At 68.9% G+C, this 922,746-nt stretch carries 779 protein-coding genes, 13 tRNA genes, 2 other RNA genes, 16 pseudogenes and 1 riboswitch (2 of these 811 only partly in view); of the genes and pseudogenes, 512 read left to right on the top strand and 298 right to left on the bottom strand.

Going from position 1 to position 922,746, the window contains the following annotated elements:
* Positions 1 to 1,473, top strand: partial view of a carboxylesterase/lipase family protein gene (locus C6V83_RS17150; RefSeq protein WP_105943430.1) — the 3' portion only. The gene continues 81 nt to the left of window position 1, outside the view; 1,473 of the gene's 1,554 nt are visible here — the last part of the coding sequence; the start codon falls outside the window, past its left edge; it ends in the stop codon at positions 1,471 to 1,473.
* A gap of 21 nt (positions 1,474 to 1,494) precedes the next feature.
* On the top strand, positions 1,495 to 2,001 hold the full coding sequence (locus C6V83_RS17145) for a DUF2599 domain-containing protein (RefSeq protein WP_234353784.1): 507 nt from the start codon (positions 1,495 to 1,497) through the stop codon (positions 1,999 to 2,001).
* 171 nt (positions 2,002 to 2,172) lie between these two features.
* Here C6V83_RS17145 and C6V83_RS17140 read toward each other — a convergent pair whose 3' ends face one another.
* Genes C6V83_RS17140 through C6V83_RS17130 form a run of 3 tightly spaced genes read right to left on the bottom strand, consistent with a single transcriptional unit; the run spans position 2,173 to position 4,822 of the window.
* Positions 2,173 to 3,027 carry a metal ABC transporter permease gene (locus tag C6V83_RS17140; protein ID WP_105943429.1) on the bottom strand — a complete coding sequence of 285 codons (855 nt, stop codon included), beginning with the start codon at positions 3,025 to 3,027 and terminating at the stop codon, positions 2,173 to 2,175.
* Positions 3,024 to 3,839 (bottom strand): metal ABC transporter ATP-binding protein, encoded by an 816-nt coding sequence (locus tag C6V83_RS17135; protein WP_105944041.1) that lies wholly within the window; start codon positions 3,837 to 3,839, stop codon positions 3,024 to 3,026. Before C6V83_RS17135 ends, C6V83_RS17140 begins: the two co-directional genes overlap by 4 nt.
* A 14-nt stretch (positions 3,840 to 3,853) precedes the next feature.
* Entirely contained in the window at positions 3,854 to 4,822 is a 969-nt protein-coding gene (locus C6V83_RS17130) for a metal ABC transporter solute-binding protein, Zn/Mn family (RefSeq protein ID WP_234353783.1), read from the bottom strand.
* 179 nt (positions 4,823 to 5,001) lie between these two features.
* Between C6V83_RS17130 and mshA the strand changes: the two genes are divergently transcribed.
* The 8 genes from mshA (at position 5,002) to C6V83_RS17090 (ending at position 12,514) form a co-directional block, all read left to right on the top strand.
* Complete coding sequence (gene mshA / locus C6V83_RS17125) at positions 5,002 to 6,378, top strand: D-inositol-3-phosphate glycosyltransferase (protein ID WP_105943427.1); 1,377 nt, start codon at positions 5,002 to 5,004, stop codon at positions 6,376 to 6,378.
* Positions 6,375 to 6,968: a type III secretion system chaperone family protein gene (locus C6V83_RS17120; RefSeq protein ID WP_105943426.1), complete on the top strand. Its 594-nt coding sequence runs from the start codon at positions 6,375 to 6,377 to the stop codon at positions 6,966 to 6,968. The genes mshA and C6V83_RS17120 overlap by 4 nt, the downstream gene beginning before the upstream one ends.
* A 125-nt stretch (positions 6,969 to 7,093) precedes the next feature.
* A complete protein-coding gene (locus C6V83_RS17115; RefSeq protein ID WP_105943425.1) occupies positions 7,094 to 8,698 on the top strand; it encodes a 4-coumarate--CoA ligase family protein in 1,605 nt (534 codons plus the stop codon).
* 137 nt (positions 8,699 to 8,835) lie between these two features.
* Entirely contained in the window at positions 8,836 to 9,294 is a 459-nt protein-coding gene (locus C6V83_RS17110; protein WP_105943424.1) for a hypothetical protein, read from the top strand.
* A 2-nt stretch (positions 9,295 to 9,296) separates the two neighbouring features.
* Positions 9,297 to 10,061, top strand: a complete 765-nt coding sequence (locus tag C6V83_RS17105; RefSeq protein WP_105943423.1) for a phosphoglyceromutase — start codon at positions 9,297 to 9,299, stop codon at positions 10,059 to 10,061.
* Positions 10,062 to 10,123: 62 nt separating this feature from the next.
* Entirely contained in the window at positions 10,124 to 10,447 is a 324-nt protein-coding gene (locus C6V83_RS17100) for a GNAT family N-acetyltransferase (protein ID WP_105943422.1), read from the top strand.
* A gap of 142 nt (positions 10,448 to 10,589) precedes the next feature.
* A complete protein-coding gene (locus C6V83_RS17095; protein ID WP_407646211.1) occupies positions 10,590 to 11,828 on the top strand; it encodes a sensor histidine kinase in 1,239 nt (412 codons plus the stop codon).
* Complete coding sequence (locus C6V83_RS17090; RefSeq protein WP_105943420.1) at positions 11,825 to 12,514, top strand: response regulator transcription factor; 690 nt, start codon at positions 11,825 to 11,827, stop codon at positions 12,512 to 12,514. Before C6V83_RS17095 ends, C6V83_RS17090 begins: the two co-directional genes overlap by 4 nt.
* 242 nt (positions 12,515 to 12,756) lie before the next feature.
* On the opposite strand, the gene C6V83_RS17085 is transcribed toward C6V83_RS17090, so the two are convergent.
* Positions 12,757 to 13,599 (bottom strand): hypothetical protein, encoded by an 843-nt coding sequence (locus C6V83_RS17085; RefSeq protein WP_199832545.1) that lies wholly within the window; start codon positions 13,597 to 13,599, stop codon positions 12,757 to 12,759.
* Positions 13,600 to 13,693: 94 nt separating this feature from the next.
* On the opposite strand from C6V83_RS17085, the gene C6V83_RS17080 reads away from it, so the two are divergent.
* The 9 genes from C6V83_RS17080 (at position 13,694) to C6V83_RS17040 (ending at position 21,325) form a co-directional block, all read left to right on the top strand.
* The gene (locus C6V83_RS17080; protein WP_105943419.1) at positions 13,694 to 14,647 is read left to right on the top strand and encodes a Ppx/GppA phosphatase family protein; all 954 of its coding nucleotides are present in this window, start codon (positions 13,694 to 13,696) and stop codon (positions 14,645 to 14,647) included.
* An 81-nt stretch (positions 14,648 to 14,728) separates the two neighbouring features.
* Positions 14,729 to 15,565, top strand: a complete 837-nt coding sequence (locus C6V83_RS17075) for a hypothetical protein (protein ID WP_105944039.1) — start codon at positions 14,729 to 14,731, stop codon at positions 15,563 to 15,565.
* Positions 15,566 to 15,582: 17 nt separating this feature from the next.
* Positions 15,583 to 16,464 (top strand): sugar phosphate isomerase/epimerase family protein, encoded by an 882-nt coding sequence (locus C6V83_RS17070; RefSeq protein WP_105943418.1) that lies wholly within the window; start codon positions 15,583 to 15,585, stop codon positions 16,462 to 16,464.
* Positions 16,445 to 17,314 carry a thioesterase family protein gene (locus tag C6V83_RS17065; RefSeq protein WP_105943417.1) on the top strand — a complete coding sequence of 290 codons (870 nt, stop codon included), beginning with the start codon at positions 16,445 to 16,447 and terminating at the stop codon, positions 17,312 to 17,314. The genes C6V83_RS17070 and C6V83_RS17065 overlap by 20 nt, the downstream gene beginning before the upstream one ends.
* 44 nt (positions 17,315 to 17,358) lie before the next feature.
* Positions 17,359 to 18,237, top strand: coding sequence for a pyrroline-5-carboxylate reductase (gene proC, locus C6V83_RS17060; protein ID WP_105943416.1), 879 nt, complete (start codon positions 17,359 to 17,361; stop codon positions 18,235 to 18,237).
* 183 nt (positions 18,238 to 18,420) lie between these two features.
* Positions 18,421 to 18,666, top strand: coding sequence for a helix-turn-helix domain-containing protein (locus C6V83_RS17055; RefSeq protein WP_105943415.1), 246 nt, complete (start codon positions 18,421 to 18,423; stop codon positions 18,664 to 18,666).
* Between the two features lie 158 nt (positions 18,667 to 18,824).
* A complete protein-coding gene (locus C6V83_RS17050) occupies positions 18,825 to 18,926 on the top strand; it encodes a 30S ribosomal protein bS22 (RefSeq protein WP_003402602.1) in 102 nt (33 codons plus the stop codon).
* A gap of 150 nt (positions 18,927 to 19,076) precedes the next feature.
* Entirely contained in the window at positions 19,077 to 20,129 is a 1,053-nt protein-coding gene (locus C6V83_RS17045) for an NAD-dependent epimerase/dehydratase family protein (protein ID WP_105943414.1), read from the top strand.
* 98 nt (positions 20,130 to 20,227) lie between these two features.
* The gene (locus C6V83_RS17040; RefSeq protein WP_105943413.1) at positions 20,228 to 21,325 is read left to right on the top strand and encodes a lysophospholipid acyltransferase family protein; all 1,098 of its coding nucleotides are present in this window, start codon (positions 20,228 to 20,230) and stop codon (positions 21,323 to 21,325) included.
* Between the two features lie 161 nt (positions 21,326 to 21,486).
* Here C6V83_RS17040 and C6V83_RS17035 read toward each other — a convergent pair whose 3' ends face one another.
* Positions 21,487 to 22,689 carry an HAD family hydrolase gene (locus tag C6V83_RS17035; RefSeq protein WP_407646192.1) on the bottom strand — a complete coding sequence of 401 codons (1,203 nt, stop codon included), beginning with the start codon at positions 22,687 to 22,689 and terminating at the stop codon, positions 21,487 to 21,489.
* Between the two features lie 149 nt (positions 22,690 to 22,838).
* Here C6V83_RS17035 and C6V83_RS17030 point away from each other — a divergent pair, with 149 nt between their 5' ends.
* The 17 genes from C6V83_RS17030 (at position 22,839) to C6V83_RS16945 (ending at position 40,938) form a co-directional block, all read left to right on the top strand.
* Positions 22,839 to 23,135, top strand: a complete 297-nt coding sequence (locus tag C6V83_RS17030; protein ID WP_105943412.1) for a glutaredoxin family protein — start codon at positions 22,839 to 22,841, stop codon at positions 23,133 to 23,135.
* A gap of 87 nt (positions 23,136 to 23,222) precedes the next feature.
* Positions 23,223 to 24,560 (top strand): glutamyl-tRNA reductase, encoded by a 1,338-nt coding sequence (locus C6V83_RS17025; protein ID WP_105943411.1) that lies wholly within the window; start codon positions 23,223 to 23,225, stop codon positions 24,558 to 24,560.
* Positions 24,561 to 24,847: 287 nt separating this feature from the next.
* Entirely contained in the window at positions 24,848 to 25,807 is a 960-nt protein-coding gene (gene hemC / locus C6V83_RS17020) for a hydroxymethylbilane synthase (RefSeq protein ID WP_105943410.1), read from the top strand.
* A gap of 75 nt (positions 25,808 to 25,882) precedes the next feature.
* Positions 25,883 to 27,505 carry a bifunctional uroporphyrinogen-III C-methyltransferase/uroporphyrinogen-III synthase gene (locus tag C6V83_RS17015; protein WP_105943409.1) on the top strand — a complete coding sequence of 541 codons (1,623 nt, stop codon included), beginning with the start codon at positions 25,883 to 25,885 and terminating at the stop codon, positions 27,503 to 27,505.
* Positions 27,506 to 27,515: 10 nt separating this feature from the next.
* On the top strand, positions 27,516 to 28,508 hold the full coding sequence (gene hemB, locus C6V83_RS17010) for a porphobilinogen synthase (RefSeq protein WP_105944037.1): 993 nt from the start codon (positions 27,516 to 27,518) through the stop codon (positions 28,506 to 28,508).
* 2 nt (positions 28,509 to 28,510) lie between these two features.
* On the top strand, positions 28,511 to 29,101 hold the full coding sequence (locus C6V83_RS17005; protein WP_159067556.1) for a hypothetical protein: 591 nt from the start codon (positions 28,511 to 28,513) through the stop codon (positions 29,099 to 29,101).
* Positions 29,098 to 29,589, top strand: a complete 492-nt coding sequence (locus tag C6V83_RS17000; RefSeq protein ID WP_105943407.1) for a hypothetical protein — start codon at positions 29,098 to 29,100, stop codon at positions 29,587 to 29,589. Before C6V83_RS17005 ends, C6V83_RS17000 begins: the two co-directional genes overlap by 4 nt.
* A complete protein-coding gene (locus tag C6V83_RS16995) occupies positions 29,586 to 30,305 on the top strand; it encodes a DUF3093 domain-containing protein (RefSeq protein ID WP_105943406.1) in 720 nt (239 codons plus the stop codon). Before C6V83_RS17000 ends, C6V83_RS16995 begins: the two co-directional genes overlap by 4 nt.
* A gap of 7 nt (positions 30,306 to 30,312) precedes the next feature.
* On the top strand, positions 30,313 to 31,284 hold the full coding sequence (locus tag C6V83_RS16990) for an SGNH/GDSL hydrolase family protein (RefSeq protein ID WP_159067555.1): 972 nt from the start codon (positions 30,313 to 30,315) through the stop codon (positions 31,282 to 31,284).
* Positions 31,285 to 31,514: 230 nt separating this feature from the next.
* Complete coding sequence (locus C6V83_RS16985) at positions 31,515 to 33,173, top strand: DUF222 domain-containing protein (RefSeq protein WP_159067554.1); 1,659 nt, start codon at positions 31,515 to 31,517, stop codon at positions 33,171 to 33,173.
* Between the two features lie 244 nt (positions 33,174 to 33,417).
* Positions 33,418 to 34,773, top strand: a complete 1,356-nt coding sequence (gene hemL / locus C6V83_RS16980; protein WP_105943403.1) for a glutamate-1-semialdehyde 2,1-aminomutase — start codon at positions 33,418 to 33,420, stop codon at positions 34,771 to 34,773.
* Between the two features lie 234 nt (positions 34,774 to 35,007).
* Positions 35,008 to 35,634 carry a histidine phosphatase family protein gene (locus C6V83_RS16970; protein ID WP_105943401.1) on the top strand — a complete coding sequence of 209 codons (627 nt, stop codon included), beginning with the start codon at positions 35,008 to 35,010 and terminating at the stop codon, positions 35,632 to 35,634.
* 6 nt (positions 35,635 to 35,640) lie between these two features.
* The gene (locus C6V83_RS16965) at positions 35,641 to 36,246 is read left to right on the top strand and encodes a TlpA family protein disulfide reductase (protein WP_234353782.1); all 606 of its coding nucleotides are present in this window, start codon (positions 35,641 to 35,643) and stop codon (positions 36,244 to 36,246) included.
* Entirely contained in the window at positions 36,243 to 37,049 is an 807-nt protein-coding gene (locus C6V83_RS16960; RefSeq protein ID WP_105943400.1) for a cytochrome c biogenesis CcdA family protein, read from the top strand. Before C6V83_RS16965 ends, C6V83_RS16960 begins: the two co-directional genes overlap by 4 nt.
* On the top strand, positions 37,046 to 38,848 hold the full coding sequence (resB, locus tag C6V83_RS16955) for a cytochrome c biogenesis protein ResB (RefSeq protein ID WP_105943399.1): 1,803 nt from the start codon (positions 37,046 to 37,048) through the stop codon (positions 38,846 to 38,848). The genes C6V83_RS16960 and resB overlap by 4 nt, the downstream gene beginning before the upstream one ends.
* 21 nt (positions 38,849 to 38,869) lie before the next feature.
* Positions 38,870 to 39,865: a c-type cytochrome biogenesis protein CcsB gene (gene ccsB / locus C6V83_RS16950; protein ID WP_105943398.1), complete on the top strand. Its 996-nt coding sequence runs from the start codon at positions 38,870 to 38,872 to the stop codon at positions 39,863 to 39,865.
* Positions 39,866 to 40,089: 224 nt separating this feature from the next.
* On the top strand, positions 40,090 to 40,938 hold the full coding sequence (locus C6V83_RS16945) for a 3-hydroxybutyryl-CoA dehydrogenase (protein ID WP_105943397.1): 849 nt from the start codon (positions 40,090 to 40,092) through the stop codon (positions 40,936 to 40,938).
* 78 nt (positions 40,939 to 41,016) lie between these two features.
* On the opposite strand, the gene C6V83_RS18575 is transcribed toward C6V83_RS16945, so the two are convergent.
* Positions 41,017 to 41,172 carry a hypothetical protein gene (locus tag C6V83_RS18575; RefSeq protein ID WP_199832544.1) on the bottom strand — a complete coding sequence of 52 codons (156 nt, stop codon included), beginning with the start codon at positions 41,170 to 41,172 and terminating at the stop codon, positions 41,017 to 41,019.
* A 53-nt stretch (positions 41,173 to 41,225) separates the two neighbouring features.
* Positions 41,226 to 41,429: a BldC family transcriptional regulator gene (locus tag C6V83_RS16940; RefSeq protein ID WP_105943396.1), complete on the bottom strand. Its 204-nt coding sequence runs from the start codon at positions 41,427 to 41,429 to the stop codon at positions 41,226 to 41,228.
* Positions 41,430 to 41,586: 157 nt separating this feature from the next.
* Between C6V83_RS16940 and C6V83_RS16935 the strand changes: the two genes are divergently transcribed.
* The 5 genes and pseudogenes from C6V83_RS16935 to C6V83_RS16915 all read left to right on the top strand — a co-directional run bounded on the left by C6V83_RS16935 (position 41,587) and on the right by C6V83_RS16915 (position 46,638).
* The gene (locus tag C6V83_RS16935) at positions 41,587 to 41,907 is read left to right on the top strand and encodes a DUF4229 domain-containing protein (protein WP_105943395.1); all 321 of its coding nucleotides are present in this window, start codon (positions 41,587 to 41,589) and stop codon (positions 41,905 to 41,907) included.
* Between the two features lie 49 nt (positions 41,908 to 41,956).
* Positions 41,957 to 42,586: pseudogene (locus C6V83_RS16930) on the top strand (ABC transporter ATP-binding protein); the annotation flags it as partial.
* A gap of 227 nt (positions 42,587 to 42,813) precedes the next feature.
* On the top strand, positions 42,814 to 45,339 hold the full coding sequence (locus C6V83_RS16925) for an FtsX-like permease family protein (protein ID WP_105943393.1): 2,526 nt from the start codon (positions 42,814 to 42,816) through the stop codon (positions 45,337 to 45,339).
* A gap of 188 nt (positions 45,340 to 45,527) precedes the next feature.
* Positions 45,528 to 45,839, top strand: coding sequence for a helix-turn-helix domain-containing protein (locus C6V83_RS16920; protein ID WP_234353781.1), 312 nt, complete (start codon positions 45,528 to 45,530; stop codon positions 45,837 to 45,839).
* Positions 45,832 to 46,638 (top strand): Clp protease N-terminal domain-containing protein, encoded by an 807-nt coding sequence (locus tag C6V83_RS16915; protein ID WP_105943392.1) that lies wholly within the window; start codon positions 45,832 to 45,834, stop codon positions 46,636 to 46,638. Before C6V83_RS16920 ends, C6V83_RS16915 begins: the two co-directional genes overlap by 8 nt.
* Positions 46,639 to 46,679: 41 nt before the next feature.
* Here C6V83_RS16915 and C6V83_RS16910 read toward each other — a convergent pair whose 3' ends face one another.
* Together C6V83_RS16910 and C6V83_RS16905 are read right to left on the bottom strand one after the other, a co-directional pair.
* Positions 46,680 to 47,429 carry a hypothetical protein gene (locus tag C6V83_RS16910; protein WP_105943391.1) on the bottom strand — a complete coding sequence of 250 codons (750 nt, stop codon included), beginning with the start codon at positions 47,427 to 47,429 and terminating at the stop codon, positions 46,680 to 46,682.
* Positions 47,430 to 47,463: 34 nt separating this feature from the next.
* Positions 47,464 to 48,336: a 1,4-dihydroxy-2-naphthoate polyprenyltransferase gene (locus tag C6V83_RS16905; protein WP_105943390.1), complete on the bottom strand. Its 873-nt coding sequence runs from the start codon at positions 48,334 to 48,336 to the stop codon at positions 47,464 to 47,466.
* 198 nt (positions 48,337 to 48,534) lie between these two features.
* Here C6V83_RS16905 and C6V83_RS16900 point away from each other — a divergent pair, with 198 nt between their 5' ends.
* Positions 48,535 to 50,013 (top strand): alpha/beta hydrolase family protein, encoded by a 1,479-nt coding sequence (locus C6V83_RS16900; protein ID WP_105943389.1) that lies wholly within the window; start codon positions 48,535 to 48,537, stop codon positions 50,011 to 50,013.
* A gap of 136 nt (positions 50,014 to 50,149) precedes the next feature.
* On the top strand, positions 50,150 to 50,500 hold the full coding sequence (locus tag C6V83_RS16895) for a Fe-S protein (protein ID WP_105943388.1): 351 nt from the start codon (positions 50,150 to 50,152) through the stop codon (positions 50,498 to 50,500).
* A 255-nt stretch (positions 50,501 to 50,755) separates the two neighbouring features.
* On the opposite strand, the gene C6V83_RS16890 is transcribed toward C6V83_RS16895, so the two are convergent.
* From C6V83_RS16890 to C6V83_RS16870, 6 genes are all read right to left on the bottom strand, one after another.
* Positions 50,756 to 51,955, bottom strand: a complete 1,200-nt coding sequence (locus tag C6V83_RS16890) for an ATP-grasp domain-containing protein (RefSeq protein WP_105943387.1) — start codon at positions 51,953 to 51,955, stop codon at positions 50,756 to 50,758.
* Between the two features lie 80 nt (positions 51,956 to 52,035).
* A complete protein-coding gene (gene menE / locus C6V83_RS16885; RefSeq protein ID WP_105943386.1) occupies positions 52,036 to 53,151 on the bottom strand; it encodes an o-succinylbenzoate--CoA ligase in 1,116 nt (371 codons plus the stop codon).
* A gap of 41 nt (positions 53,152 to 53,192) precedes the next feature.
* Positions 53,193 to 53,342: a hypothetical protein gene (locus C6V83_RS18425; protein WP_159067553.1), complete on the bottom strand. Its 150-nt coding sequence runs from the start codon at positions 53,340 to 53,342 to the stop codon at positions 53,193 to 53,195.
* A gap of 14 nt (positions 53,343 to 53,356) precedes the next feature.
* The gene (locus C6V83_RS16880) at positions 53,357 to 53,668 is read right to left on the bottom strand and encodes a DUF3349 domain-containing protein (protein ID WP_105943385.1); all 312 of its coding nucleotides are present in this window, start codon (positions 53,666 to 53,668) and stop codon (positions 53,357 to 53,359) included.
* A gap of 33 nt (positions 53,669 to 53,701) precedes the next feature.
* Complete coding sequence (locus C6V83_RS16875) at positions 53,702 to 54,004, bottom strand: hypothetical protein (protein WP_105943384.1); 303 nt, start codon at positions 54,002 to 54,004, stop codon at positions 53,702 to 53,704.
* A gap of 31 nt (positions 54,005 to 54,035) precedes the next feature.
* Entirely contained in the window at positions 54,036 to 55,265 is a 1,230-nt protein-coding gene (locus tag C6V83_RS16870) for an inorganic phosphate transporter (RefSeq protein WP_199832543.1), read from the bottom strand.
* A gap of 255 nt (positions 55,266 to 55,520) precedes the next feature.
* On the opposite strand from C6V83_RS16870, the gene C6V83_RS16865 reads away from it, so the two are divergent.
* The 3 genes from C6V83_RS16865 (at position 55,521) to C6V83_RS18420 (ending at position 57,585) form a co-directional block, all read left to right on the top strand.
* Positions 55,521 to 56,573, top strand: coding sequence for an LLM class F420-dependent oxidoreductase (locus C6V83_RS16865; protein WP_105944035.1), 1,053 nt, complete (start codon positions 55,521 to 55,523; stop codon positions 56,571 to 56,573).
* A 411-nt stretch (positions 56,574 to 56,984) separates the two neighbouring features.
* On the top strand, positions 56,985 to 57,431 hold the full coding sequence (locus tag C6V83_RS16860; protein ID WP_105944034.1) for an Hsp20/alpha crystallin family protein: 447 nt from the start codon (positions 56,985 to 56,987) through the stop codon (positions 57,429 to 57,431).
* Between the two features lie 4 nt (positions 57,432 to 57,435).
* A complete protein-coding gene (locus C6V83_RS18420) occupies positions 57,436 to 57,585 on the top strand; it encodes a hypothetical protein (protein ID WP_159067552.1) in 150 nt (49 codons plus the stop codon).
* Between the two features lie 244 nt (positions 57,586 to 57,829).
* Here the strand turns inward: C6V83_RS18420 and C6V83_RS16855 are convergent, their stop codons facing one another.
* Positions 57,830 to 58,774, bottom strand: a complete 945-nt coding sequence (locus C6V83_RS16855; RefSeq protein WP_105943382.1) for a 1,4-dihydroxy-2-naphthoyl-CoA synthase — start codon at positions 58,772 to 58,774, stop codon at positions 57,830 to 57,832.
* A 223-nt stretch (positions 58,775 to 58,997) separates the two neighbouring features.
* Between C6V83_RS16855 and C6V83_RS16850 the strand changes: the two genes are divergently transcribed.
* A complete protein-coding gene (locus tag C6V83_RS16850; protein ID WP_105943381.1) occupies positions 58,998 to 59,657 on the top strand; it encodes a PaaI family thioesterase in 660 nt (219 codons plus the stop codon).
* A 120-nt stretch (positions 59,658 to 59,777) separates the two neighbouring features.
* Here C6V83_RS16850 and C6V83_RS16845 read toward each other — a convergent pair whose 3' ends face one another.
* From C6V83_RS16845 to C6V83_RS16835, 3 genes are all read right to left on the bottom strand, one after another.
* Positions 59,778 to 60,344: a sugar O-acetyltransferase gene (locus tag C6V83_RS16845; RefSeq protein WP_105943380.1), complete on the bottom strand. Its 567-nt coding sequence runs from the start codon at positions 60,342 to 60,344 to the stop codon at positions 59,778 to 59,780.
* Between the two features lie 9 nt (positions 60,345 to 60,353).
* Positions 60,354 to 61,601 carry a saccharopine dehydrogenase family protein gene (locus C6V83_RS16840; RefSeq protein WP_105943379.1) on the bottom strand — a complete coding sequence of 416 codons (1,248 nt, stop codon included), beginning with the start codon at positions 61,599 to 61,601 and terminating at the stop codon, positions 60,354 to 60,356.
* A gap of 80 nt (positions 61,602 to 61,681) precedes the next feature.
* Positions 61,682 to 62,305, bottom strand: a complete 624-nt coding sequence (locus C6V83_RS16835; RefSeq protein WP_105943378.1) for a class I SAM-dependent methyltransferase — start codon at positions 62,303 to 62,305, stop codon at positions 61,682 to 61,684.
* A 266-nt stretch (positions 62,306 to 62,571) separates the two neighbouring features.
* Here C6V83_RS16835 and menD point away from each other — a divergent pair, with 266 nt between their 5' ends.
* From menD to C6V83_RS16820, 3 genes are all read left to right on the top strand, one after another.
* The gene (menD, locus tag C6V83_RS16830; RefSeq protein ID WP_105943377.1) at positions 62,572 to 64,242 is read left to right on the top strand and encodes a 2-succinyl-5-enolpyruvyl-6-hydroxy-3-cyclohexene-1-carboxylic-acid synthase; all 1,671 of its coding nucleotides are present in this window, start codon (positions 62,572 to 62,574) and stop codon (positions 64,240 to 64,242) included.
* A 69-nt stretch (positions 64,243 to 64,311) separates the two neighbouring features.
* Entirely contained in the window at positions 64,312 to 64,779 is a 468-nt protein-coding gene (locus tag C6V83_RS16825) for a DUF3592 domain-containing protein (RefSeq protein WP_105944033.1), read from the top strand.
* Complete coding sequence (locus tag C6V83_RS16820) at positions 64,776 to 65,483, top strand: demethylmenaquinone methyltransferase (RefSeq protein ID WP_105943376.1); 708 nt, start codon at positions 64,776 to 64,778, stop codon at positions 65,481 to 65,483. Before C6V83_RS16825 ends, C6V83_RS16820 begins: the two co-directional genes overlap by 4 nt.
* Before the next feature lie 318 nt (positions 65,484 to 65,801).
* On the opposite strand, the gene C6V83_RS16815 is transcribed toward C6V83_RS16820, so the two are convergent.
* Positions 65,802 to 67,061 carry a geranylgeranyl reductase family protein gene (locus C6V83_RS16815; protein ID WP_105943375.1) on the bottom strand — a complete coding sequence of 420 codons (1,260 nt, stop codon included), beginning with the start codon at positions 67,059 to 67,061 and terminating at the stop codon, positions 65,802 to 65,804.
* 90 nt (positions 67,062 to 67,151) lie between these two features.
* Here C6V83_RS16815 and C6V83_RS16810 point away from each other — a divergent pair, with 90 nt between their 5' ends.
* From C6V83_RS16810 to C6V83_RS16800, 3 genes are all read left to right on the top strand, one after another.
* Entirely contained in the window at positions 67,152 to 68,168 is a 1,017-nt protein-coding gene (locus C6V83_RS16810; RefSeq protein ID WP_105943374.1) for a polyprenyl synthetase family protein, read from the top strand.
* Between the two features lie 112 nt (positions 68,169 to 68,280).
* Positions 68,281 to 69,153 carry a zinc metalloprotease HtpX gene (gene htpX / locus C6V83_RS16805; protein WP_105943373.1) on the top strand — a complete coding sequence of 291 codons (873 nt, stop codon included), beginning with the start codon at positions 68,281 to 68,283 and terminating at the stop codon, positions 69,151 to 69,153.
* A gap of 176 nt (positions 69,154 to 69,329) precedes the next feature.
* Positions 69,330 to 69,575: a hypothetical protein gene (locus C6V83_RS16800; RefSeq protein WP_105943372.1), complete on the top strand. Its 246-nt coding sequence runs from the start codon at positions 69,330 to 69,332 to the stop codon at positions 69,573 to 69,575.
* A gap of 36 nt (positions 69,576 to 69,611) precedes the next feature.
* Here C6V83_RS16800 and C6V83_RS16795 read toward each other — a convergent pair whose 3' ends face one another.
* Entirely contained in the window at positions 69,612 to 70,103 is a 492-nt protein-coding gene (locus tag C6V83_RS16795; protein WP_105943371.1) for a YajQ family cyclic di-GMP-binding protein, read from the bottom strand.
* Between the two features lie 84 nt (positions 70,104 to 70,187).
* Here C6V83_RS16795 and C6V83_RS16790 point away from each other — a divergent pair.
* The 7 genes from C6V83_RS16790 (at position 70,188) to C6V83_RS16760 (ending at position 73,647) form a co-directional block, all read left to right on the top strand.
* Positions 70,188 to 70,271 (top strand) — tRNA-Tyr (locus C6V83_RS16790).
* Between the two features lie 111 nt (positions 70,272 to 70,382).
* Positions 70,383 to 70,455 (top strand) — tRNA-Thr (locus tag C6V83_RS16785).
* Between the two features lie 44 nt (positions 70,456 to 70,499).
* Positions 70,500 to 70,573, top strand: a tRNA-Met gene (locus C6V83_RS16780).
* A 100-nt stretch (positions 70,574 to 70,673) separates the two neighbouring features.
* Positions 70,674 to 70,841 (top strand): 50S ribosomal protein L33, encoded by a 168-nt coding sequence (rpmG, locus tag C6V83_RS16775; protein WP_005188102.1) that lies wholly within the window; start codon positions 70,674 to 70,676, stop codon positions 70,839 to 70,841.
* A gap of 240 nt (positions 70,842 to 71,081) precedes the next feature.
* The gene (locus C6V83_RS16770; protein WP_105943370.1) at positions 71,082 to 72,197 is read left to right on the top strand and encodes a fused (3R)-hydroxyacyl-ACP dehydratase subunits HadA/HadB; all 1,116 of its coding nucleotides are present in this window, start codon (positions 71,082 to 71,084) and stop codon (positions 72,195 to 72,197) included.
* 344 nt (positions 72,198 to 72,541) lie between these two features.
* Positions 72,542 to 73,357, top strand: coding sequence for a toxin glutamine deamidase domain-containing protein (locus C6V83_RS16765; protein WP_234353780.1), 816 nt, complete (start codon positions 72,542 to 72,544; stop codon positions 73,355 to 73,357).
* A gap of 35 nt (positions 73,358 to 73,392) precedes the next feature.
* Entirely contained in the window at positions 73,393 to 73,647 is a 255-nt protein-coding gene (locus tag C6V83_RS16760; protein WP_105943369.1) for a hypothetical protein, read from the top strand.
* A 21-nt stretch (positions 73,648 to 73,668) separates the two neighbouring features.
* Here C6V83_RS16760 and C6V83_RS16755 read toward each other — a convergent pair whose 3' ends face one another.
* Positions 73,669 to 74,556: a hypothetical protein gene (locus C6V83_RS16755; protein ID WP_105943368.1), complete on the bottom strand. Its 888-nt coding sequence runs from the start codon at positions 74,554 to 74,556 to the stop codon at positions 73,669 to 73,671.
* Between the two features lie 7 nt (positions 74,557 to 74,563).
* Positions 74,564 to 75,133 carry a hypothetical protein gene (locus tag C6V83_RS16750; protein ID WP_105943367.1) on the bottom strand — a complete coding sequence of 190 codons (570 nt, stop codon included), beginning with the start codon at positions 75,131 to 75,133 and terminating at the stop codon, positions 74,564 to 74,566.
* Positions 75,134 to 75,349: 216 nt separating this feature from the next.
* Here C6V83_RS16750 and C6V83_RS16745 point away from each other — a divergent pair, with 216 nt between their 5' ends.
* The 12 genes from C6V83_RS16745 (at position 75,350) to rplA (ending at position 85,342) form a co-directional block, all read left to right on the top strand.
* On the top strand, positions 75,350 to 76,471 hold the full coding sequence (locus tag C6V83_RS16745; protein ID WP_159067551.1) for a J domain-containing protein: 1,122 nt from the start codon (positions 75,350 to 75,352) through the stop codon (positions 76,469 to 76,471).
* A gap of 66 nt (positions 76,472 to 76,537) precedes the next feature.
* Positions 76,538 to 78,055, top strand: a complete 1,518-nt coding sequence (locus C6V83_RS16740; protein ID WP_159067550.1) for an Hsp70 family protein — start codon at positions 76,538 to 76,540, stop codon at positions 78,053 to 78,055.
* On the top strand, positions 78,052 to 78,564 hold the full coding sequence (locus C6V83_RS16735) for a hypothetical protein (protein ID WP_105943364.1): 513 nt from the start codon (positions 78,052 to 78,054) through the stop codon (positions 78,562 to 78,564). The genes C6V83_RS16740 and C6V83_RS16735 overlap by 4 nt, the downstream gene beginning before the upstream one ends.
* A gap of 10 nt (positions 78,565 to 78,574) precedes the next feature.
* On the top strand, positions 78,575 to 81,211 hold the full coding sequence (locus tag C6V83_RS16730; protein WP_105943363.1) for an FtsK/SpoIIIE domain-containing protein: 2,637 nt from the start codon (positions 78,575 to 78,577) through the stop codon (positions 81,209 to 81,211).
* An 8-nt stretch (positions 81,212 to 81,219) separates the two neighbouring features.
* Positions 81,220 to 81,711, top strand: a complete 492-nt coding sequence (locus C6V83_RS16725; RefSeq protein WP_159067549.1) for a hypothetical protein — start codon at positions 81,220 to 81,222, stop codon at positions 81,709 to 81,711.
* A gap of 64 nt (positions 81,712 to 81,775) precedes the next feature.
* On the top strand, positions 81,776 to 82,036 hold the full coding sequence (locus tag C6V83_RS16720; protein ID WP_105943361.1) for a hypothetical protein: 261 nt from the start codon (positions 81,776 to 81,778) through the stop codon (positions 82,034 to 82,036).
* Positions 82,033 to 82,305 (top strand): hypothetical protein, encoded by a 273-nt coding sequence (locus C6V83_RS16715; protein WP_105943360.1) that lies wholly within the window; start codon positions 82,033 to 82,035, stop codon positions 82,303 to 82,305. The genes C6V83_RS16720 and C6V83_RS16715 overlap by 4 nt, the downstream gene beginning before the upstream one ends.
* Before the next feature lie 162 nt (positions 82,306 to 82,467).
* Positions 82,468 to 82,540, top strand: a tRNA-Trp gene (locus C6V83_RS16710).
* 77 nt (positions 82,541 to 82,617) lie between these two features.
* A complete protein-coding gene (secE, locus tag C6V83_RS16705) occupies positions 82,618 to 83,019 on the top strand; it encodes a preprotein translocase subunit SecE (protein WP_105943359.1) in 402 nt (133 codons plus the stop codon).
* Positions 83,020 to 83,089: 70 nt separating this feature from the next.
* Positions 83,090 to 83,902, top strand: coding sequence for a transcription termination/antitermination protein NusG (nusG, locus tag C6V83_RS16700; RefSeq protein ID WP_105943358.1), 813 nt, complete (start codon positions 83,090 to 83,092; stop codon positions 83,900 to 83,902).
* A gap of 105 nt (positions 83,903 to 84,007) precedes the next feature.
* Entirely contained in the window at positions 84,008 to 84,442 is a 435-nt protein-coding gene (rplK, locus tag C6V83_RS16695; protein WP_105943357.1) for a 50S ribosomal protein L11, read from the top strand.
* Positions 84,443 to 84,625: 183 nt separating this feature from the next.
* Positions 84,626 to 85,342, top strand: coding sequence for a 50S ribosomal protein L1 (rplA, locus tag C6V83_RS16690; protein WP_105943356.1), 717 nt, complete (start codon positions 84,626 to 84,628; stop codon positions 85,340 to 85,342).
* Between the two features lie 285 nt (positions 85,343 to 85,627).
* On the opposite strand, the gene C6V83_RS16685 is transcribed toward rplA, so the two are convergent.
* On the bottom strand, positions 85,628 to 86,599 hold the full coding sequence (locus C6V83_RS16685) for a type IV toxin-antitoxin system AbiEi family antitoxin domain-containing protein (protein ID WP_105943355.1): 972 nt from the start codon (positions 86,597 to 86,599) through the stop codon (positions 85,628 to 85,630).
* A 445-nt stretch (positions 86,600 to 87,044) separates the two neighbouring features.
* On the opposite strand from C6V83_RS16685, the gene C6V83_RS16680 reads away from it, so the two are divergent.
* Both C6V83_RS16680 and C6V83_RS16675 read left to right on the top strand, forming a co-directional pair.
* The gene (locus C6V83_RS16680) at positions 87,045 to 87,998 is read left to right on the top strand and encodes an L-lactate dehydrogenase (RefSeq protein ID WP_105943354.1); all 954 of its coding nucleotides are present in this window, start codon (positions 87,045 to 87,047) and stop codon (positions 87,996 to 87,998) included.
* 117 nt (positions 87,999 to 88,115) lie between these two features.
* On the top strand, positions 88,116 to 88,940 hold the full coding sequence (locus C6V83_RS16675; protein ID WP_105943353.1) for a DUF2786 domain-containing protein: 825 nt from the start codon (positions 88,116 to 88,118) through the stop codon (positions 88,938 to 88,940).
* Between the two features lie 50 nt (positions 88,941 to 88,990).
* On the opposite strand, the gene C6V83_RS16670 is transcribed toward C6V83_RS16675, so the two are convergent.
* Positions 88,991 to 89,476 carry a TIGR04338 family metallohydrolase gene (locus C6V83_RS16670; protein WP_105943352.1) on the bottom strand — a complete coding sequence of 162 codons (486 nt, stop codon included), beginning with the start codon at positions 89,474 to 89,476 and terminating at the stop codon, positions 88,991 to 88,993.
* Positions 89,477 to 89,751: 275 nt separating this feature from the next.
* Between C6V83_RS16670 and C6V83_RS16665 the strand changes: the two genes are divergently transcribed.
* Entirely contained in the window at positions 89,752 to 90,750 is a 999-nt protein-coding gene (locus C6V83_RS16665) for an alpha/beta hydrolase (RefSeq protein ID WP_105943351.1), read from the top strand.
* Positions 90,751 to 91,111: 361 nt separating this feature from the next.
* Here the strand turns inward: C6V83_RS16665 and C6V83_RS16660 are convergent, their stop codons facing one another.
* The gene (locus C6V83_RS16660) at positions 91,112 to 93,169 is read right to left on the bottom strand and encodes a CocE/NonD family hydrolase (protein ID WP_234353779.1); all 2,058 of its coding nucleotides are present in this window, start codon (positions 93,167 to 93,169) and stop codon (positions 91,112 to 91,114) included.
* A 115-nt stretch (positions 93,170 to 93,284) separates the two neighbouring features.
* Entirely contained in the window at positions 93,285 to 94,484 is a 1,200-nt protein-coding gene (locus tag C6V83_RS16655; protein WP_105943350.1) for a glycoside hydrolase family 76 protein, read from the bottom strand.
* 295 nt (positions 94,485 to 94,779) lie between these two features.
* On the opposite strand from C6V83_RS16655, the gene rplJ reads away from it, so the two are divergent.
* The 15 genes from rplJ (at position 94,780) to C6V83_RS16580 (ending at position 116,609) form a co-directional block, all read left to right on the top strand.
* A complete protein-coding gene (rplJ, locus tag C6V83_RS16650) occupies positions 94,780 to 95,307 on the top strand; it encodes a 50S ribosomal protein L10 (RefSeq protein ID WP_105943349.1) in 528 nt (175 codons plus the stop codon).
* Positions 95,308 to 95,416: 109 nt separating this feature from the next.
* On the top strand, positions 95,417 to 95,806 hold the full coding sequence (rplL, locus tag C6V83_RS16645) for a 50S ribosomal protein L7/L12 (protein ID WP_105943348.1): 390 nt from the start codon (positions 95,417 to 95,419) through the stop codon (positions 95,804 to 95,806).
* 473 nt (positions 95,807 to 96,279) lie between these two features.
* Entirely contained in the window at positions 96,280 to 97,533 is a 1,254-nt protein-coding gene (locus C6V83_RS16640; protein ID WP_105943347.1) for an ABC transporter ATP-binding protein, read from the top strand.
* Entirely contained in the window at positions 97,530 to 98,336 is an 807-nt protein-coding gene (locus C6V83_RS16635) for an MlaE family ABC transporter permease (protein ID WP_105943346.1), read from the top strand. Before C6V83_RS16640 ends, C6V83_RS16635 begins: the two co-directional genes overlap by 4 nt.
* Positions 98,337 to 98,338: 2 nt before the next feature.
* Positions 98,339 to 99,211: an MlaE family ABC transporter permease gene (locus tag C6V83_RS16630; RefSeq protein WP_105943345.1), complete on the top strand. Its 873-nt coding sequence runs from the start codon at positions 98,339 to 98,341 to the stop codon at positions 99,209 to 99,211.
* Between the two features lie 6 nt (positions 99,212 to 99,217).
* Positions 99,218 to 100,534: an MCE family protein gene (locus C6V83_RS16625; protein ID WP_105943344.1), complete on the top strand. Its 1,317-nt coding sequence runs from the start codon at positions 99,218 to 99,220 to the stop codon at positions 100,532 to 100,534.
* Complete coding sequence (locus tag C6V83_RS16620; RefSeq protein ID WP_105943343.1) at positions 100,531 to 101,640, top strand: MCE family protein; 1,110 nt, start codon at positions 100,531 to 100,533, stop codon at positions 101,638 to 101,640. Before C6V83_RS16625 ends, C6V83_RS16620 begins: the two co-directional genes overlap by 4 nt.
* 2 nt (positions 101,641 to 101,642) lie before the next feature.
* The gene (locus C6V83_RS16615; protein ID WP_105943342.1) at positions 101,643 to 102,719 is read left to right on the top strand and encodes an MlaD family protein; all 1,077 of its coding nucleotides are present in this window, start codon (positions 101,643 to 101,645) and stop codon (positions 102,717 to 102,719) included.
* On the top strand, positions 102,719 to 103,975 hold the full coding sequence (locus tag C6V83_RS16610; RefSeq protein WP_105943341.1) for an MCE family protein: 1,257 nt from the start codon (positions 102,719 to 102,721) through the stop codon (positions 103,973 to 103,975). Before C6V83_RS16615 ends, C6V83_RS16610 begins: the two co-directional genes overlap by 1 nt.
* The gene (locus tag C6V83_RS16605; RefSeq protein ID WP_105943340.1) at positions 103,975 to 105,348 is read left to right on the top strand and encodes an MCE family protein; all 1,374 of its coding nucleotides are present in this window, start codon (positions 103,975 to 103,977) and stop codon (positions 105,346 to 105,348) included. The genes C6V83_RS16610 and C6V83_RS16605 overlap by 1 nt, the downstream gene beginning before the upstream one ends.
* The gene (locus C6V83_RS16600) at positions 105,338 to 106,594 is read left to right on the top strand and encodes an MCE family protein (protein WP_105943339.1); all 1,257 of its coding nucleotides are present in this window, start codon (positions 105,338 to 105,340) and stop codon (positions 106,592 to 106,594) included. Before C6V83_RS16605 ends, C6V83_RS16600 begins: the two co-directional genes overlap by 11 nt.
* Before the next feature lie 137 nt (positions 106,595 to 106,731).
* Complete coding sequence (locus tag C6V83_RS16595) at positions 106,732 to 107,688, top strand: hypothetical protein (protein WP_105943338.1); 957 nt, start codon at positions 106,732 to 106,734, stop codon at positions 107,686 to 107,688.
* Positions 107,688 to 108,623, top strand: coding sequence for a hypothetical protein (locus C6V83_RS16590; RefSeq protein ID WP_105943337.1), 936 nt, complete (start codon positions 107,688 to 107,690; stop codon positions 108,621 to 108,623). The genes C6V83_RS16595 and C6V83_RS16590 overlap by 1 nt, the downstream gene beginning before the upstream one ends.
* A gap of 446 nt (positions 108,624 to 109,069) precedes the next feature.
* Positions 109,070 to 112,579, top strand: a complete 3,510-nt coding sequence (gene rpoB, locus C6V83_RS16585) for a DNA-directed RNA polymerase subunit beta (protein WP_105943336.1) — start codon at positions 109,070 to 109,072, stop codon at positions 112,577 to 112,579.
* 76 nt (positions 112,580 to 112,655) lie between these two features.
* Complete coding sequence (locus tag C6V83_RS16580) at positions 112,656 to 116,609, top strand: DNA-directed RNA polymerase subunit beta' (protein ID WP_105943335.1); 3,954 nt, start codon at positions 112,656 to 112,658, stop codon at positions 116,607 to 116,609.
* Positions 116,610 to 116,836: 227 nt separating this feature from the next.
* On the opposite strand, the gene C6V83_RS16575 is transcribed toward C6V83_RS16580, so the two are convergent.
* From C6V83_RS16575 to C6V83_RS16565, 3 genes are all read right to left on the bottom strand, one after another.
* Positions 116,837 to 117,775: a hypothetical protein gene (locus tag C6V83_RS16575; protein ID WP_105943334.1), complete on the bottom strand. Its 939-nt coding sequence runs from the start codon at positions 117,773 to 117,775 to the stop codon at positions 116,837 to 116,839.
* Between the two features lie 158 nt (positions 117,776 to 117,933).
* Positions 117,934 to 118,308, bottom strand: coding sequence for a DUF2784 domain-containing protein (locus tag C6V83_RS16570; RefSeq protein ID WP_105943333.1), 375 nt, complete (start codon positions 118,306 to 118,308; stop codon positions 117,934 to 117,936).
* A 115-nt stretch (positions 118,309 to 118,423) separates the two neighbouring features.
* Positions 118,424 to 119,398 (bottom strand): alpha/beta hydrolase, encoded by a 975-nt coding sequence (locus C6V83_RS16565; protein ID WP_105943332.1) that lies wholly within the window; start codon positions 119,396 to 119,398, stop codon positions 118,424 to 118,426.
* A 312-nt stretch (positions 119,399 to 119,710) separates the two neighbouring features.
* Between C6V83_RS16565 and C6V83_RS16560 the strand changes: the two genes are divergently transcribed.
* From C6V83_RS16560 to C6V83_RS16525, 8 genes are all read left to right on the top strand, one after another.
* On the top strand, positions 119,711 to 120,736 hold the full coding sequence (locus C6V83_RS16560) for a 3-oxoacyl-ACP synthase III family protein (RefSeq protein ID WP_456071338.1): 1,026 nt from the start codon (positions 119,711 to 119,713) through the stop codon (positions 120,734 to 120,736).
* Between the two features lies 1 nt (position 120,737).
* Positions 120,738 to 121,679: a beta-ketoacyl-[acyl-carrier-protein] synthase family protein gene (locus C6V83_RS16555; protein ID WP_105943330.1), complete on the top strand. Its 942-nt coding sequence runs from the start codon at positions 120,738 to 120,740 to the stop codon at positions 121,677 to 121,679.
* The gene (locus tag C6V83_RS16550; protein ID WP_105943329.1) at positions 121,676 to 123,763 is read left to right on the top strand and encodes a fatty acid CoA ligase family protein; all 2,088 of its coding nucleotides are present in this window, start codon (positions 121,676 to 121,678) and stop codon (positions 123,761 to 123,763) included. The genes C6V83_RS16555 and C6V83_RS16550 overlap by 4 nt, the downstream gene beginning before the upstream one ends.
* Positions 123,760 to 124,794 carry an NAD-dependent epimerase/dehydratase family protein gene (locus C6V83_RS16545; RefSeq protein ID WP_105944030.1) on the top strand — a complete coding sequence of 345 codons (1,035 nt, stop codon included), beginning with the start codon at positions 123,760 to 123,762 and terminating at the stop codon, positions 124,792 to 124,794. The genes C6V83_RS16550 and C6V83_RS16545 overlap by 4 nt, the downstream gene beginning before the upstream one ends.
* An 87-nt stretch (positions 124,795 to 124,881) precedes the next feature.
* Positions 124,882 to 127,947, top strand: coding sequence for a non-ribosomal peptide synthetase (locus C6V83_RS16540; RefSeq protein ID WP_105943328.1), 3,066 nt, complete (start codon positions 124,882 to 124,884; stop codon positions 127,945 to 127,947).
* A gap of 74 nt (positions 127,948 to 128,021) precedes the next feature.
* Positions 128,022 to 128,663, top strand: coding sequence for a formyltransferase family protein (locus C6V83_RS16535; RefSeq protein WP_199832542.1), 642 nt, complete (start codon positions 128,022 to 128,024; stop codon positions 128,661 to 128,663).
* A 99-nt stretch (positions 128,664 to 128,762) separates the two neighbouring features.
* Complete coding sequence (locus C6V83_RS16530; RefSeq protein WP_105943326.1) at positions 128,763 to 130,001, top strand: DNA polymerase IV; 1,239 nt, start codon at positions 128,763 to 128,765, stop codon at positions 129,999 to 130,001.
* 267 nt (positions 130,002 to 130,268) lie between these two features.
* On the top strand, positions 130,269 to 133,373 hold the full coding sequence (locus C6V83_RS16525) for an ICP22 family protein (RefSeq protein ID WP_105943325.1): 3,105 nt from the start codon (positions 130,269 to 130,271) through the stop codon (positions 133,371 to 133,373).
* A gap of 180 nt (positions 133,374 to 133,553) precedes the next feature.
* On the opposite strand, the gene C6V83_RS16520 is transcribed toward C6V83_RS16525, so the two are convergent.
* From C6V83_RS16520 to C6V83_RS16505, 4 genes are all read right to left on the bottom strand, one after another.
* Entirely contained in the window at positions 133,554 to 135,140 is a 1,587-nt protein-coding gene (locus tag C6V83_RS16520) for a GIY-YIG nuclease family protein (RefSeq protein ID WP_105943324.1), read from the bottom strand.
* Positions 135,141 to 135,315: 175 nt separating this feature from the next.
* A complete protein-coding gene (locus tag C6V83_RS16515) occupies positions 135,316 to 135,807 on the bottom strand; it encodes a SixA phosphatase family protein (RefSeq protein WP_234353778.1) in 492 nt (163 codons plus the stop codon).
* Complete coding sequence (locus C6V83_RS16510; RefSeq protein WP_105943323.1) at positions 135,804 to 136,079, bottom strand: hypothetical protein; 276 nt, start codon at positions 136,077 to 136,079, stop codon at positions 135,804 to 135,806. The genes C6V83_RS16515 and C6V83_RS16510 overlap by 4 nt, the downstream gene beginning before the upstream one ends.
* Positions 136,080 to 136,202: 123 nt before the next feature.
* Positions 136,203 to 138,416 carry a hypothetical protein gene (locus C6V83_RS16505; protein ID WP_105943322.1) on the bottom strand — a complete coding sequence of 738 codons (2,214 nt, stop codon included), beginning with the start codon at positions 138,414 to 138,416 and terminating at the stop codon, positions 136,203 to 136,205.
* 272 nt (positions 138,417 to 138,688) lie between these two features.
* Between C6V83_RS16505 and C6V83_RS16500 the strand changes: the two genes are divergently transcribed.
* From C6V83_RS16500 to C6V83_RS18415, 3 genes are all read left to right on the top strand, one after another.
* Complete coding sequence (locus tag C6V83_RS16500; RefSeq protein ID WP_105943321.1) at positions 138,689 to 139,237, top strand: OsmC family protein; 549 nt, start codon at positions 138,689 to 138,691, stop codon at positions 139,235 to 139,237.
* 145 nt (positions 139,238 to 139,382) lie between these two features.
* The gene (locus C6V83_RS16495) at positions 139,383 to 140,753 is read left to right on the top strand and encodes an HNH endonuclease signature motif containing protein (RefSeq protein WP_105943320.1); all 1,371 of its coding nucleotides are present in this window, start codon (positions 139,383 to 139,385) and stop codon (positions 140,751 to 140,753) included.
* Positions 140,754 to 140,866: 113 nt separating this feature from the next.
* Positions 140,867 to 141,031 (top strand): hypothetical protein, encoded by a 165-nt coding sequence (locus C6V83_RS18415; RefSeq protein ID WP_159067548.1) that lies wholly within the window; start codon positions 140,867 to 140,869, stop codon positions 141,029 to 141,031.
* A gap of 124 nt (positions 141,032 to 141,155) precedes the next feature.
* On the opposite strand, the gene C6V83_RS16490 is transcribed toward C6V83_RS18415, so the two are convergent.
* Entirely contained in the window at positions 141,156 to 141,644 is a 489-nt protein-coding gene (locus C6V83_RS16490) for a nucleoside deaminase (RefSeq protein WP_267893960.1), read from the bottom strand.
* A 175-nt stretch (positions 141,645 to 141,819) separates the two neighbouring features.
* Here C6V83_RS16490 and C6V83_RS16485 point away from each other — a divergent pair, with 175 nt between their 5' ends.
* Complete coding sequence (locus C6V83_RS16485; protein ID WP_105943318.1) at positions 141,820 to 142,698, top strand: DMT family transporter; 879 nt, start codon at positions 141,820 to 141,822, stop codon at positions 142,696 to 142,698.
* Here C6V83_RS16485 and C6V83_RS16480 read toward each other — a convergent pair.
* Complete coding sequence (locus tag C6V83_RS16480) at positions 142,695 to 143,147, bottom strand: flavodoxin domain-containing protein (protein WP_105943317.1); 453 nt, start codon at positions 143,145 to 143,147, stop codon at positions 142,695 to 142,697. The genes C6V83_RS16485 and C6V83_RS16480 overlap by 4 nt on opposite strands.
* A 304-nt stretch (positions 143,148 to 143,451) precedes the next feature.
* Between C6V83_RS16480 and C6V83_RS16475 the strand changes: the two genes are divergently transcribed.
* The 5 genes and pseudogenes from C6V83_RS16475 to C6V83_RS19115 all read left to right on the top strand — a co-directional run.
* A complete protein-coding gene (locus C6V83_RS16475; RefSeq protein WP_105943316.1) occupies positions 143,452 to 143,838 on the top strand; it encodes an SHOCT domain-containing protein in 387 nt (128 codons plus the stop codon).
* 270 nt (positions 143,839 to 144,108) lie between these two features.
* The gene (locus C6V83_RS16470) at positions 144,109 to 144,990 is read left to right on the top strand and encodes a DUF3558 family protein (RefSeq protein ID WP_105943315.1); all 882 of its coding nucleotides are present in this window, start codon (positions 144,109 to 144,111) and stop codon (positions 144,988 to 144,990) included.
* On the top strand, positions 144,987 to 145,529 hold the full coding sequence (locus C6V83_RS16465) for a DUF3558 domain-containing protein (RefSeq protein ID WP_105943314.1): 543 nt from the start codon (positions 144,987 to 144,989) through the stop codon (positions 145,527 to 145,529). The genes C6V83_RS16470 and C6V83_RS16465 overlap by 4 nt, the downstream gene beginning before the upstream one ends.
* A 9-nt stretch (positions 145,530 to 145,538) precedes the next feature.
* Positions 145,539 to 145,841 carry a DUF3558 domain-containing protein gene (locus tag C6V83_RS16460; protein ID WP_105943313.1) on the top strand — a complete coding sequence of 101 codons (303 nt, stop codon included), beginning with the start codon at positions 145,539 to 145,541 and terminating at the stop codon, positions 145,839 to 145,841.
* Positions 145,798 to 146,082, top strand: a pseudogene (locus C6V83_RS19115) (DUF3558 family protein); the annotation flags it as partial. The gene C6V83_RS16460 and the pseudogene C6V83_RS19115, both read left to right, overlap by 44 nt.
* A gap of 54 nt (positions 146,083 to 146,136) precedes the next feature.
* On the opposite strand, the gene C6V83_RS16450 reads toward C6V83_RS19115, so the two are convergent.
* Entirely contained in the window at positions 146,137 to 146,976 is an 840-nt protein-coding gene (locus tag C6V83_RS16450) for an acyl-[acyl-carrier-protein] thioesterase (protein ID WP_105943311.1), read from the bottom strand.
* Positions 146,977 to 147,075: 99 nt separating this feature from the next.
* Between C6V83_RS16450 and C6V83_RS16445 the strand changes: the two genes are divergently transcribed.
* The 3 genes from C6V83_RS16445 (at position 147,076) to C6V83_RS16435 (ending at position 150,707) form a co-directional block, all read left to right on the top strand.
* Positions 147,076 to 148,782 carry an FAD-dependent oxidoreductase gene (locus C6V83_RS16445; RefSeq protein ID WP_105943310.1) on the top strand — a complete coding sequence of 569 codons (1,707 nt, stop codon included), beginning with the start codon at positions 147,076 to 147,078 and terminating at the stop codon, positions 148,780 to 148,782.
* A gap of 55 nt (positions 148,783 to 148,837) precedes the next feature.
* A complete protein-coding gene (locus C6V83_RS16440) occupies positions 148,838 to 149,677 on the top strand; it encodes an LLM class F420-dependent oxidoreductase (RefSeq protein WP_105943309.1) in 840 nt (279 codons plus the stop codon).
* Positions 149,678 to 149,738: 61 nt separating this feature from the next.
* Entirely contained in the window at positions 149,739 to 150,707 is a 969-nt protein-coding gene (locus C6V83_RS16435) for an NADPH:quinone oxidoreductase family protein (protein WP_105943308.1), read from the top strand.
* Between the two features lie 9 nt (positions 150,708 to 150,716).
* On the opposite strand, the gene C6V83_RS16430 is transcribed toward C6V83_RS16435, so the two are convergent.
* Both C6V83_RS16430 and C6V83_RS16425 read right to left on the bottom strand, forming a co-directional pair.
* Entirely contained in the window at positions 150,717 to 151,625 is a 909-nt protein-coding gene (locus tag C6V83_RS16430; protein WP_105943307.1) for an amidohydrolase family protein, read from the bottom strand.
* A gap of 4 nt (positions 151,626 to 151,629) precedes the next feature.
* Entirely contained in the window at positions 151,630 to 152,295 is a 666-nt protein-coding gene (locus tag C6V83_RS16425; protein ID WP_105943306.1) for a PaaI family thioesterase, read from the bottom strand.
* A 62-nt stretch (positions 152,296 to 152,357) separates the two neighbouring features.
* Here C6V83_RS16425 and C6V83_RS16420 point away from each other — a divergent pair, with 62 nt between their 5' ends.
* From C6V83_RS16420 to C6V83_RS16380, 10 genes are all read left to right on the top strand, one after another.
* A complete protein-coding gene (locus C6V83_RS16420) occupies positions 152,358 to 153,227 on the top strand; it encodes a PaaI family thioesterase (RefSeq protein ID WP_105943305.1) in 870 nt (289 codons plus the stop codon).
* A 361-nt stretch (positions 153,228 to 153,588) separates the two neighbouring features.
* Positions 153,589 to 154,377 (top strand): TIGR03084 family metal-binding protein, encoded by a 789-nt coding sequence (locus tag C6V83_RS16415; protein WP_105943304.1) that lies wholly within the window; start codon positions 153,589 to 153,591, stop codon positions 154,375 to 154,377.
* Positions 154,378 to 154,415: 38 nt separating this feature from the next.
* Entirely contained in the window at positions 154,416 to 156,113 is a 1,698-nt protein-coding gene (locus C6V83_RS16410) for an acyclic terpene utilization AtuA family protein (RefSeq protein WP_105943303.1), read from the top strand.
* A 217-nt stretch (positions 156,114 to 156,330) separates the two neighbouring features.
* A complete protein-coding gene (locus C6V83_RS16405) occupies positions 156,331 to 157,521 on the top strand; it encodes an acyl-CoA dehydrogenase family protein (RefSeq protein WP_105943302.1) in 1,191 nt (396 codons plus the stop codon).
* Positions 157,518 to 159,116, top strand: a complete 1,599-nt coding sequence (locus C6V83_RS16400) for an acyl-CoA carboxylase subunit beta (RefSeq protein WP_105943301.1) — start codon at positions 157,518 to 157,520, stop codon at positions 159,114 to 159,116. The genes C6V83_RS16405 and C6V83_RS16400 overlap by 4 nt, the downstream gene beginning before the upstream one ends.
* A 7-nt stretch (positions 159,117 to 159,123) precedes the next feature.
* A complete protein-coding gene (locus C6V83_RS18965) occupies positions 159,124 to 159,252 on the top strand; it encodes a hypothetical protein (protein WP_267893959.1) in 129 nt (42 codons plus the stop codon).
* Positions 159,249 to 161,288: an acetyl/propionyl/methylcrotonyl-CoA carboxylase subunit alpha gene (locus C6V83_RS16395; RefSeq protein WP_234353776.1), complete on the top strand. Its 2,040-nt coding sequence runs from the start codon at positions 159,249 to 159,251 to the stop codon at positions 161,286 to 161,288. The genes C6V83_RS18965 and C6V83_RS16395 overlap by 4 nt, the downstream gene beginning before the upstream one ends.
* Before the next feature lie 14 nt (positions 161,289 to 161,302).
* On the top strand, positions 161,303 to 162,460 hold the full coding sequence (locus C6V83_RS16390) for an acyl-CoA dehydrogenase family protein (protein WP_105943300.1): 1,158 nt from the start codon (positions 161,303 to 161,305) through the stop codon (positions 162,458 to 162,460).
* 15 nt (positions 162,461 to 162,475) lie between these two features.
* Positions 162,476 to 163,276 (top strand): enoyl-CoA hydratase family protein, encoded by an 801-nt coding sequence (locus C6V83_RS16385; protein WP_105943299.1) that lies wholly within the window; start codon positions 162,476 to 162,478, stop codon positions 163,274 to 163,276.
* On the top strand, positions 163,273 to 163,875 hold the full coding sequence (locus C6V83_RS16380; RefSeq protein ID WP_105943298.1) for a TetR/AcrR family transcriptional regulator: 603 nt from the start codon (positions 163,273 to 163,275) through the stop codon (positions 163,873 to 163,875). Before C6V83_RS16385 ends, C6V83_RS16380 begins: the two co-directional genes overlap by 4 nt.
* 28 nt (positions 163,876 to 163,903) lie before the next feature.
* On the opposite strand, the gene C6V83_RS16375 is transcribed toward C6V83_RS16380, so the two are convergent.
* The gene (locus C6V83_RS16375; protein WP_105943297.1) at positions 163,904 to 164,698 is read right to left on the bottom strand and encodes a DUF4253 domain-containing protein; all 795 of its coding nucleotides are present in this window, start codon (positions 164,696 to 164,698) and stop codon (positions 163,904 to 163,906) included.
* 143 nt (positions 164,699 to 164,841) lie between these two features.
* Between C6V83_RS16375 and C6V83_RS16370 the strand changes: the two genes are divergently transcribed.
* Both C6V83_RS16370 and C6V83_RS16365 read left to right on the top strand, forming a co-directional pair.
* A complete protein-coding gene (locus C6V83_RS16370) occupies positions 164,842 to 166,377 on the top strand; it encodes an acyl-CoA carboxylase subunit beta (RefSeq protein WP_105943296.1) in 1,536 nt (511 codons plus the stop codon).
* A gap of 25 nt (positions 166,378 to 166,402) precedes the next feature.
* Positions 166,403 to 167,287: an exodeoxyribonuclease III gene (locus C6V83_RS16365; RefSeq protein ID WP_105944027.1), complete on the top strand. Its 885-nt coding sequence runs from the start codon at positions 166,403 to 166,405 to the stop codon at positions 167,285 to 167,287.
* Positions 167,288 to 167,703: 416 nt separating this feature from the next.
* Here C6V83_RS16365 and C6V83_RS16360 read toward each other — a convergent pair whose 3' ends face one another.
* The 4 genes from C6V83_RS16360 to C6V83_RS16340 form a co-directional block, all read right to left on the bottom strand.
* A complete protein-coding gene (locus tag C6V83_RS16360) occupies positions 167,704 to 168,819 on the bottom strand; it encodes an NDMA-dependent alcohol dehydrogenase (RefSeq protein WP_105943295.1) in 1,116 nt (371 codons plus the stop codon).
* A gap of 54 nt (positions 168,820 to 168,873) precedes the next feature.
* Positions 168,874 to 170,370, bottom strand: coding sequence for an aldehyde dehydrogenase family protein (locus C6V83_RS16355; protein ID WP_105943294.1), 1,497 nt, complete (start codon positions 170,368 to 170,370; stop codon positions 168,874 to 168,876).
* Between the two features lie 325 nt (positions 170,371 to 170,695).
* A complete protein-coding gene (locus C6V83_RS16345; protein WP_199832541.1) occupies positions 170,696 to 172,300 on the bottom strand; it encodes a helix-turn-helix domain-containing protein in 1,605 nt (534 codons plus the stop codon).
* 253 nt (positions 172,301 to 172,553) lie between these two features.
* Positions 172,554 to 173,840: an MFS transporter gene (locus C6V83_RS16340; RefSeq protein WP_105943291.1), complete on the bottom strand. Its 1,287-nt coding sequence runs from the start codon at positions 173,838 to 173,840 to the stop codon at positions 172,554 to 172,556.
* Between the two features lie 351 nt (positions 173,841 to 174,191).
* Between C6V83_RS16340 and rpsL the strand changes: the two genes are divergently transcribed.
* From rpsL to C6V83_RS16315, 5 genes are all read left to right on the top strand, one after another.
* Positions 174,192 to 174,563: a 30S ribosomal protein S12 gene (gene rpsL / locus C6V83_RS16335; protein WP_105943290.1), complete on the top strand. Its 372-nt coding sequence runs from the start codon at positions 174,192 to 174,194 to the stop codon at positions 174,561 to 174,563.
* A gap of 6 nt (positions 174,564 to 174,569) precedes the next feature.
* The gene (gene rpsG / locus C6V83_RS16330; RefSeq protein WP_105943289.1) at positions 174,570 to 175,040 is read left to right on the top strand and encodes a 30S ribosomal protein S7; all 471 of its coding nucleotides are present in this window, start codon (positions 174,570 to 174,572) and stop codon (positions 175,038 to 175,040) included.
* 118 nt (positions 175,041 to 175,158) lie between these two features.
* A complete protein-coding gene (gene fusA, locus C6V83_RS16325) occupies positions 175,159 to 177,264 on the top strand; it encodes an elongation factor G (protein WP_105943288.1) in 2,106 nt (701 codons plus the stop codon).
* Between the two features lie 101 nt (positions 177,265 to 177,365).
* Positions 177,366 to 178,556: an elongation factor Tu gene (gene tuf, locus C6V83_RS16320; RefSeq protein ID WP_105943287.1), complete on the top strand. Its 1,191-nt coding sequence runs from the start codon at positions 177,366 to 177,368 to the stop codon at positions 178,554 to 178,556.
* A 423-nt stretch (positions 178,557 to 178,979) separates the two neighbouring features.
* Positions 178,980 to 180,023 (top strand): hypothetical protein, encoded by a 1,044-nt coding sequence (locus C6V83_RS16315; protein ID WP_159067547.1) that lies wholly within the window; start codon positions 178,980 to 178,982, stop codon positions 180,021 to 180,023.
* A 70-nt stretch (positions 180,024 to 180,093) separates the two neighbouring features.
* On the opposite strand, the gene C6V83_RS16310 is transcribed toward C6V83_RS16315, so the two are convergent.
* The gene (locus C6V83_RS16310; protein WP_105943285.1) at positions 180,094 to 181,032 is read right to left on the bottom strand and encodes a hypothetical protein; all 939 of its coding nucleotides are present in this window, start codon (positions 181,030 to 181,032) and stop codon (positions 180,094 to 180,096) included.
* A 268-nt stretch (positions 181,033 to 181,300) separates the two neighbouring features.
* On the opposite strand from C6V83_RS16310, the gene C6V83_RS16305 reads away from it, so the two are divergent.
* Together C6V83_RS16305 and C6V83_RS16300 are read left to right on the top strand one after the other, a co-directional pair.
* Positions 181,301 to 182,056, top strand: a complete 756-nt coding sequence (locus C6V83_RS16305) for an alpha/beta fold hydrolase (RefSeq protein WP_407646190.1) — start codon at positions 181,301 to 181,303, stop codon at positions 182,054 to 182,056.
* 86 nt (positions 182,057 to 182,142) lie between these two features.
* Positions 182,143 to 183,384, top strand: a complete 1,242-nt coding sequence (locus C6V83_RS16300) for an arginine deiminase (protein WP_105943284.1) — start codon at positions 182,143 to 182,145, stop codon at positions 183,382 to 183,384.
* Positions 183,385 to 183,447: 63 nt separating this feature from the next.
* Here C6V83_RS16300 and C6V83_RS16295 read toward each other — a convergent pair whose 3' ends face one another.
* A complete protein-coding gene (locus tag C6V83_RS16295; RefSeq protein ID WP_105943283.1) occupies positions 183,448 to 184,368 on the bottom strand; it encodes an oxygenase MpaB family protein in 921 nt (306 codons plus the stop codon).
* A 191-nt stretch (positions 184,369 to 184,559) separates the two neighbouring features.
* Here C6V83_RS16295 and C6V83_RS16290 point away from each other — a divergent pair, with 191 nt between their 5' ends.
* The 9 genes from C6V83_RS16290 (at position 184,560) to C6V83_RS16250 (ending at position 191,230) form a co-directional block, all read left to right on the top strand.
* Complete coding sequence (locus tag C6V83_RS16290) at positions 184,560 to 185,540, top strand: o-succinylbenzoate synthase (RefSeq protein WP_234354013.1); 981 nt, start codon at positions 184,560 to 184,562, stop codon at positions 185,538 to 185,540.
* 131 nt (positions 185,541 to 185,671) lie between these two features.
* Entirely contained in the window at positions 185,672 to 187,066 is a 1,395-nt protein-coding gene (locus tag C6V83_RS16285) for a cytochrome P450 (RefSeq protein WP_105943281.1), read from the top strand.
* On the top strand, positions 187,066 to 187,656 hold the full coding sequence (locus C6V83_RS16280; protein WP_105943280.1) for a TetR/AcrR family transcriptional regulator: 591 nt from the start codon (positions 187,066 to 187,068) through the stop codon (positions 187,654 to 187,656). The genes C6V83_RS16285 and C6V83_RS16280 overlap by 1 nt, the downstream gene beginning before the upstream one ends.
* Positions 187,657 to 187,707: 51 nt before the next feature.
* Complete coding sequence (locus tag C6V83_RS16275) at positions 187,708 to 188,580, top strand: SDR family oxidoreductase (protein WP_407646189.1); 873 nt, start codon at positions 187,708 to 187,710, stop codon at positions 188,578 to 188,580.
* A gap of 42 nt (positions 188,581 to 188,622) precedes the next feature.
* Positions 188,623 to 189,201, top strand: coding sequence for a hypothetical protein (locus tag C6V83_RS16270; RefSeq protein ID WP_407646188.1), 579 nt, complete (start codon positions 188,623 to 188,625; stop codon positions 189,199 to 189,201).
* On the top strand, positions 189,198 to 189,704 hold the full coding sequence (locus C6V83_RS16265) for a hypothetical protein (RefSeq protein ID WP_105943279.1): 507 nt from the start codon (positions 189,198 to 189,200) through the stop codon (positions 189,702 to 189,704). The genes C6V83_RS16270 and C6V83_RS16265 overlap by 4 nt, the downstream gene beginning before the upstream one ends.
* A complete protein-coding gene (locus C6V83_RS16260) occupies positions 189,701 to 190,300 on the top strand; it encodes a hypothetical protein (protein ID WP_105943278.1) in 600 nt (199 codons plus the stop codon). Before C6V83_RS16265 ends, C6V83_RS16260 begins: the two co-directional genes overlap by 4 nt.
* Positions 190,297 to 190,821 carry a hypothetical protein gene (locus C6V83_RS16255; RefSeq protein WP_159067546.1) on the top strand — a complete coding sequence of 175 codons (525 nt, stop codon included), beginning with the start codon at positions 190,297 to 190,299 and terminating at the stop codon, positions 190,819 to 190,821. Before C6V83_RS16260 ends, C6V83_RS16255 begins: the two co-directional genes overlap by 4 nt.
* A gap of 4 nt (positions 190,822 to 190,825) precedes the next feature.
* Complete coding sequence (locus tag C6V83_RS16250) at positions 190,826 to 191,230, top strand: DoxX family protein (protein WP_105943276.1); 405 nt, start codon at positions 190,826 to 190,828, stop codon at positions 191,228 to 191,230.
* A 5-nt stretch (positions 191,231 to 191,235) separates the two neighbouring features.
* Here C6V83_RS16250 and C6V83_RS16245 read toward each other — a convergent pair whose 3' ends face one another.
* The 5 genes from C6V83_RS16245 to mftR form a co-directional block, all read right to left on the bottom strand.
* Complete coding sequence (locus C6V83_RS16245) at positions 191,236 to 191,553, bottom strand: helix-turn-helix domain-containing protein (protein ID WP_105943275.1); 318 nt, start codon at positions 191,551 to 191,553, stop codon at positions 191,236 to 191,238.
* Between the two features lie 66 nt (positions 191,554 to 191,619).
* A complete protein-coding gene (locus tag C6V83_RS16240) occupies positions 191,620 to 192,360 on the bottom strand; it encodes a DNA alkylation repair protein (protein ID WP_199832672.1) in 741 nt (246 codons plus the stop codon).
* 41 nt (positions 192,361 to 192,401) lie between these two features.
* Positions 192,402 to 193,616: an NAD(P)/FAD-dependent oxidoreductase gene (locus tag C6V83_RS16235; RefSeq protein ID WP_105943273.1), complete on the bottom strand. Its 1,215-nt coding sequence runs from the start codon at positions 193,614 to 193,616 to the stop codon at positions 192,402 to 192,404.
* Positions 193,616 to 194,674: a ferredoxin--NADP reductase gene (locus tag C6V83_RS16230; RefSeq protein ID WP_105943272.1), complete on the bottom strand. Its 1,059-nt coding sequence runs from the start codon at positions 194,672 to 194,674 to the stop codon at positions 193,616 to 193,618. Before C6V83_RS16230 ends, C6V83_RS16235 begins: the two co-directional genes overlap by 1 nt.
* Positions 194,675 to 194,866: 192 nt before the next feature.
* Positions 194,867 to 195,460 (bottom strand): mycofactocin system transcriptional regulator, encoded by a 594-nt coding sequence (gene mftR / locus C6V83_RS16225; RefSeq protein ID WP_234353774.1) that lies wholly within the window; start codon positions 195,458 to 195,460, stop codon positions 194,867 to 194,869.
* A gap of 114 nt (positions 195,461 to 195,574) precedes the next feature.
* Here mftR and mftA point away from each other — a divergent pair, with 114 nt between their 5' ends.
* The 4 genes from mftA to mftD all read left to right on the top strand — a co-directional run bounded on the left by mftA (position 195,575) and on the right by mftD (position 198,627).
* Positions 195,575 to 195,661 carry a mycofactocin precursor MftA gene (gene mftA / locus C6V83_RS16220; RefSeq protein WP_105943270.1) on the top strand — a complete coding sequence of 29 codons (87 nt, stop codon included), beginning with the start codon at positions 195,575 to 195,577 and terminating at the stop codon, positions 195,659 to 195,661.
* Positions 195,661 to 196,029: a mycofactocin biosynthesis chaperone MftB gene (gene mftB / locus C6V83_RS16215; protein ID WP_105943269.1), complete on the top strand. Its 369-nt coding sequence runs from the start codon at positions 195,661 to 195,663 to the stop codon at positions 196,027 to 196,029. Before mftA ends, mftB begins: the two co-directional genes overlap by 1 nt.
* Entirely contained in the window at positions 196,026 to 197,318 is a 1,293-nt protein-coding gene (gene mftC / locus C6V83_RS16210; RefSeq protein WP_105943268.1) for a mycofactocin radical SAM maturase, read from the top strand. Before mftB ends, mftC begins: the two co-directional genes overlap by 4 nt.
* 88 nt (positions 197,319 to 197,406) lie before the next feature.
* Positions 197,407 to 198,627, top strand: a complete 1,221-nt coding sequence (gene mftD / locus C6V83_RS16205; protein WP_105943267.1) for a pre-mycofactocin synthase MftD — start codon at positions 197,407 to 197,409, stop codon at positions 198,625 to 198,627.
* A 102-nt stretch (positions 198,628 to 198,729) separates the two neighbouring features.
* Here mftD and C6V83_RS16200 read toward each other — a convergent pair whose 3' ends face one another.
* From C6V83_RS16200 to C6V83_RS16175, 6 genes are all read right to left on the bottom strand, one after another.
* Positions 198,730 to 200,106, bottom strand: a complete 1,377-nt coding sequence (locus C6V83_RS16200) for an ABC transporter permease (protein ID WP_105943266.1) — start codon at positions 200,104 to 200,106, stop codon at positions 198,730 to 198,732.
* Positions 200,103 to 200,864, bottom strand: a complete 762-nt coding sequence (locus tag C6V83_RS16195; RefSeq protein ID WP_199832540.1) for an ABC transporter ATP-binding protein — start codon at positions 200,862 to 200,864, stop codon at positions 200,103 to 200,105. The genes C6V83_RS16200 and C6V83_RS16195 overlap by 4 nt, the downstream gene beginning before the upstream one ends.
* A gap of 224 nt (positions 200,865 to 201,088) precedes the next feature.
* Positions 201,089 to 201,730 (bottom strand): response regulator transcription factor, encoded by a 642-nt coding sequence (locus C6V83_RS16190; RefSeq protein ID WP_105943265.1) that lies wholly within the window; start codon positions 201,728 to 201,730, stop codon positions 201,089 to 201,091.
* 3 nt (positions 201,731 to 201,733) lie between these two features.
* Positions 201,734 to 202,885 (bottom strand): sensor histidine kinase, encoded by a 1,152-nt coding sequence (locus C6V83_RS16185; RefSeq protein ID WP_105943264.1) that lies wholly within the window; start codon positions 202,883 to 202,885, stop codon positions 201,734 to 201,736.
* Positions 202,886 to 202,915: 30 nt separating this feature from the next.
* Positions 202,916 to 203,716: a mycofactocin-coupled SDR family oxidoreductase gene (locus tag C6V83_RS16180; protein ID WP_105943263.1), complete on the bottom strand. Its 801-nt coding sequence runs from the start codon at positions 203,714 to 203,716 to the stop codon at positions 202,916 to 202,918.
* Between the two features lie 212 nt (positions 203,717 to 203,928).
* On the bottom strand, positions 203,929 to 205,038 hold the full coding sequence (locus tag C6V83_RS16175) for a CaiB/BaiF CoA transferase family protein (protein WP_105943262.1): 1,110 nt from the start codon (positions 205,036 to 205,038) through the stop codon (positions 203,929 to 203,931).
* A 202-nt stretch (positions 205,039 to 205,240) separates the two neighbouring features.
* On the opposite strand from C6V83_RS16175, the gene mftE reads away from it, so the two are divergent.
* From mftE to C6V83_RS16155, 4 genes are all read left to right on the top strand, one after another.
* Positions 205,241 to 205,981 (top strand): mycofactocin biosynthesis peptidyl-dipeptidase MftE, encoded by a 741-nt coding sequence (gene mftE / locus C6V83_RS16170; RefSeq protein WP_105943261.1) that lies wholly within the window; start codon positions 205,241 to 205,243, stop codon positions 205,979 to 205,981.
* Entirely contained in the window at positions 205,978 to 207,381 is a 1,404-nt protein-coding gene (gene mftF / locus C6V83_RS16165; RefSeq protein WP_105943260.1) for a mycofactocin biosynthesis glycosyltransferase MftF, read from the top strand. Before mftE ends, mftF begins: the two co-directional genes overlap by 4 nt.
* Positions 207,381 to 208,712 (top strand): mycofactocin system GMC family oxidoreductase MftG, encoded by a 1,332-nt coding sequence (gene mftG / locus C6V83_RS16160; protein WP_105943259.1) that lies wholly within the window; start codon positions 207,381 to 207,383, stop codon positions 208,710 to 208,712. The genes mftF and mftG overlap by 1 nt, the downstream gene beginning before the upstream one ends.
* A 367-nt stretch (positions 208,713 to 209,079) precedes the next feature.
* A complete protein-coding gene (locus tag C6V83_RS16155) occupies positions 209,080 to 209,400 on the top strand; it encodes a GIY-YIG nuclease family protein (protein WP_105944022.1) in 321 nt (106 codons plus the stop codon).
* A 222-nt stretch (positions 209,401 to 209,622) separates the two neighbouring features.
* Here C6V83_RS16155 and C6V83_RS16150 read toward each other — a convergent pair whose 3' ends face one another.
* The 5 genes from C6V83_RS16150 to C6V83_RS16130 all read right to left on the bottom strand — a co-directional run bounded on the left by C6V83_RS16150 (position 209,623) and on the right by C6V83_RS16130 (position 214,082).
* A complete protein-coding gene (locus tag C6V83_RS16150) occupies positions 209,623 to 210,342 on the bottom strand; it encodes a vitamin K epoxide reductase family protein (RefSeq protein ID WP_105943258.1) in 720 nt (239 codons plus the stop codon).
* Entirely contained in the window at positions 210,339 to 211,079 is a 741-nt protein-coding gene (locus tag C6V83_RS16145) for a DsbA family protein (RefSeq protein ID WP_159067545.1), read from the bottom strand. The genes C6V83_RS16150 and C6V83_RS16145 overlap by 4 nt, the downstream gene beginning before the upstream one ends.
* 111 nt (positions 211,080 to 211,190) lie before the next feature.
* Positions 211,191 to 211,700, bottom strand: coding sequence for a hotdog fold domain-containing protein (locus tag C6V83_RS16140; protein WP_105943256.1), 510 nt, complete (start codon positions 211,698 to 211,700; stop codon positions 211,191 to 211,193).
* A 198-nt stretch (positions 211,701 to 211,898) separates the two neighbouring features.
* The gene (locus tag C6V83_RS16135) at positions 211,899 to 213,536 is read right to left on the bottom strand and encodes an acyl-CoA synthetase (RefSeq protein WP_105943255.1); all 1,638 of its coding nucleotides are present in this window, start codon (positions 213,534 to 213,536) and stop codon (positions 211,899 to 211,901) included.
* Positions 213,537 to 213,761: 225 nt separating this feature from the next.
* On the bottom strand, positions 213,762 to 214,082 hold the full coding sequence (locus C6V83_RS16130; protein WP_159067544.1) for a hypothetical protein: 321 nt from the start codon (positions 214,080 to 214,082) through the stop codon (positions 213,762 to 213,764).
* A gap of 246 nt (positions 214,083 to 214,328) precedes the next feature.
* Between C6V83_RS16130 and C6V83_RS16125 the strand changes: the two genes are divergently transcribed.
* The 30 genes and pseudogenes from C6V83_RS16125 (at position 214,329) to C6V83_RS15985 (ending at position 336,600) form a co-directional block, all read left to right on the top strand.
* On the top strand, positions 214,329 to 215,135 hold the full coding sequence (locus tag C6V83_RS16125) for a glycosyltransferase (RefSeq protein ID WP_159067543.1): 807 nt from the start codon (positions 214,329 to 214,331) through the stop codon (positions 215,133 to 215,135).
* Positions 215,136 to 215,214: 79 nt separating this feature from the next.
* The gene (locus C6V83_RS16120) at positions 215,215 to 216,000 is read left to right on the top strand and encodes an SAM-dependent methyltransferase (protein WP_105943252.1); all 786 of its coding nucleotides are present in this window, start codon (positions 215,215 to 215,217) and stop codon (positions 215,998 to 216,000) included.
* A gap of 405 nt (positions 216,001 to 216,405) precedes the next feature.
* A complete protein-coding gene (rpsJ, locus tag C6V83_RS16115) occupies positions 216,406 to 216,711 on the top strand; it encodes a 30S ribosomal protein S10 (RefSeq protein WP_005936758.1) in 306 nt (101 codons plus the stop codon).
* 14 nt (positions 216,712 to 216,725) lie between these two features.
* Positions 216,726 to 217,382: a 50S ribosomal protein L3 gene (rplC, locus tag C6V83_RS16110; RefSeq protein ID WP_105943251.1), complete on the top strand. Its 657-nt coding sequence runs from the start codon at positions 216,726 to 216,728 to the stop codon at positions 217,380 to 217,382.
* Complete coding sequence (rplD, locus tag C6V83_RS16105; protein ID WP_105943250.1) at positions 217,379 to 218,038, top strand: 50S ribosomal protein L4; 660 nt, start codon at positions 217,379 to 217,381, stop codon at positions 218,036 to 218,038. The genes rplC and rplD overlap by 4 nt, the downstream gene beginning before the upstream one ends.
* Before the next feature lie 2 nt (positions 218,039 to 218,040).
* Positions 218,041 to 218,346, top strand: coding sequence for a 50S ribosomal protein L23 (gene rplW / locus C6V83_RS16100; RefSeq protein WP_105943249.1), 306 nt, complete (start codon positions 218,041 to 218,043; stop codon positions 218,344 to 218,346).
* Between the two features lie 34 nt (positions 218,347 to 218,380).
* Positions 218,381 to 219,217 (top strand): 50S ribosomal protein L2, encoded by an 837-nt coding sequence (rplB, locus tag C6V83_RS16095; protein ID WP_105943248.1) that lies wholly within the window; start codon positions 218,381 to 218,383, stop codon positions 219,215 to 219,217.
* 17 nt (positions 219,218 to 219,234) lie between these two features.
* On the top strand, positions 219,235 to 219,516 hold the full coding sequence (gene rpsS, locus C6V83_RS16090) for a 30S ribosomal protein S19 (protein ID WP_105943247.1): 282 nt from the start codon (positions 219,235 to 219,237) through the stop codon (positions 219,514 to 219,516).
* Positions 219,517 to 219,518: 2 nt separating this feature from the next.
* The gene (gene rplV / locus C6V83_RS16085) at positions 219,519 to 219,929 is read left to right on the top strand and encodes a 50S ribosomal protein L22 (RefSeq protein ID WP_105943246.1); all 411 of its coding nucleotides are present in this window, start codon (positions 219,519 to 219,521) and stop codon (positions 219,927 to 219,929) included.
* Positions 219,930 to 219,931: 2 nt separating this feature from the next.
* Positions 219,932 to 220,741, top strand: a complete 810-nt coding sequence (gene rpsC / locus C6V83_RS16080) for a 30S ribosomal protein S3 (protein WP_105943245.1) — start codon at positions 219,932 to 219,934, stop codon at positions 220,739 to 220,741.
* A 3-nt stretch (positions 220,742 to 220,744) separates the two neighbouring features.
* Positions 220,745 to 221,161 (top strand): 50S ribosomal protein L16, encoded by a 417-nt coding sequence (rplP, locus tag C6V83_RS16075; protein WP_105943244.1) that lies wholly within the window; start codon positions 220,745 to 220,747, stop codon positions 221,159 to 221,161.
* On the top strand, positions 221,161 to 221,394 hold the full coding sequence (gene rpmC / locus C6V83_RS16070; protein WP_005936737.1) for a 50S ribosomal protein L29: 234 nt from the start codon (positions 221,161 to 221,163) through the stop codon (positions 221,392 to 221,394). Before rplP ends, rpmC begins: the two co-directional genes overlap by 1 nt.
* A complete protein-coding gene (gene rpsQ / locus C6V83_RS16065; protein WP_105943243.1) occupies positions 221,391 to 221,672 on the top strand; it encodes a 30S ribosomal protein S17 in 282 nt (93 codons plus the stop codon). Before rpmC ends, rpsQ begins: the two co-directional genes overlap by 4 nt.
* A gap of 206 nt (positions 221,673 to 221,878) precedes the next feature.
* The gene (locus C6V83_RS16060; protein WP_105943242.1) at positions 221,879 to 222,241 is read left to right on the top strand and encodes a hypothetical protein; all 363 of its coding nucleotides are present in this window, start codon (positions 221,879 to 221,881) and stop codon (positions 222,239 to 222,241) included.
* Positions 222,242 to 222,265: 24 nt separating this feature from the next.
* Positions 222,266 to 222,841 (top strand): sulfotransferase family protein, encoded by a 576-nt coding sequence (locus tag C6V83_RS16055; RefSeq protein WP_159067542.1) that lies wholly within the window; start codon positions 222,266 to 222,268, stop codon positions 222,839 to 222,841.
* Positions 222,842 to 223,125: 284 nt separating this feature from the next.
* A complete protein-coding gene (locus C6V83_RS16050) occupies positions 223,126 to 223,758 on the top strand; it encodes a hypothetical protein (protein ID WP_105943240.1) in 633 nt (210 codons plus the stop codon).
* A gap of 238 nt (positions 223,759 to 223,996) precedes the next feature.
* Positions 223,997 to 225,634: an ATP-binding cassette domain-containing protein gene (locus tag C6V83_RS16045; RefSeq protein ID WP_407646187.1), complete on the top strand. Its 1,638-nt coding sequence runs from the start codon at positions 223,997 to 223,999 to the stop codon at positions 225,632 to 225,634.
* Entirely contained in the window at positions 225,631 to 226,467 is an 837-nt protein-coding gene (locus C6V83_RS16040; RefSeq protein WP_105943239.1) for an ABC transporter permease, read from the top strand. Before C6V83_RS16045 ends, C6V83_RS16040 begins: the two co-directional genes overlap by 4 nt.
* 2 nt (positions 226,468 to 226,469) lie before the next feature.
* Entirely contained in the window at positions 226,470 to 227,303 is an 834-nt protein-coding gene (locus tag C6V83_RS16035) for an ABC transporter permease (RefSeq protein WP_105943238.1), read from the top strand.
* A gap of 277 nt (positions 227,304 to 227,580) precedes the next feature.
* Positions 227,581 to 232,476, top strand: coding sequence for a non-ribosomal peptide synthetase (locus tag C6V83_RS16030; RefSeq protein ID WP_234353773.1), 4,896 nt, complete (start codon positions 227,581 to 227,583; stop codon positions 232,474 to 232,476).
* On the top strand, positions 232,473 to 262,958 hold the full coding sequence (locus tag C6V83_RS16025) for a non-ribosomal peptide synthetase (RefSeq protein ID WP_108702778.1): 30,486 nt from the start codon (positions 232,473 to 232,475) through the stop codon (positions 262,956 to 262,958). The genes C6V83_RS16030 and C6V83_RS16025 overlap by 4 nt, the downstream gene beginning before the upstream one ends.
* 28 nt (positions 262,959 to 262,986) lie before the next feature.
* A complete protein-coding gene (locus tag C6V83_RS16020; RefSeq protein WP_159067541.1) occupies positions 262,987 to 283,608 on the top strand; it encodes a non-ribosomal peptide synthetase in 20,622 nt (6,873 codons plus the stop codon).
* A pseudogene (locus C6V83_RS19160) lies at positions 283,605 to 291,374 on the top strand (amino acid adenylation domain-containing protein); the annotation flags it as partial. The gene C6V83_RS16020 and the pseudogene C6V83_RS19160, both read left to right, overlap by 4 nt.
* The gene (locus C6V83_RS19155) at positions 291,348 to 305,399 is read left to right on the top strand and encodes an amino acid adenylation domain-containing protein (protein ID WP_456071340.1); all 14,052 of its coding nucleotides are present in this window, start codon (positions 291,348 to 291,350) and stop codon (positions 305,397 to 305,399) included. The pseudogene C6V83_RS19160 and the gene C6V83_RS19155, both read left to right, overlap by 27 nt.
* Positions 305,400 to 305,549: 150 nt before the next feature.
* Positions 305,550 to 332,129: a non-ribosomal peptide synthase/polyketide synthase gene (locus tag C6V83_RS16010; RefSeq protein ID WP_105943233.1), complete on the top strand. Its 26,580-nt coding sequence runs from the start codon at positions 305,550 to 305,552 to the stop codon at positions 332,127 to 332,129.
* A gap of 180 nt (positions 332,130 to 332,309) precedes the next feature.
* Complete coding sequence (locus tag C6V83_RS16005; protein ID WP_105943232.1) at positions 332,310 to 333,308, top strand: alpha/beta hydrolase; 999 nt, start codon at positions 332,310 to 332,312, stop codon at positions 333,306 to 333,308.
* 102 nt (positions 333,309 to 333,410) lie between these two features.
* Entirely contained in the window at positions 333,411 to 333,647 is a 237-nt protein-coding gene (locus C6V83_RS16000; protein ID WP_105943231.1) for an MbtH family protein, read from the top strand.
* 245 nt (positions 333,648 to 333,892) lie between these two features.
* Positions 333,893 to 334,198, top strand: coding sequence for a hypothetical protein (locus C6V83_RS15995; RefSeq protein ID WP_159067540.1), 306 nt, complete (start codon positions 333,893 to 333,895; stop codon positions 334,196 to 334,198).
* 177 nt (positions 334,199 to 334,375) lie between these two features.
* The gene (locus C6V83_RS15990; protein ID WP_105943229.1) at positions 334,376 to 335,542 is read left to right on the top strand and encodes a sensor histidine kinase; all 1,167 of its coding nucleotides are present in this window, start codon (positions 334,376 to 334,378) and stop codon (positions 335,540 to 335,542) included.
* Entirely contained in the window at positions 335,539 to 336,600 is a 1,062-nt protein-coding gene (locus tag C6V83_RS15985; RefSeq protein WP_159067539.1) for a hypothetical protein, read from the top strand. Before C6V83_RS15990 ends, C6V83_RS15985 begins: the two co-directional genes overlap by 4 nt.
* Positions 336,601 to 336,842: 242 nt before the next feature.
* Here C6V83_RS15985 and C6V83_RS15980 read toward each other — a convergent pair whose 3' ends face one another.
* A complete protein-coding gene (locus C6V83_RS15980; protein ID WP_234353772.1) occupies positions 336,843 to 337,385 on the bottom strand; it encodes a DUF4878 domain-containing protein in 543 nt (180 codons plus the stop codon).
* A gap of 364 nt (positions 337,386 to 337,749) precedes the next feature.
* Between C6V83_RS15980 and C6V83_RS15975 the strand changes: the two genes are divergently transcribed.
* From C6V83_RS15975 to C6V83_RS15940, 8 genes are all read left to right on the top strand, one after another.
* Positions 337,750 to 338,382 carry a response regulator gene (locus C6V83_RS15975; protein WP_105944019.1) on the top strand — a complete coding sequence of 211 codons (633 nt, stop codon included), beginning with the start codon at positions 337,750 to 337,752 and terminating at the stop codon, positions 338,380 to 338,382.
* Between the two features lie 54 nt (positions 338,383 to 338,436).
* A complete protein-coding gene (locus C6V83_RS15970) occupies positions 338,437 to 339,684 on the top strand; it encodes a sensor histidine kinase (protein WP_159067538.1) in 1,248 nt (415 codons plus the stop codon).
* A complete protein-coding gene (locus tag C6V83_RS15965; RefSeq protein WP_105943226.1) occupies positions 339,672 to 340,733 on the top strand; it encodes a hypothetical protein in 1,062 nt (353 codons plus the stop codon). Before C6V83_RS15970 ends, C6V83_RS15965 begins: the two co-directional genes overlap by 13 nt.
* 320 nt (positions 340,734 to 341,053) lie before the next feature.
* Positions 341,054 to 341,425 carry a response regulator transcription factor gene (locus C6V83_RS15960; protein WP_105943225.1) on the top strand — a complete coding sequence of 124 codons (372 nt, stop codon included), beginning with the start codon at positions 341,054 to 341,056 and terminating at the stop codon, positions 341,423 to 341,425.
* Between the two features lie 430 nt (positions 341,426 to 341,855).
* Positions 341,856 to 342,224: a 50S ribosomal protein L14 gene (gene rplN, locus C6V83_RS15955; protein ID WP_105943224.1), complete on the top strand. Its 369-nt coding sequence runs from the start codon at positions 341,856 to 341,858 to the stop codon at positions 342,222 to 342,224.
* Positions 342,225 to 342,227: 3 nt separating this feature from the next.
* Positions 342,228 to 342,545 (top strand): 50S ribosomal protein L24, encoded by a 318-nt coding sequence (rplX, locus tag C6V83_RS15950; protein WP_105943223.1) that lies wholly within the window; start codon positions 342,228 to 342,230, stop codon positions 342,543 to 342,545.
* 2 nt (positions 342,546 to 342,547) lie between these two features.
* Positions 342,548 to 343,126, top strand: a complete 579-nt coding sequence (rplE, locus tag C6V83_RS15945) for a 50S ribosomal protein L5 (protein WP_105943222.1) — start codon at positions 342,548 to 342,550, stop codon at positions 343,124 to 343,126.
* A 1-nt stretch (position 343,127) separates the two neighbouring features.
* On the top strand, positions 343,128 to 343,313 hold the full coding sequence (locus C6V83_RS15940) for a type Z 30S ribosomal protein S14 (RefSeq protein ID WP_105943221.1): 186 nt from the start codon (positions 343,128 to 343,130) through the stop codon (positions 343,311 to 343,313).
* Between the two features lie 875 nt (positions 343,314 to 344,188).
* Here C6V83_RS15940 and C6V83_RS15935 read toward each other — a convergent pair.
* Entirely contained in the window at positions 344,189 to 345,667 is a 1,479-nt protein-coding gene (locus C6V83_RS15935) for a PucR family transcriptional regulator (RefSeq protein WP_105943220.1), read from the bottom strand.
* Positions 345,668 to 345,984: 317 nt separating this feature from the next.
* Complete coding sequence (locus C6V83_RS15930) at positions 345,985 to 346,284, bottom strand: hypothetical protein (protein ID WP_105943219.1); 300 nt, start codon at positions 346,282 to 346,284, stop codon at positions 345,985 to 345,987.
* A gap of 85 nt (positions 346,285 to 346,369) precedes the next feature.
* On the opposite strand from C6V83_RS15930, the gene C6V83_RS15925 reads away from it, so the two are divergent.
* The 7 genes from C6V83_RS15925 to C6V83_RS15895 all read left to right on the top strand — a co-directional run bounded on the left by C6V83_RS15925 (position 346,370) and on the right by C6V83_RS15895 (position 351,437).
* Positions 346,370 to 346,672: an urease subunit gamma gene (locus C6V83_RS15925; RefSeq protein ID WP_105943218.1), complete on the top strand. Its 303-nt coding sequence runs from the start codon at positions 346,370 to 346,372 to the stop codon at positions 346,670 to 346,672.
* A 10-nt stretch (positions 346,673 to 346,682) separates the two neighbouring features.
* Positions 346,683 to 347,027, top strand: a complete 345-nt coding sequence (gene ureB / locus C6V83_RS15920) for an urease subunit beta (protein ID WP_105943217.1) — start codon at positions 346,683 to 346,685, stop codon at positions 347,025 to 347,027.
* Positions 347,027 to 348,730: an urease subunit alpha gene (locus C6V83_RS15915; protein ID WP_105943216.1), complete on the top strand. Its 1,704-nt coding sequence runs from the start codon at positions 347,027 to 347,029 to the stop codon at positions 348,728 to 348,730. Before ureB ends, C6V83_RS15915 begins: the two co-directional genes overlap by 1 nt.
* On the top strand, positions 348,730 to 349,563 hold the full coding sequence (locus tag C6V83_RS15910) for an urease accessory protein UreF (protein WP_234353771.1): 834 nt from the start codon (positions 348,730 to 348,732) through the stop codon (positions 349,561 to 349,563). Before C6V83_RS15915 ends, C6V83_RS15910 begins: the two co-directional genes overlap by 1 nt.
* Positions 349,556 to 350,344 (top strand): urease accessory protein UreG, encoded by a 789-nt coding sequence (gene ureG, locus C6V83_RS15905; protein ID WP_105943215.1) that lies wholly within the window; start codon positions 349,556 to 349,558, stop codon positions 350,342 to 350,344. Before C6V83_RS15910 ends, ureG begins: the two co-directional genes overlap by 8 nt.
* A gap of 14 nt (positions 350,345 to 350,358) precedes the next feature.
* Complete coding sequence (locus C6V83_RS15900; RefSeq protein ID WP_105943214.1) at positions 350,359 to 351,126, top strand: urease accessory protein UreD; 768 nt, start codon at positions 350,359 to 350,361, stop codon at positions 351,124 to 351,126.
* An 83-nt stretch (positions 351,127 to 351,209) separates the two neighbouring features.
* Positions 351,210 to 351,437, top strand: a complete 228-nt coding sequence (locus tag C6V83_RS15895) for a type IV toxin-antitoxin system AbiEi family antitoxin domain-containing protein (protein WP_105943213.1) — start codon at positions 351,210 to 351,212, stop codon at positions 351,435 to 351,437.
* A gap of 10 nt (positions 351,438 to 351,447) precedes the next feature.
* Here the strand turns inward: C6V83_RS15895 and C6V83_RS15890 are convergent, their stop codons facing one another.
* Positions 351,448 to 351,684 (bottom strand): hypothetical protein, encoded by a 237-nt coding sequence (locus C6V83_RS15890; protein WP_105943212.1) that lies wholly within the window; start codon positions 351,682 to 351,684, stop codon positions 351,448 to 351,450.
* Between the two features lie 224 nt (positions 351,685 to 351,908).
* Here C6V83_RS15890 and ppsA point away from each other — a divergent pair, with 224 nt between their 5' ends.
* The gene (ppsA, locus tag C6V83_RS15885) at positions 351,909 to 354,227 is read left to right on the top strand and encodes a phosphoenolpyruvate synthase (protein ID WP_234354011.1); all 2,319 of its coding nucleotides are present in this window, start codon (positions 351,909 to 351,911) and stop codon (positions 354,225 to 354,227) included.
* Positions 354,228 to 354,293: 66 nt separating this feature from the next.
* Here ppsA and C6V83_RS15880 read toward each other — a convergent pair whose 3' ends face one another.
* The 7 genes from C6V83_RS15880 to C6V83_RS15850 all read right to left on the bottom strand — a co-directional run bounded on the left by C6V83_RS15880 (position 354,294) and on the right by C6V83_RS15850 (position 366,185).
* Positions 354,294 to 356,813: a hypothetical protein gene (locus C6V83_RS15880; RefSeq protein WP_105943210.1), complete on the bottom strand. Its 2,520-nt coding sequence runs from the start codon at positions 356,811 to 356,813 to the stop codon at positions 354,294 to 354,296.
* Positions 356,814 to 356,922: 109 nt separating this feature from the next.
* On the bottom strand, positions 356,923 to 357,273 hold the full coding sequence (locus C6V83_RS15875; protein ID WP_105943209.1) for a cupin domain-containing protein: 351 nt from the start codon (positions 357,271 to 357,273) through the stop codon (positions 356,923 to 356,925).
* Entirely contained in the window at positions 357,270 to 358,496 is a 1,227-nt protein-coding gene (locus C6V83_RS15870) for an MFS transporter (RefSeq protein ID WP_105943208.1), read from the bottom strand. The genes C6V83_RS15875 and C6V83_RS15870 overlap by 4 nt, the downstream gene beginning before the upstream one ends.
* Positions 358,493 to 359,251, bottom strand: a complete 759-nt coding sequence (gene narI / locus C6V83_RS15865; RefSeq protein ID WP_105943207.1) for a respiratory nitrate reductase subunit gamma — start codon at positions 359,249 to 359,251, stop codon at positions 358,493 to 358,495. The genes C6V83_RS15870 and narI overlap by 4 nt, the downstream gene beginning before the upstream one ends.
* Positions 359,248 to 359,955, bottom strand: coding sequence for a nitrate reductase molybdenum cofactor assembly chaperone (narJ, locus tag C6V83_RS15860; RefSeq protein WP_105943206.1), 708 nt, complete (start codon positions 359,953 to 359,955; stop codon positions 359,248 to 359,250). The genes narI and narJ overlap by 4 nt, the downstream gene beginning before the upstream one ends.
* Positions 359,956 to 360,753: 798 nt before the next feature.
* The gene (gene narH / locus C6V83_RS15855) at positions 360,754 to 362,424 is read right to left on the bottom strand and encodes a nitrate reductase subunit beta (protein WP_105943205.1); all 1,671 of its coding nucleotides are present in this window, start codon (positions 362,422 to 362,424) and stop codon (positions 360,754 to 360,756) included.
* Positions 362,424 to 366,185, bottom strand: coding sequence for a nitrate reductase subunit alpha (locus C6V83_RS15850; RefSeq protein ID WP_105943204.1), 3,762 nt, complete (start codon positions 366,183 to 366,185; stop codon positions 362,424 to 362,426). The genes narH and C6V83_RS15850 overlap by 1 nt, the downstream gene beginning before the upstream one ends.
* A 76-nt stretch (positions 366,186 to 366,261) precedes the next feature.
* Between C6V83_RS15850 and C6V83_RS15845 the strand changes: the two genes are divergently transcribed.
* Positions 366,262 to 367,323 (top strand): tellurite resistance/C4-dicarboxylate transporter family protein, encoded by a 1,062-nt coding sequence (locus tag C6V83_RS15845; protein WP_159067537.1) that lies wholly within the window; start codon positions 366,262 to 366,264, stop codon positions 367,321 to 367,323.
* 36 nt (positions 367,324 to 367,359) lie between these two features.
* Here C6V83_RS15845 and C6V83_RS15840 read toward each other — a convergent pair whose 3' ends face one another.
* A complete protein-coding gene (locus C6V83_RS15840; RefSeq protein ID WP_234353770.1) occupies positions 367,360 to 368,421 on the bottom strand; it encodes a hypothetical protein in 1,062 nt (353 codons plus the stop codon).
* 528 nt (positions 368,422 to 368,949) lie between these two features.
* Here C6V83_RS15840 and rpsH point away from each other — a divergent pair.
* The 9 genes from rpsH to map all read left to right on the top strand — a co-directional run bounded on the left by rpsH (position 368,950) and on the right by map (position 374,581).
* Entirely contained in the window at positions 368,950 to 369,348 is a 399-nt protein-coding gene (gene rpsH / locus C6V83_RS15835; protein ID WP_105943202.1) for a 30S ribosomal protein S8, read from the top strand.
* A 15-nt stretch (positions 369,349 to 369,363) separates the two neighbouring features.
* Positions 369,364 to 369,900, top strand: coding sequence for a 50S ribosomal protein L6 (gene rplF / locus C6V83_RS15830; protein ID WP_105943201.1), 537 nt, complete (start codon positions 369,364 to 369,366; stop codon positions 369,898 to 369,900).
* Between the two features lie 3 nt (positions 369,901 to 369,903).
* Positions 369,904 to 370,302 (top strand): 50S ribosomal protein L18, encoded by a 399-nt coding sequence (gene rplR, locus C6V83_RS15825; protein ID WP_105943200.1) that lies wholly within the window; start codon positions 369,904 to 369,906, stop codon positions 370,300 to 370,302.
* A gap of 46 nt (positions 370,303 to 370,348) precedes the next feature.
* The gene (gene rpsE / locus C6V83_RS15820; RefSeq protein WP_105943199.1) at positions 370,349 to 371,008 is read left to right on the top strand and encodes a 30S ribosomal protein S5; all 660 of its coding nucleotides are present in this window, start codon (positions 370,349 to 370,351) and stop codon (positions 371,006 to 371,008) included.
* Between the two features lie 2 nt (positions 371,009 to 371,010).
* Positions 371,011 to 371,193 carry a 50S ribosomal protein L30 gene (gene rpmD / locus C6V83_RS15815; protein ID WP_105943198.1) on the top strand — a complete coding sequence of 61 codons (183 nt, stop codon included), beginning with the start codon at positions 371,011 to 371,013 and terminating at the stop codon, positions 371,191 to 371,193.
* Positions 371,193 to 371,636: a 50S ribosomal protein L15 gene (gene rplO, locus C6V83_RS15810; protein ID WP_105943197.1), complete on the top strand. Its 444-nt coding sequence runs from the start codon at positions 371,193 to 371,195 to the stop codon at positions 371,634 to 371,636. The genes rpmD and rplO overlap by 1 nt, the downstream gene beginning before the upstream one ends.
* Before the next feature lie 257 nt (positions 371,637 to 371,893).
* Positions 371,894 to 373,231: a preprotein translocase subunit SecY gene (gene secY, locus C6V83_RS15805; RefSeq protein ID WP_105943196.1), complete on the top strand. Its 1,338-nt coding sequence runs from the start codon at positions 371,894 to 371,896 to the stop codon at positions 373,229 to 373,231.
* Positions 373,228 to 373,776, top strand: coding sequence for an adenylate kinase (locus tag C6V83_RS15800; RefSeq protein WP_105943195.1), 549 nt, complete (start codon positions 373,228 to 373,230; stop codon positions 373,774 to 373,776). The genes secY and C6V83_RS15800 overlap by 4 nt, the downstream gene beginning before the upstream one ends.
* Positions 373,777 to 373,843: 67 nt before the next feature.
* Positions 373,844 to 374,581, top strand: a complete 738-nt coding sequence (gene map / locus C6V83_RS15795) for a type I methionyl aminopeptidase (RefSeq protein WP_234354010.1) — start codon at positions 373,844 to 373,846, stop codon at positions 374,579 to 374,581.
* On the opposite strand, the gene C6V83_RS15790 is transcribed toward map, so the two are convergent.
* The 4 genes from C6V83_RS15790 to C6V83_RS15775 all read right to left on the bottom strand — a co-directional run bounded on the left by C6V83_RS15790 (position 374,565) and on the right by C6V83_RS15775 (position 377,787).
* Positions 374,565 to 375,797, bottom strand: a complete 1,233-nt coding sequence (locus tag C6V83_RS15790; protein WP_234353769.1) for a glycosyltransferase 87 family protein — start codon at positions 375,795 to 375,797, stop codon at positions 374,565 to 374,567. The two genes, map and C6V83_RS15790, sit on opposite strands and share 17 nt — an antisense overlap.
* Before the next feature lie 50 nt (positions 375,798 to 375,847).
* A complete protein-coding gene (dtd, locus tag C6V83_RS15785) occupies positions 375,848 to 376,297 on the bottom strand; it encodes a D-aminoacyl-tRNA deacylase (RefSeq protein WP_105944015.1) in 450 nt (149 codons plus the stop codon).
* A gap of 96 nt (positions 376,298 to 376,393) precedes the next feature.
* Positions 376,394 to 377,296, bottom strand: a complete 903-nt coding sequence (fdhD, locus tag C6V83_RS15780; RefSeq protein ID WP_105943193.1) for a formate dehydrogenase accessory sulfurtransferase FdhD — start codon at positions 377,294 to 377,296, stop codon at positions 376,394 to 376,396.
* A gap of 83 nt (positions 377,297 to 377,379) precedes the next feature.
* Positions 377,380 to 377,787 carry a phage holin family protein gene (locus C6V83_RS15775; protein WP_105943192.1) on the bottom strand — a complete coding sequence of 136 codons (408 nt, stop codon included), beginning with the start codon at positions 377,785 to 377,787 and terminating at the stop codon, positions 377,380 to 377,382.
* Positions 377,788 to 378,024: 237 nt separating this feature from the next.
* Between C6V83_RS15775 and infA the strand changes: the two genes are divergently transcribed.
* The 8 genes from infA (at position 378,025) to truA (ending at position 382,739) form a co-directional block, all read left to right on the top strand.
* Complete coding sequence (gene infA / locus C6V83_RS15770; protein ID WP_003418601.1) at positions 378,025 to 378,246, top strand: translation initiation factor IF-1; 222 nt, start codon at positions 378,025 to 378,027, stop codon at positions 378,244 to 378,246.
* Positions 378,247 to 378,298: 52 nt separating this feature from the next.
* Positions 378,299 to 378,412 (top strand): 50S ribosomal protein L36, encoded by a 114-nt coding sequence (gene rpmJ / locus C6V83_RS15765; RefSeq protein WP_026917227.1) that lies wholly within the window; start codon positions 378,299 to 378,301, stop codon positions 378,410 to 378,412.
* A gap of 172 nt (positions 378,413 to 378,584) precedes the next feature.
* Complete coding sequence (rpsM, locus tag C6V83_RS15760) at positions 378,585 to 378,953, top strand: 30S ribosomal protein S13 (RefSeq protein ID WP_105943191.1); 369 nt, start codon at positions 378,585 to 378,587, stop codon at positions 378,951 to 378,953.
* Positions 378,953 to 379,360 (top strand): 30S ribosomal protein S11, encoded by a 408-nt coding sequence (gene rpsK / locus C6V83_RS15755; protein WP_105943190.1) that lies wholly within the window; start codon positions 378,953 to 378,955, stop codon positions 379,358 to 379,360. Before rpsM ends, rpsK begins: the two co-directional genes overlap by 1 nt.
* 22 nt (positions 379,361 to 379,382) lie before the next feature.
* Positions 379,383 to 379,988 (top strand): 30S ribosomal protein S4, encoded by a 606-nt coding sequence (gene rpsD / locus C6V83_RS15750; protein ID WP_105943189.1) that lies wholly within the window; start codon positions 379,383 to 379,385, stop codon positions 379,986 to 379,988.
* 78 nt (positions 379,989 to 380,066) lie between these two features.
* Positions 380,067 to 381,119, top strand: coding sequence for a DNA-directed RNA polymerase subunit alpha (locus C6V83_RS15745; protein WP_105943188.1), 1,053 nt, complete (start codon positions 380,067 to 380,069; stop codon positions 381,117 to 381,119).
* A gap of 60 nt (positions 381,120 to 381,179) precedes the next feature.
* Positions 381,180 to 381,755, top strand: a complete 576-nt coding sequence (gene rplQ / locus C6V83_RS15740; RefSeq protein WP_105943187.1) for a 50S ribosomal protein L17 — start codon at positions 381,180 to 381,182, stop codon at positions 381,753 to 381,755.
* A 90-nt stretch (positions 381,756 to 381,845) separates the two neighbouring features.
* On the top strand, positions 381,846 to 382,739 hold the full coding sequence (truA, locus tag C6V83_RS15735) for a tRNA pseudouridine(38-40) synthase TruA (RefSeq protein WP_105943186.1): 894 nt from the start codon (positions 381,846 to 381,848) through the stop codon (positions 382,737 to 382,739).
* A gap of 15 nt (positions 382,740 to 382,754) precedes the next feature.
* On the opposite strand, the gene C6V83_RS15730 is transcribed toward truA, so the two are convergent.
* A complete protein-coding gene (locus C6V83_RS15730; protein WP_105944014.1) occupies positions 382,755 to 383,621 on the bottom strand; it encodes a LysR family transcriptional regulator in 867 nt (288 codons plus the stop codon).
* A 125-nt stretch (positions 383,622 to 383,746) separates the two neighbouring features.
* Between C6V83_RS15730 and C6V83_RS15725 the strand changes: the two genes are divergently transcribed.
* Positions 383,747 to 385,045 carry an NAD(P)/FAD-dependent oxidoreductase gene (locus tag C6V83_RS15725; RefSeq protein ID WP_105943185.1) on the top strand — a complete coding sequence of 433 codons (1,299 nt, stop codon included), beginning with the start codon at positions 383,747 to 383,749 and terminating at the stop codon, positions 385,043 to 385,045.
* Positions 385,046 to 385,100: 55 nt separating this feature from the next.
* Here C6V83_RS15725 and C6V83_RS15720 read toward each other — a convergent pair whose 3' ends face one another.
* Positions 385,101 to 386,156: an alpha/beta fold hydrolase gene (locus C6V83_RS15720; RefSeq protein ID WP_105943184.1), complete on the bottom strand. Its 1,056-nt coding sequence runs from the start codon at positions 386,154 to 386,156 to the stop codon at positions 385,101 to 385,103.
* Positions 386,157 to 386,298: 142 nt separating this feature from the next.
* Positions 386,299 to 387,489: a MinD/ParA family ATP-binding protein gene (locus C6V83_RS15715; RefSeq protein ID WP_105943183.1), complete on the bottom strand. Its 1,191-nt coding sequence runs from the start codon at positions 387,487 to 387,489 to the stop codon at positions 386,299 to 386,301.
* A gap of 221 nt (positions 387,490 to 387,710) precedes the next feature.
* Between C6V83_RS15715 and C6V83_RS18405 the strand changes: the two genes are divergently transcribed.
* The 11 genes from C6V83_RS18405 (at position 387,711) to ahcY (ending at position 397,248) form a co-directional block, all read left to right on the top strand.
* Positions 387,711 to 388,058 (top strand): hypothetical protein, encoded by a 348-nt coding sequence (locus tag C6V83_RS18405; protein ID WP_159067536.1) that lies wholly within the window; start codon positions 387,711 to 387,713, stop codon positions 388,056 to 388,058.
* Positions 388,055 to 388,402: a YbaB/EbfC family nucleoid-associated protein gene (locus tag C6V83_RS18400; protein WP_159067535.1), complete on the top strand. Its 348-nt coding sequence runs from the start codon at positions 388,055 to 388,057 to the stop codon at positions 388,400 to 388,402. The genes C6V83_RS18405 and C6V83_RS18400 overlap by 4 nt, the downstream gene beginning before the upstream one ends.
* The gene (locus C6V83_RS15705) at positions 388,395 to 388,700 is read left to right on the top strand and encodes a hypothetical protein (protein ID WP_105943181.1); all 306 of its coding nucleotides are present in this window, start codon (positions 388,395 to 388,397) and stop codon (positions 388,698 to 388,700) included. The genes C6V83_RS18400 and C6V83_RS15705 overlap by 8 nt, the downstream gene beginning before the upstream one ends.
* Positions 388,697 to 390,076 carry a hypothetical protein gene (locus C6V83_RS15700; protein ID WP_105943180.1) on the top strand — a complete coding sequence of 460 codons (1,380 nt, stop codon included), beginning with the start codon at positions 388,697 to 388,699 and terminating at the stop codon, positions 390,074 to 390,076. The genes C6V83_RS15705 and C6V83_RS15700 overlap by 4 nt, the downstream gene beginning before the upstream one ends.
* Positions 390,077 to 390,166: 90 nt before the next feature.
* Positions 390,167 to 390,484, top strand: coding sequence for a WXG100 family type VII secretion target (locus tag C6V83_RS15695; RefSeq protein WP_105943179.1), 318 nt, complete (start codon positions 390,167 to 390,169; stop codon positions 390,482 to 390,484).
* Between the two features lie 108 nt (positions 390,485 to 390,592).
* On the top strand, positions 390,593 to 390,889 hold the full coding sequence (locus C6V83_RS15690; protein ID WP_105943178.1) for a WXG100 family type VII secretion target: 297 nt from the start codon (positions 390,593 to 390,595) through the stop codon (positions 390,887 to 390,889).
* A gap of 171 nt (positions 390,890 to 391,060) precedes the next feature.
* Positions 391,061 to 392,029 carry a DUF808 domain-containing protein gene (locus C6V83_RS15685; protein WP_105943177.1) on the top strand — a complete coding sequence of 323 codons (969 nt, stop codon included), beginning with the start codon at positions 391,061 to 391,063 and terminating at the stop codon, positions 392,027 to 392,029.
* Positions 392,030 to 392,116: 87 nt separating this feature from the next.
* On the top strand, positions 392,117 to 393,658 hold the full coding sequence (locus C6V83_RS15680; RefSeq protein ID WP_105943176.1) for a sodium-dependent transporter: 1,542 nt from the start codon (positions 392,117 to 392,119) through the stop codon (positions 393,656 to 393,658).
* Complete coding sequence (locus tag C6V83_RS15675) at positions 393,655 to 393,831, top strand: methionine/alanine import family NSS transporter small subunit (RefSeq protein WP_105943175.1); 177 nt, start codon at positions 393,655 to 393,657, stop codon at positions 393,829 to 393,831. Before C6V83_RS15680 ends, C6V83_RS15675 begins: the two co-directional genes overlap by 4 nt.
* Before the next feature lie 201 nt (positions 393,832 to 394,032).
* Positions 394,033 to 395,637 carry an amino acid permease gene (locus C6V83_RS15670; RefSeq protein ID WP_105943174.1) on the top strand — a complete coding sequence of 535 codons (1,605 nt, stop codon included), beginning with the start codon at positions 394,033 to 394,035 and terminating at the stop codon, positions 395,635 to 395,637.
* Positions 395,638 to 395,751: 114 nt separating this feature from the next.
* Positions 395,752 to 397,248, top strand: a complete 1,497-nt coding sequence (ahcY, locus tag C6V83_RS15665) for an adenosylhomocysteinase (RefSeq protein WP_105943173.1) — start codon at positions 395,752 to 395,754, stop codon at positions 397,246 to 397,248.
* A gap of 260 nt (positions 397,249 to 397,508) precedes the next feature.
* Here ahcY and C6V83_RS15660 read toward each other — a convergent pair whose 3' ends face one another.
* On the bottom strand, positions 397,509 to 398,159 hold the full coding sequence (locus tag C6V83_RS15660; protein WP_105943172.1) for a dTMP kinase: 651 nt from the start codon (positions 398,157 to 398,159) through the stop codon (positions 397,509 to 397,511).
* Positions 398,160 to 398,376: 217 nt separating this feature from the next.
* Between C6V83_RS15660 and mtrA the strand changes: the two genes are divergently transcribed.
* Genes mtrA through C6V83_RS15640 form a run of 4 tightly spaced genes read left to right on the top strand, consistent with a single transcriptional unit; the run spans position 398,377 to position 403,236 of the window.
* The gene (gene mtrA / locus C6V83_RS15655; protein ID WP_105943171.1) at positions 398,377 to 399,063 is read left to right on the top strand and encodes an MtrAB system response regulator MtrA; all 687 of its coding nucleotides are present in this window, start codon (positions 398,377 to 398,379) and stop codon (positions 399,061 to 399,063) included.
* Between the two features lie 43 nt (positions 399,064 to 399,106).
* On the top strand, positions 399,107 to 400,717 hold the full coding sequence (mtrB, locus tag C6V83_RS15650) for an MtrAB system histidine kinase MtrB (protein WP_105943170.1): 1,611 nt from the start codon (positions 399,107 to 399,109) through the stop codon (positions 400,715 to 400,717).
* Positions 400,714 to 402,495: an LpqB family beta-propeller domain-containing protein gene (locus C6V83_RS15645; RefSeq protein WP_105943169.1), complete on the top strand. Its 1,782-nt coding sequence runs from the start codon at positions 400,714 to 400,716 to the stop codon at positions 402,493 to 402,495. Before mtrB ends, C6V83_RS15645 begins: the two co-directional genes overlap by 4 nt.
* A 48-nt stretch (positions 402,496 to 402,543) precedes the next feature.
* Positions 402,544 to 403,236, top strand: coding sequence for a ComF family protein (locus tag C6V83_RS15640; RefSeq protein WP_105943168.1), 693 nt, complete (start codon positions 402,544 to 402,546; stop codon positions 403,234 to 403,236).
* A gap of 54 nt (positions 403,237 to 403,290) precedes the next feature.
* Here C6V83_RS15640 and C6V83_RS15635 read toward each other — a convergent pair whose 3' ends face one another.
* Entirely contained in the window at positions 403,291 to 403,527 is a 237-nt protein-coding gene (locus C6V83_RS15635; RefSeq protein ID WP_105943167.1) for a hypothetical protein, read from the bottom strand.
* Between C6V83_RS15635 and hpf the strand changes: the two genes are divergently transcribed.
* The 8 genes from hpf to C6V83_RS15595 all read left to right on the top strand — a co-directional run bounded on the left by hpf (position 403,517) and on the right by C6V83_RS15595 (position 413,702).
* Entirely contained in the window at positions 403,517 to 404,254 is a 738-nt protein-coding gene (gene hpf / locus C6V83_RS15630) for a ribosome hibernation-promoting factor, HPF/YfiA family (RefSeq protein ID WP_105943166.1), read from the top strand. The two genes, C6V83_RS15635 and hpf, sit on opposite strands and share 11 nt — an antisense overlap.
* A gap of 97 nt (positions 404,255 to 404,351) precedes the next feature.
* Positions 404,352 to 407,120 (top strand): preprotein translocase subunit SecA, encoded by a 2,769-nt coding sequence (gene secA, locus C6V83_RS15625; protein ID WP_105943165.1) that lies wholly within the window; start codon positions 404,352 to 404,354, stop codon positions 407,118 to 407,120.
* Between the two features lie 118 nt (positions 407,121 to 407,238).
* Complete coding sequence (locus C6V83_RS15620) at positions 407,239 to 407,676, top strand: Rv3235 family protein (RefSeq protein WP_234353767.1); 438 nt, start codon at positions 407,239 to 407,241, stop codon at positions 407,674 to 407,676.
* Positions 407,677 to 407,791: 115 nt separating this feature from the next.
* Positions 407,792 to 409,261, top strand: coding sequence for a wax ester/triacylglycerol synthase domain-containing protein (locus tag C6V83_RS15615; protein WP_105943164.1), 1,470 nt, complete (start codon positions 407,792 to 407,794; stop codon positions 409,259 to 409,261).
* Entirely contained in the window at positions 409,258 to 409,788 is a 531-nt protein-coding gene (locus C6V83_RS15610) for a DUF6912 family protein (protein WP_105943163.1), read from the top strand. Before C6V83_RS15615 ends, C6V83_RS15610 begins: the two co-directional genes overlap by 4 nt.
* Positions 409,789 to 409,898: 110 nt before the next feature.
* On the top strand, positions 409,899 to 411,017 hold the full coding sequence (locus C6V83_RS15605) for a ferredoxin reductase (protein WP_105943162.1): 1,119 nt from the start codon (positions 409,899 to 409,901) through the stop codon (positions 411,015 to 411,017).
* A 101-nt stretch (positions 411,018 to 411,118) separates the two neighbouring features.
* Positions 411,119 to 412,411 carry a fatty acid desaturase family protein gene (locus C6V83_RS15600; RefSeq protein WP_105943161.1) on the top strand — a complete coding sequence of 431 codons (1,293 nt, stop codon included), beginning with the start codon at positions 411,119 to 411,121 and terminating at the stop codon, positions 412,409 to 412,411.
* 70 nt (positions 412,412 to 412,481) lie between these two features.
* A complete protein-coding gene (locus tag C6V83_RS15595; RefSeq protein ID WP_105943160.1) occupies positions 412,482 to 413,702 on the top strand; it encodes a fatty acid desaturase family protein in 1,221 nt (406 codons plus the stop codon).
* Positions 413,703 to 413,803: 101 nt separating this feature from the next.
* Here C6V83_RS15595 and rsgA read toward each other — a convergent pair whose 3' ends face one another.
* Together rsgA and aroA are read right to left on the bottom strand one after the other, a co-directional pair.
* Entirely contained in the window at positions 413,804 to 414,931 is a 1,128-nt protein-coding gene (rsgA, locus tag C6V83_RS15590; protein WP_105943159.1) for a ribosome small subunit-dependent GTPase A, read from the bottom strand.
* A complete protein-coding gene (gene aroA / locus C6V83_RS15585; RefSeq protein ID WP_105943158.1) occupies positions 414,928 to 416,226 on the bottom strand; it encodes a 3-phosphoshikimate 1-carboxyvinyltransferase in 1,299 nt (432 codons plus the stop codon). The genes rsgA and aroA overlap by 4 nt, the downstream gene beginning before the upstream one ends.
* 193 nt (positions 416,227 to 416,419) lie before the next feature.
* On the opposite strand from aroA, the gene C6V83_RS15580 reads away from it, so the two are divergent.
* Positions 416,420 to 416,899 carry an NUDIX domain-containing protein gene (locus C6V83_RS15580; protein WP_105943157.1) on the top strand — a complete coding sequence of 160 codons (480 nt, stop codon included), beginning with the start codon at positions 416,420 to 416,422 and terminating at the stop codon, positions 416,897 to 416,899.
* Positions 416,900 to 416,905: 6 nt separating this feature from the next.
* Here C6V83_RS15580 and C6V83_RS15575 read toward each other — a convergent pair whose 3' ends face one another.
* Both C6V83_RS15575 and C6V83_RS15570 read right to left on the bottom strand, forming a co-directional pair.
* On the bottom strand, positions 416,906 to 418,279 hold the full coding sequence (locus tag C6V83_RS15575) for an aminotransferase class I/II-fold pyridoxal phosphate-dependent enzyme (RefSeq protein ID WP_105943156.1): 1,374 nt from the start codon (positions 418,277 to 418,279) through the stop codon (positions 416,906 to 416,908).
* 56 nt (positions 418,280 to 418,335) lie between these two features.
* Positions 418,336 to 419,169, bottom strand: a complete 834-nt coding sequence (locus C6V83_RS15570; protein WP_105943155.1) for an aldo/keto reductase — start codon at positions 419,167 to 419,169, stop codon at positions 418,336 to 418,338.
* A gap of 133 nt (positions 419,170 to 419,302) precedes the next feature.
* Here C6V83_RS15570 and C6V83_RS15565 point away from each other — a divergent pair, with 133 nt between their 5' ends.
* On the top strand, positions 419,303 to 419,488 hold the full coding sequence (locus C6V83_RS15565) for a hypothetical protein (protein ID WP_105943154.1): 186 nt from the start codon (positions 419,303 to 419,305) through the stop codon (positions 419,486 to 419,488).
* Between the two features lie 62 nt (positions 419,489 to 419,550).
* Here C6V83_RS15565 and C6V83_RS15560 read toward each other — a convergent pair whose 3' ends face one another.
* Genes C6V83_RS15560 through C6V83_RS15545 form a run of 4 tightly spaced genes read right to left on the bottom strand, consistent with a single transcriptional unit; the run spans position 419,551 to position 423,645 of the window.
* Positions 419,551 to 420,474 (bottom strand): quinone oxidoreductase family protein, encoded by a 924-nt coding sequence (locus C6V83_RS15560; protein ID WP_105943153.1) that lies wholly within the window; start codon positions 420,472 to 420,474, stop codon positions 419,551 to 419,553.
* A 25-nt stretch (positions 420,475 to 420,499) separates the two neighbouring features.
* A complete protein-coding gene (locus tag C6V83_RS15555) occupies positions 420,500 to 421,417 on the bottom strand; it encodes a poly(ethylene terephthalate) hydrolase family protein (RefSeq protein ID WP_105943152.1) in 918 nt (305 codons plus the stop codon).
* Positions 421,414 to 422,772: a spinster family MFS transporter gene (locus C6V83_RS15550; protein ID WP_105943151.1), complete on the bottom strand. Its 1,359-nt coding sequence runs from the start codon at positions 422,770 to 422,772 to the stop codon at positions 421,414 to 421,416. The genes C6V83_RS15555 and C6V83_RS15550 overlap by 4 nt, the downstream gene beginning before the upstream one ends.
* A 42-nt stretch (positions 422,773 to 422,814) precedes the next feature.
* A complete protein-coding gene (locus C6V83_RS15545) occupies positions 422,815 to 423,645 on the bottom strand; it encodes an SGNH/GDSL hydrolase family protein (protein WP_105943150.1) in 831 nt (276 codons plus the stop codon).
* Between the two features lie 144 nt (positions 423,646 to 423,789).
* Here C6V83_RS15545 and C6V83_RS15540 point away from each other — a divergent pair, with 144 nt between their 5' ends.
* The 4 genes from C6V83_RS15540 to C6V83_RS15525 all read left to right on the top strand — a co-directional run bounded on the left by C6V83_RS15540 (position 423,790) and on the right by C6V83_RS15525 (position 428,399).
* Complete coding sequence (locus tag C6V83_RS15540; protein ID WP_234353766.1) at positions 423,790 to 425,055, top strand: PucR family transcriptional regulator; 1,266 nt, start codon at positions 423,790 to 423,792, stop codon at positions 425,053 to 425,055.
* Between the two features lie 118 nt (positions 425,056 to 425,173).
* Positions 425,174 to 425,440 carry a GlsB/YeaQ/YmgE family stress response membrane protein gene (locus C6V83_RS15535; RefSeq protein ID WP_105943149.1) on the top strand — a complete coding sequence of 89 codons (267 nt, stop codon included), beginning with the start codon at positions 425,174 to 425,176 and terminating at the stop codon, positions 425,438 to 425,440.
* 51 nt (positions 425,441 to 425,491) lie between these two features.
* Positions 425,492 to 426,856 carry an FAD-binding oxidoreductase gene (locus C6V83_RS15530; protein ID WP_199832539.1) on the top strand — a complete coding sequence of 455 codons (1,365 nt, stop codon included), beginning with the start codon at positions 425,492 to 425,494 and terminating at the stop codon, positions 426,854 to 426,856.
* 52 nt (positions 426,857 to 426,908) lie between these two features.
* Entirely contained in the window at positions 426,909 to 428,399 is a 1,491-nt protein-coding gene (locus tag C6V83_RS15525; protein ID WP_105943148.1) for a flavin-containing monooxygenase, read from the top strand.
* A gap of 26 nt (positions 428,400 to 428,425) precedes the next feature.
* Here the strand turns inward: C6V83_RS15525 and C6V83_RS15520 are convergent, their stop codons facing one another.
* Positions 428,426 to 428,896: a DUF5313 family protein gene (locus C6V83_RS15520; protein WP_159067534.1), complete on the bottom strand. Its 471-nt coding sequence runs from the start codon at positions 428,894 to 428,896 to the stop codon at positions 428,426 to 428,428.
* A complete protein-coding gene (locus C6V83_RS15515) occupies positions 428,893 to 429,693 on the bottom strand; it encodes an SOS response-associated peptidase (protein ID WP_105943147.1) in 801 nt (266 codons plus the stop codon). The genes C6V83_RS15520 and C6V83_RS15515 overlap by 4 nt, the downstream gene beginning before the upstream one ends.
* A 198-nt stretch (positions 429,694 to 429,891) precedes the next feature.
* On the opposite strand from C6V83_RS15515, the gene C6V83_RS15510 reads away from it, so the two are divergent.
* Positions 429,892 to 430,671, top strand: coding sequence for a sigma-70 family RNA polymerase sigma factor (locus C6V83_RS15510; RefSeq protein WP_325027395.1), 780 nt, complete (start codon positions 429,892 to 429,894; stop codon positions 430,669 to 430,671).
* Positions 430,668 to 430,967 carry a mycothiol system anti-sigma-R factor gene (rsrA, locus tag C6V83_RS15505; protein ID WP_105943146.1) on the top strand — a complete coding sequence of 100 codons (300 nt, stop codon included), beginning with the start codon at positions 430,668 to 430,670 and terminating at the stop codon, positions 430,965 to 430,967. The genes C6V83_RS15510 and rsrA overlap by 4 nt, the downstream gene beginning before the upstream one ends.
* An 87-nt stretch (positions 430,968 to 431,054) precedes the next feature.
* Here the strand turns inward: rsrA and C6V83_RS19110 are convergent, their stop codons facing one another.
* Positions 431,055 to 431,129 (bottom strand): 50S ribosomal protein bL37, encoded by a 75-nt coding sequence (locus C6V83_RS19110; protein WP_407646286.1) that lies wholly within the window; start codon positions 431,127 to 431,129, stop codon positions 431,055 to 431,057.
* Positions 431,130 to 431,293: 164 nt separating this feature from the next.
* Here C6V83_RS19110 and C6V83_RS15500 point away from each other — a divergent pair, with 164 nt between their 5' ends.
* The gene (locus C6V83_RS15500) at positions 431,294 to 432,868 is read left to right on the top strand and encodes a sensor histidine kinase (RefSeq protein WP_105944009.1); all 1,575 of its coding nucleotides are present in this window, start codon (positions 431,294 to 431,296) and stop codon (positions 432,866 to 432,868) included.
* A gap of 93 nt (positions 432,869 to 432,961) precedes the next feature.
* On the opposite strand, the gene C6V83_RS15495 is transcribed toward C6V83_RS15500, so the two are convergent.
* Together C6V83_RS15495 and C6V83_RS15490 are read right to left on the bottom strand one after the other, a co-directional pair.
* Positions 432,962 to 433,216, bottom strand: coding sequence for a WhiB family transcriptional regulator (locus C6V83_RS15495; RefSeq protein WP_105943145.1), 255 nt, complete (start codon positions 433,214 to 433,216; stop codon positions 432,962 to 432,964).
* A 275-nt stretch (positions 433,217 to 433,491) separates the two neighbouring features.
* Positions 433,492 to 434,454, bottom strand: coding sequence for a diacylglycerol/lipid kinase family protein (locus tag C6V83_RS15490; protein ID WP_234353765.1), 963 nt, complete (start codon positions 434,452 to 434,454; stop codon positions 433,492 to 433,494).
* Positions 434,455 to 434,520: 66 nt separating this feature from the next.
* On the opposite strand from C6V83_RS15490, the gene C6V83_RS15485 reads away from it, so the two are divergent.
* Positions 434,521 to 434,961 carry a hypothetical protein gene (locus tag C6V83_RS15485; RefSeq protein ID WP_105943144.1) on the top strand — a complete coding sequence of 147 codons (441 nt, stop codon included), beginning with the start codon at positions 434,521 to 434,523 and terminating at the stop codon, positions 434,959 to 434,961.
* A gap of 72 nt (positions 434,962 to 435,033) precedes the next feature.
* Entirely contained in the window at positions 435,034 to 435,828 is a 795-nt protein-coding gene (locus C6V83_RS15480) for a ParA family protein (protein WP_105944007.1), read from the top strand.
* Here the strand turns inward: C6V83_RS15480 and C6V83_RS15475 are convergent.
* Complete coding sequence (locus C6V83_RS15475) at positions 435,821 to 437,083, bottom strand: Rv3212 family protein (RefSeq protein WP_105943143.1); 1,263 nt, start codon at positions 437,081 to 437,083, stop codon at positions 435,821 to 435,823. The genes C6V83_RS15480 and C6V83_RS15475 overlap by 8 nt on opposite strands.
* Before the next feature lie 20 nt (positions 437,084 to 437,103).
* Positions 437,104 to 438,768, bottom strand: coding sequence for a DEAD/DEAH box helicase (locus C6V83_RS15470; RefSeq protein ID WP_105943142.1), 1,665 nt, complete (start codon positions 438,766 to 438,768; stop codon positions 437,104 to 437,106).
* A gap of 199 nt (positions 438,769 to 438,967) precedes the next feature.
* Between C6V83_RS15470 and C6V83_RS15465 the strand changes: the two genes are divergently transcribed.
* Together C6V83_RS15465 and C6V83_RS15460 are read left to right on the top strand one after the other, a co-directional pair.
* On the top strand, positions 438,968 to 439,627 hold the full coding sequence (locus C6V83_RS15465; protein ID WP_105943141.1) for a ferritin-like fold-containing protein: 660 nt from the start codon (positions 438,968 to 438,970) through the stop codon (positions 439,625 to 439,627).
* Between the two features lie 31 nt (positions 439,628 to 439,658).
* A complete protein-coding gene (locus C6V83_RS15460) occupies positions 439,659 to 439,892 on the top strand; it encodes a DUF3107 domain-containing protein (RefSeq protein ID WP_105943140.1) in 234 nt (77 codons plus the stop codon).
* A gap of 89 nt (positions 439,893 to 439,981) precedes the next feature.
* Here C6V83_RS15460 and C6V83_RS15455 read toward each other — a convergent pair whose 3' ends face one another.
* The gene (locus C6V83_RS15455) at positions 439,982 to 440,629 is read right to left on the bottom strand and encodes a TetR/AcrR family transcriptional regulator (RefSeq protein ID WP_105943139.1); all 648 of its coding nucleotides are present in this window, start codon (positions 440,627 to 440,629) and stop codon (positions 439,982 to 439,984) included.
* Between the two features lie 93 nt (positions 440,630 to 440,722).
* Here C6V83_RS15455 and C6V83_RS15450 point away from each other — a divergent pair, with 93 nt between their 5' ends.
* The 3 genes from C6V83_RS15450 (at position 440,723) to C6V83_RS15440 (ending at position 443,814) form a co-directional block, all read left to right on the top strand.
* On the top strand, positions 440,723 to 441,697 hold the full coding sequence (locus C6V83_RS15450; protein WP_105943138.1) for a DUF3152 domain-containing protein: 975 nt from the start codon (positions 440,723 to 440,725) through the stop codon (positions 441,695 to 441,697).
* Positions 441,694 to 442,869 carry an adenylyltransferase/sulfurtransferase MoeZ gene (moeZ, locus tag C6V83_RS15445; protein ID WP_105943137.1) on the top strand — a complete coding sequence of 392 codons (1,176 nt, stop codon included), beginning with the start codon at positions 441,694 to 441,696 and terminating at the stop codon, positions 442,867 to 442,869. Before C6V83_RS15450 ends, moeZ begins: the two co-directional genes overlap by 4 nt.
* Positions 442,870 to 442,956: 87 nt before the next feature.
* The gene (locus tag C6V83_RS15440) at positions 442,957 to 443,814 is read left to right on the top strand and encodes a TIGR02569 family protein (protein ID WP_105943136.1); all 858 of its coding nucleotides are present in this window, start codon (positions 442,957 to 442,959) and stop codon (positions 443,812 to 443,814) included.
* 56 nt (positions 443,815 to 443,870) lie between these two features.
* Here C6V83_RS15440 and C6V83_RS15435 read toward each other — a convergent pair whose 3' ends face one another.
* Together C6V83_RS15435 and C6V83_RS15430 are read right to left on the bottom strand one after the other, a co-directional pair.
* Positions 443,871 to 444,203 (bottom strand): MGMT family protein, encoded by a 333-nt coding sequence (locus tag C6V83_RS15435; protein ID WP_105943135.1) that lies wholly within the window; start codon positions 444,201 to 444,203, stop codon positions 443,871 to 443,873.
* A 35-nt stretch (positions 444,204 to 444,238) separates the two neighbouring features.
* The gene (locus tag C6V83_RS15430) at positions 444,239 to 445,021 is read right to left on the bottom strand and encodes an alpha/beta fold hydrolase (protein WP_105944006.1); all 783 of its coding nucleotides are present in this window, start codon (positions 445,019 to 445,021) and stop codon (positions 444,239 to 444,241) included.
* Positions 445,022 to 445,110: 89 nt separating this feature from the next.
* Between C6V83_RS15430 and C6V83_RS15425 the strand changes: the two genes are divergently transcribed.
* From C6V83_RS15425 to C6V83_RS15395, 7 genes are all read left to right on the top strand, one after another.
* Complete coding sequence (locus C6V83_RS15425; RefSeq protein WP_105943134.1) at positions 445,111 to 448,731, top strand: ATP-dependent helicase; 3,621 nt, start codon at positions 445,111 to 445,113, stop codon at positions 448,729 to 448,731.
* Entirely contained in the window at positions 448,724 to 452,104 is a 3,381-nt protein-coding gene (locus C6V83_RS15420) for an ATP-dependent helicase (protein WP_105943133.1), read from the top strand. Before C6V83_RS15425 ends, C6V83_RS15420 begins: the two co-directional genes overlap by 8 nt.
* Positions 452,105 to 452,173: 69 nt before the next feature.
* Complete coding sequence (locus tag C6V83_RS15415; protein ID WP_105943132.1) at positions 452,174 to 453,235, top strand: potassium channel family protein; 1,062 nt, start codon at positions 452,174 to 452,176, stop codon at positions 453,233 to 453,235.
* A 2-nt stretch (positions 453,236 to 453,237) separates the two neighbouring features.
* Positions 453,238 to 454,179, top strand: a complete 942-nt coding sequence (nudC, locus tag C6V83_RS15410) for an NAD(+) diphosphatase (RefSeq protein WP_105943131.1) — start codon at positions 453,238 to 453,240, stop codon at positions 454,177 to 454,179.
* Positions 454,158 to 454,406: a mycoredoxin gene (locus tag C6V83_RS15405; RefSeq protein ID WP_105943130.1), complete on the top strand. Its 249-nt coding sequence runs from the start codon at positions 454,158 to 454,160 to the stop codon at positions 454,404 to 454,406. Before nudC ends, C6V83_RS15405 begins: the two co-directional genes overlap by 22 nt.
* Before the next feature lie 80 nt (positions 454,407 to 454,486).
* A complete protein-coding gene (locus C6V83_RS15400) occupies positions 454,487 to 456,667 on the top strand; it encodes an ATP-dependent helicase (protein ID WP_105943129.1) in 2,181 nt (726 codons plus the stop codon).
* 335 nt (positions 456,668 to 457,002) lie between these two features.
* The gene (locus tag C6V83_RS15395; RefSeq protein ID WP_105943128.1) at positions 457,003 to 457,323 is read left to right on the top strand and encodes a WhiB family transcriptional regulator; all 321 of its coding nucleotides are present in this window, start codon (positions 457,003 to 457,005) and stop codon (positions 457,321 to 457,323) included.
* Positions 457,324 to 457,640: 317 nt separating this feature from the next.
* Here the strand turns inward: C6V83_RS15395 and C6V83_RS15390 are convergent, their stop codons facing one another.
* Positions 457,641 to 459,113 (bottom strand): carotenoid oxygenase family protein, encoded by a 1,473-nt coding sequence (locus C6V83_RS15390; protein ID WP_105944005.1) that lies wholly within the window; start codon positions 459,111 to 459,113, stop codon positions 457,641 to 457,643.
* A 61-nt stretch (positions 459,114 to 459,174) separates the two neighbouring features.
* On the opposite strand from C6V83_RS15390, the gene C6V83_RS15385 reads away from it, so the two are divergent.
* Positions 459,175 to 459,978 carry a TetR/AcrR family transcriptional regulator gene (locus tag C6V83_RS15385; RefSeq protein ID WP_105943127.1) on the top strand — a complete coding sequence of 268 codons (804 nt, stop codon included), beginning with the start codon at positions 459,175 to 459,177 and terminating at the stop codon, positions 459,976 to 459,978.
* Here the strand turns inward: C6V83_RS15385 and C6V83_RS15380 are convergent.
* The gene (locus C6V83_RS15380; protein ID WP_105943126.1) at positions 459,944 to 461,260 is read right to left on the bottom strand and encodes an ABC1 kinase family protein; all 1,317 of its coding nucleotides are present in this window, start codon (positions 461,258 to 461,260) and stop codon (positions 459,944 to 459,946) included. The two genes, C6V83_RS15385 and C6V83_RS15380, sit on opposite strands and share 35 nt — an antisense overlap.
* Positions 461,151 to 462,164 (bottom strand): hypothetical protein, encoded by a 1,014-nt coding sequence (locus C6V83_RS15375; protein WP_105943125.1) that lies wholly within the window; start codon positions 462,162 to 462,164, stop codon positions 461,151 to 461,153. The genes C6V83_RS15380 and C6V83_RS15375 overlap by 110 nt, the downstream gene beginning before the upstream one ends.
* Before the next feature lie 125 nt (positions 462,165 to 462,289).
* Here C6V83_RS15375 and C6V83_RS19035 point away from each other — a divergent pair, with 125 nt between their 5' ends.
* Positions 462,290 to 462,691, top strand: a complete 402-nt coding sequence (locus C6V83_RS19035; protein WP_199832538.1) for an MFS transporter — start codon at positions 462,290 to 462,292, stop codon at positions 462,689 to 462,691.
* 6 nt (positions 462,692 to 462,697) lie between these two features.
* Here the strand turns inward: C6V83_RS19035 and C6V83_RS15365 are convergent, their stop codons facing one another.
* Positions 462,698 to 464,140 (bottom strand): zinc-dependent metalloprotease, encoded by a 1,443-nt coding sequence (locus tag C6V83_RS15365; RefSeq protein ID WP_105943124.1) that lies wholly within the window; start codon positions 464,138 to 464,140, stop codon positions 462,698 to 462,700.
* A gap of 43 nt (positions 464,141 to 464,183) precedes the next feature.
* Between C6V83_RS15365 and C6V83_RS15360 the strand changes: the two genes are divergently transcribed.
* Positions 464,184 to 465,224 (top strand): YlbL family protein, encoded by a 1,041-nt coding sequence (locus C6V83_RS15360; RefSeq protein WP_105943123.1) that lies wholly within the window; start codon positions 464,184 to 464,186, stop codon positions 465,222 to 465,224.
* Between the two features lie 82 nt (positions 465,225 to 465,306).
* Here C6V83_RS15360 and C6V83_RS15355 read toward each other — a convergent pair whose 3' ends face one another.
* On the bottom strand, positions 465,307 to 465,789 hold the full coding sequence (locus C6V83_RS15355; protein ID WP_105943122.1) for a PPA1309 family protein: 483 nt from the start codon (positions 465,787 to 465,789) through the stop codon (positions 465,307 to 465,309).
* An 88-nt stretch (positions 465,790 to 465,877) separates the two neighbouring features.
* On the opposite strand from C6V83_RS15355, the gene C6V83_RS15350 reads away from it, so the two are divergent.
* The gene (locus tag C6V83_RS15350) at positions 465,878 to 468,862 is read left to right on the top strand and encodes a UPF0182 family protein (RefSeq protein WP_407646178.1); all 2,985 of its coding nucleotides are present in this window, start codon (positions 465,878 to 465,880) and stop codon (positions 468,860 to 468,862) included.
* A gap of 212 nt (positions 468,863 to 469,074) precedes the next feature.
* On the opposite strand, the gene C6V83_RS15345 is transcribed toward C6V83_RS15350, so the two are convergent.
* The gene (locus C6V83_RS15345; RefSeq protein ID WP_105943121.1) at positions 469,075 to 469,362 is read right to left on the bottom strand and encodes a hypothetical protein; all 288 of its coding nucleotides are present in this window, start codon (positions 469,360 to 469,362) and stop codon (positions 469,075 to 469,077) included.
* Positions 469,363 to 469,610: 248 nt separating this feature from the next.
* Between C6V83_RS15345 and C6V83_RS15340 the strand changes: the two genes are divergently transcribed.
* Positions 469,611 to 469,687 (top strand) — tRNA-Met (locus tag C6V83_RS15340).
* 94 nt (positions 469,688 to 469,781) lie between these two features.
* Here the strand turns inward: C6V83_RS15340 and C6V83_RS15335 are convergent.
* On the bottom strand, positions 469,782 to 470,480 hold the full coding sequence (locus C6V83_RS15335; RefSeq protein ID WP_105943120.1) for a MerR family transcriptional regulator: 699 nt from the start codon (positions 470,478 to 470,480) through the stop codon (positions 469,782 to 469,784).
* A 103-nt stretch (positions 470,481 to 470,583) separates the two neighbouring features.
* Here C6V83_RS15335 and C6V83_RS15330 point away from each other — a divergent pair, with 103 nt between their 5' ends.
* The 4 genes from C6V83_RS15330 (at position 470,584) to C6V83_RS15320 (ending at position 472,766) form a co-directional block, all read left to right on the top strand.
* Positions 470,584 to 471,165 (top strand): DUF998 domain-containing protein, encoded by a 582-nt coding sequence (locus tag C6V83_RS15330; protein ID WP_159067533.1) that lies wholly within the window; start codon positions 470,584 to 470,586, stop codon positions 471,163 to 471,165.
* Between the two features lie 316 nt (positions 471,166 to 471,481).
* On the top strand, positions 471,482 to 471,784 hold the full coding sequence (locus C6V83_RS18565; RefSeq protein WP_199832537.1) for a hypothetical protein: 303 nt from the start codon (positions 471,482 to 471,484) through the stop codon (positions 471,782 to 471,784).
* Positions 471,781 to 472,161, top strand: a complete 381-nt coding sequence (locus tag C6V83_RS18560) for a saccharopine dehydrogenase family protein (protein WP_199832536.1) — start codon at positions 471,781 to 471,783, stop codon at positions 472,159 to 472,161. Before C6V83_RS18565 ends, C6V83_RS18560 begins: the two co-directional genes overlap by 4 nt.
* A gap of 74 nt (positions 472,162 to 472,235) precedes the next feature.
* Positions 472,236 to 472,766 (top strand): hypothetical protein, encoded by a 531-nt coding sequence (locus C6V83_RS15320; protein WP_199832535.1) that lies wholly within the window; start codon positions 472,236 to 472,238, stop codon positions 472,764 to 472,766.
* Positions 472,767 to 472,836: 70 nt separating this feature from the next.
* Here C6V83_RS15320 and C6V83_RS15315 read toward each other — a convergent pair whose 3' ends face one another.
* On the bottom strand, positions 472,837 to 473,202 hold the full coding sequence (locus C6V83_RS15315; protein ID WP_105943118.1) for a nuclear transport factor 2 family protein: 366 nt from the start codon (positions 473,200 to 473,202) through the stop codon (positions 472,837 to 472,839).
* 124 nt (positions 473,203 to 473,326) lie between these two features.
* On the opposite strand from C6V83_RS15315, the gene C6V83_RS15310 reads away from it, so the two are divergent.
* Entirely contained in the window at positions 473,327 to 474,454 is a 1,128-nt protein-coding gene (locus tag C6V83_RS15310) for a serine hydrolase domain-containing protein (RefSeq protein WP_105943117.1), read from the top strand.
* A 27-nt stretch (positions 474,455 to 474,481) separates the two neighbouring features.
* Here C6V83_RS15310 and C6V83_RS15305 read toward each other — a convergent pair whose 3' ends face one another.
* The 5 genes from C6V83_RS15305 to C6V83_RS15285 all read right to left on the bottom strand — a co-directional run bounded on the left by C6V83_RS15305 (position 474,482) and on the right by C6V83_RS15285 (position 478,243).
* Positions 474,482 to 474,931 (bottom strand): nitroreductase/quinone reductase family protein, encoded by a 450-nt coding sequence (locus tag C6V83_RS15305; protein WP_105943116.1) that lies wholly within the window; start codon positions 474,929 to 474,931, stop codon positions 474,482 to 474,484.
* Between the two features lie 154 nt (positions 474,932 to 475,085).
* Positions 475,086 to 475,577: a ferritin gene (locus tag C6V83_RS15300; RefSeq protein WP_105944003.1), complete on the bottom strand. Its 492-nt coding sequence runs from the start codon at positions 475,575 to 475,577 to the stop codon at positions 475,086 to 475,088.
* A gap of 186 nt (positions 475,578 to 475,763) precedes the next feature.
* Positions 475,764 to 477,092, bottom strand: coding sequence for a flavin monoamine oxidase family protein (locus C6V83_RS15295; RefSeq protein ID WP_105943115.1), 1,329 nt, complete (start codon positions 477,090 to 477,092; stop codon positions 475,764 to 475,766).
* Positions 477,089 to 477,376 (bottom strand): FAD-dependent oxidoreductase, encoded by a 288-nt coding sequence (locus C6V83_RS18960; protein WP_267893958.1) that lies wholly within the window; start codon positions 477,374 to 477,376, stop codon positions 477,089 to 477,091. The genes C6V83_RS15295 and C6V83_RS18960 overlap by 4 nt, the downstream gene beginning before the upstream one ends.
* Before the next feature lie 252 nt (positions 477,377 to 477,628).
* The gene (locus tag C6V83_RS15285; RefSeq protein WP_105943114.1) at positions 477,629 to 478,243 is read right to left on the bottom strand and encodes a TetR/AcrR family transcriptional regulator; all 615 of its coding nucleotides are present in this window, start codon (positions 478,241 to 478,243) and stop codon (positions 477,629 to 477,631) included.
* 367 nt (positions 478,244 to 478,610) lie between these two features.
* Between C6V83_RS15285 and C6V83_RS15280 the strand changes: the two genes are divergently transcribed.
* Positions 478,611 to 479,045: a hypothetical protein gene (locus tag C6V83_RS15280; protein ID WP_105943113.1), complete on the top strand. Its 435-nt coding sequence runs from the start codon at positions 478,611 to 478,613 to the stop codon at positions 479,043 to 479,045.
* 30 nt (positions 479,046 to 479,075) lie between these two features.
* Here the strand turns inward: C6V83_RS15280 and C6V83_RS15275 are convergent, their stop codons facing one another.
* Together C6V83_RS15275 and C6V83_RS15270 are read right to left on the bottom strand one after the other, a co-directional pair.
* Positions 479,076 to 480,443 carry an MBL fold metallo-hydrolase RNA specificity domain-containing protein gene (locus C6V83_RS15275; protein ID WP_105943112.1) on the bottom strand — a complete coding sequence of 456 codons (1,368 nt, stop codon included), beginning with the start codon at positions 480,441 to 480,443 and terminating at the stop codon, positions 479,076 to 479,078.
* Between the two features lie 192 nt (positions 480,444 to 480,635).
* On the bottom strand, positions 480,636 to 480,965 hold the full coding sequence (locus C6V83_RS15270) for a transglycosylase family protein (protein ID WP_105943111.1): 330 nt from the start codon (positions 480,963 to 480,965) through the stop codon (positions 480,636 to 480,638).
* Positions 480,966 to 481,237: 272 nt separating this feature from the next.
* On the opposite strand from C6V83_RS15270, the gene C6V83_RS15265 reads away from it, so the two are divergent.
* Complete coding sequence (locus C6V83_RS15265; RefSeq protein WP_105943110.1) at positions 481,238 to 483,121, top strand: propionyl-CoA synthetase; 1,884 nt, start codon at positions 481,238 to 481,240, stop codon at positions 483,119 to 483,121.
* 32 nt (positions 483,122 to 483,153) lie between these two features.
* Here C6V83_RS15265 and C6V83_RS15260 read toward each other — a convergent pair whose 3' ends face one another.
* The 4 genes from C6V83_RS15260 to C6V83_RS15245 form a co-directional block, all read right to left on the bottom strand.
* Positions 483,154 to 483,774: a TetR/AcrR family transcriptional regulator gene (locus C6V83_RS15260; RefSeq protein WP_105943109.1), complete on the bottom strand. Its 621-nt coding sequence runs from the start codon at positions 483,772 to 483,774 to the stop codon at positions 483,154 to 483,156.
* Positions 483,775 to 483,806: 32 nt separating this feature from the next.
* On the bottom strand, positions 483,807 to 485,210 hold the full coding sequence (locus tag C6V83_RS15255; protein WP_199832534.1) for a lipase family protein: 1,404 nt from the start codon (positions 485,208 to 485,210) through the stop codon (positions 483,807 to 483,809).
* A 200-nt stretch (positions 485,211 to 485,410) separates the two neighbouring features.
* Positions 485,411 to 486,628 carry an acyl-CoA dehydrogenase family protein gene (locus C6V83_RS15250; RefSeq protein ID WP_105943108.1) on the bottom strand — a complete coding sequence of 406 codons (1,218 nt, stop codon included), beginning with the start codon at positions 486,626 to 486,628 and terminating at the stop codon, positions 485,411 to 485,413.
* Between the two features lie 35 nt (positions 486,629 to 486,663).
* On the bottom strand, positions 486,664 to 488,067 hold the full coding sequence (locus tag C6V83_RS15245) for an acyl-CoA dehydrogenase family protein (protein ID WP_105944001.1): 1,404 nt from the start codon (positions 488,065 to 488,067) through the stop codon (positions 486,664 to 486,666).
* A gap of 116 nt (positions 488,068 to 488,183) precedes the next feature.
* Between C6V83_RS15245 and C6V83_RS15240 the strand changes: the two genes are divergently transcribed.
* Positions 488,184 to 488,843, top strand: a complete 660-nt coding sequence (locus tag C6V83_RS15240) for an MBL fold metallo-hydrolase (RefSeq protein ID WP_105943107.1) — start codon at positions 488,184 to 488,186, stop codon at positions 488,841 to 488,843.
* Between the two features lie 82 nt (positions 488,844 to 488,925).
* Here the strand turns inward: C6V83_RS15240 and hisN are convergent, their stop codons facing one another.
* Entirely contained in the window at positions 488,926 to 489,726 is an 801-nt protein-coding gene (gene hisN, locus C6V83_RS15235; RefSeq protein WP_105943106.1) for a histidinol-phosphatase, read from the bottom strand.
* Positions 489,727 to 489,746: 20 nt separating this feature from the next.
* Here hisN and C6V83_RS15230 point away from each other — a divergent pair, with 20 nt between their 5' ends.
* The 9 genes from C6V83_RS15230 to ssrA all read left to right on the top strand — a co-directional run bounded on the left by C6V83_RS15230 (position 489,747) and on the right by ssrA (position 496,219).
* On the top strand, positions 489,747 to 490,097 hold the full coding sequence (locus C6V83_RS15230; RefSeq protein WP_105943105.1) for a hypothetical protein: 351 nt from the start codon (positions 489,747 to 489,749) through the stop codon (positions 490,095 to 490,097).
* Between the two features lie 30 nt (positions 490,098 to 490,127).
* Positions 490,128 to 491,246 carry a peptide chain release factor 2 gene (prfB, locus tag C6V83_RS15225; RefSeq protein WP_105943104.1) on the top strand — a complete coding sequence of 373 codons (1,119 nt, stop codon included), beginning with the start codon at positions 490,128 to 490,130 and terminating at the stop codon, positions 491,244 to 491,246.
* Positions 491,236 to 492,180: a mechanosensitive ion channel family protein gene (locus C6V83_RS15220; RefSeq protein WP_105943103.1), complete on the top strand. Its 945-nt coding sequence runs from the start codon at positions 491,236 to 491,238 to the stop codon at positions 492,178 to 492,180. The genes prfB and C6V83_RS15220 overlap by 11 nt, the downstream gene beginning before the upstream one ends.
* Positions 492,177 to 492,764, top strand: a complete 588-nt coding sequence (locus C6V83_RS15215; RefSeq protein ID WP_105943102.1) for a hypothetical protein — start codon at positions 492,177 to 492,179, stop codon at positions 492,762 to 492,764. The genes C6V83_RS15220 and C6V83_RS15215 overlap by 4 nt, the downstream gene beginning before the upstream one ends.
* A 52-nt stretch (positions 492,765 to 492,816) precedes the next feature.
* On the top strand, positions 492,817 to 493,497 hold the full coding sequence (gene ftsE / locus C6V83_RS15210) for a cell division ATP-binding protein FtsE (RefSeq protein WP_105943101.1): 681 nt from the start codon (positions 492,817 to 492,819) through the stop codon (positions 493,495 to 493,497).
* Between the two features lie 13 nt (positions 493,498 to 493,510).
* The gene (gene ftsX / locus C6V83_RS15205; RefSeq protein ID WP_105943100.1) at positions 493,511 to 494,416 is read left to right on the top strand and encodes a permease-like cell division protein FtsX; all 906 of its coding nucleotides are present in this window, start codon (positions 493,511 to 493,513) and stop codon (positions 494,414 to 494,416) included.
* 27 nt (positions 494,417 to 494,443) lie between these two features.
* Entirely contained in the window at positions 494,444 to 494,920 is a 477-nt protein-coding gene (smpB, locus tag C6V83_RS15200) for an SsrA-binding protein SmpB (protein WP_105943099.1), read from the top strand.
* A 3-nt stretch (positions 494,921 to 494,923) separates the two neighbouring features.
* Positions 494,924 to 495,706: a hypothetical protein gene (locus tag C6V83_RS15195; protein ID WP_105943098.1), complete on the top strand. Its 783-nt coding sequence runs from the start codon at positions 494,924 to 494,926 to the stop codon at positions 495,704 to 495,706.
* A 139-nt stretch (positions 495,707 to 495,845) separates the two neighbouring features.
* Positions 495,846 to 496,219: a transfer-messenger RNA gene (ssrA, locus tag C6V83_RS15190) on the top strand.
* A gap of 60 nt (positions 496,220 to 496,279) precedes the next feature.
* On the opposite strand, the gene C6V83_RS15185 is transcribed toward ssrA, so the two are convergent.
* Positions 496,280 to 496,837, bottom strand: a complete 558-nt coding sequence (locus C6V83_RS15185; protein ID WP_234353764.1) for an MBL fold metallo-hydrolase — start codon at positions 496,835 to 496,837, stop codon at positions 496,280 to 496,282.
* Positions 496,838 to 496,860: 23 nt separating this feature from the next.
* Between C6V83_RS15185 and C6V83_RS18395 the strand changes: the two genes are divergently transcribed.
* Positions 496,861 to 497,373 (top strand): TetR/AcrR family transcriptional regulator, encoded by a 513-nt coding sequence (locus tag C6V83_RS18395; protein WP_407646285.1) that lies wholly within the window; start codon positions 496,861 to 496,863, stop codon positions 497,371 to 497,373.
* 278 nt (positions 497,374 to 497,651) lie between these two features.
* Here C6V83_RS18395 and C6V83_RS15175 read toward each other — a convergent pair whose 3' ends face one another.
* Positions 497,652 to 498,908, bottom strand: coding sequence for a neocarzinostatin apoprotein domain-containing protein (locus C6V83_RS15175; RefSeq protein WP_105943095.1), 1,257 nt, complete (start codon positions 498,906 to 498,908; stop codon positions 497,652 to 497,654).
* A 531-nt stretch (positions 498,909 to 499,439) separates the two neighbouring features.
* Positions 499,440 to 501,086, bottom strand: a complete 1,647-nt coding sequence (locus C6V83_RS15170; RefSeq protein ID WP_105943094.1) for a long-chain fatty acid--CoA ligase — start codon at positions 501,084 to 501,086, stop codon at positions 499,440 to 499,442.
* 144 nt (positions 501,087 to 501,230) lie between these two features.
* Between C6V83_RS15170 and C6V83_RS15165 the strand changes: the two genes are divergently transcribed.
* A complete protein-coding gene (locus C6V83_RS15165) occupies positions 501,231 to 501,995 on the top strand; it encodes an SDR family NAD(P)-dependent oxidoreductase (protein WP_105943093.1) in 765 nt (254 codons plus the stop codon).
* A gap of 7 nt (positions 501,996 to 502,002) precedes the next feature.
* On the opposite strand, the gene C6V83_RS15160 is transcribed toward C6V83_RS15165, so the two are convergent.
* The 4 genes from C6V83_RS15160 to C6V83_RS15145 form a co-directional block, all read right to left on the bottom strand.
* Entirely contained in the window at positions 502,003 to 502,863 is an 861-nt protein-coding gene (locus C6V83_RS15160) for a 3-hydroxyacyl-CoA dehydrogenase (RefSeq protein ID WP_105943092.1), read from the bottom strand.
* Positions 502,864 to 502,932: 69 nt separating this feature from the next.
* Positions 502,933 to 504,099, bottom strand: a complete 1,167-nt coding sequence (locus tag C6V83_RS15155) for an ABC transporter permease (protein WP_105943091.1) — start codon at positions 504,097 to 504,099, stop codon at positions 502,933 to 502,935.
* 1 nt (position 504,100) lies between these two features.
* A complete protein-coding gene (locus tag C6V83_RS15150; protein WP_105943090.1) occupies positions 504,101 to 504,937 on the bottom strand; it encodes an ABC transporter ATP-binding protein in 837 nt (278 codons plus the stop codon).
* An 81-nt stretch (positions 504,938 to 505,018) separates the two neighbouring features.
* A complete protein-coding gene (locus C6V83_RS15145) occupies positions 505,019 to 505,606 on the bottom strand; it encodes an alpha/beta hydrolase (protein ID WP_105943089.1) in 588 nt (195 codons plus the stop codon).
* A gap of 206 nt (positions 505,607 to 505,812) precedes the next feature.
* Between C6V83_RS15145 and C6V83_RS15140 the strand changes: the two genes are divergently transcribed.
* The 3 genes from C6V83_RS15140 (at position 505,813) to C6V83_RS15130 (ending at position 509,080) form a co-directional block, all read left to right on the top strand.
* Positions 505,813 to 506,466 (top strand): M23 family metallopeptidase, encoded by a 654-nt coding sequence (locus C6V83_RS15140; RefSeq protein WP_105944000.1) that lies wholly within the window; start codon positions 505,813 to 505,815, stop codon positions 506,464 to 506,466.
* 175 nt (positions 506,467 to 506,641) lie between these two features.
* On the top strand, positions 506,642 to 508,291 hold the full coding sequence (gene pgm, locus C6V83_RS15135) for a phosphoglucomutase (alpha-D-glucose-1,6-bisphosphate-dependent) (protein ID WP_105943999.1): 1,650 nt from the start codon (positions 506,642 to 506,644) through the stop codon (positions 508,289 to 508,291).
* A gap of 39 nt (positions 508,292 to 508,330) precedes the next feature.
* Positions 508,331 to 509,080, top strand: a complete 750-nt coding sequence (locus C6V83_RS15130; protein ID WP_105943088.1) for a DsbA family protein — start codon at positions 508,331 to 508,333, stop codon at positions 509,078 to 509,080.
* A gap of 33 nt (positions 509,081 to 509,113) precedes the next feature.
* Here C6V83_RS15130 and C6V83_RS15125 read toward each other — a convergent pair whose 3' ends face one another.
* Positions 509,114 to 510,079 (bottom strand): helix-turn-helix transcriptional regulator, encoded by a 966-nt coding sequence (locus C6V83_RS15125; RefSeq protein ID WP_105943087.1) that lies wholly within the window; start codon positions 510,077 to 510,079, stop codon positions 509,114 to 509,116.
* Positions 510,080 to 510,184: 105 nt separating this feature from the next.
* Here C6V83_RS15125 and C6V83_RS15120 point away from each other — a divergent pair, with 105 nt between their 5' ends.
* Positions 510,185 to 510,715, top strand: a complete 531-nt coding sequence (locus tag C6V83_RS15120; RefSeq protein WP_105943086.1) for a DinB family protein — start codon at positions 510,185 to 510,187, stop codon at positions 510,713 to 510,715.
* A gap of 102 nt (positions 510,716 to 510,817) precedes the next feature.
* Positions 510,818 to 511,612 (top strand): crotonase/enoyl-CoA hydratase family protein, encoded by a 795-nt coding sequence (locus tag C6V83_RS15115; RefSeq protein WP_105943085.1) that lies wholly within the window; start codon positions 510,818 to 510,820, stop codon positions 511,610 to 511,612.
* A 73-nt stretch (positions 511,613 to 511,685) separates the two neighbouring features.
* Here C6V83_RS15115 and C6V83_RS15110 read toward each other — a convergent pair whose 3' ends face one another.
* Positions 511,686 to 513,125, bottom strand: a complete 1,440-nt coding sequence (locus tag C6V83_RS15110; protein ID WP_105943084.1) for an aminotransferase-like domain-containing protein — start codon at positions 513,123 to 513,125, stop codon at positions 511,686 to 511,688.
* 105 nt (positions 513,126 to 513,230) lie between these two features.
* Between C6V83_RS15110 and C6V83_RS15105 the strand changes: the two genes are divergently transcribed.
* Positions 513,231 to 514,460, top strand: coding sequence for a pyridoxal phosphate-dependent aminotransferase (locus tag C6V83_RS15105; RefSeq protein ID WP_105943083.1), 1,230 nt, complete (start codon positions 513,231 to 513,233; stop codon positions 514,458 to 514,460).
* Positions 514,461 to 514,767: 307 nt separating this feature from the next.
* Here C6V83_RS15105 and C6V83_RS15100 read toward each other — a convergent pair.
* Positions 514,768 to 514,840 (bottom strand) — tRNA-Ala (locus C6V83_RS15100).
* A gap of 151 nt (positions 514,841 to 514,991) precedes the next feature.
* On the opposite strand from C6V83_RS15100, the gene C6V83_RS15095 reads away from it, so the two are divergent.
* Positions 514,992 to 516,461, top strand: a complete 1,470-nt coding sequence (locus C6V83_RS15095; RefSeq protein ID WP_105943082.1) for an NAD-dependent succinate-semialdehyde dehydrogenase — start codon at positions 514,992 to 514,994, stop codon at positions 516,459 to 516,461.
* Positions 516,462 to 516,490: 29 nt separating this feature from the next.
* On the opposite strand, the gene C6V83_RS15090 is transcribed toward C6V83_RS15095, so the two are convergent.
* The gene (locus tag C6V83_RS15090) at positions 516,491 to 517,513 is read right to left on the bottom strand and encodes an LLM class flavin-dependent oxidoreductase (protein WP_105943081.1); all 1,023 of its coding nucleotides are present in this window, start codon (positions 517,511 to 517,513) and stop codon (positions 516,491 to 516,493) included.
* Between the two features lie 212 nt (positions 517,514 to 517,725).
* Between C6V83_RS15090 and C6V83_RS15085 the strand changes: the two genes are divergently transcribed.
* The 7 genes and pseudogenes from C6V83_RS15085 to C6V83_RS15065 all read left to right on the top strand — a co-directional run bounded on the left by C6V83_RS15085 (position 517,726) and on the right by C6V83_RS15065 (position 523,417).
* Complete coding sequence (locus tag C6V83_RS15085; protein WP_105943080.1) at positions 517,726 to 519,021, top strand: glutaminase; 1,296 nt, start codon at positions 517,726 to 517,728, stop codon at positions 519,019 to 519,021.
* 90 nt (positions 519,022 to 519,111) lie between these two features.
* A pseudogene (locus tag C6V83_RS19105) lies at positions 519,112 to 519,681 on the top strand (ATP-binding cassette domain-containing protein); the annotation flags it as partial.
* A gap of 555 nt (positions 519,682 to 520,236) precedes the next feature.
* Positions 520,237 to 520,770 (top strand): annotated as a pseudogene (locus C6V83_RS19100) (ATP-binding cassette domain-containing protein); the annotation flags it as partial.
* A 64-nt stretch (positions 520,771 to 520,834) separates the two neighbouring features.
* Positions 520,835 to 521,182 carry a hypothetical protein gene (locus C6V83_RS15075; protein ID WP_105943078.1) on the top strand — a complete coding sequence of 116 codons (348 nt, stop codon included), beginning with the start codon at positions 520,835 to 520,837 and terminating at the stop codon, positions 521,180 to 521,182.
* A 124-nt stretch (positions 521,183 to 521,306) separates the two neighbouring features.
* Positions 521,307 to 522,140 (top strand): Cof-type HAD-IIB family hydrolase, encoded by an 834-nt coding sequence (locus C6V83_RS15070; RefSeq protein ID WP_105943077.1) that lies wholly within the window; start codon positions 521,307 to 521,309, stop codon positions 522,138 to 522,140.
* Between the two features lie 62 nt (positions 522,141 to 522,202).
* Positions 522,203 to 522,346 (top strand): hypothetical protein, encoded by a 144-nt coding sequence (locus tag C6V83_RS18390; RefSeq protein WP_159067530.1) that lies wholly within the window; start codon positions 522,203 to 522,205, stop codon positions 522,344 to 522,346.
* Between the two features lie 504 nt (positions 522,347 to 522,850).
* Positions 522,851 to 523,417, top strand: coding sequence for a hypothetical protein (locus tag C6V83_RS15065; protein WP_105943076.1), 567 nt, complete (start codon positions 522,851 to 522,853; stop codon positions 523,415 to 523,417).
* Here the strand turns inward: C6V83_RS15065 and C6V83_RS15060 are convergent.
* The gene (locus tag C6V83_RS15060) at positions 523,401 to 524,552 is read right to left on the bottom strand and encodes a CapA family protein (protein WP_105943075.1); all 1,152 of its coding nucleotides are present in this window, start codon (positions 524,550 to 524,552) and stop codon (positions 523,401 to 523,403) included. The two genes, C6V83_RS15065 and C6V83_RS15060, sit on opposite strands and share 17 nt — an antisense overlap.
* A gap of 80 nt (positions 524,553 to 524,632) precedes the next feature.
* On the opposite strand from C6V83_RS15060, the gene C6V83_RS15055 reads away from it, so the two are divergent.
* Together C6V83_RS15055 and C6V83_RS15050 are read left to right on the top strand one after the other, a co-directional pair.
* On the top strand, positions 524,633 to 525,376 hold the full coding sequence (locus C6V83_RS15055) for a YoaK family protein (protein WP_105943074.1): 744 nt from the start codon (positions 524,633 to 524,635) through the stop codon (positions 525,374 to 525,376).
* 22 nt (positions 525,377 to 525,398) lie between these two features.
* On the top strand, positions 525,399 to 526,331 hold the full coding sequence (locus C6V83_RS15050) for a hypothetical protein (RefSeq protein WP_105943073.1): 933 nt from the start codon (positions 525,399 to 525,401) through the stop codon (positions 526,329 to 526,331).
* Positions 526,332 to 526,755: 424 nt separating this feature from the next.
* On the opposite strand, the gene C6V83_RS15045 is transcribed toward C6V83_RS15050, so the two are convergent.
* The 4 genes from C6V83_RS15045 to C6V83_RS15030 form a co-directional block, all read right to left on the bottom strand.
* A complete protein-coding gene (locus C6V83_RS15045; RefSeq protein ID WP_105943072.1) occupies positions 526,756 to 527,514 on the bottom strand; it encodes an amino acid ABC transporter ATP-binding protein in 759 nt (252 codons plus the stop codon).
* A gap of 1 nt (position 527,515) precedes the next feature.
* Complete coding sequence (locus C6V83_RS15040) at positions 527,516 to 529,255, bottom strand: ABC transporter substrate-binding protein/permease (RefSeq protein ID WP_105943071.1); 1,740 nt, start codon at positions 529,253 to 529,255, stop codon at positions 527,516 to 527,518.
* Positions 529,256 to 529,397: 142 nt separating this feature from the next.
* On the bottom strand, positions 529,398 to 529,718 hold the full coding sequence (locus C6V83_RS15035; RefSeq protein WP_105943070.1) for a histone-like nucleoid-structuring protein Lsr2: 321 nt from the start codon (positions 529,716 to 529,718) through the stop codon (positions 529,398 to 529,400).
* A gap of 96 nt (positions 529,719 to 529,814) precedes the next feature.
* Entirely contained in the window at positions 529,815 to 530,603 is a 789-nt protein-coding gene (locus C6V83_RS15030; RefSeq protein ID WP_159067529.1) for a hypothetical protein, read from the bottom strand.
* On the opposite strand from C6V83_RS15030, the gene trhO reads away from it, so the two are divergent.
* The 4 genes from trhO to C6V83_RS15010 all read left to right on the top strand — a co-directional run bounded on the left by trhO (position 530,596) and on the right by C6V83_RS15010 (position 534,672).
* The gene (gene trhO / locus C6V83_RS15025) at positions 530,596 to 531,447 is read left to right on the top strand and encodes an oxygen-dependent tRNA uridine(34) hydroxylase TrhO (RefSeq protein ID WP_105943068.1); all 852 of its coding nucleotides are present in this window, start codon (positions 530,596 to 530,598) and stop codon (positions 531,445 to 531,447) included. The two genes, C6V83_RS15030 and trhO, sit on opposite strands and share 8 nt — an antisense overlap.
* Positions 531,448 to 532,479 carry a CobW family GTP-binding protein gene (locus tag C6V83_RS15020; RefSeq protein ID WP_105943067.1) on the top strand — a complete coding sequence of 344 codons (1,032 nt, stop codon included), beginning with the start codon at positions 531,448 to 531,450 and terminating at the stop codon, positions 532,477 to 532,479. It abuts the gene before it with no gap.
* Positions 532,480 to 532,587: 108 nt separating this feature from the next.
* Complete coding sequence (locus C6V83_RS15015; protein ID WP_105943066.1) at positions 532,588 to 533,637, top strand: N-acetylmuramoyl-L-alanine amidase; 1,050 nt, start codon at positions 532,588 to 532,590, stop codon at positions 533,635 to 533,637.
* Positions 533,638 to 533,706: 69 nt separating this feature from the next.
* Positions 533,707 to 534,672 carry an SDR family oxidoreductase gene (locus C6V83_RS15010; protein WP_105943065.1) on the top strand — a complete coding sequence of 322 codons (966 nt, stop codon included), beginning with the start codon at positions 533,707 to 533,709 and terminating at the stop codon, positions 534,670 to 534,672.
* A gap of 333 nt (positions 534,673 to 535,005) precedes the next feature.
* On the opposite strand, the gene C6V83_RS15005 is transcribed toward C6V83_RS15010, so the two are convergent.
* The 7 genes from C6V83_RS15005 to C6V83_RS14980 all read right to left on the bottom strand — a co-directional run bounded on the left by C6V83_RS15005 (position 535,006) and on the right by C6V83_RS14980 (position 541,973).
* Positions 535,006 to 535,566 carry a nucleosidase gene (locus C6V83_RS15005; protein WP_105943064.1) on the bottom strand — a complete coding sequence of 187 codons (561 nt, stop codon included), beginning with the start codon at positions 535,564 to 535,566 and terminating at the stop codon, positions 535,006 to 535,008.
* Between the two features lie 21 nt (positions 535,567 to 535,587).
* Positions 535,588 to 536,871: a DUF6542 domain-containing protein gene (locus C6V83_RS15000; RefSeq protein ID WP_105943063.1), complete on the bottom strand. Its 1,284-nt coding sequence runs from the start codon at positions 536,869 to 536,871 to the stop codon at positions 535,588 to 535,590.
* Between the two features lie 63 nt (positions 536,872 to 536,934).
* Entirely contained in the window at positions 536,935 to 538,050 is a 1,116-nt protein-coding gene (locus C6V83_RS14995; protein WP_105943062.1) for a DNA recombination protein RmuC, read from the bottom strand.
* A gap of 271 nt (positions 538,051 to 538,321) precedes the next feature.
* Positions 538,322 to 539,146 (bottom strand): HNH endonuclease signature motif containing protein, encoded by an 825-nt coding sequence (locus C6V83_RS19030; protein WP_325027362.1) that lies wholly within the window; start codon positions 539,144 to 539,146, stop codon positions 538,322 to 538,324.
* A gap of 5 nt (positions 539,147 to 539,151) precedes the next feature.
* Positions 539,152 to 539,718 carry a hypothetical protein gene (locus tag C6V83_RS19025; protein WP_325027361.1) on the bottom strand — a complete coding sequence of 189 codons (567 nt, stop codon included), beginning with the start codon at positions 539,716 to 539,718 and terminating at the stop codon, positions 539,152 to 539,154.
* Positions 539,719 to 539,889: 171 nt separating this feature from the next.
* Positions 539,890 to 540,441, bottom strand: coding sequence for a methylated-DNA--[protein]-cysteine S-methyltransferase (locus tag C6V83_RS14985; protein WP_105943061.1), 552 nt, complete (start codon positions 540,439 to 540,441; stop codon positions 539,890 to 539,892).
* The gene (locus tag C6V83_RS14980; RefSeq protein WP_105943060.1) at positions 540,438 to 541,973 is read right to left on the bottom strand and encodes an Ada metal-binding domain-containing protein; all 1,536 of its coding nucleotides are present in this window, start codon (positions 541,971 to 541,973) and stop codon (positions 540,438 to 540,440) included. Before C6V83_RS14980 ends, C6V83_RS14985 begins: the two co-directional genes overlap by 4 nt.
* Before the next feature lie 257 nt (positions 541,974 to 542,230).
* On the opposite strand from C6V83_RS14980, the gene C6V83_RS14975 reads away from it, so the two are divergent.
* Complete coding sequence (locus C6V83_RS14975; RefSeq protein ID WP_234354007.1) at positions 542,231 to 543,451, top strand: AI-2E family transporter; 1,221 nt, start codon at positions 542,231 to 542,233, stop codon at positions 543,449 to 543,451.
* A gap of 22 nt (positions 543,452 to 543,473) precedes the next feature.
* A complete protein-coding gene (gene ychF / locus C6V83_RS14970) occupies positions 543,474 to 544,553 on the top strand; it encodes a redox-regulated ATPase YchF (protein ID WP_105943058.1) in 1,080 nt (359 codons plus the stop codon).
* Positions 544,554 to 544,619: 66 nt separating this feature from the next.
* On the opposite strand, the gene C6V83_RS14965 is transcribed toward ychF, so the two are convergent.
* The 3 genes from C6V83_RS14965 to C6V83_RS14955 all read right to left on the bottom strand — a co-directional run bounded on the left by C6V83_RS14965 (position 544,620) and on the right by C6V83_RS14955 (position 549,084).
* Positions 544,620 to 545,804 carry an McrC family protein gene (locus tag C6V83_RS14965; RefSeq protein WP_105943057.1) on the bottom strand — a complete coding sequence of 395 codons (1,185 nt, stop codon included), beginning with the start codon at positions 545,802 to 545,804 and terminating at the stop codon, positions 544,620 to 544,622.
* Between the two features lie 2 nt (positions 545,805 to 545,806).
* A complete protein-coding gene (locus tag C6V83_RS14960) occupies positions 545,807 to 548,554 on the bottom strand; it encodes an AAA family ATPase (protein ID WP_105943056.1) in 2,748 nt (915 codons plus the stop codon).
* 80 nt (positions 548,555 to 548,634) lie between these two features.
* Positions 548,635 to 549,084 carry a DUF6326 family protein gene (locus C6V83_RS14955; protein WP_105943055.1) on the bottom strand — a complete coding sequence of 150 codons (450 nt, stop codon included), beginning with the start codon at positions 549,082 to 549,084 and terminating at the stop codon, positions 548,635 to 548,637.
* Between the two features lie 161 nt (positions 549,085 to 549,245).
* On the opposite strand from C6V83_RS14955, the gene C6V83_RS14950 reads away from it, so the two are divergent.
* Complete coding sequence (locus tag C6V83_RS14950) at positions 549,246 to 550,391, top strand: sensor histidine kinase (RefSeq protein ID WP_105943054.1); 1,146 nt, start codon at positions 549,246 to 549,248, stop codon at positions 550,389 to 550,391.
* On the top strand, positions 550,391 to 551,038 hold the full coding sequence (locus C6V83_RS14945; protein ID WP_105943053.1) for a response regulator: 648 nt from the start codon (positions 550,391 to 550,393) through the stop codon (positions 551,036 to 551,038). The genes C6V83_RS14950 and C6V83_RS14945 overlap by 1 nt, the downstream gene beginning before the upstream one ends.
* 204 nt (positions 551,039 to 551,242) lie before the next feature.
* Here C6V83_RS14945 and C6V83_RS14940 read toward each other — a convergent pair whose 3' ends face one another.
* Entirely contained in the window at positions 551,243 to 551,683 is a 441-nt protein-coding gene (locus tag C6V83_RS14940; RefSeq protein WP_105943998.1) for a VOC family protein, read from the bottom strand.
* A 90-nt stretch (positions 551,684 to 551,773) separates the two neighbouring features.
* On the opposite strand from C6V83_RS14940, the gene C6V83_RS14935 reads away from it, so the two are divergent.
* From C6V83_RS14935 to C6V83_RS14915, 5 genes and pseudogenes are all read left to right on the top strand, one after another.
* On the top strand, positions 551,774 to 552,175 hold the full coding sequence (locus C6V83_RS14935) for a hypothetical protein (protein ID WP_105943052.1): 402 nt from the start codon (positions 551,774 to 551,776) through the stop codon (positions 552,173 to 552,175).
* A 239-nt stretch (positions 552,176 to 552,414) separates the two neighbouring features.
* Complete coding sequence (locus C6V83_RS14930; RefSeq protein WP_407646284.1) at positions 552,415 to 553,386, top strand: glycoside hydrolase family 43 protein; 972 nt, start codon at positions 552,415 to 552,417, stop codon at positions 553,384 to 553,386.
* 35 nt (positions 553,387 to 553,421) lie between these two features.
* Positions 553,422 to 553,982: a dihydrofolate reductase family protein gene (locus C6V83_RS14925; protein WP_105943051.1), complete on the top strand. Its 561-nt coding sequence runs from the start codon at positions 553,422 to 553,424 to the stop codon at positions 553,980 to 553,982.
* 38 nt (positions 553,983 to 554,020) lie between these two features.
* Positions 554,021 to 555,582 (top strand): annotated as a pseudogene (locus tag C6V83_RS18825) (acyl-CoA carboxylase subunit beta).
* 449 nt (positions 555,583 to 556,031) lie between these two features.
* Positions 556,032 to 558,260, top strand: coding sequence for an NADP-dependent isocitrate dehydrogenase (locus C6V83_RS14915; RefSeq protein ID WP_105943050.1), 2,229 nt, complete (start codon positions 556,032 to 556,034; stop codon positions 558,258 to 558,260).
* Between the two features lie 592 nt (positions 558,261 to 558,852).
* Here the strand turns inward: C6V83_RS14915 and C6V83_RS14905 are convergent.
* From C6V83_RS14905 to C6V83_RS14895, 3 genes are read right to left on the bottom strand one after another with little or no spacing between them, the layout of a single operon-like run.
* Positions 558,853 to 559,290: a hypothetical protein gene (locus C6V83_RS14905; RefSeq protein ID WP_105943048.1), complete on the bottom strand. Its 438-nt coding sequence runs from the start codon at positions 559,288 to 559,290 to the stop codon at positions 558,853 to 558,855.
* A gap of 45 nt (positions 559,291 to 559,335) precedes the next feature.
* On the bottom strand, positions 559,336 to 559,620 hold the full coding sequence (locus C6V83_RS14900) for a SelT/SelW/SelH family protein (RefSeq protein WP_105943047.1): 285 nt from the start codon (positions 559,618 to 559,620) through the stop codon (positions 559,336 to 559,338).
* A complete protein-coding gene (locus tag C6V83_RS14895) occupies positions 559,617 to 560,399 on the bottom strand; it encodes an alpha/beta fold hydrolase (protein ID WP_105943046.1) in 783 nt (260 codons plus the stop codon). Before C6V83_RS14895 ends, C6V83_RS14900 begins: the two co-directional genes overlap by 4 nt.
* Before the next feature lie 73 nt (positions 560,400 to 560,472).
* Between C6V83_RS14895 and C6V83_RS14890 the strand changes: the two genes are divergently transcribed.
* A complete protein-coding gene (locus C6V83_RS14890) occupies positions 560,473 to 562,239 on the top strand; it encodes a GNAT family N-acetyltransferase (protein ID WP_105943045.1) in 1,767 nt (588 codons plus the stop codon).
* Positions 562,240 to 562,323: 84 nt separating this feature from the next.
* Here C6V83_RS14890 and C6V83_RS14885 read toward each other — a convergent pair whose 3' ends face one another.
* Positions 562,324 to 562,767 (bottom strand): YbaN family protein, encoded by a 444-nt coding sequence (locus tag C6V83_RS14885; RefSeq protein WP_105943044.1) that lies wholly within the window; start codon positions 562,765 to 562,767, stop codon positions 562,324 to 562,326.
* Positions 562,768 to 562,776: 9 nt separating this feature from the next.
* Entirely contained in the window at positions 562,777 to 563,187 is a 411-nt protein-coding gene (locus C6V83_RS14880) for a DoxX family protein (RefSeq protein ID WP_105943043.1), read from the bottom strand.
* Positions 563,188 to 563,709: 522 nt separating this feature from the next.
* Here C6V83_RS14880 and C6V83_RS14875 point away from each other — a divergent pair.
* Both C6V83_RS14875 and C6V83_RS14870 read left to right on the top strand, forming a co-directional pair.
* Positions 563,710 to 564,495: an enoyl-CoA hydratase gene (locus C6V83_RS14875; RefSeq protein ID WP_105943995.1), complete on the top strand. Its 786-nt coding sequence runs from the start codon at positions 563,710 to 563,712 to the stop codon at positions 564,493 to 564,495.
* Between the two features lie 21 nt (positions 564,496 to 564,516).
* A complete protein-coding gene (locus C6V83_RS14870) occupies positions 564,517 to 564,975 on the top strand; it encodes a peroxiredoxin (protein ID WP_105943042.1) in 459 nt (152 codons plus the stop codon).
* A gap of 215 nt (positions 564,976 to 565,190) precedes the next feature.
* Here C6V83_RS14870 and C6V83_RS14865 read toward each other — a convergent pair whose 3' ends face one another.
* Positions 565,191 to 566,000 (bottom strand): ABC transporter permease, encoded by an 810-nt coding sequence (locus C6V83_RS14865; RefSeq protein ID WP_105943041.1) that lies wholly within the window; start codon positions 565,998 to 566,000, stop codon positions 565,191 to 565,193.
* Entirely contained in the window at positions 565,997 to 566,938 is a 942-nt protein-coding gene (locus C6V83_RS14860) for an ABC transporter ATP-binding protein (protein ID WP_199832533.1), read from the bottom strand. Before C6V83_RS14860 ends, C6V83_RS14865 begins: the two co-directional genes overlap by 4 nt.
* Positions 566,939 to 567,092: 154 nt before the next feature.
* On the opposite strand from C6V83_RS14860, the gene C6V83_RS14855 reads away from it, so the two are divergent.
* The gene (locus C6V83_RS14855) at positions 567,093 to 568,253 is read left to right on the top strand and encodes a histidine kinase (RefSeq protein ID WP_105943039.1); all 1,161 of its coding nucleotides are present in this window, start codon (positions 567,093 to 567,095) and stop codon (positions 568,251 to 568,253) included.
* Entirely contained in the window at positions 568,250 to 568,903 is a 654-nt protein-coding gene (locus C6V83_RS14850; protein ID WP_105943038.1) for a response regulator, read from the top strand. The genes C6V83_RS14855 and C6V83_RS14850 overlap by 4 nt, the downstream gene beginning before the upstream one ends.
* Positions 568,904 to 568,960: 57 nt before the next feature.
* Here C6V83_RS14850 and C6V83_RS14845 read toward each other — a convergent pair whose 3' ends face one another.
* Both C6V83_RS14845 and C6V83_RS14840 read right to left on the bottom strand, forming a co-directional pair.
* Positions 568,961 to 569,350 carry a hypothetical protein gene (locus C6V83_RS14845; protein ID WP_105943037.1) on the bottom strand — a complete coding sequence of 130 codons (390 nt, stop codon included), beginning with the start codon at positions 569,348 to 569,350 and terminating at the stop codon, positions 568,961 to 568,963.
* Between the two features lie 112 nt (positions 569,351 to 569,462).
* A complete protein-coding gene (locus C6V83_RS14840) occupies positions 569,463 to 571,142 on the bottom strand; it encodes an HNH endonuclease signature motif containing protein (RefSeq protein ID WP_105943994.1) in 1,680 nt (559 codons plus the stop codon).
* A 745-nt stretch (positions 571,143 to 571,887) separates the two neighbouring features.
* Positions 571,888 to 571,955: riboswitch (guanidine-III (ykkC-III) riboswitch) on the top strand.
* A gap of 11 nt (positions 571,956 to 571,966) precedes the next feature.
* Here C6V83_RS14840 and C6V83_RS14835 point away from each other — a divergent pair.
* Positions 571,967 to 572,281, top strand: a complete 315-nt coding sequence (locus C6V83_RS14835) for a DMT family transporter (protein WP_105943036.1) — start codon at positions 571,967 to 571,969, stop codon at positions 572,279 to 572,281.
* A gap of 66 nt (positions 572,282 to 572,347) precedes the next feature.
* On the opposite strand, the gene C6V83_RS14830 is transcribed toward C6V83_RS14835, so the two are convergent.
* Entirely contained in the window at positions 572,348 to 572,557 is a 210-nt protein-coding gene (locus C6V83_RS14830) for a CsbD family protein (protein ID WP_105943035.1), read from the bottom strand.
* A gap of 161 nt (positions 572,558 to 572,718) precedes the next feature.
* Entirely contained in the window at positions 572,719 to 575,163 is a 2,445-nt protein-coding gene (locus C6V83_RS14825; RefSeq protein WP_105943034.1) for an acetyl-CoA acetyltransferase, read from the bottom strand.
* Between the two features lie 43 nt (positions 575,164 to 575,206).
* Between C6V83_RS14825 and C6V83_RS14820 the strand changes: the two genes are divergently transcribed.
* Together C6V83_RS14820 and C6V83_RS14815 are read left to right on the top strand one after the other, a co-directional pair.
* Positions 575,207 to 576,664, top strand: a complete 1,458-nt coding sequence (locus tag C6V83_RS14820; RefSeq protein WP_234353761.1) for a WS/DGAT domain-containing protein — start codon at positions 575,207 to 575,209, stop codon at positions 576,662 to 576,664.
* A 10-nt stretch (positions 576,665 to 576,674) separates the two neighbouring features.
* Complete coding sequence (locus C6V83_RS14815; RefSeq protein ID WP_105943033.1) at positions 576,675 to 578,045, top strand: NAD-dependent succinate-semialdehyde dehydrogenase; 1,371 nt, start codon at positions 576,675 to 576,677, stop codon at positions 578,043 to 578,045.
* Positions 578,046 to 578,049: 4 nt separating this feature from the next.
* Here the strand turns inward: C6V83_RS14815 and C6V83_RS14810 are convergent, their stop codons facing one another.
* Together C6V83_RS14810 and C6V83_RS14805 are read right to left on the bottom strand one after the other, a co-directional pair.
* Complete coding sequence (locus tag C6V83_RS14810) at positions 578,050 to 579,084, bottom strand: hypothetical protein (RefSeq protein WP_105943032.1); 1,035 nt, start codon at positions 579,082 to 579,084, stop codon at positions 578,050 to 578,052.
* A 56-nt stretch (positions 579,085 to 579,140) separates the two neighbouring features.
* Positions 579,141 to 579,701, bottom strand: a complete 561-nt coding sequence (locus tag C6V83_RS14805; RefSeq protein ID WP_105943031.1) for an HhH-GPD-type base excision DNA repair protein — start codon at positions 579,699 to 579,701, stop codon at positions 579,141 to 579,143.
* Between the two features lie 55 nt (positions 579,702 to 579,756).
* Here C6V83_RS14805 and C6V83_RS14800 point away from each other — a divergent pair, with 55 nt between their 5' ends.
* Positions 579,757 to 580,281, top strand: coding sequence for a hypothetical protein (locus C6V83_RS14800; protein ID WP_105943030.1), 525 nt, complete (start codon positions 579,757 to 579,759; stop codon positions 580,279 to 580,281).
* A gap of 195 nt (positions 580,282 to 580,476) precedes the next feature.
* Here C6V83_RS14800 and C6V83_RS14795 read toward each other — a convergent pair whose 3' ends face one another.
* The 3 genes from C6V83_RS14795 to C6V83_RS14785 form a co-directional block, all read right to left on the bottom strand.
* On the bottom strand, positions 580,477 to 581,640 hold the full coding sequence (locus C6V83_RS14795; protein ID WP_105943029.1) for an alpha/beta hydrolase: 1,164 nt from the start codon (positions 581,638 to 581,640) through the stop codon (positions 580,477 to 580,479).
* A gap of 112 nt (positions 581,641 to 581,752) precedes the next feature.
* On the bottom strand, positions 581,753 to 582,817 hold the full coding sequence (locus C6V83_RS14790) for a hypothetical protein (RefSeq protein WP_105943028.1): 1,065 nt from the start codon (positions 582,815 to 582,817) through the stop codon (positions 581,753 to 581,755).
* A 247-nt stretch (positions 582,818 to 583,064) separates the two neighbouring features.
* A complete protein-coding gene (locus C6V83_RS14785) occupies positions 583,065 to 583,970 on the bottom strand; it encodes an Rv1157c family protein (RefSeq protein WP_407646177.1) in 906 nt (301 codons plus the stop codon).
* A 256-nt stretch (positions 583,971 to 584,226) separates the two neighbouring features.
* Here C6V83_RS14785 and C6V83_RS14780 point away from each other — a divergent pair, with 256 nt between their 5' ends.
* The 4 genes and pseudogenes from C6V83_RS14780 to C6V83_RS14765 all read left to right on the top strand — a co-directional run bounded on the left by C6V83_RS14780 (position 584,227) and on the right by C6V83_RS14765 (position 588,833).
* The gene (locus C6V83_RS14780) at positions 584,227 to 585,261 is read left to right on the top strand and encodes a thiamine ABC transporter substrate-binding protein (RefSeq protein ID WP_105943027.1); all 1,035 of its coding nucleotides are present in this window, start codon (positions 584,227 to 584,229) and stop codon (positions 585,259 to 585,261) included.
* Positions 585,262 to 585,283: 22 nt separating this feature from the next.
* On the top strand, positions 585,284 to 586,885 hold the full coding sequence (locus tag C6V83_RS14775; protein WP_105943026.1) for an ABC transporter permease: 1,602 nt from the start codon (positions 585,284 to 585,286) through the stop codon (positions 586,883 to 586,885).
* Positions 586,885 to 587,661: pseudogene (locus C6V83_RS18815) on the top strand (ABC transporter ATP-binding protein); the annotation flags it as partial. The gene C6V83_RS14775 and the pseudogene C6V83_RS18815, both read left to right, overlap by 1 nt.
* A 758-nt stretch (positions 587,662 to 588,419) precedes the next feature.
* Positions 588,420 to 588,833, top strand: a complete 414-nt coding sequence (locus C6V83_RS14765; protein ID WP_199832531.1) for an NUDIX domain-containing protein — start codon at positions 588,420 to 588,422, stop codon at positions 588,831 to 588,833.
* Between the two features lie 22 nt (positions 588,834 to 588,855).
* Here the strand turns inward: C6V83_RS14765 and C6V83_RS14760 are convergent, their stop codons facing one another.
* A complete protein-coding gene (locus C6V83_RS14760; protein ID WP_105943025.1) occupies positions 588,856 to 589,056 on the bottom strand; it encodes a hypothetical protein in 201 nt (66 codons plus the stop codon).
* A gap of 150 nt (positions 589,057 to 589,206) precedes the next feature.
* Here C6V83_RS14760 and typA point away from each other — a divergent pair, with 150 nt between their 5' ends.
* The 4 genes from typA (at position 589,207) to C6V83_RS14740 (ending at position 596,597) form a co-directional block, all read left to right on the top strand.
* Positions 589,207 to 591,114 (top strand): translational GTPase TypA, encoded by a 1,908-nt coding sequence (gene typA, locus C6V83_RS14755; RefSeq protein WP_105943024.1) that lies wholly within the window; start codon positions 589,207 to 589,209, stop codon positions 591,112 to 591,114.
* A gap of 8 nt (positions 591,115 to 591,122) precedes the next feature.
* Positions 591,123 to 593,042 carry an ABC transporter family substrate-binding protein gene (locus C6V83_RS14750; protein ID WP_105943023.1) on the top strand — a complete coding sequence of 640 codons (1,920 nt, stop codon included), beginning with the start codon at positions 591,123 to 591,125 and terminating at the stop codon, positions 593,040 to 593,042.
* Positions 593,043 to 593,149: 107 nt separating this feature from the next.
* Positions 593,150 to 593,992: an N-acetyl-1-D-myo-inositol-2-amino-2-deoxy-alpha-D-glucopyranoside deacetylase gene (mshB, locus tag C6V83_RS14745; protein ID WP_105943022.1), complete on the top strand. Its 843-nt coding sequence runs from the start codon at positions 593,150 to 593,152 to the stop codon at positions 593,990 to 593,992.
* Between the two features lie 37 nt (positions 593,993 to 594,029).
* The gene (locus C6V83_RS14740; RefSeq protein WP_105943021.1) at positions 594,030 to 596,597 is read left to right on the top strand and encodes a bifunctional FO biosynthesis protein CofGH; all 2,568 of its coding nucleotides are present in this window, start codon (positions 594,030 to 594,032) and stop codon (positions 596,595 to 596,597) included.
* Positions 596,598 to 597,135: 538 nt separating this feature from the next.
* Here the strand turns inward: C6V83_RS14740 and C6V83_RS18555 are convergent.
* Positions 597,136 to 597,294, bottom strand: a complete 159-nt coding sequence (locus C6V83_RS18555; RefSeq protein ID WP_199832530.1) for a hypothetical protein — start codon at positions 597,292 to 597,294, stop codon at positions 597,136 to 597,138.
* Between the two features lie 323 nt (positions 597,295 to 597,617).
* Entirely contained in the window at positions 597,618 to 599,273 is a 1,656-nt protein-coding gene (locus C6V83_RS14735) for an FAD-dependent oxidoreductase (RefSeq protein WP_105943020.1), read from the bottom strand.
* A gap of 248 nt (positions 599,274 to 599,521) precedes the next feature.
* Here C6V83_RS14735 and fdxA point away from each other — a divergent pair, with 248 nt between their 5' ends.
* Together fdxA and dapC are read left to right on the top strand one after the other, a co-directional pair.
* The gene (gene fdxA, locus C6V83_RS14730) at positions 599,522 to 599,848 is read left to right on the top strand and encodes a ferredoxin (RefSeq protein WP_105943019.1); all 327 of its coding nucleotides are present in this window, start codon (positions 599,522 to 599,524) and stop codon (positions 599,846 to 599,848) included.
* An 8-nt stretch (positions 599,849 to 599,856) separates the two neighbouring features.
* Positions 599,857 to 601,017 carry a succinyldiaminopimelate transaminase gene (gene dapC / locus C6V83_RS14725; protein WP_105943018.1) on the top strand — a complete coding sequence of 387 codons (1,161 nt, stop codon included), beginning with the start codon at positions 599,857 to 599,859 and terminating at the stop codon, positions 601,015 to 601,017.
* A 482-nt stretch (positions 601,018 to 601,499) separates the two neighbouring features.
* On the opposite strand, the gene dapD is transcribed toward dapC, so the two are convergent.
* Positions 601,500 to 602,456 (bottom strand): 2,3,4,5-tetrahydropyridine-2,6-dicarboxylate N-succinyltransferase, encoded by a 957-nt coding sequence (gene dapD, locus C6V83_RS14715; protein ID WP_105943016.1) that lies wholly within the window; start codon positions 602,454 to 602,456, stop codon positions 601,500 to 601,502.
* Positions 602,457 to 602,582: 126 nt separating this feature from the next.
* Between dapD and dapE the strand changes: the two genes are divergently transcribed.
* The 10 genes from dapE (at position 602,583) to glgC (ending at position 611,613) form a co-directional block, all read left to right on the top strand.
* A complete protein-coding gene (gene dapE / locus C6V83_RS14710; RefSeq protein ID WP_105943989.1) occupies positions 602,583 to 603,686 on the top strand; it encodes a succinyl-diaminopimelate desuccinylase in 1,104 nt (367 codons plus the stop codon).
* 16 nt (positions 603,687 to 603,702) lie between these two features.
* Positions 603,703 to 604,491: an LOG family protein gene (locus tag C6V83_RS14705; protein ID WP_105943015.1), complete on the top strand. Its 789-nt coding sequence runs from the start codon at positions 603,703 to 603,705 to the stop codon at positions 604,489 to 604,491.
* Positions 604,488 to 605,030 carry an LOG family protein gene (locus tag C6V83_RS14700; protein WP_105943014.1) on the top strand — a complete coding sequence of 181 codons (543 nt, stop codon included), beginning with the start codon at positions 604,488 to 604,490 and terminating at the stop codon, positions 605,028 to 605,030. Before C6V83_RS14705 ends, C6V83_RS14700 begins: the two co-directional genes overlap by 4 nt.
* Positions 605,031 to 605,070: 40 nt before the next feature.
* Positions 605,071 to 606,864: a long-chain-acyl-CoA synthetase gene (locus C6V83_RS14695; RefSeq protein ID WP_105943013.1), complete on the top strand. Its 1,794-nt coding sequence runs from the start codon at positions 605,071 to 605,073 to the stop codon at positions 606,862 to 606,864.
* 77 nt (positions 606,865 to 606,941) lie between these two features.
* Entirely contained in the window at positions 606,942 to 607,754 is an 813-nt protein-coding gene (gene folP / locus C6V83_RS14690) for a dihydropteroate synthase (RefSeq protein ID WP_105943012.1), read from the top strand.
* 9 nt (positions 607,755 to 607,763) lie between these two features.
* A complete protein-coding gene (locus C6V83_RS14685) occupies positions 607,764 to 608,678 on the top strand; it encodes a glucosyl-3-phosphoglycerate synthase (protein WP_105943011.1) in 915 nt (304 codons plus the stop codon).
* Positions 608,679 to 608,857: 179 nt separating this feature from the next.
* Positions 608,858 to 609,211 (top strand): DivIVA domain-containing protein, encoded by a 354-nt coding sequence (locus C6V83_RS14680; protein WP_105943010.1) that lies wholly within the window; start codon positions 608,858 to 608,860, stop codon positions 609,209 to 609,211.
* A gap of 72 nt (positions 609,212 to 609,283) precedes the next feature.
* Positions 609,284 to 609,451, top strand: coding sequence for a DUF3117 domain-containing protein (locus C6V83_RS14675; RefSeq protein ID WP_005935999.1), 168 nt, complete (start codon positions 609,284 to 609,286; stop codon positions 609,449 to 609,451).
* Between the two features lie 38 nt (positions 609,452 to 609,489).
* Positions 609,490 to 610,308: a putative RNA methyltransferase gene (locus tag C6V83_RS14670; RefSeq protein WP_105943009.1), complete on the top strand. Its 819-nt coding sequence runs from the start codon at positions 609,490 to 609,492 to the stop codon at positions 610,306 to 610,308.
* 90 nt (positions 610,309 to 610,398) lie between these two features.
* A complete protein-coding gene (gene glgC / locus C6V83_RS14665; protein WP_105943008.1) occupies positions 610,399 to 611,613 on the top strand; it encodes a glucose-1-phosphate adenylyltransferase in 1,215 nt (404 codons plus the stop codon).
* Positions 611,614 to 611,837: 224 nt separating this feature from the next.
* On the opposite strand, the gene C6V83_RS14660 is transcribed toward glgC, so the two are convergent.
* The 3 genes from C6V83_RS14660 to cofD are packed head-to-tail and all read right to left on the bottom strand — an operon-like array spanning position 611,838 to position 614,834.
* Positions 611,838 to 612,437, bottom strand: a complete 600-nt coding sequence (locus C6V83_RS14660; protein WP_234353759.1) for an NUDIX hydrolase — start codon at positions 612,435 to 612,437, stop codon at positions 611,838 to 611,840.
* On the bottom strand, positions 612,434 to 613,786 hold the full coding sequence (locus C6V83_RS14655) for a coenzyme F420-0:L-glutamate ligase (RefSeq protein ID WP_105943007.1): 1,353 nt from the start codon (positions 613,784 to 613,786) through the stop codon (positions 612,434 to 612,436). Before C6V83_RS14655 ends, C6V83_RS14660 begins: the two co-directional genes overlap by 4 nt.
* A 40-nt stretch (positions 613,787 to 613,826) precedes the next feature.
* The gene (gene cofD, locus C6V83_RS14650; RefSeq protein WP_105943987.1) at positions 613,827 to 614,834 is read right to left on the bottom strand and encodes a 2-phospho-L-lactate transferase; all 1,008 of its coding nucleotides are present in this window, start codon (positions 614,832 to 614,834) and stop codon (positions 613,827 to 613,829) included.
* Positions 614,835 to 615,138: 304 nt separating this feature from the next.
* On the opposite strand from cofD, the gene C6V83_RS14645 reads away from it, so the two are divergent.
* A complete protein-coding gene (locus tag C6V83_RS14645; protein WP_105943006.1) occupies positions 615,139 to 615,477 on the top strand; it encodes a WhiB family transcriptional regulator in 339 nt (112 codons plus the stop codon).
* Between the two features lie 210 nt (positions 615,478 to 615,687).
* On the opposite strand, the gene C6V83_RS14640 is transcribed toward C6V83_RS14645, so the two are convergent.
* The gene (locus C6V83_RS14640) at positions 615,688 to 616,182 is read right to left on the bottom strand and encodes a metallopeptidase family protein (RefSeq protein WP_105943005.1); all 495 of its coding nucleotides are present in this window, start codon (positions 616,180 to 616,182) and stop codon (positions 615,688 to 615,690) included.
* A 92-nt stretch (positions 616,183 to 616,274) separates the two neighbouring features.
* On the opposite strand from C6V83_RS14640, the gene C6V83_RS14635 reads away from it, so the two are divergent.
* The 3 genes from C6V83_RS14635 to manA are packed head-to-tail and all read left to right on the top strand — an operon-like array spanning position 616,275 to position 619,205.
* Positions 616,275 to 616,724: a DUF3499 domain-containing protein gene (locus C6V83_RS14635; RefSeq protein ID WP_199832529.1), complete on the top strand. Its 450-nt coding sequence runs from the start codon at positions 616,275 to 616,277 to the stop codon at positions 616,722 to 616,724.
* 29 nt (positions 616,725 to 616,753) lie between these two features.
* Positions 616,754 to 617,947, top strand: coding sequence for a hypothetical protein (locus C6V83_RS14630; protein ID WP_105943004.1), 1,194 nt, complete (start codon positions 616,754 to 616,756; stop codon positions 617,945 to 617,947).
* Positions 617,948 to 617,975: 28 nt separating this feature from the next.
* Complete coding sequence (gene manA / locus C6V83_RS14625) at positions 617,976 to 619,205, top strand: mannose-6-phosphate isomerase, class I (RefSeq protein ID WP_105943003.1); 1,230 nt, start codon at positions 617,976 to 617,978, stop codon at positions 619,203 to 619,205.
* A 94-nt stretch (positions 619,206 to 619,299) separates the two neighbouring features.
* Here manA and C6V83_RS14620 read toward each other — a convergent pair whose 3' ends face one another.
* Positions 619,300 to 620,673 (bottom strand): type VII secretion protein EccE, encoded by a 1,374-nt coding sequence (locus tag C6V83_RS14620; RefSeq protein WP_105943002.1) that lies wholly within the window; start codon positions 620,671 to 620,673, stop codon positions 619,300 to 619,302.
* A 136-nt stretch (positions 620,674 to 620,809) separates the two neighbouring features.
* Here C6V83_RS14620 and eccB point away from each other — a divergent pair, with 136 nt between their 5' ends.
* Positions 620,810 to 622,177 carry a type VII secretion protein EccB gene (eccB, locus tag C6V83_RS14615; protein ID WP_105943001.1) on the top strand — a complete coding sequence of 456 codons (1,368 nt, stop codon included), beginning with the start codon at positions 620,810 to 620,812 and terminating at the stop codon, positions 622,175 to 622,177.
* A gap of 167 nt (positions 622,178 to 622,344) precedes the next feature.
* On the opposite strand, the gene C6V83_RS14610 is transcribed toward eccB, so the two are convergent.
* A complete protein-coding gene (locus C6V83_RS14610; RefSeq protein WP_105943000.1) occupies positions 622,345 to 623,004 on the bottom strand; it encodes a TetR/AcrR family transcriptional regulator in 660 nt (219 codons plus the stop codon).
* 188 nt (positions 623,005 to 623,192) lie between these two features.
* On the opposite strand from C6V83_RS14610, the gene C6V83_RS14605 reads away from it, so the two are divergent.
* The 4 genes from C6V83_RS14605 to nrdE all read left to right on the top strand — a co-directional run bounded on the left by C6V83_RS14605 (position 623,193) and on the right by nrdE (position 627,284).
* On the top strand, positions 623,193 to 623,777 hold the full coding sequence (locus C6V83_RS14605; RefSeq protein ID WP_105942999.1) for an NAD(P)H-dependent oxidoreductase: 585 nt from the start codon (positions 623,193 to 623,195) through the stop codon (positions 623,775 to 623,777).
* A 355-nt stretch (positions 623,778 to 624,132) separates the two neighbouring features.
* On the top strand, positions 624,133 to 624,366 hold the full coding sequence (nrdH, locus tag C6V83_RS14600; protein WP_105942998.1) for a glutaredoxin-like protein NrdH: 234 nt from the start codon (positions 624,133 to 624,135) through the stop codon (positions 624,364 to 624,366).
* 115 nt (positions 624,367 to 624,481) lie between these two features.
* Positions 624,482 to 624,979 carry a class Ib ribonucleoside-diphosphate reductase assembly flavoprotein NrdI gene (gene nrdI, locus C6V83_RS14595; protein ID WP_105943985.1) on the top strand — a complete coding sequence of 166 codons (498 nt, stop codon included), beginning with the start codon at positions 624,482 to 624,484 and terminating at the stop codon, positions 624,977 to 624,979.
* Positions 624,980 to 625,040: 61 nt separating this feature from the next.
* Positions 625,041 to 627,284 (top strand): class 1b ribonucleoside-diphosphate reductase subunit alpha, encoded by a 2,244-nt coding sequence (nrdE, locus tag C6V83_RS14590; RefSeq protein WP_234353758.1) that lies wholly within the window; start codon positions 625,041 to 625,043, stop codon positions 627,282 to 627,284.
* Positions 627,285 to 627,360: 76 nt separating this feature from the next.
* On the opposite strand, the gene C6V83_RS14585 is transcribed toward nrdE, so the two are convergent.
* Positions 627,361 to 627,849, bottom strand: coding sequence for a DUF6790 family protein (locus tag C6V83_RS14585; protein ID WP_105942996.1), 489 nt, complete (start codon positions 627,847 to 627,849; stop codon positions 627,361 to 627,363).
* Between the two features lie 258 nt (positions 627,850 to 628,107).
* Between C6V83_RS14585 and C6V83_RS14580 the strand changes: the two genes are divergently transcribed.
* The gene (locus tag C6V83_RS14580) at positions 628,108 to 630,156 is read left to right on the top strand and encodes a PhoX family protein (protein WP_105942995.1); all 2,049 of its coding nucleotides are present in this window, start codon (positions 628,108 to 628,110) and stop codon (positions 630,154 to 630,156) included.
* A 93-nt stretch (positions 630,157 to 630,249) separates the two neighbouring features.
* Here the strand turns inward: C6V83_RS14580 and C6V83_RS14575 are convergent, their stop codons facing one another.
* Entirely contained in the window at positions 630,250 to 630,879 is a 630-nt protein-coding gene (locus C6V83_RS14575) for an LON peptidase substrate-binding domain-containing protein (RefSeq protein ID WP_105942994.1), read from the bottom strand.
* Positions 630,880 to 630,934: 55 nt separating this feature from the next.
* Complete coding sequence (locus C6V83_RS14570) at positions 630,935 to 631,786, bottom strand: CPBP family intramembrane glutamic endopeptidase (RefSeq protein WP_234353757.1); 852 nt, start codon at positions 631,784 to 631,786, stop codon at positions 630,935 to 630,937.
* Positions 631,787 to 632,002: 216 nt separating this feature from the next.
* On the opposite strand from C6V83_RS14570, the gene nrdF reads away from it, so the two are divergent.
* The 3 genes from nrdF to C6V83_RS14555 all read left to right on the top strand — a co-directional run bounded on the left by nrdF (position 632,003) and on the right by C6V83_RS14555 (position 635,188).
* Positions 632,003 to 633,004, top strand: coding sequence for a class 1b ribonucleoside-diphosphate reductase subunit beta (nrdF, locus tag C6V83_RS14565; RefSeq protein WP_105942993.1), 1,002 nt, complete (start codon positions 632,003 to 632,005; stop codon positions 633,002 to 633,004).
* A 154-nt stretch (positions 633,005 to 633,158) separates the two neighbouring features.
* On the top strand, positions 633,159 to 633,656 hold the full coding sequence (locus C6V83_RS14560; RefSeq protein ID WP_105942992.1) for a PH domain-containing protein: 498 nt from the start codon (positions 633,159 to 633,161) through the stop codon (positions 633,654 to 633,656).
* On the top strand, positions 633,653 to 635,188 hold the full coding sequence (locus tag C6V83_RS14555; RefSeq protein ID WP_105942991.1) for a PH domain-containing protein: 1,536 nt from the start codon (positions 633,653 to 633,655) through the stop codon (positions 635,186 to 635,188). The genes C6V83_RS14560 and C6V83_RS14555 overlap by 4 nt, the downstream gene beginning before the upstream one ends.
* A gap of 41 nt (positions 635,189 to 635,229) precedes the next feature.
* On the opposite strand, the gene C6V83_RS14550 is transcribed toward C6V83_RS14555, so the two are convergent.
* The 5 genes from C6V83_RS14550 to C6V83_RS14530 all read right to left on the bottom strand — a co-directional run bounded on the left by C6V83_RS14550 (position 635,230) and on the right by C6V83_RS14530 (position 642,002).
* The gene (locus C6V83_RS14550; RefSeq protein WP_105943983.1) at positions 635,230 to 635,934 is read right to left on the bottom strand and encodes a DUF4873 domain-containing protein; all 705 of its coding nucleotides are present in this window, start codon (positions 635,932 to 635,934) and stop codon (positions 635,230 to 635,232) included.
* Positions 635,931 to 636,875 carry an AurF N-oxygenase family protein gene (locus C6V83_RS14545; RefSeq protein ID WP_105942990.1) on the bottom strand — a complete coding sequence of 315 codons (945 nt, stop codon included), beginning with the start codon at positions 636,873 to 636,875 and terminating at the stop codon, positions 635,931 to 635,933. The genes C6V83_RS14550 and C6V83_RS14545 overlap by 4 nt, the downstream gene beginning before the upstream one ends.
* A gap of 131 nt (positions 636,876 to 637,006) precedes the next feature.
* Positions 637,007 to 637,915: a hypothetical protein gene (locus tag C6V83_RS14540; RefSeq protein WP_325027358.1), complete on the bottom strand. Its 909-nt coding sequence runs from the start codon at positions 637,913 to 637,915 to the stop codon at positions 637,007 to 637,009.
* Positions 637,916 to 637,931: 16 nt separating this feature from the next.
* Positions 637,932 to 640,847 carry a DEAD/DEAH box helicase gene (locus tag C6V83_RS14535; protein WP_105942988.1) on the bottom strand — a complete coding sequence of 972 codons (2,916 nt, stop codon included), beginning with the start codon at positions 640,845 to 640,847 and terminating at the stop codon, positions 637,932 to 637,934.
* A gap of 141 nt (positions 640,848 to 640,988) precedes the next feature.
* On the bottom strand, positions 640,989 to 642,002 hold the full coding sequence (locus C6V83_RS14530; protein ID WP_199832528.1) for an ABC transporter substrate-binding protein: 1,014 nt from the start codon (positions 642,000 to 642,002) through the stop codon (positions 640,989 to 640,991).
* 235 nt (positions 642,003 to 642,237) lie between these two features.
* Between C6V83_RS14530 and ctaD the strand changes: the two genes are divergently transcribed.
* Together ctaD and serB are read left to right on the top strand one after the other, a co-directional pair.
* Positions 642,238 to 644,007, top strand: coding sequence for an aa3-type cytochrome oxidase subunit I (gene ctaD / locus C6V83_RS14525; protein WP_105942987.1), 1,770 nt, complete (start codon positions 642,238 to 642,240; stop codon positions 644,005 to 644,007).
* A gap of 91 nt (positions 644,008 to 644,098) precedes the next feature.
* Positions 644,099 to 645,334 (top strand): phosphoserine phosphatase SerB, encoded by a 1,236-nt coding sequence (gene serB, locus C6V83_RS14520; protein WP_234353756.1) that lies wholly within the window; start codon positions 644,099 to 644,101, stop codon positions 645,332 to 645,334.
* Positions 645,335 to 645,751: 417 nt separating this feature from the next.
* On the opposite strand, the gene C6V83_RS14515 is transcribed toward serB, so the two are convergent.
* Entirely contained in the window at positions 645,752 to 646,924 is a 1,173-nt protein-coding gene (locus tag C6V83_RS14515; RefSeq protein ID WP_105942985.1) for a polysaccharide deacetylase family protein, read from the bottom strand.
* Between the two features lie 209 nt (positions 646,925 to 647,133).
* On the opposite strand from C6V83_RS14515, the gene C6V83_RS14510 reads away from it, so the two are divergent.
* Positions 647,134 to 647,883 carry a peptidyl-tRNA hydrolase gene (locus tag C6V83_RS14510; protein WP_105942984.1) on the top strand — a complete coding sequence of 250 codons (750 nt, stop codon included), beginning with the start codon at positions 647,134 to 647,136 and terminating at the stop codon, positions 647,881 to 647,883.
* 9 nt (positions 647,884 to 647,892) lie between these two features.
* Here the strand turns inward: C6V83_RS14510 and C6V83_RS14505 are convergent, their stop codons facing one another.
* Positions 647,893 to 648,951: an LLM class flavin-dependent oxidoreductase gene (locus C6V83_RS14505; RefSeq protein WP_105943982.1), complete on the bottom strand. Its 1,059-nt coding sequence runs from the start codon at positions 648,949 to 648,951 to the stop codon at positions 647,893 to 647,895.
* An 80-nt stretch (positions 648,952 to 649,031) separates the two neighbouring features.
* Here C6V83_RS14505 and C6V83_RS14500 point away from each other — a divergent pair, with 80 nt between their 5' ends.
* The 3 genes from C6V83_RS14500 (at position 649,032) to C6V83_RS14490 (ending at position 652,022) form a co-directional block, all read left to right on the top strand.
* Positions 649,032 to 649,868 carry an ABC transporter ATP-binding protein gene (locus tag C6V83_RS14500; RefSeq protein WP_105942983.1) on the top strand — a complete coding sequence of 279 codons (837 nt, stop codon included), beginning with the start codon at positions 649,032 to 649,034 and terminating at the stop codon, positions 649,866 to 649,868.
* A gap of 71 nt (positions 649,869 to 649,939) precedes the next feature.
* Positions 649,940 to 650,773, top strand: coding sequence for an NUDIX hydrolase (locus C6V83_RS14495; protein ID WP_105942982.1), 834 nt, complete (start codon positions 649,940 to 649,942; stop codon positions 650,771 to 650,773).
* A gap of 46 nt (positions 650,774 to 650,819) precedes the next feature.
* Positions 650,820 to 652,022, top strand: a complete 1,203-nt coding sequence (locus tag C6V83_RS14490; RefSeq protein ID WP_325027357.1) for an acid phosphatase — start codon at positions 650,820 to 650,822, stop codon at positions 652,020 to 652,022.
* Positions 652,023 to 652,565: 543 nt separating this feature from the next.
* Here the strand turns inward: C6V83_RS14490 and C6V83_RS14485 are convergent.
* Positions 652,566 to 653,600 (bottom strand): DNA polymerase domain-containing protein, encoded by a 1,035-nt coding sequence (locus C6V83_RS14485; protein ID WP_199832527.1) that lies wholly within the window; start codon positions 653,598 to 653,600, stop codon positions 652,566 to 652,568.
* A gap of 78 nt (positions 653,601 to 653,678) precedes the next feature.
* Here C6V83_RS14485 and C6V83_RS14480 point away from each other — a divergent pair, with 78 nt between their 5' ends.
* The 3 genes from C6V83_RS14480 to C6V83_RS14470 are packed head-to-tail and all read left to right on the top strand — an operon-like array spanning position 653,679 to position 656,728.
* Positions 653,679 to 654,467, top strand: a complete 789-nt coding sequence (locus tag C6V83_RS14480; RefSeq protein WP_105942981.1) for an enoyl-CoA hydratase/isomerase family protein — start codon at positions 653,679 to 653,681, stop codon at positions 654,465 to 654,467.
* A 7-nt stretch (positions 654,468 to 654,474) separates the two neighbouring features.
* The gene (locus C6V83_RS14475; protein ID WP_105942980.1) at positions 654,475 to 655,470 is read left to right on the top strand and encodes a class I SAM-dependent methyltransferase; all 996 of its coding nucleotides are present in this window, start codon (positions 654,475 to 654,477) and stop codon (positions 655,468 to 655,470) included.
* A 10-nt stretch (positions 655,471 to 655,480) separates the two neighbouring features.
* The gene (locus tag C6V83_RS14470; protein ID WP_105942979.1) at positions 655,481 to 656,728 is read left to right on the top strand and encodes a class I SAM-dependent methyltransferase; all 1,248 of its coding nucleotides are present in this window, start codon (positions 655,481 to 655,483) and stop codon (positions 656,726 to 656,728) included.
* Positions 656,729 to 656,934: 206 nt separating this feature from the next.
* Here C6V83_RS14470 and C6V83_RS14465 read toward each other — a convergent pair whose 3' ends face one another.
* A complete protein-coding gene (locus C6V83_RS14465; protein ID WP_105943979.1) occupies positions 656,935 to 657,885 on the bottom strand; it encodes a type IV toxin-antitoxin system AbiEi family antitoxin domain-containing protein in 951 nt (316 codons plus the stop codon).
* A 317-nt stretch (positions 657,886 to 658,202) separates the two neighbouring features.
* On the bottom strand, positions 658,203 to 658,970 hold the full coding sequence (locus C6V83_RS14460) for an acyltransferase (protein WP_105942978.1): 768 nt from the start codon (positions 658,968 to 658,970) through the stop codon (positions 658,203 to 658,205).
* A gap of 128 nt (positions 658,971 to 659,098) precedes the next feature.
* Here C6V83_RS14460 and C6V83_RS14455 point away from each other — a divergent pair, with 128 nt between their 5' ends.
* On the top strand, positions 659,099 to 660,415 hold the full coding sequence (locus C6V83_RS14455; RefSeq protein WP_105942977.1) for a PQQ-binding-like beta-propeller repeat protein: 1,317 nt from the start codon (positions 659,099 to 659,101) through the stop codon (positions 660,413 to 660,415).
* A gap of 46 nt (positions 660,416 to 660,461) precedes the next feature.
* On the opposite strand, the gene C6V83_RS14450 is transcribed toward C6V83_RS14455, so the two are convergent.
* The 4 genes from C6V83_RS14450 to C6V83_RS14430 all read right to left on the bottom strand — a co-directional run bounded on the left by C6V83_RS14450 (position 660,462) and on the right by C6V83_RS14430 (position 665,137).
* On the bottom strand, positions 660,462 to 661,133 hold the full coding sequence (locus tag C6V83_RS14450) for an AIM24 family protein (protein WP_105942976.1): 672 nt from the start codon (positions 661,131 to 661,133) through the stop codon (positions 660,462 to 660,464).
* Positions 661,134 to 661,281: 148 nt separating this feature from the next.
* Positions 661,282 to 662,703, bottom strand: coding sequence for a glycosyltransferase family 4 protein (locus C6V83_RS18550; protein WP_199832666.1), 1,422 nt, complete (start codon positions 662,701 to 662,703; stop codon positions 661,282 to 661,284).
* Positions 662,704 to 662,711: 8 nt separating this feature from the next.
* Positions 662,712 to 664,346 (bottom strand): 1,4-alpha-glucan branching protein domain-containing protein, encoded by a 1,635-nt coding sequence (locus C6V83_RS14435; RefSeq protein WP_105942975.1) that lies wholly within the window; start codon positions 664,344 to 664,346, stop codon positions 662,712 to 662,714.
* Positions 664,343 to 665,137 (bottom strand): class I SAM-dependent methyltransferase, encoded by a 795-nt coding sequence (locus C6V83_RS14430; protein WP_105942974.1) that lies wholly within the window; start codon positions 665,135 to 665,137, stop codon positions 664,343 to 664,345. Before C6V83_RS14430 ends, C6V83_RS14435 begins: the two co-directional genes overlap by 4 nt.
* Before the next feature lie 195 nt (positions 665,138 to 665,332).
* Between C6V83_RS14430 and C6V83_RS14425 the strand changes: the two genes are divergently transcribed.
* The 7 genes from C6V83_RS14425 to C6V83_RS14395 all read left to right on the top strand — a co-directional run bounded on the left by C6V83_RS14425 (position 665,333) and on the right by C6V83_RS14395 (position 672,392).
* A complete protein-coding gene (locus C6V83_RS14425; RefSeq protein WP_105942973.1) occupies positions 665,333 to 666,118 on the top strand; it encodes an electron transfer flavoprotein subunit beta/FixA family protein in 786 nt (261 codons plus the stop codon).
* Positions 666,119 to 666,157: 39 nt separating this feature from the next.
* Positions 666,158 to 667,114: an electron transfer flavoprotein subunit alpha/FixB family protein gene (locus tag C6V83_RS14420; protein ID WP_105942972.1), complete on the top strand. Its 957-nt coding sequence runs from the start codon at positions 666,158 to 666,160 to the stop codon at positions 667,112 to 667,114.
* 284 nt (positions 667,115 to 667,398) lie between these two features.
* Positions 667,399 to 668,244, top strand: a complete 846-nt coding sequence (locus C6V83_RS14415) for a GNAT family N-acetyltransferase (protein ID WP_105943978.1) — start codon at positions 667,399 to 667,401, stop codon at positions 668,242 to 668,244.
* A complete protein-coding gene (locus C6V83_RS14410) occupies positions 668,241 to 669,161 on the top strand; it encodes a lysophospholipid acyltransferase family protein (protein ID WP_234353755.1) in 921 nt (306 codons plus the stop codon). The genes C6V83_RS14415 and C6V83_RS14410 overlap by 4 nt, the downstream gene beginning before the upstream one ends.
* The gene (locus C6V83_RS14405; protein ID WP_105942971.1) at positions 669,098 to 670,267 is read left to right on the top strand and encodes a cysteine desulfurase family protein; all 1,170 of its coding nucleotides are present in this window, start codon (positions 669,098 to 669,100) and stop codon (positions 670,265 to 670,267) included. Before C6V83_RS14410 ends, C6V83_RS14405 begins: the two co-directional genes overlap by 64 nt.
* Positions 670,264 to 671,388 carry a tRNA 2-thiouridine(34) synthase MnmA gene (gene mnmA / locus C6V83_RS14400; protein ID WP_105942970.1) on the top strand — a complete coding sequence of 375 codons (1,125 nt, stop codon included), beginning with the start codon at positions 670,264 to 670,266 and terminating at the stop codon, positions 671,386 to 671,388. The genes C6V83_RS14405 and mnmA overlap by 4 nt, the downstream gene beginning before the upstream one ends.
* Entirely contained in the window at positions 671,385 to 672,392 is a 1,008-nt protein-coding gene (locus C6V83_RS14395) for a uroporphyrinogen decarboxylase/cobalamine-independent methonine synthase family protein (protein ID WP_234353754.1), read from the top strand. Before mnmA ends, C6V83_RS14395 begins: the two co-directional genes overlap by 4 nt.
* 22 nt (positions 672,393 to 672,414) lie before the next feature.
* Here the strand turns inward: C6V83_RS14395 and C6V83_RS14390 are convergent, their stop codons facing one another.
* A complete protein-coding gene (locus C6V83_RS14390) occupies positions 672,415 to 673,050 on the bottom strand; it encodes a GntR family transcriptional regulator (RefSeq protein WP_105942969.1) in 636 nt (211 codons plus the stop codon).
* Positions 673,051 to 673,162: 112 nt separating this feature from the next.
* Between C6V83_RS14390 and C6V83_RS14385 the strand changes: the two genes are divergently transcribed.
* From C6V83_RS14385 to C6V83_RS14375, 3 genes are read left to right on the top strand one after another with little or no spacing between them, the layout of a single operon-like run.
* Entirely contained in the window at positions 673,163 to 674,449 is a 1,287-nt protein-coding gene (locus C6V83_RS14385) for an MFS transporter (protein ID WP_105942968.1), read from the top strand.
* A complete protein-coding gene (locus tag C6V83_RS14380; protein ID WP_325027356.1) occupies positions 674,446 to 675,240 on the top strand; it encodes a DsbA family protein in 795 nt (264 codons plus the stop codon). Before C6V83_RS14385 ends, C6V83_RS14380 begins: the two co-directional genes overlap by 4 nt.
* 4 nt (positions 675,241 to 675,244) lie before the next feature.
* Entirely contained in the window at positions 675,245 to 676,141 is an 897-nt protein-coding gene (locus tag C6V83_RS14375; protein WP_105942966.1) for a cytochrome c biogenesis CcdA family protein, read from the top strand.
* A gap of 64 nt (positions 676,142 to 676,205) precedes the next feature.
* Here C6V83_RS14375 and C6V83_RS14370 read toward each other — a convergent pair whose 3' ends face one another.
* Complete coding sequence (locus C6V83_RS14370; protein ID WP_105943975.1) at positions 676,206 to 676,598, bottom strand: MmcQ/YjbR family DNA-binding protein; 393 nt, start codon at positions 676,596 to 676,598, stop codon at positions 676,206 to 676,208.
* A 99-nt stretch (positions 676,599 to 676,697) separates the two neighbouring features.
* On the opposite strand from C6V83_RS14370, the gene ligA reads away from it, so the two are divergent.
* Positions 676,698 to 678,740, top strand: coding sequence for an NAD-dependent DNA ligase LigA (ligA, locus tag C6V83_RS14365; RefSeq protein WP_234353753.1), 2,043 nt, complete (start codon positions 676,698 to 676,700; stop codon positions 678,738 to 678,740).
* Between the two features lie 318 nt (positions 678,741 to 679,058).
* On the opposite strand, the gene C6V83_RS14360 is transcribed toward ligA, so the two are convergent.
* Entirely contained in the window at positions 679,059 to 679,724 is a 666-nt protein-coding gene (locus C6V83_RS14360; protein ID WP_105942965.1) for an ACT domain-containing protein, read from the bottom strand.
* Between the two features lie 144 nt (positions 679,725 to 679,868).
* Between C6V83_RS14360 and gatC the strand changes: the two genes are divergently transcribed.
* Positions 679,869 to 680,180, top strand: a complete 312-nt coding sequence (gene gatC, locus C6V83_RS14355; protein WP_105942964.1) for an Asp-tRNA(Asn)/Glu-tRNA(Gln) amidotransferase subunit GatC — start codon at positions 679,869 to 679,871, stop codon at positions 680,178 to 680,180.
* On the top strand, positions 680,177 to 681,685 hold the full coding sequence (gene gatA, locus C6V83_RS14350) for an Asp-tRNA(Asn)/Glu-tRNA(Gln) amidotransferase subunit GatA (RefSeq protein WP_105942963.1): 1,509 nt from the start codon (positions 680,177 to 680,179) through the stop codon (positions 681,683 to 681,685). Before gatC ends, gatA begins: the two co-directional genes overlap by 4 nt.
* Here gatA and C6V83_RS14345 read toward each other — a convergent pair.
* The gene (locus C6V83_RS14345; protein WP_234353752.1) at positions 681,652 to 682,854 is read right to left on the bottom strand and encodes an alpha/beta-hydrolase family protein; all 1,203 of its coding nucleotides are present in this window, start codon (positions 682,852 to 682,854) and stop codon (positions 681,652 to 681,654) included. The two genes, gatA and C6V83_RS14345, sit on opposite strands and share 34 nt — an antisense overlap.
* Complete coding sequence (locus tag C6V83_RS14340; protein WP_105942962.1) at positions 682,851 to 683,390, bottom strand: hypothetical protein; 540 nt, start codon at positions 683,388 to 683,390, stop codon at positions 682,851 to 682,853. The genes C6V83_RS14345 and C6V83_RS14340 overlap by 4 nt, the downstream gene beginning before the upstream one ends.
* A gap of 166 nt (positions 683,391 to 683,556) precedes the next feature.
* Between C6V83_RS14340 and C6V83_RS14335 the strand changes: the two genes are divergently transcribed.
* The 3 genes from C6V83_RS14335 to C6V83_RS14325 all read left to right on the top strand — a co-directional run bounded on the left by C6V83_RS14335 (position 683,557) and on the right by C6V83_RS14325 (position 686,670).
* A complete protein-coding gene (locus tag C6V83_RS14335; RefSeq protein ID WP_234353751.1) occupies positions 683,557 to 684,834 on the top strand; it encodes a sensor histidine kinase in 1,278 nt (425 codons plus the stop codon).
* 10 nt (positions 684,835 to 684,844) lie between these two features.
* The gene (locus C6V83_RS14330; RefSeq protein WP_105942960.1) at positions 684,845 to 685,486 is read left to right on the top strand and encodes a response regulator; all 642 of its coding nucleotides are present in this window, start codon (positions 684,845 to 684,847) and stop codon (positions 685,484 to 685,486) included.
* A gap of 149 nt (positions 685,487 to 685,635) precedes the next feature.
* Complete coding sequence (locus C6V83_RS14325; RefSeq protein ID WP_105942959.1) at positions 685,636 to 686,670, top strand: ATP-dependent 6-phosphofructokinase; 1,035 nt, start codon at positions 685,636 to 685,638, stop codon at positions 686,668 to 686,670.
* Positions 686,671 to 686,679: 9 nt separating this feature from the next.
* Here C6V83_RS14325 and C6V83_RS14320 read toward each other — a convergent pair whose 3' ends face one another.
* Both C6V83_RS14320 and C6V83_RS18955 read right to left on the bottom strand, forming a co-directional pair.
* On the bottom strand, positions 686,680 to 687,252 hold the full coding sequence (locus C6V83_RS14320) for a DUF1707 SHOCT-like domain-containing protein (protein ID WP_199832525.1): 573 nt from the start codon (positions 687,250 to 687,252) through the stop codon (positions 686,680 to 686,682).
* Between the two features lie 62 nt (positions 687,253 to 687,314).
* Positions 687,315 to 687,572 carry a PspC domain-containing protein gene (locus C6V83_RS18955; RefSeq protein ID WP_105942957.1) on the bottom strand — a complete coding sequence of 86 codons (258 nt, stop codon included), beginning with the start codon at positions 687,570 to 687,572 and terminating at the stop codon, positions 687,315 to 687,317.
* 124 nt (positions 687,573 to 687,696) lie between these two features.
* Between C6V83_RS18955 and gatB the strand changes: the two genes are divergently transcribed.
* The gene (gene gatB / locus C6V83_RS14310) at positions 687,697 to 689,202 is read left to right on the top strand and encodes an Asp-tRNA(Asn)/Glu-tRNA(Gln) amidotransferase subunit GatB (protein WP_105943972.1); all 1,506 of its coding nucleotides are present in this window, start codon (positions 687,697 to 687,699) and stop codon (positions 689,200 to 689,202) included.
* 15 nt (positions 689,203 to 689,217) lie between these two features.
* On the opposite strand, the gene C6V83_RS14305 is transcribed toward gatB, so the two are convergent.
* On the bottom strand, positions 689,218 to 690,360 hold the full coding sequence (locus tag C6V83_RS14305; protein ID WP_105942956.1) for a PQQ-dependent sugar dehydrogenase: 1,143 nt from the start codon (positions 690,358 to 690,360) through the stop codon (positions 689,218 to 689,220).
* 81 nt (positions 690,361 to 690,441) lie between these two features.
* Here C6V83_RS14305 and C6V83_RS14300 point away from each other — a divergent pair, with 81 nt between their 5' ends.
* Entirely contained in the window at positions 690,442 to 691,560 is a 1,119-nt protein-coding gene (locus C6V83_RS14300) for a DoxX family protein (RefSeq protein WP_105942955.1), read from the top strand.
* Positions 691,561 to 691,885: 325 nt separating this feature from the next.
* Here the strand turns inward: C6V83_RS14300 and ilvD are convergent, their stop codons facing one another.
* The 3 genes from ilvD to C6V83_RS14285 form a co-directional block, all read right to left on the bottom strand.
* Positions 691,886 to 693,730, bottom strand: a complete 1,845-nt coding sequence (ilvD, locus tag C6V83_RS14295) for a dihydroxy-acid dehydratase (protein ID WP_105942954.1) — start codon at positions 693,728 to 693,730, stop codon at positions 691,886 to 691,888.
* A gap of 122 nt (positions 693,731 to 693,852) precedes the next feature.
* Positions 693,853 to 695,193 (bottom strand): magnesium transporter, encoded by a 1,341-nt coding sequence (gene mgtE / locus C6V83_RS14290; RefSeq protein ID WP_105942953.1) that lies wholly within the window; start codon positions 695,191 to 695,193, stop codon positions 693,853 to 693,855.
* 75 nt (positions 695,194 to 695,268) lie between these two features.
* Positions 695,269 to 695,709, bottom strand: a complete 441-nt coding sequence (locus C6V83_RS14285) for a PH domain-containing protein (RefSeq protein WP_234353750.1) — start codon at positions 695,707 to 695,709, stop codon at positions 695,269 to 695,271.
* Between the two features lie 219 nt (positions 695,710 to 695,928).
* Between C6V83_RS14285 and C6V83_RS14280 the strand changes: the two genes are divergently transcribed.
* From C6V83_RS14280 to C6V83_RS14220, 13 genes are all read left to right on the top strand, one after another.
* Complete coding sequence (locus C6V83_RS14280; RefSeq protein ID WP_234353749.1) at positions 695,929 to 697,896, top strand: acetolactate synthase large subunit; 1,968 nt, start codon at positions 695,929 to 695,931, stop codon at positions 697,894 to 697,896.
* Positions 697,893 to 698,393, top strand: coding sequence for an acetolactate synthase small subunit (gene ilvN / locus C6V83_RS14275; protein WP_105942952.1), 501 nt, complete (start codon positions 697,893 to 697,895; stop codon positions 698,391 to 698,393). The genes C6V83_RS14280 and ilvN overlap by 4 nt, the downstream gene beginning before the upstream one ends.
* A 79-nt stretch (positions 698,394 to 698,472) precedes the next feature.
* Entirely contained in the window at positions 698,473 to 699,486 is a 1,014-nt protein-coding gene (gene ilvC, locus C6V83_RS14270) for a ketol-acid reductoisomerase (protein WP_105942951.1), read from the top strand.
* Between the two features lie 321 nt (positions 699,487 to 699,807).
* Entirely contained in the window at positions 699,808 to 700,983 is a 1,176-nt protein-coding gene (locus tag C6V83_RS14265; RefSeq protein ID WP_234353748.1) for an N-acetylglucosamine-6-phosphate deacetylase, read from the top strand.
* A 120-nt stretch (positions 700,984 to 701,103) separates the two neighbouring features.
* The gene (locus C6V83_RS14260) at positions 701,104 to 703,134 is read left to right on the top strand and encodes a glucose PTS transporter subunit IIA (protein WP_105942950.1); all 2,031 of its coding nucleotides are present in this window, start codon (positions 701,104 to 701,106) and stop codon (positions 703,132 to 703,134) included.
* Positions 703,135 to 703,250: 116 nt separating this feature from the next.
* Positions 703,251 to 703,691, top strand: a complete 441-nt coding sequence (locus C6V83_RS14255; protein ID WP_105942949.1) for an SRPBCC family protein — start codon at positions 703,251 to 703,253, stop codon at positions 703,689 to 703,691.
* A gap of 53 nt (positions 703,692 to 703,744) precedes the next feature.
* Positions 703,745 to 704,182, top strand: a complete 438-nt coding sequence (locus tag C6V83_RS14250) for an SRPBCC family protein (RefSeq protein ID WP_105942948.1) — start codon at positions 703,745 to 703,747, stop codon at positions 704,180 to 704,182.
* Between the two features lie 142 nt (positions 704,183 to 704,324).
* Complete coding sequence (locus C6V83_RS14245; protein ID WP_105942947.1) at positions 704,325 to 705,440, top strand: S-(hydroxymethyl)mycothiol dehydrogenase; 1,116 nt, start codon at positions 704,325 to 704,327, stop codon at positions 705,438 to 705,440.
* Between the two features lies 1 nt (position 705,441).
* Positions 705,442 to 706,050 carry an MBL fold metallo-hydrolase gene (locus C6V83_RS14240; protein ID WP_105942946.1) on the top strand — a complete coding sequence of 203 codons (609 nt, stop codon included), beginning with the start codon at positions 705,442 to 705,444 and terminating at the stop codon, positions 706,048 to 706,050.
* 96 nt (positions 706,051 to 706,146) lie between these two features.
* A complete protein-coding gene (gene fepB / locus C6V83_RS14235) occupies positions 706,147 to 706,941 on the top strand; it encodes a Fe2+-enterobactin ABC transporter substrate-binding protein (protein ID WP_105942945.1) in 795 nt (264 codons plus the stop codon).
* Complete coding sequence (locus tag C6V83_RS14230; protein WP_199832524.1) at positions 706,938 to 707,948, top strand: FecCD family ABC transporter permease; 1,011 nt, start codon at positions 706,938 to 706,940, stop codon at positions 707,946 to 707,948. The genes fepB and C6V83_RS14230 overlap by 4 nt, the downstream gene beginning before the upstream one ends.
* Before the next feature lie 91 nt (positions 707,949 to 708,039).
* A complete protein-coding gene (locus C6V83_RS14225; RefSeq protein ID WP_234353747.1) occupies positions 708,040 to 708,975 on the top strand; it encodes a FecCD family ABC transporter permease in 936 nt (311 codons plus the stop codon).
* Between the two features lie 18 nt (positions 708,976 to 708,993).
* Entirely contained in the window at positions 708,994 to 709,818 is an 825-nt protein-coding gene (locus C6V83_RS14220; protein ID WP_105942943.1) for an ABC transporter ATP-binding protein, read from the top strand.
* A 43-nt stretch (positions 709,819 to 709,861) separates the two neighbouring features.
* On the opposite strand, the gene C6V83_RS18805 is transcribed toward C6V83_RS14220, so the two are convergent.
* Positions 709,862 to 710,056, bottom strand: coding sequence for a hypothetical protein (locus C6V83_RS18805; protein ID WP_234353746.1), 195 nt, complete (start codon positions 710,054 to 710,056; stop codon positions 709,862 to 709,864).
* Here C6V83_RS18805 and C6V83_RS19095 point away from each other — a divergent pair.
* Positions 709,983 to 710,162 (top strand): annotated as a pseudogene (locus C6V83_RS19095) (siderophore-interacting protein); the annotation flags it as partial. The gene C6V83_RS18805 and the pseudogene C6V83_RS19095 sit on opposite strands and share 74 nt — an antisense overlap.
* A 65-nt stretch (positions 710,163 to 710,227) precedes the next feature.
* On the top strand, positions 710,228 to 710,689 hold the full coding sequence (locus C6V83_RS18540) for a siderophore-interacting protein (protein WP_199832523.1): 462 nt from the start codon (positions 710,228 to 710,230) through the stop codon (positions 710,687 to 710,689).
* 205 nt (positions 710,690 to 710,894) lie between these two features.
* On the opposite strand, the gene C6V83_RS14210 is transcribed toward C6V83_RS18540, so the two are convergent.
* A complete protein-coding gene (locus C6V83_RS14210) occupies positions 710,895 to 711,569 on the bottom strand; it encodes a chymotrypsin family serine protease (protein ID WP_105942942.1) in 675 nt (224 codons plus the stop codon).
* Positions 711,570 to 711,879: 310 nt separating this feature from the next.
* Here C6V83_RS14210 and serA point away from each other — a divergent pair, with 310 nt between their 5' ends.
* Together serA and C6V83_RS14200 are read left to right on the top strand one after the other, a co-directional pair.
* A complete protein-coding gene (gene serA, locus C6V83_RS14205) occupies positions 711,880 to 713,475 on the top strand; it encodes a phosphoglycerate dehydrogenase (RefSeq protein ID WP_105942941.1) in 1,596 nt (531 codons plus the stop codon).
* Complete coding sequence (locus tag C6V83_RS14200) at positions 713,472 to 714,518, top strand: 3-isopropylmalate dehydrogenase (RefSeq protein ID WP_105942940.1); 1,047 nt, start codon at positions 713,472 to 713,474, stop codon at positions 714,516 to 714,518. Before serA ends, C6V83_RS14200 begins: the two co-directional genes overlap by 4 nt.
* 331 nt (positions 714,519 to 714,849) lie before the next feature.
* Here the strand turns inward: C6V83_RS14200 and C6V83_RS14195 are convergent, their stop codons facing one another.
* Complete coding sequence (locus tag C6V83_RS14195) at positions 714,850 to 715,752, bottom strand: LysR substrate-binding domain-containing protein (protein WP_105942939.1); 903 nt, start codon at positions 715,750 to 715,752, stop codon at positions 714,850 to 714,852.
* 164 nt (positions 715,753 to 715,916) lie between these two features.
* On the opposite strand from C6V83_RS14195, the gene C6V83_RS14190 reads away from it, so the two are divergent.
* Positions 715,917 to 719,516, top strand: a complete 3,600-nt coding sequence (locus tag C6V83_RS14190; RefSeq protein WP_234353745.1) for a proline dehydrogenase family protein — start codon at positions 715,917 to 715,919, stop codon at positions 719,514 to 719,516.
* Between the two features lie 40 nt (positions 719,517 to 719,556).
* Positions 719,557 to 722,910 (top strand): NAD-glutamate dehydrogenase domain-containing protein, encoded by a 3,354-nt coding sequence (locus C6V83_RS14185; protein ID WP_105942937.1) that lies wholly within the window; start codon positions 719,557 to 719,559, stop codon positions 722,908 to 722,910.
* A gap of 90 nt (positions 722,911 to 723,000) precedes the next feature.
* Here C6V83_RS14185 and C6V83_RS14180 read toward each other — a convergent pair whose 3' ends face one another.
* Complete coding sequence (locus tag C6V83_RS14180) at positions 723,001 to 724,206, bottom strand: MFS transporter (RefSeq protein WP_234353744.1); 1,206 nt, start codon at positions 724,204 to 724,206, stop codon at positions 723,001 to 723,003.
* Between the two features lie 134 nt (positions 724,207 to 724,340).
* Here C6V83_RS14180 and C6V83_RS14175 point away from each other — a divergent pair, with 134 nt between their 5' ends.
* A complete protein-coding gene (locus C6V83_RS14175) occupies positions 724,341 to 725,111 on the top strand; it encodes a fumarylacetoacetate hydrolase family protein (protein ID WP_105942936.1) in 771 nt (256 codons plus the stop codon).
* Positions 725,108 to 725,962 carry an alpha/beta fold hydrolase gene (locus C6V83_RS14170; protein ID WP_105942935.1) on the top strand — a complete coding sequence of 285 codons (855 nt, stop codon included), beginning with the start codon at positions 725,108 to 725,110 and terminating at the stop codon, positions 725,960 to 725,962. The genes C6V83_RS14175 and C6V83_RS14170 overlap by 4 nt, the downstream gene beginning before the upstream one ends.
* On the opposite strand, the gene C6V83_RS14165 is transcribed toward C6V83_RS14170, so the two are convergent.
* Complete coding sequence (locus C6V83_RS14165) at positions 725,918 to 726,970, bottom strand: DUF1648 domain-containing protein (RefSeq protein WP_105942934.1); 1,053 nt, start codon at positions 726,968 to 726,970, stop codon at positions 725,918 to 725,920. The genes C6V83_RS14170 and C6V83_RS14165 overlap by 45 nt on opposite strands.
* Positions 726,957 to 727,316, bottom strand: coding sequence for a GntR family transcriptional regulator (locus C6V83_RS14160; RefSeq protein ID WP_105942933.1), 360 nt, complete (start codon positions 727,314 to 727,316; stop codon positions 726,957 to 726,959). The genes C6V83_RS14165 and C6V83_RS14160 overlap by 14 nt, the downstream gene beginning before the upstream one ends.
* A gap of 102 nt (positions 727,317 to 727,418) precedes the next feature.
* On the opposite strand from C6V83_RS14160, the gene gltX reads away from it, so the two are divergent.
* The 6 genes from gltX (at position 727,419) to C6V83_RS14135 (ending at position 730,288) form a co-directional block, all read left to right on the top strand.
* Positions 727,419 to 728,891, top strand: a complete 1,473-nt coding sequence (gene gltX / locus C6V83_RS14155; RefSeq protein WP_105942932.1) for a glutamate--tRNA ligase — start codon at positions 727,419 to 727,421, stop codon at positions 728,889 to 728,891.
* A 97-nt stretch (positions 728,892 to 728,988) separates the two neighbouring features.
* Positions 728,989 to 729,060 (top strand) — tRNA-Gln (locus tag C6V83_RS14150).
* A gap of 49 nt (positions 729,061 to 729,109) precedes the next feature.
* Positions 729,110 to 729,185 (top strand) — tRNA-Glu (locus tag C6V83_RS14145).
* Between the two features lie 30 nt (positions 729,186 to 729,215).
* Positions 729,216 to 729,288 (top strand) — tRNA-Glu (locus C6V83_RS14140).
* Positions 729,289 to 729,526: 238 nt separating this feature from the next.
* Positions 729,527 to 729,664, top strand: coding sequence for a hypothetical protein (locus C6V83_RS18385; protein WP_159067528.1), 138 nt, complete (start codon positions 729,527 to 729,529; stop codon positions 729,662 to 729,664).
* 21 nt (positions 729,665 to 729,685) lie between these two features.
* The gene (locus C6V83_RS14135) at positions 729,686 to 730,288 is read left to right on the top strand and encodes a VOC family protein (RefSeq protein WP_159067527.1); all 603 of its coding nucleotides are present in this window, start codon (positions 729,686 to 729,688) and stop codon (positions 730,286 to 730,288) included.
* Between the two features lie 71 nt (positions 730,289 to 730,359).
* Here the strand turns inward: C6V83_RS14135 and C6V83_RS14130 are convergent, their stop codons facing one another.
* The gene (locus C6V83_RS14130) at positions 730,360 to 730,881 is read right to left on the bottom strand and encodes a pyridoxamine 5'-phosphate oxidase family protein (RefSeq protein WP_105942930.1); all 522 of its coding nucleotides are present in this window, start codon (positions 730,879 to 730,881) and stop codon (positions 730,360 to 730,362) included.
* Between the two features lie 81 nt (positions 730,882 to 730,962).
* Positions 730,963 to 731,664 (bottom strand): IclR family transcriptional regulator, encoded by a 702-nt coding sequence (locus tag C6V83_RS14125; RefSeq protein WP_105942929.1) that lies wholly within the window; start codon positions 731,662 to 731,664, stop codon positions 730,963 to 730,965.
* A 98-nt stretch (positions 731,665 to 731,762) separates the two neighbouring features.
* Between C6V83_RS14125 and leuC the strand changes: the two genes are divergently transcribed.
* The 3 genes and pseudogenes from leuC to C6V83_RS14110 all read left to right on the top strand — a co-directional run.
* A complete protein-coding gene (leuC, locus tag C6V83_RS14120; protein ID WP_105942928.1) occupies positions 731,763 to 733,205 on the top strand; it encodes a 3-isopropylmalate dehydratase large subunit in 1,443 nt (480 codons plus the stop codon).
* A gap of 25 nt (positions 733,206 to 733,230) precedes the next feature.
* Positions 733,231 to 733,821, top strand: a complete 591-nt coding sequence (gene leuD / locus C6V83_RS14115) for a 3-isopropylmalate dehydratase small subunit (protein ID WP_105942927.1) — start codon at positions 733,231 to 733,233, stop codon at positions 733,819 to 733,821.
* 197 nt (positions 733,822 to 734,018) lie between these two features.
* Positions 734,019 to 734,690, top strand: a pseudogene (locus C6V83_RS14110) (HU family DNA-binding protein); the annotation flags it as partial.
* A 278-nt stretch (positions 734,691 to 734,968) separates the two neighbouring features.
* On the opposite strand, the gene C6V83_RS14105 reads toward C6V83_RS14110, so the two are convergent.
* The 3 genes from C6V83_RS14105 to cofC are packed head-to-tail and all read right to left on the bottom strand — an operon-like array spanning position 734,969 to position 738,746.
* A complete protein-coding gene (locus C6V83_RS14105; RefSeq protein WP_105942925.1) occupies positions 734,969 to 735,883 on the bottom strand; it encodes an NUDIX hydrolase in 915 nt (304 codons plus the stop codon).
* Positions 735,880 to 738,069 carry an RNA degradosome polyphosphate kinase gene (locus tag C6V83_RS14100; protein WP_105942924.1) on the bottom strand — a complete coding sequence of 730 codons (2,190 nt, stop codon included), beginning with the start codon at positions 738,067 to 738,069 and terminating at the stop codon, positions 735,880 to 735,882. The genes C6V83_RS14105 and C6V83_RS14100 overlap by 4 nt, the downstream gene beginning before the upstream one ends.
* Positions 738,070 to 738,083: 14 nt before the next feature.
* Positions 738,084 to 738,746, bottom strand: a complete 663-nt coding sequence (gene cofC, locus C6V83_RS14095; RefSeq protein ID WP_234353743.1) for a 2-phospho-L-lactate guanylyltransferase — start codon at positions 738,744 to 738,746, stop codon at positions 738,084 to 738,086.
* Positions 738,747 to 738,863: 117 nt separating this feature from the next.
* Here cofC and C6V83_RS14090 point away from each other — a divergent pair, with 117 nt between their 5' ends.
* On the top strand, positions 738,864 to 739,880 hold the full coding sequence (locus C6V83_RS14090) for an NAD(P)H-dependent glycerol-3-phosphate dehydrogenase (RefSeq protein WP_105942922.1): 1,017 nt from the start codon (positions 738,864 to 738,866) through the stop codon (positions 739,878 to 739,880).
* A gap of 104 nt (positions 739,881 to 739,984) precedes the next feature.
* Here C6V83_RS14090 and C6V83_RS14085 read toward each other — a convergent pair whose 3' ends face one another.
* Positions 739,985 to 741,007 (bottom strand): thiamine-phosphate kinase, encoded by a 1,023-nt coding sequence (locus C6V83_RS14085; RefSeq protein WP_234353742.1) that lies wholly within the window; start codon positions 741,005 to 741,007, stop codon positions 739,985 to 739,987.
* Between the two features lie 23 nt (positions 741,008 to 741,030).
* Here C6V83_RS14085 and C6V83_RS14080 point away from each other — a divergent pair, with 23 nt between their 5' ends.
* The 3 genes from C6V83_RS14080 to C6V83_RS14070 are packed head-to-tail and all read left to right on the top strand — an operon-like array spanning position 741,031 to position 742,862.
* Positions 741,031 to 741,633 carry a DUF3515 domain-containing protein gene (locus C6V83_RS14080; protein WP_105942920.1) on the top strand — a complete coding sequence of 201 codons (603 nt, stop codon included), beginning with the start codon at positions 741,031 to 741,033 and terminating at the stop codon, positions 741,631 to 741,633.
* Positions 741,634 to 741,666: 33 nt separating this feature from the next.
* Entirely contained in the window at positions 741,667 to 742,188 is a 522-nt protein-coding gene (locus C6V83_RS14075; protein WP_105942919.1) for a gamma carbonic anhydrase family protein, read from the top strand.
* Positions 742,188 to 742,862 carry a uracil-DNA glycosylase gene (locus tag C6V83_RS14070; RefSeq protein ID WP_199832522.1) on the top strand — a complete coding sequence of 225 codons (675 nt, stop codon included), beginning with the start codon at positions 742,188 to 742,190 and terminating at the stop codon, positions 742,860 to 742,862. Before C6V83_RS14075 ends, C6V83_RS14070 begins: the two co-directional genes overlap by 1 nt.
* A 65-nt stretch (positions 742,863 to 742,927) precedes the next feature.
* On the opposite strand, the gene C6V83_RS14065 is transcribed toward C6V83_RS14070, so the two are convergent.
* Positions 742,928 to 743,719: an enoyl-CoA hydratase/isomerase family protein gene (locus C6V83_RS14065; RefSeq protein ID WP_105942917.1), complete on the bottom strand. Its 792-nt coding sequence runs from the start codon at positions 743,717 to 743,719 to the stop codon at positions 742,928 to 742,930.
* A 125-nt stretch (positions 743,720 to 743,844) separates the two neighbouring features.
* Positions 743,845 to 744,036 carry a 50S ribosomal protein L28 gene (gene rpmB / locus C6V83_RS14060; RefSeq protein WP_006336855.1) on the bottom strand — a complete coding sequence of 64 codons (192 nt, stop codon included), beginning with the start codon at positions 744,034 to 744,036 and terminating at the stop codon, positions 743,845 to 743,847.
* Positions 744,037 to 744,286: 250 nt separating this feature from the next.
* Here rpmB and C6V83_RS14055 point away from each other — a divergent pair, with 250 nt between their 5' ends.
* The 4 genes from C6V83_RS14055 to C6V83_RS14040 all read left to right on the top strand — a co-directional run bounded on the left by C6V83_RS14055 (position 744,287) and on the right by C6V83_RS14040 (position 750,428).
* Positions 744,287 to 745,987: a DAK2 domain-containing protein gene (locus tag C6V83_RS14055; RefSeq protein ID WP_105942916.1), complete on the top strand. Its 1,701-nt coding sequence runs from the start codon at positions 744,287 to 744,289 to the stop codon at positions 745,985 to 745,987.
* 5 nt (positions 745,988 to 745,992) lie between these two features.
* The gene (locus tag C6V83_RS14050) at positions 745,993 to 748,239 is read left to right on the top strand and encodes an ATP-dependent DNA helicase RecG (protein ID WP_105942915.1); all 2,247 of its coding nucleotides are present in this window, start codon (positions 745,993 to 745,995) and stop codon (positions 748,237 to 748,239) included.
* Positions 748,240 to 748,534: 295 nt separating this feature from the next.
* Positions 748,535 to 749,623, top strand: a complete 1,089-nt coding sequence (locus tag C6V83_RS14045) for a heparan-alpha-glucosaminide N-acetyltransferase domain-containing protein (RefSeq protein WP_105943967.1) — start codon at positions 748,535 to 748,537, stop codon at positions 749,621 to 749,623.
* A gap of 46 nt (positions 749,624 to 749,669) precedes the next feature.
* Positions 749,670 to 750,428 carry an HNH endonuclease family protein gene (locus C6V83_RS14040; RefSeq protein ID WP_105942914.1) on the top strand — a complete coding sequence of 253 codons (759 nt, stop codon included), beginning with the start codon at positions 749,670 to 749,672 and terminating at the stop codon, positions 750,426 to 750,428.
* A gap of 142 nt (positions 750,429 to 750,570) precedes the next feature.
* On the opposite strand, the gene C6V83_RS14035 is transcribed toward C6V83_RS14040, so the two are convergent.
* Positions 750,571 to 751,326, bottom strand: coding sequence for a hypothetical protein (locus C6V83_RS14035; protein WP_105942913.1), 756 nt, complete (start codon positions 751,324 to 751,326; stop codon positions 750,571 to 750,573).
* 188 nt (positions 751,327 to 751,514) lie between these two features.
* Here C6V83_RS14035 and C6V83_RS14030 point away from each other — a divergent pair, with 188 nt between their 5' ends.
* The 7 genes from C6V83_RS14030 (at position 751,515) to octT (ending at position 757,824) form a co-directional block, all read left to right on the top strand.
* Positions 751,515 to 752,807: a glutamate-5-semialdehyde dehydrogenase gene (locus C6V83_RS14030; protein ID WP_105942912.1), complete on the top strand. Its 1,293-nt coding sequence runs from the start codon at positions 751,515 to 751,517 to the stop codon at positions 752,805 to 752,807.
* A complete protein-coding gene (locus C6V83_RS14025) occupies positions 752,804 to 753,700 on the top strand; it encodes an AAA family ATPase (RefSeq protein WP_199832521.1) in 897 nt (298 codons plus the stop codon). The genes C6V83_RS14030 and C6V83_RS14025 overlap by 4 nt, the downstream gene beginning before the upstream one ends.
* Positions 753,700 to 755,232, top strand: coding sequence for a vWA domain-containing protein (locus C6V83_RS14020; protein WP_105942910.1), 1,533 nt, complete (start codon positions 753,700 to 753,702; stop codon positions 755,230 to 755,232). The genes C6V83_RS14025 and C6V83_RS14020 overlap by 1 nt, the downstream gene beginning before the upstream one ends.
* A gap of 66 nt (positions 755,233 to 755,298) precedes the next feature.
* A complete protein-coding gene (gene nadD, locus C6V83_RS14015; RefSeq protein ID WP_105943966.1) occupies positions 755,299 to 755,952 on the top strand; it encodes a nicotinate-nucleotide adenylyltransferase in 654 nt (217 codons plus the stop codon).
* Positions 755,949 to 756,338: a ribosome silencing factor gene (gene rsfS, locus C6V83_RS14010; protein ID WP_105942909.1), complete on the top strand. Its 390-nt coding sequence runs from the start codon at positions 755,949 to 755,951 to the stop codon at positions 756,336 to 756,338. The genes nadD and rsfS overlap by 4 nt, the downstream gene beginning before the upstream one ends.
* Positions 756,335 to 757,063: a histidine phosphatase family protein gene (locus C6V83_RS14005; protein ID WP_105942908.1), complete on the top strand. Its 729-nt coding sequence runs from the start codon at positions 756,335 to 756,337 to the stop codon at positions 757,061 to 757,063. The genes rsfS and C6V83_RS14005 overlap by 4 nt, the downstream gene beginning before the upstream one ends.
* Before the next feature lie 2 nt (positions 757,064 to 757,065).
* A complete protein-coding gene (gene octT, locus C6V83_RS14000) occupies positions 757,066 to 757,824 on the top strand; it encodes a diglucosylglycerate octanoyltransferase (protein ID WP_105942907.1) in 759 nt (252 codons plus the stop codon).
* A 79-nt stretch (positions 757,825 to 757,903) separates the two neighbouring features.
* Here octT and C6V83_RS13995 read toward each other — a convergent pair whose 3' ends face one another.
* Entirely contained in the window at positions 757,904 to 758,797 is an 894-nt protein-coding gene (locus C6V83_RS13995) for a DUF559 domain-containing protein (protein ID WP_105942906.1), read from the bottom strand.
* 221 nt (positions 758,798 to 759,018) lie between these two features.
* On the opposite strand from C6V83_RS13995, the gene C6V83_RS13990 reads away from it, so the two are divergent.
* The 3 genes from C6V83_RS13990 (at position 759,019) to C6V83_RS13980 (ending at position 762,732) form a co-directional block, all read left to right on the top strand.
* A complete protein-coding gene (locus C6V83_RS13990) occupies positions 759,019 to 759,867 on the top strand; it encodes a DegV family protein (protein ID WP_105942905.1) in 849 nt (282 codons plus the stop codon).
* Positions 759,868 to 759,950: 83 nt separating this feature from the next.
* Entirely contained in the window at positions 759,951 to 761,192 is a 1,242-nt protein-coding gene (locus C6V83_RS19020) for a helix-hairpin-helix domain-containing protein (RefSeq protein WP_105942904.1), read from the top strand.
* Between the two features lie 64 nt (positions 761,193 to 761,256).
* Complete coding sequence (locus C6V83_RS13980; protein WP_105943965.1) at positions 761,257 to 762,732, top strand: ComEC/Rec2 family competence protein; 1,476 nt, start codon at positions 761,257 to 761,259, stop codon at positions 762,730 to 762,732.
* Positions 762,733 to 762,814: 82 nt separating this feature from the next.
* Here C6V83_RS13980 and C6V83_RS13975 read toward each other — a convergent pair whose 3' ends face one another.
* Positions 762,815 to 763,384 (bottom strand): hypothetical protein, encoded by a 570-nt coding sequence (locus C6V83_RS13975; RefSeq protein ID WP_105942903.1) that lies wholly within the window; start codon positions 763,382 to 763,384, stop codon positions 762,815 to 762,817.
* Positions 763,385 to 763,483: 99 nt separating this feature from the next.
* Here C6V83_RS13975 and holA point away from each other — a divergent pair, with 99 nt between their 5' ends.
* Together holA and C6V83_RS13965 are read left to right on the top strand one after the other, a co-directional pair.
* Positions 763,484 to 764,446, top strand: a complete 963-nt coding sequence (gene holA, locus C6V83_RS13970) for a DNA polymerase III subunit delta (RefSeq protein WP_199832520.1) — start codon at positions 763,484 to 763,486, stop codon at positions 764,444 to 764,446.
* Between the two features lie 171 nt (positions 764,447 to 764,617).
* Positions 764,618 to 765,241 (top strand): hypothetical protein, encoded by a 624-nt coding sequence (locus C6V83_RS13965; RefSeq protein ID WP_105942901.1) that lies wholly within the window; start codon positions 764,618 to 764,620, stop codon positions 765,239 to 765,241.
* Positions 765,242 to 765,626: 385 nt separating this feature from the next.
* Here C6V83_RS13965 and rpsT read toward each other — a convergent pair whose 3' ends face one another.
* On the bottom strand, positions 765,627 to 765,887 hold the full coding sequence (gene rpsT, locus C6V83_RS13960) for a 30S ribosomal protein S20 (protein WP_105942900.1): 261 nt from the start codon (positions 765,885 to 765,887) through the stop codon (positions 765,627 to 765,629).
* Positions 765,888 to 766,107: 220 nt separating this feature from the next.
* On the opposite strand from rpsT, the gene C6V83_RS13955 reads away from it, so the two are divergent.
* Positions 766,108 to 767,247 carry a sulfotransferase family protein gene (locus C6V83_RS13955; protein WP_105942899.1) on the top strand — a complete coding sequence of 380 codons (1,140 nt, stop codon included), beginning with the start codon at positions 766,108 to 766,110 and terminating at the stop codon, positions 767,245 to 767,247.
* 85 nt (positions 767,248 to 767,332) lie between these two features.
* Here the strand turns inward: C6V83_RS13955 and C6V83_RS13950 are convergent, their stop codons facing one another.
* The 3 genes from C6V83_RS13950 to C6V83_RS13940 form a co-directional block, all read right to left on the bottom strand.
* Positions 767,333 to 767,722: a DUF4189 domain-containing protein gene (locus C6V83_RS13950; protein ID WP_105942898.1), complete on the bottom strand. Its 390-nt coding sequence runs from the start codon at positions 767,720 to 767,722 to the stop codon at positions 767,333 to 767,335.
* 133 nt (positions 767,723 to 767,855) lie between these two features.
* A complete protein-coding gene (locus tag C6V83_RS13945; RefSeq protein ID WP_105942897.1) occupies positions 767,856 to 768,278 on the bottom strand; it encodes a type II toxin-antitoxin system PemK/MazF family toxin in 423 nt (140 codons plus the stop codon).
* Entirely contained in the window at positions 768,275 to 768,940 is a 666-nt protein-coding gene (locus C6V83_RS13940; RefSeq protein ID WP_105942896.1) for an alpha/beta hydrolase family protein, read from the bottom strand. The genes C6V83_RS13945 and C6V83_RS13940 overlap by 4 nt, the downstream gene beginning before the upstream one ends.
* Before the next feature lie 118 nt (positions 768,941 to 769,058).
* On the opposite strand from C6V83_RS13940, the gene C6V83_RS13935 reads away from it, so the two are divergent.
* The 10 genes from C6V83_RS13935 to C6V83_RS13890 all read left to right on the top strand — a co-directional run bounded on the left by C6V83_RS13935 (position 769,059) and on the right by C6V83_RS13890 (position 780,117).
* Complete coding sequence (locus C6V83_RS13935) at positions 769,059 to 769,448, top strand: hypothetical protein (RefSeq protein WP_159067526.1); 390 nt, start codon at positions 769,059 to 769,061, stop codon at positions 769,446 to 769,448.
* Positions 769,449 to 769,501: 53 nt separating this feature from the next.
* A complete protein-coding gene (lepA, locus tag C6V83_RS13930; RefSeq protein ID WP_105942894.1) occupies positions 769,502 to 771,376 on the top strand; it encodes a translation elongation factor 4 in 1,875 nt (624 codons plus the stop codon).
* Positions 771,377 to 771,434: 58 nt separating this feature from the next.
* Positions 771,435 to 773,600, top strand: a complete 2,166-nt coding sequence (locus tag C6V83_RS13925; protein ID WP_105942893.1) for a M3 family metallopeptidase — start codon at positions 771,435 to 771,437, stop codon at positions 773,598 to 773,600.
* Between the two features lie 115 nt (positions 773,601 to 773,715).
* On the top strand, positions 773,716 to 773,916 hold the full coding sequence (locus C6V83_RS13920; RefSeq protein WP_105943964.1) for a hypothetical protein: 201 nt from the start codon (positions 773,716 to 773,718) through the stop codon (positions 773,914 to 773,916).
* Between the two features lie 221 nt (positions 773,917 to 774,137).
* Complete coding sequence (locus C6V83_RS13915) at positions 774,138 to 775,136, top strand: sulfate ABC transporter substrate-binding protein (RefSeq protein WP_105943963.1); 999 nt, start codon at positions 774,138 to 774,140, stop codon at positions 775,134 to 775,136.
* A complete protein-coding gene (gene cysT / locus C6V83_RS13910) occupies positions 775,133 to 775,999 on the top strand; it encodes a sulfate ABC transporter permease subunit CysT (RefSeq protein WP_105942892.1) in 867 nt (288 codons plus the stop codon). The genes C6V83_RS13915 and cysT overlap by 4 nt, the downstream gene beginning before the upstream one ends.
* On the top strand, positions 775,996 to 776,961 hold the full coding sequence (cysW, locus tag C6V83_RS13905) for a sulfate ABC transporter permease subunit CysW (RefSeq protein ID WP_105942891.1): 966 nt from the start codon (positions 775,996 to 775,998) through the stop codon (positions 776,959 to 776,961). The genes cysT and cysW overlap by 4 nt, the downstream gene beginning before the upstream one ends.
* Positions 776,962 to 776,963: 2 nt before the next feature.
* The gene (locus C6V83_RS13900; RefSeq protein ID WP_105942890.1) at positions 776,964 to 777,959 is read left to right on the top strand and encodes a sulfate/molybdate ABC transporter ATP-binding protein; all 996 of its coding nucleotides are present in this window, start codon (positions 776,964 to 776,966) and stop codon (positions 777,957 to 777,959) included.
* 194 nt (positions 777,960 to 778,153) lie between these two features.
* Positions 778,154 to 778,360, top strand: a complete 207-nt coding sequence (locus C6V83_RS13895; protein WP_105942889.1) for a hypothetical protein — start codon at positions 778,154 to 778,156, stop codon at positions 778,358 to 778,360.
* Between the two features lie 131 nt (positions 778,361 to 778,491).
* Positions 778,492 to 780,117 carry an AMP-binding protein gene (locus tag C6V83_RS13890; RefSeq protein ID WP_105942888.1) on the top strand — a complete coding sequence of 542 codons (1,626 nt, stop codon included), beginning with the start codon at positions 778,492 to 778,494 and terminating at the stop codon, positions 780,115 to 780,117.
* A 26-nt stretch (positions 780,118 to 780,143) separates the two neighbouring features.
* On the opposite strand, the gene C6V83_RS13885 is transcribed toward C6V83_RS13890, so the two are convergent.
* The 7 genes from C6V83_RS13885 to C6V83_RS13860 form a co-directional block, all read right to left on the bottom strand.
* Positions 780,144 to 781,112, bottom strand: a complete 969-nt coding sequence (locus tag C6V83_RS13885) for an MFS transporter (RefSeq protein WP_105942887.1) — start codon at positions 781,110 to 781,112, stop codon at positions 780,144 to 780,146.
* Positions 781,113 to 781,200: 88 nt separating this feature from the next.
* Positions 781,201 to 781,911 carry a sirohydrochlorin chelatase gene (locus tag C6V83_RS13880; protein WP_234353741.1) on the bottom strand — a complete coding sequence of 237 codons (711 nt, stop codon included), beginning with the start codon at positions 781,909 to 781,911 and terminating at the stop codon, positions 781,201 to 781,203.
* A 50-nt stretch (positions 781,912 to 781,961) separates the two neighbouring features.
* The gene (locus C6V83_RS18795; RefSeq protein WP_234353740.1) at positions 781,962 to 782,204 is read right to left on the bottom strand and encodes a hypothetical protein; all 243 of its coding nucleotides are present in this window, start codon (positions 782,202 to 782,204) and stop codon (positions 781,962 to 781,964) included.
* Positions 782,205 to 782,255: 51 nt separating this feature from the next.
* Complete coding sequence (locus C6V83_RS13875) at positions 782,256 to 783,572, bottom strand: sulfate adenylyltransferase subunit 1 (protein ID WP_407646169.1); 1,317 nt, start codon at positions 783,570 to 783,572, stop codon at positions 782,256 to 782,258.
* Positions 783,572 to 784,519: a sulfate adenylyltransferase subunit CysD gene (cysD, locus tag C6V83_RS13870; RefSeq protein ID WP_105942885.1), complete on the bottom strand. Its 948-nt coding sequence runs from the start codon at positions 784,517 to 784,519 to the stop codon at positions 783,572 to 783,574. Before cysD ends, C6V83_RS13875 begins: the two co-directional genes overlap by 1 nt.
* Positions 784,516 to 785,247: a phosphoadenylyl-sulfate reductase gene (locus C6V83_RS13865; RefSeq protein ID WP_105942884.1), complete on the bottom strand. Its 732-nt coding sequence runs from the start codon at positions 785,245 to 785,247 to the stop codon at positions 784,516 to 784,518. The genes cysD and C6V83_RS13865 overlap by 4 nt, the downstream gene beginning before the upstream one ends.
* The gene (locus tag C6V83_RS13860; RefSeq protein ID WP_105942883.1) at positions 785,244 to 787,007 is read right to left on the bottom strand and encodes a nitrite/sulfite reductase; all 1,764 of its coding nucleotides are present in this window, start codon (positions 787,005 to 787,007) and stop codon (positions 785,244 to 785,246) included. Before C6V83_RS13860 ends, C6V83_RS13865 begins: the two co-directional genes overlap by 4 nt.
* 327 nt (positions 787,008 to 787,334) lie before the next feature.
* Here C6V83_RS13860 and C6V83_RS18790 point away from each other — a divergent pair, with 327 nt between their 5' ends.
* Positions 787,335 to 788,750, top strand: coding sequence for a coproporphyrinogen-III oxidase family protein (locus tag C6V83_RS18790; protein WP_234353739.1), 1,416 nt, complete (start codon positions 787,335 to 787,337; stop codon positions 788,748 to 788,750).
* A gap of 188 nt (positions 788,751 to 788,938) precedes the next feature.
* On the opposite strand, the gene C6V83_RS13845 is transcribed toward C6V83_RS18790, so the two are convergent.
* Positions 788,939 to 789,391 (bottom strand): PaaI family thioesterase, encoded by a 453-nt coding sequence (locus tag C6V83_RS13845; RefSeq protein WP_105943961.1) that lies wholly within the window; start codon positions 789,389 to 789,391, stop codon positions 788,939 to 788,941.
* 83 nt (positions 789,392 to 789,474) lie between these two features.
* Between C6V83_RS13845 and C6V83_RS13840 the strand changes: the two genes are divergently transcribed.
* Both C6V83_RS13840 and C6V83_RS19015 read left to right on the top strand, forming a co-directional pair.
* A complete protein-coding gene (locus tag C6V83_RS13840) occupies positions 789,475 to 790,065 on the top strand; it encodes a TetR/AcrR family transcriptional regulator (protein WP_105942882.1) in 591 nt (196 codons plus the stop codon).
* Positions 789,960 to 790,478 (top strand): annotated as a pseudogene (locus tag C6V83_RS19015) (hypothetical protein); the annotation flags it as partial. The gene C6V83_RS13840 and the pseudogene C6V83_RS19015, both read left to right, overlap by 106 nt.
* Positions 790,479 to 790,818: 340 nt before the next feature.
* Here C6V83_RS19015 and C6V83_RS13830 read toward each other — a convergent pair.
* A complete protein-coding gene (locus tag C6V83_RS13830) occupies positions 790,819 to 791,304 on the bottom strand; it encodes a type II toxin-antitoxin system VapB family antitoxin (protein WP_105942881.1) in 486 nt (161 codons plus the stop codon).
* A gap of 103 nt (positions 791,305 to 791,407) precedes the next feature.
* Between C6V83_RS13830 and hrcA the strand changes: the two genes are divergently transcribed.
* The 13 genes from hrcA (at position 791,408) to C6V83_RS13765 (ending at position 802,941) form a co-directional block, all read left to right on the top strand.
* Positions 791,408 to 792,442 (top strand): heat-inducible transcriptional repressor HrcA, encoded by a 1,035-nt coding sequence (hrcA, locus tag C6V83_RS13825; RefSeq protein ID WP_105942880.1) that lies wholly within the window; start codon positions 791,408 to 791,410, stop codon positions 792,440 to 792,442.
* A 27-nt stretch (positions 792,443 to 792,469) separates the two neighbouring features.
* A complete protein-coding gene (gene dnaJ / locus C6V83_RS13820; protein WP_105942879.1) occupies positions 792,470 to 793,618 on the top strand; it encodes a molecular chaperone DnaJ in 1,149 nt (382 codons plus the stop codon).
* Positions 793,615 to 794,367: a 16S rRNA (uracil(1498)-N(3))-methyltransferase gene (locus tag C6V83_RS13815; RefSeq protein WP_105942878.1), complete on the top strand. Its 753-nt coding sequence runs from the start codon at positions 793,615 to 793,617 to the stop codon at positions 794,365 to 794,367. Before dnaJ ends, C6V83_RS13815 begins: the two co-directional genes overlap by 4 nt.
* A complete protein-coding gene (locus tag C6V83_RS13810; RefSeq protein ID WP_105942877.1) occupies positions 794,364 to 795,122 on the top strand; it encodes an alpha/beta hydrolase family protein in 759 nt (252 codons plus the stop codon). Before C6V83_RS13815 ends, C6V83_RS13810 begins: the two co-directional genes overlap by 4 nt.
* Positions 795,123 to 795,462: 340 nt before the next feature.
* On the top strand, positions 795,463 to 796,458 hold the full coding sequence (locus C6V83_RS13805) for a PhoH family protein (protein ID WP_105942876.1): 996 nt from the start codon (positions 795,463 to 795,465) through the stop codon (positions 796,456 to 796,458).
* Positions 796,455 to 797,000: an rRNA maturation RNase YbeY gene (gene ybeY, locus C6V83_RS13800; RefSeq protein ID WP_105942875.1), complete on the top strand. Its 546-nt coding sequence runs from the start codon at positions 796,455 to 796,457 to the stop codon at positions 796,998 to 797,000. The genes C6V83_RS13805 and ybeY overlap by 4 nt, the downstream gene beginning before the upstream one ends.
* A gap of 6 nt (positions 797,001 to 797,006) precedes the next feature.
* Positions 797,007 to 798,374: a hemolysin family protein gene (locus tag C6V83_RS13795; RefSeq protein ID WP_105942874.1), complete on the top strand. Its 1,368-nt coding sequence runs from the start codon at positions 797,007 to 797,009 to the stop codon at positions 798,372 to 798,374.
* Entirely contained in the window at positions 798,371 to 799,309 is a 939-nt protein-coding gene (era, locus tag C6V83_RS13790) for a GTPase Era (protein ID WP_105942873.1), read from the top strand. Before C6V83_RS13795 ends, era begins: the two co-directional genes overlap by 4 nt.
* Positions 799,310 to 799,511: 202 nt before the next feature.
* On the top strand, positions 799,512 to 799,970 hold the full coding sequence (locus C6V83_RS13785) for a phage holin family protein (RefSeq protein WP_105942872.1): 459 nt from the start codon (positions 799,512 to 799,514) through the stop codon (positions 799,968 to 799,970).
* A gap of 56 nt (positions 799,971 to 800,026) precedes the next feature.
* Positions 800,027 to 800,809 (top strand): DNA repair protein RecO, encoded by a 783-nt coding sequence (recO, locus tag C6V83_RS13780; protein ID WP_105942871.1) that lies wholly within the window; start codon positions 800,027 to 800,029, stop codon positions 800,807 to 800,809.
* 136 nt (positions 800,810 to 800,945) lie between these two features.
* Complete coding sequence (locus tag C6V83_RS13775; RefSeq protein ID WP_105942870.1) at positions 800,946 to 801,749, top strand: isoprenyl transferase; 804 nt, start codon at positions 800,946 to 800,948, stop codon at positions 801,747 to 801,749.
* The gene (locus C6V83_RS13770) at positions 801,742 to 802,281 is read left to right on the top strand and encodes a GNAT family N-acetyltransferase (protein ID WP_234353738.1); all 540 of its coding nucleotides are present in this window, start codon (positions 801,742 to 801,744) and stop codon (positions 802,279 to 802,281) included. Before C6V83_RS13775 ends, C6V83_RS13770 begins: the two co-directional genes overlap by 8 nt.
* A 234-nt stretch (positions 802,282 to 802,515) precedes the next feature.
* Positions 802,516 to 802,941: a hypothetical protein gene (locus C6V83_RS13765; RefSeq protein WP_234353737.1), complete on the top strand. Its 426-nt coding sequence runs from the start codon at positions 802,516 to 802,518 to the stop codon at positions 802,939 to 802,941.
* Here C6V83_RS13765 and C6V83_RS13760 read toward each other — a convergent pair whose 3' ends face one another.
* From C6V83_RS13760 to C6V83_RS13750, 3 genes are read right to left on the bottom strand one after another with little or no spacing between them, the layout of a single operon-like run.
* The gene (locus C6V83_RS13760) at positions 802,942 to 803,679 is read right to left on the bottom strand and encodes a Clp protease N-terminal domain-containing protein (protein WP_105942869.1); all 738 of its coding nucleotides are present in this window, start codon (positions 803,677 to 803,679) and stop codon (positions 802,942 to 802,944) included.
* Between the two features lie 56 nt (positions 803,680 to 803,735).
* On the bottom strand, positions 803,736 to 804,149 hold the full coding sequence (locus tag C6V83_RS13755; RefSeq protein ID WP_105942868.1) for a Fur family transcriptional regulator: 414 nt from the start codon (positions 804,147 to 804,149) through the stop codon (positions 803,736 to 803,738).
* On the bottom strand, positions 804,146 to 804,469 hold the full coding sequence (locus tag C6V83_RS13750; RefSeq protein WP_105942867.1) for an ArsR/SmtB family transcription factor: 324 nt from the start codon (positions 804,467 to 804,469) through the stop codon (positions 804,146 to 804,148). The genes C6V83_RS13755 and C6V83_RS13750 overlap by 4 nt, the downstream gene beginning before the upstream one ends.
* Before the next feature lie 241 nt (positions 804,470 to 804,710).
* Here C6V83_RS13750 and C6V83_RS13745 point away from each other — a divergent pair, with 241 nt between their 5' ends.
* Both C6V83_RS13745 and C6V83_RS18535 read left to right on the top strand, forming a co-directional pair.
* Entirely contained in the window at positions 804,711 to 806,102 is a 1,392-nt protein-coding gene (locus tag C6V83_RS13745; protein WP_105942866.1) for a glycine--tRNA ligase, read from the top strand.
* Positions 806,103 to 806,135: 33 nt separating this feature from the next.
* Complete coding sequence (locus C6V83_RS18535; RefSeq protein ID WP_199832519.1) at positions 806,136 to 806,291, top strand: hypothetical protein; 156 nt, start codon at positions 806,136 to 806,138, stop codon at positions 806,289 to 806,291.
* Between the two features lie 120 nt (positions 806,292 to 806,411).
* Here the strand turns inward: C6V83_RS18535 and C6V83_RS13740 are convergent, their stop codons facing one another.
* A complete protein-coding gene (locus C6V83_RS13740; RefSeq protein ID WP_159067524.1) occupies positions 806,412 to 807,587 on the bottom strand; it encodes a M20 metallopeptidase family protein in 1,176 nt (391 codons plus the stop codon).
* Positions 807,584 to 808,174, bottom strand: a complete 591-nt coding sequence (locus tag C6V83_RS13735; protein WP_105942864.1) for a VOC family protein — start codon at positions 808,172 to 808,174, stop codon at positions 807,584 to 807,586. The genes C6V83_RS13740 and C6V83_RS13735 overlap by 4 nt, the downstream gene beginning before the upstream one ends.
* Positions 808,175 to 808,202: 28 nt before the next feature.
* On the opposite strand from C6V83_RS13735, the gene C6V83_RS13730 reads away from it, so the two are divergent.
* Positions 808,203 to 809,048, top strand: a complete 846-nt coding sequence (locus C6V83_RS13730; protein ID WP_159067523.1) for a MerR family transcriptional regulator — start codon at positions 808,203 to 808,205, stop codon at positions 809,046 to 809,048.
* Between the two features lie 37 nt (positions 809,049 to 809,085).
* Here C6V83_RS13730 and C6V83_RS13725 read toward each other — a convergent pair whose 3' ends face one another.
* Genes C6V83_RS13725 through C6V83_RS13705 form a run of 5 tightly spaced genes read right to left on the bottom strand, consistent with a single transcriptional unit; the run spans position 809,086 to position 813,916 of the window.
* Complete coding sequence (locus C6V83_RS13725; RefSeq protein ID WP_105942862.1) at positions 809,086 to 809,865, bottom strand: cyclase family protein; 780 nt, start codon at positions 809,863 to 809,865, stop codon at positions 809,086 to 809,088.
* Positions 809,862 to 810,410, bottom strand: a complete 549-nt coding sequence (locus C6V83_RS13720) for a flavin reductase family protein (protein ID WP_159067522.1) — start codon at positions 810,408 to 810,410, stop codon at positions 809,862 to 809,864. The genes C6V83_RS13725 and C6V83_RS13720 overlap by 4 nt, the downstream gene beginning before the upstream one ends.
* A 53-nt stretch (positions 810,411 to 810,463) precedes the next feature.
* Positions 810,464 to 811,978, bottom strand: coding sequence for a 4-hydroxyphenylacetate 3-hydroxylase N-terminal domain-containing protein (locus C6V83_RS13715; protein WP_105942860.1), 1,515 nt, complete (start codon positions 811,976 to 811,978; stop codon positions 810,464 to 810,466).
* 60 nt (positions 811,979 to 812,038) lie between these two features.
* Entirely contained in the window at positions 812,039 to 812,488 is a 450-nt protein-coding gene (locus C6V83_RS13710) for a RidA family protein (protein ID WP_105942859.1), read from the bottom strand.
* Between the two features lie 33 nt (positions 812,489 to 812,521).
* A complete protein-coding gene (locus tag C6V83_RS13705) occupies positions 812,522 to 813,916 on the bottom strand; it encodes a purine-cytosine permease family protein (RefSeq protein WP_105942858.1) in 1,395 nt (464 codons plus the stop codon).
* Between the two features lie 159 nt (positions 813,917 to 814,075).
* Here C6V83_RS13705 and C6V83_RS13700 point away from each other — a divergent pair, with 159 nt between their 5' ends.
* A complete protein-coding gene (locus tag C6V83_RS13700) occupies positions 814,076 to 815,461 on the top strand; it encodes an L-serine ammonia-lyase (RefSeq protein ID WP_325027355.1) in 1,386 nt (461 codons plus the stop codon).
* Between the two features lie 23 nt (positions 815,462 to 815,484).
* Here C6V83_RS13700 and C6V83_RS13695 read toward each other — a convergent pair whose 3' ends face one another.
* Positions 815,485 to 816,117 carry a lipocalin family protein gene (locus C6V83_RS13695; protein ID WP_105943957.1) on the bottom strand — a complete coding sequence of 211 codons (633 nt, stop codon included), beginning with the start codon at positions 816,115 to 816,117 and terminating at the stop codon, positions 815,485 to 815,487.
* A 181-nt stretch (positions 816,118 to 816,298) separates the two neighbouring features.
* On the opposite strand from C6V83_RS13695, the gene C6V83_RS13690 reads away from it, so the two are divergent.
* Genes C6V83_RS13690 through C6V83_RS13665 form a run of 6 tightly spaced genes read left to right on the top strand, consistent with a single transcriptional unit; the run spans position 816,299 to position 821,920 of the window.
* Positions 816,299 to 817,624: an NAD(P)/FAD-dependent oxidoreductase gene (locus C6V83_RS13690; RefSeq protein WP_105942857.1), complete on the top strand. Its 1,326-nt coding sequence runs from the start codon at positions 816,299 to 816,301 to the stop codon at positions 817,622 to 817,624.
* Positions 817,621 to 818,430 (top strand): DUF1365 domain-containing protein, encoded by an 810-nt coding sequence (locus tag C6V83_RS13685; RefSeq protein ID WP_105942856.1) that lies wholly within the window; start codon positions 817,621 to 817,623, stop codon positions 818,428 to 818,430. Before C6V83_RS13690 ends, C6V83_RS13685 begins: the two co-directional genes overlap by 4 nt.
* The gene (locus C6V83_RS13680) at positions 818,427 to 819,722 is read left to right on the top strand and encodes a class I SAM-dependent methyltransferase (RefSeq protein ID WP_105942855.1); all 1,296 of its coding nucleotides are present in this window, start codon (positions 818,427 to 818,429) and stop codon (positions 819,720 to 819,722) included. Before C6V83_RS13685 ends, C6V83_RS13680 begins: the two co-directional genes overlap by 4 nt.
* Positions 819,719 to 820,525 (top strand): DUF1295 domain-containing protein, encoded by an 807-nt coding sequence (locus tag C6V83_RS13675; RefSeq protein WP_105942854.1) that lies wholly within the window; start codon positions 819,719 to 819,721, stop codon positions 820,523 to 820,525. The genes C6V83_RS13680 and C6V83_RS13675 overlap by 4 nt, the downstream gene beginning before the upstream one ends.
* 23 nt (positions 820,526 to 820,548) lie before the next feature.
* On the top strand, positions 820,549 to 821,118 hold the full coding sequence (gene sigK / locus C6V83_RS13670) for an ECF RNA polymerase sigma factor SigK (RefSeq protein WP_105942853.1): 570 nt from the start codon (positions 820,549 to 820,551) through the stop codon (positions 821,116 to 821,118).
* Positions 821,111 to 821,920: an anti-sigma factor gene (locus C6V83_RS13665; protein ID WP_105942852.1), complete on the top strand. Its 810-nt coding sequence runs from the start codon at positions 821,111 to 821,113 to the stop codon at positions 821,918 to 821,920. Before sigK ends, C6V83_RS13665 begins: the two co-directional genes overlap by 8 nt.
* A gap of 257 nt (positions 821,921 to 822,177) precedes the next feature.
* Here C6V83_RS13665 and C6V83_RS13660 read toward each other — a convergent pair whose 3' ends face one another.
* Together C6V83_RS13660 and C6V83_RS13655 are read right to left on the bottom strand one after the other, a co-directional pair.
* The gene (locus C6V83_RS13660) at positions 822,178 to 823,884 is read right to left on the bottom strand and encodes an HNH endonuclease signature motif containing protein (RefSeq protein WP_159067521.1); all 1,707 of its coding nucleotides are present in this window, start codon (positions 823,882 to 823,884) and stop codon (positions 822,178 to 822,180) included.
* Between the two features lie 195 nt (positions 823,885 to 824,079).
* Positions 824,080 to 824,598: a TrmH family RNA methyltransferase gene (locus tag C6V83_RS13655; protein ID WP_105942850.1), complete on the bottom strand. Its 519-nt coding sequence runs from the start codon at positions 824,596 to 824,598 to the stop codon at positions 824,080 to 824,082.
* 269 nt (positions 824,599 to 824,867) lie between these two features.
* Here C6V83_RS13655 and C6V83_RS13650 point away from each other — a divergent pair, with 269 nt between their 5' ends.
* The 5 genes from C6V83_RS13650 to C6V83_RS13630 all read left to right on the top strand — a co-directional run bounded on the left by C6V83_RS13650 (position 824,868) and on the right by C6V83_RS13630 (position 831,390).
* Complete coding sequence (locus C6V83_RS13650) at positions 824,868 to 825,413, top strand: cold-shock protein (protein WP_407646167.1); 546 nt, start codon at positions 824,868 to 824,870, stop codon at positions 825,411 to 825,413.
* 331 nt (positions 825,414 to 825,744) lie between these two features.
* A complete protein-coding gene (locus tag C6V83_RS13645) occupies positions 825,745 to 827,034 on the top strand; it encodes a deoxyguanosinetriphosphate triphosphohydrolase (RefSeq protein WP_105942848.1) in 1,290 nt (429 codons plus the stop codon).
* Between the two features lie 649 nt (positions 827,035 to 827,683).
* On the top strand, positions 827,684 to 830,191 hold the full coding sequence (locus C6V83_RS13640; protein ID WP_105942847.1) for an AAA family ATPase: 2,508 nt from the start codon (positions 827,684 to 827,686) through the stop codon (positions 830,189 to 830,191).
* The gene (locus C6V83_RS13635; protein ID WP_105942846.1) at positions 830,184 to 830,567 is read left to right on the top strand and encodes a hypothetical protein; all 384 of its coding nucleotides are present in this window, start codon (positions 830,184 to 830,186) and stop codon (positions 830,565 to 830,567) included. Before C6V83_RS13640 ends, C6V83_RS13635 begins: the two co-directional genes overlap by 8 nt.
* Positions 830,568 to 830,736: 169 nt before the next feature.
* Complete coding sequence (locus C6V83_RS13630) at positions 830,737 to 831,390, top strand: fasciclin domain-containing protein (RefSeq protein ID WP_105942845.1); 654 nt, start codon at positions 830,737 to 830,739, stop codon at positions 831,388 to 831,390.
* A gap of 72 nt (positions 831,391 to 831,462) precedes the next feature.
* On the opposite strand, the gene C6V83_RS13625 is transcribed toward C6V83_RS13630, so the two are convergent.
* On the bottom strand, positions 831,463 to 832,005 hold the full coding sequence (locus C6V83_RS13625) for a CGNR zinc finger domain-containing protein (protein WP_105942844.1): 543 nt from the start codon (positions 832,003 to 832,005) through the stop codon (positions 831,463 to 831,465).
* A 285-nt stretch (positions 832,006 to 832,290) separates the two neighbouring features.
* Here C6V83_RS13625 and C6V83_RS18785 point away from each other — a divergent pair, with 285 nt between their 5' ends.
* Complete coding sequence (locus C6V83_RS18785) at positions 832,291 to 832,863, top strand: metallophosphoesterase family protein (protein WP_105943955.1); 573 nt, start codon at positions 832,291 to 832,293, stop codon at positions 832,861 to 832,863.
* A gap of 380 nt (positions 832,864 to 833,243) precedes the next feature.
* On the opposite strand, the pseudogene C6V83_RS18780 reads toward C6V83_RS18785, so the two are convergent.
* The 12 genes and pseudogenes from C6V83_RS18780 to hpxO all read right to left on the bottom strand — a co-directional run.
* A pseudogene (locus C6V83_RS18780) lies at positions 833,244 to 833,345 on the bottom strand (Sec-independent protein translocase subunit TatA/TatB); the annotation flags it as partial.
* A 285-nt stretch (positions 833,346 to 833,630) separates the two neighbouring features.
* Positions 833,631 to 834,419 carry a twin-arginine translocase subunit TatC gene (tatC, locus tag C6V83_RS13605; protein WP_105942842.1) on the bottom strand — a complete coding sequence of 263 codons (789 nt, stop codon included), beginning with the start codon at positions 834,417 to 834,419 and terminating at the stop codon, positions 833,631 to 833,633.
* Complete coding sequence (locus C6V83_RS13600; RefSeq protein WP_105942841.1) at positions 834,416 to 834,634, bottom strand: twin-arginine translocase TatA/TatE family subunit; 219 nt, start codon at positions 834,632 to 834,634, stop codon at positions 834,416 to 834,418. The genes tatC and C6V83_RS13600 overlap by 4 nt, the downstream gene beginning before the upstream one ends.
* Before the next feature lie 256 nt (positions 834,635 to 834,890).
* Positions 834,891 to 835,838, bottom strand: coding sequence for a dioxygenase family protein (locus tag C6V83_RS13595; RefSeq protein ID WP_105943954.1), 948 nt, complete (start codon positions 835,836 to 835,838; stop codon positions 834,891 to 834,893).
* Between the two features lie 225 nt (positions 835,839 to 836,063).
* The gene (locus tag C6V83_RS13590) at positions 836,064 to 836,576 is read right to left on the bottom strand and encodes a hypothetical protein (protein WP_105942840.1); all 513 of its coding nucleotides are present in this window, start codon (positions 836,574 to 836,576) and stop codon (positions 836,064 to 836,066) included.
* A 112-nt stretch (positions 836,577 to 836,688) separates the two neighbouring features.
* Positions 836,689 to 837,254 (bottom strand): annotated as a pseudogene (locus C6V83_RS13585) (zeta toxin family protein).
* A complete protein-coding gene (locus C6V83_RS13580; RefSeq protein WP_105942839.1) occupies positions 837,251 to 837,631 on the bottom strand; it encodes a TA system antitoxin ParD family protein in 381 nt (126 codons plus the stop codon). The pseudogene C6V83_RS13585 and the gene C6V83_RS13580 overlap by 4 nt, the downstream one beginning before the upstream one ends.
* A gap of 76 nt (positions 837,632 to 837,707) precedes the next feature.
* The gene (locus tag C6V83_RS13575) at positions 837,708 to 838,394 is read right to left on the bottom strand and encodes a hypothetical protein (protein ID WP_105942838.1); all 687 of its coding nucleotides are present in this window, start codon (positions 838,392 to 838,394) and stop codon (positions 837,708 to 837,710) included.
* 101 nt (positions 838,395 to 838,495) lie between these two features.
* Positions 838,496 to 839,338 carry an alpha/beta fold hydrolase gene (locus tag C6V83_RS13570; RefSeq protein WP_105942837.1) on the bottom strand — a complete coding sequence of 281 codons (843 nt, stop codon included), beginning with the start codon at positions 839,336 to 839,338 and terminating at the stop codon, positions 838,496 to 838,498.
* Between the two features lie 35 nt (positions 839,339 to 839,373).
* Positions 839,374 to 840,693: an MFS transporter gene (locus C6V83_RS13565; protein ID WP_105943953.1), complete on the bottom strand. Its 1,320-nt coding sequence runs from the start codon at positions 840,691 to 840,693 to the stop codon at positions 839,374 to 839,376.
* A gap of 151 nt (positions 840,694 to 840,844) precedes the next feature.
* On the bottom strand, positions 840,845 to 841,318 hold the full coding sequence (locus tag C6V83_RS13560) for a DUF4262 domain-containing protein (RefSeq protein WP_105942836.1): 474 nt from the start codon (positions 841,316 to 841,318) through the stop codon (positions 840,845 to 840,847).
* Positions 841,319 to 841,496: 178 nt separating this feature from the next.
* Positions 841,497 to 842,678 carry an FAD-dependent urate hydroxylase HpxO gene (hpxO, locus tag C6V83_RS13555; protein WP_105942835.1) on the bottom strand — a complete coding sequence of 394 codons (1,182 nt, stop codon included), beginning with the start codon at positions 842,676 to 842,678 and terminating at the stop codon, positions 841,497 to 841,499.
* A 223-nt stretch (positions 842,679 to 842,901) separates the two neighbouring features.
* Here hpxO and uraD point away from each other — a divergent pair.
* The 3 genes and pseudogenes from uraD to dnaG form a co-directional block, all read left to right on the top strand.
* A pseudogene (gene uraD / locus C6V83_RS18530) lies at positions 842,902 to 843,387 on the top strand (2-oxo-4-hydroxy-4-carboxy-5-ureidoimidazoline decarboxylase); the annotation flags it as partial.
* Positions 843,388 to 843,420: 33 nt separating this feature from the next.
* Positions 843,421 to 843,720 (top strand): hydroxyisourate hydrolase, encoded by a 300-nt coding sequence (locus tag C6V83_RS18525; RefSeq protein ID WP_199832663.1) that lies wholly within the window; start codon positions 843,421 to 843,423, stop codon positions 843,718 to 843,720.
* A 27-nt stretch (positions 843,721 to 843,747) separates the two neighbouring features.
* A complete protein-coding gene (gene dnaG, locus C6V83_RS13545) occupies positions 843,748 to 845,646 on the top strand; it encodes a DNA primase (protein ID WP_105942833.1) in 1,899 nt (632 codons plus the stop codon).
* Positions 845,647 to 845,667: 21 nt separating this feature from the next.
* Here the strand turns inward: dnaG and C6V83_RS13540 are convergent, their stop codons facing one another.
* A complete protein-coding gene (locus C6V83_RS13540; RefSeq protein ID WP_105942832.1) occupies positions 845,668 to 846,408 on the bottom strand; it encodes an AraC family transcriptional regulator in 741 nt (246 codons plus the stop codon).
* A gap of 112 nt (positions 846,409 to 846,520) precedes the next feature.
* Between C6V83_RS13540 and C6V83_RS13535 the strand changes: the two genes are divergently transcribed.
* The 6 genes from C6V83_RS13535 to C6V83_RS13510 all read left to right on the top strand — a co-directional run bounded on the left by C6V83_RS13535 (position 846,521) and on the right by C6V83_RS13510 (position 852,837).
* Positions 846,521 to 847,504 (top strand): ABC transporter substrate-binding protein, encoded by a 984-nt coding sequence (locus C6V83_RS13535; RefSeq protein WP_234353736.1) that lies wholly within the window; start codon positions 846,521 to 846,523, stop codon positions 847,502 to 847,504.
* Between the two features lie 4 nt (positions 847,505 to 847,508).
* Complete coding sequence (locus C6V83_RS13530) at positions 847,509 to 849,320, top strand: siderophore-interacting protein (RefSeq protein WP_105942831.1); 1,812 nt, start codon at positions 847,509 to 847,511, stop codon at positions 849,318 to 849,320.
* Positions 849,317 to 850,309, top strand: coding sequence for a FecCD family ABC transporter permease (locus C6V83_RS13525; protein WP_234353735.1), 993 nt, complete (start codon positions 849,317 to 849,319; stop codon positions 850,307 to 850,309). Before C6V83_RS13530 ends, C6V83_RS13525 begins: the two co-directional genes overlap by 4 nt.
* Positions 850,306 to 851,355, top strand: a complete 1,050-nt coding sequence (locus tag C6V83_RS13520) for a FecCD family ABC transporter permease (RefSeq protein ID WP_234353734.1) — start codon at positions 850,306 to 850,308, stop codon at positions 851,353 to 851,355. The genes C6V83_RS13525 and C6V83_RS13520 overlap by 4 nt, the downstream gene beginning before the upstream one ends.
* Before the next feature lie 291 nt (positions 851,356 to 851,646).
* Positions 851,647 to 852,228 (top strand): TetR/AcrR family transcriptional regulator, encoded by a 582-nt coding sequence (locus C6V83_RS13515; RefSeq protein ID WP_159067520.1) that lies wholly within the window; start codon positions 851,647 to 851,649, stop codon positions 852,226 to 852,228.
* An 84-nt stretch (positions 852,229 to 852,312) separates the two neighbouring features.
* Entirely contained in the window at positions 852,313 to 852,837 is a 525-nt protein-coding gene (locus tag C6V83_RS13510; protein ID WP_105942829.1) for a DUF1697 domain-containing protein, read from the top strand.
* 58 nt (positions 852,838 to 852,895) lie between these two features.
* On the opposite strand, the gene C6V83_RS13505 is transcribed toward C6V83_RS13510, so the two are convergent.
* The 4 genes from C6V83_RS13505 to C6V83_RS13490 form a co-directional block, all read right to left on the bottom strand.
* Positions 852,896 to 852,969, bottom strand: a tRNA-Ile gene (locus C6V83_RS13505).
* Positions 852,970 to 853,015: 46 nt separating this feature from the next.
* Positions 853,016 to 853,477 carry a TM2 domain-containing protein gene (locus C6V83_RS13500; protein ID WP_234353733.1) on the bottom strand — a complete coding sequence of 154 codons (462 nt, stop codon included), beginning with the start codon at positions 853,475 to 853,477 and terminating at the stop codon, positions 853,016 to 853,018.
* Positions 853,478 to 853,526: 49 nt separating this feature from the next.
* Positions 853,527 to 855,518, bottom strand: coding sequence for an OPT family oligopeptide transporter (locus C6V83_RS13495; protein ID WP_105942827.1), 1,992 nt, complete (start codon positions 855,516 to 855,518; stop codon positions 853,527 to 853,529).
* A gap of 184 nt (positions 855,519 to 855,702) precedes the next feature.
* On the bottom strand, positions 855,703 to 856,431 hold the full coding sequence (locus C6V83_RS13490) for a hypothetical protein (protein WP_199832518.1): 729 nt from the start codon (positions 856,429 to 856,431) through the stop codon (positions 855,703 to 855,705).
* A gap of 104 nt (positions 856,432 to 856,535) precedes the next feature.
* On the opposite strand from C6V83_RS13490, the gene C6V83_RS13485 reads away from it, so the two are divergent.
* On the top strand, positions 856,536 to 857,432 hold the full coding sequence (locus tag C6V83_RS13485) for a VOC family protein (protein WP_105942826.1): 897 nt from the start codon (positions 856,536 to 856,538) through the stop codon (positions 857,430 to 857,432).
* On the opposite strand, the gene C6V83_RS13480 is transcribed toward C6V83_RS13485, so the two are convergent.
* Both C6V83_RS13480 and C6V83_RS13475 read right to left on the bottom strand, forming a co-directional pair.
* Positions 857,410 to 859,059, bottom strand: a complete 1,650-nt coding sequence (locus tag C6V83_RS13480; RefSeq protein WP_234353732.1) for an MDR family MFS transporter — start codon at positions 859,057 to 859,059, stop codon at positions 857,410 to 857,412. The genes C6V83_RS13485 and C6V83_RS13480 overlap by 23 nt on opposite strands.
* A complete protein-coding gene (locus C6V83_RS13475; RefSeq protein WP_234353731.1) occupies positions 859,056 to 859,658 on the bottom strand; it encodes a TetR/AcrR family transcriptional regulator in 603 nt (200 codons plus the stop codon). The genes C6V83_RS13480 and C6V83_RS13475 overlap by 4 nt, the downstream gene beginning before the upstream one ends.
* A gap of 80 nt (positions 859,659 to 859,738) precedes the next feature.
* Between C6V83_RS13475 and C6V83_RS13470 the strand changes: the two genes are divergently transcribed.
* On the top strand, positions 859,739 to 860,293 hold the full coding sequence (locus C6V83_RS13470) for an MOSC domain-containing protein (RefSeq protein WP_105942824.1): 555 nt from the start codon (positions 859,739 to 859,741) through the stop codon (positions 860,291 to 860,293).
* 76 nt (positions 860,294 to 860,369) lie between these two features.
* Here C6V83_RS13470 and C6V83_RS13465 read toward each other — a convergent pair whose 3' ends face one another.
* On the bottom strand, positions 860,370 to 860,573 hold the full coding sequence (locus C6V83_RS13465) for a cold-shock protein (protein WP_105942823.1): 204 nt from the start codon (positions 860,571 to 860,573) through the stop codon (positions 860,370 to 860,372).
* 184 nt (positions 860,574 to 860,757) lie between these two features.
* Positions 860,758 to 861,417 (bottom strand): phosphoribosyltransferase, encoded by a 660-nt coding sequence (locus C6V83_RS13460; protein WP_105942822.1) that lies wholly within the window; start codon positions 861,415 to 861,417, stop codon positions 860,758 to 860,760.
* 268 nt (positions 861,418 to 861,685) lie between these two features.
* Here C6V83_RS13460 and C6V83_RS13455 point away from each other — a divergent pair, with 268 nt between their 5' ends.
* Positions 861,686 to 862,804: a hypothetical protein gene (locus C6V83_RS13455; protein ID WP_159067519.1), complete on the top strand. Its 1,119-nt coding sequence runs from the start codon at positions 861,686 to 861,688 to the stop codon at positions 862,802 to 862,804.
* A 165-nt stretch (positions 862,805 to 862,969) separates the two neighbouring features.
* Here C6V83_RS13455 and C6V83_RS13450 read toward each other — a convergent pair.
* From C6V83_RS13450 to C6V83_RS13440, 3 genes are all read right to left on the bottom strand, one after another.
* Positions 862,970 to 863,042: transfer RNA gene (locus tag C6V83_RS13450), tRNA-Asn, on the bottom strand.
* 70 nt (positions 863,043 to 863,112) lie between these two features.
* The gene (locus C6V83_RS13445) at positions 863,113 to 863,802 is read right to left on the bottom strand and encodes a GntR family transcriptional regulator (protein WP_105942820.1); all 690 of its coding nucleotides are present in this window, start codon (positions 863,800 to 863,802) and stop codon (positions 863,113 to 863,115) included.
* Complete coding sequence (locus C6V83_RS13440) at positions 863,792 to 864,931, bottom strand: acyl-CoA dehydrogenase family protein (protein WP_105942819.1); 1,140 nt, start codon at positions 864,929 to 864,931, stop codon at positions 863,792 to 863,794. The genes C6V83_RS13445 and C6V83_RS13440 overlap by 11 nt, the downstream gene beginning before the upstream one ends.
* 136 nt (positions 864,932 to 865,067) lie before the next feature.
* On the opposite strand from C6V83_RS13440, the gene C6V83_RS13435 reads away from it, so the two are divergent.
* From C6V83_RS13435 to C6V83_RS13405, 7 genes are all read left to right on the top strand, one after another.
* Complete coding sequence (locus C6V83_RS13435; protein WP_105942818.1) at positions 865,068 to 865,835, top strand: hypothetical protein; 768 nt, start codon at positions 865,068 to 865,070, stop codon at positions 865,833 to 865,835.
* Positions 865,836 to 865,961: 126 nt separating this feature from the next.
* The gene (locus C6V83_RS13430; protein WP_105942817.1) at positions 865,962 to 866,759 is read left to right on the top strand and encodes an enoyl-CoA hydratase-related protein; all 798 of its coding nucleotides are present in this window, start codon (positions 865,962 to 865,964) and stop codon (positions 866,757 to 866,759) included.
* Between the two features lie 21 nt (positions 866,760 to 866,780).
* On the top strand, positions 866,781 to 868,376 hold the full coding sequence (gene fadD5, locus C6V83_RS13425) for a fatty-acid--CoA ligase FadD5 (protein WP_105942816.1): 1,596 nt from the start codon (positions 866,781 to 866,783) through the stop codon (positions 868,374 to 868,376).
* 64 nt (positions 868,377 to 868,440) lie between these two features.
* Entirely contained in the window at positions 868,441 to 869,571 is a 1,131-nt protein-coding gene (locus C6V83_RS13420) for an NDMA-dependent alcohol dehydrogenase (protein ID WP_105942815.1), read from the top strand.
* 48 nt (positions 869,572 to 869,619) lie between these two features.
* Positions 869,620 to 870,549, top strand: a complete 930-nt coding sequence (locus C6V83_RS13415) for a hypothetical protein (protein WP_105942814.1) — start codon at positions 869,620 to 869,622, stop codon at positions 870,547 to 870,549.
* 27 nt (positions 870,550 to 870,576) lie between these two features.
* Positions 870,577 to 871,551, top strand: a complete 975-nt coding sequence (locus C6V83_RS13410; protein WP_105942813.1) for a serine hydrolase domain-containing protein — start codon at positions 870,577 to 870,579, stop codon at positions 871,549 to 871,551.
* Positions 871,544 to 871,957 (top strand): hypothetical protein, encoded by a 414-nt coding sequence (locus tag C6V83_RS13405; RefSeq protein ID WP_234353730.1) that lies wholly within the window; start codon positions 871,544 to 871,546, stop codon positions 871,955 to 871,957. The genes C6V83_RS13410 and C6V83_RS13405 overlap by 8 nt, the downstream gene beginning before the upstream one ends.
* A gap of 27 nt (positions 871,958 to 871,984) precedes the next feature.
* Here C6V83_RS13405 and C6V83_RS13400 read toward each other — a convergent pair whose 3' ends face one another.
* From C6V83_RS13400 to aceE, 7 genes are all read right to left on the bottom strand, one after another.
* Positions 871,985 to 872,503 carry a DUF3145 domain-containing protein gene (locus C6V83_RS13400; protein ID WP_105942812.1) on the bottom strand — a complete coding sequence of 173 codons (519 nt, stop codon included), beginning with the start codon at positions 872,501 to 872,503 and terminating at the stop codon, positions 871,985 to 871,987.
* 295 nt (positions 872,504 to 872,798) lie between these two features.
* The gene (locus C6V83_RS13395) at positions 872,799 to 874,067 is read right to left on the bottom strand and encodes a KasA/KasB family beta-ketoacyl-ACP synthase (protein WP_105942811.1); all 1,269 of its coding nucleotides are present in this window, start codon (positions 874,065 to 874,067) and stop codon (positions 872,799 to 872,801) included.
* The gene (gene acpM / locus C6V83_RS13390; RefSeq protein WP_105942810.1) at positions 874,067 to 874,369 is read right to left on the bottom strand and encodes a meromycolate extension acyl carrier protein AcpM; all 303 of its coding nucleotides are present in this window, start codon (positions 874,367 to 874,369) and stop codon (positions 874,067 to 874,069) included. The genes C6V83_RS13395 and acpM overlap by 1 nt, the downstream gene beginning before the upstream one ends.
* Before the next feature lie 113 nt (positions 874,370 to 874,482).
* Entirely contained in the window at positions 874,483 to 875,400 is a 918-nt protein-coding gene (locus C6V83_RS13385; RefSeq protein ID WP_105942809.1) for an ACP S-malonyltransferase, read from the bottom strand.
* Between the two features lie 206 nt (positions 875,401 to 875,606).
* Complete coding sequence (locus C6V83_RS13380; protein WP_105942808.1) at positions 875,607 to 876,869, bottom strand: PucR family transcriptional regulator; 1,263 nt, start codon at positions 876,867 to 876,869, stop codon at positions 875,607 to 875,609.
* Between the two features lie 34 nt (positions 876,870 to 876,903).
* The gene (locus tag C6V83_RS13375; RefSeq protein WP_159067518.1) at positions 876,904 to 877,833 is read right to left on the bottom strand and encodes a DUF4189 domain-containing protein; all 930 of its coding nucleotides are present in this window, start codon (positions 877,831 to 877,833) and stop codon (positions 876,904 to 876,906) included.
* A 328-nt stretch (positions 877,834 to 878,161) separates the two neighbouring features.
* A complete protein-coding gene (aceE, locus tag C6V83_RS13370; RefSeq protein WP_105942806.1) occupies positions 878,162 to 880,936 on the bottom strand; it encodes a pyruvate dehydrogenase (acetyl-transferring), homodimeric type in 2,775 nt (924 codons plus the stop codon).
* 283 nt (positions 880,937 to 881,219) lie between these two features.
* Here aceE and C6V83_RS13365 point away from each other — a divergent pair, with 283 nt between their 5' ends.
* The 4 genes from C6V83_RS13365 to C6V83_RS13350 all read left to right on the top strand — a co-directional run bounded on the left by C6V83_RS13365 (position 881,220) and on the right by C6V83_RS13350 (position 882,913).
* Positions 881,220 to 881,720 carry a hypothetical protein gene (locus tag C6V83_RS13365; RefSeq protein ID WP_105942805.1) on the top strand — a complete coding sequence of 167 codons (501 nt, stop codon included), beginning with the start codon at positions 881,220 to 881,222 and terminating at the stop codon, positions 881,718 to 881,720.
* Between the two features lie 134 nt (positions 881,721 to 881,854).
* On the top strand, positions 881,855 to 882,268 hold the full coding sequence (locus C6V83_RS13360) for a DUF3052 domain-containing protein (protein ID WP_105942804.1): 414 nt from the start codon (positions 881,855 to 881,857) through the stop codon (positions 882,266 to 882,268).
* Positions 882,268 to 882,729 carry a peroxiredoxin gene (locus C6V83_RS13355; protein WP_105942803.1) on the top strand — a complete coding sequence of 154 codons (462 nt, stop codon included), beginning with the start codon at positions 882,268 to 882,270 and terminating at the stop codon, positions 882,727 to 882,729. Before C6V83_RS13360 ends, C6V83_RS13355 begins: the two co-directional genes overlap by 1 nt.
* 112 nt (positions 882,730 to 882,841) lie before the next feature.
* Positions 882,842 to 882,913: transfer RNA gene (locus C6V83_RS13350), tRNA-Cys, on the top strand.
* Positions 882,914 to 882,921: 8 nt separating this feature from the next.
* Here the strand turns inward: C6V83_RS13350 and C6V83_RS13345 are convergent.
* The 4 genes from C6V83_RS13345 to C6V83_RS13330 form a co-directional block, all read right to left on the bottom strand.
* Positions 882,922 to 885,363 (bottom strand): acyltransferase family protein, encoded by a 2,442-nt coding sequence (locus C6V83_RS13345; protein WP_105942802.1) that lies wholly within the window; start codon positions 885,361 to 885,363, stop codon positions 882,922 to 882,924.
* A 189-nt stretch (positions 885,364 to 885,552) separates the two neighbouring features.
* Positions 885,553 to 886,410, bottom strand: coding sequence for a GDSL-type esterase/lipase family protein (locus C6V83_RS13340; RefSeq protein WP_234353729.1), 858 nt, complete (start codon positions 886,408 to 886,410; stop codon positions 885,553 to 885,555).
* 206 nt (positions 886,411 to 886,616) lie between these two features.
* Positions 886,617 to 887,429 carry a maleylpyruvate isomerase family mycothiol-dependent enzyme gene (locus C6V83_RS13335; RefSeq protein ID WP_105942801.1) on the bottom strand — a complete coding sequence of 271 codons (813 nt, stop codon included), beginning with the start codon at positions 887,427 to 887,429 and terminating at the stop codon, positions 886,617 to 886,619.
* A 162-nt stretch (positions 887,430 to 887,591) separates the two neighbouring features.
* Positions 887,592 to 888,218: a TetR/AcrR family transcriptional regulator gene (locus tag C6V83_RS13330; RefSeq protein ID WP_105942800.1), complete on the bottom strand. Its 627-nt coding sequence runs from the start codon at positions 888,216 to 888,218 to the stop codon at positions 887,592 to 887,594.
* 108 nt (positions 888,219 to 888,326) lie between these two features.
* On the opposite strand from C6V83_RS13330, the gene C6V83_RS13325 reads away from it, so the two are divergent.
* Positions 888,327 to 889,880: a DHA2 family efflux MFS transporter permease subunit gene (locus tag C6V83_RS13325; RefSeq protein ID WP_105942799.1), complete on the top strand. Its 1,554-nt coding sequence runs from the start codon at positions 888,327 to 888,329 to the stop codon at positions 889,878 to 889,880.
* 21 nt (positions 889,881 to 889,901) lie between these two features.
* On the opposite strand, the gene C6V83_RS13320 is transcribed toward C6V83_RS13325, so the two are convergent.
* A tRNA-Val gene (locus C6V83_RS13320) sits at positions 889,902 to 889,973 on the bottom strand.
* 42 nt (positions 889,974 to 890,015) lie between these two features.
* The gene (locus C6V83_RS13315; protein ID WP_105942798.1) at positions 890,016 to 890,696 is read right to left on the bottom strand and encodes a hypothetical protein; all 681 of its coding nucleotides are present in this window, start codon (positions 890,694 to 890,696) and stop codon (positions 890,016 to 890,018) included.
* Positions 890,697 to 890,763: 67 nt separating this feature from the next.
* On the opposite strand from C6V83_RS13315, the gene C6V83_RS13310 reads away from it, so the two are divergent.
* From C6V83_RS13310 to C6V83_RS13285, 6 genes and pseudogenes are all read left to right on the top strand, one after another.
* The gene (locus C6V83_RS13310) at positions 890,764 to 891,609 is read left to right on the top strand and encodes an esterase/lipase family protein (RefSeq protein ID WP_234353728.1); all 846 of its coding nucleotides are present in this window, start codon (positions 890,764 to 890,766) and stop codon (positions 891,607 to 891,609) included.
* Between the two features lie 143 nt (positions 891,610 to 891,752).
* Positions 891,753 to 892,649: a TauD/TfdA dioxygenase family protein gene (locus C6V83_RS13305; RefSeq protein WP_105942797.1), complete on the top strand. Its 897-nt coding sequence runs from the start codon at positions 891,753 to 891,755 to the stop codon at positions 892,647 to 892,649.
* Positions 892,650 to 892,681: 32 nt separating this feature from the next.
* A pseudogene (locus C6V83_RS13300) lies at positions 892,682 to 893,291 on the top strand (ABC transporter permease).
* Positions 893,288 to 894,508, top strand: a pseudogene (locus C6V83_RS13295) (ABC transporter ATP-binding protein). The pseudogenes C6V83_RS13300 and C6V83_RS13295 overlap by 4 nt, the downstream one beginning before the upstream one ends.
* Positions 894,509 to 894,558: 50 nt before the next feature.
* Entirely contained in the window at positions 894,559 to 895,326 is a 768-nt protein-coding gene (locus tag C6V83_RS13290; RefSeq protein WP_199832660.1) for an ABC transporter permease, read from the top strand.
* Positions 895,323 to 896,303, top strand: a complete 981-nt coding sequence (locus C6V83_RS13285; RefSeq protein ID WP_105942796.1) for a glycine betaine ABC transporter substrate-binding protein — start codon at positions 895,323 to 895,325, stop codon at positions 896,301 to 896,303. Before C6V83_RS13290 ends, C6V83_RS13285 begins: the two co-directional genes overlap by 4 nt.
* Before the next feature lie 4 nt (positions 896,304 to 896,307).
* Here the strand turns inward: C6V83_RS13285 and betT are convergent, their stop codons facing one another.
* The 4 genes from betT to C6V83_RS13265 all read right to left on the bottom strand — a co-directional run bounded on the left by betT (position 896,308) and on the right by C6V83_RS13265 (position 902,549).
* Complete coding sequence (betT, locus tag C6V83_RS13280) at positions 896,308 to 898,389, bottom strand: choline BCCT transporter BetT (protein ID WP_105942795.1); 2,082 nt, start codon at positions 898,387 to 898,389, stop codon at positions 896,308 to 896,310.
* Complete coding sequence (gene betA, locus C6V83_RS13275; protein WP_105942794.1) at positions 898,386 to 900,107, bottom strand: choline dehydrogenase; 1,722 nt, start codon at positions 900,105 to 900,107, stop codon at positions 898,386 to 898,388. The genes betT and betA overlap by 4 nt, the downstream gene beginning before the upstream one ends.
* Positions 900,108 to 900,117: 10 nt before the next feature.
* Positions 900,118 to 901,596, bottom strand: a complete 1,479-nt coding sequence (locus C6V83_RS13270) for an aldehyde dehydrogenase family protein (protein ID WP_105942793.1) — start codon at positions 901,594 to 901,596, stop codon at positions 900,118 to 900,120.
* Between the two features lie 107 nt (positions 901,597 to 901,703).
* Entirely contained in the window at positions 901,704 to 902,549 is an 846-nt protein-coding gene (locus C6V83_RS13265) for a spermidine synthase (protein WP_105942792.1), read from the bottom strand.
* 36 nt (positions 902,550 to 902,585) lie between these two features.
* On the opposite strand from C6V83_RS13265, the gene C6V83_RS13260 reads away from it, so the two are divergent.
* On the top strand, positions 902,586 to 903,557 hold the full coding sequence (locus tag C6V83_RS13260; RefSeq protein ID WP_199832517.1) for a cobalamin biosynthesis protein: 972 nt from the start codon (positions 902,586 to 902,588) through the stop codon (positions 903,555 to 903,557).
* On the opposite strand, the gene C6V83_RS13255 is transcribed toward C6V83_RS13260, so the two are convergent.
* The 3 genes from C6V83_RS13255 to C6V83_RS13245 are packed head-to-tail and all read right to left on the bottom strand — an operon-like array spanning position 903,484 to position 905,698.
* Positions 903,484 to 904,482, bottom strand: a complete 999-nt coding sequence (locus C6V83_RS13255; RefSeq protein WP_105942791.1) for an SURF1 family cytochrome oxidase biogenesis protein — start codon at positions 904,480 to 904,482, stop codon at positions 903,484 to 903,486. The two genes, C6V83_RS13260 and C6V83_RS13255, sit on opposite strands and share 74 nt — an antisense overlap.
* A gap of 45 nt (positions 904,483 to 904,527) precedes the next feature.
* Positions 904,528 to 905,013: a low molecular weight protein-tyrosine-phosphatase gene (locus C6V83_RS13250; RefSeq protein WP_105942790.1), complete on the bottom strand. Its 486-nt coding sequence runs from the start codon at positions 905,011 to 905,013 to the stop codon at positions 904,528 to 904,530.
* The gene (locus C6V83_RS13245; protein ID WP_105942789.1) at positions 905,006 to 905,698 is read right to left on the bottom strand and encodes an HAD hydrolase-like protein; all 693 of its coding nucleotides are present in this window, start codon (positions 905,696 to 905,698) and stop codon (positions 905,006 to 905,008) included. Before C6V83_RS13245 ends, C6V83_RS13250 begins: the two co-directional genes overlap by 8 nt.
* Positions 905,699 to 905,744: 46 nt before the next feature.
* Here C6V83_RS13245 and cobC point away from each other — a divergent pair, with 46 nt between their 5' ends.
* From cobC to C6V83_RS13215, 6 genes and pseudogenes are all read left to right on the top strand, one after another.
* Positions 905,745 to 906,830, top strand: a complete 1,086-nt coding sequence (gene cobC / locus C6V83_RS13240; RefSeq protein ID WP_199832516.1) for an Rv2231c family pyridoxal phosphate-dependent protein CobC — start codon at positions 905,745 to 905,747, stop codon at positions 906,828 to 906,830.
* Positions 906,827 to 907,969, top strand: coding sequence for a Nif3-like dinuclear metal center hexameric protein (locus C6V83_RS13235; RefSeq protein ID WP_105942787.1), 1,143 nt, complete (start codon positions 906,827 to 906,829; stop codon positions 907,967 to 907,969). The genes cobC and C6V83_RS13235 overlap by 4 nt, the downstream gene beginning before the upstream one ends.
* Positions 907,966 to 908,724 (top strand): zinc ribbon domain-containing protein, encoded by a 759-nt coding sequence (locus C6V83_RS13230; protein WP_105942786.1) that lies wholly within the window; start codon positions 907,966 to 907,968, stop codon positions 908,722 to 908,724. The genes C6V83_RS13235 and C6V83_RS13230 overlap by 4 nt, the downstream gene beginning before the upstream one ends.
* Positions 908,670 to 909,410, top strand: a pseudogene (locus C6V83_RS13225) (histidine phosphatase family protein); the annotation flags it as partial. The gene C6V83_RS13230 and the pseudogene C6V83_RS13225, both read left to right, overlap by 55 nt.
* Positions 909,411 to 909,467: 57 nt before the next feature.
* Positions 909,468 to 909,879, top strand: an RNA gene (rnpB, locus tag C6V83_RS13220) — RNase P RNA component class A.
* A 42-nt stretch (positions 909,880 to 909,921) separates the two neighbouring features.
* Entirely contained in the window at positions 909,922 to 911,373 is a 1,452-nt protein-coding gene (locus C6V83_RS13215) for an RNB domain-containing ribonuclease (protein WP_105942784.1), read from the top strand.
* A gap of 143 nt (positions 911,374 to 911,516) precedes the next feature.
* Here C6V83_RS13215 and C6V83_RS13210 read toward each other — a convergent pair whose 3' ends face one another.
* The 8 genes from C6V83_RS13210 to panB all read right to left on the bottom strand — a co-directional run bounded on the left by C6V83_RS13210 (position 911,517) and on the right by panB (position 920,767).
* A complete protein-coding gene (locus tag C6V83_RS13210; protein WP_159067517.1) occupies positions 911,517 to 913,046 on the bottom strand; it encodes a DUF222 domain-containing protein in 1,530 nt (509 codons plus the stop codon).
* A gap of 384 nt (positions 913,047 to 913,430) precedes the next feature.
* On the bottom strand, positions 913,431 to 914,198 hold the full coding sequence (locus C6V83_RS13205; protein ID WP_105942782.1) for an iron ABC transporter ATP-binding protein: 768 nt from the start codon (positions 914,196 to 914,198) through the stop codon (positions 913,431 to 913,433).
* Complete coding sequence (locus tag C6V83_RS13200; RefSeq protein WP_105942781.1) at positions 914,195 to 915,229, bottom strand: iron chelate uptake ABC transporter family permease subunit; 1,035 nt, start codon at positions 915,227 to 915,229, stop codon at positions 914,195 to 914,197. Before C6V83_RS13200 ends, C6V83_RS13205 begins: the two co-directional genes overlap by 4 nt.
* Positions 915,216 to 916,166, bottom strand: coding sequence for an ABC transporter permease (locus C6V83_RS13195; protein ID WP_105943943.1), 951 nt, complete (start codon positions 916,164 to 916,166; stop codon positions 915,216 to 915,218). Before C6V83_RS13195 ends, C6V83_RS13200 begins: the two co-directional genes overlap by 14 nt.
* A 69-nt stretch (positions 916,167 to 916,235) precedes the next feature.
* Positions 916,236 to 917,213, bottom strand: a complete 978-nt coding sequence (locus tag C6V83_RS13190; RefSeq protein WP_105942780.1) for a siderophore ABC transporter substrate-binding protein — start codon at positions 917,211 to 917,213, stop codon at positions 916,236 to 916,238.
* 124 nt (positions 917,214 to 917,337) lie between these two features.
* Positions 917,338 to 918,822 carry a CYTH and CHAD domain-containing protein gene (locus tag C6V83_RS13185; RefSeq protein ID WP_105942779.1) on the bottom strand — a complete coding sequence of 495 codons (1,485 nt, stop codon included), beginning with the start codon at positions 918,820 to 918,822 and terminating at the stop codon, positions 917,338 to 917,340.
* A complete protein-coding gene (pip, locus tag C6V83_RS13180; RefSeq protein ID WP_105942778.1) occupies positions 918,819 to 919,829 on the bottom strand; it encodes a prolyl aminopeptidase in 1,011 nt (336 codons plus the stop codon). Before pip ends, C6V83_RS13185 begins: the two co-directional genes overlap by 4 nt.
* Positions 919,830 to 919,906: 77 nt before the next feature.
* Positions 919,907 to 920,767, bottom strand: coding sequence for a 3-methyl-2-oxobutanoate hydroxymethyltransferase (panB, locus tag C6V83_RS13175; RefSeq protein WP_105942777.1), 861 nt, complete (start codon positions 920,765 to 920,767; stop codon positions 919,907 to 919,909).
* Between the two features lie 195 nt (positions 920,768 to 920,962).
* Here panB and glnA point away from each other — a divergent pair, with 195 nt between their 5' ends.
* Together glnA and C6V83_RS13165 are read left to right on the top strand one after the other, a co-directional pair.
* Positions 920,963 to 922,300: a type I glutamate--ammonia ligase gene (glnA, locus tag C6V83_RS13170; RefSeq protein WP_105942776.1), complete on the top strand. Its 1,338-nt coding sequence runs from the start codon at positions 920,963 to 920,965 to the stop codon at positions 922,298 to 922,300.
* A gap of 87 nt (positions 922,301 to 922,387) precedes the next feature.
* A protein-coding gene (locus C6V83_RS13165; protein WP_199832659.1) for a bifunctional [glutamine synthetase] adenylyltransferase/[glutamine synthetase]-adenylyl-L-tyrosine phosphorylase crosses the window boundary here: on the top strand, positions 922,388 to 922,746 show its 5' portion. The gene runs 2,635 nt beyond the window's last position; the window shows 359 of its 2,994 coding nt (coding positions 1-359); its start codon is at positions 922,388 to 922,390; the stop codon falls past the right edge of the window.

Below are 922,746 nucleotides of genomic sequence, written 5' to 3'. Positions count from 1 at the left end.
ATCTCCTGGCTGGGCGTTCCGTACGCGGCGCCGCCGGTCGGGCCGCTGCGATTCCGTGCGCCGCAGCCAGTGGAACCGTGGCAGGGCACGCGTGAGTGCGACGAGTACGGCTTCTCGCCGATCCAGGACCGGATGTTCACCGCACGCGCCGACGGCCGCTTCCATCCGCGCAGCGAAGACTGCCTGACGCTCAACGTGTTCGCCCCCGACTCGGCCTCGTCGTCGCCCCGACCGGTGATGGTGTTCAACTACGGCGGCGCGTACATCCTGGGCGGATCGTCGACGCCCATCTACGACGGCGCCTTCCTGGCGCGGGCACGCGACGTGATCGTGGTGACCGTCAACTATCGGTTCGGCGCGTTCGGATTCCTGGACCTGTCCGAATACTCGACGCCGGAGCGGCCGTTCGACAGCAACTGCGGACTGCGCGACATGGTGGCGGCTCTGGAATGGGTGCAGCGCAACATCGCCGCTTTCGGCGGCGATCCCGACCGCGTCACCGTATTCGGGGAGAGTGCGGGCGGCGCCGCGGTGCTCACGCTGCTGTCCACCCCGTCCGCGGAGGGACTCTTCTCGCGCGCCATCGCCCAGAGTCCGGCGGCCGACCTCGTCGTGCACAAGGAGAACGCCGCACTGCTCGCCGACGAGTTCGTGCGGCAGGTGGTGAATCCGGCCCGCCGCGCGGGCCCCGAACGCACCGGTGTGCTCGAGCCGGCGGAGGTCGCCGACATCGTCGACAACGCCGATCCGTTCGAATTGCAGGCGGCAGGCAAGCGGCTGATGGCTTTCAGCAAGCACGCCGAACTGTCCGACCCGATGCCCTTTGCGCCAGTGGTCGACGGAGACTACCTGCCGTATTCGCCGGTGGAGGCCGCCCGGGCCGGTAAGACGCACCGCGTGCCGCTGATCACGGGAAGCAACCTGGACGAGGGCGAACTGTTCGCTCGGTTCTGGAGCATCCTGCCCGACTCGACGCTCTTTCTGGTCGGCGTGCACGACCCCGAGGTCCGCGAAGAGATCCAGCGCATGTACCCGGGTACGCGTGACAAGGTCCGGCTGTCCGCGGATGCCGTCTTCTGGATTCCGACGACGATCTTCGCCGAGTTCCACGCGAAACACTCGCCGACGTACATGTACCGGTACGACTACTCGGCGCTCGCTCTGAAACTCAGCGGGATCGGCGCCACGCACGCGACCGAGCTGCTGGCGGTGTTCGGCATCTACCGGCACCCGATCGGGGTGGGTCTCGCACTGGCGGGCAGTTGGGGCTCCACCAAGCGGATCACCGGCACCATGCAGTCGCTGTGGACCTGGTTCGCGCGCACCGGGGTGCCTTCCGAGAGTTGGCCGCAGTATTCTGCGGACGACCGCAACGTGCTGGTGATCGACGATCCGGTGCGCCTGGAGAACGACCCCGACGGCCCGCGCCGCTCCGCGTGGGAGCGCGTGCACCTGCAGTTGCGCCGGGACTGATCCGCGAGAGCGAGGCGAGACGTGCGAGGAACGACTGCGATCGCGGGTCTGCTGGCCGTCGCGGTGGCGCTCGCCGGATGCGGGGGCGGCCCGTCGGACACCGGCGCGGCGCCCGACAGCGTCGCGGTGAGCGCCCCGTCGAGCCGGTCGAGCGAGTCCGCCCGCCAGTCGAGCGACTCCGCCCGCCAGTCGAGCGGAGTCGAGACCCCGGTCTCGCTGCCGCCGCCGTACATCGAGCGCGCCGAGTGGGCGCAGACGCAAGTGGGGCCGAGTCTCCAGATCTACCCGACGCGTGCGGGCCGCCGGGTCAGCGGACACGGGGCGGCCGAGGCCGCCTGGCGGGAGGTGCTCACGCTGCGCCCGGACGCCGACACCCCCGGCATGCGGGCTCAGTTCGACTGCCACTGGAGGTTCGCCCGGATCGTCGACCCGGAGAAGACCAGCTGGAATCTGGAGCCCGGTCGCCCGGTCGTGAGCGAAGAGGAGATGATCGCCAGCCGCTGCAATCCGGGTTTCGCCGAGGAGTAGGTGCGAACGCTGACTCTACTGTGACGTCAACCGGTACCCGTATCCTCGATCACCCGACGTTTCGCCAGGATCGTGCCCTTCGAGACCGGAACACGAGCACAGCATGGGGGAGTTGACGTCACAGTAGGGACAGACGCCCGGGACGAACGGCGAGAGAGCTGGGTGCCGGGGTTAGTCGCGGGCACGCATGCCGACGCCGCGGCAGATCAGGTAGATCACGAACGAGATCGTGGTGACCAGGACCGAGACCGGCAACTCCGGGGCCAGCGACAAGATGAGCCCGCCGACCGAGGCCACCAGCGCGAAGGTGACCGACAGCAGCACCTGCTTGGCCGGCGAGGCGGTCAGCCGCGCGGCCGCGGCGGCGGGAGTGATCAGCAGGGACATCACCAGCAAGGCGCCGATGATCTGCACGCCCTGCGCAGCGGCAAGGCCGACCAGGATCGCGAAGACCACCGACAGCGTGCGCATCGGCACGCCGGTCGCCGTGGCCACGCGCGGGTCCAGGGACGCGAACAGCAGCGGGCGATAGATCACCGCGAGCACCGCGATCACCACCGCGGCGGTGACCGCCACGGCCACCAGCCCGCCGGTCCGCACACTGACCACCTGACCGGTCAGCAACGCGAAGCCGGTGCCGGCCCGCCCGTACAGGTGCAGGAACAGCACGCCCAGGCCGAGACCGAAGGCCATCACGACACCGATTACCGAATCCCGTTCGCGGGCGCGATTGCCGAGCCAGCCGAACACCGCGGCCGCCACCACCGCACCGATCACGCCGCCGAGGTTCACGCTGAACCCGAGCAACAGCGCCGCGGCCGCGCCGGTGAACGAGAGCTCGGCCGCGCCGTGCACGGCGAAGCTCATCTGCCGCGCCACGATCATCGGGCCGAGCAGGCCCCCGATCAGACCGAGCAGAGCCAATGCGAGCAGCGACTGCTGGACGAAGGTGCGCGAGAGCAAGTCCGCGGTCTGCGAGAAGTTCCAGAAGTCGGCGATCCCCGCGGCGGCGACGGTGGTGGTCACCGGGCGACCACCCGGGTGGACTCGGCGCCGCCGTAGGTGTGTTCTTCGCAGTGATGGTGCTCGCCGTCGCCGCCGATCACCACCAGCCGGCCGCCCACCTCGGCGACGTCGACCCGGCTGCCGTAGAGCTCGCTCAGGGTCGCGGAGTTCATCACCTCGTCCACGGTGCCGATCCGGAAGGCGCCGTCGACCAGGTACAGCACCCGGTCGACGAAGGGCAGCACCGGATTGATCTCGTGCGTGACGAACAGGATCGCGGTGTCGCGGCGGCGACGGCGCGCCTCCAGCAAGTCGACCACGGTGCGCTGGTGCCGCAGGTCCAGGCTGGCGAGGGGTTCGTCGCAGAGCAGGACCGCGGGATCGTTGGTGAGGGCCTGCGCGATCCGCATCCGCTGCTGTTCGCCCCCGGAGAGCAGGCCGAACGGCCGCTTCGCGAACTCCTGCGCGCCGACCTCGGCGACGGCGGCGTCGACGGCCGCGGCACGACGGCGGCGGTTTCGCAGCCCCAGCCCCCACGCCGCGCCGTCGAACCCGAAGCCGACCAGGTCGCGGCCGCGCAGCGCCATCGTGTCGCTGTCGTCGGCGTGCTGCTGCGGGACGTAGCCCAGGGCGCCGCGATGGCGCAGCGAGCCGGTGGTGAGCGGAACCAGGCCCAAGACGGCGCGCAGCAGGGTGGTCTTGCCGGAGCCGTTGGGGCCCAGGACGGCGAGGAATTCGCCCGCCCGGACCTGGAGGTCCAGTCCCTGCCACAGCACGTGTTCACCGATCGCCAGGCCGGCGTCGGCGAACTCGATGACGGGTTCAGCGGTCATGCGGGCTCCGGCGGTCATGCGTTGAGGGCTTGCTCCAGTTGACGGATCTGTTCGGACTGCCAGTCGAGGTAGCCGGTGACTCCCTGCGGCAGGGACTCGGTCAGTTCTACCACCGGGATCCGGTTGTCGCGCGCGATCCGGAGCATCTGGTCGGTCGCCGGGTCGACGGACTGGGGGTTGTAGATCAGCGCGGCCACCTGGCGGTGGGTGAGCAGGTCGGTGAACTTCGCGACGTCGGCGGCCGAGGGAGATTGGCCGTTCTCCACTGCATCGGTGAAGCCGGGCGGCGCCGCATCCACCAGACCGGCCTCGGCCAGCAGGAACTCGCTCAGCGCCTCGGTGGAGGCGACCCTCGCGCCGTCGTGCTGGGCCTTGATCGCGGCCAGCCGTGCCTGCAGCCCCCGGATGCCTTCGTTGAAGGTCGTGGCGTTGTCGCGGTAGTGCTGAGCGTTCATCGGGGACACGGTGGCGAGCGCCTCGGCGGTCTTGTCGGCGACCTGGCCGACCAGCGCGAGATCGTAGAAGACGTGCTCGTTGGGGCCGTCGCCGTGATCGTGGCCTTCGTGACCGTGCTCGTGGTCGTGGCTGTGATCGTGATCGTCGCCGGCCTCGTCCGACCCGGGCAGCAGGGCGGCGGCCTCGACCTTGATCGCCCGCGACCCCTTGGCGGCGGACTCGACGTAGGCGTCGTAGTGCCCGCCGTTGAAGACGAGCACGTCGGCGTCCTCGATCTTGGCGGTGTCGGCCATCGACGGCTCGAACTCGTGGGGGTCGGCGCCGGGATCGTTGAAGAGGGAGGTCACCTCACCGTGCTCGCCGACCACCGCACTCGCCACTGCGCCCCACACGTCGGTGGAGGCGACGACGATAGGGTTGTCGGTCTCGCGGGGGCCCTCGTCGGACGAGCAGGCGACGGCGGCGAAACCGGTTGCGGCTACCAGTGCGACGGCCGCGAGGCGGCGCAGGAGGGGAGCGGTACTCACGACAAGCCTTCCGATAATGACAATCGTTACCGGGTTGATTCTACGGACGGTCCGCCGTCTCACTAATGCTGTCGCGCGCATGAATCCCGTCTGGTCCCGACAGTTCGCGGGCCCAGTCGCGGAACCGCGACGCCACCCGGGGCGCGCCGCGACCGGCGTCGTCGGATTAGGCTGGGCGCATGACTGGTCATCGGCCGCGGCGACTGGCGCTGATCTCGGTGCACACCTCGCCGCTCGCCCAGCCGGGAACCGGTGATGCCGGCGGCCTCAACGTCTACGTCTGGCAGACTGCGAAGCGGCTGGCGCGCCGCGGCATCGAAGTGGAGATCTTCACGCGCGCGACTGCGTCCGCGGACGAGCCGGTGGTGCAGGCGGCGCCCGGCGTCCTGGTCCGGCATGTGGAGGCGGGGCCGTTCGACGGTCTCGACAAGCGTGATCTGCCCGGCCAGTTGTGCGCCTTCTCGGCGAACGTGCTGCGCGCCGAGGCGGCGCAGCCGCGAGGCTATTACGACCTGATCCACTCTCACTACTGGCTCTCCGGCCAGGTCGGCTGGCTGGCCCGTGACCGCTGGCGAGTGCCGCTGGTGCACACTGCGCACACGCTGGCCGCGGTGAAGAACTCCTCCCTCGCCGGCGGCGACACGGCCGAGCCGATGGGGCGGGTGATCGGCGAGCAGCAGGTGGTGGCAGAGGCGGACCGGCTGATCGCCAACACTGGCACCGAGGCGGCCGAACTGGTCGAGTACTACGCTGCCGACCCGGCCAAGATCGACGTCGTGGTCCCCGGGGTGGACCTGGACTGCTACACGCCCGGATCGCGCGAGCGCGCGCGGGCCGCGTTGGGGCTCGACCCCGCCGACGTGCTGGTGACGTTCGTCGGCCGGATTCAGCCGCTGAAGGCTCCGGATGTGCTGCTGGCCGCGATGGCGCCGCTGATCCGTGCCGACTCCACCGGCCGACTGCGGCTGCTGGTGGTGGGCGGACCGTCGGGCACCGGACTGGAGCGGCCGACGGTGCTCGCCGATCTGGCACAGACCCTGGGCGTGGCCGACCGCGTCAGCTTCTTGCCGCCGCAGGCCGCGGACGACCTCGCACAGGTGTACCGGGCGTCGAACCTCGTCGCGGTGCCGAGCTTCTCCGAGAGCTTCGGGCTGGTCGCCGTCGAGGCCCAGGCGTGCGGGGCGCCGGTGATCGCCGCGGATGTGGGCGGTCTGGGCGTGGCGATCGACGACGGGGTCACCGGGCGGCTGGTCGACGGACACCGGGTGGAGACCTGGACGGCGGAGCTGGCGCAGTTGCTCGGTGATCCGGCGCTGCTCGACCGCTATTCCGAGGCCGCACCGCTGCACGCTGAGCGCTTCTCGTGGGAGCACACCGTCGACGCGCTGCTGTCCTCGTACGGTGCGGCGATCGCCGGCTTCCCGGTGGACCTGCGCCGTTCCCCACTGGTCCGCAGGCGCCGTGCCGCCGCCGGGGTGGCGGGGATCGGCATGCCCCCAGGAGGCGGCCTGAGCATGAAGGGCTGGCTCAAACCCCGACCGAGGAGGACCGGATGACCGACCCCGCCCAGCAGAACCTGGCGACTCTCGAGGCGGTGCTCACCGAATCGGGCATCGACTACGTGCGCAAGGACTCCGGCGGCGCCAAGTCCGAGCACGTCGTCGTCGAGCTGCCCGGTGAACGCAAGCTCAAGACCACCGTGCTGCTGACAGCCGGCGTCCACGGGGTGCGTGTGGAGGCGTTCGTCTGCCGGCACGCCGACGAGAACCATCTCGCGTTCTGTCGCTATCTCCTGGTCCGGAACCGCCGACTCTACGGGGTGGCGTACACGCTCGACAACGTCGGGGACGTGTACCTGATCGGCCGGATCTCCCCGGAAGCGCTGACCCGGGAGGAGGTCGACCGCGTCCTCGGACAGGTGCTCGAAGCGGCGGACGGCGACTTCAACAAGCTGCTGGAGATCGGTTTCCTCACGTCGATCCATCGCGAGTGGGCCTGGCGGACGGCGCGCGGCGAGCCGATGGCGAACCTGCAGGCGTTCGCCCACCTGATCGACGAGGCGAAGCTGCCGGAGATCGGCCCGCTGGACACCGGAGATCCGGTGTCGATCGACGAAGCCACGCCCGGCGGCGGCGAGATGGACTGATGTGATCCGCGATTCAGGCATAGGGTGTGATCGGGCACAGCTCCGCCTGACGGGGTGACCTGTCCGACCGTGACAATTGATGTTGTTACGGTTGTTGTGCCGCAACTCACTACTGGAGGATGTCCATGAGCTTCCGCAATCCGTACGACGACGTCGAGATCCCGAATGTCAGCGTCTACGACTACCTGTTCGGCTCGATCGCCGACGAGGACCTCGACCGCACCGCCCTGATCGATGCGCGCAACGGCGCGACCACCACCTACCGCGGGCTGATCGGTTCGATCGACGCGGCCGCCGGCGCTCTGGCCGCCCGCGGCATCGGCGTCGGCGACGTGGTCGCCGTTCTGTCGCCGAACGTTCCGGCCTTCGCGACCGTCTTCCACGGCATCCTCCGGGCAGGCGGCACCGCGACGACGCTCAACGCGCTCTTCACCGCGAAGGACGTCGCCAAGCAGCTCACCGATTCCAAGGCCAAGATGATCGTCACGATCTCGCTGCTCTCGCCGCAGGCGATCGAGGCCGCGCGCGAGGTGGGCCTCAGCGACGAGAACGTCATCATCCTCGACGGTGAGGGCCAGGAGGCCAGCGGTCACCCCAACGCGGTGGACCTGCTCGGCACCGGTCTGCCGGCCCCGGACGTGTCCTTCGATCCGGCCACGCATCTCGCCGTGCTGCCGTACAGCTCGGGCACCACCGGCAACCCCAAGGGCGTCATGCTGACGCACCGGAATCTGGTGGCGAATGTCGCACAGATCGAGCCGCTCAACGGCATGACCCCCGACGACGTGGTGCTCGCGGTGCTTCCGTTCTTCCACATCTACGGCATGACGGTGCTGCTCAACGCCGCGCTCAAGGCGCGCGCAGCGCTGTTCGTGATGCCTCGCTTCGACATGGTCGAGTTCCTGGAGGGCATCCAGAAGCACAAGATCACCTACGCGTTCATCGCGCCGCCGGTGGCCGTCGCCCTGGCCAAGCATCCGATCGTCGACAAGTACGACCTCTCCTCGGTGCACACCATGCTCTCGGGCGCCGCGCCGCTGGACGCCGAACTCGGCCACGCCGTGGCCAAGCGCCTGAACCTGCGCATGCTGCAGGGCTACGGCATGAGCGAGCTCTCGCCGGTCAGCCACATCATCCCGTTCGACGGCGGAGAGCAGACCCGAGGCGTGCTGGCGCCGCTGTCGTCGGTCGGGTGGGCCGTGCCGAACACGGAGAACCGACTGGTCGACCCGGCCACCGGTGAGGACATCGACATCCCGGCCGAGGGCGTGTCCGAGCCCGGCGAGCTCTGGGTCAAGGGTCCCAACGTGATGGCCGGGTACCTGAACAACGACAAGGCGACCGCCGAGACCATCGACGCCGACGGCTTCCTGCACACCGGCGACATGGCGACCGTCGACTCGACCGGCTGCATCACCATCGTCGACCGCCTCAAGGAACTCATCAAGTACAAGGGCTACCAGGTGCCGCCGGCCGAGCTGGAGGCCCTGCTGCTGACCCACCCGCAGGTCGCCGACGTCGCCGTGGTCGGTGCGCTCGACGACGAGGGCGAGGAGGTGCCCAAGGCGTTCGTCGTGGTCCAGGAAGGCCAGGAGCTGACCGCCGAGCAGGTCATGGAGTTCACCGCCGAGCGCGTCGCCCCGTACAAGAAGGTCCGGCAGGTGGAGTTCATCGCCCAGATCCCGAAGTCCGCGTCGGGCAAGATCCTCCGCAAGGATCTCCGTAAGTAGTCCGGCGCGACCGCAGGGCGGTCGGCGATGCCACCGAGGGCGATCACCGGGTCATCCCCGGGGTCGCCCTCGGTGCGATCGCGGACTGCGCGGAAGGGCGGGCTGAGTCCGTCGTCGAAGGGTCGAGGACGCGAGGCGTGGAGGACTGTGTGAGAGGTATCCGGATCGCGTGGCTGGTCACTGCGCTGGTCGCGATGCTCTATGCAGCATGGACTGCGTTCGGCCCGGCCGAGTCGGCGTCGATGGCGTGTGGCAAGTTCGGCGCTCTGGAGATGCCGAATGCGCCGGCGGACGCGACGTGCAACAGCCCCTTGTGCTACGCAGTCGGGGTGTGGCCGCTCGTCGTCATCGGGCTCGCCCTTGGCGGGCCGCCGATGATCGCCGCACCGGCGTTGCGGGCCTGGGTCTCGTGGGCCGTCGTCGTGACGCTGGGGGTGGTCGCCTTGCTCGGTGTCGTCCAGTGGCCGGTGGTGTGGGGGCAACTGATGTTCGCGATCCCGCTGCTGGTCGTGGCGGTGATCGTGGCATCGCTTCAGGTGGTGTTAGCCCAATATGATGCAGGTCGGACCGCCGTGGGAGAGTGTGCGAAACTGTGACCATGAGCAACGGCAAGCTGATCCTGATGCGTCACGGCGAATCCGAGTGGAACGCCTCCAACCAGTTCACCGGCTGGGTGGACGTCGACCTGACTGACAAGGGTCGTGCCGAAGCGGTGCGGGCGGGTGAGCTCCTCACCGAGAAGGGCCTGCTGCCCGACGTGCTGTACACCTCGCTCCTGCGCCGAGCGATCACCACGGCGAACATCGCGCTCGACAACGCCGACCGGCACTGGATCCCGGTGGTCCGGGACTGGCGGCTCAACGAGCGCCATTACGGTGCGCTGCAGGGCCTGAACAAGGCCGAGACCAAGGCCAAGTACGGCGACGAGCAGTTCATGCTGTGGCGTCGCAGCTACGACACCCCGCCCCCGGCTATTGAGCCCGACGCCGAGTACAGCCAGGTGGGCGATCCCCGGTACGACGGGATCCAGGTTCCCCTCACCGAGTGCCTGCTCGACGTCGTCGAGCGCCTGATCCCGTACTTCGACGAGACCATCGGCGCCGAGCTCAGGGCGGGCAAGAACGTTCTCGTTGCGGCGCACGGCAATTCGCTGCGCGCCCTGGTGAAGCACCTCGACCGGATCTCCGACGAGGACATTGCGCAGCTGAACATCCCGACCGGCAACCCGCTGGTGTACGAGGTGACCGACGAACTGCGCTCGGTGTCCCCGAGCGGCGACCCGCTGGCCCCCAGCGGCGCCTACCTGGACCCGGAGGCAGCGGCCGCCGGTGCCGCCGCCGTCGCCGCCCAGGGCAGCAAGTAACGGTTCGCGCCCGGCCCCGTCACGCCCCTGCAGCCGACAGTGAGCTCGGCTACATTGGAAACATGACTGACGGGGAACTCACGGTGACGCATCTGGCTGAGCGCGAACGTTATCGCGCGGAGATCGACGAGGACGGCGCGCCGGTCGAGGTCGGATACATCGACTACACGCGGGACGCCGGGCACGCCGACGGCGATCGTCTCGCCCTCACGCACACCGTCGTCTTCGACCGCTACGGCGGCCGCGGCTACGCGGCGGAACTGGTGCGACAGGTGCTCGACGACGTGCGCGCCGACGGCAACAAAGTGGTGCCCGTCTGCTCGTACGTGGTCCGGTACCTGGAGAAGCATCCGGAGTACTCCGACCTGGTCGCGTCGTCGTCCTAGCGCCGTTCGCCGCCGGTCGCCCCGGTGCCGTCCGGACGCCGCGTTCACCTTCCGGTCATCCGGCCGAACCCTTCGTGAACAGCGCGGTAATCGGGCCCTCCGGACTCGCTCCCGCGTGTTGACTGGCCGTAGACTCCCGGATGTGTCCGAGTCCACCGGCGGTCCCAGCGCGCCCGATGAGCAGACAGGCACCGGCATCTCCGGTCCGGCCTTCGTCGACGACGAGGCGGTCACCTACAACCCGGACGGCTCGGTCTCCCGCGGCGGTCTCCTGAACCTTCTGGTCACCCACTCCGAATCCGGAATGGCCGTGGTGGACGCCGACCACCGGATCGTGCTGTTCAATCAGCGGGCCGTCGAGCTCGGTCTGCTTCGCGATGCCCTCGCCGACCCGGTGGCGGTCGCCGTCACCGAGGCCTTCGTGACCGGCGTCGAGCAGCGGTTCGAGTTCGTGCCGCCGGTGTCGAGCCTCGGCTTCGTGTCGACCGGGCGCACCATGCCCCGCACCATCGAGAACGTCCGTTGCGTGGTGAACATCGCCGAGCACGGCACCTCGCGCTATGCGCTCGTGTACGGGGAAGACGACTCGACCAACCTGCGGGTGGAGGCCACTCGCCGGGACTTCGCCGCCAACGTCTCGCACGAGTTGAAGACCCCGCTCGGCGCGATCAGCCTGATGGCCGAGGCGATGCTGGAGTCCCGCGACGACCCGCTCGCCGTCGAGCACTTCGGTCATCGTGTGCTGCACGAAGCGACCCGCATGAGCACGCTCATCAACGAGCTGATCGGTCTCTCCCGGCTGCAGGAGGGGAAGATCGACGAGTTCACCGAGGTCGACGTCGACACCCTGATCGACGACGCGCTCAGTTCGGCGGCGGTGAGCGCTGAGGTCGGACAGATCGAATTGGTCAGCGACGGCCCGTCGGGATTCACAGTCTCCGGCGACCGCACCATGCTCATCACCGCGCTCAACAATCTCATCGTCAACGCCGTCAACCACTCGCAGCCCACGGACGTGGTCTCGGTCAGCCGCAAGGTGGTCGAGATGGACGGCGAGCAGATGGTGGCGATCGCGGTGACTGATCGGGGCATCGGCATCGCGCCCGCCGACCAGCAGCGCGTGTTCGAGCGATTCTTCCGCGTCGACAAGGCGCGGTCACGGGCGACCGGTGGCACCGGCCTCGGCCTGGCGATCGTCAAGCACGTCGCCGCCAGTCACGGCGGGCACATCGGCCTGTGGAGCAAACCCGGCACCGGATCGACCTTCACCCTGTACATCCCGATCATGAACGGTGTGCGCGACGACGAGCCGCCGGTACCCGGGACGTCATCCGACCCCCAGAACGCAACGCACCACACAACTAAGGAACGCACGCCTTGACGCACGTACTGATCGTCGAAGACGAGGAAGCCCTGGCCGACCCCTTGGCCTTTCTGCTCCGCAAGGAGGGTTTCGAGGCCAGCATCATCAACGACGGCGCGAAGGCCGTCGCGGCGTTCGAGCGCCTCGGGCCGGACATCGTCCTTCTCGACTTGATGCTGCCCGGCATGTCCGGCACCGAGATCTGCAAGGTGATCCGGGCTAAGTCGTCGGTGCCGGTGATCATGGTGACCGCGCGCGACAGCGAGATCGACAAGGTGGTCGGCCTGGAACTCGGTGCCGACGACTACATCACCAAGCCGTACTCGGCCCGCGAGCTGATCGCCAGGATCCGGGCGGTGCTGCGCCGTGGCGGCGCGGTGGCCGAAGAAGAGGATCTCGCCACCGGAGTCCTGGAGGTGGGGCCGGTTCGCATGGACGTCCAGCGGCACACCGTCACCGTCTCCGGGAACGACGTGACCCTGCCGCTCAAGGAGTTCGATCTCCTCGAGTACCTGCTGCGCAACGCCGGCCGGGTGCTCACCCGCAGCCAGCTGATCGACCGGGTGTGGGGTGCGGACTACGTCGGCGACACGAAGACCCTCGACGTCCACGTCAAGCGGTTGCGCTCCAAGATCGAGCCGGACCCCTCCCAGCCCCGGCACCTGATCACCCTCCGCGGGCTGGGCTACAAGTTCGAGCCCTGATCTCGCGGAGAGGCGTTTCGACACGAGCTCGGCTGGCGCCTCGCTCGGCTCAACGAGCGAGGAAGGAGGGGCGTTTCGACACGAGCTCGGCTGGCGCCTCGCTCGGCTCAACGAGCGATGAGGGACGGGGCGTTTCGACACGAGCTCGGCTGGCGCCTCGCTCGGCTCAACGAGCGAGGAGGGAGTCCGCTCGTTGAGCCGCCGAGGAACGAGGCGAGTCGAAACGTGCCGACCGGACTGCGCTACAGCTGCTCGTATTTGAGGTCGACGCTCAAGCGCCGAGTCGCGGCGGCGGTGGCCGGGTGCACGGCCACGATGCCCAGGCCGGACCGCCGGCGGCAGACACGGGCGAGCTCGTCGTACGCCGCCTCGCCCAGCAGCTCGGTGAGCTCGGGTCCGTAGGACTCGAAGACCGGGGTCGCGCCGACGTGGGCGTCCGGTGAACCCGAGCAGTACCACGACAGGTCGTGGCCGCCCTCGCCCCAGCCGCGCCGGTCGTACTCGGTGATCGTCGTCTTGAGGATCTCCGTGCCGTCGGGGCGGGTCACCCATTCCTGTTCGCGCCGCACCGGGAGTTGCCAGCACACGTCCGGCTTGACCGTCAGTGGTTCGAGCCCGCGTTTGAGCGCCACCGCGTGCAACGAACACCCCGTTCCGGCGGCGAATCCCGGCCGGTTCAGAAAGATGCACGCGCCCTGGTGGGTGCGGGTCTTCAGGGCCGGTTCGTCGTCGAGGTCACTCTCTTCCAGGTACCCCTTCGGCCCGAGCGGATCGGCGCCCGATCCCTTCTTGTGGAACTGCCAGTCGTCCGGCGTCAGCAGGGCCACACCGGCGGCCAGCCGATCGCGGTCGTCCTCGTCGGTCAGATACGCGCCGTGCGTGCAACACCCGTCGTCGCCGCGCCCGGCGACGATCCCCCGGCATGCCGGGGTGCCGAACACGCACGACCACCGGGACAGCAGCCAGGTCAGATCGATGCTGATCAGATGGCCGGAATCGGCGGGATCGTAGAACTCGTACCACTCGCGCGGGAAGTCGAGCGGCACCTCGGGCGCGGGCGGCGCGGCGTCGTGATCGGAGGTCACACAGCCGACCCTAGTCCTCGCCGGGGAAACGGGTGCAGCCGTCCGGGCCCGGTGCCCTTTCCTTCTCGGACGCTCGGGCAGTAATTTGTTCCCGGTGAGACTCGGAGTGCTCGATGTGGGCAGCAACACGGTGCACATGCTCGTCGTCGACGCACGCCCCGGCGGGCCGCCGGCGGCGATGAGTTCGACCAAAGCGGTGCTCCGGCTGGCCGAGCAGATCGACGACGACGGCAAGATGACTGCCGAGGGCTCCGCCGCGCTGGTGACCACCATCCGCGACTTCACCACCATCGCCGAATCGTCCGGCTGCGGCGAGATCATGGCGTTCGCCACCTCGGCGGTCCGGGATGCGACGAACTCCGACGAGGTGCTCAAGAAGGTCAAGAAGACCTCTGGCCTGGACGTGTTCGTCCTCAGCGGCGTCGACGAGGCACGGCTGACCTCGCTCGCGGTACGTCGCTGGTACGGGTGGAGCGCCGGACGCATCCTCGCCCTCGACATCGGCGGCGGCTCGCTGGAGATGTCCAACGGACTCGACGAGGAGCCCGAGGTGGCGATCTCGTTGCCGCTGGGAGCGGGCCGGATCACGCGGGAGTGGCTGCGCGAGGACCCGCCCGATCGCCGCCGGATCGGCGTGCTGCGGGACTGGCTCGACGCCGAGCTCAAGACGCCGGCCAAACGGCTGCGCGAGCCGGGCAAGCCGAACCTCGCGGTGGGCTCGTCCAAGACGTTCCGCTCGCTGGCGCGCCTGACCGGCGCGGCGCCGTCCAGCGCCGGTCCCCGGGTGCGTCGCACCGTGACGCAGGACGGCATCCGGCAGCTCATCTCGTTCATCTCACGGATGACCACCGCCGACCGCGCCGAACTGGAAGGCGTCAGTGCCGACCGCGCCCCGCAGATCGTGGCCGGGGCGCTCGTCGCCGAGGCGACCATGCGGGCGCTGGGCGTGGACACCCTGGAGATCTGTCCGTGGGCGCTGCGCGAGGGAGTGATTCTGCGGCGGCTCGACAGCGAGCCCGCCGGACCGATGACCACGGCCACCCCGTAGCCGACAGATGCCTAGACTGTCGGAGGAGAGTTGCGAGGAGAGCGCCTCGCGCGTCTACGAGGCAAGGTGGGGTGGCCGCTGATGACAAAGGATCGCGATCCCGATGCGCGTCCGATCACCGTCGACGAGCTGATCGCGCGCACCGGCGAGTTCCCGAAGGCCGGTTCGCCGGCCGTCAGCCGGGCGGAGGAGACGCCGGCGCCGGACGAGCACCGGACCACGGCGTCGGGGATGCCCGACTACACGCCGCCGGTCAAACCGACCGCCAAGGCGGTGGGGGCCAGCGGCATGCCGGTCTACACGCCGGTCGGCCGGTCCGCGGACGACGACTCGCCGAACGCGGTCACCGGCATCATCCCGGTGGTCGGGGATGCGGACGACGACTTCGGGCCGCTCGACACCGGCGGGCTGCGCGCGGTGGAGCCCGACGATCTGGTGGGCGTCGACCTGCCGACAGGTGAGCAGCCGATCGTGGTCGCAGCGACCGAAGAGACCACTGCGACCGACGTGACCACCGCCGCGGACGTCGCGGCCCCGGTCGCCGGTGAGCGGCCCGCCGAGACCCTTCCCGCCGATGCGACGACCCTCGTCGACGCAGCGGACGTGCCGGAGGTGGCGGCCGCAGACCTCGCCGACGACGATGCCGAGGACGAGGGGGCCGGCCGCGCCGCGGTGTTCGGCTGGCTCGGCCTCATCGGCGAGATCCTGCTCGGGCTGGCCGTCGGCGCCGGCTTGTTCTGGGGGTTCACCGTGCTGTGGAAGCAGTACGTGTACTTCGCCCTGGTGCTCGCCGTGCTGGTGATCTTCGCGATCGTCACCTTCGCCTACGTCCTGCGCAAGCGCGACCTTCCGACCACCTTGCTGGCCTTGGCGGTGGGCTTGATCGTGACGATCGGCCCGCTCGTCCTGCTGGTCTAGGACGGGAGACGGCGAACGTGCGACCGGAGATCCCGATCGGCCTGTCGACGGCATCGGTCTATCCGCAGAACACCGAGGCGGCGTTCGCGTACGCGGCTGAGATCGGCTACGACGGCGTCGAGCTGATGGTGTGGAGCGATCCGGTGAGCCAGGACGTCTCGCACGTCGCGCATCTGTCGCAGAAGTACCAGGTGCCGGTGCTGTCGGTGCATGCGCCGTGCCTGCTGATCAGCCAGCGGGTCTGGGGCCGGGATCCGTCGGCCAAGCTGGTGAGGTCGGTGCAGGCGGCCGAGGACCTCGGGGCCGACACCGTCGTGGTGCACCCGCCGTTCCGCTGGCAGCGCGACTACGTCCGGGGCTTCGATCGGCTGGTCCGGCGGCTGGAGGCGGAGACCGACGTACGGGTCGCCGTGGAGAACATGTTCCCGATGCGCGCCGACCGGCTGTTCGGCGCGGGTGCGCGGTCGGCCCAGCGCATGGCCGAGCGCGGCGGGGCGCCCGGCCTGAGCGCGTCGGCGTTCGGCAAATCGATCGACCCGACCGACCACGGCTACGACAGCTACACCCTGGACCTGTCGCATTCGGCGACCGCGGGGGTGGACGCTCTGGCGATGCTGGAGCGGATGGGAGGCGGGATGCGCCACCTGCACCTGACCGACGGCACCGGTGCGGCCACCGACGAGCACCTGATCCCCGGCGACGGCACGCAGCCGGTGATCGAGGTCTGCCGCCGGCTCGCCGCAGGAGACTTCGCCGGCGCCGTGGTGCTCGAGGTGCACACCGGCTCGGCCAAGAGCAAGGCCGAGCGCACCGCCATGCTGACTCGTTCTCTGGAGTTCGCCCGCCGGCATCTGGTTCGCAACGACAACGAGGAGACCCATGTCGACCGCATTGGCTGACCTGCTCGACTTCACCGTCGTCGACCGGTCGACCGAGGAGGGCATCGTCCGGTATCGCGGCGTGATTCCGGACGTGTTCACGATCGGGCCGAAGGTGCACGGCGGCAGTGTGCAGATGATGGTCTCGCACGTCGCGCGCCGGGCGCTGGGCGAACTCGCCGCCGGCGACGACGTGGTGCGGCTCGGCGACGTCACCGCGCTGGCCGTCGCCAGCGACTACCTCGCGGCCCCCGATCCCGCCGAACTGGACTTCGCGGTCCGGATCGTGAAACGGGGCCGCACCGTCTCGCTGGCTCGGGTGGACGTGACGCAGGGCGGACGGTCGATGGTCACCTCGACGGTCACTCTGGGCCGACTCGACGCCGGGGAGCCGCGCCACCGCGAACCCACGTTGCTCGACGACCTGTCGCCGGTGCCGGACGAGAACGCGCTCGGACTGGAGGGGACACCGCTCGGCGAGGTGATGCATCTGGCACCGGCGGTGGATCTGGCGATCGATCCGGACTGGTTCCCGGCGCTGCGCGGGCAAACCGGGCCGCCCGTCACGCGCGGCTGGATCCGGGTGAAGGACGCCGGCGCGCAGCCGACCGGCCTCGACCGGGAGTTCCCGGTGCTGGTGTGCGACATCTCGCCGCCGGTCGTGATGAATCTCGGGCTGTTCGGGTGGGCCCCGACGGTGCAACTCACCACCTATGTGCGCCGGCGCCCGCAACCGGGCTGGCTGCGCTTCGCGGCGAACAGCACCGAGGTCGGCCGGGGTATGTTCGCCGAGGATCATGTCGTCGTCGACGAAGCCGGTGCCCTGGTCGCGCAGTCTCGTCAACTGGCCCTGATCCCGTCGGGCGCCTGACGGCCGCGGCATCGGACACCCCACTACTCACGGAGGCATTGGACATGAGTGAACGCATCGCGATCATCGGCGGAGGGAAGATCGGCGAAGCGCTGCTCGCCGGCCTGATCAATTCCGGCAAGCCGATCCGCGACCTGGTCGTGGTCGAGCGCAGTCCGGAGCGGCGGTCCGAACTGGCCGACGACTACGGGATCCGGGTGACCGATGACGCCCGCGACGCGGCCGAGGGCGCGCAGGTGGTCGTCATCGCAGTGAAGCCGGACGCCGTGGACGCGGTGCTGCGCGATCTGTCGCGCGCCGACGACCCGGGGGAGACCGAGCGGATCACGGTCACCCTGGTGGCGGGGATCCCGTCGTCGCATTACGAGGCCGCACTGCCGGCCGGCGCGCCGGTGGTCCGGGTGATGCCCAACACCCCGATGTTGGTCAACGAGGCGATGAGTGCGATCAGTCCCGGCCGCTACGCCGACGATGAGCAGGTGGCGGTCACGGCGCGCCTGATGGAGAGCGTGGGCGCCGTGATGGTGGTGCCGGAGAAGCAGATGGACGCGGTGACCGCGATCTCGGGATCCGGCCCGGCGTACTTCTTCCTCCTCGTGGAGGCACTGACCGACGCGGGCGTCGGACTCGGGCTGACCCGTGCTCAGGCTCTCGAGCTCGCCGGACAGACCCTCAAGGGCGCAGGCCAACTACTCGTCGACTCCGGCATGTCGCCGGTGGAACTGCGCGCTGCGGTCACGTCGCCCGGCGGCACCACCGCGGCCGCGTTGCGGGAGTTCGAGCGCTACGGCCTGCGGCATGCCGCAGGCGAAGCAGCGCGGGCGGCCGCCGAACTCAGCAGGCAGTCCGCACGTCGAGTCGAGCTTGAGACTTCCCGGGGAGGTGTCGCGAATTCCGCGGACCGATCCTCCGCCGAGGGTTAGGCTCACTACCAGCGACTTTCCTCGGGAGTGGGGGTGGGGACCCTCCCTGAGGGGAGGCGATTTAGCCACTCACGTCGCATTTTTCACACCCGCCACGTTAAGCTCCTAGCAGCACGTACGTGTCTATGTCCGCCGGAGGGGAAGCCGGTGGCCGCGATGCGTGCACCGGAGGTTTACATATTCATGGCTGCAGCAGACAAGCCTGGGGACAGGACCGACTTCACCGAAGCGCGCGTGTCAAACGCCAATTCGGCTTCGCAGTTCCTGACCGTCGCCGAGGTCGCCGCGCTGATGCGCGTCTCGAAGATGACCGTGTACCGGTTGGTGCACAACGGTGAACTGCCCGCCGTCCGCGTGGGTCGCTCGTTCCGGGTTCACGCCAAGGCGGTTCACGACTACCTGGAGACCTCCTACTTCGACGCCGGATAGGTCCGCGACGCGGATCGGTCGGCCCGATTTCACCTCGGGTCGGTCCAATCGTTAGAATGGATCGTCAGGTCCCGGTCGTGCTGAGCGGGACGACAGTGCCGCCGCCGAACGAGTGCGGTGGCCTACGGACCGTCAGCAAAGACCGTGAGGAGAGCCCCGTGGGTTCAGTGATCAAGAAGCGCCGCAAGCGCATGTCGAAGAAGAAGCACCGCAAGCTGCTTCGCCGGACACGCGTGCAGCGCCGCAAGCTCGGTAAGTGAGTGGCCGCGGGAACGCTCACACAGTGCGTTTCCGCCACAGGTCGTTTCGGTGCCGAGTGCTCGAATCGAGCTTCCAGCAGTGCCCGCCCGGGGTTCCCGGGCGGGCGCTGCCGCATCTCGTGTGCTCCCGACATGCCCTACCCTTGACCCATGGCTGAGCAGTCTGTGAGTCCGCCCCGGTCGGTCCTGGTCACCGGGGCGTCGACCTTTCTCGGCGGCTACGTCGTCTCGCGCCTTGCCGCGAACCCCGACGTCGAACGCATCGTCGCCGTCGACTCCCGGATCCCCAGCAAGAGCCTGATGCGCCGGATGGGCCGGGCCGAATTCCTCCGTCTCGACATCCGGCGGCCGGCGATCGCCAAGGCGCTCGCCAGCTACCAGGTCGACACCGTCGTGCACGCGGCGCCGTCGATCATGGATGCCGCCGCGCATTCCCCGGCCATCAAAGAACTCAACGTCGTCGGTTCCATGCAGGTCTGTGCCGCCTGCCAGCGGACACCGAGCGTGAAACGACTGATCCTGCGCTCCACCGCGATGATCTACGGGGCCAGTGCGGCCGACCCCGCCTACTTCACCGAGAGCACTCCGGCGCGCCGAGAGCCGCGCCGCGGCTACGGGCGCGACATGCTCGACGTCGAGGGCTACGCCCGCGGGCTGGCTCGTCGCCGACAGGACATCGAGGTGACGATCCTGCGCCCGCAGGCGATCCTCGGCCCGCGGATCGCGACGCGGATGAGTTCGTATCTCTCACTGCCGCTGGTTCCGGTGGTGATCGGCCGGCAGGCGCGGCTGCAGTTCCTGCATGAAGAGGACGCGCTCGGCGCTCTGGAACGGGCGACTCTGCGCCCGGTCGCCGGCACCTTCAACCTCGCGGGCGACGGGGTGGTGACCCTGGCTCAGGCTGTTCACCGCGCCGGTCATGTGCCGCTGCCGGTTCCCGCGCCGCTGATCGCTCCGCTGACCGGAGTTCTCCGCGAAGGGCGGGTGCCGACCATCCGCTCCGAGCAGGAGAGCTATCTCGCGTTCGGGCGCGTGCTCGACACCACGCGGATGCGTAACGAACTGAGGTTCGAGCCGCGCTACACGACGCTGGAGACGCTCGACGATTTCATCGAACGGGGCGGCACCGAACCGCTGATCGGCGCGGGCACCTGGCGAGCGCTGGAACGTCGTGCGGTGTCGGCCGCCACTGCGATCCAGTGAGCGTGCACGTACGATGAACATCTGTGCCGCACCCCTGACCCGCGTCCGCGGAGGCCTGGGGATGACGTTCGATTCCGATCACTTCGAGGGGGACTGACTTGGCTCCGGCGGACAAGCCCGCAGACTCGCGTACCGCGAAGGTGATCTCGCTGTACACCGCCGACCCGCGGGCGCACAAGCGCAGCGGTCTGCCGAGTCGCCCTCAGGCGGCCGGCCACCCGAACACCGACGGCTTCGGCACCGACGGGGCGGACATCGTGCCGATCAACAACGAGATTCTGCTGCCCGACGAACCGGTCGCCCCGCGCGACCCGGTGCGGCATTCGCCGCTGTTCAGCCTCGGCGGATTGCGGTCGGCCGTCGCCGATTCGCTGATCGCCACGTCCGGCTTCATCCGGGAACGGATGACCGGTGAGTACTCCGTCGACGACTTCGGGTTCGACCCGCACTTCGCCGAGACGGTCTTCTTCCCCGCGATCCGGCAGGTCTACCAGAAGTGGTTCCGCGTCGAGGTCAGCGGCATCGAGAATCTCCCAGCGGTCGGCGGCGCACTCCTGGTCGGCAACCACGCCGGGTCGCTGCCGGTGGACGGCCTGATCTCGTCGGTGGCGGTCCGGGACAATCACCCGAACCAGCGCTACCTGCGGCTGCTGGCCGCCGACATGGTCTTCGACACGCCTGTCCTGGGTGACCTCGCCCGTCGGACCGGGGCCACCCTGGCGTGCAACGAGGACGCCGAATCCCTCCTGCGGAAGGGCGAACTGGCGGCGGTGTGGCCGGAAGGCTACAAGGGGCTCGGTAAGCCCTACAAAGATCGGTACAAGCTGCAGCGCTTCGGGCGCGGCGGGTTCGTCACCACGGCCATTCGCACGCAGGCGCCGATCATCCCGATGTCGATCGTCGGCTCGGAGGAGATCTACCCGATGATCGCCGACCTCAAGCCGCTGGCGAAGGCGCTCGGACTCCCGTACTTCCCGGTGACCCCGCTGTTCCCGTGGCTCGGTCCGCTGGGTCTGGTCCCGCTCCCGTCCAAGTGGCACATCCACTTCGGGCGCCCGATCGACACGTCGTCGTACGAGGTCTCCTCGGCCGACGACCCGATGGTCGTGTTCGACCTGACCGATCACGTCCGCGAGGAGATCCAGCAGACCCTGTTCCGCATGCTCTCCCGCCGCGGCAGCGTCTACCTCGGCTGACCTGGGCCGGTTCGGTCCACGGTGAGGTCGACTCGTGGTTTCTGAGTTCCGTCGAATGCGCTCGCTCACTCATCGTGGGGGCAGAGCTTTCGCCGGTTGAGCCCGGCGAACGAAGTGAGTCGGTGTCGAAACCACCCACGCGCTGCCGGTCGAATCCGAGGTCAGGAGTCGTCGGCGGCCTTCTTCTCGGCGAGCTCGCGGAGCACGCGGCCGGCCACGAAGGCACCGCCGGTCGCGGCGCCGAGGACCATCGCGGTGCCGACTCCGTACTTGGCGGCCTTGCGCGCGGTGCGGAAGTCGTACGACTCCCAGCCGCGCACTCGAGCGACGTCGCGCAGATCGGAGTCCGGGTTGATCGCCACCGCGGTGCCCACCAGCGAGAGCATCGGCACGTCGTTGTACGAGTCCGAGTAAGCGGTGCACCGCTTGAGGTTCAGGCCCTCGCGGACGGCGAGCGACCGGATCGCGTGCGCCTTGCCGGGGCCGTGCAGGATGTCGCCCACCAGGCGTCCGGTGAAGACCCCGTCCTCGCTCTCGGCGACCGTCCCCAGCGCGCCGGTCAGACCGAGACGCTTGGCGATGGTCTGCGCCAGCTCCACCGGGGTCGCGGTGACCAGCCACACCTGCTGGCCGGCGGCCAGGTGCCGCTGCGCCAGCGCCTCGGTGCCCGGCCAGATCTTGTCGGCGATGTACTCGTCGTAGATCTCCTCGCCGAGTGCGACCAACTCGGCCGTCGAGCGTCCGGCGATGAAGCTGAGCGCCTTGTCGCGTCCTTCGGCGACGTCGTCCATGTCCTCGCGGCCGGTCAGCCGGAACTTCGCCTGCTGCCAGGCGAACTTCATGATGTCGTTGTAAGAGAAGTACTTCCGCGCGGCGAGACCACGGGCGAAGAGCACGATCGAAGCGCCGTGCACCAGCGTGTTGTCGACGTCGAAGAAGGCGGCCGCCGTCAGATCGGTCACCTGGCCGGGTTCGGTGCTCTCGTCGTCGGGGATCCGGGCGCCCAGGGATTCGATCGCCGCGCTCGCCGAGGCCTCGCCGGCCAGCACCTGGCGGAGTTCCGCGGCGGACTGCCGGAATCGGCCCGCCCGGTCGGACAACCACGCCGCCACCCGGCGGCTCTCCTCCGCTTCGCGCAGGGCCGCCTCGGCCTCGGCGCTCAACTCGTCGGCGGCGGCCTCGTCGGCGTCGGCATCCTCGGCGAGGGCCTCCTCGCCGTGCTGTTCGGCGACGAGTTCCTCGCTCTCGTGGACGTGAGCTGCCAGCTCCGCGTCGTTCTCGACGACGACGCCGGGCTCCGGGTCGTGCGGCGTCTCCGTGTCGGCGGCGAACTCCTCGTCGGGTTCGGGAGCGTTGCGGCTCACGAGCCACCTCCTTGGGGGTCGGGTGATCCGTGCTGGTTGTCTCGCCGCCAAGCCTATCGCGGCTCGCAGACACCGAGCCTTCGCCGCGCGAGCAGGGTCGTCGGCGCGCGGCGAGCAGGCGTGCTGCCACGGGGCGATATCCTGGTCTCATGGCGGAGACCGTCACCGAGGTGACTTTGCTGACACGCGCCGGGTGCCATCTCTGCGAGGTGGCGCTGACGCAGTTGCGGACCATTGCGGTCGACTACCGGATCGAGCCCGTCGTCGTCGACGTCGATCAAGCCGCCGAACAGGGTGATCCGGAGCTGCGGGCGGAATACGGGGACCGATTGCCCGTGCTGCTGCTCGACGGCGAGGAGCACGGTTACTGGGAAATCGATGAGGTAAGGCTGCGCTCAGACCTTGACAGACTTCTCCGGGTGGTTGGCGACGGGCCGCAGCGGTGAACTAACCTGTGTAGTACATGTGCTCGCATCGGGGACGTGACCGCGACGTGAACGGGACGCCGCGTTAACTGAGGAAACGGTGACAGCGTGAGTCTTTTGTTGTTCGGGGTCTCCCATCGGAGTGCGCCGGTGCCGGTGCTCGAACGACTCGCCGTTTCCGAGTTCGACCGACCGAAGCTGGTCGAGACGATCATGCAGAGCCAGGCGGTCAGCGAGGCCATGCTGGTCTCCACGTGCAACCGTATCGAGATCTACGCGGTGGTCGAGGCCTTCCACCCCGCGCTCGAAGCGGTAGGCCGGGTCCTCGGCGACCACTCGGGCCTGAACATCAGCGAGATGACCGGGCACGCCTATGTGCACTATTCCGAGGCCGCGGTGGAGCATCTGTTCAACGTCGCCGCCGGACTCGACTCGATGGTGGTCGGCGAACAGCAGATCCTCGGCCAGATCCGGTCCGCCTACACCGTCGCCGACGAGTGCAAGTCGGCCGGCAGCACCCTGCACGAGCTGGCGCAGCAGGCGTTGCGCGTCGGCAAACGCGTGCACACCGAGACCGGCATCGACCGCGCCGGGGCTTCGGTGGTCTCGGTGGCCGTGCACCGGGCCCGGAGCATTCGCGGTGAAGGACAGGCCCCGATGCGCCGGGCGGTGGTGATCGGCGCGGGCGCGATGGGCTCGCTGGCCACCACGCAGCTCGCCCGCGAGGGCATCACCGAGATGATCGTGGTCAACCGCACCGCCGACCGCGCCCAGGAACTGGCGGTCGGGGTCACCGAACGGCACGGGATCGCCGCGCGGGGAGTGAGTCTGGACCAGATCACCGAGGTGATGGCCGACGCCGACATCGTCGTGACCGCCACCGGCTCGGTGTCCCCGGTGTTGCAGGTGGGCGACGTGCACGAGGCGCTGCTGCGGCGAAGGTCGATGGTTCCGCTGATGGTCTGCGATCTCGGGCTGCCCCGCAACGTCGACCCGGCCGCCGCGCGGCTGCCCGGCGTCCACGTGATCGACATCGAGAGTCTCCGCGGCGACAGCGAGACGCGTGCGGCCGCCGCCGACGCCGCGGCGGCCCGCGGCATCGTCGCCTCGGAACTGGCCGGCTACCTGGCCGCGCAGCGGCAGGCGGAGGTGACCCCGACTGTCGCCGCGCTGCGCCAGCGCGCCGCCGACGTCGTCGAAGCCGAGATCCTGCGGCTGCAGAGCCGGCTTCCGGACCTCGACGGCGATCAGCGCGACGAGGTGGCCAAGACCGTCCGCAGGGTCGCAGACAAGTTGCTGCACGCCCCCACGGTGCGGGTGAAGCAGCTCGCGTCGACCGGCGACGGTGATCACTACGCCGCCGCTCTGCGAGAACTCTTCGAACTGAAGCCCGGTACCGCCGAGCAGGTCGCTCGGCCGGATGCGGGCCTGGAAGACATCCGCTAGCTCGGCACTAGTGTCCCGTGTCGGAAGTTTCTCGATGGTTGCCGGGAGTCCGATGGGCGGCCGGCAAGGCGGACGAGGGAGGGATACCGGCAGGTATCCTGACCGAGGACAACGCCGCCAGACGCTCATCGGGCCCCGGCATACCGCGAAAGAACTTTCGACACGGGACACTAGGCTGGAACCACGCCACCGGTCTCGCGACCGGCGCGCGCGGGTCTCGCGTCCCGCCCGGCGGTGCTCACCACGAGCCTCGCCGATCCCCGCTGAAGCGTCCGGAAGGATTGTCCGTGTCAGACAATGCAGGCTCTGCCAGCTCCGCTCCCATCCGCATCGGCACCCGAGGGTCGTTGCTGGCCTCGACGCAGGCGCAGGGCATCGCCGACCGGCTGATCGCGCTGGGCCACCCTGCCGAACTCGTGATCATCAAGACGCCCGGCGACCTCGATCAGCGTTCGCCGGTCGCGCAGATCGGCGTCGGGGTGTTCACCACCGCGATCCGCGTCGCGTTGCGCGACGGCGAATGCGACGTCGCGATCCACTCGTACAAGGATCTGCCGACCGCGCCCGAACCGGATCTGACGATCACCGTTCCCGAGCGCGTCGATCCGCGGGATGCGCTGGTCAGCCGGGACGGACTGGTTCTCGGTGAGCTCCCGGCCGGGTCGCGGGTGGGCACCTCGTCGCCGCGGCGGGCCGCGCAGCTTAGAGCACTGGGTCTCGGTTTGGAAATCCGCCCCCTACGAGGCAACCTTGATTCTCGGTTGGGCAAAGTCGCGAACGGTGAACTGGACGCGGTGGTAGTCGCCCGAGCCGGCTTGGTCCGCATCGGTCGCACCGATGCGGTCACCGAGGCACTGGACCCCGTGGTCATGCTGCCTGCGCCGGCCCAGGGGGCACTGGCCGTCGAGTGCCGTGCCGACGATGCCGAACTGGTGAGAATCCTCGCCGAGTTGGACGATCCGTCCACCCGTGCGGCGGTCGACGCCGAGCGTGCAGTGCTCGCGGCCCTGGAGGCCGGGTGCACCGCACCGGTCGGTGCGATCGCCGAGGTGGTCGAATCGATCGACTCCGGCGGGCGCATCTTCGACGAGCTGTCGCTTCGCGCGGCGGTGGCGGCCGAAGACGGATCCGAGGTGATCCGTGCTTCGGTGGTGGGCCCGGTGGAGCGTGCCGCACAACTCGGCAAGGATCTCGCCGCCGAACTGCTGGAGCTCGGTGCTGCCGCACTCGTCAGCCCGGAGTCGTAGCCGCGACCCCGTACTGACGGCTCCCGCAGAGAACGAACTGCAAGCCCCGCCTGCGGGGCAGGAGAGTGCGAACGCATGAGCCGTACCAAGAATGCTAATCCGGGCCGGATTCTGTTCGTGGGGTCGGGTCCCGGAAACCCGGATCTGCTGACCGTGCGCGCCAAGGAAGTCCTGGTCGACGCGACGGTGGCCTTCGTCGATCCCGACGTCCCGCCGGCGGTCGTGGAGCTGATCGGGTCCGCTCACGTGCCGCCGCAGGCGGAGAAGACGCGCAGCAGCCGCAAGGCCGCCGAGGCCGAGACCGCCGACGAGGAGACGCCCGAGGCGCCCCAGGTGGTGCACCCGGCCCTCGGCGACCCGGCACAGGTCGCCAAGACCATCGTGGCCCAGGCCAAGAACGGCGTCGACGTGGTGCGCGTGGTGACCGGCGATCCGATGACCACCGACGCGGTGCTCGCCGAGATCACCGCTGTGGCTCGTACCTCCGTCGGCTTCGAGATCCTGCCCGGGCTGCCGCACTCGTCCGTGGTGCCCGGCTTCGCCGGTGTGCCGCTGGGGTCGGGTCACACGGTCGCCGACGTGCGCGGCGAGGTGGACTGGGCGGCGCTGGCCGCCGCTCCGGGCCCGCTGGTGCTGCACGCCACCGACGGTCACCTCGGCGAGGTCGCCGGGGCCCTCACCGAACACGGCCTGGCGCCCCAGACGCCGGTCGCCGTGACGGTCAACGGCACCACCTGTCAGCAGCGGACCGTCGAGGCGACGCTGGCGACGCTGACCGAGGCTGCGGCCGGACTCGCGGGCGCGCTGATCCTGACCGTCGGCAAGCTGGTCGAGAAGCGCGCCAAGTTCTCCTGGTGGGAGTCGCGCGCGCTGTACGGCTGGACCGTGCTGGTGCCGCGCACCAAGGATCAAGCCGCCGACATGAGCGAGCGTCTGGTGGGCCACGGCGCCATCCCGCGCGAGGTGCCGACCATCGCCGTCGAACCGCCGCGCAGCCCGGCCCAGATGGAGCGCGCGGTCAAGGGGCTGGTCGACGGCCGCTACCAGTGGATCGTGTTCACCTCCACCAACGCCGTGCGCGCCGTCTGGGAGAAGTTCGCCGAGTTCGGCCTGGACGCACGCGCGTTCTCCGGAGTGAAGATCGCCTGCGTCGGCGAGGCCACCGCGGCCAAGGTCCGGTCGTTCGGCGTGGAGCCGGAGCTGGTGCCGTCGGGCGAGCAGTCGTCCCTCGGCTTGCTCGAGGACTTTCCGCCGTACGACGAGATCTTCGACCCGGTGGATCGCATCCTGCTGCCCCGCGCCGACATCGCCACCGAGACCCTGTCCGAGGGCCTGCGCGAGCGCGGCTGGGAGATCGACGACGTCACCGCCTACCGCACCGTGCGCGCGGCCCCGCCGCCCGCCGAGACCCGCGAGATGATCAAGACCGGCGGCTTCGACGCCGTCTGCTTCACCTCCAGCTCGACGGTCCGGAACCTGGTCGGCATCGCCGGCAAGCCGCATGCGCGCACCATCGTCGCATGCATCGGTCCGAAGACCGCCGAGACCGCGATTGAGTTCGGTCTCCGGGTGGACGTGCGTCCCGAGGTGGCCTCCATTCCGGCGCTGGTCGACGCGCTCGCTGCCCATGCCGCGCAACTGCGGGCCGAGGGGGCCCTGCCCCCGCCGCGCAAGAAGTCCCGGCGGTCGCGCTCGTAGGGTGGTGGGCATGGATCACCCTTCGGACCGGCCGCGCCGGCTGCGGACCACACCTGCCATGCGCAGGCTGGTGGCACAACATCGCGTTCATCCCGCGCAGCTGGTGCTGCCGATGTTCGTCGCCGACGGCATCGACGCGCCGCGGCCGATCTCGTCGATGCCCGGCGTCGTCAACCACACCGTCGACAGCCTGCGTGCCGCCGCCGACGAGGCGGTGGCCGCGGGGGTCGGCGGTCTGATGCTGTTCGGCGTGCCGCGTCCGGAGGATAAGGACGCGACCGGATCGTGCGGGGCGCGCCCCGACGGAATCCTCAATCGCGCGCTCACCGCGCTGCGCGAGGATCTCGGCGATTCGACCGTGCTGATGGCCGACACCTGCCTGGACGAATTCACCGATCACGGGCACTGCGGCGTGCTCGACAGCGCAGGTCGCGTCGACAACGACGCCACCGTCGAGCACTACCGCGCGCTCGCGGTGTCCCAGGCGCGCGCCGGCGCGCACGTCGTGGCTCCCAGCGGGATGATGGACGGCCAGGTCGCCGCGATCCGCGAAGCCCTCGATGCCGAGGGCTTCGCCGAGGTCTCGATCCTGGCCTACACCGCCAAGTACGCGTCCGCGTTCTACGGCCCCTTCCGCGAAGCGGTCGGGTCGTCGCTTCAGGGGGACCGTCGTACTTATCAGCAGGATCCGGCCAACCGCGGAGAGGCCGTGCGCGAGCTGCTCGCCGACCTCGACGAGGGTGCCGACATGGTGATGGTGAAACCGGCCATGAGCTACCTGGACATCGTTCGCGACGTCGCCGAGGTGTCCGACCGCCCGGTGGCCGCGTACCAAATCAGCGGCGAGTATTCGATGATCTGCGCGGCCGCCGAGCGGGGCTGGATCGATCGCGAGGCCGCGCTGGACGAGGCCGTGCTCTCGATCGTCCGGGCGGGCGCCTCGATCGTCTTCACCTACGCCGCCGTCGAAATGGCCGGTCGCCTGCGGGCTACTACGCTGTAACCATGACCGTCCCATCGCTGCCACCCAGGGCGCCCGTGCCGCAGTCGCCCGGGCCCGCGGGCGATGCGCCGGCCCGGCCCGACAGCATTCTGATCCTGATTCAGCTCACCGTGGTCGCGGCGATCTGCCAGGTGATCACTCTCCCGCCCGCGTACTCGATGATGCGCGAGGAGATGGTCACCCGGGCCGAACAGATGAAGGACTCGGCCGGTATCGAGAATGTCGAACAGTACGCGACGGTGATGACCGTCGTCGCCATCGCGGTCGCCTCGATCCTCATCCTCGCGCTGGCCGCCGCTGCGGTGCTGCTGGTGGTGCGCGGATTCTGGTGGGCGCGTTTCCTGCTCGGCTGGCTCGCCGCCGTCGTCACGATCAACATGATCTTCGCGTTCTTCGGGCACGTGTTCGGCGAGGCCGCCGCCACCGATCCGCTGCCGGTCTGGACCATGATTCCGCGGGTCCTCGGCGGGGTGGCGGCCGTCGGAGTGCTGCTCGCCGTCATGCACCCGGACACCAAGAAGTACGTCGACGCGATGGCCGCTCGCCGCAAGCGCCGTCGCGACCGGAGCGGACAGGGGAACCCACGACGATGATCGAGCACTCTCCCGGCTACGTGCCCGACCCGGCGACCCGCCCCACCCAAGTACGCTGGGCGTTCGGGCTGTGGCTGCTCTCCGGACTGCTGCTGGTGGTCCTCGGGGTGATCAGCCTGGTCGCCGAGGCGTTCCAGTCGCGCTGGAACCTCGGCGTGCTGGCCGTGGAGGTGCTGATCGGGGCCGTCGGCCTGGTGTACATTCTGCTGGCCCGCAAGGCGACCTGCGTTCCGCAGTGGCGGGGTTCGCTGGCTGCGCTCACCTTCGTCGTGGTCGTGATGGTGCTGGTGCTGACCATCGGCTTCCAGTCGCCGGGGCTCGCGGTGGTCCTGGCCGTCACGACGATCGGCTTCGCCGGCACGGTGCTCGCGTACCGCCCCAAGGCCGATGCGTGGTTCAACGGATCCGAGGCCGGCGAGCAGGAGTCCGACGCGCGCGAGGACGGGCGGCGCGATCCCCGCGACGACGATCCGGCAGATCCGCGATGAGTGCTGCCGAGCCGACGGACCGCGGCCCGGACGAGTCCGGAGCGGGCACCGAGGAGGGCGCTTCGCACGAGCGCCTCGGGGAGTCGTCCGACGACGCCGGCATCGTCGAAGCCGAGGCCGAGGAAGCGGCGGCGCGGGACGACGACGCGGTGACCACCGAACTCGCAGAGGACGGTGAGGACGGTTCGGCAGGGGACAGCACCACCGAGGATGATCCGGGGGAGACTCTCTTCTACGAGCCGGGGGGCAGCTGGGCGCTGGTCGTGATCGGCGGCGGCCTGATCGCCGCCGTGGCGATCATGGAGATCCTCGGCCCGGGACGCGTGCACTGGCCGGTGCTGAGCATCTTCTTCGTGATCTTCGTCGGATTCGGCTGGCTTCAGAAGGCCGCGGCGCAGCGGCACGTGTCCGTGCACCTGACCGAGACGACGCTCCGCCAGGGCGCACAGACGGTGAAGCTCGCCGACATCGCCGAGGTGTACCCGGAGAACCGCGGCCGCGAACACGCCAAGTGGGAGAGCGCGCTGGCCCTCGGCGAACTGCCTGCGGTGCCTCGTCGCCGCAAGGGCGTCGGTGTGCGCATGAAGGACGGCAAGCTGGCCCAGGCCTGGGCGCGCGACGTCGACCGATTCCGGTCCGAACTCACCGAGGCGCATCTCGCGGTGAAGATGGGCCTGACGCCCCGGAAGCACTCCGGCGACGGCGCGGACTCGTAGGGCGATCGTGGCTCGCCGCCCGGGTGGATCGTCGGCCGTCTTCGTGCTGATGGCGGTAGTCGCCGTCGTCATGGCGTCGATCGCCGTGGTCGTGGCGCTGGGGGCGTCGCCGGGGGAACGGTCGTCGCCGGGGGAGGGGGCTTCGTCGGGGGAGCGGTCGTCGCCGGGGGAGGGGGCTTCGTCGGGGGAGCGGTCGTCGCCGGTTGAGCACCGTCGAAACCCCCACGTCCACCTCGGCGACAGCTATGCCTCCGGCACCGGGGTGACGCCGCTGATCGCCGATTCGCCGTTCTTCTGCCAGCGCTCGCAGCAGAACTTCGGGCAGCTGGTCGCGGCTCGGAAGGGCTGGGCGCTCACGGACGTGTCCTGCTCCGGCGCGACCACCGGAGACCTGCATTCTTCCCAGTACGACGGCGTCGGACCGCAGCTGGACGCGTTGGGACCCGGGACCGAGGTCGTGACGCTGAGCCTCGGCGGCAACGATTCGGACCTCTATACGACGCTGATCGGGACCTGCGCGAGCATGGGTCGTGACCGGCCGGACACGCCGTCGCCCTGCCGCGCCGAGATGGGGCACCGGGTCGCCGAGATCCTCGCCGGGACGCAGACTGACCTGACCGAGGGGTTGCGCGCGATCGCTGAGCGCGCGCCGGAAGCTCGGGTCTTCGTCGTCGGCTATCCGTGGATCCTCCCTGCTCAGCAAGGCTGTTACGACGAGATTCCGATCGCCGCGGGCGACGTTCCGTTTGTGCATGGGACCCAGGCCCGCCTCAACGACGTGCTGCGGCGGTCGGCGGAAGCTGCTGGTGCGCACTACGTGGACGTGTCGGCGGAGTCCCGGGGTCACGACGCCTGCGCGGGCCCGGCGCAGCGGTGGGTGGAGCCGATGACGGTGTCGGGTCCGGCGTCCCTGCACCCGAACCTCGCGGGCCAACGCGCGCTCGCCGACGCCGTCCTTGCCGCCCTACGGAGTCGTTGACGGTCCAGATACCGCGGAACCGATTCGGGTGACCGCGCGGAGTGTCGAGCGCCGCGGTGGACAGGTCAGGACTGTCGGCTGGCGCGGAGGCAGTCATAGCCGGGGCCACCACGGAACTACTGATCATCATCGATGTCAGACCCCCGTCGTAGAGTGATGTCAGACACACAAGGAGAGTCGAAACGCCCGGTTCTACCAGCGGGAACAGCACTTCGAGGGAGGTGAACATCGTGACCGTCAACGGCATCTCCTACAACGACGACACCGCTGGTTTCGACCCCGACACGCTGATCGCCGGCCTGTCGCCCGCAGAACTGCTGGCGGTGCAGACCGCCGCAGAGAAGCGGTTGAGCGCCGAGGCGACCGCACTGTTGGCCGCCGAGTCCGACGACGGTCTGTTGGGTCTGCTCGACGCCCGTGAACAGGCCCACCGCCGGGCGGAGGTGTTCGACGCTGCGCTGTATGTCGAAATCTCGACAAGCTCGATCCACCGAATCTCCGACCGTGGCGTGTACCGGCGTGCCGGGCACATCTCGGCCCACCAGCTCTACGCCCACGGTGCTCGTCTCGGTGTGGGTGAGGCCCGCCGCCGCCGGGTCACCGCCGAAGGCATCGGTGCGATGGGCGCGTTGACCGGTGAACGCCTCGAACCTCGCCTGACGGCGACCGCGGCCGCCGTCGCGGACGGGGACGCCGGCGGCGCCCACGTCGCCGCCGTGGCCGAGATCATGGACAAGCTCCCGTCGGCGGTCACTCACGATCAGCGGGTCAAAGCCGAAGGCATGCTCGCTGATGCGGCGCGGCGTCTGGACCCTGCCGCGGTCACCGTGGTCGGTAACCGGATCCTGGCGTGGCTCGACCCCGACGGGACTCTGGCCGACGACCACGACCGGGCCCGGCGGCGCACGTTCAACCTGCAACCGCAGAACCGGCAGTTGATGAGCAAAGTGCGGGCGCTGCTCACCCCGGTGCTGCGCGCGAAGTTGGAGGTGGTCTTGCATCAGTGGGCCACCGCGGGGATGAACAATACCGATGACCCGGATTCCCCGCGTGGGGCGGCCGATCAACCCGGCCTCGACCCGGCGGTCCTGGCGGCCGCCGCCGAGCGGGATACACGGACGCTCGGGCAGCGTCAGCACGACGCCCTCGAAGCGTTGTGCGACTGGGCCCTCGCGCTGGCCGGGCAACCCGCACCCACCCGGATCCCCTCACAAGTCGTGGTCACCGTGACCGATGAGGATCTGGCGCGTCAGGCCGGGATCGGCTGGACCGCCACCGGCACCCGCATCCCGGTGTCTGATCTGGTGCAGTTCGCCGCCGACACCATCCCGTATCTCGCGGTGTTCTCCAAGGCCACCGGCAAGCTCCGCCACGCATGCTCAGGCCCACGCATGCCCGACTGGACCGACGACGGCCAGACCGACCCTTCGACTCCGCTCAGGACAGGTATCGACCGCTTGGGTGGGGCGTGCGGACGGCACAACCGGATGAACGGCAAGACTGCCGGGCATTGGGAGTCGACGGTCCTCACCTTCGGTCCCGACGCCGGACACGTCGGGTGGCGGCCCGTCGGACGCGGCACCCGGTGGCAGAGCAACATCATGTTCCACCCCGAACGCCTGGCACCCGACCCCGGGCACAGCCACCCGACCACGGCAGCCGGACCAGACCACCCCGGACCACCCGACGACACCCGGCCACTCGGCGACCCCGGACCACCCGAGGATCTCGGGCCGCCCGAGGAGAAGGACCTGGACCGGGACGACGATCGATCGACTCCGACGATCATCGTCCGCTACCGGCCGTCCCCGATCCGGGTGATCGCCCCGGTCGACCCGCCCTCGGGAGCCGAACAGATCCTCGCCCGACTCTTCACCCGGGCGGCCTGACCGCACCACCGCGGCCAGGCCGCCCGTGCCCTCGAAGCCGGATTTCCCGGAGAACCAGGGTCCGGAGGGTCAGGCGAGATCGCCCCCAAGGACTCCGCGCGGCCCGTTGACACGCCGCAGGGGTAGGGCGTCGGCCATTCATGGCGGCCGCGCGCCGTGATCTGCATCCCCCGATACCGCCCGGACCGGGGCATCCGAGGCGCGCGATTGGGACCCTGGCCCAAGATTTGGAACACTGGAACCCATGTCCGCACCCACCTCCGTACCCGACCCGGGCACGACCGTCAGTGCTGAACTCTTCGCACGGGCCACGGCATCCATCCCGGGCGGTGTGAACTCGCCGGTGCGGGCCTTCTCTGCGGTGGGCGGGACGCCGCGCTTCATCGCCGAGGCATCCGGCTGCACGCTCGTCGACGTCGACGGCAACCGTTACGTGGACCTGGTCTGTTCGTGGGGCCCGATGATTCTCGGCCACGCACACCCCGCCGTCGTCGAGGCCGTGCGCGAGGCCGCCGTCGGCGGCCTGAGCTTCGGTGCTCCGACCGAGGCGGAGATCGCGCTCGCCGAGGAGATCGTCACGCGTGTCGCGCCCGTCGAGCGGGTTCGCCTGGTCAACTCCGGCACTGAGGCCACGATGTCCGCCGTGCGCCTGGCCCGCGGCTTCACCGGACGCAGCAAGATCGTCAAGTTCGCCGGCTGCTACCACGGCCACGTCGACGCACTTCTCGCCGACGCCGGTTCGGGCGTTGCCACCCTCGGCCTGCCGACCTCGCCGGGTGTCACCGGCGCCGCTGCGCACGACACGCTGGTGCTGCCGTACAACGACCTGAACGCCGTGGCAGCGGCATTCGAACTGCACGGCGACGACATCGCCGCCGTGATCACCGAGGCCGCCCCCGGCAACATGGGCGCCATCACACCGCAGCCCGGCTTCAATGCCGGACTGCGCGAGCTGACAGCCCGGCACGACACGCTGCTGATCATGGACGAGGTGATGACCGGATTCCGGGTCAGCGCCGCCGGCTATTACGGCCTCGACCCGGTCGAGGCGGACCTCTTCACGTTCGGCAAGGTGATGAGCGGTGGACTCCCGGCCGCGGCATTCGGCGGCCGCGCCGACGTGATGGACCACCTCGCCCCCGTCGGCCCCGTCTATCAGGCGGGCACGCTCTCCGGGAACCCGGTCGCGATGGCCGCCGGTCTGGCCACCCTTCGGCACGCGACGGACGACGTCTACGCCGAGCTCGACGCCAACTCGCAGCGTCTGCAGGACCTACTCGGGGATGCGCTGACCGGGGCGGGCGTACGACACCGCGTGCAGTCCGCGGGCAACCTGTTCAGCGTCTTCTTCCTGCCCGACGACGCCGACCCCGGTGTCCCGATCACCGACTACGCAGCCGTCAAGGCCACGCAGACCTGGCGCTTCGCACCGTTCTTCCACGCCCTGCTCGACAGCGGCGTGTATGCGCCGCCGAGCGCGTTCGAGGCCTGGTTCACCTCCACCGCACTCGACGACGACGCGTTCGCGACGATCGCCGACGCCCTGCCCGCCGCTGCGGCGGCCGCTGCGGCCGCGTCCGGTCCCGAGGCGGCGCGATGACCTTTCGACAAGCTCAAGGAGCGAAATGACGAGCTCGGGGAGCGAAATGATGAGCTCGGGGAGCGAAATGATGAGCTCGGGGAGCGAAATGACGAGCTCGGGGAGCGAAATGACGAGCTCGGGGAGCGAAATGACGAGCTCGGGGAGCGAAATGCGGAGCTCGGGGAGCGAAATGCGGAGCTCGGGGAGCGAAATGACCTTTCGACGAGCTCAACGAGTGAGTGGGGGAGTGAAATGAAGACGATCGTCCACCTGCTGCGCCACGGCGAGGTCTACAACCCGGACGGGATCCTGTACGGCCGTCTCCCAGGCTTTCGGCTTTCCGAGACGGGCCGCGCACAGGCGCAGACTGTCGCCGACGCACTCGCCGACCACGACATCGCCGCCGTGTACGCCTCTCCGTTGCAGCGGGCGCAGGAGACGGCCGTGCCCGTCGCAGCGGCGCACGACCTGGACATCCTGACCAACGACGACCTCATCGAGGCCGACAACCAGTTCGAGGGCCTCGTGGTCTCGATGGGCGACGGTGTGCTGTCCAAGCCCCGGCACTGGGCCAAACTCCGGGACCCGTTCACTCCGTCGTGGGGCGAACCGTACATCCAGATCGCGCATCGCATGCTCGGAGCGGCCAACAAGGCCCGCGACACCGCGCCCGGTCACGAGGTGGTGTGTGTCAGCCACCAGCTGCCCGTCTACACGCTGCGCCGCTTCCTGGAGGGCCGTCGTCTCTGGCACGATCCCCGCGTCCGGCAGTGCTCGCTGGCCTCGTTGACCAGTCTGATCTACGACGGCGACGAGCTGGTCGACATCGTGTACTCGGAGCCGGCCGGGGCCACCGACCCAAGGATCACCGGAGCGTGAATTGAGGTGACCTTCTTCGTCGTCCGTCGACTGGCGGCGGTGCTGCTGTGCGCCGTCGTCGGTGCCGTGTTCCTCGCCGGCTGCAGCGGCGGCGACGATGCCGTGGTGCAGGGCCAGGGCAATGAGATCGTCGCGCCCGGCGGCAAGACCGTCATCGAGTATCCGATCGGCGACCGCAAGCCCATCGGAACGGTGTCGGGTGAGTCGTTGTTCGGCGACGGCACCGTCGACCTCGCCGACTACAAGGGCAAGGTCGTGGTGGTGAACGTGTGGGCGTCGTGGTGCCCGCCGTGCCGCCGGGAAGCCACCGAACTGGAGCAGGTGTTCCAGGCCAAGAAGGCCGAGGGTGTGCAGATGGTCGGCATCAACTTCCGCGACAATCGGAGCGCCGCACAGGATTTCGCCCGGGACCGCGGGCTCACCTTCCCGTCGCTCTACGACTACGGCGGCCGCAACCTGAAGGCGCTGGGAGTGCCCGTCGGCGCGGTGCCCACCACGGTGATCCTGGACCGGCAGCTGCGCCCCGCCGTCGTCTATCTGAAGGCGATCACCGAGTCCGAGCTCACCGAGGCCGTCGACCGTGTACTCGCCGAGGGCGACGCCGCGCGATGACCTCCATGCCGTTGGCGAGCAGCGCCGAGTGGTTTCAGGACACCGCCCTGTCCGGACCGCTGTTGCTCGCGTTCGGCGTGTGCATGTTGGTGGGGCTGATCTCGTTCGCCTCGCCGTGCGTGGTGCCCCTGGTGCCCGGGTACCTCTCGTACCTGGCCGGACTGGTCGGTGCGGAGGCCCCCGCCGTCCGGCCGGGCGAGCCGCAGCGCAACGGCCGGATGCGGGTGTTCGGCGCCGCCTTGTTGTTCGTGCTCGGCTTCACCGTCGTCTACACCTTGATGACCGTGGCTTTCTTCGGGCTCACCGGGGCCCTGTACGACGAAGACCGCATGCTGTTGATCCAGCGGATCGGCGGCGTCGTAGTGATCTTGATGGGCCTGATCTTCCTGGGCACCATCCGCACCGGTGAACTGCGTATCCCGCTGCCGCTCAAGCTCTCCAACTGGCTCGGTGCGCCGGTGCTGGGCGCAGTGTTCGCGGTCGGCTGGATCCCGTGCACCAGCGCGACGCTGAGTGTCGTGCTGATCACCGCGAGCGGTACCGAGGGCTCTGATGCCTTCCGCGGGTCCCTGATGGTGATCGCCTACTGCCTCGGCCTCGGTCTGCCCTTCGTGATTCTCGCCGTCGGATCGGCGTGGGCTGTGGGCGGTCTGGCCTTCCTGCGGCGCAACGCGCGCGTGATCCAGGTGATCGGCGGGGTCTTCATGCTCGCCGTCGGCGTCTTGCTGCTGTTCGGCTGGTGGAACGACATCGTCGATTGGATCCGGATGAAGTTCGTGTTCGACATGGAGCTGCCGATATGACCTCGACCGCCACGCCCGCCTCGCCCGCTGCTCCGCGGCCGGCGCCGCCGCAGCGCAGCGCACTGCGCCGCCGGGTGCTCGACCCGATGCGCAAGGCATGGCACGAGCTGACCTCGATGCGAACGGCGCTGGCGCTGCTCTTCCTGCTCGCGCTGGCGGCGATCCCGGGTGCGCTGCTGCCGCAGCGCGAGCTGAACGAGGGCAAGACCGCGCGCTACATCGCCGACCGCGGCACGCTCGGCCAGTGGATGGATCGGTTCCAGCTGTTCGAGGTGTTCTCGTCGACCTGGTTCACCGCGATCTACGTGCTGCTGTTCGTATCGCTGATCGGCTGCATCACGCCGCGCTGCTGGGAGTTCGTCCAGCAGCTGCGCGCCGAGCCGGTCAAGGCGCCGCGCAATCTGAAGCGTCTGCCCAGGCATCTCTGTGTGACGGTCGACGGGACGCCCGAGGAGATCGCCGAGCGGGTCAGGACGAATCTGCGCGGCTGGCGCACCAAGACACGGGTCGTCGAACCTTCCAAGGCGCATCCCGCCCGCGCCGGGAGCGGAGCGAGCGGGCAGAACGCCGACGGCGCGGTGATCGAGATCTCCGCGGAGAAGGGTTATCTCCGCGAGGTCGGAAACCTGGTCTTCCACCTGGCGCTGGTGGCCCTGCTGGTGACTATCGCGATCGGCAAGCTGTTCGGTTACGAGGGCACCCGCACGCTGGTGGCCGGCGACGACCAGGTGCTGTGCAATACCTCCACGGCCGTCTACGACAGCTTCCGCTCGGGCGCGATGGTCGACGGCACCGACCTCTCGCCGTTCTGCATCACCGTCGACGAGTTCACCGCGACCTTCCTGCCCAACGGACAGCCCGAGATGTACACCTCGCAAGTCTCCTACACCACCGACGTGAGCCGGCCCGAGAGTGAGTGGAGCAAGGGCACCATCCGGGTCAACGATCCGCTGCGGATCGCGGGGGACCGGATCTACGTGCTGGGCAATGGGTTCGCGCCGACCTTCACGGTGACCTTCCCGAACGGTGAGAAGCGGACGCAGACCGCGCCGTTCCTGCCCCAGGACACCGCGACCATGCTGTCCGAAGGTGCGCTGCGGTTCGACACCCCGGCCGGGATGTATCCGGACGAGGACGAGCGACGCAAGCATCAGATCGCGATCGACGGCCTTTTCGCGCCGGATCCCACCTACCACGCGACGCTGCTCCTGTCGCAGTCGGCGATCGTCGACGATCCGGCGGTGGCGATCCGCGTGTACGTCGGCGATGCCGGCCTGGACACCGGTCGCGCGCAGAGCGTCTACACCCTCGACCGGTCGCTGATCGAACAGAACCGTCTGGTCCGGAAGGCCTCGGTGAACCTGGACGTCGGACAGAGCACTACGCTCCCGGACGGCACCGTCGTCTCCTTCGACGGGTACAAGCGCTGGGCGTCGGTCCAGGTCAGCCATGATCCAGCGCAGAATTGGGTGCTGGTCTCGGCAATCGTCATGATGGTCGGACTGCTGGTGTCGATGCTGGTGCGACGACGCAGGATCTGGGTGCGCCTGGTCCCGACGACCAGTTCCTCGAGCTCGGTCGAAGGGTCGGACAGTTCGTTGAGCTCCGTCGAAGGGTCGGGCAGCTCCTTGAGCTCGGTCGAAAGGACCGGTCCGGAGCCCGCTCCGGAGCAGCGACGTACTGTAGTAGAAGTTGCCGGCCTGGCTCGCACCGATCAGGCCGGCTGGGGCGAAGGATTCGACGAGCAGGCCCGCGGTCTGCTGGTCGAGGGTGGACGCGCGAAGCCCGGGAAGTTGTAGGAGTCAAGAGTGGAAACGGAAATGGGTACCTACGTCAATGAGACGCTGGGTCGCTACTCCGACTTGCTGTACGTGACCTCGATCGGGGTCTACTCGCTGGCGGCGGTGTTGCTGTTCACCGCGCTTGCGATGGGCGCGAAGGCCAAAGCCTACGTCGGGGACCTCGCCGACAGCGACAAACAGGCTCGCGAACTGGTCGGTGCCACGGCGGCCCCCACGAGGGCGGTGCCGTCGGCCGGGGATCGGACCCCGGGCAAGATCAGCGGCCCGCCGCCAGCCCCGCGCCGGAATCGGGCCGCGGTGCTCAGCGCATCGGCGTACCCGGTGGTGATCCTGGGTCTGGTCGCGCACGTCGCCTCGATCGTTCTGCGCGGGCTGGCGACCGATCGCGCCCCGTGGGGCAACATGTACGAGTTCATCTCGCTGACCTGCGCGGCGGGTGTCGCCGGAGCACTGGTCGCACTGCGTAAGCCGGCGCAGCGGCCCCTGATGAGCTTCGTGCTGTTCGTGGTAATCATCATGATGTTCGCCGGCGGCAAGTGGCTGTACACCCACGCCGCTCCGGTGGTTCCGGCGCTGAAGTCGTACTGGCTGGTGATCCACGTCTCGGTGATCTCGATCGCTTCGGGTGTCATGGTCGTGTCGGGTGTGCTGAGCATGCTCTTCTTGGTGCGTGAGCGCTGGCCGTCGACCGCCGACATGCTGCCGTCCTCGGAGACCCTCGACCGCGTCGCCTACAAGTGCGTCGTCTTCGCCTTCCCGCTCTTCGGTCTCGGCGTGATCTGCGGCGCCATCTGGGCTGAGGAGGCGTGGGGCCGCTTCTGGGGCTGGGACCCGAAGGAGACTGTCAGCTTCATCTCCTGGATCATCTATGCCGCCTACCTGCACGCTCGCGCAACGGCCGGCTGGCGCACCGCGGCCGCCTGGATCAACGTGGCCGGGTTCGTGACGGTGATCTTCAACCTGTTTGTGATCAACCTGGTCATCTCCGGCCTGCACTCCTACGCTGGCGTGTGAGCGGTTGGACGAGCCTCGGGTCTCGATTCGGACCCCTTCCCTTCGACTGCGCGTCGTCACCGGCTCCGCCCCGCGCTCAGGACGAGCGTCGCCCGCTCGACAACCGACTCGAGACAGCAGCTGATCGCCGCCGCGCGGTACACCCCTTTTCGATGGTCGAGTAGGACGAGCCCGCTAGGGCGAGGACGTATCGATACCCCGCACCCCACCATGAAGGAGAACGAATGAAGAACGTCGGAGTGATCGGCGGCGGCACCATGGGTGCCGGCATCGCCGAAGTGGTCGCCAAGGCCGGTTCGACCGTGCGCGTCCTGGAACGCGCCGAGGCCGTCGACGCCGCCCGGGAGCGCATCGCCAAGAGCCTGGCCCGCGGCGTCAAGGCCGGCAAGCTCAGCCAGGAGGATGCGGACGCCGCGCTGGCCCGCGTCACCGTCACCACCGACATCGACAGCTTCGCCGACAGCGACCTGGTGATCGAGGCGATGCCGGAGATCGAGTCCCTCAAGCTCGAGTACTTCCACAAGCTCGACGGGATCATCCGCGAGGATGCGATCTTGGCGACCAACACGTCGTCGATCCCGGTGATCCGACTGGCCAACGCCACCAAGCATCCTGCGCGCGTACTGGGCATGCACTTCTTCAACCCGGTGCCGGTGATGCCGCTGGTCGAGATCGTCACCACTTTGAAGGTCGACCGCGCCGTGGTCGACAAGGTCGCCGCGTACGCCACCGACACCCTGGGCAAGACGACCATCGAGTCGAAGGATCAGGCCGGCTTCATCGTCAACGCACTGCTCATCCCGTATCTGACCAATGCCATCCGCATGTACGAGTCGGGCTTCGCCTCGGCCGAGGACATCGACGCGGGCATGGTCAACGGCTGCGGTCACCCGATGGGCCCGCTGCGCCTGTGCGACACGGTCGGACTGGACATCTGCCTGGCCGTCGCGGAGTCGCTGTTCGCCGAGTTCGGGCAGCCGCACTACGCGCCGCCGGTGCTGCTGCGCCGCATGGTCGACGCCGGCTATCTGGGCCGCAAGACCGGCCGCGGCTTCTACGACTACTCGAAGTAGGCGCTCGGCAGTAGGACAGCACCGAACACCAACGACGAAGGGCGCCCTCCGCGAGGAGGGCGCCCTTGGTCGTAGGCGTCAGAGTTTGCGCAGAAAATCCGGATCGTCGTCGGGGCCGCGTGGAATCTCCCGGCGGGGGCCGGGAGCCGACCCGCCGTTCGACGGTGTCTGCGAGATGCGCCAGACGACGAAGCCGACCGCCAACAGCACGATGGCGACGTAGAAGTACAGCATGCCTTCCACGGTACCCGTCTTGGACGGGCGGCGGCGTCGGCTGCGACGCGGTGTCAGCGGTTGAGCAGTGCGATGACGTCTGCTTCGCGGAACCGGCGGTGACCGCCGGGAGTCCGGATCGAGGGGAGCACCCCGGTGCTGGCCCAGCGGGCCACGGTCTTCGGGTTCACGTTGAACATCTCGGCGACCTGCCCCGGGGTCAGGTTGTGCTGGCGCGCCATGCTGGGCGTGATGGGTGCGTTCTCGGCGACGGTCATCGATCCTCCGGTCGTGGATGTATCGCGGGACTGATTCCATGCATACACCCCGAACCGGCAGGTGCTCGAATGGTCAGTAAACGGTAAAGGGTCGGTAATGTCCGCCTGGTCCGGTTCGGTTTCGGTGTCGACACACCGACGACGTAGGGTGTCAACCATGACGGATGAGCAGGTGGGATCCCCGGCACAGCAGGTCACTCTCGGGTCGTTGATCGGCTGGATCGCGCTGTACACCCTGGTCCGCATGGGCCTGGTCGCCGCATTCGCGGCGGTGATCATCGGCGTCGCCCTGCTGTTCGGCGTCAAGGTGCCGATCCTGGTCGCACTGGCCTTCGGTGTGCTGATCGCGCTGCCGCTGGGGCTGGTGCTGTTCAAGTCGATCCGGCTGAAGGTGAACGAGCAGATCGCCGTCTACGACGCCCAGCGCGCGGCCCGCCGCGACGACCTGCAGGCCCGGCTGCGCGGCGACGGAAAGTAGCCGCGGGGTGGCGATCGTCGAGGCGACCGACCTGGTCCGCGAGTACCAGATGGGCGAAGAACGCGTCCGGGCCCTCGACGGCGCCAGCTTGCACTTGGACGGCGGCCAGTTCGTCTCGGTGATCGGTCCGTCCGGCGCGGGCAAGTCCACGCTGCTGCACATTCTCGGTGCCCTGGACACGCCGACCTCCGGGCGGATCGTGGTGGACGGAGTCGACCTCGGCGCGCTCGACGACGATGCCGCCTCCGAGTTCCGCCGCCACCGGGTCGGCTTCATCTTCCAGTTCTTCAACCTGGTGCCGACGCTCTCGGCATGGGAGAACGTGGCGTTGCCGAAGCTGCTCGACTCGCGGTCGCTGAAGTCGGCCAAACCCCGCGCCGTGGAGTTGATGGAACGCGTCGGCCTGGGCAATCGGATCGACCACCGGCCCGCAGAGCTGTCCGGAGGGCAGATGCAGCGGGTCGCGATCGCGCGGTCGCTGATCATGGATCCCAAGATCCTGCTCGCCGACGAGCCCACCGGCAACCTCGACTCCAAGACCGGCGCCGACGTGCTGGCGCTGCTGGCCGAGGTCGCGCACGACGAGCCCGATCGCCTGGTTCTGATGGTGACCCACGCCGACGACGCCGCAGACTTCAGCGATCGTGTCATCACGGTGCGCGACGGCAAGGTCAGTGACCCCGGCAGCGCCGGCGCCGCCTCGCCGGCGCGGGATCCGCGGGGTCGGGACCGTCGGACGCGTCCTGATCCCGAACGATCCGGTACCGGGCTTCCTGGACTGCCCGGTCTTCCGGAACGACCCGGACGGCCCGCGCAGCCGGTCCCCGGTGCCGCGTGGATGACCGGCCCGATCCCCCGGGTCGACGACGGCGGCAAGCATCGTGCCGAGTGAGATGAGCCGCTGAGATGAGTGCTCTCGGAGCGGGGCTGACCCGCGTCCGGATCCTGAATCTGCGGGAGCTCGCGAGTCATCGTCTGCGGGTGGTCACCTCCCTGATCGTGGTGATCGTCTCGTCCGCGCTGCTGATCGCAGTCCTGGGGGCCTACGGATCGATGACCGAGACGGTGCGCCAGTTCAACGCGGCCATCTCCGGATCGGCCACCGTGGAGGTCGCCGCGATCGCCGACAGCGGGATCGAAGACCAGCTGGTCGGCGAGCTGCGCCGGGAGGTGTCCGACGCCAAGGCGGTGGTGCCGCTGGTGCGCGGGGTGGTGCTGATCGACGACGAGCCGGTCACCCTCCTCGGCTCGGACATGCGGGTCACGTCGCTGTCTCCGCAACTGCGCTCGGCGGTGGAGTCGTCGGACCGCGAGGTGAATCCCGACGATTTCCGCGACGGCGTGATCGTCGGCGCCGCGACCGGACTTCGCGAGGGCCAGACGGTCGAGATCGGCGGCGCCGAGGTCAGGGTGCTCGGCGTCGTCGACAGCCCGGACACACAGGTCCTCAATGGCGGCCGATTCCTGTTCGCCTACCTGGACCTGGCACAGACCCTCGCCGGCCTCGACGGGGCGGTCGACTCGATCATGATCGTGCCGGACGACGGCGTCGAGACCGCGGCGCTGAAGAGCCAGGTGGCGGCCGTCGTCGACGGGCGCGCGGCCGTCGTCGATCCGGACTTCCGGGTGAAGCAGAGTGAGGTCGCCAGTGCAGTGACCCGCGACTCGACGCTGCTGGTGTCGATGGTGTCGCTGATCATCGCGGCGTTCCTGGTGTTCAACACGATGAACATGGCGGTCGCCTCGCGGCGGCAGGCGCTCGCGATGATCCGGGCGATCGGTGCACGACGACGTCATCTGGTCGGCGACCTCTTGGCCGAGGCCGGAGTCTTCGGGCTGGTCGGCGGCCTGATCGGCGTGCCGGTCGGGATCCTGGCGGGCCGCTGGGCGGTCGGAAAGCTGCCCAGCGCTGTCGGCTCGACGGCGTTGCAGGTCGAGTATCACCTTCCGGTGTTCGCGATCCCGATCGCGGTGATCGCCTGTGTGCTCGCCTGTGTCGCGGCGACCGCGCTGGCCGCGCGGTCGGTGTTCGCGGTGGCGCCGGTGGAGGCAATGGTCCCGGGAGAAGCATCGGATGCGAACCCGCCGTCGTCCAGGTTGCTCTGGTCGGTCGGCGTGGGTGGGGTCGCCGTGCTGGCCGGCTCCTTCGCGATGGCCGCGACGGTCGAGGGCCGCGGCGCGTTGCTGGCCGGGGCTGTGTACTCGGTCGGCGCGTTGCTGATCTGCTTCGGCATCACGGTGCCGCTGGTGCGGGCGGTGGTGTGGGCGTCTCGGCGCTTCGGCGGCCCCGGACAGCTCGCGGCGATCAACTCCGATCGCGCTCCGCGCCGCGTCTGGGCGACCGTGATGACCGTGGGGGTGGCGATCGCCGTCGGCATCGGCACGTCCGGCGCCCTGAACAACATGGTCGGATCGATCTCGAACTCACTCGACGGCCTCGCCGATCCGGACGTGTACGTGTCGTCGCGCAGCGCCGAGGACATCCCGGTGGGGCCGATCCTCGATCCGGCGATCGCCGAACAGGCCCAGCGAATTCCGGGCGTGGAGCGGGTGATCGGCGGTCAATGGGCAGCGGTCAACGTCGGCGAGGCGCGCGCCATGCTGCAGGGGCTGGAACCCGGTTCGGCGGCGCCGTTCATCAAGAAGTCGTCGCCGGAGGCGGTGCAGCAGACGCTCGACGGCGACGGCATCCTGGTGTCGCGGGTGCTTGCGCGCACACTCGGCGTGCAAGTCGGCGACACGTTGCGATTCGCGACGCCGACCGGCTATCGCGAACTGGTGGTGCGGGACGCCGTCAATTACGTGACCATCGACTCCGGGACGGGCGCGATCTCGGCGACGTTGATGGCAGAGTGGTTCAACCGTCCCGGCGACACCTACCTGCAGGTGTTCACCGAGCCGGGGGCTGATCGAGCCGAGGTGCAGCGGCAGCTGGCGGCGATCGCCGATCGGTACCCGGGGCCGGGGAACCGGCCGGTGCACGTCTACACCGGGCAGGTGGCGCTGGAGGCGACGCAGAAGACCGTCGAGCAGGCGGGGGCGTTCACCGTCGCGATCCAGTGGATCGTCGCGGCGGCCGCCGCCATCGCGCTGCTGAACACGCTGCTGCTGTCGGTGCTCGAACGCCGCCGAGAACTCGGTGTGCTCCGGGCGATGGGCGCATCCCGGCGCTTCGTGACCCGGATGGTGCTTGCCGAGGCGGGCGGGGTGGCGGCCGTCGGCGCGCTGGTCGGCATCGTGATGGGCTCGGGCCTGCATTACATCGCCGACACGATCCTTGCCGAGACCACCTCGATCGACATCATCTACCAGCCGCTGTGGTCTTCGGTCGGGTACGTCGCCGCCGCGGCCGCACTGTGTCTTCTCGGCGCCGTGGTGCCCGCCTACCGCGCGTCGCGGATGAATATCACCGAGTCGATCCTGTCGGAGTAGGCGGCAGCTCGCCGTCCGCCGTCTCCCGCCGATCCCCGCCTTCTCGCGCCCGTCCCCGGCGGCAACGACGTGGAGTCGACATTCCGGAACCGGCGACTGCCGGATCGGTGTCGAGTTGTCGGGTCTCCAAAAGCGCCGTCCGTCAATAAATCTTGACAAAGATCTGAATGTCAACATAACCTGACACCATGCACGACGACGAGAAGTTGACAAAGTCCGAAGGCGACCGGGTCGCCGGAGCCGCTGCGAGCGGTGACCCCGCGGTCGGATTGGCCGCGGTACGGGCGCTGCGAACCCTCGCCGATCGCCTGGAGGACGTCCAGGTCGCCAACGCCCGCTCGCGCGGGTGGAGCTGGCAGGCCGTCGCGGACGTCTTGCAGGTCAGCCGCCAGGCCGTGCATCAGAAACACTCGTACCGCGAGAGCGCCGCGTCGACCGACGCCCCGCCCAGCGGTACCGACCCGGCCGGCTCGGCCGGAAAGGACGGAAACGATGTTTGAACGTTTCAACGCAGAGGACCGCGTCGTGATGATGTTCGCGACGCAGGAGGCCCGCGACCTCGGGCACCGCGGTCTGGGCAACGACCACCTGATCCTCGGCATGCTCGGCAACGCCCGCAGCCCGCTGTTCGCGCTGCTTCACGCGCAAGGGCTGCGGCTCGAGTTCGCGCGGGAGGTGGTCCGCGACTACCACCAGGAGCACTCCGCCGAACTCGACGACGCGGAGGCCGTTGCGGCGGCCGACCGCTACGAAGAAGATCGCGAGGCGCTCAAGAGCATCGGGATCGATCTGGACAAGGTGCGCGAGGCGGTCAGCGACAGATTCGACGAAGACCTCGCCGACGGTTGGGGTGAGCGGCCCCGCCGCGGTCGTGGACGTGGCCGCGGATGCGGCGAGCCCGGCCGGCGGCGCGGTCACGGACGTGGGCGCGGAGGGTTCGGTCCGGAGGGCTTCGGTCCAGGAGGCTTCGGGCCGGGTGCGTTCGGCCCCGCCGGCTTCGGGGCTGGCTTCGACCCGCGCGACGGCGAGGGCCCCTGGGACGGCGGGCGCGGTCGGCGTGGTCCGCGCGGGCGTCGCGGTCGTGCGCGGGTGGCCTCGTCGACTCGTGAGGCCCTGGCCGCGGCGGTCCGCCTCGCGCGGGACTACGGCGACCGCACGCTCCGGGTCGAGTATCTGCTCCTGGGGATCCTGGAGACCGGTGATCCCGCATCGACCGCGTTGATCGAGTCGGCCACCACCGTCGACGCCCTGCGCGAGGCGGTGCTGGCCACCGTGCCCGAGGTCCCGGCCGACGCCTGACGCCCCGAGCGTGCTGACTGCGCGGTGCGGCGGCGGTGCGCCTACTCGTCGCCGGAGAGCACCGCGTACACCTGGCGCAGGCGCCGGAGCGGCTCGTTCTCCAGGGATGACGTGTTCAGGACGTCGTCGATCTTCGCCAGTTCGGCCTTCGCGCACTGATCCTGTTCTTGACGTGCGGTCGGATTGAGCCGGTGCACGGCGTCGATGTACGCCTGTACGATCTCGGGCGTCGTCGCCAGCGCGATCGACTGGGTCCCGAGCTCGGCGCCGTTCGCGAGCACGACGATCGGCCGCACGACCGTCACCGCCAGTGTTCCGGCCGACTGCGTCACCGGTCCGACGGTGAACGAGATCCGCGCCTCACCCTCGGCGGGCACCTCGCGGTCCAGCGGATACGACGACGTCGACGTACTCGGCAGCCCGGTGGCCTGATCGACCGGAAGTGCGGCGGTGTACGACGCGTCGACCTGCACCTCTGGGAAGAAGACCGGAGCACACGGCTTGATCGCCGTCGAGCGTACGACCTCCACCTTCAGCGTCGTCGTGCGCAGCGGGTCGCCGCTGAAGGTGCTGACCGTCGTCTCGATCGGGTACGCCGTGACACGCCCGCCGGCGGCCTCCACCGGAACCGGTGCGCCGAGCCCGGTGTCGCCGATACGAACCTCTTCGGACGAACCGCGCACCCACAGGACGACGCCGAGGACGATCACTCCGATCATGATCAGGACGCCGATCGCCGTCGCGACGGGATGATTGATCCGGCCGGGTTCCACCCGCTGGTTGTGGGTCATCGTCGTAGGTTCCCTGTCGTCGCCGTGGGCTGCGTCAACTCAAGCCGATCGCCACACCCGTCGCAACGGCCCACACCAGCATGGCAAACCCGGTGGTGGCCAGGGTTGGGATCAGGGCGCGGCCCTGTGCGCCGGACACGACCGGGCGCAGCGCGAGGATGCCGAGGGGGAGTGCGAGCAGGCCGCTCAGCGCCCACCAGTCGGCGAACGCGCCGACCCAGATCGTGATCAGGAACGGGACGAAGATCAAGAGCACGAACAGGGTGCGGGTGCGGCGGTCGCCGAGACGGACGGCCAGGGTGATCTTGCCCGACTCGGTGTCGGTGGGGATGTCACGCAGATTGTTGGCCACCAGGACGGCGCTGGAGAAGCAGCCGACGGCGATCGCGCACATCAGGCCGGTGACGTCGACCCGGCCGGACACCACGAACTGGGTGCCGAGGACGGCGATCAGCCCGAAGAAGAGGAACACCGCCACCTCGCCGTAGCCGGCGTACCCGTACGGCCGGCTGCCGCCGGTGTAGAACCAGGCGCCCAGGATGCAGACGGCCCCGACGGCGAGCAGCCACCACGCCGTGGTCACCGCGACCACGATCCCGGCGGCGGCGGCGATGCCGAGCGAGACGAAGGCCGCGGTCTTGACCGACCGCGGACTCGCTGCGCCGGAACCGACCAGGCGGAGCGGGCCGACCCTGTCGTCGTCCGTGCCGCGGATCCCGTCGGAGTAGTCGTTGGCGTAGTTGACTCCGACGATCAACGCGAGCGAGACCACCAGCGCGAGCGCCGCCTTCCACCACACGATGTCGCCCACGTGTCCGGCCGCACCGGTGCCGACGACGACGGGGGCGATCGCATTCGGCAGGGTGCGCGGCCGCGCGCCCTCGATCCACTGACTCACTGTTGCCACGCGCCCATCTTTCCACCGCGCCTCGACGGCGCTTCCGGAGGCCCAAATTCTGGTGACATACGTTGAGACGATTTCTCGCGAGTAACCCGTTTGGATGCTTACTACCTGGTCAGCGGCATGTTCTGCTGGGGTCATCGCCGGAACGGACAGCATCGCTGGACGGTGCCGGAACCAGCCCCGTGACAGCAAGGACCTCGCGTGACCCCTCGGTCGACCAGCACTCGCACCCGTCTCGCCGCCGCTACTCTGGCGTGCGGCCTCTGCCTCGGCGCCGCCGCGCCCCAGGCCTTCGCTGCGGATCTGCCGCAGAACGAGGCCGTTCAGCAGATCTTCCAGGACCTGATCGACGACGACGTGCTGCGCTCCTGGGCACCCGGCACTACGCCCACCAACGATCTCCTGGCGAAGGTGATCGACGAGGACGCCGGCCCGGCGATCGTCATCGTCACGCCGGGGACGGACGACACCGGGTTGCACCCGAGGATCGACCGGATCGTCGGCACCCGGGACGCGGCCTACATCAAGTACCCGGAATCGTTCGGGCCGATCATCGCCGGCCGGAGCGACGCCGCCCTCGGGCTGCCGTTCCTGGCGCCGGGGTACGTGAAGTCGCGCACCGTAGCCGAGCAGAACAATCTCGCAGTCATGGAGGCGCTGAAGGACTACGGCGGCGTCGTCGTCTACACCGGCTATTCGCAGGGAGCCGAGGCGCTGGGGAACGCGGCCGAACAGGGCAAGGACGAGCTCGGGCCGAACACGCTGATCCTGCTCGTGTCCGATCCGCGCAGCCCGTGGGGCATCAAGGGCTGGGCCAAGGACCTGCCGTTCAGCGACCTGTGGGTCACGCCCGGCCTGGGCCTGTTGGGGGTCGACAACGACGGCGCCCGGGATCCGGGCGACACCGGTGAGGTGAATGTGGTCTCGGTGATCATGCGGGGCGACCCGGTCGCAGACTGGCAGTGGAAGTGGCACCGGCCGGTCTCGTCGCTGCTGGTCAACGGGGCCGGCTTCCTGGCCATCCACTCGCCGGGAGACGGGCCCTACGGTCACCTCGACTGCTCGGAGAACAAGCAGGGCGTCGTGCTCGTGCGCAATGAGGGCTGCGCGCCGAAGATCCTCACCAGCGCGGACGGCAACACCACGTACGCGATCTACGACACGTACCACCCGCTCGCGCTGTTCAACGCTCTGCTGTACGACGCAGTCGGAATCAAGTACGACACGAAGGATCTCGAGCGGTGGAACACGTACGCCGAGGCCTTCTATCCGATGGAGGACGTCACCGAGAAGGGCGCTCGCGACGGCGTGAAGGTCGCGGCTGCGGATAGCCGGGCGGCCGATCTCACTGGCACGGCGGAAACAGGGACGCACACGCAGAGTCTCGACCAGCCGGTCGCGGCGCAGTCTGAACCTACTGCCGAGGTCGCCGGCAAACATCGGCTCATGGGCCAGAGCGGCGACTGGGTGGAGCCGCAGGACCAGAGTTCCGGGTACGTCCCCCGGCACGGGAAGCATGTGGAGACCCACGCGGTCCAGGGCGACGACAGTGGCGTGCTTGAGTCGAACCCGGATCCCGCGCCGAGCCTGGAGAACGGGGCGAACGGGAAGGATAGCGTGGGCGACCCGTCCGGAGCCGGTGAGGTCGCCGCCGTCGGCGGACTGGCCGAGGTCGGCTAGCTTCGTCTCGCGGGGGTGATCGCCGCACTCTGATCGGCTTGACCACCCGGACAGTGTCACCAGGTGGCACCATCCGGGGTGTTTGGCCTGCGAGACCTGTGCGGGGCTCAACAGGCAAGAACCGTATGCTGTAGGCATGGAAGTACTACGCAGCGTAATAGTCGTCGTTCATCTGATCGGGTTCGCGATGATCCTGGGGCCGCTGGCACTGGCAGCGCTGCACAAGCGCTACGAGTTCGATACGACGGCGCAGGTCGGTCTGGTGGTCGCCCTGATCACCGGAGTGTTCCTATCCGGCCCGTGGGGCGACTTCGACCCGAACTACCCGAAGATCGGTACCAAGCTGATCTTGCTGGTGATCTTGGGCGGCTTGCTCGGCATGGGGGCGGCGAAGGCCAAGCGCACCGGTGAACCGGTGCCGGCCGGGCTGTTCTGGGCGGCGGTGGCCGTCGCGGTCGGCGCGTGCGGCGTCGCCGTGATCTGGTGACTCGCGGTCGGTGACGTGATCGAGCCCCGTTCTCGGAGTCGAGAACGGGGCTCGATCGGGCGGCGGTTTCGACACGCTGCCTCGCCTATCGGCTCGGCAGCTGTTCAACCAGCGATCAGGTTCGGCAGCTGCTCAACCAGCGATCAGGTTCGGCAGCTGCTCAACCTGCGATCAGGTTCGGCAGCTTGCTCAACCTGCGATCAGGTTCGGCAGCTGGTCAGCCGCCGAGCCGGGTCGACTAGTGGTCAGGCCCGGTCAGTTCGCCGTGAGGGGTGAGCCGTCGTACAGGATGTCGAAGAACTGCGCGGCGACCAGCTGCTCCTTGCTGCGCTCCTTGCCTGCCGCCTTGCGGTAGGCGAGCACGTGCCGGAGGCTCAGCGCCGAGTAGATCAGCGGCATGTGGTCCTTCTCCTGCGAGTAGACGCCGCCGGCACCCTTGGCCGCGGCCAGGATCTCCCGGGCCCGTTTCGGGTGCTTGAGGGCATCGCGCAGGACGGCCGCCTTGATCATCTTCTTGCGGCCCGGCGGCACGACCACGAGTCCGTCCGGACGGAACAGCGCGGTGTCGAGTTCGTCGGCGGTGGCCACCGAACAGCCGGCGGTCGGGCGCGGGTTGCACTCGACCATGTAGTGGGTGCCGTCCTCGGTGACGAGGTAGTCCATGCTGATCTGGCCCGTCCAGTTCAGCTCCTTGGCGATCTTCTGCACGGCCGCGAGTGACGCATCGGTGTCGACGGACTCGAAGACGATGCCGCCGCGATCGTCGATGGTCAGCGGGTGCTCGTAGCAGCTGTGCAGCACGATCTCGCCTTCGTGCGCGATGCTCCAGCTGCAGCGATCGGTGCCGATCAGGAACTGCTGCACCAGCCACGGATCTTCTTCGGTGGGCTTGATGTCGGAGACCGCGGTCTGTCCGGCGAGCGGGCCGTAGTTGGTGATGATGTCCAGGCCGCCGCGGCCGAACGCGGCGCGGGCGAACCAGTGCTCCCAGCGCTGGGTGGCCTCGACGAACTGCTCGGGCGTGGTGCAGACGAGGGTCTCGGCGACCGGCAGGTCCAGCTTCTTGCACAGATCGGCGAACTTGGTCTTGTCGTTGACCAGCAGCAGCGGCTCGATCTCCGGGAAGAACAGCGTGGTGTGCGGTGCCGCCTCGGCGATCTTCGTGCGGTTGGCGGCGAGGTAGAAGACCTCCTCGAACATCGGCAGCAGCCAGTCGATGCGCTCGGAGTTCAGGATCTTGATGACGTCGTCGACGAACTGCTCCGGTTCCTGGGTGGGCGGAGCGGTGATGATGAGCTTGTCGACGCCCTTGGAGTGACCGCCGGGCGTCTCTTTGAAGGTGTCGGTGGCGACCAGGTAGTGGTCCTTCTCTTCGCCGAGCTTGTGAATCTCGTCGACGGCGAAGGGCATGCGCACACTGGTGGCGAGGATACGGGGGTCATCTTCGAATGCCATGCGGCCAACGTAACAGCAACTACGGCCGCTTCGGCTGGTAGCGGGGGTGTTCGGCCCGATCTCAATCAGTCTGGCACAGGCTAACCCGTGTGCATCTCTCGCAGCCGCCGCCGGTCGACCTTGCCGGGCCCGCGCAGGGGCAGATCGTCGACGACGACCACGCGGCGGGGCGCTGCGTGGCGCCCCAGCCGCGCTGTGACCGCGTCGCGCACCTGCGCGGCAGTCGGCGGGTTCGCATCCGGCACGACGGCCACGGCCACCGCCTCGCCCAGGCGGTCGTCGGGTACGGCGAACACCGCGCAGGCTGCGACGCCGGCGAGCGACTCGACCACCGCCTCGACCACCTGCGGCACCACGGTGAGACCACCGGTCGAGATCGCCTCGTCCGCGCGGCCGGTGATGCGCAGGACCCCGTCGTCGACGGCCCCGAGGTCATCCGTCCGGAACCATCCGGGTTCGGCGAAGGCCGGATGATCCGGAAGGTTGCGGTAGCCGAGCGCTGTGGTGGAACCGCCCAATTCGACCCGGCCGACGCCGTCGGGCCCGCGTTCGGCGATCCGCACGCGCACCCCCGGCAGCGGAACTCCGTCGTACACACAGCCGCCCGCGGTCTCGCTCATGCCGTAGGTCCGGACCACGCGCAGGCCGGCCGATCGTGCCGCCGCGGCCAGCGGCGGGGGCGTGGCCGCTCCGCCGACGAGGATCGCATCGAGGCGGGCCAGGGCCCGGGTGGCGTCGGGGTCGTCGAGCGCCTTGCGCAGTTGCAGTGGTACCAGCGAGGTGTACCTCCGCGGTCCGGGCAGGGCCTCGACGGCCGCGGGAAGTGTCCGCGGATCGAAGCCGGAGGAGACGTCGACGACGACGGGGGAGTATCCGGCGGCGAGTGAACGCAGCAGCACTTGGAGCCCCGCGATGTGGTGCGGCGGCAGGGCCAGCAGCCAGCTTCCGGGGCCGCCGAGCAGCTCGGCGGTGCCCTCGGCGGAGGCGCGCAACGTCTCCGCCGAGTGCATGGCGCCCTTGGGGATTCCGGTGGTGCCGGAGGTCGAGATCACCAGTGCGCACCGGTCGTCGATCGGTGCGCCGGCGCCCAGGTGCTGCGTCAGCAGGGCAGTGGTGCGCCGGTCGCCGGCGGGCACGGGCAGGTAGGCGTCGTCGCCGTCGAGCAGAGACAGCAACTCCCGCCGGGCATCGAGCACGGCGGGAGTCGAGGCCAGCGGCAGGGGCCGCAGCGTCCGCGTCAGGGCTGATCCTCCGGTGTCGCAGGGTCGGGTGCGTGGGGGGCGAGCGGTTCGTCGTCGAACGGCCGGCCCGCCGTCTCCAGCGTAGTCCGGACCCGTGCGACGTCGTCGTCGTGCGGTGCCTCGCCGGTGATCGTGGAGACCGCCACGCCGGCGTCGCAGCTCAGTTCGGCCGCACGAGCTGCTGGTCGAGCGGCCAGCCGGCGGCGGCGAGGCGGGAGGCGACCTGATTGATCTCCTCCTGCGTGGGTCGCTCGTCCTTCACCGTGGCGATCGCGGCGGCGACGTCGTCACGGGTGGTCGGTGAGTCCGGGTCGCGTTCGAGTGCCAGGGTCAGCACCACGTCGGTCATCTCCGAGTCGTCGAGAATCGGCGTCAGAAGGGCGAGGAGCGGCGGGAAGTCGGTCGGCGGGACACCGTCCGGATAGCCGGTCCGGATCCAGTTGACGACGTTCTCGAAAGGGTTCGAAGCCATGGGATTCTGCACTGCCTTCTTGGGAGGAATCGGCTACTTGTAGGCGCCGGCCGGGAAGATCTGGATGTCGAGGTGGTGGTAGATGGTCTGCCGGGTGATCCAGAGGATGCCCAGCAGGATCACGATCGCCACGAGCGCGTAGAGGGCGTAGCCGACCAGCTTGAGGCCGGGCTTGGGTGCGACGACGGCGCCTGTGGCGTCCGGGCCGCCCTCGGCGCGGGCGATGCAGCGCATGCCGACGGCGAACAGTGCGGGCAGGCCGGCGCCCAGCAGCAGCCCGACGGCCAGCACCTGCGCGATGGACTGCGCGATCTCGGCGAAGTCGATTCCGAACATGGTTCTTGGTGTCCTTCTCTTCCGGTCCGGCTCAGGCCTGCTGCTTGGGTTCGACGTCGAGGTCGACCCTGAGCTCGGCGGGAACCGGCGAGTTGGTCGACTCGTCCCAGTCGGCGTTCACGTTGCTCGAGTCGACCTTCTGTTGCTGGGCGCGCCACCACATGTAGAGGGAGGCGAGCGCGAGGATGAGGAAGATGGTGACCGCGCCTGCGGCGCCGCCGATGCCCCGCGCGATGAGATACGAGATCGCGCCGACGACGGCGGCCGCGGGCAAGGTGGTCAGCCAGGCGACGGCCATGCGTCCGGCGACGGCCCAGCGTACGTCCGCCCCCTTACGGCCCAGACCCGAACCCAGGATCGAGCCGGTGGCCACGTGAGTGGTGGAGAGCGCCATGCCGGCGGCCGACGAAGTCAGGATGATCGCCGCGGAGGAGGCTTCGGCGGCCATGCCCTGCGGTGCGCTGATCTCGACCAGTCCCTTACCGAGCGTCCTGATGATGCGCCAGCCTCCGAGGTACGTGCCGAGGGCGATGGCGATCGCGCAACTGGCGATCACCCAGAGGGGCAGGCCCTGCTCGGCGACGTCCGGATCGAGGTGGCCGGTGACGATCAGCCCGAGCGCGATCACGCCCATCGTCTTCTGGGCGTCGCCGGTGCCGTGGGCGAGGGAGACCAGCGAGGCGCTGGCGATCTGGCCGTGCCGGAATCCCTGTTCCTTGCGGGTCTCGGAGATCTTCTTGGTGATCGCGTAGATGAGCATGGTGCCGACCGAGGCGACGATGCAGGCGATGACCGGCGCGAGCAGGGCCGGGACGATCACCTTGCCGACGATTCCGCTCCAGTTGACGCCGCTGGTGCCCAGAGCAGCCAGGCCGGAGCCGATCAGGCCGCCGAACAGGGCGTGCGACGAGCTCGAGGGCAGTCCGAGCAGCCAGGTCAGGATGTTCCACAGGATCGCCCCGACCAGACCCGCGGAGATGATCGTGAGTGCGACCTCGGCGCCGCCGACCTGCGTACTGAGCTCGCCCGCGTCCGAGGGGAAGTTCAGGATCCCCTGCGCGACGGTGGTTGCTACCTCGACGGACAGGAAGGCGCCGACCAGATTCAGGACTGCGGCGATGGTCACCGCGGTCTTGGGCTTCAGGGCACCGGTGGCGATGGAGGTGGCCATCGCATTCCCGGTGTCGTGGAAGCCGTTGGTGAAGTCGAACCCGAGTGCTGTGACGATCAGCAGCACAAGGATCAGCATTTCTGCGCTCATGACAACAACTATGAGGCCTGCCGTGCGGGTTCGGTCAATCTCGCTGATCGGGGGACGCCGTCCCTGAACTGCGAGTTTTATGATTTCTTTACTGAAGTCACCTAATGTTCACCCGGGTGTCGGAGAGTGTTCGCCGTGTGGTCCGCGCAGATTTCCCGGGCAAGAGCGCAGGTGTGAACGTCAGGTTCCTCCGCGGCAGCGCTGCGGGTCGCGGGAGCGCCGGCAGGCTGCGGTGGCAGAATGCCCGTCATGACGATGAAGCTCGGCATGCCCATCAACTATGCGGGGGACTTCCGCGAGACCATCGAGAACCTCCGCGACTTCGAGAACGCCGGAGTGCGCCGGGTGACTGTACCGGAGGCGTACAGCTTCGATGCGGTCTCGCAACTCGGCTACATCGCCGCGAAGACCGAGACGATGGAGTTGCAGACCGGCATCCTGCCGATGTACTCGCGGACCCCGACGAACCTCGCGATGACCGCGGCCGGTCTGGACTACATCAGCGGCGGCCGCGCGATCCTCGGCATCGGCGCCTCCGGACCGCAGGTGATCGAGGGCTTCCACGGCGTCAAGTACGACTTCCCGCTCGGTCGGGCTCGCGAGAACGCCGAGATCTGCCGGAAGGTGTGGCGCCGCGAGCGGTTGGAGTACGACGGCCGGCACTACCATCTGCCGCTGACCCCGGAGCACGGCGGCAGCGGCCTGGGGAAGCCGCTGAAGCTCATCAACCATCCCGTGCGTGAGCGCATCCCGATGTTGCTGGCGGCGATCGGCCCGAAGAACGTCGAACTCGCGGCGGAGCTCTTCGAGGAGTTCCAGCCGTTCCTGTATCACCCCGAGTACGTCGACGCGGCATTCGGCCCGGCGCTCGCCGCGGGCAGGGCCAAACGTGATCCGGAACTGGGGCCGCTGCAGATCGTCGTGCAGACGTCGGTGCTCATCACCGAGGATCAGGCGGCGATCGACGTGGCGATGAACATCGTGCGGCATCACGCCGCGCTCTACATCGGCGGCATGGGCGCCCGCGGCAAGAACTTCTACAACTCCCTGGTGCAGCGCTACGGCTACGTCGACGAGGCCGCGCTGATTCAGGATCTCTACCTCGCCGGCCGCAAGGACGAGGCCGCGGCGGCCGTGCCCGACGAACTGGTCCGGGCGATGAGCCTGATCGGCCCGCGGAGCGTCGTCGCCGAGCGCGTCGAGGCCTTCCGCGACTCGGGCGTCGGGGTGCTGCTGGCGGCGCCGTCGGCGTTCACCCACGCCGAGCGAGTGGCGGATATGGCGGCCCTGGCCGAACTGATCGGCTAGGGCCGGCGCGGTGCCGGCGAGCCCGCCGGCCCATCCGCCCTCGATCACGCGAGCTCCCGGCGACCAAGGATGCACTTGTTGGAACGGTGTCCGGCCCCGCGGGTAGGGTCTGCCTGCATGGGGCGAAGCCAGTGTGTCTGCGGTCACGACCAGGGTGCGCACGTGCACTATCGCGACGGCACCGATTGCAGTCTGTGTCCGCATGGCGGGTGCGCCCGGTTTCGTCCGGCTACGGGTCTGCGGGGACTCCTGGCGAAGCTCACCGGTCGCTGAGTGCGACCGGCGTCGAGCGTCGACTTTTCGCGAAAAACTCTGGCACTCGCAATGCGAGAGTGCTAATATTGTGGTGCACGGATCAGATGGCTGCCTGGCGCAGTGATCAGGCAGCTCGCGTTCAAGGAGGTGTCTACTGTGCTTCGTTTCGACCCGTTCACCGAACTCGACGCTCTCAGCCGGTACCTGCAGGGGGCCGACCGGACGACGTCGGCGTCGGGTCCGCGATTCATGCCGATGGACCTGTCCAAGGTCGACGACCACTACCTGCTCACCGCGGACCTGCCCGGGGTCGACCCCGGTTCGATCGACGTCAGTGTCGACAACGGCGTCCTCACGGTGTCTGCGCACCGCACCGCGCGAGTGTCCGAGGACAACGCGCAATGGCTGGCCACCGAACGCTTCTCCGGGACCTATCGCCGCCAGCTCTCCCTCGGTGAGGGCATCGACCCGGCGCGGATCACGGCGCAGTACGCCAACGGTGTACTGAACGTGACGATCCCGATGGCCGAGGTCGCCAAGCCGCGCCGCATCGAGGTGGATCACCTCGACGGCGCCCGCGAGATCAGCGCTGCGAGCGGATGAGGGGGTGAACGAGACGATGATTCCCGACCGGATCGGTGAGGCGCCGATCGACGTCGACCCGGCCGACTGGCTGGACGGTCTGATCGACGTCGAGTTCGACGAGGACGCCTACGAACACATCGTGCCCGAGCCGGCTCTGGTGCCGGCCGCCTGAGGTGCAGACCGCGAACCGCCCCGCCCGAACACTCTCGGGCGGGGCGGATCGCGTCGTCCCATGCGGTCGCCGGTGCCTCACGGGAGTGGAGGCGGGGCCGATCTGCTCGCGATGGGCACGCCGCGCCTGACGCGTTGCTACGCCGGTTCACGTTCGCGACGGCTGCGAGCGTAGTGGAGGTGCACGGGTGCAGCGGATGTGAACCAGCCCTGCGTCACGGGGCGCAGATCAGTACGTGTGCGGATCAGTAGTAGTACGGGAAGCGGTCCCAGTCGGGGTCGCGCTTCTCCAGGAACGAGTCCCTGCCCTCGACCGCTTCATCGGTCATGTACGCCAGGCGGGTGGCCTCGCCGGCGAACACCTGCTGGCCCATCAGGCCGTCGTCGGTCAGGTTGAAGGCGAACTTCAGCATGCGCTGCGCGGTGGGTGATTTGCCGTTGATCTTGCGGGCCCACTCGATCGCGGTGTTCTCCAACTCGGCGTGGTCGGCGACGCGGTTCACCGCGCCCATCCGGTGCATGGTCTCGGCGTCGTAGGCCTCGCCGAGGAAGAAGATCTCGCGCGCGAACTTCTGCCCCACCTGCTTGGCGAGATAGGCGCTGCCGTAGCCGGCGTCGAAGCTGCCCACGTCGGCATCGGTCTGCTTGAACCGGGCGTGCTCGCGGGAGGCCACGGTCAGGTCGCAGACGACGTGCAGGGAGTGCCCGCCGCCGGCGGCCCACCCGTTCACCACCGCGATCACCACCTTGGGCATGGTGCGGATCAGGCGCTGCACCTCCAGGATGTGCAGGCGTCCGCCCTCGGCCGCCACGCGCGCCTCGTCGACGGTGTCGCGGCCGGCGGCGTCGACGTCGCTGTCGTGCGCGGTGGCGTACTGGTAGCCCGAACGTCCGCGGATGCGCTGGTCTCCGCCGCTGCAGAACGCCCAGCCGCCGTCCTTCGGGCTGGGACCGTTGCCGGTCAGCAGCACGGTGCCGACGTCGGGGGAGCGTCGCGCGTGGTCCAGAGTGCGGTACAGCTCGTCGACGGTGTGCGGGCGGAAGGCGTTGCGGACCTCGGGGCGATCGAAGGCGATCCGGACGATGCCGTTCGCGCGTCCCTCGCCGGTGTGGCGATGGTAGGTCAGATCGGTGAGGTCCTCGAAGCCTGGGACGGTCTTCCACTGTGCGGGGTCGAACGGCGAAGTCATGGGTCCGAGACTAATCGGCGACGGTCCGCCCCGGACCGCGCGGATCCCCCGACGGCGTGAGCGGAGCCCCCGAGGGGCGCGGAGTCCTCTCGGCGGTCGCGCTGGCCTCTCGACGGTTGAGCAGAGTCCCCTCGACGGTTGAGCGGAGTCCCCTCGACGGTTGAGCGGAGTCGAAACCGGAACCCAAGCGAGCGTTTGGTCGAGCGCGGGTTACGGTGGATCGATGAAGGGTGCACCGGCCGATGAGAATTGGGATGCGAAATCGTCCGGAGAGTCGCCGCACGCCGGCGGCTTCCGGGCGAAGATCGACATCACCACCGAACGGGGCGGGCCCCGGTACGACGAGCTGATCGAGCAGGTCCGCACCTTCATGGACAAGGTGCGTTACGCGTGTCCCACGCCGGAGCTGGCCGACGAGATCATCGACGACCTCAAGGTCTTCAACGCCAAGCTCGACACCATGCTGGTGGACGAGTGGCACAGCCCGTCGGGAACCCGCGTCGACCTGCCCGCGCGCGGCAACATCACGCTGCCGCCGTACGAGGTGACCGACGGCGGTGAGCACGGCGTGACGGCGACCCTGACCTTCCGGCCCTTCCACTTGGGCGGCAACAACGTCGCACACGGCGGTCACGTCGCGATCGCCTTCGACGACCTGGGCGGCATGGCCGCTGCGCTCAACGTCTACGGGATCTGCCGCACCGCGTACCTCACGGTGAGCTACCGGTCGCTGACTCCGCTGGAGACCCCGCTGACGATGAAGACCTGGGTGGATCGCCGGGACGACCGCAAGCTGTACGTGAAGGGCACCTTGCACGACGGCGACCGGCTCTGTGCCGACCTCGACGCCCTCTTCGTCGCACTCAAGCCGGGCCAGGCCTGAGCCGTACTGGGACGTAGACCTCCGGTGAGCGCCTCGCCGTCTTCGGAAATCCCAGGTCACCGAGGTGTTGAGGGCGACGGCCCGGTAGCACAACGCCACAGTACGGTCAGCGGGCGGAGGTCACTCCTCGACGGGCAGCGAGCGGATCGGCACAGCGGGTGTTCCGACCGCGACGACGTGATCGGGAAGGTCCCGAACGACGACGCTGCCCGCACCGACCACGGTGTTGCGGCCGATGGTGACCCCGGCACCCACGGTGACGCTGGAGCCGAGCCAGCAGTTGTCGCCGATGGTGATCGGCGCGGTGCGCTCGGCGCCGTCACGGCGAAGCGCGTGGTCCTCGATCGGGTGCAGCGCCGTCGCCAGTACCGCGGACGGCCCGATGCGGACATGGTCGCCGAGGGTGATGGGCCCGTCGTCCATCAGAAAGGCGTTCGCGTTGAGGTAGACGCCTGATCCCAGACGCGTGTTGAACCCGTAGGAGACGCGCAGCCGCGGCACCACCTCGATGCCGTCTCCACAGACGGCGAACAGGACGCGCAGAATCGCCAGGCGCCCGGCGTGGTCGGCCGCGGGCAGGGCGTTGAACTCGTCGACCGCAGTGGCGCACCGGTCCCGCAGTCGCCGCAGCTCCGGAGTGTCCCGGTACCAGTCGCCGCTGACGAGGGCCTTCACGTCGTCGTGCATCGCGGTGCGCTAGGTGAGCTCGTGCACCTCGAGGACGAAACCGGCCTCGCGCAGCCGGTCGATCAGGACGTCGCCCATCGCGACGGCCGGCGTCAGTGCGCCAGCCCGGTCGGGGAGCTTGTCCCGGTCCAGCGCGAGTGCCAGGGCGGACTCGCCGAGCATCACCGCGGTCGCTCGATAGCCGGGATCGCCGTGTGCGCGCATCTGCGAGCGGAACCGGCGTCCGTCGCTGGTCCGGGTGAAGGTCTGGGTGGTGAAGTGCCCGGCCTCCTGCGCCCCTTCGTCCGGTCCGTCGCCGGGTTTGGGCAGGATGCGATCGAGCAGCGAACGCGTCGGACGGAAGCTCATCGCGGCCAGACCGATCCCGGTGCCGACGGCCACCGCACCGGCGGCCAGCGTCGACAGGATCGGCATCCCGCCGACGTTCATCGTCTCCTGGTACCGGAACCCCGGGCCGTAGGCGTCGTCGAGCAGGGCGTTGGATCGCCGGACGACCCGGGTGTTGTACGAGGCCATGAAGAACGGCGCCAGGGTGCCGCGCAGGGATGGATCGACCTTCTTCGCGTCCACCGGGCTGATGTCGCTCGGCTCGGCGCTGGGGCCGACCTGCTCCAGCTCGCCGGGACCGCTGGAGAGGGCCCGCGGATTGAGCAGCAGTCGGCGCTGCTCGGGATCCTTGGCCTGCTCGGCGATCACGCGCACCGAGTCGATGGTGCCGCCGGACACGGCGCCGCGGAACGACCTGAGCACCATCGTCGTCTCGCCGAGGGTGCCGGCGCCTTCCTCGGAGACCTTCTTGTAGAGCAGGTAGGCGCCCAGATCCGAGGGGACCGAATCGAAGCCGCACGAGTTGACGATCCGCGCCCCGGTGCCCTTCGCGAGCTCGTCGGCCTTGTCGATCGTGAACCGGGTGAAGGGGACCTCGCCGGTCAGATCGACGTAGTCGGTGCCCGCGGAGGCCGCCGCGATCACCAGGTTCTCGCCGTAGCGGAGGTACGGCCCGACCGTCGTGCAGACCACCTGCGTGCGGGCGCACATCGCATCGAGGGAGGCGGGGGAGTCGGAGTCGGCGATCACCAGCGGCCACGACGACGCGCGCTCGGGCAGGCGACGGCGCACCCCCGCCAGCTTGGTCTCCGACCGTCCTGCCAGGGCGATCCGGGTGCCGTCCGGCGCCTGCTCGGCCAGATAGCGGGCCGTCAACTCCCCGACGAAGCCGGTGGCGCCGTAGACGATGACATCGAATTCGCGACTCATTTCATTGACCCTAGGCCATCTTCTTACCGCGGGGTAGGGAGAGAACGGGGCAGTTCATCGTTCGCCGCGTCGCTCGCGACTCACTCCCCGCTGTTCACCGCGTATCCCAGTGAGAACCAGCCCCACGGCTTGGGTGCGGCGCGGGTGTAGAACTGGTCCAGCTCGGCCACTTCCCATCCGGCGGCGGCGAGTGCGGCGGGGACGTCCCGGGTCAGCTCGCAGCCGCCGGCCGCCAGGCGCTCGACCGGGTCGATCAGGCGCTGGATCCGGCGCACCGACGCTCCGGGCGCCAGGCCGTGCTCCAGGAAGGCCAAGCGCCCGCCCGGCCTGACCACCCGGGCCAGCTCGGCGAGAACAGGCGGCAGCTCGGGAACGGTGCACAGGGTGAACGTGGAGAGCGCGCCGTCGAAGACGTCGTCGTCGAACGGCAGGGATTGTCCGTCCAGCCCGCCGCGGCTGATCGGGATCGGCGACGATGCGACCCGCTCCTGTGCCCGCGCCCAGGCGAGGTCCGCGGGTTCCACGGCGGTCACCGAGGTCACCCGGTCGCCGTAGCAGGCGACGTTGAGGCCCGAACCGAACCCGATCTCGACGATGTCGCCCGACAGCGGGGCGCACGCGCGGGCGCGCAGCTTCTCCATCCCCGGCATTCCGCAGGTCTTCTCCACCAGGCGTGGAAGGATTTTGTCGTCGTAGAACCCCATGCCTCACGGTAGCGCCGTCGCGCGGGCGGGTGATCTCGACTTCGCTCGATCAGCGGAGGGTCGCTCGATCAGCGGAGGGTCGCTCGATCAGCGGGGGGGGGTCGCGCGATGAGCGGGGGGGCGCTCGATCGGCGGGTGTTCGTTCGATCAGCGGAGGAGCGCTCGATCAGCGGAGGAGCGCTCGATCAGCGAGGGGTCCGGCTCGATCGGTGAGGGCCTTCGGCCCGGCGGCGGTGCGCAGCTGCCGTTTCCGTAGGCTTCCCAGCATGAATCCGTCGACCGTTCAGGCCCGTGTGATCGTCGACGAACTGATCCGCGGCGGGGTGCGCGACGCCGTGCTGTGCCCGGGGTCGCGCAACGCGCCGCTCTCCTTCGCGCTGCACGCCGCCGATGCCGAGGGCAGGCTGCGGTTGCACGTGCGGATCGACGAGCGCTCGGCCGGCTATCTCGCACTCGGCCTGGCCGTCGCCTCGCGTACCCCGGTCCCGATCGTGATGACCTCAGGCACGGCGGTGGCCAACATGAGCCCGGCGGTGTTCGAGGCGAACTACGCGCGGGTGCCGCTGGTGGTGATCAGCGCGAACCGTCCGTACGAGCTCCTGGGCTCCGGCGCCAATCAGACCATCGAGCAGTTCGGCATCTTCGGCACGCAGGTGCGGGCGGCGATCAGTCTCGGCCTGGCCGAGGAAGACCTGGACACCAACTCGCAGTGGCGCAGCGCGGTCGGCCGCGTGCTGGCCGCGGCGCGCGGGGCGCGCACCGGCAACGCCGGGCCCGTCCAGTTCGATATCCCATTGCGTGAGCCCCTCGTCCCCGACGCGGGCGACGGCCCCGGCACCGCCCTCGCCGACGTGGCCGGCGGCCGGTTCTCCGGACGTCCGGGTGGCAGGCCGTGGACCGAGGCGCCCATCGGACGGCTCGACGTCCCGATCGAGATCGACCTTGCCGAATCCACGGTGGTGGTCTCCGGCCACGGTGCCGGCGTGCACCCGGAACTCGCGGACGTCCCGACGGTCGCCGAACCGACCGCGCCGGTGCCGGAGACGCCGCTGCACCCGCTGGCACTGAGCGCCTGTAAGCCCGCCCAGGCGATCATCTGCGGCCGTCCGACGTTGCACCGTTCGGTGGCGCGGCTGCTCGCCGACCCCGAGGTGCGCGTGTACGCGCTCACCACCGGGCCGCGCTGGCCGGATGTGTCCGGCAACGTGTATGCCACCGGAACGCGGGCGGTCATCTCGGGCGCCCCCGCGCCGGACTGGCTCGCACACTGCGACCGCATCGACGGCGCGGTGCGCGCAGCGGTGACCGCCGAACTGGACGCGGTCCCGGAGACCACCGGGCTGCACGTGGCACGCGCGGTCGCTGCGGCAGTGCGGCCCGGCGATCAACTGGTGGTGGGGCCGTCGAACCCCATCCGCGACGTGGCCCTGGCCGGCCGCGTCGCCGACGGCGTGCGGGTGCTGTCCAATCGCGGCGTCGCCGGGATCGACGGCATCAACTCGACGGCGATCGGTGCCGCGCTCAGCGGCGCCGGGCAGGGGCAGACCGTGGCGCTCCTGGGCGACCTGACCTTCGTCCACGACGCCACCGGCCTGATCATCGGCCCGGGCGAGCCCCGCCCCCGGTCGCTGCGGATCGTCGTGGCCAACGACGACGGCGGAGGGATCTTCGGCCTCCTGGAGCAGGGGGATCCGCGGTTCGGCGCGGACGCCTACGCCGGCGCGTACGAGCGGATCTTCGGGACCCCGCACCGCTCCGATCTGGCCGCGCTGTGCGCCGGCTTCCACCTGCCGTTCGCGCGTGTCACTCTCGCCGAGCTCCCGGCCGCACTGCACGCTCCGCCGCCGCCGCCGGGCGGGATCGAGGTGCTCGAGGTCGCGACGCAGCGGGAGCCGCTGCGCCGAATCCACGAGCGCATCGCCGACCGCCTGCGCTGACGTTCCATGGCGGCCGCCGCGGTCGAGCGGATGCCGGAGGGGAGGAGCCCGCGGACTATCCTGAACGCCATGGACCCGGTGATTCTGCGGCGCGTGCAGCTCGGCCTGGTGGCCGTCGGCGTGATCGCGACGCTGATCGGGACGATCATCATCCTCGGCGCCTACCGCAACGACGCGAAGATCGATGCGAACCGGGCGACGGCGGTGGCCGACGTGATCTCGGCCGACCGCCTGCACGCGGCGGTCACCTTCGTCACACCCGACGGGGTGCTCCGCAACCCGACGCTGGGCCTGCTGTACCCGACTGAACTGGAAGCGGGGCAGCGGATCCTGGTCGACTACGACGCCGCCGAACCGGACGACTTCGCCCGTCCGGCCGGGCGCGATGCACGTCTCGCGGTGCTGCCGGGGGTGTCGATCATCGTGCTCGGCTGGGCAGTCGTGATCGTGGTGATGCTGGTGGTCGCCGCGGCCAGCCGGCGGATGAACCGCCGCAGGCAGTCACCGGACCCCGCTCTCGTAGACTCGGTCTCATGACACCGATCGACGACCACGGTTCCCGCGCCAGCCTGGAGAAGGATCCGGCCGAGGTCGCCGAGATGTTCGACGGCGTGGCCGGGCGCTACGACCTCACCAACACGGTGCTCTCCTTCGGGCAGGACCGCCGCTGGCGCAAGGCCACCCGCCAGGCCCTCGCCCTCCGGCCCCGGGACGTGGTCCTCGACCTCGCCGCCGGCACTGCCGTCTCCACCGTGGAACTGGCGGCGTCCGGGGCCACCGTGATCGCGGCCGACTTCTCGCTCGGCATGCTCCGGGCCGGGTCCGGGCGCCCGGTGCCCAAGGTCGCGGCCGACGCCCTGCATCTGCCCTTCGCCGACGGCAGTTTCGACGCGGCCACCATCTCCTTCGGACTCCGGAATGTCAACGACGTTCCGCTCGCTCTGTCCGAGCTGCGCCGCGTGTTGAAGCCCGGCGGCCGTCTCGCGATCTGTGAGTTCTCCACGCCGACCGCGGAACCCTTCCGCAAGGTCTACATGGAGTACTTGATGAAGGCCCTCCCGGCGGTGGCCACCAGGGTGTCGAGCAACCCGGCCGCGTACGTGTACCTCGCCGAGTCGATCCGGGCGTGGCCCGATCAGCCGGGCCTGGCCGCGCAGATCCGTGAGGCCGGGTTCGGCGATGTGAGCTGGCAGAATCTGACCGGCGGGATCGCGGCGATTCACACGGGTGTCGCCGGGTAGGTCTCGATACGCCCGGCGCTCACTTCGTTCGGCCGGGCTACTCGACCACCATCAGGACGCCGCGTGCTTTCGGCCGGGCTACTCGACCACCATCAGGACGCCGCGTGCTTTCGGCCGGGCTACTCGATCACCATCAGGACGCCGCGTGCTTTCGGCCGGGCTACTCGCCTGAGCGGCTGCGCCCGTTGGCGGTGAGACTCTCCTGTCGGTGGTCGAGTAGCCCGAGCCCCCAGGGCGAGGGCGTATCGAGACCCACTGTGCGCGAGGAGGTCTCGGTAGGTTTCGGCGACGAACCCGGATGCGGAGGTCTCGAGACCCTCAGGTGAACGGGGGACGGGTCTCGAAGCGGGAGAAGCCACGTCCCGCCGAGCGCCAGGCGCGCGCGATCAGGTCGGTGTCGTCGGGCGTCAGCAGGTTGCCCATCACGCGCACGACGACCTGCATCAGTGCGGCGGAGCGGATGCCCGGGCGGCCCAGCAGCGGCACCGTGCGGGGCATGGTCAGCAGACCGGCGGCACGGCGGGCAGCGGCGAACGCGGCGCCGTATTCGTGCCGGAGCAGCTCGGGCCATACTCGGGTGTGGTCGCGGCTGGAATCGAGCACCTCCACGGCCATCGCGCCGGTCTCCAGCGCATAGTCGATGCCCTCGCCGTTGAGCGGATTGACGCACGCGGCGGCGTCGCCGATCAACATCCAGTTCTCGCCGGCGATCCCCGACACCGCGCCGCCCATCGGCAGCAGCGCCGAGGCGATGCGCTGCGGCGGCGACGTGAGCTCCCACTCGCCGGTCACCATCGCGGCGTAGTGCTCCAGGACCGGCCGCAGCCGCAACGCGGCGGGCCGTTTGGCCGTCGCCAGCGCACCGACCCCGACGTTCACCGTCCCGTCGCCGAGCGGGAACACCCAGCCGTAGCCGGGCAGCAGGTTTCCTGCCGGATCGCGCAGTTCCAGGTGCGAGCCCATCCATTCGGCGCCGGACCGCCCGGACTCGGCGTACGACCGTCCCGCCACTCCGTAGGCGGTGTCCCGGTGCCACGTTCGCCCGAGTGTCTTGCCGAGCGTCGACTTGACGCCGTCGGCCACGATCACCTCGCCGACGCGGATCGTCGTACGCCCGCCCGGCCCGGTCACGACCACCGAGCGGATCCGGCCGCCGTCGAGCTCGACGTCGACGGCCTTGCAGCCGGACGCCATCTGCGCGCCGCGTGCCAGGGCGAAGCGGCGCAGGTCGTCGTCGAGGGTGGACCGGGCGACCGCGCTTCCGAACGGGCCGAACCGGGACGCCGGCCACGACACCTGCTGGGCGGCGCCCCAGCCGTGCAGGTCCAGGCCGCGGATCCGCGGCCGGGAGTCCAGGTACGACGGCAATCCGAGCTCGCGCAGGGCGCTGACCGCGCGCGGCGTCAGCCCGTCGCCGCAGGTCTTGTCGCGAGGGAACACGGCGGCGTCGAGCAGTACCGTGTGCCGGCCGGCGGCCGCGGCGTGGGCGGCCGCGGCGGCACCGGCCGGACCCGCTCCCACCACCAGAACGTCGGCGGAATCCGGCGGTACGGCTGCGTCGTGGTGTGGACTGGTCACCCGTCGATTATGTCGCTGCGGTCTTGCGGCTAGGCTGCTGGTGTCGCGCAGCGACGAAACCCGAGGCCGCCGCAAGAGGGGACGCCACACGTGAAGTCGACATTCGCCGGACTCGACCTCGGTAGCGAGGAGTTCGCCGCCGACGTCGCCGACGCGCTCGGGCGCGTGGAGGAGCTGCTGCTCGGCGAGCTCTCCTCGGGCGACGAGATCCTCACCGAGGCGGCCACGCACCTGGCCAAAGCCGGCGGCAAGCGGTTCCGCCCCATGTTCGCCATCCTGGCCTCCCAGTTCGGGCCGCGGCCGGCGTGCGACGACGTGATCACTGCCGCCACCGTCGTGGAGATGATCCACCTGGCCACGCTGTACCACGACGACGTGATGGACGAGGCGCCGCTGCGCCGCGGTGCGCAGAGCGCCAATGCGCGTTGGACCAATTCGATCGCGATCTTGGCCGGCGACTTCCTCTTCGCACGGGCGTCCCGTCTGGTCTCCACTCTCGGGCCCGACTCGGTGCGGATCATCGCCGAGACTTTCGCCGAGCTGGTCACCGGCCAGATGCGCGAGACGGTGGGTGCGCGGGGCGGCGATGCCGTGGATCACTATCTGCGCGTGGTGTGGGAGAAGACCGGCTCGCTGATCGCTGCGGCCGGACGCTTCGGCGCAATGACGGCCGGAGCCGATCCCGAGCGGGTGGAGATCCTGGCCAAAGTCGGCGACATCGTCGGCGTGGCCTTCCAAGTGTCCGACGACGTGATCGACATCGCCTCGGTGACCGGCGATTCCGGCAAGACGCCGGGCACCGACCTGCGGGAGGGCGTCCACACGCTCCCGGTGCTCTACGCGCTCGACGGCGACGGACCCGACTCGGTGCGCCTGCGCGAGCTGTTGCTCGACTCGGAGACGAGTGCGGCCCGGCCTCTGACCGACGACGCCGAAGTGACCGAGGCCCTGCACCTGCTGGTGGTTTCGGACGGAATGGCGCGGGCGCGTCGTCGTCTCGCCGACATGGCCGACGAGGCCGATGCCGAACTCGCCAAGCTTCCCGCGTGCCCGGCCCGCGACGCCTTCGCCTCCCTGGTGCGGTACACGGTCGACCGAGTCGGCTGAGTCACAGTCTTCGCCGAACCTGGAACCCGACGGGGCATCCCGACGTTGACCGGATGGAGAAACGGCGCGAACTTCGCGCGCGTGCCAGGATTGAAGCGACGAGAGAGGTGACATGCACTCGTTCAACGGATTGAAGACTGCAGCCCTGATGGGTCTGATGTCGGCGGTGATCGTCGGCATCGGCGCCGCCTTTCAGAACACCACGATCCTCATCATCGCCGTGCTCATCGCGATCGGCACCAACGCGTACGCGTACTTCAACAGCGCCAAGCTCTCGCTCAAGGCCATGCACGCTCAGCCGGTCACCGAGGTCCAGGCACCCAAGCTGTATGCGATGGTCCGCGAGTTGGCGACCAAGGCCAACCAGCCGATGCCCGCGCTCTACATCAGCCCGACCGAGTCGCCGAACGCCTTCGCCACCGGCCGGAATCCGAAGAACGCGGCGGTCTGCTGCACCACGGGCATCATCGAACTGCTCGACGACCGCGAGCTGCGCGCCGTCCTGGGTCACGAGCTCAGCCACGTCTACAACCGGGACATCCTGATCAGTTCGGTCGCCGGCGCGATGGCCGCGGTGATCAGCGGCCTGGCCAACTTCGCGATGTTCGCGGGCATGTTCGGCGGCAACCGGGACGGCGGCGTCAACCCGCTCGCCATGATGTTGATCGCCATCCTCGGCCCACTGGCCGCCGCGGTGATCCAGATGTCGGTGTCGCGGGCGCGCGAGTATCAGGCCGACGAGTCCGGCGCCGAGCTGTCGGGTGATCCGCTGGCGCTGGCCTCGGCGCTGAACAAGATCTCCGGCGGCATCGCGCTGGCGCCGCTGCCGCCCACCCCGGAGCTCACCAGCCAGCAGCACATGATGATCGAGAGCCCGTTCCGGGCCGGCGAGAAGCTGAGCAAGCTCTTCTCCACGCACCCCCCGACGGCCGACCGCATCGCCCGGCTGCACGAGATGGCCCATCGCGGCGGTCAGCACTTCTGACCGTACTGTGACGTAGCGATCCCGGGCGGGAGGCGGTGAACGTGGGCGATGCCCCTGAAGCACGCCGTACGCGCGCGCTACGTCACAGTACGGTCATCCACGTGCCGAACAAACCGCGGTGACCGCAGTAGGGCGACTCTCGTGGCGGTGTGCGCCGCGTGAGGGGAGTGAACCGCATGAGAGTCACGCGACGGATCTTTCTGGGAGTCATCTACCTCGCCGCGGTGGTGCTGATGATCGTCGCCGTGGTCGACATCGTCCGCGGCGACTACAGTCCCGCCACGTGGACGGCGCTCGTCGTCGGCCTGTTGCTGGCGATCCTCGGTCTGCCGCTCGGATGCGACAGCTCGATCGACGGCTACTCGCCGCTGTTCGACGAGAACGTCAACCGCAACGCGGTGTACGACGACACCGAGTGCTGACGCGCCGCCCGCGCCGGTCGAGCGGAGTCGAGACCGTCAGCGGTAGTTCACGAACTGCAGCGCGATCCCGAAGTCCTCGCTCTTCAGCAGGGCGATCACAGCCTGCAGATCGTCGCGCTTCTTGGACGAGACCCGCAGCTCGTCGCCCTGGATCTGCGCCTTGACGCCCTTGGGGCCCTCGTCCCGAATCTTCTTGGAGATCTTCTTGGCGTGCTCGGAGTCGATCCCTTGAACGATCTCACCGGTGATCTTGAAGGTCTTGCCCGAAGGCACCGGGTCGCCGGCCTCGAAGGCCTTGAGCGAGATGTCTCGACGGATCAGCTTCTCCTTGAACACCTCCAGGCCGGCCAGTGCGCGCTCCTCGGCGTCGGAGGTGAGGACGATCTTGTCCTCGCCCGACCACTCGATTCCGGTGTTGGTGCCGCGGAAGTCGTAGCGCTGCGAGAGTTCCTTGGCGGCCTGGTTCAGGGCGTTGTCGACCTCCTGGCGATCGACCTTGCTCACCACGTCAAACGAAGAATCAGCCATGGCCCCACCCTATGTCAGCAGCGGATTTGGATGCACCGGGGGCCCGCGTTGTATTCTGTATCGCGTTGCCTGAAACGGTGACACGGCAGATTGCCCGAGCGGCCAAAGGGAGCGGATTGTAAATCCGTCGCGCAAGCTACGTAGGTTCGAATCCTACATCTGCCACCATGAGGATCGCCCTCGCGAATCCAGCTCGACCTGCGGTTTTGGTCAACTGGGGAGTGTGTGTGTAACCTCGTGAAGGCTTCTCGCTCACGCCACGGCGCGTGGGAGGGATACGCCCCCTTAGCTCAGTCGGCAGAGCGTTTCCATGGTAAGGAAAAGGTCGACGGTTCGATTCCGTCAGGGGGCTCGCTTGGTGCGTCGGCGTCCGCGAGGGCGCAACGCACCGAACAGGGCGGTGTAGCTCAGCTGGTTAGAGCGCACGACTCATAATCGTGAGGTCGGGGGATCGAGTCCCCCCACCGCTACGCAATTCGGCTGCTCCCGCGAGCCCGCCCGCAGTGGGTCGAACTGCGCCGGGTCCAGCAGCGGCCGGACACAGAGCAAGATGCGAAAGTAGGCAACGAAGTGGCTTCCTCGACGGACGTGCGCCCGAAGATCACCCTGGCGTGCGAGGTGTGCAAGCACCGCAACTACATCACCAAGAAGAATCGCCGGAACGATCCGGATCGCCTGGAGATCAAGAAGTTCTGCCCGAACTGCGGGACTCACCAGGCGCACAAGGAATCGCGCTAGGTTCAGGTTCTTCGCGGTCAGCGCCGGCACGGCGCGTCCCAACGACACCTCGAGCGGGTCGTCTCCGATGTGAGATGGCCCGCTCGATTTGTTCTGCGCCTTCGTCGAGGAGCAGAATCTGACGAGTTTGACGTGCGGCCGAGGCCGGACAGACAAGACTGACAGCCACATGGCCGAGTGCGTGTATCGGTTCCGCCGCCGCCCAGCGGACGCACTCGACGGCGAGTGCGGAGGAGAGACATGACCGAGCTGACCGACGACGTCGTCAAGGAGAACCTCGAGGCGCTGAGTTCGCCGGACCTCTCCGGGGACGCGCTGCTCGAGCACACCACGGCGATGGTGGGCTACCACTACACCGTCGACGACTACTACGAGGTAGGCCGCGAGGAAGTCCGCAAGCACGCCACGGCGGTGCAGGACGCCCACCCGACGCACTGGAGCGAAGCCGCCGCCGCCGAACTGGGCCACGACACGCTGATCGCGCACCCGACCTATGTGTCGGTGCTCGGCATCATCGCTCAGCGCAAGCTCTTCGAAGAGGTCGTCACGGGCTACGACCTCTGGCAGATCATGCAGACCGACCAGCGCCTGGTGTACCACCAGCCGATGAAGGTCGGCGATCGGCTGATCTGCGACGTCTCACTCGACTCCTTCCGGCGGATCACGCGGCCGGCCGCCGACGGCGCGGAGCCCGAAGCGATCGACCTCATGGTCACCAAGAACGTCATCTGGAACCAGCACGACGAGCCGGTGATGACCACGTGGACCTCGCTGGCGGCCCGCCCGGGCCTGGAGGTGCCTGCCGAGCTCGCCGAGTCTCTCGACCACGTGATGATGAAGGTGGACGCCTACGGCAAGCCGGGCAAGACCGTGGAGCGCGAGGGCGGCCGGTACGACCTGCCCGACCCCACCGAGCGTCCCGGCCCGTACGCGGCGATCGACTTCGACACCCTGACCGTCGGTCAGGAGCTTCCGCCGAAGACCTTCCTGCTGACCCGGGGCAACCTCGCGAACTACGCGGGTGTGGCCGGCGACCCCAATCCCATCCACTTCTCCGATCACGTGATCGCGGCGGCCGTCGGCATGGACGACGTGGTGGCCCACGGCATGCAGACCATGGGGCTGGGCGCGACCTACGTCTCCGAGCACATCGGTGACCCGGCGGCCTTCTGCGAGTACAACGTGCGCTTCACCAGCCCCGTGTACGTTCCGGCCGACGACAGTGCGGCCGTCGAGTTCACCGCGAAGGTCAAGTCGCTGGATCCGGAGACCCGGCGCGGCACCATCGCGCTCACCGCCAAGCAGGACGGCCGCAAGATCTTCGGGCGCGCCAACGTCGTCGTGCAGTTCAACTGATCCCGCCGATTTCCTCAGGACTGACGGGCCGATGGTCCCCCGATCGTACGGACCTCGCGTGTTCGGCCGAGCGGGAAACCCGACAGGCCTAGCGTTGACGTCGTGATCGCCGCCGGGTGATCCGAAGTGAAGGAGCAGATTATGGCTCAGGTGTGTCCGCAGTGCAACAAGAAGACCGGTATGGACATCGGGTACAAGGACAGTCAGGGACGGCAGAAGTACCAGTGCCAGAGCTGCAAGTTCGAATGGAAAGACTGACCACTCGGTAAGGCGTCCGGCCCGCTGCTCTCGGTGGGCCGGACGTCCGGAGGGCAGGAGCGGAGTGACGGTGCAGAGGAGCGGCAGTGGCGAGTGAATTGCAGGAAGTGTGTACGCGGCTGCTGGACACCTGCTCGACGATCGACCAGCGGTCGGCCGAGCTGCGGGCGGCGAACACACAGCTTGATCGGGCGCTCCAGGAGTTGAACCGGGCGATCTCCGACAGCGGGGCTCCGGTACGTGATGCCGTGGCCATGGTGGCCGATGCGAGTCGCAAGGCGCGTGCGGCCGAGGGGTCGCTCGGCGCGGCTTCCGCAGCCGGTACGAGCTATGCGCGCAGCCAGATCGGTGCAGGGTCCGGCGGAATGGGCGGCCCCCCGAGTCGCGGGGCGACCGCCGGCGGAGCCGGTGTGGCTGCCGCTGGGGGAGCCGGAACTGGGGGAGCCGTCCCGACCAGTGGTTTAGATATGGAGCAGATCGATGGCGCGCTGGCGGCGATCAACCCCAACTTCGACCCGTACAGCTTCGACGATGCGTTCCGGACGAACTGCGGCCACACCTCGTCGATCCTGTTCGACACGCTCAATGGTGCGCCGGTGCGGGCCGCGCCGGGTGGAACGACATTGACCACGCCCCAGATGGAAGCGGCCACGAGTCTCCCGCAGACACCGGCGACCCCTGCGCAGGTCGAGGCCTCGCTGCGTGCGGCCGGAGCCGGTTCCCATTGCGTCGTCGGCGTCGACAGGTCCACCGGTGATGGGCACTGGTTCAATGCGTATTACGACGGCCAGGACGTCTGGGTGCTGGACGCCCAGACCGGAGTCCGCAGCCCCTGGCCGCCGGATGAGCCGGATGCAGTCGTCTGGGATGCATCGCTCAACCCGGCTGACGTGGCACCGTGAACCCGACAAGGATCGATCCGAGAGAGGAGCCCGGGGTGAGTCTCACCGCCGCTCAGCAAGAACTGGCCGACTACGGTATCGCGATCTTGCGCACCAAGATCCCCGACGCGGAGTTCAACGTCACCGCGCTCGATGACGACGCGGTGTGCATTCATCCGCAGCTGCGGGGCGGGGGCTGCCTGATCGTCGCACCAGACAAGACCGCCCTGTTCGCGGCGTCGTCGATTCCTCCGCACCGGGCGATCGAAGAGTTCCGGAAGGGCCGCCGGAGCGCTCTCCCCGCGGTCTGACGCAGTGCGAGTCTGATCCCGTCAGAGGTTCTGCGCGACGTTCCTGAGCGCCGCTTCGGAGACGCTCAGGCGCTGTTGCGTCGCCCGCATAGACTGGATCGCCCCGGCGATGCCTTCGAGTGCCGCCGCGTATTTCGGATCGGAACTGCCACCGATGAGCGCCCGAATCGCAGTGCTCTTGGGGCCGACCTCGGTCCGCTCGGTCGACTCGAGGTCGCTGCGCACCTTCCGGAAAGCCGCCGCCAGCGATTCCACGTTCATCCGCAGCTGCTGGAGCTGACTGCCACCTCCGCCGACCATCACCCGGACGCCGGCCCCGCCAGCCTGGGCGTGCTGGGTGGCACGCTTCTCCGCGGCGGTGGCGCGAGATTCCCGGTGTGCCTTCTTCGCGGCAGCCTGTGCCGCAAATGCCCCAGCGATACCGATCAGGACGCCCGCGCCGATGAACGGGAGTGCGGATCCGACGAGCCCGATCGCTGCCGCGCCTTGGCCGCCGACCACTGTCAACGTGCCGAGGTGCTTCAGTAGCGATGAACTGGCTGCGGCGCCGGCCGCGAACTTCTCGCCGGGGCTGCCGGCTTCTCCGCGGACGGCGGAGCCGATCGACTGGAGGTCGCTGCCGAGGCTGAGGGCGGCGCCCGAGAAATCGAAGAACTTTCGGACGACTTCGGTGCCGCCGAGTACGCCAGCCAACTGCTTCGCGGTGTCGTCGCTCACTGCGGCTTTCGTGAACTCGGTGGCTGCGGAGAGTATCTCCTCGCCTACTCCGAAGGTGCTGGCGACACCGCTCGCACCGTCGACCCAGGATCGGACGGTGGCGCTGTACGCGGAGTGGCGCGCGGTCCGATAGCCGACCCGATCTGCCTTGGGGATCGTCGGGACGCCATCCGTGTTCGCATCGGGGTTCATGGTCTGCCTACTCGGCTGGCCGAGGCCGGTCGAGACGACCCATGTTGTACGACAGCATGTGCATGACGGCCTGGGACAGTTCTTCCACTGAGGCGGCGGCCGCGTCGCCGATCGCCGCGTCACCGGTGAGGAACCGGTACACGGCCGCGAGTGATCTCCCGGTGCGCGAGTATGTCCACAACCAGTAGTAGGCCGGGGAGACCTGCAGGACGTCGTCCTGCGGGGACAGGAGGAGCAGGCCGTCGTCGGTGAATCCCAGACTCCGCCCCGCCGGAACCAGCGTGCAATCACCGAGCCAGCTGAACGCGGTCTCGGCCGGTCCGGTCGCGAGGATTCCCTGGGTGGTCATTTCGGTGAAACAGGATTTAGCGATGCCGTTGTCGGCGAGAAACTGGTCGACTTCGTCGAGTGCGCGAATGTTCTGGCAGAACTGAAGTAGCGAGGACTGATCGTCCTCGACCGCGATCAGTCGACCACCTGCCATAAAGACCGACGCGAACTCATCTGTGCGGGTGGTGTCGTGAAAGGGCAGTCGGCCGAGGTACTCGCCGACTGCGGTGACCACGTGAAGCGACATGGTGAGCGAACTCCTCCGGACTGGTGGACTGTGACGCCACCGAGCCTACTTCGGTCGGCTCGGTCTGATCGGCAACAGTGGTGTCCGCCATTTGGATGAATCCGCGCCGTGAACTGCCAGGTCGGCACGACATTGGAAGGTCGTCCGCCCGGCAAGTGCAATAGGCTGCTACACGAATTGCGACGGTGGGTCGCACGGATGAGGAGCAGCGAGCCGTTGGCAGTCAAGGTCGATTACTACAAGGTTCTGGGCATTCAGATGGGTGCCACGGACGAGCAGATCACGGAAGCCGTTCGCAAAGTCAGCCGCGAGTGGCGCAAGCGCACCGAATCTTCTGACATCGCCGTACGTCAGGAGGCCGAGCTGCGCGTCGCGCAGATCAATGAGGCGCGTGCGGTACTGACCGATCCGCAGCAGCGGCAAGCGTACGACGCCCAGCTGCAGCGTGAAGGCGTCGAGGCTCCGAAAGCGGTCGACACCACCAACCACGGCGGTGACTGGCTGAAGCAGGCCAACCACTTTCTCGGGATCGGCGACTACCATTCCGCGGCGTATGCGGCGCGTGAGGCGACCCAGCAGATGGGTAACAGTGCGGAGAGCTGGTGGATTCGTTCGCGTGCGAATGCTGGCCTGGAGCGCTATGAGGATGCGATCTACGAGGCGCAGCAGGCGACGAACCTCGAAACGAACAATCCGACCTATCATTTCCACCTCGGCTTCGTTGCGGAGAACCTCGGTCGTTACGACCAGGCGATCCGCGAGTACCAGGTCGCATCGACGATCGATCCGACGGAGGCGACGTACCAGCTTTCCATCGGTTCAATCCTGCTCGACCTCGGCAAGCCGCGGGAAGCGCTGGGCGTGCTGGAGCCGGTCTACGCCCGGAACCCGGGTGACCAGACCGCGAACTTCTACCTCGGTATGGCCCTTATCGATTGCGCCGAGCAGATTCCGAGCCTGAGGAACGAGGACTCCTACGTCGTCGCTGCGCAGGCAGAACTCGATGAGATGCGGTCCTACTGCGACAAGGCCAAGACGCTGCAGAACCCGCCGCCGGAGGTGGTCCAGGGTGTGACGCAGCTGGACGAGTACCTCGCCCGGATGGGGACCAAACGCTTCCATGTGCCGTTCGGTCAGGCGCGGTACCGTGGCCCGGTCGCGTCGGCGATCACCGCCTGCTTCATCATGTTCGTGTTGTTCCTCCTTGGCATCGTCGGCGCGTCGACCGGTACTGGCGGTGGATTTCTCTGGTTCCTGATCTGTATCGGGGTCGGTGTCGGCGTCTTCTTCTTGACCTGGGTGCCCAACTGGAAGGTCAATTCGCGTCTCTTCGACTGAGTGACCATCCGGTTGGTTCAGTTCTCAGCGGCACTCTCGACCACCACGTCACTGAAAGGCTTCTCCATGCGTCCGATCGGCATCGACCTCGGCACCACCTACTCGGCCATCGCCACCATCGGTGTGGGCGGCCAGCCGGAGATAATCCGCAACAACATGGGGCAGGCGACGACTCCCTCCGTCGTGATGCTGGAATCTACCGGTGAGGTGCTCGTCGGACAGGAGGCCAAGCAGCAACGGGTGATGGCGCCGGGTGACATCATCGAGTTCGTCAAACGGCAGATGGGTAACCCGACGTGGGCGTTCCACGGGGACACCGAGCAGTACAGCGCGGTCGCGGTGTCGGCGATCATCCTGCGGCAGCTGGTCAAGGATGCGAGTGAGGTGCTCGGCGAGGACATCTCCTCCGTGGTGATCACTGTGCCCGCGTATTTCAAGGACGGACAGCGAAACGCCACCAAGCAGGCGGGCGAGATGGCCGGCCTCGAGGTGCTCCAAGTGATCAACGAACCGGTGGCTGCGGCGATGAGTTACGGGGTAACCCGTGGCTTCACCGGCACCATGCTGGTGTATGACCTCGGTGGCGGAACCTTCGACGTGACCGTCGTGCGGGTAGCCAACGGCAGCACCTTCGACATCCTGGCGCACGAAGGTGATTCGCAGCTCGGCGGTTTCGACTTCGACAACCTGATCATCAACTGGGCGACAAGCGAATTCGAGGCCCAAACCGGGACTCCGGTCGAGGACACCCTCGAGATGCAGGCGCAGCTGCGTGATCGTTGCGAGCAGGCCAAGCACAAGCTCAGCCAGGTCGACAAGGCGCCGATCTTCATCAGCTCCGGCGGGCAGAATGTCAAGCTGGTCCTCACCCGGGAGAAGTTCGAGCAGCTGGCCTCGTCGCTCCTGGCCACCACGGAGGACATCACCCTCGATGTGCTCGACGCGGCGGGCATCACCAAAGCGCAGGTCGACAAGGTGCTGCTGGTCGGTGGCTCGACACGGATGCCGATGGTCAAGCGGATGCTCACCGAGCTGATGGGGCAGGAGCCCGACCAGACTGTGCACCCGGATGAGGCGGTGGCACTCGGGGCAGCGGTGGCCGCCGACGTGAACGGGGTACAGCGACAGGGCGCCCAGCAGCAGACCGCCTCCGCTGCACCGATCGTCCTGCACGACGTCACCTCCCACTCGCTCGGCGTCAAGTCGCTCAACGAGCAGGGATTCTTAGCGAACACAGTCATCATCGAGGCGAACACCCATATTCCGTGTCAGGTGCGCCGGACGTTCTTCACCACGGCTGACAATCAGACGGACCTCCATGTCCAGGTCACCGTCGGTGACGGTACTGATCTGCGCTATGTCGAGGACCTCGGTGATTCGCATCTGAAGATTCCGCCGCACCCGCAGCAGTCGCCGGTCGAGGTGATCTATTCCTGCGACATCGACGGCATGATGCACGTCGAAGTGATCGATCTCGTGGACAACAATCGGCTGGGTGAGTTCGAGGTGGAGCGACCCGGCGCGGTCGATCAGGGTGAAGTCGACCGGATGCGCGACGCCCTGGCCAGTCTGGACTTCCAGTGAGCGCCGACGGGGGTGTTTCCGATGGCCGCAGCGAGGTGACTCTCGAGTCGGTCGACGAACGGCTGACCCAACTCACCGACCTCTTTCGCCGTCGCCTGCTCGAGGATCGTGGTGCGCAGGCGTCGATCCGTGAACTCCAGGAGAGGAACGCCGCCCTCGAGGCAGAGTTGTCGGGGCGAAACCTCAAGCCTTTCCTCTCGGCGATCGGCCTCCTCGCGGAGCGAATCGACTCGGAAGTGTTGCACCGTGGCGGGGAGGCCTTCCTGGAATCGGTCCGCGATGAGCTGAATGCCGCGATCGAATCGCTCGACGTCGTGGTCGTCGACACGCCGGGCGACTTCGACTCGGTGCGGCACGAGGTGATCGCGGCCTCCGGCGAGGGACCGCGGCGAATCGTGACCCGGGTGATCCGGCCGGGATTCGAGCGCAACGGGATTCCATTGCTGCCGGCCCGCGTCGAAGTGCTGCGCATGCCGGAGCAGACAGGTGACGGCATTGGCACCGATTAGCGTTGATCAGGTGCACGCGCAGCTTGCTGCACTGGTGACCGAGGCCGAGCAGCGTCAGCGGGTGGTGGCCGAGCTCCGCGCGTCGATCGGCGCCCTGCGTGAGCAGTGGCGGGATCGAAGCGGTCGGCGCCGTGCCCAGGTCGTCGAGGACGAAGATAAGAACTTGCTGCGGAACCGCAAGGGTATCGAGGCGCGTGCGATCGAGGTGTCCGACACCGCCCGAGCCATTGCCCTGCGAGCTGTCGAACTGCAGGCTCCGGGCTTTCTTGCGCTCGACCCCGCGAGCCCGGAGTGGCTTGTCCCGGAGCTCCCCGCGCAGCGGTTGGGTTGCGCGGTGCGAATTGGGAGCTTCGACAGCGAGGGTGTGCCGGCGTTGGTGCCGCTGCTGAACGTGTCGGGCTGGTCGGTTGACACGCCGCTCGCCGAGTTTGGCCCGTTTGCGCAGTTGGTCGCGATGCGTCTGCTCTATGCGCTCGGTCCAGCCGGGGTGAATCTGACCGTGTACGACCCGTCCCTCAAGGTCGAGATGGGTAGCCTTGCTGAGATCAAGCGCGTCGCACCGTCCTCGATCCGGCCGACCGTCTGGAACAGTGAAGATCTGGAACCGGTGCTCGACGACCTCGTTGATCACGTGCGTTCGGTGGTCGATGAACTGGCCGCGGAGGGTTTCGACAATTACCTCGATGGTTTCATAGGCACCGGGCGGCTGGCGAAGCCGTTGCAGATCCTGGTGCTGACCTCGACGGAAGATCTCAGTGAAAAGGCGAGTAAGCGGCTCGCTCAGTTGGTCTCGGTGGGCCGCGGCCGCGGTGTCGCGGTGATCAGCCGGACGACCGGGCCGATGCTGGATTCCGGCATGGTCGAGATCAAACTCAACGGCCGCCGGTCGACCACCTCGGCCGTACCGGGCGTCGGATTCAGTCAGGATCCGGTGCCGGAAGCCGAGCGACTTCTCCGGCTCGCCGAGCACCTAGCCAAGGTGCCTAAGGCGAGTACTGCGCCGATCGTGCACTTTCCGCAGATCAACGATCCGTTGCTGGAAGAGGGCTGGATCGATCCCGGTGACGAGGGTATCGAAGCGACGATCGGTCTGGTCGGCCGCCATCCACTCACGGTTCGGCTGCGCAGCGCGAACCCGCCAATGCCTAATGCGCTGATCGGCGGTGCCGTCGGTCAGGGTAAGTCCAATCTTCTCCTGGTCCTGATCCACTCGCTTGCGTCGAAGTACGCGCCGACCGATCTCGAGATGGTGCTCCTGGATTTCAAGGACGGCGTGGAGTTCGCTCGTCTCGGGCCGGATGCCCGCGGCCGCAACGGTCTGCCGCACCTGCGGGCGATGGGCCTCGAGTTCGATGTCGACTTCGGGCTGGCCGCATTGGAGTGGGTGACCGATCAGCTGCGCGCGCGCGGCGACGCCTTCCGCGAGACCGGAGCCACGAGCCTGACCGAGTTCCGTGAGAAGGGCAATTCGCTGCCCCGCATTCTAGTGGTTGTCGACGAGTTCCAGCGACTCTTCGAAGGCGACGACGACACCGTGGATCGCGCGGCCAGACTGCTGGAGAGCATCGCGCGCACAGGCCGCAGCTACGGTGTTCACCTCGTCCTCTCCTCACAGACGATCACCGGTATCAGGGGCCTGGCAGCCCGGAGCGATGCGATCTTCTCGCAGTTCCACAATCGAATCTCGCTGAAGAACACGCCCTCGGAATCGGCCGCGATCCTCTCGACCGGCAACAGGGCGGCTGCGGACCTCCGTGAGCGGGGCGAAGTAGTGACCAACGACTCGCTCGGCGAGGTCGGGGCCAATGTCAAGGGCGTCGCCGCATACGCTGACGAGAAATATCTGCAGCGGATCCGGCAGCAGATGTGGAGCCAGGGTGACACCGGCCGGCCGTGCCGTGTTTTCCGGGCGCGTTCGCTGGCCGAGCTGCCTCCCCGCTATGTCGCAGCGCCGGGCGAAATGGTGCTGGGCAGTCCCATCTCGGTGACCGAATCGGTGCGGACCATCACTCTGCGTCGTGCCGTCTCGCAGGCCGTCGCCGCGGTCGGCCCCGATGCCGGACTGGCGTCGCTGGTGATCGCCGCAGCGGTGCGTTCGCTGCCGAACCTCCGCAAGGTGGTGCTGTTCGACGGTGCCGGGATCGATCCGGTGGGGTATCCGGTGATGACAGCGTTGCTGGACCAGTTGCGCGCGGGTGGCACCACTATCGAGACCGTCAGCAGAGCTGAGGCGCCGTCTCGTCTCGGGCAACTCGCCGACGAGGTGCAGAGCGACGACGAATCGGTTCCAGATCTGGTTCTGTTCTTCGGTATGGACTCCATGGTGAACCTCGAGGAGCCCGATCCGGCAACGTTCATTCAGCCGACGGACAAGCTGCAGCTGTTCCTTGAACTCGCCGGTCAGCGGCAGGTGACCGTCCTCGGCTGGTGGCAGTCGGTGGCCAAGCTGCGCAAACATGTGGGCTTCGAATACCGGGGGATCCGGGCGAATGTGCTCTGCGGCGCCTCGCGGGGCGATGTTCAGGACATCTGCGGCGCGATGGTCAAGCCGCCGATATCGGATCAGCGCGTCCTGTTCATGGACAGGGGTGCTGGTTCGCGAGTTGAATTGCTGGTTCCGTTCGCTGCGCCGGGAGGTCGACGATGAGTGCAGAGTTGTCCGCCGACTACCGTGAGTACGCCGAGGCGATCACCGCGCTGGCGTCGGTCGAATCGAGACGAGCTCAGGCCATGAGCCGTGCCGACCAGACGCGGTCCGAGGCGATCGCGCGCTTCGATGCTGGACAGGAAGCCGAGAAACGCAAGTTTGGGACATCGGAACGGAACGTCGCCGCGGCCGACGAATCGCTCGGGAAGCTGTTTGTTGACCTGCGGACCTCGGCTCCGCGAATTGCCGATGCAGTGCCTCGCGCACAGAACCTCGGGCAGGTGGACCGCGCAGCCGGTGAGGTCGAAGCGTGGGCTACGCAGGCCGCGGTGAATGTACAGTCCCTGCTCCGCACCCTCGACCGACTCGCCCGAGCCGCACCCGCACCTGTACCTGCGCCAGCCCCCGTCGTGCCCGCTCCCAGCGGCAACGGCAAGATCATCGCTATCGTCGCGGTGATTGCGGTGGTGCTGCTCATTGTGCTCGTCGCCGTCCTGTGATTGCCCCTGTGCGGACGGCCCCGCAATACCCGCAGCAAACTCAGAGATAGTATAGGAGATCACCATGTCGCAACTCGGACAGCTCAAGCAGACGATCGAAGATATCGGTCGCGAGGCGAAGTCGACCGGCAGTAATCTTTCCGCGTTCAACAGCAAGTTCTCCCAGCAGGTCAACACGGTCCAGCAGACGATCGGCGGGAGTGCGCAGCGTAAGGATCAGGAAGTGATCCAGACGATTCAGGCGGCGCGTGCGAAGGTCGGAGAAGCGGTGCAGGCGCTTGAAGCCGCCGCGCAGACCGCTCAGAACTACGGCCGCTCGCTGTGACCGAAGCGGCCCCGGACCTTGCTCGAACCCGGGACGCGCTGATACAGGCCGCAGAGCAACTGCAATCCACCGCGCGGGTTTTGGAAGAGGTGGCGACCGCCTACCGGCCGGTTGTCGGTGAGGTCACCGCCACCGTGGGGGGAAGCACGCAACAGGTCGACATCAAGATGGTGGAGACTTTGCAGCATGCTCGGCATCTGACTGATCAGGCGATAGAAGCGCTGAAGACGACAGCTGCTCGAGTCGCCGGTTACGCGCAGAGCTTATGAGGTGACCGGGCATCAGACCCCGTATGCCAGCGGGTTTGGGCAGTAGCATGGCGTCGTCTACACTAGGTGAGTCGAGGGTTTACCTAGGCTTGCGCGCTGCCCATAGGGTGGCGCGTTGGTGTTGTTAGGCTCGACACCGTGCCGGACTCGGGTCCGACGCAAAGGGGCGTAGCTCAACTGGCAGAGCAGCGGTCTCCAAAACCGCAGGTTGCAGGTTCAAGTCCTGTCGCCCCTGCACCCGGCGTCTCCGGCCATGCGGCCCGGGGACGGCCTCCGGCGGAGGCTTAGGCAGACGAAGGGATCGGTGAGCAGGTGGCCAAGCGTGATCGCAAGGCTCCGAAGGACGACGCGGAGGCGACGACCGGCGACGACACCGGTATCGACGTCGACGTGATCGAAGCCGACGAGCTGAAGCCCCAGGGCAAGCGGCGCGCGCGCGAGCGTCGGACCGCGGACGGCCGGACCAAGCCGGCCAAGGCCGGCGGGGTAGACGTCGACGCCGAAGAGGCCGGGACCGACAGCAGGAACCCATTCGTCCGGATCTGGGTCTTCCTGACCCAGGTGGTCGGCGAACTGAAGAAGGTCATCTGGCCGACCCGGCGTGAGATGGTCGTCTACAGCATCGGCGTGCTGGTGTTCGTGTCCCTGGTCACCGCGATTATCGCGGGCCTGGACATCGGATTCGCCAAGCTGATGCTCGCGGTGTTCGGCTGAGTCGGCCCGCGGTCGGGCGCAGCCCGGCCGAGCAAGTGAATGAACAGGCAGTGAAGGAGCGTGGGCTGCGATGAGCACCCCGGAGAACGAGATCGAATCGCCGGAGACCGGTGACGCGACGGCGGAGGCCGCGGCCGACGTCGTAGCGGAGTCTGCGTCGGTCGATGCCGACGCTCCCGAGGCCGCTGAGCTCGGCGAAGCCGAGGTGGCTGTCGAGGCTGAGGAAGCCGTCGAGGTCGTCGACGAGGTCGAGGAAGACCCGATCGAGGCCAAGAAGCGCGAACTGCGCCGCCAGCCCGGCGACTGGTACGTGATCCATTCGTACGCCGGCTACGAGAACAAGGTGAAGGCCAACCTCGAGACGCGCGTGCAGAACCTCGATGTGGGTGATTTCATCTTCGAGGTCGTCGTGCCGTCCGAAGAGGTCACCGAGATCAAGAACGGCCAGCCCAAGAAGGTCAACCGCAAGGTGCTGCCCGGCTACATCCTGGTGCGCATGGAGCTCAACGACGCCTCGTGGGGCGCGGTGCGCAACACCCCGGGCGTGACCGGCTTCGTCGGCACCAACGGGCCCACCGCCCTGTCGATCAAGGAAGTGCTGCAGTTCTTGCTGCCGCGCGCCGAGGTCCGCAAGGCCGCCGCTGCCAAGGCGGCCGCCGCCGTCGGCGAGAGCGTCGAGGCAGCAGCCGCAGCCGCGTCCAACCTGGTCGAGGTCGACTTCGAGGTCGGGGAGTCGGTCACCGTCATGGACGGCCCGTTCGCCACGCTGCCCGCGTCGATCAGCGAGGTCAACACCGAGCAGCGCAAGGTCAAGGTCCTGGTCTCGATCTTCGGTCGCGAGACCCCGGTCGAGCTGGGCTTCAACCAGGTGGAGAAGCTCTAGCCGGGCGGTCCGAGAGGACGCCGGGCGGCCCTGGGCCGTCCACCACGCACAAAGACTTCCGCGTATCCAGCGTGCGCGGATCTGTAAGAAAAAGGACAAAGAGAGATGCCTCCCAAGAAGAAGAAGATCGCCGGGATCATCAAGCTCCAGATTCAGGCGGGCGCGGCCAACCCGGCGCCGCCCGTGGGTCCGGCGCTTGGTCAGCACGGCGTGAACATCATGGAGTTCTGCAAGGCGTACAATGCCGCGACCGAGAACCAGCGCGGCAACGTCGTGCCGGTCGAGATCTTCGTGTACGAAGACCGCTCGTTCGACTTCAAGCTGAAGACTCCGCCCGCCGCGAAGCTGCTCCTGAAGGCCGCAGGCCTGCAGAAGGGCTCGGGCGTGCCGCACACGCAGAAGGTCGGCAAGGTCACCATGGACCAGGTCAAGGAGATCGCCAAGACCAAGCAGGAAGACCTGAACGCCAACGACATCGACGCCGCCGCGAAGATCATCGCCGGCACCGCGCGCTCGATGGGCATCACCGTCGAGGGCTGACACTTCGGCGGTTGCCTCGTTGGTTGAGCCCTCTTCGACCGCGTTGTCGTCGCACGCTCAGCCACGCAGGCTCACGACCCGCGCAGCGAGTCGACACCGAACCAAACCCCGTGGGAGGGCCGCGCTCGGCCCACTAACCACTCACTCCCGATCCGCCGCGATCGAGAAGAAGGAACAGAGCACATGAGCAAGAAGAGCAAGGCCTACCAGGCCGCCGCCGAGAAGGTCGATCGCGACGCGCTGTACAGCCCGCTGGAGGCTGTGACCCTCGCGAAGGAGACCTCCTCGAAGAACACCGATTCGACCGTCGAGGTCGCCGTCCGCCTGGGCGTCGACCCGCGCAAGGCCGATCAGATGGTGCGCGGCACCGTCAACCTGCCGCACGGCACCGGCAAGACCGCCAAGGTGATCGTCTTCGCCGCCGGCGACAAGGCCACCGAGGCCGTCGCCGCGGGTGCCGACGAGGTCGGCGCCGAAGACCTGATCGAGAAGATCCAGGGCGGCTGGCTCGATTTCGACGCCGCCATCGCGACCCCGGACCAGATGGCCAAGGTCGGCCGCATCGCGCGTGTCCTGGGCCCGCGCGGCCTGATGCCGAACCCCAAGACCGGCACTGTCACCACCGATGTGACCAAGGCAGTCAACGACATCAAGGGCGGCAAGATCAACTTCCGCGTCGACAAGGCCGCCAACCTGCACTTCGTGATCGGCAAGGCCTCGTTCTCGCCGGAGCAGCTGGCCGAGAACTACGGCGCCGCGTACGACGAGATCATGCGTGCGAAGCCGTCGGCGGCCAAGGGCCGGTACGTCAAGAAGGTCACCGTCTCGACCACCACCGGTCCGGGTATCCCTGTCGATCCGGCCGTCTCGCGCAACTTCACCGAGGCTGCGCAGGCCTGATCTGCCGCCGCTGCTGAGCAGCGACCCGCTCCCAGAGCAACCACGAGGGGCACTGCCGAACCGGCGGTGCCCCTCGTCGTGGTATCTGTTCGTTCGCTCTCTGCTCCGGGCCTTTCCACGGCCCCGCTGCTGATCCCGTCGGCTCTCTGACTGCTCCGTTCCTCGCGACAACCGTCCGGACGGCGCGACGACTGGCCGAGGAAGCGACAGTTAGGTGTGTCGCTCCTGTGGCCGGATGTCGCGGACGGGTGTCGCGAGCGGCCCGGGCGGACGGAGGAGGCCCGGTCAGGGCAAGCCCGGGATCTGGAATCCACGCGCATCCAGATGTCGGCGGAGGACCGGGATCAGCTGTCTTCTGCGCAGGTCGCTCCAGACGGCGCGGATCACGTCGAGCCCTAGTTCGCGCAGTCCGTCTTCGCGACGCTTCTCAGCGACGACGATGTCGGCCGGAGCCTGCCCGGCGCCAAGGTACTCGCCGCTGTACTTGCAGATTCCGTCGAACTCCAGGACCAGCTCGCCGTCGAAGTCGTGGTCGACGTAGGCGACCGAGCCGTCGTGCAGGTCGTACCGCTTCTGCAGCACCGGGGTCGGAAGTCCGGCCTCGATGATCTGGGCCCGGCACCACGACTCGCCGGGGTTGGCAGCGAGCGGGTTCGAGTGGCGCAGGGCGCGTCGAGCTCGTGCGATGCCGCGCCGGGGTCTTTCCAAACGCTCTGTCAGGGTCTCCGGGTCGACCCCTCGTTTGCGGGCCGCGTCGAATACGGCGAGCGCTTGTGGGAAGCTCGACGACAGCGCCACGTCGGCCGCGGTCCGCGCCAGGCTGGTCACCTGCAGTCCGTCGACGGTGACGACGTCGTCCTCGGGGAGCGGTCCGGTGTGGAACACGGTGGCGCGCCCTTTAACGGCGCCGCCGGCGGCCCGGCGGCCGGTGACGTGCACCGAGCGGCGGTCGGGCTCGAGCAGGCTGAGTCCGTGAAGGGCCGCAGCCGACTGGTGACTCAGGATGCGGTCGGCTCCCTCGGCGCCGGAGCCGTCGTCGCGCCCACGGGTCGCGGCCGCCACGCACCAGGCGCGGTACCGGATCTGCTTCTGGAGGTATGCGGGCCGGCCTTCCACGGCACTCTTCGGGATGTACACGCCGCGGCCGACGGCGATCAATTCGCCCTCGGCGAGGGCGTCGTCCAGTTCGCGCTGTCGTATACCGTCGTCGAGCGCGCGCCGACGACGCAGGAGTCCGCGCTCGTCAAAGTTCCACATGTCTATTGGACGCGCCGACACCCTGCTCGGTTCCATCTTCTGCCAGACGGGAGCGCCAGCACGGGACTGAGCCCTCTCCGACGGCGCCACGAGTCCCGACGACGGAAACCGGCAGTCGCGACACTCGACCGGCAGGCGCGACACCCGGGGCCGGAAGCGGCAGTCAGAAGTGCCGCTTCTGTGGTCGGTCGTCGCGGCGATCCTCCGGCTGTCGCGAAGGGCGTACTCACGGTCGGCGGGTGTCGATCGCCCTTCGGGCACTGGAATCCCTGGTTCTTCAGCTTCTGACCCTGGAGCAGACGAGGCGGTCCCGATCGGGAATCGGGCGGGACCGGCAGACGTGAAGAGGCGAGGCCACAAGGACACCCCTCCTCGTGGCCTCGTCGTCTACCGGCGTTCGGCCGCACTTCCCACGCGGCGCGCCTGCCGAGGCTAGCGTCGTCGTATGGAACCTGTGGGGAGCAAACTGAGCATCGTCGGCGCGGGAGCGGTCGGCACGTCGATCGCCTACGCGGCGCTCATCCGCGGGGTCGCTCGGACCGTCGCGCTGATGGACGTGAACCAGGAGAAGGTCGACGCCGAGGTGCTCGACCTGTCACACGGCCTGGAGTTCGTCTCCCGGGCACAGGTGATCGGCGGTTCGGATCCGTCCGTCTGCGCGGACTCGGACGTGGTGATCTTCACTGCCGGCGCCAAGCAGAAGCCGGGACAGACCCGGCTGGAACTGGCCGAGGCCACCGTCGAGCTGACCCGCACCGCTCTGCCGCCCATCGTCGAGGCGGCCCCGCACGCCCGATTCGTCATGGTGACCAATCCGGTCGACGTGATCACCTACGCCGCGCTGAAGTTCACCGGCCTGCCGGCCAATCAGCTCCTCGGATCCGGAACCGTGCTCGACTCGTCGCGGCTGCGCTTCCTGCTCTCCGAACACTGCGGCGTCGCGGTCCAGAACGTCCACGCGTACATCGCCGGCGAGCACGGCGACTCCGAGATCCCGCTGTGGTCGTCGGCGACGATCGGCGGCGTGCCCTTGCTCGACTGGGAGCCGCTCGGCGGCGGGGCGCTGCTCGACGCGGCCGCCCGGGACCGCATCCACCGGGAGGTGGTGGGCTCGGCTTACCGGATCATCCAGGGCAAGGGCGCGACCAACTACGCGATCGGTCTGGCCTCGGCGCGCATCGCCGAGGCGATCCTGAACGACGAGCATCGCGTCCTTCCGGTCTCCTCGCTCCTCGACGACTTCCACGGCATCGGGGACGTCTGTCTGTCGTTGCCCTCGCTGGTCGACCGGAACGGGGTGGGGCGGAGTCTTCCCATCGCGGTGTCGGCCGACGAGCTCGCCGGGCTGCGCGCGTCGGCGCAGACCCTCCGGGAGATGCAGCAGCGGTTCGGGTTGTAGGCCGCAGCGTGGACGCGCCCGTGGCTGCGGAGCGTTGTCCACAGGCCCGGCTCCGGACCCGGCCGGGCTGTGGACAGCGGTCCGCCGGGCACCGAAGGGCGCAGCTACCGTTGTGGCATGCGCGACGACAAGCTCCTCACCCGGATCGCCGGACTCCTGCGACAGGCCGAGGGCACGGACAACGAGCATGAGGCGCAGGCCTTCCTCGCCGCCGCCCAGCGACTGGCTACGGCGTCGTCGATCGATCTGGCTGTCGCCCGCGACCACGATCCGGCGCTCAAGCGCAGGTCGACGCCCGTCACGCGGCGCATCGAGATCGGTGCCGCCGGCAAGCGGGGGCTGCGGACCTACGTCCAGTTGTTCGTGGCGATCGGCCGCGCCAACGATCTGACCGTCGACGTCGCCTCGAACTCCACCTATGTGCTCGCCTACGGGTTCGCCTCGGACATCGACGCGGTGGAGGCGCTCTACGCGTCGCTGGTGGTGCAGATGGTCGCCGCGAGCGACGCGTATCTGAAGTCCGGCGCGTACAAATCGGAGACGGCCCGACGCGTGGTGACCCGGAACCACGGTCCGTGGCGGCGGCGGGTGGTCGAGGAGAAGGCGCTCTCGCCGATCACCGCGCGCTTGAACTTCCAGTCGGCGTTCGCCGAGCGGATCGGCGCCCGGCTCGCCGAAGCCCGCGACCAGCAGCGTGCCGAGGCGATCCGCGAGGACGGCGGCTCGCCGGCTTCATCGACGGCCCTGGCCCTGCGGCACAAGGATCTCGAGGTGGCCGACTACTACAAGACCGCGTCGACGGCGCGCGGCACGTGGCGGCCCAGCAGTGCGACGGCGGGCTATTCGCAGGCGGCTCGCCGCGCCGGCGATCGGGCCGGGCGACGGGCCAAGATCGGCGCCGATCGCGAGTTCGGAGCACCGCGTGGAGCTCTGGAGGGATGACGAGCGGAAGCCGGTGAGCAGACGACGCCCTGGGGGCTCGGAGGCCGGCGCTACCGCCGGACGCCCGACGAGTGGTAACCGGCCCGCAGGAGCAGTGCCGCCTGCGCGCCCAGAACCTCGCTGACCAGGCCGAGTAGCGTCTCCCGGAACTCCACGCCGTGCCACCGTGTGCCGGTCCGGTCGGCACTCAGTCCGTTGCTCACCGACAGGTGGTGCGCCAGCTCGTGCAACACCACACTCTCCCGGCCGAACGACCTGTCGATCAGGGGGACGGCGATCGTCGCGGTGGCCGGCTCGTAGTGGGCTCTGGTTTGTCCGCGACGCTCGCGCACCGTGACCGGACCCGCGTTCGGGAACTCGGTGCGAGTGGATTCCCTCGCCAGCACGTCGTCGACATAACGCTGGACCGAGGCGATGTCGGCGAACCGCTTCTGTACTGGCAGGTGGAGGTGTGAGCCGTGGAACTCCACGGGCCCGCCACGGTCCAGGACCGCCGACCACAGCTGTTCGGCCTCGTAGACGGCGGCGGCGCTCATCGTCGTTCGCCGTCGAGGTGTGCCGGACCGTCGAACGCCGAGGTGGGCTCGGGTTCGTACGCCATCGCGGTACCGCCGTTCCTGCTCGTCGCTGCTGACCGGGACACTTGTGATGGGTGCGCGCTGCGGGCGTCACCGGAGACGCGTCCAGGTGTCCAGCCTAACGTCCGGGCCGGTTCGTGACCTTCGCGAGTCGTCCCGGACGCCGGAGTCTGCAGGTCCTAGGCTGGAAGTGGCCCGCCACCCGGCGGGCGGAACGATGGAGGAGCGCAGCGATGAGTGCACCCCGACCGGTGAAGGTCGAACGTGTGGAGTACTACACCCGCAGCTTCCGCAGCAGGCTCTCCTGGCTGGGTCTGCGGCTGAGCGCCTATCCGGTGATCGCTGCGTGGTCGCGGAAGCCGGAACTGGACTGGCCCTACGGGCTGTTCGACGACGTCGCCGGAAAGGTGGTGCCGCCGCTTCCCGGAAACTTCCGTGAACCGGTGGAACTGCCGCACTGCAAGGCCGAACTGCAGATCCCGGAGGGCAGCCGCGGCGACCGCGCAGTCCTGTATCTGCACGGCGGCGCGTTCATCGTCGGCGGCATCGCCTCGCATCGCCGGCTGGCCGGCTCCATCGGCGCCGCGGCGCACGCTCACGTGCTGGCCGTCGAGTATCGCAAGATGCCAGAACATCCGCCGTCGGTGTCCGTCCAGGACTGCCTCGACGGCTACCGGTGGCTGCTCGACCGGGGCTTCGCTCCGGGACAGATCGCGATCGCCGGGGATTCGGCGGGCGGCTTCCTCACCGCGATGACCGCGATCGCCCTCCGGGACGCGGGCATGGAGCTGCCGGCCGCCCTGATCCTGGAGAACCCGCTGATCGACCCGACTCCCTCGCGCCGCCGGGAAGGCGCGTACCGCACCGCAGACCCGCTGTTCCCGCACCTGGCGTTCACCCAGTTCGACCGGATGATCCGGGAGTCCGAGCCGGCCGGCGACGCCGTCGCCCCGCTCGACGTCGAGCTGACGGGCCTGCCGCCGACGCTGATCCAGGTGGGATCCCACGAGATGCTGCGGGTCGACGCCGAGGACTTCGCCGCCGGCCTGGCCGCGGCCGGCGTACCGGTCCGCCTGGAGATCTACCGTGGCGCGGTACACGTGTTCCAGGCCTTCATCGAGGTGCTTCCGGAGTCGCGGATGGCGATCCGGGCGATGGCGAACTTCGCCGTCAAACAGTTCCAGGCGCGCGCTGCCGCTGGCGAAGCCGCCGGCGAGGAGATCGCCGGCTGACGCCGACCTGTCGCGCTGGTCCGGATACGCGGCGCACTCCGTTGGTCTCGATACGCGGACTCACTCCGTTGGTCTCGATACGCGGCTCACTGCGTTGGTCTCGATACGCGGCTCACTGCGTTGGTCTCGATACGCGGACTCACTCCGTTGGTCTCGATACGCGGACTCACTCCGTTGGTCTCGATACGCGGACTCACTCCGTTCGCCGCTACTCGACCACCAACCGCTACTCGACCACCAACCGCTACTCGACCACCAACCGCTACTGACCACCAATCGCTACTCGACCATTGACCGATACTCGGTGGTGGTCGAGTAGCGGGGCGAACGCAGTGAGTCCGCGCGTATCGAGACCCCGCGCCTACATCGGACGGAGCTGCGTGGGTGCCGGGACCGGGGCGGTACCGAGGTCGCCGTCAGACAGGAAGGTCAGGTAGCTGGGCTTGTTCGGATCCAGCACCAGTTGCTGACGACGGCCGCGGGCCTTGATCAGGTCGGGCACGATCGTCAGGTATCGGGGCAGGCTCGCCGCGTACACGTCCACCCGCAACCGGTGACCGGTCTTGAGCACCGCGTCCGTGGCCACCAGGTCGACGTCGATCCGCACCGGCTCGTCGGCCGGCACCGGCAGCCGGCGTTCGCGGGAGAGGTAGTGCACGGCGTCGATCAGGGCGCCCTCGTCGGAGTACCGGGAGCGGGAGACGTCCAGGGCCCGGTTGGACGCGGTCAGCGCGCCGTTGGTCAGCACCGTGGACGTGCCGTCGGGGGCGACGTCGTTGACCGTCACGGCCCAGATGCCCTCGTGGGCGTTGGTCGCCACGTTCAGCCGGAGGTTCATCGATCCGGAGATCTGGGTCGGGCGCGAGACCGGTGCGCTGGTGAAGCTGAGAGCGCCGCGCTCCTGGTACGACGCGTCGTGGCTGAATCCGCGACCCAGGGCGATCGGCAGCCCGGCGAACACCTGCGCCGCGTCGCGAGAGACCACGCCCCGCAGGTCGGGTCGGGTGTGCAGGTGGTGGACGTGCAGGTCCGGCGCCGTCCCGAGGCTGCCGTCGTGCCTGGCGTGGTCGGCGGTCCCGGACTGGTCGGGGGTCAGGAACAGTCGCTGCGTGGTGACCTCGCGCCGCGGGAAGTGCTCTCCGCACGACCAGCCGCCGCCCTGCTGCTCCAGAGTCACCGGACCGTAATCCTCGATGCCGTTGGGGATGTCCTTGAGCCACCGGTCGAACCAGGCGCGCTCGAGCACGTCCAGCTGCGGAGGCTGATGAGCGCCGCCGTGGTCGCAGCCCGGATCGAGGTGGTAGCCGTCGGCCACGAGCATCTGCTTGCGTCCCGGCGGCATCTGCAGCTGGTCGTAGACGCCGGTGGCGCTGCGGCCGAACAGGTCGTGCCAGGCGCCGACCGTGAAGGTGGCCGCCTCGATCTGCCCGATGTCGGGGGACCGTTCCAGGAAGTACGGATGGTCGAAGATCCGATGGTCGCGTGCGGTCAAGAAGCCCCACAGCAGCGACGGCAGCTCAGTCGCGGGGCTCTTGAGCCGGTCGCGGAGCCAGCGATAGAGATCGCCGCGCAGCAGATCGGCCAGGGCGGTCGCCGGGTTCGGCGCCCATTTGACCGCGTTGACCATCGCCAGCCACATGGGGATGAACGCCGACGGCATCCCGCCGGTGATGTAGATGTCGCGGACCACGTCCTGGCTGCCCTCCACGGCGAAGACCGCTTTGAGCGCGGCCGGGCGCAGTGCTGCGGCCTGCAGTGAGTTGATGGCCGAGTAGCTCCAGCCGACCATTCCGACGCCGCCGTCGCACCACGGCTGCGCGGCGATCCACTCGATCACCTCCACCGAGTCTTGCTGCTCGCGGCTGCTGAGGATCTCCCACTTGCCGTGCGAGGCGCCCGTTCCACGGACGTCCACCATCACCTGCACGTAGCCGGACTGCACCAGGTTGCGGTTGACGCCGAAGACGTCGAACAGGCCCCGGTCGAAGGTTCGGGTCAGGCGCGCCAGGCCGGCCAGCGGACCGTCCTCCTGGGTCATCGTTCCGGCGACACCGCGGATCACGCGCCCGATGCCGGGACCGTGCAGGGTCAAGTCGAAGCCGTCGAGCAGCGCCCGGTTGTAGGGGTTCACGTTCAGGATGACGGGGAAAGGCGCCCGGCTGGGCTGCCCGAGGCGATTGGCCGGGCGGATGACGGTGGCGCGCAGGCGCACCCCGTCGCTCATGGTGAGGGTGACGTTGCGGTCGATGGTCACGCGCGGGTAGGGCTTGCGGCCGTACACGGACTCGTGCCAGATCGCGGCCTGGTGTCCGCCGGAGGCATCACGATACGGGTGCCCGGGATGGTGCGGAGCCGCGGCGGGACCGAGGTCTCCACGCAGGAACGACCCCTCGCCGTCGAGATCGAGATGAACACTCACGTGCTTCTCTCTCCTTCCCCGCTGCACCGTTGCAGCGGTCGTCGCCCCCGACTCGGCTGTGACCCAGCCCACGGAACTTCTTACCACCAATTAAGCACGGATACGTTCCCGGTTGTCATTCGGGGGCAACCGAACCGGTGTGCTCAGGCAATCGAAGCGTTACCGAAGCCGCCGCCGCCATCAGCATCGCACCGGACAGCTGCACCGAGAGGTCGCGCTCGGGGGTCTGCGACGAACGCACCGCCCCGGCGATGAACTCCGGTCCGGCGCTCTGGGCGTCGGGGACGACGGCGGGCGAGCTCCAGTCGGGGCCGAACAGCGGCAGCCCGTCGATCTCGGCGCGCTGCGACCATGCCGCCTCGGCGCTGGTCACCACCAGTCGGGCTGCCGTCTCCCGGATCCGCTCCTCGCCGGGGGCGCCCACGGGAAGATCCGTGGCGATCAAGGCCAGGTAGCGGGCGAGGATGCCGGTGAACAGTCCGCCGTCGCCGCCTCCGTGGCCGGACAGCACTCCGTCGGGCCGTGCCTCGTGCCGGGCGACGACGTCCAGGAGTTCCTCGAGGCGGTGCAGGTGCCGCAACTCGCCGGTCAGGCGGTACGCCTCGAGCCAGAGGCCGAGGGTCACGCCCTGGCAGTAGGTGTACACGTTGTTCTCCTCGCGGCGGCTCCCGTCGGGGTTCGCCCAGAAGCCGTCGGCGATCAATCCGCTCGGCAGCACCAGGTTCTCCGCGATCCAGTCGGCCGTGGCGACGCCGCGCTCGATGCGCCCGCGCCGGGCGAGGAAGATCCCCGCCGGCCCGTTGGCGGGCACGTTGAAGAAGTGGTCGGAGGTCCGCCACGGGATGCCGCCGCCGAGTTCGGGGGTCCACGCGTCGTAGAGCACCTCCGTGAGCTTCCGCTGCGCGCGCGGCCGTCCGCCGCGCGCTATATGCCGGCTCGCGCGCTCGAGTGCCAGCGCCAGCCAGGCCATATCGTCGTAGTACTGGTTGGTCCACCGGCCGAAGTTGCGCAGCCGGATCCCGCGGGTCAGGGCGCGGGCCTCGCCGGCGGCGCGGACGTCGCCGAGCCTGGCCGCGTCGACCAGGATGTCGAGCAGGTGAGCCTGCCACCAGTAGTGCCACGACGACGTGATCCGCTCCTTCGACCCGAAGCGTCCGGGCGGCGGCCAGGTGATCACACCGATGCGGGTGACCGGGACCACGTGGCCCAGGCGACGCAGGTGACGATCACGCAGGGCGTCGATCGCCGCCTCGGCGCGGGCCGCGGGCGTGGCCGCGGCGTCGGGGGAGGGGGACGATTCGACTTCATCGGTCATGGCCGCTACCCTAAATCCCGGTTCACCGGATTACGTGCCGGTGCATCGAGTTCAACCAGAGACCGTTGGTCGTTCGGGAGTGATCCCGGCCGAAGGCCCGAGTTCCACTCGGCGGCCCACGCAGGATGAACGAGGAGACTTCGCCGCGGTCCGCCGTGTGCCGACATCGCCCCGTGCTTCCTGCACGGGGCGTTCGTGTTTCTCCGGCCGGACGCTGCACCCCATCCGAGCGGCGGGAACTGGGTCGTGACACCCGCAGGGTGTCAAACGGAAATGACACGAGAGGAGGCGAAGTATGGCCAACCAGGACAAGATCGATGCAGTCGCAGAGATCACCGAGCAGTTCAAGGGCGCTAACGCGGCGGTCATCACGGAATACCGTGGTCTGTCCGTTCCGCAGATCTCCGAGCTGCGTCGCTCGCTCGGCGAAGGCGCAACCTACTCCGTCGCCAAGAACACCCTCGTCAAGCGCGCTGCTGCCGAAGCAGGCGTGGAGGGGCTCGACGAGCTGTTCGTTGGTCCGACCGCGATCGCCTTCATCGAAGGTGAGCCGGTCGTCGCCGCCAAGGCGATCAAGACCTTCGCCAAGGACAACAAGGCTCTGGTCATCAAGGGCGGCTACATGGACGGCCGTGCGCTGTCCATCGCCGAAGTTGAGGCCATCGCCGACCTGGAGACCCGTGAGGTCCTCCTGGCCAAGCTCGCCGGTGCCATGAAGGGCAACTTGGCAAAGGCCGCCGGGCTGTTCAACCAGCCCGCTTCGCAGGTCGCGCGTCTCGCCGCGGCACTGCAAGAGAAGAAGGAGGGCGAGGAGGCAGCCTAGCCTCCCGCCCCACCCGCGGCCGGGCAACCGGTCGCACCACCGACCCGGCCCGCATTCCGCGAAGGGGATGCAGGCCCCCCGTACTGGGACTTAAAGGAAGGACGCCATCATGGCGAAGCTCACCGCTGACGAGCTCATCGAGCAGTTCAAGGAACTGACCCTGCTGGAGCTCAGCGATTTCGTGAAGAAGTTCGAAGAGGTCTTCGAGGTCACCGCCGCGGCTCCGGTCGCCGTCGCCGCTGCCGGTGCTCCGGCCGCCGGTGGCGCCGAGGCCGCCGCCGAGCAGGACGAGTTCGACGTGGTGCTCGAGGGTGCCGGCGACAAGAAGATCCAGGTCATCAAGGTCGTCCGCGAGGTCGTCTCGGGCCTGGGCCTGAAGGAGGCCAAGGATCTCGTCGAGGGTGCTCCGAAGGCGCTCCTGGAGAAGGTCAGCAAGGAAGACGCCGAGGCCGCCAAGGCCAAGCTGGAAGAGGCCGGCGCCTCCGTCTCGCTCAAGTGAGACCGCGCTCGCCTCGTGCGAGCGACCAGCCGTATCGGCAACGACGAAGGCCCGCAGGGATCCCCTGCGGGCCTTCGTCGTATCCGCCCTCGAGGATTGCGCGAGCGGAGCCCTTCGGCGGAGCTCAGGAACCACCGAGAAGTCGACCCGACGCCCAGGGACCAAGGTCCCGGCTGATCTGGGACCGACGACTCTGTGACCTGCACCGCTTCGGCATCGCCATGTGGACTCTCGTCTCACTTTGGCTAAGTCGTCTTCCTTAGGTATTCTCAGCCAGTCAAGAAGTTACCGCGAGGTAAGTTCCGGCCGATCGTGATCGTGGCGACAGCCCTGGTCTGTGGTGTCGTCGGATGCGGGCGTGGGTTAGAGTGACCGCAGCCACATTTGACGCACTGAGGGAGCACGGCTCCGCGTGGTGGTCGGCACGGCAACGCTACGACTTCTTGGTGCACACGACACGTCTGGAGGACGCAGTGGGAGTAGAGGTCGCAGTCGAGGGCTTGACCAAGTCGTTCGGCTCACAGAACATCTGGCGTGATGTGACGCTGACCCTGCCGGCAGGAGAGGTCAACGCGCTCCTGGGGCCGTCGGGCACCGGTAAGTCGGTGTTCCTGAAGACCCTGATCGGGCTTCTGCATCCGGAGCAGGGTTCGGTGGTCATCGACGGCACCGACATCACCCAGTGCTCGGCCAAGGAACTGTACGAGATCCGCAAACTCTTCGGCGTGCTGTTCCAGGACGGCGCGCTGTTCGGCTCGATGAGCCTCTACGACAACATCGCCTTCCCGCTTCGTGAGCATACGAAGAAGAAGGAAGACGAGATCCGTCGCATCGTGATGGACAAGGTGGAGCTGGTCGGTCTGGCCGGCGCCGAGGACAAGCTGCCCGGCGAGATCTCCGGCGGTATGCGCAAGCGCGCCGGTCTGGCACGCGCGCTGGTGCTCGACCCCGAGATCATCCTGTGCGACGAGCCGGACTCCGGTCTGGACCCCGTGCGCACTGCCTACATCTCGCAGCTGCTGATCGACATCAACGCCGAGATCGACGCCACGATCCTCATCGTCACGCACAACATCAACATCGCCCGGACCATCCCGGACAACATCGGCATGCTGTTCCGCAAGGAATTGGTGATGTTCGGTCCGCGCGAGGTGCTGCTCACCTCCGAGCAGCCCGTCGTCAAGCAGTTCCTGGCCGGTGACCGCTTCGGCCCGATCGGCATGTCCGAGGAGAAGGACGAGGCCGTGGCCGCCGCGGAGGCCGCCATGCAGGCCGCCGGCATCTCCGGCGGCGGCACCAAGGACGACTTCAGCGAGATCATCCCGCAGGTGCAGCCGAACCCGGGCATGCCCGTGCGCAAGGCCGCGATCCGCCACCGTCAGAACGTCCTGAACATCGTCAACGGTCTGCCGCCGAACGCACAGGCCGCCATCCGCGCGTCGATCGCCGAAGAGGACCGCCGGGCCGCGGAGACGCCGGACACCTCGGCCACCCTGGTCGCCATGGCGAATCACCAGTTCAGCTATCCGGACGGCGTCGTCCTCGACCATCATCACGACGCCACCGCGGTGGCGTCCGCCGGTGGTGTCACCGAGGTGATCGAGACCCCGACCGAGACGATCGTCCTCGACGAGGAGACGCGGCAGGTCGCGACCCTGCCCGAGGAAGAGCGCACCGAGGAGATCACCCGGGTGATCGACGACGGACAGGGGAGCGGCCGGGCATGACGACCGCCACCCAGCGTGGCGTCGCAAGGCTGCAGAAGGCCGGTGACGGGGCACTGTCCCAGACCGGCAATGTGGTGCAGCTCTTTGTCGACGTCGCGCGTCAGCTGTTCGTGCGCCCGTTCCAGTGGCGCGAGTTCATTCAGCAGGCCTGGTTCATCGCCAGTGTCACCATCCTGCCGACGGCGCTCATCGCGATTCCGTTCGGCGCGATCGTGTCGCTGCAGACCGGCTCGCTGATCAAGCAACTCGGCGCGGAGTCGTTCACCGGCGCAGCGAGCGTTCTCGTCGTCGTGCAGCAGGGTTCGCCCCTGGTCACGTCGCTGCTGGTGGCCGGAGCCGCCGGATCTGCGGTGGCCGCCGACCTCGGCTCCCGCACCATCCGCGAAGAGATCGACGCCATGGAGGTGCTGGGCATCAACCCGGTGCAGCGACTGGTGGTCCCGAGGGTGCTCGCCATGGTTCTGGTGGCCATGCTCCTCAACGGCCTGGTCGCCGTCGTCGGCATCGCCGGCGGCTACTTCTTCAACGTGATCGTGCAAGGCGGCACCCCCGGTGCTTACCTCGCGTCGTTCGGTGCGCTGGCGCAGTTGCCTGACCTGTACGTCTCGACCTTCAAGGCGGCGATCTTCGGCATCATCGCCGGCGTGGTCGCGGCCTACAAGGGACTCCATCCGAAGGGCGGCCCGAAGGGCGTCGGCGAGGCGGTCAACCAGTCCGTGGTCGTGACCTTCCTATTGCTGTTCTTCGCGAACCTGATCATCACAGCGGTCTTCATCCAGATCGTTCCGCCGAAGGTAGGTTAGCCGTGACCCGTGGTGTGACGATTGCCAAGAGCCGGCCCGAGTACCTGGTCTACGAGGCCAGGAAGCAGCTCGGTCGTCCGTTCAAGCTGCTCGACGGTGCCGGCGAACAGATGTCCTTCTACGGACGGACGCTGGCATGGATTCCGCGCACGCTGGTGCACTACACCCGCGAGGTGATGCGCATCCTCGCCGAGGTGGCCTTCGGCGCCGGCGGCATGGCCGTCATCGGCGGCACGGTGGGCGTGATGATCCTGATGTCGGGCTTCACCGGCGTGGTGGTCGGCATGCAGGGCTACGCGGCCCTGAGTCAGATCGGTTCGGAGGCGCTTTCGGGCTTCCTGTCCGCCTACGTCAACACGCGCGAGGTCGCGCCCCTGGTGGGTGGTCTCGCGCTCAGTGCGACGGTGGGCTGCGGCTTCACCGCGCAGCTCGGCGCCATGCGCATCTCCGAGGAGATCGATGCGCTCGAGGTGATGGCGGTGCCCTCGATCCCGTTCCTGGTCTCCACGCGGGTGATCGCCGGCTTCGTCGCCGTGATTCCGCTGTACGTGCTCGGCCTGATGGCCGCCTATCTGGCGTCTCGGGTGATCAACACGACCTTCAACGGCCAGTCCACGGGCTCGTACGACCATTACTTCAACCTGTTTCTGCCACCAGAAGACGTCCTCTGGTCGTTCGGCAAAGTGCTGGTCTTCGCCTTCGTGATCATCCTGGTCCACTGCTACTACGGCTACTACGCCAGTGGGGGCCCGGCCGGCGTGGGTGTGGCCGTGGGACACGCGGTGCGTTCGGCGCTGGTGCTGATCGCGCTGATGGACTTCTTCCTCGGTCTGGCCATCTGGGGCACGTCGACGTCGGTCCGGGTCGGAGGTTAACGCGCGATGCAGACAGTCAAGCGCAGGCTGCTCGGCCTGGTGTTCTACGTCATCGTCTTCGGGTTGCTGGCCACGTCGGTCCTCATCTTCCGGGGCACCTTCGAGACCGTCACCAAGGTGACGCTGGTGGCCGGCGACGCGGGCAACGCGCTGGTGCCCAAGGCCGACGTCAAGGCGCGCGGCGTGGTGGTCGGGACGGTCAAGGCCGTCACGGTCCGCGAGGGAGGCAAGGTCGACGTCGAGCTCGGACTGGATCCGAACCTGGCCGGCGACCTGCCGGCCAACACCACAGCCCGTATCCTGCCGAAGACCCTGTTCGGCGAGCGCTTCGTCTCGCTGGAGATCCCGGCCGACCCGCAGGGCGGCACCCTGGCCAAGGGCGGCACCATCAAGACCGACGCGAGCGGCAACGCCCCCGAGGTCGAGGATCTGTTCGACGCACTGCTGCCGATCCTGGAGGCCGTTCCCCCCGAGGACCTGAACGCGACGCTCACCTCGGTGAACGCCGCCATCGGAGGCCGTGGCAAGGAGCTGAACAAGACCATCGAGCAGCTCAACACCATCTTTTCCCGGGTCAACGCGAACATGCCCGAGCTGCAGGGCACCCTGCGCGGTCTGGCCTCGTTCTCGCAGACCTACTCCGATGCGCTGCCGGATGTGATCGACGCGCTCGACAACCTGCGCGTGACCAACCGGACCGTGGTGGAGCGCCAGGGCGACCTCCGCAACGTCATCGCGACACTCGGCGTGGCCGCGGTCGACACCACGAACTTCCTGAACAAGAACCGGCGCAATCTGGTGAACGTGTTCGTCGACTCGGAGTTCATGCTCAAGCAGCTGGCCCGCCAGTCGCCGGTGTTCCAGTGCACGTTCCACAACTTCGCCACGATCATCCCGAAGGTCGGGCCGATCGTCGGCAAGGACACCGAGAATCCCGGAGTCCACGTGAACGTGCAGTTCGTGAATCCGCGCGGCCGGTACCTGCCGAACCAGGACGAGCCCCGCATGTGGTGGCTCGATCCGCCGGCCCGCTGCTACGAACCGGCCACCAACGGCCGCCCGTTCCCGCAGTACCCGGGCGGCAGCGTCCCGGACGGCTCGTACCAGCCGCCGTCGCGTAACGCCGGTCCGAAGACCTGGCCGAATCTGCCGCAGCCGCAGTTCGCGGGAATGCCCGCCGGCAAGGGCATGGAGAGCGACTACATGACTCAGATGAAGCTGATCTACGGCGCCGACAGCGGTCAGAACCCGGCGGACGTGCCGGGCTGGACCACCTACATCGGCGGCACCGCACTGCAGGGAGCGCAGGTGACGATCAAATGAGGGGTGTCTGGTCTCCGCTGATCAAGCTGATCGTCTTCGCTGTGGTGACGATCCTGGCGACGACGGTGCTGGCGCTGTTGATCGCCAATGCGGGCGCGTCGGGCAAGAACAGCTACAAGGCGATCTTCACCGACGCCGCCATGCTGAACCCCGGAGACGACGTCCGGATCGCCGGCGTGCGCGTCGGTCAGGTCCAGAGCGTGAACATCGTCGAACAGAACCGCGCCGAAGTGGCGTTCGACGTCAACCGCAGCACGCTGCCCAAGAGCACCCGGATCTACATCCGGTACCGCAACCTGGCCGGTCTGCGGTACGTGGCACTGGAGAAGGGGCCCGGCGACGCCGCCGAGACGGTCGGCCCGGGCTACACGTTCCGGTACCACGAGGACCGCAAGGTGAGCAGCACGTTCCCCGCGGTGAACCTCACAGAGCTGTTCAACGGCTTCCGGCCGCTGTTCAAGCAGATCACCCCCGACGACATGAACAAGCTCGCCGAGACGGTGATCGCCGTGTTCCAGCAGGGCGACGGCGTCGACATGGGCGCCACCATCGGCTCGCTGATCAATCAGACCGCCGAACTGACCAACACCATCGCCGACAAGGACAAGGTGATCGGCGAGATGATCACCAACCTCACCAAGGTGCTGGACACGGTGAACAAGAACGACGACCAGCTGACCGATCTGCTGGTGAACACCGAGAAGCTGGTGACCGGCCTGGCCGCTCAGCGCGGTTCGGTGGGCTCGGCGATCAGCTCGGTGTCGAACCTGACCTCGCTCACCGGCTCCATCCTGAGTCAGACCCGCCCGTCGATCCAGGCCTCGCTGGCCGGTCTCAAGGCCACCAGCGACAAGATCAACGCGCGGCAGGGCGACGTGGAGGACGTGCTGAAGAACCTCCCGGTCAAGCTGGAGAAGCTGGGCCGCTCGGCCACCTTCGGTTCGTGGTTCCAGTTCTACCTGTGCGGCCTGGACATCACCGCGGGCAACGGGAAGTCGAGGCTGCTGAGCCAGCCGCTGGTGCCGCTGCCGGACATCAACCACGTCCTCTACACCAGCATGGCCACACGCTGCTGGGCCGACGGCAAGATCAACGGGGAGGGGTGAGCATGTCCGACCAGCAGAAGAACGCGGCCGACATCGACGTCACCAAGCTGCCGCCGAAGAAGTCCCGCCGGTTCGCGGGTCAGCGCAAGCCCCGCAGCATCGGCATCCTGGGCGTCACGGTCCTGATCATGCTGACGCTGTCGTCGTTCTATCTCAAGGATCTGCCGCTGGTGGGCGCCAGCCCGCAGTACACGGTCCAGTTCGACGAGGCCGCCGGCGTGAAGCCCGGCAACGAGGTCCGCGTCGCGGGCGTCAAGGTCGGCGAGGTCACGGCGGTGGACCTCGACGGCGACCGGGTCCTGATGCGGATGCGGGTGGCGAACACCTGGATCGGCGACAAGACGCAGGCGACCATTCAGATCAAGACGGTGCTCGGCCAGAAGTACATCGCGCTCAACCCGATGGGCACCAAGCGGGCCGATCCGCGCGAGGTCCTCACCGACACCGTCGCCCCGTACGACGTCGTCGAGGCGTTCTCCGACGCCGCCGACCAGATCGAGAACGTCGACACAGATCAGGTGGCCGAGGCGCTCGGCAAGCTGTCCGACGTCTTCCGGGCCTCGGCCAAGGACGTCGGTCCGGCGCTGGACGGCATCTCCCGGCTGTCGCAGACCATCGCGAGTCGAGACGCCGAGGTGGAGCGACTGCTGAAGGCGACGCGCTCGTCGGCCAAGATCCTGGCCGACCGCAACGAGGAGTTCACCCGGTTGATCGCCGGCGCGGGTGTGCTGCTGCAGGAGCTCAACAACCGCCAGCAGGCCATCTCGTCGCTGCTCAAGAGCACCGAGGCGCTCAGCAAGGCGCTGACCGGAATCGTGCGCGACAACGAGAAGCAGATCGGCCCGGTGCTCAAGTCCCTCGAGGGCGTGACCACCCTGCTGACCTCGCAGAATGCGAACCTGCGGTCGTCGATCCAGAATCTCGCACCGTTCTACCGCCTGTACGCCAACGTGCTGGGCAACGGACGGTGGTTCGAGGCGACGGTGACCAACCTGCTGCCGCCGGCCCTTCCGGCGCAGAACACCCATCGCCCGCCGAACATGCGCAAGAACCTCACGAATGGGGGGACGGGTAGCTGATGAGCACACCGGACGCGAACGTGGAGAACACCTTCTTCACGCCCAGGAACAACAAGATCATCGCGCTGGTCGCGGTGGTGGCGGTGATCGTCGGCATCATCGGCTGGTGGGCCTTCGGCTACCTGAACTCGACCAAGGTGCGGGCCACCTTCTCCAGCGCGGTGGGGCTCTACGAGGGCTCCAACGTGCGGGTGCTCGGCGTGGACGTCGGCAAGATCACCAAGGTGACGCCGCAGGGCGAGACGGTCCTGGTGGAGATGGACGTGCGCCACGGGGTCACCCTGCCGGCCGACGTGCAGGCCGTCCAGGTGATCCCGTCTCTGGTGGCCGACCGCTACGTGCAGCTGCTGCCGGCCTACAGCGGCGGCGCCGCCGCGGGGAACAACGTGAACATCCCGATGGACCGCACCGCGGTCCCGGTCGAGATCGACGGGATCTACGCCAACCTGCAGAAGCTCTCGAAGTCGCTCGGCCCGGGCGACGACGAGGTGAACCAGAAGGGCGCGCTGAGCGAGTTCGTGAGCGCCGGCGCCACCGCGCTGGAGGGCAACGGCGAGAAGCTCGGCAGCGCCATCGAGAACCTGTCGAAGGCGGCGTCCCGGCTGTCGAACTCCCGGGGCGACCTGTTCTCGACGGTCAAGGACCTCGACGTGTTCGTCGGAGCGCTCAAGGAGAGCGATTCGCAGGTGCGCCTGTTCAACTCGCAGATGGCGCAGTTCAACAGCTTCCTGGCCGGTGAGCGGAACCAGCTCGGCAAGGCGCTGAACACGCTCTCGTATGCGCTCGGCGACGTCGCCGGCTTCCTGGCCGACAACGAGGCCAAGCTGGGCAAGGCGATCCGGGATCTGCAGCCGACCGCGCAGGCGCTCTACGACAACCGCGAGGACCTCCTGGAGATCTTCACCGTGCTGCCGACCACGATCAGCAACCTGATCAACGCGTACGACGCCGAGTCGGGCACGGTCGCCATGCGCGTCAACATCCTCGATTTGCAGGACCCCATCGGGGCACAGTGCCGCCTTCTCGACCTGGGCAAGCTGATGCCCGGCAATCCGCTCGCCATGGAGTTCAGCCGGAAGATGAAGCCGCTGGTCTCGCACTGCGAGGAGATCGGCGAGCAGATCCAGGACGACGTGCTCGAGCCGATCCTCCCGATCCTGCCGTTCGGCATCATGAGCAACTACAAGCTCCAGCGCATCCAGCCGCCGGGCTCGCGACCGGGCAACCCCGATCCGAAGCTGCCGGGAGGGAACTGATGAAGTTCGGTAAGAGCAACCGTCTCAAGGCTGTGGGACTCGGCGCGGCGATGGCCGCGATGATCTTCGGCGTGTCGGCGTGCGGTGTCAACGTGCAGGAGATGCCGCTCCCGGGCGGCGTCTCGCTGGGCGACAACCCGCGCGAGTACAAGATCGAGTTCGAGAACATCCTGGATCTGGTCCCGCAGTCGGTGGTGAAGAAGAACGGCATCCCCGTGGGTCGCGTCACCAAGATCGAGGTGCCCGACGGGGAGTGGACCGCGCTCGTCACGGTCAAGGTGCAGAACGTCGTGAACCTGTCGGATCAGGCGCGTGCCGCGGTGCAGCAGACCAACCTGCTCGGTGAGAAGTTCGTCGCGCTCAGCGAACCGGAGGGCACGGCTGACGACCCGCGCCAGAATCCGGCCGTGCCGATCGGCGTCAGCCGCACCAAGACGACCACCGACATCGAGGAGCTCCTCGGCGCGCTGTCGCTGCTGCTGAACGGCGGCGGCATCGCCCAACTCTCGCCGATCGTCACCGCGCTGAACCAGTCGATGGGCGGCGAAGAGGGCAACAAGCAGACCCGCGAGCTGCTGATCAACGCGGAGAAGCTGATCCGCGGACTGAACAAGCAGCGTGACGACATCGTCAACGCGATCGACGGCATCTCGGTGCTGTCCGATCGGGCGTCCAACCAGACCGCGCAGATCGAGCGGATTCTCGACGAGCTGCCGGCCGGCATCGCGGTGCTGGAGGAGCAGCGCCCGCAGCTGGTCGACCTGTTGGTGAAGCTCGACGAGCTGGGGCAGGCGGGTACCGCGGTGCTCGGCAAAGCCCACAAGGCGATCATCACCGACCTGAAGGCGCTGGCGCCGATCCTGACGCAGCTCGCGAAGGCCGCCGACGATGCGATCACCGCCGCACCGCTGATGCTGACTCATCCCTTCCCGGACGACATCCTGCCCGCGGTGCAGGGCGACTCGACCAACTTGTTCCTCAACGTCGACCTGCGACTGCTGAACCAGCTCGAAGCGCTCGGCGTGGGTCAGGGAACTCCGCGGTACCAGGCACCGTCGGTGAATCCGCCGAAGGTCGATCGCAACAACCCGTACATCAACGGGAACGGCCCCCGTTGGGGCTGGCCGACCATCTCCCTGCTGCCGCCGGCCCCGAATTCGCGGCTCGGGCCCAACACTCCGCCGTCGGGCGGGCTGTATCCGATGAACCCGGTGCCGCCGCCCGCCGCCCGCAACCCGTCGAGCCGGTCGACGACGAAGAAGAAGCCGACGACCAGCAGCACGCAGAACAAGCCCGGCCGCAACCCGAGCTCGGCCGACGTGAACTACCTGGACGGCCCGATCGCGCTCCTCGGAGGCACCGATGGTCACTAAACTCGTCAAGATCCAGCTGATCGTGTTCGCGGTGATCGGCGTGCTCGCCATCATCTTCGTCGGGGCCAACTACGCCCGCCTGGACAAGCTGGCCGGCATCGGCCAGTACCCGGTGACGGTCGAGATGGGCGACAGCAGCGGCGGCATCTTCACCAACGCGCAGGTGACCTATCGCGGCGTTCCGGTCGGCCGCGTGGGCAAGCTGACGCTCACCGACGACGGCGTGAACGTCGAACTGCTGATGGATTCGCGCGCACCCGACGTTCCGGCCTCGGCGGTCGCCGTCGTCGCCAACCGTTCGGCGGTCGGCGAGCAGTACATCGACCTGCGCCCGCCGAACGGCGACGGACCGTACTTGAAGAAGAACGACGTGATCCGCAAGTACGAGCTGCCGCCGGTGCTGCAGGACGTCATGACCGACACGATCACGCTGACCGAGTCGGTCCCGGTCGAGGACCTGACCACCGTGGTGCACGAGCTGGGTCTGGCGTTCAACGGCCGGGCCGAGAGCATGGACCGGCTGGTCGATTCGCTCATCAATCTGACCGAGGCCGGCTACGACAACCTCGGTGAGACCATCAGCCTGATCCAGAACTCGAACGTGGTGCTGTCGACCCAGGCCGACCAATCCGATCAGATCCTGGCCTGGTCCCACGGTCTGGAGCTGGTGACCGCGCAGCTGGCGTCGTCGGATCCGGACGTGCGCCGGATCCTCACCAACGCGCCGCTCACGGCATCGCAGTTGTCGTCGTTCCTGCAGAAGCACGGGGGCGACACCGGCAAGCTGGTCCGGCTGCTGGGCGAGACCATGCATACGGTGGAGCCGGCGACGTTCTCCACCGGCGCCACGCTGGCCATGCTGTCGGCGCTCTCGGCGGGCAGCCACTCGGCGGCTCCGGGCGACGGGCAGATCCACTTCGGCATCGTGCTCGAGACCAACAATCCGCCGACGTGTACCCGGGGCTACGAGGGCACCAAGAAGATCATCGACGAGATGAAGCGGAAGAATCCGGACTTCGACATCAACTACGACGACTTCCCGTTCAACCGGGACGCGAGTTGTGCGGTGCCGGTCGGCAACCCCACGGGTGTGCGCAGTGCCAACCGGGCCGCGCTCAGCAATCCGGAGTACAAGCAGCCGTGGGACAACACGGCGAAGAAGATGCCGGACACGCTGAACTTGAACCCGCTGGCGACCCAGTTGGCGTGGCTGATGGGCGTGCATCCGACCAAGTACAAGAACTGACCGCAAAGCCGCCGTCACCGAGCCTTTGGTGGCGGCGGGTGCGTGGGGGGTGCCGGTCCACGGGGGTGGGCCCGGTGTGAGTAGACGTGAAGGCCGTGATTGGGGTGATCGGTCGTGAGTAGATACAGTGGCGCCCAATGAGTGAGCAGACCTCTTCCGAGTCCGACGACGAGACCAACGACACGCCCGCGAGCGAGTCCGGTCCCGCGAGTGCTGCGGCTGACTCCGCATCCCCTGGGGGCGATGTCGAGGCCGCTCGGCCCGACGACGCAGAGTCCGACGACGCAGAGACCGACGACGCAGAGACCCTCGATGCGGCGGCGAGCGCCGCGCCGTCCAAGGCCGACAAGCAGATCACGAAAGCCGAGGCGAAAGCGGCCAAGGCCCGGGCGAAGGCGGAGCGGGCGCGGGCCCGGGCTGAGAAGGGCCCGACCGAGCCGTGGACGGACGCCGACGGCGGACGCGACTGGAAGGCATCGGCGATCCTGGCGACCGGCGTGGCCGCGCTCGTCGCGGCGATCACCTGCCTCGGATTCTTCGGCTACTACGGAATCACGGCCTACGTGAAGAACGACGGCGCGGCGGTCACCCTGCGCGACGAGTCGGTCGACGTCGCCGAGCAGGCGATCATCAATTCACTGAACATCGATCCCGAGGACATCGACGGGTGGATCAAGCGGGTTCAGTCGACGATGACCGGTGAGGCCCTCGAGCAGACTCAGGGCGAGAGCGTCCAGGCACTCCGCAAGCAGGTCGAGGCCGCCGGCGAGACGCCGACCGCGGAGATCTCCGCGGTGGTCAACCGCGCCGCGGCGACCGAGGTGAACGTCGACGAGAACTGGGCCACCGTGCTGGTCTTCGCGACCGCGACGGCCAAGGCCGACGCGAACGCACCGGGCGAAGCGGTGCCGATGGAGTTCCTCGTGACCGTCGTCGAGGCCGACGGCACGCGCAAGGTCAACAAGGTGGTGCCCCTGCACGTGATCCGGGGTCTGGAAGACCAGGGCGACGTCGAGCAGGGGGATGCCGGTGAGCAGGGCGATTCCGGTGAGCAGGGCGACCAGGCCGGCACCGAGGACGAGGGCGGCAACTGATGAGCGAGAAGAACACGTCCGACGACGCCTCGACCACCCCCGCCTCGGCCATCCCCGGCTACAGGCCCGGAAAGGCCGGCGGGATCGGTGAGCAGACGCAGAAGCCCATCGTCGAGACGGTGCTGGACCTGTCCGGCGGCGCCTCGTCCGGGTCGGCGGCGTCCGGGGCAGAGGCCCGCGGCGAGGTGATCGAGGCCGAGACGACGGTGATCGAGACCGAATCGGGCACCATCACCGAGACCACGCTCGACCTGTCCGGCGGAACCAAGAAGCGCGATGCCGCAGCGGCCACCGAGCGGATCCGCAAGGCGCGGGGGAGTTCGGCCCCGACCGCCCGGGTGCGCGAGCGCGCCGTCGATGCGGACGCCCTGAAGTCGACGTCGAGCACCGACGCGGCCGTGGACGGGCCCGACGGCCTGCACCCGGTGCGCACCGGAAAGCAGACGGTGTCGCTGGCCGTGACCCTCTGGCTGATCGCCGCGATCATCGGCGGACTGGCCGCGTTCTTCGCGTGGCATCCGGGGGTGCCGGGACGCGGCGACAACCTGGCATTCGTCGACCAGAGCCAGTCGAACGAGGTGATGGCGCAGTACTCGGCCAAGGCGTGCGCGCCGTTTACCTACGACTTCGACAAGATCACCGACGACATGAAGCGGGCGCGCACCACGCTCACCGGTTCGGCGCGCGAGGAGTACGACAAGACCGCCGAGACCAACCGCAAGCTCGTCGTCCAGACCAAGGCGGTGGGCACCTGTCACGTCGACTACGTCGCGCTGTCGGCGCTGGAAGGCGACCGGGCAACCGTCCTCGCGATCCTGATCATCAAGGTCACCTCCGGCGAGGAATTGCTCGATCACGTCGCGCCGCGCATGCAGGCCACGATGGAGAAAGTCGACGGCCAGTGGCTGATCAGTGAGGTGGTCGACGTCCGCTGAGCGCGGGTCGTCGACGTCGCCGCGTCCGGATGTTTCGGCAGCGAACTCTGCACCGAACCGCGCGTATCGCTTGACGAGCGGCCGTTCGCGGTACAGTCTGTTCCCAGACAAGAGCACGTGTGCCGGTCGCGAATCGCCGCGACGATCGCACCGGTCATCCGCCGGGACGGTCGAGTGGGATCACCGACCACGCCAGCGCAGAGCTCGTCGCGGGGCGCCGTCACGCACCGTCGTTTGACGGGGTTGACACAGTCTGCCCATTTTCTGGTACTGTAGGACGTTGCGCTGGCTGCACCCTGTCTACGTCTCGGAACGTCCAACCGAATGCGACTGTGTTCGTCTTGGGATCTCCGCAGGTCGACCCGGGTTGTCAGACCGTGCACCAGGCCCCAAGGCCAAAGGCTAGACGCCAATTTATAGAACACAACGCGAGAGAAGGACGCATCTTGGCACTCGACCGCCAGTCCACCTCAACCACCTCGACCGGCAGCATCCCTGGAGCTCCCCGCCGTGTCTCTTTCGCCAAGATCGATGAGCCGCTGGAGGTGCCGGGCCTTCTTGATCTGCAGCTGGATTCCTTCGAGTGGCTGATCGGCTCGCCGGAGTGGCGAGCGAAGGCGATCGCCCGGGGTGAGGAGAATCCGGTGGGCGGGCTCGAGGATGTCCTCCGCGAGCTCTCTCCCATCGAGGACTTCGCATCGTCGATGTCCCTCTCCTTCTCCGAGCCGCACTTCGACGAGGTCAAGGCCTCGATCGACGAGTGCAAGGACAAGGACATGACCTACTCGGCGCCGCTGTTCGTCACCGCCGAGTTCATCAACAACAACACCGGCGAGATCAAGTCGCAGACGGTCTTCATGGGCGAGTTCCCGATGATGACCGACAAGGGCAGCTTCATCATCAACGGCACCGAGCGCGTCGTCGTCAGCCAGCTCGTCCGCAGCCCGGGCGTCTACTTCGACGAGACCATCGACAAGGCCACCGAGAAGACCCTGCACGCGGTCAAGGTGATCCCGAGCCGCGGTGCGTGGCTCGAGTTCGACATCGACAAGCGCGACACCGTCGGCGTCCGCATCGACCGCAAGCGCCGCCAGCCGGTCACCGTGCTGCTGCAGGCGCTGGGCGTCACCCGCGAGGAGATCGCCGAGCGGTTCGGCTTCTCCGAGATCATGATGTCGACCCTGGAGAAGGACCACACCAACAACCAGGACGAGGCGCTGCTGGAGGTCTACCGCAAGCTGCGCCCGGGTGAGCCGCCGACCAAGGAGTCCGCCGAGAGCCTCCTGGAGAACATGTTCTTCAAGGAGAAGCGCTACGACCTCGCCCGCGTCGGTCGCTACAAGATCAACAAGAAGCTCGGCCTGACCGATCAGCCGATGTTCGGTCCGTCGGTGCTGACCCGCGAGGACATCGTCACCACCGTCGAGTACCTGGTGCGCCTGCACGAGGCCGATCCGAACAGCGCCACCGCGCCGATGATGACCGGCCCCGGCGGTGTCGAGGTGCCCGTCGAGGTCGACGACATCGACCACTTCGGCAACCGTCGCCTGCGCACCGTCGGCGAGCTGATCCAGAACCAGATCCGGCTGGGTCTCTCGCGTATGGAGCGCGTCGTCCGTGAGCGGATGACCACCCAGGACGCCGAGGCGATCACCCCGCAGACCCTGATCAACATCCGTCCCGTCGTGGCGGCGATCAAGGAGTTCTTCGGCACCAGCCAGCTGTCGCAGTTCATGGACCAGAACAACCCGCTGTCGGGTCTGACTCACAAGCGCCGCCTGTCGGCGCTGGGCCCGGGCGGTCTGAGCCGTGAGCGCGCCGGCCTCGAGGTGCGCGACGTGCACCCGTCGCACTACGGCCGCATGTGCCCCATCGAGACCCCGGAAGGCCCGAACATCGGCCTGATCGGTTCGCTCTCGGTGTACGCACGCGTCAACCCGTTCGGCTTCATCGAGACGCCGTACCGCAAGGTGGTCGACGGCAAGGTCACCGACCAGATCGAGTACATGACCGCCGACGAGGAGGACCGCTACCTCATCGGTCAGGCCAACACCTCGTACGACGCCGACGGCAACATCACCGACGAGCGCGTCCTGGTGCGCATCAAGGGCGCCGAGGTGGAGTTCGTCCCGGCCGCCAAGGTCGAATACCTCGACGTCTCGCCGCGCCAGATGGTGTCGGTCGCGACCGCGATGATCCCGTTCCTGGAGCACGACGACGCGAACCGCGCGCTGATGGGCGCCAACATGCAGCGTCAGGCCGTGCCGCTGGTCCGTTCCGAGTCGCCGCTGGTCGGCACCGGCATGGAGCTGCGGGCCGCGGTCGACGCCGGCGACGTCATCGTCACCACCGACACCGGTGTGGTGGAGGAGGTCTCGGCCGACTACATCACCGTGATGGCCGACGACGGCACCCGCCAGAGCTACCGTCTCCGCAAGTTCGAGCGCAGCAACCACGGCACCTGTGCCAACCAGGTCCCGATCGTCGACGAGGGTCAGCGGGTCGAGGCCGGTCAGGTGCTGGCCGACGGTCCGTGCACCGATCAGGGCGAGATGGCGCTGGGCAAGAACCTGCTCGTGGCGATCATGCCGTGGGAGGGCCACAACTACGAGGACGCGATCATCCTGAGCCAGCGGCTCGTGGAGGAGGACACCCTCACCTCGATCCACATCGAGGAGTACGAGATCGATGCCCGCGACACCAAGCTGGGCGCCGAGGAGATCACCCGGGACATCCCGAACGTCTCCGACGAGGTGCTCGCCGATCTCGACGAGCGCGGCATCGTCCGCATCGGCGCCGAGGTCCGCGACGGCGACATCCTGGTCGGCAAGGTCACGCCGAAGGGCGAGACCGAGCTGACCCCGGAGGAGCGGCTGCTCCGCGCGATCTTCGGTGAGAAGGCGCGCGAGGTGCGCGACACCTCGCTCAAGGTGCCGCACGGTGAGACCGGCAAGGTGATCGGCGTCCGCGTGTTCAGCCGCGACGACGACGACGATCTGGCCCCCGGTGTCAACGAACTGGTGCGCGTCTACGTCGCGCAGAAGCGCAAGATCCAGGACGGCGACAAGCTGGCCGGCCGCCACGGCAACAAGGGCGTCATCGGCAAGATCTTGCCCGCCGAGGACATGCCGTTCCTGCCCGACGGCACCCCGGTCGACATCATCCTGAACACCCACGGTGTGCCGCGTCGTATGAACATCGGCCAGATCCTCGAGACCCACCTCGGCTGGGTCGCGAAGGCCGGCTGGAACATCGACGTCGCCGCGGGCGTGCCGGACTGGGCCGAGCGCCTGCCGGAGGAGCTGTACTCGGTGGAGCCGGACACCAACACCGCCACCCCGGTGTTCGACGGCGCCCGCGACGAGGAGCTCGCCGGTCTGCTGGGCTCGACGCTGCCGAACCGCGACGGCGACGTCATGGTGAACAGCGACGGCAAGGCGACCCTGTTCGACGGCCGCTCCGGCGAGCCGTTCCCGTACCCGGTCTCGGTCGGCTACATGTACATCATCAAGCTGCACCACCTGGTCGACGACAAGATCCACGCGCGTTCGACCGGACCGTACTCGATGATCACCCAGCAGCCGCTCGGCGGTAAGGCCCAGTTCGGCGGCCAGCGTTTCGGTGAGATGGAGTGCTGGGCCATGCAGGCCTACGGTGCGGCGTACACGCTGCAGGAGTTGTTGACCATCAAGTCGGACGACGTCGTCGGCCGTGTGAAGGTCTACGAGGCGATCGTCAAGGGCGAGAACATCCCGGAGCCGGGCATTCCCGAGTCCTTCAAGGTGCTTCTCAAGGAGCTCCAGTCGCTCTGCCTGAACGTGGAGGTGCTCTCGTCCGACGGTGCCGCCATCGAGATGGCCGACACCGACGACGAGGACCTCGAGCGCGCCGCGGCGAACCTGGGCATCAACCTGTCGCGCAACGAAAGCGCGACGGTCGACGACCTCGCCAACTGACCGCACGGGGGGACTGCGTCCCCCCGTGTACCCCCCTAAAGCCAATTAGCGACACTCCTCTGGAGGGGCAAACATCGTGCTCGACGTCAACTTTTTCGACGAACTGAAGATCGGCCTGGCCACGGCCGATGACATCCACAACTGGTCGTACGGCGAGGTCAAGAAGCCGGAGACCATCAACTACCGCACGCTGAAGCCGGAGAAGGACGGCCTGTTCTGCGAGAAGATCTTCGGACCGACTCGCGACTGGGAGTGCTACTGCGGCAAGTACAAGCGCGTGCGCTTCAAGGGCATCATCTGCGAGCGCTGCGGTGTCGAGGTGACCAAGGCCAAGGTGCGCCGTGAGCGCATGGGCCACATCGAGCTCGCCGCTCCGGTCACCCACATCTGGTATTTCAAGGGTGTGCCCAGCCGGCTCGGCTACCTGCTCGATCTGGCGCCGAAGGATCTCGAGAAGATCATCTACTTCGCCGCATGGGTCATCACCTCGGTGGACGATGAACTGCGCCACTCGGAGCTCTCGACCCGCGAGGCCGAGATCACCGTCGAGCGCAAGGCGATCATGGACGACCTCGAAGCCGCCCTGGCCGAGCGCCAGAGCAAGCTCGAGGCCGATCTGGCCGAGCTGGAGGCCGAGGGCGCCAAGGCCGACGCCAAGCGCAAGGTCCGGGACGCCGCTGAACGCGAGCTCAAGCGCATGCGTGACTCCGCGGGCCGCGAGGTCGAGGCGCTCGACGAGATCTGGGACAAGTTCACCAAGCTGACCCCGGGTGAGTTGATCGTCGACGAGCGGCTCTACCGCGAGCTCGAGGACCGCTTCGGCGAGTACTTCACCGGCGCCATGGGCGCCGAGGCCATCAAACGTCTGCTCGAGGACTTCGACATCGACGCCGAGGCCGAGTCGCTGCGCGAGACCATCCGCACCGGCAAGGGCCAGAAGAAGCTGCGTGCGCTGAAGCGACTCAAGGTCGTGGCCGCGTTCCAGCAGTCGGGCAACAACCCGCGCGCCATGGTGCTCGACGCCGTGCCGGTGATCCCGCCGGAGCTGCGTCCGATGGTTCAGCTCGACGGCGGCCGGTTCGCCACCTCGGACCTGAACGACCTGTACCGCCGCGTCATCAACCGCAACAACCGCCTCAAGCGACTGATCGATCTGGGTGCGCCCGAGATCATCGTCAACAACGAGAAGCGGATGCTGCAGGAGTCGGTGGACGCGCTGTTCGACAACGGCCGTCGCGGCCGTCCGGTCAACGGACCGGGCAACCGTCCGCTGAAGTCGCTGAGCGATCTGCTCAAGGGCAAGCAGGGCCGGTTCCGCCAGAACCTGCTCGGCAAGCGCGTGGACTACTCGGGCCGCTCGGTCATCGTCGTCGGCCCGCAGCTCAAGCTGCACCAGTGCGGTCTGCCGAAGCTGATGGCGCTGGAGCTGTTCAAGCCGTTCGTGATGAAGCGTCTGGTCGACCTGAACCTGGCGCAGAACATCAAGTCGGCCAAGCGCATGGTCGAGCGTCAGCGCCCGCAGGTGTGGGACGTCCTGGAAGAGGTCATCGCCGAGCACCCGGTTCTGCTGAACCGTGCGCCGACGCTGCACCGCCTGGGCATCCAGGCCTTCGAGCCGCAGCTGGTGGAGGGCAAGGCCATCCAGCTGCACCCGCTGGTGTGTGAGGCTTTCAACGCCGACTTCGACGGCGACCAGATGGCCGTGCACCTCCCGCTGTCCGCAGAGGCGCAGGCCGAGGCACGGATCCTGATGCTCTCGAGCAACAACATCCTGTCGCCGGCATCGGGCCGTCCGCTCGCCATGCCGCGTCTGGACATGGTGACCGGTCTGTACTACCTGACCACCGAGAAGGAGGACGCGGAGGGCGCGTACACCCCGGCGACCGGAGACGACGTCGAGCGGGGCGTCTACTCGAGCCCGGCCGAGGCCATCATGGCCGTCGACCGCGGTGTGCTCAGCGTGCAGGCGCCGATCAAGGTGCGGCTGTCGGACCTGCGTCCGCCGGCCGACGTCGAGGCCGCCGAGTTCGACGGCAAGTGGCGCAAGGGTCAGGAGTGGGAGCTTCACACCACCCTGGGCCGGGTTCTCTTCAACGAGCTGCTGCCGCCGGACTACCCGTTCGTCAACGAGCAGATGCCCAAGAAGCGTCAGGCCGTGATCATCAACGATCTGGCCGAGCGTTACCCGATGATCGTCGTCGCGCAGACCGTGGACAAGCTCAAGGACGTGGGCTTCTACTGGGCGACCCGTTCGGGCGTCACCGTGGCCATGTCCGACGTGCTGGTGCCGCCGGCCAAGGCGGAGATCCTCGACCGGTACGAGGCGCAGGCCGACACGCTGGAGAAGAAGTACCAGCGCGGTGGTCTGACCAAGGACGAGCGTCGTGCGGCGCTGGTCGAGCTGTGGCAGGCCGCGACCGAAGAGGTCGGCAAGGCGCTCGAGGACTACTACCCCGAGGACAACCCGATCACGATGATCCCGAAGTCGGGGGCGACGGGCAACATGACCCAGGTCCGCAACCTGTCGGGCATGAAGGGTCTGGTGACCAACCCGAAGGGCGAGTTCATCCCGCGTCCGATCAAGTCCTCGTTCCGCGAGGGCCTGACGGTGGCCGAGTACTTCATCAACACGCACGGCGCACGCAAGGGTCTGGCCGACACGGCGCTGCGCACCGCCGACTCGGGTTACCTGACCCGTCGTCTGGTGGACGTGAGCCAGGACGTCATCGTGCGCGAGACCGACTGCGGCAACGAGCGCGGCATCGTCGTGCCGATCGCGGCCCTGCACGGTGACCAGCTGGTCCGCGATCAGCACGTGGAGACCTCCGCGTACGCTCGCACCCTGGCCGCCGACGCGGTCGACGCGGACGGCAACGTCGTCGTCGAGCGTGGTCACGACCTGGGCGATCCGGCCATCGAGAAGCTGATCGAGGCGGGCATCACCGAGGTCAAGGTCCGTTCGGTCCTCACCTGCGGCACCGGCACCGGCGTCTGCGCCATGTGCTACGGCCGCAGCATGGCCACCGGCAAGCTCGTCGACATCGGTGAGGCCGTCGGCATCATCGCGGCGCAGTCGATCGGTGAGCCCGGCACCCAGCTGACCATGCGCACCTTCCACCAGGGTGGCGTCGGCGACGACATCACCGGTGGTCTGCCTCGTGTCACCGAGCTCTTCGAAGCCCGCGTGCCCAAGGGCAAGGCGCCGATCGCCGAGGTCGCCGGCCGCATTCGCCTGGAAGAGGGCGAGCGCTTCTACAAGATCACGATCATCCCCGATGACGGATCCGAGGAGCAGGTCTACGACAAGCTGTCCAAGCGTCAGCGCCTGCACGCGGTGGTGCAGCCGGACGGCACCGAGCGTCCGCTGGCCGACGGCGACCACGTCGAGGTCGGTGAGCCGCTCATGGAGGGTCCGGCCGATCCGCACGAGGTGCTCCGCGTGATGGGCCCGCGTCAGGTGCAGATCCACCTGGTCAACGAGGTGCAGGAGGTCTACCGCCGTCAGGGCGTGTCGATCCACGACAAGCACATCGAGACCATCGTGCGCCAGATGCTGCGTCGCGTGACCATCATCGACTCCGGTGCCACCGAGTTCCTGCCCGGTTCGCTCACCGAGCGCGCCGAGTTCGAGGCGGCCAACCGCGCCGTCGTCGCCGAGGGCGGCGAGCCGGCGTCGGGTCGCCCGGTGCTCATGGGTATCACCAAGGCCTCGCTGGCCACCGACTCGTGGCTGTCGGCGGCGTCGTTCCAGGAGACCACGCGTGTCCTGACCGACGCGGCCATCAACAGCCGCAGCGACAAGCTGGTGGGCCTGAAGGAGAACGTGATCATCGGTAAGCTCATCCCGGCCGGTACCGGCATCAACAAGTACCGGAACATCCAGGTGGAGCCGACCGAGGAGGCCCGCGCGGCCGCCTACGCACTCCCGTCGTACGACGACACCTACTTCAGCCCGGACGGCACCTTCGGTGCGCCGTCGGGAGCTGCGGTTCCGCTCGACGACTACGATTACGGCAACGACTACCGCTAAGGTTGTCTGCGAGGCCCCCGATTCATCCCCCGGATCGGGGGCCTCTCCGTCTCCGCGTGTCCCGCCGATCGAGCGCCTCCGCTGATCGAGCTGTCCTCGTTGATCGAGCGAAGTCGAGATCCCTCCGCCCCAGGTTTCTGGTTCCTCCCTATACGGCCCGCATCGGGAGGAACGGATTTCCTGGGGCGGAAGATCGCGACCAGAGAAGTTCGACGACGACGAGCCCCTCACCCGAGCAGTGAGAAGTGGCGCAGCCAGTAGCGGAGCAACCCGACGAGCTCGCCCTTCCGGAGGGTGTCCCAGGTCCAGCGGATCACCTTCAGACCGAGCGCCTCCAGCTGGTCCTGGCGGCGCTTCTCCTGCAGTACCACCTGATCCGCGCGCGCGTCGTCGGCGCGAAGGCCGCCCAGGTACTTGCCTTCGCCGTCGAACTCGCCGGCCAGGACTCCGCTCCAGTCGAAGTCGACCCACGCGTCCTGCGCGGGCAGGAGGTAGTACTTCTGAAGTTCGGGCGTCGGCAGGTCCGCCTCGATCATCTGTGCGCGGCTCCAAGATTCGCCGACTGACGCGGAGTCGGCATCGGAGTGCGCGAGTGCGTGTCGCGCGATCGCGGCACCGACCCGTCGTCGTGCCTTGAGCTCTGTGGTGAGCTGATCGACGGTGGCGCCGCGGCGAAGAGCACCGTCGAAGATCGTGAGCGCCTTGGCGAAGTCGTTCTCCGCACAGGCGAGGTCGACGGCGGTGCGGACCAGCGAGGTGACGCGCACGCCGTCGACCTCGACGACGTCGGCATCGCGCAACGGTCCCGGATGGACGAAGCGCTGCGCGGTCTTGCTTCCGCCCGCTCTGGTGCTGTTCGTCGTATGGACGCGAGACGTGTCCGGATCGAGGAGGGCGATACCGTGCACCGCCGCCGCCGACTGGTGCGAGAGCACGTTCTCGACTGCGCGACCGGCGGTGGAGATCCCGATGCATCGGAGGCGGTAGAGCTCGTCTCGGCGGCTCCATTCGTCGGCGGGCAGGTCGGCGACGGCGGCGTACGCACCGCCGCCGAGCCGGACGAGATCGTGGTTCTTCACGTGCCATTCGAGATGGTCGTCGGTGAGCCCGCGCGCGACGACGGCGCGGCGGCGGACGAGTCCATGACGGTCGCGAGGAAGCTGCATGCCTTCTTAGACGCGGCGGAGGCCTGCCGGGTTCCCTAGACACGCCGGTTGCGTCCTCGCCGGAAGCTCCCGCCCCAGGTTTCCGGTTCCGCCCTATGCGGGCGGTATAGGGCGGAACCAGAATCCCGGGGCGGAACCGGCGGCCTGGGCGGCGTTGGTCAGCGCGCCCCGTCTACGCGCGCCGTGCGTGCCCGCACGGCGTAGCCGACCCATGAGATCGCTACGACCACGGCGACGCCGAGCTGGACCAGCGTCTCGTGTTGCTGCGGGTAGACGACGCCGGTGAGGTAATGGTCGATGAAGCCGCTGGGCGGCAGCGTCGCCTCGCCGGATCGCTCGCGGGCCCAGTTCTCGACGTGGGTCAGCGGGCAGTCGTAGCCGATCAGAACGCTGCCGGCGCCCCAGATCGCGACGGCGACGTGAATCCAGATCGTCCGGCGCCATCGCCACGCGAGGAACCCGCCCGCGAGCAGGTACCCGAGGAACGCGAAATGCAGCACCATCGCGGTGTCGGCGATCAAGCGATATCCCATGGCGGTCTCTCGCCACTCAGCCTACGGACCGCCGCCCGATGGCGGGCGTGCGAGCCACCCGATGATTGAGCGAGCGCAGCGAGTCGAAATCACCGCTCTCGATCGATCGGGACGGCTACCGCGCGCCGATGGCGCGGGCGATCATCGGCCACGACAGCCGCATGTCGGCGGCGAACAGGCCCCAGCTGTGCGAGCCGTCGGGGCGGTGGTTGAACCGGTGCGGGATGCCGAGCGAGTTGAGCCGGTTCGACATGTTCTGCGTGCAGGCGAGGGAGATCGCCTCCACCACGTTGCCCCCGAACATGCCGCCGAGGGCTTCGACGGGGCCGCCGTCGACCGGGCCGGGCAGCCCGGAGCCCGCAGACAGGAAGATCGTCTTACCGCGCAGTCGCGGTGCGTTCACGACCGGATCGTGCTTGATCCACGCGGGGTCGTCGTACATGCCCCACATGTTGAACGGGTTGCCGCCGCCGCGCAGCGGCACCACGGTCGCTGTCAGCCGGCCGAGCGGGTCGGTGGTGCCGGGACAGCCGCTGTAGGAGGCGACGGCGCGGAAACGCCGGGGTGCCTGGATGGCGAGGTCGAGCGCGGGCCCCGCGGACATCGAGACGCCGGAGATCGCGTTGACACCGCTGGTGCGGAAGTGCTGGTCGATCGCGGTCGGCAGCTCGCGCGTGTAGAAGGTCTGCCACTGGTTGCGACCCAGGATCGGGTCGCGGTGATGCCAGTTGGTCATCATCGAGAACTTGCCGCCCATCGGCAGCACCACGTTGACCCGCTTGCCGGCGAAGAACTCCCGGACACCGCCGTGGTTGTACCAGGAGATGCCGTCCTCGGCGCCGCCCGCGCCAGGCAGCATGTAGAAGCTCGGCAGGCCGGCGGGCCTGCCTGCCGGATGTAGTACGTGGCTGCGGATCACCCGGTTCATCGCGGCCGAGTAGACCGAGATCAGTGTGATGCGGGGTGCGATCTGCTGGACGCCGACGACCCGTGCTTCGGCCTGTCCGGCCGGACTGAGCGCGAGGCCGATCACGGTGACGATCCCGGCGAGGGTGAGCGAGAGAAGACGAAGCCGCAGAGGAAGTTTCATAGCGTCTCGAATCCTAGGGCGAGGAAACGGCGTTCTGGAATCAGCGACACCGGACCGGACTGAACTGTGGCCGGATCGTGCTCTGAAACACAGCGGAGGCTGACCTGCGCGGAGGGGCCGCGAGAGCTAACTCACGTCCGTCCGAAGTGGATGCGGAGGGTCTTCGCCGGATACGGTACGCGCCAGTAACCTACGGTTACGTAACAATAAGAACTGACGCAGGCAGGCGCAGGAAGCCGGCGATGCCCGCGGGCTCACGAGGACTGAAGAGATCGAAGGGAAGCCAGCTTGTCTCACTCCAGATTCGAATCCGTGGGTGCGTATCTGCCCGCCGAATCGGTGGCCACGCGCCAGTTGATCTCCGCGCTGACGGCACCGCCGAGTTTCGACTTCGAAGCCGTCACCGGAGTCGTCGAACGACGTGTGCGGTCGACGGCGCCGGACGATTTCGAGGATTCCTACGCCCTCGCCGTCAAGGCCGCGCGGGACTGCCTCTCGCGCTCGCGCTACGACGCCGGAGACCTCGACGCGATCGTCTCGGTCTCGATCACCCGCAGCCGGGGAGGCGACGTGATCTACTTCGAGCCTTCGTTCGCCTCGATGCTGGCGAAAGAGCTCGGCGCCACCCGGGCGATTCATTTCGACGTGTCCAACGCCTGCGCCGGGATGATGACCGGCACGTACCTGATGGACTCGATGATCCGGTCCGGCGCGATCGAGCGCGCCATGGTGGTCAGCGGCGAGGCGATCACCCCCATCTCCGACACCGCCGTCCGGGAACTCGGCACCGGCTACGACCCCCAGTTCGCGTCGCTGTCGGTCGGTGATTCGGCCTCCGCGGTGATCCTGGACCGTTCCGACGACGACGCCGACCGGATCCACTACGTCGACCTGTTCACCGCTGCGGAGTATGCCGACGCGTGCCTCGGCATGCCGAGCGATCGCAGTCAGGGCATCGCGCTGTACACCGACAACCGGCGCATGCACAACGAGGCGCGGTTCACGCTCTGGACCGACGGACTCGCCGACTGTCTCGCCGCGCGGGGCCGGAGCTTCGTCGACGAGGAGTTCGACTACGTGATTCACCATCAGTTCGGAGCCGGCGCCGTCATCGCCATGAACAAGCTCGGTGAGCGTGAGTTCGGGGTCCCGATGCCGCCGCCGCTGAACGTGATCGAGAAGTACGGCAACACCTCGACCACGTCGCATTTCGTCGTTCTGGCCGAGCATCTGCGGTCCGGTGCCATTCCGGCCGGCGCGAAGCTGCTGATGGTGCCGGCCGCATCCGGAATCGTCACCGGTTACCTGTCGGCCACCATCTCGAACCTGGAGGCCTGACGTGGGCGTCATCATCACCGCAAGCGGCCTGAGCAACGGTTCGTCGTCGTACGACGGCGACGGCACCGGCAGCGTCGTCGAACATCTCTCCCGTGCCGGGCGGGCCGCCATCGACGCCGCCGGCATCGACGACCGCGAGGTGGGGGTCCTGATCAACTCCGGCGTCTACCGGGACTCGAATACGGTCGAGCCGGCCATCGGAGCCCTGATCCAGCAGGGCATCGGCCTCGGGCTGACGTACCAGCGCTCCGATCCCAAGTGCTTCTCCTTCGACCTGATGAACGGCGCCTGCGGGATGCTCAACGCGGTGCAGGTCGCCGACAGTCTGCTGGCCACCACCGGCACCACCCGCGTCCTGCTGGTCGGTGGGGACACCCACCCGTCGACCACGCGGCAGGCCGCCGGCGCGGACTTCCCGTACGACCTCGCCGGAGCCGCGCTGCTCCTCGAGCGGCGGGACGGCGACGTCGGGTTCGGTCGTGTCCACAGCCGTCTGCTGCCCGGACCGACCGGCGTCGAGGGCTTCGTCGACACCACCTCGATGGGTACTCGCGGTCGTTCGGTGATGACGGTGCGGCGTTCTCCGGACTTCGCGGAGTCCCTGCTCGACCTGGCCGAGGCCACGGCGGTACAGGCGCTCGACGAGGCCTTCGGGCCCGGCGGCGGGGACGCGGATTCGCCGGCGGCCGATCGCGCGGGCGTGGTGCTGATCAGCTCGCGGCCCACACCGGGTTTCGCCGCCGCACTCGCCGAGCGGCTGCGTCTGCCGCTGGCCGCCGGCGAGCTGCCCGGTGACACGCACACCGCGGCTCTCGCGCAGGCCTACCATCGCGCCGACGAGGCCGGGACGATCGCCGGAGCCACGGCGGTGCTGTTCGTGGCGGCGGGGGCGGGGCCGAGTGCCGGCGCGGTGCTGTACCGGACTCCCGGAGGCGAGCGATGACGGACGCCGCACCACTCCGAATCGACGCGCTGGGTCGCCTCGACTCCCAGGTCGCTCAGCGGCCGGACGCACCGGCCATCACCCACGCGGTCGGCGGCACCATGGCTCTGCCGGACTATCGGGACGTCACCTTCACCGAACTCGGTGCGTGGTCGGATGCGCTGGCCGGTTCGTTCGTCGCCGACGGCATCACCGCCGGGACGCGGGTGATCGTGCTCGTCGATCCGGGGCCCGAGCTCTACGCGATCCTCTTCGGTCTGTTCAAAGCGGGTGCGGTGCCGGTGGTGATCGACCCGGGCATGGGGCTGCGGGCGATGGTGCGCTGCCTGTCCGCGGCGCGCGCCTCGGCGTTCATCGGCGTCCCGAAGGCGCACGCCGTGCGGCTGCTGTTCCGGCGTTCGTTCCGCGACCTGACCGCGTCGGTGACGGTCGGCCGTCGGTGGGGGTGGGGCGGAAAGACCCTCGCGTCGATCCGTCGCGCCGGGCTCCCGGCGCCCTCGCGCACGGTCCCCGACGCGGACAGTCTGCTGCTGATCGCTTTCACCACCGGCTCCACCGGGCCGGCCAAGGCCGTCGAGCTGACCCACGGAAACCTGCACGCCATGCTGGGTTCGACGCGCTCGTTGACCGGTGCCGGACCCGAGCAGACGGCGCTGGTCACCTTGCCGATCTTCGGGCTGCTGTATCTGCTGCTGGGCACGCGCATCGTGCTGCCGCCGCTGGATCCCAGTCGGGTGGGCGACACCGATCCGTTGCATGCGGTGGATGCGATCAACCGCTTCGAGGTGTCCACCCTGTTCGCCTCCCCGGCGGTGCTCGCACCCCTCGTCGAGCATGCGGACCGTCATCGGACGCCGATGCCGTCGGTGCGCAGGGTGTTCTCCGGTGGTGCACCGGTCACGGTCGCCGTGGTCGCCGGGCTGCGCGCGGTGCTCCCGGAGGACGCCGAGGTGTTCGCCGGTTACGGTGCCACCGAGGCGATTCCGATGGCCGCGATCGAATCGCGTGAACTGCTGTCCGGTCTCACCGAACTCACCCGGGACGGCGCCGGTGTCTGCCTCGGCCGCCCGGTCGGCGGCCTGGATCTGGCGATCATCCCGGCCGTGGATCGCCCGCTGCCCCGCTGGGGCGACATCCCCGCACTGAGTGGCGAGGTCGGCGAGATCGTCGTCTCCGGGGCGCAGGTCAGCACGCGGTACTTCTGGCCGGCCACCGCCGACGCCCAGACCAAGATCGACGACGGCGACCGCATCTGGCATCGCACCGGCGACCTCGGCCGGATCGACGGTCAGGGCCGGCTCTGGTTCGCCGGCCGCAAATCCCAGATCGTGGTCACCCCGTCGGGCGTGCTGCACACCGTCGCCGTGGAGCAGATCTTCGGGTCGATACCGGGGGTGGCCGCGACCGCGTTGGCGGGTGTCGGCGAGCGCCCCCGGCAAGTACCGGTGCTGTGCGTCCAGCTGACCCCCGGCGCCGAGGAAGCGGCCGTCCTCGACGCCGTACGCAGCCGGGCAGCCGAGCACCCGATGACCGGCGAGATCACCGAGTTCCTGGTGCATCCCGGCTTTCCCGTCGACATCCGGCACAACGCCAAGATCAAACGCGAGGAGCTCGCCGAGTGGGCCGCCGTCCGGCTCGCCGCCGACCGAAAGGCACGTCCGATGACTCACCTTCCGACCGGCGGCGCTGCCGGGTACGCACCAGACGACGGTGCACCCGACGACCGAGTGCCCGACGACCGAGCACCGGTCGGAGGTGCCCTCGAGGAGGGCATCGCGCAGCTTGACCAAAGCCGCCGCCGGCCCGGGCGCGTCACCGTGATCGCGCTGCGGACGATTCCCGTCGCCGGCTGGCTGCTGCTCTTCTATGCCGCCTACCGGCGGGCGTCGGGACGCCCGATCACGCATCGTGCGCTGCGCGGAGTGGTGGCGGCGGATGCCTTCGCCAGCGTGGTGCTGCACACCGCGCAGATCCCGGCGGCCCTCGCCGCGGCCGGACCCGAGCGGTCGCGGGCGGCCACCGCGGCCCTCACGCTGATCTTCGGGATGACGTGGTGGAAGACCCGTCCGGAGGCACGATCATGAGAGTTCTGGTGACCGGTGCGTCCGGGTTCCTCGGCGGCCGTCTCGTGGAGCGGCTGCTCGGCGACCCCCGGTACGAGGTGTCCGTCCTGGCGCGCCCGACCAGCGATCTGAGTCGCCTCGGCGACCGGATCGACGTCCGGTACGGCGATCTGAGTGATCCGGCATCGCTGGCCGCGGCCGTCCGCGGGATCGACGTGGTGGTGCACAGTGCCGCCCGCGTCGACGAGCGGGGCACGCGCCGGCAGTTCGACGTCGAGAATCGGCAGGCCACCGAGGCCCTGCTGGCCGGCGCGCGGGCCGAGGGCGCGGCCCGTTTCGTGTTCATCTCCAGTCCCAGCGCACTGATGGATTACGACGGCGGAGACCAGCTCGGCATCGACGAGTCCGTCCCGTATCCGCACCGCTATCTGAACCTGTACTCGGAGACCAAGGCCGCCGCCGAACGTGCGGTGCTGGCCGCCGCGGACGGAGATTTCGTGACCTGTGCGCTGCGCCCCCGCGCGATCTGGGGTGCCGGGGATCGCAGCGGTCCCGTCGTCCGGCTGCTCGGCCGGGCACAGGCGGGGAAGCTGCCGAACCTGTCCGCGGGCACGACCGTCTACGCATCGTTGTGCCACGTCGACAACATCGTGGAGGCCACGGTTCGGGCGATCGACGCGCCCGGTGTCAGCGGGAAGGCGTACTACGTCGCCGACGACGAGGTGACCGATGTGTGGGGATACATGGAGGAGGTCGCCGGCGAGTTCGGCTTCACCCTCACCCGGCGGAACGTGAATCCACAGGCGGTCGCCCGGGTGGTCAAGGTGCTCGACCGCATCTGGACCGTCCCGGCGCTGGCGCGGCGAGTGCCGCCGCCGCTGTCGATGTATGTGCTGGCCCTGCTCACCCGGTCGTCGACCTACGACACCGGCGCCGCCCGGCGAGATCTCGGCTATCGGCCGGTGATCGACCGGGAGACCGGTATGAGGCAGTTCATCGAGTGGGTGCAGGAGTCGGGTGGCCTGGGCCACCTCACACGCGACCTGCATTGACCCCCGCCGCTGCACCGCCGGTCGCATCGCGTCGGCCCGGCCGGGCGCAGTGGTCCGACCAGCACAGAGATGAGGAAGCACCCGCCCATGACCTTCTCCACGTTCCGCCGCCCGGTTTCGGCCACCGAGCGGCTGTACCTCGCCGCTCGGCGGCTCGCGCCACCCTTCGCGATTCAGCTGGTGATCACCGGTGAGGGACGGCTCGACCTGCCGCGGTTGACTGAGGCCGTCGGCAAGGCTTCGGAGGCATGTCCGGGGGCGCGGCTGATTCGCCGCGGTGACGAGTGGATCGACTCCGGTGTGGCCCCGCGAGTGCTGGCCGTTCACCACGACGTGTCCCTCGACCGGCTCGACGACGACCCGGTGCTGACCGCCGATCTCGGTTCCGACGGGCGCACCTGCGAGGTGGTCCTGGCCGAGTCGGGAACGCAGACCAGCGTCGTCGTCCGCGCCTTCCACGGCGTGATGGATGCTCAGGGCCTCAACCTGTGGGTCTCCGACATCTTCCGGGCCTTGCGCGGTGAGGAGCCGCTCGGCGCCGCAGATCCCGACGCCGACCACGATCTGGTGGCCGACGTCGGACGCGAAGCCGGGCGCCCGACGCGGTTGCTGCCGACTCGGCGCGGCCCACTCGGGCGCACCGGGCCGGCACCGGCGGACCGTGCTTTCCATTGGCGGCATCGCCAGATCTCGTCGACCACTCCGGCGGCCGTCGCCCGAGTGTGTGCGCGGCTCGCGGAGCGCACCGAGGGGGCGTCGCGCTTCATGGTTCCGGTGGACCTGCGCCGGCACCGGCCGGAGCTGCGGTCCACCGCCAACCTGTCGCTTCCGCTGTTCGTCGACGTCGAGTCCGGCGCGGCCTGGCCGGCCGTGCACGCGCAGGTCCTCCGTCGGCTGTCGGCCGGGCGGGAACTCGCCGAGATGGACAACGGCGGCCTCGCCCGGCTGCCCGGCGGGGTGTCGCGCGGCATCTTGCGGACGGCGAACCGGCTCGGGGCTCGCCGTGACCGGAACCTGGTGTCGGCGATCGTCTCGCATGCGGGCCGCATCGACCTGCACGAGGTGTCCGCGCCCGGGTTCGCCGCGCGGCGCGTCGCGGCGCTGCCCGTGCACACCGGTCTGGTGCCGCTCTCGATCGTGATGCTCGAATGCGGCGGTGTCACCGCACTCACGGTCTCGTCGCGGGCAGGTCTGGGCGTCGTCGACCGCCTCGACGAGATGCTCGACGAGCTGGACGCCGCACTCGCCGACGGCGGGAGCGCTGCGCATCCGGTGCCCGCGTTGCCCGTGGAGCGCCGCCGCTACGACGACGAGTCGATCGACAGCTGCTTCCGGCGCCAGGCGGTGGCGCGGCCGGACGCCCCGGCCGTGTACGGTGCAGCCGCCGTGTTCACCTATGCCGAGCTCGACCACTGGGTCGACGCGATCGCCCTGCACCTCATCGACCGCGGACTCGGCCCGGGTGCGGTCGTCGGTGTGCTCGACGACCGCACACCGTCGTCGGTCGCCGCGCAGCTGGCCGTCGTCCGGATCGGTGCCGCGGTGCTGCCGCTGGATCGCAAACATCCGGATGCGCGGCTGGCCGCGGTGCTCAGCGACGCCGGTGCCGCGTATCTGCTGATCGGGCGGGGCATCGAGGCCCCCGGTGGAACCGAACTGCCGGTCGCGGTGATCGAGGACGTGCCGATCGGCGACGACGTCCCGCCGGTGAGCTGGCAGGTGTCCGGCGAACGGATCGCCTACCTGACCTACACCTCCGGCTCGACAGGCCGGCCCAAGGGCGTCGCCGTGACGCACCGCGGGGTGGTGAACCTCGCCGGGGCGGCCGCCGACTGGTGGCGGCTCGGGCCGGCGACCCGGTTCGCGCACCACCACACACCCGCCGCCGACATGGCCTGCGCGGCGATCTTCACTCCACTGATGACCGGCGGCTCGGTGGTCCTGGTGCCCGGCGACGTGTCGCATGTGATGCTGTCCGCCATGCTCGGCGAGTCGGGGGCCAACACCTTCATCTTCACGCCGAGCCTGCTGGAAACGGTCCTGCGGCTGGGGCTGAGTTCGCGCGGCGCGCGGACCGTGGTGTTCGGCGGCGAGCGCCTCGGGTACGGCTTGGTTCAGCGGGCGCGGGCCTTCTTCGGACCGGACACCCGGCTGGTCAACAGCTACGGACCGACCGAACTGACCATGGTGTGTGCCACCGAGGTGATCGACGACGACCTGGATCGCCATGACCCCGCCGACGGCGTCCCGATCGGGTCGCCGCCGGCCAACACCTCCGTCTTCCTGCTCGACGACGAGCAGCGGCCGGTCCCGGCGGGCGCTGTCGGCGAACTGTGCTTCGGCGGTCCTCAGGTGGCGCTCGGCTACCTCGGCCGGCCGGATCTCACACGCGACAGGTTCGTCACCCTGCCGGGAGGCGAGCGCGTGTACCGGACCGGCGACCTCGGCCGGGTGGTCGACGGCCGGCTGGACTACTTGGGACGGGTGGACGAGCAGGTCAAAGTGCGCGGCAATCGGGTGGAACCCGACGAGGTGCGCTCGATCATCGAGGAGCACCCCGGCGTCGACCGCGCCGCGGTGATCGGGCGCGAGTCGGAGCGGGGCGGGCGGTTGCTGGCCGGGTACGTGGTGCTCGCCGCGCCCGAGGCGGTGGGCGTCGACGCGATTCGGGACTTTCTGCGTGCGCGCGTTCCGGCGTACATGGTGCCCACGGTGATCGAGCTGGTCGAGGACCTCCCGCTGTCCCTGAACGGCAAGCTCGACGTCGGACGGCTTCGCGGCATCGGTGCTGCGGCCGCGGAGAACGCGGAGGTGTCGGGCGTGCAAGGCGCGGGGTCGCCGGGCACGACGGTTCGCGATGCAGAGGACCGCGGCGAGGAAGTCCGCGACGCCGACTCCCTGGAGGCGGTCCGGCTGATCTGGGTCGCGGTGCTGAAGGTGCCGGAGGACCGGGTGGTGGAGGACGCCGACTTCTTCGCACTCGGCGGTGACTCGCTGGATTCGCTGGAGATGCTCTCGCGGGTGGCCAAAGCGATCGTCGGGCCGGCCGGTGAGGCGGCGTTCGTCGCACAGCTGGAGGGCCTGGTCGCCGACATGACGTTGCGCCGGGTGCTGGCGGCGGCGCACCTCGCGCGGGACGGGGCGGTCCGGTGATCTTCGTCGGGCGTGGAGCCCTGTTGGGCCGGGCCGTGCGCAGTGCCCTCGCTTCCGGACACCGAGTCGATCTGGTGTGCGTCCCGCCCGGGGAGCCGCAGACCGCGGCGTGGGAGGCTGCGGGCGTCCGGGTGCTGGTGACCGAGCACGTGAACGCCGCCGCGCCGATCCTGCTCGATGCGTGCAGCGACGGCGTCGGATGGTCGATCAACAACCCGGTCATCCTGCGGGGCGGCTTGCTGGATTCCGGCGTGCGCTTCTACAACATTCACAACGGCCCGCTTCCCGCGTACCGCGGTATCCCGGAGGTGGCGGTGGTGCATGCGATCCTCCGCGGGGAGCAGCGGTACGCGGGCACCCTGCACCGGGTCGATGCCGGAATCGACACCGGTGAGGTGCTCGACGTCGAGGAGTTCCCGATCGCCGACGACGACGGTTTCGCCGAGGTGATGATGCACGGCCTGCGTGCGTGTCACACGTTGTTCGAGCGGAACGTCGGACGGGTCCTGCGGGACGACGTGCAGCCCTCGGCCGCGGCGATCCGCGCCGCCGACAGGGCGGCTGCGGACGGCGTCCGGGCCGGCTACTACGGGCGGCCGGAACGTGCCGCGCTCGCCGAGTTCGCGGATCACCCGAGGTTCGCCCGGGCGACCGCGTTCGGCGTCTTCACCCCGCACGTCGCCGACCTCGCCGACCTCGCCGATCTCACCGGTTGATCCTGTGCCGCCAGTCGAGCCCGTTCACCGGTCGAGCCGGTTCGCCGATTGAGCCCGTTCGCCGGTTGAGCTTGTCGAAACCCCGCCTATCCTGGATTTGTGAGCGAGGCCGCACGTTTCCACTGGCTGCTGCACCTGGATCTGGATCAATTCCAGGTGGCGGCGGAGCGACGACGTCGTTCCGAACTCGTCGGCGAGCAGGTGATCGTCGGCGGTGACGGGGATCCGAGCAAGGCGCGGCAGGTGGTGACGTGCGCGTCGTACGAGACGCGGGATCTCGGTGTGCGAGCGGGCATGCCGCTGCGGGCCGCCTACCGGAAGGCGCCCGGCGCGACTTACCTGCCGCTCGACATGGAGTTCTACGAACAGGTTTCGTCGCAGGTCTGGGAAGCGGTGCGCGCGCTGGGGCATCCGGTGGAGGTGTGGGGCGCCGACGAGGGTTACGTCGGCTTCGGGCCACGGGACCTCGATCCGCCGCCGGAAGCCGACGCCGTCCGGCTCGCCGACGACCTGCGAGCGGCGATTCGTGCGCGGACCGGGTTGGAGTCGTGCGTCGGGATCTCGGACAACAAGCAGCGCGCCAAGATCGCCGCAGGCTTCGCCAAGCGGGCCGTGCGGGCCGCGCCCCTTGAGCCCCGTCGAGCCGCGCCCCTTGAGCCCCGTCGAAAGGAACCCCGGAGTCGCTGCTTCACGCTGACCGACGCGACGTGGTTCGCCTTGATGGGCGAGCGTCCAGCGGATGCCCTGTGGAGTGTCGGCTCGCGCACCGCGAAGCGGCTGTCCGACAACGGGATCGAGACCGTCGCACAGCTCGCAACCACTCCGTTGGACACCTTGATCGGCCTGTTCGGGCCGCACAAGGGCAACTGGCTCTACGTCCTGGCGCGCGGCGGTGGCGACGATTCGATCGCGCTGGTGGAGCCGCCGGCCAAGTCGCACTCGAAGTCGCGCACCTATCCCGAGGACCTGACCGGTCGCGCGCAGTTGCACGCCGCCGCGCACGATCTTCTCCGCGACGTCCTGGCGCAGGTGGTCGACGAGGGCCGGATCGCGGTCCGGGTCGGCGTCACCACGCGGTCGTCGACCTTCTTCACCAAGTCCAAGATGCGCAAACTCGCGGCCCCGACCGTCCGGTACGACGACGTCGCGCCCACGGTCGATGCGCTCCTCGACGCGCTCATCGAGCCTGCGCCGGTCGAGCCAGTCGCGCCGGTCGAGCATGTCGTACAAGACCCGATTCGTCCCGTCCGACTCCTGTCGGTGCGTCTGGAACTCGCTGATCGCCAACTTGTGGTCGGCTCGATTCCCGACGACACTCACGACACGTTCGGATGCTAAATGTGCCATTCTGCTGCTGCCCCGGATGGGGTGCGGATGAGACAGTCGCGCCAAATCGGTAACGTATCGTACGTGGTCAGAACCTATGTTTCAGGTGGCTCTCAGTTTTCCGGCCGTCCATCAATGCGCCAAATTGTGACATGAGAAGAGCAAAGGAACTTCATTCCGTGCCGTGTGGCACAGATGTCAACGTTCCAGGTTGTGTGACACCCGGCACTGGGTCACGATTCACGCAACAACCAATTTGACACGAAGGATTGGCAGATCGTGAAGACGACCCCCGACCGTGCCGCCCGACGACGTGCAGCACAGTTCGAAGCCCGGGAAGACAAGAAGGGGAACCGTCGCTGGCGGACGAGTGCCGCCGCGCTGGGCGTGGCCGCCGTCGTCGGCATGGGGATGGCCGGCGGGGTCGGAACGTCGCTCGCCGACGACACGCCACCCGCCTCCGCCCTCGATGGACTGTCCCCCGAAATGATCCTCGATCTGCTCGACGACGAGATGATCACCGGCTTCGTCGAGATGTGCCGCACCGGCGCCCTCGCCAACGGCAACCCGAACGCCGGGCAGAGCACGAAGTGGAACCCGGAGGACACCACGAAGGGCACCTTGCCTCCGGGGGCGATCGCCACGTGCACGGACTCGACCGGACACGGCCTCGCGCTGGTGCTCCCGGACCGTTTCGAGATCGGGCAGCTCGGCAACGACATGGTGATCGACCTCGGGCCCGACATCGACGTGTACGACCCGATCACCGGCTGGATCAAGGTGCTCACACTGCCAATGGGCAAGCAGAATCTGCTGAACTTGGTGAGTGGCCTGATCTTCGAGGGCAACGACATCCTCGGCAACAACGTCAAGTCCATCGCCGAGGCGGACTATGGCGTCGCGATCGACCCGCGCATGTTCAGCAAGTACGGAAGCTACGAGACGGACATCTACAACAAGATCCGTGAGGACGCAGCCCTGGAACCGGACTGGGTTCAGGAACGGTACTGCAACGGCACCGTGATTTTCGGATCGTGCATCGGCGGCGGTGGCTGGCAGTACCGCACGGTCGACGCAAACCTGCAGAAGCGCACCGACGCGCTGAAGGTAGCTTCGTACCTGACCGGCCAGAAGTACACGGACTACACGCAGCCGGTGATCCTGCCGCCGTTGACCGGTCCGAAGGGGCAGTCGGTCATCAAGGGCGACGGCATCAACGTGGCACTCTCGATGCGCGACGGCCGGGCCTTCGCCGAGACCGGCAATAATCTGTCGATAGCAATCGCCGGCGCCGACAAGGGCAAGCTGGCGGCCGCCTATGCGAAGTGGGCGATCGCGATCGCCGCGAACATGGACACCGAGGACATCCGGTTCACCTGGTTCGGCCAGGATGTCGACTTCTCGAATCTCCTGCCGCTGCTGCAGTCGGAGATGGCGAAGGAGGCGCTTGGCGAGGACGGCGACATGACGCCGATGCTCGAACTGATCGGCAGTCTCAACGGCCAGATCCCGAGTATCAAGGAGGCCTTCTGCTTCGGCGTGAACGCCCAAGCCACCGCCGAGGGGCTCGGCAGCTGCTCCAACTACCTGGGCACGGTCGACACCTACAAGGATCTGCGAGCGCTGACCGACGGCAGCGCCGACTTCACCGGTGACAAGGTCTCCCGCCAGGAGCAGTACGGCCTGACCGACGTCAGCTCGCTGCTGTTCGGCAACGACGCCCTGATCAAGCATCTCGGACCGCTGCTCGGCGGCGACGCCGACATGGGTTCGCTGCTGAGCAACCCGGTCGTGGTGGACATGCTGGACGCGGTGCTGTCCGAGGACAAGCGCATCAAGCTGACCAAGGACTTCATCCGCTACACCAAGAACGTCGAGACGGTGTTCGAGAAGGAGCAGGCCACCGACGCGGACGGCAATCTGCTCTGGGACGACGTCTACATCTACGTAGCCAAGCGCGACGACGAGGGCAACGAGGTCCTCGACGAGAACGGCAAGGTCGTCACCGAGCGGGTCAAGAAGCAGGTGCAGGCCACCGACGACGACGGCAATCTGCTGTGGCTCGACGACGAGCAGACACAGCCCAAGATGGTCGACGACAAGACGCCGCGGATGAAGAACAAGGTGACCCCGCGGATGGTCGCAGCGTTCGAGGACGCATGGGAAGATTACGCCTCCGATGAGCCGGTGATGGTCGACGCCGAGGACGAGAACGGCGACCCGATCTGGATCGACGACGAGGGCAACGTCGTCGACGAGGGCACCGAGGGCGCGGTCAAGAAGCAGGTGCAGAAGGTCGAGGACGGCGAGCCGGTCTTCAAGACCAAGACCCGCTACCTGAAGAAGCCGGTGATGGTTCAGCAAGAGGTCGGCGGCGAGAAGGTCTGGCGCGACGCCACCGACGCCGACGACGACTACGTCTGGTTCGACGCCGAGGGCAACGAGCTCGACGACGTCGACGAAGACGACCTGCCCGAGGGCGCCGTCAAGAAGGCACCTGTTCTGGTTCAGAAGATGGAGCAGGCCACCGACTCCCAGGGCAACCCGCTGTGGGATCCGGTCGTCGCGAAGTCCACCACGGCGCACTGGCTGACCAGTGACTACGGTCTGCGCGAGCCGCTGGTGATCCAGTGGGGCAGCCACGAGGTGGTGTTCTTCCCGGCTGTCGAGGTCAACGGAACCTACCGCCCGAACCTGATCGGCATGCCGGAGATCCGTAAGATCGCCGACGGCGCCGACGTCGGCCTCTTGCCCAAGATCAGCCTCGTCCAGTGGGACAACCCGTTCGGCCTGGGCACACTCAGCCTCGACAAGCCGTTCGACATCTTCGGTACCGCGCGGGACTTCAAGAAGTCCATCACGCTCGACGACGACCTGAAGCGGCTCGACGGTCTGCTCGGCCCGCTGCTCTACGGCGGCGACAAGCGTCTGACTGCCGAGATCGGCGACAGCTTGAAGGACTTCGTCTCCAAGCCCTTCCAGGATCTGAACGACCTGCTCAAGCCGAAGCCGAAGGACGACGATCCAGTCGTCGATCCGGAGGATCCGGCCGAAGGCGAAGGCGACACAGACAACGGTGGCGACAGCGACAACGGCGACAACGGCGACAACGGCGAGCTCGGGACCGGCAGCGCGCCGGAGAACGCCGCCGCGACCGGGAACTCCGGTCTCGCGGGAGACCCCGGTGTCTCCGAGACTACGTCCGCCCCGGAGCCCGAGGTGACGACCGGTTCGACCGACCCGAGTCCTTCGCCCGAGTCGGCCCCCGAGCAGGCCGGGCCGACGACGACGCAGTCCTCCGCGCCGCAGTCGCCCGAGGCGTCGTCGTCCGAGTCGACGTCGACCGCCGAATCCTCTGAAGAGCTGGAGCCTGCGCTCGGCTGACTCAGGATTCCGCTGAACCGGGAGAGCCGGGCGCTCACGTTACGTGGGCGGCCGGCTCTCCCCGTTCGTGCCGGTTGGAGGAGCGGATCGCTTCTCCTTGTCTCTGCTCCGTCGGGTGCGTGGACGGAGGGGAGGAGGTCGGTCATCCGACGGAGTAGGACTGTGGGTGAGTGGTGAGTTCTACCCGACCGGCGTATCGCCGAAGCGTTCCCGCCAGTAATGTGCGTTCCTCCAGAAGTCGAGGTCTTGTTCGGCGTCGTTCAGTGCGAAGTCGAGCAGGCGGTCGCTCCACGAGTGTCGGCCATGCGGGATGGCCCAGACTGCATCCTGGTTCGTATAGAAGTACCAAGTTCGAGAGCGGAAGCCGTGACTCCAGTCGACCTTCACCGAGCACCCGTCACCGGGGTTCGAGACGATGGTGCCGCTCAGTAAGAGATCCATCGCGGAGACAAGCCGACCTCGTGTGTCGAACGGAGCGTGTTTGGTGTTGTACCGCTTGCGGACGAAGATCCGTTCCCCGGGAAGCATGTCCTGCACGTCGAACTCGTACCGCGCTTCCCGGTCCATCCGCCATTCGCCGTTCGCGAGGAAATCCCCGAGGGTGTTCTTGCCTGTCTTGGCGGGGCCGGCGTTGACGAACCAGGTGACGACGACGTCGTCCGGCGGGGCTTCACCCACCGCGGCGGCCGGAGGTGAGTCGGCATCGCTCGAACGATCCGCAGACATCAGAGTGACCGGTGCAGCATGCTGCTCGTCGGTTGGTACTGCGATGCCGTCCTCTGGCGCCGGCCGGCTGAACTCCGAGTAGGCCTTCTCGACGAGTTGTGGGCAGTGGTAGCGGGTGTACACGCTCGGGTGTTTCCGCATCACGTCGAGAACGAGGCGGGCGGCTGCGCGTTGTACGACGGGGTCGTGGAGGAGGTCGGCGAAGGCTCGGGCGCTCCGCCCCTCGAGCATGACGGTGTCCTCGCCGGCGTCGTCGTAGATCCGGCTCGTCATGACTGCCCCGCGGAAGCGTCGTTTGAATTCTCGTGCAGTGGTGCTTTGGAGGAGGTCCGACTTCCGGATGACGATGAATCCGCTGCCGTCCGGAAAGGCGACCAACGACTCCATTTTGCCGATCGAGACGCAGAACGCACGTCGGCCACCGTACGACCACGCGCTGACATTCCAGCTCTGGAACTCGGTGCGACGAGGCGCCGGGACGCAGTTCTCCAGATAGGTGCGGAGCAGTCCAGTCAGTTCAGCTGCCGTCGGGAGCTCCGAGAATCGGCGGGCTGACGTCGAGTACTTGACCGCCTGGGCCTCGGTCATCGGCTTCAGTTCGGTCGTGTCGGATGCGTTGAAGGCGCGGGGATCACGCATCCATTGATCTTGTTCGTCCTTGGTGAGGAAGTCGGCGAGCTCGTCGACGCCGGCTGAGACACTCGCGTGTGTGATGTTGCGGCAACCGGTCGGAATTCGTCGGTTGAGCTCGTGGATGAGTTCCTTCTCGAGTCGGCGGAGAGCGGGCTTGGAGAGGTTGCGCCGCCGAACCTGGACGGAGGCGATCTCGTCGCCCCACTTTGCGCGGTGCCCGGCCATCCTGCTCCGGATGTCGACCGATTCTCCGAGATAGTAATCGCCGTTCTTGAAAGACAGGAGGTACAAGCCGGCGTAGCGCGCCCGGTCGTCGGGGCCGACGCGGGTGTTGGTGCCCTTGAACTCGCGTGGAGCGCTGAATCCGATCGATCGCGCCCACGACTCCACTGTGTCGGATTCGGTCACGTGTGGACCGTACCGATTACGACTGAGGTCAGGCGGTCGATCGGCGTCCTACGAACAGGTGAAAAATGCGGCCAGGCGACGGCGACGATGACGCTGGCGTATGCGAGTCGTCGTCTCGTTGCGGCGCAACCGTTCACGGCTCTCCGGTGGCGCCCCTCAGGTCCGTGTCGCGACGTCAGCGCGGGATCTGGAGGGCGCGCAGCCGCGCGGCGGGGTCGACGTCGAGGCCGACTCTGTCCCAGGGGACGCCGATCGACAGGACTGCGTAGGCCGACGTCGGGAAGCGGTCGATCTCGGCATCGTCGTCGAGCATGAGTGCGGTGCCCGGCAGGCCGGGGAAGTGTCCGACGACGAGGAGCGTCGAGGCGTGCTCCGGCGCGTACGTGCGGATCGCCTCGAGGATGTTCTCCGGGGTGTTCTCGTAGATGTCCTCGGTGTAGACGGCCGGGGCGTCGATCTCGGTGCGCGCCAAAGTCTGACGAGTGCGCTCGGCCGTCGAGCAGATCACCGCGTCGACATCGAGACCGTCGTTCGCCATCCACTCTCCGGCGAGTGCGGCCTGGCGGCGTCCGCGGTCGTTGAGGGGCCGGTCGTGGTCCCAGACGCCGGCGGGGTAGTCGGACTTGCCGTGCCGCATCAGCACGAGCGTCCGCGGGGCCTGGCTCACGCGCTGCGAGCCGCGCGCTCGGTGGCGGCCCCGCCGGCCTGGATCTCACGGAGAAGACGCGCGGTGTCGCGCCAGGCAGACGCCTCCTGCAGGTAGAAGGCATAGCGGTCGTCCGCATCGTTGGCTCGCTCTTCTTCGGCGAGCTCGCGGAGTTCGAGGTACTCGTCGTAGCAGAGGGTCACGAGGGCGTTGATCCGTTCACCGGCACAGGCCTGGTCGACCTGCTCGGCGGTGAGCGTCATGAGGCTTTCGAGCTGGTTCCGGTACTCCATGAACCCACGGTAGAGGCAGGTGCCGACAAAACCGTGGAGGCGCGGGCAACTGGACGACGACGAGGGCCGTGAACAGTGGCGGGCACTGTTCACGGCCCTCGGGGTGTCGCGGCGGTCAGGAGGTCATTCGTCCTCGACAGCCGGTGACTCGGATTCGCCGGTGAGCGCCGGAGTCTCGGACGCTTCGGTCTCCGAAGACTGCTCCTGTTGCGGAGCCTGCTCTTGCTGCGGAGCCTGCTCCTGCTGATTCTTCTTGTCGAAGCCGAGCTTCGGGAGGCTGTCGTCGTTCTTCTTGATCTCGATCTCCGGGTACTTCTTCTCGCCCGGCTTCACCTCGATCGGGTACTCAATCTCCGGGGCCTTCTTGGCGGCTGCGTCGGATGCCTTGCTCGCGGAATCGGCGACCTCGGTGGTGATCTCACCGAGCTTCTTCGAGGCCTTCTCGCTCGACTCGGAGCCCTTGTTGGTCGCCTTCGCACTCAGTTCGGCGATGCCCTTGGCCAGCGGAGTGGCGAGCGGGCTGACGCCCTTGACGAACACCGGATCGAACAGGTCCTGGGTCGTCTTGAACGGATCGGTGAGGCCCAGACCGGTCGGATCCTCGATGCCGAGGGCCGCGAACAGGTACTTCGGGTCGAGCGGGATCAGGGTCGTCGGGAGCATGTCGCCGAGCCCGCCGACGCCGTCGAGCAAGGCGTTCCCGGTATCGGGCTGACCGAGCTTCTCGCCGAGCTGGAAACTCGGCAGGCCCACTCCGAAGATCGACGGTCCCGAGAAGCCCACGCCCTTCGGCCCGAGGTTGAACGCGCCGAGCGAGTAGACCAGCGGCAGCGGAACACCGCCGAGGAGCTCGCCGGTGTTCACCAGTGCGATGGTCTGCCCGGAGTTGTAGGCGATGCCGTCCGGGCCGTACTGCCACGACTCGAGAAGCGACGTGGTGTCCACGCCGATCCCCAGCACGGGGATCGCGATTCTCTGCGAACGCGTGCCGAGCGTGGCGCTGGTAGTTTGGCCGTTCTGGGTCACCATGCCCGGGGTGTAGAGGCCGCCGACCTCCAGCAGACCGAAGGGCAGCGCGATGCCGCTCGCGACCAGCGGAACGGTGACGACCTGGTCGCCGACCGCCACCTGGGTGGTGGACGCGAGCCAGCCGAACGAACCGTCGAGGAAGTTGTACTCGCCGCCGGCCTCGCGCTTGGTCACCGACATCCCCGGGATGTCGATGCCGTCGAGGTTCGCGAGCGCACCGGGGACACCCGCGTTCGGGTCGTGCACGGTCTCGTAGATCGGGTCGCCGTTCTCGTCGAGTTCGGGGACGAATTGCGTTTCGTACCTAGGGGTTACGACGTCTTTCGTGCCCCAGCTCTGACACACAAGACCTAGGAAGCCTCCCCAGCTGAGGCACCACGGGATGGTTGTCACGTCTTCGCCGACCTGAACGGCTTTCGTCTGCCCCTTCTGGACATCCAGCGTGTCCAGGGTGCCGATCCGGTCGGCGTACTTCTGCTTCAGCGCCTCGGAGGTCACCGCGTCGACGGTGATCCGGTCCTGGACCATCCAGGTCGAGCCGTTGATCTGCAGCAGCGGCCAGTCGTACGCGTTGCTCCACGAGTCCGTCGTGCGCTGCGCATCCGGGAGGCCGAGCAGGTTGAGCGGATCGTCTCCCAGGTTCAGCGCACTGAGTGCGTATCCGCCGCTCTGGACCACCTTGTCGCCCAGCAGGCCCTTCGCCTCCGCCTCGACGTTCTTGCCGGCGGTGGTGGCGTCGAGCCCGGTCAGGGCGGCGAGAGTCGCGGTGGTCTTGGGCAGGATCGTCGCGCTCTGCAGGACCCCGTCGAGCAGCGGAGCGCCGGCCAGTCCCTGCGGGAGCATGGCGGCGAGTGTGCCCATGCCGAGTGCTCCGCGCGAGCCGGGGACGTGGCCGGTGTTCGGCTGCTGGAGAAGCATGCCGGCGCCCTCGCCGAGACCTTCGATGAAGTTCAGCTCCGTGGTCTCCGAGGTCTTGCCGTTGCTGACCGTGGGCAGCGTGCCGTCGGGCGCGAGGGAACCGATCGGGGCGAGGATCGCGCCCTGCGTCTTGCCGAGGCTGTCGGCGACGATGATCAGGTTGTTCCACGTCGCGTAGTCGTTCGCGGCGTTCTGCTGTGCGTTGATCGCCGTCGCGGCGTGTGCGGCCGGCGCCAGTGCGACGCCGGCGGTGGCGAACACGGCGCCTGCCGCGAGCGCCGCCTTGCGCTTGCTGATGTTCAGCCGCAGCGTGCGCCGCTGCTCGGCGCGTTCGGCTCGCTGCTCGGCGCGTCGGACTTCGCGACGGCTCGGCTTACGGTGTGCCCCCATGATCGACTCTCCCCTTGTTCGCGATCTGTGTGATGGATCTGCCCAACTATTGCTGAACGCGCCGGTTTCGTTATCTCCCGAATCGTCGGGAAGTCGACATTCCTTCGTTTGAGCGACAACGATTCACGCCCTCAGCTGTCACTCGAACTGGAACTCGCGCGGGATCGACGCCACGGGCCGCGGAGGGGCTGCCGCCCGGTGGTGATCGTCGCCATTTGCGCACGATGGTTTCAACCCTGGGCGTGTCCGCGCGACGTGCCTAACTTCAGTGCATGACCATTGCAGATCTCATCGACATCCCCGCGCCCACGGCGAGCACTCCGCTAAACGCGATCGCGTCCGCGACCAACTCCGCCGTGCAGGCGGACACCAAGAAGGCCGCGGTGGTCTTCTCCGCCGACGCCGTCGCCGGAGAAGGAGTCTCCACCGAAGCCAGAGCCAGGCAGTTCAGTCTCTCGGTCGACGAACCGGCGGCGCTCGGCGGCGCCGACACTGCCGCCAACCCCGTTGAGTACTACCTGACCGCACTGCTCTCGTGCCAGGTGGTGACCTATCGATTCTGGGCGCAGCGACTCGGGGTCCAGGTCGACTCGATCACGCTGCACGCCGAGGGCGATCTCGACGTCCGCGGCTTCTTCGGGCTCGACTCCGACGTGCGTCCCGGCTTCACCGAGGTGCGGGTCGTCGTCGACGTCACAGGACCGGACGACGCCGACCGTTATGTCGAACTGCAGGAAGTGGTCGAGGCGCACTGCCCGGTCCTGGATCTCACGGTGAACCGGACTCCGGTCGTCAGCGAACTCCGCGTGAATCACGACTGAGTGTCGTCGGCGGAACGAGTTTGTCGGTAGGGGCGCGTACAGTTCTCGATAGAACACCAGAGCGAAAACTGAGTGGCCTCCGATCCGAGCGGGAATCGAGGCTCGACCAGCGCAGACGGGGTGCTGAATCATCGAGGGGGAATCGATGAATGCTCGAGAACTGACCGCACTGTGCGACCGGCTGTCCGACGACCTGACGGTACGTCCGGGGTCAGGCGAACGGTCCGTGCCGCCCCGCACTCTCGCCGAGTTCTGCGAAACGCTCAGACCGGTCGACGACGATCGCGAACTTCTGGCGTCGACAGCGGCGCTGCTGCGGCTGCGCAACATCGCCGACCACGCACTTGCGCGGATGGCATCGGCCGCCGGACGCGTCGGGCTTCCGGCCCGCAAGAAGGTGCGCTCGACGACGAATCTGCTGACCGAGCTCGGTGCCGCGCCGGCGGTGGCGCACCGGATCGTACGCCTGGGCGCGACGTTGCAGTCGGTGCCACAGGTGGCTCGTGCCATGCGCGACGGCGCCCTCGCCGCGGAGCGTGGCGATGCGGTGGTGCGTGGGCTCGCTCACGTGGCCGCGCGGGCGGACTTGTCCGACGAGCAACGGCAGACGGTGATCGATTCGCTGATGGTCCACACCGTCCCCAAACACGTCGAAGACCGAGCGCGGAGGTGGGCGCTCGAACTCGCTCCCGAAGAAACCGCCGACGAGGCGGTGCCGGTGTCCGAGAACATCGAGCTGAACGAGATGACCCTGGTGCAGGGCGACGACGGTCGCGTCCTGGTGACTGTCGACTTCGATGCCCTCGCCGGCGAAGAACTCAGCGCCGCACTGGATCCGCTGTGCCGGCCTGTGCCCGAACCGGACGGCTCGCCCGATGCCCGGACAGTCAAGCGGCGGCGTGCCGACGCGCTGGCGCAGGTGGTGCGCACCTACCTGGCGGGGAGTGACCGGCCTGAGTCCGGGGGAGTGCTGCCGCACGTCACCCTGATCGTTCCCGCGGCAGTCGCCCGGGAGCGAAAGGCCGCCGCAGAGGAGGAGTCGGCCGAAGCGGGTGTCGGTACGGTGCCGGAGTTCGGCTTCACCGGACCCGTCTCGCCGCGGACGGCCCGAATGGTGATGTGCGAGGCGTCGGTCTGCACCGCACTGGTCGACGACGTCGGTGTCCCGCTCAACGTCGGCCGCGAGCAGCGCCTCTTTCCGCCGGGTATCCGTAAGGCTCTGGTGGTCCGGGACCGTGGGTGCGCGTTCCCCGGGTGCGGGGCGCCTGCGACCTGGTGCGACGCTCACCACGTCGAGCACTGGGAGCACGGCGGTGAGACGTCGCTGGAGAACGGTGTGTTGCTGTGCCGTCGTCACCACACGCTGATCCACCACGGTGGATGGGAGGTGTTCATCGGTCATGACGGGCACCCGTGGTTCGTGGCTGCGACCGATCCCGCGCACCCGGAACGTCCTCGTGAGCCCCTGCGGTCGCACGGGCGCCGAACACTCACCAACCTGCCCGGCGCGGCATGAGCGTGAGGCGCGGTGGTCGCCGCCGAAGGTGGAGAAGCGCAGCGTGACCGACTAGGGGCAGCGGCGACACGTGAGAGGAGATCGGTGTCGGACACCGTGTCCGGCGCAGTGCGTTGTTTGACAACTTCATATCGGGCCCCGCCGCTGTTCTCGGTGGGCAGCGCGACCGCGTCGCAGGCGACGAGGATGTTGGCGACGAGGATGCTGGCGACGAGGATGTTGGCGACGAGGATGCTGGCGACGAGGATGCTGGCGACGAGGAGACGAGGATGCCCTGAAGCGCGCACGAGGGTCGAGGCGCGCACGAGGCGCACGAGGCGCGCCACCGTGCGGCGGTGGAGCGAATGAGGGTATGTCGGTCGCCCGATGGTGCAGGGTTCAGGTCGCCTGATGGCGCCGGCGTCAGCGGACTCCGGCGGACTCGGCGTGCAGGTGCCGGATCTCGTCGACGAGTTCGGGGGCGGGCCCGGCGACCGGCACGCCCGGCGCGACGGCGTTGATCGGCAACGGGGCGACGGGTGAATCGGGCAGGCCCCATTCGCGTCGCCACTGGAGCAGCTGGATCGAACTGGCGGCGTAGACGATGCGCCCCAGGCCCACCCAGGCGTGCGCGGCCGCACACATCGGGCAGTGCTCGCCGGAGGTGTAGACGACGGCGGCGTGCCGCTGCTCCTCGCTCAGGTTCTCGGCGGCCCAGCGAGCGATCGCGAACTCCGGGTGGCAGGTGTTGTCTCCGCCGGACACGTGATTGAAGTCCTCGAAGAGCACGTCGTCGTCGAGCACCAGGAGTGACCCGAACGGCTCGTCGCCGACCTCCACGGCATGTCTGGCCAGGGTCACGCACCTTCTCAGGTGGGAGAGGTCCTCTGGTTCCGGGCTGCGGACGATCACGGTTTCGACGGTAGTCCGGGCATGCGGATTCCGCGGCTGCTTCCACGCGGTGAGCGCCGATGCGGGTATCGGCCGCGGCGCGCGATCACCAGGCGCGAATGCCGTGAAAGTGAACATGTTCCATTACCGGAGGTCGCCCGGCGACGCCCGGAGCGGGTCGATAACGTAGGACGCGATGCACTCCTGGATACCCGCTCTGCTCGCTATGGCCGCCGCGGCGCTGATCGCCGGCGGGACGGTGCTGCGCCAGAAGGCCTCTCAGCGCAACGGTGCCATCACCAAGGGGTGGTGGGCCGGTGCGGTGCTCGCGGTGGTCGGGTTCGGTTTTCAGGCTTGGGCGCTCGGGCTCGGCTCGATCCTGCTGGTCCAGCCGCTCGTCGTGCTCGCAGTGCTCTTCGCGCTGCCTCTCGAGGCCTGGGTCGACCACCGGCGGCCGTCGAGGATGGACTGGTTCTGGGGAGCGCTCCTGGTCGGGGCGGTGGTTGTGTTCCTGGTTCTGGCGCACCCGGTGCCGAGCGACCGCAGGCCGTCGCACATCCTCCTCGCGATCACGGTCACGGTGTTGATCGTCCTGTTGATCGTGCTGGTCGTGGTTGCCGAGAGGTGTCGGGACGCGCACTACAAGTCGCTCTGCTACGGCATCGCGGCCGGTGCGCTCTTCGGTATCGCGGCACTGCTCGTCAAGTCGGTGTCACTGCACTTCATCGACGACCCGCTGCACGTCCTCGAACACGCCGATGTGTATCTGCTGGCGATCGTCGCGACCTTGGCCGTGGTCGCTCAGCAGAAGTCGTTCGGGGCCGGCGATCTGCAGACGTCGTTCCCGGCGATGAACGTGATGGAACCGGCGGTCTCGATGGCGCTCGGAGTGGTGCTGCTGGGCGAGAACTTGCGCGTGGGTGTCGGGCGCAGCGTCTTGCTGACCGGAATCCTCCTCGTCGCGGCTGTGGCCGTCGTGCAGTTGGCGAAAGACGCGGCCGTCCGCTCGGACACGAAACCGCGCGACGACGGTGGTCGTCGCGCGGTGGCGAAGCCGGATCGGGTTGCGGACTAGCCTTCCGCGATCACTGCTTTCAGGCCTTCGGCCCACTCTTCGGCGGCGGCGGCCGGCTTGACCGTCGACGACGCATCGTGCCGGAAGTGCTCGCCCACCTGGTTTGCGCCCAGCTTGGTGAGCATCTCGGCCATGATCTCGCCCCCGCGGTTGAAGGTGTCGTCGTACACTGTGTCGCCCATGCCGAACACGGCGAATCGCAGTCCGGTCAGGTCGGGCTTCACATCGTCGAGTTCGTCGGCGAAGGGCAGCGCACCCGACGGCAGTTCGCCCTCGCCGTAGGTGGAGCAGATCACGACCAGGAAGTCGTCGGTGTCGAGGTCTTCGGCGGCGAAGTCGGCCATGTCGTAGATCGACGGGTCGAAGTCGGCTGCGAGCACATCGGCGACGGCGTCGGCGACGAGCTCAGCGGTGCCGGTCTCGGTCCCGTAAAGGATGACTGCTGCCATGATCGTTGACTCTCCTACCTCGTGGAATGACGAAAATACGGTAGCGTAACCCGTCGAACTAAGTCGAATCTCGCGCAGAGTCCTTGGGCCCGGTCGCCCCCGCTGCCGCGGCAACGCGCGGTGGCGGACACCTGGCGAAACAGTGCGGTGTTAGCCGGATCTGCTGTGAGAGACGTCTCTGACCGCTGCGGCGCGGTCGCGGGCATCTCACCCTCGGTGGATGATGGACGCGCACCACCCCGCGTGGTGTATTTGCTTGCTGCCCTCCGAGGGGGAGGGCGCATCGTCGATAGGAGGTCCCGCCGTGGACTGGAGCAATTTCTGGAACGTCCTGTGGTACACGGTGATCATCTTCGCGTTCATCGCGTACCTGATCGTCCTGTTCATGATCCTGACGGACATCTTCCGCGATCATAAGCTGGCCGCCGGCTGGAAGGTCGTGTGGATCATCTTCCTCATCGTCTTCCCGTACATCACGGCCTTCATCTATGTGATCGCCCGCGGCTCGGGCATGGCCGAACGGCAGGCGCAGGCCGCCAAGGCGGCCGACGACGCCACTCAGGAGTACATCCGCCAGGCCGCAGGCACCGCCGGTCCGGCCGATCAGATCGCCACGGCCAAGTCGCTGCTCGACGCCGGCACGATCACGCAGGAAGAGTTCGACGCCATCAAGGCGAAGGCGCTCGCCTGAGTGTCGACCAGGAAGAGTCTCGATCCGATAGGTCTCGTGCTCTGATGAGGCCCGCGATCTGACGATTCGCGCCGGATGCCCGGCGGCCCGTGACCGGGTCGCCGGGCGTTCGGCATCCGGATACGCCTGCAGCCGGCCGTGTCGGCACATCCTGACGCGATCGCGCCCGGCGGCCCCGGCGGGGTTCGAGCGCCCGACGAGTCGTGAGCGGCCCGCGTGGCGCGGCGGCGACGCGCCCGATGGTCGCGGCCCGGCGTCTACAGTGAACTCATGGCGACGCGCATCGACAGCTGGATCTGGGGTATCCGGCTGACCAAGACGCGATCAGCGGCCGGGGCCGCCTGCCGTGCGGGCCATGTGCAGGTCAACGGCGTCACGGCCAAGCCGGCGACCACCGTTTCGGTCGGCGACGAGGTGCGCGTGCGGCTGCACGGCCGCGAACGAATCGTGGAGGTCACACAACTGATCAGCAAACGCGCGTCGGCGGTCGTCGCCGCGGAATGCTACATCGACCGGAGTCCGCCGCCGCCACCGCGGGAAGTGGTCGCCGCCATTCCGCGCCGCGATCCGGGGGCCGGACGCCCGACCAAGCGGGAACGCCGCCAACTCGACAAGCTCCGTTCGGGCGGGCCGATGCTGATCCTCGCGGCGGTCGTGGCGCTGGTGGTCGGGGCGTGCGGATCCGACTCGGAAGGCGCGGACCCGACCACCGTCAAGACCCCGCAGGCCGGGACCGGACCGGACTTCGAACGATGTGGGGGCCTCACCGCCGAGGACGTGATGCGGGCGACCACCTTTCAGGGTCTGCAGCTGTACGTCGACAACACGTCATCGTGCGAATGGCGGAACAGTGCCGGTCGAAACAACCAGGTCGCGTCGTTCAACTGGTACCGCGGCTCACCCATCGGACGCGAGCGCGGCCTGGAGCAGCTGACCCGCGAAGAGCGCACCGTCGACATCGAGATCGAGGGCCGCCCCGGCTTCCTCGCCCGGCACCAGTCCATCTGTGAGGTCGGCCTGCAATATGAGAACGACTTCATCGGAATCTCCATCGCCGATCAGCGCGGCCTCGAAGAGTCGACCGTGTCGCAGGAGACCATGTGCAACGCCGCCAAGTCGCTGGCCGCCGAAGTGATCCGGAAGGCGTCATGAATCGAACTCGATCGCGGGCCCTGATCGTCGGCCTGCTGACTCTCGTCCTGGCGGTCGTGTCGGGCTGCTCCGACGACGGTGCACCGGATCCCGCGGCGCAGGCTCCCACGACCGGCGACGTCGACACCAGTCAGTTCGAGGGCCTGCTCACCGAGTGCGAGATCGTGAGCGATCGCCAACTCGCCGAGGCCGTCGGGGGCACCAGCGTGCTCGGGGGCTATCTGGGCGCCATCTGCCGCTGGGTGGTCACCGGCGGGGTGACCACCGATGTGACTCTCGCCTGGTACGAGTGGGGCGATTTCAACCTGGAGAAGCAGACCGCGAAACGCCAGGGATATGAGACCGAGAACTTCCAGGTCAACAGCGTGGCCGCGTTCAGTTCGCGGGATCCGGCGCGTCCGGAGATGTGCGGTGTCACCGCGAAGTCGCCGGGCCGTGGCACCCTCACCTGGTGGACCGAGCCGCACGGCGCGCCCCACGGCGAGCCGTGCGAGGCGCCGACCAAGCTGATGGAGCTCGTGATCAACCGGGCCAGCTGAGGCGACCGGATGTGGCGGGCGGTGGCGTTCGCGGCGGTGCTGGTGCTGATGCCGGCCGCGGTGGCGTGCGCCGCCGCTGACGAGGCGCCGTCCTCGGCCGGTGCGCGGACCAGCGCTCCGCGCGCCGGAACCGGTCCCGCCTTCGAGCGGTGCGGCGGATTGACTCTGGCGGACGTGGCCGAGGCCACCGGCTTCGGGGGCCTGGCTCTCTTCGTCGACAACACGTCGTCGTGCGAGTGGCGGGTCGGCGCCCGCCCGGACGGACCGGTGGTGTCGGTCAACTGGTATCGCGGGGTCGCCGATCGGCCGTGAGCGCGGTCAGGAGCAGCTGCTCCGGGACGACGAACCGGTCGACATCGAGATCGGCGGCCACCCGGGCTTCCTCGCCCGGAACGATCCGCTGTGCGACGTCGGCGTCCAGTTCGGTGACGACTTCCTCGGGGTCTCGGTGTACGACCGCGGGCGCGACGGCCGCCGCCCGCCGGTCCCGGTGGACGCCCTGTGCGCGGCCGCGAAGGACCTGGCGGCCAGGGTCGTCGAACGGGCGTCGTGACTCGCCGAGCTCGGAGCGGCGGGACGGCGTCGTGTGCGCAGTCGGGCGGGACCGTCAGGCGGCGGGAATCCTGGAGACCGATGCCGTCGCCGCGGGCACCAGACCGTCGTCGCCGGGAATCAGCATCCACACGTACAGGCAGTCGTCGATCCGCTTGCGCCGGAGCATGATCGGCACGCCCGGTGTGATCGGCCTCAGATACTCGATGACGGCGCGGTGCGGCACGTCGAGCAGGTCGGGATGGTCGACCAGCTCGTCCTCGATCGCCTCCAGGTAGGCCGCGTTGTTGAGGTGGCGGAACGGGTCGAAGTCGGTCGAACGCAGCACGTGCTCGCGGTCGGGCAACTCCAGTTCGGACTCGTCCGGCGCCTGCTCGGGGTTCATCGACTTCCAGCGCAGGCGATGCTCGTCGGTCATCGACGACAGCATCTCGAAAGCATGGTCGGTGATCCGTGACGGCATGCCCTGCTCAGTGACGTTGATCCAGAACGCCTCGGTCTCCACCAGGCCGTTCGGTCGCGGGTCCGGGTTGAAGCGGTTGGTCTCGCTGGTCGACGTCAGCCGCACCCGCATGTTGGTCCACCGCGTCGACAAGGCGCCGCACCATCGCTCGGCGCGGAAGTCGGCCGGCCACGTGATCGGCTCCAGGACGTCGATCACGGTGCGGCGCACGATCCAGAACGGGTCGGTGTCGCCGAAATCGGTCGCCTCGATGTTGTCGTTGGCCACGTCCTGCAGGTAGCGGGCCAGGCCGTCGAGCCGGACCCGCATCTCCTGGTCGACGTCGCCGGTGCGCACCCGATAGTCGTTCTCGTAGAACCGGGCGCCCGTCTTGCGGTCGGCCAGAGGCGTGTACTCGGGAGGAGTCGACGACGTCGGCTTGTTCGCGGGCATACGCGACCTTTCACACGGGTGCGGGAGTGACCGCCGTTACGATACTCTCGAGGCGGAAACTAGAACACGTTCCAGTCGTGCGACACCGGAGGACTGACCATGGCCCACGTGATCACCCGGCCCTGCTGCAACGACGGCAGTTGTGTGGAGGTGTGTCCGGTCAACTGCATCCATCCGACGCCCGACGAAGACGACTTCCTCACCGCCGAGATGCTCTACATCGATCCGGCGACGTGCATCGACTGCGGCGCGTGCATCGACGAGTGCCCGGTCGGCGCGATCTACCCGGACGACGAGCTCGACGCCGCCGACGAGCCCTTCCTCCAGATCAACGCCGACTACTACAACGACCATGACGTCGACGGCGGGCTCGCCCATTCGTCTGCCGTGCCGCGGGTGCCCTCGGACAGGACGCTGCGGGTGGCGATCGTCGGCGCCGGCCCGGCCGCCTTCTATGCCGCGACCGCGCTCACCGACATCCGGCAGGTCAGCGTCGACATGTTCGACCGTCTGCCCACCCCGTACGGTCTCGTCCGGGCGGGCGTGGCCCCCGACCATCCCAAGACCAAGGGCGTCGAGACCAGCTTCGCGCGGACCGAGAAGCGCAGGAACTTCACCTACCACCTGAACGTCGACGTCGGCACGCACATCACGCACGACGAACTCGCCGAGCGGTACGGCGCCGTGCTCTATGCCGTCGGCGCCCCGCACGACCGGCACCTCGGCATCCCCGGGGAGGACCTCCCCGGCTCGTTCCCGGCCACCGAGTTCGTCGCCTGGTACAACGGTCATCCCGAGTTCGCCGGCCGGAATCCGCTGCCCGCCGCGGACCGCCCTTCGACGGCCGATGCCGGCCGCGCTGTGGTGATCGGCAACGGCAACGTCGCGCTCGACGTGGCACGCGTGCTGCTGGAGGACGGCGAGACACTGGCAGCGACGGACATCGCCGACCACGCCCTGGCGGCACTGAACGAGTCGCCGATCCGCGAGGTGGTGGTGATGGGGCGGCGCGGCATCGAGAACGCCGCGTTCACCAATGCGGAGTTCGTGTCCCTCGCCGATCTGGACGGCATCGACGTGGTGATCGATCCGGCGGAACTGGTGCTCTCGGATTCGACGCAGCGGGCACTCGACGACGGTTCGCTCGATTCGACGATCGCCACCAAGATCCGGCTCGCACGTGAGTTCGCGGCGCGTTTCGACGAGCTCGACGGACTCGACGAGCGCCGGCGCATAGTCTTCCGCTTCCTCGCGTCGCCGGTGGAGATCACCGGCGACGACGCCGTGACCGGGGTGCGCTGCGTGCGCAACGAGTACACGGCGCCGGGCGCGGTCGCACCGACGGCAGAGCAGTTCGACACCGCGGCGTCGGTGGTGGTGCGCTCCGTCGGTTACCGCGGGCGGCCGGTCCCCGGCATCCCGTTCGACGCCGAGCGTGCCGTGGTGCCCAGCACCGATGCGCGGGTCACCGACGGACCGGGCGGCGACGTGGTCCCCGGCTTGTACGTGGCCGGATGGATCCGACGCGGGCCCACCGGGGGAATCGGGCGTAACCGGATGTGCGGTGAGGAGGCCGCTGCGGCCATCCTCGCGGACTTCGCCGGCGGTGCGCTGCCTGAACCGGCGAAGTCCGCCGACGACGTCGCCGACCTCGTCGCTGCCCGCGGTGCGCGCCACGTCGGCATCGACGGCTGGCAGCGGATCGATGCCGCCGAGCGGGCCGCAGGCAAAGAGGGCGGCCGGCGGCGAGTGAAGCTCGTGACGTCGGAAGAACTCGAGGCCGTGGCGCTCGCGGACGGAACGTGAGCGCCGACCACCGCACCGGCCGTCAGCAGGCCGGCACCCGAACAGAGGAGCCCGAGTGGACTTCGGAATCGTGCAGTTCACCAGTGACCGCGGCGTGCTGCCCCAGGTGCTCGCACCGCTGATCGAACAGGCGGGCTTCGCGTCGTACTACGTGCCCGAACACGGTCACATCCCGACCCGGCGCGAAGCCGCCCACCCGGGCACCGGCGACTCCTCGCTACCGGACGACCGGTATCTGCGCACGCTCGACCCGTGGACCACCCTGGCGGCCGCGGCCGCGGTGACCGAGCGGATCCGGCTGGCGACGGCCGTCGCGCTGCCCGTCCAGTCCGATCCGATCACGCTCGCCAAGACGATCGCCACGCTCGATCACCTGTCGGGCGGTCGGGTGACGCTCGGCGTCGGATTCGGGTGGAACCTCGACGAGCTCGCCGACCACGGCGTGCCCGCGGGACGGCGCCGGACCATGCTCCGCGAGTACCTCGAAGCGATGCGGGCGCTCTGGACAGACGAGGAGGCGAGCTACCGGGGCGAGTTCGTCGAGTTCGGCTCCAGCTGGGCGTGGCCCAAACCGGTCTCCATCGTCCCGGTACTCGTGGGAGCGGCCGGCAACGAGAAGAACTTCCGGTGGATCGCCCGCAGCGCCGACGGCTGGATCACCACCCCGCGCGAGGACGACATCGAGGGGTCCGTCGTCCTGCTGCACCGCATCTGGCGCGATGCGGGGCGGGAGGGCGCACCGCAGATCGTCGTGCTCGACGGCAAGCCGGTGCCGGAGCGCCTCGACGCCTGGCGTGGGCTCGGAGTCTCCACGGTGCTCTACGGTGTGCCCGACGACTCCGCCGAACGCGCCGCGGGATACCTCGCACGGCTTGCCGGAAAACTGGACCTCTGACGAGGCCCCGAATGTCCGCAACCGCTGCATCGCGGTGCTCACCGCACGTAGGCTTCCCACTATGAAGGCGCAGGTGCTGGTCACGGAAGAGGGGCCTGCGGGCTTCGAACTGCAAGACGTCGCGGAGCCGGTGCCCGCACCCGGACAGGTCGTGGTCGACGTCAAGTCCTGCGGTCTGTGCTTCCCGGATCTGCTGATGAGCCGGGGTCAGTACCAGTTGCGGCCGCCGCTGCCGTTCACCCCGGGCACCGAGGTGGCCGGCGTGGTGCGCAGCGCGCCGGCGGACTCGGCCTTCGAAGCGGGCGACCGCGTGCTGGTGGCGTCGATGATCGGCGGCTTCGCCGAGACGCTGACTGCGGCGCCCCAGCAGCTCCTCCCGATCCCCGACGAGCTGACGTTCGACGAGGCCGCGGCGATGGGCATCAACTTCCAGACCGCGCTGTTCGCGCTGAAACTGCGTGCGCAGACCGCGCCCGGCGAGGTGGTCGCGGTGCTCGGCGCCGCGGGCGGCGTCGGGGTGGCGTCGATCCTGGTGGCGAAGGCCATGGGCGCCAAGGTGATCGCGGTGGTGCATCGGTCCGGCGCCGAGGAGATGCTGCGGGACCTGGGGGCCGACGAGGTGGTCCCGCTCGCCGACGGGTGGAAGGATCGCGTCCTGGAGCTGTCCGACGGGGGTGTGGACGTGGTGGTCGATCCGGTCGGCGGCGACGTGTTCGACGAGGCGCTGCGCACCGTCGCGCCGGACGGGCGATACGTGGTGATCGGGTTCGCCGCCGGCGGGATCCCGACAGTCAAACTCAACCGCGTCCTGTTCCGCAACGTCTCGATCGTGGGCGCGGCCTGGGGCGAGTACATCCGCCGCCAGCCGCAGGTGCCCGCGCTGCTGCACGACGAGCTCGTGGAGATGATCCAAGCCGGACTGCGACCGCCGGTGAACGCCACGTATGGGCTCGACGACCTTCCTCAGGCGCTCGCCGATCTGGCCGAGGGCAGGATTCGCGGCAAGGCGGTCGTCAAGATCGCCGAGTGAAGCGTCGCCTCAGGCGAGCCCGAACAGGCGGGCGGCGTTGTGGTGGACCACCGAGCGCAACCAGTCGTCGCCGAAGCAGAGGCGCTCGCACGCCTCGAGCGCGTGGAGATAGCCGTACGGAATGTTCGGGAAGTCCGACCCGAACAGGATCTTCTCCTGCAGCCCGGCCAGGCGGGGGAGCAGTGACGGCGGATACGGCGCGCCCCGCTCGGAGAAATCGGTGAAGCTCATCGTCGTGTCCAGGCGCACCTGCTCGTAGCGCTCGGCGAGCTCGACGAACTCGGCGTACTCCGGTGTCCCCATGTGGGCGACGATCAGGGAGAGCTCCGGAAAACGTTGCAGGACAGCGCGTATCGGCTCCGGTCCGGTGAAGCGTCCGGGTGCGGGACCGGACCCGCAGTGGATCACCACGGGAGTCTGGGCCTCGGCGAGGACGCCCCACACGCCGTCGAGGAGCGGATCGAGCGGGGAGTAGTCGCCGACCTGGATGTGCGACTTGAACACCCGTGCTCCGGACTCGATCGCCGCCGTGACGTACTCGGCGGCACCAGGTTCGGGATAGAACGTGGCGGTCTGCAGGCAGTCGGGGTGGCGGGCGGCGAAGTCGGCGGCCCAGGCATTGAGCCAGGGCGCCATGTCGGGCTTGTGCGGATAGACCATCGAGCTGAACGCACGCACCCCGAACGCCCGCAGCGCGGCGACCCGGGTGTCCTCGTCGGCGCGGTACGTGATCGGCCATTCGCGTCCGATCATCGGGCCGGCGGAGTCGAAGTAGGCCCACACCTTGTCCAGGACCCGCTTGGGCATGAAGTGGGTGTGTACGTCGATCAGTCCGTCGAGCCCGAGGCCTGCGGTGAACGCCTGGACTGCCGCAGCTTCGTCGGCGCTGAACGGCGCCGGGGCGAGTTCGTCGCACATCGGGTCACAGATCCTGGCGGGAGTTGGCGGGGTGGGGCAGCGCATCGCCGTCGGGCAGCTCGAAGCCCTTGGGGGAGACCATGATCGCGTCCGCCTCGACGGTGACGCCGTCGTCGTCGGACATGGTCGCGTGGACGAAGGTCTTGCGGCCCTCGCGGCCGGTCACCTCGGCACGGGCGGTGAGGGCGCCGAGCCGCGTCGGCCGCAGGTATCTGACGGTCAGCGTGCCGGTGAAGCTCGGCAGGCCGTCTGTGCTGGCGGCCTCGCCCACCAGTTGGTCGAGCATCAGTGCCGCGACGCCTCCGTGCACGCAGCCCCCGGGCCCCTCGTACGCGGCGCCGAGCACCATGTCGCACTCGGCGACGCCGGGAGAGCGGGTGACCCGCAGCGGCGGTGCGAGGGCATTGCGCGCGCCGACCGCGGCGTTTCCCCACGGCATGCCGATGAACTCACGCGTGTACGGGGTGCCGAAGCTGCCGGGGCGCTGCTGCGTGCGCAGCGCGGCGACCACCTCGTCGATCTTCGCGCGGGCGGCATCGAGTTCGGCGTCGCTCACCTGCGAGCGGATCACCGCATCGACCAGGTCGCGCACCGAATCGGTCAAGGGCTCGACCACGGAGAGGCGTCGATCGATCTCGTCTCGGGTGATGTCTTCGATCCGGAAGTCCACGATGCCGACGATAGGGCATAGCGGCCGCACGGCGCCCGGGACGGGTTGATAGGACTGTGCACATGACGATCACCGCACCCGGCAACCCCTTCTCCGCCTTCGCCGTGGGGCGTCGGCCCGGCTCGGCGCTCGCCGAGATGGTCCAGTACCTCGGTCCGGGCCTCACCGATCATCGCGGCCTGATCGACCTCCCCGCACTGACCGTGCTGTTCGACGACATCGGCGGTCTCCCGTTCTCCCACTCCGGGCCCAGGCCGTCCATGCAGGCGCGACTGTCGATGTCGATGCTGGGCAGGCCCGCGGTCGAGGCGGTGCTGGAGGCCACCGCGGAGGTGGTGATGAGCGACGACGACTACGGGGTCACCTCGGTCCTCATCCGGACCTCGGAGGGCGCGGTGTGCACCGGCACCGCCCGGAGCGTGCGCGTCGGGCGAGACCTCGTCGCCGGGGGCGACCACATGCAGATTCCCGAGCCGACGGCGCCGACCGGGGCGCCGCTTCCGTCGTACGACCCCGCTGTGGCGGGACGGGAACTGGTGGAGCGGATCGCTGCCGCCGATGCCCCGATCGGCGCGCTCGCCGAGTTGCTCGGCGGTTCCTTGGAGGTCGCCGACGTGGTGACGTTCCGGGTGCGTACCGGCCCGTGGATGGGGAACATCATGGGCACCATGCACGGCGGAGTGATCGGTGCGGCGGTGGCGCAGGGACTCTCGTTCGCCGCGCAGGCGGTCACGGTCCCGGGTGTCGGGTATCAGCTCGCCGACTTCACCGTCGACTTTCTGCGCTCACCGGCCGTCGACGGGCGCACGGTGGAGGTCCGTACCTCGGTGATCAAGACGGGGCGGCGAATCGGAGTCTTCGTCGCCGAGATGTACGACGGCGACGCACTGCTGGCGCACGCGACAGCCGAAGCGCTCTTCCTCCCGGCCTGACGATGCCGAACCCTCCTTGAGCGGCAAGAACGAGCCGTACCTGGTTCTTTGAGCCGGCGAGGAACGTGCCGTACCTCGCTCCTCGAGCGGCAAGAACGTGCCGTACCTCGCTCCTTGGGCGGCAAGAACGTGCCGTACCTCGCTCCTTGAGCGGCAAGAACGTGCCGTACCTCGCTCCTTGAGCGGCAAGAGTGAGCCGCACTTCACTCCTTGAGCGGCAAGAGTGAGCCGTACTTCGCTCCTTGAGCCGGCGAGGAACGTGCCGTACCTCGCTCCTTGAGCCGGCGAGGCACGAGCCGTGTCGAAAGGAAAACAAGCGTGCATGCTTGATTTTTTCGCGAGCCTGTGTGACGCTCGACGCATGGCCCTCGTAGACGAACTCGTCTCTGCACTCGACGCCGAATCGGAGTCGCTGGACGCGCTGGTCGCGCCGCTGGCGCCCGACCAATGGGCCACCCCCACCCCGGCCGCCGGGTGGACCGTCGCTCATCAGATCGGGCACCTGCTCTGGACCGACCGGACCTCCCTGGTCGCCGTCACCGACGCCGACGCCTTCGCGGAGCTGCTGAAGCACGCGTGGACCGATCCGACGGGTTTCGTCGACGCCGCCGCCGAGGAGGAGGCCCGGCGCGACCCGGCGGAATTGCTCGCCGACTGGCGGCGTACCCGCGGGCGACTCGCCGGGGCGCTGGCGGCCGTGCCCGAGGGCGCCAAGCTGCCGTGGTTCGGCCCGCCCATGTCGGCGCCCTCGATGGCCAGCGCGCGCCTGATGGAGACCTGGGCCCACGGGCTCGACGTCGCCGACGCGCTCGGCGTCGAACGTGCCGAAGACGACCGGATCCGGAACGTCGCGCACCTGGGCGTGCGTACGCGGAACTTCGCCTACGCGGTCAACGAGCTGCCCGTCCCGGAGGCGGAGTTCCGGTTCGAGGTCACCGCGCCGTCGGGCGCGGTCTGGACCTGGGGGCCCGAGGACGCCGTCGACGTGGTGCGCGCTCCGGCGTTCGACTTCTGCGCGCTGGTCACCCAGCGCCGGCATCTCGACGACCTGGACATCGAACTGATCGGCGACGACGCGCGCCAGTGGGCCTCGATAGCCCAGGCGTTCGCCGGTCCGCCCGGCGGCGGCCGCGCCCCGTCTGGTCACTGAGCCGCTCTCATCGTCCACCGCAGGAGGATTGACTACGCATGAAAGACGTCGTACGGATCGGCAACGCCTCGGGTTTCTACGGAGACCGGTTCAGCGCTGTGCAGGAGATGCTCGAGGGCGGTGAACTCGACTATCTCACCGGTGACTACCTGGCCGAGCTCACCATGCTGATCCTCGGGCGTGACCGGATGAAGGACCCGACCCTGGGCTACGCCAAGACCTTCCTGCGCCAGATGAAGGAGAATCTGGCGCTGGCGCTCGATCGGGGCGTGCAGATCGTCGTCAACGCCGGCGGGTTGAATCCGCACGGCCTGGCCGTCGCCCTGCGCGAACTCGCGGCCGACCAGAACCTCGACGCGCAGATCGCCTTCGTCTCCGGCGACGACCTCTCCAAGCGCGTCGACGAGCTCGGTCTCGGGCCCGCCCTGACGGCGAACGCCTACCTCGGCGGCTTCGGCATCAAGACGGCCCTGACCCGCGGCGCCGACGTCGTGGTGACCGGTCGCGTCACCGACGCCTCGCTCACCGTCGGACCGGCAGCGGCCGCCTTCGGGTGGGGGTACGACGACCTCGATGCCCTCGCGGGCGCGGTGGTGGCCGGCCACGTGATCGAGTGCGGAGCGCAGGCCACCGGCGGAAACTACTCCTTCTTCACCGAGATCCCGATGGGGCACTTGGGTTTCCCGATCGCCGAACTGCACCCGGACGGCTCGTCGGTGATCACCAAGCACGAGGGCACCGGGGGCGCGGTGACGATCGGCACCGTCACCTCGCAACTGCTCTACGAGGTCGGCGGACCCCGGTACTTCAACCCGGACGTGACCGCGCGGCTCGACTCGGTGCAGCTGACGCAGGAGGCTCCGGACCGCGTCGCGATCTCCGCCGCGACCGGCGAGGCGCCGCCGGACACGCTCAAGGTGTCGCTGAACAACCTCGCCGGCACCCGCAACGAGATCACCGTGATCCTCACCGGCCTCGACATCGAGGCGAAGGCGGCGCTCTTCGAGGAACAGTTCCGGGCCGCGCTGCCCGATCCCCCCGCCGAACTGGAGTTCAACCTGGTGCGTCACGACCGCCCCGACTCCGACAACGAGGAGCAGGCCAGCGCGATGCTCCACGTCGTCGCGCGGGACGTCGACCCGGCCAAGGTGGGCCGCCGATTCTCCAACGTCGCCGTGGAACTCGCGCTCGCGACCTACCCGGGATTCACGCTCACCGGGCCGCCCGGAAACGGCTCGCCGTACGCGGTGTTTGAGCCCGGCTACGTCGATGCCCCGCTCGTCGAGCACCGGGTGATCCAGCCCGACGGCGTCAGCGTGGTGATCGATCCTTCCCCGGCACGCGCCGCGCCGACCTACGACGACGATGCGCCCGCCCCGTCGTCGAACACCGACTGGGGGACCACTCGGCGGGTGCCGCTCGGGATGGTCGCGGGCTCGCGCAGCGGCGACAAGGGCGGCAGTGCGAACGTCGGCTTGTGGGCGCGCAGCGACGACGAGTATGCGTGGCTCGACGAGTTCCTGACCACCGAGAAACTGAAGGAACTGCTGCCCGAGGCCGCGGAACTGACGGTGAAGCGGTATCGGTTGCCCAACTTGCGTGCGGTGAACTTCGTGATCGAGGGGATCCTCGGCCGGGGCGTCGCCGAACAGGTCCGGTTCGATCCGCAGGCCAAGGGTCTGGGCGAGTGGCTGCGCTCGCGTCACGTCCCCGTCCCCGAACGCTTCCTCGGCTGAGAGCTCGACGAGGGTGATTTCGACTCGCTTCGCTCGCTCAATCATCGATGGGCGGGTATCCGTCCGGTCGCGGACTGGCTCTCGTGTTCGGTCGGCGGGTGCTCGCTCGATCGTCGAGCAGGTTCCACACATCGATGGTTGAGCGAGCGCAGCGAGTCGAAACCCGAGAACTGAGTCGAAATCCGAGAACACCGTCCGACAAGAATCAAGGAGATCCATGCCCATCCCGAACGCCGCCTGGGAGACTCCCGAGCGGCTCGCGTTGCGTCAGACCGTCGCCGGTTTCGCGCAGCGCCACATCCTTCCGTATCAGGACGAGTGGGAGCGCGAAGGCCTGCTGCCCCGCGAACTCCACAAGCAGGCCGCCGCACTCGGCCTCATCGGACTCGGCTACCCGGAGGAGGCAGGCGGCACCGGCGGCGACGCGATCGACGTCTGCATCCTGACCGAAGAACTGCACCAGCAGGGCGTGGCCGGCGGCGTGTTCGCCTCGCTGTTCACCAGCGGCATCTCGCTGCCGCACTTGATCCGGGCCGGTGATCCCGCGCAGATCGACAGGTGGGTGCGGCCCACGATCGACGGCGACATGATCGGCAGCCTGGCCATCACCGAGCCGAGCGGCGGCAGCGACGTCGGGCATCTGAAGACGACGGCGGTGCGCGACGGCGACCACTACGTGGTCAACGGCGCCAAGACCTTCATCACCTCGGCCGTCCGCGCCGACTTCGTGGTGGCCGCCGTGCGCACCGGGGGCCCCGGCGCGGCCGGAGTCTCGTTGCTGGTCGTGGAGAAGGGCACGCCCGGATTCAGCGTCGCCCGCAAGCTCGACAAGATGGGCTGGCTCAGCTCGGACACCGCCGAGCTCTCTTTCGCCGACTGCCGGGTCCCGGTGGAGAACCTGGTGGGAGCGGAGAACTCGGGCTTCTTCCAGATCGCACAGGCCTTCGTTTCCGAGCGGGTGGGCCTGGCGGTGCAGGCCTATTCGCAGGCGCAGCGTTGTCTGGATCTGACCCTGGAGTGGGTGCGGAACCGGGAGACCTTCGGCAAGCCGTTGATCAGCCGGCAGAACGTGCAGGACACGGTCACCGAGATGGCCCAGCGGATCGACGTCTCCCGCGTCTACACGCGCGCACTCGTCGACTCCTACGTCGGCGGCAATGAGGATCTGATCGCCGAAGTCTGCTTCGCCAAGAACGACGCCGTCGAGACGGCCGAGTGGGTGGCGAACAAGGCGGTGCAGCTGTTCGGCGGCATGGGCTACATGCGGGAGAGCGAGGTGGAGCGGCAGTACCGCGACATCCGCATCATCGGCATCGGCGGTGGCACCACGGAGATCCTCCGCACTCTCGCCGCGAATCGATTGGGGTACCAACCGGGGCGAGCGGAGCGACGGGAGATGAACCAGTGACCGTTCTGCAGAGCAAGATTGACACCGACTCGCCGGAGTTCGTCGCCAACGTGGAGGCGATGAACGCCAAGCTCGCCGATCTCGACGTCGAGTTCCGCAAGGTCCTCGAGGGCGGGGGCGAGCGGTCCGTCGCCCGGCATCGCAAGCGCGGCAAGCTTCTTCCGCGCGAGCGCATCGAGCTGCTGATCGACGAGGATTCCCCGTTCCTGGAGCTGTGCCCGCTGGCGGCGTACGGCTCGCAGTTCGCGGTGGGCGCCTCCATCGTCGTCGGGATCGGCGTGGTGGAGGGCGTCGAATGTCTGATCGTCGCGAACGACCCGACCGTCAAGGGCGGGACGTCGAACCCTTGGACCCTGCGGAAGATTCTGCGCTGCAACGACATCGCTCTGGAGAACCGGCTTCCGGTGGTCTCCATGGTCGAGTCCGGAGGCGCCGACCTGCCGACGCAGAAGGAGGTCTTCGTCCCCGGCGGACGTATGTTCCGCGACCTCACCCGGCTCTCCGCGGCGGGTATCCCCACCATCGCGCTGGTCTTCGGCAACTCGACCGCCGGCGGCGCGTACGTGCCCGGCATGAGCGATCACGTGGTGATGATCAAGGAACGCTCCAAGGTGTTCCTCGGCGGTCCGCCGCTGGTCAAGATGGCCACCGGTGAGGAGAGCGACGACGAGGAGCTCGGCGGCGCGGAGATGCACGCCCGCGTCTCCGGGCTGGGCGATTACCTGGCTGAGGACGAGCAGGACGCGGTCCGCATCGGGCGGCGCATCGTCGGCCGGCTCAACTGGCGGAAGAAGGGGCCGGCGCCGTCGGCCGAGGTGGCCGAGCCGCGCTACAGCTCCGAGGATCTGCTGGGCATCGTGCCGAGCGACCTGAAGGTCCCGTTCGATCCGCGCGAGGTGATCGCCCGGATCGTCGACGACAGCGATTTCGACGAGTTCAAGGCCGAGTACGGCACCTCGTTGTGCACCGGCTGGGCCAAGATCCACGGGTACCCGGTGGGCATCCTGGCCAACGCCCAGGGCGTGCTGTTCAGCGCCGAGTCGCAGAAGGCCACCCAGTTCATCCAGCTCGCCAACCGCGCGAACACCCCGCTGCTGTTCCTGCACAACACCACCGGGTACATGGTCGGCAAGGAGTACGAGCAGGGCGGCATCATCAAGCATGGCTCGATGATGATCAACGCGGTCTCCAACTCGACCGTCCCGCACCTGTCGGTGCTGATGGGCGCGAGCTACGGCGCCGGCCACTACGGGATGTGCGGCCGCGCGTACGACCCGCGCTTCCTGTTCGTCTGGCCCAGCGCCAAGTCGGCCGTCATGGGCGGCGCTCAGCTTGCTGGCGTGATCTCGATCGTCATGCGCGCCTCCACCGAGGCCAAGGGCGGTGTGGTCGACGAGGAGGCCGACGCCGGAATGCGCGCCATGATCGAGGCGCAGATCGAAGCCGAGTCCGTCCCGATGTTCCTGTCCGGAATGCTGTACGACGACGGCGTGATCGATCCCCGGGACACGCGTTCGGTGCTCGGGATGTCCCTGTCCGCGATTGCCAATGCCCCGGTCGAGGGCACCAGCAACTTCGGCGTCTTCCGGATGTGAGGAAACGATGAATCCTTTCGACAAGCTCAAGGAGCAGACCAAGCTCAAGGAGCAGACCAAGCTCAAGGAGCAGACCAAGCTCAAGGAGCAGACCAAGCTCAAGGAGCAGACCAAGCTCGAGGAGCAGACGCAGTGATCACCTCCGTCCTCGTGGCCAACCGCGGCGAGATCGCCTGCCGGGTGTTCGAGACCTGCCGCGCGATGGGCATCGGCACGGTGGCCGTCTACTCCGACCCCGACGCGGACGCGCCGCACGTGCGGGCCGCCGACGCCGCGGTCCGGTTGCCCGGGTCGACCTCTGCGGAGACCTATCTGCGCGGCGACCAGGTGATCGCCGCGGCGCGGAGCGCCGGTGCCGACGCGATCCATCCGGGTTACGGATTCCTTTCGGAGAACGCCGAATTCGCCCAGGCGGTGATCGACGCAGGACTGACCTGGATCGGTCCACCGCCGTCGTCGATCGTCGCGATGGGCTCCAAGGTCAACGCCAAGGAGGCGATGGCCGCGGCGGGCGTCCCGGTGCTGTCGGACCTGGATCCCGCGACCGTCACCGAAGCTGATCTTCCGCTGCTCATCAAGGCCTCGGCCGGCGGCGGCGGCCGAGGCATGCGCATCGTCTCCGAACTCAGCGAGCTCGACGACGCCGTCGCCGCGGCCGCCCGCGAAGCCGAGTCGGCGTTCGGCGATCCGACCGTGTTCTGCGAACCGTACATCGAGCGCGGGCACCACATCGAGGTGCAGGTGATGGCCGACCAGCACGGCAGCGTGTGGGCGGTCGGCGAGCGCGAATGCTCCATCCAGCGCCGCCACCAGAAGGTGGTCGAGGAGGCCCCGGCGCCGCTGGTCGAGCGAATCGGCGGGAGCATGCGGGCCGAGTTGTACGACGCGGCGCGCACCGCGGCGTCGTCCATCGGATACGTGGGCGCCGGGACCGTGGAGTTCCTCGCCGACTCGAAGGGCCGCTTCTTCTTCCTGGAGACCAACACGCGGCTGCAGGTGGAACATCCCGTCACCGAGCTGACGACCGGGCTGGACCTGGTCCAGTGGCAGCTCCGGGTCGCCCAGGGCGAGCCGCTGGAGGGCGAAGAGCCCTCGCACACCGGTCATTCCATCGAGGTGCGGCTCTACGCCGAGGACCCGGCGCGTGACTGGCAGCCGCAGTCGGGCACGGTGCACACGATCGACATCCCCGCCGACGTGCACTTCGGGCTGCTGAGCCGACCGGGTATCCGGGTCGACTCCGGTATCGCCGACGGCAGCGAGATCTCCACCTATTACGACCCCATGCTGGCGAAGGTGATCTCCTGGGCGCCGACGCGCCGCCGCGCCGCGGCCATGCTGGCCCGCGCGCTCTCCGACGCCCGGATCCACGGACTGGTGACCAACCGCGACCTGCTGGTGAACATCCTTCGCGAGGAGCAATACCTCACCGGCGACACCGACACCGCGTACCTCGAAACCATTGGGCTGGAAAAGCTTTCGGCAGGTCTTGCGGACGAGCGCGCGGAACGGATCGCGGCGGTGGCTGCGGCCCTGGCGCAGTCGGCGGCCGCTCGTGCCGAGGCGACGGTGCTCGGCGGGATCCCGTCCGGGTGGCGGAACCTCCCGTCGGGATACCAGTCCAGGAAGTACCTTTCGACACGTCTCGTCACTCCGCTCCACGACGGCACGAGGAGCGAGGAGCCGGGCGGGTCTGAGATCGAGGTCCGCTACCGGATCGTGCGCGGGGTCGTCGAGCTCCCCGACGACGACGGGGTCGAGGCAGTGTCCTGGACACCGGGCGAGACGGTGCTCCTGGTCGACGGCGTCGCGCGGCGGTACGCGGTCGATGTCGTCGGCGATCAGGTGTTCGTCGACTGGCCGGGTGCGTCCGTCGTCCTGACGAGGGCGCCGCGGTACGTCGATCCAGCGACGGTGCAGCGACCCGGGTCGCTGTTGGCGCCCATGCCCGGGTCGGTGATCCGCGTCGCCGTCGCCGAGGGCGATCGGGTGACCGCGGGCCAGCCGCTGCTGTGGCTGGAGGCGATGAAGATGGAGCACACCATCAGTGCGCCGAGCGACGGCGTCGTCGCAGTCCTCGCCGTCAGCGAGGGACGCCAGCTGTCCGTCGGCGACGTACTCGCCGTCATCTCCGAAGAAGAGGCCACCGAGTCCGCCGACGCGGACGCGTAACAGAAAGACACACCATGGATTTCACCGAAACCGCCGAGCAGACCGAGCTCCGCGCCGCCGTCTCCGCGCTCGGCGCCAAGTACGGGCCGCAGTACTTCCAGGACTGCGCCCGGCAGGGCCGCAAGACCGATGAGCTCTGGCGTGAGGCCGGCGAGCTCGGCTTCATCGGAGTCAACCTGCCGGAGGAGTACGGCGGGGGCGGCGCGGGCATGACCGAGCTCGCCATCGTGATGGAGGAGCTCGCTGCGTCGGGCACCGGCCTGCTGATGCTGGTGGTGTCGCCGGCGATCTGCGGCAACATCATCGCGCGCTTCGGCACCGACGCGCAGAAGGAACGCTGGATCCCGGGTCTGGCCGACGGCTCCATCACGATGGCGTTCGGCATCACCGAACCCGACGCGGGCTCCAATTCGCACATGATCACCACCACGGCCCGGCGAGACGGCGACGAGTGGCTCCTGTCCGGGCAGAAGGTGTTCATCTCGGGGGTCGACCAGGCCGACGCGGTCCTGATCGTCGCGCGCACCGAGGACGCCAAGACCGGCAAGCTGAAGCCGGCGCTGTTCATCGTGCCGACCGACGCGCCGGGTTTCGAGTACACGATGATCGAGATGGAGCTGCTGAACCCGGAGAAGCAGTTCAGCTTGTTCCTCGACGACGTCCGACTGCCCGCGGACGCGCTCGTCGGCTCGGAGGACGCCGCGCTCAGCCAGCTGTTCGCGGGCCTGAACCCCGAGCGCATCATGGCCTCGGCGTCGGCCGTGGGCATGGCCCGCTACGCCCTGGAGAAGGCCGTCGCGTACGTCAACGACCGGACCGTGTGGAAGGCGCCGATCGCGACGCACCAGGCCATCGCGCACCCGCTCGCCAAGATCAAGATCGACCTGGAAGCGGCCAAACTGATGATGCAGAAGGCCGCCGCCCTGTACGACGCCGGCGACGACTGGGGCGCTGCCGAACCGGCCAACATGGCCAAGCTGCTCGCGGCCGACGCCGCGGTGGCCGCCGTCGACCAGGCCATCCACTCGATGGGCGGCAACGGCCTCACCGTCGAGTACGGCCTCGCCCCGATGATCACCCTGTCCCGGATCGCCAAGATCGCGCCGGTGAGCCGCGAGATGATCCTCAACTTCGTGGCGCAGGCGAGCCTCGGCCTGCCGAAGAGCTACTGAGAGGGGGCGGTACCGATGACCGACTCGGAGGTCCTGGTTCGCACGGCGACCGACGCGGGGGTCACCACCCTCACCCTGGACTCGCCCGCCAACCGCAACGCGCTCAGTTCCACGCTCGTGCGCCAGCTGCGGGACGCGATCGACACGGCAGGCGGCGACCCGTCCGTGCGGGCTGTTGTCGTCACGCACACCGGCGGAACCTTCTGCGCCGGAGCCGATCTCGGCGAGGCGCTGAAACGGGGACTCACTCCCGAACAGGCCACCGAAGAGGTCGGTAAGGCGATGTCGGGGCTGATGCGATCGTTCCTCGAGCTGCCGAAGCCGGTCGTCGTGGTGCTCGACGGGCACGTGCGGGCCGGCGGATTCGGACTGGTGGGCGCCGCCGACGTCGCGATCGCCGGACCCGCGTCGACCTTCGCGCTGACCGAGTCACGGCTCGGGCTGGCACCGTCGATCATCTCGGTGGTGCTGCTGGCCCGGATGACTCCGCGCGCGGTCGGCCGCTACTTCCTCACCGGGGAGAAGTTCGACGGACCGGCCGCGGTCGAAGCCGGACTGCTCACGGTCGCAGCGGATTCCGCCGACGGCGTGGCACAGGAGCTCGAGGCGGTGCTCGAGGGCGTCCGGAAGGCGTCGCCGCAGGGGCTGGCGGCGTCCAAACGACTCACCACTGCGGCGCTGCTGGACGGTTTCGACGAGGCGACCGCCGTGCGGGCCGCGGAGTCGCTGGCGCTGTTCGGCTCGGCGGAGGCCCGCGAGGGCATGACGGCCTTCCTCTCCAAGCAGAAGCCGTCGTGGGATGTGAGCACCCGATGACGGTCGCCGCGCGGGAACCTCGGCAGGAGCGCTCGCGGCAGACGCGCGAGCGCCTGCTGACGGTGACGGTCGAGATGCTGGCCGCCAAGGGCTGGTCGGCCACCACGATCGGCGCAGTCGCCGAGGCCGCCGGGGTCTCGCGCGGCGCGGCGCAGCATCACTTCCCGACCCGGGAGGACCTGATCACCGCGGTGTTGGAGTCGATGTTCGAACAGATGACTGCGGAGGCCGCGCAGACCATCGAGAACCTCCCGGAAGGTCCGGAGCGGATAGACGTCGTCGTCGGTCGTGCCGTGTCCATCTATCTCGGCACCCCGTTCAAGGCGGCGCTGCAGGTGTGGGCGGCAGCGGCATCGGACGAGCCTCTCCGCCAACGGATCCTGCCACTGGAGGCCAAGCTGGCGCGGGCCGCGCATGCGCTGACCGTGCAGGGCCTCGACCCGTCGGGGGAGTACGGGGCCCAGGCGCATCGGCTCGCCCAGCTGACCCTGGACCTCGCGCGCGGGCTCGGCCTGGCGGACACGCTGTCCGACGACTCCGCGCGCCGCGCGCGCGTCACCGCCGCCTGGGTGGATCAGGTGAAGGCGGCGCTCTCGTGAGCCGCGCACCCGGGGCGGCCGGGCTCGATCAGTCCCACCAGAATTCCCAGTAGTTCCAGTCGTTGAGTCCGTTCACGTAGTCCTCGGCGTCGAGACCCTGATCGACGTTGTCGGGACAGAATGCGTAATGTTCCGCGGCGAGGAGCCGCAGCTGCTGGTCACCCTGGCGCGAGAAGCGTTTCCGGCGCGGGTGCCGCGGTACGCAGAGGGTGAGGGAGTCGGGGGTGAGCGAGACCGGGACGGTGCCGAAGCGCTCCTCCCACGACCGGAGGACGGCTGACACGGGTTCACCGGCGAGGTCGTAGTTGATCGGTCCCCACCAGCCGAGCGCCTTCGGCACGTTTGCCGGTCGGTCCACCGGAACCAGCAGCAGTGCGCCGGGTTCGTCCACTCCCACGTCGGCCGGATCCGCGGCGGGCCCCTCGACCGGATCGGCGAAGTCGGTGAATCGGAACTCCGGTTCGAACTCGTCGAAGAGGTCCCGGTCATCGTCGTACAGGGATGCGCGGAACGAGCCGTCGAGCACCTGTCGCGCGGTGAACGTGCGCGGGTCGAAGCCCGCGAACTCGCCGTCCAACCACGGTTGCCGCAGACCGTCCCTGCCCTGCGCATGCAGCGGCCACAGGCCGGTCTGCCCGTACGCGGCCATCAGTGTCCGCAGCAGGCCGGTGATCTCCGGTTCGGGCAGAACCTGCGAAGAAGTCCACGCGACGGGTGCGTTCGGTGCCGCCCCGGGCGCGATCGTGCGCCCCGGCGGGAGCTGGATTCCCGCGAGGATCGGGGAACCGTCGGACGGAAGTGGGCCTGGGGTCGCGGTGGGCACCGCCCGACACTACCCAGCGATGCCCGGCGGTGAGAAGAGTGCTGTCACGTGGTTCCTGGAGAGCCAATTGACAGCACTCTTCGTCCGGCAAGGGACTCGTCGATCGGCCTCCTCGCCGATCGGCGGTCGATAACGTCGGCGGTATGACCATCCGAGACGATCTGCTGCAAGTCCTCGCGCGCCGCGCACTCACCGAAGACGGCGCCCGCCCCGAAGCCGTGCAGCGATTGCACGAGCGAGGTGGCCGGACGGCGCGTGAGCACATCGCGGCGGTGGTCGACCCGGGGTCGTTCGTCGAGTACGGACGATTCGTCACTGCGGCGCAGACCGATCGGCGGTCCGACGACGAACTCCTCGACCGCACCGTGGCCGACGGGATCGTCGGGGGAGTCGCCACCGTCGACGGGCGGTCGTGCGCGGTGCTCTCGTACGACTACCTCGTCATGGCCGGCACCCAGGGAATGCGCGGCCACGTCAAGAGCGACCGCCTGATCGACGTGATCGAGCGGCTGCGCCTGCCGACCCTCTTCTTCGCGGCGGGCGGAGGCGGGCGTCCCGGCGACACCGACATCCCGGTGGTCTCCGCCCTCGACTGCACCACCTTCGCCGCCTGGGCCCGGCTCTCCGGCCGGGTGCCGCGGATCGCCGTGGTCGACGACAACTGCTTCGCCGGGAACGCAGTGATCGCCGGCTGCGCCGATCTCATCGTCGCCTGCGACGGCAGCTCGCTGGGGATGGGCGGACCGGCGATGATCGCCGGCGGCGGACTCGGGGAGGTGGCCGCCGCGGACGTGGGACCGTTGGACGTGATGACCGCGAACGGGGTCGTAGACCTCGCTGTGGAGCGTGACGACGTCGACGCGGCCGCACGCGATCTGCTGTCCTACTTCCTCGGCCCGAATGAGGAATGGGCGGCGCCCGATCAGGCGCCGCTGCGCGACGCAGTGCCTGAACGCGAGCAGGTCTCCTACGATCCGGCGCCGATCGTCGAGACGCTGTGCGACGACGACACGGTGACCTGGCTGCGCCCGGACTTCGCGCCCGAGCTGTTCACGGCGCTCGGGCGCATCGAAGGCCGCACCGTCGGTCTCCTCGGGAACGACACGCGCCGGGTGGCCGGGGCGATCACCGCCGACGCCGGCGACAAGGCGGCTCGATTTCTGCAGCTGTGCGATTCGGCGGGCTTCCCGGTGATCTCCCTGGTCGACACGCCGGGCATGATGGTCGGCCCGGAGGCGGAGGCCTCCGGCATGGTGCGGCACGCGTCGCGGCTGCTGATCGCCGGCGCGCAGCTGTCGGTGCCACTCGTCGGGGTGGTGCTCCGTCGCGGGTACGGGCTCGGGGCGCAGGCCATGCTCGGCGGCAGCACCCGCGAGCCGCTGATGACGCTCGCCTGGCCCGGCGCGCACATGGGAGCGATGGGACTCGAAGGAGCGGTCCGTCTGTCCATGCGCGCCGAGCTCGCGAAGATCGCTGACGAGGACGAGCGCGAACGGACTGTCGCCGCACTCACCGCGGCGATGCGCGAGCACTCCGACGTGCTGAACGTGGCCCGGCATTTCGAGATCGACGACGTGATCGACCCGGCCCAGACGCGCGGGATCGTCGCCCGTCTGCTCGCGGCGGCCGCTGAGCGCGGACGTGCCGCCGGCAGCGGGCGGTCCGTCGACGCCTGGTGAAGGGCCCGCCGATAGGGTGGACGCCATGCGCGTGGTGACCTGGAACGTGAACTCGGTGAAGCAGCGGATCCCGCGGCTGCTGCCCTGGTTGGACGAGCGCGCACCGGACGTCGTCTGCCTCCAGGAGACCAAGGTGTCCGACGAGGCGTTCGCCGCCGAACTCGGTGACGAATTGTCGTCGCGCGGCTACGAGTTCGCGCACTTCGGGCAGGGACAGTGGAACGGCGTCGCCCTGCTCAGCAAGGTCGGACTCGACGACGTCCGCAACGCCTTCCCGGAGGCGCCCGGCTTTCCCGACCCGGCCGGCCCGCCCGAGGGCCGTGCGATCTCCGCAGTCTGCGGTGGCGTCCGCATCTGGTCGGTGTACGTGCCCAACGGGCGCGAGGTCGATTCCGATCACTACCGCTACAAGTTGGCCTGGCTGGAGAAGCTGCGCGCGGCGGTGGCGCCGGACGCCGCGGACACCCTGGTCTGCGGTGACTTCAACATCATCCCCGCCGACGCCGACGTCTTCGACCCCGCCGCATTGGCCGGGCACACCCATGTCACCGAGCCCGAGCGCGCCGAACTGAACGCCTTGCTCGGACTGGGCATGCACGACGTGGTGCGCGAGCGCTGGCCGGATGCCCGCGTCTACTCGTACTGGGACTACCGCGCCGGGATGTTCCACAAGGACCTCGGCATGCGCATCGACCTGATCGTCGCCGGGGAGCCGGTCGCCGGGCGGGCGCGGGCCGCGTGGGTCGACCGCCAGGCGCGCAAGGGCACCAAGCCGAGCGATCACGCGCCCGTCGTCGTCGACCTCGACGAGGCTCCGGACGGCGACTGCGGTCCGGTGGTGCCGCCGCCGTCGCGCCCGGCGAAGGTGGCGCCGGGGTCGGTGAAGCTGCCGCATTCGGTAGCGGACTGACCCGACGCGCCGGTCGTGCGGGCGTTTCGACGGGGCTCAACGGGCTGGTCGTGCTGGTCGAGCGGGCGTTTCGACGGGGCTCAACGGGCTGGTCGTGCTGGTCGTGCGGGCGTTTCGACGGGGCTCAACGGGCTGGCGGGTGGTCGTGCGGGCGTTTCGACGGGGCTCAACGGGCTGGCGGGTGGTCGTGCGGGCGTTTCGACGGGGCTCAACGGGCTGGGCGTGCTGGTCGAGCGGGCGTTTCGACGGGGCTCAACGGGCTGGCGGGGCGGGTTGGTCGTGCGGGCGTTTCGACGGGGCTCAACGGGCTCAACGGGCTGGGCTGAACACGCTGATCGAGCGGAGTCGAGATCTCGACTCCGCTCGATCAACGGTCGTGCACTCGATCAGCGGGTGCGTTGGACCCGCGAGTGCATCTACTTTGCGTGGTCGATCACGCCGCGGATGTTCTGGCCGCTGCGCAGATCCTCGTATCCCTGGTTCACCTGGTCGAGCGAGTACCGCTGGGTCACCAACTCGTCGAGCTTGAGCTCGCCGGCGTCGTACAGCCGGAGGAGCCGCACGATGTCGTACTGCGGGTTCATCGAGCCGAACAGCGTGCCCATGATGGTCTTCTGGTTCAGCGTCAGATCCGTGCCGGACACCTGAACGGTCAGCTCGCCGGGATTGGCGAGACCGGTGATGACCACGCGGCCGCCCTTGCCGATGATCGCCGTGGCGTTGCTGACCACCTCCTTGTCGACGGTGCCGACCAGGATCAGAGCGGCGTCGGCGCCCTGGCCCCAGGTCAGTTCGCTGACCTTCTCGGCGGCCTCTTCAGCGGTGGCGAACGCGTGGGTGGCACCCATCTTCATCGCGGCGTCCCGCTTCATCTCGACCGGATCGACCACGACGACGTACTTGCAGCCCGCCGACACCGCGCCCTGGACGGCATTGATGCCGAGGCCGCCGATGCCGTAGATCACGGCGGTGTCACCCGGCCGCAGGTTGCCGGCGTTGACCGCCGTGCCCCAGCCCGACGGGACGCCGCAGCCGACCAGCACCGCGGTCTCCAGCGGCAGCCAGTCGTCGACCTTGACCACCGAGTGCTGCGAGATGGTGGAGTACTCGGAGAACGTGCCCAGCATGCACATGGCGCCGAAGTCCTCGCCGTCCGGGCCGTGGAAGCGGAAGGTGCCGTCGGGCATGGAGCCCTCGAGGATGGTGGCACCCATGTCGCACAGGTTCTGGCGTCCGGTGGAACAGTAGCGACACGTGCCGCAGTTCGGGATGAAGCTGCACACCACATGATCGCCCGGCTTCACCTTGGTGACGCCCGGCCCCACCTCCTGGATGATGCCCGAGCCCTCGTGGCCGCCCACGATCGGGTAGCGCGGCGGCAGGTCTCCGTCGGTCAGGTGCAGGTCGGAGTGGCACAGGCCGGCCGAGGTGTACTTGATGAGCACCTCACCCGGTCCGGGCGGATCCAGCTCGAGCTCCATGATGGTGAACGGCTCGCCCGGTCCGAGCAGAACGGCTGCTTTGGTCTTCATTGTCTTCTCCTTTGAAGGGTGTTCGGGGATGGTGTCGATGCGATGAAAGGACGGTCAGAGGGCGATGTTGACCGACTTGACCTGGGTGTAGAGGTCGACGGCCGAGTCGCCGAGCTCGCGGCCCCAGCCGGACTGCTTGAAGCCGCCGAACGGGAGGGCGGTGTCGAAGCCGTTGTACTGGTTGACCCAGACCGAGCCGGCCTGCACGGCGGCCGCGGTGCGATGCGCCTTGGAGATGTCCTTGGTCCAGATCCCGGCGGCCAGGCCGTAGATGGAGTCGTTCGCGGCCCGGGCCACGTCCTCCTCGCCGTCGAACGGCAGTGCTGCGACGACCGGTCCGAAGATCTCCTCTTCGACGATCGAGTACGACGGCTCGACGTCGACGAAGACGGTCGGCTCGATGAAGTAGCCCTTGTCGCCCCAGCGCCCGCCTCCGGTCAGCGCGCGGGCGCCCGACGCCAGACCCTGCTGGATGTAGCCGTTGACGCGATCGAACTGCTCCTGCGAGACCAGCGGGCCCAACTCGGTGGTCGGGTCCAGGCCGGGGCCGATCTTGGCCTGCGCGGCGGCGTCTGCGACGGCCTGGGTGAAGTCGTCGAAGATCTCCCGCTGCACGAACATCCGGGTCCCGGCGACGCAGCACTGCCCGTGGTTGAACATCCACGCGGCGACCGAACCGGCCACCGCGGCCTCGAGGTCGGCGTCGGCGTACACGATGTTCGGGCTTTTGCCGCCCAGCTCCAGCGAGACCTTCTTGAGGTTGCCGGTGGCCGCCTGCACGATCTTCTTGCCGACCTCGGTGGACCCGGTGAAGGCCACCTTGTCGACGTCCATGTGCGCCGACAGCGCGGCACCGGCGTCGCCGAAGCCGGGCACGATGTTGACCACGCCGGGCGGGAAGCCCGCCTCCTCGAAGACCTCGCCGAGCAGCAGCGCCGACAGCGGGGTCTGCTCGGCCGGCTTGAGTACGACGGTGTTGCCCGCGGCGAGTGCCGGCGCCAGCTTCCACGTCGCCATCAGGATCGGGAAGTTCCACGGCACGATCTGCCCGCACACGCCGAGCGACTCCCGCCGCGTGTACGCGTGGAACTGGCCGTCGGGGGAGAACGGCATCGACGGGTTGATCGACGCGCCCTTGATCTTGGTCGCGAGGCCGGCGTTGTAGCGCCAGACATCGGCCGACCAGCCGACGTCGACGGCGGTGGCGATGGCCACGGACTTGCCGTTGTCGAGCGCCTCCAGCTGGCCGAAAATCTCCGCGCGTTCGGACAGGATGTCGCCGACTCGCCAGATCAGACGCTCGCGCTCGTTGGGCTTCATGCGCGACCACGGGCCCTCATAGGCGGCGCGGGCGGCGGCGACGGCGCGGTCGATGTCGGCGGCCTCGCCCTTCGCGACACGGGTGATGACCTCACCGGTGGCCGGGTCGCGGGTCTCGAAGGTCTCCCCGGACACGGCGTCGACCCACCTGCCGCCGATGAGCATCTTGCGGTCGGACGCGACGAAGTCGGCGACCGCGGGCAGCAGTCCCGGGATCAGGGTGGTGGTCATGTGAGCCTCTTCCCTCGCCTGGCGATGCGCAGGCAGTGCAATTCGATGGATGTGATCTACGGCACCGAAGTGACGCACGTCATTTGTCGCATGGATTGCGATCTCCGCCATGTTCGAAAACTGAACATGGTGCCCGCACACGGCCGACGTTTCGACAAGCTCAACGAGCGGGCGGGGTGTCGCCCGGTGAGCTCTCGTCGCTCGTTGAGCTTGTCGAAACGTCCTCGCTCGTTGAGCGGTCGCCGCTCGTTGAGCTTGTCGAAACGTCCTCGCTCGTTGAGCGGTCCCCGCTCGTTGAGCTTGTCGAAACGTCAGCCGGGCGGGCTCAGTGGATGCCGAGCGCGCGGATCCGGGCGTACAGGGTGGTTCGGCTGATCCCCAGGCTCTTGGCCGCGTGACTCTTGTTTCCGCCGGCTGCGTCGAGCGCCTCGACGATGGCGAGGCGCTCGGCCTGCTCCAGCCCGAGCAGTCGGGTGACCCGCGAAGTACTCCGGTAGTCCTCGGGCAGATCGTCGACGCCCACGGTGCGGACGCCGCGTGCGAGTGCGTGGTCGGCGGCGTCGTTCAAGACCATCGCGAACTCGCCGAGATTGCCCGGCCACTCCTGCGAGGCGAGCGCGTCGGCGGCGTCGGCGCTCAGGGTGAGTCGATCGTCGCGGGCGTGCAGCAGTTCCTGGCCGAGTGCGGCGAGTTCGGTCGGGCGCTGCCGCAACGGCGGCAACGTGGTGCGTCTGCGGCATCGTGCGACCAGCGCCGAGACGTCCGGCGGCAGCGAATCGGGCGGCCCGGTCACCACCACCAGCGCGGGGTCTGCCGAATCGCGCGCGGCGACCGCCGCCTGGAGGAGCCGGAGCGAGCGTTCGTCGAGCAGGTCGGCGCCGTCGATCACGACGCCGCGTCCCTGCGCCCGCGCGGTGCGCAGCGTCGCGGCGAGATCGATCGGCGCCCCGTCGAGCAGTGCGGACGCGACGTCGACGACGATCGCCTCGTCTCGCGGGACCACGCCGTGGGCGCGGGTGGTGCGGCCGGTGCCGGGTTCGCCGCAGATCGCGACCGTCGGTGCAGGGCGCGGTGCCGGGGTGAGGGCCGTCGTGGCCAACGGGTCGATCCGCGGGCGCAGCCGGAACACCGCGGCATGCCGGATCCCGGGTATCTGGTCGGCCTCGATGGCCGCGACCACCCCGGACACGAGCGTCACCGTCGGTGGGATGTCACGTTGCTCCACGAGTAGCCGCAACGTGCCGAAATCGGCGGGGGCCAGGAGCTGCGCGGCCAGCGAATTGGTGAGTTGCAGGTCGTCGCCGATGGCGGCGACGGCGACCCCGCGCCGTTCGGCCAACTGCTCGAAGTGTGCGATCACCTGCCGGTGGTCCGAATGCGATCGGGTCAGAAGTCGTTCGGCGATGTCGGACACGATGCCGCGGACGAGGGGGACTGAGAGCGGATTCAGGCGCGGTGCCGACTGCGTCATGCACAGGACTCCGGCTACCCGGCGCGTCGACGGATGCAGGATGGGCTGGCCGAAGCAGCTCAGCGCGCGGAACTGTTCCAGGTAGTGCTCGTCGCCGTTGATCACCAGGTCGCCGCGGACCTCTGCTGTGGTACCCAGCGCGGTGGTGCCCATCGCGGACTCGGTGAACGCAGCGCCGGCGACCGCGCCGGCATCGGCCAGGCGGCGCTCCAGGGCGCCGTCGGCGGACACCCGAGCCACCAGCCGGCTGTGCTGGTCCACCAGTAGCAGTGCGGTCGCCGTGCCGTGCAAGGTGTCCACGGCGCGGTTGAGCACCGGGCGCGCGGCGTCGAGCAGGGGATCGGCGGAGGAGACGTCCGAGAGAGCCGGATTGGGGCGGTGATCGGGGGTCAGGCCGGCCTCGCGCACCCGCTGCCACGAAGCGGCGATCACCGGGCGTTGAGGGAGCGACGTGGGCACGTTTCCACTGTGGCACGGATTACCTGCGATGCGCGAGCGCCTGCTGAAAAGTGCACGACCTCGCGCGAGGCGGCTGGGCCGGGAATGGAACAAGCCCACCGGCCGAGTCGGGGGAGAAGCGGCCGGTGGGCTTGCAGAACACTTCGAAGCGCGCGAGCGGGCAGCGCTGCGAAGTGCGGTCTTCGTGTCGTTGGTCCCGGGGGCCGGTCCCACGCACAACCCATGATGGCACTCTGTGAAACCGGCTGAGTGTTCAGGTTCTGGACAGTCTCTTGGACACTTCGGGTCCGGGTGCATCGGGTCCCGATGGTTCGAGGGTGTCCTCGAGGAATCGGGGACGGCACAGCAGCCAGCCGCCGAGAACCATGAGCAGGGCCGCTGCGGTCAGCATGCCGAACGACGCTCCCCATCCGCCCGTGGCGTCGTGCAGGATGCCGAACAGCAGCGGACCCGCACAGGCGATCAGATAGCCGAGGCCCTGACCGAAGCCGGACAGCGAGGACGAGCCGGCGCTGGTCCGGGTGCGCACGTTGATCAGCGTCAGCGACATCGGGAAGACGCTGGCGCCGAGCCCAGTCAGGACTGCCCACAGCATCGTGTAGGTCAGCGGTGCCCAGTAGAACCCCGCGAGTCCGGCGAGCATGCAGATGCCGAAGAAGGCGACGAACCCGAACGGATCGGTGAACCGGATGCACAGCCACGGCGCGATGAAGGTGGCCAGGAAACCGACGCCGGAGAACGCGGCGACCGTCAGTCCGCCGAGCATTTCACTGCCGCCGGCATCGGCCAGCACCGTCGGCGTCCACGCGAACACCGCGTAGGTCACCAGCGAGGTCATGCCGAATTGCAGCACCAGGCCCCAGCCGATGGGCGAGCGCCAGACCGGTAGGCGCGGCGGCGAGGTCTGAGCGGCGCCGTCGTCGGTGCGACGAGCCCGCACGACGACACCTATCCAGGGCAGCAGGGCCGCAAGCGGGATCAACGCCCAGACCGCGAGCGCGGCCCGCCACCCCGCGGCGTCGGCGGCGGAGACCGCAATCGCCGCTGGAACTGTCGTGCCGAACTGGACGCACAGGATGTAGAGCGTGCTGATCGACGCGATCCGGGCGGGGAAGTAGCGCTTGACCAGCGGCGGGATCAGGACGTTGCCCAGCCCCATGCCGAACAGCGCCAGGGCCGACCAGGCCAGCAGCACGGCGGCGTCGTCGGACAGGCCGCGCACGCCGGTCCCCGCCGCGGTCAGCACCACCGCGCCCACCGTGGTCTTCTCCAGCCCGAATCGGCGGCCCAGGGCCGGTCCGATCAGTCCGGCGATGCCGAAGAAGAGGGTCGGCAGCATCATCAGCACGCCCGCCGTCGTGTGCCCGAAGCCGAGGTCGTCGCTGATCCTCCCGAGCAACGGCGACAGCGAGGTGACAGCCGCCCGCAGCGAGAGCGAGAACAGGACGATCGCGAGCAGCACGAGCCACGCACCGCCGTTCCGAAACGGGATCGACGGGGTGCGGAACGCGGCGGCGGGCGATCGGGTCACGGCTGCCATGGTGGCAGGCCCACGGGCGGCGGAGCCAACCGTTTTTCCCGCTCGTCAACGGTTTTGACCTCACCAAATCCGGCCGGTAGAGTTTAACGCTGGCGTCCAGCCAGTCTGGATGCTGCCCGCACGTCGCCTGGAACCTCCGGGTAGGCGGCGGGGAATCGTGAAAGAGCCTACCTCGTGCGACACGCCCGACTGCGGGTGCACGATCTTTCACTGACCAGGATGAACGTCCTGGTGGGGCGAGTTGCGGAAGTCGCACGGTTTCGTGATGCGACGCCGGCGACCTGCCCGGAGCACAAACCGCAGCAGTTGTAGAAGACCGGCACGTCGCCGGTCACGAGGAGAAAGAACTCAGTGCCGACTATCAATCAGCTGGTCCGCAAGGGCCGCAAAGACAAGGTCTCCGTCAAGAAGACGGCGGCCCTCAAGGGCAGCCCCCAGCGTCGTGGCGTGTGCACCCGCGTGTACACCACGACCCCGAAGAAGCCGAACTCCGCGCTGCGTAAGGTCGCCCGTGTGCGCCTGACCAGCGGCGTCGAGGTCACCGCCTACATCCCGGGCGAGGGTCACAACCTGCAGGAGCACTCGATGGTGCTCGTGCGCGGCGGTCGTGTGAAGGACCTCCCCGGTGTCCGTTACCGCATCATCCGCGGCTCGCTCGACACCCAGGGTGTCAAGGACCGCAAGCAGGCTCGCAGCCGTTACGGCGCCAAGAAGGGAAGCTGATCTCCGATGCCACGTAAAGGACCCGCTCCCAAGCGCCCGCTCGTCAACGATCCGGTCTACGGCTCGACTCTGGTCACCCAGCTGGTGAACAAGATTCTGCTGGACGGCAAGAAGTCGACCGCCGAGCGCATCGTGTACGAGGCCCTGGAGGCCACCCGTGAGAAGACCGGCACCGATCCGGTCATCACCCTCAAGCGTGCGCTGGACAACGTCAAGCCCACCCTCGAGGTCAAGAGCCGCCGCGTCGGCGGTGCCACCTACCAGGTGCCGATCGAGGTCAAGCCGGGCCGCGCAAACACGCTGGCTCTCCGCTGGCTGGTGACCTTCAGCCGCCAGCGTCGCGAGAAGACCATGGTCGAGCGTCTCGCCAATGAGCTCCTGGACGCCTCGAACGGCCTGGGCGCGTCGGTGAAGCGTCGCGAAGACACCCACAAGATGGCCGAGGCCAACCGCGCCTTCGCCCACTACCGCTGGTGATCGAACCCTGCGAAAGGCCGGCCGGCTGGCTAGCCTTTCGCAGGGCCGCCGGCCGCCGTCGTCCCGGCACAGCCGGGGCGGCAACCCACAGACTTAACGATCTCCCGAAGGGAACCCCGTGGCACAGGAAGTGCTGAACGACCTCACCAAGGTCCGCAACATCGGCATCATGGCGCACATCGATGCCGGTAAGACCACCACCACCGAGCGCATCCTCTACTACACGGGTGTCAACTACAAGATCGGTGAGACCCACGACGGTGCCTCGACCACCGACTGGATGGAGCAGGAGAAGGAGCGTGGTATCACCATCACCTCCGCCGCCGTGACCTGCTTCTGGAACAACAACCAGATCAACGTCATCGACACCCCCGGCCACGTCGACTTCACCGTCGAGGTGGAGCGCGCGCTCCGCGTCCTCGACGGCGCCGTCGCGGTGTTCGACGGCAAAGAAGGCGTCGAGCCCCAGTCCGAGCAGGTCTGGCGCCAGGCCACCAAGTACGACGTCCCCCGCATCTGCTTCGTCAACAAGATGGACAAGATGGGCGCGGACTTCTACTTCACCGTGCAGACGATCATCGATCGCCTGGGCGCCAAGCCGCTGGTGCTGCAGCTCCCGATCGGTGCCGAGGATGCCTTCGACGGCGTCGTCGACCTGATCGAGATGAAGGCCATCACGTGGCGCGGCACCGTCGCGATCGGCTCCGAGCCGACCATCGAGGAGATCCCGGCCGATCTTCAGGACAAGGCCGCCGAGTACCGCGAGAAGCTGCTCGAGACCGTCGCCGAGTCCGACGAGGCGCTGATGGAGAAGTACTTCTCCGGCGACGAGCTCACGATCGACGAGATCAAGGGCGCCATCCGCCGGATGACGATCAACTCCGAGATCTACCCGGTGCTGTGCGGCTCGGCGTTCAAGAACAAGGGCGTGCAGCCCATGCTCGACGCCGTCGTCGACTTCCTGCCGAACCCGCTGGACATCGGTGAGATCGAGGGCCACGTCCCGGGCAACGAGGAAGAGGTCATCACCCGCAAGCCGGACAGCGCGGAGCCGTTCTCGGCCCTGGCGTTCAAGATCGCGGCGCACCCGTTCTTCGGCAAGCTGACCTTCGTCCGCGTCTACTCGGGCAAGGTCGATCCGGGCACCCAGGTCCTCAACGCGACCAAGGGCAAGAAGGAGCGCATCGGCAAGCTCTTCCAGATGCATGCCAACAAGGAGAACCCGGTCGAGGACGCGGTGGCCGGCCACATCTACGCGATGATCGGCCTCAAGGACACCACCACCGGCGACACCCTCTGCGATCCGGCCAACCCGATCGTCCTGGAGTCCATGACCTTCCCGGATCCGGTCATCAACGTCTCGATCGAGCCGAAGACCAAGTCCGACCAGGAGAAGCTGGGCACCGCGATCCAGAAGCTGGCCGAAGAGGATCCGACCTTCTCGGTGCAGCTCGACGACGAGACCGGCCAGACCGTCATCGGCGGCATGGGCGAGCTCCACCTCGACATCCTGGTCGATCGCATGAAGCGTGAGTTCAAGGTCGAGGCCAACGTCGGCAAGCCGCAGGTGGCCTACCGCGAGACCATCCGCAAGACCGTCGAGAAGCACGAGTACACCCACAAGAAGCAGACGGGTGGCTCGGGGCAGTTCGCGAAGGTCATCATCAAGCTCGAGCCGCTGGTCGACGCCGAGGACGGCGCGACCTACGAGTTCGATAATGCCGTCACCGGCGGTCGTGTCCCGCGCGAGTACATCCCTTCGGTGGATGCCGGTGCGCAGGACGCGATGCAGTACGGCGTCCTGGCCGGCTACCCGCTGGTCAACCTGAAGGTCACCCTCCTCGACGGTCAGTACCACGACGTCGACTCTTCGGAGATGGCCTTCAAGATCGCCGGTTCGCAGGCTCTCAAAGAGGCTGCGCGCCAGGCTCAGCCCGTCATTCTGGAGCCGATCATGGCCGTCGAGGTCACGACTCCCGAGGACTACATGGGCGATGTCATCGGCGACCTGAACTCCCGCCGTGGCCAGATTCAGGCCATGGAGGAGCGCAGCGGTGCCCGCGTCGTGAAGGCTGCGGTTCCGCTGTCGGAGATGTTCGGCTACATCGGAGACCTTCGGTCGAAGACTCAGGGCCGGGCTAACTACTCCATGGTTTTCGATTCGTACGCTGAGGTTCCGGCGAACGTGTCGAAGGAGATCATCGCGAAGGCGACGGGCGAGTAGTTCGGCCCTCCCCGCTGACGCGGCCCGCGCTGCGGCGCAATAAACTGTAAATCCACCTCTGCCGGGAACGCCCCGGCAGACCCGAGTCCAGGAGGACACAAGTGGGCAAGGCGAAGTTCGAGCGGACCAAGCCGCACGTGAACATCGGCACCATCGGTCACGTCGACCACGGCAAGACCACCACCACGGCTGCCATCACCAAGGTGCTGGCCGACCAGTACCCGGATCTGAACGAGAGCTTCGCTTTCGACCAGATCGACAAGGCGCCGGAGGAGAAGGCTCGTGGTATCACGATCAACATCTCCCACGTCGAGTACCAGACCGAGAAGCGTCACTACGCTCACGTCGATGCTCCGGGTCACGCCGACTACATCAAGAACATGATCACCGGTGCCGCTCAGATGGACGGTGCGATCCTGGTCGTGGCCGCCACCGACGGCCCGATGCCGCAGACCCGTGAGCACGTGCTGCTCGCTCGCCAGGTCGGCGTGCCCTACATCCTGGTCGCCCTCAACAAGGCCGACATGGTCGACGACGAGGAGATCATGGAGCTCGTCGAGATGGAGGTCCGCGAACTGCTGGCCGCCCAGGAGTTCGACGAGGACGCCCCGGTCATCCCGATCTCGGCGCTGAAGGCGCTCGAGGGCGACGAGAAGTGGGTCAAGTCGATCCAGGACCTGATGGCTGCCGTCGACGAGTCGGTGCCGGACCCCGTCCGCGAGACCGACAAGCCGTTCCTGATGCCCGTCGAGGACGTCTTCACCATCACCGGCCGCGGCACCGTCGTGACCGGCCGTGTGGAGCGCGGCGAGATCAACGTGAACGCCGAGGTCGAGATCGTCGGTATCCGCGAGAAGAGCACCAAGACCACCGTCACCGGTATCGAGATGTTCCACAAGCTGCTCGACTCGGCCCAGGCCGGCGACAACGCCGGTCTGCTGCTGCGCGGCCTCAAGCGTGAGGACGTGGAGCGCGGCCAGGTCATCGTCGAGCCGGGTACCACCACCCCGCACACCGAGTTCGAGGGCCAGGCGTACATCCTGTCGAAGGACGAGGGCGGCCGCCACACCCCGTTCTTCAACAACTACCGTCCGCAGTTCTACTTCCGCACCACGGACGTGACCGGCGTCGTGACCCTCCCCGAGGGCACCGAGATGGTCATGCCGGGCGACAACACCGAGATGAGCGTCAAGCTGATCCAGCCGGTCGCCATGGACGAGGGCCTGCGCTTCGCCATCCGCGAGGGTGGCCGCACCGTCGGTGCCGGCCGCGTCACGAAGATCATCAAGTGATCGTTTCCCGCCGGACTCTGATGAGCGAGACCTCTGAGGCGTCCGGCGGGAGATCACGGATCATCAAGTGATGACTGCCCGGCAGGCGCACTAGCGGAAGGCACTTCTGCGGTGCCTGCCGGGTCATCACGGATCATCAAGTGATCGTTTCCCGCCGGACTCTGATGAGCGAGACCTCTGAGGCGTCCGGCGGGAGATCACGGATCATCAAGTGACCCTGCGTCGCTGATCTTCTGACCTCGGATCGACACGCTCCCTGAGCTCGTCGAAGGGTCGACAGAACGCCCGCCTCACTTCGGTGAGGCGGGCGTTCTGCATCCGCTGTCTACGACAAGAATTCGCTGAATCAAGGAATCCCGACGGCATCGCGGCTCGCGCGGGTGTCGTGCGTGCGGTGTCGCACCCGATGGCTACGCTCACGGCGTGTCTACATTGCGAGTGTCATTCAGCGGTCGGCTCCAGCAAGTTCTCGTCGCCGTGGTGTCCGGACTGCTGGTGACGACGGTGATCGCCGGGTGCGGTTCCAGCGGAACCACGTCGACGGTCGATGCGAGCCCGACGACGCAGTCGCCGACGGCGCCCGACCGACCACCGGTGGTGGTGAACGGCGGCTCGGCTGCCATGCAGGCGTGGGCCGCAGACGTGTCCGCAGGTGAGGTCGGCAGGCTGACCGAGAAGTGCGGGAAGTACCCGGTGAGTTACCTCGTCGACCGGTACGTCGATGCCGATCGGACGATGCTGAACGAGGTGCTTGCCGCCACCCCGAGTCCAGGGCAGGTCGGCACCACATGGAAGAACGGCGCCGGCGAGGTGATCGACAATGGCAGTATCGACGCGGTGTACGCCTGCCCGCAGGTGACACTGGCGGGGCAGGAGCAGTTCCCGACCGATCTCGTCGCACATGCCGCCAAGCGCTACCTCCTGCTCGAGCAGGGGAGGCCGATGGGTCCGGACGTGGCGGCGAGCGGGTCGAGTGAAACGCTCAAGTGCGGGCCGACGCCGCCGCGCGGACCATTCGACGATCCCGCGGCGGCCGATCCCGACGCGCTGGAGGTCGGTGCGCCGCAGGACCGGACATACGGCGACCAGTGGCCGGTCAAGGCCGGCGCACGAGTGGTGTACGTGGATAGTCGACTGACTCAGCTGTGCATCCGGGCCGTGACGACCGGCGGCGAGCCCTACGCCGAGCCGGGAGAGAACTGTGGAACGCACACCTATGAGGCGACCGGGACCCAGGCCGGGATCTTCGTCGTCGACGGCGAAATGACCTGCGGCGACGCGGTGGCTGTGGTGAACCGCTATTTCTCCGATCCCGGTCTGGACCGGCAGGGCAACACCATGTCGGCCGCGTTCGACGGGTGGACGTGCGCGAGTCCGACGGCCGTGGCGGCACGCGAGGCGGGCTATTCGACTCGATGCGCAAACGACGCGGAGGGGATCACGATTCAGCTGGTTCCGCAGAGCTGACGCGCCGGGGTGTCGTCGACCGGAGGGCACCTCGTCGTCCGGACGAGCGTAACTGCCAGGACTGACGGTTTCATCGACCGTGGATGCCGCGCGCCGCGAGGTGCTTGCGGAGGACGGGAATCATCGTCCCGGCACGGAGCTCGTCCCAGACGGTCCGGACGACGTCGAGGCCCAACTCACGGAGTTTGTCTTCCCGGAGCTTTTCGGCGATCACGATCTCCGAGGGATGCTGTCCCGGCCGGAGGTAGGCGTCGCTGTATTTGATCTTGCCGTCGAACTCCAGGATCACTGTGCCGTCGAAGTCGTGGTCGGCGTACGCGACGGAGCCGTCGGAGAGGTCGTACCGCTTCTGTAGGACGGGGACCGGCAGCCGGGCTTCGATGATCTGCGCGCGGCACCAAGATTCACCGGGGTTCGCTGCGCCCGCATCTGCGTAGCGGAGTGCGTGACGGGCTTGCACGACGCCTTTGCGCGGGGCCTTGAGTCGCTCCGTCAGATCAGCGAGGTCCACCCCCTTCTTCAGTGCGGAGTCGAAGACAGCCAGAGCGCCGGCAAAGCTCGACGACAACGCGACGTCGACCGCGGTTCTGGCCAGGCAGGTGATCGGTACTCCGTTGACCGTCTGCACGTCGGGATCGGGCACCGGACCGGTGTGAAACACGGAGATCCGATTCTTCACCGAACCTCCAGAAGTTCCGTTGAGGGTGAAATGAACACGCTCGAGGTCGGGGGAGAGCGTGTCCAGCCCCAGTACGGTGGCGGCGGAATGGTGACTGAGCAGCCGATCGCTCTCACCACGGGTGGCCGCGGCGAAGCATCGATACCGGTAGACGGCGACCTTGCGTTGGTACCGGGAGAGACCGTCGAGCACGGTTCCGTCGATGTAGACGCCGCGGTCCACCCGGCAGAGCGTGCCCTCGACGACCGCGATATCGATCTCGCGGCTGGTCGCACCGTCGGTCATCGCGGCGCCGCGGCGGAGCAGCCCGTTCCTGTCGAGGTTCCACATGCCCTTTTGACGCTCCGGGGTCGTGCTCGGTTCCGCGCCGCGCATTCCGGGCGTGTCGCGCGGGGGCGCCGTCGCGACAGGTCGGTACTGTCGCGGCACTTCGACGAGCCTTCGAGACACGCTGTCACCATCGCGACGCCGGCGACTGTCTCGGTGGTGACGACGTGTCGCGGTAGCGAGAGGGCTGTCTCGGTGGTGGCGACGTGTCGCGGTGGCACCGGCAGTGCGAGACACCTGGCGCGGCAGGAGGCGCACTACAGTGAGCGACGTGAAGGTGATCAGACGCACGACCGACCAGCCCGACTTGGCCGTCATGACCAGCAACGTCGTGCGTACGTCGAACGTGCCGCCGGTGCTGCTGGTGCACGGGATGGGCGGCGACCACTCGTCCTGGCGCGACGTCGCCCGCCGACTCGGGCGCAGCGGCCGCTCGGTGATCGCCGTCGACCTGCGCGGCCACGGCCGCAGCCAGCACGCTGAGCGGTACGCCCTCGACGACTTCGCCGATGACCTCGTCGCCGTGCTCGACGAGCTCGCGGTGCCCCGGGCGGACGTGGTCGCGCACTCGCTGGGAGCGCATTCGGCCCTTCGTCTGGCGATGGCGCATCCCGCGCGGGTCCGTCGTCTGGTGCTGGAGGAACCGCCGCCCATGCCGCAGCACGACGACGACCTCGCTGAGAAGATCGTGCCGACCTTCACCGGGCTCGGCGACCGCTTCCGGGGTGTCCGGGCGCTGGTCGCCAATCCTATGCCGTTCCTCCGATTCGATCGGGCAGTGCCTGACGAGGTGGCCGCACAGTTCGAACGGACCGACCCGCAATGGTGGACCGGGTTGGCGCGCACGGAGGCGCCGTCGGTCGTGGTCTCCGGCGGAGAACGCAGCTTTCTGCCGCCGCGGCATCTGCGCCGGGTCGCCGAGTCGATGCCCCGCGCCGAGTTCGTGACCATCGACTCGAGCCACAGCGTGCATCGCGACCGCCCGCGCGAGTTCTGCGAGGTGGTGGACCGGCACCTGGCGCGGTGAGTCCGGACGTCGATCGGCGGGTGCACGCGCCGGGTGCGCGGTAGGTTCGCACTGGAACAGAGCAGATCCGAGACGCAGGGGTTGCCATGGAGAGTCGGCTGTCGGCGCGCGGTGTGTACTCCGAGGTCGGGAAGCTGCGGAAGGTCCTGGTCTGCTCGCCGGGCCTGGCGCACGAGCGGCTGACCCCGTCGAACGCCGCCGACCTGCTGTTCGACGACGTGCTCTGGGTGCGCAGCGCCAAACGCGACCACGCCGACTTCGTCGAGAAGCTCACCGGATTCGGTGTCGAGGTGGTCGAGCTGCACGCCCTGCTGGCCGAGACGATGGACGACCCCGCCGCGCGGGACTGGCTGCTGGACCGGAAGATCGTCGCGAACGAGGTCGGCATCGGGCTTGTCGACGCCGTGCGCGAGTACCTCGACGAGTTGCCGTCCATGGAACTGGCGGAGCTTCTGATCGGCGGAATGTCCACGCGCGATCTGCCGGTGGAACTCCGGCCCGGCTACCTGGCGCTCGCACACGAGTCGTGGGGCGCCAACGAATACCTGATGCCGCCGCTGCCGAACACCCTGTACACCCGGGACACCACCTGCTGGATCTACGGCGGGGTCACCCTGAATCCGCTGTACTGGCCGGCGCGGCACGGCGAGACGCTGCTCATGAAGGCCGTGTACGAGTTCCATCCGGACTTCGCCGGGTCGCACGTGTGGTGGGGCGACCCGGAGCGGCAGTGGGGTTCGGCGACCATCGAGGGCGGCGACGTCCAGGTGCCGGGCGACGGGGTGGTCCTGATCGGCATGAGCGAACGGACCTCGCGCCAGGCGGTCACCCAGGTGGCGCTGACACTGTTCGAGGCGGGCGCGGCCGAGCGGGTAGTGGTGGCCGGTATGCCCAAGCTCCGGTCGGCGATGCATCTGGACACGGTGTTCACCTTCGCCGACCGTGACGTGGTGACCGTCTACCCGAAGATCGTCGACAACATCCGGCCGTTCACCCTGGTGCCGTCGGATTCCGCACCCGGACTCGAGGTGATCGAGGAGTCGCGGCACTTCCTCGCCGTCGTGCAGGAAGCCCTGGGCCTGCACGGTCTGCGCGTGGTGGAGGCCGGTGGATCGGAGTACGCGTCGGAGCGCCAACAATGGGACAGCGGCAACAACCTGGTGGCGGTGGAGCCGGGGGTGGTGTTCGCGTACGACCGGAACACCTACACCAATGCGCTGTTGCGTGCGGAGGGGGTCGAGGTGATCGAGATCGTGGGCGCGGAACTCGGGCGCGGGCGCGGCGGCGGGCACTGCATGACGTGCCCGATCGCGCGGGATCCGCTGTAACCGGCCGAAGCCGACCCGCCAGTCCGAAACGATCCCACGGGTCGGCGGACCGCGAATCCGGAGTCAGGCAGGCTGGTTGTGCAGCCGGCGCGGGTCTGCGCCGGTACGGACCCAGCCCTCGTGGGCCCACGGGACGTAGAGCACACGGAGGGGGAGTCGGTTGAACAGCGGGTTTGCCGCACGCATCACCGCGGCGAAGCGGTCGAACCGCCGCTGCTTCTTCTCGTCCCACTCGAGCTCGCAGACTTCGCGCATCTCCGGCGGCAGGGTGCCGACGATCACGGTGCGCAGCGCCGCGTTCAACGGCGCGGACACCAGACGCCACAGCGGGCCAGGCATCCAGCGCGGGCCGGGCAGACCCTTCCGGAGGTAACCGGTGGCGTAGACGATGGTCCGAGTCGGTACGAACCGCTCGCACATGGACTGCCAGTACGCCAGAAACTCGTCGTAGGTCTGCGGCTGGCTGCGGGCGCTGACTCCGTACAGCTGATACCAGACCTTGCTCTCGGCGAACATCTGCTCCTTCTCGGCGCGGGAGAGCCGGCGGATGAAGGTGTCGGTGATGTAGATGGCCTGGTCGACGAAGGTGGCGTGCGCCCAGTAGAAGAGCTCGGGGTTGAGTGCGTGGTAGCGCGAGCCGTCGGACACGGTGCCCTTGATGTCGCGGTGGAAGTCGCGGACGCGGCGGCCCCAGGTGTGCGGGTCGTCGGAGTAGATGGTGCGCATCACCGGCGGGCCGGTGCGGCGGGCGCGCCCGAGGAAGTCGCTGAAGATGATCGAGTGGTCCTCGACCCCCTGGGCGAGCTGCTCGATGCAGTTTTCGGTACCGGCCAGGCGCTGGAAACCCAGGATCATCCGCGAGTCGCCCGCGAACTTCCACAGCAGGGAGTCCGCGCCCAGGCGCAGGTCGAGCGAGTCGACGTCGACCTCGTCGAGGAAGCTCGGCTCTGCCTCGCGCACGCCGGTGGAGAAGTCGGTGGTCATGTGCACAGGCTAGCGAGAGTTTGAGACGAGTGGAAGAGTTTGTGTCAATACCGGGCGGGAGAGACACGTCGACGAGGGGGTCGGCTCGACGCCGAGTAGCGTCGCGGCGTTCGGTGCCTCGGTAGGGTCGGGACATGGTCTATCAGCCCGGCGCCAACAATCCCTTCGCGATCCCGAGCAAGCACGGCGAGATGCCGACCTTCGTGGTCCGGGCGAGCAAGCCGCAGCTGCCGCCGGTGGATCAGATCCTGGAGAGCGCGCTGGTGGTCGCCCTTCCCATGCGGACCCGGTTCCGCGGCATCACCGTCCGCGAGACGATGATCTTCCGCGGGATCAAGGGGTGGGGCGAGTTCGGCGCGTTCGTCGAGTACGACGACGCCGAGGCGGCGAACTGGCTCGCCGCCGGCATCGAGCAGGCCTGGCAGGGGCCGCCGCCCGCGGCGCGCGACACCGTCCCCGTCAACGCGACCGTGCCCGCGGTGCCCGCCGAGCAGGTCGCCGAGATCCTCGCGCGGTATCCGGGTGCGGACACCGCGAAGGTCAAGGTCGCCGAGGCGGGGCAGACACTCGACGACGACGTCCAGCGGGTGGCCGCAGTGCGCGAGCTGGTCCCCAACGTCCGGATCGACGCCAACGGCGCGTGGGACGTGCCCACCGCGATCGAGTCGATCGAGGCCATCGGCGACGTGCAGTACGTGGAACAGCCGTGCGCCACGGTCAAGGAGCTCGCGGCGGTTCGCCGCGTCGTCGACGTGCCGATCGCCGCCGACGAGTCGATCCGCCGCGCGGAGGATCCCCTCCTGGTGGCCAAGGCCGACGCCGCCGACATCGCGGTCCTCAAGGTGGCGCCGCTGGGCGGCATGCGCAAGGTGCTCGCGCTCCGCGGTGCGTTGAAGATGGAGGTGGTGATCTCCTCGGCGCTCGACTCGGCGATCGGGATGTCCGCGTCCGTCGCCGCCGCGGCGGCGCTCCCGCAGCTCGACCTGGCGTGCGGGCTGGGCACCGGGGTGCTCTTCGAGCGGGACGTCGCGCCGTCGTTCGTCCCGCGCAAGGGGGTGGTCCGGCCCCGGCTCCTGCAGCCCGACGACGACCTTCCCCTCGCTGCGCCGGACCGCCGTGCCTGGTGGGAGGACCGGCTGCGGCGCTGTCACGCAATCTTGATGGCGCGCTGACGGTCCGGCCTGACCGGACCTGGGTGGCGCGGGCTCGCCGCCGAAGGGCACTAGAAACAAATAGAAGAATCTGTTCCAATAGAGGTGAGCCGCTTCACATCGGGCGGCGGCGCACCGAGGAGGAACCAGCGATGGCCACACCGCTTCTTGCCCGGCCGGACGAGGGCAGCGACCTGCTGCCCGTGCCGGTCTGTCAGCGCAACGGGCTGCTCGAAGTCCTGTCCATGCGGCGCGATCCCTTTGCCTTCGCCAGGCAGCGCCGCGCGGAGTACGGCGACGTGTTCGCGATCAACGCCTTCGGACTGCAGATGGTCACCGCGACCGGCGCGACCGGCGCGAGCGAGATCCTGATGAACAAGGACAAGGCCTTCGCCAACGGACCGGCCTGGAGCTACTTCATCGGCCCGTTCTTCAACCGCGGGATCATGCTCCTGGACTTCGACGAGCACCGCCACCACCGGCACATCATGCAGCAGGCGTTCTCGCCGAACGTGCTCAAGGACTACTTCGCGGAGATGCAGCCGGTGATCGTCGACCGGGTGGCGAAGTTCCCCACCAGCGCCGGGAGCGGAGCGCGCGGGCTGAATCGTCCCGGCCGCGTGAAGCTGATGGAACAGTTCAAGGAGTTGACACTCGACATCGCTCTGGAGATCTTCCTCGGCCTGGAGCTGTCACAGGCCGAGGCCGACCGCCTGAACAAGGCGTTCATCGAGACCGTGCGGGCGGGCGTCGCGCTGGTGCGCAAGCCGGTCCCGGGCGGCCGGTGGTGGAAGGGACTGCGTTCCCGGAAGATCCTCGAGGACTTCTTCTACGCGCACATCGACGCCAAGCGCGCCGCACAGACGCCGGACCTGTTCTCCGTCCTGTGCCACGCCGAGAGCGACGACGGCCACCGATTCACCGACGAAGACGTGGTGAACCACATGATCTTCGTGCTGATGGCCGCCCACGACACCTCCACGATCACGCTGACGCAGATGGCGTACCGCCTGGCCGAGCACCCGAAGTGGCAGGCCAGGGCACGGGCGCAGTCGATGGAGCTCGGCGCGGAACTGACGTACGACGACCTCGGCGAACTCACGGTGCTCGACGCGGTGATGAAGGAATCGCTGCGGTTGTGTCCGCCGGTGCCGGCGCAGCCCCGGACGGCGATCAAAGACACGCAGGTCCTCGGTCATTTCATCCCGAAGGGGACGATGGTGACCATCCCCCAGATGTCGAATCACCGAGATCCGCAGTACTACACGGACCCGGACACCTTCGATCCGGAGCGCTTCGCGCCCGAGCGCGCGGAGGACAAGGGACACCGTATGGCGTGGATGCCGTTCGGCGGCGGGGTGCACAAATGCATCGGCCTGTACTTCGGGCAGATGGAGATCAAGACCATAATGCACAACCTTCTCCGGGACTACGAATGGTTCGTGCCCGCGGGCTACCGTTTACCCATGGATTACAGTGCGTTGCCCGTGCCGAAGGATCGACTCCCCGTGACGCTGGTGCGCCGCCCTTCGAACGAGAACGCCTGATGGCCCCGGCGCGCAAGGCCCGAGTCACCGCATCGCCGGAAGAGCAGGAGCTGGCGATTCTCGATGCCGCAGCGGAGGAGTTCACCGAAGTCGGTGTGCGCCAAGCGAACATGGATTCCATCGCGAAGGCGGCAGGGGTCAGCCGGTCGACGCTCTATCGGCGCTTCCCGAGTAAGGACAACCTGCTGATCGCGCTCGCGAACCGGACCTTCGAGAACGGCATGGCAGAACTCGAAGAGGCGGTCGCCGGGCTGAGTCCGGCCGACGCGGTGGTGGAGGCCTTCGCACACGGCGCCGCCATGGTCGAGTCCGATCCCTTGCTCAACCGCATGGTTCTGCAGGACTCGGAGATCCGGGGCCTCACCGCTTCGATGAGCGCGCTGTTCATCGACATGGTGACCGACCGGGTCGCCGGGACCATCCGGACGGCGGGTGCGACGATGCCCGACGCCGACCTGCGCAAGGCCGTCGAGCTGCAGGTGCGCCTGGTGATCTCGTTCCTGGAGATCCCGGCCTCCGACGACGCCGACCGCACTCCCGAAGCCGTCCGCGCGATGGCCGCCACGTTCCTCGCGCCGATGATCCACTGACGCCTGCCGCCCCGAACGACCGCGAATCTCTCGCACCACTGGAGGAATCCGATGCGCCTGCCCATGTTGACCGCACGCCGGGAGCGCGCTGACCGTCGTCTGGCGCATACACGGGAGGCGTTGGCGGACAAGGTGATCGCCGTGACCGGTGGGGCTCGCGGAATCGGTTTCGAGACCGCATCGCGATTGCACGACGCCGGTGCCCGGGTGGCGATCGGCGACATAGACTCCGACGCCGTCGGCAAGGCCGCCGCCGATCTCGGGATCGAGGGGCTGGTCCTGGACGTGACGGACTCGTCGTCGTTCGGTGCCTTCCTCGACGAGGTGGAGAACCGGGTCGGGCCGGTCGACGTCCTGGTGAACAACGCCGGGATCATGCCGGTGGGCGGGTTCCTCGACTACAGCGAAGCGCTGATCCGGCGGACAGTGGAGATCGATCTGGTCGGCGTGATGCTCGGCAGTCAGGCCGCCGCCCGGCGGATGGTGGAACGAGGCGCGGGACAGGTGGTGAACGTCGCCTCGATCGCGGGGCGGCTGCCCAATCCCGGGCTGACGGTCTACAACGGTGCCAAGGCGGGCGTGATCGAGTTCTCCGAGGCGCTCGACGCCGAGCTCGCACCGCGCGGAGTACGAGTGTCCGCCGTGCTGCCGACGTTCACCGAGACCGGGCTGATCGACGGGCTGCAGACCAACGCGCTGGTCACCACCGTCGAGCCCGGCGAGGTAGCCGACGCAGTGGTCCGGATCATCGCGCGGCCGCGTGTGCGCGCGGTGGCGCCGGCGTCGATGGGCTGGGTCGGGGTCAACACGATCCTGCCGCACGGCCTCAAACGGCGGCTGCGGGCGATGACCAAGACCGACACGATCTTTCTGCATCCGGACCGGGAAGCGCGGGCCGAGTACGACGCACGGATCGGCCGGTAGCGTCCGGGCCGTCCTCGCGCGGGCACCGCTTAGAGTCGACGTGTGGCGATGGGATCGAGCGCGGCGATGCGGCGGTGGCGGGAAGCCCGGGTGGCGCGCTCGGCCGCGCGCGACGAGCTCGCGGCGGCCGAATGCGACGCCGGTGAGCGGCAGCGCCTGTCCATCCGGATCCGGACGGCGCTGGCGGTGTTCGCCGTGCTGACCGTGCTCGGCGCGGCAGGAGCGGTATGGGCCGCCGTCGAGCGTGGACCGGCGTACTCGGACCGGGAACTGGTCGATGCGGCGACTGCCCGCGTGGAGCTGCTGCTGACCGCGGATGCCGACGACCAGCGCCGCGCCCGCGAGATCCTCTCCGGGGCGACCGGCGAGTTCCACGACGAGTTCGCCCAGTCCGCCGACGCCTACTCGGCGTTCGTCCAGACGCACGGCAGTCGCGGCGAGGCGCACATCGATGGGAACGCGCTCGCCGCGCGTGACGGCGACGTCGCCGTCGTGCTGATCGCCGCGACGGTCCGGGTGGAATCCGGCGACGAACACGGCCGTCGGCAGCTGCGTCTGCGGGTGGTGGTGCAGCCCGAGGACGGCGTTCTCAAGCTTGCGGGGGTGACCTTTCTGCCATGAACCTCGGGAAACGGCTGGAAGCGCCGATGTCGCGCCGGGCCGGGGCGGCGTGGTGGGTGTGTTCGACGGCCCTCGTCGCCGCCGCGCTGGCCTTCGTGGTGTCGGTGTCCCTGTGGTGGACACCCGTCGCTGAACGGGTACACAGTGTCGATGAGCTGCAGGAACAAGCGGGGTCGGTGGTGTCGCAGGTGTTCTCGGCACGAGCCGAGAGCTGGCGGGACGATCGGGCCCGCGCCCGGGAACTGGTCACCGGATCGTTCGCGGCGACGCTGGACGCCGGATTGTCGGCCGACGCCCCGCCGGGGGTCCGGTCGGTGCGCTGGGAGCCGGTGCAGGTGGGCGTCGTCGATGCGCAGCGCGACGTCGGGACGGCGCTGATCGTGGTGCACGTGGTGGTGACTCCCACGCAGGACGAGCCGACGGCGCAGACCAAGTCGGTGAACGCGGACTTCGAACGTCACCACGGCCGCTGGTTGCTGAGCGGTCTGGACGAGCTGCAGTGACGACCAGGCGGCTGGAGTCCGCGCGCACCGCGTACGACGACGCGGTCCGCGCCGAGCGGGAGGCGCGCATAGCGGCCGCGCCGGAGTTGCGTGCCCGGGCCCGGCGGCGCCGCGCCGGTCTGCGGCTGTACGGCGTGGCCGCATCGGTGGTCGTCGTACTGCTCGTCGTCGTCGGCGTCTGGATGGTGACCTCCCGCGCCGCCGATCAACGCAGACTGAACGACGACGACGCGGCCCGCACAGCGGCCGTCGAGGCGATGACGGCGATGCTGTCGGCGGACCCGGCGCGCGCGGATGCGTATGTCGACGGGGTGCTCGGGGTGAGCACGGGTGTGCAGCGGGAACGGGTGTCGCACGCGGCCGACGCGTTGCGCGCGACGGTGGCCGGATTCGGTGCGCCGAGCACCGGAAGGGTGATCTCGGCAGGAGTCCAGGGAAGTGCCGATCCGGGCGTGACACCGGTGCTGGTGGTGGCGCAGGCGAGCGCGCCGGAGTTGGTCGGCGGGACGCCCGGCGGCGATCGTGTCGCGGTACGGGTGCTGATGGTGCGGGAAGGCGATCGCTGGCTGGTGCACGATACGGAGCAGGTCTCGTGAGAACACATCTGCGGGAACGCTTTCCGCTACCGGCGGACCGGCGGTTCGTCACGCGATGCGCAGCGTTGATCGTCCTCGCCGCAGTGGTGGCCGCGGCCGCCGGGCTCTCGCTCTGGCGCAGCGGCTCCGACCACGCCGACGAGCTCGCCACGGTGGAGTACGCGGCCGCCGCCGCGGTCACCGACTTGATGAACTTCGCTCCCGACGACGGTCCGGAGCGCCGGGACGAGGTCGCCGGACGGCTGACCGGAGCACTGGCCGCCGACTATCTGGGCCGTGGGCCGGATGTGGTGTTCACCGGTGCCGTCGCATCCCGGATCACCATGGCCGCCACCGTGATCGACGTGGGCGTCGCCGAGTGGGGGAGCGGTCGTGCGCGGGCGCTGGTCTTCGTCGATCAGACGGTGAGCCTGCCCGGCGACGAGCCGGAACGGCTCGGCGTCTCGCGCTGGGCGACGATGGTCGAGGTCGACGGGAGGTGGCTGCTGGCCCGGCTGGAGGCGGTTGCGGCGGTAGACTGAGCCGATGATCGTCGAGCGTCTCGCCAAAGCCCTGTCCGGACTGCTGATCTTCACGGGGGTTCTGCACTTCGTGGCGCCCAAACCCTTCGATGCGATCATCCCCAAGGAGATTCCGGGAGATCCGCGCACCCTGACCTACGCGTCGGGTGCGGCAGAGCTCGGCATCGGTGCGGCGTTGCTCCCCCGGAAGACGCGCCGGCCCGCCGCGGCCCTTGCCGCCATGTTGTTCGTCGCGGTCTTCCCGGCGAACGTCAACACGATCCGGCTCTTCGTGGACAAGAGCCCGTTGCTCAAGACCCTCGCGTGGGCGCGCCTGCCGCTGCAGCTCCCGATGATCGTCGCCGCGCTGATCGTGTGGCGCAAGAGCCCGCGGGCCGGTGAACTCGTCACCGCCGAGGCCGGAGCCTGAGCGACTCAGACGTCGTCGTCGGCGACCGGGCCGCCTTCGCCCTCCCACGTCTCGATCATCCTGACTCCGGTGCGCGTGAACTTCCGGCGCACGCCCACGCCGCCGAACTCGTCCTCGGGGAGGAAGACCGCTCCGTAGTGCACCAGGCCGTCGGTGACGCGCTGAATCTGTTCGGGCGAGAGGCAGTCGCCGCCCTTCTCGTACTGACGGAGCACCTGCGCCTCGATTCCCGCGTAGTGGGCGATGGTCCGCGCCGACACCTTGACCAGGTGCCGCGCCGCGCGAGCCAGTGATCCGTCCATGTGAAACTCGATGTCGGGCATGGTCTGATCATCGCACTCCGGGCGCGAACCGGCAGTGGATCGTCCGCTGCGGGCCGGAACCGGGGTTCAGAGCGAGCGGTAGTGGGCGCGCTGGTCGGCGGTGAGGTGTTCGGTGGCGTAGCTCAGGGCGGTGCGGCCCATTCCTCCGGCGTGCGCCTCGAGGAAGTCCAGGAGAAGCTGCCGATCGACGCGCTTGCCGAGCTCGCGCAGCATCCAGCCGAACGCCTTCTGGATCAGGTCGCGTCGGTCGTCGATCACCAGCGGAGCGACGTCGACGAGCGCCTCCGCCTGCCCGGACTTGATGAACGCGAACGTGCCGATGATGCCGACCCTGCGCTCCCACAAGTCGCTGGACCCCGCCCACTCGAGCAACTCCTCGCGCGTGTCCCGATGGACCAGCCACGCGCCCAGCAGCGGATCAGCGGACAGGTCGACGATGTCCCAGTTGTTCACCCGCCCGGCCCGGACGGCATCCCGATACAGCTGGACCCACTCGGCGCGTTCGACGTCGCCTGCGCGCGCTGCGGTCAGCGTCATCGAGAAGAGCGCCGGCTGCCGGATCTCGTGAACGTCGCTGGACAACAAGGCCTTGGCCGTCTCGGTCGGGAAGCCTCGGAGCCGTTTGCTGAGCTTGCGGAGTTCGGGGACACGCACTCCGGCGAACACGTCGCCCTCGCCGTATTCGCCGGGCCCGGTCTTGTCTTTCGACCGCGTGTCGTCGCCGGCTCCGCCACGCGTGCTCAGGAACCAGCGACGCTGCCCGGCGGCGATCTCCGGGTCTCCGAGAGCCGAGACCGCAGCGGAGATCTCGTCCGCGGTCGACTCCGGAGTCGGCGCCGGGCGCGTGCTCACGGGAGAAGGTCGGAGATCGGGGTGTCGGTCAACAGGAGCGGACGCGTCTTCATGAGCTTCCCGACCCGGCCGGCGCCCGCCGTGCCGGTGAGGACCCCGTCTCGGCTGTAGTACGCGAGGAACTTGCGGCCGTCGTCGTCGACCACGTGCACCTCGTCGTCGGGCCGGGGCGACCCGAGCACTTGGATCTTGAGTGCGTGCTGGTCGCTCCAGAAGTAGGGGACGGCGGGCGGTGGGAGCGCTTTCCCGGCGATCTGGGCGGCGACGATCGCGGCCTGGTCGACGGTGTGGTTCCAGTGCTCTACGCGATTGCGGTTGCCTTGCGCGTCAGCCCAATTCGCGGCGTCCCCGAGGGCGTACACGTCTGGGACAGTGGTGTGCCCGAGTTCGCCGCACACGATGCCGCCGCGCCCGGGGGATCCCGGCTCGGCGGTCTCGATGCCCGAGCCCGCCAGGTATTCCAGGTCCGGGGTGCCGCCGATGCCCACCAGCACGACGTCGGCCGGCAGCAACGTGCCGTCGGTGAGCTCCACGCCGGTGACCCGGCCCGCCGCACCGGTCAGCCGGGCCGCTCCGGTCGCGGTGCGCAGGTCGACGCCGGCCTCCTTGTGGAGCCGCGCGACGAGCAGCCCGACGACGGGGCCTACGGCGGCGGCAAGCGGCACGGCCGCCGGCTCGACGACGGTGACCTCCAGTCCGAGAGCCGCCATGCTGGCGGCCGCCTCGCAGCCGATGAAGCCTGCGCCGATCACCACCGCGCGCCGCGCGTCGGCGAGGTCCGTTCGGAGGGCTGCGGCGTCGTCGTACGTCCGCAGCACGTGCACGCCCGCCAGGCCGCCGCCTTCGCCGGGGAACGGTCGCGGCGCGAGGCCGGTGGCCAGCACGAGGGTGCGGTAGCCGAGGCGGTGCGCGGCGCCGTGGCGGACGTACTCCACGCTGTGCTGACCCGGGTGCACGGCGGTCACCCGCGCCCCGAGCAGCAGTTCGATACCGGCCTCCTCGAAGAACTCCGGGGATTTCAGATCGACACGGTCGTCGGTGCCGAGGAGGACGGACTTGGACAGCGGAGGACGGTCGTACGGGGGATGCTCTTCGCCCGACAGGATCGTGATGGATCCGGTGAACCCGTGGCCGCGCAGTGCCTCGGCGAGTCGGCAGCCGCCGAGTCCGCCGCCGACGATCAGCAGGTCGCGGTCGGGTTCAGTCGTCATCAGAACTCCACCTTCAGTTTGTCGCACGTCGGGGTGGCCTGGCAGCCGAGGATGTAGCCGTCGGCGATGTCGTCGGGGTCGAGCGCGCCGGAGTTGGCCATGTCGACCGTTCCCTCCGTGAGCGTGCACGCGCACGAGCCGCACTCGCCCTCCTGGCACGAGTAGGGGGCGTCGAGACCGGCGGCCAGCATCACGTCGACCAGACTGCGTGACCGTGGCCAGGACAGCAGATGGGTCTCGCCGTCGAGCTCCACCTCCACCTCCGCGGCGTCGGCGGCCTCCTCCGCGCTGACCTCGGCGAGTCCGACGTCCTCGAACGGGTCGCCGGACAGTGAGTTGTACACCTCGGAATGCACGTCGTGGTGTTTGAACTTCGCCTTCGCCAAGCCTTCGTGCACCGCGTCCATGAACGGCCCGGGACCGCACACGTACGCGCTGTGACTGCCCGCCATCGGGCGGAAGAAGGCGGCAAGCGACTTCGCGGACGGGAGGCCCTGCAGTGACTCCAGCCAATGCACGACGACGAGCCGATTCGGGTGTGCTGCTTGGAGTTCGCGCAGCTGCTCGGCGAAGATCACGTCGCTCTCGCTGCGGTTGGCGTAGAAGAAGGTGATCGGCCCGGTGCCGGTGGCGAGCGCGGTCTTCAGGATGGACATCACCGGGGTGACGCCGGATCCGGCGGCGATCAGGAGTAGCGGTGCGTGGATGTTGGCGGGGGTGAACACTCCCGACGGCGGCAGGGCCTCGATCTGCGAGCCCGCGGCGAGATGGTCGCAGATCCAGTTGGAGCCGTAGCCGCCGTTGGTCCGCTTCACGGTCACCTTGGGGAGTTCTCCGCGACCCGGCGCAGACGAGAGCGAATAGCACCGTGCCACGGAGCCGGTCTGCTCACTGGGGATGCGCAGCGTCAGGAACTGCCCCGGAAGGTAGTCCGTGAACTTGTCCGAGTGGTTCTCGGGCACGTCGAACACGATGCTCCGCGCGTCAGCGGTCTCGTCGATCACCTCGGCGACGGTCAGGATCGCGCTGCGCGTGCAATGCGGCGTCAGCTCTCTCATCGGCGGCTCTCCCCGGTCGCCCCGGAGTCCGGGGAAACATAACTAGAACAGGTTCTAGTTAATGGTAGCAGTGGGCCCGTCGGAGTGTCCGTACTGTGGCGTGGGTTCGGCCCCGACCGGGGCGGGAGCGACGGTGAACTGGTGTTTTGCGGTGCTGATCTGTACTCCCCAGTGCCGACGGCGGTTTCCGGATCACGGTGCATCGAGGGTGGCGAGGCCGTCGATCACGATGCTGCAGCCGGCGTCGAGCAGGTCGAGCAGGTCCGATGCCGGATCGCCGAGCCACTGCTCGTAGGCCGACAGCGAGACGCCCAGCATCTGCCAGCCGACGGTCTGTGGGAGGTGGTCCTGTGGCCGCACGTCGAGCCGAGCCGCCACGTGAACGGCGATGATCTGCCGCCATTCGTCGTACATCAGCATTGAATGTGCTTGGAGGGCAGGAACTTTCAGCAGCAGGGTCATGCGGCGGCGATGGTGCTCCTGCTCGGTGCCGGGCACGGTGTTGAAGGCGAGCAGTGCCTGCCGGAGGCCCTCGCCGAGCGGGATGTCCCGCGGAGTCTGCGCGAGGCGATGACGCATGTCGGCCAGGTGCTGGTCGAAATCTCCCCAGGGGATCGCATTCTTGGACGGGAAGTACCGGAACAAGGTCCGGCGGGCGATGCCCGCGGCCGCCGCCACGTCGTCGACGCTCGTCTCCTCGAATCCCCGCTCGACGAACAGGTCGATGGCCAGGGTGCTCAGTTCGGCGCGCGAGGTGGCCTGCGGGCGGCCGGCGGATCTCTTCACGACCTGTCCTTTCGGCTGGGTTCTGCACACTACTTCTCAGTACGGGTTGATAATGCACCGAGTGCCATTACAGTGTGTCGTGAACCACAGAAACACACAAGGAGGTTGGTTCACATGGCCGATCAGGACACTCAGAACGAGCTCGTCACCGAATCGCTGGTGGAGGAAGTCTCCATCGACGGGATGTGCGGCGTCTACTGATGACCACCGCGTCGACCAGTGCTTCCGGCGGTCCCGCGACCGCCGGAAGCACGTCCCCCGAGTCTGCGCCGGCCGGCCGGCCCGGCTTCGACCTGTCCGCGCCCTGGCGGGTCAATCCGTCGGTCGCCATCCGTCCCGAGCCGTTCGGGGCCCTGCTGTACCACTTCGGCACGCGCAAGCTGAGCTTCCTGAAGAACTTGGTCGTCGTCGATCTGGTGCAGTCGCTGGCCGATCACCCCAGCGCGGAGTCCGCGCTGCGGGCCGCAGGCATCACCGACGACCAGCGACCGCTCTACCTTCAAGCCCTCACCGCCCTGGCCGACTCCGGGATGATCACCTCCCGCGAGAAAGAAGTGACACCGACATGACCACACTCGAGCCCCGCGTCGAAGACCTGCCCCCGACCGCCCCTCACTTGGGCCTGCCCGCCGTGACCCCTGCCGCACCGCCCGCGGTCGGTCGACTGGTGGACCAGTTCGAGAAGGGTCTGGATGCGCCGATCTGCCTCACCTGGGAACTGACGTACGCCTGCAACCTCGCATGCGTGCACTGTCTCTCCAGTTCCGGCAAGCGCGACCCGCGCGAGCTGAGCACCGAACAATGCAAGGCGATCATCGACGAGCTGCAGCGCATGCAGGTGTTCTACGTGAACATCGGCGGCGGCGAGCCGACGGTGCGCCCGGACTTCTGGGAACTGGTCGACTACGCCGTCGACCATCAGGTCGGCGTCAAGTTCTCCACCAACGGGCTGCGGATCAACGCCGAAGTGGCCCAACGTCTCGCGGCGAGCGACTACGTGGACGTGCAGATCTCGCTCGACGGAGCGACCGCCGAGGTGAACGACGCCGTGCGCGGCCCGGGATCGTTCGACATGGCCGTGCGGGCGCTGGAGAACCTGAAGAACGCGGGCTTCAAAGACGCGAAGATCAGCGTGGTGGTGACCCGCGAGAACGTCACTCAGCTCGACGAGTTCAAGGCCCTCGCCGACAAGTACGACGCCACCCTGCGCATCACCAGGCTGCGCCCCTCCGGTCGCGGCGCCGACGTCTGGGACGACCTGCACCCCCTGCCCGAGCAGCAGCGCGACCTGTACGAATGGCTTGTCGCGCACGGCGACCGCGTGCTCACCGGCGACTCCTTCTTCCACCTGTCGGCCTTCAGTCAGGGCGGCGGCAGCGGACTGCCCGGCCTCAACCTGTGCGGGGCCGGCCGCGTGGTCTGCCTGATCGACCCGGTCGGCGACGTCTACGCCTGCCCCTTCGCCATCCACGAGAACTTCCTCGCCGGAAACATCGTGTCCGACGGCGGATTTCAGGAGATCTGGCAGCGCAGCGACCTGTTCACCGAGCTCCGGGAACCGCAGAGCGCCGGCGCCTGCACCAAGTGCGCGCACTTCGACGCCTGCCGGGGCGGCTGCATGGCGGCGAAGTTCTTCACAGGCCTGCCGCTCGACGGTCCCGACCCGGAATGCGTGCAAGGCTACGGGGAGACGCTGCTGGCCGGCGATCGGACCAAACCCACTGCGAACAAAGACCATTCGCGTGGCGTGCCGCTCACGCTGATGACTCGGCCGCCGTCCCGGGACTGCGACGAGAACCCGCTCGCCGGGTTCATGCCGACGACGGCGACGGGTTGCTCGTCGGGCGGATGCGGGTGATTCGTGGGTTTTCAACGGTGATTGAGCCGGGTCGACGAAGGAAGCCCGTGTCGAAATCACCCCTCATCAATGAAAGAAGACATAGCGCATGTCGAAACTGACCGAGATTCTGGAACAGAACCCGTGGCGCCGGAACCCCTGGTTCGAGACCGTGGGCGAGGCCCAGCGCCGAGCCCGGAAACGGCTGCCCAAGACCGTCTACTCGTCGCTGGTCGCCGGCACCCAGGCCGGTGTCACCCTCAACGACAACATGGCGGCGTTCAACGAGATCGGCTTCGCCCCGCACGTCGTCGGCGCCACCGCCGAACGGAACCTCACCACCACGGTCATGGGCCAGGAGCTCTCGTTCCCGGTGATGATCTCGCCGACCGGCGTGCAGGCCGTCAACCCCGACGGCGAGGTGGCGGTGGCGCGTGCTGCCGCCGCCCGCGGCACCGCGATGGGCCTCTCGAGTTTCGCCTCCAAACCGGTCGAAGAGGTCACCGCGGTCAACGACAAGATCTTCTTCCAGATCTATTGGCTCGGCAGCCGCGAGGACATCCTGGCCCGCGCCGAGCGGGCCCGCGAGGCCGGTTGCCAAGGCCTGATCATCACCACCGACTGGGTCTTCAACGTCGGCCGCGACTGGGGAAGTCCGGAGATCCCGGAGAAGGTGGACGTCCGCGCCGTGGCCAAGCTGGCTCCGGAGATGATCACCAAACCGAGCTATGCCCTGAGCTGGTTCCGCGACGGCAAGCTGGTCATCCCCGACCTGAGCGCGCCGAACATCGCCCACAAGGGTGAGCCCGGACCCACCTTCTTCGACGTCTACGGCACCTGGATGAACACTCCGCCGCCGACGTGGGAGGACCTGCAGTGGCTGCGCGAGCAGTGGGGCGGGGAGTTCATGGTCAAGGGCATCACGCGGATGGACGACGCCAAGCGCGCCGTCGACATCGGCGCCACCGCGATCTCCGTCTCCAACCACGGCGGCAACAACCTCGACGGCACCCCGGCGACCATCCGGGTGCTCGGCCCGATCGCCGATGCGGTCGGCGACGACGTCGACGTGCTGCTCGACGGCGGGATCCGCCGCGGCAGCGATGTGGCCAAGGCGCTCGCCCTCGGCGCCAAGGCGGTGATGATCGGTCGTGCCTATCTGTGGGGTCTGGCCGCCAATGGGCAGGCCGGCGTCGAGAACGTTCTGGACCTGCTCCGCATGGGCCTCGACTCGTCGATGATGGGCCTGGGCAAGGCCGACGTCGCCGACCTGGACCGCTCGGATCTCATCATCCCGGAGGGCTTCGAGCGGGTCTTCGGCGACGACTGACCCCGCCGACGGACGACGGGCCCGGCGACCTCACGCGAGGTCGCCGGGCCCGGTCCGTTCGAGCCGGCTCGGCGGTCGGCCGGATCGGTCTAACGAGGCCGGTCAGGCCGTGGCCAGAGCCGCGGTCGGTGCGACGGCGACTGCCCGCCGGCTCGGCGGGAGTGCTGCGACCAGGACGAGGGCCGCGGTGGCGACCGCGATTCCGGCCAGTGCGGGCCAGGGCAGCCCCAGCCGGAATCCGTCGGTGATCCCGCCGATCAGCGACTGACTGCCGACCGATCCGAAGATCAGACCGAGGATCAGGCCGGCCGACGACGCCGCGCCGGACAGGGCGAGGGACTCCAGTGTGATCATCGCGCGGATCTGCTGACCGGTGAACCCCATCGCCCGGAGCATGCCGATCTCGCGGGTCCGGGCGATCACCGTCAGCGACATCGTGGAGACGAAGCCGACGGCGGCGATCACGGCGGAGATCGCGATCAGTGCGATCAGCACCGCGGAGGTCGCCGACAACACCTGCTCGGCCTCGGCGACGTCGTCGGGGGTGAGGCCCTCCCACGAGTGGACGGACGATTCCAGCGCACTCATCCCGGACGCGATGGTGGTGATCAGTGTGACCCCGATCAGCAGGCCGATCGTGGACCGTGCCGTCCGGCCCGGGTCGCTGATCGCGTTCTTGCGCGCGACGAGGGCACTGGGGCCGTCGCCTGCCAGGCGGCCGAACGCGGCGACCAGGGGCGGCAGCACCAGCCGTGCGCCGAGGAGCACCCCGACGCCGACGGTCGCCGCGCCCAGGAAGGCCACGCCGAATCCGGTGAGGCTGGCACGCTCGCCGAGCACGCAGGCGAGAGCGAGCAGCAGGCCGCCCACCACCACCGTCGTCACGGTCGCCCCGGCGCGGACACTCGGCCGCACCGGCGCCGATCCGTGCAGGGCGGTGGCGCCCAGGGAGCGGCGGGCGCCGATCGCCGTCGCCGCGAGCGCGGTGGCGACCACCGCGAGCCCGGCGCCGACGGATCCGACGGGCACCGGTGCGAACGACGCCGACGCGGGCAGGACGTCGCGGGCGCGAAGCACTGTGCGGACCACGGCGAGGATCGCCGCGCCGACCCCCACTCCGATCACGGCCCCGAGCGCGGCGACCTGAGCCACCGCCCGCAGGAGTCCGCCGCGCAGTTGCCGGCTGTCCGCACCGATCAGGCGGAGGAGCGTGAGCTGGCGAGTCCGCCCGGCGATGACGGTGTCGACGCCGTTCGAGATCACCACCGCGGACACGAACAGCGCGATGAGAACGAACACTGACGCGACCACGCCGAGCAGGAGACCCGCCGAGCCGCCCTGCTCCTCGGACAGCGACGCGAGGATGTCGCTCGCCCCGAACAGCGCGGTTCCGTAGGCGGCAGACAGGGCGCTGATGACTCCGATCGTCGAGACCTCGCGCAGTCGGCCCACAATCAGGCGTGCACTGGTGGCCCTCATGCCGCCACCTCCAGACCGATCAGGAGGTCGGAGATGCGGCGGGGATCGAGACGCCCGTATTCGCCGGCGATGCGCCCGTCAGCGAGGATCACGGTGCGATCGGCGTACGACGCCGCCACCGGGTCGTGTGTCACCATCGCGATGCCCTGCCCGTACTCGCGTGCCGCCGTGGTCAGCAGACTGAGCACCTCCCGGCTGGTCCGCGTGTCCAGCGCACCCGTGGGTTCGTCGGCCAGGATGATGGTCGGTCGGCCGGCGAGCGCCCGGGCGATCGCCACGCGCTGCTGCTGGCCGCCCGACAATTCGCCCGGCTTGTGATCGAGGCGGTCACGCAGGCCGAGAGCCCCCACCAAGTGGGCGATCCAGGCCTGGGTGTCGGAGTCCATCGGCTTGCCCGCGAGCACAAAGGGCAGCCGGATGTTCTCGTCCGCGGTCAGCGTCGGCACCAGGTTGAACGACTGGAAGACGAACCCGATGTGGTGGCGCCGCAGGACGGTCCGGCCCGTGTCGTTCAGGCCGGTGAGGGACGTGCCGCCGACGGTGACCACGCCCGAGGACACCTCGTCGAGTCCGGCGATCACGTTCATCAGAGTGGACTTTCCCGATCCGGACGGGCCCATGATCGCGGTGAACTCGCGCCGATTGAGGTCGAGGCTCACGTCGCGCAGTGCGTGGACGGGGTTGGCGGCGTCGCCGTAGACCCGGGAGACGTTCCGCACGGTGACGGCGGGCTGGGGATGATTCACGGTGTTCTGCATAGGTAGAACGCTATTTCCGTAGATCAGTGCGCACATCGCCCGCGATGCTGAAATCGGGTCATCCGCCCGCCGGATCCGGTGTCATCCCTGCGATGTACCCGAGGTTCTCGACTTTGCTCGACCAGCGACAGTGGTCTCGACTTTGCGCGACCAGCGACAGTGGTCTCGACTTTGCTCGACCAGCGACAGTGGTCTCGACTTCGCTCGACCAGCGAAGGGAGATCTCAGACGAGGCCGTTCTCATAGGCGTAGACCACCAGCTGGACGCGGTCGCGGAGATCGAGCTTGGCCAGAATCCGCGAGATGTGCGTCTTGACCGTCGCCTCGGAGAGCACCTCGACGTCGGCGATCTCCGCGTTGGACAGTCCGTTCGCCGCACGGACCAGGATCTCGCGCTCCCGCGGCGTCAGGCGCTGATACTCCGGTCCGGGCGAGGAGTGCCGGGATCGGTGGCGTTCGAACAGTTGTCGGGTCGCCGACGCGGCGACCACCTGATTGCCGGCGGCCACCGCACGGATCGACGCGAGCAGGAAGTCTGGTTGCGCGTCTTTCAGGACGAAGCCGCTCGCGCCGGCCTCGATCGCCGATGCGGCGGCCTCGTCGACGTCGAACGTGGTGAGCACCAACACCTTCGGGGCCCGGTCTCCGTAGGAGGCGATCAGGTCGCCGGTCGCGGTGATGCCGTCGATCCCGGGCATCCGCACGTCCATGAGGATCACGTCGGGAGCGGCCTCCTCGACCAAGGCCGGCAGATTCTGAGCGGTCGACGCCTGCGCGACCACGTCGAGGTCCGGCTGACTGGCGAGGATCATCGCGATGCCGCCGCGAAAGAGCGGTTGGTCGTCGACCAATGCCACCCGGATCATGTCTCAGGAACCTTTCGCCGGTGCTCGGAATCGCAGCGTCCAGCCGTCGGGAGTCGGTGCGCTCTGGACCGTGCCGCCGACGACGACGGCCCGCTCGGACATGCCCAGGATCCCATGCCCCGCGCCGCTCCGGTCTGGTGCCACCGCCCCGACCGCGTTGCGGACGGTCATCGTCACACCGTCGTGCCAGTCGTGCAGCACCACGACCGGCTCGGTCAGGTCGCCGTGTTTGAGCGCATTGGTCAGCGCCTCGGTGAGAATCCGGTGGGCGGCCTGCACGGCGGCCGGGTCCGCCGTCTCGGGATCGCCGAGCTCCTCCACCGACAGACGCATCCCCGCCGACCGCATGCGCTCGAAGAGCTGCCCGCGGTCGACTGCCGTTGCCTGGGCCGCAGTGTCCCCGCTCCGCAACTCCTGCAGGACGCCGCGGACTTCGCCGAGCGCCTCGCGCGCGGTCCCGGCGATCACGCCGAGCGCCTCGTCAGCGGCTTCCGGAGACGAGGAGAGGGCGAACCGTGCCCCCTCGGCCTGGGCGATCACCACGGCCAACGAGTGCGCGACGACGTCGTGCATGTCGCGGGCCAGCCGTGAGCGTTCGGCCTGCTCGTCGTACAGCTCCAGCAGTCGCCGCCGTTCCAGCTCGGCGATGGTCTCGGCGACCTGTGCCTGCTCCACGCTGCGTCGCTGATAGCGGGTGAATCCGAAGGTCCAGCCGCCGAGGACGACGACGGCGGCACCGGTGAGCCCGAACAGAACGCCGAACACCCACGATCCGCCCTCGGTGTAGGCGCTCGGCATCACCGCCGCGGCCACCAGCACTCCGAGGACCCCGGCCGCGAGCGAACCGCGGCGGACGCGCCGATCGGGGTGACTGCCGGCCACCGCGAACAACGGCGCGTACCCGAGGGAGCCGAAGATCGCGACGTGCAGGCACGCCACCTGGACTGCCGCGGTGCCCAGGGCGAGCACGATCATCGCGGTGGGCGCGAAGTGCCGCACCGCGATCGCGAGGACGATCACCGCCGTGACGATCGCGGTGAACACCGAATCGCCCAGCTGGATCGGGATACCCACGAGCCCGAACAGGCCGGCCAGCACCAGGTCGAAACCGACGGTGCTGCGGCGGGTCTGCGGTAGGGCGAGCGGATCGTGCACGGGTATCACCCTGCCACGCCGCGGGTCGGGTCAGACCTTGGAGTGACCCATGTCGATCTGGAACTCGGCGCCGGTCACCGAGGGGGCCGACGCCAGGTAGAACACGGCGTCGGTGAGCTCGTCGAGTGCGGCCACCGGGTGGTAGGGGAGCAGGGCGGGGAAGTGCATTCCGAACTCTTCGAAGGCCTTCATCGCCGACGAGTCGTTGAGGCCCATCTCGGTGTTGACCGCGTACGGATGCACCGTGTTGACTCGGATGTGCTTGGGGCCCAGTTCTTTCGCCGCAGTCTGAGCCAGGCCGCGGAGGCCGAACTTGGACGCCGAGTAGGAGGCCTGGACCGGCATCGCTTTGAGCCCGGCGACCGAGGACATGATCGTGATGGAGCCGCCGTTGCGGGCCTCGAGCATGTGCGGAACGGTCGCCTTGAGCGTCTTCCAGGTGCCGACCAGATTGACGTCGATCACGTCGCTGAACTGTTCCTCGGAGAGCTCCCACGAGAGTCCCCAAGTGAGGATCCCCGCATTGGCGACGACGTGATCGAGCCGGCCGAACTGCTCGAAGCCGTCGGCCGCGAGTTCCTGCTGGAACGCGAGGTCCCGGATGTCGCCCTGGCGGGCCAGGATCTTGCCGCCGGCCTCTTCGACCAGCCGCACGGTCTCGGTGAGGTCGTCGGGCGTCGCCGGTGGATAGGTCGCGTGATCGGCGACGGGGCCGGCGATGTCGATGCCGATGATCGACGCTCCCTCTTGCGCGAACCGGACCGCGTGATTGCGGCCCTGCCCGCGTGCGATCCCGCTGATGTAGACGACCTGACCGTCGAACCTTCCCATGCCAGAACTGTAACACGTTCTAGTTTGCGGGTTGGTCTCGATACGCTCCTGCCCTTCGACTGTGTGTCGTCGCAGGCTCCGCCACGCGCTCAGGACAAGCGTCGCTACTCGACCACCGACGGGCTTCTGCGTCACCGACGGGCTCGGGCGACGCTCCCTGTTGACGGTCGAGTAGCCGACGCGAACGAAGTGAGTGTCAGCGTATCGAGACCTCAGTCGTTCCAGAGGGCGGCCGGGTCGGTGGCGGTGCGGGCGGGGGGCTCCGGCGTCTGCGTGGCCGAGCGGGAGAACCGCGGGGCCACCTGGGCCTGCATCACGCCGTCGATCTCCACGAGCGTCCCGCGGGCGGCCAGGTGCGGATCGTTCGGCGCCTCGGTGAAGTCCAGGATCGGCGCCACGCAGGCATCGGTGCCGTCGAACACGGCGGTCCACTCGTCGCGGGTCTTGGTCTTGAACGCCTCGGCGAAGCGCGCCTTGGTCTCCGGCCAGCGCGATGCGTCGATCTGGAGGCCGAGCGACTCCGCGTCGATCTCCAGCAGCTCGAGGAACTGCGCGTAGAACTGGGGCTCGATCGGAGCGACCGACATCCACTTGCCGTCGGAGGTCTCGTATACCTCGTAGAACGGCGCGCCGGTGTCGAGGAGGTTGGCGCCGCGCTCGTCTTTCCACATTCCGGTGCCGCGGAACGACCACATCATCTGGCCGAGTACCGAAGCGCCGTCGACCATCGCGGCGTCGATCACCTCGCCCTTGCCGGAGACTCCGCGCTCGATCAGGGCGGCCAGGATGCCGACCACCAGGAACATCGATCCGCCGCCGAAATCTCCGACGAGATTCAGTGGGGGAGTGGGCTTCTCGTCTGCGCGACCGATCGCGTGGAGCATTCCGGTCAGCGCGATGTAGTTCATGTCGTGCCCGGCGAGTTGGGCACGAGGCCCGTCCTGACCCCAGCCGGTCATCCGGCCGTAGATCAGGCCGGGGTTCACCTCCTGCAGGTCGGCCGGCCCGAATCCGAGCCGCTCCATCACGCCGGGGCGGAAGCCCTCGATGATCACGTCGGCCTTGGCGACGAGGTTCAGGATGGTCTCGCGATCGGCCGGGTTCTTCAGGTTGGCCTCGACGACGCGGCGTCCGCGCAGGAGCACGTCGGCATTTCGGTCTTGGTCGGGCAGCTGGCCGGGGCGCTGGACGCGCACCACGTCGGCGCCCAGGTCGGCGAGGAGCATCGCAGCGTGCGGGCCGGGGCCGATTCCGGCGAACTCGATCACGCGGATGCTGGCGAGGGGGCCGGAACGGCCCGAAGGCGTGCGCGGAGCGCTCATGGAGGTCCTCCAAATTAGGTACAAATGATGACGCTTGTATCAAGGGTCAGGATGTCACACTGTGATGCAGCCAACCGTAGCCGTGTGATGCAGGTAACTCCTGGGGCCGGTGGTTCTCCAGGGACGCGCCAGAGGTGCGCGCCGCAATTCCACCCGTTCCCGACGGTTCACCCAAGCGCCGCACGTGGGTAGAGTCGGCGCAATGAACGACGTGCCGGAGCTCTCTTCGGCCGTGTGGCCAGAAATCGGGGGATCGGCGGTGACATTGGTGGTTCCTCTCGGTTCGGTGGAGCAGCACGGTCCACATCTGCCTCTCGATACCGACACCCGGATAGCTGGGGAGGTGGCACGCCGTGCGGTGTCCGCGCTCGCGGCGAAGTCCGCCGATGCGGAGGGCGGCCGTGCCGCAGACGTCCGGCTCGCACCTTCGATGCCCTACGGCGCCTCGGGCGAGCACGAAGGCTTTCCGGGCACGGTGTCCATCGGGACCGAGGCGCTCACCTCGGTGCTGCTGGAACTCGGCCGCAGCGCATGCCGCTGGGCCGTGCGACTGCTCTTCGTCAACGGGCACGGCGGCAACGGCGCGGCCGTGCTGGCCGCTGTCGGAACGCTGCGCGCCGAGGGCCGCGACGCCGCGTGGTTCCCCTGTGCGTTCCCGGATGCCGATCCACACGCCGGGTTCACCGAAACATCTGTGCTGCTTGAGATCTCGCCGAATGATGTGCATATGCACGCGGCCGAGCCGGGGGACGTCCGCCCGATCACGGACATCATCGGGGAGTTGCGCTCGGTGGGAGTCGCGGGCGTCAGCCCGAACGGCGTGCTGGGCGATCCCACCGGTGCAACCGGTGCGCACGGCGCCCGCCTGCTCGACGTCGCGGCCGCGCGTCTGGCAACAGCCGTGGACCGGTGGGACGTCGACTCGTCGGGCAGGCTGCGATGACCGGACCGACCGACGTCGATCTCCCCGACGGGTTCCAAGTGCAGATCGACTTGCGCTGCGCGCGCAACGGGGACCTGCGCTACCTCATCGGTGGTTCGCCCACTCGGGTCCTCAAGCTCTCCGACAGGGCGCTCGGCATGACCTCGGCGGATGGCCGCATCGCCGTGCACGACTCGTCGACTCGCGCGTTGGCACGCACTCTGCTGGACTCCGGAATCGGGTTGCCGCGACCGATGTGCGGTCCTTCGACGGAGTCGGTGACCGTCGTGATTCCCGTGCGCGACAATCAATCCGGGGTCGACGCTCTGGTGAAGGCGCTGGCCGGAAAGCGCGTGATCGTCGTCGACGACGGCTCCCCAGATCCCATCCGCGCCGAGGGCGAGCGGGTCACCGTGATCCGGTTCGACGAGAACCGCGGCCCCGCCGCCGCCCGCAACGCGGGTGCGGCCGCCGCCGAAACCGACTTCGTGGCCTTCCTCGACTCGGACACGCTGCCTGCCTCCGACTGGCTGACCATGCTGCTGGCGCACTTCTCCGATCCGCGCACCGCGATCGTCGCGCCGCGCATCATCGGCCGCCACACGCCGGGCCGCGCGTCCACCGTCGTCAAGTACGCGAACGCGCATTCGTCGCTCGACATGGGGCCGAACGAGGCGCCCGTGGTGCCGGGGTCGGCGCTGGCGTACGTGCCGAGCGCGGCGATGGTGGTACGGCGCAGCGCCTTCCTCGGGTTCGACGAATCGCTCCGGGTGGCCGAGGACGTCGACCTGTGCTGGCGCACCCACGAGGCCGGCTGGCGCGTCTATTACGACCCGGTGGCGCAGGTCCGGCACGACCACCGCGAGGGGTTGCGTCAACTGCTCGACCGGCGCCGGTTCTACGGCACCGGGGCTGCCCACCTGGCCAGCCGGCACGGGCCGACCGCGGCCCCGGTGATGTCGACGGCATTGGTCGCGGTGGCAGTGGTCGGCCTGTTGAGCCGCACCAAGCTCGGCTGGCTGGTCGCGGCGGTGATCATGCTGACGTCCCTGTACAACACGAGGAAGCTGCTCGACGGTGTGCCGGGACGGGAGATCATCGCCACGCGCGCGGTCGGGCGCGGACTCGGCTTCGGCCTGCTGCAGGCGGCTCAGGCCTTGCTGCGGCACTACTGGCCAGTCACGCTGATGGTGGCCCTGGTCTGGCCGCGTTTCCGGAACCTGGTGTGGCAGTTGGCTATCGCCGAGGGCGTGATCGCCTGGGTGCGCAGTGAGGTGATGGAGTCGCGGATTCCGACCGTCGGGCCACTCGGCTACATCGTCATGCATCGCCTCGACGATCTCGCCTACGGCACCGGCCTCTGGCAGGGCGTGATGACCGAGGCGAGCCCGACGGCGTTGCGGCCCCGGCTGAGAGTCTGATGCCGGTTCCGGTCGACGTCGCGGTGGTCGGCGCCGGGACCGCGGGCTGCATCGTGGCCGCCCGGCTCGCCGGAGCCGGAAGATCCGTGCTGCTGCTGGAGGACGGTCCGGCCGCGCTGCCCGGACCCGAGGTGACCAGTCTGGCGCAGTTGCCCGTCGGCGGCGCCGGGGACCGGGTCGTGCGCTGCCCGGAGGTGCGTGGCCGGCCGGTGGTGCGCGGGCGCGGGCTGGGCGGGTCGTCGTGCGTCAACGGCGGCTACTTTCTGCGTGCCCACCCGGACGATTTCGCGCGCTGGCCTGCGTGGTGGACTCCGTCGCGGATCGCCGATGCCTACGACGCGCTCGACGGCGGCGACCCCGGCGGCGGACTGTTGTCGGTGACCCCGTTCGACGACGACGAACTCGGTGACGTGCCGCGGGCGTTCGAGAACTACTGGGGTGCGAGGCTCGGCGCGGCATCCGACGGCGTGTGGCCGCGACCCGGCCTGGTCCGGGTGCGGAGCAACCGCGTCGACGGTCGCCGGCTGAGCACCGCCGAGGCGCTGCTCCTCGGACCGGAAAGGGTCCACGCGCCCGGCCGGGCGGGCGGTGTCGGGCGGAGGCCGGGACTCACGATTCGCGGCGGCTCGTGGGTGGAGTCCCTGGTGCACGACGGGCGCCGGGTCACCGGAGTGCGGGCCGGCGGCACAGCGATCGCGGCCGGGGAGGTGATCCTGTGCGCGGGCGCGCTCGGTACAGCGGCACTGCTGCAGCGCAGCGGACTGCTGGCGCCGATGGGAGTTCGGGCCCTGATTCCCCGTGAGCACGCCGAGCGGGTGGTGCGCTTCACGCCGCGCCGCGAGGTGGCGGCTCCGGCGCTGCTCCAGTCGGTGGTCCACACCGACGCCGGGATTGAGATCCGTTGTTACGGAGATGATTTCGCGCGGTTCATCGGGGGATTGGAGCCGCGTGGAGTACCGATCGGCGTGTCCGACATGGCACATCCCGCTCGTGGATCCGTCGTCGGAACGGAGCTCGATCTCGGCGAGCCCGACGAGGTGTCTGCCGCCCGGATGTCGAGCGCTGTCGACGCCGTCGTCGACATGCTGGATTCACCGGAGTTCTGCGGCCTGGTGGTGCCCGGTTCGATCTCGGTGGACTCGGTGACGGGAATGTCGCAGCACGCGTCGGGAACGCTTCCGCTCGGCAGCGTCGTCGATCATCTCGGCGGCGCGCTGGGTGTGTCCGGCCTCCGGGTGGTCGACGGATCTGTGGTGCCGGGCGGCCTGCGCAGCGGTCCGCACGCGACTATCGCGATGGCGGCATGGGCGATCGCCGGCGAGATCGCCTGACGCATAGCAGATTTCGACCCTCGTACAGGTGTGTCGGGGTGTGGTCTCGATACGTCGACCAGCGAGGAGGCGTCCAGCGTCGGGGTGGAGCCCCTATTGGTGGTCGTGTGCTGCGGGGTGTTGCCCCTGTTGGCGGTCGTGTGCTGCGGGGGTCTCGATACGTCGGCCCTCACTTCGTTCGCGCCGATTACTCGACCAGCGAGGAGGCGTCCGGCGTCGGGGTGGAGCCCCTTTTGGTGGTCGAGTAGCCGACATGAACGGAGTGAACGTCGGTGTATCGAGACCATCTGTGGACAACTCTGTCGCGGGGACCTCGCCTGTGGACGACGTGGTCGCGGCGTGGCGGACACGCGCGAATGATGAACGCATGCCCGGGTACATGTACATCCTGCGATGCGCCGACGATTCCTACTACGTGGGGAGCACTCGAGATCTCTATCGTCGCGTTCAGCAGCACAACGCAGGCGAGGGCTCCGCGTACACGCGGCGACGACTTCCAGTCGAACTCGTCTACAGCGCCTACTTCGATTCGGTCGCCGAAGCGTTCGGGATGGAGAAGCGCGTCCAGAACTGGTCGCGGGCCAAACGGCAGGCTCTGATCGACGGAGACTTCGACCGCCTGCCCGCTCTGGCGAAGAAGCCGCGGCGCAAGCGGACGGTCGAGCCGGGTGGGCCGTCGACGGGCTGACGCCGGGGTCTCGATACGCCGGCACTCACTTCGTTCGTGCCGACTACTCGACCACCATCGGGGGGCGCCCGGGGGTTGAGGGTGTCGCCTGCTCGACCACCATCGGGGGCCGCCCGGGTGTCGCGGGTGCCGATTACTCGACCACCATCGGGACGGCGACCCGGGTGTTGAGGGTGTCGCCTACTCGACCACGATCGGGGACTCCTGGACCGCCGTCGACGGTCAGAAGAGGCTGACCCAGTAATCCCAGAAGCGCTCGCCGGCCGCGATGATCACCACCAGGTACCAGAACGCGAGGACCATCCATGAAGCGTCACGGATGATCTGCCCGCGGGGACCGTCGCCCAGTGCGCGCGAGAGACTCAGCACCAGCACGATCGGCGTGACGGCCCAGACCACCATGCAGTAGGGGCACAGGGCGCCGATCCGGTAGATGCTCTGGAACGCCAGGTAGTTGACGAACACGAAACCCAGTGCGGTGCCGAGAGTCTGGCCGATCCAGTACCAGCGGGGCAGCGACACTCGTCCCACCGACAGCACCGCGGTCACGATGATCACGGCGAAGGCGGGCAGGCCCAGCAGCGGGTTCGGGAAGCCGAAGAAGCGCGCCTGGTCCGTCACCATGACGCTGCCGCACGAGAGGATCGGCGAGAAGTTGCACGACGGGTCGAACGCCGGATTGATCAGCAGCTCGATGCGCTCGATCGTCAGTGTGGCCGATGCGACGAGCCCGAGGATGCCGCACACGAGCAGTACCCAGGCGCTGACGACGCCGACCGGGCGCGGCGCACCGAGGGCGCCTCCGCCGTCGGAAGGAGCAACAGCTGCCGCGCCGTCGTCGGAGGGTGCGGCGGTTACCGGTGAGGTGTCCGCGGACGACCCCGCCGATACCGGATCAGCTTGCGAGACTTCGTCTTCGGGACGGGTCTCGCCGGAGGTCACTGGGCGGCCTCGATGGCGGCGTCGATCTTGGCCTTCATGTCCTCGGTGTTCTGCCACTCGACGACGGTGCCGTTGATCTTGACCTGCGGGGTGCCCTGGAAGTCCGGCGCGCTCATGATCTTCTTCGAGTTCTCGTCGATCCACTTCGAGAACTGCAGGCCTTCGACGCAGTCGGTGATGCCGTCGATTCCGGAGTCCTTGGCCAGGGAGATCAGCTTGGAGTCGGACAGTCCTGCGCCGCCCTCGGTGGGCTGGTTGGCGAACAGGATGTTGTGGTACTCGAGCCACTTGTTCATGTCGCCGTCCTTGCCGGTGGCTTCGGCGACGCACATCGCGGCGTTGGCCGACCGGGTCGAGTAGCCGATCGAGCCGCGGTCGAGCATGTTCAGCGTCTGGTAGTCGATCGCGACCTTCGGATTGTCGTGGTAGGACGCCAGGACCGGGCCGCCGGTCTTCTCGAACATGCCGCAGGCCGGGCACTGGAAGTCTTCGACCACGTTGATGATCACCGGCGGAGTCTGATCCTTCGGTGCGGAGGTGACGCGGATCGCGCCGTCGGGGGTCACCACGGAAGGCACGTCCGAACCGCCGGTGCGGGACTCGTCGCTGCCGCGGTTGACGATCACGACGATCACCACGACCGCGATCAGCGCCAGCACCAGAACGGCGGCCACGGTGAGCAGGATGGAGCGGCGTCGCTCGGCGGCGCGGGGATCGATCACACGGTTCTGACTCACGTCAATTGGTCCTTCATTACGTGTCCGTCCCGCTCTCGGCGGGAATTTTCTCGCCCAACATTACTGCGCGTACCTGAGAGGAGAACAGGGCCGTTCGCCCGACTTCTCAGGTCAGGCCGGGGTGACCCACGTCGTGATGTCCGCGTGGACCACTTCGGTCCCCGAGGTGTCGCACACGCGGACCGAGACCACCACGTCCGCGCCGTCGCCCAGGGCGGCGAAGTCGATCGGCACGGCGGACCCGTCGTCCGCTGTGCCGGCCTCCCGCGCGAGTTCGGCGTGGGCGGTGAGACGAGTCGTCGCCTTGGCCAGGTACTGGACGTTCATCGCCTTCGGGATCCATCGGTGCGACGACGGGACGGTGGCCTCCATCAGCATGCCCATCGCGGTCTCGGCGAGATTGCAGGCGGCGATCGCGTGAAACGTGCCCAGGTGGTTGTGGACGCCGAACCAGTTGGGCGAGACCACCCGGCAGTAGCCGGGCCGCATCTCCTGGACCAGCGGCAGCACCGTGCCGAAGTACGGCACCTTGGCGATCATCCCGGCGGAGAACAGCGCGTTCCCGAGCAGGTTGGCGGGCAGGCGCTTACGCAGCGAGTACGTGGGGGAGTCGTGGCTCATGGCGCTATCTTACCGGCGAGTCAGGTCGGTATGGATAGGCGACCGCCGAGACGGTCGGTCTCGATACGTTCCTCGGCTGGCGCCTCGTCACTACTCGACCACCAGCTAAGGGTCTCGTCGCTACTCGACCGCCGGGTGTGGAGGGTGGTGGTCGAGTAGCTGGGGCGAACGAAGTGAGTCGCGGCGTATCGAGACCGCCTACTCGTCGAGCGGGCCGGTGGGGAGGAGTCGTCGTACCAGCTTGCCCGTCGGGTTGCGGGGCAGGTCCTCGACGAAGACCACGTCGCGCGGGACCTTGTAGCGGGCCAAGTGCTCCTTCACATAGGCGCGCAGGGCGTCGGGATCCGGAGTCGATCCAGGGGTGGGCACGATGAACGCGCGCAGCCGCTTGCCGAACTCGACGTCGTCCACGCCGATCACCGCGACGTCGTCGACGTCGTGGTGCTCGGCCAGCAGGTTCTCCACCTCGAGCGGGTACAGGTTCTCGCCGCCGGAGACGATCATGTCGTCGTCGCGGCCGGCGATGTGCCACAGGCCGTGCTCGTCGACGAAGGCCATGTCGCCGGTCGACATGTACCCGTCGATGATCTCCTTGTTGCGGCCGTCGGAGTAGCCCTCGAACGGGGCACCGTTGCGGACGAACAGGCGGCCGCTGACGTTGACGTCGTCGATGCGCTTGCCGTCGTCGTCGAACAGCGCGAGGTAACTGCTGACCGGCGGCTTGCCGACAGTGCCCGGTGCCAGGCGCAGGTCCGCGGGCTGCGCGACGGCGGCGATCGCGACCTCGGTGGATCCATACAGGTTGTAGAGGACGTCGCCGAAGGTGTCCTGGAACTCCTCGCAGAGCACCGGGGGGAGCGCCGAACCGGCCACCACGACGGTCTTGAGCGACGACGTGTCGTACTTGCCGATCACCTCGGGGCCGAGCGCGAGGATCCGGTGCAGCATGGTCGGCACCGCGACCAGCACTTCCGCCTTGTGCCGGTCGATGGCGGCGAGGGTCTTCTCGGCGTCGAACCGCCGCAGCGTCACGGTCTCGTTGCCCAGTGCCGTGCCGACGGCCCAGGTCGCGAAGCCGGTGGAGTGGAACAGCGGCGAGACGATCACCATCGACTTCTGCTTGGGCAGTGGGATCCGGTCGAGCACCAGGGCGCTGGTGAACGGCGAGAACTTGGACCGTTGCGCGCCCTTGGGGAGGCCGGTGGTGCCGCTGGTCAGAATGATCATGCCGCCCCAGGTCTTAGGGCGCGGGGGAAGGGTGGTGCGGCCGGTCGAGACGACGTCGTCGAGGGTGCGCGCCTGCGGGTGCAGCGGGCGCTTGCCGTCGACCCAGGTGACGATGCGCGGCATCTCCGGCAGGGTGTCGGCCAGATCGGCGAACTCTTCGTCGTACAGGATCGCCTGCACGTGCTCGCGCTCGGCGACCTCGGCGAACTGGGTCGCGCCGAAGCCGGTGTTCATCAGTGCCAGCCGGATCCCGGATCGGCCGACCGCGCACTGGGCCATCGGGATGGCGCGGTGGTCGCGGGCGATGATGCCGATCACCGTGCCGGGTCCGAGCCCCTGGTCCAGGAGGGTGTTGGCCAGTGCATTGGCCTGGTCGCTCAACTCGCGCCAGGTGAGGGTGCCGCGTTCGTCGGAGACGGCGGGCAGGTCGGGGATGTCCTCGGCGTTGTGCCCCATGACCGTGGCCATCGGGCCGATCACCTTGCTGCTGCGGATCGCGTCGATCACCCGCCCGGGCCGCTTGTAGTCGGTGACGCCGGCCTCCCGGAGCACTCGGCTCGCACCGAGCGTGTCCTTGAGCTGTTCGAGTTTGTAACCCAGCTTCGACATGGAGTGCAATCCCCTGACTCGCGGCCCGCTCGCCGCGTTAGATGTCCGATTTTTCAGGTGTGTCGCCGGTCACGGTACTTGTCTCCGGCGGCATGCGCCATACCTGAGTCCGTCCGGGTCCCGATAACTGATAACACAAGTTATCTGATTGCGTGCCGAACGGCGACGGACGGTCGTCCGACAGCCGACGTCTGCCGAGCTGCCAGCCCGAACGAGAGCAATCGTCTACCAGGCGCCCGCGACGCCGATCAACCCGAGCGTCACGAGACCGACCGCGACAATTGAGGCGACGACTCGGGTTCGACGCCGACGCGCACGGACGGACGTGACTCCCCAGATCGCAGCAAGAATCAACAGGACGACGGTCCACATGAACCATTCCGCCATCAGGGCGAACGAATTGCTGGCATCCAGCGAGCCGCCCGGTGCCCGCTTCTCTCTCCATGTCATCAGGACGACGCCTGCGATCGACGCGCCGATCGCCGCGGATGCGCCGACGGCCGCTGCGGTCGCGACTCTGCCCGCGAGGTCGCGTCCGGGTTCCATGGCGGCCGAGTTCATATTTTCGTCTCCGCCCATGTTCCCTCGGGGAGGCCGCTCCACCGATGCGACGCCGGTTCCGTGCGCGTGGTCGGTGTCGGACCGCGGGCATGCACGGTCGACGACGCCGCCTGCGGCTGATCTCGTCGATTCGGATCCGTCGCCGGGGGTGGTTGACGAGGCGCGATCCCCGGCCGAATGTCACGTGTTCGGCCGACATCGCCGGAGGGAATCCGCTGCTACGTTGAGCGCGTGAGAATCTCGCTCGTCATTCCCTGCTACAACGAGGCGTCGATGATCGGCGAATGCCTGGCGTCGGTCGCGGCTCAGCAGCGTCCGTTCGACGAGGTGATCGTCGTCGACAACAACAGCACGGACGGCTCGCTTCAGGTGGTCGCCGACTACGCGGACCGGCTGCCGATCCGCGTCCTCACCGAGAAGCGGCAGGGCGTCGCCTGGGCCAGCCAGGCGGGCTATGACGCTGCTACCGGCGACGTCATTGCGAGAATCGATGCGGACAGTCGACTAGTCCCGCAGTGGGCGGATGTCCTTGATCGGTATCTGGCATCGCACACCGACGTCGATGGTGCCGGTGGCTTCTGCTATTTCTACGACATCGACAAGCTGAATCTGCGAGACCGTGCGTTCGCTCGGGCTGACAAGTTCGGAGTGGAGCCGATCGGCACTGCGCGGCTGGTGCCGGGTAACAACATGGCGTTCCGACGTGAAGCATGGCTGCGGGCCAGGGCCTTCGTGAAGAATGTGCCTGGAACTCACGAAGACATCGACGTTTGCTTTGCGCTGGAAGACGCCGGGTGCCGGCTCGCGAGCCTGCCTGGACTGCTCGTGGGTCTGTCTGCGCGTCGTTTCGCGAGCTCGCCCGCCTCGATGGCCCGCTATCTCTGGGCCATCGGGCGGACCCAGCACGTTCACGGGCGCCGCAAGGACACACTCCGTTTCGCGCTGAACATGCCTCTTGTGCTGGCCCAGGTGACGGTCCACGGGGTTCTCGCCCGCCGGGCCGGGCTGCCTCGCACGCGCGTGACACCCGTGACGTGAGCGGCCGTTCGGGCGGATAACCGGCTCAGGAAAACGGGGAACTCCCGGGGCCATCGATCGGGCGTGTCATGGTGGTGGGGTGAGTTCACCCGGTCCCGAGCAACTGGCAGTCTTCGAGCGCGCGCACGGCGACCTGCCCCGGCAGGCTCCGGGCTCGGCGGCGACGACCGAGTTGCTCCTCCGCATCGCCGGCGGCGCGCTCCCGCCGGAGCCGCGGATCCTCGACATCGGCTGCGGGCCGGGAGCGTCGAGCATCCCGCTGGCGCAGCTCACCGGCGGCTCGGTGCTCGCCGTCGACGTCCACCGGCCGTTCCTCGACGCCGTCGAGGAACGTGCTCGCGAGGCCGGCGTCGCCCATCTGATCGAGGTGCTTCAGGCGCGGATGCAAGAGCTGCCCGTCGAACCGGGAAGTATCGACCTGATCTGGGCCGAGGGTTCGGCGTATCTGATGGGGTTCGACGAGGCGCTCGCCGCGTGGCGCGGGCTGCTCGCGCCGGACGGCGTGGCGGTGCTGACCGAGGCCGAGTACGTGACCGCCGATCCGTCTGCCGGCGCCCGCGCCTTCTGGGAGGCGGGGTATCCGGCCATGCGGACTACCGCGCAGAACGTCGCCGCATGCCAGCAGGCGGACTGGGATGTGCTCGGCGTCTATCTGCTGCCGAACTCCGACTGGCTCGAGTACTACGGGCCGTTGCACCTTCGCGTGGAGCAGCTGCGCAGCGAAGGCGTCGACGAGGCGTTGCTGGCGCCGATCGTGGAAGAGATCCGGGTCCGGCAACTCTACGGCCGGGACTACGGCTACACCGGGTACGTGCTGCGGCCGCGGCAGATCGCCGTCGGCGGACACTCGTACGGGGTGGGGTAGCGCCTGACAGGTGGCGGTCGGCGGGCCGTCGTGCGTAGTGGGACAGGCGAGCCGGGCGTCGCGGTGGTGTAGAACCGGGCAGGATTTGTGGTCCACGTGCGACGTCGTGCATACTGGTCAGGTTGCCTCCTGTGAGGCGATGAAACTCCACCGGACCACGAACGTGGATCCGGGCGTGTAACGCGTGCGCTTTTCGCGAAGCGACGGCCCGACACGCCCGACCGCGGGTGCCGGGGGAAGCGTACAACGACGAAAAGAACAGCGTCGATCGCGCCCGTATCCCGGGCCGTGGTCATGTGGCTCCGTTGCCGCCCGCCTGCCCCGAGTTCTGCGAGGGGCGCACGGGTGTGAGTCCACGCGGTGTTCTTCCTCGTCGAGAGACATCCAGACGGAAGAGGACACAGCGTGGCGGGACAGAAGATCCGCATCAGGCTCAAGGCCTACGACCACGAGGCGATCGACGCTTCGGCGCGCAAGATCGTGGACACCGTGACCCGCACGGGTGCACGCGTGGTCGGCCCGGTGCCGTTGCCCACCGAAAAGAACGTGTACTGCGTCATCCGTTCGCCGCACAAGTACAAGGACAGCCGCGAACACTTCGAGATGCGCACGCACAAGCGACTCATCGACATCCTCGACCCGACGCCGAAGACGGTCGACGCGCTGATGCGCATCGACCTCCCGGCCAGCGTCGACGTCAACATTCAGTGACGGGGGACTAGAACATGAGCAACCAGACTGCAAAGAAGGGCCTGCTGGGCACCAAGCTCGGCATGACCCAGGTCTTCGACGAGAACAACCGGGTCGTCCCGGTGACCGTCATCGCGACCGGCGGCAACGTCGTCACCCAGCTTCGGACCGACGAGCGCGACGGCTACACCGCCGTCCAGCTCGCCTACGGCGCCATCGACCCCCGCAAGGTGAACAAGCCGGTCTCCGGCCAGTTCGCCAAGGCGGGCGTCACCCCGCGCCGCCACCTCGCCGAGATCCGCGTGCAAGACGTCGCGGACTTCGAGGTGGGCCAGGAGCTCGGCGCCGATCTGTTCGCCGACGGCGCCAAGGTCGACGTCACCGGCACCTCCAAGGGCAAGGGCTTCGCCGGCGTCATGAAGCGTCACGGCTTCGCCGGCCTGGGCGCGAGCCACGGTGCGCACCGCGTGCACCGTGCACCGGGTTCCATCGGTGGCTGCGCCACCCCGGGTCGCGTGTTCAAGGGCATGCGGATGGCCGGCCGGATGGGCAACGACAAGGTGACCACTCAGAATCTCACCGTCTACAAGGTGGATGCTGAGGCCGGTCTCCTGCTGATCAAGGGCGCGATCCCCGGCCGCAAGGGCGGCATCGTGGTGGTTCGCGACGCTGTGAAGGGTGGCGACAAGTGAGCACCGAAACCGCAACCAAGCTGACGCTGGACGTCCGCACCCCGGCGGGTGGCACCGACGGCACCGTCGAGCTGCCGGCCGACCTGTTCGACGTGGACGCGAACATCGCGCTCATGCACCAGGTGGTCGTCGCGCAGCAGGCCGCTGCGCGACAGGGCACGCACTCGACCAAGACCCGCGGCGAGGTCCGCGGCGGTGGCGCCAAGCCGTACCGCCAGAAGGGCACCGGCCGCGCCCGTCAGGGTTCGACCCGCGCACCGCAGTTCGTCGGCGGTGGCACCGTGCACGGTCCGCAGCCGCGCGACTACACGCAGAAGGTCAACAAGAAGATGAAGGCTGCCGCTCTGCGCAGCGCCATCTCCGACCGGGCGCGCAACGAGCGCATCACCGTGGTGACCGAGCTCGTCGAGGGGCAGACCCCGTCGACCAAGGCCGCCCGGAAGTTCCTGGAGTCGATCTCGGACCGCCGCAAGTTCCTCGTCGTGCTCACCCGTGAGGACGAGGCCGCTCGCAAGAGCATCGCGAACCTGCAGAACGTTCACGCCATCGCTCCGGACCAGCTGAACACCTACGACGTCCTCGACTCCGATGAGATCGTCTTCAGCGTCGAGACGCTGAACGCCTTCATCGAGGCGAATACCAAGAAGGAGGGCTGAGAATGGCTACGCACGCAGATCCGCGCGACATCATTCTGGCGCCGGTGATCTCGGAAAAGGCCTACGGCCTGCTGGAGGAAAACCAGTACACCTTCCTGGTGCACCCGGATTCCAACAAGACGCAGATCAAGATCGCCATCGAGAAGATCTTCGACGTGAAGGTCGCCAGCGTGAACACGAACAACCGTGAGGGCAAGCGCAAGCGGAACCGTTACGGCTACGGCAAGCGCAAGGACACCAAGCGCGCCATCGTGACGCTGCGCGAGGGCAGCAATCCCATCGAGATCTTCGGGGGCCCGGTCAGCTGACCGGAGCGCTCTTGAGAGAGGGACTTAATTAACTATGGCTATTCGTAAGTACAAGCCGACAACCCCGGGCCGCCGCGGCTCGAGCGGCGCGGACTTCTCCGAGGTCACCCGTGACCATCCGGAGAAGTCGCTGGTCCGCCCCCTGCACAGCAAGGGCGGGCGCAACGCGCACGGCCGGATCACCACCCGGCATCGCGGCGGCGGGCACAAGCGTGCCTACCGCGTCATCGATTTCCGTCGCAACGACAAGGACGGCATCAACGCCAAGGTCGCTCACATCGAGTACGACCCCAACCGCACCGCGCGCATCGCGCTGCTGCACTACGTCGACGGCGAGAAGCGTTACATCATCGCGCCGAAGAACCTGAAGCAGGGCGACATCGTCGAGTCGGGTCCCAACGCCGACATCAAGCCCGGCAACAACCTGCCGCTGCGCAACATCCCGACCGGTACCCAGGTCCACAACGTGGAGCTGCGCCCGGGCGGCGGCGCCAAGATGGCTCGCTCGGCCGGCGCCTCGATCCAGCTCCTCGGCAAGGAGGGTCCGTACGCGACCCTGCGCATGCCGTCGGGTGAAATCCGCCGCGTCGACGTGCGCTGCCGCGCCACCGTCGGCGAGGTCGGCAACGCCGAGCAGAGCAACATCAACTGGGGCAAGGCCGGCCGTATGCGCTGGAAGGGCAAGCGCCCGACCGTCCGCGGTGTCGTGATGAACCCGGTCGACCACCCGCACGGTGGCGGCGAGGGCAAGACCTCGGGTGGTCGCCACCCGGTCAGCCCGTGGGGCAAGCCCGAGGGCCGCACCCGCAAGAACAAGGCCAGCGACAAGCTGATCGTCCGTCGCCGTCGTACCGGCAAGAACAAGCGATAATTAGGAGGAGGTAAGAAATGCCACGCAGCCTGAAGAAAGGCCCGTTCGTCGACGACCATCTCCTGAAGAAGGTCGACGCGCAGAATGAGAAGGGCACCAAGCAGGTCATCAAGACCTGGTCCCGTCGTTCGACCATCACCCCGGACTTCATCGGCCACACCTTTGCCGTCCACGACGGGCGCAAGCACGTGCCCGTCTTCGTCTCGGAGAACATGGTCGGCCACAAGCTGGGCGAGTTCGCCCCTACCCGCACCTTCAAGGGTCACATCAAGGATGACCGGAAAGCGAAGCGCCGGTAACCATGGCTACTCAGACAGAGAACGCAGTACAGAGTGCGCGCGCGACGGCTAAGTTCGTCCGCGTCACCCCGATGAAGGCACGTCGTGTGATCGACCTGATCCGCGGCAAGAACGTCGACGAGGCACTGGACATCCTGCGGTTCGCTCCGCAGGCCGCCAGTGAGCCCGTCTCCAAGGTCCTCGCCAGCGCGATCGCCAACGCCGAGAACAACCTCGGCCTGGATCGTCGCACCCTGGTCGTGACCGAGACGTTCGCCGACGAGGGCCCGACCATGAAGCGGTTCCAGCCGCGCGCACAGGGTCGTGCCTTCCGGATCCGCAAGCGCACCAGCCACATCACCGTGGTGGTCTCGAACACCGGCGCCGCCGGCGACTCGAAGCGCTCGCGTCAGCAGAAGAAGAAGGGAGCCTAGTAGTGGGCCAGAAGATCAACCCGCACGGCTTCCGCCTCGGTATCACGACCGACTGGAACACCCGGTGGTACGCCGACAAGCAGTACGCCGAGTACGTCAAGGAAGACGTCGCGATCCGCAAGCTGCTGAACACCGGTCTCGAGCGCGCCGGCATCTCGGGCGTGGACATCGAGCGCACCCGTGACCGGGTCCGCGTCGACATCCACACCGCCCGTCCGGGCATCGTCATCGGTCGCCGCGGCGCCGAAGCCGACCGCATCCGCGGTGAGCTGGAGAAGCTCACCGGCAAGCAGGTGCAGCTGAACATCCTCGAGGTCAAGAACCCCGAGGCCGACGCTCAGCTCATCGCCCAGGGCGTCGCCGAGCAGCTCAGCAACCGCGTCGCATTCCGTCGCGCCATGCGCAAGGCCATTCAGTCGGCCATGCGTCAGCCGGGCGTCAAGGGCATCCGTGTCCAGTGCTCCGGCCGTCTGGGCGGCGCCGAGATGAGCCGCAAGGAGTTCTACCGCGAGGGACGCGTGCCGCTGCACACGCTGCGCGCCGACATCGACTACGGCTTCTTCGAGGCGAAGACCACCTTCGGTCGCATCGGCGTGAAGGTGTGGGTCTACAAGGGTGACGTCGTCGGCGGACGTCGTGAGCAGGCCGCGGCCGCTCCGGCAGCCGAGGACCGTCGTTCGCGTCGTCCGAGCCGCCCGCGTCGTTCCGGCTCGGCCGGGACCACCGGCACCAGCACCGAGGCCGGCCGCGCTGCGGCCACCGCGGAAGCCACCGCGCCTGCTCCCGAGCAGGCCGAGAACCAGGAGGGCTGAGGCATGTTGATCCCTCGTCGGGTCAAGCACCGCAAGCAGCACCACCCGAGCCTGAAGGGTCAGGCGAAGGGCGGGACCAAGGTCACCTTCGGCGACTACGGTATCCAGGCGCTGGAGAGCGCCTACATCACCAACCGTCAGATCGAGTCCGCTCGTATCGCGATCAACCGCCACATCAAGCGTGGCGGCAAGGTCTGGATCAACATCTTCCCGGACCGCCCGATCACGAAGAAGCCCGCCGAGACCCGCATGGGTTCCGGTAAGGGTTCGCCCGAGTGGTGGGTCGCCCCGGTCAAGCCGGGCCGCGTGCTGTTCGAGATGACCTTCCCCAACGAGCAGGTTGCTCGCGAGGCGCTGCGCCGCGCACAGCACAAGCTCCCCATGAAGACCCGGATCGTGACCAGAGAGGAGCAGTTCTGATGGCACTCGGAATCGCTGCTGGTGAGCTCCGCGAGCTCAGCGACACCGACCTGGTCGATCGCCTGAAGGAGTCGAAGGAAGAGCTTTTCAACCTTCGTTTCCAGATGGCCACCGGCCAGCTCGACAACAACCGCCGCCTGCGGACCGTGCGTCGTGAGATCGCACGGATCTACACCGTGATGCGCGAGCGTGAGCTGGGCCTGGCGTCCGGTCCGGAAGGAGACGACGCATGAGTGAGGACCAGAACGTGAACGTCGAAGAGCGCAACCGCCGCAAGGAGCGGATCGGTTACGTCGTCAGTGACAAGATGGACAAGACCATCACCGTGGAGCTGGAGGATCGCAAGAGCCACCCGCTGTACGGCAAGATCATCCGTACCACCAGCAAGGTGAAGGCGCATGACGAGAACGAGACCGCCGGCGTCGGCGACCGCGTTCGCATCATGGAGACCCGCCCGCTGTCGGCCACCAAGCGCTGGCGCCTGGTGGAGGTGCTGGAGAAGGCCAAGTAGGCTCTCTTTCGCTCCTGGAGCTGGTTCGCCGGCTCGTTGAGCTTGTCCATACCAGAAGGTCCGGTATCCCTGTTCGGGACCGGGCCTTCTGGCATCCGGTCTGCACTATTGTCGAACCGGGAGAGTTCTTCGTGCCGTGAGGCACGCAGATCGTTTGGTCGCCGCCGCACAGCGGTGCGGCGCGGTGGACCGGAAAGAGGGGGCGAATGCGCGGTCATGGTCGGCAGGCGGGCAGTCGGGACGATCACAGGTACACCGAGTGCTACGACATCGACACGCAATTGCGGATGTTGCGATTCGAGCCGAACAGCCCGTTGGTCCGCGCGCGGAGGATGGCGTTGGTGGCGCGCTGGTACGGGTTGAAGCACTACTGGGGGTACCCGCCGCCGGGGCGGATGTGGCTACGCAAGCTCGGAGGCGACAGAGTACTCCCCGACTTCGCGTGTGTGGGTTCGATCAAGAGCGGGACGTCTGATCTCGCGACCAATCTGTTCTCGCATCCGAGTATCGTCCCGCCTTTCGCCAAGGAGGTCTTCAACACGGATCCGGAGGTGTGGCGGGCGTACTAACCGACGGTCTCGGAGATGCGTCGTGTGCGCCGCAATACAGGGAACGCCCGCACGGGCCATTTCACCCCCGCGCTCACTTTTCTCGACCTGCCCGGCCGATACCGGGCGGCGGTGCCCGACGCCAAAGTGGTCCTGGTGCTGCGGGACCCGGTATCGCGGGCGTATTCGCAGTACAAATGGGAGCTGCTCGTCGGTGGCCCCGATGCTGCGGTCGCGCCGGAGTTCGTGTCGTACGCGGCGTTCGTGGAGGCGTCGTTGGCCGCGTACCCAGAGCCTGCTCCCACGTACTGCGGTCTGCCGTTGCTCCAATCCGGTGAGTACGACGTACTGACGGCAGCGTGGCTCGCCGCGTTCGGGCGGGACCGGATTCACCTGGTGCGTGCCGAGGACTACTTCGCGGATCCGGCCACCACGCTGGCCGGGATCTATGAGTTCCTGGAGCTCCCGGCGATCGACTTCGTGCCGGTGCCGAGAGTCAACGAGAATCCCTTGGTGACGCCGGGCGAGGATCCTGCGTCGAAGGCACTCCTTGCGGAGTTCTATCGACCTCACAACAGGCGCTTAGCGGAATCGTTCGGCCGCGACATGGGATGGACATGAGGTCGAAGCCAGGCAACTGAGTGGTGCCTTCGGCGACATTGGCTGCGGGCTCGACGTGGGGGAGTGGCGCATGTGATTCACTGGCCCCGATTCGGGTGACAACCGTGTGGACGAAATTCTGTCTCATTTGCCGTAAGAGTCCGTCTTCAGCGGGACCTGTGGCGCGATCCGCATTAGCATCGATGCTGATTCCCGACCGCTGACTCCCATCCTGATCGGCGGGACCCGAACCGTGGTACCCGACGATCCGGTCCGGCTGCGGCACGACGAAAGTTGATAGAAGAATGCGCCACCACCCGCGCGCGGCATGGCGCCGCGTCCTGATCGCACTGCTCGCCGTCGTGGCGCTTCTTCCGATCGCCGTCGGCGAAGCGGCCGCGAAGCCGGCCTCGCCCGACGAGGTTCGTGCGACCGTTCAGCGGAACCGGGACGACGTCAAGATCGCGGTGGCGAACGGCTCCGTGGCGGTCGAGGACGGTTACCTGCTGTTCAAGAACAGGGCCGGCAAGGTGGTGGACAAGCACAGCCTGATCTTCGTCGCGCCCAATAGGGCCGAGTACGACATCGCGGCGACCGTGCGGGGCAACACTGCGACCCTGGTGCCCAGCAAAGTGGCCAAGAAGCGTAAGCCGGGGCAGATCATCTGCGGCCCGCAGACGCGAGCGCAGCGCGATCATGAAGCGCGTCAGGCGCTGCTGACTGAAATCAGTATCTCGACCGCCATCGGCGCCCTGATCGGGACCGCAGTCGGTGCGATCCTCTCGATCGCGCTGACCGCCGGTGGCGGCCTTCCGATCGGCGTGCCGATCGGCGCTCTTGTGGGAGCCGGCATCGGCCTCGGAGGTGCCGTCGTCAACGGCGCTTTCGATCGCTACTTCAAAACGGTGAACAGCAAGTTCGAACCCAAGTGGTGCTGAGTCGCGATCGGTGGACGGCCCCGAGCGTTGGGGTCGGCCACGTTACCGGGGAGTAGACGTACGTTCGGTGGAAATTGCGTGCTGTTTCCCCTGGTCGCTGATCGAATGCTGTGTCATGCGTTACGAAGTGTGACGCTCACGACGATAGACTCATGGGTGGATTCGTCTGACGCCACGAAGCGGTCGGCGGCGGGGCGGTCGATCCTCACGACTGTACAGACCCAGCCGGAAGGACCACATGCAGGCTTTTGAGAGCCGTCCCGAAGGCGGGACGCCGCCTGAGCCGTCTCATGCCTCTGTGGGGCAGCGACCTCCGCGCGACCCGCTGGTCGACACCATGCCGTGGATTCCGGACGACGATCCGACGCTCACCCAGCTGCGGGCGTGGCGCGATCAGCTGAACAGCGACTCTATCGCGAAGCGGCAGCCGCTTTCTGGCGCCCCGAACGAGCCTGATTCCGCGACTCCGGGGTCCGGACCCGCGCCCGCGGGCAACGTCGGTGCCCACGCCGTCAAGTACGCCCGCGCCGGCGACGACGATCTGCCGAGCACCACATCCGGTGAACGCCGAGGCGCACCGCCACGCGGGGGAGGCGCCGCGGCGGCGGGTGGTCGCCGGCATCGGCGCGTCGGGCCGGCTGAGTCCCCGTCGACCGGTGCATGGTTGATTCCGGGTTTCAGCCGAACCCGGCCAGAGCCGTCGAGCATCGACGTCCCCGCCCCGGCGGTGGAGCGACCGCTGCCGTCGCGGCATCGCGCCGGCTGGGACGTCAGCGGCCAGAAAGAACAGAATCCTCCCGCCCCGATCGAATCCCGGGAGGAGTTCGTGGCGGCCCAATTGGCGACGACGGCCTTCCCCTCCCTGGATCTCGTCCCGGTCGGTGAGAACGTCGATCTCGAGATCGCCATCGAAGCCAATGGTCTGCGGAAGAAGTTCAGAGACTTCACGGCCGTCGACGGCGTGAGCTTTCAGGTCCCCAAGGGCCGGATCGTCGCGATTCTCGGGCCCAACGGGGCGGGTAAGACGACGACGGTCAACATGCTGTGCACCCTGCTCACGCCCGACGGTGGTTCCGCGTCTGTCGCCGGTCACGACGTGCAGCGCGAGGCGCCCGCTGTACGTCGAGCGATCACGCTGACCGGACAGTTCGCGGCCCTCGACGAGCAACTCACCGGTCGTGAGAACCTGGTGATGTTCGGCCGTCTGCTCGGCCTCACGAAGAAGAAGGCGCAGGTCCGGGCGGGTGAACTGCTCGATTTCTTCGGCCTGGAGTCAGCGGCCTCCCGCAAGGTCCGCGAGTACTCCGGCGGTATGCGCCGCCGCATCGACATCGCGTGCGGCATGGTGACCAGGCCGGAGGTGGTGTTCCTCGACGAGCCGACTACGGGCCTCGACCCGCGCAGCCGCCAGGACGTCTGGGCGTTCGTCGAGCAACTGCGTGCGCTGGGTGTCACGATCCTGCTGACCACCCAGTACCTGGAAGAAGCCGACATGCTCGCCGACCGCATCGTCGTGATCGACAAGGGCAAGGTGATCGCTGAGGGAACCTCCGACGAGCTCAAGGCGGCCACCGGAGCCGCCTACTGCGAGGTGACTCCGGTCCATCCCGCCTACGTGCACCGTCTCCGCGCGGCACTCGGCGACCTGCTCGGACCCACCGCGGCGGATCTCGACGTTCCGCCGGACGGCACCGTCTCGGTTCCGGCGCCCAACGGGCCGACGACCCTCGCGGAGGTGCTCAAGCGGGCGGAGCAGGACCAGATTCCGCTCGCCGACGTCGTGTTGCGCAGGCCTTCGCTTGATGAGGTGTTCCTGTCGCTGACCGATCCGGACGCGGGCGGCGCGGAGCCGACCGCCGCAGGGGACGGACGATGACGGCGGTCTCCGAGTCAGCCGACCTCGCAGTCGGGGATGCCGAGTGGTCGCCGCCACGGCCGAACGCGATTCAGCAGTGGTGGGTCCTGACGTCGCGCGGAATCCTCAACGCCTACCGAAACGGCGAGTTCATCTTCTGCTTCGTCTCGCCTGCGATGTTGGCGCTGTGCTTCTACCTGCCGCTTCGCCAGGTCGTGGATGAGGCTGCGAGCATCGACTACGCCCAGTTCCTGATGCCGATCATCATGCTCCAGGCAATGGCTTTCGTAGCGTCGTCGGCGGCGCTGAAGTCGGCGATGGACGGCCGAGCCGGGGTGCACGACCGCTTCCGGTCGCTTCCGATGGCAGCAGTGATTCCCTTCCTCGCACGCACAGCGACCATCGGGGTGCTGCTGCTGGTGGCCCTCGCCTTCGGCCTGATCTCGTGCCTGATGATCGGCTGGCGGCCGATCCCGGTCGACGAGTACGGCGGGGGTGTGCGGGGCGCTCTGATCGCCGTCCTGATCGTCGGTGCGATCGGCTGGGCGCTCTCGTTCATCTCGGACGGCATCGGCATGGTGAGCAGCAGTCCGACCGTGACGAGCCAGCTCGTCGCCTTTCCGACCCTGATCCTCGGAATGCTGTCGAGCGGATTCATGCCGCTGGCGCTGTTCCCCGAATGGATCCGCGGGTTCGTGCGGAATCAGCCGATCTCGCAGGTGGTCAAAGCGATGCGGGAGGCGATGGAGGGAACCGCGACCTGGGCGACCGTCAAGCCCACGTTCTGGTGGTTCATCGGGTTGGTGTCGATCGGCCTGCTGCTGTTCGGGATCGCGGCCAGGAAGGAGCGGTAGCGGTGTCGGTTCTCGCGAACGCTCCCGTCCTCGACCAGCAGTCCAGTGCTCTGCCGGAGCGGTCCTTCCGCGCGTGGTGGCACCAGACCCGGGTGCTCGTCGGTCGTCAACTGCTGGTCGCCTTCCGGGACCCGGCGACCCTGATCCAGGTACTGGTGTTTCCCGCGCTCACGATGCTGATGTTCAAGGTGGTGCTCGGAGACGTCGTCAGCAAGGCGACCGGCACGGACAGTGTCTACGGCACCGTGCCGTTGATCCTCCTCACCAGCACGATGTTCGGGTCCGGCGTGTCGGCGATCCGGGTCGTGATCGAGCGGTCGACCGGTCTGCTGAGCAGGCTGTACGTGCTGCCCATCAATCGCGGCGCGGACTTCTCGGCCCGTGTTCTCGCCGAGACGGTCCGGGCGCTCGCGACCTCTATCGCTCTGGTCGCGGCGGGGTTCCTGATCGGGTTCAGATTCACGCAGGGCATCGGGCCCGCGCTGGGCCTCTTCGGCGTAGCCATGCTGTACGCGACGGCGTTCGCCATGGTGACCCTCGCGGTGGCCGTGATCTCCCGCCCGGGGCTGCCGCTGGTCGCCTACATCGGGCTGCTGACCACACTGATGATGTTCTTCAACTCCGGCTTCGCTCCGGTCGACGGCTACCCCGGCTGGCTGCAGCCGATCGTCGCCAATCAGCCGATGTCGCCCGCGATCGAACTGATGCGTTCGCTGGCGGCGGGTGGTCCGATCACCGAGAACCTGATCAAGGTGATCATCTGGGCCTTTGTCGCCCTGGCCCTGACGACGTACCCGGCGATGCGCGGCTACCGCAAGGCGGCGGCGAACGCATGACGATGTCGATCGAACGAACGGTTCTGTGGGAAGTGTGTCACCGCACCCACGGCGAAATCCGCAGGTCATCCTGGCCACCCCGCTCTGGGGCCGGCAGTGAGGTCACAGGTTGGGTGCTTCCGCTGTCGCCGGGCAGGAAGAATGGGACCGTTACGAGATGGCATGTGGAACGAGAGGGAGGGGCCGCACCCGACGGACGGTTTGAGTACAGCTGGGCCCCGTACGGGGTTGACGCGGTAGTGAACGACGAGCGGGTGCATCGAGAGGTGAGAGCGCAGTGGCGCAGCAGGTAGACGCCGGGAATGCGGCGAGGGAAAGCTCGGGAGTGGCCGGTCGGCGACCCGGGTTGCTTCCGCTGACCCCGGCCCAGCGCGGAATCTGGTTCGCCGATCGCCTGACGCCCGATTACTCGGTCAACATCGCTCAATACGTCGACATCCGGCACGAACCGGGCGAACTCGATCTGGATCTGCTCGCCGACTGCACTGAGGTCGTCGGCCGGGAGCTCGAATCGCCGTATCTGAGGATCGTCGAGGTCGACGGCATTCCTATGCAGTACGTCGATCCGGAGTACGACCAGAAGGTCGAACGGATCGACTTCCGGTCCGCCCCCGATCCCCTCGGCGAGGCCAAACGCTGGATGCTCGCCGAGTACGGTCGCACGATCGACCTGATCCGGGATTCCCTGGCCGCATCGGCGCTGATTCGGGTCGCCGACGACCACACGATCTGGTACTTGCGTGGACATCATCTGGTGATCGACGGTTACGGCGCCATGACCATGCTCAAGCGAGTGCTGCGCCGCTACAACACACTCCGTGCCGGGGGCGTGGTCGACGCGAAGCCCGGCGCGACGCTCGCCGAACTCAACGAGTACGCCTACGGATACGAAGACAGCAGGCGGCGGGAGACCGACCGGGCGCACTGGTCCGAGCGAGTCCGGGACCTGCCCGAGGGGATCGGCCTCGCCGACCGGAAGAGCGCCGTCTCGCCCTCGTTCGAGAACATCGTGAGCGAACGGGTGCTCACCGCGGATCTGCAGAATGGCATCGAAGCCCTCGCTCATGCCCTCGGCAGTTCTCCCGCGGTGGTGGTCACCGCCGCGTTCGGCGCCTATCTCGCGAGGATGAGCGGCTCCGACGACGTCGTCCTCAGTCTGCCGGTGGCGGGCCGGCTCACGGCGAAGATCAAAGACTCGGCGGGCATGGTCTCCAACGTCGTCCCGGTACGACTGCAGGCGCACGCGGCGGCCACCGGCCGGGAGCTGATCGCGGCGACACTGCTGGAACTGACGGGTGCGCTCCGCCATCAGCGGTATCGCTCCGACGACATCCGCCGGGATGCGGGCCTGTCGAGTGCCTCGATGTCCTTCGGCCCGACGGTCAACATGATCTTCTTCGACACGCCGCTCGCCATCGACGGCGGGGAACTCGACTACCACATCCTCGCGGCCGGAGCACTGGAAGACCTGCTCGTGATGCTCTACCAGCCGGGGCCGGACGCTCCGCTCTCGGTGGATCTGCACGGCAATCCGGGCCTCTACACCGAGGAGACGCTGGGCGCGCACCACGCGCGGTTCATCAGCTTCCTCGACCGATTCGTTCGCACCATGCTCGACGATCCGGATCGGTCCCTCGCCGAACTGAGCCTGGTGCCGCGCAGCGAGCGTGAGGCGCTCACGCGGCGTGCGCGCGGTGCCCAGCCGTCCACCCTGCGGGACATCCTGAACCGGGGCGAGGCGCTGCGCCCGCCCGATGCGGTGGCCGTCATCGGCGCGCAGAGCATCGGGGCGCAGCAGTTCGAGCAGGCCACCAACCGGCTCGCCCGCGAGCTGATCGCCCGGGGCGCCGGACCCGGCTCCGTCGTCGCCGTCGACATGGCGCGGTGCGAATGGTCGGTGGTTGCGTGCGTCGCGGTAGCCAAGACCGGCGCCGCCTTCGTCAGCGTCGATCCCCGGCACCCGGCGGAGCGGCGCGAGATGATGCTCGCCGACGCCGGAGCGATGCTCGGCCTGGCACTCGGTGGCGTCGGGATCGAATGTCACCTCGGAACCGATTGGATCGTCATCGACGACCCGCAGGTGCAGGAGGCGCTCGCGGCACACAGTGCCGAGCCGATCACGGAGGCCGAACTCCTCCGGACTCCGCAGCTCGACGATCCCGCCTATCTGATCTACACCTCCGGCTCGACGGGTACGCCGAAGGGCACCGTCGTGCCCAACCGCGGTCTCGCCAACCTCGTGGAGAACCAGCAGCGGGTCTTCGGTCTCACCGAGAACTCACGTGTCCTGCACGTCGCCTCGCCGAGCTTCGATGCGTCGGTCTTTGAGATGCTCATGGCGCTCGCCCCCGGTGGCCGGCTCGTGGTCGCCGAGGTGAACACCTACGCGGGTCAGGAGTTGGAACGCCTGATCTCCGAGAACGGTGTGAGTCACGCCGTCATGACGCCCTCGGCGCTGCGCACCATCGATCCCGCCGCGGTGCCTTCGCTGGAGGTGGCCCTCAGCGCCGGCGAGGCGTGCCCGCCCGACCTCATGCGCCAGTGGAGGGCGGCGGACCGCGCCTTCTTCAACCTGTACGGACCGACCGAAGCGACGGTCTGGGCGACCGGCGACGGCCCCTACGAGCAGGACGACGAGATCACCATCGGTCGCGGCCTCGACGGGGTCGGCGCACTGGTGCTCGACGCCGCGCTGCATCCGGCCCCCGTCGGCGCGACGGGTGATCTCTACCTCACCGGTGATCAGCTCGCTCTCGGGTACCTCCACAACCCCGGCCAGACCGCGGCCGCCTTCGTGGCGAGTCCGTTCGAGCCTGGCACGCGGATGTACCGCACAGGCGACCGTGCCGCACGCCGCGCGGACGGGCGGCTGGACTTCCGCGGACGGAGCGACTTTCAGCTCAAGATCCGCGGGATGCGGATCGAGCCGGGCGAGGTCGATGCCGCGTTGCTGTCGCACCCGGACGTCGGCAACGCATTGAGTCTGGGTGCGCAAGGGCCCGCCGGCGACACGGTGCTCGTCTCCTACGTGAGTCTCGTCGAGGGTTCGGACATCGGACCCGACGAGGTGCTGGAGTTCGTGTCCGCGCACCTGCCGCCGCACCTGGTGCCGCACACCGTGATGGTGATCGACGAGTTCCCGACCACGCTCGTCGGCAAGATCGACCGTCGGCGGATGCCCCGGGTGGAGTTTCATTCGTCCAGCTCGGAGTACCTCGCACCGCGAACCGCGCTGGAAGAGGCCATCGCTCAGGTCTACGCCGAGATGCTCGACGTCGAACGGGTCAGCGTCCGGGACAGCTTTTTCGCACTGGGCGGGACGTCGCTGTCGGCGGCGCGGCTGGCGGCCCGGCTGTCCGAGGCGGTGGGTCGTTCGGTCACCGTGCGCACCATCTTCGACGGCGACGACGTCGCCGGCGTCGCCGCCGAGGTCGAGAAGCTGACTGACACCGATCGCGGTCCGGAGCTGACGGCGCTCGACCACCCCGGCCCGGTGCCCGTCTCCGAAGCCCAGCGCGGCATGTGGCTGCTCAATCAGGCCGACATCGACTCGGCGGCATACAACCTCCCGCTCGTCCTCCGGCTGCGGGGATCGCTCGATCTCGCCGCGCTGCGGGGGGCCGTCGCCGACCTGGTGGAACGCCAAGCGCCGCTGCGCACCCGCTACCCGATGCAGGGGGGCACCCCGATGATGGTCGTCGAGCCGGCCGAGGTGATGCTGGCGTCCCTCGACCTGGAGCCCGTCGACGTCACCGGGCCGCTGGAGGCGGCGATCTCCGAGGTCACCGATCGTGGCTTCGACGTGGCGACGACCGTGCCCGTCAGCATCCGCCTGTTGAAGGTCGCCGAGGACGATCACGTGCTGGCCTTCGTGATCCATCACATCAGTGCTGACGGTGCGTCGATGGCGCCGCTGGCGCACGACTTCATGGTCGCTTACGGTGCTCGCCACTCGGGCGAGAGTCCACGGTGGTATCCGCTGGCCGTGCAGTACGCGGACTACGCCGTCTGGCAGGAAGGGCGGCTGTCGGCGTCCGACGACGACGGGGTGACCCTGCGTGACCGGCAGGTGAACTACTGGCGCGAGCGCCTGACCGGAGCGCCGGAGTCGATCGAGCTGCCCGCCGACCGGCCGCGGCCGGCCATCTCGAGCGGGGCCGGCGGGACCATTCATTTCGACCTGCCCGCCGACCTGGTGGTGGACTTGGAGAGGGTCGCGCGTCAGCACAACGCCACGCTGTTCATGGTGACCCATGCGGCACTCGCCCTGCTGCTCGGAAGGCTCAGCGGCAGCACCGACGTGGTGGTGGGCACGCCGCACGCGGGACGCGGGCAGGCCGTGCTCGACGACCTCGTCGGAATGTTCGTGAACACGCTGGCCTTGCGTACGGCCATCGACCCCGGCATGCCGTTCGGCGCGTTCCTGGAGCAGGTGCGCGATGACGATCTGGCCGACATGGCGCATGCGGACGTGGCCTTCGAGTCGGTCGTCGCCGAGCTCGGCGTGCCGCGCTCGAATGCGTTCAATCCGGTGTTCCAGGTGGTGTTCTCGTTCCAGAATCTCGAATTCCCGGCGGTGGCCCTCGATCGTCTGACGATCACCGCGGTGCCCGAAGCCGACACTCCGGCTAAGGTCGACCTGCAGTTGACGCTGTTCCCGAGCGACCCTATCGCGCTCGGTGCGCGCACCGCCGACGACGCGATCCGCGCGGAGCTGCTGTATTCGGCGGACCTGTTCGACCAGCGCACCGTGCAGGTGTTCGCCGATCGCTATCTGCGGGTGCTGGAGACGATCGCCGCCGATCCCGAAACGATCCTGGGTGACATCTCGATCGCGACGCCGGACGAGGTGGCCGCCGTCGAGGACGCCGTCACCGAGATCGATACCCCGCTCAGCGACCTGGTCGCGCAGGCCGCCGTGGCCGCTCCGCAGATGCGCGCGGTGAGCGCGATGGGCACGGAGGTCGACTTCGCGACGCTCTCCGGAACGGCTTCGGTGATGGCCGCGGCCATGGCCGATGCGGATGCGGCACTGACCACGGCGCTGCTCACAGTGGTTCCCGGGCTCGCCGCGGCGGGCGCCGAGGCCCTCGGTGACGCACTCGGAGAATTGCGCCGGCACGCCTTGGAGGCCACCGGCGTACTCGAACCGGAGGGATCCCAGCCGAAATGACACTTCCCACGCCAACGGGACTTGAGTTCGCTCGGCTGTGGGGAGGCTCCCCGGCCGTCGTCGATCAGATCGCCTTTGTGGCCGCCGTCGATCCGGACCGGATCGTCATCGATCGCGAAGGTTCCCCGGTCACCTTCGCGAGCTTGCATGCCCAGGTGTCGGCGACCGCGGGTGTGCTCGCGGCACAGGGTCTGGACGCGGGTATCGCGGTCAACGCGGCGATCACCGGAGCCCTCCCGGTCACCGAGCTCTCACCAGATGAGATCGCGGCGCGTTCGGCCGCGGTCCTGTCCGGGATCGCCGCCGCGGTGTACGACGCTGCGGGCAGCGAAGACCTCGCCTCGATGCCGGGGATCTTCCGCGGCGTGGCCCGCCGTCAACCCGACCGGGTCGCCGTCTCGGACCTCGACGGAGGCTCGCTGACCTACCGGGAGCTCGATGAGCGCTCGGACACCCTCGCCGCGGGGCTGATCGCCGCGGGGGCGGGCCCGGAGACCCGGGTCGGCGTGGCGCTGCCGCGCACCGTCGACCTGATCGTCGCCCTGGTGGCAACGCTCAAGACCGGTGCCGCCTATCTGCCGCTGGACACGTCGCACCCGGTCGACCGGCTGCGTTCGATCATCGACGACGCCGCGCCCGTGCTGATCCTCACCGATCCGGCCGGGCGGGAACTGTGGGCGGGCACCGGTTTTCCGCTGATGACCGTCGACGAGGCGGCCGGCGGGGCCACCGAGCCGGCGCGGTCGATGATCCCGCGCGCGGTCGACCCGCGCCACGCCGCGTACGTGATGTACACGTCGGGCTCCACCGGCCGGCCCAAGGGCGTCGTCGTGACGCACGCCGACCTGGTCGCCCTGCTCGGGGCGCTGGCGAACGAGTACGACTATTCGCCCGACGACGTGTGGAGCATGTTCCAGTCGTACGGCTTCGACCTCTCCGTCGGCGAGATCTGGCCGGCGTTGGCCTTCGGCGGGCGTCTCGTCGTCCTCGACTACCTGACCACGCGGGCTCCCGACGAGTTCGTCAAGGTGCTCGAGCGCGAGCGGATTTCCGTCGTCAACCTCACCCCGTCGGCGTTCTATCAACTGGCCGCGGCGGTCCGCGAGCCGGCGCCGGGAAGGTTGTCGCCGTCGGTGCGCTCGATGATCTTCGTCGGGGAGGCCCTGGACTTCGCGCAGGTGCGCCGCTGGTTCGACGATCGCGAGCGGTACGACGGCAATGACGGACCTCAACTCAACAACATGTACGGCCCGACCGAGGCGACCGTCTATCTGACGCGGCGGGAGCTGACCCGGGAGTTCGTTCGCGAGACCCTCGCCAGCGACGTGGGCACTGCGCTGCCGACGTCGCGCGTCTACGTGCTGGATGCGCGCTTGAAGCAGGTTCCCGACGGGGTGCCGGGCGATCTCTACCTGGCCGGTGACCAACTCGCGCGCGGTTACGACGGCCGCTTCGATCTCACCTCGACCCGCTTCGTCGCCGATCCGTTCGGCGAGCCCGGCGACCGCATGTACCAGTCCGGCGACGTGGCGATCATCCGCGGGGGCGGCCTGGAGTTCCTCGGCCGCGCCGACGATCAGGTAAAGGTGCGCGGCTACCGGATCGAGCTCGGTGAGGTCGAGGCCGCGCTCGAATCCGCCGACGGTGTCAACGCCGCGGCCGCCGCGGTGAAGCAGCGCGACGGCTTTCCGGAGCAACTCGTCGGGTACGTGGTCGGCACGATGCCCGACGGCGGCTCCCTCGATGCGGCGAAGGTACGCGAAGCGGCATCCTCGAAGGTGCCCGACTACATGGTCCCGGACGTCGTGATGGTGCTGGACCGGCTGCCCCTGAACGTCAGCGGCAAACTGGACCGCCGCGCGCTGCCGAAACCGGTCGTCGCCTCGCAGGCCGAGTTCGTGGCCCCGGCGAACCGGGTGGAGCAGCAGCTCGCCGGGATCGTCGGCGAGGTGCTGGGCCTCGACCTCGTCAGCGTGACCCAATCGGTGTTCGAACTGGGCGGAAACTCGCTCCTGGCCGCCAAGATCGTCGGACGCGCCTGCGAGGTGCTGGGCGTCTACGTGAACATGCGCGACATCTTCGCCGCGCCCACTGTCCGCGGACTCGCGGCGAAGGTGAGCGAACTGGGCGCGGCGTTGCCCGCGCTGACCGCTCCGGACACCCGCCCGGACCTGCTGCCGTTGTCGCTGGCGCAGGAACGGATGTGGTTCATCAACCGGTTCGATCCGGACGACCCCGCCTACAACATCCCGATGACGCTGCGCATCGGGGGAGACCTGGACCTCGACGTGCTGCGCGCCGCCGTCGGCGACGTGGTGGCACGGCACGAAGTGCTGCGCACCGTCTTCGCCGACGTCGACGGCGTCGCGGTACAACTGATTTCGCCGGTGACCGACATTCCGGCGAAGCTCGATTGGCGAATCCTCGACTCGGCGGAGCAATTCGCCGGGGCCGCGGCGGAGGGGTTCGACGTCACGACGTCGTGGCCGATCCGCGTGCTGGTCTGGCAGAGCGCGCCCGGGGAACATCTCCTCGGGCTGATCGCCCATCACATCGGCGCGGACGGCGAGTCATTGCTGCCGCTGGTCGCGGACCTGGTGACGGCCTACACCGCGCGGCGCGGCGGTGAGATCCCGAGCTTTTCGCCGTTGGCGATCCAGTTCGCCGATTTCGCGCTGTGGCAGCGCACGGCGCTCGGCAGCCCGGACGACGCGTCCTCGGTGCTCGGCGCGCAACTCGCGTACTGGCGTGGACAACTCGCCGGCCTCCCCGACGTCTTGGAACTGCCCGCGGATCATCCGCGGCCGGCCCGGGCGTCGCACCGCGGTGAACAGATCGACTTCGGGATCTCGGCCGCCGTCGCCGGCCGGCTGACGGCACTGGCGCGGGAACTGGACGCGACGCCCTTCATGGTGCTGCACGCCGCGCTCGCGGTGCTGCTCGCCCGGCTGTCGGCCACCGACGACATCGCCGTCGCGACACCGACGGCGGGCCGCGGCCAAGAAGTCCTCGAGCCGCTGGTCGGCATGTTCGTCAACACTCTGGTGCTGCGTGCGCACGTCGATCCGGCCGCCTCGTTCCGCACGCTAGTCGAGCGGATTCGCACCGACGACCTCGACGCCTACGCCAACGCGGACATTCCGTTCGAGGCACTCGTGCAGGCGCTGGATCCGGTCCGCAGCGAAGCGTTCTCCCCGCTCGCCCAGGTCATGTTGTCGTTCGATCCGGCGGCTTCCGCGGCCGCCGCCGGCCTCGAAGTCGCCGGGTTGACGATCGCCTCGGTGCCCTCGCCGGTGATTCCGGCCCAGGTCGACCTGACGGTGACCATCGCAAGTGCCCCGGAGTCCGAGCCGTGGTCGGGTGCGGTCGTCTACGCGACCGACCTGTTCGCGTCGTCGTCGGCGCAGCGGTTCGCCGACCGATTCGTTCGCCTCCTCGGAGAATTGACCGCCGCGCCGGATCGGCCCATCGGTGACGAGCCGATACTGCTCGACGGAGAGCTCGCTGCGCTCAAGGAGCTCTCGTCTGGTCCGGTGGTCGATGTCGCGGCTGGATCGATTACGGATGCTGTTGCGGCGCAAGTCGTTTCGACTCCGGATGCCGTGGCGGTTGTATTCGATGGTCGCGAGGTCACCTACTCCGAGTTCGGTGCGCGGGTCGCCACGCTCGCACGCGAGTTGATCGCTGCCGGGGTGGGCCCGGAGAAGGCTGTCGGCGTGTGCATCGACCGCAGCGTCGAATTGCTGGTGGCGGTACACGCGGTGACCGCTGCAGGAGGCCAGTACGTGCCGGTCGATCCGGGTGCTCCAGCCGAGCGCGCGCGGGTGATGCTGGAGACCGCGGGTGCAGAGTTTGTGCTGGTGGCCACCGGAGTCGTACCCGCGCCGGTATCGGGTCTGCCGGGTGTGCGGGTGGTTGTGGTCGACGCTTCCGGCGAGGTGGCAGCGGCCACGGCTCCGGTCACCGACGCCGACCGCTTGGCGCCGGTGAGTGCGGACAATGCGCTGTACACGCTGTTCACGTCGGGATCCACCGGTGTGCCGAAGGGCGTCACGGTCTCGCACGGGGCTGCAGTGAACCTGCTGGAGTGGATCTGCGGTGCGGCGATCTCACCGGACAGTCGGGTGTTGCTGAAGACCCCGGTCACGTTCGATGCTTCGGTGTGGGAGTTGTTCGCCCCGTTGATGGCGGGGGCGACGATGGTCGTTGCGCGGCCGGATGGTCATCGCGATCCGGAGTATCTGGCGCAGGTGATCGAGGCGCAGCAGATCACGGTGGTGCAGTTCGTTCCGTCGCTGTTGGCGATCTTCGTCGAAGATCCTTCAGCGAGTCGGCGGCTTGATTCGCTGCGCTTTGTGCTCAGTGGGGGCGAGGCGTTGTCGCAGGCGGTGTTCGAGCGGATCGCCTCGATCGCACCGAAGTCACAGGTCATCAATCAGTACGGTCCGACTGAGGCCACGGTCGATTCGGTGGTCGCTTTCCTGGAACGGGGCTGCCGGGTGGGGATCGGCCTGCCGACCCCGAACACGCAGGCCTATGTGCTTGATGACCGGCTGCAATTCGTGCCCGAGCAGGTCCCGGGAGAGTTGTATCTGGGCGGCGCACAGCTCGCGCGCGGATACGCTGATGCGCCCGGGTTGACCGCTGAACGGTTCGTCGCCGACCCGTTCGGGGCGGCGGGTTCGCGGTTGTACCGCACCGGTGACCTGGTCCGGCGGCTGGCCGACGGTTCGCTGGAGTACCTGGGACGTACCGATTTCCAGGTGAAGTTGCGGGGTCAGCGCATCGAGCTCGGCGAGATCGAGTCTGTGATCGCCGCTGGAGCGGGTGTGGTTCACGCGGCGGTGACCGTCACGCAAGCACCGACGGGTGGCGAGTTCCTCGTCGCTTATGTCTCGCCGGCGTCGGTGGATGTCGAGGCGTTGCGGGAGCATGTGGTGGCGGCGTTGCCGGAGTACATGCAGCCGTCGGTGTGGACGGTGCTGGACGAGGTGGTGCTCAATACCGCGGGCAAGCTTGATCGTCGGGCGCTTCCGGCTCCGGACTTCAGTGTCGCCGGGGGTGAGTATGTGGCTCCGGTGGGTGCGGCCGAGGAACAGTTGGCGGCCATCGTGGGTGGTCTGCTTGGTGTCGACCGGGTGTCGGTGGCGGAGTCGTTTTTCGCGCTGGGCGGCGATTCGATCATGTCGATCCGGTTGGCGTCGGCGGCGCGGGCGGCCGGCTGGGAGCTGTCGCCGAAGGACATCTTCGAGAGTCGCACCGTGCGCAAGATGGCGGTGATGGCCGCCGACCCGAACCGCGGCGTGCCGCTGCTCGACGATCCACCGGGTGGTGGTGCGGGACCATCGGTCATCCGGCCCGCGGTGTCCTGGATGGTGGAACTCTCCGACACCGCGCACGATTTCGCCGACTTCTCGCAGTCTGCGGTGCTTGTTGCGCCCGAAGAACTCACCGCACAATCGCTCGGTGAGGTACTGGGTGCCGTCGTCGCCGTGCATCCGATGCTGTCTGCTCGGTTACGCGAGGTGGACGGCGAGTGGTTGCTAGACGCAGGCACCGGGTTCGATGCCGACGTCGCGGTCATCGAAGTCTCCTCGCCGCACCCGCTCGACTCCACCGGGTTCGATTCGGACCTGCGTACTGCATTCGACACGGTGGCGGGGCGGCTCGACCCGTCTCGCGGACGACTTGTTCAGGCTGCGGTTGTTCGAGGCGCTGACGACCGCGCCCGGACCGTGCTGGCGATTCACCACATCGGGGTCGACACGGTGTCCTGGCCGGTGATTATCGAGGACCTGATTACCGCCTGGGCCCAGCGGCAGGACGGTGTTCCATTCGGGCTACGTGTCGAGGAGACCAGTGCGCGGGCCTGGGCTGCGGCGGTCGCCCACCGCGTGGACACTTTTGAGGACCAATACGGCTACTGGCTTCAGCGACTTCCAGAGCGGCCGACCAATCTCGGCACCGAATTCGATCGCGACAGGGACCGGGACAGGACCGCGTCCACGGTCCTGCACCACGTCGCCGCCGACGTTGCCGATGCCATTCTCGCTTCGGTGACCCATGCGTTCCAGGGGAACGTCAACGACGTCCTCCTCGGCACCTTCGCGCGTGCCCTGCGAGGTTGGCAGGAGTCGCGCGGGATCGCCGACGAGGCGCCGGTGTCGGTGCTCGTCGAGGGGCACGGCCGCGATGAGGAGATTCTCGAGGCCGGTCCCGAGCCGGTTCGTGCCGACCTGTCGCGCACGGTGGGCTGGTTCACCACCCTGATCCCGATGAGCCTCGATCCCGCGGGCGATGTGGTGCACGCGATCAAGGCGGCCAAGGAAGAACGCCTCGGCATTCCGGACCAGGGTGCCGGCTTCGGTGAACTGCGGTACCGATCCGGCGGCGAGTTGGCCGAGCGGCCGTTGCCGGCCATCCTTTTCAATTACCTCGGCTCGGTGGCTGAAAGCCGCAGCGAGACCGAGTTTCCGTTCACCCCGGTGGGCGAGGCGCTGGAGTTCCCCGTGTCGCCGGCAGGCCGGATGGGCATGGCTGCGGCGTTGGTGATTGACGCGGTGGCCGTCGCGGGCGAGGGTAGCCGACAGTTGCGGGTTCGATTCCGCTTCCCCGATGCGGTACTGGATTCCGCTGCTGTCGCCGAACTCGGCGAACGCTGGTCTGTGGAACTCGCCGCTGCAGTCTCCGCGGCGACCTATGCGGACGTCGGCTTGTCACCGTCAGACGTGCCAGGTTCCGGTATCACCCAGGGCGAACTTGATCGCTTCGCCGACGAGTTCCCCGGCGCCGAGGTGTGGCCGTTGACGCCGCTGCAGCAGGGTTTGTACTTCCAATCCAGCCTCGCCGGGGCCGATTCCATCGACGCCTATCACATTCAGGTGCGCATCCGGTTCGCCGGTGACGTCGATGAAGAGCGCCTGCGTGCGGCGATGTCCGCGCTGCTAGCTCATCACCCGGTTCTTCGATCGGGGTACCACACGATCGGTGCCGGCATCGTCGCCGTCGTGCCGGTCGAGGTGCCGGTCGCGCTGCGTGTCGTTGATCTCGGCGGGATGGACCACGATCAGGTCGAAGCCCACGTCGACGAGATCGCCGATGCGGAGCGGATCGAGCGGTTCGACTTGACCGCGCCTCCGTTGATGCGGGGCGCCCTGGCCCAGCACGACGAGGGGGCCGATCTCGTGGTCACCTCACACCATCTGTTGTTCGACGGATGGTCGGGCCCGCTGGTGATGGCCGATCTGCTCGCGTTGTACGCCACGGGTTCGACCTATACGCCCGTTCTGGACCGGAGTTTCGCCGACCATGCGCGCGCACTCGCCAGCCGCGATGCCGCCGCTGACATCGCGGCCTGGCGCGAGGTGCTCGCCTCGGCCGAAGGGCCCACGCGGATCGCGCCGGCCACTGGCTACGCAACAGACCGATTACCGCAGGACTACGAGTTCACACTCGACGCGGATCTGCTCGCCGATGCTCACCGCCTGGCGCGGAATGCCGGCGCCACCCTCTCCACTGTGCTGCAGGGAGTGTGGGCGGTCCTTCTTTCCCGAATCACCGGCAACCGCGTGGTCACCTTCGGCGAGACCGTCTCGGGACGCCCGGCCGAACTCGACGGCGTCGATTCGATGGTGGGCATGTTCATCAACACGTTGCCGGTCGTGGTCGACACCGACCCGTCGGCGACGTTCACCGATATCCTCTCCGCTCTGCAGCACGACAAGATTCGCGTGCTCGGCCACCAGCAGGTGGGGCTCCCGGAACTGGCGCTCACAGAGCCCGGTGCGCTGGAGTTCGACACGCTGTTCATCCATGAGTCCTACCCTGTCGACGCCGAGTCGATCTCGTCGGTCCGGGCGGGCGGTCTCGAACTGCGTGATGTCAGCTTGCGCGATGCCACGCATTACCCCGTCACATTCGTCACTGGTGAACGCGATGGTTCGCTGGTGGCGAACCTGAAATACCTGCCCGGCGTCTTCGACGACGCTCAGGTCGCCGGCTTCGCTGAAGCCATCGAGCAGATCCTCCGCGGAGCTGCCGCGGACCCGACGATCCTGATCGCCGACCTGCCGTTGATGAGCGCCGCCACCAGCGAGCGAACGTTGGCCGAGTCTTACGGTGCGGTCGTCGAGGTTGCGACCGGATCGGTCGCCGATGTGATTGCTGCGCAGATCGCGCGGACGCCGGAGGCGACGGCGTTGATGTTCGGTGAGCGTGAAGTTTCGTATGGCGAGTTCGGTGCGCGGGTGAATGTGCTTGCGCGAGAACTGGTTTCGGCGGGGGTGGGGCCTGAGGTCTCGGTGGCTGTGGCGGTGCCGCGATCCGTGGAACTGTTGGTGGCGATCCATGCGGTGACCGCAGCCGGCGGCCAGTACGTGCCGGTCGATACGGCTGCACCGGCCGATCGTGCCCGGGTGATGCTGGAGACTGCCGGTGCCGAGTTGGTGTTGGTGGCTGCTGGCACCGTGCCCGCGCCTGTTGCCGATCTCGTCGACGTGCGTCTGCTGGAGGTGGATGCGTCCGGTGACGTTGATCTGGCGACTGCCGCGGTGACCGATGCGGATCGTTTGGCGCCGCTGCACGGTGACAGTGCTTTGTACACGTTGTTCACGTCGGGGTCGACCGGTGTGCCCAAGGGTGTGACGGTGTCGCACGATGCGGTCCTGAACCGCTTGTGGTGGGGTCTGGACGCGTTCCCGTGGGGCGTGGGCGACAGGGTCGTTTTGAAGACGCCGTACACGTTCGATGTGTCGGTGCCGGAACTGTACGCGCCGCTGATGTCGGGTGCGACGGTCGTGGTGGCGCGTCCGGATGGGCATCGGGATCCGGGGTATATCGCGGATCTGATCGCCGAGACCGAGGCGACGAGTGTGCATTTTGTGCCGTCGATGTTGTCGGTGTTTTTGGATGTGGTCGATCGCGGCACGTTGGCCTCGCTGACGTCGCTGCGGTGGCTGTTCGCTTCGGGTGAGGCGTTGCCGCCGGCGACGGTGAAGGTTGCGCACGAGATTTGGCCGAGCCTGGGGATTCATAACCTGTTTGGTCCGACTGAGGCTGCGGTCGAGGTGGGTTGGGCGGATGTGTCGGATGCGCCGGAGTTGGTGACGATCGGCAAGCCGGTCGCGAACACCTCGATGCTGGTGCTCGATGATCGTTTGCAGTTGGTGCCCGATGGGGTGCCGGGTGAGTTGTATCTGGGTGGTGTGCAGATCGCGCGGGGTTACGCCGATCAGCCTGCGCTGACCGCGGAGCGTTTCATCGCCGATCCTTATGGTGCTGTGGGATCTCGCCTGTACCGGACCGGTGACCTGGTGCGCCGGACCGGCGCGGGCGATATCGAGTATTTGGGTCGTACTGATTTCCAGGTGAAGTTGCGTGGTCAGCGGATCGAGCTCGGTGAGATCGAAGCGGTGATCGCGGGCGGTCCGGGTGTGGTGCATGCGGCGGCGACGGTCGCGACTGCGCCGGCGGGTGGCGAGTTCCTGGTCGGGTATGTCTCGCCGGCGTCGGTGGATCTCGATGTGGTGAAGGCGCACCTTGCTGGGTCGTTGCCGGAGTACATGCGACCGTCGGTGTGGACGTTGCTCGATGAGGTGACGCTGAATTCGGCGGGCAAGTTGGATCGTCGGGCGTTGCCGGAGCCGGATCTGTCGTCGACGCAGGTCGAGTACGTCGCACCCGAGGGCGAGGCCGAAGAGGCATTGGCTGCGGTGTTCGCCGAGGTGCTGGGTGTGGAGCGGGTTGGGGTGACCGAGTCGTTCTTCGATGCGGGTGGTAACTCGCTGAGCGCGATGCGGGTGGTGGCCCGCGCCGGTGAGGCACTTGGTATCGACCTGGTGATCCGGGATCTGTTCAACGCGCCCACGGTCCGTGAACTGGCTGCGGCATCGGCTGGTAAGGCGGAGGCGTTGCCGCCGGTGACGCCGGTGGTGCCGCGCCCGGAGCGTATTCCGCTCTCGTTCGCACAGCAACGGATGTGGTTCATCAACCGTCTTGATCCGTCCGCGCCGACGTACAACATGCCGACGGCGTTCCGGCTGCGTGGCGACGTCGACCAGGGGGCGCTCCGCGAGGCGATGCTCGACGTGGTTGAGCGGCACGAAGTCCTCCGCACGGTGTTCCCCGATCGCGACGGCATCCCGTATCAGAACGTGATCCTGGCGCAAGACCTGGAAGCGCGACTGGACTGGCAGGTCGTCGACTCCTCTGACGAGGTATTCGCTGATCTGGGCTGCGGATTCGATGTCACGAGCGAACTGCCGTTGCGGGTGCGCCTCGTGGAGGAGCACGACGACGCGGTGCTGCTGGCGCTGGTGGTTCATCACATTGCGTTCGACGGACAGTCGTTCGGCCCAATGGTGATGGAGCTGCTGGCCGCTTATGCTGCGCGAAGCGGCGGCGCGGTGCCGGAGTTCGAGCCGTTGCCGGTGCAGTACGCCGATTACGCCTTGTGGCAGCGGGCAGTGCTCGGTTCGCCCGAGGACGAGACGTCGATTCTGGGGCAGCAACTCGCATACTGGAAGCGCACGCTGGCCGGCGTACCCGACGTGATCGAATTGCCCACCGATCGCCCACGGCCGCCGGTGTTCTCCTCGGACGGCGACCAAGTGCGCTTCGCGATTCCGGCTGCGCTGGGCGCGCGCATCGACGATTACGCGAAGAAGTCTGGTGCAACGCGGTTCATGGTCTTGCACGCGGTGTTCGCCTCGGTACTCGCTCGTCTGACGGGCTCGAACGACATCGTGTTGGGTACGCCGATCGATGCACGCGGTCCGCGCGGGCTTGAAGCGCTGGTGGGCATGTTCGTGAACACGCTGGTGCTGCGGACCGAGATCGACCCGGCCGAGCCGTTCGAGGCCTTGATGACGCGCACGCGCGACGCCGACCTGACGGCGTTCGCACATGCGGATGTTCCATTCGAGTCGATCGTGGACGCGCTGGATCCGGTGCGTAGCGAAGCGTTCTCACCGCTTGTCCAGGTGATTCTGTCGGTCGATCCGCTCAACCACTCGATGGAAAGCGTCTCCGTCGCCGGTGTCGAGGTCGAAGCTCTGGATGGGGTGGCGACACCCGCGCAGATGGACCTGAACCTCACGGTGTCCGCCGGCGATGCGGCCAGCGAATGGGAAGGGTTGCTGACCTATCCGACCGCGCTCTTCGACCGGTCGTCGGTGGAAAAGCTGGCGGAGCGGTTCCTGCGCGCGCTGGACGCGACGCTCGCGCAACCCGACATTGCGGTGGGCGACGTTCTGTTGGTGACCGAGGCCGAAGCGTCTGTGGTGTTGGCGGAGTCGGCCGGCCCGGTCGAGCCGTTCCGGGATGAGTCGATCGCCGATGCGGTCGCCGCGCAGGTGGCGGCGCACCCGGAGACGCTGGCACTGGTCGCCGGCGGGCGCGAGATCACCTACGCCGAATTCGGTGCGCGGGTCGGCGAGTTGGCGCGGCGATTGATCGCTGCGGGTGTGGGTCCGGAGACCGCGGTCGGTTTGGTGATGGATCGCAGTGCCGAACTGGTGACCGCTGTGCATGCGGTGATGGCTGCCGGTGGTCAGTACGTGCCGATTGCGATGGATGCTCCCGCCGAGCGCGCCGAGTATGTGGCCTCGACCGCGGGCGTGCAGGTTGTACTCGTCGCTACCGGTGCCGATGTGCCTGATTATGTTGCGGCACTGGGTGTTCCGGTTGTCGAGGTCGATTGCTCGGTGGAGTTGTCCGCGGGTGCGCGGCCGTTGGATCCGTCGGAGCGTCTCGCGCCGTTGCGGTCCGAGGATGCGGCGTACACGCTGTTCACGTCGGGTTCGACGGGTCTGCCGAAGGGCGTGACTATTCCGCACGGTGCGGTGCGCAACTTCGTGTCGTGGTTCGATCAGACGGTTCCGGCAGGGGAGCAGCGTCTGCTGTTCAAGACTCCGCACACGTTCGACGCGTCGGTGTTGGAACTGTTCTGGCCGCTGGTGGCGGGCCAGACGATGGTGATCGCTGACGCCGGTGGTGAGCGTGATCCGCAGTACCTCGCCGATGTCATGAACGAGCAGGATGTCACCGTCGTGCAGTTCGTGCCTTCGCTGTTAGCGGCGTTCCTGGACGTGGTCGGCGATGAGCCGCTGTTGCCGAAGCTGAAGGTGTTGTTCTCCGGTGGCGAGGCCTTGCCGCCGGCGGTGGCGAACGATTTCCGCCGCCGGGTGCCGCAGGCCAAGGTGGTCAACCTATTCGGCCCGACCGAGGCCGCGGTGTACACGATGTCCGCAGTGCTCGACGAGGTTGATCAGCTCGTCCCCATCGGTGCGCCGATGGCCAATACGACCGCCTTTATTCTGGACGCCCGTCTGCATCCGGTCCCGGACGGTGTGGCCGGTGAGCTCTACCTGGGCGGCGTTCAGTCGGCGCGCGGGTACGCCTCGCGCCCGGACCTGACCGCCGAACGCTTCATTGCGGACCCGTTCGGTGAGGCTGGTTCGCGTCTGTACCGCACCGGTGACTTGGTCAAGCGCAACAGCGCCACCGGCGAACTCGAGTATCTGGGCCGTACTGATTTCCAGGTGAAGTTGCGCGGTCAGCGTCTGGAATTGGGTGAGGTCGAGGCGGCGATCGCTGCGGCCGAGGGCGTGGTGCATGCGGCTGCCCGCGTCGTGGAGGGCCCTGCTGGCGATCAGCTGGTCGGTTATGTGGCTCCCGCGACGGTTGACACCGGAGAGGTGGCGGCCGAGCTGGCTAAGCATCTGCCGGAGTACATGGTGCCGACGGTGTGGGTGGCTCTGGAGGAGATGCCGCTGAACACGGCGGGCAAGGTCGATCGGCGTTCGCTGCCGGATCCGGTGTTCGAGGCCGTGGAGTATGTGGCTCCCGAGACCGCCGATGAGGAGACTGTGGCCGCGGTGTACGCGGACCTGCTCGGTGTCGACCGGGTCAGTGTGACTGAGTCGTTCTTCGACACCGGCGGTAACTCGCTCGCGGCGATGCGTCTGGTCGCGCGCGTGGGTGATGCGTTGGGTGTGCAGGTGTCGGTGCGCGATGTGTTCGACGCGCCGTCGGTGCGGGAACTCGTTGCGGTGGTAGCTGATCGGGCTCCGGCGTTGCCGCCAGTAGTCAAGGTCGATCCTCGGCCGAGTCGCATCCCGCTCTCGTTCGCTCAGCAACGGATGTGGTTCATCAACCAGCTCGATGGCGCCGCGTCGACCTACAACATCCCCATGCTGCTCCGTCTCCGCGGGGATGTTGAGAGCAGCGCGCTGGAGGCCGCGGTCGTTGATGTCGTGAGTCGGCACGAGGTGCTCCGCACGACCTTCCCGGCCATCGACGGCGAGCCGCGGCAGCGCATCCACTCCGCGGGCGGAGTCAGTGCTCGGCTGGATTGGGCATCGACTTCCGATCCGGCCGAGGTCGAGACTGCGGTCCGCGCCGGCTTCGACCTCACCCGTGAACTGCCCATTCGAGTGCGGCTGCTGAATTCCGGAGATCAAGAGTTCATCGTCGCTTTCGTGGTGCACCACATCGCGTTCGACCGTGAGTCGATGACCCCTTTCGCAACGGACCTCCTCGCTGCATACGGTGCCCGAGTGGCTGGCACCGCGCCGGTGCTGCCCGAGTTGCCGGTCAGCTTCGCCGATTACGCGATCTGGCAGCACGACGTGCTCGGATCTCCTGACGACGCGGCGTCGATCGTGTCGGCGCAGCTCGACTACTGGCGCTCGCAACTCGCTGGGCTGCCCGATGTTCTGGAGCTGCCCGCCGATCGTCCGCGTCCACCGCGGGCCAGTGGTTCCGGTGCGACCGTCGACTTCGCGATTCCTTCCGAACTCTCGGCGGCTGCGAATGCCCTGGCGGCCCGCTACAGGGTGACGCCGTTCATGGTCCTGCATGCGGCGTTGAACGTGGTGCTCGCGCGGCTGAGTTCGACCGACGACATCGCGATCTCGACGCCGGTCGCGGGGCGCGGTCAGGCCGAACTCGATCCGCTGGTCGGCATGTTCGTCAACACTCTGGTGCTGCGGACCCGGATCGATCTGGACGAGTCTTTCGAGTCGCTCGTCATTCGAGTGCGTGACGTCGATCTGGCGGCATTCGGGAACGCAGAGGTGCCGTTTGAGTCGGTCGTCGACGCTGTGAATCCTGTTCGCTCCGAAGCATTTACGCCGCTGGCACAGGTTTCATTCACGTTCCAGGTGCTGGAGCCGGACGCAGGCCAGCCCGTTGCGTCCGGTGGTATCGAGGCATCGGCGGTCGAAGTCGACAATCCTCCCGCGCAGCGTGATCTGACGGTAACGGTGCAGAGTCGCGGCGAAGATGATTGGTCTGGTTCGATCCTGTTCGCGACAGACTTGTTCGATGCCGAGACGGTGGAGGTCCTGGCGGCGCGCTTTGTTCAGGTTCTTCGCCAGGTGGTCGCCGACCCGAACCGTCCGGTGGGCGATGTCGATGTGCTCACCGAATTCGAACACGCGGTACTCGGGATGGAGCAGCCGGCCGGCAGCTGGGCGGCCGGCCCGACGGTGAAAGTCGGAGCGCCGGCCACGACCGCAGATCTGGTCTCGGCCGCAGCTGCAGCGGCGCCAGAGGCGACCGCCGTGATCTACGACGGCCGGGAGATCAGCTACGGCGAGTTCTCTCGTCGCGTAGCCGAGCTCGCCAGGGTGCTCATCGCCAACGGCGTCGGTCCGGAGACCGCGGTTGCAGTCTGCATCGATCGCTCAGTGGAGCAGTACCTGGCGGTCCACGCTGTGGTGGCTGCCGGCGCACAGTACGTTCCCGTCGACCCCGCCTTCCCGCCTGCCCGCATCGAGTACCTGATCAGTACGTCGCAGGCCGACGTCGTGCTGGTAGCGGCGGGGAGTGTTCCGATCGACCACGTCGATGACGGACTGACGGTGCTGCACGTCGACTCGGCGGCGGACATCTCGCCGGATACGGCACCGCTCGTACCCGCTGAGCGGCTGCGCGAGGTCCACCCCGAGAACGCCGTCTATACGATCTTCACCTCGGGTTCCACCGGTCAGCCCAAGGGCGTCACGGTGACGCACCGCGGATTACGGAACACGCTGGGCTGGTTCACCGAGTCGAATGGCGACGAAGCGCACCGCTTCCTCCTCAAGACACCCTTCACCTTCGACGCGTCGGTGTGGGAGTTCTTCGGTCCGGTGTTCGCTGCGGCGCCGGTGGTGATTGCCGAAGCCGGTGGGCATCGGGATCCGCGGTACCTCGCACAGCTGATCGGCGAGACCGCGGTGACCACGGTGAAGTTCGTCCCGTCGATGCTTGCGGCGTTCCTGGACGGCGCCACCGGTGTCGACGTCGCCAGTATCGCGTCATTGCGGCGGATCTTCTCCGGTGGCGAGGTCCTGACCCCGGCACTCGCTGCCGGACTGATCGACGCGGTTCCCGAGGCTGTCGTAATCAACCAGTACGGCCCCACCGAAGCTGTCGTCGACATCACCTACCGGCGGGCGTTCGGCACGGAGGACACGGTGCCGATCGGGTCGCCGGTGTGGAACTCGACCGTGCAGGTGCTCGATGATCGCCTCAGCCCGGTGCCGGCCGGTGTCGTCGGCGAAATGTACCTGGGGGGCGAGCAGATCGCCCGCGGTTACGCGTCCCGGCCTGGTCTCACCGCAGGAGCATTTGTCGCAGACCCCTTCGGCGCGCCGGGGTCACGCCTGTACCGCACGGGCGACCGCGCCCGCTGGACGCCGGACGGCGAACTCGAGTACTTCGGTCGCGCCGACTTCCAGGTCAAGCTGGGCGGTCAGCGTATCGAGCTCGGCGAGATCGAAGCGGTCGCCGCGTCGGTCCCGAGCGTGCTGCTCGCAGCGGTAGTCGTAGCGAAGGCCCCCGGCGGCGTCGATCAGCTCGTTGGTTACCTGTCCGCACGCACCGGAGAGATCGTCGATCTCGACGAGGTCCGCGCGACGATGGAACGGTCGGTTCCCGAGTTCATGCGCCCCCGCACGTGGATGGTACTCGACGAACTCCCGCAGACCACATCGGGCAAGGTGGACCGCCGTGCGCTTCCCGCACCAGTGTTCGCCGAGCAGGAGTTCGTGGCCCCGGCGACGCCGGAAGAAGAGGCTGTCGCCCAGGTCTTCGCCGATGTGCTGAGTCTTGAGCGGATCGGCGTGACGGACGACTTCTTCGAGGTGGGCGGAAATTCGCTATCGGCCATGCGGCTGGTCGCGCGGGTGTCGGCGGCGCTGGGTGTCGAGATCTCCGTACGTGATGTGTTCGACGCGCCGAGCGTGCGTGAACTGATCGAGGCTACAAAGGATCGGGCTCCGGCATTGCCTCCGGTGACGGCTGTCGCGCCGCGACCGGAACCGGTGCCGTTGTCGTTTGCTCAGTACCGCATGTGGTTGATCAACCGGTTGGATCCGACCACCTCGATGTACAACCAGCCGACGGTGCTGCGAGTGACCGGCGACTTGGATGTGGCTGCCCTTCGCGCCGCCGTGGTCGACGTCGTGGTGAGGCACGAAATACTGCGGACCGTCTTCCCCTCGCGGGCCGGGGTGCCGAACCAGGAGATCGGCGACGCGGCATCGGTGGCCGACCACCTCGATTGGCAGGTGGTCTCGTCCGAGGAAGAGATCGCGGCCGCCGCAACATCGGGCTTCGATCTGGTGCAGGACCGGCCGATTCGCGTGCGAGTCTGGCAGACCGCGCCCGGCGACTTCGTCGTCGCACTGGTGACCAACCACATCGCGTCCGACGGTGAGTCCCGGATTCCTCTGGTCAGCGATCTGTTCGCGGCGTACTCGGCCCGCACGCGCGGTGAGACTCCGCAGTTCGCTCCGTTGGCGGTGCAGTTCGCGGACTTTGCGATCTGGCAGCACGACGTGCTCGGTTCGCCGGACGACCCAGACTCGGTGGTGGGGCGCCAGCTCGAACACTGGAAGCGCACCCTTGCCGGACTGCCGGATCTGGTCGAGTTGCCGGCGGACCGGCCGCGTCCCGCAGTCGCGAGTCGACGCGGCCACTCGGTGGACGCGGTGATTCCCGCGGCGACGGCCGACCTCATCGGCGCTCGGGCCCGTGAGTGGGACGTGACCCCGTTCATGGTGGTTCACGCGGCGCTCGCAGCGCTCGTCTCACGGCTGACCGCGGTCGACGACATCGCAATCGGAACCCCAATCGCCGGTCGCGGCCAGGAGGTCCTCGACCCGCTCATCGGCATGTTCGTCAACACCCTGGTGTTGCGGACCGCCGTCGATGCGGGAGCGCCGTTCAGCGATCTCGTCGCCGAGGCGAAGCAGGCCGATCTCACCGCCGTTGCGAACGGAGACGTGCCATTCGAGAACGTCGTCGACGCCGTGGATCCCGCGCGGTCGGCAGCCTTCTCGCCGTTCACCCAGATCTGGCTGACCTTCGATCAGAGTGCGGTGCCCGAGTTGGCGGGGAGCGATCTCCGCTCCGGGGAGATCGCCGGGCTGCAGGTGGCGCCGTTCGTTGCCGGTCCGCCGCCGGCGCGTATCGACCTGATCGTGAACGTCGCGCAGGACGAGGCCGGTCACGACTGGCGGATGTCGTTCCTGTACGCCACCGATCTCTTCGATGAATCGACCATGGAGACGTTCGCGGATTACCTCGTGAGCATTCTCCGTGCAGCGCTCGACGACCCTGCGGTGGCCGTCGGCGATCTGCCCCTGAAAGCAAGGAAGCGTGAACCCATCGTGGAGCCGACTGCAGTCGAGTCGACATCGAGTCTCGAATACGCGGTGATCGATCCGCTGGACGGCGCACACGACGCGGTCGAGGTGAGCGGCCCGACCACCGAGCCGGTGCTGTTGCGTGACCTGTTCGCCGAGGCTGCTGAGAAGTGGCGGCCGCGCCAGGCGGTGGTCGACGACGCGGGCGCGATGCTGACGTACGCGCAACTCGACGAGAAGTCGAACCAGCTGGCGCGCTGGCTGATCGCGCGCGGAGTCGCTGCGGAGTCGCTCGTCGCGCTCGCCATCGGACGGTCCGCGACGCTGCTCACCGCGATCTGGGCGGTCGCGAAGACCGGCGGCGGCTACGTGCCGATCGACCCCGACTACCCGGCGGACCGGATCGCCGCAATGGTCGAAGACTCCTCGGCGATGCTCGGCCTGACCGCCGGCGACACAGGCGACCTGCCGGAACACGGATTCGGCTGGACCAGACTCGATGATCCGGCGGTGCAAGCCGAAGTCGACGCGATGAGCACCGAACCGGTGACGGAGGCCGAGCTGCTCAAGCCGGTGCGCGTCCACAACACCGCCTACGTGATCTTCACCTCGGGTTCCACGGGCCGGCCCAAGGGCGTGGCCGTGACCCACACGGGTCTGGCGAACTTCGCGGCCGAAGAGAAGCGCCGGTCGAGCGCCGACGAGTACTCCCGGGTGCTCGGGTTCGCATCGCCGAGCTTCGACGCGTCGGTGCTGGAATACCTGCTGGCCACGGTCAGCGGTGGCGTCCTGATCTACCGGCCGTCCGATGCCGTGGGTGGGCAGGTGCTGCAGGACTACATGATGCGGCAGGCCGTCACCCACACCTTCCTCACGCCGTCGGTCCTCTCGACCCTCGAGTCGCCCGGACTGCCGGCCCTGCGCGTCGTCTACGCCGGCGGCGAGGCCGTGCCGCAGGCGCTCAAGGACGAATGGGCGACCATGCGTCGCATCCAGAATCTCTACGGCCCGACCGAGACCACGATCGGCATCACGATCAGCGAGCCCATGCAGGTCGGTGCCCCAGTCTACCTGGGCGGCCCGATCAACGGTGTCGGTCTGCTGGTGCTCGATCAGCGGCTCAAGCCGGTGCCGCCCGGTGTGCCCGGCGAGCTGTACGTCGTCGGCTTCGCGGCATCGCGCGGTTACCTGCGCGACGGAGCCCTCACCTCGAGCCGCTTCGTGGCGAATCCGTACGGCATTCCGGGCGATCGGATGTACCGGACCGGCGACATCGTCCGGTGGCGGGAAGAGCTCGGACAGCCGGTGCTCGAGTACTCGGGCCGCAGCGACGACCAGGTGAAGCTGCGCGGACTGCGCATCGAACTCGGTGAGATCGAGACAGCGCTCGCCTCGCATCAGCAGGTGAGTTCGGCCGTGGTCATCGGTGTCGGCGGCTCGGTCGCCACGGCTCTGGCCGGCTACGTCGTCGGGGACGCGGCGAACATCGACACCGCCGAATTGAGGGCGTACCTGGCGGAACGGTTGCCCTCGCACATGGTGCCCGCCTCGATCCAGGTGCTCGACACCTTGCCGCTGACGCCGGTGGGCAAGCTGGACAAGCGCGCCCTGCCCGAGCCGGTGGTCGAAGTGGGCGAGTACATCGCTCCGGAAGGGCCCGAAGAGACTGCCCTCGCCGAGGTGTTCGGCGAGATCCTCGGCATGGACGAGGTCTCCGTCACCGAGTCGTTCTTCGACCTCGGCGGCAACTCGCTGTCGGCCATGCGTGTGGTCGGGCGTATCGCCGAGGTTCTCGACGTCGAGTTCTCCATCGCCGACGTCTTCGCAGAGCCGACCATCCGCGGCCTCGCCGCGGCGGTGGCCGACCGTGCGCCGGCATTGCCGCCCGTGCTGCCAGCCGACCCCCGACCCGAAACGGTGCCGCTGTCGTTTGCACAGCAGCGCATGTGGTTCATCAACCGCCTCGACCCCGACGCGGGAACCTACAACATCCCCGCCGCCTTCCGGCTCCGCGGCGACGTGGATCGCGAGGCGTTGCGGGCGGCACTGCTGGATGTGGTGGCCCGTCACGAGGTACTGCGGACGGTGTTCCCAGACGCCGATGGTGTGCCGTACCAGTTCGTGACTCCGGTCGAGAAAGTGGCGGACCTGCTCGATTGGCGCGCCGTCAACTCCGTGGAAGAGGTGTTCGCGGACCTGCGGGCTGGCTTCGACGTCACCCCCGAATTGCCGTTGCGGGTGCGGCTGCTGGAAGAGAGCAGTGACTCCCTGGTGATGGCCGTGGTGGTCCACCACATCGCCTTCGACGGCCAGTCCTTCGGCCCGATGGTGATCGACCTGCTGACGGCCTACGCGGCCCGCAGCGGCGGGCAGGCGCCAGAATTCACTGCGCTGCCGGTGCAATACGGCGACTTCGCGGTGTGGCAGCACGAGGTACTCGGTTCACCCGACGACGAGACGTCGATTCTCGGTCGCCAGCTGGCTTACTGGGACCAGGCTCTGGCCGGCGTGCCCGATGTGATTGACCTGCCGACCGATCGTCCGCGGCCGCCGGTGTTCTCTTCGCGCGGCGACCAGGTGCAGTTCGCGATTCCCTCGGAGCTGGGAGCCCGGTTCGACGAGTATGCGGCACAGACCGGTTCCTCTCGCTTCATGGTGCTGCACGCGGTGTTCGCGGCCTTGCTGGCGCGGATGTCTGGCTCCACCGACATCGTGTTGGGTACGCCGATCGACAGTCGTGGCGCACGTGGCCTGAACGCACTGGTGGGCATGTTCGTCAATACGCTGGTGTTGCGGACCGAGATCGACCCGTCCGAATCGTTTGATGCGCTGATGGCTCGGACGCGCGAGGTCGATCTGGGTGCATTCGCGCACGCCGATGTGCCGTTCGAGTCGATCGTGGATGTGATCGATCCGGTGCGCAGCGAGGCGTTCTCACCGCTGGTGCAGGTGATCTTGTCGGTCGACCCGATCACCGAGGCGCCTGACGAGGCGACCGTGGCGGGTGTGACGATCGAACCGTTGGAGTCGGTGGAGACGCCGGCGCAGATGGATTTGAACCTGACGATCTCGGCGGGTGAGGGCGACTGGACGGCGCTGCTGACGTATCCGACGGCGCTGTTCGACCGCACGACGATCGAGAATCTGGGCGAGCGCTTCATCCGCCTCGGCGGCGGACTGGTCGCCGACCCGGCAGTCCCGGTCGGAGACGTGGACCTCGGCGATGGGGCCGAGACCGATCGTGTTCTGACCGCTTCTGCGGGTCCGATCGAACCCGTCTTGAACGAGTCGATTGCGGATGCAGTCTTGGCTCAGGTGGCGGCTAAGCCGGACGCAGCGGCCTTGGTGGCGGGCGACCTGGAGTTCTCGTACCGCGAGTTCGGCGCCCGGAGTGGTGAGCTGGCGCGGACCCTGATCGCTGCCGGCGTGGGCCCGGAGACCGCTGTCGGCCTCGTGATGGATCGCAGTGCCGAACTCGTGACCTCGGTCCACGCGGTCATGGCTGCGGGCGGCCAGTACGTACCGATCGCGATGGATGCTCCGGCTGAGCGCGCCGAGTACGTGGCAACCACTGCCGGTGTGAAGCTCGTGTTGGTTGCCGAGGGCGCCGCGCTTCCCGATTTTGTCGCCGGCTTGAACGTCCCGGTAATCGAAGTCGATTGTTCGAACGAGCTGCCTGACGACGTGGAGCCGTTGGATCCGTCGGAGCGGATGGCGCCGCTGCGGTCCGAGGATGCGGCGTACACGCTGTTCACCTCGGGTTCGACCGGCCTGCCCAAGGGTGTGACCATCTCGCACGGTGCGGTGCGCAACTTCGTGGCGTGGTTCGATCAGACGGTTCCGGTGGGGGAGCAGCGTTTGCTGTTCAAGACCCCGCACACTTTCGATGCGTCGGTGCTGGAGTTGTTCTGGCCGTTGGTGGCCGGGCAGACGATGGTGATCGCCGATGCCGGTGGTGAGCGGGATCCGCAGTACCTCGCCGACGTGATGAACCAGTCCGACGTGACTGTCGTGCAGTTTGTGCCGTCGTTGTTGGCGGCGTTCCTGGATGTGGTCGGCGATGAGCCGTTGCTGCCGAATCTGCAGGTGTTGTTCTCCGGTGGCGAGGCTCTGCCTCCGGCGGTGGCGAAGGATTTCCGTCGCCGGGTGCCGCAGGCAAAGGTGGTGAACCTGTTCGGTCCGACCGAGGCTGCGGTGTACACGATGTCCGCAGTGCTCGACGAGGTTGATCAGCTCGTCCCCATCGGTGCGCCGATGGCGAATACGACCGCCTTCATTCTGGACGCCCGTCTGCATCCGGTCCCGGACGGAGTGCCCGGCGAGCTCTACCTCGGCGGCATTCAGTCGGCGCGCGGGTACGCCTCGCGTCCGGATCTGACGGCTGAACGCTTCATCGCCGATCCGTTCGGTGGTGAGGGAGCCCGTCTGTATCGCACGGGTGACTTGGTGAAGCGCAACAGTGCCACCGGTGACCTGGAGTACTTGGGTCGCACCGATTTCCAGGTGAAGTTGCGTGGTCAGCGTTTGGAGCTCGGTGAGGTCGAGTCCGCGATCGCCGGAGTCGATGGTGTGGTGCATGCTGCGGCTCGTGTGGTCGAGGGCCCGGCGGGTGATCAGTTGGTCGGTTACGTGGCTCCGGCGTCGGTCGATACCGACGCGGTCGTTGTTGAGTTGGCGAAGCATCTGCCGGAGTACATGGTGCCGACGGTGTGGGTGGCGCTGGAGACGATGCCGCTGAACACGGCGGGCAAGGTCGATCGGCGTTCGCTGCCGGATCCGGTGTTCGGGGCCGTGGAGTATGTGGCTCCCGAGACCGCCGATGAGGAGACTGTGGCCGCGGTGTACGCGGACCTGCTCGGTGTCGACCGGGTCAGTGTGACTGAGTCGTTCTTCGACGCCGGCGGTAACTCGCTCGCGGCGATGCGTTTGGTCGCGCGCGTGGGTGATGCGTTGGGTGTGCAGGTGTCGGTGCGTGATGTGTTCGATGCGCCGTCGGTGCGGGAACTCGTTGCGGTGGTGGCTGATCGGGCACCGGCGTTGCCGCCGGTGACGGCTGTGGTGCCGCGCCCAGCGCAGATCCCGCTCTCGTTCGCTCAGCAGCGGATGTGGTTCATCAACCGGTTCGATCCGGACGCTCCGACGTACAACATTCCGGCGGTGCTGCGGATCAGCGGAGGCTTGGATGTGCCGGCGTTGCGGGCGGCGTTCGCCGATGTGGTGGCCCGCCATGAGGTGCTGCGCACGACGTTCCCTGATGTCGACGGCGTCCCGGTGCAGGTGATCGCTTCTGCCTCTGCCGTGGTTGAAGACCTGCCGTGGTCGCAGGTCGATTCCGAGGCGGACCTGTTCGCTGCTGTCAGCGAGGGCTTCGATGTGTCGGCTCAGTGGCCGATTCGTGCGGTGATCTGTCGCTTGGCCGGGGATGAGTACTTGTTTGCTGTGGTGGCGCACCATATCGCTACCGATGGTGAGTCGATGGGCCCGCTGGTGGCTGATGTGCTGACCGCGTATGTGGCTCGGGCGGCCGGACAGCGGCCGCCGTTTGTGCCGTTGCCGGTGCAGTTCGCGGATTTCGCGATCTGGCAGCGCGAGGTCTTGGGTTCGCCGGAGGACGCCGAGTCGGTGCTGGGCCGTCAGCTGACCTTCTGGCGTTCACAGTTGGCGCAGCTGCCGGATGTGCTGGAATTGCCGACCGATCGGAAGCGTCCGGCGGTCGCCTCGTACCGCGGTGCGGAGGTGGGCTTCGAGATTCCGGTGCCGGTGGCCGAGCGGGTGGCTGTGGTGGCTGCCGCCCACGATGTGACTCCGTTCATGGTGGTGCACGCAGCGCTGGCGGTGCTGCTGGCCCGACTGTCGGCCACGAGTGATATTGCGATCGCGACGCCGATCGCCGGCCGTGGTCAGGCCGAGCTGGATGCGTTGATCGGTATGTTCGTCAACACGCTGGTGTTGCGGACCCCGGTGGAGTCCGGGGCGTCGTTCACCGATTTCTTACGCCAGGTGCGTCGCGTTGATCTGGATGCGTTCGGGCATCAGGACGTGCCGTTCGAGGCCGTGGTCGACGCGGTCGATCCGGTCCGCTCGGAGGCGTTCGCGCCGCTGGCGCAGGTGATGCTCTCGTTCGATCCGGGCGCCTCGGTGCGCGGGATCGACGCCGAAGTCGAAGACTTGCGGGTCGCGGGGGTCCCCGATCCGTTCGTGCCGGCCCAGTTCGACCTGACCTTCCGCGTGATGACGAGTGCAGACACGGGATGGTCCGGCAAGGTCGTGTACGCAACGGATCTGTTCGATCCGGCGACGGCCACGTGGCTGGGTAATCGCTTTGTGTCAGTGCTTGATGAGTTGACTGCTGACCCGCGGGCTGCCGTCGGCGACGCGGCCGTCTTGTCGTCGGCGGAGCGAGCTGCGGCGATCGAGTTGTCGACCGGCCCGGTGATCGCTACGTCGGCGGGGTCGGTTGCTGATGCTGTTGCGGCGCAGGTGGTTTCGGCTCCGGACGCTACGGCGTTGGTGTTCGAAGGTCGTGAGGTTTCGTACGCCGAGTTCGGTGCCCGAGTCTCGACGTTGGCGCGTGAACTGATTGCCGCCGGTGTAGGGCCCGACGACGCGGTCGGCGTGTGTATCGACCGCAGCGTGGAGTTGATGGTCGCCATCCATGCGATCACCGCTGCCGGTGGCCAGTATGTGCCGGTCGACACCGCGGCACCGGCCGAGCGTGCCCGGGTGATGCTGGAGACGGCGGGCGCGGACATCGTGTTGGTGGCGGCGGGTGTGGTGCCGGATCCGGTGTCGGGTCTGGCCGGTGTGCGTCTGCTGGAGGTGGATGCTTCGGGTGAGGTGGATCCGGCTACTGCCGCGGTGACCGATGCGGACAGGTTGGCGCCGTTGCGCGGTGACAGTGCTTTGTACACGTTGTTCACGTCGGGTTCGACGGGTGTGCCGAAGGGTGTGACGGTTTCGCAGTCGGCTGCGATGAACGTGCTGGAGTGGATCTGTGGTGCGGTGATTCCTGCGGGGTCGCGGGTGTTGTTGAAGACTCCGGTGACCTTTGATGCGTCGGTGTGGGAGTTGTTTGCTCCGTTGATGGCGGGGGCGACGATGGTGATTGCGCGTCCTGACGGTCATCGCGATCCTGAGTATTTGGCTCGGGTGATCGAGTCGCAGGAGATCACCGCGGTGCAGTTCGTGCCGTCGATGTTGGCGATTTTCGCTGATGATCCGTCGATCGCTGAGCGTCTTGGTTCGTTGCGGTTCGTGCTCACGGGTGGTGAGGCGTTGCCGCAGGGTTTGTTCGAGCGGATCGCGGCGTTGGTGCCGAGGGCGCAGGTGGTCAATCAGTACGGGCCGACGGAGGCGGCGGTTGATTCGACGGCGTCGTTCCTGGAGCTGGGCCGGCCGGTGGGGATCGGTGGTCCGGTTCCGAATACGCTGGCTTTGGTGCTTGATGGTCGTTTGCACTTGGTGCCTGACGGGGTGCCGGGTGAGTTGTATCTCGGTGGTGTGCAGATCGCGCGTGGCTATGCGGCGGCGCCTGCGTTGACGGCGGAACGTTTCATCGCTGATCCGTTCGGGGAGGCTGGTGCTCGGTTGTATCGCACCGGTGATCTGGTGCGCCGCAACAGCTTTGGCGACCTCGAGTATTTGGGTCGTACTGATTTCCAGGTGAAGTTGCGTGGTCAGCGTATTGAGTTGGGTGAGATCGAGTCGGTGATCGCGGGTGTGCCGGGTGTGGTGCATGCGGCTGCGGCGGTCGCGGCGGCGCCGGCTGGTGGCGAGTTCTTGGTCGGGTATGTGTCGCCTGCGTCGGTGGATCTCGATGCGGTGAAGGCGCACCTTGCTGGGTCGTTGCCGGAGTACATGCGTCCGAGTGTGTGGACGTTGCTCGATGAGGTGGCACTCAATAGTGCGGGCAAGTTGGATCGTCGGGCGTTGCCCGCACCGGATTTATCGTCGGCGCAGGTTGAGTACGTCGCACCCGAGGGTGAGGCCGAGGAGGCGCTCGCGACGGTGTTCGCTGAGGTGCTGGGTGTGGAGCGGGTCGGGGTGACCGTGTCGTTCTTCGATATCGGTGGTAACTCGCTGTCGGCGATGCGGGTGGTGGCCCGCGCCGGTGACGCTCTGGGTGTGGAGTTGTCGATCCGGGACCTGTTCGAGGCGCCGTCGGTCCGTGAGTTGGCTGCGGCTTCCGTCGGTAAGGCTGCGGCCCTGCCTGCGGTGACGGCGGTGGTGCCGCGTCCGGAACGGATTCCGCTGTCGTTCGCGCAGCAGCGGATGTGGTTCCTCAACCGGTTGGAGCCGGAGGCGCCGACGTACAACATTCCGGCGGCGTTGCGGCTGTCCGGTGACGTCGATATTGCGGCGTTGCGTTCGGCTGTTGCCGATGTGGTGCGTCGTCACGAGATTTTGCGCACCAGTTTCCCGGATGTGGCTGGTGTTCCGGTTCAGGTGATTGCTCCTGAGACATCGGTGGATGCGGATCTTCCGTGGACCGAGGTGGCGTCGGTGGAGGCGTTCGGTGTTGCAGTGGCTGCTGGCTTCGATGTGTCGAGGCAGTGGCCGATCCGTGCCGTGGTATTCCCCGATGGCGACGATTATCTGTTTGCTGTGGTGGCCCATCACATCGGTGCTGACGGTGAGTCGACGTTGCCGTTGATGACCGATGTGTTGACCGCTTACGCCGCGCGTGCGGCCGGTGAAGCTCCGGTGTTCGCGGAGTTGCCGGTGCAGTTTGCTGATTACGCGATTTGGCAGCGTGAGGTTCTGGGTTCGCCGGAGGAGGCGGATTCGGTGCTGGGCCGTCAGCTCGGGTTCTGGCGGGACGCTCTGGACGGTATTCCCGATGTGTTGGAGTTGCCGGCGGATCGTCCGCGCCCGGCGATTGCCTCGCATGTGGGAACCAAGGTCGAGTTCACGATTCCGGCGGAGGTGGGGTCGCGAGTTACGGCGTTGAGTCAGGCTTCCGGTGCCACGCCGTTCATGGTGGTGCATGCGGCGTTGGCGGTGTTGCTGGGGCGGTTGTCGGCGACCGAGGATATTGCGGTCGGGACGCCGGTGGCCGGTCGTGGTCAGGCTGCGCTGGATGCGTTGGTGGGCATGTTTGTGAACACCTTGGTGTTGCGTGCCCGGGTTGATCCGTCGATGAGTTTTGCTGAGTTGCTTGCTCAGGTGCGGGAGTCGGATCTGGCGGCGTTGGCGCATCAGGATGTGCCGTTCGAGTCGGTGGTCGAGGCGATCGATCCGGTGCGCAGTGAGGCGTTCTCGCCGCTGGCTCAGGTGATGTTGTCGTTCGATCCGGGTGCGTCGGCAGCGCAGGTGAACGCGGAGATCGCCGGTGTTTCGGCGGAGTCGATCGCACCGCCGGTAATTCCAGCGCAGGTGGACGTGACTTTCACCGTGTCGTCGGCGCCGGACGGCCAGGATTGGTCAGGTTCGGTGATCGTGGCGGCGGATCTGTTCGATGAGTCGACAGCGCAGACTCTCGCAGATCGTCTGGTGGCGACCCTTGACGGGTTGACCGCTGAGCCGACTCTTGCCGTGGGCGACGTGTCGATGCTGGTCGGCGACGAGCGTGCCGCGGCGTTGGTTGCGGGGACGGGTCCGATGGTCGAGGTTCCTGCGGGATCGGTCGCGGATGCTGTTGCGGCGCAGGTGGTTTCGGCTCCGGACGCTACGGCGTTGGTGTTCGAAGGTCGTGAGGTTTCGTACGGCGAGTTCGGTGCGCGGGTGGCGGTGTTGGCGCGTGAGTTGATCGCTGCGGGCGTCGGCCCGGATGTGGCGGTCGGTGTGTGCATCGATCGCAGCGTCGAGGCTGTTGTCGCCATAGGCGCGGTGATTGCTGCAGGTGGTCAGTATGTGCCGATCGACGTGGCGGCTCCGTCTGAGCGTGCCGGGTACATGCTGTCGACGGCCGGTGCGCGCACTGTGTTGGTGGCTGCTGGCTCGACACCGGATGCGGTGGCGGGACTTGAAGGTGTGGTGCTGTTTGGAGTCGATTGTTCGGATCCGGTGGATACGGATGTCGAACCGGTCACGGATGCTGAGCGTTTGACTCCATTGCACCCAGACCATGCTTTGTACGCCCTGTTTACATCGGGTTCTACGGGCATGCCAAAGGGCGTTGCTGTTTCCCACCAGTCGGTTCTCAATCGGGTGATGTCTATGCAGGACGGTTGGTTCATCGAACCTTCCGACAGGGTTCTGCACAAGGCGCCGCTGGGCTTCGACGTGTCAGTCTTCGAGACGATGTTGCCGCTGGTCAACGGCGCTTCAGTGGTCATTGCTCGTCCCGATGGGCACCGTGATCCGGTGTATCTTGCTGAACTGATTGCTTCGCAAGAGGTGACGATCGCGTCGTTCGTGCCGTCGATGCTCGCGGTGTTCCTCGACGCCGCCGGTGATCAAATTCAGAATTTGACGTCGCTGCGTACGGTCGTCGTCGGTGGTGAGGCGGTAAGCCCGGCCCATGCTGCGGCGATGATTAGGCAACTGCCAGGCGCCAAGTTCTACAATCAGTATGGGCCGACCGAGGCGACGGTGGACGTCACGGCGTACAGGATTGGCCGCGATGATCTGACCGTCCCGATCGGGCGACCGTCGCTAAACGTGACCGCTGTGGTGCTCGATAGTCGGCTTAGTCCGGTGCCTGATGGAGTTCCCGGTGAGTTGTATCTGGGTGGTGTGCAGGTTGCGCGCGGTTACGCTGCACGTCCGGATCTGACTGCTGAACGCTTTATCGCTGACCCGTACGGTGCGCAGGGCGCGCGTCTGTATCGCACCGGTGACTTGGTTAGGCGTGTGCCGGGCGGGAACATTGAGTATCTGGGGCGGACGGACTTCCAGGTGAAGTTGCGGGGTCAGCGGATTGAGCTCGGCGAGATCGAAGCGGCGATTGCAGGTGGGGCGGGCGTTGTGCATGCGGCGGCGACAGTCGCTGTCGCGCCTGCGGGTGGGGAGTTCTTGGTCGGGTATGTCTCACCGGCGTCGGTGGACCTCGACGCGCTGAAGGCCCATATGGCCGCGTCGTTGCCGGAGTACATGCGTCCGTCGGTGTGGATGCTGCTTGATGAGGTGACGCTGAACTCGGCGGGCAAGTTGGATCGTCGGGCGCTGCCGGAGCCGGATCTGTCGTCGACCGAGACCGAGTACGTCGCACCCGAGGGCGAGGCCGAAGAGGCATTGGCTGCGGTGTTCGCCGAGGTGCTGGGTGTGGAGCGGGTCGGGGTGATCGAGTCGTTCTTCGATGCGGGTGGTAACTCACTGAGCGCGATGCGGGTGGTGGCCCGGGCTGGTGAAGCACTGGGTGTGGAACTGTCGATCCGGGATCTGTTCGACGCCCCGACGATCCGCTGCTTGGCGGCTGCGGCGGTGGGTAAGAGTGCGGCTCTGTCTCCGGTGACTGTGGTCGATCCGCGTCCGGAACGGGTTCCGCTCTCGTTCGCCCAGCAGCGGATGTGGTTCATCAACCGCTTGGAACCCGAGCTCGCGACCTACAACATCTCGATGGCCCTCGAGGTGAGCGGAGCACTTGACGTCGACGCCCTGTATCGAGCGGTCCTCGACGTCGTGGAGCGGCACGAGATCCTGCGGACGACGTTCCCCGCGGCGGACGGTGACCCGTACCAGCTGGTGCACGCGGCGGGCTCGCGTGAAGCAGAACCGGACTGGGCTGTGGTCGACGGCGAAGCGGCGCTGCGCCAGGCGGCGATGACGGGCTTCGACGTCGCGGCTCGGCCCCCGGTGCGCATCCGCTTGTGGGAGCGCTCCCCGGGCGAGTGGCTGTTCGTCGCGGTGCTCCATCACATCGTCGCCGACGGTGAGTCGATGGGTCCGCTGGTGGGCGACGTGGTCGCCGCGTACGCCGCGCGGGCGGAAGGCCGCGCGCCGGAGTTCGAGCCGTTGCCCGTCCAGTTCGCAGACTACGCACTCTGGCAGCGCCGTGAACTGGGTGATCCTTCGGATCCGGCGTCCGTCGTCGGCCGCCAGCTGGAGGTGTGGGAACGCGACCTGGCCGGACTCCCGGGTCTCGTGGAGATCCCGGCGGATCGCCCCCGCCCGCAGGTCGCCTCGCACCGTGGCGCCACGTACACCACCGAGATCCCACACGCGATCGGTGACCGGATCGAGGAACTCGCGCGCCAACGCGGCGTGACGCCGTTCATGGTGGTTCACGCGGCACTCGCAGTGCTGATTTCACGTCTTTCGGCGACGGCCGAGATCGCGATCCTCACGCCGATCGCCGGTCGCGGACAGCGTGAACTCGATCCGTTGATCGGCATGTTCGTCAACACGCTGGTGCTCAGGACCGACATCAACTCGTCGATGAGCTTCGACGCGTTGCTGTCGGAGGTGCGCGGTACCGACTTGGAGGCGTTCGCGAATGCCGACGTGCCCTTCGAGTCACTCGTCGAACGGCTGAACCCGGTGCGCTCGCAGGCGTTCACACCGCTCTCGCAGGTGATGTTGACGGCGGGGCCGGGCTCCCGGGACGCAGAACCGTCCGCAGGCGACATCGATGGGCTGCACATCCGGCCGGCTACCTCTGGGGTGACACCCGCCCAGGTCGACCTCACCTTCGACGTTCGATTCATAGCGGACGGGCCGTGGGCACTGTCGGTCGTTTATGCGACAGATCTCTTCGATGAAACGTCGATTACTACACTGAGTAGAAGATTCATCGCCGTCGTCGACGAGCTGACGGAGAATCCGTATTCTGCAGTGGCGTCTCCGCGACTGTTGGATGAGGCCGAGACCGAGCAGATCACGGCCTGGTCGACGGGCGGCGACGGTCCGCACGGTGTGCACACCGTGCCTGCCCTGGTCGATTCGTGGCCGAACGGCGACGGGTGACGATATGACGTCGAAGGAGGGGGATCCAGTGCCTGAGGTGAGCGAGCGCGGCAGCCATGAGGCGGCAGCCGCGCTGGTCTTCGGGAATCGACGGGTCTCACGTGCCGAATTCAACGCCCGCGTCGCTACACTGGCCCGGAAACTGATCGCCGCGGGAGTCGGGCCGGAGGTAGCGGTCGCCGTCGCCATGCCGCGCTCCGTAGAACTGCTGGTCTCGCTGCATGCGATCGAGGCCGCCGGCGGCCAGTTCGTCCCGCTCGACATCGACGCGCCCGAGGGCCGCACCGAGTACATGGTCACCACCGCCGGTGCAGATCTCGTACTCATTCGGGCAGGCGACCTACCGGCGTCGGTCCGCGGTCTGGGCGAACGCGTGCGTCTGCTCTCGGTGGACTGCGCCAGCGAGGTCGATCTCGCGGCGTGCCCGCTCGATGACGACGAGCGGCTCACGCCGCTGCTCCCGGAGAATGCCGCGTATACGCTGTTCACCTCGGGATCGACGGGACGGCCGAAGGGCGTCACGGTCGCTCATCGCGCGATCGTCAACCGTCTTGCCTGGATGCGCGACTGGTCGTCGCTGGGAAGCGAGGACATCTTCCTGCAGAAGACCCCGATCACCTTCGACGTGTCCGTTCCCGAACTGTTCCTCCCGATGACGATCGGGGCGACGCTGGTCATCGCCGAACCCGGGCGGCACGGCGATCCGCAGTACCTGTTCGACCTGATCAAGCGTGAGCAGATCACCGTCGTGCACTTCGTCCCGTCCATGGCGGCGGCTTTCCTGGACATCCTCGGGGACCGGATCCGGCAACTCACGTCGGTTCGCATGATCTTCGCCTCGGGTGAGGCCCTCCCGCCGGCGGTCGCTCAGCGCTTGCTCGACGTGTTCCCGCACGCCGAACTGCACAACCTGTATGGACCCACCGAGGCCGCCGTCGAGGTGATCGGCCAGCAGGTGCGGCGCGGAGACGAGACCGTGCCGATCGGATCACCGGTGCCCGGTACGACGTCGTATGTGCTCGACGACCGGTTGCAGTTGGTGCCGACGGGAGTGCCGGGAGAGCTCTACCTCGGCGGTGTTCAGGTGGCGCGCGGTTATGCGGCTGCGCCTGCGCTGACTGCGGAGCGCTTCGTTGCAGACCCGTTCGGCCAGCCGGGCGAGAGGCTCTATCGGACCGGTGACCTGGTTCGCTGGAACAAGCGCGGAGAGATCGACTACCTCGGTCGCACCGACTTCCAGGTGAAGTTGCGCGGTCAGCGCATTGAACTCGGCGAGATCGAAGCAGCGATTGCCGACGTACCCGGCGTGGTGCATGCTGCCGCGACGGTGCTTGAGGCTCCGGGCGGCGGGGAATTCCTGGTCGGTTACGCAGCACCGTCGTCTGTCGACCTCGAGCAGGTCAAAGGCGGCGTCGAGACCGCGCTGCCGGAATACATGCGGCCGAGCGTGTGGGTACTGCTCGATGACGTGACGCTGAACACCGCCGGCAAGCTGGACCGGAAGGCGTTGCCGGCGCCCGACTTCGACGTGGCCGAGACGCAGTACGTCGCGCCCGAGACGGACGCTGAGAGGATTGTCGCGGAAGTCTTCGCCGATGTCCTCGGCGTGGAGCGGGTGTCGGTGACCGGAAGCTTCTTCGACGCCGGCGGCAACTCGCTCTCGGCGATGCGACTGGTAGCCCGCGCCGGAGAGTCGCTCGGCGTCGAATTCTCCGTGCGCGACCTGTTCGATGCCCCGACGGTGCGCGAGCTTGTTGCGGCAGTGGCTGATCGTGCGCCGGCGCTGCCACCGGTGACTGCGGCGATGCCGCGCCCGGAGATGATTCCGCTGTCGTTCGCCCAGCAGCGCATGTGGTTCATCAACCGCCTGGATCCGTCGGCGCCGACGTACAACATTCCGTCCGCGTTCCGGTTGCGTGGAGCGGTGGATCTGGACGCGCTGCGCCAGGCGGTCTCTGATGTGGTTGCCCGGCATGAGGTGTTGCGGACGGTGTTCCCCGATCGAGAGGGCGTGCCGTACCAGCTGGTCGTCGAGGCCGGTGAAGCGGATACCAGGCTGGATTGGCGGGTCGTCGAGACCACGGAGGAGGTGCTGGCTGAGCTGCGGCGCGGGTTCGATGTGACCATCGAACTGCCGGTGCGGGTGCGGTTGGTGGCCGAGTCTGCCGATTCGCTGGTGCTTGCTCTGGTGGTGCATCACATCGCCTTCGACGGTCAGTCGTTCGGACCGATGGTGGGTGATCTGCTCACCGCGTATGCCGCGCGCAGCGTTGGTGCGGTGCCGGAGTTCGTGCCGCTTCCGGTGCAGTACTCCGATTACTCGGTGTGGCAGCACGACGTGCTCGGTTCACCCGAGGACCCGGCATCGGTCATGGGCCGGCAACTGGCGTACTGGACGGATGTGCTGGCGGGCGTGCCCGAAGTGATCGAGTTGCCGACCGATCGGCCGCGTCCTGCGGTGTTCTCCTCGGCTGGTGATCAGGTGAAGTTCGCGATCCCGGCCAAACTCGGTGTGGAGATCGATCGGTTCGCTGCGGAGTCGGGTGCTTCCCGGTTCATGGTGTTGCACGCTGTGTTCGCGTCGCTGCTTGCCCGGATGTCGGGCGCGAGCGACATCGTGTTGGGCACGCCGATCGATGGTCGTGGTCCGCGCGGGCTGGATGCCCTGGTGGGCATGTTCGTCAACACGCTGGTGCTGCGGACGCAGATCGACCCGGCGGAGTCGTTCGAGGCGTTGATGGCGCGTACACGTGCGGCGGATCTGGATGCGCTCGCCCATGCCGAGGTGCCGTTCGAGTCGATCGTGGATGCGGTCGATCCGGTGCGCTCGGAGGCGTTCTCGCCGCTGGTGCAGGTGATTCTGTCGGTTGATCCGCTGGCGCAGGCCTCCGATGAGAGTGTGCCGGTCGGAGAGGTGACCGTGGAGCCGTTCGACGGCGCCGACACCCCGGCCCAGATGGACCTGAACCTCACCATCGCCGGTGCCGACGATGGGGCGTCGGACTGGACGGGTCTGCTGACGTTCGCTACCTCGATTTTCGATCACTCAACGATCGAAAAGTTGGGGGAGCGGTTCGTCCGACTGCTCGAGGGTGTGCTGTCGTCCCCGACCGCTCCGGTCGGCGACCTGACCTTGGTCGACGACGTCGAGTCGGCGACCGTTCGTGCCGAGTCGGTTGGCCCGGTGGAGCCGATCCTGGACGAGACGATCGCCGACGCGGTCGCTACACAGGTGGCGGCCCGCCCGGATGCGCTGGCTTTGGTGGCGGGGGAGCGCGAGTTCTCGTACGGCGAGTTCGGTGCCCGGATCGGCGAGTTGGCGCGGACGCTGATCGTTGCTGGCGTTGGTCCCGAGACTGCCGTCGGTGTGGTGATGGACCGCTCCGCAGAACTCGTGACTTCAGTCCATGCGGTGATGGCCGCCGGTGGCCAGTACGTGCCGATCGCTACCGATTCCCCGGCTGAGCGCGCCGAGTACGTGGCCTCAACCGCTGGCGTTCAGCTCGTACTGGTTGCCAACGGTGCCGAGGTCCCCGAGTTCGTCGCCGGATTGAACGTCCCGGTAATCGAAGTCGATTGCTCGAGCGAGCTCGCTGCCGACGCCAAGCCGTTGGATTCGTCCGAGCGTCTTGTTCCTCTGCGTGCTTCCGATGCCGCCTACACCCTGTTTACCTCGGGTTCGACGGGTCTGCCCAAGGGTGTGACCATCCCGCATGGTGCGGTGCGCAACTTTGTGGCGTGGTTCGACCAGACTGTTCCGGCCGGCGATCAGCGTTTGTTGTTCAAGACTCCGCATACGTTCGATGCGTCGGTGTTGGAGTTGTTCTGGCCGTTGGTGGCGGGCCAGACGATGGTGATCGCTGATGCCGGGGGCGAACGCGATCCGCAGTACCTCGCTGACGTGATGAACGCTGCCGACGTGAGCGTTGTGCAGTTCGTCCCGTCACTGCTGGCTGCGTTCTTGGACATCGTCGGCGATGAGCCGCTGTTGCCGAATCTGCAGGTGTTGTTCTCCGGTGGTGAAGCTTTGCCGCCGGCGGTGGCGAAGGATTTCCGTCGCCGGGTGCCGCAGGCCAAGGTGGTCAACCTATTCGGTCCGACCGAGGCCGCGGTCTACACGATGTCGGCAGTGCTCGATGAGGTCGATCAAGTGGTGCCGATCGGTGCGCCGATGGCGAATACGACTGCGTTCATCTTGGATTCGCGTCTGCATCCGGTGCCCGATGGTGTGGCCGGTGAGTTGTATCTGGGTGGTGTGCAGTCCGCACGCGGGTACGCCTCGCGTCCGGATCTGACCGCCGAACGCTTCATCGCCGATCCGTTCGGTGAAGCCGGTTCGCGTCTCTACCGCACCGGTGACCTGGTGAAGCGCAGCAGCGACTCCGGCGAACTCGAGTACCTGGGTCGCACCGACTTCCAGGTGAAGTTGCGTGGCCAGCGTTTGGAGCTCGGTGAGGTCGAGGCGGCGATCGCCGGGGTCGATGGTGTGGTGCATGCCGCGGCTCGTGTGGTCGAGGGCCCGGCGGGTGATCAGCTGGTCGGTTATGTCGCGCCGGCGTCGGTCGATACCAACGCCATCGCCGTTGAGCTGGCCAAGCAGCTGCCGGAGTACATGGTTCCGACCGCCTGGGTGACTTTGGCCGAGATGCCGTTGAACACGGCGGGCAAGGTGGATCGCCGCTCGCTGCCCGAGCCCGAGTTCGCTGCTGTTGAGTACGTGGCCCCCGAAACTCCGGAGGAAGAGACAGTCGCTGTGGTCTACGCCGACCTTCTCGGCGTCGACCGGGTGTCGGTGACCGAGAGCTTCTTCGATGCCGGCGGTAACTCGCTCGCGGCCATGCGTTTGGTCGCGCGGGTGAGTGACGCACTCGGTGTGCAGGTGTCGGTGCGCGACGTCTTCGACGCTCCCTCGGTGCGCGAACTCGTTGCGGAGGTCGCCGGCCGCGCCCCGGCGTTGCCGCCGGTCACCAAGGCAGATCCGCGTCCGGCGCAGATCCCATTGTCGTTCGCGCAGCAGCGGATGTGGTTCATCAACCGCTTCGATCCGTCGCTGCCGACCTACAACATTCCGGCAGTCATGCGGATTACCGGTGCCCTCGATGTAGCGGCACTGCAGGCGGCATTTGCTGATGTCGTGGCACGTCACGAGGTGCTGCGGACCACGTTCCCCGACGCCGATGGTGCGCCGGTCCAGGTAATCGCGCCCGAGTCTGCAGTCGCTGCGCAGTTGCCGTGGATCGAGGTCGAGTCTGAGGCCGAGTTGGTTGCGGAGGTCTCTGCGGGCTTCGACGTGACCGAGCAGTGGCCGATCCGTGCGGTGATCTGCCCTGTCGGTGCCGACGGGTTCGTGTTCGCTGTGGTCGCACACCACATCGCCACCGACGGTGAGTCGATGGGTCCGTTGGTCGCTGATGTGCTGACCGCGTACGCGGCACGCGCGGCCGGCCAGGAGCCGCCGTTTGCGCCTTTGCCGGTGCAGTTCGCCGACTTCGCGATCTGGCAGCGTGACGTGCTGGGCGCGCCGGATGAGGCGGATTCGGTGCTGGGTCGTCAGTTGTCGTACTGGCGCGATGCGTTGGCGGATCTGCCGGATGTGCTGGAGTTGCCCACGGATCGGCCACGCCCGGCGGTTGCTTCGTATGTGGGTGCTGAAGTCCGGTTCGAGATTCCGGCTCGGGTTTCTGAACGGGTCGCGGCGGTTGCCGGTGCTCATGACGTGACACCGTTCATGGTGGTGCACGGCGCGTTGGCGGTGCTGTTGGCGCGGTTGTCGGCGACGCAAGACATTGCGGTCGCTACGCCGGTTGCCGGTCGTGGGCAGGCCGAGCTGGACGCGCTGGTCGGCATGTTCGTCAATACGCTGGTGTTGCGTACCCAGGTCGATTCGGGTGTGTCGTTCACCGATGTGCTCGCACGTGTGCGTCAGGGCGATCTTGATGCTTTTGCGCATCAGGAGGTGCCGTTCGAGGCCGTCGTTGATGCGATCGATCCGGTGCGCAGTGAGGCCTTCTCGCCGCTGGCACAGGTGATGCTGTCGTTCGATCCGGGTGCCTCGATGCGAGGGATCGAAGCAGACGTGCAGGGTCTGCGGGTCGCTGGTGTGCCTGATCCGTTTGTTCCTGCCCAGGTCGATCTGACCTTCCGGGTGCTGCCCGATGGCGATGGCACCTGGTCGGGTGCGGTCGTCTATGCCACCGATCTGTTTGATGAGTCCACGGCGCGGTCGCTGGCCGATCGATTCGTGGCCTTCCTCGATGAGTTGACCAGCGACCCCGGTTCGGCTGTCGGCGATGTTGCACTGTTGGACCAGTCGGCCCGCGACGAGGTGCTCGCGGTGTCTTCGGGACCGGCGGTCCAGGCGCCTGCGCTGCCGATTGCCGATGCGGTGGCGGCGCAGGTGGCTGCGACTCCGGATGCCGCGGCGTTGGTGTTTGAGGGCCGTGAGGTTTCGTACGCCGAGTTCGGTGCCCGGGTGGCAACGTTGGCGCGTGAACTGATTGCCGCGGGTGTGGGCCCGGACGTCGCTGTTGGTGTGTGCATTGATCGCAGCGTGGAGTTGCTGGTCGCCATTCATGCGATCACCGCTGCCGGTGGCCAGTATGTGCCGGTCGACATCGCGGCGCCGGTTGAGCGTGCCCGGGTGATGCTCGATACGGCGGGCGCCCAGGTCGTGCTGGTCGCTGCGGGTACCGCGCCGGAACCGGTCGCCGGCTTGGAGTCGCGGGTTATCGAGGTCGACGGAGCCGCTGAGGTTGATCTCTCGGTTGCTGCGGTGACCGATGCTGAGCGCCTCGCGCCGTTGCATGGTGACAGCGCGTTGTACACGTTGTTCACGTCGGGTTCGACGGGCACCCCGAAGGGTGTGACGGTCTCGCATGAGGCGGTGCTGAACCGTCTGGTGTGGATGCGTGACGACTACGGTCTTGCCGCGGATGCTCGGTTCTTGCAGAAGACACCGTACACGTTCGATGTGTCGGTGTGGGAGTTGTTCTTGCCGCTCCTGATCGGTGCGCCTCTTGTGATTGCTCGTCCGGATGGGCATCGGGATCCGCAGTACTTGGCGTCGGTGATCGCTGAGGAGCAGGTGTCGGTGGTGCACTTTGTGCCGTCGATGCTCTCGGTGTTCCTCGATGTGGTCGGTGACGGTGTCGCGGCGTTGACGTCGTTGACCGAGGTGTTCACGTCGGGTGAAGCTCTGGCGCCGGCGATTGCGCAGGAACTGCTGACGGTGTTGCCGTCCACGGAACTGCATAACCTGTATGGCCCGACCGAGGCCGCGGTCGATGTGACTGCCGTGCAGGTGTTGCCGGGCGATGAGCTCGTCACCATCGGGCGTGCGGTCGCCAACACGACCGCTCTGGTTTTGGATGATCGTTTGCAGCCGGTCCCCGATGGTGTGCCGGGCGAGTTGTATTTGGGTGGTGTGCAGATCGCGCGGGGTTACGCTGCTGCGCCCGCGTTGACGGCAGAACGTTTTGTCGCTGATCCATTCGGTGAGCCGGGTTCGCGTCTGTATCGCACTGGTGACCTGGTCAAGCGCCAGGCCGGTGGCGATCTCGAGTACCTGGGTCGTACCGATTTCCAGGTGAAGCTGCGTGGTCAGCGTATCGAGCTTGGTGAGATCGAAGCGGTGATCGCCGGGGCTCCCGGTGTGGTGCATGCCGCAGCAACGGTGGCGCAGGCTTCGACCGGTGGCGAGTTCCTGGTCGGTTACGTCTCACCGGCGTCGGTGGATCTGGATTCGGTGAAGGAGCATGTGGCGGCGGCGTTGCCGGAGTACATGCAGCCGTCGGTGTGGAACCTGATCGACGACGTCGTTTTGAACAGCGCCGGCAAGCTCGACCGTAAGGCATTGCCCGCTCCGGACTTCTCTGCCGCGCAGAGTGAGTACGCCGCTCCGGTTGGCTCGGTGGAAGAGCAGCTGGCGGCCATTGTCGGTGGTCTCCTCGGGATCGATCGAGTGTCGGTCACCGAGTCGTTCTTCGCTCTCGGTGGCGATTCGATCATGTCGATCCGGTTGGCGTCGGCGGCGCGGGCGGCCGGCTGGGAGCTCTCGCCACGAGAGATCTTCGAGAGCCGCACCGTGCGCAAGATGGCCGCACTGGTCACAAATTCCGACCGGGGTGTTCAGGTGCTGGACGAGCTTCCGGGCGGAGGTGTCGGGGAATCTGTCATCAGGCCGATCACATCCTGGATGCTTGAGCACTCATCTCAGCCCTCGGACTTCGCTGATTTCGCACAGTCGATGGTGCTTGTTGCCCCGGCCGGCATGACGCCGGAGGCACTGGCCGACATCCTGGCCGCGATAGTCGCCGCACATCCTATGCTCTCGGCGCGACTGGAGATCGTCGACGAGGCGTGGACCCTCACCGCGGGCACTGAATTCGACGCCGCCGAGTCCGTGCTGTCCGTCCAGTCGACAAACGACAGCGGCACCGAAGAGTTCGGTGCCGACGTCCTGCGCGCCTACACCGAGGCGGTGTCCGGGATGGACCCGGCGGCAGGTCGTCTGCTCCGGGCATGCCTCGTCACCACCGGCGACGACCGGGCCCGGATCGTGCTGGCCATCCATCACCTCGGTGTGGACGCGGTCTCCTGGCCGATCCTGATCGAGGACTTGATCACCGCGTGGGCGCAGCACCAGGAAGGTAAGCCGATCTCCTTGCGAGCTGAAGGCACCTCGCAGCGGGCCTGGGCCGGTGCTGTCGCCGGACTGCGCGAGGAGTTCGAGGAACAGTCCGGCTATTGGCTGGAGCGGCTGCCGGAGCTGCCCACCGGACTGGGCAGCCGATTCGATGCAAGCCGGGATCGGGACAAGACCTCGGTCGCACTGGTCCACAACGTGGAGGGCGAGGTAGCCGACGAAGTACTCACGCGATTGCCGGAGGCATTTGGCGGCACCGTCGACGACGTGCTGCTGGGGACCTTCGCCCGCGCGGTTCGTGGTTGGCAGCGTTCGCGAGGAATCGATGCCGCTGCCACAGTATCGGTTCTCGCCGAAGGACACGGCCGCGACGAGCATTTGCTGGATCGTGGCGACGAGCCGCGGCGCGCGGATCTTTCGCGGACGGTGGGCTGGTTCACCACGCTGGCGCCGCTGAAGTTGGATCCGGCCGCCGACGTCGTGCACGCGATCAAGGCCGCCAAGGAGGAACGTCTCGGCACCCCCGACGGCGGAGCGGGATTCGGGGTGTTGCGGTACCGCGAGAATGGTGAACGCGCGATCGGTGATCTCGGATCGAGGCCGTTGCCGTCCATCCTGTTCAACTATCTTGGGGCGACCGGCGCCGCGGGTGTGGGCGTCGAGACGCCGTTCGCTACCGCCGGTGATGTGCCGCCACTACCGGGCAGCGTTCGAGGCGAGATGACCATGTCGGCCGCGCTCATCATCGATGCGATGAGTGTCGCCAGCGAGGATGGCCGCCGCCTGCAGGTGCGGTTCCGATTCCCGGAAGCCATGCTCCAGGCCGAAGACGTCCAACGTCTGGCCGATCAGTGGTCGGCGGAGCTCTCCGCCGCGGTGGAAGCAGGCCGGAACCAGATCGGTCTTTCGCCGTCGGACGTGCCGGGCTCGGGCATCACTCAGGAAGAACTCGACCTGATCGCGCTGGACCTTCCGGGGGCGCAGGTCTGGCCCCTGACGCCGCTGCAGGCCGGATTGTTCTTCCAGGCCGGCATGGTTCGCGACGACGAGCTGGACGTCTATCACGTGCAGGCGCGTGTGCAATTCGGCGACGTCGATACCGACCGACTGCAAGCGGCGATGGGTATCCTCCTGCAGCACCACGAGGTGCTGCGGTCCGGCTTCCGCCAGATCGAAGCCGGAGCGGTGGCAGTGGTACCCGACGATGTCGCGGTACCACTGCGCGAGGCGGACCTCGGAGACCTAGACGACGAAGCCGCGGAAGTGCGCCTGGCAGAGATCGCCGACACCGAGCGTGCGCAACGCTTCGACCTGTCGTCCCCGCCACTGATGCGGGCGATCCTGGTCCGCCACCCCAACGGTGCCGATCTGATCGTCACCTCGCACCATATTTTGTTCGACGGCTGGTCCGGCCCGCTGGTCCTAACAGATCTGCTTGCCGCCTATGCGACGGGTGCGCCCTACACGCCAACACACGAGCACAGCTTCGCCGACCACGCGCGAGCGGTGGCGCGCACCGATACTGCTGCCGGTATCGCGGCATGGCAGGAGAACCTGGCGGACGTTGACGGCCCGACCCGGATCGCGCCCGCAGGAACCACGGCGATCGATCAGGCTCCGCGCGAGGTCGGCTTCGCACTGGCGGATGACACCTCTGCGAAAGTCCTGCGCCTGGCACGGGAATGTGGAGCCACGCTGTCGACGGTGCTGCAGGCGGCCTGGGCCGTGCTGCTGTCCCGTCTGACCGGCAACCGCGTGGTCACCTTCGGCGAAACGGTTTCCGGACGGCCGGCCGATCTTGATGGTGTCGACACCATGGTCGGTTTGTTCATCAACACCCTGCCTGTGGTCGTCGATATCGATCCGTCGGTGACGTTCCGAGAAATGCTCGCGGCGTTGCAGCGCGACAAGGTCCGGGTGCTCGATCACCATCACATCGGATTGCCGGACCTCGCCCGGATCGCACCGCAGGCGCTCGAATTCGACACCCTGTTCATCCACGAGTCGTACCCGATCGATACCGAGTCAATTTCGGAGGCAGGCTCAGACGGACTGGAGTTGCGCGGGATCTCGATGCGGGATGCCACCCACTATCCCGTCAGCTTCATCACCGAAGAACACGGCGGACGCGTCAGTGGGCACCTGAAGTATCTGCCGGATGTCTTTGGCGAAGAACAGGTGAAAGTTTTAGCCGACGCAATCGCGGAGATTCTCCGAGCGGGCGCGGCGGTACCGGACGAGCTCGTGGCCGATCTGCCGCTGTTGACCGTTGCGGGTGCCGAGGCTGAGGTCGGGCGTGAGTGGGGTCGTTCTGTGGGGCTTCCTGCGGTGGTGTCGGTTGCTGATGCGGTGGCTGGGCAGGTGGCGCGGACGCCGGAGGCGACGGCGTTGGTGTTCGGTGGGCGTGAAGTTTCTTATGGCGAGTTCGGTGCGCGGGTGAATGTGTTTGCGCGGGAGTTGATTGCTGCGGGTGTGGGGCCTGAGGTTTCGGTGGCTGTGGCGGTGCCGCGGTCGGTGGAGATGATGGTTGCCATTCATGCGGTGGTTGCTGCTGGTGGCCAGTATGTGCCGATTGATTTGGGTACTCCGGTCGATCGTGCCGAGTACATGCTGACCACGTCGGGGGCGAAGCTTCTGGTGGTTTCTGATCGTTCGTTGGTCGGTGATGCGTTGGCGGCGGCTGAGGCGGCCGGTGTGCCGGTGTGCGGGGTGGATGCGTCGGCGCCGGTGGATGCGGACTCTGCGGCAGCTGCTCCGGTGACTGATGGTGATCGGTTGTCGCCGTTGCGGGCTGATTCGGCGGTGTACACGTTGTTTACGTCGGGGTCGACGGGGATGCCTAAGGGTGTGACGTTGACTCATGAGGCGGTGCTGAATCGTTTCTGGTGGGGTTTGGATGAGTTGCCGATCGATGCCTCTGATGTGGTGGTGCAGAAGACGCCGTACACGTTTGATTGTTCGGTGCCGGAGTTGTTTGCGCCGTTGATGGTGGGTGCGTCGCTGGTGGTGCTTAAGCAGGGTGGTCATCTGGAGCCGGTGTATGTGGCTGAGGAGATTGCGCGCACGCAGGCGACGATGGTGCATTTCGTGCCGTCGATGTTGTCGGTGTTCCTGGATGTGGTGCCCGAGTCGTTGTTGCAGCGGCTTGATTCGGTGCGGATCGTGTCGACGACGGGTGAGGCGTTGCCGCCGGCGGTGGCTGCTCCGGCTCGTGGTGTGTGGCCGGAGGCGTTGTTCTACAACTTGTACGGTCCGACCGAGGCGGCGATCGAGATCACCTATCAGCGGATCGGGCAGGTGTCGGCGGAGGATCCGACGGTGCCGATCGGTGTGCCGGTGTGGAACTCGTCGGCAGTGGTCCTCGACGGTCGCCTGCATCGGGTGCCTGCGGGGGTGCCGGGTGAGTTGTATCTGGGTGGTGTGCAGTTGGCGCGTGGTTACGCGGCGCGCCCGGATCTGACTGCGGAACGTTTCGTCGCGGATCCGCATGGGGCGCCGGGTGCGCGTTTGTATCGCACGGGTGATTTGGTGCGCAGGCTCGGCGACGGTTCGCTGGAGTATTTGGGTCGTACCGATTTCCAGATCAAGTTGCGGGGTCAGCGGATCGAGCTCGGTGAGATCGAAGCGGTTCTTGCTGCGGCGCCGGGTGTGGTGCATACGGCGGTGACGGTGGCGGTCTCCCCCGATGGTGGCGAGCATCTGGTCGGCTATGTCTGTGCCGGTCCGGGAGAAATTCTGGATCTGGATGCGGTGAAGGTCTCCACTTCTGCGGCGTTGCCGGGGTACATGGTGCCGACGGTGTGGATGGTCGTTGACGATATCGCGTTGAATACGGCGGGCAAGATCGACCGCAAGTCGTTGCCGGCGCCGGAGTTCGGCGGCTTGGAGGCCGAGTATGTGGCTCCTGAGGGTGAGGCCGAAGAGGCGCTGGCTCGGGTGTTCGTCGATGTGCTCGGGGTCGAGCGGGTGTCGGCGACCGAGTCGTTCTTCGATGCCGGTGGTAACTCGCTGAGCGCCATGCGCCTGGTCGCACGAGCCGGTGAAGCGCTCGGTGTGGAGTTCACTGTCCGGGATCTGTTCGAGGCCCCGACCGTGCGTGAGCTGGCTGCGGCTTCGGTGGGTAAGGCTGTCGCGTTGCCGCCGGTGACCGCGGTGGTGCCGCGGCCCGAGCAGGTGCCGCTCTCGTTCGCGCAGCACCGCATGTGGCTGCTCAACCAGGCCAATCCGGACTCCTCGGCCTACAACATTCCGATGGGCTTGCGCGTCACCGGTCCGCTGGACCTCGACGCACTGCACACGGCGATGGTCGACGTCGTGGTGCGCCACGAAGTGCTGCGGACCACCTTCCCGTCCGTCGACGGCAACCCACGCCAGAAGATCGCGCGGGAATCATCGGTGGCCGCGCGTCTGGACTGGGACGTCGTCGACTCGGCCGACGAGATCCAGGAAGCCCTGACGTCCGGCTTCAACCTCACCCGCCAGACCCCGATCCGCATCCGGGTCCTCGCGGTCGGTCCAGACGAGCACATCGTCGTGGTGGTGGTCCACCACATCGCCTTCGACGGCGAGTCGATGGCACCGTTCGTCACCGATCTGCTCACCGCTTACCTCGCCGAAGCTGACGACCGCGATCCGGAGTTCACCGAACTGCCGTACGGATTCGCCGACTACGCACTCTGGCAGCACGAGGTGCTGGGAACTCCGGAGGACCCCGACTCGGTCGTCGGCGGCCAGCTCGGCTACTGGAAGACCCAGCTCGCCGGACTGCCCGAGCTGGTGGAACTGCCGCTCGACCGGCCGCGACCCCCGGTGGCCTCCCAGCGCGGCGATTTGGTTCCGTTCGTCATCCCCGAGGCCGTCGCCACCGGAATCCGGGCACTCGCAGATCAGTCCGGAGCGACTCCGTTCATGGTCGTCCACGCGGCGCTCGCCGCACTGCTGGCCCGGATGACCGGCCAGCGCGACATCGCGATCGGCACCCCGATCGCCGGACGCGGGCAGGCCGGACTCGAGCACCTGGTCGGCATGTTCGTGAACACGCTCGTGCTCCGCACCGGAGTGCCGCGCGGAATCACCTTCGACGAGCTGCTGGCCGAGGCCAAGCGTGCCGATCTCGACGCGTACGTCAACGCCGATGTGCCCTTCGAGACGGTCGTCGAGGAACTTGGCATCGTGCAGTCCTCGGCCTTCTCACCGTTCACGCAGGTCTGGCTCACGTTCAACCAGACAGACGTGCCGGAACTGGCCGGAGAGACACTGGCCGGCGCCGAGTTCGGCGGCCTCACCGTCGAGCCGGTCGCGGCGCCGGAGACTCCCGCCAAGATCGATCTTCTCGTCACCGTCGCGGACACCGACGGCGACTGGTCCGGCAGCCTGCTCTACGCCACCGATCTCTTCGATCGGCGAAGCATGGACATGGTCGCCGCCTACCTGGTGGCGAGCCTGGAACAGGTGGTGGCCGATCCGTCGCTACCGGTCGCCAGCATCACGCTGCCGGAGAACGTCGCCGAAAGCTCCGCTGCGTCCACGGCCGCGCCGAGCGTCTCCGACGTGCCCGAGGTCAGGAAGGCCCGGACGATCCCGACCGATGGTGCCATCGTGTCCGGCGGCGCGGGCGTCGACCCGGTGCTGCTGAGCGAGATCTTCGCGCAGGCCGTCGACAAGTGGGGGCCGCGGCAAGCCGTCGTCGATCCCGACGGTTCATACCTGACGTACGCAGACCTAGACGCGCGATCGAATCGGCTCGCGCGCTGGCTCATCAATCAGGGCGTCGGCAGCGAACAGCTGGTGGCCCTCGCGATCGAACGCTCGTCGCAGCTGCTCGTCGCGATCTGGGCGGTCGCGAAGACCGGCGCCGGGTACGTGCCGATCGATCCCACCTACCCGGCGGACCGAGTCGCGTCGATGATTGAGGATTCCGGAGCGTCCGTCGGGCTCGCGATTGCGGCGTCGGGTCACCTGCCGGCTGGCGGCTTCGCGTGGTATCGGCTGGACGACGACGGTCTCGCGGCGGAGATCGACGAGCTCGATTCTAAGGCCGTCACCGATGTCGATCGCCTACGGCCGGTGCGCATCGACAACACCGCGTACGTGATCTTCACGTCCGGATCCACCGGCCGGCCCAAGGGCGTCTCGGTGACCCACGCGGGCCTTGCCAATTTCGCAGACGAGGAGGTTCGTCGTTCCGAAGCCGATGAGCGCTCCCGGGTACTCGGCTTCGCTTCACCGAGCTTCGACGCGTCCGTCCTGGAATACCTGCTGGCGGCACGGTCGGGCGGCGTCCTGGTGTACCGGCCGACCGAGGCAGTCGGTGGGCAGGTGCTGCAGGACTTCATGATGCGGCACGCGGTGACGCACACGTTCCTGACGCCGTCGGTGCTGGCCACCATGGACCCGGCGACGCTCCCTGCGCTGCGGGTGGTCTACGCCGGTGGCGAGGCCGTACCTCAGGCACTCAAGGACCAGTGGGCCATGTTCCCGCGGATCCAGAATCTCTACGGCCCGACGGAGACCACCATCGGCGTCGCGATCAGCGAACCGATGCAGGTCGGGGCGCCGGTGTACCTCGGCGGGCCGCTCGCGGGCGTCGGTTTCCTGGTGCTCGACGACGAACTGCAGCCGGTACCGGTCGGGGTGCCCGGCGAACTGTACGTGTGCGGCGACCAGCTTGCGCGCGGATACCTGGGTGTTCCGGCGCTGACCGCCTCGCGTTTCGTCGCGAACCCGTACGGCATCCCCGGCGACCGCATGTACCGGACCGGCGACGTGGTGCGCTGGCGGAACGACGACGGCGGCCATCGGGTCATCGAGTACACCGGCCGCAGCGACGACCAGATCAAGCTGCGCGGTCTGCGGATCGAGCTCGGTGAGATCGAGACTGTCCTGGCCGGTCACCCCGACGTGGTGACTGCGGTGGTGGTGGGCGTCGGTGGATCGGTCGCCACTGCACTGGCCGGCTACGTCGCAGTGCGCAGCGGGGCCCAGGCGGAGCCCGCGCAGCTGCGCAGCTTCCTGGCCGAACGGCTGCCGAGTCATATGGTGCCGGCGTCGATCAACGTGCTGGACACAATGCCGCTCACTCCGGTGGGCAAGCTGGATAAGAACGCCCTCCCCGAGCCCGTCGTGGAAGCTACCGAGTACATCGCCCCAGAAGGTGCCGAGGAAGTCGCGATCGCCGAGGTCTTCGCCGAGATCCTCGGGATGGACCAGATCTCGGTCACCGAGTCGTTCTTCGACCTGGGCGGCAACTCGCTGTCGGCCATGCGCGTGGTCGGTCGTGTCGGCGAGATTCTCGATGTCGAGGTCTCCATCGCCGATGTCTTCGCCGCGCCGACCGTGCGCGAGCTTGCGTCAGCGCTGGCTGATCGAGGCAGCGCGCTGCCGCCGGTGACGGCGGTGGTGCCGCGTCCGGATCGGGTTCCGTTGTCGTTCGCGCAGCAGCGGATGTGGTTCATCAATCGTTTGGAGCCGGATGCTCCGACGTACAACATTCCGGTTGTGTTGCGTTTGTCCGGTGATGTGAACGTCGAGGCATTGCGGGCGTCGGTCGCTGATGTGGTGCGCCGCCATGAGGTGTTGCGGACCACGTTCCCTGATGTCGAGGGTGTGCCGGTTCAGGTGATTGCTCCCGAGTCGTCGGTGGATGCGGATCTGGTGTGGATCGAGACCGATTCGGTTGAGGCGTTCGGGTCTGCGGTGTCGGCTGGTTTCGATGTCACGATGCAGTGGCCGATTCGCGTGGTGATCTGCCGCGAGGGCGGCGATTACTTGTTTGCGGTGGTGGCGCACCATATCGCTGCTGATGGTGAGTCGATGTTGCCGTTGGTCACCGATGTGTTGACCGCCTATGCCGCACGGGCCGCGGGTGAGGTGCCGGTGTTTGCGCCGTTGCCGGTGCAGTTCGCTGATTTCGCGTTGTGGCAGCACGAGGTTTTGGGTGCGCCCGAGGTGGCCGATTCGGTGCTGGGGCGTCAGTTGGTGTTCTGGCGTGAGGCGCTGGCCGGGTTGCCGGATGTGCTGGATCTGCCGATGGACCGTCCGCGTCCGGCGATCGCTTCGCATGTCGGTGGGCAGGTTTCGTTTGTGATTCCGGCGGAGATCGGTGATCGGATCGCGGGGTTGACTGCCGGGTCGGGGTTGACGCCGTTCATGGTGGTGCATGCCGGCTTGTCGGTGCTGCTGGCGAGGTTGTCGGCGACCGGGGATGTTGCGGTGGCGACGCCGATCGCCGGGCGTGGCTCGGAGTCGCTCGATGCGTTGGTGGGCATGTTCGTGAACACTCTGGTGTTGCGTGCCCGGGTTGATTCGTCGATGAGTTTCGCTGAGTTGCTTGATCAGGTGCGGGTGTCGGATCTGGATGCGTTCGCCCATGCCGAAGTGCCGTTCGAGTCGGTGGTCGAGGCGTTGGATCCGGTGCGGTCGGAGGCGTTCTCTCCGCTTGCTCAGGTGATGTTGTCGTTTGATCCGGCGGCGTCGGTGGGGCAGGCGGAGATGGAGATCGCCGGTATTTCGGCGCAGGCCCTGGCGGCGCCGGTGGTGCCGGCGCAGGTGGATCTGACGTTCAATGTGTCGTCGGCGGCGGCTGGCCGGGACTGGGCGGGTTCGATTCTGTATGCCACGGATCTGTTCGATGAGGCGACCGTGCAGTCGTTCGCGGATCGGTTGGTGGTGCTGCTGGATGGGGTGACGGCTGATCCTGCTGCTCCGGTCGGTGACGTGGTATTGCTTAACTCCGGTGAGCGGGAGCGGTTGCCAGGGCCGCCTGCGCCGGTGGTTCCCGAGGGCGCTGAGCGGACGCTGGTCGAGTTGTTCGCCGGGTCGGTGGAGCGTTTCGGTTCGTCGCCGGCGGTGTCGGCGTTGGGTGTCACCGTGTCCTACGCAGAGTTGGATAGCCGTTCGGATGCGGTGGCCGCGGGTCTGGTGGCTGCCGGTGTTCGTGCCGGTGATCTGGTCGGTTTGGCCACGGCGCGGTCGGTGGATCTGCCGGTGGCGATTCTGGGTGTGCTCAAGGCCGGCGGTGCGTATCTGCCGTTGGATGTGACCAACCCGGTCGAACGCTTGTCGTACATCGTCGGTGATGCCGGCGTGTCGGTGGTGCTCACAGACGCTTCCACGCAGGGCCATGAACTGTGGTCAGCGGTCGGCGCCGGTGTTGCTGTCCTCGATGTCGATCGGGTGATCGTCGAGAATGCGGGTGCGAGTTTCACGTCGGTGAGCGTGCCGTCGTCGTCGCGGGCGTATGTGATTTACACGTCGGGTTCGACGGGTCTGCCCAAGGGTGTGGAGGTCACGCACGCTGATGTCGCGGCGTTGATGGCTGCCTGTGCGCAGGACTTCGATTTCCGGCCTGATGACGTGTGGACGATGTTCCACTCGTATGCGTTCGACTTCTCGGTGTGGGAGTTGTGGGGTCCGCTGCTCTCGGGTGCGCGTGTGGTGATCGTGGATCGTGATCTTGCCCGCGATCTGGATGCGTTTGTTCAGTTGCTTGCTGATGAGCAGGTGACGTTCTTGAATCTGACGCCGTCGGCGTTCTATCAGGTGATCGATGCGCGCCGCCGCAACCCGAGTGCCGAGTCGGCGTTGCGGTACATCGTGTTCGGTGGCGAAGAGCTCGCGTTTGATCAGGTGCGTCGTTGGTTTGATGAGAACCCCGATGACCGGGCTCGGCTGGTCAATATGTATGGCATCACCGAGACGACGGTGCATGTGAGCTTCCGCGAGATCGATCGCGGCGATGTGCGTTCGGCGGATCCGTCGTTCATTGGTCGTCCGCTCTCGACGTTGGCGATCCATATTCTGGATGATCGTCTTCGTCCGGTGCCGCAGGGTGTGCCGGGTGAAATGTATGTGGCCGGTGCGCAGTTGGCGCAGGGGTATTTGGCTCGCCCGGATCTGACGGGCACCCGGTTTGTGGCGAATCCGTTCGCTTCGGATGGGTCGCGGTTGTATCGCACGGGTGACCGGGCTCGTCGTGTGGGCGACGATATCGAGTATTTGGGTCGCGCTGATGGTCAGGCGCAGTTGCGTGGTTTCCGTATCGAGTACGGCGAGGTCGAAGCCGCGCTGTTGGCTGCCGATGGGGTGACTGGCGCCGCGGCCACGGTGATCGTTGACAGCCAGCGCGGCGATGCGTTGATCGGCTACGTGGTCGCTGATGCGGGTGTGGAACTTGATGTGCAGGCCATTCGTGAGCAGGCCGGCAAGCATGTGCCCCGGTACATGATTCCGGACCTGGTGATGGTGGTCGATCAGTTGCCGTTGACGGCGAACGGCAAGCTTGATCGTAAGGCTCTGCCGGCACCGGACTTCGGTCGCGTACTCGAGGAGTACGTGGCTCCCGAGGGCGCGGCCGAGGAAGCTCTGGCTGCGGTGTTTGCTGATGTGCTTGGTCTTGATCAGGTGTCGGTGACGGCGTCGTTCTTCGATGCGGGTGGTAACTCGCTCTCGGCGATGCGCGTGGTGGCGCGGGCTGGAGACGCGCTCGGGGTTGAGCTCTCGATCCGGGACCTCTTCGATGCACCGACGGTGCGGGAGTTGGCTGCTGCATCGGTGGGTAAGGCTCCCGCCCTGCCGCCGGTGACCGCCGTCGTGCCGCGTCCCGAACGCATTCCGCTGTCGTTTGCTCAGCAACGCATGTGGTTCATCAACCAGTTCGAACCGGGTACCGCCACCTACAACATCCCCATCGCCATCCGTATCGCCGGGGATCTAGACGTCGGTGCCATGCGTGCCGCAGCTAGCGACGTCGTTCGTCGTCATGAAGTACTGCGGACCGTATTCCCGGCCGTCGAAGGGGAACCCACCCAGCGCATCCTGTCCGCCGACGAGGCGATTGCCGACCTCGATTTGTCCGTCGTCGGCTCGCAAGAAGAACTCTTTGCGGCCGCAGCAGCCGGCTTCGACGTGACTCGGCGTCCGCCGTTGCGGATCCGGCTGTGGGAAGAGACCCCGGGCGAGTGGCTCCTGTTGGCCGTGCTGCACCACATCGTCAGCGACGGCGAATCCGGTATGCCGCTCATCACCGACATGGTGACCGCATACGTTGCGCGAGCCAAGGGTGAAGATCCCGCGTTCACTCCGCTCCCGGTGCAGTTCGCCGACGTGGCCATCTGGCAGCACGCGGTCCTCGGCGATCCGACCAATCAACGATCCATCGCCGGAAAGCAGCTGGCCCACTGGGAGAATGCACTCGCGGGAATCCCGGATGTGTTGGAACTCCCGGCCGACCATCCTCGACCGCCGGTCGCGTCCTATGCGGGCGCTGGATTCGACTTCGAATTGTCGGCCGAGGTCGGTGCCCGTGTCGAACAAGTCGCTCGGGTTCGCGGGGCCAGTGTGTTCATGGTGGTCCACGCCGCTCTCGCGACACTGCTCGCACGACTCTCCGCCAGCGACGACGTCACCATCGCGACGCCGATCGCCGGACGCGGACAGGCGGAGCTCGACGGTCTCATCGGCATGTTCGTGAACACCCTCGTCTTGCGTTCGCAGGTCGACATCGGCGACAGCTTCCTCGGCGTCCTCGACGCAACCCGGGATGTCGACCTGGAGGCCTTCGCTCACGCAGATGTGCCCTTCGAATCCGTCGTCGACAGACTGAACCCCGTCCGGTCGCAGGCTTTTTCGCCGTTGGCCCAGGTCATGCTGTCGGTGAATCACCAGCGGCCACCGAAGCAGGTCGTCGAACTCGACGGTCTGACGGTGGCGCCGCTGGAGGTTCCGATCACCACTGCGCAGATGGACCTGTCGTTTACCGTTCAGGCCCGCGCAGGGGACCCGTGGACGGTGTCCATCGTTTATGCGACAGACCTCTTCGCCGAACCCACTATCGCTAAACTCGCAGAGCGGTTCAGCGCAGTGCTCGACGCGCTGACGCAGTCCCCGAACAAGCCCGTCGCGTTGGCCCCGCTGCTCGATAGCTCCGAGCGGTTGGAGATTGCAGGCTGGACCACAGGTAGCTCGCCGACCGGCGACGCCGACACCCTGACGGGGTTGATCGAGTGACGCAGACGCAGGGTAGAAGGAAGGAGAGTGCGGTGAAGCCTAACGATGGCGATATCACACTCATCTTCGGCGACCGCTCGGTCACTCATGCCGAGTTCACCAGCCGCGTTGCGGACCTTGCTCGGCAACTGATTGCCGCGGGCGTGGGCCCCGAGGTTTCGGTGGCGGTAGCGATGCCTCGCTCCGTGGAGCTGATGGTTGGCCTGCACGCGATCATCACTGCTGGTGGCGCCTACGTGCCACTCGATATCGAGGCGCCGGCCGACCGCATTGAGTACATGGTCGAGACCGCCGGCTGCAACCGCGTGCTGGTCTGCGCGGGAGAAATCCCCGAAGTGATCACTGGCCTCGGCGATCGAGTCGAGATGATCGAAGTCGACGCATCCGGACCGGTCCCGAAGGCCGCGCCGATCACCGACGCCGATCGGATCGGCCCGATCAATCCGGAGAGCGCGGCCTATACGCTGTTCACCTCGGGTTCCACCGGACGGCCGAAGGGCGTGACCGTCACCCATCGGGCCATCGCGAACCGCCTTGAGTGGATGCGCGACTGGTATGCGCTCGGCAGTGACGACGTGTTCGTCCAGAAGACCCCGATCACCTTCGACGTCTCGGTGTGGGAACTGTTCCTCCCGGCGGCCGTGGGCGCCACGATGGTGATCGCCGAGCCCGGCCGGCACGGCGACGCGGTGTACCTGGCGAACTTGATCGAACGCGAGAACATCAGCGTCATCCACTTCGTCCCCTCCATGCTCGCCGCCTTCGCTGACACGCTCGGCGATCGGTTCAGTGATCTGAGTTCGCTGCGGGTGATGTTCACTTCCGGGGAGGCGTTGACCGCCTCGGTGGCACATCGCGCCTTCGAAGCTATTCCGCAGTTGGAGTTGCAGAACCTCTACGGCCCGACCGAAGCAGCGGTCGACGTGACCGCCCACCGGGTGACTACCGGCGATCGGACCGTCCCGATCGGTGTTCCCGTTCCGGCGACCACCGTCTACATCCTTGACCGGTGGCTGCAGTGGGTGCCGCCGGGAGTGCCCGGCGAGTTGTATCTCGGCGGCGTGCAGTTGGCCCGCGGCTACGAGTCGCGCCCCGACCTGACCGCCGAGCGATTTGTGGCGGATCCCTTCGGTGGCGCAGGCAACCGTCTCTACCGCACCGGTGACCTCGTCCGCTGGAATAGGTCCGGTCAGATCGAGTACCTCGGTCGTACCGACTTCCAGGTGAAGCTGCGTGGCCAGCGCATGGAACTGGGCGAGGTCGAAGCCGTCCTCGCCAGCGCTCCCGGCGTGGTCAATGCGGCCGCCGCCGTCGTCAACTTTCCGGCCGGCGAACAGCTGGTCGGATACTTGTCACCGCCTGACGTCGATACAGACCAGGTTGCGCAAGCACTTGCCGTCCGGTTGCCCGAGTACATGCGCCCCACCCAATGGGTGTTGCTGGACGAGCTCCCGCTGAACAGTGCGGGCAAAGTTGCGCGCCGTGAACTACCCATGCCTCAACTACGGGAAGCGGAGTATGCAGCACCCGAAGGCGACGCTGAGGAGGCACTCGCAGCGGTTTTCGCTGACGTGCTCGGCGTGGAGCGGGTAGGTGCCACCGAGTCGTTCTTTGATGCAGGCGGCAACTCGCTGAGCGCGATGCGCGTGGCTGCTCGCGCGGGTGAAGCACTCGACGTCGAATTCTCGGTCCGTGACCTGTTCGATTACCCAACCGTTCGAGAGTTGGCTGCAGCTTCGACGGGCAAGGCGCCCGCTCTGGCTCCGGTGACCGCCGTTGTGCCGCGCCCCGAACGCATTCCGCTGTCGTTTGCCCAGCAGCGGATGTGGTTCATCAACAGGTTCGATCCCACGCTCCCGACCTACAACATCCCGACGGTACTCCGGATCACCGGCAGCTTGGATGTGGCTGCGCTGCGGGCGGCGTTCGCTGACGTGGTGCGCCGGCACGAGGTGCTGCGGACCACGTTCCCCGAGGTGGACGGTGATGCCGTTCAGTTGATCGCCAGTGAGTCCGAGGTCGAGGTGTCGTTGCCGTGGCAGCAGGTTGCTTCGGAATCGGAGCTGGCCGCTGCTGTCGGTGAGGGTTTCGATGTGTCGGCGCAGTGGCCGATCCGAGCGGTCATCTATCCCGTCTACGTCGATGAGTTCGTGTTCGCCGTGGTAGCTCACCACATCGGCGCCGATGGCGAGTCGATGCTGCCGTTGGTCACTGATCTGCTGACCGCCTATACCGCACGGGCTGGTGGCGAGGTGCCGGTGTTCGCACCGTTGCCGGTGCAGTTCGCCGACTACGCGATCTGGCAGCGCGAGGTCCTAGGTGCGCCGGAGGATACCTCGTCTGTGTTGGGGCGTCAGCTGGGGTTCTGGCGGGAGTCGTTGGCTGGCGTTCCTGAGTTGCTCGAGTTGCCGACGGATCATCCGCGGCCGGCAGTGGCGTCGCAGGCTGGCTCGTTGTTTGATTTCGAGGTCCCGGCGGAGGTTGCGGCGGGGGTGTATTCGGTCGCTCGCGCCACGAGGACGACGCCGTTCATGGTTGTTCATGCGGCGCTGGCGGTCTTGATGTCGCGGTTGTCGGGTTCTGATGATGTGGTTATCGGGTCCCCGATTGCCGGTCGCGGGCAAGCGGTCCTTGATCCGTTGGTTGGTATGTTCGTCAATTCGCTGATGCTGCGGACGCACATCGATCCGTCGGTGAGTTTCGGTGACTTACTCGAGGCTGTTCGGGTTGCCGACCTGGCGGCGTTCGAGCATTCTGATGTTCCGTTCGAAGCGGTTGTCGATGCGCTCGATCCGGTTCGGAGTACGGCGTTCGCGCCGCTTGCTCAGGTGTGGTTGTCGTTCAATGAGCACGCATCGGCGATGGATCCCGGTGATCTGGGTGCCGTCTCGGGTGTGACGGTTCGGCCGGTGAAGTCTGAGCTTCAGTCGGCAAAGGTCGACCTGCAGTTCACGGTGTCGGCTGCTGGTGAGGGGCGCAGCTGGGGTGGGTCGGTCCTCTATGCGACGGACCTTTTTGATCGTGACACTGTTGCCGTTCTTGCCGACCGACTGTGCACGGTTCTGGGTTCGGCGGTTGCTGATGTGTCCGTGGCGGTGGGTGATCTTCCGATCTTGCTGGCCGGTGAGCGCGCCGAGCTGCGTGCGGCTTCGCATCGGGTTGCCGCTGATAGCGCGGTCGGGTCGCTCGATGGTGTGAATGTACGGACGTTGGCGGATCTGCTTCCGGCTGCTGTCAGCAGGTATGGCGATTCGGTTGCCGTGGTTGCTGGGACACGGGTTCTCACGTTCCGTGAGTTCGGTGCCGAGGTTGATGCGCTGGCCAATGAGTTGCGGGCCGGCGGAGTCGGGCCAGGTGTGGCCGTGGCGGTGTGTGTGCCGCGTTCGGTGGAATTGCTGATTGCGGTGCACGCGGTGATCGCCGCTGGCGGCCAGTATCTGCCGGTGGCGGTCGATACACCCGCGGCGCGTGCTGAGTACATGCTGTCCACGGCTAACGTATCGCTGGTCGTGACGGTCTCGAGTCAGCTCGGCGAACCGGCGGTCGTTGCTGCGGTGGAAGGTGGCCGGAGAATCATCGAAGTGGACGCGCCGCGTCAGGTCGGCGGTGAGGTCGTCGGTGCCGGTCAGCTGATTCCGGTCGAGAGTCCGGCGTACACGATCTTCACGTCGGGCTCGACGGGGTTGCCCAAGGGTGTCACGGTGCCGCATCGAGCCGTGCTGGCTCATTTGTTGTTCGACAACGCGTATTACGGTTTCGGGCCGGACGATGTGTTCTTGCAGATGCTGGAATACACGTTCGATCCGTCGGTGCTCGAATTGTTCCGCTGGGTGATTTCCGGTGGGCGTGTGGTTGTGATGGAGCCCGGCGAGCATCGGGATCCGTGGGCGATCGCCGGTTATGTTGAGCGCGAATCGGTGACTTCGGTGATCTGGGTGCCGTCGTTGTTGGCGTCGTTGGCAGAAGCGCTTGATCCCGCTGACCGGATGTCGTCGCTTCGCTATATCGCGACCGGTGGTGAGGCGCTGACTCTTAGTGGCGCGAGAGAAGCGGTCGAGCGGTGGCCGGGGGCCCGTCTGGATAATCAGTATGGGCCGACCGAGACGACGATCTACGCGACGGTGGCCCGGGTGCTCGCTGATGGGCCGGTGAAGATCGGTGCTCCGGTCTCGGGTGTGTCGGCGTTCGTCCTTGATAACCGGTTGAATCCTGTTCCGCACGGTGTGGTCGGTGAGCTGTATCTCGGCGGGGTTCTGGTTGCTGAGGGTTACGCGGCGCGTGCGGGGATGACCGCAGAGCGGTTCGTCGCTGATCCGTTCGAGCCGGGGTCGCGGCTGTATCGCACTGGCGATCTGGTCCGGTCGGATAAGGCCGGGCAGCTCCAGTATGTCGGCCGCGTGGACTTCCAGATCAAGTTGCGTGGTCAGCGGATCGAGCCAGAGGAGATCGAGTCGGTTCTGGCTGAGGCCCCGGGCGTTGTTCACGCCGCGGTGGCGGTGGCCGAGCCTCCCGCGGGAGGGCAGATCCTGGTTGCCTATGCCGCTGGCGATGGCCTGACGCGCGACTCTCTCGAGGCGTTCGCACGTGATCGCCTCTTGCCGCACATGCAGCCTGGCCTTTGGCATCTGATTGACGAGATACCGCTGAACTCGGCGGGGAAGGTTGATCGGCGAGCATTGCCGGTGCCGGACTTCGCTGCTGTGGATCACGAGTATGTGGGCCCGATCGGCGCGGTTGAGGAACAGCTGGCGGCCATCGTCGGTGGCCTCCTCGGGATCGACCGGGTGTCGGTGACCGAGTCGTTCTTCGCTTTGGGCGGCGATTCGATCATGTCGATCCGGTTGGCCTCAGCGGCCCGGGCTGCTGGGTGGGAACTGTCGCCGAAGGAGATCTTCGAGAACCGGACCGTCCGGAAGATGGCCGCCTTGGTCGGTGACTCCGGGCGTGGGGTTCAAGTGCTGGAGGAGGCATCCGGCGGTGGTGCCGGTGTCTCAGCGCTGCGCCCGGTGGTCTCGTACATGCTGGAGAACTCGGACCAGCCTTCGGACTTCGCCGACTTCGCACAGTCGACGGTACTGGTGGCCCCGGACGGAATGACCGCGCAGATCCTCGGTGAGCTGCTGGCGGCGGTCGTGGCGGCGCACCCGATGCTGTCCGCGCGGCTGGTCGAGGTCGACCAGGTGTGGACGGTGACCGCTGGCGGCGAGTTCGACGCGGCCGCTGCGGTCACGGCCCGGCAGTCGGCGCATGACAGTGGCAGCGCGGAGTTCGGTGCGGACCTCCTGGCCGCGTACACCGAGCTGGTCACCCGGATGGATCCGGCGGCAGGCCGGTTGGTGCAGGCAGCGTTGGTGACTTCCCGTGATGGCCGCGCGCGGATCGTCTGGGCGATTCACCATCTCGGCGTGGACGCGGTCTCGTGGCCGATCCTCATCGAGGACCTGATCACGGCGTGGGCGCAACAGCAGGCCGGTATGGACTATGCGTTGCGACCGGAAGGGACTTCGCAGCGCGCGTGGGCCGCCGCAGTCGAGAGCCTCGCTCCCGTCTTCCAGGCGCAGGCCGGCTACTGGCTTGATCGGCTGCCGGAGCAGCCGACCGACCTGGGCGCGGCGCTCGACCGGAACCGGGATCGGGACAGCACGGCGGCCGTCGTGCAGCACTTCATCGGCAGCGACGTCGCGGATGCGGCTTTGACGCGGCTGCCCGAGGAGTTCGGCGGCAGCGTCGATGACGTGCTGCTGGGCACCTTCGCCCGTGCCTTGCGGTCCTGGCAGGCGGCCCGGGGAATCACCGACAACGCGGCCGTCTCGGTACTCGTGGAGCGCCACGGACGCGACGAACACCTGCTGGGACGTGGTGCCGATCCGCGGCGCGCGGACCTGGCGCGGACGGTCGGCTGGTTCACCACGATCATGCCTTTGAACCTGGATCCGGCCTCCGATGTGGTGCATGCGATCAAGGCGGCCAAGGAAGAGCGCCTCGGCGTGCCCGATGGCGGCGCCGGATTCGGTGCGCTGCGGTACAGCGGTGACGGTCACCGCGCGACCGGCGAACTCGGCGCGCGTCCGTTGCCTTCGATCCTGTTCAACTACCTCGGCTCGAGCGGTTCGGGAGATTCGGGTTCGAGGGATTCGAACGAGGTGACCGCCGAGATGCCGTTCGCCGGCACATCGGATGCACCGGCCCTTCCATCCAGTGTCTCCGGCCGGATGGTCATGCCCGCCGGCCTGGTCATCGATGCGATCGGTGTCGTCGAGTCGACCGGACGTGGCCTGTCGGCCCGATTCCGGTTCCCCGAAGGCCTGCTGACTCAAGCGGATGTGCAGGATCTTGCCGAGCGCTGGACCAGTGAACTCGCCGACGCGGTGGTCGCGGCCGAAACCGGAGTCGGGTTGTCTCCGTCAGACGTTCCTGGCTCCGGAGTCAGGCAGGGCGAGCTGGATCGGCTCGCTGTCGAGTTCCCGGCCGCCGACATCTGGCCACTGACCCCGCTGCAGTTGGGGTTGTTCTTCCAGTCCGGTCTGGTCGGCGACGACGAGATGGACGCCTACCACGTTCAGGCTCGCGTGCAGTTCGGTGGCCAGGTCGACCTGGAGCGTCTGCAGTCGGCGATGGACGCGCTGCTGGCACATCACGATGTGCTGCGCTCCGGTTACGTTCAGATCGACGCCGGCGTGGTGGCCGTGGTGCCCGCCGAACTGTCGGTGTCGCTGCAGGTGATCGATCTCGCCGACCTCGACGAGGCCGCGACGGACATGCGCCTGGACGACATCGCCGACGCCGAGCGCGCCCAGCGCTTCGACCTGTCGTCGCCGCCGCTGATGCGTGCGGTGCTGGTGCGCCACAATGCCGGTGCCGACCTGGTGGTGACTTCGCACCACCTGCTGTTCGACGGCTGGTCCGGTCCGCTGGTGCTGGCGGATCTGCTCGCCGCGTACGCAACCGGCTCCACCTTCACGCCGACGCACGAGCTCAGCTTCGCCGATCACGTTCGCGCCGTCGCGGGCGCCGACGCCGCCGCCGGACTCGCGGCGTGGCAAGAACTGCTGGCGCCGGTCGAGGGTCCGACCCGGATCGCCGCGGCGGGAATGACCGGGATCGATCAGCCGCCGCAAGACGTGCCTTTGGCTCTGTCCGGGGAACTCTCCGAGAACATCTTGCGGCTGACAAGAGAATCCGGCGCGACCCTGTCGACCGTGCTGCAGGCGGCGTGGGCGGTCCTGCTGTCCCGGGTCACCGGGAACCGGGTCGTCACCTTCGGCGAAACGGTGTCGGGCCGACCGGCCGGCCTCGATGGTGCCGACACCATGGTGGGCCTGTTCATCAACACGCTGCCGGTAGTCGCCGACGTCGATCCGTCGCTGACTTTCCGCGAATTGCTCGCAGCACTGCAGAGCGACAAGGTGCGGGTGCTCGATCACCAGCATGTCGGGCTTTCGACGCTCGCGAGCATCGAGCCGCACGCGCTGGATTTCGACACACTGTTCGTACACGAGTCGTACCCGATCGACACCGAATCCATCTCGACGGTCCGGTCGGACGGGCTCGAACTGCGAGGCATCTCCACGCGCGACGCCACGCACTACCCGGTTAGCTTCATCACCGAGGAGCAGGGCGGACAGGTCAGCGGACACTTGAAGTTCCTGCCGGGTGCATTCGACGAAGCGCAGGTTCAGGTGTTCGCCAATGCGATCACCGAGATTCTCCGGGCCGGTGCTGCGGCGCCGGAACAGTTCGTGGCCGACCTGCCGTTGCTCGACTCTGCTGACCGCGATCGGGTTCTGGCCGCGTCGTTGGGTCCGGTGACCCCTCGACAGGCTCGGGGAGCGGGGGTCGACGCTGGGGGAGCGGGAGGCGCCGCCCTCGCGGATGCTGTTGCGGCGCAGGCGGTTTCGTCTCCAGAAGCTACGGCTCTGATGTTCGAGGGCCGTGAGGTGTCGTACGGCGAGTTCGGTGCGCGGGTGGCGACGTTGGCGCGGGAGTTGATCGCTGCCGGTGTGGGCCCGGATGTGGCGGTCGGTGTGTGTATGGATCGCAGCGTGGAACTGCTGGTCGCCGTTCACGCGATCACCGCGGCCGGTGGCCAGTACGTGCCGATCGATGTTGAGGCGCCGGCTGAGCGTGCGCGGGTGATGTTGGCGACTGCGGGCGCGGGTCTGGTCCTGGTGGCTGCTGGTACGTCGCCGGGGGCGGTTGCTGGTCTGGTTGGTGTGCGTCGGCTGGTGGTGGATGCTTGCGGTGCGGTGGATTTGACGGTTGGGCCGGTCACTGATGGTGATCGGTTGGCGCCGGTGCGTGCGGAGTCGGCGTTGTACACGTTGTTCACGTCGGGGTCGACGGGTGTGCCTAAGGGTGTGACGGTGTCGCATGGGGCGGTGCTGAACCGTTTGGTGTGGATGCGAGATGACTACACCCTGGGTGCGGATGCGCGGTTCTTGCAGAAGACGCCGTATACGTTCGATGTGTCGGTGTGGGAGCTCTACTTGCCGTTCCTCGTGGGTGCGCCCCTGGTGATCGCGCGCCCCGATGGGCATCGGGATCCGGATTATTTGGCGTCGGTGATCGCTGGCGAGCGGGTGTCGGTGGTGCATTTTGTGCCGTCGATGTTGTCGGTGTTCCTTGACGTGGTCGGTGACGGTGTTGCTGCGTTGACGTCGTTGACCGAGGTGTTCACTTCGGGTGAGGCGCTGGCGCCGGCGATCGCGCAGGAACTGCTCAGGGCATTGCCGTCCGCGGAATTGCATAACCTGTATGGGCCGACCGAGGCTGCGGTGGATGTGACTGCTGTGCGGGTGTTGCCGGGTGATGAGCTGGTCACCATCGGCCGTGCGGTCGCTAACACCACTGCTGTGGTTTTGGATGATCGTCTGCAGCCGGTTCCGGTCGGTGTCCCGGGCGAGCTGTATTTGGGTGGTGTGCAGGTCGCGCGCGGCTATGCTGCGGCGTCAGCTTTGACTGCCGAGCGTTTTATCGCGGACCCGTTCGGTGAGCAGGGTTCGCGCTTGTACCGCACTGGTGATTTGGTGAAGCGTCTGCCGGGCGGGGACATCGAGTATTTGGGTCGTACCGATTTCCAGGTGAAGTTGCGTGGTCAGCGGATCGAGTTGGGTGAGATCGAGTCGGTGATCGCGGGTGCGCCGGGTGTGGTGCATGCCGCGGCCGCCGTGGCCACGGCGCCTGCTGGTGGGGAGTTCTTGGTCGGGTATGTGTCGCCGGCGTCGGTGGATCTGGATGCGGTGAAGGTGCAGGTGGCGGCTGCGTTGCCGGAGTACATGCGCCCGAGTGTGTGGATGCTGCTCGATGAGGTGACGCTGAACTCGGCGGGCAAGTTGGATCGTCGGGCGCTGCCCGAACCGGATCTGTCTGCGACTGCGGCCGAGTACGTGGCGCCGGTGGGTGCGGCCGAAGAGGCTTTGGCTGCGGTGTTCGCCGATGTGCTGGGTGTGGAGCGGGTCGGGGTGACCGAGTCGTTCTTCGATGCCGGTGGTAACTCGCTGAGCGCGATGCGGGTGGTCGCGCGGGCCGGTGAGGTGCTCGGTGTGGATCTGTCGATCCGGGATCTGTTCGATCACCCGTCTGTGCGTGAACTCGCGGCCGCATCGGCCGGCCGTGCGCCGGCTCTGCCGCCGGTGACCGCTGTGGTGCCTCGGCCGGAGCTGGTTCCGTTGTCGTTCGCCCAGCAGCGCATGTGGTTCATCAATCGTCTGGATCCGTCGGCGCCGACCTACAACATTCCGGCTGCCTTACGGCTGCGCGGTGATGTTGATCAAGGTGCGTTGCGCCAGGCCATGCTCGACGTAGCGACCCGACACGAGGTACTGCGGACGGTGTTCCCGGACGTCGACGGTGTCCCGTTCCAGAACGTGATCGCCGTCGATAACCTTGACTCGCGCCTGGACTGGCGAGTGGTCGACACGATCGAGGATGTCTTCACCGACCTTGGTCGCGGGTTCGACGTGACCACCGAACTCCCGATGCGGGTGCGGCTGCTGGAAGAGGGCGACGATTCGGTCGCACTCGCCGTGGTGGTCCATCACATCGCCTTCGACGGTCAGTCTTTCGGTCCGATGGTGACGGACCTGCTGACGGCCTATGCCGCTCGCATCGGTGGCCAGGCCCCCGAGTTCGCGGCGTTGCCGGTGCAATACGCCGACTACGCGGTGTGGCAGCACGAGGTGCTCGGTTCACCCGACGATGCCGAGTCGATTCTGGGTAAGCAGCTGGCGTACTGGGAACAGTCGCTCGCTGGTGCGCCGGATGTGATCGAGTTGCCGACCGACCGCCCGCGTCCGGCGGTGTTCTCCTCGCGAGGCGACCAGGTGCAGTTCGCAATCCCCGCCGACCTTGGCGCCCGGATCGATCAGTACGCCTCCCGGTCGGGAGCATCGCGGTTCATGGTGTTGCATGCCGCGTTCTCGGCGTTGCTGGCTCGGATGTCGGGCTCGACCGACATCGTGTTGGGCACGCCGATCGATGGTCGGGGCGCGCGTGGGTTGAACGCCCTGGTGGGCATGTTCGTCAACACGCTGGTGCTGCGGACCCAGATCGATCCGGCGGAGTCGTTTGATCAGCTGATGGCACGCACTCGTGCGGGAGACCTGGATGCCTTCGGTCATGCTGATGTGCCGTTCGAGTCGATCGTGGATGCGATTGATCCGGTGCGCAGCGAGGCGTTCTCACCGCTGGTCCAGGTGATCCTGTCGGTCGACCCGCTGGCACAGGCATCCGACCAGAGTGTCGAGGTCGGCGACGTAGCGGTGGAACCATTCGACGGCGTTGGTACCCCTGCGCAGATGGATCTGAACCTGACGATCGTCAGCGGCGACGCCGTCGACTGGACGGGCCTGCTGACCTTCGCGACGGCGATCTTCGATCGTTCGTCCGTCGAGAAGCTCGGTGCTCGATTCGTGCGCCTGCTCGATGCGGTGCTGGCCTCGCCGACCCTGCCGGTGGGCGATGTGATGGTGATCGAGGAAGTCGAGTCGGTGGCGGTGCTTGCCGAGTCGGCCGGTCCGGTCGAGCCGATCTTGGATGAGACGATCGCTGATGCGGTGGCCGCGCAGGTGGCGGCCCGCCCGGATGCGATCGCTGTGGTGGCGGCGGAGCGTGAGTTTTCGTACGCCGAGTTCGGTGCGCGGATCGGCGAGTTGGCGCGGACGTTGATCGCGGCCGGTGTGGGCCCGGAGACTGCTGTCGGTGTGGTGATGGATCGCAGTGTCGAGTTGGTGACGTCGGTGCATGCGGTGATGGCTGCGGGTGGTCAGTATGTGCCGATCGCGATGGATTCGCCGGTCGAGCGTGCCGAATATGTGGCTTCGACTGCCGGCGTGCAGTTGGTGTTGGTTGCCAAGGGCGGAGAGGTGCCCGAGTTCGTGGCCGGCTTGAACGTTCCGGTCATCGAGGTTGATTGTTCGACCGAACTGGCTGCCGATGTGAAGCCGTTGGATCCGTCCGAGCGGCTGGCGCCGTTGCGGACTTCCGATGCCGCGTACACCCTGTTCACGTCGGGTTCGACGGGTCTGCCGAAGGGTGTGACGATTTCGCACGGTGCGGTGCGCAACTTCGTGTCGTGGTTCGATCAGACGGTTCCGGTGGGGGAGCAGCGTTTGTTGTTCAAGACTCCGCACACCTTCGATGCGTCGGTGTTGGAGTTGTTCTGGCCGTTGGTGGCGGGTCAGACGATGGTGATCGCTGATGCCGGTGGTGAGCGCGATCCGCAGTACCTCGCGGACGTGATGAATGCTGCTGATGTGACCGTGGTGCAGTTTGTGCCGTCACTGTTGGCGGCGTTTTTGGATGTCGTCGGCGACGATCCGCTGTTGCCGAAGCTGCAGGTGTTGTTCTCCGGCGGCGAGGCCCTGCCGCCGGCTGTCGCCAAGAGCTTCCGTCGTCGTGTGCCGCAGGCGAAGGTAGTGAATCTGTTCGGTCCGACCGAGGCCGCCGTCTACACGATGTCGGCGACATTGTTCGCGTCGGATGAGTCCTCGCTGGTTGAGCAGGGCGACGAAGGAGCCCGTGTCGAAACCGCCGCCCTCGACGTGGTGCCGATCGGTGTGCCGATGGCCAACACGACTGCGTTCATTTTGGATTCGCGACTGCACCCGGTGCCCGATGGGGTGGCCGGTGAGCTGTACCTCGGTGGTGTGCAGTCTGCGCGCGGTTACGCCTCGCGTCCGGACCTGACCGCTGAACGCTTTATCGCCGACCCGTTCGGCGAGGCGGGTTCGCGTCTGTACCGCACTGGTGACCTGGTGAAGCGCAACAGTGCGTCCGGTGAGCTCGAATATCTGGGTCGTACCGACTTCCAGGTGAAGCTGCGCGGCCAGCGTCTCGAACTGGGTGAGGTCGAAGCGGCGATCGCCGCTGTCGACGGTGTGGTCCATGCGGCCGCTCGTGTGGTCGAGGGTCAGGCTGGTGACCAGTTGGTTGGTTACCTCGCTTCCGCCACGGTGGATACCGATGCTGCGGCTGCAGAGCTGGCCAAGCACCTGCCTGAGTACATGGTGCCGACGGTGTGGGTGGCTCTGGAGCAGATGCCGCTGAACACGGCCGGCAAGGTGGATCGTCGTTCGTTGCCTGATCCCGAGTTCGCTGCTGCCGAATACGTGGCGCCGGAGACTCCGGAGGAGGAAACCGTAGCCGCCGTCTACGCCGACCTACTCGGCGTGGACCAGGTGTCGGTCACCGAATCGTTCTTCGACGTCGGTGGTAATTCGCTCGCCGCCATGCGTTTGGTCGCGCGGGTGAGTGAGGCCCTGGGAGTGCAGGTGTCGGTGCGTGACGTCTTCGACGCACCTTCTGTGCGCGAACTGACTGCGGCGGTCGCCGGCCGTGCTCCCGCATTGCCTCCGGTCACCAAGGCCGATCCGCGTCCGGCGCAGATTCCGCTGTCGTTCTCGCAGCAGCGCATGTGGTTCATCAACCGGTTTGATTCGTCGTTGCCGACCTACAACATTCTGGCGGTCCTGCGCATCGACGGGGCACTGACTGTCGCGGCGCTGCGGGCAGCCTTCGCTGACGTGGTGGTCCGGCATGAGGTTCTTCGTACGGTGTTCCCGGATGTGGGCGGTGTGCCGGTTCAGGTGATCGCACCGGAGTCGGCAGTGGCGCAGGAGTTGCCGTGGTCGCAGGTGGATTCCGAGGCCGAATTGATGGCTGCGGTCACTGCCGGTTTCGATGTCACCTCGCAGTGGCCGATCCGCGCGGTGATCTACCCTGCTGGTGAGAGCGAGTTCCTTTTCGCGGTGGTCGCGCACCATATCGCCGCCGATGGTGAGTCGATGGGCCCGCTGGTCACCGACGTGCTGACCGCGTATGTGGCGCGGGCGGCCGGCCAGGTGCCGCCGTTTGTGCCGTTGCCGGTGCAGTTCGCCGACTTCGCGATCTGGCAGCGTGAGGTGCTTGGTGCACCGGACGACGCAGGTTCAGTCCTGGGACGCCAGCTGGAGCATTGGCGTGCGCGGCTGGCCCAGCTGCCCGATGTGCTGGAATTGCCGGCCGACCGTAAGCGTCCGGCGGTGGCGTCCTACCGCGGTGCCGAGCTGCGCTTCGAGATTCCCGCCGAGGTGGCCGACCGGGTGGCCTCGATCTCCGCTGAGCACGATGTGACTCCCTTCATGGTGACCCACGCCGCCCTGGCGGTGCTGCTGGCGCGGTTGTCGGCCACCCAAGACATCGCGGTTGCCACCCCGGTCGCCGGTCGCGGCCAGGCTGAACTGGATGCGCTCATCGGCATGTTCGTGAACACGCTCGTGCTGCGGACGCAGGTCGACTCGGGCACGTCGTTCACCGAGTTGCTGCGCCAGGTCCGGAGCGTGGACCTGGACGCGTTCGCCCATTCCGACGTGCCGTTCGAGGCCGTCGTCGACGCTCTCGATCCGGTGCGCAGCGAGGCCTTCGCGCCGCTCGCTCAGGTGATGCTCTCGTTCGATCCGGGCGCCTCGATCCGCGGCGTGGACGCCGGTGTCGGTATCGGGGACCTCCAGGTCTCCGGTGTTGCCGATCCGTTCGTGCCGGCCCAGGTCGATTTGACCTTCCGCGTCCTTCCGGGTGACGAGGGCGCCTGGTCGGGCCTGGTGGTGTACGCCACCGATCTGTTCGATGAGTCGACCGCTCGATGGTTCGCTGAACGATTTGTGGCCTTCCTGGATGCGCTCACCGCCGACCCGGCCTCGGTTGTCGGTGACGCGGAGCTGTTGGATCAACGCGCTCGGGGTGAGGTGCTGGCAGTCTCCTCCGGGCCGGACGTGGAGAGTCCCGCGATCTCGATCGCATCGGTGGTGGCCGAACGAGCGGCGCATAACGCCGCGGCACCGGCTTTGGTATTCGAGGGGCGCGAAGTCTCGTACGCCGAGTTCGGTGCTCGGGTCGCGACGTTGGCGCGCGAACTGATCGCCGCGGGTGTCGGCCCGGATGTGGCCGTGGGTGTGTGCATCGATCGCAGCGTGGAACTACTGGTCGCCGTTCACGCGATCACCGCGGCCGGTGGCCAGTACGTGCCGATCGATGTTGAGGCACCCGCCGAGCGTGCGCGGGTGATGCTGGAGACCGCCGGCGCACGGATGGTCCTGGTGGCCGCTGGTGCTGTGCCGGAGCCGGTTGCCGATCTGTCCGGTGTTCCGGTGCTCGAGGTCGATGCGTCGGGCGAGGTTGATCTGTCGGTTGCTCCGGTGACGGATGCGGACCGGGTTGCGCCGTTGCGCGGTGAGAGCGCGCTGTACACCCTGTTCACGTCGGGGTCGACGGGTGTGCCGAAGGGTGTGACGGTGTCGCATGAGGCGGTGCTGAACCGCCTGGTGTGGATGCGCGATGACTACCGCATCGGTGACGCCGACCGATTCTTGCAGAAGACGCCGTATACGTTCGATGTGTCGGTGTGGGAACTCTACTTGCCGTTCCTCGTGGGTGCGCCCCTGGTGATCGCGCGCCCCGATGGGCATCGGGATCCGAATTATCTGGCCGAGGTACTCAAAGCCGAGTCGGTGTCGGTGGTGCATTTCGTACCGTCGATGCTCTCGGTGTTCCTCGATGTGGCCGGCCGACGCGTCAGCGACCTTTCATCGCTGCGCCTGGTGTTCACTTCGGGCGAGGCGTTGCCGCCAGCCGTCGCACAAGACCTGCTGGCCACCCTGCCGACGACCGGACTGCACAACCTGTATGGCCCGACCGAAGCCGCAGTCGACGTCACCGCCGCGGAGATCAAGGCGGGCGATGCGACGGTGACGATCGGTGGCCCGGTCGCCAACACCACGGCTCTGGTGCTCGACGACCGATTGCAGCCGATTCCCGACGGTGTGCCCGGTGAGCTGTACCTCGGTGGTGTGCAGATCGCGCGCGGCTATGCCGCGGCATCGGCACTGACCGCGGAACGCTTCATCGCCGACCCGTGCTCTGCGTCGCCGGGTGCCCGCCTGTACCGCACCGGTGATCTGGTGAAGCGCCTGCCGGGCGGAGAGATCGAGTACCTGGGTCGCACCGACTTCCAGGTGAAGCTGCGTGGTCAGCGCATCGAACTCGGCGAGATCGAAGCGGTGATCGCGGGTGCCCCGGGCGTGATTCATGCCGCCGCCGCTGTGGCCACGGCACCGGCCGGTGGCGAGTTCCTGGTCGGCTACGTCGCACCGGCCTCGGTGGACCTCGACGAGGTGAAGGCGCACATCGCCGTATCGCTGCCGGAGTACATGCGGCCGTCGGTGTGGACGCCGCTGGACGAGGTGACGCTGAACTCGGCAGGCAAACTGGATCGTCTGGCGCTGCCCGAGCCCGACTTCGGTTCGCTGCAGACCGAGTACGTGCCGCCGGCCAACGAGGACGAGGAACGCGTCGCGGAGGTGTTCGCGCAGCTCCTCGGCGTCGAGCAGGTCAGCGTCACCGAGTCGTTCTTCAACCTGGGCGGCAACTCCCTGGCTGCGATGCGCGTGGTTGCTCGCGTCGGTGAAGCGCTCGCCGCCGATCTGTCCGTGCGCGACGTCTTCGACGCGCCGACCGTGCGCGAATTGGTGAGCGCGGCCGCTGGCAGGGCACCGGCACTGCCACCCGTCACCGCGGTGGTGCCGCGGCCGGAGAACATTCCGCTCTCGTTCGCGCAGCAGCGCATGTGGTTCATCAACCGCCTCGACCCGGCAGCGCCGACCTACAGCATTCCCAATGCGTTCCGGTTGCACGGCGCCGTGGACTTGGCCGCACTGCGCCAGGCCGTCTCCGATGTGGTCGCCCGACACGAAGTCTTGCGGACGGTGTTCCCCGATCGCGGCGGCGTGCCGTGCCAACTGATCCTCGACGCCGACGAGGCCGATGCCCGGCTGGATTGGCGAATCGCCGATTCGATGGGCGAGATCGTCGCCGCGCTCAATCGCGGTTTCGACCTGACCACCGAACTGCCGCTGCGCGTGCGCGTGTTGGTCGAGTCCGACGATTCGGTGGCCGTCACCATGGCCGTTCACCACGTCAGCTTCGACGGGCAGTCGCACGGACCGATGGTGATGGACCTCGTCGCCGCGTACGCGGCCCGGGCCGACGGCCGGGTGCCGGAGTACATGCCGCTGCCGGTGCAGTACGCCGATTACTCGCTGTGGCAGCATGCGGTGCTCGGTTCGCCGGACGACGCTTCGTCGATCATGGGGCGCCAGCTGGCGTTCTGGGAGGACACGCTGGCCGGTGCGCCCGATGTGATCGCCCTGCCGACCGACCGGCCACGACCGGCCGTGTTCTCGTCGCGCGGTGATCAGGTGCAGTTCGTGATCCCGTCGGACCTGGGTGCACGGATCGATGAGTTCGCCACGGCGTCGGGTGCCACCCGATTCATGGTGTTGCACGCGGTGTTCGCAGCGCTGCTCGCGCGGGTGTCCGGCACCGGCGACATCGTGTTGGGTACACCGATCGATGGTCGCGGTCCACGTGGCCTCGATGCGCTGGTAGGCATGTTCGTGAACACGCTGGTCCTGCGCACTGAGATCGACCCGGCTGAGACGTTCGAGGCACTGATCGCGCGCACGCGGGCTGGCGATCTGGATGCGTTCGCGCATGCCGAGGTGCCGTTCGAGTCGATCGTGGATGCGATTGATCCGGTGCGCAGTGAGGCGTTCTCGCCGTTGGTGCAGGTGATCTTGTCGGTCGATCCGCTCGCTCAAGCCGATGGTGAGGGCGTCGCGGTGGGTGGTGTGCGCGTCGAGCCGCTCGGTGGCATGGAAACCCCGGCGCAGATGGACCTGAACCTGACGATCGTGGGTGGGGAGTCCGGCGACTGGGCGGGCCTGCTGACGTTCGCCACCGCGATCTTCGATCGCTCGACCATCGAGCAGCTCGGCGCCCGGTTCGTGCGCCTGCTCGAGGCGATGATCGCCGATCCGGCCGTCGTGGTCGGTGACGTGACCGTCGTCGATGCGCTGGAGCGCGATCGCGTGCGGGCCGCGTCGGCCGGTCCGGTGGAACCGATCCTGGACGAGACGATCGCCGATGCGGTGGCCGCTCAGATGGTGGCCCGCCGGGACACACCGGCTCTGGTCGCTTGCGATCGTGAGATCACCTACCGCGAGTTCGGTGCTCGCGTCGGCGAGCTGGCGCGGACGCTGATCGCGGCCGGCGTGGGCCCGGAGACCGCCGTCGCGTTGGTGATGGATCGCAGCGCCGAATTGGTGACGGCGGTCCATGCGGTGATGGCTGCGGGTGGACAGTATGTGCCGATCGCGACCGATTCGCCGGTCGAGCGTGCCGAATACGTGGCCTCGACCGCTGGTGTTCAAGTGGTGCTCATTGCTGCCGATGCCGAGGTTCCCGACTTCGTGGCGGGTCTGAACGTGCCGGTGCTGGAGGTCGATTGCTCCACCGAGTTGCCGGCGGAGGCCAAGCCGCTGGATCCGGCCGAGCGCCGTGCTCCGCTGCGGGCGACTGATGCCGCCTACACGCTGTTCACCTCGGGTTCGACGGGTCTGCCCAAGGGTGTCACCATCTCGCACGGTGCGGTCCGCAACTTCGTCTCGTGGTTCGATCAGACCGTTCCGGCAGGGGAGCATCGTCTGCTGTTCAAGACCCCGCACACCTTCGACGCTTCGGTGCTGGAACTGTTCTGGCCGCTGGTCGCCGGCCAGACGATGGTGCTCGCCGATGCCGGGGGCGAACGCGATCCGCTCTACCTGGCCGAGGTGATGAACCAGTCCGACGTGACCGTCGTGCAGTTCGTGCCGTCGCTGCTGGCCGTGTTCCTTGACATCGTCGGCGCCGAGCCGTTGTTGCCGAACCTGAAGGTCATGTTCTCCGGTGGTGAAGCGCTGCCGCCGGCGGTGGCCAAGAACCTCCGTCACCGGGTTCCGCAGGCCAAGCTGGTGAACCTGTTCGGTCCCACCGAGGCCGCGGTCTACACCATGTCGGCGGTTCTCGATGAGGTCGGTGCCGTGGTTTCCATCGGTACGCCGATGGCCAACACCACCGCCTTCATTCTGGATTCGCGTCTCCATCCGGTCGCCGATGGAGTGCCGGGTGAGCTGTACCTGGGCGGTGTGCAGTCTGCGCGTGGCTATGCAGCCCGCCCGGACCTGACCGCCGAGCGGTTCGTCGCCGATCCGTTCGGCGGCGCGGGTGCGCGTCTGTACCGCACCGGCGACCTGGTGAAGCGTCGTCCGTCCGGCGAACTCGAATACCTCGGCCGTACCGACTTCCAGGTGAAGCTGCGCGGTCAGCGCCTGGAACTCGGCGAGGTCGAGGCGGCCATCGCTGCTGCTCCGGGCGTGCTGCATGCGGCCGCCCGTGTGGTCGAGGGCCCGGCCGGCGACCAGTTGGTCGGCTACGTGGCTCCCGCCTTCGTCGACACCGACGCCGTGGCCGCCGAACTCGGCCGGCACTTGCCCGAATACATGGTGCCCACCGCCTGGGTGACCCTCGAACAGATGCCGCTCAACACCGCGGGCAAGGTGGATCGTCGCTCGCTGCCCGACCCGGTTCTTGAAACCGCTGAATACGTGGCCCCGGAAACCGATCCCGAGCGTGCCGTGGCAGAGGTCTACGCCGACCTGCTCGGCGTCGATCAGGTCTCGGTCACCGAGAGCTTCTTTGCGGCGGGCGGCAACTCGCTGGCCGCGATGCGCCTGGTGGCCAGGGTATCGGAGGCGCTGGGTGTCCAGGTGGCGGTGCGCGATGTGTTCGACGCCCCGTCCGTGCGCGAGCTGGTCGTCGAGGTCGCCGGGCGAACCGCGCCGCTACCCGCCGTCACCGCGGCAGATCCGCGACCGGACACGATTCCGCTCTCTCGCGCGCAGCTGCGCATGTGGTACCTCAACCAGGTTGATCCGACCTCGTCGATGTACAACATCCCGATGGCCGTCCGTCTCACCGGAACCATCGACGTCGAAGCGCTCGTCGAGGCGATCCACGATGTGCTGGAACGTCACGAGGTGCTCCGGACGATCTATCCGGCGACGGGCGCCACACCGCGGCAGCAGATCCTGTCGCCGGCGCAGGCGCGCGAGCGCTTCGACTGGGCCGAGGCGACTTCCCTGGAAGAGCTGGCCACCGCGGCGTCCGCTGGATTCGATGTGTCGATCGAGCTCCCGATCCGCGGGCGGATCCGGCGCGGCGACGACGGAGACGTCGAGTTGGCGATCGTGGCACACCACATCGCCTTCGACGGCGAATCCACGCCCGTCCTGCTCAAGGACGTGCTCGCCGCCTACGCGCGGCGGGTCGATCCGGCGGTGCCGGCACAAGCGGAGCTGGCCGTGCAGTACGCCGACTTCGCGCTCTGGGAGCACGACGTGCTCGGCGACGTCACCGATCCGGACTCGCCCCTGAGCCGGGAGAACGCGTACTGGCGAGAGCAGCTGCGTGCCCTGCCCGAGGTCACCGACCTGCCGATGGACCGGCCGCGGCCCGGCGTATTCGACAGCCGCGGCGATCTGGTCCGCCTGACCCTCGACGATGACCTCGCGGCACAGGTCGACGAGCTATGCCGGGTGTACCGGGTCACGCCGTTCATGGTCACCTACGCGGCGCTGGTCGTGATGATCGCGCGGCTCGGGGCCACTTCCGACGCCGTGGTCGCCGCACCGACGGCCGGGCGCACCAGCGCTGCGATCGACGATCTGGTCGGCATGTTCGTCAACACGCTGGTACTCCGCGCCGACGCTGCCCCCGGCCGCAGCGTCGACTACCTGCTGAGAGAGGTGCGTAAGGACGTCCTCGACGCATTCGCCAACGCCGATGTGCAGTTCGACGAACTGGTCGAGATGCTGGCGCCGCCGCGATCGACGGCGTACTCGCCGCTCGCGCAGATCGCCTTCACCTACACCGAACAGCAGAAGGTCGACGGCCCCGTCTCGGTGGGCGACATTCAGGCCGAGCCCGTCGACGTGGGCGGATATGTGGCGAAGTTCGATCTGATGGTGATCGCCGAGGGACGCACCCCGCACACTCCGATGTCGGTCGGTTTCCTCTACTCGACGGCGCTGTACGACAAGCGCACCGTTGAGGGCTTCGCCGAGACCTACCGCCGGATCCTCACCGCGATCGTGGAAGATCAGCGCATCGCCATCGGTGACATCGACATCGTCGGCCGCCGCGGAATCCCCGCGGGGCAGGAGCAGCCTGAACCGCAGGCCGGTGCCGGAGGCGACGTCGAGGAGGGCACCCTCGTCGAGCTCCTCGCCCGGCGAGAACTCGACGGGTACCACCCAGCGCTGATCAGCGATGGCGAAGAAATCGACTACGACGAGTTCGAGGTCCGGACCAACCGGGTCGCGCGGGCACTGCTCGCCCGCGGTGTCGCAGCCGACGACGTGGTCGCCATCGGGATACGCCGGTCGATCGAATCGGTCGTGGCGATGTGGGGCGTCGTCAAGGCGGGCGCCGCGTACGTCGCAGTCGATCCGGACCGCCGAGACCACCTCGCCGAGCTCGTCGGCGATAGGACGGTACGACTCGCCGTCACCCGGTCCGTCGACGTGGATGCGGAAGGTCTCAGTGATGGTGTCTGGCTCGACCTCGATGAGCTGGCCTGCGAAGCCGCGTCCGATGATCCGATCAGTGACGCCGAACGTAACGGACCGGTACGTCTAGCGAATCTCGGCTACCTGGCCGGGGTGGCGGAGATCGGGCCGGTGGCGGTGACGCAGGCCGGGATGGTCGACCTCGTCGAAGCCTTCGGGAAGGTGACCGGCTCGCTGGAAGACGACCCGGACACCCGGATCCTGCACCTCGCGCGCCCGGATTCCGGCCGGGCGTTCGTCGAGACGGCCTGGGCGATCATCATGGGTCACACCCTGGTGATCGTGCCGGACGGCAGCGAATCGGGCGACGACCTCGGCGAGGTTCTCGAGACCGAAGAGGTGACCGATCTGCTGGTGTCCCCGGCGGACCTCGACGGCGTCGACCCGGACAGCGCCGAATACGTCCGGACCCTGATGTTCAGCGGATCGAGATATTCGGACGAACTCGTCGAAGAGTGGTCGGCTCGCGGCCGCAAGCTGTTCGGCGTCTACGCCACCCCCGCGCTGCCCGGATACGGGACGCGCGCTCGTCTGACGGCCGGCAAACCGGTCACCGTCGGACGCCCGATCGGGGGAGTCGACGTGCGATTGCTCGACGACACCCTGGCGCCGGTGACTGACGGCGAGATCGGGGAGCTGTACCTCACGGCGGAGGCCTTGGCGCGCGGCGAGGCGAATGCTCCGAGGCGTACCGCGACCCGGTTTGTGCCCGATCCGCTCGGTGAATCGGGTGCCCGGATGTATCGCACCGGCGACCGTGCGCGATATGTGAAGGGAGACCTGGAGATCGTCACGGACGAGACGGAAACATGATCTCGTCGCGTCGAAGCAGTCGATCAGCCGACTGTTTCGGCCCACTGCGTCACAGTATTCTTGAGGTTTGCGCTCAGCAGGAATGAGCGGCGGCGCGCGCCGCGGCGCAGTGGCAAGGTGAGCGGCGCCGAGCCGTGTGAAAGGGAATAAGTGTCTGAGGGAGATACCTCGCGAGACCGTACCGTCGTTCAGGGAGGACGCGTCGACGCCAGCACGCTGCTCGGTATCCTGGCCGGGCGCGAGCTCGACGGGCATCATCCCGCGCTGATCTGCGGCGACACCGAGGTCCCCTACAGCGAGTTCGAGGCGCGGACCAACCGGATCGCGCGGGCGCTCCTGCGACGCGGTGTCCGTCCCGACGACGTGGTCGCCGTCGGCATGGAACGATCCATCGAATCGGTGATCGCAGTGTGGGGCATCGTCAAGTCCGGGGCCGCCTACCTGTCGATCGACCCCGCCTACCCCGACGAGCGCATCGCCTACATGCTCGAGGACTCGGCGGTGGACTTCGGCGTGACCCTCCCCGACACCAGGGACCGGCTCGGGGAGACCGCCTGCAACTGGATCAGCCTGGCTGACCTGGAAGGTGAAGGCGATTCCGGCGAGGAGATCGCCGAAGCCGAGCGCAACGGCACCGTGCACCAGGAGAGTCTGGCCTACCTGATCTACACCTCCGGATCGACGGGACGTCCCAAGGGCGTCGCGGTATCGAACACCGGTATCGCCGACCTCGTCGCCAGCTACCGCAAGGTGACCGGATCGGTCGAGGAGGATCCGGACACCCGGATTCTGCACGTCGCCTCACCGAGCTTCGACGCCTCGTTCTTCGAGATGGCCTGGGCGATCACGGCCGGGCACACGCTCGTGATCGCGCCGCATGCCGACTACGCGGGTGAAGCCCTCGACGCGGTGCTCGAGCGCGGTGAAGTGACCGATCTGGTCATCACACCATCGGTGCTGGCCACTCTCGACCCCGAGCGCAGTGAGTTCGTCCGCAACCTCGCCACCGCCGGTGAGGCATGCCCGCCGGAACTCGTCGAGCGCTGGGCCGCTCGAGGCCGAAGACTGTGGAACTTCTACGGTCCCTCCGAGACCACCGTGTGGGCCACCCGCGCTCGCATGATGCCGCGCAAGCCGATCACGATCGGCCGAGCCGTCATCGGCTTCACCGCGCGCGTCCTCGATCCCCGTCTGCACCAGGTGCCCGACGGTGTGGTGGGTGAGCTCTACCTCTCTGCTGCGGGTCTGGCCCGCGGCTACCTCGGCCGCCCGGACCTGACCGCGACCAGCTTCGTCGCCGACCCGTTCGGTGAACCGGGCGACCGGATGTACGCCACCGGCGATCTCGTTCGTGTGGTCAAGGGCGACCTGGAGTTCGCCGGCCGGGCCGATCACCAGGTTAAGATCAACGGACAGCGCGTCGAACTCGGCGAGATCGAAGCCGTACTCGAAGAGCAGCCCGGCGTCGCGCAGGCTGTTGTCGTCGGCCACGACGTGGAACAGGGCGGGCGCAAGCACACCCAACTGATCGCTTATCTGGTTTCCCGGCCGGGGGCGAGCGTCGACGTGGACGCCGTCGCCGCGCACATCGCCGACCGGCTCGCCGCCCACATGATCCCGTCCCAACTGTTCGCCATCGACGAGATCCCGCTGACGCCCGCCGGCAAGCTCGACCGCACGGCGTTGCCCAGCCCGGACGCGGGCTCCGCCCGGGGCGCGTACGTCGCGCCGGAGACCGACGGGGAACGCACCCTGGCCGCGATCATCGGTGGCTTGCTCGGTGTGGAACAGCTCGGCGTCACCGAGTCGTTCTTCGCGCTCGGCGGTGATTCGATCATGTCCATTCAGGTGTCGTCGGCAGCCAAGGCGGCCGGCCTGCCCGTCTCACCGCGGGACGTCTTCCAGTACAAGACGGTCCGGGAGATCCTCCGCGGTGTGGAAGCCGATACCGATGCGGTGCCCGCACTGGAGGAGCCCAGTGGCGGCGGTACCGGGGAGGTCTCGCTCCCGCCCATCGCGCAGTGGATGGTCGAATCGTCGTCGGGCGATCCCGCCGCGTTCGCCGACTTCAACCAAGCCAACCTTTTCGCGGTTCCCGCCGGCCTCGACGCCGCTCAAGTACGGGAGATCCTGGCGGCCGTCGTCGCCGCCCACCCGATGCTCAGTGCGCGACTGAGTCGGACTGACGACCGATGGACGCTGGTCGCGGGCGAACCGTTCGATGCCGAGATGGCGCTCACCGAGCGTGACGTCGATATCGCCGCTGACTCCGCGGACTACAGCGCCCAGATCCTCGACGCCTACGCTTATGCCGAAGGGCGCCTCGACCCCGCTGCGGCACAGCAGGTGCAGGCGGTGCTGGTCCGCTTCGCCGACGGCCCGAAGCGTCTCGTCCTCGTCGTTCATCACCTGGCAGTGGACGCGGTCTCATGGCCGATCCTCATCGAGGACCTCGCGACGGCGGCCGCCCAGGTCGCGGCCGGACAGCCGATCTCGGTGCGGGCCGAAGCGACCTCCGAACGCGCCTGGTTCGCGGCCCTCGACGCCCGGCGTGACGAGCATGCGGGCGAACTGGACTACTGGCTGCAACAGTCACCCGAGCAGCCCACCAGGTTCAGTAAAGAACCGGTGCGCGAGACGCTGATCGGAGCATCGACGTCGCTGACGCACCAGATCCCGACAGCACTCACCGAACGGCTGCTCGGTGACCTGCCGCAAGCCTTCGGCGGAACGCTGACGGATGTGCTGCTCGCCGGACTCGCCCGGGCGATTCGCTCGTGGCAGCGTGACGCCGGCATCGAGGATGCCGGGCCGGTCACCGTGATGAGCGAGGGCCACGGTCGTTACGAGGACGTGCTGGAGTCCGGGGCGGATCCGCGGCGCAGCGACCTGTCGCGGACGGTCGGCTGGTTCACCACCATCGCTCCGATGCTGATCGACCCGGCCGACGGCATCGTCCACGCGGTGAAGGCAGCCAAGGAAGCCCGGCTCGACCAGCCCCTCCACGGGATCGGATTCGGGCTGCTCCGCTATGGCGGCGACACCGAACTCAGTCGGCGGCCGTTGCCCTCGGTCGCCTTCAACTACCTCGGTGGCCGCGGTGTATCCGTCGACACCTCCTCCGCCGAGACCGCGGCGGTGGACGATCTGCTGCTGCCCGCAGCCGGTCCGAGCCTGCCCGGTGGTGCCGGCGGAATGGCCGAGACCGGCGTGTTGGCGATCAACGCAAGTACCGTCGCCGGTGCCGACGGGCCGGTGATCGTCGCCAGTATCCGCTTCCCGGAGGCGGCCATCTCGTCGGCGCACGTGCAGGACATCGCCGGGCGCTGGACCGCCGAGGTCGAGGCGGCGGCCGCCGCGGCCGATCTCGGAGATGTGGGTTTCTCGCCGTCAGACGTGCCGGGCACGGGGGTGACCCAGGCTGATCTCGATGACCTCGCGGCGGCGTATCCGGGCGCGGCGGTCTGGCCGCTCACCCCGCTACAAGCAGGCATGTACTACCAGGCGCGTGTCGTTGGCGCCGATGAGATCGACGTCTACCTCACGCAGGCACGGCTGCAGTTTTCCGGAGAGCTCGACCTCGCGAAACTCGACGAGGCATTCGCATCGCTGATGCGGCACCACAGTGTGCTGCGCTCGGCGTACGTTCAGTGCGAGAGTGGCGCGGTGGTCGCCGTGGTCCCCGACCGGGTGAAGAGCCCGATCCGGGTGATCAACCTGCACGGAGTGGCCGAGGACGAGGTCGCCGAACGGGTCCAGGCGATGATGGATTCCGAACGGGTGCAGGCCTTCGATCTCGCCGCACCACCGCTTATCCGGGCCGCGGTGGTCGACCACGACTTCGGCACTGATGTGGTGGTCACCAACCATCACATACTGTTCGACGGCTGGTCCGGGCCGCTGGTGCTGGCCGACCTCCTCGCGCTCTATGCGACGGGGAACCCCATGACACCGGCGCACGAGTACGACTTCGGTGACCATGCGCGCACGGTGGCTGCGGCGGATCTGCGGCAGGCGCTTGAAGCGTGGGCAGCGGTCCTGACCCCGGTCGACGGTCCTACGCGTCTCGCCGGAACAGCGCTTGCCAAGACCGATTCGGTGCCGCAGGACCATGAGGTTCTGCTCGATCCAGAGCTCACCCGAGAGCTAGCCGCCTTCGCTCGCAAGGCGGGGGTCACGCTGGCGATCCTCCTGCAGGGCGCATGGGGGCTGTTGCTCTCTCGGGTAACCGGCCGCCAGGTGGTCACCTTCGGCGAGACGGTCGCCGGACGGCCTGCGGACGTGCCTGGTGTGGAATCCATGGTCGGACTGTTCATCAATACCCTGCCGGTGGTCGTCGACCTCGATCCTTCGGCGTCGTTCTCCGCCGCCCTCGAGACGCTGTACCGGGACAAGGCGCGGGTGCTCGATCACCAGTCGGTGGGTCTGCCGGTGATCACGTCGGCGTCGCGCCATGCGCTCGACTTCGACACCCTGGCAATTCACGAGTCGTATCCCGTCGACACCGACTCCATCGTCGAGGCGCCGCTGGGCGGCCTGGCCCTGCAGGGAGTGTCCGGCCGGGATGCAACTCACTTCCCACTCACCTTGGTCAGCGCGGAGATCGGCGACCAGCTGATGCTCCGGCTGAAGTACCTGCCGTCGGTGTTCGACGAGGCGCAGGTCGCCGAGTTCAGCCGGGTCCTCACGCAGATCCTGCGGTTCACCGCCAGACACCCCGACGTTCCCCTCGACGAGGTCCAGCTCCTCGGCCCCGATGACAGCGGCGCCATCGCGGTACTCGAACGCGGGCCCCTGCATCAGCTCCCGGAAGCCGTGACAGTCGCCGACACCCTGGCCGATCAGGCACAGCGGACGCCGATGGCAGTGGCACTGGTGGCCGGAGACCGAGAGGTCACCTACGGCGAGTTCGCCGCGCGGGTCAACCTGCTCGCCCGATCATTGATCGACGCGGGCGTGGGCCCAGAGACCTCGGTGGCGCTGTGCCTGCCGAGGTCGGTGGAGATGATGGTCGCGATACACGCGGTGATCACCGCGGGCGGCCAGTACGTTCCGATCGACCTCGACACTCCCGCTGACCGTGCGGAGTACATGCTGCGCACCTCGCAGGCCAAGCTGCTGCTGATCTCCGATCGTACGGTCGCAGCGGGTGCGGTGGCCGCCGCGGCGGGTACCGGAATCGAGTCGATCGAGGTGGACGCCGGCATCGACGTCGACCATGCGGGACCGCGCGCGGCGCGGGTGACCGACACCGACCGGCTGACACCGTTGCGCCGCGACGCGGCGGTGTACACGCTGTTCACCTCGGGGTCGACAGGCCGACCGAAGGGCGTGACGCTGACGCACCATGCGGTGCTGAATCGTCTGTGGTGGGGTCTGAACGAGTTGCCGATCGATGGCACCGATGTGGTGGTGCAGAAGACCCCGTACACATTCGACTGTTCGGTGCCGGAGTTGTTCGCTCCCTTGATGGTGGGTGCGAGGCTGGTCCTGCTGAAGCAGGGTGGGCACCTGGAACCGGTGTACGTGGCTTCGGAAATCGCCCGTACAGGTGCGACGATGGTGCACTTCGTGCCGTCGATCCTGTCGGCGTTCCTGGATGTGGTGCCGCCGTCGCAGCTGGAAGCGTTGCGGTCGGTGCGGATCGTGTCGACGACGGGCGAGGCATTGCCGCCTGCGGTGGCGTCGTCGACGCGTACGGTGTGGCCGGAGGCGCTCTTCTACAACTTGTACGGTCCTACCGAGGCGGCGGTGGAGATCACCTACCAGTCGATCGGTCAGGTGCATGTCGATGATCCGACGGTGCCGATCGGTGTGCCGGTGTGGAATTCGTCGGCGGTGGTGCTCGATGCGCGTCTGCAGCGGGTGCCGGCGGGGATTCCGGGTGAGCTCTACCTGGGTGGTGTGCAGTTGGCGCGCGGCTATGCCATGCGCGCGGATCTGACTGCCGAGCGGTTCATCGCCGATCCGTATGGGGAGCCGGGCGCTCGGCTCTACCGGACAGGTGATCTGGTTCGGCGGCTGCCGGATGGGACGCTGGAGTATCTGGGTCGTACGGATTTCCAGGTGAAGTTGCGGGGTCAGCGGATCGAGCTGGGCGAGATCGAGGCGGTCTTGGCGGCTGCGCCGGGTGTGGTGTTGACGGCGGCGACAGTCGCGCCTTCTCCGGACGGCGGCGAGCATTTGGTCGGGTATGTGTGTGCCGGTCCGGGGGAGTCCCTGGATTTGGAGGCGGTGAAGGCGTCGGCGGTGGCGGCATTGCCGGGGTACATGGTGCCGTCGGTGTGGATGGTCGTCGACGATATCGCTTTGAATACTGCGGGCAAGATCGACCGTAAGTTGTTGCCGGCGCCGGAATTCGGGGTGCTGGAAGCCGAGTATGTGGCGCCGTCGGGTGAGGCGGAGGCTGCCGTGGCGGTTGTGTTCGCCGATGTTCTGGGTGTTGAACGGGTGAGCGTGGCCGAGTCGTTCTTCGATCTGGGTGGTAACTCGCTGAGTGCGATGCGGCTGGCGGCGCGGGCTGGGGATGTGCTCGGAGTCGAGTTCTCGGTGCGGGATGTGTTCGATGCGCCGTCTGTGCGTGAGCTCGTGGCGGGGGTGGCTGATCGCGGCCGCGCGTTGCCGCCGGTGACGGCGGTGGTGCCGCGTCCGGACCGGATTCCGTTGTCGTTTGCTCAGCAGCGGATGTGGTTCATCAATCGTTTGGAGCCGGAGGCGCCGACGTACAACATTCCGGCGGTGTTGCGGTTGTCGGGTGCGGTGGACGTCGATGCTTTGCGGGCCGCCGTGGTGGATGTCGTTCAACGGCATGAGGTGTTGCGGACGAGTTTCCCGGATGTGGCCGGTGTGCCGGTTCAGGTGATAGCTCCGGTGTCGTCGGTGGATTCGGGTTTGGTGTGGATCGAGACTGATTCGGCGGAGGCGTTCGGTTCGGCGGTGGCGGCGGGTTTCGACGTCACGGTGCAGTGGCCGATTCGCGTGGTGATCTGTCGTGAGGGCGACGGGTATTTGTTTGCGGTGGTGGCGCATCACATCGGTGCTGATGGTGAGTCGATGTTGCCGTTGGTCAGTGATGTGTTGACCGCGTATGTGGCGCGGGCGGCCGGCCAGGTGCCGGTGTTTGTGCCGTTGCCGGTGCAGTTCGCTGATTTCGCGTTGTGGCAGCGTGATGTGCTGGGCATGCCGGATGACGCGGATTCGGTGTTGGGTCGTCAGTTGGCTTTCTGGCGGGAGGCGTTGGCCGGGTTGCCGGATGTGTTGGTTCTGCCGATGGATCGGCCGCGTCCCGCGGTCGCGTCACACCGGGGTGCCGAGGTCGGCTTCTCGGTCCCGGCTGAGGTCGGGGCCCGAATTCTGGGGGTGAGCCGGGCCGCGGGTGCGACGCCGTTCATGGTGGTGCATGCGGCGTTGGCGGTGTTGCTGGCGCGGTTGTCGGCGACGCAGGATATTGCGGTGGCTACGCCGGTCGCTGGTCGTGGTCAGGCTGAGCTGGACGCGTTGGTGGGTATGTTCGTCAACACCCTGGTGTTGCGCGCCCAGGTCGACTCGTCGATGACCTTTACTGAGTTGCTGGCTCAAGTCCGGGACACGGACCTGGCGGCACTGGCAAATCAGAATGCGCCGTTCGAGTCCGTGGTCGAGGCGCTTGATCCGGTCCGGTCACAGGCATTCGATCCGCTGGCTCAGGTGATGCTCTCGTTCGATCCGGGTGCACCGGCGTCGCAGGCAGGTGCGGAGATCGCCGGTATCTCGGCGGAGCCGCTCGAGGCTCCGGTGACGCCGGCCCAGCTGGATGTGGCGTTCAATGTTCAGTCCGCACCGGTCGGCCAGGATTGGTCGGGCTCGGTGATCGTCGCAACGGACCTGTTCGACGAGTCGACCGCCGGCCGGTTGGGCGAGCGATTCGCGGCGTTGCTCGGTGAGCTGACCGCAGATCCGACGGTGCCGGTGGGTGATGTGGCGTTGTTGGCTGAGGCTGACGTTGCTGCTGAGGCGGCGCGTGAGTGGGGCCCGACTGTGGAGCTTCCTGCGGTGGTGTCGGTGGCTGATGTGGTGGCGGGGCAGGTGGCGCGGACGCCTGATGGTGTGGCGTTGGTGTTTGGTGAGCGTGTGGTGTCGTATGGCGAGTTCGGTGCGCGGGTCAATGGGCTTGCGCGGGAGCTGATTTCGTTGGGTGTGGGGCCTGAGGTTGCGGTGGCTGTGGCGGTTCCGCGGTCGGTGGAGATGATGGTTGCGGTGCATGCGGTGGTGGCTGCGGGTGGCCAGTATGTGCCGATTGATTTGGGTACTCCGGTTGATCGTGTGGAGTACATGCTGACCACGGCCCAGGTGAGTCTTTTGCTGGTGTCTGAGCGTGGTGCTGTTTCTGATGCTCTTGCCGCGGCTGAGGCTGCGGGTGTGGGCGTGTTGGAGGTGGATGCGTCCGCGCCGGTGGATGCGGATTCTGGTGTGGCTGGTCCGGTGACTGATGGTGAGCGGTTGGCGCCGGTGCGTGGTGGGTCGGCGGTGTACACGTTGTTCACGTCGGGGTCGACGGGGATGCCTAAGGGTGTGACGTTGACGCATGAGGCGGTGCTGAACCGTTTGTGGTGGGGTTTGGATGAGTTGCCGATCGATGGCAGTGATGTGGTGGTGCAGAAGACGCCGTACACGTTCGATTGTTCGGTGCCGGAGTTGTTCGCGCCGTTGATGGTGGGCGCGTCGCTGGTGGTGCTCAAGCAGGGTGGTCATCTGGAGCCGGTGTATGTGGCTGAGGAGATCGTCCGGACGCGGGCGACGATGGTGCATTTCGTGCCGTCGATGTTGTCGGTGTTTCTGGATGTGGTGCCTCGGGCTGTGCTCGAGTCGTTGTCGTCGGTGCGGATCGTGTCGACTACGGGTGAGGCGTTGCCGCCGGCGGTGGCGGCTCCGGCTCGTGATGTGTGGCCGGAGGCGTTGTTTTACAACTTGTATGGTCCGACTGAGGCGGCGATCGAGATCACGTATCAGCGGATCGGGCAGGTGTCGGCGGTTGATTCGTCGGTGCCGATCGGTGTGCCGGTGTGGAATTCGTCGGCGGTGGTGCTGGATTCGCGGTTGCATCGGGTGCCTGCGGGGGTGCCGGGTGAGTTGTATTTGGGTGGTGTGCAGTTGGCGCGTGGGTATGCTGCGCGTGCTGATTTGACCGCTGAGCGGTTCGTTGCCGATCCGTTTGGGGCACCGGGTGTGCGCCTGTATCGCACCGGTGACTTGGTGCGCAGACTCAGTGACGGCTCGCTGGAGTATTTGGGGCGTACCGATTTCCAGATCAAGTTGCGAGGCCAGCGGATCGAACTGGGGGAGATCGAGGCCGTTTTGGCGGCGGCACCGGGTGTGGTGCATACCGCGGTGACGGTCGCTTCGTCGCCCGATGGTGGCGAGCATCTGGTCGGCTACGTTTGTGCCGGTCCGGGAGAAACTCTCGATCTGGATGCGGTGAAGGCCTCCACCTCCGCAGCGTTGCCGGGGTACATGGTGCCGACGGTGTGGATGGTCGTCGATGACATCGCGCTTAATACGGCGGGCAAGATCGATCGCAAGTCGTTGCCGGCACCGGAGTTCGGTGCGCTGGAAGCCGAGTACGTCGCACCTGAGGGGGACGCCGAAGAGTCGCTGGCCCGGGTGTTCGCCGATGTCCTGGGTGTGGAACGGGTCAGTGTCACCGAGTCGTTCTTCGACGCGGGTGGTAACTCGCTGTCGGCGATGCGGTTGGTGGCCCGAGCCGGTGAGGCACTGGGCGTGGAGTTGTCGATCCGGGATCTCTTCTACGCGCCGACCGTCCGCGAACTCGCCGCGGCGTCCGCGAGAGGAAGCGAGGCGTTGCCGCCGGTGACCGCCGTGGTGCCGCGCCCGGACCGGATTCCGCTGTCATTCGCGCAGCAACGCATGTGGTTCATCAACCAGTTCGATGCGGCTGCGCCGACCTACAACATTCCGGCCGTCCTCAAGCTGTCGGGTGAGCTGGACACGGACGCGCTCCGGGTAGCTTTTGCCGATGTGGTACGCCGTCACGAGGTGTTGCGGACGGTCTTCCCATCCGTCGGCGGTGTACCGGTTCAGGTGATTTCGGCTGAGTCGACGGTCGACCGGGATCTCCCGTGGGTGGAAGCCGCATCGCTGGAGGCGTTCGGCGAGGTGGTCGCCGCCGGGTTCGACGTGACGCAGCAGTGGCCGATCCGGGCGATCCTTCATCGGGGCACGCAGAACGAGTTCTTGTTCGCGGTGGTGGCCCATCACATCGGCGTCGACGGTGAGTCGATGCTGCCGTTGATGACCGATGTGCTGGCGGCCTACTCCGCCCGGAGTGCCGGTCAGGTCCCGCAGTTCGCGCCGTTGCCGGTGCAGTTCGCCGACTTCGCCATCTGGCAGCACGAGGTGCTGGGTACGCCGGACGATCCGGGCTCGGTGCTGGGTCGCCAACTGACGTTCTGGCGGGACACTTTGTCCGGTATCCCGGATGTGCTGGAACTGCCGGCCGACCGGTCGCGGCCGGCCGTGGCGTCGTACACGGGCACGAGCGTCGGCTTCTCGATTCCGGCTGGCGTTGCCGCCCGGATCAGAGAGGTCAGCCGGGCCTCTGGTGCGACGCCGTTCATGGTGGTTCATGCCGTTTTGGCGACGTTGTTGGCCCGGTTGTCGGCGACGCAGGACATCGCGATCGCTACGCCGGTGGCAGGTCGGGGTAGGGCTGAGCTCGATGCGCTGGTGGGCATGTTTGTCAACACGCTGGTCCTGCGAACCCAGGTCGATCCGGCGGAGTCGTTCGCGGATCTGCTCGGTCGGGTGCGGATGGCGGATTTGGCGGCACTGGCACACCAGCAGGTGCCGTTCGAGTCGGTGGTCGAGGCGGTCGATCCGGTGCGCAGTGAGGCCTTCGCGCCGTTGGCGCAGGTGATGCTGTCGTTTGATCCGGCTGCCTCGGCGTCTGGGGCGCGGGTGGAGATGACCGGAATCTCGGCGGAGCCGCTTGAGGCGCCGGTGACACCGGCTCAGGTGGATGTGACGTTCAATGTGGTTTCGGCGCCGGCCGGTGAGGCGTGGTCGGGTTCGGTGGTCGTGGCGGCGGATCTGTTTGATGCGTCGACGGCGCGGGTGTTCGCGGATCGTTTCGTGGCGTTGCTGGGTGAGTTGACTGCTGACCCGGACAGTGCAGTCGGTGATGCGTCGGTGTTGGTCGGTGGCGAGGGTGCTGAGGCGTTGGCGGTCGGGATCGGCCCGGTGGAGGAGATGCCGGCTGGTTCGGTGGCCGATGCTGTTGCGGCGCAGGTGTTTTCGACGCCGGATGCGGTGGCGTTGGTGTGTGAGGGTCGTGAGGTGCCGTACGGCGAGTTCGGTGCCCGGGTGGCGTTGTTGGCGCGGGAGTTGATTGCCGCGGGTGTGGGTCCGGAGGTGGCGGTCGGTGTGTGTATCGATCGCAGCGTGGAACTGTTGGTGGCGATCCATGCGATCACCGCTGCCGGTGGCCAGTACGTGCCGGTCGATACTGCTGCTCCGGCCGAGCGTGCGCGGGTGATGCTTGAAACGGCGGGCGCGGACCTGGTGTTGGTGGCTGCCGGTGTGGTGCCGGATCCGGTGTCGGGGCTGCCGGGGGTTCGGGTGGTCGAGGTCGATGCGTCGGGTGACGTGGAGCTGGCTACTGCCGCGGTGACCGACGCCGATCGTTTGGCGCCGGTGCACGCAGATAGTGCGTTGTACACGTTGTTCACGTCGGGGTCGACGGGTGTGCCCAAGGGTGTGACGGTGTCGCATGGTGCGGTCCTGAACCGTCTGCGGTGGGGTTTGGAGGCGTTCCCGTGGTCGGCCGGTGATCGGGTGGTGTTGAAGACGCCGTACACGTTCGATGTGTCGGTGCCGGAGTTGTATGCGCCGTTGATGTCGGGTGCGACCGTGGTGATCGCTAAGCCGGATGGGCATCGGGATCCGGGGTATATCGCGGATCTGATTGCCGAGACGTCGGCGACGAGTGTGCATTTTGTGCCGTCGATGTTGTCGGTGTTCTTGGATGTGGTCGATCGCGGCAAGTTGGCATCGCTTACTTCGCTGAAGTGGTTGTTTGCTTCGGGTGAGGCGTTGGCGCCGGCGACGGTGGCTGCCGCTCATGCGGTGTGGCCGCAGGCCGAGATCCATAATTTGTTCGGGCCTACGGAGGCTGCGGTCGAGGTGGGCTGGGCCGATGTGTCTGATGCGCCGGAGTTGGTGACGATCGGCCGGCCGGTCGCGAACACCTCGATGCTGGTGTTGGATGATCGTTTGCAGTTGGTGCCCGATGGTGTGCCGGGTGAGTTGTATCTGGGTGGTGTGCAGATCGCGCGGGGTTACGCCGATCAGCCTGCGCTGACCGCGGAGCGCTTCATCGCCGACCCGTTCGCCGCGCCGAACGTTCCAGATACGCCGGTGCCGCCGCTTCCTCCCGTGCCGCCGGTTCCTCCCGTGCCGCCGGTTCCTCCGGTTCCGCCTGTCGCGCCGGCTGCTCCGGCAAGTCCCGTCGGGCGGGTTGCTCCGCTGCCGCCGCTGGCTCCGCTGCCGCCGCTGGCTCCGCTGCCGCCGCTGGCTCCGGTAGCTGTCGAGCCGGTGGCTCCCATCGTTCATGGTGCTCGCCTGTACCGCACCGGCGACCTGGTCCGGCGGTTGGCCGACGGATCGCTCGAATACCTCGGCCGTACCGATTTCCAGGTGAAGCTGCGGGGTCAGCGGATCGAGCTCGGGGAGATCGAGTCGGTGATCGCCGGTGCGCTCGGGGTGGTGCATGCGGCGGCGACGGTCGCTCAGGCATCGGCTGGTGGGGAGTTCCTGGTCGGGTATGTCTCGCCGGCGTCGGTGGATCTGGATGCGGTGAGGGTGCATGTGGCGGCGTCGTTGCCGGAGTACATGCGTCCGAGTGTGTGGATGTTGCTGGACGAGGTGACGCTGAACTCGGCGGGCAAGTTGGATCGTCGGGCGTTGCCCGCGCCGGATCTCTCGTCCACCGAGACTGAATACGTTGCTCCCGAAGGCGAGGCCGAAGAAGCCCTCGCTGCGGTGTTTGCCAGCGTGCTGGGCGTGGATCGGGTCGGTGTGACCGAGTCGTTCTTCGATGCCGGCGGTAACTCGCTGAACGCGATGCGTGTGGTGGCACGGGGCGGCGATGCTCTCGGTGTGGACCTGTCGATCCGGGACCTCTTCGATTCTCCGTCGGTACGTGAGCTGGCCGCGGTATCCGCCGGCAAGGAGGCGGCGTTGCCGCCGGTGACTGCGGTGGTGCCGCGACCGGACCGGATTCCGCTGTCGTTTGCGCAGCAGCGGATGTGGTTTATCAACCGGTTTGAACCGGGCTCTGCCGGTTACAACCAGCCGACGGTGTTGAGGGTGAACGGCGGACTCGATGTCGCCGCGCTTCGGGCGGCGATCGTCGACGTCGTCGTTCGGCACGAAGTGCTGCGCACGACGTTCCCGTCCGACGGCGGTGTCGCCTACCAGAAGATCGGTGACCCGTCGTTGGTGCCCGGCCGTCTTGATTGGGCGGTGGTGTCGTCGCAGGTGGAGATCGAGTCGGCGGTGGTGACCGGTTTTGATCTGGCGCGCGAATGGCCGCTCCGGGTGAGGGTGTGGGAGTCGGCGCCGGGTGAGTTCGTCGTCGCCCTGGTGACGCATCACATCGCCTTCGATGGGGAATCGCGGATCCCGCTGGTCAGTGATCTGCTTGCGGCTTACGCCGCGCGGGTCGCGGGCCGCGCACCGGATTACTCGGCGCTCGCGGTTCAGTTCGCTGATTTCGCGGTCTGGCAGCATGAGGTGTTGGGTTCTCAGGCTGATCCTGATTCGGTGGTCGGGCGTCAACTCGACTATTGGCGAGGGCAACTCGCGGGGGCGCCGGATGTGCTGGAGCTGCCGTCGGACCGGCCGCGGCCGGCGGTGGCGAGTGGTCGTGGCAAGCAGTTGGAGTTCGGTATCCCGGAAGAAGTCGGTGAGCGGGTATTGGCGCTGGCTCGTGAGCGTGGCGTGACGCCGTTCATGGTGCTTCATGCTGGGCTGGCGGTGCTCCTTTCGCGGCTGGGTGCGACTGATGATGTGAGTGTGGCGACGCCGATCGCCGGCCGCGGTGATGTGGTGCTCGATCCGCTGGTGGGCATGTTCGTCAACACGCTGGTGTTGCGCACCCAGACATCGTCGGGAATGCCGTTCGCCGAGTTCCTGGACGTTGTCCGGACGGTGGATCTGGATGCGTTCGCCCATGCCGACGCACCGTTCGAGTCGGTGGTCGAGGCGGTGAATCCGGTGCGCAGTGAGGCTTTCCAGCCGCTGGCGCAGGTGGTTCTGACGGTGGATCAGGATGGTGGAGTCGGCTCTTCGGCCGTCGATATTGGTGACCTGCGGGTGGAACCGATCACCTCTGACGATCCGCCGGCGCAGTATGACCTGCACATCGGAGTCGGCATCGAAGCCGACCGGGAATGGCATATGGCGTTGCTGTATGCCACTGACCTGTTCGATGAGGCAACGGTCGAGCAGTTCGCGGCCCTGCTGGTGTCGGTTTTGGATGTGTTGACCGCTGATCCGTCGATGGCGGTCGGTGATGTGGACCTGCTGGATGACGCTGAGCGTGTGCGGTTGGCCGGGCTGTCGGCACCGGTGACCCCTGCTGCGGCGGGGTGTTCGTTGGTGGAGGCTTTTGCCGGGTCGGTGCGCGAGTACGGGGCGTCGGTGGCGGTGTCCGCCGACGGCAGGTCGCTGTCTTACGCGGAGCTCGATGCGGCGTCGGACGCAGTGGCTGCCGGGTTGGTCGCTGCTGGTGTGCGGCCCGGGGATCTGGTGGGTTTGGCGACGGCGCGGTCGGTGAATCTGGTGGCGTCGATCGTGGGTGTGTTGAAGGCGGGTGCGGCGTATCTGCCGTTGGATACCACCAATCCGGTGGATCGGTTGCATTTCATCATCGCTGACGCGGGGGTGTCGGTGATCCTGACCGATGCGTCGACGCAGGGTCATGAACTGTGGGCTGGTGTCGGTGACGGGGTGCAGGTTCTGGATACCGGCGTGCTGGTGGCCGAGGGTGATGGTGCCGGTTTCACGGCGGTGACGGTGCCGCCGGCTTCGCGGGCGTATGTGATCTACACATCGGGTTCGACGGGTCTGCCCAAGGGTGTGGAGATCACGCATGCTGACGTGGGTGCCTTGTTGGGCGCCACGGCGGCCGATTTCGATTTCCGGCCCGATGACGTGTGGACGATGTTCCACTCCTATGCCTTCGACTTCTCGGTGTGGGAACTGTGGGGGCCGTTGCTGTCCGGTGCCCGGCTGGTGGTGGTCGATCGGGAGTTGGCCCGTGATTTCGATGCGTTCCTGAGCGTGCTCGAGGACGAGCGGGTGTCGTTCCTGAATCTGACGCCGTCGGCGTTCTATCAGCTCATCGATGCGCGGCGTCGCCGTCCGGACGCCGAGTTGGCGTTGCGTTATGTCGTGTTCGGTGGTGAGGAGCTTGGTTTCGATCAGGTCCGTCGCTGGTTCGACGAGAACCCTGATGACCCGGCGCAGTTGGTGAACATGTATGGCATCACCGAGACGACGGTGCATGTCAGTTTCCGGCCGATCGATCCGGCTGTGGTGTCGGTGGATGATCCGTCGTTCATCGGTCGTGCGTTGAGCTCGTTGGCGATTCGTATCCTTGATGACCGGTTGCGGCCGGTGCCTGCCGGTGTGGTCGGTGAGATGTATGTGGCCGGTGCGCAGTTGGCTCAGGGTTACCTCAATCGGCCGGAGTTGACTGCGGGCCGGTTCGTTGCGAATCCGTTCGCCGAGGATCGTGTGGGGAGCCGCCTGTATCGGACCGGTGACTTGGCGCGGTGGGTCGGCGGCGATATCGAGTACCTGGGTCGGGCCGATGGTCAGGTGCAGTTGCGTGGTTTCCGTATCGAGTACGGAGAGGTCGAGGCGGCGTTGCTGGCCGCTGACGGGGTGACCGGCGCGGCTGCGGCGATCGTGTCGGATGCCGGGCGCGGGGACTTGCTGATCGGTTATGTGGTCGCCGATGACGGGGTGGAACTCGATTCTGCGGTGGTGCGTGAGGGTGCTGGTGCGCGGGTTCCGCGGTACATGGTGCCGGATCTGGTGATGGTGGTGGACCGGTTGCCGTTGACGGCGAACGGGAAACTGGACCGCAAGGCGTTGCCGGCACCGGTGTTCGACGGCTCCGGCGATTATGTGGCACCGGAGTCTGCCGATGAGACGGCTGTAGCGGAGGTCTTCGCCGAGGTACTCGGCGTGGATCGCGTCAGCGTCACCGAATCGTTCTTCGATCTAGGCGGTAACTCGCTCTCGGCGATGCGCGTCATCGCACGGGCCGGCGATGTGCTCGGTGTGGAATTGTCGATCCGCGATCTGTTCGACGCGCCCTCAGTTCGGGAACTGGCTGCCGTGGCCGGTGGCCAGGCCCCGGCATTGCCTCCGGTGACCGCGGCGGTGCCGCGCCCGGAGAACATCCCACTGTCATTCGCGCAGCAGCGGATGTGGTTCATCAACCGATTCGATCCATCGTTGCCGACGTACAACATTCCGGCGTTGATGCGGATCACCGGAGACCTCGACGTGATCGCATTGCGAATCGCCGTCGCCGACGTGGTTCGCCGGCACGAGGTGCTGCGGACGAGTTTCCCCGATGTCGATGGTGTTCCGGTTCAGCAAATAGCATCGGAGACCCGTGTAGATGCGGAACTCCCGTGGATCGAGGCGCGCTCGGTGGAGAAGTTCCACGCTGCGGTGGCCGCTGGATTCGATGTGGCCACGCAGTGGCCGATCCGGGCCGTTGTGTACCCCGAGGGGGGTGACGGGTATTTGTTCGCGTTGGTGGCCCATCACATCGGCGTCGACGGTGAGTCGATGCTCCCGCTGATAGCCGACGTGCTGGCGGCGTACGCGGCGCGTTTGGCAGGCGAGGCTCCGCAGTTCGCGCCGTTGCCGGTGCAGTTCGCGGACTATGCGATCTGGCAGCGTGACGTGCTCGGTTCGGCAGGTGAGGCCGACTCGATTCTCGGCCGCCAACTGACGTTCTGGCGGGATGCCCTGGCCGGTATTCCAGAGGTGCTGGAACTGCCGGCCGACCGCCCACGTCCGCTGGTCGCGTCGTATGTCGGCACCAGCGTGGACTTCTCGGTGCCGGCAGAGGTCGCTGATCGGGTCGCCGAAGTGAGCCGGGCCTCTGGTGCGACGCCGTTCATGGTGGTTCATGCCGTTTTGGCGACGTTGTTGGCCCGGTTGTCGGCGACGCAGGACATCGCGATCGCTACGCCGGTGGCAGGTCGGGGTAGGGCTGAGCTCGATGCGCTGGTGGGCATGTTTGTCAACACGCTGGTCCTGCGAACCCAGGTCGATCCGGCGGAGTCGTTCGCGGATCTGCTCGGTCGGGTGCGGATGGCGGATTTGGCGGCACTGGCACACCAGCAGGTGCCGTTCGAGTCGGTGGTCGAGGCGGTCGATCCGGTGCGCAGTGAGGCCTTCGCGCCGTTGGCGCAGGTGATGCTGTCGTTTGATCCGGCTGCCTCGGCGTCTGGGGCGCGGGTGGAGATGACCGGAATCTCGGCGGAGCCGCTTGAGGCGCCGGTGACACCGGCTCAGGTGGATGTGACGTTCAATGTGGTTTCGGCGCCGGCCGGTGAGGCGTGGTCGGGTTCGGTGGTCGTGGCGGCGGATCTGTTTGATGCGTCGACGGCGCGGGTGTTCGCGGATCGTTTCGTGGCGTTGCTGGGTGAGTTGACTGCTGACCCGGACAGTGCAGTCGGTGATGCGTCGGTGTTGGTCGGTGGCGAGGGTGCTGAGGCGTTGGCGGTCGGGATCGGCCCGGTGGAGGAGATGCCGGCTGGTTCGGTGGCCGATGCTGTTGCGGCGCAGGTGTTTTCGACGCCGGATGCGGTGGCGTTGGTGTGTGAGGGTCGTGAGGTGCCGTACGGCGAGTTCGGTGCCCGGGTGGCGTTGTTGGCGCGGGAGTTGATTGCCGCGGGTGTGGGTCCGGAGGTGGCGGTCGGTGTGTGTATCGATCGCAGCGTGGAACTGTTGGTGGCGATCCATGCGATCACCGCTGCCGGTGGCCAGTACGTGCCGGTCGATACTGCTGCTCCGGCCGAGCGTGCGCGGGTGATGCTTGAAACGGCGGGCGCGGACCTGGTGTTGGTGGCTGCCGGTGTGGTGCCGGATCCGGTGTCGGGGCTGCCGGGGGTTCGGGTGGTCGAGGTCGATGCGTCGGGTGACGTGGAGCTGGCTACTGCCGCGGTGACCGACGCCGATCGTTTGGCGCCGGTGCACGCAGATAGTGCGTTGTACACGTTGTTCACGTCGGGGTCGACGGGTGTGCCCAAGGGTGTGACGGTGTCGCATGGTGCGGTCCTGAACCGTCTGCGGTGGGGTTTGGAGGCGTTCCCGTGGTCGGCCGGTGATCGGGTGGTGTTGAAGACGCCGTACACGTTCGATGTGTCGGTGCCGGAGTTGTATGCGCCGTTGATGTCGGGTGCGACCGTGGTGATCGCTAAGCCGGATGGGCATCGGGATCCGGGGTATATCGCGGATCTGATTGCCGAGACGTCGGCGACGAGTGTGCATTTTGTGCCGTCGATGTTGTCGGTGTTCTTGGATGTGGTCGATCGCGGCAAGTTGGCATCGCTTACTTCGCTGAAGTGGTTGTTTGCTTCGGGTGAGGCGTTGGCGCCGGCGACGGTGGCTGCCGCTCATGCGGTGTGGCCGCAGGCCGAGATCCATAATTTGTTCGGGCCTACGGAGGCTGCGGTCGAGGTGGGCTGGGCCGATGTGTCTGATGCGCCGGAGTTGGTGACGATCGGCCGGCCGGTCGCGAACACCTCGATGCTGGTGTTGGATGATCGTTTGCAGTTGGTGCCCGATGGTGTGCCGGGTGAGTTGTATCTGGGTGGTGTGCAGATCGCGCGGGGTTACGCCGATCAGCCTGCGCTGACCGCGGAGCGCTTCATCGCCGACCCCTATGGTGCTGTGGGATCCCGCCTGTACCGGACCGGCGACCTGGTGAAGCGTCTGCGGGGCGGGGATATCGAGTACTTGGGTCGCACGGACTTCCAGGTGAAGTTGCGTGGTCAGCGGATTGAGCTCGGGGAGATCGAGTCGGTGATCGCGGGCGGTCCGGGTGTGGTGCATGCGGCCGCGACCGTGGCGACGGCGCCTGCGGGTGGGGAGTTCCTGGTCGGTTATGTGTCGCCGGCGTCGGTCGATCTCGATGCGGTGAGGGCGCACCTTGTTGCGTCGTTGCCGGAGTACATGCGCCCGTCGGTGTGGACGTTGCTCGATGAGGTGACGCTCAACAGTGCGGGCAAGTTGGATCGTCGTGCTTTGCCGACGCCGGACCTGTCGTCGACGCAGGTCGAGTATGTCGCGCCCGAGGGCGAGGCCGAAGAGGCCCTGGCCGCGGTGTTCGCCGAGGTGCTCGGAGTGGAGCGGATCTCGGTCACCGAGTCGTTCTTCGATGCCGGCGGTAACTCGCTGAGCGCTATGCGGTTGGTCGGCCGCGCGGGCAAGGTCCTGGACATCGATCTGTCCATCGCCGACGTCTTCGCGGCACCATCGGTGCGTCAGCTTGCCGTTGCAGCGCGTGGTCGGGGTGGCGGCCTCCCGCCCGTGACGAGTGTGGTTCCGCGCCCCGGCAGGGTGCCGTTGTCGTATGCGCAGCAGCGGATGTGGTTCATCAACCGGTTGGATCCGATGACTCCGACCTACAACATACCGGGAGCCTTCCGGCTTCGCGGCGATGTCGATCGGGGCGCATTGCGACAGGCCGTGATCGATGTCGTGGCACGGCACGAAGTGTTGCGGACGGTGTTCCCGGACAGCGCCGGGGTGCCTTACCAGTTGGTGATACCGGCCGGTGACGCGAGTGCCCGGCTGGATTGGCGTCTCGTTCATTCGGCGGAGCAGATGGTCGACGAGCTCGCCCGTGGCTTCGACGTCACCCGCGAGTTCCCGCTGCGGGTCCGGGTGCTGATCGAGAGCGACGAATCACTGGTGCTGGCGATCGTCGTGCACCACATCGCGTTCGACGGGCAGTCCTATGGCCCGATGATCGCGGACCTCCTGACTGCGTATGCCGCGCGCAGTGCCGGTCAGCCTCCGGCGTTCACGGCCTTGCCGGTGCAGTACACCGATTTCGCGGTGTGGCAGCACGAGAATCTCGGGTCGCCCGAGGATACCTCTTCGGTGCTCGGACAGCAGCTCGAGTACTGGAAGCAAGCGCTCGACGGAGTTCCCGACGTCATGGCCCTACCGACCGACCGGCCGCGGCCGGCGGTGTTCTCACCGCGCGGTGACCAGGTTCAGTTCACCGTTCCGACGGAGTTGGGCGCACGGGTCGACGAGTTGGCGAGCAGGACCGGAGCCTCCCGGTTCATGGTGCTGCACGCGGTCTTCGCCGCGTTGCTGGGGCGCCTGACCGGCTCGGACGACATCGTCATCGGCACGCCGATCGATGGCCGTGGGCAACATGACCTCGGTGGCTTGATCGGCATGTTCGTCAATACCCTGGTGCTGCGGAGCCGCGTCGAATCGGCCGAGTCGTTCGAAGCATTCATGGCGCGGACGCGCACGTCCGACGTCGAGGCCTTCGCCCACGCGGATGTGCCATTCGAGTCGGTGGTCGATGCACTCGATCCGGTGCGCTCGGAGGCGTTCTCGCCGCTAGTGCAGGTGATCCTGTCGGTCGATCCGATCGGTGCAGTCGAGAGCGGTGTGGAGTTCGCAGGAGTGCGGGTCGAACCGTTCGGCGCAATCGACACCCCCGCTCAGATGGACCTGAACCTGACGCTGACCGCAGGCGAGGCCGCGACAGACTGGACCGGCCTGCTCACCTACCCGACGGCACTGTTCGATCGATCGTCGATGGAGAAGCTCGGCGAGCGATTCGTGCGGGCTCTCGAGAATCTGGTGAATTCGCCAGAGATGCCGATGGGCGACGTCGAACTGCTCGACGCACGGGAAGCCTCGATCGTCATCGAGGAGTCGACCGGGCCGGTAGGGCCCATGCGGGCCGAGACGATCGCCGCTGCGGTGGCCGAGAGTGTCCGGCGCGCACCGGAATCCGTGGCCTTGATCGAGGGACGACGAGAGCTCTCGTATCGGGAGTTCGGTGCTCGCGTGGCGATGCTCGCAAGAGAGTTGATCGCTGCCGGTGCCGGTCCGGATACGGCGGTCGGTCTTGTCATGGACCGCAGTGTGGAACTGGTCGTTGCGGTCCACGCGATCATGGCTGCCGGCGGACAGTATGTGCCGATCGCCGTCGATTCTCCGGCGGAGCGGGCGGAGTACGTGGCGGCGACCGCGGGCGTGTCCGTGGTTGTGATCCGGACGGGTGAAGCGGTACCCGGCTTCGTCTCGTCGCTGGGCGTTCCGGTGGTCGAGGTCGACGGCGGCATCCCGGCCGAGAATGTGCTCCCGCTGGATCCGGCTGAGCGGTCGGCGCCATTGCGGCCGGAGCATGCGGCGTACACGTTGTTCACCTCGGGGTCGACCGGTCAGCCCAAGGGGGTAACCGTTTCGCACGGTGCGGTATACAACTTTGTCAGCTGGTTCGACGAGCTGATTCCTTCCGGCGACCAGCGTTTGCTGTTCAAGACTCCGCACACCTTCGATGCGTCGGTGCTGGAACTCTTCTGGCCCCTGGTCGCCGGTCAGACGATGGTGATCTCCGAAGCACAGGGCCATCGCGACCCGCAGTACCTAACGGATGTGATGAACCAGCAGAACGTGTCGGTGGTGCAGTTCGTACCGTCGTTGCTGGCAGCGTTCCTGGACGTCGTCCAGGAACAGCCGCTGCTGCCTGGTCTGCGAGTGCTGTTCTCCGGAGGTGAAGCGCTACCACCGGCGGTGGCCGACGATTTCCGGTCCCGGGTGCCGCAAGCGGAAGTGGTGAACCTCTTCGGTCCCACCGAGGCCGCGGTGTACACGATGTCCGCCCGGCTCGGCGGCACGGAGGCAGTGGTCCCGATTGGTCGCCCGATGCGGAACACCACGGCGTTCATCCTCGATTCGCGCTTGCATGTGGTGCCCGACGGTGTGCCAGGTGAGCTGTATCTGGGCGGCGTCCAGTCCGCGCGCGGCTACGCGGCCAGGCCGGCCCTGACCGCGGAGCGGTTCGTCGCCGATCCGTTCGGGGAGGCTGGTTCGCGTCTGTACAGGACCGGTGACCTGGTCCGCCGTAATCCGCGGTCCGGGGAACTCGAGTATCTGGGTCGCACCGACTTCCAGGTGAAGCTCCGCGGTCAGCGTTTGGAGCTCGGCGAGGTCGAATCGGCGATTGCGGCCGCACCGGATGTGGTGCATGCCGCGGCCCGGGTGGTCGACGGCCCGGCGGGTGATCAGCTGGTCGGCTATGTATCGCCGGCGTCGGTGGACACCGCTCAGTTGGCCGCCGAGCTGGCGAGCAGGCTGCCGGAGTACATGGTGCCGACGGTGTGGATGGCGTTGGAGAACATGCCGCTCAATACGGCTGGCAAGGTTGATCGGCGCGGGTTGCCCGATCCGATGTTCGAGGCCGTCGAGTATGTGGCACCGGATACCGCGGACGAGCAGATCGTCGCCGACGTGTTCGCCGAGTTGCTTGGTGCTGATCGAGTCTCGGTGACCGAGTCGTTCTTCGATGCGGGCGGCAATTCGCTGGCGGCGATGCGCTTGGTCGCCCGGGTTTCGGAGGCACTGGGGGTGCAGGTGTCGGTGCGCGATGTGTTCGACGCGCCGAGTGCCCGTGCGTTGGCTGAGGTGGTCGCCGATCGCTCACCGGCTTTGTCTCCGGTGACCGCAGTGGTGCCGCGCCCGGCTCAGATTCCGCTGTCGTTTGCGCAGCAGCGGATGTGGTTCATCAACCGGTTCGATCCGTCGTTGCCGACGTACAACATTCCGGCGGTGTTGCGGATCAACGGCGAACTCGACACGCAAGCGCTGCACGCCGCGGTCGTCGACCTGGTGACACGACACGAGGTGCTCCGCACGTCGTTTCCGGACGTTGACGGCGTGCCGTTCCAGCGGATCGGCGACGTCGCCGAGATCGAGGGTCGCCTCGATTGGGCCGTCGTCGATTCGATGGACCTGGTCCACGAGGCGCTGGTCTCCGGATTCGATGTGGGTGCCGACTGGCCGCTGCGAGTCCGCCTGTGGCCGACCGCGGACGGTGACCATGTACTCGCCGTTGTCACGCATCACATCGCCGCCGACGGCGAGTCGCGGCTTCCGCTGATCATGGATCTGGTAGCCGCCTACGCGGCTCGCGCGAACGGCGAGGCTCCGTCGCTCGCGCCGTTGCCGGTGCAGTTCGCCGATTTCGCGATCTGGCAGCATGAGGTGCTCGGTTCGCCGGATGACCCCGAGTCGGTCGTCGGGCGGCAGATTCGCTACTGGCGTGAGCAGCTTGCGGGTGTGCCCGATGTGCTCGAACTGCCCGCAGACCGGCCGCGGCCGGCGGTGGCCTCGCACCGTGGCGCGGAGTTCCGTTTCGAGATTCCCGCGGAGGTAGCCGAGCGCATCCGCAGTGTGGCACAGCGACGGGGAATGACCCCGTTCATGGTCGTGCATGCGGCGCTGGCCGTCCTGCTCGCCCGGATGACCGCCACCGACGACATCGCGATCGCGATTCCGACGGCGGGGCGCGGTCAGGCCGCGCTGGACAGGCTGATCGGCATGTTCGTGAACACCCTGGTCTTACGTACGCAGGTTGACGTCGATGCGACCTTCGATGAGTTGCTTGATGCGGTGAACACGGTGGATCTGGAGGCATTCGCGCACGCGGACGCGCCGTTCGAGACCGTCGTCGACGCCCTCGACCCGGTGCGCAGCGAAGCCTTTGCGCCACTCGCCCAGGTGATGTTGTCGTTCGATCCCGGTGCCTCGGCCCAGCAGGCGGAGGTGGATGTCGCGGGCCTGTCGATCACCGGCGTGGATGGGGCCGATGCTCCCGCACAGCTCGATCTGGCACTGGCCGTGCTCACCTCGCCCGAGGGGCAGGCATGGACGGCGTCGTTCACCTATGCGACGGATCTGTTCCTCGAGCCGACGGTAGCGACTTTCGCGGAACGCTTCGTCATGCTTATCTCGGGGCTGACCGAGAATCCGGTCGGTGCAGTCGGCGACGTTCCGCTCCTGGCGATCGACGAGGAGTTCCGGGCGTTCGATCTGTCGGTGGGCCCCGAGGTCCTGCGTAGTCCCAGCACCCTGGCTTCGGCGGTGGCCGCACAGGTCGCGCGGACCCCAGAAGCTACGGCGGTGGTGTTTGCTGACCGTGAGCTCAGCTACCGGGAGTTCGGGGCGCGAGTCGCGACTTTGGCCCGTCAACTCATCGAAGGCGGCATCGGACCCGATATTGCGGTGGTCGTGGCGATCGACCGGTCCGTGGAGATGCTTGTGGCAGTCCATGCGGTGATCGCTGCGGGAGGCCACTATGTGCCGATAGACACCGCTGCCCCAGTGGACCGCGTCGCGTCGATGCTCGACACGTCGGGTGCGACGGCGGTGCTCGTGGCCGCCGGTGCGTCGCGACCTGAATCGATCGCAGAGATGGTCGGCGATATCCGGGTGATAGAGGTCGATGCCACCGCAGTGGTGGACTTGGCGGCACCGCCGGTGTCCGATGAGGAGCGAACGGCGACGGTGCGCGGTGACAGTGCGGCCTACACGCTGTTCACTTCTGGATCGACTGGGCGTCCGAAGGGCGTGACAGTGACGCATTCAGCGATCGTCAACCGGCTGGCATGGATGGCTGATGACTACGCATTCGGCGACTCCGATCGGGTGCTCCAGAAGACGCCGTACACGTTCGACGTGTCGGTGTGGGAACTGTTCCTGCCGATGGTGACCGGCGGTACTTTGGTCATCGCCGAACCCGGCCGCCACACCGAGCCCGACTACCTGGCGCAGATCATCTCGGAGCAGCGGATCTCCATCGTGCACTTCGTCCCGTCGATGCTCTCGGTATTCCTCGACGTCCTCGGCGCCGAGGTGCGGACACTCGACACGCTGCGCCTGGTGGTGACCTCCGGTGAAGCACTCGCGCCCGGCGATGCTCAGGCGTTGCTCGTGAGGCTCCCGGAGGTCCAGCTGGAGAACCTCTACGGACCGACCGAGGCTGCTGTCGATGTGACTGCGCACCGGGTTGGGGCCGGAGAGGCCATTGTGCCGATCGGTCGGCCGGTCACCAATACGGGAACCCTGGTGCTGGACGGACGCCTGACGATGGTGCCGGTGGGTGTCGCCGGTGAACTCTATTTGAGCGGTGTTCAGCTGGCGCGGGGCTATGCCTCCCGACCCGACCTGACCGCAGAGCGCTTCGTCGCCAGTCCCTTCGGTGTCAAGGGGGAGCGGCTCTATCGCACCGGAGACCGGGTGCGCTGGAATGCGGCGGGCGAGCTCGAGTACTTGGGCCGTAACGATTTCCAGGTGAAGCTTCGTGGGCAGCGGATCGAGCTGGGGGAGATCGAGTCGGTGCTCGCCGGCGCCCCCGGGGTCGTCCATGCGGCGGCGACGGTCGCGACGGCATCGAGCGGAAGTGACCATCTCGTCGCTTATCTGGCACCTGCCACGGTGGATCTGGACACTGTGAAGGCGGCGGCGTCGCAGGCGCTGCCCGGCTACATGGTGCCGACTGTCTGGGTAATGCTCGACGATGTTCCACTGAGTACTTCCGGCAAGATCGACCGGCGGGCTCTTCCTCCTGCGGACTTCGGGCAGCTGGCTGCGAAATACGTCGCACCAGAGGGGCCGGTGGAGGAACTCGTCGCTTCCGCTTTCGCCGACGTGCTCGGCCTTGACGAGGTTTCGGTGGTCGAGTCCTTCTTCGATCTCGGGGGGAGTTCGCTGTCGGCGGTGCAGTTGACCGCTCACCTCCGGAAGGCGGGCTGCGAGGTCGAGCTGCCGTGGCTGTTCTCGCACCCGACGGTCCGCAAGCTCGCCTCGGTGATTTCGGGCGGGGCCCGTTCGTCGGGTGTCCTGATCGGACTGCGGACCGCGGGGTCGCGACCTCCGCTGTTCTGTTTCCCGCCAGCCGACGGTGTCTCGTGGATGTACGGTGACCTGCTGCCCTACGTTGCGGACAGGCCGGTTTACGGTTTGCAGGATCCAGCCGTGATTGCGGGAGAAGAACGCTTCTCCTCGATCGAGGAGTTCGCAGACCGGTACGTCACCGAGATCCTCGACGTCGCGCCGCACGGTCCGTATCACCTGCTCGGCTGGTCTCTCGGTGGCGTGATTGCTTTTGAGGCGGCGCGGAAACTGAAGGCGATGGGGCACGAGGTTGCGCTCCTGGGCCTTCTGGATCCCGCGGCCGGTGCGGTATACGAGGAACAGATCACGCCGGAAGAGCACGCTGCGAGAGTCGCCGAGCTACGGGCAGGCTGGGAGGCGATGCTCGCCGACGACCAGTCGCCGGGCTCTGCAGGCGACACATTGGCGCGGAATCTCCGGGCGACCGGCCTGGACCTCGGCGACCTGTCCGGGCGCATGATCGGCGCTTTCGATGCGGGTGCGGACCTGCTGATCGGTCACGAACCGGGCAGCGTGGACGTGCCGGTGTTGTTCTTCACTGCGACTCGTCGTGATCGGCCCGAGCGGGTCACGGACTACTGGCGCGACCGGGTGCTCGGCGAGTTCGTCAATATCGATATCGACATCGAACACGGATCGATGGGTAGCGCCCACGGATTCGCCGTGCTTGGACCGCTCATCGAGCGTCGTCTGAACAGACCAATTCTGTGAACTCCGCTGACGTGTTAGGACTGGCCGGCGGACATCCGTACGCCCAGGTTCTGATGGTTGCGGCGCTGCGAAGGGACAATGAACGTGGCTCGGTGATCGGAGTGGCCGACTATGTCATCGATGTCAGAAGTGTCCACAGTCGCGGGTATCATTCCGCATGTCTGCTGTGAAAGGGAGTCAATGAAGATCCACGCACGGGCGTTTGTCGCCCACTTCGCCGTGATCGCTGTCGCGGTACTGGTCGGCTCCGGTCTGCTTGGAGTCGGAACTGCTTCGGCAACTCCGTCGCGAATCTCGAACAGCGAGAGCCTGGGGCCGCAGCACCAGCGACTCACCGTCTATTCGGAGTCGATGGACCGTCAGATCCCGCTCGACGTATTCGTTCCGAAGGACCAGACCCGTCCGGCCCCGGTGCTGTACATGCTCAATGGTGTCGCCGGTGGTGAAGGCGAGGGCAACTGGGCAGACAAGACCGACTACCAGGAGTTCTTCGAGAACAAGCATGTCTATGTGGTGACTCCGCTGGCCGGCGGTGGTTCGTACTACACCGACTGGCAGAAGGTTGACCCGATTATCGGCAAGAGCAAGTGGGAGACCTTCCTGCTGAAGGAACTGCCGCCGCTGCTTGCCGCGCGATACAACACGAATGGCAAGAATGCGATCGCCGGAATCTCGATGGCAGGCACATCGGTGCTGAACTTGGCGATCAAGGAGCCGGGGCACTATAAGGCGGTCGCCTCCTACAGCGGTTGCGCACAGACTAGTGACCCGATCGGTCAGGAGTTTATTCGCCAGGTCATTGTCGGGCGGATCGGTGCGGACATGACCAAAATGTGGGGTCCGCTCGACGGTCCGGACTGGCGGAAGCACGATCCGCTGATCAACGCGAACAAGCTGCGCGGAACGTCCCTCTACATCTCGTCGATGTCGGGTCTGCCCGGACCTGACGAGCAGATCCACTCGCTCGGCGATCTTGACCCGAAGATGATCGATCAGATCGCGCTGGGTGGTGGGATCGAGGCCGCGATGACGTACTGCACCCTGAACATGCAGCAGCGGCTGAAGCAGCTTAACATTCCGGCGACCATCGTGATTCGGCCGGCCGGTACCCATTCGTGGGGTTACTGGGAGCGTGAGCTGAAGGCATCCTGGCCGCAGATTTGGGCTGCGATCCGCTGATCGGACACCGGAGAACCCCCAGGTGTCCGGTAGCATCCGACTGTGTCTCCGTGGGTCTTGCCGACGCGGAGATCCATAGACCTACTACTGAGGAGATTCCTTATGACGAACCCCTTCGACGACGAGAACGGCCGCTTCTACGTGCTGGTGAACGACGAGAACCAGCACTCGCTATGGCCGACCTTCGCCGACATCCCGGCCGGCTGGACCAAGGTGTTCGGCGAGGAGAGCCGTGACGCGTGCCTGAAGTACGTGGAGGAGAACTGGACCGACCTGCGCCCGAAGAGCCTCATCGAGGCGATGGAGCGCGATGCCGCGGAGCGTGCCGCCAAGGAGTGACTGCGGACGTGGCGCCGGCCATTACGGGGCCGTCACGAATTCACTCCAGTCACGTGCGTCTCACTGATCACAGGATTGGTCCATGTCACACTGAAGTGGAGACGGACACTATGCGATTGTGATGTTGACCACTTGGGGGCTCTGGCTATTTCACCTGCGGAAACCGTCTGCTTGACTGGCCAGTAAGCCCCTCAATTGGGGGACACCAGGGTAGGGTCCGGTCCTACGACTGACAGGTGAACGCCATGAGTGATCTCCTCATGCAGATCGAGCAGCGCGCGGCGACGATGCCGTGGATGCCTGCGGTGCGTTTTCGCGGACAGATCGTCTCCTACGGCGACCTCCACCGGCGCATCGTCGAGTACGACGCCGTGGTCTCCGCGCACGCCCTCTCTGAGAACGCGGCGCTCACCGCCGCCCTCGTCAGCTTCTTCCCGGATGCGCTGCGGGCGCTCGCGCCGCTGGATCAGGCCCAGTGGGTCGCCGATGCGATCACGTGGCTGAGTCGTGGTCTCTCCGACTCCCGTGAGTCCCTCATCGCCGCGATCTGAGGTCCCCGCAGGTCTGCTCGACACTCGACGCTCCCGCTTGACGTCAGACGATGTCCACCCGCGTGACGGCGCGCGACTCTCGGTGACACGGGCACTCGCGTTCCGCACCTCGACCGGTAGACTCTCCGACGATGACCACGCCGCCGACGCCCGCTGCGGCACTTCGGGCGTGAGCTGATGAATGCGTGGCGGATTCAGCGGGCGGCTGCGTTGTGCATCGGCCTCACCTTGGTCGGGACACCACTGCTGGCGCTCCCGCCGATGATCGGCAACGCGGAGTTGACCGCGTCGTGGTGGATCGCGCTCGGTATCGTCGCGCTGGTCTCGGCGGGCGCCTTCCTGGCCGTCGCCGGCACCGAGCGCCATCGCGCTCTGCTCGGCCCCGCCGTCGTCACCGCGTGCGCGGTGGAACTGATCCTGCTCGTCCTCTGGTTCCCCGCGCGCACCGGCGTGCACTCCGCGCCGGACGCCATCAACGCGGTGTGGGTGGGAGTCACCGCGACCACCGTCGCCATCGGGCTTGCGGTCTCGCAGGGCCTGCGCGCGTCGATGGTCTACACGGTCGTGCTGCTGTGCCTGCTGACGGTGGTCCAGAGCTATGCGCACGACGGCCGATTGCTGGCCGCCGAAGTGTATCGGGGCGCGGTCAATGGCGCACTGGTCGGTGTGTTCCTGGCCGTCGCCGTCGCCGCGATGCGCATCGCGCGCAAGGTCGACGCCGACCGCGAGCGCGTCCTCGCTGCCGCGGCGGCCGGGGCGGCGGCCACCGCTCGCGCCGAAGAGCGGGAGCGGCTCGACGACGTCGTGCGTGACGAGGTGATCACCGTCCTGCGGACCGTCCGGGCCGGGCCTCCGGCGCGCGTGCAGCGCGAGCAAGCGCACCGGGCACTGCGCGCGCTGCACGGCGCCGACACCGCCGACCGGCCGGACGTCATGGACGCGAAGGCCGCGTATCTGCGGGTCCGGGAATCGCTGGTGGCCCACGGCGACCACATCGAAGTGATCCTGCACATCGACGACTCCGCCGCGGTCCCCGGCGTCGTTTATCCGGTCGACGCGATCGACGCCCTCGTCGACGCGGCCGGCGAAGCGCTGATCAACAGCCTCCGTCACGCCGGCGACGAGGCATCGCAGGCGGTGCTCGGCATGTTCGGCGACGACGCCGTCCGGCTGCGCATCGTCGACGACGGTCGTGGCTTTGTGCCGGAACGGATCCCCCCGCTCAGCCTCGGCATAGAGGTCGGCATCCGCGGGCGCATGATGTCGGTCGCCGAGGGTTCCGCCGTCGTCGAGAGTGCACCGGGAGAGGGGACGATGGTGTCCCTGGAATGGCGACGGCCGTGAGCACTCCCGCGTCCCGACTGCCGCGCGAGCTGCCCGACCTCCCGACGCTCGTCGGCCTCCGCTCCCGGCTGGTCCTGTTCGCCATCGGCGTTCTGGCGGCCGGATACGTGATCGCGATGGTCGGCACCTCGGGTTCCGCCGAGGGCAGCGTCTGGGCCGCGCAGACCTTCGCTTTCGTGTTGCAGATCCTGTGCCTGCTGACCGCGATCGCGATTCCGGCCGACCCGCTCCCCACCTGGGCCGCCGCGGTGATCGCCATCGCGTCGCTCGGGGGACTCGCCGTCGCGTGGTGGTACATGCCGCCGGACTCCCAGTTCTGGGTGCAGGCGACGGTGCCGCCGTCGCTGACCGCCGCGGTCGCCGGGGTGATCGCAATCCGCGGACGATTCGCCGTCGCCGGACTCATGGCGGTCGGCACCCTCGCGATCGCTGCGTTCTGGGCCGTTCACCACGACCACGCGCCGGCCACGGCCCTGCCGATGTCGAGCCGGGTGGTCGGCACGGTGCTGCCCGCGGTGATCATCGCGGCGATGGTGCGGCCCATGATGAGCCTGATGGGTCTGCTCCGCGAGCGTGAACTCGCCGCAGTGCGCTTCGAAGCCGCGCGCCAGGCCACCGCAGACGAGCGCTGCGAGCGGCTCGACGCCCTCGCCCGCGAGGTGAGCCCCATCTTGCAGCGCGTCGCCGACGGCGAGGCGTTCACCGAAAGTGAGGCGCTGGCCGCGCGGCTCCTCGAGCAGGCGCTGCGCGACGAGCGCCGCGGCCGGGTCTGGAACAGCGAAGGCGTGCGCCGCGCCGCGACGGAGGCCCGGTCCCGCGGGATCTCAGTCCAGTTGTTCGACGACGGCGGCCTCGATCTGGACAGCCTCTCGGCCACCGATGCCGAAACACTGCGCGGCGAGCTGATCCGAACGCTCACCGCGGCGGAGTCCGGCGGCGTCACCGCCCGGATCCTGCCGCCGGGCCGCCATCAGGCGGCGCTGATCAACGTGATCGACGGCGACGCCGCCCACCGTCGCGCCTGTGTCCGGACCCCGGCCGGTCTGCGCTGGACCTGACCGTCGCCGGTACCGCCGGGAGGGAAGGCCGAGCGACCCTGCGGCCGAAAAGACGGCGACGCGCCGATTTCCTTTCGACAAGCTCAAGGGGCTGGGTCTTTCGCTCTTTGGGCTTTCGACAGGCTCAAGGGGCTGGGTCTTTCGCTCTTTGGGCTTTCGACAAGCTCAAGGGGCTGGGTCTTTCGCTCCTTGAGCTTGTCGAAAGGAAGAATCGGCGCGTCGACTGGGTCGGTGCTACCGGATCAACGGCCCATGCCGGCCAGCTGGGTCACGGCGTCGGCGCTGAGCTTCCAGGTGCCGTCGATCTGCACGTAGGTGAGGGTGATGTCCACCGGATCCGGAACGTGCGGCGACTTCACGGCCACGGTCGCCTCGGCGGCCTTGTTGCCGTCGACGTCGTCGACCGCGGCCACCCGCTTCACCGAGTAGATGTCCGGGGTGTAGCCGGCGGCCGACGATCCCTTGGCGTAGGCCTGGATGGCGGCCTTGGTCGCCGGGTTGCTGGTGTCGACCACGTTGTCGATCTCGTCGCCGGAGGTGTCCGGGTTCACCGCGGTGCGCAGAATCTCCTGGGCCTTCTGGTCGTCGAGTCCCTGGACGGTGGCCTTGGCCTCATCGGTCTTCGAGGTGACCGCCGATGCGGCGTCGGTGGCCGCCGACGTCACGGCGCTCGCGGCGTTCTCGGCGGTGTCCTTGGCGTCCGAGCAGCCGGTCAGGGCGAGGGCTGCGCCGGCGGCGCACGCGACGACGGCCAGCATGGGGCGGCGCAGGGTCTTCTGCTGCATAACTGTGGTCCTCCTTGGACTAGTCAGGTAATCCTAAGATAGCGCTCGTGCGGTCCGTCCGGTCAAGGGCCGCAGCTTGCCGGCGGCCGCGGCCGATTGCCGCGGTGGGCCTTACTTCGCCGTCGGCGTGGGCCAAAAGGAGGAAATTTCCCTGCTCGGGCCTGAGTTGTCGGACTCCGTCACTACAATCGGGGCCTGAGCAGAACGTTGCTCAGGGTGATTGTGAGCATCCGACGGGGAGGGGTGATCGAACGTGACCGATCCTGATACGGACGCCGCTGACGACGCGGGCATCGGAGCTGACGACGCGGGCATCGGAGCTGACGACGCGGGCATCGGAGTGGTGTCGGTGCTGCGGGTGGGCATGGTCGACGACCATCGCGCACCCGTGTGGGGGATCGAACGGATCCTGGAGATGCACGACGACCTGTGCCTGGTCGCCTCCGCCAGCACGGTGAGCGAATTGCTCGCTCAGACCGACGACCTCGACGTGGTGATTCTGGATCTGCGGCTCAACGACGGCACCACGCCGCGCGAGAATGTCGCCACGCTCGCCGAGCGGGGGATCGGCACCGTCGTCTACACCTCCGGCGAACATCCCGACCTGCTGCGGTCGGCAGCCCGCGCGGGGACCCTCGGTGTGGTCCTCAAGTCCGCTCCCGAGGAGGAGATCGTCGGCGCGGTGCGCACCGCCGGCCGGGGACAGGAGGTGCTGACCACCGAGTGGGCGGCCGCCATCGACGGCGACCCGAACCTGGACGCGGTGGATCTGAGCCCACAGTTGCAGCGCGTCCTGACGCTCTATGCCTCGGGCGGCACGTCGATCAGCGTCGGACAGGAACTCGGCGTCTCGCCGGACACCGTGAACGAGTACCTCAAGCGCATCCGCCAGAAGTACGCCGATGCCGGTCGGCCCACCCGCACCAAGCTCGACCTGTTCAAACGCGCTGTCGAGGACGGCTGGCTGCCCATGCCGCAGCGCCCGCGCGGTGAATAGCGCGCCACTCCCGGTGTGAACGCAGAGCCCGGCACAGAGGCAGATTCCGCGGCGGTGACAGTCCCCGCGGCAGCCCCGGCGAGCCCTGCCGCGCCGAATGGAGCACCGGCGTTCGGGGGCATGCCACGGGCGGGCGGTCCGGAGGAACGCCGGATCCAGGTCGCCATGGCCCGGTTCGTCGGGTGCGGCTACCTCGCCTTCCTGCTGATCGCCATCCCGCGCTTCGGGCAGCCCACAGGCATGGTCGCCGGGTGGTATGCGCCTGTGGCGGCCGTATTGGCCTACGGCCCGGGAATCGCCCTGGTCCCGGCCACCTACTGGGCGCCGACGAGAAGGCTCATCCGCCCGCTCGCCGTCGCGTGCTTCGTCGGCTTCCTCGCCGCGTGTGCGCTCTGGTTCGTGGCGTGGACCGGACTGCGCGTCCCAGCCGGCGAGGTTACCTGGCTCTTCTGCGGACTCACGGGCCTCGCGGTCGCACTGGTGGGGCTCCGTCCGGGCATCGTGGCGCTGCTGGTCTGCGCGGCGGGCTGGGCGCTCCTCACGGCGGCCGGTCGCAGCGGTGATCGGCTGGGCGTGCTTGTGTACGAGTGGCTGTTCGTCGTGGTCTTCTCGCTGCCCTTCGTGGTGCTCATCTGGAAGGTGATCCGCACCGGTGCGCTCTTGGACAAGGCGCACGCGGACTCGGTCGCCGCGGCCCGGCTCTCCGCTGCGTCGACGGCGCGCGCGGCCGAGCGCGCGCGATTCGGCGCGCTGATCCACGACAACGTCCTCGCCACGCTGCTGGCGGCGAAGGCGGACCCGGGCGACGGCCGGCTCGCGGTGCAGGCGCAGATCGCGCTCGACGAGTTCGACGCGCTGGCGCACCCGCCGAGCACGGGCGACGAGGAACTCACCGCAGCCGAGTCGCTCGGCCGCCTCCGGGCGGTGGTGTCCCTGGTCGATCCCGGGGTGAGGATCGAGGTGGTGGATGAGGTCTCCGCCGGCAGCGGACGGGGCCGCTATCCGGCACACGCCGTCCGCGGCCTGGCCGAGGCCGCCGGTGAGGCGCTGCGCAACGCTCTTCGGCACGCCGGCGGCGACGCCGAACGCGCGGTGGTGATTCGTCTCGGCGACGACTCGGTGCAGGTGGTGATCGCCGACGACGGGGTCGGGTTCGATCCGGCGTCGATCCCCGCCGAGCGTCTGGGCATCGAGGTCAGCATCCGGCAGCGCATGGACGGGCTGGCCGACGGCGAGGGCTCCGCGCACATCGAGAGCACCCCCGGGTCGGGCACGGAGGTGCGGCTGGCGTGGGAACGGTGACCGTGAACGCGGAGTCGGAGCATCGCTGGTACTGGGGACGGGGCCCGCTGCGGGAGGATGCTTCGGCGCTGGTCGGTCTGCAGACTCCAGCCGCGTACGCGCTGGCGCTGCTCAGCATCGTCGTGCTGAGCACGATCGCCTTCGCGGCCGGCGGGGTGACCCGTCCCTGGCTGCTCGGCGCGGTGTTGCTGGTCCTCGCCGCGGTGGCGTTGATGGTGCTGGCCGCGGCGGGAGACCCGCTCCGTCCGCTTCCGACGGCGGTGGCGGTGCTCTTGCCGCCGACCGCGCTGGCCGCGGCGGTCCCGGCGCTGACCCGCGAACCCGGCCTCGCGTACACCGTCCTGACCGCCGCGATCGTGTCGATACAAGTGTTGACGGCGGTACGCGGGCGGCTCGGTGCGGCCTGGCTCGGACTGGCGCTCAGCATCGTCGTCGGAATCGGTGCCGATCGCGTCGCCGGACCACTGGCGACGCTGACCGGCAATCTCGGGTCCAATCTGGCGGTGATGATCATGGCGACGGTGTTCGTGGCCATCATCCGTCCGCGGGCCCGACGCATCCACGCGCTCCGTCGCGACGCCCGGGACCGGTCGGCGTTCGACGCGGCTCAGGAAGCGGTTCTGACTGTGCGCGATCAGGAAGTAGCCGGCCTCGCTCGGCAAGCGCGACCGCTGCTCGAGCGGATCGCGACGGGAGAGCCGATCGACGACGCCGTCGTCGGCGAATGCCTCCTGGTCGAGGCGGCGCTCCGTGATCGCATCCGGGCTCCCGGGCTGCACGACGACGACCTCGCGGCGGCGGTGTGGCAGGCCCGGGCGCGCGGCGCCCGGGTGCTGCTCCTCGACGACCGGGCGGTCGGCGACGACGATCCGGATCGCTTCGCCCCGCTCCTGGCCTCGGCCGCCGAACTGCTGGACTCGGTCGGGCCCGGGAGCGAGGTCACCGTCCGGGTGCTGCCGAACGGCCGGGGCCGGCTGGCCACGATCACCGTCGTCGATGGGGGACGCCTGTCCCGCTGGGAGTTCACTCCCGACGGGCTGCCCGCCTGAGAGATTTCTGTGTGATCGCAATCACATTCATTGGTGGATCTGCCGGTCGTCATAGCCTCAGTTGCGTGTCGATGTCCGATGTGCCCGATCCGCTGACCTGCGGTGTCGTCGATCGGCGCGGAGTGTCGGTCGATCGAGTGATTGACGTCCGCGCCAACGGCGGAACCGCGATGTCCCCCAATTGGGGTCTACACGCTGGGCGGCGGCGTTCATAGCCTTTGGGCAAGGTTGCGGCAGGCGGGCGATCAGCGTCCGAAATCCAGTGTTGCAGCGGGCATTTCGGGTTGGGGAACCTAAGAGGGGTAAGTTCTGTGACGGCGATGGTGGCGGACCTTGTAGAGGCGCATTCGGCGACGGTGCACGCTCGGCCGGTCCGCGAGCACGAAGGGAACGGTGGCGGCCACGGGGCGTCGGGGGAGGTCGCCGACATCGGGGCCTTCCGGGCCGGCGAAGGCGTGCGTGTGGTACGTCCCTCGCTGTCGCGGCGCGAGGTCGAGGTGCTCATGGCGTGGCTGGCCTCGGACTCCAAGGACGAGGCGGCCGCGTCGCTGTTCATCTCGGCGTCGACCGTCAGCACGCACATCTCGCGGATCCGCAACAAGTACGCTGCGGTCGGGCGACCGGCACCCACCAAGGCGCACCTGCTCGCCCGCGCGCTCCAGGACGGATACACCACCCTCCCGGAGTGGTGAGTTCGGGTCTCGATACGCCTCGCCTGGCAGCTCGGCTACTCGGTGCTTTCGACGGGGCTCAAGGGGCTTTAGACGGACTCAAGGGGCTGTGGGGGTTCGGCTACTCGGTCCTTTCGACGGGGCTCAAGGGGCTTCGACGGGGCTCAAGGGGCTTCGACGGGGCTCAAGGGGCTTCGGCGGGGCTCAAGGGGCTTCGATGGGGCTCAAGGGGCTGGCGGGGGATGGTTCGATTCGACTTCTGCCTGCGGTAATCCGTACACTGGACTGGTTGCCTGCGGCGCTTGCGCCGCGAATCGGCCCGTGAACCCACTGGGATCTTCCTCCGTCGTGTGGAAAACCCCAGGCAGGCGCGTGTTCCGGTGGCAGCAGACCGTGTGCGTCGGGTCGGAAATCCGGCGGACATCAGTATCCAGGTCAAGGAGACTAAGCAGTGATTCAGCAGGAATCGCGCGTGCGAGTCGCCGACAACACCGGTGCGAAGGAAATCCTCTGCATCCGCGTGCTCGGCGGATCGTCGCGACGCTACGCCGGCGTGGGCGACGTCATCGTCGCCACCGTGAAGGACGCCGTCCCCGGCGGCAACATCAAGAAGGGTGAGGTCGTCAAGGCCGTCATCGTGCGCACCGTCAAGGAGCGTCGTCGTGCCGACGGCTCGTACATCAAGTTCGACGAGAACGCGGCCGTCATCCTCAAGAACGAGACCGAGCCCCGCGGCACCCGTATCTTCGGCCCGGTCAGCCGTGAACTGCGCGACAAGCGCTTCATGAAGATCGTGTCGCTCGCACCGGAGGTGATCTGAGAAATGAAGGTGCACAAGGGTGACACCGTGATCGTCATCTCGGGCAAGGACAAGGGCGCCAAGGGCAAGGTCATCGAAGCCTACCCGCAGCGCGACAAGGTCCTGGTCGAGGGCGTGAACCGGATCAAGAAGCACACCGCGCAGTCGGCGAACGAGCGCGGTGCCTCCTCCGGCGGGATCGTGACCCAGGAAGCCCCCATCCACGTGTCGAACGTGATGGTCGTGGACTCCGACGGCAACCCGACCCGTATCGGCTACCGGATCGATGACGAGACCGGCAAGAAGGTCCGCATCTCCCGCAAGACCGGGAAGGACATCTGATTATGACCTCCACCGAAAAGGTTCAGCCGCGCCTGAAGACTCGCTACCGCGAGGAGATCAAGGACCAGCTGAGCTCCGAGTTCGACTACGACAACGTGATGCAGATCCCGGGCGTGGTCAAGGTCGTCGTGAACATGGGCGTCGGTGACGCCGCCCGCGACGCCAAGCTGATCAACGGTGCCGTCGCCGATCTGGCGCTCATCACCGGCCAGCAGCCCGAGATCCGTCGTGCCCGCAAGTCCATCGCGCAGTTCAAGCTGCGCGAGGGCATGCCGATCGGCGCCCGCGCGACCCTGCGCGGCGACCGCATGTGGGAGTTCCTCGATCGCCTGGTGTCGATCGCCCTCCCGCGTATCCGCGACTTCCGCGGCCTGAGCGATCGTCAGTTCGACGGCAACGGCAACTACACCTTCGGCCTGAACGAGCAGTCGATGTTCCACGAGATCGACATCGATTCGATCGACCGCCCGCGCGGCATGGACATCACCGTCGTCACCTCGGCCACCAATGACGAGGAGGGTCGCGCGCTGCTAAAGGCGCTGGGCTTCCCGTTCAAGGACTCGAACGCGAAGGACAACTGACATGGCTAAGAAGGCTCTGCGGATCAAGGCCGCCAAGAAGCCGAAGTTCGCGGTGCGTGGCTACACGCGCTGCAACAAGTGCGGTCGCCCGCACTCGGTGTACCGCAAGTTCGGCCTGTGCCGGATCTGCCTGCGCGAGATGGCGCACGCCGGCGAGCTGCCGGGCGTGCAGAAGTCCAGCTGGTGACCGAAGCTAGCTGACCGCGTCGTCCTGCGACGGCGTTGACGCTCGTACCGACGGCCCCGTCTCTCTTCACCGAGAGGCGGGGCCGTCGTGCTGTGTGCCCGCCCCCGCTCCTTGAGGTTGTCGAAAGGTCGCCCGCCCGCTCGCTCCTTGAGCTTGTCGAAAGGTCACCGCCCGCTCCTTGAGCAGCCCGCTCGCTCCTTGAGCTTGTCGAAAGGTCACCCGCTCGCTCCTTGAGCCCGTCGAAAGGTCACCCGCTCGCTCCTTGAGCTTGTCGAAAGGTCACCCGGTCGATCCACTCCGCCGAGATTGTCAGCATCTCCGGATATGGTCCGGTCCTGAGACGATCAGCGGACCGCCGAGGTCCGAATCGCGCAGGAAAGGGGAGGACGATGGTCAACGTACTGGGCAGGGCGACGGAGGTGCTCCGAATTAGGTACGACTTCGCCGTGGACGACTCGGAATCGTCCGGGAGCTGACGTCGTCCCCGACTAGGTCGGGAACCCGCCTACCTCTGGAACCCCGGGTACGCGTACCCGACGCACGGTGAACCGTGCGACCGTCACGACGACGGTGTGACGGACGAAATTGACGACGACTGCGACGACTGCAGGGCCCCGGCGTTTGTCGTCGAGGCGCCTGCGGAGTGGCGATTCACCACTGAACTTCGGTCACGCCGGCTCGCGTTCGATGAGAACGGCCACGGCGAAGCCACCCTCGATGTGGTGGACTCGGCCTTTGAGATTCGCGCGCTGAGGCAAGACGCGGTTCATCCTCCTCGGTGCTCGGGGGCGCGGCACGCGCTGGTGACTCGACGAGCGCGAGCCGCCGTCGCGCGTCCTATCGCGCGATGACTGAGTGATCTCCGCGGTGGACGGTCACCGGAGTTCCAGTGCCACGTGCACGTCGACCCGATCGGCGAGATCTGACAGATTCCGGCCGATCAACTGCTCAGTGCGCCCGATCCGGTAACGGACCGTGTTCTGGTGCATGTCCATCGCGGTGGCGGTGCGCACCCACGAACAGTCGTTCGCCAGGAACTGGGCGAGGGTGTCGAGCAGACCGGCCTTGGTGGCGGCGTCATGCTCTTGGAGCGGACCCAGCACCCGGCGGACGAAGTCCGTCCGGACGTCGTCGGGCAGATGCGCGAACAGCGACGCGGCGGTGCCGAGCGAGTCGGCGGCCGTGATCGGCAGCGGGCACGACTCCGAGGATTCGCGGAAGCGGGCGGCCTGCCTCGCGCCGCGGACCGCGCCGTCGAAGCTGGCGCCGTCGGACATCGCGCAGTACCCGATCGACGGCGCGCCGAGCAGATCGACCACCCCCCGCAACCGCTGCCCGACGGCGGCGACCGTCGCGTCGGGCGAACCGGTCGGCAGGTGAGCGATGACGTCTCCGCCGTGAACGGCCACCGTCGCGTCTGCGACGGTTGCCGTCAGCGCATCACGGACCAGGGGGCGGGCCCGATCCGGGTCGTCGGAGCGGACCACCAGCACCGCTCCGCCGCCGGAACAGCCCGAACCCTGCGGCGCCGCAAGGCGCTCCGCCACGGCCAGATCGTCGTGTCGATCACGCAGCGCGAGCGATTCGGCCTCCCGCGCGTGCACCAGCGCGGCGACCGAAGCGAACTCGGCGAAGGCGTCCGCGGCGTCGGCCGGCAGAGTCTCCACTCGACCGTCGACCACCAGATGCCACGCACGCGCCGCGTCGTCGCACCGGCCGATCGGGAGCACCGTCCGTCCGGCCGTCGTCACCGGGACGGCGTCGGCGGTACGGGCTCCGCGCAGGAGCTCGTCGACGTCGTCGTCGGACAACCCTCGCCCGTGCGCACAGATGCGCCGTCCGGTGGCCGTCACGACCGTGCAGCCGACCCCGGTCGCGCCGACGACCACCGAGGCGAGGTCGTCCAACTCGCATCCGGCCGCCACCGACGCGAGGAGCCGGCGCGACTGGTTCAGGGCCGCCCGCATCCGGCAGGCGAGATCGGCGCGGTGGACGCGGAACTCCGCGGCGACGTCGTCGAACGAGACGTCCGCGGGCACGGACACCAGAGCGAGCCCGCGCGCCCGGCATGAGGCGACCACGCTCCTGGGAAGGCAACCCCCGGCACGGTCGACGCCCACCCCGACGGCGACGACGCCGCCGTCGTGTGCGGCGTCGAGCAGACGTTCGGTCTCGGCAGGATCGTCGACCTGGACGAGACGCATCAGCAGCAAGCCACCCCCGCCCGTCAGTCGCTGCGGCATCGGCCCCTCGGCCACCGACACCCCGCACACGGCCAGTTCCCGCGCACCGCCGGGGTCGACGGCGAGCTCCAGTCGCAGGGCGCGGTTCTCGAGCAGACGCCCCAACTGCATGTCGAAACCTCCAAGTCGATCTGTGCGCAGACACTAGGAAGCTCGTGTTGCCGGGGTGTTAAGGCGACGAAACACGCACGTTCGGAAACGCCCGCTCCGCCGGGTCCGCCGCAGACATGAGAAAGGCCGGGCACCTGATCGGTACCCGGCCTCGCCACGGTGACGCGCTACTTGAGGCGCTCCTCTTCTTCGCGCTCGAGCTGGTCGCGGCGGCGCTGCGCTTCCTTCTCTTCTTCCTCGATCAACTGCTCGCGCTCGTTCTTGTTGCTCATCGTCCACCCCTCTGGTGCGTCTGGTCGAAATGTACGACGTCGAGCCTACGGGTCGGCCCGCATCGACTTGCGGATCTCCTCGAGTTTGGCTTTGGCCGCCTCCTGGCGCTTGTCGAACGCCTCCTGGGCCTCCACCACTTCCGGGATCATTCCGGCGAGCTCTTCGCTGCCGACAGCTGTCGCCGCGCGCCTCTCGATCTTGTCCCGGACGTGGTCGAGCGTCGGGCGGCCGTCCTCGGTGTACCCGGTGACCTCCGCGTACGACGGCGCGGACGCCAGGCGGCCCGCCGAGTCGTCGGAGTCGACGGTGAACTCGGCGTCGATCGGATCGTTCGGGGTCGTCATGTGACCAGCCTGGCAAACCGGGCGGCTCACGACAAGGCGTGGCAGCATTGAGCGAGTCCGTCACGCTGCGAGAGGAGCCGCCGTCGTGCATTTCACGCCTGCCGAGACCGAGAAGCTGCTGCTGTCGGTCGCCGGGATGGTGGCGCGCGATCGGCATGCGCGCGGGATACCGCTGAACTATCCGGAGTCGATCGCGCTGCTGTCGACCTGGGTGATCGAACGCGCCCGGGAAGGAGTTCCGGTGACCGAACTGATGGAGACCGGGCGGTCGGTGCTCACCCGCGACGACGTGATGGACGGCGTCCCGGAGATGGTGACGGAAGTCCAGGTGGAGGCGACCTTCCCGGACGGCCGCAAGCTGGTGACCCTGCACCAGCCGATCGATTAGGAGCACGCACATGGCTTCGACGAGCAACTCCGGCTCCGCTCCCGGTGCCCACCGGGTGCGGCCGGGCGTCCTGGAACTGAATGCGGACCGGACCGACGACGAGCGGCTTGAGTTGGTCGTCGTGAACACCGGTGACCGGCCGGTGCAGATCGGCTCGCACCTGCATCTGCCGGATGCCAACGGCGCCTTGCACTTCGACCGCGTGGCCGCACACGGCTTCCGGCTCGACATCCCGGCCGGCACCTCGCAGCGCTTCGAACCCGGCGCCTCCCGGTCGGTCTCCGCGGTCGCCTTCCGCGGAGCACGGCGGATACCCGGCATCGCGATGGGCAAGACCGACGGAGGGGCGCTGTAGTGGTGCACATCGATCGTGAGCGCTACGCCGCCCTGTACGGTCCGACGGTCGGCGACCAGGTGCGGCTCGGCGACACCGACCTGTGGATCGAGATCGAGCGCGACCACACGTTCGGCGGCGAGGAGTCGGTCTTCGGCGGCGGCAAGTCGATCCGCGAGTCGATGAACCAGTCGGTGCGCACGCGCGCCGAGGGCGCCCCGGACACGGTGATCACCAATGTGATCGTGCTCGACTGGTGGGGCATCGTGCGTGCCGACGTCGGGATCCGCGACGGCCGCATCGTCGCCCTGGGACGCAGCGGCAACCCGGACGTCGCCGACGGGGTGCATCCGGACCTGGTGATCGGGCCGTCGACCGACGTGATCTCCGGAGAGGGCCGGATCCTCACGGCCGGCGCCATCGATTCGCACGTCCACCTGCTGTCGCCGTCGCAACTGCACGAGGCGCTGGCCACCGGGATCACCACCGTGATCGGCGGGGGAACCGGACCTTCCGAGGGATCCAAGGCCACCACGGTCACACCGGGCGGCTGGCATCTGGCGCGGATCCACCGGGCGCTCGACGAGGTGCCGGTGAACGTCGTGCTGCTCGGCAAGGGCAACACCGTGTCCGCGGAAGGCCTTGCCGAGCAGGCGCTTTCCGGTGCGGGCGGCTACAAGGTGCACGAGGACTGGGGCTCGACCCCGGCCGCGATCGATGCCGCGCTGACCGCCGCGGACCGCTGGGGCCTCCAAGTGGCGCTCCACTCGGACTCGCTCAACGAGTCCGGTTACGTGGACTCCACGATCGCCGCGATGAAGGGTCGCTCCATCCACGCCTTCCACGTCGAGGGCGCAGGCGGCGGCCACGCTCCGGACATCCTGTCGATCGCGTCGCTTCCGCACGTCCTGCCCGGCTCCACCAATCCCACGCTGCCGCACACGGTGAACACCGTCGCCGAGCACCTGGACATGCTGATGGTCTGCCATCACCTCAATCCGGCGGTGCCCGAGGACCTGGCCTTCGCCGAGTCGCGGATCCGCGCGACCACGATCGCCGCGGAAGACATCCTGCACGATCTCGGCGCGCTCTCCATCACCTCGTCCGACGCGCAGGCGATGGGCCGCATCGGCGAGGTGATCACCCGAACCTGGCAGGTGGCGCACGTGATGAAGCTGCGCCGGGGAGAGCTCGAAACAAGCTCTGCCGCAGACAATCTCCGGGCCCGGCGGTATGTGGCGAAGTACACGATCAATCCGGCGGTCGCCCACGGTCTCGACGACGAGATCGGCTCGGTGGAGCCCGGCAAGCTCGCCGACCTGACGCTCTGGGACCCGAAGCTCTTCGGTGTGCGGCCGGCCCTGGTGATCAAGGGCGGCGTGATCGCGTGGGCCGGACTCGGCGACCCGAACGCCTCCATCCCGACCCCGCAGCCGGTGCTGCAGCGTCCCGCCTTCGGCGATGCCATCGGCGCGGACCTCTCGGTCTCGTTCGTGTCTCCGGCAGCCCTCGACGACGGTCTGGCCGACCGGCTGGGTCTGCGCCGGCGGCTGGTCGCGCTCAAGTCCACGCGCGAGGTGAGCAAGGCGGACATGAAGAACAACGACGCCCTCCCGACGATCGACATCCGGCCGGACACCTTCGAGATCTCCATCGACGGCGAGCCGGTGACGCCCGCGCCCGCGGAACGACTGCCGCTGGCCCAGCTGTACACGATGTTCTGATGGCGCCCCACTCCGCTCAGCCGGCGCTGGGCGCGACGTCGACCGCTGCCGCAGCCGGAGGCAACCCGTTCGCCGCGATGCTCCTGGCGGATGCACGACTGCCCACGGGCGGACACGCGTACTCCGCCGGCGTGGAGCCCGCGCTGCGCGCCGGGCTGGCGCCGGATCGTCTGCGCGAGTACATGATCGGACGCGCGCGGACCACCTCGCTGGTCGAGGCTGGCACCGCCGTGGTGGCGCGGCACCTGCTCTCGCCGGCCGCGCCTTCGCAGTCGTCGAGCGTGGCCTCGGCGTATGGCTTGTCGCATGGGGAGTCGGTTGATTGCTCGTCGAGTAGGGCGTCGACCGAGCGAGGAACGAGCGAGGCCGGCGCCCGTATCGAGACGCTGCGCGCCTCCTGGGCGGCGCGCACTCCGGCGCCCGCCCTGCGAGAGGCCTCGGCGGCACAGGGCCGCGGCTTCCTTCGGCTCGCGCGGTCGCTCTGGCCGGACTCGCCGGTCCTGAAGATCCTCACGGCGCTGCAGCGTCCACCGTGCCGCGCGGTGGTGCTCGGCGGCATCGCCGTGATGGCGCCGATGAGCGCGGCCGAACTGGTGCGGCTGGTGATCTACGACGACGCCGCCACCGCGGCCGCGGCCCTGCTGAAGCTCGAGCCGCGTGATCCCGCCGAGGTGAGCGGCTGGGTCCTGGAGGCGTGCGCGGCGGGGGAGCCCTCCGTCGGCGGCCTGGCCGCACTCACCGATCCCGACGCGATCCCCGCGTCGGGTGCTCCGCAGACCGAGGAATGGGCGCAGGCCCACGCGGTCATGAACCAGAGGTTGTTCCGTGCCTGATTCTATTGCTTCGCCCGATTCCGCTGTCACCCGAGGCGACGTCCGCGCCTTCCGGCTCGGTGTCGCCGGGCCGGTCGGCACCGGGAAGTCGTCGTTGATCGCGACGGTGTGCCGGGCGCTGTCGGATTCCGACCCGGCCCGCTCGCAGGTCCGGATCGGCGTCATCACCAACGACATCTACACCGATGAGGACGCGCGCTTCCTCAAGTCCGCCGGGGTGCTCGACCCGGAACGGATCCGTGCGGTGGAGACCGGCGCCTGCCCGCACACCGCGATCCGCGACGACGTCACCGAGAACCTGCTCGCCGCCGAAGACCTGGAACGCGACTTCGCTCCGCTCGACCTGGTCCTGATCGAATCCGGGGGAGACAATCTCACCGCCACCTTCTCACCCGCCCTGGTGGACGCGCAGATCTTCGTCCTCGACGTCGCCGGCGGCGGCGACGTGGCGCGCAAGGGCGGGCCGGGGATAGCGCGCGCAGATCTGCTGGTGGTCAACAAGACCGACCTGGCGCCGCATGTGGGCGTGGACGTGCCGGCGATGATCGCCGATGCGACCGCGGCCCGCGAGGGCGGCCCGGTGCTGGGCCTGTCCAAGCACGACCCCGCGTCCGTCGACTGGCTGCGCGGATGGGTGCTGGAGATGCTTGCGGCGCATCGGTCGGGATCGCACACACCGGTCGACCCGGGCCCGATGGCGCCGCACTTCCACGCCGACGACGAACACCCCGACGGCGGATACGTGCACGCGCACGACCACGCGGACTCCCACACCCACTGAGAGCGGGACCGCAGATGGCGACCACCGTCGTCGACGTCCGTGCCGCACCGGTGCGCGAACCTTCGGCCGGCCCGGGCGGCGAGCGAAGCGGACTCTCGTCCTCGCGCGCCCGGGTCACGATGTCGTCCGGCGCCGGCACAGCCCTGGTGCCGCGGCTGATCGGCCGCACCGAACGCTCCGCGCAGGTCGCCCTGGTGGCCGGGGGTGCGATGCTGCTCGGCGGGGACCGCCTGGACGTGCGGCTCGCGGTGGGCGCGGGGTGCACCCTGGAACTCACCGAGGTGGGCGGCACAGTGGCGTACGACTCCGACGGGGTGGCGTCGTCCTGGACCGTCGACGCCGACCTCGGTCCGGGCGCGACACTGGTCTGGATGGGTCTCGAGACGGTCGTGGCGAGCGGCGCCGACCTGACGCGGACGCTGCGGCTGCGCCTGGGCCCGGGGGCGTGCGCGCTGATCCGGGAAACCACGGTGCTCGGCCGCAGCGGCGAGCACGGGGGTCGGGCGCGGCTGGTCAGCGACGTGCGCTACGACGGAGTGCCCCTGCTGGTGGAGGATTTCGACGTGCGCGGCGATCACCCGGTGCCGGGAATCTGCGACGGCGCCCGCGTGGTCGACACGGTTCTGTTGGCTGGCCGACGGCCAGCCGATGCGGCCGGGTCGATGGCCTTGGACGGCCCGGGCGCGCTGGCCCGGTTCCTCGGCGACCAGACGCATCGGAGCCCGATGCCGGGGGTCTGGTCGCGTTGGGCAGCCGAACTCGGCGGCGCGGCGAGGGGCTAGCCGCGGCCCGGTGCCGTCGGCCGTTTCACCGATCGCCCGGCGTGTCGAGGGAACCGTCGCGCGGGCCGCTGCGTCTAACAGGCATGGGGATCGAGAACGGGGTGTTCAACAAGCACGACCTGGCGCGTCTCGGGGTGTCCCGGGCCGAACTGCGCAGGCACGTCGACGACGGTGCGCTGACGCGGCTGTGCGCCGGCTGGTACCTCCGGACATGCGAGCACGATCCGGTGGCCGCGGCGCAGGTACGTGCCCGGCCGTGGTGGCGGCGCTGGCGCATCGCGGACTCGCGGACGCTGAACGGGACCCGGTGAACTCGGGGATTCAGTCCAGGGCGGTGCGCTTGCGTCCGAACAGCAGGTACAGGCCGGGCAGCACGCCCATCGAACTGACCAGGGACAGACCTGCGCCCCACAGCCACTTCGGGCCGTTCACCTCGGCCGAGCTGCGGGTGGCCAGATCGCGGCCGGCCCAGACGCGCAGCCCCGCGTCGAGGGCGGTGGCGGTGATGATCGCGCCCTTCTGACCGCCGGACAGATCGTTCCACTTGGTCTTGGCCATGGTTCTCCTTCTGCGAACGGCTGGATCGGCTCCACGGTAGCGCGCGCCGACGACGTCGGCGCGGAGCCCGCGCCGACGACGGGACCTTGGCCTCATGACCTCTGCCGCGACGGCTCGTAGCGTCAGAAGCGGGGCTGGGTGATGCGAGAGGAATGCCAGTGACCGAGCGACATGTCGGTGAGCAGCATGCCGGCGAACAAGAATCGAGCGGGCCCGAGGCGGGCGTGCGACCCACCGGGGCGGCCTGGGTCCGCGGACTGAGCGAACTCGGACTGGCCGACGCCCCGTCCGTCGGCGGCAAGGGGGCGAATCTCGGCGAACTGATCCGCGGAGGTTTCCCGGTACCGGGTGGCTTCGTCGTCACCAAAGAGGCCTACCTCGCGGCCGTCGAGGCGGCCGGACTGCGCGACGAGCTCGCCGCCCATGCGCTGCCGCCGGCCGAAATGGCGGAGGACGAGCTCCTCGCGCTCGCCGACGTGCTGCGCGCCAAGCTGTCCCAGGTCCCGATGCCGCCGGAGATCGCGGCGGCTGTGGTGGCTCGATACCACGAGCTCGGCGACGACCGACGCGTCGCCGTCCGATCCTCGGCACCCGCCGAGGACGCCGCGGACACCTCGTTCGCCGGTATCCACGACAGTTTCACCGACGTCGAAGGCGCGCAGAACCTGCTGGCCGCGGTCAACCGCTGCTGGCAGTCGCTGTGGTCGGCGCGCGCGATGACCTACCGCCGGGTGCAGAACGTGACGGAGGAGCCGTCGGTGGCGGTGGTCGTGCAGCTGATGGCCGACTCGGTGAGTGCCGGAGTGATGTTCACCGTCGACCCGCGCTCCGGGGACGCCGGCCAGATCCTGATCGAGGCCGCACACGGCCTCGGGGAGGTGGTGGTCGGCGGCCAGGTGGAACCCGACACGTATCTCGTCGGCAAGTCGCCCAGACGGATCCTCGACGTGCACCTCGGTGCGCAGGACTTCCAGTTGGTCGCCGGTCGCAGCGCCGCCGAGGTCCCTGAGCGCATCGACGAGGCAGGCCGCGGCGCTCGGGTCCTGTCCGACGAGCAGATCCTGGCCCTCGCGCAGATCGCCGTAGACGCCGAAGCCCACTACGGTGCGCCGCAAGACATGGAGTTCTCGTTCTGTGCGCGGCCGGACGGGAGTGGACTCGACGCCTTCATCGTGCAGTCGCGGCCGATCACCACGCTCGAGGGTGCGGCCCGGACCGGCTCGGTGAACGGCGACTCGATGCACGGCGACTCGGTGCACGGCGGGGAGGTACTGGTCACCGGGCTCGGGGCCAGCCCGGGCACGGCGACGGGACGGGTCCGGATCATGCGGGAGGTGTCGCAGGCCTCCGCGCTGAACGACGGCGACGTGTTGGTGGCGCCGATGACGCGTCCGGACTGGCTGCCGGTCTTGCGGCGCGCCTCGGCGATCGTGACCGACGGCGGGGGGATCACCTGCCACGCGGCGATCGTCGGGCGGGAACTCGGCAAGCCGGTGGTGGTCGGGGCCCGCGGAGCCACCGGCACGCTCACCGAAGGCGAGCTGGTCACCGTCGACGGCGCCGCCGGGACGATCACCGCGGGTGCGCCGGTGGTGGTGGCGGTGTCGCCGGCCGGCGCGACACCGCCCGGACCGGTTCGGGAACTCAGCGCGACGCGGGTGTACGTGAATCTCGCGACGCCGGACTCCGCCGAGGAGGTGGCTGCGATGGACGTCGACGGGGTGGGACTGCTGCGGGCGGAGTTCATGATCACCGAGGCGCTCGGCGGGCTGCATCCCGCGAAGCTACTGGAGCAGGGGCGGCGCGACGAGTACGTGGAGAAGATGGCCGCCGGAGTCGCGAAGATCGCGGCCGCCTTCGCCGACCGGCCGGTGGTGTACCGCGCGATCGATCTGCGGTCCAACGAGTTCGCGGCGCTCGAGGGCGGTGACTCCGAACCCGACGAGGACAACCCGATGATCGGCTATCGAGGTTGCTACCGGTACGTGCGCGAGCCCGAACTGTTCCGGCTCGACCTCGACGTGATCGCCGCGGTCCGGCGCCGCCACCCGAACGTGCACCTGATGATTCCGTTCGTGCGGACCAGATGGGAACTGCATGAGTGCCTGGCGCTGCTCGATGAGCATCCGCTCGGCGCCGACACCGGGCTGAAGCGGTGGATCATGGCCGAGGTCCCGTCCGTGGTGTACTGGCTCGACGAGTACGCGGCGATGGGCATCGACGGGGTGTCGATCGGCAGCAACGACCTCACCCAGCTGGTGCTCGGGGTCGACCGCGACTCCGAGGTGTGCAAGGACCTGTTCGACACCATGGACCCGGCCGTGCTCGACGTGATCGACCGGATCATCGAGCGGGCGACCGCGGCGGGAATGACCACCTCGCTGTGCGGACAGGCGGTGTCGCTGTACCCGGAGCTCGCCGAGCATCTGGTGCGGTGCGGGATCACCTCGGTGTCGGTGACTCCGGACGTCGCGGCCCGGACCCGCCACAACGTGGCGGTCGCCGAGCGCGCGATCATCCTGGATGCCGCCCGGCGCCGCTGAGCCGCGCCTTGCCGGACGACACCGGACCGCTCAGCGCCGCGGGCGGCGATGTTCCCTCGGCGGCCCCTATTCGTCCGGCGTCGTCCGCGGCGGCGGGGTGTCGACGAGCTCGGCGATGAGCGCCGGCCACGCCGGCTCGCGGACGTAGTTGCTGTGGCCGCGGTCGAACGCGAATTCGGGGTCGATCGGCGGATCGGGCAGCCATCGTTCGTTACCGAGGCGCAGGACCCGGGTCCGGCCGGCCGCGTCGCGCGGGTCGGCGTTCACGATCACCCCGGGCTGCCGTTCACGCCAGCCCCGGTGCGTGCCGCGCCGCGGGTCGCCGACGGCGTCCCTGTCGAGGACAGTGGCGACCGGATGCGGTGCCAGGCCGGACCCGGGCGAGCCCTCGTGCCAGCGCGGCTCCCACGAGAGCACCGGACCGCCGACCGGATCGGTGAAGCGGACGACGTTGATCCAGCGGCCGTCGAGACCGGTCAGCAGAGCCAGATGGCGGTCGAAGTCGAGGAAGCGCGGGAAGGCGCGACCGTACAGCCACTGCAGCTGTGATCCGTAGGTGAGCAGACTGAGCCGCTCGGTTCGGTCCCCGGTCGTCAGTTGATGCGCCGCGATGTACATGATGAGCGAGCCCTGGCTGTGTCCGCTGAGCACCAGGTGCGTGTCCCGATGGCGAGGGTCGTTCCGCAGGTCCCGGACCTTCGCCACGATGTCGCTGACGACGGTCGGCGCATAGGCGGGCGGCACCACCGGATGGCCTTCGCGAGGCCAGAACGCCGCCACGTCCCAGAGCACGCCGAGGGTGCGGCCGGCACCGTCGGGACGACTCGTCGCGCGCTGGATCGCCCATGCGAGGCCGCCGACGAAGACGATCAGCACCACGGTGCCGAAGATCCGGAGCCCGGCGTTGAGCGCTGCCATCGCCTGCCAATCCGGACGCGCCCGGTCCGGGTCGGCCCAGTCCGGATCGGTGTAGTACAGCGTCATCACCCAGACGACGAACGCGACGGTGAGTGCGGCCAGAACGCCGGCCACCCGCGGCAGCCGGTGGTTGGCCTGGGCGATCCACCACCGCCGCCGCCACCGCCGGAGAGCGGCGGCCGGCGGCGGCGCGCTCCGGGCACCCGTGGGGAACGACAACGCGCGGGCGACCGGGTGGCGCGGACGCCATCCGCTGCGCAGCCACAGCGCCGCCCCCGTCAGCGCGGTGAACACGACGGCAGCGCCGACCAGGCCCCACAGGAGACTGAGTTGGTCGTAGACGGCCGGAAGGTGCAGAGCGGTCGGCGATTCGGGGCGTTTGCTGCCGCCGGCCGCCAGGGCGAACACGCGCGCGAGGCCGGCGCCGAACCCGGCGCCGAGGAGCACGGCGCCGCCGGCGACCACCAGCGGGGACCAGCCCCGGATCCACGGCCGGAACGGTGCCGGGAAAGGCCGCCACCGCGACCGGTCGGCGCACACGAGCGGGATCATTACCGCGAACAGGAGGAGCCAGAGGGCCAGGCACGCGAGCAAGACCAGGACGACCGTCGCGCCGATACCCGCGCCCACGACGCCCGGATCGGCGAGCCGCCCGGGCAGGACGCGCCAGCCGAGCACGCCGACCGCGGCGTAGGCGGCGACCGTCAGCAGGACCCCTGCCGTGCGAAAAGCGGTGTTGCACGTCCAGGCGTGCAAGGCGGCGGTCGCCGCGGCACTGTACGGAACATCGAGGAGGGCGGTCGCCACGGCGAGGGCGATGAGCACGCCCGCGGCCGTCCACCAGCCCGGCGTCTGCCGGTTCGCGGTACTGAGGACGGTCAGGGCCAGCGCGGTCGGGACGGCCAGCCCGTGCAGCGCGCGCAACAGCGGGGCGGTGATCTCGCCGTCGAGGAGGTCGTCGGTGGCCGCGCGCGTCCCCGGTTCGGCGGCGACCGGGTCGGGGACGCCGTGCTGATCGACGTCGGTGAACCGGGCGGTGACGGCACCGATCATCAACAGCAGCGCCACCGCGCCGGTCGAGAGCACGGCGGCGCGCCGGTGGTCGGCGGCGAGCCAGTCCCGCAGCGGCAGTCCGGTGAGGCATTCGGCGCCGAAGTCCGTGCGCGGCTGCGCCAGGCACTGCCCGGCGAAGAGGTCGATGGCGACCAGGCCCAGCTGGACGGTGAAGAGCACGGTCAGCGCCAGACCGAGGACGTGGACCACGGCCCGCGCCAGGTGGGGCGGCCGGGCCCGGGCGGGGCGTGCGGGGTCCGGCGCGGCACCGTCGTCCGGTCGGTCGGGGACCCCGGGGAGCATCGTGTAGGCCAGATTGATCAGGGCGAACGGGATGAGCAGGGCCCAGAGCGCTTTGCGCCAGCCGCCGGAGGTCATCGCGCCCCAGTGATAGGCCCACACCTCGCGGTCCGGATCCCCCGGCGCGGAGACCGGATCGCCGGCGGCGTCCACGCAGCGGACGAACGCCCGATCCGCGGCGCGCGGGCCCGGTACGGAGACGACGCAGCGGGGATCCGCCGGTCCCGCCGCGTCCGCGAGGATGTGGTGCGCTGGGGTTCCGCTGACGCCGTGCGTGCGGATCTCCAGGATGCGGGGGCCGCTCCCGTGTACCATGCCGCCTCCCTCGTCGCCCCCTCGGACGTCAAGCTACGCCGGGACCGGACGGTGCGCCGGACTTTGCGGCCCGGGAGTCAGGGAGTCGGGGCGTCAGAGTGCCGGGGAGTCAGAGTGCCACGGTCAGGAGCACCACCGCGTCGGTCGTGGCGGTCAGACCGTGGCGCACCAGCGGGATGTCGGCGCGGTGGCCCACACCGAGGGGCAGGTCGGCCTCCCCGGGGACGGTCAGCCGGACCTCGCCGCGCAATACCTGCAGGGTGGCCTCGCCGGGGCTCTCGTGATCGCTCAGGGCGTGGCCGGCCGCCAGGGCGATCACCGTCTCGCGGAGCCGGTCGCCGGTGCGTTGTTCTCCCGGACTCGTCGAAGGACGGACGGTCTCGGCGGCACGACCGCTGTGCGCGGCTCGTGCCTGCCCGAGCAACTCGTCGGCCAGTGCGTTCAGATCGGTGACACTCATGCGTCCGCCTCCTTCTTCTGGCGAGGGATGCCGAAGATCGTGAACAGGCAGGCGACCGCGGCGAATGCGACGAGCAGCGCCAGACCGACCGTGTACGAGTGCGTCACCGGGTCGTAGGTCGCACCCATCACCAGGGGCGGGAAGAAGCCGCCGAGCCCGCCGGCCGCGCCGACCAGTCCGGTGACCGCGCCGACGCGGGCCGGCGGGGACGCCACCGCGACCCACGCGAACACCGAGCCGGCGCCCATGCCCATCATCACCGCCATCAGCAGGAAGTCCGCGCCCGCCCACCACGGCATCGACGGCTTGAAGATCATCCAGACGGCCAGCACGGCCGCGCCGCCGCACGAGATCGCGGTGATCAGCCGCGGACCGAACTTGTCCGACAGCGCGCCGCCGATCGGCCGGGCGATCACCGCGGCGATCGCGAAGCCCGCGGTCCGTGCGCCGGCGGATGTGAGATCGGTCATGTTGTAGACGTCGTTCAGGTAGGTCGGCAGATAGGTGGAGAACGCGACGAAACCGCCGAAGGCCGCCGCGTAGAGGAATGACATCTGCCAGGTGATCGGCAGCTTCAGGGCGCTCACCAGCTTGGGCACGGCGGGCTCGGTGTTCGGCGCGAAGGTGGGAGCGTCGCGCATCACGAGCCAGCAGACCGCAGCCACCACGACGAGCGCCACCGCGATGATCACGTGCGTCGCGAAGTAGCCGAACCACTCCTTGAACCGCGGGGTGAAGAACGCCGACAGGGCGGTGCCGCCCATGCCCGCGCCGAACACGCCGGTCGCGAAACCGCGCCGGCTGGCCTGGTACCAGTTGTTCAGGAACGGGATCCCGGCGGCGAAGCTGGTGCCGGCGATACCCAGGAAGAAGCCGATCACGATCATCATCGGGAACGACTTCAGCAGGCCGGCGACCGCCACCAGGAGCACGAACGGCGCCGACAACAGCAGCAGAACGGTGAACATGACGCGGCCGCCGAAGCGGGGCGTCAGCACGCCCACCACGATCCGGCCGAGCGAGCCCACCAGGATCGGCACCGCGATGAGGACCGACTTCTGCGACGACGAGAGGTCCATCTCGCCCTCACTCGCGTAGAAGACTCCCAGCGGTGCGATCAGATTCCACGCCCAGAAGGTGATCGCGAACGCGAGCGTCGCCAGGATCAGATTCCGGGTCTGGGCGGCCGCGGTGACCCCCGCGGGCAACGTGTCGGTACTCATGAATCACGATCCTCGGTGCCGACCGGAACCCAGGCGCGCGACTGCGGGGTGGTGCCCCGTCTCGTGCCCGGTGCCACCCGGTCACGGCTGCGGTAGACGATGTACGGGCGGAAGAAGTAGTGCAGCGGAGCGGTGAACATGTGCACCAGGCGGGTGAACGGCACCAGAATGAACAGGAGCATGCCGAGCAGCACGTGCACGTGGAATCGCAGCGGCGCCGCGTCCATCGCGTGGATGTCGGGCTGTAGGACGAAGATCGATCGGAACCACGGTGCGACGGTCTCGCGGTAGTTGACCCCCGGCCCGTGCGGATCGATCATCCCCACCACGGTGATGTAGGTCCCCGCGATCATGGCCGCGACCAGCATCACGTACATGAGCTTGTCGTTGTTGGTGGTCGCCGCGAATACGGGACCGGTCGTGCGACGACGATAGATCAGGATCGCGACCCCGACGAGTGCGGCGATAGCCGCGATGATCCCGCCGACCGCGGCCACCCAGTGGTACATGTCTTCGCTGATGCCGATCGCGTGGGTCCACGATTCCGGGATCACCAGGCCGATCGCGTGCCCCACGATCACCAGGAGGATTCCGTAGTGAAACAGCGGCGAGCCGATCCGGAGCAGCCGGGACTCATAGAGCTCGGACGACCGCGTGGTCCAGCCGAACTTGTCGTACTTGAAGCGCCAGATGGTGCCGCCGATCACCGCGATCAGTGCCAGATAGGGGACGACGCCCCAGAGGAAGAGGCTCATCGCGGCGCCCCCGTGCGTTTCGGTCCAGTCATCATCGACATCTCCTTCGACGTGAAGAGCGGAAGCAGTCGCGGGTCGCCGGGTTCGAGGCCGACTCGTTCGACCGCAGGCGAGCTCGTTCGCATGGACTGTGCGGTGGCCTTGTCGGCCGGGGAGTCGCCGGGCAACGTCGCACAGACGGCTGCCAGCACATCGGCGTACGGAGAGTCCTTCTCCTGCAGTGCGATCCGGATCAGTTCCAGCGAAGCCCGATGCTCGATGAGCAGCATCCGGCCGGTCTCCGGGTTCACGCGCGCGGCGAACTCGAGGACCATCGGCAGGTAGTCGGGGAGTTCGCCGTGCGTGTCCACCAGGAAGTCCGATTCGCGATAGGTCTGCTTGATGGCGGCGAGGGCGCTGCCTCGCCGTCGGGTGTCCCCGTCCGACCAGTACGTCAGGTACAGCGTCTGATGCCGGGACAGGTCGAAGTCGCGAACGTAGCTTTCTCGCAAGACGTCCGGGTCGGTGGTGTCCAAGTGTCCGGCGAACCGGGTCAGCGCCCGGGTCGACGCCGAGTCCGGCTGTCCGGCGAGCGCATCGTGCAGCAGGCCGGCCTGGGCGAGGAGGGTCTCGTCCGGGTACTGCAGGCAGAGCGACGCGATCTGGTAGATCACGCGGCTCTCGCGATCGGAGGTCGCCCGGTTCGGCCGGCGGAACAGGCTCATCGGTCACGGCCCTTCGGTCGGCGGTGCCGCTCGCGGGGGAGGGAACGGCCCGGTGCGGTGGTCGGCGACTGATCCCGTTCGCGGGGGCGGAAGCGATCCCGTGCGGTGGTCGGTGGTTGATCCTGTGTGGTGGTCGAGTAGTGCGGCGAGCGGAGTGAGTCGTGCGTATCGAGACCTGGCAGTGTGGTGGGGGTGGGTCTCGATACGGCTCGGCTGGCGCCTCGCCTACTCGACCAGCATGTGGTGGCGTCTCGTTTGGTGGTGGGCGGCTGGTTTTGTGTGGTGGTCGAGTAGTGCGGCGAGCGGAGTGAGTCGTGCGTATCGAGACCTGGTGGTGTGGTGGGGGTGGGTCTCGATACGGCTCGGCTGGCGCCTCGCCTACTCGACCAGCATGTGGTGGCGTCTCGTTTGGTGGTGGGCGGCTGGTTTTGTGTGGTGGTCGAGTAGTGCGGCGAGCGGAGTGAGTCGTGCGTATCGAGACCTGGTGGTGTGGTGGGGGTGGGTCTCGATACGGCTCGGCTGGCGCCTCGCCTACTCGACCAGCAGGTGTTGGCGCCTCGCCTACTCGACCAGCAGGTGTTGGCGCCTCGCCTACTCGACCAGCAGGTGTTGGCGCCTCGGCTACTCGACCAGCAGGTGTTGGCGCCTCGGCTACTCGACCTGCAGGTGTTGGCGCCTCGGCTACTCGACCTGCATGTGGTGGCGCCTCGGCTACTCGACCTGCAGGTGTTGGCGCCTCGTCGGCTCGGGGAGCACGCGTTGGCGTTTTGCCTGCTCGACGACCAGCACAGACGGGCGTCACGCATCGCGGGCCTCGACTTCGCTCGACGAGCGAGACACCGGCGAACCGTTGCCGTCCCAGTTCAGCAGGTTCACCCGGTCGCGGAGGGCCGTGGCGTCCGCGGCCCGGTCGGTGGTCTGCCGCTGCTTCAGCGCCTGGAAGGTCTCGACGGACACCGGTGTCGCGCGACCGCTCGCCTCGCCGAACGGGCCGGACTCGTACATGCCGGGGCCGTCGTCGTAGTCGAGCGAACAGGCCATCTCCTCCAGACGGTGCCCCTCCTCGGCGTGCGCGGTCGGGATGACGTAACGATCGGCGTACTTGGCGATCGCCATCAGGTGATACATCTCCGTCATCGACTCCTCGTCCATGCCGACCCGCGCCGGGATCCGCGCGTCCGGCTCGCGGCCGAGTGCGACGTCGCGCATGTAGCTGCGCATGGCGGCGAGCTTCTTCAGGACGTCCTCCACCACCGAGACGTCGCCGGCCGAGAACAACTCGGCCAGATACTCCAGCGGAATGCGGAGCGTGTCGATGGCGCCGAAGAGGTTGTCATGGCTCTCGCCGTCGTGACCCTGCTCGGTGAGCAGGTCGACGATCGGCGAGAGCGGCGGCACGTACCAGACCATCGGCATGGTGCGGTACTCCGGATGCAGCGGCAGCGCCACCCGGTACTTCTTGGCCAGCGCGTAGACGGGGGAGCGCCGTGCCGCGTCGATCCAGTCGTCTGGGATGCCCTCGGCGCGCGCGGCGGCGAGCACCTTCGGATCGGCCGGATCGAGCATCAGCTCCAGCTGCGCCTCGTAGAGATCCCGCTCGTCGGGGACCGACGCGGCGGCGGTCACGGCGTCGGCGTCGTACAGGAACAGACCGATGTAGCGGAGGCGGCCGACGCAGGTCTCCGAACACACCGTCGGTTGCCCGACTTCGATGCGCGGGTAGCAGAACGTGCACTTCTCGGCCTTGCCCGTGCGGTGGTTGTAGTAGATCTTCTTGTACGGACAGCCGGTGATGCATTGGCGCCAGCCGCGGCAGCGGTCCTGGTCGACCAGCACGATGCCGTCCTCTTCGCGCTTGTAGATCGCGCCGGACGGGCACGAGGCCATGCACGACGGGTTGAGGCAGTGCTCGCAGATGCGCGGCAGATAGAACATGAAGGTCTGCTCGAACGAGAACGTGATCTTGTCGGCGGCCTCGTCGCGCAGCTTCTGCATGATCGGATCGAGTTCCTCGGTGGCCGCCGAGCCGCCCAGGTCGTCGTCCCAGTTGGCCGACCAGGTGATCTTCATGTCCTCGCCGGTGATCAGCGACTTGGGCCGGGCGACGGGGATGTCGTCGCCGAGCGGCGCGGAGATCAGGTTCTCGTAGTCGTAGGTCCACGGTTCGTAGTAGTCGGCGAGCGTGGGCTGCACCGGGCTGGCGAAGATGGTGGCGAGCTTCTGCAGCCGGCCGCCGGTGCGCAGGCGCAACTGCTCGCGGCGGTTGAGCCGCCAGCCTCCCTTCCACTTCTCCTGGTCCTCGTACCGACGTGGATAGCCTTGTCCCGGACGGGTTTCGACGTTGTTGAACCACACGTATTCGGTGCCCGCGCGATTGGTCCACGCCTGCTTGCAGGTGACCGAACACGTATGACACCCGATACATTTGTCGAGGTTCATCACCATCGCGACCTGAGCCATGACACGCATCAGTAGGTCACCTCCTGGCTGCGCTTGCGGATGATCGAGACGATGTCCCGCTGGTTGCCCGTCGGGCCGAGATAGTTGAAGGCATAGGAGAGCTGGGCGTAGCCGCCGATCAGGTGCGACGGCTTCACCAGCAGGCGGGTCACCGAGTTGTGGATGCCGCCGCGCTTGCCGGTCGCCTCCGACTTGGGGACGTCGATGGTGCGTTCCTGCGCGTGGTGCACGTAGGTGATGCCCGCCGGGATGCGGTGGCTGACCACCGCACGCCCGACGAACACCCCGTTGGCGTTGACGCATTCGATCCAATCGTTGTCGATCACCCCGATCGCGCCCGCATCCTCCGGCGAAAGCCATGCTGTCGGCCCACCCCTGGAGAGCGACAGCATGAACAGGTTGTCCTGGTATTCCGAGTGGATCGACCACTTGTTGTGCGGAGTCAGGAAGCGCACGGCGATCTCCATCTCGCCGGTCGGCCCGAGTCTGGGTTCGCCGAAGAGCCGGTGCATGTCCAGCGGCGGTCGGTAGATCGGCAGTGCCTCGCCGATGTCGAGCATCCAATCGTGGTCGAGGTAGAAGTGCATGCGCCCGGTGAGCGTGTGGAAGGGCTTGTCCCGTTCGACGTTCATGGTGAACGGCGCGTACCGCCGGCCGCCCGTCTCACTGCCCGACCACTCCGGCGAGGTGATCACCGGCTGCGGCGAATCCTGGGTGTCGGCGAAGGTGATCCGCTTCTCCTCGGAACCCGCGGCCAGATCGACGAAGGTCTTTCCAGTGGTGCGCTCCAGCTTCTCGAAGCCGTCGACGGCGAGCTCGCCGTTGGTGGTGCCGGAGAACATCAGGATGGCCTCGGCGAGCTTCTCGTCGGTGTCGATCGCGGGCCGACCGTCGGCGGCCGGCGACCCACCGAACATCACCCCGTTGTTCGCGGCGAGCTTGGCGGTCTGCGAACCGATGTCGAAGGTGATGTTCTTGACGGTGAAGCCGAGCTTGTCGGCGAGCGGACCGACCGAGGCCAGCTTGTCGGCGATGGCGGTGTAGTCACGTTCGACGACGACGAACTGCGGCAGGTTCTTGCCCGGCACGCCGGGAGCGTCGCCGTCGAGCCAGTCGTCGACGATGCCGTGCGGATTGGCGGTCTCGCCGGGGGTGTCGTGCTGATTCGGGGTGGCGACGATGTCGTGCACCGTACCCAGGTGCTTCTCGGCCTGGCGGGACAGCTCCTGCGCCAGAGCGTGAAACAGCTCGAAGTCGCTCTTGGCCTCCCACGGCGGGTCGATCGCCGGGGTGAAGGCGTGCACAAACGGGTGCATGTCGGTCGAGCTCAGGTCGTGCTTCTCGTACCAGGTGGCCGCGGGCAGCACGATGTCGCTCATCAACGTGGTCGAGGTCATCCGGAAGTCGGCGGACAGGAGTAGATCGAGCTTGCCCTCGGGGGCCTCCTCGTGCCATCTCACCTCCCGCGGATGCGGGGTCTCCGGGTGTTCGGTCCCGAGCACGTTGTGCTGGGTGCCGAGGAGGTGCCGGAGGAAGTACTCGTCGCCCTTGGCGCTGGATCCCAAGAGGTTCGAGCGCCACAGCACCAGCGTGCGCGGCCAGTTCTCCGGAGCGTCGACGTCGTTGATCGACGGGGTCAGCTCGCCGTCGTACAGCTTCTGTGCGACGTAGGCGCCGGGGCTGGCGGCCTCGCCGGCGTCGACCGCGGCCTTCGCCTCGTCGGCCACCTGCAGCGGGTTGACGGAGAACTGCGGATAGAACGGCATCCAGCCCATCCGTGCGGACTGCGCGATCGCGTCCGCGGTGTGCGGGTGATCGAGGACCCCCTTGCTCAGCGGAGAGGCGAGCGCGGTGGTGGAGTAGCCGTCGTTGCGCCACTGGTCGGTGTGCATGTACCAGTACGACGTCCCCGGCTGCGTCCGCGGCGGCCGGCTCCAGTCGAGCGCGTTGGCGAGGGAGATCCAGCCGGTGATCGGACGGCACTTCTCCTGGCCCACGTAGTGGGCCCATCCGCCGCCGTTGCGGCCCATGCTCCCGGTGAGGTTCAGCAGGGCGAGGATGGCGCGGTAGGTGACGTCGCCGTGGAACCACTGGCAGATGCCCGCGCCCATGATGATCATCGACCGGCCCTGTGACTCGACGGCGTTCGTGGCGAACTCGCGGGCCACGCGGATCGCCGCCTCGGCGGGCACCGAGGTGATCTCCTCCTGCCAGGCGGGAGTGTAGGGCGTGCCGGCGTCGTCGTATCCGGCAGCCCAGTCGCCGGGCAGTCCGTCGCGCCCGACGCCGTACTGCGCGAGCATCAGGTCGAACACAGTGGTCACCAGGCGGTCGCCGATCCGCCGGGCCGGGACGCCGCGCCGCAGCACCGAGCCGCTGCCGTCGGGGTCGTCGAACGCCGGGATGCTGATCTGGACGGCGGTGGCCTCCGGGTCGTCGTGCAGGGTGAGGCGCGGCGTGACGCCCTCGAGGTCCAGATTCCAGCGGCCGGCGCCGGATTCGGCGTAGCGGAAGCCCATCGAGCCGTTCGGCACGATCACGGAGCCGGAGTCGTCGTCGAGGAGGACGGGCTTCCACTCGTCCTCGGGGTGCTGACCGCCGAGTGAGTTGGGGCCGGACGCGGTGCCGCTGCCCAGGCCGGAGTCGACCTGGTCGGCGGTGACGAATTTTCCGGGGACCAGCGTGCGCTCTCCGTCGTGCGACTGCTCGTCGAGTGCGACGAGGAAGGGCAGGTCGGTGAACTTGCGGACGTAGTCGGTGAAGAACTCCGTGGACCGGTCGACGAAGAACTCCTTGAGGATCACGTGCCCCATCGCCATGGCGAGGGCGCCGTCCGTGCCGGCCTGCGCGGGCAGCCACTCGTCGGCGAACTTGGTGTTGTCGGCGAAGTCCGGCGAGACGGTCACCACCTTGGTGCCGCGGTAGCGCACCTCGGCCATCCAGTGCGCGTCCGGGGTCCGCGTGACCGGGACGTTGGAGCCCCACATCATCAGGTAGGTCGCATCCCACCAGTCGCCGGACTCGGGCACGTCGGTCTGGTCGCCGAAGACCTGCGGGCTGGCGACCGGGAGGTCGGCGTACCAGTCGTAGAACGACGTCATGACGCCGCCGATCAGCTGCATGAACCGGGTGCCGACGCAGTGGCTGACCATCGACATCGCCGGGATCGGGGAGAAGCCGGCGCAGCGGTCGGGGCCGTAGGTCTTGATGGTGTGCACGTGCGCGGCGGCCGCCATCTCGATCGCCTCGTCCCAGCTCACCCGGACCAGCCCGCCCTTGCCCCGGGCCCGCTGATACGCGCGGCGGCGGAGGGGGTCTCCGGTCACGTCGGCCCACGCCTCGACCGGGTCCTTGCCGGTGGCCTTGGCCTGGCGATACATCTCGACCAGCACCCCGCGTGCATACGGGTGACGCACGCGGGTCGGCGAGTAGGTGTACCAGGAGAAGGCGGCGCCGCGCGGGCACCCGCGGGGTTCGTATTCGGGGCGGTCCGGTCCGACGCTGGGGTAGTCGGTCTCCTGGGTCTCCCAGGTGATGATTCCGTCCTTGACGTACACCTTCCACGAGCATGAGCCCGTACAGTTCACGCCGTGCGTCGAGCGGACGATCTTGTCGTGGCTCCATCGGTCGCGGTAGAAGACGTCGCCTGCCCGGCCTCCGTCGCGGAACACCGCGCGTTTGTCGGCGGTCTCGTCCCAGCGGGTGAAGAATCGACCTACGTCGAGGAGTGCCTGTGCTGCGTCGCCCTGAGTCTTCGGAGTACCGGCCATGATCCGACACTAGGCCGAATTAACAGAATCGATACTCATTTAAAGCAAATGCTGTGAGAACTGATGGAGGAAGTCCTTGGAGCACACCGCCGAAAGACGCTGGGGCGCCTTGCGGGACATGCGCCTGGAGCACTTCACGTTCGTCATGGCGACCGGGATCGTCGCCACCGGGGTCCGCAACAGCGGCGCCGATCTGCTCTCCTGGATCCTGTTCTGGGTCGCGTCGGCCGGATATGCGGTGCTGGTGATCGGAACACTGGCCGGGCTGGCTGCCGGCCAATGGGGGATTCGCCGCGAGTTTTCTGAAAGGGCTTGTCGCACACTGGCCTTCGTCGCTGCTGGAGGCGTGCTCTCGGCGTATGCGACCGGACGCGGTTGGACCGTCTTCGCGCTGGTGTTGATCGTCGTCTCCGGTGTCGCGTGGATCGCGATGCAGTACGCCGTGGTCGGCGCCCTGGTGGTGCGCGCCGGGGCCTCCCGGCGGCCGCGGGACCTGACGGTCTTCGACGGCACCTGGTTTCTCCTCGTGGTCTCCACCCAGGCGATGGCCGTGTCGCTGGGGGCGTGGTCGCGCGCCGCGGACTGCGATCTCGGCGCCACTGCGGCGGTGCTGTTCTGGGGCTTGGGCGTGCTCCAACTGGTGATCGTCGCGTGTCTGGTGGCCGACCGCCTGCTGCGGGCCGGGGTCAAGGCGGCAGACGAGGTGTCGCCGTACTGGGTGTTCCTCGGGTCCGGTGCCATCTCGATCCTCGCCGCCGCCGAGGTGCTGGGCACCCGCGAGGAGCAGGTCGTGATGCCGCAGGCGGTGGTCGGCGGCGTCGCGATGGCGTTGTGGGCGTTCGTCACCTGGATGATCCCGCTGACCGTCGCGCTGCAGCTCTGGCAGGCCGGCCGGCCCGGTGCGATCCGCGGCTATCGTCCCGCGCTCTGGGCGATGGTGTTCCCGATCGGCATGTACGGCGAGGCCACCCGGCAGCTGGGCTACATCCGGGGAGACCGCTGGCTCACCGAGCTGGGGCGGTGGGAGTCGTGGCCGGCGTTCGCGGTGTGGCTGGCGGTGTTCGCCGGGCTGGTGCTCACCGTGGTGCGCATCGCTGCGGGGCGCGCCGCGCGACACCCGTCGTCGTTTCGCTGGTGACCTGTGACGGATGTGAAGGTCCGTTCGGGGTGTCGCCTATCTGGTCACAGCGGGCGGGGTTCGGGGACGGGAAGCCGCGATCGGGCAGGTCGTCGAGCACGGGGTGGGGGCTCCGGGCCATCCACCGGCCCGGAGCAGGGCGCCCACCTTGGCCGCCGTCGTGCAGCGCAGCCGGGTCGCCTGGGCGTGACACAGGCGGACGGTGCGTCGTCGTGCACCCACCGCCGCGTCGAGGTCACGCTCGAAGTCGCGGGTCCGGGAGGCGGCGTCGTCGTGCCCGAGGCGGCCGTCGAGTTCGATGACGAGTCCCCAGTCCGGGTAGTCCAGATCGCGGAACCCCCGGCGGCCGACCGTGGTCGGGGCCTGGCGGACCGGTTCGGGGAGGCCGTGGGCGCGCTCGACTCCGGTGAGATAGGCGTGTTCCAGTACCGAGCAGGCGCCCCTCGCGGCGTCGTGCAGGACCCCGAGGAGAAACGCGCGACGGGGGAGTGTGGGACGCGACTCGAGTGCGGTGATCAGCTTGCCGGCGGTGGTGAGACGGGACTGCACGGCCGCGGTGAGGTGCGCGACGGCGCCGGTGTCGTCGTCGGCCTCAGCGGCCAGCTCGAGGTAGGCGTGCTCCACGCGCAACCGCGGCGGTGAGGCGTGCAGCAGCGCTCGCTCGGTGAGCCGACCGCGATAGTGGATCACGACACCGGCGCGTTCGGGGAGGTGACGGCGGTCGGGCACGGCGATGTGGATCGGGGCGTCGTCGTGCGCCGAGCCGATCGGTCCGCCTGCCGCGCGGATCGCACACTGATGACTCAGCGCGGACGGAGTCGTCGCGAGGGTCGCGATCCAGGCGCGCTGCTGCCAGGTCGGCGGCCCGTTGTGGGCGACGTACACGCCGCGGCGGTGCACGGTCCACTCCTTCCGGCGGAGCTTCCGGCGGATGTACGACGACGGGACACCCGCCACGAGGAGCTGCGCCCGGGTGGCCACGTCGTCTTGACGCCCGAGCAGTGCGGCGAGGGCGGGCGCGAAGGCGGGCTCCTCGATGGGCGGCGACTCGTCGTCGTTCGGCGTCGAGGTGGCGGGAGCTGGATCGACGGTGGTCATGCTGCGAGCGTGACGCGATCTCCCGCCGCGGGGAACCCCGACTCGGCCCGGTTGTGGAAAACCCGGCCGTGAGCCGCCGCTGTGGACAACGCGCTTCTCGCTCCGGCGCGGATGTGCCTCTCGTCCCCGGGAAGGTTGTGGCACGAGTGAAGGTCCGTCTCGTGTGACCGAGATGTGGTCACACGAAACGGGGCTCGGTGTGGCGGGAGTGAAGGTCCGCTCGCTGTTGCCGAGATGTGGTCACACGAAACGGGGCTTTCGGCTCGTTGCGCTCGCGCGACCGTTCTATGGGCGCCGATTTGGTGTCTGGGCCTCGGGTTTTCTACACTTGAGCGGTTGCCCGGGTGAACTGTGCCCCCGGGAGCCACAACTTCATACCTTCCCGGTGCCGGCGAAGAGCCAAGGGCATCGGAGGGGAAGAACCTTGCACAACTATCCACTTCGTGGAAGGCCCACCGCAGGTCGACGGGGTAACCCGACTGATCGGTGCTGTATGGGAACCGCTACGAGAAAGGTTGACGGTCAACCATGACCATGACTGACCCGATCGCAGACTTTCTGACGCGTCTGCGCAACGCCAATTCGGCGTACCACGACGAGGTGACGCTGCCGTCGTCGAAGATCAAGGTGAACATCGCCGAGATCCTCAAGCGCGAGGGCTACATCACCGACTTCCGCGTCGAAGACGCCGAGGTCGGCAAGAAGCTCACCGTGACCCTGAAGTACGGCCCGAGCCGCGAGCGCAGCATCGCCGGCCTCCGCCGTGTCTCCAAGCCGGGTCTGCGTGTGTACGCGAAGTCCACCAACCTGCCCAAGGTCCTGGGCGGCCTCGGCGTGGCCATCATCTCCACGTCGTCCGGCCTGCTCACCGACCGCCAGGCAGCCAACCAGGGCGTGGGCGGCGAAGTCCTCGCCTACGTCTGGTAAGGGGCGCAAAGAACAATGTCGCGTATTGGTAAGAACCCCATCGCAATCCCCGCAGGCGTCGACGTCACCGTCGACGGCCAGGCCGTGAAGGTCAAGGGCCCCAAGGGTGAGCTGAGCCTCACCGTCACCGAGCCGATCACCGTGGCCGTCGAGGACGGTTCCATCGTGGTGACCCGGCCCAACGACGAGCGCCGCAACCGTGCGCTGCACGGCCTCAACCGCTCGCTGATCGCCAACCTCGTCGAGGGTGTGACCCAGGGTTACACCACCAAGATGGAGATCTTCGGCGTCGGTTACCGCGTGCAGGCCAAGGGCAAGGACCTCGAGTTCGCCCTCGGTTACAGCCACCCCGTGCCGATCGAGGCGCCGGAGGGCATCACCTTCGCGGTGGAGTCCCCGACCAAGTTCTCGGTCTCGGGTATCGACAAGCAGCAAGTCGGCCAGATCTCGGCGAACATCCGCCGCCTGCGTCGTCCGGACCCCTACAAGGGCAAGGGCATTCGCTACGAAGGTGAGCAGATCCGCCGCAAGGTCGGAAAGACGGGTAAGTAAGACATGAGTGAAGCAACTATCGACCGCACCCCTGTCGGCAAGGACGCGTCGACCCGTCGTCGCACCGCGACCAAGCGTCGTCACTTCCGTCTGCGCAAGAAGGTCAACGGCACCGCCGAGCGTCCGCGCCTGGCCGTCAAGCGCAGCAGCCGCCACATCCACGTCCAGGTGATCGACGACCTGACCGGCCGCACTCTCGCCGCCGCCAGCTCGATCGAGGCCGACGTGCGCGCCGCAGGCGGCGACAAGACCGCCCAGGCCGCCAAGGTCGGCGAGCTCGTCGCGCAGCGCGCCAAGGCCGCAGGCATCGAGACCGTGGTCTTCGACCGCGGCGGCAAGGCCTACCACGGGCGCATCGCCGCCCTGGCCGACGCCGCTCGCGAAGGAGGGCTGGCCTTCTGATGAGCAAGTTCAACATGACCACGACCAAGACCGGAGGGGACCTCTGATGCCCGGACGTCAGCGTGACGGCGGAAACGGACCCGCCGGCGCCAACAACAGCAACGACAATCGCGGCGAGCGCCGCGGCCGCGGCGACCGTCGCGACAGCCGCGGCGGCCGGGGTGAGCGCGAAGAGCGCAACCACCTCGAGCGCGTCGTCACCATCAACCGCGTCTCCAAGGTCGTCAAGGGCGGCCGGCGCTTCAGTTTCACCGCCCTCGTGGTGGTCGGCGACGGCCAGGGCATGGTCGGTGTCGGCTACGGCAAGGCCAAGGAAGTTCCCGCGGCCATCCAGAAGGGCGTCGAGGAGGCTCGCAAGAGCTTCTTCCGCGTCCCGATGATCGGCGGCACCGTGACCCACCCGGTTCAGGGTGAGGCCGCGGCCGGCGTCGTCATGCTGCGCCCGGCCAGCCCGGGTACCGGTGTGATCGCCGGTGGCGCCGTCCGCGCCGTGCTGGAGTGCGCCGGTGTGACCGATGTCCTGGCCAAGAGCCTGGGCTCGGACAACGCGATCAACGTCGTGCACGCGACCGTCGAGGCCCTCAAGTCGCTGCAGCAGCCCGAAGAGGTCGCTGCCCGACGGGGACTCTCCGTGGAAGAAGTCGCACCGGCCGGCATGCTGCGCGCTCGCGCCGCCGCCGCTGCCGCTGCGACCGAAGGGAAGTAACCATGGCACAGCTGAAGATCACCCAGATCAAGGGCACCATCGGTACCAAGAAGAACCAGCGTGACAGCCTTCGCACCCTTGGCCTCAAGGGCATCCGCAAGAGCGTCACCCGCGAGGACACGCCGATCAACCGCGGCCTGATCAACGTCGTACGGCACCTCGTGACTGTCGAAGAGGTCAAGTAATGAGCGCTATCAAGCTGCACCACCTTCGCCCCGCACCGGGCGCGAAGACCGAGAAGACCCGTGTGGGTCGCGGTGAGGGTTCCAAGGGTAAGACCGCCGGCCGCGGCACCAAGGGCACCAAGGCACGCAAGAACGTGCCGGCCGGCTTCGAGGGCGGCCAGATGCCGATCCACATGCGGCTGCCGAAGCTCAAGGGCTTCAAGAACCGCAACCGGGTCGAGTACCAGGTCGTCAACGTGGGCGACATCGCGCGCCTGTTCCCCGAGGGCGGCACGATCGGTGTCGCCGAGCTCGTCGCCGCCGGCGCCGTGCGCAAGAACCGGCTCGTGAAGGTCCTGGGCAACGGTGAACTCAACGTCAAGGTGGACATCACCGCAGACAAGTTCACCGGCTCCGCCAAGGAGAAGATCGCCGCTGCCGGCGGCACCGCCACCGAGCAGTAAGACGCTCCTTGGCACACCATCGATGACACCCCGGTCAGGTGTGTCCCGCGAGAGCCCGGTGAAACACCGGGGACCGCAGGACGCGCCTGACCGGTGGTGTTCGGTGGACTGTTAGAGTTTTTGTTCTATGGGCCTTGAAGCAATCGTCTAGCGCCCTGGGCGTCCCGGCCGGCCGGGACTCCGCTTGCACTTGTATCGAGTAGACGCACCGAGCACCGCCGCGGTTCAACGGACCCGCGCGGTCGTAGGAGGAGTTAGTGCTTTCCAGCGTAGTGGCGACCTTCCGGACGCCCGAACTGAGGAAGAAGATCTTCTTCGTCCTGTTCATCCTCGTGCTGTACCGGCTCGGTGCGACGCTCCCTTCGCCCGGCGTGGACTTCCGCGAGATCAATCGCTGTGTGGACGCCGCCGCCCAGGGCGACTCGGCGCAGATCTACTCGCTGATCAACATGTTCTCCGGCGGCGCGCTGCTGCAGCTGTCGGTGTTCGCGATCGGCATCATGCCGTACATCACGGCCTCGATCATCGTGCAGCTGCTCACCGTCGTCATTCCGCGGTTCGAGCAGCTCCGCAAGGAAGGCCAGTCCGGCCAGGCCAAGATGACGCAGTACACCCGCTACCTGACGGTGGCGCTGGCACTGCTCCAGGCCACGGGCATCGTGGCGCTGGCCGCCAACGGCCGCCTGCTGCCCGCCTCGGGCACCGACTGTGATCCGACCGCGATCCTGCACAACAGCGACAACCTGTGGGTGCTGGTCATCATGGTCCTGGTGATGACCGCCGGCGCCTGCCTCGTCATGTGGTTCGGTGAGCTGATCACCGAGCGCGGCGTCGGCAACGGCATGTCGCTGCTGATCTTCGCCGGTATCGCGGCCCGCCTGCCGGCCGAGGGCCGCAACATCCTGAACGGCCGCGGCGGCCTGATCTTCGGCCTCGTCTGCGGTGCCGCGCTGGTGATCCTGCTCGCGGTGGTCTTCATCGAGCAGGGCCAGCGCCGCGTCCCGGTGCAGTACGCCAAGCGGATGGTCGGTCGCAAGATGTACGGCGGCTCCTCCACGTACATCCCGATCAAGGTCAACACCGCCGGCGTCATCCCGGTGATCTTCGCGTCGTCGCTGCTCTACATCCCGCAGCTGGTCATCAGCCTCACCCAGGGTGAGACCGAGGTGTCCGGCTGGAAGCTGTGGATCCAGACCAACCTGGTGGATCCGGGGAGCATGTGGCACATCGCGACGTACTTCCTGCTCATCATCTTCTTCACGTACTTCTACGTCGCCGTCACCTTCAACCCCGAAGAGCGCGCCGACGACATGAAGCGCTACGGCGGCTTCATCCCGGGCATCCGTCCGGGCAAGCCGACCGCCGACTACCTGAGCTTCGTGCTCAGCCGGATCACGCTGCCGGGCTCGCTGTACCTGGGCATCATCGCGATCCTGCCGAACCTGTTCCTGGAGATCGGCAACAACAACAGCGAGGTCGCCAACCTTCCGTTCGGCGGTACCGCGCTTCTGATCATGGTCGGCGTGGGTCTGGATACCCTGAAGCAGATCAATAGCCAGTTGATGCAACGCAAATACGAAGGATTCCTCAAGTGAGACTCGTCATCGTCGGACCGCCCGGAGCGGGCAAGGGCACCCAGGCGGAACTGCTGTCGGAGGCGCTCGGCATCCCGCACGTCTCCACCGGCGACCTGTTCCGCGCGAACATCTCGGAGGGCACCCCGATCGGTCTGGAGGCCAAGAAGTACCTGGACTCGGGCAATCTGGTCCCGTCCGAGGTGACGGTCAGCATGGTCCGCGACCGCCTCAACGAGCCGGATGCCGCCAAGGGCTTCTTGCTCGACGGCTTCCCGCGGTCGGTGGAGCAGGCGCAGGCCCTGGGCGGCATCCTCGCCGACCTGGGCACCGAGCTGAACGGCGTGCTGTCCATCGTCGTCGACGAGGACGCCGTGGTCGGCCGCATGCTGGCCCGCGGCCGCGCCGACGACACCGAGGACGTGATCCGCAACCGGATGCACGTCTACAACGAGGAGACCGCTCCGCTGCTCGCCTTCTACGCGGACGACATCATCGAGGTCGACGGCATGGGCGAGATCGCCGACGTGCAGCAGCAGATCCTCGCCAAGCTCGGCAAGGCCTGACCGGATAGTGGTTCGTTTCCGCAAGCGGAAGGTCGTGCCGTTCCGGTCGGCCGGAGAGCTTGACGCGATGGCGGCGGCCGGCGCGATCGTCGGCGCCGCGCTCGTCGCGTGCCGGGCGGCGGCTCGCCCCGGTGTGAGCACCCTGGAACTCGACGAGATCGCCGAGACGGTGATCCGCGACGCGGGCGCGGTGCCGTCGTTCAAGGGCTACCACGGCTTCCCCGGGTCCATCTGCAGCTCGGTGAACGACGTCGTCGTACACGGCATCCCGTCGTCGTCGACGATCCTCGCCGAGGGCGACCTGGTCTCCATCGACTGCGGCGCGATCCTCGACGGCTGGCACGGCGACTCGGCGTGGTCGTTCGGCGTGGGGGCGCTCTCGACGGAGGACGAAGAGCTCAGCGAGGCCACCCGACTGTCCCTGGAAGCCGGCATCGCCGCGATGATCGAGGGCAACAAGATCAACGACGTCTCGCGCGCCATCGAGGCCGGCACCCGGGCGGCCGAGCGCAAGTTCGGGCGCCGTTTCGGGATCGTCGACGGTTACGGCGGACACGGCATCGGGCGCGAGATGCACATGGATCCCTTCCTGGCCAACGAGGACAATCCCGGCCGCGGCAAGGAGATCCTGGTCGTCGGTTCGACGATGGCGATCGAGCCCATGCTGACCCTCGGCGGGCCGGATACCTCGGTGCTCGACGACGACTGGACCGTGGTGACCGACGACGGCACGCGTGCCGCGCACTGGGAGCACACCGTCGCGGTGACCGACGACGGTCCGCGCATCCTCACGCTGCGGCCGTAGCCGCCTCGCCCGCGCGCGGCGCCGCCGGGGCGCTCCGAAGCGCCCACGTGGCGCCGGCGATCAGCACTCCGAAGGTGAAGAGCGGATAGAGCCCGCCGATGAGCTGCTGCCACCACCCCCAGTCCAGTTCCCGATCCTTCCGGCTGGGCAGCAGCCAGTGCGGGCCCACGTAGAACAGCACCACGGCGAAGGCGACCGCGGCGGCGAAGCCGGGTCCGCGGTTCCGGTGCGCCAGCGCAGCGACCGCGACGACCAGGGCCGGCACCGCCCACACCCAGTGGTGAGTCCAGCTGACCGGTGACACGAGCAGGATCGCCGCGGCGTTGACCAGCAATGCGGTCAGCACGTCGCCGTCGGCGAGCAGACGCCGCATCCAGATCGCGGCGAGCGCCACCGCGATCACCGAGAGGGCCAGCCACAGGGCGGTCGCCGCCGTCTCGCCGAGCCCCGCGCGGAAGGCCAGGCCCTTGAGCGACTGGTTGCCCGCGAAGTACGGCGCGCCGATGCGGCCGGTCTCGGCGAGCGTGGAGAACCAGTACTGCCGGGAGTCCGACGGCGTGACCGCCCAGGCCACCACGATCGAGGCGAGGGCGGCCAGGATCGTCGTCGCGAATGCCCGCCAGTCTCGGCGCAGCAAGAACAGCAGCAGGAAGCCCGCTGGGGTCAGCTTGATGGAGATCGCGATGCCGATCAGCACACCGCGCGGCCAGCGTTGGCGCCGGTTGAGGACGTCGTAGGCGACGGCGGCCATCAGGAGGGCGTTCACCTGCCCGAAGCTGAGCGTCTCGCGGACGGGTTCCAGATACTCGGCCAGGGCCACGATCACCAGGACCAGCGCGAGCCGACGGCCGCGGTCCAGGGCCGGCGCGACCCGATCGAGCACCAGCCACACGGTCAGTCCGATCGCGGCGAGGGAGAGGCCGAACATCACCGTGCTCGCGGCACCGGCCGGCAGGATCGCCAAGGGCGCGAAGGCGATCGCCGCCAGCGGGGGATAGGTGAACGGAAGGTAGATGTCGCCGATCGGCGGGAGAGGGCCGTACAGGTCGCCGCCGTCGAGCCAGGTCTGTGCGCCGAGGCGGTAGACCATCAGGTCGAGGTAGCCCTTCCACACGCCCAGCATCAGACCGACAGCGGTGGACAGCGTCAGCGCCATCGCGGCGAGGACGATGAGACGCCGGGGCGGGGCATCCCGGAGACTCCGGAGAATCGGCACCCGGCAGAGACTACCAGCGCGTGGTCGGCCCACCTGTGCGGCCGGCGGGCTCAGACCTCCAGGATCAGCGTGACCGGACCGTCGTTGACCAGGGACACCGACATGTCGGCGCCGAACCGGCCGGTGGCCACCGTCGCGCCCAGCCGGCGCAGTTCGGCGACCACCGCGTCGACGAGCGGCTCGGCGACCGGACCCGGTGCGGCCGCGTTCCACGACGGCCGCCGGCCCTTATCGGTGTTCGCGTACAGAGTGAACTGGCTGATCACCAGGATCGGGGCGGCCAGATCGGCGGCGGCGAGCTCCGGGCCGTCGTCGCGGCGGAAGATGCGCAGCCGCCAGATCTTGTCGGCGAGCCGTGCGGCGTGGGCGGCGGAGTCGTCGTGGGTCGCGCCGACCAGAGCGACCAGGCCGAGGGCGCCGCCGGACAAGTCGAGTGCACCGACCACCTCGCCGTCGACGGTGACCGATGCTTGCGACACCCGCTGAACCACTGCTCGCACGAGCCCGAGAGTACCCATCTGTTCGGGGCCGGCTGCCTTCCGACCGCCCGGGTCGTGCGGCGCACCGGCGTTCCGCCCCGGGACTTCCGTTCCTCCCTATGGATCCCGTATGGGGCGGACCGGATCACCTGGGGCGCAATCGCGGGCCAGTGGCGCCGCATCGACGACCCGATCGGCCCGGCTGTACAGCACGAGTGAGTCTCCGCGCACGAACCCGGCCAGGGTGACGCCGCGCTCGACGGCGAGGTCCACCGCCAGCGACGACGGCGCCGACACCGCGGACAGAACCGGGATGCCGGCCATGGCCGCCTTCTGGACGAGCTCGAAGCTGGCGCGTCCGGACACCTGCAAGACGGTGTCGCGCAGCGGCAGCCGCCCGGCCTCCAGGGCCCAGCCCACCACCTTGTCCACGGCGTTGTGCCTGCCGACGTCCTCCCGCACCACCAGCAGCTCGCCGGTGCCGGCGTGGAAGAGTCCCGCCGCGTGCAGGCCGCCGGTCTTGTCGAACGCGGTCTGCCGGGCGCGCAGCCGGGCGGGCAGGTCTAGCAGGAACTCGGCGCTCACCGGGGCCGGGTCTCCGGCCGGATCGAAGCACGACGCCGCGGCGACGTCATCGATGCCGGCCTTGCCGCACACCCCGCACGCACTGGTGGTGGTGAAGGCGCGAGCGGTGGAGGCGGGCACGACGATGCCGGGAGCGAGGGTCAGATCGAGGACGTTGTAGGTGTTCTCCACCGCGCCGTCGGAGCCGGTGGCGACCGCGCCGGCGCAGTAGCGGGCCGCGAGCAGGTGCCCGCGCGCGGAGATCACGGCCTCGGACACCAGGAAGCCGGCGGCCAACTCCACATCGTGACCGGGGGTCCGCATGGTGACGGTCAGCGGCGATCCGCCCACGCGGATCTCGAGCGGTTCTTCGACGGCGAGCACGTCCGCACGGACGTCGGGGCCGTCGCCGCGGCGGACGCGTGTCACCCGCCGCCGGGCGGTGATGCGTCCCATCGCCCCGACGTTAGCGCAGCCCGCCCCGACCCGCCGTGCGTTCGGTGCGCCGCCGCCCCTCGTCGGCCCCGGTCGTCGTCGCCTCAGCGATACAGGTTGTCGACCTTGTCGGGCACCAGCATGGCGGTCAGCCAGCTGACGATCGAGATGATCAGGGCGCCGAGGATCGCCGCCCAGAAGAAGCTGTCGACCTCCAGCCCCCAGTGCGTGAGGTTGTTGGTGATCCAGGCGGTGATCTCCAGCATGAAGGCGTTGATCACGATGTGGATCAAGCCCAGGGTGAGGATGTAGAGCGGGATCGACAGAATCTGCACGATCGGCTTGACGAAGCCGTTGACGATCCCGAAGATCGCCGCGATCAGCAGCACGATGCCGAACTTGCCCCACCAGGAGCCGACGCCGGCGAAGTCGAACGAGAGTCCCGGCACCAGTTCCACCGCCACCCACAGGGAGAACGCGGTGAACACAGTCCGGATCAGGAAGGCCTTCATGGCTCCACTCTCTCAAAGGTTCGCCGGGCGCGGGACGGTCCGTCGCCGGTTTGGCCGACCGGCCCGGCGCGCGTACTATGGATTCTCGGTGCGTCGTGCGGTACTCGCATGCCTGTTCCCGCCCGTTCCCCGTGAACGATCGGGGCGGGCGGACGACGACGTTCGATGTGCCGACCGTAGCGGAAAACCAAGGATTCAACCGGGAGACGCGCGTCGTCGCCCAGGATCGCGGAGGACATGGCTAAGAAAGACGGAGCCATTGAGGTTGAGGGTCGTGTAGTCGAGCCCCTGCCCAATGCGATGTTTCGCATTGAGCTGGAGAACGGACACAAGGTTCTCGCCCACATCAGCGGCAAGATGCGGCAGCACTACATCCGTATCCTGCCGGAGGATCGTGTCGTCGTGGAGCTCTCGCCCTACGACCTGAGCCGCGGCCGGATCGTCTACCGCTACAAGTAGGCCCCCGCCCGGGCGTCGATGACCCGGGAGATGGAAATAAGGAGAAGCTGACGTGAAGGTCAAGCCGAGCGTCAAGCCGATCTGCGAGAAGTGCAAGGTGATCCGCCGTAACGGCCGGGTCATGGTGATCTGCGAAAACCTGCGTCACAAGCAGCGTCAGGGCTGATCAGCGTCCTTCTTCAGGTCGCTTGAAGAACACAATTGAATATGGCAACGAATGAACTCCCAGCACCAGCGGCCACAGACGCGTGACCGCCGACCCCCGGACCAGAGGCCGGGGCCCGTCGCAGAGGCGGGACGGACTGGGAGCAGACCTCTGAAAATCAAAGGAACACCACATGGCACGTCTTGCTGGTGTGGATCTCCCCCGCGAGAAGCGGCTGGAGATCGCACTGACGTACATCTACGGAGTTGGTCGTACCACCTCCAAGGAGATCCTGGCCGCCACCGGCCTGAGCCCGGACCTGCGGGCCAAGGATCTCACCGACTCGGACGTCTCGAAGCTTCGCGAGTACATCGAGTCGAACGTGAAGGTCGAGGGTGACCTGCGCCGCGAGGTTCAGGCCGACATCCGTCGCAAGATCGAGATCGGCTGCTACCAGGGTCTGCGCCACCGTCGTGGCCTGCCCGTCCACGGTCAGCGCACCAAGACCAACGCCCGCACTCGTAAGGGCCCGAAGAAGACCATCGCCGGGAAGAAGAAGTAATGCCCCCCAAGTCACGCAGTGCCGGCCCCAAGAAGGGCACACGCCGTCGCGATAAGAAGAACGTTCCGCACGGCCACGCACACATCAAGTCGACGTTCAACAACACCATCGTGTCGATCACCGATCCCGAGGGCAACGTGATCAGCTGGGCTTCGTCCGGCCACGTGGGCTTCAAGGGTTCGCGCAAGAGCACCCCGTTCGCCGCGCAGCTCGCTGCCGAGAACGCCGCGCGCAAGGCGCAGGAGAACGGCGTCAAGAAGGTCGACGTCTTCGTCAAGGGCCCGGGTTCGGGCCGCGAGACCGCCATCCGTTCGCTGCAGGCAGCCGGCCTCGAGGTCGGCACCATCTCCGACGTGACCCCGCAGCCCCACAACGGCTGCCGTCCGCCGAAGCGGCGCCGGGTCTAGCGGGAAAGGAAAGTAGAGAAACATGGCTCGTTATACCGGCCCCGCAACCAAGAAGTCCCGTCGTCTCCGCGTCGACCTGATCGGTGGAGACCAGGCGTACGAACGTCGCCCGTACCCGCCCGGCCAGCACGGTCGCGCGCGGATCAAGGAGACCGAGTACCTGCTCCAGCTGCAGGAGAAGCAGAAGGCCCGCTTCACCTACGGCGTCATGGAGAAGCAGTTCCGTCGCTACTACGAGGAGGCCAACCGCCGCTCGGGTAAGACCGGCGACGAGTTGCTGAAGATCCTCGAGACCCGCCTGGACAACGTCGTCTACCGGGCCGGCCTGGCCCGCACGCGCCGTCAGGCCCGTCAGCTGGTCAGCCACGGCCACTTCACCGTGAACGGTGTCTCCGTGGACGTCCCGAGCTACCGGGTCAGCCAGTACGACATCATCGACGTGAAGCCGAAGTCGCTCGGCACCCTGCCGTTCCAGGTCGCCAAGGAGACCCTGGGCGACCGCCCGGTTCCGGCCTGGCTGCAGGTGGTCCCGTCGACGCTGCGCATCCTCGTGCACTCGGTGCCCGAGCGCGCGCAGATCGACGTGCCCCTCACCGAGCAGCTCATCGTCGAGTACTACAGCAAGTAACCGCCGCAGCAGCGACAGCTGTTCGGTCACCCTCGTACGCCGTCATATAGCGGGCGGCAAAGGAGAAATCACTCACCAATGCTCATCTCACAGCGACCCATTCTGTCCGAAGAGGTCATCGCCGAGAACCGGTCCAAGTTCGTCATCGAGCCGCTGGAGCCGGGCTTCGGCTACACGCTCGGCAACTCGCTGCGGCGCACGCTGCTCTCGTCCATCCCGGGCGCGGCGGTCACCAGCATCCGCATCGACGGCGTGCTCCACGAGTTCACCACCGTCCCGGGTGTGAAGGAAGACGTCACCGACATCATCCTGAACCTCAAGGGCCTCGTGGTCAGTTCGGAAGAGGACGAGCCGGTCACCATGTACGTCCGCAAGCAGGGTCCCGGTGCGGTCACCGGCGCCGACATCGTGCCCCCGGCCGGTGTCACGGTGCACAACCCGGACCTGCACATCGCGACCCTCAACGACAAGGGCAAGCTCGAGATCGAGCTCGTCGTCGAGCGGGGCCGCGGCTACGTGCCGGCCGTGCAGAACAAGGCCACCGGTGCCGAGATCGGCCGTATCCCGGTCGACTCGATCTACTCGCCGGTCCTCAAGGTGACCTACAAGGTCGAGGCCACCCGCGTCGAGCAGCGCACCGACTTCGATCGTCTGGTGCTCGACGTGGAGACCAAGAACTCCATCACCGCGCGGGACGCCCTGGCGTCGGCCGGTAAGACCCTGGTCGAGCTCTTCGGCCTGGCTCGGGAGCTCAACGTCGAGGCCGAGGGCATCGAGATCGGCCCGTCACCGCAGGAAGCTGATCACATCGCCGCGTTCAGCCTGCCGATCGAGGATCTGGAGCTGACCGTCCGGTCGTACAACTGCCTCAAGCGCGAGGGTGTGCACACCGTCGGCGAGTTGGTGGCCCGTACCGAGTCGGACCTGCTCGACATCCGCAACTTCGGTCAGAAGTCGATCGACGAGGTGAAGGTGAAGCTGCACGGTCTGGGTCTGTCGCTCAAGGACAGCCCGGCCAGCTTCGATCCGTCGCAGGTCGCCGGGTACGATCCGGCCACCGGTACCTGGAGTGACGAGGCGTCGTACACCGACGACTCCGGTGAAGATTTCGCCGAGACCGAGCAGCTGTAGCTCGTCAGACCATCAAAGAGACTGCCGGTCTGCGATCGGCGCCCCTCCTAGGAGAATTCCATGCCCAAGCCCACTAAGGGTGCCCGCCTCGGCGGGTCGGCCAGCCACCAGAAGGCGATCCTCGCCAACCTGGCGACGGCGCTCTTCGAGCACGGCCGCATCACCACCACCGAAGCCAAGGCCAAGCGGCTCCGCCCGTACGCCGAGAAGCTGATCACTCATGCGAAGGCCGGCGAGCTCGCCAACCGTCGCCAGGTGCTCAAGGACATCCGCGACAAGGACGTCGTCGCCAAGCTGTTCGACGACATCGCGCCGCTGTACTCCGGTCGCGACGGCGGATACACCCGCATCATCAAGACCCTGCCGCGCAAGGGCGACAACGCGCCGATGGCCGTGATCGCTCTGGTCACCGAGCAGACCGCGTCGAACGAGGCCAGCCGGGCCACCCGCGCCGCCGCCTCCAAGAAGGCCGCTGCCGAGAACCCGGTCGCCGAGGTGATCGACGAGGCCACCCCGGCCGAGGTCTCCAACGCCGAGGCCGTGTCCGAGGGTGCCGACGAGAACCAGGCCGCGGCCACCGCGGACGAGGCTCTCGCCGAGGGCGCCGACGTCGACGGTTCGAACGAAGAGAAGTAGGCAGGCCTCCCGTTTCGGGAGACGCCTGTAGACGCACCCGCTGGTTCCCGTGAGGAGCCGGCGGGTTCGTCGTATCGGAGGGAGGCCGGCGTGGAGCCGGAACACGAGTCGCCGCGGCTGCGCTTGCTGATCGGGTACGACGGCACCGACTTCTCCGGCTGGGCGACCCAGCCCGGCCGGCGCACGGTCTGCGAGACCCTCGAGGCGACGCTGTCGACGGTGCTGCGGATGCCCGTCCGGCTCACCGTCGCCGGACGGACCGACGCGGGTGTGCACGCCACCGGACAGGTGGCGCACTGCGACGTTCCCGCGGCGGCCCTGGCGACTCGGTCGATCGACGGCGATCCCGGGCGCCTGGTCCGTCGACTCGCGAAGATGCTGCCCGACGACGTGCGGGTCAAGTCGGTCGACGCGGTGCCGCACGATTTCGATGCCCGCTTCTCGGCGCTCGCCCGGCGCTACGAGTACCGCCTGTCGGACGCGCCGTGGGGCGCCGAACCGCTGTCGGCACGACGCACCGCCGACTGGCGGCGTCCGCTCGACCCCGAGGCGATGAACCAGGCCTCGGCCGCCCTGCTGGGGCTGAACGACTTCGCCGCCTTCTGCCGGTTCCGGGAGGGCTCTACGACGATCCGTGAGCTCCAGGAGTTCTCCTGGCGGCGTGACGACGACGGGGTGCTGATCGGTCGGGTGAAGGCCGACGCCTTCTGCTGGTCGATGGTGCGCTCGCTGGTCGGAGCCGTGGCCTCGGTGGGCGAAGGCCGCCGCAGCGTCGACTGGTGCGTCGCGCTGCTGAACGAGCGGACGCGCAGCGCCCAGGTGCCGGTCGCACAGGCGCGCGGCCTCACCCTCGCTGAGGTGTATTACCCGCCGCCGCAGGAGTGGGCGGCGCGCAACGCGGTGACGAGGGACGTGCGGGACGCCGCAGACGTGGACGGCGGCGGGACGGCGGGCGGCCCCTCGGGCGGCTGCTGCGGCGGCTGATCTGCGTGGCCGCACTCACCTGCGGCTGTATCCGTGCGAGAGTTCGGCGAGCAGCTCGGCCACGAGCGGATTGGGCGTCGCATCCGCGCGGAGCACCGCCGACACCGGCAGGGTGAACTCCAGTCCGCGACGGCAGACCAGGCCGGGCACCAGCGGGTCGTCGTACAGGATGGACCAGCATTCCGGGTGGTTGATGAGCTCGAAGGCCACCGAATGTCCCGGCCGCACCACCGGCCCGTAGATCACCTGCGCGTCGGCCCGGGCGAAGACACGTTCGACCAGCTGGTGCAGCAGAAGCTGCTGTTCGGCGGGCGGGAGAATCAGCGGAAACTCCGACAGTTCGCGCGGGGCCGGCGCGCGCCCCAGGCCGGCCAGCGGATGCCGTGACGGGAAGGTCAGCACCGGCTGGTCCACCCAGAGGGGATCGAGGTAGAGGTCGTCGCGGTCGACGCCGCCGCGGACCAGCGCCAGGTCGGCCTCCCCGGATGCGACGGCGTCGATCCGCTGCCCGAACGGCTTGATGAGAAAGTCGATCTCGGCCTCCGGGTGGCGTTCGCGGACGGTCGCCACCGCGCTGAGCGCGGCTCGGGCAAACGACATGTTGGCGGTGATGCGCACCCGATCAGGTCGGGGAACCACCGCGGCGACAGCCTCGTCGCGCAGCCGCAGCAGTTCCCGAGCGCGCGGGACCAGCAGTTCTCCGGCGTCGGTGAGCGTCACCGAGCGGGCCGCACGGTCGAACAGCTCCACGCCCAGCTCGCGCTCGAGGGCGGCGATCTGATGGCTCACCGCCGACTGCGACACGAAGCTGGCCTTAGCCGCGCGGGAGAAGCCGCCGCACTCGGCGACGGCCACCAGGTACTCGAGCTGCCGGAACTCCATGACCTCAGTGTATGAACAGAACAGATGGATGTCATTCGAAATCATCTGGTCATCGGGGTCGACGGCGACCTGACTGATCTACGAGAGTGGACATAACATCGTCGAGCAGAGAGCAGGAACCGCAGATGCGCACCACGCACACCGTCGTGATCGGATCGGGCTTCGGTGGCCTCGCCGCCGCCAAACAGCTGGCCAAGTCGAAGGTTCCCACGGTCCTGATCTCCGCGACCGACGAGCACCTCTTCCAACCACTGCTGTACCAGGTCGCCACCGGGGTGCTGCCGGCCGAGGAGATCGCGCCGCCGATCGCCGGTGTGCTGGCGTCCAAGGAGACCGTCGACGTCGTCCGCGGCCGGGTGACGGGCCTGGACGCCGACGCCAAGGTGCTGACCTACCGCACGGACGACGGCGAGGAGCAGATCCGGTACGAGTACCTGATCGTCGCCGCCGGCGCCTCGCAGGGCTACTTCGGGCACGACGAGTGGGCCGAGCGCACCTTCGCGCTCAAGACGCTCGACGATGCGACGCGACTGCGCGCTCACCTGCTCGACTGCTTCGCGGCCCCGGTCGACGACTCCGCCGCGCACACCTTCGTGGTGGTGGGCGGCGGCGCCACCGGCGTCGAGATCGCCGGTCAGATCCGCGAACTGCGTACCCGCTACTTCACCGATGCGCCGACGGCGGTGTACCTGGTGGAAGGGGCCGGAGACCTGCTGCCCGTGTACGGCGGGCGGCTCTCGGACTTCGCCCGCACGACACTCGAGGACGCCGGAGTGCAGGTGCTCACCGACAGCTTCGTCACCGGTATCGACGACGGCGCGGTGACCCTGCGTGGCGCCGACGGCGACGAGCGGACCATCGCGACCAAGACCGTCGTCTGGTCGGCCGGGGTGCAGGCCACTCCGCTGGCCGAGGTGGTCGCCGAGGCGACCAAGTGCGACACCGACCGGGCCGGCCGGTTGCTGATCAATCCCGATCTCACCGTCGGGGCGCGCGCCGACGTGTTCGCGATCGGCGACATGACTAGCCTGAACGGCTACCCCGGGCAGAGCCCCGTCGCCATGCAAGAGGGCCGTCACGCGGCCGACATGATCCGTGGCAAGACGGTGACCGGCACTCCGTTCCGCTACCTGGACAAGGGCAGCATGGCCGTGGTGAACCGCAACAACGCCGTCGTCGATGCCCCGTTCGGGGTCAAGCTCACCGGTTTCCTCGGCTGGCTCACCTGGCTCGGCGTGCACCTGTTCTACCTGGTCGGCTTCCGGAACCGGTTCGGCGCGGTGTGGTCGTGGTTCCGCGCCTTCGTGGGCAGCGCCCGACCGGGCTTCGCCGAGGCGGAGCCGGTGACGAAGGGTCGGACCGGCGACGTGACGGCCGTCGGGAGCGCGGCAGACGACCGGGAACTCGTGGGCTCGTCCCGCTGACTTCGGGGAGCGCGGTGCGTTCGCGCGGCCTTCGATCAGCCGTCGACGTGCTCGTTCAGCTGGCGCTGCGCTCGTCCTCGAGGGCTTCGAAGATCTCCTCGATCAGCGCGTCGGAACCGACGAACTGATCCAGTCGCTGGCCGGTGCGCATCAGTTCGCGCCAGTTCGCCGGATCGAACTCGAGCGGCTCGTTCTCAGCGATGAAGTCCAGGACCAGGCGAACGAAGCGCTGTGGGTCGTCGCGGAACGGGAAATGGCCCGCGCCCTCGAAGATCTCGACGTCGGCGTGGGGGATGGTGGCGCTGATCAGGTCGGCGTGGTGCACCGGAATCACCGAGTCCTTGGTGCCCCAGACCACCAGCAACGGCAGGCGCTCGGTGAGGTAGGCGCGATCGAGCATCGTGATGGTCTGGCCGCGCCAGTCGACCACGGCGCGCAGGGTCCGGATGAACGCCGCGTGCGCGTGCGGGTCGGCCAGATCACTGACGATGCGAAGCAGATCCTGGTGGTCGGTGATCAGATTGCGCGGGGTGAGCTTGGGCGGCAGGCCCGGCACCGAGTCGGCGCGTTCGAGGGCTCTGGCCGCGCCGCTCAGCAGCGGCAACATGCCGGGCAGACCGAACGCGCGGGTCAGCAGGGCGACGCCCGGGACCGAGGCCAGGCGAAGGGCCGGGTTGACGTCATGTGTGACGCCCCCGGCGGCGACCAGGACCAGCCGCTGGACGAAACGCGGGAACTGGTAACAGAACTGCATGGCGACTCCGCCGCCGAGTGAGTGGCCGACGACGGTCACCTGGTTGATGCCCAGCACGACGAGCAGGTCGCGCATGCCGTTCGCGAACGCCGCCACCGAGTAGTCGGCGCTCGGCTTCTCCGACAGGCCGTGCCCGAGGAGATCGGGCGCGATCACCGTGTGGTCGCGGGCCAGCTCACCGATCACCTCGTCGTACGTCGACGAGTTGTCGCCGATGCCGTGGATCAGCAGGATCGCCGGTCCCTCGCCGGCGATCCGGAACGCTCGCCGGTAGCCGTGGATCGTCCGGTACTCGACCCGGACCGGTGGCAGATCGTGGCCGGATCCGGTCGTGTCGGCGGTGTCGGACGCGGTCATGGGTGACCTCCTGGCTGCAGATGCTCCGGCGTGGCCGCCGGATGTTCATCCGTCATTCTCCACCCGGCTCCCTGATTGTGCCAACGGAGAGTGTCACTATTTCAGCCGACTGGCACACATCCGCGCCTCAACGAGAGCTATGTCACATTTCGTCGGCGAGGAACGGCGGATGCCGACGCAGTCCAGTGCCCCCGAAGTCTTCGGCGACGGTGGCGGCCAGTTCCACGAACGCCCGGCGCGTGCGGCGATGAAGGAGATCCAGGTCGACGTCGGCGCCCTCGGCAAGATGGTCGTCGAAGCAGATCTCCTGCACGGCCCGGCAGCGGGTGAGGAAGTGCTGCGCCAGCTGGCCGGTGTCGATGGACGACGACCCGGGACGCGCGGAGCTGAGCACGACCACGCACCGGGCGATCAGGTGGCCGAAGCCGTGACCTGCGAGCCAGTCGAGGGTGGCGCCGGCGCTGCGCGCCCCGTCGAGCGCCGGTGAACTCACCAGGATCAGTGCATCGGCCAGGTCGAGCACGCCCCGCATCGCCCCGTGGCTGAGTCCGGTTCCGCAGTCCGTCACGATGATGTTGTAGTACCGCTGGAGGATTCGCATCACACCCCGGTACTCGTCTTCGCTGAACGCCTCGGCGGCGGCCGGATCGCGCTCGGAGGCGAGGATCTCCAGCCGGCTCGGGGCCTGCGACGTGTGTGCACGCACGTCCGAGTAGCGGTGGATCGCCGGATCGGCGAGCAGGTCGCGCACCGTGGAGTCGGTCTGCCGCGGAATCCGCTGCGCGAGCGTGCCCAGGTCGGGATTCGCGTCGACGGCGATCACCCGGTCGCCGCGCAACGAGGCGAAGGTCGATCCCAGGCCCACCGCGGTGGTCGTCTTGCCGACACCGCCTTTCAGCGAGAGCACGGCGATCCGGTAGTCGCCGCGAACCGGCCGCCGGACGCGTTCGAGCAGGTCCAGATACTCCAGTTCGGCTGCGGACTGTCCGGGATTGACGGCTCCGGCGGAGAGCTGGTGCACGGCGCGCCGCCAGCCGCGCGACGGGGCGCGCCGGGCCTTGCGCAACAGCGCCACCTGATCCAGCGGGGGTCCCGGCGGGCTGCCGGCGCTCGCCGGCGGGGCCGGGTACAAGGGCGCGGACGGGTGCGGCGAAGGGGGCTGGATCGGTGGGGGCTGCACCAGCGGACCCGGGGCGCTGACCGGTGGGTGCGGCTCCGGGCGGGCCGTCGGCTGGACGGTCGGCGGTGCTTCGGGCACCCCGACGCGCGAGAGGTCGACGCGGGCGTCGGAGTCGCTGAGCCAGGGCGGCAGTGTCACGGGCGTGTCGGTCATGTCGTTCTCCCCCTGAGGTCGGTCCGGCCTTGCGCCGGGGAGACGAACGCTACGCGGCACCGCGCACGGCGCGCCCGGGGTGCGCGAAATGGAACCGGACCGCGCGGCGGCGCGTCCAAGTACGAAGGGCCCGCCGTCGGGCACGTCGTCCGGCGGACGGGCGACACGCCGGGAAGCGACTGCGAGGGAACCGGACGGTCCGGTGCTGCGTCTAACTCTGCATGAAGCACACAGCAGCACGGGCGCCGGTCGCGCCGTCAGATCTGGAATTCGGTCATGCCGCCTCGCCCTGCGGGGGCCTGGCGGTCACCACGACGGCGGACGGTCTGCCCGTCGGAATGCGGATCGCGCAGTCGCAGCTGTCGGTGAGTCTGGACGTGGTGGCCGCCCGGATCTTGGCGCTGTGCGCGCTGGCGCGCGGCGGGACGGCCCATCAGCGCCGCCTGGAACTCGAAGGGCGGGGGACGCCGCGGGACGTGCTCGATGCACTGGGTCTCCCAGACCGGGCTGCGGTGGTACGGCTGGAGGAAGCGGTCGACCGCTGGTGCCGCGAAGGGGTGCGCGCATGACGTCGGCGATGGACCAGATCACCGCCCGGGCGCAAGCGCGGCTCGCCGCCCTTCAGCACGCGCACCGGGAACTGGCCGGGGTGTCGGCGACGGCGTCCGCCGACGACGGTCGCGTCGTGGTGCGGGTGGACGCGAGCGGCGGCCTGGCCGACCTGACGCTGCGGCCGGGCGCGGCCCGGGGAGATGCGACGCGGCTGGCCGCGGTGATCACCGAGACGGCTGCGACGGCAGCGCGAGACGTCGCGCAGCGGCGCGCGGACCTGACCCGCGAATTTCTCGACGAGTTCGGCGACCCGCCGGACGGCGAGGCAGTCGAACACACCGACAGGGGGAACGATGAGTGAACTGACCGTCGCGGCCGAGGCCGTGCAGACCTTCGCCGCCGCATCGGCGGCGTTGAGTGCGGCGACCGCGGCCGCCGGCGCCGCCGACGCGACCGCGCAGACCGCGGTGATGACCGGGGCGTTCGGACTGATCGGCCAGGAGTTCCTGGCCGCGTTCGCCGTCGCGCAGGCCAACCATCTCTCGTCGGTGGGCGCCTTGGCGGCCGTGCACGCCGCGACCGCGTCCGCGGCTTCCGCCGGGCTCGCAGCGTTCACCGGTGCCGACCTCGACGCAGCCACCGCGGTCGCGACGTCATGAGCGGCGCGGCGACCGCCGAGCTCACGCTCGGCGAACTGCTGGCTCCCACCGGGCTGCCCGCGCTGCTGGAGCAGACACCGACGCAGCTGCTCGCCGGACTGGGCGTGGACCGCCGGTTGCTCGGCCAACCGGGCCCGGGCGGCGTCGACCGCGCGGCGCTGGGGCCGAACGCGGGGGACAGCGCATCCGCCGACCCGTCGCCGCTGCTCGTCCCGCCCGGGCTGCCGGACTTGCCCGCGCTGCCGGCGCTGGATCCGCTCGCCCTGCTCGCGCCCGTCGCCGAACTCCTGAGCACCTTCGGCTCGGGCGTCCTGCCCGGCGGGCCCGGCGACCCCGCCGCGATGCTGACCGGACTCTCCCAGGTGCTCGAGACGGGAGCCGGGGCGGCGGCCTCGGCGGCACAGGCACTGAGCGGACTGTGGTCGGGACAGTCGGGCGCCGCCGCCACCGGGAAGTCGGCACAGTCGGCGGTGAACGCGGGAGCCCTGGCCACACAGGGTGCGGCGATGGCCGCCGACATCCAGGGCGGGCTGGTGATCGTCGGCGCCGGCCTCGCGGCCCTGCAGGGCATCATCGTGAAGACGGCAGGCCTGATTTCCGCCGCTCTGCCGGCCATCATGACCCCACCCGGACAGCTCGCGGCGCTCGGCTTCGCCGCCGAAGGATTGACCGAGGCGATGGCGGTGGTCGCGGCGACGCGAGCTCAATTGGCCGCGCCCACGGCCAAGATGGCCGTCGACGGCGCCCCGGTTCCGGTGACCCCGCCGCCAGTCACGCCCGCACAGCTGTCGGGCCTCCTGCACGCCGCGCTGCCGCTGGTGTCGTCCGGCATGCAACTGGCCGGAACCCTGCTGGCTTCGTCGCCGACCTCACCGGCTGCTCCCACGTCGCCGGGTGCTCCACTGCCCGCGGGCACCGTTCCCGCCACGGTGACACCGACCCCGTCGCCGGCGGCCCCGGGCACCGGTACCGGGTCCCTCGGGGCGAATCAGGCCGGGACGGTTCCGGGAGGCAACGGCGGCGCACCGACCGTCCGACCGGCCGGACTGGGCGCGATGCCGTCGGCACCGGCGGCCGAGCCGGTTCTCGGGCAGCGGCCGGTCAGCGCCGAACCGTCAGCGGGCGTCGCCCCCTCCCCGGCATCGACCGCGCCGGGCTGGGCCAGGTCCGGCGCCGCCCCGGTCGCCGGCCCGCTGGCACCACTGGCTCCGGTGGTGGCCGCACCAGCGGGGCCGCGGACCGGCGAGGCGGTCCGTACGACGTTCGAGGTGGGCGGGGCCGCCGCGACAGTGACTCCGGTGCTCGGCGAGGCGGCGGCACCGCCGGTGACCGTCGACGTCGACTTCCTGCTCGTGCAGCCGGACTCCCCGGCCTGAGAGCGCGAAGTCACCACACACTGACGACCGGATCCCGAGGCGGTCCGGCGCAGAAGAGAAGAAGGCAGAAGAGGAAGTAAGGAGAGTGACATGTCCGGAGGGGGACTGAACCTCGACGTGGCGGCCGGCCAGGCGGCCACGTCGAGCATCAAGGGGATCGTGGGCGACATGCGCGCGGTGATCGGGAAGATCAAGGCGTCGGCGGCCAGCGGCCTGACCGACTGGCAGGGCAACGCGGCCAAGTCGTTCGACGGGACGCACACCGACTGGCACGCGACGGCGGTGCGGCTGGAGCAGGCCCTCAACGTGATCGAGGGAAAGCTCACGTCCGGTTTCCGCGGATACGACGACGCCGACGGCACGGCCGCGACCGTGATCGTCAACTCGGCGGGCGGCCTCGACCTGTAGGCCGCACGCCGCGCGGCGAGACGTCGCTCGGCGTCTGACCACAACCGCAGCGACGACCACAGCCACAACGACGACAAGAACCACAACCACAACCACAACGGGGGAATCATGAGTGGTGGAACCATCCGCTACAACTTCGCGAATCTGGGCACGCTGGCCGGTGACCTGAAGAATCAGTTCGGGCGACTGGAAGAACTGTCCGGCCAGCTCAAGCGGCAGGTGAACATGCTCGCGGCCAACTGGGAATCCGGCGGCGCCGCGGATTACCAGCTGGCGCAAGCCGACTGGGACCGGATCTTCACCGACGCCCGCCTGCGGCTGAACGGCTTGGGCGCCGGGGTGGCCAAGGCGAGCTCGCGCATGCACGAGACCGACGTGCGCGTGGGCAAGTCGTTCGCCACCTGAGCGCGTCCGGCGACCGCCTGTCCGGGCCGTGTCGGGCGTTCCGGTCGTCCGCGTTCTTGTGCGTGCCGGGCGGACCTGCGGTGGCGACGCCGCCGGTCCGCCCGGACGTTCGTGCTCTCGCGCCACTATTCTGGCCAGCACACGACCGCTGCACGAGGAAAGGCTTGACCCATGGCAGGAGGGTTGGCGGCGCTGCTCGACGACGTCGCGGCGCTGGCGAGACTTACGGCGGCATCGATCGACGACATCGGCGCGGCGGCGGGAAGGGCCAGTACCAAGGCGGTGGGCGTCGTCGTCGACGACGCGGCGGTGACCCCGCGGTACGTGCAGGGCATCGAGCCCGCGCGGGAACTGCCGATCATCGCCAAGATCGCGCGCGGGTCGATCCGCAACAAGCTGGTCTTCATCCTTCCGGCGATCATGCTGCTCAGCGAGTTCGCGTCGTGGGCACTGACTCCGTTGCTCATGCTGGGCGGCACCTACCTGGCTTTCGAGGGCGCGGAGAAGATCTGGGAGAAGCTGACCGGCCACGGCGCGCACGCGGAGGCGCCTGCCGCGCAGGTGGGCGGCGACCAGGAGAAGAAGCTGGTCGGCGGCGCCGTCCGCACAGACTTCATCCTGTCCGCGGAGATCATGGTGATCGCCCTGAGCGAGGTCGCCTCCGAAGGGCTCTGGATGCGCCTGGGCGCGCTGATCGTCGTCGCCGTGGTCATCACGGCGCTGGTCTACGGCGTCGTCGCGGTGATCGTGAAGATGGACGACGTCGGGCTGGCGATGGCCCGGCGGAACAGCGCGGTGAGCCGGCGCGTCGGCCGCTCGCTGGTGAGCGCGATGCCGATGCTCATGACGGCGCTCTCGTACGTCGGCGTCGTGGCCATGCTCTGGGTGGGCGGGCACATCCTTCTCGGCGGCGTCCACGACCTCGGCTGGCACTGGCTCTACGACCTCGTCCACCACCTCGAGGTCGCCGCCGCCGATGCGTCGCCGGTCGCCGGCGGCTTCGTCGGCTGGCTGGTCAACACCTTCTTCTCGGCGGTGCTCGGTTTCCTGGTGGGTTCGGTGGTGGTGGCGATCGTGCACCAGGTCAGGCCGCACAAACCCGCGGGCGCCGACCACTCCGACCCCGAGCCGGCGTCCTGACCGCCGCGTCCTTCTTCACCGGGTTTCGTCACCGCGGCACGGCTTCGATGCGCTACGGTCGGTGAACCTTGACGAGAGGGACGGTTGATGACGGATACGGCGGCGGCGAACCCGGAGCGACAGACCTGGACGTCCAATCGCGGCTTCATCCTCGCCGCGATCGGGTCGGCGGTCGGGCTCGGCAACATCTGGCGATTCCCCGGCGTCGCCTACGAGAGCGGCGGCGGGGCCTTCCTGATTCCGTATCTGATCGCACTGTTCACCGCGGGCTTCCCCATCCTGTTCCTCGACTACGCGATCGGACACCGTTATCGTGCGGCCGCAGCACTCGCGCTGCGCCGGCTGTGGCGCAAGGCCGAGGTGATCGGATGGTTCCAGACCGCACTGCTGTTCATCATCTCCGTCTACTACGCCGTGGTGATCGCCTGGGCGATGAGCTACTTCTACTTCTCGTTCGGCACCAAGTGGGGTGACGACACACAGACCTTCTTCCTCAGCGACTATCTGCAGGTCGGTGAGCCGGGGGTGTCGGCGCAGCTGGTGTCGGGCGTCGCCCTGCCGCTGGTGATCGTCTGGGTGCTGATCATCGTCGTGCTGGCGCTCGGCATCGCCAAGGGCATCGAGAAGGTCAACGTGATCGGCATACCGCTGCTGGTCCTCGGCTTCGGCGCGCTGGTGATCCGTGCCGTCACGCTGCCCGGTGCGACCGACGGGCTCAACGAGCTGTTCACACCCCAGTGGAGTGAGCTGACCAACCTCTCGGTCTGGATCGCGGCGTACAGCCAGATCTTCTTCTCGATGTCGATCGCCTTCGGCATCATGATCGCGTACGCCTCGTTCCAGCGGCGCAAAGCCAACATGACCAGCTCGGGCCTGGTCGTCGGGTTCGCGAACTCGTCGTTCGAGTTGCTGGCCGGCATCGGGGTCTTCTCCGCGCTCGGGTTCCTCGCGCACCAGAGCAACATCCGGTTCGCCGAGCTGGAGGGGATCACCGGGCCCACGCTCTCGTTCATCACCTTCCCGAAGATCGTCTCAGAGATGCCGGGCAGCTGGTTCTTCGGAGCGGTGTTCTTCGGTTCGCTGGTGATCGCGGGCTTCACGTCGCTGGTGTCGCTGGTGGTCGGTGTGTCGGTGGGCATGCAGGAGAAGTTCGGGCTCTCCCAGCGCACCGCCGCGGTCGGCGTCGGCATCGTGAGCGCCCTGGTCTCCTTCGGACTGTTCGCCACCACCACCGGCCTGATCGCGCTGGACACCGTCGACCAGTTCGCCAACAACATCGGTGTGGTCGGTTCGGCGATCATCATGTGCGTGACGGTGGTGTGGATCGCGCGGCGGGGGCCGCTGCTCCGCGATCACCTGAACGCGGTGTCGACGTTCAAGCTCGGCAACACCTGGCTGGTCCTGATCGGGGTGTTCGCGCCGCTCGCGCTCCTGGTGATGTTGATCGACAAGGTGATGGGTCTGGTGAAAGACGGCTACGAGGGCTACCCGGACTGGTACGTCAACACCTTCGGCTGGGGCACCATCGTCCTCGCCGTGGTGTTCGCGATCGTGATGACCGTCCTCAGCTGGAACGGCCGCGACGAGTCCTTCCAACCCTGGCCGCCGCTGAAAGGAGACGAGCGATGAGCGCTGCTGCCGTCGTCGTGATGATCATCGCTATGGTGCTGCTGTGGGGCGGTCTGGGGGCCGTGATCATGTTCTTGCGGGCCCGGCCGGAGACCGGGCTGGTGGAACCCAGTGACCTCCTGGCCCAGGACGAGGCCCGCGAACAGCAGCCGCACCCGACGCGCGACACCTGACTCCCGCGGCCCGGCGACACGAAGGCACGCGTACTCGTTGCCGGACTGCCCCGGAGACGGACCCGCGACCGGACCGCGCACACCGGACCGGATCGTCCGAACCGCCGTCGTACGCGCTGCGGCGTCGGCTATTTTTGGCGAGTCGTGAAGTCGGCAGACGCCCGATCCGAACCAGTCTGATCCGAACGAAAGGTGCCGCGCGTGGGCAACCCGTTCTTGCGAGTCAAGTCGGTCGAACAGTCGGTCGCCGACACGGACGAACCCGGGACCCGGCTCCGGAAGGACCTCACCTGGTGGGACCTGACGGTGTTCGGCGTCGCCGTGGTGGTCGGCGCCGGGATCTTCACCCTCACCGCCCGCACGGCGGGCAACGTCGCCGGCCCCTCGGTCTCGCTGGCCTTCGTCCTCGCCGCGATCGCCTGCGGACTCGCGGCCCTCTGCTACGCCGAGTTCGCCTCGACGGTGCCGGTCGCCGGCAGCGCGTACACGTTCTCGTACGCGACCTTCGGCGAGTTCGTCGCCTGGATCATCGGGTGGGACCTGATCCTCGAATTCGCGCTGGCCGCCTCCGTGGTCTCCAAGGGCTGGTCGCACTACCTCAACGAGTTCCTCTGCCTGATCACCGGCGCCGATCCCTCGGAGACGTCGTACACGGTAATCGCCTGGGGCGATCCCGGCGGCGCCTTCGGCGGCTTCGACTGGGGCGCGGTGCTCCTCATCTCGGTGCTCACCCTGCTGCTCGCGCTCGGCACCAAACTGTCGTCGATGGTGTCGCTGGTGATCACCGCGGTCAAGGTGGCGGTGGTGCTGCTGGTGATCGTGGTCGGCGCGTTCTACATCTCGCCCAAGAACTATTCGCCGTACATCCCGCCCGCCGAGGACGCCGCGTCCGACGGCGCCTCGGGCCTGCACCAGACGTTGTTCTCGCTGATGACCGGGGCCGGCGGGTCGACCTACGGCTGGTACGGACTGCTGGCCGCGGCGTCGCTGGTGTTCTTCGCGTTCATCGGGTTCGACATCGTCGCGACGACCGCAGAGGAGGCCCGCGACCCACAGAAAGACCTGCCGCGCGGCATCCTGGGTTCGCTCGCCATCGTCACCGTGCTGTATGTGGCGGTCACCCTGGTCCTCACCGGGATGGTCAGCTACACCGAGCTCCGGGGCGACAACGCGACGCTCGCGACGGCCTTCGGCCTGCACGGAATCGCTTGGGCGCAATGGCTGATCGTGATCGGTGCGCTGTCCGGTCTCACCACGGTGGTGATGGTGATGCTGCTCGGTCAGACTCGCGTCGGCTTCGCGATGTCGCGTGACGGGCTGTTCCCACGCGGCCTGGCCAAGACCGGGAGTCGCGGCACCCCGGTGCGGATCACCGTGCTCGTCGGTTTCGTCTCGGCGTTTCTCGCCGGCTTCCTCCCCATGGGCGAGCTGGAGGAGATGGTCAACATCGGCACTCTGTTCGCCTTCGTGCTGGTGTGCATCGGTGTGATCGTGTTGCGCAAGACCCGGCCCGATCTCACACGCGGATTCCGCGTCCCGCTGGTCCCGCTGGTCCCGGTGCTCGCCGTCGCCGCCTGCCTCTGGCTGATGATCAACCTCAGTGCGCTCACCTGGATCCGCTTCCTCATCTGGATGGCTCTCGGCGTGGTGGTCTACCTTGTGTACGGCATGCGCCACTCGGTGCTCGGCATGCGGGAGCGCGGCGAGACGCCGCCCCTGCTCGACGCCCTCGATCTAGCCGGTCCGCGGGTGCCGCAGGTCCGAGCGGAAGCGGGCGACGACGATCCGCCGCCGTCGTCGAGGTGAGGCGCCCGACGCTCGGTGCGCCCGGCGTTCGCGGCACAGGCTAGCCTTGGTCTGAGCAACCGTCCGGGCGTCGCACGGCGCGCGGATCTGACGTGAACCTTTCGAGAGGGATAGATGACTGCCCTGACCGCAGACGTCCGCAACGGCATCGACTACAAGGTCGCCGACCTGGGACTCGCCGAGTACGGCCGCAAAGAGATCCGCCTCGCCGAGCACGAGATGCCCGGCCTGATGGACCTCCGTCGCGAGTACCACGACGTCCAGCCGCTCAAGGGCGCCAGGATCTCCGGCTCGCTGCACATGACCGTGCAGACCGCGGTGCTGATCGAGACCCTCGTCGCGCTGGGCGCGCAGGTGCGCTGGGCGTCGTGCAACATCTTCTCCACGCAGGACGAGGCCGCCGCGGCCGTCGTCGTCGGCCCGAACGGAACCCCGGAGGAGCCCCAGGGCGTTCCGGTCTTCGCCTGGAAGGGCGAGAGCCTGGAGGAGTACTGGTGGTGTGCCGACCAGATGCTCACCTGGCCCACCGCCGGGAGCGCTGCCGGCGGGGTGAAGGTCGCCGACGGACCCGCCAACATGATCCTCGACGACGGCGGCGACGCCACCATGCTGGTGTTGCGCGGCGCCGAGTTCGAGAAGGCCGGCGTGGTGCCGCCGACCGACGACGACTACTCCGCCGAGTACAAGGTCTTCCTGTCGCTGCTGCGCAAGTCGCTCGCCGAGGACGCCGGCAAGTGGAGCCGAATCGCCGAGTCCGTGCAGGGCGTCACCGAGGAGACCACCACCGGTGTGCTGCGCCTGTACCAGTTCGCCGCCGCCGGCGACCTCGCCTTCCCGGCCATCAACGTCAACGACTCGGTCACCAAGAGCAAGTTCGACAACAAGTACGGCACTCGCCACTCGCTGATCGACGGCATCAACCGCGGCACCGACGTCCTCATCGGCGGCAAGAAGGCCCTCGTCTGCGGTTACGGCGACGTCGGCAAGGGCTGCGCCGAATCGCTCGCCGGCCAGGGCGCCCGCGTCCAGGTGACCGAGATCGATCCGATCAACGCGCTCCAGGCGCTGATGGACGGTTTCGACGTCGTCACGGTCGAGGACGCCATCGGCGACGCCGACATCGTCATCACCTCGACCGGCAACAAGGACATCATCCTCTTCGAGCACATGGAGAAGATGAAGAACCAGGCCATCCTGGGCAACATCGGTCACTTCGACAACGAGATCGACATGGCCGGGCTGGAGTCCGCCGACGGCATGACCCGGATCAACATCAAGCCGCAGGTAGACCAGTGGGTGTTCCCCGACGGTCACAGCATCATCGTGCTCTCGGAGGGCCGTCTGCTGAACCTCGGCAACGCCACCGGTCACCCGTCGTTCGTGATGAGCAACAGCTTCTCCAACCAGGTGATCGCGCAGATCGAACTGTGGACCAAGAACGACGAGTACGACAACGAGGTCTACCGCCTCCCCAAGCACCTCGACGAGAAGGTCGCGCGCATCCACGTCGAAGCGCTCGGCGGCTCGCTCACCAAGCTCACCAAGGAGCAGGCGGAATACATCGGGGTGGACGTCGAAGGGCCGTTCAAGCCTGAGCACTACCGCTACTGATCTGTTCGGCCGCCCCATGCCGGGCGCTCGTTCGCTCAGTAGTCCTCGGCCTGTCTCGAGATGGCGCACAGCCTCCAGATTCTGCGGAGGCTTCGCAAACAAGTGCCCGGCATGGGACTCCCAGTCTGAGTGGCGGTGTGCTCAGCGCGCTTGACCGGGATGCCCGTGGGGTGGCGCTGCTTCGCTCGTTAAGCCGGGCGAGGCGCTAGCTGAGTCCGTGTCGAAACGCCTTGTCTTCGGTCGTTGAGCCGGGCGAGGCGCTAGCCGAGTCCGTGTCGAAACGCGATCAGGGACAGGACCTTCGCGACGGCCTCGTCGCCGTCGGCGACGGTCCAGTCCGAGATCCACGAATTCGCCGCGAGATCCGAGTACGAGCGGTACACCCTCGTCTGCAGGTCCGCGTCGCGCTCGTAGGCGTCCTTGGCCCGCGACGCATCGGCGGCCGCGCGACCTTCTGCACGTCCCATCGCCACCTCGGGCGGAACTCCCAGCAGCAGTTGATGATTCGGCCGGGGGAGGGCGAAGCGGCCGAACTCCAGATCGCGGACCCAGGTGACCACCTCGCCGTCGTGCCGCTGACCCAGGCGCGCGGCACTGTAGGCGGCGTTGGACGCCACGTAGCGGTCGCACAGGACGACGTCGTGCTCGGCGAGGGCGCGCACCAGGGCGTCTCGGACATCGCGCCGGTCCAGGGCGAACAGGAGCGCCATCGCATAGGCGCTTCGGGCGACGTCGCCGTGCTCTCCGTGGAGCGCCTCCGCGGCGAGATCGGCGTGAATCGACCGGCCGTATGCGGGGAACGCCATCGTGGTGAGCGAGACTCCGCGGGCCGCGGCCTCGGCCGCGATGCGCTGGACGATCGTGTTCTTTCCGGCGCCGTCCAGGCCTTCGATCGCCACGAGGATTCCCATGGCGGTGATCGTAGGTGGTCTCGACTTCGCTCGACCAGCGTGGGGTTGTGCTCGGCCGGGGCGGGGTCTCGACTTCGCTCGACCAGCGTGGGGTTGTGCTCGGCCGGGGCGGGGTCTCGACTTCGCTCGACCAGGCGCCGTCGTGCGGGGGCAAGAGGACGGATCACCCGGTGGCCCCGGCGCGTCGTCCGGGAGATCAGGCCCAGAAGGTGCCACGATGGTCGCTATGAAGCCCCGGATCCTGGTCGTCGACGATGATGCCTCGCTCGCCGAGATGCTCACCATCGCGTTGCGCAACGAGGGCTTCGAGCCCTTCGTGGTGGGCGACGGCACCCAGGCGCTCCCCGCCGTGCGCGAAGTGCGGCCCGACCTGGTCCTGCTCGACCTGATGCTGCCCGGCATGAACGGCATCGACGTGTGCCGCGCCATCCGCGGCGAATCCGGCGTGCCGATCGTGATGCTCACCGCCAAGTCCGACACCGTCGACGTGGTCCTCGGCTTGGAGTCGGGCGCCGACGACTACATGGTGAAGCCCTTCAAGCACAAGGAGCTCGTCGCGCGGATCCGCGCGCGACTGCGCCGACAGGGCGACGAGCCCGCGGAACTGCTGTCGATCGGACCGGTGGAGATCGACGTGCCCGCCCACAAGGTGACCCGAGACGGCATTCCGATCTCGCTCACGCCGCTGGAGTTCGACCTGCTGGTGGCGCTCGCGCGCAAGCCGCGCCAGGTGTTCACCCGCGACGTGCTGCTGGAGCAGGTGTGGGGCTACCGGCACCCGGCGGACACCCGCCTGGTGAACGTCCACGTGCAGCGTCTGCGCGCCAAGGTGGAGACCGATCCGGAGAACCCGGAGATCGTGCTCACCGTGCGCGGCGTCGGCTACAAGGCCGGGCCCCCGTAATCCCGACCGGCGACCTCGCGCGCACACGTAGTATCGATACACCGTGATCAATCGACGGAGAGTCAACCGCTCCCTCGCGTCCGTTCAGCGCGCCGCCGCCGGCGTCGGCCACGCGTTCGCCGCAGTCTGGAGCCGTTCCCTGCAACTGCGCGTCGTCGTCTCGACGCTGCTGCTCTCGTTCGTCGTGCTGCTGATCGTCGGGTTCCTGTTGATCAGCCAGATCACCGGACGGCTGCTGGAGGACAAGCAGGCGCTGGCACTGGGACAGCTGGAGCGCTCGCGCGCGCTGGTCGAACGGGTCCTGACGTCGTCGAACTCCAACACGTCGACGGCCACCCGACTCACCCGGGCCCGGGCGCTGCTCATCGATCAGGACACCGACGCCGCACAGACGACGTCGAGTGCCGGCGCCTACGACACCGTGCTGCTGGTACCCGCAACCCGCACCGGCGAGCCGCTCGCTTCGGCGGGCCCGGTCGCCGAGGTGTCCGAGCAGTTGCGCGAGATGGTCGGCCGCGGTCAGGTGGCCTACCAGTATTCGACGGTCCAGCGCGGGGGCGAGCGCGTGCCTGCGCTGGTGGTCGGGACCCCGGTCGAGGCGGGGATCCCCGACCTGGAGCTGTACATGATCTTCCCGATGGGGAGCGAGCAGAACACCGTGTCGCTGGTGCGGTCGACGCTGATGGTGGGCGGCCTGGTGCTGCTCGGTCTGCTCGCGGCGATCGCCTGGCTGGTCGCCCGGCAGGTGGTCGGTCCGCTGCGCTCGGCCTCGCGGATCGCGGTGCGCTTCGCCGACGGCCGCCTCAGCGAGCGGATGCCGGTGCGCGGCGAGGACGAGTTCGCCATGCTCGCGGTCTCCTTCAACGACATGGCCGAGAGTCTCTCCAAGCAGATCACGCACCTGGAAGAGTTCGGCGGCCTGCAGCGGCAGTTCACCTCCGATGTCTCGCACGAACTGCGCACGCCGCTCACGACCGTGCGGATGGCCGCGGACATGCTCTACGAGGGCCGAGACGAGTTCGACCCGCTCCAGCGCCGCAGCGTCGAGCTCCTGGACAAGGAGCTCGATCGCTTCGAGACACTGCTCACCGAACTGCTGGAGATCTCCCGGCACGATGCCGGGCAGGCCGAGCTCGCCGCCGAACGCATGGACATGGCGATCCCGATCGAGGCCGCGCTGGCCACGGTGGAGCCGCTGGCGGCCGAGGCCGGGATCGAGCTGATCGTCGACCTGCCGGTGGAACCGGTGCTCGCCGAGATCGATCCGCGCCGGGTCGAGCGCATTCTGCGGAATCTGCTGGCCAACGCGATCGATCACGGGGAAGGCGAGCCGGTGACCCTGACGATGCGCTCGGACGGCGACGCTGTGGCGGTGACCGTGCGCGACCGGGGCATCGGTCTCAAGCCGGGTGAGGAGAAGCTGGTTTTCAACCGCTTCTGGCGCTCGGATCCGTCTCGGGTACGACGATCCGGCGGCACCGGTCTGGGTCTGGCGATCAGCATCGAGGACGCGCGTCTGCACCAGGGCAGGCTGGAGGCCGCGGGCGAGCCGGGCGTCGGCTCGTGCTTCCGCCTCACCCTGCCGCTGGTGCGCGGCCACAAGCTGCTCGGCAGTCCGCTGCCGCTGAACCCGAACGGGGGATCGTCCCGATGAGCATCCGCCGACCGACGACGCAGCCCGGACCGTTCGCGACCGCCGCGCCCCGTGGACGGCCGCGCAGGCGCGGTGCGGTGCTCGGCGTGCTGATCGCCGCGCTGGTGGCGCTGACCGGTTGTGTGGCGATCCCCGACTCGTCGTCGCCGCAACCGGTCGAGGAGTTCAGCCGGACGGTGCCGACCAACCTGGTGCCGTCGCCGGGGCGCGGTGACGATCCGGAGACGCTGGTCCGCAACTTCGTGAAGGCGATGGCAGATCCCGCTGACGCGCATCGCGCCGCCCGGCGCTTCCTGACTCCGGGCGGTTCGGAGCGCTGGGACGACCAGGGTCCCAAGACGGTGCTGAACGACCTGAATGTGGTGATCGATGAGCGCAACGAGAGCGCGGTGCGGCTGCGAATGGTGGGTGAGAAGATCGGCGTCCTCAGCCCGATCGGCCAGCTGACCCCGAGCGAGGGCGAGATGGTGATCCCGTTGCTGTTGACCCGGTCGGGCGGTACGTGGCGGATCGAGGGCGACGTGCCTGCGGGCACCATCACCGACACCGCCCAATTCGACTCGACGTTCCGGCTCGCCGAGCTCTACTACCCGGACCGGACGGCGACACGGCTGGCCGGCGATCCGCGGTGGCTGTTCGGTGCCGCGATCGACCCCACCGAACTGGTGCGGCGGCTGCTGGCCGGGCCGTCGCCCGACCTCAACGGCGCGGTGGAGACCGCGGCGGGACGCGACGTGGAACTGCGGGGTCCGGTGGTGCACGACGGCGACACGATCACGGTGAATCTCAACGGCCTCGGCGACGCCGACACCCGCAGCCGGACGGTGCTGGCCGCCCAGGTGATCTGGACGCTCGACCGAGCCGGGGTGCGCGGCACCTACCTCCTCAACGCCGACGGCGGGGCGCTGATCCCCGAGCGCGCCGACGGCTGGCGCACCGCCGACGTCATGGCCTTCGACCCGGAGCCGGACACGGGCGATGTTCCGCTGCACGTGGTGCGCGACGCGCTGCTCCGGGTCACGGCGACCGGGACCGCCCCGGTGGGCGGGCCGTTGGGCACCGCAAACGACCTGGTGGCGGCGGCGATCTCGGCGAACCAGGCGCGAGTCGCGGCGGTGGCCGCGCGCGCCGGCCGCCAGGTGCTGCTGCAGGGGCTCTACGGCGGCGGCGTGAGCGAGGTGACCTCCGGCGAGGAGATCACTTCGCCGAGCTTCGGTGCGACGACCGACACCGGCTTCGCACTGGTCGACGGCCGCCCGATCCAGTGGACGGCTGCGGCGGAGGGACCGGGCGCCCGGGTGGTGCCCCTCGACGTCAGCCAGGTCGCCGAGGTGGACGACGGCCCGATCACGTCGTTCAAGGTGTCTCCGGACGGGGTGCGGGCCGCCCTGGTGGTCGGCGGCCGCGTGCTGCTGGCGGCACTGGCCACCAACGACCGCGGCGTTCCGGCACTGACCGGTGCGTACGTCGCGGCGTACGGGATCGACGCTCCGGTGGTGTCGATCGCGTGGGGCGGCGTGACGACGATCTATCTGGCGCGCGCCGGCATCGATGCTCCGGTGATGCGCATACCGGTGTCCGGACAGCCGGCGGTGGAACTGGTGTCGGGCAACCTGAAGCCGCCGGTGCGCTCGGTCGCCGCGACCCGGTCCAAGGTGTACGCGGCCGACAGCCGGACCGTGATGGAGCTCGGCACCGCCCCGGGTTCGCCCGATCAGTACTGGACCGAGGCCGGGGACGTGGGCGACGGCGCGGTGCCGGTGACCCAGGCGGGCTGACGGCGGACCGTCCTCGACACGGCGCCTGGGCGGGTGCACCATGAACGCATGGTCGGGGGACTGCGGGAGGTGCTGGCGGCGGCTCTGGAGCTGGCGCTGCCGCTCGAGTGCGGCGGCTGCGGTAGGCCGGGCGACGGTTGGTGCGCGAGGTGTGCGGCGGCGGTGCACGACGACCCCGTCGTCCTCTCGCCGCGGGTCGCCCTGCCGGTGCCGGCGTGGGGGATGGGCCGCTATCGCGGCCCGCTGCGCGGCGCCGTGGTGGGCGTGAAGGAGCATCGGCGCACAGATCTGGTCCCGGTGCTGGGCGGCGTGCTGGCGCGCGGTCTGGTGACGCTGGCCCGGTGGGAGGCGTATCCGCCGGCGCGGCGGCTGGTGCTGGTGCCCGCACCGACCCGGGCGTGGGCGGCCCGTCGGCGGGGCGGAGATCCGGTCACCGCGATCGCCCGGGCGGCCGCAGCCGCCCTGGGGCCGCGGGTCACGGTGGTCCCGGCGCTGCGGACCGCGGGGTGGACGCGGGACTCCGCGGGGCTGACGGCCGGGGCGCGGCTGGCGAATCTGAGCGGTGCGGTGAGCGTGCCGGGCGACGTGCCTCCCTGGGTGTTGCGCGCACCGGCGGGCGCTGTGACGACGCTGTTGATCGACGACGTCCTGACCACCGGTGCGACGGCGGCGACGGCGGTGCGGGCCCTGCGGTCCCGGGGCGTCGGCGTGGCCGGCGTCGCGGTGCTTGCGACCGCGTAGTCGGTGGTCCCGGCCGGGACGGACCAAGGTCCCGCCTGTCCTGCCGAAATGTGGTCAAGCCGCGGCGAAGAGGATAACGTCGGAAGGGACAGTGATGAACATCAGGTGCAGGAGGTGAGGGTCCTTCGCCCGGCGCTGAGGTTCGTCGAGCCCGGTGAGGATCACCCGTCTGTGCTGCGGGATTCGCTGGCGAATGAGCCGCGCAAATCCCTTGTGCGGCAAGCGAATAACCTTCGGCGTGGGTGCTCGTCCCAGCCGGAGCGATCGGAGGAGGTAGTCGATGACGGTCATCCATCGCAAAGGACAGCGGGAGCCGAAGGGTCCCGCCCCCACCGCAGCCGAGATCAGCGGGGCCTTCGAGCGGCCCGCACATGTCCAAGAGGTCTCCGAACCCGCGCAGCCGAACGCGGAGGTCGTCTACAACGGGCGCAACGTGGTGATCCCCGATCACTTCCGCCTCTATGTCGGCGACAAGCTCGCCCGGCTGGAGCGTTTCGATCCGTCCATCACCCGTTTCGAGGTGGTCCTCTACCACGAACCGAACCGCCGGCTGCAGAAGCAGGCGCAGGTGGTGGAGGTGACCGCGCGGTGCGACGGACCAGTCGTCCGCGCCCAGGCCAGCGGTGAGAACTTCTACGCCGCCACGGAACTGGTCGCCGACAAGCTGCAGAAGCAGCTGCGCCGGGCCAATGCGCGCAAGCGGATCCGCAAGAACGGGCCGGGCCGTCCGGTGTCGCTCGCCGAGGCCACCGCGCCCGGCGCGCTCGTCGACGATCCGTCGCCGGAGACCCTCGACGAGGCCGAGGCCAGATGGGACGACGGCGTGGAGCCGTACGAGCCCGGGCAGGTGGTTCGCATCAAGGACCACGATGCGGTGCCGATGACCGTCGACGATGCGCTCTACGAGATGGAGCTCGTCGGCCACGACTTCTTCTTGTTCCAGGACAAGGAGACCGACAAGCCGTCCGTCGTCTACCGGCGGCACGCCTTCGACTACGGCCTCATCCGCCTGGCCTGACGGCGGAGTCTGAGCCTACGAGTACGATGGAATCCGGTCTGCACCCACAGTGCAGGCCGGATTCTTTCTGCTCACGACCGATGGGGACTGTAGGACCGTGCTGAACAAGCTGCTGCGCCTGGGTGAAGGCCGGATGGTCAAGAGGCTCGACGCCATCGCTGCCCAGGTCGGGGCCCTCGAAGGCGACATCGAGGCCCTGACCGACGACGAACTCCGCGCCAAGACGCAGGAGTTCAAGGATCGGCTCGACGACGGCGAGACGGTGGACCACCTGCTGGTGGAGGCCTTCGCGGTGGCCCGTGAGGCGGCCTGGCGGGTGCTCGATCAGAAGCACTTCCACGTTCAGATCATGGGCGGCGCGGCGCTGCACTTCGGCAACATCGCCGAGATGAAGACCGGTGAGGGCAAGACCCTGACGTGTGTGCTGCCGGCCTATCTGAACGCGCTCGAGGGCAACGGCGTGCACGTGGTCACGGTCAACGACTACCTCGCCAAGCGCGACGCCGAGCAGATGGGCCGCGTGCACCGCTTCCTGGGGCTGCAGACCGCCGTGATCCTCACCGGCATGACTCCCGACCAGCGGCGCGTGGCCTACCAGGCCGACATCACCTACGGCACCAACAACGAGTTCGGCTTCGACTACCTGCGCGACAACATGGCGCACAGTCTCGAAGAGCTGGTGCAGCGCGGTCATCACTTCGCCGTGGTCGACGAGGTCGACTCGATTCTGATCGACGAGGCGCGGACGCCGCTGATCATCTCCGGTCCCGCCGACTCGTCGAGCAAGTGGTACACCGAGTTCGCCCGGATCGCGCCGAAGCTGGAGAAGGACACCCACTACGAGGTGGACATCAAGAAGAAGACGATCGGCGTGCACGAGGCCGGCGTCACCTTGGTCGAGGACCGCTTGGGCATCGACAACCTGTACGAGCCGGCTAACTCGCAGCTGGTCAGCTACCTGAACAACGCGATCAAGGTCAAGGAGCTCTTCCACCGGGACAAGGACTACATCGTCCGCAACGGCGAGGTTCTGATCGTCGACGAGTTCACCGGCCGCGTCCTGGACGGACGTCGCTTCAACGAGGGTCTGCACCAGGCGATCGAGGCGAAGGAGGGCGTCGAGATCAAGGCCGAGAACCAGACGCTCGCCCAGATCACCCTGCAGAACTACTTCCGCCTCTACGAGAAGCTGTCGGGCATGACCGGTACGGCCGAGACTGAGGCCGCCGAGTTCCAGCAGATCTACAAGCTGGGCGTCGTGCCGATCCCGACCAACAAGCCGATGATCCGCAAAGATCAGTCGGATCTGATCTACAAGACCGAAGAGGCCAAGTTCGCCGCAGTGGTCGACGACCTGGCCGAGCGCCACGAGAAGGGTCAGCCCGCCCTGATCGGCACCACCAGCGTCGAACGCTCGGAGTACCTGTCGAGGCTGCTCAAAGAGCGCGGGATCAAGCATTCGGTCCTGAATGCGAAGTACCACGAGCAGGAGGCGCAGATCATCGCCGAGGCGGGACGCCTCGGGGCCATCACGGTCGCCACCAACATGGCCGGCCGCGGTACCGACGTGGTGCTCGGCGGCAACGCCGAGGTGATCGCCGACGTCCGGCTGCGCAAAGCCGGCCTCGACCCGGTCAACACCCCCGACGAGTACGAGGCCGCGTGGGAGGATGCCATCAAGGTGGCCCGCGAGCAGGCCGCCGACGAGGCCAAGGACGTGATCGAGGCCGGCGGCCTGTACGTGCTGGGCACCGAGCGGCACGAGTCGCGCCGCATCGACAACCAGTTGCGCGGCCGCTCGGGCCGCCAGGGCGATCCCGGCGAGTCCCGCTTCTACCTGTCTCTGGGCGACGAGCTGATGCGACGTTTCAACGCCGCCGCGCTGGACGCCATCATGACGCGGTTCAACCTGCCCGACGACGTGCCCATCGAGGCCAAGATGGTCACTCGCGCCATTCGCAGCGCACAGACGCAGGTCGAGGAGCAGAACTTCGAGATCCGCAAGAACGTCCTCAAGTACGACGAGGTGATGAACGAGCAGCGCAAGGTGATCTACGCCGAGCGCCGCGAGATCCTGGAGGGCGAGAACCACCGCGAGCAGATCCTGCAGATGGTGGCCGACGTGGTCGGCGCCTACGTCGACGGCGCCACCGTGGAGGGGTACGCCGAGGACTGGGACGTCGACGAGCTGTGGACCGCGCTGGGCAACCTGTATCCGATCTCCCTCGACGCGAAGACCGTGTTCAGCGAGAACGAGTTCGGCGAGCGCGAGGATCTGGGCCGCGACGAGTTGCGCGAGCTGGTGGTCGCCGACGCGCTGGAGGCGTACGAGCGGCGTGAGGAGGAGCTGGCGGCGATCGGCGGCGAGGACGCCATGCGCCAGCTGGAGCGCTCGGTGCTGCTGTCGGTGCTCGACCGCAAGTGGCGCGACCACCTCTACGAGATGGACTACCTGCGCGAAGGCATTCACCTGCGTTCGATGGCGCAGCGCGACCCGGTCGTGGAGTACCAGCGTGAGGGCTACGACATGTTCATGGGCATGCTCGAGGGCATGAAGGAGGAGACGGTCACCCTGCTCTTCCACGCGCAGGTGCAGGCCGCCGCGCCGGAGCCGTCGCTGGGCACCTCGGTGAGCGACATGCTGGCCGGCAGCGGTCTGACCGCCGACCCGGAGGATGCCGACGCTCCGCTGACCTACAGCGGCCCGTCCGAGGACGGCACGCCGGAGATCCTGTCGCAGGTCGAGGAACTGGCCTCCGGAACCCCGGCCGAGGTGCTCGACGGTCGCCGCTCGGCCCCCGAGCCGGTCGTCGGTTCGCGCAAGGAGCGCCGTGCCGCAGAGCGCCGGAACCGCCGCCGCAAGTAGCAGGCACGACGGCGCTGAACCGAGCCGGGGACGGCCCGGCGCGCTCCACGTGTGACGGATTCCGCGCGGATCCGGCGTGTCGTGGAACCGAAACGGGTTCCGCTGCGTCGGACTGTGCATGAGGGGGACACTGCTCGAACTCCAGCCCGAGGCGCCGCCGGACACCGGGGCGTTGCCCACGGTCGGGGCGCCGCCGGACATCGCGTCGCCGCCCGGTGTGCAGACCGCCACGGCCGCCCGGGCGTGCGCGGTCGTCGCGCTGGCCCGCACGCTCGAGGTGCTCGACGGACGGCGGCCGCGCGGCCTGCTGGCCGGAGACGTCGACGAGACGGTGCTGACGCAGATCGGTGCGATGCTGCAGCGCGGCGTCGCCGCCGAGGCCGCCGAATGCGCGCGACTGCTGCGAGTGCACGTGCAACTCCGGTCGGCGTCGTCGGCCGAGTTCTTCGGCTCCTTCGAGCGCGGGCCGCGGGTGCGGGCGTGCGCGGGGAGGCTGGAACGCCGGACCCGGCGAGGCGCCGAGCGCTGGGTGATCGCCGAGTTCGCGATCCTGTGATCCGGGCGCCGGCCGCGCGCCTGGGGCACCATCCGTGGCCGCCGCGGTGCCCGGTGGTGCGGAGTCCGGCCCGATCTGCGCGTCCGCGCGCCGCCGGAACTATCATCGACTCACCATGGTGAATCGATTGTCGCCGGACGACGCGATGTACTACTTCCTGGACGGGTCGGGCAGGACGACTCATCTGGGCACCCTGCTGATTCTGGATCCGGCCCAGGCCCCGACGGGCCAGCCGCGTCTGGACTATTCGCGGCTGACGGCGACGGTGGAGAATCGGCTGCAGCGGTTGCCCCGCTATCGCCAGGTGGTCACCGAGGTCACGCTCGGGCTGGCCCGTCCGCTGTGGGTGGACGACCCCGATTTCGACATCACTTTTCACATCCGGCTCTCGGCGCTGCCGCAACCGGGCGGTGACGATCAGCTGCAGGAACTGGTCGCCCGGGTGATCTCGCGGCCCCTGGACCGCGACCGGCCGCTGTGGGAGATGTATCTGATCGAGGGCCTGTCGGGCGGTCGGCTGGCGATCCTCACCAAGACGCACCGGTGTCTGCTCGGCGGGGATCGGTGCGAGATCAGCGAGGTGATCACCGACGAGACCCCGGAGTCACCGCGACTGCCGGACGCGCTCTGGATGCCGGGAGCCCGCCCGGGTCGCCGGAGCGTGACCATCGGGGCGCTCACCGAGGCGATGGCGCGGCCCGGCGAACTGGTCGATTCGATCTTCCGGGGGAGCGGTCCGATCGCGGATCTGCTGACCCTGGCGGACCGGTCGGCGCGCTTCGTGGGCAGCACCGTGCAACAGCTGGTGAACACCGCGCCAGACAGCCCGCTGAACTCCGGCGCCACCTCGGCGCGGCTGTTCACCTTCGCGTCGGTCTCGCGTGCGGAGTGCCTGACGATCGCCGAGCGCTTCGAGTGCAGCTTCAACGACGTCGTGCTGGGCATCATCACCGGGGTCATGCGCCGCTGGACCCTCTCGGTGAAGGATTCGATCGGGCACGGCGAGACGGTGCGCGCGGTGCTGCCGCTCGGCGCCCGCGAACCGGTGGCCGACAGCGGCGGCGAGGGTGGCTGGATCTGCGTGGGGCGCGCCGAGTTCGTCACCGATCTGCCGGTCGGCGAGGACGCGCCGGCGGTGCGCCTGATGCAGGTGGCCGGACTGGCCGACCGCTATTCCCAGTCGCCGCGCCGGTTGACCCCGGGATTGCGCCCGATGCTCCCGGAACTGGGCGTGGTCCCGCTGGCCGATCTCTCGACCCGCGTGTTCAACAGCCTCTTCCAGCGTTCGTACAACGTACCGATCAGCATGGGTGGGCGGCGCATCGCCGAGCGCTACGTGGTCGGTGTCCCGGTGGTGTCCCTGTACACGGTGCCGTCGCTCAGCGGGCAGCGCGCGCTGGCGATCAGCGTCAACGAATACCGCGACGACGTCGAGTTCGCCTTCCTGGCCGACCGGAACGTGGTCGGTGATCTCCCGGCGATGGCCGGGTATGTGCGCGATTCGATCGAGGAGCTGCGCACCGGCGGCTTCCCGCAGCGGCCGGCGACGGGCCGGCCGCACGACGACGGAGGTGCCGATTCATGAGGGTGTATCTGCCCGCGACCCTCGCCGGGGTCCAGCGACTGGTCGACGACGGCAGGTGGATGCCGCTGGGCGGTACCGGTTTCGCGCTGACTCCGGGCTTGCGGGAGGCCTACACGGCCGGCGACGACGAAGAGCTCTCGGAGGTGGCGTTGCGCGAGGCGGCGCGGGCGTCGCTGCGGCTGCTGGCCGCGGACGGCCTGGAGAGCACGCCCAGCGCCGTCGTCGACGGCGGGCAGGCCCTGCCGGTGCGTCGGGTGGTGGTGGTCGCCGAGGTGCCCGAAGCGACACCGCGACCGGACCTGGACGACGCGGTGGTGAAGGTTTCCGGACCGGTCGCGATGGATCAGGTGGTCGCCGTGCACGTCGACGGTGCCGAGGCCGAACCCGCAGTGCGAACGGCCGCCGCCTGCGTCGATGCGGCCGACCTCGGCGACGAGGATGCCGAGCTCGCGCTGGGCGACGCCGAGGATCACGATTTAGGGTGGTACGCGACGCAGGAACTGCCCTTCCTGCTGGAACTGCTCTGAGCGACGGCGCCCGCGGCGGCGTCGCGCGTTTTGTTCCCCTACGATGCCGTAGGTTACGGTTCCGTAGGTAGTGTGGACCGAGGCGGTCGATGCGTGAGAGGAGACCCGCGATGGGTTCGTGGCGGGAACGTTTCGAGGCGCCGGCGCGCGCAGCGGCGGCGAACAGCACGAGGGCGGCGTGGCTGCGCGCCGCGGCGACCCGGGTCACCACCCCGTTGCTGCCCGACGACTACCTGCACCTGGTGAATCCGCTGTGGTCGGCGCGGGAGCTGCGCGGCAAAGTGGTGGCCGTGAAGCCCGAGACCGAGGACTCGGCGACCATCGTCATCAAGCCGGGCTGGGGCTTCTCCTTCGACTATCGCTCCGGGCAGTACGTCGGCATCGGCATCCCGGTGGGCGGTCGCTGGACGTGGCGCAGTTACTCGCTGACCAGCGATCCGGACACCTCGCGCGGAGACAAGACCGTCGCCGTCACGGTCAAGGCCCTTCCCGAAGGCTTCCTCTCGTCGCACCTGGTGAAGGGGCTGGCGCGGGGGACCGTGGTGCGGCTGGCCGCCCCGGCCGGTGAGTTCGTGCTGCCCGAACCCCTGCCGGAGAAGTTGCTGCTGGTGACGGCGGGCAGTGGGATCACCCCGATCATGTCGATGCTGCGGACGATGAAGCGGCGCGGCCGGCGCTCGGATGTAGTGCTGGTGCACTCGGCGCCCGCCGAAGACGCCGTGCTCTTCCGCGACGAGCTGCAGGCGCTCGACGACGACGGCGTGGTGACGCTGAAACTGTGGCTGACCCGCGACAGCGGCCGGCTCACCCCGGAGGCGCTGACCGAGCTGTGCCCGGACTGGGCGGAGCGACAGGCGTGGGCGTGCGGGCCGGGCGGCTTCCTGGACATGCTCACCGTGGCCTACGAGGGCGCCGGGGCCGGCGACTCCCTGCACATCGAGCGCTTCGCCCTCGAGCGCGGCGCGCACGGTGCGCAGGGTGGCACCGTGACCTTCGGTACGCGCGACAAGAAGATCACGGTCGACGGCGCCACCACGTTGCTGGAGGCCGGCGAACAGGCCGGTGTACAGATGGCCTACGGCTGCCGGATGGGCATCTGCCAGACCTGCGTGGTGATGCTCGACAAGGGCTGCGTGCGCGATCTGCGGACCGGTGTCGAGCACGTCGAGGGGGAGCGGATTCAGACCTGTGTCTGCGCCGCCGCCGGGGACTGCACCCTCGACGTCTGAGGCGAGTGCCCGCGTCCGGTTCAGCGGCTCCGGGGGTGGACAACCTACGGACTCGTAACCTACGCTAGCGTAAGTTACGGAATCGTAAGTGAGGAGCATTCGTGGCGATCAAGGACATCCCCGAGTACGCGCATCTGACCGACCAGGACGTCGAGGAGATCGCGGCCAAGCTCGATCAGATCCGCGCCGACATCGAGGCTGATCGCGGCGAGCGGGACGCCCGCTACCTGCGCAACACCGTCCGCTTCCAGCGCGGCATGGAGCTGACCGGGCGCGCACTGATCTTCGGCTCGCAGCGGCGGTCCCTCTGGTGGGCGGGCGCCGGCGCGCTCGGCGTCGCCAAGATCGTCGAGAACATGGAACTCGGACACAACGTGATGCACGGGCAGTGGGACTGGATGAACGATCCCGAGGTCCACTCGACGTCGTGGGAGTGGGACAACGCCGGGCCGAGCGCGCACTGGAAGCACCAGCACAACTTCATCCATCACAAGTACACCAACGTCCTCGGCATGGACGACGACGTGGGGTACGGCCTGATCCGCGTGACCCGCGACCAGCGTTGGCGTCCCTTCTACCTGGGCAACCTGGTGTTCAACACCCTCCTGATGCTCGGCTTCGAGTACGGCGTCGCCGCTCAGCACCTGGAGTTGGGCAAGAAGCGCAAGACCGAAGGAGACAAGCTCCAGTTCAAGAAGGATCTGCGCGACACCGGTGCCAAGATCGGTCGGCAGGCCGTCAAGGACTACGTCGTCTACCCGACGCTGGTCGGCGGGGCGACCCGTTCGCGGAAGGGGTTCCGGAAGGCGTTCACCGCCAACGTGATGGCGAACGTGATCCGCAACATCTGGACCAACGCGGTGATCTTCTGCGGCCACTTCCCCGACGGCGCGGAGAAGTTCACCAAGCGCGACATGGAGGATGAGACCCGCGGCCAGTGGTACCTGCGGCAGATGCTCGGCAGCGCGAACTTCCGGTCCGGTCCGGCGCTGGCCTTCATGAGCGGCAACCTCAGCTATCAGATCGAGCATCACCTCTTCCCGGACCTGCCGAGCAACCGGCTGGCCGAGATCGCGGTGCGCGTGCAGGCGATCTGCGACGAGTACGACCTCCCGTACACCACCGGCTCGTTCCCGGTGCAGTACGCGAAGTCCTGGCGCACCATCGCCAAGCTGTCGCTGCCGGACAAGTACCTGCGGGCCACCGCCGACGACGCCCCGGAGACCGCCTCGGAGATGCGCTTCAAGCGTGACCCGAACGAGCACCTGACGCCCACCGTCGACCCGCGCACCGGCCGCCGCCGCGGCCTCAAGTCGGCGCTGGTCCGGCGGCGGGAGCGTCGTCGCGGCATCGCCCACTTGCCGATGTCCCAAGGGGAGCGCCCGGCGGCCTGACCAGCGGGTTGAGACGGACGGTCGACGGACGTCTCGCACCCCGGGGTCCAGACGGGCATAATGAGCGACAATGGCGATCTCAGATATCAACGAATACGCGCATCTCAGTGATGCGGACGTCGAGGCCCTCGGCGCCGAGCTGGATGCGCTGCGCCGTCGGGTCGAGGCGGATCTGGGCGAGCGCGACGTGCGCTACCTGCGCCGCACCATCCTGGCGCAGCGAGCCCTGGAGGTCGCCGGGCGGCTGGCCCTCTTCGGAAGCCATCGCCGATCGCTGTGGCTGGCCGGCACCGCGGCGCTCTCGCTGGCCAAGATCATCGAGAACATGGAGCTCGGGCACAACGTGATGCACGGGCAGTGGGACTGGATGAACGACCCGGAGATCCACTCCACGTCGTGGGAGTGGGACATGGTGTGCGCGTCCCCGCACTGGAAGCACTCGCACAACTACATCCACCACAAGTACACCAACGTGATCGGGATGGATCACGACGTCGGCTACAAGGTGCTGCGGGTGACCCGGGACGAGCCGTGGGAGCCGAAGCGGCTGTTTCAGCCGATCTCCAACCTGTTTCTGGCCGCGACTTTCGAGTGGGGTATCGCGCTCCACGACCTGGACCTCGGAGGCGCGCTCCGGGGCACCCAGCCGATGGAGGAGGCGCTGCCCAAGGCGAAGGTCTTCGCGGCCAAGACGGTGCGGCAGCTCGGCAAAGACTACGTCCTCTTCCCGGCGCTGACCGGTCCGAATTTCAAGCACACGCTCACCGCGAACCTCACCGCGAACCTGGTGCGGAACCTGTGGGCCTACGTGGTGATCTTCTGCGGCCACTTCCCGGACGGCGCCGAGAAGTTCACCGTCGACACCCTCGAGGACGAGACGCCGGGTCAGTGGTACCTGCGCCAGATGCTCGGCACCGCCAACTTCGAGGCCGGTCCGGCGATGGCGTTCATGAGCGGCAACCTCTGCTACCAGATCGAGCACCACCTGTACCCGGACCTGCCGAGCAACCGGCTTGCCGAGGTGTCGGTGAGCGTCCAGGAGCTGTGCGAGAAGTACGACCTGCCCTACAACACCGACACCATCACCGTGCAGTACCTGCGGACGCTGCGCACCATCAACAAGCTGGCCCTGCCGGACCGCTTCCTCAAGGCCACGTCCGACGATGCCCCCGAGACCGCTTCGGAACGACGATTCGACGCGCTGTCGCCGCGCGCGCCCGGTCTGCGCAGCGCCCTCTCCCGGTTGAAGGAGCGCCGGATGATCGCGCGGGGCCGGCGTCGTCGTCGTTGATCCGTCGCGGATTCTCGTCCGCGTGATCGTGTGTCGCGGATCTTGCCGGTAGGCGCGCAGATCCGCGACACCGGATTCGGCGGGCGGCTGCCCTGGCCCGGCTACCGTGCGGCTTCGGCGGGGACCTCGTCTTCCGGGCCGTCGTCGCGCACGGCGACCAGCAGTTCGCGCACGGCCATCGCACGACGTCGGGAGCCGTCGGTGAGCTCGTCCAGCGCGCACTCCGGATCGGCGGGCGGACCGAGATGCGTACAGCCGCGCGGGCATTCGTCGATGGCCTCGCGCAGGTCGGCGAAGGCGTCGACGATCTCGTCGGGCGTCACGTGCGCGAGCCCGAAGGACCGGATGCCCGGCGTGTCGACCACCCAGGTCCTTTCGACGGGGCTCAAGGAGCTGGGTGCTGTCGTCGCTCCTTGAGCCCTGTCGGAAGTCGCCGCCCCTTGAGCCCTGTCGGAAGTCGCCGCCCCTTGAGCTCCGTCGAAAGGAACCGGGAGCGCCACCGACTGCGTCGACGTGTGGCGGCCCTTGCCGATGCCCGAGACCCGGCCGACCGCCCGGAAGGCATCCGGGACCAGGCGGTTCACCAGTGTGGACTTGCCGACGCCCGAATGCCCGATCAGCGCGGTGAGCTTGCCGGCCAGGATCTTCTCGAGGGCGGTGAGGTCGTCGTCGCGCCCCCCGAGGACCACCGGGAGGTCCAGGTCGGCGAAGTGCGCTGCGAACTCCTCCGGCGACGCCAGATCCGACTTCGTCAGACACAGAACGGGTTCGAGTCCGCCCGCATAGGCGGCGGCGAGAGCGCGTTCGACGAACCCGGTGCGCGGCGGGGGATCGGCCAGTGCGGTGACGATCAGCAACTGATCGGCGTTCGCGACGACGATCCGCTCGTACGGGTCGGTGTCGTCGGCGGTGCGCCGTAGCACCGTCGTACGGTCGTCCACACGGACGATGCGGGCGAGAGTGTCCGGCTTGCCGGAGAGATCGCCGACGACGCCGACGCGGTCGCCGACGACCACCGGGGTGCGACCGAGCTCCCGTGCCCGCATGGCGACGACGCGGCGGTCCGGATCGCCGTCGAGCACGCATCCCCAGCGGCCGCGGTCGACGGAGACCACCATCGCGGTCTCGGCGTCGTCGTGTGCCGGCCGCTTCTTGGTGCGCGGCCGGGTGCCCTTTCCGGGACGGATCCGGACGTCGGACTCGTCGTAGGAGCGGGCATCGCGGCTCACCGGTCGGCACCGCCGATCATCGCGGTCCAGCGGTCGGGGAAGTCGGGCATGGTCTTGGCCGTGGTCTCCACGTTCTCCACCACCACGCCGGGCACCACCAGGCCGATGGCGCAGCCCGCCGTGGCCATGCGGTGGTCGGCGTAGGTGTGCCAGAGGCCGGGCGACCATTCGCCGGCGGGCCGGCCGGTGATGATCAGACCGTCCTGGGTCTCCATCGCCTCGCCGCCGAGGCCGTTGATCTCGGTGGACAATGCGGCCAGCCGGTCGGTCTCATGACCGCGGAGATGTGCGATCCCGCGCAGGGTGGAGGTGCCCTCAGCCAGGGCGCACAGCGCGGCGATAGTCGGCGTCAGCTCGCCGACGTCACGCAGGTCGAGGTCGACGGCACGGAGGCGCTCGGGGCCGCGGACGGTCAGCAGACCGTCACCGGATCGGGTTGAGGTGCAACCCATCTCGCGCAGGATCGGGACGATCTCCGCGCCCGGCTGGGTGGTTTCGGCAGGCCAGCGCGGCACGCTGACCGAACCGCCGGTGACCGCGGCTGCGGCCAGGAACGCCGCGGCGTTGGAGAGGTCGGGCTCGATCTCCCAGTCGACCGCGGCGATCGGCCCCGGGCTCACCTCCCAGTGGGTCACCGCGCCTGTCTCGTCGACGGCCGTGATCACCTCGACGCCGGTGGCGGCCAGCATCTCGACGGTCATCTCGATGTGCGGAAGTGACGGGACCGGAGGTCCCTGGTGGGTGATCTGCGCCCCCGAGGAATAGCGCGCCGCCGAGAGCAGCAGGCCGGAGACGAACTGCGACGATGCCGAGGCGTCGATGGTCACCGGGCCGCCGATCATCGCGCCGGTGCCGTGCACGGTGAACGGGAGGCCGTCGCCGTCGATCTGTGCGCCCAGGGCGCGCAGGGCGTCGAGTACGGTGCCGAGCGGGCGGGTGCGGGCCTGTTCGTCGCCGTCGAACTCGACGTCGCCGGTCGCGAGGACGGCGACTCCGGGGAGGAAGCGCATCACGGTGCCGGCCAGCCCGCAGTCGACGATGCCGCCCTGCAGGTCGCCGGGAGTGACGGTGACGGTCGTCGGGTCCGCCGGGTCGGCGGCGACCCCCACGCCGAGCTCGGCCAGTCCGTCGAGCATCAGGTCGGTGTCTCGGCTGCGCAGGGTGCCGGTGAGCCGGGACGGGCCCTCGGCGAGCGCGGCGAGGATCAGCGCGCGGTTGGTGATGGACTTGGAGCCGGGCAGTTCCACGGTGGCATCGACGGGTCGGTCAACGGTCGGGGCTGCCCAGTCAGTCATGGAGCCATGTTCTCACGGAATCAGGACGCGTTCGCCAGGCCGTGTCCCGCCCGGTCCGTGCCGGCGGTGCGCGGCGCGTCGTGGGACTCGCGCTGTACGACACCGGCCGCCTGCGAGGAGGAAACGGCAATATTCCCTCGGTGGGCGCGTATCGGCCGGTGTCGTACGGGGTGTCAGGGCTACGGTGAGGGTCATGGCCGAGCACAGCGCGGGAATCCTGCTGTATCGCGGGCTGGGCGCCGGGCTGCGCGTGCTGCTGGTCCATCCGGGCGGCCCCTTCTTCGCGAAGAAGGACGAGGGGGCGTGGTCGATCCCGAAGGGTCTGGTGGAGCCGGGCGAGGACCTGCTGACCGCGGCGCGCCGCGAGTTCGCCGAGGAGACCGGGCAGTCGGCGCCGGACGGGCGGGCCGTCGAGCTGGGCCGGGTGCGGCTGCGCAGCGGCAAGGAGGTCACCGGGTTCGGGATGGCGGGGGACTTCGATCCGGAGTCCCTGCGCAGCAACACCTTCGAGATCGTCTGGCCGCCGCGCTCCGGCCGCCGCCAGGCATTTCCGGAAGTCGACCGCGCCGAATGGTTCGACGTGCCGACGGCGCGCACCAAGCTCAATCCGGCGCAGGTCGCGCTGGTCGACGCACTGGTCCGCTACCTCGACGACTCGCAGGCCGCTACCTGAACGCCGTCACATCTCGGGCGCGCTGCGAGTGCGGGCCTGCGCGACGAACTCGCCGAGACGGTCGATCCCGGTCCGAAGTTCCTCCTCGCCCGTCGCGTAGGAGAGCCGGACGTAGCGCTGCGCGCCGGCGTCGCCGAAGTCCTTACCCGGGGTGAGGGCGACGTACGCCTCCTCCAGGGCGCGGTCGCAGAACTCGGTGGCGGTCAGGCCGGTGGATGCGACGTCGATGTACACGTAGAACGCGCCGTCGGGTTCCACCGGTACCGACAGCCCCACGCGGTGCAGTCCGTCGAGGACCAGTCGCCGTCGGTGCCGAAGGACCGCGCGTCGCTCCTCGGCCTCGGCGATGGTCTCCGGCGTGAAGCACGAGAGCGCCGCGATCTGGGTCGGGGTGGGCGGGCAGATGTAGTAATTCTGCGCCAGCCGCTCGGCGACCGGGATCATCTCCTGCGGCACCACCATCCAGCCCAGGCGCCAGCCGGTCATGCCGAAGTACTTGGAGAAGCTGTTCACCACGATCGCGCCGGGGTCGTCGGCGGCGATGCTCCGCGGCGATCCGGTCGGGGCGTCACCGGCGCCGGGAGCGGAGTGAGCGGGCCGCGAGTCACCGGCGCCGGGAGCGGAGTGAGCGGGCCGCGAGTCACCGGCGCCGGGAGCGGAGTGAGCGGGCCGCGAGTCACCGGCGCCGGGAGCGGAGTGAGCGGGCCGCGAGTCACCGGCGCCGGGAGCGGAGTGAGCGGGCCGCAAGTCATCGGCGAGTGACAGGTAGATCTCGTCCACGATCCGCCAGCCGCCGCGCTCGGCCACGGTGGAGGTGAGCGCCAGCAGGTCGTCATGGGCGAGGCTGGTCCCCGTCGGATTGGCCGGCGAGGCGACCATGACGCCGCGTGTGCGTTCAGTCCAGGCGCGGGCGACGGCGGGCCCATCGAGCTGGAAACGCGTCTCCGGGCCGGTCGGCAGGAGCCGCACCCGCGCGCCGAAGCTCTCGGCGAAGCGGCGGTTGCACGGGTAGGAGGGGTCGGCGACCAGTACCTCGTCGCCCGGGTCGATGAGGGCCGCACACGCCAGGAGCAGCGCTGCCGAGGCCCCCGTGGTCACTACGACGCGCGCGGGATCGACGGGGGCACCGAGTCGATCGGCGCTGAATCCGGCGATCGCGGCGCGTAAGGCGGGGGTGCCGAGCCCACCCGTGTAGGGCAGCGGCCGCCCGTCGCTGATCCGCCGGATCTCCTCCAGGAACGCCTGGGGAGCGCCGAAATCGGGCTCGCCGAGATTGAGCTTGACCACGTGGATCCCGCGCGCCTCCAGCTCGGCGGCCCGTCGTCCGTACTCCATGGCATAGAACGGGGTGACGGCCTGTGCGCGCCGGGAGAACTCCATGCCCGCGATCTTAGGGTCTGTCGCGGGCCCGAAGACCGGTCGGTGCGGGGTCGGGATCAGTCCGGGATCCAGTTGAACTCGTCGGGGTCGGGGCCGACGCGCTGGTCGCGGTTCAACGCGCTGATCCGGGAGACCTGATCGTCGGAGAGAGTGAAGTCGAACAGGGCGAAGTTCTCGCGCATGCGCTCGGGGCGCACCGACTTCGGAAAGACGATGTCGCCGCGCTGGAGATGCCAGCGCAGCACCACCTGGGCCACCGTGCGGCCGGTTTCGGCGGCGATCGTCAGCAGGACCGGGTCGTCGAGCACTTCGCCCCGGCCGATGGGCGACCACGGCTCGGTCGCGATCCCGTGCTCGCGGCCGAAGGCGCGTACCGCGTCGTTGGTGAGGTACGGGTGCAGCTCGATCTGGTTGACCGCGGGCACCGTGTCGGTCTCGTCGATGAGGCGCTGCAGGTGCGGGATCTGGAAGTTGGAGACGCCGATCGCGCGGGTGAGACCTTCGGCGGCGAACTCCTCCATGGCGCGCCAGGTGTCGACGAAGTCGCCGACCGCGGGCATCGGCCAGTGGATCAGGTACAGGTCGGTGGGGCCGCCCAGTGCTTCGACGGTCCGCGCCGTCGCCTCGCGGGCGACGGCGGGGTCGTGCGCGTTGTTGTTCAGTTTGCTGGTGACGAAGATCTCGTCGCGGGGGATCCCGGAGGCGGCGACGGCCGCGCCCACCTGTGCTTCGTTGCCGTACATCTGCGCGGTGTCGATGTGCCGGTAGCCGATCTCGAGGGCCTGCGCGACCGTTTTCTCGGTGTCGCCGGGGGTGATCTGGAAGACGCCGAAGCCGAGCTGGGGGATGGTGACGCCGTTGTTCAGGGTGATGTGGGGAACCGTGCTCATGCTCTGTTTCAGCGCGGAGGCGATCTCCCCTATTCCCGCCTGGCCCGTGGCGGGGTGGGGGAGGACCCGGATCTTTCCCCCAGATCAGCGCTCGGCCCGTGACGTGGCCGTGCTGGTAGGGCACGGTAGAAGCATGACTACTTCAACATCCGGCAGTACCGGCACCTCGTTCTGGAAGATTCTCGCCATCGTGATCGGCGTGCTGATCATCGTGTCGATCGGCTGGTCGCTCGTCAAGGCGTTCATGTGGATCGCCGTGGTCGTTCTGGTGATCATCGGCCTGTTCACCGTCGCCAAGGCGTTCGGCGGGAAGAGTTGACTCGACGAGTGCTGTGAAGTGGCTGCTGAGCAACCACCTGACAGCACTCGAGGGGGATTGCGCTACGGGTGCAGGACGTACTTGCCCCGCGGATGCGGTCCGCTGATGGTCTCCAGTGCCCGGGCCGCCTCGGTCAGGTCGAACGCCCCCGCGATCTCGACGGTCAACCGCCCCTGCGCCGCATCGTCGAGCAGCCCGGGGATCGCCTCCCGGCGATGCCGCTTGGACTCCTCGGTGGCGCCGCTCACCACGGTGATTCCGTCCTCGATCCGCCCCCACGCCGCGATGCTGACGATCCGGTCCGGGCGAACCAGCGCCAGGGACACGTCGATCGCCTGGTCGGAGCCGACCGTGTCGGCCACGGCGGTGACCGGAGCCGGTGCCGCCTTCCGCACGGTGGCCTCCAGATCGCCGCGGTAGGAGACGGGGATCGCGCCGAGCTCCCGCAGACGGTCGTGGTTGGCCTCGGACGCCGTGGCGATCACCGTTGCGCCGGCGGCGACGGCGCGGGCCGTGACGATCGAGCCGACGGCACCCGACCCGCCGTGGACCAGCAGTGTGTCCGCCGCCGTGACACCCAATGTGGCCAGGATGTCGGCGGCCGTGACCCCGGCCAGCAGGAGCGCCGCAGCCGCATCGTCGTCGAGTCCGGCCGGCGTGGTGTGGACGTTCGACGACGGCGCCACCACGTACTCGGCGAAGGCCCCGCTCGCCGGGTACACCACCACGTGGTCGCCCACGGCGACCCCGGAGTCCGCGCCTGCCGTGTGCACGACCCCGGCAGCCTCGCCGCCGAGGGCCAGCGGGAGCTTTGCCGGATCGGACCCGACCAGGCCGCGCACCTGTTTGGCGTCGAACGGGTTCACACCGGCCGCGCGCACCCGAACCACCACCTCGCCGGCGTCGGGTTCGGGGATCGGCACGTCGATCACCTCCAACGAATCGGCGGGTTCTCCGTACTGTGTTGCGACGATCTTGCGGGCCATGCCCCGAGATTAGCCATCTCGACGATCAGCCGCCCGTGCCGTGGCGTTGTGCCGCGCGGTTGACCTCGAACGCAGCGACCCGCGGGTCGCCGGCGCAGTACCCGCAGCCCGCTCCGAAGAATTCTCCGCGGGCCCGCCGGTCGCCGAGCAGCCAGTAGTGCAACCACGCCGTCGAGGGGGCGCGCATGGACCCGCCGGACGTCACGGCTTCCAGGTGAGCGGTCCGCCGCAGTTCGAGGTAGGCGGCAGGCAGATGTCCGGACCGCTGGTACATCGCCCTGACCAGCGCCGGCCAGACGACAGCGTCGTCACTGCCGGCGAGGTACAGGACGGAGGCGTCGCGCACCAGCGTGACGTCGTTGAGAGGGCCCGGCGCCATCGCCACCACGGTCGTGACGCGCGGGTCGACGGCGGCGTTGATCGCCCCTGAACCTCCCTGGGAGTGGCCTGCCGCCGCGATCCGGCTCAGGTCGACCTTCTTGTAGAAGAGGCTCCGCGGGTCCGCCGCGTGCCGCGCCATGAGGTCGATTCCCCAGCGCATGCTGATCGCGAAGTTGCTCGTCGGGGTGTTGGCGGCCACCGTGACGAAGCCGTGGCTGGCGTAGTGGCGCAAGAGATGGGTGTAGAAGCCGGGGATCGCTCCGGTGCCGTTGCCCCACAGCACGATCGGGTGTCGGACGCCGCCGCGTCCGAGTTCGCGCGGGTAGTACACGGTGTGCACCGCGCCGATCTGGACCTGGGGCGTGTAGCCGCCGGGGCGGTCCCAGTCGGGCGCGGGCACGGGCGGCGCCGCGGCGGCGGGCGCCGCCGGCGAGAACGATGCCACCGGCGAGAGCACCGTGACGGCCAGCAGGAGGACAGCCGGCAGGAGGGCGGCCGGCACGGTGATCCGCCGGAACCACACCGGCGTCCGCCCGTCGGGGCCGGGCCTGCGGCGGATCATGCGACGAGCTCGGATCGCATGCGGGCGGCGTCGTCGCCGACCCGGCGGGCCGCGCAGTACACGAACACCGCGGTCAGCAGGAGGGGCAGCGGCACCAGATACATCGCTGAGTTCAGTCCGTCTCCGGCGAAGGCGGCCGCGTCTGCGGCTCCGGTCCGGGCGGCTGCGCGCCCGGCGAACCAGTCCGAGAGCGCCCCGACCGCCACCGGTCCGGCGAAGCCGCCGAGCAGGTACATCGCGGCGAAGAAGAGCGCCGTCGCCGTCGCCCGCAGACGCGGCACCACGACGTCGAGGATCGCCGGGTAGACGCTGACGTAGAAGGCGTAGGCGAGCAGCCAGCCGAGCGAGAACAACGCGGTGAAGACGGCGACGCTGGCGCCGTTCTGATTCAGGGCGAGTGCGGTGAGCGGGGCCGCGAGGGCGGTGGCTCCGGCCCCGATGAGCAGCCGCGCCTTCGGCGACGACGCCGAGGCGCGGTCGGCGTACCGGGCGCCGAGCAGCAATCCGGCCAGACCGGTCAGCCCGATGATCACTCCGGCCACCACCGCGGCGGTGGTGAGTTTCAGTTCGTACTGCCGCATGAGCAGCGGGACCGTGAACGAATTCACGGCGTAGGCGGCGAAGTTGAAGGTCAGTCCGGTGAGGATCAGCCAGCGCAGCGTGGGGATCGACAACAGCCGCCGGATCGGGCGCGTGACCGGCGCGGTGTCACGGGCGGGGACCTCCTCGGCGGCACCGCGTTGTGGGTCGCGCATCCGGAACATCACCAGCGCAAGCAGGACTCCGGGCACCGCGGCCAGGAAGAACGGGGCGCGCCAGGAACCGAACGTCTCGGTGATCTGGCCGACGGTGAAGTACGCGAGCATCAGACCGGCCGGTAGGCCGAGCATGAATATGCCCAGGGCGCGGGACCGCTGGTGGGCGGGGTAGAGGTCGCCGATCAGCGAGTTCGCCGCCGGAGTGAAGCTCGCTTCTCCGACACCGACGCCGAGCCGGGCGAGCAGGAAGAGCAGGTAGTTGCCCGCGGCTCCCGTGGCGGCGGTCAAACCGCTCCACACGAGCAGCCCGAGCCCGATGATCTTCGGGCGGTCGGCGCGGTCGGCGAGCCGACCCAGCGGCAGGCCCGCGATCGCGTAGACGATGGTGAAGGCGGAGGTGATCAGCCCGAGTTGCAGGTCGCTGAGGCCGAACTCGATCTTGATCGGTTCGGCCACCACGGCGGGGATCGCGCGATCGAAGAAGTTGAGCAGATTCGCCAGGAACAAGGCGATCAGGCCGCCGCTCAGGACGGCGGAGGTCCCGGTCGGCCTGTCCGGTGCGACGGTGGACACCGGTGGTGCTGACGGTGATGACATGGGACTCCTCTGGTCGGTCCGAATTCAGTGGGTGAGCGAGAATCAGGTGAGCCGGTCGGCGACGTGTCCGCCGATGGCGCGCATCCCGAGTGCGGTCGGGTGCAGCGGCGCGGCCGGCTCACCCGGCAGCACACCGGCGTAGTGGGCGCGTCCCGGCGAGGCGCAGATGTCGTGCCCCTCGGTCACCGCCCGGATGTCGACGAACTCGATCGATCGGGCACGGGCCTGCGCGGCCATCGCCGCGTTGACCGCATCGACGAGGCCTTGCAGGTAGTCGGCGTCGCGGGGCTGCATCGGCTGACGGTCCGGGCAGCCTCCCGGGCGGGTGTACGTGCCGTAGCCGACGACCACGATTCGGGCGCCCGGCGCCCGCGCCGCGACGGCGTCGAGCATCGCGCCCCAGGCGGGCGCGGCGGAGGCGATCAGCGAACGCTGCCGGGCGGCGGCGCCGCCGTCGCCGCAGCCGGCCGTGAGGCCCAGGCAACTCAGGGCGGTGGCGAACAGGTTGACGTCGTTGGCGCCGACGGTGACCGTCACCAGATCGGTGTCGGCCTCGAGCGCGGCCAGTTGCGGAGGCACGGGACCGTGGGCCGTGGTCTGCGGGGTCCCGGTGAGGTGTTCGGTGCGCGCCGAGGAGCAGGTGACGTCGGTCAGCCTCGCGCCGATCCGGGCCGCGACCACCGCCGGATAGTTGTGGAGCGACCGCAGACAGCCCGGACTGGCCGGGTCGGGGCCGGGCAGCAGCGGGCCGGCGGCCGCCGAATCGCCGAGCGCCACGTACTTCACCGTCGCCCCTTCGGCGTCCGCCGAAGTCGGGGCGCCCAGACAGGCGGCGGCCAGTGCGGCACAGGCGAGTCGGGTGACGGTCTTCATGGCATCGTTCCTCGGTTCTCGGCGGAGCCGCGAGAGCGGGCTTCGCCTCGGCGATTTGTAGGATCTCGCGTGGTGTGGATTACATGTTGGCAAGAAAAGTGCAGTTCAGTATTGTGTCGCCGCTTCGAGATTCGGGAGTGATTTGTGTCTGAGAACAAAGCCGTCGTGCTCGGCGGACGAGTCCTGGCTGACTATCTGGCGCAGCGCACGCACGCGCTCGTCGCCGAGACGGTGCAGACGGTCTGGCAGCGGGTGCCCTTCTACCGCTCGCTGCCGGAGGAGGCCATCAGGACCGACGTGACGGCCATCGTTCGGCGGAATCTCGAGGTCTTCATCGCCACGGTGCGTGCCCGGCGGGTGCCGACCGACGACGAGATGGCCCCGATACGCGAGTCGGCGCGACGACGGGCCGAGGAACTCGTGCCGCTGGCCGACGTCCTGCTCGCCTACCATCTGGGCACCGAGCGGTGGTGGGCCGAGATCACCGAACTCGCCGACACCGGTGACACGGAGGAACTGGCCTGGGTCGGCGCATGGCTGCAGATCCATCTGCGGGCGGCGACGTCGGCCGTCCTGGCCGGGTACGGTTCGGTCCGCCCGGGACCCGGTCAGGACGACGCGGAACGGCGGGCCCTGTTCGTCGCGCTGACCTCGGGCGCCGATGCGGCGGCAGCGGCCGAGCGCGCCGGCGTGCGTCTGGCTCGTATGTACTGGGTGGTGGCCTTGCATGTGGCGCCGCATCCGGACGAACAGTCGGCGGACGTCGACGTGATCGTCGCCGAGCGACGCAAGGTCCGCCGCCTGCAGCGCGAGCTGGACGGCGTCGGTCGGGACGATGCGGTGAGCCTGGTGGACAGCGGTGGCGGAGGGGCGTTGATCCCGGTGTTCGAGGCCGAACCCGGGCCGGCGGACTGGCCGGAGAGCGTGCAGTACGCGACGTTGCGCCGGAATCTCGCGGACCTCGAGCGCGGCATCGGTGCGGGGGTGCTGTCGGCCGTCTGCGCCGCCGAGCCCGCGGGCATTCCGGAGGCGTACACGCTGGCGCGCGAGGTGCTGAGGGTGGCGCGGTGTCACGGCCGCACGACCGGGGTGGTCCGGCTCGCCGATCTGGCGCTGGAGTACCAGCTCACCCGTCCCAGTGCGGCGACGGATCCGCTTGCGCGACTCCTCGACCCGCTCGACGGGCGTGCGGGGCTGAGCGAGACCCTGGAGTGCTACCTGGACTCCGCCGGGGACCGTAGCGCGACCGCGGCGGCGTTGCACGTGCACCCGAACACCGTCGTCTACCGGTTGCGGAAGGTCGCCGAACTCACCGGCCTGGAACCCACTGCCGTCTCGGGTGCCGTCGTGCTGACGGCGGCGGTGGCGGCCCGCCGTGGCCGGGCGGTCGATCCGGTGCGCGGCGACTGAGTTTCGCGGGGCCGAGTTTCGCGGGGATCGATTTCTGGGCGACCGAGTTGTCCGTGTCCGTCGTGCGCCGGGGGACTACCGTTGAGGACGAGTACCCGACCTCGCAAGGAGACCCGACATGCTGGACCTGAGCTTTCTCGGCTGGATTCTGATCGGCGGCCTCGCCGGATGGGCGGGCTCCAAGATGATCAAGGGCAGTTCGCTCGGGGTGTTCCTGAACATCGTGGTCGGGGTGATCGGTGGTCTGGTCGGCGGCTTCGTCCTCAATCTGCTCGGCTTCAACGTCGACGAGGGCGGGTGGATCTTCAGCTTCTTCACCGCGCTCCTCGGTGCCGTGATCCTGCTGTGGCTGGCGGGTCTGGTCAGCAAGAAGCAGGACGCTTAGCCACATCGAGAACCGTGATGACACAGAGGTTGCCGTGACACAGAGACTGCTGTGACACAGGGGTTTCTGTCAGACCTGGTCGAGGCGGTCGGGCCGTCGCACGTACTGACCGACCCGGAGACCGTCGCCGGGTACCTGACCGACTGGACCGGGCGGTGGCACGGGACCGCGCTGGCCGTGGTCCGGCCGGCCGACACCGCCGAGACTTCCGCGGTGGTCCGCGCGTGCGCCCGGGCCGGCATCGCAGTGTGCCCGCAGGGCGGCAACACCGGACTGGTCGGCGGGTCGGTGCCACCGGTCGGGGTTCCCTCCATCGTCGTCTCCACCTCCCGGCTGGACTGGATCGACGACGTCGACGTGCCCGGCCGGGCGGTGGGCGCCGGAGCCGGGGTGACCCTGGCCCGGCTGCAGCGGTCCGCCGACGCCGCGGGGCTGGCGTGCGGGGTGGATCTCGCCGCCCGGGACAGTGCGACCGTCGGCGGGATGGTCGCCACCAACGCGGGCGGGATCAACGTCGTGCGCTACGGCGCGATGCGCGCCCAACTCCTGGGCGTCGAGGCGGTGCTGGCCTCCGGCGAGGTGCTGCGCCGGTGGAAGCCGCTGCGCAAGGACAACGTCGGCTACGACCTCCCGGGTCTGCTCGCCGGGAGCGAGGGCACCCTCGCGGTGATCACCGGGGTGCTGCTGCAGCTGGTGCACAAGCCGCGCCGGACGGCCACCGCGATCGCGGCCGTCGAGAATCCCGCGGGCGCGCTCGCGCTGGCCGCCGCGGTGGAGGAGTCCGGGATCGTCGTGCGTGCCGCGGAGTTGATGACGCGGCGCGGGATGGACCTGATCGCGTCGTACGGGCATCGTCGTCCGTTCGCCGAACCGCCGCCGTACTCGCTGCTGATCGAGGGCGAGGCCGCCGGCACCGACCTCGCGGCCGCGCTGGACGCGGCCGGCGTCGTCGAGGCGGTGCTCGAGGAGGGGTCGGGCGCCGACCTGTGGGCGGTGCGTGAGGCGCACACGGAGACCATCGCCCGGGACTCGTCGTCGCCGGTGGTGAAGCTCGACGTCTCGGTGCCGCTGCCGGCGCTCGAGGATCTGATCGACGCCGTCGATCCGGTCGCCGCGGAGTACGGCGCAAGGCACATCCCGTTCGGCCACGTCGCCGACGGCAACCTGCACGTGAATCTGCTCGACGTCGATCCGGGCCGGGCGGCGGAGGTGACCGACCGGGTGCTGCGCATCGTCGCCGGCCTCGGCGGCAGCATCAGCGCCGAGCACGGCGTCGGACGTGCCAAGATCCCCTGGCTGGAACTCTCGCGCAGCCCGGCCGACCTGGCCGCCATGCGTACGATCAAGGCTGCGCTCGATCCGCACGGTCTGCTCAATCCGGGGGTGCTGTTCGGCGTGAACTCCTCTCGGGAGTGATCTAGATTACTCTGGAGTCAGATCACTGACGGACCTGCGGGAGGCGAGACGCATGGACAACTCGGCACTCGATCACGACGTGGTGATCGTCGGGGCGGGATTCGGCGGTCTGGGGTCGGGCATCGAGCTCAAGCGGCAAGGGCTGGCGAACCTGGCGATCCTGGAGCGCGAAGACGATCTCGGCGGCACCTGGCACGTCAACCACTATCCGGGTCTGGCCGTCGACATCGCCTCGGTCACCTACTCGTACTCGTTCGAACCCAACCCGCACTGGTCGCGCCTGTTCGCGCCCGGCGCCGAACTCAAGGCCTACGCCGACCACGTCGCCGACAAGTACGACCTGCGCAGACACATCGAGTTCGGCACGGCCGTGGAGCGGGCCGAGTGGAACGACGACGACCGTCACTGGACCGTCTACACCGCCGACGGCGGCAGTCGTACCGCGCGTTACCTGGTGACGGCGACCGGGTTCCTCTCGCAGCCGCACACCCCGGACTTCGAGGGCATGGAGACGTTCGCCGGCGACGTCATCCACACCACCGCGTGGCAGGACGGGTACGACTTCACCGGCAAGCGCGCCGCGGTGATCGGGACCGGGGCCACCGCGGTTCAGCTGATCCCGGAGATCGCGCGGAAGGCCGAGGCGCTCACGGTGTTTCAGCGCACGCCGATCTGGGTGGTCCCGAAGATCGACTTCGCCATCCCCGGTCCGGTGCAGACGCTGTTCGAGAAGGCGCCGCTGACGCAGAAGGCCGCGCGCCTGGTCAACACCGCCGCGTTGGAGGCGTTGATGGTCTTCGGTGTGCTGCACTTCAAACAGGCCAAGCCGGGCAACAAGATCGCGGCACTGCTCGGCAAGGCGCACCTGCGCGCCCAGGTCCGCGACGCGCAGACCCGGAAGAAGCTCACGCCGTCGTACGACTTCGGCTGCAAGCGCCCGACCTTCTCCAACACCTACTTCCGGGTGTTCAATCAACCGAATGTGACGCTGCAGACGTCGTCGATCGCGCGAGTGGAGCCGGACGGGATCGTGTGCGACGACGGCACCAAGACTGAGATCGACACTCTGGTGCTGGCGACCGGATTCAACTTGTGGGACACCAACTTTCCGGCGTTCCAGATCATCGGCCGCCAGGGCCGCGACCTCGGCAAGTGGTGGCGGGAGGGCCGCTTCCAGGCGTACGAGGGGATCGCCGTGCCGAAACTGCCGAACTTCCTGAGTCTCAACAGTCCGTACTCCTACAGCGGACTGAGCTACTTCACCACCATCGAGGGCCAGATGAAGCACATCGCCCGGCTCTTCACCGAACTACGACGACGAGGCGCCGACACCTTCGAGGTGACCGAAGAAGCCAACACGCGCTATCTCGACCGCTCCACCGAGGCGCTCGACTCGTCGGTGTTCTACGCGGGCGACTGCGCGGGCTCGCGCAGCTACTACTTCAACCAGCACGGCGAAGCCACACTGCTGCGGCCGTCGTCGACGCTGGCGACCCTGCGCGAGATGGACAGCTTCCCGCTCGACGATTACACCTACGCGTGAGACGACAGCCTGCTCGATGATCGGCGCTACCGATCGGAGCGGCGCTCCTCATCTTCCACCTGTGCGTCGACGATCCGCTGCTCCGGCACCTGGTACGGGGCCGACGACTCCACGGGCCGGTGCATGCGCCGATACGCCTCGTCGGCGGCCGAGAGCCGGACGATCTTCACCTTGCTCGCGAGCTTCGGGTCGAGGCCGTTGTTGCGCAGCAGATGGCGGCGGTAGACGTCCTTGAGCGCGATCTGGAAGTACAGAAGCGGGATCGCCAGCAGCAGGATCATGCCGCCGCGCACCCACCACTGGGCGGGAATGAAGCAGAGTCCCACGACGATCGGCACGAACGGAACGAAGCCGCGCACGATGTAGCGCCGCGCGTTGCCGGGGCCGGTGATGTCGCGGGCGACCCAGTCGCGCATCGAGTCGGGGAGAGGCCGGCCCAGCAGATAGCCGATCCGCTGGAGCGGTCCCGGACGGGCGCCCGCCGCAGGCGCGGTCATGAGACCGGCTCCAGCAGTTCCGGCCCCTGATTGGACACGCGGTTCACCAGCGGCGAGACCTCCCGGATCTCGATCGCGTCGGCCAGCGCGAGGTCCGGCGGCGCCAGCAGATCGGGATCGACGGGACGGTCCGGGTCGAGCCAGGCCGCCCAGTACTCCACGGGCATGATCAGCGGCATCCGGTCGTGGATCTCCCGATGGGCGCCCACCGCCTCGGTGGTCAGGATGGTCGCCGAGGAGATCCAGGCGTCGTCGTTCCCGGCTTCCCGATCTTCCGGCGATCGCCAGGCCGACCACAGTCCGCCCATGTACAGGCGTGAACCGTCCTCGGGCGTCATGTAGTACGGGATCTTGGTCGGCTTGCCCCTGCTGTCCAGCGGGCCCTTGCGCCACTCGTACCAACCGTCCATCGGGAACAGGCAGCGTTTGTTCTTGGCCGACGACCGGAACGCGGGCTTGGTCGTCACCGTCTCGGCACGGGCGTTGAACAGCAGCGGCCCCTTGCCGAACTCCTTGGTCCACGGCGGGATCAGTCCCCACCGCATCGCGCGGACCCGGCGGGCGACCGGCAGGTCGGGGTCCCCGCCTGTCCTGGGCGGAGGCGAGGGGTCGTGCCGGTCGACGACGGTCATCACGGTCGTGCTCGGGGCGACGTTGTAGTTCGGGGTGGTCACCGTGCGGCCCGCACGCTGGTCGGTGTCGGGAGCCGCATCGGCGCCGGACGGGACCTCGTTGCGGGCGTCGATCTCGGCGGCGAGCTTGGCCGGGTCCGTCGTCACCGCATATCGTCCGCACATACCTCGATTCTCGCACGCTGCACCGGGGAACAACTGCCGCGTCGCAGGTGTTGAGACCGACGAGACATTCGCCGACACGAGGACGGAACCCACGTGACCGCAGTACCGGCAACCGCGGCTGAGCAGCCGCTGCGCGAATCGCTATGCTTGGTGGAGCATATTTCCAACGGTGCCGGGAGCACCTCGACTCCGCTCGGCATGAACGGCGCGAGCGGGCCGAACGAGACAGGCGCCGGGAGCGTCGTGACCCGGCCGGACGAGACCGGCCGCACACACCGCCCGCCACGTCGCCACGAAGGGATCGCGGTGTCGCCAGCCGATTCGCCGACCGAGACGGCTCCGTCCGAGTCACCGGAGGAGACGACGGCCCCCGAGACGCCGGAGGAGTTGACGGCCCGCTTCGAACGGGATGCGCTCCCGCTGCTCGACCAGCTCTACGGCGCCGCGCTGCGGATGACCCGCAATCCGGCCGACGCCGAGGACCTGGTCCAGGAGACCTACGTCAAGGCGTTCACCGCCTTCTCGTCGTTCAAGGCGGGTACCAACCTCAAGGCGTGGCTGTACCGGATCCTGACCAACACCTACATCAACTCGTACCGGAAGAAGCAGCGTCAGCCCGCGCAGTATCCGACCGACGAGATCACCGACTGGCAACTCGCCGCCAGCGCGGAGCACACCTCCACCGGCCTGCGGTCGGCGGAGATCGAAGCCCTGGACGCGCTGCCGGACAGCGAGATCAAGGAAGCGCTCAGCCAGCTTCCGGAGGATCGCCGGATGGCCGTCTACTACGCCGACGTCGAAGGTCTTCCGTACAAGGAGATCGCCGAGATCATGGACACCCCCATCGGCACCGTGATGTCGCGACTGCACCGCGGGCGCAGGCAGCTGCGTGAGCTGCTCGTCGACGTGGCGCGCGAGCGCGGCATCGGGCGGACGAGCGTCGGGTCGGCGACAGAAGCAGGGGAGGGGAGCCGATGAGCGGGCCGGCCGACGGCGCGAAGCCGTTCGAAGAACTGGACTGCTCGGCGGTGCTCGCCGACATCTTCCTGCTGCTCGACAACGAGTGCGATGCCGGCGCGGCCAAGCGGCTGCAGGGGCACCTGGAGGACTGTCCCTCGTGCCTGGAGCACTACGCCGTGCAACGCGAACTCAAATCGCTGTTGGCGCGCAAGTGCTGCGAGGAGGCCCCGCAGGGACTGCGGGAGCGGCTGCGCGTGGAGATCCGCCGCACCGTCGTGGTGCGGCAGACGATCACCCGCGCCGATCGCGACTGAACGAGATCAACGACACCAGACCAACGACGACGGCCCGGCCCCGATCAGATCGGGGGCCGGGCCGTCGCCTCGTCTGGTGAGAAGAACTCAGGCGTTGGGGCGCTTGCCGTGGTTGGCCTTGTTCTTCTTCCGTGCACGCTTCTTACGTCCGCGCTTACCCATGACGGACCTCCTGTCGTTGTCTAGGCACAAGTTCATCGATGATTCTCTCACGCGGGCCCCGGTCAGCGGTAATCGTGCTGCGCGGCAGTCCGGCACTAGGATGAGGCGACGACCGAAGGGCGCGCCGCGGCGTGCTCACCGGGACACCGACCTGGATTGAGGACATGGCGACTCTCCACGATCTGCTTGCCGAGCACACCGATCTGTCCGATGCGGCGGCGCTGCACCTGCAGCGGCTCGTCGCCGAATGGCAGCTGCTCGCCGACCTCTCTTTCGCCGACTACGTGATGGCGGTGCGCGGTTCCGACGGACGCCTGGTGTACGTCGCACAGGTGCGCCCGAACACCGCGTCGACCCTCTTCCAGCACGACGAGGTGGGTCACGCCGTCGATTCCCCGGCCAGTCCGCACGGAGCCAATCCACTCGTCGGCCGGGCCTTCGCCCACGGGCGCATCGAGCGCGACGACGTCCCGCGCCGCCACGGCGGCATGTTGATCGAGCGGATCGCGGTGCCGGTCACGTTCGACGGCGAGGTGATCGCGGTGCTCGGCCGGGCCGGCGATGCCACCGGGACGCTGCCGCCCTCACCGCTGGAATCGGCATATCGGGACGCCGCGAGCGCGCTGCGCCAGATGGTCCTCGAGGGCACCTTCCCGCTCGACGAGGCCAACACGCTCGGACTGTCGACACCGCGAGCGGGCGACGGGTTCATCCGACTCGGCGCCGACGGCCGCGTGGTGTACGCCAGTCCCAACGCGGTGTCGGCCGTGCACCGGATGGGATGGACCGCCGAGCTGGGGAACACGCGTCTGGCCGACGCCTTCGCCGAACTGCTCACCGATCCGTTCGACGCCGTCGACGTCGGTTCGATGCTGGCGGCCGCCTGCGGTGCGGACCGGCGCACCGGCGACCGCGCCGAGGGGCCGGCGGGACGCAACGGCCTGCCGGGTCCGGAGATCCCGCTGCGCATGGAACTGGATGCGCGACGGGCGAGCGTGCTGATCCGCGCGGTGCCGCTGCGCAGTCACGGGCAGACCCGCGGCGCAGTGGTCCTGATCCGCGACGTCACCGAGGTGAAACGCCGGGATCTGGCGCTGATCAGCAAGGACGCGACCATTCGGGAGATCCACCACCGGGTGAAGAACAATCTGCAGAGCGTCTCGGCGCTGCTGCGGCTGCAGGCCCGGAGGTCGGGTAACCCGGAGACGATCGTGGCGCTGACCGAGGCGGTGCGCCGGGTCTCGTCCATCGCCCTGGTGCACGAGATGCTCTCCGGCAGCGTCGACGAGGAAGTGGACCTGGATGCCGTCGTGGACCGGCTGATTCCGACGCTGGTGGATGTCGGCGCGCCCGGCGACGGCGCCGCGGCGGTGACGGTCCGGCGCGGGAGTCGCCTCGGGGTGCTGTCCGCAGACCTGGCGATGCCGCTGGTGCAGGTGCTCACCGAGGTGGTGCAGAACGCGATCGAGCACGGCTTCGCCGCCGACGGCCGCGACCGGATGCGGCGCCGCGACGACGCGCTGATCGTGGTGGACGGCGAACGCGATCTGCGCGGCCTGACGGTGCGCGTGGTCGACAACGGCGTCGGCGTCCCCGACGACTTCGACCTGGCCTCGTCGGACCGGCTGGGCCTGCAGATCGTCTGCACGCTGGTGAACAACGACCTCGGCGGAACGATCGAGATCGGGCCGGGTCCGGACGGCGGTACCGTGGTCGAACTCCAGATCCCCCTGCACTGAAAGCCTGCCCCGACACGTGAGCGCAAGAAAGAAGCCCGGCCGTGAAGAGAACGGCCGGGCTTCGTGGTCTAGAAGAGCTAGACGCCGGGGCAGCTAGACGGAACTGCGGGCCCGGGTGCGGGCGTTGCGGCGCTTGAGCGCGCGGCGCTCGTCCTCGCTCATGCCTCCCCAGACGCCGGCATCCTGTCCGGTCTCCAGCGCCCAGGTCAGGCACTCGGCGGTCACCGGGCAGCGCTGGCAGACGAGCTTGGCGTCGGCGACCTGCGCGATGGCCGGACCGCTGGTCCCCACCGGGAAGAACAGCTCCGGATCCTCATCGCGGCAGATGGCCTTATGGCGCCAGTCCATGTCACTCTCCTTTGGGCATGACTCCGAGCGTGCCACCGGGCGTGACACGAGGGAGCTCGTGGGTATTACGGGCTGTTAACAGCAGGTGCCTCGACCTAGCACACGCGCGTTTGACGGCTACGCGGGGGGCGGGAGTTTTGCTGTCTGTAACCGTTGTACTACTGTATCCGGCCATTTGGCTAGGGTTATTTCCCGATTGCCGAATAGATCACAAGCGCTTGGCAAGCAGGGAAATTCGTGCCTACCGGCTGGTAACAGCCGGATGACGCCCCAGGTCAGGCAGGCGGCGCGGCGGCTGCGGCGGCCGCCACGTGCAGCACGTGACGACGGCAACCGAACTCCAGATCGGTGTGTTTACCCAGGTAATCGCCGTCCATCTGCACGTCGGCGGGTTCGGTGCCGCAGAAGCGGACCCACTCGACGTCATCGTCGCGGAACAGATGCGCTGCCCGCGGATCGTCAGACCCGGTCAGCAGTTTGGAACCCAGGACGATGTTGCGGAGCACGCCGACGCTGGTGGCGGCGAACACCCCCAGACCGTGATCGAAGTCGGTGCCGGGATTGGTTTCGATCGGCCGTGCGCCGAAATACGTCCACGGTCCGGTGTTGCTCACGAAGCCGAAGCGGACGCCGTCGATCGGCTCGTGGTCGGGCACCTGCACGGAGAACACCGGCGGCGTGACCGCAGAAGAGAAGAACGAGCTGATCGTGGTGAAGAAGTAGCGCTGGGCGGTAGCCCTCTTCCCCTTGCGGCGCTTGGCCTCCATGCGCCGCACGACGATCGCGTCCATCCCCATCCCGGCGTTGAACAGGAACCACCGGTTCAGTGTGTGGCCGAGGCTGATCGGGCGGCGGCTGCCGGCGTCGAGGAGCTCGATCAACTGGGCGGTCGCCACGATCGGATCGCGGTCGATGCCCAGTGCCCGCGCGAAGACGTTCGCGCTGCCGCCCGGGATCACGCCCAGTGCCGGCAGCGCGGCCGGGTCGGCCGGATCGGGCCGATCGGGTGCGCCGAGAATGCCGTTGACCACCTCGTTGACGGTGCCGTCGCCGCCGTGCACCACCACGGCGTCGTAGCCCTGCGCGGCGGCGCGGGCCCCGAGCTCGCCGGCGTGGCCGCGATGCGTGGTGTGTTCGACGTCGACGTCGTACCGTGCGCTCAGCGTGTTCGCCAGGGTGTCCCGACCCGCCGGGGTGGTGAAGGTGGCAAACGGATTGGTGACCAGCATGACGCGCACGAGGGTTCACATTACCGGGCAGTACCGGGTTCGGCCCGGGCGGGCTGGCGCAATAGGCTGGGGGTCGTGAGTGATTCCGCGCCCGCACCCTCAGCACCCGAACCCGCCGCCCACGCCGTCCCGCCCACACTGCGCGGGGCCGGCGCCCTGGCGGCGCTGGAAGGACTGGTGGGCCTGGGCATCGCGGTCTACCTGGTGGTCCACGCGCTCGGCGGCTTCGAAGAGGCCTACATCAGCGGGTACGGCACCGCCCTGTGGTTCACCCTGATCAGCGGCGGCGTGCTGGCCGGCGGCATCGCCCTCTACCACGGGCGGCGCTGGGGCCGCGCAATCGTCGCGCTGGCCAACATCCTGCTGCTGCCGGTGGCCTGGTCGATGCTGTTCGACAGCGATCAGCCGGTGATCGGCGCACCGCTCATGGTCGTCGCCCTGGTCGCGCTGGGGCTCACGTTCGCGCCGCGCTCCATGCAATATCTGGCCGGCGACGACCTGCCGCCCGACGCCTGAGCCCGGCTCCGTACACGGAACTGTCGGCATGCCGCCAAACCCCGTGGTGGCCGACACATTAGGGTGGTCGGCATGACGCGCACGCTCGCCATCGCCAACCAGAAGGGCGGGGTGGCCAAGACCACCTCGGCCGCCTCCATCGGCGCCGCTCTGGCCGACCTGGACGTCCGGGTCCTCGTCGTCGACCTCGATCCGCAGGGCTGCCTCACCTTCTCGCTCGGGCACGACCCCGACGCCCTCACCAAATCGGTGCACGACGTGCTGCTCGGCGCCGAGGACATCGCCGACGTGCTGCTGGACACCGACGACGCCGTGACGCTGCTGCCGGCGACCATCGACCTGGCCGGGGCCGAGGCCCTGCTGCTGATGCGGCCCGGCCGCGAGTACGCACTCAAGCGGGCGCTCGCCGAGGTGGCGCAGGACTTCGACGTGATCCTGGTCGACTGCCCGCCCTCGCTCGGCGTGCTCACCCTGAACGGGCTGACGGCCGCCGACGAGGTCGTGGTCCCGCTGCAGTGCGAGACGCTCGCGCACCGCGGACTGGGCCAGTTGCTGCGGACGGTCACCGAGGTCCAGCAGATCACCAATCCCGAGCTCAAGACGCTCGGTGCGGTCGCGACACTCTTCGACGCCCGCACCACCCACAGCCGGGACGTGCTGTCCGACGTCGCCGACCGGTACCAGCTTCCGGTGCTCGATCCGCCGATCCCGCGCACGGTCCGCTTCGCCGAGGCCTCGGCGTCGGGCGCGTCGGTGATGCGGGGCCGCAAGAACAAGGGCGCCACCGCCTACCGCGAGCTCGCGACCAACCTGTGGGACTACTGGAACGGCAAGCCGCTCAAGACGTTCGAGCTCGCCGTCAGCTGACCGGCGGCGGACCGAGCACGACGATCTCCCCACCCCGCTGCTCGATCACGTACGGTCCCAGCACGCGCAGCGCGACCGGACCCGTATAGCCGCCGCGATCGACCGGGATGCGGCGCAGCTCGTGACCGTCGGCCGGGTCGCGCACGCTGATCGCGCCGGCCACCGGCACCAGAAGCCCGGTCGCGACCTCGCCGGGGCCGATGGTGCCGGCGATCTGCACGGTCGGTTCGCCGGTGCCCGCGTCGAGCACCACCGTCGACGCCCCGGTCCAATAGGTCACCAGCCCGTTACCGGTGATCGGTTCGCCGCCCGGGGGCGGAGTCACGTCGCCGCTGACCGTCCGCGCCGCACGCTGCAGGGCGTCGGCGCCGAACATGCGCATGACGGGCTCGGGGCGATCGGCTCCGGAATCGGCCCCGCCGTCGTACACGGTGACGGTGTCGCTGGTCACCGAGACGACGACCGGGGGAGCCCCGTGTGCGGTCTCGGTGATCAGCGCCGAACCCCACTCCCGGATCTTCTCGTCGCTGTCGAGCGTGGACGAGAGGATGCTGAGCCGGTATCCGCTGTCGCGCGCGCACCGCTCGATCACCGCGACGCGGTCGCCGCCGGAAAGCGCCGAGTGCAGGCGGCAACTGCGGCGATCCGGGCTCACCTCGGGGTTCACCGGAGCATCGACGCGGCCGTACTCGATGCCGCGCACCAGATTGGTGCCCCAGGTCTCCAGCCGGGTGTCGCCGGCGGTCAGCGCGAAGGTGCGGTCGTAACTGACGGTGACCTCGGCATCGGCATCACTGGTCCGATTGCCCCGGCGGGCGCCGGTGTTCGAGTCCAGCGCCGTGACGTCGCTGCAACCACGGCTGGTCCGGTACACCGCCAGCGTGGCGTTCTCGCCGCCCGGCCACGCCGCGACGGCCGCGCACAGGGGCAAGCCCCGCCGGTAGTGCCAGAGCACCTCGCCGGTCTCGGGATCTCGGCCGCTCACCGTGCCGCCGTCCCCGGTGACCACGGTCGCGCGGCCGATCGAGGGCACGCGGGTCACCGGCGACGGTGCCCGCCAGAGTTCGACGAAGCGCTCAGGCAGACTCTCGGTGAGCAGCGGGCTCTCCGGCTCGGACGACGCCGTGGAGAGCTCGGTGTTGCGGGCCGGACTGCCGAGCCAGACGACCAGCGCGACGACGACCACGACCACGACGATCACCGCCGTGACCACCAGGTCGAGGCGGGTACGGCGCTCGGGCGCGATGCGGGCCAAGGGGTGGCGGCGAGTCGGTGTCAGTCGGCGGCCGGTGCCGCGGCAGCCGCGCCGGTATCAGTCGGCCCGCTCGCGTTGCTCCCGGCGCCGGTCGCCTTGCTGCCGGAACGACGACGACGGCGCCGCCGCGGGCGGGTCGAGCCGTCGCCCTCGGACGCGGGCCCGTCGCCGGCCGCGGTCCGGCCGGTCGTCGCCGGCTCGGTCTCAGCAGCCGGTGCCGCGGCACCGTCGGTCGTCTTGCCGCCGCGGGTACGACGCCGCTTCGGACGCTCGGTGCGCGCCGGGCGTTCGCGTCGCTCCACGCGGTCGCCGGGCTCGCGACTCGACGACCGGGTGCCGGTCGGCTTGCCGACACGGCCGGTCGCCTCGGACGGCACACCCAGCTCTTCAGCGAGATGCGCGGAGGTGGAGTAGGTCTCGACCGGCTCGGGCTTGCCCAGTCCGAGTGCCTTGTCGATCAGCTCCCAGCGGTGCAGCTCGTCCCAGTCCACAAACGTGATGGCGATGCCGGTGCGGCCCGCACGGCCGGTGCGGCCGATGCGGTGCACGTAGGTCTTGTCGTCCTCCGGGCACTGGTAGTTGATGACGTGAGTGACGTCGTCGATGTCGATGCCGCGGGCGGCGACGTCGGTGGCCACCAGCACGTCCACGGTGCCGTCGCGGAACTTGCCGAGCGCCTTCTCGCGGGCCACCTGGCCGAGGTCGCCGTGCACCGCGCCGACAGAGAAGCCGCGCTCGGCGAGATCGTCGGCTACCTTCTGGGCGGTGCGCTTGGTGCGAGTGAAGATCATCGTCGCGCCGCGGCCCTCCGCCTGCAGGATCCGGGCCACCAGTTCGGCCTTGTCCAGGGCGTGGGCGCGGTAGACGTACTGCGTGGTGCGCTCGTGCACGGCCGAGTCGTTGGCCTGCTCGGCGCGGATGTGCGTCGGCTGAGTCAGGAAGGTGCGCGCCAGGGTGACGATCGGGCCCGGCATGGTCGCCGAGAAGAGCATGGTCTGCCGCGGGGTGGGCAGCGCGTTCATGATCCGCTCGATGTCCGGGAGGAAGCCCAGGTCGAGCATCTCGTCGGCCTCGTCGAGCACCAGGATCTGGACCTTGCCCAACACCAGATGACCCTGCTGAGCCAGATCGAGCAGGCGGCCCGGGGTGCCGACGACGACGTCCACACCGGACTGCAGCTCGGCGATCTGCGAATCGTAGGGGCGGCCGCCGTAGATGGCGGTCAGCTTCAGGTTGCGCTCCGCTCCCGGCGCGGCACTGTCTCCGCCCGCTCGCTCCGCTCCCGGCGCGGCCGGGGTGATCCGGACGCCCTTCGCGGCGACCTGGAGGTCCTCGAAGACCTGGATGCACAGCTCGCGGGTCGGCACGATCACCAGCGCGCGCGGCGTGCCGTCGAGCCCCCGCAGCCCGACCTCCTGCGCGTGCACCAGGCGGTGCAGCAGCGGGATGCCGAAGCCGTAGGTCTTGCCCATGCCGGTGCGGGCCTGGCCGATCAGGTCGCTGCCGCCGAGGGCGAGCGGGAGGGTCAGTTCCTGGATGGCGAAGGTGTGCGTCTTGCCGTCGGCGGTGAGTGCGGCGACGATGGCGTCGTCCACGCCGAGCTCGGCGAAGGTCGGGGCCTGATGGTCCTCTTCGACGATGGTGGTCAGGACGTCGTCGTTCGCGACGGCGGTCTCGGTGGTCATGATGTTCTCGATTGCCTCTCGTGTGCGTCGTGCACGCACACGTCCGGCTCGACGGGAATCTCCGGCGCAGGATCTGCGCGGCGGGATCGCCGGCGTGAGCGGGGAGTCGGTGCGCGCTCAAGTGCGACGGGCACAGCGGAACTCGCCGCAAAGCGCCTACGTCTGGTCACAGTGTAACGCGTTGCCTACTCTGGCTCGCATGGCGAACGATTCCGCAGCCCCGGAAAACCCCGCAGTGACCAAGCTCTACGAGATATTCCTGGCCGGTGAGTATGCCGCCGTCCGGCGCCTGATCGACGAGTCGGCGATGGCGCCGACCACCCGGGACCGCGTCGCCGTGATGGGCCTGATGGCCGCTGAGATCGAGCACTTCCAGGTGCTCGCCGCGCAGGTCGAGGGCGCCGGCGGCAGCGCCGAGCGGGCCATCGACCAGCACGTGTCGGTGTTCGACAAGTACCACCGGGTCACCGAGCCGTCCGACTGGGCCGAGGTGCTGGTGAAGCTGTACATCGGTGACGGGATGGTGGCCGACTTCTTCGCCGAGATGGTGGAGGTGCTGCCCGACGGCGTGCGCGAGGTGTTCCGCGAGGTGCTGGCGACGACGAGTCCGTCGGACTGGGCGCGCGACGAGGTGCGGGCCGCGGTGGCCGCCGATCCGGCGATCGCCGCACCGCTCGCGCTGTGGGGACGCCGGCTGCTCGGCGAAGCGATCACCCACATGCAGTGGGTCCTGGCCGAGGACGAGGACGTGACCGACCTGCTGTTCGACCGCTCGGGCGCGCTGGCCGGCGCGGCGGCGTTCTTCGACAGCATGGCCGAGCGGCACGCGCAGCGGATGGCCGACATGTCCCTGGCCTGAGCACGGCCCGCACTGAGTAGGATCTGGAGTCATGAGCGTTGAGGTCAAGATCGGTATCGAAAACACCGCCCGCGAGTTGTCGCTGACGTCCAAGGACGACGCCGACGCGATCCACAAAGCGGTCGCGGATGCCCTCGCCAACGGGGCGGGCGTCGTCGAACTCACCGACGAGAAGGGGCACCGGATCCTGGTGCCGGCGGCGAAGATCGCGTACGTGGAGGTGGGCACGGCGGAGAGCCGCCGCGTCGGCTTCGGCGCCGCCTGACGACCAGCGAAGAACCGAACCCGAAACCCAGGGCCGGCCCGGCGATCACCGGGCCGGCCCTTCGAGTGTTGCCGAGTCCGTGCCGCGAGTCAGTCGATGCGGGGCACGCCGGACAGGCCCGACCACAACAGGTTGACGGTGATCTCGACGGCCTCGGCCTTCTCGATCGGCCGATTCGCCTCGAGCCAGTAGCGCGCGTTGACCTGGCTCGCGCCGACCAGGCCGGCGGCGAGCATGCGCGAACGGTAAGGGTCCAGTCCGGAGTCGGTCATCACCAGGCCGTAGACGGCGTCGACGCAGGCCTCGGTGGCGCCCTCGACCCGGCGGATCACCGCCGGGTCCTTCGCATCGGAGGAGAAGATCAGCCGATAGCCGGAGTTGTCCTCGTCGATGAAGTCGAAGAAGGCGCCCACCGCGGCGCGGACGCGCTGGTGGTTGTCGGTGGTGGTCAGCAGGGCCCGGTTGACGTCGGACACCAGCTTCTCGGCATGGCTGTCGACCACCGCGATGTAGAGATCCAGTTTGGACGGGAAGTGCTGGTACAGAACGGGCTTGCTCACGCCGGCGGCCGCGGCGATCTCGTCCATTCCCGCCGAGTGATACCCGCGTTCGACGAAGATCTCGCTGGCCGCATCGAGGAGTTGGCGACGACGCGCGCTGCGTGGCAGGCGCGTGTTGGTGCGGCCGTTGGACGAGAGATCGGCACCGGTGGGGGTTGCGGGATCGGCGGTCGGCATGGGTAGCAGCGTACTCGTTCCCTCGTGGTCGTCGTGCGCGGTATCCGGGGGTGGATGCACGGTACAGGACGGCTTCTGTGAGACAGTTGTGACGTGACCGGTACACCACAGCCTGGGCCGCCGCGGCCCCGGCGCCCGCGGCCAGACCAGCCGCTGCGCGCCCGCTGGGACCCGATCGTCGACCGTGACCAGCCCCGGGGCGAGCGTCAGCGGGGTGCGATCGGGAGCTTTGTGCACACCTACGGGTGGCGCGCCTACGCGATCGGCGTGCTGGCGATCCTGACGATCGCCCTGCTGGTCGTCACGGTCGTCGACGACGGCGGTGCGGCTTCGGAGACCCCCGTCGCCACCGATCGGGCCGCCCGCAACACCGACATCACCAAGGAGACCACGCCGATCGGCGCGCCCACGAGTCAGATCGCCGACGCCGCACTGCCGGCCGGGGCGCTGCCCCCGGGCGGACCGTTCACCCAGAAGGGCGAACGCGTCTTCCGCGTGGTGCCCGGCACCACCGACAAGGTCGGCGCCGGCAGTGAGGTGTACACCTACACCGTCGAGATCGAAGAGGGGCTCGTCGCGCAGAACTACGGCGGGGCGCGGTCGTTCGGCAAGTTCGTCGACGCCACCCTCGCCAATCCGAAGAGCTGGATCGGCGACGGCAAGGTGGCGTTCCGCCGCATCGACAAGGGCGAGCCGGACCTGCGGATCTCGCTGACCTCGACGGACACCTCGCGCGAACTGTGCGGCTACCAGATCAAGCTGGAGGCGTCGTGCTTCTATCCGCCGGACGGCCGGGTGGTGCTCAACGAGGCCCGCTGGATCCGCGGCGCGGTCGCCTTCCAGGGTGACGACCTGACCTACCGCCAGTACCTCGTCAACCACGAGGTGGGGCACGGCATCGGCTACGAGAGCCACCGCCCGTGCGAGCAGGACGGCGCGCTGGCGCCGGTCATGATGCAGCAGACCTTCGGCGTGGCCAACAGCGAGATCATGGCGCTCGATCCGGGCATGAAGGCCAACCGGAGCTTCACTTGTCGCCCCAACGCCTGGCCGTATCCGGACAAGTGAGTTCCCTTCCCGCCCTTGTCGAACCGGGACCCGAGCTGTCCCGGGCACAGATCGCGCGCTACAGCAGGCACCTGATCATCCCGGACGTGGGCCCGACCGGTCAGCGCCGGCTGCGCAACGCCCGCGTGCTGGTGATGGGAGCGGGCGGACTCGGTTCGCCGGTGCTGCTCTATCTGGCGGCCGCCGGAGTGGGCACGCTCGGGATCGTGGACTTCGACGTCGTCGACGAATCGAACCTGCAGCGACAGGTGATCCACGGCGTCGCCGACGTCGGTCGGCACAAGACGGCATCGGCGGCCGACTCGATCGCCGCGATCGATCCGACCTGCCGGGTGGAGATCCACGACGTCGCCCTGACCGCCGACAACGCCGTCGAGCTGTTCAGTCGGTACGACCTGATCGTGGACGGCACCGACAACTTCGCCACCCGCTACCTGGTGAACGACGCCGCCGCGCTGGTGCACAAGCCCTACGTCTGGGGTTCGATCTTCCGGTTCTCCGGGCAGGTCTCGGTGTTCTGGGAGGATGCGCCGGACGGTCTCGGCCTGAACTACCGGGACCTGTATCCGCAGGCGCCGCCGCCGGGACTGGTGCCGTCGTGCGCCGAGGGCGGCGTGCTCGGGGTGCTGTGCGCGTCGATCGGGTCGATCATGGGCACCGAGGCGATCAAGCTGATCTGTGGGATCGGTGAGCCGCTGCTGGGGCGGCTGCTGATCTACGACGCCCTCGACATGACCTGGCGCACCGTGAGTTTCGGCCGCGATCCCGGTCGCGTGCCGATCACCGGGCTGATCGACTACGAGGAGTTCTGCGGTGTGAACGACGACGCGGTGCTCGCCGCCGCCCGCCGGGCGGCCGTGACGCCCGGGCAGCTCGCCGCCCTGCTCGACGCGTCCGAACCACCCGTCCTGATCGACGTGCGGGAGCCGGTGGAGTGGGAGATCGTGCACCTCGACGGTGCGCGGCTGGTGCCCAAAGGGGGAATCGTCTCCGGCTCTGCGCTGGCCGACGTCCCGCACGACGAAGACGTGGTGCTCTACTGCAAGACCGGCGTCCGGTCCGCCGAGGCGCTGGTGGCGCTGCAGAAGGCGGGGCTCGAGCGGGTGCGGCACCTGCACGGCGGCATCGCGGCGTGGGCGCGGGAGATCGATCCCCAGCTGCCGATGTACTGATCCTCGCATCGCGCGGACACAGGTCTTCGTCGCGCATCGCGGTGTGGCACGCGGGCGAACGGGCAGGTGGTAGGTAATGTCTCGGGTGTGACCACGTTCGCCGAGCCGCCGCAGCAGGTGCTGACGACTTTCGGGCTGACCGCGCATCCGCCGATCGCCATGGAGGGCAGCGGCGTGGTCGGATGGCGTGTTGGCGAGGTGGTGCTTTCCCTGGTGCCCGATCACGCGCGAGCCGCCTGGTCGGCCACCGCGCGGGAGAACCTGTACGTGGAGGGCATGCGGATCGCCCGGCCGCTGCGGGCCAGCGACGGCCGGTACGTGGTCTCGGGCTGGCGGGCAGACACGTACGTGGCGGGCAGCCCCGAACCCCGGCACGACGAGGTGCTCGCCGTCGCGGACCGCCTGCACGAGGCACTGGCCAAGCTGGAACGGCCCCGGTTTCTGCTGCAACCGCCGGCCGCGCCGTGGGGCGACGTGGACGTGTTCAACGCCGCGGACCGGGCCGCGTGGGAGGACGTGCCGCTGCGGTCCGCGCGCGCCGCGGGCATGGCCGAGCCGACCAGTGAGGACGGTCAGCAGTCGCTGGCCGCGCTGCGGACGCTGGCCGGGCTCCGCCGTCCGGTCAAGACCACACCGCAGGTGGTGCACGGCGACCTCTTCGGCACCGTGCTCTTCGCGGGCGCCGCCGCCCCGGCGATCACCGACATCGTGCCCTACTACCGGCCCGCGGCGTGGGCGTCGGCCGTCGTCGTCGTCGATGCCCTCGCGTGGGGCGGCGCCGACGAAGATCTGATCGAGCGCTGGTCGCATCTGGAGGAGTGGCCGCAGATGCTGTTGCGCGCCACCATGTTCCGCCTCGGCGTGCACGCCCTGCATCCGCGGTCCACGGCCGGCGCCCTGCCCGGCCTGATGCGCGTCGTCGATCAGGTGCGTCTGCTGGTCTGACCTGCGCTCCGGTCGACGCGTGGTGAGGCGGCCGGAGCCGGCGTGGTCCGTCCGGTCTACGGCAGATGGTCGCCGGGCAGATCGGCGCCGGGCAACTCGGCGCGGCAGCGACGCAGCTCGATCCGGCCGTCGGCGATCGGAACGCCTTCCGCGCGGAGCAACTCCAGCTGGTGCTGTGCTTTCGGGATGGTCGGCCGCCCGGAGGCGGGGACCACGCGCTGCCAGGGGAGGTCGGCGCCGTCGGTGCGGAGGATCCAGCCGACCTGTCGCGGATTGGTGAGACCGGCCGCCTCGGCGAGGTCACCGTAGGTGACGACCTGGCCGGGCGGAATCGCCCTGATCAGCGCGCGCACCAGTTCCACCTGCTGTTCGGTGATCTTGTTCGCCATCGCGCTTTCCTCCGTACTCCGCCTGCGGCCGGCAGTCAGACGACCGCGCTGACCAATTCGGCGACCTTCTCCGGGGCGAGGAACGGGACCATGTGCTCGGTGTCGACGTGGTGGACGGTCACCGAGTCGCCCCGCTCGTCGGCACACCGCGCCAGGAAGTCCGGCGTCACGAACGGCGGTTGCACACGCTCGGCGACCACGATGTGGGTCGGCACGCCCTCCGGCGGCAGCACGGCAGGTCGGGCCATCTCGCTCCACGCGGTGATCGCCGCGGGCAGACACACCCGCCAGTCCACGCCGTCGCCGTTGTGCACCAGGTGGTCGTCGAGCTCCCGGGCGAGCACGTCGTCGGGAACCTCACCCCAGCCCTCGGCACGCTTGGCCTCCCCGGCCGCCTGCGCATCCGGGTACCCGCGATGGGCCATGGCACCCTGCGCCAACTCGAGCGCGCGTTCGGGCGGCAGCCCCTGGGCGGGATCGAGCAGGACCAGTGCGCGGACGAGATCGGGCCGGGTGTGCGCCAGCTCCAGCGCGACGGTGCTGCCGAAGGAATGCGCCACGACGACCACCGGCCGCCGGTCGGCCGGCACGTGCGCCTCGACGGCGGCGGCCGTCGCCGTCGCATGATCGGCGATCCGCCACGGCGGTGCGGCGGGCGAGTGACCGTGGCCGAGCAGGTCCGGTGCGACGACGCGCAGTTCGGGAAGGTGGTTCTCGGCCAGCACGCCCCACCGCTTGCCGTGACCGGTGAGGCCGTGGATGGCGAGGACGGCCGGCGCACCCTCGGGCCCGAACAGGTGGGTGTGCAGGTCGGCGATCATGCGCTCCACCCTACGATCACGCTCGGACATCGACGGGCGCCGCCCTGCCCTGAGTACCTGTCGGACGGGCGTGATTCCATGGGCGCATGGTCACCGCGCAGACTCGACTGATCGCCGCCCCGGCGTCGTTCGACCTGCCCGTCCGCCAGTGGCCGGCCGAGGTGCGCGTGCTGCTCGAGCCGGGACACCGCGCCGACGCGCAGCAGCCGTGGCGGCCGTACCGGGTCCGTGGGGGTCCCGGCACCGGCAAGACCTCGCTCCTGGTCGACGTCGCCGTCTCCCGGCTGCTCGACGACGGCGCAGACCCCGAGTCGGTGCTCGTGCTCACCGCGAACCGGCGCGCTGCGACGGTGGTCCGGAACGAGATCACCCGGCGGGTACTCGCGGCCGCCTCGCCGGACGGATCGGCCCGGACCGGTGCGGCGTTGCGCGAGCCGCTGGTGCGGACCGTCCACTCCTACGCGTTCGCGGTGCTCCGCCTGCAGGCCTCGGCGCACGGCAATCCGCCGCCACGGCTGATCACCGGCTCCGAGCAGGACGTCATCCTGCGCGAACTGCTCGCCGGCGACCTCGAAGACGGCGCCGCCTACTGGCCGGAGTCGCTGCGGCCCGCACTGGCCACCGACGGCTTCGCGCAGGCGCTGCGGGACCTGCTGATGCGGGCCGCCGAGCGAGGACTGGGACCGGAGGATCTGACCGACCTGGGCCGCCGGCACAAGCGCCCCGAGTGGGTCGCGGCCGGTCGGGCCTTCGCGCAGTACGAGCAGACCATGCTGTTGCGCGGCGCGGTCGGCATCGACGCTCCGGAGGCCGGTCCGCAGGCGGTGGACGCCGCCGAACTGGTCGGCTCGGCGCTGTCGGCGCTGGCCGTCGAGCCCCGGTTGCTCGCCGAGCAGCGGGCGCGGATCCGCTGCCTCCTGGTCGACGATGCCCAGCATCTCGACCCGCAGGCGGCCCAGCTGGTGCGGCTGATCGGCACGGGCGCGGATCTGGTGGTGGTCGCCGCCGACCCGGATCAGTCGATCTATTCCTTCCGTGGGGCCAGCCCGCGCTTCTTCGCCGAGCTGCCCGGCGGCCGCGACGTGGTGCTCACTCAAGGCCATCGGTGTCGCGGGGAGGTCAACACCGTCGGCCGGATCCTGGCCGCGCGGCTGCCCGGCGCGCGGCCGCACCCGTACCCCGACGCGGCTCCGGGCGATGTCGCGGACCCGCCCGACGGCGGCACCGCGGCGGTCCGGGTGTTCTCCTCGGCAGCCAAGGAGGCCACCGCGGTCGCGGACCTGCTCCGCCGGGCCCACCTGTTCGACGGGGTGCCGTGGAGCGAGATGGCCGTGATCGTGCGGTCGGTTCCGCGCGCGCTGCCGGCCCTGCGCCGGGCCTTCTCGTCGGCGGGCGTGCCGGTGGTGACCCCGACCAGCGATCTGCCGCTGTACCGGCAGCGCGCGGTAGAGGCGTTCTCGCTGGCGTTGCGCGCGGCCGCCGCGCGTGAGCCGCTCGAGCCGGACGACGTGGTGACCCTGCTGTCCGGGCCGATCGGTGCGGCGGGCCCCGGCCAGCTCCGTCGCCTGCGCCGTGGCATCCGGCGACTGCACGAGGAGGACGCGATCACCGATCCTCCGAGCTCCGCGGGGAACCCGTGCCTGGCCCCGGGAACAGCCGAGGCACGCACCCGCCCGGAGGCGGGCGAGACCGCCGACGCGCTCGAGTGCGGTGAAGTGGTTCCCCAGGAACCGATTGACAGCACTCGACCGCGGGATCTCGACTCCGCTCGATCACCGGGGGAGGCCGGCTCGTCGTCGGGGGAGGCAGGCTCGTCGCCGGGGGAGATCGTCTCGTCGCCGGGGGAGGCCGGCTCGTCGTCGGGGGAGACCGGCGTCTCGTCCGGAGATGCCGGATCGCTGACGGATCCGCCGGACTCGCTCAGCGCGCTCGCCGCGGCGCTGGCCGATCCGGCGCGCGCCGAGCCCTACCTGGCCGGGCTCACCGAGTTCGAGGCCGAACCCCTGGCACGCACCCTGAAGGTGGTGCGGGCCGCCCGTATCGCCGACCGCGCGGGGGAGGGCGTCGAGGAGACGCTGTGGCGCGCCTGGCAGGCCTCCGGGCTGGAACGCTCCTGGCTGGCACGATCGCTGCGCGGCGACCGGTCCGGCGAGCAGGCCGACCGCGACCTGGACGCCATGCTGGCGCTGTTCGAGGCGGCGGCGTCCTACACCGACAACCTGCCGGCCGGCGGACTGGACGGCTTCTTGCACTACCTCGGACGGCTGCAGATTCCCCGTGAGTCCAGGACCCCGACCGCGGCCGCCGAGGCGGTGCAGCTGCTGTCGGCGCACTCGGCCGCAGGCCGCGAGTGGGAGGTGGTCGCGGTGCCGGGCGTGCTCGACGGACTGTGGCCGTCGCTGCGCAGCCGGGGCAGCGTGCTGGGCACACCGGCGCTGGTCGACCTGCTCGACGGCATCGACGCGCACGCGGTCGACACCGTCTCCCGGAACTCGGTGATGCTCGCCGACGAGCGGCGCCTGCTGCTGGTGGCGTGCACCCGGGCCCGGAACCGCCTGCTGCTCACCGCGGTGGAGGACGGCACCGGTGACGCCTCGCCGTCGCGGTTCGTCCCGGAGGTCGCCGATGCCCTCGGGGGCTACGGCGCCGCGCACGACGAGCACGGCGAGGCCGCCGACGAGGTGCCCCTCGACGGCGGGGTCCGCCGGCTGCTGTCGCTTCCGTCGATGGTGGCCGAACTGCGCGCGGCGCTGACCGATCCGCAGACGCCGGCGGACCGCCGCGACGCCGCCGCCCGACTGCTGGCCGAGCTCGCGGCGGCCGACGTGCCCGGAGCCGCGCCCCAGCAGTGGTACGGCCTGCTCGATCCGAGCAGCGATGCCCCGCTGTGGACGCCGGACCGGGGACCGCGGACGCTCTCGCCGTCCAACGTCGATGCGCTGAGCCGCTGTTCGCTGCGCTGGATGCTCGAGCGGCACGGCGGGCGTGACGGGGATGCGGAAGCCGCCGTGACCGGCACCCTGGTGCACACCCTGGTGCAGGCGGTGGCCGGCGAACTCGACCACACCGAGGTCACCAGGGCCCTGCACGAGATCTGGGATCGGGTCTCCTCGCCCGCCGCCTGGTTCAGCGACCGCGAGCTGCGCCGCGCCGAAAGCATGCTGGTGAACTTCCGGGACTGGCTGGAGCATTCGCGCCGTGAGCTCACCGAAGCGGCGGTCGAGGTGGACCTGTCGGCCGCGGTGCCGCCCGGCGCCGACGCGGAGGGTCGCCCGGACACGCTGCCGGTGACGCTGGTGGGCCGTATCGACCGGTTGGAGACCGACGATCTCGGGCGCCCGGTGGTGGTCGACGTGAAGACCGGGAAGACCGTGATCACCGCCGCCGAGGCGGCCGAGCACCCGCAGTTGGCCGCCTACCAGCTCGCGTTGCTGCTCGGCGGTGTCGACGGAGTCCCGGCCGGCACCCCCGGCGGCGGCCGACTGGTCTACGTGGCCAGTGCCAACAAGAAGACCGGCGCGGCCGAGCGGGTCCAGGAGCCGCTCACGCCCGAGCAGGTCGACGAGTGGATCGGCGTGGTTCGGACGGCCGCGCGCAGCAGCATCGGGCCGGGATTCGTCGCCGCGACCCACTCCGGCTGCAGCTACTGCACCCTCACCGCCAGCTGCCCGGCGCAGTTGCGGGGCAAGGCGGTGACCGATGACTGACCGGCCGCTGAACCCGATCGGCGCGCGCTCGCTCGCCGCCGCCCTCGGACTGCCGCCGCCGACCGACGAGCAAGTGGAGGTGATCGAGGCGCCGATGGAGCCGATGCTGGTGGTCGCCGGTGCCGGCGCGGGCAAGACCGAGACGATGGCCTCCCGCGTGGTGTGGCTCGTCGCCAACAGGCTGGTCGCCCCCGACGAGGTCCTCGGCCTCACCTTCACGCGCAAGGCCGCCAGCGAGCTCGGTGCGCGCATCCGCCGCCGGCTGTCGATGCTCGCCGGATCGCCGGCACTGCTCGAGTGGGACCCGGGCGGCGAGCTGGCGGCGGTGCTGCGCAGCGCGGACGCCGAGGTGAGCACCTACCACGCCTACGCCGGCCGGTTGATCGCCGATTACGGGCTGCTGTTGCCCGTCGAACCGTCGTCGACGCTGCTGAGCGAGACAGAGCTCTGGCAGCTGGCGTTCTCGGTGGTCACCACCTGGCCGCACGAGCTGAACACCGCCAAGGTGCCGTCCAGCGTCACCGAGGCGGTGCTGAACCTGTACTCGGAGATGGCCGAGCACTTGGTCGACGACGACGCCCTGGCCGCGGCGGGGGCCGATCTGTGCACGCTGATCGACACCCTCCCGAAGGGACCGCGCCAGCGCGCCGAGCCGAGTCAGGCACTCCGGAACATCCAGGCGGTGACCGAGGAGCGGCGCGCCTTTCTCCCGCTGGTGCAGGCACTGCGGGACAAGATGGCCGAACAGGGCGCTCTGGACTTCGGCAGCCAGATGTCCCTCGCCGCACGGCTGGCGACCACCCGGCCCGAGGTGGTCACCGCGGAACGGGCGGGCATCAAGGCCGTCCTGCTCGACGAGTATCAGGACACCGGGCACGCGCAGCGGCTGCTGCTGTCGGCCCTGTTCGGCGGTGGGGAGCCTCTCGCGGTGACCGCCGTCGGCGATCCGATTCAGTCGATCTACGGCTGGCGCGGCGCCTCAGCGGCCAATCTGCCCCGCTTCGCCCAGGACTTCCCGCGCGCCGACGGCTCGGGCGCGCACCGCCGGGAACTGCTCACCAGCTGGCGCAACTGCCGGGGCACGCTCTACCTGGCCAACGAGGTGTCTGCGCAGCTGCGGGCTCGGGGCGTACCGGTCTCCACCCTGCGCCCGCGGGAGGATGCGCCGGAGGGAACGGTTCGGCTCGCCCTGACCGAGACGGTGGCCGACGAGCGCCGGTGGATCGCCGATCATGTGGAGGCCGCCTACCGGGCCGCCGAAGAGGCGCAGCGTCCTCCCGCCACCGTCGCGATCCTGGTGCGTCGCAACGAGGATTCGGCGCCGATGGCGGCCGAGCTTTCTCAGCGGGGGATTCCGGTCGAAGTGGTCGGGATCGGCGGGCTGCTGCACGTCCCGGAGATCACCGACATCGTCGCGACGCTGCGCCTCATGGCCGATCCGATGGCGGGGACCGCCGCGATGCGGCTGCTGACCGGTGCGCGCTGGCAGCTCGGCGCCGCCGATCTGGCGGCGCTGTGGCGCCGGGCCCGCGACCTCGCGGCCGGGGCGGACGCGCCGGTGGGCGGTGCGGTCTCGTCGCGGGAGCAGCTGGACGAGGCGCTCGCGTCGGCGTTGCCCGCCGAATCCGTCGACGCCGCGGGACTGGGTGACGCCCTGGTCGACCCGGGGGAGCGCGAGCGGTACTCGGCGGCCGGGTACGAGCGGATCCGAGCCTTCGGGCGCGAGCTGGAACGGCTGCGCCGCCGGATCGGCCAGCCCCTCCCCGAACTGGTCGCCGACGTCGAGCAGACCATCGGTGTCGCCGTGGAGGCACAGATCCGGGCGCGGCGGATGCGCGGAGCGATCACCGGTCGCGAGCATCTGGACGCCTTCGCCGACTACGTCGCGGCCTACGCCGATCGGCCCGGGGCCACGCTGCCCGGGCTGCTCGCCTTCCTGGATGCCGCCGAGTCGGTGGAGAAGGGCCTGGAAGCCGGGCAGGTGGAGGTGGCCGAGGAACGCGTTCAGATCCTCACCGTGCACGCTGCCAAGGGCCTAGAGTGGGATCTGGTCGCGGTGCCGCACCTGGCACGCGGGATCTTCCCCAGCGCCAAAGCCGACTCCACGTGGCTCGGATCGGCGCGGGAACTGCCGGCCGCGCTGCGCGGCGACCTCGCGACCGGCGGTGCGGACGGCTATCCAGCGCTGGACCTGTCCGGACTCGGCGATCGCAAGGAACTCGAAGAGGCCCTCGCCGAGCACAAGGACGCCATCAAGGCCCGGCGGCTCGATGAGGATCGTCGCCTGCTCTACGTCGCCTTGACCAGGGCGAAACAGACGCTGCTGGTCTCGGCGCACTGGTGGTCGGAGACCGGTGACAAGCCGCGCGGCGGTTCGGACTTCTACGACGAGCTCGCCGAACTCGTCCGGGGCGCGGGCTCGACGACGGCGGGACCGGCAGTCGGCGGAGCCGCCGAATCCGGTGGTGCCGCGCTCGGCCACCGGGTGATGAGCGTCGACGTCGACGCACCCGCGCCCGGCGCGGATGCGGAGAATCCGATGACCGCGGAGCCGGTGACCGCCGCGTGGCCGGTGGACCGGCTCGGGGATCGTCGCCCGGCCGTGCTCGCCGCCGCCCGGGCGGTGGACGACGCGCGGGTCGCACGGGGCCTGGTCGCCCTGCCCGCCCCCGAGACCGACGACCCGGAGATCGCGGCCTGGCACGCCGAGGTGAGTGCGCTGCTGGACGAACGACGACGCGCCGGCGCCGCGACCGTCGACGTCGAACTGCCCGCGCAGCTGTCGGTGAGCCAGCTCGTGGAGCTCGGCGCCGACGAGCAGGCCTTCGCCGCGCGACTGCGCCGTCCCGTCCCGTTCCGGCCCAACCCGATGGCCCGCCGCGGCACCGCGTTCCACGCGTGGGTGGAGCGGCGCTTCGGGGCCACCCGGCTGCTGGACCTCGACGAACTGCCGGGCGCGGCAGACGAGTCCGCGGTCGACGACGATCTGGAGTTGCTGCGCGCGGCGTTCCTCGCCTCGGAGTGGGCGCACCGCACACCGCTGGAAGTGGAGGTCGGATTCGAGACGGTGATCGGCGAGACCGTGGTGCGCGGCCGGATGGACGCGGTGTTCGCCGACGGCGACGGCTACCTCGTCGTCGATTGGAAGACCGGTGCGGTGCCCGAGCCCGCCAAACGCGGTCCGCTGGAGCTGCAGCTGGCCGCGTACCGGGTCGCGTGGGCGCGGCTGCGGGGCGTGGACGTGGGGGCCGTGCGGGCGGCGTTCGTCTACGTCCGGCACGGCTTCACGCTGGAACCCGACACCCTCCCCGGCGCGCCGGAACTGGCCGGGTTGCTCGCCGCGGCGCCTCCGGATGCGGGCGGTGACACCTGACCGGAGTGACCGCGTCGAGGAATCGAGTAGCCTTCGCAGATGTGAGGAACCCCGCCGGGCAGGCCCGCGATGCCTAAGCGATTGCTTCAGGTCCGCGCCGATCGGTCCGAAAAGCCCGATTACGCCCTGGTCGGCATCATCCGGATCCCGGAGCTGGAGACCAGTCCGGCCCGGGCCATCGGCCGCCGCGTCCTGTGGGCGCTGTCGGCGTTGTTCCTGTGCTCGATCGTGGTGTATCTCGATCGGCACGGCTACCGTGACGCCGACGGGACCCCGCTGACCTACCTGGACTGCCTCTACTATTCAGCGGTCAGCCTCTCGACCACCGGTTACGGCGACATCACCCCGCTCAGCGAATCCGCGCGGCTGCTCAACATCATCTTCATCACGCCGCTCCGGGTCCTGTTCCTGATCGTGCTGATCGGCACCACGCTCGAGGTGCTCACCGAACGGTCCCGGCAGGCCATCAAGATCCAGAACTGGAGGAACCGGGTGCGCAATCACACCGTCGTCGTCGGGTACGGCACCAAGGGCAAGACCGCCACCGCTGCGGTGCTGGCCGACGGCGTCCGCCCGAACGAGATCGTCGTCGTCGACGACGATCAGGCCGCCCTGGACCAGGCCACCTCCGACGGTCTGGTGACCGTCCGCGGCGACGCCACCAAGTCCGACACCCTGCGACTGGCGGGGGTGCAGCATGCGGCCGCGCTGGTGATCGCCGCCAACCGCGACGACACCGCGGTGATGGTCACGCTGACCGCGCGTGAGCTCAATCCGCGCGCGAAGATCGTCGCCTCGATCCGCGAGTCCGAGAACATCCACCTGATGCGCCAGTCCGGGGCCAACTCGGTGGTGGTGTCCTCGGAGACTGCGGGTCGTCTGCTCGGCATCGCCACCATCACCCCGTCGGTGGTCGAGGTGGTCGAGGATCTGCTCAGCCCCGAGGAGGGGTACGCGATCGCAGAACGCGAGGTGGACCCGTCCGAGACGGGCGGTTCGCCGGCGCACACCCGGGATCTGGTGCTCGGCGTGGTACGCGACGGCAAGCTGTACCGGGTCGGTGCGCCGGAGGTGGAGGCCATTGAGGCCGGCGACCGCCTGCTGTACGTCCGGCAGGGCGAGCGGAGCTGACGGTGGCGAGTTTCGAGTTCCGCGAACCGCCGCTGCTGTCGCGGGCGGAGTTCGACCGCGCCGATCACCTGCGCGACGCCGCCGAGCGGCTCGCTGCGGGCTGGGAGACGGCCCGGGTGCTGCTGGTCGATCACGCCGGCCGCTACCCCGTCGACGAACGGGGCGGCCTCCGCTGGGCCGAGGCCGCCGGAGTCGGCGCGCAGCCGCCGGTCGACGCGGTGTTCCTGGGCGTCGTGGGCGACACCGACCTGTGGGCGATGCGCGCCGGTGAACTGGCCGAGCCGGTGAGCGATGCGCGGTTCGGCGCCGCGCTGCTCACCGCCGACGAGGCCGGACTGCTCGCCACCGCGCTGGGCATGCTCAACTGGCATCGCGCTGCCGCGTATTCGCCGTCCGACGGCAGCCTCACCACCGTCGCGCGGGCGGGCTGGGTCCGCCGCCGCGCGGACGGGGCCGAAGAGTATCCGCGCACCGACCCCGCGGTGATCATGGTGGTGCACGACGGCGCCGACCGGATCCTGCTCGGCCGCCAGCACGCCTGGCCGCACCCTCGGTTCTCCACGCTCGCCGGTTTCGTGGAACCGGGCGAGTCCGCCGAACAGTGCGTGATCCGCGAGGTGGCCGAGGAGGCCGGGATCGTCGCGTCCGATCCGCACTATCTCGGGTCGCAGCCGTGGCCGTTCCCGCGGTCGTTGATGCTCGGTTTCGAGGTGGTCGCCGATCCGGCCGAGCCCCTGACCTTCGACGACGGCGAACTGGCCGACGCGCGCTGGTTCACCCGCGACGAGGTGTGCGAGGCACTCGACCGCGACGCGCACTGGGGTGGCGATCCGACCGGCGTCGCCTTGATGCTGCCGCCGAGCGTGTCGATAGCCCGGACGCTGATCACCAGTTGGGCCCTGGCCCGGACGCGAGTCCTAGAATGGCCGGTATGGCCTCTCTGACCGTGTACACCACCTCCTGGTGCCCGTTCTGCGTCCGTCTCAAGCGGAGTCTGACGCTGCAGAACGTCGACTTCACGGAGATCGACGTCGAAGCCGATGCGGACGCCGCCGCGTTCGTCGAGAGCGTGAACGGCGGTGACCGCGTGGTGCCGACGGTGAAGTACGACGACGGGTCCACCCAGACCAATCCGGGCATCGGCGAGGTGCTCGCGAAGCTCGGCCGCTGAACCGCCCTTCGGAGTGTCGCCGGTGCGCCGAAACTGCGGCACATTCCCCTTCTGTCAGTGGTGCGTGAGACCGTGAGGCCATGACCGTTCGAGAGGGTGCCGTTCACCAAGGTGCCGTTCGAGAAGGTGCCGTTCGAGAAGGTGCCGTTCGAGAAGGTGCCCGCCGCGCGCCGAGCACCCCGGGACCCGGTGCGCGTGCCGGGAATCGGGAGCACGGCCCGGCGGTCGACGGGCTCGATCCGCAGCAGCTCGAGGCCGTTCGGGCGCCCCGTGGCCCGGTGTGCGTGCTGGCCGGCGCCGGCACCGGCAAGACCCGGACCATCACCCGCCGGATCGCCGCGCTGATCGAGACCGGCCAGGTGAACCCGAGTCAGGTGCTCGCGGTGACCTTCACCGCCCGGGCGGCCGCGGAGATGCGGGATCGTCTCGCCGTGCTCGGTGTCTCCGTCCCGGGCCGGCAGGTCGCGGCGCTCACCTTCCATGCGGCGGCGCTGCGCCAGCTCCGCTACTTCTGGCCGTCGGTGTTCGGGTCGTCGCACTGGGAACTGATGGACAGCAAATTCCCGATGGTGCGCCGTGCCCTGCGCGATGCCGACGTCGGCAGCGCCGACCGCGAGCTGATCCGGGATCTGGCGGCCGAGATCGAATGGGCGAAGTCGTCGCTGGTGTCTCCGGACCGCTACCCGGATGCGGCACGGGGCCGGGACCTGCCGCTCAACGCCGCCACGGTCGCCGAGGTGTTCCGGGCCTACGAGGACGGGAAGGCCGGGCCCGGGGGCGACCGGCTGCTCGACTTCGAGGATCTCATCGGGTTCACCGCCGAGATCCTGAACTCGGTGCCGGCCGTCGCCGAGGAGTTCCGGTCGCGCTATCGCAGCTTCGTCGTCGACGAGTACCAGGACGTGACCCCCCTCCAGCAGCTGTTGCTGTCCGCGTGGCTGGGCGGGCGCGACGATCTCACCGTCGTGGGCGATGCGAACCAGACCATCTACAGCTTCACCGGGGCCACCCCGGACTACCTGCTGAGCTTCACCCGCACCTACCCGGAGGCGACTCTGGTCCGGCTGGAACGGGACTACCGGTCGACTCCGCAAGTGGTGGCCCTGGCCAACGGCGTGATCGGGCGAACGCGCGGCCGGGCCGCAGGCACCCGGCTGGAGCTGATCGGACAGCGCCCGGACGGACCCGAACCGGTGTTCGCCGAGTATCCCGACGAGACCGCCGAGGTGGTCGGGGTGGTCGCGCAGATCAAGCGGCTGCTGCGTGCCGGGGTCGCGGCCGACGAGATCGCCGTGCTGTACCGGATCAACGTGCAGTCGCAGCCCTACGAGGAGGCGCTGGCCGCGGCTGGGATCGCCTACCGGGTGCGCGGCGACCTCGGCTTCTTCCAGCGACCGCAGGTGGCGGCCGCGTTGCGCAAGCTCGCGTCACTCGCTCAGGGGCCCCCGCCGCCGATGGAGACCGCCGAAGCGATCCGCCGGGCACTGACCCCGCTCGGCTATGGCCAGACCGAGCCGTCCGGCGTCGCGGCCCGCGTCAACTGGCAGCAGATGCGCCGGCTGGTGGAACTGGGCGACGAGGTGCTGGCCGACCGGCCCGGACTGAGTTTCGCCGAGGCCGTCGCGGCCGTGCACGATCGTGCCCGCACCGGCGGCGACGGCGGACGCGGCGTCACGCTGGCGTCGATGCATGCGGCCAAGGGGCTGGAATGGGATGCGGTTCTGCTGACCGGGCTCCACGAGGGCTCGGTGCCGTTGGGGCGGGCCAGCAAGACCGCGGCCGAGGTGGAGGAGGAGCGTCGCCTGCTCTACGTCGGTGTCACTCGCGCCCGCGAACACCTGCACCTCTCGTGGAGTCTGGCCCGGGCGGAGGGCCGCCCGTCGACGCGTCGTCGTTCCCGGTTCCTCGACGGGCTGGTGCCGCAGGCTGAGCGATCGGGCCGGAGCTCGGCGGCGGCCGCCGGCGCGGTGGGCGGCGGGACCGAACCGGCCGCCGGGCCGGACCGCGCGGTGCACGACGCGCTCACCGACTGGCGGGCGGAGTACGCCGCGGACCACGGCATCGCCCCATGGAACGTCTGCAGCGGAAACGCGCTCAAGCAGCTCGCCCGCGGACTCCCGGCGACCGCCGGGGAGTTGCGCCGGGTCAGCGGCATGACTGCCGAGCGCGTCGAGCAGTTCGGCGCCGAGATCCTGGCCGTGATCGCTGCGCACCGCGACTCCGGCGGCGCCCAAGACGGTAAACGCGCAGGTCAAAAATAGATTGTGCTGTCTTCGCGGCGAGCGTAGGGTAGTCGTCGTTGTCCTGTGATCGATCGAGAAAGGAATTGCCTGCCATGAAGAGCGTCTGGCTGTACGCCGCTCATCAGGAAGCCGCCCGCGTACCTGCACCAGCAGCGCGAGCGCGCCAGCGATTCCCCGTGGCCGCCGTCGGCCCTCGATCTCGATCCAGGATCTGAGGCGACACCGGCTCTCCCCCCAGGAGACCAGCCCGGCCACGGCGAATCGCGAGAGCGAATCCCCGAGCCGGGTTTCTTTTTCACACCGCCCCGGGGCTTCGCGACAGACCACACGTCACTTCACGCGAAAGCCCGTTCATGACCATCACCGAATTCACCCCGACCGGATTCCTCACCGAGGGGCCGGCCCCGCAGACCACTGACCGAATAGGCCGGGTGGAACTGCCCTGTCAGAGCAACGACGCCGACCTCTGGTTCGCCGAGGCGCCCGCCGACCTGGAAGCCGCCAAGGCACTGTGCCGAGACTGCCCGCTGCAGCAGCCGTGCCTCGCCGAGGCCGTCGAGCGCGGCGAGCCCTGGGGCGTCTGGGGCGGCGAGATCTTCGCGGGCGGCGTGATCGTCGCCCGCAAGAGGCCGCGCGGGCGTCCACGCAAGAACCCGCTACCCGAGGGAAGCTGAGCCCCGCCGGAGTTCCGGTGGGGCTCAGCCCTTTTCGGTGATGACGTTGGGGGCTGTCTTCGTGTGTGGGCGGGTGGGCCCCGATGGTCGTCTTGCTTAGTCCTCACCACGCGACCTGACGCCAGAAAGCTCGCCATCGTCCAGGCAGGACGCGTGTTTGCGGAGGGCGCTGCGACGACAGTCGGCGTCCCACCCTCACTCGATGCCAGAGGGTGGCGCGTCGTTCTCGGCGTGGGGCCGGTTCTTTTGCTCGTTGAGCCGGTCAAGCCGCTAGGCGCGGAGCGTGTCGAAACGCACCCTGCCGCCGCTCGGCGGGGTCAGTCGGGGAGCCAGTTGCCGTGGAAACCCGGGGGAACGCGCTGCGGGAGGGCGACGGCGGCGACGTCTTCGAGGGTCTGCGCGTCGAGCACGACCAGCCGAGTCGTGTCCTCGGCGAGGTCGGAGACCAGGCCCATCACGAAGCCGTCGCCTTCTGACGCGTCGGGGCTGCGCGGGACGAAGACGAACTCGCCCACCGAGGAGCTCTCGCCGAACGCGCGGACCGTCGCGGCGGATCCGTCGTGTCCGACCCGGATGAGCCGGTCGGAGAACAGGCGGCTCGCGCCGCCGTCTCCGGTGGCGACCATCCAGCCGGTGGAGTGCGCGCGGCCGGTGAAACGCTCGTCGCCGCGCGGGAACTCCACCTCGGTGTCGTCGAGCGGGGTCCGGGAGCAGGTGCCCGCGGCGGGGTCGAGCCGCCACCTCTCCAGGCGCGGGTGCCCCTCGGTCGGGCCGGTCAGGTCCCGGTCGAAGGTGCGCTGGTGCACCACCAGATCCACGACCACGTCGCCGTCGTCGTCGTAGGCGTTGAGCGAGTGGTACACGTAGCACGGATCGACGTCGATCCAGCGCACGTCCTCGTCACGTCCCTCCCGCGGCATGACGCCGACCCGCGCCCGGTAGCCCGGGTCCCACCGGTACGGAAGCCGTCCCGCCGGATTAGCCGGAATACGACGCCCCGTCGCGTGCGGAAGCTGGACCCGCCCGGCGATCGCGCCCAGCGCCAGACGCGCCAGCGGGCGCAGCGGACGGGCGACGGTCAGCGCTGCGGCCTGTCGCGGATCGAAGACCACCGGCAGGTCGTAGATCACCACCGACGACGCCGTCAGCGAGAACGAGTGCATCATCGGGCTGCCGCCGACGGTGATGTCGACCTCCCGCCGCGCCCGGCCGTCCCGGCCGATCACCGTGTAGCGGACCCGGTCGCCGAGCCCGAAGTGGTAGCTGATCGCGTGCAGTTCGCCGGTCTCCGGGTCTTCCAGCGGGTGTGCGGTGAAGCCGCTGCGGACGGTGCCGCCGAAGTCGCAGACGTCGACGGTGTCGAGTTCGGTGGACAGCTCCTGGCAGGCGAGACCGGCCTCGACCAGCGCGAGGGTGCGTCCGCCGAAGCCGATGACGTTGGTGTTGGCGCCCGGGCCGTGCACGAACGACCGGCCGGCATCCGACGGCGCGGACCGGGGGACACCCCGGGCGGCCAGGGCCGCCGCGGTGACCGGCGAGTCGACCCAGCGATTCCGGTACCAGCGCGCGCGGCCGCCGTCCAGCGCGATGCCGTGGACCATGCCGTCGCCGGTGAACCAGTTGTAGGTGTCCGGGTCGAGGTCGGCGACCGGATTCGGGCCGTTGCGCAGGTAGCGGCCGCTGAGCTGGTCGGGCAGGACGCCGGTCACCGGCAGGTCGAACTCGGTGAGCTCGCTGCGGACCGGAGTGAACTCGCCGGAGAGGAACAGATTGGATCCGGTGGCGGTCATGGCGGTGAGCTCCTTCACTCGGCGGATATAACTACGTTATAGGCGCTATCATAACGTCGTTATGGGAGAGCGCAAGGGGAGTCCGCCACCCGGCGGCGACGGCGAGGGTACGGTGCCGGACCCGATCGCGCCGAGATCGGCGACGACGGACGCGGTGCGGGAGCGGTTGATCGACGAGGCCTACCGCATGATCACCGCCGACGGCGCGGGTGCGGTGACTGTGCGCAGACTGGCTGCGGCGGCGGGGGTCTCGACCATGGCCGTCTACACGCGCTTCGGCAGTGTCGGCGCGGTCACCGGAGCGGTCTGCGAGCGGGGATTCGACGAGTTCGCCGACCTCATGGAGTCGGTGAGCCGGAGCGACGATCCGGTGGCCGACCTCCAGCTGCTGGGCCTGACCTACCTGGCCTTCGCCACGGCGCACCCGCACCTGTACACGCTGATGTTCCAGTACACCTCGCCCGACTGGGACGCGGCGCGCCGCAGCGACCTGATGTCCGCGGGCCGGCCCACCGACTCGCCGGCCGGCCGGCGTGCCTTCGCGGCGATGATGCGCGCGCTCGAGCGCGTCGGCGGCGCGGACGCGAGGGGCGATGCCGGCGGAGTCGGCGCGGCGACGCCGGCCGAACACCTGCTACAGGCGGGGGAGACGTGGAGCGCGGTGCACGGCCTGGCGATGCTCTCGATCGCCGGGCACCTGCGGGGCGCGCATGACGCAGTCGCGGAATCGCTGCTGGTCACCCTCGCCGTCGGACACGGCGCCGACCGCGTGGCGGCGCAGGCTTCACTCGCCGCGGCGCAGCGCCGGCTGGCCGCGACCGAGGCGGCGATCAGTCCTGGAGACCGGGCACCCAGCGGTACATGATCGCCCGGTACGGCGCCTCCGCATCGAGCTGAGCGGCGATCCCGACGCAGCCGAGGAGTACCCGGAAGACCATCACGTACTCCTTGGGCAGGTTCATGTGCCGGGAGGTCTTGTAGACGTCACCGGACAGGTCCGTGGCCTTGCCGGCGGCGCGCTGCAGCCACTTGCGCGTGAAGTGGAACGAGTCGGAGTAGAGCGGGTCGACATACGGCTGCAAGTACTTGGCGAGGTCTTCGGCGGTCACCTTGCTCGCATACTGCGGGCGGATGAAGTGGTGCTTCACCAGGACCTCGCGGAGCTCGTCGTAGCGCTGGTCGCGGGCCAGCGCCAGGATCGGCCCCGTCTGCGGCGGCAGACCGTTCGGATAGCGGCCGATCGCGCCGAAGTCGAGAACGCCGAACCGGCCGTCGTCGAGCACGAAGAAGTTGCCCGGATGCGGATCTCCGTGCAGGAGTCCCACGCGGGCCGGCGAACTGAACTCGAAGGTGGTCATCTTGGTGGCGGCATCGTTGCGCTGCGCGCGGGTGCCGTCGGTGATGATCTTGCTCAGCCGGGTGCCGTCGATCCACTCGGACACGACCACCTTCGGTGCGCTGGCGACGATCTTCGGGACGACGAAGTCGGGGTCGCCGTCGAAGGCCGCGGCGAAGGCGCGCTGGTTGTCGGCCTCGCCGAGATAGTCCAGTTCGTCCTCGGTGCGGTCGATGAGCTCGTCGATCATCGCTTTCGCGTCGGTGCCGGGGGAGAGCTTCTGGATCAGGCCCGACATGCGGCTCAGCGTCTTGAGGTCGGCCTTGAGCGCGTGATCGGCACCCGGATACTGCACCTTGACCGCCACCGCACGGCCGTCGGACCAGACGCCCTTGTGGACCTGACCGATGCTGGCCGAGGCGGCGGGCTCGTCGTCGAACTCGGTGAAGCGCTGGCGCCAGCGCGTGCCGAGCTGCTGGTCGAGCACTGAGTGCACGGTCTTGGCCGGCATCGGCGGCGCCTCGGCCTGCAGCTTGGTGAGCGCCTCGCGGAACGGCTCCCCGTACTCCTCCGGGATCGCGGCCTCCATGATCGAGAGCGCCTGACCGACCTTCATCGCGCCGCCCTTGAGCTCGCCGAGGACGGCGAACAGTTGCTCGGCGGTCTTCTCCATCAGCTCAGCGCTGACCTCGTCCTTGCTCTTACCGGTCAGCCGCTTGCCGAAGCCGGCCGCTGCTCGTCCGGCCATGCCGAGCGGAAGCGCCGCCAGCTTGGCGTTGCGGCGTCCCGCCCCCCGTGTGATGTCGCTCAAAGCAGTCCTTTCGCCTGTCCTGAGGATAGAGGACGGCGCCGCGACGCGAATGTCCGCGACAGGGACAGTCCGGATGCGGGGGTGCGTCGACCAGGGAAGTTCCCGCGGGACGGGAGTGAACCCGCAGCTGGCGGTCGACGGTCTGCGGCGGTGCGCCGTGCGGGTCGGACAGACGCGCCGCCAGTCCCTGGATCTCCGCGGCGGCGAGGGCCGCGGTCACCGCGGTGGTCTCCGGGTCGGCGTCTCCGGTCACTGAGACGAGCCGTGCGGCCAGCACGGGCCACTCCGGATCGAGCGCGGCGCGGTGCAGGTCGGCGCATTGCAGACAACTCGTCAGTCCCGGGAGCACCAGCGGCCCGATCAGGCCGGCGCCGTCGGCCAGCCCCACCGGCAGATGGGGTGTGCGCGCCGCCATCAGCGCGAGGCGGACCGCCGGATCGACCAGGGGGCGGTCGGTGAGAACCATCAGGTTGCAGTCCAGCCGCCGGTGCATCGCCGACGCCCGGAGGCGGTCACCCATGACCGGGATGCCCGCTGAGCGCAGGCTCTCGGTGAGCAGCCGGGTCAGGACCCCGCCGCCGTGGATCCGCACGCGCAGCGGACTGCGTGCGGCCTTCGGGTCGCGCGCCTTGCCCGCATCGAGGAGTTTGCGCACCAGGCCGGAGAACGAGTCGGCGGTCAGACCGGCTGCGCGCACGCGTCCGCCGAGCTCGGCGCGGGTGATCGGGCGGCGCAGCTCGTCGAGAAGCCGGGCGACCGCGCTCGGGATCGCGGGCGGTTCCAGGTGCAGGATCAGCGCCGACGCCGGATCCCAGCCGATGTGCAGGCTGCCGTCGGTGCGGGCGAGCACCGGGGTGCCCGCGGCGAGGACCGGCAGCGGAACGTGCGGATCGATGGCCCCCATGGGCCTACGGTGCCACCGCTCGGGCAGGCCGTCGAGCATGGTTTCCACAGGGTGTGGACAACTCTGCTAGTGCGGTCGACGCCAGCGTGCCGTCGACCAGGGCGCGTACGACGACCGGAGGCCGAATGACGATCACGCTGCCCACCCACCGCGCACTGACGGCGACGGTGTTCTTCGTGAACTTCCGCGTCGCCCTGGACATGTCGCTGGTGAACATCGCGCTGCCCTCGATACGGAGCGATCTGGGGTTCACCGAGAGCGGGCTGCAGTGTCTGGGCGGGCACCGGATCGGCCGGCGTAACGCGTCGGCGCTGGTGTCCGGAATCGTCAATTCCGCACGCCAGCTCGGCGGCACCATCGGGCTCGCGGTGCTCGTGACGCTGGCCAGCACGTTCGACGCGCCGCGCGACGGCTACCGCATGGGCTTCGCCGTGGGCGCGGTGTTCCTGGTCGTCGGGAGTCTGGCGGCGTGGGCGATCCTGTCCGACCGGGACTCCGTGGAGCGGGCCGGCACGCCACGGCCGTAGCAGGCGTCAGGCGTCGTCGCCGCGCTGCCTGCGCTCCTCTTCGATGGTGCGTTCCAGCTCGGCCATCGGATCGTCGAACGTCCCGGTGCCGCCGCCGATCACCCGGTCGATGAAGCCGGCCGGGTGGTCCAGGTCGTCGCCGTCGGGCAGCAGGTCCGGATGCGCCCACACGCCGTCACGGGTCGCTACGTCGGACGCCTCGCCCAGCTGACGCCACAGGTCCGCCGCCTCCCGCAGCTTGCGGGGGCGCAGATCCAGGCCGATCAGGGTCGCGAACGTCTGCTCGGCCGGACCGCCCGAGGCACGACGACGGCGCATGGTCTCGGCGAGGGCCGCGGTCGACGGGATCCGCTCGCCGAGCGCCGCAGACACCACGTGCTCCACCCAGCCCTCGATCAGGGCCAGGAGCGTCTCCAGGCGATTGAGCGCGGCCTGCTGCTCCGGGCTGGTCTGCGGTTCGAACGCGGCCGCCTGACCCATCAACTCCTCGAGCTTGGACGGATCGCCGAGCAGTTCCTGCGGATCGATGCCGCCGCCCAGTTGCTCCAGACCGCTCATGTCCATCCGGATCCCGCGGGCGTACTCCTCGACGGTCGACAGCAGCCGCTGGCGCAGCCAGCCGACACCGGAGAACAGGCGCTGGTGGGCGGCTTCGCGGGCAGCGAGGAAGACCACGATCTCCTGCCCGGGCAGATCCAGGCCCTCGGCGAACTTGGCGATCGCCTCCGGCAGCAGGGCTCCGGTGCCCTGCGGCGCCAGCGGCAGGCCGATGTCGGTGGAGGTGAGGACACCGGTCGCGAGGTGACCAAGACCCTGGCCCAGCTGTGTGCCGAACATCATTCCGCCGAGCCCGGACATCATGCCGAGCATCGGTCCGGCCATCGCCTTGGCCTCTTCGGGGAGGCTGTCTTGCCAGCCGTTGGAGAGCGACGCGGCGATCGGGTCGCACAGCGCCTTCCACGTCGGCAGCGTCTGCTCGAGCCAGTCCACCGGCGTCCACGCATGGGTGGCGGTGAGCCCGGTCGGCAGCGTCGTCTGTTCGTCGAGCCACAGTTCGGCCAGCCGCACGGCGTCGGCGACGGCCTTCTCCTCGGTCGCCAGCATCGGGCGGAAGTCGCCGATCTGCTGGCGGGCCAGGGCCACCGCGGTGTCGTAGTTCACCGGGCCGGAACCGGCCGACCCGGGCGCGCCCATGCCGGAGAACATCTGGCCGAGCTGGGTGAACATCTGACCGAGCATCGACGGGTCGAATCCGGCGCCGCCGAGCGCGGCCGGGTCGAATCCGCCGGGGCCGAACGGTCCGGCGGACCCGAAGGGGCCCGCGCCCGCTCCGGACGGCTGGTCCCGCGACGGGCCCGACGGTTGCTGCCGATCCTGCGGATCGCCGTCGCGGCGCTTGTCGTCGTCCCGGCCGTCTGACGAGGAGAAACCGAAGGGCAAGTCACTCATGCCACCACGGTACCCGCCTGCGGCGTCGGTTACCCTGAGCGGAATGAGCCTCACCCCAGCAGCCCGGCGGCTGATCACCCTCGGCGTCGCCGCGGTCGTCGTCGTGGCCTTTGTGCTGATCGGCACGTTCGCCCGCATCCCGTACGTCGCGCTCAGCCCGGGACCCACCGTCAACACCCTCGGCGAGATGGACGGCAAGCCGGTCGTCACCGTCGCCGGCGGGGTCGACGAGGACCCGACCGGTCACCTCAACCTGACCACCGTCTCGCTCACCGACGGGATCACCCTGTTCCAGGGCATCGGCATGTGGTTCTCCGGGAACTACCAGCTGCAGCCCCGCGAGCTGTACTTCCCGAAGGGCAAGACCAACGAGGAGGTCCGGCAGGAGAACACCCGCCAGATGGCGGGGTCGGAGGACTCGGCGACCGGTGCGGCGCTGACCTATCTCCAGCGGCCGACCGCGGTCGGGATCGGACCGATCGCCGACAACAGCCCCGCCAAGGGCAAACTCGAGGTGAACGACGTCCTGATGGCGGTCGACGGCACCCCGGTGAAGACCGCCGCAGAGGTGCAGGAGCAGATCCGGGCGAAGAAGCCGGGGGAGACCGTCTCGCTCAGGGTCAACAGGTCGGGCGAGGAGCGGACCGTCGAGGTGACCCTCGCCGCGCGGCCCGACGACCCGGCGGCCGGGTATCTGGGCGTGACCCCGAAAGTGGTCAGCGCCGACCCGAACATCCAGATCACGTACAACGTCGGCGACATCGGCGGCCCGTCGGCCGGTCTCATGCTCACCCTCGCGGTGATCGATCATCTGACGCCGGGAGATCTGACCGGCGGCAAGTTCATCGCCGGGACCGGGACGATCGTGCCCGAGGGCGAGGTGGGGGCGATCGGCGGCATCACGCACAAACTGCGCGCCGCCAAGGACGCCGGTGCGGTCGCCTTCCTGGTTCCCGCGCCCAACTGCCAGGAGGCGCTCGGCGACGCGCCCGACGGGCTGGAACTGATCAAGGTCGGCGACGTCGGCGAGGCCGTCGACGCGCTCGAAGCGCTCGACTCGGGGAAGCCGCGCCCGCACTGCTGACGATCGGGGCGTTTCGACGCGTTCTCGCCTGGCGGCTCGATCGGCTGGGCGAGCGGGCGAGATGTTCGACGGGCTCGCGCAGTCAGTCGGCGTCGTCGAACGTCGCCGCGAGAGCGTCGAGCAGTTCCGGCGCCAGATCCGCGTGCGTGCGCAGGTGGTGCGCCGTGGCCGGGTCGTCGTCCTCGGCCGGTTCGACGTCGAGCAGCGCCAGCCGCGAGCCGGTGCGCAGCGCCCCCGCGATCAGGCGCGCCCGTCGTCGTGCGCCGGCGGCATCGTCCGGCGGCACGACGGTGATCTCGGTGACCAGAGCGCAGCCGGCCACCGCGTCCGGCCAGCTCAGCGTGGCCAGCAGGGTCTCGGTGTCGGCGTAGGGATCCTCCGGGTCCTGCAGGACCGGAGAGAGCGCGGAGTCGTCGTCGCCGTCGACCAGCTCCGGTGCCTGCGCGGCGAGCAGCGCGGTCGGCGCGAGCCCGAACAACAGGTCCGGCGACCCCCACGGGAGGTCCTTGGCGTAGGCGGCGCATTGGGCGAGGGCGTTGCCGAGATCGGCCTGGGAGAAGCTCACAACTCCATTGTGGCGTGTGACCGTTCTGGGCGAATCAGTAAGGTGGAGGCGAACCTGTCTTCATCAACCCCCGTTTGGAGCCAATAACGTGGTGGGTACCCGCGGTCCGGTCGGTCGACCGACGCTGACTCGTAGAACCAAGATCCTCATCGCGGTGGCGGTGGTGCTGCTGCTCCTGTTGCTGATCGGGCCGCGAGTCGTCGCGCTGTGGACCGATCTGCTCTGGTACTCCGACCTGGGCTATTCGACGGTCATGTCGACGATGATCCTGACCAGGCTGGTGGTGTTCCTGATCGCCGGACTCGTGGTCGGGGCGATCGTGTTCGCGGCGATCTACGCCGCCTACCGGTACCGGCCGCAGCACCTGCTGCTGACCGACCCGAACGATCCGCTCGCCAAGTACCGCGAGTCGGTCGGGCGACGGCCGCGGCTGACCGCGCTGGTGCCGGCGATCCTGGTCGGGCTGATGGCCGGACTGGTCGCGCAGGCGTCCTGGGCGACGGTGCAGACGTTCTTGCACGGCGAGTCGTTCGGCGTCAACGATCCGCAGTTCAACATGGACATCGGCTTCTACGCGTTCACGCTGCCGTTCGTCCGGCTCATCCTGGACCTGCTCTTCCTGGCGCTCGGAGTGGCCTTCGTCGCCAATCTCCTGACCCAGTACGTGTTCGGCGGACTGCGGCTGGGTGGCAACGGCAGGCGCGGATCGTTCAGCGGCCCGGCCCGGATCCAGCTCGCCGTGATCGCCGGCCTGTTCGTGCTGGCCAAGGCAGTCGCGTACTGGTTCGACCGGTACGACCTGCTGACCGGTGACCGCCGCGGCGACATCTTCACCGGTGCCACCTACACCGACATCAACTACGTGCTGCCGTCGAAGCTGATCCTGATGGTGATCGCGATCGTCTGTGCGCTCGCCTTCTTCTCGGCGATCTTCCTGCGCGATCTGCGGATCCCGGCGCTCAGCGCGGTGCTGCTGCTGCTGTCGGCGCTGGTGATCGGAGTGGCCTGGCCGGCCGCGATGGAGCAGTTCTCGGTCAAGCCGAGCGCCGCGGACAAGGAACGGGAGTTCATCCAGCGGAACATCACCGCGACCCGGGACGCCTACCGGATACGCCCGGACCAGGACATCACCTACGAGAATTGGGACCGCACGCCCGCCGAACCGGCGAAGGTCAACTCCGACGTCGCGACGCTGAGCAACATCCGGATCCTGGATCCGAACGTGCTCGATCGCGCGTTCCGGCAGCGTCAGGCGTTGCGCAATGTCTACGGTTTCCCGGCGCAGCTCTCGGTGGACCGCTACGAGATCGAGGGGAACCAGCGCGACTTCCTGGTCGCCGCCCGCGAGCTCGACCCCACCCGCCTCGGTGAGAACCAGACCAACTGGATCAACAAGCACACCGTGTTCACCCACGGCAACGGCTTCGTCGCCGCCCAGGCCAACAAGGTGATCAACGAGGGCGGCTCGGAGGCCGAGCGCGGCGGCGTGCCCGAGTTCATCGTCGCCGACGTGAACACCGTGAAGGCGGCGCAGGAGGCCGGGCGGCGCGCGCCGTTCGGAGTCACCCAGCCGCGCATCTACTTCGGCGAGTTGATCGCCAGTTCCACTCCGGACTACGCAATCGTCGGTTCCACCGAGGGCGACCGCGAGTACGACGGCGGTGAGGGAACGCAGTACACCTACACGGCCGATTCCGGTGTGTCCCTGAGCAATTGGGGCATCAAGCTGCTGTACGCGATCAAGTACGGCGAGCGGAACTTCCTGCTGTCGAACGCGCTCAACGAGAACTCGCGCATCCTCTACAACCGGGATCCGCGGGACCGCGTCAAGAAGGCGGCGCCCTGGCTGACCGTCGACTCCAAGACCTACCCGGCGGTGATGGCCGACGGGTCCATCAAGTGGATCGTCGACGGCTACACGACGCTGCCGAAGTACCCGTACGCGCAGCGGACCTCGCTGCAGGACGCGACCGCGGACTCGCGGCAGGCCAACAGCGGCACCACCGGCCGGGCCCAGGTGAACGAGGAGGTCTCCTACGTCCGGAACTCGGTCAAGGCCACCGTGGACGCCTACACCGGCGAGGTGACCCTGTATCAGGCCGACGACACCGATCCGGTGCTCAAGACCTGGATGAAGGTGTTCCCGGGCACCGTGCAGCCCAAGTCGGCGCTGGACGCGCAGCCGGATCTGCGCTCGCACCTGCGCTACCCGGAGGATCTGTTCAAGATCCAGCGTTCGCTGCTGACGCGCTATCACGTCGGCGACGCGTCGACCTTCTTCCGCGCCGACAACTTCTGGTCGGTGCCGGCGGATCCGGCGTCGGATCAGGACGGTGAGCAGCGCCAGCCGCCGTACTACTTCACCGCGTCGGCGCCGAATCGGCAGAATCTCGCGCAGTTCCAGCTGACGGGTTCGCTGAACTTCCTGAACCGGCCGAACCTGGCCGGCTACATGACGGCGAACTCCGACCCGGAGGGCTACGGGCGGCTGACGCTCAAGACCCTGCCGACCGACACCTCGACGGTCGGTCCGACGCAGGCCGGTGAGACCATGCGCGCCGAGCCTCGCGTCCAGGAGCAGACCAAGCTGCTGGAGAACACTCGGGTGACGTACGGCAACCTGCTGGCCCTGCCGGTGGGCGGGAACGGACTGCTCTACGTGCAGCCGATCTACACCGAAGCGGCCACCGGCGACGCGGCCATGCCCAAGCTGGCGCGTGTGCTGACCTATTACAACGCCGTCGCGGGGGAGAACGGCGCCACGGTCGGCATCTCGACGACGCTCGCCGGTGCGCTCAATCAGGTCGGCATCAACCCGGCCGCGGTGACTCCCGCGGTCAATGCCGACCCCGACGACCCGGATGCGGAGAAGGACTCCGAACAGGACGAGGCCACGCCCGGTACTCCGGGGCAGCAGCAGTCCAGCCCGGAACGTGATGCGGCGGTCAAGCGCCTGGGCACCGCACTCGCCGGCGTCCGCGAGGCGCAGACCAGCGGAGATCTGGGCCAGCTCGGCGACGCGCTGAAGGAACTCGACGAGGCGATCGCCGAGTACGAGCGGACCGGCAACTAGGAGGTTTCCGGGCCGGTCCCGGGGCGTAGAGGCCCGGACCGGCCCGCCCGCTCCAGCACGACGGCGCGGGTCCTGCCGCGAAGGCGGTCAGGGCCCGCGCCGTCCTCTGCGGGGGCCGTCAGGCGTCGATGACGCCGTACCCCGAAAGCGACTGTGTCGGCTGCGCACTCGTCCGTCGCTGGGGGGTGAGCCCCTGGTCCGGCCCGCTCTGGTCAGTGGCCGAAGTGCTCCTTGTAGTGCCGGAGCTCGGTCTCGCTGTGGTCCGGCAGCATCGGTGAGTGGTGGAGACTGCGGGTGAGTCGCGTGTAGATGGCCACCGTGATAGTCAGCAGCGCCAGCGCGGTGATCCCGTACGCGATGTTGAGCGGCTTGTTGTCGGGCAGCTGGGCCAGCGTGTACAGCCACAGTGCGGAGAAGCATCCGCCGACCATCAGGGTCGTGAACGCGACCATCGCCATCGGGTGCCAGCCGCTCTTCTCGCGGGTCGAATGATGGGGCATGTCGTCCTCCTTCGTCGTCGTCGGGCATCGCCGAGTCTACGCCAGGCGTGATTCTCGTCACATGAGTTCGCGACGTGTCGGTCGAGCACCTGCCCGAGCGCTGACGGCCGCCGCCGCTCGACGTCGTTTCGCATCCCTCGAATCCGCTGGTGGGGGCGGTCTCGGCCGGGTTTCCGGTGTCGTCGATCACCTTGTCCCGTAACCGATTTGCATAGCGCGTTCAGACGTGTGTAACTTAGTCCTTGCAACGCGGGGTGGAGCAGCTCGGTAGCTCGCTGGGCTCATAACCCAGAGGTCGTAGGTTCAAATCCTGCCCCCGCTACCACACGAAGAAGACCCGCATCGATACTCGGTGCGGGTCTTCTCGCATCGTGCGGCACGCTGGGAGTTCGCTGCTGCGAGTTTCGACTGGCGGGGCTTCAGGCCTGCGAGGTGTCGCGACCTGGGTCTGTCGCTTCGGCGGCCGACGTCGCCGCCGAGCCCTGAGCGACGGCCAGCAGCCGCAGGAGCAGTCGGGAGTATCCGAACACTCCGCGCGCGACGAAGATCGCCAGCCGATCGCGGGTGATGCCGGTCAACGGCGGCAACTCCATCTCGAACTTCGCGACCGAGTCCGCTGCCCGGGCGTAGACCAGTGCGGTGTCCAGGTCCGGGGCGAGGCCCCAGCCCGCCATCTGCTGCAGTTCGGCGTCGAGGGCATCGAGTGCGTCGGCGGTGCCGGCACGCCAGCTCATGGCCGCCACGATGTCCGACGCCGCGACGCCGGCGATCTCGCTGCCGGTGACCCCGGCGCCTGGGGTCGCGGCATCGGATGATCGTGCGTCCTCGGTTCCGGTGGACACCGGGCCGAGGACAGCGGACTGGACCACTCCCATCAGTCTCGCGGGAGGCAGCCCGGGATCGTCCACGGCGGATACCACCGCGCGTACCTGCTCCACCGGCAGGCCGACCACGTGGCGCAGGGTGTGGATCAGCTGCGCCCGCTCGAGGTGGGAGTCGTCGTAGACGGCAGTGGTGGCGTTGCGCTTGACGCCGGGGTGGAGCAGACCCTCGCGCAGCCAGTACTTGACGGTCGACGGCGGGGTGCCGGTGCGGCGGCACAGTTCCTGAAGCTTCATTGTTCTCCCGAGGGCGAGTGCGGGGCCACCGCGGTCGGATAGCGCGTTCGGCGTCCACTATCCACGGTGACTACTAATGGATAGTGCCACTATCTTTTCGGACATGACCGTCACCGTCCTCGCCTCCGCGGCCGTCGTCCTGCTGGTCGCCCGCCTCGCCCTCTTCATTCACCTCCATCTGGTCCGTCCGGATCTCAGTCCGCGTGAGCGCACCGTCAGCGACCTCGGCACCGGGAGCTCGCGCACGGAGTTCACGGTGATGGGTCTGCTCACCGCGGCCGCCTACGTTCTCGTGCTCGTCGCCTGTGTGCTGCAGGGGGTCGGGCCCGCCGTCCCGCTGCTGGCTCTCGCGATCGGTGCCGCGGCGATGCTCGTCATGCTGTGCTTTCCCGCCGATCTGACCGGGCGCACCCGCACGGCGACCGGGACCGTCCACTGGCTGCTCGCCGTCGTCCAGTTCACCGGGCTCTATGTGGCGATGGTGAACCTCGACCTGACTCCGGTGCTGCCGGCCGAGGCGGTGGGGATCATGCGCTGGGTGGTCCGGGTCAGCTTCTATGCCTTCCTTGCCGCCCTGGTGCTGCCCAAGCTTCGGCGTCGCTGGATCGGCGTCACCGAGCGGGTCTTCCTCACTGTCACTCCGCTGTGGTTCGTCGTCGTCGGCGCAGCACTCGCCGTGTCCTGAACGCGACGGCTACTGTCGGCGCCGACGGGCAGGGGCGGCGCTGGGCGCGGCGGCTCGATAACGGACGACGGCGGGCGCGCGGCACCGAGGTCGACGCGGAGCCGCCGTCCGCTGCTCTGGGTCGACGGGCCGGTCGGGGCCGCGACTGAGCCCATGATGTTGACATTGCTTACTTGGCTTTCTATCCTCGTGTTATCGGCGTAAACATCGAGGCCGAGCCGGGTCCGCGGGATCCCCGGGCCCGCCGGCCGTTTGTTCCCGATCCCACTCAACCGTCCAGCAGTTGCCGGCCGACGTCCCCCTCACAGTCCGGGGAGTGGTACGCACCAATGCGACGATCTCCGGTGGCACTCTGCACTCCGGGCTGGGCCAGCTGTCCCGGCTCCGGGCGATGCGGCGTGCCGCCGACGCGCGCACACGTCTGGAGCCCCGACCGGATGGCCGGCGCGTCCGCGCCACGCTCGGTCTGCCGCGCCGGGATCGAGTCACCCGAAGCTGGCTGTTGCCCATTCCGACCATCGATCCCGAGGTGGTGAAGCGCTCGGCCGCGTCTCGCTCGGACTACGGCCGGACTTCCGCTACTCGCATTTCGCCGGGCTCGGCAACCCCGCGCTGGTGATCGGAGCCGTTCTCGGCTTCGTCGCCGCCCTCGTCTTGGTGCAGGTGCCGCCGGCCCGGCGCGCGATCGGCCGTCGCATCCCGCAGGGGGAGGGGCCGTCGCAAGCGCGGCGTGACCGCACCTGGTTCACCGTCGACTTCGTCGGAGAGGGCGGTGGCAGGCAGATCCACACGCGGGTCGGCGGCGGAGATCCGGGCTATACGGATACCGCCAAGATGCTCGCCGAGTCGGCGCTCAGCCTCGCCTTCGACGACAACCCGCCGACGGCGGGGCAGGTCACCACGGCTGCCGCGATGGGCGAGAACCTGGTGCGCAGGCTGGTCGCCGCAGGCCTCTCGTTCGAGGTCGTCGACGACGCGCCGGGGAGTCGGTCGTGACGCCCGCCAGCAGTGCACCGATCGTTCTCGTCTCGCCGGCGATGGCCGTCGGCTCTGGCTACTACCGTCCCCTTGTGGACGAGTTCGACCACCCCGTGGCCGACGGCGTGGTCTCGGTCGGCGGCGCGGTCCCCTGGTTCCGGCACTTCGCGTACGGGGGCATCCCGATTGCTGTACTGGCCGGGGTCGTCGTGCCGACCACCACGGCGCAGCCCGGATACCTCCCGAAGCCCGCGTTCGGGGGTCCCGGCGCGCGTACGTTCATGCGCGAATGGGCGCGCATGGTGCTGACGGGACGGCCGCCGTTCCGGGTCGAGAAGCCGATCGGCACCCGGGCGCTGATCGTCAGCCTCGGGCACGACAGCCTCTCCCCGAAGCGGGCCGTCGACCGTCTCGCGCGGCTGTTCGCTCCGGAGTCGGTCACGCGCTGGCACTACGCGACCGATCAGGTCACCGCCGGGGAGTCGAACGACCACGTCGGGTGGGTGCGCACCCCGTGGGCCGTCGTCGACCGCACGATCACGTGGTGGTCGGCCGAACGCGAATCCGTGTCCGAAACGCCTGCAACCGCGTCGGGCAGTTCCGCACGCCGGCCGTCAGACTGACGCGCGTCCAGAAGACCGGGTGCCCGGCGCTACTGACAGGGCCGCGGGAACTCCCGGTCCGATGCGCCGATCAGGGGAGCGGTGTGCCCTGGTGGCGAACGAGGCGCCACCGGCCGTCGGTGAGACGCCACAGTGACGACCGCCGCGCCGTGTGCAGCCCACGGCGCGAGACCCAGTTCACCAGCACGACGTCGTCGGTGATGTGCTGCGCCTTCAGGTCCTCCATCTGGAGGGGCGCGCGGCTGCTGTTGGATTTGCCGGAGATGGCCTCGATCAGATCGTCGCGATGCCAGACGCGTCCGGTGGCGCCGATCTCGGCGAAGTCGTCGGACAGGATCTCGTCGAGACGCGCTCGGTCACGCCGGCACTCAGGTGTCTGCAGTTCGCGTTCCAGGGCGAGGACGGCCTCGAGCGTGGGGGCGGTGCTCCCGGTCATGCGTCTGCTCCCTCGGTACGACGACGAGTCACCTCCCACAGTAATGGTCGATGACCCCGGGGTGCGGTCGGTGAGTCGGCGCTCGCGTGGGAGAACCGTCGTCGGCTCGTGATACGAATGTGGGGTGCATCACGATTCTCTGCTGCGTCGGGTTCGCCGCGCGGCCGCCGTCGGCCTCGCTCTGGTGGTGGCGGCGGGACTGACCGTCCCGGCGGCCGGCGCCGCGCCCGAACTCCGATGTGAGCGTCCCGGTGAGCGGGCGGCACCGGCCACGGTGAACGTCGATCCGGTGCGCCTGTCGGCGGCCCTGGACTATGGCATGCAAACCGGCGCGGGCGTCGTCCAGGTGTACCGGCACGGTTGCCTGATCGGCGAGCGGCGGATCGTCGGCGACCGGCAGCTGCCGGTGTTCAGCGCCAGCAAGAGCGTGGCGGCGCTGGTGGTCGGCCGGGCCGTCGCGATGGGGCACCTCCGCGTCGACGACCGACTCGGCGCCTTCTTCCCGCGGGCCGACGCCGCACACCGGGCGCTCACCGTGAAGCAGCTCCTGACCCAGACCACGGGCTTGAAGTACGACGTCGTGGCCGATGCGCGCGGTTCGGTCACCGACGCGGTTCGCACGGCGCTGGAGACTCCGGTGGTCTCGCGACCGGGAACGGTGTTCCACTACGCGCAGTCGCCCTTGGCTCTCCTGGCGGAGATCGTCCGGCGCGCCACCGGCAGCGACTTCGTCGATTTCGCCGCGCGGGAACTGTTCGGCGAGATCGGGATCGACCGGTCGGCGTGGTCGTGGCGACGGGACGCCCGCGGCACCCCGATGATCGCCGGCGGACTGTCCCTGCGCCCGGACGACCTCGCCCGGTTCGGCCGCCTGTTGCAGGCCCGCGGGACCTACGCGGGCGCCCGCCTGATCGATCCGGCCTTCCTCGACGAGGCGGTCCGGGGCACCGCGGCCAACCCGGGCTACGGATACACCTTCTGGTCCAACCGCGGGAGCCGGCACGTCAACACCTCGGGCACGGCCGTGAACCATCCGGTGTGGAACGGCTCGCCGCGCGACACCTATGCGATGTCCGGGGCGTTCGGGCAGTTCCTCGTGGTGATGCCCAGTCGCGGCCTCACGATCGTCCGGATGGGGATTCCGACCGATGCCAGCGCCGTCGAAGAGCCCGCATCGATTCTGGCGGGGTCGTCGAACCCGCAGTTCAAGGAGTTGTTCCGGCGCGTCGCCGCGACGCCGACGGGGCCGTAGCATCCGGTGAACTCCCCACCGACCGGGTCAGTCGCGGGGGCGGGGTTCCAGGATCAGCAGCGGGATCTCGCGGTCGGTGTTGCGCTGGTAGCCTTCGTATCCCCGATAGGCCTTCACCACCGCGGGCCACAGCTCGGCGCGCTCGGCGGCCGAGGCGGCTCGCGCGCGCATCGGCCGGGTGACGCCCTCCACCGTGACGTCGACATCCGGGGTGGCGATCGCGTTCTTGAACCAGTCCGGATGATCGGAGTGTCCGCCCTTGGACGCGACGACGACGATCCGGTCGTCGTCGTGAACCGGAGCGGTCAGCAGGGTCGCGAACTTCCGCCCCGATTTCCGGCCGACGGTGTGGAGTTCGACAGGCAGCATGCCCATCACCGACGTGGGGAAGCGGCCGCCGGTCAGGGCGAGCAGGGTGCGGTGCCCGTGTTCCAGCACCCACGCGCCGGCTTCGGCGGCGAAATCCGGTGTACGCATGTCTGCCGAGCGTACGCGCCGCCGGGTGGCTGGGGAACCCCGTCGGACCTGCGGCGTCGCCGATGCGGCGGATGGATGCAAGAACGGCCCCTGGCCGATGACGGATCGTCATCGGCCAGGGGCCGTCGCTCCCGAGGGCTGCGAGAGGGTCCTGTCAGGACTTGCCGGCCAGCTCGTCGTCCAGGCGCAGGATGCCGGGGCCGTCCTCGTTGATCAGCTTGGCGCGACCGAGGATCTCGCGCACGGTGGCCTCTTCCTCGACCTGCTCGGCGATGAACCAGTCGATGGTCGGACGCGAGTCGACGTCGCCGGTCTCCTGGCCGAGGCGGAACAGGTTGCGGATCGACTCGGACACCTTCTCCTCGGCCTCGAGGGCCACCTCGAAGGCTTCGGCGACGGTGTTGATCTTGATCGACGGCATGTGGATGTCGCCGATGACCGGGTGGTTGTCCCGATCGGTCAGATGGTTGATCAGCCGGTCGGCGTGGGTGATCTCTTCGGCGGCATGGCCCATCATCCAGGAAGCGATGCCGGGCAGATCCTTCAATTCGAACTCGATCGCCAGCTGGCGGTACAGCATGGACGACTCGAACTCCATCGTGATCTGCTTGTTAAAAGCGGTCTCGAGTTCTTCGTTCATCTTCATGCCGTCGAGGTTATCCACCTTTTCTCCTTTGTGCTAGCAAGTGATGTCTTACCTAAACCCGCCCTGAGCAGCGGTTATGTAGCAATCCTAGCCTAATTGAGGCAAGCCTGCATTGCCTTTGTCTGGGTGGTTTCCGGTACCTGGAGAACGGCGATTATCAGGAATCCCGGGAGTGTAGGGAAACGGTCACCCGGAGGCGGACAACGACGAGATCACCTCGCCGGCCGCACGCTCGCCGGCTGCGATGGCGCCTTCGATGTAGCTGTAGCCGGGCTTGGACTCAGAGCGCTCCGTCCCGGCCCAGTGGATCCGGGCGGCCGGAGCGTGCGGCAGCGGCACGTGTCCGGCGCGCGTCCCGGGTGCGGGCAGCGTCATGTAACCGCCGCCCGCGAAGTCGTCGAGGTGCCAGGACCTCTCGTGCCAGTCGACGGGGGCGGCGACTTGCTCGCCGAGGAGCGGCACCAGCCGGTTCAGCAGCAGATCACGGCGTGCCTGCGGCGTCAGGTCGTCGAGTGCATGCGCGTCCGGCCCGCCGACCAGCAGACACAGGTGGCCGGGACCATCCGGCGACGACGAGTCGAAGGTGGCCACGCCGGGCGCGTCGAGCAGGACGAACTCGGCGTGACCGCCGGTTGCCGAGGTCTCCTTTCGCCAGAACGGGTCCGGGTACACGGCGATGGCCTTGTAGACCGAGCCCATGGCGGTGGCGCCGATCGCGGCCTGCTGTTCGTCGGGCAGCGGCGGGGTGAACTCGACGCCGTCGAGCATCGGCGCCGGGACCGTGACCACGACCCGCGCTGCGCGGATGGATCCGGTCGTCGTCTCGACCGTCACGCCCTCGCCGTCGTCAGCGATCGCCGTCACGCGGGTGTCGAGCCGAATCCGGTCCGGACGATCGCGGGTGAGCTGCGCGGCCAGTCGCTCGGGCAACTCGCCGGCTCCTTCCGCGATGAGCGAGTCCTGCGCGCCGCCGCGGGTGCGGAGCATGGAGTTCAGGCCGCCGAGGGCCGAGATCACGCCGGTCAGTCCGTCCATCGAGAGCCTGTCGGGGGCGCCGGTCGTCGCCACTTCGATCAGCACCTCGAGCAACCGGCGCGCGCCTGCCGACGGGAGGCGGTCGATCGCCGAGCGCACCGTTCCCGTCGTGGGGAACGGCAGCCGTGCGGCCGACTCGGCGGCCAGCACGGCCGCGCCCGCGGCGAGGACGGTGGGCGAGGCAATGGGAAGCACCTGGCCTGCGCGGTCGACGATCACCGGGGTCTTCGGTGTGTGCATCTGGAACCGCGTCGTGCCGAGTTCGTCGGCGAGGTCCGTGAAGCGGCGGTGGCCTGCGCCGATCCATTGGCCGCCCAGGTCCAGCCGGGAGCCGAGGGCGGACGTCCGTGTCAGCATCCGGCCGCCCACTCGGTCGGCGGCCTCGACCACGACGACCTCCAGGCCCGCGCGTACGAGCTGGCGCGCGGCGACGAGCCCGGACATGCCGGCGCCGACCACCACGACCTGCGCCGCGGTCATCGGGCGCCGTCCAGGATCGCCTCGGTGGCACGGTGTCCGGAACGGATCGCTCCGTCCATGTAGCCGTTCCGCACGTCGGACGTCTCCGCGCCAGCCCAGTGGATCCGGCCGATCGGGGCGGCCAGTGCCTTGCCGTACTGCGTCCACACCCCGGCGCCGAGTCGACCCCCGTAGCAGCCGCGGGCCTCCAGGACCCGGACGGTCTGCCCCGCCCGAGTCAGTCGCCGCGCTGCGCTGAGACCGGCGAGGCCGGCTCCGACGACGATCGTGTCCACGTGTGCCATATCCGGCTCCCTCGGCTGGGCTTTCGTTTACAGTCATACAACTGACTGAGATGTCGCGTAGAGCACCCTTCTCTCCGCGGGCAACGAATCCGGGTCGAGACGAGGGTGCCCGGCACCGTCAACTCGTTCTGGCACCCTCAGCTGGGGGTGCCAGAACGAGGCGGGGGTGCCCGGCACCCTGGCCTCGGCTCGGACAGGCGGAGTCAGGCGGCCGGGAGATCAGGGATCGGGCGCATCAGGTGTTTCCGCGAATCAGGTGTGCAGCGGACGGGGACGCGGGGCGGCGAAGGCGACGAGCATGTCGATGACGGTGTCCAGATCGGATTCGGCGCGCCGGTCGTCCGGATCGCACACGTACTGCAGGATGAGGCCGTCGATGCTCGCGACAATGATGCGCCCGAGTTGCTCGAAGGGGATCGCGCACTCTTCATCGGCGCTCTCGGCGGCCTCGCGGCACCAGCCGGCGATGGTCTCGGTGTACGACGCGTACTGCCAGCGAGCGAGATCCTGCTGACCGGGCTCGCGGAGGGAATACGTGGTGAGCTCGAACTGCATGATCTGCAGGTCGCGGTTCGCGGCGAGCCGGGACCAGAATGCACGAATCCCGTGCCGCATGCCGTACTCCAGGCCGCGTCCCCCTAGGGCCGAGGAGTCGACGACCTCGGCGATTTCGCCGACCACGTCCTCGATCACGGTGCGCAGCAGCTTCTCGCGCGTGGGAAAGACGTACTGCAGGGTGCCGAGGGGCACACCGCCCTCGGCGGCGACGCCCCGCAGCGACGTCCGGTTGACGCCCTCGCGGGAGAGAATCCGGCGCGCCGCAGCGATCAGCTGCTTCGAGCGCACTGACGCCTCGACGCGGGCCATGGTGGACCTCCCTCTCCGCGGCACCGCCTGCGCTGCGCGACGGACCGTGCGATACCGAGATGTCAGCCTACTGACCGGCGCGCTCGCGTGTCCCTCAGCGCCGGCGAGGGTGTCGACCGACTGCGCGCGGGGAAGCCGGGGCGGCGGATGATTTCGACTCGCTGCGCTCGCTCAATCATCGAGGGGAGGCGTAGCGCTCGCTCAGTCATCGAAGGGGCGGCGTGGCGCTCGCCCAGTCATCGAAGGGGCGGCGGATGATTTCGACTCGCTGCGCTCGCTCAATCATCGAGGGGGCTGCTTTCGCTCAATCATCGAAGGGGACGCGCTCGCTTAATCATCGAAGGGGCGGCCGCGTACGCTGAGCGCCGTGACCTTGGAGATCGCGACGCAAGTCGCTCTGATCGCCGCCGGTGTCCTGCTGCTCTGGGCGCTGCTGCTCGGCGTGTGGAAGTTCGTGGAGATCACCCGCAGTCCGGTCGGGCAGGCGCACGTCTACGTCGACATCGCTCACCGCGCGGCGCTGATGTACTCGTTCGCCGCGGTGCTGCTCGCGGCGCTGGTGCAGTTCAGCGCCTGGCCGTCGTGGGTGAACGTGACCGCGCTGACGGTGATCCTGGTGTTCTTCGTGGGCGCGATCGCGTCGTACTGTCTGCACGGCTGGCGCAAGGACACGACGAACCAGTTCCACCCGCGCGACACCGGGCTGATCGCCTCGACCGTCGCCCTGATCGTGGGCGAGGTCGGCGGCACTGCGGTGATCCTGGCCGGCTTCGTCGTGGAACAGGCGCGGACCTGGAGCTGACGCCCGCGCAGTCGCGGCCCCGCCCCGCGGTCAGCCGAGCGAGTACACCCGGTTCGGAACCGATACGGTGGCGTCCCAGTCGAACTCCCGCCGCATCCGCATGCGCAGCGACTCGGCCGCTTGCGGCTCGCCGTGCACGATGAAGCTGTGGGACGGGCCGTGTGTGAAGCCGCGCATCCAGCGGATCAACTCGTCACAATCGGCGTGCGCGGAGAACATGTGCAGATCCTCGACGTGGGCGTGGACCGGCACCCACTCGCCGTACAGCCGCAGGAAGCGGGCGCCGTCGGCCAGTGAGCGGCCGCGCGTCCCCACCGACTGGTAGCCGGCCAGCACGATGGTGGTGCGGGGGTCGGCCGCGAAGGCGGCCAGGTGGTGCAGGACTCGGCCGCCGGTCGCCATGCCGCTGGCCGACAGCACGATCTTCGGCGAGCGGTCGGCGGAGATCGCCTTGGACTCCTCCGGATCGCGCGTGTACTTCGCGATCGCGAACATCTCGTCAGTGAGCGCCGGATCGAGCTTGTGCTGGTCGGGGAAGCTGGGCAGCAGTTCGCCGGCGTTGATCGCCATCGGGGAGTCGACGTAGATCGGGACGTCCGGCACCGTGCCGGCGCGCCGCAGCTGCCAGAGGTAATAGAGGATCATCTGGGTGCGGCCGACGGCGAACGCGGGGATCAGCACGGTGCCGCCGCGCGCGATGCCTTCGGCGACCACCCGCTGGATCGCCTCCAGCGGCGAGGCCTGGTCTCGGGCCCGGTCGCCGTAGGTCGACTCGGTGACCAGCACGTCGGCGGCCTCGATCGGTTCGGGATCGAACATCAGGGGGTCGTCGTACCGTCCGAGGTCGCCGGTGAAGGCGACGGTCTTGCCGGCCCAGGCGACCGTGACGGTGGCGGCGCCGAGGATGTGTCCGGCGCCGCGGAAGGTCACCTCGACGCCGGGCAGCGGCGTGAACGGCGTGTGCGGCGGATACGTCTGGAAGCGGGCGAGGGTCGCGGTGACGTCGTCGCCGGTGTACAGGGGGAGTGCAGGCTGGTGCTTGGTGGCCTTGCGCTTATTGAGGAAGTCGGCGTCGCGTTCCTGGATGTGGGCGCTGTCGCGCAGAATGATCTCGGCCACCGCGCGGGTGGCCGGGGTGCAGTACACGGTTCCGGCGAAGCCGTCACGCACCAGGCGTGGCAGGTAGCCGGTGTGGTCGAGGTGCGCGTGGGTCAGGACAACGGCGTCGACGCTGTCCGCCGGGACCGGGAGCGGCCGCCAGTTCGCCTCGCGCAGGTTCTTGATTCCCTGGAACAGTCCGCAGTCGACCATCAGCGTCCGTCCGCCGGACTGCAGCAGGTGCTTGGAGCCGGTCACCGTGCCGGCGCCGCCGAGTGAGGTCAGGGTGAGTCCGGACATGGGCTCAGCCTAGGGTATGTCTCCCACACGCCTCAGTCCGACGATGCGAGGTCTGCCGTGGCGATCCCGTGGCGCTCGCGGTGATCCGATGTAGCCGAAAATCAGCCTCCCGCAAAAAGAGTGCTGTCTATTGGTTCCTGGGGAACCAATAGACAGCACTCGAGTGCGCTGCCGGGCCGGCCGGCGCGGGACTTAGGAGTACAGCAGCCCGCCGCAGGACGGCCAGGCGCCGACGCCCTGGCTCACGAGGGTGTTCTCCGCGACGCGGATCTGCTCGGAGCGGCTGTTCAGGTGCGGCATCCCGGAGCCGCCGTTGGCCTGCCAGGTCGGCAGCGAGAACTGCAGGCCGCCGTAGTAGCCGTTGCCGGTGTTGATGGACCAGTTGCCGCCGGACTCGCACTGGGCGACGGCGTCCCAGTTGTGGCCGGGGGCGGCCGAGGCGGTGGCGGCCACAGCGCTCAGCGGGGCGATCGTCACGGCGCCGGCGAGGGCGGTGCGGATGGCGAGCTTCTTGATGCTCATGGTCGTATTCCTCCTTCTCTCGCCCCTCGATGTCACGGGGCGATGTCGGACCGCGGTCGACGGTACGGCCTGCAAAGGCAAAGGTCACGCGCGATTCTGTGACTGCCGACACAGCATGCTTGCTGTTGCAAGCGGTCATTTCCGGGCGTTGCCGCTGGTCATCGGCGAGGCTGGCCGTGATCATTCCGTGACCTATCGGGAGGGAGAATGTGGGGCACCACACACCCGCAAAGTGACCTCGCGCACCCGATCGGCTCGGCTAGCGTGAGCCCGTGGGCGCATATCTCGACGAATTCACCAGAAGCAACGACGATCCCGAGGGCTTCTGGCTCGACGCCGCGCAGGCGATCGACTGGATACGCCCGCCGGACCGGGCGCTCGACGACGCGAACCCGCCGATCTACCGGTGGTTTCCCGGCGCCACCCTGAACACGTCGTACAACGCTCTCGACCGTCACGTCGCCGCCGGCCGCGGAGATCAGCCCGCGCTGATCTGGGACTCGGCGATGACCGGGCAGCAGCGCACCTACACCTACGCGGAACTGCTCGACGAGGTCGCCGCCTTCGCCGGAGCGCTGGCCGCGCGGGGAGTCGGCAAGGGCGACCGCGTCGTCGTCTATCTCCCGATGATCCCCGAGGCCGTCGTCGCCATGCTCGCGTGCGCCCGTATCGGCGCCGTGCACTCGGTGGTCTTCGGCGGATTCGCCGCGCCGGAACTGGCCGCCCGCATCGACGACGCCGAGCCGGTCGCCGTGATCACCGCGTCCGGCGGCCTGGAACCCGGCCGGACCGTCGAGTACCTGCCGATCGTCGAGACCGCTCTGGAGCTGGCGTCGTCGTCGCCGTCGACCGTGATCGTGAAGGACCGCGCCGAGGTGGCCGGCAGTGCCGCCGATCACGGTTGGCTGGACTGGGATCAGACAGTCGCCGGGGCCGAACCCGTCGCGCCGGTCGAGGTGGCCGCCACCGACCCGCTGTACATCCTCTACACGTCCGGAACCACCGGGAAGCCCAAGGGCGTGGTCCGCGACAACGGCGGTCACGCGGTGGCGCTGGCCTGGTCGATGACGAACATCTACGACATCTCGCCCGGCGAGGTCTGGTGGAGCGCGTCCGACGTCGGCTGGGTGGTCGGGCACTCGTACATCGTCTACGGGCCGCTGTTGGCCGGCGCGACGACCGTGGTCTACGAGGGCAAACCGGTCGGCACCCCGGACGCCGGGGCGTTCTGGCGGGTGATCTCCGAGCACGGCGTGGTCGCGTTGTTCACCGCGCCGACCGCGATCAGGGCCATCCGCAAGGCGGACCCCGAGGCCGCCGAACTGGCGAAGTACCCCATGCCGTCGTTCCGGACGCTGTTCACCGCCGGCGAGCGCCTCGATCCCGACACCTTCTTCTGGGCGGGCGAGAAGCTGGGCGTGCCCGTCGTCGACCACTGGTGGCAGACCGAGACCGGCTGGTCGATCGTGGCCAATCTGCGCGGCCTGGAAGCGATGGAGATCAAGGCCGGATCGCCGTCGGTGCCGGTGCCCGGCTATCGGGTCGAGGTGGTCGACGGCGAGGGCGCGCCCGTGCCGGCCGGCGCCGAGGGCAACATCGTCGTGCGGCTGCCGCTGCCGCCCGGCACGCTCGCCGGGCTCTGGCGCGACGAGGAGCGCTACCGGTCGTCGTACCTGAACGCGTTCCCCGGCTACTACCTGACCGGCGACTCCGGCTACGTCGACTCCGACGGTTATGTGTTCGTCCTGGGCCGGTCCGACGACGTCATCAACGTCGCCGGTCACCGACTGTCCACCGGGAGCATCGAGGCGGTGATCGCCGGTCATCCGGCGGTGGCCGAGTGTGCCGTCGTCGGCATCAGGGACGACCTCAAGGGCCAGCGGCCCAGCGGCTATGTGGTGCTGAAGGCGGGCGTGGAGATCGGCGACGACGAACTGCGCGCCGATCTGGTGAAGCGCGTGCGGGAGGAGATCGGCGCGGTGGCCACCTTCCGCGACGTGACCGTGGTGCAGGCGCTGCCCAAGACGCGCTCGGGCAAGATCCTGCGCAAGACGATGCGGCAGATCGTCGACGGCGACGAGTACGCGGTCCCCTCGACGATCGAGGACCCCGCGGTGCTCGCCGCCCTCGCGGAGCAGTTGGCGCCGAAGGAGTAGCCTCGCTCCCTGAGTCTGTCGAAGGGTTACCGCTATCCGAGGATCCCCGGGCGCAGCAGAGTGCGCATGGCGAGCACGATCTCTTCGTCGGTGATCGAGGATTCCCGGGCGCGTTCGACGATGACGGCGTTCACTGCACCGATGTAGGCAGACCACTGCAGGGGCGTGGCTGTGCCGAGGGACAGGCCTCGCTCGGTGCCGGCCTGCACGGCGGTCTGGAGCAGCTCGCCCCAACCGGCGCGGCGGGCGTGTCGGTACTCCTCGAGCGCCGGGCTGACGCCCACCACCTCGACGAAGGCGATCCGGATGCGGCGCGGGTCGTCGTAGGCGGCGAGGAAGGCGCGCACGCCGGCGTCGAGGACGTCGTCGAGGTCGTCGCCGGCCCCGATCCGCTCCAGGACCACGGTGGCCACCGCTTCCATCGCGTGGTCCTGGATCTGGTCGTAGAGCGCGCGCAGCAGGTGCTCGCGGTCGGTGAACTCCTGGTAGAACTGGCGGCTGGACAGCCGGGCGGCGCGGCAGATCTGTGGCACGGGCGTCGCCGCATAGCCGACGGTGCCGAACAGTTCCACGGCGGCCGCCAGGAAGCGCGCCCGGCGATCCTTGGCTCTCTCGGCCACCGACAGGCCCCCGTAGACGCGGTCATCGCTCACGACGACCAGGCTACGGGGGCCGGCGGCGCGGGCTACTTCCCGCGTCCGATCTGCTCCCCGAACAGGCCGGCGATCACCGTGCCGACGGTGCCGGCGAACGTCGGCCACCAGCGCGCGTCGGTGGCCATGGTGAGCTCGTCGCGGGTGGTGCACCCCGGTTCGGCGGACTCGCCGTCGAGCCGGTCGCCGAGCCAGAGCAGCGCGAGCGGTGCGCCGGCGATCTCGGCGACGAGGTGCTCGGAGAGGTGGTCGCGGGTGTATCGCACCCGGGCGGCGGGGTCGCGGCAGTAGGTCCGCACAAGAGCGTCCGTCTGACTCGCCGGGACGATCTGGTCGTGCCGACTCTGCCAGATGTACATCGGCATGTCCGGTACGCGCTGGCCCATACGGGTCTCGCGGAGGACCCGTTTGACGGCGGGTGCGTCGGTCGGGTCGCCCGGCCATCGCAGGAAGCCCTTGTTGTTCAGGAACGGGAAGACGGCCGTCTGGTGCTGAACGCACAGCGGGCTCTTCAGCGCCATCACGACCTTTCCCTCGGCGTTGGTGTGCCGGTCGAGGAAGCGCTGGAAGTACGGGTACTCACGGCCCAGGCCCATCACGGCGGCCAGGATCAGACCGCTGGTGAGGTTGTTCTGCGCGGCCTCGAGCACCACTTTCAGGTCTGCGGGCACGCCGCCTGCGGCGGCGCCCACGATGTTCAGTTCGGGCGCGTAGACCTGCTTGAGCTCGGCCGCGTGACCGGTGACGATGGCGCCGCCGGAGTAGCCGTACATGCCCATGGGGGACTTCTCGTCGAGTCCGAGCGGCGCGAACCGTTTCGCGGCGCGCAGCCCGTCGAGGGTGATCCGCGCGCCGAGCGGGCCGGCGGCGTAGGCGTGCTTGGGGCCCTGGTGGTCGGGCAGCGCCACGGCCCAGCCCTGAGCCAGCATGCCCTGGGCGATCAACAGCTCGGCCGGCACCACGATCTGTCCGGCCAGTGCTCCGGCGGACCACTGCTGAACCGCATACGACGTCGAGCAGTACCCGGCCAGCGAGTCTTCCGCCAGCTGCATCGACACGATCTTGCGCGGGCCGGTGGTGCCGCCGCGCGGTGTGAGCAGGGTCGTGACCGCGGCGACGGGCTCACCGCGGCTGTCGGTGGACCGGTACGACAGCTGCCAGGCGTCGACGTTGATCGGCACCACCCCGAAGTTGGCGGCGGTGATTCGCCGGGCGGCGAGGATCTCGCCGGGTTCGGCGGCGGCGACGACCCGGCGCGGCGGCTCGTAGAAGCGCGGGTCGAGCTCCTGGGGCAGCGGCACCGCGGGCGCCGGGGCGATCTTGACCGGCTGGTGGGCGGGCGACGCGGGCTCGGCCGCGGCATGCGGTGCGAGCAGTCCGGCGGTGACCGCGGCGGCGGCCCCGACCGCCGTCGCCGCGATGAGACGGAGTTTCACGGAAATCGACTCCCTTGAGGACGTGGGTGAAACGCTGGGCTGTGATTGAGTGAAACATTGGTGTTTCACTGTGACGGACCATACACATGCTCGGTGGTGAGTGCAATCGGGGGATCCGGTCCGAGCGCAAGGTGCGCAGACGACGGCGTCCCGCCCTCCGAAATGGAGAGCGGGACGCCGTCGTCGAACGTTTCAGCGGGTCATTTGAGCTCGGCGCTGGTCTTGCCCAGCACGCGGCGGGCGATGATCAGCTGCTGGATCTGCTGGGTGCCCTCGAAGATGTCGAGGATCTTCGAGTCGCGGGCCCACTTCTCCAACAGCGTGCGCTCGGAGTAGCCCAGCGTGCCGGCCAGTTCGACGGCCTTGTTGGTCACGTCGGTGCCGGTGCGGCCGGCCTTGGCCTTGCTCATCGAGGCTTCCAGTGAGTTGGGCATCTTGTTGTCGGCCATCCACCCGGCGCGCAGGGTGTGCAGGTAGCCGGCCTCCCAGTCGGACTCCAGACGGATGAACTCGGCGACGGCGGCCGGCTGGTCGGCGGCGGGGCGGTCGTAGTCGATCTCCAGGCCGGCCTCCTCCAGCAGTCGGCGCAGTTCTTCCAGCGATGCCCGCGCGACGCCCACCGCCATCGCGCCCACGAGCGGACGCGTGTTGTCGAAGGTCTGCATCACCCCGCCGAAGCCCTTCTGGACGTCCACCTCGGGCGAGCCCAGGATGTTGTCCTTCGGGATGCGGCAGTTCTCGAAGCGGATCACCGCGGTGTCGCTGGCGCGGATACCGAGCTTCTCTTCGAGACGTTCGACGGTCACGCCCGGGTGCTCGCGCGGGACCACGAAGCTCTTGATCGCGGCCCGGCCGAGGCTCTTGTCCACGGTCGCCCAGACCACGATGTGGGTGGCGCGGGAGCCCGCGGTGACGAAGATCTTCTCACCGTTGATCACGTACTCGTCGCCGTCGAGCTGCGCGGTGGTGGTGACCGCGGCCGAGTCCGAGCCGAAGCTGGGCTCGGTGATCGCCATCGCGGCCCACACCTTGCCGAAGCGCTCGAGCTGCTCGTCGGTGGACACCGCGGCGATCGCCGAGTTGCCCAGGCCCTGGTAGGGGATGGTCAGCATCAGACCGACGTCGCCGTACGAGGCCCACAGCGAGTTGAGGATCGCCGACATGTTGCCGCCGTTGGCGACGTAGCCGTCGGGGCGCTCCTTCTTCTCGTCGCCGCGACCGCCGGCGGCGCCGGCGCCTGCCGCGCCGGCGTCGGCGAGACCGTCGTACAGCGCGGCGAGGGTGTCGAGCTCGACCGGGTACTCGTGCTCGGCGAGGTCGTACTTGCGGGAGATCGGCCGGAACACCTGCAGGGCGGCCTGCTTGGCCTGGTCGATGTTGGCTTCGAACTTCTTGGGGAGTTCAAGATTGATAGGCATGGTTGCATTCGCTCCTTGTCGAAAGGCTGGTCGCGTCAGAGGACGACGACGCCCTCGCCGATGCCGGCGCCACGCAGATCGCGGTACCAGCGCTCCACCGGGTGCTCCTTGGTGAAGCCGTGGCCGCCGAGCAGCTGGATGCCGTCCAGGCCGATCTGCAGGCCCTTGTCGATGGTCAGCTTGCGGGCCAGCGCCGCCTCGCGGGCGAAGGAGAGCCCCTGCTCGGCGCGCGAGGCGCCGCGCAGCGTCACCAGCCGGATCGAGTCGACCTCGGTGGCCATGGTGGCGACCATGAAGGCCACCGCCTGGCGGTTGGAGATCGGTTCGCCGAAGGCCTCGCGCTCGTTGACGTAGGGCACCACGTAGTCCAGGACGGCCTTGCCGGTGCCGGCGGCCAGCGCCGACCAGCCCAGCCGCGACAGGCGCACGACGTCGCTGTAGGCGTCGACCGCGGAGTCGGCGGCATCATTCGGCCCGCTCGCTCCGCTCCCGGCGCCGGGCTCCGCGCCGAGGATCGCGTGGGCCGGTACGGAGACCTTGTCCAGGATCAGGCGGCCCATGCCCGCGGCCCGCAGACCCATGCCCGGATCGGCCTCGACCGACAGGCCCTGCGTGTCGGATTCGACGATGAACAGCGCGGGCCGGCCGTCGAGCATCGCACCGACCAGGAACAGCTCGGCGTCGCCGGCGTTCGGCACGAAGCTCTTCACGCCGTCCAGGCGGTAGCCGCTGGGCACACGGGTGGCCTTGGTGCGCAGGTTGAACGCGTCGAACAGCGGCCACGGCTCGGCGACGACGACGGCGGAGACCGGGACCGACTCGCCGGCGAAGTCGGGCAGGTAGGTCTGCTGCTGCGCGTCGCTGCCGAAGTTGGTGAGGGTGGTGGCCACGCCGCTCGGCGCGAGCAGCGGGACGGCCAGACCCATGTCGCCGTAGGCCATGGCCTCGGCGACCAGTGCGTTGGTCACCACGCCGCGGTCAGACGCGGCGCCGTCGAACGCCTCCGGGACGTTGATCATCGTGATGCCGAGCTCGGCGGAGCGGCCGAGGATCTCGGCGGGGGCGCTCGCGGCGTTGTCGGCGTCGTAGGCGGCCGGTCGCAGGATCTCGGTGGCGAAGTCGCGGACGGTCTCGGCGATCATCGCCTGCTCCTCGTCCGGATTCAGGTTGAAGTAGCCCTTCGGCTGCACGGCCGGGCGCTGCGGGTCGCCGCCCCCGGGCTTCTGCGTGAACGCGCGGTTCGCGGCGCCCAGGCTCTTGAAGCCGGTCTTGGTGGCCTCGTAGGCGACGCGGTTGAGCGGCTCGCGCAGCTTGTACTTGTCGGCGAACTCCGAGCCGGTGACGGCGGTGAGGACGCGCATCGCGGCGCCGATGGGACTGCGCTTGTGCTGCTCGGAGCCGACGGAATTGGTGTCCTTGCTGGCGGTCTTACTGGTCATGGCCTGCATTCTCTCGACGTCGAAGGTGAGTGGAACTGTCCAGGCGGAATCTTACTCCGCGGTAAGAACAGACCTTACTCCGCGGTAAGGAGCTTGTCACGTGGCACCATGAGGATATGTTGGTGACGTCCTACGGCCACTCCTGCGTCCTCGTCGAACTCGCCGGTTCCCGGATCCTCTTCGACCCGGGGAACCTCTCGTCCGGCTTCGAGGAGACGACCGGCCTCGACGCCATCCTGATCACCCACCAGCACCCCGACCACGCCGACGTCGCCAAGCTGCCGGCACTGGTCGCCGCCAATCCGGACGCGGTGCGATACGCAGACCCGTCGACCGCCACGATCCTGAACGACGACGGGTCGGCGGGGCAGTGGTCGGTGCTGGCGCCGGGACGGCGCTTCGCGCTCGGCGCGGTCACGGTCCGCGGCACCGGCGGACGGCACGCGGTGATCCACCCGGACATCCCGGTGGTCGACAACACCGCGTACATCCTCGATGCCCCGGACCGGCCGGCGGCGTTCCTGCACCCCGGCGACAGCCTCTACATCCCGTTCGAGAAGATCGACGTCCTCGCGCTGCCGGCGGCGGCGCCCTGGATGAAGCTGAGCGAGTCCGTCGACTACTTGCGCGGCGCCGGTCCACGCGCGGCGTTCCCCATCCATCAGGGGATTCAGTCCGACGCCGGACGCGCCATCCACAACGGGAGGATCGCCGAGATGGCACCGGCGGGCACCGAGTTCGTCGTCATCGAGCCGGGCTTCACCCGGGAGTTCTGACGCGGGGGTTTCGACTGCGCTCAACCAGCGAGGTTTCGACTTCGCTCAACCAGCGAGAAGTCGACCAGCGAGATCGAGTCCGCTACCTCAGCGCGTCGAGCGCCGCGTCGTGCAGGAGCCCGTTGGAGGCGACGGCGCTGCCGCCCGCGGGGCCCGGGGTGCCGTCGAGTGAGGTGAAGCGGCCGCCCGCCTCGCGCACCAGGACGTCCAGCGGCGCCAGATCCCACAGCGAGACCTCCGGCTCGGCGGCGACGTCCACCGCGCCCTCGGCCACCAGGCAGTAATTCCAGAAGTCGCCGTAGCCGCGCACGCGCCAGACGGCATCGGTCAGGCCGACGAAGCGGTCGCGGATGCCGCGGTCGGCCCAGCCGGACAGGCTGGAGAAGGCCAGCGACGACGACCCGAGTGCACCCACCGAGGACACGCGCAAGCGGCGCGGAGCGCCGTCGTCGACCGTGGCGAAGGCCCCGGCCCCCGCGCTCGCCCACCAGCGGCGGTTCAGGGCGGGTGCGCTCACCACGCCGACGACCGGCACGCCGTCGACCAGCAGCGCGATCAGCGTGGCCCATACGGGTACGCCGCGCACGAAGTTCTTGGTGCCGTCGATGGGGTCGATCACCCACTGGCGGCCCGGGAGCGCCGCGTCACCGCCGAACTCCTCGCCGAGCACCGCGTCCCCGGGGCGCTCGACCTCCAGGCGCTCGCGCAGCAGTCGCTCGCACGCCAGGTCGGCGTCGGTGACCGGTGTCAGATCCGGCTTGTCGTCGATCTGCAGGTCGATCGCGCCGAAGCGTGCGGAGGTCAGCTCATCGGCGACATCGGCCAGGCTGCGGGCCAGCGCCAGATCGGCGTCGAGGTCGGCAGCGGCGAGGGGCGGGTTCACGAAAGACTAGGGTAGACCCCGTGGATACTCTCGTGACGATCGTGTTCATCCTGATCATCGGCGGCGCCCTCGCATCGTTCTTCATCGCACGCAATCGGCAGGCGGGCAGGGTGAGCGGCGCGGCCGGCTACGAGAACGGCGTCCTCACCGTCACCGGGGTGAGCGACGTCGGTGCGGCCGACAAGAACGGCCAGTCGTACGTCAGCGTGTCGGGCACGATCATCGGCGGGTCGACGGCGCCCACCGAGGTCTACGGCACCCTCGTCCTGGACGCCGGCCTCGACAAGCCGTACGTCGGTGAGGAGAAGGCCGTGGTGTACAAGCCGGGGAAGGTCGAGTCCACCTGGCGGTTCGGCACCTTGGACGTCTGAACCCCCGGCGGGTCGGTACGCTGGTCAGTTGTGCACCCTGAAGTCTCCGCTGATCTGGACGCCCTGAACACCACCCTCACCACGGTCGAGAAGGTGGTGGATCCGGACGAGCTCCGGAGCCGGATCTCCGAGCTGGAGATGCAGGCCTCCGACCCGGAGCTGTGGAACGACCAGGACCACGCTCAGCAGGTCACCAGCCGTCTCTCGCGGGCCCAGTCCGAACTGCGCCGCGTCACCGATCTGCGCAGCCGCCTCGACGACCTGCCCGTGCTGTACGAGCTGGTCGAGATGGAAGAGGGCGACGCCCAGGCGCAGGCTCAGGCCGATGCGGACGCCGAGCGCGCCCAGCTGCGCAAGGAGATCGAGGCGCTGGAGGTCACCACCATGCTCGCCGGCGAGTACGACTCGCGCGAGGCCGTGGTCAACATCCGTTCGGGCGCCGGCGGCGTCGATGCCGCGGACTGGGCGCAGATGCTGATGCGCATGTACATCCGCTGGGCCGAGCAGCACGACTACTCCGTCGAGGTCTACGACACCAGCTACGCCGAGGAGGCGGGCATCAAGTCGGCCACCTTCGTCGTGCACGCCCCGTACATGTACGGCACGCTGTCGGTGGAGCAGGGCACGCATCGCTTGGTGCGGATCAGCCCGTTCGACAACCAGGGCCGCCGGCAGACGTCCTTCGCCGAGGTCGAGGTGCTGCCGGTGGTGGAGCAGACCGACCACATCGACATCGACGAGAACGAAGTGAAGGTCGACGTCTACCGTTCGTCCGGTCCTGGCGGACAGTCGGTGAACACCACCGACTCGGCGGTGCGCCTGACGCACATCCCGACGGGCATCGTCGTCACCTGCCAGAACGAGAAGAGTCAGCTCCAGAACAAGGCCTCGGCCATGCGCGTGCTCGCGGCCAAGCTGCTCGAGCGCAAGCGCCAGGAGGAGCGGGCGCAGATGGATGCGCTCAAGAGCGACACCGGCGCCAGCTGGGGCAACCAGATGCGCTCGTACGTGCTGCACCCGTACCAGATGGTCAAGGACCTGCGCACCGGCGTCGAGGGCAACAATCCGTCGGCCGTCCTGGACGGTGATCTGGACGAGTTCATCGAGGCCGGCATCCGATGGCGGATGAACGACGACGATGACGCCTGACCAGATCCTCGCCGCCGGCTCCGACGGCATCGTCTATCTCACCGAGCGGATCGGACTGCCCGGGTGGACCAACGCCTGGGAGAAGTGGTTCGCCACGTCCGGGCTGAACATCGTGCTGTGGATCATCGCGGGCATCCTGGTGATCCGCTTCGTCCGGTGGATGGGGAACCGATACGACCTGCGGGCCAGCCACCGGTTCGACAACTCCGATGCGATCGTGCAATCCGAGGACGCCAAGCATCAGCGGGCGCTGGTCGACGTCGTGGTGTGGACGCTCATCGCGCTGATCGTGGTGGTGGTCCTGCTGCACGTCTTGACCGTGTTCGGGATCCAGTTCAGCACCCTGGTCGGCCCGTCGGCGGTGGTCGGCGCGGCCCTCGGTTTCGGTGCACAGCGCATCGTCCAGGACGTCCTCGCGGGCTTCTTCGTGGTCGCCGAGCGACAGTACGGCTACGGCGACGTGGTGCGGCTGACCGTGACCGGCACGTCCATCGCCGAGGGCACCGTCGAGGACGTCACCCTGCGCGTGACCCGGCTGCGGACCAGCGACGGCGAGATGATCACGGTCCCCAACGGCCAGATCATCAAGGTGAACAACCTCTCGCGCGAGTGGGCGCGCGCCGTCGTCGACGTGCCGGTGCCCGCCGACGCCGACATCACCCAGGTCACCGAGACGCTGACCGCGGTCGGCAAGGCCTTCTACCGCGACCCGAAGTGGAACCGTCTGCTGCTGGACGCGCCGGAGCCGTTGGGCGTGACCAATCTGGAACTGGACTCGGTGACCGTGCGCATGGTCGCGCGCACCCTGCCGGGCAAGCAGTTCGACGTGAGCCGTGCGCTCCGCGTGCGGATCGTGGCGGCGCTGGCGCGCAGCGGCATCACGGTCGCCGCCAAGGTGCCCGCGCCGGCCGGGGACGAAGGGGGCGAAGGATGACCGACGGGGAGGCGCCGCAGAACGGACCGGCGAACGGCGACGACGGCCGGCCCGATCCCCGGCCCGCCGGTCCGGCGCATCGGCGCAAGCCCGAGACCGCGCAGATTCCGCCGTCGATGGCGCTGACGCCGGAGGCCGAACTGCTCGACACCGACCAGCTGGAGGCGATCGAGGCCAAGAAGGAGGCCGCCGAGCCGGATCCGCCGACGGTGATGAAGTGGTGGAGCCGGTTCAATCACATCTACCGGACGCATGTGCGGACGACGACGGTGATCCTGGTCTTGCTGTTCTTCGTCGGCCTGGCGATGTACGGGTGGACCACCAGCTACTACGGCGAGGCCCCGACGCCCCCGGCGTACACCAGGCCGGCGGAGCCGACTACCGAGCACACCCCGGCGCCCACCTCGCACGAGACCTCCGAGCCGAGTGAGCCGTCCGGCAGCGACGAGACCGGAACGCAGTCCTCGCCCACGACGACGCACTGGTACGACCGTCTTCCGGGACGCGGCACCACGCCGACTACCCAGACGCCGTCGCCCCAGGAGGAGACCGAGAGCCCGACCGGGAGCGTGCCCGCGCAGTAGCTCGTCGCGCGCCTGAGCGACGCTCTCAGCCGTCGTCGTTAGACTGCACGCTGTGATCAAGCTGTCCGACGTGACGATGCAATACCCGAAGTCCACCCGGCCCGCGTTGTCCGACCTGACGCTCGAACTCGACAAGGGTGAGTTCGCGTTCCTCATCGGGCCGTCCGGGTCCGGCAAGTCGACGTTCTTCCGGCTGCTGCTCAAAGAAGACAAGCCGACCTCCGGCGACGTGTGGGTCAACGACTTCCACGTGAACAAGCTCCGCAGCCGGCAGGTGCCGAAGCTCCGGCAGTCGATCGGCTGCGTGTTCCAGGATTTCCGGCTGCTGCAGCAGAAGACGGTCGCCGACAACGTGGCCTTCGCGCTGGAGGTGATCGGCAAGCCGGCGTCGACCATCCGGGAGTCGGTACCCGAGGTGCTCGAGTACGTGGGGCTGGCCGGCAAGTCCGACCGGATGCCCAACGAGTTGTCCGGCGGCGAGATGCAGCGCGTGGCGATCGCGCGGGCGATCGTGAACCGGCCGGCGGTGCTGCTGGCCGACGAGCCGACGGGCAACCTGGACCCGGACACCTCCGAGGAGATCGTCGAGGTGCTCGACCGCGTCCATCGCCGGGGCACCACGGTGGTCATGGCCACGCACGACAGGCACATCGTCGACGCCATGCGCCGGCGCGTGCTCGAGTTCGCCGACGGCAGACTCGTGCGCAACGACGAGTACGGCGTCTACGGATAGGGAGGCGACGAACATGCGCGCACACTTCATTCTCAGCGAGGTCCTCAACGGCTTCCGCCGCAACCTCACGATGACTCTGGCCATGATCCTGACCACCGCGGTGACCCTCGGCATGCTCGGCGGCGGCCTGCTGGTGATCCAGATGGCCGACAAGAGCCAGAAGATCTTCCTCGACCGGGTCGAGATGCAGTTCTTCCTCAACGACGACGTCACCGCCGCCGACGCGAACTGCACGGCCGATCCGTGCGCGTCGACCAAGCGCGAGATCGAGGCCGAGCCGGGCGTCGCGACGGTGACCTACATCAGCAAGCAGCAGGCCTTCGAGCGGGCCAAGGCGGCATGGGAGGAGAGTTCGCCCGAACTCGCCGAGTTCATCCGGCCCGATCCGTACCAGGCCGCGCTGCGCGTGCGGGTCGACGACCCCGAGCGGTTCGGCGCGATCCTGGACAAGTTCGCCCGGGCCCCCGGCGTCGACGGCGTGCTCGACCAGCGAGACTTGGTCAAACGGATCTTCAGTGTGCTCGACGGCGCCCGCAACGCCGCCTTCGCGATCGCTGCGGTGCTTGCGGTGGCTGCGATCCTGTTGATCGCCAACACCGTTCAGATCGCCGCGTACACGCGGCGTACGGAGGTGTCGATCATGCGGCTGGTGGGCGCCACCCGCTGGTACACCCAGCTGCCGTTTCTGTTGGAGGCGGTGATCGCCGCGGTGGTCGGTGCGGCCCTGGCCGTGGGCGGTCTGTTCCTGGCGAAGATATTCTTCTTCGACAAAGCGCTCGAGGACCTCTACGGTGTGAACATCTTGGCGCGCATCACCGCGGCCGACGTCTGGTTCGTCTCGCCGTGGCTGCTGCTGACCGGCGTCGTCCTGGCGGGCGTCACCGCCTACGGCACCCTGCGCGTCTACGTCCGGGAATGAGTCATCACCTCGAGTAAGGAGTTCACGGTGCCCAGGGAGAAGGGCCGGTCGGCGGTGATCGCCACCAACCGGAAGGCGCGGCACAACTACACGATCCTCGACACTTACGAGTGCGGGATCGTGCTGCAGGGCACCGAGGTCAAAGCGCTGCGGGAGGGTAAGGCCTCGCTGGTCGACGCGTTCGCGACGATCGAGAACGGCGAGGTCTGGCTGCACGCGCTGCACATCGCCGAGTACGGGCACGGGTCGTGGACCAACCATCCGGTGCGCCGCAAGCGGAAGCTGCTGCTGCACCGCCGGGAGATCGATCAGTTGACCGGCAAGGTGCAGGACGGGAACCTCACGCTGGTGCCGCTGCAGATGTACTTCAGCGACGGCTACGCCAAGGTGGAGTTGGCCCTGGCCAAGGGCAAGCAGGCGCACGACAAGCGGCGCGACATCGCCGAGCGGACCGCCAAGCGCGAGGTGGAGCGGGAGCTCGGACGGCGCGTCAAGGGGATGTGACGAGTGCCGCGTCCGCTTCGGTCCGCTCCGCTGATCGCGATGGTCGCGGCGCTGCTGGCGCTGACCGGCTGCGCCCCGGCCGCGGAGGAGCCGCAGCAGGCGCCGCCGCCCACGCTCGGCTTCCTGGTCGGGTACGCGGGGGAGTGTTCGGGTCCCGGCGGTGAGATCACCGTCGATTCGATCCGGTCGCAGGCCGACGAACTCGTCCGCACGCGACTGCGCGAAGCCGGTTACACGACGCTTTTGGTGCCGTGCGACGAGCCGGTGCCCGCCGTCGACGATGCGGAGCTCCGGCGGTACCTGGACGAGCGGGGTCTGCGCGTCGAACGCGTGCGGGTCGACGACGCTCGCGTCGCGAGCGCGATCGCCGGAGGGACGCCCGCCCATGCGCTGCGCTCGGCGATCTCCCGGCGCATCATGCTCGCCGAGTCGCTGGTGTTCAGCGGCGAGATCGCTCGGCTCCCGTCCGCTTCTCTGGAGCTGATCGCCGACCGGCAGGCGATCGAGCTGGCACGCGACGACCGCCGTGTTCCCGGCGCGCCGGTCGGCGGCGACGAGCAGGTCTACTCGCGGGCGATCGGGGAGTCGGGCCTGCTCGTATCGTTGAGCCGGGGCGGACCGGAGTCGTCGCCGGAGGTCTCGGTGGCGATCGCCGACCTCAACCTCGCCGGGGACGATTCGGTCCCGGCCACCGACGTCTGGACCGGACGGCGCATCCACTCGGTCGACGGCCGGCTCGCGGTGACCCTGTCACCCGGCGACACCGCGCTGCTGCGCATCGGCTGACTCGCGGTCCGCGGGACCCGCGGTTCGTCTCCGGCGTGCCGGCGGCACCGCTTCCGGCCCGGCGTCAAGAAGACCGGGATGATTTCCGGAGTCGAACGCGTTACCATAGGTAGTCCGCCAAAGCGGCGGGCACTACCTCGGGGCTGATCGGTTTCGACTACGTACATCGAGGTAGGGGAAGCGTGTCGGTGCAGGCTGGAGACCACCGTAAGCGTCGCAGCAACCAATTAAGCGCCGATTCCAATCAGCGCGACTACGCTCTCGCTGCCTGATCAGCGAGGCTAGTCTGTCGGCCCGGGTTTTCGTTCCCGAACCCGGATGCCGGCATCAGCTAGGGAACTCACCGTCGTTCGCCGGTCGCGGGCGGAGGCGGGACAACCCACAGCGACTGGGATCGTCATCTCGGCTTGTTCGTGAGACCGGGAGATCCGAGTAGAGACACAGCGGACTGCACACGGAGAAGCCCTACCGACGTGACGGAGGACCCGGGTTCAATTCCCGGCAGCTCCACCACTGGTGAGGTTCGAACCCCCGGCATTCGTGCCGGGGGTTCGACCTTTCTCGGCGTTCGGTCTACGCGCGGAAGGCCGGGTGGATCCACCGCGTGCTCGCGTCGCGGTCGTGGCTGGGCACGATGTGAATTCCGGGCGGCAGGGCGTGGATGCGGTGGATCGTCGCGAACGCGGCGGTCCGGTCGGAGTCGGCCAGCATGCCGGGAAAGGGCGCCTTCTGCCGGATCTCGGTCACCTGGCGGGTGTGCCAGACGGCATCGCCGACCAGGAGCACCCGCGAGCCGTCGTCGAGCGCGAGCAGGACGCCGACGCTGCCCGGCGTGTGTCCGGCCATGTCGACCAGGACGACGCCGCCGTCACCGAACAGGTCGTGGCTGCGCTCGAAAGTGAGGACCGGCGGACCGTCGAGCTCGTAGGGCGTCAAGTCCCGCCCGGCGAGCGGACGCACGGGGAGGTTGATGCCGCGTCCGCCGCCGGCGGTGGCCCAGCTGTGCTCGGCGCGGCTGATGTGCAGCGGCGTCTCGCCGGGGAGTTCCAGAACGCCCGAGATGTGGTCCCAGTGCAGATGCGTGGGGAGGACGAAGTCGATGTCTCCGGTGCTCAGTCCGGTCTGCCCCAAGGCGTCCGCGAGCCCGAGGACCGATCGCCGAGGGCGGCGTCGCGGCGGTGGCGGTGGAACCGTTGGCGCGGCGGCTCGGCGTGACCAAGGGCAGCTTCTACGCGCACTTCGGCAATCGCGCGGAGCTGGTGCAACGGGCGCTCGACTACTGGGTCGAGGCACACGTCGGCGGTGAGCTGACGGCCCTGGCCGAGATCGCCGATCCCGCGCAGCGCCTGCGGCGCATCGTCGACACCGCCTTCCGGTTCGCGCACCGCGATGCGCCGTCCGCCCAGATCAGCCTCCTCGGGGAGCTGGGGGACGCGCGAGTGCGGGACGCGGTCACCCGCGTCAACACCGCCCGAACGGCGGTGATCGCCGCGACGTATCGCGAGCTGGGCCTCGGTGCGGACGAAGCGAAACGCCGCGCACAGCTGGTGTATTCGACGTACCTCGGTGCGCTGCAGCTCAGCCGCAGCGATCCCGACCACCGAGCGGCCGGCGCCGCGCTGGACGCGCTGATCGAGGACGCGCTGCGTCTCTACCTGCCGTACTAGTGTCCCGTGTCGAAAGTTCTTTCGCGGTATGCCGGGGCCCGATGAACGTCTGGCGGCGTTGTCCTCGGTCAGGATACCTGCCGGTATCCCTCCCTCGTCCGCCTTGCCGGCCGCCCATCGGACTCCCGGCAACCATCGAGAAACTTCCGACACGGGACACTAGTGTCACGGGACACCAGTACAGGTGGGCCCGTGAGGTCGCCCGTCCGGCGGCGGCGGTCGCCGACGGGTCAGCAGCGGGCAGGGTCAGCGGCGGACAGGGTCAGCGGCGGGCAGGGTCAGCGGCGGGCAGGCCGGTCGCGGGCGAACCAGCCCAGCACGCACAGGAACAGGATCCCGGCGATGCCGATCCCGAGGGTCCAGGGAGAAGACCACAGGCTCTTGCTCGGCGGCGGCTCGGCGGCGGTCGGCCACTCACCCGGCAGCAGCTGCGGATTCGCGATCTCCTCGCCGGACTCCTGTGCCGGATTCGTGAAGGCGCTGGTGCCGACGGTGAACGACGTCGTGGTCTCGTTGCCGGTGCGGTCGGTGGTCAGCCGGACGGTGTAGTCGCCGATCTCCTGATCGAAGTTCGACATCATCAGGATCGTCGCGTTGCCGTCCTTATCCGCGGTCACGAACGGCTGTGCGCTGAACTCGCCGGGACCCTCGACGGCGACGGCGTAGCGGTCGCCCGGCTGTGCGCCGGTGATCTTGATGCGGGCCGTCTCGGCCTGCTCGATCTTCGGGTGCTCGATCTCGACCGTCGTCCGGTCCGAGGGGTCGAAGGAGATCGGCGTCCAGGCGTCGTTGGTGCGATTCGCGGCGGTCGGCTCGACCGGGTAGGCCGCGATGAAGCAGCCCACCTCCAGGCACTTGACGTCCTTGATCATCGGGGCCACGGTCACGCGCGCGGTGAACTTGCCGGCCGCGTCTGCGGTGACCGTCACCGGTTCGCGGTGCAGCGCCGGGCGGCCGTTCGCCGGCCGGGCGACGGTCTGTGCGACATGCAGCCGACTGCCCCGCGCGAAACCGGTGCCGGTCACTGTGACCTCGTCGCCGCGCTGCAGGTCGCGCTGCGGCACGACGGTGAGCGTGGGCTCGCCCTGGAAGGAGATCGGCGCCGACGCCCGCTGCCCGGGGTTGAGCAGGGCGTGCGGGGCGGCGGTGACGGCGGTGACGAAGCAGCGGGTCTCGGCGCAGTCGACGGCGGCGAACCGCTGCTTAACAGTGATCTTGGCGGTGAACGAGCCGGTGCGGTCGGTGGTGACCGCCTTGCGGCCTGTGTGCGCCACCGGGACGCCGGTTCGGGGCAGGGTGACGGTCTCCATCACGAAGAGTCTGGTGCTGCGGGCGAACCCGGTGCCGGTGACGGTCACCACGTCGTCGGTCGCGAGGTCGGTCGCCGGCGTCACCGTGAGCTTCGGTCCGGCCGTCGGCTCGGCGGACGCGGCGCCGGATGCGAAGCCCGTCGTGAGCGTGAGGATCGCGAAGGCCGCGGCGAGGAGCAACGGGAGGAGTCGACGGACGGTGCCACGGGTGCCCGGTGGGCGCATCTAGATCTCCTCGGTGACTCGACGATGCAACAACGAACAGGATAGGCGCCGGCGGCGCCCTGTCCGCCCGCCCCCGGGGTTTGTGGCATGAAATGGGGGACACCGGGCGCGAATCAGCCTCAGCGGGGCTCCACGGCGGCGCGGAGCCCGCGGCGACCTTAGACGAGGCGCGTCCCGAGGGGGCGCATCGCGTCGGAGAAGAGACGAGTCCCCTCCCGCGCACAGGGCGAGGGAGGGGACTCGGTCGGGAGAACCGCGACTCAGGCGGTTCCGGAGAACACGTGGAGCAGTGCTTCGAGCACGCCCGGGTTGTCCTGGAGCAAGGTCCACAACTGCTGATCGAACATTGGTGAGGTTCCTCTCGTCATCTGTTCGGACTATCCCACTGTAACCAGATCAGAGGACCTGGATAGTGCCGGTCCTCACATCGCCCCTCCGGAGGACGCCGGATGTCCCGCCCTCCGATCCGTCTGAACTGCGAAGAACGGCGCAGCTGGCCGTTTCCTGAGAATTCCGGCCGCGGTGCCGGACTCACAACTCGAGCGCATTGACCACGTCGTAGAGGCCGTCGGCGTAGTGCTGCCGCACGCGCTTTTTGTCGAACTTGCCGACTGAGGTCTTGGGGACCTCTTCGCCGAACGACCAGCGCTCGGGGATCTGCCAACGCGGGATCCGATCCTCCAGCCAGGCGCGGATGGTCGGCACGTCGAGAGCGGCGCCCTCACGCAGCACCGTGAGCACGAACGGCCGCTCGTCCCACTTGGCGTCCGGGACGCCGATCACCGTGCACTCGAGGATGTCCGGGTGCCCGGCGATCGTGTTCTCCAGGTCCACCGAGCTGATCCACTCGCCGCCGGTCTTGATGATGTCCTTGGTGCGATCGACGATGGTCATGAACCCGTCCGGGCTGATGGTGGCGACGTCGCCGGTGCGCAGCCAGCCGTCGTGGAACTTCGACGGATCGGAGACGTTCCCCTCGGGTGAGTAGTATGCGCCGGTGATCCACGGCCCGCGGACTTCGAGTTCGCCGCTGGTCTCGCCGTCGTTCGGCAGCACGTTCCCGTCCGGGTCGACGATCCGGCCGTCGACCGCCGCCGGAAAGCGGCCCTGCGTGATCCGGTAGGTGAAGGCCGTCTCGGGATCGTCGACTCCGGCCGGCGGGTGTGCGACGCTGCCCAGCGGCGAGGTCTCGGTCATGCCCCAGGCGTGGATGATCGGCGCGCCGTACTCGTCGAACTTGCGCATCATCGCTTCCGGCACCGCCGAGCCGCCGACCACCACGGCCCGCAGATGCGAGATGTCCTGCGGCTGCGCGTCGAGCATTGCGGCGACTCCCGACCAGATGGTCGGCACCGCCGCAGTCATCGTCGGCCTCGCCTGTCTCATGATCGCCAGCAGGGGTTCGGGCTGCAGGAACCGGTCGGGGTGGATCAGGCTGGCGCCCGCCATCATCGCCGCGTACGGCATGCCCCAGCTCATCGCGTGGAACATCGGCACGATCACCAGGGCGGTGTCGGAGTTCGCCAGGGCCATGCCGGAGGTGGAGGTCACCTGGAAGGAGTGCAGATAGATCGACCGGTGCGAGTAGACGACGCCCTTGGGATCGCCGGTGGTGCCGGAGGTGTAGCACATGGCTGCGGCGGTCCGCTCGTCCAGCTCGGGCCACTCGTAGTGCGTGGGCTTGCCGTCGAGCAGCTCGTCCCAGGCGTGGACGGTCACGCCGTCCGGCGCGGTGAACGCGTCCTTCGGGCCGTTCACGACGACGACGTGCTTCAGCGACGGCGTCTGCGGCGCATAGTTCTGCAGCAGCGGGGCCACGCTGGCGTCGACGAACACGACCTTGTCCTCGGCGTGGTTCATGATGTAGATCGCCTGCTCCGGCGAGAGCCGCAGGTTCAGCGTGTGCAGGACCGCGCCCATCGCCGGGACCGCCGCGTAGAGCGTCTGATGTTCGTTGTTGTTCCACATGAAGGTGGCGACGCGGTCGCCCAGTGAGACGCCGAGTTCGCCGAGCGCGTGCGCGACCCGCGCGGCCTGGTCGCCGATCTCGCCGAAGGTGGCGGTGCGCAGTTCCGAACCCGTCCACGTGCTGACCGTCGCTTCGGGAAAGAACGTGCGGCTGTGCTCGAGCAGACTGCTGATGGTCAGCGAACCGTCTTGCATCGTCGACTGGATCATGGGCGGCGGTCTCCTTCGTCAGGTGTGAGGTGAATGCGAATTCCATCCTGACAGTGCGGCACGCCACAGCGGGCGATATCGTCCTAGTCGGCGTTCCCGGGACACTGCGCCCGGGAACCGCACAGGCGGTGAGGAGAGGTTGCGATGACGGTGCTGGACGCATTTCGGCTCGACGGCAGGGTCGCCGTGGTCACCGGCGCCTCCAGCGGACTGGGCGTGGGCTTCGCGAAAGCACTCGCCGAGGCGGGCGCCGACGTGGTGCTGGCCGCGCGCCGCGCCGACCGGCTCGCCGAGACCGCGGAGGCGGTGCGCGAGCGAGGTCGCCGGGCGCTGGCAGTGGCGTGCGACGTGACCGACCCGGACGCCTGCACCGCGGTGGTCGAGGCCGCACTGACCGAGTTCGGGAAGGTCGACGTCCTGGTGAACAACGCCGGCATCGGGACCTCGGTTCCCGCGACCCGGGAGACGCCCGACGAGTTCCGACGGGTGATCGACGTCAACCTGAACGGCACCTACTTCATGGCGCAGGCGTGCGGCCGCGTGATGCAGCCCGGGTCGTCGATCGTCAACATCGCCAGCATCCTCGGCCTCACCAGCGTGCTGATGCCGCAGGCGGCGTACAGCGCGAGCAAGTCCGCGGTGATCGGTCTGACCCGCGACCTCGCCCAGCAGTGGACACCGCGCAAAGGCGTCCGGGTCAACGCGCTGGCGCCCGGCTACTTCGAGTCCGAGATGACCGCAGAGTTCGCGGACGGGGTCCTCGACGAGTACGCGGTGCCCCGGACCCTGTTCGGCAGGCTCGGCAAGGCCGGGGAGTTGGACCCGGCGCTCATCTTTCTCGCGAGCGACGCCAGCAGTTACCTGACCGGGGTCACCCTCCCCGTCGACGGCGGAACCCTGGTGACCTGACGGTCGGCTACTGGGTCGAGTAGTCGTAGAACCCGCGGCCCGAGGCGAGGCCGAGGTAGCCCTTGTCGATGTACTCGGACTTGAGCCAGGCGGCGAGCTTCTGCTGCTCGGCGTCCCCGGCCATCATGATGTTGTACGGCGTGGTGAGCCCGATGATGTCGTAGATCTGAAACGGGCCGAGCGGCGCACCGGTGGCGATCCGCCACACCTCGTCCACCGACGTCGGGTCGGCGTAATCGCCAGCGGCGAGTTCGGCGGCGGCGTTCAGGAACGGGACCAGCAGCGAGTTCAGCACGTAGCCGGCCTTCTCCTTGTGCATCGGGATGGGCACCATCCCGATCTGCTTCGCCGCGTCGACCGCGGCGTCGAAGGTCTCCTTGCTGGTCTGCGGGGTGCCCATGATCTCGCAGGTGTTGAACTGCCAGACCCGATTGGCGAAGTGCATGGCGACGAAGCGGTCCGGGCGACCGGTGGACGGCGCGATGTCGCTGGGCAGCAGGGTGGAGGAGTTGGTGGCGAAGATGGTCGACGCCGGTGCGAGCTGGTTCAGCTTCGTGAAGGTGTCTTCTTTGATCTTCAGGACTTCCGGGATCGCCTCGATCACCAGGTCCGCGTGACCGGCCGCCTCGGCGAGGTCGGAGGTGAAACTCAGGCGGCCCAGCGCACCGTCGACGTCGTCGCGGGTGGCGCCCGGGACCTGGTCGAGGTAGGTCTGGGCCAGTTCGGCGGCGTGTGCCTTCGCGTTCTCCAGGATGTCGTCGTTCAGGTCGTAGGCGATGACCGTCTTGCCCTTGAAGGCGGACTGGAAGGCGATCTGCGAGCCGAGGACGCCGGTGCCGAGCACGGTGATGCGATTGATTTCTCCCATGTGCCGGACGCTATCCGACGGCGGGTGAGGTCGCCGGGAATCGGGGCCGAAGGTCCCTGGTCCACCGCGTCAGGCGACCCGGACGCCCTTGGGGAGTTTCCCGGCGGGGATCCGGAGTCGTCGTGCGGCGACGGCGAAGCCGATCAGCCCGAGGATCAGAGTGAAGGCGAGTCCGAGGTACCAGAGATGTCCTGCGTAGCGGTCCTTCTCCAGGTAGTCGTCGCCGTGTGGCGAGTACGGAGCCGCGCATCGGGCCGCGGTGATCTCCGGGCCGTTCCGCACCGACGAGATCTCGTGGGCGACATGGGCCGGCACGCTGGTGGACTGGTAGCGAGCGAGGCTCGTATCCGTGAACCGCAGGCCCCATCCGTACGTCGTCGGCGGAGTACCGGCTGCGAGGGTGTCGGCGACGATCAGCACCGGGTTCGGCGCCAGCAGCCACCAGATCCGCTCGGTGTGGGTGAACTTCCGCCTCTGTTCGCGGTCGACGCAGTCGCCCTGGTACTCCGGGTCCGCATCCGCCTTCACCCGGTCCCACTGACGGTCCGCGGCGACGACGGTGTGCTCCTGTTCGACCGACGGCAGGGCCAGCCCGAACGCGGCCGGGAGCCCGATCAGCAACAGGAGCACTGTCGCGAGAGTGAGCATGGTCGACGCCGTCGGGCGCGTCGAAAGCGACGACCATCCGAGGCCGATCGCGCAGTAGCTGCCGAGCAGCAGGGCCGTCACCACGATCGCCAGGATCGAGAAGCCGACCGAACTGGCCGCCGTCGCGATTCCCCAGATCAGGTAGGGCGAGGCGATCAGGAAGAACACGAGCGTGGCGATCCAGGCGCCGAGGAACTTGCCGAGCGCGAGCTGGGTTCCGGTGATCGGCGTCGCCTGCACCACGGCCAGCGTCGCGTCGCGACGGTCGCCGTTGATCGTCGCCGCACTGATCGCCGGTGCACCGATCATGCCGATGAAGAGCACGGCCCCGAGCACCACGGTGAGCAGTTCGCGGGTCCACGCGTGGTAGGCACCGCCGGTGTGATCGTCCAGCGTCGCCAGGTAGAGGGATCCGAACACAATCGCGGTGATCAGCAGGAACAGCGCCAGCGCCGTCCATTTCCAGCGCGTCGAGCGGATGCGCTGGCGGAGCTCGAGAACGGTGATCACGCGGACGTTGGTGGCGGCCTGCGCGAAGGAACGGTCCGGGGCGGCCGGGACTCGTCGGTCGGGGGAGTCGAGGGTCATGTCAGGTCCGATCCGCGTGCATGTCGAGGTAGGCCTGTTCGAGCCCGGCGGAGATCCGGGTGAACTCGGCGACCGGCTGGCCGGCGGCGATCGCCCGGGCGAGGTAGGCGGCCGCGGCGGCGTCGTCGTCGAGGTCGATGACGGTGGCCGTGGACTCGGGCTGACCGGCCAGGCGGAGGCGCCAGCGGATGGCGGTGGGGCCTGCGGGCCGAGTGCGGCCGCCGGTCATCAGCACCACGTCGTCGACCATCTCGTCCAGTTCGGTGAGGATGTGGCTGGAGATCAGGATCGCGGCGCCGGCGTCGGCGACGGCCCGGAGCTGGTCGCGGAGCTCGACGCGGGAGCGCGGGTCCATACCGGAGGCGGGCTCGTCCAGGAACAGGAACCGTGGACGGTTGACCAGTGCGCGGGCCAGACCGAGGCGCTGCTTCTGGCCGCGCGAGAGCTCGCTGGCCGGGCGCGCTGCGTGATCGGTCAGGTGGACCATGGCCAGCAGTTCGTCGGCGCGGGAGGCAGCCGCGGCGGCGCCGGCCCCGTAGAGCCGGGCGAAGGTCACCAGGATCTCGCGCGGAGTCAGCGAGTCCCAGGTCCCGAAGACGTCGGGCATCCAGCCGGACTGGGCGCGCAGGGTTCGCTCGTCGGCGGCGCGACCGTCGACGGTCAGCGTCCCGCTGTCGGGGCGGAGGAGTCCGGCGAGCATCAGCAGGAGAGTGGTCTTGCCCGCGCCGTTGGGGCCGACGAGTCCGGTGATGCGGCCCGGAGTCAGGCCCAGATCCGCCTCGGCCACTGCCGGATGCCTGCCGAACGAGCGCGCCAAGCCGGTCGCTACGAGGGTCATGCGACAGAGATTACGTGCGGCGGCACCGAAACGGGGACGTCGGCGCCGGTGCTCGCGCGTGTCTGCTCCCGGTGTGTCGGGTCAGGTGCGCCGCACAGCCTCTCCGACGAAGTCGAGCGCCTTGCCGTGCCAGAGTCCGAGGTGGTCGAGCATGGCGTGGCCGCCGTTCGGCACCGAGACGAACTCGGCGTCGACGCCCCGGGCGACCAGCTCGGCGATGCCCTTCTCCGTGCGGCGCGGCCGGGTCAGGGTGTCGTTCTCGCCGTGGATGGCGAGCACGCGGGCGTCGTCGTGGATGTGGCGCCAGTCGGCGAACTGCCACCAGGGGGCCAGCGCGAGGATGTCGGACACCTGCTGGTCGGCGCCGAGCTGGGCCACGATGCGTCCGCCCATGGAATGGCCGATCAGAGCGATCGGCGTGTCCGGGTAGCGGCGCTTGAGTTGTTGGAGCGAGTTGCGGGCGTACGGCATCGGGCTCGCCTGACCGCCGTTCCAGCCGTACACCCGGTAGGTGGCCTGGTGGACGCGGACCGACCGGGGGAAGCGGGCCTGGATGGAGAGGCTGAACGGATACATCCGCATGGCCGAGCTCTGCGTGCGGGAGAACGGCTTGTAGCTGAAGTCGGTGCCGCCGGGCAGCACCAGAACGGCGAGCTTGGGGGAGGGCATGCCTGCACTGTATTGCCCCGCGCCGGCGCACCGCGTACCGGTGGCGCTTCGCCCGTCGCGCTGGGCGCGACGACGGCTCCGCCCGGCGCTTTTGGCACCGACAATCACATCAGGTAGCCTCGTCGTGTCCTTATCGATCTCAAATCGTTACCAAACCTCGAACGGACGTGCTTGTGTCGCAGTATCGCCTGAACACCGACAACTCCATGAATCCCGCAGCCGGGCAGCCCGGTCGGCGCGGTCGCCATCGCGTAGCTCGGCCGCGCCGGACCTCGGCGCCGGTCCGCGTCGGTGCGATCGCCGCTTTCGCGGGTGCCGTCGGACTTGCCACCGTCTCGGCCGGTGAAGCGGCGGCGAAGCCCGCCGCGCCAGTCGCGCTGCCCGGGAACATCACGCTGCCGGAGAACGTGAACCTGCCTCCGGAACTCGAGGATGCGATCGGTCGCCTGACGCCTCCGACGCTCCCCATGCCGGGCAAGGCCGTCAAGCCGGCATCGGGCACCGTCACTTCGAAATACGGGCCCCGCTGGGGCGCCCACCACAACGGCGTCGACATCGCCAACAAGATCGGTACACCCGTATACGCGGTGACCGACGGTGTCGTCCTCGAATCCGGCCCCGCCTCGGGCTACGGACAGTGGATCCGCGTCAGGCAGGACGACGGCACCACCGGCGTCTTCGGACACGTCGACAAGAGCTTCGTGCGCAAGGGACAGCGGGTCACCGCCGGGCAACAGATCGGCACCGTCGGCAACCGCGGCAACTCGACCGGCCCCCACCTGCACTACGAGGTCTGGAACGCCAGCGGTGATCCGGTCAACCCGCACGCCTGGCTGGCCAGGCGGGGCGTTCACCTCTGATCCGGCGGCGCCGCCCACTCGCGGGCCGGGCGCCGACAGACCGGATTGACCACGAGAAGGGCCCGATAGGTGCCCGGTGCCGCATCGCCAGGATGGCCCCGTACGACCGGCTGACCGCGAGGAGGCCGGGCCGATGTGGCTGCTGCGTTCAACCGCCGGGTGGCAGAATCGGGGCATGGCGCACCCGCGGGCCGGCACACCGGCGCAGACCGAAGATCTGATCGACGTCGGCGCGGTGGAGCGCGCCTATTACGACATCGAGCCCGACCCCGCCGATCCCGACCAGCGCGTGGTGTTCGGGACCTCCGGCCACCGGGGCAGCAGCGTCGACGGCGCGTTCAACGAGAAGCATGTCCTGGCGATGACCCAGGCGATCGTCGACTACCGCGATTCGGCGAACATCACCGGTCCGGTGTTCATCGGTTTCGACTCGCATCTGCTCTCGATCCCGGCCTGGCGCAGCGCCCTCGAAGTCCTCGTCGCCAACGGCATCTCGGTGATGACCGCCGCCGACGACGAGTTCACCCCCACTCCCGCGGTGAGCCGCGCGATCCTGGCGTTCAACGCGAGCGGCGATGCGGTGGAGTCCGGTCGTGCCGACGGCATCGTCGTGACCCCGTCGCACAACCCGCCGGCCGACGGCGGCTTCAAGTACAACCCGCCCAACGGCGGGCCCGCCGACGGATCGATCACCTCGGTGATCGCCGCCCGCGCGAACGAACTCCTCGAACGCGGTCTGCAGGGCGTCAAGCGCCTTCCTTTCGAGCAGGCGCGCCGCAGCCCGCTGGTGACCGATTACGCGTTCGTCGACGAGTACGTGGCGGCCCTGCGCGAGGTGGTCGACATGGACGCGATCCGGGCGGCGGGGATCGCGATCGGCGCGGACCCGCTCGGCGGGGCATCCGTCGCGTACTGGCAGGCGATCAAGCGCTACTACGACCTCGAGCACCTGACGGTGGTGAACCCCGAGACCGACCCGGCGTTCGGCTTCATGACGCTCGACACCGACGGCAAGATCCGGATGGACTGCTCGTCGCCGAACGCGATGGCCTCCCTGATCGCCCAGCGCGAGCAGTTCCAGATCGCCACCGGCAACGACGCCGACGCCGACCGACACGGGATCGTCACCGCCGATGCGGGCCTGATGAACCCGAACCACTATCTGGCCGTCGCCATCGATTACCTGTTCACCCACCGGCCCGGCTGGAGTGAGCGCACCGCGGTCGGCAAGACGCTGGTGTCGTCGTCGCTGATCGATCGGGTGGTCGCCGGCATCGGCCGCGAGCTGATCGAGGTGCCGGTCGGCTTCAAGTTCTTCGTCGACGGGCTGGCCGACGGCACGGTCGGGTTCGGCGGCGAGGAGAGCGCGGGCGCGTCGTTCCTGACCTTCGACGGTCTGCCGTGGTCCACCGACAAGGACGGCATCATCATGGACCTGCTGGCCTCGGAGATCCTCGCGGTGACCGGCAAGACGCCCTCGCAGCGCTACGCCGAGCTCGCCGAACAGTACGGCTCGAGCGCCTACGCGCGCATCGACGCACCGGCGGACCGGGCGCAGAAGGCCGCGCTGGCGGCGCTCTCGCCGGAGCAGGTGACCGCCACCGAGCTGGCGGGCGAGCCGATCACGGCCGTCCTCACCGAGGCGCCGGGCAACGGTGCGCCGATCGGCGGACTGAAGGTCACCACCGAGAACGCCTGGTTCGCCGCGCGGCCGTCGGGCACCGAGGACGTCTACAAGATCTACGCCGAGAGCTTCCTGGGCGCCGAGCATCTCGCGCAGGTGCAGGCGGCCGCGCAGGAGCTCGTCGACTCGGCCCTGGCCTGACGAGCGGGCCGAGCCGGTCAGGTCGGTACAGTCGGGCGCGTGAGCAAGAAGAACACGCCCGCCCCGAAGGAGAATCGCGACTACCGGCCGAGGGCCACCTCGAGCAGGTCGACCTACCTCCTGGCCGGGATCGGCGTTCTGGTGGTGGCGCTGGTGATCGGCGGCTTCGTGTGGAACGCGAACAAGAGCTACCCCGACGTCGACGAGAAGGTGCTCGCCGAGAACGCGGCGTTCATCGTCGGCGACCCGATCACCGCGCGGGCCACCGTCGACGTCTTCGAAGACTTCTCCTGCCCGAGCTGTCAACAGTTCGAGGCGCAGTCCGGGTCGGCGCTGGCGGCCGCGGCGCAGGCGGGCCAGCTGCGGATCCGCTACCACCTGCTGACCTTCATGGACGACAGGTCGCCGTCGGGGAGCTACTCCTCGCGCGCGGCCGGGGCGATCGTGTGCGTCGCCCGGCACGGCGACGTCAAAGTATTCGACCGGCTGCACTCGGAGCTGTTCGCGAAGGCCCCGGGCCCGGATGCCGAGAGCGACCTGAGCAACGAGCAGATCGCCGAGATCGCCGGGCAGGCCGGTGCGAACGAGGCCGCCCGCACGTGCATCGCCGACGGCGCCGGGGTGGACGAGGCCACGGAGATGGCCGACCAGTCCCGGCAGCAGTTGTCCAACTCGAACAAAGGCAAGGTCGCGACCCCCACGGTGCTGGTCGGCGGTCAGCCGGTCGACGGGATCATGGACGGCGACGGCTGGGTCGGCGATCTCGTCACCGGCGGCGCCTCCACGTAGTCGCCGGTCGGCGCGAGTTTCCCGCTGGGCGGTTCACGGCGGGCCCGGGACCTCGGGCGGAACCAGCCGCCCCGCCCAGTCGCGGAGCCGCTCGGCGAACTCCGGCGGATCGGCACGCAGCGCGCGGCAGCCGGAGAAGCCGACGACCGCCGCGGCCCAGTCGAGCGAATCGGTGTCGATCTCCACGCGGCACCGGCCGGGTGCGAGCGCGGTGACCGACGCCCAGCGGCCCAGTACGTCGCCGACGGCTTCGGCATCCCCGGCGACTTCCACGACGGCGCAGGTGCGGGACCGCGCGGCCACCGCGTGGCGCACGTACTCCGCGGCGTCGCCGCCGGGGATCGTGCGCCGGCCGAACTTCACGCCGGTGTTGTCCACTCCGGTCATGCGGTCGAGCCGGAACGAGCGCCAGTCGGACCGCTCGACGTCGTAGGCCACCAGATACCAGCGCCGGCCGAGCGTCACCAGCCGGTGGGGTTCCACCCGGCGTTGCGACTGCGCGCCGTCGGCGGCGGTGTACCCGAAGACGATCCGCTCGTCGTCGCGGCAGGCACGGGCCGTGGCCACCAGGGTCTCGAAGTCCGTCTGCGTGCCTGACCAGGTTCTCTCCGCGCTGACGGTCACCGCCTTGAGCGCCTCGACCCGGCGGCGCAATCGGGCCGGCATCACCGGGATCACCTTTGCGAGCGCCCGGGCGGAGGTCTCGGCGATGTCGGAGATCGGCGACTGCGCAGACGTCAGCAGGCCCACCGTCACCGCGACGGCCTCGTCGTCGTCGAGCACCAGCGGCGGCAGCGAGGCGCCGTGGGCCAGCTGGTAGCCGCCGCCCACGCCGCGGTCGGCGTCGACCGGGTAACCGAGATCGCGCAGCCGGTCGACGTCGCGGCGCAATGTGCGCAGCGAGACGCCGAGTTCGCCGGCGAGGTCGGCGCCGAGCCAGAAGCGCCGGGCCTGCAGCAGGGAGAGCAGCCGCAGTCTGCGGGATCCGGTGTCGCCCATCGTCGTCGCTCCTGAAGGTCCACGGCCGAAATAGGTGACAGAAACTGGCCGCTATGGGTCTTAGCGTAGTGGGTACAAGTTGATCCACGACGGAAGCAGGACATCATGAGCACGACGACGATCACCGGTGAGCGCGCCGATCTGCTGGCCTCCCTCGGGCAGGCCCGCTTCTTTCTGAAGTTCACCGCCCGGGACCTGACCACCGAGCAGGCGTCCGAGCGCACCACGGTCAGCGCACTGACCATCGGCGGTCTGATCAAGCACGTCGCCTTGACCGAGGCCGGCTGGGCGGACTTCTTTCAGCACGGCGCGCAAGCGCTCGCGCACGGGAAGGATTTCACCGAGCTGACCGAGGACGACTACGCCGAGCGGGACAAGGAGTTCGCGCTGCAGCCGGGCGAGACCCTCGACGAGGTGATCGCCAGGTACGACGAGATCGCCGCGCGCACCGACGAGCTGATCGCGAACGCGGAGTCGCTCGACGTGAAGCACAAGCTGCCCGAGGCGCCGTGGTTCACCGAGGCCGAGTGGTCGATCCGCCGGGTCGTGACGCATCTGATCGCCGAGACCGCCCAGCACGCCGGCCACGCCGACATCATCCGCGAGTCCCTGGACGGCGCCAAGAGCATGGGTTAGGGCGGGTCGTCGTCGTTCCTCGCGAAGGAGCGGTGGGCGGCAGGAGTTCGCTGACCTGGCGCGACCTCGAACCCGAGCTGCGCCACAAGTAGGGTCGGGCAGATGACCGATATCGTTTACGAGGTGCGCGACGACGTCGCGTACGTGCAGCTGAACCGACCGGACAAGCACAACGGCCTCACCCTGGACATGCTGTCCGATCTGACCTCCGCGGCGCAGCGCGCCGAGAAGGACCGCTCGCTGCGGGCCGTCGTCCTGTCCGGCGCGGGCGAGTCCTTTTGTTCCGGACTCGATTTCGCCTCGGTCGGCAAGGAGCGTGCGCGGGTGGTCCGCACGCTGATTCCCCGGCACCGCTCAGCGGCCAACGGCTTCCAGTCGGCGTGCTGGGCGTGGCGCAACGTTCCGGTGCCGGTGATCGCGGTGATCACCGGGCACTGCTACGGGGCGGGGCTGCAGATCGCACTCGGCGCGGATTTCCGGTTCAGCGCACCGGACGCCGACTTCTCGGTGCTGGAGGCGAAATGGGGACTGATCCCCGACATGTCGTTGTCGGTGAGCATCGCTCAGCTCACCACGATCGACGTCGCTAAGCGGCTGACCATGACGGGAGAGTTCTTCGACGCCGCGCAGGCCGCCGACTGGGGACTGGTGAGCGGAGTCGCCGAGGATCCGCTCGACGCCGCCCAGGAGTTGATCGCCCGCATTCGGGAACGCTCCCCGGATGCGGTCGCGGCGTCGAAATCACTGTTCGAGAACACCTGGTTCAACGGCTCGCGCCTGTCGTTCCCCGTGGAGCAGCTGCTGCAGACCCGGCTGTTGCGCGGGCGCAACCACGCGATCGCTCGCAAGGCCGGATTGGCCAGGGAGCGGCCCGCTTTCGGCGAGCGCGAACTCTAGAACTCGCCCGCCCGACGTCGACGAGAAGGTGCGCGGCGGAAGGTGTTCGGAGGTGGTCGGAGCTCGCCGGGACCTAGGGGCGGTCCCCGTGTCGCCGCCGACGGAGATCGAGCACCGCCCGCAGCGCCGCGGCGAACTCGCCGGCGTCCCGCGTTCCCAGCCGCGCGTAGTTCAGCACGAGCCCCGACACCGGGTACTTCGCGGACTGACTGGTCAGCGACCGCGTGCGCCAGCCTTCCCGTTCGAGGGCCTCGACCACCGCCTCGTCGTCGTGTCCGGGCAGCAGGACGCACAGATGCAGACCGGCCTCCACGCCGGTCACCGGCAGTCCGGGACACTCCCGACCGAGCGCCGCGACCAGTCGTGTACGGCGGTCGCTGTAGACGCGTGCCGCGCGCGCGAGATGACGGTCCATGGCCCCCGCGCCGAGGAACTCGCCCAGCGCATCGGCGGGAAGCGACGAGGGCCCGCGGCGGTGCACGGCCAGCCACCGCTCGACCGCTCGGCGCAACGCGGCCGGCGGCACGCACCAGGCGACACGCAGATCGGGGGACAGCGACTTGGACGAAGTCCCGACGTAGGCCACGTGCGCGGCCGCCCCCGGCAGGGTCGCCAGTGCGGGCAGCGGCGCGACGCCGTAGCGGAACTCGCCGTCGTAGTCGTCCTCGATCACCAGGGAGCCCGTCCGACGCGCCCAGTCGACCAGTGCGACTCGCCGGTCGACGCTCATCCGGTGGCCGAGCGGGTACTGGTGCGCCGGGGTGGTGAAGACCACTCCGGCCTCGTCTCCGAGTCCGGCGGCGTCGAAGCCGTCGGCGTGGGCACGCTGGAAACGCACGTCCAGGCCCTGCTCCCGGGCCATGAGCACGGCCCCGCGGTAACCCGGGTCCTCGATGTAGAACGGTGTCGAGCGTGCGTCCGGCCGGGCGGCGGCGAACGCCGCGCACAGCGCCGCGATCGCGGACCGGGAGCTGTCGAAGAGGAGCGGATCGGCGTCGACCAGGCCGCGGTGCCGCCGCAGATGGGCGCGCAGCGGGGCACGCAGTACCGGGCTCGGCTCCTCCCACGGGTTCAGCCCGGCCAGCCCCCGGCCGGCGGCCGTCCGCACGGCCCGGCGCCAGGCTCGCTCGTCCACCAGCTTCGCGTCGGGTATCCCCGGTCGCAGATCGCGGCGTGATCGCCCTCGGCGCGGTGCGACGGGTGCCCCGGTCGCCTCATCGCCGGATCCCCGGGTCCGGGCGCCGGCGCGCGCCGCCACCGTGGCGCCGGCGCTGACCCGGGTGCCCGATCCGTGGGCGGCGACCGTGAACCCGGCGGCGGCGAGCTCGTCGTAGGCGCGCACGACGGTGCCCCGCGAGATCCCGGTCTGCTCGGCGAGCGTGCGGGTCGACGGAAGCCGATCGCCGTCGGCGAGGGTGCCGTCCGCGATCCGGTCGACGATCGCCCTCACCAGATCGGCCGTCCCCGAGACGTCGTCGAGAACCAGCGGTTCGGCGCGAGTCGTGCGGGCCATGGGCGCAAGCATAGGCCGCCGGGTGACGACGACGGCCCAAGTGGTCCCGCGGAACGGGCGAAAGTGGACCTTCTGTAGCCGCCACTATCGAGGTGGGATGGCGTCATGACAACGTTTCGACAGTCCGCACGCCTTCGGCACGTCCGCTACGACGTCCGCGGCCCCATCCTCACCGAAGCCATGCGTCTGGAGGCGGAGGGCCACGACGTGTTGCGCCTGAATCTGGGGAACATGCGCCCGTTCGGCCTGGACGCGCGTCCCGAGATCGTGGCGGCGGTCGCCGCCAATCTCGGTGCGGCGCAGGCATATTCGGACTCGCGCGGGATTCTTGCCGCGCGCGAGGCGGTCGCCGAGCACTATCGGCGCCGCGAGGTGGCCGAGGTGTCGGCCGACGAGGTGTTCCTGGGCAACGGCGTCAGCGAACTCATCACGCTGGTTCTCCAGGCGCTGGTCGACCCGGGCGACGAGATCCTCGTGCCCGCCCCCGACTATCCGACGTGGACCGGCGCGGTGAACCTGACCGGAGGCGTGCCGGTGCACTATCGGGCGGATGAGACCGACGGCTGGAACCCGTCGATCGAGGACATCGAGTCCAAGGTGACGCCGAAGACCAAGGCCCTGGTGCTGATCAACCCCAACAACCCCACCGGTGCGGTCTACAGCGAGGACACCGTCCGCGGGATCGCCGACGTCGCCCGCCGCCACGGGCTGATTCTGCTCAGCGACGAGATCTATGAGGAGTTGGTGTTCGGCGACGCCCGGCACCACCACGCCGCCCGGGCCGCGGGCGAGGACGTCCTGTGTCTCACCTTCGGCGGGCTCTCCAAGGCGTACCGCGTCTGCGGGTACCGGGCGGGGTGGGTGGTGGCCACCGGGCCGGTACACCGCGCGGGCGACCTCCTTGAGGGTCTCACCCTGCTGTCCAATATGCGGGTCTGCCCGAACGTCGCCGGCCAGCACGCGATTCCGCTGGCGCTGGGCGCCGGGCAGCCCGGGTCGCCACTGCCCGCGGACGTCGTCGATCCAGGCGGCCGACTGGAGCAGCAGCTCGCGCTGACCTCGGCCGCCCTGGACGCCATTCCCGGGGTGAGCTGTGTGGCGCCGCGCGGAGCGCTCTACTGCTTCCCCCGGGTCGACACCGAGGTCTTCGGCATCGACGACGACGAAGCCTTCGTGCTCGACCTCCTGCGGACCGAGCACATCCTGGTGACCCACGGCACCGGGTTCAACTGGCCCGAGCCGGACCATTTCCGGATCGTGTGCCTGCCGGACGCGCCGGTGCTGGAACGGGCGGTCGAGTCGATCGCGCGGTACCTCGACCGGCGACGACGATGAGCGGTCCCCGGACCTGTCAACGGCCCGGTCGCCGGTGGCTTCACACGGGTTGTGGGGTCAGTAGTTCGAGTCCCCTTAGCTCCACCGTGTGCTGTGCCGCGACTGGTAGTCGAGCGGGTCACGCGCCGGTGACGGCTGCCCGCGCCTTGTTGACCAGATCGCGGCACGAGTCACACAACCCAGGACCGCGCCGCAGACCTGTCACGCTGGGACCTCCCGCTGAATCCCTCGGCATCCTGACGTTCTGAGGAACCCTCGCCAGGAAACCAGAATCCCCTCCGACGCAGGTCGGAGGGGATTCTACTTGTGGAGCTAAGGGGACTCGAACCCCTGACCCCCACACTGCCAGTGTGGTGCGCTACCAGCTGCGCCATAGCCCCGTATTCGGTTGTGCCCCCTTGCGGGTGCGCTAGCAAACTTACCCCACTGCGTGAACGGCGGCCAAATCGACTGGTGAGGACCCGGGCCCTCCGGGCGCGCCACGCGGCGAACGTCCACCAAGCAGCGCGCAAGTGCGCTACCTATAGGTGCATGACCGACAAGCGCACTCTGCTCGACCAGGTCCCCACCGGAATCTGGCTCTCGAACACGTCCGTGGACGCGATCACCGGGAAGACCTTCGAGGTGATCGACCCGGCGACCGGCGACGTGCTGGCCGAGGTCGCCGACGGCGGCCGGGAAGATGCGCTCGCCGCGCTCGACGGGGCGACCGAAGCCGGCCCGGCGTGGGCCGCGACGCCGCCCCGCGAACGCGCCGAGATCCTGCGGTCGGCCTTCGAGGAGGTCACCCGCCGCCGTGACGACTTCGCGCTGCTGATGACCCTGGAGATGGGCAAGATCCTGTCCGAGAGCGTCGGTGAAGTGACCTATGGCGCCGAGTTTCTGCGCTGGTTCAGCGAGGAAGCGGTGCGGATCGCTGGCCGCACCGCCACCGCCCCGGCCGGGAACGGCGAGATCGTCGTCGTCAAGGAACCCGTGGGGCCGTCGTACGCCATCACCCCGTGGAACTTCCCGCTCGCGATGGGCACGCGCAAGATCGGGCCCGCCCTGGCCGCCGGCTGCCCGATGATCGTCAAGCCGGCAGAGGACACGCCGCTCACCATGCTGCTGCTGGCCAAGGTCTTCGCCGACGTCGGCTTGCCGCCGGGCGTGCTGACCGTGGTGCCGACCAAGACCGGCGCCGCCGAACAGTCGGCGGTGCTGATGTCGGATCGTCGGCTGCGCAAAGTGTCGTTCACCGGATCGACGGGAGTGGGCAGCCTATTGATCAGGCAGTCCGCTGATCAGGTGCTGAGCACTTCGATGGAGCTCGGCGGCAACGCCCCGTTCATCGTGTTCGACGACGCCGACCTCGCCGCCGCCGTCGACGGTGCGATGGCTGCCAAGATGCGTAACGGCGGGGAGGCCTGCACCGCGGCCAACCGCTTCTTTGTGCACCGCGGGATCGCCGACCGGTTCGTTCCGGCTCTGACCGCTCGGCTGGACGCGATGACCGTCGGGCCCGGGTACGACGCCGGCAGCGACCTCGGTCCGCTGATCAACGGCAAGCAACTCGACCGGGTCGCCGCCCTGGTCGACGGCGCCGTCGCCGACGGCGCAACCGTCCACACCGGGGGCCGCCGCATCGACGGTCCGGGCTTCTTCTATCCGCCGACGCTGCTGACCGACGTGCCTGTGGGCGATCCGATTCTTCTCGAAGAGATCTTCGGGCCGGTGGTGGTGATCCAGACCTTCGACGACGAGGCCGATGTGATCGCGCGATCCAATGACACCGACTACGGTCTCGCGTCGTACTTCTTCACCAACGATCTGAATCGGGTGAAGCGCGTCGCGAGCGCCCTCGAGTACGGCATGGTCGGCGTCAACCGCGGGGTGATCTCCGATCCGGCCGCACCGTTCTGCGGCGTCAAGCACTCGGGTCTGGGCGTCGAGGGCGGCGTCGACGGCATCGACGAGTACCTCACCACCAAATACATCGCCCTCACCCCGACCAGCGTCTGAACTTCCGCGGCCCGATCATCGGGAGGCCGCTACGCCAGCAGATCCTTCACCCGCGGGACCACCTTCTCGCCGTACAGCTCGATCGAGCGCCGCTGCACCGCGTGCGGGACCGGCTGGTCGTATTTGAGGTCGAAGCGATCGACCTTCAGGGTCGTCAGGGTGCGCGCGAGTTTGGCTGCGACGGTCTCCGGTGAGCCGAGGTACAACGAGCCGCGGGCCACCTCGTCCTCGAACTCGCGCGGACCGGCCGGGCCCCAGCCGCGTTCGGCGCCGATCTTGTTGCGTTGGGCCAGCCAACCGTCGTAGGCGAGTTCGCGGGCCTGTTCGTCGGTCTCGGCGACCAGACCGGGGGAGTGCACGGCGACCCGCTGCCGGGGCACGCCGAACTGGTCCTGCGCGCGCTCGAACAGGTCGATGTACGACGAGAAGCGCGCCGGGCCGCCGCCGATGATCGCCAGGAAGAGGCCGAAGCCGTGCCGGGCGGTACGGACCACCGATTCGGGGGTGCCGCCGACGCCCACCCAGACCGGGATCTTCTGTGCTGTCGTGGGGAAGACGCGCTGGTCGGTCAGCGGCGCCCGGGTGGTGCCGCTCCAGGTGACCGGTTGCTCCTCGATCAGTTCCGCGAGCAGGGCGAGCTTCTCGTCGAACAGCAGGTCGTAGTCGGCGAGTTCGTAGCCGAACAGCGGGAACGACTCGATGAACGAGCCGCGTCCGGCGACGATCTCGGCGCGCCCCCGGGACACCGCGTCGAGGGTGGCGAACCGCTGGTAGACGCGCACCGGATCGTCGGAGCTGAGCACGGTCACCGCCGAACCCAGCCGGATACGGCTAGTTTGTCCGGCGACGGCGGCCAGCACCGTCTCGGGACTGGAGACGGCGTAGTCGGGCCGATGGTGCTCGCCGACGGCGAAGAAGTCCAGGCCGAGCTCGTCGGCGACCACGGCGTCGCCGACCAGGTCCCGGATCACCTGCGGGTGGGGCGTGGGGCGCCCGTGCTCGTCGTGCGTGACGCCGCCGAAGGTGTCCAGGCCGAACTCGATCTCGCTCATGAACCGAGTCAACCACGCGGAGGCGGACGTTGTTCCGCGCCGGACCGGGACCTCGAGAGCATGGCCCGCAGTCTCCTGGAATGGGCTGTCCGTACTGGGGAGTACAGAATCAGCAGGCACAACGAAACTCCAGGTCGCAACGTCTCCCGCTCGACTCGCGGCCGGATCTACGTCACGGTACGGACACCGGAGGCCGCTCTACACTGAGCTTTGTGCGCTCACCGATCCCGGACTACCTCGCTGAGGCCCTGGCCGCCGTCGAACACGACGACAGCGGTGCCACCGCCGACTACATCCCGGAGCTGGCCTCCGCGGATCCGGACCGGCTCGGGGTGACGATCGCGACCACCGACGGTCGCACCTACGGGGCCGGCGACACCCGGACGCCCTTCAGCATCCAGTCCATTTCCAAACCGTTCGTGTACGCCCTCGCGCTCGCGGACCGGGGTTTCGACGCGGTACTGGAGAAGGTGGGTGTCGAGCCGACGGGTGATGCGTTCAACGAGATCTCCCTCGAACCCGGCAGCGGCCGGCCGCAGAATCCGATGATCAACGCCGGAGCGATCGCGACCCACACCCTCGTGGGACACGAGGACATGTCGGCCGAGCATCGCGTCGAGCGGGTGATCGAAGGCCTGAGCGCCTTCGCCGGCCGACGTCTGGACGTCGACGAAGACGTGTTCGCCTCCGAGATAGGCCACGCCTTCCGGAACCGGGCCCTGGCGAATCTGCTGAGGGCCTACGAGGTCACGTCCGAGAACCCCGTCGTGTCGGTCGCCGGCTACACGCGGCAGTGCTCGCTGATCGTCACCACGGAAGATCTGGCGGTCATGGCGGCCACGCTCGCCAACGGCGGCGTCAACCCGCTGACCGGAGTCGAGGTTGTGCCGCGGCGAGTGGTGCGGCAGACCCTGAGCGTCATGGCCACGTGCGGCATGTACGACGGTGCCGGCGACTGGATGACCCGGGTCGGCGTCCCCGCCAAGAGTGGGGTGGCCGGCGGCCTGATCGGCGCCCTGCCCGGGCAGGTCGGCATCGCGACGTTCTCGCCGCGCCTGGACCGGCACGGGAACAGCGTGCGCGGTGTCGACCTGTTCCAGCGGTTCACCTCCGACATGGGCATGCATCTGATGGAGGTGCCCGCGTCGACGTCGTCGGTGGTGCGGCGCCGCCGAAGCCTGGGCAGCGGACCCCTCGCGACGGACGTGCTCTCGCTGCAGGGGGCGCTGCGTTTCGCCGCCGCCGAGCGCGTGGTGCGCGAGTTCGTGGACCGGCCGCCGACGCAGCGCCGGGTGGCGATCAGCCTGCGCCGGGTGCAGTCGCTCGACGACGTGTCCCGGCGGATGCTGCTCGAGGTGGTTCGGCGCCTGTCGCTCGACGGACACGACGTGTTCGTGATCGATCCGGACGGCGTCCTGCCCGACCCCGACCCTGGAACCGGTGGCCGCCTCACCGTGCTGGCAGGTCTCGGCGACATCGTGTCGCCGCCGGCGGACCCCGTAACCTGAGACTGCAGTGACCTGAGACCGCAGTGACCTGAGACCCGGCGACCTCTGCCGACGCCGAGCCCCGTCGGCGTCCCGTGCGACGATGAGCGGGTGACCGCAACCCTCGTCGCCAAGGATCTCTCCGGCGGATACGCCCACCGGGTGCTGTTCGATCACCTGGATCTGACGGTCGCGCCCGGCGACGTCGTCGGCGTGGTCGGCGCCAACGGCTCGGGCAAGACCACCCTGCTCCGGGTGCTGGCCGGGGACCTCGCTCCGCTCGCCGGCACCGTCTCGCGGACTCCGCCGGACGCCTTCGTGGGGTGGCTGCCGCAGGAGCACACCCGCGTGCCGGGCGAGACGGTCGGCGAGTACGTCGCCCGTCGCACCGGGTGCGCCGCCGCGCAGCGCGCGCTGGACGAGGCCGCCGCGGCATTGGCCGATCCGGAAGGCGGTGCAGACGCCGATGATCCGGCCGACCGGTACGCGGCGGCCCTCGACCACTGGCTCGCCACCGGGGCGGCCGACTTGGAGGAGCGGCTGCCCGCCGTGCTCGCCGGTCTCGGACTGGCGACCGCCGCGCCGGCGTCGTCGTTGATGACGGGTCTCTCGGGCGGTCAGGCGGCCCGCGTCGGGCTCGCGGCGCTGCTGTGCTCGCGGTTCGACGTCGCTCTGCTCGACGAACCCACCAACGACCTCGACCTGGACGGCCTCGCCCGCCTCGAAGAGGTGGTGCAGGGCATGCGCGGTGGCGTGGTGCTGGTCAGTCACGACCGGGAGTTCTTGGCGCGCAGCGTGACCCGCGTCCTGGAACTGGACCTGGCTCAGCACACCAACACCGTCTTCGGCGGCGGCTACGACAGCTATCTGGAGGAGCGAGAGGTCGCGCGCCGGCACCGCCGCGAAGAGTACGAGGAGTTCGCCGCGCGCAAGGCCGACCTGGTGGCCCGGGCGCGGACGCAGCGGGAGTGGTCGAGCCAGGGGGTCCGCAACGCGATGCGCAAGGCCCCCGACAACGACAAGATCCGCCGCCGGGCCGCGACCGAGTCCAGCGAGAAGCAGGCGCAGAAAGTACGGCAGATGGAGAGCCGGATCGCGCGGCTGGAGGAGGTGGCCGAGCCGCGCAAGGAGTGGGTGCTGGAGTTCAGCATCGGTTCGGCGCCGCGGTCGAGTTCGGTGGTGTCCACGCTCAACGAGGCCGTCGTGCACCGCGGGGACTTCACGCTCGGCCCGGTCTCGTTGCAGGTCAACGGCGGCGACCGGATCGGGATCACCGGCCCGAACGGTGCGGGCAAGACGACCCTGCTGCGGCTGATTCTCGGCGAACTGATCCCCGACGCGGGGGCGGCGCATCTGGGTCCGTCCGTCGCGGTCGGCGAGGTCGACCAGTCGCGGGGGCTGTTCACCGGGCCGGCGCCGCTGGCCGGACGTTTCGGTGAGCTGATGCCCGAGCTCAACCCGTCCGAGGTCCGCACCCTGCTGGCGAAGTTCGGACTGCGCGCCGATCACGTCGACCGGCCGGTCTCCGGTCTCTCGCCGGGAGAGCGCACGCGGGCCGCACTGGCGCTGCTGCAAGCGCGCGGCACCAACGTCCTGGTGCTCGACGAGCCCACCAACCACCTCGACCTCCCGGCCATCGAGCAGCTGGAGCAGGCGCTGGACTCCTACGACGGCGCGCTGCTCCTGGTGACCCACGACCGGCGGATGCTGCAGAAGGTGCGGGTCGACCGCCGCTGGCACGTCGAGGACGGCCGCGTGCGCGAGCACTGAGCGCGCCCGATTCCTCCGGACAGACGCTATCGAGCCGCTCGTCGTCGTCGGTACCCCCCGGCACATGTCCTTCCCCGGTGCGCAGCCGCAGAGCCCGCTTCCGTACGCCCCGCCGCCGGCGGTCACCCACGACGCGCTGCCGCCTTCGTCGCCGGGCTCGTACGGCTACCCGGCCGGCGCACCCCACCCGGACCATTCGTTCACGCTGCCCAAGGGGTTCGTCGCGGTGGTGGTCGTGGGTCTGGTCTACGCGATCGGTCGTGCCACCGGTCTGGCGCTGCAGTTCTCGGTCGTCACCGGCGACCGGTGCCCCGGCCGGCCGGGGCGCAGACGCCGCCGGCCGGTCCGGTACAGAGTGGCCCTGCGCACCCGGCCCCGGCCCGGGGCCCCGGAGCGCCGCCCGACTCGGTGACGACCACCACGATCGAGGTCGTCGAGAAGAACCCTCCGGCCGGACGATGACCGCGTCCTGATCGCTCACGCGGTACTTCGCGACGGGTGAGCCGCACACCGCTTCCGGGTGCGAAGATGCGAAGATGACCGACCTCGACCTCCCCGACATCCAGCCGGACGTGCGGCTCGTCGTCTCCGACATGGACGGCACGCTGCTCACCGAGGACGGCGCGGTGCCCGACGGATTCTGGCCGCTGCTGGACACGATGCGTCAGCGGGGCATCCACTTCGTCCCGGCGAGCGGGCGCCAGTTCCACACCCTGGAGAACCTGTTCGCCCGTGTGCCGCAGGGCATCTCGTACATCGCCGAGAACGGGAATCTGGTGGTGCACGACGGTCTGTCGCGCGCCTCCAGCACCTTCGATCCGGCGCTGGCGCGGGATGTGGTGGTCGCCGTGCGGGAGTCCGGCCGCGACCTCGGCCTGGTGGTGTGCGGGGTGCGGGGTGGCTATGTGGAGCGGGGCGACCTGCCCTTCCTCGACGAGTCGGACAAGTACTATCTGCGGCTCGACCAGGTCGACGACCTCCTCTCCGTCGACGACGAGATCCTCAAACTGGCGATCTACGACTTCGACGACGCCGCCGCGGCCGCGCACGCCCACTTCGAGTCCTTCGCCGATCGGTGCCGGGTGGTGGTGTCCGGGCCGAACTGGATCGATCTGATGTCACCCGGCGTAGACAAGGGGATCGGCGTGCGGATGCTGCAGGACGAACTGGGCGTCACCGCGGCACAGACCGTGGTCTTCGGCGACTACCTCAACGACCTGGAGATGCTCGACGCCGCCGACTGGTCGTTCGCCGTGGCCAACGCGCATCCGGCGATCCGCGCGCGGGCCCGCTACGGGGCGCCCAGTAACGCCGAGGAGGGCGTCGTGCAGGTGCTCCGGGCGCTGTTGAACGGGCACGGGCGTGGCTGACCGGGACGACGACTCCCCGCCGGCTCCGCATCGGAAGTTGCAGACCGCCTACTGCCTTACTGGTGGTGCTCGGGCTCCTGCTGGCGCCGGTCGCGGTCGCCGGCGCCTGGGCGCGCGGGCAGCTGGTCGACTCCGACCGCTTCGTCGCCACGTTCGCCCCCTCGCCGCCGAGCCGCACGTGCAGGATTACGTTGCCGCGCAGCTGAGCGACCGCGCCGTACAGCAACTGGATCCGTCCCGCCGGGTCGCCGAGCTGTTCGACACCCTCCAGGACGGGTCGCTGCCGCCGCGCGCCGCGGCCGGAATCGGGCTGCTGGAGGCGCCGACCGTCGCCGGGCTGGAGAACCTGATCGAGAACACCGCGCAGCGACTGGTGACCTCGCCGCAGTTCGCGGATCTGTGGGCGGCCAGCCTTCGCCTGAGCCACCGGCAAGTCACCCGGGTGCTCGACGACGACCCTCGCGCGCTCGCCGACCTGTCGACCGACGGCGTGCTCAGTCTGCGGCTCGACCCCGTGTACGACGCTCTGCGCGTACGGCTCGTCGAGCGCGGTCTGCCCTTCGCCGAGCGGCTGGTCGGCGGTGCGCCGCAGGCGGTCCCGATCCTGCACGCCGACGCGCTCGGACTGGTGCAGGCGGTGTACGACGCCGCGGTGATCGGCGGCTTCTGGCTGCCGTGGGCGGTGCTGGCCCTGCTGGCTGCCGTGGGCGGTGCTGGCCCTGCTGGCGGCCGGGGTGCTGATCGCCGTGTCGCCGCGGCGGGCGCTCTCGGGCACGGCGGCGGCGTTCGCGGTGGTGTTCGGGCTCATGTCGGTGGGCATCTGGGTCGGGCGCACGGCGTTCGTGTCGGCGATCGCCCCCGCCACGATGCCGCCGGACGTGGCCGGGGCGATCTTCGATCAGGTCAGCGCGTTGATGTCGGCGGCCGTCGTCGCGCTCACCGTCCTCGGGGCGCTGATCGCGGTGGGAACCTGGATGGCCGGGCCGGCTCGCCCGGCCCGCGCGCTCCGCGACGTGGCCGGGGCGGGCTTCGCGTCGATCCGGTCGGCGCTCGATGCGCACGGCGGCGACACCGGGCGGGTGGGCGCGGTGGTGGAGCGATGGCGACACGCGATCGTGTCGGTCGCGGTGCTGCTCGGCCTGGCGGGACTGGTGGCGACCCGGCCGGTGTCGGTGGCCGGCGTCGTGCGGCTGGTGGTCGGCCTGATCCTGCTGCTGGTGGCGATCGAACTGATCCGCCGGCCCGCCGCGGCGGACGACCTCACGGAACCGGTGTGAACCGTTGCGAGACGGTGCCGTCGAGGTTCGGCGAGATCTGATTGAGGAACGACGCCACCTGGCGCGATTCGGCCGGGCCGTAGGGCGTCGGGACGTAGTCGTTGTGACTCTCGGTGCGCGACAGGCGGGTGGGGATCACCCGGTACTCGACCGCGCCGACCTTCCCGTCGTCCACCTTCACCCGGGTTTGCAGGATCACCGTGCGCTTGTCGCTCGGGTTGGTGTTGCCGCCGAACGAGAAGTTGCCGAGCGAGTACGCGATCAGCTTTCCCTTGTACACGTCCATCGACTGGAGCACGTGCGGGTGCGTGCCGATCACCGCGTCGGCGCCGGCGTCGATCGCGACGCGCGCCAGGTCGCGCTGCACCTCGTACGGTTCGTGAACGCCTTCCAGTCCCCAATGGAAGTATGGAATCACCACTGCCGCCCCGTCTTTCCGGAGCTTGGCGATGTCGCTGCGGACCTTGGCCCGGGTCTGCGGGGTGTCCTGCCACGTCTGGTAGCTGAGCAGGCCGACTTTGATTCCCTTGACGTCTTTCAGGAGCGGATGGTCGTAGTCGGAGCCGTCGTATCCGGGGTTGCCCGCCCCGACGTACTCGACGCCGGCGGCGTCCAGCGCCCTGACGGTGTCGTCGAAGCCTTTGCGCCCGTAGTCCCACGTGTGGTTGTTGGCGATCGTCACCACGTCGATGCCCCCGGCCGGGAGCGTTTTCGCGATCGCGGGCTCGCCGTGGAAGTGGTAAACCTCGCCGTCGCCCTTGTACCGCTTGTTCCGCGAATTGGTCAGGGCCACTTCGAAGTTCGCGATCGTCAGGTCGTCGGCGTCGAAGTGCTTCTTGACGTTCTGGAAGAAGTAGTTCGGGTCCTTGCCGCTCTGCGCCCACGCGGCCGGCAGCGTGAGACCGCCGAACTTGTCGTCGGTGCCCAGGATGGTGTCGCCCACCCAGCTGAGCGTGAGGGTGCCCGAGGCGTCGTCCGACGACGTCGTCGAACCCGACGTGCTCGCCGAGGGAACCTTCGACGACCCCGTCGACGAGCTCTCGACGCTGCACCCGGTCACGGTGAACAGGCCGGCCACGAGCAGCGCCAGGCCGGGAGACAGTCGTCGAGATCGCACCCGGCGATGCGAGCCCATCCGGGCGTCCCGGCGCAATCCACCGAACGGACGACGGGTCGGCCCGGGTGCCGGGCCCCGCCGGTGCGCCGGATGGGACGATGTGCTCTGTGAAGATGATCGCGCGGCGCGAGGTGACGCTGGCGGTGGTGCTGTCGGCCGCCGCCGGCTACGTGGATGCGATCGGCTACGTGTACCTCGGCGGGTTCTTCGTCTCCTTCATGAGCGGCAACACCACCGAGTTCGCGACCAGCCTGGCGCACGGCGACTGGGGTCCGGTGCGGCTCGCGGGCACGCTGATCGGCATGTTCTTTGCCGGCACCGTGCTCGGCGCCGTGCTGGTGCGGGTGGGGGACGGGCGCACCACCGTGCTCGCGGCCACTTCGGTCCTGGTCGCGGTCACGGCGGCGCTCGGCGACCTGACCGACTCAAGCGTGCCGGTGACCGTGTTGCTGCCGCTGTCGATGGGCGTGGTGAACGCCACCTTCCTCAGCGCGGGCGAGACCAGCATCGGCCTGACCTACATGACAGGGGCGCTGGTGAAGGCCGGGCAGCGCCTGGTCGACGCTTTCCGGGGCGGCCCGCGCTGGTTGTGGGCCCGGCACTTGGCGCTCTGGGCCTCGCTGCTGGCCGGCGGCGTGGTCGGTGCGGCGATGCTGCGGTGGATCGGCCTGGGTGGAGCACTGTGGCCGATCGCCGGACTGCTGGCAGTGATCACGGTGATCGTCGCCTTCGAGCGCAAGCGCCGCGGCGTGTTCGGCGCGGTGGCGCCGTCGTCCCGCCGCGAGACCTACGTCCACGGTCCGAACGCGCCCGGAGCGGGACCGGACGGCGCGACCCGATGAGTTCTCGCATACCCTCGTGACCATGCAGAACGCCGACGACGATCTCGCCGCTCGACTGCTCGACGCGCAGGTGGCCTTCGGGCTCCGGCAGCTGACCGAGGAGACCGCGTTCCGGGCGCTCGTCGAGGAGGAGATCGAGGGCTTCTTCGACGAGGCCGGGACGGTGCCGCTGGAGACCGTGATGCCGCGCGAGCTGATCAAACAGGTGGCTCGCAAGTACACCATGGCGTTCCCGGTGGAAGGGGCGATCCCGGAACTGGCCGGCCAGGTGGCCGCCCGCCTGTACCGGCACGAGATCCACGAGACCACCAGCCTGGCCGACGTGATCGAGACGCGGCGCTTCGACGAGCTGGCATCGACGGCCACGGATCTGCGGGTCGCCCGGCGCGCGATCGATCAGGTCCTCGACAGCCCGACCACCACCGACACCGTCGTCGAAGTGATGCAGCGCGCGGTCGAGGAGCGAGTGGGTACGCGACTCGGCCGCCGGCTCTCCTCGCTGGTGGAACGGCTCACGCGCAGTGGCACCGAGATGGCGCTGGAGACGGCGCGGGAGGATTCCGACGAACTGTTGCTCGACGCCGTGCGGGACTTCTGGCGCGGGCGTGCCGACGACTCCGTGGGCGGTTTCCGGGACACCGTCTCCGAGTCCGACGTCGAGGACGTGGTGGTGATCGCTTTCGAGTTCTGGCGCGATTTCCGGCAGTCGGAGTACTTCCGGACACTCCTGGACTCCGGGATCGACGAGGTCTTCGACACCTACGGCGCCACCCCGCTCGCCGACGTGATCGAGGACCTCGGCATCGGCGCCGACGATCTGCGTGAGGAGGCGCTGCGCTTCGGGCCTGTGGTGATCGGCCGGCTCGACCGCGAGGGCTTCCTGGAGCGGATCGTCCGCCGCCGGCTGGCGCCGTTCTACGCGTCGCCGGAGTTCGCCGCCCTCGGTCTCTCCTGACGGCCTTTCGACTCGGGCACTCGCTTCGCTCGCGCCCGGCTCAAGGAGCGAAGGTTCCGAAGTAGCTCGTTGAGCCGATCGAGCCCGCTAGGGCGAGAGCGTGTCGGAACGTTTAGAACACCTCGGACAGGAAGTTCTGCCACCGCTCGCGCCCGGCTCAAGGGGCGGGGCCTTTCGACGCGGCTCAAGGGGCGGGGGCCTTTCGACTCGGGCACTCGCTTCGCTCGCGCCCGGCTCAAGGAGCGAAGGTTCCGAAGTAGCTCGTTGAGCCGATCGAGCCCGCTAGGGCGAGAGCGTGTCGGAACGTTTAGAACACCTCGGACAGGAAGTTCTGCCACCGCTCGCGCCGGGCTCAAGGGGCGAAGGTTCCGAAGTAGCTCGTTGAGCCGATCGAGCCCGCTAGGGCGAGAGCGTGTCGAAACGCTCAGAGCACCTCGGACAGGAAGTTCTGCAGGCGGTCGCTGGACGGGTCGTCGAACAGCCGATCCGGGGGGCCGGTCTCCACGACGACGCCCTCGTCCATGAACAGCACGCTGTCGGAGACGTTGCGGGCGTAGCCCATCTCGTGGGTCACCACCACCATCGTCATGCCCTCCCGCGACAGCTCGGTCATCAGCGCCAGCACGCCCTTGACCAGCTCCGGATCCAGGGCGCTGGTGGCCTCGTCGAAGAACATGATCTGCGGTTTCATCGCCAGCGCGCGGGCGATCGCCACGCGCTGCTGCTGACCGCCCGACAGCGTCGACGGCCGCACGTCCGCCTTCTCGGTGAGTCCGACCAGCTCGAGCTGATGCATCGCCAGTTCGCGAGCCTCGTCCTTGCCGAGCTTCTGGATCTTGCGGGGCGCGAAGGCGATGTTGTCCGCGACCGTCATGTGCGGGAACAGATTGAACTGCTGGAACACCATGCCGATGCGCCGGCGCAACTCGTCGGGATTGTCTTTCAGGACCGAGCGCCCGTCGATCAGGATGTCGCCGGACTGCGGTTCGTGCAGCCGGTTGAGCACGCGCAACAGGGTGGACTTGCCCGAACCGGAGGGGCCGATCACGGTGGTCGTCGTGCCTGCGTCGACCTGGATGTCGACGCCGCGCAGGACGTCGTTGGCGCCGAACGACAGGTGCAGGTCGCGTCCGGTCAGTGAGACCGGATCCGGGGTGGCGAGGGGGACCTCGGGGGTGCTCATCTCAGGCCTTTCCGGTCCGCAGACGCTTGTCGATGTAGTTCACCAGGTGGGTCAGCGGCACGGTCAGGATCAGGTACACGATGCCGGCGGCCACCAGCGGCGACAGGTTGCCGGTCTGGGCGTTGAGGTCGCGCCCGACCGCGAACAGCTCGCGCTGGGTCGCCAGCAGACCCAGGAAGTAGATCAGCGACGAGTCCTTGATCAGCACGATGAACTGATTCATCAGCGCGGGCAGGACCCGGCGCACGCCCTGCGGGACCACGATCTGCGCCATGGACCGCCGGTAGGAGAGCCCGAGTGCGCGGGCCGCCTCCATCTGCCCGGGTTCCACGCTCTGGATACCGGACCGGAAGATCTCGCCGATGTAGGCCGCGGCCAGCAGCGCCAGCGCCACGGCGCCGAGCCAGTAGGGGTTGCCGCCGGTCCAGTCCTTCACCAGCGGACCGACGCCCAGACCGATGATCAGGATCACCACGACGGCGGGCAGCCCGCGGAACACGTCGGTGTACACCCGGGCGGGCCAGCGCAGCCACCGGGACCGGGAGATGCCGCCCATCGCGAGCAGCATGCCGAGTACGGTGCCGATGATGCCGGACGCGATCGCCAGGATGATCGTGTTCGGCAGCCCGGTCTTGACCAGTTCGGGGAACGCCTGCTTGTACAGGTCCCAGTTGAAGAAGGTGTCCTGCAGTTGGGCGAGGGTGCCCTTGCTCTCGACCGCCGGGGAGTTCGGATCGGTGGCGTTCTCGGCGGCGAGGGTCCGGAAGTCCGGGAGCTGAGGCTCGGGGGCGGCCTTGGAACCGGGCTTCCAGCCCTCGGGCAGTTCGCGGGGAACCCAGTCGGTGTACAGCGAGGCCCACGTGCCGTCGGCGATCACCGCGTCCAGTCCGCTGTTCAGCGCGTCGATCAGCTTCTGGTTGCCGATCGGGGCGGCCCAGCCGACGAAGTTGTTGACGCTGAACGTGTCCTCCAAGATGGCCATGCCGTCGCCGTCCTGGATGGCGCCCTCGGCCTGCTGGCTCGGTGCCACCCAGGCGTCGATCTGCCCGCTCTTGAGGTTGGCGTAGGCCGTGGCGTAGTCGGGGAACTTGACCGGGTCCAGGTTCAGGGTGTTGGTGACGAAGTCGTCCTGCACGGTCCCCTGGACCACGCCGATCCGGTGACTCCCGCTCAGGTCGTCGAATCCCTGCACCGCACCGGTCTGCGAGGCGACCAGTGAGAAGTAGCCGAAGTCGTAGCCGTTGGTGAAGGCGACGTTCTTGCGGCGCTCGGCGGTGGTGGTGATCGACGACGACCCGACGTCGAACCGCTTGTTGGCGACCTGGGCCAGCAGACCGGCGAACTCGGTGCCGACGAACTTGATCTCGAGACCGATCTTGGCGGCGACGGCCTTGAGGAGTTCGTTGTCGAACCCGGTGTACTGGCCTGAACTGTTGAGGCAGATGCTCGGCGGCGCGTCGGAGAGTGTGCCGACCGTCAGGACGCCCGGCTGGATCAGGCCCAACTGGTTGACATCGATCGACTCCAGGGGCGCCACCGTCGGTGTGGTGAAGGTGTCGACGGCTTGATCGGAGGTGTTCAGATTCTCCGGCGCGGCGGTCGCGGTCTTGATGCCGGGCGGGGCGCAGAGGCCGTCTTTACCGCTGTCGTCGTCGGCTGTCCCGCAGGACGCCACGACGAGCACACCGAAGGCGACCAGGATCAGCGCCAGCAGCCGGCGGCGAAACGAGTGCAGGGACATGAGAGGTGAGCCTATCGGCCCGACCGCGGCGCAGGGCAATTAAAACCACCATGACGCGAAGGTGTGGAGCGTCGGCGGCGATGCCGAACGCCCCGGCGGTGTGCCGGGGCGTTCGGGGCTGGCTGGGGAAGTCAGGCGTGCGTCAGTTCGCGGCTTCGTAGGCGGCGATGATCTCGGCCGGGATGCGGCCGCGGTCGCTCACGGTGAAACCGTTGGCGTTGGCCCAGGCGCGGATGGCCCGGGTGTCGGTCTTCGGGGCGGCGGCACGGCGGCCGCCGGTGCGACCCACCGTGCGCGAGGCGGCGACGTAGGTGGCGACGGCGTCGCGGAACTCGGCGGCGTGCTCGGGTGAGGTGTCGAATTCGTAGTTCTTCCCGTCCAAGCTCCACCGTACGGTTTCGTACTCGTCGAGTTCGGCTCCGTCGATGTCGTCGACGATCTGGATCTTGGTGCGTTTCGCCATGAATTCGGCCTTTCGGGTCGGAGATTGCGCGCAGGTGCGACAAAGCTTTCGCCGATAGTCTACAAAAGATCGACCGAGAAGCGCACTATTGCTTTTTCAGCGTGTGGGAGTGGTGGTGACAGCCGATGAGTCTGCCGGAGTATCGCCGATCAGGTCGTTCGGGGCCCGCTCTTCCGGGTGGATCTTTTCCACCCCGGTGCGGGTGATCGCAAAGCCCTCATCCGAGCCTGCCGCCAGGCAGTAGAGGCCTGCTACTTCACTGAGACAGGAGAACCGGTCGACGACGATCGATTCCCCGTATTCCAGGATGTGTGAGCGATAGAGGACCGGATAGAGATTGGTGCAACCGCCGGCGGAGAATCCGCTCGCACTCAACACCGCCAGGTTCGGATCCCACTCGCATCCCGCCGGGGCATCGTGCGGCGCCGCATCCGGGCCGTCGATGCGGTCGGACGCGCAGACCAGGGCGTCGGCGCCGTTGTTCCCGGTGGAACAACGGATCACGCGATCGGGGGTGGAGAAGTGGATCCCCGAAAGGCCTTCCAGGCGCTCGCCGGCCGCTGTCGTGGCGCCGCGCCGGAAGTCGGCGAGGCCGGCGCGGGGGGCACTGGAGATCAGCCGGTCGTAACTGTCCCGGGGCGCCGGGGTGTACGTGCGCGAGGTGGTGACCGGGGTCTGGCTCGTCGACAGGCTCGCCGGCGCCGACTCGGTCACCAGTGCGTTGGTGCCGGGGATCTCGATCGGCTTGGACCGGTTCTGCTCCTCCAGAAGGCCGCATCCGGAGGCGGTCACGGCGAGCGCGGCGGCGGCCGCGATCGCCGCTGTCACGCGCAGGCCTGCGCTTCGTCGTCCCCGGCGCACTCCGTACCCTTGCACTGTGGCCACTCCCAAGATCGTGCTGTTCTATGTGTTCACGCCGCTGCCGGATCCCGATGCGATCCGCCTCTGGCAGTCCGCGGTCTGTGAGTCGCTGGGGCTGCGCGGCAGGATCATCGTGTCATCCCACGGCATCAACGCGACAGTCGGCGGCGACCTGCCTGACGTCAAACGATATGTGCGCGCCACGCGCGGCTATCCGGCTTTCCGGAATGCGGACGTCAAATGGTCGGAGGGGGCCGGTGACGATTTCCCGCGGCTGAGCGTCAAAGTACGCCCGGAGATCGTCTCCTTCGGCGCCCCGGACTCGTTGGTCGTGACGGCGGACGGTCTGGTGGGCGGCGGGGCCCGGCTCTCGCCCGAGGGGGTGCACCGTCTGGTGGAGGAGTGCGGTGACGAGGTGGTGTTTCTCGACGGCCGGAATGCGATAGAAGCGGAGATCGGCCGATTTGCAGGCGCGGTGATTCCCCCGGTGTCCACCACTCGTGACTTCGTTCCGCTGATCGAATCCGGGGCCCTCGATCACCTGAAAGAACGTCCGGTGGTGACGTACTGCACGGGCGGGGTCCGTTGCGAGGTGCTGAGCGTGCTGCTGCGCAATCGGGGATTCTCGGAGGTCTATCAGCTCGACGGCGGGATCGTCCGTTATGGAGAGCGGTTCGGCGACGACGGTCTTTGGGAGGGCTCGCTGTATGTGTTCGACAAACGGATGTCGGTGGACTTCTCCGATCGTGCCCGGGTGATCGGTCGCTGCCGCGAATGCGATGCGCCGACCAACCGGGTGGTGAACCATCCGGACCGGCTGGGTCGTGAACTCGCGGTGCTCTGCACGGACTGCCGGGAGGAATCGTAAATGGACGCCCGCGGCGTCCCCGTCGTCGTTCTCGCCGGTTTCCTCGGTGCCGGCAAGACCACGATTCTCAATCATCTGCTGCGGCACTCCGCAGGTCGGCGGTTCGGGGTGCTGGTGAACGACTTCGGGGCGGTGAACGTCGACGCCCTGCTGGTGTCCGGCCGTTCCGCCGGGACGCTGAATCTGGCCAACGGCTGCATCTGCTGCACCACCGATGCCGAAGGTTTGGCGGAGGCGCTGGCCGAACTCGCGCGCTCGGGCGTCGACGCGATCGTCATCGAGGCCAGCGGGATCGCCGAGCCCCGCGCGCTCATCCGCCTGGTGCTCGCGGCGCGGGATCGCCGGGTGGCTTATGGCGGGCTGGTGTACGTGGTCGACGCGGCCCTCGTCGAACGCACGCTTGCCGAACATCCGTCGGTCGCCGGGCACCTGGCGGTCGCCGATCTGGTGGTGGTGAACAAGAAGGACCTGGTGTCCGAGGCCGGACTCGACGCGGTGCTGAAGCGGGTGCGGGAGCTCAACGCGACCGCCCCGGCACTGCCGGTGATCGGTGGGGCAGTCGATCCCGGGCTGCTGGCCGAGGCGACCGGAGGGTCGTCGTACGACGACGAGCCGCGCCAGCTGACCATCGGCGAGCTCCTCGAGCACCCTGGTCACGCGCATGCGCACCTGCACGACGCTTTCGAGTCCGTCGCGGTGCAGACCCCCGACCCGGTGGACCCTCGGCGGCTCGCCGCGCTGCTGGAGCGGCCGCCGGCCGGCGCGTACCGGTGCAAGGGCCTGGCCCTGGTCGACCTGCCGGGCCACCGCGACCACGCCTACGAGGTGCACGCCGTCGGTGGCTTCGTGCGGGTCGGGGTGCGCCCTTGGCCGGACGGGCGGGCGGAGACGAGCCTGGTGATCATCGGCGCCGGCCTCGATGCCGGGGCCGCCCGGGAGGCGCTGTGCGAGGTGCTCACGCCCGCCGATCCCGCCGACGAGCATGGGATTCTGCACCTCACGCGCCACCTTCCGGTGGTCACGGAGGACTAACGATTCGCTGAGTGTGACCGGGATCGGGTTGCTCCGCGTCACCGCACGCTGGTTCACTTGTGGCTGATGTGACCAGTGTGGCTGCTGGTGGTTAAGGGAGTGTCTTTGATGTCTGTTGTGTCTGTTCGTCGTCGTCCCGCTCGGATGCTGAGCGTCGCGGCGGCCGCCGCCCTCGCCGCGGGGACCGTCGTCGCCGCCCCGGTGTCGGCCGAACCTGACGCGCCGCGCCCCGGCTCGCTGACCGGACGCACTGTCTTCCTTGATCCGGGCCATCAGGGCTCGGCCGCTGGGCACGACCTGAACAAGCAGGTGCCTGACGGGCGCGGCGGAAAGAAGCCGTGTCAGACGACCGGCGCCACGGCCGTGACCGGCAAGAAGGAACACTCCATCAACTGGGACATCGCGCAACTGGTGAAGGCCGGACTGGAGGCCGAGGGCGCCAAGGTGGTCCTGAGCCGCGCCGACGACAAGGGCTGGGGAGGCTGCGTCGACGAACGCGCCGCCGCGGCCGGTGCCTCGAAGGCGGACATCGCGGTCAGCCTGCACGCCGACTCGACCAGCGCCGGCGCCGACCGCGACAAGTCCGGCTTCCACATGATCGTGCCCACCTTGCCGATCCCGGACCCGGTCGTCAGCTCGGTTCAGGCCTCCGACGGGCGCAAGGCCAGTCAGGCCATGCGCGATGCGTTCAAGAGCAGCGGCTTCAAGCCCGCCAACTATGCGGGCGTCCAGAACGGCATCCAGACTCGCCCGGACATCGCGGCGGTCAACCTGACCAAGGTGCCCGCGGTGTTCGTCGAGATGGGCAATCTGTCGAACCCTTCCGACGCGAAAGACCTCTCGTCGGCGGAGGGCTCGGCGCGCTATGCGCTCGCGATCACCAAGGGCATCCGGTCGTACCTGAGCACGGCGCCTGCGCCGGCGCCGGCGCCGCTCGCCCCCGGTGAGGTCGCCCCGGGTGCGGTCGATTCCGGCGACGCCGAGGACCTGACCGCCCTCGCAGCACTCGGCCCGCTGTTCGAGAAGCTCGCTGCGGCGGGGAGCGTCGACGAGGCCGCCGCGATCCTGGCCGCGGAGGGTTCGGACGTCTCCGCGCAGGTCCTCAAGGCGATGCTGGCCGTCGTCTACACCGTCTTCGGCGGCAAGCTGCCGATCTGAGTCCGGCGGGAGTCGGGCCCCGCCTCCGGCCCCGTGGCACCGGGTGACTCCGGCCACTAGGCTGACTCCATGGGACTGAACCTGCCGAGTCTGAAGACCATCCGCGAACTGTTCTCCATGCCGACGCCGGTGCCGAGTTTCCGCGGCCGCAAGGTGCTCATCACCGGTGCGGCCAGCGGAATCGGCCGGGCCACCGCGCTGGAGGTGGCCGCGCAGGGCGGTGAACTGGTCCTCACCGACGTACAGGTGGGCGCGCTGGATCAGACCGTCGCCGAGATCAACGATGCCGGCGGCACCGTGCTCTATCACCGGGCCGGGGACGTCTCGGACTACGAATGGGTCGCAGCCTTCGCCCGTGACGTCGACGCCGAGGTCGGCGTGATGGACGTGGTGATGAACGTCGCCGGGATCTCCGCCTGGGGCACCGTGGAGAACCTCGAGCACAAGACCTGGCGCGCGATGGTCGAGGTCAACCTGATGGGCCCGATCCACATCATCGAGTGCTTCGTCCCGCAGATGGTCCGCCGCGGTCAGGGCGGTCAGCTGGTGAACGTGTCGTCGGCGGCCGGTCTGCTCGCGCTCCCGTGGCATGCGGCCTACAGTGCCAGCAAGTTCGGTATCCGCGGCGTGTCCGAGGTGCTGCGGTTCGATCTGCGCCGTCACGGGATCGGTGTCAGCCTCGTCTGTCCGGGCGCGGTGGCGACGCCCTTGGTCGACACCGTGGAGATCGTCGGTCTGGACCGCGACAACCCGGTCGTCGAGAAGCAGGTCGGCGGCTTCCACCGGATCGCCGTGACACCAGAGTCGGCGGCGAAGTCCATCTGCAAGGGCGTGGTTCGCAACAAGTACATGGTGTACACCTCGTTCGACACCCGGTTCGGCTATTGGTGGGCGCGCAAGTTCGCCCTCCCGTACGAGATCGTGATGCGCATCGCGAACAACCGGTTCGATCAGCTCGCCCGGCTGAGTGCCGTCACCTCCGGTGCGCGCGGCTCGTCCGATTCCGCCGAGTCCACCACCGCCACCCGCGACTGAACGCGCATCCGCGTCGGGCAGGGTCCCTCTGCGACTGGGTGCACGTTCGCATCGGCACCACCGTCCGTGCCCGAGTGCGCGCGTCCGCGTTTGTGCCGGATAACAGATCGAGACAGGGGTGCCGGGCACCGTCGTTTCGTTCTGGCACCCTCAGCCGAGGGTGCCAGAACGAGATGGGTGCGCCCGGCACCCTGGCCTCGGAACTGATCTCAGTATCCACCCCGTTTCGTCGCGCCGCGTCGAGGACTGCATCGAGAACCGCTTTGCGAACCGCGCCGGGAGCAGACCGCGCCGAGAGCAGGCCGTGTCGTGGGCAGGCCGCGTCGAGGCGGCTCAGTGCTCCCCGAACTCGGTGTCGCAGAGCCACTCCGCGAGATCGCGGGCGGCGGCGTCTATCGCCGACGGCCAATCCATCGCGGAGTCGTCCGCGTAGTCGCTGACCACTTTCACGAGGCGGATCGGCACGCTGAAGTCCGCACACACATGGGCCAGTGCCGCGGCTTCCATGTCGACCAGGTCGGCACGGGCGGCGAGCCGCAGCCGGACGGACTCGTCGGTGACGAAGGTGTCCCCGGTCGCCAGCACTGACCCGTCGCCGTCGGACACCTCCCAGCAATCCTGGACCGGATATCCCAGCGCATGCAGTTCGGCGGCGGAGATGTCGTGCTCGACCACCCGGGAGGGTACGTACAGGCCTCCGTGGTGGCGGTGGAGCGCACCGGCGGTCCCGATGTTGATCACGCGCCGGAACCGGCCGGGTTCGGTGGCCAGCCGGCGGGTCAGGGACGACGCGGCGCGGACCTTTCCCAATCCGGTGATCAAGAGCTGTGCATCGTCGGGCACATGTGCGGCTTCGGCGCGGGTGGCCGCGACGACCAGCACGTCGTCGTACATCGTCGATCCCCTAGCCGAGAGTCAGTCGTCGAGACCGAGGGTGAGGTCTTCGACGGCCCCCTGCTCGCGCAGACTCTGTCCGGCGGTACGGCGGGGCCGGTCGGTCGCGGGGCGGGGCGGAATCACCTGGGGGGCCGCTCGCCGGACGGGGCGCTCAGTCGCCTGGCCGACGACGGTGGGCGCCTTACGCACCGGTCGCGAGGCGGAAGCGGCGGGACGGCCGGCAGAGGCACGCTGAGGCGATTGGCCGGGGTCGCCGGACTGCTCCGCGCGTGCCGACTCGGCTCGTGGACTGTCGGGGCTCGGCTCGCCCGGTCGGGGATCGCCGGATCGGGGATCGGCTGGACGGGGCTGCTCGGCGGGACGGGGCCGCTCGGCGCGGGATTCGGCGGGCCGTGCCTGGTCCGCCCGGGACCGCTCGCCGGCGGCGGGCCGCCGTGCGGGGCGCCGATTGCCGGCGGGCGCGTTCTCGGTGTGCGGTTCTCCTGCATCGGTTTGCGCGGGCCGCGGAGCGGCTCGCCGGCGGCTGTCGCTCGTGCCGGACTCGGCCTTGCGGGCCGCGGGTTTAGCCGTCGCAGGCTGGGCCGTACCGGACTTGGCTGTCCCGGACTTGGCCCCGGATTTGGTAGCCGCGCGCTTCGCAGCGGGCGCTGTGCCCAGCTTCTTGGTCTTTTCTGCGGCCTTGCTCTTCGTGGACACGTTCTTGGTGGACGTCTTCGTGGAGGAAGCGTTCCGTGTCGCCTTCGGCTTCTTCGAGGTCGCCGGTGTCGCCTTCTTCGCGCCGGCCGAGCGGGTGCCCTTGCCCGGCACGTTCTTGGTGGCGGCTGCATCGCGGGTCACGAACCAGCGAACCAGTACGATCAGAAGGGTCACCAGGAAGACCCCGGCGATCCAGGGGAAGAGATTCGAGAAGGGGAGCGCGACGTTCAGGACCACCTGCCGCATTCCCTGCGGCTTGTTGTTGGTCGACGCCGCCTGCGCCAGACCCCAGAGCGCCGTCAGACCGATGAACACGCTGACCAGCGGGGGCTGGACGGCCGCGGTGAACAGCGCGCGGCGCCGGACGGCGAGGGCGGCGATCACGCAGCCGAACAAGAAGAACAGGTTGTAGACCAGCCCCAGGGATGAGTTAGCCAGGGCATCGATCGTGGCGCCGATCGCGGTCAGCACCGCGGCGATCAGGACCGCACCCCACCACGGAACCCCGGGTACGCCGGGGATCACGCTCTGCTGGTCGGCGGGTACAGGCGCGTCGGTCGAGAGACGGCCGAAGCGAGCCGCGCGACGGGAGTTGTCGGAAGCCACGGGTCAACGGTACCGGGTGCGCGGTCGCCGACGTCGTCACCCGGCCCGTGGCGTGGCGCGGGTTCACCCTGTTCGTGACGTGGATCGCACTGGAACGTCGACGGTGGGCAGGTCGTCGCGCGGCGACTTCGCCGCACCCGCCACGTCGCCGAGCGCCTCCAGTTCGGCGAGCCGGCGGGCCGTGACTGTCAGTCGCGTGTCGATCGCCCCGACCGTGGCGTTGTAGGTCTCGACCGCTCGTCGCAACGCCCCACCGGTCTTTTCCAGGTGTCCCAGCACTCCGTCGAGCCGCTGATACAGCTGCCGCCCGAGTTCGTGGATGGTGGCGGCGTCCTGGGCCAGCGCGTGCTGGCGCCAGCCGAGCGCGACGGTCTTCAACAAGGCGATCAGCGTGCTCGGGGTCGCGAGGACGACGTTGCGGCTGAAGGCGTAGTCGAGCAGGGCCGGATCGGTGCGGGTGGCGCTTTCCAGGACCCCGTCGCCGGGCAGGAATAGGACGACGAATTCCGGGGAGGAGGGCTGCGCCGACCAGTACCCCTTCGCCGACAGCGCAGTCACATGTGACCGGACCGCCTGCGCGTGCCGCGCCAGGACTGCGCTCGTGTCGGAGCCGGACCCCTCCGCTCCGCGCCGGCCGGGCTCCTCGGCGGCGGCGAGGTAGGCGTGCAGCGGTGCCTTGGCATCGACCACGATCGAACGCCCACCGGCCAGATGCACCACCAGATCCGGCCGGAGGCGGCGGTCGCCGTCGTGGACGGTGGACTGCGAGGTGAAGTCGCAGTGCCGGCTCATCCCCGAGAGCTCGACGATCCGTTCCAGTTGGATCTCGCCCCACCGGCCGCGGACCTGCGGTGCGTGAAGTGCGTTTGCCAGGCGGCTGGTCTGCTCCTGCAAGCGGAACGAGGTCTGCTGCATGCCCCGAACCTGTTCGGTGAGACCGGCGTAGGCGTGCACGCGGTGGTGCTCGGTGCGTCGGAGCTCCTCGGACAACTGGTCGAGGGTGGCTCGGAGGGGCTCCACGATCTCGCTCACCTCGCCGCCGAGGAGGTCGGACTGCTCGCGCGCAGCCTCGGCGCTCGCACCGGCCACCGCACCTGCGGCGCTCCGATGCGCGCACCACCCGGCGATCGCACCGAGGATGAGACAGACGAGTCCGGTGATGAGGAGAGAGGCGGTCATGGCCGCATCATGCCCCGGCCGTACGACATCGCCTGCCGCATGATCTCCGGCCACGTGCGCTCGCTCGGCCCACGGTATTCAATTCTCAAACAACACATCGCGTCGGCCCTGTGCCGACCCTCGCCCACCTGCTGTCGCGATCGGTGAATCTCTCATCGCTGTCTCTGTCCGCACAACTCCCGGTCCTTGCACCCCGTCCTTGCGTCCTCGGACTCCGCGCTCTCTGCTTGTGAGACGCGACCCCATTCCCGGCGAGCTGACACCGCGTGTGTCAGGCCGCGCTCGGCAGACTCGTGAGGGTCCGCCTCCCGTGTGAGCGCAGCGGCACTCTGTCGGGAGCAGGTCGCTCCCGACCCGACGCACCCGACGGGTTCTCCGAATCGACCGGCGCGAGGAACCACGGGTGTCCGTCGTGCCCGATGAACACTTCCCACGCGCTGTGGTGGATCAGCGTGTGGTGACGGCGACACAGCAATACGCCGTTGCCCACGCTGGTCTCGCCACCGTGTTCCCAATGCTCGACATGGTGGGCGTCGCACCACGAGGTCGGCGCCCCACACCCTGGGAAGGCGCACCCGCCGTCGCGGACGACGAGGACCTTGCGGATGGCCGGCGGCAACAGTCGCTTCTCACGGCCGACACTGAGCGGGACTCCGTGGCCGTCGACGAGTGCGACAGTCACCGACGATTCGCACATCACCAACTCGGCGGTGTGTCGCGAGACCGGACCACAGAACCCGAGTGCAGGCACCGGCTGTGCACCGGAAGGGGCCGCCGACGAATCCTTACCCGTCGACCCGGGAATCGTCGATCCGGGAGCCGATGGCGCGGGGACTGCCGTCGCGGGCGCGACCAGCGTCACGTGCGGGAGCACCCCGCCGGACTCGGGTCGCGACGATCCAGACAAATAGGTCCGGACGATCTGCCCGAGCGCGTCGGCACGCCGACGCGCCGCCGGTCGCCGATCCGCCGAGCCGTCCGGTTCGGGAACCGGGCGACAGAGCGGATCAAGCGCCGCGTTGAGTTCCTCGCCGGAGACGACGTCCAGATCGACGGTGATTCCTACGCGACCGTCATCGGTCTGGGTGAGGGTCATCTCGTTCAGGTCGATGCGTCGGCGACTGGGACGGTCTCCGGGGCGGTCTCGGGTGGGGCCAGCGCGAGAGCCCACGCGCGGGCTTTCTCCTCGACCGTCTTCGGCGTGCTTTTCACCATCAACGAGGCCGTCAGCCTCTTCCGTGTCTCGGCGGTGAGGGCGACCCGCCGCTGGACGAAGTCGAGGCCGCGGACCACCGCGTCACCGAACTCCGCCGCGACCGTGCCGTCACGCATTCCGCGAGACACCTCGGGTGTCTCCCGGAGGGCTCCCGCCAGCCGGGCGAGGCGGTGTGCGGCCGCAGGCGCCATACCGAGCTCCTTGAGTACGTTCGCGACGGACCGAACGTGTTTGCGTGCAGGCAGTTCTGTGCGGACGACGGTCGCCGCCACCCGCACCAGGGCGTGGTCGACGATGTTCCTCAATCGGATCAGTGCCGCGGCGACCGCGAGGACTTCGCGGTCGTCGTCGACCGCTCGCGCCGATTCGAGGAACCCGGCGAGCGAGTCGGCGCCGGCAGTCAGGTCGTCCGACAGTCGGTCGGTGAGCAGGACGAGTTCGGTGGAGTTCATCTATCCCCCAGGTGACTTCTCTGGAACACCTGGATCGGCCGGTCGAGCGACCATCTCTTAGTCGAGAGACAGCTGCCACTCAGTTATCGATCGTGTGTTCCCCATCTCATTATGCGCCTCCCCGCACCGTTCGCGCAAGTGTTCGAGAGCCGGCCGTCCCGCCGAGACGCGCTACAGGTCGTTCTCCCGGTCGATCAGGGATTCCTTGATGTCCAGTCCGTACCGGAAGCCGCCGAGTTCGCCGTTGCTGCGGATCACCCGGTGGCAGGGCACGAACAGGGCCGCGGCGTTCTGGGCGCAACAGGCGGCCGCGGCGCGGATCGCGGCGACGTTGCCTGCGCGCTCAGCCAGTTCGCTGTAGGTGACCGGAGGACCCGCCGGCACCTCGCGCAGCGCGGCCCAGGCGGCCTGAAGAAAAGGCCCCGAGCGCTGGCACACCTCGATCCGGGAGGGTGCGTCCAGGTCGCCGCGGTAGTAGTCGCGGACAGCTTGTGCGATCACCCCGCCGGGACGTTTGACCAGACTTTCCGGTCGCAGTGTCCGGTGGATCAGCGAGAGGAAATAGTCCGGATCGTCGGTCCAGCCAGAGGCGTAGACGACGGCGTCGTCGTCGAACAGAAAGGTGAAGGGCCCGTCAGGTGTGCTGACGGTGGCCCAGCCGAGGCGTTCGGGCGGCTGTGCGGTGTCCGAATCGGTTTCGGGGGTCGCATCGGTAACGGTCATGGCTGGTTCCTCACTTCTCTCGGTGTGGCCGCGTCCGACGCGGACAGGAGGCGATGTCGCCACAGGTGCATCGCCGCGTACGAGCGCCACGGTCGCCACCCCTGCGTCGCGGACGGGTCTACGCCAAGACCGGCGGCGGCTCTGGTGAGCACCAGATCACCGTGCGGCAGCACGTCTGGATCACCGGTGACGCGCATGACCACCTGATCGGCGGTCCACGGTCCGATCCCGTCCAGAGCGAGAAGCTCCGTCCGTAACTTAGACGCGGCAGACCCCGGGTTCGGTTCCATCGTTCCGGCGGCGATCGCACCGGAGGCCCCGGCGACGGCCCGGGCCAGCCGGGTCGGGCCCCGGAACGCGCGGGCACCCTCGGCGGCGAGGGCCTCCGGCGTCGGGAACAGGCGAGAGGGGAGCTCCGGCCGGTCTGGGCTGTGCCACGGAACTGCCTCGCCGAGGTCGGCGACCAGGGCGCCGAGGCGGGTTCGAGCGGCGGCGATGCTGATCTGCTGGCCGGCCATGGTCCGGACGAGCGTCTCGAAGGGGTCGACGCTGCCGGGGATCCGGATGCCGGGCGCGGACGAGATGAGCGGAGCCAATCGCGGGTCGGCAGACAACGCCGCGTCGACCGCGTGCGGGTCGGCGTCCAGGTCGGTGAGCCGGCGCAAGCGGTTCACGGCCACGGTCAGGTCGCGCAGATCGAGGTGCTCGAAGCGCACCGACGCGTGTCCCGTCGCACTTGCGGCGTCCGGGGAGTCGGGCAACCGCAGTGCGGCCAGTGCCGGACCGTGTGGAAGATTCATCGTGCGGTGGAAGGTGTGTCCGTCCCAATGCTCAAGGCCGGGTACGGCGTGCGACGCCAATCCGAAGCGGGTCCACTCGACGTCGTACGGTGCACGGAACGGAAGCCGCAGCGTCAGCGGTCCGGAGGTTGCGGCGGCGCCGGAGTAGCGGGTGCGCAGCTCGGTCGGCGACATCCCGAAAATCTCGCGTACAGTGTCGTTGAACTGCCGGATGCTGGAGAATCCGGCGGCGAAGGCGACGTCGGAGACCGGGAGCGTCGTTCCGGTCAGCAGCATCCGCGCCGTCGTCGTCCGGTGCGCTCGGGCCAGGGCGAGCGGACCGGCACCCAGTTCGGCGCGCAGCACCCGGCTCAGGTGGCGTGGCGTGTAGCCGAGGGCGGCAGCGAGTCCGTCGACGCCTGAACGATCGACCAGCCCGTCGGCGATCAGGCGCATCGCCCGACTGGCCAGGTCGGCGCCGGTGTTCCAGCGTGGCGACCCGGGCGCCGCATCGGGCAGACAGCGACGGCAGGCGCGGAATCCGCGGGCGACGGCCGCCGCGGCGGTCGGGACGAAGTCGACGTTCTGCGGCTTCGGCGTTCGGGCCGGGCACGACGGGCGGCAGTAGATCCCGGTGGAGTGGACCGTGGCGAAGAACTGGCCGTCGAACCTGGCATCACGGGCGGCCAGGGCCCGATACCGGAGATCGAAGTCCCCGGTGTCGAGGAGCTGGAGGGTCGCGGGCGTCGTCACAACTGACGAGTCTGCCCCGGCACGACGACGTCGGCTAGCGGATTTCGGACACGGCGATCGGCGACATCCGACGGCGGTCACGCGCAACTGTCGGTGGCGTGTGTGACGATATGCCCGTGACTGATGACCGTGCGGACGAGTTCAAGGACCACGAACGGCTTCCCGGCGAGAGTGAGGCCGACGCCGAACTCATCGAGGACGCCGAGGAGAGGGCGCGCACCGAGCAGGAGGACCTGGCCGGGGTCGCCGAACGGGTGATGACCGACCCGCGGACCGGCAAGCCGTATCCGAGCCGTTCACGGGTGTTCCTCACCGGACTGCGCTCGTCGGCGATGGTGTGCCTGCAGGCGATCCTGGTCTTCGCGTTCCTGTGGGTGCTGTTCTGGATCCTCGGCAAGTTCTGGGTGATCGTCCTGCCGGTGCTGCTGGCGATCATCGTCGCGACCGTGCTCTGGCCGCCGGTCCGGTTCATGCGCAAGCACAAGGTTCCGGCGGCGCTGGCTTCGATTCTGGCGTTGCTGGGTACCGCGGGAGTCGTCGCCGGCGTGCTCGCGCTGGTGGTGCCGTCAGTGATTGATCAGACGCCCGAGCTGGCCAATCACGCGGTCGACGGCATCAAACAGGTGCAGGAGTGGGTGCAGGGACCGCCGCTGAACATCGACGACTCGCAGATCTCCGGATTCGTCGACACCATCGTGCATCGTCTGCAGTCGAGCGCGACCACCATCGCGTCCGGTGTGTACACCGGCGTCGGTGCGGCGACGTCCGTGCTGGTGACCTTGTTCACCGCGCTGGTCCTGGTGTTCTTCTTCTTGAAGGACGGCCCGAAGTTCATCCCCTGGCTCAACCGCACAGTGGGTGCGCCCACCGGCTCGCACATCGCCGAAGTCCTGGTCCGGATGTGGAACACGCTCGGCGGGTTCATCCGCACCCAGGCGATCGTGAGTGCCGTCGACGCGGTTCTGATCGGCATCGGTCTGTTCATCCTGAATGTGCCGCTGTGGGGTGTGCTGATGATCTTCACGTTCATCGGCGGGTTCATCCCGATCGTCGGTGCGTTCGTCGCCGGCGCTCTCGCGGTGCTGATCGCGCTGGTGGCCAACGGTCTCACCACGGCGCTGATCGTGCTCGGCATAATCCTGCTGGTGCAGCAGTTGGAGGGCAACGTCCTCCAGCCGTGGCTGCAGGCCAAGGCGATGGAGTTGCACGCCGCGATCGTGCTGCTGGCCGTGATGCTGGGCGGCAGCCTGTTCGGAATCATCGGCGCATTCCTCGCGGTGCCTGCCGCGTCGTGTCTCACGGTGCTGCTCCGTTACGTGCTCGAGCAGATCGGGCTGGCGGCGGGCGAGAAGATCCAGCAGGAGGACGCGCTGGCCGGCGTGGGTCTGACCGCCGACGAGAACGACGAGGCTCCGGAGAAGAAGGGAATCCTGCACCGGAAGAAGCCGGGCGATCAGGGTGGTCCGGCAACCGGATGACGGCCGGATAGACTGATCACCCGTGAGTCTTACCCTCGGAATCGTCGGACTGCCCAACGTCGGCAAGTCCACCCTCTTCAACGCCCTGACCCGCAACGACGTCCTTGCGGCGAACTACCCGTTCGCGACCATCGAGCCCAACGTCGGCGTGGTGGAGCTGCCCGACCCCCGGTTGACCCGGCTGGCCGAGATCTTCGGCAGCGAGCGGATCCTCCCGGCCACGGTGTCGTTCGTCGACATCGCCGGCATCGTCAAGGGCGCGTCGGTGGGCGAGGGGATGGGCAACCAGTTCCTCGCCAACATCCGGGAGGCCGACGCGATCTGTCAGGTGGTGCGGGTCTTCGCCGATGACGACGTGGTCCACGTCGACGGCCGCGTCGACCCGACTGCCGACATCGAGGTGATCGAGACCGAGCTGATCCTCGCCGACATGCAGACGCTGGAGAAGGCGCTGCCGCGACTGGAGAAGGACGCCAAAAAGAACAAGGACCTGGTCGAGACGCTGGAGGCTGCCCGCAAGGCGCAGGAGATCCTCGACTCGGGTAAAACCCTGTTCTCGGCGAAGGACTCGTTCGACCTGTCGAGTGTGCGCGAACTGCATCTGCTCACGGCCAAGCCCTTCCTCTACGTGTTCAACGCCGACGAGTCGGTGTTGACCGACGAGGCCCGCAAGCAGGAGCTGCGGGACACGGTCGCTCCCGCCGACTGTGTCTTCCTCGACGCCAAGGTGGAGAGCGAGCTGCTCGAGCTCGACGAGGAGGACGCGCAGGAACTGCTCGACTCGATCGGCCAGGACGAGCCGGGTCTGCGTTCGCTGGCGCGGGCCGGCTTCCACACCCTCGGGCTGCAGACGTATCTGACTGCGGGGCCCAAGGAGTCGCGCGCCTGGACCATCCACCAGGGCGATACCGCGCCCAAGGCGGCAGGTGTGATTCACACCGACTTCGAGAAGGGCTTCATCAAAGCCGAGGTGGTCTCGTTCGACGACCTCGACGCCGCCGGCTCGATGGCCGACGCGAAGGCCGCCGGCAAAGTCCGCATGGAGGGCAAGGACTACGTCATGCACGACGGCGACGTGGTCGAGTTCCGCTTCAACGTGTAGCACCCGACTCTTTACCCACGCGGTCGTTCGTACCTCGTCCGCACCGACCTCGGTGACTGATCGGTGTCAACGACTGCGCGAAATTCTGATCTCCTCTGCGAGGGCTGCGAGCTCGCGTTCGACGCTCTCGGCGGATCCGCTCAGATCGATGCCCCGCACGACCAGCCTGGTTCCCGCGTTACGCACGACGACGGTGCGCCGTTCGATTTCATCGTCGGCGTGCCGACAGTAGATCAGGATCCCCTCGGGGAGATCCATGGCCGTGGTGTACGCGAGCAACTGGTAGTAGTCGCTGCTCCGTCCCTGCCCGTTGTCGGTCAGCTTGTACTTGATGTCTCCGACATAGACCGCCCGTTGTGCCCGCGGGGCGCGGAAGACGAGGTCCGGTCGCATCGAGACCTGGCTGCTCGTTCCCAGGTGCACCGTCGGTTCGTCCAGCACATCGAGACGTCCGCGCAACTCCCGGCGGAGTCGTTCGCCGACGAACCGCTGGAACAGATCATTCATGTCGACCATGAACGACGCCGCGGACGATGCCCCCGCGGCATCGGTGAGAGTGAGGTTTCCGAGGACCAGGCGCGCCAGCGCGAGCGCCGGGGCGTAATGCTCGTTCAGCCGGGTGAGGTGAATCCCGGCCGCGGTTTCGGCCGTGACGGGTACGTCGGCGACCCCGGTCAGCGCTCCGAGTTGCCGCTGCAGTCGTTGACGGTCGCTCGGGTCGAGGCGCGGCACCCGCAGCGCTCGTCGCGCCGCGGCACGGAGTACCCGGTTCTCCACGACGTCCTCGGTGAAGTCGTCGTACGTGCAGGCGACCGGAGTCAGGACTCCGGTCTGCCGGAACTGGCCGGCTACGTCGATTCGTCCGCGCAGGGCGACGTGGCGGTCGTGCGTGGTGCGGTACGACCGCAGGACACCTCTGGCCAGCGTGGTCTCCACTGTTCGTGCGAAGAAGGCGACCATGGCGGTCAGCAGATCGGATGTGGCGTCGTACGCGAATGCCTCGCTCCGCCAGGCGCGCGACGGCAAGCCGGGCTCGAGGAGCAGAAAGAGATTCTCCGGGTTGATCTTCGGACGGATCAGCAGTTCGACGTCGTCGACGACGAGCGTTCCGACGTACGACGACGTGGTGACACGCCATCGGTCCGCGCCGGCCGGTGTGACGCCGACGAACCCGGTGGTCTGGAGCGACTCGGCCTGAGCGCGCGTCAGGCCGACTTCACGCGACTCGTACTCCCGGAGGATCATCTTCATCCTCAGATGGTCTGAGTGCCGCTCTCGACGACCGATTCTCCCGCCAGGTCGTTGAACCGTTTCCACACCTGGTCGAAGCGGAACTGGTCGATGCGGCCGGCATCGCCGAAGAACTGGTCTTCGATGAACGGTTCGATGTCGTACTTCCAGATCCGCCGCAACGACTCCTCGGTGAGCCCGTGTTTCATGAAGTGGCTCGGACCCAGCTGGAGGTGTGGTCCGCCGAGTTCCCTTTCGAGCTCGTCGTTCACCTGGGCGACGAGTTCACCGACCCACGACGGTTCGCCCTCGCGCTCCAGCCACCGACTCAACAAACCCGCCATGGGTCCGTGGCCGGGAAAGAACGGCACGAAATGGAATCGTCGTCGCAGTGCCGCGTCGACCAGCGCGATCGACCGGTCGGCGGTGTTCATCGTCCCGATGAACCAGATGTCCTGCGGCAGTTCGAAGGGGTCGTCGGGGCGGTACAGCGTCCGGACCGGAGTGTCCCTGTACTCGAACAGGAACAGCAACTCGCCGAGCACCTTCGGCAGATTCGCTCGATTGATCTCGTCGATGATCATCAGGTGCCGGCGTCCCGGTGCACTGCTGGCGCGGGCCGCGAGTTCTGCCAGCGGTCCCTTCTGCAGGCGATACGACATCACCCCGTTCACGTCGGTCTCGGGCCGGTAGCCCTCGAAGAAGTCCTCGTACGAGGTGGACGGGTGAAACTGGACGATGGGGCGCCGTGCGGCGTCGGGAACGAGTTTCTCGGCGAGCTTGCGGGCGAAGTACGTCTTCCCCGTGCCGGGCGGACCGTAGAACACGACCTGCTTCTTGTCCTCGAGGAGGGCGACGACCTCGTCGAGGAAGGTGCGGTCGACCAGCAGTTCTTCGGCGAGGTCGTCGAGCGGGTCCACCGACGGTTCGACGACGGGTTCTTCCTCTCGCTCGGCGTACCAGTAGAGGAACTGGCCCATGCCGAGCGGGTCTCCGGGGAAGTAGCGGTCGAGGCGTGCACGCAGGGCGTCGTTCGATTCCACCTGTCGCTCGCCGCGCCCGGACGACTCCGGCGCCGAGATTCCCAGGAGCTTCGACATCCGGAGCTTTCCCTGTGGGCCGGTGTACGGATACACCGTGATGAACCGGTCGGGGTGGGTGATCGCCAGCATCTTCATCATCACCGACTCGCCGAAGCCCTTGACCCGCAGCGACGGTTCCTCCAACACACGGTTGATGCGCTCGGCTGGGGGATCGTCGCCCCAGCACACGTACTCGAAGGTAGTCAGGATCCGCTGGTACTCCTGCTCGTCGGCGTCCCGAATGCTGGTGTTGAGCACTGACATCGGTCCGGTGCCGCCATACCGCTGGGTGTTCCAGATCAGGCGCAGTTCCGCGGGGTCGACGATCGGCAGCTCTTCGGGGTCGAGCAGCTTCGCGAAGTCCCGACGGTCGGCCCGATCCTGTTCGTGGCCGGGCGTCGGGTAACCGGTCTTCGCTTTGAACTCCGCCACCAGCGAGGGGAGTTCGGTGTCTTCCTCATCGGTCGTGATGAGGTCGCCGTTGAACTCGGCCATCAGCGGTGCGACTTCGCGCGCGGTCCGGCGCACCTCGGCGGACAGATTCAGGGAGTCCAGATCCGCGCGACCGAACCACCGTCCGTAGATCACCTCGCCGGTTCCGCCGCCGACGAATCCGACGTCGCGACCCTCTCGCGACCGACCGCCGGCGAGGACCTCATAGCCCGGTATCGGATGCCGCTCGATCGTGTCGACGGCGCGCTCGGTCGAGCCGGTCTCGGCATCGGCATAGGGGCGCAGTCCGATGGCGAGTCCGTGCGCGTTGAGCCAGATCCGAACGCTGAGACCGTAGGTGTCCGGCACCCGCCACTCGGCCCAGAGATCACCGCGCGGCCAGGTGGAGTCCCACATCACCGGGGGCATGTGCGCCTTGAGTGTGCGGCCGGCCGCCTCCGACACCGGAGTCTCGAGGGAGCCGCCGAGATGTCTGGCCACCGCCACCAGTGCCGAGGCGTTGTCGCGGTACAGCGCGGGCTCGTCGTTTCGTTCCTTGGCGCCCTCGCGGAACGCGATCCGGTCGCACAGGACGCCGTCGAGGACCGCGGGACGCTCGTCGGACCACCACGCGGCGACCTGCTCGAAGCGTTCGGGCGACCCGTCGAGCTCGGTGGCGCAGCGATAAAGTTCTGCGTATCGGTCGCCCTGATCGTCGAAGTCCGGCCGGCCGGTGAGATACGCGAGATAGTCCGCCGACTTCGGCCAGGCCACGGGCCACCGGTGCGGTGCCGCCAGGCCCCAGTAGTACGACGCGACGAAGGGTGCGCGTTTCGGACTCGGGTGCGCACCGACGCGGATCTCTTGCAGATGGTCCGCGAGTCGCCGGATCTTCCCGACGGCGTCGTCCAGGTCTGTCGGAGTCGAGAGGGCATCGATCAAGACGGTCGCCGCGGCATCGGGGTCCGGGGACATCTTGTTGATCTGGTTGATGATCATCTGACCGGCGGTCCCGCCGTATCCGGAGTCGAAGCTCCGGATCCATCGATCGGTATCGGCCTGGAAGGCGCTCAGATCGCCTGACCGCGCCAGGGCGTCGAGGAACGCGCGGGCCTCGTCCGCGTGCGGCGTCAGCCGGCGCTCGCGCCACGATCCGCCAGACGGGTCGTTCGCGGCGTCGAACCGGTCGATGTGCACCCGGTGCCATCGTCGTTGGAAGTCATGCTCCTGGACGGTGAAGTCCTCACGCTTGGTCACGGTTTCCTCCTCGCTGCGTCGAGCGTAGCGGCGGGTGCCGACAAGGTGACCTCGCCTCAGCGTCCGGCTGTGCGACGGCTTCACCGTCCGGTCGGCGTACCGGGCTCGACGACGGTGCGGGGCCAGGTCCAGGCGAACCGGATGATGAGGGCGAGCACGATCATCTCCAGTGCGACGCCGAGGCCGTAGAAGTAGGTCCACGACTCGCCGACCGCGTTGAACGCCGCGTACGGGACCTGGATCGCGGCCACGACGAGGTTGGTGAGGCGGTTCGCCCGGGCGGGCAATGTGATCGACAGCAGGATCATGAAGATCGGGATCGCCATGAGTGCCAGGAACACGGTCAGCAGCGGCTGGCCGACGTCGAACTCCCAGACGACGCCGTCGAGGATGTCGTCGACGACGCCCGGCTTGAAGAACGCGATGATGTCCACGTAGGCGTACAGAAACATCACGCACGTCCAGGCCGCGGCGAGTGTGACCGGCACCGGCACCGGCGGGTCGTGCAGCGTGCGTTGACGTGTGCTCATGGTCGCTCCCGGGTGGTCGTGAGGTCGGTGATTCCACGATCGCCGAGCGCAGGCGCCGGGCACATCGGCCCGGCGGACGGAGTTCTCCCGGCCGTCCGCACGATCCCGATCTCGTGCTTTCGGCTGATCCACGGCTGCTGAGCTGGATCTATGCTGAACGGATGGTGACGAAGGCCCTGCGCTCGCTGTGGGCGGAGCCTCGACCGGCTGACCCGCCCCGACGGGTGTGGCGGGACTGGGCGCTCCTCGCGGTGCTTGCGGCGTGGACGCTGGCGGAGGCGGCGCTCCGCGACGGCCTGATGGCGCGCCCGCTGGTGCTCGCCGTCGTGCTCGCGGTCCTCACGCCCCTGCTGTGGCGCCGCATTCATCCGTGGGCGGCCGTCGTCGTCGCCTTCGGCGCCCTGATCGTCGTCGACGTCGCGAGGATAGTCGTGGGCGAGCAGGGCGGCCTGACGTCGAGCATCGCGGGCGTGCTGGTCCTGACCTATGCCCTGTTCCGGTGGGGCTCGGGCCGGGAGGCGGTGACCGGCCTGGCGATCGTCCTGGTCTGGGTGGCGGTGACCAACGTCGCCGACCGGACCAGCCGGGCCGATGCGGTGGCCGCCTTCGCGTTCTTCCTGTGCGCCGCTGCGCTGGGTGCGGCGATCCGCTACCACGCGTACACGCGCACCCGCGACATCGACCACGCCAAATCCCGCGAGCGTGAGCAGCTGGCACGCGACCTGCACGACACGGTCGCCCACCACGTCTCCGGAATCGTCATCCAGGCCCAAGCCGGACGTGCGGTCGCCGCGTCGCATCCCGAGCGCGCCACCGAGGCCTTCGCCGTCATCGAGGACGCGGCGTCGCGCACGCTGACCGAGTTGCGCACGATGGTCGGCGTCCTGCGAACCTCCGAGACGGCCGACTTCGCGCCGCGTCCGGGCGTGGCCGACCTCGGACGGCTCGCCGGCCGGGCGGAGGGCGGGCCGCGGGTCGACGTCGAGTTGGCCGGTGACCTCGACGATCTCAGTCCCGCGGTAGAAGCGGCGCTGTACCGGTTGAGCCAGGAGTCGGTCACCAACGCGCGACGACACGCCCGCTCGGCCACTCGGGTGTCCGTGCGCATCGTGGGCGATGCCGATCGGGTGCGATTGACGGTCGACGACGACGGCGCGTCCGGTGCGTCCGGCGGCGGCTCGTCCGGGTACGGCCTGGTCGGCATGCGCGAACGCACCACGCTGCTGGGCGGCACGTTCCACGCCGGTCCCGGCGCGGACGGCGGCTGGCGGGTCCGGGCGACCTTGCCCCGAACGGACATTCGGTGATGACCGTCAGGGTGCTCATCGCCGACGATCAGGACATCGTGCGCACCGGTCTGACCATGCTGCTGAACGCCCAGGCCGGCATCGAAGTGGTGGGCGCCGCCGCCGACGGCCGACGGGCGGTGAGCATGGCGCGCGCGCTGCATCCGGACGTGTGCCTGTTCGACGTCCGCATGCCGCTGATGGACGGGATCGAGGCCACCCGACTGCTCGCCGGACCCGAGGTGGCCGATCCGCTGCCGATCGTCGTGATCACCACCTTCGATCTGGACGAGTACGTGCACGGCGCGTTGAAAGCCGGCGCTCGGGGCTTCCTCCTCAAGGACGCCGGGCCCGAGCTGCTGACCCAGGCGATCCAAGCGGCGGCCGACGGGGATGCGCTCATCGCGCCCAGCGTCACCGTCCGTCTGCTCGCGGCGTTCGCCAGGTCGCCGCAGGCGACGCCCGCGCAGCCGACCGAACCGCTCACTTCACGAGAGGAGCAGGTGTTGCACACCGTGGCGCAGGGCCGGACCAACGCGGAGATCGCCGCCGAGCTCCACATCAGTGCCAGCACCGTCAAGACCCATCTGGCCAGCCTGATGCGCAAGGCCGGCGCGCGCAACCGCGTCGAACTCGCGATGTGGGCGCACGAGACCGGCCGCATCTGACGGTCGCCGATCCGGCACCCGCCACATGCCGGACTTCTCCGGCCCCCAACACCGCGTTGACGACGTTGAGGTTCACGGTGCCGAGCGTGCGAGTCGAGCACATCGCGATGGCCGATCCCGAGGGCAACGGGTTCTGCCTGCGTCTGATCGTGCGGCCTGGCGGAGGTGTCGTGCGTGCGGGTAGCCGGCCTTCGGCGGAGTGGCTCAGTGCTGTTGCAGTTCCTGCGCGATCATCACGAGGATCCCGCTCGGACCCCGCAGATAGGTGAGCTTGTAGGAGTCCTCGTAGGTCGCCACGTCCCGGAGCGGGAAGCACCCGTGCGTCGCCGCGGTCTGGAGCGCCTCCTCGATGTCGTCGTCGACGACGAACGAGACGCGATGCATGCCGATCTCATGGGGCCGGGTGGGCGAGGTCTCGATCGCCTTCGGGTGCAGATACTCGAAGAACTCGAGGCGGCCCTGGCCGTTGGGCGTCGCGAGCACGGCGATCTTCGCGTGATTGCCGTCGAGACCGACCGCGGTATCGGCCCACTCGCCGCTGATCTCCGCGCGGCCGAGGACGGTCAGGCCGAGATCGGTGAAGAAGGCGATCGCCTCGTCCAGGTCGCGGACCGTGATGCCGACGTTCTCGAGCCTGATCGTCATGGATGCCACGGTACCGAGCACACCGTCTCCCGGAAGCGAAGTGTGTGCGCTCCAGCGGCGCGCGTATCGTCGTTCGGCGGAAGGAGTCCCATGCATCCTCAGCAACCGCACTATCCGGCCCCGGGATACATCGACCTCACCGTCCAGGGCAGCGTGATGACGTCGAGTCTGGTTCCGCCCAAGGTGTGGATCAACGGCTATCCGGCGCCTTCCGGCTACGGCTTCCACCGGGTCCCGGTGAATCCGGGGCCGGCGCACATCGAGGTGTATGCGCAATGGATGCGGCGCTACGGTCAGGCCCAGCTCGACGTCATGGTGCAGCCGGGCCAGTGCGTTCCGGTGTTCTACGCGCTGCCGTGGCACCAGTTCACCGGTGGCTCCATCGGGCACTCGAAGCAGTCGCGCAACGGGGCCGGAGCCTTCATCGCGATGATGTCCGCACTGATGCTGATCGTCCTCGTGCCGGTGCTGTTGATCTTGTTCAACCTCTGACGCGGGTCGGAATCGGCGGGATTCCCGGGGCCGCCCCGCGTTCGGCGGCCGCCCCCGTCGGGTCACACCCCCGTCACGGTTCGGACGCGCTGTGGCGGGAGGTGTAGAAGTGGCTGGTGTTGCTCACTGATACTGCTTCCGTGATCCGATTCGCGAAGAAGGCCGCCCGTCCCGCGTACGACACCGGACCGCTCAGCGGCATCGACGGCAATATTCCCTCGGCGGCGCTGAGGCGTCCGGTGTCGTCCGCGATCCGCCGGCACCGGGCTGCCGCGGTCGCCTCAATCGTGGCGGCGGCGCTCACGGCGCCCGCGACCGGCGCCGCGTCGGCCGAGCCGACCTCCGAAGCCCGTTACACGATGGTGGCGTTCAGCGACGGCAATCCCAACCAGATGGACGTCTACGAGTCGACCGACGGCACCGAGTTCCGGGTGCTCAAGGAGGCCGCCTATCGGCCGCCGTCGGGCCGGGTGCGCGACCCCAGCATCTTCCGGCACACCGACGGCAACTACTACGTCACGTACACGACCGGCGACGGCGCGACGATCGGGTTCGCCCGCAGTCCCGACCGCGTCACCTGGACCCATCTGAGGAACCACCCGGTCCCGTTCTGCTGCGCCCTTCTTCCGGGGACCGGGGACGGCAAAGGCCCGGTGAACCCGTTCGGAATCAACGGATCGGCAGGTTTCCGCGACGGACCGTCCCTCTCGCCGTTCACCACCAAGGCGTGGGCGCCCGAGTGGTTCGTCGACGGCGGCAAGGTCCACGTGATCCTGTCCATGTCGACCGGCGGCGGCTTTGTGCCGTACGTCATGACCGCGCAGAACCCCGCGCTCACCTCCTGGTCGTGGCCGGTCCCGTTCGGCGGCCTGAACGCCGACCGGATCGACACCACCGTCGTCAAGGTCGGCGCGAAGTACCACGCGATCGTCAAGAACGAGCACAAGAAGGTCCTCGAACACGCGGTCGCCGACCGTCCGACCGGTCCGTTCGCGCCGCGGGAGCTGGCGAGCCTGGGCACGCTGGTGGAGGGGCCGTCCGTGGTGCAACTGCCCAACGGGCACTGGCGGCTCTACTTCGACTCCTACCGCGAGAAGAAGTACTACTACGCCGACAGCGCCGACGGGATGAAGACCTGGTCGCCCCGCCGCGAGCTTCCCGGTCTCTCCGGGACGGTCCGGCACTTCACCGTGCTTCGTGAACAGGCATAGCGAACAGGCAAAGCGAACAGGCATAGCATCTGCCTATGGGAACGCTGATCTTCACCGCGTCGATGTCGATCGACGGGTACGTGGCCGACGCCGACGGCGACTTCCAGTGGACCGCGCCCAGCGACGAGGTGTTCGACTTCCACATCGAGCGCATGGCCCGGGTCTCGACGGAGGTCCTCGGGCGCAAGACCTACGCGCTGATGGGCTACTGGGAGACCTTCCCCGACGACGACGGCCAGTCGCCGGCCGAACGCGAGTTCGCCCGCCGCTGGCGGCGCATCGACAAGGTGGTCGCGTCGTCGACGCTGACGGACGACGACGTGGTGGTCGGCCGCGATCGGCTCGTGGCGAATCTGACCCTGGACGAGTTGCGCAGAGTGGTCGACGCGGCCGACGGTGCGGTCGAGATCTTCGGTCCCACGGTCGCGGCCGAGGCCATCCGGGCCGGCCTGGTCGAGGAGTACCACTTCTTCGTCGTGCCGAAGGCGGTCGGCGGGGGACTGCGCGCCCTGCCCGACGGTGTGCGCCTGGATCTGGAACTGGCCGGGCAGCGGACCTTCGGCGACGTCGCGTACCTGCACTATCGACGACGCTGACCTGGCGCAGGAGGCCGCATCCGATAGGCTGCGCCACCATGCCGGAGAAGGGTTCAGCCGACCTGATCGCGCACGTCACCGACGCGTACGACGCGGTGTCCGACGCGGCCCGTGCGGAGAAGGTCGCCAAGCAGCATGCGCGCGGCAAGATGACCGCACGCGAACGCATCGCCGAGCTCGCCGCGGGCGGCTTCTACGAGTTCGGCGCGCTCGCCGGGCCCGGGCCTGCTCAGCAGGGCGCCGCGCCGCTGGTCGCGCCGGGCGACGGCGTGGTCACCGGCGTCGGCTACGTCGACGGCCGGCCCGTGGTCCTCGCCGCGTTCGACTTCACCGTGCTCGGCGGCAGCAACGGCGCGACCGGCATGGCCAAGCTCGACCGGTGCGCCGAGCGCGCCCTGAACGACGGCATCCCGTTCGTGATGCTCATGGACGGCGGCGGCCATCGCATGCAGGAGGCGCTCGACTCGCGCCTGGCCGCGCCGGGTTCCCGATTCATGTTGCGCCTCACCGATCTGTCCGGGCCCGTGCCGCTGGTCGCGGCGATGATGGGCCCGGGCTTCGGCGCGCCCGCCAACATCGCCGGCTGCTGCGACTTCGTCACGATCGTGCGCGGCATGGGCACCATCGGGATGTCGTCGGCCCGGCTGGTCAAGGCCGCCACCGGCGAGGACCTGACGAACGACGAGATCGGCGGCGCCGACGTCCAGGCGCAGCGCGGCGTCGTCGACTTCGTGGGCGACGACGAGACCGAGGTGCTCGACTCGATCCGCGCGTACCTCTCGTATCTGCCCGCCAACGCCGACGACCGGCCGCTGGCCGCGCCCGCGCCGCACGAGCCAGGGGACACCGCCGGCGAGCTCGACCACCTGATCCCGCCGGCCTCCCGCACCGCGTACGACGTCCACGACGTGATCGAGGGGCTCGCCGACGTGGACACGATCTTCGAGATCAAGGCGGCGCACGCGCCGAACGTCGTCACCAGCTTCGTCCGCGTCGGCGGCCGCCCGATGGGGGTGGTGGCAATCAGCCGCGCCACCACGCGGGCGCTCTCGACGCCGCGGCGTGCGAGAAGGCCGCGCACTTCGTGGCGGTGTGCGACACTTTCGGGCTGCCGTTGCTGATCCTGATCGACCTGCCCGGCTTCCTGGTGGGCGCGGGCGCCGAGGAGAGCGGCCTGGTCCGCCGCAGCGCCCGGCTCGGCTACGAACTGGGCAACGCCACCGTTCCGCGCTTCGTGGTCGTGACCCGCAAGGCGTACGGCGCCGCGTACATCGTGATGGGCGGCGGGCGCAGCATCGAGTCGGACCTGTCGCTGGCGTGGCCGACGGCCGAGATCTGCGCCATCCCGGTCGAGTCGGCCGTCGACCTGGCGTTCCGCTCCCAGTACGAGAGCGCCGAGGACCCGGAGCAGGCGCGCGCGGATCTGATCACGCTGTTCCACGCGAACGTCGATCCGCTGCTGGCCGCGGACGGCTTCGGGATCGACGACGTGGTGCTGCCCTCGGCGACGCGCGGCCTGCTGATCGAGGCGCTCGGGCGGGTGCAGCCGCGTCGTGCCCCGCGGGTCCCCGGCAAACGACGCTCCATCTCCCCGATCTGAGACTCCGAAGCGACCTGGTTCGCCGTGGCCGCGACATCCGGGCGGCTCTCGCGACATCCGGCTGCAGACGCGACAGCCAGGGTTGTCGCGTCTGACCCCTGCTGTCGCGTCTACCGTCTGGCTGTCGCGTCTACCGCCCGGCTGTCGCGCTATGGTCGGCGAACGACGACGGGGGCGCGCCGTAGGCAGTCCCGCCTGCCGGGGTCGGTCAGGCCGACGTCGAACGGAGCGAGGGCCGCGGGTGGCCGACGACGCCGCGACACGCCAGCGAGTGCTGCATACAGCAAGCAGTGCTGATCAGTGGCCGATCGGCCTGTGTGTTGCCTCGCAAATTCGGGCTCTGGTCGCAAGACGTCACAACTCGGGGGAGAATGTCAGGCGACAAGTTAATCCAGAGAGTTCCACAAGAACCCAAGATCCTTTCGGACCGGAAAGAGGCGACACACCATATGACCTCGGAAAACCAGAAGATCATCTACACGCTGACGGACGAGGCGCCGCGGCTCGCGACGGAGGCGTTCCTGCCGATCGTCCGCACCTTCGCCGAGCCTGCGGGCATCGACGTCGAGACCAGCGACATCTCGGTCGCGGCCCGCATCCTGGCCGCCTTCCCGGACTACCTGACCGAAGAGCAGCGTGTACCCGACAACCTCGCCGAGCTCGGTCGCCTCACCCAGTTCCCGGACACCAACATCATCAAGCTCCCCAACATCAGCGCCTCCGTGCCGCAGCTGAACGCCGCGATCCACGAGCTCCAGGAGAAGGGCTTCGCGGTGCCGGACTACCCGCAGGCGCCGAAGACCCCCGAGGAGGAGGAGATCCGCGACCGCTACTCGGCGTGTCTGGGCAGCGCGGTGAATCCCGTTCTGCGCATGGGTAATTCGGACCGTCGCGCACCCAAGGCGGTCAAGGAGTATGCCCGCAAGCATCCGCACAGCATGGGCAAGTGGTCGATGGCCTCGCAGTCGCACGTCGCGCACATGACGCACGGCGACTTCTACGCCGGCGAGAAGTCGATGATCATGGACCACAGCTGCGAGGCGCGCATGGAGCTCGTCACCAAGAGCGGCGAGACCAAGGTGATGAAGACCGTGCCGCTCGACGCCGGCGACGTGATCGACAGCATGTACATGAGCAAGAAGGCACTGCTGGAGTTCTACGAGGAGCAGTTCCAGGACGCCAAGGACACCGGCGTCATGCTCTCGCTGCACGTCAAGGCCACCATGATGAAGGTCTCGCACCCGATCGTCTTCGGCCATGCCGTCAAGGTCTTCTACAAGGACGCCTTCGCCAAGCACGGTGCGCTGTTCGACGAGCTCGGCGTCAACGTCAACAACGGTCTGGTGGACCTGTACGAGAAGGTCGACACCCTGCCCGCGTCCAAGCGCGAGGAGGTGATCGCCGACATGCACCGCTGCCACGAGGATCGCCCGGAGCTCGCGATGGTCGACTCGGCACGCGGGATCTCGAACTTCCACTCGCCGAGCGACGTGATCGTGGACGCCTCCATGCCGGCGATGATCCGCATCGGCGGCAAGATGTACGGCGCCGACGGCCGCAAGAAGGACACCAAGGCCGTGATGCCGGAGTCGACCTTCGCGCGGATCTACCAGGAGATCATCAACTTCTGCAAGACCAACGGTGCGTTCGACCCCACCACCATGGGTACCGTCCCGAACGTCGGCCTGATGGCCATGAAGGCCGAGGAGTACGGCTCCCACGACAAGACCTTCGAGATCCCGGCGGACGGCGTCGCCAACATCGTCGACGCCTCCACCGGCGAGGTGCTGCTGTCGCAGGACGTCGAAGAGGGCGACATCTGGCGGATGTGCATCGTGAAGGACGCGCCGATCCGCGACTGGGTGAAGCTGGCCGTCGACCGTGCGCGCGCCTCGGGCATGCCGGCCGTGTTCTGGCTCGACCCGTACCGCCCGCACGAGAACAACCTGATCACCCTGGTCCGCAAGTACCTGAAGGATCACGACACCGAGGGCCTGGACATCCAGATCATGTCGCAGGTGCGTGCCATGCGGTACTCGCTGGAGCGGGCGTGGCGCGGGCTCGACACCATCTCGGTGACCGGCAACATCCTGCGCGACTACCTGACCGACCTGTTCCCGATCCTGGAGCTGGGCACCAGCGCCAAGATGCTGTCGATCGTGCCGCTGATGGCCGGCGGCGGACTCTACGAGACCGGGGCCGGCGGCAGCGCGCCCAAGCACGTCAAGCAGCTGGTCGAGGAGAACCACCTGCGGTGGGACTCGCTCGGCGAGTTCCTCGCGCTGGGGGCGAGCCTGGACGATCTCGGCCGCAAGTACGACAACCCCAAGGCCACCGTGCTCGCCGAGGCGCTCGACGCGGCCACCGGCAAGCTGCTGGAGGAGAACAAGTCGCCGTCGCGCAAGACCGGGGAGCTCGACAACCGCGGCAGCCAGTTCTGGCTCGCCCTCTTCTGGGCGCAGGAACTGGCCGGACAGAACGACGACGCCGAGCTCGCCGAGCGGTTCGCCCCGCTGGCCAAGGCCCTCGAGGAGAACAAGGACACCATCCTCCAGGAGCTGTCCGAGGTGCAGGGCCACGCGGTGGATCTGGGCGGTTACTACGAGCCGGACGCCGGCAAACTGCACGCCGCGATGTGCCCGAGCGAGACGCTCAACGCGCTCCTCGCCGACGCCTGACGGCCCGCGTGCCGTCGGTGGTCGAGTAGGCAGGCCGGTGGTCGAGTAGCGACATACTTGTTTGGTGGTCGAGTAGCCCGTGTCGTTGGTGGTCGAGTAGGCAAGTTGGTGGTCGAGTAGGTGAGCGTCGTCCTGAGCATGCGTGGCGAAGCCTGCGACGACACGCGGTCGAAGGGGCGCTAGTGTCCCGTGTCGAAAGTTCTTTCGCGGTATGCCGGGGCCCGATGAACGTCTGGCGGCGTTGTCCTCGGTCAGGATACCTGCCGGTATCCCTCCCTCGTCCGCCTTGCCGGCCGCCCATCGGACTCCCGGCAACCATCGAGAAACTTCCGACACGGGACACTAGCCGAGCCGTATCGAGACCCGCCTTCGCGGCGGTGGGGTCTCGATACGCTCCTTCGTCGCTACTCGACCACCAACAGAGCGAGCCGCTACTCGACCACCAACAGAGCGAGCCGCTACTCGACCACCAACAGAGCGAGCCGCTACTCGACCACCAACAGAGCGAGGCGCTACTCGACCACCAACAGAGCGAGCCGCTACTCGACCACCAACAGAGCGGGGCGCTCGCCGAGCCGTATCGAGACCCCGGTCAGAAGCACTGCGTGTAGTGCTGGCGCACCACCATCCGGCCGAGGTCGGTACGACCGGTCGCCTTGGTGACCGCGCGCCGGGACTGGCCGATCCGCTCACCGCGCACGCCCCAGCGGTACCAGGTGCCGTCGGGGCGCAGGCCCTGCTGGCACGGCATGGTCTCGTAGCGGACCGCCACGCGGTAACCCTTGCGCTTCTCCACGTTGCGGAACTCGGTGCACCCGTTGCCCGCGGTGTACTGGGTACGTCCGAAGAAGTCCCACCAGTCGTCGCTGCGCAGGGTGAGCGGGCCGTGGTAGGGCTTGCCGGCGATGACGGCGCACACGCGGACAGAGGGGTTCTTGGCGGCGTCGGCGGGTCCGGCGGCAACCGCCCCGCCCAGGCCTGCGGTGACGACGGCGATGGCGGCGCCCAGCGCGCCCAGTCTCTTCAGCATGCGACGAACTTACCGTTGCACGAAGGTGGGATCACGCATTTCCATTCAGCGATGTCCCGAATCGGAATGTCCGAGGTTCCACTCGGGGAGCGCGGCATCGCGAATCCGGCGCTTCAGTTCCGCCGCGTCGGGAAAACCGTCGTCCCGCTTGCGCTCCCAGATCTGCTGACCGTCGGCGTCGATGCGAAACACTCCTCCGGTCCCGGGCACCAGGGTCACCGAGCCGAGCTCGTCGCCGAACGTGGACAGCAGCTCGCTCGCCATCCACGACGCACGCAGGAGCCAGTTGCACTGCGTGCAAAAGGTGATCGTGATCGCCGGCCCGGTCATCGCGACACCCGCAGGACGTCGTCGTGCAGCAGTGACGGCCAGCGCCGGACCTCTTCGGGGCTGGCGGCGACGGTCAGTTCGGCGCGCGGGAGCAGATCGGTCAGACGCTCCGCGGTCGACATCGGGTGCGAAGGGTCGTCGGTCCACGCGAGGACGCGGACCGGCACCTCGATGCGGGCGAGCTCGGCGGGGACGGGAAGGTCGCTGGCCGCGGCGCCGCGGAACACCGACGGCAAGATCGCCTCGTCGACCTCGGGAAGGGTCTCGGGCCGGCCGACGGTGGCCGGCGGCTGCGGCGCCTGCCGGGTGAGCGCGACGAAGGTCTCCAGGCCCTCGTCCTCGATCAGCGACGCGGTGTCCAGGTAGCCCTGCGCGTGCGCCCGGCGCGTCTCCCACGCGGTGGGCGGCAGCAGGACGGTCAGTCCGGCGAAGCGTTCGGGTTCGCGCACAGCGGCGTGCAGCAGCGTCCCGCAGCCCATCGACGTCCCGGCCCCGTACACCGTCTCACCGGGGAAGCGGTGATCCAGGAGGGACAGCAGGTCGGTCGCCAGGTTCTCCCAGCGGTAGTCGTCGGCGACGGCGCGGCCGGTGGAGAAACCGTGGCCCCGGGCGTCGTACCGGAGCAGCCGGGTCCCGGAGAGCCCGATCCCGAGGTTCAGGTCGAGAACGTGGTCGCGGGCCCGGCTGGAGGTGAGGCCGTGCAGCTGCACCACGGCCTGGCCACCCTCGTCGCTCAGCGCGGTGCTCAGCCGTGCACCGGGGACGTCGAACAACGTCATGGCCGACTCCTCTCGTAACAGCGTGGAAACCCGAACGCCCTCGCCGGAAACCCGGGGCCGCTACGTTACCGCCATGCGCTTGACCAACGTCGCCCACCTGCGGCTCCCGTTCGGCCGGCTGATGGGCTACGACGTGATCGTCTCCCCGCCCGGCCGGGCGCTGCCGGTGTCGTTCGATCAGAGCCGGCATGTCGGCGCCGGTGAACGCCCGGGTTCGTGGATGGCGCTCTCGTTCCATCTGCCCGAGCCGGTCGCCCGGCAGGCGCTGGCCGACGCCTGGCTGGCCGTGATCGCCCGCCACGGTACGCTGCGCAGCGCGTTCTCGCCCGGCGAGGACGGCATCCCCCGTCTGCACGAGGTGCGGATCCGCCCGGGCGCCTGGGTGGAGCATCCGATCGGGCCGGGCGAGGCGGTCAACGAGGCGTTGCGCGAGGTGCTCGACCGCGAGTGCTCACCCTATTCCCAACCCGCGCACCGACTCTGCGTCCTGGAGACGGCGGCCGGTCCGACGGTGGTGATCGCCGCCGACCATTCGCACGTCGACATGTGGTCGATGCTGGTGATCCTGCGCGACTTCCTGGCCGCGCTGACCGAGATCCGCGCCGGTCGCCCGGCGTCGCTCCGGCCGGTGCCGCCGTTCGCCGAGCACACGCGCGCCCTCCGCGACCGGCCGTCCGCTCCCGACGACGTACGACGACGCTGGGCGCAGATCCTCGACGACAGCGGCGGCGTGATGCCGCGCTTCCCGCTCCCGCTGGGGTCTGCGCAGGCCGAGGCCGAGCGGGTCGAGGTGCGGGACGTGTTCGACGTCGACGACAGCGCCGGCTTCTCGGCGCAGGCCCGCGCGGAGGGCGTCTCGACGCTCGCGCTGACCGTCGCCACGATGACCAAGGTGACCGCCGAACTGGCCGCCGATCCGTTGCGTGCGGTGTTTCCGGTGCACAGCCGGTACGAGGACCGCTGGCACGATTCGGTCGGGTGGTTCATCACCAACTCGGTGCTCGAGTGCACCGTCGCCGACCCGAAGGCGGCCGCCGAGGCGGTGCGCGAGGCCGTGAGTCTCGGGTCGTGGTCGCTGGCGGACGTGCTGGAACCGTGGGGCGGGATGCCGGAGGCGCCGGGCATGTTCGCCATTTCGTGGCTGGATCTGCGGCGGCTTCCGGTCCGGGTCGATGCGGCCAGTCTGGAAGCGCAGTACGTGGGCGCCAGCATCCGGACCGACGGGGTGATGCTGTGGTTCATCCTGGACGGCACCGGCCTGCATCTGCGTTGCCGCTATCCGGACACCGAGCAGGCGCGCACCAACGTGGGCGCGTGGCTCGACCTCCTCGTCGCTCGACTACAGGAGAGCGCGCGGCTGTCGGTGCGGAGCCGGATCTCGTTGGACGGCAGGCAGTTCCGGATCGAGCGTGCGGGCCGCGCCGACGTGCCCGACATCGTCGCGCTCCTGTGCGACGACGAGATCGGGCGTTCGCGAGAGGTGGAGGAGTACGGCCCGTACGAGGCGGCGTTCGACGTCGTCGCGCGGGAGCGTTCGCACTTCCTGGCGGTGGTGCGCGACGACGCCGGCCTGGCGGTGGGCACCATGCAGCTGACGGTGCTGCCCGGGCTCAGCCGGACCGGGGCTACGCGTTTGCAGATCGAGGGCCTGCGGGTCCGGGGATCCGAGCGCGGTCGTGGGCTGGGCACCGCGATGCTCGAGTGGGCGCACGAGCACGGTCGTGCGCACGGCGCGGACCTGGTCCAGGTGACCACCGACGAGATCCGCGACCGCGCCCGCGCCTTCTACGAGCGCAACGGCTATGCCACCGAGCATGTCGGCCTCAAGCGCGCGCTGTGACAGCGGGTGAGAACCCCGTTCTTGTGGCCAGCTACGGGTCACGGCAGACGGAGGTTCACTGTGCGTCCCAGATCGCGGTCCGGCTCAGGCGGGCTCCGGGCGGAACCAGAGCCAGGTGCAGACGGTGGCCATGATCAGGGTCGCGCCGACGGCGATCCAGACGATCGGGGAGACGACGAACAGCAGCACCGCGCAGAAGCTCATGGTGCCGGTGGCCAGCCACTTGGCCTTCCGGGAGACCGCACCGTGGGCCTGCCAGTCGCGGATCATCGGGCCGGTGCGCGGGTCGTCGAGCAGTCGCGCGTGCAGGCGCTCGGAACCGCGGGCCGCCGCGAAGGCCGCGAGCAGGACGAAGGGCACGGTCGGCAGCACTGGCAGCACCACCCCGAGGATGCCGAGGCCGAGACTGACGTAGGCGAGGAGCCACCACAGCCAGCGGAACCGTGACCGGGTGGTCGTCTCGCCCGGCCCGCCGCGGCGGCCCGCTCGTCGCGGTGTGATGCCGGCGTGCGGTTCCGCGCCGCTCATCGCGACGGGCTATCGTGCCGCAGAGCCGGACTCGGCGCAGGAGCAATCGGTGCGCGGCGGTCCGGTCACCGCGAGGGCGCCGTAGAACACCAGCAGCGAGCTCGCCGCAGCGAAGTTGAACCGGAGATCGCGGGCGCGGACGTGGAAGCCCACCGCGAGGGAGAAGTAGAGCGTGAGCAGGACCGCGGTCAGCCGGGCCAGGCCGGGGGAGAAGCGGGCGCTGGCCAGGCCGGCGGCGGAGGCGCCCTTGATCACCGGGAAGATCCAGCGGTGCTCCTCGGGGAAGCCGACGTCGTCGAGGCATCTCTTGATGTAGTCGATCGGCTTGATGCAGGCGACCGCGTCGGCCGCCTGCCCGGCCGCGGCCAGCAGGTACAGGTCGGGGCTCTGGAGTAGTGCTTTCGGCGATCGGCTGTCCATACTCCGACCCTACGACCGTGCGGGGCGATCGGGAACCCCGACCTACCGGGTCGTCCGGCCACAGTGTTCCCCCGCTCCCCTCGCTCCTTGAGCTGCGACGAGCCGCTAGGCGAGGAGCGTGTCGAAAGGTGTTTCTAGAGAGTGCCTTTCGACACGCCGGGCCCTAGTGTCCCGTGTCGAAAGTTCTTTCGCGGTATGCCGGGGCCCGATGAACGTCTGGCGGCGTTGTCCTCGGTCAGGATACCTGCCGGTATCCCTCCCTCGTCCGCCTTGCCGGCCGCCCATCGGACTCCCGGCAACCATCGAGAAACTTCCGACACGGGACACTAGCGGGCCCGTCGGCTCAACGGGCGGGGAGTCGTGTCGGCTCAACGGGCGGGGTGGGCGGTCTCGGCGGGAGGTCGTGTGGGCGGCGGTCTCGGCAGGGAGTCGAGTCGGCTGGGCGGGCGGTGGATCCTGACCGGCCGGACAGGTTCGGCCGATCCGGCTGCGGGCCGCGCACGACGGCGCGACGATGAGTCCATGACCGAGACGACGACCGCCGCCGTGACCGCCCAGATCGCCGAGCCGATCGGAACCCTGACTCTGCGAGCGCGGGAGCGCCGCAACCCGCTCTCGCTGGCGACCATGCGCGAGGCCACCCGATTGCTGCGCGAACTGTCCGACGATCCGCGGGTGCGGGTGATCGTGATCGCCGCGGAGGGCCCGGCCTTCTCCGCCGGGCACGACCTCGCCGAGCTCGCCGGCCGCACCCTCGAGGACGAGCGCATCGTCTTCGAGGCGTGCCGCGAACTGATGGCGGCCGTGCACGACGTCCCGCGGCCGGTGATCGCCAAGGTGCAGGGGATGGCGCTCGCCGCCGGCTGCCAGCTGGTGGCCACCTGCGATCTGGCCGTCGCCGCCGACGACGCCCGGTTCGGCACGCCGGGTGTCAAGATCGGGCTGTTCTGCTCCACACCGATGGTGCCGCTGACTCGCGCGATCGGCCGCAAGCGCGCCATGCAGATGCTGCTCACGGGCGACCTGATCGACGCGCACACCGCCCTGGACTGGGGACTGCTCAACGCCGTCGTGCCGGGCGACGAGCTCGGGCAGACCGTGGACGACCTCGCGGTGCGCATCGCCGAGTCCAGCGGCGAGACCCTCGCGATCGGCAAACGCGCCTTCTACGAGCAGATCGACGCGACCGAACCGGAGGCCTACCGGATGATGACCGAGACGATGACCGCCAACGCCGTCACGTGCGACGCGCAGGAGGGGATCAACGCGTTCCTGGAGAAGCGCCGCCCGGTCTGGTCGGATCGCTGATCGCGCGGCAGACTGGACCGCATGAAACCCGGTGACACCGCCCCCGACTTCGCTCTGCCCGACCAGACCGGCACGGTCCGCCGCTTGTCGGAGTTCCTGGCCGACGGCCCGGTCGCGCTGTTCTTCTATCCGGCGGCGTTCACGCCCGGCTGCACCAAGGAGGCCTGCTACTTCCGGGACCTGGGCGCCGAGTTCGACGCCGCCGGCGTGCAGCGCGTGGGCATCAGCCGGGACGCCGTGGAGAAGCAGGGCCGGTGGACGCAGGAGCACGGCCTCGACTATCCGCTGCTGGCCGACGTCGACGGCGAGGTCGCCAAGGCGTACGACGTCGGGCGCGGCGGCCTGCTGAAGCTCGCCGGAATGCCCACCAAGCGCACCACCTTCGCGATCCGCGCGGACGGCACCGTCGCCGAGGTGATCTCGTCCGAGGTGAACATGAACGTGCACGCCGACAAGGCGCTCAACGCGCTCGAGGGCTGAGTCCCCGTTGGTCGAGCCTCTCCTCGCTGGTCGAGCGAAGTCCTCGCTGGTCGAGCGAAGTCCTCGCTGGTCGAGCGAAGTCGAGACCACTCCGCGACCACCGACTCCCTCGAGCGCTCAACGCGCTCGAGGGCTGATCACACGCGAAGGCCGCACCCCGAGGGAGAAGCGGGGTGCGGCCTTCGACGTCGCTCGGCCGGGTGGCCGACCGAGGGCTATTTCACTTCGGCGCGCAGGATCCGGGCGATGCCCAGGCTCAGCGGGATCCCGATCCAGATCAGCGACGACACCACCAGGCGGATCCATTCGCCGCCCGAGGCCCAGGTGTCCGACATGAACGGCGCCTGCGTCTGATCGAGGTTCACCCAGTCGCCGAGGCGATCGCCGAAGGCTGGGACCAGTTCGGACACCAGGCTCAGCACGGTCGGCAGCGCGAAGTAGGCGACGATCGCGCCGGGCGTGTTCAGAATCAGCGCGGCGAAGCCGAAGCCGAGCAGCAGGCCGAGGATCTGCAGCAGGAAGGCGTTGAACAGGCCGACGACGCTGAAGCTCCACGAGCCGGCGTCCCCGCCGATCGCGATGCCGGCGATCACGTTGCCGACCGCGCCGAGCACCACGGCCACCGCCACCGCGCCGACCGCGGCGATCAGCGCCGCGCCCAGTTTGGCCAGCACCACCCGTTCGCGGCGGGGCTCCATGGTGAAGGTGGTCAGGGCGTTGCGCTGACTCCATTCGCCGGTCACCAGGAGGATCGCCATGATCGGCAGGATGATCCCGGTCGGGATGTTCATCATGCCGAAGAAGTTCCCGAAGGCGAGGTCCTCCGGATTGTTGCGCCCGACGATCAGCATCACGACCATGACGACCACCGCGATCAGTGCGATGGACGCGGTCAGCCAGAAGCCGGCGCGGGTGTCGACGAGTTTGCGCAGCTCCACCTTGATCAGGCGGGACAGCGGGATCGGCGCCGGGTCGTCGTACCGGGCGGGCGCGGGAGACGGGGTGGACTCGGACAGGACGGTCATGACGGGACTCCAGACGAGGTGGGGAAGGCGTTGGGGGCGAAGGCATCCGACTGCTCGCGCTGCGTCCGCTGGGTGAGTTGGAGGAACATCTCCTCCAGGCGGGCGCCGTCGCCGGGCCGGAGCTCGATCAGGCCGATCTGCCGGGACAGTGCGACGGCCCCGACGTCCACCGGCGCCGCGTCGACGGTGAATCCGCCGTCCGGCGACCGCTCGGCGCGCAGTCCGGCTTCGTAGAGCGCTTGGCCGAGCGCGTCGTCGTCGGTCGAGACCACGCGGGTCCCGGCGCCGGCGAGCAGTTCGTCCTTGGTGCCCTGGGCCACGATGCGGCCGTGCCCGATCACGACGATGTCATCGGCGACGATCTCGATCTCGTGCAGGAGGTGCGAGGAGAGCAGGACGGTCCCGCCGCGGTCGGCGTAGTCACGGAGCAGGGTGCGCATCCAGTGGATGCCTGCCGGGTCGAGGCCGTTGGCGGGCTCGTCGAGGATCAGGATCTCGGGGTCGCCGAGCAGTGCGTTGGCGATCCCGAGGCGCTGGCGCATGCCGAGCGAGTAGTTGCGGACCCGTCGTCCGGATTCCTCGGGCGTCAGGCTGACCAGCTCCAGTACCTGGTCGACGCGCTCGCGGGGCAGGCCGAGGGTCATCGCGGAGAGACGGAGGATCTCCGCGCCGGTGCGGCCGGCGTGCTGAGCGGAGGCGTCCAGGAGCACGCCGACGCTGGTGGCCGGGTTGGGGATGTCGCGGTAGCGGCGGCCGTTCACCAGGGCGGTGCCGGAGCTCTCCGGGGTGAGACCGGCGATGATCCGCATGGTGGTCGACTTGCCGGCGCCGTTCGGTCCCAGGAAGCCGGTCACCAGACCGGGTTTGGCCACGAAGGAGACGTCGTCGACGGCGGTGTAGTCGCCGTAGCGTTTGGTGAGGTGTTCGACGGTGATCATGGCTTCGATCCTCGCCGGGGAGCCGTCCCGTCCACATCGGGCGACGGTCGGTTTCCGGTGCCTACCAATGGGTTCTCCGGTGCGACCAAAGTAGGGGGCGGCCCCCGACCGCGGTACGACGACGAGCTCCGAGCGCCCAGAATAGGCTGGATCCGTGCGCCCCGAGGACTATCAGCCGCGAATCACGGCGTGGGGCCACGTCTATCGGCTGGTGCTGATGCTCGCTCTGTCGGCGATGGCGTGGATCCCGCGCCTGGACTACCAGTTTCACCATGTGCGCTGGTGGTTCGTCACCGATCTGGCGGTCGGCCTGGTCAGCTATCTGGTGGTGACGCAGCGCCGCCGCTTCCCGGTGACGGTCACCACCGTCACCAACCTGGCCGGAATGATCTCCTTCACCGCGGCCGGCCCGGGGGCCCTGTCGCTGGTCTCGCTCTCGACACGGCGGCGGTGGCGCGAGATCCTGCCGATGACACTGTTGACACTCGCCGTGGCGATCTTCGCCGAATGGGTCCTGCGGGTGCCCGAAGTTCCGACGCCCAACGTCTTCGAGGCCGGCGCGCTGGTGGCTTTGATCTGCCTGATGGTGGCGGTCGGCCTGTACATCGGTTCGCGGCGGGAACTGCTGGCCAGCTGGCAGTCGCGGGCCCGGCTGGCCGAGGCTGAACAGGAGGCCAAGGTCCGCGAGGCGCGTGCGGCCGAACGCTCGCGGATCGCCCGCGAGATGCACGACGTTCTGGCGCATCGGATCTCGACCGTGAACATGTACGCCGGGGCGCTGGCGTATCGCGCCGACCTCACCCCGGACGAGGTGCAGCAGACAGCGACCGTCATCGCCGACACGTCGCGCCAGGCCCTGACCGAGCTGCGTGAGGTGCTCGGGGTGCTGCGCGAGGGCCCCGGCGACGCGATCCCCGAGCGGCCCCAGGATGCGTCCGTCGACCTCGTCGAACTGATCGAGGAGAACCGCGCCTCCGGCATGCGCATCGCCTATGACGTCGAGGCCGACGACCTGCCGCCGGCGCTGGCGCGCACCCTCTATCGCTGTCTGCAGGAGGGCCTCACCAATGCCCGCAAGCACGCGCCGTCGGCGCTGGTGCGGGTGGCGGTGTCGGGGTCGGAGGCCGAAGGGGTGCGACTGCGTGTGTGCAACGGGTTGGCGCCGCGGTCCACGGCCGCTCCGGCGCCGCCGGAGTCGGGGTTCGGCCTCGTGGGCCTTGCCGAGCGGGTCAAGCTCAGTGGCGGCGAGCAGTCGGCCGGGGTAGGCCCGGACGGCAAGTTCGAGTTGACGGTGTGGTTACCGTGGCAGACATGACCGCCCGGCTGCTGATCGTCGACGACGACCCCTTGGTCCGCTCTGGGCTCCGCCTGCTGCTCGGCGGCGACCCGCGCTTGGATGTGACCGGTGAGGCCCCGAACGGGCGCGAGGCGCTCGACGCGTGCCGCGGCGGCGGGATCGATCTGGTGCTGATGGATCTGCGGATGCCGGTGATGGACGGCATCGAGGCGACGGCGGCGATCAAGGCGCTGCCCGAGCCGCCCGCGGTGATCGTGCTGACCACGTTCGACGCCGACGACTACGTGGTCCGGGCGCTGGCGGTGGGCGCCGACGGGTTCCTTCTCAAGGACACGCCGCCGGCGGAGATCGTCGGCGCCATCGAGACGGTGCTCGGAGGCCGGCCGGCGCTGAGCCCGTCGGTCACGGCCGCGCTGATCAAGCAGGTGGTCGACGGTCGGGACGACGATCAGGCGACGGCCGCCCGCACCGCGGTGGCACGACTGACCGCGCGCGAGCGGGAGGTGGCCCAGTGTCTGGCGAAGGGAGCGTCGAACGCGGAGATCGGTGCGGAGCTCTATATGAGCGTGCCCACCGTCAAGGCGCACATCTCCCGGATCTTCACCAAGCTCGACGTCGCGAACCGTGTGCAGGTGGCGATCCTGATGCACGACGCCGGGCTCGCCTGAGCACGCGCGAGGCGATGGTCCTGCTGTAGGACGCAGGTCTCCGGCGGCGGTGTCGGCCTACATCGACTCCGGGGTGTGCTCGCCGTCGAGCGCGTCGACCGCGATGCCGTAGGGGAGGAAGCGGACGCGGCGTCCGGGTTCGGTGTTGTGCTGGTTGGCGCGCAGCGCCTCGATCTCTGTGGGGAACACCTGCTCCACACGCGGGCCGTCGTCGTCGACCGTGAGGACGGCCCACACCCCGCCGGCCGGCTCCGATCCGGGCGCTGCGTGCGCCGCCGGCTCGGTGCGCCGGGGCCGGGCCGCCGCGTCGGTGATTCTGGACCACGCGGCCTGTCCGCCCTGCCCGGCGAGGAACTTGCCGACCATGTCTTTGAGTCCTTCGCCGACCTCGCGGGCGAAGCGGTCGAAGTCGTCGTCGCCCGGTCCGAAGGGGTCGTTCTGCGCCATGGGTCGTCCTCCCGGTCTCGCGAACTCGATGACATCCTCCACGGTACTTGTGATGCCCGGCATATCTGCTCGGCAGTCGCCGGGTGTTGCGAGGTCGCCGAGTGGCCCGGTGTCAGGCGACCCAGTGTCCGTGCACGATCCGGAATGGACGGGCAGTCCGGTGTTCGCCCGGTGGCCCGGTCGCGTCCGGTGAAGCGATCACTTCACGCAATGCGCTGACGTCGGGCATTCGTGTGTTGCCGGGCGGTCTGGTGTCGGCGGGCGGTTCACCTGCTGCTGGGATGCGGCTGGGGTCGGGTGCGAGGCGTTCGGGGTGGAACATGATGTTGCTCTGCCACGGAGTGCCGCGTCCGACGGGCCGCCACCCGACGCGTCCGGAGTCGGGCCCGAAGGTGAGGACCGTCGACTCCCAATGCCCGGCAGTCTTGCCGTTCATGCGGTTGTGCCGTCCGCACGCCCCACCCAGACGATCGATATCGGTGACACCGTCGTCGGTCCAATCGGGCATGTGGTGGGCTTGGGTGCGGATGAACGGGACGGTGCAGCCCGGCGCGGTGCAGCCCCGGTCGCGGGCGAACAACGCCAACCGTTGCGCCGCGGTGGCGAACCGGCTCGCGCGCCCCAAATAGAGAACTTGTCCGGTGGCCTTGGAGAACACTGCCAGATACGGGATGGTGTCGGCGGCGAACTGCACCAGATCAGACACCGGGATGCGGGTGCCGGTGGCGGTCCAGCCGATCCCAGCTTGCCGGGCCAGGTCCTCGTCGGTGACGGTGACCACGACTTGTGAGGGGATCCGGGTGGGTGCGGGTTGCCCGGCCAGCGCGAGGGCCCAGTCGCACAATGCTTGGAGGGCGTCATGCTGACGCTGCCCGAGCGTGCGGGTGTCCCGCTCTGCCGCAGCTGCCAGGACGGCGGGGTCGAGGCCGGGTTGGTCGGCGGCGCCGCGGGGGGAGTCGGGGTCGTCGGGGTTGTTCATCCCGGTGGTGGCCCACTGATGCAAGACCACCTCCAACTTCGCGCGCAGCACCGGGGTGAGCAGCGCCCGGACCTTGCTCATCAGTTGCCGGTTCTGCGGCTGCAGGTTGAACGTACGCCGACGGGCCCGGTCGTGGTCGTCGGCCAGGGTGCCGTCGGGGTCGAGCCACGCCAGGATCCGGTTACCGACCACGGTGACCGCGGCCGGGTCCAGACGCCGCGCCGCATCAGCGAGCATCGCTTCGGCTTTGACGCGCTGATCGTGAGTGACCGCCGAGGGGAGTTTGTCCATGATCTCGGTGACCGCGGCGACGTGCGCGCCGCCGGCGTCTCCGTCCGCGACCGCCGTCGCGGTCGCCGTCAGGCGAGGTTCGAGGCGTTCGCCGGTCAGGGCGCCCATCGCGCCGATGCCCTCGGCGGTGACCCGGCGTCGGCGGGCCTCACCGGCCCCCAGACGCAGCCCGAACGCGTACAACTGATGAACCGAGATATGCCCGGCGGTGCGGTACACGCCCCGGTCCGAGACCTCGACGTACAGGGCGGCATCGAACACTTCGGCGCGGCGGCGGGTCTGCTCGCGGACATCGAGCAGCCCCAGCAGGGCGTCGTCGGACTCGGCGGCCACCAGCGCGGTCGCCTCCGCGGTGAGGCGCTGCTCGGCAGTGGTCTGCACCGCCAGCAGCTGGGCTGGTGAGAGACCGGCGAGCAACACCGCAGGATCGAACACGTCCGTGGCGTCGGTGGGGGTGGCGCGATCGGTCGCGCCCGCAGCAGCGGTAGCGTCGTCGTTGTACGAGATGCCGTTGACGGCCATGATGTTCACCTCCCCGAAGTGCTGTTTCCGCTGGTAGAACCGAGGTTTCCGGTTCTTCTTGTGTGTCTGAGATCACTTTACGGCGACCCTCTGACAATTCTGTTCTTCGCTTCGCGGGCAGGACGTTTCGACTCGGCGCTCGGCTGGGGCCTCGCACCGGCTCAACGAGCGAGGGGGCGTTTCGACACGGTGCTCGGCTGGGGCCTCGCACCGGCTCAACGAGCGAGGGGGCGTTTCGACTCGGTGCTCGGCTGGGGCCTCGCACCGGCTCAACGAGCGAGGGGGCGTTTCGACACGGTGCTCGGCTGGGGCCTCGCACCGGCTCAACGAGCGAGGGGGCGTTTCGACTCGGTGCTCGGCTGGGGCCTCGCACCGGCTCAACAAGCGATGGGCGCCTCGCACGGGCTCAACCCACAACACGCTGAGGGGGTGATTTCGAAACCGGCAGAATCGGTACCGGCCGGAGCAGCGACCGAACCATCGCGCGCACCCGGCAGCGTCGTCGTGCGAAGATGCCGTTGACGGTCACGATGTTCACCTCCCCCGAAGTGCTGTTCCCGCTGGCAGGACCGTTGGTTCCGGTTCTCTTTATGTGTCTGACGTCACTCTACGACGGCGGTCTGACACATCTGATCTCCGCTTTGCGGGGCGGGTGCGCGTCAGAGTTTTCGGTGGTGGAAACTCAAGCGCTGACTGGGGTGATTGGTGTCATCACTGTCCCCTGCCCGATCGGATATCCTGGTCGGCGAGCGCCGCAACCCGGCGTTTCCCGGACGAGCCCGCCGTACCCGGACCGCGACAAGACGGTGGCCAAGGAGCCACTCATGTCGTGGATTGTTCTCGTCCTGTCCGGAATTCTCGAAGCCGTCTGGGCCACCGCACTCGGCCGGTCCGAGGGATTGAGCCGGCTCACCCCGTCGCTGATCTTCGGAGCGGCGCTGGTGGTGTCGATGGCCGGTCTTGCCTACGCGATGCGCGAGTTGCCGACCGGCACCGCGTACGCCGTCTGGGTCGGCATCGGCGCCATGCTGACGGTGGTGCTCGCGATGGTCACCGGCGCCGAACCGGTGAGCACCGTGCGGATCCTGTGCATCCTGGCGATCGTGGGCGGCGTGATCGGCCTGAAGCTGGCGCACTGAACGGACGACGACGGCGGCCGCCCACGAGGGTCGGCCGCCGTCGACGACGGTTCTGCGGTGCGCGGATCAGCGCCCGGTGAGCTTGTCCTTGAGCGAGTCCACGCCTTCCTTGACCTTGTCGGCGGCCTCGGTGACCTTCTCCTTGGCGCCCGCCAGGCCCTGGTCGGCCTTGCCCTCGTTCTTGAGATCCTCGTCTCCGGTCACCGCGCCGGTGGCTTCCTTGGCGCGGCCCTTCAGATCTTCGGCCTTGTTCTGTGCGTCGTCGGCGATTCCCATGGGTCCTCCTCGTGTCGAATCACATCGCGGCCCTGGTGCATGGAGTTCCCGCGGGGACGTCGGAGTCCGGGCGGGTCGTGCCCTCCGTGCGGGTCGGCGCCGCCGTGAGCGGCGGCGGTTCCGACGCTACCGAGTTCTGCGGGAGTCCGCAGCGCTGCAGGTCAGCGTCCCGTCCAGCGCGGCTCGCGCTTCTGGACAAAGGCCATGATCCCCTCGGTGGTGTCCTGGCTGACGATCACCGTGTCGAGCACGGACACGCTGTCCCGGACGGCGGTGACGGTGTCGGCGTCGGCGTCGGCGGCGGCCGTCACCGCGATCGAGGCCCGGACCGACGTCGGCGATCCGGCCAGGATCTCGGCGGCCACCTCACGGGCCAGCGCCAGCACGTCGCCGTGCGGGGCGATCCGCGAGATCAGCCCGTACTGCAGCGCCTCCTGAGCGTCGAGACGACGACCCGTCAGCAGCATGTCCTGCGCGACGGCCGGCGGAATCACGCGCGGCAGCCGGACCAGCCCGCCGGCCGCGGCCACCAGCCCGACCCGCACCTCGGGGAGGCCGAAGGTGGCGTGCTCGTCGGCGACGATCAGGTGGCTCACCAGCGCGATCTCCAATCCGCCGCCGAGCGCGAACCCGTTCACCGCCGCGATGATCGGCTTGGGCTTGTCCCGCCGCGAGGTGAGTCCGCCGAAGCCGTTCTCCGGGACCGCGAGGGCGCCGACGCCGCCGCTGGCCGCCAGATCGTTCCCGGAGGAGAACGCCTTTTCACCGGCGCCGGTGAGGATCGCGACCCACAGGTCCGGGTCGGCGAAGTAGGCGTCGAAGATCTCGTCCAGCTCGGCGTTGGTCTTGGCGCGCAAGGCGTTACGGGCTTCGGGCCGGTTGATGACGATCTCCAGGACGTGCCCGTCCCGGCGGACGAGCACGTCGTCGTACGAGTCCCGGAAGCCGATCGGCCGGCGCGGGCGGAGTCGGTCCATCGTCGCCTCGTCGAGCGTCACCGTGTTCCCCTTGGCCGACGACCGCGCGAAGACCTGCGCGCCGACCGGATCGTCGTCGCCGCAGAGGAGGTCGAAGAGGGCGTCGTCGCCGCGTTCGACGGTGGAGAGGAAGCGCGCGCCGTCCGGGGTGCGGCCGATCACCAGGCCCATCCGCGAGTCGCCGCCGGGGTCGGCGACGGTGAAGGTCTCGATCACGGCGGGCCCGTCGGCATAGCGGCACAACGGGATCCGTTCGCGCCGGTCGAGTTCGGCCTGCAGGCGCGACGACGTCGACGGCCGCCAGGGCGCGGGCTCGGTGGAGTAGATCCCGACCGAGAACTTGCTCAGGACCCCGCCGTTGGCGGTGACCAGCCCGAGCGCCCCGGGGTCGCGCCGCACCCGCTGCACGATCTCGGCGATGCCGTGCATCGAGTAGTTGTTGCCGGGCCCGCCGAAGTAGGGCAGGCCGCCGGTCGCGGTGAGCCCGCGGGGATCGTCGGCGTCCAGGCCGAACTCCTCGGCGACGTTGAACACGGCGATCGGGAAGCAGCTGTACAGGTCGAAGTGGTCGATGCGGTCGATGCTCGTGCCGGCCATCTGCAGCGCCTCGGTCAGCGCGGCGGGCTGCGACGGAGCACGGGACAGGTCCGGACGGGCCAGCAGCGGCTGTTCGACGACGTCGGCGTGCCCGTGCAAGAACACCCAACGGCTCGGGTCGATCCCGGCGGCGGTGGCGGCGGCCGCCGACATCAGGACCACCGCGGCCGCCTGGTTCACCTGGTCGCGCGCGATCAGGCGTCGCGGATAGGGCAGCGCGACCAGCCGGTTGCGCTCGGAAGGCTCCGCGAGCTCGGCGGCCGTGTGCTCGCGCGGGGCAGCCGCGTACGGGTTCTGCGCGGCCACCCGGGTCATCGGGGCGAACAGCTCGCCCATCTGGAGGGCGTACTCGGCGCGGCTCAGTCCCAGGCGGTGCCGACGGGCGTTCTCCAGGAGCGCGTACTGGTGGGTCGGCAGCACCAGGCCGTGCTTCACCTCCTCCACCGAGGTGAGTCCGGCGATGCCGAATCCGCGGTCTTCCAGCTGGCCGTCGACGTGCTCGGTGTAGTCCGGCTTCTCGCCGTCACCGGTCAGCGCGCGCCGCACCGTCGACATCACCTCGGCGCCGAGCAGGACGACGGCGTGGGCGCGCCCGGCGGCGATCTCGCCGGAGAACTCGGTCACCAGGTGCTGCGGACTCTGCCCGCCGGTCACCTCTTCGATCGCGCGGCGCGGGTGCATCCCGGTGCGTGCGGCGACGGCGCGGGGCATGTTGTCCGGTCGGCCGAGCGGCGAAGCCGAAGCGGGGCTGGACTTCTCGAACGAGCGGACGGCCGCGACCACGTCGATCGACGACGCGATCCGCTCGGCAGGCGCGCCGGTGTCGTCGAACGCGGCCGCGACCGCTCGAGCTGCGAGATCGGCCTCGCCGAGGGCCGCGTAGCCGGGGTCGTCGAGCCGTTCGGCGGCCTGGCCGACGCCGACGATCACCGGCGTGTCCGGATCGACGCCGGGTATCGAGACGGGGAGGGCGGAGACGGCCTCCGGAGTGCTGGACTCGGTCACGGGCGGACTCCTTCGCGTGGCATGCATCCGCACCTTACCCTTGAGTCAGATCGACGGACGGGGAGGTGCGATGGGCGAGTTGGCCCCGGCGGATGCGGACATGTTCTGGCGTTCGCGCCACCGCGTCAACGACCAGTTCCTGCTCTACTGCTTCTCCCTGCGCCCGACTTCGCTGGTCGAGCGGAGTCGAGACCAAACCCCGGGCGGCGCGGGCGATCGACGCAGAGTGCTCGATTCCCTGCGTCGCCGTGCCGAAGCCGTCGACGAGCTGCACCTGCGCGTCGCGCCCGCACCGGCCGACCTCGCCTTCCCTCGGTGGTGTCCCGCGCCGATCGACGACGATGCCTTCGTGGTGCACGACGGCGCCGACACCTGGGATCGTTGTCGTGCGCAGGTTGCCGGCCTGCTGACCGAGGGGCTCGAGGCGACGGTGCGGCCGTGGCGGCTGCATCTGCTCGGGCCGTCGACCGGTGCGCCGTGCGCCGACGGTCCGGTCTGGGTCGTCGTCTTCCAGGTGTCGCACGCGCTCGCTGACGGGCGTGGAGCGTCGGCGCTGGCGCGCGCGTTGTTCGGGGGTTCGGTGCCGCCCGGGGCGGTGCCTGCGGCGCGTCCGCCCGGTGTGCTCGCCGCGGTCGGCGGCGCGCTGCAGGTGCCGGTGCGCGTGGCCGCGGGACTCGGTCTTGGACTCCTGTCCTGGTCCGGCGACGGGCCGCGGACGGCCGGCCCCGACCCGCTCCCGGCGAGCGTCTTCAACCGCCCGGCCGGACCGCGTCGCCGGATCGACGTCATCGTGACCGATGTCGACACGCTGCGGGCTGCCGCTGGAGGCGATGCGCGACGACCCGCGGTCACCGTCGCCTTCTTGTCCGTTCTCGCGGACGTGCTGTCGGAGTGTCTCGGCGACGCCGCCCCGGAGCTCGCCGTCGAGCTGACCGTGGGGCATTCGCTCGCGGCCGGACCGGGACCGCCTGATCGGAGGTGGGGTTCTCTTCGATGGTTGAGCGAGCGCAGCCCTTCCACGGAGCTCAGGAGCCACGAGTCGAAACCACCCACGAAGAAGCGGTCAGTCTCCCAACCCCGCAACGACTTTCACAACGTGACCATCCGGCTGAGGGCCGATCTGGAGTTTCCCGAGCGAGTCGCGGCCGTCGCCGCGGAGATCGCCGACGCCCGTGCCGGTGACCGGCGGAGCGGACTGGCCGCGTGGGCTCAGCGCCGGGCCGCGGAGATCACCCCGCCGGTGCTGCGTGCGCTCGCGGCGCGGCTGAGCGCCACCGGCGAGGCGCCGTCGTACGTCGCCGGTGCGACCGTGGTGTCGTCGGTGAATCGCGGGCCCGCCGATCTGACGCTCGACGGGGGAGAGGTGCTGTTCACCGCCGGTTTCCCGGCGCTGTCCGCCGCCCATGCCATGACGATCGGCCTGCACGGGCTCGGTTCGACGGTGACGATCTCGGTCACGTCGGACCCGGACGCGGTGCCCGACGCCGCCTCCGTGATCGATCTCCTCACGAAGGCGATTTCGCCGTAGAGTGCGAAGCATGACCTACGTCACCGAGAATCCCGCGACCGGCGCCGTCGAGCGCACCTTCGACACCCTGAGCGACGAGGAGGTGCAAGAGGTTCTCGCTCGGTCGGCCGAGGCGTACAAGCATTGGCGCGAGACGTCGATCGACGAGCGCGTCCGGATGCTGCGTGCCACCGCGGCCGCGTACCGGGACCGGATCGGTGAGCTCGCCGAGCTGGTCTCCACCGAGATGGGCAAGCCGCCCGCTCAGGCACAGGGGGAGCTGATGCTCACCGCGATGATCTACGACTGGTACGCAGAGCACGGTCCGGCGCTGCTGGAGTCCGAGGAGCTCGATCCGCAGGGCGCGGCGTCGTCGATCGTCACCCGGACGCCGATCGGTCCGCTGCTCGGGATCATGCCGTGGAACTTCCCCTACTATCAGGTGGCGCGTTTCGCGGCCCCGAATCTGTTGCTGGGCAACACGATCGTGCTCAAGCATGCGCCGATCTGCGCGGCGTCGTCCGCGGTGATGGAAGAGATCGCGCACGCTGCTGGTGTACCGCGTGATGCGTACATCAACGTGTACGTGACCAACGAGCAGGCGGCGGACATCATCGCCGACAAGCGGATCCAGGGCGTGTCGCTGACCGGCAGCGGCCGGGCCGGCGCCGCGGTGGCGCAGACCGCCGCCAAGCATCTCAAGAAGTCGGTGCTCGAGCTCGGCGGATCGGATGCGTTCATCCTGCTCGACACCCCGGACGTCGCAGCCACGGCGGCCGGTGCGGCGAAGGGCCGGCTGATGAACTGCGGGCAGGCCTGCAACTCGCCGAAGCGGTTCATCGTGCACGAGGAGCTGTACGACGACTTCGTGGCTCAGCTGACCGCCGCGTTCGAGGGCGCGGCAGTCGGTGACCCCGCCGATCCGGAGACGCAGGTCGGTCCGCTCTCGTCGGTGGCCGCTCGTGACCAGGTGGTGGAGCAGGTGAGGCGGGCGGTGGCGCAGGGCGCCACGCTGCACACCGGCGGCGAGGCCCTCGACCGGCCGGGCGCGTTCATGGCGCCGGCGGTGCTCACCGGGATCACGCCGGAGATGGACGCGTATCGCGAGGAGATCTTCGGCCCGGTCGCCGTCGTCTATTCGGTGAGCGACGACGATCAGGCCGTGGAACTGGCCAACGACGTCGACTACGGGCTGTCCGGGTCGGTGTGGAGCACGGATGTGGAGCGGGCTACCGCGCTGGCCGACCGCCTCGACGTCGGCATGGCAATGGTGAACGAGCACGGCACCACGCTGCCGGGTCTGCCGTTCGGCGGCGTCAAGGCGTCTGGCTACGGGCGCGAGCTGGGGCCGTGGGGTCTCGGCGAGTTCGCGAACGTGCGTCTGCGTCGGATCGCCAAGTAGCGACTCACTCGACGTAGTTGTCGATCGCCGCCTGCTGCGACACGGCGCGCGGATTCCCGCGGGTGAGCCGCTTCGGCAGGCGGTCGGCGAGGCCGCCGATCGGGGCGACGGAGCGGTTCAGGAGCTCCACCACCTCGTTGAGGTGGTCGACGGTCTCCTGCATCTCGGCCAGGTTCGGGGGAAGGGCGGCGAGGGTCTCGGACAGCTCGGCGAACTTGTCGAGCGGGCCGCCGGGCGCGATGATCTGCTCCAATGCGCCGCCCTCTCCGACCAGCTGGTCGAGCAGGCCGTCGTCGCTGGCGGCGCGGTCGAGCACGCCGCCGGGCTGGGCGAGCTTCTCCAGTACCCCGTCGGGTGCGGTCAGTTTGTCGACGACGCCGCCCTGGCTGGTGAGGCGTTCCAGGATGCCCTCGTTCTCGGTGATCTGGTCGATCACGCCGCCCGGCCGGGTGAGTCGATCGAGCGGGCCGTCTTTGGCGGCGATGCGCATCAGCGCACCGTTCTCGTCGGTCAGGAGGTCGATGGCGCCGCCGGGCTTGGTGAGGCGGTCGAGGATGCCGTCGTTCTCGGTGAACTGGTCGATGACGCCGCCGTCGCGGGTGAGCCGGTCGATGGGGCCGTCCTTGGCCGCCACCCGCATCAGTGCGCCGTTCTCGTCGGTCATCATGTCGAGCAGACCGCCCTTGGCGGTGAGCTTCTCCAGGAGGCCGTCGGAGGCGGTGAGGCGGTCGATGACACCGCCGCGCCGGCTCAGCCGGTCGAGCGGGCCATTCGGCGCGAGCAGCCGTCCGACCGGGCGGTCCGGTGCGAGCAAGGTCGCGACCTGGGCCAGAATCTGCAGGGGAGCGCCGGTGGAGGCCACTTCGCTGCCTCCGCGGATGCCCAGCGCCGCGTTCACCTCGGTCTCCACGCCGGTCACCGCGACGCGTGCGACGTTGATCGCCGATTCGACGGTGCCGAGGGCGATGCCCGCGGCGGCGAAACCCAGCCGAACGGGAAGCTTCACCACGTCGCTCGCCTGGAGGCTTGACTCAGTCATAGGCGAGAATCTTACCGTTACTCGTTGGCAAGGTCACCCGTCGGCCGATGCGGACGCTACTTGGACTGCGCCTTCTTCATCTTCTTGTACTCGCGCACCTTCAGCAGGGACTCCTGATCGACGACGTCGGCGATGGACCGGTAGCCGTCCTGGCTGTAGTCGCCGGCGATCTTCTCCCAGCCGGGAGGCTGCACGCCGAGTTGTTTGCCCAGCAGGGCGACGAACATCTTGACCTTCGCTTTGCCGTAGCCGGGCAGGCCCTCCAGGCGCCGGGCCAGGTCGCGGCCGGACTCGGCCTCGGTCCACACCTGCGCCGCGTCGCCGTCGTACTCGTCGACGATCACCTGTGCGAGTTGCTGGATCCGCCCGGCCATCGACCGGCCGTAGCGGTGGACTGCGGGCGGGGTGGCGCAGAGTTCGGCGAAGGCCTCGGGGTCGGCCGCGGCGATCTGCGCCGGGTCCAGGTTCCCGAAGCGCTCGACGATCTTGACCGGTCCGGCGAACGCTCGCTCCATGGGGAACTGCTGATCCAGGAGACCGCCGATGAGCAGGGCGAACGGATCGCGGGAGATCAGCTCGTCGGCGACGGGGTCCATCGTGAGGTGTAGATCGGCCATGGCAACTACTGTAAGTGCCCGTGATCGAGTGTGACACCTGGCACACTCAGTACTCATGCGCCGTCTTCTGAACTCCCAGCGCCCGTCCCGCCGTGCCCGCGCCGCTGCCGTCGTCGGCCTCGCTGCCGCCACGGCGGGCGGCACGCTGGTCGCCGGGGAGGCCGCGGCCGAGCCCGAACTGCGTAACTATGTGAAGACCATCCGCTGCAACAGCGCCGATCCGTTCCCGGGCCCACAACTTCCGATCCGGGTCAGCGTATGGAACAAGGTGCGCTTCCCCTCCGACGGGCTGCCCGGCCCGGCGATCGAGCTGATCGCCACCGGACCGCGGCCGGGTGGACTGCCGAACATCGGCACGTACACCATCGAGACGCGGGTGAAGTGGCGCAACGTGACCACCGGCAAGCGCGGATCGGTCTTTGTGCCGACCACCACCAACCGGGTCACCTGGCAGGCCGTGATTCATCCGGGCCGCGGCCAGGTGCACTTCACGATTCACCAGAAGATCGGCGCCGTGGCCTTTGTGCCGATGGTGAACCCGCAGTTCTCGTCGTGCCGTGGCTCGGCGCCGTCTGTGTAGGTGGTCTCGACTCTTCGACCGGCGGGGAGGTCTCGACTCCGCTCGACCAGCGAGGGTGCTCGACCAGCGAGGGGTCTCGACCAGCGAGGGGTCTCGACCCTTCGACCGCGTGTCCTTCGACAGGCTCAGGAACCGTCTTACGCAGGCTCCGCCACGCCTGCTCAGGACGACGCTTCGCTCGACCAGCGAGGGGTGTCAGAAGAGCTTGTCGAGGAAGGTGAGCGCGGCGGACTGCTCCTGGCGCTCGGCGTCGCCGGGATCGCCCGTCAGGTAGCTCTTGGCCGTCACCTTGTTGCTCGCCAGCTGCGCGTCGGCCAGGAAGCGCAGCGACTCGTGCAGGATGACGGAGTCGTCGTGCAGGGTCTGGCTGAGCAGCAGCGGCCGGCTGAATCCGCTGCGGGGCAGCGTCAATGAGCCCTGCAGCTGGCGTGCGAGCGTCCGGTTCGACGCGATCGGCTTGGACACCAGGTCGCCGAGCGCTACTCCGCGGACGGCCTTGCGCAAATCAGGTGCGCACGAGTCCTTCTTGGCGGCGGCCACCAGCTGCCGGCCCTTCGGCGACAGCGTCGACTCCAGCTGCTTGGCATCCAGGGAGGCGAGGGCATAGACGACGTCCGCGGTGACCGACTCGCTGACCGCGGGCGAGCCCGGCTTGAGCCCGCTGACCAGCACGTCGAGCCCGGCCGGAATGCTCGTGGCGGCGGCACCGCGGAAGTCGACGTCGCCGTTCTGCCAGGCGGCCGCCCGGCGGGCCAGGGCGATCGCGGCGCCCGCGCCCTGGGCGTCGCCGAGGATCGCCCAGCGCGGCGACACGTCGCCGTCCACGACGACCCCGGCCAGCACCGCGTCGACGATGTTGCGGGCGGCCACCGTGTGGTCGATGTACTGCGGCGCGGAGCTCGCACCGATGGCCCCGTAGTCGGGGGTGATCACCGCGTAGCCGCGGCGCAGCAGTTGGGTGACGGTGTCGGCGTCGGCGGCGTCGCGGGAGACGGACGCGTTGCAGGTTTCGGCCACGCCGTACCCCGCCGGGGCGTTCACCACCACCGGCCAGCCGCCGGCCGGCTTGGTGCCCTTGGGCTCGACGACGGTGGCGATCGCCAGATGCAGACGCTCGTCGACGCCGGTGGTCCAGTAGCTGTAGCGCTGGCCGGCCGAGGCGCCCGCGGGCAGGCTTGCCGCGGGCAGCACCTGGTTGGCGTAGACCGCGCCGGGGGTCTGGCCGGGCGCGGCGGCGACCGGGGGAGCGGACTCCGGGTCGGCGATCGCCTGCGCCGCGGTGAACGCGCCGGCGGCCAGGGCGGCCGCGGCGGTCGCTGCCGCGAGAGTGGTGCGGAGTCGAGGATGCCGGATCATCATCGTGTTCTCTTCGATTCGATGAGCTGAGCTCGGGGACGGGTGGGGAACGAGCGGGCCGTGGGCGGCCGTCGTCGTCGATGCTGTGCGCGCGGCGCGCGCCGGTGACCGCCTGCTACGTGGCCGGCGTCTCGACGACGCCGATCGCGGGCAGGAAGTAGCAGGTGCGCCCGTTGTTGGTCGTCGTGCCGAACACCGCGGTCAGGATGGAGCCCTGGCCGGTGCCCACGCGAGCCAGGCGGATCGGGGCGCCGCGTCCGAGCGCCTGCAGGATTGGGGAGTCGATCTTGTCCAGGCTGGTGAGGTCGGCGATGTTGCCCTGCATCGTGGTGGTGTTGAACCACGCCACCTGGAACTTGTCGTTGGTGTGACCGGTCGGCGGCAACAGCGCGTACGCGGTCTGATCCGCGGTCAGGACGCTGGTGTTCTTCACGACGTCGTCGTTCTCCAGCAGATCGTCGAGACCGGGGATGCCGAGGCCGTTCAGCACCTTCTTGAAGGCGTCGACCGGCGTCTCGCCGCCGACGTTGGGGAAGGGGCCGGGGATGCCGACCGCGGGGGCGAAGGCCAGGCCGAGCGGGTTCTCCTCGGTGGTCGCGGCGCAGAACGGGGCGAACGCCGGGGTGAGGACCTTGGCGCCGGTAAGCTTCTCGAACGCTTCGAGACCGGTGGCGGCGGTGGTGAGGGTGTCGTCGGCCGGGGTCGCCGAAGCCGGGCTCGGCGTCGGCGCTCCGGGCATGTCTGTCGTCTCCGGTGCATCGGTCTCCGGCGCATCGGTCTCCGATGCGTCCGGGGTCTCGCCGGCCTCCGGCGTGGGCGTGGCCGAGGTGCTCGGAGTGCTCGGAGCAGTGGTCGGGGCGCTCGGAGTGCCGGGGGCGGAGTCGCTGCCGAGCAGGCCGAGAGTGCTCAGGTCGGGGCTGCCCTCGGCGCCGAGGATGGCCTCGAGTGCGCTGATCGCCAGGTCTTCGCCGCCGGACGACTTGAGCGTGCGCAGGGCCTCGGCGAGCTCGGAGTCGAGCGGGAGGTCGCCGAGGGCGAGCGAGTTCAGGGCGGAGAGCCCCGGGACGGCGGGAACAGCGGGATCGGCGTGGGCCGGCGCGGTGCCCGCCGTGGCCACGGCCACGGCGACGGCGAGCGCGACGAGACCGGTGCGGGCGGTGAGACGAGAGCGTGCGGTCATCGGCTGTACTCCTGGGCAGAACGGTGTCGGACGGACGGCTGCGCCACCCAGCACTGTGTTACTGGTGTGACTAATGTTGTCCAAGTTAAAGAACATCATTGTTGTTACGCGGGCGCAAGTCGCCGAGTCCGTCCCGTGACGTGATCGCTATCGGGGAGATGCCGGCGACCCGCCGGAGTGCCGAACCGGGGGATGCGAACGGGCCCCGCGCCGTGTGGTGCGGGGCCCGTCGTCGAACGTGCGGCGATCAGATGATCGCGGTACCGATGGTCGGAGCGATACCGCAGGCGGTGTACTTGCCGTCGTTCTTGGTGGTCACCGTGCCGTGGATGGTCGCGATGATGCGGCCCTTGCCGGTCTTGGCGATGCCGGTGAACGTGCCCGGGCCCTCTTCGACGTTGATCTTCTCGTTGCGCTTGAGCGTGGTGACGCCCTGCTTGCCGGTGTCGATATTGATCCACGACGCCAGCAGCGGAGCGCGCTTGTTGTTCACTGCCGGGCCGGTGCCCAGGCTGGTGAACACGAACCCGGCCTCGCCGCGCTTCGGACCGGGGGCCGGAGCTTCCTGCGGTCCCGCGGTCACCAGCGCCATGCCGAGGTGGAACAGGCCGCCCGGGGTGCAGCCGTAGCCGGCCGTCGGGTAGAGGAACTGCTGGATCTTCGGGGCGTTGGGGCCCTTCGGGATCTCGTAGGCCTTCTTCTCCCGGTCCGCAGCATTCCGGCCGGGCGCGGCCTCGGCGGCCTTGACCTTGGCCGCGGCCTCGGCGTCGGGCGCGGCGAGGAAGTCGATCAGCTGACGCCAGGTGTCGGCGACCTCGGCGGGCAGCAGGGGGTTGTCGGCCATCGCGCGGGCATCGGCCAGCAGCTTGGCGTTGACCTTGCCGTCGGCGCCGCGGGTGGCGGCCGAGCCGATCAGGGCCGGGGCGAACGCGCCCAGCGAGTCCAGCACGCGCTTGTCCAGCTCCGGAGTGTTCTGCGGGGTCAGCAGCTCGCTCTGGTCCTGCTGAACGCTGGGGGCGGGTGCGGCGGGCTCGGCGTGTGCGATCGGTGCGGTCACCGCGATGGCGGCGGCGAACGAAGCGGCGGCCACTGCGGCGCGGCGCCGGGAGCCGGCAAGCGGGCCGAGGGCGCGTCGGGAGCGTGCAATTCGCACAGCGGTTTCCTCACAGTCGGTGACAGTCGTCTGCGGAGCAGTCTAACCCGAATCTTATGAAACATCTGAGTTACATGATGAAATTGTTATCTAGAGTGACTAGTGTGTTGTAGAGAGAGTCAAGTGTTCCCGTCTGCACAGGTCCTGGGATAGATTTCTGTGGGCTGAATCCTCTCGCGGAGCAGCCGGCACGGGTGCGAGCCCGGCCGGCGGGCCGCGGACGTCAGCGTCGCACCGAACCACCAGGGAGTGTCCCGTGTTCCACCGCAAGCCCGTCCGCCGCCGGTCGGCGATCGTCGTCGCCGCCGGACTGCTGTTCGCCGCGCTCACCGCCTGCGCCGGCGACACCGACCCCGACAAGACGGTCACCGTGCTGACCCACGAGTCGTTCACCCTGCCGCAGAACCTGATCGACCGGTTCCAGCAGGAGTCCGGACTCACCGTCGACTTCGTCAAGTCCGGCGACGCCGGGCAGCTCTCGTCCGTGGTCTCGCTGAGCGCGGGCAAGCCGAAGGGCGATGCCGTCTTCGGCATCGACAACACGTTCGCCGCCCGCCCCATCGAAGCGGGAGCGCTGGAGCCCTACCTCTCACCGCTGGCCGCCGACGGCGCCCGGAACTTCGCGGTGCCCGACTCGAACAACGAGCTCACCGCCGTCGACCGCGGCGACGTCTGCATCAACGTCGACGACGCCTGGTACGACAGGGAGGGCATCCCCGCGCCGACCGGCCTCGACGACCTGAAGGACCCGCGCTACGCGAACCAGCTGGTGCTGCTGGATCCGGCCACCTCCTCGCCCGGAATGAGCTTCATGCTCGCCACCATCGGCACCTACAAAGACACGGCGCCGGACTACTGGCGGGCGCTGATGGACAACGGCGCGCAGGTGGTCTCCGGCTGGGAGATCGCCTACAACCAGCTGTTCAGCGCGGGGGAGGGGCACGGCTCCAAGCCGATCGTCGTCTCGTACGCGAGTTCGCCGGCCGCCACGCCGGGCACCAGCGCGATCCTGTCCGGCTGCTTCGCGCAGATCGAGTACATCGGCATCCTGCGCGGCGCGGCCAACGTCGAGGGCGCCAAGAAGGTGATCGACTGGATGCTCGGGCCGCAGGTGCAGGCCGCCCTGCCGACGTCGATGTTCGTCTACCCGGTCCAGGACGGGATCCCGCTGCCGCAGGACTGGAAGCGCCGCGCACCGGCCCCGCAGTACACCGTGACCATGTCGCCGCAGTACATCAACGACAACCGCGAGCAGTGGCTGAAGGACTGGCGCGACACTGTGCGGCGCTGACCGACGTGCCGGTGCTGCGAACATGACCCGGCGTTCGGGCGCACTGCTCACACTCATCCCGCTCGTCTTCGTCGGGGCGCTGTTCCTCGCGCCGCTGGCTGCGCTGGTCGTCAGGGCGTACGACGACGCCGACGCCGTCTCACCGGTCGAGGCCTGGCGCCGCACCGGCGCCCTGGAACTGCTCGGGCTCACCGTCGGCCAGGCGGCGGCGTCGGCGGTGCTGGCCGTGCTGGTCGCGGCCCCGATCGTCTGGCTGATCGCGACGGTCGACGTCCCCGGCGCCGTGCTGCTGCGGGTCCTGGTGACCGTGCCGTTCGTCCTGCCCACCGTGGTGGTCGGCGTCGCCTTCCGAGCGCTCGGCACCGGTCTGTACGACGGCCTCGGCGTCGACTCCGGTCTCGGCGCCATCCTGGTGGCGCACATCTTCCTGAACGTCGCCGTCGTGGTGCGCGTGGTCTCCGCGGTGTGGCAGCAGATCGATCCCCGCACCGTCGCCGCCGCGCGCGCCCTGGGCGCCTCTCCGCTGCGCGCCTTCGGCGACGTGGTGCTGCCCCGCCTGCTGCCCGCCGTCGCCGCGGCGGCGGCGCTGGTCTTCCTGTTCTGCTCCACCAGCTTCGGCGTCATCGTGATTCTGGGCGACGGCCGCGTGCGCACCCTGGAGACCGAGATCTATCAGCAGGGCGTCGGATACTTCCGCATCCCCGAGGCGGTGGCGCTCTCGTTTCTGCAGATCCTGCTCGTAGTGGCCGCGCTGATTCTGGCGCGGGTGCTGGGCCGGCGCGCGGGCCCGGCGGTCAGCGATCGCGGCGGTCGTCGCCGTCGTCCGCGCGGCCTGGGCTGGCTGCCGGTGGCGCTGGCCGTGGCCTGGGCGGCGTGGTGGCTCCTGATCCCGATCGGCTCCCTCGTCGTGCGGTCGCTGCGCCCGGGCGGCCAGTGGTCGCTGGCCGGGTACCGGCTGCTGTTCTCCCGGGAGGGCACGGGCGTGGACGTCGTCGACTCGCTGAGGTACTCGGTGACCAGCGCGCTGGCAGCGATGGCGATCGCGGTGCTGGTGGGGCTGATCGCGGCGACGGCGATGACCCGCCGCCGCGACCTCGTGGCGAAAGCCGGTGCGGCGCTGGCGATCCTGCCTCTCGGCGTCAGCGCGGTGACGCTCGGATTCGGTTACGTGGTGCTGATGACCTATCTGCCGCGCGAGGTCGGGACGTCGCCGCTGCTGATCCCCGCGGTCCAGGCCCTGATCGCGATCCCGGTGGTGATCGGCATAGTGGTGCCCGCGCTCGCCGAGGTTCCGGCGCGCCGCCGGGACGCGGCCGCGGTGCTCGGCGCCGGGCCGCTGCGGGTCTTCTGGACCATCGACCTCCCGATGATCGCCCGGTCGCTGTGCGCGGCCGCCGGGTTCGCGTTCGTGATGGCGATCGGCGAGTTCGGCGCCACCACGTTCCTGGCGCGCGCCAACACCACCACGCTGCCGGTGCTGATCGGCTCGCTGATGGGCCGCCCGGGTGCGGACAACCTCGCCGCGGCGATGGCCGCCTCCGTACTGTTGGTGCTCGTGAGTGCCGCGGTGATCCTCCTCGTCGAACTCGCCGCACCTCGTGCGCGAGCGGAAGGACGCCGCTGATGGGCGTGCTGCAGCTGCGCGGCGTCGGCGTCCGCTACGGATCGACGACGGTGATCGACGGCCTCGACTGGTCGGTGGGCGCCGCGGACCGCCCGGTGGTCGCGCTGCTCGGCCCGTCCGGCTGCGGCAAGTCGACCCTGCTCCGGGCGATCGCCGGACTGGAGCCGCTGGCCGCGGGCACGGTGTCGTGGGACGGGGAGGACCTCTCCCGCACACCCGTGCACCACCGCGACTTCGGCGTCGTCTTCCAGGACGGTCAGCTGTTCTCCGGGCGGACCGTCGCGCAGAACATCGCCTACGGACTGCGGCTGCGCAAGTGGCCGCGCGCGCAGATCGCCCGGCGGGTGGCCGAGATGCTGGAGCTGGTGCAGCTGCCCGGGATCGGCGACCGCCGGGTCACCAGCCTGTCCGGCGGTCAGGCGCAGCGGGTGGCGCTGGCCCGCGCGCTCGCGCCCCGGCCCCGGCTCCTGCTGCTCGACGAGCCGCTCGCCGCACTCGACGCCCGGCTGCGCGAGGAACTGGCCTTCGCCATCGGCGACATCGTCCGCGCGGCCGCCACACCCACCGTCGTCGTGACCCACGACCGCGCCGAGGCCGCCCTGCTCGCCGACGAGGTGTCGGTGATGCGCGACGGCGCGATCGTGCAGACCGCACCCCCGGCCGACCTCTGGCGCCGCCCCGCCGACGAGTGGGTGGCCGACTTCCTCGGCGCCACCCTGATCGTCGACGCCGAGGTGGTCTCCGGCGCACTGCACACCCCGCTCGGCCGGGTGTCCCCCGCGTGGTGGTCGGGCAGCGATTCCAGTCCGCGGTCGAGCGGCGATTCCGGCCCGCGGTCGAGTAGCGGTTGGTGGTCGAGTAGCGGTTGGTGGTCGAGTAGCGGTTGGTGGTCGAGTAGCGGCGAACGTAGTGAGTCCGCGTATCGAGACCAACGTAGTGAGTCCGCGTATCGAGACCAACGTAGTGAGTCCGCGTATCGAGATCAACGTAGTGAGTCCGCGTATCGAGACCAACGTAGTGAGTCCGCGTATCGAGACCAGTCCGGTGATCCTGGTGGTGGGTCTCGATACGGGGCTCCTTCGTCGCCCCTACTCGACCACCAACCCATGGATGCGTCGTCGCCCCTACTCGACCACCAACCCATGGATGCGTCGTCGCCCCTACTCGACCACCAGGATTCGGATGCGTCGTCGCCTCTGCTCGACCACCAGGATTCGGAGGCGTCGTCGCCCCTGCTCGACCGGCCAGACCTCCACGACGGTCCGGTCCGGCTGGCGCTGCGCCCCGAGTCGGTCGTCGCCGAGCCCGTCGACCCGGACGCTCGGCACGACTCCGCCGCCGGTGACTCCGCAGCCCACGACGCCGAGGTGCACGGCGTCGTGACCCACGCGGCAGTGTTGCCAGCTGGTCGGCGGCTGCGCGTGCGGACCCCGCACCTGCGCGCGGAGGTCGACGCGATCGCGGCCGGGGACGTGGCCGTGGACGCCACGGTGCGCCTGCGCCTGGACCCGGAGCGGGTGGCGGTGATCGGGCGGTGAGATACGTGGTGGCCGGGGCCGTCGTACGCGATGCGGGGGACGGGCGGGCGGAGCTGCTGCTGGCCCAGCGCGCGTACCCGCCAGAGGTGGCCGGGCGGTGGGAACTCCCCGGCGGCAAGGCCGCCGACGGGGAGACCCTCGCCGAGGCGCTGGTGCGCGAGCTCCGCGAAGAGCTCGAGGTGAGTGTGCTGCCGGGGGAGCCGCTCGAGCAGCGGGTGCTGCTGCGCGAGGAGCTGACCCTGGTCGCGCTGTGGGCGCGGTTGCTCGGCGGGACACCGCGGGCCGTCGAACATCATGCCCTGACGTGGGTCGATGCGGAAGCTCTGACCGCCATGGCCGACCGCGACGAGCTGGTGCCCGCCGACACCGCGTGGATTCCGGAACTGCTGGCCGCCCTGCGCGCTCCGTGACGCGGCTGAGCGTGGCAGGTCGCTACTGCCCGCGGCGGCCGGGGTTCACCCGGGCGGCCTCCAGGGCCTTGCGAGCCTCCTTCTTCGACATCGAATCCAGGTCCAGACGCTGCATCTTGTGCACGACGACGGGGCACTTGAGACACCGGGTGCGCTTCTTGCAGCACTTCTTCTTCGGCTTCAGGCGCGCGACCTTCGCCGGGTCCGGCTTCTTCTTCCCCATACCGTCAGCGTACGCGCCGTGACCTGCGCAGAAACGCGCCCAATCGCGGAACAGGCGGGATTGCCGCTACCCTGATGAGGTTCATTTTCGCCCCCGGCCTCGAGAAGGACTGAGCGCGGGCGGAACCACAGAGAGCGAGAGAGACCTTCAGTGAGCCCTGTCACCAACTTCCGCAACGTCGCGATCGTGGCGCACGTCGACCACGGTAAGACCACGCTGGTCGACGCGATGCTGCGCCAGTCCGGCGTGTTCGGCGAGCGCGCCGAACTCGTCGACCGCGTGATGGACTCCGGCGACCTCGAACGCGAGAAGGGCATCACCATTCTGGCCAAGAACACCGCCGTGCACCGCCGCCAGCCCGACGGCACCGAGTACGTGATCAACGTGATCGACACCCCCGGCCACGCCGACTTCGGCGGCGAGGTGGAGCGCGGTCTGTCGATGGTCGACGGCGTCGTGCTGCTGGTCGACTCGTCCGAGGGGCCGCTGCCGCAGACCCGCTTCGTGCTGCGCAAGGCGCTGGCCGCCTCGCTGCCGGTGATCCTGGTGGTCAACAAGACCGACCGACCGGACGCGCGTATCGAGCAGATCGTCACCGAGTCGCAGGATCTGCTGCTCGACCTGGCCTCCGACCTGGACGACGAGGCCGCCGAGGCCGCCGAGCTCGCGCTGGAACTGCCGGTGCTCTTCGCGTCGGGCCGCGCGGGCATCGCCAGCACCGAGCAGCCGGCCGACGGCGAGGTGCCCCCCGGGGAGAACCTCGACCCGCTCTTCGACGTGCTGATCGACAACATCCCGGCGCCCAAGGGCGACCCCGAGTCTCCGCTGCAGGCGCACGTGACCAACCTCGACGCGTCGCCGTTCCTCGGCCGCCTCGGTCTGGTCCGCATCCACAACGGCACCCTGCGCAAGGGGCAGACCGTCAGCTGGTGCCGCGAGGTCGACGGCGAGCCGGTGATCGAGAAGGCCAAGATCACCGAACTGCTCGCCACCGTCGGCGTCGAGCGTGCCCCGGCCGAGGAGGCCGTCGCCGGCGACATCGTCGCCGTCGCGGGCATGCCTGAGATCATGATCGGCGACACCCTCGCCGATGCGGTCGATCCGGTCCCGCTGCCGCGCATCACCGTCGACGAGCCGGCCATCTCGGCCACCATCGGCACCAACACCTCGCCGCTGGCCGGCAAGGTCAAGGGGCACAAGCTGACCGCGCGCATGGTCAAGGACCGCCTGGAGTCCGAGCTGATCGGCAACGTGTCGCTGCGGGTGCAGGACATCGGCCGCCCCGACGCCTGGGAGGTGCAGGGCCGCGGCGAGCTGGCACTGGCCATCCTCGTCGAGCAGATGCGCCGCGAGGGCTTCGAGCTGACCGTCGGCAAGCCGCAGGTCGTCACCCGCAAGGTCGACGGCAAGGTGCACGAGCCCTACGAGCACCTGACCATCGACGTGCCCGAGGAGTACCTGGGCGCCGTGACGCAGCTGCTGGCCGCCCGCAAGGGCCGGATGGACCAGATGAACAACCACGGCACGGGCTGGGTCCGCATGGAGTTCACCGTGCCCTCGCGCGGCCTCATCGGCTTCCGCACCGACTTCATGACCGAGACCCGCGGCACCGGCATCGCCAACGCGGTGTTCGCCGAGTACGCCCCGTGGGCCGGGGAGATCCGCGCCCGCCACACCGGTTCGCTGGTCTCGGACCGTCAGGGCAGCGTGACGCCGTTCGCGATGATCCAGCTGGCCGACCGCGGCACCTTCTTCGTGGACCCGGGCGACGACACCTACGAGGGCCACGTCGTCGGCATCAACCCGCGTGCCGAGGACCTGGACATCAACGTCACCCGCGAGAAGAAGCTGACCAACATGCGGCAGTCGTCGGCCGACGTGATGGAGACGCTGGCCAAGCCGATGCAGCTCGACCTCGAAGGCGCGATGGAGTTCTGCGCGGCCGACGAGTGCGTCGAGGTGACGCCCGAGGTGTGCCGCGTGCGTAAGGTCAATCTCGACAGCACGACGCGGGCGCGCGAGCGTTCGCGCGCCAAGGCCCGCGACGCGAACGCCTGAGGAGGGTGATGGTGCGGAACCGACTTCGCCGCCGGCTCGCAGCCGTGTTGGTGGCCGGAGCGGTCGCGACGACGACCGGCTGCATGGCCGATCCGCCGCCGCCGGTGCGGGAGACGCTGCCCACCCCGACCCCCAACGAGTACCCGGACGAGCGCACCGTCTACCTGGCCACGGACCCGATCGGGGCGGGCTTCAACCCGCACCTGGGCGCCGACCAGAGCACGGTCACCACGGCGATCGCCGCGATGACCCTGCCCAGCGCTTTCGTGCCCGAACGGACGCCGGAGGGCGAGGTCTGGCGACCCAACCCGGCGCTCGTGGAGTCGGCCGAGGTCACCTCCACCGAGCCGTTCACCGTCACCTACCGGCTGGTCGACGACGCGCAGTGGTCCGACGGGCTGCCCGTCACCGGCGACGACTTCACCTACCTGTGGCAGCAGATGTCGCGACAGCCCAATGTGGTGGGCCATGCCGGGTACCGCGCCATCACCAATGTGCAGACCTCCGGCGGCGGCAAAGTGGTGACGGTGGCCTTCGAGAGCGAGTATCACGCCTGGCGCGAGCTGTTCACCAACCTGCTGCCCAGTCATAAGCTGCGCTCGGATCCCACCGGTTTCCAGACGGGCATGGATCGCGGGAAGCCGGTCACCGCGGGCCCGTTCGCCATCTATTCGATCGACCGGGCGCGCGACGAGGTGCGCCTGATCCGCAACGATCGGTACTGGCGCACGCCGCCGCTGCTCGACCAGGTGGTGCTGCGCCGCGCCGGAACGGCGCCCCAGATGGCGCAGACCGTCCGCAACGGGGACAGCGGGATCGTGGCGCTGACCTCCGGTCAGGCCACCGCGGCCGAGGTGTCGGCCATCCCGGGCGTCCGCAGCAATCGCAGCGCGGCCACCCGTGCGCTCAGCGTCAATCTGAACACTCGCGCCGAGGTGATGAAGTCGTTGCCGGTGCGACAAGCCCTGCTGGCGATGCTCGACGCCGATGTGATCACCGCCGCCGCCGCGGGCGGTGACGTGGTGACCCGGTTCGCCAATACCGTCTACATGCCCTCCGACGACGACTACTTCCCGGTGGACCGCGCCCGCCCGTCGCAAGCCCAGATCCAGAACTGGCTCACCTCGGCCGGCTTCACGCGCGGGACGGCGCGCGAGCGCCCGGCGCCGTCGTCGGCCGCGCCGTCGTCGCAGGCGCCGTCGTCTTCGGAGACGCCCGCGCCCAGCACCTCGGAGGTCAAGGGCGTGCCCGAGCTGCCGTACGGCGTGGCGCCGCTCCTCAAGGACGGCGCCCCGCTGGTGGTGCGGGTGGGCGCCACCAACACCGACCAGCGGACCATGTCCGCAGCGGAGAACATCGCCGATCAGCTCCGCGGTCAGGGAGTTCGGGCGGTGGTCCGCGGCATGACCAACACCGAGCTGTACGGGCAGGCGCTCTCCGGGCCCGACGTCGACCTCGTGGTCGGCTGGGATTCGGCGGGCATCGATCCGGCCACCGCGCTGGCGTCCCAGGTGGGTTGCCAGGCGCCGCCGGAAGGTACCGAGTCCGGCGCCCACACCGTGGAACCGGAGGCCGACCCGGCCGTCGACCACAGTGTGCTGCCCACGCCGACCGGCACCGCAGGGCGCACCGCGCCCGAGGAGAGCGAGGCCTCGGACAAGCCGTCGCCGGACACCAGCTACATCGGGAACACGTCGGGCCTGTGCGATCCGACGCTCATCGCGCTGGCTGCCCGCGCGCTCACCGAGGAGGATCCGAAGGCCACGCTCACCGAGGCCGAGCCGTTGCTCGCCGCGCAGGCGGTGTACCTGCCGCTTTATCAGGACACCGTGTTCGTCGCGGTGACCGAGAAGGTGACCGGGGTGCCGCTGTCCGGGCCGATCCAGGTCGGGATCTTCGGCGACGCCGCCCAGTGGGATCAGTCGTGACCGACCGCCCTTCGACGGAGCTCAGGAACCGCCCTTCGACGGAGCTCAGGAACCGCCCTTCGACGGAGCTCAGGAACCGCCCTTCGACGGAGCTCAGAAGCCGCCGCATGCTGGTGCTGCACGCGCACCCGGACGACGAGTCGATCATGACCGGAGGCACCATCGCGCATTATCTCGCCGCCGGCGTCGACGTGCGCGTGCTGACCTTCACCCTCGGTGAGGAGGGCGAGGTGATCGGGGAGCGCTGGGCCCGGCTGGTGGCCGATCAGGCCGACCAGCTCGGGGGGTTCCGGATCGCCGAACTCGCTGCGGCGCTGGCTGCGCTCACGCCGCCCGGCCACGACCCGCTGCAGCCCCGCTTCCTCGGCGGCGCCGGGCGCTGGCGCGACTCCGGCATGGCGGGCACGCCGTCCGCCGAGCACCCGCGCGCGCTGTTCCAGGCGCCCGCCGGCGAACTGGCCCAGGTGCTCGCCGACGAGATCGTCGGGTTCGATCCGCAGGTGATCGTCACCTACGACGCCGCGGGCACCTACGGGCATCCCGATCACAAGCGCGTGCACGAGATCTCGCACCTCGCGATTCCGTCGGCCGCCGAGCGTCTGGGACACGGCTTCAAGGTGTACGAATCGGTGACGCAGGCGAGCGCGCTTGCTGCGGGACAGGCCGCGATCGACTCGATCCCCGACGGCTGGCGCCGACCCGGTCCGGGGGAGTTGCCGAGTTATCCGGACGCGCGGGTGACCGCCGCGGTGGACGTCTCCGACGTGTACGACGCGAAGGTGGCCGCACTGGCCGCACACGCCACCCAGATCACCGTCGCACCCTCGGGCACCGAATTCGCGCTCAGCAACGCGATCGTGCAGCCGATCCTGGCCGTCGAGCATTTCGTGCGGGTGGACGCCCCCGCGCCGGTCGACCCGGAGACGGACCTCTTCGCGGGCCTGCCCTGACGGTCCTCCTTCACCCGGTGCGGCGAGAAGGCCTACAGTGGGCCTCGTGACTCACGAAGCCGATCCGGCTCCTTCGGCGATTCGCCGCGCGCTCCGCCGGGCACGCGACGGCGTCACTCTGAACGTCGACGAGGCCGCGGTGCTGATGGCCGCCCGCGGCGACGACCTCGACCACTTGAGCACCGCCGCCGCGCGCGTCCGCGACGCCGGGCTGGAGTCGGCCGGCCGCTCCGGGCAGATCAGCTACTCCCGCAAGGTGTTCATCCCGCTCACCCGGCTGTGCCGGGACCGCTGTCACTACTGCACCTTCGTCACGGTGCCTGGGAAGCTGGCGCGCGAAGGGCACGGCGCGTTCATGGAGCTCGACGAGGTGGTCGACGTCGCCCGGCGCGGCGCCGAACTCGGTTGCAAGGAAGCGCTTTTCACGCTCGGAGATCGGCCGGAGGCGCGCTGGCCGGAGGCCGCGCAGTGGCTCGACGAGCGCGGCTACGATTCGACGCTCGACTACGTGCGCGCCGCGGCGATCCGTGTCCTCGAGGAGACGGGACTGCTGCCGCACCTCAACCCGGGCGTGATGACCTGGGAGGAGATCAACCGGCTCAAGCCCGTCGCACCGTCGATGGGCATGATGCTGGAGACCACCTCACGCCGCCTGTTCACCGACAAGGGGGAGTGCCACTACGGCAGCCCCGACAAGGACCCGGAGGTCCGCAAGCGCGTTCTGGTGGATGCCGGCCGCCTGTCGGTGCCGTTCACCAGCGGGATCCTGGTCGGGATCGGGGAGACCCGCGCCGAGCGCGCGGACTCGATCCTGGAACTGCGCAAGGTGCACAAGGCGTTCGGTCACCTCCAGGAAGTGATCGTGCAGAACTTCCGCGCCAAGCCCGACACCGCGATGCGCGGCGCCCCGGACGCGGAGATGAGCGAGTTCCTGGCCAGCGTCGCCGTCGCACGTCTGCTGCTCGGTCCGGACATGCGCATCCAGGCGCCGCCGAATCTGGTGTCGGAGAACGAATGCCGGGCCCTGATCGCCGCCGGGATCGACGACTGGGGCGGCGTCTCGCCGTTGACGCCCGACCACGTCAACCCCGAGCGGCCGTGGCCGAACCTGGATCTGCTGGCGGAGATCACCGCCTCGACCGGGTACACGCTCACCGAGCGGATCGCCGCCCAGCCGAAGTACGTGCTCGCCGGGTCGCCGTGGATCGATCCGCGGATCGCCCGGCACGTCGCGGCGCTCGCCGATCCGGTGTCCGGCCTGGCCGTCGACGTCGTGCCCGAGGGTCTGCCGTGGCAGGAGCCGGACGAGGGCTGGGAGTCGTCGGGCCGCGTCGACCTGAACACCGAGATCGACGTCGACGGACGGAACACGGAGACCCGCAGCGACCTGGGCAGCGCCTTCGGCGACTGGGACACCATCCGCGAGCAGGTGGTCGCGCTGGGCGACCCGTCGTCTCCCCGCCGCCTGGATTCCGAGGTGCGGGCCGCCCTGGCGCACGCCGAGAGCGATCCGGCGGGGCTCTCGGATGCGGAGTACTTGACCCTCGCGACCGCCGACGGCGAGGGCCTGGAGGCCCTGACGGCGCTCGCCGACGCGATCCGGGCCGACGTCGTCGGCGACGAGGTCACCTATGTGGTGAACCGGAACATCAACTTCACCAACATCTGCTACACCGGCTGCCGATTCTGCGCCTTCGCCCAGCGCAAGGGCGACGAGGACGCGTTCACGCTCTCGACCGACGAGGTCGGCGACCGCGCGTGGGAGGCGCACCTGGCCGGCGCCACCGAGGTGTGCATGCAGGGCGGCATCGATCCGGAGCTGCCGGCGACCGGGTATGCCGACCTGGTCCGGGCGGTCAAGGCGCGCGTCCCGTCGATGCACGTGCACGCCTTCAGCCCGATGGAGGTGGTCAACGGCGCCGCCCGCTCCGGCGGTTCGATCCGGGACTGGCTGATCTCGCTGCGCGAGGCCGGACTGGACACCATCCCGGGCACCGCGGCCGAGATCCTCGACGACGAGGTGCGGTGGGTGCTCACCAAGGGCAAGCTGCCGACCGCGTCGTGGATCGAGGTGATCACCACCGCGCACGAGGTGGGGCTGCGCTCGTCGTCGACCATGATGTACGGGCACGTCGACTCCCCGAAGCATTGGGTGGGGCACCTGAACGTGCTGCGCGGCATCCAGGACCGCACAGGCGGTTTCACCGAGTTCGTGCCGCTGCCGTTCGTACATCAGTCGTCACCGCTGTACCTGGCCGGGGCCGCGCGGCCGGGCCCGACCCGGCGCGACAATCGTGCCGTGCACGCGCTGGCCCGGATCATGCTGCACGGCCGGATCGACCACATCCAGACCAGCTGGGTCAAGCTGGGCGTGGAGGGCACGCGGGCGATGCTTCGGGGTGGTGCCGACGACCTCGGCGGCACGCTGATGGAAGAGACCATCTCCCGGATGGCCGGCTCCCAGCACGGCTCGGAGAAGACCGTCGCCGAGCTGCACGAGATCGTGGAGGGAATCGGCCGGACCCCCCGCCAGCGCACCACCGAGTACGGCCGCGTCGGCTCGCCGGTCGCGGCTCGTACGGAACTGAGCCTCCTCGCCGAGTAGCGTTTCCGCTCGCCCGAGCCGACCGTGTCTGCTCTCGCTCGTTGAGCCGACGGGCCCGCTGGGGCCCGGCGTGTCGAAACGTCTGTCGGGTGGGGTCGTTTCGACTCACGCCTCGCCCCTTGGGGGCTCGGCGTGGCTCAACGGGCGGTGGGGTTCTTCGCTGGTCGAGCGGAGTCGAGACCCCACCCGAGCCGACCGTGTCTGCTCTCGCTCGTTGAGCCGACGGGCCCGCTGGGGCCCGGCGTGTCGAAACGTCTGTCGGGTGGGGTCGTTTCGACTCACGCCTCGCCCCTTGGGGGCTCGGCGTGGCTCAACGGGCGGTGGGGTTCTTCGCTGGTCGAGCGGAGTCGAGACCCCACCCGACGCGCCGAGCATGTCGCGACACTCCGTCACTGTCGAGACAGCACGCCCGGTTTCGCGACTGGTCGCCACCATCGAGACAGCCGCGGTTGTCGCGGTGGTGAGGACGCGCCGCGACGTCGTGCCGGATGCCGCGCTGGTGGCGGCCTGTCGCGATGGTGCGGCGACTCGTCTACGATCAGCGCGCGCCGAACATGCGCGCGATGCGCCCCGGCTCCTTCTCGTGCCCCGGGCAGCGACGCGCGACGGGCACCCCGCGCATCACCTGGTCGACGTGCTGGCCGCAGCCGCGCCAGGTGATCTTGCCGCACGACTTACAGGTCGCTTGCTGACACATGGTGTTCTCCTTCAACGGGTTGGGGGTTTCGGATGTGATCTCGATTCGGTTCGGCTAGGTCTCGATACGGTTCGGCTAGGTCTCGCCTACTCGACCACCAGCTTCCTCGCCTACTCGACCACCGGCTTCCTCGCGTACTCGACCACCGGCTTCCTCGCGTACTCGACCTCCGGCTGTCTCGCGTACTCGACCACCGGCTTGCTCGCGTGCTCGACCGCCGCGTGGGTGGGGCGTCCCCTTGTTGGTGGTCGAGTAGGCCGAGCCGCTAGGCGAGGTCGTATCGAGACCCCGAGCACCGAGGCGGCGACTCCGCGGTTGGAGAGTCACACGAGCGCGCGATCGGCGGGGACCAGCGCCCGAAGCGTCGTCAGCCCGCCGGACAGGTTCGCCGCCGGCAGGCCCGCGGCACGCAGAACCCGATAGGCGAGGTAGCTGCGCTTGCCGCTGGCGCAGTACACCCGGATCGGGCGACCGGCGGCGGCGTCCCGGATCTCGTCGAACCGCGCTCGAACCTCCTTGTGCGGCACCAGGTACGCGCCGTCGAGGTGGTCGTCGTCGTACTCGTCCCGGTCGCGGACGTCGAGTAGGAAGTAACCGGGATCGTCCACTTCCTCGGCGTACCAAAGCTCCAGTTCGTCGTCGAGCACGTTCTCGGCGATCATGCCGAGCAGATTCACCGGGTCCTTGGCCGAGCCGAACGGCGGCGCGTAGGCGAGGTCCAAGTCGATCAGGTCCGGGCCGGTCATCCGATTGGCGATCGCCGTCGCCAGCACGTCGATGCGCTTGTCGACGCCGTCGCGGCCCACTGCCTGCGCGCCGAGGATCAGCCCGTCGGAGCCGCGCACGTGCATCAGCAGATGCATCTGTTCGGCGCCCGGGAAGTAGCCGGCGTGATGGTCGGCGTGCAGGTGGACGGTCCGGTAGTCGATCCCCGCCGCGTCGAGGGTCGAGCGGTTCGCCCCGGTCAGCGCGGCCGTGAGTTCGCCGACCCGCACGATGGCGGTGCCCAGCGGGTGAGGAATCGGGCGGGCCGTCTCCGGTGCGACGATGTGATCGGCCACCAGACGCCCGGCACGGTTGGCGGGACCGGCGAGCGGGACGGGCCGGCGCAGCCCGGTGACCCGGTCGGCGGCGAGCGTCGCGTCGCCGGCGGCCCAGATTCCGTCGATGCTGGTGCGCCCGTGGGCGTCGACGACGATGGCGCCGCGCTCGCATTCGACGCCGGCGGCCGCGAACACTTCGGTGTCCGGGGTCACGCCGACCGACAGCACGATCACGTCGGCTTCGAGCAGCGTCCCGTCGCCGAGCACCACGACGTCGTCGTCGAATCTGCTGTCGATCGCGGTGGCTGCGACGCCGTCGTGCACGGTGATGCCCAGCCGGACCAGCTCGTCGCGGATCAGCGAGGCCATCTCGGGCTCCAGCGGCGGCAGCACGTGCGGCGCGAGTTCGACGACGTCGACCGCCATCCCCTGCATGCGCAGGCCCTCGGCCGCTTCCAGTCCGATGAATCCGGCGCCGAGGACCACGGCACGCCGCGCCCCCGAGTCGACGGTGTCTTTGAGCCGCACGGCGTCGCCGACGGTGCGCAGGGTCTGCACCCGCGGCGAATCGAGGCCGGGCAGCGGCGGGACGACGGCCCTGGCGCCGGGGGAGAGGACGAGCGCGTCGTAGGTCACGGTCTCGACGCCGTCGGGGGTGCGGACGTCGACCGTCTTGGCGGCCGGGTCGACTCCGATCACGTCGTGCCGCACGCGCACGTCGATGTCGAGCGCCTCGCGCAGCGACTCGGGGGTCTGGACCAGCAGGTCCTGCTGATCGGTGATCTCTCCGCTGACGTAGTAGGGCAGACCGCAGTTCGCGAACGACGGATGGTCCCCGCGCTCGAAGACGATGATCTCCGCGGACTCGTCCAGCCGGCGAGCTCGCGCCGCCGCGCTCATTCCTCCGGCGACGCCGCCGACGACAACGATTCTCATGTTTGCCTCCTCGCCGGGAACTATACCCCTCGGGGTATCGTATCTCGCAACTCCTAGGGTGGAACGGGATTTTGCTTCACGCTGCGTGAAACTCCGCCCCGGTCGGAAGGGGTGGGGCGGACGGACACGTGGTGGCAGGTTCGTCGTCCCAGGTGACCGCCAGATAGGCTGTACTGGTCTGTCAGCTGTTCACCCCGGCGCGATCAGCCCTCGCCCCGGAGGCCCTGACGTGTGAAGGAGAGACGAGAGTGACCTACATCATCGCCGAGCCCTGCGTGGACGTGCTCGACAAGGCATGCGTCGAAGAGTGTCCCGTCGACTGCATCTACGAGGGCGGCCGGATGCTGTACATCCAGCCCGACGAGTGCGTGGACTGCGGCGCCTGCGAGCCGGTGTGCCCGGTCGAAGCGATCTTCTACGAGGACGACGTCCCCGACGAGTGGGAGCCGTACGTCAGCGCCAACGTCGACTTCTTCGACGACCTCGGGTCGCCCGGCGGCGCCAGCAAGGTCGGCAAGACCGACTACGACCCGCCCTTCATCAAGGGCCTGCCCCCGATGGGCGAAGAGGAGTAGTCGCCTTCATGACCGCTCGTCGACTCCGCCCGGTCAGCGGACTGCTGCCCGACTTCCCCTGGGACACCATCGCCGGCGCCAAGGCGAAGGCCGCCGCGCATCCGGACGGGATCGTGGATCTCTCGGTCGGCACGCCGGTGGATCCGGTGGACCCGATCATCCGCCAGGCGCTCGCCGACGCGTCCGAGTTCCCCGGCTACCCGACGACTGTCGGCACGCCCGAACTCCGCGAGGCCGCCGCCGGTGCGCTGGCGCGGCGGTTCGGCATCGGCCGGGGCAACGGTGGGACGGGCTCGCCGACGGGGTCGCTCACCTCCGGGCTCGACGAGGACTCGATCCTGCCGGTGATCGGCACCAAGGAGGCGATCTCCGGTCTCCCGAGCCAGCTCGGTGTCCCCGCCGGTGATCTCGTGGTGATCCCCGAGGTCGCCTATCCGACGTACGAGGTGGGCGCGCTCCTCGCCGGCGCGCGGGTGCTCCGCGCGGACTCCACCGTCGCGATCGGCCCGGAGACCCCGGCGCTGCTGTTCCTGAACTCGCCGTCGAACCCGACCGGCAAGGTGCTCCCGCTGGACCATCTGCGCAAAGTGGTCGCGTGGGCGCGGGAGCGCGACGTCGTGGTCGTGTCCGACGAGTGCTACCTCGGCCTGGCGTGGGATCAGCCCGCCCTGTCGATCCTGGATCCATCCGTCTGCGACGGCGACCACACCGGCCTGATCGCCGTGCACTCGCTGTCCAAGGTCTCCAACATGGCGTCGTACCGGGCGGGTTTCCTGGCCGGCGACAAGCAGCTCATCGCGGAACTGCTGGCGGTGCGCAAGCATGCCGGTCTGATCGTGCCGTTCCCGATCCAGGGCGCGATGATCGCCGCGCTGAACGATGACGTGCACGTCGACGCCCAACGTGAGCGTTACCGCGCGCGCCGCGAAAAGCTCCAGGCCGCACTGGAATCAGCCGGCTTCACCATCGACCACTCCGAGGCGGGGCTGTACCTGTGGTCCACTCGGGGTGTGGACAGTCGTGCCACTCTCGACTGGTTCGCCGAGCGCGGCATCCTGGTGGCTCCGGGAGACTTCTACGGCCCCCGGGGTGCACAGCACGTGCGCGTCGCCCTCACTGCGACCGACGACAAGGTCGACGCCGCCGTCGCGAGGTTGACCGCGCCCTAGTGTCCCGTGTCGAAAGTTCTTTCGCGGTATGCCGGGGCCCGATGAACGTCTGGCGGCGTTGTCCTCGGTCAGGATACCTGCCGGTATCCCTCCCTCGTCCGCCTTGCCGGCCGCCCATCGGACTCCCGGCATCCATCGAGTAACTTCCGACACGGGACACTAGGTCCGACCCGGTGCGCGGTTCGGGTCGATAGGTGCTTCGACACGGTGGGCGGCGCCGTCAGGCGCGACACTCGGTGAACGGGCGCGACAGTCGACCGCAGACGCGACAGCCCCAGCTGTCGCTTCCGCGGTCCCCCGTCGCGGGTGTGCTGCGGTTGTCGCGCGCGCTGCGGATGTCGCGGATGTCGTGCCGATGACCGGTGAGCGGGCGGTGACCGGCCGAGGCCGTCCGTACTGTGGCGTAGATCTGCCGCTTCGTGAAGCTACTCCACAGTACGGTCAGCGCGGTCCGGTACCGGGCCGCCCGCACGAGCAGAAGGTCAGTCGTTGGCGTGCAAAGCCTCGTTGAGCGCGATCCCGTCGCCCTGAGAGGCGCGCACCTCGACAGCGCCGGTCTCGGAGTTGCGGCGGAACAGCAGGTTGCTCTGGCCGGCCAGGTCGCGGGCCTTCACCACCTTGCCGTCCGGGCCGGTCACCTTGGTGCCCGCGGTCAGGTACAGGCCGGCCTCGACGATGCAGTCGTCGCCGAGCGGGATTCCGCAGCCGGCGTTCGCACCGAGCAGGCAGCGCCGGCCGATGGAGATGATCTCCTTGCCGCCACCGGACAGGGTCCCCATGGTGGAGGCGCCGCCGCCGATGTCGGAGCCGTCGCCGATCACGACGCCCGCCGAGATGCGGCCCTCGACCATGGAGGTGCCCAGGGTTCCGGCGTTGAAGTTGACGAAGCCCTCATGCATCACAGTGGTGCCGGCGGCCAGGTGTGCCCCGAGGCGGACCCGGTCGGCGTCGCCGATGCGGATCCCGCTGGGGATCACGTAGTCGACCATGCGCGGGAACTTGTCGATCGAGTACACGGTGACGTGCCCGCGGGCGCGCAGGCGGGCGCGGGTGGCCTCGAAGCCGTCCACGGCGCAGGGGCCGAAGTTGGTCCACACCACGTTGCTGAGCAGCCCGAAGATTCCGGTGAGGTTCTGGCCGTGCGGTTTCACCAGGCGGTGGGAGAGCAGGTGCAGGCGCAGGTAGACGTCGTGGGCATCGATCGGATCGGCCTGCAGATCGGCGATCACGGTCTTGACCGCGACGGTCCTGACCTTGCGGGCGCCGTCGACGCCGACGGCCTCGAGCAGTTCGGCGGGGGTGTCGACGTCGCTCAGGACGGTGGTCCCGGCGTCACCGGCGTCGGCGGTCAGTTCGGGGGAGGGGAACCACGTGTCCAGGACGACGCCGTCGTCGGTGAGCGTGGCGATTCCGATGGCAACAGCACCTTGAGTAGTCACGCGGGCCAGTCTATCGACCGCGGTCAGCCTCGCGGGGCGCGGATCTGCGCCCCCGAACAGTCTCGTCCGGACGTGCTCGTGCGGCGACGAGCCGGTACCCGGGCCGGGTGGCCTACAGTGATCGACGTGAGCGTTCCCGACCTGAATCTGCGTGCCGACCCCGTCGAACTGACCGCGGCGCTGGTCGACATGCCGAGCGTGAGCCATGACGAGTCGCTGATCGCCGATGCGATCGAGGCGGCGCTGCGGGCGCAGACGCGCGGGTTCGAGATCTCCCGCTTCGGCAACCGGGTCCTCGCCCGGACCCATCGCGGCAAGCCGACGCGCGTGATCCTCGCCGGGCACACCGACACCGTCCCGATCGCCGACAACGTCCCGTCGTGGCGCACCGACTCCCCGGAGGAGGGCGACGTGCTGCACGGCTGCGGCACCGTCGACATGAAGTCCGGCCTGGCGGTGTTCCTCCACCTGATCGCCACGCTCGACGACCCCGCGCACGACCTCACGCTGATCGCCTACGACTGCGAGGAGATCGCCGCCGAGCACAACGGGCTCGGATTCATCGAGCGGGAGAAGCCCGAGTGGCTGGCCGGCGACGTCGCCGTCCTCGGTGAGCCGACCGGCGGGCTGATCGAGGCCGGCTGTCAGGGGACGCTGCGAGTCCGGTTGTCCGCCAAGGGTGTTCGTGCACATTCGGCGCGGGCCTGGATGGGCGAGAACGCCATCCACAAGCTCGGTCAGGCGCTTGTCGCGCTGGAGGGCTACACCCCGCGCCGGGTCGACATCGACGGCTGCGAGTACCGCGAGGGGCTCTCGGCGGTGGCCGTGAACGGCGGGGTGGCCGGGAACGTGGTGCCTGACGACGCCTATCTGGACGTGAACTTCCGCTTCGCGCCGGACCGCACGCCGGAGCAGGCCTACGAGCATGTGCGCGAGGTGTTCGCCGAGAGTCTGAACGACGGCGCCCTGGTCGCCGAGATCACCGACTCGGCGCCGGGCGCGCTTCCCGGACTGGCGCATCCGGCCGCCGCGGCGCTGGTGGAGGCGGCCGACGGCCGGTTCCGCGCCAAGTACGGCTGGACCGACGTGGCCCGCTTCGCCTCGCTCGGCATCCCCGCGGTGAACCTCGGTCCGGGCGACCCGAGCCTGGCGCACCGCGCCGACGAGCGCGTCCCGGTGGCGCAGATCCGCGAGGTGACCGACCTCCTGCGCGCGTACTTGAGCGCCTGATTGCTAGCGTGAGCGCATGACGCGCGAACCGCTCGACGACGACGTGCCCGTGGACGACGACGCAGAGCTCCGTTACGCCGGCGCCGCCCGGATCCGGGTGAGCGAGGGTGAAGGCTACGTCACCAGCGACGAGAAGCTCCTGGAGTGGGTCGACCCGGCGGACGAGAGCCGAGCGGTGGCGCGGACGGCGCGCGACGGGTGGCGGGTGCTGCGCATCCAGTCCGAGTTCGTCGCGGGATTCGATGCCATGGAGGACGTGCACCAGGCCGTCACCGTCTTCGGCTCGGCCCGTGTCCCTTCCGGGAGTCCGGGCTACGACACCGGCGTGGAGCTGGGCCGGCTGCTGGCCGAGGCCGGATACGCGGTGATCACCGGTGGCGGGCCGGGTGCGATGGAAGCCGCCAACAAGGGCGCCTTCGAGGCCGGCGGGCAGTCGATCGGGCTGAACATCGAGCTGCCCTTCGAACAGCACCTCAACCCGTATCTCACGGTGGCGATGAACTTCCGCTACTTCTTCGTCCGCAAGACGATGTTCGTGAAGTACGCGCAGGCATTCGTCTGCCTGCCCGGCGGGGTCGGCACGCTCGACGAGCTCTTCGAGGCGCTGACCCTGGTACAGACCGGCAAGGTGACACGTTTCCCGATCGTCCTGATCGGCCGGACGTTCTGGAGCCCGCTCCTGGACTGGCTGCGCGAATCCCTGCTCGCCAACGGGATGATCAGCCCCGAGGACATGGGTCTGGTCCACCTGGTCGACACTCCGGCGGAGGCGGTCGACGTCGTCCGTGCCTCGGGCGTGCGATGAGCGCGATCTGCGTCTACTGCGCGTCGGGGCCGGTCGCGCAGACCTATCTCGACCTCGCCGAGGAGACCGGCGCGGCCATCGCCCGGGCCGGGCACACGCTGGTCACCGGCGGCGGCCGCGTCGGGATGATGGGCGCGGTGGTGCGGGGCGCCCGCTCGGCGGGCGGCTACACCATCGGCATCATCCCCGAGCACCTGATGAAGGCCGAGGTGGCCGACACCGACTCCGACGAGCTCATCGTCACCGACACCATGCGCGAGCGGAAACGGCTGATGGACGACCTGTCCGACGGCTTCCTCACGCTGCCCGGCGGGATCGGCACGCTCGAGGAGCTGTTCGAGACGTGGACCGGCGGCTTTCTGGGCGTGCACACCAAGCCGATCGCGCTGCTGAACCACGACGGCTTCTACGATCCGATGATGACCTGGCTCGCTGATCTGGCCACCCGCGGGTTCGTCGCACAGTCGGCGCTGGACCGCCTGCACGTGGTGCCGGACCTGGGTACCGCCCTGGCAGTAACCTACTCAACGGTAAGGTAGTGCTTCCCGTCACCGGCCAACGATTGGAGTGAGACCCACCATGGTTTCCACGAGCAGCCCGAACACGTCCGCCGCCCGCCGCACCGTCGGGGTCGGAGACCTCCTCAAAGGCGTCGTGGCGATGGCGCCCGACGCGCTGTCGATGGCGCGTCACGCTCCGGGCTTGGTGATCCGGTCGGCCGATGCGAAGAAGACCATCGGCCTCATCTTCCAGAAGCTGGCCGCCAAGCACCCGGACCGTCCGTTCGTTCGCTTCGAGGGCCGGACCCTGACCTACGGCGAGGCCAACCGGACGGTCAACCGCTACGCCGCCGTGCTGGCCGAGCGGGGCGTCGGCAAGGGCGACGTGGTCGGCATCCTCGCCGAGAACAGCGACACCGATCTGCTCGTGGTGCTGGCCACGCTCAAGCTCGGCGCGGTGGCCGGCATGCTGAACTACAACCAGCACGGCCACGTGATCGACCACAGCATGAGCCTGCTGAACGCCAAGGTCCTGGTGCGCGACCCCCGGTGCGCCGAAGCCTGGGACACGATGAGCCCGGATGCGCGTCCGGAGCACGTGCTGACGTTCGACGACCTCGACGCCGCCGCCGAGGGCAAGCCGGTCGCCGACCCGGCTGTCACCGCGCAGCTGCCGGCGTCGACCACCGCGTTCTACATCTTCACCTCCGGCACCACCGGCCTGCCCAAGGCCAGCATGATGAGCCACAACCGCTGGATGGCCAACTACTCGGGCATCGGCGGTCTGGCGGTGCGCCTGCGGCCCAGCGACACCATGTACGTCGCGCTGCCGATGTACCACAACAACGCCCTCTCGGTGTCCCTCGGCGCGGTGCTCGCCGGCGGCGCCTGCATCGCGATCGCCCGCAAGTTCTCGGCCAGCCGGTTCTGGGACGACGTGATCGCCAACCGCGCCACCGCGTTCTGCTACATCGGCGAGCTGTGTCGCTACCTGCTGGCCCAGCCGGAGAAGCCGAGCGACCGCCGCCACGCGGTGCGGGTCGTCGTCGGCAACGGCATGCGCCCGGAGATCTGGGAGGAGTTCTCCGAGCGCTTCGGCATCGACCGGATCGTGGAGTTCTACGGTGCGAGCGAGCTCAATCTGGCCTTCGTCAACGCGTTCAACGTCCCGCGTACCGCGGGCTTCTGCCCGCTGCCGTTCAAGGTGGTCGAGTACGAGGCCGACGGCAGCCCCAAGCGCGACGCGAACGGCCGGCTCCGCCCGGTCCGCAAGGGCGAGCCGGGTCTGCTGATCGCCGAGATCAGCGAGCGGGTGCCGCTCGACGGCTACACCGACGACGCCGAGACCGAGAAGAAGGTGATCCGCGACGCCTTCAAGGCCGGCGACGCCTACTTCAACTCCGGCGACCTGGTCCGCCAGCAGGGCTTTCTGCACATCGCCTTCGTCGACCGCCTCGGCGACACCTTCCGCTGGAAGGGCGAGAACGTCGCGACCACCGAGGTGGAGGGTGCGCTCGGCTCGTTCGACGGCATCGAGCACGCCGCCGTGTACGGCGTCGAGGTCCCCGGCTGCGACGGCCGCGCCGGCATGGGCGCCCTGACTCTTGCCGAGGGCGCGAGCCTGGACGGCAAGGCCCTGGCCGAGCACCTGCACCGGGAGTTGCCGTCGTACGCCGTCCCGCTGTTCCTGCGGATCGTGCCGGAGATCGAGGCCACCACCACGTTCAAGAACCGCAAGGTGGAGTTGCGCGACGAGGGCTTCTCCGACGTCGGCGAGGACCAGGTCCTGGTGCTCTCCTCGCGCGCCGACGGTTACGTGCCGATCTACGACGGGTTCGTCGACGAGATCGCCGGAGCGAAGGCGTCGAACTGACCACGCCCGTCTCGCCACCGGCCCGTCCGCCCGCCACACTCTGTGGGCGGGCGGTCGCGACCGACCGGGCGCTGGTGATGGCGATCGTCAACCGGACCCCGGACTCCTTCTACGACCGCGGCGCGACGTTCTCCGACGAGGCCGCGCAGCGCCGCATCGACGAGGTGGTGGCCGAAGGTGCCGACATCGTCGACGTCGGCGGTGTCAAAGCCGGCCCCGGCGAGGAAGTCGACGCGCGGACCGAGGCCGACCGCGTGGTGCCGATGATCGCGTGGATCCGCGAGCGGCACCCGGGCCTGCTCATCAGCGTCGACACCTGGCGCAGCGAGGTCGCGGCGGCGGCGTGCGAGGCCGGCGCCGACCTGATCAACGACACCTGGGCCGGCGCCGATCCCGGCCTGGTCGACGTGGCCGCGCAGGCCGGGGCCGGCCTGGTCTGCTCGCACACCGGCGGGGCCGTCGTCCGCTCCCGGCCGCACCGGGTGGCCTACGACGACGTGGTCGCCGAGGTGGCGGCCGATCTGACCGCGGCCGCCGAGCGGGCCGTGGCCGCCGGGGTGCGCCGCGACGGGATCCTGATCGACCCCACCCACGACTTCGGCAAGAACACGCATCACGGGCTGGCCCTGCTGCGGCGGCTCGACGAACTGACCGGCACCGGCTGGCCGGTGCTCATGGCGCTGAGCAACAAGGACTTCATCGGCGAGACGCTGGGGGTGGAACTGCACGAGCGGGTGGCCGGTACGCTGGCCGCGACGGCTCTGGCCGCCGCCACGGGTGCTCGCGTCTTCCGGGTTCACGAAGTCGCCGATACTCGCCGGGTGGTGGACATGGTCGCATCCATCGCCGGCACGCGACCGCCTGCCCGGACGGTCCGAGGATTGGCGTGAGTGAGACGAATGAGTGAGACCGGGCCCGAGGCGCACACCCACTCGTGGGACCGGCCCGCGTGGACCGTCGAACAACTGCTCGCCGCGAAAGGCGGGCGCACCGTCTCGGTGGTGCTGCCTGCGCTCGACGAGGAGGAGGCGGTCGGCGGCGTGGTCGCCTCGATCGTGCCGTTGCTGGGCGGTTTGGTCGATGAGCTCGTGGTCCTGGACTCCGGTTCCACCGACGCCACCGCCGAGGTCGCCCGTGCCGCGGGGGCGCGAGTCGTCGCACGTGACGAGGTGTTTCCGGAGCTGCCGCCGCGCCCCGGAAAAGGCGAGGCGCTGTGGCGGGCCGTCGCCGCCACCAGCGGCGACCTGATCGCCTTTGTCGACGCCGATCTGGTCGATCCGGATCCGATGTTCGTGCCGCGGCTGCTCGGTCCGTTGCTGTTCGACCCCGAGGTGCACCTGGTGAAAGGCTATTACCGCCGACCGCTGCGCGAGGGCGGCGCGCAGGTGGCCGACGGGGGCGGACGGGTCACCGAGCTGCTGGCTCGACCGTTGCTGACGGCACTGAAACCTGAACTGGGGCAAGTGATTCAGCCGTTGGGCGGGGAATACGCGGGAACGCGAGAGCTGCTGTCGTCGGTGCCGTTTGCGGCCGGGTACGGCGTCGAGATCGGGCTGCTGATCGACACCTACGATCGCTACGGTCTGGCCGGCATCGGGCAGGTGAACCTCGGCCTCCGGGTGCACCGCAACCGCCCGCTCTCCGAGCTCGCGGTGATGAGCCGGCAGATCCTCGCGACAGCGCTCTCGAGGTGCGGGATCGAGGACTCCGGCGTCGGGCTGACCCAGTTCGTCCCGGCCGCCGACGGCACCTTCACTCCGCACCCCACCGAGCTGACCGTCGCCGACCGGCCGCCGGTGGCGAGTTTCCTGTAGAGCGCGCCGTTCACGCTCCGATTCCCGCCCGCCGTGGGCAGACGGGTCTCGTCGGAGGGCCGGCCCGACAGTTTCGGCTGAACCACACGGTCGCGAGTGCCGGGGCCGGACGTCCTCGTCGAACACCGGCCGAAGGGCGGCGCGACCGCGCGACGGTCGGGAGTCGCTACCCTGAAACCGTGCTGACCATAGCCCTGTACATCCTCGGGATGCTCGCCGTCGTGGCGATCGTCTTCGCCCTCGTGTGGTTCGTCTTCGGGCGTGGGGAGGAACTGCCGCCGGTGCCGCGGCGCACCACGCTGACCAAGCTGCCGCTGGTCGGGATCACCGGCGACGACGTGCGCGGCCTGGTGTTTCAGCAGACCTTCCGCGGATACGACGCCGAGGAAGTGGACTGGGCGCTGGAGAAGCTCGCACGCGAGATCGACGATCTCCGCGCGGTGGTGCACGACCTCCGGGCCCGCGATGCCGAGCACGCCGACGACGCCGCGACAGACGCGATCAGCGCCGCCGACCGGTACCGGACTCGGTGACGCGAGCCACGCCACGTATCATGTAACGCAGTGTGTCTCATGGAGCGCAGTGTCGGTGAAGGGAGCGCGAGAATGGCGGCGATGAAGCCCCGTATGGGTGACGGTCCGTTGGAGGCGGTCAAGGAGGGGCGCGGCATCGTGGTGCGCATTCCGATCGACGGCGGTGGGCGTCTGGTCGTCGAACTCAATGACGAAGAGGCCTCGGCGCTCGGCGAAGCGCTGCGCGAGGTCGTGGCCTGAGCGAAAGCTCGGACCGACTCTGGCGCTCGAGCGCCGAGTTGCTGTGTTGTCCCGTCTGCGCCGATTCGCTGGCGCTCGACGGTCGCGGACTCGTGTGCCCGCAGCGGCACCGGTTCGACCTGGCCCGGCAGGGCTACGCCCCGCTGCTGAGCGGTCGTGCGCGCGGTCTCCGCAGCGACACCGCGCCGATGGTCGCCGCACGACGTCGTGTGCTCGACGCCGGGGTCTTCGCGGCCGTCGCCGCCGAACTCGCCCGCCACGTAGACCCGGACTCCTCGGTGATCGTGGACGCCGGCGCGGGTACCGGGCACTATCTGGCCGGGGCGCTCGATGCCGCACCGGACGCCTCGGGAATCGGCATCGATCTCTCCAAGTGCTGTGCCCGGTCGACGGCGCGCGCCCACCCGAGGGCCGTGGCCGTCGTCGCCGACCTGTGGGAGGGGCTGCCCGTGGTCTCCCGCGCCGCTGATGCGGTGCTGTCGGTGTTCGCCCCGCGCAACGTCGCCGAGACCGCGCGGGTGCTGCGGCCCGGCGGACGCTGGCTGCTGGTGACGCCGAACGCCGGACATCTGCACCAGATCCGCGAACCGCTCGGCATGCTGAGCATCGGCGCCGACAAGCTCGCCCGGCTGCACGACGACCTGGCCGCCGGCGGTTTCGCGGTGACCGCCGCCCGCCCGGTCACGGCGACCGCCGAGCTCTCCGCGCCGCTGCTCGCGGATCTCGCCGGCATGGGACCGGCCGGATTTCACCGGACCCCGGAGGAGTTGTCCGACGCGGCTGAGGCGTTGCTGGGCGGTGCGCCGGCGGCGCGGGCGACCGTCGACATCACCGTGACGGTGGCCGAGCGGCCCTGACGACGAATCGTCGTCGTCCATCCGGACCGAAGGACCCGGACTTCGCGCTCCCGTCGCCCGCGGGCGCGGCGATGCGGATATGTTGGACACGTGAGATCTCAACCGCACGTCCTCGGAATCGTTCTCGCGGGCGGAGAAGGCAAGAGGCTCTTCCCGCTGACCAAAGACCGCGCCAAGCCGGCCGTGCCGTTCGGCAGTTCGTACCGGCTGATCGACTTCGTGCTCTCGAACCTGGTCAACGCCGGGTACGAACGGATCTGTGTGTTGACCCAGTACAAGTCGCACTCACTGGACCGGCACATCTCGCAGACGTGGTGGTCGTCGGGATTCCACGGCGAGTTCATCACCCCGGTGCCGGCGCAACAGCGCCTCGGTCCGCGCTGGTACACCGGGAGCGCGGACGCGATCTACCAGTCGATGAACCTGATCTTCGACGAGAACCCCGAGTACATCGTCGTCTTCGGTGCCGATCACGTGTACCGGATGGATCCGTCGCAGATGGTGGAGCAGCACATCGCCACGGGTGCCTCGGTGACCGTCGCCGGCATTCGCGTGCCGCGCAGCGAAGCTGTCGCGTTCGGCTGCATCGACTCCGACGCGGACGGCAAGATCACCCGTTTCGTGGAGAAGCCGTCCGATCCGCCCGGCACGCCCGACGATCCGGACGTCACCTTCGCTTCGATGGGCAACTACGTGTTCACCACCGAGGCGCTGGTCGAGATGCTCCGGGCGGACGCGGCCGATCCGGACTCCGATCACGACATGGGCGGCGACATCATCCCGGCGTTCGTGGAGCGCGACGAGGCCTACGTCTACGACTTCAACGACAACGTGATCCCGGGTGAGACTCCCGAGGACAAGGGCTACTGGCGCGACGTCGGCACCATCGACGCCTTCTACGACGCGCACATGGATCTGGTGTCGGCCAAACCCGCGTTCAACCTGTACAACCAGCGCTGGCCGATCCGCGGGGAGACCTCGCACCTGCCGCCGGCCAAGTTCATCCGCGGCGGATCCGCCAACGACTCGATGGTGGGCGCCGGTTGCATCGTCTCCGGTGCGACGGTGCACACCTCGGTGCTCGCCAACGATGTGGTGATCGAGGAAGGCGCCGTGGTGCAGGGCAGTGTTCTGATGCCGGGGGTGCGGATCGGCCGGAATGCGGTGGTACGCAACGCGATCCTCGACAAGAACGTGCGCGTCAGCGACGAGGGTCAGGTCGGCGTCGACCTCGACGGCGACCGCGAGCGCTTCACCGTGAGCTCCGGCGGGATCGTCACCGTGGCGAAGAACGAGGTCATCTGACCCCGGGTCCATTCGGCTGAGCCGGTTCGATCTCACTAGTGTCCCGTGTCGAAAGTTCTTTCGCGGTATGCCGGGGCCCGATGAACGTCTGGCGGCGTTGTCCTCGGTCAGGATACCTGCCGGTATCCCTCCCTCGTCCGCCTTGCCGGCCGCCCATCGGACTCCCGGCAACCATCGAGAACCTTCCGACACGGGACACTAGCGAAGCGAGTCGAAACCCGCGGTCAGGGCAGCAGGCCGGCGGCGCGCAGAGCGGCACGACCGTGTGCGATCAGCGCCGGCACCGTGTCCACGTCGGTGTTCTCGGGGAGGGCGTCCACCGGCCACCAGGCGAGGTCCACGGACTCGTCGCTGCGCACCGGGACCGGGGGAGCGCCGTCGTCTCCGGCCGGCGCGAGTGCCGCGTAGCGCACATCCAGGTGCCGGGTGGGCTGCCCCAGCGAGCAGGTGATCGGATGCGTGTGCAGGTGGACGGGCGCGGCGCTGATCACCAGGCCGGACAGCCCCGACTCCTCGGTGGCCTCCCGGAGCGCGGCCGCGGCGATGTCCGGATCGCCGGGCTCGCAGTGGCCGCCCAGCTGAATCCACTTGCCCACGCGCGGGTGCAAGGTGAGCAGCACCTGCTCGCCGGACGCGTCGAAGACGATCGCCGAGGCGGTGAGATGCCCGGGGACGCAGGCCCGTTCGCAGGGGTTGTCGGCGGCGTCCAGGAACGCGAGATAGGTGTGCCGCAACGTGTCCTGCTCGGCGTCCGGGGGAGTCCAGCCGGTCAATGCCGTCCGCGCAGAATCGGCCAGCGCCGGAATGCTCGTCTCGACTGTCACAGCTCCATCACCAGTCCTCGGGTGTCTGCGGGCCGGCGCAGCCCGGCGTGCTCGGCCGGGCGTCCGACGGCGACGGCGCCGAGCGGGGCCCACTTCTCGGGCAGGTCCAGGATCCGCCGAACGGTTCCGGCGGCGAAGATCGTCGACCCGATCCAGCAGCTGCCGATGCCGCGCACCGACAGCGCCACCAGCAGGTAACCGACGGCAGCCCCGGCCGCGACGGTGAACATGGTGTCCTCGCAGCCGTTGCGGCGCTCGTCCGGGTAGACGTGCATGCCGTCGCCGGTCATCACCGGGATCACCAGTTCCGGTGCGTCGTAAAGGATCTGGCCGCGGGCGACCCGTTTGGCGATGGACTCGCCCGACTTGGCGTCACGGGTCAGATCGGCCCGCCAGTCGTCGGCCATCGCATCGAGCAGGGTGCGGCGGCGCTCGCGATCCCGCAGCCACACGAACCGCACCGGGTGTGTGTGATGCGGTGCCGGGGCGGTGAGGGCGTCGGCGAACGCCGCGTGCATCACCTCCGGTTCGACGGCCCCGGGAGCGAACGACCGGACGCTGCGACGGGTGAGCAACGCCTCGATCCGGCCCTGTGTCAGCGCGTCGTCGGTGCCGAGCCGGAACAGGTCGGCCTCCGGGTCGCGGACCAGGTCCCGCGCGCAGGTGCCGTCGTCGACCGGCCGCAGGCCGCGGACGACGGCCACCGGGACACCGGCCAGCTTTCCCTTCACCAGATCTGCGGCCGCAGCGAGTTCGTCGGCGACGGCGATGTCGGTGACGCGCAACGGGTTTCCGTAGTCGTCGACGCTCCCGTCGTAACCGTGCCGGACGGCGATCCCGGACGCGCCGATCGCCACATCGGTCTGGCCGGCCCGCCACGCGCGTCCCATCGTGTCGGTGACCACCACGGCCACCCGGCGGCCGGAAGCGGCCAGTGCGGCACGCAGACGGGCGGCGCTGGCGTCCGGGTCCTCGGGCAGCAGGGCCAGTCGGTCGCCGGGCAGGTTGGAGCCGTCGACCCCGGCGGCGGCCTGCACCAGACCGTTCCGGTTCGCGGTGATGAGGAGTTCGTCGCGGCGTGCGACGATCCTCACCGCCTCCTTCTCGATCAGTCTGCGGCGGAACGCATCTCGTTCGTGGGGGTCGCTCGGTGCGGGAACGGTGCGGCCCTCGATCTTGGAGAAGACCTTGCTGGTCACCACCAGAACGTCGTCGTCGGCGATCCACGGTGCGGCGCTGAGGATTTCGGCCGCGAGATCGCTGTCCGGGCCGAACTCGCCGAGGCCGGTCACCGGCCGGATCGTGAGCTCTCCCGGTGCGCGGTGGTCGTGCGTGTTCCGGTCCGTCATGCGCGACTCCTCACGCCGCGACTCCTCACGCCGCGAATCCTCACGCCTCGACGCCGACGAGCCGGCACGCCGCGCGCACCATGTCGGCGGTGGCGGTCGGGTCGGTCATCAGCAACGGCGCTTCGGCCGTCGCGATCCCGGCCACCGGATCGGCAGCGGCGGCGTCGCCGGGCGCCACCAGCCAGCCGTCGAGCAGCCCGTTGCCGCTGCGCGCGCCGTAGTGCTCGGCGATCGCTCGGGCGGTGGTGGCCACGCCGATCACCGAGAGGCACTCGTCGGCCATGCCGCGCAGCGGGCGGTCGTCGATGACCGGGCTGATGCCGACCACCGGGGCGCCGGTGGTGCGCAGCGCGGAACGGATGCCGGGGACGCTGGTGATCGCGCCGACTGAGACCACCGGATTGCTCGGTGCGATCAGCACGACGTCGGCGTCGGCGATCGCCTCGAGCACGCCGGGTGCGGGTGTGGCGTTGCCGTCGACCTGCGCGAAGCCGTGCGTGGGCACCTGGGCGCGGTAGCGCACCCACCATTCCTGGAAGTGGATGGCCAGGCGTTCGCCGGGTTCGCCGCCGGGTTTGTCGATCAGGACGTGGGTCTCGTGGCGGTCGTCGCTCACCGGCAGCAGCCGCACGCCGGGCTGCCACCGCTTGCTGAGGGCGGCGGTGATGTCGGAGAGCCGGAACCCGGCGTCGAGCATCTGCGTCCGGATCAGGTGGGTCGCCAGGTCGCGGTCGCCGAGCCCGAACCAGTCCGGATCCGCGCCGTAGGCGGCCAGTTCGTCTTTGGCGTGCCAGGTCTCGTCCCGGCGGCCCCAGCCGCGCTCGGTGTCGATCCCGCCGCCCAGTGTGTACATGCAGGTGTCCAGGTCGGGGCAGATCCGCACGCCGTGCATCCAGGCGTCGTCGCCGACGTTCACCACGGCGGTGACCGTGTTCGGTCCCGCGGGCTCGCCCTCGGCGGCGGGAAACGCGGTGACGCCGAACAACTCGCGCGCACCCTGCAGGAACCGGGCGCCGCCGACGCCTCCGACCAGTACCGTCACCTTCACAGCGAACACACTACGAGAAGACGCGGGGTCGCCGCCCGGCGAGGACCGGGGCACGCGTCCCCTGAACGTGTGACATCCGAAATGTGCCGAACATCTCGCGCGACACTCCCGGGTCGCTCCACGCCTGTCGGCTTTTCGGGTGATATCACTGAAACTTCGCTGTTCACTTGACCTCGACCCGCTTCGGCGTGTGTAATCACAGCAGTGTGATTCCTAGTCGAGCGGCTTGGTCATCCATCTGAGTTGCTTCTTTTGCATCGGATTCACGCACCGCCGTAGGGTTCGATCGATCAGGAGGGCGACGATGACGTTCGCGGGCAACGGAGAAGAGTTCGGAAACTCGACACCGGCCTCGGTGTTCACCGGCAACGGCAGTCACCTGTCTGTGGTGCCCTCGGGAATCGATGCGTGCTTCGACGAGATCGAGGACCAGTGGCAGGAGCGTGCCCTGTGCGCACAGACCGACCCCGAAGCGTTCTTCCCGGAGAAGGGCGGGTCCACCCGCGAAGCCAAGCGCATCTGCCACGGCTGCGAGGTCAAGGCCGAGTGCCTCGAGTACGCGCTGGGCAACGACGAGCGGTTCGGCATCTGGGGTGGTCTCTCCGAGCGTGAGCGTCGCCGCCTCAAGCGCGGCATCATCTGAGTCCGGCCAGCAGCTGAGGGCGCCTCGGTCCGACCCGACCCCGGTGCGCCGGTGCGTGGGCCGAAATCAGGGTGCCCGGCACCCGTATCTCGTTCTGGCACCGCCGACTGAGGGTGCCACAACGAGGCCAGGGTGCCCGGCACCCATGCTTCGACGACGGCCGCGCGGGAATCCGCGACGATGAGCGCGCGCTGACCGCGCTCGGCGACCTCAATCCTGCGGGCCCTGCTCGACGGTCTCCTCGTCGACGCCCAGATACGTCGCCACCTGCTGAATCAGCACTTCCCGCAGGATCTCCGGGAGTTCCTCCTCGTCCCGCGCACGCAGCTCGATCGGCCGGCGGAACAGGATCAGCTGCGCGCGCGTGGTCCGTCCGCGCCCGTCCACGCCCGCGGGGATCAGGCGCGCCAGGGGGACCGGTCCGTCGGCGGTCACCTCCTCGGGCCACTGCACCGTGGCCGCATCCCGCGGCAGGATGCGGGGAACGTCGTCCACCGCCAGGTCCAGCCCGGTCAGCAGGCGGTGCCAGTCCCGGTCGATCTCGGCGAACGCGGCGACCGCGGCCTTGTCGAAGCTGTCCCGGCGGCTGCGGTGCCCCGGCAGCGTGGGCGGAACCACCGGACTGCGCAGCCCGCGTCCGTGACGGTCGCGGGAGCGGCGCGGCGGCGACAGGAGTTCACGGCCGGTGGCGGGACGGAAACGCATGAGCGCAGTCTACGAGCCTGCGGCCGCCGTCGACGGTCCCGGTGAGCGTGTCGATGCTCCGGCCGGGCGCAGCGCGCGATAGGCTCACCGGTGTGAACTCTCCCCGTCAGTGCTGCCGTCCCGGGTGCTCGCGCCTCGCGGTGGCTACCCTGACCTTCGTTTACGCGGAGTCGACCGCGGTGATCGGACCGATCGCCGGCGCCGACGAGCCCCACTCGTGGGACCTGTGCTCCGAGCACGCCGACCGCATCACGGTGCCGCGCGGTTGGGAGCTGCTACGCAGCGAGCGGGAGTTCGTCCAGCCCGCCGAAGACCAGGACCTGACCGCGCTGGCCGATGTGGTCCGCGAAGCCGGCGGGGGCGCCGGAACCCGGCCGAGTCTGCCGCCGCTGCCCAGCTTCACCTCCCGCGCCGACGCCGACGATCAGGGTCCGGGCCGTCACCGCCGCTCCCCGGTGACCACCGCCGGACCCGCCCCCGCGCCGGGCCCGCGTCCCGGACGGCGCGGTCACCTGCGCGTACTGCCTGATCCGGTTGACTGAACCGGGCGCCTCGCGCATCGTAGGAAGCCATGCCCGTCATCATCGATGACCTCGACGACGCCGATGCTCTGCACTCGGCGGACACCGAAGGTCTGCTGCACAGCGCCGCCCTGGCCGGAGCCCAGGTCCGCGCCGTCGCCGAGGCGCAGGCTGAGGGCGTTCTGGAGCCGCTGGGCACACTGCGACCGCGCGCCGTCGTGATCGTCACCGGCGGCGACCTGCTGACCGCGGGTGCGGCCGACCTGGTGGTCGCCGTCTGCGCGGGACGGATCGATGTGCCCGTCGTCGTCGCACCGTCGCTGCCCGGCTGGATCGGTCCCCTCGACGTGGTGGTGGTGGCCGGCGTCGATGCCGGTGAGCCGCTGCTGGCCGATGCACTGTCGCGCGCAGCTCGCCGCCGGGCCGAAGTGGTGGTGCTGGCACCGCTGGAGGGCCCGCTGCGCGAGGCCGCCGGGACCGGGCTGCGCGGCGCGGTCCCGCTGATCGACCTGTCGCCGCGCCTCACCGTCGATCCGCGTTTTCAGTACACGGGTCTGGTGGCCGGACTCGTCGCGACGCTCGGCGCGCTCTCGGCCGTGCGGATGACGCCGGCGCCGCCGTCGCTGGCCGAGGTGGCCGACAGGCTCGACGCCGAGGCGGCCGCCGACCATCCGGGCCAAGAGAGCTTCCACAACCAGGCCAAGCTGCTCGCGCTGCGCGCCGCCGGGCGTCGGTGTGTCTGGGCCGGCGACAGCGCCGCCGCCGGCGCGGTGGCCCGGCGGGGGGCATCGGCGTTCTTCGAGATCGCCGGTCTGCCCGCCGCGCACGCCGGCGAGGCGCGCGCCCTGGCTTCACTCGGGGCCGCCGCGCCGCGAGCGACCGACTCGATCTTCTACGATCCGGACTTCGACGGCCCCGCCCCGGCGGACCCGCTGCGCCTGTTCGTGGTCAGCACCGCGGCCCGGTCGCTGCTCACCCGGCAGCGGATCGGCACCCGGGAGGCGGACCTGGTGACCGAGGAGACCGGCGACGACGCGTTCGGGGCCGACCGCGGCCAGGTCGCATCCCCGGCGGCGGGATCGCCCGGTGTGCTGGAGAGCCTGGTGGACACGCCGGCCGATCTGACCGGCTACCTGGTGATCGTCGTCCGGGCACAGCTGGCCGCCGCCTACCTGGCCCTCGCCGGAGACGGCGCCCGGGAACAAGCGGATCCGGGTCAGTTCGGGGATTGGGGACGACGATGACGATCAGGCGAGCGAAGGTGCGCGGCGAATGAAGACTGTCAAGGGCGTGGTCCGCCCGTACGCGTGGGGTTCGCGGACCGCACTCGCCGAGCTTCAGGGCCGGCCCGCGCCGTCGCCCCACCCGGAGGCCGAACTCTGGTTCGGTGCGCACCCCGCCGCGCCCGCCGCCGTCGACGACGCGGCGAAGTCCGACCTGCTCGCGGTGATCGACGACGACCCGCTCGCCGCGCTCGGAGCCACGGTCGCCGAGACGTACGAGCAGCGACTGCCGTTCCTGGTGAAGATCCTCGCCGCCGACGAGCCGCTCTCGCTGCAGGCGCACCCGAGCGCCGAGCAGGCGCGGATCGGGTTCGCCGCCGAGAACCGGGCGGGGCTGGCCGTCGACGATCCGCGGCGCAACTACCGCGACAGCTGGCACAAGCCGGAGATCGTCGTCGCCCTCAGCGACTTCGAGGCGCTGGCCGGCTTCCGCGAACCCGCCGTCACCGTGGAACTGCTGCGCTGCCTGCAGGTCCCGGGGCTCGACTCGGCTCTCGGCATGCTCGCCGACGCGCCCGACCAGACCGGTCTGCGCACCGTGTTCACCACCTGGCTGACGCTGCCCGAGACGATGATCAAGGATCTGGTGCCGCAGGTGCTCGGCGGCGCGGTGGCAGCCCTGGAGAACGGCGAGAGCCGGTTCGCCGGGGAGTTGCGCGCGGTGCTCGAACTCGGCGAGGCGTACCCGGACGATCCCGGGGTGCTGGCCGCGCTGCTGCTGAACTTCGTGCGGCTGCGGCCGGGCGAGGCGATTTACCTGCCCGCCGGGAACCTGCACGCGTATCTGCGGGGCACCGCGGTGGAGGCGATGGCGAACTCCGACAACGTGTTGCGCGGCGGACTGACCCCCAAGCACATCGACGTTCCCGAGCTGCTGCGCGTGCTCGACTTCGCGCCCGTCTCCCGGGACGCGCTGATGCCGCCCGTGGAGGCGCTGGGCGCCGAGCGGATCTACCTGACGCCCGCGCCGGAGTTCCGCCTTTCCCGCGTCGAGCTGGACGGCACCGGTCTGCACCACGCGTCGAGCATCAGCTTCGACATGCCGGGTCCGCAGATCCTGGCGGTCACCACGGGACGGATCGAGGTCTTCGTCCCGGGCGGCGAGAGCCTGACCGTCGAATGCGGCGACGCGGTGTGGCTGTCCGACGACGATCCCGACGTGATCGTCCGCGCGGGGTCCTCGCACGCGGTGTTCTTCCGCGCCCGCGTTCCGCACTGAGATCTCGACTTCGCTCGATCAGCGGGTGGGGCTCCCTCGATCAGCGGGTGGGGTTCCGCTCGATCAGCGCGGTGGTGCTCGATCAGCGGGTGGATCAACCGCGCACCAGGGCGTCCTCGGCCGGTGTTGCGACCAGGCGCACGCGGATCCGGCGGCCGCCGCCGGAGACCTCGGCGACGGCCGGATCGCCGGAATCCTGGCGCACGAGCGGGTGGTGGCCGGGATCGAATCCGGGATCGGCGTCGTCGTGCACGCGCAGGATCGTGTGCCCGTCCAGCGGGCCGAGGCGGGCGCCGGGGCGGTCGTCGAGCAGCACCTGCGCGCGGCCGTCCGCGGCGGCGTGCAGCATTCCGCGGTCGGCCACGGCGTCGAGCAGACCGGCCCAGCGTTCGGGACGCTCGGTGAACACCGCCGTCGTGTGTCCGGCGGCGACCAGCCGGACGACGATGCGGCGCACCAGGTCCAGGCGCCCGACGACGTCCGCGCGCGCGATGTCCGGACCGGCCAGCCGCAGACCCACCGGACGGCCGTCGGGATCGGCACCGACGATCACGCCGTCGTCGTCGATCGGCAGCCTCGCGCCGGCCAGGTCGCGGACGGCCGGGAGCGCGAGCGCGGGGACTTCACCGGTGAGCGGCGTCCAGTGCACGGGCGGCGAGCCGCACAGCGAGCCGGTTACGCCGACGGAGGCACAGACCGCGGGACCGTCGTCGCCGGGCCGCAGCTCCAGCGTGCACTCGACCGGTCCCTCGGCCAGGTTCCAGACCGATTCCATTGCCGTGCACAGTGTCTCGCCGTCGGTGGCGCTCACCGAATAGCGGCGCGTCCCCGTGGCGGCATCGTCGTACCCGGCGCTGCCGGGTGCGGACGCGCCCGCCGCGGCGAGCTCGGTCGCGGTGACCTGGGCCGCGGTCAGGGGCACGGCCGAGACCCCGCAGCCGCGGAGGAGAGCGGCCACCCGGCGGGTGGCGGCCAGGCTGGCGCGCAGGGCCGCGGTGGGCCCCGCGCCGTAGCGTGCGGTCAGCCCCGGGTGGAGCAGTGGATCGGTGCGCACGGTGAGGCGGATCGACCGCCGAGCGGCGGCCGGGAGCGGTCCGAGCAGTCCCCGATAGGCCGTCGGCGCCGGTCCGTCGCCGGGACAGCCGCCCCCGCGGATACGCACGGTGATCGCGGTGGCCGCAGCGTCCGGTCGGCGCAGGAGCTGCAGCAGGGAGTCCAGCGGCAGGCCGGCCCCGGGGCTCGTGGCGGGCGCGAACCAGGAGGAGCCGAGCCGATGCGGACGGGGTGATCCGGGCGGCACGGCGAGAGTCGTGATGAGGCCGCCTCCGACGTACCGGATGCCGGCGAAACCGTCCTCGAACGGCGCGTCGAACGGCGCCCGCACGGGTTCGAGGTGCCCGACCCGGCGTCGTCTGCCCCGTTCTCTTGTCGAAGCCCGCCGGCCGATGCCGATGTCCTGCAATGCCATGGCGTTCCCCCGAAGCGACCGCTGCCGCCGCCCGGTGTCCCCCTGGCGACGCTCGACGACGCTTTCGGCGAAAGCGCCCGGCGTCACCGTAGCGCGGGACTACCGTGGCCACACGAGATTTGATCGGGGGAGTCGAATGTCGAGACAGCTGACGACGCGTGCGCAGGTGAGCGGCTACCGGTTCGGGCTGGCCAGGGCCGAGCACGCGCTGATCCGGCGGGACGCGCGGATGCTGGCCGACCCGATGCGGTCCCAATTCCGGGCACTGCTGGCGGGTTTGGTGGTGGCCGTGCTGCTGCTGGCCGGGGCGGGGATCTACGGATTGGTGCGACCCTCTCCGTCGGTCGGCGACGCCACGATCGTCGCCGTGGAGGGCGGGGGCCTGTTCGTCTTGGTCGACGACGCCCTGCATCCGGTGCCGAATCTCGCGTCGGCGCGGCTCGTCGCCGGAGCGCCGCTGCCGGTGAAGACGGTCTCGCAGCGGTCGATGAGCGCGTACCCGCGCGGTCCGGCGCTGGGCATCCCGGGCGCCCCGGCGGCACTGCCCGGACCCGCCGACGCCGGCCGCTCGGTCTGGACCGTGTGCGACGACCCCGCGGGCGGCACCGCGGTGCTGGCCGGACCGCTCACCGCGCCGCCGGCTCCTGCCCAGACCGGCGCGCTGGTTCGGGCGGGTGACACCGAATGGCTGCTCTATCAGATCGCCGCCGACGGAGTGTCGCTCCCGGTGCGGGCCACGGTGTCGTCGTCGGTCGCGGTGCGGCGGGCGCTGGGGCTCGACGGTGCGGCGGCACGGCCGATCAGCGAGGCTTTGCTGAACACCTTTCCGGCGCAGCCCGCTCTGGCGGTTCCGGAGGTGCCCGGGCGGGGCGGCCCGGGGCCGGGCCCGCTGCGGGAGGTTCCGGTCGGGTCGGTGATCCGCTCGCTCGGGGTGGACGACGCGCCGTCGTACTTCGCGGTGCTGCCGGACGGCATCCAGCCGCTCACACCGGTCGCCGCGCAGGTGTTGCGGGGCGCCGATGCGGGCGATCCGCACGCGGTCCGGCAGGTGGCGCCGGGGGTGCTCGCCGCAGTGCCCGTCGTGCGGAGGCTGCCGGTGGAGTCGTTTCCGGAGCACGTGCCCGCGCCGGTCGGGGCGGACGCGGTGATGTGCCGCTCGTGGTCGCGCGAGAAGGGCACGCCGGAGCGGGAGACGCTGCACGTCAGCCCCCACCTGCCGCTGCCGGAGGGGGCGCGCGTGGTGTCGCTGAGTTCGGCGGACGGGTCCGGGCCGGGACTCGACGGCGTATACCTGCGACCGGGGAGCGGTGAACACCTGCGGGTGACCGGCGGCGACTACTACGTCAGCGATGCCGGTATCCGCTACCGGCTGGCCACCGCGGAGATCGGCCGGATGCTGGGACTGTCCGACCCGCGGCCGGCGCCGTGGCCGGTGCTGGCGCTGCTCCCGGAGGGGCCGGCCCTGGCGCGCGAGCCGGCGCTGGTGGCGCGCGATCTGCCGTGATCGAGAAGCCGTGACGCTCCTTGAGCCCGTCGAACGCTCCTTGAGCTTGTCGAAAGCGCCGTGACGCTCCTTGAGCTTGTCGACAGGTCCGTGCGCTCCTTGAGCCTGTCGAAAGGTCCGTGCGCTCCTTGAGCCTGTCGAAAGGTCGTGAGCTCCTTGTCGAAAGGTCAGCTCAGTCCCGCGGCGAGCGCCCGGACCATCCGCTCCCAATCGTCGGCGATCTCAGCGGGTTCCAGACCCACCACCTCCAGCTGGTGACGGACGGCGATCGCCTCCAGCGGCGACTGGATCGCGACCGCCACGGTGGCCAGCCGGCCCGGGTAGCCGAGCTCGCCGAGCAGGTACTGCACGTGACTGGTCGACATGGCCCAGACCGGGTGGCTGAGGCGGTCGGGATCGTCGGCACCGGCCTCCAGCAGGATGTCGAGGTGGTCGACGGTCATCTTCAGCCGTGCGCGGCCGTAGGCGATCAGACGGTCGAGGGGGGAGGCACCGGGCGCGCCCGGCGTCGGCGCCGACACGAGTCCGGGACCGAGCGGGGGCGGCCCGGTGAGGATCTGCTGCTGCAGGGCGCGCTCGGAGTGGTCGAGCAGGGCCATCATCAGCCCGGTCCGGTTGCCGAAACGCCGGAAGACGGTGCCCTTGCCGACGCCGGCGGCGCGGGCCACCGCGTCCATCGTGACCGCTGCGGCGCCGTGGTCGTCGATCAGCTGTTTCGCCGCGGCCAGCAGCAGTTGCCGGTTCCGGGCCGCATCGGCGCGTTCGCCGCCGGCCCCGGTCTCGGGCAGCAGCTGCAGCGCCGGGCCGCGTCCGGATTCGGAGGACATGCATCCCAGGATATCGGTCGGGCGGTGCGGTCGAGTCGACCGACCCGGATCATCGTGCGTCCAAACCGTGACGTCTGCCGGGGCACGTGACAAGGTCCACACGGACCACTGGATGAAATCCGGACTGCAGTCCGTTAATTATCGGTTGTAGACAGATTCGCGCACGACCTTCCCGAAGGAGCCCCATCATGACCGACTTCCCCCTCGATCCGACCACCGCCGCCCGCGCCGACGCCGACCGCGCCGTGGTGGTGCTGGTGGGCAGCCTTCGCCGCGACTCGGTCAACCGCAGGCTGGCGCGCTTGGCCGCGGCGTCGGCTCCGGTCGGGACGGCGGTCGACGTCGTCGACGACCTGGATCGGCTGCCGTTCTACAACGAAGACCTCGACGCCGACGGCGAGCGTGGCGATGCGGTGGAGGAACTGCGGGCGCGCGTGGGTGCGGCCGACGCCGTGCTGGTGGTGACGCCGGAGTACAACGGCGGCCTGCCCGCGGTGCTCAAGAACGCGATCGACTGGCTGTCGCGGCCGTACGGCGCCGGGGCGTTCACGGGTCTGCCGGTCGGCGTGATCGGCGCGGCATCGAGTGCGCACGCCGGCACCTGGGCGCGCCAGGACGCCCGCAAGGCGATCGGCATCGCCGGCGGCGTGGTGGTCGAGCCGGTCGAGCTCGGCATCCGCAGCGGCGAGTTCGACGAGGCGTCGCCGGAGATCGTCGGGGAGCTCGGGCGGCTCGTCGCCCATCTTCTGCCGGAGCCGGCCGCGGTGGGGTGAGCGGTCGCGCCGGAGACAGGGTTGGGGACATCTCTGGGGACACCTCTGGGGACGGCCTGGGGATGCGCTGGGGACGGCCTGGGGAGGACACGCCGAGCGCATCGAGACACGCCCGGCGGCCTGTGGACGGTGCCTCGCCGACCTGGGACTTTCATGAATGTTATTCACAACTTCTTGTGGTGACTCGAAATGTCAGACACAAGGTGTAGTGTTCATGGTGTCCGACGGGGAGAGGAATCCCACAGCTGTCATTCGGGACTCGCACACCGACTCACACGCTGGTGATCCTCTCGATTGGGAAGCCGCCGGACAGACATCATCACATCCGTCCGAACGCGTCACGAGGAGTCCGCCAATGGCTATCACCGTCTACACCAAGCCGGCTTGTGTGCAGTGCAACATGACCTACAAGGCGCTCGACAAGCTCGGACTGGAGTACGACGTCGTCGACATCAGCATCGACGACGAAGCGCGCGACTACGTGATGGCGCTCGGCTACCTGCAGGCGCCGGTCGTCGTGGTTGACGACGAGCACTGGTCGGGCTTCCGTCCCGAGCGCATCAAGGCCGTCGCCGCTCGCGCAGCCTGAGCGGGAGGTCGTCGTCGTGGCAGTCGTGACCGGGACCGGTGGTCGGTCGGCGGAGCTCCTGGGCCCGTCCGGCGGCGCCGTGTCGGATTGGCCCGCTCACGACGTTCCCGGCGCCGTGTCGGATCGGCCCGCTCACGACGTTCCCGGCGCCGGGGCCCACGAGGGCCTGCCGCAGATCGTCTACTTCTCGTCGGTGTCGGAGAACACCCACCGCTTCGTCCAGAAGCTGGGGGCGCCGGCTCAGCGCATCCCGCTGATCGACCGCGACGGCCTGTTCCGGGTGGACCGGCCGTACGTGCTGATCAGCCCCACGTACGGGGGCGGGAAGATCTCCGATCTCGGTGCGGTGCAGGCGCACGCCGGCGGGGGATACGTCCCGAAGCAGGTCATCCGCTTCCTCAACAACGAGCACAACCGCTCCCTGATCCGCGGGGTGATCGCGGCCGGCAACACGAACTTCGGTGAAGAGTTCTGCCTGGCCGGCGAGATCATCGCCCGCAAGTGCCAGGTGCCCTACCTGTACCGCTTCGAGCTGATGGGCACCGAGCACGACGTCGACCGTGTCCGTTCCGGCCTCGCCGAGTTCGCCGCCGGTCCCGCATTTCGCCGCTGAGCAGCCGCGCTCACACTTTTTCGTCAGTCCTCTTTCATCAGCTCGATCCGCAGGAGTTCCCTTGTCGCCCACCGCAGTTCCCGTGTCAGAAGTTCCCGCCGACAGCACCGTCTCGGCGAGCGTCTCGGGCGTGCACGCCGGACCGGCCGGTCACGATCCGGGTGAGCTCGACTTCCACGCGCTCAACGCGATGCTCAACCTGTACGACGCGGACGGGAAGATCCAGTTCGACAAGGACCGCGAGGCGGCGCGGCAGTACTTCCTGCAGCACGTCAACCAGAACACGGTCTTCTTCCACGACCTCGACGAGAAGCTCGATTACCTGATCAAGGAGAACTACTACGAGCCCGAGGTCCTCGACCAGTACGACCGTGAGTTCGTCAAGCTGCTCTTCGGCCACGCCTACGGCAAGAAGTTCCGCTTCCCGACCTTCCTGGGGGCGTTCAAGTACTACACCAGCTACACGCTGAAGACCTTCGACGGCAAGCGTTACCTGGAGCGTTTCGAGGACCGCGTCTGCATGGTGGCGCTGACCCTGGCCGCCGGCGACACCGCGCTGGCCCGCAACCTGGTCGACGAGATCATCGACGGTCGCTTCCAGCCGGCTACCCCGACCTTCCTGAACTCGGGCAAGAAGCAGCGCGGTGAGCCGGTTTCGTGCTTCCTCCTGCGCATCGAGGACAACATGGAGTCCATCGGGCGGTCGATCAACTCGGCGCTGCAGCTGTCCAAGCGCGGAGGCGGCGTCGCCCTGCTGCTGTCGAACGTCCGCGAGCACGGAGCCCCGATCAAGAAGATCGAGAACCAGAGCTCGGGCGTCATCCCGATCATGAAGCTGCTCGAGGACTCGTTCAGCTACGCCAACCAGCTCGGTGCCCGCCAGGGTGCCGGCGCGGTGTACCTGCACGCCCACCACCCGGACATCTACCGGTTCCTGGACACCAAGCGGGAGAACGCGGACGAGAAGATCCGCATCAAGACGCTGAGCCTGGGCGTGGTGATCCCCGACATCACCTTCGAACTGGCCAAGAACAACGACGACATGTACCTGTTCAGCCCGTACGACGTCGAGCGCATCTACGGGGTGCCGTTCGCCGACGTCAATGTGAGCGACAAGTACCACGAGATGGTCGAGGACGGGCGGATCCGCAAGTCCAAGATCAACGCGCGCGAGTTCTTCCAGACCCTCGCGGAGCTGCAGTTCGAGTCGGGCTACCCGTACATCATGTTCGAGGACACGGTGAACCGGGCGAACCCGGTCGCGGGCAAGATCACCCACTCCAACCTGTGCTCGGAGATCCTGCAGGTCTCCACGCCGTCGACCTTCAACGACGACCTCTCGTACTCGCACGTCGGCAAGGACATCTCCTGCAACCTGGGGTCGATGAACATCGCCCAGGCGATGGACTCCCCGGACCTGGGGCACACCATCGAAACCGCGATCCGTGGCCTCACCGCCGTCGCCGACCAGACGTCCATCGATTCGGTGCCGTCGATCCGTCGCGCGAACGAGGAGGGGCACGCGATCGGGCTGGGGCAGATGAACTTGCACGGCTACCTGGCCCGCGAGCGCATCTTCTACGGCAGTGAGGAGGGCATCGACTTCACCAACATGTACTTTTACACGGTGCTGTACCACGCCCTTCGCGCGTCCAACAAGCTCGCGAAGGAGAAGGGGCGCCCGTTCGCCGGCTTCGAGGACAGCAAGTACGCCAGTGGCGAGTTCTTCGACAAGTACATCGATCAGGTGTGGGAGCCGGCCACCGAGCGGGTGCGCGAGCTGTTCGCCAACGCCGGGAGCAAGGACGAGGGCCTGTTCGCCAATCAGGGCATCGCGATCCCGACCCAGGACGACTGGCGCGACCTGAAGGCCGCCGTGCAGCGCGACGGCATCTACAACCAGAACCTGCAGGCGGTGCCGCCGACCGGTTCGATCAGCTACATCAACCACTCGACCAGCTCGATCCACCCGGTCGCGGCGAAGATCGAGATCCGCAAGGAAGGCAAGATCGGCCGCGTCTACTACCCGGCGCCGTACCTGACCAACGACAACCTGGAGTACTACCAGGACGCGTACGAGATCGGCTACGAGAAGATCATCGACACCTACGCCGCGGCGACGCAGCACGTCGATCAGGGCCTGAGTCTGACCCTGTTCTTCAAGGACACCGCCTCCACTCGCGACGTCAACCGTGCGCAGATCTACGCCTGGCGCAAGGGAATCAAGACGCTCTACTACATCCGCCTGCGTCAGATGGCGCTCGAGGGTACTGAGGTGGATGGTTGCGTCAGCTGCATGTTGTGACCTCTCGCTGATCGAGCGAAGTCGAGATCCCCACCGCAAACCCAGCACTCGCGAGTGCTGGGTTTGCGGTTTCGCGCTATTCGCGGCGGGAGCGGAGTCCGGCGGCGAGCAGGGCGCCGAGCAGGATGACGAGCGCGAAGATGTCGGTGCCCGCGGCGAAGGCGCGATCGGTGGTGAACGCGCCGCCGTCGACGAGGTGCCGGATCCCGGCGAGCCCCAGGAACACGGCGCCGGCGAGAGCGGCGGGTGCCGTCCAGGACCGCAGCCGGAGACTGAGCACGCCGATCAGACCGATCGCGATGTTCGAGTAGCCGAGTTCGGAGATGAACGGCAGCACTGTGGGATCGGTGGTGTTGAAGATCGATTCCGCGGTGAACTCCGGGCGGAACGCCTGCGTGAGGCCGGCGATCAGCAGGCGCACACCGGCGATCCAGAAGGTGAACCACCGCAGGACGAGGCCGAGGAGGTCGGGATCCTCGCCGCGTCGACGTCGCACGGCGTGCTCGATGACGATCGAGACGACCGGGAAGACGAAGAAGCAGCCGATGAGGAATCCCGTGTACATATACCCATGCTAGGGACCCGGCGCCCTCACCACGGCGAAAGCTGCAGATGGGACGTACTGCTCGGTAGGCATCCGGGATTCGATGAGCCCACAGGGATGCGAAATACCGCCCGAATCACCCGCGCGTCGTTCCCCGCTCGCCCGGTGTTCGGATTGCGTTCACGACGGCGTCGGCGCGGATTGACCCGTTCTCCCTAGCGTTCCCGGTGCAACGGCCCGCAGCCCAGGGCCGTCCCGATCCCGTGGAGGCCTCTTCTCGTGCGCATACCCCTGCAACTGTTCACCTCCGTCGGCACCGCGGCCGGTCGTTCGGCGCGGTCGCGGATGACCTGCCGGTACAAGTGCGGTGAAGCGTGCTGGCACGAGCCCGGCAACACCAGCGGGAACGAGTACTTCCGCGACGTCGCGCGGACCGCGCTGTCGCGCCGCACCGTCCTGCGAGGCTCACTCGCCGGGGCGGTGGCGGTCGGTGCGGGCTCGGTGCTCGCCGCCTGTGGGGACGACACCCCCGTGAGCGAGACCGGCTCGTCGGGCCCGCTGGAGGGGATGCGGTTCGACGTCGTCGCCCCCAACACCGAGGACGCACTGAAGATTCCGGACGGCTATCGCCAGCAGGTGGTGATCCGCTGGGGTGATCCGGTGCTCCCAGGCGCCCCGGAGTTCGACTTCGAGAATCAGACACCCGAAGCGCAGGCGCTCCAGTTCGGCTACAACAACGACTTCGCAGGCCTGATCCCCGTCGTCGGAGAGCCCGACCACTTCTACCTGGTGGTCAATCAGGAGTACACCACCGAGGAACTCATGTTCCGCGGATACCGGGAGAAGGATCCCACCGAGCAGCAGGCGCGGGTCGCGATGGCCGCGCACGGGATCACGGTGCTGGAAGTGACCGGCGGCGACGCCGACGGATCACTGACACCGGTTGTGGGGCATCGCAACCGACGGATCACCGCGTCCACGCCGTTCCGGCTGACCGGCCCGGCCGCCGGCAGCGAGCTGGTACGCACGTCGGCCGATCCCGACGGGCGCACCGTCCTGGGCACCATCGCCAACTGCTCGGGCGGCATCACGCCGTGGGGCACCATGCTGTCCGGCGAGGAGAACTACAACAACTACTTCATGAACGCGAGCGCCGTCACCGAGGCGCCGGCGGCAGATCGGCTGGCGCGCTACGGGTTCGAGGACGACGCCGACTACCACCAGTGGGGTCGCTTCGAGAAGCGCTTCGACCTCGCTTCCGAGCCCAACGAGGCGAACCGCTTCGGGTACGTCGTCGAGGTGGATCCGCACGATCCGAAGTCGGTGCCGCTCAAGCACTCTGCGCTCGGCCGCCTCAAGCACGAGTCGGCGAACATCCACGTGGTGCCGGACGGTCCGGCCGCCGGCACGGTGGTCGCGTACACCGGTGACGACGAGCGCTTCGAGTACATCTACAAGTTCGTCTCCAGCCGGAAGATCCGCGAGGGCGACTCCGCCGAGGCCCGGCGCGAGAACATGCGGATCCTCTCCGAGGGCACCCTGTACGTCGCTTCGTTCACCAGCGACAAGCCGACGACGGTCACCGATGCGGCCGGCTCAGGACGGTGGCACAAGCTGCTGACCGTCGACGCCGACGGCGCGGCGACGTCGCACATCAAGGGCATGACTCCGGCCGAGGTCGCGGTGTTCACGCGGCTCGCCGCCGACAAGGCCGGCGCCACCAAGATGGACCGTCCCGAGGACATCGAACCGCACCCGACCACGGGCAAGGTGTACTGCGCGCTCACCAACAACGACAAGCGCGGCACCGACGGCAAGCCCGGCGCCGACGCGGCCAACCCGCGCAACGAGAACAAGAACGGCCAGATCCTGGAGATCGACGACGATCACACCGGCGAGCAGTTCACCTGGGACCTGCTCCTGGTGTGCGGTGACCCGGCGGCCGCCGACACCTACTACGGCGGTTTCGACAAGAAGCAGGTCAGCCCGATCTCGTGCCCGGACAATGTCGCCTTCGATCCGCACGGCAACCTGTGGATCTCCACCGACGGCAACGCCCTCGAGAGCAACGACGGGCTGTTCGCGGTCGCCCTCGACGGTCCCCGCCGGGGCGAGACCAAGCAGTTCCTCACCGTCCCGCGCGGCGCGGAGACCTGCGGGCCGATCATCACAGACAAGCGCGTGGTGGTGTGCGTGCAGCATCCCGGCGAGGACGACGACGCCACCGTCGAGAAGCCGTTCTCGCACTGGCCGGACGGCGGCGACGCGCAGCCGCGGCCCTCGGTGGTCGCGGTCTGGAAGGACGGCGACGGCGCCATCGGGATGTGACCTGCCGGACGCCTGCACCGGCACCGAGAATCCGAAACCCTCGTCTCGGACCGGAGCGCGCCCGGCGTCGGCGATCGAGTCGCCGGCCCGGGCCTACCGGTCCAGGCGGTCGCGCAGGATCGGGAGGACGTCGTCGACCGCACGGATCATCGCGTCCAGGCGCTCGCGGGCGCCGTGCGCGGACAGGATCGCGTAGCGATCGGCGGCGCCCAGCGGCAGGGTCGCCGCGGTGCGGAACGTGTACTCGGTCGGTGGCAGATCGTCCGGAGCGCCGAGCGTCACCGGGGGACGGCCGCTGCGCGCGGACACTTCGTCGTACAACGCTTGCGCCTCGACGAGCACCGACGTGAACGGGATGCGGGCCAGCGCCCACTCGTCGCGGCCGATCGGGTCGTCAGGCCAGAGTTCGACGTCGGCGCGCGGGTACGGGGAGTCCTCGAGCCAGGCCGTCACCCGCAGCCGGTCGGTGCCGCGGCAGGCCAGCTGGATCTGGTCGTTCACCCGCACCCGGTGCCCGATCAGTTGCGCGACGGTCCCGACGTCGCAACGCTCGTCGCCGCCGCCCACTTCGCTGCCGCGGGAGATCAGCACGACGCCGAAACGGCCGTCGCCGGCGAGGACGTCGGCCACCAGCGAGCGGTAGCGCGGCTCGAAGACGTTCAGAGTCAGCGGTTCGCCGGGCAGCAGCGGGTGTTCGAGCGGGAACATCGGCAGCACCGTCATGCCATCAGCATGCGCCCGCGGGTCGCTGACCGGCGGCGACACGCCGTGCCGAGAGTCAGCCGATCTGCCAGGAGAGCGCCGACGCGATCGCGCCCGCGCCGTTGGCCGCCCAGTGCAGAGCGATCCCGGGCAGCAGGCTGCCGGTGCGGACGCGGAGCCAGCCGAACACCACTCCGGCCGCACCGGTGAACACGACGGCCCCGAGGATGCCGAGCGCGACCCCGGCCGGGCCGTTGCCGACCGCGCCGGCGATGCCGCGGTTGCCTTCCGACAGGCCCAGCGAGGTCACCACGTGCCACAGGCCGAACAGCAGTGCCTGGACGCCGATCGCGGCGGCCTCGGAGTGCCGGCGCAGCAGCGCTCCGAGCAGCACGCCCCGGAACAGGAGCTCTTCGGGGATCACGGTCAGCACCGGGATCAGCACCAGTGCCGAGACTAGCGCCGGACCGAGTTCCCGGTAGGCGTCGTTGTGGAAGAACTCGCGGACCGGGGGGACCGCGAGACCGATCGCGATCACCGCGACCGTCCCGGCGACGACCCACGACGAGTACCGGAGTCCTCGCGCTCGGGTGGCCCGGGAGAGCCCGAGGTCGTCGAGCGTCAGGCCCGAGCCCAGGGCGAGCATGGCGGCGACCAGTGCGACCGCCGCCATCAGCCAGCGAGTCGACGCACCGTGGGTGAAGTGCACGGCGAGTTCGGCGCCGAACATCACCACCACCAGGCCCAGCAGCGAGAGGTAGTACCGGACGCGACGCCGCACCAGCGGGGGCCCGGACCGGCCCGTGGCGACGCCGAGTAAGTCGCTGCGCCACCGGCCGGAACGGGCTCGGGCCCACCAGCGCGGGCGTTCGTGCCTCGACGACAGCCCGCGCCGGGGCACGGGCAGCGGGAGGCTCTTGCGCCGCATCTCGTCTCACCGTCGTCGTCGTACGGAGCCCCAAGTCTAGGGCGCGACGGCGACACGCCCGGAACGCTTCCCGAAATGACCGACCGTCGGGGCAGTTGGCACAGCATCTTGTGGTCGGCACCGGCGTGAAGCGCTAAGTCTTGTGCATGCGGGAGGGGTTACGCTTGGGTGGTCTCGTACGGGATCGAACGTCTCACTCGCAACCACAGGGGTCTCATGTCTGCGTCTGCTCACAGTCCTGCCGAAGGTGCGCCGATCAAGCTGGTCGACCGCGTCAGCGCCATCAACTGGAACCGCGTTCCGGACGAGAAGGACGCGGAAGTCTGGGATCGGTTGACCGGCAATTTCTGGCTGCCCGAGAAGGTGCCGGTGTCCAACGACATCCCGTCGTGGGGCACCCTCACCGACGTCGAGAAGCAGCTGACCATGCGCGTCTTCACCGGTCTGACTCTGCTCGACACCATCCAGGGCACCGTCGGCGCGGTCTCGCTGATCCCCGACGCCACCACCCCGCACGAGGAGGCGGTGCTCACCAACATCGCGTTCATGGAGTCGGTGCACGCCAAGAGCTACAGCTCCATCTTCTCAACGCTGTGCTCCACCAAGGAGATCGACGAGGCCTTCCGCTGGTCGGAGGAGAACGAGTACCTCCAGCGCAAGGCGCACATCGTCATGGACTATTACCGCGGCGACGACCCCCTCAAGCGCAAGGTCGCCTCCACGCTGCTGGAGTCGTTCCTCTTCTATTCGGGCTTCTATCTGCCGATGTACTGGAGCTCGCGCGCCAAGCTCACCAACACCGCCGATCTGATCCGCCTGATCATCCGCGACGAGGCCGTGCACGGCTACTACATCGGGTACAAGTACCAGCGCGGACTGGAGGTGCAGACGCCGGAGCGTCGCGCCGAGCTGAAGGACTACACCTTCGAGCTCCTGTACGACCTGTACGACAACGAGTCCGACTACACCGAGGCCCTGTACGACGAGGTCGGGCTGACTGAGGACGTCAAGAAGTTCCTGAAGTACAACGCGAACAAGGCCCTGATGAACCTGGGCTACGAGGCGATGTTCCCCAAGGACGAGACCGGCGTGAACCCGGCCATCCTGTCGGCGCTCTCGCCGAACGCGGACGAGAACCACGACTTCTTCTCTGGCTCGGGCAGCTCGTACGTGATCGGCAAGGCCGTCAACACCGAAGACGAGGACTGGGACTTCTGACGCGGGCGCGGTTGCGCCCCGGGAAACTCGTTCCGCCCTATGGCTCCGGTATAGGGCGGAACGGAAAAGCTGGGGCGGAACTGCCCGGGCTGGTGCGGGCTTCGGCGACGACGGGCCACGAGGCTCCGCCGGACCGGTTCCCTAAGGTGGGGCCATGACCGCATATCCCGTCGACTACCTCGACCCGCGTTCGACGGCGCTGACGCCGATGTCGCCGCGCTACCGCTCCGCTGAGCTGCTGTCCGCCGCGGTCTCGGGTTCGCTCCCGCTGATCGCGGCGCTGGTGTGCGCGGCGGTGTTCGCCAAGTGGTGGATCTTGCTGATCGCCGCGGGGTGCCTCGCGTTTCTGCTCCTGGTCCTGTGGATCTCGGTGCGCCGCGCCGACGCGCATCGGTACGCCGAACTCGCCGACGACCTCGTGGTCGCGAGCGGCATCCTGTGGCGCTCGGTGACCGTGGTGCCCTACGGGCGGATCCAGTTCGTCGACCTGGAGGAGGGGCCGCTGCTGCGGCTGTTCGGCCTGGCGACGCTGAAACTCCACACGGCCAGCGCCACGTCGGACGCGGTGATCTACGGGCTGTCCCGCGATGACGCGCAGGCCCTGCGCGCCCGGCTGTCGGAGGCCGCCCGTATCCGGATGGAAGGCCTGTGACCGCATCCGGGACGTACCTGGGCGCGGGCCGCCAGCGTGTCCACCCGTTGACCCCGGTGCTCAAGGCATGGAAGGGACTGACGGCGCTGATCGTCGTCCTCGTCGTCAATTTCGGCACGGGCGTCGTGACCGGCGCCGCCGCGGTGGCGGGCGCTGCGGGCGATACGCCGCTGGTGACGGTCGCGCTCGGTTCGGCGGGAGTGGTCGTGCTGATCGTGCTGGTCGGGGCGGTGAGCATGTGGAGCTGGAGCAAGCGGTTCTTCGAGCTCGACGCCGAGGAGCTCCGGATCGGCCACGGAATCCTGTTCCGGCAGCGCCGGACCGCCCGGTACGACCGCGTGCAGTCGGTCGACATCCGGCAACCGCTGATCCCGCGTCTGCTCGGCCTCGGCGAACTCACGGTGGAGACCGCCGGCGGCGCGGACTCTGCGCTGGTGATCTCGTACCTGAAGGTGCCCGAACTGGAACGTCTCCGGGCCGAGATCCTGGCGGCGACCCGGACACGGCCGGTCCCCGGGGGCGCGGCCGCGCCTCGCCCGGCTCCGGGTCGCGCTCCGTCCGGACTCTCCGCGTCCGAACTCTCCGCGTCCGAACTCTCCGCGCCCGGACCCGCAGCATCCGGTCCCACTGCATCCGGTCCCACTGCATCCGGTCCCGCTGTTGCGGAACCCCCTGCGCCCGGGCGTGTGGCTCCGGGGATGCCGTACCCGATGCCCGACGCCGAGCCCGGTCGGATCCTGGCCGGGCCGGTTCCGGCCCGGATGCTGTTCGGGATGATTGCGCTCTCGTTCGGGTTCGGTGCGCTCACGGTGATCGCCGGCGCCGCCGTCGCCTGGTTCGCCGGGGGTGGGGTGGTCGGTGCGGTGATCGCCCTGGGCGGTCTGTTCGGGCTGATCTGGGTGCCGCTGGACCGGTTCTGGCGGCAGACGCTCACGTTGAACGAGGAGAGCCGGCGGCTGAAGATCACCGCCGGACTGGCGTCGACCCGCAAGCAGACCGTGCCCCTGCACCGCATTCACGCGCTCCGGGTGCGTCGTCCGTTCCTCTGGCGCGGGCCGGGTTGGGCCGAACTCAACTCGTCGATCGCCGGTTACGGCGCGTCCGACGAGCAGTCGGGCGACACGGTGCTGGTGGCCGTCGGGACGGATGCGTCCGTCGAGGCGAACGCGGCTACGGTGCTCGACCGGATCGGCGCCGCCGACCGCACCCCGATCCGGCACTGGCGCTCTCCCGAGCGGGCCAAGTGGCTCTCGCCGATCGATTGGAGTCGGCAGAGCGTGTCACTGTCGCAGGCGGGGATCTCCGCGACCTGGGGACGACTGAGCGAGAAGGCATCCGTGGTGCCGTGGCGACACGTCCAGGGCGCGGCACTCACGCAAGGTCCGCTGCAGCGCCGACTGGGCATCGCCCACGTGCAGGCCGCGGTAGTCGCGGGTCCGGCGCAGGTGGTGGCACGCGATCTGGCCGTCGATGACGCGCGCGCCCTGCTCGCCGAGATCCTCGAAGATCGGCGGGCGGGCCGCCTCCGCTGACCGGACGGAGGATTCGCCTTCCGCTTGTTGCGGAATCCGTACTAAACGGAAGACAAATTCTCCGAAGCGGCCCACGGGGGAGTGCCCACCCCGGTCATCCGGACCGTTCCCCACTGGGTCAGTTCGGCGAGCTTGGCGGCCACCGGCTCGGCGTCGCCGATTCGGACTCGCGCCCGGGATTTGCCGTCGCCCTTGAGCTCTGCGGCACGGTCGCTGTAGAGCATGCCGGCCCAGTGGAAATGGCCGTCGTTGCCGTCGACGTGCCCGCGGGCGCGGAGCCGGGCGTCGATCTCCTCGTCGCCGACGGTCACCACCACGTCGCCGTCGAAGACCTCGGCCTCGACGGACTCCTCGGTGATCCAGTCGTAGTGGTTCGGATCGAAACGGTGCTGCCGGTCGGCGAGCCGGGACAGCGCCCGCCGCACGTGCGAGCGGAATCCGAGCACGGGCTGGTCGGCGTGGTCCTGAACGGGCGGCCGGACGCGAACCCCGTGGGCGCCGGCGAGGTGGGCCTCGGTCAGTGCGGCGACGAGGTAGTCGACGGTGTCCGTGGTGCAGAAGAAGGTGTCGGGGACCTGCGCGGCGGCCACTCCGAGATGGTTCGGGGTCGGGGCCGGATCGCCGGTCACGATCAGATCGGCCTCGGCCGGGTCGGCGACGACCTCGAAGGGCAGCGGTGACCGGTCGAGGGCGTGCCGGAGCCGATCGAGGGCGGGCGAGGCTCCGGTCAGCGCGACGGCGGTCACTTCAGGAACCCCGAACGGCGCCACATGCGGGTCGCCATCGGTCCCATTAGTCCGTTCTGCTTGAGAAAGGTCGACAGGGGAGCGAAGGAGGCGACCTGCACGGCGTTGAAGTGGGGGTTCTTGCGGGCGATCGCCGCAGCCTCCCGCGGATCCCTCAGGCCCGCGCGCGCGTACATCTCCGGGTTGGTGAACAGTCTGCGGAACACCGGGCCGGCCAGGCCGTGCAGGTTGGCCGACACGAAGGTCTCCCAGTTCGAGCGGATCGGCGCGCGGCGCACGATGCCGTCCCGCGCGAAGCCGATGTGCCGGGCCTCCTCGGTGACGTGGATCTGCATCAGTCGAGCCACCATCGGCTGCAGTTCGGGATCGTCCTTGATCTCACGCTGGATGGCGTCGAACAGCTCTTCGCCGACGAGCGTGATGACCCACATCATGGTCCCGCGCATCAGCAGCGGCAGCACGTGCATCGCGCCGCGCTGCCAGCGGCGCATGGCGTAGGCGCGCGTGCCGGAACGCTCGATGGCCTTGCCGAACATCGTCATGTGGCGGCACTCGTCACCCATCTCGGTGAGCGAGTAATGCGTGGTCGCCGCGGCCGGGTCCTCGCGCATCAGGCGGATCAGCAGGGCCCGGTTGAGCAGGTTCTCGAACCAGATGCCGACCGACAGGATGTTGGCCATCTCCTGCCGGGAGAGCTCGATCCGCTGCTCGTCGGTCATCTGCTCCCAGAGTTCGGTCCCGTACAGCGTCACCACCTTCGGCGGCAGGAAGTACTTGCCGTCGACCAGCGGGGCGTCGTAGTCGACGTCGATGATCGGGTCGTACGACCGGTTCGACGACCCCTTGAGCAGGCGGCGGGCCACTGCGGTGCGCCCCGCGCGGATGTCCTCCCAGCTCTGCTTCTTCTCGGCGGTTACCGGTGCGGATTCTGTCGTAGTCATCTCGCCGTACGACCTTTCGTGTCGGGCCTGCGGCACCCAATCGTGCCATTACTCAATGTAACCATTAATCGATGGCAACGTCGAGACCCCCGCGTGAGCAGTGTCGGGTCGGTGTCAGGTCAGCCGCGTCGTCATCGGAGGTCGCGGAGGGCCGCGTAGAGCTCGGCGAGGTCGTCGAGGGCCTCGGCGAGCTGGGTGGCACCCGCTCCTGAAGCGCGCAGCGCCTGACGGAGCACGCCGGCGTCGAGGTCGGTCAGCGCGTCGGTGCGGGGGACCGTGGGCGGGGCGGGGAGGCGGGCACGGTCGGCATAGAACGTTTCGGCGAGCTCGCCGGGCTCGGCGGGCGACGGGGGTCTCGACTCCGCTCGACCATCGAGGGAGACTCGACCGTCGAGGTCGGCTCGACCGTCGAGGGAGGCTCGACCGTCGGGGTCGGCTCGACCGTCGAGGTCGGATCGACCGCCCGCGGAGTGTCGGCCTCCCGCGGAGTCTCGACCGTTGCTGGGCGACCGGTGAGCGGAACGGTCCTCCGCCAGTGCGAGGAGATCGGGGAGATCGGTACCCATCACGCGCAGCAGCGTGGTCGGCTGCTTGTCGATCTGCGCGGCCACCTCGAACGCGGTGGCCAGCACGTGGATGCAGCGCGGGGCCTGATCCGGGCAGGTGCACGACGACGCCACGTCGGCGGACTCGGTGGGGGCGACTAGCTCACCGAGCGCGCCCGGCTGTTCGCCGCGCGCCAGGGCGAGCAGCGCATCGACGTTGCCGCCGGCCCGCAGCAGTTCCACGACGGTCGCCGGGTCCACCGTGCGCGGCCGCAGGATCACCTCGAACGGATCGAGCTGACTGCCGCGGACCGCGGCGGTGATCTGCCCGGGCGCGATCGCCAACCCCTCCACGTGGTGCTCGCGGAAGTAGTGCCGCGCCCCGGTCAGATGCCGGTGGTCGGCGCCCGACTCGACGACGGCGACGAAGGCACGGCCCCACGCAGTGAGGCCGTAACCCCGGACCGGAGGCCGAGATTGCTTGCGCCGCGCCACTATCGGCTCCCCATCGTCATTCGCCCACCGCATCGTCGCGCAGGGCCAACAGGTCGAAGAGCGCGTCGTCGCCGAGATCGGAGAGCCAGCTCTCACCGGTGCTCACCGTCAGGGCCGACAACTCCCGCTTTGCCGCGATCAGCTCGTCGATCCGCTCCTCCAAGGTTCCCACGCAGACGAACTTGCGGACCTGTACGGCGCGCGTCTGCCCGATCCGGTAGGCGCGGTCGGTCGCCTGCTCCTCGACCGCCGGATTCCACCATCGGTCGGCGTGGATCACGTGGTTGGCCGCCACCAGATTCAGGCCGGTCCCGCCGGCCTTGAGCGTCGCGATCATCACCGGAGGGCCGTCGGCGGCGGTGAATCGGGTGACCAGCGCGTCGCGTTCGGGCCGGGCGAGACCGCCGTGCAGCACCGGGATCTGCTGCCCGAGTGCCGGCGTCAGCCAACCGCTGAGCAGGTCGGCGAACACCGCGAACTGGGTGAAGATCAGTGCGCGATCACCCTCGTCGACCAGCGTCGTGGTGATGTCGGAGAGCAGTTCCACCTTGCCCGAGCGGTGCTTGCCGCGGCGGAGCATGGGCGAGCCGTCGCCGAGGTAGTGCGCGGGGTGGTTGCAGACCTGCTTGAGCCGGGTCAGCGCCGCCAAAACGGTCCGTCGCCGCTGCCCGTGCTGCTGTCGGTCCTCCAGCGCCTGGTGCAGATCGTTCAGGACAGCCTGGTAGAGGCCGGCCTGCTCGGTGGTGAGATTGGTGCGGACGGACAACTCGGTCTTGTCCGGAAGGTCCGGGGCCACGTCCGGGTCGGTCTTCTCGCGGCGCAGCACGAAGGGGCGGGTCAGGGCGTTCAGCTTCGCCAGGGCCTCCGGGTCGCGTTCCCGCTCGATCGGTTCGGCGAATCGGGCACGGAACTGCGAGGCCGTGCCCAGCAGTCCGGGGTTGACCAGATCGATCACCGCACGCAGATCCTCGAGCCGGTTCTCGACAGGGGTGCCGGTGAGCGCGACACGACGTCGAACATCAAGGAGGCGAAGTGCTTTGGCGGCGGCGGTGCGGACGTTCTTGACGTGCTGGGCCTCGTCGACCACCAGCAGATCCCATCGGAGGGCGGTGAAGTCGGCTCGGTCCCGCGTCAGCGTCGCGAAGGTCGTGAGCACCACATCGGTGGCGGCAGAAGACCACTCCGATGCGTTCCGGCGGGGTCCGTGATGTACGACGACCCCCAGGTCCGGCGCGAATCGCTCCAGTTCGCGCTGCCAGTTGCCGATCACCGACATCGGGCACACCACGAGCGCCGGGTGCGCGTCGGGTTCGTCGGCACGACGACGGGCGATCAGCGCGATCACCTGGACCGTCTTGCCCAGACCCATGTCGTCGGCCAGCACGCCGCCCGCGCCGATCCGGCTGAGGGCGTGCAGCCAGTCGAGTCCGCGCTGCTGGTAGGGCCGCAGAGTGGCGGTGAGCCCGGGCGGCGGCTCCACCGGCTCGGGACGGAGCGTCCCGCCCGCCGCGACGTCGTCGAGCCAGCCGAGACCCTCCACGCTGGTCACCGGTACCGGCAGGCGGTCGTCGGTCGCGGTGACCAGGCTCATCAGCTCGGCCAGTTCGAGCGCGGAGCCGTCGTCGCCGGCGTCGGCGGCGACGCGGCGGGCGGCAAGGAACCCGGCCGCGCGCGAGAGCGCCGCCCCCTCCGCGCGCACCCACCGTCCGCGAATGCGGACCAGGTCGCCGTGCTGACGGGCGAGCTCGTCGAGGTCGTCCTGACTGAGCGGCACCGAGCCGTCGCCGAGAGCCAGACGCCACTCGAAGTCGGAGATCTCGTCGAGCCCCACCAGCCCGGGACGCGCGCCGCCGCCGGGCACTGTGCCGCCGCGGATCGCGAGGGTCGGGCTCACCTCGGCCACCGTCCGGGGGAGCAGGACGGTGACGCCGGCCTCGCCGACCGCGGCGGCCCCGGTGGCGAAGAAGTCCGCGACCTGCGCGGTGGTGAGCAGATAGTCGAGGGTGTGCGGATCGGCCTCCGCCCGCACCAGTTCTCGCCAGGCGCCGACGGTCACGGCCAGTTCTCCGGTGAGCGCGTCGAGGTCGTGCGGGCCGAGGCGGTGCGGTGCCACCGGTTCGACCGCGCCGTCGGGGAGCCGGCGGCAGACCTGGAGACGCCAGCGCACCTGCTCGACGGGAAGCGCAGGCGAGCGCGACGAATCCTCGGGTTCGTGCAGGCGGAGCACCAGCGCCGGCCCGTCGGGGCGCCCGGTCTCGAGCCAGCTCTGCCAGGCCGCGGCCGCCGACGCGCCGCCGGGCAACGGCTCCGGAGCGGGCGCGGCGAGCCCGTCGATCAGCGGCACCCGCGAACGGCCGTGCTCGGCGGCCAGCGCGCGCCGGCACTCGGCGTCGAGCACCTCGACCACGAAGTCGGCCAGCGCGGCGGTCCCGCCGTTCGCGATCAGCGCGGGTGGCGCGCTGGCGGCGATCAGCGTCTGCCAGCCCTGCCAGGCCGGTCCCGGCAGCGGGCACCACTGCACGGTGGGCTCGTCGCCGGCGGTGCGCACTCCGGGAGCCACCGCTCCGGCGTCGCGGAACGCGCGGGCCCCGGCGAGCAGGTACCGGTAGAAGGCCACGTCACCGCCCACCGCGAGGTGCTCGCAACGGTCGAGGAGCTCGACGGCGGTGGGAACGCCCAGGGCCACGGTCCGTCGCAGCGCTCGCGTGCCGTCGGCACCGGTGTGATCGACGGTGCGGCGCAATCTGCGGTGCGCCAGCAGGTCGGTCACCGAGCCGGGCAAGTCGGCGAGCTCGCCCAGCGGCCGGTCGCCGGTCGCACCGACCGGCCCGTCACCCGGCCAAAGCGCCAGCCCCAGCCCGGGCCGCCACACGGCGCGCAGCGGCAGTCGGGGGAGCGAGGCAGGAGACGCGCGGCGGCTCGGTTCGGTCACCCGGTCCTCCGCTCTCCTGTCCCTGCCGTGACGTACATTTCCCGGCTCACCGCCGGACGAGACGAATCCCGCGCTCAGTGGCTCGCGCCGCGAAATCTACGTCACGGTACGGACAACACGATCGACCGTCGAGCGAGAACCTCAACCGTTCAACGAGGACTTCGCGTCGTTGAGCACCAACCACGCCGCGGCCAGCCCGGACGAGCGGTACCAAACCTGGTCGTCGATCCAGTAAACGCGGCTCCAGCTGGGTGCTCCCATGTCGAGCCACCTGTCGCTCTCCATCACGGACTTGCCCCGGTCCAGGCCGGCGGGGCCCTCGGCGCTGACGTAGATCAGGTCGCCTTCGGCGTCGTCGAAGTTCGCGTCGTCCACCACGACGGGGGTGGTGCCGCGTTGCGGCGCCGGCCGCTGGACGCCGATCTGCGCCAGGATCGAGGCGCCGAAGTTGTCGCTGCCCATCAGCAATTCGGCGTCGGGGGTGAAGCGGACCAGGGATGCCTGAGTATGGCCGGCATCGAGCACGGTGCCCACCCGCTTGACTTCGGCATCGAACTCGGCGAGGCGTTCCTTGCCGGCGGCGGACCGGTTCAGCGCTTCGGCGACCTGGGTGAACGTCGCACGCCAGTCCTGAAAGCCCTCGCCCACGCGCACGGTGACCACCTTCGCGGACCCGAGTGCGCCGGAACTCCGCAGTGCGGCGACGTCGCCGGCGCTGCTGGGGCTGGCCAGCACCAGCTGAGGGGCGGCCTGCGCCACCTGCTCTCGGCTCGGGCGGTCGCCGATGGCCGGCACCGACTCCAGCTGCGGGCCGAGATAGGCCGGCACCGATCCGGCCGGCGCGGTGACCGCCCGGACCTTGGCACCCACTCCCAGCGCGCAGACGGCATCCAGGAGCGCCGGGTCGGTGACGATCACGCGTGCCACGTCGCTCTCGCCGTCATCGGGTGCCGTCGGCGCCAGGCAGGTCTGCGCGTAGTCGCGTCCGGCGTTGACCACGTCCGCCTGAGCAATGCGGGTGGTGACCGTCGAGATCACGCTGCCGTCGGGCGTGCGCAGGGTGTCGTCGTCGCTGCCGCATGCGGTCAGGCCAGCGGCCAGGGTTCCGGCGACGGCGATCGCCGCGATCCGGCGGAGACGGGAGTTAGCGAGCACGCGCCTACGCTAGCAGAACGGCTGGACCCTGAACCGGTGGGCGCGTCGGCCCTCCGGGGCCTTCCACCAGGGGATATCACGACCCGGCGGGTCCAATTACGACAGATCGTAGGACCCGGTCGGTACGCGGCCCGGCTCTGGTTTACGATCAATGGACAGCGCGGGTGTGACTCCATGTCACCCGGCGCCGACATTGGTTAGAGTCCAGGCGTCATCGCGCCCAGGAGGAGGATCTGTGACCGCGGTAGACCAGCCGACGACCGAGGTGACTCCGGTTCGTCCGTATCCCGAGCGTTACGGGCGCAAGGGGTCGTTCTTCTACAAGATGATCACCACGACCGATCACAAGCTGATCGGTCAGATGTACATGGTGGCCTCGTTCGGGTTCTTCCTGGCGGGCGGCCTGATGGCCCTCCTGATGCGCGCCGAGCTGACCCACCCGGGGCTGCAGTTCCTCTCGAACGAGCAGTTCAACCAGCTCTTCACCATGCACGGCACCGTTATGCTGCTGATGTACGCGACCCCGATCGTGATCGGCTTCGCGAACTTCGTGCTGCCCCTGCAGATCGGATCGCCCGACGTCGCCTTCCCGCGCCTGAACGCGATGGGCTTCTGGCTCTTCCTGTTCGGCAACCTGGTGGCCCTGGGCGGCTTCCTCACCCCCGGCGGCGCCGCCGACTTCGGCTGGACTGCCTACAGCCCGCTGAACGACGCCGTGCACGCTCCGGGTATCGGCGCCGACCTGTGGATCCTGGGTCTGGGCGTCGCCGGTCTCGGCACCATCCTCGGTGCGGTCAACATGATCACCACCGTCGTCTGCCTCCGTGCGCCGGGCATGACCATGTTCCGCATGCCGATCTTCACCTGGAACATCCTGGTGACGTCCGTGCTGATCCTGCTCATCTTCCCGCTGCTGACCGCCGCCCTGCTGGGCCTGGAGATCGACCGCCAGTTCGGTGCGCATCTGTACGACCCCGCCAACGGTGGCGTGATCCTCTGGCAGCACCTGTTCTGGTTCTTCGGTCACCCCGAGGTGTACGTCATCGCGCTGCCGTTCTTCGGCATCGTCTCCGAGGTGTTCCCGATCTTCGCGCGCAAGCCGATCTTCGGCTACTCGGGCCTGGTCTACGCGACCCTGGCGATCGCCGCCCTGTCGGTCGCGGTCTGGGCGCACCACATGTACGTCACCGGCGCAGTCCTGCTGCCGTTCTTCTCGTTCATGACGTTCCTGATCGCGGTGCCCACCGGTGTGAAGTTCTTCAACTGGATCGGCACCATGTGGAAGGGCCGAATCACCTTCGAGACGCCGATGCTGTTCTCGATCGGCTTCATCGTGACCTTCCTCTTCGGCGGCCTCACCGGCGTGCTGCTGGCCAGCCCGCCGCTGGATTTCCACGTGTCCGACTCGTACTTCGTCGTCGCCCACTTCCACTACGTGCTCTTCGGCACCATCGTGTTCGCGACCTACGCCGGCATCTACCTCTGGTTCCCGAAGATGACCGGGCGCATGCTCGACGAGGGCCTGGGCAAGTGGCACTTCTGGCTGACCTTCATCGGCTTCCACCTCACCTTCCTGGTGCAGCACTGGCTGGGCAACGAGGGCATGCCGCGCCGTTACGCCGACTACCTGCCCAGCGACGGTTTCACCACGCTGAACATGGTCTCCACGCTGGGTGCGTTCATCCTGGGTCTGTCGATGTTCCCGTTCCTCTGGAACGTGTTCAAGAGCTACCGCTACGGCGAGGTCGTCACGGTCGACGACCCCTGGGGCTTCGGCAACTCGCTCGAGTGGGCCACCAGCTGCCCGCCGCCGCGGCACAACTTCACCGAGCTGCCCCGGATCCGTTCGGAGCGCCCGGCGTTCGAGCTGCACTACCCGCACATGGTCGAGCGCATGCGCGCCGAGGCCCATGTCGGCTGGGGCAGCGAGAAGCACCAGCCGAAGGCCGACCCGCAGTCGGGCCCGGATCCGCAGCAGCGGCCCGACCCGCAGCAGGGCGCCTGAGCTTCCCCGCCTTCGCACACCAGGCCCGTCCGAGTTCCACTCGGGCGGGCCTGGTTTCTCGTCGGGGCACGTGGACCGTCATAATTCAGGGGTGGCCAACAGCGAAGTGAAGCAGTCGATTCTCCTCACCGTGAGCGGGCCGGACAAGCCCGGTGTCACCTCCGCGCTGATGGCGCTCCTGGCGCGGCGCGGCGTCGATCTGCTCGACGTCGAGCAGGTCGTGATCCACGATCACCTGACCCTGGGTGTGCTGATCTCCACCGACGGCCCGGCGGCTCAGCTGGAGGCGGCGGTCGCCGCGGTCATGGCTCCGCACGGCATGGACGTCTCGTTCGCCGAGGACGACGAAGGTGACGGCGACCGCGAGGCGTCTACGCACGCCGTGGTGATCCTGGGCAGTCCGATCTCGGCGGCCGCGTTCGCCGCGGTGGCCACCGAGCTTGCCGCGCTCGGCGGCAACATCGACTCGATCCGGGGCGTCGCGGACTACCCGCTGACCGGTCTGGAGTTGATGGTCACCGTGGCCCCCGGGGGGGACGCCGACACCGCGCTGCGGCAGGCGCTGGGCGCGGTGTCCGCCGAATACCCCGTCGACATCGCGATCGAGCGCGGCGGACTGTCTCGTCGTGCCAAGCGGGTCATCGTGTTCGACGTCGACTCGACCCTGATCCAGGGCGAGGTGATCGAGATGCTCGCCGCGGAGGCGGGACGCGAGGCCGAGGTGGCCGCGGTCACCGAGGCGGCCATGCGGGGGGAACTGGACTTCGCGCAGTCGCTGCACGAGCGGGTGCGCGCTCTCGAGGGCCTGGACGCCTCGGTGATCGACAAGGTGGCGCAGAGCCTGGAGTTGACCCCCGGCGCGCGCACCACGATCCGCACGCTCAACCGGCTGGGCTATCACTGCGGGGTGGTCTCCGGCGGCTTCCGCCAGGTGATCGATCCGTTGGCCGCGCAGCTGGAACTGGACTTCGTCCGGGCCAACACGCTGGAGATCGTCGACGGCACGCTCACCGGCAGGGTGATCGGCGAGGTGGTGGACCGCGCGGGCAAGGCGCGTTGCCTGGCCGAGTTCGCCGCCGAGATGGGCGTCCCGATGGAGCAGACCGTCGCTGTGGGCGACGGCGCCAACGACATCGACATGCTCTCAGCGGCCGGGATGGGCATCGCGTTCAATGCCAAGCCCGCGCTGCGCGAGGTCGCCGACGCGACGCTCGATCATCCCTACTTGGACGCGGTGCTCTACATGCTGGGCGTCACCCGCGACGAGGTGGAGGCGGCCGATGCCGTCGACTGCGGCGTGCAGCGCGTGCCACTGACCGCTCCGTGAGCGTGTCGCCCGCTCCTTGAGCTGGTTCTCGCTCCTTGAGCTTGTCCCCCGCTCCTTGAGCTTGTCTCCCGCTCCTTGAGCTTGTCGAAAGGTCGGCGCGTTTCGACTCGCCTCGTGCCTCGCCTCGCTCCTTGAGCTTGTCGAAAGGTCGGCGCGTTTCGACTCGTCTCGTGCCTCGCCTCGCTCCTTGAGCTTGTCGAAAGGTCGGCGCGTTTCGACTCGTCTCGTGCCTCGCCTCGCTCCTTGAGCTTGTCGAAAGGTCGGCGCGTTTCGACTCGCCTCGTGCCTCGCCTCGCTCCTTGAGCTTGTCGAAAGGTCGCGTTTCGACTCGCCTCGTGCCTCGCCTCGCTCCTTGAGCTTGTCGAAAGGTCGCGTTTCGACTCGCCTCGTGCCTCGGCGGCTCAACGAGCGGGTGGCTCAGCGCCGGGCGTCCACCGCGACTGCGGGGCGCGCCTGGAGTTCTTTGAGCACGGCGGGGTCCTGCAACTCCATCCAGGCGATCACGTCCTGGTGCGTGGCGCAGATGGTCTCGGGTTTGACGCACGCGTCACGCATGAAGTCGGCCGTCGCCGGGTTGAAGGCGTTGCCGCTCCAGTCGTTGAAGTGGTTGGCGATCACCACGGGGGCGCGGTTGCCCTCGTACGCGCGCTTGTAGATGTAGTCGTAGCTCTGCTTGACGATCCGGCGGATGCGCGGGGCGTCGCGCGGAACGTTCTTCGCGCCGTTGACGCTGAACCAGTAGTTGTAGTCCAGTGCCATCTGCCTGCGTTTGAGCGGTGGCGACCAGGTGACCGGAACGTGAAACTCCCAGATGCCGCCCTGCTGATGCGGCCAGCGGACGCCGGGTTCTGGTGCGGGGAACGACGAGTCCCAGGTCATGTCGTGCGCGCGGAGCGCCGGGAAGAGCGCCCGCGGGGATCCTTCCAGACACTGGGTGCGCCCGCCCTTGACGACGTCGGGACCGAAGGCCAGGTCGGGGCCGGTGGTGATGCCGGTGTTCTTGCGCCAGTCGACCATGAGCGAGAAGAACTGGTCCAACTCGTGGTTCCAGTCCTTGGTGGTCCACGCCTTCCCCGGGTGCTTGGTGCCGGCGCAGAAGTGCCCGACGAAGTGGGTGCCCATCTCATGACCGTCGTACCAGGTCTTGTTCAGGTACTCGATCTGCTCGACGACCTCGGCCTTGGTGCCGCCGAAGGCGATCGACGATTCACCGGGCCGATGGCCGGGTCCGCGGTACTTCTTGCGTGCCGCGTCGGTGAGGAAGTACAGCCCGGTCATCAGCGCGGTGAACCGGGAATCGGTCTCCTTGGACACGTCGAGGAACAGGTCCCAGTTCTCGCCGACGCCGACGCCGTCGAACGAGAACAGGATGAACTGGGGCGGCTTCTCCCCGGGTGCCAGCTTCTTCATCGGGACGTTGGAGGCCACCCGGACCGGCTTCTGCAGGCCCTCGGTGCTGGGGCTCGGGCCGCGCAGGGCCCGGCCTTGGATCTCTCCGCCGCACGCGGTCGCTCCCAGTGCCAGGGACGCGCCGAGGACCAGCGCGGCGAGACGCGTGCCCAACCCACCCCACAGACGCTTCGCCGCCATCGCCACCTCTGTCCCTCCGCGCGAATGCTCCGGTCAGTCTAACCGGTGCGACGTGCGCCTTCCGGCCTCTCGGCACCGCGCAGGGGAGAAGTCATCCGTATCGATGACGGCGTCGGCGCGGGTTGCGTCCGAGTCGCGCAGAACGCTCCCGGCCGGGCGGCTCATCTCCCGGCGAGGAGAGACGACGGCGCACGCGATACCGTGAGCCGATGGGGTTGAACGGCAGAATGGCCCGCTTCGCCGGGTACGCGCCGCAGGTGGCCGACCCGGAGGATCCGGCGCGGGTGCTGGCGATGCCGCTGGTGCTGCGCATCGAGAAGTCCGATCCGCCGGACCGGACGGCGCTCCTGGAGGCCGTCGCCCGGGCGACGGTGCTGGCCTGCCTGGATCCCCGGGCCGAGCCCGACGGCGAGTGGGCGGAGGCCTTCGATCGGTGGTGTGCGGGGCGGATCCGGAAGATCGCCCGACGTGCGCGGGGAGCGCAGTGGCGCGCCGCGCAGGAGGTTCCGGGAGTGACGGTCGACTGCGCCGGTGCGCAGGCACGAGCGTTCGTGCCCGGCCCGGTCGGCGACACCGATCGGCGGCTGACCCGGCTGCAGATCGAGGGGACCGACGTGGAGGGCGACCTGCCGTCCACTCCAGCGGAAGGGCTGTGCCTCTGGGTGGCGCCGAACCTGCCGATGACCGTCGGCAAGCTCGCGGCGCAGGTGTCGCACGCCTCGATGCTGGGCGCCCCGCTGGTGCCCGCCGATCAGGTGGAGGAGTGGTACCGGAGCGGTTGCCCGCTGACCGTGCGGCAGGCCGGCGCCCAGCGGTGGGCGACGCTGCTCGACGACGAACGCGCCGGCCGCGCCGTCGCAGTGCGCGATGCCGGCTACACCGAGGTGGCGCCGGGGAGCTGCACCGTGATCGCGGAGTTCCGGCCGCCCGAGGACGGCGATCGGAGCGCGCTCGGTTGAGGCCGCGCGTCACGCCGCGAGTTGTGCGAGCTTCTCTACCGTCCCGAACCAGACCGCGCGGTTCGGGGCCAGGGAGCCGAGCATCAGCTCGTCCGCCTGGGCGTGCTCGGCGAAGCGGTTCAGCTCGTCGCGCACGTGCTCGGGTGTGCCCACGGCGGCGTAGCGCAGCATCTCGTCGACCTGGCGTCCGGCGGGACCGGCCAGCAGGGCGTCGGCCTGGTCGTCGGACAGCGTGCGGTCGCGGGCGAACAGGAACTTGGCGCGCTGCCGCTTGGCCTCGTGCAACTGTCGTGCGGCGAGCTCGGCGTCGGCGTCCGCGATGACCGCGGCCGCGGCGATCACATACGGCTCGGTCGTGCCGCCGTCGGGCGTCTGCGCCGGTCGGAACTCCTTGCGGTACAGGCTGATCGCCTGTTCCAGCGCGGCCGGGGCGAAGTGGGAGGCGAACGCGTAGGGGAGGCCGAGATAGGCGGCGAGCTGGGCGCCGAAGAGCGACGATCCGAGGATGTACAGGGGGACGTCGGTGCCGGCGCCGGGTGTGGCGACGACGCCGGCCGCCGGGTCCTGCGCGGTCTCGAAGGTCTGCGGTATGCCGCGCAGGTAGCCCTGCAGTTCGACGACGTCGCGAGGGAACTGGTCCGCGTCGGCCGGACTGCGCCGCAGGGCCGCGAAGGTGGCCCGGTCGCCGCCGGGTGCGCGGCCGAGGCCGAGGTCGATCCGGTCGCCGAACAATTCGGCCAGGGTGCCGAACTGCTCGGCGATCGCCAGGGGCGAGTGGTTGGGCAGCATCACGCCGCCCGCGCCCAGCCGGATGCGGGAGGTCGCCGCGGCCATGCGCGCGATCAGCACGGCGGGAGCGGCCGAGGCGATCGCGGCCATGTTGTGATGCTCGGCGTACCAGAGTCGCCGGAATCCGCCGGCGCCGGCGTCGTTGCGGTCGGCGACGGTCCTGTCGGGCACGGTGCTGTCGGCGAACCGGGCCAGCTCGAGAGAATGATGCAAGGCCTCGCGGACGGTTTCGCCGGGGCCGACCTGCGCGAGGTCGAGGAGGGACACGGGAACGCTGATCTGACTCACATACCGGTTCAAGTCCGCCGCACCGGCGAGGTATTCCCGGAAGCGTGGTCGCCGGGGTGCATCATGGGGGTGTGACTGACGCGCTGACCGATCCCGATCTGATCCTCGATTTCCACGACGTGACGCTGGCCCGCGGCGGCAAGACGCTGGTCGGTCCGATCGACTGGCAGGTGGAACTCGACGAGCGCTGGGTGATCATCGGCCCGAACGGGGCGGGCAAGACGTCGCTGCTGCGGATGGCCGGGGCCATCGAGCACCCGACCTCGGGCACGGCGTTCGTCCTCGGAGAACAGTTGGGGCGCACCGATCTCCGTGACCTGACCACCCGCATCGGATTGGTCAGTTCGGCCCTGGCGGGACGCGTGCCGCCCGGCGAAGTGGTCGCCGATCTGGTGATCTCGGCCGGCTACTCGGTGCTCGGGCGCTGGCGCGAGGAGTACGACGACTTCGATCGCGAACGCGCCATCGAGGTCCTCGAGTCGATGGGCGCGGAGCACCTCGTCGACCGCACTTTCGGGACGCTGTCGGAAGGCGAGCGCAAACGGGTGCTGATCGCGCGCGGACTGATGACCGACCCGGAACTGCTCCTGCTCGACGAGCCGGCCGCCGGACTCGACCTGGGCGGCCGCGAGGAACTGGTCGCTCGCCTGGGTGCGCTCGCCGCCGACCCGGACGCCCCGGCGATCGTGCTCATCACCCATCACGTCGAGGAGATCCCGCCGGGATTCACCAATCTCCTCATGCTGTCCGAGGGCGAGGTGACCGCCCAGGGTCCGCTGGAAGTCACGCTGACCGCGGAGAATCTGACCGCGACCTTCCGGCAGTCCATCGCGCTCACTCGCGACGACGATCGCTACTTCGCACGCCGGGCACGCCGGCCGGGAGGTCACCGCCGCGCCGCGGAGTGACGCGGGCTACAGTCCGGAGAAGAGGACTATGCGACCGCTCACTCGGTGCGGTCGCGGAGGAGGATCGCCGGATGAGCCCGTCGGAAGAGCAGACCGCTGCCGCCCCCGAGGTCGCCCCGCTGCGCGACGCGTCGACCGTCGTCCTGGTGCGCGACGGAGACGCAGGCATCGAGGTCTTCCTCCAGCACCGCGTCAAGCAGATGGCGTTCGCCGGCGGTATGACCGTCTTTCCGGGCGGGGGAGTCGACGACCGCGACCGCGACGCGCAGATCCGGTGGGCCGGCCCGGGGCCTGCATGGTGGGCCGAGCGGCTGTCCACCGACGAGGCGACGGCCCGGGCACTGGTCTCGGCGGCGGTCCGGGAGACCTTCGAGGAATGCGGCGTGCTGCTCGCGGGCACCGAAGACGCCGTCTCGCCGGACCCGTCGGCGTTCGCCGGCGAGCGCGCGCGGCTGGTCGGCAAGGACCTCTCGTTCGCGCAGTTCCTGAGCGACAACGACCTGGTGCTGCGCGCCGATCTGCTGGCGCCGATGGCGCATTGGATCACCCCGAAGAACGAACGACGACGCTACGACACTCGCTTCTTCCTCGCCGCGCTGCCCGACGGGCACGCCGCGGACGGCGCGACCACCGAGGCCGAGGCGACCGAATGGCGGACTGCGCGGCTGGCACTCGCCGACTGGGAGAGCGGGCGTCGCTTTCTGCTTCCGCCGACGTGGACGCAGCTTCGCGAGATCGCACGGTTCGGCACCGTCGCCGAGTTGATGGGCGCATCCCGCGTCATCTCCCCGATCGAGCCACGGGTCTCCGACGGCGAAGGCATCCTCGGGCTCGGGTTCGACGACTCGGCGGACTACTTCGCCGCCCTGAGCGACGGCCGCCTCGATCGGCTCGGCGACCGATGACACCCGTGCGCACCGGCGTCGAAAGCGGCGCGAAGATGACGGTCAGGTGTCTGGAATCTTGCTGCCGGGTGAGAACTTGCGCGGCGGCCGGGAGCGGGAGAATCTGATCGTCGTGACACGTAGCCGATTGCTCTTTCTGAGCCTGTTCAGTTCCCTCGCCCTGCTCCTCACGAGCTTCTCGACGACGGTCGCGGCCCCGCCCGCGCAGGCTGCGCCGGCCGGCTTCGGGCCCGCGCAGCTGGTCGGGCCGTTCGAGTCCGACATCCCGCCGGGCGGCACCTACATCCCGGTGCTCGACGGCTTCACCGTCCTGCGCGAGCACCACCCGAAGGTGATCAAGCAGAACCTCGACACGGTGATCGAGATCAACCACGCGGCCGATCCTGCGCAGCGCAAGGATGCGATCGAGATCAACTACGACGATCGCCTGCTCTCGATGACCTATGCGCTCGGCGACCGTGCCGGTGCGGCCTTCCGGTCGCTGCTGGCCGCCGGGAAGCTGCCGAAGGTCGAGCAGCTCACCAGCGGCTACACCGCGCGCACCATGTTGCCGCTCGGGACGACGCTGCTGGAGAAGGAGTACTACGACAACCCGCGCCCGTTCGAGGCCGCCCCGCGGAAGATCAAGCGCTACGACCGTCCGGGCGGCTCGGTGTACTCCGACGTCGCCGGCAACGGTTCGTACCCCTCGGGGCACACCGCGATGGGGTACTGGACCGGCGCCCTCCTAGCGTCCTGGATCCCCGAACTCGGCCCGCAGATCATCGCCCGCTCAGGGGACATCGGCCGGAGCCGGATCGTGCTCGGCGTGCACTACCCGCTCGACGTGATGGGCGGGCGGATCATGGGCCAGGATCTGGCCGCGGCGCGACTGAACGATCCGGCGTTCTCCCGGCTCATCCGGGAAGCCGGCACCCAGCTGCGTACGCAGTTGTCGAAGGCCCTGGGCCAGCCGCTGGCGCGTGTGGTCGCCGCCGATCCCACCGTCCAGCCCACCGCGCAGGCCCTGGCCTCGCATCGCGCCGACATGGTCTACAGCTTCGATCCGGTGTTCCCGACCATGAAGAGCACGATCCCGGCATCCGCGGCCGCGCTTCTGCGCACCCGCTTCCCGCACCTGTCCGACGCGCAGCGCCTGGACATCCTGCGCCGCACGGCGGTCGGGCCGGGCTATCCGCTCGATCAGTCCGGCGTCAACGGCGGGTGGGTCCGGATCGACCTCGCCGCCGCGTACGCCGCCACGCCGTAGCCGCACCGGCCGCCCGATTGGGGGTCTCGATACGCGGGACTCACTGCGTTCGCCCGCTACTCGACCACCAGGTCCGGTCCCGCCGTTCTGGTGGTCGAGTACGCGAGGCCGTGTGGCGGTCGAGTACGCGAGCCGTTTTGGTGGTCGAGTAGGCGAGGCGCTAGCCGAGCCGTATCGAGACCGTGGTGGGCGCGTCGAACGGGTCGAGATGAGGGTGCCGGGCACAGTCGATTCGTTCTGGCACCTTCGGCTGGGGGTGCCACGTCGAGACTGCGGTGCCGGGCACCCTGGTTTCGGTGGGTGGGGGTCTCGATACGCGGGACTCGCTGCGTTCGCCCCACTACTCGACCACCCTGACAAGTCCGGGACCACCCCTACAGGTGCGCCCGGGTGCGGGGTCTCGATACGCGCGTCTCACTGCGTTCGTCCCGCTATTCGACCACCGGCTCCGGGCCCGCCGTTCTGGTGGTCGAGTAGGCGAGGCCGTTTGGTGGTCGAGTAGGCGAGGCGCTAGCCGAGCCGTATCGAGACCCCGGGCGTCGTCTACTCCGCGGCGGCCTCGTCGCGGGCGGCCCACTCCAGGAGGGTGTCCAGACGATGGGTGACGTCGTCGATCGGGGCGAAGAGATCTCCGATCCGCGCGAATCGCTCAGGCATCGTCGCGATCGTGAAGTCGTCGGGCTCGGCGTCGTCGAGCTCGCTCCAGTCGATCGGCGCGCTCACCGTGGCGATCGGCGTCGAGCGGACCGAGTACGCGGCCGCCATGGTGTGGTCGCGGGCGTTCTGGTTGAAGTCGACGAACACCTTCGACGGATCGCGGTCCTTGCGCCACCAGGTGACCGTGGCGTCGTCGGGCAGCCGCCGGGCCAGTTCGGCGCCGAAGGCGAGCGCGGCTCGTCGTACGTCGGCGAAACCCCACTCCGGCACGATCCGGACATAGATGTGCAGACCGCTGACGTGATTCGGCCCGCTCGCTGCGCTCCCGGCGCCGCCGCCGGAGGTCTTCGGGAAACCCCGGATGCCGAGCTCGTCGAGCAGTTCGTGCGCGGCATGGGCGACGCGTCGCACTCGGGCGAAGTCGCATTCGGGCATCGGGTCCAGATCGATCCGCCACTCGTCGGGCTTCTCGACGTCGCCGCCAGCGGCGAACCGGCCGGGTCCGACCATCAGGTCGCGCCGGGAGTTCCACGGATGGAACTCCACGGTCGACATCTGCACTGCCCAGATCACCGCGCCGAGCTCGGTCACGCACAGCTCGTCGACGGTCCGGGAGAAGCGCGGAAAGTAGATCGGCACCGTCTGCACCCAGTCCGGTGCGCCGGCGGGCAGCTTCTTCTGGTGGACCTTCTTCCCCGCGAGGCCCTTGGGGAAGCGGTGCAGCATGCAGGGGCGCCGGTCGAGCGCGCGGGTGATCCCCTCGCCGACGCTCAGGTAGTAGTTCGCGAGGTCGCCTTTGGTGTAGCCGGGCTGCGGAAAGTACACGCGATCGGGACTGCTGAGACGAATGGTGCGAATTGTGTCGTTCCCGTCCGCTCCGCGCGGACCGGGCACCTCGACTTGCCGGGCATCGTCGGACATGGTTCGACGTTACGCGCCGGTGTGCCGGCGGCGGACGCAGTTGGTTCCGGCAGGCAGGCACCCGGTAGCCTGCACCTCATGGCTGAGTTCGTGACTCTCGAGACCTCGCAGGACCACCCCGGCGTCGGCACCGTCAAACTGCACCGGCCGCCGATGAACGCGCTGAACCGTCAGGTGCAGGACGAGCTCGTCGCCGCGGCGGCCGAGGCGAACGCGCGCGACGACATCAAGGCCGTCGTCGTCTACGGCGGACCCAAGGTGTTCGCGGCCGGCGCCGACATCAAGGAGATGAACGACATCTCCTTCCAGGAGATGGCCAAGATCGCTCGCCGACTCCAGCGCGGCCTGGGCGCGATCTCCGAGATCACCAAGCCGACGGTCGCCGCGATCACCGGCTACGCGCTCGGCGGCGGCCTGGAGGTCGCGCTCGGCGCGGACCGTCGTATCGCCGGAGACAACGCCAAGCTCGGGGTTCCCGAGGTGCTGCTCGGAGTGATCCCCGGCGGCGGCGGCACCCAGCGCCTGGCCCGGCTCGTCGGCCCCTCCCGTGCCAAGGACATGGTCTTCACGGGCCGCTTCGTCGGTGCCGAGGAGGCCCTGCAGATCGGTCTGGTCGACGAGGTCGTCGCCCCGGACGAGGTGTACAACGCCGCCCTGACCTGGGCGAGCAGGTTCACCGGCGGCGCCTCGGCGGCGATCGCCGCGGCCAAGGCCGCGATCGATCAGGGCCTGGAGACCGACCTGGAGACCGGCCTGAAGATCGAGGCGCAGCTGTTCGCGTCCCTGTTCGCCACCGACGACCGTGCCATCGGCATGGCGTCGTTCATCGAGAACGGCCCGGGCAAGGCCGAATTCACCGGAAAGTAGCCAGTAGATGACGTCGATCGACGACCCCACCACTTCGGACCCGAAGCCGAACCCGCACGCCACCGCCGAAGAGGTGGAGGCTGCGCTCACCGACACCAAGCTCGCCCAGGTCCTGTACCACGACTGGGAGGCCGAGACCTACGACGAGAAGTGGTCGATCTCGTTCGACGAGCGCTGCATCGACTACGCCCGCGGCCGCCTCGACCGGATCGTGCCCGACGCGGACCTGCCGTACGAGCGGGCCATGGAACTGGGCTGCGGCACCGGCTTCTTCCTGCTCAACCTGATGCAGTCGGGCGTCGCCACCAAGGGTTCGGTCACCGATCTCTCACCGGGCATGGTCAAGGTCGCGCTGCGCAACGCCGAGGGCCTCGGGCTCGACGTCGACGGCCGGGTCGCCGACGCCGAGAAGATTCCGTACGACGACGACACCTTCGATCTCGTGGTCGGACACGCTGTGCTGCACCACATCCCAGACGTCGAACAGGCGCTGCGCGAGGTGCTGCGGGTCCTGAAGCCGGGCGGGCGCTTCGTGTTCGCCGGCGAGCCGTCGACCCTCGGTGACTTCTACGCGCGCTGGATGAGCCGGGCCACCTGGTGGGCCACCACCAACATCACCAAGTTCGGCCCGCTGCAGTCGTGGCGGCGTCCGCAGGAAGAGCTCGACGAGTCCTCGCGGGCCGCCGCCCTCGAAGCCGTGGTGGACATCCACACCTTCTCGCCGCAGGACCTCGAGGAGCTGGCCACCGCGGCCGGCGCCGTCGACGTGGCGTCGGCGAGCGAGGAGCTGGCCGCGGCGATGCTCGGCTGGCCGGTGCGGACCTTCGAGGCGGCGGTGCCCGCGGAGAAGCTCGGCTGGGGCTGGGCACGGTTCGCGTTCGGCGGCTGGAAGCGGATGACCTGGCTCGACGACAACGTCCTGCAGAAGGTGGTGCCGCCGCAGTTCTTCTACAACGTGCTCATCACCGGCTGCAAGCCTGCGCCGGAGGCCCCGGCCTCCTAGGCCGCGAACGGTGGCCTACGAGTTCACGCCGGACGACGTCGCCTTCCTGCGTTCCCGGTACGGCGACAAGGCGCTGCAGAGCGCCGCGGAACTGGCGCTGACGCCGTCGTCGCTGCTGGCCGATCTCACCGTGCTGCGTGCGCGGTACCCCGAGCATGCCGCCGCGCTCGCGGAGACGGTCCGTGCACGACGACGCGCCGTCGGCAAGTTCCCCCGTCCGGATCGGCTGCTCGCGGACGAGGCGTCGGTGCAGCAGGCCACCGCCGGGCCGGTCGCCGCCTTGCGTGCGGGCGACATCGTCGCACGGCACCCGGGCGCGGTGGTCCACGACGTGACCTGCTCGATCGGCGGCGAGCTGCTCGCCCTCGCGGCGGAGCCGGGGGTGCGCGGTGTCCTCGGCTCCGACGTCGACCCGGTCCGGCTGACGATGGCTCAGCACAATCTCGAGACCGGGGTGAGCGGCCGCCGGCCGACGCTGTTGCGGGCCGATGCGCTGACCCCGACGTCGACCGCGGACGTGATCGTCGCCGACCCGGCCCGGCGCGACGCCGGCGGGCGAGTCTTCGGCATCGACCGCCTCGATCCGCCCCTGCTGGAGCTGCTCGCGGTGTACGCGGGGCGGGCGATGGTGGTCAAGTGCGCGCCGGGCCTGGACTACCGGAAGCTGCGGACCCGTTTCGGGTTCGAGGGCCAGGTGCAGGTGGTCTCGCTTGACGGGGGCGTCCGCGAGACCTGTTTGTGGACGGAGGTGCGCGGTGCCCCGGAGAACCGGGCGAGCGTGCTGCGGACCGTCCCGGACCCGGCTGCCGATCCAGGGACGCCGGCGCGGACGCGGCTGTACGAGGTGACGTCCGACGACCCCGACGAGCTCGACGATCCCGCGGTCGGCGAGTACATCGTCGACCCGGACGGAGCCGTCGTGCGGGCCGGACTGGTGCGCCAGTACGCGCACCGGCACGGACTGCGCCAGCTCGACCCGCAGATCGCCTACCTGTCCGGCGACGTCGTGCCGGCGGGGGAGCGCGGCTTCCGGGTGATCGAGCAGTTGCCGATGCACGAGAAGACGCTGCGCGGTGCGCTCGCGGCCCGGGGCTGCGGCAGCCTGGAGATCCTGGTGCGCGGGCTCGACGTCGACCCCGATCGCCTGCGCAAGCGGCTCAAACTCAAGGGCGACCAGCCCTTCGCGCTGATCCTGACGCGCATCGGCCGCGCGGGTGTGGCCTTCCTGTGTGAACCCGGGTTCCGCGCCGGACTCTGAAGCCCGTGGTCGTGGCCGTTCGAGGCAGGGTGCCGGGCACCTTGGTTTCGTTCTGGCACCTTCGGCTGAGGGTGCCACTTCGAGGTGACGGTGCCGGGCTCCCTTGTTCTCGGGATGGCGCAGGACCCTCCGGGAGGTCGCCGCGTGAGGCAGGCGGCAGGGCGGTCACTGCGCCCCGGGCGGGCGGAGCGTTCGCGTCATCACGGTCACGCCATGACGCCGGTGCGGCGGAGCCAGCCGATCAGCGCCGGAATCATGGTGCCCTTGACCAGCATGGACCAGGTCCAGCGCACCACGTGGATGCCGGCGCGGCGGAAGCGGTCTTCGCGCTCCTTCTCGCGGATCAGGGCCTGGCGGGGATCCTCACCCGGCTGCAGCACGCCCTGGTATTTCACCTCGCCGTCGAACTCGCCGACCACGCGGCCGAGCCAGTCGAAGTCGGGCCGCTGGACGTGACCTTCCAGAGTGTACTTCCGCTGGAGGACGGGGAGCGGCAGGTCGGCGTCGAGCATCTGCGCGCGGCTCCACGACTCGCCGGGAGATTCCGACAGGCCGTTTCCGTGTTCGATCGCGCGTCTGGCCACCCGTACCCCCTCCGGTCGGCGTCCGGCGAGCGCGGCGGTCAGTTCGTCGCGGGTCACACCGCGGCGCATCGCGGCATCGACGACGGTGAGGGCCTGCGCGAAGGTGCCGGTGGCGGCGACCTCGACTGCGGTCCGCGGCAGGCTGGTCACCCGGACCCCGTCGACGACGACGATGTCGCCGTCGGGCACCGTGCCGGCGTGACGGAACCGGCCGCCCCGCCGGGCGCTGCCGCCGGGGCCGCCGCGGATCGCATGGACCAGACCGCGGTCCGGCGTCAGCATCGGCAGTCGGTGCACGGCGGCCGCGGACTGGTGGCTCAGCGGGGCGGTGCCGACGCGTGGCGTGCTGGCCCGGGCGAGGCAGGTCAGTCGGTACTGCTCGTCCTTGCCGGACTCGGTGATCGCGAACGCCGGATCGAGCGGGAGCATGTACACCCCGGGCGCGAGCCGGATCAGGTCGCCGTGTCTCACCGCCGAGGCGAGCTGATCGTCGGAGACTCCGGCCTTCTGTGCCGCGGATCGGCGCAGGAATCCGAGGTGGTCGAGAGGTACGTCGGTGATCTGGAGCGTCATGCCACGATCGAACGACGGCCCGGCCCGCTTGTCGAACGCGCTGTCCACAGGTGTGCGCGTCGACGCCGGGTTATGCACAGACCTTGGTTGATCCGGCTGTTGTGCTCCCCGAGCGGTCGGGATGATGTACGACGGCCCCGATCGCGCGCCGCAGTCAGTCAGCGCGTCGTCGTGGCGGCATCGTGGTTGCTCGTCGGGTCGAATTGAGGGTGCCGGGCACCGTGGTTTCGGTGTGGCACCTTCGACTGGGGGTGCCACTTCGAGTCAGGGGTGCCGGGCACCCTCGTTTCGGGCGCCGCGAGCCGCGGGAGCCGGACTCAGGCGTCGGCGGGGCGGGACTTCGCCTCGGCGTGCGCCTTCTTCCGCTCGATGTCGGCCAGGGCGCGCTCGAGTTCGGCGCGCTCCTGCGCACCCTCTTCCCAGGCGGTGAGCCGGTTCTTCACCACGCGGGCCGGGGAGCCGACCGCGATGCCGTAGTCCTCGATGACCCCGCGGGCGACGGCGTGCGCCCCCAGGACACAGCCCCGCCCGACGATGGTGTTCCGCAGAATCGACACCTTGGCGGCCACCCAGGTGTCCGCGCCGATCCGGACGGGGCCCTTGACGATGCCCTGATCCTTGATCGGGATCCCGATGTGGTCGGTGACGTGGTCGAAGTCGCAGATGTAGCACCAGTCCGCGACCAGTGTCGAACCGCCGATCTCGATGTCGAGGTAGGCGTTCACGACGTTGTTGCAGCCGAAGACGGTCTTGTCCCCGATGCGCAGGCTCCCCTCGTGGCAGCGGATCGAGTTGCCGTCGCCGATGTGCACCCAGCGGCCGATCTCCATCCGCGCCATCTCCGGGGTGGCGTGGATCTCGACGTCCTTGCCGAGGAACACCATGCCGCGCAGGATGATGTGCGGATTGGCCAGCCGGAACCGGGCGAGCCGGTAGTAGCGGACCAGGTACCAGGGCGTCCAGGCCTTGTTCCGTCTGATCCAGCGCAGCGAGTCCATGGTCAGGAACCGGGCCTGGTCCGGGTCGCGGCGCCGCAGACCGGCGCGCCAGCGCGAGCGGTACGACGCATTCCACATGGTGGTCATGAGGACAAACCCTAATCGACGCCCCGGGCGCCCGGTGCGGCACGCACCCGATGAGTGAGGACGGCACGATAGAGTCTTGCCGAACGGCTTTAGGCCTCCGCGAGCACAGAAGGACACAGGACGCACTCATGCAGCAGACAGCGCGCCACCACGGAAGCCGTCTTCGTGCGGTCGCGGCGGTGGTGCTGGCGACGGTGACGGCCCTGGTGCTCGCATCCTGCGCAGACGGACAGGAGGAGGTCCGGGCGATTCCGGGTGCGGGATGGCCGATGTACGGCGCCGACAACGGCAACACGAACTACACGCCGGTCACGGTGCCCGCGGGGCTCGAACTGTCCTGGCGACGGCCGACCGGCGGCCCGATCACGGCGCCGATCAGCCTGAACCAGTACGGCGACGTGGGCATCACCGCGCGGACGACCAGCGGCTGCAATGTCTTCGTGTTCGATCACAATTCGGGGCGCAAGAACTTCTGCAAGCGGATGACCGAGGGCGTCCAGTTCAACGCGATGACCCTCGATCAGCACGGCCAGCCTTTCCTCGGCGAGTCCGGGGCGCTCGTCGCGTTCAACGGCGGCGGCATGATCCGCTGGCGCATGCCGGTGGTCGGCACCTCGCTGTCGGCCAAGTTCGCCGGACCGGGCCGGATCCTGTCGGTCACCACGCAGGGGCAGCTGTTGCTGCTGAATGCGCAGAACGATGCGTTCGAGGCGCCCGAGGTCCGGCTGCGCCCGAACGCCGACCCGGAGGATCCCACGTTCGGACTGGGTGACTGCATCGCCGGCGGACCGCAGTGCGCAGTCACCGCGCCGGCCGCGGTCGACTCGAAGCGAGACCGCTTCTACCTGAACTTCCGGGCCGAGGGGGCAGCGGCTTCGCAGCTGACGGCGATGAGCTATGCCGACCGCGACGGCGCGCGCGAGTTCACCGGGGTCTGGAACGCGGACCTGCCCGGCGGCATGGTGGGCCCTGCCACTCTGTCGCACGACGGCGAGACCGTCTACGCGTTCGGCGGCGACGGCAAGCTGTACGCGTATGCCGCCGGTGACGGCGCCCTGCGCTGGTGCCACGATCTCGGCGAGCACGGGTTCGCCACGCTGACGGTCTCGCCGGACGGCGTGCTGATCCCGACGGGCAGCGTCGGCGCACCGCTGACGGTCCTGAAGGACGACGGCGACTCCGCCACGGTGATCGCCAAGCGCGAGGACCTGCAGACGGTGAGTCTGTCGACGCTGACCGGCGGAGGCAGCGCCTGGACCGTCGTACGTTCCGGCCCGGAGCAGAAACTGGTGCTCACGGAGGTCTCGGTGACCGACGGAGCCACCAAGCGCTCTCTCGATCTGCCGGACGCGACCGGTTTCGCCACCGGTGTCGCGGTCTCGGCCGGGGGCGACGTGGCGGTCGCGGTCAACCTGGGCGAGGTCTACTACTTCAGCGCCGGCTGACGCGCCGGATCACCGCCGACGGGGGGCGATCCGGCACGCCGGGCGGTCAGACCTGGCCGAGAACGGAGCCTTCGCTGGGCTGCACGACGACGAAGCCCGGCCCGTGGAACGCGAGCTGGAACGATTCGCCCGAGCCGCGTCCGATGAGTGCGCCCATCTTGAAATCGTTCTTCAGGCTGGGCTGCAGGTTGGCCGACCAGCACACCGCCGCCTGGGGGTCGACGTAGGTCGGCTGGCGCGAGCAGTCCAAGATCATCGGCGGACCGTCACTGGTCACGCCGATCACGCCCTGGCCGTTGAGGGTCAGGTTGAACAGGCCGCCGGCCATGATGCCCGCGTTGCCGATGGACGTGATCTTCCAGGTGAGCGAGTCGTCGAACGCCAGCAGGCTCGAGGTGTTGATGGTGATCGACTCCTGCGGGCCCTCCAACTGGATGGTGAACACGTGCTGGGCGCGGCGGGCGAAGAACACCTCGCCCTGACCGCGCACGCGCATCAGCTGGCCGCCCTCGTTGGAGACGGCCTTCTTGATGAAGTTGCTCACCGAGCCCGAGCCCTCGTGCTTGAACTCGAACTGCCCCTGGTAGGCCACCATCGCGCCCTTCGCCGCGAGCGCATCGGGACCGAAACCGACCCGCAGCATACGGTCGTTCTGAACAGTCCACCGCTGGTTCAGTTCCTTCTCGCGATTGCTCGCATCGAACAGGGTGCTGCGCATTCTCTTCCTCCGACTGTCGTGGTCTCCGGCCGCAGCGTGCGCGACCGGTGATCACGGTACCCATGCGTACGTCCCGATGCGCGGAGTGCGTTACGTGTTCAGGGGTCGTCGAACTCCTCGGCGGCGGCTGTCGGTAACGATCGGTGCTTTAGGAGTTCGGGTCGCGCTCGGGCAGCGGGCGCTCGGGGATCACCGGGCGGGCGAGGGGACGGTGCGTCCGGCGTGAGGCGACCCGATAGACCGCGGCGGTCCGCTCGGCGATCGCCGGCCAGGTGAACTCCTCGGTGAGGACGGCGCGGGCGCGTCGTGCCCGGACCGCGGCGGCGGCGGGGTCGTCGAGGGTGGCGCACACCGCGGCCGTGAGCGCGGTGACGTCGGCGGGCGGAAAGGTCATGCCGGTCTCGCCGTCGTGCACGGCCTCGCCGAGGCCGCCGGCGGTGGAGGTGACCAGCGGGATTCCGCTCGCCGCCGCCTCCAGGGCGACGATCCCGAACGGCTCGTACCGGCTGGGCAGCACGATCGCCGTGGCGCGGCGCATCAGCGACGCCAGGCCGTCGTGATCCTGCCGCCCGGCGAAGCTCACCGCATGCCGCACGCCGTGCTCGGCGGTCAGTTCGGTGAGCCACCCCAGCTGGGTGCCCTCACCGGCGACGGTCAGCGTGGTCCCCGGATGCGCCCGCCGGATCGCCGGGAGCGCGGCCAGCAGATCCTGCAGCCCCTTCTCGTACTCCAGCCGGCCGGCGAAGAGCAGCTCCGCGGGGCCGTCGTCGACGGTCCGCTCGGCGAAACTCCACGCGGTCAGATCGATCCCGTTGTGGATCACCGTGATCGGGGGCAGGCCGGAATCTGAAAGGCCCGCTCGCGCGCTCCCGGCGCTCGGCTCTGATCGGCCCGCTCGCGTGCTCCCGGCGCTCGGCTCTGATCGGCCCGCTCGCGTGCTCCCGGCGCTCGGCTCTGATCGGCCCGCTCGCGTGCTCCCGGCGCTCGGCTCTGATCGGCCCGCTCGCGCGCTCCCGGCGCCGGAACCGAACAGGTCGCGCACCTCGTCACGCATGGACGACGAGCACGTGATCAGCGCGTCCGCCGAGTTCGCCAGCCACCACTCCACGGAATGGACCTGGCGGTTGACGTGTCCGGCCACCCAACCCGAATGGCGGCCGGCCTCAGTCGCGTGCAGGGTCGCGATCAGCGGCACGTCGAAGTAGTCGGCCAGCGCGATCGACGGATGCGCCACCAGCCAGTCGTGCGCGTGCACCACGTCCGGTTGCCAGTCGCGGAGGAGTTGCAGACCGGCGCGGACGAAGGAGTGTCCCATCGAGAGGGTCCACGCCATCATGTCGATGCCGAAGTCGAATTCGGTGGGGTCCTCGGCCGCGGCGATCACCCGCACGCCGTTGACGACGGCGTCGGTGGTGGGGTGCGTCGACGGATCTGTGCGGGACGGCTGCCGGGTCAGGACAGTCACCTCGATGCCTTGCGCGGCAAGGGCTTCGGCCAGGTAGTGCACATGCCGACCCAGTCCGCCGATCACCACCGGCGGATACTCCCAGGACACCATCAGCACGCGCATCGGGCGAGTCATCGGGTGCTCCCGTCCCGCGGCGGCAGCCGTCTCGCGTCGAGAGCGCCGAAAACGTTGTCGGCCTGCCGCCAGCCGCGGGCCAGCTGCGCGGCCTCGTCGTCGTGCCCGGCATCGGATGCGGCGCAGATCTCCCGAGTGGCGTGCGCGTGCTTGTAGGCCCGGTCCTGCGCATACCCGGCCGCGGTGTCCTTGGACACCATGAACGGCCAGTCCGACTGCACCGTCATCAGCGTCTCGCGGAGGATCTGGTCGGCTGTCAGATCGCGGGGTTTCGACTCGGTCGTTCCTCCCGCGCTCAACCATCGAGTGACGGGCTCATCGGCTCTCGGCGGGTGTGGGGGGAGGCGCTTGTCGAGGGCACCCAGTGCGGTCTCGGTGACCTCCCGGTTCAGCTGGACCAGATGCTGCACCTGCGGTCCCTCCCAGACCCGCCAGTCCTTGCCCGATCCCCACGACGAGTCGCCCAGATCCACAGGCTCGCCGACGTAACCGTCGCGCCGCGCCGTCGCCAGGGTGCCGACGTCGACGCCCGCCTCGGGCAGACGGCGCAGCAGCCGCTCCAGCCAGATCGGGCCCTCGTGCCACCAGTGGCCGTAGAGTTCGGTGTCGAACGCCGCGACCACGAGCGCCGGCCGGCCGATCCGCTCGGACTCGGCGATCAGGCGGTCGCGGACGCAGTCGACGAACTCGTCGACGTGCCGGTCGATCACTGCGTCGGTCAGCGCGGGGTCGTACGGCTTCTTCTGCTCACCCGGCACGTTCTTCCCGGTGACGCGATAGGGCTTGAAACCGGTCTGGTGGTCGTAGGTATGGAAGTCGCGATAGGCGGCGTGACCCGGGTACCCCGACTTGGGCGACCACACCCGGTAGCTCACCGACAGATCCCGGCCGAAGGCCACCACGTCGCTGCCGGCGACCGGGCGGCCCAGCGCGGTGTCGCCGTGCAGGGTGGGGCCGTCGACCATGAAGTGGCCGATGCCGGCCGCGGCATACTCCCGCTCCATGCCCGGCGTGTAAGCGCATTCCGGCGCCCAGATGCCCGAAGGTCTGCTGCCCCAGCGCAACTGCGCGTCGGCGAGGCCTTCGTCGAGAGAGAAACGGCGCAGCCGGTCGTCGAGCAGCGGCTGGAACGGGTGTGCCAGGGGACCGCCGAGCAACTCGATCACCCCGGTGGAGAGCAGCGAGCGGATCTGCGGGCTGCCGCCGTGCCGCCAGTGCGTCTCGAAGTCGGCCAGGGCGTGTGCGGCGGCCCGGAACTCGCGGTGACCGCTCGCGCGGCGGTCGGCGTCGTCGTGGGTCGCCGCCTCCATCGCGCGGAGCTGCCAGTCGGCGAGCCATTCGTACATCGCCGACGTGGCCGCCGGGTCGTCCAGCTGGGCCGCCAGCACGGGTGTGATGCCCAGCGAGAGCTGATCGGTGAAGCCGTCGGCGGCCAGTCGGCGCAGCACGCCGAACACCGGCTGATAGCAGTGCGCCCACGACTGGTAGAGCCACTCCTCTCCGACCGGCCAGCGACCGTGGTTGAGGAGCCAGGGAAGGTGGGAGTGCAGGACCAGTGTGAACTGGCCGGGGACACGGGGTCTCGACTCCGCTCGACCGTCGAGGGGGGTTCGACCCGCAGAAGCGGTCACGACCTCCTCCGTGCGACGGCGAGCAGATCCAGGCTGGTGTCGATGTCGCGCTCGGACTGCTCGACGATCTCGAAGTCCGCCGCGGTGATCCCGGCGACGTCCTCGACCAGCTCGTCCGGCCACGGCTCGCCGGCCAGCGCGCGCTCGATCTGCGCGTCGATCAGCGAACCGCCCCACTTGGCGTCCAGCCCGCGCAGCCGCGGACCGTGGAAGACGCCGTACATCGCGACCACGTCGAAGCCGTCGTCGGTCAGCAGGGCGGTCAGCTCAGCGGCGTGCAGCTCGCGGGTATGGAACGGGTTGAGCGGCGTGTCCAGGCCAGGGGAGAAGGTGATCCGGTTGGGGGTGCTCATGAGGAGTTCGCCGCCGTCGCGCAGCACCCGGCGGCACTCGCGGACGAAGGCCGGCTGATCCCACAGATGCTCGATCACCTGGAAGTTCACCACCGTGTCCACCGAGCCGTCCTCGAGCGGAAGATCGATCAGATTCCCTTGGTGCACAGTCACTTCCGGATAGCGCTTGCGGGTGTGCGTCACCGCCTGTTCGTCGTAGTCGACGCAGACGACAGACGCGGCGCGCTGTGCCAGGAGTGCCGCGCCGTAGCCCTCGCCGGAGCCGGCTTCGAGCAGGTCCCGATCGGCGCAGCGCGGTTCGATGAAATCGTAGGCCACTTCGTGGCGGCGGAACCAGTAGTTCTCGGCGGGAATTCCGGGGACCGTGCGCTCGCCGGTCAGCGCGAGTTGCGTCTCCAGATCGAGGGATGGCTTGCCTGCCGCCTGCGCGTCGTTCATCCGTCTGACCTTACTGGGCGGTCAGGCCGACCGGACCTCCGTCCCCGGGCCGCCCGTCACCGGTGTGAGTAAGGCAACCCTACTAACTCCAGGCCGCTCTTCGCCGGTGGTGGGCGAACCGTTAAAGTGTCTTCTTGACCCATGGCCGTACCGGCAGGTATCGGCCGAAACCGATTCAGGAGGTCTCCAAGACCCATGACGAACGTTGTTGTTCTGATCAAGCACGTGCCGGACTACACGGCCGAGTGGCAGCTCTCCGCAGACGACTACACGCTCGATCGCGGTGCCGTCGACGGCATCATCGACGAGATCAACGAGCGCGCTGTGGAAGAGGCACTCCAGATCAAGGAGGCCAACGGCGGCGAGGTGACCGTGCTCTCCGCCGGTCCCGCCCAGGCGGCCGACGCCATCCGGAAGGCGCTGTCGATGGGCGCCGACAAGGCGATCCACATCCAGGACGACGCGGTGCACGGCAGCGACGCCGTCCAGACCGCCTACCTGCTGGCCACCGCCCTGGGCACCGTCGAGGGCGTCGAGCTGGTCATCGCCGGCAACGAGTCCTCCGACGGCCGCGCCGGAGCCGTGCCGGCGATGATCGCCGAGTACCTGGATCTGCCGCACCTGACCCTGCTGCGCAAGCTCGAGGTCGACGGCGACACCCTGCGCGGTGAGCGCGAGACCGACGACGGCATCTTCAACGTCGAGGCCACCCTCCCGGCCATCGTCTCGGTCAACGAGAAGATCAACGAGCCGCGCTTCCCCTCGTTCAAGGGCATCATGGCCGCCAAGAAGAAGACCCCCGAGGTCCTCACCATCGCCGACCTGGGCATCGAGGACGGCGTCCTCGGCGTCGCGAACTCGGGCTCCAGCGTCTCCGGCGTCACCCCGAAGCCGCCGCGCACCGCGGGTGAGCGGATCACCGACGAGGGCGACGGCGGCGTGAAGGTCGTCGAGTACCTGGCCGGCCAGAAGATCATCTGATCGCCCACCCGAGACACCAAAGACATTCAGGAGAAGAACATGGCTGAAGTACTCGTGCTCGTCGAGCAGGACGCCGAGGGTGGACTGAAGAAGGTCACCAACGAACTCATCACCGCCGCCCGCGCTCTGGGCGAGCCGGCCGCTGTCGTGATCAGCGCGCCGGGCAAGGCCGACGGCGTCCTGGGCGCCCTCGCCGAGGCCGGTGCCGAGAAGATCTACGTCGCCGAGTCGGACGACGTCGCGAACTACCTGGTCTCGCCGAAGGTGGACGTGCTGTCCTCCCTCGCCGAGGAGAACGGTCCCGCCGCCGTGCTCATCGCCGCCAACGCCGAAGGCAAGGAGATCGCCGGTCGCCTGGCGGTTCGCCTGGGCTCGGGTCTGCTGGTCGACGCGATCCAGGTCGGCGCCGACGGCACCGGCGTGGTGTCGGTCCGCGGTGGCGCGTTCACCGTGGACGCGCAGGCCGGCGGCGACGTTCCGGTGCTGACCGTCCGTCCGGGCGCGATCGACGCGGCACCGGCGGCCGGGGCGGGCACCCGCGTGGACGTCGCGGTCCCGGAGCAGGCCGAGAACGCCGTCAAGGTGACCGGCTTCGCTCCCAACGTGGGCGGCGACCGTCCGGAGCTGACCGAGGCCTCGATCGTGGTCTCGGGCGGCCGCGGCGTCGGCTCGGCCGAGAAGTTCGAGGTCGTGGAGGCGCTCGCCGACTCGCTCGGCGCCGCCGTCGGCGCCTCGCGTGCCGCGGTCGACTCCGGCTACTACCCGGGCCAGTTCCAGGTCGGTCAGACCGGCAAGACCGTGTCGCCGCAGCTGTACATCGCGCTGGGCATCTCCGGCGCCATCCAGCACCGCGCCGGCATGCAGACCAGCAAGACGATCGTGGCCGTCAACAAGGACGAAGAGGCCCCGATCTTCGAGATCGCGGACTTCGGCGTGGTGGGCGACCTGTTCGACGTCGCGCCGCAGCTGACTGAAGAGATCAACAAGCGGAAGTAGTTCCGCACGGCGTGCTGACACGCCACCGGCACCCCGGCGATGCTCGCGCATCGTCGGGGTGTCTCTTTGCCCTGAGCGTGTCCCTACTGTGGCGTAGCCATGCGCGGAAGCGGGAATCGAGGGGCGCGAACTGCTGGAATCCAAGGACGTCAGCATCCCGTCCGTGGGCGTAGGTCACGGTGGGGACACGACCCGGCCGTGCCTACCCGCTGTTCACCGGAACTCCGGCCGACCTTCACGTGCGGTCGGCCTGGGCGTCGTTCGCGCGGGCTTTCATTCGGGGCATGACGGTAACTCCGGTCCATGCCCCGCTCACCCTCTCGCCGGCACGACGCGTGCTCCTGCACGCCGGCGACTACGACGTGGTCGCCAGCGAGCACCCCGCCGACGTCCGGGCCGCGCAGCGGCTTCGCTTCGAGGTCTTCCGCGCCGAGCCCGGCTACTCCGACGCCATCGGCGACGACGGCACCGGGCTGGATGCCGACCGTTTCGACGACTTCTGCGATCACCTCCTGATCCGGCACCTGCCGACCGGCCGGCTCGCCGGCTGCGCGCGCGTCCTGCCGCCGCCCCGGGCGATCGCCGCCGGCGGCTGGTACTCCGCGAGCGAGTTCGACCTCACCGAGATCGAGGCCATCGGACCGCAGACGGTGGAGATGGGTCGCGCCGTGGTCGATCCCGAGCACCGCAGCGGCGCCGTGACCGGGCTGCTGTGGACCGCGGTGCTCAGCTATCTGGAACAGGGCGGCTACCGCTACCTGATGGGCTGCGTCTCGGTGCCGCTGGAGTCGGACCCGGGCCGCGGCCGGGAGCTGCGCGGCATCCGCGATCTGGCGCTCAGCCAGTACGCGGCGCTGTGGACCGCGCATCCGTATCGGCGGGTGGAGGTGGACGGCGCCGGACTCGACGCGGTCGAGCCGCCCGCGAAGGCCGCACTCCCGCCGCTGTTGCGCGGTTACGTCAGACTCGGCGCCCGCGTGTGCGGGGAACCGGCGTTCGACGAGGTCTTCGACGTCGGCGACTTTCTCACCGTCCTCGACCGCGAGCAGGGCGATCCTCGATATCTCGCGCGGTTGCGAGGGGCCCTCGCCCGCCTCAGCCCGGCCGACGGCGAGGCGTCGCAGCGGTGAATCCGTGGCTTCCGGTCAGCGCGTGCGGACCGTCGTGCGTGTCGGCGCCCGGCGAGCGCGCCGGCCGGATCCGGGTGGCCGCCCGGGTCCTGGGGTTGGCGTTGCTGCTGCTCACGCTGGTGCCGGCCGGCGCGCTGACCCTGATGACTCCCCGGCGAGTCCGGGTCCGGTACTGGCGGTTCACCGCCCGCTGCGGGCTGTTCGCCTTCGGCGTGCGTCTGGACGTCGTGGACCATCGCCCGCGGGAGGCGCGCACCGTGCACGGAGCGCTGGTGGTGGCCAATCACATCTCGGTCCTGGACATTCTGGCGATCGCGACGGTGTGCCCGGCGCGGTTCGTGGCCAAGCACGAGGTGCTCGCGATGGCCGCCGGGCCACTGCTGCGCTGTTTCGGCGTGCTGCCGCACCGGCGCGGCGACTTGCGGGCGCTGCCGCCCGCGCTGGCCGGGGTGCGCGCGATCCTCGATCGGGGCCGGCCGGTCGCCGTCTTCCCCGAGGGCACCACGTGGTGCGGGATTGCCGCCGGACGCTTCCGGCCCGCGTTCTTCCAGGCCGCCCTGGACACCGGCGTGCCGGTGCTGCCGATCAGGATCGCCTACCGCAGCGAAGGCCGCACCTGCACCGCGCCCGGCTTCGTCGGCGACGACGAGGTGGGCGACACCCTCGGCCGAGTGCTGCGCGCCCGGTCGCTGCGGGTGCGGGTCGTCGTGCATCCGCTGCAGTTGCCCGCCGGCGACCGGCGCACGCTCGCCGCGCGCTGCGAGGCGCTGATCCTTCCCGCACCCGCGGTCGCGGACCTGGGAACGCGCACTTTGGGCCGGACGCCGCCCGCGGCTATCCTGGACCGAAGATCATGTCCGTCTATCTCGACAACGCCGCCTCCACCGCGATCGTCCCCGAAGCCGTCGCGGCGATGACCGCTGCCTGGCGCCGGCCGGGCAATCCGATGTCGCTGCACGACGCCGGGCGGCGCGCCCGCCGCACGCTGGAGGAATCACGCGAGTCCCTCGCGCGGTGCATCGGCGCACGGCCCTCGGAAGTGCTGTTCACGGCGGGTGGGACCGAATCCGACAACCTCGCGGTCAAGGGCATCTACCGGGCCCGGCGCGCCGAGGACGGGCGGCGCCGCCGGATCGTGATCTCCGCCGTCGAGCATCACGCGGTGCTCGATCCCGCGCAGTGGCTGGCCGAGAACGAGGACGCCGAGTTGGTGATCCTGCCGGTGGACCGCACCGGCCGCGTCGACCCGGCGGATCTGCGTGCCGAACTCGAACCGCACGCCGACGAGGTAGCGCTGATCTCGGTGATGTGGGCCAACAACGAGGTCGGCGTGCTGCAGCCGATCGCCGAGCTGGCGGCCCTGGCACGCGAGTTCGCCGTGCCCATGCACTCCGACGCGATCGCGGCGGTCGGTCACGTGCCGATCGACTTCGCGGCGAGCGGACTCTCGGCGCTGAGCCTGGCCGCACACAAGTTCGGCGGACCGCAGGGAGCCGGCGCGCTGGTGCTGGGCCGCGATGTCGCCGTGCAGCCCCTGGTGCACGGCGGCGGGCACGAACGCGACCTGCGTTCGGGAACGCAGGACGTGGCCGCAGCCGCCGGAACAGCGGCGGCACTGCGGGTGGCTGTCGAGCGGTTCGACGAGCACACCGCGCACGTGCTCGCGCTGCGCGACCGGTTGCTCGGGGTGCTGTCCGAGATCGACGGCGCGGTCGTGAACTCCGGTCCGGACGGGCTGCCCGGCGTGGTGCACGTGACCTTCGACGGCTGTCAGGGCGACTCCCTGCTGATGCTCCTCGACGCCAAGGGAATCGAGTGCTCCACCGGCTCGGCGTGCACGGCAGGCGTCGCGTCGGCCAGTCATGTGCTCCTCGCGATGGGGCTGGACCGGGAGGCCGCACGGGGGTCGCTGCGCTTCTCCCTCGGCCCGGACAACACCGTCGCCGACGTCGACTACCTGGCCTCCGTTCTCGATGAGGTCCTCGATCGTGCTCTCGCCGCAGGTCTGACGGGGGTGCGATGAGTACGTCCAGACCGCGCCGCCGAGTTCTGGTCGCCATGAGCGGTGGCGTCGACTCCTCGGTGGCGGCTGCGCGCGCGGTCGAGGCCGGACACGACGTGGTCGGCGTGCATCTGGCGCTGTCGACCGCCCCGGGCGCGCTGCGCACGGGCTCACGCGGCTGCTGTTCGCGTGAGGACGCCGACGACGCGCGCCGGGTCGCCGACATGCTGGGGATCCCGTTCTACGTGTGGGATTTCGCCGACCGGTTCAAGGACGACGTGATCGACGAGTTCGTCGCCGCCTACGCCGCCGGCGAGACCCCGAATCCGTGCCTGAGCTGCAACGAGAAGATCAAGTTCGCCGCGCTCGCCGAGCGGGCGCTGGCCCTGGGCTTCGATGCGCTCGCCACCGGCCACTACGCGCGGCTCAACGACGGCGAACTGCGGCGCGCCGTGGACGAGGACAAGGACCAGTCGTACGTCCTGGCCGTACTGGATCACGCGCAGCTCTCGCGCGCGATGTTCCCGATCGGCGACACCCCGAAGCCGGAGATCCGTGCGGAGGCCCAGCGCCGCGGCCTGCTGGTCGCGAACAAGCCGGATTCGCACGACATCTGCTTCATTCCGACCGGCGACACCCGGGCCTTCTTGGGTGCGCGGATCGGGGTGCGCCCGGGTGCCGTGGTCGACGCCGCGTCGGGCGAGCGGCTCGCCGACCACGACGGCGTGCACGGCTTCACCATCGGCCAGCGCAAGGGCCTGGGCATCGAGGCGCCCGCGGCTGACGGCGCTCCGCGCTACGTGACCGGCATCGATCCGGTGTCGGGCACTGTCACCGTCGGCACCGCCGACGATCTGGACGTGCGCACCATCGTCGCCACCAGGGCGATCTGGTCGTCCGGGGTCGCGCCCGACGGCCCGATCGAATGCACCGTGCAGGTGCGGGCCCACGGCGGCCTGGCCGAGGCCGTCGCCACACCGATCCCGGCGGCGGACTCCGAGGCGGGGGCCGGGATCCGGATCGATCTTCGCGAGCCGCTGCGCGGCGTCGCCCGCGGTCAGGCCGCGGTGCTCTACCTGCCGGATGCCGAACGCGGCGATCTGGTGCTGGGTTCCGGCCGGATCGCCTCGACCGCGCCGTGACCGCCCGGATCCCGACGGGCGTCGCCACCGGCATCGGATCGATGCCCGGCACCGATCCCCGGGAAGCGGTCGCGGTGATCGCCGGGGAGGTGGCGCTTCCGTTTCTGCCGGAGCTGCCTGCGCGCGGGGTGGGCGGCGACCTGATCGGCCGGGCGGCCGGGCTGTTGACCGGTATCCCGGTGGACTACGTGCACCGGACCTATCGACTGTCCGCGTCGCCGACCGCCGAGACCCGTCGGGCGCGGGACTACCTTCGCTGGGATCTCGATGCTCTCGAAGAACATTGGGAGAGAAGGGGTCTCGTCGGTTCTGTCGAGGTGCTCAAGATTCAGGCGTGCGGACCGTTCACGGTCGCGGCGCACGTGGAGCTGCGCGGCGGGCACAAGGCGGTTCGGGACCGGGGCGCGCTGTACGACATCGCCGAGTCGCTGGCCGCGGGCCTGGTGGAACAGGCCGAGGAGGTGCAGCGCCGGATCGGGGTACGGGTCGTCGTGCAACTCGACGAGCCGTCGATCGGGGAGGTGATCGACGGGACCGTGACACCGCTGACGAGGCTCGACCCGATCGCGCCCGTCCCAGTGCACGACGTCGCCGAGACGCTGGAGACCTTCGCCGCGCAGGTGGCCCGTCCGGTGCTGCTGCACTCGTGCGCCGTCCCGCGCTGGGAACTGTTCGCGCGGTTGCCGTCGTACGGACTCGCGCTCGACTTCACCCGGTTGCGTGCGCGCGATTACGACCCGCTCGGAGAGATCCTCGATGCGGGTCGCGTGGTCGCCGCGGGCGTGGTGCCCGCCGTTGATCCGGGGCTCGCGCCGGAGCGGATCGCCGACGACCTGGCAGATCGTCTCGCCGGCCTGGGTGACCGGATGGGTATGCCGCGCAGCATGTTCGGAGAGCAGTTCTTGGTGACTCCGGTGTGCGGCCTCGCCGGGGCGACGCCGTCGTGGGCGCGCCGCGCGCTGGCGATCGCCTCGGCGGTGGCCGACGCCGTCACCGGCGCCTGACCACCGCGCCGGCGCCCCGGGTTCACGGCAGCCGGTGGCTCTCTTCCTGGTGCGCGTGAAGCCGCTCGGCGAAGCGCGTCCAGGCACCGGCCTCGGCGTCGTCGAGGAGCCGCCGGTGCTCGTCGAGCACGGTGTCCGGCCGGTCGGTGATGGTGGGGGTGCTGCGCAGGATGGAGAGGAGCTGTCGCCCTTGGAGGCGGTCGTACAAGTCGAGCATCACGGTGTTGGCGGGCAGCGCGGCGAACGCGCGGTGAAAGGCCATCGCGGCCCGGGCGAATGCCGGGAAGTCGTCGTCGCGCAGCGCGCGCTCCTGCTCGGCGAGGTTCGGGGCCAGATGGTCGCGCAAGCCGCGGCGAGCCGCCTCGCCGGCGAACTGGACGCCGGCGGTCTCCAGTGCATGGCGTGCCTGTGCGGCCTCGCGCACCTCGTCCAGGCTGAGTTCGCGGACCAGCGCACCGCGCTTGGGATAGATGGTCAGCAGGCCTTCGTCCTGCAGCAGGCGCAGGGCGGTGCGCACCGGGGTGCGACTCACCGCCAGTTCCGCGGCCAGCGCCGACTCGCTGAGCATGGTGCCGGGCGGGTAGGCGCCCGAGAGCAGTGCGGTGCGGATGTGCGTCAGCGCACGGTCGGCGGCCGAGGCCGGATCTGCCGTGGTCATCTCGTACTCCTGTCGGGGGAACCCGCCGGCTCCCGTCGGGGGAAGCCTACCGTCGTGCTCGGCCGGGAGACGACGGCTTGCACATCTAGGATTCAACTAGGATCCTAGATTTATGAAGCAGGCATCGGCAATGCAGGAGGTGAGGTCGCTCGACGTCGCCGCAGTGGCGCGGCGCACCCTGATCGTGGTGGTCGTGAGCCAGGTGCTCGGCGGTGCAGGTCTGTCTGCGGGCGTCTCGGTCGGTGCGCTGCTCGCCAAGGACATGCTCGGATCGGACGCCCTGACCGGTCTGCCCGCGGCGCTGTTCACCCTGGGTTCGGCGTTCGCCGCGTTCGGCGTCGGGCGCATCGCGCAGCGCCGGGGCCGTCGTACCGGCCTGGCCCTCGGCTTCGGGGCGGGGGCGGTCGGCGCGGTCGGGATCGTCGTCGCCGCGGCCACCGGCAGTGCGCCGCTGCTCTTCGCGTCCTTGCTGGTCTACGGGTCGGGGACCGCGACCAATCTGCAGGCCCGCTATGCCGGGACCGACCTCGCGGCACCGCACCGCCGCGGCACCGCCGTCAGCGTGTCGCTGGCGGGGACCACCGTGGGCGCCGTCGCCGGCCCCAACCTCATCGCCCCCATGGGCGCCTTCGCCGAGGGCATCGGCATCCCGCCGCTGGCCGGGCCCTTCCTGCTGGCCGCGGTCGCGTACGGCGCAGCCGGACTCTCGTTCTGGGCGCTGCTGCGGCCGGACCCGTACCTGCTCGCCCGGCGGATCGCCGAGCGAGACGCGCCAGAGGACGAGGCTGCGGACGCGGCGGCCGCGCAGGCCGGGGCGCCGACGCTGCCGCGGCCCGCGCTCTACGTCGGCGCCGCGGTGATGGTGATCGCGCAGATCGTGATGACCGCGATCATGACGATGACGCCGGTGCACATGACCGGCCATCACCACACGCTGTCCGCTGTCGGTGTGGTGATCAGTCTGCACATCGCGGCGATGTTCCTGCCCTCGCTCGTGACCGGGCCGCTGGTCGATCGCGTCGGCCGACGGCGGATGGCGATCGGGTCGTCGTTGCTGCTGGCCGTGTCCGGGGTGATGGCGGTCGCCGCCCCGGCGGACTCGGTCGGGTTGATGATCGCCGCGCTGATCCTCCTGGGCCTGGGCTGGAACGTCGGGCTGATCGCCGGCACCGCGCTGGTGATCGACGCCGTTCCGGCACTCGAACGGCCGAAGACGCAGGGCTCGGTCGATGTGCTCATCGCGCTGGCCGGGGCCGGAGCGGGCGCCCTCGCAGGGCTGGTCATGGCCGGCGCCGGCTTCAGTATGGTCGGGTACGGAGGTGCGGTGGTGGCGCTGGTGCTGCTGCCCGTGCTGCGGGCCGCGCATCGGCGCGGATGGTTCGGAGAGGTGAGGTCGTGACCGGAGACGAGCACGCGTCGGACGAGTCGTCGGCCGGTCACGACGATCACCGCTCCGGAGACGACCGGACCGGACGCGAGGGCGGACGACGCGGCGCGCGCGACCTGGTCGTGCTGGGCGTGCTCGTCGTGGTGCTGATCGGCCTGGTGACCGCGGTGGTCGTGAATCGCGCAGGCTCCACCGACACCGCCGATGCCACCGGCGGGCCGCAGACGTCGACGCCGAAGGAGTTCGGTCCGCTGGGCGACCTCGCCCGCCGGGATCCGGCGGATCGTCGTGCACTCGGCGACGTCGACGCCCCCGTGGTGATGGTGATGTTCTCGGATTTCCGCTGTCCTTTCTGCGCGGCATTCTCCCGTGACGTGGAACCGGAACTGGTCCGCCGGTACGTCGACACCGGAAAGCTGCGGATCGAATGGCGGGACCAGCCGATCTTCGGCGAGCAGTCCGAGCTGGCCGCGCGCGCGGGGTGGGCGGCGACCGCGCAGGGCAGGTTCTGGCCCTTCGTCGAGTCCGTCTATCGCGACGCGCCGGCGTCGAGCCACCCCGACCTGCCGATCGACGTGCTGGTGAAGCATGCGCGGGACGCCGGGGTTCCCGATCTCGACCGTTTCCGCAGGGAGACTCTCGGCGGCGGGTACGACGACGACGTCGCCCGCGACACCGCACCGGCCGAACAGTTCGGCATCATCGGCGTGCCCGCGTTCGTGATCGACGGCGAGCCGATCGTCGGAGCGCACCCGGTCGAGGTCTACGCCGGAGTGATCGACGAGAAACTCGGCGCAGGCTGACACCGTGACCGGAAACATCGGCCTGCTCGGCGCGTTCGTCGGGGGTCTGCTGGCGCTGCTGAGTCCCTGCGCGGCGCTGCTGCTGCCGTCGTTCTTCGCTTTCACCTACACCGGCTTCGGCACACTGGTCGCCCGGACCGGACTGTTCTTCCTCGGCCTGGTCGCGGTGCTGGCGCCGGTCGGTGCCGGAGTGGGCGCCTTCGGGTCGCTGTTCACCACACACCGAGAGACGCTCACCGCAGTGGGTGCGGTCGTGATCATCGTCTTCGGCCTGGTCATGGTATTCGGCAGCGGCTTCGGCTTCGGGGCGCTGTCTGGGCTGGCCGACCGCGTGCAGGTGGCCGGGCCGATCTCGACGGTGCTGCTCGGCGCGGTCTACGGCTTCGCCGGGTTCTGCAGCGGCCCGCTGCTCGGCGCGGTGCTGACCGTGGGCGTGGTGAGCGGCAGTCCGCTGTACGGCGCGCTCGTGATGACCGCCTACGCCGCGGGCATGACGGCGCCGCTGCTGGTCCTGGCGCTGTTCTGGGACCGGATCGGTCCGCGGGTGCGCAGCGCGCTACGCGGCCGGGAGATCTCGGTGGGCCGCCGGCGATTCCACACGACGTCGTTGATCGCGGGACTGGCCCTGATCGCGGTGGGGATCTTCCTGTGGGTCACCGACGGGACCGCCTCGCTGGGTGCGCCGGTGGGCGCGGACACGCAACTGCGCTGGCAGGGCGACATCGCGCGGTGGACCGGGCAGTTCTCCAATCTGGAGGCGGCGACGGCGGTGGTGGCCGTGCTCGTACTGGTGACGGCGGTACGGGTGGTGCGGCGCCGCGTGACCGGTCAGGATGTGCGCGAAAACAGCCGGGCGAACGGCGATGTGTCGGAGGCGCCCCCGGATCGGCGCTCATCCTGACCGAAGCGGCCGATCGTCGGGCTCCATACTGCTGACGGGCCTCGGCCCGAGACGCGGATGCGGCTCAATCGGACTCGGTCGGGAGCTGGGCGATCGCGCGCTTGGGGGCGACCTGCCGGAAACTCGCGTCCAGGAGTTCGGCCACCTCGTCCCAATCGCCGTCGAGGCTCAGATCCAGGGCGAGCCAGCCGTACGGGCCGTAATACGCGGGGACGAAGAATCGCTCGTCCTGCTCCAGTGCGGCCTTCTCTCCCGGGTCCGGGATGAAGAGGAGCGCGTGATCGCGGCGCTCCCGCGAACCCTTCTCGCCGCCCCCGTACACCGCGAAGACCTTGCCGCAGCGGAAGTTGGGCCGACCGTGCGAGACCTTCTCGGTGGCTTCCGGCAGAGCCAGTGCGAGCGCGCGCAGGCGCGCCAGGACGGGATCGTCGTCCTCGAACATGATCGGGTGCGGCATGAATCCAGGGTAGGGCCCGCGCGGGCCGTCTGCGGGCCGTCTGCGGGCGGTCGGCGCGCGAGGAGCCCGCTGTCGGCGCCGGACACTAAGATTCTCCGCGTGACGTCACCGCAGCAGCAATGGTCCGAGCTGGCCGAAGAGATCCGCGATCACCAGTTCCGCTATTACGTCAAGGATTCGCCCATCATCTCCGACGGCGAGTTCGACGAGTTGCTGCGGCGCCTGCAGCGGCTGGAGGAGGAGCATCCCGAGCTGGCGGCTCCGGACTCCCCGACCAAGCTTGTGGGCGGGGTCTTCTCCACCGCGTTCACGCCGGTCGATCACCTCGAGCGGATGATGTCCCTGGACAACGTGTTCGACGAGGACGAGCTGCGCGCGTGGATCTCGCGGACCGTGACCGAGACCGGCGCGGACACCGAGTTCCTCTGCGAGCTCAAGATCGACGGGGTCGCGCTGTCGCTGGTCTACGAGGACGGCACGCTGGTCCGGGGAGTGACCCGCGGCGACGGGCGCACCGGCGAGGACGTCACGCTCAATGCGCGGACCATCGCCGGGGTGCCGCACACGCTGACTCCGTCGGACGAGTATCCGGTGCCTGCCCGGCTGGAGGTCCGCGGCGAGGTCTACTTCCGCCTCGACGACTTCGAGCGGCTCAACGCGTCGCTGGTGGAGGAGGGCAAGGCCCCGTTCGCCAATCCGCGCAACTCCGCGGCGGGATCGTTGCGGCAGAAGAACCCGCAGATCACCGCGCAGCGCAATCTGCACATGATCTGTCACGGCGTCGGCCTGATCGAGGGCTGGCGGCCGTCGTCGCTGCACGAGGTGTACCTGGCGCTGGGAGCTTGGGGACTGCCGGTCTCCACGCACACCCGGAAGGTGACCGGCGCCGACGAAATCGTGGAGACGGTCGCGTACTGGGGTGAGCACCGGCACTCGGTGGAGCACGAGATCGACGGTCTGGTGGTGAAGGTCGACGACGCCGCGCGGCAGCGCCGGCTCGGCGCCACCTCCCGTGCCCCGCGCTGGGCGATCGCCTACAAGTACCCGCCCGAGGAGGTCACCACCACGCTGCTCGACATCAAGGTGGGCGTGGGCCGCACCGGTCGCGTCACGCCGTGGGCGGAGATGGAGCCGGTCAAGGTGGCCGGCTCGACCGTCGCCCGGGCCACCCTGCACAACGCGTCGGAGGTCAAGCGCAAGGGGGTGCTGATCGGCGACACCATCACCATCCGCAAGGCCGGCGACGTGATCCCCGAGGTCCTCGGGCCGGTGGTCGACCTGCGCGACGGCACCGAACGCGAGTTCGTGATGCCGACGCAGTGCCCCGAGTGCGGTGCCGACCTGCGCCCGGAGAAGGAGAGCGACGTCGACATCCGGTGCCCCAACGCACGCCACTGTCCGGCGCAACTGCGCGAGCGGCTCTTCCACCTGGCCGGCCGCGGCGCCTTCGACATCGACGCGCTCGGCTACGAGGGCGCGTCGGCGCTGCTCTCGAACAGGGTGATCGACGACGAGGGCGACCTGTTCGCGCTCACCGCCGACGACCTGACGGCGACGTCGTTCTACACCAACAGCACCGGTGAGCTCTCGGCCAACGGCCAGCGCCTGCTTCAGCATCTGGAGACCGCGAAGGACGTGCCCCTGTGGCGGGTGCTGGTGGCGCTCTCCATCCGGCACGTGGGCCCGACCGCGGCCCGGGCCCTGGCCACCGCCTTCGGTTCGCTGGAGGCGGTCGAGGCGGCGAGCGCCGAAGATCTCGCGCAGGTCGAAGGTGTCGGCGAGACGCTGGCCGCCAGCGTCCGCGACTGGTTCGACGTCGACTGGCACCGCGAGATCGTCGCCAAGTGGCGGGCCGCCGGGGTGTCGATGGCCGACAACGTGGACGAGTCCATCGTGCGGACCCTGGAGGGCAAGACGATCGTGGTGACCGGGTCGCTGAACGACTTCACCCGCGACGGCGTCAAGGAGGCGATCATCGCGCGCGGCGGCAAGGCTTCGGGCTCGGTGTCGAAGAAGACCGACTACGTGGTGGTCGGCGATTCGCCCGGCAGTAAGGCGGCCAAGGCCGAGCAGCTCGGCGTCCCGATCCTGGACGAGGACGCGTTCAAGACGCTGCTGGAGACCGGCGAAGTGAATCGATAGGCGTTTCGACTCGGCTCGTCGCTACGCTCCTGCCCGGCTCAACGAGCGGGTGGCCTCGCGCTGCTGGAGACCGGCGAAGTGAATCGATAGGCGTTTCGACTCGGCTCGTCGCTACGCTCCTGCCCGGCTCAACGAGCGGGTGGCCTCGCGCTGCTGGAGACCGGCGAAGTGAATCGATAGGCGTTTCGACTCGGCTCGTCGCTACGCTCCTGCCCGGCTCAACGAGCGAGCGGCTGCTGCTCCGTGGCGGCGGGTGGCTCCCAGCTCCTTGAGCCGGTGACGAACGTAGTGAGGAACCGTGTCGAAAGGATCGCGCGGTCAGCCGGCGCGGATCAGGCCCGAGACGATGCCGGTCAGGTGCCCGAGTCGGGCCACCTCGCTGGGCCGGAAGTCCGGGCCGCCGACGCGGCCGAGGAGCAGCGCCTTGCTGCCGCCGCCGAGCGGGGCGGCGGCCAGCGTCGTGGCGTACTCCTGCCAGGCGTCGGGCACCCAGGCACTGTGCGGATCGAACCCGCACGCGGCGGACAGCGGCAGCCAGTCGGCCTGTTCGAGCGGGGTCTCGGGCGCGCTTCCGCTGGCGGCCAGCCGGACCGCGGAGTCGTCGGAGCGGGTCACCACCATCGCCCACGACACGTTCAGCGTGCGCGGAGCCAGATCCGCGAGCACCTGCAGGCCGTCGCCGCGAGCCCCGGCCACGGCGTCGATCAGTTCCAGTTCCTGGTGGATGTCGAGCTTGTCGACGAACGGGCGCAGCGAATCAACGTGGACCCCCTCGACCTTCTCCGAGGCGGTGATGAGGGTGTCCGGCAGGGCGCCGGTGGGCAGTTCGACCACGATGTCGTCGACGGCGTAGCCGTCGCCGCGCTCCACGACCTCCAGAGACCGGATGTCGGCGCCCACCGCGCCGAGCTGGACGGCCAGCAGCCCGAGGCTGCCGGGGCGGTCGGTCAGGGTCACGCGCAAGAGGTACGACACGCCTTCCATTATTCCGGGCCGTGTTGCCGATCGGTTACGCGACCATTGCCGCACCGAACCCCGGATGCCCGTGTCGGCGGCGTTCGGAGCGGGGCTTACGCTGTTAGGGCGTGTCTCCCCCGGCAACGCACGTGTACGAGAGGAACCCAGGAGATGTCTCCGCAGTCCGAGCCGGCGATCAGCCGTGCCGAGGTCGCCCACCTGGCGCGTCTGTCGCGCCTGGCGCTGACCGACGACGAACTCGACCAGTACGCCGTCCAACTCGACTCCATCCTGGGCCACGTGGCCCAGGTGTCCGAGGTGGCCGCCGACGACGTCCCGCCGACCGCTCACCCCGCGGAGCTGCGGCACGTGGTGCGCGACGACGTCGTCGTGCCCGGGCTGACTCCGGAAGAGGCGCTGTCGGGCGCTCCGGCCGTCGAACAGGACCGTTTCGCCGTTCCGCAGATCCTCGGGGAGGAATGACCACCGTGAACGAGAGCTCAGTGAGCACCCGGACCGCCACCGAGGTCACCGGCCTCACCGCGGCCGAACTGGCTGCCAAGATCGCCGACCGGGAACTGTCCTCGGTCGAGGTGACCCGGGCGCACCTGGACCGCATCGCCGAGATCGACGGCGAGCTGGGCGCGTTCCTGCACGTGGGCGCCGAGCAGGCACTCGACGCCGCGCAGGCCGCCGACGACGCGATCGCCGCCGGCGAGGCGCCGTCGGCGCTGGCCGGTGTGCCGATCGCCCTCAAGGACGTCTTCACCACCGTCGACGCCCCGACCACCTGCGGCTCCAAGATCCTTGAGGGCTGGACGTCGCCGTACGACGCGACGCTGACCACCAAGCTGCGGGAGGCCGGGATCCCGATCCTGGGCAAGACCAACATGGACGAGTTCGCCATGGGCAGCTCGACCGAGAACTCCGCCTACCAGGTGACCCGCAACCCGTGGGACACCACCCGCATCCCCGGCGGGTCCGGGGGCGGCAGCGCGGCGGCGCTGGCTTCGTACCAGGCGCCACTGGCCATCGGCACCGACACCGGCGGCTCCATCCGGCAGCCGGCAGCGGTCACCGCGACCGTCGGCGTCAAGCCCACCTACGGCACCGTCTCGCGCTACGGGCTGGTCGCGTGCGCGTCGTCGCTGGATCAGGGCGGACCGTGCGCCCGCACCGTGCTCGACACCGCCCTGCTGCACGAGGTGATCGCGGGGTTCGACCCCCGCGACTCGACCTCGATCGACGTGGCCGTGCCCGACGTGGTGGCGGCGGCGCGCGCAGGGGCCACCGGAGATCTGACCGGTGTGCGGATCGGCGTCGTCAAGCAGTTGCAGGGCGAGGGCTATCAACCGGATGTGCTCGCCTCGTTCGAGTCCGCGTGCGACACACTGCGTTCGCAGGGCGCGACGATCGTCGAGGTGGACTGTCCGCACTTCGAGTACGCCCTGGGTGCGTACTACCTGATCCTGCCGTCGGAGGTGTCGAGCAACCTCGCGCGCTTCGACGCCATGCGGTACGGCCTTCGCGTCGGCGACGACGGCACGCACAGCGCCGAGGAAGTCATGGCGCTCACCCGCGACGCCGGCTTCGGTCCCGAGGTGAAGCGCCGCATCATGATCGGCACGTACGCGCTCAGCTCGGGCTACTACGACGCCTACTACGGCCAGGCACAGAAGGTGCGCACGCTGATCGCGCGGGACTTCGCCAGGGCCTTCGGCGAGGTCGACGTGCTGATCTCGCCGACCACTCCCACCACGGCGTTCACACTGGGGGAGAAGGTCGACGATCCGCTGTCGATGTACCTGTTCGACCTGTGCACGCTGCCGGTGAACCTCGCGGGCAACGCCGCGATGTCGGTGCCGTCCGGGATCGACGGACAGGGTCTGCCGATCGGCCTGCAGATCATGGCTCCGGCCCTGGCCGACGATCGGTTGTACCGGGTGGGCGCGGCCTACGAGGCGGTGCGCGGCCCGATCGAGGGCTGAGGGGCGCGCAACCCCTGTTCGGCGCCGTAGCGGTGGCCGTATCCGGTCGGCACGTCCAGGGACCCCGCGAGATCGATGGTGGTGGCGAGCATCGACAGGCCCGGGACCCACGGGAGCCGGCCCGTGTGCGGAGGTCGCCACAGCAGTGAAAGACGCAGTGCGGCAACGGGATCGCTGGGGTTATTGATCACCACCCGGCGGGTGTCGCCGGAGTCGTGTCCACCGCCGGGAACCCCGGACAGCACGGTGCCTGCGAGATCGACGCCGTGCTGGTGCGCCCATCGTCGCGCCTGCTCGGCGCCCACCGCACCGAGGCTCTGTCCGTACAGGTACACCGCCGGCCGGGCATGCCGAGGGCGCGACGACAACGCCCGGTCGACCGCGCGCAGCAGTGCCGTCGCACTGGTCCCCGCACGGTCGGGAGAACGCACGTATGCCTGCCACGACGGGACCTCGCTGTACTGCACGGCCAGTACCCGGACCGATCCGGCGAAGCGTCGCTCGAAGCCGGTCACCGCCGCCGCGTCGACCCATCCGGAGCCGGTGGGCACCGCGATCACCACGGCACGACGATCCGCGCCGCCGGCATGCATCCACCGGTTCACCAGCGCGGCGGCCCGGGGTTCGTCGCCGGTCGGTCCGCCCCGGGAACGCTCGAGCGCGGAGTAGAGCAGCACGGGCGTGTCCGGGATGTCGGGTGCGGCGGCCGCGGGGGAGGAGTCCACCGTGCCGAGGGCCACGACGGCACTGGCGGCGATCAGAAAGATCCTGCGCGAGAACGGCATCCACACGATCGCGCCGATCACCGCGGCAGGCACGGCTACGGTCGTGGCGATCCAGCCCGGTCCGATCGGCGGCATCCCCATCGCGGTGCGCAGACCGTCCTGCCACGTCACGGTCAGGGCCAGCGCGCCGAGCGCCGCGCCGACGAGACCTCCGACACGGCCCGCCACCGGCAGGCCGCGGATCCGGTGTGCGGCCGGCTCCACGTCCCGGCGCCACCGGACGAGGCGAGCCGCCGCGAGACCGAGCAAGAGACCGAGCACCGCCAAGAGGCTGCCCGCGACGGCCGAGAGGACCGCCGTCCTCGGCAGGGCGCCGGGAGTCATGGCCAGGCACCAGCCCGTCACCGCGCCGGCGACGGCCGCCGTGCGGTCCCGGGCGATCACGGCCGGCCCGCGACGGTCTCGGCGATGCGCGCGGCGAAGCTCCCCGCGAGGTCCAGTCCGGTCTCCGGGCGGGGCGCGGCGCCGCGCTGCCGCCAGGTGTTCAACGCCAGTCCCGCCCGGCTGACCTCGGCCGCCAGGTGACACAGCGGGTTGCTGCAGCTTCGATGCATGTCGGCGATCAGATCGGCGTCGAGCCGGGCGCGGAGCCCCGCCTGCACCGGGCCGCCGGTCGCATCGGCGTGCCGCAACAGGTCGTAGCCGTAGTCGTGCGCGCGGCAGGCGGGCTCGAACCGCCGGGGCAGCGGGATCGGCGACGAGCAGGAGCCCGCCGGATTGACGAGCCGCCCGTCTTCGACCGCCGGCCAGTAGCCGAGGTGCTCCGCGAAGCCCGCGGGGACGGCGAGTTCGGCCGGCGCGACGGCGGGAGCGGAGCGCGGCGAGACGGCCGAGGAATAACCGAAGAAGAACGACGCGGCGGTCGCGGCGAGCAGCGCGAGGCCGGCGATACAGTGCTGGAGGCGACGTGATCTGAACATGCTCTCGACGCTAGAAATCGCTGTCACCTGGGCGGATCACGCGCGGGAGCCAATCAACGGGCGCTCGTTCGGGTGGTCGCCGCCGGCCCGATCACCCGGACAGGGGACGGCCGGATCACCCCACAGGGTGACGCGCCGGATCGGCCGCTTCCCTACCGTGGGAGTGGTGAAGATCCGTCAACGTCTGGCCGCGGTGCGCCGGACCCTGCCGTCGACCGAACAGGTCCGGGACCCGCAACTGCGGGCGTATCTGGACAGCGGCTGGAACTGGGCGGCCATGCTGGCGACCGTCGTCATGCTGTCGATCACCTGGCCCCTGCTCGGCGAGGTCCTGCGCGTACCGGACTACGTGCTGCCGGTGCTCGCCCTGGCGTCGGTGCTCCCGCTGCTGGGTATCGCGGCCGGTCGCTCGATGGTCGGCGCGGGCTGGATGCTGATCGTCCTGGCCTGCCTGGTCACCGCACCGCTGCCGCAGGAGGCAGAGTACGACGACCTGCGGATCGCCGTCCCCCAATTCCTGGTCCTGATCGCGATGACGCTGGCGGCGTTGCTCACCCAACCCCTGCGGCGTCTCCCGGTGGTCTGGCTGGTCACTGCGCTGACGCTGGTGGTCTGCCTGCGCCAGGACATCGCCGACGGCTGGATCTTCGGGCTCACCGTGTTCGCGATCGGCATCGCCTTCCTGCGCTACTGGGTGAGCTCGCGGCGGGAGATCGCCGAGCAGACCGAGCAGACCGAGCTCGCCCGGGCCCGCGAAGAGGTGCTCGCCGAGCGGTCACGCATCGCCCGCGAACTGCACGACATCGTCGCCCACCGGATGTCGATGGTGGTGGTGACGGCACAGACCGCTCGGTACCGGCTGGCCGCCGCGGAGCCCGCCGAAGAGGTGTCGCCGCAGGTGGCCGCCGAGTTCGAGACCATCGCCTTGGCGGCGCGGGAATCGCTCGACGAGGTGCGCGCGCTCCTCGGGGTGCTCCGCACCGACCAGACGCACGCGCCCGACGGACCCGTCGAACCGCCGGCCCCGGGCATCGGCGGACTCACCGGACTGATCGACGACGCCCGCGCGGCCGGAGTGGAGGTGTCCCTCGACGACCGGGCCGAGCACGATGCGGTCGGCGACGCGGCCGGTCTCGTGGCGTATCGGATCGTGCAGGAGTCGCTGAGCAACGCGGTCCGCTACGCACCGGGAGCGCCGGTGAGCGTGACCCTGGAGTCCCTCGGCGGGGGCCGGCTGCGGGTCGCCGTGGTCAACGAACCGTCGCCGAGCGGTCTGACGATCGTCGACTCCCGCCGCGCGGGTCTGGGCATCCGCGGGATGCGCGAGCGGGCGACGGCGCTGGGCGGCACCCTGACCGCCGAGCCGACCGAGGCGGGCGGCTTCGCGGTGGTCGCCGTCGTGCCGCAGGCGTCCGGCGGAATCGGCTCGGCGGGTACCGATTAGGGTCGACGCTGTGCCGACAACCGTGGTGATCGCCGACGACCAGGCCATGGTCCGCGCCGGGTTCGCGGCCCTGCTGAACGCCGCCGAGGGGATCTCGGTCCTCGGCGACGCGGCCGACGGCGATGCGGCGGTGGCGCTGGTGCGACGGCTGCGGCCCGACGTCGTTCTGATGGACGTGCGGATGCCCGGCCAGGACGGGTTGTCCGCGGCGCGGCAGATCATCGAGGCCGGTCTGCCCACCAAGGTTCTGATGCTCACCACGTTCGACATCGACGACTACGTCTACACGGCGCTGTCGATCGGCGCGTCCGGCTTCCTCCTGAAAGACGCGCCGGCGGACGAGCTGGTGCGGGCGGTCCGCGTGGTCGCCGCCGGCGACGCGTTGCTGGCGCCCTCGGTCACCAAACGGCTCATCAGCGAGGTGACCGCCCGACGGCGGCGCCCGCCCAGCGCGGCCGCCGAGGTGCTCACGCCGCGGGAACGCGAGGTGCTGATCGTCGTCGCCGACGGGAAGTCGAATGCCGAGATCGCCGCCGAACTCTACGTCTCCGAGGAGACGGTGAAGACCCACGTGAGTCGGGTCCTGGCCAAACTCGGGCTGCGCGACCGCGCCCAAGCCGTCGTGTTCGCATACGAGAACGGGCTCAAGTAGGGCCGCCCGACCGTCGACTCCTGATCGATCCAGACCCGTTCGGGACGGATCACGCCGGTCCGGTGGCCGAGCCACAGGTGATCTGATCGAATAGGGCACGACGTTTCCGGTTCGGCGGAAGTCGACGCGACTGACAAGGATGGACGACGCTGATGGCTCGGTACGGGATTCTCACCTCCGGCGGCGACTGCCCCGGCCTCAACGCGGTGATCCGCGGCACGGTTCTGCAGGGCACCTCGGTGCACGGTCAGGAGTTCGTCGGCTTCCTCGACGGCTACAAGGGCCTCGTCTACGGCGACATCAAGCTGTTGACCCGTTCGGCCGTCCGCGGCATCTCCCGCCACGGCGGCACCATCCTGGGCACCAGCCGGTTCGGGCCGTACCAGAAACCCGACGGCGGTCCCGATGCCATCAAGAAGGTCCTCGAAGAGCTCGAGGTGGACGGCGTGGTCGCGATCGGCGGCGACGGGACCATGGCCGCGGCGAACCGCCTTTTCGGCGACGGCATCCCGATGGTCGGCGTTCCCAAGACCATCGACAACGATCTGCAGGCCACCGATTTCACCTTCGGGTTCAGCACCGCCGTCGAGATCGCGACGGAGGCGGCCGACCGGCTGCGCACCACCGGTGACTCGCACATGCGGTGCATGGTGCTGGAGGTGATGGGTCGGCACGCCGGGTGGATCGCGATCTACGCCGGCATCGCGGCCGGGGCGCACGTGACGCTGATCCCGGAGGCGCCCGAGACGCTGGACCAGATCTGCGAGTGGGTCACCGCGGTCAAGGATCGTCGTCGTGCGCCGTTGGTGATCGTCGCCGAGGGATTCAAGCTTCCGGAGATGGCGGAGGCGCACTCGGACCGCGGGATGGACGAGTTCAACCGGCCGCGACTCGGCGGAATCGGCGACATCCTGGCCCCGCTGATCGAGGAACGCACCGGGATCATCACGCGTGCAACGACTCTCGGCTACATCCAGCGTGGGGGTGTGCCCACCGCGTACGACCGCGTGCTGGGCACCAGATTCGGCCAGGCCATCAGCGACGTGCTCGCCGACGGCGATTGGGGCAAGATGGTCGCGCTGCGCGGGACCGAGATCGTGCGGGTGCCGTTCTCCGATGCCGTGGGCCACACCAAGAACGTGCCGATCAACTTCTACAACGGGGCTCGTGCGCTCTTCGGCTGAACCGGCGGCTCAGGCGCGCTTGATCACCACGCTGGATGCGGCGGAGACCGCGCCCGACAGGGTGATCACGTGGCCGCCGCGCCGGACCGGTGGACCGGCCTTGTCCTTGATGGTCGACCATCCGGTCTTGGTGAGCCCGGCGTAACGGATCTCCTGGTCGGGGCCGAGCTTGATCTTGACGGTGCTCACCGAGACCTGCAACTGCACCTCGACCATCAGCGTGTCGAACTGCGCGCGGGTGAAGTCCAGGACCAGGGTGCCCATCGATCCGGTCACCGACAGGGCGGCCGGCATGCGCCAACTGCCCTTGCGTTTGACGGTCTCCCAGTCGATGTCGACGGGAACCGGTGGCGCCGCCGGACGGCCGGTCGCCGGCGCGGGAGCGGCGAACAGCGCCTGCCCGTTCGGCAGGTCCTCCAGGAGTGGTTGAAGCTCTCCGCGGGTGCGCGCCAGATAGACCGCGCCCGTACGCTCTTCGAACTCGTCGATGTCCAGGTAGCCGGCGGCGAAGGCGTCGTTGAGCACGCGCACCACGTGCTCTCGTTCCGGTGTTCCGATCCGGATGTTGTCGTCGGAGGGCATGTCAGTCACCCTATCGGTTCCTCCGGGGCGGGCCGGTCGAGCCGGGGCGGCCGAGCGCACGGTCAGTCCTTCGGGATGATCAGCCAGAGCAGCAGGTACAGGAGCACCTGCGGGCCGGGTAGCAGGATCGACGCGACGAAGGCGATCCGCACCCAGGTGGCATCGACCCCGAAGTACCGGGCCAGGCCGCCGCAGACGCCGCCGAGCATCTTGTCGCTGCTTGAGCGGGTCAGGCGCTTGTTCGACGACGACGCTGCGCCCGGAGCGGATGCCGGAGCCGGATCGGGTTGCGGGATCGGGGGGATCAGCGGATCGGTCATGGGGTTCCTCCTGGGCCGGCGCCCGCCGTGGATCGGCAGGGGCGATGAGCTCGAATCTACGGAGCGCGGCGCCCGGTGCCATCGGGAGAATCCCGGAGATCGTCCCCCAGATACCATGGTCCGCATGAGTGTGGCTACCGACGAACTGATGGACTTCGACGACGTCCTGGAGCGATTCGATCCCGTGATGGGCATGGAGGTGCACGTCGAGCTGGGCACCGAGACCAAGATGTTCTGCGGTTGCCCCACCACCTTCGGCGGCGAGCCGAACTCGCAGGTCTGTCCGGCCTGTCTCGGGCTGCCGGGCTCGCTGCCGGTGGCCAACGCGAAGGCCGTCGAATCGGCCGTCCGGATCGGTCTGGCGCTGAACTGCTCCATCCGCGAGTCGAGCGTCTTCGCCCGGAAGAACTACTTCTACCCGGACCAGCCGAAGAACTACCAGATCAGCCAGTACGACGAGCCCACCTGCTACGAGGGGTACCTGGACGTGGTGCTCGACGACGGCACCACCTGGCGGGTGGAGATCGAGCGCGCACACATCGAGGAGGACACCGGGAAATCGCTGCACGTCGGCGGCAGCACCGGTCGCATCCACGGCGCCAGCCACTCGTTGCTCGACTACAACCGGGCCGGCGTGCCGCTGGTGGAGATCGTGTCCAAGCCGATCGTCGGGGCGGGGGAGCGTGCGCCGGAGGTGGCGCGGGCCTATGTCACCGCGCTGCGCGATCTGCTGCGCGCCCTCGAGGTGTCCGACGTCCGGATGGACCAGGGATCGATGCGCTGCGACGTCAACCTGTCCCTGATGCCCAAGGGCGCCGCCGAATTCGGCACCCGCACCGAGACCAAGAACGTCAACTCGCTCAAGAGCGTCGCCGCGGCCGTCACGTACGAGATGCGTCGCCAGGGCGCACTGTTGGCCGCCGGCGGCGAGGTGATCCAGGAGACGCGGCACTTCCACGAGTCCGACGGCACCACGTCGGCGGGTCGCCGCAAGGAGACCGCCGAGGACTACCGCTACTTTCCCGAGCCCGACATGCCGCCGCTGATCTGCGAGCCCGCGTGGGTCGACGGGCTGCGCGGCACCCTCCCGGAGCTGCCGTGGGTGCGTCGTGCCCGGATCCAGGCCGAGTGGGGCGTCTCCGACGAGGTGATGCGCGACCTGGTGAACGTCGGCGCCGTCGACCTGATCATCGCCACCGCCGATGCCGGCGCCAAGCCGGAGGCCGCGCGCAGCTGGTGGGTCTCGTTCCTCGCGCAGCAGGCCAACACGCGTGAGTTGGAGCTCGCCGACCTGCCGATCACCCCGGCCCAGGTCGCCGAGGTGATCGGACTGGTCGACGAGGGCAAACTGACCAACAAGCTTGCCCAGCAGGTGGTCGTCGCCGTGCTCGACGGCGAGGGCGAGCCCGCCCAGATCGTCGCCGACCGCGGCCTCGAGGTGGTGCGCGACGACTCCGCCCTGCAGCAGGCCGTCGACGACGCGCTTGCCGCCAACCCGGACATCGCCGACAAGATCCGCAACGGCAAGGTGCAGGCCGCCGGCAAGATCGTCGGCGACGTCATGAAGGCGACCCGCGGTCAGGCCGACCCCGCCCGCGTCAAGGAACTGGTGCTCGCCGCCTGCCAGTGAGGGGTCTCGAACACCTCAGGTGTTGTCCTCGCTGGTGCCGCCGACCGGGCTGAACAGGGCGACGCGGTCATTGGTGGGCGCCGGGGCGCCGGGAACGGTCTTGTTGATCGTCGCCAGCTGGACTCCCGTGCCGAAGCTCGTCATCCGGCCCACCGCACCGAACTGCTCCTTCACATCGGTCTCGCTCGGCTTGCCCACCGAGGGGCTGGCATTGGTCGGGGCGGCCATGGTGTCGATGCGGAAGGCCCGCGCCATGCTCACCGAGATCTGGCCGCCGGCCACGGCGCACCCGGTGATGCCCGGCCGGTCGGCCCACGACCACAGCCGGCGCAGGCCCGACGGTTCCACCATCTGCAGGCGATCCCCGGCGGGCCCGGAATCGGCGACGAAGATCCGGCCCGACTCGGGGTCGGGGCACAGCGCGACGTTCGAGCCGAACCCGGACGCCAGAATCCGCGGGCGCGGATCGTCCGTCGACGGATTGATCACGAGGAGCTTGCCGGCGAGCGAGCCCGGATTGTTCGCCGCAGCCGCGTTGCCCGCGTTGCCGGTCGCCACGCGCAGTTCGCCGTTCGAGGAGAAGCTGATCGACCCCATGTTCCCGGCGGCGCCCTTCGGGATCCCGGTCAGGACCGGGGTCACCACGTTGTCCGGCGCGACCCGCACGATCCGGTTGTCCGAGCCTGTCGAGATCAGCGCATAGATCAGCCGGTCCTCGAGATAGTCGGGGGAGAGCTCGAAGTCGATCAGCCCTCCGTCGCCGCTGCTGTCGACCGGCACCGTCGCGACCACCCGCTGCGGACCGTAGCGCTTGGAGATGATGATCTTGCCCGTCGCCCGCTCGGCGACGTAGGTGGTCTGGCCCTGCGGATCGGCCGGGCGCACACCGCTGGTGGAGGCCAGACATGTCGCGATCACCGCCGGATTCGGGTCCACGCACGGTCCGGTGGGCGGCTCCTCCGGCTCCTCGGTGCTCGGCGGCGTCGGCCGCTCGCGCGGCGCTTCGAACTCGGGGAGGGAGCTGAACGGACCTGCGTTCCTGGTCTGATCCTGCTCACTGAAGTCGGCGCAGCCGCCCGCGGTCAGGACTACGGCGGCCGCGAGCGCGGCCGCCGTCAGCGTGCGGCGCGTACGGCCGCTCGGCATCGGCAGGGGCATGCCACAACAGTATGCGATCGTTACCAAATCGTCGGGTGGCGGTGCCCCGACCTGCGGCGGGCCGCACTTAGAGTCGACGGTGTGACTAGCTCAGACGACACCCCGCCGCCGCGCCGCCCGAGGCCGGACCGGGACTCCTTCTACGACAAGCACGCGCGCAACAACCCTGCGAAGTCTGTCGTGGACGGCGGCGATGCGCTGCCTGACGCCGTGATCCTGCCGAGCGACGCCGAGACGGCGCTGCCGACCGTCGAGATCACCAATCCGGAGACGGACGTGATGAAGGAGATCGACGCCATGCGCGCGGCAGCGGCCGGATCCCCGGACACCCCGCAGCCCGAGCGGACCGGGTCGACCCGCACCGACGTCCGCAGCACGACGGACGCGGTCGTCACCGAACCGTTCGCCGACACCGACCACGACGAGGACCGCGCCGAGCGCGCCCAGGCGCGCAGCACCGCAGAACACCTCACCGAAGACCCGTTGCCCTACATCGAGCCGCAGCCGACGGCCCAGCTCGAGGTCGACGACGACGTGCGTGCCGCCACCTCGGCGGCCGCCTACTCCGACGCCGCACCGCTCGCCGACTATCCGGCCGAACCGGTCCCGGCCACCGGCGAGGCCGAACCCGTCGTCCGGCGCGGCACCATCGACCTGGGCCTGCTGATCTTGCGCGTCGTGGTCGGACTGGTGTTCCTCGGTCACGGACTGCAGAAGCTCACCGGCTGGTGGGGCGGCCCCGGCATCGACGGCTTCGCGTCGTTTCTCTCCCAGAGCTTTCCGGGAGGCGACCCGTCGCTCGGCTTCAATCCCGACCTGGCCCGCACCCTCGCGCTCGTGACCGGCCTCACCGAGACCATCGGGGGCGCGCTGCTGATCCTCGGGCTGCTCGCGCCCGTCGCGGGCGCCGGCCTGTTCGGCGTGATCCTGGTGGCGATCATGTACCGGATGACCCTGAGCGGCGGTTTCTACTTCTTCGCCACCGACGCGCACGGCACCGGGCTGGAGTTCGAGCTCACCCTCGCCGCTGCCGTCCTCGCGCTCACGCTCTGCGGACCGGGCACCTACTCCCTGGACCGCCGCTGGGGCTGGGCACGACGGCCCGCCTGGGGCTCCGCGGGCTGGGTGATCGTCGCGATCGCGGCCGCTGTCGCGGCGTGGATCGTTTTCAATGGGTCCAACCCTCTCGCTTCTGCGTAGCTCCTTCTCTGCTTCTCCGGGCGTGGGCGCGGGGACGTCGTTCTTCGGCAGTCCTCGCCGCGATCGCCAGAATCCTCGCCGGATTCCAGCAAGGGCTGCGGAGGGCTCAGAACGACGTCCCTCGCGCCCGCTCTCTGTTGACCGGGAGGGCCACGCAGCCGCGTCGACCACTCGGTTGGTTCGCCTGGTCTAGAAGGGTGGGCGCGCGGAACTGGGATGGGGCGTCTCGCAGCTCGTTGAGCCGTCGCGAACGGAGTGAGCGGCGAGTCGAAACGTCTGTCCGCCCGAGCAGAGAGCAGTCGACCAGAGCCCGGTCCACCCGCGCTCAGTCGACGACGCGGACGGCGCCCTTGTCGGCGGAGGTCGCCAGCTTCGCGTACGCGCGGAGCGCCTTGGAGACGGTGCGCTGGCGGTCCTTGGGCTGCCACGGGTGCTCGGAGGCCTCCATCTTGGCGCGCCGCTCGGCGAGTGTCTCGTCGTCGACCAGCACCTTGAGGGTGCGCGAGTGGACGTCGATCAAGATCTCGTCGCCGTCCTCCACCAGGCCGATGACGCCGCCGGCGGCGGCCTCCGGCGAGGCGTGGCCGATCACCAGGCCCGACGAACCGCCGGAGAAGCGACCGTCGGTCACCAGACCGCAGAACTTGCCCATACCGGTGCCCTTCATGAAGGCGGTCGGGTGCAGCATCTCCTGCATGCCGGGACCGCCCGCGGGGCCCTCGTAGCGGATCACCAGGACCTCGCCCTTCTGCAAGTCCTTCGAGAGGATCGCGTGGACGGCGTCCTCCTGGCTCTCGACCACGCGGGCCGGACCCTGGAAGTGCCACAGCGCCTCGTCGACGCCCGCGGTCTTGAGGATCGCGCCGTCCTCGGCGAGGTTGCCGTGCAGCACGCACAGCCCGCCCTCGACGGTGTACGCGTGCTCCTTGGAGCGGATGCAACCGTCCTCGGGGTCGGTGTCGAGCGACTCCCACCGGTTCGACGTGGAGAACGGCTCGACGGTGCGCACCCCGCCCGGGGCGGCGTGGAACAGTTCGATCGCCTCGTCGGTGGCGGTGCCGCTGCGGATGTCCCAGTCGGCGAGATACTGCTCGAGCGACGGTGAGTGCACCGGGTGGACGTTCGTGTTCAGCAGTCCGGCCCGGTTCAGCTCGCCCAGGATCGCCGGAATGCCGCCGGCCCGATGCACGTGCTCCATGTAGTACTTCGGTGAGTTCGGCGCGACCTTCGCCAGGCACGGCACGCGCCGGGAGATCTCGTCGATCGCGTGCAGATCGAAATCGACCTCGGCCTCCTGCGCGGCGGCCAGGATGTGCAGCACCGTGTTGGTGGAGCCGCCCATCGCGACGTCGAGCGCCATCGCGTTCTCGAAGGCCTCGCGGGTCGCGACGTTGCGCGGCAGCACCGACTCGTCGTCGTCCTTGTAGTACCGCTTCGCGAGGTCGACGATCAACTCGCCGGCCTTGGTGAACAGTTGCCGCCGCGCGACCTGCGTGGCCAGCGTGGAGCCGTTGCCCGGCAGCGAGAGGCCGAGTGCCTCGGTGAGACAGTTCATCGAGTTGGCGGTGAACATGCCCGAGCACGAGCCGCAGGTGGGGCAGGCCGAGCGCTCCACCTCGAGCAGGTCTTCCTCGCCGACGGCGCTGTCCGCCGACGCCGTGATCGCGTCGACCAGGTCCAGACCCGGATGGACGACGCCGTTGATCACCACGGAGGTGCCGGCCTCCATCGGTCCGCCGGAGACGAACACCGTCGGGATGTTCAGCCGCAGCGCGGCGTTCAGCATGCCCGGGGTGATCTTGTCGCAGTTGGAGATGCAGACCAGCGCGTCGGCGGTGTGTGCGTTCACCATGTACTCGACCGAATCGGCGATGATCTCGCGGCTGGGCAGCGAATAGAGCATGCCGCCGTGGCCCATCGCGATGCCGTCGTCGACGGCGATGGTGTGGAACTCACGCGGCACGCCACCCGCGGCGGTGATCGCCTCGGCGACGATGTCGCCCACGTTCTTGAGGTGCACGTGACCGGGCACGAACTGCGTGTAGGAGTTCGAGATCGCGACGATCGGCTTGCCGAAGTCGTCGTCGGTCATTCCGGTGGCACGCCACAGAGCGCGTGCACCGGCGGCCTCCCGGCCGACGGTGGTGGTGCGGGACCGCAGGGCTGGCATGGTGTCCTCGATGTTTCGGTGTTGACGTCTTCCGGTCGGGCTGGACCGAGAAACCGGTACCTGTCTGAGTTTACGCGCCCCGCGCACCTGCTTTTCCCGGCCCCGACAGCACACTCGCGCGGTCAGATGCCCAAGACGGCCTTGGCGATCATGAAGTAGATGATCAGGCCGGTGGCGTCGCAGAAGGTCGAGATGAACGGGGTGGAGAACACCGCCGGGTCCACGCGGATCGTCTTGGCGACCAGTGGCATGAGGCCGCCGACCGTGGCGGCCATGGTGCACACCGAGATGATCGTCAGGCCGATCACGGTACCGATGTCCAGGCCGTAGACGGCCGATGCGACGCCGAAGCCGACCACGCCCAGCGCCGCCCCCATGGTCAGGCCGACCCGGATCTCCTTTCCGGCCACCCGAGCCGCGTCGCGCGGGGCCACCTCGCCGGTGGCCAGGGCGCGGGTCACCGTGGTCGCCGCCTGGGATCCGGTGTTGCCGCCGATCCCGGTCAGCAGCGGGATGAACAGGGCCAGCGCCACCTTCTGCTCGAGCGTGCCCTCGAAGATCTCCAGGACGTTCACCGTCAGAATCGCCGACACCGCCAGCACGAACAGCCACACCACCCGGGAGCGGGTGATGGCGAAGACCGACGCGTACAGGTACGACTCGCGCAGCGGCTCGCGGGCGCCGGCGCGGGCCTCGTCCTCGTCACGGGCGGCGTCGACGATCTCGATGGCGTCGTCGAGCGTCAGGACGCCGACCAGCCGGTCCTCGCCGTCGACGACCGGCATCGCCGAGATGCCGCGGTCGACGCACCGGTCCGCGGTGGCCTCGGCATCGTCGTACGCGTGCGCGTAGATCGGGGTCTTGGCGAAGTCGCCGATCGGCTGGTCCGGGTCGGCGAGCAGCAGGTCGCGCAGGCTCACGACGCCGACGAGCCGCCGGGAGCGGTCGAGGACGGGGACGATGTAGATCGACTGCACCTGGTGCCCACGGGCCTTGACGCGTTCGAGCACCACCGAGGCGGGATCGTCGGAGAAGGCGTGGATGAACTCCGGGCTCATCCGGCGGCCGACCGAGCCGCGCGGGAAACCGAGCACGACGGCGGTGAGTTCGCGCTCGGTGCGGGAGAGGTTGCGCACCAGCTCTTTCGCGATGGACGACGGCAGCTCGTCGAGGAGTTCCGCGCGATCCTCGGGTTCGAGTTTGTCGAAGGCGACGGCCACTTCGGCGGTGCCGAGTTCGTGGATCACCTCGGCCTGGGTGTCGGCGTCGAAGGCGTCGAACACCTCGAGCGCCGCGTCCTTGTGGAGGAGTCGGAAGCCGATGGTCCGGCGGCGCGGCGACAACTGCTCCAGCAGCGCCGCGGCCTCCTGCGGAGCGAGGGGAGTCAGAATCGACGAGGCGGCCCCGAGATCGCGTTCGCGCAGGGCGTTGTCGAGCGAACGTAGCGTCGTTGCTGCGGACATGCCGTCGATTGTGTCCCAGCGTCCGGCGGTTGTCGCATCGAGGCGGTCCGCGGCCTCGGGGAGACGCCGGACGGGTCAGTCCTGAGCGGCCAGCCGGGCTTCGCGCTCGGCGGCGAACGGATCGGGTACCCGGCCGCCGGAGATCGCCGACAGAGCCGGCAGATCGTCGAACGCCACCGCGGGCAGGGTGAGGGCGGCGCCGTCGGTCAGCACCGCGCGCACCGCACGCCAGCGGGGGAAGGCCAGACCGTCGACCCGATCCCAGGTGACGCGCTCTTCCCCGAACGCCCGGACCGCGGTGAGTCCGTCGGCGTCGGCGACCGTCCTGACCCGACGGATCCACCACACCTGCGGGATCAGCGTCAGGAACAGAAGCCCGAACCAGGGCGTCACCGCCATCATCACCAGGACTGCGAGGATCGTCGAGAGCACAGTCAGATAAGCCAGCCGGGAGATCCCGAAGGTGACGGACTCCCGGTCGTCGGCGGGCGTGGAATCGGCAGCGGCGTCGGACACGCCTCCATTGTGTCATCCGCGGCGGATTTGACTCGGCTCGGACCGCTGCCTTACCTTGTGACGGTGATGAACACGAACCTTCTCGTAGTAATCGGTCGGCGCGTCAACGCCTGATCGGTCACTGTCGTAGACCCTTCGAACTTCATCGACGCGCCCCTCGCACAGCCAAGGCTGTCGGGGGTTTTTTCTTGTCAGGACTAAGAAGATGAGGAATGTGCAGTGAGCACTCCAACATCCGCCCGCGGGTCGGCACGGCCGCAGTCGCCGTCGACCGAATCTCTGCGTTCGGGCCACACCGTGGCCCCCGAACGGGTCACCGGCGCCCAGTCCGTCGTCCGGACTCTCGAAGAGCTCGGCGTCGAGACGGTGTTCGGCATTCCGGGCGGCGCGGTACTCCCCGTCTACGATCCGCTCCTGGACTCGCCGAAGGTCCGGCATGTCCTGGTCCGTCACGAGCAGGGCGCCGGGCACGCCGCGACCGGCTACGCCCAGGTCGCGGGCAAGGCCGGCGTCATGATGGCCACCTCCGGGCCGGGCGCCACCAACTTGGTGACGCCGCTGGCCGACGCCCAGATGGACTCGGTCCCGGTGGTCGCGATCACCGGGCAGGTCGGTCGTGCGCTGATCGGCACCGACGCCTTCCAGGAGGCCGACATCTCCGGCATCACCATGCCGATCACCAAGCACAACTTCCTGGTGAGCGCGGCCGCGGACATCCCGCGCGTGATCGCCGAGGCCTTCTACATCGCCGAGTCCGGCCGTCCCGGCGCCGTCCTCGTCGACATCCCCAAGGACATCCTGCAGGCCCAGACCACGTTCTCCTGGCCGCCGCAGTTCGACCTGCCCGGCTACCGCCCGGTCACCAAGCCGCACGGCAAGCAGGTCCGGGAGGCCGCCCGCCTGATCTCGCAGGCCAAGCACCCGGTGCTGTACGTCGGCGGCGGCGTGATCAAGGCCGATGCCTCCGCGGAACTGCAGGAGCTGGCCGAGCTGACCGGCATCCCCGTCGTGACCACCCTGATGGCGCGCGGGGCGTTCCCCGACAGCCACGAGCTGCACATGGGGATGCCCGGCATGCACGGCTCCGTCGGCGCGGTCGCGGCGCTGCAGCGCAGCGATCTGCTGATCACCCTCGGCGCCCGGTTCGACGACCGCGTGACCGGCCGACTGGACTCCTTCGCGCCCGACGCCAAGGTGATCCACGCCGACATCGATCCGGCCGAGATCGGCAAGAACCGCCCGGTCGACGTGCCGATCGTCGGCGACGTCCGCAACGTGATCATCGACCTGATCGAGGAACTGCGGAACGACGATGCGACCGGGGGCGGCCGCAGCGACCTCAAGGGCTGGTGGCGCTACCTGAACGGGATCCGCGACACCTACCCGCTGAGCTACGACAAGCAGTCCGACGGCTCGCTCTCGCCGGAGTTCGTGATCGAGCAACTGGGCAAGGCGGCCGGACCGGACGCGATCTACTGTGCGGGCGTCGGCCAGCACCAGATGTGGGCCGCACAGTTCATCAAGTACGAGAAGCCGCGCACCTGGCTCAACTCCGGCGGTCTGGGCACCATGGGCTACTCGGTGCCGGCGGCGATGGGCGCCAAAGCCGCAGATCCGGACGCCGAGGTCTGGGCGATCGACGGCGACGGCTGCTTCCAGATGACCAATCAGGAATTGGCCACGTGCGCGATCGAGGGCATCCCGATCAAGGTCGCCCTGATCAACAACGGCAACCTGGGCATGGTCCGCCAGTGGCAGACCCTGTTCTACGACGAGCGGTACTCGAGCACCGATCTGGCGACGCACTCCCGGATGATCCCGGACTTCGTCAAGCTCGGCGAGTCGCTCGGCTGCGTCGCCTTCCGCGTCGACAAGGAAGAGGACGTCGCTCCGACCATCGCCAAGGCCCGCGAGATCAATGACCGGCCCGTCCTGATCGACTTCATCGTCGGCAAGGATGCCCAGGTCTGGCCGATGGTCGCCGCCGGTTGCGGCAACGACGAGATCATGGCGGCCCGGGACATCCGGCCGCTGTTCGACGACGACGAGTCGGCCGGCGAAGAGACGGCCGTCATCCACGAGGCCATGGAGCGCAACGTGGCGAGCGAAGCGACGGGGAATGACGACGTGGCGAGCGAAGCGACGGGGAATGACTCCGACGCGGCCGTGGAAGGGAGCGACAAGTGAGTACCCATACGTTGAGCGTCCTGGTCGAGGACCGGCCGGGCGTGCTGGCTCGCGTGGCGAGCCTCTTCTCCCGCCGCGGATTCAACATCGAGTCGCTGGCCGTCGGCCCGACCGAGCTGAAGGGACTGTCCCGGATGACCATCATGGTGTCCGTCGACGACTTCCCGCTGGAGCAGGTCACCAAGCAGCTGAACAAGCTCGTCAACGTGATCAAGATCGTCGAGCAGGACCCGGACAACTCGGTGTCCCGCGAGCTGATGCTGATCAAGGTCCGCACCGACGCGACCAACCGCGCCGAGATCGTCGACGTGGTGAACCTGTTCCGCGCCAAGGTGATCGACGTCGCACCGGAGTCGGTGACCGTGGAGGCCACCGGCACCGCGGACAAGCTCGAAGCGCTGCTGCGGATGCTCGACCCGTACGGCATCCGGGAGATCGCCCAGTCGGGCGGCGTCACGCTCGGACGGGGACCCAAGAGCATGTCGGCCAACCGCTGACGTCACAATCAGTACCTAACAACGCCAATCACCATGCCCGCCACCGCACCGGTGCGGGCACACCCGAAGGGAATTCACTGTGGCAGTCGAGAAGTTCTACGACGACGACGCAGATCTGTCGATCATCCAGGGCAAGAAGGTGGCCGTGATCGGCTACGGCAGCCAGGGCCACGCCCACTCGCTGTCGCTGCGCGACTCGGGCGTCGAGGTCGTGATCGGTCTGCGCGAGGGCTCCAAGTCCCGCGAGAAGGCGGAAGAGCAGGGCCTGAAGGTCCTGACCCCGGCCAAGGCCGCGGAGTGGGCCGACGTCATCATGGTGCTGGCACCGGACACCAGCCAGGCCCAGATCTTCACCGAGGACATCGAGCCGAACCTGAACGAGGGCGACGCCCTGTTCTTCGGGCACGGCCTGAACATCCACTTCGGCCTGATCACGCCGCCGGCCAACGTGACCGTCGCGATGGTCGCGCCGAAGGGCCCGGGTCACCTGGTCCGTCGCCAGTTCGTCGACGGCAAGGGTGTTCCGGCGCTCATCGCGGTCCACCAGGATCCGACCGGCGAAGGCCAGGCGCTCGCGCTCAGCTACGCCAAGGCCATCGGCGGCACTCGCGCCGGCGTGCTGAAGACCGACTTCAAGGAAGAGACCGAAACCGACCTGTTCGGTGAGCAGGCCGTGCTGTGCGGCGGCACCGAGGAACTGGTCAAGACCGGTTTCGAGGTGCTGGTCGAGGCCGGTTACGAGCCGGAGATGGCCTACTTCGAGTGCCTGCACGAGCTCAAGCTGATCGTCGACCTGATGTACGAGGGCGGCATCGCCCGCATGAACTACTCGGTGAGCGACACCGCGGAGTTCGGCGGCTACCTCTCCGGCCCGCGCGTCATCGACGCCGACACCAAGAAGCGGATGAAGGAGATCCTGTCCGACATCCAGGACGGCACCTTCGTCAAGCAGCTGGTGGCCAACGTCGAGGGTGGCAACAAGCAGCTCGAGGCGCTGCGCAAGGAGAACGCCGAGCACCCGATCGAGGTGACCGGCAAGCAGCTCCGCGACCTGATGAGCTGGGTCGACCGCCCGATCACCGAGACCGCCTGAGGCGTCTGGCGGACCTTTCGACGAGCTCAAGGGGCTGTACGGGCTCAAGGGGCTTTCGACGGCCTTTCGACGGCCTTTCGACGGGCTCAAGGGGCTTTCGACGAGCTCAAGGGCCTTTCGACGAGCTCAAGGGGCTTTCGACGGCCTTTCGACGGGCTCAAGGAGCGTGTCGAAACGCCGAGAACCACGCACGACGACCCCGTCTCCACTCCGGTGGAGGCGGGGTCGTCCGCATCCGCTCAGGTGAGCGCCGGACCGGTGTTAGGGTCGCGGGAACCACCTCCACCGAACTCCACCTCCACCCGACTCCGAGGAGAGCGCGTGACCGGTATCGAGAATCCCGGCGGCGAGCCGGAGGTCCTGATCGGCGCCGCTGCGCTCGTCAGCGGCGGGCGGGTGCTGCGGCCCGGATGGCTGCGAGCCAGGGGCGGACGGGTCGGCGAAGCGGCAGAAGGGCCGCCCCCGCGGACGCCGGATCTCGACTTCGGCGACGCCGCCGTCGTGCCCGGATTCGTCGACATGCACGTCCACGGCGGCGGGGGCGGAACGTACACCACCGGGGAGACCGACGAGATCCTTCGCGCAGTCGCTTTTCACCGGCGCCACGGCACGACGACGACCGTCGCGAGCCTGGTGAGCGCCGGTCCGGACGCGCTGCTGAGGCAGGTGCGCGCGCTGCGGGAGCCGGTCGCCGAGGGCCTGCTCGCCGGCATCCACCTGGAGGGACCGTGGATCAGTCACGGCCGTTGCGGCGCACATGATCCGAGCGTGCTGCGTGACCCGGATCAGGCGGAGATCGCGCGGTTGCTGGAGGCGGGGGAGGGGTCGATCATCATGGTGACCGTCGCGCCCGAACTCTACGGCGCTCTCGAGGCGATCACCGCGCTCACCGTCGCCGGGGTGGTCGTCGCCGTGGGACACACCGACGCCACCTACGAGCAGGCCCGGGCGGCGATCGCCGCGGGTGCCCGCGTGGGCACGCACCTGTTCAACGCGATGCGGCCGCTGCACCACCGCGAGCCCGGCCCGGTGCTCGCCTTGCTGGAGGACGAGCGGGTCACCGTGGAACTGGTCGGCGACGGGGTGCACGTGCACGACGGACTGGTCGCGCACGTCGCCGCCGACATCGGTCCGCGGCGGATCGCGCTGGTCACCGACGCGATGGTCGCGGCCGGAATGGCCGACGGAGCTTACCGGCTGGGGAGTCTCGACGTTCAGGTGACCGACGGTATCGCACGAGTCGGCGCCACGGGCGCGATCGCCGGAAGCACCGCCACCATGGCGAGTCTCTTCGAGCGAGCGGTGCGGCGACTCCCCGGCCCGGTGGACGAGGTGCTCGTCGCGGTCACCGACATGACATCGAGCACCCCCGCCCGGACCCTGGGGCTGGACGACGTGGGCGACCTGGTTCCCGGCAGGCAGGCCGACTGGGTGGTGGTCCGCGACGGCCGGGTGCGCGAGGTCTACCGGCGCGCGCAGCCGGTGGGCACGGACTGACCCGCTCCCGGCCGCTCGGCGCCGGCGACCGTCCCGCCCGCCTCAGCGGAATCGCGTCCGTCCCGCCAGCCGGATTGTTACCGTTCCGCTCAGACCAACTCGGGTAGGGGAGCCACCGCCATGATGAAGTTCCTTCAGAATCTCGGCAAATCACTGATGCTGCCGGTCGCGGTCCTTCCGGTCGCCGCGATCCTGGTCGGCATCGCCAACTGGATCATCGGCGTCTCCGACGGACCCAATGTGGTCACGTCGTTCCTGCTGACCGCAGGCTTGGCGATTCTCAGCAACCTCGCGCTGCTGTTCGCGGTCGGCGTGTCGATCGGGATGGCCAACAAGTCCGACGGCACGTCGGCGCTGGCCGGACTGGTGTCGTGGCTGGTGGTGACCAGCCTGCTGGCGCCGTCGTCGGTGATGAACCTGCTGAACCGCGGATGGACCACGGTGCCGGTCGACGAGGAGGGCGGTCCGGTGGGCACCGCCGACTACTGGCAGGCGGTCGAGGTGAACGGCCAGACCGTGGTGCAGATGCCCGACATCAACGAGGCGTTCGCCCCCGGGGCCTTCCAGAACGCGTTCATCGGAATCCTGTGCGGCATCATCGGCGCCGTCTGTTACAACCGCTTCAAGGACATCAAGCTCCCCGACGCGCTCTCGTTCTTCTCGGGCCGCCGGTCGGTGGCGATCATCACCGCCGCGGTCTCGATGATCGTCGCGCTGATCCTGCTGTTCCTGTGGCCGCTGGTCTACACCGGTCTGGTGAATTTCGGCGAGTGGATCGTCGGGCTCGGCGCGGTGGGCACGGGCCTGTACGGGTTCGGCAATCGGATGCTGATCCCGTTCGGCCTGCATCACGCGCTGAACTCGGTGTTCTGGTTCGACGTCGCGGGCATCAACGACCTCACCAATTTCCTCACCGGCGAGGGAGAGTTCGGCGTCACCGGGCAGTACATGACCGGCTTCTTCCCGATTATGATGTTCGGTCTGCCCGGTGCCGCGCTGGCCATGTACGTCACCGCCAAGAGCAAGCGCAAGAAGATCGCCTACGGCATCCTGCTGTCGGCGTCGTTCGCCTCGTTCTTCGTCGGCGTCACCGAGCCGCTCGAGTTCGCCTTCATGTTCCTGGCCCCGCCGCTGTACTTCGTCCACGCGGTCTTCACCGGACTGTCGATGGCGATTGCGCAACTGTTGCCGGTCCGTATGGGTTTCGGCTTCTCGGCCGGATTCGTCGACCTGGTCCTCAATTGGCAGAATCCGATGGCCGAGAACCCGTGGATCATCCTCATCATGGGACCGATCTGGTTTGCGGTCTACTTCTTCGTGTTCCGCTGGATCATTCTGCGGTTCAACCTCAAGACTCCGGGCCGGGAGGACGAGGACCCGGCCGACGACGACGGTGCGGCCACCACCAGCGGCGGCGACTTCGTGCCGGTGGCCGGCCGCTTCCTGGAGGCACTCGGCGGAGCGGACAACATCCTCGAACTCGACAACTGCGCCACCCGGCTGCGCATGGAGATCGCCGACAAGTCCAAGATCGACGAGGCAGCGCTCAAGCGCGCCGGCGCCGCCGGGATCATCAAACCGGGCGGCAAGTCGGTGCAGGTGATCTACGGGCTCGACGTGCAGTTCGTGAAGTCCGCGATGGACCAGATCATCTCCGGTGAGGTGGCGGCGCCTGTCGCCGCCGCACCGGCGCCGGTCGTAGCGGAGCCCTCCGACGCCGCGGTCGCGACGGTCGAGGCGCCGGCCACGGTGGTGACGCTGCGCCAGCCGCTCCCGGGTGCGGTGATCGCACTGGACCAGGTGCCGGACAAGACCTTCGCCAGCGGGATGATGGGTCCGGGCCTGGCGATCGAGCCGTCCGCCGGGACCGTCGTCGCACCGGCCGATGCGCAGATCGTGACCGTGTTCCCCACGGGGCACGCGCTGGGACTGCGTACGTCCGACGGCACCGAGATCCTCATTCACGTAGGACTCGACACCGTCAAGCTCAAAGGTGAAGGCTTCGAACCGCTGGTCAAGACCGGTGACACCGTCACCGCCGGCCAGCCGCTCCTCAACGTCGACCTGGCGGTGATCGAAGCGGCCGGCTACTCGACCGTCACCCCGATCGTGGTGATGAACGACAAGTCCGCGGTGATCGAGCTGACCTGAGCGCGCCGGTGACCGGACGATCGGCGCAGGGCGGTGCGCGCACCCGGGTGTGACGACCATTACGATGTCGCCGGAAGAGTCTCGCGGTCCGGCGAGGGTCGAACGAAGGAGCATCCGTGGGCGAAGTCCGCCATTCCACCGTCGTCAACGCACCGCGCGAGAAGGTGTTCGCCTACGTGAACAGCTATCTGAACGTGCCCGAGTACTTCTTCGGGATCAGCACGTTCGCGCCGGTCACCGAGCAGACGGACGGGGTCGGGGCGACCTTCGATGCGGCGATCAAGATCGGCCCCAAGGAGCTGACGTCGCGAACCGAGTGCATCGAGTGGGCAGAGAACGAGGCGATCAGCCTCCAATCCATCGCCGGCCTGAAGTCGGCGGTCGACTGGCGTTTCGGCGACGGCGAGGAGGACGGGACCACCGCCCTCGACGTAGTGATCGAGTACACGCTGCCCGGCGGGTTGGTCGGAAAGCTCCTCAACCCGCTGATGGGGCCGTTCGCCGATCAGGCGGTGAAGCACACCGAAAAGGTCGTGCGGGCGAATACCGAGGCGTGACCGGCCGCCGTCGTCGCGGGTATCCAGGGAACCGACAAAGCAAGGAGAGTGGAATGGGCGAAGTGAACCATGAGGCCGTCATCAAGGCCCCGCGCGAGAAGGTGTTCGCGTACATCGACGACTACCGGAACGTGCCGGAATACATGTTCGGAGTCAGCCGCTTCACGCCGACCACCGAGGTCGACCACGGTCTGGGATCGGTGTTCCAGACCGTCATCAAGATCGGCCCGAAGGAGCTCAAGTCGACGGTGAAGTGCGTCGAGTGGGTCGAGAACGAGAAGATCCGGCTGGAGTCCGTCTCGGGCATGGGAGCCAACACCACGTGGAGCTTCGCCGACGGGGACGACGGCACCACAGTGCTGCACGCCGAGTTCGACTTCACCCTGCCGGGCGGACTCACCGGCAAGGTGCTGGGCGGCCTGATCGGGCCCTTCGTCGAGCAGGGCGTCAAGTACACCGACGGCAAGGTCCGCGCGGCCTGCGAGTCCTGAAGCCCGCCCGCGCCCGGATTCTCCGGCGGCCGCCCGGTGGTTCGGGAGGACCCGTAGATTCGTTGGTGGGCCGCCGGCGGCCGGCGCCGACGCGATCGGGCCGCGCCGTGCGGGTGTCGCGAGAGCACGAAGGAGTGGATCAGTGAGTCAGATCGTCAAGGGAGTCATCGCCCGCAGCAAGGGTGCACCGGTGGAGACGGTGAACATCGTCGTTCCCGATCCGGGGCCCGGCGAGGCGGTGGTGGAGATTTCGACCTGCGGCGTCTGCCACACCGACCTGCACTACCGGGAGGGCGGGATCAACGATGAATTCCCGTTCCTCCTCGGCCACGAAGCCGCCGGGATCGTCGAGTCGGTGGGGGAGGGCGTGACCGAGGTCGCTCCGGGCGACTTCGTCATCTTGAACTGGCGGGCCGTGTGCGGCGAGTGCCGGGCCTGCAAGCGCGGTGAGCCGAAGTACTGCTTCGACTCGAAGAACGCCGAACAGAAGATGACGATCGCCGACGGCGAGGGCGCGGGCACCGAGCTCAGCCCGGCGCTGGGCATCGGCGCATTCATCGAGAAGACCCTGGTGGCCGCCGGGCAGTGCACCAAGGTCGATCCGGAGGCCGACCCGGCGGCGGTGGGTCTGCTCGGGTGCGGTGTGATGGCGGGCCTGGGTGCGGCGATCAACACCGGTGAGGCCGGACGCGGAAAGTCCGTCGCGGTGATCGGGTGCGGCGGTGTGGGCGTGGCGGCGATCGCCGGTGCGGCACTGGCCGGGTCTCTGCCCATCATCGCCGTGGACATCGACGCCAAGAAGCTGCACAAGGCCAAGGAACTCGGCGCCACGCACACGGTCGACTCGTCGACGACCGATCCGGTGGAGGCGATCGCGGAGATCTGCGACAAGTACTATCCGGGTGCCGAGGGCGCCGACGTGGTGGTCGATGCGGTGGGTCGTCCGGAGACCTGGAAGCAAGCGTTCTACGCACGTGATCTGGCCGGCACCGCCGTACTGGTGGGCGTCCCGAATCCGGAGATGCGGATCCCGGACCTGCCGCTGATCGACGTGTTCGGCCGCGGCGGGCAGCTCAAGTCGAGCTGGTACGGCGATTGTCTGCCGAGCAGGGACTTCCCGATGCTGGTGGACCTGTATCGGGACGGCCGGCTCGATCTGGACGCATTCGTGTCGGAGCGGATCGGGATCGACGGAGTCGAGGCGGCATTCGAGAAGTTGCACCACGGCGAGGTGCTGCGCAGCGTGGTGGTGATCTGACATGGCGGCCCGCATCGATCACGCGGTCACCTCGGGAACGTTCAGTCTGGACGGGGAGACCTTCGACGTCGACAACAACGTGTGGGTGGTCGGCGACGACGCCGAGTGCATCGTGCTCGACGCCCCGCACTCGGTGGAGGAGATCCTCGCCGTCGTCGACGGGCGGAAGGTGAAGGCGATCGTCTGCACCCACGCGCACGACGACCACGTCCGGTACGCACCGGAGCTGGCTGAGGCGACCGGTGCGCCGATCTGGCTGCACCCCGACGATGCACCGCTGTGGGAGCTCACTCACCCGGACCGCACGTGGGATGCGGACCTGTCCGACGGTCAGCGGATCGAGGTCGGCGGCACCGTGCTGACCGTGATCCACACCCCGGGCCACGCGCCCGGCGGCGTGTGCCTGTACGCGCCCGACCTGGGTTGCGTCTTCACCGGCGACACCCTGTTCTGCGGCGGCCCCGGGGCGACCGGGCGCTCGTTCTCCAGCCGCGAGGTGCTCGAGGACTCGATCCGGTCGCGGCTGTACCAGCTGCCCGACGACACCGTGGTGCACACCGGCCACGGCGACGACACCACCGTCGGCACCGAGAAGGCCGCCCTCGGCTGATCGTATGAGGGCGCCCGCCTTCGCGCTGCGGCGCGCGCCGGCCGGTGGCGTCGGGTGGCCGTGTGTCGATGATCGAGTTGCGAACGCAGTGAGTCGGTGTATCGAGATCACGCGCTGTGCGCCGCCGAGCGCGGCTCCTCGGTCAGCTCGCTGATCGGCACTCGCGCGGCGGTGTGGTTCTTCTCACAGTGGGCCGGAGTCGCCGAGGAACGCGGGGTGCAGGTCTTGTATCCCAACCTGGAACTCGACGTGGATGCGATCGACGAGTTGGAACCGGACCTCATCATCGGATCGGTCAACGGCGCTGACACCGTCGCGGAGGCCTACGACCAACTCAGTGAGATCGCCCCGACCGTTCTGCTCGACTACGGGACGCAGAGCTGGCAGAACCTCACCGAGGAGCTGGGCCGGAGTACCGGGCGGGAACAGGCCGCGACCGATCTCCTCGCCGGCTACGAATCGTGGGTCGCCGAGCGGCGTGCGGATGTCGCGCCGCCGCCGCAACCGGTCGCGGCCCTGGTCTATCTCGGCCCGGACGGCGCCTGGGTGTTCGCTCCGGACAGCCCGCAGGCGGAGTTGCTCTCGTCTCTGGGCTTCGAGTACGCACGGCTGCCCGAGCGTTTCGTCGCAGAGAAGCAAGCCGGGGCCAACGGTGTTCAGATCGTGTCCAGTGAGAACCTGGCCGGAGCGCTGTCGCAGACGAAGACGCTGTTCGTCGACGCGCCGGGCGGGCGCGGGGCGGTGGAGGACTTCCGCAAGGACCGGCTGGTCGCCAACGTTCCCGCCGTCACCGCGGCGCGCGTCTACTCTCTCGGCCCGGAGTCGTTCCGCCTGGACTATTACAGCGCGCGCAACACCGTGGATTCCATCGTCGAGACGTTCGGGCGGTGAGACGATCAATCGTTGAGCGGGGAAGCGCCTTGCTCGTCGGATCGGCCGCGCTCCTGATCGCCGCGTCGATCCTCGGGCTGGCCGTGGGTTCGCGCACCGTCGCTCCCAGCGTCGTCGTCGACGCGCTCGTGAGCTACGACGCCACGGACGACGAACATCTGGTGGTGGTCGCCTCCCGGATTCCCCGCATCGTGTTGGGCGTCGTGGTGGGTGCGTGCCTGGGCCTGGCCGGCGCTCTGATGCAGTCGCTCACTCGCAACCCGATCGCCGATCCCGGAATCCTCGGGGTCAACGCGGGCGCTGCGCTCGGAGTGGTGGGGGCGATCGCGATCCTCGGCGTGGAGGGCGTCGGCGGATACGTCTGGTTCGCCTTCGCCGGGGCGGCAGTCGCCGCGGTGGTGGTCTACGGACTCGGCTCCGCGCGCGGCCAGGCGGCCACTCCGGTGCGCATCGCGCTGGCGGGCACCGCCGTGACGATGGCGATCACCGCCGTCACCCAGATGATGGTGCTGAGCGACGAGGCGGCGTTCAACCACTTCCGGTACTGGTCGGTGGGCTCGCTGCAGGGCCGCGGCCTGGACGTCATCGCCGCGGTGGGCCCCTTCGCCCTGGCCGGAGTCGCGGTCGGACTCGGCCTGATCAGACCGCTGAACGCCCTGGTTCTCGGGGAGGATGCGGCGCGGTCGATCGGCGCCGATCCGGCCGTGACGCGGGGGCTCGCCGCGATCGCCGTCGTGCTTCTGGCCGGTGCCGCCACGGCGGCGGCGGGTCCCTTCGTCTTCATCGGCCTCGCGGCGGCGCACATCGTGCGGCGCACGGTGGGCAGCGACCACCGGATCCTGCTGCCGGCGTCCCTTCTGGTCGGCGCGACGTTGCTGGTGGCGGCCGATGCGCTGGGCCGGGCGCTGATGGCGCCCAGAGATCTGCAGAGCGGTCTGGCCGCGGTACTGGTCGGCGGCCCGGTGTTCGTCGCGCTCGTCCGATCACGACGGGTGGCTGCGCTGTGAGCACACTGCTGCCCGGAGTCGTGCTGCGGTCGGGCCGCTGAGTGTGCGTGTCCGGCCGGGTCAGCTTCGCGGTGTCCTGATCGGGGGAGTGGTGCTGCTCTTGCTCGTCGTAGCCGCACTGGTCGTCGGCCGTTCCACGTCGTCTCCCGCGGACCTGCTCGCCGTGTTCACCGGTGACGCGTCGCCGTCGGTGACGCGTTCAGTACTCGGACGCCGGTTGCCGCGTGCGCTGACCGCCACCGCGGTCGGGGCCTGCCTGGCGATCTCGGGCGCGGTGTTCGTCTCGCTGTCGCGCAACCCACTCGGCTCTCCCGACATCCTCGGCTTCACCTCCGGCGCAACGACAGCCGCGGTGGTGGCGATCGTCCTGTTCGGCGGCGGCGTAGTGGTCACTGCAGTGGCGGCCCTGGTCGGCGGACTGGCCACGGCCCTGCTGGTGTACGTCCTGGCGCGACGAGACGGGGCTTCCCGCGGGCCCCGGCTCGTGCTGGTCGGCATCGGCGTGGGCGCGATCTTCAGTGCGGTGACCTCCCTGCTGGTGGTGCGTGCGGATCTGGACACCGCCGCCGCCGCGAATCTGTGGACGGCTGGTTCGCTGGTCGCCCGCGGCTGGCCGCACGTGATCGCGCTGACCGTGGCGATGGGCGTTCTGCTCCCCGCGCTGGTGCCGCTGGTTCGGCAGGTCTCCCTGATGGAGATGGGCGACGAGACGGCGCACGGGGTGGGGATACGGACCGAACCGGTGCGGCTGGCTGCGATGGTCCTCGCCGTGACGCTGGCCGCGGTGGCGACCGCGGCGGCCGGGCCCATCGCCTTCGTGGCGTTCGCCGCCCCGCACCTCGCCGCCGGCCTGGCGCCGGTCGCCGGAATCCAGCTGTGGCTGTCGGCGGTGGTGGGCGCGGTCCTGCTCAATGCCGCTGATCTGCTGTCCCAGCACGTGGACTTCGGGATGCGCGCGCCCGTCGGGTCGATCACCAGCGTGCTCGGTGGACTGTATCTGCTGTGGCTGCTGGCCCGGCGACTGTAGGGAAGGCGACAGACGAGTATGGAGATCAGAATCGAGGGATTGCGGGTCGGCTACGGGCCGCGCACCGTCATCGACGACCTGACCGCGGTCGTCGAGTCGGGCGGCTTCACCGTGATCGTCGGCCCGAACGGCTGCGGCAAGTCGACGCTCCTGCGGGCGATCGCCCGGATGAGTCCGCCGTCCGCCGGAGAGGTCCTGCTCGACGGGGTCCCGGTCGCACGGCTGCGAGGCAAGCAACTGGCCCGGCGCATCGCCCTGTTGGCGCAGTCGCCGACCGCGCCGGCCGCGATCACCGTCGCCGAGCTGGTGGCGCGTGGGCGGCATCCGTACCAGCGATTGCTGCGGCAATGGTCGGCGCGGGACGAGGAGATCGTCGCCGAAGCGCTGACGCGGGTGAGGCTGCTCGATCAGGCCGACCGGCTGGTGGAGGAGCTCAGCGGCGGTCAGCGGCAGCGCGCGTGGATCGCGATGTCGCTGGCGCAGCAGACTCCCGTGCTTCTCCTCGAGGAGCCGACCACCTACCTCGACATCGCGCACCAGATCGACGTGCTGGATCTGTGTTCGTCGCTGCACGCCGCGGGTCGGACCCTCGTGGCCGTGCTGCACGACATCAACCTGGCTGCCCGCTACGCCACCAGGGTCATCGCGATGCGCGACGGCGACGTCGTCGCGCATGGCCCGCCCGGCGACGTGTTCACGACCGATCTGCTGCGCGAGGTCTTCGACTTGGAGTCGCTTGTGCTGACCGACCCGGAGACCGGTCGACCCCTCATCGTGCCGCGCGACCGCCGGGACGCTCATCACCGACCGCAATCGACATCACCATCAGGAGGAAGACCATGACAGGCACCCCCGAATCGACAGGCCGCCCGCAGCGGGCCGCCGATCAGCCGGACACCCCGCTGCATCTGCGGAAGGAGATCCGGTCGGCCGACCACAACGAGGGCCTGGAGCTGGTCAGCGGGACGGTCGCCCGCTGGACCGAGGTCTCGGCGCACCTGTGCCGGGTGACGATCGCGGCGCCGACGGTGGCACGCGATCCGGTGTGGGCGACGCCCAATGTGGCCGTGCGGTTGCGCATCGGCCGCGGCCCGGAGCAGGTGAGCCGGATCTACACCGTGCGGTCGTGCTCGACGGCGGCCGCGACCATCGACGTCGACGTCGTCCGGCACGGGCATCCCAGCCCGATGATGACGTGGCTCGCCGACCTCGCCGTCGGTCAGCCGATCGAATTCGTCGGTCCGCGGCCCATATGCAGATCCCTGATCTGCGCGGACGGCCGGCAGCGCTGTTCGCCGACGACACCGCCATCCCGGCGCTGTTCACCCTGCTGCAGCAGCCGCCCGCAGGGCTGCGCGGGGTGGGATGGGTCGCCACCGACGATGCGCCCGCCTATGCCGAGCTCCCGCGGGTTCCAGGCCTGGAGCTGCACAGGATCGAGCCGGGCAACGGTTACGGCTCCGCGCTCGCCACCCTCGCCGACCCGGCCGGACACGTGGTGTGGGGCGCCGGTGAACGCGACGAGATGCGCGAAGTCCGTTCGTTCTTCCGCAGCCGGCACGGTGTTGCCAAGGACGATGTGGCCGTGTTCGGCTACTGGAAGCGCGGGACAAGCAACACCCGGATCGACGAGGTCAGGCTGGCCGCCTATCAGCAGCTGCTCGCCCGGGGCGGAACGGTGGCCGAGCTGGAAGACCTCGACCTCGACGTCTGAGTGGCGGGGCGGCCGGTGTCGAGGGGGCCGGTGGTCGTCGCAGCGAAGCACACCGCAGCACGACGACGGGCGGCCCGGGAAGGATCCCGGACCGCCCGTCGTGGGGGGTCTCGACTGCGCTCGACCGACGAAGTGGCTCGACCGACGAAGTGGCTCGACCGACGAAGTGGCTCGACCGGCGAAGTGGCTCGACCGGTCGGGGTGGCTACGCCACGCGGAAGCCGCCGTAGCCCCAGCGGTTCAGCTGCTTCATGATCACGCCCATGTTGGTGCCGGTCTCCGGACCGATGCAGGACACGAAGTAGTAAGCGTTCACCATGCCGACCAGGCGGTTTCCGACGACCACGGGGCTGCCGGAATCGCCTTCGACGACGCACATCTGGGAGAAGTGCGAGACACCGTCGGAGAACCAGGTGACGCCGCAGGTGTGGCCCGTGGTGCGGCCGTCCTTGCAGACGATCGTCGGGAAGTTCACCGGGCGGGTGTCGATCGAGCGGATGGTGACGCCGCGGACGGTCCGGACCGGCCGCACCTTGGCCGCGTCGAGGTGGATCACCCCGATGTCGATGTTGTCGTTGACGGCGGCGAACCGGCCGATCGGGCCGCGGTTCGGCGAACGCTCGGAGAGGACGACCTGACCGGGGCGGCCGCAGTGACCCGCAGTCAGAGCGATCAGACGGCCCTTGTGGGCGCCGGAGGTCGGGCGGCCGACCGCGGTGACGGTGCACGCGGAGGCCGAGTTGCCGCCGCGCAAGGTCAGGATTCCCGAACCGCCGCCGACATTGACCTTCGGCGCGGCCTCGGCGTTGCCGATTCCGACAGCGACCAGACCCAGAATCGCGGCGATCACGGCCGCGAAGACCAATGCGGTCTTCTTCATGTACAAACTCCGCTCGTTGCGGTCCCGGGGGCCGAGACCTTGGTAGTGCCTCACTCTATGCACGGTCTCCCCGCTCGTCGCAGACGAAGAGCACGGCTCGGGTGAGCCGTGACCGAAAAGAGACAACGCTAGGGAATCTACCCGGCGAACCGTGTGGTACACCACATTCGCAGGTCGGCACGTGTGCCAGGACACCCTCGGGCCGCCCGGGGCGACTATGACTTGCCGTTGGTGGGAGCCTAAAGTAGTCGCGTCAGACGCGTGCGCCCGGCGCGTGCATGCGCGAATCGATGAACTTGGAGAAAACCTAGTGACCGCATCCAGCCGTCCCGTCGTCCTGATCGCAGACAAGCTCGCCCCGTCGACCGTCGAGGCACTCGGCGGCGACGTCGAGGTCCGCTGGGTCGACGGCCCGGACCGGCCGAAGTTGCTGGAGGCGGTCGTCGACGCGGACGCGATCCTGGTGCGCTCGGCCACGACGGTCGACGCCGAAGTGCTCGACGCGGGCAAGAACCTCAAGATCGTGGCTCGTGCCGGTGTCGGCCTGGACAACGTCGACGTGCCCGCCGCCACCGAGCGCGGCGTCATGGTCGTGAACGCCCCGACGTCGAACATCCACTCCGCCGCCGAGCATGCTGTCGCGCTGCTCATGTCGGCGGCCCGTCAGGTGCCCGCCGCCGACGTCACCCTGAAGGAGAAGACCTGGAAGCGCTCGTCGTTCTCCGGCGTCGAACTCTTCGACAAGACCGTCGGCGTCGTCGGGCTGGGCCGGATCGGCCAGCTGGTCGCGGCCCGTCTCGGCGCCTTCGAGACCCACCTCATCGCCTACGATCCCTACGTCTCGGCCGCCCGCGCAGCCCAGCTGGGCATCGAGCTGGTGAGCCTGGAGGAGTTGCTGGAGCGTTCGGACTTCATCACCGTGCACCTGCCCAAGACCAAGGAGACCGCCGGTCTGATCGGGGCCGACGAGCTGGCGCGCACCAAGGAGGGCGTGATCATCGTCAACGCCGCTCGCGGCGGTTTGATCGACGAGGCCGCGCTGGCCGAGTCGATCAAGTCCGGCCACGTGCGGGCCGCCGGCTTGGACGTCTTCGCGACCGAGCCGTGCACCGATTCGCCGCTGTTCGACCTGGATCAGGTCGTGGTTACTCCGCACCTGGGCGCCTCCACCGCCGAAGCGCAGGACCGCGCAGGAACCGACGTCGCCAAGAGCGTGCAGCTGGCGCTGGCCGGCCAGTTCGTTCCGGATGCGGTGAACATCACCGGCGGACCGGTCGACGACGAGGTCGCGCCCTGGCTGGACCTCTCGCGCAAGCTCGGTCGCCTGGTCGGCGTGGTCGCCGAAGGACAGCCGACCGTGGTCACCGTCGAGATCCGCGGCGAGCTGGCCGCCCGTCCGGTCGACGTGCTGGGCCTGTCGGCCGTCCGGGGCCTGTTCTCGGCGGTCGTCGACGAGCCGGTGACCTTCGTGAACGCGCCGAGCGTCGCGGCCGAGCGCGGCGTGAGCTACGAGGTGGTCACCGCCAGCGAGAGCCCGAATCACCGCAGCATGATCGACGTGCGTGCCGTGTTCGCCGACGGCACTCACGTGAACGTCGCCGGTACCCTGACCGAGCCGCGCGAGGTCGAGAAGATCGTCAACGTGAACGGCCGCAACTTCGACCTGCGTGCCGAGGGCAAGAATCTCATCATCAGCTACGCCGACCAGCCGGGCACGCTCGGCAAGATCGGCACGCTGCTGGGCAACGCGGGCGTCGACATCGTCGCCGCCGGCCTGGCGCAGGACCTCGAAGGTCCCGGTGCCACCATCATTCTGCGTGTGGACCGCACCGTGGACGAGGATGTGCTGGCCGCGGTCGCCGACGCCGTCTCGGCGACCCTGATCAAGCAGGTGGACTTCTCGTGAAGCTCGCAGTGATCCCCGGCGACGGGATCGGCCCTGAGGTCACCGCACAGGCGCTGCGCGTGCTGACCAAGCTGCACCCCGAGGTGCAGACCACCGAGTACGACTTCGGCGCCCGTCGCTACCATGCCACCGGTGACCTGCTGACCGACGACGACGTGGCCTCGCTGCGCGAGCACGAGGCCATCCTGCTCGGCGCCATCGGCGATCCGTCGGTGCCGCCGGGCATCCTCGAGCGCGGCTTCCTGCTGAAGATGCGGTTCGTTCTGGATCACCACGTGAACCTGCGGCCGTCGGTGCTGTTCGAGGGCGTCGCATCGCCGTTGGCCGCCGCCGGGAGCGCAGCGAGCGGGGCGAACGGAACCGGCGATCCGGCGATCGACTTCGTCGTGGTGCGCGAGGGCACCGAGGGGCCGTACACCGGCAACGGCGGCGCGATCCGCGTGGGCACCCCGCACGAGGTGGCCACCGAGGTGAGCGTCAACACCCGCTTCGGCATCGAGCGCGTGGTTCGCGACGCCTTCGCCCGCGCGCAGGCGCGGAGCAAGAAGCTGACGCTGGTGCACAAGACCAACGTGCTGACCTTCGCCGGGTCCATGTGGGCCCGCACGGTCGACGAGGTGGGCGCGGAGTTCCCCGAGGTCTCGGTGGACTACTGCCATATCGACGCGGCCACCATCTACCTGGTGACCGATCCGGGCCGCTTCGACGTGATCGTCACCGACAACCTGTTCGGCGACATCATCACCGATCTGGCCGCCGCGGTGACCGGCGGGATCGGGTTGGCCGCTTCGGGCAACATCGACGCCACCCGCGCCAACCCGTCGATGTTCGAGCCGGTGCACGGCAGCGCGCCGGACATCGCCGGCCAGAATCTGGCAGACCCGACGGCGGCGATCCTCTCGGTGGCACTGCTGCTGCGTCATCTCGGCGACGATGCCGGCGCCGAGCGGGTCGAAGCGGCGGTGGCCCGGGACGTGGCGACCCGCGGCGACGAGCGCGGCTCGACCACCGAGGTGGGCGACCGGATCCTGGCACTGGTCTGACGCGTCGTGATCTCGACGTCGCTCGATCGTCGGGGGTGATCTCTACTTCGCTCGATCGGCGAGGGGGATCTCGTTGGTCGAGGAGTTGCTCGATCGGCGAGTGGAGTTCCTCGTTGGTCGAGGGAGTTGCTCGATCGGCGAGTGGAGTTCCTCGTTGGTCGAGCGGAGTCGAGACCATTGATCGCGCGCGCAACCTGATCCTCGCGGTCGGCGGGCCGAAATCAGGGTGCCCGGAACCTCCGTCTCGGTCTGGCACCCTCCGTCGAGGGTGCCAGAGCGAATCCAGGGTGCCCGGCACCCTCGTTTCGACCGAGCCCGAGCCGGGGAGGCGCTACCTCCGCGCGGCTTCCTCCGCGAGGGCGGCGCGAACGGCGGCGATCGCCGGGTCCTCGCCCTGGGCTGATCGCGCGGCCGTGAACACCGTGCGTTCCGGATCTCCGGGCAGGTCGATCAGCCGGATCCGCGGCCGACCTTGGGCGTGCACCAGACCGGGCACCAGAGCGACGGCGTTGCCGGTCTCGATCAGCCTGATGTGAGCCTGCAGGTCGGCGGTCTCGAATCGGATGTCGGGCTCGAAACCGGCACTGCGACAAAGCTGTTCGGCCCAGTGCCTCGAAGCCGCACGGCGCGGCTCCATCACCCAGGGGACGTCGGAGGCGTCGGCCAGCGACGTGATCGAGTCGAACTCGGGCCGCCCGGCGATCAGCGGCAGGGCCAGTTGGATCCGGTCCCGGGTGAGCGGGGCGCGATCGAGGCCGGAGAACTGCACGGTGGCGTGACCGGGATACTGTTCGGCGATCACCAAGTCGAAGCCGCGGGCCCACGTCTCGAAGTGCGCCGTTTCGGGTTCGTGCTGCATCACGTCGATCCGCAGATTGGGGTGGTCGGTCCGCAGACGGTCGAGCACCTGTGGAAGCAGCGCCAGCATCACGGTCTGGAAGGCGGCGACCCGGACGGTTCCGCTGACCTCGCCCTGGCGCAGGCGGATCCCCGACTCGATCCGCTCGATGTGGTTGAGCAACTCGTCGGCCTCGGCGACCAGGTACTCGGCTGTCGCGGTGAGTTCGAGCAGCCGGCCGTTGCGCTGCAGCAGGGACGCGCCGACTTCCCGCTCGAGCAGCGAGAGCTGCTGCGACACGGCGGACGGGCTGTAGTTCAGCGCCTCGGCGACGGCCACCACGGTTCCCCGTGCCGACAGTTCACGCAGCAGGCGCAGTCGTTTCACCTCCAGCATCGCGGGCTCACCGGTGCCTTCCGTCGTCGTCTCATCATTCGGTTCTACTTAACGATAAAGCACAGATAATGCCGCTGTACTTCAACGGCGATTCGGGTGAGCATGGCTGCAAGGAGGCAGGCGCTGTGCGCCCGCACACACCGCCGATCGAGAGAGGCAGTCCAGTGACGAACGCAGTAGAGGCACGGCAGCAGGTACGACCGCAAGATCTGGCGGACGACGCCGTCGCGCTGGTGCAGCGCTGGCTCGCCGAGGCCGAACAGTATCCGGTCGATGCCGCCGCGGCGCGACTCACGGGCGTCCTGAGCGACCCGAACGGCCTCGAATTCACCGTCGGCTTCGTCGACGGCGTCGTGCGGCCGGAGGACCGGAAGGCAGCCGCCAAGAAACTCAAGAGCCTCGCCCCGCTCACTCCGAAGTTCCTGCCCGCACCGATGCGCGGCGCGGTATCCCTGGGCGGAGTGATGGCCCAGCCGCTGCCCGGTGTCGTGGTGCCGACCGCGCGGAGAGTCTTGCGGGAGATGGTCAGCCACCTGATCATCGATGCCACCGACAGCAAGCTCGGCCCGGCGATCGCCAAGATCAAGCGGGACGGTGTCCGGCTCAACATCAATCTTCTCGGCGAGGCGATCCTCGGGGAGCACGAGGCGCAGCGCCGTCTGGCCGGCACCCACAAGCTGCTCTCGCGCCCGGACGTGGACTACGTCTCGATCAAGGTGTCCTCGACCGTCGCCCCGCACAATCACTGGGCGTTCGACGAGGCCGTCGACGGCATCACCGAGCAGCTGGTGCCGCTCTTCGCCCGTGCGGCCGGTGCCGGGAGCGGGCCGAACGACACCGCGGCGAGTCCGCAGAAGTTCATCAACCTGGACATGGAGGAGTACAAGGATCTCGATCTGACCATTGCGGTCTTCAAGAAGATCCTGGAGCGCCCGGAGTTCCACGGCCTGTCCGCGGGCATCGTGTTGCAGGCCTATCTGCCGGACGCGCTCGGCGCGATGATCGACCTGCAGGAGTGGGCCGCGGCGCGGGTGGCCGGCGGCGGCGCCCCGATCAAGGTCCGGGTGGTCAAGGGCGCCAACCTTCCGATGGAGCGGGTCGACGCGGCTGTCCACGGGTGGCCGGTGGCTACGTGGGGTGCCAAGCAGGAATCGGACACCAGCTACAAGGCGGTGCTCGACTACGCACTCCATCCCGAGCGGGTGACGAACGTCCGCATCGGCGTCGCCGGGCACAACCTCTTCGACATCGCGCTCGCCTGGCTGCTGGCCAAGCGCCGGGGCGCTGAGGCCGGAATCGACGTCGAGATGCTTCTCGGCATGGCGACCGCGCAGGCCGAGGCCGTCAAACGCGAGGTCGGATCGCTGCTGCTCTACACGCCGGTGGTCCATCCGCAGGAGTTCGACGTCGCGATCAGCTACCTGATCCGCCGTCTGGAGGAGGGCGCGAGCCAGGAGAACTTCATGTCGGCGGTCTTCGAACTGAACGACGATGCGAGCATGTTCGCGCGCGAGAAGGAGCGCTTCCTCGCCTCGCTCGCCGACCTCGAATCGATCACCGCAGACGGCGATCCCGAGCATTTCCGTGTGCCGTCGCCCAGCCGCCGCCAGGACCGTACGCGCTATGACGCCGACGGCGCCGAAGAGCGCATCGAGGCGCTGATCCAGCGCGGTGTCCGGGGCGAGTTCGACAACACTCCCGACACCGATCCGGATCTACCCGGCAACCGGGCGTGGGGCCGGGCGATCGCGGGCCGGATGGTCACCTCGTCGTTGGGCACCGAGCTGGTCGCCGCGTCGATGATCGGCGACGAGTCCGCCCTGGACCGGGTGATCTCGACCGGGGTGAACGCAGCGGACGGGTGGCAGGCTCTCTCGGCCGACGAGCGCGCCCGCATCCTGTACCGCGCCGGCGAGCGGCTGGAAGCCCGCCGCGCCGATCTCCTCGAGGTGATGGGCTCCGAATGCGGCAAGACCCTCGACCAGGGTGATCCCGAGGTGTCCGAGGCGATCGACTTCGCGAACTACTACGCCATGCTCGGTCAGCTGCTGGAGCAGACCGACGGCGGGCAGCCCCGACCGAAGAAGCTGGTCGCGGTGATCCCGCCCTGGAACTTCCCGGTCGCGATTCCGGCCGGCGGTGTGCTCGCCGGCCTGGCCGCCGGCAGCGCCGTGGTGATCAAGCCCGCATCGACCTCGGCGCGCAGCGCCGCGGTGATGGTCGAGGCGCTGTGGGAGGCCGGCGTCCCGCGCGACGTGCTGCAGTTGGTGCAGTTCTCCGACCGCACCCTGGCTTCCGGGCTCGTGGCCGACCCGCGGGTGGACCGCCTGATCCTGACCGGCGCCTACGAGACCGCCGAGAGCTTCCGCGCACTGCGGCGCGACCTGCCGATCCTGGCCGAGACGAGCGGCAAGAACGCCATCATCGTGACGCCGTCGGCCGACCTCGACCTGGCAGCCAAGGACGTCGCGCTCTCGGCCTTCGGTCATGCCGGCCAGAAGTGTTCGGCCGCCTCCCTGGTGATCCTGGTCGGTTCGGTGGCCACGTCGGAGCGATTCCGCCGCCAGCTTCTCGACGCGGTGAAGTCCCTCAAGGTCGGCACGCCCGAGCACCTCGAGACGCAGATGGGCACCATCATCACCGCACCCTCGGGCAAACTGCTGCGCGGGCTCACCACCCTCGGCCCGGGGGAGACCTGGCTGCTGAAGCCGGAGCCGCTCCCCAGTGACAGCCCGCTGGCGCTCGACAAGAAGGGCGGCAACCGCCTGTGGAGCCCGGGCGTGCGCGACGGTGTCCGCCGCGGATCCGAGTACCACAAGACCGAGTACTTCGGCCCGATCCTGGGCATCATGACCGCCACGACGCTCGACGAGGCGATCGACATCGTCAACGAAATCGACTACGGACTCACCAGCGGTCTGCACTCGCTCGACCGCGACGAACTGAAGATCTGGCTGGACCGGATCGAGGCCGGCAACGCCTACGTCAACCGCGGCATCACCGGTGCCATCGTGCGTCGTCAGTCGTTCGGCGGCTGGAAGAAGTCGGCGATCGGCGCCGGCACCAAGGCCGGCGGCCCGAACTATCTGCACGGCCTGGTCGACTGGGTCGACGCGCCGGTGGCGAAGGGCGCCGGCGCTCCGCGCCCGGCGGCCGCACCGTTGCTGGCCGCGGCCGCCGAGGCAGGCGTGTCCGGGCCGGACTTCGCATGGCTGTCGGCGGCACTGAGCTCCGACGCCGCGGCCTGGGTCGACGAGTTCGGGATCGCCCGGGACGCGTCGCAGGTCGGCGTCGAGCGCAATCTGCTGCGCTACCTCCCGGTGCCGGTCACCGTCCGGATCGCCGCCGACGCGCCGCTGCACCACGTGATCCGCGCGGTGGCCGCGGGCCTGGCCGCAGGTGGCAGCCCGACGGTGAGCACCCCGATCGCCCTGCCCGAAGCGGTGCAGTCGGCGCTGCGCGCCGCCGGCGTGGACCTGCTGTTCCAGGACGACGCCGGCTGGGCGTCGCACCTGGGGCGCCTTGCGCGCAAGGACGGCGCGGGCGCGAGTGCCCGGGTTCGGATCGTCGCCGGAGCGTCGCGCGCCGACCAGGTGGCCGCGGTCTACGAGGCGACCGGCGGCAAGCCGGACGTCGCCGTGTACGGCGGTGAGGTGGTCTCGGCTGGACGGGTGGAGATGCTCCCGCACCTGCGTGAGCAGGCGGTCTCGATCACCGCCCACCGATTCGGCACCCCGAATCACCTGTCCGACGGCCTGATCTGACGGTCGCCTCCCTATTTGCCGACTCGGCTGGAAAGCAGCGATGAATTCGACACGCGACGACGATCCGTCTCCGGCCCGAATCGAGGAGCCGCCCGCGCCGGCCGCCGATCACCTCACCCGGCTGGATCGGCTCGCGCCGGGGGAAGTGGACGTGAACCTGGCGTCCGCCGGCGAGGAGGGCGAAGGGCTTTTCAGCCTGTACGCCGCAGGGGCGCGCGTGGCGCTCAGTGACGTCTTGCCGATCCTGCACAGCCTGGGTGTGCGGGTGGTCGACGAGCGGCCGCATTCCGTCGTGCGGCCGGACGGCGACCACGCCTGGATCTACGACTTCACGCTCAGCCCGTCGGCGCTGCCGGCAGACCCCGCGCGCGTGGTTTCGGCGGGCGGGCAGACGGTGGGTGAGCGCTTCGGCGATGCCTTCCTCGCCGTCTGGCGGGGGTCGGCCGAAGTCGACCAGTTCAATCGTCTCGTCCTGACGTCCGGGCTGCACTGGCGCGAGGTGGAGTTGCTGCGCGGCTATGCGAAGTACCTCGGTCAGGCGCGTTTCCCGTACAGCGCGCAGCGCATCGCCGGCGTCCTGGCCGAGCACCCGGAGATGACGCAGAGGATCGTCGCGCTCTTCCGCCTCCAGTTCGCCCCCGGGCAGGCGGATCCGGACCGGGCCGAGGTCCTGGTCGCAGAGCTGCTCACCGCGATCGACGCGGTGGCCTCACTCGACGTCGACCGGATCCTTCGCGCCTACCTGGACCTGGTGCGGGCGACGTTGCGCACCAACTACTTCCGCAGGCTCGACGACTCCGTCCGGCACTCGTCGGCGCTGGCGCTGAAGTTCTCACCGTCGCTCCTGGGCTTTCTGCCGGCGCCGCGCCCCCGCATCGAGGTGTACGTGTATTCACCCCGCGTGGAAGGGGTGCACTTCCGCTACGGACCCGTCGCACGCGGGGGACTCCGCTGGTCCGATCGACTCGAAGACTTCCGGACGGAGGTCCTCGGTCTGGTCAAGGCGCAAGCGGTCAAGAACGCGGTGATCGTGCCGGTCGGCGCCAAGGGCGGTTTCGTCAGTAAGCGCCCGCCTGCGGCGACGGGTGACTCCGCAGCTGATCGGGAGGCGTTCCGGGCCGAGGGCGTCGCCTGCTACCGAACGTTCATCGCGGCGCTGCTCGACGTGACCGACGACGTCGATCCGCGGACCGGGGTCACCGTTCCGCCGCCGCTGGTGGTGCGCCGGGACCCCGACGACACCTACCTCGTGGTCGCCGCAGACAAGGGAACGGCGTCGTTCTCGGACGAGGCGAACGACGTGGCCGCCCGGTACGGCTATTGGCTCGGCGATGCCTTCGCGTCGGGCGGCTCCGTCGGCTACGACCACAAGGGCATGGGCATCACCGCGAAGGGCGCCTGGGAATCGGTGAAGCGGCACTTCCGGGAACTGTCGCTGGACCCGCAGTCCGAGGACGTCACGGTCGCCGGGATCGGTGACATGAGCGGTGACGTCTTCGGCAACGGCATGCTGATGAGCCCGCACATCCGGCTGGTGGCGGCCTTCGACCACCGACACGTCTTCGTCGACCCGGATCCCGACGCCGCTCGCTCGTTCGCCGAACGGCGGCGCCTGTTCGGGCTCCCGCGATCGTCGTGGGCGGACTACGACCCGGCGCTGATCAGCCCGGGCGGCGGGGTGTTTCCGCGGTCGGCGAAGTCCATCGAGATCACCGGCGAGATGCGGCGTGCGCTGGGGATCGACGACGACGTCGTCCCCCTGACGCCCACCGCGCTGATCCGGGCGGTTCTGCAGGCCCCCGTGGATCTGCTGTGGAACGGCGGCATCGGCACCTACGTCCGCGCGTCGGCCGAAACGGATCTCGACGTCGGCGACAAAGCGAACGACGCGGTGCGCGTCGCGGCGCCGACGGTGCGCGCCCGGGTGATCGGGGAGGGCGGCAATCTCGGCGTCACTCCCCGCGGCCGCGTCGAGTTCGCGCTGGCCGGCGGGTGCGTGAACACCGACGCCCTCGACAACTCGGCCGGTGTCGACTGCTCCGACCACGAGGTGAACATCAAGGTCCTGCTCGACGGTCTGGTGTCTGCCGGAGCGGTGTCACCAGACGCGCGGGACGCGTTGCTCGTGGAGATGACCGATGACGTCGAACAGCTGGTTCTCCGGCAGAACTACTCGCAGAACGAGCTGGTCGGCACGTGCCGCGCCGCCGCTGCGGGACGCTTCGCCGTCCACACTCGGCAGATCCGGCAGTTGGAGGCCAAAGGCGCTCTGGAGCGGGACCTCGAGGCGCTGCCCGACGACGCCGAGATCACCGCGCGTGCGGCCCGAGGCGTCGGCTTGGTCTCGCCTGAGCTCGCAGTGCTGATCGCGCACGTGAAGCTCGACCTGAAAGCGGCCCTGCTGGAGTCGACCTTCGTGGACAGCGAGTTTCTGCGCGACCGGCTGGCCGGCAGCTTCCCGCACGCGCTGCGCACCCGCCACCCGGAGGCGATCACGGCGCACCCGCTGCGGCGCGAGATCCTGGCGACGGTCCTCGCGAACGAGGTGGTCGACGTCGGCGGCGTCTCGTACGTCTTCCGCATCTGCGAGGACACCGGCGCTTCGGCGGTGGACGCCACCCGCGCGTTCGTCGCCGCGAGTTCGATCGTCGGTGTGCCCGACCGTGTGGCGCGGATCAGGGAGACGGCGCCGTCGGTCGCGGTGTCGAACGCGATGATGTCGGAGGTGCGCAGGCTGGTCGATCGGGTGGCCCGCTGGCTCCTCGATCACCGGCCCCAACCGCTCGCCGTGGGGGCCGAGACCGCCCGGTACGCCGTCGGCATGACTGAGCTGATGCCCACGGTGCTGGAGCGTCTGCAGGGAGCCGATGCCGCCATCGTCGACGAGCGGTCGCGGCCCCTGATCGACGCCGGAGCCGATCCGGTCGACGCACGGGAGGTGATGAGCGTGCTGATGGCATTCCCCGGTCTGGACATCATCGACCTCGCCGACATCGCCCACTGCGAGCTGGATCGCGCGGCAGATGTCTACTATGCGCTCAACGCGCACCTGAGCATCGATCACCTCCTGACGGCGATTTCGGCGCTCGACGACACCGAGCGCTGGAATGCGCTCGCGCGGTTGGCCTTGCGTGACGACGTGTATCGCTCGGTGCGCGCGCTGACCCTGGACGTCCTCACCTTCACCGACCCGGACGCACCCGCGGCCGAACGGATCGGGGACTGGGAGGCCACCAACGGCGCGCGGCTCGGCCGCACCCGCGCGGTGCTCGACGAGATAGCCCGCTCGAGGGTCCGCGATCTCGCCGCACTGTCCGTCGCAGCCCAGCAGATCCGCGGGATGGTGAGTCGTGGTCCGGTCAGCAGCTCGGATGGTTCTTCGGTGATCGAGTAGTCGGCGCGAACGGAGTGAGCGCCGACGTATCGAGATCAGCGGAAGGCATCGGACCTGGAGGGTGCCGCCACGGGTTCTCCCGCGAACCAGTCAGGTCACCTTCTCTTCCCGGATCGGCGGATCACGAGGGATCAGCGGGAGGGCCAGCACGGGGGCCGCGGCCACGAGGCCGAACATCACCGGGTACCCGTAACGCTCGATCATCGCGCCCAGCAGCGGCGTCGTGATCGCCACGGCGACGAACTGCGCCGTGTTCTGCACGCCCAGCGCGCGGCCGCTCCACGACGGCCCCGCCGACTCGGCGATCGCGGTGAACGCGAGACCGTTGTCGGCCACGGTGAACACCGACGCGATCACCATCAGAACGGGCGCCGCGGACAGGCCGAGCTGATCGGTGAGCGCCAGCAGCGCCAGGCTCGCCGCGGCGACCACGGCGATCACCCGCACGGGCCGCATCCGGGAGCCCCACACGTCCGAGACGCGGCCGGCGGCCATGCGGCCGAGCGCGCCGAGGACCTGCGTCACGGTCACCAGGACACCGGCGCCCCACGGAGTCCAGCCCTGCGCGACGATCAGCCACGCGGGGACGAAGGTCCACAGCATCGATTGCCCGATCACCAGCAGCACGCTGAACGCGTGGATCCGCCACAGAAACCAGCTCGATCGGTACGGGTTGCCGTGGCGAGCCGAGGTCAGCGACGACGGCGGCAGCTCCGGGTCGACGATCCCGAAGTAGACCGCCAGCAGTCCGAGCGCGGTGACCGCCGCCGGGATCGCCAGGGCCGCGGTGATGCCGACGGTGGCGGCCAGGACCGGCATCGTCAGCGCGAGCACCGCGATGCCCAGCGGCTGCGCCATCTGCCGGATCCCCATGGCGGTGCCGCGCTGATCGGCGGGGAAGAAGCCCACGACGATCCGGCCGCTCGCGCCGTTCGCCGCGCCCGAGCCGACGCCGCCGATCAGCAGCGCCGCACCGAGGGCCCAGTGTCCGGCGCCGGTCCACACGGCGACCATCGCGCCGACGGTGCCCGCCAGGGTGATCGTCATCGACAGCAGCAGGATGCGGCGTTCGCCGAAGCGGTCGAGCGCCCATCCCCACGCGATGATCGCGGCGGTGATGCCCACCGTCGGCACGGCGGCCAGCGCGGCCGCGGTACCGAGTGACATCCCGCCGTCGTGCAGGGCGGGGATCACGTAGGCGAACCCGCTGGTGGCGGCCGTCGAGGTCATCGCCGCGATGAGGGCGCAGACCAGGATGGTCCATCGCCGGCCGACCGAGAGCGTCTGCTCGTCCAATCTCGGCTCCCTTCGTCGGCCTGCCGGTCCGGGGACGCGCAGGATGACGTATCTCACATTCTGATACTCTAGTTCCACATCATAGAACACTGGCCGTTGCTGCTCGCCGTGCGGGGCTGCGATAGCCTGGCCGCATGAGATTGGGGCGTGTCGCAAGTCCGGACGGGGTGGCATTCGTCGCCATCGAAGGGGAAGAGGGCGCCGAGACGGCGCGGGAGATCGCCGAACATCCTTTCGGGGATCCGACGTTCACCGGGCGCACCTGGGCGCTGAGCGAGACGCGCCTGCTGGCCCCGATCCTGGCGACCAAGGTGATCTGCATCGGCAAGAACTACGCCGATCACGCGGCGGAAATGGGCGGTCCGCCTCCGGAGGATCCGGTGATCTTCCTGAAGCCGAACACGTCGATCATCGGGCCCGGCGTACCGATCGTGCGACCGCCGTCGTCGACGCGTGTGGACTACGAGGGCGAGCTCGCGATCGTCATCGGCCGCCCCTGCAAGGACGTGGCCGCGGCCAAGGCGGCGAGTGTGATCCTCGGGTACACCGTCGCCAACGACGTCACCGCACGGGACCAGCAGAAGGCCGACGGGCAGTGGACGCGCGGCAAGGGCTACGACTCGTTCTGCCCGCTGGGGCCGTGGATCGAGACGGCGCTGGATCCGTCGGACCTCGCGATCAGCACCACGCTCGACGGTGAGACCAAGCAGTCTTCGCGCACCTCGCTGATGCTGCACGGGGTGGGCGAGATCGTCGAGTGGATCTCGCGCGTGATGACGCTGTTGCCGGGCGACGTGATCCTGACGGGCACGCCGGCCGGGATCGGTCCCATGGTCGCCGGGCAGACGGTGTCGGTGACAGTGGAGGGGATCGGCACGCTCACCAACCCGGTCGTCGACAAGTGACCCGCCCGGCACTCGCGCGTCCGGTGGCGGCGCAGCTGAACGGCATCACGCTCTCGTACACCGATGTCGGGCCGGCAGACGCTCCGCTCGTGGTGATGGTCATGGGCACCGGAAGTCCCGGACGGGTCTGGCACGCACATCAGCAACCGGCCCTGCTCGCCGCCGGATTCCGGGTGGTGACCTTCGACAACCGCGGCGTCGCTCCGTCGAGCGAGTGTGCCGACGGTTTCACCCTGGCCGACATGGTCGCCGACACGGCCGCCCTGATCGAGCACCTCGGCGCCGGTCCCGCACGGGTGGTCGGCACGTCTCTCGGCGCACGGATCACCCAGGAGCTGGCGCTCGCGCGGCCGGACGTGGTGCGCGGCGTCGTGATGATCGCCACCTACGGGCGGTCGACGCCCATGCTGGAGGCCTTCTCGCACGGCGAGCGCGAGCTGTACGACCGCGGAGTCGAACTCCCCGCCGAGTACTACGCCGCGGTCACCGCGCACATGAACCTCTCGCCGCACACCCTCGCGAACGACCGCGATGCGCGCGACTGGCTCGACATCATCGGCTTCGGCGGACAGGCCCGCAGCGCCGGTGTTCGTGCGCAGCTGAATCTGCACGAGCGTGAGGACAACCGCCTGGCGGCCTATCGCGGGATCGACCGGCCGGCACTGGTCATCGGTTTCGCCGACGACCGGACGCTCCCGGTGTTCCTGGCTCGCGAGGTGGCCGAGGCGATCCCCGGGGCCCGGTACGAGGAGATCGACCGCGCCGGGCACTTCGGCTATCTGGAACGGCCCGAAGCGGTCAACGAGCTACTGATCGCCTTCCTTCGCTCGGTCGGCGAGCGCGGCCAGTAGCGCCGCGCCGGTCGCCGCATCGTCGACGACGACGCCGAAGACCCGATCGCCGGTGCGTTCGACGAGGATGCCCTCGCCGCGGCGCGGTACCACCCCGGTCCGCCGGCCGATCTTCCGGATTCCGTAGCCGCCGAAGTCGCCGATCGGGCGAACGTCGGCGTCGACCCGGACGTCGACGACGTCGTCGAGCGGCACGCGCAGACGCGGGAACCCGGCGAGGGGCCGTACCTCGAGTCCCTCGCCGGAGACCCGGACGCGGAACGCCACGGTCACCACCGAGGCGAGACCGATCACCACGGTGACCACCAGTGCACCGATCACGAATCCGGAGCTCTGGCCGTCGGCCCAGCTGAAGACGGTCGCCAGCAGGGCCATCGCGAATCCGGCGGCGCTGATCGCGAGCACGCCGGGGGAGGCGGTCGTCGTCCGCAGCCAGACGGCCTGCTCGTCGTCGCCGAGCGGCATCGGCGTCGCGGCGGCGGTGCGCTCTGCGCGCGGCGGCTGCGGCAGGAGCAGTCCGCCGACCGTCCCCACGGCCGCCGCGGCCAGCGAGGCGACGGCGACGATCGTCGTGATCGGCACGGTGCCGCCGTCGGTCTGATACCAGGCCGCACCGGTGAAGACCACCGCCAGCAGCACCGACACGCCGAGCGCGGTCCCGCCCAGAATCCGGTAGACGGCGCCGGAATCGCCCTGCGCGACCGGCCGGACCGTCGGTCCGGCGATGAGCGCGATCACCGCCAGTCCGAGGATCGCGGTGATCAGCGGCAGCGACCACGCCGGCATCCATCGGTCGGGTTCCCCGGCGAGGTTCCAGTGCACGGCGACGTCGGCGGGCAGCGCGCCGAGCAGCGAGATCTGCACCGCGGTGGCGATCCCGATCAGCAGAACGGGGATCACCACGGCGACCGTGACGAACGCGATCACCGGGCGGCGCCGGGCGATCTCGTCGTCGGTCAGGGTGGTCGGCGAGGGTTCGTTCGGGGACGGTGGTTCATTCGGGGACATGGGAAGCCTCTTTCACGAGTGCGGACAGGGTGTCGGGGCCGATGTTCAATGCGGCGGCCTTGGCGGTCAGGGCGCGGATGTCGTCGTCGAGCGAGCGCAGGCGATCACCGGCCTCGGTGATCACCGCGCCGCGACCGCGCCGGAGTTCCAGCAGGCCCTCGTCGCGGAGGTCCTGATACGCGCGCAGGACTGTGTGCATGTTGACGTTCAGCGCCGCGGCGACCTCGCGGGCGGGCGGCAACCGGTCGCCCAGGCCGAGGCGGCCGGCGCAGAGCTCGGTGCGCACTGCGTCGGCCACCTGAACGAAGATGGGCGCGTCGCTGTGCGGACGGATGCGAAACAACACGCAACTAATTCTATTTCAGATAGAACAACTAGACAAGCGCGGCTTCGATCGGCGACGCTCCCCGCTGTCCGACGATTCCTGCGCTCCACTACGCTGACCTGCATGACCGTCCGTGTTCGCTTCTGCCCTTCACCCACCGGAACTCCGCATGTGGGTCTCGCCCGCACCGCGCTGTTCAATTTCGCTCAGGCCCGTCACTCCGGCGGCACCTTCGTCTTCCGCATCGAAGACACCGACGCCGCGCGCGACAGCGAGGAGAGCTACGCCGCCATCCTGGACGCGCTGCGCTGGCTGGGTCTGGACTGGGACGAGGGGCCCGAGGTCGGCGGGCCGTACGGACCGTACCGGCAGTCCGAGCGCAAGCAGCTGCACCTCGACGTCGTCGATCGTCTGGTGGAGGCCGGGTTCGCCTACGAGGCGTACTCGACGCCCGAGGAGGTGGAGGCGCGGCACCGTGCGGCTGGTCGTGACCCGAAGCTCGGCTACGACAACTACGACCGCGAACTGACCGGTGACCAGCGCGCGGCCTTCGCTGCGGAGGGCCGCAAGCCGGTGATCCGCCTGCGGATGCCCGACGACGACCTCACGTGGACCGACCTGGTTCGCGGCGAGACCACCATCAAGGCCGGAACGGTGCCCGACTTCGCGCTGACGCGCGGCAACGGCGACCCGCTCTATACCCTGGTGAACCCGGTCGACGACGCGATGATGAAGATCACGCACGTGCTGCGGGGCGAGGATCTGCTCGCCTCGACGCCGCGGCAGATCGCGCTGTACCGGGCGCTGATCGAGCTGGGCGTGGCCGATCGGGTGCCCGAGTTCGGCCACCTGCCGTTCGTGATGGGCGAGGGCAACAAGAAGCTCTCCAAGCGCGACCCGGAGAGCAATCTCTTCCATCACCGCGACCGCGGCTTCATCCCCGAGGGGCTGTTGAACTACCTGGCGCTACTGGGCTGGGGCCTGTCGGCCGACAACGACGTCTTCTCCCTCGAGGAGATGGTCGCGGCCTTCGACGTGCGCAACGTCAACTCCAACCCGGCGCGCTTCGACCAGAAGAAGGCGGACGCCATCAACGCCGAGCACCTGCGCAGGCTCGCCCCGGCAGACTTCGCGGGACGGTTGCGGCACTTCCTCGTCGAGCACGGCCGCCTCGAGGAGCCGATCGACGACGCCGTGTTCCGGCCGCTCGCCGACCTGGTGCAGACGCGCGTCCAGGTGCTCGGCGACGCGTGGGACCTGATCAAGTTCGCGTACGTCTCGGACGAAGACTTCGCCTTCGACGAGAAGTCCGCCGCCAAGAACCTCAAGGCCGACGCCGTGCCCGTTCTGGAAGCGACGATCACCGCGTGCGAGAGCGTGCCGGACTGGACGACGGCGGCCATCGAGGACGCGCTCAAGGCGGCGCTGATCGACGGCTTGGAGCTCAAGCCACGCAAGGCCTACGGTCCGGTGCGGGTCGGCGTCACCGGCGCGGCGATCAGTCCGCCGCTGTTCGAGTCGATGGAGATCCTCGGCCGCGAGCGCACCTTGCGCAGGCTGGCGCAGGCGCGAGAGGTCGCCGCTGCAGCGGTCTGAACTGCTGATTTGCGGTTTGGGGGGAGAATGTTGGTAATCTCTTCTCCGGTCCGGAACAACGCCGAGCGACAGTGACGCGAAGTTCCGGGAAACCCCTTGGGGTATGGTGTAATTGGCAACACAGCTGATTCTGGTTCAGCCATTCTAGGTTCGAGTCCTGGTACCCCAGCAAGGTGGACGGTCGCAGACCGACCGCTTTAACAGAACAGTTGTTCTAGGGCCCCGTCGTCTAGCGGCCTAGGACGCCGCCCTCTCAAGGCGGTAGCGCGGGTTCGAATCCCGTCGGGGCTACCACGACTGGTCTGACACAATTGAATCTCTTAGGCTCCCGTCGTCTAGCGGCCTAGGACGCCGCCCTCTCAAGGCGGTAGCGCGGGTTCAAATCCCGTCGGGAGTACGTATATGACCGAGGCCCTCCGGCCTGCGACACGATCGCAAAGCCGGAGGGCCTCGGTCGTATACGTGTATTCAGTACTGTGATTTCAGGCCCTTCGACCGCGTGTCCTCGCCTGCTCGGCCACGCATGCTCAGGAACCGCGGAGCGACGCCAGTGCCGTGGCGTTGCGGGGCTTGACGGCACCGGGCCACTGGTAGTTAGGTTTACCTAACTATCCGCTCTCGTTCTCGGAGGCCTCATGTCCGGCGAATCGGCCGCGTTCGACCACCTGATCCACTGGGTCGGCGACCTGGAGGGCGCCGCGGCCGAGTACACCGGCATCGGGCTGCCGGTGCACGATGCGCTGGCAATGGAGGGATTCCGGAACTCCGCATGAGGAATCGACGACGAGCGCTACGTGGAGCTGGCCACCGTCACCGATTGGGAGGCGGTGACCGCGTCCACATACGCGGGGAGTCTGGAGATCCTCAAGCCGGCCGTCGATGCTCTCGCCGCCGGTGGACGCAGCGGTGACGGGCTGATCACCTTCGCGATCGACGTCGCGGACGCCGCTGCCACCGCCGAGCGGCTGCGGGACGCGGGTCACGAGGTGGACGAGGCTCCGGTCTGGTTCGAGGACAGGGGCGTGGGATTCCTGGAGATCTTCGTCCGGGATGCGCCGTCGTACTTTCCCTTCTTCATCACCTACGACCCGCCGCGTGCCGAACTGGGGAAGACGCGTGCGGCGTACCGAAAGGAGCACGGGATCGAGCAGCCGCTGAACCCGGGGGACCTGGTGGCGCTCCTGATCCGTACGCCGGACCCGGCATCGGAGGCGCACTTGCTCGGTGAACTGAGCGGGTGCACCGTCGACGGCACGGTGGTCCGCCTGCCGGGCGGCGAGGTGCGGTTCGAGCAGGGCGCCCCGGCCGGGCTGTATGGCTTCGTCGTCCGCGGCGTCGACGTGCCCGGCGGCGAGATCGAGATCGCCGGCGTCACGGTGCGCTCCGAACCGGACTGACACCGCACTGCGCGGCTCGGCACGTGTGATTTGCCGGATCCGTCCCTCGGCTGTCGGGAATGTCGTCCAGGTCAGGTGTAGAACGGGGACGTCGAGCCGGCGAGGGGCATCTCCGGGAGATTCAGCTTCCGGTGATCCCAGGAACGGAGGCGCTCGGGCACCACGCGCACGGCGACGCGCTTGTGCATCATCGCGTCGACGGCTGGACGCAGGTCGTCGGTGTACGGGCCGTTGTAGCGTTCCCACACGCTGATGCCCGCGGCCAGGCAGTGCTCCTCGTCGTCGTAGATGGTGGCGAAGCCCTCGATCGCGACGCCGCGCAGCGTGTCGTAGGTGAGACCGTCTTCGATCAGCACGGTGATTCGTGGATTGCGGCGCAGGTTCACCGCCTTCTGGGACTTCGCCTTGGTCTCGAACCAGACCTCCGGGACCGGTCCGCCGTCGGGGGACTCGAGCAGGCCGTACCACATGGCCACCAGATGCGGCTGTCCGTCGCGGCCGACGGTGGCCATGGTGGCCGTCCGGTTGCGGCGGACGAAGTCGGCGATCTCGTCGTCGGTCATGACGATCTGGCTGCGCTGGTTGGTTCCCATGCTGCGAACCTATCCGATCCCAGGCGGACGAGAATACGGATCGTTCCTGCCGCGCAGCTGGATTCGCCGGCGGGAGACGTGTCAGAGGCGGGTGCCGATACGTTGCGCTGCGGCGACCAGGTCGGCGGCCCAGCGTTCCCCCGGGCGCCGGCCCATCCGGTCGATCGGGCCGGACACCGAGACCGCGGCGACCACCGTGCCGTCGGCATCGTGCACGGGCGCGGAGACGCTCGCGACGCCGTCCGCACGTTCTCCCGCGCTCTGCGCCCAGCCGCGTCTGCGGACCTCGGCGAGCGAACGGTCCGTATAGACGGCGTCGCTCAGCAGATTCGCGCGTGCGTCCGGCTCGGCGTAGGCGGCCAGGACCCGTGCGGCCGAACCCGCCGACATCGGCAGCCGCATGCCGACCGGTACGGTGTCGCGCAGGCCGGTGGGCGGTTCGACGGCGGCGACACAGACGCGCTCGGCGCCCTCCCGGCGATAGAGCTGCACTGACTCGCCGGTGATCTCCTGGAGGCCGGGAAGCACCGCGAGCGCGGCGTCGCGGACGGCGTCGTGGGCCGACGCGGCCAGCTGGGCCAGGGCGGGACCGGGAATCCACCGGCCCGCGCCGTCGCGGGCGAGCAGTCGATGGGTCTCCAGCCCGACGGCCAGCCGGTGCGCGGTGGCGCGGGGCAGTCCGGTCGCGTCGGTGAGCTCGGCGAGATTGCACGGTCGCTCGGCTGCCGTCTGCAGGACCAGCACCGATTTGTCTAAGACGCCGATTCCGCTAGAATTTCCCATGCAGCGATATTAGCTGTCCAGATATTGAGATTGCCAGCGCGCATCGGCGACAGCCCCGAAGCCATGCGCACCGGCGAAGGTGGAAGTCGAGTGTGCTCATGACCGAGTCGAACGCAACGAGCCGGCCGCGGACGCTGGCCGAGAAGGTCTGGGACAGCCACGTGGTGGTCCCGGGCAAGGTCGACGAGAACGGTGAAGTCGGACCGGACCTGATCTACATCGATCTGCACCTGGTGCACGAGGTGACCAGTCCGCAGGCCTTCGACGGTCTCCGCATGGCCGGCCGCCCGCTGCGGCGGCCTGACCTCACCATCGCGACCGAGGACCACAACGTCCCGACGGTCGACATCTTCAGCCCGATCGCCGATCAGGTCTCCGCCCTCCAGGTGGAGACGCTTCGCCGCAACTGTGCGGAGTTCGGCGTCCGACTGCATCCGATGGGCGACGACGAGCAGGGCATCGTCCATGTCGTCGGACCTCAGCTCGGCCTGACGCAGCCGGGCATGACGGTGGTCTGCGGCGACAGCCACACCTCCACGCACGGCGCGTTCGGCGCCATCGCGATGGGGATCGGCACCTCCGAAGTGGAGCACGTGATGGCCACGCAGACGCTGTCGCTGCGGCCGTTCAAGACCATGGCGATCAATGTCGACGGCGAACTGCCGCCCGGGGTCACCGGGAAGGACCTGATCCTGGCGATCATCGCCGAGATCGGCACGGGCGGCGGCCAGGGGCACGTTCTGGAGTACCGCGGACCGGCGATCGAGAAGCTGTCGATGGAAGCGCGCATGACCATGTGCAACATGTCGATCGAGGCCGGCGCCCGCGCCGGTATGGTCGCGCCCGATCAGACCACCTACGACTACCTCAAAGGCCGCCCCCACGCACCGAAGGGCGCCGAGTGGGACGCCGCCGTCGAGTACTGGGACAGCTTGCGCACGGACGAGGGCGCCGTCTTCGACCGGGAGGTGCACATCGACGCCACCACGCTGACGCCGTTCATCACCTGGGGGACCAACCCGGGGCAGGGGCTTCCGCTGGGGGCGAGCGTGCCCGATCCCGCCGACATTCTCGACGAGACCGAGGCGCTGGCCGCCGAGCGTGCACTGGAGTACATGGATCTGGTTCCGGGGACCCCGCTGCGCGACGTCGAGGTGAACACCGTGTTCGTCGGATCGTGCACCAACGGGCGCATCGAGGATCTGCGCGCGGTCGCCGAAGTCCTCAAGGGCCGCAAGGTGGCCGACGGTGTGCGCATGCTCGTGGTGCCGGGCTCGATGAAGGTCCGGGCGCAGGCCGAAGACGAGGGGCTCGGCGAGGTCTTCACCGCGGCAGGCGCAGAGTGGCGCATGGCGGGCTGCTCGATGTGCCTGGGCATGAATCCGGATCAGCTGTCTGCCGGCGATCGGTGCGCGTCGACGTCGAACCGCAACTTCGAAGGGCGCCAAGGCAAGGGCGGCCGCACGCACCTGGTGTCGCCGGCCGTCGCGGCCGCGACCGCGGTGCGCGGCCGACTGTCGTCCCCGGCCGACCTGGCCTGATCCCAGACTTCACGAAAGAGCAATCATGGAAGCGATCGTCAAGCACACCGGTGTCGGAGTTCCGTTGCAGCGCAGCAATGTCGATACCGACCAGATCATCCCCGCCGTGTACCTCAAGCGGGTCACGCGGACCGGATTCGAGGACGGGCTGTTCGCCGGATGGCGTAACGATCCGGACTTCATCCTCAACAACGAGCCGTGGAGTTCCGGATCGGTGTTGGTCGCCGGGCCCGATTTCGGCACCGGATCATCACGCGAACACGCGGTCTGGGCCCTGATGGACTTCGGTTTCCGCGTCGTGATCTCCTCGCGTTTCGCGGATATCTTCCGGGGCAATTCCGGAAAGGCGGGACTCGTTGCGGCACAAGTGGATCAGAACGACGTCGAGCTGATCTGGAAGCGCCTGGAGGCCGAGCCCGGACTTGAGTTGACTGTCGATCTCCAGACACGCACCGTGACGGCCGGCGATCTGGTGGTGCCCCTGCAGATCGACGACTACACGCGTTGGCGCCTGATGGAGGGGCTCGACGACATCGGGCTGACCCTGCGCGAGGTCGATGCCATCACCGCCTTCGAAGAGACGCGGCCCCCGTTCAAGCCGCGCACCCTGCCCTGAATCCCGACGGGCCTTCGGGGCGAGAGTTCGCTCGGCCGGCACGGTGGTTTCCGTCTCGATTCGACGCGTGTCGGTCGTCGGCGCGTATGCGACACGTGGGCCGAATTCTTTTGTTGCTCCCACGTTTTCACTGCAGCACGTTTAACGTGAGGTTCAGCTGGTCCGGCAGCTGAACCAACTTCCTGCGGAGGAACGCAATGAACAAGGCCCAACTCATCGAGGAGCTGACTAAGCGACTCGACGCAGACCGCAAGACCGCCACCGCGGCGGTGGAGACTCTCGTCGACACGATCGTGCGCGCCGTCAGCAAAGGCGAGAGCGTCACGATCACCGGCTTCGGTGTGTTCGAGAAGCGCCGTCGGGCACCGCGTGTGGCACGAAATCCACGCACCGGTGAGACCGTGAAGGTGCGTGCCACATCGGTGCCTTCGTTCCGTCCGGGCGCGCAGTTCAAGGATATCATCGCCGGTCGTAAGAAGCTGAAGGCCGGCGAGCCCGCGGTCAAGCGCACCAGCGAGTCCAGTTCCTCGGCGAAGGCCGCGACCAGCTCGACCCAGCGGAAGACCGCTGCGAAGAAGACGGCCGCGAAGGTCTCGACAAGCTCGACCCAGCGGAAGACGACGGCCGCGAAGAAGACGGCCGCGAAGAAGACGGCCGCGAAGAAGACGGCCGCGAAGAAGACGGCCGCGAAGAAGACGGCCGCGAAGAAGACGGCCGCGAAGGTCTCGACAAGCTCGACCCAGCGGAAGACGACGGCCGCGAAGACGACGGCCGCGAAGGTCTCGACAAGCTCGACCCAGCGGAAGACCACGGCCGCGAAGAAGACGGCCGCGAAGACGACGGCCGCGAAGAAGACGGCGGCGAAGGTCTCGACAAGCTCGACCCAGCGGAAGACCACTCCGGCGAAGGTCTCGACAAGCTCGACCCAGCGGAAGACCACTCCGGCGAAGGTCTCGACAAGCTCGACCCAGCGGAAGACCACGGCCGCGAAGAAGACGGCCGCGAAGAAAACCGCCCCGGCGAAGAAAACTACCCCGGCGAAGGTCTCGACAAGCTCGACCCAGCGGAAGACCACTCCGGCGAAGGTCTCGACAAGCTCGACCCAGCGGAAGGCCACCGCGGCGAAGAAGTCGGCGAAGTAGCTGCGTCAGAGCTCGTTCTTGCCCGCGAGCGGGCTCGGAATGTGGTCGGCCTGGATCAGCGTGTCGCCGCGCAACGTCAGGATCCACACGCTGCCTTTCCGGTTTCGGGAGGGCGGCAGCTCGATACCGGCATCGCCTGCCCACCGCCCCAGTAGCGGCGCGATGGTCCTGCCCTGACTGCAGACGGCGCGTGCGCCGACGACCGGCGCGGCCAGTTCGCGCAGGCGCGCGTACGCCGCGTCCGGGTCCGCGGCGAAGGCCTCCTCGGTGAGTGCGCGCTCCACGTGGATGTCGGTGCGGAGTTCCTGAGCGAGCGGCGTGAGCGTCTGAACGCAGCGCAGCCGGTCGGCGGCGTACAGGTGGTGCACGCCGTACAGGCCGAGCAACGGCACGAGTGCTTCGGCCTGCTGTTCGCCGACGCCGTCCAGCGGGCGATCGGAGTCGTCGCCGGAGAACCGGGACCGTCGTCCTGCCTTCGCATGACGAACGACGATCAGTTCGTGCAGCTGCTCGGCGGGGTGTTCAGCGAAGGTCTCGAGCACCTTGCGGTCTGCGGGATAGGAGACGGTGCGCTGGGCCCGTTCGGGGGTCAGCCATTGGAGGTCGTCGGTCTCGCGGTTCACCTGGAAGCGGCCGGTGGTCATCTGCATCGACCAGTAGGCGACCTTCTTCTGCGCTCCGGTCTTCAGCTCGTAACGGACCGTGGCGAGGTGACGTCCGACCCGCGCGGAGTAGCCGGTCTCCTCGAGAACCTCGCGGTAGGCGGTCGTCACCATCAGCTCGCCGTCGTGCGCCTTGCCCTTGGGCAGCGACCAGTCGCCGTACCGGGGCCGATGCACGACAGCCACCTCGACCTTGCCCGCCGCGGTATGCCGCCAGAGCACCCCGCCGCCTGCGCACACGGTGCGGACCGGACTCATGCGCCCGGGCTGTCGGAGAACCGGCGCTTGCGGGAGACCATCTGCCGCTGATGGTCTCGCACCTGCTCGCCGGCTGCGGGCGAAGCCTTCCACGCTCCGTCGGCCTGCAGTTCCCAGCACCGGGTCCGCGGGTCGAAGGCGGAGTCGAAGATCTCCTGCAGGTCGGCGGCGAGCCTGCGGTCACGCACCTGCACCATCACCTCGACGCGGCGATCCAGGTTGCGGTGCATCATGTCTGCGCTGCCGATCCAATACTCCTGTGCCGCACCGAAGATCAGAATGCGCGAGTGTTCCAGGAACTGGCCGAGGATCGACCGGACGGTGATGTTCTCACTCAGCCCCGGGACACCCGGCCGCAGTGCGCAGATGCCGCGGACGAAGACGTCGACCGGCACTCCGGCCTGGGAGGCGCGGTACAGGGCATCGATGATCTGCTCGTCGACCAGGGCATTCGCCTTCAGCTGGATCCGCGCGTTCACGTCTCCCGCCCGCAGTGCGGCCACCTCGGCCTCGATCCGTTCGATGATGCCGGTCCGGATGCTGTGCGGGGCCACGAGCAGGTTCCGGTAGTCCTGCTTGCGGGAGTAGCCGGTGAGGGTGTTGAACAGGTCGGTGAGGTCTGCGCCGATCTCGGGGGCCGCCGTGAACAAGCCGACGTCCTCGTACAGGCGGGCAGTCTTCGGGTTGTAGTTGCCGGTGCCGATGTGGCAGTAGCGTCGGATGGTGGAGCCTTCGCGGCGGACCACCAGGCAGGTCTTGCAGTGGGTCTTGAGACCGACCAGGCCGTACACCACGTGCACCCCGGACTTCTCCAGTTTGCGCGCCCAGCGGATGTTCGCCTGCTCGTCGAACCGGGCCTTGAGCTCGACCAGCGCGACCACTTGCTTGCCGGCGGCGGCGGCGTCGATCAGCGCGTTGACGACGGGGGAGTCTCCCGACGTGCGGTACAGCGTCTGCTTGATGGCCAGCACCTTGGGGTCGGCGGCGGCCTGCTCGATGAAGCGCTGCACGCTGGTGGAGAACGAGTCGTACGGGTGATGCACCAGCACGTCGCCCTCCTGCAAGGTCTGGAAGATGTTGCGCGGCGTCTCGCGCTCGCCGAACGCCGGATGGGTCTTCGGGACGAACGGACGTTCCTTGAGCCCGGGGCGGTCCACGCCGTACACCTCGAAGAGCGAGGTCAGGTCGAGCAGGCCCGGGACGCCGATCACGTCGGCAGGATCCACGTCCAGCTCGCGGAGCAGCAACTCCAGCATGTGCTCGCTCATGTCGTCGCCCACCTCGAGACGGACCGGGGACCCGAAGCGTCGTCGTGCCAACTCCCGCTCCAGGGCCTGCAGCAGGTCCTCGTCGCGGTCTTCGTCCACCTCGAAATCGGCGTTCCTGGTCACCCGGAACACATGGTGCTCCACCACGTGCATGCCGGGGAACAGGAACTCCAGATTGGCCGCGATCAGCTTCTCCAGCGGAAGGAAGATCGCCGGTCGGTGACCGTCCGGGCCGGTCGGGGCGTCGTCCGGGATCAGCTTGTCCACGCGGATGAACCGGGGGATGTTGTTGGGCACCTTGACCCGCGCGAAGTGCTCTCCGCCCTCGGACTCGTCGCGCACGGTCACCGCGAGATTCAGGGAGAGGCCGCTGATGTAGGGGAACGGATGCGCCGGGTCCACCGCCAGCGGGGTGAGGATGGGGAAGAGCTCGTTGTGGAAGTACTCGCGCAGCCGGACGTGTTGCCGGGACGTCAGATCGTCCCAGGAAGCGATGTGCACGTTCGCCTCGGCGAGCGCCGGGCACACCGAGTCGATGAAGACCCGCGCGTGCCGATCGGCGATCTTCTGCGTGCGCGCGGCGATCAGCTGCAACTGTTCACGAGGCGAGCGGCCGTCGGCCGAGCGGACGGAGAGCCCGGTCTCGTCGCGACGCTTGAGACCGGCCACGCGCACCATGAAGAACTCGTCGAGGTTCGACGCGAAGATCGCCAAGAACTTCGCGCGTTCCAGCAGCGGTGCGGAGGTGTCCTCGGCGAGCGCGAGGACGCGCGAATTGAAGTCGAGCCAGCTGAGCTCGCGGTTGAAATAGCGCTCGGCGGGCAGGTCTGCCGACTCATCCGGAAGGACGGTCTCGGCGGGGAGGGCGGGCGGCAACGCCGTGCTGGCGTCTTCGGTGGTCTCGTCCGTGGCGGTCACGTGCCCATTGTTCCCTATCTCTGTGGTTCGCGCGGGGCGACGTCACCGGCCGGCTCGCCGGTGACGGCGACCGTCGCCGGGCCGGGCCTCAGGGCCAGCGCGGCGCGCAGGTCGGCGAGGGTGTCGACGTCGCAGCGCAGGTCCGGCCAGCGCTTCCGGTCGGGATCGAGTTCGACGGCTCCGGCGGCGCGGTGGCGAGCCGCCGAGCCGGGGCCGAAACCCGGGACGAAGGGGTGTCCGGCCGACACCGCGAGCAGCGCGGTGCCGGTGCCGTGGCGGTCGGCCACGAACGCGACCGGATGCGCGTGTGCCGCGATTCGCGCCTGCGCGAACGACGCTGCCGTCAGCGCCGGCAGATCGGCCTGCAGGTAGAGCACGTCGTGGCCCGGCCGGGCGGTGGCGGCCCCGAGCGCCAGCGCGTCGTTGAGGCCGCCCGTGTCCGGCGCCTCGGCGAGGGCGTCGATGCCGAGGCCGATCGCGCGGCGGCGGACCTCCGGGTCCGGGCTCACGACGACGATGCGGGCTGCGCCGGCGACCTGGACCGCGCGGACGGTGTCGGTGAACATCGCGGCGACCAGGGCCTCGCGCGCCTGTGGCGAGGGCGTGTGCCCGGCCAGCCGGCTCTTGGCCTCGCGCAGGCGTTTCAGCGCGAGCACCACCGTCACGTCGTCGGACATACCGACCATGGTGCACGCCCCGACGGAGCGGACACGGAGCGGGACTCGATTCGCGCCGCGCGGACGGCCGGAGCAACTAGGGTGGGAACCCAGTCAGCCGAGAGGGAGTGGTCTGCAGTGCGCGCAGTGGTGATGGGTTCGGGTTCGTGGGGGACGGCGGTGGCCAAGATCCTCGTCGATGCCGGCAACGAGGTGACGATGTGGGCGCGGCGGCCCGAACTCGCCGAACAGATCAACACCGCGCACGAGAACTCGGACTATCTCGCGGGTGTCCGGCTCCCCGAGACGCTGAGGGCGGTGTCGTCGGTGCCGGAGGCGCTGGCCGGCGCCGAACTGGTGGTGTGCGCGGTGCCGTCGCAGTCGTTGCGCGGCAACCTCGAGCGCTGGCGCGAGCACTTGCCCGCGGACGCCGTGTTGTTGTCGCTGGCCAAGGGCGTGGAGATCAGCACCGGCGAGCGGATGAGCCAGGTGATCAAGGAGGTCAGCGGGTTCGACGAGAAGCAGATCGCGGTGCTGTCCGGACCGAACCTCGCGCGCGAAATCGCCGAAGAGCAGCCCGCGGCCACGGTCATCGCCTGCACGGACGAGGAGGTCGCCAAGCGCGTCCAGGCGGCGTTCGCGGCACCCTACTTCCGGCCGTACACCAACACCGACGTGGTGGGCACCGAGATCGGCGGCGCCGCCAAGAACGTCATCGCCCTGGCCTGCGGCATGGCCTCGGGGATGGGTTTCGGTGAGAACACGCTGGCCACACTGATCACCCGGGGACTCGCTGAGACCATGCGTCTGGGAGTGGCGCTGGGCGCGGACATGCGCACCCTGGCCGGCCTCGCCGGAATCGGCGACCTGGTCGCGACCTGTTCGTCGCCGCTCTCGCGCAACCGCACCTTCGGTGCGCGACTCGGCGAAGGCAAGTCGCTGGAGGAGGCTCAGGCCGCCACCAACGGTCAGGTCGCCGAGGGCGTCAAGTCGTGCAGGTCGGTGCGCGCGCTGGCGCACGAGCACGGGGTCGAGATGCCGCTCACCGAGGCCGTGTACCAGGTGTGCCACGAGGGCTTGGCGGTCGGGGACATGGTCGGCATGCTCCTGGGCCGCGACACCAAGCCCGAGGTGTACGGCAGCGCTGACGCCTGAGCGGCGTGCCCGTCCCATGTTGCCACGCTTGTCGCGGTGTGCCGGGCGGGAGTCTGCGCGACACGTGATCCGGGAGTGCGGCGAACGCGAGTCACCGGGTCACATCAGGTCTCGCTGAACGACTGCCAGCCGTGCAGTCCGCTCGCCGCAGCGCCGTCGACCGTGGCGCCGGTCCCACCGGCCCGGCACGTGCCGATCTCGGTCCAGCCGTCCGGGACGTCGGCGGGTGCGAACGCGCCCAGCAGCTGGTGATCCTCGCCGCCGGTGAGCGCCCAGCGGATCGGATCCACGCCCAGCTCGGCGGCGCACTCGTCGAGCTGCGGGGCGCGGGGCACGGTGGCGGAGACGACGTCGACGGCCAATCCGGAGGCGTCCGCGACGGTGATGATCTCCTCGACGAGACCGTCGGAGACGTCGGTCATGGCGTGCGCGCCCGCCCGCGCCGCGCGGGGCCCTTGCGACAGGTCCGGCTGGGGCAGCCTGTACGCCGCGACCAGCGAGGAAAACCGTTGTGCCAGAGCGTTATCCGCACCGTACTCGATCGCTGAGAGGACGGCGAGGCCGGCGGCTGCGGCGCCGAGCGGACCGCTCACGGCCAGCACGTCGCCGGGCCGCGCGCCGGACAGCGTGACCGGCTCCACGCCGGCCAGGGAGCCGAGCGAGGTGACCGTGAGGATCACGGTGGGCGAGGACACCAGATCGCCGCCGAGTACGCGCCCGCCGAGTCGGTGCGTCTGCTCGACGAGACCCTCGTTCAGGGCGAGCAGGCGCGCGACGGAAGTCTGCGGCGGGCATCCGAGGGAGACGACGATCCCGTCGAGCACCCCGCCCATCGCCGCGACGTCGGCCGCGCTCTGCACCACCGCGCGGGCCCCGATCTGCTCGGGCTCCGACCAGTCGAACCGGAAGTGGCGGCCCGCGACGGCGGTGTCGGTGCTCACCACCACCGCGCCGCGCCCGCGCAGGACGGCGGCGTCGTCGCCCGACCCGATCACCACGTCCGGGTCGTCGATGCCCGGGCCGGACCGCTGGTCTGCGGCGTGGGTGAACAACTTGATCAGCGCGCGTTCGCCGACCTCGCCGACGGTGCGGCCGCTGTCGGTGGCGGGCTCGCGTGGGTGCTGCACGGCGCCGACATTACGCTCGTGACATGACCGAAGAGGATTCGAAGGCCGATCGCGAGCAGGAGGACGACGGCTCCGACGCCGCCGCACCGGGGAGCGCTCCCGCATCCGACCAGCCGGTCCGGCTGAGTCCCGCGCTGATCGCGACGCTGGTGACCATCCCGATCGTGGTGATCACCGCCTTCGTCGTGTATGCGGTGATCAAATCCAATGAGATTCCGCAGACTCCCATCCAGAGCTACCCGACGTCGAACCTGACCGCCGAGACCCAGGCGTGCGGCCCGTTGATCGAGAAGCTCCCGGATTCGTTCGGCGAGTATCGCGACAAGACGGTCGACGGCCATCTGGTCCGGTGGACAGATCCCGATTCGGCGACCAACGAGCCGCTGGAATTGCGTTGCGGCGTGGCTCGGCCGGAAGGGCTGGCACCGACCAGTTCACTCCAGGTGGTGCATCCGGTGCAGTGGTTCATCACCGACACCGACGAGAACCGCGGGCAGGCGTACGTGCTGGTCGACCGCCGCCCCTACATCGCGGTCTGGGTGCCCGCCGGGGCCGGCAACGCCGCGCTCACCGACATCTCCGGGATCGTGGCCGAACTCGAACCGGCGCCGCTGGACTTCGGATAGTGGTCGTCGCACCCCGGGTGGTTAGATCGGTCCATGGCTGTCTACGCACTCGGCGATCGTGAACCGGTACTCGGCACAGACGTGTACATCCACCCCGACGCGACGGTGATCGGCGACGTCACCCTCGGTGACGGGGTCTCGGTGTGGCCCGGGGCGGTGCTGCGCGGCGACTACGGCAGCATCACGGTCGGCGCGCGCACCAACATTCAGGACGGCACCGTCGTTCACTGCACCTTCGCCGAGGCGACCGTGATCGGCGCGGGTTGCGTAGTGGGGCACAACGCGCACATCGAGGGGGCGGTGATCGGCGACGACTGTCTGATCGCATCCGGTTCGGTGGTCCTGAACGGTTCGACGATCGGCGCCAACTCGGTCGTCGGCGCGGGCGCGGTGGTGCCGTACAAGACTGAGATCCCGCCGAGGTCGATGGCGGTGGGCGTGCCGGCGAAGGTGCGCGAGGGCGTCGAGGTTCCCGAGGGGCACGTGGCCGGCAACACCGAGCTCTACTTCCAGAACGCGCGGTACTACGCCGACAACCTCCGGCGGCTCGACTGATGGCCAGAGCACTGGCCGAACTGGTCGATCCCGGCTGGGCGCGGGCACTGGCCCCGGTCGGGGACCAGATCGGGGTGATGGGCGACTTCTTGCGGGCCGAGAACGCCGCCGGCCGGGGATACCTGCCGGCCGGAGAGAACGTGCTGCGCGCCTTCGCCCGGCCGTTCGACGACGTGCGGGTGCTGATCGTCGGGCAGGATCCGTACCCCACGCCGGGGCACGCGGTCGGTCTGAGTTTCTCTGTGGCGCCGGAGGTCTCACCGATTCCGCGGTCCCTGGCCAACATCTACACCGAGTACTGCGACGACCTGGGCTACCCGTACCCGTCGAACGGCGACCTGAGTCCGTGGGCCGACAACGGCGTGCTGCTGCTGAACCGGGTACTGACAGTGCAGCCCCGTGAGCCCGGCTCGCATCGCCGGAAGGGCTGGGAAGCGGTGACCGAGTGCGCGATCCGGGCGCTCGCCGCCCGGGACGAGCCGCTCGTGGCGATCCTCTGGGGCAACGATGCGCGCTCGACCGCGCAATGGCTGCCGGATGTCCCGACGATCGAGTCGGTGCACCCGTCGCCGCTGTCGGCCTCCCGCGGCTTCTTCGGTTCCAAGCCCTTCTCCCGCGCGAACGAGGAACTGCTCGACCTGGGCGGCGAGCCGGTCGACTGGCGTCTGCCCTGAGCTGGTCGGGCGAAGTCGAGACCCTGCACGCTGGTCGAGCGGAGTCCAGACCTGGGCCGGCCGTCTCAGCCGCGGGCGGAGGGGAAGTCGGGGGATCGCTTCTCCGCGAAGGCGTTCACACCCTCGATGCCCTCGCCGGTGACGGCGACGGCGGCGATCGTCTCGGCTTCGGCGTGCAACTGTTCGCTCAGGGTGTTCGACGACGACGCGAACAGGAGCCGCCGGATCGCGGCGTACGACCCGCTGGGACCGGCGGCCAGTTCGGCGGCGATCGCGCGGGCGCGGGGCTTCACCTGACCGTCGTCGACCAGTTCGCTGAGGATGCTCAGCTCGAGGGCGGACTGCGCATCGAGCACCTCGTCGCGCAGCAGAATGGTGCGTGCTCGGCCCAGGCCGACGATCCGCGGCAGCAGCCATGACATGCCGCCGTCGGGGGAGAGGCCGATGCCCGGGTACGCCGGCCGCAGCTTGCTCGACGGCCCGCCTACCGCGAAGTCCGCGTGCAGGACGATCGACATGCCGGCGCCCGCGGCCCACCCCTGGGCCGCGGCGACGGTGGGCAGCGCGGTGGTGTGCAGATCCGACAGAAGGCCGTGCAGATCGTGGGCGAGGCCGCGCAGGAACTCGCCGCGCTGCGGGGCGTCGTGGAAGTGCTTCACGTTGCCGCCCGCGCAGAAGTTGTCGCCGCGGCCGGTGAGAAGGACCGAGCGTGCCTTCAGATGACCGCGCATCACCGACTGCAGGGCCGCGCGGCCGGCCAGCACGGCCTCGTGGTCGAGGGAGTTGCCTGCGGTCGTCAAGGAGACGGTCAGCTCCAGGACTCCGTCGTCGTGCAATGTGGTGAATCGGTCAGTCATGACGATGACTCTAGGGTGTGCGCTCCGGGCGGGGAGGCGCAGGGCGCGGAGCGCGCGGAGACGACGAATCGCCGCCCGGCCTTCAAGGCCGAACGGCGATCGATCGTGATGGTCGGGCGGTCGGCTCAGACCGAGGCGGTCTTGCCGGCCTTCAGGCACGAGGTGCAGACGTTCTTGCGCTTGCGGTTGCCCGGGGCGACCTCGACGCGAACCGACTGGATGTTCGGGTTCCAGCGGCGGTTGGTGCGACGGTGCGAGTGCGAGACCGACTTGCCGAAGCCGGGGCCCTTGCCGCAGATGTCACAGACGGCAGCCATGTCGAACTCCCTTGGTTGAAAGTGGTGGTTGACTCACCTGCCGGGCGAGTGACATACGGATATGCGCACCCGGGCAGGCAACCCGAACAGATTAACCGGCCGGGGCCGGGCCTGACAAATCGTGACGCGGCTCGCCAGAGCAGTGCCCGCGATGTCGGCGGGGCCGCGTAATCTCAGACACATCGTGCACGCCCGTGCGCCTCTGGTGGTGCGGGTCGTATCGGAGCCGGGCAGAAGGGACACCGTGGGAATGCAGCCGGTCAGCGGAGCGCAGCCGGTCAGCGGAGCGCAGCCGGTCGGCGGCGTGCACGCGATCGGCGCGAGCGCGCCGATCAGCCCCGGTCTGATCCGCGACTGGGCGCGGGCCTGCGCGGACGGCCTCGCCGAGCAACGCGGCGAGATCAATGACCTCAACGTGTTCCCCATCCCGGACGCGGACACCGGAAGCAACATGGCGTTCACCATGGCCGGAGCCGCGGATGCACTCGACGACCTGCCCGTCGACGCCGATCTGTGCACCGTCACGCGCACGCTCGCCGACGGTGCGGTGGCGAATGCGCGGGGCAACTCGGGAATCATCCTGTCGCAGATCCTGATGGGCCTGGCCGATGCCGCCGACCTGGCGACCGCGGACAACGACCCGAGTTTCAACCGGCTCACCGCCAGCGGGCTGCGCCTGGCTTCGCTGTCGGCGCAGCGTGCGGTGAGCGTTCCGCGGGAGGGCACGGTGCTCACCGTGCTCCGGGTGGCCGCCGACGTGGCGGCACGCGAGGTCCACTCCGCTCCGGCCGATCTGGTCCGGGCCGTCGCCGACGAGGCGGCGATCGCACTGGAGGAGACCACCGAGCAGATGATCGAGCTCGCCAATGCGGGTGTCGTCGACGCCGGTGCGCGGGGGTTCCTGGTGCTGCTCGACGCGATGGTGCTCGTCGTGACCGGCGTCGCGAATCGCCGTCGTACCTACCGCGGGTCGATGACCGACACCGGGCATGCCGGCGGCGAGTGCTCCGGCTCGGGCGACACCGACTTCGAGGTGATGTACATCCTGGTCGCCGACGACGGCACCCGAATCGCCGCGCTGCGCGACGAACTCGGTCAGCTGGGCGATTCGGTGGTGATCGTGGGCGACAGCTCCGCGGACGCCGAGCAGTTCTCGGTTCACGTGCACACCGATGTGCCCGGCGAGGCGATCGAGGCGGGGCTCCGGGTCGGCGAGGTGCGGGACATCCGGATCAGCTGCTTTCTGCTCGACGAGGTGCGCAAGGACCCCGGCGCCAACGAGCCGCCGCCGCGGCACAAGCGTGCGGTGCTGGTGCTCGCCCAGGGTGACGGCGCGGCGGAGCTCTTCGCCGACGCGGGCGCCGTGGTGGTGCGGACCGATCACGGGATCCATCCGGCGACAGTCGCCGAGGCGATCCGTGCGGCCGACAGCGCGCACACGATCGTCATGGGCAACGGCATGATCGCGTCCGCCGACCTGGTGTCGGTGGGTGCGGACGCGCGCTCGTCCAAACGGTCTCTCGTATTCATCCCCACGCTGTCGATGGTGCAGTGCCTCGCCGCGCTGGCCGTGCACGAGCCGGCCGAGTCGCCGGACGTGGACGCGTTCGCCATGGCCGAGGCCGCCGCCGCCACGCGCTGGGGATCGCTGCGCCGATCGACGTCGCGGATGATGACGCTGGTCGGCACCTGCGAGCTCGGCGACACCCTCGGACTGATCGGTTCGGACGTGCTGGTGATCGACGACGACCAGGCGCTCGCCGCGGCCAAGCTGCTCGACTTGATGCTGGGCACCGGCGGCGAGCTGGTCACGATCCTGGTCGGCCGGGACCTGTGCGCCGAAACCCGTGCGCGGATCTCCGAGCACCTGCACCGTGAGTACCCGGGCATCGAGCTGGCGATGTACGACGGCGGCCAGACCGGCCAGCTGCTGCAGATCGGCGTCGAATAGGTGCCATGACGAAGGGCAGCAGCACCGCCGGGCGGTTCGGTATGGCGACCGAGCTGTCGGACACCTCCCTGGATCCCGGGCTGGTCGCCAAGCTCGCGGACCTCGAATTGGTGACAGTGGGGGAGTTGTTGCGCTATGCGCCCCGGCGCTACCTGGCGCGCGGTGACACCGCGGACGACGAGTTGCCCGAAGTGGGCAGCTGGGTCAACGTGGTCGGACACGTGACCCGGGCCGAGATGATCCCGATGAAGCGCAAGTCGGGCAGTTTCCTGAAGGTCGTGGTGAACGACGGTCGCCGCACCTACGAGGTCAGCTTCTTCAACGCGCGGTGGATGAAGAAGCGGTTGCTGCCCGGGACGCGGCTCGCGCTGGCCGGCACGGTCAAGTATTACCGCGGGCAGATCCAGCTGTCGCACCCGGAGTGGCTGATCCTCCCGGACGCCTTCGACGACCGTGTCGTCGGGTCGTCGATGCTCACCGAGATGTACGACGAACAGGCGGAGTCCGATCCCGATCACGTCGCGTCGGCCGAGGACATGGATCACTTCTCCCGGGACATCGTGCCCATGTATCCGGCCACCAAGAACGTCCAGACCTGGGAGATCTGGCGCGCGATCCGGCAGATCCTCGGCGAGCTCCCGCCCGCGGAGGACGCGCTGACCGGCGCGCAGCGAGCCGAACGCGGACTGATCACCAGTGATGAGGCGATCCGGAAGATTCATCTGCCCCAGACGCAGGCCGACATCGCCGAAGCCAAGGCGCGGTTGAAGTTCGACGAGGCGCTGGCCGTGCAGACCGCTCTGGCGCAGAGCCGCATAGCCGCGGGCACCGAGTCGGCGCACGCCTGCCCGCACGTGCCGGGCGGCCTGGAGGACGCGTTGCTCGCCGCGCTGCCGTTCGAACTCACTGCGGGCCAGCGCGAGGTGCTCGGCGAGATCGGGCACGATATCGGGGAGCGCCATCCGATGAACCGGCTGCTCCAGGGCGAGGTCGGTTCGGGTAAGACGCTGGTCTCCCTGCTCGCGATGCTGCGGGTGGTCGACAACGGTCATCAGTGCGCCGTCCTGGCGCCGACGGAAGTCCTCGCCGCGCAGCACTATCGGACGGTGATGACGATGCTCGGTGATCTGGCCCGGGGCGGCGAGCTGGGCGCCGCCGACGGCGCCACCCAGGTGGCGCTGCTGACCGGTTCTCAGAAGACCGCCGAGCGGAAGCGGAATCTGCTCGACATCGTGACCGGACAGGCGGGCATCGTCATCGGCACGCATGCGCTGCTGGAGGACAACGTCGAGTTCTTCGATCTGGGGATGGTCGTCGTCGACGAGCAGCACCGTTTCGGCGTCGAACAGCGGGACACGTTGCGCGCCAAGGGAAGGGTGAACCGTCCGCACTTCCTGGTGATGACGGCGACGCCGATCCCGCGGACGGTCGCGATGATCACCTTCGGCGACCTGGAGACCTCGACCATGAGCGAGCTGCCGCGGGGCAGACAGCCGATCTCGACCACGGTGGTACCGATGGACCGGCCCAAGTGGGTGGATCGCGTGTGGGAGCGCGCCGAGGAAGAGATCGCACAGGGGCGGCAGGTGTACGTGGTGTGCACCAGGATCGGCGACGAGAAGTCGAATGCGGACTCCGACGAGGTCTCCGTCCTGGAGCAGTGGGAGCGGCTGACGCGGTCCGGCCCGCTGGTGCACCGCACGATCGCCTACCTGCACGGGCGCATGCCGGCCGACGAGAAGACCGAGGTGATGGACCGCTTCACGCGCGGTGAGCTGGACGTGCTGGTCTCCACCACGGTGATCGAGGTCGGCGTCGACGTGCCGAACGCGACGATGATGGTAATCGTGAACGCCGAGCGTTTCGGCGTGAGCCAGCTGCACCAGCTCCGCGGCCGCGTGGGTCGTGGCCGGCACGCGGGACTGTGTCTGCTGCTGACCACGGCCAAGGACGGCACGAGTGCGCGGGCCCGGCTGGAGGCCGTCGCCGGCTCCAACGACGGTTTCGAACTGGCCCGCATCGATCTCGAAGCGCGCCGCGAAGGCGACGTTCTGGGGGCGGCGCAGTCGGGCGGGAAGTCGTCGTTGCACTTCCTGAGTCTGCTCGAGGATGCCGACGTCATCGCTGACGCCCGCGAGCTGGCGACGGAGGTCGTGCTGGCCGATCTGCCGCTGGCCGCCCACCCCGCGCTCGCGGACCTGGTCGACTCGGTGCTGCTGCCGTCGAAGCTCGGCTACCTGGAGAAGTCGTAGCCGGTTCGGTGGTCGGGCCGGTTCGGTGGTCGGGCGCCGGCGAATCGTTTGGTGGTCGAGTAGCGGTGAACGAAGTGAGTCCGCGTATCGAGACCCACCCTCCGGGTGCGGAGGGGTCTCGATACGCCGGGTCTCACTGCGTTCGCCCGGCTACTCGACCACCGATAGGGGTCGAGTAGCGGCGGAGGGTGGTCGTCGGTCCGGTTGGGTGGTCGAGTAGTGGCGAACGTAGTGAGTCCGCTTATCGAGACCCCGCCACCGGATCGCCGGACCGCGTGGAACGATGGGCGAGGAGATGACGAGCACCGACACGCTGGCCGACCGGCTCCGCAGGAATGTCGCGCGACTGGAACCACCCGGACGCTACCCCGGAATCGACCTGGCGCGCGGACTGGCGGTGCTCGGGATGTTCGCGGTTCACCTGATGGCGTTGCCCGTCGTCGAGTGGTCTCGCCCGGACACCTGGACGGGGCTGGCCGCGGGCCGGTCGTCGATCCTGTTCGCCACTCTCGCCGGGGTTTCGATCGCCCTCAGCCGGGGACGCGGGCGGTCTCCGCAGACGGACGGGCTCCTGGCCGCACGGGCGCTGATCATCTGGCTGCTCGGGATGCTCCTGGTGCTGCTCGATCTGCCCGTGTACGTGATCCTGCCCGCTTACGGAATCCTGTTCCTCATCGCGATCGGTCTTGTCCGGCTGTCCGACCGGGGACTGTGGGTCGTGGCCGGGGTGTGTGCCACGGCCGGGCCGGCGATCGTCCTCGTCGTGAACACCGGGTGGCCGCCGGGCGGAGGCCGGCCGGCGGCGGTGGACACGGCGGCCGACATGACGGGCTGGCACTATCCGTTCGTCGCGTGGACGGCCTTTCTGGCCGTCGGCGTGATCGTCGGCCGTCGGCTCGCCGACGGGCAGTTCAACGCGCTGCGGCTGGTGGCCTCAGGGGTGCTTCTCGCGTCGGTCGGCTACGGACTTATCGGCGCCGCCGCCGCCCGCTGGTCGCTGCCGGTCCTCAGCAGCGAGCCTCACTCCTCGGGGATCGGCGAGGTGGTCGGTTCGGGCGGGTTCGTGCTCGCCGCGATCGGGCTCTGCTGCCTGGTGACGCAGACCCGCGTGCGAGGAGTTCTGTTTCCGTTGCGCGCAGTGGGCTCGATGCCGTTGACCGCGTACACGGTGCACCTGCTGGTCTGGGCCGGATGGATCGCGCTCTGGCCGGTCGACGGACTCGCCGGATTCCGTGCGCTCGACATGTTCTGGCCGATCACGGCCGGGGTGGTGGCCGGCTGCACGGCCTGGGCGCTGCTGCTGGGCAACGGTCCGCTGGAGCGGGCGGTGTCACGCGCGGCCGGATGGATCGCCCGGCCGATCTCGCCGGCGCCCGGCGTGTGAGGGAACCGGACGGGCCTCCGCAGCGTCTGACTCTTCGGGGGAGACGATGCGACTGCTACGTGACATCGAGCTGCAGATCCGGACGGCGCGACACAAACGGCGCGACGGCCGGATCCGGCTCACCGGGCGCCACTGGTCGGCGTTGATCGGCTTCGCGGCGACGGCTGTGATCGTGGCGGCCGGGCTCGGCTGGCACCAGACCGCCCCGCCCCCGGTCGATCCCACACGGGTGGCCCAGGCGCGGACGGCGCTCGCCGCGCTCGTCGTCGTCGAGCATCGGCTGGCGCCGAGCGCGCCGTACCGGCGGGAGGCGTTCGGGCCCGCGTGGACCGACGCCGCCGGCGTGGCCGGCTCGGGCGACGGGTGCGACACCCGCAACGACCTCCTTGCTCGGGATCTGGAGGTGGTGACGTCGGTGGCGGTCGCGTCGTGTCCGGAGGCAGTCGCCTCGGGGCGTTTCCGGAGTCCGTACACGGGCCGGGAGATCGTGTTCTCGCGGGCACGGGGCTCGACGGCCGTGCACATCGACCACGTCGTGCCGCTCTCGTACGCGTGGGACATGGGCGCCTGGGGGTGGCGCCCGTCGGCGCGGGTTGCCTTCGCCAACGATCCGGCGAACCTGGTGGCGGTGGATGCCGCGAGCAACCAGGCCAAGTCCGACCGGGAGCCGGGCCGCTGGATGCCCGAACTCCGCGGCTTCTGGTGCCAGTACGCGATCGCGTTCGTGACCGTCTCGTCCGGATATCGGCTGCCGGTGGATCGGCGCTCGGCCGGGGTGCTGGCCTCGGCGTTGGGCGATTGCTGAAACAAGGGTGCCGGGCACACCCGCCTCGTTCTGGCACCGTCAGTCGAGGATGCCAGAACGAGGACACGGTGCCGGGCACCCTCGTTTCGACCCGGGTGGGGTGGAGGTTCGGCCGAGGCGCGGGGCCCGCCGATGTCGGCGCCTAGTGCCCGGCGGGCGGCGGAGTCGGCGGGTGGTCGTCGGGGTTCCCCGGAGCCGGGCTCGACGACGGCGGCGCGGCGGGTGGGGAACCGGCGCCCGGAGCCGGCGGATACGGCTGGCCGGGCTGCGCTGGCCCCGGCTGCTGCGGGTAGACGGGTCCGGGCTGCGACGGATACGGCTGGCCGGGCTGCGACGGATAGGCCTGCGGCGGGTACGGCTGCTGCCAGGCGCCGACGGGCGGCGGCGGGGTGGTGGTCTTGTTCGCACCGACCACCCACAGGATGATGCCGATGATCAGCATGAGGAAGCCGAGGCCCCCGCCGAACACCGCCAGGAGGACGCCGCCGGCACCGCTGAGGATGCCGCCGATCGGGAGCTGCGGTCCGGCGACGACGCCGGTCTGGTCGCAGGTGATGGTGTACGAGCCGGACTCGGTGAACCGCCACGCGAGGAACGGGCTGATGGTCTCGGAGTTGTAGGTCAGCTCGCCGTCGACCACCGATCCGGGGGTCGGCTGGGCCGGACCCTCGATCTGGCACGACGGCGTGGTCGCGGTTCCGTCGGGCCCGTCGTAGTAGAGGACCAGGGTCTCGCCCGCGGTGGCGGTGTACTGCGTCGGCCCGCTGATCCGGAACGAGTCGTTGACGACGTCGGTGAGCTTGCTGAATCCGGCGACCGCCATGATGGTCCCGACGACGACGCAGATGATCGCGATCGCCAGTCCGAGCCAGGTGAGCCACTTACCCCAGGTCTTCATCCGTCCAGCGTGTCACTTCCGGACCGCGGAGGAAAGGGGTTCGTCCGTCGAGCGTTGCGTAGTGGGACGGCGACGATCGCAACAGAGGTCGAACTAGCAGGAGTCCTCGAAAGCAGCGTTTCATCGGTCCGGGATGTCCGAGCCGACGGGGCCGGGAGCAAGGACGCGTCAGGGTCTAACCTGGACGCATGAGTGTCCCGACCCAGACCACCGACGCGCAGGACGCCGGCGCGCGGTCCGCCGATGTGCGGGCCGTCGTCGAAGAGCTGGCGCGTGCCGCGAAGAAGGCATCCCGCTCGCTCGCGACGATGACCACCGCCGAGAAGAACGACGTGCTGCTCGCTGCGGCGCAGGCGATCGACGACGCCACCGAGACGATCCTGGAGGCCAACGCCGAGGACGTCGCGCGTGCCGAGGCCAACGGCACCGAGGCCGCGCTGATCGACCGGCTGCGGCTGACCACGGATCGGGTCGCCGGGATCACCGGGGGACTTCGGCAAGTGGCGGCTCTGCCGGATCCGATCGGGGTGATCGTGCAGGGCAAGACGCTCCCGAACGGATTGGAACTGCGGCAGGTGCAGGTGCCGCTCGGTGTGGTGGGCTTCGTGTACGAGGCGCGCCCCAACGTGACCGTCGACGGGTTCGGCATCTCGTTCAAGTCGGGCAACGCCGTACTGCTGCGCGGGTCGTCGTCGGCCGCCAGTTCCAACGCCGCGCTGGTCGAGGTGCTGCGCGGGGTGCTCGCCGAGCACAAGGTGAACCCGGACGCGGTGGCGCTGCTGCCCAGCGACGACCGCTCCAGCGTCACCGCGCTGATCCAGGCGCGGGGACTGGTGGACGTGGTGATCCCGCGCGGCGGCGCCGGCCTGATCGCCACCGTCGTCGAGAACGCCACGGTCCCGACCATCGAGACCGGCACCGGCAACTGCCACATCTATGTGCATTCGGGTGCCGACGTCGACACCGCGACCCGGGTGATCGTCAACGCCAAGACCCGGCGTCCCAGCGTGTGCAACACCGTGGAGACGGTCCTGATCGATCGCGAGATCGCCGGTGCGGCACTGGAACCCATCGTGTCCGCGCTCAGCTCGCAGGGCGTGACGATTCACGGCGACGAGCCCGGCATGGTTCCGGCCACCGAGGACGACTGGCACCGCGAGTACCTGTCGCTGGACGTCGCGCTGAAGGTGGTCGACGGCCTCGACGCCGCCGTCGAGCACATCGAGAACTACGGCACCGGCCACACCGAGGCGATCATCACCGGCGACTCGGCCGCCGCTCGTGCGTTCACCTCGCGCGTGGACGCGGCCGCGGTGATGGTCAACGCGTCCACCGCATTCACCGACGGCGAGCAGTTCGGCTTCGGCGCCGAGATCGGCATCTCCACCCAGAAGCTGCACGCCCGCGGCCCGATGGGCCTGCCCGAGCTGACCTCCACCAAGTGGGTCGTGTGGGGCGACGGCCAGGTGCGGCCGGCGTGAGCGGGACCGTGCAGCCGGCGTTCTCCGGCACCGACGACGTCGTGGCTCAGCTGCGCACGACCGGGTACCTCGCGGACGGAGCCACCGCGACGGCGACCTACCTCGCCGACCGGCTGGGCAAGCCGCTGCTCGTCGAGGGGCCGGCCGGTGTGGGCAAGACCGAGCTGGCCCGGGCGATCGCCGGCGCCACCGGGGCCGACCTGGTTCGGCTGCAGTGTTACGAGGGAATCGACGAGGCGCGTGCCCTGTACGAGTGGAACCACGCGAAGCAGATTCTGGCCATTCAGGCTGCGGGGCAGCGGGATTGGGACGCGACCAAGGACGACATCTTCTCCGAGGAGTTTCTTCTCGCGCGGCCGCTGCTGACCGCGATCTCGCGCACCGAGCCGACGGTTCTGCTGATCGACGAGATCGACAAGGCCGACGTCGACATGGAGGGCCTGCTGCTGGAGATCCTCTCCGACTTCGCGATCACCATCCCGGAGATGGGCACCGTTCAGGCGCAGCGCCGCCCGATCGTCATTCTCACTTCCAATGCGAACCGCGAGCTCTCCGAGGCGCTCAAGCGCCGCTGCCTGTACCTGTACATCGACTTCCCGGACGCCGATCTGGAACGCGAGATCCTCGCGTCCCGCGTCCCGGACCTGCCGGCGAACCTCGCGTCCGAGGTGGTCCGGATCGTCGGAGTGCTGCGCAGCCTGGACATCCGGAAGAAGCCGTCGGTGGCCGAGACCATCGACTGGGGCAACACCCTGCTGGCGATGGTCGGCGGCGAGGCGCCCGAGGAGCACGACGGCCGCGTCTCCGACTCGGTCCTCAAGCGCACCCTCGGCGTCGTGCTGAAGCATCGGGCCGACGTGCTGACGGCGATCCGCGAGTTGAAGCTGGACTGATGGATCCTTCGACAGGCTCGGGGACCGGGGAGCTGATCGACACCCTCACCGGATTCGTCGAGGATCTGCGCGGGCGGGGGATCGTCGTGGGGCCGTCGAACCTGATCGACGCGGGACGGGCGATGGAAGTGCTGGACCTGCTCGACCGGAACAGTCTCCGCGAGGGCCTCGCTGCGACCCTCCTGTCGGATCACCTCCACCGCGACACCTTCGACCTGTGTTTTGAGCTGTGGTTCCCGCTCGGCAATGCCGCGCGGGCGGGCGCGATCGCGGTGCCACGCAACGCTTCCGGCGAGGTGGACGTGGACGCGCTGCGCGAGCTCACCGCCGAGGTGCTGGCCGACGACGACGCGATGGCCGACGGGCGGTTCGACCAGCTGGTGGCCGCGATCGTCGCCGAAGTGGGACGGTACGAGTCCGCGCGCGGCGAGAGTTACTCGGTGTACCAGGCGATGTCGGCGATCGCCCCGCAGACGCTGATCGCGCGGATCGCCGCCGCGATGGCCGCCGGGATGCCCCGCGAGGAGGGGCAGCGACCGGGCGCCGGGAACGCAGTGAGCGGGCCCAATCGACCGGGCGCCGGGAACGCAGTGAGCGGGCCCAATCGACCGGGCGCCGGGAACGCAGTGAGCGGGCCCAATCGACCCGGCACCGACCAACTGACGCGTCGTGCGGCGCGCAACGCGACGCAGCAGTTGCGGGCCGCGGTCGAGACCGAGGTGCAGCGGCGGATGTCGGCCGTGCGTGGGCGCGACGAGGTGGCCGGCTACGCCGTGCCCAAGCTGCCCGAGCAGATCGACTTCTTCTCGGCGAATCCGCAAGACATGGCGAAGCTGCGGCGCACCATCGATCCGATCGCACGACTGCTCGCCGCGAAGCTCGAATTCCGGCGTCGGCGCAACCACCGCGGCGCGGTCGACATCCGTTCGACGCTGCGCGCGTCGATGTCGACCGGCGGCGTGCCGATCGAGCTGCGGCACCGCAAACCGCGGCCTGGAAAGCCCGAGCTGGTGGTGATCTGCGACGTCTCGGGGTCGGTCGCGGGATTCAGCTCGTTCACGCTGCAACTGGTGTACGCGCTGCGGCAGCAGTTCTCGAACGTGCGGGTCTTCGCGTTCATCGACACCGTCGACGAGGTGACCGACTACTTCGACCGCTCCCACGCCGAGGACCAGTTCGGCGAGCGCATGGCCACCATGCTGAGCCAGGCGCGGATCAGCACGCGGGACGGGCATTCGGACTACGGCCACATGCTGCGCGGGTTCGCCGAGAAGTACCTGGACTCGCTGACGCATCGGGGTGCCTTGCTGATCCTCGGGGACGCCCGCAACAACTACGCCCTCTCGAGCGTCGAGGCCCTCGCGAAGCTGCGCGAGCGGGTGCGCAACGCCTACTGGCTCAACCCGGAACGCAAGGAGAACTGGGACACCGGCGACTCCATCGCGAGCAAGTACGGCGAGGTGATCGAGATGTACGAATGCCGCAACGCCGAGCAGCTCGGCCAGGTGATCGGCAACCTGCTTCCGGTCTGACGTGTCCGGCGCCGAACGAGAGCGCGCGTGCGGAGCCGATCGGCACAGTGCGTAAAGTCGATGGACATGTCCGACGACCCGACCTTCCCGCGCCGCATCGGCGTCATGGGCGGCACGTTCGACCCGATCCATAACGGGCACCTGGTGGCCGGCAGCGAGGTGGCGCACCGGTTCGGTCTGGACGAGGTGATCTTCGTCCCTACCGGCCGCCCGTGGCAGAAGGAGGGGCCCGAGGCGGGCCCGTCCGCCCGGGACGTGACCCCTGCCGAGCACCGTTACCTGATGACGGTGATCGCGACGGCGTCGAACCCGCAGTTCACCGTCAGCCGCGTCGATATCGACCGCGCGGGCGTCACCTACACCGTCGACACCCTGCGCGACCTGCGACGCGTGTACCCCGACGCCGAGCTCTATTTCATCACCGGAGCCGATGCACTCGAAACCATCCTGACCTGGCAGAATTGGGAGGAGCTGTTCGAGCTGTCGAACTTCATCGGCGTCTCCCGCCCGGGATACGCCCTGGATGCGACCCACCTGGCCGAACACCTGGCGACCAAGCCCGACCACGCGCTGCAGATGATGGAGATCCCCGCCCTGGCGATCTCGTCGACCGACTGCCGCAAGCGTGCGCAGGACGGTCGCCCGGTCTGGTATCTGGTACCCGACGGAGTGGTCCAGTACATCAGCAAGCACAGCCTGTACCGAAAGGAAACCACGTGACCGCCACAGCAGAAGCGCGCGAGGCCGCGGTGATCGCCGCCCACGCCGCGGCGGACCGCAAAGCCGAGAACATCGTCGTGCTCGACGTGTCCGAGCCGCTGGTCATCACGGACCTGTTCGTGATCGCCTCGGCCGACAACGAGCGCCAGGTGAACGCGATTACCGAGGAGATCGAGGACAAGCTCCGCGAGGCCGGACGTCAGGCCCTGCGCCGCGAGGGCGTTCGGGAGGGCCGGTGGGCCTTGCTCGACTACGGCGACGTCGTCGTGCACGTGCAGCACTCGGACGAACGCGACTTCTACGGACTGGAACGGTTGTGGAAGGACTGCCCGGTGATCGAGGTCGACGGCCTGGAGCGCCCGGCGGACGACCCGGACACCCCGTGACCGTCGAACCGGACCAGGGCGACACCAGCGTCGAGCGGCTCACGCCGATCGTGCGGCGTCTGGTGCTGCTGCGGCACGGCCAGACCGAGTACAATGCGACCCGGCGCATGCAGGGACATCTGGACACCGAACTCTCGGACCTGGGGGTGGCGCAGGCAGCGGAGGCCGCGCGGGTGATCGGGGCCCGGTCGCCCCGGCTGATCCGGTCCTCGGATCTGCGTCGCGCGCACGACACCGCGCTGGCGCTGGCCGCCGTCACCGGACTCGACGTGGTGACCGATCCCCGGCTCCGCGAGACGCACCTGGGCGACTGGCAGGGTCTCTCGCACTCCGAGGTGGACGCGGCCATGCCGGGGGCCCGGCGGATCTGGCGCGACGACGCGACATGGACTCCGCCGGGCGGAGAGAGCCGCGTCGACGTGGCCGCCCGCGCGGTGCCGGTGGTGGCCGAGCTCGTCGAGCAACTCGACGGCTGGGGCGAGGGCGACCAATCCGAGCGCCCCGTGGTGCTGGTGGCGCACGGTGGGGTCATCGCCGCGCTGACCGCCGGCTTGCTGGAACTTCCTGTCGAGAACTGGCCGATCCTCGGTGGGCTGGCGAACACCAGCTGGGTGCAGTTGTCCGGGCACAGTCTGCCGGGGGAGGAACCTACCTGGCGGCTGGACGTGTGGAACGCCGCCAGCGCGGCCGCCGACACCCCGCTGGCCGACACCGGGGTGCAGTAGCGGTGCCGGGGGAGGGGGCGCCGGTTGCGGACACCGGCCCCGGACGCGTGCTGGTGCTGGCCGACTCGCTCTCGTTCTACGGTCCCACCGGCGGACTCGCCGCCGACGATGCCCGGATCTGGCCGAACCTGGTCGCCTCCGGGGTGAGTCGTCCCGTCGATCTGTTCGCGCGGATCGGCTGGACCAGCCGGGACATCTGGTGGGCGGTCACGCAGGATCCGCGCATCTGGGCCGCGCTGCCGAAGGCCGAGGTGGTGGTGCTCGCCTACGGCGGGATGGACTCGCTGCCGTCACCGCTGCCGACGGCGCTGCGGGAGCAGATCCGGTACGTCCGGCCGTCGGCGTTGCGTGAGCGGGTCCGGAACACGTACGGGTGGCTGCAGCCCCGGCTGTCCGGACTGGGCTGGCCGATGGTGCTGCCCCCGCGGGTGACGGTCGACTACTTCGAGAAGGTGCGCTCCTCGATCAGTCAGCTGCGGCCCGAGCTGCCTATCCTGGTAGCGCTTCCTCCCACGCATGCGAGTCCGTACTACGGATACGCGCACCACGGCCGTGTGCCGACGAGTGCCGCGATCGCTCGCTGGGCTGCCGCGCACCGCCTGCCCACGGTCGATTTCTATCCGATCACGGCGGCGCACTTCGCTGACGGGGCGGACCGCATGAATCCGGACGGGATCCATTGGGGTCTGCACACGCACGAGGCGATCGCCGGCCTCGTCGCACCCGCTGTCGCCGACCTGATCGCGCAATCGCCGGGCTGAACCCCGGCCAACGGCGCGCCGGGTGCTGGGAAACGGTTCTCCAGCAGCCACTTTTCAGCAAGCGAGGCGCCGGGCAGGCTCACCCGAGGAGCTCACGCCGAATTCGGAGCGCCGACACCAGCTTCTCGATGCAGCCGATCGGGTCGTCGGCGAGCTGCCGCCAGGTGAACGGGATCACCAGCCACCCGGCGGCGGCGAGTGCGGCGGCCTTGGCGTTGTCGGACTCGAAGCGCCGCCGGTCGCGATGGTAGGCCCAGCCGTGGATCTCCACGGCGATGCCCTCGGCCGGCCACGCGAAGTCGATCAACCACCTGCCGAAGGCGAACTGCTGCACCCAGCCGCCGATCTGTTCGTCGTCGAGGCGCTCGGCGAAGGCACGCTCCGATTCGGCTTCGCTGGCCGTGGAAGCCGCGGCCAGGAGTGGTGCGATCTCCGTCATGCCGGGCCGTCGCGAGTTCCGTTCGAATGCGCGCTGGAGCGATTCGAGGGTCACTTCGCCGAGTTGCAGCCTCCGGTCGAGGAAGGCCTGGGGATCGTCGAGCAGGGGTGCGGCCATCAAGACGGTGAGCGGCCGACGAGTCACCTCGAGACCGCGCACCACCTCCAGGTCCTCGGCGGCGAAGGTGCGCCGGACGACCGACGTGTCGAAGGGTGCGTTGGCCTTGGCGGCGGTGGATCTGGCGACCGACAGGGTCACCACCGCGGGCAGGTCGTCGATCATGCCGTGCCAGTACGCGGCGGCCGTCCGGTCGGCGACACCGCGGTGGACGGCGACGGCGGCGCGCAGACGTGCGGCAGCGGTGAAGTCGTGGGTGTTGCAGAGGTAGACCCCGCCGACCAGGCGCTGCCATTCCTGCCGCTGTTCCCGGCCGCGGATAGCTCCCCGGGTGAGGCCGAGTGCCCGGGCCTGGGCAGAGGTGATGATGCCGTCGTTGTCGGCGATGGTACGGGCGAGCCGTGCGTCGTCTCTCATGTCCTATCTGACGCACGGGCCGCCGTTGCGGTTCCATCGCCGGCGTCCCGGCGGTGCAGTGTGCTGGGAAGTGGTTCTCCAGGAACCATTTCCCAGCACTCTTCGCCCGGGCAGCGGGGGCGGGACCGGCGCACCGCCGAATCGAGCCGTCGGGAGCGTCGTGAATGCCGCAATCCACACCGGCGCGTGGGCGGTTCGGTGCGGGCCGCTAAGTTGTAGGGGTGTCTGTCATCGTCGTCACCGACTCGTCGTCGCGGTTGCCCGCGTCACTTGCCGACCGCTACGGGATCACCCAGGTCCCGTTGCACGTGACGATGCCCGACGGCTCGGAGTATCTGGAGGGGGTCGACCCCATCCCCAGTGAAGTGATCGCGACTCCGGGAGTCTCCACCTCCGGGGCCAATCCGCAGGATCTGGAGAAGTTCTACGCCGAGGCCCTCGCCCGCAGCGACGGCGACGGCGTGGTGGCCGTGCACATGTCGCGCAGACTGTCCGGGACCTGGGCCGCGGCGCGACTGGTCTCCGAGGAGTTCGGCGAGAGTCTGCGGATCGTCGACTCGCGGGCCGCGGGCGTCTCGGTGGGCTTGACGGTGCTCGCCGCGGCGCAGGCCGCCGAAGGAGGCGCCGACCGGGACCAGGTGTACGAGGTCGCGGTGCGCGCGGCCGCCACCGCCGAGTCGCTGCTGTGCGTGCAGACTCTGGAGAACCTCCGTAACAGCGGACGCATCAGTGCGGCGAGCCATCTGCTCGGCTCGGCGCTGTCGATCAAGCCGATCCTGCACATGGAGGACGGCGTGCTGGCTCTGAAGGAACGTCAGCGGACCACTACCAAGGCGATCAACCGGATGATCGACTCGATCGTCGAGCACGTCGGCGCCGACGAGGTGACGGTCGCCGTGCAGCACTGCCAGGCGCCGGGGCTCGCCGTCGAGGTGCTCGAACGAGTCTGCGACCGGTTGCCGAAGGTGACGTCCTCGCTGGTGGTTGATCTGGGGCAGGTGCTCGGGGTGCACGTCGGGCGCGGCGCCGTCGGTATCGCAACCGGCCACGGATTGCTACCCCTGGACTGAGCTGTTGTGGACAACGCGAGTTGTCCACAGGATGCCCGTCCGGGACGTAGCCCGGCCCGGGTGGAGCGGCCTACGGTCGCGCCATGGCCAGGAGAACACGCACGACGCAGCGCGGCGGACTCGATCGCATCTTGCCGCGGGACGACCCCCGCGCTCGGGCACCTCGCGGGCGCCCGCACGCCGATCGCGCGCGCGGTGCCGCCTCGCCCAGGCCGGCCGCCGGAGACGACTGGGGCGCCACCAGGATCCCGGATTGGCTCGACACCGCCGCGGGCCGTCGGGCCTGGTCCGGCGACCGGGAGGTCGAGCATCGGGACGACGACTCGGGTGATCGCGCGGAGACTCGCGCCGACGGCGAGCCCCGGCGTGTCCCGAGACGCGCCGGCGGCGTCGCCAGGGAGGAAGCGTCCTCGGACGGCGGCGACTGGAACGACCGTGACCGGAACGACCGTGATGGGAACGAGGGCGCTGGGGACGACAGCGGTGCCGCCGGCGACGACACGGGGCACTGGGACGAGGTACTCGACCGCTCCGGATCGCCGGGTGACGGTGAGTTCGCCGACCGGGGGCACGAGGATGCGTACGCCGAGCCGGGCACCGAACCCGAGGACTGGGACGACGGCGAGTGGGACGAGGACGAGGACTGGGAAGACCCGCCGCGCCGCCGGCTCACCATGCTGCCGCCGGCCGCGATCGGGCTGATCGGGGTCGGGGTGATCGCCTGTGTGATCGCGGGGTTCTCGCTGTTGCGCGGAACCGAGCCGGTCGCGCCGCTGGTCGACTTCCCGGCGTCGGCGGGACCGTCGTCGCAGGCTGCTCCCGGTGCGCCGTCCGCCGAGACGCCGGCGGAGATCGTGGTCAGCGTCGCGGGACTGGTGCGCCGTCCCGGCCTGGTCCGGCTGCCGCCGAACTCCCGGGTCGCCGAAGCGCTCGACCGTGCGGGCGGGGCCCGGGAGAACGCCGATCTGCTGAGTCTGAATCTCGCACAGATCCTGCACGACGGAGACCAGGTACTGGTCGGCACGCGCGAGGGCGGGGCCGGCGCGGTCCGCAGTGCAGTGGTGTCGTCCGCGCCGGGCACCGCGCCGGATACGAGCCCCGGCACAGTGCCCGGAGCGGCACCGCAGAGCGGCACGGTGAACCTGAACACCGCCACCGAAGCCGAGCTCGACACGTTGCCCGGTGTCGGGCCGGTGACCGCGAAGGCGATCATCGCGTGGCGCGAGCGGAACGGTGGATTCGCCTCGGTCGATCAACTCGCCGAGGTGGAGGGGATCGGTCCGGCACGCCTGGCGAAACTCCGCGACGCGGTGACCGTGGGCTGACGCGACGACGTCCGGTTGCGGTGTCGGCGGGTCGCAGGCCCGGGATTGTGGAGGTTCCGTGCTGATGACCGTCGATCTGCGCTTGGCCGGCCCGGCCGCAGCGTGCTGGGTGCTGACCGGGTCCGCCCTCGTGTTGCCGCTGACGATCACCGTGGTGATCACGGCAGGGCTGGTGAGCGTCGCGGTCCTCGCATGGGTAGCGTTGCGCGCCTCGCGGCCGGCGGTGGCGGCGACTGCAGCCGCAGTGTGCGGAGTGGCGGCGGCCGCGGGGGCGGCGTGCGTCCTCCGGATATCGATCACCGAAAGCGCGCCGATCGCGCAGGCACGCGGTCTGCCGGTGGTCGTCGTCCAGGTGACGGGCGACCCGGTGATGCTGCGACACAGCGGCGAGGTGCGCACTCCGGTGAGGGTGGTCGAGCTGGACCGGAGACCGCACGCGCCCGTCGCCGCCGAACTCGTCGCCGGGGCGGAGGCGATCGGCGACACCGTGCCGGGGCAGCGGATGGCGCTGCGCGTTCGCGTGCGACCTCCCCCGGACGGAGTGGGGCGGAGGTTGGTGGCGGCCAGACTGACGGCAGTCGGCGACATCGCGACCGTGTCGCCCGCGCCGGTCTGGCAGAGATGGGCCGGCCGGGTGCGCGCGCGACTGCGGCTTCTGGCTGCTCGATCGCTGCCGCCGCGGGCTGCGGGCCTGTTTCCCGGGCTGGTGCTGGGCGACACCGGTGATCTCGACGGCGAGCTCCGCGACCACTTCCGGGCCGCCGGGCTGACACACCTTACCGCCGTCTCCGGGAGCAACTTCGCGATCGTCTGCGGCGCAGTGGTTCTCTCGCTGCGGATGCTCGGGGCGTCGACGCGTTCCACGGTCGCGCTGGGGCTGTTGTCGATGCTCGGGTTCGTGGTCCTGGTGCGGCCGACCGACAGCGTGCTGAGAGCGGCGGTGATGGGCGGCATCGGGCTGGCGGGAGCGCTGGCGGCGCGCCGTGCTTCGGCGCTGCCGGCTCTGGGGGCGGCGGTCGTCGTGGTGCTGCTGTTCTGGCCGCAGATGGCGCTTGCGCCGGGCTTCGCGCTGTCGGTGCTGGCGACACTGGGCCTGGTGTTGTGGGCGGCTCCGATCCGGCAGCGACTGATCCGGCGCGGGGTGCCGGAGGTGTTGGCCGTGCTGCTCGCGATGACGCTGGCCGCGCAGATCCTGACCACTCCGCTGGTGATCGCGATCTCCGATCGGGTCAGTCTGGTGTCCCTTCCGGCCAATCTGCTGGTGTCACCGGTGGTGGGCCCGATCTCCTTGCTCGGGACACTGGCCGCGGTGATCGGCGCGATCGGTCCGCCCGACGGTCCGGGCTCGCTGGCCGGGGAACTGCTGATCCGGGCGACGGGGCCGGAGATGTGGTGGCTGGTCGGGTGCGCGGATGCACTCGGCGGCCGGAATTGGTCGGCGCCGGAGGTCCCGGGCTGGCAGGCCGCGATCGTGCTGACTCTGACGGGTGCCTTCGGCTATGGGGTCTGGCGCGCGCACCGTTCGCGGGACCCCACCTGATCTGGCGCGGGACACGGCGAATCGGGGGCACACGGTGGCAGATCGGCGGTGTCCCGGCGCCGTGAACGTGGGCCGCGGTGTGTCATCGCCACCGGTAGTCCGACGGTGCGGGCACCCGGACGGACGGCCGCACTCGGACGGCGGGTGGATTCTCGATCAGCGCGAGCGCCTTCTCGGCCGAGGCGAAGAGCTGGGGTTCCGGAACCGGGTGTCGGGACTCAGAGCCGGTGGGGAATCGGCACTGATAGTGCAGTCGGTCGCCGGACAGCGTCCACGATCTCCCCACGACGGCGGCACGGTCGATGACGTACGCCCAGGTCCCGAAAACCGCGCGCTGCTCCTTCGGGACTCGCCGAACGAAGGACTTCTCACCGTCGTCGTAGAGGTGGGCATCGGAGTCGACATCGTCCTCGGTCAGTGGCTCCCCGGCAGGTCGCTCCCGGACCACAAGGGATGCCTGGCCGCCGGCCCCGGGAGCGTCGACCGTCCATCGGACACGGGCTCGTTCACTGCGGTCGGCATAGTCATCGGGGTCGTAGTCCGGGTGGTCGTAGCCGTCGTCGGGGATCTCTGCCGGCGACGTCCCGGCCAGCGCCGGCGGGATCAGACTCCCGATCACCGACGGAGTCCACAGCCAGCCGTCGCATCGCATACCGACAGACAGTACGCGGACGACGCCGTGTGGCGCGCTCACCGGGCAGGGGCCCCGGGCCGGTGAGCCGCGTCGTAGGGGCGTGGCACCATGGTGGCTGTGAGTGATCGGCTGTTCCTGCTGCTGGGCGACGACGACTTCTTGACCGGGCGCGTCATCAAGCGGGTCGCTCAGGAGCGCTCGCGCGACTCCGGCGAAGACGTGCCGGTCACGCGGATCCGCTGCGGCGAAGTGACCGGTCCCGAGCTCGCCGAACTGTTGAGTCCGTCGTTGTTCGCCGAGGAGCGGATCGTGGTGATCGAGGCCGCCGCCGAGGCGGGCAAGGACCCGGCCGCGTTGATCACCGCCACCGCGAAGGCGCTGCCCGACGGCATCACCCTGATGGTCATCCACACCGGCGGCGGCCGGCAGAAGTCGATGGTGGGGGAGCTCCGGAAGGCTGGTGCGGCCGAGTTCGAGTGCGCCGCGCCGAAGTGGCATTCCGACCGGGTCGACTTCGTGCGCAAGGAGTTTCGCGGCCTGGGAGTGCGCGTCGGTCCCGATGTGGTGGAACTCGTGACAGAGCTCGTCGGCTCCGATCTGCGAGAGCTGTCGGCGGCCTGCCATCAATTGGTCTCCGACACCGGAGGCAAAGTCGACGAGTCTGCGGTGCGCACGTACTACGTGGGGCGCCCCGAGGTGACCGGCTTCGAGGTGGCGGACAAGGCGGTCACCGGCGATCTCGCCGGGGCGATGGAATCTCTCGCGTGGGCACAGCATCACGGCACCGCCCGCGTCCTTCTCGCGGATGCGCTGGCCGAAGCCGTGCACGCCATCGCGCGGGTCCGTTCGATGGGCCCGGCGGACAAGTACTCGATCGCGTCGGAACTGGGCATGCCGCCGGGCCGCGTGGGCAAGATCCAATCGCAGGCACGTGCGTGGGACGCGACGTCGATCGGGCAGGCGGTACTCGTGGTCGCCGAACTCAACGGTGCGGTGAAGGGGCAGGCCGCCGACCCGGAGTACGCCCTGGAGCACGCGGTCTCGACCGTCGCGCAGCTGCGACCGCGCCGCGGACGCTGAATCGGGTCGGCGCTAGATCCCGACGCCGACGCTGATCGGAGGCGTCGTCGACCATAGCGGGTCGGTCAGGGTTCACCCGGAATTCGCGAGCACTGCTCTTCTTCTGCGCCGCCGTTCGGGCTACGGTCGAGTAGAAGAGAGCGCCGCTCTCGGAAATTCGAGGAGATCACCATGCGCCCTGACGCACGCATCGTTCTGCCTGCGCTGACTGCCGGTCTGTTGATGGCCGTCTACCTGCTGATTCGGCCGTACGACGATGCGGCGGGGCCGGAGACCGCAGACGCGGCGGAGGCGTTCGCGGCACCGGCCTGGATCGTCGCGCACGCCTGCGGAGCGCTCGGGCTCGCCTCGTTCGCCTGGTTCGCCGTGCTGCTCGCGCGGGACGCTCCCGGGCGATCGGCCGCGACAGCTGCTGCGGCGGGATTCGCCGGCGTGGTGCTGGTGCTTCCGTACTACGGCGCGGAGACCTTCGGGCTGCACGCGATCGGCCGCGCGGCGACGGGCGGGGACGAGGCGGTGCTGGATCTGGTCGATCAGGTCCGGAATCAGCCGGTCGCGGTGACCGCGTTCGGAGCCGGACTGCTGCTGCTCGCGGTGTCCGGGGTGCTGGCCGCCGTGGTCTGGCAGCGCCAGCGGCGGAGTGCGGCGGCGTGGCCGCTCGGCGTGCTGATCGCGCTCGTCCTGCCGCAGTTCTTCCTCCCGCCGTGGGGGCGGATGGTCTTCGGGGTGCTGTGCGCGGCGGCGGGTCTGATGTTCGCCGCAGCCGTGTACCGCGGCACGCCGTCGGACACCTGAAGGGAGGCAGGGAGCGGGTGACCGCTGGGATCTCGACTTCGCTCGATCAGCGAGGGGGGCGGGCTCGATCGGCGCGGGGTTGTCTCGATCAGCGAAGGGGGCGGGCTCGATCAGCGAGGGGCAGTCTCGGGGGTGTCCCCGCGACAGCCGGTGCGACGTTGCGACAGCCAGGTGCAGAGGCGACACTCCCAGGTGTCTCGTCTCCAGCCGGTTGTCGCGCCTGCCTTACCGTTGTCGCGCCTGCCTTGCCGTTGTCGCGAATGTCCGGCACGACAGTGAGGACAGACGACGATCACCCCGACGACCGCGTGGTAATCGTCGGGGTGATCGTGAGACCTGTGCATCGGACCGCTGCGGTCCGGGTGCGGCGTGAGCCGCGGGAGGATCAGAGCTTGTTGACCGCGAGAGCCATGGCCGACTTCTTGTTGGCCGCCTGGTTCTTGTGGATGACGCCCTTGGTGGCGGCCTTGTCCAGCTGGCGGCTGGTGCTCGCGAGCAGCTCGGTGGCCTTCTCCTTGTCGCCGGCGGCGACGGTCTCGCGGAAGTTGCGGAGAGCGGTGCGCAGCGCGCTGCGGATCGACTGATTCCGCTGGCGACGACGCTCGTTGGTCTTGTTCCGCTTGATCTGCGACTTGATGTTTGCCACGCGTAATCCCTTACATCGTTGGTGCGGCCGCGGTGGGCGACCTGGTGTTCTGTTCGGAGCAGTGCGATTCGCGATCGGTCGGCGACCAGCGTGTTTCGCAACAGCAGACAAGATTACCAGCGGTGGCGGCGGCCCCCAAATCCGTGGATTCGAGGCGGCCGCGTGAGCGGCGGTGAGTCGAGGAGATACCCCGTGGGCGAAACCCTAGACTGAGCCCACTATGTCGATCGTCTACGTCCACGTCGGACTTCCCAAGACCGGTACTACGCACATCCAGGATCGTCTTTGGGTGAACCGCGACCTCGCGCTGGAGAACGCCGGACTGCTCTATCCGGGCGTCCACCCCGAAGACCACTTCCACGCCGCCGCGCATCTGCAGCCGGAGCGCTACCTGAGCTGGGCCGCGCCCGAGCACGCCGGAGCCTGGCCCCGGATGGTGGCCCAGATGAAAGCCTGGCCGGGTACGTCGATCGTCTCGCACGAGTTGTTCGCCAACGCCGGGGTGGAGGACCTGAGGCGGCTGGTCGACGATCTGGCCTTCGCCGAGGAGGTCCACGTGATCCTCACCGTGCGCGACCTGGCCCGGCAATTGCCGTCGGTGTACCAGGAGAACGTCAAGAACCAGCGTCCGACCGACTTCGCGACCTTCCTGGCTTCGGTCGCCGATCATGCTCCAGGTGGTGGGGGAACCGGCGAACTGCACGAAGAGCCGTTCTGGGAGTTCCAGGACTACACGGCGGTGGTGGGCAAGTGGTCGACGTTGGTGCCGGCCGACCGGATCCATCTGGTCACCGTGCCCGCTCCGGGCACCGCCGCACAGGGTGACTCGCTGTGGGATCGCTTCCTGTCGGTCCTGGGCGTCGACCCGGCGTTGCTGCCGAAGACCGGCGAGCGGCACAACATGTCGCTGTCGGCCGCGCAGACCGAGTTCCTGAGACGTCTCAACACCCGGATTCCGTCGGGTGTGATCCCGTGGACGCGCTACGAGAACATCGTCAAGCGGCGGTTCATCGGGATCGCGCTGCGCAACACGAGCCAGGGCAAGCCGCTGGGACTGTCTGCGCAGCAGCGTGAATGGGCGGCGACCGAGTCTGTGCGGCTGATCGACGCGATCGCCGCAGCGGGCTGCCGCATCACCGGCACGCTCGACGACCTCCGCGTCGATCTGAGCGTCGACGTCGCCGAGACGCCGGAGCCGACGGACGAGGCCGTCGCGAACGCGGGCCTGGACGCGCTGGCGTACTGGATCGCGGCGATGCCCGAACCCGTGGATCAGCGGTCGGCCGCGACCCGGGCCAAGGACGTGGCACGAAGGGTCAAGCGACGGGCCGTGGGATTGCGCGATCGCCTGAAGGGCTGATCCGCGTGCCGGCGGGCGTCCCGCCACGCACCGAAGCCCGCTGTCTCGGGGACGGCGGGCTTCGGGCTTTGGTGGCGGATCGGAATCAGCGGGAGGTGCAGGCCCAGGCGCGGATGTGTGAACCGGGACCGGCCTTGCGCTTGGCGGCGCGCTGGGCGGCGGCGCGCGTCGGGAAACCGCTGGCGGTGCCGACGGTGGTGCGGGTGCGGCCGAACTTGTACGCCACGGCGCCGCACGAGTTGTAGAAGGTGAAGTACCCGCAGCGCGGTCCGCACAGGCGCTTGGCCCGGTTCTTGGCGGCGGCGCGGCTGCCGTAGTTCACCGCGTAGGAGGTCTTGCCGTTGTAGTTCCAGGCGATCGCACCGTAGTTGTAGGCGCGGGCGTCGGCGGCGGGGGCCGTGGCGGGGAGCAGGGATCCGGCGGTGGCGACGGAGACGGCGATGCCGAGTCCGGCGAAGAAGCGACGAGTTTTCATGCCGGGAAAGCTACCTGAGCACTCACTGAGAACACTCCTGTGAACTGCGGTTTGAGCAGATTCCCCGAGAGATTCGGGTAGAAGCGCACGAACGGTCTGCGTAGTTCTACTCAGGCCGAGTCCTTTCCTGCGACTATCGCCAGCCGTAGTCGCGGCGCAGCTCGTCGGCGACGGCGTCGAAGGTGTCTCGCCGGCAGATCGACCCCTCCCGGCGGATGCCGTGCTCGTCGACCACGATCACCCGGTCGAGCCGGACGTAGCTCTCGCGGCCGTTGTAGTCCCAGGCGCCGGAACCGACCGGCAGCCAGTTCTCGTCGTCGCGATGATGCGCCTGCGACGAGAGCATCAGGCCGACCAGCTCGGCGCCCTGGCGTCCGACGATCAGGACCGGGCGATCCTTGCCCTGGCCGGGGTCCTCCTCGTACGGGACCCAGGTCCACACGATCTCCCCGGGATCGGCAGCGCCGTCGAGGTCGGGCGCGTAGGTGATCCGGCGCGCCAACTCGGGTGTCGGCCGCGTGCGGCCGGGGCGACGGCGGTACTCGTGGCCGGTCACGGCGTCTCGGTCAGGAGGTACTGCTCGACGGCGTCCGCGGTGAGCTCGCCGACCCCGGAGCGCTCGGGTTTGAGGCCGTGGTCGGCCTTGTCCACCTCGACGATGTGCACGGGCCCGGCGAACAGCGTCGCCGCGGCCGCGAGCTCGTCGGAGGCGGCAAAGGCATCGCTGCGGCCGTGCACGATCACCGTCGGGGCCGCGATCTCCGGCAGGTGTTCGGTGCGCAGCTTCTCGGGCTTGCCCGGCGGGTGCAACGGGTACGACGTCAGCAGCAGCGCGTCGGCAAACGCGGGATCGTCGGCGACGACCATCGATGCCTGCCGCCCGCCGTACGACTGCCCTCCGACGATCAGCGGGCCCTTCGGTGCGAGCGGCCGGAGCGCGGCGACGGCGGCGCGGATCCCGTCCCGATCGGCGGCGGCCTTCGACGGCGAGGGCGGCCCCTTCGGCCGCTGCTGCCGATAGGGGAGGTCGATGCGTGCGACGGTGAGGCCGCGCGCGGTGAGCGCCGCCGAGAGGGTGCGCAGCAGAACGGATTCTCGGTCGCTACCCGCGCCGTGCGCCAGGATCACCAGTCCGCGCGAGTCGCTCGCGGGCCGGTCGATCGAGGCGGCGACACCGTCGTCGTGCAGTTGCTCGGAGGCATCGTCGTCGTCGTGCATGATGATGCGAGCCTACGTGCCCGCCGACCGCTGCGAACCGAGATGGAGTCAGGCCATGCCCCGCGACGACCGCACTCCCCGGAGACTCTCCGACGACGACACGCGAACAGTCCCGGACATGGCTTTCGTGGTGGCGATACTTGGGCTGGTCGCCCTGATCGCCGGTATCGGATGGCTCGGTGTACGGGCGATCAACACCTCGACCGCCCCCGGCTACTACCTGAACGAGAGGCTCTACTTCCGGCCCGCCGGCGGCGAGGAACAGTCGATTCCCGCCCCCGGCGCCGCGGACACCAACGATCGGGACAGCCGCTCCGATGCTCGGATCCGCGTCTACTACGACCCGATGCACCTCGACAAGGCGACGACCGACTGGTACGCCGTCTGGCTCGGCCCGATCGTCGTCGTGGTGATCGGCACGCTCGCTCTGCTGTTCGCGGGAGGTCTGGTGAGGAGCGCTTTGGCCGGACGGCGAGACGGCGGGTCGAGTCCGGCGGCCGCCTCGTGACAAACTAGGGGCAGACCTGCGGCCCCTGGGTCCGACCGGAGCCCCGAGCCGCCTTGCAAGGAGCAGTAGAGATTTCCACCTTCGCCGACACGACGTTCACCGATCCTTCCCGGATCCGGAACTTCTGCATCATCGCGCACATCGACCACGGCAAGTCGACGCTGGCCGACCGGATGCTGCAGATCACCGGGGTGGTCGCCGAGCGCGACATGCGGGCGCAGTACCTCGACCGGATGGACATCGAGCGCGAGCGCGGCATCACCATCAAGGCGCAGAACGTCCGGCTGCCGTGGAAGGTCGCCGACGAGAACGGGGTCGCGCAGGACTACGTGATCCACCTGATCGACACGCCCGGCCACGTCGACTTCACCTATGAGGTGTCGCGGGCGCTGGAGGCGTGTGAGGGCGCGATCCTGCTGGTCGACGCCGCTCAGGGCATCGAAGCCCAGACGCTCGCCAACCTGTATCTGGCGATGGACAACGACCTCACCATCATCCCGGTGCTCAACAAGATCGACCTGCCGGCCGCCGACCCGGATCGCTACGCCGCGGAGATCGCGCACATCATCGGCTGTGAGCCCGAGGACGTGCTGCGCGTCTCCGGCAAGACCGGCGAGGGCGTGCCGGAGCTGCTCGACGAGGCCATCCGGCAGATCCCGGCCCCGGTCGGCGACTCGGACGCCCCCGCCCGCGCGATGATCTTCGACTCGGTCTACGACACCTACCGCGGCGTCGTGACCTACGTCCGCGTGGTCGACGGCAAGATCCTGCCGCGCGAGAAGATCCAGATGATGTCGACCGGCGCGACCCACGAGCTCCTCGAAGTGGGCATAGTCTCGCCGGAGCCCAAACCCAGCAAGGGCCTCGGAGTCGGCGAAGTCGGGTATCTGATCACCGGCGTCAAGGACGTGCGCCAGTCGAAGGTCGGCGACACCGTCACCACTGCGAAGCACGGCGCGACCCAAGCCCTGACCGGCTACCGCGAGCCCCGGCCGATGGTCTACTCGGGCCTGTACCCGGTCGACGGTTCCGACTACCCGGTCCTGCGTGAGGCCCTGGAGAAGCTCCAGCTCAACGACGCGGCCCTCACCTACGAACCCGAGACCTCCGTGGCCCTCGGCTTCGGCTTCCGCTGCGGCTTCCTCGGCCTGCTCCACATGGAGATCACGCGTGAGCGCCTGGAACGCGAGTTCGGACTCGACCTGATCTCCACCGCGCCCAACGTCGTCTACCGGGTGGTGATGGACGACGGCGCCGAGCACATCGTCACCAACCCGTCGGACTGGCCCACGGGTAAGACCAAGAACATCTACGAGCCGATCGTGAAGACGACGATCATCGCGCCCAGCGAGTTCATCGGCGCGATCATGGAGCTGTGCCAGTCGCGGCGGGGCGAGCTCGGCGGCATGGACTACCTGTCCGAGACGCGCGTGGAGATGCGCTACACGCTGCCGATGGCCGAGATCATCTTCGACTTCTTCGACGCCCTCAAGTCGCGCACCCGCGGCTACGCGTCGCTTGACTACGAGGAGGCCGGCGAGCAGGAGGCCGATCTGGTGAAGGTCGACATCCTGCTGCAGGGCGAGGCAGTCGATGCGTTCAGCGCGATCGTGCACAAGGACTCGGCCTACGCGTACGGCAACCGGATGGCGCTCAAACTCAAGGACCTGATCCCGCGCCAGCAGTTCGAGGTGCCCATCCAGGCCGCCATCGGCTCGAAGGTGATCGCCCGCGAGAACATCCGGGCGATCCGCAAGGACGTCCTCGCCAAATGCTACGGCGGCGACATCAGCCGCAAGCGCAAGCTGCTGGAGAAGCAGAAGGAGGGCAAGAAGCGGATGAAGACGATCGGCCGCGTCGACGTCCCCCAAGAGGCCTTCGTCGCCGCGCTCAGCAACGACGCGGTCGGGGACAAACCGAAGAAGTAGGCCGTCGGGGCGCTGACGCGCGGCGGACGGTGCCCGGTCATCGTGGCACAGTGGTCGCATGGCCGATGATGCTGTGAACCCCGTGCTCGCCGATTCCGGGCTCCCGTACGACCTGCCCGACTTCGCGACGATCTCCGACGAGGACTTCCTGCCCGCGTACGACGTCGCCTTGGCCGAACACCTCGCCGAGGTGGAGGCGATCGCGTCGAACAGCGAGCCGTCCACCTTCGACAACACTCTGGCCGCGCTCGAAGCCTCGGGCCGCTCACTGGCGCGGGCGAACGGGATCTTCTTCAATCTCGAAGGGGCGGACAGCAATCCGCGCCGGGCGGAGATCGCGCAGGAACTCGCGGTGCGGCTCACGGCGCATGCCAACACCGTCGGGATGCACCCGGGGCTGTACGCCCGCATCGCGGCCCTGCACGAGCAGATCGACCGGCTCGAGCTCACCGAGCCGCAGCGCCGGCTGCTGGAGAAGCGCTACCGCAGCGCAGTCCGCGCCGGGGCGGGACTCGACGCCGACGGCCAAGCGGAGATGCGGGCGATCTCCGCCCGATTGGCGACGCTCACCACCGAGTTCTCCCAGTACCTGCTCGACGACACCAACGCGTCGGCGGTGCACGTGCTGGACGCGGCCGACCTGGACGGGCTGTCCGATGCCGAGATCGCCGCAGCCCGTCGCCTCGCCCGCGCCGAGGGGCGCGAGGGCCATCTGATCTCCCTGGAACTGCCGTCCAGTCAGTCCGCGGTCGGCAAGCTGACGAATCGGAATGTGCGCCAACGCGTCTTCGAGGCTTCCGTCGACCGGTGCGCACGAGGGAACAGTCACGACACCCGGGCGATGATCCTGGAGATCGTCGAACTGCGGGCCCGTCGTGCACGACTGCTCGGGTACGACGACCACGCCGCGTACACCATCGCCGAGGAGACGGCACCGGATCCCGCGGCGGTGGCCGACCTGCTCCGCGAACTGGGATCGGCCGCGACGGCGGCGGCTGACGCCGAGATCGCGTGCCTGACAGAGGATTTCGGGGGACCGCTGGAGCCCTGGGACGTGTCCTTCGCGCTCGCCGCTGCCCGGCGGACCGGGAAGGACGATGTCGACTCGCTGCGCTCGCTCAATCATCGACAGGACTCGCTCGATCAGCGAGAACACGGTGCACCCGATCATCGAGGTGACGGCGCACCCGATCAGCGACGCAACGATGCGCAGGAGGTGAGGACGGACGAGTTCGAGCAGTACTGCGAACTCGACGCGGTGCTGAACGACGGGGTGTTCGCCGCCGCCACCGCCCTGTACGGCCTGACCTTCACCGAACGCCCGGACCTGAAGGGCTACCACCCCGACGTACGGGTGTGGGAGGTCCTCGACGGCGCGGACGGCCGCGGCGTGGGACTGTTCCTCGGCGACTTCTATGCGCGCCCGTCCAAGCGCGGCGGAGCGTGGATGAACAACATCGTCGACCAGTCGGCGCAACTGGGCGCGCGGCCGGTGATCGTGAACGTGCTCAACCTGACCGAGCCCGAACCGGGGGAGCCGTGTCTGCTCACGGCCGACCAGCTCACGACCCTCTTCCACGAGTTCGGTCACGCATTGCACGGACTGCTGTCGGCGGTGGAGTTCGGCTCGCAATCGGGCACCTCGGTACCGCGCGACTTCGTCGAGTTCCCGTCGCAGGTGAACGAGATGTGGGCACTGCACCCCGACGTGGTGACCCGCTACGCCCGGCACTGGAAGACCGGCGAACCGGCGCCGACCGAGTTGATCGCCGCGGTGCGCGAGGCCGCCGACGTGGAGCCGGCGCACGCGACCGTCGAGTACCTGGCCGCCGCCGCGCTGGATCTGGCCTGGCACCGTCTGACGCCGGAGAGCATTCCGCACGACGTGGCAGAGTTCGAAGCGCTCGCCCTCGACGAAGCGGGACTGGCGCACCCGCTGATCCCGCCCCGGTACCGGAGCACGTACTTCAACCACGTCTTCGGCGGCGGATACTCGTCGGCGTACTACTCGTACATCTGGTCCGAGGTCCTCGACGCCGAGACCGAGCAGTGGTTCCTGCGCGGAGGCGGTCTGCGGCGCGAACTGGGACGCGCGTTCGCCGAAGCGGTGCTGGCGCGCGGCGACAGCGTGGACCCGGTCGCCGCGCACGCGGAGATGCTCGGACATCCCGCTGAGATCGCGCCACTCCTGCGCCGCCGCGGGTTGGCTCCGACCGCCGGGTAGCCTGGTGTCGGACGCCGGTCTTTTCAGCACCGGAGTTCCAGTTCGAACTCCGGTCGCGAGAGCCGGCGTTTTAAGTCAGCGTGAGAATAAGTGACCGCCGAACCGGGAGGTGTCGATGAGCGCGATCCTGTCGTGGTGGGACGGAGTCGAGGAGTGGCTCACAGCCCTCCCGTTCGTCCCCCAGCTTCTGGTGGTGGCGGCGATCCTCCTGCCCCTCGCGACGGCAATCGCCTGGGTGGTGAACTTCCTGGTCGCCTGGGTGTTTTCACTGTTCGACCGCCGGGAAGTCGGCGACGACCACGGAGTAGGGATCTGAGAGATGTTTCGTTCGAAGGTGACCTGGGCGCTGATCGCCCTGCTCGTCCTGGTTCTCATCGCCTGGCTCATCACCCGTTAGCACACTCGGCGGGGTCCGGAGAAGCCTTGGTTGCGCCACGCTCGCGAGCGTTGAGCGGCCCGCGGCCCCGTTGCTAGCTTTCTCACGTGCAACCGAACCGCCCTCACCGACTCGTGGCTGTCGCCACGGCAGCGCTGCTGATGCTGGTCACCGCCTGCGGCGGCGGCTCCACCGACGAGCCCGGCGGCCACGACATCTCCTCGGGCGACCGTCATCTCAACCTCGTCGCCTACGCCGTCCCCAAGCCCGGCTTCGACCTGATCATCCCCGCGTTCCGGGACACCCCGGAAGGTCACGGCATCGGCTTCTCGCAGTCCTACGGCGCCTCCGGCGACCAGTCGCGCAAGGTGGCGCGCGGACTGCCCACCGACGTCGTGAACTTCTCCGTTGCACCGGACGTCACTCGACTGGTCGATGCCGGCGTGGTGGACCAGGACTGGGAATCCCAGGCGCCCAACGACTCGATCCCCTTCGGCTCGGTGGTCGCGTTCGTCGTCCGTGAAGGGAACCCGAAGAACATCCAGACCTGGGACGACCTGCTCAAACCCGGAGTCACGGTGGTGACCCCCAATCCGGGAAGCTCCGGTTCGGCCAAGTGGAATCTGCTCGCGCCGTACGCGGCCAAGAGCGACGGCGGCAAGAATCCGGAGGCGGGCTTGACCTACGTCCGGCAGCTCGTGCGCGATCACGTGCGGATTCTGCCCAAGTCCGGCAGGGAGGCCACGTCCGCGTTCGAACAGGGCCAGGGTGACGTGCTGATCAGCTACGAGAACGAGGCGATCATGCTCAAGCGTCACAACGACACCGCCCGGGCCGGCCAGCGAGTGGACTACGTCGTGCCCTCGCAGACCTTCAAGATCGAGAACCCGGTCGCCATCGTCACCACGAGCAACGACAAGGCTGCGGCGAAGAGCTTCGTCGACTACTTGTTCACTCCTCCGGCTCAGCGACTCTGGGCGCAGGCCGGCTTCCGCCCGGTGCTTCCGGAGATCATCGCCGAGACCGGGGGCGACTTCCCCGGCCGGATCGACGAGCTGTGGACGATCGACGATCTGGGCGGATGGCCGGATGTCGACAAGAAACTGTTCGGCAAGTCCGGTGCGATCACCGAGATCTACAACGAGGAAGCGGGCCGATGACCGCTCCACAGGCGCAGGGCTCCGCCGTCGAACCGGCTTCACCCGAACGGACGCCGGCGAGCGGGCGGCGCTGGCGCGCGGACAATCCGCTCACCCTCGGCGTGGCCGCGCTGTGGCTCACCGTCATCGTGCTCCTGCCGTTGGCCGCCATCACCTCCACCGCGTTCGACGACGGCTGGTCGGGATTCTGGGATGCGATCATTGCTCCCGGCGCCGTCGACACGCTGCGGATCACGGCGATCATGTCGCTGGTGGTGGCACTGATCAACGTCGTCTTCGGCACGATCATCGCGTGGGTGCTGGTCCGCGACGACTTCTGGGGCAAGGGCGTCGTCAACGCCATCATCGACCTGCCCTTCGCGTTGCCGACCATCGTCGCCTCACTGGTGCTCCTCGCGCTGTACGGGCCCAACAGTCCGATCGACGTGCACCTGGCCGCCACCGAGCCCGGTGTGATCATCGCGCTGACCTTCGTCACCCTTCCGTTCGTGGTGCGCCAGGTCCAGCCGGTGCTGATGGAGGTCGACCGCGACGTCGAAGAGGCCGCCGCCGTGCTCGGCGCCCGCAACAGCACCATCTTCTTCCGGATCGTGTTGCCCGCCCTGATGCCCGCCGTCCTGACCGGCGCCGGACTGGCGTTCACGCGCGCGATCGGCGAGTTCGGCTCCGTGGTGCTCATCGGTGGGAACATTCCGGGCAAGACCCAGGTGGCCTCCCAGTACATCCAGCAACAGATCGAGATCGACGAGCCGGTGGATGCGTCGGCCGTCTCGGTGATGCTGCTGCTGATCGCCTTCGTCGTGTTGCTGGTGCTGCGCGTCGCCGGGCGTTTCCAGCAGCGTCGTGAGGAGGCTTCGGAATGAACATCTCCAATCCGGCGCGATACGGGCTGAGGGCGATCGCCCTCGTCTACCTGTTCGTTCTGCTGGTCGTCCCGGTCGGCCTGATCTTCTGGCGCGCGTTCGAGCCCGGATTCGGGCAGTTCTGGGACTGGATCACCACGCCGGCCGCCATCTCCGCGCTGCAGTTGTCGTTGATCATCGTGGCGATCGTGGTGCCGCTGAACGTCGTGTTCGGCGTGATCACCGCGCTCGCCCTGGCGCGCGGGCGGTTCCGCGGTCGGGGCCTCATGCAGGCCGTCGTGGATCTGCCGTTCGCAGTCTCCCCGGTGGTCGCGGGTGTCGCGCTGATCGCGCTGTGGGGCAGCCACGGATGGTTCGGCGGTGTCGAGTCTCTCGGCTTCCGGGTGATCTTCGGTCTTCCCGGGATGGTGCTGGCGACGATCTTCGTCACCCTGCCCTTCGTGGTGCGAGAAGTCGAGCCGGTCCTGCACGAGATCGGTACCGAACAGGAGGAAGCGGCGGCGACCCTGGGCGCGAGCGGCTGGCAGACCTTCTGGCGGATCACTCTGCCGGCGATCCGGTGGGGGCTGACCTACGGCATCGTGCTCACCGTCGCTCGTTCGCTGGGCGAGTACGGCGCGGTGACCATGGTGTCGTCGAATATGCCGGGTGTGTCGCAGACGCTGACTCTGCTGGTTCACTCGCGCTACACCGACGACTACAACGAGTACGGCGCCTACGCGGCGGCGACCCTGCTTATGCTGGTCGCCATAGCTGTGCTCGTCGCCATGACCGTCATCGAGCGGCGTGCGCAGGGCCGAGTGGCCGACGCCGCGACCATCGTGGCGCCGCAGGCCCTGATGCCTGAGGGGGAGCGTCTCGACGGTCCGCGACCGGAAGAATCCGAGGCGTCGAATCCCCCCGACCGGGGGATGCGCCGAGACCGATCCGCTCACGAACGCACCGCAGCCGAGGAGAAATAGACGTGTCCATCTCAGTCATCGGAGCCAACAAGCACTACGGCGACTTCGCTGCACTCGACAATGTCTCGATCGACATCCCGGAGGGGTCGCTGACCTCGCTCCTGGGACCGTCGGGGTCGGGGAAGTCGACGCTGCTGCGTGCGATCGCCGGTCTCGACACCCTGGACTCGGGAACTGTCGTGATCAACGGCCGGGACGTGTCCACCGCCTCGCCCCAGAATCGCGACATCGGGTTCGTCTTTCAGCACTACGCGGCCTTCAAGCACATGACGGTGCGCGACAACATCGCCTTCGGACTCAAGATCCGCAAGCGGCCGAAGGCAGAGGTCGAGAAGAAGGTCAACGACCTTCTGGAGATCGTCGGCCTGGAGGTCTTCCAGAACCGGTACCCGTCCCAGCTGTCCGGCGGGCAGCGTCAGCGCATGGCGCTGGCAAGGGCGCTTGCCGTGGATCCGCAGGTGCTGCTGCTCGACGAGCCCTTCGGTGCACTCGATGCGAAGGTGCGCGACGACCTGCGCCGCTGGCTGCGCCAGTTGCACGAGGAGGTCCACGTGACGACCGTGCTGGTGACCCACGATCAGCAGGAGGCGCTGGACGTCTCCGATCGGATCGCGGTGCTCAACAAGGGGCGCATCGAGCAGATCGGGACGCCAGACGATCTCTACGACCGGCCGGAGAACGTGTTCGTGGCGTCGTTCCTGGGCTCGGTCTCGCGGCTGAACGGTCAGCTCGTCCGCCCGCACGACATCCGGATCGGTCGCACGCCGGAGATGACCTACCCGCCGGCTGACTCGGATCTGGACACCGGGGTGGTGCGAGCGACGGTCAATCGCGTGGTGAATCTCGGGTTCGAGACTCGTGTCGAACTGACGGCCGCGAACACCGGCGAGGACTTCATCGCGCAGATCACCCGGGGCGATCAGAACGCATTGGAACTGAGTGCAGGCCAGACGGTGTACGCGCGGGCGACCGCAGTTCCGGGAGTCGTGGGCGAATAGCCGTATCCGGCGGGCCCATTCAGACGTGGGACCGACCGGCACAGTCCATGCTCACGTCGCTCACCGGCTTGCTCCTCGCCGGGGGTCGCGCCGGACCGCCGGGCGATTGAAATCCCGGCGACCTGGGTATCCGGAGTTCAGGAGCCTCCGGGCTTCTGTGTTCCGAGTTCGCAGACCGTAGCGAGGAGGCTCCGATGCCCGCTGTACCGAACGACCCCGAGCCGCCGCCGATACCGATGCCCCCGGGGGAGCGGCCGATCCCGGAGCCGGAACCGGACCCGATGATCGTCCCGCCGTCGGTGCCGCGGCCGGCGCCCGGTGGGCCGGAACCCGGACCGTCGCCGGGCACCCCCGGACCCGGACCTGATCCGGTGCCGAAGCCGCGGCCCGATCTGGTGTGAGCCGCCGCCGCTGATCGCAGTCACCGGACCGTTCGTCGCAACGCGCGGCGAACAATTGTGGCACTCCGTGCCAGTGGGCTATCGTGATCGTCGGCACAACACCGGCTTTCGCGAGGGGAAGATCACCCGCCATGACTCAATCCGTCCGGTCCGGACTCGACACCGCACTTACACCGCTGCGATTCCTGGAGCGCGCCGCCGAGGTGCACCCGCGCAAGCTCGCGGTGATCGACGGCGGACGCCGTCTCACCTATGCCGAGCTGGCCGCGGACGTCACCGCCCTGGCGAGTGCGCTCCGGGCCTCGGGCGTGGAACCCGGCGATCGGGTAGCGTTCCTCGGCACCAACTCGGCGGAACTGCTGGCCGCGCACTTCGCGGTGCCCCTGGCCGGCGGTGTCCTGGTCGCGGTCAACACCCGGCTGGCCGCCGAAGAGGTCCGCTACATCTGCGACCACTCCGGTGCGGTACTGCTGCTCGGGGACGGTCCGCTGCTGGCCGCGCTGGAGGAGGTCTCGCTCGCGACGGTGCGCGAACGAATCGAAGTGCCCGGCCAGGACGGCGAATACTCCGGGCACGTCACCCGGTACGACGAACTGACGGCGCGCGCCGAGACCGCCCAGCGGTTCGGCTGGGGGGTCGACGACGAGGACGCGGTCATCTCGATCAACTACACCTCGGGTACCACGGGCAAACCGAAAGGCGTCATGTACACCCACCGGGGCGCGTACCTCGCGTCGCTGGGGAACGTGGTGACCCAGGGCTTCGGCATCGACACGAAGTACTTGTGGACCCTGCCGATGTTCCACTGCAACGGCTGGTGCGGTCCGTGGGCCCTCACGTCGGTGGCGGCCACCCAGGTGTGTCTGCGCGCGGTGCGGGGCGACGACATGTGGCGGTTGATCGACACCGAAGGCATCAATCAGATGTCCGGCGCGCCGACGGTCCTCACGACCCTGGCGACTGCTCCGGAAGCGCATCCGATGGCCGCTCCGATGGCCATCGCGACTGCGGGCGCCCCGCCGAGCCCAACGGTCATCAAGGCGATCCGGCACCTGGGGATCGACATCGTCCACGTGTACGGCCTGACCGAGACCTACGGGCCGTACGCGGTGTGCGAACCCGATCCGAGCTGGTCGGACCTCTCCGGGGAGGAACTGTCGGTGTTGATGGCGCGCCAGGGAGTGGGCATGCTGACCGCCGAGCGGCTGCGGGTGGTGCGCACCGAGCCGGTGGACGGCGAGCTGGTGGACGTGGCGCCGGACGGCGTGGAGATGGGTGAGATCGTCATGCGGGGCAATGTCGTGATGAAGGGCTATCTGGATGCGCCGGAGCAGACGGCCGAGGCCTTCGCCGGCGGGTGGTTCCACTCCGGCGACCTGGGCGTGATGCACCCGGACGGCTACGTGCAGCTCCTCGACCGTGCGAAGGACGTGGTGATCTCCGGCGGCGAGAACATCTCGACCATCGAGGTGGAGCAGGCCGTCGTCAGTCATCCGGCCGTGCTCGACGTCGCGGTGATCGGCGTTCCGGACGAGAAGTGGGGCGAGCGTCCCAAGGCCTATGTGCAGCTGGCCGACGGAGCGGCGGTCACCGCCGAGGAGATCATCGCGCACGTGAAGAGCCGGATCGCCTCGTACAAGGCGCCCCGCGAGGTGGAGTTCCTCGACGTGCTCCCGAAGACCTCGACCGGCAAGACCCGCAAGAACGACCTGCGTGACGCCGCCTGGGGAGACACCCGCACCCGCATCCAGGGCTGAGGCGTCGCGAACGGGTGGTCTCGGGCTCAGACGCCGCTGACCGGTGCGCGTCGCAGCACCCTGGCGAGGAGCAGACCGAAGGCCAGGGTCACGGCGAGGCCGACCGCCAGCACCCTGGCCGATCCCAGCCGCCGGGACAGCCGGCCGGACACCGGGTAGAGGATCGCACCGATGGCCGAGCCCACGAGGAACACGAGCGAGCTGGTGCGGGCATCGGTGCCGAACGAGTCCTTGAGCACCATCGGCACCACGTTGTAGAAGGTCATCAGGCCGAGCATCGCGAAGAACCAGCATCCCAGGAAGAGCCCGAAGCGGCTGAGCAGGGTGTGACGGAGACTGGCCGGCACCGTCGTGGAGCGAGATCCGGACTCGACCGCCCTTGTCTTCGGAGCGATCCGCGGCAGATGGATCGCACCGCCGATCATCCCGAGAGCCAGCAGGACGGCCACGACGATCCACCCCGACTCGAGGCTGTGGGCGAAATAGGCCGAGACCGCCAGGCCGATGACCTGGCCGGTGCCGAAGGCGAGGCGCATCCAGCCCAGTCGGTCGGGCCACTCCGTAGCGGGACGGCCTTCGACGATGAACATGCTCGCCACGGTCTGTGCCGCGCCGGCGGCGGCGGCGACCACGAAGATGCACAGGAACATGAGCCAGGTCTGATGTGAGAAGGCGAAGCCCAGCGCGCCCGCTGCGGCGATCGGGAAGCTGGCGAGGAAGAGAGTCCGATGCGAATCGGTGCTATCGGCCAGCGCACCGAAGGCCGGGGCGATCAGCATGCCGAGGTAGAAGCCGGCGACCACCAGGCTGACGGCGATCGCTCCCTTGGGGTCCACGCTGAGCGGTAGCAGCACGGGCACGATGCCGCTGACCACCAGACCGATGAGCGCGTATCCGCTCAGCCACGGTGGTAAGTAGCCTTGCCTGAACAAACTGCCGATTCGCTGCCCTCCCGGCTCGGCGATCGTGGCCGGCGCAGTATGTCCAATCCCCATGAGGGGGAAGCTAACACCCGGTCTATCCTGGCTGCGTCTCCGCAGGGCGACCGCCGAAGTCTGGCCCGATCTCGGTTCAGAGCCGGCGTCAGCTGACCGGTGCGGGCGCCGCGGTGCGATACAGGGCGGAGATCGCGGCGATCAGCGCGGGGTGCGCGCCGATCGGGCCGGCGACCAGGGCACCGGAGGTCGCCGCGTCGAGGTCGCGTTCGACGCGCTCGGTGAGCAGACCTGCGGCGAGGAACAGGGGAGCGGCGGCGATCCGCGTGGCGCCGCCGGACCGGAGGCGTTCCACGGCGCCGCGGACGGCGGCCCCGCCGCCCAGCCTGGTCGCGAACACCGTCTCCACCGGCATGCCGAGGACTGCGGACAGTTCGCGGCCGCGCTCGCGGATCGACGCATCCGACCCCGGATCGGACGACCCGACGGCGTACATGAGGATACCGTCGCCGGCGCGCAGGCCGGCCTCGCACAGGCGGTCGACGAGCGCGGGCACGGGCGTGTGCCGGCCGACGACGGGCGTCTGCGTGGTGCGCAGCCCCCGATCGCGGGACCGGGCACGGGCGAGAATCGCCGGGAGGTCGTGCTTGGAGTGGTAGCCGTCGCCGAACAGGAGGGGGACCACGGTCACCTCGCCGGTCAGGGTGTCGAGGACCCGGTCGATCAGCGGCTCGTTCAGATCGAGATAGGCGAGCTCGACGCGGACATCGGGAAGTGCATGCGCCGCGGCCTCGGCGACCCGCTCGGCGGTCGCCGCGAAACGCACGTCCCGGCTGCCGTGTGCGGCAAGCAAGAGCACCTGGTCTCGATGGTCTCGATGGTCTCGATACGGCTCGGCTAGCGCCTCGCCTACTCGACCACCAACTCCCGCGCCTCGGGAAACTTCTCGACGACCGACTCCCGCGCCTCGGGTGCTGTCTCGACCACCAGCTTCCGCGCCTCGGGTGCTGTCTCGACCACCAGCTTCCGCGCCTCGGGTGCTGTCTCGACCACCAGCTTCCGCGCCTCGGGCACTGTCTCGACCAGCAGCTTCCGCGCCTCGGGTGCTGTCTCGACCAGCAGCTTCCGCGCCTCGGGTGCTGTCTCGACCACCAGCTTCCGCGCCTCGGGTGCTTTCTCGACCGCGACCTTCGTCGTCGGACATCAGGCGAGTGCGGCGCGCGTGAGGTGCAGGCTTTCCAGCGCGTCGCCGATCAGGCCTGCCCCGAGGGTGTTGCCGCCCTGTGGATCGATCAGCAGGAAGCTGCCGGTCTCGCGGTTCACCTGGTAGTCGTCGGCAGCGATCGGTTCGGCGGTGGTCAGCGAGATACGGCCGATCTGGTTGAGCTCCACCGCTTCCGGACCGTCGATCAGGGCCAGCCGCTGTTCGTCGAACAAGGTCTCCAAGTCGCCGACGATCACCTGCGTGGTCTTGGTGCCGTGCTTCAGGAGCAGTCGAGCACCGGGCCGCAGCGGTTTGTCGCCGAGCCAGCAGACGGTGGCGGTGAACTGCTGGGCGGGTTCGGGGGCGTCGGTGGCGGCGGCGATCAGGTCGCCGCGCGAGATGTCGATGTCGTCCTCGAGCAGGAGTGTCACGCTGCGGCCGGTGTGGGCGTCGGCCAGCTCACCGTCCGGGGTGTCGATCGTGGCGACGCGCGATCGTTGCCCGGAGGGCTGCACCACGATCTCGTCTCCCACGTGGACCGTGCCCGCAGCCACCTGGCCCGCGTACCCGCGGTAGTCCGGGTATTCGGCCGTGCGCGGGCGGATCACGTACTGCACCGGGAACCGGAATCCGACGGGTCGGCGATCGGGCTCGTTCGGCACCGTCTCCAGATGCTCGATCAGCGTGGGCCCGTCGTAGAACGGGGTCTTGTCGCTGCGGATCGCGATGTTGTCACCGTGCAGCGCGGAGACGGGGATCTCGACTACCTGGTCGGCGGCGTAGCCGAGCGATCGGGTGATCTCGTTGAACTCCGCGGAGATGTCGGCGAACACCGTGGCCGGGTCGTCCACCAGATCGATCTTGTTGACCGCCAGCACCAGGCGCGGAACACCGAGCAGCGCCATCACCGCGGCGTGCCGGCGCGTCTGGGCGACGACGCCGTTGCGAGCGTCCACCAGCAGGATCACCAGCTGTGCGGTCGACGCGCCGGACACGGTGTTGCGGGTGTACTGGACGTGGCCCGGGGTGTCGGCGAGCACGAAGCTGCGCGCCGGAGTGGCGAAGTAGCGATAGGCCACGTCGATCGTGATGCCCTGCTCGCGCTCAGCGCGCAGGCCGTCGACCAGCAGCGACAGGTCGGGCGTGTCCATGCCGCGATCGACCGAGGCCTTGGTGACGGCGTCGATCTGGTCGGCGAGAACGGATTTGGTGTCGTAGAGCAGCCGGCCGACGAGGGTCGACTTGCCGTCGTCCACGCTGCCCGCGGTCGCGATCCGGAGCAGGTCTCCACCGTCTTGCAGGGTGGGAGCGGTCATCAGAAGTATCCTTCGCGCTTGCGGTCTTCCATGGCGGCCTCGGACACGCGGTCGTCGCCGCGGGTCGCGCCGCGTTCGGTCAGTCGGGAAGCGGCCACCTCGGCCAGCACGGCCTCGTTGTCGGCGGCGTCGGACAGCACGGCGCCGGTGGTGGAGCCGTCGCCCACGGTGCGGTAGCGCACGGTGCGGGTCTGAACCACCTCGTCCTCGCGGGGGCCGCCCCACGGACCGGACGTCATCCACATGCCGTCGCGCTGGTACACCTCACGCTCGTGCGCGTAGTACAGCGGAGCCAGCAGCACCTGCTCGCGGGCGATGTACCGCCACACGTCCAGCTCGGTCCAGTTGCTCAGCGGGAACACGCGCACGTGCTCGCCCGGAGCGTGGCGACCGTTGTACAGGTTCCACAGCTCCGGTCGCTGACGCTTCGGGTCCCACTGGCCGAAGGCGTTGCGCAGCGAGAAGATCCGCTCCTTGGCACGGGCCCGCTCTTCGTCGCGGCGGGCGCCGCCGAACACGGCGTCGAACCGGTTCTCGGTGATGCCGTCGAGCAGCGGAATGGTCTGCAGCGGATTGCGGATCCCGTCGGGCCGCTCGGTGAGGCGGCCGTCGGCGAGATAGTCCTCCACCTTGGCTACGTGCAGGCGCAAGTTGTGCCGCTCGACGATCTCGTCGCGGAACGCGATGATCTCGGGCAGGTTGTGCCCGGTGTCCACGTGCAGCAGTGAGAACGGCAGCGGCGCCGGCCAGAAGGCTTTGAGCGCCAGGTGCAGCAGCAGGGTGGAGTCCTTGCCGCCGGAGAACAGGATCACCGGACGCTCGAACTCGCCGGCCACCTCGCGGAAGATGTGGATCGACTCGGACTCCAGCGCGTCGAGGGTGGTGAAGTCCTTCGGCGCCGAAGTCGGCTCGACGAGGGAAGGGTGGGTGTCAGAAGTGATGCTCATGAGACGTGCAACCCGCATTCTGTCTTGGCGCTGCCGGCCCAACGGCCGCTGCGCGGATCTGCTCCCGGGGCTGGCTTCTGGGTGCACGGGGCGCACCCGATCGACGGGTAACCGTCGTCGACCAGCGGATTGACCAGGACTCCGTGGGTGTCGATGTAGTCCTGGAACTGCTCATCGCTCCATGCGGCGAGCGGGTTGATCTTGACCAGCCCGAAGCCCTCGTCGAAGGAGATGAGCGGCGCTCCGGCCCGGGTGGGGGCCTCCACGCGACGGATGCCGGTGACCCAGGCGCGGAACGGTGCGAGGGCCGCACGCAGTGGAACCACCTTGCGCAGCCGGCAGCACTCGCCCGGGTCGGAGGCGAACAGGTTCTTGCCGAGCAGCGCGTCCTGCTGCTCGACGGTGTGCTCGGGCACGGCGTTGATCAGCTCGAGGTCGTAGACGTCGACCACCGCGTCCCGGGTGCCGAGCGTCTCGACGAAGTGATAGCCCGTGTCGAGGAACAGGACCTTCAGCTTCTCGTCGTCGATCACCGACCTGTCGATCGCTGTGCTCGCGACGTCGATCAGGACGGCGTCCTGCATGTTGGCCGCGATCACGAAGTCGGTGCCGAAGGTCTCGGCGGTCCAGCGCAGCAGGTCCTCGGCCGAGGCATCCGGGCCGAGGCGTTGCGCGCCCTCCTGGGCGAGTTCGCGCAGGTGCTTGGTGTTCAGCGTGCTGGCGGTCATCGCAGCCACTCCTCTTCGGCTCGGACGGCCCACTGTGCGAAGCGCTCACCCTCGTCCGAGTGCTCGACGAAGTTGCGCACGACGCGGTCGATGTAGTCGCCGAGCTCGCCGGTGGGCACCTTGTGCTGGCGCAGCTTGCGCCCGAAGCCGGAATCGAGCCCGAGGCTCCCGCCCAGGTGGACCTGGAAACCTTCGACCTGGTTGCCCTCGTCGTCGTCGATCAGCTGACCCTTGAACCCGATGTCGGCGATCTGCGAACGGGCGCACGAGTTGGGGCAGCCGTTGATGTTGACGGTGATCGGCACGTCGAGCTTCTCGTTGACGTCGGCGAGGCGCCGCTCGAGCTCGGGCACCAGGTCCTGCGAGCGCTTGCGGGTCTCGGTGAAGCTGAGCTTGCAGAACTCGATCCCGCTGCACGCCATCAGGTTCCGGCGCCAGTTGGACGGGCGCCCGGACAGGCCGTGCTTGGCGAGCTCGGCGATCAGGGCCTCGACGTGGTCGTCGGGGACGTCGAGCACGATGAGCTTCTGGTAGGGGGTGAACCGAACCCGGTCGGAGCCGACCTTTTCCACCGCATCGGCGACGGCCTGCAGGATGGTGCCCGACACCCGCCCGGCGATGGGCGAGAAGCCGACGGCGTTGAGACCGTTCTTCTGCCTGGTGACGCCGACGTGGTCGATCGGGTGCGGCAGCGCCTCGGGGGCGGGGCCGTCGATCAGCGGGCGCTTGAGGTACTCGGTCTCCAGCACCTCGCGGAACTTCTCGATTCCCCAGTCCTTGATCAGGAACTTCAGGCGCGCTTTGGAACGCAGGCGGCGGTAACCGTAGTCGCGGAAGATCGAGACGACGCCCTCCCAGACGTCGGGAACCTCGTCGAGGGGGACCCATACGCCGACGCGCTGCGCGAGCATCGGGTTGGTGGAGAGGCCACCGCCCACCCAGAGGTCCAGACCCGGACCGTGCTCGGGATGCTCGACGCCGATGAAGGCGACGTCGTTGATCTCGTGGGCGACGTCTTGCAGTCCGGAGATGGCCGTCTTGAACTTGCGCGGCAGGTTCGAGTACTTCGGATCGCCGATGTAGCGCTGGACGATCTCGTCGATGGCGGGCGTCGGGTCGAGCACCTCGTCGACCGACTCGCCGGCCATCGGCGAGCCGAGGACCACTCGCGGGCAGTCGCCGCAGGCCTCGGTGGTCTTGAGTCCGACCGCCTCCAGGCGGTCCCAGATGGTGGGAACGTCCTCGACGCGGATCCAGTGGAACTGGACGTTCTCGCGGTCGGACAGGTCGGCGGTGTCGCGGCCGAACTCGGTGGACAGCTCGCCGAGGGTCCGCAGTTGCGTCGCCGTGAGGGCGCCGCCGTCGCAGCGGACGCGCATCATGAAGTACGGGGCCTCGAGCAGGTCGATGTTCTCATCGCCGGTGTAGGTGCCGTCGTACCCTTCGGTGCGCTGGGTGTACAGGCCCCACCAGCGGAAACGTCCCCGCAGGTCGGCCTTGTCGATGCCGTCGAAGCCGACCTTGGAGTAGATGTCGACGATCCGGCTCTTGACGTTGAGCGGATTGTCGTCCTTCTTGGTCTGCTCGTTCGGGTTCAGGGGTTCGCGGTAGCCGAGAGCCCACTGGCCTTCGGCGCGCTTCTTGACCGGACGGGTGCGTTTACGCGGAGCCGGTCGTTCGCCGCGCGCCGGGCGCTCGCGGGTCTGCTCGGTCGGAGCCGCGGCGGTGTCGCCGGTGGACTCGGGGGTGGTGAGCGTCATCGATTCTCCTCGCGCACCGCGCAGTGCGGCACGTCAACGGGGGCTGTACCGGGGGATGAGGATCGGCATCCAGGGGCTCCGGCACCGCGGAAGGGCAGTTCCGTCCGGTGACCGGCGAGAGGGATTCTTCGCGGCCGAGCTCGGCTAGCGGAGACACGATGCGCTGTCGCAGCGCATCAGGTCGATGTGCCGCCGCGCGATGAGGCGGATGCCGGAAGGAGTCACGCCGACCATGGTGCCACGTTCGCGCCCGTCTCGTCTACTTGGGCTTATTTTGCCGCAGGGTGATTTTAACTGTCGGCGCTGGTCGTGGGTCATGATGGATGCATGTCCCTGCGCACGCCCTCGATTCCGCTGTCCGCCGCGGCCGTGGATCGTCTGAGGTCAGGGCGGGCGCGGCCGTTCGGTCTGTATCTGCACGTGCCCTTTTGTGCGACGCGGTGCGGCTATTGCGACTTCAACACCTACACCGCCGGTGAGCTCGGATCGTCCACCTCGCCGGCGGCCTGGGCCGAGGCGGTACGGCGCGAGCTCGACGAGGCCGCCGCGCTGCTCGCTCCGGCGCGACCGGTCGAGACGGTGTTCGTCGGCGGCGGGACGCCGTCGTTGCTCGGCGCGGACGGGCTGGCTGACCTGCTCGGCGCGGTGCGTTCCTCGTTCGACCTCGCGCCGGGTGCGGAGGTGACCACCGAATCCAACCCCGAGTCCACCTCGCCGGAGTTCTTCGCCGCGCTGCGCGAGGCCGGGTACACGCGCATCTCACTCGGCATGCAGTCCGCGGCGCCGCACGTGCTGCGGATCCTGGAACGCCGCCACACGCCGGGGCGGGCGCCGGCCGCGGCGCACGAAGCCGCAGCGGCGGGCTTCGAGCACGTGAATCTGGACCTGATCTACGGCACGCCGGGGGAGACCGACGACGATCTCGCCGCCTCGCTGGATGCGGTGCTCGCCACCCCGGTGGACCATGTGTCGGCCTACGCCCTGATCGTCGAAGACGGCACCGCGTTCGCCCGGAAGGTGCGGCGCGGAGAAGTGCCGATGCCCGACGACGACGTGCTCGCCGCCCGGTACGAGCTGATCGATGCGCGGCTGTCGGCGGCGGGCCTGACCTGGTACGAGGTGTCGAACTGGGCTTCGGTGCGCCGGCCTGGGGCTCAGCTCGTTGAGCCTGTCGAAACGCCCGTTCCGGCCTCGGTGCGCCGGCCCGCCACTGAGCTCGTTGAGCTTGTCGAAACGCCTGATCCGGGCTCGGTGTGCCGGCCCGCCACTGAGCTCGTTGAGCTTGTCGAAACGCCTGATCCGGGCTCGGTGTGCCGGCTCGCGCCTCAGCTCGTTGAGCCTGTCGAAACGCCCGATCCGGCCTCGGTGTGCCGGCACAACGAGGCGTACTGGCGCAGCGACGACTGGTGGGGAATCGGTCCCGGAGCGCACTCGCACGTCAACGGGGTGCGCTGGTGGAACCAGAAGCACCCGGCCACGTACGCGGCCTCGCTAGACGACGGGTCGCTCCCGGTCGGCGGTTTCGAGGTCCTCTCCGACGACGACGTGCACACCGAAGCCGTGATGCTGCGCACCCGGATGCGGTCCGGGCTGCCGGTGGGCGAGTTGTCCGACGACGAGGCTCGGCGCGCTGAGCGGGCGGTGTCCGACGGGCTGCTCGTCGTCGTCGACGATGCGTATGTGCTGACCGATCCGGGCCGGTTGCTGGCCGACGGCGTGATCCGGGACATCCTGGTCGAGTAGCCACCCGTCTTCCCGGGGGCTGAGGTCCCCGGGCGCGACCCCGGTTGTCATCGCGAGGGTCCCGAAGCCGGGGTGCCCGGCACCCTCATCTCGATCTGGCACCTTCGGCCGAGGGTGCCAGAACGATCTCAGGGTGCCCGGAACCCGCGTTCCGGCCGGGGCCGTTCCGCTGTTGCGGCCTCGACCGTTCAGCCGACCTGGTACACACCCGACCCGGTCGCGACGAGGTCGCCGGACGTCCGGGTGCGGATCTCGACGCTGCAGTGCGACAGCTTGCGCCCCTTGCGCAGGCGGGTGCCGTGGATCTCGATGTCGTCGTTCATGGCGGGTGCGACGAAGTTCACCGACATCGACACCGTGACGCCGCGCAGGTTCTCCGGCAGCTGCTCGCCGCTCCAGGCGGCGGCCATGATCCCGAGGTCCGCGCATGCGCTGATCGCGCCGCCGTGCACCATCGGGCCGACGGTGGTGTTGGCCTCGGCGAAGGGAAGGCGCAGGTGGGCGCGACCCTCCTCGATGTCGATCAGTTCCACGCCGAGCACGCCGATGAACGGCGACTGGGGAAAGAAGGCGCGCATGGCTTCGGAACCGGTGGCGGGCGCGGAAGCGAAGACGCTGGAAGCGGGGGCGGTGTCGGACATGAGGACTCCTCCATAATCGAACTCGTACTTCGAAAACATAATGACACTTTGAAATCGTAATGTCACTAGGTAAACTCGGAGTCATGACGCACGCACTCGAAGAACCGGCCGACCGGCGGCGCCGGCGCACCAGAGCCGCGATCCTGGATGCCGCGGATGCGCTGTTCGCCGCGAACGGATTCCGGAGGACCGCCGTGGAACAGCTCGCCGAGGCGGCGGACGTCGCGCTGAGCTCGATCTATGCGAACTTCCCCGGCGGAAAGGCCGACGTCTACGCGGTCCTGGCGTGCCGGTCGGCGGACGAGCACGTGACGGCCATGCGGACGGCGATCGACGGCGTCGCGCGCGGTGATTTCACCGCGGCGGTGTTCGACGAGTACTGCCGGTATCACCGGGAGAACCCCCTGGCGTTCCGATTGCTGGGACTGGTCGACATCGAACCCTCGGACACGGAGCTGTACGGTCCAGCGCGCCGCCGGATCGCCGGCCGTCTCACCGGGCTGGTCGACGAGGTGATCGCCGCGGCCGGCGGCGACCCGGGCGGAACCCGGCGCGAGATTCTGCAGATGTGGGCGACGATCAACGGTCTGCTCGGGCTCCGGAGCCAGGGGTTCGTCGACGCGACCGAGTACGCGCAGCTCCTCGACGACCTGCGTCCGGGAACCTCGTCGTGAAGATCGGAGAACTGGGCAGGGCCGATCGGATCCGCTGCGCTGCGACCGGGTCGGTGCGGGCCGCTCTCGATCTCCCGCGGGCCCTGCGCGGGACGCGCGGCACGGCCGGGTCCGCGGCGACAGCGGCACCGCCCGATTCACGGCTGGCCCGGGCGGCCGCCGAACAGGCCGTCGACGAGCTGGACCCCGTCGTGCTGGCGCACAGCTACCGGTGCTGGCAGTGGTCGGTCGCGTTCGCCGAGATCGATCGGCTGGCGCCCGATCCGGAGTCGATGTTCGTGGCCGCCCTGCTGCACGACCTCGCCCTCGGCGCCCCGGAGGACCCCGAGTACGGATGCTTCGCGGCGCTGAGCGGAGCGCGCGCGGGCGAACTCGTCACCCGTCATCGGGGACCGCAGGCCGCGGCGACGGTCCGCGACGCGATCTCCGCGCACTTCCTGCCCTGGGCGCCGGACGATCCGGTGGCCGCGGTGCTGCACAGCGCAGTGAATCTGGATGTGGTCGGACGCCGGCTGGACGACGTCGACCCGGGGCTGGTCGATGCCGTCGAACGCGCCCATCCGCGCACCGCCTTCGTCCCGGCGTTCACCGCCGCGCTCGCGATCGAGGCCCAGCGGCGCCCGCGGTCGGCCGCCGCGGTGCTCTGGCGGGCCGGCGCGGCCCTGCCGATCCGGATGAATCCGCTGCAGCGCGCCGCGGATCGATCCGGCGACCCGGGCGCGGCGAGGCTGAGAGGTGTCGGTCGGCGCGTCGTCAGTCGGCGCTGTGCCGCGCGGTGCGGCCCGCGCGGCGCGGGTGAACCGGCCGCGTCGGCACCGGTGGGAGCTGGTCGGTGTTGCCCATCGAGATCGGGTCGCTGGGTGCGCCCGGCAACGCCGGACCGGGTGCGGGCGGTGCGGCGGCCGCGGCGCCGGTGGCCGAGTCGAAGGCGCCTGCGGCGATCCGCTCGTCGAGGTCGAGCAGGCGGGCGTGGATCACCGTACGGTTTCGCAACGCGGACCGCACCGCGCGGTGCAGCCCGTCTTCCAGGTACAGTTCGCCGCGGTACTGGACGACGTGCGCGAACAGGTCGCCGTAGAACGTGGAGTCCTCGGACAGGAGCTTGTCCAGGGCTAGCACGGTGGTGATGGTGACGAGCTGGTCCAGCCGGATCTGACGGGGCGGGATCTGCGCCCATTCGCGGGCCGACAGCGAGAACTCCGGATACGGTCGGCCTTCCTGGACGCCCTTGAAGATCATCGTGCGCGGTCCCTTGAATCGATTCACTAGAATTGCCGAGGGGGCCGTGGATGCGGCCGCCGATGACCACTGTAGGCAAGATCGTCGGAGGAGAGGTGGAAGAGTGTCGAGCACGGATGATCGTCGCTTCGAGATCCTGCGGGCGATCGTGACCGACTTCGTCGCCACCCAGGAGCCGATCGCGTCAAAGGCACTGGTGGACCGGCACCGACTCGGTGTCTCGAGCGCCACCGTGCGCAACGACATGGCGGTGCTGGAAGCCGAGGGGCTGATCACTCAGCCGCACACCAGCTCCGGCCGCGTGCCGACGGACAAGGGCTACCGGCTGTTCGTCGACCGTATCCACGAGATCAAGCCGCTCTCGGCCGCCGAACGCCGCGCCATCCTGACCTTCCTCGATACCGCGGTCGATCTGGACGACGTCCTGCGCCGCTCGGTGCGGCTGCTCTCCGAACTGACCCATCAGGTCGCGGTGATTCAGTACCCGGTCCTGTCCAGCGCGCTGGTCCGCCACCTGGAGGTGGTGGCGCTGAGTCCGCAGCGGCTGCTGCTGGTGGTGATCACCGACACCGGGCGGGTGGAACAGCGGATCGTCTCGCTCCGCGAACCACTGAACGACGACGACCTCTCCCGGGCGCGCTCGCTGTTCGGTGCGGCGCTCGACGGCAAGCGCCTCGAGGAGGCATCGGCCGCGGTGACCGCGCTCACCGACGACGCCCCGCCGGAACTGCAGCGCCCGATCCTGGAGATCGCCTCGGTCCTGATCGAGACGCTCGTCGAGCGCAGCGAAGACCGGCTGGTGCTCGGCGGGACGTCGAACCTGGCACGGAGCGCCGGAGACTTCGCGCCCGCGACCGGCGGAATGGACACCGTGCTGGAGGCGTTGGAAGAACAGGTCGTGATTCTGCGGCTGCTCGCCCACACGCGCGGGAGCGACAGCGTCACCGTGCGGATCGGCGAGGAGACCGAGGTGGAGAACCTGCGCAGCACCTCGGTGGTGTCGACCGGGTACGGTGCTTCGGGCACCGTCTTAGGCGGGGTCGGCGTGGTCGGCCCGACGCGGATGGACTACCCGGGGACCATGGCCGCCGTCGCCGCGGTGGCCCGCTACGTCGGCGAAGTGCTCGCCGGCCGGTAATCGAACGCAAGTAAGGACTCGACTCACGTGGCTCGTGATTACTACGGAATTCTGGGTGTGCCCAGGAACGTCTCCGATCAGGAACTCAAGCGCGCGTACCGCCGCCTGGCGCGGGAGCTGCATCCCGATGTGAATCCGCTGGAAGAGGAGCGGTTCAAAGAGGTCACCACGGCCTACGAGGTGCTGTCGGATCCGGAGAAGCGCCGGATCGTCGACGCCGGCGGCGACCCGATGGCCGCGAGTGGGATGGGCGGCTTCGGCGGCGACTTCGGCGGTCTCGGGGACATCTTCAACACTTTTTTCGGCGGCGGCGGCGGTGGCTTCGGCGGCGGAGGCCGAGGACCGCGTGGGCGCGTCCGCCCCGGTGAACCGGCTCTGGTCGGCCTGACGCTCGATCTCGAGGAGATCGCTGCGGGCGCCGAACGTGAGATCACGGTCGACACCGCGATCCTCTGCGACAGCTGCGACGGCGCGGGCACCCGCGACAACTCCAAGCCGGTCACCTGCCCGACGTGCCGCGGTCAGGGCGAGATCCAGACCGTGCAGCGGTCGTTCCTCGGCCAGGTGATGTCGGTGCGCGAGTGTCCCGAGTGCCACGGCGCCGGTGAGGTGATCCCCGATCCGTGCCTCAAGTGCGGCGGCGACGGCCGGGTCCGCTCCCGGCGCACCCTGACGGTGAAGATCCCGGCCGGGGTGGAGCAGGGCATGCGCGTCCGGCTGGCAGGCAAGGGCGAGGTGGGCCCCGGCGGCGGACCGGCCGGCGACCTCTATGTGGAGATCAGCGAGAAGCCCGACGACGTCTTCGTCCGCGACAAGGACGACCTGCACTGCACTCTGCGCGTCCCGATGGTCGACGCCGCGCTCGGATCGTCGCTCGACATCGACACCGTGCTGGGCGGCACCGCGCACATCGACATCGAGCCCGGCACCCAGCCAGGGACCGTGGTCACCGTCAAGGGACAGGGCCTGCCGCACCTGAACACCGGCCTGCGCGGAAGCCTGCACGCGCACCTGGAGGTGGTGGTGCCCGCCAAGCTCGACGGGGCCCAGAAGGACCTGCTCACCGAACTGCGGGCCGCGGCGAACGACGACGTCGAACTGGTGACCGCGACGTCCAAGTCCGGTGCCAAGTCCGGGGTCTTCTCCCGGCTGCGCAACGCCTTCGCCGGACGATGACGCCTCCGGTCTTCTGGGTCGACGACGTTCCCCGCGCGGGCGAGACCGCGCTGGTGAGCGGGCCGGAAGGCCGCCACGCGGTGACGGTGACCCGGCTCCGACCCGGCGAGCCGGTGATCCTCGGGGACGGGCGCGGCACGCGCGCGGACTGCACGGTGACCGAGGTGTCCGGCAAGGACCGGCTGACGGTGCGGGCCGGGCGCGTCGAGTTCGTCGCGCGGCGCACTCCGCTGGTCACGATCGTGCAGGCGCTGCCCAAGGCCGAGCGGTCCGAGCTCGCCGTGGACCTGATGACCGAGGCCGGGGCCGACGTGATCGTGCCCTGGCAGGCGGCGCGGAGCATCGCGCGCTGGTCGGGCGCCAAGGCCGCCAAGGGTGTCGAGAAGTGGCGCACCACCGCCGCGACGGCCGCCAAGCAGGCACGACGGGCCTGGATCCCGGAAGTTCACGATCTGTCCGCCACCATCGACGTCCGCGACGTCTGCGCACGGGTGCACGCCGCCGGAGGTGTGGTGGCACTGCTCCACGAGGACGGTGCCACGCCGTTCCGGTCGGTGGACTTCTCCGCGGCGCCAGAAGTGGTGTTCGTCATCGGACCCGAAGGCGGGCTGACCGAGCAGGAAGTGGCCGACTTGACCGCGCTGGGCGGCCGCAGCGTGGTGCTGGGGCCGCAGGTGCTGCGGACCGCCGCCGCGGGCGCGGTAGCGCTGGGCGCCCTCGGCGCGGTGACCGACCGCTGGGACGCATGAAGCGCGTCAAGGTCCCCTACGGCGAGCATCGCTCGCAGTACGGCCACCTGTATCTGCCGGACTGGGATCCGGCCGAGGGCCGCGCTCCGCTCATGGTGCTGGTGCACGGCGGTTCGTGGTCGACGGAGTACGCATTGGTCGTGTACTCGGCGGTCGCGCGCGACCTCGTCGCCCACGGCGCCGTGGTCTGGAACGTCGAATACCGTCGCCGCGAAGAGGGCGGGGGATGGCCGCAGACCGGACGCGACGTGGTCGCCGCGATCGCTGCGCTCGACGGTCCCGTCGCCGGGGAACTCGCGTCGGCGGGAGTCGCGGTGGACCGGCGGCACGTGGCCGTCGTCGGGCATTCGGCCGGCGGGCAACTCGCCGCGTGGGCTGTCGCGCAACTCGGTGCCCGGACCTCGGGACACCGCATCACCACCGTGGTCCCGCAGTCGGCGGTGCTGGACTTCACCGTGCCCGGGGCGCGTGACAAGGAGTCGGTCGTCGCCTTCCTGGGCGCGACGTACGACGACGCGCCCGCCCGCTTCGTCGATGCCTCACCCGCTCACGCGCCCGTGGTCGATGCGACCGTCGCCCTCGTGCACACGAGCGGCGATCACGCGGTTCCGCTCGCGATGAGCGAGCACTACGTACAGGTGATGACGGCGCGCGGACAGAACACGACGCTCACGGCGGTGCCGGGCGGACATGCGTGCTTTGTGGATCCGAAGACCCCCGCGCACCGCGCGACGCTGCGCGCGCTCGCCCTGTAGGCGGAGATTCCGACAACCTCCTCGCCCGATCGCTCACTGAGCCGACGGGCCGCTCGCGCCTCTCGTGAGGTGACGTCCCCCGATCGCTCATTGAGCCGACGGGCCGCTCGCGCCTCTCGTGAGGTGACGTCCCCCGATCGCTCATTGAGCCGACGAGGAACGCAGTGACGAGTCGTGTCGAAATGCTGTGTGTATACCGGTATGCCGCCGGGATAGAATCAATCGCAATGATCGCGCTGATCGAACGAGACGACCACGCTGATCGAGCGGAGTCGAGATTTCAGGAGTGAAACCCTTAGTGACTGACCACGACGACACACCCCGCGTGGCGACTTCGAGCATGGAGATCCCGCACGAGTTGGTGGTCGGGCTGCTGGGAGCGGCCGATGTCAATCTGCGAACGCTGGAATCTCAACTGCCGGCCGACGTCCATGTGCGCGGCAACAGACTCACTCTGAGCGGACAGCCGGCCGACATCGCGGCGTCCGAGCGGGTGATCGCCGAACTGGTCGCGCTGGTGCGCACCGGCACCCCGCTGACCCCGGACCTGGTCCGCGAGTCGATGACGATCCTGTCCGACCAGGACGGGGCCGAATCACCCGCTCAGGTCCTGAGCCTGGACATCATCGCCCGGCGCGGCAAGGCGATCCGGCCCAAGACGCTCAACCAGAAGCGCTACGTCGACGCGATCGACGAGAACACGATCGTTTTCGGGCTCGGCCCGGCCGGCACCGGCAAGACCTACCTCGCGATGGCCAAGGCCGTGCAGGCGCTGCAGCGCAAGGAGGTCAGCCGGATCATCCTGACGCGCCCCGCGGTCGAGGCCGGCGAGCGGCTGGGCTTTCTGCCGGGCTCGCTGAGCGAGAAGATCGACCCGTATCTGCGGCCGCTCTACGATGCCCTGCACGACATGATGGACCCCGAGGCGATCCCGAAGCTGATGGAGGCCGGGGTCATCGAGGTGGCCCCGCTGGCGTACATGCGCGGCCGCACTCTCAACGACGCGTTCATCATCCTCGACGAGGCGCAGAACACCACCGGCGAGCAGATGAAGATGTTCCTCACCCGACTCGGTTTCGGCGCCAAGATGGTCGTCACCGGCGACATCACCCAGGTGGACCTGCCGGGCGGCGCCAGGAGTGGACTGCGCATCGCCGCGAAGATCCTCGACGGCATCGACGACATCCACTTCGCCGAGCTGACCAGCGCCGACGTGGTGCGCCACCGGCTGGTGGCAGACATCGTCGACGCCTACGGGCGCGCCGAGGAGAACGGCAGACCGGCGGGCAACCGAGCGGACCGTCGTGCCGCAGTGCAGGCGGGCCGTCGTCGATGAGCATCGAACTGTTCAACGAGTCCGGCGAGGACGCGCCGGAAGACCGGATCATCGAGGTGGCTCGGTTCGCGATGGGCGCGATGGACGTGCACCCGGCGGCCGAACTCTCGATCCAGTTGGTCGATCTCGACACCATGGCGGATCTGCACATGCAGTGGATGGATCTGCCCGGGCCCACCGACGTGATGAGCTTCCCGATGGACGAGCTGACCCCCGGCGGGCGGCCGGATGCGGCCGATCCCGGGCCGGCCATGCTCGGTGACATCGTGCTGTGCCCGGCGTTCGCGGCCGACCAGGCCCGCAAGCAGCGACACAGCTACGACCACGAGCTCGCGGTCCTCACCGTGCACGGTGTGCTGCACCTGCTGGGCTTCGATCACGCCGAGCCGGCCGAGGAGAAGGAGATGTTCGGGTTGCAGAACCGGATCCTCGCCGACTGGTACGACGCACGCGACCAACGGGCGACCGAGCAGCGGCAGGCGGAGAAGGACGGCCGGCTGCTGCGCAACATCGGGTTCGACGCCGAACCCGGTACGAGCTGAGTCCCGTTGCGAGACATCGTGTTCCTCGTCGTCGCCGCGGCGTTCACCGTGATCGGCGGACTGTTCGCCGCCATCGACTCGGCGCTGGCGACGGTGTCCGTGGCCCGCGTCGAGGATCTGATCAAGGACGATCGCTTCGGCGCCAAACGCCTCATCCGCGTCGTGGAGCAGCGGCCGGCGTACATCGGTCTCACCGTGCTGCTCCGGATCGGATTCGAGACCGCGTCCACGGTGCTGGTCGCCCTCGTCGCGACCGAACATCTGGGGATGACCTGGGGGATCGTGGTGGCGGTCCTGGTGATGATGGTGGTCTCCTTCGTCGCGGTGGGCGTCGGCCCGCGCACGGTGGGCCGCCAGCACGCGTACTCGCTCTCCCTGTTCGCCGCGCCGCTGCTGACAGTGATCGGCGTCCTGTTGCGGCCGGTCACCCGGATTCTGATCGTGCTGGGCAACGCGCTGACTCCGGGCAAGGGTTTCCGCAACGGCCCGTTCGCGACGGAGGTGGAGGTCCGCGAGATCGTCGACCTGGCTCAGTCGCAGGGCGTGGTCGACGACGACGAGCGTCGGATGATCCAGTCGGTGTTCGAGCTCGACGAGACCAACGCGCGCGAGGTGATGGTGCCGCGTCCCGAGATGGTCTGGATCGAGGCGGAGAAGTCCGCGACGCAGGCGATGAGCCTGGCGGTCCGGTCGGGACATTCGCGCATCCCGGTGATCGGCGACAACCCCGATGACATCCTCGGGGTCGTCTACCTCAAAGACGTCGTCGAACGCATGCTGCCGCAGGGCCGGGTCCAGACCGAGCTCACCGTCGCCGACGTGATGCGCGAGGCCTGGTTCGTGCCCGACTCCAAGCGGCTCGACGATCTGCTCGAAGACATGCAGGCCCAGCACAACCACATGGCGATGCTGGTCGACGAGTACGGCGGCATCGCCGGTCTGGTGACCATCGAGGACGTGCTGGAGGAGATCGTCGGGGAGATCGCCGACGAGTACGACACCGACGAGGTGGCGCCCGTCGAGGAGGTCTCCGAGGGCGTCTACCGGGTCTCGTCGCGGCTTCCCGTCGAAGATCTGGGCGAGCTGTACGGCGTCGACCTCACCGACGACGACGTGGAGACCGTCGGCGGCCTGCTCGCCTGGAAGCTCGGGCGAGTTCCGTTGCCGGGAGCTCGCGTGAAGATCGCCGGACTGATGCTCACCGCCGAGGGCGGCCCGAACCGGGTCGGACGGCAGCGGATCACCTCCGTGCTGGTGCGACGCAAGAAGGACAAGACGGCCAAGGAGAAGTCGGCCGGCAACGCGGCGCCTCAGGGCAGAGTCAAGGACGACGAGGCCACACGCACGGCCGAGACGACAGGAGAAGTGCAGTGACCGAGTTCCGATCGGGGTTCATCTGCTTCGTCGGCCGGCCGAACACCGGCAAGTCGACGCTCACCAATGCGCTGGTGGGCGACAAGATCGCCATCACGTCGAACCGGCCGCAGACCACGCGCCATGCCATCCGCGGCATCGTGAACCTGCCCGACGCGCAGCTGGTCCTGGTCGATACGCCCGGCCTGCATCGCCCGCGGACGCTGCTCGGTAAGCGCTTGAACGACCTGGTCCTCGACACGCTGTCGGAGGTCGACATCATCTGCCTGTGCATTCCTGCCGACGAGCCGATCGGCCCGGGGGACAAGTGGATCATCGAGCAGATCAAGCCGCTCGCGAGACGCGCCCGGGGCGACCGGTCCGCTCGCTCCGCTCCCGGCGCCGCGGTGGTCGGCATCGTCACCAAGCTCGACAAGGTGACCCCGGACAAGGTGGGCGATCAGTTGATCAAGCTCTCGCAGCTGCTGGGCGACGACGCCGAGGTGATCCCGGTGTCGGCCAAGAGCGGCAAGCAGCTCGACGTGCTCAGCGACCTGCTGGTGTCGCTCTGCGAGCCGGGGCCCGCGTTCTATCCCGACGGTGAGCTGACCGACGAGCCCGAGCAGGTCCTCATGGCCGAGTTCATCCGTGAGGCCGCGCTGGAGGGTGTGCGCGACGAGCTGCCGCACTCGCTCGCCGTGACCATCGAAGAGGTGATTCCGCGCGAGGGCACCGATCCGCCGATGGTCGACGTGTATGCACATCTGTTCGTCGAACGCGACAGCCAGAAGGGGATCATCATCGGCAAGAAGGGTGCCCGGCTGAAGGAGGTCGGCACCGCCGCTCGCGGCCAGATCGAGCGGCTGCTCGGCTGCAAGGTGTACCTGGACCTCCGGGTCAAGGTGGCCAAGGACTGGCAGCGCGACCCGAAGCAGTTGGGCCGCCTCGGCTTCTGACCGACCGGTCTCGCAGTTCGGCGGCGGTCGAGTCGCTGGGCCGACGGTGGGGGCGGCTTTTGTTCGGTGGTCGGGTATCTGGGGTCGATGGCGGGGCGGCTTTTGTTCGGTGGTCGAGTAGCGGCGAACGAAGTGAGTCCGCGTATCGAGACCACCCGCCGAAGATGAGTCGCCGGCGGCGCTGTGGGGGGATAATCACCGCATGATCCGATTTCTCTTGAACTTCGCGGTGAACCTGGTCTCCGCGGCGGTGGCGTTCCTGATCGCGTGGGCGGTGATCGACGGCTTCGATCTGTCGCTGGGCGGCTTCTTCATCGCGGTCGCGCTGTTCACGGCGCTCCAGTCCCTGCTGGGTCCGTTCGTCTTCAACATCGCGCGGCAGTACGCGTCAGCGATCCTCGGCGGGATCGGCCTGGTCTCGACGCTGCTCGCGTTGTGGATCACGACCCTCATCAGCGGCGCCCTCTCGATCAGCGGAGTCAGTGCCTGGATCGCGTCGACCGTGGTGGTCTGGTTGGTCTCCGCACTCGCCGGCTGGGGCCTGGGCTACCTGATTCTGACCCGCTGGTGGGACCGCAAGCAGGAGGCCGAAGCAGAGAACGCGGCCGCCGATGCCGCTCTCGCCCGTCGTGAGGCGAAGAAGGCGAAGAAGGAGAAGTAGCGCCTGTCCGCGGGTCGGGGCGCGGTTCTGTCGTCCCTCGGTGAGAGAATGTCGCGGTGAGGAATTACCAGGACGAGGCGGTGGTGATCCGTCAGCACAAGCTGGGGGAGGCCGACCGCATCATCACCTTCCTCACCGCCGAGCACGGCCTGGTCCGGGCCGTGGCGAAGGGGATCCGGCGGACGCGCTCGAAGTTCGGGGCGCGCCTGGAGCCCTTCGCACATGTTCACGTGAGCCTTTATCTGGGGCGCAACCTCGACACGGTCACCGGGGCGCACACGATCGATGCGTTCAGCGAGGCGATGGCGCAGGACTACACCCGCTACACCACAGCCTGCGCTGTGCTGGAGACCGCCGAGCGTCTCGCCGGTGAGGAGCGAGCACCGGCCCGGCACCTGTATCGGCTGACCGTCGGAGCGCTCACCGCGCTGGCGGAGGACCGGCGCGGCACCCAGCTGATCCTGGATGCGTTCCTGCTGCGGGCGATGGGCTCGGCGGGCTGGATGCCTGCGCTCGACGTCTGCGCGCGCTGCGCGAACCCCGGACCGCTCAAGGCCTTTCACGCTGCGGCCGGTGGCGCGGTGTGCACGTACTGCCGCCCGGCGGGATCGGCGACACCGTCGGTCGGGGTGCTGGAACTGATGGATGCTCTGGCGCGAGGGGAGTGGGAGCACGTCGCCGCGGCCACGGATGCGCAGCAGCGGCAAGCGACCGGGCTGATCGCCGCGCACCTGCAGTGGCATCTGGAACGGCGGCTCCGGACGCTGCCGCTGATCGAACGGCGGACGCCGCCGGGACCGGTTCAGCCCTCCGGGGACCGGACCGCGTCCACGGCGTAGCCGGCCGCCCCGGGCCTCGTCCGCTGCCGCGGAAGAACTTCCGGCACGGGACACTAGGCTGGTGTCCGGGACTTGACGAACGAACGCGTCGCACGGGCGACGCGGAAGCCGATCCGAGGAAGGGCAGGCCGACCCGATGGCACGACTGACCCGCCGCCAGCAGCCGGCACCGGCCGCTCGCCGTGCGATCCGCCCGCCCGATCCGCATCCGTCGGGGGCCGTGCCCCCGGCGATTCCGGCCGAGTTCGTGCCGAACCACGTGGCGCTGGTGATGGACGGCAACGGCCGGTGGGCGCAGGACCGCGGGCTGCCGCGGACCGAGGGCCACAAGCGGGGCGAGGCCGTGCTCATGGACGCCGTGTGCGGGTCGATCGAGATCGGCGTCAAGTGGCTGTCGGCCTACGCCTTCTCCACGGAGAACTGGTCGCGCAGTCCCGAAGAGGTGAAGTTCCTGATGGGCTTCAACCGGGACGTGATCCGCCGGCGGCGGGACGAGATGCACGAGATGGGCGTCCGTGTGCGGTGGGCCGGGCGGCGGCCGCGCCTGTGGCGCAGTGTGATCAAGGAGCTCGAGGTCGCCGAGGAACTGACCAAGGACAACGATGTCCTCACTCTGGTGATGTGCGTCAACTACGGCGGTCGCGCCGAGATCGCGGATGCCGCCCGGGAGATCGCGAGGCGGGCCGCGGCCGGGGAGATCGATCCGGAGCGGATCACCGAGGCGAGCTTCGCGCGGTACCTGGACGAGCCCGACATGCCGGACGTGGACCTGTTCCTGCGGCCGTCCGGCGAGCAGCGGCTCTCGAACTTCCTGCTGTGGCAGTCCGCGTACGCCGAGATGGTGTACCAGGAGAAGCTGTTCCCCGACTTCGATCGCCGGGACCTGTGGGCCGCCTGCCTGGAGTACGCGAAGCGCGACCGGCGGTTCGGCAGTGCCTGAGGCCGTCGACGCGATGAGTCGGGAACGCGACGCGCGGGCCGGGTCGGTCCTCCTGGAGGTGGTCGATCCCGGGTCCCCGGGTGCCCAGTTCGCGGTCGGCGAGTACTTTGCCGAGTTGGCTCGCCGCTTCCCGACCGGCTTCGACGTGAAGAACCCCGCGCACGGAGATTCGTTCCGGGGGCCGAACGGCGTGTTCGTCCTGGCGTCCAGCGGAGGGCGACCCGTGGGGTGCGGCGCGGTCCAGACGATCGCTCCGGGGGTCGGCGAGATCAAGCGGATGTGGGTGCACGACGACTGGCGCGGGCTGGGCTTGGGGTCACGACTGCTGCGCGAACTGGAGTGCCGCGCTGCCGAACTCGGCCACACGACGGTGCGCCTGGACACGAACGGAGCGCTGACCACGGCGATCGCGATGTACGGTCGCGCCGGCTACTCGCAGGTCGACCGCTACAACAACAACCCCTACGCCACCCACTTCTTCGAGAAGACGCTGCCGGAGGCGGCACCGCCCTGCGGCTCGGATCCCCGGTGACCACCGTGACGACGAGGGGCGGGAACCGACCGAGGTACGGGTGCCGGGCACCGTGCTCTCCGAATGGCACCCTCAGCTGAGGGTGCGTGAACGAGTTGATGGTGCCGGGCACCGTCAACTCGGAGCCCCGCGGTCGTCCGTCTCCGCGAGAGGTCACCGGGGAGTAGTCTCAGCGGCGTTGCGCCCGCGTCCCGTCGCCGGCGACGGCGGGGCGGGATCGAGAGGAAGCGGACGATGAGGAAGCGGCAGCGGATCGCAGCAGGAATCTGTGCGGCGGTGCTCATGACGGGGACGGTCGCGTGCGGAGGTTCCACCGACAGCGGATATCCGGATGCCGGCCGTTCCGGCGCGGCTGAGTCGAGCGTGGAGATGGTCGGGCCGGTGACGCGGAGCGCGGACGAGTTGCGGGGAACCACAGTGGAGCTCACGGTCGGCCGAGTGCTCAACATCGACACCGGGGACGTGCCGGTGCAGAGCTACCGCGGTGAGGTGGCGGATCGGCGCGTCGCCAAGTTCGAGCGGGGACGGGACGAGGGCGGCGTCCGATTCAACCCCGGCGTCACGGCGGTGGCGCCCGGCACCACCGCCGTGACGATGACCAGCGAGGACGCCGACACGGAGCCCATTCGGTTCACGGTGACCGTCACCGCGGCGGAGTAGTCACTGCTCGGCGTCCGGCCGCATGCTCGCCAGGAGCTCGACGAGGCGAGTTTCGATATCGGCGGCGTCCACGCCGGCGGCGGTGAGGGGACCCGAACCGCTCTCGGCGTCGAGCAGCGCGAGCAGGATGTGCTCGGTGCCGATGTAGTTGTGGCACAGGCGCAGCGCCTGCCGGAAGGTCAGTTCCAGCGCCTTGCGCGCGGCGGTGTCGTAGGGGATCAGCTCGGGGACTTCTGCGGCCGGGGCGGGCAGTGCGCCCTGCAGCGCGGTGCGGAGCTCGTCGGGTGCGAGGCCGCCCTGTGAGAGGAGCACGACGGCGAGCGATTCGGGATCGTCGAGAATGCCGAGGGCGAGGTGCACCGGCGTCACCTCGTCGTTTCCGTTGGCCTTGGCGGCGTTGTGGGCGGCGGCCGCGACGTTGCGAGCCCGGGGAGTGAAGGCGTTGAAGCCCTGGTTGGGATCCAGATCGGAGGCGGTGCCCGGATCCTTCGGCGTGAAACGCTTCTGCGCGGCCTGTTTGGTGACGCCCATGCTGGCGCCGATCTCGGTCCACGAGGCGCCGGTGCGACGGGCGTTGTCGACGAAGTGTCCGATCAGGTGATCGGCGACGTCGCCGAGGTGGTCGGCGGCCAGCATGGCGTCGGTGAGCTGCTCGAGGGGGTCGTCGTGCACCTTCTTTATGGCGTCGATCAGATCGTCGAGACGGACGGGTGGGCTGAGGGGTGTGTTCTCCGGCATGCGTCAACACTAAGTTGACGAGGGTGGAATCGTCAACTACGGGTTGACGCTTGAGGTCACTCCGCGGCGGAGACGCAGTCGGTGCAGGTGCCGAAGATCTCGACCGTGTGCGAGATGTCCTGGAAACCGTGGGTGCGAGCGACGGTGGCCGCCCACTTCTCGACCGGATCGGCCTGGATCTCGACGGTGGTGCCGCAGTCGCGACAGACGAGATGGTGGTGGTGTTCGGCCGAGCAGTGCCGGTAGCGGGTCTCGCCGGAGCCGTCCCAGATGGCGTCGACCTGGCCGGCGTCGACGAGGGCCTGCAGGTTGCGGTAGACGGTGGTGAGACCGATCGAGTCGCCGCGGGCGACGAGTTGGTCGTGCAGCTGCTGGGCGGAGAGGAAGTCGTCGGTCCGGGTGAGCAGGTCGGCGATCGCCGAGCGCTGCCGCGTCGTGCGCTGGCCGGTGACCGGCTTGGTGCGAGTCATGGGTGACGCCCTTCGGTCGCGTGCGTGAGGGCGTCGGTGACGATGTGGGCGATGTGATCGTCGACCAGGGTGTACTCCACCTCGCGGCCGCGGCGGTTGCCTGCCACGACACCGGAGTTCTTGAGCACTTTGAGGTGCTGGCTCACTTGGGGCTGGTTGAGATGCAGCGCATCGACGAGCTCGTGCACGCACATCGCGCGCTCCTTCAGGGACAGCACGATCGCGACGCGGGCGGGCGCGGCCAGGGCTCGCAGGAGGTCGCTCGCGGCCGCGGTGTCGGCGGCGCTGGGGCGCGCGGGGGCGACATCGGGGTGGGTCATTCGGGGTTCCTTCCGGACGGTTACTCCATCTTATTAGCAGTGGTTGCCATTTGGCTATTTGCGCATGAGTTGCCGGTGGTGCGCGGCGCCGGGGAGAGCCGCGGACGGACGGTGCGGCGCGGCAAGACGGCCGGGACCATCTTCATGCGTGCGGGGAGATACCCTGTAGAGCGCTGGTGCGTGTTCTCAAGACGACGCGCGCGCAGCGAGTCCCGTCCTCAATCCTGGAGATCAGTCAGCCGTGGCCGTGCAGTCCAAAGTCGAAGCCGTCGTCAACCTCGCCAAGCGGCGGGGCCTGGTGTACCCGTGCGGTGAGATCTACGGCGGAACGCGGTCGGCGTGGGACTACGGGCCGCTGGGCGTCGAGCTGAAGAACAACATCAAGGACCAGTGGTGGCGCAGCATGGTCACCTCGCGCGACGACGTGGTGGGCCTGGACTCCTCGGTGATCCTTCCGCGGCAGGTCTGGGAGGCATCCGGGCACGTGGACGTGTTCACCGACCCGCTGGTCGAGTGCACCAACTGCCACAAGCGCCACCGGCAGGACCATCTCCAGGAGGCGTACGCGGAGAAGAAGGGCATCGCCGACCCGGATGAGGTGCCGATGAGCGAGGTGGTCTGCCCGGACTGCGGGACGCGGGGGCAGTGGACCGAGCCGCGGGAGTTCTCCGGGCTGCTCAAGACGTTCCTCGGACCTGTCGTCGACGAGGAGGGGCTGCACTACCTGCGCCCGGAGACCGCGCAGGGCATCTTCATCAATTTCAAGAACGTGATGACCACCGCGCGCAAGAAGCCGCCGTTCGGCATCGCGCAGATCGGCAAGAGCTTCCGCAACGAGATCACACCCGGCAACTTCATCTTCCGCACTCGTGAGTTCGAGCAGATGGAGATGGAGTTCTTCGTCAAGCCGGGCGACGACGACGAGTGGCACGAGTACTGGATCTCGACGCGGATGGACTGGTACACCGATCTGGGCATCGACCCGGAGAACCTGCGCCTGTTCGTGCATCCGCTGGAGAAGCTGTCGCACTACTCCAAGGGCACCACCGACATCGAGTACCGGTTCGGCTTCTCCGGGAATCCGTGGGGTGAGCTGGAGGGCATCGCCAACCGCACCGACTACGACCTCTCCACGCACAGCAAGGCCTCCGGCGAGGACCTGGTCTACTTCGAGCAGGCGACCGGCGAGAAGTACACGCCGTACGTCATCGAGCCCGCCGCCGGCCTCGGCCGTTCGATGATGGCCTTCCTCTGCGATGCCTACACCGAGGAGGAGGTGCCGAACGCCAAGGGCGGCACCGACACCCGCACCGTCCTGAAGCTCGATCGCCGCCTCGCCCCGGTCAAGGCGGCCGTGTTGCCGCTCTCGCGCAACGAGAAGCTGTCGCCGAAGGCCCGCGGCCTCGCCGACGAACTGCGCAAGTACTGGACCATCGACTTCGACGACGCCCAGGGCATCGGCAAGCGCTACCGGCGCCAGGACGAGATCGGCACGCCGTTCTGCGTGACCGTCGACTTCGACACGCTCGACGACGACGCCGTCACCATCCGCGAGCGCGACACCATGGCGCAGGAGCGCATCCCGCTGTCCGGCGTGGTGGAGTACCTCGCCGGCAAGCTCGTCGGCGCCTGACCTCGCCGTGTCGCAGCCGGACGGGCGTCAGGGGTGAATCCGAAGTTCGTGATGGTCTTCAGCAGCGTGCTGATGGTCATCGCCGCCGCCATGATGGTGGGGCAGAAGCAGTGGGCCATGCTCGCGCTCGTGCTGCCGCTGTGGCTGGTGATCCTCGGGGTGTGGATGTATCGCCAACGGACTCGGTGACGCCGCCGAAGCGGCACCGCGCCGGCAGGTATCGCGGTGCGACGGAGACGGCCGTCCCGGCAGGCACCGGGGCGGCCGCAGCGTATCGGGGTGAGTCCCCGTCAGCCGATCACCGGTCCGTCACGGCTTTTGCGCACCCGCGGCGAGACGGTCCTGCACCCAAGCGATCACGAGATCGGCGGAAGGCGCCAGCACGTCGTCGGAGAATGTTGCGCGCGGCGAGTGGTTGGACTCCGGGGAGTCACTCCGTCCGGCGCCGATCAGGACGAAGACTCCCGGTACTGCCCGGAGAATCCAGGAGAAGTCCTCGGAGATGGCGATGGGCTGCGGCAGTTCGGTGAGCTGGATACCGCGACCGCGCGCGATGCCTCTCAGCAGAGCGAACTCCCGGGGGTCGCTTTCGGTCGGAACGGTGTCCTGAGCGTAGGTCACCGTGGCTTCGACGTCGTGCGCCATCGCGATTCCGTTGACCGTGCGTTCCAGGCACTGCCGCAGGTGGCTGTCGGTGTCGGTGTCGAACGTGCGGATCACGCCTTGGAGCACGGCGTGATCGGGAACCACGTTCCGGGCCTCGCCCGAGCGCAGAGCGCCGAATCCGACCGTCGCGGGTTCGAACATCGAGACCGAGTGCGCGCTGACAGCACCCACGGCGCCGACCATGGCCGCCGCGGCCGCCAACGGGCTGGCCGTGAGATGCGGCGTCGAGCCGTGCCCGCCGCGACCGGAGACGTTGACGTCGACCAGAGTCGATCCGGAGAGGATCGGTCCCGGACGGCCGGCTAGTTGGCCGGCATCGAGTAGATTCGAGAGGACGTGGAGGCCGAGTGCGGCGATCGGTCTGGTTCCCGCGACGTCCAGCAGACCCTCGGCGAGGGCCAGCTGGGCTCCTCCGTGGCCCTCTTCACCGGGCTGAAAGAAGAAGATCGCGTCGCCCTGCAGGGTTGCACGGGCACGATGGGTGGCGACGGTGGCGGCGAGCACGATCGCCATGTGGGCGTCGTGCCCGCACGCATGCATGGCACCGTTGGTGGACGCCCAAGGAAGATTGGTCTCTTCCGCGACGGGCAGGGCGTCCATGTCAGACCGCACCAGCACGGTGGGCACTGTGGCCCGGCGGTCCGCGGCACCGCCGCGGATCACGATCGTGACCGACGTCATGGATTCGCCGGTGAGGTAGTCGATTCCCTCGGAGTCCAGGACCGCGAGCAGGTAGCGCTGGGTGATCGGCAGGTGGAGGCCGACTTCGGGGATCTGGTGCAGTTCGTGACGAAGGGTGACGATGTCGATGCTCTTCATCGGACTGCCCACGTCTGGTCGATCGTCACTCGGTCGCCCGCGTGGTTCAGTATCGTGCACGACCGGATCTCGGACTGTGCCGTACGACGGTGGACGATGCGCGTCGGTCCATTGCCCGGTTCCGGGTCGCTGGGCCCGCGGACTTCCAACTCGACCAGGGCTCGTGGCGCAGGCGTGTCTCCGGGGAAGGCCTGTTCGGCCGGCCGGGCGAGGCGGATCGGCAGGTCTGGACGGTCGATGGCCCGCAGACAACCCTCCAAGTACACCGAGACCCCGGCGCGCTGTACCCGGGCGCGGTCGTCGCCGCGCACCTCACCGGCGGTGACCCACCCCGCGAACAGTGCCTTCCGGTCGATCGCGTCGAGCACCAGCCGGCCGAACGGGTGTTGCTGAGCGGCGGCTGAATCGTCGATGGTGACGAACTCCAGGTAGCTCTCGCCGAGGGGCAGTATCCGGTTGCGAGTGCCGATGCCGTCATGTGAGCCTCCGCCCCGGCATGCCGCACCGAGCCGGTCGGTGAACACGCGTTCTGCGCGCTCTAGGTCGGGACATGCCAGAACGATATGATCGACGCTCGTGAATGTCATGGTGTTCCTTCCGTGAATGAGATTCGAGATGACTGTGGGTGACGGTGCGGTGCCCGAGACAGATCCTCTCGACGCGCGATCGTCGGTCTTACTCAAGATCGGGCAGGCCGCACGTATCGTCGGCGTGTCGGTGTCGCGGCTGCGTCAGTGGGAGAACGAGCGGTTGATCGCTCCCCGGCGAACGGCGTCAGGTCAGCGCCTGTACACGATGGAGGATGTCCGGCGACTCGAGCGGATCCGTCGGCTCCTTGCGACCAAGTCGATGACCATCGTCGGGGTCCGGCAGGCACTTGGCGAGCCCGAACGCGAGGATGCCGTCGATCACGAGGATTCGGCGGCGCTGGGTGCCCGGGTCCGGGAGTTGCGGAGTCGGCAACGAATGAGCCTGCGTGAACTGTCTCGGCGCATCGGTGTGAGTCCCTCTGCGCTGAGTGCCTTCGAACGTGGCGTCAGTACGCCGAGCATTGGACGAATCACGCAGATCGCGCATGCGCTGGGTACCACGACACCGGACCTGCTGGGCATGACGGTCGGCGGCAACGGCTCGGTAGTGCGTGCCGACCGGCGGACCACACTTCCGCTGGGCGCGCCCGGGGTGGTGATCGAGAACCTGTACGACGCGTCGACCGTCCTGCAGTCGCAGCTGGTCACGGTGGAACCCGGCCGCGGCAGCGGGGCCCCGATGAGTCACGCCGGAGAAGAGTTCCTCACGGTGATCGAAGGGGAGATCGAGTTGGTTCTCGACGGCATCGAAAGAGTTGTGCTCGGGACCGGCGATTCGATGACCTTCGCCAGTACGCGGCCGCACAGCTACACGAATCGAGGCGCCGTCACCGCACGCGTGGTCTGGGTCAACACACCGCCCACGTTCTGAGGCCGGTGACGATTGCGCGGGTGACGGCGTCATCGACTCAGTCGAGAACCGCGATCGCCCGGATCGGCGACCCGGTGCCGCCCCGGATGTTCAGTGGCAGGCCGTAGAAGTCGAATCGGGTGCTCGCCAACTCGCCCAGGTTCGCCAGATGCTCGGTGTTGACTATGCCGTACTTCTTGCACACCATGTGCCCCGCGAAGGTGCTGTCGAGACTGTTGTCGATGGCGTTGCAATCGGTGCCGATGTTTACCACCCCCTTTGTGGCGAGATACTCGGCACCCTCCCACGAGAATCCGGGATTCTCGTCGATGTACTTGCGTTCTGGAAACCAGCGGTCGCCGTAGTCGAACCAGGCCAGAACGATGTCACCGGGTTGAATGTGCTGGCCCTGTGCGGCGAGCTTCTCCTCGGCCTTCTGAATGTCTGTGGGGCCGGCATAACCTGTGCGGTCCGGGTCAGGAGAGCGGAATGTCACGTGTGACAGGTCCAAACAGACCGCCGAACCGTAGTAGTAGCTCAGCGGGGTGTTGTCGATGGTGCACCCGTCAGGGTCGTATTCGATCGTGGCGTCGGTATGGGTACCGGCGTGCTCACTGATCACGAGGTTTCGCGCGTAGAAACCGTCCTCGGTGCCGTAAAGCTCCTTGAACTGTTCGTGGGTCTGGTTGACCGGTGTAAAGGTGCGCTGATGCCCGAACCACATCGGCATCCCTTCGTAGAGAGGCCGTGTCAGATCGACGATTCTCTTCCGGTTGGTCAACAGTTCGGTGCCGAGCGTGGGTGCCTGCTGGCGGCGCTCGTGGTCGAGGGACGTCATTGTTGCTGATCTCCTTCTGTGGTGCTGGGTGCGAACGAGCCGAAGCTGCGGTCGAAGTACGCCAAGGGACGCGCGTGAGCGACTTCGGAGCCGACCACGGAGGCGACGACGTCGGCGATCACCAGAATGTGGTCGAGTGCCTGGACGACGTGGGCGACGCGGCAGTGCAGGTTGTCCATCGCACCCTGGATCGTCGGTGGCGTGGTCGGGCCGTCCTCGGCCAGATACGGTGCGGGGATGAACTTCGGCTTGCCCGGGGTCGCCAATTGCTGGGCGAGCGGAGCGAGCTTGTCGGTCAGGATCGAGACGCCGAAAGCCGCGTGGTGACGGCTCAGATGTTGCCCGAGCGCACTTCGGTGTGTCACCGACAGTGACAGGCGCGCGGGATCGGCGGAGAACGAGGAGACCGAACTGAGGGTGACACCCCAGGGCCTGTCGTCGATCAGCGCGGTGACCAGGACTACTCCCGTTGTGAGCTTGCTCATCGAGGCTCGGAACGACTCCGCCCCCAGGATCTGTCCGGGTACGGCTGCCTCCTGTGCCATAGCCGGCACTGTCGAGCGCGTGAGCTGAGTGGACCGGGCGAGGTGAACGGTCATCATTCGATCCCCACGTAGTCGCGAACGCGGCGTGCCGCAGCCGAGCGGTCGGTCTTGCTGTACACCAGGTGTCGCACGAAAGCGGGAGGGGTGGCGTTCACATTCTCGAACAGGTCGACTCGACCGGCATGCGCACCGGAGACCAGGTCCCAGACGAAGTTGAAGAAGGTGTTCTTCTCCCGCGCGGTGACGCCGGTGCCAGGGAAGAACTCGTTCATCCGCGGGCCGAACTCGGGGTGGTCCCACACCTTCTCCGGCCAGCGAGCAATCAGGGCCTGGCCGCAGAGATCGCGAAGGAGGTAGGTGATCCGGGGGTAGTTCTCGATCGAGTACAGGCGCCCTGCAGTCGTCAGCTCAGGATTGGGCACCTGCAGGCCGCACCATTCGACGGACTCGTGGATCGTCGCCAGCGAGTAGGCCTTGAGGGTCTGCGCGTAGAGGGTGATGTCTGCCACCGCGGCCTGTACGCCGGGAATCTTGTCGGTGCCCAGGATCTCGGTGATGACCTGTGCGACGCCCGTGAACATCTCGGCCCGGAAGGCCAGGCGCGTCATGATCGACCAAAGTGAGTAGGCGCAGGATTCGTAGTAGAGGGTGAGTAGATCCAGGTTGTACTTGCTGAACACGAACTCGCGCGGCACGAAGACCTTGTCGAAGAGGATGGTCTGATCGAGTTCCTCGCCCGCATTGTCGAGCGGGTGGTCGTTGCGCGGAGTATTCATGCGGGCGGTCGGTTCGCGCAGGATCAGGCTAAGACCGGGGGAGTTCACCGGGATCGCGGCCCAGATCGCAGCCTCGGGGCCCACGCCTTCGCCGAGTGTGGTCGACAGCGTGAAGAAGTGAGTGAGCGAACCGATACTGCCGGCGACCTTGGCTCCGGAGAGCACGATTCCCTCGGGCTTGTCCTCGACGATCCTGAGTTGAGAAGGCCGTTCATTGCGGGGGATGCGCTTGTCGGATTGCGGATCGGCGATGAGGTCGGTGCTGAGCAGGTTCAGGTCGCCCGAGAGTCTGACGAAGTCGCGGATGTTCTGAGCGAATTCCGGGTTCTCGGCCTCGATTCGGTCGATGGTCGAAAGGAATCCCAGCGCCATCATGGCGCCGTAATCATTGGGCCGACCGTACATTCCCATGGTTCGCTGGGTGATTACCCGAGTGGCCTCGCGTTTGGCGAGCAGGTCGGCGCGGGTGCGCGGCACCTGCCAGCCGATCGCTCGTCGTCCGCCGTCGTCTCCGACATAGGTGAGCGTGTCGCGCAGTTCGGGGTCGAGCTGTGCGTCCTGGACTGCGGCAAGGGTGTTGACTGCCCGCAGGTCCGGGTGGGTGGTGACGTCGCTGATTTCCTCACCGGCGGAACTGATGATCCGGCGGCCGTCGCGCAGTGAGGCCTTGTACTGCTCGCCGGTGAGCAGGTGGTCGGTCGGCCCCGAGAGCTGGGACGTGACCATGTCCACGCGGAGCCGTGCGGCGGTCTCTGGAGACAGTGACGTGGTTGCTGGGGTAAGGGAGGTCATCGTGAATCGTTCCTTTGAAGTCGAGAGATGGGTGGGGTTTGGGTGGCGAGTGCTCAGGCGTCAGCCGGCGATGACGGCGATGGCCTCGACTTCGATGAGGAAGCCGTCGTACATGAGCCCGGCCACTCGAACTCCGGTTCCGGCGGGCCCTTCGTCGGGCAGGTACTCCATCCGAACCCGGGTCATGGTTTCCCAGTTCTGCTGAACCTCGTCTCCGCTCCCGTCGAAGCAGTAGTAGGTGTTGAGCTTCACCACGTCGTTCCAGGTGGCGCCGGCCTCGTGCAGAACGGAGGTGAGCGAATCGAAGACGTTGCGCGTCTGCACCTCGATGTCGCCTGCTCCGACGACATTGCCGTGCTCGTCTGCCGACAGCTGCCCGCCGGTGAACACCAGCCGCCCCACCCTCCAGCCCTGGGCGAACGGTGTGGGGATGTGGTGCGTCCAGGTGCTGTTCATCAGGCGCTGGCGATCGGTGCCGTCGCCGACGAGCAGTTCTGTGCTCGTAGTCATGGAAGTGTCCTCCTTGGGGTTCGATGGGGTGGCTCAGACGAAGGTCGGGGTCTTCGCCGGCAGAGTCGGGCTGGTGGTGGTCCGGCGCACTAGCACGAGGTAGACCACGAGGCTCACCACGGAGCCGACCAGCCAGGACAGGTCCGCGGAGTTCATGCGTTCTGAGACCCAGCCGGTGTAGAAGGCGCCGGCCATGAAGGGGAGCTGAGCGCAGAAGCCGATGACGTAGGTGAGTAATGCCGGAACGTTGAACTTGCCGTAACCGGCGTTGGGATCGTTGAACGCCTGAACGTCGTACCGGCCGTGTGAGACGAGGTAGTAGTCGACCAGGTTCACGATGCTCCACGGGATCAGCAGGCACATCAGGAAGTGAATGAAGTTCGAGTAGTTCACGAGGAAGTCGTCGGCGAACATCATGGCCACGAAGAACGCCACCCCGGCGATGGCTGCGGCCACGGTGTTTCGGGCGGCAGGTCCCGGCGACCAGCTGGGGCGGAAGGTCTGGGCGACAGACAGTGAACAGAGCGCAGGTCCATAGAGGTTGATCACGGCGGCGTCGATCGCCCCGAGGAACAGCATGATCAGAACGAACGCGCTGATCGGCCCCGGCATCATGTCGGTCAGCTGAGCGACGGAACCGGCGCCGCCGGCGACGGTCACCAGTAGCGAGCCGAGGATCATCATCGGAATCGCGCCGATGACGGCACCGCCGTAGGTGTAGCCGAACGCGGCACGTGGTGAGGTGTCCTTCGGGAGGTATCGGGAATAGTCGGACACATAAGGCGCGTACGCGATCTGCCAGATGGCGGCCGTCGATGCCATTCCGATGAAGCCGACGAGCGAGAACGAGCCGACTTCGGCGGGCTCCTGGCCGGCAGAGACCGCGACGTACACGGCGATGAGGAGCACCGCCAGTGCGAAGAGTCCCAGCAGGATCCGGTTGACGCGGTGGATGACCTCGTACCCGAAGACGACGACCATCAGGGTGATCAGGGTGCTGACGGCCAGGGCCGGGATGGTGCCCAGATCCGGGAACAGCGCGATCAGGGTGTCGGCGGCGAGCACGATGATCGAGGCCAGGAAGCCCAGGTACATGAGGATGACCACGGCGATCACCAGTAACGATCCGTAGAAGCCGAACTGTGCCCGGGCCTGAATCATCTGCGGCACTCCGAGTTTGGCGCCCTGTACCGAGTGCAGCGCCATGAAGAAGGCCCCGATCAGATTGCCGATGACGATGGCGATGATCGAGGATGCGGCGCCCAATCCGAAGACGGTCGGCCCGAGCACGCCGGTCACCAGGGTCAACGGCATCACCTGAACGCCGAACCAGACGGCGAACAGATGTCGTGCGGTGCCGGTTCGCTGGTCGGCGGGCACGGGTTGGATCGTGAGTTCTTCGACGATCCCTGGATTGCTCCTTGGCATGGGAACTCCTGTGGCTAGATCTGTGGTGTATCTAAAATCTACAGCTGTGCGGTAGGAACTGTAGATCCAGAAATCTGATGCGAACAGTCGTTAACATCCAGGAAACAACCTATCTAGCTGGGGCATGCGGAGATACTTCGTCAGTAATACACTCAAAGTGTGCTGAATAATTCATGGTGTACGGCAGAACAATGTCCATGTGATGTATCAGTGGACGACCTGTTCAAAATCGGAATCGGACCGTCGAGCAGCCACACCGTCGGGCCGATGCGGGCCGCGCGTGCGTTCGTCGATGAGCTGGCCGGTCTGCCAGGTCGGCCCAGACCCCATCGCGTGTCCGTTCGCCTGCTTGGCGCACTCGGCGCCACCGGGGTCGGCCATGGGACACCGGATGCCGTGATAGCCGGACTCCGTGGGTGGCGGTCAGAGGACTGTGACCCTCTCCTGGTGCGGGGGCAATGGGACCGGTTGGCGGAGGATCCGTGGGTGCGTTCGCCTGCCGGCCCCCTCCTGTTGCGGCCAGAGGATGTGCGGCTCGATCCGAAGGACCGGTCTGCGGGGCACCCGAATGCGATCGACATCGCCGCCTACGACGGCGACGGGCGGCCGCTGTTGCTGCGGCGGTATCTGTCGGTCGGCGGAGGCACGGTACTCATGGAGGGCGAGCACCAGGCGGGCTCTCGGCGTGCGATTCCGTGGCATTTCGGCAGCTTCGTTGAGCTCGTCGAAATCTGTGAGCGTCACTCGATGACGATCGACGAGGTGGTGCGGCAGAACGAAGAGGCGCGTGGTCGCCGTCCCGACGACCATCTCGTACGAGTGTGGGGGGTGATGAATGCGGCCATCGAGCGTGGCGCGAGCGCCAGCGACTCCATCCTGCCGGGGAGCCTGGCACTGCGGCGACGAGCTCCGCGTCTCACCGCGGCGGTCACCGGTGGCGCTCCGGTAGCAGTGTCCGAGCTCTCGCGACTGCACGCCGCTGCGATGGCGGTCAGTGAGGAGAACGCGGCTGGGCGCCGGGTCGCGACGGCGCCGACGAACGGTGCGGCAGGCATCATTCCTGCCGTCGTGGACTTCTACCTGAGGTCGGCCGGGGCAGGGGCACAGGGCGCCGTCGGCATGCTGCTGACGGCCAGCGCGATCGGCGCGATCGTCAAGGCCGGCGCGTCGGTCTCGGGCGCGGAAATCGGCTGCCAGGGAGAGGTCGGCACCGCCTGTGCGATGGCGGCGGGCGCGCTCTGTTCGGCCCTCGGCGGAACCCCGGCGCAGGTGGGCAAAGCCGCGGAGATCGGGATCGAGCACCACCTGGGTCTCACCTGCGATCCGGTCGCCGGGCTGGTCCAGGTCCCGTGCATAGAACGCAACGCGATCGCGGCGGTCACCGCGGTGCAGGCAGCGATGTTGACGTTAGCCGAAGGTGAACCGCGCAACCGGGTGTCGCTGGATACGGCGGTCACGACGATGGCTCAGGTGGGCGCTGACATGCACGCGAAGTACAAGGAGACGTCGCTGGGAGGCCTCGCTGCCAACGTTCCGGTGTGCTGAATCACCGGCGCCGCGCGGGGAGGTCAGGCCACGCGGCACAGCGGGGTGTAGTCGCTTCGGCCACCGGTCGTCGGGGAGGTGAGGAACAAACAGGTGTGGAAGCCGAGCCTGCTCACTTCGCTGCGCAACGCCAGCAGCGTGCTCGTGGGAATCACCCGGTCGCGCGTGAGGATGAATCCCGACAACCGGTCGGGATCACCGACGATGGCGTATTCGTACGGTCCGTCGGGATCGTTGCCGCTCGCCACCCACGCGACGACGTAGTTCGGTCGGTCGTGCGGGTCGACGCTGAACGGGACGTCCGGGAAACTCACGGAGAGCTGTGCTCTGGATTCCGGATCGACCACCTTGGCGCGTCCCCGAACGCCGTCACGCGCGCCGGTCGATGAGATGCAGGTGTTGTCGACGGAGATGGTCGTCTCGTCGATCAGACCGTAACGGGCAGAGGTGTCCCGGGCGCAGCGAATGCTGTAGAAGCCCGGAATCGCGGCCTGCTGCCACCAGGTGCCCAGATACCTCTCCACGTCGAGCTTGTCCACCGGCTGCAGCGGCGTAGCGGGCGCGGCAGATGCGGGCGTGATGGCTGGGACCGCCGTCAGCAGTGCGGCGAGTATCCCCGCCCCGAAGTACCGAAATGCGCGAGACCGGATCGTCATGAGTGCTCCTGACTGCCAGGTGAACGACGGACGATGTCGTTGATCGCCGTCGCTGGTCACTTGTCATTCGGTGCCGCCACCGCGGCGGATGGGTGCGCGTGCCGAAACGGTTCAGCGACCGACGACGGCCGTTTCCGGTGCCGTCACCCATCCGCGCCGGAGTCGGCTCCGAACCACTGGCATGACAAGACGATCACTTGCCGTCGTGGGCAGCGGCGTGGCAGGTCTCACCGCCGCGCACGTACTCGCCAAGGCACATTCGGTGACCCTGTTCGAGGCCGACGACCGGCTCGGCGGCCACGCTGACACACACCGTGTCACCACGCCGTCGGGCAGGGAACTCGCCGTCGACACCGGCTTCATCGTGCACAACGACCGGACGTACCCGACGTTGCAGCGGTTGTTCGCCGAGTTGGGGGTGGCCACGCAGGAGACCGACATGTCGATGTCGGTGCGGTCGGAGATCACCGGACTCGAGTACGCCGGGGCATTGGGCCTGTCCGGGTTGTTCCCGACCGCGACGAATCTCGCGCGGCCCCGCTATCTGCGGATGCTCGGAGAAGTCCGGCGATTCCATCGGTCGGCGCACCGACTGCTGGCCACTGACGGCGCGCAGGAATCGCTCGCGCACTTCGTCGACCGCGAGGGGTTCTCCAGCTACTTCCAGGAGAACTTCCTGCTTCCGCTGGTGGCCGCGGTGTGGTCGTGCGACGCCGATACCGCGGCGGATTATCCGGCCCGCTACCTATTCGCCTTCCTGGACCATCACGGGATGCTGTCGGTGTTCGGCTCTCCGACGTGGCGCACGGTGGTGGGCGGTTCGGCCGTCTACGTCGACGCGCTCGCCCGGGGCATCGCCGCGCGCGGGGAGATCCGGTTGTCGTCGCCGGTACGGATGCTGCGCGAGTCCGGTACCGGCGTCGAGGTGGTGTCGCAACGCGGTACGGCAGTCCACACCGACACGTTCGACGGAGTCGTCGTCGCCACTCATCCGCACCAGGCGCTGACACTGTTCGAGCGGCCCTCCGCCGATCAGCGAGCTGTCCTCGGCGCGATGCCCTACCTGCGCAAACACGCGGTACTGCACACCGACGAATCCGTGCTGCCGCGGGCACACCGTGCCCGAGCCTCGTGGAACTACCAGATCCGGGGAGGTGAGGGTCCCGGCGACGACCGGAGGCCCTCGCCGATCGTCGTGACCTACGACCTGACCAGACTCATGCGGCTGCCGAACGACGAACCGAGGATGCTGGTCACGATGGGCCGGACCGACCTGGTGGATCCGGGATCGGTCGTCGACGAGATGACCTATGAGCATCCGGTCTACACGCTCGAATCGGTGGCGGCTCAGGGCCGGCTGCCCGAACTGGACACCGACCGGATCGCCTTCGCCGGCGCCTATCACGGCTGGGGGTTCCATGAGGACGGCGCGTCCTCGGGCGTTCGTGCCGCCGCGCGGCTCGGCGTCCGTTGGAAGGTCCCGGACGTGCGGGAGGCGGTGCGATGAGCACGTCGAGACCTCTTCTTCCGGCGATCGCGGAGGTGCGGGTGGCGCACCGGCGGGCCGGTCCGGTGACCCACCGCTTCTCCTACCGCAGCCGCACGTGGTTGATCGACATCGACGATCTGCCTCAGCTGGCGGCACCGCTTCGTCCGTTCGCTCGATTTCGGGCTGCCGACCACTTCCCCGAGCCACCCGCTGTCGCCGAGACTTTGCGCGGCCGGCTGGAACGTCACCTGCGTGGGGCCGGTGTCGAGCCGGTGGCGGGACCGGTCACAGCGCTGATGTCTCCGCGGGTCGCGGGATTCGTGTTCAACCCACTGAGCGTGTTCTGGTGCCATCGGCCCGATGGCACCCTCGCGTACGTCGTCGCCGAAGTGCACAACACGTACGGGGGCCGTCACTGCTACGTGCTCGACGTCGATCAGTTCGGGCGGGCCGTGGTGGAGAAGGAGTTCCCCGTCTCACCGTTCAACGACCTGACCGGCCACTATCGCCTGCACCTGCCGGAGCCGCGCGAGGACGGGCGGATCGGACTGTCGGTCGTGCTGGAAAGACCGGACGAAGAACCGTTCCTCGCGACTCTCGCCGGACGCGCACTGCCGGTCACGGCCCGCCGCGTGGCGCTTGCCCAGGTGACGACGCCCCTGGCGCCGTGGGTGGTCGCCCTCCGAATTCGCATTCAGGGAATCCGACTGTGGCTCAAGCGCCTTCCGATTCTTCGCTCGCCGAGCCCCGAGCGGACGACGACGGTCGCCACCGAACACGTCACCAGTGACCAACCGATCACGAGGAGTGAGAGTCAACGATGAGCAACAATGCGATCTACCACGCAGCGACACCCTGCGATGAAGCCTCCGCGCAAGCGGCGCAGCGGTGGCCGGACGTGGCCGCTGTGCCCACCGGCATCGCGGCGCGCACCCGGGGCCGTGCCGCGGCGATGCTGTTTCGCCGGGCCGCGCGGCGGGCGGACGTTCGCGTCGAGTACCCCGACGGCTCGCTCCTCGCCTCAGGTGCCGACGATGTTCCGCCGCGAATGATCATTCGACGCCCCGGACCCTTCGCACGCCGGATCGGCGCGACGGGGCTGATCGGATTCGGTGAGGCTTATATGGCGGGCGACTGGACCAGCGACGATCTCGTCGGCGTCCTCACCCCGTTCGCCCGCGAAGCGGCAGCGCTGGTCCCCGGACCGTTGCAGGGCTTGCGGCGTGTGCTGCTCCCGCGGCAGCTCGACGACGAGGAGAACACGACGGTGAACACCCGCGCGAACGTCGCGCACCACTACGACCTGTCCAACGACCTTTTCGCGGCGTTCCTCGATGAGACGATGAGCTACTCGGCGGCGGTGTTCGGGACCGAGCCCGCCCATGACACACGGTTCTCGTGGAGCGAGCTGGCCGCGGCGCAGCGCCGCAAGATCGACCGACTGCTGGATCTTGCCGGCGTCGGTCCCGGGACCAGACTGTTGGAGATCGGCACCGGGTGGGGAGAACTGTGTGTGCGCGCGGCCGCGCGGGGCGCCACGGTCCGGTCGGTGACGCTGTCGGTCGAGCAGCGGAATCTGGCGCGTCGTCGCATCGACGACGCCGGTCTGGGTGATCGGGTAACGATCGACCTCTGCGACTACCGGGAGGTCGGCGGCGAATACGACGCTGTCGTCTCCGTCGAGATGATCGAGGCCGTCGGCCGTGCGTACTGGCCCGCGTACTTCGGATGCATCGACCGGCTGCTCGTACCGGGCGGCCGCGTCGCGATCCAGGCGATCACCATGCCGCACGATCGGCTGCTGGCGTCGGAGAACACCCGCACGTGGGTGCAGAAGTACATCTTCCCGGGAGGCCAGCTCACCTCGCTGGAGGGGATCGGCGACGTGGTGCGGGAGCGCACGTCGCTCCGCGTCACCGGCACGTCGTCGTACGGCATGCACTACGCCGAGACGCTGCGCCTCTGGCGGGAACGGTTCGACTCCCGCGAGGACGAGGTGCTGGCCATGGGCTTCGACCGCACGTTTCTGCGGATGTGGGATCTGTACCTGGCGTACTCCGAGGCCGGCTTCCGCGCAGGCTATCTCGACGTCGTTCAGGTGGGACTCTCCCGATGACCGGGTGGGCCGGTTTCGGGGTGGTCGCCGGGGCCTCACTGCTGGTGCTGGCGGTGCTGCAGACCGTGATGTTCGCGGTCGGCCATCGAATCGGCCGCTACAACGTGGTCGATGTCGGCTGGGGTCTGGGCTTCGTCGGGGTGGCGTGGCTGGCGCTGCTCGTCGGCGGCGGCGACCCGGTGCGCGGCTGGCTGCTGGCCGTGCTGGTGACCGTCTGGGGTCTGCGGCTCTCGTGGCACATGTACGTCAAGTGCCGCGGGCACGGCGAGGACCCGCGCTACGTCGAGTTGCTGGCGAAGTACGACGGTCCGCCGGCCCGCGTCGCCGCTCGTCGGGTGTTCGGCACCCAGGGCGCGGCGCAGTGGTTCGTCTCGCTGCCGTTGCAGGTCTCGGCCGTGACGGTACCCACCACCGGACCGGCGGCCGTCGCGCTGGGTGCCGGTGTCGTGTTGTGGGCGGTGGGCTTCGGATTCGAGGCGATCGGCGACGCCCAACTCCGGAGGTTCAAGGCCGACCCCGCCAATCGGGGCCGGATCATGGAGTCTGGTGTGTGGGCCTGGACGCGGCATCCGAACTACTTCGGCGATGCGTGTCTGTGGTGGGGCCTGTGGCTGATCGCCGCCAGCGCGTGGCCCGGCGTGCTGACCGTGCTCTCGCCATCGGCGATGACCTACTTCCTGGTCGTCGCCACCGGTGCCCGGCTGCTGGAGAAGTCGATGAGCGGGCGGCCCGGGTACGCCGAGTACCAGCGGCGCACCTCGTTCTTCGTTCCACGCCCGCCCCGTCGGCGCGCCGTGGGTTAGCGCGTGATCGGTGGGTTATCGTCGTGACTGTGACGACGTCGGCGGGGTCTGCGCTTCCGCAACTGCTCGAGCGGGTCGCTTCGGGCGACACCGCGGCGTTCGGCGAGTTCTACGACCAGACCAGCTCTCGCGTGTACGGGATGGTTCTGCGGGTGATGCGCGACCCCGGTTACAGCGAGGAGGTTACGCAGGAGGTGTACCTGCAGGTGTGGCGGTCGGCCGGGTCGTTCGACGCGCGGTCGGGATCCGCCCTCGCCTGGTTGCTGACCATCGCACATCGGCGGGCCGTGGATCGGGTACGCAGCGAGGTGGCCACCACCGATCGGGACCTGCGCTACGCGGCGGCCGCGTCTGACCGCGAGTTCGACCACGTCGCCGAGTCGGTGGCCGCGCGCGAGACCACCGAGCAGGTGCTGGGCTGCCTCGAGTCGCTGACCGACACGCAGCGTCAGTCCGTCGATCTCGCCTACTACCAGGGCCTGACCTACCGTCAGGTGGCCGAGCGTCTGTCCGTGGCGCTCCCGACCGTGAAGTCCCGTATTCGAGATGGCCTGATTCGTCTCCGGAAGTGCTTGGGGGACAGCGATGTCTGATGACGAGCTCATCGAAATGGCGACCTTGGCCGGCCTGGACGCTCTCGACGACGCAGAACTGGCGGAAGTCGAGGCGGCGTTGCGGGAGGCCGCACCGGAGGTCCAGTCCGCTTACGCGGCGGCGTTGCGCGCCACCCGTGAGGCGATGGCCCGCGTCAGCGCCGTGACCGCCACCCCACCGCCTGTGCATCTGCGTGACGCGGTCCTCAGCGCGGCGACTGGCGGGCCCGCGGACGCCGACTCCGCCGACGTCGTCGACGCCGCGGAGGGCCGCGGTACGGGGATCGTCGGCGAGACCGCGGGCGACGCCGCCTCGTCGTCGGAGCCGGTGGCGACGCTGTGGGGCCGGCGGCGCCGAGCCCTCACGTACCTCGCCGCGGCGGCGGCCATCGCGGTGATCGCCGGGGTGGTGGGCTGGCTGTTCGGTACCGGCGGGGAATCGCCGCCTCGGCAGCCACCGGTCGCCGAGCAGGTGTTCTCCGCCAAAGACGTCGCGTCGAGGTCGGGGGCGGTGGCGACCGGTCGTGCGACCGTCACTTACTCGGACTCGGCGGATGCGGCGGTGCTGGTGATGAACGACGTCCCGCCGCCGCAGCCGGGATCCGTGTACCAGATGTGGCTCGAAGGTGTGGACGGTTCGATGACGCCGGCGGGCACGATGGGGCCGGAGGACGTGGCCCCGTCGACGACCGCGGTGATCACCGGTGTGCGCGATGCGTCCGGACTGGCGTTCACCGTGGAGCCGCCGGGAGGTTCGCCGCAGCCGACGGGCGATGTCGTTGCGCGCGTTCCATTCGACTGAGGTGCCGGGAGATGAAGTGCGTGTGCGGTCCTGGTCGTCGCCGGTAGATGTGCGGTCGATGGTCATCGTCGGTCCTGCGCGGGCGTAGGCGGCGCCGGGTCGGCCGGTGGTGGACGATGATCGTCGGATTCGATCGATCGTCGTCCCGGTCCAGGTCCTGGTCTCGCTCCTCGGGCGGCCCGAGATCCTCGGGTGGTCCGAGGTCCTCGGGTGGTCCGGGGTCGACTGGTGGTGCGGGGTCGCCGAGTGGCCCGGTGTCAGGCGACCCAGTGTCCGTGCACGATCCGGAATGGACGGGCAGTCCGGTGTTCGCCCGGTGGCCCGGTCGCGTCCGGTGCAGCGATCACTTCACGCAATGCGCTGACGTCGGGCATTCGTGTGTTGCCGCGCGGTCCGTCGGTGTCCTCGCGGGAGTCGGTCGTGTCGGGTGGTCCGGTGTCGGCGGTCGGTTCACCTGCTGCTGGGACACGGGCGGGGTCGGGTGCGAGGCGTTCGGGGTGGAACATGATGTTGCTCTGCCACCGGGTGCCGCGCCCGACGGGCCGCCAGCCGACGCGTCCGGCGTCGGGCCCGAAGGTGAGGACCGTCGACTCCCAGTGCCCCGGGGTTGTGCCGTTCATCCGGTTGTGCCGGCCGCACGCCCCACCCAACCGGTCGATATCGGTGACACCGTCGTCTGACCAATCAGGCATATGGTGAGCTTGGGTGCGGATGAACGGGACGGTGCAGCCCGGTGCGGTGCATCCCCGGTCGCGGGCGAACAATGCCAGCCGTTGTGCTGCGGTGGCGAACCGGCTGGCGCGCCCCAGGTACAGGATTTGTCCGGTGGCTTGGGAGAACACCGCCAGATACGGGATGGTGTCGGCGGCGAACTGCACCAGATCAGACACCGGGATGCGGGTGCCGGTGGCGGTCCAGCCGATCCCAGCCTGCCGCGCCAGATCCTCATCGGTCACGGTCACGACTACTTGTGAGGGGATCCGGGTGGGTGCGGGTTGCCCGGCCAGCGCGAGGGCCCAGTCGCACAATGCTTGGAGGGCGTCGTGCTGACGCTGCCCGAGCGTGCGGGTGTCCCGCTCTGCCGCGGCCGCCAGGACGGCGGGGTCGAGGCCGGGTTGGTCGGCCGCGCCACGCGGGGAATCCGGGTCGTCCGGGTTGTTCATCCCCGTAGTGGCCCACTGATGCAAGACCACCTCCAACTTCGCGCGCAACACCGGGGTGAGCAGCGCCCGGACCTTGCTCATCAACTGCCGGTTCTGCGGCTGCAGGTTGAACGTGCGGCGGCGCTGACGGTCGTGGTCGTCGGCGAGGGTGCCGTCGGGGTCGAGCCAGGCCAGGATCCGGTTGCCGACCACGGTGACCGCGGCCGGGTCCAGGCGGCGGGCGGCGTCGGCGAGCATGGCTTCGGCTTTGACGCGCTGATCGTGGGTGACCGCCGAGGGGAGCTTGTCCATGATCTCGGTGACGGCGGCGACGTGGGCGCCGCCGGCGTCTCCGTCCGCGACCGCCGTCGCGGTCGCTGCGAGGCGGGGTTCGAGGCGTTCGCCGGTCAGGGCGCCCATCGCGCCGATGCCTTCGGCGGTGACCCGGCGGCGGCGGGCCTCATCCACACCCAGGCGAGCGCCGTGGGCGTAGAGCTGGTGGGTCGAGATGTGTCCGGCGCGCCGGTACACGCCACGGTCGGAGACCTCGATGTACAGGGCGGCATCGAACACCTCCGCCCGGCGGTGGGCCTGTTCACGGGCGTCGAGCAGACCCAGCAGACCGTCGTCGGACTCGGCGGCCAACAGTGCGGTTGCCTCGGCGCTCAAGCGTTTCTCGGTGGCGGTCTGTACCGCCAGCAGTTCTGCGGGCGACAGGCCGGCGATCAGCGTATCTGCGTCGAAACCAGGAGTGTCGAGACTTGCGGTGCTGGGCGCGCTCCGGGTGGCGTCGTCGTTGTACGAGATGCCGTTGACGGTCACGATGTTCACCTCCCCCGAAGTGCTGTTCCCGCTGGTAGAACCGCTGGTGCCGGTTCTCCTTGTGTGTCTGACGTCACTCTACGACGAGCCTCTGACAATTCTGCTCTCCGCTCAGCAGGAGGGTGCGCATCAGATGTGTAGGCAGCGGAACCTCAGAAGATGATTGGGGTAGGGCGCCTCCGTCGCCGGCTTCCCTCACGACAGACCGGCGAGCCGGTACGCCACCAGACTTCCCGCGACGGCGACGTTCAGGCTCGCTCCGTAGCCGACCATCGGAATCTCGACGCACTCGTCGACGCCGGCGAGGACGTCGTCGGGCACCCCCTGGTGCTCGTGGCCGAGGAGGAGGACCGACGGTCCGCGTGCGGGAGCCAGGCGGGGCAGTGGTGTCGCACCCTCGGCGAGTTCGACCGCGACGAGCCGTTTGCCGGCCTGCCGCTGCTCGTCGAGCCAGCGGATCTTGCCGATCGTCACCCAGTGGATGCACGGCCGCCGACGGCGCAGGGTGTCGCCGACGCGCAGGGCGTTCCGGTAATGCGGACTGCGGGGGACGGCCAGGCACGCGCCGACGGCGTCGCACGTGCGCAGGAGTGTGCCGAGGTTGGCGTCGTACGCCACCCAGAGAGGCGCGATGATGAGATGGTCCCAGCAGCCGTGTCTGCCGTCGCGTCGGTGGGCCCGAACATGCTGCGGCTTGGACTTCGCTCCGCTCATCGGCGCGTGGTGGGGGCTCCGGACTTGATCATGAGAGGACGCCTTTCAGCGGCGGCGCCGGTCCATCGTCGTAGTTGCCGGTCCAGCGTACGCGCCCGGGCGGCCGTCGATCCAGAACGCTTCGTCACGCCCTGGGCGGAGCGAGCGTGACCAACCGCAGGTCGCGAGGCACCGGAGAGGTACGTATGAACAGGCGGAATAGGGCATAGTGAGCACAAGCGGTATCCGTCGCACGGGCAAGGGGTCCGAGTGAGTCGACGGCGCAGAGAGTGAGTGTTGCGGTGAGTGTCAGCGGCAAGGTCGTGCATTTCGATCCGAACAAGGGGTTCGGGTTCCTTTCGCGGGAGAGCGGCGGGGACGACGTGTTCCTGCATGTCAACGACGTCCACGGCATCGACGAGGGCCAGCTGCGCCCCGGGGCCAAGGTCGAGTTCGACGTCGAGGAGACCGACCGCGGCGCCAAGGCCACGAACCTGAAGGTGACCGAGGAGGCCCCGCCGGGGGAGTCGCCGGCCTTCGAGCGGGCACAGCGTCGCGACGAGAACCGAGGCAGTTTCGATCGTCGCGACGACCGCCGTGGTGGCCGCGACGATCGTCGCGGCGGCTTCGATCGTGGTGACCGTCGGGACGATCGCCGCGGTGGCCGTGACGATCGTGACCGCGGCCCGCGTCGTTCCCCGCACGCCGGGACGCCGCTGTTCAACGAGTTCACCGAGCTCCTGATCGACGCGTCGCCGGACATCACCGCGCGCCAGATCACCTCGATCCGCAACAAGCTGATGGACCTGGCCGTCGCGCGCGGCTGGAACGGCTGACCACAGCCCGGTCGAGCTGACCACCTGCGGGTCGAGACGACCCTCGCCGGTCGAGCGCTGATCATTGCGGGTCGAGCTGACCCCTCGCTGGTCGAGCTGCCTTCTCGCTGGTCGAGCTGCCCCTCGCTGGTCGAGCGAAGTCGAGACCCCGAAGAGCCGCCGACGGACATCGCCCGTCGGCGGATCTTCGCGGTGAGCAGACCGACACGCGCCGCGAAAGCGGCCGAGAGGTCGTCGGACCAGGTAGGAACGTAGCAACGCCGGTTGAGCCGACGAGCCGCGACGCGAGTCGTGCCGAGACCATCCAACGCCGAGACAGAAGCCGGACCCTTTGCCGAACGACCACCAGCCGCCCATCGCGACGTACGACGACCACGACCTGGAGCGAGTCGTCCAGGAGGCGCCCAAGCAGGTCGAGCGGTCGAACCCGGCGACCGATCACCGGAGCGCGTTCGCGCGTGATCGTGCGCGGGTGCTGCACTGTGCTGCGCTGCGCCGGCTCGCCGACAAGACGCAGGTGGTCGGCCCGCGCGAAGGCGACACCCCGCGTACGCGACTGACGCACTCGCTGGAGGTGGGTCAGATCGGGAGGGGGATCGCCGAGGGGCTCGGTTGCGATCCGGACTTGGTGGAGCTCGCCGGTCTCGCCCACGACATCGGGCATCCGCCGTACGGCCACAACGGGGAACGTGCGCTCGACGAGGTGATGCGCGACTACGGCGGCTTTGAGGGCAACGCCCAAAACCTGCGCATCTTGACGTCGTTGGAGCCCAAGATCATCGGACCGGACGGACGCAGTGCCGGACTGAACCTGACGCGGGCGTCGCTGGACGCGACGCTGAAGTATCCGTGGAGCCGCCAGGCGCCCGGCACCAAGTACGGGGCGTACGTGGAGGACGAGCCGGCGCTGGACTGGGTGCGGCGAGGTGCTCCCGAAGGACGACGCTGCCTCGAAGCGCAGGTGATGGACTGGTCCGACGACATCGCCTACTCGGTGCACGACCTCGAAGACGGTGTAGTCAGCGGCCGAATCGACCTGCGCCAGTTGGGATCTCGGGAGGACCAAAGCGAGCTAGCTGAGATCGCGGTCCGGTATTTCGACGGCGTCGACGCGGACGCGATGGTCGACGCCGCACAGCGCCTGTCGGAGATGGAGATCTTCCGGGCCGTCGGACGGTACGACGGTTCACTCGATTCGTCGGTAGCACTCAAACGGTTGACGTCGGAGCTGATCGGCCGCTTCGCTTCGGCGGCGATCAGTGCGACTCGTGCGGAGGAAGGGAACCGTCCGCTGCGCCGGTACGACGCCGAACTTTCGGTCCCGCCGGAGATCGCGGCCGAGGTGGCCATGCTGAAGACGGTCGCGCTGAGGTTCATCTTCTCGGACCGCAAGCACCGAGCGAAGCAGGACCGGCAGCGTGACCGCATTCATCGCGTGTCGACGTTGTTGCTGAACACCGCGCCGGGCGACCTGGATCCGATCCTGGTGCCCGAGTGGGAGGCCGCGGCCAGCGATGCGGACCGTATGCGGGTGGTGACCGATCAGATCGCCTCGATGACGGAAGGTCGTTTGGAGCGACTCGACAGAAGCAGCGCGGAAGTGCAGGCGCACTTGGGTTAGCTCCGGCACCGCTAGAGCGAACCGTTCGGCGCTCCGACATCGTTCGGTGACGCCGGAGCTGCTGCCGATACCGCCGCTTTGACGTCGGAGAAGCCGCACTGCACCACTCCTGCAGCCTTACGCAGGGTCGAGACGGACAGCGACTTGTGCTCGGGGAACCTCTCGTTCAGCAGAGCAGTGGAAGCCACGAGAAACTGCCACTGACTGACGTCGAGCGGGTCGGCACTGGCGCGGTCGGTCGCGGTGAACAGGCAGAAGACATAGACGTCGCCTTGTCGTTTGCACTCGGAGCTGTATTCGTTGGTGCGCGTACTCGGCCAGCACCCCGCGCAGAGCGTTGCTCAGCAGGTCTGAATACGCCCAGGACCAGAAGTCGTGGAGAGTCGAGGTAGGCGACTCGCCGGCACCGTGGATCGGTTCCGTTCCGTCCTTCCGGAGGGGCAGGACGATCGGAGACGTCGGGGGCGTCTGCTCGGGCACCATGAGACGGATGCTGCCACCCGTCCGTTCTCAGGTCTCGGGATTGCTCCACGACCGCGTTGATCGTCTGACGCAGACTTACGCCTCGCTGAGACCGACGCGCGCCATCGATGTCCTACCTGTGTGAGATGTTCTGTGTGTCAGACATGCGAGGTGGAGGGGAGCGGCGATGATCGACGACGAAGTGGCAGTTCGCGCGGAGCAGGCTTCGACGATCGAGGAGGTGTGGGAGCTTCTCGATGCGGCAGGTCAAGACGCCGAAGGGGTAGACGAGGAGGTCAAGTACCTCATCGCGGCGGCGCTCGAGAGTGACGCCTCGTTCGACGCGCAGCTGAGTCCCGACGCGGAGCCGACGGCGCGGCCGGATCGCACCAGCGGACGGGAGGCGTCACCGGTCAAGGCGTACCTCCGGTCGATCACCGTCGCCGGCTTCCGCGGGATCGGACCGGAGTCGGTCTTGCCGCTCACGCCCACACCCGGTCTGACGGTCGTGAGCGGGCGCAACGGCTCGGGGAAGTCCTCGTTCTCCGAGGCGCTGGAATGCGCGATCACCGGATCGAGCCATCGGTGGTCGGCCAAGAACCAGAAGTTCTGGCAGGAAGGCTGGCGGAACCTTCACCGGGACATCGAGTGCCGGGTCGGCGTCGGACTCGTGCAGCAGCCGGAGGAGGCCGCCGAGCCCCCGACGAACCTCGCCGTCAGCGTGAAGTGGACGGGCGACGACGTCGCCGACTGCGAACGGTTCGCGAAGCCGGACGGAGGCGACCGACGCCCCGCCGAGGAGGTTCTCGGGTGGCGGCGCCCGGTGGAGCTGTACCGCCCGATCCTCAGTTACGAAGAGTTGGGCAACCTCTTCGGCGAGGGCCGGGCGGCGCTGTACGACGCGCTCAACCAGATCCTCGGCCTGGACGAGATCACCGCCGCGGCAAAGCGGATCGACGATCGGCTGAAGGAGCTCGGCGACGCGCGCAAGCGCGCGAACAGCGCCCGCACCGCTATGCGGAGGGAGCTCAAGGAGTCCGATCTGGATCAGGCGAAGGCCGTGTTCAAAGCGACGCAGTCGCGGTCGTGCGATCTCGACACGGTGCGGACACTGGTCAGCGGCAGCACCTCACCGCATGACCGGTTGGTGGTTCAGTTGCGGATGATCGCCGAGGAACTGACTGTCGCCGACGAGCTCGCCGTGTCAGCGCGAGTGGCCGAACTCCGCGCCGCCGTCGACGAGTCGCTCGCATCCGGGGACCGGACTCTTCGCCTCCTGGGCGAACGCACCGCCCTCCTCGACGGCGCCGTCCGCTATCTGCGCGAACAGGGAGGCGACGACTGTCCGGTGTGCGAGAGCCCGCTGCCCGACAACTGGATTCTCGGCGCCGAGGCGAAGATCGCCGAGAGCCGCACGGCGATGGAAGCGAACTCCTGGGCGATCGCGCGACTGCGCGACATGGAGCAGCAGGTGCGGGAATTGCTGGGGGAGTTGGTGATTCCCGTACTCGAGACGGGCCCGGACATCGATCTGGATGTCGACCTGCCCGAGTACGCCGCCTACCGGTCCAGCGTCGAGGCCGCGCGGAACGCGCCCGACTCGGCCGTGGAGTTGGCGCAGCACGCGACCGACTCGCTGGCTGCCGCGGCGGAAGCGCTCGAGGCGCTGCGCCCGCCCGCTGCGGCCCTGGCACAGAAGCTCGACGACGCGTGGGCGCCACTGGCGCTGACGGTGATGTCGTGGATTCAGCTCGAGTCGCAGGCGCGTCCGCTGGACGCGTCGGTCGCCCGACTGAAGGCGGCGAAGGAGTGGCTCCATGCGAACGCCGACGTGCTGCGCGCCCGGCGGATGGCCCCGATCGAGGCTCAGGCGAAGCGGATCTGGTCCGAGCTCCGCCAGCAGAGCGACGTCGACTTGACCTCCATCTCGCTGACCGGCCGGGCGACCAGCCGCCGCGTCGACCTGGAGGGCACCGTCGGCGGGCAGAAGTCGTCTGTGCTGCCGATGATGAGTCAGGGGGAACTCCAGGCGCTGGCGCTCGCGCTGTTCATCCCGCGTGCCACGCTGCCCGCCAGTCCGTTCGGTTTCCTGGTGCTCGACGACCCGATCCAGGCGATGGATCCGGCCAAGATCGACGGCTTCCTCCGGGTGCTCCAGGAACTGGCGAAGACCCGTCAGGTGATCGTCTTCTCGCACGACGACCGGCTCCCGTCGGCGATCCGCCGTCTTGCGGTCGACGCGCAGTTGCTCCTGGTGAGCCGCGAGCCGGGCTCACGGGTCGCCGTCGAGCCCGCGGACGTCCCGGCGGACCGGGTGTTCGCCAATGCCAGGTCGTTGATCGTCGACACCGAGATCCCCGATGCGGTGAAGAACGATGCGGGTCCGGGCCTGTTCCGGATGACGGTGGAGAGTGCGGCGCGCCAGAAGTTCTTCGCCGAGGCGCCGCGCCGCGGTCTGAGCCAGCAGGCCGCCGAGGGGCGGTGGGCATCGGCTCAGGGAGCGAAGGCGTTGGTGTCTCTCGCCCTCGACGTGGACGACGACGGGTACAAGTCGTGGCTGCACGTGCGCGACCACCGGAAGAACGTCCTGCGGATCATCACTCACGGGACGCATCACGGGTCGGTGCTCGACAGGAGTGATCTGAACGACCTCCGCGCGGTGGTCGACGACCTGCTGGGGCGGCGCCGTGGATAGCGAGGCGATCACCCTCCTCGGGTATGCGGACGGACTGCTCAGCGGGCGCATCGAAGTGTCGGGGGACGCTGCGCGTCTGGCGGCCTTCGTGGCGCGACGCGGTGTCGAGGCACTCATCGACCAGTACTGCGAGGAGCAGTGCGGGCATCTGCTGGACCCGCACCGGTCGTCGCCGTGGAACGACGCGCGGTGGGCCAGCAAGCTCGCCATCCTGCTTTCTCGGGACGACGACTACGGCCGGGCCCTGATCTACGCCTGGGTGGAACTGAGCAACCTCTGTCACGAGCACGCTTACCAGCTGACACCGACGATCGACGAGGTCCGCAACCTCTGCCTGACCGTGATGACGCAGGCAGCAGGAAGACCCGTGGCGTGAACGGACGCTGCTCTCGCCTGCAACGCTGCCGGTGCCGGAATGCTGACTGGCCCGCGGTCCCTGAGTCATCGGACCCATCCGATGCGGGATCGGCACCGAACTCCTCATGTCAGCGCGATCAACGTCGGCCGCACCGGGCGGCTGGAGCGCACGACCGAAGGAGAAGACGATGAGCATCTCACGCAACGCGGGAACTGTGGCTGCTGCAGCTGCCGTGCTCGCCATCGGCCTGACCGCATGCGGAAACGACGACTCGACGACCTCGGAGGCGACGTCTCGCGCCGACGTCACCAGCTCCGCCCTGATGACGTCGATGCCGGCCGCCGATTCTGGCCTCATCGGCCCCGGATGCGCGGCCTACGCGGACGCGAATCCGACCGGGTCAGCATCTCTGGCCGCGCTCGCCGGCGAACCGGTCGCGACCGCCGCCGGGAACGTGCCGATGCTCTCGACGCTGACGGCCGCGCTGTCGGGCGGGGTGAACCCCGGCGTGAACCTGGTGAGCACCCTCAACGAGGGACAGTTCACTGTGTTCGCCCCGGTGGATGAGGCGTTCGCCGAGATCGATCAGGCGACCATGGACACGCTGAAGACGGATTCCGCGTTGCTGACGGGCATCCTCACCTACCACGTCGTTCCCGGCCAGGTGGCGCCGGAGGACGCGGTAGGGACCCACAAGACGGTTCAGGGCGCCGATCTGACCGTCACCAGCGAGGGCGATGATGTGAAGGTCAACGACGCCAGCGTGATCTGCGGCGGTATCCAGACCAAGAACGCCAAGGTGTATCTGATCGACGAGGTGCTGATGCCGCCTACTTCTTGATCCCGACCGAAGCGGCAGCGATACGTGGGCGCTGGGTGTACGCACGTCCGCGCATGCCTGCGGCGGGTTGCACTAGTTCGCTGAGGTGCTCCGGGCGCGGTGGCGGCGGACGGCCGCCCGGTTCGCACACCGCACTGAGCAGTATCGTTGCCGGCCGTTGCGGGTGACGTCGACGACCACCGCCGAGCAGGGGTCTCCCGGCGTCTCGCCGGCCGCGCAGCGCCGGAGCCGCTGCATGCCGCGGGTGGTGAGAAACAGGGCGGTGCCGACGCTGATCACCGCGCGCAAGACGTCGGGGAGGGTCTGGTGGTCGTCGCGATAGTGCAGATGCCAGCCTTCGCCGTCGTGATCGGTCAGCCGCGGATAGGCCGCGGCGGCAGCCATGAGGTCGTTGAGTATCCGGGCCCGCTCCCGTGGGTCCGGGGCGTCGACCACGGTCAGCCAGGTGTCGATGACCTGCCGGGTTCGCTGGTGGTCGTCGCGGGAGGGCGCAAAATCCATGGTCATCCCGAACGTCCTGGTTCGCGCTTCGATGCCGTCGCGGTCGGCGGGCCACTCGTCGGCCAGCGAACCCGCCAGCAGAACCGCATACTCGCCGTAAGGGTTGAGATGCATAATGCCATTACATCATGGTGGTGGAATGAGTGTTTCCGAGAAGCATGACCAGCAACCTCTGCCTGGGACGACGATTCCCGACGAGCACGCGTGGACCACCGAATCGAGCCATGCCACGTCGTCGGGACGAGTCCGATACGTCCGCTGCGTGCACTGCGGGACGCGTCGCGTCGATTTCCAGGAACACCCGGAACTGCCGCCGACCGCGCTGAGTGCGGAAGTCCCCACGTCTAGCGCGCCGACGAGCCGCCGCGCGCCGTCGTAAGCATGGTGCAGACTCGGAGAATGCGTTGCTTCGCCGCCGACCTGCACTTGCAGCACCCGAAACTGGCCGGCCTGCGCGGGTTCGAGTCGGTGCCCGCACACGACGAGTACGTGATCTCCCGGCTCGCGGAACTGACGGCCGACGACGAGTTGTGGGTTCTCGGCGACATCTGCTCCGGTGGCGTCGCGAGCATGGAGTCCGCGCTGACTCAGTTGTCGGAGCTGGCGGTGCCGATGCACCTGGTGACCGGAAATCACGATCCCGTGCACCCCATGAGCCGCGGCGCGCAGCGCCACTTCGCCGCGTACGCGTCGGTGTTCTCGTCGGTGCAGCAGTACGCCCGCGTCAAGATCGGCGGAGAAGGCGCTGTGCTCAGTCACTTTCCGTACGCGGGGACGCCGGACCGATTCGAGCGCGACCAGTTCGCGCAGTACCAGCTTCCGGACTTCGGCATGTGGCTGCTGCACGGTCACACGCACTCGCCGGAACGACGATCCGGCGCCCGCTCGATCTGTGTGTCGCTCGAAGCCTGGGACCTCGGGCCGGCCTCCGAGGACGCGATCGCCGAAGTGATGCGCGGTTCGGGGGCGTGAGCGGCGCACTCGGCGGCGACTCGGCGCGGATCGTCAGGAGGCAGGTCGTCCACGCGGATCCGGCGCGGGTGTGCGGCATCGCCGACCACCAGGTACCGCTGGCCGGGGCGGATGCGCGACGCTTGGTCGTGGATCTCAGCGAGTCGGTCTGACCGGAATCGATGCTCGGGCGACGCGGCGAACTCGGCCGGCGCTGCCGAGTGTTGGACTCGCCCGGCAGTGTGCTCGTGCGGCTTGGTGATCTCGGCAGGTTCGGAAGTCAGGGCGTCCGCGGCGATCCTCCGGGGGTCGAAGCGCCGCGGGTCCAGGGCCTCCCACTCCTGTGCACTGAGGGTCTTGGACTTGGTGTCGTCGACGATGTGGCCCAGGTGCCGCAGCGTCCGAGCCAGCCCGCGGGCGTACTCGGGCAGTCGGTGCGGACCGAGCACCACGGCGGCGATCACGGCGACCAGGAAGAGCTTCTCGAAAGTGAGTCCGAACATCGTCGTCGTCCTTGTTGCTAGGGGCGTTTCGACTCGGACCTCGGCTGGGGCCTCGGTCCGGCTCAACGGGCGGGTAGGCGTTTCGACTCGGACCTCGGCTGGGGCCTCGGTCCGGCTCAACGGGCGGGTAGGCGTTTCGACTCGGACCTCGGCTGGGGCCTCGGTCCGGCTCAACGGGCGGGTGGTCTCGACTTCGCTCGACCGGCGAGTGGGGCTCGACCGGCGAGTGGGGCTCGACCGGCGAGTGCGGCTGGACCGGCGAGTGGGGCTGGACCGGCGAGGTGGCTACCGACGGGAGCGACGGTGGTGGAGGTGGGTGATGAGGACGGCCGCACAGAAGAGCAGGGCCATCGGGACGGCGACCAGGAACATCGACAGCACGTCGGCCGCCGGGGTCACGAGGGCGCTGAAGACCGCGATCAGCACGACGATCACACGCCAGCTTCGCCGCAGGGTCGCCGCGGAGACCACACCCATCAGGTTCAGTGCGACCACGAACACCGGCAGCACGAACGCGATGCCCATCGCCAGGACGATCTTCATCACGAAGTCGACGTAATAGCCGGCGGTCAGGATCGTCGAATCGTGCTCGGACCCGATGCCAGTGAGCACTTCGACCATCCGGGGGAAGAGCAGAAACCCGAACACGCAGCCGGCGCCGAACAACGGCACGGCGGCCGCGGCGAAGCCGAAGGTGTACCTCTTCTCCCGGCGCGTGAGGCCCGGCGAGACGAAGGCCAGCAGCTCGGTCAGCCACACCGGGCTCGACAACACCACCGCTGTGAACAAGGCGATGCGGACCTTCAGATCGAACGCCGCCGTCACGGTGTCGTAGTTCAGGCTCGCCGACCGCGATTCGGCCAACTGCTCGATCGGCGTGCGCAGGACGTCGAGAATCGGATCGGCGAAGACGAAACCCGCCACCAGCCCGATCAGCAGCGCCGCCGCGGCCCGCACGGCGCGGACTCGGGCCTCGCGCAGATGCTCAGGCAGGGCCATCGCGCCGCCGGAGGCGACAGGCTCCGGACCTGAGCGGGTCTCCGACTCCGCCGGGCGAGTCGCGGTGATCGTCATGCCGCAGGACGGTCGGAGTTCGCGTCGGCGTAGACCGGGCGGACGGTGTCGTCGTCGTGCAAGCGTCCCTCGCTGGAGGTGCCGGCCTCATCCTTGAGGATGCGCATCGACTGGCCGACACTCCGGGCCAGTGCGGGGAGCTTGGTGGAGCCGAAGACCAGCAGGACGACGGCGAGGACGATCAGGGCATGCCAGCCGGTGAGGTTGTGCAACATGGGTTTCTCCTTGGTGGGGTGGGTATTCCGGTAGTGGTGGGGTGTGGTCTCGATACGCCGACACTCACTGCGTTCGCGTCGGCTACTCGACCAGCGAAGTGGGGTCTCGATACGCTGGCACTCACGTCGTTCGCGTCGGCTCCTCGACCAGCGAAGTGAGGCCTCGATACGCCGGCACTCACGTCGTTCACGTCGGCTCCTCGACCAGCAGGTGGGGGTGCTCGACCAGCAAGGTGGGGTGACCGACCACGACCGGTCAGTTCGCGCCGGGCGGGGGACCGCCGGGTCCGGCGTCAGAACGACTGTGTGAGGGGTCGGTGGTCGTGTCGACGGCGACGGGCAGGGATCCGACGTAGCCGGAGTCCGGGTCGCCGGTGAAGGTGCCCATCTGGAGGTCGTGCCCGTCGCCGAAGACGTTGTCGCTCTCCACGCTGCCCATCCGGGCCAGGGCCTCGGCGGAGCCGTCGTACTCGGAGCGCTGGTAGACCTCGTCGAGCATCTCCTTCGGGAACGCGACCTGAGACGTCGCGATCACGTTCTCGACGTCGGTCGCCGACGCGCGGTCCGGGTACACCTCGAAGTGCAGGTGCGTCCACCGACCCGGATAGCAGCCGGGGACGACGGTCGTGAACGTGGCGGTGCCGTCGTCGCCGACGACCTGAACGCCACGCAGGTACGTCTCGTCCTCGACGCCTTCGGAGTACATCGAGTAGCGGCCCTGCGCGTCGCACTGCCAGAGGTACACGGCGGCGCCGGTGAATGGGACGTTGTCGTTCGCCATGTCGGTCACGGTGAACGTGAACGAGAGCGGCACGCCCTCGACCGTCGTCCCGCCGTCGAGGCTCGACGTGATGTCACTGCGCTCGATGCCCGACTCGGTCAGGATGTTCACGTCGTTGGTGCCGTCGGCCGGGTACGGGCCGTTGGTCTCCTCCGGGATCTCACTGTCCGCCGTGGTGACGGCGCCGGCGCTGCTCGTCGAAGCAGTCGACGCAGTGTTCGACGACGATCCGCCCGCGCATGCGGCGAGGGCGAACGCGCCGGCGCCGGCGCCCAGGATTCCCAGCATCCGGCGCCGGGAGATCAGGGTCGTCATGTCGAAACCGGCGCCCTGGTCGACCACCTCGTCGGCGGGGCGGGCGAGCAGCCGGCCTTCGAAGGCCGGGCCGTCGCAGGTCTGGTCGGGTTCGGGGCTGCGGTTCATGGTGTTCTCCTCTCGGGTCGAATGACCGTTGAGAACCACAGTTCAGGCCGGGACTGGAATCCTCGTCGCAGAGTGCTGGGAAGTTGCTGTGAGCGCCGGACCGGGAAGAGTTCTCATGTCACGGAGTCGTTTCGACACGGGCGCATCACTTCGCTCCTTGCCCGGCTCAACGAGCGAAAGGGGAGTGACGGGCGAGGGCGCTCGACCCGGCGAAGGACTTCGAGGTCAGTGGCCGAGGCGGCGGAGGAAGTCGTCGAGACTCCAGCCCGCGCCGCTCCCGGGCAGGCCCGGCAGGTGGGTGGCCTCGCTGATGTCGAAGCCGAACTCGGTGGGAGTGGCGTGTCCGGACTCGGCGCGCAGCCAGGTCACACAGATCTCGGCGGCGAGATGGGGATCGTCGACGTAGATCGAGCCGGCGGTGCAGTCGCCCGTGGGGTCGTCGTCGAACCAGAGGTTGGGGGTGGCGCCGGATGCGTCGTGGTCGACGAAACTGGTCGCCTCCATCACCACGTGCGACCGTCGCACCAGGTACCGGCCGTGCTTGAGGACCACCAGTTGGGCGCACAGCGCCTCGATCGGGTCCTCGTCGAAGTCGTCGTCCAGCTGATCGTCGTCGATGTGCAGGTCCTTCGGGCCGAAGTCGATGGTCACACCGGCCGGGATGTCGGAGAGCGAGTCTCCGAGCCAGGTGATCATCTCGTCCCACGTCTCGCAACCCACGAAGTCGTCGTCGTTCATGATCTCCGCTCCCTCCCGGTCCCGCTGGATGCGAGACGCTGCCCGCGATTCTAATCCCGATCGGTCGTCTTACCTCGCCGAGGACACCGGATTCGATAGAGCAGCGGGCCGTTCACTCCTCGCCGGGCAGCGGGGACCACTGCGGCCAGTGCACGTCGCCGGTCGCCATTCCGGAGACGAAGCGTGCGACCTGCCGGAGTGTGGCCCGGAGTTGTCGTAGACGTACGCCTGGTCGCAGCGCCCGATCGCACGGTTGACCAGCGGCCACACGCGCCGGTAGCGCGCGCGGATCTTCTCCTCCGGGACTGAATGGCCGCCGGAGGAGACGCGGCGGGCGACCCGCTCGACGGCCAGTTCCTCGGGCACCATCACCGCGTGCAGCACCACCCGGAAGCCGTGGTCGTGCGCCGCGTCGATCAGATCGAGCTTCGACGGGTGCGAGAACACCGTCTCCACGATGAACGGCCTGCCCATCGAGACCAGCATCGCGCGTGTGTCGGACGCGATCCTGGCCTCGTACGACCGTTCCTCGGCGTGCTCCGGCCACCGGTTCCTGGCGATGTCGTCTGCGTTGACGTACACCGATCCGGGGAGCCGGGGTATCAGGAACACGCCGATGAACGAACTCTTCCCGGCTCCGTTGCAGCCGACCACCAGGTCCAGGCGCGGGGTGCTCACCCGTGGAGGAGCCGCTGTGAACCGTCGGGGAGATGCTCGACGATCTCGCCGGCGTCGTTCAGCGTGACCGAGCGGTGTCCGCGCGCGGCCCGCTGCTCGACGAAGTCGACCTCATCGAGGCCGGCCTCGATGGATGCGGCGAGTTCGGCGTCGAACACGACCGCCTCGTCCGGGGTCAGCTGGTCGCTGGGGAAGGAGCCGCCGAGGGCGGCGTCGACACGGCGGCGCGCGACACTGGTCTGCTCAGACACTGCGCGTCCGACGCGCGCCCAGTGCTCGAGCTGCTGGCGCGCCGATCGCTGGGCTCGCGCGCCCGCGGCGGCCGCGTCGTCGAACAGCTCCGAGGAGAACCGGGTCGCCTTGTCCGCGGTGGTCATCGCGCTCTCCCGTCCGCTGTTGCAATCTGCAACAACCAGCCTAGTGATGGCGTTGCGGCCGGTCAACGACGCGCGGTCACTCGTCGGCGAAGGCCTCGGCCGGGACGATGTAGGTGAGCGTGACGTCCCACGGCGCGACACCCCACCGGCTCACCGCGTCGACCGCGAGAGTGCTGGCGCCGTTGAGGGCTTCCTCGGACGCGGGGGCGGCGATCGTCTGGCCTTCGGTCTCGTCGGTGGCCGGCCACACCTCGCTGCCGGACGGGGCGGGCTTGGTCTCCAGCAGGATGCGGTCGACCCCGTCCTCGTGGATTCCGGCGATCAGGCAGTAGCGTCCGTCCGAGTCGTCCCACCCGCCGGGCTCGACGACGATCAGCTCGCCGCGCCCGAACGCCTCGGCGGCGGCCCGGAACACCGCCCGGCCCAGGTCGTCCCACGGATCGCCGACCACCTCGCTCGGGGGCACGGCGGTGAACACTCGGCCGCCGATCTGGTGGCCCTCGTCGGTGCGCTCGGTGGCCTGACGCTCCTGCAGCATCAGGGTGCCGGTGTCGGCATCGAACAGGGCGGCTTCGCGGTACCGGCCAGGGCCGATCGCGGTGCGGGCCACCGAACCGACACCGATCACCTCGGCGAAGGCGGCGGCGTCGTTCAGATGCCACACGGTCGGCTCATCAGCCCAGACCTGGACGAGGCCGCCGACGGGAATCCCGAACACGGCACTGGCGAGGGTCGCACCCTCATTGAGCGGGATGTCGTTCATGTCTCGTGCTCCTTGGTCGGGGTTCGTCATCCACTATGCCGCAGACGGGGGGCCGTCGCGGAGGAGACCGAACGCGAGCACACGCCAGCCCCGACCGCGCCTCAGGACGGGTCGATCCGGCCGAGGACGATGTCGGCGAGTTCCTCGGTGCGGTGCTCGGGAAGCCAGTGATCGGCGTCCTCGATGACCTTCAGATCGAAGTCCGCGACCACGTAGTCGGCGGTGATCTCGGCGCCCTTGCGCGACAACGCGACGTCGCCCGAACTCCACACGTGGGTGGTCGGGACCGCGACGCGACGCGCCATGTCGGGCGGCGAGCTCAGCATCATCGCGCGGTACCAGTTGAGCGCCCCGGGGAGCGAACCCTTGTCGAGGAAGCGGGTGTGGACGTCGGCGAGCAGCTCGTCGTCCATCCCGGCGTGCCGCAGGATCCGGTCGAAGCGATCGGGGAAGCGGCGCGCGAACTGCTCGGCGAGGTACGGCGGCTGGAATGCGTAGATGTACCAGGACTTCAACGCCTGGTCACTGGTCACCATCGACTTCAGGAACGCACCCGGGTGCGGAACAGAGACGCTGGTGAGAGTGCGCACCAGGTCCGCCCGGGCGGCGGCGAGGCGCCAGGCCACCACCGCGCCCCAGTCGTGGCCGACGACGTGGACCGGACCGTCGCCGAGTTGCTCGATGAGTGCGGCGGCGTCGTCCACCAGCAGCCCGGTCCGGTAGTTGATCCGTCCCTTCGGCCGGGCGCCCGGCGAGTAGCCGCGCTGGTCGGGGCAGACAGTACGGAATCCGCGGGCGTTCAGCAGCGGCGTGAGCTTGCCCCACATGTAGGCGCCCTGCGGAAAACCGTGCAGCAGCAGCACCGTGCCCCTGGACTCGCCCCCGTCGGTGGGTGGCGAATCGACGACGTCGAAGGTGAACCCGGCATGTGTGTACTGCTCCATGAACCCGTCTCTTCCGCTAGGCGACGGTCACGACCTTACTTGGTAGTAGGTTCGACGGAAACTTCGATCTCGGGAATGGTGAGCGGATGCTCGATCTCGTCGCGCCACAACTTGGCCGCGACATAGAAGACCGCAGTCACCGGGGCCGGCAGCAGGCCGGCGAGGGTGAACGTCCAACCGAGGCCGATGAGATGGGCGACCGGCGCGGCGAGCGCCATCGACACCGGCATGAGCGAGGCCGACACGAAGAAGTCCAGCGCCGAGATCCGGCCCAGCAGTTCCTTGGGCACGCGCCGCTGCAGGAGCGTGCCCCACAGGACCATCGGGCCGTCGAGCATCAGGCCGATCAGGAAGCCCGCGATCACAAACCACACGGTCTTGTGTGCGAACCCCATGATCACCAGCGGCACCACGCAGACCGACCAGAGTCCGAAGATCACCGAGAGATAGCGGCGCGGCATCGGCAGCGATGCGAACACGAACGCACCCAGGGCCGCGCCGGCGCCGAAGGCGGCCAGCACCAGGGAGTGGCTGGCGGCGTCTCCGCCGGCCCGGTCGCGCAGGGCGAACGGCACCAGCACCTCGATCGGTCCCATCGCCATCAGAACTGCGAACGACACGAAGAAGAGCGACGCCCACAGCCAGGGAGTGTGCCGCATGTAGCCGAACCCCTCGCCGAGGTCGGTGAGCACGCCGCGCACCGGAAGCCGGGCCGCACGTTCGGCGCTGACCGTGAGGACCTCGTCGTCGACCGGGCCCATCGCCACGTAACACGCGGCCGACAGGATGCAGGCGAGCGCACCGACCGCGATCGCGGTGCCGGGCGAGGCGGCGCCGATGATCACACCGGCGATCATCGGGCCCGCGGCCTGGAACAGCACCGGCCGCATGAAGCCCTCGACGCCGTTGGCCGCCTGCAGTTCGGCCGCCCCGACGATCCGCGGCAGCAGTGCCGAGTACGCGGGGTAGTACATGCCGGTGGTGATGCCGCCGAGCAGCGCGGCGACCACCAGGTGCGGAACGGTCAGCACGCCGAACAGCGAGGCCGCTCCGACCGTGCCGAAGGCGACCAGCTTGACCGTCTCGAGCGCGACGATGATCTTGCGCTGGGAGATCCGGTCGGCGAGCACGCCGCCGAAGAGCGTCGACACCACCATGCCGACGGCGGCGACACCGGACACGAGGGACACCTGGCCGGGTCCGCCGCCGAGCCCGATCACCTGCCAGACGACGGCGATCAGCCAGACGCCGTCGCCGAACAGCGCCAGCGCCAGGCCGGCGGCCAGCCACCGGTACTGCGGCAGCGCGAACGGCCGCAGCACTCGGGGCAGGCTAGAGGCGGAGGTGGTCACCAGAAGAGCTTGCCGCACGGTGCAGTCCTGGCGCCAACCGTTTTCCGGTGCCCGGCGGCCGGATCGTCACGACCAGTCGTCGGTGACCAGGCGGCGGACCTCGTCGGCGGTGAGCTTGGCGCTGAGGTGCGCGGGAGGCCCGACCGGCCGGCACTCACGCGGCCAGGGGCGGGATGCCCGACAGCGGTTGCGCATCGACGGGAAAGGAGTAGCCCGACTCCCACGGGAAACGACTCCGCTCATCCGGCCAGATCAGCTGGAGCGCGGGGAAATCGGGGCCGTAGAGCAGTCGGGTCACGTGCATCTCGGAGGTGTCGACCGCTGGGAGGCCTGCCAGCAAGTGCGGCGGCTGCACGACGCCGCCCAGGAACTTCGACTCTAGAAAGGTCCGGTCGGCCAGCGCGAGCTCGGCCGCACGGTTGAGGATCCGGCAGGCCAGATCCGGGTCGAGACCGGTGATCAGCAGTTCCGGGCGGCGGTGCTCGGTCAGACCGGTGGTGTAGGCCACCGGTGCACCGGACGCATCGCCGAACACGCCGGTCACCGACCAGCGCCCGGCCGCGATCTGCTCGTACGCGGTGCTCACCAGGTCGTCCGGGCCGCTGCAGCGCGGGTCGAATTCACACATCGTCGTCTCCCTCCGTAGGCCGCCGGGATTCGGCGGATATCGAATGGGTGTTCGATATGCCGCAGACTCTACGGCGGGGGTGAGACAAGAAAGGGGAGGGACGCGGTCTCGACAGAGTCGGTGATCGGCCGGCCTCGAGATCTCGAACGGCGCACCGGCGTTTCGGACCGGCCCGGAGTCACCCGCCGCCGAGGTTGATCGGGCTGCCCGTGATGTTGGAGACGATGCCCTTGATGATCCCGGTGCCGTCGGCACCCTGGAGCGAGGAGTACCAGGCCGTGGTCGCCGCGGCGTCGTACATGTGCGTCTCCTCGCCGCGTCTGCGGGCGCGCAGCACCAGCTCACCGGCGCGCTCGGCGCGGATCCTCGCGTAGCGCCGGAGCGTGTCCTCGACGCTGATCGTGTTGGTCGCGACGGCGATGCCGAGCGCGAAGCTGTCCTCGAGCGCCGAGCAGGCGCCCTGGCCGATGTCCGGGGCGGTGTTGTGGGCGGCGTCGCCGAGGATCGCCACCCGGCCCTTGGTCCAGGACGGGAACGGGCTGATGTCCCAGATCTCCACGCGGTTGAGCGAGGCGTCCGGATCGATCGCCTCGATCAGCGCCTGCGCACCGGGCGCCCACCCGTCGAAGGCCTGCTTCAGCGGGCCGACCCCGTCGGAGCGGTCGTAGGGGAGTCCGGCTTCCTGCGGGACGTCGAACCAGAAGTAGAAGCGGTCGCCGGCCACCGGCATGACGCAGGCGCGCTTGCCCTCGGCCACGTAGCTGGTCCACTGGTTCTTCGGGCCGATCGCTTCGTTGGCCGGGATCAGGCCGTTGAAGTTGGTGTATCCGGCGTACTCGCGCACCGGAACGGGTTCGCCGTCGGGCGTCACGTAGTCGCGAGTGATCGAGCGGGCGCCGTCGGCCCCGATCAGCATGTCGGCGGTGTCGATCGAGCCGTCGGCGAAGGTGACCGTCACCGTCTCGCCGTCGTCGTCGATGCCTTCCATCCGCATGCCGAGCTTCACGTCGTCGAGCCCGAAACGTTCCATGAGCAGGGCCTGCAGGTCGGCCCGGGCGACCGGGTGCGGCTTCTGACCGGTCTGCTCGGTGATCGGCGCGAGCGAGAATCGGCAGAGTTCCTCGCCGGTGTGTCCGTCCGCGTACGACATGAATGCCATGTCGCCGCCGAGCGCCGCGACCTCCTCGCCCAGCCCGAGCCAGTTGAGGACCTTGACCCCGTTGGACCACAGCGACAGCGCCGCGCCGACCGGCTTGTTCTCCTTCATCTGGTCGTAGATGACGACGTCGTGACCGAGCCGCTTGAGCGCGATGCCCGCGCTGGTGCCGCCGATGCCGGCTCCGATGATGATGACCTTCATGGCGCAAAAGCTAGGAGTCTGGTTTCACCTCCGCGTTCCTGGCAGATTGCGGAGCGGTTAACCGGCCTGCTCAGCGCACCTCGAAGCGCCGCCGGCATGTGCTGTGACCTGCGCCGAAGCCGCGTCCGTGGTGTGATCTTCCAAGATCGTCGTCGAGATCGGTGCCCGTTTTGTAGCCGCTGACCTGCCGGCGAGCGGGCCCGGCGCAGGAGAGTGAACACCTATGGAACCGTCCGCCCCGCTTGCCGCTTTCCACGCCATGAACGACGACGACGCTCGCGCTGCGCTGCTGGGGGTGTGCGCGTCACCCGACTGGGCTGCGCGGATGCTCGCCGCGCGGCCGTTCGCCTCGGCGGAGGCTGCCGCGTCGCTGGCTCGTGAACTGGTCGAGGATCTGCCCGACGCGGAGATCTTCACCGCGCTGGACGGCCACCCGCGCATCGGGGAGCGGTCCGGGGAGGCCTCGTCGTCGTCGGAACAGGCCGCGGTGCTGGCCTCCGGTGAGGACTTCCTGGAGCGCATGCGCGCGGCGAACCGGGAGTACGAGGAGGTGTTCGGACACGTGTACCTGGTCGCCGCGGCCGGCCGCGAGCCCGAGGAGCTGTACCGCCTTCTGCTCGCGCGGCTGGGCAACACCCCCGACGAGGAACTGGCGGTGCTCCGGGAGGAACTCGGTGAGATCAATGCACGACGCACCGCCGGGTTGCTCGCCCCGGCGGAGGCGACGCCGACCCGGGACGACCTGGTCGAAGTCTCCACCCATGTGCTCGACACCACCACCGGCCGGCCCGCGGTGGGGATGGCGGTCGAACTGACGGGGCCCGGCGGCCGCGTGGCCTCCGGGGTGACCGACACCGACGGCCGGATCCCGGGTTTCGCGAGGGTTCCGGCGGGACGCTACACAGCGGTGTTCGCGACCGGTGACTACTTTCCGGACGGGCTGTATCCGGTAGTGGCGATCACGCTGGACCTGACGCCGGGCAAGGTGCATCTGCCGCTGCTGCTGTCGCCGTTCGCCTACTCGACGTACCGGGGCAGCTGACTCGGCGAGGCTGGCTAGACTGGTCCGGTGCCAGGCAGAATCCCCGATCGCGACATCACGGCTATTCGTGAACAGACGCGGATCGAGGACATCGTCGGCGACTACGTGGCCCTGCGCCGCGCCGGCGCCGACAGCATGAAGGGGCTGTGTCCCTTCCACGACGAGAAGTCGCCGTCGTTCCACGTCCGCCCCAACCACGGCCACTTCCACTGCTTCGGCTGCGGCGAAGGCGGCGACGTCTACACGTTCCTGCAGAAGCAGGAGCACATCACCTTCGTCGAGGCCGTCGAGCAACTCGCCGACCGGATCGGTTACCGCATCAACTACGAAGGCGGCGGGACGGCCATCGTCCGCGACCGCGGGACGCGGGCGCGCCTGGTCGCGGCCAACGCGGCGGCTCAGCGCTACTACGCCGAGCAGTTGCGTACCCCCGACGCCCAAGTCGCTCGGGACTTCCTGACCGAGCGCGGATTCGATCAGGCGGCGGCCGAGACGTTCGGCTGCGGTTACGCGCCGGCCGGCTGGGACACGATGACCAAGGTGCTGCTGTCCCAGGGCTTCACCTTCGCCGAGCTGGAGGCGGCGGGACTGAGCAAGCAGGGGCGCAAGGGCCCGATCGACCGATTCCACCGACGGTTGCTCTGGCCGATCCGCAACCTGGCCGGCGACGTGATCGGCTTCGGCGCCCGGAAGCTGTTCGACGACGACAACCTCGGCAAGTACATGAACACGCCCGAGACCATGCTCTACAAGAAGTCGCAGGTGCTCTTCGGGCTCGACCTGGCCAAGCGCGAGATCGCCAAGAGTCACCAGGTGGTGATCGTCGAGGGCTACACCGACGTGATGGCCATGCACGTCGCGGGTGTGCCGACCGCCGTCGCCTCGTGCGGCACCGCATTCGGCGAGGATCACCTCGCGTTGATCCGTCGCCTGATGATGGACGACTCGTACTTCCGGGGCGAGGTGATCTACACCTTCGACGGCGACGAGGCAGGCAAGGCCGCCGCGCTCAAGGCGTTCGAGGGCGAGCAGGCGATCGCCGGACAGACCTTCGTGGCGGTCGCTCCGGACGGCATGGATCCGTGCGAGCTGCGTCAGCGCTCGGGCGATGCGGCCGTGCGGGACCTGATCGCCCAGCGCATCCCGATGTTCGAGTTCGCCATCAAGGCACTGCTCGCCCAGCACGACCTCGACACGGCCGAGGGGCGGGTGGCAGGGCTCCGGGACACAGTCCCGGTGGTGGCGCGGATCCGCGACGTCGCGCTACGCGACGAGTATGCGCGCCAGCTGGCCGGCTGGGTCGGCTGGGAGGACGTCGCCCAAGTCCTCAGCCGGGTGCGCGGGACGGCCAAGCGGGGGCGCGGCGGACCGCCGAGCGGCCGCGGCCGCCAGCCCGGACGGATGGCACCGCCGGAGGCGGCCTCGCCGCCGCCGACGGCCCGGCCGATGCCGAACGATCCGAAGCTGTGGCCGCAGCGCGAGGCGCTCAAAGCGGCGATCCAATACCCGGGGATCTCCGGGAGCGTCTTCGATTCGCTGCCCACCGACTGCTTCACCGAGCCGGCCTACGCGCTGGTGCGACAGACCATCACGAACGTCGGCGGCACCGCGTCGGGGTTGTCGGGGGCGTCGTGGGTGGATGCGATCAGTCAGGGCGTCGACAACCCGGCACTGACCCCGCTGGTGACCGAGCTCGCCGTCGAAGACCTGCCGGTGGACGAGGACAAACTGCCGCGGTACATCAACAGTGTGCTGGCCCGGCTGCAGGAGGTATGGGTGGGAGCGCAGATCGCCGACCTCAAGTCCAAGCTGCGGCGCATGTCGCCCGGCGGCGATCCGGACGGCTACAACGCCTTGTTCGGCGATCTCGTCGCCCTCGAGTCGTACCGGCGCAGCCTCCTGGAACAGGCCTTCGACGACGCCTGACCCGGCGGCCGCCGCGCGGACTCACCCCGCCTGCGGGCGGCGGCGCAGGTCTCCGATCTCGATGCCGGCTTCGCGACGCAGCGCCTTCCGCAGCCCCGAAGCGGTGTCGTAGCCCGCGGCGACGGCCGCCGACGAGACCGTCGAGCCGCCGTGCAGGCGCTGCGCGGCGATGTTGAGCCGGGCCCGCACCCGCCAGCGCCGGAACGCCAGACCGGTCTCGTCGACGAAGAGCCGCTGGACGTGCCGGGCGCTCACCCCGCGCGCGCCCGCGAGTTCGGTGAGCGGGGCGTCGTCGCTCACGCAGGCACGCGCGATCGCGGCGGCGACCGGGTGGCGCGGCGCGGTCAGCGGGAAGAGGGGTTTCAGCAGGGGCAGGAGGACGTCGTCGAGCATGGACCGGAACACCTGGACCTGCTCGGCGGTCTGCGGGGCGACGCCGAGGATCGCGGTCATCACGGCGGTGAGCTCCCCGAGCGCGGGCAGCCGCCGGATGCCCTCGGGCGGATACGTGCCCGGCGAGAGGGTCGGGCCCAGGACCAGGCTGCCGGGCTCGTACCGGGCCGCGTGCGGGACGTGCGGCGCGAGCCAGAGCGCCTCGTGCTGCCGCAGGGTGACCGAGGTGCCGGCCACCTCCAGGTGTGCGGCGCCGACGGCGACATACACCAGATGTGCGAAGTGGTGCGAGTGCTCGGCGTGACCGAGGAACCGGAGCGCGTTCTCGGGGTCGGTTTCTACCAGGCTGCGCGGCACTGCGGTCTTCATCACACTCCTGAAGTCCGGTTGGGAGCACGGTGATGTCCGGTTGGGACTCACCCGCCCACGGGTCGATTACCTAGCTTAGTCTTACCTACCCTTCACGGAAGCGAGCGAACTGATGCCGATGAGGCACTCGAGAGTACTGGCGTTGTTGGCGGCCCTCGGCCTGATCATCGGGCTCGGGGCGTGCTCCTCGTCGTCCACCGGCTCCGGCCAGACCCGCGCCGTCGAGACCGATCAAGGCACCGTGCAGGTGCCCGTCGACGCCCAGCGCGTGGTGCTGCTCAACTACTCCCTCGCGGGATACCTGTTCGATCTGGACGTGCCGGTGGTCGCGATGACGCCCGCGCACACCGAGCGCCCCGGCGAGTTCGCGCCGGCCTGGAAGCAGGACGCGGAGAAGCAGGGCACCAACTGGCTCCCGTGGAGCGCCGACGGATTCGACACCGAAGCCATCCTCGCGCAGGACCCGGATCTGATCATCGCCGGCGGCCTGGGCTTCCCCCTCAAACACGCCACCGAGGCGTACAGCGAACTGAGCAAGATCGCCCCGACCGTCGTCGTCAGCGGGGATCTGACCCAGTGGCAGCAGCAGTTCGAGTTCCTGGCCGACGAGGTCTTCGACAAGCCCCAGGTGTACGACGACGCGGTCAAGGCCTACGACGACCGGATCACGCAGGTCCGTGACGCGATCACCGTTCCGGCCGGCGAGAGCGCCTTCCTCTCGATGACCGCCGACGGGAACGTCTACGTGCTGATCGAGAACCGCGGCCTGCCCAAGGAGTTCGAGAAGCTCGGCTTCCGGCCGGCGCCCCTCTTCGCCACCGGGAAGTACCAGCCGTACGTGGCCGGCGGCGACAGCTTCGCCCTCTCCACCGAGCAGGTCGGCCAGGTGCTGACGATGGACACGCTGTTCGTGATCGGATTCCAGACGCAGACCCAGACCGTCGCCGAGCTGCGGAAGCGGCCGATCTTCGCCCAACTGCCCGCCTTCGAGAAGAATCAGGCCTACGACCTGCCCTACGGCGCGCAGCGCGGCAACTACGACGACGCGATGGAACTGCTGACGATCGTCGAGCAGACCTTCGCGAAGGACAAGTGATCCGATGACGATCGGCCGCTTTGTGCCGCTGCCGCTCGTGTGGCGGAGACTGACGGTGCTGCGGACCTCCGAGCCGACCCCGCGGATGCGCCGGGTGACGCTCGGCGGACCGGAGGCCGGGGCGTTCGCCCGCGACGGCCTGGACCTCCCCGCGTTCACCAGTCTGGCGTTCGACGACCACGTGAAGGTGGTCCTGGCACCCGGCGGTGACCTCGAGAGTGCGCTGCCGGTGCAGCGCGCGAACGGGATCGAGTGGCCGGCGTCGGCGACCCGGGTGACCCGCGACTACACCCCCGTGCACGTCGACGCCGAGGCGGGCGAGCTCAGTCTGGACTTCGTCGTGCACACTCCCGAGGGCGCCGGGGGCGCAGGCCCCGCGGAGGAATGGGCGGCCGCGGCCAGGCCTGGCGACGAGCTCGTGATCGTGGGGCCGAAGTCGTCGAGCATCGTCCCCGGCGACGCGCAGTGGGCGTTTCTGATCGGGGACGAGACGGGGCTCCCGGCGATTGAGCGCTTCCTGACCGAGCGGCCCGTCACCGGTCCGGTCACCGTGGTGGTGCACGCGACAGCACATGAGGCGCTGCCGGAACTTCCCCTGCGGCAACATGATTCACTGATCACAGTGGTCTCCGAGGCGGGTGACCCGAAGGCTCTGGTCAACGCCATGCGTGAGACGGTCCGGCCGGACGGCCCGGGCTACGTCTGGGCGGGCGCGGAAAGCCGGTCGCTGCTGGCGGTGCGCCGACTGGTGACCCGCGAATGGGGCGTGCCCAAGGACCGGCAGAACATCACCGGCTACTGGCACCGGGTCGACGCCCGCCCCGCCGAACCCGCTTCGCCGGGCGCACCGGCGCGACCGGCGGCCGGCCAGCTTCTTCCGGTGCTGCCGCAGGTGGTGCACTCGCCGGTGTCGTGGTTCGCGGTGCGCATCGCCCTGCGCAGCGGGCTGCTCGGGCGCTGCGAGTCGGCTCCGGCCGCGATCGGCACGCTCGCGGCGGAGTTGCAGATCCCCCGGACGCGCCTGGAACCGCTGGTGAGGCTGCTGACCGCGGCCGAGGTCCTCGCGATGAACGACGACGGGACGGTCTCCGTCGGTCCCGGGGGCGAGCTGATCCTCGGTGACGAGCACGTGGCCGAACTGTTCGACGGCTGGTGGGCCGACCAGGTGATGACGCTGACCGATCTGGACGAGCGGCTCGGCGACGACGAACCGAACTGGAGGCAGCGCCGCGGCGACAGCTACTACGCCTACCTGACCGCCGACGCCGAGCGCTACGGGGAGCTGATGGAGACGGCGGAACGGCTGACGTTCCTGCTGCCGGCGATCCGCACCGTGCCTGCCCTGGCCGACGGCGGACCGCTCGTCACGGTGGGGCCCGGTGCGGCGATCGTCGGCGGCGCGTTGGCCGCCGACGGCCGCGCGGTGCGCATCGTCGAGGACACGGTGCCCCGGGAGGCGCTCGCGGCCGCGCTGGGCGAGTCGCCGGTGGAGCTGTCCGGGACGTTCGACGAGCCGAGGCCGGTGGTCGCGGCGCTGGCGCTGGACGCGCGCGACGAGCACGAGGCGGGGGAGTACCTGGCGGGGCTCGCGGCGGTGTCGTCGTCGTTGGTGTTGATCGAGGCGACTGGTACGGATGCGCTCGGACCGCGCGCCGGAGATCAGGCCCTGGTGCGGGTCGGCGTCAACGGCGCCGGGCCGCGCACCCGCGACGATCTGGAGTCGCTGGCTGTGCGTTCCGGCTGGCAGCTCACCGACGCGACGCCGTTGGGCTGGGGCGTCGAGGCGCTCACGCTGGAGGCGGCGCCGGCGCGTTGACCGCACGCCGTTTCGCCTGGTTCGCCGCCGCGTGCGTGTTGCTCGCGGCGGTCGTCGTCGTGAGCGTGATGGTCGGCTCGGCGCAGTTGTCGCCGTCGACCGTGTGGTCTGCGCTGACCGCACCGGACGGCGGGATCGACCACAACACGATCCGGCAGGTGCGGGTTCCGCGGACCGTGCTCGGCCTGCTGGTGGGCGCCGCGCTGGGCGTCGGCGGCGCCCTGATGCAGGCGGTCACCCGCAATCCGCTCGCCGATCCGGGTCTGCTCGGCGTCAACGCCGGTGCGGCGCTGGCGGTGGTGCTCGCGGTCGCCTTTCTCGGCTTCACGCGCATCGAGCAGTACCTGTGGCCCGCATTCGCGGGTGCGGTGGTCGGCGCGGTTCTGGTGGTGGTGATCGCCTCTCGGGCGCCCGGCGGCGCGACGCCGCTGCGCCTGACCCTGGTGGGGGTCGCGGTGACCGCGGTGTTCACCGGGATCACGATGAGCCTCTCGCTGGTCGATCCCGAGCGCTTCGACCGGATGCGCTTCTGGGGCGTCGGCTCCATCACCGACCGACCGCCGGGCACGGTCGAGGCGGTGCTGCCGTTCATCGCAGTCGGCCTCGTGCTCGCTCTGCTGGCCGGTCGTGCCCTGAACGCGCTCGCGCTCGGCGACGACCTGGCCGCCTCGGTCGGGGCGCGAGTCGCGGTGATCCGGCTGGCCGGACTGGCGGGCCTGGTGATCCTGTGCGGCGCGGCGACCGCGGCCGCCGGGCCGATCGCCTTCATCGGGCTGATGATCCCGCATGCGGTGCGGATGACGGTCGGGCCCGATCAGCGGCTGGTGCTGGCCTTCGCCGTCGTCCTCGGTCCGGTGCTGTTGCTGAGCGCCGACGTCCTGGGCCGGCTGGTGGTGTGGCCGGACGAGTTGGCGGTGGGCGTGATGACGCCGCTGATCGGCGCGCCGGTGCTGATCTGGCTGGTGCGCAGGCCGGAGATGCGGCGGTGATCGGCACGGACGGCGGCGGGCGCGCGCGGACACTGGTCGCCGGGCCGGTCGTCGCGCGGTACCGGCTGCGAGCGGCGGCGGTGAACCTGGCGGTCGCGCTGGTGATCCTGGTCTGTCTGGGGCTGGCGCTGGTGCTCGGCCGATACGGACTGTCGTGGGCTGAGGTGTGGCAGGCGCTTACGTTCCAGGGCGGCCGCAAGGTGGAGCTGACCGCCGACCGGCGGATCCGTCGTGCACTGGCGGCGGTGGTGTTCGGGGCCTGCCTGGGTATCAGCGGCATGATCTTCCAGTCGCTGACCCGCAATCCGCTGGGCAGTCCGGATGTGATCGGCTTGAACTCGGGGGCCTACACCGGTGTGGTGGCCGTGATGTTGTTCGGGGGATCCGGGTACGCGGCGACCGCGTTCGGGGCGGTCGGCGGATCGCTCGTCGCCGCCGCGGCCGTCTTCGCGCTCTCGTACCGGCACGGTGTCGACGGCTTCCGGCTGATCATCGTCGGGATCGCGGTCGGGGCGATCCTGACGTCGCTGAACAACTGGTTCGCGGTCAAGGCCGATCTCGACGAGGCGATGCGGGCGGCCATCTGGGGCGCCGGCTCGCTTGCAGGCGTCACGTGGACACCGTTGCTGGCGGCGACCGCCGTCGCACTGGGCGCAGCGGTGGCGCTGCCGGTGCTGACTCAGCGGATCTCGCAGCTCGAGCTCGGCGACGACGCCGCCGCGGCGCTCGGCCTCCGGGTGGAGCGGACCCGGACGCTGATGGTCTTCGTCGGGGTCGTGTACACGGCCGCGGTCACCGCGATCGCCGGGCCGATCGCGTTCATCGCGCTGGCGGCTCCGCAGATCGCACGCCGCCTGCACGGGCCGGGCTCCAGCCTGACCGTCGTCGGCTCGGCGCTGATCGGGGCGCTGCTGCTGAGCGTCGCCGACCTCGTCGCCCAGTACCTGCTGCCCGGCGACACCCGGCTGCCGGTCGGCGCCGTGACCGTCGTCCTGGGCGGCACGTACCTGATCTGGCTGCTGATCCGGGAGAACGGCCGCCGATGAGCGCTCGCTGCCCGGTGACAAGCGGCTGCCAGTCGGCGCTGAACAAGATGCCGGGCATCGCGGCCAGCTGCCCGAGCCGTGCTCCTCCGTGGATGCGCAGGAGTCCTCGATGCGGAGCGGGACCGTCTCGGCGAGCTTCCCGGACGGATTGGCGTCGCCGTACAGCACATCCGCCGCCGCCGACGACCCGCAGGCTTGGCCGCTAGACCGAGATCGAGCAGGGCATACAATGAACGGGTCAAGAAAACCGGACAGTGAATGGTTGATGTTCTGGTCCCGTACGGTTGTGGCATGACAAGCGTTGCTGGTTCGCGCAAGGGCAGGGTCAAACGGGAGGAGGCGCTGCGGGTCGCGCTCGAAGTCTTCGCCGAGCAGGGATACCGCCGGACGTCGCTGCGAACGGTCGCCGACCGCGCCGGTCTGAGCCTGGCCGGACTGATGCACTACTTCGATTCCAAGGAGTCGATGCTCACGGAGATCCTGCGCGCCCGCGATGAGGACTCGCGTCGGCGGTTCGCCGGCGGGGGTGACCGGTTGGACTACCTGCTGGCCACGATCGAGCACAACTCCGGGGAACCCGGCCTCGTCGCCCTCTACCTCTCGCTCGGCGCCGCGGCCGTCGACGAGAAGCATCCGGCCCACGAGTTCTTCGTCGGTCGACTGCGGCGAGTGCGAGCGGAGATCGTCGAGTATGCGCGCAGCCGGGGGCGGGCGCCGCGCGCGCCGCTGACCGAGGAGGCCGCCGCTCAGCTCACGCTGGCGATGATCGACGGCATTCAGGTGCAGTGGCTGGCCGACTCGTCGATCGACATGGCGCAGCGTATACGCGAGGGGATCGACGTCTTGTACACCGTGGACCGCGGGGTTCAGTAGCGTCAGGACCTCAAGAGGCGATGCGCTGCTGACCGCAGTGGTCTTCGCCCGGCGCGATCGCGGTCAGATCGGAGAATCGGCAGCATGAGCGGACGGATCCACCTTCTGCGGGCGGTGAACGTCGGCGGCGCAAAGCTGCCGATGGCGGAGCTGCGCGAGGTCGCCGCTTCGCTCGGTGCCACGCAGGTGCGAACCTATATCGCGTCGGGAAACCTCATCTGCGAGCCGCCCGGTGATTCCGGGGCGTTCGATCGGGCCCTCGAGCAGGCCGTGCTCGAGCGGTTCGGGTTCTTCCGCGAGGTGATCTCGCGCAGTCACGAGGAACTGGTGGCCGCCCGTGCGGCGCATCCGTTCGAGGTGATCGAGCCCAGGTTCTCGTACATCACGTTCCTGGCGGGCGAACCCGCCGCGGAGAACGTCGCCAAGGCGCGGACCTTCGCGACCGGTGACGACGTGTGGGATGTGATCGGGCGCGAGATGCACGTGCGCTACATCGGTGGCGCCGGACGCCCGCAGATGAAGGACGCGTCGATCGGGCGGGCGATCGGTGTGCCGGGCACCGCCCGGAACCTCAACACGGTCGACAAGCTGATCGACCTCACCCGCTGACAGGCCGTTCGCAGGCGACCTGCTGCTCCGAACACAGCAGGCCGGCAGAATGTCGCGGTGGGGCCACCGGGGCTCGAACCCGGGACCAGCGGATTATGAGTCCGCGGCTCTAACCAACTGAGCTATAGCCCCCGAAAGGCCGAGCCCGCACCTTCTGCGGGCCCGGCGACGGACTGGGTCAGTCCTGCAACTCCATGCCGCTGGCATCCCGGTGCCATGGGGTGCCGGGCTTGGAGACCAGGATCAGGATGCCTTCGATCAGCCCCCAGATCGCCGAGACGAACGACAGGATGCCGAGGGTGAGCACCGTGATCAGCAACTGTGCGACAGCCTTGCCGGTGAAGCCCAGATAGAAGTTGTGAACGCCGAAGACGCCCAGCAGGATGCCGAGGATTCCGGCTACGATCTTCGACTTCTGGCCGACCGGGGCGTAACCGGGGGCCGGTGCACCGTAGGGCTGACCGTACTGCGGCGCTGCGTACTGCTGGCCGCCGTAGGGATCCTGCGGGACGCCGTAGGGCTGGCCGGCGAACGGCTGCTCCGTGCCGGGCTGGTGCCCTGCGTCGTCGGCCGGATTCTGCGGCTGGCCTTCCGATTGGCCGGAGGGATTCAGCCCGGACGGATCTTGGGGAGTGCTCACGGGAATCCTTCGCTGGAACGATGACTAGAACGTCGACAAGCCTAGCGCCTCACAGCACCGACTTCACCGGTGGACCGTCGTACGGTTTGGACGCGGTCTTGCGGACGAAGCTGTACAGCCAGACGATCAGGCCGACGAAGACGAACACACCGACCACCTGCGCCGCGGTGCTGTAGCCCTCGCCGAGGAAGGGCAGCGCAAGCGGCTCCTCCTTGCCGGTGCCGGCGATCAACCCGGCGAACAAGACACCGTACAAGCTCTCGCCGACGATCAGGCCGGTCGCCATCAGCACGCCGAGGCGCTTCTTGCGCGCGGCGTCGGCACGGTCCCGATCGGCCCAGTTGTCGTACGCACGCCCGATGAATGCGCCGATCGGGATGATCAGGGTCAGCGCCATCGGCAGGTACATGCCCATGCCGACCGCCAGGGGCGGAAGCCGGAACGACGTCGTGCGTTTGAGCACCTCGTCGACGACGATCACGACGGCGCCGATCGCCACACCGAGCCAGATCAGCCCCCAGTCGAGGTCGCTGCCGAACACGCCCTGTGCCAACGACGACATCAGTGCGGCCTGCGGCGCCGCCAGTGCGTCGTCGCCGGCTCCGGGCGCTCCCTGAAAGCCGAACGCGGTGTTCATCAGTCCCAGCACCGGTGGGATCACGATGGCGCCGAACATCACGCCGATCACCAGCGCCACCTGCTGCTTCCACGGGGTGGCCCCGACCAGCTGGCCGGTCTTGAGGTCTTGCAGGTTGTCGTTGGAGATGGTCGCGATTCCGAAGACGACGGCCGCGGTGAACAGCGTGTACGCGGTCATCGCGAGCGCCTCGTCGCCGCCGTCGCTGCCGTGAGTGGCCTTCAGCAGTACCGCGGCCAGCAGCACCACCAGGATGCCGACACCGGATATCGGGCTGTTCGACGACCCGATCAGGCCGGCCATGTAGCCGCACACGGCGCCCACGATCAGCCCGATCGACAGCACGAAGATCACGCTGATGGCGACCATGCCGCCCGCATTCTGGGCGATGACGCTGTCCTGCAAGAAGTCCCAGAGCAGCCAGCCCACCGGGATCATCGAGATCAGCACGACGCCGCCCACGTATTGGATGGGGATGTCGCGCTCGGTGATGTCGACCAGTTCGCCGCCGCGGCGTTTCCGTGCGCTGGCCACCGAATCGACGATCCCGCGCACGATCGGCACGATCAGGGTCAGCAGAGTCCACACCGCGGCCACCGCGATCGCGCCGGCGCCGATGAACCGGACGTCGCCGGCGAAGATCGTACTCACCTGGTCGAGCAGGTCACCGGCGCCGATCTCCCCGGACGATCGGATCGGCAACAGCACGAAGTACGAGATCACCAGGCCGACCAGCATCGCGACGCCCACCGAGACGCCCACCAGGTGCCCGACGCCGATGAGTGCCATGGACAGGCTCGCGCCCCACATCGAGGCGCCGCCGGCGACCTTGAACGCTCCGGACACCGAACTGGCGACCACCTTGAGCGAGGCCAGCAGCGAGAACCCGGCCGCCACCAGCGAGCCGGTGACGATCATGCGCATGCCGCCGCGGTTCTGCTCGGCTCCCACCTCGCTGTCGCCCACCTTGAGCACCTCGGCGGCCGCGACGCCCTCGGGGAAGGGCAGATCTGATCCGGTCACCAGCACCCGCCGCAGCGGGATGGAGTACATGACGCCGAGGATGCCGCCGATCGCACAGACGGCGACGGTCTCCCAATACGGGAACCCGGTCCACCAGCCGATCATGATCAGGCCGGGCAGCACGAAGATGATCGCCGACAGGGTTCCGGCCGCCGAGGCGATGGTCTGAACGATGTTGTTCTCGACGATCGAGTGGTTGGCGAAGTATCGCAGCACCGACATCGAGATCACCGCGGCCGGAATCGCGGTGGCGAAAGTGAGGCCGACCTTGAGGCCGAGGTACACGTTGGCGGCGGTGAAGACCAGGGTGATCAGGCCACCCAGAATCACACTTCGGAGGGTCAGCTCCCGCAACGTCGAACTGCGTGTGGCACTGGTCATCTGCTCACCTTAGAACCGGTGGGAGTGGCCTCGTACCGTTACCCCGCACCGCGATTCGGGCAAAGGGGGCGAGTCGCCGATTCCCGGTCTTCGAGCTGGTGTCCCGTCGGTGATCGACTCTCGAGTGCTGTGAAGTGGCTCGTGGAGAACCACTTCACAGCACACGCCGTCCGGGACCGTCCGGTCAGCGCGCCTCGGTGATGCCGATCGACGGCAAGAAGACGTAGGTGACGTCGCCGCGCTTGACCGTGCCGTAGACCGCGCACAGCACCAGGCCGGGACCGGTCTCGACGACCCCGCCGCGGACGCCGTTCGAGGGCACGATCGAGAGGGCCCGTTTGAGTGCGTTGATCGGCGTGTTGTACGTGGCGGCCGGGATGGGCGCGGCTTTCACATGACTTCTCACCGCATCCAGCACGGTGTCGATCAGGCCTCCGAGGGGTGCGTCGAGTCCGCCCCGCAGGGTGTTCAAGTTGAACCAGGCGACGTGCAGCCCGGACTTGTCGCCGAAGTCGGCGAAGACGCCGACCGAGACGAAGCCGCACAGAATCTCGCCGCGACGCACGGCGTTGACGCTGACCCCGGCGACGGTCAGATTCCCGATGCCGGGCGTGTACGGACCGGCGACAGCCCCGCCGACACCTACCGGGAGGGTGAGATCGGTGCTCAGGCCCAGACTGGGGGTGAAGGCGCTGATCCCGAGCTGACGCAGCAGCTTGTTCGCGGTGCCGACGCCGTCGACCGGGGTGGGCGTCTGCTGGATCGGGTTGAGCGATCGAGCGGTGTCGATGGCCTTGCCCGCGGGCACGGAGGCCGCCTGCGTGGCGGCTCCCGCCGCCCGGGTCGCCAGCGTGGTCGCCTGGCCGGCCGCCGACGCCAGTCGGCGGATGCCCTTCTCAGCCACGTTACTCATGGCTAAACGGTACAATGATTGTTGGCATCGTCGGGAAATCTGTCGTACCCGGAGCACAGAATAGAGACGTACACCACGTGCATCGCCGATTCGGGAGGCCCACCATGCAGAAGATCGTTCCGAACATCTGGTTCGACGGCAACGCCGCCGAAGCCGCCGACTATTACGCACAGGTCTTGCCGAACACCGCCGGCCGAGTTCTGATGCGCTATCCCGACGAGGGCCTGCCCGACTTCCAGAAGCACTTGGCGGGCGAGCCCCTTACCGCCGAGATCGTGATCGGGGACTACCAGATCGTCTTCATCAACGCCGGGCCGGAGTTCGCGCCCAACGAGTCGGTGAGCTTCATGCTGAACTTCGATCCGTCCGGCGATGCGGATGCGGCGTCGAATCTCGACCTGGTCTGGGCCGGACTGGCCGACGGCGGCGACGTGCTCAGCGACCTGGGGGAGTACCCGTTCAGCCCGCGGTACGGCCAGGTGCGGGACCGATACGGCGTCACCTGGCAGTTGATCCTCACCAACCCCGAGGGCGAGCCGCGGCCCTTCGTGATCCCGTCGCTGCTCTTCTGCGGTGCGGCGCAGAACAAGGCCAGGGAGGCGATTTCGAAGTACACGTCACTGTTCGACGATGCTGGCGTCGGCATGGTGGTCGAGTACTCGACGGCGACAGGTGCGGCGCGCGCCGACTCGGTGATGTTCGGCGACTTCCGGCTCGCCGGTCAATGGTTCACCGCGGCGGATTCGCCCGAGCCCAGAGATTTCTCGTTCACGTGCGGCGTGAGCTTCCAGGTGAACTGCGCCGACCAGGCGGAGATCGACCGGTTCTGGGAGGCGCTCTCGGCGGTGCCGGAGGCCGAGCAGTGCGGCTGGTGCGCCGACGAGTTCGGCCTCAGCTGGCAGATCGTGCCGGCGGACATGGATTCACTGATGACCGGCCCGGAAGCCTACGGGGCGATGATGGGGATGAAGAAGATCGTCATCGCCGACTTCCCGAGCTAGGCGCCGCCTCGTGGCCGGTGGGGAAGTCGGCGGGGTCGTCGACCATTTCCAGCAACTGCCCCTCGGCGAGGGACTCGGCGGCGATCTCGTCGCGCACGGTCGTCGCCAGCGCCGTCTCCTTGACGAAACAGAGTGCGACGAGTGACACCACTGCCACGGGGACCAGGAAGAGGAAGACCGGGACGAGCGCCTCGTTGTAGGCGTGGATCACCAAGTCGCGCAGGGGATCGGGCATCTGGTTGACCATCTCCGGCGTGAGGTGCTTGCGTTCGGAGGCGACGTCTCCGCCGGGCGCGACGGCACCGCTCAGCTTCTCGTTGAGCAGGCCGATGAGGCGATTCGCGAACACCGCGCCGACGATGGCCGCTCCGAGTGTGGAACCCACCTGCCGGAAGTAGTTCGTGGCCGCCGTCGCGGTCCCGACGATCGCACCGCCGGGGAAGGAGTTCTGCACGATCAGGGTCAAGATCTGCAGTGACAGTCCGATGCCGGTGCCGAGCACGCCCAGATACAGGCACATGAGCCAGGTCGGACTCTCGATGTGGAGGGTGGACAGCAGCGCCAGACCGACGCCGATGATCACCGAGCCGACGATCGGGAACGCTTTGTAGCGTCCGGTTCGGGTGACGACGCGTCCGGCGGCGACCGAGGCCACCAGCAGGCCGCCCATCATCGGAATCATCAGCAGGCCGGCGACCGTCGCGCTGACGCCCAGCGCCATCTGAATGTAGGTCGGCATGTAACCGAGGGCTCCGAACATCGCGATCCCGATCATCAGGGCAGCGATGGTCGTCACGGTGAAGTTGCGGTCCTTGAACAGCGCCATGGGAATCACCGGGTGCACTGCGCGGGTCTCGGCCCAGCAGAACGCCGCCCCGATGACGACAGTCGCCGCGATCAAGCCGATGATGTGCGGCGAGCTCCAGGCGTACTTGGTGCCGCCCCACGTCGAGACCAGCACCAGCGTGGTGGTCGCCGTGGCGATCAGCGTCATACCGAGGTAGTCCAGCTTGGGCCGCTGGGTGCGTTCGACCTTGGGGAGCTGCAAGAAGACCACGCAGGCGCCGATGGCGAGTGCGCCGAGCGGAATGTTCATCCAGAACGCCCACCGCCAGCCCGGGCCCTCGGTGAGCCAGCCGCCCAGCAGCGGGCCGGCCACCGACGCGACCGCGAACACCGCGCCGATCATGCCCATGTAGCGGCCCCGCTCGCGGGCGGGGACGACGTCGGCGATGGCGGCCTGCGACAGCACCATCAACCCGCCGCCGCCCAGGCCCTGGATCACGCGGGCTGCGATCAGCACGTCGATGTTCTGCGCGAGTGCGCCGAGGATCGACCCGGCGATGAAGATCGAGATCGCGGCCAGAATCACCGGCTTGCGGCCGAACAGGTCGCCGATCCGGCCGTAGACGGGCATCACCACGGTGGTGGCCAGGATGTAGCCGGTGATCACCCACGGCATCAGGTCGACGCCTTCGAGTTCTCCGACCATGGTCGGCAGCGCAGTCGAGAGCACGGTCTGGTTCAGCGCGGCCAGAAGCATGGTGATCATCAGGCCGATGAACAGGAACAGGATCTTGCGGTCGCCGGCGGCTTCAGCGGTCGGCGGGGCGGTGCGGTCAGTCAACGAATCTCTCTCAGGGCTGTACGGAAGGCGGCGAGTGCGTTCTCGACGGCGGAGGGGTCCGGGTCGTCGAGCAGGTCTGGGTCGTCGTGATAGGCGAAGCGGAGCACGGCACCGGCGAGCAGGAGTAGGGCGCGGGCCGTGTCGGAGGCGGTCGGCGCGGCCGGATCGTCGGCCAGGCGCTGCGACAGCACACTCATCAGCAGGTCCTGGGTGGCGACTCGGTGGGCGCGGATGCTGTCGACCAGTTCGGGGTGCGCGGCGACGATCCGCCGCAGCTCGGGGCTGGCCCGCGGTCCGATCGTGGCCATGGTCGCCATCGTCAGCTGCAGGGCCTTGCCCAGGCGGTCCTCGTCGTTCCGAGTGAGGAAGGTCTCCAGCGCCTTCGGGGGAATACGCGGTTCCTGGACGCCGAGGACCGCGTCCTCCTTGGAGGCGAAGTAGTTGAAGAAGGTGCGGCGCGAGATGCCCGCCCGCTCGGCGATCGCGCTGACCGTCGCCGCGGCGAGGCCGTCGCGCAGGGTCAACTCGACGGCGGCCTCATGGATACGCCGGAACGTCTCGGCCCGCTTGCGGTCCCGCACTCCGTCAAATTCTTGCACTGGTGCATTATTGCACCAGTGCAATCTGTTGCGCAACTGGCGGGCGGAACCGCGAGGTCCCCTCTCGTAGTCTGGAGGGCATGACCGCACAAGTGCTCGACGTCTGCGTCGTCCATCAGTTATTGCCCGACCCCGGCGGAAGAGCCGGGGTCACCGCGATCGACAAGCGGCCCGTCGACGGGCCGGTGAAGGTCGGACCCTACGGGCTGTATCGCGATGTCCAGGCCGACCGGAAGCATCACGGCGGGCTGGACCAGGCGGTCTACGTGTACGCCGACGAGGACGCGCGACGATGGTCCGCCGAGCTCGGGCGCGACACCCCGCCGGGGTGGTTCGGGGAGAACCTGCGCACGACGGGGATCGATGTCTCGGGCGCCCGGATAGGGGAGCGGTGGCAGATCGGCGCGAAGGTGGTCGTCGAGGTGACCAAGCCCCGGATTCCGTGTCAGACCTTCGCGCGCTGGGTCGGCGGCGACGACGAGCGCGGCTGGGTGAAGCGCTTCGCACAAGCCGGGCGTCCGGGCGCCTATCTGCGAATCGTGCAGGGCGGCAAGGTTTCTGCGGGGGACGAGATCGTCGTCGTTGATCGTCCGGCGGGTGCGCTGAGCATCGCGGAGGTGTTCGCCGGCGGGTGAGGTGCTTCGAAGACACCGGCCCGTAGAAAACACCAGCGCCCCGGCACGAATGCCGGGGCGCTGGTGTTGAGGTCTGTCAGAGAGCGGTGACGTTCGTCGCCTGCGGGCCCTTGGCGCCCTGCTCGACGTCGAACTCGACGCGCTGTGCCTCTTCGAGGTTGCGGAAACCGCTACCGTTGATTGAGGTGAAGTGGACGAAGATGTCTTCGCTTCCACCGTCGGGGGCGATGAAGCCGAAGCCCTTTTCGCCGTTGAACCATTTGACGGTGCCTTGTGCCACGCTTGTTACTACCATTCTGTGTATCTGGAACGCAGGGACACGATAAGTCACCTGCCCCACACACTCTTCCACACATTGCGTCGAATGGAAACACCGGACACGAAATAACCGCCACATTCAGGTGTTCGTACGCCTCGGGGAGGCGCTGCGGCGCGCTCGTCCGGTGATCCGCGCCGACGGGATGTCAGCGTTCGGCGAGGAGGCGCCGGACCTCGTCGTCGCCGGTCTGCCCGAAATCCCGGTAGAAGGCGCCGACCGCGCCGAACGGCGTCGGGGTCCACGGACACACGACGGCCTCTGCCTCGGAGCGCAATTCCCGGCAGGTGGCTGCCGGTGCCACCGGCACGGCGACGATGATCGCCCGCGGGCCCGCCGACCGCACCGCCCGCACCGCGGCGCGCATGGTGTTGCCGGTGGCGAGTCCGTCGTCGACGACGATGGCCGTCGCATCGGCCCATTCGGCCGGTTCCAGTCCACCTCGGTACTTCTGCTCGCGGCGCCGCAGCTCCGCGGTCTCGTCATCGATCACCTGCCGGATCTGTCCGGGTGTGATGCCCAGGGCGCCGATGAGGCCGTCGTCGAGCACCGTCTGCTGATTCGGGGCGATCGCGCCGAAGGCCAGTTCCTCGTGGCCGGGCACTCCGAGTTTGCGCACGATGAGCCGGGCGTGCAGGACGCCGGCCACCTCGAAGGCCACGGGGACGCCTCCGCGCGCGATGCCCAGGACGACGACGTCGCCCCGGTCCCGGTACTCGCCCAGCGAAGCCGCGAGCACCTGACCGGCGTCGCGGCGATTGCGAAACCGGTCGCCGTGCGACCGACTGCCGTGAGATCGACTGCGCATCCGGTGCCTCCGATCATGCGGATCCCGCCGGGGTAGCTGCCCGAGTTCCATGCGCGGCGCTTTCCGGCTCGTCGGCAAGGCCGGTCGGATCCTTTGTCGCCGGATGGCCGTGGCCTTGCGTTTGTCGACTCCGTTGACTCGGTCTCTAGCTGTCCGTCCCCTGGATGAGTGGGCCGATCGCGACCCCGAATACGTCCGCAGCGCGGTCGCTTCGCATCTACTAGATTGACGGATGATTTCAGCAACCCCATGACGAGGAGCCTCGCCGGTGACCCATCTCCATGGTGCCCCCACACCCCTGCCCCCGCAGCCGGCTGGGCCCGGACCGACTGCTGCGACGAAGATTCTGCTCGGGATCGTCGCAGTCCTGGTCGTGGCAATCATCGCCGTCGTGGCCGCCATCGTGATCGATCGCGGCGACGACAAACCGTCGCCGGACCCCGTCGCCACCCAGATCAGCGACGCGGCGCCGAGTCCCGGGGAACAGCATGCCGACGACCCGTCGGCGGACGCGCCCACAGCCCCGGTAGCGGGCGCCTACCCCGGCGCGGGCGGAGCAAGGCCGGACGGTGCCACACCGCTGCGGACGTACACCAAGAGCGGTGTGACGCACGCGCATCTGCTCACACCGACCGGCGGGATCGGATGCGACTTCAGTACACCGAACGAGTACACGGGCCAGGGCCAGTGCGGTGTCAGGAGCATGAGCGGGCCGGACAGCCCGCTGGGGTGTGTGAATCGCAGTGGGACATGCAAAGGCAAGTGGCTGTTCCAGTTCAAGGACGATCGTGTCGGCGATCCGGTCGACTCGTCCGGCACCACCGGTTGGATGAACCAGCCCGCCAACGACGGATACCAGGTGCCGCGGGTGGAGTACGGCAAGCAGTACTACTTCGATGACTGGGCCATCGCCTCCGAAGAGAACGGACTAACTGTGTGGAACTCCACCACTGGGTCGGGAGTGTTCCTGTCCAGGGAGAAGGCCGAGAGGTTCGACGGACCTGGTCGTGGCACCGAAACCGCTGCGCGGGGCGATGACCAGAAGATCGTTCTCGGCTCAGCAGTCAGCAACAGCAGGGGCTTCGGGACCGTGCAACCCCGCGAGATCCACTCCGGAGGCTCGGGCTCGTCCACCTATGCGTACGACCTCACATGGCGGGACTGGGGTGGTGACCGGGCTACCGCCACGGGGCTCGGGTACTACGCCCCGCCGGGCGCCCCCCGGGCGAATGCTCCGATTGAGGAAGACGTACCCATCACCGTGGTGGCATTCGAGCCGAGTATGTGCAACGGGCAGCGCGCGTACACCAAGGTTGCGTACTTCTTTCCTGGTAAGAGTGAGACGTTTGAGTCGGCACGGGTCTTGAACGCGTGCTGGGAACGGTAGCGGGGGCGTCGCCGATGAAGGCGTTCGGGCCGATCGACCTCGAAGATCTCTCGTAGGTCGTCCGCCTCGTCTCGACCGCGATAGTGGCAGGTGGCGTCGGCGAAGTGCGCCGAGTACCTGAGGTGCAACGCAAGAAGCCCGCTGTGATCAGCGGGCTTCTTGGAGCTCCCCCAATTGGACTCGAACCAATAACCTGCCGATTAACAGTCGGCTGCTCTGCCAATTGAGCTATGGGGGAATGCTGCGGTGGTCTTTCCGGACCGAGAACAGACTTTATCCCATCGGCCCGGCAGGGACAAAACCGGTGGTCAGTGGCATTTCTGCCAGATCCCAGTGGTCTGGAGGTGTGCGATCAGCCGCGCGGCACCGTCGGTGAACTGAAGCCCGATCGCGGCGGCGGCGGCCCGTGCGTCGTGATTCCGGTAGGCGTCGATGAGCCGCTCGTGGCTCGTCAGGGCCACCTGGGCCCAGTCCGGATCCGCCGCGTACAGCTGGTGGGGCGTGTAGCGGGTCGCCGACTGCAGGAACCAGGCGAGCTTGCTGCTGCCGCTGATGCGGTTGTGGGTGCGGTGGAACTCGTACTCGGCCTCGGTGATGGCCGCCGGATCTGCGGCCTGCACGGCCGCGCGCAGGCGCTCGTTCGCGGCTTCCAGTGCGGCGAGCTGGTCGTCGTCGATCATGCCGGCGGTGCGGCGCGCGATGCGTGCGGCGGCCTCGCCCTGCAGCCAGAAGATGTCCTCGACGTCGGTCCGTGAAAGGTCGCAGACCGCGTACCCGCGGTGCGGGGCGCTGTCGACCATGCCTTCGCCGCGCAGGGTCAGCAGCGCCTCGCGCACCGGCGTGACGCTGACGCCGAGCTCCACCGCGGTCTCGTCCATCCGGATCGGGTCGCCCGGCGTGAGCTCGGCCGTCATGATCTTGTGCCGCAGGATCGCGGCGACCTCCTCCGAGAGCTGCGGCCGGCGCCGCAGCCCCGAGGCGGGGGAGTCAAAGGCCATAGGTCTTTCCGATGATGTCGCGCTGGATCTCGTTGGTGCCGCCGTAGACGGTGGAGATGATCGCCGCGCGCATGAGGCGCTCGGCGTCGAACTCCTTGGCGTAACCGTAGCCGCCCATCATCTGCATGCCGTCGATGGTCATCGCCTTGCTCACCTCGGTGGCCTTGAGCTTCACCATGGATGCCTCGCGCGGCATCATCGTGCCGGGGTTCTCGTCGGAGGCCTTGGCCAGCGAGTAGATCAGCTCCTTGGTCGCGGCGATCTCGGTGGCGTGGTCGGCCATCCGGTGCCGCAGCGCCTGGAAGCTGCCGACCGGGCGGCCGAACTGCTTGCGCTCCTTGATGAAGGTCAGGGTGTCGTCGAAGGAGCGCTCGGCCAGGCCGAGCTGCATCGCGGCGAGAATGAGGCGCTCGGTGTTGAGGCCCGCCATCAACTGCATCCACCCGTTGTTCACCTGCCCGACCACGGCCGAGTCCGGGACGAAGCAGTCGGTGAAGTACAGGTCGTTGACCTCTCGGCCGCCGAGCGTGTCGATCTGGCTGATCTTCAGACCCGCAGTCCCGGCCGGGATGTGGAACTGCGTGATGCCCTCATGCTTGGCGCCGGAGCGATCTGTGCGGGCGATCAGCAGGATCGAAGCGGCGAAGTGGGCGTTGGAGCACCACGTCTTCTGGCCGTTGATCACCCAGCCGCCGTCGACCTTCTCGGCTCGGCAGGTCAGGGCGCCCACGTCCGATCCCGCTTCCGGCTCGGACATGGAGATCGACAGGCAGTCGCCGGCGACGACACCGCTGAGCACCTCGCGCTTGAGGTCCTCGCCGGCGAACTTCTCGTAGGCGGCCGCGGTGATCAGCGTGGGTCCGACGCCCCCGACCGGCGCCTGACCGCGCATGGCCTCCTCGAGGAAGATGCACATCTCTACGTTGCCGGCGCCCGCGCCGCCGTACTCCTCGGCCACGTTGATGCCCGCCCAGCCGAGCTCGGCCATCTTGCGGTACAACGCGTCCGAGTGCAGCTCCTTTCCGAAGTCCGTCCATTCGTCGCGCTGAGCGCGGGTGCCCGTCTCGCGTTTGCAGAAATCGCTGACGGCGCGGGCGAACGCGGTCTGTTCGGGGGTGAAGGAAACCATGGTTGCTCCTGACGATTGGGTCGGTATCTCCTATCACATATATGTGATAGGAGAGAGATTGGCAAGGATTCATCGATTTGTCTCAAACGAGCGCGACCGGCCCGCGCCTGAAGGACGTCGCGTTAGATTGGTGCGCATGTCCAACAGTTCAGGTGACGCCGGTCCCGACGAGACGACCGAGATCGACGCCGCCGATGCCGTCGGTACCGCTTCGCTCGCGAAGGCGCTGACTCCCGAGGAGCGTGAGGCGCTGCTGGCGGAGAACCGCCGGGTGCGGGAGGAGGCGCGCGCCCGGGACGTCGCCAAGTTCGGCGACGAGGACGACGACGATCACGACGACGGCTCGGCGCCGGACCCAGACCGGATTCCCGGCAAGGTGGCGGCGAAGAAGCGGCGCAAGCGCAAGGCCGGACCGCTGGTGATCGCCCTGGCGACGCTGGCGGCGGTGCTCGCCGTGGCGACGGGCGTGCTGGGCTATTTGTACGCGTCGGCATCGCGCGACGCGCTGGGTCCGGATTCGGATCTGGGGCAGTCTGCGCTGGCGGACGCCAAGAAGTACGCGGCGTTGATCGTGACATACGAGCCGGACGACTACGCCGCCCTGGACCGGGAGATTCGGGCGGTCTCCACCCCGGATTTCGCCGAGCGCTATATCAAGGCCTCGCAGGAGGCGCGCCGCGGGAACGACGAGGCGAAGGCGTCGTCGGTCGGCACCGCGCGGGCTGCCGGTCTGGAGTCGCTGAGCAGGTCTCAGGCGGTGGTGCTGGTGGCGCTCGATCAGGTTGTGACCTCGCCGGACCTGCCGTCGGCGGGCGAGGAGGGGCTGGAGTATCAGACCAGGGTGCAGATCACCCTGGCTCGTGACGGCGACCGCTGGCTGGTGTCGGAGCTGCTGACGATCTGAGCGAGCGCGACCCCCGTGACGCCTGGCCGCCGGGGCATGCGGAAGATTCTGATAACGAACGTTTGCCAGATCGCCTCCACGCGGTGTTACTGTGTCCCGCAACACACCGGCTTCTCGGAGGGACCCATGGCGCAGCTCGAGATGGTGGACGGCATCTGGAGTGGGATCGACGACGACGGAATCGCCCGCCTCGAGATCGACAGACCCGAACAGCGCAATGCGCTCGGCGGCGACTCCTCCGGGCGGATCATCGACCTGTGCGACGCGTGGGCCGCGGACGACCGCGTACGCGTGGTGGTGCTGAGCGGCCGGGGTGGGGCGTTCTGCGCCGGGGCCGACGTGGCGGGGATGGCGCAGAACTCCGCCGCCACTGGCGGTTTCGGGGCCGGTGCCTCGCGAGCGATCATCGAGAACGGCTCCCGACTGGTCGGCGCCGTCCGGTCTCTGCCGATGCCGGTGATCGCCGCCGTCGACGGACCCGCCGTCGGCATCGGAGCTTCCCTGGCAGTCGCGGCAGATCTGATCTATGCCAGCGCCCGCAGCTACTTTCTGCTCGCCTTCGTTCGGCTCGGCCTGATGCCCGACGGCGGCGCCAGCGCGACCTTTGCCGCGTCGCTCGGGCGGGCGCGCGCCAACGCGATGGCGCTTCTCGGTGAGAAGCTCTGCGCCACTGAGGCATTCGAGCATGGGCTGATCAACGGGGTGATCGAGGATCCAGCCGGGCTGACTGCGGCGGTCGAGAGGGTGGCGGCCAAGCTCGCGGCGTCGTCGCCGGCAGCTCTCGCCCTGACCAAGGCTGCGCTCGACGGCGCGACACTCAGCGCCTACGAGGCCGCCATCGATCGAGAGATCGCCGGGCAGACCGAACTCCTGCAATCCCCCCAGTTCCAGGCGGCCGTCGCCGCCTTCGCCGCCGGCCGCTAGGCCACCACCGAGGAGGAATCCGTGACCAATCCGCTGGGTCTTGCGCTCGAGTCCGAACCGATCCGCTCGCGCCGCAACCACTGGAACAACCAGGTGCGTCGCCACGCCCTGACCAAGCCGGACGCGCCGGCACTGCGGTTCCTGGGCGAGACGACCACCTGGGCTCAGCTCGACGATCGCACCCATCGTCTTGCGGCCGCTCTTCGCCGTCGGGGAGTGGGCTTCGGCGACCGGATTCTGGTGGTGATGCTCAACCGCACCGAGTACGTGGAGACTATTTTCGCCGCCAATCTGCTCGGGGCGATCCCGGTCCCGGTGAACATCCGGATGGCGCCGCCGGAGATCGGCTTCCTGGCGCAGGACTCCGGTGCGCGGATGATCGTCACCGAGACCCTGCTGGCCCCGCTCGCCGACGCCGTCGCCGGTATCACGGGGACGATCGACGGCATCGTCGTCGTGGGCGACGCGGCGAACGAGGCGCATCTCAGGTACGACGATCTGGTGGTCGAGGAGGCCGATCTCCCGGATATCGACGTCCCCGAGGAGACCGTCGCGCTGATCATGTACACGTCGGGCACCACTGGAAAGCCCAAGGGCGCCATGTTGACTCACCAGAACATGCAGGCGCAGGCGGTGATCGCGATGCATGCTCTGAACACCCGCCCGGACGACATCGGCTCCTGTGTGGCGCCGCTGTTCCACATCGCCGGGATCGGCGCGATGGCGCCGCTGTTCTACGTGGGGGCGCTCTCGGTGATCCATCCGCTCGGCGACTTCGATCCGGACGCGCTGCTGGACGTGCTCGAAGCCGAGGGCACGACGTCGATCTTCCTGGTTCCGGCGCAGTGGCAGGCGGTCTGCGCGGCACAGCAGGCTCGTCCGCGTGAACTGAGGCTCACCGTGATCTCGTGGGGCGCCGCCCCGGCGTCGGATTCGGTACTGAACGCGATGAACGCGACCTTCCCGGAGGCGATGAACGTCGCCGTCTTCGGGCAGACGGAGATGTCTCCGCTGACCTGCGTGATGGAGGGCAAGGACGCGCTGCGCAAGATCGGCTCGATCGGCAAGGTGGTGCCCGCGGTGACGGCGCGCATCGTCGATCCGGCGATGGACGACGTAGCCGTCGGAGAGGTCGGCGAGATCGTCTACCGCGGACCGAACCTGATGGCCGGATACTGGGAGAACCCGGAGGGGACCGCGGAGGCCTTCCGCGGCGGTTGGTTCCACTCCGGCGACCTGGTCCGGCAGGACGACGAGGGCTTCCTGTACGTGGTCGACCGTGCCAAGGACATGATCATCTCCGGTGGCGAGAACATCTACTGCGCCGAAGTGGAGAACGTGCTCTTCTCGCATCCGGGCATCCTCGAGGCGGCCGTCATCGGCCGGGCGCACGAGAAGTGGGGCGAGGTGCCGGTCGCCGTCGTCGTCCTGACGGAGGGCGTCGACGAACTGACCCTGACTGATTTGGAGCCCTACCTGAACGAGAATCTCGCGCGCTTCAAGCACCCGAAAGACCTGATCGTGGTCGACGTGCTGCCGCGCAACGCCGGCGGCAAAGTGGTCAAACCACGGCTCCGGGAGGCTTACGGCAGCAAGGACGCGGGCCTGTCCGACTGAGAAATCTCGGAGAGAAACTGAAACATGTTCCAATTTTGGGTTCGCGCCGCTAGGCTCAGGATTCGTGAAGACTAAAGGTGCGATCCTCCGCGAACTGAACACTCCCTGGCAGATCGAAGAGATCGAGATCGGGGACCCCAAGGCTCACGAGATCAAGATCCGGATGGAGGCGGCCGGGATGTGCCACTCCGATCACCATCTGGTGACCGGTGGGATCCCGCTCGCGGGCTTCCCGATCCTCGGCGGCCACGAAGGAGCCGGGGTGGTGGAGGAGATCGGTGAGGGCGTCACCGACTTCGCCGTCGGCGACCATGTGGTCCTGAGTTTCATCCCGTCGTGCGGCAAGTGCCCGTCGTGCAAAGCCGGAGTGGCGAACCTCTGCGATTTCGGCGCCATGCTGCTGCAGGGCGAGGCCGTCTCCGACCACACCTTCCGCATCCACACGCCCGACGGCGATCCGGTGTACCCGATGACGCTCTTGGGCACGTTCGCGCCGTACATGGTGGTGCACGAGGCGTCCGCCGTGAAGATCGATCCCGACATCCCGTTCGAGGTGGCCGCGCTCTGTGGCTGCGGCATCCCCACCGGCTACGGGTCGTCGACCCGGTCGGCCGACGTCCGCCCGGGGGAGGACGTCGCGATCGTCGGTGTCGGAGGCGTCGGTACCGCGGCGCTGCAGGGCGCGGTGATCGCCGGTGCCCGCAACGTGTTCGCCATCGACCCGGTGGAGTGGAAGCGCGAGCAGGCCCTCAAGTTCGGTGCGACGGAGGCGTTCTCGTCGGTCGGCGAGGCCATGAATGCGATCGGCGAGGCGACCGGCTGGGGCATGTGCCAGAAGGTGATCGTGACCGTCGGCGAGGTCTTCGGGTCCGACGTCGACACGTGGCTCTCGATCACCGCCAAGAACGGCACCTGCGTGCTGACCGGCATGGGGAACATGACCGACGATAAGGTGACCCTGAACCTGTCGATGCTGACGCTGTTGCAGAAGAACCTGCAGGGCTCGATTTTCGGTGGAGGAAACCCGAAGATCGACATCCCGAATCTGCTGTCGATGTACAAGATGGGCAAGCTGAACATCGAGGACATGATCACCCGTCAGTACACCCTCGATCAGATCAACGACGGCTACCGGGACATGCTGGAGGGGCGGAACATTCGCGGCGTGATCCGCTACACCGACGCTGATCGCTGAGCGAGGGACCTCCGGGCGCTACGCTGACTGCCTAGCCGATCTGGAGGAATGATGGCGGAGAACAAGAAGCCGGCGAAGTCGCGTGCCCAGCGAGGCGCCGAAGTCGCTGAGCAGAAGACCACCAAGGGCGGTACGTTCGTCCCGACGCCGGAGGCCGAGTCCACCGCGCTGAAGCTGCGGATCGTCGCGATGGTGCTGTGGCTGGTCGCGATCGGCCTGGAGATCTTCACCATCGTCTGGGCGCTGCTGCCGGACAAGCCCGTCAACACCTGGCTCGTCATCGGCCTGATCGTGGCGATCGCGGTCCTCACCCTCGGCGGGTCGCTGCTGTGGAAGAAGGCCAACCGTTACGACCCGGCGTCGGAGAAGGACAAGACGAGGTTCTTCGTTCAAAACCAGCTCGGCGTCATCATGACCGTCCTCGCGTTCCTGCCGCTGATCGTCTTCATCTTCCTCGACAAGAACATGGACGGGAAGCAGAAGGGGGTCCTCGGCGCGGTCGCGATCGTGGTCGCCGTGCTGGTCGGCGTGTTCTCGTACGACAAGGACGCGCCGTCGGTGGAGCAGTACAGCGTCGAGACCAACGTCGTGAAGGAACTGACCGGCGCCGACGAGGTGTTCTGGGTCAAGGGCGGTGCGGCCTTCCACGTCTGCCGCGAGGTGTCGGACCTGCGCCGCTCCAACCCCGAGAACATCCGGTCCGGCACCGTCGCCGAGGCGCACCAGGACGGCATCCCGCGTCTGACCAAGAAGTGGGTGTCCGAGGCCTACCAGTGCGGGTACTCCACGGCCGACGTCGACCGCGTGCTCGGCACTGTCGACGACGTGAACTCCACGCTCGACGACGACCAGGTGGTGGAGCGAGACGGCGAACTCGAAGTGGCGCCCGACGTCGCCGACGAGGAGGAGACGAACCCGACGCCGGAGGCCTCCGTCCCGGCGCGCACCACGCGCACGCCCGCGACCGCGACGCCGTGACGAGTCGCCGCGGGTAGGGTGCGGTCCGTGGACGCATTGCAGCAACTCGCGCACTGGCCGGTCGACGACGTCGCCGCTGCGGTGACAGCACCCGAGCGATCCCTGAACGTCGCGTTCGGGGACACCGCTCGGGTGTTCCCGTTGGCGTCGGTAACCAAACTGCTTGTCGCACACGCGGTTCTGGTCGCGGTGGAGGAGGGCGCTGTGGAGCTCGACACACCTGCGGGGCCTCCCGGCTCGACGGTCGCGCACCTGCTCGCCCACGCCTCCGGTCTTGGCCCTTCGACAAGCTCAGGGGGCGGAACGAGCTCAGGGGGCGGAACGAGCTCAGGGGGCGGAACGAGCTCAGGGGGCGGAACGAGCTCAGGGGGCGGAACGAGCTCAGGGGGCGGAACGGGCCGGGGAGTCTGGACCGGGCCGGGCGGCGAGCCGCGCGAGGTGCAGGCCGAGCCGGGCACCCGCCGGATCTACTCGTCGGCCGGGTACGAGATCCTCGCCGAGACCGTGCAGGAGGCGACCGGCATTCTGTTCCGCGACTACCTGGACGAGGCCGTCGTGCAGCCCCTCGGCATGACCGCGACCTCGCTGGACGGATCGGCCGGTTACGCGGCGTCGTCGAATGTCGACGATCTGGTGCGCTTCGCCGGGGAACTGTTGGTGCCGCAGCTGATCTCGCCGCAGACGGCGACGGCCGCACGGACTGTGGCGTTCGGCGGCCTCGACGGCTTCGTCCCGGGTTACGGGAAGTTCCGGCCCAACGACTGGGGCCTGGGCCCGGAGCTCAAGGGCGCCAAGAATCCGCACTGGACGGCGCATGCGCACTCCCCGGGGACCTTCGGGCACTTCGGGCAGTCCGGCACGTTCCTCTGGGTGGATCCGGTCCGGAAGGCGGCGGGGGTGGTGCTCACCGACCGGGCCTTCGGGCCGTGGGCCAAGCCGCTGTGGAGCGACTTCAATCAGGCCGTCCTGGCCGAACTCGACACGGAGGAGCGACGTGCGTGAACTGACTTCGGACGATCTCGGGATCCTGCTGTCGCTCTTCGCCGTGCTGCTGTTGGCGTTCGCGGCGAACTTCCAGTTCTCCGGCAAAGCGGTGCGCCGACACCGGAAGGTCGCGATCGCCTTCGTCGTGGTCAACTTCGTCGGCGAGATCGCGACCGTCATCGCCCTGCTGCTCACCTGGGTGGCGTTGTGGAGTCCGAAGGCCTGGGAGCGGATCGACGACCTGCTGGTCCTGGTGCCCGGTTCCCTCGCGATCGTCTGCGGAGTGGTGCTCACCATCGAGTCGGTGATAGCCCGGGCGCTGCACATCATTCATGCCGAGCGGAAGGCGCGCCGATCGGACGAGGCTGCGCACCGAGCGGGAGGGACGCCCGACGCGGCCCCCGGAGGCCTGCCGACCGGGTGAGCACCGGTGCACGTCGTCGGCGTCGTGTCAGCCGACGCGTTGACGCAGCCAGGTCACCTCGGCGCCCACTCCACCCATGCGGTAGGCCTCCAGTGCCTCGTCCCAGGCCGTGCCGAGGGCGGCCTCGAGCTCGCCGGCCAGGCCGACGCTGTCCGGCTGTGCCTCGATCATGGTGCGCAGCTGCATCTCGCCGAGGATCACATCACCGTTGGCGCTGGTGGATCCGCGCCAGAGACCGAGTCCGGGAACATACGCGAAGCGTTCGCCGTCGACCCCTTCGCTGGGGTTCTCCGTGACTTCGAAGAGCAGGCCCGACCACTCGCGCAGGGCGTTGGTCAGGCGCGCTCCCGTGCCGACGGGACCGACCCAGTCCACGGTCGCACGCATGCGACCGGGTTCGGCGTCCTGCGCAGACCACTTGAGATCCGCGCGAGCATTCAGCGTCGACGACAGCGCCCACTCGACGTGTGGGCACAGCGCCGCGGGAGCGGAGTGGATGTACACCACGCCGCTCGTCAGGTCCGCAAACTGATTCAGACTGCGCACTTTTCGTTTCACCTCCGGATAAGACGAGGAACGTCTTCCCCAACGCCGCGTCGCTCCGGATAGCACAAGTTCTGAAACAAAGTATGCCTTGAGTTGCGTGTGTTGCGCTAGTTCTTTCTTGTGGTTCTCGGCGTGTCGTGGTGTCGGTGTGTCGCAGAGGGATGGTAACGAAGTGATCTGTGGGGCTGGTGTGATTAGTGCGGAGCTGAGTACGAGACTCACTGTCCGGCGACTGCGGACACGACTGTGCCCCCGAGTGCGGAACTCGGGGGCACAGGTCGTGCTGTCGCGGCGGTCAGTACCGGCCGAAGGCCAGTGCGACGTTGTGGCCGCCGAAACCGAAGGAGTTGCTCAGGGCGTAGTCGATCTGCCCGCGGCGCGCCTCGCCGTGCACGACGTCGATGTCGCCGCACTCGGGATCGAGGGTCTCCAGGTTCAGCGTCGGCGGGATCACGCCGTCTTCCACCGCCTTGACCGTGAGCACGGCCTCGAGGGCGCCGACGGCGCCGATCGAGTGACCGAGGGCGGACTTCGGCGCGTAGATGGCCGCATGATCGCCCACCGCCGCCCGGATGCCCAGAGCCTCGGCGGTGTCGCCGATCGGGGTGGACGTGGCGTGCGCGTTCACGTGCGTGACGTCCTGCGGATCCAGGCCGGCGGTCTGCATCGCGCGCTTCATGGCGCGGGTGTTGCCCTGACCCGAGGGGTCCGGCGCCACGAGGTGGAAACCGTCGGACGTGATGCCCGCACCCATGATCCGGGCGTGGATGTGGGCGCCGCGCGCCTTGGCGTGGTCCTCGCGCTCGATGACCATCATCGCCGCCGCTTCACCGAAGACGAAGCCGTCGCGGTCCTTGTCGAAGGGACGCGATGCGCCGGCCGGGTCGTCGTTCCGCGTGCTCATGGCGCGCATCATCGAGAACGCCGCGATCGGAATCGCGTCGATGTGACCCTCGACGCCGCCGGTGACGACCATGTCGGCGTCGCCCATGACGATGTGCCGCCACGCGTGGGCGATCGCCTCGGCGCCAGACGAACACGCCGAGACCGGGGTGATGACGCCCGCCCGGGCGCCGACATTGAGCCCGGCCACCGCCGCGGGACCGTTGGGCATGGCCATGGAGACCGCCAGCGGCGACACCTTGCGGTAGTTCCCGGACTGTTCGATCGCCTTGACCGCGTCGACCATCGCGTCGCCGCCGCCCTGACCGGTGCCGATCACCACGGCCAGTCGTTCGGGATCGACCTCGGGCTCGCCGGCCTGCGCCCACAGGCGCTTGCTCATGACGTGCGAGACGCGCTCGACGTACGCCATGCGGCGGGCTTCGACGCGGGAGACCTCGTCGGCCGGATCCTCGACCAGCCGACCGCCGATCCGGCACGGCAGCTCGCCGTACCGGGTGACGAAGTCGTCGGTGAGCTCGCGGATCCCGGACTGGCCGGCCACGAGCTTCTCCCACGTGGAGTCAAGGTCGACGCCCAGGGAGGTGGTGGCGACCATCGAGGTCACCACTACGCTGGGGAAGTCTCCACCCCGGGTGGAGAAGTCTCGCAGTTCGGTCATCAGTTCTGGTCAGCCTCGATCTGGGCCGCGATGGCGGCAGCGGCCTCGGGGTTCTCGGCCTCCAGCTTCTGGATGTAGGCGACGGTGTCGCCGACGGTGCGCAGGCCGGCGAGGTCCTCGTCCGGGACCTTGACGCCGTACTTGTCCTCCACCTGGACGGCGATCTCGACCATCGACAGCGAATCGATGTCCAGGTCGTCGACGAAAGACTTCTCCAAGGTGACCTCGGACGGCTCGATGCCGGTGACCTCTTCGATGATCTCGGCGATACCGGCGATGAGTTGTTCCTGAGTAGCAGCCATCGTGGCGCTCCCTTCGGTAGATGTGCGATGAAAAAAGCGTCCGGAGTGCGGCCGGGGCCGCATTGGACTAGCCGCGTCGCCGCGGCTTTCCGGGGGTCGGGTGTATCCGACCGCTATCCAAGTACGGGGAGAGGCAGCTCGTCGAGGTCGCCGGGGACCTTGACGGCGCGTGCGGGCACGCCCTTGAGCTCGCGCTTGGCGATGCCGACGAGGGTGCCGCCCGGCGCGAGTTCGATGATCGCGTCGGTCTCGTGCTCGCGCAGGTACTGCGAGCACAGGTCCCAGCGCACCGGGCTGGTGACCTGGTTGACGAGCTTGTTCAGCGCGTCGGCGCCCGAGGTCACGGGCAGGCCGTCCGAGTTGGACAGCAGCGTGAACTGGGGGTCGCGCGGGGTGATCTGCGCGGCGGCGGCGGCGACGGCCTCTTGCGCCGGAGCCATGAAGTTGGTGTGGAAGGCGCCGGCGACGGCAAGCTTGCGGATGCGGGCCTTCTCCGGGGGACTCGCGATGAGCTGGTCGACGCCGTCGACGCTGCCTGCGGCGACGATCTGGCCGGCGGCGTTGCGGTTCGCCGGCACCAGTTCGTACTCGGCCAGGCGCGCGAGGACCTCGGTCTCGTCGCCGCCGAGCACCGCGGCCATGGTGGTCGGCACCAGTGCGCACGCCTTGGCCATCTCGGCGCCGCGGATGGCGGCCAGCCGAACGGCCTCGTCGTCGGTGATGACGCCGGAGATCGCTGCGGCGGCGAGCTCACCCACCGAGTGGCCCGCGACGACCGTGTCGGCCGGGATCCGGCCGTGGCGAGCGCGCAGCTGGGCGTAAGAGAGCAGTGCGGACACGACCACGAGCGGTTGAGTCACCGCGGTGTCGGTGATCTCCTCCGCGGTCGCCGTGGTGCCGAGAGCGGTGAGGTCCAGTCCGGTCGCCTCCGACCAAGCGGCGATGCGATCAGCGGCCTCGGCGTCGGTCAACCACTCGGTCAACATGCCGGGAGTCTGGGAGCCCTGTCCGGGCGCGAGCAACGTAAGCACGTGATCAGAGAACACCCTCGAGGGGTGCTCGCGGGGTGTTGAGCCGTCCGAACCTTTCCGCCAGATTTTGTAGGGTTCCTACAAACGGCTCTCGTGCGACCCCCGGAGCTTGTTCGCATCGTTGTAGGCCTGAGATCCGTTACCGTTTCGTTGTCAAAACGCGCCTGCCAGCGCGAACGGACGACAGGGCAGGTAACCGCTGTGGTTCATGTGGTTGAAGAGGGCGATTCTTCGCCGTTTCGTGTCAATCGCCCGACGGTGGCCGCGACACGCAATACGTACGCGTCGCGAGGGTTAGATGGATCACGTCCGGTCGCATCGGCGATCTTTCGCAGCCGGTAGCGCACCGTATTGGGATGAACGTACAACGCCCGGGCGCACGATTCGATGGAGCAACCGGCGTCCAAGAACGCATCGAGCGTGGTCGAGAGCGACCCCGAATTGTCGTCCAGAGGGAGCACCAGAGAGTCGGTCAGTGTGCGCACCGCGCTGCGGTCGCCGTTGAGCGCTCGTTCGGGCAGCAGGTCCGATGCATAGGTGGGGCGGGGGGCGCCCGGCCAACCGATCACGGCGTCGATGCCGGCGATCGCCTCGGTCGCGCTGGCGTAGGCGCTCGTCAGGTCGGGCGTGGTGGGACCGATCACCACGGGAGCTTCGGCGAAGTGGTCGAGCAGGTCCGAAAGGAAGCGGTCCGTGGGTGCGATGGAACCGCTGACGATGGCGACGAGTCGTCGTCCCTGGACCGCAGAGAGCGCGGCCCTGTCGTACTGCTTGGCGGTGTTGTGGATCGCCAGCGGCACCGACACGTTCTGTTCAGGCGGCGGAGAACCGACGATGACGGTCGCCGGTGCGTCCGAATCCCAATTGAGCGCGGCGGCCCGGGAGAGCAGCTGCGGCCCGGTGTCGCCGCGGACCACGCCGTCGACCACCAGCGCCTCCAGCCGCGAGTCCCACGCGCCGCGGGATTCGGCGGCCGCGGCGTAGATGGCCGCGGCGGCGAAGCCGATCTCCCGGCCGTAACGCAGCACGGCCTCGGTGAGTGCGCGGAGCTGCGCGTCGTCCCGGGCGAGAAGGGGCAGCCACTTCTCGAAGAACTGCATGGCCACGCGGACCATTTCGACGGTCTGCAGCAGAGTGATCCGGCGGGCCAAGTCCTGGGGGACCACCTGGAAGGCCTGCACGGTGAACTTGATGTTGCCCTCGGGATCCTGGATCCACTCGACGAAGTTCACCACCGCGGTCTGGACCACCAACTGCACGCTGGCGCGCTGGGCCGCGTCCAGAGTGCCGAAGTACGGGAGCTGGTCGGACATCGAGTGCACGGCCTCGGTCGCCAGTCGTCCGCTGTACTGCTTCACACGCCGCAGCAGGGTGTCGGGCAGCGCGTCGTGCACCGACGACGACGTCGGTACGTGGGCGCCGAGCGCCCCGACGACGCTCTCGGGACGGATCGGCTCGGTGTCTGGCACCCTTCCAGGCTAGCCGCGCGGCGGTTTCACCGCGTCAGCCTCGTGCGGTGGCGGTGCACTGCACCGTCAGCACGCGCGGGTTGGCTCCCTTGACCTGAGTGAACGCCTTGCTGATCGCTTGGGCGCGCGTCACGCCCCAGTCCCAACCCCAGTATTGGTTCGCCTGCGACTGGGCCAGGGCCCCGCACGCGTTCTTGAACCAGATCCGGCTGATGCAGTCCGAGGCGTTGCACTTGGACACCGCGGCGCTCTCGGCGGCCGCTTGTGTCGGGTAGTTGACGGCCCAGCCGTAATTGCCGGTGCTGACCGAGAGGGCGATCGCGCCGAACTGGTCGCGCGCCGGCGGCGTGGTCGCGGTGGGGCCGGGGATGTCGAGTTCGGTAGACGTCGGCGCGGTGACGTCGGGGTCGAGTTCGCTGCTGGGCGTCGTCTGCGCGGTCGTGGTGGTCGTAGTGCTGCTGCGATCGGCGACGGCCCGGGGGTCGGACTCGTCGTCTCCGCCGAGCACGACGACGGCGGCGACGATCGCACCGATGAGGACGAGGATGCCCAGAATCGCGCCTACCACGAGGCCGGTGTTGTTCTTCTTCGGCGGCTGGGCGGGTGGGAAACCGCTCCAGGCCGGCGCGGGGGCTCCGTATGGGGGCTGGCCGCCGGGGCCGGGCGGTCCGTACTGTCCGGGCGGCGGCCCGTAGGGCCCCGGGCCGGCCGGGCCGGGGCCGCCGGGCGGCTGGGCCGGATAGCCTCCGGGACCGATGATCGCGGTCGGGTCCGCCGCGCCGGGAGCCGGTGGGGAGTCGTACGGTCCGGGCACCGGCGGGGGATCATAGGGTCCCGGTGCCGGCGGCGGGGAGGCCGACGGCTCGAAGCCCGGCGATGGCTGTCCGACGACGGTCGGGTCCCACTGGCCGGGCTCGTTCTGCGGCTGCCCGTCCGGGCCGTTCCCATTCGGCGGATTCGTCATGATCACACAGTAGACGAGCACGAGCTCGTGCGGGATCCGTAGATCTACGCAGTCACGCGGCGTTCGGGAGCGGCGGGAAAGCCGACGGGCGCCGCCGGGCGCAGCGTTCAGCGGGCATTCGGAATCAGCGTCGGAACTCGGGGATTCGACGAGTTGCCCGCGCTGTCGCCCCAGCAGTACAGGTCGCCGCCGTTCGCGGTGTTCCGGTGTTCCCCGTGATCGCACACGACAGGTCCTTGCTGGTCGCGAGGACGGCGTTGTTCAGGGGCTCGACGGGCTCGGGATCGTCGTCGCGCCCGCCGAAGGCGAAGAAGGGGTGGGATCGGCCTCAGGCGAGGCCGGGGTCCGCGGTGGACTTCGGGGCGGCGCTGACGTCGTTGATCTGGTACTTGACCGCCGCGTCCTGGGCGACGGTGCGGTCGATCGCGCCGTCGCGCGCGAGCGCGGTGAGCACCCCGACGGCGATGGAGGCCGCGTCGATGTTGAACACCCGGCGGGCCGCGGGCCGGGTGTCGGAGAACCCGAAGCCGTCCGCGCCCAGCGTGTAGTACGTACCCGGCACGTAGGCGCGGATCTGCTCCTGCACACCGCGCTGGTAGTCCGAGGCCGCCACGAACGGGCCCGAGCGCTGACTGAGCACCTCGGTCACGAACGGTGTGCGGGGCGTCCCGCCGCGCAGTTCCTCGACGTCACACGCGATGCCGTCTCGCGCCAGCTCCGTCCACGAGGTCACCGAGTACACGTCGGCCGACACACCCCAGTCGCGTGCCAGCATGTCCTGCGCCTCAAGCGCGTCGCCCATGGTGATGCCCGAGGCCAGAATCCCGGCCGAGTGCTCCAGGGGCTCCGGGGCCGGGCGGTAGAGATAGATGCCTTTGAGCAGCCCGGCCAGATCCAGGTTCTCCGGCTGCGCCGGCTGGTGGATCGGCTCGTTGTAGACGGTGATGTAGTAGTAGATCTTCTCCGGGTCGGGGCCGTACATGCGGCGCAGCCCGTCGAAGACGATGTGCGCCAGCTCGTAGGCGAAAGCCGGGTCGTAGCTGACCACGCCCGGATTGGTCGCCGCCAGCAGCGGCGAGTGGCCGTCGGCGTGCTGCAGGCCTTCGCCGGTGAGCGTCGTGCGGCCGGCCGTCGCCCCGATCACGAAGCCGTGCGTCATCTGATCGGCCGCCGCCCACAGGCCGTCCCCGGTCCGCTGGAAACCGAACATCGAGTAGAAGATGTACAGCGGGATCATCGGTTCGTTGTGCGTGGCGTACGACGTCCCCACCGCGGTGAAGGCGGCGGTGGATCCCGCCTCGTTGATGCCCTCGTGCAGGATCCGGCCGCCCTCGGCTTCCTTGTAGGCGAGCATCAGCTCGGCGTCCACGGACCGGTAGTGCTGGCCGTTCGGGTTGTAGATCTTCAGCGTCGGGAACCACGAGTCCATGCCGAAGGTGCGGGCCTCGTCCGGAATGATCGGCACGATCCGCTTGCCGATTGCCTTGTCGCGCATCAGTTCCTTGAAGATGCGCACCAGCGCCATCGTGGTCGCGACCTGCTGCTTGCCCGAACCGCCGGCCACCGCCTTGAGCGCGGCCGCGGTATCGGCCTCCAGCGGCTTGGGCGTCAGATGGCGGCGCGGCAGGAACCCGCCGAGCTCGCGTCGTCGTTCCAGCAGGTACTTGATCTCCGGCGCGTCGGGGCCGGGGTGGTAGTACGGCGGCAGGTACGGATCGGCTTCGAGATCTGCGTCCGAGATCGGGATGCGGTTGGTGTCGCGGAAGGCCTTGAGGTCGTCGAGCGTCATCTTCTTCATCTGATGCGTCGCGTTGCGGCCCTCGAAGTGCCCGCCCAGCGTGTAACCCTTGATCGTGTGCGCCAGGATCACCGTCGGCTGGCCCTTGTGCTCCAATGCGGCCTTGTAGGCGGCATAGATCTTGCGGTAGTCGTGGCCGCCGCGCTTGAGTCGCCAAATGTCGGCGTCGGAGTAGTCCTTGACCAGTTCCTTGCAGCGCGGGTCGCGGGCGAAGAAGTGCTCGCGGATGAAGCCGCCGTCGTTGGCGCGGTAGGTCTGGTAGTCGCCGTCGGACGTCTTGTTCATCAGGTTGACCAGCGCGCCCTCCTTGTCGGCGTGCAGCAGCGCGTCCCACTCGCGGCCCCACACCACCTTGATGACGTTCCAGCCCGCACCGCGGAAGAACGATTCGAGCTCCTGGATGATCTTGCCGTTGCCGCGTACCGGACCGTCGAGCCGCTGCAGGTTGCAGTTGACGACGAACGTGAGATTGTCCAGATGGTCGTTCGCGGCCACCTGGAGCAGTCCGCGCGACTCGGGCTCGTCCATCTCGCCGTCGCCCAGGAACGCCCAGACATGCTGGTCCGAGGTATCGGTGATGCCGTTGTTGTGCAGAAAGCGGTTGATGCGTGCCTGGTAGATGGCATTCATCGGGCCCAGGCCCATCGAGACGGTGGGGAACTGCCAGAATTCCGGCATCAGGCGCGGGTGCGGGTACGACGGCAAGCCGCCGCCCAGGCCGGCGTGGCTGTGCTCCTGGCGAAAGCCGTCCATCCGGTTCTCGTCGATCCGGCCCTCGAGGAAGGCCCGCGCGTAGATGCCGGGGGAGGCGTGGCCCTGGACGAAGATCTGGTCGCCCCCGCCCGGATGGTCCAGGCCGCGGAAGAAGTGGTTGAAGCCGACCTCGTACAGGGAGGCCGACGACGCGTACGTGGAGATGTGGCCGCCGACGCCGATGCCCGGACGCTGTGCCCGGTGCACCATGATCGCGGCATTCCAGCGGATCATGGCGCGGAAGCGGCGCTCCATGTCCTCGTCACCGGGGAATTCGGGCTCCAGATCGGTCGGGATGGTGTTGACGAAGTCGGTGGAGGTCAGCGACGGCAGCTGTACGCGCTTGTCGTCGGCGCGCTCGAGCATCCGCAGCATCAGATAGCGGGCGCGTTCGGGACCGGCGGCCTCGAGCATGGCGTCGAACGATTCCAGCCATTCCTCGGTCTCGCCCGGGTCGGCGTCGGCGAGGTAGGAGGCCACGCCGTCGCGGATCACCTGGACCCGGTTGGTGCTGGCGGGAGGTCCGGCGTTGACTTCGGCCTGTTCGGTCACGTTTCCACCTGTCTGTGTGTCGTTCGCGTCAGCTCTGCGGATGGTGAGCTGAGGAGGTCGCGGCCGGCCGCGGCGGGTGGTGCGGCCGACATGCCGAGCGCCGGTGAGAAGTGGGGCACCGCGGCCCCTCTATCGTGCACGATATTCAGCGCGCCGGCAGCGGTTGTGGCGGTCCGTTCGGGATCGATTCGCGTGCTGAGGGAGTGACTCGCGAGTAGGGTGCGGCACGATGTAGAGAAGGCAGGATGAGACAGGAACGTTCGACGACGAGCTAGGAGGCGACATGCGCCGTACCGCGGTGTGCGCGCTGCTGACCGTCGCGTCCGCCGTCGTGCTGGCCGGGTGCGGCGGCGAGAAGCAGGCGCCGGCCAAGGGTTCTGTCGGCGTCACCACGGTCACCACCGAGTCGCGGGAGGGTGGTGAGGCCGCGATCGCGGTGTGCCGTCAGGTGATCACCTCGGCGGGGGTGATGGTGCGCGACTACAACGCCTTCGTCACCGCGCTGAACAAGACGCAGAGCTACGCCGAACTGGGCACCGAGGCGCGCTACGCCCGCGACACGCTCGACACCGGCGCCGACGAGATCCGCAAGACACTGAGTCCGGCGGTGCCCGCCGACATCGAGCAGAAGGTGCAGAGCTTCCTCACCGCCACCGAGCAGTTGTCTGAACAGATCGCCAAGCGGCGCAAACTCGCCCTGAACAAGGCGACCGAGGAATGGTCCGACGAACGGACGGAATTGATCGACGCATGCGGTGAATTCGTGCCGACCGGAGTCACCTGAGACGGTCTGTCGTCGATAAGCACGCTCCGGTTGAGCCGGTGAACCTTTAGGCTTAGCGTCGAAGGTCGAATACACGCATTCGGGGAGTCGGCGATCGCGCCGCCCGCCGAGGAGAAACCAGGAGGTCACACCCGGTGGTACCCACCACGGACGACGGCAATGTCGGCAAGCTCGGATTCACCACAGGAATGGTGATCCAGGAATTGGGCTGGGACGACGACACCGACGACGACCTGCGGATCGCCATCGAAGACGTCATCGACGCGGAGATGCTCGACGAGGACGCGATCGACGTGATGGACGCGGTGCTGCTCTGGTGGCGTGACGACGACGGTGATCTGGTGGATGCCCTGGTCGACGCCATCGGCCCGCTCGCCGAAGGCGGCTTCATCTGGGTCGTGTCGCCCAAGACGGGCAAGGACGGTTACGTCGATCCGAGTGAGATCGCCGAGGCCGCCCCCACCGCCGGGCTGAGTCAGACCAAGGTGGTGAACCTGGGCGACTGGTCCGGGGTCCGCTTGGAGTCCCGCGCGCGCGGCAAGCGCTGATGGCCGCCCTCGAGACCGGCGCGCCCGCGCCGGAGTTCGCCCTGCGCGATCAGAACAACCAGACGGTGTCCCTTGCGGCGTTGCGCGAGAAGGGGTCGGTGCTGGTGGTTTTCTTCCCGCTGGCGTTCACCGGCACCTGCGAAGGCGAGCTCGGCCATATCCGCGACCATCTCCCGCAGTTCGACGACGAGCACCTGACGACCGTCGCCGTCTCCGTCGGCCCGCCGCCGACGCACAAAGTGTGGTCGTCCGCGCAGGGCTTCCTCTTTCCGATCCTCTCGGACTTCTGGCCGCACGGCGCGGTCGCCCGGGACTACGGCGTGTTCGACGACACGCGCGGGATCGCCAACCGGGGCACGTTCCTGGTCGGCGAGGACGGCGTGATCAAGTTCTCGGCGATGGTCGGCCCGGGCGAAGCGCGAGGCGTCCAGACATGGGAAGCGGCCCTCGCGGCGCGGTAGGGCACGCGGTCGTACGGGTTCGCCGGGAATCGGGATGCCCGACGGGGTTTGAGGTCCGCATGAGCACAACCCTTGGCCGGTGAGCCGGCCGGCGGCACAGTGGAGGTCGCTCGCGGGTGTGGCTGAGTGGCTAGGCAGCTGTCTGCAAAACAGTGCTAGGCGGGTTCGAATCCTGTCACCCGCTCTACTCGGTTATCGCTGCTGATCGGCAGGCGGTTCGACCGCCTCGACGGAGCGCAGTAGGCAGCCCTTCGGCGCCAGATCGTCGGCCGGATAGACGGTGGCCACTGCGGTCGACAGCAAACGCGCGCGCTGAGCGTTGCCGGCCGCGGTGTAGTGCACGCCGTCGGCGAACCACGCGTCGTCGGTCTCACCGGCGAGGTCGTACACGCGCAGGTTCGGATGTCGCTCGCAGGCGCGGATCAGGGCGCGGTTGAACTGCTTCATGGCGCGGTTGTTGTACGCCGGATTCTGGTTGAGCCGGTTGGTGATCACAGTCGGCCACAGCACCTGCTGGTCCTTGAGTTGATCGAGGATCAGATCGATGCGCATGTCGATCGGACCGGGGCCGCCGACCTCGATGTTCGCGGTGTCGTTGATCCCCATGTTGATCACCCAGCAGCCCTTCCAGCCGCGGTCCCGATCGGCCCGGATCGACTCCACCACGTTCGGCTCGCCGTTGAGGCGCTCGATCGACGAACGTCCGCCGACGATGTCGGTGTACACGGCGCCCGCCCCGGCGCGCCGGTACTGCTCAGTGATCCGGTCGGCCGGCACCGGCTGCATGCCGGGATCGTTCATACCGATCGACGTCGAGTCCCCGACGTGGATCACGGTGTCGCATGTGGTGCGGCGCTGCGCTGCGGCCAGGGTGGGACCGACCGGTTCGGTGGTGGGCTCGTCGGCGGTGGGATCGTCGAATTCGTCGTCGTGACCGGTCGACAGCGCCCGCACCACGGCCATATCCGGGCTCAGGGAGTGAGTGCCGAGCATCAGCATCACCGCCAGTGTCAGGACGCCGACGACGGTGCCGAACGGGCGCAGCAGTCGCCGGCGTTCGGCCGTCGGCCGCGGGTCGGGAACGACGATGCGCGGCGCGGCGCGGACGGTATCCGGCAGGTCTTCTCCCGGCTCGGGTGCCGGTGGGCTCGCGGCGGTCTCGGTCTCCGAATCAGCTCCGGCGTCCGCAACCGCTTCTGCGACCGGCTCTGCACCGGTCTCGACGGGTTCCGGCGCGACGGCGCCAGGGGCCGCCGCGAGGTGACCGGTCTCCGGCGCCTGGGTGTCGGCGTCCGACTCTCCGTCGGCGGCAGGCTCGTCCTGACCGGACTCCTCGTCGTCGTCCGGGAGTTCCGGGGCGACGCCGGGACGGGGGCTCAGCACGCCGCTCAGGTCGACGGGGTGCTCGAGGATCGGGCGGGCCTCGTGGTCGTGCGGTTCGGACGCGAAGCCGGAGACTGCGGCCGACGCGTCGGCTACCGGTGTATCCGAGGGACCGGCGGGGACACCGACGGCCGGCGGAGCGGCGCGTTCGTCAGCCCGGCCGGTGAGTACCGCGACGAAGCCGCGCCGGCGGATCGGGTCCTCGACGTACTTCCAGGACACCGTCGCCAGCAGGAGGGTGATCGCGATCGCCACGATGGACCCGAACCACGGCGAATCGGTTCGCACCGCGAGCGGCAGAAACGCGACGACGGGCATGTGCCACAGGTAGATGCCGTACGAGCGCTCGCCGATCCAGCGCAGCGGCGCCAGGCTCAGCAGCGTCGCGACCAGCGTCTGCGGTGCGACCGCTGCGGCGAGGACCGCCATGGTGGCGAGAGTGAGGGCCAGCAGACCCCACGAGTAGAGGCTCATCGAGTTGTCGTCGGTGTGCGCCACCAACAGCACGATCACCGCGAGACCCGCCAGCGCCAGCACGTCGAGCCAGCATCGCAGGCCGTGTCCGACGCGCTGCTTGCGGGCCGGCCACCAGAACGCCATCGCTGCGCCCAGGAGCAGTCCTCCCGCTCGGGTGTCAGTGCCCTCGTAAGCGCGGGTGTTGTCGAACGCCTGCTCCGCGAGGTCGTAGAGAAGCCAGAACGAGGCCAGTGCCAGGGCGACCGTCACGATCGTCAGACCGATGCGGCGCCGGATCACGAGGTACATCAGGGCCAGCAAGAGCGGCCAGATCAGATAGAACTGCTCCTCGATGGACAGCGACCACATGTGGCTCAGCGGACTGGGGCCTTCGAACCGGTCGAAGTACGAGGTGTCGGTGAAGATCGTGTACCAGTTGTTGACGTAGAACAGCGCGCTCAGCGCCTCCCACAGATACTCCACGAACTGTCGGGGCACGGTGATCGCGGCCGTCACCAGCGTCGCCAGCAGGACCAGCACCACTGCGGGCATCAGGCGGCGGAAACGCCGGATCCAGAAGGTCTTCAGACCGAGGCCGCCGGTCTTCTCCTTGGTGAAGATCAGCAGCGAGGTGATCAGGAATCCGGACAGGGTGAAGAACATCCCGACACCGAGCAGACCGCCGCCGAACCCGGGCACGCCGAGGTGGTACAGCACGACGAAGACCACCGCGAGTGCGCGGAGGCCGTCGAGTGCCGGCAGGTACGACGTTTCCTGGTGTGTGGGGCGTGGCATGCCGCCTGAGTGCTCCTCGGTTCCGCTCGGAAGGGGTGGGCGGCGGGGCCGGTGGCGGGCCGGACCGCGTGGTGCCGCAACCAACCATCGTACGACGCAGCGGCGGAGTCTTCCGTCGTCGGATCGGACGACTGCGTCGTGAGACCGGTCACCCCGTCGGCGGTGCGCCGATCGCAGCCGGGCGGAGCCTCAGGGGGTGCGGGCGCTGCGCGGCGCAGGGCCGGTTCCGCGCTGCGGGAAGGCCGTCGCCAGACCGGTGGCAAACAGCCGGTTGCGCTGGGCGAGGCCGTCGGCGTTGTAGTGAATGCCGTCGGTGAACCACGCCGGCTGTGCTTCGGCCGCGAAGTCGTACACCCGGAGGTTCGGGTAGCGCGCGGCCGCGCGCTTCAGGGCGTCGTTGAACGACGTCATGTTCGCCGCGGAGTAGCCCTTGACGGTGGCGTCGTGCGTGGCGACGGTCGGCCAGAGCACGTTTCGGCCGGGCAGTTCGGCCATCACCCGGTCGATGCGCTGATCGGCGTTCACGCTGCTGCCGACTCCGATGTTGGCGGCGTCGTTGACGCCCATCGCGATCACCCAGCACCCGTCCTTGCCGCGCGCGAGTTCGCTCTTGATGGCGTCGACGGCGTTGGGCCGGCCCTGAACCTTCTCGACGATCGAGCGGGCGCCGTCGGCGTTGAGGGTGGTGGAGGCGACGCCGACGCGGGAGTACTGGGCGCTGAGCCGGTCCGCCGGGTTCGCGAACTTGCTCGCGTCGTCGATGCCCACCGACGTGGAGTCGCCGATGTGAACCACCCGTGTGCAGGAGGTGCGCCGATCGCCGGTCGGGGGGAGCGGCGCGTCGGGGGCCTGCAGGCCTGGGATGAGCAGCGTGAAGATGCCGGGCAACTGGGAGAGCAGCTCCGAGACCTGCGGAAGGTCGTGCAGGACCTGCCCGGCGACACCCATGAGCTCGCCGGCCGGATCGGCCTGAGCGGGCGCCTCGGTGAGGGTGGAGGCGGAGCCGGCCACGGTAGCGGCGAGCAGGACCGCGACGAGCTGGCGCACAGGGGCGCGTCGTGTGCGGAGACGGTGTCCAGCCTTGGTATCAATAGTCACAATAGTTCTATTGCAACTCACTAGCCTCAGCAGTTTCAAGCCGGTGCGAGCAACGGATCGGTCACGATGCGAGGTCGCGACGATGTGTGCTGTGAGGTGGTTCGTGGGGAACCACTTCACAGCACACGTCGAGCGGGCGGGTCAGATCAGGCAGGTCAGATGAGATAGTGCAGGCTCGCCACGATCTTCTCCCCGAGACGTTCGTCGCCGGTGACGGCGACCTTCGAGGGGTCGGCGGTCGGTCGAGCGCCGATCAGGCGGGCGTACTCGACCAGGTCGACCGTCAGGGTCGTGTCGGCGGGACCGTCGAGCGCGGGGACCACGGCCGCGCGGTCCTCGACCGCGACGTGCACTGCGCGCGGCGCGACCCCGGTGAAGTCCACGGTCACGGTGCTGCCCGCGGGGGCTCCGGCGCGCTTGCCGATCACGAAGGGGAGCGAGGCGACCATCTCCTTGCGTGCGGAGGTGGCCGGGAGGACGTCGTCGGGCACTCCGAGGTTCAGCGAGTCCCGGATGTCGATCTCGTGCACCCAGCAGTCGAAGATCCGGATGCGCATGAACCGGCCGTAGGTGTCGGGACCGGCAGGGGTGAAGCTCTCGGCGTCCCACTCGCGTTCGGTCATGCCTGCGAGGGCGGTCAACCGGGTTTCGATCACTTCGTGGAAGTCGTCGATCAACTGCTGTCGGGACCGGGCGCGGTAATGGTCGACCCAGCGCTCGTTCAGCTCTCCGATCGGATTCTTCACGTGACCGAGGGCTGACACGTCGCGGAGCGCCTCGACGTCGCGGCCGGTGAGCGACCACTCGGTGCCGGTGATGTGGGCGAGGATGTCCGCGACGGTCCAGCCCGCCAGGACGGAGGGGGCGGCCCACTGGTCGTCGTCGAGCCCGGAGACCAGGGTGTCCAGAGTCGACCATTCTTCGCGAAGGGCATCGACGACGGGCTGGCGGGGAACACGAGTGACCATTGCGGCCTCCTGAGGTGGGCGGTGTCTCAACGTTAACCCCGACGGATCGGTAGCGGGGAGAGCTCTCGCATCCGATTCGCGCGTCGCGCCCGAGCCGCGGCTGCCGGACCGAATCTCGGGTGCCGGGCACTCCAGCCTCGGGTCGGCCTGGCCGACCGGACGTCAGTCGGTCGGCGCGGCGAGTCCGGCGGCGACCAGTGCCAACACGCCCTCGTAGTTGGCGTCGCCGTCGAAGGCCTGCTCGACTGGGCACTCGCCGGAGCCCGGCCCGGCCATCGCGACGTTCGCGCCGGCGAGTTCCAGGCTGACCGCGCCGTGGACGCACGACCACGTGTACATCGCCAGCTCCCGAGGATCGCCGGCACGGACCAGGCCGGCGACCTGTGCGTAGCGGATGATGTCGGCCAGCACGGCGAACGAGTGCGCGGCCGCTGCGGGATCTGGGTTGCACGTCGACGAGAACATCAGCGAATAGAGCGTCGGATTGGTGAGCGCGAAGCGGCGATAGGCGCGGCCGCTGTTCTGCAGCCGGGCCACCGGGTCGTCATCGGTCGCGGCGACCGCCCTGCCGAACTCGAGGAAGCCGTCGGTGACGACTGCGTCGAGGAGTCCGTCCTTGCCGTCGAAGTGGTTGTAGACACCCATCGGTGCGACGCCGGCTTCGGCGGCGACGGCGCGCACGGTGAGTCCAGGGGCGCCGTCGCGCTCCAGGATGCGGCGGCCCGCGGCGATCAACTGGCCGCGCACCTCGGCGGCCGGCGTGCGGGTACGTGGTTTCGACGAGGTCATGTTGACAGCCTACTAGAACGATGTTCTTCTTAAATAGAACATGGACCTATAATAATGGGTCGTAGTTCTACCGACGAATCGACGGTCCAGACCCCCTCGGGAGACCTCATGAGAAATCGATGGCTCGCACTGGCGGCCCTCTGCTTCGCCGAACTGCTGGTGATGGTCGACAACACGATCGTCAACGTCGCACTTCCGACCATGTCTCGCGACCTCGGTGCGGGCATCTCGGGCATGCAGTGGATCGTCGACGCGTACACGCTCGTCTTCGCCGGCCTGCTGCTGACCGGCGGCTACCTCGGCGACCGGTTCGGTCACCGTCGCATTCTGACCATCGGCATCGCCGGATTCGCAGCTGTATCGGTGCTGGCGGCGATGTCGCAGACGCTGGGGCAGCTGATCGCGGCCCGGGGCGGGCTCGGCGTATTCGCTGCGCTGGTGTTCCCTGCGACGCTGGCGATCGTCACCGCGGTGTTCCCGCAAGGTCGCGAGCGCGCCACCGCGGTCGGCATCTGGGCGGCGACTGCCGGTGTCGCGGTCGCGGTGGGTCCGGTGCTGGGCGGATGGCTGCTGGAGCACTTCTCCTGGGCGTCGGTGTTCTGGGTCAACCTCCCGCTCGGCGGTGCCGCACTGATCGCGGTCGGCGTGCTGGTCCCCGGAACCCGTCCGGAGTCGGTGAGCCGCTTCGACCTGCCAGGCCTGGTGATGTCCGCGCTGGGGCTCGGACTGCTGACGTACTCGGTCATCGAAGGCCCCCACCACGGCTGGACCAGTGTCCCGACGCTCGGCGGTCTCGTCGGGGCCGTCGTCGTGCTGGGACTGTTCGTGCGGCGGCAACTCGGTGTCGAGAACCCCATTCTGAACGTTCGGCTGTTCGCCAATCGCTACTTCGCGACGGCCGCCGGGATGATCAGCATCGCATTCTTCGCGCTGTTCGGGTTCATCTTCCTCATCACCCAGTTCTTCCAGGCAGTGAAGGGCTACGGCCCGCTCGAGGCCGGCCTGCGCACGCTCCCGTTCGCGGTGGTCATGGCGGTGTTCTCACCGGCCGCGATGGCGCTCTCGCAGCGCGTCGGGGTGCGGGTCGTGGCCGTGCTCGGTGCGCTGTTCATGTCCGCCGGGTTCGGGCTGGTGGAGATCGCCGACGAGGCGTCCGGCTACTGGTCGCTGATCGTCTGGTCGATGGCGCTGATGGCGGTCGGGCTGGCCTTTGTCTCCGGTCCTTGCACACAACTGATCATGGACGCGCTGACCCCGGAGCAGGCCGGTGCCGGAGCCGCAGTGAACGACACCACGCGTGAGGTCGGCGGTGCCCTGGGGGTGGCGGTGCTCGGCTCGGTCCTGACGTCGGTGTACACCACCGGCGTGCTGGACCGGCTGGTCGCCCTCGGCGTCCCGCGCGAGGTGGCCGAGTCGGCGAGCGAGTCGGTGATGGCGGGTGCGGAAGTGGCCGCGCGTGCGCCCGAGCCGGTCGCCGAGGCGTTGCTGTCGGAAGTGCAGCAGGTCTTCGTCGACGGCCTGCACGCGGCGGTGTGGGTGGCCGTGGCGGTCACGGCCGCCGCAGCGGTCGCGGCGGTGGCGCTGTTGCGCGGTTCGCGCCGCGCACCGGTGGAAGTGACGGAGGCGCCGCCTGTCATCGAGCCGGTGGGCGCGTCGTCGTGAACGGCCCGAGCCGCTTCTCGGTGCGCGCAGTAGGGATCGAACCTACGACCGCTGGTGTGTAAAACCAGTGCTCTACCGCTGAGCTATACGCGCGGGGCGGGGCGCTCGCGCGCCGACTCACTGAAAGATACCGGTCTACGGAGTGGGCCCCAAACCAAGCCTGGCTTCTGCCGTCGCGAGGGAACGAGCGAATCCGGCGCGGTCTCGCTCCTCCCTGTCCGGGGATCGGTCGTAGTAGCCGCGCTCGCGCTGCCTCTCGATGAGCGTGTCGACGGTCAGGTCGGTTCCGAAGAAGTACTCGCCGGTGCAGTACACGTAGCCCGAGGCGCTCCACAGCTCGATCTCGTTCGCCGCGCAGTACTCGGTGAGGCCCCGGGCGACGTGCCACTGGCGGCCGTCGAACCAGAAGACCCCGCTGACCGTGAGCACTGAACGAGTCCGGTCTGCCGACTCGATGTTCAGGAAGACCCCGTTCTCGGGCAGCCCGAGGACAGCGGCGCGCAGGTCGACGGGTACGCCGTCGAAGAAGCCGAGCTGCAGGTCGTAGTCGTCGTGACCGTAGACGTTGAGGTCCTCCTCATGGTCGAAGACCGTCAGCAGGATCCTCCCGTCGGGGTGGAAGAACCAGTTCGTCGATTCGCCGCCGCCGTTGGCCCACGAGAAGTGCTCGAAACCGTGGACGGTGTGCGGCGCGACGCAGAGGCATCCGTGGTCGACTGCCAACTGCTCGACGACCGCCGCGCGCCGGCGCAGTTCGTCGTACGAGAGCGAGGCCATGGCGTGCCACTGCGGCATCCAGCCGGTGAAGGGCTCCATGTTCGAGAAATCTAGCCGACCGGTACGACATGATCGGAGAAGGCATGATCGGAGGATGACCATGTCGATGCGAACCCGAATCGCCCGCCGTCTCACGGTCCTCGCCGTGGCGGCGCTGGCCGGTGGAACCCTGTTCGGCGGCGGGACGGCCCACGCCGAGCCGTATCCCGTCATCACCGACGCCGGGGTGGCGTCGGTGATCGGCGACACCAAACCGGCGGACATGTCACCGCCCGGCGCCAACGTGCGGGGCTGCCGCAGCGACAGACCGCCCGTGGTGCTGCTGCACGGCACCGCGCAGAACCAGATGTCGGCATGGCAGTACCTGGCGCCGACCCTCGCCAATCGCGGATTCTGCGTGCACAGCCTTACTTACGGCCAGACCAGCTGGAGCGGGCAGATCGGAGGCCTCGGCACACGGGAGCGGTCGGCGCGGCAGGTGGCCGCCTTCGTCGACGACGTGCTGCGCCGCAGCGGTGCTGCGCGAGTCGACCTGATCGGTTTCTCGCAGGGCAGTGCGATCGCGCAACTGTTCACCCAGTTGCCCGGTCGTGCCGGACAGGTCCGCCACCTGATCGGGCTGGGGCCGTCGAACCGCGGGACGTCGAGGATCGGCTCGATCACCGATCGGCTTCCCGCCCGCGGACCCGGCGAGAACGACTGGGGCCCACTGCATCCGAACATCCAGTACCTGATGGTGATGACCCGGCACGACATGATCGCGGCCCCGTACACCAACGGCTTTCTGCCGAGAGCCGCGAATGTCCGCAACGTCGTCGTGCAGGACGAGTGCCCCGGCGACCGCGTCGGACACGTCGGCCTCCCGTACGACAGCTGGGTCGGCGCGACGGTGAGGAACACGCTGTCGGGGAGCACAGCGAAGCCGCACTGCACGACCGGGTACCCGCTGTAGGCGCCGCGGCGGTCCGCAACGGGCGCTTCCGATCACCGCGATCGAAACGGTGTCCGGCTCCAGGTTCCCCCCGTAGGAAGGAGAGGCCCAGGTTCGTGCGAGCCGGGCTTTTCCGGACGGATCCGAGAGAGGGACGTGAGCGAATGACCGCCATCATCAACAGCCCCGCAGTACGTCAGGTCACCGCGGGCCGGGAATTCGACGTCACACTGCTCGGCCCGCGCTTCGGCGCCGAGATCAGCGGAATCGACGTCGCCACGGCAGACGACGGCCAGGTGAGGCTGCTGCGCGAAGCGCTCGTCGAGTTCAAGGTTCTGGTGCTGCGCGACCAGCACATCGACGACGAGACGCACGTCCGCCTGGCGCAGCGGCTCGGTGAGACAACCATCGGCCACCCGGTCTGGGACAGCGGGGCCGACGTCCCGGACGAGGTGTTCGCCCTGGACAGCTCCGACAACGGCTTCGCCGACGTCTGGCACACGGACGTCACCTTCATGCCGCGGCCGCCGGCCGGCTCGATCCTCCGCCCGCTGGTGCTTCCGCCCAACGGCGGCGACACCAACTGGGCCGACGGCGAGCTGGCATACGAGTCGCTCGCCGAACCGCTCCGCCGGATCGCCGACGAGCTGTACGCCTACCACGACGGCAACCGTGAGTTCGGCTACTACCTGCGGCAGCGCCGCGGCGGGGTCGGCAACCTCTGGGAGGGCGAGCAGGTGACCGAACTGACCCCGGTGCGGCACCCGGTGGTGCGCATCCACCCCGAGTCGGGACGCAAGGCGCTCTTCGTCAATCCGGGCTTCACGTCGCACATCGAAGGGGTCTCGGACGCGGAGAGCCGCGGCCTGCTCGACATCTTCTACGCGCACCTGACCAAGCCCGAGCACATCGTCCGGCACCGCTGGCGCCTGGGCGACCTGGTGTTCTGGGACAACCGGAACACGGTGCACTACGCCAACCGCGACTACCTGCCGCAGCGGCGGGTGATGCACCGGGTGACCCTGCGCGGGAACGAACCCTTCGGTCCGAGCGACTCGTGAATCTCTGAGACTATCTGCAGGGACGCGGGCAGATGCTCGCGTTCCTGACCTATCAGCACGCCTCGCTCTCGTTCCAGACGGTGCTGGTCGGCACGGTGGTCGCGATCGTGATCGCGGTGGCCGTGTATCGGCTCCCGGTCGCGGCGGCGCTCACTGTGACCTCCAGCCGGGTCGCGCTGACCATTCCGACGCTGGCGCTGCTCGCCCTGCTCATCGTTCCGTTCGGGCTCGGTGTGGTGCCGTCCTTCATCATGCTGGCGTTCTTCGCCGCCATGCCGGTGATCGGCAACGCGATCGTCGGTCTGCGGTCGGTGCCGCCGAGCCTGGTCGAGGCGGCCCGCGGGATCGGCCTGCCGCGCTGGCGGGTGCTGCTGACCGTGGAACTGCCGGTCGCGTGGCCGGTGATCCTCACCGGTATCCGGGTCTCGACGCAGATGATCGTCGGCGTCGCCGCCATCGTCGCCTATGTGCTGGGGCCCGGACTCGGCTCACTGATCTTCAACGGACTCGCCCGGCTGGGCGGCGCCAATGCCGCTGGAGATGGCCGTCACCGGAACGGTGCTGATCGTGGCCATCGCGCTCGTCTTCGACGCACTTCTCGTCCTGCTCGGACGACTGACCATTCCGAGAGGACTGACATGACCGACGGCACCCCCGGCACCGGCCCCGACATCACCGGCGCGTCCATCACGCTGCACGGCGTTCAGAAATCTTTCCGCGGTCAATCCGAGCCGGCCGTCGCCGCACTCGATCTGGAGATCGCCGCCGGCGAGGTGGTGGCCTTCGTCGGCCCGTCCGGCTGCGGCTAGACGACGACGCTGAAGATGATCAACCGCCTGATCGAGCCGACCTCCGGCCGGATCCTCATCGACGGCCGGGACGTGACGGGGGAGAACCCGGACAAGCTGCGGCAGTCGATCGGCTACGTCATCCAGTCCGGCGGACTGTTCCCGCACTGGACGGTCGAGCGTAACATCGGCGCGATCCCGCGTCTGCTCGGCTGGGACAAGAGCCGCATCGCCGAGCGCACCGAGTACCTGCTCGATCTCGTCGGCCTGGATCCGGCGGAGTTCGGCACACGGCTCCCGAAGGACATGTCCGGCGGCCAGCAGCAGCGGGTGGGCGTCGCGCGGGCCCTTGCCGCCGATCCGCCGGTGCTCCTCATGGACTAGCCCTTCGGCGCCGTCGACCCGATCACCCGAGTCCGGTTGCAGGACAGTCTGATCGAGATCCACAAGGAACTCCGCAAGACCATCGTCATCGTCACCCACGACTTCGAGGAGGCGACCAAGCTCGGCGACAAGGTGCTGATCCTGTCCAAGGGCGGACACATCGAGCAGTACGCGAGCCCCGCCGAGATCCTGGCGAGTCCGGCGAACGACTTCGTCTCCGAGTTCATCGGATCGGGCGCCACGCTGGCCCAGCTGTCGCTCACGAGGGTCAAGGACATCGACTTCGAGACGGTGACGACGGCCAGTGTCGGCGAACCGTCCGGGGCCGTCATCGCGCGGGCACGTGCGGTGGGGAGCAATTGGGTGGTCGTCGTCGACGACGCCGGGGCCCCGCTGGCCTGGCCGTCGCTGGCCGAGATCGCGGCGACCTCCGAGGTCGTGGGATTCGCCGATCCCCGACTGCCGGTGGTGGCGCCGTCGTCGACGCTGAACGACGCACTCGATCAGATGCTGGCTGCCAGCCAGGGCGGAGCTCTCGTCGCCGCGCCGGGCGGGCGGCTCCTCGGCTGGCTGCGCATCGGGACGATCATGGAGGTGATCCGCGGGCAGCTCGACGCGGCCAACCCAGACGAGCCCGGCTACGTGGAGTACGCCGAGGCCGAGGCGGATTCCGGGGGAACACCGTGAGCGCCCCGGTGATCGACGGGACCCCGGACCCCGCCGACGGCCCCGAGTCGCTGCTCCCGGCCTCGCCGACGGGAACGAGGAAGGGCCGGCTCCGGCGGTTGCCGGTGGACGTGTGGTTCGAGCCGCTGGTGATCGTCGTGGTCGCGGCGGTGTTCGTCACCTGGTACACGCTGACCGAGTTCACGGCGAACGAACTCGCCCAGCTCGAATGGTCGGTACTCGCGACGACGATCCGCGCTCACATCGAGCTGACGGTCACCGCTGCCGTGATCGTCCTGGTGATCGCGATTCCGCTCGGCGTGATCCTGACCAGGCCGCGACTCCAGCGGCTGACCCCGGTCGCCGTGGGGATCGCCAACATCGGCCAGGCCGCTCCGGCCGTCGGCCTGCTGGTCTTGTTCACGTTCGCCTTCGGCACCGGTTTCCGCACCGCGGTGATCGGGCTCGTCGTCTACGCGGTGCTGCCGATCCTGCAGAACACGATCGTGGGTCTGCGCCAAGTGGACGAGCGGGTCGTGGAGGCCGCGCGCGGCATCGGATTCTCCGGTGTCCGGACGCTGTTCCAGGTGGAGCTGCCGCTGGCGGTGCCGGTGATCCTCAACGGCGTGCGTACCGCGCTGGTGATCCTCGTCGGCACGGCCACGCTGAGCACCTTCATCGGGGCCACCAGCCTGGGCACTCTGATCACCACCGGAATCACGCTGTTCCGGCCGAACCTGCTGATCGCCGGCGCCGTCTTGGTCGCGCTGCTCGCGATGATCATCGACTGGCTCGGCCGGCTGGTCGAGCTCGCGGCCACGCCGAGGGGGCTGGCATGAGGAGATCGATCGCGGCTCTGGTGCTGTCCGTCGTCGTCGCACTGGGTCTGGCCGGCTGCGGCCTGGTCAGTTCGTCGGGAACCCTGCGGAGCGCGAAGCTTCCCGACGGGGAGCGACCGCTCGACGGCGCCCAGATCACGGTGACGTCGAAGGCCTTCACCGAGCAGGTGATCCTCGGCAAGATCGCCGCCACCTATCTGGCGGCGGCCGGCGCCGACGTCACCGACATGACCGGTGCGCCCGGCGCGGCCTCGTCGCGCCAGGCGCAGCTCAACGGCGACACGGACCTGCAGTGGGAGTACACCGGCACCGGTTGGGTGATCTACCACGAGAAGTCCGAATCGATCAGCGACCCGCAGCAGTTGTGGCAGGCCGTGCACGACATCGAGCTCTCGGCGAATCAGCTGGTCTGGCTGCCGCCGTCGGACATCAACAACACGTACGCCTTCGCGGCCTCACCGGAGACCGCGGCACGGTTGGGCACCACGACGCTGTCCGACGTCGCCGCGCTTCCGGTCGCCGACCGGACGTTCTGCGTCGACGACGAGTTCTTCAGCCGCTCGGACGGGTTCCTTCCCATGCTGGAGGCGTACGGCATCCCGTTCAACACCCCGGACGGCGTGCCGCAGGGCAACGTGACCCGGATGGATTCCGGCGTCATCTACACGTCGACGGCGGGCGCCAGCCCCTGCAACTTCGGGATGGTCTTCTCCACTGACGGCCGGATCCCGAACCTGAACCTCCAGATCATGGAGGACGACCGGACGTTCTTTCTGCCCTACAGCGGAAGTGTCGTGGTCCGCGCGGAGGTCCTCGACCGGTACCCGGAGATCCAGGAGTTGATGGCGAACGTGTCGTCCAGGCTCAACGACGACGTGGTGCGCGATCTCAACCGGCGGGTGGACATCGACGGGGAGGAGCCGGCCGACGTCGCCTACGACTGGCTGATCTCGGAAGGCCTGGTGGTGCCGGGCTGACCCGTCACTCCGGGGGAGCCGGGGGCGTGTCGCCCCGTTTGCCGTTGCTCGCTTCGCTCAGCCGCAGGAATTCGAGGTGCCGCTCGTACTGATCGATCACGTCGTTGATCAGCTGCGACTCCGCGTAGTCCATCACGTCGTACCCCTGACCGCCGTTGGACAGGTGCACCTCGAGTCGGCCGTAGTAGTCGTCGCCGCGGCGGGCACGCCCGGCGTACACCGGGATCGCGACCGCGGCACGATGCACGGAGTAGACGAACGGGGATTCGCCCGGCTCCTCGCCTCCGGTCAGCGTCAGCGTGACGCAAGGCGCCTGATCCTCGGGATCGACGGAGGTCTCGACCGTCGACTCGAAACCCGATTCGCGGTACTCGCAGGCCACCTCCTCCAGGGCGTCGGTCACCGGACCGGACAGAAACTCGTCGGTTTCCGCGAGTGAGGGGAAGTGCAGCGCGTGGCTGAGCCGTTCCCGCCAGGAACGGTCGTCGGCGCCTGCGCGGCTCGACAGCACGCGCGGCATGGCCGCTCGGACCCCGTCCGACCGCTGGCCCTCCTCCCGGAGCGATCGCAGCAGACCGATCATCACAGCGATCATCACGAACGCGAACGGAAGTCCCATGATCACGGTCGCCGACTGCAGCGCAGGAATCCCGCCGACCGACAGCACCGCCACCGTGAGCAGGCCGGTGGCGAGGGCCCAGAAGATGCGCGGACTGCTCGCCGCGTCCTGGCGCGGATCGTCGAGCCGGGACGTCAGATTCGCCATCACCAGTGCCGCGGAGTCGGCCGAGGTGACGTAGAACAGCAGCGCAGTCAGCGTGGCGATCACCGCGACCACGCTGAACGCGGGATACTGCGCGAGCAGGTCGTAGAAGCCGCGCTCGGGATCGTCGATGGTGTTCTCGCCGAAGGCGCGGTCGCCGTCGCGGATGGTCTCGATCGCGGCGTTCCCGTAGATCGCGATCCACATCAGGATGTAGGTGAACGGGATGATCAGCACGCCGCCGACGAACTCGCGGATGGTGCGGCCGCGCGAGATGCGCGCGAGGAACATGCCGACGAACGACGCCCAGGCGATCCACCACGCCCAGAAGAACAGCGTCCAGTCCGACATCCAGCTCCCGGTGTCCTCCCACGGGAAGGTCTCCATCGCCATCCCGGGGAAGAGCCGGACGAAGTCGCCGATACTGGCCACCAGCGCGTTGAGCAGGAACTCCGTCTTGCCTGCGATGAGCACCCACAGCGCCAGCGCGATCGCCAGCAGCACGTTGAGCTCGGACAGCAGCTTGATGCCCTTGTCCACGCCGGAGACGGCCGAGACGGTCGCGACCAGCACACCGACGACGATCAGCACGATCTGCGCGGGCAGGCCCGTCTCGATGCCGAATACGACGTTCAGGCCGACGTTGATCATCACCACGCCGATGCCGAGTGAGGTCGCGACGCCGAAGATGGTGCCGAGCACCGCTGCGAGGTCGACGGCGTCGCCGGCCGGTCCGTGGATGCGCCTGCCCAGCAACGGATACAGCGCGGAGCGGATGGCCAGCGGCAACTGGCGGCGGTACGCGAAGTAGCCGAGTGCCATGCCCATCAGGGCGTACATCCCCCACCCGATGATCCCGTAGTGGAAGAGGGTCCAGGCGGTGGCCTGCTGGGCCGCCGCGACGGTCTCGGGCGCCCCGGACGGCGGATGCATGTACTGGGTCACCGGCTCGGCGACGGCGAAGAACATCAGATCGGTGCCGATCCCGGCGGCGAACAGCATGGACGCCCACGAGATCTTGCTGAACTCGGGCGTGGAATGATCCGGTCCGATCTTCGTCCGTCCGTACCGGGACAACGCGATGCAGACGACGAACACCAGGATGAAGGCGGCCAGCGCCACGTAGAACCAGCCGAACCAGGACGAGATCCACCCGACGACGTCGCCGAGCACGGCGGCGGCGTTGTCCGGCCAGATCATCGCCCACAGCGCGATGGCCACGGTGCCGACCGCCGACCCGTAGAAGACGACCCTGTTCAGTTTCGGCGTGCTGGGCCTGGCCCGCGCGAAATCGGACTCGACGGGACCGGTCGGCGCGCTCACGGCGCGGCCTGGGTCGCCGCATCCGCGGAGTTGCGGGGATCGGCCGGCGGCCACCAGAGCGGCATGCCCGCGCCGTGCTTGTAGTAGGGCGCCTCGAGAGGCTCCAGCGGACTGTTCCCGGCGATCAGGTCCGCGGCCTTCTCAGCCAGCATCATGATCGGGGCGTAGATGTTGCCGTTGGTGACGTAGGGCATCGACGAGCCGTCGACGACGCGCAGGCCCTCGACTCCGTGCACCCGCAACGACTCGGGGTCGAGCACGGCATCGTCGCCGGTGCCCATCTTGGCCGTGCACGAGGGGTGCAGCGCCGTCTCGGCGTCCTGCGCCACCCAGTCGAGGATCTCCGCGTCAGTCTGCACCGAGGGGCCGGGGGAGATCTCGCCGCCGTCGAAGGCGGCGAAGGCGGGCTGCGACAGGATCTTGCGCGCCGTGTGGATGATCTCGACCCATTCGCGCCGGTCGTTCTCGGTGGAGAGGTAATTGAACTGGAGCGCAGGATGCCGCAGCGGGTCGCGGGACGTGATTCTCAGGTGGCCGCGCACGTCGGAGTACATCGGTCCGATGTGCACCTGGTAGCCGTGTTCGGCGGCGGGCTGCGAGCCGTCGTACCGGATCGCGATGGGCAGGAAGTGGAACATGATGTTCGGGTAGGCCACCTCGTCGTTGGACCGGGCGAAACCACCGCCCTCGAAGTGGTTGGTGGCCCCGACGCCGCGGCGCAGGAACAGCCATTCGGCTCCGATGCGCGGCTTGTGCCGATGCTTGAGCCACGGACCCACCGACACGGGCTGGGTGCACGCGTGCTGCAGGTACACCTCCAGGTGGTCTTGCAGGTTCGCGCCGACGCCGGGCAGATCGGCGACGACCGGAATGCCCAAGCCTTCCAGGTGTTCCTTCGGGCCGATCCCGGCCAGCTGCAGGATCTGCGGTGAATTGATCGCTCCGCCGCACAGGATCACCTCGCCGGCGTGCGCCCGGTGGATCGCCGTGCGGCCGGCGCGCCGGTACTCGACGCCGGTCACGCGGGCCCCCTGCAGGCGCAGGCCGGTGACCTGGGCGAGGGTTTTGACGGCGACGTTCTTCCGCTTCATGACCGGGTGCAGGTAGGCGCGGGCCGCGCTCAGCCGGCGGCCGTTGTGCACGTTGCGGTCGAACGGCGCGAAGCCCTCTTGCCGGTAGCCGTTCACATCGTCGGTCAGCGGGAACCCGGCCTGCTGCACCGCCTCGAAGAACGCGCCGAACAGCGGGGATGTCGCCGGGCCGCGTTCGAGCACCAGCGGGCCGGATCCGCCGCGCCACTCGTCGGCGCCCGCCAGGCACGTCTCCATGCGTTTGAAGTAGGGCAGGCAGTGGGCGTAGTCCCAGTTCTCCATGCCCGGATCGGCGGCCCAGCGCTCGAAGTCCATCGGATTTCCGCGCTGGAAGATCATGCCGTTGATGCTCGACGATCCGCCGAGCACCTTCCCGCGTGCGTGATACACGCGCCGTCCACCCATGAACGGCTCCGGCTCCGACTCGTAGCCCCAGTCGTAGAAGCGGCTGCCGATCGGGAAGGGGAGCGCCGCAGGCATGTGGATGAAGGGGTCGATCCGGAAATCCGAGTGACCCGCTTCGAGTACCAGAACTCGGGTGCCGGGATCGGCGCTGAGCCGGTTGGCCAGCACGGAACCCGCAGACCCTCCGCCCACGATGATGTAGTCGTATCGGTCGTTCGGCATGCGATCTCCTTCAGCGCCCGAACCAGTACTGCGGTGCGGGATCGATGTTGTGCCAGATGTGCTTGGCCTCGCGGTACTCGGCCAGGCCGGTGGGGCCGAGCTCGCGCCCGTTGCCGGACTGTCCGAAGCCGCCCCACTCGGCGCCGGCGACGTACGGGTGGTAGTCGTTGATCCACACGGTGCCGTGGCGCAGCCGCCCGGCGACCCGCTCGGCGCGGCCGGCATCGCGGGTCCACACCGCGCCGGCGAGACCGTATTGGGTGTCGTTGGCGATGGCGACGGCCGCGTCCTCGGCGGCGGCAGGCGTGTCGCCGCGGAAAGTCTCGACGGTCAGCACCGGCCCGAAGGACTCGTCGTGCACGCAGTCCATCGACGGATCGCAGGCGTCCAGGATCGTCGGCGGATAGAAGTATCCGGGTCCGTCGGGCACGGTCCCGCCGGTGCGCAGCACCGCCCCCTGCTCGACGGCCCTGGCGACGTAGCCGACGACCTTCTCCCGGTGCGCCGCGCTGATCAACGGTCCGGCCTGCGCGGCATCGTCGAACGGTCCGCCGAGCCGGATCCGGCCCGCGCGGGCGACCAACTCGTCGACGAAGCGGTCGTGAATCGACTCCTCGATCACCAGCCGGGCGCCGGCCGAGCAGACCTGCCCGGAGTCGAGGAAGATCGCGGTGAGCGCGCCGTCGACCGCTGACTCGAAGTCGGCGTCGGCGAACACGACGTTCGGGTTCTTGCCGCCCAGTTCCAGCGCGACCCGCTTGACGGTCCCGGCCGCGGCCGCGGAGATGGCCTTGCCGGTGGCCAGTCCGCCGGTGAACGAGACCATGTCCACGTCGGGGTGACTCACCAGCGGCGCACCCGCCCGGCCGCCCGCGCCGAGGAGAAGATTGCCGACGCCGTCGGGCATGCCCTCGGCGGCCAGGGCCCGCAACAGCCAGATCGCGGTCGACGGCGTCAGCTCGCTGGGCTTGAGCACGAAGGTGCACCCGGCGGCGAGCGCCGGCGCGACCTTCCACGACGTCTGAAGCAGCGGAAAGTTCCAGGGCGTGATCAGGGCGCAGACACCGACTGGTTCGTAGACGATCCGGCTCACCACGTCGGTGCGGCCGGTGTCGACGAGCCGCCCGGCGTCGGCGGCGGCGATGTCGGCGTAGTACTCGAACACCGAGACCACGTCGTCCATGTCGATCTGCGCTTCGGTGAACCGTTTGCCGGTGTCGAGTGCTTCCAGTCGCGCCACGTCGTCGCGCTCGGCGCGCAGCCGACCGGCGACCCGCCGGAGCAGGTCGGCGCGAGCGGGGGTCGGAGTCCGCGGCCACGGCCCGGTGTCGAAGGCCCGGCGGGCCGCGGCGATCGCGGCCAGGGCATCGTCGGGGCCGGCCTCGGACACGGTGACCACCGGTGAATCGTCGGCAGGACAGCGGATCTCGCGAGTGCCGCTGTCGGCGGCGGCGCACCAGGCGCCGTCGATGAACAGAGTTTCTGACATGGTGCCTCCGGACGGCCGGTTCCGGCGACCGGCCCGAATCCACCTCTGAACCTAGTGAGGTCGGCCCGGCATTTCAGGAGGCTCGGCGTATCCGCCGGTCAGCGGTGTCATCCGGCGGGGTGCGATGCCCGCGATCGTGGTCCGGCCCGGCCGTCGCGCAGCGGCGGGGCGCTGCGGGCGAACGCCGCCGCCTCGTCGCCGGACAGAAGCCGGGCGGGTTCGGGGTCGCTGCGCAGCGTGCGCTGCAGGGCGGCCGAATCGGGGAGCGGGCCGTCGCTCGCGACGACGACGATGTTGCCGCTGCGCCGGCCCTTGAGCATCGCCGGATCGGAGATCAAGGCGACGTGACCGAACACCTCGGCGACGGTGGCTACTTCCATGCGGGCCGACAGCAGGGATCGGCGGTCGCCGACGTTGGCCAGGTAGAGGCCGCCCGGCGCGAGGACGCGCTTGACCGCCTCGGTGAACTCCACGGTCTTCAGGTGCAGCGGCGTCACCGACTCGGCGAAGGCGTCGCGGATCACGACGTCGCGGGTGTGTTCGGTCAGCGACTCGGTCACCTCGCGCGCATCGCCGACCCGGATCCGCAGGCGCGGGGCGCGGGGAAGGTCGAACCACTCGCGGGCGAGCCGGGCCAGTTCGGCGTCGATCTCGACGGCCACGTGCCGGGATCCCGGGTAGCGGTGCGCGAGGTGGCGAGGCAAGGCGCACGCGGCGGCACCCAGGTGCAGCACCCGCAGCGGGGCCGCAGGGTCGGGATGCGCGTCGGCGATCGCCGCGGCCATCTGGCGCATGTACTCGAATTCGAGATTCTCCGGGTCGAACGGATCGAGGTGGCTGCTCTGCGCCCCGTTGACGGTCAGCAGCCAGCCGCCGACGCCGTCGTCGGTCAATTCGGCGGTGCCGGTGGAGATCTCGAAGCTGCCGGCTTCGGGGTGCGGTGCTTTGGCCATCGGAGGAGATGGTATCCGGACCGATACCATCGGCGGGTGCGCAGGCAGCGAAGGGACGCGATCGGGATGGCCGCCGGAATGGCCGCCGACATGGCCTTCGGGGATCCCCGGCGCGGTCATCCGGTGGCGGTCTTCGGCGCCGCGGCGGCCGCCGCGGAGCGTCGTCTCTACCGGGATTCGCGCCCCTCGGGCGCCGTGTTCGCGGCGGCAGGTGTCGTCGCGGCCGTGGTCGCCGGGGGCCTGGCCGGGCGCGCGGGTACACCGGGGGTGGCGGCGGTGACCTTTTCCGCAGTCGGCGGCACCACACTGTGCCGGGTCGGCGGACGGATCGCCGACGCACTCGATGCCGGCGACCTCGACGGCGCCCGCGCGATGCTGCCCAGTCTGGTCGGCCGCGATCCCAGCCTGCTCGACGAAGCCGGGATCTGCCGTGCCGCGGTCGAGTCGATCGCCGAGAACACCTCGGACGCGACCGTCGCGCCGCTGCTGTGGGGGGCGGCCGCCGGGGCGTCCGGGCTCGCGGGCTATCGCGCGGTGAACACCCTGGACGCCATGATCGGCTACCGCTCGCCGCGGTACCTGCGTTTCGGCTGGGGCGCCGCGCGCCTGGACGACGCCGCGAATCTGATCCCGGCCCGCGTCACCGCGGCGCTCGCCGGGGTGCTCAGCGGACATCCGATTCGCGCGGCGCGCGCGGTACACCGCGATGCGGGCCGGCACCCGAGCCCCAATGCGGGGGTGGTGGAGGCGGCCTTCGCCGGGGCGCTCGGGATCTCGCTGGGCGGCCGGACCGTCTATCCGCACGGGGTGGAGGACCGCCCGGTGCTCGGCGAAGGACGCGTGCCGCAGGCTGCGGATCTGCGTGCGGCGGTGCGGCTCTCCCGCCGCGTGCAGGTCGCGAGCGCGGTGCTGGCGGTCGTCGTGCGAGCCGGGGTCAGCGGCCGTAGCGGCGGGCCAGCCGCGCGGCGACCTCGTCGTCGTGGGTGGTCTCGGCGTCCGAGGCGGTGAATTCACGCAGCGGAGCGTTCGACGGTGTGCGATCGGAGGGCGGCCAGACCTCGGCCGCCCCGGCGGGCTCGGTGGAGGCTTCGGCAGTACCCGCGGCGGCGAGCTCGTCGAGGATGCGCTGGCGCTGGGCGCTGCGGCCGCTCGCGGCGGGAGCATCGCTCGGCGTCTCGCCGTCGTTCGCCGCCTTGAGCGCGCGCCGGTGCTTCACCTCGGCCCACACGAAGTAGCCGATACCGAGCGGCGCCATGATCCCGAAGGCCAGCCACTGCAGACCGTAGGAGAGGTAGGGGCCCGATTCCAGCTGTGGCAGGGTCACCGGGCCGAGACCGCCGGGCTGGTCGGCGGTCAGCTGGACGTAGAACGTGTCCAAGGGGACGTCGGCCGCGGCACCGAGCGCCGCGGTGTCGATCGTGTACGCGGTGAGCCGGCCGTCCTCGATGCGCGGCTCCTTGCCGGGGCTGGTCGATTCGGATTTGCGGAGACGAGCATGGAGGGTGACCTGTTCGGCCGGTGCGCCGGGGGAGCTGACCGAGCCGTCGGCGCCGGGCCGGAGGTAGCCGCGGTCGACCAGGATCGTCCGGTCCGAGCCGGTGATCTGGAACGGCGTCAGCACCTCGACCGCAGGCCGGTCGTCCACCGAGCGAAGGCGCAGCAGAGCCTGCTTGTCGGTCAGATAGCGCCCGGTCATGGTGACCTCGCGCCATTCGTCGTCGGCGGGCATCGTCGAACCGGGCGGAACCAGTTCGTCGAGCGGGACGGCGGGGGTGCTGACGGCGCCGTGGATGAGCGAGTTGCGGTGCTCGGTCTCGGAGTTCTTGCCGAGTTGCCACGGAGCGAGGATCAGGAAGCACGCGGCGGCGAACGCGACGACGAGCACCGTGGCGAGCAACCACCCGGGCTTGAGGAAGGTTCGCAGCAAGTGCACGGCCTCCAGCCTACCGACGCGTTCGGCGGACCCGGCCGGGCAGGCTCAGTCCTGCGCGTCGAGCGTTGCGTACACCCAGGCGAGCAGTCCGGGCACGGCTGCCTCGATCTGCTTGCGGACGGCGACGAAGTCCTCCGGTCCGCCGTAGTACGGATCGACCACGTCCTCGTCGTCGGCGGCGGGGTCGAAGCTGCGCAGCAGGCGGACGCGTTCGCCGAGGCGCTTGCGCTGCAGCTCGCGGGTATGACCGGAGTCGAGGGCGATCAGGAGATCAGCCGACAGGTGCTCGGGCCCGAGCTGGGCGGCGACGTGGTCGTCGGAGTAACCGTTGGCCAGCAGTTCGGTGCGGGCGCGGTTGTCGGCGGGTTCGCCGACGTGCCATCCGCCGGTGCCGGCGCTGGTGACCCGGACCCGGTCGGACAATCCGGCCTCGGCCACCGCCGAGGTGAAGATCGACGCAGCCATCGGCGACCGGCAGATGTTGCCGGTGCAGATGAAAGTGATGTGCAGCTTGTCGGGGTTGTCAGACACCCAGCACCTCGCGCAGTTGCGGGACCGTGTGCACGGTCCACGTGGCTTCGTCGACCTCCCCCGGGCGAGCGTAACCCCACCCCACGGCGATCGTGGGGATGCCGAAGGACGCGGCTCCGTCGACGTCGTGGGAGCGGTCTCCGATCATGACAATGGGGGTCGTCATCTGCTCCAAGCCTAGTACGTCCAGGGCGCGGGCGATGACTTGTGCCTTGCTTCGGCGTGTGCCGTCGGCGCTGGCCCCCGCAATCACGGTGAAATGCCCGGCGAGGCCGAAGTGCTCCAGCATGCGGCGGGCGGTGCTCTCGAACTTGCTGGTGGCGAGCGCGAGGGTGCGCCCGGATACGGAGAGTTCGGCGAGCAGATCGGCCATGCCGTCGAAGACCCGGCACTCGAGCCAGCCGACCGCCTCATAGCGCTCGCGGTACGCCGAGACTGCGCGCTGAGCGTCGTCGGGGGAGAAGCCGTAGGCCAGCATCGAGTCGAGCAGCGGCGGCCCGGCGATCCCCCGGAGCACCTCCGGCGCCGGCGCCGGCGCGCCCAGCGCGGCGACCGCGTGCGCGAACGACGCGGAGATTCCCGGGAAGCTGTCGGTGACGGTGCCGTCGAGGTCGACGAGCAGCACCGTCGCCGGGTCGGCGGGGTCGGGGAGGCGGAGGGCGTTCACGGCGGTCACGTTCTCCATGGTGCACCCTTCGGCGTGGCACGCAGGCCCACGTAGGGTCTCGGTCATGTGCTCCGGTCGACTCGCGCCCCCCGACGCCGGGCTGTTCGCGCCGGACCGCCACGGCGACCGCGATGCCGCGCCGGGCCTGATCGACTTCGCCGTCAACGTCCAGCCGGGACCGCCTCCGTTCGTCATGCGGGCGCTGCGCGATCGGATCGGCGACCTCGCCGCATATCCCACTCTCGACGACGAGCAGCGCGCCCGCCGAGCGGTCGCGGCCGCGCACGGCCGCGTCGCGGAGGAGGTGCTGCTGCTCGACGGCGCCGCCGAGGGCTTCGAGGTGCTGGCCCGGCTCGCGCCGCGGCACGCCGCGCTGGTCGCACCGTCGTTCACCGAACCGGAACGAGTGCTGCGGGAGGCCGGGGTGCGCTGTTCGCCGGTGGTGCTGGGCGCGCCGTGGCGGCTGGCCGGGGCAGCGGTTCCCGAGGACGCCGATCTGGTGGTCGTGGGCAATCCGACCAACCCGACTTCGGTCCTGCACTCGCGCGAGGAGATCCTCGCACTGCGCCGGCCGGGGCGGATCGTCGTGGTCGACGAGGCCTTCGCCGACCTGACGCGGGATCCGGCGACCGGCACCCGGGAGCCGCAGTCGCTGGCCGCGGAGCTGCCGGAAGACGTGGTGGTGATCCGCTCGATCACCAAGACCTTCGGGCTGGCCGGGCTACGCGCCGGGTACCTCCTGGCCGCACCGGAGGTGATCGGCCGGCTCAGCGCGGGTCGGCGGCACTGGCCGCTCGGGACGCTCGCCCTGGCGGCGCTCGCGGAGTGCCTCGGGGCCGAGGGCGAACGCTACGCCGCCGCACTGGCGGAGCGGATCGCGGACGACCGCGCCCGGCTGACCGCGCTGCTGGACGATGCCGGGATCGAGGTAGCCGCCGCCGCGGCGGCACCGTACGTGCTGGTCCGCGTGCCCGACGGGCTGGCGATGAAGGCCGCACTCGCCGAGCGAGGCTTCGGGGTGCGCAGCTGTGCCAACTTCACCGGGCTGGGACCGGAGTATCTGAGGCTGGCGGTGCGGTCTGCCGATCCGGCCGCCCGGCTGGTCCAGGCGATGCAGGATGTTCTCGACACGAGAAGGAGTTCGACATGACGGTGACCCTCGGCGAGGTGGTCGCTCGCCTCGACGACGCCTATCCGCCGCGGTTGGCCGAATCCTGGGACGCGGTCGGCCTCGTGTGCGGCGATCCGGCAGACGAGGTCTCCGCGGCGCTGGTGTGCGTCGACGTGACCGAGGCGGTGGTCGACGAGGCGCTGGCGAGCGGAGCGCAGCTGATTCTGGCGCATCATCCGCTGCTGCTGCGCGGCGTGGAGTCGGTGGCGGCCGACACCCCGAAGGGCCGGCTGATCCACCGGCTGATCAGGGGCGGCTGCGCGCTGTTCGCGGCGCACACCAATGCCGACAAGGTGCGCGGCGGCGTCTCCGATGCGCTGGCCGACGTCCTCGGGTTGCAGGCGACGACTCCGCTGCAGCCCGAACCGGCGCAACCCCTCGACAAGTGGGTGGTGATGGTGCCCGAAGGCAACACCGAGCAGGTCAGCGAGGCGATGTTCGACGCCGGGTGTGGCGCGATCGGCGACTACCGCGACTGCATGTGGAGTGTCGTCGGAACCGGCCAGTTCCTGCCGCTCGACGCGGCGAATCCGGCGGTGGGCGCGATCGGCGACCTGACTCGGGTCGACGAGGCCCGCGTGGAGGTGGTGGCGCCCCGGGGACGTCGTACGGCCGTGCTGGAAGCGCTGCGCGCGGCGCACCCGTACGAGGAGCCGGCGTTCGACGTCTTCGCGCAGGTGGCGCTCGACAGCGACGTCGGCCTCGGCCGCATCGGCCGGCTTGCCGAGCCGATGTCGCTGCGCGAGTTCGTGTCCGATGTCGGCCGGGTGCTTCCGACGGCGCCCTGGGGAGTACGCGCCGCCGGCGACCCGGACGCGGCGGTCTCCACGGTCGCGGTGTGCGGCGGCGCCGGCGACTCGCTGATCGGTGCGGCGACCGCCGCGGGTGCGGATGTGTATCTGACCGCCGATCTCCGGCATCATGTGGTGGACGAGGCGCTGCGATCCGGCAGTCCCGCGCTGATCGACGCCGGGCACTGGGCCACCGAGTTCCCCTGGTGTGTCGGAGCCGCCGAGCTGCTCGCCGACATCGGTTGCGCGGCAACGGTTCACCAGCCGCCTACCGACCCTTTCAACCTCCATTGCCCGACCCGGACGAGAGACGAAGAGACCCGATGAAAGCCTCACCTGCCGGACAGCGCCGGCTGCTCGACCTCGCCGACCTGGACGCCGAAATCGCGCGTGCCCGCCACCGGCTGCGGAGCCTTCCCGAGGCCGAGCAGGTGGTGGCGGTCGACGCCGAACTCGCCGCCGCGCACGGCGACGTCGAGAAGGCGCAGGCTGCCGTCGACGAGTTGCAGACCGAGTACGAGAAGGTCGATGCCGAACTCACCGGTATGACCGAGCACGCCGCGCGCGATCGTGCGCAGCTGGAGGCCGGGAACCTCGGCCACAAGGCGATGTCGGAGATGCAGCACGAGCTAGCCGGGCTGGAGCGTCGCCGCGACCTCCTGGAGTCAGACCTGCTGGAGATCATGGAGCGCCAGGAAGCGCTCGGCATGGAACTGGAGCGGGCCGAGGCCACCGTGCTCACGCTGGAGACCAGGCGCACCGAGGCGGTGACGGCCCGCGATCATGCCACCGCCACCACCGAGAACGAGGTCACCGAGTTCCTGAGCCGGCGCGCCGCGGTCGTGGCCGAGATTCCCGGCGATCTGCTCGCCGTCTACGAAAGGCTGCGTGAGCAGGGGCGCGTGGGGGCCGGATTGCTGCGGCAGAAGCGCTGCGGCGCGTGCCGGATGGAACTGGATCCGCGCACGCTGAGCGCGGTCGCAGCAGCCGCCGAGGACGACGTGGTGCGGTGCGAGGAGTGTGACGCGATCATGGTGCGCACCGAGCAGTCGGGACTGCCGAAGGCGGGCGCTGCGCAGTGAATTCGGGCGGTGCACCGCGTTCCAGCGCAGGGAACTCACCGAACTGGCAGGGCCAGACGGCGGATCCGACCCGGTTGCTGCTGCTGCGGCACGGGCAGACGCCCCTGTCGGTGGACCGCCGTTACTCTGGACACGGCGATCCAGAGCTCACTGAACTCGGTCGCGCCCAGGCGGCGGGCTCGGCGGCCCGATTCGCTGCCGCCGCCGGGACGGACGCCGGGCGGATCGACGTGATCGTCTCGTCTCCGCTGGCACGGGCGCGAGCCACCGCGCAGGCCGTGGGCGACGCGGTGGGACTGCCCGTCGTCGTGCACGACGGTCTGATCGAGACCGATTTCGGGGAGTGGGAGGGCCTGACCTTCCGCGAAGCGGCGCAGCGCGATCCCGACTTGCACCGGCGGTGGCTGAGCGACGTCGACGTGCCGCCGCCCGGCGGAGAGAGCTTCGCGCAGGTGGCTCAGCGCCTCGCGGTGACGAAGGCAGATCTGCTGGCGACCTACTCCGGTGCGCGGGTGCTGGCCGTGAGCCATGTGACACCGATCAAGACGGTGCTGCGCGATGCGCTCGGCGTCGGTCCGGAACTGCTGTTCCGCCTGCACCTGGATCTGGCGTCGCTGTCGATCGCCGAGTTCTTCCCGGACGGCGGGTCGGTCGTCCGGCTGGTCAACGACACCGGCCACCTGTGATGCCGATCAGCCGTGAGGCCGGCGAGGCTCGGTCTGCAGTAGTGTGAGGAGCGCGAACGAGTCGGCCGGGCGGCCGCGGCGTCCGGAACCGTGCGGTACCCCGTGCAGGCCGGTGTCGAGGAAAGTCCGGACTCCGCAGAGCAGGGTGGTTGTTAACGGCAACCCGGGGCGACCCGCGGGACAGTGCCACAGAGAACAGACCGCCCGCTGCCCAGTGCGGCGGGTAAGGGTGAAACGGTGCGGTAAGAGCGCACCAGCGCCGCGAGTGATCGCGGCGGCTAGGTAAACCCCACCCGGAGCAAGGCCGAAGTCCGCACCGTCGGCGGTGCGGGTGCGCGAGTGCATGAGGACTGCTCGTCCGAGCTCGCGGGTTGGCTGCTGGAGGCGCCCGGCGACGGGTGTCGGAGATGGATGGTCGCCCCCGGCCTCACGGCTGGGACAGGATCCGGCTTACAGGCCGGCTCGTTCGCGCCGACCTGCTCTTCTTCGGCGACACCGCGGAGGTACGACGATGACTCAGCCCTGGTTGCGGGCGCCGGACCTGGATTTCGCTCGGGTGCGTGACGAACTGGGCCTGACCGCGGACTTCCCGGCAGAGGCCATGACCGAGGCCGAGCGCGCCGCTGATCGGTACGTGGGCCGGCGCGCCGACCGCCGCGATCTGGAACTGGTCACCATCGACCCGCCGAGTTCGATGGACCTCGATCAGGCGCTGCGCGTGCGTCCCGACGGCGACGGGTACTTGGTGCACTACGCGATCGCCGACGTCGCCGCGCTGGTGACTCCGGGGGGAGCGCTCGATACAGAGACCCGCCGCCGCGGCGCGACGGTCTACTTTCCGGACGGCAACGTCCCACTGCATCCGCGGGTGCTGTCAGAGAGCGCCGGATCGTTGCTGCCGCAGCAGGATCGGGCCGCCGTGCTGTGGACCGTGCGCGTCGACTCCGCCGGCGACGTGCGGGAGACGACGGTGGAGCGTGCCACGGTCCGTTCGCGGGCTCGGTTCGACTACGCGCAGGTGGCCGCCGATGCCGCCGCCGGCTCCTTGCACCCGGCGATCACCGGATTGCCGGCGTTCGGTGCCGCTCGTGAGGAGTGGGCCCTCGACCGCGGCGCAGTGATGCTGGAACTGCCGGATCAGGAAGTGGTTCGCAACGACGACCCGCGCAAAGCCCGTGCCTGGACTCTGCGGCTGGCGCCCAGCACCCCTGCCGATCGGTGGAACGCGCAGGTCTCGCTGCTGGTGGGGATGTGCGCCGGGACGATCATGCGGGAGCATGGCACCGGCTTCTTCCGCACGCTGCCGGCCGCCTCCGAAGATGCCGTCGACGACCTCAGGGAGACTGCGGCGCGACTCGGCGTGCCGTGGCGGGAGGGGCTCTCGCCCGGCCGCTTTCTGGCCGGTCTGGATCCGGCCGCGCCGTCGACCCTGGCCTTGATGTCGACGGGCGCCTCGCTGATGCGGGGCGCGGGCTACCGCGCGATCCTCCCGAGTGAGGATTTCGGACCGTCGGACGCCGATCTGGTGCACGCCGGGGTCGGTGGCCTGTACGCGCACGTGACCGCACCGCTGCGCCGGCTCGCCGACCGGTACGCCACCGAGGTCTGCTTGGCGGTGACTGCGGGGAGACCGGTCGAGGACTGGGTGGTCGAGGCGCTGCCCGGGTTGGGCAAGATCATGAGCGGCGCCAACTCGGTGGCGTCCTCGGCGGCTCGCCGCAGCGTCGACCTTGCCGAGGCCACGGTGCTCTCCGACCAACTCGGCGCCCGGTTCACGGCAACGGTGATGCGCGCGGCGAACGAGCGCAAGGCAGCGGAGATCTTCATCGCCGAACCGGCGATCATCGCGCCGTGCGACGCTGCGCCGTCACCCGGTCAGGCGTGCACCGCCGAGGTGACCGTCGCCGATCCTCAGGCGGGAAGCGTGGGCTTCACCGCGGTCGCTGCGGGCGCGGCGGGCTGACGCCGGTCGCCCGGTGTCAGGCGACCCAGTATCCGCGGGTGATTCGCCATCGGCCGATGGCCGGCCGGTCGGTCGGCGGTCCGGTCGTATCCGGTGCTGTGACCTCTGTACATCGTGCGGCGACCTCCGGTGGCCCGGCAGCATCAGGTGGCCCGGCGGCGTCGGGTGGTCCGAGGTCGCCGGGTGATCCGACGACGTCCTCGGGTGGCGCGGGGTCGTCTGGTCCGGTCGCTGTGGTCGGGTGGCTGGGGTCGGGTGCGAGGCGTTCGGGGTGGAACATGATGTTGCTCTGCCACCGGAGGTCGCGTCCGACGGGCCGCCACCCGACGTGTCCGGCGTCGGAACCGAAGGTGAGGACCGTCGACTCCCAATGCCCGGCAGTCTTGCCGTTCATCCGGTTGTGCCGTCCGCACGCCCCACCCAACCGATCGATACCTGTCCTGAGCGGAGTCGAAGGGTCGGTCTGCCCGTCGTCGGTCCAGTCGGGCATGCTCAGGACTACGCCTGCCGGTGGCCTTGGAGAACACCGCCAGATACGGGACGGTGTCGGCGGCGAACTGCACCAGATCAGACACCGGCATGCGGGTGCCGGTCGCCGTCCAGCCGATCCCGGCCTGCCGGGCCAGATCCTCGTCGGTGACGGTCACGACTACTTGTGAGGGGATCCGGGTGGGTGCGGGTTGCCCGGCCAGCGCGAGGGCCCAGTCGCACAATGCTTCGAGGGCGTCGTGCTGACGCTGCCCGAGCGTGCGGGTGTCCCGCTCGGCGGCGGCCGCCAGGACCGCCGGGTCGAGGCCGGGTTGGTCGGCCGCGCCGCGTGGGGAGTCGGGGTCGTCCGGGTTGTTCATCCCGGTGGTGGCCCATTGGTGCAGGACCACCTCCAGCTTGGCGCGCAGCACGGGGGTGAGTAGCGCGCGGACTTTGCTCATCAGTTGCCGGTTCTGCGGCTGCAGGTTGAAGGTACGACGGCGCTGACGGTCGTGGTCGTCGGCGAGGGTGCCGTCGGGGTCGAGCCAGGCCAGGATCCGGTTACCGACCACGGTGACTGCGGCCGGGTCCAGGCGGCGGGCGGCGTCGGCGAGCATGCCTTCGGCTTTGACGCGCTGATCGTGGGTGACCGCCGAGGGGAGCTTGTCCATGATCTCGGTCACGGCGGCGACGTGGGCGCCGCCGGCGTCCCCATCGCCGACGGCGGCCGCGGTCGCCGCCAGTCGGGGTTCGAGGCGTTCGCCGGTCAACGTGCCCATGGCGCCGATGCCTTCGGCGGTGACCCGGCGGCGGCGGGCCTCACCGACACCGAGACGGGCACCGTGGGCATACAGCTGGTGGGTCGAGATGTGCCCGGCACGCCGATACACGCCACGGTCGGAGATTCGGTGGATCGAGCTTGTCGAGATTTCGATGTAGAGCGCGGCGTCGAACACCTCCGCCCGGCGGTGGGTCTGTTCGCGGGCGTCGAGCAGACCCAACAGACCGTTGTCGGATTCGGCGGCCAACAGTGCGGTCGCCTCGGTGCTCAAGCGTTTCTCGGCGGCGGCCTGCACCGCCAGCAGTTCTGCGGGCGACAGGCCGGCGATCAGCGTGTCGGGGTCGAAACCAGCGGCGTCGAAACGTGCGGTGCTGGGCCCGCTCCGGGCGGCGTCGTCGTTGTACGAGATGCCGTTGACGGTCACGATGTTCACCTCCCCCGAAGTGCTGTTCCCGCTGGTAGAACAAGATACCCTGGTTCTCGTTGTGTGTCTGACATCACTCTACGACGAGGCTCTGACAAAACCGGTCTCGACCATATGGGCGACGGGCGAACCGGCGGGAACGGTGGTGATTTCGACGTGAGTTCCTGACGTCCGTCGAAGGGTGGTTTCTGAGCCCCGTCGAAGGGCTGCGCTCGCTCAGTCATCGAGTGAGCGCGCTCGCTCGTTCATAGGCAGGGGAATCGCTGAATCGTCGATGAGGTGATTTCGACTCGTGGTTCCTGAGCTCCGTCGAAGGGCTGCGCTCGCTCAATCAGCGAGAAAGGGTGCTGCTCGATCAATCAGCGAGAGAGGGCGCTCGCGTAATCATCGAGAGAGGCCGGCGTACACCGCGACGGGGAGACCCTCGACGCGGTGGACCTGGACGTCGGTCTCGAAGATGTCCGAGAGCAGGGCGGCGTCCATGATCTCGTCGGGGGTGCCGTCGGCGGCGATGACGCCGTCCTTGAGCGCGATGATCCGGTCGGCGTAGGAGGCCGCGAAGTTGAGGTCGTGGATCACGACGACGATGGTGCGGCCCAGCTCGTCGGCAGCCCTGCGCAGCTGCCGCATCATCGACACCTGGTGGCGGATGTCGAGATTGTTCAGCGGCTCGTCGAGCAGGATCACCGGGGTGTCCTGCGCCAGTGTCATCGCGACGAAACCGCGCTGACGCTGCCCGCCGGACAGCTCGTCGAGGAAGCGATCGGCAAGATCTGCGAGATCGAGAAAGGCGATCGCCTCGTCGACGATCCGCTCGTCCTCGGCGGTGAGATGCCCGCGCGAGTACGGGAACCGGCCGAACGAGACCAGGTCCCGCACAGTGAGGCGCGCGTTGACGCCGTTGTCCTGCCGGAGCACCGACAGCCGTTTGGCGGCCTCGCGCGGCTTGAGCGAATCGATGTCTACCCCGTCGAGGGTGGCGGTGCCGGAGGATCTGTCCAGCAGGCGCCCCAGGATGGTCAACAGCGTCGACTTGCCGGCGCCGTTCGGCCCGACCAGAGCGGTGATCCCACCGTCGTCGAAGCGGCCCGAGACCGGGCCCAGGACCATCTTCTCCGCGTACGACTTGGTGAGCCCGGAGAACTCGATCACATCGATCCCTTTCGGAACAGCAGCACACCGAGGAAGACCATGCCGCCGCAGAACTCGATGACGACGGTCAGCATCACATCGGTGCCGAGGACATTGGTGTTGATCAGCAGCTGGCCTGCGGCGAGGGTGACGATGCCGATGAGAACCGCCATCGGCATCGTGGCCCGATGCCGCCAGTCACCGGACACCTGGTAGGCGAGCGTGGCGATGATGAAGCCGAAGAACGTCAGCGGCCCGACGAGTGCCGTGCTGACTGCCATCAGAACGGCGATCAGCGCGAGGGCCACGGTCAGCTCTCGGCGGTGGTCCAGGCCGAGGCTGGTCGCCGGCTCACGGCCGAGCAGCAGCACGTCGTACACGTGCCGGCGCCGCCAGACGACGACGGCGACGATCGCGACCAGGGTGCCGGCGACCGGAAGCAACTGCGCGTTGACGTCCGACACCCTCCCGTACATGTTGAGGAAGAGCGCATCGAAGTCGGTGGGGGAGAGCAGCCGCTGCAGGAACTCCGCCACCGACCGGAACGCCAGGCCGAGCACCACACCGGTCAGCAGCAGCAGGAACAGACTGCCGAAGCGCCGCCCGAACAACCAGCCGTACAGGACGATCGCGAACAGGACCATCGTGACCGTCTGCATCAGGAACTGGCCGACGCTGTCGGAGTTGACGATGAAGCTCGCTCCGGCGATGCTCACCGCGACCGTCTGGATCAGTACGTACAACGAGTCGAAGCCGATGATCGACGGCGTCAGGATCCGGTTGTGGGTGACGGTCTGGAACAGGACGGTCGCGATGCCCTGACTCACTGCGGCGATCACGATGGCGATGGCCGTGTTCACCCGCCTGCCGAAGGTGAGCCCGAAGACCTTCTCCACCTCCAGCCCGTGGATGCCGTTGCGCAGCAGCAGGAATGCGGCCAATGCGGCAGCGGCGAACAGGGCGGCGATCAAGAGCCTGGCCTGCCAGGGGACGCGGGCGCCGCGACCGGCGCCGATCGAGGGAGCGGCGGTGGCCGATTCAGAGAGCGACACGGTTCCTCCCGGTCAGCAGGATTCCGAGGAAGACAATGGACCCGACGACGCCCATCGTCACCGAGACCGGGATCTCCATCGGACGGACGACGACGCGCCCGATCAGGTCGCAGGTCACGATCATCACCGTGGCCAGCACGGCGATCCACGGTAGATTGCGGCGCAGATCGTCCCCCCGCAGCGCGCTGATGATGTTCGGGACCACGAGGCCCAGGAAGGGCAGGAACCCGACGACGACGGAGGTGACGCCGGTGGCCAGTGCGACCATCGTGACGCCGAGGGCGACGATCACGCCGTAGCGCATGCCCAGGCTGACCGCCACGTCCCGGCCCAGACCGGCGATGGTGAAGTAGTTCGCCAGCGCAAAACAGGCGATGGCGATCACCGCGACCGCCCACAGCGGCTCGTAGAAGCCGCGCACCACACTGTTGAAGCCGCCCGACCGCCAGGCGGTCAGCGACTGGAGCAGCTGCGTCTTGTTGGCGATGAAGGTCGCCGCGGCGCCGACGACGGCGCCCATCATGATGCCGACCAGCGGCACGATGGCCGAGCGGCGGGCCCGGATGCCGGAGATGATGCCGAGGAAAGCGAAGGTGCCGATCATCGCCGTCGCGGTGGCGACGAGCATCTTCACCAGGGGCGGCGAATGGGGGATCAGCAGCCAGCTCAGCAGCACACCGAGACCGGCCCACTCGGCCGTTCCCGCAGTGGTCGGTTCGACGAACCGATTCTGCGTCAGCCGCATCATGATGACGCCGGAGAAGCTCATCGCGATGCCTGCGAATACCAGCGCCAGGGTGCGGGGCACGCGCGAGATGAAGAACATGCGCCACATCTCGTCGTCGCCGGTCAGCAGCCCGCCGACGGTGATGTGGTACTCGCCGACCATCAGCGAGCACAGCAGCAACACCACGCACGCGACGGCGAGTGCGGGCAGCACCCAGCCGCGACCCGTCCGCCCCGAGTCGGGGGGACGGGCCGCGGCGGTCCGGGCGGGTGCCGTCACCTACTTCGCGGCACCGAGGGCATCGGCGATCTGCTGGTAGCTCGCACCGTAGGACTGGATGCCCTCGCGGAGGTAGAACGCCGGATCCAGGTAGATCACCTGGTTCTTCTGCATGAACTCGGTGCCGGCGAAGGCCTCCTGCGCATCGAAGACGGCCTTGGCGGCCTGCGGCTGCTCTCCGTCCTCCGCGGTGGCGGCGTCGCGATCCATCACGATGACCCACTGCGGGTTCGCCTGGGCGATGGCCTCCGGGGTCAGTCCCGAGTTCTGGTGGTGGTCGCCGGCCTGACCGGCGAAGACGTCCTTCAGATCGAGCGGCGCGATCAGCGGCTCCATGCGCTTGGCGCCGTTGTCGATCTTGCCGCCGCTGACGATGGCCAGGAACACGGTCTGACCGGTGCTCACGGCCTTGGCCGCGTCGAGCTTGCCGGTGAACTCGTCGACGATCTCGGTGGCCTGATCCTGCTTGCCGAAGATCTCGCCGAGGGTCTCGGTCTGCCGGATCATCGCCGCCACGCGGCCGCCCTCGGCGGTATCCGATGCGGCGATGTCGATGGTGGCACCACCGGTCTGGTCGGTGATCTTGGTCAGCTCGTCGTAGTACTTCTCGAAGCGGTAGCCGGCGATGATCAGATCGGGATCGACGTCCTCGATCACCTCCATCTTGGGCTCGCCGTGCGTGCCGACGTCGGCGATGTCCGGGTCGTCGATCCAGTCCTGGAAGATACTCGGGGCCAGCAGTCCCTTCGGGACGGCGACCGGGGTCACACCCATCGCCTTGACCGTCTCGGCCGAAGTGTTGTCGAGGACGACGACGCGCTGCGGGTCGCGCGGCACCTGCACCTCGCCCTCGTTGGTGGCGACGGCGATCGTGTCGCCGTTCGACGACGAGTCGCTCGAGGAACACGCGGTGAAGACGAGGGCCAGGATCGCCAGGATCGCGAGCACCGGCGCCGTCTTGGCCAGACGGTGGGACATCGGGGAACCTTCCGGAAGTAGGGCGTTGCGTCGCAGAACGACGTCTGCCAGCCGAGGCTACCCTGACTTAGGCCATGCTTCGCAAACTGCGCGTCCGGCGGTCGGGGTCACTCGGGCGATGTCCCTAACGAGCGTCGAGGTAGGCCTGCACAGCCTCGCGGCCGCGCAGTTCCTCGCGGGCATCGAGACGGCCGAGCACGAACAGCGCGTGCGGCGAGAGGCCGGGCTTCGTGGCGATCTGTGCGAGCTTCTCCCGGTTGACGGCGGTGTCGTTGAAATCGCCGAGATGAGTCTGGATCGCCGCGGCCTTCGCTGCCGCTTTGACCGCATCCTTGAGCCGCAGCGGTTTGGCCGCATCCGCGGTGTAGCGCACGGCCTTAGCGCGTTTGCGGATGCGGTGCACCTGCTCGACCCACTCGTCAGTCCAGGGCTCGAAGTCGTCGAGTCTGCGCTCGGCCTTGCGGATTCGTTTGCGGGCGTGCTCGATGCCGGCCAAGGCGACCTTCTCCGCCGACCGTTCCGCGTCCGGGCCCGGTCGCGGATTGGCGATCAGGTCGTCGAGGTCGTCGAGGAGCTTCAGATAGCGCTGGGTCGAGAGAGCGAAACGCACCGACTTCAGTGCGCGCTCCTGACGGGCGAGCTGATCGTCGATCAGGGCGGCTCGCAGGTCGGCGGGCGGATCGGACTCCCGCTCCAGCAGGCCGGCGTTGATCTCGAGCTGCACCTCGCAGTCGCGGGCCTCGCCGAGCACTTCGCCGAGAGCGCTCAACTCCGCGCCGAGCGTCCCGGTGACGTCGGGGTCCAGGACGTCCGGGAACGAGGTGAGCACGGAGCGGAGCTTGCGTGCCGTGACCCGCATCTGGTGGACCGCGTCATAGGCGTTCACGCGGACCGCAGGATCCCATTCGATCAGCGAATCGCGGTGGGTGGCAAGGGAATACAGGACCAGATCCAGTCCTGTCGGCCTCTTCGGCAGCTTGTTCGGCGCGTGTACGTGCGGTTCTGTTCCGATCGCTCGCGCCAGCTTGGAGATGCTCGACGCGGAGCGCGCTCCGGAACCCCGCAGCAGGCGGGCGGCGGGCTTGAGCAGCTTCGCGTCGCCGCCGGTGAGTTCGAACTCCCACTCAGCCCACTCCTTGGTCACGTGCGACTGGTGCGCATGAGAGAGGACCCGGTCGGAACAGAACTCGGCGACCGAGGCGCCCTCGGCGTCGTACAAGACGGTGACGGTGCGCTCGTTGGTGATCTCGGCGACCGGGATCAGCGGCCGGTTCCGGACGATCGCGAGGATCGCCGCGCGGATCTCCGGGGGGATGCTGCCGTCCGGCGGTACGTCGTCGAAACTCACCGCCAGTTCGCGGCGGGCACCGGTGCCTGCCGCCGGACGCTTGAGGTGCCAGCCGGCGTCGGTGCCGCCGGTGCGCCGGCGCAAGGTGATCTTGCGTGCCGCGAGGTCGTGCGTGGGCGTGTCCAGGTAGGTGGCGACCAACTCGTAACGGTGCGGGTCGCCGACCCGTCCGTCCGGGACGAGGGAGGCCAGGGGTGGGGCCGGCTGGCCGGCGTCGACGTCGAACTTCAGCTCCACCTCGATCGATTCGCGTGCGCTCAACGGTTTCCTCCTGGGGTGTCGCCGGCAGCGGCGAACTGGTCGGTCGCCGCGACGAGGCGGTCGACGATTCCGGGTTCGAACGAAGCGTGTCCCGCATCGTCGACGATGTGCAGCTCGGCCTGCGGCCACGCGCGGTGCAGGTCCCAGGCGCTGCGCATCGGGCAGACGACGTCGTACCGCCCCTGCACGATCACCCCCGGGATGTGCGCGATCTTCCCGATGTCGGCCAGCAACTGGCCGTCGTCCAGGAAGCCGTGGTTCACGAAGTAGTGGTTCTCGATGGTCGCGAAGGCCAGGTCGAAACGTGGATCGGGTGACGAATCCGATTGCGGCCGAAGATAACTGGTTCGGTTCTCCCAGCGGGTCCAGGCGCTCGCAGCGTGCCTCGCGGCTTCGCGGTCGGCGCCGGTGAGGAGCCGGTGGTAGGCCTGCACCAGGTCGCCGTCGCGCTCGGCCTCCGGGATCGGAGCGAGATAGTGCTCCCACTCGTCGGGGAACAGGTGCGCCGCGCCGCCGTTGTAGTACCAGTCGATCTCGGCGCGGCGCAGCAGGAAGATGCCGCGCAGCACCAGTTCGGAGACACGATCGGGATGCGCCTGCGCATACGCGAGGCCCAGTGTGGAACCCCACGAACCGCCGAAGACCTGCCACCGGCGGATTCCGAGGTGCTCGCGCAGCTTCTCCATGTCGCCGATCAGCGCCTGCGTGTTGTTCGTCGACAGATCCGCACCCGGCCGTCGAGTCCCGCTCGCGCTGCTCCCCGCGAGGTCCTCGATGTGTGGACGAGAGCGGCCGCACCCGCGCTGGTCGAACAGGACGATGCGATACCGGTCGGGATCGAAGAACCGGCGCTGCTCGCCCGAGGTTCCGCCGCCCGGTCCTCCGTGCACGAAGACCACGGGCTTGCCGTCAGGGTTTCCCGAAGTCTCCCAATAGATTTCCTGATCGTCGCCGACCGTCAGGTGCCCGGAAGCATGGGGTTCGATGGCCGGATAGAGACCGCGCATAGCGCCCAGCCTAGCGGTGTCGGTGAAGCCTGGCCCGCCGCCGCAGAAAGTCGGCGGCGCCGAGCCGAGGATCCGGCTCAGTACGAGTGCTCGGCACCCGGGAACTGCGACCGAGCGACTTCGTCGGCGTAGGTGCGGGCCGCGGTGCGCAGGTCGTCGCCCAGCGTCGCGTAGCGCTTGACGAACTTGGCGGTCCTGCCGTGGGTGTAGCCGGCCATGTCCTGCCAGACCAGTACCTGCGCGTCGGTCTCGTAGCCGGCGCCGATGCCGACCGTGGGGATGGTGAGCTTGCGGGTGATCTGCCCGGCGAGATCGGCCGGCACCATCTCCATCACGACGGCGAAGGCGCCCGCCTCCTGCACCGCGATGGCATCGGCGATCAGCTGGTCGGCGCCGTCGCCGCGGCCCTGCACGCGGTAGCCGCCGAGGGTGTTGACGCTCTGCGGAGTGAAACCGACGTGTGCCATCACCGGGATTCCGGCGGCGGTGAGCGCGGCGATCTGCGGAGCGATCCGCTCGCCGCCCTCGAGTTTCACCGCGTGCGCCCCGCCGTCCTTGAAGAACCGGATCGACGACTCGAGCGCCTGCTGCGGGCTCACCTCGTAGCTGCCGAACGGCAGATCGGCGACGACAAGCGCATGCGGGGCACCGCGCACCACGGCGCGGACCAGGGGGATCAGTTCGTCGACCGAGACCGGAACAGTGGTGTCGTAGCCGTAGACGACGTTGGCGGCGGAGTCGCCGACGAGGAGGACCGGGATCTCGGCGTCGTCGAAGATCGCGGCGGTGGAGTAGTCGTACGCGGTGAGCATCGCCCACTTGTGGGCTTCGGCCTTCCACTCCGCGAGATGCTGCACGCGGGTCTTGCGGCGCTGAGCGGACTGGGCGGCGGGGGCCGCAGACGGGGCGGCGGAACCGTAGATCGGTGCGTCGGACATGACGGGTCTCATTTCTGCCTCGAGTCCCGCTCGGCGGGTACCCGGGTTGGATGCGGACAGTGCAAGTCTTGCACCGTACCGGGGAGTAGGCCCCGTCGAGACCGGTGGTCTTCGTCACAGCTCCGCAGTGCTCTTACGCTGGTGGATCGGGCGATGTGTAACACGCGCGTAACAGGTGGGGCATAGGGTGCGGTCATGGATCGCCAACAGGAATTCGTGCTGCGCACCCTTGAGGAGCGGGACATCCGCTTCGTCCGGCTGTGGTTCACCGACATCCTCGGATACCTCAAGTCCGTGGCGATCGCACCGGCCGAATTGGAGGGGGCCTTCGCCGAGGGCATCGGCTTCGACGGCTCGTCCATCGAGGGGTTCTCGCGCGTCTTCGAAGCCGACATGGTCGCCAAGCCCGATCCGTCGACGTTCCAGGTGCTGCCGTGGGAGTCCGACGGCCGTCACTACTCGGCCCGCATGTTCTGCGACATCGCGATGCCCGACGGCACCCCCGCGTGGGCCGATCCGCGCCACGTCCTGCGCAGGCAGCTCGGCAAGGCCGCCGACCAGGGTTTCAGCTGTTACGTGCACCCGGAGATCGAGTTCTACCTGCTCAAGAACATGCCGTCCGACGGTTCGGTGCCGATCCCGGCCGACAACGGCGGGTACTTCGATCAGGCCGTGCACGACACCGCGCCGAACTTCCGGCGGCACGCCATCGAGGCGCTCGAGGCGATGGGCATCTCGGTCGAATTCAGTCACCACGAGGGCGGGCCCGGCCAGCAGGAGATCGACCTGCGCTACGCCGATGCTCTCAGCATGGCCGACAACGTGATGACGTTCCGGTACCTGGTCAAGGAGGTGGCCATGCGCGACGGTGTGCGGGCGACCTTCATGCCCAAGCCGTTCAGCCAGCACCCGGGTTCGGCGATGCACACTCACATGAGTCTGTTCGAGGGGGAAGCCAACGCCTTCCACGATCCCGACGACCACCTGCAGCTCTCGCCGGTCGGTAAGCAGTTCATCGCCGGGATCCTGACCCACGCCGACGAGATCAGCGCCGTCACCAATCAGTGGGTCAACAGCTACCGCCGGCTGGTGCACGGCGGGGAGGCGCCGACCGCCGCCACCTGGGGGCGAGCCAACCGCTCGGCCATGGTGCGCCTGCCGATGTACACGCCGAACAAGGCGTCGTCGCGGCGCGTGGAGATCCGCACCCCGGACTCGGCGTGCAATCCCTACCTCTCGTTCGCGGTGCTGCTGGCGGCCGGCCTCAAGGGGATCGCCGAGAGCTACGAGCTCCCCGAGGAGGCCGAGGACAACGTCTGGGAGCTGACCGCGGGGGAGCGTCGTGCGATGGGGTACCGGGAACTGCCGAACTCGCTCGCCGAGGCGCTGAACGTGATGGAGAAGTCCGAATTGGTGGCCGAAGCACTCGGCGAGCACGTGTTCGACTACTTCCTGCGCAACAAGTGGGCGGAGTGGTCGGAGTACCGCGCCCGCGTGACGCCGTACGAGTTGGAGAGCTACCTCCCGCTGTGAGGGCGCCGCGCCGGGGCGGTCGGCGGGATCTGCGGTCTGTAGGAACCTCCACTCGGTCGGCGCGACTACGCTGAGCACGTGACTTCGATGGGTGGACGCTCGGCGGTTCCGAGCCCGGGCCGGCTCGGACTCCTCGAGCCCACGGCCCGTCAGGACCTGGACGAGCTCGGCTGGAACGACGAGGCCGCGGTGGAGCGGTTGTGGGCGCTCTCGCGTGCGGCGGATGCCGACCTCGCACTCAAGTCGTTGGTTCGGCTGAAGCAGGCGCAAGGATCGGAGTGGGCGGAGATCGACCGGCTGCTCCGGAGCGACCGGAGCTTTCGCGGCCGGTTGCTCGGCTGCCTGGGCGCCTCCGACGCGCTGGGCGATCACCTGGTCGCGGAGACCGGGTCGTGGCGGCTGCTACGCGAACCGGATCTGCTCTCGGCATGCGAGGCGCGCGAGAG

Source organism: Gordonia iterans (assembly GCF_002993285.1).
GTDB lineage: Bacteria > Actinomycetota > Actinomycetes > Mycobacteriales > Mycobacteriaceae > Gordonia > Gordonia iterans.
Note: the sequence above shows the minus strand (reverse complement) of the source record. Positions and strands in the feature narration are given on the sequence as shown.

Coding starts and splice junctions, on each gene's coding strand:
- C6V83_RS17135 (WP_105944041.1), bottom strand. CDS start 3,839: ATGACCGCTGAACCCGTCATCGAGTTCGCCGACGCCGGCCTGGCGATC.
- mshA (WP_105943427.1), top strand. CDS start 5,002: ATGACTGGTCATCGGCCGCGGCGACTGGCGCTGATCTCGGTGCACACC.
- C6V83_RS17120 (WP_105943426.1), top strand. CDS start 6,375: ATGACCGACCCCGCCCAGCAGAACCTGGCGACTCTCGAGGCGGTGCTC.
- C6V83_RS17115 (WP_105943425.1), top strand. CDS start 7,094: ATGAGCTTCCGCAATCCGTACGACGACGTCGAGATCCCGAATGTCAGC.
- C6V83_RS17105 (WP_105943423.1), top strand. CDS start 9,297: ATGAGCAACGGCAAGCTGATCCTGATGCGTCACGGCGAATCCGAGTGG.
- C6V83_RS17100 (WP_105943422.1), top strand. CDS start 10,124: ATGACTGACGGGGAACTCACGGTGACGCATCTGGCTGAGCGCGAACGT.
- C6V83_RS17075 (WP_105944039.1), top strand. CDS start 14,729: ATGACAAAGGATCGCGATCCCGATGCGCGTCCGATCACCGTCGACGAG.
- C6V83_RS17065 (WP_105943417.1), top strand. CDS start 16,445: ATGTCGACCGCATTGGCTGACCTGCTCGACTTCACCGTCGTCGACCGG.
- proC (WP_105943416.1), top strand. CDS start 17,359: ATGAGTGAACGCATCGCGATCATCGGCGGAGGGAAGATCGGCGAAGCG.
- C6V83_RS17055 (WP_105943415.1), top strand. CDS start 18,421: ATGGCTGCAGCAGACAAGCCTGGGGACAGGACCGACTTCACCGAAGCG.
- C6V83_RS17045 (WP_105943414.1), top strand. CDS start 19,077: ATGGCTGAGCAGTCTGTGAGTCCGCCCCGGTCGGTCCTGGTCACCGGG.
- C6V83_RS17030 (WP_105943412.1), top strand. CDS start 22,839: ATGGCGGAGACCGTCACCGAGGTGACTTTGCTGACACGCGCCGGGTGC.
- C6V83_RS17015 (WP_105943409.1), top strand. CDS start 25,883: ATGAGCCGTACCAAGAATGCTAATCCGGGCCGGATTCTGTTCGTGGGG.
- hemB (WP_105944037.1), top strand. CDS start 27,516: ATGGATCACCCTTCGGACCGGCCGCGCCGGCTGCGGACCACACCTGCC.
- C6V83_RS17005 (WP_159067556.1), top strand. CDS start 28,511: ATGACCGTCCCATCGCTGCCACCCAGGGCGCCCGTGCCGCAGTCGCCC.
- C6V83_RS17000 (WP_105943407.1), top strand. CDS start 29,098: ATGATCGAGCACTCTCCCGGCTACGTGCCCGACCCGGCGACCCGCCCC.
- C6V83_RS16995 (WP_105943406.1), top strand. CDS start 29,586: ATGAGTGCTGCCGAGCCGACGGACCGCGGCCCGGACGAGTCCGGAGCG.
- hemL (WP_105943403.1), top strand. CDS start 33,418: ATGTCCGCACCCACCTCCGTACCCGACCCGGGCACGACCGTCAGTGCT.
- C6V83_RS16970 (WP_105943401.1), top strand. CDS start 35,008: ATGAAGACGATCGTCCACCTGCTGCGCCACGGCGAGGTCTACAACCCG.
- C6V83_RS16960 (WP_105943400.1), top strand. CDS start 36,243: ATGACCTCCATGCCGTTGGCGAGCAGCGCCGAGTGGTTTCAGGACACC.
- resB (WP_105943399.1), top strand. CDS start 37,046: ATGACCTCGACCGCCACGCCCGCCTCGCCCGCTGCTCCGCGGCCGGCG.
- ccsB (WP_105943398.1), top strand. CDS start 38,870: ATGGGTACCTACGTCAATGAGACGCTGGGTCGCTACTCCGACTTGCTG.
- C6V83_RS16945 (WP_105943397.1), top strand. CDS start 40,090: ATGAAGAACGTCGGAGTGATCGGCGGCGGCACCATGGGTGCCGGCATC.
- C6V83_RS18575 (WP_199832544.1), bottom strand. CDS start 41,172: ATGCTGTACTTCTACGTCGCCATCGTGCTGTTGGCGGTCGGCTTCGTC.
- C6V83_RS16940 (WP_105943396.1), bottom strand. CDS start 41,429: ATGACCGTCGCCGAGAACGCACCCATCACGCCCAGCATGGCGCGCCAG.
- C6V83_RS16935 (WP_105943395.1), top strand. CDS start 41,587: ATGACGGATGAGCAGGTGGGATCCCCGGCACAGCAGGTCACTCTCGGG.
- C6V83_RS16925 (WP_105943393.1), top strand. CDS start 42,814: ATGAGTGCTCTCGGAGCGGGGCTGACCCGCGTCCGGATCCTGAATCTG.
- C6V83_RS16920 (WP_234353781.1), top strand. CDS start 45,528: ATGCACGACGACGAGAAGTTGACAAAGTCCGAAGGCGACCGGGTCGCC.
- C6V83_RS16915 (WP_105943392.1), top strand. CDS start 45,832: ATGTTTGAACGTTTCAACGCAGAGGACCGCGTCGTGATGATGTTCGCG.
- C6V83_RS16910 (WP_105943391.1), bottom strand. CDS start 47,429: ATGACCCACAACCAGCGGGTGGAACCCGGCCGGATCAATCATCCCGTC.
- C6V83_RS16895 (WP_105943388.1), top strand. CDS start 50,150: ATGGAAGTACTACGCAGCGTAATAGTCGTCGTTCATCTGATCGGGTTC.
- C6V83_RS16890 (WP_105943387.1), bottom strand. CDS start 51,955: ATGGCATTCGAAGATGACCCCCGTATCCTCGCCACCAGTGTGCGCATG.
- C6V83_RS16880 (WP_105943385.1), bottom strand. CDS start 53,668: ATGGCTTCGAACCCTTTCGAGAACGTCGTCAACTGGATCCGGACCGGC.
- C6V83_RS16875 (WP_105943384.1), bottom strand. CDS start 54,004: ATGTTCGGAATCGACTTCGCCGAGATCGCGCAGTCCATCGCGCAGGTG.
- C6V83_RS16870 (WP_199832543.1), bottom strand. CDS start 55,265: ATGAGCGCAGAAATGCTGATCCTTGTGCTGCTGATCGTCACAGCACTC.
- C6V83_RS16865 (WP_105944035.1), top strand. CDS start 55,521: ATGAAGCTCGGCATGCCCATCAACTATGCGGGGGACTTCCGCGAGACC.
- C6V83_RS16855 (WP_105943382.1), bottom strand. CDS start 58,774: ATGACTTCGCCGTTCGACCCCGCACAGTGGAAGACCGTCCCAGGCTTC.
- C6V83_RS16850 (WP_105943381.1), top strand. CDS start 58,998: ATGAAGGGTGCACCGGCCGATGAGAATTGGGATGCGAAATCGTCCGGA.
- C6V83_RS16845 (WP_105943380.1), bottom strand. CDS start 60,344: ATGCACGACGACGTGAAGGCCCTCGTCAGCGGCGACTGGTACCGGGAC.
- C6V83_RS16840 (WP_105943379.1), bottom strand. CDS start 61,601: ATGAGTCGCGAATTCGATGTCATCGTCTACGGCGCCACCGGCTTCGTC.
- C6V83_RS16835 (WP_105943378.1), bottom strand. CDS start 62,305: ATGGGGTTCTACGACGACAAAATCCTTCCACGCCTGGTGGAGAAGACC.
- menD (WP_105943377.1), top strand. CDS start 62,572: ATGAATCCGTCGACCGTTCAGGCCCGTGTGATCGTCGACGAACTGATC.
- C6V83_RS16825 (WP_105944033.1), top strand. CDS start 64,312: ATGGACCCGGTGATTCTGCGGCGCGTGCAGCTCGGCCTGGTGGCCGTC.
- C6V83_RS16820 (WP_105943376.1), top strand. CDS start 64,776: ATGACACCGATCGACGACCACGGTTCCCGCGCCAGCCTGGAGAAGGAT.
- htpX (WP_105943373.1), top strand. CDS start 68,281: ATGCACTCGTTCAACGGATTGAAGACTGCAGCCCTGATGGGTCTGATG.
- C6V83_RS16800 (WP_105943372.1), top strand. CDS start 69,330: ATGAGAGTCACGCGACGGATCTTTCTGGGAGTCATCTACCTCGCCGCG.
- C6V83_RS16795 (WP_105943371.1), bottom strand. CDS start 70,103: ATGGCTGATTCTTCGTTTGACGTGGTGAGCAAGGTCGATCGCCAGGAG.
- C6V83_RS16770 (WP_105943370.1), top strand. CDS start 71,082: ATGACCGAGCTGACCGACGACGTCGTCAAGGAGAACCTCGAGGCGCTG.
- C6V83_RS16755 (WP_105943368.1), bottom strand. CDS start 74,556: ATGAACCCCGATGCGAACACGGATGGCGTCCCGACGATCCCCAAGGCA.
- C6V83_RS16750 (WP_105943367.1), bottom strand. CDS start 75,133: ATGTCGCTTCACGTGGTCACCGCAGTCGGCGAGTACCTCGGCCGACTG.
- C6V83_RS16740 (WP_159067550.1), top strand. CDS start 76,538: ATGCGTCCGATCGGCATCGACCTCGGCACCACCTACTCGGCCATCGCC.
- C6V83_RS16720 (WP_105943361.1), top strand. CDS start 81,776: ATGTCGCAACTCGGACAGCTCAAGCAGACGATCGAAGATATCGGTCGC.
- nusG (WP_105943358.1), top strand. CDS start 83,090: ATGAGCACCCCGGAGAACGAGATCGAATCGCCGGAGACCGGTGACGCG.
- rplK (WP_105943357.1), top strand. CDS start 84,008: ATGCCTCCCAAGAAGAAGAAGATCGCCGGGATCATCAAGCTCCAGATT.
- rplA (WP_105943356.1), top strand. CDS start 84,626: ATGAGCAAGAAGAGCAAGGCCTACCAGGCCGCCGCCGAGAAGGTCGAT.
- C6V83_RS16685 (WP_105943355.1), bottom strand. CDS start 86,599: ATGTGGAACTTTGACGAGCGCGGACTCCTGCGTCGTCGGCGCGCGCTC.
- C6V83_RS16680 (WP_105943354.1), top strand. CDS start 87,045: ATGGAACCTGTGGGGAGCAAACTGAGCATCGTCGGCGCGGGAGCGGTC.
- C6V83_RS16675 (WP_105943353.1), top strand. CDS start 88,116: ATGCGCGACGACAAGCTCCTCACCCGGATCGCCGGACTCCTGCGACAG.
- C6V83_RS16670 (WP_105943352.1), bottom strand. CDS start 89,476: ATGAGCGCCGCCGCCGTCTACGAGGCCGAACAGCTGTGGTCGGCGGTC.
- C6V83_RS16665 (WP_105943351.1), top strand. CDS start 89,752: ATGAGTGCACCCCGACCGGTGAAGGTCGAACGTGTGGAGTACTACACC.
- C6V83_RS16655 (WP_105943350.1), bottom strand. CDS start 94,484: ATGACCGATGAAGTCGAATCGTCCCCCTCCCCCGACGCCGCGGCCACG.
- rplJ (WP_105943349.1), top strand. CDS start 94,780: ATGGCCAACCAGGACAAGATCGATGCAGTCGCAGAGATCACCGAGCAG.
- rplL (WP_105943348.1), top strand. CDS start 95,417: ATGGCGAAGCTCACCGCTGACGAGCTCATCGAGCAGTTCAAGGAACTG.
- C6V83_RS16635 (WP_105943346.1), top strand. CDS start 97,530: ATGACGACCGCCACCCAGCGTGGCGTCGCAAGGCTGCAGAAGGCCGGT.
- C6V83_RS16625 (WP_105943344.1), top strand. CDS start 99,218: ATGCAGACAGTCAAGCGCAGGCTGCTCGGCCTGGTGTTCTACGTCATC.
- C6V83_RS16620 (WP_105943343.1), top strand. CDS start 100,531: ATGAGGGGTGTCTGGTCTCCGCTGATCAAGCTGATCGTCTTCGCTGTG.
- C6V83_RS16615 (WP_105943342.1), top strand. CDS start 101,643: ATGTCCGACCAGCAGAAGAACGCGGCCGACATCGACGTCACCAAGCTG.
- C6V83_RS16610 (WP_105943341.1), top strand. CDS start 102,719: ATGAGCACACCGGACGCGAACGTGGAGAACACCTTCTTCACGCCCAGG.
- C6V83_RS16605 (WP_105943340.1), top strand. CDS start 103,975: ATGAAGTTCGGTAAGAGCAACCGTCTCAAGGCTGTGGGACTCGGCGCG.
- C6V83_RS16600 (WP_105943339.1), top strand. CDS start 105,338: ATGGTCACTAAACTCGTCAAGATCCAGCTGATCGTGTTCGCGGTGATC.
- C6V83_RS16595 (WP_105943338.1), top strand. CDS start 106,732: ATGAGTGAGCAGACCTCTTCCGAGTCCGACGACGAGACCAACGACACG.
- C6V83_RS16590 (WP_105943337.1), top strand. CDS start 107,688: ATGAGCGAGAAGAACACGTCCGACGACGCCTCGACCACCCCCGCCTCG.
- C6V83_RS16575 (WP_105943334.1), bottom strand. CDS start 117,775: ATGCAGCTTCCTCGCGACCGTCATGGACTCGTCCGCCGCCGCGCCGTC.
- C6V83_RS16570 (WP_105943333.1), bottom strand. CDS start 118,308: ATGGGATATCGCTTGATCGCCGACACCGCGATGGTGCTGCATTTCGCG.
- C6V83_RS16565 (WP_105943332.1), bottom strand. CDS start 119,398: ATGAAACTTCCTCTGCGGCTTCGTCTTCTCTCGCTCACCCTCGCCGGG.
- C6V83_RS16550 (WP_105943329.1), top strand. CDS start 121,676: ATGACGGACGCCGCACCACTCCGAATCGACGCGCTGGGTCGCCTCGAC.
- C6V83_RS16545 (WP_105944030.1), top strand. CDS start 123,760: ATGAGAGTTCTGGTGACCGGTGCGTCCGGGTTCCTCGGCGGCCGTCTC.
- C6V83_RS16540 (WP_105943328.1), top strand. CDS start 124,882: ATGACCTTCTCCACGTTCCGCCGCCCGGTTTCGGCCACCGAGCGGCTG.
- C6V83_RS16510 (WP_105943323.1), bottom strand. CDS start 136,079: ATGGAGTACCGGAACCAGCTCGAAAGCCTCATGACGCTCACCGCCGAG.
- C6V83_RS16505 (WP_105943322.1), bottom strand. CDS start 138,416: ATGGGGGCACACCGTAAGCCGAGCCGTCGCGAAGTCCGACGCGCCGAG.
- C6V83_RS16500 (WP_105943321.1), top strand. CDS start 138,689: ATGACCATTGCAGATCTCATCGACATCCCCGCGCCCACGGCGAGCACT.
- C6V83_RS16495 (WP_105943320.1), top strand. CDS start 139,383: ATGAATGCTCGAGAACTGACCGCACTGTGCGACCGGCTGTCCGACGAC.
- C6V83_RS16485 (WP_105943318.1), top strand. CDS start 141,820: ATGCACTCCTGGATACCCGCTCTGCTCGCTATGGCCGCCGCGGCGCTG.
- C6V83_RS16480 (WP_105943317.1), bottom strand. CDS start 143,147: ATGGCAGCAGTCATCCTTTACGGGACCGAGACCGGCACCGCTGAGCTC.
- C6V83_RS16470 (WP_105943315.1), top strand. CDS start 144,109: ATGGCGACGCGCATCGACAGCTGGATCTGGGGTATCCGGCTGACCAAG.
- C6V83_RS16465 (WP_105943314.1), top strand. CDS start 144,987: ATGAATCGAACTCGATCGCGGGCCCTGATCGTCGGCCTGCTGACTCTC.
- C6V83_RS16460 (WP_105943313.1), top strand. CDS start 145,539: ATGTGGCGGGCGGTGGCGTTCGCGGCGGTGCTGGTGCTGATGCCGGCC.
- C6V83_RS16450 (WP_105943311.1), bottom strand. CDS start 146,976: ATGCCCGCGAACAAGCCGACGTCGTCGACTCCTCCCGAGTACACGCCT.
- C6V83_RS16445 (WP_105943310.1), top strand. CDS start 147,076: ATGGCCCACGTGATCACCCGGCCCTGCTGCAACGACGGCAGTTGTGTG.
- C6V83_RS16435 (WP_105943308.1), top strand. CDS start 149,739: ATGAAGGCGCAGGTGCTGGTCACGGAAGAGGGGCCTGCGGGCTTCGAA.
- C6V83_RS16430 (WP_105943307.1), bottom strand. CDS start 151,625: ATGTGCGACGAACTCGCCCCGGCGCCGTTCAGCGCCGACGAAGCTGCG.
- C6V83_RS16420 (WP_105943305.1), top strand. CDS start 152,358: ATGACGATCACCGCACCCGGCAACCCCTTCTCCGCCTTCGCCGTGGGG.
- C6V83_RS16415 (WP_105943304.1), top strand. CDS start 153,589: ATGGCCCTCGTAGACGAACTCGTCTCTGCACTCGACGCCGAATCGGAG.
- C6V83_RS16410 (WP_105943303.1), top strand. CDS start 154,416: ATGAAAGACGTCGTACGGATCGGCAACGCCTCGGGTTTCTACGGAGAC.
- C6V83_RS16405 (WP_105943302.1), top strand. CDS start 156,331: ATGCCCATCCCGAACGCCGCCTGGGAGACTCCCGAGCGGCTCGCGTTG.
- C6V83_RS18965 (WP_267893959.1), top strand. CDS start 159,124: ATGAATCCTTTCGACAAGCTCAAGGAGCAGACCAAGCTCAAGGAGCAG.
- C6V83_RS16390 (WP_105943300.1), top strand. CDS start 161,303: ATGGATTTCACCGAAACCGCCGAGCAGACCGAGCTCCGCGCCGCCGTC.
- C6V83_RS16385 (WP_105943299.1), top strand. CDS start 162,476: ATGACCGACTCGGAGGTCCTGGTTCGCACGGCGACCGACGCGGGGGTC.
- C6V83_RS16380 (WP_105943298.1), top strand. CDS start 163,273: ATGACGGTCGCCGCGCGGGAACCTCGGCAGGAGCGCTCGCGGCAGACG.
- C6V83_RS16370 (WP_105943296.1), top strand. CDS start 164,842: ATGACCATCCGAGACGATCTGCTGCAAGTCCTCGCGCGCCGCGCACTC.
- C6V83_RS16365 (WP_105944027.1), top strand. CDS start 166,403: ATGCGCGTGGTGACCTGGAACGTGAACTCGGTGAAGCAGCGGATCCCG.
- C6V83_RS16360 (WP_105943295.1), bottom strand. CDS start 168,819: ATGAAGACCAAAGCAGCCGTTCTGCTCGGACCGGGCGAGCCGTTCACC.
- C6V83_RS16355 (WP_105943294.1), bottom strand. CDS start 170,370: ATGACCACCACCCTGATCCCGGGACTGCTGCCCGCGGTCGCCGACTTC.
- C6V83_RS16340 (WP_105943291.1), bottom strand. CDS start 173,840: ATGGCAGCCGTGACCCGATCGCCCGCCGCCGCGTTCCGCACCCCGTCG.
- rpsG (WP_105943289.1), top strand. CDS start 174,570: ATGCCACGTAAAGGACCCGCTCCCAAGCGCCCGCTCGTCAACGATCCG.
- C6V83_RS16310 (WP_105943285.1), bottom strand. CDS start 181,032: ATGTGGAACCTCGACAGGAACGGGCTGCTCCGCCGCGGCGCCGCGATG.
- C6V83_RS16300 (WP_105943284.1), top strand. CDS start 182,143: ATGGAGAGTCGGCTGTCGGCGCGCGGTGTGTACTCCGAGGTCGGGAAG.
- C6V83_RS16295 (WP_105943283.1), bottom strand. CDS start 184,368: ATGACCACCGACTTCTCCACCGGCGTGCGCGAGGCAGAGCCGAGCTTC.
- C6V83_RS16290 (WP_234354013.1), top strand. CDS start 184,560: ATGCCGACCTTCGTGGTCCGGGCGAGCAAGCCGCAGCTGCCGCCGGTG.
- C6V83_RS16285 (WP_105943281.1), top strand. CDS start 185,672: ATGGCCACACCGCTTCTTGCCCGGCCGGACGAGGGCAGCGACCTGCTG.
- C6V83_RS16280 (WP_105943280.1), top strand. CDS start 187,066: ATGGCCCCGGCGCGCAAGGCCCGAGTCACCGCATCGCCGGAAGAGCAG.
- C6V83_RS16275 (WP_407646189.1), top strand. CDS start 187,708: ATGCGCCTGCCCATGTTGACCGCACGCCGGGAGCGCGCTGACCGTCGT.
- C6V83_RS16265 (WP_105943279.1), top strand. CDS start 189,198: ATGAACCTCGGGAAACGGCTGGAAGCGCCGATGTCGCGCCGGGCCGGG.
- C6V83_RS16250 (WP_105943276.1), top strand. CDS start 190,826: ATGATCGTCGAGCGTCTCGCCAAAGCCCTGTCCGGACTGCTGATCTTC.
- C6V83_RS16245 (WP_105943275.1), bottom strand. CDS start 191,553: ATGCCCGACATCGAGTTTCACATGGACGGATCACTGGCTCGCGCGGCG.
- C6V83_RS16235 (WP_105943273.1), bottom strand. CDS start 193,616: ATGACGACTGAACCCGACCGCGACCTGCTGATCGTCGGCGGCGGACTC.
- C6V83_RS16230 (WP_105943272.1), bottom strand. CDS start 194,674: ATGAGAGAGCTGACGCCGCATTGCACGCGCAGCGCGATCCTGACCGTC.
- mftA (WP_105943270.1), top strand. CDS start 195,575: ATGGCCGATCAGGACACTCAGAACGAGCTCGTCACCGAATCGCTGGTG.
- mftB (WP_105943269.1), top strand. CDS start 195,661: ATGACCACCGCGTCGACCAGTGCTTCCGGCGGTCCCGCGACCGCCGGA.
- mftC (WP_105943268.1), top strand. CDS start 196,026: ATGACCACACTCGAGCCCCGCGTCGAAGACCTGCCCCCGACCGCCCCT.
- mftD (WP_105943267.1), top strand. CDS start 197,407: ATGTCGAAACTGACCGAGATTCTGGAACAGAACCCGTGGCGCCGGAAC.
- C6V83_RS16200 (WP_105943266.1), bottom strand. CDS start 200,106: ATGAGGGCCACCAGTGCACGCCTGATTGTGGGCCGACTGCGCGAGGTC.
- C6V83_RS16195 (WP_199832540.1), bottom strand. CDS start 200,864: ATGCAGAACACCGTGAATCATCCCCAGCCCGCCGTCACCGTGCGGAAC.
- C6V83_RS16190 (WP_105943265.1), bottom strand. CDS start 201,730: ATGATCCGGGTGGCATTGGTCGACGACCAACCGCTCTTTCGCGGCGGC.
- C6V83_RS16180 (WP_105943263.1), bottom strand. CDS start 203,716: ATGGGAAGGTTCGACGGTCAGGTCGTCTACATCAGCGGGATCGCACGC.
- C6V83_RS16175 (WP_105943262.1), bottom strand. CDS start 205,038: ATGAGCGCTCCGCGCACGCCTTCGGGCCGTTCCGGCCCCCTCGCCAGC.
- mftE (WP_105943261.1), top strand. CDS start 205,241: ATGAACGACGTGCCGGAGCTCTCTTCGGCCGTGTGGCCAGAAATCGGG.
- mftF (WP_105943260.1), top strand. CDS start 205,978: ATGACCGGACCGACCGACGTCGATCTCCCCGACGGGTTCCAAGTGCAG.
- mftG (WP_105943259.1), top strand. CDS start 207,381: ATGCCGGTTCCGGTCGACGTCGCGGTGGTCGGCGCCGGGACCGCGGGC.
- C6V83_RS16155 (WP_105944022.1), top strand. CDS start 209,080: ATGCCCGGGTACATGTACATCCTGCGATGCGCCGACGATTCCTACTAC.
- C6V83_RS16140 (WP_105943256.1), bottom strand. CDS start 211,700: ATGAGCCACGACTCCCCCACGTACTCGCTGCGTAAGCGCCTGCCCGCC.
- C6V83_RS16135 (WP_105943255.1), bottom strand. CDS start 213,536: ATGTCGAAGCTGGGTTACAAACTCGAACAGCTCAAGGACACGCTCGGT.
- C6V83_RS16130 (WP_159067544.1), bottom strand. CDS start 214,082: ATGGAACCCGGACGCGACCTCGCGGGCAGAGTCGCGACCGCAGCGGCC.
- rplC (WP_105943251.1), top strand. CDS start 216,726: ATGAGCAACCAGACTGCAAAGAAGGGCCTGCTGGGCACCAAGCTCGGC.
- rplW (WP_105943249.1), top strand. CDS start 218,041: ATGGCTACGCACGCAGATCCGCGCGACATCATTCTGGCGCCGGTGATC.
- rplB (WP_105943248.1), top strand. CDS start 218,381: ATGGCTATTCGTAAGTACAAGCCGACAACCCCGGGCCGCCGCGGCTCG.
- rpsS (WP_105943247.1), top strand. CDS start 219,235: ATGCCACGCAGCCTGAAGAAAGGCCCGTTCGTCGACGACCATCTCCTG.
- rplV (WP_105943246.1), top strand. CDS start 219,519: ATGGCTACTCAGACAGAGAACGCAGTACAGAGTGCGCGCGCGACGGCT.
- rplP (WP_105943244.1), top strand. CDS start 220,745: ATGTTGATCCCTCGTCGGGTCAAGCACCGCAAGCAGCACCACCCGAGC.
- rpmC (WP_005936737.1), top strand. CDS start 221,161: ATGGCACTCGGAATCGCTGCTGGTGAGCTCCGCGAGCTCAGCGACACC.
- rpsQ (WP_105943243.1), top strand. CDS start 221,391: ATGAGTGAGGACCAGAACGTGAACGTCGAAGAGCGCAACCGCCGCAAG.
- C6V83_RS16060 (WP_105943242.1), top strand. CDS start 221,879: ATGCGCGGTCATGGTCGGCAGGCGGGCAGTCGGGACGATCACAGGTAC.
- C6V83_RS16050 (WP_105943240.1), top strand. CDS start 223,126: ATGCGCCACCACCCGCGCGCGGCATGGCGCCGCGTCCTGATCGCACTG.
- C6V83_RS16045 (WP_407646187.1), top strand. CDS start 223,997: ATGCAGGCTTTTGAGAGCCGTCCCGAAGGCGGGACGCCGCCTGAGCCG.
- C6V83_RS16040 (WP_105943239.1), top strand. CDS start 225,631: ATGACGGCGGTCTCCGAGTCAGCCGACCTCGCAGTCGGGGATGCCGAG.
- C6V83_RS16025 (WP_108702778.1), top strand. CDS start 232,473: ATGACACTTCCCACGCCAACGGGACTTGAGTTCGCTCGGCTGTGGGGA.
- C6V83_RS16005 (WP_105943232.1), top strand. CDS start 332,310: ATGAAGATCCACGCACGGGCGTTTGTCGCCCACTTCGCCGTGATCGCT.
- C6V83_RS16000 (WP_105943231.1), top strand. CDS start 333,411: ATGACGAACCCCTTCGACGACGAGAACGGCCGCTTCTACGTGCTGGTG.
- C6V83_RS15995 (WP_159067540.1), top strand. CDS start 333,893: ATGAGTGATCTCCTCATGCAGATCGAGCAGCGCGCGGCGACGATGCCG.
- C6V83_RS15990 (WP_105943229.1), top strand. CDS start 334,376: ATGAATGCGTGGCGGATTCAGCGGGCGGCTGCGTTGTGCATCGGCCTC.
- C6V83_RS15980 (WP_234353772.1), bottom strand. CDS start 337,385: ATGCAGCAGAAGACCCTGCGCCGCCCCATGCTGGCCGTCGTCGCGTGC.
- C6V83_RS15975 (WP_105944019.1), top strand. CDS start 337,750: ATGGTCGACGACCATCGCGCACCCGTGTGGGGGATCGAACGGATCCTG.
- C6V83_RS15960 (WP_105943225.1), top strand. CDS start 341,054: ATGGTGGCGGACCTTGTAGAGGCGCATTCGGCGACGGTGCACGCTCGG.
- rplX (WP_105943223.1), top strand. CDS start 342,228: ATGAAGGTGCACAAGGGTGACACCGTGATCGTCATCTCGGGCAAGGAC.
- rplE (WP_105943222.1), top strand. CDS start 342,548: ATGACCTCCACCGAAAAGGTTCAGCCGCGCCTGAAGACTCGCTACCGC.
- C6V83_RS15940 (WP_105943221.1), top strand. CDS start 343,128: ATGGCTAAGAAGGCTCTGCGGATCAAGGCCGCCAAGAAGCCGAAGTTC.
- C6V83_RS15935 (WP_105943220.1), bottom strand. CDS start 345,667: ATGCAGTTGGGGCGTCTGCTCGAGAACCGCGCCCTGCGACTGGAGCTC.
- C6V83_RS15930 (WP_105943219.1), bottom strand. CDS start 346,284: ATGACGACCCCGAACGATCCGATCGACGCCGAGTTCACCGTCGACTCC.
- ureB (WP_105943217.1), top strand. CDS start 346,683: ATGGCTTCGACGAGCAACTCCGGCTCCGCTCCCGGTGCCCACCGGGTG.
- C6V83_RS15910 (WP_234353771.1), top strand. CDS start 348,730: ATGGCGCCCCACTCCGCTCAGCCGGCGCTGGGCGCGACGTCGACCGCT.
- C6V83_RS15900 (WP_105943214.1), top strand. CDS start 350,359: ATGGCGACCACCGTCGTCGACGTCCGTGCCGCACCGGTGCGCGAACCT.
- C6V83_RS15895 (WP_105943213.1), top strand. CDS start 351,210: ATGGGGATCGAGAACGGGGTGTTCAACAAGCACGACCTGGCGCGTCTC.
- C6V83_RS15890 (WP_105943212.1), bottom strand. CDS start 351,684: ATGGCCAAGACCAAGTGGAACGATCTGTCCGGCGGTCAGAAGGGCGCG.
- C6V83_RS15880 (WP_105943210.1), bottom strand. CDS start 356,813: ATGGTACACGGGAGCGGCCCCCGCATCCTGGAGATCCGCACGCACGGC.
- C6V83_RS15875 (WP_105943209.1), bottom strand. CDS start 357,273: ATGAGTGTCACCGATCTGAACGCACTGGCCGACGAGTTGCTCGGGCAG.
- C6V83_RS15870 (WP_105943208.1), bottom strand. CDS start 358,496: ATGAGTACCGACACGTTGCCCGCGGGGGTCACCGCGGCCGCCCAGACC.
- narI (WP_105943207.1), bottom strand. CDS start 359,251: ATGAGCCTCTTCCTCTGGGGCGTCGTCCCCTATCTGGCACTGATCGCG.
- narJ (WP_105943206.1), bottom strand. CDS start 359,955: ATGAGCCTGTTCCGCCGGCCGAACCGGGCGACCTCCGATCGCGAGAGC.
- narH (WP_105943205.1), bottom strand. CDS start 362,424: ATGCGTGTCATGGCTCAGGTCGCGATGGTGATGAACCTCGACAAATGT.
- C6V83_RS15850 (WP_105943204.1), bottom strand. CDS start 366,185: ATGGCCGGTACTCCGAAGACTCAGGGCGACGCAGCACAGGCACTCCTC.
- C6V83_RS15840 (WP_234353770.1), bottom strand. CDS start 368,421: ATGACCACCGTCGATCCAGCTCCCGCCACCTCGACGCCGAACGACGAC.
- rpsH (WP_105943202.1), top strand. CDS start 368,950: ATGACCATGACTGACCCGATCGCAGACTTTCTGACGCGTCTGCGCAAC.
- rplF (WP_105943201.1), top strand. CDS start 369,364: ATGTCGCGTATTGGTAAGAACCCCATCGCAATCCCCGCAGGCGTCGAC.
- rplR (WP_105943200.1), top strand. CDS start 369,904: ATGAGTGAAGCAACTATCGACCGCACCCCTGTCGGCAAGGACGCGTCG.
- rpsE (WP_105943199.1), top strand. CDS start 370,349: ATGCCCGGACGTCAGCGTGACGGCGGAAACGGACCCGCCGGCGCCAAC.
- rpmD (WP_105943198.1), top strand. CDS start 371,011: ATGGCACAGCTGAAGATCACCCAGATCAAGGGCACCATCGGTACCAAG.
- rplO (WP_105943197.1), top strand. CDS start 371,193: ATGAGCGCTATCAAGCTGCACCACCTTCGCCCCGCACCGGGCGCGAAG.
- map (WP_234354010.1), top strand. CDS start 373,844: ATGGCGGCGGCCGGCGCGATCGTCGGCGCCGCGCTCGTCGCGTGCCGG.
- fdhD (WP_105943193.1), bottom strand. CDS start 377,296: ATGGGACGCATCACCGCCCGGCGGCGGGTGACACGCGTCCGCCGCGGC.
- C6V83_RS15775 (WP_105943192.1), bottom strand. CDS start 377,787: ATGAAGGCCTTCCTGATCCGGACTGTGTTCACCGCGTTCTCCCTGTGG.
- infA (WP_003418601.1), top strand. CDS start 378,025: ATGGCTAAGAAAGACGGAGCCATTGAGGTTGAGGGTCGTGTAGTCGAG.
- rpsM (WP_105943191.1), top strand. CDS start 378,585: ATGGCACGTCTTGCTGGTGTGGATCTCCCCCGCGAGAAGCGGCTGGAG.
- rpsK (WP_105943190.1), top strand. CDS start 378,953: ATGCCCCCCAAGTCACGCAGTGCCGGCCCCAAGAAGGGCACACGCCGT.
- rpsD (WP_105943189.1), top strand. CDS start 379,383: ATGGCTCGTTATACCGGCCCCGCAACCAAGAAGTCCCGTCGTCTCCGC.
- C6V83_RS15745 (WP_105943188.1), top strand. CDS start 380,067: ATGCTCATCTCACAGCGACCCATTCTGTCCGAAGAGGTCATCGCCGAG.
- rplQ (WP_105943187.1), top strand. CDS start 381,180: ATGCCCAAGCCCACTAAGGGTGCCCGCCTCGGCGGGTCGGCCAGCCAC.
- C6V83_RS15730 (WP_105944014.1), bottom strand. CDS start 383,621: ATGGAGTTCCGGCAGCTCGAGTACCTGGTGGCCGTCGCCGAGTGCGGC.
- C6V83_RS15725 (WP_105943185.1), top strand. CDS start 383,747: ATGCGCACCACGCACACCGTCGTGATCGGATCGGGCTTCGGTGGCCTC.
- C6V83_RS15720 (WP_105943184.1), bottom strand. CDS start 386,156: ATGACCGCGTCCGACACCGCCGACACGACCGGATCCGGCCACGATCTG.
- C6V83_RS15715 (WP_105943183.1), bottom strand. CDS start 387,489: ATGACCGACACGCCCGTGACACTGCCGCCCTGGCTCAGCGACTCCGAC.
- C6V83_RS18405 (WP_159067536.1), top strand. CDS start 387,711: ATGAAGCACACAGCAGCACGGGCGCCGGTCGCGCCGTCAGATCTGGAA.
- C6V83_RS18400 (WP_159067535.1), top strand. CDS start 388,055: ATGACGTCGGCGATGGACCAGATCACCGCCCGGGCGCAAGCGCGGCTC.
- C6V83_RS15705 (WP_105943181.1), top strand. CDS start 388,395: ATGAGTGAACTGACCGTCGCGGCCGAGGCCGTGCAGACCTTCGCCGCC.
- C6V83_RS15700 (WP_105943180.1), top strand. CDS start 388,697: ATGAGCGGCGCGGCGACCGCCGAGCTCACGCTCGGCGAACTGCTGGCT.
- C6V83_RS15695 (WP_105943179.1), top strand. CDS start 390,167: ATGTCCGGAGGGGGACTGAACCTCGACGTGGCGGCCGGCCAGGCGGCC.
- C6V83_RS15690 (WP_105943178.1), top strand. CDS start 390,593: ATGAGTGGTGGAACCATCCGCTACAACTTCGCGAATCTGGGCACGCTG.
- C6V83_RS15685 (WP_105943177.1), top strand. CDS start 391,061: ATGGCAGGAGGGTTGGCGGCGCTGCTCGACGACGTCGCGGCGCTGGCG.
- C6V83_RS15680 (WP_105943176.1), top strand. CDS start 392,117: ATGACGGATACGGCGGCGGCGAACCCGGAGCGACAGACCTGGACGTCC.
- C6V83_RS15675 (WP_105943175.1), top strand. CDS start 393,655: ATGAGCGCTGCTGCCGTCGTCGTGATGATCATCGCTATGGTGCTGCTG.
- ahcY (WP_105943173.1), top strand. CDS start 395,752: ATGACTGCCCTGACCGCAGACGTCCGCAACGGCATCGACTACAAGGTC.
- C6V83_RS15660 (WP_105943172.1), bottom strand. CDS start 398,159: ATGGGAATCCTCGTGGCGATCGAAGGCCTGGACGGCGCCGGAAAGAAC.
- mtrA (WP_105943171.1), top strand. CDS start 398,377: ATGGTCGCTATGAAGCCCCGGATCCTGGTCGTCGACGATGATGCCTCG.
- C6V83_RS15645 (WP_105943169.1), top strand. CDS start 400,714: ATGAGCATCCGCCGACCGACGACGCAGCCCGGACCGTTCGCGACCGCC.
- C6V83_RS15640 (WP_105943168.1), top strand. CDS start 402,544: ATGGTCGGGGGACTGCGGGAGGTGCTGGCGGCGGCTCTGGAGCTGGCG.
- hpf (WP_105943166.1), top strand. CDS start 403,517: ATGACGGTCATCCATCGCAAAGGACAGCGGGAGCCGAAGGGTCCCGCC.
- C6V83_RS15635 (WP_105943167.1), bottom strand. CDS start 403,527: ATGACCGTCATCGACTACCTCCTCCGATCGCTCCGGCTGGGACGAGCA.
- C6V83_RS15620 (WP_234353767.1), top strand. CDS start 407,239: ATGAGGGGGACACTGCTCGAACTCCAGCCCGAGGCGCCGCCGGACACC.
- C6V83_RS15615 (WP_105943164.1), top strand. CDS start 407,792: ATGGTGAATCGATTGTCGCCGGACGACGCGATGTACTACTTCCTGGAC.
- C6V83_RS15610 (WP_105943163.1), top strand. CDS start 409,258: ATGAGGGTGTATCTGCCCGCGACCCTCGCCGGGGTCCAGCGACTGGTC.
- C6V83_RS15605 (WP_105943162.1), top strand. CDS start 409,899: ATGGGTTCGTGGCGGGAACGTTTCGAGGCGCCGGCGCGCGCAGCGGCG.
- C6V83_RS15595 (WP_105943160.1), top strand. CDS start 412,482: ATGGCGATCTCAGATATCAACGAATACGCGCATCTCAGTGATGCGGAC.
- aroA (WP_105943158.1), bottom strand. CDS start 416,226: ATGACTGACTGGGCAGCCCCGACCGTTGACCGACCCGTCGATGCCACC.
- C6V83_RS15580 (WP_105943157.1), top strand. CDS start 416,420: ATGGCCGAGCACAGCGCGGGAATCCTGCTGTATCGCGGGCTGGGCGCC.
- C6V83_RS15575 (WP_105943156.1), bottom strand. CDS start 418,279: ATGGAGTTCTCCCGGCGCGCACAGGCCGTCACCCCGTTCTATGCCATG.
- C6V83_RS15570 (WP_105943155.1), bottom strand. CDS start 419,169: ATGAGCACGGTTCCCCACATCACCCTGAACAACGGCGTCACCATCCCC.
- C6V83_RS15565 (WP_105943154.1), top strand. CDS start 419,303: ATGACTACTTCAACATCCGGCAGTACCGGCACCTCGTTCTGGAAGATT.
- C6V83_RS15560 (WP_105943153.1), bottom strand. CDS start 420,474: ATGGCCCGCAAGATCGTCGCAACACAGTACGGAGAACCCGCCGATTCG.
- C6V83_RS15555 (WP_105943152.1), bottom strand. CDS start 421,417: ATGATCCGCCGCAGGCCCGGCCCCGACGGGCGGACGCCGGTGTGGTTC.
- C6V83_RS15550 (WP_105943151.1), bottom strand. CDS start 422,772: ATGTCATCACCGTCAGCACCACCGGTGTCCACCGTCGCACCGGACAGG.
- C6V83_RS15545 (WP_105943150.1), bottom strand. CDS start 423,645: ATGAAGACCGTCACCCGACTCGCCTGTGCCGCACTGGCCGCCGCCTGT.
- C6V83_RS15535 (WP_105943149.1), top strand. CDS start 425,174: ATGCTGGACCTGAGCTTTCTCGGCTGGATTCTGATCGGCGGCCTCGCC.
- C6V83_RS15525 (WP_105943148.1), top strand. CDS start 426,909: ATGGACAACTCGGCACTCGATCACGACGTGGTGATCGTCGGGGCGGGA.
- C6V83_RS15520 (WP_159067534.1), bottom strand. CDS start 428,896: ATGACCGCGCCTGCGGCGGGCGCCCGTCCGGGACCGCTCCAGCGGATC.
- C6V83_RS15515 (WP_105943147.1), bottom strand. CDS start 429,693: ATGTGCGGACGATATGCGGTGACGACGGACCCGGCCAAGCTCGCCGCC.
- C6V83_RS15510 (WP_325027395.1), top strand. CDS start 429,892: ATGAACGGCGCGAGCGGGCCGAACGAGACAGGCGCCGGGAGCGTCGTG.
- rsrA (WP_105943146.1), top strand. CDS start 430,668: ATGAGCGGGCCGGCCGACGGCGCGAAGCCGTTCGAAGAACTGGACTGC.
- C6V83_RS15500 (WP_105944009.1), top strand. CDS start 431,294: ATGGCGACTCTCCACGATCTGCTTGCCGAGCACACCGATCTGTCCGAT.
- C6V83_RS15495 (WP_105943145.1), bottom strand. CDS start 433,216: ATGGACTGGCGCCATAAGGCCATCTGCCGCGATGAGGATCCGGAGCTG.
- C6V83_RS15480 (WP_105944007.1), top strand. CDS start 435,034: ATGACGCGCACGCTCGCCATCGCCAACCAGAAGGGCGGGGTGGCCAAG.
- C6V83_RS15470 (WP_105943142.1), bottom strand. CDS start 438,768: ATGACCACCGAGACCGCCGTCGCGAACGACGACGTCCTGACCACCATC.
- C6V83_RS15465 (WP_105943141.1), top strand. CDS start 438,968: ATGGCGAACGATTCCGCAGCCCCGGAAAACCCCGCAGTGACCAAGCTC.
- C6V83_RS15460 (WP_105943140.1), top strand. CDS start 439,659: ATGAGCGTTGAGGTCAAGATCGGTATCGAAAACACCGCCCGCGAGTTG.
- C6V83_RS15455 (WP_105943139.1), bottom strand. CDS start 440,629: ATGCCGACCGCCGATCCCGCAACCCCCACCGGTGCCGATCTCTCGTCC.
- C6V83_RS15435 (WP_105943135.1), bottom strand. CDS start 444,203: ATGGCGAACAAGATCACCGAACAGCAGGTGGAACTGGTGCGCGCGCTG.
- C6V83_RS15425 (WP_105943134.1), top strand. CDS start 445,111: ATGGTCACCGCGCAGACTCGACTGATCGCCGCCCCGGCGTCGTTCGAC.
- C6V83_RS15420 (WP_105943133.1), top strand. CDS start 448,724: ATGACTGACCGGCCGCTGAACCCGATCGGCGCGCGCTCGCTCGCCGCC.
- C6V83_RS15415 (WP_105943132.1), top strand. CDS start 452,174: ATGCCTAAGCGATTGCTTCAGGTCCGCGCCGATCGGTCCGAAAAGCCC.
- C6V83_RS15405 (WP_105943130.1), top strand. CDS start 454,158: ATGGCCGGTATGGCCTCTCTGACCGTGTACACCACCTCCTGGTGCCCG.
- C6V83_RS15400 (WP_105943129.1), top strand. CDS start 454,487: ATGACCGTTCGAGAGGGTGCCGTTCACCAAGGTGCCGTTCGAGAAGGT.
- C6V83_RS15395 (WP_105943128.1), top strand. CDS start 457,003: ATGACCATCACCGAATTCACCCCGACCGGATTCCTCACCGAGGGGCCG.
- C6V83_RS15390 (WP_105944005.1), bottom strand. CDS start 459,113: ATGACCGCCACCGGATCCAATCTGTTCCTCTCCGGCGAGTTCACTCCG.
- C6V83_RS15385 (WP_105943127.1), top strand. CDS start 459,175: ATGGGAGAGCGCAAGGGGAGTCCGCCACCCGGCGGCGACGGCGAGGGT.
- C6V83_RS15375 (WP_105943125.1), bottom strand. CDS start 462,164: ATGGGGGCCATCGATCCGCACGTTCCGCTGCCGGTCCTCGCCGCGGGC.
- C6V83_RS19035 (WP_199832538.1), top strand. CDS start 462,290: ATGACGATCACGCTGCCCACCCACCGCGCACTGACGGCGACGGTGTTC.
- C6V83_RS15365 (WP_105943124.1), bottom strand. CDS start 464,140: ATGAGTGACTTGCCCTTCGGTTTCTCCTCGTCAGACGGCCGGGACGAC.
- C6V83_RS15360 (WP_105943123.1), top strand. CDS start 464,184: ATGAGCCTCACCCCAGCAGCCCGGCGGCTGATCACCCTCGGCGTCGCC.
- C6V83_RS15345 (WP_105943121.1), bottom strand. CDS start 469,362: ATGCCCCATCATTCGACCCGCGAGAAGAGCGGCTGGCACCCGATGGCG.
- C6V83_RS15335 (WP_105943120.1), bottom strand. CDS start 470,480: ATGAAGCTTCAGGAACTGTGCCGCCGCACCGGCACCCCGCCGTCGACC.
- C6V83_RS15330 (WP_159067533.1), top strand. CDS start 470,584: ATGACCGTCACCGTCCTCGCCTCCGCGGCCGTCGTCCTGCTGGTCGCC.
- C6V83_RS15315 (WP_105943118.1), bottom strand. CDS start 473,202: ATGACCGGGAGCACCGCCCCCACGCTCGAGGCCGTCCTCGCCCTGGAA.
- C6V83_RS15305 (WP_105943116.1), bottom strand. CDS start 474,931: ATGCGTACACCGGATTTCGCCGCCGAAGCCGGCGCGTGGGTGCTGGAA.
- C6V83_RS15300 (WP_105944003.1), bottom strand. CDS start 475,577: ATGAAGATGAACGAAGAACTCGAGACCGCTTTTAACAAGCAGATCACG.
- C6V83_RS15295 (WP_105943115.1), bottom strand. CDS start 477,092: ATGACCGCGGCGCAGGTCGTGGTGGTCGGCGCCGGCATGTCCGGGCTC.
- C6V83_RS18960 (WP_267893958.1), bottom strand. CDS start 477,376: ATGGCACACGTGGACACGATCGTCGTCGGAGCCGGCCTCGCCGGTCTC.
- C6V83_RS15285 (WP_105943114.1), bottom strand. CDS start 478,243: ATGGCCCGCGTCGAGGCGTCAGTGCGCTCGAAGCAGCTGATCGCTGCG.
- C6V83_RS15275 (WP_105943112.1), bottom strand. CDS start 480,443: ATGTCCGGACTCACCCTGACCTCACTCGGCGGCGCCGGCACGGTGACC.
- C6V83_RS15270 (WP_105943111.1), bottom strand. CDS start 480,965: ATGAGCATCAAGAAGCTCGCCATCCGCACCGCCCTCGCCGGCGCCGTG.
- C6V83_RS15250 (WP_105943108.1), bottom strand. CDS start 486,628: ATGCCTATCAATCTTGAACTCCCCAAGAAGTTCGAAGCCAACATCGAC.
- C6V83_RS15245 (WP_105944001.1), bottom strand. CDS start 488,067: ATGACCAGTAAGACCGCCAGCAAGGACACCAATTCCGTCGGCTCCGAG.
- C6V83_RS15240 (WP_105943107.1), top strand. CDS start 488,184: ATGTTGGTGACGTCCTACGGCCACTCCTGCGTCCTCGTCGAACTCGCC.
- C6V83_RS15220 (WP_105943103.1), top strand. CDS start 491,236: ATGACGCCTGACCAGATCCTCGCCGCCGGCTCCGACGGCATCGTCTAT.
- C6V83_RS15215 (WP_105943102.1), top strand. CDS start 492,177: ATGACCGACGGGGAGGCGCCGCAGAACGGACCGGCGAACGGCGACGAC.
- ftsX (WP_105943100.1), top strand. CDS start 493,511: ATGCGCGCACACTTCATTCTCAGCGAGGTCCTCAACGGCTTCCGCCGC.
- C6V83_RS15175 (WP_105943095.1), bottom strand. CDS start 498,908: ATGCGCCCACCGGGCACCCGTGGCACCGTCCGTCGACTCCTCCCGTTG.
- C6V83_RS15170 (WP_105943094.1), bottom strand. CDS start 501,086: ATGATCCAGTCGACGATGCAAGACGGTTCGCTGACCATCAGCAGTCTG.
- C6V83_RS15165 (WP_105943093.1), top strand. CDS start 501,231: ATGACGGTGCTGGACGCATTTCGGCTCGACGGCAGGGTCGCCGTGGTC.
- C6V83_RS15160 (WP_105943092.1), bottom strand. CDS start 502,863: ATGGGAGAAATCAATCGCATCACCGTGCTCGGCACCGGCGTCCTCGGC.
- C6V83_RS15155 (WP_105943091.1), bottom strand. CDS start 504,099: ATGACCCTCGACTCCCCCGACCGACGAGTCCCGGCCGCCCCGGACCGT.
- C6V83_RS15150 (WP_105943090.1), bottom strand. CDS start 504,937: ATGACCCTCGTAGCGACCGGCTTGGCGCGCTCGTTCGGCAGGCATCCG.
- C6V83_RS15145 (WP_105943089.1), bottom strand. CDS start 505,606: ATGCCCTCCCCCAAGCTCGCCGTTCTGGTGCTGCCCGGCGGCACCGAC.
- C6V83_RS15140 (WP_105944000.1), top strand. CDS start 505,813: ATGAATCCCGCAGCCGGGCAGCCCGGTCGGCGCGGTCGCCATCGCGTA.
- pgm (WP_105943999.1), top strand. CDS start 506,642: ATGGCGCACCCGCGGGCCGGCACACCGGCGCAGACCGAAGATCTGATC.
- C6V83_RS15125 (WP_105943087.1), bottom strand. CDS start 510,079: ATGGGCGACACCGGATCCCGCAGACTGCGGCTGCTCTCCCTGCTGCAG.
- C6V83_RS15120 (WP_105943086.1), top strand. CDS start 510,185: ATGAGCACGACGACGATCACCGGTGAGCGCGCCGATCTGCTGGCCTCC.
- C6V83_RS15115 (WP_105943085.1), top strand. CDS start 510,818: ATGACCGATATCGTTTACGAGGTGCGCGACGACGTCGCGTACGTGCAG.
- C6V83_RS15110 (WP_105943084.1), bottom strand. CDS start 513,125: ATGGCCCGCACGACTCGCGCCGAACCGCTGGTTCTCGACGACGTCTCG.
- C6V83_RS15105 (WP_105943083.1), top strand. CDS start 513,231: ATGACAACGTTTCGACAGTCCGCACGCCTTCGGCACGTCCGCTACGAC.
- C6V83_RS15095 (WP_105943082.1), top strand. CDS start 514,992: ATGACCGACAAGCGCACTCTGCTCGACCAGGTCCCCACCGGAATCTGG.
- C6V83_RS15090 (WP_105943081.1), bottom strand. CDS start 517,513: ATGAGCGAGATCGAGTTCGGCCTGGACACCTTCGGCGGCGTCACGCAC.
- C6V83_RS15075 (WP_105943078.1), top strand. CDS start 520,835: ATGTCCTTCCCCGGTGCGCAGCCGCAGAGCCCGCTTCCGTACGCCCCG.
- C6V83_RS15070 (WP_105943077.1), top strand. CDS start 521,307: ATGACCGACCTCGACCTCCCCGACATCCAGCCGGACGTGCGGCTCGTC.
- C6V83_RS15060 (WP_105943075.1), bottom strand. CDS start 524,552: ATGGGCTCGCATCGCCGGGTGCGATCTCGACGACTGTCTCCCGGCCTG.
- C6V83_RS15055 (WP_105943074.1), top strand. CDS start 524,633: ATGTGCTCTGTGAAGATGATCGCGCGGCGCGAGGTGACGCTGGCGGTG.
- C6V83_RS15050 (WP_105943073.1), top strand. CDS start 525,399: ATGCAGAACGCCGACGACGATCTCGCCGCTCGACTGCTCGACGCGCAG.
- C6V83_RS15045 (WP_105943072.1), bottom strand. CDS start 527,514: ATGAGCACCCCCGAGGTCCCCCTCGCCACCCCGGATCCGGTCTCACTG.
- C6V83_RS15040 (WP_105943071.1), bottom strand. CDS start 529,255: ATGTCCCTGCACTCGTTTCGCCGCCGGCTGCTGGCGCTGATCCTGGTC.
- C6V83_RS15035 (WP_105943070.1), bottom strand. CDS start 529,718: ATGGCGAAACGCACCAAGATCCAGATCGTCGACGACATCGACGGAGCC.
- C6V83_RS15020 (WP_105943067.1), top strand. CDS start 531,448: ATGGACGCCCGCGGCGTCCCCGTCGTCGTTCTCGCCGGTTTCCTCGGT.
- C6V83_RS15015 (WP_105943066.1), top strand. CDS start 532,588: ATGTCTGTTGTGTCTGTTCGTCGTCGTCCCGCTCGGATGCTGAGCGTC.
- C6V83_RS15010 (WP_105943065.1), top strand. CDS start 533,707: ATGGGACTGAACCTGCCGAGTCTGAAGACCATCCGCGAACTGTTCTCC.
- C6V83_RS15005 (WP_105943064.1), bottom strand. CDS start 535,566: ATGTACGACGACGTGCTGGTCGTCGCGGCCACCCGCGCCGAAGCCGCA.
- C6V83_RS14995 (WP_105943062.1), bottom strand. CDS start 538,050: ATGACCGCCTCTCTCCTCATCACCGGACTCGTCTGTCTCATCCTCGGT.
- C6V83_RS19030 (WP_325027362.1), bottom strand. CDS start 539,146: ATGACCCTCACCCAGACCGATGACGGTCGCGTAGGAATCACCGTCGAT.
- C6V83_RS19025 (WP_325027361.1), bottom strand. CDS start 539,718: ATGAACTCCACCGAACTCGTCCTGCTCACCGACCGACTGTCGGACGAC.
- C6V83_RS14985 (WP_105943061.1), bottom strand. CDS start 540,441: ATGACCGTTACCGATGCGACCCCCGAAACCGATTCGGACACCGCACAG.
- C6V83_RS14975 (WP_234354007.1), top strand. CDS start 542,231: ATGACCGACCCGCGGACCGGCAAGCCGTATCCGAGCCGTTCACGGGTG.
- C6V83_RS14965 (WP_105943057.1), bottom strand. CDS start 545,804: ATGAAGATGATCCTCCGGGAGTACGAGTCGCGTGAAGTCGGCCTGACG.
- C6V83_RS14955 (WP_105943055.1), bottom strand. CDS start 549,084: ATGAGCACACGTCAACGCACGCTGCACGACCCGCCGGTGCCGGTGCCG.
- C6V83_RS14950 (WP_105943054.1), top strand. CDS start 549,246: ATGGTGACGAAGGCCCTGCGCTCGCTGTGGGCGGAGCCTCGACCGGCT.
- C6V83_RS14945 (WP_105943053.1), top strand. CDS start 550,391: ATGACCGTCAGGGTGCTCATCGCCGACGATCAGGACATCGTGCGCACC.
- C6V83_RS14940 (WP_105943998.1), bottom strand. CDS start 551,683: ATGACGATCAGGCTCGAGAACGTCGGCATCACGGTCCGCGACCTGGAC.
- C6V83_RS14935 (WP_105943052.1), top strand. CDS start 551,774: ATGCATCCTCAGCAACCGCACTATCCGGCCCCGGGATACATCGACCTC.
- C6V83_RS14925 (WP_105943051.1), top strand. CDS start 553,422: ATGGGAACGCTGATCTTCACCGCGTCGATGTCGATCGACGGGTACGTG.
- C6V83_RS14915 (WP_105943050.1), top strand. CDS start 556,032: ATGACCTCGGAAAACCAGAAGATCATCTACACGCTGACGGACGAGGCG.
- C6V83_RS14905 (WP_105943048.1), bottom strand. CDS start 559,290: ATGCTGAAGAGACTGGGCGCGCTGGGCGCCGCCATCGCCGTCGTCACC.
- C6V83_RS14900 (WP_105943047.1), bottom strand. CDS start 559,620: ATGACCGGGCCGGCGATCACGATCACCTTTTGCACGCAGTGCAACTGG.
- C6V83_RS14895 (WP_105943046.1), bottom strand. CDS start 560,399: ATGACGTTGTTCGACGTCCCCGGTGCACGGCTGAGCACCGCGCTGAGC.
- C6V83_RS14890 (WP_105943045.1), top strand. CDS start 560,473: ATGCGCTTGACCAACGTCGCCCACCTGCGGCTCCCGTTCGGCCGGCTG.
- C6V83_RS14885 (WP_105943044.1), bottom strand. CDS start 562,767: ATGAGCGGCGCGGAACCGCACGCCGGCATCACACCGCGACGAGCGGGC.
- C6V83_RS14880 (WP_105943043.1), bottom strand. CDS start 563,187: ATGGACAGCCGATCGCCGAAAGCACTACTCCAGAGCCCCGACCTGTAC.
- C6V83_RS14875 (WP_105943995.1), top strand. CDS start 563,710: ATGACCGAGACGACGACCGCCGCCGTGACCGCCCAGATCGCCGAGCCG.
- C6V83_RS14870 (WP_105943042.1), top strand. CDS start 564,517: ATGAAACCCGGTGACACCGCCCCCGACTTCGCTCTGCCCGACCAGACC.
- C6V83_RS14865 (WP_105943041.1), bottom strand. CDS start 566,000: ATGACCGTCCTGTCCGAGTCCACCCCGTCTCCCGCGCCCGCCCGGTAC.
- C6V83_RS14860 (WP_199832533.1), bottom strand. CDS start 566,938: ATGATCACCGTCGAACACCTCACCAAACGCTACGGCGACTACACCGCC.
- C6V83_RS14850 (WP_105943038.1), top strand. CDS start 568,250: ATGACCGCCCGGCTGCTGATCGTCGACGACGACCCCTTGGTCCGCTCT.
- C6V83_RS14845 (WP_105943037.1), bottom strand. CDS start 569,350: ATGGCGCAGAACGACCCCTTCGGACCGGGCGACGACGACTTCGACCGC.
- C6V83_RS14840 (WP_105943994.1), bottom strand. CDS start 571,142: ATGGCCGTCAACGGCATCTCGTACAACGACGACGCTACCGCTGCTGCG.
- C6V83_RS14835 (WP_105943036.1), top strand. CDS start 571,967: ATGTCGTGGATTGTTCTCGTCCTGTCCGGAATTCTCGAAGCCGTCTGG.
- C6V83_RS14830 (WP_105943035.1), bottom strand. CDS start 572,557: ATGGGAATCGCCGACGACGCACAGAACAAGGCCGAAGATCTGAAGGGC.
- C6V83_RS14825 (WP_105943034.1), bottom strand. CDS start 575,163: ATGCATGCCACGCGAAGGAGTCCGCCCGTGACCGAGTCCAGCACTCCG.
- C6V83_RS14820 (WP_234353761.1), top strand. CDS start 575,207: ATGGGCGAGTTGGCCCCGGCGGATGCGGACATGTTCTGGCGTTCGCGC.
- C6V83_RS14815 (WP_105943033.1), top strand. CDS start 576,675: ATGACCTACGTCACCGAGAATCCCGCGACCGGCGCCGTCGAGCGCACC.
- C6V83_RS14810 (WP_105943032.1), bottom strand. CDS start 579,084: ATGACTGAGTCAAGCCTCCAGGCGAGCGACGTGGTGAAGCTTCCCGTT.
- C6V83_RS14805 (WP_105943031.1), bottom strand. CDS start 579,701: ATGGCCGATCTACACCTCACGATGGACCCCGTCGCCGACGAGCTGATC.
- C6V83_RS14800 (WP_105943030.1), top strand. CDS start 579,757: ATGCGCCGTCTTCTGAACTCCCAGCGCCCGTCCCGCCGTGCCCGCGCC.
- C6V83_RS14795 (WP_105943029.1), bottom strand. CDS start 581,640: ATGATGATCCGGCATCCTCGACTCCGCACCACTCTCGCGGCAGCGACC.
- C6V83_RS14790 (WP_105943028.1), bottom strand. CDS start 582,817: ATGACCGCACGCTCTCGTCTCACCGCCCGCACCGGTCTCGTCGCGCTC.
- C6V83_RS14775 (WP_105943026.1), top strand. CDS start 585,284: ATGACCCGGCGTTCGGGCGCACTGCTCACACTCATCCCGCTCGTCTTC.
- C6V83_RS14760 (WP_105943025.1), bottom strand. CDS start 589,056: ATGGGGAAGAAGAAGCCGGACCCGGCGAAGGTCGCGCGCCTGAAGCCG.
- C6V83_RS14750 (WP_105943023.1), top strand. CDS start 591,123: ATGGTGCGGAACCGACTTCGCCGCCGGCTCGCAGCCGTGTTGGTGGCC.
- mshB (WP_105943022.1), top strand. CDS start 593,150: ATGCTGGTGCTGCACGCGCACCCGGACGACGAGTCGATCATGACCGGA.
- C6V83_RS18555 (WP_199832530.1), bottom strand. CDS start 597,294: ATGTGTCAGCAAGCGACCTGTAAGTCGTGCGGCAAGATCACCTGGCGC.
- C6V83_RS14735 (WP_105943020.1), bottom strand. CDS start 599,273: ATGAGAATCGTTGTCGTCGGCGGCGTCGCCGGAGGAATGAGCGCGGCG.
- dapC (WP_105943018.1), top strand. CDS start 599,857: ATGACCGCTCGTCGACTCCGCCCGGTCAGCGGACTGCTGCCCGACTTC.
- C6V83_RS14705 (WP_105943015.1), top strand. CDS start 603,703: ATGACGCGCGAACCGCTCGACGACGACGTGCCCGTGGACGACGACGCA.
- C6V83_RS14700 (WP_105943014.1), top strand. CDS start 604,488: ATGAGCGCGATCTGCGTCTACTGCGCGTCGGGGCCGGTCGCGCAGACC.
- C6V83_RS14695 (WP_105943013.1), top strand. CDS start 605,071: ATGGTTTCCACGAGCAGCCCGAACACGTCCGCCGCCCGCCGCACCGTC.
- folP (WP_105943012.1), top strand. CDS start 606,942: ATGGCGATCGTCAACCGGACCCCGGACTCCTTCTACGACCGCGGCGCG.
- C6V83_RS14685 (WP_105943011.1), top strand. CDS start 607,764: ATGAGTGAGACCGGGCCCGAGGCGCACACCCACTCGTGGGACCGGCCC.
- C6V83_RS14675 (WP_005935999.1), top strand. CDS start 609,284: ATGGCGGCGATGAAGCCCCGTATGGGTGACGGTCCGTTGGAGGCGGTC.
- C6V83_RS14655 (WP_105943007.1), bottom strand. CDS start 613,786: ATGACGGACCGGAACACGCACGACCACCGCGCACCGGGAGAGCTCACG.
- C6V83_RS14645 (WP_105943006.1), top strand. CDS start 615,139: ATGACGTTCGCGGGCAACGGAGAAGAGTTCGGAAACTCGACACCGGCC.
- C6V83_RS14640 (WP_105943005.1), bottom strand. CDS start 616,182: ATGCGTTTCCGTCCCGCCACCGGCCGTGAACTCCTGTCGCCGCCGCGC.
- C6V83_RS14630 (WP_105943004.1), top strand. CDS start 616,754: ATGCCCGTCATCATCGATGACCTCGACGACGCCGATGCTCTGCACTCG.
- manA (WP_105943003.1), top strand. CDS start 617,976: ATGAAGACTGTCAAGGGCGTGGTCCGCCCGTACGCGTGGGGTTCGCGG.
- C6V83_RS14620 (WP_105943002.1), bottom strand. CDS start 620,673: ATGGCATTGCAGGACATCGGCATCGGCCGGCGGGCTTCGACAAGAGAA.
- eccB (WP_105943001.1), top strand. CDS start 620,810: ATGTCGAGACAGCTGACGACGCGTGCGCAGGTGAGCGGCTACCGGTTC.
- C6V83_RS14610 (WP_105943000.1), bottom strand. CDS start 623,004: ATGTCCTCCGAATCCGGACGCGGCCCGGCGCTGCAGCTGCTGCCCGAG.
- C6V83_RS14605 (WP_105942999.1), top strand. CDS start 623,193: ATGACCGACTTCCCCCTCGATCCGACCACCGCCGCCCGCGCCGACGCC.
- nrdH (WP_105942998.1), top strand. CDS start 624,133: ATGGCTATCACCGTCTACACCAAGCCGGCTTGTGTGCAGTGCAACATG.
- C6V83_RS14585 (WP_105942996.1), bottom strand. CDS start 627,849: ATGTACACGGGATTCCTCATCGGCTGCTTCTTCGTCTTCCCGGTCGTC.
- C6V83_RS14575 (WP_105942994.1), bottom strand. CDS start 630,879: ATGACGGTGCTGCCGATGTTCCCGCTCGAACACCCGCTGCTGCCCGGC.
- C6V83_RS14570 (WP_234353757.1), bottom strand. CDS start 631,786: ATGCGGCGCAAGAGCCTCCCGCTGCCCGTGCCCCGGCGCGGGCTGTCG.
- nrdF (WP_105942993.1), top strand. CDS start 632,003: ATGTCTGCGTCTGCTCACAGTCCTGCCGAAGGTGCGCCGATCAAGCTG.
- C6V83_RS14560 (WP_105942992.1), top strand. CDS start 633,159: ATGACCGCATATCCCGTCGACTACCTCGACCCGCGTTCGACGGCGCTG.
- C6V83_RS14545 (WP_105942990.1), bottom strand. CDS start 636,875: ATGACTACGACAGAATCCGCACCGGTAACCGCCGAGAAGAAGCAGAGC.
- C6V83_RS14515 (WP_105942985.1), bottom strand. CDS start 646,924: ATGGCGGCGAAGCGTCTGTGGGGTGGGTTGGGCACGCGTCTCGCCGCG.
- C6V83_RS14510 (WP_105942984.1), top strand. CDS start 647,134: ATGGGGTTGAACGGCAGAATGGCCCGCTTCGCCGGGTACGCGCCGCAG.
- C6V83_RS14495 (WP_105942982.1), top strand. CDS start 649,940: ATGAGCCCGTCGGAAGAGCAGACCGCTGCCGCCCCCGAGGTCGCCCCG.
- C6V83_RS14485 (WP_199832527.1), bottom strand. CDS start 653,600: ATGTCCGACGATGCCCGGCAAGTCGAGGTGCCCGGTCCGCGCGGAGCG.
- C6V83_RS14480 (WP_105942981.1), top strand. CDS start 653,679: ATGGCTGAGTTCGTGACTCTCGAGACCTCGCAGGACCACCCCGGCGTC.
- C6V83_RS14475 (WP_105942980.1), top strand. CDS start 654,475: ATGACGTCGATCGACGACCCCACCACTTCGGACCCGAAGCCGAACCCG.
- C6V83_RS14465 (WP_105943979.1), bottom strand. CDS start 657,885: ATGACGCTCCAGATCACCGACGTACCTCTCGACCACCTCGGATTCCTG.
- C6V83_RS14460 (WP_105942978.1), bottom strand. CDS start 658,970: ATGACCACCATGTGGAATGCGTCGTACCGCTCGCGCTGGCGCGCCGGT.
- C6V83_RS14455 (WP_105942977.1), top strand. CDS start 659,099: ATGCAGCAGACAGCGCGCCACCACGGAAGCCGTCTTCGTGCGGTCGCG.
- C6V83_RS14450 (WP_105942976.1), bottom strand. CDS start 661,133: ATGCGCAGCACCCTGTTCGATGCGAGCAATCGCGAGAAGGAACTGAAC.
- C6V83_RS18550 (WP_199832666.1), bottom strand. CDS start 662,703: ATGCGCGTGCTGATGGTGTCCTGGGAGTATCCGCCGGTGGTGATCGGC.
- C6V83_RS14430 (WP_105942974.1), bottom strand. CDS start 665,137: ATGAACGACGCGCAGGCGGCAGGCAAGCCATCCCTCGATCTGGAGACG.
- C6V83_RS14425 (WP_105942973.1), top strand. CDS start 665,333: ATGACGAACGTTGTTGTTCTGATCAAGCACGTGCCGGACTACACGGCC.
- C6V83_RS14420 (WP_105942972.1), top strand. CDS start 666,158: ATGGCTGAAGTACTCGTGCTCGTCGAGCAGGACGCCGAGGGTGGACTG.
- C6V83_RS14415 (WP_105943978.1), top strand. CDS start 667,399: ATGACGGTAACTCCGGTCCATGCCCCGCTCACCCTCTCGCCGGCACGA.
- C6V83_RS14405 (WP_105942971.1), top strand. CDS start 669,098: ATGTCCGTCTATCTCGACAACGCCGCCTCCACCGCGATCGTCCCCGAA.
- mnmA (WP_105942970.1), top strand. CDS start 670,264: ATGAGTACGTCCAGACCGCGCCGCCGAGTTCTGGTCGCCATGAGCGGT.
- C6V83_RS14390 (WP_105942969.1), bottom strand. CDS start 673,050: ATGACCACGGCAGATCCGGCCTCGGCCGCCGACCGTGCGCTGACGCAC.
- C6V83_RS14385 (WP_105942968.1), top strand. CDS start 673,163: ATGAAGCAGGCATCGGCAATGCAGGAGGTGAGGTCGCTCGACGTCGCC.
- C6V83_RS14370 (WP_105943975.1), bottom strand. CDS start 676,598: ATGCCGCACCCGATCATGTTCGAGGACGACGATCCCGTCCTGGCGCGC.
- C6V83_RS14360 (WP_105942965.1), bottom strand. CDS start 679,724: ATGGAAGGCGTGTCGTACCTCTTGCGCGTGACCCTGACCGACCGCCCC.
- gatC (WP_105942964.1), top strand. CDS start 679,869: ATGTCTCCGCAGTCCGAGCCGGCGATCAGCCGTGCCGAGGTCGCCCAC.
- gatA (WP_105942963.1), top strand. CDS start 680,177: ATGACCACCGTGAACGAGAGCTCAGTGAGCACCCGGACCGCCACCGAG.
- C6V83_RS14340 (WP_105942962.1), bottom strand. CDS start 683,390: ATGTTCAGATCACGTCGCCTCCAGCACTGTATCGCCGGCCTCGCGCTG.
- C6V83_RS14320 (WP_199832525.1), bottom strand. CDS start 687,252: ATGCCCTCCGACGACAACATCCGGATCGGAACACCGGAACGAGAGCAC.
- C6V83_RS18955 (WP_105942957.1), bottom strand. CDS start 687,572: ATGACCGATCCGCTGATCCCCCCGATCCCGCAACCCGATCCGGCTCCG.
- gatB (WP_105943972.1), top strand. CDS start 687,697: ATGAGTGTGGCTACCGACGAACTGATGGACTTCGACGACGTCCTGGAG.
- C6V83_RS14305 (WP_105942956.1), bottom strand. CDS start 690,360: ATGCCCCTGCCGATGCCGAGCGGCCGTACGCGCCGCACGCTGACGGCG.
- ilvD (WP_105942954.1), bottom strand. CDS start 693,730: ATGCCAGCCCTGCGGTCCCGCACCACCACCGTCGGCCGGGAGGCCGCC.
- mgtE (WP_105942953.1), bottom strand. CDS start 695,193: ATGTCCGCAGCAACGACGCTACGTTCGCTCGACAACGCCCTGCGCGAA.
- C6V83_RS14260 (WP_105942950.1), top strand. CDS start 701,104: ATGATGAAGTTCCTTCAGAATCTCGGCAAATCACTGATGCTGCCGGTC.
- C6V83_RS14250 (WP_105942948.1), top strand. CDS start 703,745: ATGGGCGAAGTGAACCATGAGGCCGTCATCAAGGCCCCGCGCGAGAAG.
- C6V83_RS14240 (WP_105942946.1), top strand. CDS start 705,442: ATGGCGGCCCGCATCGATCACGCGGTCACCTCGGGAACGTTCAGTCTG.
- C6V83_RS14220 (WP_105942943.1), top strand. CDS start 708,994: ATGGAGATCAGAATCGAGGGATTGCGGGTCGGCTACGGGCCGCGCACC.
- C6V83_RS18805 (WP_234353746.1), bottom strand. CDS start 710,056: ATGCGCAACCGCACGGCCACATTGGGCGTCGCCCACACCGGATCGCGT.
- C6V83_RS18540 (WP_199832523.1), top strand. CDS start 710,228: ATGCAGATCCCTGATCTGCGCGGACGGCCGGCAGCGCTGTTCGCCGAC.
- C6V83_RS14210 (WP_105942942.1), bottom strand. CDS start 711,569: ATGAAGAAGACCGCATTGGTCTTCGCGGCCGTGATCGCCGCGATTCTG.
- C6V83_RS14195 (WP_105942939.1), bottom strand. CDS start 715,752: ATGCTGGAGGTGAAACGACTGCGCCTGCTGCGTGAACTGTCGGCACGG.
- C6V83_RS14185 (WP_105942937.1), top strand. CDS start 719,557: ATGAATTCGACACGCGACGACGATCCGTCTCCGGCCCGAATCGAGGAG.
- C6V83_RS14175 (WP_105942936.1), top strand. CDS start 724,341: ATGAGATTGGGGCGTGTCGCAAGTCCGGACGGGGTGGCATTCGTCGCC.
- C6V83_RS14165 (WP_105942934.1), bottom strand. CDS start 726,970: ATGTCCCCGAATGAACCACCGTCCCCGAACGAACCCTCGCCGACCACC.
- gltX (WP_105942932.1), top strand. CDS start 727,419: ATGACCGTCCGTGTTCGCTTCTGCCCTTCACCCACCGGAACTCCGCAT.
- C6V83_RS18385 (WP_159067528.1), top strand. CDS start 729,527: ATGTCCGGCGAATCGGCCGCGTTCGACCACCTGATCCACTGGGTCGGC.
- C6V83_RS14130 (WP_105942930.1), bottom strand. CDS start 730,881: ATGGGAACCAACCAGCGCAGCCAGATCGTCATGACCGACGACGAGATC.
- C6V83_RS14125 (WP_105942929.1), bottom strand. CDS start 731,664: ATGGGAAATTCTAGCGGAATCGGCGTCTTAGACAAATCGGTGCTGGTC.
- leuC (WP_105942928.1), top strand. CDS start 731,763: ATGACCGAGTCGAACGCAACGAGCCGGCCGCGGACGCTGGCCGAGAAG.
- leuD (WP_105942927.1), top strand. CDS start 733,231: ATGGAAGCGATCGTCAAGCACACCGGTGTCGGAGTTCCGTTGCAGCGC.
- C6V83_RS14105 (WP_105942925.1), bottom strand. CDS start 735,883: ATGAGTCCGGTCCGCACCGTGTGCGCAGGCGGCGGGGTGCTCTGGCGG.
- cofC (WP_234353743.1), bottom strand. CDS start 738,746: ATGTCCGACGACGTGACGGTGGTGCTCGCGCTGAAACGCCTGCGCGAG.
- C6V83_RS14080 (WP_105942920.1), top strand. CDS start 741,031: ATGACCGAAGAGGATTCGAAGGCCGATCGCGAGCAGGAGGACGACGGC.
- C6V83_RS14075 (WP_105942919.1), top strand. CDS start 741,667: ATGGCTGTCTACGCACTCGGCGATCGTGAACCGGTACTCGGCACAGAC.
- C6V83_RS14070 (WP_199832522.1), top strand. CDS start 742,188: ATGGCCAGAGCACTGGCCGAACTGGTCGATCCCGGCTGGGCGCGGGCA.
- C6V83_RS14065 (WP_105942917.1), bottom strand. CDS start 743,719: ATGACTGACCGATTCACCACATTGCACGACGACGGAGTCCTGGAGCTG.
- rpmB (WP_006336855.1), bottom strand. CDS start 744,036: ATGGCTGCCGTCTGTGACATCTGCGGCAAGGGCCCCGGCTTCGGCAAG.
- C6V83_RS14055 (WP_105942916.1), top strand. CDS start 744,287: ATGCAGCCGGTCAGCGGAGCGCAGCCGGTCAGCGGAGCGCAGCCGGTC.
- C6V83_RS14050 (WP_105942915.1), top strand. CDS start 745,993: ATGACGAAGGGCAGCAGCACCGCCGGGCGGTTCGGTATGGCGACCGAG.
- C6V83_RS14045 (WP_105943967.1), top strand. CDS start 748,535: ATGACGAGCACCGACACGCTGGCCGACCGGCTCCGCAGGAATGTCGCG.
- C6V83_RS14040 (WP_105942914.1), top strand. CDS start 749,670: ATGCGACTGCTACGTGACATCGAGCTGCAGATCCGGACGGCGCGACAC.
- C6V83_RS14035 (WP_105942913.1), bottom strand. CDS start 751,326: ATGAAGACCTGGGGTAAGTGGCTCACCTGGCTCGGACTGGCGATCGCG.
- C6V83_RS14030 (WP_105942912.1), top strand. CDS start 751,515: ATGAGTGTCCCGACCCAGACCACCGACGCGCAGGACGCCGGCGCGCGG.
- C6V83_RS14020 (WP_105942910.1), top strand. CDS start 753,700: ATGGATCCTTCGACAGGCTCGGGGACCGGGGAGCTGATCGACACCCTC.
- nadD (WP_105943966.1), top strand. CDS start 755,299: ATGTCCGACGACCCGACCTTCCCGCGCCGCATCGGCGTCATGGGCGGC.
- C6V83_RS13995 (WP_105942906.1), bottom strand. CDS start 758,797: ATGAGAGACGACGCACGGCTCGCCCGTACCATCGCCGACAACGACGGC.
- C6V83_RS19020 (WP_105942904.1), top strand. CDS start 759,951: ATGGCCAGGAGAACACGCACGACGCAGCGCGGCGGACTCGATCGCATC.
- C6V83_RS13980 (WP_105943965.1), top strand. CDS start 761,257: ATGACCGTCGATCTGCGCTTGGCCGGCCCGGCCGCAGCGTGCTGGGTG.
- C6V83_RS13975 (WP_105942903.1), bottom strand. CDS start 763,384: ATGCGATGCGACGGCTGGCTGTGGACTCCGTCGGTGATCGGGAGTCTG.
- C6V83_RS13965 (WP_105942901.1), top strand. CDS start 764,618: ATGCGCCCTGACGCACGCATCGTTCTGCCTGCGCTGACTGCCGGTCTG.
- C6V83_RS13955 (WP_105942899.1), top strand. CDS start 766,108: ATGTCGATCGTCTACGTCCACGTCGGACTTCCCAAGACCGGTACTACG.
- C6V83_RS13950 (WP_105942898.1), bottom strand. CDS start 767,722: ATGAAAACTCGTCGCTTCTTCGCCGGACTCGGCATCGCCGTCTCCGTC.
- C6V83_RS13940 (WP_105942896.1), bottom strand. CDS start 768,940: ATGCACGACGACGACGATGCCTCCGAGCAACTGCACGACGACGGTGTC.
- C6V83_RS13935 (WP_159067526.1), top strand. CDS start 769,059: ATGGCTTTCGTGGTGGCGATACTTGGGCTGGTCGCCCTGATCGCCGGT.
- C6V83_RS13925 (WP_105942893.1), top strand. CDS start 771,435: ATGGCCGATGATGCTGTGAACCCCGTGCTCGCCGATTCCGGGCTCCCG.
- C6V83_RS13920 (WP_105943964.1), top strand. CDS start 773,716: ATGAGCGCGATCCTGTCGTGGTGGGACGGAGTCGAGGAGTGGCTCACA.
- C6V83_RS13915 (WP_105943963.1), top strand. CDS start 774,138: ATGCTGGTCACCGCCTGCGGCGGCGGCTCCACCGACGAGCCCGGCGGC.
- cysT (WP_105942892.1), top strand. CDS start 775,133: ATGACCGCTCCACAGGCGCAGGGCTCCGCCGTCGAACCGGCTTCACCC.
- cysW (WP_105942891.1), top strand. CDS start 775,996: ATGAACATCTCCAATCCGGCGCGATACGGGCTGAGGGCGATCGCCCTC.
- C6V83_RS13895 (WP_105942889.1), top strand. CDS start 778,154: ATGCCCGCTGTACCGAACGACCCCGAGCCGCCGCCGATACCGATGCCC.
- C6V83_RS13890 (WP_105942888.1), top strand. CDS start 778,492: ATGACTCAATCCGTCCGGTCCGGACTCGACACCGCACTTACACCGCTG.
- C6V83_RS13885 (WP_105942887.1), bottom strand. CDS start 781,112: ATGGGGATTGGACATACTGCGCCGGCCACGATCGCCGAGCCGGGAGGG.
- C6V83_RS13875 (WP_407646169.1), bottom strand. CDS start 783,572: ATGACCGCTCCCACCCTGCAAGACGGTGGAGACCTGCTCCGGATCGCG.
- cysD (WP_105942885.1), bottom strand. CDS start 784,519: ATGAGCATCACTTCTGACACCCACCCTTCCCTCGTCGAGCCGACTTCG.
- C6V83_RS13865 (WP_105942884.1), bottom strand. CDS start 785,247: ATGACCGCCAGCACGCTGAACACCAAGCACCTGCGCGAACTCGCCCAG.
- C6V83_RS13860 (WP_105942883.1), bottom strand. CDS start 787,007: ATGACGCTCACCACCCCCGAGTCCACCGGCGACACCGCCGCGGCTCCG.
- C6V83_RS18790 (WP_234353739.1), top strand. CDS start 787,335: ATGTCCCTGCGCACGCCCTCGATTCCGCTGTCCGCCGCGGCCGTGGAT.
- C6V83_RS13845 (WP_105943961.1), bottom strand. CDS start 789,391: ATGTCCGACACCGCCCCCGCTTCCAGCGTCTTCGCTTCCGCGCCCGCC.
- C6V83_RS13840 (WP_105942882.1), top strand. CDS start 789,475: ATGACGCACGCACTCGAAGAACCGGCCGACCGGCGGCGCCGGCGCACC.
- C6V83_RS13830 (WP_105942881.1), bottom strand. CDS start 791,304: ATGATCTTCAAGGGCGTCCAGGAAGGCCGACCGTATCCGGAGTTCTCG.
- C6V83_RS13815 (WP_105942878.1), top strand. CDS start 793,615: ATGACGCCTCCGGTCTTCTGGGTCGACGACGTTCCCCGCGCGGGCGAG.
- C6V83_RS13810 (WP_105942877.1), top strand. CDS start 794,364: ATGAAGCGCGTCAAGGTCCCCTACGGCGAGCATCGCTCGCAGTACGGC.
- C6V83_RS13805 (WP_105942876.1), top strand. CDS start 795,463: ATGGAGATCCCGCACGAGTTGGTGGTCGGGCTGCTGGGAGCGGCCGAT.
- ybeY (WP_105942875.1), top strand. CDS start 796,455: ATGAGCATCGAACTGTTCAACGAGTCCGGCGAGGACGCGCCGGAAGAC.
- C6V83_RS13785 (WP_105942872.1), top strand. CDS start 799,512: ATGATCCGATTTCTCTTGAACTTCGCGGTGAACCTGGTCTCCGCGGCG.
- C6V83_RS13775 (WP_105942870.1), top strand. CDS start 800,946: ATGGCACGACTGACCCGCCGCCAGCAGCCGGCACCGGCCGCTCGCCGT.
- C6V83_RS13765 (WP_234353737.1), top strand. CDS start 802,516: ATGAGGAAGCGGCAGCGGATCGCAGCAGGAATCTGTGCGGCGGTGCTC.
- C6V83_RS13760 (WP_105942869.1), bottom strand. CDS start 803,679: ATGCCGGAGAACACACCCCTCAGCCCACCCGTCCGTCTCGACGATCTG.
- C6V83_RS13755 (WP_105942868.1), bottom strand. CDS start 804,149: ATGACTCGCACCAAGCCGGTCACCGGCCAGCGCACGACGCGGCAGCGC.
- C6V83_RS13750 (WP_105942867.1), bottom strand. CDS start 804,469: ATGACCCACCCCGATGTCGCCCCCGCGCGCCCCAGCGCCGCCGACACC.
- C6V83_RS13740 (WP_159067524.1), bottom strand. CDS start 807,587: ATGAAGAGCATCGACATCGTCACCCTTCGTCACGAACTGCACCAGATC.
- C6V83_RS13735 (WP_105942864.1), bottom strand. CDS start 808,174: ATGACATTCACGAGCGTCGATCATATCGTTCTGGCATGTCCCGACCTA.
- C6V83_RS13730 (WP_159067523.1), top strand. CDS start 808,203: ATGACTGTGGGTGACGGTGCGGTGCCCGAGACAGATCCTCTCGACGCG.
- C6V83_RS13725 (WP_105942862.1), bottom strand. CDS start 809,865: ATGACGTCCCTCGACCACGAGCGCCGCCAGCAGGCACCCACGCTCGGC.
- C6V83_RS13720 (WP_159067522.1), bottom strand. CDS start 810,410: ATGGCACAGGAGGCAGCCGTACCCGGACAGATCCTGGGGGCGGAGTCG.
- C6V83_RS13715 (WP_105942860.1), bottom strand. CDS start 811,978: ATGACCTCCCTTACCCCAGCAACCACGTCACTGTCTCCAGAGACCGCC.
- C6V83_RS13710 (WP_105942859.1), bottom strand. CDS start 812,488: ATGACTACGAGCACAGAACTGCTCGTCGGCGACGGCACCGATCGCCAG.
- C6V83_RS13705 (WP_105942858.1), bottom strand. CDS start 813,916: ATGCCAAGGAGCAATCCAGGGATCGTCGAAGAACTCACGATCCAACCC.
- C6V83_RS13695 (WP_105943957.1), bottom strand. CDS start 816,117: ATGACGATCCGGTCTCGCGCATTTCGGTACTTCGGGGCGGGGATACTC.
- C6V83_RS13690 (WP_105942857.1), top strand. CDS start 816,299: ATGACAAGACGATCACTTGCCGTCGTGGGCAGCGGCGTGGCAGGTCTC.
- C6V83_RS13685 (WP_105942856.1), top strand. CDS start 817,621: ATGAGCACGTCGAGACCTCTTCTTCCGGCGATCGCGGAGGTGCGGGTG.
- C6V83_RS13680 (WP_105942855.1), top strand. CDS start 818,427: ATGAGCAACAATGCGATCTACCACGCAGCGACACCCTGCGATGAAGCC.
- C6V83_RS13675 (WP_105942854.1), top strand. CDS start 819,719: ATGACCGGGTGGGCCGGTTTCGGGGTGGTCGCCGGGGCCTCACTGCTG.
- C6V83_RS13665 (WP_105942852.1), top strand. CDS start 821,111: ATGTCTGATGACGAGCTCATCGAAATGGCGACCTTGGCCGGCCTGGAC.
- C6V83_RS13655 (WP_105942850.1), bottom strand. CDS start 824,598: ATGAGCGGAGCGAAGTCCAAGCCGCAGCATGTTCGGGCCCACCGACGC.
- C6V83_RS13640 (WP_105942847.1), top strand. CDS start 827,684: ATGATCGACGACGAAGTGGCAGTTCGCGCGGAGCAGGCTTCGACGATC.
- C6V83_RS13630 (WP_105942845.1), top strand. CDS start 830,737: ATGAGCATCTCACGCAACGCGGGAACTGTGGCTGCTGCAGCTGCCGTG.
- C6V83_RS13625 (WP_105942844.1), bottom strand. CDS start 832,005: ATGCATCTCAACCCTTACGGCGAGTATGCGGTTCTGCTGGCGGGTTCG.
- C6V83_RS18785 (WP_105943955.1), top strand. CDS start 832,291: ATGCGTTGCTTCGCCGCCGACCTGCACTTGCAGCACCCGAAACTGGCC.
- tatC (WP_105942842.1), bottom strand. CDS start 834,419: ATGACGATCACCGCGACTCGCCCGGCGGAGTCGGAGACCCGCTCAGGT.
- C6V83_RS13600 (WP_105942841.1), bottom strand. CDS start 834,634: ATGTTGCACAACCTCACCGGCTGGCATGCCCTGATCGTCCTCGCCGTC.
- C6V83_RS13595 (WP_105943954.1), bottom strand. CDS start 835,838: ATGAACCGCAGCCCCGAACCCGACCAGACCTGCGACGGCCCGGCCTTC.
- C6V83_RS13590 (WP_105942840.1), bottom strand. CDS start 836,576: ATGAACGACGACGACTTCGTGGGTTGCGAGACGTGGGACGAGATGATC.
- C6V83_RS13580 (WP_105942839.1), bottom strand. CDS start 837,631: ATGACCACCGCGGACAAGGCGACCCGGTTCTCCTCGGAGCTGTTCGAC.
- C6V83_RS13575 (WP_105942838.1), bottom strand. CDS start 838,394: ATGAACGACATCCCGCTCAATGAGGGTGCGACCCTCGCCAGTGCCGTG.
- C6V83_RS13570 (WP_105942837.1), bottom strand. CDS start 839,338: ATGGAGCAGTACACACATGCCGGGTTCACCTTCGACGTCGTCGATTCG.
- C6V83_RS13560 (WP_105942836.1), bottom strand. CDS start 841,318: ATGTGTGAATTCGACCCGCGCTGCAGCGGCCCGGACGACCTGGTGAGC.
- hpxO (WP_105942835.1), bottom strand. CDS start 842,678: ATGAAGGTCATCATCATCGGAGCCGGCATCGGCGGCACCAGCGCGGGC.
- C6V83_RS13540 (WP_105942832.1), bottom strand. CDS start 846,408: ATGAAGACCGCAGTGCCGCGCAGCCTGGTAGAAACCGACCCCGAGAAC.
- C6V83_RS13535 (WP_234353736.1), top strand. CDS start 846,521: ATGCCGATGAGGCACTCGAGAGTACTGGCGTTGTTGGCGGCCCTCGGC.
- C6V83_RS13530 (WP_105942831.1), top strand. CDS start 847,509: ATGACGATCGGCCGCTTTGTGCCGCTGCCGCTCGTGTGGCGGAGACTG.
- C6V83_RS13515 (WP_159067520.1), top strand. CDS start 851,647: ATGACAAGCGTTGCTGGTTCGCGCAAGGGCAGGGTCAAACGGGAGGAG.
- C6V83_RS13510 (WP_105942829.1), top strand. CDS start 852,313: ATGAGCGGACGGATCCACCTTCTGCGGGCGGTGAACGTCGGCGGCGCA.
- C6V83_RS13495 (WP_105942827.1), bottom strand. CDS start 855,518: ATGACCAGTGCCACACGCAGTTCGACGTTGCGGGAGCTGACCCTCCGA.
- C6V83_RS13490 (WP_199832518.1), bottom strand. CDS start 856,431: ATGAGTAACGTGGCTGAGAAGGGCATCCGCCGACTGGCGTCGGCGGCC.
- C6V83_RS13485 (WP_105942826.1), top strand. CDS start 856,536: ATGCAGAAGATCGTTCCGAACATCTGGTTCGACGGCAACGCCGCCGAA.
- C6V83_RS13470 (WP_105942824.1), top strand. CDS start 859,739: ATGACCGCACAAGTGCTCGACGTCTGCGTCGTCCATCAGTTATTGCCC.
- C6V83_RS13460 (WP_105942822.1), bottom strand. CDS start 861,417: ATGCGCAGTCGATCTCACGGCAGTCGGTCGCACGGCGACCGGTTTCGC.
- C6V83_RS13445 (WP_105942820.1), bottom strand. CDS start 863,802: ATGGCCTTTGACTCCCCCGCCTCGGGGCTGCGGCGCCGGCCGCAGCTC.
- C6V83_RS13440 (WP_105942819.1), bottom strand. CDS start 864,931: ATGGTTTCCTTCACCCCCGAACAGACCGCGTTCGCCCGCGCCGTCAGC.
- C6V83_RS13435 (WP_105942818.1), top strand. CDS start 865,068: ATGTCCAACAGTTCAGGTGACGCCGGTCCCGACGAGACGACCGAGATC.
- C6V83_RS13430 (WP_105942817.1), top strand. CDS start 865,962: ATGGCGCAGCTCGAGATGGTGGACGGCATCTGGAGTGGGATCGACGAC.
- C6V83_RS13415 (WP_105942814.1), top strand. CDS start 869,620: ATGATGGCGGAGAACAAGAAGCCGGCGAAGTCGCGTGCCCAGCGAGGC.
- C6V83_RS13395 (WP_105942811.1), bottom strand. CDS start 874,067: ATGACCGAACTGCGAGACTTCTCCACCCGGGGTGGAGACTTCCCCAGC.
- acpM (WP_105942810.1), bottom strand. CDS start 874,369: ATGGCTGCTACTCAGGAACAACTCATCGCCGGTATCGCCGAGATCATC.
- C6V83_RS13375 (WP_159067518.1), bottom strand. CDS start 877,833: ATGACGAATCCGCCGAATGGGAACGGCCCGGACGGGCAGCCGCAGAAC.
- C6V83_RS13365 (WP_105942805.1), top strand. CDS start 881,220: ATGCGCCGTACCGCGGTGTGCGCGCTGCTGACCGTCGCGTCCGCCGTC.
- C6V83_RS13355 (WP_105942803.1), top strand. CDS start 882,268: ATGGCCGCCCTCGAGACCGGCGCGCCCGCGCCGGAGTTCGCCCTGCGC.
- C6V83_RS13345 (WP_105942802.1), bottom strand. CDS start 885,363: ATGCCACGCCCCACACACCAGGAAACGTCGTACCTGCCGGCACTCGAC.
- C6V83_RS13335 (WP_105942801.1), bottom strand. CDS start 887,429: ATGGTCACTCGTGTTCCCCGCCAGCCCGTCGTCGATGCCCTTCGCGAA.
- C6V83_RS13330 (WP_105942800.1), bottom strand. CDS start 888,218: ATGACCTCGTCGAAACCACGTACCCGCACGCCGGCCGCCGAGGTGCGC.
- C6V83_RS13325 (WP_105942799.1), top strand. CDS start 888,327: ATGAGAAATCGATGGCTCGCACTGGCGGCCCTCTGCTTCGCCGAACTG.
- C6V83_RS13315 (WP_105942798.1), bottom strand. CDS start 890,696: ATGGAGCCCTTCACCGGCTGGATGCCGCAGTGGCACGCCATGGCCTCG.
- C6V83_RS13310 (WP_234353728.1), top strand. CDS start 890,764: ATGCGAACCCGAATCGCCCGCCGTCTCACGGTCCTCGCCGTGGCGGCG.
- C6V83_RS13305 (WP_105942797.1), top strand. CDS start 891,753: ATGACCGCCATCATCAACAGCCCCGCAGTACGTCAGGTCACCGCGGGC.
- C6V83_RS13285 (WP_105942796.1), top strand. CDS start 895,323: ATGAGGAGATCGATCGCGGCTCTGGTGCTGTCCGTCGTCGTCGCACTG.
- betA (WP_105942794.1), bottom strand. CDS start 900,107: ATGCCGAACGACCGATACGACTACATCATCGTGGGCGGAGGGTCTGCG.
- C6V83_RS13270 (WP_105942793.1), bottom strand. CDS start 901,596: ATGTCAGAAACTCTGTTCATCGACGGCGCCTGGTGCGCCGCCGCCGAC.
- C6V83_RS13265 (WP_105942792.1), bottom strand. CDS start 902,549: ATGGCCAAAGCACCGCACCCCGAAGCCGGCAGCTTCGAGATCTCCACC.
- C6V83_RS13245 (WP_105942789.1), bottom strand. CDS start 905,698: ATGGAGAACGTGACCGCCGTGAACGCCCTCCGCCTCCCCGACCCCGCC.
- cobC (WP_199832516.1), top strand. CDS start 905,745: ATGTGCTCCGGTCGACTCGCGCCCCCCGACGCCGGGCTGTTCGCGCCG.
- C6V83_RS13235 (WP_105942787.1), top strand. CDS start 906,827: ATGACGGTGACCCTCGGCGAGGTGGTCGCTCGCCTCGACGACGCCTAT.
- C6V83_RS13230 (WP_105942786.1), top strand. CDS start 907,966: ATGAAAGCCTCACCTGCCGGACAGCGCCGGCTGCTCGACCTCGCCGAC.
- C6V83_RS13215 (WP_105942784.1), top strand. CDS start 909,922: ATGACTCAGCCCTGGTTGCGGGCGCCGGACCTGGATTTCGCTCGGGTG.
- C6V83_RS13190 (WP_105942780.1), bottom strand. CDS start 917,213: ATGTCCCACCGTCTGGCCAAGACGGCGCCGGTGCTCGCGATCCTGGCG.
- pip (WP_105942778.1), bottom strand. CDS start 919,829: ATGCGCGGTCTCTATCCGGCCATCGAACCCCATGCTTCCGGGCACCTG.
- panB (WP_105942777.1), bottom strand. CDS start 920,767: ATGTCCGACGCACCGATCTACGGTTCCGCCGCCCCGTCTGCGGCCCCC.
- glnA (WP_105942776.1), top strand. CDS start 920,963: ATGGATCGCCAACAGGAATTCGTGCTGCGCACCCTTGAGGAGCGGGAC.